This is a genomic window from Proteus sp. Marseille-Q3619 (assembly GCF_965283115.1).
This window is the reverse complement of sequence record NZ_CBDIMP010000001.1, coordinates 2,941,013-3,863,758: the sequence shown is the minus strand read 5'-3', so window position 1 is coordinate 3,863,758 and position 922,746 is coordinate 2,941,013. Positions and strand designations below refer to the sequence as shown.

The 922,746-nt window shown below is 38.0% G+C and carries 874 protein-coding genes, 20 tRNA genes, 3 rRNA genes, 1 other RNA gene, 11 pseudogenes, 1 riboswitch and 2 other annotated features (1 of these 912 running past the window's edge); of the genes and pseudogenes, 371 read left to right on the top strand and 538 right to left on the bottom strand.

Annotation, left to right across the window (positions count from 1 at the left end; translation table 11 throughout):
• Nucleotides 1-142 precede the first annotated feature (142 nt).
• Nucleotides 143-298 carry a hypothetical protein gene (locus ACWPWK_RS18065; protein ID WP_167392481.1) on the bottom strand — a complete coding sequence of 52 codons (156 nt, stop codon included), beginning with the start codon at nt 296-298 and terminating at the stop codon, nt 143-145.
• 202 nt (nt 299-500) lie between these two features.
• Here ACWPWK_RS18065 and ACWPWK_RS18060 point away from each other — a divergent pair, with 202 nt between their 5' ends.
• Together ACWPWK_RS18060 and ACWPWK_RS18055 are read left to right on the top strand one after the other, a co-directional pair.
• Nucleotides 501-1,148, top strand: coding sequence for a hypothetical protein (locus ACWPWK_RS18060; RefSeq protein ID WP_109372548.1), 648 nt, complete (start codon nt 501-503; stop codon nt 1,146-1,148).
• Nucleotides 1,149-1,413: 265 nt separating this feature from the next.
• On the top strand, nt 1,414-3,381 hold the full coding sequence (locus ACWPWK_RS18055) for an autotransporter outer membrane beta-barrel domain-containing protein (RefSeq protein WP_109372549.1): 1,968 nt from the start codon (nt 1,414-1,416) through the stop codon (nt 3,379-3,381).
• A gap of 77 nt (nt 3,382-3,458) precedes the next feature.
• Here the strand turns inward: ACWPWK_RS18055 and ACWPWK_RS18050 are convergent, their stop codons facing one another.
• From ACWPWK_RS18050 to ACWPWK_RS18035, 4 genes are all read right to left on the bottom strand, one after another.
• A complete protein-coding gene (locus ACWPWK_RS18050; protein ID WP_109372550.1) occupies nt 3,459-3,962 on the bottom strand; it encodes a hypothetical protein in 504 nt (167 codons plus the stop codon).
• A 177-nt stretch (nt 3,963-4,139) separates the two neighbouring features.
• On the bottom strand, nt 4,140-4,475 hold the full coding sequence (locus ACWPWK_RS18045) for a c-type lysozyme inhibitor (protein ID WP_109372551.1): 336 nt from the start codon (nt 4,473-4,475) through the stop codon (nt 4,140-4,142).
• Nucleotides 4,476-4,599: 124 nt separating this feature from the next.
• Nucleotides 4,600-4,995: a subtilase family AB5 toxin binding subunit gene (locus ACWPWK_RS18040; RefSeq protein ID WP_160230302.1), complete on the bottom strand. Its 396-nt coding sequence runs from the start codon at nt 4,993-4,995 to the stop codon at nt 4,600-4,602.
• A 62-nt stretch (nt 4,996-5,057) separates the two neighbouring features.
• On the bottom strand, nt 5,058-5,717 hold the full coding sequence (locus ACWPWK_RS18035) for a class I SAM-dependent methyltransferase (protein ID WP_109372553.1): 660 nt from the start codon (nt 5,715-5,717) through the stop codon (nt 5,058-5,060).
• A gap of 304 nt (nt 5,718-6,021) precedes the next feature.
• Here ACWPWK_RS18035 and ACWPWK_RS18030 point away from each other — a divergent pair, with 304 nt between their 5' ends.
• The 3 genes and pseudogenes from ACWPWK_RS18030 to ACWPWK_RS18020 form a co-directional block, all read left to right on the top strand.
• The gene (locus tag ACWPWK_RS18030; protein WP_109372554.1) at nt 6,022-7,248 is read left to right on the top strand and encodes a phosphoadenosine phosphosulfate reductase; all 1,227 of its coding nucleotides are present in this window, start codon (nt 6,022-6,024) and stop codon (nt 7,246-7,248) included.
• A 12-nt stretch (nt 7,249-7,260) separates the two neighbouring features.
• Complete coding sequence (locus tag ACWPWK_RS18025; protein ID WP_109372555.1) at nt 7,261-7,902, top strand: IbrB-like domain-containing protein; 642 nt, start codon at nt 7,261-7,263, stop codon at nt 7,900-7,902.
• Nucleotides 7,903-8,140: pseudogene (locus ACWPWK_RS18020) on the top strand (tyrosine-type recombinase/integrase); the annotation flags it as partial.
• A 98-nt stretch (nt 8,141-8,238) separates the two neighbouring features.
• Here ACWPWK_RS18020 and ACWPWK_RS18015 read toward each other — a convergent pair.
• The 13 genes from ACWPWK_RS18015 to ACWPWK_RS17955 all read right to left on the bottom strand — a co-directional run bounded on the left by ACWPWK_RS18015 (nt 8,239) and on the right by ACWPWK_RS17955 (nt 22,956).
• Nucleotides 8,239-8,448: an isocitrate/isopropylmalate family dehydrogenase gene (locus ACWPWK_RS18015; RefSeq protein WP_279629301.1), complete on the bottom strand. Its 210-nt coding sequence runs from the start codon at nt 8,446-8,448 to the stop codon at nt 8,239-8,241.
• A gap of 307 nt (nt 8,449-8,755) precedes the next feature.
• On the bottom strand, nt 8,756-10,087 hold the full coding sequence (locus ACWPWK_RS18010; protein ID WP_109372556.1) for a M48 family metalloprotease: 1,332 nt from the start codon (nt 10,085-10,087) through the stop codon (nt 8,756-8,758).
• Nucleotides 10,088-10,546: 459 nt separating this feature from the next.
• Complete coding sequence (locus ACWPWK_RS18005; RefSeq protein ID WP_162558368.1) at nt 10,547-11,887, bottom strand: GrpB family protein; 1,341 nt, start codon at nt 11,885-11,887, stop codon at nt 10,547-10,549.
• A gap of 261 nt (nt 11,888-12,148) precedes the next feature.
• The gene (locus ACWPWK_RS18000; protein WP_109372558.1) at nt 12,149-12,790 is read right to left on the bottom strand and encodes a hypothetical protein; all 642 of its coding nucleotides are present in this window, start codon (nt 12,788-12,790) and stop codon (nt 12,149-12,151) included.
• The gene (locus ACWPWK_RS17995) at nt 12,787-13,050 is read right to left on the bottom strand and encodes a hypothetical protein (protein WP_004242500.1); all 264 of its coding nucleotides are present in this window, start codon (nt 13,048-13,050) and stop codon (nt 12,787-12,789) included. Before ACWPWK_RS17995 ends, ACWPWK_RS18000 begins: the two co-directional genes overlap by 4 nt.
• Entirely contained in the window at nt 13,035-13,286 is a 252-nt protein-coding gene (locus tag ACWPWK_RS17990) for a hypothetical protein (protein ID WP_004242498.1), read from the bottom strand. Before ACWPWK_RS17990 ends, ACWPWK_RS17995 begins: the two co-directional genes overlap by 16 nt.
• Nucleotides 13,287-13,289: 3 nt before the next feature.
• Nucleotides 13,290-16,952 (bottom strand): phage tail protein, encoded by a 3,663-nt coding sequence (locus ACWPWK_RS17985; protein WP_109372559.1) that lies wholly within the window; start codon nt 16,950-16,952, stop codon nt 13,290-13,292.
• The gene (locus ACWPWK_RS17980) at nt 16,952-17,350 is read right to left on the bottom strand and encodes a DUF6950 family protein (protein WP_109372560.1); all 399 of its coding nucleotides are present in this window, start codon (nt 17,348-17,350) and stop codon (nt 16,952-16,954) included. The genes ACWPWK_RS17985 and ACWPWK_RS17980 overlap by 1 nt, the downstream gene beginning before the upstream one ends.
• A 98-nt stretch (nt 17,351-17,448) precedes the next feature.
• A complete protein-coding gene (locus ACWPWK_RS17975; RefSeq protein ID WP_109372561.1) occupies nt 17,449-17,937 on the bottom strand; it encodes a type II toxin-antitoxin system death-on-curing family toxin in 489 nt (162 codons plus the stop codon).
• 3 nt (nt 17,938-17,940) lie between these two features.
• Entirely contained in the window at nt 17,941-18,120 is a 180-nt protein-coding gene (locus tag ACWPWK_RS17970; protein WP_072062631.1) for a hypothetical protein, read from the bottom strand.
• 382 nt (nt 18,121-18,502) lie between these two features.
• Complete coding sequence (locus ACWPWK_RS17965) at nt 18,503-19,084, bottom strand: hypothetical protein (protein ID WP_109372562.1); 582 nt, start codon at nt 19,082-19,084, stop codon at nt 18,503-18,505.
• The gene (locus tag ACWPWK_RS17960) at nt 19,084-19,680 is read right to left on the bottom strand and encodes a hypothetical protein (protein ID WP_109372563.1); all 597 of its coding nucleotides are present in this window, start codon (nt 19,678-19,680) and stop codon (nt 19,084-19,086) included. The genes ACWPWK_RS17965 and ACWPWK_RS17960 overlap by 1 nt, the downstream gene beginning before the upstream one ends.
• Entirely contained in the window at nt 19,681-22,956 is a 3,276-nt protein-coding gene (locus tag ACWPWK_RS17955; RefSeq protein ID WP_109372564.1) for a phage tail tape measure protein, read from the bottom strand.
• A 126-nt stretch (nt 22,957-23,082) separates the two neighbouring features.
• On the opposite strand from ACWPWK_RS17955, the gene ACWPWK_RS17950 reads away from it, so the two are divergent.
• Complete coding sequence (locus tag ACWPWK_RS17950; RefSeq protein WP_004242485.1) at nt 23,083-23,274, top strand: YqaE/Pmp3 family membrane protein; 192 nt, start codon at nt 23,083-23,085, stop codon at nt 23,272-23,274.
• A gap of 24 nt (nt 23,275-23,298) precedes the next feature.
• Here the strand turns inward: ACWPWK_RS17950 and ACWPWK_RS17945 are convergent, their stop codons facing one another.
• From ACWPWK_RS17945 to ACWPWK_RS17860, 18 genes are all read right to left on the bottom strand, one after another.
• A complete protein-coding gene (locus ACWPWK_RS17945; protein ID WP_279629300.1) occupies nt 23,299-23,529 on the bottom strand; it encodes a phage tail assembly protein T in 231 nt (76 codons plus the stop codon).
• Nucleotides 23,530-23,573: 44 nt separating this feature from the next.
• A complete protein-coding gene (locus ACWPWK_RS17940) occupies nt 23,574-23,990 on the bottom strand; it encodes a hypothetical protein (protein ID WP_036935195.1) in 417 nt (138 codons plus the stop codon).
• A 64-nt stretch (nt 23,991-24,054) separates the two neighbouring features.
• Nucleotides 24,055-24,720 carry a hypothetical protein gene (locus ACWPWK_RS17935; protein WP_109372566.1) on the bottom strand — a complete coding sequence of 222 codons (666 nt, stop codon included), beginning with the start codon at nt 24,718-24,720 and terminating at the stop codon, nt 24,055-24,057.
• 9 nt (nt 24,721-24,729) lie between these two features.
• Nucleotides 24,730-25,071, bottom strand: coding sequence for a tail completion protein gp17 (gp17, locus tag ACWPWK_RS17930; RefSeq protein WP_109372567.1), 342 nt, complete (start codon nt 25,069-25,071; stop codon nt 24,730-24,732).
• A gap of 5 nt (nt 25,072-25,076) precedes the next feature.
• A complete protein-coding gene (locus tag ACWPWK_RS17925; RefSeq protein WP_109372568.1) occupies nt 25,077-25,550 on the bottom strand; it encodes an HK97-gp10 family putative phage morphogenesis protein in 474 nt (157 codons plus the stop codon).
• Nucleotides 25,540-25,869, bottom strand: a complete 330-nt coding sequence (locus ACWPWK_RS17920; protein ID WP_109372569.1) for a phage head closure protein — start codon at nt 25,867-25,869, stop codon at nt 25,540-25,542. The genes ACWPWK_RS17925 and ACWPWK_RS17920 overlap by 11 nt, the downstream gene beginning before the upstream one ends.
• Nucleotides 25,869-26,168, bottom strand: coding sequence for a head-tail connector protein (locus tag ACWPWK_RS17915; protein ID WP_036937611.1), 300 nt, complete (start codon nt 26,166-26,168; stop codon nt 25,869-25,871). Before ACWPWK_RS17915 ends, ACWPWK_RS17920 begins: the two co-directional genes overlap by 1 nt.
• A gap of 38 nt (nt 26,169-26,206) precedes the next feature.
• Nucleotides 26,207-27,373 carry a phage major capsid protein gene (locus tag ACWPWK_RS17910; protein ID WP_087802799.1) on the bottom strand — a complete coding sequence of 389 codons (1,167 nt, stop codon included), beginning with the start codon at nt 27,371-27,373 and terminating at the stop codon, nt 26,207-26,209.
• Nucleotides 27,374-27,376: 3 nt separating this feature from the next.
• The gene (locus ACWPWK_RS17905; RefSeq protein ID WP_004242476.1) at nt 27,377-28,045 is read right to left on the bottom strand and encodes an HK97 family phage prohead protease; all 669 of its coding nucleotides are present in this window, start codon (nt 28,043-28,045) and stop codon (nt 27,377-27,379) included.
• 17 nt (nt 28,046-28,062) lie between these two features.
• Nucleotides 28,063-29,331: a phage portal protein gene (locus tag ACWPWK_RS17900; RefSeq protein ID WP_004242475.1), complete on the bottom strand. Its 1,269-nt coding sequence runs from the start codon at nt 29,329-29,331 to the stop codon at nt 28,063-28,065.
• Nucleotides 29,331-31,064 carry a terminase large subunit gene (locus tag ACWPWK_RS17895; protein ID WP_072071173.1) on the bottom strand — a complete coding sequence of 578 codons (1,734 nt, stop codon included), beginning with the start codon at nt 31,062-31,064 and terminating at the stop codon, nt 29,331-29,333. The genes ACWPWK_RS17900 and ACWPWK_RS17895 overlap by 1 nt, the downstream gene beginning before the upstream one ends.
• Nucleotides 31,018-31,485, bottom strand: a complete 468-nt coding sequence (locus ACWPWK_RS17890; RefSeq protein ID WP_109372570.1) for a phage terminase small subunit P27 family — start codon at nt 31,483-31,485, stop codon at nt 31,018-31,020. Before ACWPWK_RS17890 ends, ACWPWK_RS17895 begins: the two co-directional genes overlap by 47 nt.
• A gap of 117 nt (nt 31,486-31,602) precedes the next feature.
• Nucleotides 31,603-31,941 carry an HNH endonuclease gene (locus ACWPWK_RS17885; RefSeq protein WP_099073720.1) on the bottom strand — a complete coding sequence of 113 codons (339 nt, stop codon included), beginning with the start codon at nt 31,939-31,941 and terminating at the stop codon, nt 31,603-31,605.
• Nucleotides 31,942-32,501: 560 nt separating this feature from the next.
• Nucleotides 32,502-32,963, bottom strand: coding sequence for a lysis protein (locus ACWPWK_RS17880; protein ID WP_109372571.1), 462 nt, complete (start codon nt 32,961-32,963; stop codon nt 32,502-32,504).
• Between the two features lie 2 nt (nt 32,964-32,965).
• A complete protein-coding gene (locus ACWPWK_RS17875) occupies nt 32,966-33,124 on the bottom strand; it encodes a hypothetical protein (protein WP_167392482.1) in 159 nt (52 codons plus the stop codon).
• Nucleotides 33,106-33,576 (bottom strand): lysozyme, encoded by a 471-nt coding sequence (locus ACWPWK_RS17870; protein WP_109372572.1) that lies wholly within the window; start codon nt 33,574-33,576, stop codon nt 33,106-33,108. The genes ACWPWK_RS17875 and ACWPWK_RS17870 overlap by 19 nt, the downstream gene beginning before the upstream one ends.
• A complete protein-coding gene (locus ACWPWK_RS17865) occupies nt 33,576-33,845 on the bottom strand; it encodes a phage holin family protein (RefSeq protein ID WP_109372573.1) in 270 nt (89 codons plus the stop codon). Before ACWPWK_RS17865 ends, ACWPWK_RS17870 begins: the two co-directional genes overlap by 1 nt.
• Nucleotides 33,846-33,910: 65 nt before the next feature.
• Nucleotides 33,911-34,333, bottom strand: a complete 423-nt coding sequence (locus tag ACWPWK_RS17860) for a hypothetical protein (RefSeq protein ID WP_109372574.1) — start codon at nt 34,331-34,333, stop codon at nt 33,911-33,913.
• Between the two features lie 404 nt (nt 34,334-34,737).
• Here ACWPWK_RS17860 and ACWPWK_RS17855 point away from each other — a divergent pair, with 404 nt between their 5' ends.
• Both ACWPWK_RS17855 and ACWPWK_RS17850 read left to right on the top strand, forming a co-directional pair.
• Nucleotides 34,738-35,466, top strand: a complete 729-nt coding sequence (locus ACWPWK_RS17855) for an abortive infection system antitoxin AbiGi family protein (RefSeq protein ID WP_196556816.1) — start codon at nt 34,738-34,740, stop codon at nt 35,464-35,466.
• 88 nt (nt 35,467-35,554) lie between these two features.
• Complete coding sequence (locus ACWPWK_RS17850) at nt 35,555-36,727, top strand: hypothetical protein (protein ID WP_109372575.1); 1,173 nt, start codon at nt 35,555-35,557, stop codon at nt 36,725-36,727.
• Nucleotides 36,728-37,070: 343 nt separating this feature from the next.
• On the opposite strand, the gene ACWPWK_RS17845 is transcribed toward ACWPWK_RS17850, so the two are convergent.
• From ACWPWK_RS17845 to ACWPWK_RS17795, 11 genes are all read right to left on the bottom strand, one after another.
• Complete coding sequence (locus ACWPWK_RS17845; RefSeq protein WP_063109079.1) at nt 37,071-37,529, bottom strand: Hsp20 family protein; 459 nt, start codon at nt 37,527-37,529, stop codon at nt 37,071-37,073.
• Nucleotides 37,530-37,712: 183 nt separating this feature from the next.
• A complete protein-coding gene (gene ymcF, locus ACWPWK_RS17840; RefSeq protein WP_109372576.1) occupies nt 37,713-37,877 on the bottom strand; it encodes a cold shock small protein YmcF in 165 nt (54 codons plus the stop codon).
• On the bottom strand, nt 37,861-38,073 hold the full coding sequence (gene cspE, locus ACWPWK_RS17835) for a transcription antiterminator/RNA stability regulator CspE (protein WP_004244726.1): 213 nt from the start codon (nt 38,071-38,073) through the stop codon (nt 37,861-37,863). Before cspE (ACWPWK_RS17835) ends, ymcF (ACWPWK_RS17840) begins: the two co-directional genes overlap by 17 nt.
• Nucleotides 38,074-38,413: 340 nt before the next feature.
• Entirely contained in the window at nt 38,414-38,812 is a 399-nt protein-coding gene (locus ACWPWK_RS17830; RefSeq protein WP_454209228.1) for an antiterminator Q family protein, read from the bottom strand.
• A 52-nt stretch (nt 38,813-38,864) separates the two neighbouring features.
• Nucleotides 38,865-39,506, bottom strand: coding sequence for a recombination protein NinG (locus tag ACWPWK_RS17825; protein ID WP_167392485.1), 642 nt, complete (start codon nt 39,504-39,506; stop codon nt 38,865-38,867).
• A 30-nt stretch (nt 39,507-39,536) separates the two neighbouring features.
• Complete coding sequence (locus tag ACWPWK_RS17820) at nt 39,537-39,986, bottom strand: hypothetical protein (protein ID WP_109372579.1); 450 nt, start codon at nt 39,984-39,986, stop codon at nt 39,537-39,539.
• 25 nt (nt 39,987-40,011) lie between these two features.
• The gene (locus ACWPWK_RS17815; protein ID WP_109372580.1) at nt 40,012-41,397 is read right to left on the bottom strand and encodes a replicative DNA helicase; all 1,386 of its coding nucleotides are present in this window, start codon (nt 41,395-41,397) and stop codon (nt 40,012-40,014) included.
• Nucleotides 41,397-42,164 (bottom strand): helix-turn-helix domain-containing protein, encoded by a 768-nt coding sequence (locus ACWPWK_RS17810; RefSeq protein ID WP_109374413.1) that lies wholly within the window; start codon nt 42,162-42,164, stop codon nt 41,397-41,399. The genes ACWPWK_RS17815 and ACWPWK_RS17810 overlap by 1 nt, the downstream gene beginning before the upstream one ends.
• Nucleotides 42,161-42,334: a hypothetical protein gene (locus ACWPWK_RS17805; protein WP_004251793.1), complete on the bottom strand. Its 174-nt coding sequence runs from the start codon at nt 42,332-42,334 to the stop codon at nt 42,161-42,163. The genes ACWPWK_RS17810 and ACWPWK_RS17805 overlap by 4 nt, the downstream gene beginning before the upstream one ends.
• A 95-nt stretch (nt 42,335-42,429) precedes the next feature.
• A complete protein-coding gene (locus ACWPWK_RS17800; protein WP_004247478.1) occupies nt 42,430-42,777 on the bottom strand; it encodes a hypothetical protein in 348 nt (115 codons plus the stop codon).
• A 142-nt stretch (nt 42,778-42,919) separates the two neighbouring features.
• Nucleotides 42,920-43,147 carry a transcriptional regulator gene (locus ACWPWK_RS17795; RefSeq protein ID WP_004251796.1) on the bottom strand — a complete coding sequence of 76 codons (228 nt, stop codon included), beginning with the start codon at nt 43,145-43,147 and terminating at the stop codon, nt 42,920-42,922.
• Nucleotides 43,148-43,243: 96 nt separating this feature from the next.
• Here ACWPWK_RS17795 and ACWPWK_RS17790 point away from each other — a divergent pair, with 96 nt between their 5' ends.
• From ACWPWK_RS17790 to ACWPWK_RS17775, 4 genes are all read left to right on the top strand, one after another.
• Entirely contained in the window at nt 43,244-43,885 is a 642-nt protein-coding gene (locus ACWPWK_RS17790; RefSeq protein ID WP_109372956.1) for a S24 family peptidase, read from the top strand.
• 132 nt (nt 43,886-44,017) lie between these two features.
• Entirely contained in the window at nt 44,018-45,166 is a 1,149-nt protein-coding gene (locus ACWPWK_RS17785) for an ImmA/IrrE family metallo-endopeptidase (protein ID WP_109372955.1), read from the top strand.
• Nucleotides 45,163-45,672: a DUF4411 family protein gene (locus ACWPWK_RS17780; protein WP_109372954.1), complete on the top strand. Its 510-nt coding sequence runs from the start codon at nt 45,163-45,165 to the stop codon at nt 45,670-45,672. Before ACWPWK_RS17785 ends, ACWPWK_RS17780 begins: the two co-directional genes overlap by 4 nt.
• Before the next feature lie 347 nt (nt 45,673-46,019).
• Nucleotides 46,020-46,340: a transcriptional antitermination N peptide gene (locus ACWPWK_RS17775; RefSeq protein WP_109372953.1), complete on the top strand. Its 321-nt coding sequence runs from the start codon at nt 46,020-46,022 to the stop codon at nt 46,338-46,340.
• 106 nt (nt 46,341-46,446) lie between these two features.
• Here the strand turns inward: ACWPWK_RS17775 and ACWPWK_RS17770 are convergent, their stop codons facing one another.
• Nucleotides 46,447-46,659 (bottom strand): hypothetical protein, encoded by a 213-nt coding sequence (locus ACWPWK_RS17770; RefSeq protein ID WP_109372952.1) that lies wholly within the window; start codon nt 46,657-46,659, stop codon nt 46,447-46,449.
• 162 nt (nt 46,660-46,821) lie between these two features.
• Here ACWPWK_RS17770 and ACWPWK_RS17765 point away from each other — a divergent pair, with 162 nt between their 5' ends.
• The 4 genes from ACWPWK_RS17765 (at nt 46,822) to ssb (ACWPWK_RS17750) (ending at nt 48,805) form a co-directional block, all read left to right on the top strand.
• A complete protein-coding gene (locus ACWPWK_RS17765; protein ID WP_109372951.1) occupies nt 46,822-47,052 on the top strand; it encodes a hypothetical protein in 231 nt (76 codons plus the stop codon).
• 466 nt (nt 47,053-47,518) lie between these two features.
• On the top strand, nt 47,519-47,683 hold the full coding sequence (locus tag ACWPWK_RS17760) for a hypothetical protein (RefSeq protein WP_244185044.1): 165 nt from the start codon (nt 47,519-47,521) through the stop codon (nt 47,681-47,683).
• A 1-nt stretch (nt 47,684) separates the two neighbouring features.
• Nucleotides 47,685-48,296 carry an ERF family protein gene (locus tag ACWPWK_RS17755; protein ID WP_109372948.1) on the top strand — a complete coding sequence of 204 codons (612 nt, stop codon included), beginning with the start codon at nt 47,685-47,687 and terminating at the stop codon, nt 48,294-48,296.
• Nucleotides 48,296-48,805: a single-stranded DNA-binding protein gene (gene ssb / locus ACWPWK_RS17750; protein ID WP_109372947.1), complete on the top strand. Its 510-nt coding sequence runs from the start codon at nt 48,296-48,298 to the stop codon at nt 48,803-48,805. The genes ACWPWK_RS17755 and ssb (ACWPWK_RS17750) overlap by 1 nt, the downstream gene beginning before the upstream one ends.
• Nucleotides 48,806-48,883: 78 nt before the next feature.
• Here the strand turns inward: ssb (ACWPWK_RS17750) and ACWPWK_RS17745 are convergent, their stop codons facing one another.
• A complete protein-coding gene (locus ACWPWK_RS17745; RefSeq protein ID WP_109372946.1) occupies nt 48,884-49,111 on the bottom strand; it encodes a hypothetical protein in 228 nt (75 codons plus the stop codon).
• Nucleotides 49,112-49,426: 315 nt separating this feature from the next.
• Here ACWPWK_RS17745 and ACWPWK_RS17740 point away from each other — a divergent pair, with 315 nt between their 5' ends.
• Together ACWPWK_RS17740 and ACWPWK_RS17735 are read left to right on the top strand one after the other, a co-directional pair.
• Entirely contained in the window at nt 49,427-49,678 is a 252-nt protein-coding gene (locus ACWPWK_RS17740; protein WP_017628380.1) for an excisionase, read from the top strand.
• Nucleotides 49,653-50,786 carry a site-specific integrase gene (locus tag ACWPWK_RS17735; protein ID WP_109372945.1) on the top strand — a complete coding sequence of 378 codons (1,134 nt, stop codon included), beginning with the start codon at nt 49,653-49,655 and terminating at the stop codon, nt 50,784-50,786. The genes ACWPWK_RS17740 and ACWPWK_RS17735 overlap by 26 nt, the downstream gene beginning before the upstream one ends.
• A gap of 109 nt (nt 50,787-50,895) precedes the next feature.
• On the opposite strand, the pseudogene ACWPWK_RS17730 reads toward ACWPWK_RS17735, so the two are convergent.
• Nucleotides 50,896-51,063, bottom strand: a pseudogene (locus ACWPWK_RS17730) (isocitrate/isopropylmalate family dehydrogenase); the annotation flags it as partial.
• A gap of 940 nt (nt 51,064-52,003) precedes the next feature.
• On the opposite strand from ACWPWK_RS17730, the gene ACWPWK_RS17725 reads away from it, so the two are divergent.
• Nucleotides 52,004-53,179: a YaaC family protein gene (locus ACWPWK_RS17725; protein WP_454209227.1), complete on the top strand. Its 1,176-nt coding sequence runs from the start codon at nt 52,004-52,006 to the stop codon at nt 53,177-53,179.
• 296 nt (nt 53,180-53,475) lie between these two features.
• Here the strand turns inward: ACWPWK_RS17725 and ACWPWK_RS17720 are convergent, their stop codons facing one another.
• The 24 genes from ACWPWK_RS17720 to ACWPWK_RS17605 all read right to left on the bottom strand — a co-directional run bounded on the left by ACWPWK_RS17720 (nt 53,476) and on the right by ACWPWK_RS17605 (nt 74,304).
• On the bottom strand, nt 53,476-55,122 hold the full coding sequence (locus ACWPWK_RS17720) for a phage tail fiber protein (RefSeq protein ID WP_244185043.1): 1,647 nt from the start codon (nt 55,120-55,122) through the stop codon (nt 53,476-53,478).
• A gap of 11 nt (nt 55,123-55,133) precedes the next feature.
• On the bottom strand, nt 55,134-58,865 hold the full coding sequence (gene gpJ / locus ACWPWK_RS17715) for a TipJ family phage tail tip protein (protein WP_109372942.1): 3,732 nt from the start codon (nt 58,863-58,865) through the stop codon (nt 55,134-55,136).
• A 19-nt stretch (nt 58,866-58,884) separates the two neighbouring features.
• A complete protein-coding gene (locus ACWPWK_RS17710) occupies nt 58,885-59,478 on the bottom strand; it encodes a tail assembly protein (RefSeq protein WP_023582499.1) in 594 nt (197 codons plus the stop codon).
• 64 nt (nt 59,479-59,542) lie between these two features.
• Entirely contained in the window at nt 59,543-60,019 is a 477-nt protein-coding gene (locus ACWPWK_RS17705) for a hypothetical protein (RefSeq protein ID WP_069366997.1), read from the bottom strand.
• Nucleotides 60,016-60,738, bottom strand: a complete 723-nt coding sequence (locus tag ACWPWK_RS17700; RefSeq protein ID WP_069367030.1) for a C40 family peptidase — start codon at nt 60,736-60,738, stop codon at nt 60,016-60,018. The genes ACWPWK_RS17705 and ACWPWK_RS17700 overlap by 4 nt, the downstream gene beginning before the upstream one ends.
• Before the next feature lie 5 nt (nt 60,739-60,743).
• Complete coding sequence (locus ACWPWK_RS17695; protein WP_454209226.1) at nt 60,744-61,493, bottom strand: phage minor tail protein L; 750 nt, start codon at nt 61,491-61,493, stop codon at nt 60,744-60,746.
• Nucleotides 61,490-61,822, bottom strand: a complete 333-nt coding sequence (locus ACWPWK_RS17690; RefSeq protein WP_069366999.1) for a phage tail protein — start codon at nt 61,820-61,822, stop codon at nt 61,490-61,492. The genes ACWPWK_RS17695 and ACWPWK_RS17690 overlap by 4 nt, the downstream gene beginning before the upstream one ends.
• A gap of 2 nt (nt 61,823-61,824) precedes the next feature.
• Nucleotides 61,825-65,064, bottom strand: coding sequence for a phage tail tape measure protein (locus tag ACWPWK_RS17685; RefSeq protein ID WP_109372941.1), 3,240 nt, complete (start codon nt 65,062-65,064; stop codon nt 61,825-61,827).
• A gap of 19 nt (nt 65,065-65,083) precedes the next feature.
• Nucleotides 65,084-65,347: a phage tail assembly protein T gene (locus tag ACWPWK_RS17680; protein ID WP_227335946.1), complete on the bottom strand. Its 264-nt coding sequence runs from the start codon at nt 65,345-65,347 to the stop codon at nt 65,084-65,086.
• Between the two features lie 41 nt (nt 65,348-65,388).
• Entirely contained in the window at nt 65,389-65,769 is a 381-nt protein-coding gene (locus ACWPWK_RS17675) for a phage tail assembly chaperone (RefSeq protein WP_109372940.1), read from the bottom strand.
• Nucleotides 65,770-65,771: 2 nt separating this feature from the next.
• A complete protein-coding gene (locus ACWPWK_RS17670) occupies nt 65,772-66,239 on the bottom strand; it encodes a phage tail tube protein (protein WP_109372939.1) in 468 nt (155 codons plus the stop codon).
• Between the two features lie 65 nt (nt 66,240-66,304).
• Nucleotides 66,305-66,640, bottom strand: coding sequence for a hypothetical protein (locus ACWPWK_RS17665; protein WP_109372938.1), 336 nt, complete (start codon nt 66,638-66,640; stop codon nt 66,305-66,307).
• Nucleotides 66,637-67,077: an HK97-gp10 family putative phage morphogenesis protein gene (locus tag ACWPWK_RS17660; protein ID WP_023582509.1), complete on the bottom strand. Its 441-nt coding sequence runs from the start codon at nt 67,075-67,077 to the stop codon at nt 66,637-66,639. The genes ACWPWK_RS17665 and ACWPWK_RS17660 overlap by 4 nt, the downstream gene beginning before the upstream one ends.
• A complete protein-coding gene (locus tag ACWPWK_RS17655) occupies nt 67,074-67,397 on the bottom strand; it encodes a phage head closure protein (RefSeq protein WP_109372937.1) in 324 nt (107 codons plus the stop codon). The genes ACWPWK_RS17660 and ACWPWK_RS17655 overlap by 4 nt, the downstream gene beginning before the upstream one ends.
• A complete protein-coding gene (locus ACWPWK_RS17650) occupies nt 67,394-67,702 on the bottom strand; it encodes a head-tail connector protein (protein ID WP_109372936.1) in 309 nt (102 codons plus the stop codon). The genes ACWPWK_RS17655 and ACWPWK_RS17650 overlap by 4 nt, the downstream gene beginning before the upstream one ends.
• A gap of 95 nt (nt 67,703-67,797) precedes the next feature.
• Nucleotides 67,798-69,006, bottom strand: coding sequence for a phage major capsid protein (locus ACWPWK_RS17645; RefSeq protein WP_454209225.1), 1,209 nt, complete (start codon nt 69,004-69,006; stop codon nt 67,798-67,800).
• 13 nt (nt 69,007-69,019) lie between these two features.
• Nucleotides 69,020-69,664: an HK97 family phage prohead protease gene (locus ACWPWK_RS17640; RefSeq protein ID WP_208623307.1), complete on the bottom strand. Its 645-nt coding sequence runs from the start codon at nt 69,662-69,664 to the stop codon at nt 69,020-69,022.
• Complete coding sequence (locus tag ACWPWK_RS17635; protein WP_023582514.1) at nt 69,642-70,871, bottom strand: phage portal protein; 1,230 nt, start codon at nt 70,869-70,871, stop codon at nt 69,642-69,644. The genes ACWPWK_RS17640 and ACWPWK_RS17635 overlap by 23 nt, the downstream gene beginning before the upstream one ends.
• Complete coding sequence (locus ACWPWK_RS17630; RefSeq protein WP_109372933.1) at nt 70,871-71,050, bottom strand: hypothetical protein; 180 nt, start codon at nt 71,048-71,050, stop codon at nt 70,871-70,873. Before ACWPWK_RS17630 ends, ACWPWK_RS17635 begins: the two co-directional genes overlap by 1 nt.
• Nucleotides 71,051-71,059: 9 nt before the next feature.
• A complete protein-coding gene (locus ACWPWK_RS17625) occupies nt 71,060-72,793 on the bottom strand; it encodes a terminase large subunit (protein WP_109372932.1) in 1,734 nt (577 codons plus the stop codon).
• Between the two features lie 3 nt (nt 72,794-72,796).
• Nucleotides 72,797-73,267 (bottom strand): phage terminase small subunit P27 family, encoded by a 471-nt coding sequence (locus tag ACWPWK_RS17620; protein ID WP_099660116.1) that lies wholly within the window; start codon nt 73,265-73,267, stop codon nt 72,797-72,799.
• Nucleotides 73,268-73,480: 213 nt separating this feature from the next.
• Nucleotides 73,481-73,828 (bottom strand): HNH endonuclease, encoded by a 348-nt coding sequence (locus ACWPWK_RS17615; RefSeq protein WP_109372931.1) that lies wholly within the window; start codon nt 73,826-73,828, stop codon nt 73,481-73,483.
• 65 nt (nt 73,829-73,893) lie between these two features.
• A complete protein-coding gene (locus tag ACWPWK_RS17610; protein WP_181879803.1) occupies nt 73,894-74,031 on the bottom strand; it encodes a hypothetical protein in 138 nt (45 codons plus the stop codon).
• Nucleotides 74,032-74,304: a hypothetical protein gene (locus ACWPWK_RS17605; protein WP_109372930.1), complete on the bottom strand. Its 273-nt coding sequence runs from the start codon at nt 74,302-74,304 to the stop codon at nt 74,032-74,034. It lies immediately after the preceding gene.
• 142 nt (nt 74,305-74,446) lie between these two features.
• Between ACWPWK_RS17605 and ACWPWK_RS17600 the strand changes: the two genes are divergently transcribed.
• Both ACWPWK_RS17600 and ACWPWK_RS17595 read left to right on the top strand, forming a co-directional pair.
• Nucleotides 74,447-74,668: a hypothetical protein gene (locus tag ACWPWK_RS17600; RefSeq protein WP_088495906.1), complete on the top strand. Its 222-nt coding sequence runs from the start codon at nt 74,447-74,449 to the stop codon at nt 74,666-74,668.
• A 609-nt stretch (nt 74,669-75,277) separates the two neighbouring features.
• Nucleotides 75,278-75,553 (top strand): glycine zipper domain-containing protein, encoded by a 276-nt coding sequence (locus tag ACWPWK_RS17595; protein ID WP_109372929.1) that lies wholly within the window; start codon nt 75,278-75,280, stop codon nt 75,551-75,553.
• A 46-nt stretch (nt 75,554-75,599) separates the two neighbouring features.
• Here ACWPWK_RS17595 and ACWPWK_RS17590 read toward each other — a convergent pair.
• The 19 genes and pseudogenes from ACWPWK_RS17590 to ACWPWK_RS17500 all read right to left on the bottom strand — a co-directional run.
• Nucleotides 75,600-75,728: pseudogene (locus ACWPWK_RS17590) on the bottom strand (lysis protein); the annotation flags it as partial.
• Between the two features lie 248 nt (nt 75,729-75,976).
• Complete coding sequence (locus tag ACWPWK_RS17585) at nt 75,977-76,507, bottom strand: hypothetical protein (protein WP_109372928.1); 531 nt, start codon at nt 76,505-76,507, stop codon at nt 75,977-75,979.
• A 142-nt stretch (nt 76,508-76,649) separates the two neighbouring features.
• A complete protein-coding gene (locus tag ACWPWK_RS17580; protein ID WP_109372927.1) occupies nt 76,650-77,120 on the bottom strand; it encodes a lysozyme in 471 nt (156 codons plus the stop codon).
• Nucleotides 77,120-77,389, bottom strand: a complete 270-nt coding sequence (locus tag ACWPWK_RS17575) for a bacteriophage protein (protein ID WP_036904926.1) — start codon at nt 77,387-77,389, stop codon at nt 77,120-77,122. Before ACWPWK_RS17575 ends, ACWPWK_RS17580 begins: the two co-directional genes overlap by 1 nt.
• Nucleotides 77,390-77,747: 358 nt before the next feature.
• Nucleotides 77,748-78,017, bottom strand: coding sequence for a hypothetical protein (locus tag ACWPWK_RS17570; RefSeq protein ID WP_109372926.1), 270 nt, complete (start codon nt 78,015-78,017; stop codon nt 77,748-77,750).
• A gap of 74 nt (nt 78,018-78,091) precedes the next feature.
• A complete protein-coding gene (locus ACWPWK_RS17565; protein ID WP_208623306.1) occupies nt 78,092-78,964 on the bottom strand; it encodes a DNA-methyltransferase in 873 nt (290 codons plus the stop codon).
• 177 nt (nt 78,965-79,141) lie between these two features.
• Nucleotides 79,142-79,378, bottom strand: a complete 237-nt coding sequence (locus ACWPWK_RS17560; protein ID WP_109372925.1) for a hypothetical protein — start codon at nt 79,376-79,378, stop codon at nt 79,142-79,144.
• A 72-nt stretch (nt 79,379-79,450) separates the two neighbouring features.
• On the bottom strand, nt 79,451-79,660 hold the full coding sequence (locus ACWPWK_RS17555) for a hypothetical protein (protein WP_109372924.1): 210 nt from the start codon (nt 79,658-79,660) through the stop codon (nt 79,451-79,453).
• Between the two features lie 123 nt (nt 79,661-79,783).
• On the bottom strand, nt 79,784-80,794 hold the full coding sequence (locus tag ACWPWK_RS17550) for a DNA-methyltransferase (RefSeq protein WP_109372923.1): 1,011 nt from the start codon (nt 80,792-80,794) through the stop codon (nt 79,784-79,786).
• Between the two features lie 73 nt (nt 80,795-80,867).
• On the bottom strand, nt 80,868-81,062 hold the full coding sequence (locus ACWPWK_RS17545; RefSeq protein ID WP_109372922.1) for a hypothetical protein: 195 nt from the start codon (nt 81,060-81,062) through the stop codon (nt 80,868-80,870).
• Nucleotides 81,063-82,012: 950 nt separating this feature from the next.
• Nucleotides 82,013-82,423 carry an antiterminator Q family protein gene (locus tag ACWPWK_RS17540; RefSeq protein ID WP_109372921.1) on the bottom strand — a complete coding sequence of 137 codons (411 nt, stop codon included), beginning with the start codon at nt 82,421-82,423 and terminating at the stop codon, nt 82,013-82,015.
• A 28-nt stretch (nt 82,424-82,451) separates the two neighbouring features.
• On the bottom strand, nt 82,452-83,477 hold the full coding sequence (locus ACWPWK_RS17535) for a DUF968 domain-containing protein (RefSeq protein ID WP_109372920.1): 1,026 nt from the start codon (nt 83,475-83,477) through the stop codon (nt 82,452-82,454).
• Complete coding sequence (locus ACWPWK_RS17530) at nt 83,477-84,184, bottom strand: phage antirepressor KilAC domain-containing protein (RefSeq protein WP_109372919.1); 708 nt, start codon at nt 84,182-84,184, stop codon at nt 83,477-83,479. The genes ACWPWK_RS17535 and ACWPWK_RS17530 overlap by 1 nt, the downstream gene beginning before the upstream one ends.
• 17 nt (nt 84,185-84,201) lie before the next feature.
• Complete coding sequence (locus ACWPWK_RS17525) at nt 84,202-84,585, bottom strand: RusA family crossover junction endodeoxyribonuclease (RefSeq protein ID WP_109372918.1); 384 nt, start codon at nt 84,583-84,585, stop codon at nt 84,202-84,204.
• Nucleotides 84,586-84,657: 72 nt separating this feature from the next.
• On the bottom strand, nt 84,658-85,749 hold the full coding sequence (locus ACWPWK_RS17520; RefSeq protein WP_109372917.1) for a replication protein: 1,092 nt from the start codon (nt 85,747-85,749) through the stop codon (nt 84,658-84,660).
• Between the two features lie 12 nt (nt 85,750-85,761).
• On the bottom strand, nt 85,762-85,941 hold the full coding sequence (locus tag ACWPWK_RS17515) for a DUF4222 domain-containing protein (protein ID WP_069369408.1): 180 nt from the start codon (nt 85,939-85,941) through the stop codon (nt 85,762-85,764).
• Nucleotides 85,931-86,110, bottom strand: a complete 180-nt coding sequence (locus tag ACWPWK_RS17510) for a hypothetical protein (RefSeq protein WP_109372916.1) — start codon at nt 86,108-86,110, stop codon at nt 85,931-85,933. The genes ACWPWK_RS17515 and ACWPWK_RS17510 overlap by 11 nt, the downstream gene beginning before the upstream one ends.
• Nucleotides 86,111-86,198: 88 nt before the next feature.
• Complete coding sequence (locus ACWPWK_RS17505) at nt 86,199-86,657, bottom strand: YmfL family putative regulatory protein (RefSeq protein ID WP_109372915.1); 459 nt, start codon at nt 86,655-86,657, stop codon at nt 86,199-86,201.
• Nucleotides 86,658-86,708: 51 nt separating this feature from the next.
• The gene (locus tag ACWPWK_RS17500; RefSeq protein ID WP_006533952.1) at nt 86,709-86,942 is read right to left on the bottom strand and encodes a transcriptional regulator; all 234 of its coding nucleotides are present in this window, start codon (nt 86,940-86,942) and stop codon (nt 86,709-86,711) included.
• An 86-nt stretch (nt 86,943-87,028) separates the two neighbouring features.
• On the opposite strand from ACWPWK_RS17500, the gene ACWPWK_RS17495 reads away from it, so the two are divergent.
• Together ACWPWK_RS17495 and ACWPWK_RS17490 are read left to right on the top strand one after the other, a co-directional pair.
• Nucleotides 87,029-87,736, top strand: coding sequence for a LexA family transcriptional regulator (locus tag ACWPWK_RS17495; protein WP_234566516.1), 708 nt, complete (start codon nt 87,029-87,031; stop codon nt 87,734-87,736).
• A gap of 124 nt (nt 87,737-87,860) precedes the next feature.
• Complete coding sequence (locus ACWPWK_RS17490) at nt 87,861-88,064, top strand: hypothetical protein (RefSeq protein ID WP_109372914.1); 204 nt, start codon at nt 87,861-87,863, stop codon at nt 88,062-88,064.
• 225 nt (nt 88,065-88,289) lie between these two features.
• On the opposite strand, the gene ACWPWK_RS17485 is transcribed toward ACWPWK_RS17490, so the two are convergent.
• Nucleotides 88,290-88,784: a hypothetical protein gene (locus ACWPWK_RS17485; protein WP_109372913.1), complete on the bottom strand. Its 495-nt coding sequence runs from the start codon at nt 88,782-88,784 to the stop codon at nt 88,290-88,292.
• 184 nt (nt 88,785-88,968) lie between these two features.
• Between ACWPWK_RS17485 and ACWPWK_RS17480 the strand changes: the two genes are divergently transcribed.
• From ACWPWK_RS17480 to ACWPWK_RS17460, 5 genes are all read left to right on the top strand, one after another.
• Nucleotides 88,969-89,502, top strand: coding sequence for a hypothetical protein (locus tag ACWPWK_RS17480; RefSeq protein ID WP_109372912.1), 534 nt, complete (start codon nt 88,969-88,971; stop codon nt 89,500-89,502).
• The gene (ssb, locus tag ACWPWK_RS17475; RefSeq protein WP_109372911.1) at nt 89,495-89,938 is read left to right on the top strand and encodes a single-stranded DNA-binding protein; all 444 of its coding nucleotides are present in this window, start codon (nt 89,495-89,497) and stop codon (nt 89,936-89,938) included. Before ACWPWK_RS17480 ends, ssb (ACWPWK_RS17475) begins: the two co-directional genes overlap by 8 nt.
• Nucleotides 89,939-90,031: 93 nt before the next feature.
• Nucleotides 90,032-90,241: a hypothetical protein gene (locus ACWPWK_RS17470; protein ID WP_109372910.1), complete on the top strand. Its 210-nt coding sequence runs from the start codon at nt 90,032-90,034 to the stop codon at nt 90,239-90,241.
• 108 nt (nt 90,242-90,349) lie between these two features.
• Complete coding sequence (locus ACWPWK_RS17465) at nt 90,350-90,592, top strand: excisionase (protein ID WP_036894694.1); 243 nt, start codon at nt 90,350-90,352, stop codon at nt 90,590-90,592.
• Complete coding sequence (locus ACWPWK_RS17460) at nt 90,573-91,700, top strand: phage integrase Arm DNA-binding domain-containing protein (protein WP_109372909.1); 1,128 nt, start codon at nt 90,573-90,575, stop codon at nt 91,698-91,700. The genes ACWPWK_RS17465 and ACWPWK_RS17460 overlap by 20 nt, the downstream gene beginning before the upstream one ends.
• 120 nt (nt 91,701-91,820) lie before the next feature.
• On the opposite strand, the gene icd is transcribed toward ACWPWK_RS17460, so the two are convergent.
• The gene (gene icd / locus ACWPWK_RS17455; RefSeq protein ID WP_023582546.1) at nt 91,821-93,074 is read right to left on the bottom strand and encodes an NADP-dependent isocitrate dehydrogenase; all 1,254 of its coding nucleotides are present in this window, start codon (nt 93,072-93,074) and stop codon (nt 91,821-91,823) included.
• A gap of 138 nt (nt 93,075-93,212) precedes the next feature.
• Here icd and rluE point away from each other — a divergent pair, with 138 nt between their 5' ends.
• The 8 genes from rluE (at nt 93,213) to ACWPWK_RS17415 (ending at nt 101,189) form a co-directional block, all read left to right on the top strand.
• Nucleotides 93,213-93,842 carry a 23S rRNA pseudouridine(2457) synthase RluE gene (gene rluE, locus ACWPWK_RS17450; protein ID WP_109372908.1) on the top strand — a complete coding sequence of 210 codons (630 nt, stop codon included), beginning with the start codon at nt 93,213-93,215 and terminating at the stop codon, nt 93,840-93,842.
• Nucleotides 93,835-94,284 (top strand): NUDIX hydrolase, encoded by a 450-nt coding sequence (locus tag ACWPWK_RS17445; RefSeq protein ID WP_109372907.1) that lies wholly within the window; start codon nt 93,835-93,837, stop codon nt 94,282-94,284. The genes rluE and ACWPWK_RS17445 overlap by 8 nt, the downstream gene beginning before the upstream one ends.
• 108 nt (nt 94,285-94,392) lie before the next feature.
• The gene (gene mnmA / locus ACWPWK_RS17440) at nt 94,393-95,496 is read left to right on the top strand and encodes a tRNA 2-thiouridine(34) synthase MnmA (RefSeq protein WP_109372906.1); all 1,104 of its coding nucleotides are present in this window, start codon (nt 94,393-94,395) and stop codon (nt 95,494-95,496) included.
• A gap of 2 nt (nt 95,497-95,498) precedes the next feature.
• Nucleotides 95,499-96,128, top strand: a complete 630-nt coding sequence (hflD, locus tag ACWPWK_RS17435) for a high frequency lysogenization protein HflD (RefSeq protein WP_109372905.1) — start codon at nt 95,499-95,501, stop codon at nt 96,126-96,128.
• Nucleotides 96,129-96,159: 31 nt separating this feature from the next.
• A complete protein-coding gene (purB, locus tag ACWPWK_RS17430; protein WP_109372904.1) occupies nt 96,160-97,530 on the top strand; it encodes an adenylosuccinate lyase in 1,371 nt (456 codons plus the stop codon).
• Between the two features lie 213 nt (nt 97,531-97,743).
• Nucleotides 97,744-98,418: a two-component system response regulator PhoP gene (phoP, locus tag ACWPWK_RS17425; RefSeq protein WP_109372903.1), complete on the top strand. Its 675-nt coding sequence runs from the start codon at nt 97,744-97,746 to the stop codon at nt 98,416-98,418.
• A gap of 1 nt (nt 98,419) precedes the next feature.
• The gene (phoQ, locus tag ACWPWK_RS17420) at nt 98,420-99,883 is read left to right on the top strand and encodes a two-component system sensor histidine kinase PhoQ (protein ID WP_109372902.1); all 1,464 of its coding nucleotides are present in this window, start codon (nt 98,420-98,422) and stop codon (nt 99,881-99,883) included.
• Nucleotides 99,884-100,067: 184 nt separating this feature from the next.
• Nucleotides 100,068-101,189 carry a ribosomal protein uL16 3-hydroxylase gene (locus ACWPWK_RS17415; RefSeq protein ID WP_109372901.1) on the top strand — a complete coding sequence of 374 codons (1,122 nt, stop codon included), beginning with the start codon at nt 100,068-100,070 and terminating at the stop codon, nt 101,187-101,189.
• 116 nt (nt 101,190-101,305) lie between these two features.
• On the opposite strand, the gene ACWPWK_RS17410 is transcribed toward ACWPWK_RS17415, so the two are convergent.
• The gene (locus ACWPWK_RS17410) at nt 101,306-101,554 is read right to left on the bottom strand and encodes a hypothetical protein (RefSeq protein ID WP_454209224.1); all 249 of its coding nucleotides are present in this window, start codon (nt 101,552-101,554) and stop codon (nt 101,306-101,308) included.
• A gap of 281 nt (nt 101,555-101,835) precedes the next feature.
• Between ACWPWK_RS17410 and ACWPWK_RS17405 the strand changes: the two genes are divergently transcribed.
• A complete protein-coding gene (locus tag ACWPWK_RS17405) occupies nt 101,836-102,546 on the top strand; it encodes a vWA domain-containing protein (RefSeq protein ID WP_244185042.1) in 711 nt (236 codons plus the stop codon).
• Nucleotides 102,547-102,628: 82 nt separating this feature from the next.
• Here ACWPWK_RS17405 and pepT (ACWPWK_RS17400) read toward each other — a convergent pair whose 3' ends face one another.
• The 5 genes from pepT (ACWPWK_RS17400) to lolC all read right to left on the bottom strand — a co-directional run bounded on the left by pepT (ACWPWK_RS17400) (nt 102,629) and on the right by lolC (nt 108,069).
• Complete coding sequence (pepT, locus tag ACWPWK_RS17400) at nt 102,629-103,873, bottom strand: peptidase T (RefSeq protein ID WP_109372899.1); 1,245 nt, start codon at nt 103,871-103,873, stop codon at nt 102,629-102,631.
• A gap of 52 nt (nt 103,874-103,925) precedes the next feature.
• Complete coding sequence (cobB, locus tag ACWPWK_RS17395) at nt 103,926-104,783, bottom strand: Sir2 family NAD+-dependent deacetylase (protein ID WP_109372898.1); 858 nt, start codon at nt 104,781-104,783, stop codon at nt 103,926-103,928.
• An 85-nt stretch (nt 104,784-104,868) separates the two neighbouring features.
• Entirely contained in the window at nt 104,869-106,116 is a 1,248-nt protein-coding gene (gene lolE, locus ACWPWK_RS17390) for a lipoprotein-releasing ABC transporter permease subunit LolE (protein ID WP_109372897.1), read from the bottom strand.
• The gene (lolD, locus tag ACWPWK_RS17385) at nt 106,116-106,826 is read right to left on the bottom strand and encodes a lipoprotein-releasing ABC transporter ATP-binding protein LolD (protein WP_232799426.1); all 711 of its coding nucleotides are present in this window, start codon (nt 106,824-106,826) and stop codon (nt 106,116-106,118) included. The genes lolE and lolD overlap by 1 nt, the downstream gene beginning before the upstream one ends.
• Before the next feature lie 40 nt (nt 106,827-106,866).
• Entirely contained in the window at nt 106,867-108,069 is a 1,203-nt protein-coding gene (lolC, locus tag ACWPWK_RS17380) for a lipoprotein-releasing ABC transporter permease subunit LolC (RefSeq protein ID WP_109372896.1), read from the bottom strand.
• Between the two features lie 193 nt (nt 108,070-108,262).
• On the opposite strand from lolC, the gene mfd reads away from it, so the two are divergent.
• Nucleotides 108,263-111,706 (top strand): transcription-repair coupling factor, encoded by a 3,444-nt coding sequence (gene mfd, locus ACWPWK_RS17375; protein ID WP_109372895.1) that lies wholly within the window; start codon nt 108,263-108,265, stop codon nt 111,704-111,706.
• An 86-nt stretch (nt 111,707-111,792) separates the two neighbouring features.
• Here mfd and umoD read toward each other — a convergent pair whose 3' ends face one another.
• The 21 genes from umoD to yceD form a co-directional block, all read right to left on the bottom strand.
• Nucleotides 111,793-112,293, bottom strand: coding sequence for a flagellar biogenesis regulator UmoD (gene umoD / locus ACWPWK_RS17370; protein ID WP_109372894.1), 501 nt, complete (start codon nt 112,291-112,293; stop codon nt 111,793-111,795).
• A gap of 849 nt (nt 112,294-113,142) precedes the next feature.
• Complete coding sequence (locus tag ACWPWK_RS17365) at nt 113,143-114,450, bottom strand: NAD(P)/FAD-dependent oxidoreductase (RefSeq protein WP_109372893.1); 1,308 nt, start codon at nt 114,448-114,450, stop codon at nt 113,143-113,145.
• 442 nt (nt 114,451-114,892) lie between these two features.
• Nucleotides 114,893-115,432, bottom strand: coding sequence for an alpha/beta hydrolase YcfP (ycfP, locus tag ACWPWK_RS17360; RefSeq protein WP_109372892.1), 540 nt, complete (start codon nt 115,430-115,432; stop codon nt 114,893-114,895).
• Nucleotides 115,429-116,448: a beta-N-acetylhexosaminidase gene (gene nagZ / locus ACWPWK_RS17355; protein ID WP_109372891.1), complete on the bottom strand. Its 1,020-nt coding sequence runs from the start codon at nt 116,446-116,448 to the stop codon at nt 115,429-115,431. The genes ycfP and nagZ overlap by 4 nt, the downstream gene beginning before the upstream one ends.
• A gap of 38 nt (nt 116,449-116,486) precedes the next feature.
• Nucleotides 116,487-117,371 (bottom strand): phosphotransferase, encoded by an 885-nt coding sequence (locus ACWPWK_RS17350; protein WP_109372890.1) that lies wholly within the window; start codon nt 117,369-117,371, stop codon nt 116,487-116,489.
• Nucleotides 117,364-117,945: a penicillin-binding protein activator LpoB gene (locus tag ACWPWK_RS17345; protein WP_109372889.1), complete on the bottom strand. Its 582-nt coding sequence runs from the start codon at nt 117,943-117,945 to the stop codon at nt 117,364-117,366. Before ACWPWK_RS17345 ends, ACWPWK_RS17350 begins: the two co-directional genes overlap by 8 nt.
• Before the next feature lie 17 nt (nt 117,946-117,962).
• Nucleotides 117,963-118,364 (bottom strand): YcfL family protein, encoded by a 402-nt coding sequence (locus ACWPWK_RS17340; protein WP_109372888.1) that lies wholly within the window; start codon nt 118,362-118,364, stop codon nt 117,963-117,965.
• Nucleotides 118,365-118,403: 39 nt separating this feature from the next.
• Nucleotides 118,404-118,754, bottom strand: coding sequence for a purine nucleoside phosphoramidase (gene hinT, locus ACWPWK_RS17335; protein ID WP_109372887.1), 351 nt, complete (start codon nt 118,752-118,754; stop codon nt 118,404-118,406).
• A gap of 42 nt (nt 118,755-118,796) precedes the next feature.
• Nucleotides 118,797-119,582, bottom strand: a complete 786-nt coding sequence (locus ACWPWK_RS17330; protein WP_109372886.1) for a metal-dependent hydrolase — start codon at nt 119,580-119,582, stop codon at nt 118,797-118,799.
• A gap of 199 nt (nt 119,583-119,781) precedes the next feature.
• Entirely contained in the window at nt 119,782-120,765 is a 984-nt protein-coding gene (holB, locus tag ACWPWK_RS17325) for a DNA polymerase III subunit delta' (protein WP_109372885.1), read from the bottom strand.
• Nucleotides 120,762-121,409, bottom strand: a complete 648-nt coding sequence (gene tmk, locus ACWPWK_RS17320; protein ID WP_109372884.1) for a dTMP kinase — start codon at nt 121,407-121,409, stop codon at nt 120,762-120,764. The genes holB and tmk overlap by 4 nt, the downstream gene beginning before the upstream one ends.
• 2 nt (nt 121,410-121,411) lie before the next feature.
• Nucleotides 121,412-122,434: an endolytic transglycosylase MltG gene (gene mltG / locus ACWPWK_RS17315; RefSeq protein WP_109372883.1), complete on the bottom strand. Its 1,023-nt coding sequence runs from the start codon at nt 122,432-122,434 to the stop codon at nt 121,412-121,414.
• 17 nt (nt 122,435-122,451) lie between these two features.
• The gene (gene pabC, locus ACWPWK_RS17310; protein WP_109372882.1) at nt 122,452-123,279 is read right to left on the bottom strand and encodes an aminodeoxychorismate lyase; all 828 of its coding nucleotides are present in this window, start codon (nt 123,277-123,279) and stop codon (nt 122,452-122,454) included.
• A 133-nt stretch (nt 123,280-123,412) separates the two neighbouring features.
• A complete protein-coding gene (gene fabF / locus ACWPWK_RS17305; protein WP_099076186.1) occupies nt 123,413-124,654 on the bottom strand; it encodes a beta-ketoacyl-ACP synthase II in 1,242 nt (413 codons plus the stop codon).
• Nucleotides 124,655-124,728: 74 nt separating this feature from the next.
• Nucleotides 124,729-124,965: an acyl carrier protein gene (acpP, locus tag ACWPWK_RS17300; protein WP_004247087.1), complete on the bottom strand. Its 237-nt coding sequence runs from the start codon at nt 124,963-124,965 to the stop codon at nt 124,729-124,731.
• A gap of 157 nt (nt 124,966-125,122) precedes the next feature.
• Complete coding sequence (fabG, locus tag ACWPWK_RS17295) at nt 125,123-125,857, bottom strand: 3-oxoacyl-ACP reductase FabG (protein ID WP_109372881.1); 735 nt, start codon at nt 125,855-125,857, stop codon at nt 125,123-125,125.
• 8 nt (nt 125,858-125,865) lie between these two features.
• Nucleotides 125,866-126,798 carry an ACP S-malonyltransferase gene (fabD, locus tag ACWPWK_RS17290; RefSeq protein ID WP_109372880.1) on the bottom strand — a complete coding sequence of 311 codons (933 nt, stop codon included), beginning with the start codon at nt 126,796-126,798 and terminating at the stop codon, nt 125,866-125,868.
• Nucleotides 126,799-126,817: 19 nt separating this feature from the next.
• On the bottom strand, nt 126,818-127,771 hold the full coding sequence (locus tag ACWPWK_RS17285) for a beta-ketoacyl-ACP synthase III (protein ID WP_109372879.1): 954 nt from the start codon (nt 127,769-127,771) through the stop codon (nt 126,818-126,820).
• Between the two features lie 4 nt (nt 127,772-127,775).
• The gene (gene plsX / locus ACWPWK_RS17280; protein ID WP_109372878.1) at nt 127,776-128,813 is read right to left on the bottom strand and encodes a phosphate acyltransferase PlsX; all 1,038 of its coding nucleotides are present in this window, start codon (nt 128,811-128,813) and stop codon (nt 127,776-127,778) included.
• A 24-nt stretch (nt 128,814-128,837) separates the two neighbouring features.
• Nucleotides 128,838-129,008, bottom strand: coding sequence for a 50S ribosomal protein L32 (rpmF, locus tag ACWPWK_RS17275; RefSeq protein ID WP_006537252.1), 171 nt, complete (start codon nt 129,006-129,008; stop codon nt 128,838-128,840).
• Nucleotides 129,009-129,013: 5 nt separating this feature from the next.
• The gene (gene yceD / locus ACWPWK_RS17270) at nt 129,014-129,547 is read right to left on the bottom strand and encodes a 23S rRNA accumulation protein YceD (protein ID WP_023582576.1); all 534 of its coding nucleotides are present in this window, start codon (nt 129,545-129,547) and stop codon (nt 129,014-129,016) included.
• A gap of 141 nt (nt 129,548-129,688) precedes the next feature.
• Between yceD and ACWPWK_RS17265 the strand changes: the two genes are divergently transcribed.
• The gene (locus ACWPWK_RS17265) at nt 129,689-130,288 is read left to right on the top strand and encodes a Maf family protein (protein ID WP_109372877.1); all 600 of its coding nucleotides are present in this window, start codon (nt 129,689-129,691) and stop codon (nt 130,286-130,288) included.
• A 46-nt stretch (nt 130,289-130,334) separates the two neighbouring features.
• The gene (locus ACWPWK_RS17260; protein ID WP_109372876.1) at nt 130,335-130,736 is read left to right on the top strand and encodes a hypothetical protein; all 402 of its coding nucleotides are present in this window, start codon (nt 130,335-130,337) and stop codon (nt 130,734-130,736) included.
• A 104-nt stretch (nt 130,737-130,840) separates the two neighbouring features.
• Here the strand turns inward: ACWPWK_RS17260 and rluC are convergent, their stop codons facing one another.
• Nucleotides 130,841-131,794, bottom strand: a complete 954-nt coding sequence (gene rluC / locus ACWPWK_RS17255; protein ID WP_109372875.1) for a 23S rRNA pseudouridine(955/2504/2580) synthase RluC — start codon at nt 131,792-131,794, stop codon at nt 130,841-130,843.
• A 531-nt stretch (nt 131,795-132,325) separates the two neighbouring features.
• Between rluC and rne the strand changes: the two genes are divergently transcribed.
• Nucleotides 132,326-135,784: a ribonuclease E gene (gene rne / locus ACWPWK_RS17250; protein ID WP_109372874.1), complete on the top strand. Its 3,459-nt coding sequence runs from the start codon at nt 132,326-132,328 to the stop codon at nt 135,782-135,784.
• 177 nt (nt 135,785-135,961) lie between these two features.
• Here rne and tmaR read toward each other — a convergent pair whose 3' ends face one another.
• Both tmaR and ACWPWK_RS17240 read right to left on the bottom strand, forming a co-directional pair.
• Nucleotides 135,962-136,300 (bottom strand): PTS system regulator TmaR, encoded by a 339-nt coding sequence (gene tmaR / locus ACWPWK_RS17245; protein ID WP_036937771.1) that lies wholly within the window; start codon nt 136,298-136,300, stop codon nt 135,962-135,964.
• 256 nt (nt 136,301-136,556) lie between these two features.
• Nucleotides 136,557-137,819 carry an MFS transporter gene (locus ACWPWK_RS17240; protein ID WP_109372873.1) on the bottom strand — a complete coding sequence of 421 codons (1,263 nt, stop codon included), beginning with the start codon at nt 137,817-137,819 and terminating at the stop codon, nt 136,557-136,559.
• A 268-nt stretch (nt 137,820-138,087) separates the two neighbouring features.
• Between ACWPWK_RS17240 and ACWPWK_RS17235 the strand changes: the two genes are divergently transcribed.
• The gene (locus ACWPWK_RS17235; RefSeq protein ID WP_109372872.1) at nt 138,088-138,699 is read left to right on the top strand and encodes a LysE family translocator; all 612 of its coding nucleotides are present in this window, start codon (nt 138,088-138,090) and stop codon (nt 138,697-138,699) included.
• 113 nt (nt 138,700-138,812) lie between these two features.
• Complete coding sequence (gene sbcB / locus ACWPWK_RS17230; RefSeq protein ID WP_109372871.1) at nt 138,813-140,243, top strand: exodeoxyribonuclease I; 1,431 nt, start codon at nt 138,813-138,815, stop codon at nt 140,241-140,243.
• A gap of 68 nt (nt 140,244-140,311) precedes the next feature.
• Here sbcB and dld read toward each other — a convergent pair whose 3' ends face one another.
• Both dld and ACWPWK_RS17220 read right to left on the bottom strand, forming a co-directional pair.
• Nucleotides 140,312-142,072 carry a D-lactate dehydrogenase gene (dld, locus tag ACWPWK_RS17225; RefSeq protein ID WP_109372870.1) on the bottom strand — a complete coding sequence of 587 codons (1,761 nt, stop codon included), beginning with the start codon at nt 142,070-142,072 and terminating at the stop codon, nt 140,312-140,314.
• A 231-nt stretch (nt 142,073-142,303) separates the two neighbouring features.
• On the bottom strand, nt 142,304-143,191 hold the full coding sequence (locus ACWPWK_RS17220; RefSeq protein ID WP_109372869.1) for a LysR family transcriptional regulator: 888 nt from the start codon (nt 143,189-143,191) through the stop codon (nt 142,304-142,306).
• A 148-nt stretch (nt 143,192-143,339) separates the two neighbouring features.
• On the opposite strand from ACWPWK_RS17220, the gene ACWPWK_RS17215 reads away from it, so the two are divergent.
• Nucleotides 143,340-144,989, top strand: coding sequence for an alpha-keto acid decarboxylase family protein (locus ACWPWK_RS17215; protein WP_109372868.1), 1,650 nt, complete (start codon nt 143,340-143,342; stop codon nt 144,987-144,989).
• A 390-nt stretch (nt 144,990-145,379) separates the two neighbouring features.
• On the opposite strand, the gene ACWPWK_RS17210 is transcribed toward ACWPWK_RS17215, so the two are convergent.
• From ACWPWK_RS17210 to yieE, 7 genes are all read right to left on the bottom strand, one after another.
• Nucleotides 145,380-146,759, bottom strand: coding sequence for an APC family permease (locus ACWPWK_RS17210; RefSeq protein ID WP_109372867.1), 1,380 nt, complete (start codon nt 146,757-146,759; stop codon nt 145,380-145,382).
• A complete protein-coding gene (locus ACWPWK_RS17205; RefSeq protein WP_100157911.1) occupies nt 146,749-146,958 on the bottom strand; it encodes a hypothetical protein in 210 nt (69 codons plus the stop codon). The genes ACWPWK_RS17210 and ACWPWK_RS17205 overlap by 11 nt, the downstream gene beginning before the upstream one ends.
• A gap of 759 nt (nt 146,959-147,717) precedes the next feature.
• Nucleotides 147,718-149,736, bottom strand: a complete 2,019-nt coding sequence (locus ACWPWK_RS17200) for a ligand-gated channel protein (protein WP_109372866.1) — start codon at nt 149,734-149,736, stop codon at nt 147,718-147,720.
• A gap of 175 nt (nt 149,737-149,911) precedes the next feature.
• A complete protein-coding gene (locus ACWPWK_RS17195; RefSeq protein WP_109372865.1) occupies nt 149,912-150,694 on the bottom strand; it encodes an ABC transporter ATP-binding protein in 783 nt (260 codons plus the stop codon).
• Nucleotides 150,694-151,701 carry a FecCD family ABC transporter permease gene (locus tag ACWPWK_RS17190; RefSeq protein WP_406588782.1) on the bottom strand — a complete coding sequence of 336 codons (1,008 nt, stop codon included), beginning with the start codon at nt 151,699-151,701 and terminating at the stop codon, nt 150,694-150,696. Before ACWPWK_RS17190 ends, ACWPWK_RS17195 begins: the two co-directional genes overlap by 1 nt.
• A 567-nt stretch (nt 151,702-152,268) precedes the next feature.
• Complete coding sequence (locus ACWPWK_RS17185; RefSeq protein ID WP_109372863.1) at nt 152,269-153,756, bottom strand: amino acid permease; 1,488 nt, start codon at nt 153,754-153,756, stop codon at nt 152,269-152,271.
• Nucleotides 153,757-153,874: 118 nt separating this feature from the next.
• Complete coding sequence (gene yieE / locus ACWPWK_RS17180) at nt 153,875-154,768, bottom strand: DNA-binding transcriptional regulator YeiE (protein WP_100157915.1); 894 nt, start codon at nt 154,766-154,768, stop codon at nt 153,875-153,877.
• A 184-nt stretch (nt 154,769-154,952) separates the two neighbouring features.
• On the opposite strand from yieE, the gene ACWPWK_RS17175 reads away from it, so the two are divergent.
• On the top strand, nt 154,953-156,047 hold the full coding sequence (locus ACWPWK_RS17175; RefSeq protein ID WP_162558373.1) for a YeiH family protein: 1,095 nt from the start codon (nt 154,953-154,955) through the stop codon (nt 156,045-156,047).
• Nucleotides 156,048-156,213: 166 nt separating this feature from the next.
• The gene (gene nfo / locus ACWPWK_RS17170) at nt 156,214-157,056 is read left to right on the top strand and encodes a deoxyribonuclease IV (RefSeq protein ID WP_109372861.1); all 843 of its coding nucleotides are present in this window, start codon (nt 156,214-156,216) and stop codon (nt 157,054-157,056) included.
• A gap of 88 nt (nt 157,057-157,144) precedes the next feature.
• On the opposite strand, the gene fruK is transcribed toward nfo, so the two are convergent.
• The gene (gene fruK, locus ACWPWK_RS17165; RefSeq protein WP_109372860.1) at nt 157,145-158,083 is read right to left on the bottom strand and encodes a 1-phosphofructokinase; all 939 of its coding nucleotides are present in this window, start codon (nt 158,081-158,083) and stop codon (nt 157,145-157,147) included.
• Between the two features lie 188 nt (nt 158,084-158,271).
• Here fruK and ACWPWK_RS17160 point away from each other — a divergent pair, with 188 nt between their 5' ends.
• The 3 genes from ACWPWK_RS17160 to yeiP all read left to right on the top strand — a co-directional run bounded on the left by ACWPWK_RS17160 (nt 158,272) and on the right by yeiP (nt 160,953).
• On the top strand, nt 158,272-158,688 hold the full coding sequence (locus ACWPWK_RS17160) for a nucleotide triphosphate diphosphatase NUDT15 (protein ID WP_109372859.1): 417 nt from the start codon (nt 158,272-158,274) through the stop codon (nt 158,686-158,688).
• 290 nt (nt 158,689-158,978) lie between these two features.
• Nucleotides 158,979-160,220 carry a tryptophan permease gene (gene mtr, locus ACWPWK_RS17155; RefSeq protein WP_109372858.1) on the top strand — a complete coding sequence of 414 codons (1,242 nt, stop codon included), beginning with the start codon at nt 158,979-158,981 and terminating at the stop codon, nt 160,218-160,220.
• A gap of 160 nt (nt 160,221-160,380) precedes the next feature.
• On the top strand, nt 160,381-160,953 hold the full coding sequence (gene yeiP / locus ACWPWK_RS17150; protein WP_088493223.1) for an elongation factor P-like protein YeiP: 573 nt from the start codon (nt 160,381-160,383) through the stop codon (nt 160,951-160,953).
• A 141-nt stretch (nt 160,954-161,094) separates the two neighbouring features.
• Here yeiP and ACWPWK_RS17145 read toward each other — a convergent pair whose 3' ends face one another.
• Nucleotides 161,095-161,424, bottom strand: a complete 330-nt coding sequence (locus ACWPWK_RS17145; protein ID WP_109372857.1) for a hypothetical protein — start codon at nt 161,422-161,424, stop codon at nt 161,095-161,097.
• A 266-nt stretch (nt 161,425-161,690) separates the two neighbouring features.
• Nucleotides 161,691-162,002, bottom strand: a complete 312-nt coding sequence (locus ACWPWK_RS17140) for a hypothetical protein (protein ID WP_109372856.1) — start codon at nt 162,000-162,002, stop codon at nt 161,691-161,693.
• A 347-nt stretch (nt 162,003-162,349) separates the two neighbouring features.
• Here ACWPWK_RS17140 and ACWPWK_RS17135 point away from each other — a divergent pair, with 347 nt between their 5' ends.
• Nucleotides 162,350-163,057, top strand: a complete 708-nt coding sequence (locus ACWPWK_RS17135) for a phosphatase PAP2 family protein (protein ID WP_109372855.1) — start codon at nt 162,350-162,352, stop codon at nt 163,055-163,057.
• Nucleotides 163,058-163,419: 362 nt separating this feature from the next.
• Nucleotides 163,420-164,034 carry a bifunctional murein DD-endopeptidase/murein LD-carboxypeptidase gene (gene mepS / locus ACWPWK_RS17130; RefSeq protein ID WP_100157924.1) on the top strand — a complete coding sequence of 205 codons (615 nt, stop codon included), beginning with the start codon at nt 163,420-163,422 and terminating at the stop codon, nt 164,032-164,034.
• 127 nt (nt 164,035-164,161) lie between these two features.
• On the opposite strand, the gene ACWPWK_RS17125 is transcribed toward mepS, so the two are convergent.
• The 3 genes from ACWPWK_RS17125 to rsuA form a co-directional block, all read right to left on the bottom strand.
• Complete coding sequence (locus tag ACWPWK_RS17125; protein ID WP_072062745.1) at nt 164,162-164,509, bottom strand: YejG family protein; 348 nt, start codon at nt 164,507-164,509, stop codon at nt 164,162-164,164.
• Nucleotides 164,510-165,029: 520 nt separating this feature from the next.
• On the bottom strand, nt 165,030-166,214 hold the full coding sequence (locus ACWPWK_RS17120) for a Bcr/CflA family multidrug efflux MFS transporter (RefSeq protein ID WP_244185041.1): 1,185 nt from the start codon (nt 166,212-166,214) through the stop codon (nt 165,030-165,032).
• Between the two features lie 37 nt (nt 166,215-166,251).
• Complete coding sequence (rsuA, locus tag ACWPWK_RS17115) at nt 166,252-166,956, bottom strand: 16S rRNA pseudouridine(516) synthase RsuA (protein WP_100157926.1); 705 nt, start codon at nt 166,954-166,956, stop codon at nt 166,252-166,254.
• A 181-nt stretch (nt 166,957-167,137) separates the two neighbouring features.
• Here rsuA and ACWPWK_RS17110 point away from each other — a divergent pair, with 181 nt between their 5' ends.
• Nucleotides 167,138-168,901 (top strand): DEAD/DEAH box helicase, encoded by a 1,764-nt coding sequence (locus ACWPWK_RS17110; protein ID WP_109372853.1) that lies wholly within the window; start codon nt 167,138-167,140, stop codon nt 168,899-168,901.
• 144 nt (nt 168,902-169,045) lie between these two features.
• Nucleotides 169,046-169,330, top strand: a complete 285-nt coding sequence (rplY, locus tag ACWPWK_RS17105; protein WP_023581385.1) for a 50S ribosomal protein L25 — start codon at nt 169,046-169,048, stop codon at nt 169,328-169,330.
• 83 nt (nt 169,331-169,413) lie between these two features.
• Here rplY and yejK read toward each other — a convergent pair whose 3' ends face one another.
• A complete protein-coding gene (gene yejK / locus ACWPWK_RS17100; RefSeq protein WP_099074944.1) occupies nt 169,414-170,418 on the bottom strand; it encodes a nucleoid-associated protein YejK in 1,005 nt (334 codons plus the stop codon).
• 155 nt (nt 170,419-170,573) lie between these two features.
• Between yejK and ACWPWK_RS17095 the strand changes: the two genes are divergently transcribed.
• The 8 genes from ACWPWK_RS17095 (at nt 170,574) to ACWPWK_RS17060 (ending at nt 176,720) form a co-directional block, all read left to right on the top strand.
• The gene (locus tag ACWPWK_RS17095; RefSeq protein ID WP_004247042.1) at nt 170,574-170,801 is read left to right on the top strand and encodes a YejL family protein; all 228 of its coding nucleotides are present in this window, start codon (nt 170,574-170,576) and stop codon (nt 170,799-170,801) included.
• Nucleotides 170,802-170,827: 26 nt separating this feature from the next.
• The gene (gene yejM / locus ACWPWK_RS17090; RefSeq protein WP_109372852.1) at nt 170,828-172,564 is read left to right on the top strand and encodes an LPS biosynthesis-modulating metalloenzyme YejM; all 1,737 of its coding nucleotides are present in this window, start codon (nt 170,828-170,830) and stop codon (nt 172,562-172,564) included.
• A gap of 86 nt (nt 172,565-172,650) precedes the next feature.
• Nucleotides 172,651-172,727: transfer RNA gene (locus ACWPWK_RS17085), tRNA-Pro, on the top strand.
• 214 nt (nt 172,728-172,941) lie between these two features.
• The gene (locus tag ACWPWK_RS17080; RefSeq protein WP_109372851.1) at nt 172,942-173,196 is read left to right on the top strand and encodes a hypothetical protein; all 255 of its coding nucleotides are present in this window, start codon (nt 172,942-172,944) and stop codon (nt 173,194-173,196) included.
• Between the two features lie 49 nt (nt 173,197-173,245).
• Nucleotides 173,246-173,815: a serine acetyltransferase gene (locus ACWPWK_RS17075; protein ID WP_109372812.1), complete on the top strand. Its 570-nt coding sequence runs from the start codon at nt 173,246-173,248 to the stop codon at nt 173,813-173,815.
• Between the two features lie 545 nt (nt 173,816-174,360).
• Nucleotides 174,361-175,473, top strand: a complete 1,113-nt coding sequence (locus ACWPWK_RS17070) for a site-specific integrase (RefSeq protein ID WP_109372810.1) — start codon at nt 174,361-174,363, stop codon at nt 175,471-175,473.
• A 12-nt stretch (nt 175,474-175,485) separates the two neighbouring features.
• On the top strand, nt 175,486-176,004 hold the full coding sequence (locus ACWPWK_RS17065) for a ClbS/DfsB family four-helix bundle protein (RefSeq protein WP_109372809.1): 519 nt from the start codon (nt 175,486-175,488) through the stop codon (nt 176,002-176,004).
• Nucleotides 176,005-176,204: 200 nt separating this feature from the next.
• The gene (locus ACWPWK_RS17060; RefSeq protein ID WP_109372808.1) at nt 176,205-176,720 is read left to right on the top strand and encodes a DUF1543 domain-containing protein; all 516 of its coding nucleotides are present in this window, start codon (nt 176,205-176,207) and stop codon (nt 176,718-176,720) included.
• A gap of 143 nt (nt 176,721-176,863) precedes the next feature.
• Here ACWPWK_RS17060 and ACWPWK_RS17055 read toward each other — a convergent pair whose 3' ends face one another.
• On the bottom strand, nt 176,864-177,043 hold the full coding sequence (locus tag ACWPWK_RS17055; protein WP_088493237.1) for a hypothetical protein: 180 nt from the start codon (nt 177,041-177,043) through the stop codon (nt 176,864-176,866).
• Between the two features lie 222 nt (nt 177,044-177,265).
• The gene (locus tag ACWPWK_RS17050) at nt 177,266-178,201 is read right to left on the bottom strand and encodes a 5'-nucleotidase (RefSeq protein ID WP_109372807.1); all 936 of its coding nucleotides are present in this window, start codon (nt 178,199-178,201) and stop codon (nt 177,266-177,268) included.
• A gap of 221 nt (nt 178,202-178,422) precedes the next feature.
• Between ACWPWK_RS17050 and ACWPWK_RS17045 the strand changes: the two genes are divergently transcribed.
• The 3 genes from ACWPWK_RS17045 (at nt 178,423) to ACWPWK_RS17035 (ending at nt 181,756) form a co-directional block, all read left to right on the top strand.
• Nucleotides 178,423-178,584 (top strand): hypothetical protein, encoded by a 162-nt coding sequence (locus ACWPWK_RS17045; protein ID WP_167392491.1) that lies wholly within the window; start codon nt 178,423-178,425, stop codon nt 178,582-178,584.
• 388 nt (nt 178,585-178,972) lie between these two features.
• Entirely contained in the window at nt 178,973-180,394 is a 1,422-nt protein-coding gene (locus tag ACWPWK_RS17040; protein ID WP_109372806.1) for an SMI1/KNR4 family protein, read from the top strand.
• 1,050 nt (nt 180,395-181,444) lie between these two features.
• Complete coding sequence (locus tag ACWPWK_RS17035) at nt 181,445-181,756, top strand: hypothetical protein (protein WP_109372805.1); 312 nt, start codon at nt 181,445-181,447, stop codon at nt 181,754-181,756.
• A 426-nt stretch (nt 181,757-182,182) separates the two neighbouring features.
• Here the strand turns inward: ACWPWK_RS17035 and lpxL are convergent, their stop codons facing one another.
• The 4 genes from lpxL to ACWPWK_RS17015 form a co-directional block, all read right to left on the bottom strand.
• Nucleotides 182,183-183,112, bottom strand: coding sequence for an LpxL/LpxP family Kdo(2)-lipid IV(A) lauroyl/palmitoleoyl acyltransferase (lpxL, locus tag ACWPWK_RS17030; protein ID WP_109372804.1), 930 nt, complete (start codon nt 183,110-183,112; stop codon nt 182,183-182,185).
• 450 nt (nt 183,113-183,562) lie between these two features.
• Complete coding sequence (gene cspE / locus ACWPWK_RS17025; RefSeq protein ID WP_006537332.1) at nt 183,563-183,775, bottom strand: transcription antiterminator/RNA stability regulator CspE; 213 nt, start codon at nt 183,773-183,775, stop codon at nt 183,563-183,565.
• Nucleotides 183,776-184,171: 396 nt separating this feature from the next.
• The gene (locus ACWPWK_RS17020; protein WP_109372958.1) at nt 184,172-185,029 is read right to left on the bottom strand and encodes an alpha/beta fold hydrolase; all 858 of its coding nucleotides are present in this window, start codon (nt 185,027-185,029) and stop codon (nt 184,172-184,174) included.
• A 437-nt stretch (nt 185,030-185,466) separates the two neighbouring features.
• A complete protein-coding gene (locus ACWPWK_RS17015; RefSeq protein ID WP_109372803.1) occupies nt 185,467-185,799 on the bottom strand; it encodes an MliC family protein in 333 nt (110 codons plus the stop codon).
• Nucleotides 185,800-186,178: 379 nt separating this feature from the next.
• Here ACWPWK_RS17015 and ACWPWK_RS17010 point away from each other — a divergent pair, with 379 nt between their 5' ends.
• Entirely contained in the window at nt 186,179-187,075 is an 897-nt protein-coding gene (locus ACWPWK_RS17010; RefSeq protein WP_109372802.1) for an AraC family transcriptional regulator, read from the top strand.
• A gap of 79 nt (nt 187,076-187,154) precedes the next feature.
• Here ACWPWK_RS17010 and ACWPWK_RS17005 read toward each other — a convergent pair whose 3' ends face one another.
• Nucleotides 187,155-188,651 carry a C69 family dipeptidase gene (locus tag ACWPWK_RS17005; protein ID WP_109372801.1) on the bottom strand — a complete coding sequence of 499 codons (1,497 nt, stop codon included), beginning with the start codon at nt 188,649-188,651 and terminating at the stop codon, nt 187,155-187,157.
• Nucleotides 188,652-189,178: 527 nt separating this feature from the next.
• On the opposite strand from ACWPWK_RS17005, the gene ACWPWK_RS17000 reads away from it, so the two are divergent.
• On the top strand, nt 189,179-190,111 hold the full coding sequence (locus tag ACWPWK_RS17000) for a LysR family transcriptional regulator (RefSeq protein ID WP_109372800.1): 933 nt from the start codon (nt 189,179-189,181) through the stop codon (nt 190,109-190,111).
• 57 nt (nt 190,112-190,168) lie between these two features.
• Here the strand turns inward: ACWPWK_RS17000 and ACWPWK_RS16995 are convergent, their stop codons facing one another.
• The 3 genes from ACWPWK_RS16995 to cbpA form a co-directional block, all read right to left on the bottom strand.
• The gene (locus ACWPWK_RS16995; RefSeq protein ID WP_109372799.1) at nt 190,169-191,437 is read right to left on the bottom strand and encodes an amidohydrolase; all 1,269 of its coding nucleotides are present in this window, start codon (nt 191,435-191,437) and stop codon (nt 190,169-190,171) included.
• Between the two features lie 286 nt (nt 191,438-191,723).
• Complete coding sequence (cbpM, locus tag ACWPWK_RS16990) at nt 191,724-192,029, bottom strand: chaperone modulator CbpM (protein ID WP_109372798.1); 306 nt, start codon at nt 192,027-192,029, stop codon at nt 191,724-191,726.
• Nucleotides 192,029-192,970 carry a curved DNA-binding protein gene (cbpA, locus tag ACWPWK_RS16985; RefSeq protein ID WP_109372797.1) on the bottom strand — a complete coding sequence of 314 codons (942 nt, stop codon included), beginning with the start codon at nt 192,968-192,970 and terminating at the stop codon, nt 192,029-192,031. Before cbpA ends, cbpM begins: the two co-directional genes overlap by 1 nt.
• Nucleotides 192,971-193,350: 380 nt before the next feature.
• Between cbpA and ACWPWK_RS16980 the strand changes: the two genes are divergently transcribed.
• Nucleotides 193,351-193,683 (top strand): DUF1971 domain-containing protein, encoded by a 333-nt coding sequence (locus tag ACWPWK_RS16980; RefSeq protein WP_109372796.1) that lies wholly within the window; start codon nt 193,351-193,353, stop codon nt 193,681-193,683.
• Nucleotides 193,684-193,692: 9 nt separating this feature from the next.
• Nucleotides 193,693-194,031 (top strand): DUF1869 domain-containing protein, encoded by a 339-nt coding sequence (locus ACWPWK_RS16975; RefSeq protein WP_167392490.1) that lies wholly within the window; start codon nt 193,693-193,695, stop codon nt 194,029-194,031.
• A gap of 75 nt (nt 194,032-194,106) precedes the next feature.
• On the opposite strand, the gene ACWPWK_RS16970 is transcribed toward ACWPWK_RS16975, so the two are convergent.
• On the bottom strand, nt 194,107-194,979 hold the full coding sequence (locus tag ACWPWK_RS16970; RefSeq protein WP_109372794.1) for a LysR family transcriptional regulator: 873 nt from the start codon (nt 194,977-194,979) through the stop codon (nt 194,107-194,109).
• Between the two features lie 100 nt (nt 194,980-195,079).
• Between ACWPWK_RS16970 and ACWPWK_RS16965 the strand changes: the two genes are divergently transcribed.
• Together ACWPWK_RS16965 and ACWPWK_RS16960 are read left to right on the top strand one after the other, a co-directional pair.
• Nucleotides 195,080-195,532 carry a multidrug/biocide efflux PACE transporter gene (locus tag ACWPWK_RS16965; protein ID WP_109372793.1) on the top strand — a complete coding sequence of 151 codons (453 nt, stop codon included), beginning with the start codon at nt 195,080-195,082 and terminating at the stop codon, nt 195,530-195,532.
• A 208-nt stretch (nt 195,533-195,740) separates the two neighbouring features.
• Nucleotides 195,741-196,265, top strand: a complete 525-nt coding sequence (locus tag ACWPWK_RS16960) for a DUF4303 domain-containing protein (protein ID WP_109372792.1) — start codon at nt 195,741-195,743, stop codon at nt 196,263-196,265.
• 347 nt (nt 196,266-196,612) lie between these two features.
• Here the strand turns inward: ACWPWK_RS16960 and ACWPWK_RS16955 are convergent, their stop codons facing one another.
• On the bottom strand, nt 196,613-197,740 hold the full coding sequence (locus ACWPWK_RS16955; protein ID WP_109372791.1) for an ABC transporter substrate-binding protein: 1,128 nt from the start codon (nt 197,738-197,740) through the stop codon (nt 196,613-196,615).
• A 768-nt stretch (nt 197,741-198,508) separates the two neighbouring features.
• Here ACWPWK_RS16955 and ACWPWK_RS16950 point away from each other — a divergent pair.
• The 3 genes from ACWPWK_RS16950 (at nt 198,509) to ACWPWK_RS16940 (ending at nt 199,177) form a co-directional block, all read left to right on the top strand.
• Nucleotides 198,509-198,700: a hypothetical protein gene (locus ACWPWK_RS16950; RefSeq protein WP_004247006.1), complete on the top strand. Its 192-nt coding sequence runs from the start codon at nt 198,509-198,511 to the stop codon at nt 198,698-198,700.
• A gap of 162 nt (nt 198,701-198,862) precedes the next feature.
• Entirely contained in the window at nt 198,863-199,024 is a 162-nt protein-coding gene (locus ACWPWK_RS16945; RefSeq protein ID WP_215534280.1) for a YnfU family zinc-binding protein, read from the top strand.
• A gap of 12 nt (nt 199,025-199,036) precedes the next feature.
• Nucleotides 199,037-199,177: a DNA polymerase III subunit theta gene (locus tag ACWPWK_RS16940; protein ID WP_089503251.1), complete on the top strand. Its 141-nt coding sequence runs from the start codon at nt 199,037-199,039 to the stop codon at nt 199,175-199,177.
• A gap of 572 nt (nt 199,178-199,749) precedes the next feature.
• Here the strand turns inward: ACWPWK_RS16940 and ACWPWK_RS16935 are convergent.
• The 20 genes from ACWPWK_RS16935 to ACWPWK_RS16840 form a co-directional block, all read right to left on the bottom strand.
• Nucleotides 199,750-200,472 (bottom strand): GumC domain-containing protein, encoded by a 723-nt coding sequence (locus ACWPWK_RS16935; protein ID WP_089503252.1) that lies wholly within the window; start codon nt 200,470-200,472, stop codon nt 199,750-199,752.
• 3 nt (nt 200,473-200,475) lie between these two features.
• Nucleotides 200,476-200,724, bottom strand: coding sequence for a hypothetical protein (locus tag ACWPWK_RS16930; protein WP_109372790.1), 249 nt, complete (start codon nt 200,722-200,724; stop codon nt 200,476-200,478).
• 444 nt (nt 200,725-201,168) lie between these two features.
• The gene (locus ACWPWK_RS16925) at nt 201,169-201,939 is read right to left on the bottom strand and encodes a hypothetical protein (RefSeq protein WP_089503254.1); all 771 of its coding nucleotides are present in this window, start codon (nt 201,937-201,939) and stop codon (nt 201,169-201,171) included.
• A 573-nt stretch (nt 201,940-202,512) separates the two neighbouring features.
• Nucleotides 202,513-202,962 carry a hypothetical protein gene (locus ACWPWK_RS16920; protein ID WP_141243245.1) on the bottom strand — a complete coding sequence of 150 codons (450 nt, stop codon included), beginning with the start codon at nt 202,960-202,962 and terminating at the stop codon, nt 202,513-202,515.
• A 1-nt stretch (nt 202,963) separates the two neighbouring features.
• Nucleotides 202,964-203,158 carry a hypothetical protein gene (locus ACWPWK_RS16915; RefSeq protein ID WP_089503256.1) on the bottom strand — a complete coding sequence of 65 codons (195 nt, stop codon included), beginning with the start codon at nt 203,156-203,158 and terminating at the stop codon, nt 202,964-202,966.
• Nucleotides 203,159-203,186: 28 nt separating this feature from the next.
• Nucleotides 203,187-203,897, bottom strand: a complete 711-nt coding sequence (locus ACWPWK_RS16910; protein WP_244185037.1) for a hypothetical protein — start codon at nt 203,895-203,897, stop codon at nt 203,187-203,189.
• Entirely contained in the window at nt 203,887-204,528 is a 642-nt protein-coding gene (locus ACWPWK_RS16905; RefSeq protein WP_109372789.1) for a hypothetical protein, read from the bottom strand. The genes ACWPWK_RS16910 and ACWPWK_RS16905 overlap by 11 nt, the downstream gene beginning before the upstream one ends.
• Nucleotides 204,525-204,788 (bottom strand): hypothetical protein, encoded by a 264-nt coding sequence (locus ACWPWK_RS16900; RefSeq protein ID WP_089503240.1) that lies wholly within the window; start codon nt 204,786-204,788, stop codon nt 204,525-204,527. The genes ACWPWK_RS16905 and ACWPWK_RS16900 overlap by 4 nt, the downstream gene beginning before the upstream one ends.
• Complete coding sequence (locus ACWPWK_RS16895; RefSeq protein WP_089503239.1) at nt 204,773-205,024, bottom strand: hypothetical protein; 252 nt, start codon at nt 205,022-205,024, stop codon at nt 204,773-204,775. Before ACWPWK_RS16895 ends, ACWPWK_RS16900 begins: the two co-directional genes overlap by 16 nt.
• Nucleotides 205,025-205,027: 3 nt before the next feature.
• A complete protein-coding gene (gene gpJ, locus ACWPWK_RS16890; RefSeq protein WP_109372788.1) occupies nt 205,028-209,206 on the bottom strand; it encodes a TipJ family phage tail tip protein in 4,179 nt (1,392 codons plus the stop codon).
• Nucleotides 209,206-209,772 carry a tail assembly protein gene (locus tag ACWPWK_RS16885; RefSeq protein WP_098943622.1) on the bottom strand — a complete coding sequence of 189 codons (567 nt, stop codon included), beginning with the start codon at nt 209,770-209,772 and terminating at the stop codon, nt 209,206-209,208. The genes gpJ (ACWPWK_RS16890) and ACWPWK_RS16885 overlap by 1 nt, the downstream gene beginning before the upstream one ends.
• A complete protein-coding gene (locus tag ACWPWK_RS16880) occupies nt 209,709-210,428 on the bottom strand; it encodes a C40 family peptidase (protein WP_098943624.1) in 720 nt (239 codons plus the stop codon). The genes ACWPWK_RS16885 and ACWPWK_RS16880 overlap by 64 nt, the downstream gene beginning before the upstream one ends.
• Nucleotides 210,429-210,431: 3 nt before the next feature.
• Nucleotides 210,432-211,130 carry a phage minor tail protein L gene (locus ACWPWK_RS16875; protein ID WP_109372787.1) on the bottom strand — a complete coding sequence of 233 codons (699 nt, stop codon included), beginning with the start codon at nt 211,128-211,130 and terminating at the stop codon, nt 210,432-210,434.
• Complete coding sequence (locus ACWPWK_RS16870; RefSeq protein ID WP_109372786.1) at nt 211,127-211,456, bottom strand: phage tail protein; 330 nt, start codon at nt 211,454-211,456, stop codon at nt 211,127-211,129. Before ACWPWK_RS16870 ends, ACWPWK_RS16875 begins: the two co-directional genes overlap by 4 nt.
• Before the next feature lie 39 nt (nt 211,457-211,495).
• Nucleotides 211,496-214,831 (bottom strand): tape measure protein, encoded by a 3,336-nt coding sequence (locus ACWPWK_RS16865; RefSeq protein ID WP_109372785.1) that lies wholly within the window; start codon nt 214,829-214,831, stop codon nt 211,496-211,498.
• A gap of 63 nt (nt 214,832-214,894) precedes the next feature.
• Nucleotides 214,895-215,275 carry an outer membrane protein assembly factor BamE domain-containing protein gene (gene bamE / locus ACWPWK_RS16860; protein ID WP_089503233.1) on the bottom strand — a complete coding sequence of 127 codons (381 nt, stop codon included), beginning with the start codon at nt 215,273-215,275 and terminating at the stop codon, nt 214,895-214,897.
• A gap of 63 nt (nt 215,276-215,338) precedes the next feature.
• Complete coding sequence (locus ACWPWK_RS16855; RefSeq protein ID WP_109372784.1) at nt 215,339-216,220, bottom strand: hypothetical protein; 882 nt, start codon at nt 216,218-216,220, stop codon at nt 215,339-215,341.
• A gap of 112 nt (nt 216,221-216,332) precedes the next feature.
• Nucleotides 216,333-217,115, bottom strand: coding sequence for an ORF6N domain-containing protein (locus ACWPWK_RS16850; RefSeq protein ID WP_109372783.1), 783 nt, complete (start codon nt 217,113-217,115; stop codon nt 216,333-216,335).
• A 66-nt stretch (nt 217,116-217,181) separates the two neighbouring features.
• Entirely contained in the window at nt 217,182-217,811 is a 630-nt protein-coding gene (locus tag ACWPWK_RS16845) for an ORF6N domain-containing protein (RefSeq protein WP_244185036.1), read from the bottom strand.
• Between the two features lie 40 nt (nt 217,812-217,851).
• Entirely contained in the window at nt 217,852-218,028 is a 177-nt protein-coding gene (locus ACWPWK_RS16840) for an Arc family DNA binding domain-containing protein (protein WP_109372782.1), read from the bottom strand.
• 129 nt (nt 218,029-218,157) lie between these two features.
• Between ACWPWK_RS16840 and ACWPWK_RS16835 the strand changes: the two genes are divergently transcribed.
• Together ACWPWK_RS16835 and ACWPWK_RS16830 are read left to right on the top strand one after the other, a co-directional pair.
• Entirely contained in the window at nt 218,158-218,592 is a 435-nt protein-coding gene (locus ACWPWK_RS16835; protein ID WP_109372781.1) for an Arc family DNA-binding protein, read from the top strand.
• Nucleotides 218,593-218,719: 127 nt separating this feature from the next.
• Nucleotides 218,720-218,899, top strand: coding sequence for a hypothetical protein (locus tag ACWPWK_RS16830; protein WP_109372780.1), 180 nt, complete (start codon nt 218,720-218,722; stop codon nt 218,897-218,899).
• Between the two features lie 5 nt (nt 218,900-218,904).
• Here the strand turns inward: ACWPWK_RS16830 and ACWPWK_RS16825 are convergent, their stop codons facing one another.
• From ACWPWK_RS16825 to ACWPWK_RS16760, 14 genes are all read right to left on the bottom strand, one after another.
• Nucleotides 218,905-219,246 (bottom strand): hypothetical protein, encoded by a 342-nt coding sequence (locus ACWPWK_RS16825; protein WP_244185035.1) that lies wholly within the window; start codon nt 219,244-219,246, stop codon nt 218,905-218,907.
• 72 nt (nt 219,247-219,318) lie between these two features.
• Nucleotides 219,319-220,011, bottom strand: a complete 693-nt coding sequence (locus ACWPWK_RS16820; RefSeq protein ID WP_109372778.1) for a DUF6246 family protein — start codon at nt 220,009-220,011, stop codon at nt 219,319-219,321.
• Between the two features lie 49 nt (nt 220,012-220,060).
• Nucleotides 220,061-220,816, bottom strand: a complete 756-nt coding sequence (locus ACWPWK_RS16815) for an Ig-like domain-containing protein (RefSeq protein WP_109372777.1) — start codon at nt 220,814-220,816, stop codon at nt 220,061-220,063.
• A gap of 64 nt (nt 220,817-220,880) precedes the next feature.
• The gene (locus ACWPWK_RS16810; RefSeq protein WP_109372776.1) at nt 220,881-221,252 is read right to left on the bottom strand and encodes a phage tail termination protein; all 372 of its coding nucleotides are present in this window, start codon (nt 221,250-221,252) and stop codon (nt 220,881-220,883) included.
• Nucleotides 221,249-221,617 carry a hypothetical protein gene (locus ACWPWK_RS16805; RefSeq protein ID WP_098943653.1) on the bottom strand — a complete coding sequence of 123 codons (369 nt, stop codon included), beginning with the start codon at nt 221,615-221,617 and terminating at the stop codon, nt 221,249-221,251. Before ACWPWK_RS16805 ends, ACWPWK_RS16810 begins: the two co-directional genes overlap by 4 nt.
• Before the next feature lie 2 nt (nt 221,618-221,619).
• Nucleotides 221,620-221,979 carry a hypothetical protein gene (locus ACWPWK_RS16800; protein ID WP_231039772.1) on the bottom strand — a complete coding sequence of 120 codons (360 nt, stop codon included), beginning with the start codon at nt 221,977-221,979 and terminating at the stop codon, nt 221,620-221,622.
• Complete coding sequence (locus tag ACWPWK_RS16795; protein ID WP_098943655.1) at nt 221,963-222,340, bottom strand: DUF7370 family protein; 378 nt, start codon at nt 222,338-222,340, stop codon at nt 221,963-221,965. The genes ACWPWK_RS16800 and ACWPWK_RS16795 overlap by 17 nt, the downstream gene beginning before the upstream one ends.
• A gap of 43 nt (nt 222,341-222,383) precedes the next feature.
• Entirely contained in the window at nt 222,384-223,334 is a 951-nt protein-coding gene (locus ACWPWK_RS16790; protein WP_109372775.1) for a major capsid protein, read from the bottom strand.
• 5 nt (nt 223,335-223,339) lie between these two features.
• Entirely contained in the window at nt 223,340-224,026 is a 687-nt protein-coding gene (locus ACWPWK_RS16785) for a hypothetical protein (protein ID WP_089503223.1), read from the bottom strand.
• A 66-nt stretch (nt 224,027-224,092) separates the two neighbouring features.
• The gene (locus ACWPWK_RS16780) at nt 224,093-225,154 is read right to left on the bottom strand and encodes a phage head morphogenesis protein (RefSeq protein ID WP_454209223.1); all 1,062 of its coding nucleotides are present in this window, start codon (nt 225,152-225,154) and stop codon (nt 224,093-224,095) included.
• A gap of 2 nt (nt 225,155-225,156) precedes the next feature.
• Entirely contained in the window at nt 225,157-226,539 is a 1,383-nt protein-coding gene (locus ACWPWK_RS16775) for a DUF4055 domain-containing protein (RefSeq protein WP_109372773.1), read from the bottom strand.
• 1 nt (nt 226,540) lies between these two features.
• Entirely contained in the window at nt 226,541-228,025 is a 1,485-nt protein-coding gene (locus ACWPWK_RS16770) for a terminase (protein WP_109372772.1), read from the bottom strand.
• A 2-nt stretch (nt 228,026-228,027) separates the two neighbouring features.
• Nucleotides 228,028-228,630, bottom strand: a complete 603-nt coding sequence (locus tag ACWPWK_RS16765; protein ID WP_109372771.1) for a hypothetical protein — start codon at nt 228,628-228,630, stop codon at nt 228,028-228,030.
• An 83-nt stretch (nt 228,631-228,713) separates the two neighbouring features.
• On the bottom strand, nt 228,714-228,878 hold the full coding sequence (locus tag ACWPWK_RS16760) for a hypothetical protein (RefSeq protein ID WP_167392489.1): 165 nt from the start codon (nt 228,876-228,878) through the stop codon (nt 228,714-228,716).
• 306 nt (nt 228,879-229,184) lie between these two features.
• Between ACWPWK_RS16760 and ACWPWK_RS16755 the strand changes: the two genes are divergently transcribed.
• Entirely contained in the window at nt 229,185-229,523 is a 339-nt protein-coding gene (locus tag ACWPWK_RS16755; RefSeq protein ID WP_089503218.1) for a hypothetical protein, read from the top strand.
• A 15-nt stretch (nt 229,524-229,538) separates the two neighbouring features.
• Here ACWPWK_RS16755 and ACWPWK_RS16750 read toward each other — a convergent pair whose 3' ends face one another.
• The 23 genes and pseudogenes from ACWPWK_RS16750 to ACWPWK_RS16640 all read right to left on the bottom strand — a co-directional run.
• Entirely contained in the window at nt 229,539-229,697 is a 159-nt protein-coding gene (locus tag ACWPWK_RS16750) for a hypothetical protein (RefSeq protein ID WP_167392488.1), read from the bottom strand.
• On the bottom strand, nt 229,694-229,900 hold the full coding sequence (locus ACWPWK_RS16745; protein ID WP_089503217.1) for a hypothetical protein: 207 nt from the start codon (nt 229,898-229,900) through the stop codon (nt 229,694-229,696). Before ACWPWK_RS16745 ends, ACWPWK_RS16750 begins: the two co-directional genes overlap by 4 nt.
• A complete protein-coding gene (locus tag ACWPWK_RS16740; protein ID WP_109372770.1) occupies nt 229,897-230,481 on the bottom strand; it encodes a BRO family protein in 585 nt (194 codons plus the stop codon). Before ACWPWK_RS16740 ends, ACWPWK_RS16745 begins: the two co-directional genes overlap by 4 nt.
• A 697-nt stretch (nt 230,482-231,178) precedes the next feature.
• Nucleotides 231,179-231,640: a lysis protein gene (locus ACWPWK_RS16735; protein WP_109372769.1), complete on the bottom strand. Its 462-nt coding sequence runs from the start codon at nt 231,638-231,640 to the stop codon at nt 231,179-231,181.
• A gap of 2 nt (nt 231,641-231,642) precedes the next feature.
• The gene (locus tag ACWPWK_RS16730) at nt 231,643-231,801 is read right to left on the bottom strand and encodes a hypothetical protein (protein ID WP_004244729.1); all 159 of its coding nucleotides are present in this window, start codon (nt 231,799-231,801) and stop codon (nt 231,643-231,645) included.
• Entirely contained in the window at nt 231,783-232,253 is a 471-nt protein-coding gene (locus ACWPWK_RS16725) for a lysozyme (RefSeq protein ID WP_109372768.1), read from the bottom strand. Before ACWPWK_RS16725 ends, ACWPWK_RS16730 begins: the two co-directional genes overlap by 19 nt.
• A complete protein-coding gene (locus ACWPWK_RS16720; protein WP_109372767.1) occupies nt 232,253-232,522 on the bottom strand; it encodes a phage holin family protein in 270 nt (89 codons plus the stop codon). The genes ACWPWK_RS16725 and ACWPWK_RS16720 overlap by 1 nt, the downstream gene beginning before the upstream one ends.
• 491 nt (nt 232,523-233,013) lie before the next feature.
• Complete coding sequence (locus ACWPWK_RS16715; protein WP_098943667.1) at nt 233,014-233,523, bottom strand: lipocalin family protein; 510 nt, start codon at nt 233,521-233,523, stop codon at nt 233,014-233,016.
• A gap of 24 nt (nt 233,524-233,547) precedes the next feature.
• The gene (locus tag ACWPWK_RS16710) at nt 233,548-234,543 is read right to left on the bottom strand and encodes a YbgA family protein (RefSeq protein ID WP_109372766.1); all 996 of its coding nucleotides are present in this window, start codon (nt 234,541-234,543) and stop codon (nt 233,548-233,550) included.
• A gap of 100 nt (nt 234,544-234,643) precedes the next feature.
• Nucleotides 234,644-235,051: a phosphate-starvation-inducible protein PsiE gene (psiE, locus tag ACWPWK_RS16705; RefSeq protein WP_098943670.1), complete on the bottom strand. Its 408-nt coding sequence runs from the start codon at nt 235,049-235,051 to the stop codon at nt 234,644-234,646.
• Between the two features lie 500 nt (nt 235,052-235,551).
• Nucleotides 235,552-235,692: a cold shock small protein YmcF gene (gene ymcF / locus ACWPWK_RS16700; protein ID WP_419775829.1), complete on the bottom strand. Its 141-nt coding sequence runs from the start codon at nt 235,690-235,692 to the stop codon at nt 235,552-235,554.
• Between the two features lie 7 nt (nt 235,693-235,699).
• A complete protein-coding gene (cspE, locus tag ACWPWK_RS16695) occupies nt 235,700-235,912 on the bottom strand; it encodes a transcription antiterminator/RNA stability regulator CspE (protein WP_041701226.1) in 213 nt (70 codons plus the stop codon).
• A 580-nt stretch (nt 235,913-236,492) separates the two neighbouring features.
• Nucleotides 236,493-236,951 (bottom strand): Hsp20 family protein, encoded by a 459-nt coding sequence (locus ACWPWK_RS16690; protein ID WP_072070436.1) that lies wholly within the window; start codon nt 236,949-236,951, stop codon nt 236,493-236,495.
• Between the two features lie 239 nt (nt 236,952-237,190).
• Entirely contained in the window at nt 237,191-237,823 is a 633-nt protein-coding gene (locus ACWPWK_RS16685; protein ID WP_109372765.1) for a bacteriophage antitermination protein Q, read from the bottom strand.
• Entirely contained in the window at nt 237,823-238,179 is a 357-nt protein-coding gene (locus tag ACWPWK_RS16680) for a RusA family crossover junction endodeoxyribonuclease (RefSeq protein WP_004245983.1), read from the bottom strand. The genes ACWPWK_RS16685 and ACWPWK_RS16680 overlap by 1 nt, the downstream gene beginning before the upstream one ends.
• The gene (locus tag ACWPWK_RS16675) at nt 238,176-238,466 is read right to left on the bottom strand and encodes a DUF1364 domain-containing protein (RefSeq protein WP_004245984.1); all 291 of its coding nucleotides are present in this window, start codon (nt 238,464-238,466) and stop codon (nt 238,176-238,178) included. The genes ACWPWK_RS16680 and ACWPWK_RS16675 overlap by 4 nt, the downstream gene beginning before the upstream one ends.
• A gap of 78 nt (nt 238,467-238,544) precedes the next feature.
• On the bottom strand, nt 238,545-238,994 hold the full coding sequence (locus tag ACWPWK_RS16670; RefSeq protein WP_049195179.1) for a YbcN family protein: 450 nt from the start codon (nt 238,992-238,994) through the stop codon (nt 238,545-238,547).
• A 67-nt stretch (nt 238,995-239,061) separates the two neighbouring features.
• A complete protein-coding gene (locus ACWPWK_RS16665) occupies nt 239,062-239,397 on the bottom strand; it encodes a nucleoside triphosphate pyrophosphohydrolase family protein (protein WP_017628812.1) in 336 nt (111 codons plus the stop codon).
• 21 nt (nt 239,398-239,418) lie between these two features.
• Entirely contained in the window at nt 239,419-240,804 is a 1,386-nt protein-coding gene (locus ACWPWK_RS16660) for a replicative DNA helicase (RefSeq protein WP_109372764.1), read from the bottom strand.
• Nucleotides 240,804-241,571, bottom strand: coding sequence for a helix-turn-helix domain-containing protein (locus tag ACWPWK_RS16655; protein WP_109374413.1), 768 nt, complete (start codon nt 241,569-241,571; stop codon nt 240,804-240,806). The genes ACWPWK_RS16660 and ACWPWK_RS16655 overlap by 1 nt, the downstream gene beginning before the upstream one ends.
• Complete coding sequence (locus tag ACWPWK_RS16650) at nt 241,568-241,741, bottom strand: hypothetical protein (RefSeq protein ID WP_004251793.1); 174 nt, start codon at nt 241,739-241,741, stop codon at nt 241,568-241,570. Before ACWPWK_RS16650 ends, ACWPWK_RS16655 begins: the two co-directional genes overlap by 4 nt.
• Nucleotides 241,742-241,836: 95 nt before the next feature.
• A complete protein-coding gene (locus tag ACWPWK_RS16645) occupies nt 241,837-242,184 on the bottom strand; it encodes a hypothetical protein (RefSeq protein WP_004247478.1) in 348 nt (115 codons plus the stop codon).
• Between the two features lie 118 nt (nt 242,185-242,302).
• Nucleotides 242,303-242,470 (bottom strand): annotated as a pseudogene (locus ACWPWK_RS16640) (Cro/CI family transcriptional regulator); the annotation flags it as partial.
• A gap of 112 nt (nt 242,471-242,582) precedes the next feature.
• Here ACWPWK_RS16640 and ACWPWK_RS16635 point away from each other — a divergent pair.
• Nucleotides 242,583-243,293, top strand: a complete 711-nt coding sequence (locus tag ACWPWK_RS16635) for a LexA family protein (protein ID WP_098943676.1) — start codon at nt 242,583-242,585, stop codon at nt 243,291-243,293.
• Between the two features lie 8 nt (nt 243,294-243,301).
• The gene (locus ACWPWK_RS16630) at nt 243,302-243,643 is read left to right on the top strand and encodes a DUF3024 domain-containing protein (protein WP_088495876.1); all 342 of its coding nucleotides are present in this window, start codon (nt 243,302-243,304) and stop codon (nt 243,641-243,643) included.
• Nucleotides 243,644-243,798: 155 nt separating this feature from the next.
• Here ACWPWK_RS16630 and ACWPWK_RS16625 read toward each other — a convergent pair whose 3' ends face one another.
• A complete protein-coding gene (locus ACWPWK_RS16625; protein WP_098943677.1) occupies nt 243,799-243,993 on the bottom strand; it encodes a DUF2767 family protein in 195 nt (64 codons plus the stop codon).
• Nucleotides 243,994-244,438: 445 nt separating this feature from the next.
• On the opposite strand from ACWPWK_RS16625, the gene ACWPWK_RS16620 reads away from it, so the two are divergent.
• Nucleotides 244,439-244,741, top strand: a complete 303-nt coding sequence (locus tag ACWPWK_RS16620; RefSeq protein ID WP_098943678.1) for a transcriptional antitermination N peptide — start codon at nt 244,439-244,441, stop codon at nt 244,739-244,741.
• Between the two features lie 199 nt (nt 244,742-244,940).
• Here the strand turns inward: ACWPWK_RS16620 and ACWPWK_RS16615 are convergent, their stop codons facing one another.
• A complete protein-coding gene (locus ACWPWK_RS16615; RefSeq protein WP_098943679.1) occupies nt 244,941-245,315 on the bottom strand; it encodes a hypothetical protein in 375 nt (124 codons plus the stop codon).
• An 80-nt stretch (nt 245,316-245,395) separates the two neighbouring features.
• Between ACWPWK_RS16615 and ACWPWK_RS16610 the strand changes: the two genes are divergently transcribed.
• The 17 genes and pseudogenes from ACWPWK_RS16610 to ACWPWK_RS16530 all read left to right on the top strand — a co-directional run bounded on the left by ACWPWK_RS16610 (nt 245,396) and on the right by ACWPWK_RS16530 (nt 252,055).
• Nucleotides 245,396-245,620: a hypothetical protein gene (locus tag ACWPWK_RS16610; RefSeq protein WP_138158020.1), complete on the top strand. Its 225-nt coding sequence runs from the start codon at nt 245,396-245,398 to the stop codon at nt 245,618-245,620.
• 88 nt (nt 245,621-245,708) lie between these two features.
• Nucleotides 245,709-245,936 carry a hypothetical protein gene (locus tag ACWPWK_RS16605; protein ID WP_098943681.1) on the top strand — a complete coding sequence of 76 codons (228 nt, stop codon included), beginning with the start codon at nt 245,709-245,711 and terminating at the stop codon, nt 245,934-245,936.
• 88 nt (nt 245,937-246,024) lie between these two features.
• Entirely contained in the window at nt 246,025-246,201 is a 177-nt protein-coding gene (locus ACWPWK_RS16600; RefSeq protein ID WP_160230130.1) for a hypothetical protein, read from the top strand.
• A complete protein-coding gene (locus tag ACWPWK_RS16595; RefSeq protein ID WP_098943682.1) occupies nt 246,192-246,467 on the top strand; it encodes a hypothetical protein in 276 nt (91 codons plus the stop codon). The genes ACWPWK_RS16600 and ACWPWK_RS16595 overlap by 10 nt, the downstream gene beginning before the upstream one ends.
• The gene (locus tag ACWPWK_RS16590; RefSeq protein WP_164530398.1) at nt 246,464-246,616 is read left to right on the top strand and encodes a hypothetical protein; all 153 of its coding nucleotides are present in this window, start codon (nt 246,464-246,466) and stop codon (nt 246,614-246,616) included. Before ACWPWK_RS16595 ends, ACWPWK_RS16590 begins: the two co-directional genes overlap by 4 nt.
• Nucleotides 246,613-246,933: a hypothetical protein gene (locus ACWPWK_RS16585; protein WP_109373564.1), complete on the top strand. Its 321-nt coding sequence runs from the start codon at nt 246,613-246,615 to the stop codon at nt 246,931-246,933. Before ACWPWK_RS16590 ends, ACWPWK_RS16585 begins: the two co-directional genes overlap by 4 nt.
• Before the next feature lies 1 nt (nt 246,934).
• A complete protein-coding gene (locus tag ACWPWK_RS16580; RefSeq protein ID WP_109373563.1) occupies nt 246,935-247,546 on the top strand; it encodes an ERF family protein in 612 nt (203 codons plus the stop codon).
• Nucleotides 247,546-248,028, top strand: coding sequence for a single-stranded DNA-binding protein (locus ACWPWK_RS16575; RefSeq protein ID WP_109373562.1), 483 nt, complete (start codon nt 247,546-247,548; stop codon nt 248,026-248,028). Before ACWPWK_RS16580 ends, ACWPWK_RS16575 begins: the two co-directional genes overlap by 1 nt.
• 9 nt (nt 248,029-248,037) lie before the next feature.
• The gene (locus tag ACWPWK_RS16570; RefSeq protein WP_244185063.1) at nt 248,038-248,502 is read left to right on the top strand and encodes a hypothetical protein; all 465 of its coding nucleotides are present in this window, start codon (nt 248,038-248,040) and stop codon (nt 248,500-248,502) included.
• A 106-nt stretch (nt 248,503-248,608) separates the two neighbouring features.
• Nucleotides 248,609-248,920, top strand: coding sequence for a hypothetical protein (locus tag ACWPWK_RS16565; RefSeq protein WP_162558384.1), 312 nt, complete (start codon nt 248,609-248,611; stop codon nt 248,918-248,920).
• Nucleotides 248,920-249,375 carry an ASCH domain-containing protein gene (locus ACWPWK_RS16560; RefSeq protein ID WP_109373560.1) on the top strand — a complete coding sequence of 152 codons (456 nt, stop codon included), beginning with the start codon at nt 248,920-248,922 and terminating at the stop codon, nt 249,373-249,375. The genes ACWPWK_RS16565 and ACWPWK_RS16560 overlap by 1 nt, the downstream gene beginning before the upstream one ends.
• 69 nt (nt 249,376-249,444) lie before the next feature.
• On the top strand, nt 249,445-250,086 hold the full coding sequence (locus tag ACWPWK_RS16555) for a hypothetical protein (RefSeq protein ID WP_109373559.1): 642 nt from the start codon (nt 249,445-249,447) through the stop codon (nt 250,084-250,086).
• A 189-nt stretch (nt 250,087-250,275) separates the two neighbouring features.
• The gene (locus ACWPWK_RS16550; protein WP_109373558.1) at nt 250,276-250,638 is read left to right on the top strand and encodes a DUF2528 family protein; all 363 of its coding nucleotides are present in this window, start codon (nt 250,276-250,278) and stop codon (nt 250,636-250,638) included.
• A 6-nt stretch (nt 250,639-250,644) separates the two neighbouring features.
• Nucleotides 250,645-250,956 (top strand): DUF2591 family protein, encoded by a 312-nt coding sequence (locus tag ACWPWK_RS16545; RefSeq protein WP_004244699.1) that lies wholly within the window; start codon nt 250,645-250,647, stop codon nt 250,954-250,956.
• Nucleotides 250,943-251,540 (top strand): annotated as a pseudogene (locus ACWPWK_RS16540) (MT-A70 family methyltransferase). Before ACWPWK_RS16545 ends, ACWPWK_RS16540 begins: the two are co-directional and overlap by 14 nt.
• 84 nt (nt 251,541-251,624) lie before the next feature.
• Nucleotides 251,625-251,819, top strand: a complete 195-nt coding sequence (locus ACWPWK_RS16535; protein WP_098943689.1) for a TraR/DksA C4-type zinc finger protein — start codon at nt 251,625-251,627, stop codon at nt 251,817-251,819.
• Nucleotides 251,820-251,848: 29 nt separating this feature from the next.
• Nucleotides 251,849-252,055, top strand: coding sequence for a helix-turn-helix transcriptional regulator (locus ACWPWK_RS16530; RefSeq protein WP_004244695.1), 207 nt, complete (start codon nt 251,849-251,851; stop codon nt 252,053-252,055).
• 3 nt (nt 252,056-252,058) lie between these two features.
• Here the strand turns inward: ACWPWK_RS16530 and ACWPWK_RS16525 are convergent, their stop codons facing one another.
• Both ACWPWK_RS16525 and ACWPWK_RS16520 read right to left on the bottom strand, forming a co-directional pair.
• Nucleotides 252,059-253,243: a tyrosine-type recombinase/integrase gene (locus ACWPWK_RS16525; RefSeq protein WP_454209240.1), complete on the bottom strand. Its 1,185-nt coding sequence runs from the start codon at nt 253,241-253,243 to the stop codon at nt 252,059-252,061.
• Between the two features lie 165 nt (nt 253,244-253,408).
• Nucleotides 253,409-253,496 (bottom strand) — tRNA-Ser (locus ACWPWK_RS16520).
• Nucleotides 253,497-253,678: 182 nt separating this feature from the next.
• Here ACWPWK_RS16520 and tusE point away from each other — a divergent pair.
• Complete coding sequence (gene tusE / locus ACWPWK_RS16515) at nt 253,679-254,008, top strand: sulfurtransferase TusE (RefSeq protein ID WP_023581360.1); 330 nt, start codon at nt 253,679-253,681, stop codon at nt 254,006-254,008.
• Between the two features lie 34 nt (nt 254,009-254,042).
• On the opposite strand, the gene ACWPWK_RS16510 is transcribed toward tusE, so the two are convergent.
• Entirely contained in the window at nt 254,043-254,324 is a 282-nt protein-coding gene (locus ACWPWK_RS16510) for an acylphosphatase (protein WP_109373557.1), read from the bottom strand.
• 197 nt (nt 254,325-254,521) lie between these two features.
• Here ACWPWK_RS16510 and hspQ point away from each other — a divergent pair, with 197 nt between their 5' ends.
• Nucleotides 254,522-254,842 (top strand): heat shock protein HspQ, encoded by a 321-nt coding sequence (gene hspQ / locus ACWPWK_RS16505; protein ID WP_006537351.1) that lies wholly within the window; start codon nt 254,522-254,524, stop codon nt 254,840-254,842.
• A gap of 79 nt (nt 254,843-254,921) precedes the next feature.
• Here the strand turns inward: hspQ and ACWPWK_RS16500 are convergent, their stop codons facing one another.
• Entirely contained in the window at nt 254,922-255,335 is a 414-nt protein-coding gene (locus ACWPWK_RS16500) for a CoA-binding protein (RefSeq protein ID WP_109373556.1), read from the bottom strand.
• Nucleotides 255,336-255,472: 137 nt separating this feature from the next.
• Here ACWPWK_RS16500 and ACWPWK_RS16495 point away from each other — a divergent pair, with 137 nt between their 5' ends.
• Nucleotides 255,473-255,931, top strand: coding sequence for a methylglyoxal synthase (locus tag ACWPWK_RS16495; protein ID WP_075673145.1), 459 nt, complete (start codon nt 255,473-255,475; stop codon nt 255,929-255,931).
• A gap of 2 nt (nt 255,932-255,933) precedes the next feature.
• Here ACWPWK_RS16495 and helD read toward each other — a convergent pair whose 3' ends face one another.
• Complete coding sequence (helD, locus tag ACWPWK_RS16490) at nt 255,934-257,985, bottom strand: DNA helicase IV (RefSeq protein ID WP_109373555.1); 2,052 nt, start codon at nt 257,983-257,985, stop codon at nt 255,934-255,936.
• 114 nt (nt 257,986-258,099) lie between these two features.
• Here helD and yccS point away from each other — a divergent pair, with 114 nt between their 5' ends.
• Nucleotides 258,100-260,268 carry a YccS family putative transporter gene (yccS, locus tag ACWPWK_RS16485; protein WP_109373554.1) on the top strand — a complete coding sequence of 723 codons (2,169 nt, stop codon included), beginning with the start codon at nt 258,100-258,102 and terminating at the stop codon, nt 260,266-260,268.
• 70 nt (nt 260,269-260,338) lie between these two features.
• On the opposite strand, the gene ACWPWK_RS16480 is transcribed toward yccS, so the two are convergent.
• Nucleotides 260,339-260,947 carry a TfoX/Sxy family DNA transformation protein gene (locus tag ACWPWK_RS16480; RefSeq protein ID WP_109373553.1) on the bottom strand — a complete coding sequence of 203 codons (609 nt, stop codon included), beginning with the start codon at nt 260,945-260,947 and terminating at the stop codon, nt 260,339-260,341.
• A gap of 229 nt (nt 260,948-261,176) precedes the next feature.
• On the opposite strand from ACWPWK_RS16480, the gene sulA reads away from it, so the two are divergent.
• Both sulA and ompA read left to right on the top strand, forming a co-directional pair.
• Nucleotides 261,177-261,728 (top strand): SOS-induced cell division inhibitor SulA, encoded by a 552-nt coding sequence (gene sulA / locus ACWPWK_RS16475; RefSeq protein WP_109373552.1) that lies wholly within the window; start codon nt 261,177-261,179, stop codon nt 261,726-261,728.
• A 349-nt stretch (nt 261,729-262,077) separates the two neighbouring features.
• Nucleotides 262,078-263,169, top strand: a complete 1,092-nt coding sequence (ompA, locus tag ACWPWK_RS16470) for a porin OmpA (RefSeq protein WP_109373551.1) — start codon at nt 262,078-262,080, stop codon at nt 263,167-263,169.
• A 179-nt stretch (nt 263,170-263,348) separates the two neighbouring features.
• On the opposite strand, the gene matP is transcribed toward ompA, so the two are convergent.
• On the bottom strand, nt 263,349-263,810 hold the full coding sequence (gene matP / locus ACWPWK_RS16465) for a macrodomain Ter protein MatP (protein ID WP_088493264.1): 462 nt from the start codon (nt 263,808-263,810) through the stop codon (nt 263,349-263,351).
• Between the two features lie 361 nt (nt 263,811-264,171).
• Here matP and ACWPWK_RS16460 point away from each other — a divergent pair, with 361 nt between their 5' ends.
• Together ACWPWK_RS16460 and fabA are read left to right on the top strand one after the other, a co-directional pair.
• Nucleotides 264,172-265,914 carry an AAA family ATPase gene (locus tag ACWPWK_RS16460; protein ID WP_109373550.1) on the top strand — a complete coding sequence of 581 codons (1,743 nt, stop codon included), beginning with the start codon at nt 264,172-264,174 and terminating at the stop codon, nt 265,912-265,914.
• Between the two features lie 83 nt (nt 265,915-265,997).
• Entirely contained in the window at nt 265,998-266,516 is a 519-nt protein-coding gene (fabA, locus tag ACWPWK_RS16455; RefSeq protein WP_109373549.1) for a bifunctional 3-hydroxydecanoyl-ACP dehydratase/trans-2-decenoyl-ACP isomerase, read from the top strand.
• Between the two features lie 237 nt (nt 266,517-266,753).
• Here fabA and ACWPWK_RS16450 read toward each other — a convergent pair.
• The 7 genes and pseudogenes from ACWPWK_RS16450 to rlmKL form a co-directional block, all read right to left on the bottom strand.
• Nucleotides 266,754-266,957, bottom strand: a pseudogene (locus ACWPWK_RS16450) (zinc ribbon domain-containing protein); the annotation flags it as partial.
• A 283-nt stretch (nt 266,958-267,240) separates the two neighbouring features.
• Complete coding sequence (gene rmf, locus ACWPWK_RS16445; RefSeq protein ID WP_023581348.1) at nt 267,241-267,411, bottom strand: ribosome modulation factor; 171 nt, start codon at nt 267,409-267,411, stop codon at nt 267,241-267,243.
• Between the two features lie 670 nt (nt 267,412-268,081).
• Nucleotides 268,082-268,654, bottom strand: a complete 573-nt coding sequence (pqiC, locus tag ACWPWK_RS16440) for a membrane integrity-associated transporter subunit PqiC (protein ID WP_109373548.1) — start codon at nt 268,652-268,654, stop codon at nt 268,082-268,084.
• Nucleotides 268,654-270,306 (bottom strand): intermembrane transport protein PqiB, encoded by a 1,653-nt coding sequence (pqiB, locus tag ACWPWK_RS16435; RefSeq protein WP_109373547.1) that lies wholly within the window; start codon nt 270,304-270,306, stop codon nt 268,654-268,656. The genes pqiC and pqiB overlap by 1 nt, the downstream gene beginning before the upstream one ends.
• Nucleotides 270,299-271,588, bottom strand: coding sequence for a membrane integrity-associated transporter subunit PqiA (gene pqiA / locus ACWPWK_RS16430; protein WP_109373546.1), 1,290 nt, complete (start codon nt 271,586-271,588; stop codon nt 270,299-270,301). Before pqiA ends, pqiB begins: the two co-directional genes overlap by 8 nt.
• Before the next feature lie 85 nt (nt 271,589-271,673).
• Nucleotides 271,674-273,602, bottom strand: coding sequence for an ABC transporter ATP-binding protein (locus ACWPWK_RS16425; RefSeq protein ID WP_109373545.1), 1,929 nt, complete (start codon nt 273,600-273,602; stop codon nt 271,674-271,676).
• A 6-nt stretch (nt 273,603-273,608) separates the two neighbouring features.
• Nucleotides 273,609-275,723 carry a bifunctional 23S rRNA (guanine(2069)-N(7))-methyltransferase RlmK/23S rRNA (guanine(2445)-N(2))-methyltransferase RlmL gene (rlmKL, locus tag ACWPWK_RS16420; protein WP_109373544.1) on the bottom strand — a complete coding sequence of 705 codons (2,115 nt, stop codon included), beginning with the start codon at nt 275,721-275,723 and terminating at the stop codon, nt 273,609-273,611.
• 108 nt (nt 275,724-275,831) lie between these two features.
• Here rlmKL and ACWPWK_RS16415 point away from each other — a divergent pair, with 108 nt between their 5' ends.
• A complete protein-coding gene (locus tag ACWPWK_RS16415; protein WP_109373543.1) occupies nt 275,832-276,989 on the top strand; it encodes a YcbX family protein in 1,158 nt (385 codons plus the stop codon).
• 303 nt (nt 276,990-277,292) lie between these two features.
• Here the strand turns inward: ACWPWK_RS16415 and ACWPWK_RS16410 are convergent, their stop codons facing one another.
• The 5 genes from ACWPWK_RS16410 to pepN all read right to left on the bottom strand — a co-directional run bounded on the left by ACWPWK_RS16410 (nt 277,293) and on the right by pepN (nt 283,863).
• Nucleotides 277,293-277,550, bottom strand: coding sequence for a colicin E3-like toxin immunity protein (locus ACWPWK_RS16410; protein WP_088493276.1), 258 nt, complete (start codon nt 277,548-277,550; stop codon nt 277,293-277,295).
• A 10-nt stretch (nt 277,551-277,560) separates the two neighbouring features.
• Nucleotides 277,561-278,886: a colicin E3/pyocin S6 family cytotoxin gene (locus ACWPWK_RS16405; RefSeq protein ID WP_109373542.1), complete on the bottom strand. Its 1,326-nt coding sequence runs from the start codon at nt 278,884-278,886 to the stop codon at nt 277,561-277,563.
• Nucleotides 278,887-279,262: 376 nt separating this feature from the next.
• Nucleotides 279,263-279,814 (bottom strand): cell division protein ZapC, encoded by a 552-nt coding sequence (locus ACWPWK_RS16400; protein WP_109373541.1) that lies wholly within the window; start codon nt 279,812-279,814, stop codon nt 279,263-279,265.
• Between the two features lie 218 nt (nt 279,815-280,032).
• Nucleotides 280,033-281,043, bottom strand: a complete 1,011-nt coding sequence (gene pyrD, locus ACWPWK_RS16395; protein ID WP_099074980.1) for a quinone-dependent dihydroorotate dehydrogenase — start codon at nt 281,041-281,043, stop codon at nt 280,033-280,035.
• Nucleotides 281,044-281,247: 204 nt separating this feature from the next.
• Nucleotides 281,248-283,863 carry an aminopeptidase N gene (gene pepN / locus ACWPWK_RS16390; RefSeq protein ID WP_109373540.1) on the bottom strand — a complete coding sequence of 872 codons (2,616 nt, stop codon included), beginning with the start codon at nt 283,861-283,863 and terminating at the stop codon, nt 281,248-281,250.
• A gap of 340 nt (nt 283,864-284,203) precedes the next feature.
• Here pepN and pncB point away from each other — a divergent pair, with 340 nt between their 5' ends.
• The 4 genes from pncB (at nt 284,204) to ACWPWK_RS16370 (ending at nt 290,082) form a co-directional block, all read left to right on the top strand.
• Nucleotides 284,204-285,418 (top strand): nicotinate phosphoribosyltransferase, encoded by a 1,215-nt coding sequence (gene pncB / locus ACWPWK_RS16385; protein WP_454209222.1) that lies wholly within the window; start codon nt 284,204-284,206, stop codon nt 285,416-285,418.
• Nucleotides 285,419-285,675: 257 nt separating this feature from the next.
• Nucleotides 285,676-287,076, top strand: coding sequence for an asparagine--tRNA ligase (asnS, locus tag ACWPWK_RS16380; RefSeq protein ID WP_109373538.1), 1,401 nt, complete (start codon nt 285,676-285,678; stop codon nt 287,074-287,076).
• 340 nt (nt 287,077-287,416) lie between these two features.
• Entirely contained in the window at nt 287,417-288,514 is a 1,098-nt protein-coding gene (locus ACWPWK_RS16375) for a porin (RefSeq protein WP_109373537.1), read from the top strand.
• A gap of 377 nt (nt 288,515-288,891) precedes the next feature.
• The gene (locus tag ACWPWK_RS16370) at nt 288,892-290,082 is read left to right on the top strand and encodes an amino acid aminotransferase (protein ID WP_109373536.1); all 1,191 of its coding nucleotides are present in this window, start codon (nt 288,892-288,894) and stop codon (nt 290,080-290,082) included.
• Nucleotides 290,083-290,234: 152 nt separating this feature from the next.
• On the opposite strand, the gene ACWPWK_RS16365 is transcribed toward ACWPWK_RS16370, so the two are convergent.
• The 8 genes from ACWPWK_RS16365 to cmoM form a co-directional block, all read right to left on the bottom strand.
• The gene (locus tag ACWPWK_RS16365; RefSeq protein ID WP_109373535.1) at nt 290,235-290,885 is read right to left on the bottom strand and encodes an MBL fold metallo-hydrolase; all 651 of its coding nucleotides are present in this window, start codon (nt 290,883-290,885) and stop codon (nt 290,235-290,237) included.
• Between the two features lie 37 nt (nt 290,886-290,922).
• The gene (locus ACWPWK_RS16360) at nt 290,923-291,471 is read right to left on the bottom strand and encodes a YcbK family protein (protein WP_099074987.1); all 549 of its coding nucleotides are present in this window, start codon (nt 291,469-291,471) and stop codon (nt 290,923-290,925) included.
• 357 nt (nt 291,472-291,828) lie between these two features.
• Entirely contained in the window at nt 291,829-293,556 is a 1,728-nt protein-coding gene (gene ldtD, locus ACWPWK_RS16355) for a L,D-transpeptidase (protein ID WP_109373534.1), read from the bottom strand.
• Between the two features lie 353 nt (nt 293,557-293,909).
• Nucleotides 293,910-294,623, bottom strand: a complete 714-nt coding sequence (aphA, locus tag ACWPWK_RS16350) for an acid phosphatase AphA (RefSeq protein WP_109373533.1) — start codon at nt 294,621-294,623, stop codon at nt 293,910-293,912.
• Between the two features lie 226 nt (nt 294,624-294,849).
• On the bottom strand, nt 294,850-299,310 hold the full coding sequence (gene mukB, locus ACWPWK_RS16345; protein WP_109373532.1) for a chromosome partition protein MukB: 4,461 nt from the start codon (nt 299,308-299,310) through the stop codon (nt 294,850-294,852).
• Entirely contained in the window at nt 299,307-300,038 is a 732-nt protein-coding gene (gene mukE / locus ACWPWK_RS16340; RefSeq protein WP_109373531.1) for a chromosome partition protein MukE, read from the bottom strand. The genes mukB and mukE overlap by 4 nt, the downstream gene beginning before the upstream one ends.
• Nucleotides 300,019-301,341: a chromosome partition protein MukF gene (gene mukF, locus ACWPWK_RS16335; protein ID WP_109373530.1), complete on the bottom strand. Its 1,323-nt coding sequence runs from the start codon at nt 301,339-301,341 to the stop codon at nt 300,019-300,021. The genes mukE and mukF overlap by 20 nt, the downstream gene beginning before the upstream one ends.
• Nucleotides 301,342-301,350: 9 nt before the next feature.
• Complete coding sequence (gene cmoM / locus ACWPWK_RS16330) at nt 301,351-302,124, bottom strand: tRNA uridine 5-oxyacetic acid(34) methyltransferase CmoM (protein WP_109373529.1); 774 nt, start codon at nt 302,122-302,124, stop codon at nt 301,351-301,353.
• A 375-nt stretch (nt 302,125-302,499) separates the two neighbouring features.
• Between cmoM and elyC the strand changes: the two genes are divergently transcribed.
• A complete protein-coding gene (gene elyC, locus ACWPWK_RS16325; protein WP_109373528.1) occupies nt 302,500-303,330 on the top strand; it encodes an envelope biogenesis factor ElyC in 831 nt (276 codons plus the stop codon).
• An 84-nt stretch (nt 303,331-303,414) separates the two neighbouring features.
• On the opposite strand, the gene kdsB is transcribed toward elyC, so the two are convergent.
• The 11 genes from kdsB to serC all read right to left on the bottom strand — a co-directional run bounded on the left by kdsB (nt 303,415) and on the right by serC (nt 316,825).
• Entirely contained in the window at nt 303,415-304,176 is a 762-nt protein-coding gene (gene kdsB / locus ACWPWK_RS16320) for a 3-deoxy-manno-octulosonate cytidylyltransferase (RefSeq protein ID WP_109373527.1), read from the bottom strand.
• A 4-nt stretch (nt 304,177-304,180) separates the two neighbouring features.
• Nucleotides 304,181-304,360 carry a Trm112 family protein gene (locus ACWPWK_RS16315; protein ID WP_004244593.1) on the bottom strand — a complete coding sequence of 60 codons (180 nt, stop codon included), beginning with the start codon at nt 304,358-304,360 and terminating at the stop codon, nt 304,181-304,183.
• Between the two features lie 415 nt (nt 304,361-304,775).
• Entirely contained in the window at nt 304,776-304,991 is a 216-nt protein-coding gene (locus ACWPWK_RS16310; RefSeq protein ID WP_023581324.1) for a cold-shock protein, read from the bottom strand.
• A 514-nt stretch (nt 304,992-305,505) separates the two neighbouring features.
• Nucleotides 305,506-306,495, bottom strand: coding sequence for a tetraacyldisaccharide 4'-kinase (gene lpxK, locus ACWPWK_RS16305; RefSeq protein WP_109373526.1), 990 nt, complete (start codon nt 306,493-306,495; stop codon nt 305,506-305,508).
• Nucleotides 306,492-308,237: a lipid A ABC transporter ATP-binding protein/permease MsbA gene (gene msbA, locus ACWPWK_RS16300; RefSeq protein ID WP_109373525.1), complete on the bottom strand. Its 1,746-nt coding sequence runs from the start codon at nt 308,235-308,237 to the stop codon at nt 306,492-306,494. The genes lpxK and msbA overlap by 4 nt, the downstream gene beginning before the upstream one ends.
• Before the next feature lie 36 nt (nt 308,238-308,273).
• Complete coding sequence (locus ACWPWK_RS16295) at nt 308,274-310,625, bottom strand: DNA internalization-related competence protein ComEC/Rec2 (protein ID WP_348271747.1); 2,352 nt, start codon at nt 310,623-310,625, stop codon at nt 308,274-308,276.
• A gap of 430 nt (nt 310,626-311,055) precedes the next feature.
• Nucleotides 311,056-311,343 (bottom strand): integration host factor subunit beta, encoded by a 288-nt coding sequence (ihfB, locus tag ACWPWK_RS16290; RefSeq protein WP_006537420.1) that lies wholly within the window; start codon nt 311,341-311,343, stop codon nt 311,056-311,058.
• Between the two features lie 64 nt (nt 311,344-311,407).
• Complete coding sequence (gene rpsA, locus ACWPWK_RS16285) at nt 311,408-313,081, bottom strand: 30S ribosomal protein S1 (RefSeq protein ID WP_006537421.1); 1,674 nt, start codon at nt 313,079-313,081, stop codon at nt 311,408-311,410.
• Between the two features lie 173 nt (nt 313,082-313,254).
• Nucleotides 313,255-313,941 (bottom strand): (d)CMP kinase, encoded by a 687-nt coding sequence (gene cmk, locus ACWPWK_RS16280; protein WP_098943727.1) that lies wholly within the window; start codon nt 313,939-313,941, stop codon nt 313,255-313,257.
• A gap of 312 nt (nt 313,942-314,253) precedes the next feature.
• Nucleotides 314,254-315,540, bottom strand: coding sequence for a 3-phosphoshikimate 1-carboxyvinyltransferase (aroA, locus tag ACWPWK_RS16275; protein ID WP_109373523.1), 1,287 nt, complete (start codon nt 315,538-315,540; stop codon nt 314,254-314,256).
• Nucleotides 315,541-315,736: 196 nt separating this feature from the next.
• On the bottom strand, nt 315,737-316,825 hold the full coding sequence (gene serC / locus ACWPWK_RS16270; RefSeq protein WP_109373522.1) for a 3-phosphoserine/phosphohydroxythreonine transaminase: 1,089 nt from the start codon (nt 316,823-316,825) through the stop codon (nt 315,737-315,739).
• A gap of 136 nt (nt 316,826-316,961) precedes the next feature.
• Between serC and ACWPWK_RS16265 the strand changes: the two genes are divergently transcribed.
• Entirely contained in the window at nt 316,962-318,395 is a 1,434-nt protein-coding gene (locus ACWPWK_RS16265; protein ID WP_109373521.1) for an MFS transporter, read from the top strand.
• A 70-nt stretch (nt 318,396-318,465) separates the two neighbouring features.
• Here the strand turns inward: ACWPWK_RS16265 and ansB are convergent, their stop codons facing one another.
• Entirely contained in the window at nt 318,466-319,503 is a 1,038-nt protein-coding gene (gene ansB, locus ACWPWK_RS16260) for an L-asparaginase 2 (protein WP_109373520.1), read from the bottom strand.
• A gap of 230 nt (nt 319,504-319,733) precedes the next feature.
• Between ansB and ycaO the strand changes: the two genes are divergently transcribed.
• From ycaO to ACWPWK_RS16235, 5 genes are all read left to right on the top strand, one after another.
• Nucleotides 319,734-321,491 carry a 30S ribosomal protein S12 methylthiotransferase accessory factor YcaO gene (ycaO, locus tag ACWPWK_RS16255; protein ID WP_109373519.1) on the top strand — a complete coding sequence of 586 codons (1,758 nt, stop codon included), beginning with the start codon at nt 319,734-319,736 and terminating at the stop codon, nt 321,489-321,491.
• Between the two features lie 672 nt (nt 321,492-322,163).
• A complete protein-coding gene (gene focA / locus ACWPWK_RS16250; protein ID WP_100159566.1) occupies nt 322,164-323,018 on the top strand; it encodes a formate transporter FocA in 855 nt (284 codons plus the stop codon).
• Between the two features lie 54 nt (nt 323,019-323,072).
• Nucleotides 323,073-325,355, top strand: a complete 2,283-nt coding sequence (pflB, locus tag ACWPWK_RS16245; protein WP_160230117.1) for a formate C-acetyltransferase — start codon at nt 323,073-323,075, stop codon at nt 325,353-325,355.
• 108 nt (nt 325,356-325,463) lie between these two features.
• The gene (pflA, locus tag ACWPWK_RS16240) at nt 325,464-326,204 is read left to right on the top strand and encodes a pyruvate formate lyase 1-activating protein (protein ID WP_023581312.1); all 741 of its coding nucleotides are present in this window, start codon (nt 325,464-325,466) and stop codon (nt 326,202-326,204) included.
• Between the two features lie 298 nt (nt 326,205-326,502).
• Entirely contained in the window at nt 326,503-327,399 is an 897-nt protein-coding gene (locus ACWPWK_RS16235; protein ID WP_109373517.1) for a BPSS1780 family membrane protein, read from the top strand.
• Between the two features lie 107 nt (nt 327,400-327,506).
• Here ACWPWK_RS16235 and ACWPWK_RS16230 read toward each other — a convergent pair whose 3' ends face one another.
• The 11 genes and pseudogenes from ACWPWK_RS16230 to lrp all read right to left on the bottom strand — a co-directional run bounded on the left by ACWPWK_RS16230 (nt 327,507) and on the right by lrp (nt 341,893).
• A complete protein-coding gene (locus ACWPWK_RS16230; RefSeq protein WP_109373516.1) occupies nt 327,507-329,630 on the bottom strand; it encodes a pentapeptide repeat-containing protein in 2,124 nt (707 codons plus the stop codon).
• A gap of 252 nt (nt 329,631-329,882) precedes the next feature.
• The gene (gene allD / locus ACWPWK_RS16225) at nt 329,883-330,932 is read right to left on the bottom strand and encodes an ureidoglycolate dehydrogenase (RefSeq protein ID WP_109373515.1); all 1,050 of its coding nucleotides are present in this window, start codon (nt 330,930-330,932) and stop codon (nt 329,883-329,885) included.
• Between the two features lie 256 nt (nt 330,933-331,188).
• The gene (locus ACWPWK_RS16220) at nt 331,189-332,013 is read right to left on the bottom strand and encodes a MetQ/NlpA family ABC transporter substrate-binding protein (protein ID WP_109373514.1); all 825 of its coding nucleotides are present in this window, start codon (nt 332,011-332,013) and stop codon (nt 331,189-331,191) included.
• Nucleotides 332,014-332,066: 53 nt separating this feature from the next.
• Nucleotides 332,067-332,753, bottom strand: a complete 687-nt coding sequence (locus ACWPWK_RS16215; RefSeq protein WP_109373513.1) for a methionine ABC transporter permease — start codon at nt 332,751-332,753, stop codon at nt 332,067-332,069.
• A gap of 1 nt (nt 332,754) precedes the next feature.
• Entirely contained in the window at nt 332,755-333,786 is a 1,032-nt protein-coding gene (locus ACWPWK_RS16210) for a methionine ABC transporter ATP-binding protein (RefSeq protein ID WP_244185061.1), read from the bottom strand.
• A gap of 258 nt (nt 333,787-334,044) precedes the next feature.
• Nucleotides 334,045-335,334 (bottom strand): serine--tRNA ligase, encoded by a 1,290-nt coding sequence (serS, locus tag ACWPWK_RS16205; RefSeq protein WP_109373512.1) that lies wholly within the window; start codon nt 335,332-335,334, stop codon nt 334,045-334,047.
• A gap of 118 nt (nt 335,335-335,452) precedes the next feature.
• A complete protein-coding gene (locus ACWPWK_RS16200; protein ID WP_109373565.1) occupies nt 335,453-336,802 on the bottom strand; it encodes a replication-associated recombination protein A in 1,350 nt (449 codons plus the stop codon).
• A 7-nt stretch (nt 336,803-336,809) separates the two neighbouring features.
• Nucleotides 336,810-337,418, bottom strand: a complete 609-nt coding sequence (gene lolA, locus ACWPWK_RS16195; RefSeq protein WP_109373511.1) for an outer membrane lipoprotein chaperone LolA — start codon at nt 337,416-337,418, stop codon at nt 336,810-336,812.
• Between the two features lie 113 nt (nt 337,419-337,531).
• Nucleotides 337,532-339,313: pseudogene (locus ACWPWK_RS16190) on the bottom strand (DNA translocase FtsK); the annotation flags it as partial.
• A 476-nt stretch (nt 339,314-339,789) separates the two neighbouring features.
• Nucleotides 339,790-341,266, bottom strand: a pseudogene (locus tag ACWPWK_RS16185) (DNA translocase FtsK 4TM domain-containing protein); the annotation flags it as partial.
• Nucleotides 341,267-341,398: 132 nt separating this feature from the next.
• Nucleotides 341,399-341,893 (bottom strand): leucine-responsive transcriptional regulator Lrp, encoded by a 495-nt coding sequence (gene lrp / locus ACWPWK_RS16180; protein ID WP_004244566.1) that lies wholly within the window; start codon nt 341,891-341,893, stop codon nt 341,399-341,401.
• Between the two features lie 544 nt (nt 341,894-342,437).
• Between lrp and trxB the strand changes: the two genes are divergently transcribed.
• The 5 genes from trxB (at nt 342,438) to infA (ending at nt 348,313) form a co-directional block, all read left to right on the top strand.
• Nucleotides 342,438-343,397, top strand: coding sequence for a thioredoxin-disulfide reductase (gene trxB, locus ACWPWK_RS16175; RefSeq protein ID WP_109373510.1), 960 nt, complete (start codon nt 342,438-342,440; stop codon nt 343,395-343,397).
• Nucleotides 343,398-343,537: 140 nt separating this feature from the next.
• Nucleotides 343,538-345,307, top strand: a complete 1,770-nt coding sequence (cydD, locus tag ACWPWK_RS16170) for a heme ABC transporter permease/ATP-binding protein CydD (RefSeq protein WP_109373509.1) — start codon at nt 343,538-343,540, stop codon at nt 345,305-345,307.
• Between the two features lie 2 nt (nt 345,308-345,309).
• Nucleotides 345,310-347,061 (top strand): heme ABC transporter ATP-binding protein/permease CydC, encoded by a 1,752-nt coding sequence (gene cydC / locus ACWPWK_RS16165; protein WP_109373508.1) that lies wholly within the window; start codon nt 345,310-345,312, stop codon nt 347,059-347,061.
• A 1-nt stretch (nt 347,062) separates the two neighbouring features.
• Nucleotides 347,063-347,755 carry a leucyl/phenylalanyl-tRNA--protein transferase gene (gene aat / locus ACWPWK_RS16160; protein WP_109373507.1) on the top strand — a complete coding sequence of 231 codons (693 nt, stop codon included), beginning with the start codon at nt 347,063-347,065 and terminating at the stop codon, nt 347,753-347,755.
• Nucleotides 347,756-348,094: 339 nt separating this feature from the next.
• Nucleotides 348,095-348,313: a translation initiation factor IF-1 gene (gene infA / locus ACWPWK_RS16155; RefSeq protein WP_004244560.1), complete on the top strand. Its 219-nt coding sequence runs from the start codon at nt 348,095-348,097 to the stop codon at nt 348,311-348,313.
• A 122-nt stretch (nt 348,314-348,435) separates the two neighbouring features.
• On the opposite strand, the gene clpA is transcribed toward infA, so the two are convergent.
• Together clpA and clpS are read right to left on the bottom strand one after the other, a co-directional pair.
• A complete protein-coding gene (gene clpA / locus ACWPWK_RS16150; protein WP_102949390.1) occupies nt 348,436-350,727 on the bottom strand; it encodes an ATP-dependent Clp protease ATP-binding subunit ClpA in 2,292 nt (763 codons plus the stop codon).
• A gap of 30 nt (nt 350,728-350,757) precedes the next feature.
• Nucleotides 350,758-351,072, bottom strand: a complete 315-nt coding sequence (clpS, locus tag ACWPWK_RS16145) for an ATP-dependent Clp protease adapter ClpS (protein ID WP_109373506.1) — start codon at nt 351,070-351,072, stop codon at nt 350,758-350,760.
• 288 nt (nt 351,073-351,360) lie between these two features.
• Here clpS and cspD point away from each other — a divergent pair, with 288 nt between their 5' ends.
• Nucleotides 351,361-351,570, top strand: a complete 210-nt coding sequence (gene cspD, locus ACWPWK_RS16140; protein ID WP_109373505.1) for a cold shock domain-containing protein CspD — start codon at nt 351,361-351,363, stop codon at nt 351,568-351,570.
• Nucleotides 351,571-351,707: 137 nt separating this feature from the next.
• Here the strand turns inward: cspD and macB are convergent, their stop codons facing one another.
• From macB to ACWPWK_RS16125, 3 genes are all read right to left on the bottom strand, one after another.
• Complete coding sequence (gene macB, locus ACWPWK_RS16135) at nt 351,708-353,654, bottom strand: macrolide ABC transporter ATP-binding protein/permease MacB (RefSeq protein WP_454209221.1); 1,947 nt, start codon at nt 353,652-353,654, stop codon at nt 351,708-351,710.
• On the bottom strand, nt 353,654-354,763 hold the full coding sequence (gene macA, locus ACWPWK_RS16130; RefSeq protein WP_109373503.1) for a macrolide transporter subunit MacA: 1,110 nt from the start codon (nt 354,761-354,763) through the stop codon (nt 353,654-353,656). Before macA ends, macB begins: the two co-directional genes overlap by 1 nt.
• A gap of 120 nt (nt 354,764-354,883) precedes the next feature.
• Nucleotides 354,884-356,560, bottom strand: a complete 1,677-nt coding sequence (locus ACWPWK_RS16125) for an ATP-dependent nuclease (RefSeq protein WP_109373502.1) — start codon at nt 356,558-356,560, stop codon at nt 354,884-354,886.
• Between the two features lie 343 nt (nt 356,561-356,903).
• Between ACWPWK_RS16125 and ACWPWK_RS16120 the strand changes: the two genes are divergently transcribed.
• The 6 genes from ACWPWK_RS16120 (at nt 356,904) to artM (ending at nt 362,310) form a co-directional block, all read left to right on the top strand.
• Nucleotides 356,904-357,806, top strand: coding sequence for a lysine exporter LysO family protein (locus tag ACWPWK_RS16120; RefSeq protein WP_109373501.1), 903 nt, complete (start codon nt 356,904-356,906; stop codon nt 357,804-357,806).
• Nucleotides 357,807-357,858: 52 nt separating this feature from the next.
• Nucleotides 357,859-359,316: a DUF2867 domain-containing protein gene (locus ACWPWK_RS16115; RefSeq protein WP_109373500.1), complete on the top strand. Its 1,458-nt coding sequence runs from the start codon at nt 357,859-357,861 to the stop codon at nt 359,314-359,316.
• Between the two features lie 112 nt (nt 359,317-359,428).
• A complete protein-coding gene (gene artP, locus ACWPWK_RS16110; RefSeq protein WP_109373499.1) occupies nt 359,429-360,157 on the top strand; it encodes an arginine ABC transporter ATP-binding protein ArtP in 729 nt (242 codons plus the stop codon).
• A gap of 14 nt (nt 360,158-360,171) precedes the next feature.
• A complete protein-coding gene (gene artJ, locus ACWPWK_RS16105) occupies nt 360,172-360,906 on the top strand; it encodes an arginine ABC transporter substrate-binding protein (protein ID WP_023581291.1) in 735 nt (244 codons plus the stop codon).
• A gap of 31 nt (nt 360,907-360,937) precedes the next feature.
• The gene (gene artQ, locus ACWPWK_RS16100) at nt 360,938-361,642 is read left to right on the top strand and encodes an arginine ABC transporter permease ArtQ (protein WP_109373498.1); all 705 of its coding nucleotides are present in this window, start codon (nt 360,938-360,940) and stop codon (nt 361,640-361,642) included.
• Nucleotides 361,642-362,310, top strand: a complete 669-nt coding sequence (gene artM / locus ACWPWK_RS16095) for an arginine ABC transporter permease ArtM (RefSeq protein ID WP_109373497.1) — start codon at nt 361,642-361,644, stop codon at nt 362,308-362,310. Before artQ ends, artM begins: the two co-directional genes overlap by 1 nt.
• 118 nt (nt 362,311-362,428) lie before the next feature.
• Here artM and ACWPWK_RS16090 read toward each other — a convergent pair whose 3' ends face one another.
• From ACWPWK_RS16090 to ACWPWK_RS16075, 4 genes are all read right to left on the bottom strand, one after another.
• Nucleotides 362,429-363,628 (bottom strand): multidrug effflux MFS transporter, encoded by a 1,200-nt coding sequence (locus tag ACWPWK_RS16090; RefSeq protein ID WP_109373496.1) that lies wholly within the window; start codon nt 363,626-363,628, stop codon nt 362,429-362,431.
• 105 nt (nt 363,629-363,733) lie between these two features.
• Nucleotides 363,734-364,867, bottom strand: a complete 1,134-nt coding sequence (rlmC, locus tag ACWPWK_RS16085) for a 23S rRNA (uracil(747)-C(5))-methyltransferase RlmC (RefSeq protein ID WP_109373495.1) — start codon at nt 364,865-364,867, stop codon at nt 363,734-363,736.
• A 30-nt stretch (nt 364,868-364,897) separates the two neighbouring features.
• Complete coding sequence (locus tag ACWPWK_RS16080; RefSeq protein ID WP_109373494.1) at nt 364,898-365,413, bottom strand: type III secretion system chaperone family protein; 516 nt, start codon at nt 365,411-365,413, stop codon at nt 364,898-364,900.
• 166 nt (nt 365,414-365,579) lie between these two features.
• A complete protein-coding gene (locus ACWPWK_RS16075; RefSeq protein WP_109373493.1) occupies nt 365,580-365,882 on the bottom strand; it encodes a YbjC family protein in 303 nt (100 codons plus the stop codon).
• A gap of 171 nt (nt 365,883-366,053) precedes the next feature.
• Here ACWPWK_RS16075 and ACWPWK_RS16070 point away from each other — a divergent pair, with 171 nt between their 5' ends.
• On the top strand, nt 366,054-366,317 hold the full coding sequence (locus tag ACWPWK_RS16070) for a GrxA family glutaredoxin (RefSeq protein WP_036912158.1): 264 nt from the start codon (nt 366,054-366,056) through the stop codon (nt 366,315-366,317).
• A 253-nt stretch (nt 366,318-366,570) separates the two neighbouring features.
• On the opposite strand, the gene ACWPWK_RS16065 is transcribed toward ACWPWK_RS16070, so the two are convergent.
• Nucleotides 366,571-366,996 carry a secondary thiamine-phosphate synthase enzyme YjbQ gene (locus tag ACWPWK_RS16065; RefSeq protein ID WP_109373492.1) on the bottom strand — a complete coding sequence of 142 codons (426 nt, stop codon included), beginning with the start codon at nt 366,994-366,996 and terminating at the stop codon, nt 366,571-366,573.
• Between the two features lie 239 nt (nt 366,997-367,235).
• Here ACWPWK_RS16065 and ybjG point away from each other — a divergent pair, with 239 nt between their 5' ends.
• The 4 genes from ybjG (at nt 367,236) to ACWPWK_RS16045 (ending at nt 373,605) form a co-directional block, all read left to right on the top strand.
• The gene (gene ybjG, locus ACWPWK_RS16060; RefSeq protein WP_109373491.1) at nt 367,236-367,847 is read left to right on the top strand and encodes an undecaprenyl-diphosphate phosphatase; all 612 of its coding nucleotides are present in this window, start codon (nt 367,236-367,238) and stop codon (nt 367,845-367,847) included.
• A gap of 910 nt (nt 367,848-368,757) precedes the next feature.
• Nucleotides 368,758-370,074, top strand: a complete 1,317-nt coding sequence (locus ACWPWK_RS16055; RefSeq protein ID WP_109373490.1) for an HAAAP family serine/threonine permease — start codon at nt 368,758-368,760, stop codon at nt 370,072-370,074.
• Nucleotides 370,075-370,204: 130 nt separating this feature from the next.
• Nucleotides 370,205-371,569 carry an L-serine ammonia-lyase gene (locus ACWPWK_RS16050; RefSeq protein WP_109373489.1) on the top strand — a complete coding sequence of 455 codons (1,365 nt, stop codon included), beginning with the start codon at nt 370,205-370,207 and terminating at the stop codon, nt 371,567-371,569.
• A 365-nt stretch (nt 371,570-371,934) separates the two neighbouring features.
• The gene (locus ACWPWK_RS16045; protein WP_454209220.1) at nt 371,935-373,605 is read left to right on the top strand and encodes a formate--tetrahydrofolate ligase; all 1,671 of its coding nucleotides are present in this window, start codon (nt 371,935-371,937) and stop codon (nt 373,603-373,605) included.
• 151 nt (nt 373,606-373,756) lie between these two features.
• On the opposite strand, the gene ACWPWK_RS16040 is transcribed toward ACWPWK_RS16045, so the two are convergent.
• Nucleotides 373,757-374,959, bottom strand: coding sequence for a serine hydrolase (locus tag ACWPWK_RS16040; protein ID WP_109373487.1), 1,203 nt, complete (start codon nt 374,957-374,959; stop codon nt 373,757-373,759).
• A 157-nt stretch (nt 374,960-375,116) separates the two neighbouring features.
• On the opposite strand from ACWPWK_RS16040, the gene ACWPWK_RS16035 reads away from it, so the two are divergent.
• Nucleotides 375,117-375,737, top strand: coding sequence for a glutathione S-transferase family protein (locus tag ACWPWK_RS16035; RefSeq protein WP_109373486.1), 621 nt, complete (start codon nt 375,117-375,119; stop codon nt 375,735-375,737).
• Between the two features lies 1 nt (nt 375,738).
• Here the strand turns inward: ACWPWK_RS16035 and ACWPWK_RS16030 are convergent, their stop codons facing one another.
• Entirely contained in the window at nt 375,739-376,560 is an 822-nt protein-coding gene (locus tag ACWPWK_RS16030; protein ID WP_109373485.1) for an SDR family oxidoreductase, read from the bottom strand.
• A gap of 357 nt (nt 376,561-376,917) precedes the next feature.
• Nucleotides 376,918-377,048: a sequence feature (His leader region), on the top strand.
• A gap of 44 nt (nt 377,049-377,092) precedes the next feature.
• On the opposite strand from ACWPWK_RS16030, the gene hisG reads away from it, so the two are divergent.
• From hisG to hisIE, 8 genes are read left to right on the top strand one after another with little or no spacing between them, the layout of a single operon-like run.
• Entirely contained in the window at nt 377,093-377,992 is a 900-nt protein-coding gene (hisG, locus tag ACWPWK_RS16025) for an ATP phosphoribosyltransferase (protein ID WP_109373484.1), read from the top strand.
• Between the two features lie 6 nt (nt 377,993-377,998).
• Nucleotides 377,999-379,327, top strand: coding sequence for a histidinol dehydrogenase (gene hisD / locus ACWPWK_RS16020; RefSeq protein ID WP_109373483.1), 1,329 nt, complete (start codon nt 377,999-378,001; stop codon nt 379,325-379,327).
• Nucleotides 379,317-380,399, top strand: coding sequence for a histidinol-phosphate transaminase (hisC, locus tag ACWPWK_RS16015; protein WP_109373482.1), 1,083 nt, complete (start codon nt 379,317-379,319; stop codon nt 380,397-380,399). Before hisD ends, hisC begins: the two co-directional genes overlap by 11 nt.
• Nucleotides 380,400-380,448: 49 nt before the next feature.
• On the top strand, nt 380,449-381,516 hold the full coding sequence (gene hisB / locus ACWPWK_RS16010) for a bifunctional histidinol-phosphatase/imidazoleglycerol-phosphate dehydratase HisB (protein ID WP_109373481.1): 1,068 nt from the start codon (nt 380,449-380,451) through the stop codon (nt 381,514-381,516).
• On the top strand, nt 381,516-382,106 hold the full coding sequence (gene hisH, locus ACWPWK_RS16005) for an imidazole glycerol phosphate synthase subunit HisH (protein ID WP_109373480.1): 591 nt from the start codon (nt 381,516-381,518) through the stop codon (nt 382,104-382,106). Before hisB ends, hisH begins: the two co-directional genes overlap by 1 nt.
• Before the next feature lie 6 nt (nt 382,107-382,112).
• Nucleotides 382,113-382,850 (top strand): 1-(5-phosphoribosyl)-5-[(5-phosphoribosylamino)methylideneamino]imidazole-4-carboxamide isomerase, encoded by a 738-nt coding sequence (hisA, locus tag ACWPWK_RS16000; RefSeq protein WP_109373479.1) that lies wholly within the window; start codon nt 382,113-382,115, stop codon nt 382,848-382,850.
• Complete coding sequence (gene hisF / locus ACWPWK_RS15995; protein ID WP_109373478.1) at nt 382,832-383,605, top strand: imidazole glycerol phosphate synthase subunit HisF; 774 nt, start codon at nt 382,832-382,834, stop codon at nt 383,603-383,605. Before hisA ends, hisF begins: the two co-directional genes overlap by 19 nt.
• On the top strand, nt 383,605-384,222 hold the full coding sequence (hisIE, locus tag ACWPWK_RS15990; RefSeq protein WP_162558383.1) for a bifunctional phosphoribosyl-AMP cyclohydrolase/phosphoribosyl-ATP diphosphatase HisIE: 618 nt from the start codon (nt 383,605-383,607) through the stop codon (nt 384,220-384,222). Before hisF ends, hisIE begins: the two co-directional genes overlap by 1 nt.
• Before the next feature lie 110 nt (nt 384,223-384,332).
• Here hisIE and yiaY read toward each other — a convergent pair whose 3' ends face one another.
• Nucleotides 384,333-385,484 carry an L-threonine dehydrogenase gene (yiaY, locus tag ACWPWK_RS15985; protein ID WP_454209219.1) on the bottom strand — a complete coding sequence of 384 codons (1,152 nt, stop codon included), beginning with the start codon at nt 385,482-385,484 and terminating at the stop codon, nt 384,333-384,335.
• 314 nt (nt 385,485-385,798) lie between these two features.
• Here yiaY and ACWPWK_RS15980 point away from each other — a divergent pair, with 314 nt between their 5' ends.
• From ACWPWK_RS15980 to ACWPWK_RS15970, 3 genes are all read left to right on the top strand, one after another.
• Entirely contained in the window at nt 385,799-386,296 is a 498-nt protein-coding gene (locus ACWPWK_RS15980; protein WP_109373475.1) for a YbaK/prolyl-tRNA synthetase associated domain-containing protein, read from the top strand.
• 432 nt (nt 386,297-386,728) lie between these two features.
• Nucleotides 386,729-388,078: a dicarboxylate/amino acid:cation symporter gene (locus ACWPWK_RS15975; RefSeq protein WP_109373474.1), complete on the top strand. Its 1,350-nt coding sequence runs from the start codon at nt 386,729-386,731 to the stop codon at nt 388,076-388,078.
• A gap of 433 nt (nt 388,079-388,511) precedes the next feature.
• Complete coding sequence (locus tag ACWPWK_RS15970; RefSeq protein WP_109373473.1) at nt 388,512-389,864, top strand: dicarboxylate/amino acid:cation symporter; 1,353 nt, start codon at nt 388,512-388,514, stop codon at nt 389,862-389,864.
• A 114-nt stretch (nt 389,865-389,978) separates the two neighbouring features.
• Here ACWPWK_RS15970 and gndA read toward each other — a convergent pair whose 3' ends face one another.
• A complete protein-coding gene (gene gndA, locus ACWPWK_RS15965; protein ID WP_023581264.1) occupies nt 389,979-391,385 on the bottom strand; it encodes an NADP-dependent phosphogluconate dehydrogenase in 1,407 nt (468 codons plus the stop codon).
• A gap of 244 nt (nt 391,386-391,629) precedes the next feature.
• Between gndA and ACWPWK_RS15960 the strand changes: the two genes are divergently transcribed.
• Nucleotides 391,630-393,210 carry a TerC family protein gene (locus ACWPWK_RS15960; RefSeq protein WP_109373472.1) on the top strand — a complete coding sequence of 527 codons (1,581 nt, stop codon included), beginning with the start codon at nt 391,630-391,632 and terminating at the stop codon, nt 393,208-393,210.
• 147 nt (nt 393,211-393,357) lie between these two features.
• On the opposite strand, the gene dcuC (ACWPWK_RS15955) is transcribed toward ACWPWK_RS15960, so the two are convergent.
• The 5 genes from dcuC (ACWPWK_RS15955) to apbC all read right to left on the bottom strand — a co-directional run bounded on the left by dcuC (ACWPWK_RS15955) (nt 393,358) and on the right by apbC (nt 399,601).
• Complete coding sequence (dcuC, locus tag ACWPWK_RS15955) at nt 393,358-394,719, bottom strand: anaerobic C4-dicarboxylate transporter DcuC (RefSeq protein WP_109373471.1); 1,362 nt, start codon at nt 394,717-394,719, stop codon at nt 393,358-393,360.
• Nucleotides 394,720-394,994: 275 nt separating this feature from the next.
• Nucleotides 394,995-396,932, bottom strand: a complete 1,938-nt coding sequence (gene asmA, locus ACWPWK_RS15950; protein ID WP_109373470.1) for an outer membrane assembly protein AsmA — start codon at nt 396,930-396,932, stop codon at nt 394,995-394,997.
• A 46-nt stretch (nt 396,933-396,978) separates the two neighbouring features.
• Nucleotides 396,979-397,560, bottom strand: a complete 582-nt coding sequence (gene dcd, locus ACWPWK_RS15945) for a dCTP deaminase (RefSeq protein ID WP_006537532.1) — start codon at nt 397,558-397,560, stop codon at nt 396,979-396,981.
• A 67-nt stretch (nt 397,561-397,627) separates the two neighbouring features.
• Entirely contained in the window at nt 397,628-398,269 is a 642-nt protein-coding gene (gene udk / locus ACWPWK_RS15940; protein WP_109373469.1) for a uridine kinase, read from the bottom strand.
• A gap of 219 nt (nt 398,270-398,488) precedes the next feature.
• Nucleotides 398,489-399,601 (bottom strand): iron-sulfur cluster carrier protein ApbC, encoded by a 1,113-nt coding sequence (gene apbC, locus ACWPWK_RS15935; protein ID WP_036912151.1) that lies wholly within the window; start codon nt 399,599-399,601, stop codon nt 398,489-398,491.
• Between the two features lie 204 nt (nt 399,602-399,805).
• Between apbC and metG the strand changes: the two genes are divergently transcribed.
• The 6 genes from metG (at nt 399,806) to sanA (ending at nt 407,009) form a co-directional block, all read left to right on the top strand.
• Entirely contained in the window at nt 399,806-401,833 is a 2,028-nt protein-coding gene (gene metG / locus ACWPWK_RS15930) for a methionine--tRNA ligase (protein WP_109373468.1), read from the top strand.
• A gap of 134 nt (nt 401,834-401,967) precedes the next feature.
• Nucleotides 401,968-402,444: a CidA/LrgA family protein gene (locus ACWPWK_RS15925; RefSeq protein WP_109373467.1), complete on the top strand. Its 477-nt coding sequence runs from the start codon at nt 401,968-401,970 to the stop codon at nt 402,442-402,444.
• A complete protein-coding gene (locus ACWPWK_RS15920) occupies nt 402,444-403,139 on the top strand; it encodes a CidB/LrgB family autolysis modulator (protein ID WP_100159648.1) in 696 nt (231 codons plus the stop codon). Before ACWPWK_RS15925 ends, ACWPWK_RS15920 begins: the two co-directional genes overlap by 1 nt.
• Nucleotides 403,140-403,339: 200 nt before the next feature.
• On the top strand, nt 403,340-404,224 hold the full coding sequence (gene cdd / locus ACWPWK_RS15915; protein ID WP_109373466.1) for a cytidine deaminase: 885 nt from the start codon (nt 403,340-403,342) through the stop codon (nt 404,222-404,224).
• Between the two features lie 214 nt (nt 404,225-404,438).
• Nucleotides 404,439-406,136, top strand: coding sequence for an NAD-dependent malic enzyme (locus tag ACWPWK_RS15910; RefSeq protein ID WP_109373465.1), 1,698 nt, complete (start codon nt 404,439-404,441; stop codon nt 406,134-406,136).
• Nucleotides 406,137-406,277: 141 nt separating this feature from the next.
• Complete coding sequence (gene sanA / locus ACWPWK_RS15905; RefSeq protein ID WP_109373464.1) at nt 406,278-407,009, top strand: outer membrane permeability protein SanA; 732 nt, start codon at nt 406,278-406,280, stop codon at nt 407,007-407,009.
• On the opposite strand, the gene yeiB is transcribed toward sanA, so the two are convergent.
• The 3 genes from yeiB to ACWPWK_RS15890 all read right to left on the bottom strand — a co-directional run bounded on the left by yeiB (nt 407,006) and on the right by ACWPWK_RS15890 (nt 410,148).
• Complete coding sequence (yeiB, locus tag ACWPWK_RS15900; RefSeq protein ID WP_109373463.1) at nt 407,006-408,157, bottom strand: DUF418 domain-containing protein YeiB; 1,152 nt, start codon at nt 408,155-408,157, stop codon at nt 407,006-407,008. The two genes, sanA and yeiB, sit on opposite strands and share 4 nt — an antisense overlap.
• A gap of 13 nt (nt 408,158-408,170) precedes the next feature.
• Nucleotides 408,171-408,830 (bottom strand): GTP cyclohydrolase I FolE, encoded by a 660-nt coding sequence (folE, locus tag ACWPWK_RS15895; protein WP_023581251.1) that lies wholly within the window; start codon nt 408,828-408,830, stop codon nt 408,171-408,173.
• Between the two features lie 148 nt (nt 408,831-408,978).
• Entirely contained in the window at nt 408,979-410,148 is a 1,170-nt protein-coding gene (locus ACWPWK_RS15890; protein ID WP_109373462.1) for a YbfB/YjiJ family MFS transporter, read from the bottom strand.
• A gap of 210 nt (nt 410,149-410,358) precedes the next feature.
• Between ACWPWK_RS15890 and moeA the strand changes: the two genes are divergently transcribed.
• From moeA to ACWPWK_RS15875, 3 genes are all read left to right on the top strand, one after another.
• On the top strand, nt 410,359-411,600 hold the full coding sequence (gene moeA, locus ACWPWK_RS15885) for a molybdopterin molybdotransferase MoeA (protein ID WP_109373461.1): 1,242 nt from the start codon (nt 410,359-410,361) through the stop codon (nt 411,598-411,600).
• Nucleotides 411,601-411,605: 5 nt separating this feature from the next.
• On the top strand, nt 411,606-412,373 hold the full coding sequence (gene moeB / locus ACWPWK_RS15880) for a molybdopterin-synthase adenylyltransferase MoeB (protein ID WP_109373460.1): 768 nt from the start codon (nt 411,606-411,608) through the stop codon (nt 412,371-412,373).
• A 233-nt stretch (nt 412,374-412,606) separates the two neighbouring features.
• Nucleotides 412,607-414,307 carry an amidohydrolase gene (locus ACWPWK_RS15875; RefSeq protein ID WP_109373459.1) on the top strand — a complete coding sequence of 567 codons (1,701 nt, stop codon included), beginning with the start codon at nt 412,607-412,609 and terminating at the stop codon, nt 414,305-414,307.
• A 92-nt stretch (nt 414,308-414,399) separates the two neighbouring features.
• Here ACWPWK_RS15875 and ACWPWK_RS15870 read toward each other — a convergent pair whose 3' ends face one another.
• Both ACWPWK_RS15870 and ACWPWK_RS15865 read right to left on the bottom strand, forming a co-directional pair.
• Complete coding sequence (locus ACWPWK_RS15870; protein ID WP_109373458.1) at nt 414,400-414,864, bottom strand: GNAT family N-acetyltransferase; 465 nt, start codon at nt 414,862-414,864, stop codon at nt 414,400-414,402.
• 9 nt (nt 414,865-414,873) lie between these two features.
• Nucleotides 414,874-415,452, bottom strand: a complete 579-nt coding sequence (locus tag ACWPWK_RS15865; protein ID WP_109373457.1) for an LOG family protein — start codon at nt 415,450-415,452, stop codon at nt 414,874-414,876.
• Nucleotides 415,453-415,784: 332 nt separating this feature from the next.
• On the opposite strand from ACWPWK_RS15865, the gene rhtA reads away from it, so the two are divergent.
• Nucleotides 415,785-416,675 carry a threonine/homoserine exporter RhtA gene (rhtA, locus tag ACWPWK_RS15860; RefSeq protein WP_100159509.1) on the top strand — a complete coding sequence of 297 codons (891 nt, stop codon included), beginning with the start codon at nt 415,785-415,787 and terminating at the stop codon, nt 416,673-416,675.
• 274 nt (nt 416,676-416,949) lie between these two features.
• Complete coding sequence (gene dps, locus ACWPWK_RS15855) at nt 416,950-417,456, top strand: DNA starvation/stationary phase protection protein Dps (protein ID WP_100159508.1); 507 nt, start codon at nt 416,950-416,952, stop codon at nt 417,454-417,456.
• Nucleotides 417,457-417,531: 75 nt separating this feature from the next.
• Here the strand turns inward: dps and ACWPWK_RS15850 are convergent, their stop codons facing one another.
• From ACWPWK_RS15850 to dinG, 5 genes are all read right to left on the bottom strand, one after another.
• Nucleotides 417,532-419,565, bottom strand: a complete 2,034-nt coding sequence (locus ACWPWK_RS15850) for a TonB-dependent receptor domain-containing protein (protein WP_109373456.1) — start codon at nt 419,563-419,565, stop codon at nt 417,532-417,534.
• A 97-nt stretch (nt 419,566-419,662) separates the two neighbouring features.
• Nucleotides 419,663-420,808 (bottom strand): NrfD/PsrC family molybdoenzyme membrane anchor subunit, encoded by a 1,146-nt coding sequence (gene nrfD / locus ACWPWK_RS15845; protein ID WP_109373455.1) that lies wholly within the window; start codon nt 420,806-420,808, stop codon nt 419,663-419,665.
• Nucleotides 420,805-421,635 carry a 4Fe-4S dicluster domain-containing protein gene (locus tag ACWPWK_RS15840; protein ID WP_109373454.1) on the bottom strand — a complete coding sequence of 277 codons (831 nt, stop codon included), beginning with the start codon at nt 421,633-421,635 and terminating at the stop codon, nt 420,805-420,807. Before ACWPWK_RS15840 ends, nrfD begins: the two co-directional genes overlap by 4 nt.
• Nucleotides 421,636-421,653: 18 nt before the next feature.
• Nucleotides 421,654-423,210 (bottom strand): [FeFe] hydrogenase, group A, encoded by a 1,557-nt coding sequence (locus ACWPWK_RS15835; protein ID WP_109373453.1) that lies wholly within the window; start codon nt 423,208-423,210, stop codon nt 421,654-421,656.
• Nucleotides 423,211-424,141: 931 nt separating this feature from the next.
• A complete protein-coding gene (dinG, locus tag ACWPWK_RS15830) occupies nt 424,142-426,250 on the bottom strand; it encodes an ATP-dependent DNA helicase DinG (RefSeq protein ID WP_109373452.1) in 2,109 nt (702 codons plus the stop codon).
• A gap of 254 nt (nt 426,251-426,504) precedes the next feature.
• Between dinG and ACWPWK_RS15825 the strand changes: the two genes are divergently transcribed.
• Together ACWPWK_RS15825 and fabZ are read left to right on the top strand one after the other, a co-directional pair.
• A complete protein-coding gene (locus ACWPWK_RS15825) occupies nt 426,505-427,413 on the top strand; it encodes a LysR family transcriptional regulator (RefSeq protein WP_109373451.1) in 909 nt (302 codons plus the stop codon).
• Between the two features lie 210 nt (nt 427,414-427,623).
• A complete protein-coding gene (gene fabZ, locus ACWPWK_RS15820; protein WP_109373450.1) occupies nt 427,624-428,049 on the top strand; it encodes a 3-hydroxyacyl-ACP dehydratase FabZ in 426 nt (141 codons plus the stop codon).
• Between the two features lie 69 nt (nt 428,050-428,118).
• Here fabZ and ACWPWK_RS15815 read toward each other — a convergent pair whose 3' ends face one another.
• Both ACWPWK_RS15815 and purB (ACWPWK_RS15810) read right to left on the bottom strand, forming a co-directional pair.
• Nucleotides 428,119-429,498: an MmgE/PrpD family protein gene (locus ACWPWK_RS15815; RefSeq protein ID WP_109373449.1), complete on the bottom strand. Its 1,380-nt coding sequence runs from the start codon at nt 429,496-429,498 to the stop codon at nt 428,119-428,121.
• A gap of 81 nt (nt 429,499-429,579) precedes the next feature.
• Entirely contained in the window at nt 429,580-430,947 is a 1,368-nt protein-coding gene (gene purB / locus ACWPWK_RS15810) for an adenylosuccinate lyase (protein WP_109373448.1), read from the bottom strand.
• A 408-nt stretch (nt 430,948-431,355) separates the two neighbouring features.
• On the opposite strand from purB (ACWPWK_RS15810), the gene metC reads away from it, so the two are divergent.
• Both metC and dcuC (ACWPWK_RS15800) read left to right on the top strand, forming a co-directional pair.
• Entirely contained in the window at nt 431,356-432,531 is a 1,176-nt protein-coding gene (gene metC, locus ACWPWK_RS15805; RefSeq protein ID WP_109373447.1) for a cystathionine beta-lyase, read from the top strand.
• 36 nt (nt 432,532-432,567) lie between these two features.
• Nucleotides 432,568-433,935, top strand: coding sequence for a C4-dicarboxylate transporter DcuC (gene dcuC / locus ACWPWK_RS15800; protein ID WP_109373446.1), 1,368 nt, complete (start codon nt 432,568-432,570; stop codon nt 433,933-433,935).
• A gap of 162 nt (nt 433,936-434,097) precedes the next feature.
• On the opposite strand, the gene ACWPWK_RS15795 is transcribed toward dcuC (ACWPWK_RS15800), so the two are convergent.
• A protein-coding gene (locus ACWPWK_RS15795) for an IS3 family transposase (RefSeq protein ID WP_196574217.1) occupies nt 434,098-435,308 on the bottom strand; the annotation gives its coding sequence in 2 pieces (ribosomal slippage) (nt 434,098-434,966 and nt 434,966-435,308; 1,212 coding nt in all).
• Nucleotides 435,309-435,544: 236 nt separating this feature from the next.
• Here ACWPWK_RS15795 and ACWPWK_RS15790 point away from each other — a divergent pair.
• The gene (locus tag ACWPWK_RS15790) at nt 435,545-435,730 is read left to right on the top strand and encodes a hypothetical protein (RefSeq protein WP_100159496.1); all 186 of its coding nucleotides are present in this window, start codon (nt 435,545-435,547) and stop codon (nt 435,728-435,730) included.
• 13 nt (nt 435,731-435,743) lie between these two features.
• Complete coding sequence (gene sseA / locus ACWPWK_RS15785) at nt 435,744-436,586, top strand: 3-mercaptopyruvate sulfurtransferase (protein ID WP_109373994.1); 843 nt, start codon at nt 435,744-435,746, stop codon at nt 436,584-436,586.
• Between the two features lie 77 nt (nt 436,587-436,663).
• Here sseA and ACWPWK_RS15780 read toward each other — a convergent pair whose 3' ends face one another.
• From ACWPWK_RS15780 to rhlE, 3 genes are all read right to left on the bottom strand, one after another.
• On the bottom strand, nt 436,664-436,912 hold the full coding sequence (locus ACWPWK_RS15780) for a GlsB/YeaQ/YmgE family stress response membrane protein (RefSeq protein WP_075672760.1): 249 nt from the start codon (nt 436,910-436,912) through the stop codon (nt 436,664-436,666).
• 204 nt (nt 436,913-437,116) lie between these two features.
• Complete coding sequence (gene dusC / locus ACWPWK_RS15775) at nt 437,117-438,049, bottom strand: tRNA dihydrouridine(16) synthase DusC (protein ID WP_109373993.1); 933 nt, start codon at nt 438,047-438,049, stop codon at nt 437,117-437,119.
• A 9-nt stretch (nt 438,050-438,058) separates the two neighbouring features.
• Nucleotides 438,059-439,474, bottom strand: a complete 1,416-nt coding sequence (rhlE, locus tag ACWPWK_RS15770; RefSeq protein ID WP_109373992.1) for an ATP-dependent RNA helicase RhlE — start codon at nt 439,472-439,474, stop codon at nt 438,059-438,061.
• A gap of 373 nt (nt 439,475-439,847) precedes the next feature.
• Between rhlE and cecR the strand changes: the two genes are divergently transcribed.
• From cecR to ACWPWK_RS15740, 6 genes are all read left to right on the top strand, one after another.
• A complete protein-coding gene (gene cecR, locus ACWPWK_RS15765; protein WP_109373991.1) occupies nt 439,848-440,546 on the top strand; it encodes a transcriptional regulator CecR in 699 nt (232 codons plus the stop codon).
• 11 nt (nt 440,547-440,557) lie between these two features.
• On the top strand, nt 440,558-441,544 hold the full coding sequence (gene hlyD, locus ACWPWK_RS15760; protein ID WP_109373990.1) for a secretion protein HlyD: 987 nt from the start codon (nt 440,558-440,560) through the stop codon (nt 441,542-441,544).
• Between the two features lie 13 nt (nt 441,545-441,557).
• Nucleotides 441,558-443,327 (top strand): ATP-binding cassette domain-containing protein, encoded by a 1,770-nt coding sequence (locus ACWPWK_RS15755; RefSeq protein WP_109373989.1) that lies wholly within the window; start codon nt 441,558-441,560, stop codon nt 443,325-443,327.
• Nucleotides 443,320-444,471, top strand: coding sequence for an ABC transporter permease (locus ACWPWK_RS15750; RefSeq protein ID WP_109373988.1), 1,152 nt, complete (start codon nt 443,320-443,322; stop codon nt 444,469-444,471). The genes ACWPWK_RS15755 and ACWPWK_RS15750 overlap by 8 nt, the downstream gene beginning before the upstream one ends.
• Before the next feature lie 13 nt (nt 444,472-444,484).
• The gene (locus ACWPWK_RS15745) at nt 444,485-445,594 is read left to right on the top strand and encodes an ABC transporter permease (RefSeq protein ID WP_109373987.1); all 1,110 of its coding nucleotides are present in this window, start codon (nt 444,485-444,487) and stop codon (nt 445,592-445,594) included.
• A gap of 139 nt (nt 445,595-445,733) precedes the next feature.
• The gene (locus ACWPWK_RS15740; RefSeq protein ID WP_162558388.1) at nt 445,734-446,054 is read left to right on the top strand and encodes a hypothetical protein; all 321 of its coding nucleotides are present in this window, start codon (nt 445,734-445,736) and stop codon (nt 446,052-446,054) included.
• Here ACWPWK_RS15740 and ACWPWK_RS15735 read toward each other — a convergent pair.
• The 5 genes from ACWPWK_RS15735 to moaA all read right to left on the bottom strand — a co-directional run bounded on the left by ACWPWK_RS15735 (nt 446,008) and on the right by moaA (nt 449,117).
• Nucleotides 446,008-446,718 carry a Bax inhibitor-1/YccA family protein gene (locus ACWPWK_RS15735; RefSeq protein ID WP_109373985.1) on the bottom strand — a complete coding sequence of 237 codons (711 nt, stop codon included), beginning with the start codon at nt 446,716-446,718 and terminating at the stop codon, nt 446,008-446,010. The genes ACWPWK_RS15740 and ACWPWK_RS15735 overlap by 47 nt on opposite strands.
• Nucleotides 446,719-446,912: 194 nt before the next feature.
• Nucleotides 446,913-447,374 (bottom strand): molybdopterin synthase catalytic subunit MoaE, encoded by a 462-nt coding sequence (moaE, locus tag ACWPWK_RS15730; RefSeq protein WP_098943826.1) that lies wholly within the window; start codon nt 447,372-447,374, stop codon nt 446,913-446,915.
• Nucleotide 447,375: 1 nt separating this feature from the next.
• The gene (gene moaD, locus ACWPWK_RS15725; protein WP_109373984.1) at nt 447,376-447,621 is read right to left on the bottom strand and encodes a molybdopterin synthase sulfur carrier subunit; all 246 of its coding nucleotides are present in this window, start codon (nt 447,619-447,621) and stop codon (nt 447,376-447,378) included.
• Entirely contained in the window at nt 447,618-448,097 is a 480-nt protein-coding gene (gene moaC / locus ACWPWK_RS15720; RefSeq protein WP_023581221.1) for a cyclic pyranopterin monophosphate synthase MoaC, read from the bottom strand. The genes moaD and moaC overlap by 4 nt, the downstream gene beginning before the upstream one ends.
• A gap of 39 nt (nt 448,098-448,136) precedes the next feature.
• Complete coding sequence (gene moaA / locus ACWPWK_RS15715; RefSeq protein WP_109373983.1) at nt 448,137-449,117, bottom strand: GTP 3',8-cyclase MoaA; 981 nt, start codon at nt 449,115-449,117, stop codon at nt 448,137-448,139.
• Nucleotides 449,107-449,249, bottom strand: a riboswitch (molybdenum cofactor riboswitch). It overlaps the preceding gene by 11 nt.
• A 279-nt stretch (nt 449,250-449,528) precedes the next feature.
• Between moaA and yvcK the strand changes: the two genes are divergently transcribed.
• Nucleotides 449,529-450,467 (top strand): uridine diphosphate-N-acetylglucosamine-binding protein YvcK, encoded by a 939-nt coding sequence (gene yvcK / locus ACWPWK_RS15710; protein ID WP_109373982.1) that lies wholly within the window; start codon nt 449,529-449,531, stop codon nt 450,465-450,467.
• Between the two features lie 137 nt (nt 450,468-450,604).
• Here yvcK and ACWPWK_RS15705 read toward each other — a convergent pair whose 3' ends face one another.
• From ACWPWK_RS15705 to bioB, 6 genes are all read right to left on the bottom strand, one after another.
• Nucleotides 450,605-451,555 carry a DUF1266 domain-containing protein gene (locus tag ACWPWK_RS15705; RefSeq protein ID WP_109373981.1) on the bottom strand — a complete coding sequence of 317 codons (951 nt, stop codon included), beginning with the start codon at nt 451,553-451,555 and terminating at the stop codon, nt 450,605-450,607.
• Nucleotides 451,556-451,743: 188 nt separating this feature from the next.
• On the bottom strand, nt 451,744-453,753 hold the full coding sequence (gene uvrB, locus ACWPWK_RS15700; protein WP_109373980.1) for an excinuclease ABC subunit UvrB: 2,010 nt from the start codon (nt 453,751-453,753) through the stop codon (nt 451,744-451,746).
• Nucleotides 453,754-454,223: 470 nt separating this feature from the next.
• Nucleotides 454,224-454,907, bottom strand: coding sequence for a dethiobiotin synthase (gene bioD / locus ACWPWK_RS15695; protein ID WP_109373979.1), 684 nt, complete (start codon nt 454,905-454,907; stop codon nt 454,224-454,226).
• Nucleotides 454,900-455,664 carry a malonyl-ACP O-methyltransferase BioC gene (gene bioC / locus ACWPWK_RS15690; RefSeq protein WP_109373978.1) on the bottom strand — a complete coding sequence of 255 codons (765 nt, stop codon included), beginning with the start codon at nt 455,662-455,664 and terminating at the stop codon, nt 454,900-454,902. The genes bioD and bioC overlap by 8 nt, the downstream gene beginning before the upstream one ends.
• Nucleotides 455,639-456,802, bottom strand: coding sequence for an 8-amino-7-oxononanoate synthase (gene bioF, locus ACWPWK_RS15685; protein WP_109373977.1), 1,164 nt, complete (start codon nt 456,800-456,802; stop codon nt 455,639-455,641). The genes bioC and bioF overlap by 26 nt, the downstream gene beginning before the upstream one ends.
• Nucleotides 456,802-457,839: a biotin synthase BioB gene (bioB, locus tag ACWPWK_RS15680; RefSeq protein WP_109373976.1), complete on the bottom strand. Its 1,038-nt coding sequence runs from the start codon at nt 457,837-457,839 to the stop codon at nt 456,802-456,804. The genes bioF and bioB overlap by 1 nt, the downstream gene beginning before the upstream one ends.
• A 103-nt stretch (nt 457,840-457,942) precedes the next feature.
• On the opposite strand from bioB, the gene bioA reads away from it, so the two are divergent.
• On the top strand, nt 457,943-459,217 hold the full coding sequence (gene bioA / locus ACWPWK_RS15675) for an adenosylmethionine--8-amino-7-oxononanoate transaminase (protein ID WP_109373975.1): 1,275 nt from the start codon (nt 457,943-457,945) through the stop codon (nt 459,215-459,217).
• 62 nt (nt 459,218-459,279) lie between these two features.
• On the opposite strand, the gene pgl is transcribed toward bioA, so the two are convergent.
• Nucleotides 459,280-460,269 (bottom strand): 6-phosphogluconolactonase, encoded by a 990-nt coding sequence (gene pgl, locus ACWPWK_RS15670; protein ID WP_109373974.1) that lies wholly within the window; start codon nt 460,267-460,269, stop codon nt 459,280-459,282.
• Nucleotides 460,270-460,418: 149 nt separating this feature from the next.
• Between pgl and ACWPWK_RS15665 the strand changes: the two genes are divergently transcribed.
• Nucleotides 460,419-461,240 (top strand): pyridoxal phosphatase, encoded by an 822-nt coding sequence (locus ACWPWK_RS15665; protein WP_109373973.1) that lies wholly within the window; start codon nt 460,419-460,421, stop codon nt 461,238-461,240.
• Nucleotides 461,241-461,317: 77 nt separating this feature from the next.
• On the opposite strand, the gene modC is transcribed toward ACWPWK_RS15665, so the two are convergent.
• The 4 genes from modC to ACWPWK_RS15645 form a co-directional block, all read right to left on the bottom strand.
• Entirely contained in the window at nt 461,318-462,382 is a 1,065-nt protein-coding gene (gene modC / locus ACWPWK_RS15660) for a molybdenum ABC transporter ATP-binding protein ModC (protein WP_109373972.1), read from the bottom strand.
• A complete protein-coding gene (modB, locus tag ACWPWK_RS15655; protein WP_109373971.1) occupies nt 462,376-463,068 on the bottom strand; it encodes a molybdate ABC transporter permease subunit in 693 nt (230 codons plus the stop codon). Before modB ends, modC begins: the two co-directional genes overlap by 7 nt.
• A 17-nt stretch (nt 463,069-463,085) precedes the next feature.
• A complete protein-coding gene (gene modA / locus ACWPWK_RS15650; RefSeq protein ID WP_109373970.1) occupies nt 463,086-463,856 on the bottom strand; it encodes a molybdate ABC transporter substrate-binding protein in 771 nt (256 codons plus the stop codon).
• A gap of 332 nt (nt 463,857-464,188) precedes the next feature.
• On the bottom strand, nt 464,189-464,332 hold the full coding sequence (locus ACWPWK_RS15645) for an AcrZ family multidrug efflux pump-associated protein (RefSeq protein WP_071788544.1): 144 nt from the start codon (nt 464,330-464,332) through the stop codon (nt 464,189-464,191).
• A gap of 159 nt (nt 464,333-464,491) precedes the next feature.
• Here ACWPWK_RS15645 and modE point away from each other — a divergent pair, with 159 nt between their 5' ends.
• A complete protein-coding gene (gene modE, locus ACWPWK_RS15640) occupies nt 464,492-465,283 on the top strand; it encodes a molybdenum-dependent transcriptional regulator (protein ID WP_109373969.1) in 792 nt (263 codons plus the stop codon).
• Between the two features lie 123 nt (nt 465,284-465,406).
• Here modE and ACWPWK_RS15635 read toward each other — a convergent pair whose 3' ends face one another.
• Genes ACWPWK_RS15635 through ACWPWK_RS15610 form a run of 6 tightly spaced genes read right to left on the bottom strand, consistent with a single transcriptional unit; the run spans nt 465,407 to nt 473,129 of the window.
• Complete coding sequence (locus tag ACWPWK_RS15635) at nt 465,407-465,706, bottom strand: hypothetical protein (protein ID WP_162558387.1); 300 nt, start codon at nt 465,704-465,706, stop codon at nt 465,407-465,409.
• A 20-nt stretch (nt 465,707-465,726) separates the two neighbouring features.
• Nucleotides 465,727-465,996: a hypothetical protein gene (locus ACWPWK_RS15630; protein ID WP_109373967.1), complete on the bottom strand. Its 270-nt coding sequence runs from the start codon at nt 465,994-465,996 to the stop codon at nt 465,727-465,729.
• Nucleotides 465,997-466,007: 11 nt separating this feature from the next.
• On the bottom strand, nt 466,008-466,340 hold the full coding sequence (locus ACWPWK_RS15625; protein ID WP_109373966.1) for a zinc ABC transporter substrate-binding protein: 333 nt from the start codon (nt 466,338-466,340) through the stop codon (nt 466,008-466,010).
• A 6-nt stretch (nt 466,341-466,346) separates the two neighbouring features.
• Nucleotides 466,347-471,551, bottom strand: coding sequence for a DUF637 domain-containing protein (locus tag ACWPWK_RS15620; protein ID WP_454209218.1), 5,205 nt, complete (start codon nt 471,549-471,551; stop codon nt 466,347-466,349).
• 14 nt (nt 471,552-471,565) lie between these two features.
• A complete protein-coding gene (locus ACWPWK_RS15615) occupies nt 471,566-471,949 on the bottom strand; it encodes a ShlB/FhaC/HecB family hemolysin secretion/activation protein (RefSeq protein ID WP_279629313.1) in 384 nt (127 codons plus the stop codon).
• A gap of 13 nt (nt 471,950-471,962) precedes the next feature.
• Nucleotides 471,963-473,129 carry a ShlB/FhaC/HecB family hemolysin secretion/activation protein gene (locus tag ACWPWK_RS15610; RefSeq protein ID WP_279629312.1) on the bottom strand — a complete coding sequence of 389 codons (1,167 nt, stop codon included), beginning with the start codon at nt 473,127-473,129 and terminating at the stop codon, nt 471,963-471,965.
• 185 nt (nt 473,130-473,314) lie between these two features.
• Between ACWPWK_RS15610 and modF the strand changes: the two genes are divergently transcribed.
• Together modF and gpmA are read left to right on the top strand one after the other, a co-directional pair.
• Nucleotides 473,315-474,781 carry a molybdate ABC transporter ATP-binding protein ModF gene (modF, locus tag ACWPWK_RS15605; protein WP_109373964.1) on the top strand — a complete coding sequence of 489 codons (1,467 nt, stop codon included), beginning with the start codon at nt 473,315-473,317 and terminating at the stop codon, nt 474,779-474,781.
• A 389-nt stretch (nt 474,782-475,170) separates the two neighbouring features.
• Nucleotides 475,171-475,923 carry a 2,3-diphosphoglycerate-dependent phosphoglycerate mutase gene (gene gpmA / locus ACWPWK_RS15600; protein ID WP_099075932.1) on the top strand — a complete coding sequence of 251 codons (753 nt, stop codon included), beginning with the start codon at nt 475,171-475,173 and terminating at the stop codon, nt 475,921-475,923.
• 67 nt (nt 475,924-475,990) lie between these two features.
• Here gpmA and aroG read toward each other — a convergent pair whose 3' ends face one another.
• Together aroG and pnuC are read right to left on the bottom strand one after the other, a co-directional pair.
• On the bottom strand, nt 475,991-477,049 hold the full coding sequence (gene aroG, locus ACWPWK_RS15595; RefSeq protein WP_109373963.1) for a 3-deoxy-7-phosphoheptulonate synthase AroG: 1,059 nt from the start codon (nt 477,047-477,049) through the stop codon (nt 475,991-475,993).
• A gap of 243 nt (nt 477,050-477,292) precedes the next feature.
• Complete coding sequence (gene pnuC, locus ACWPWK_RS15590; protein WP_109373962.1) at nt 477,293-478,021, bottom strand: nicotinamide riboside transporter PnuC; 729 nt, start codon at nt 478,019-478,021, stop codon at nt 477,293-477,295.
• A gap of 250 nt (nt 478,022-478,271) precedes the next feature.
• Between pnuC and ACWPWK_RS15585 the strand changes: the two genes are divergently transcribed.
• A complete protein-coding gene (locus ACWPWK_RS15585) occupies nt 478,272-479,156 on the top strand; it encodes an aminoglycoside 6-adenylyltransferase (RefSeq protein ID WP_109373961.1) in 885 nt (294 codons plus the stop codon).
• A 168-nt stretch (nt 479,157-479,324) separates the two neighbouring features.
• Here ACWPWK_RS15585 and ACWPWK_RS15580 read toward each other — a convergent pair.
• The 11 genes from ACWPWK_RS15580 to ACWPWK_RS15530 all read right to left on the bottom strand — a co-directional run bounded on the left by ACWPWK_RS15580 (nt 479,325) and on the right by ACWPWK_RS15530 (nt 487,119).
• Nucleotides 479,325-479,400, bottom strand: a tRNA-Lys gene (locus tag ACWPWK_RS15580).
• A gap of 31 nt (nt 479,401-479,431) precedes the next feature.
• Nucleotides 479,432-479,507: transfer RNA gene (locus tag ACWPWK_RS15575), tRNA-Lys, on the bottom strand.
• Between the two features lie 154 nt (nt 479,508-479,661).
• Entirely contained in the window at nt 479,662-480,429 is a 768-nt protein-coding gene (ybgF, locus tag ACWPWK_RS15570; protein WP_100159460.1) for a tol-pal system protein YbgF, read from the bottom strand.
• Between the two features lie 9 nt (nt 480,430-480,438).
• Nucleotides 480,439-480,933 carry a peptidoglycan-associated lipoprotein Pal gene (gene pal / locus ACWPWK_RS15565; protein WP_100159459.1) on the bottom strand — a complete coding sequence of 165 codons (495 nt, stop codon included), beginning with the start codon at nt 480,931-480,933 and terminating at the stop codon, nt 480,439-480,441.
• Nucleotides 480,934-480,978: 45 nt separating this feature from the next.
• Nucleotides 480,979-482,274 (bottom strand): Tol-Pal system beta propeller repeat protein TolB, encoded by a 1,296-nt coding sequence (gene tolB / locus ACWPWK_RS15560; RefSeq protein ID WP_109373960.1) that lies wholly within the window; start codon nt 482,272-482,274, stop codon nt 480,979-480,981.
• A gap of 142 nt (nt 482,275-482,416) precedes the next feature.
• Nucleotides 482,417-483,484, bottom strand: coding sequence for a cell envelope integrity protein TolA (gene tolA / locus ACWPWK_RS15555; RefSeq protein WP_109373959.1), 1,068 nt, complete (start codon nt 483,482-483,484; stop codon nt 482,417-482,419).
• A 28-nt stretch (nt 483,485-483,512) separates the two neighbouring features.
• Nucleotides 483,513-483,938: a colicin uptake protein TolR gene (tolR, locus tag ACWPWK_RS15550; protein WP_109373958.1), complete on the bottom strand. Its 426-nt coding sequence runs from the start codon at nt 483,936-483,938 to the stop codon at nt 483,513-483,515.
• Nucleotides 483,939-483,960: 22 nt separating this feature from the next.
• On the bottom strand, nt 483,961-484,647 hold the full coding sequence (gene tolQ / locus ACWPWK_RS15545) for a Tol-Pal system protein TolQ (protein WP_109373957.1): 687 nt from the start codon (nt 484,645-484,647) through the stop codon (nt 483,961-483,963).
• Nucleotides 484,647-485,042 carry a tol-pal system-associated acyl-CoA thioesterase gene (gene ybgC, locus ACWPWK_RS15540; protein ID WP_109373956.1) on the bottom strand — a complete coding sequence of 132 codons (396 nt, stop codon included), beginning with the start codon at nt 485,040-485,042 and terminating at the stop codon, nt 484,647-484,649. Before ybgC ends, tolQ begins: the two co-directional genes overlap by 1 nt.
• A 309-nt stretch (nt 485,043-485,351) precedes the next feature.
• Nucleotides 485,352-485,759 carry a hypothetical protein gene (locus ACWPWK_RS15535; protein WP_454209214.1) on the bottom strand — a complete coding sequence of 136 codons (408 nt, stop codon included), beginning with the start codon at nt 485,757-485,759 and terminating at the stop codon, nt 485,352-485,354.
• Nucleotides 485,749-487,119: an MFS transporter gene (locus ACWPWK_RS15530; RefSeq protein ID WP_109373954.1), complete on the bottom strand. Its 1,371-nt coding sequence runs from the start codon at nt 487,117-487,119 to the stop codon at nt 485,749-485,751. Before ACWPWK_RS15530 ends, ACWPWK_RS15535 begins: the two co-directional genes overlap by 11 nt.
• Before the next feature lie 89 nt (nt 487,120-487,208).
• Between ACWPWK_RS15530 and ACWPWK_RS15525 the strand changes: the two genes are divergently transcribed.
• On the top strand, nt 487,209-488,096 hold the full coding sequence (locus tag ACWPWK_RS15525) for a LysR family transcriptional regulator (RefSeq protein ID WP_109373953.1): 888 nt from the start codon (nt 487,209-487,211) through the stop codon (nt 488,094-488,096).
• Nucleotides 488,097-488,187: 91 nt separating this feature from the next.
• On the opposite strand, the gene ybgE is transcribed toward ACWPWK_RS15525, so the two are convergent.
• From ybgE to sdhC, 12 genes are all read right to left on the bottom strand, one after another.
• Nucleotides 488,188-488,472 (bottom strand): cyd operon protein YbgE, encoded by a 285-nt coding sequence (ybgE, locus tag ACWPWK_RS15520; protein WP_075672722.1) that lies wholly within the window; start codon nt 488,470-488,472, stop codon nt 488,188-488,190.
• A complete protein-coding gene (cydX, locus tag ACWPWK_RS15515; RefSeq protein WP_004244425.1) occupies nt 488,472-488,585 on the bottom strand; it encodes a cytochrome bd-I oxidase subunit CydX in 114 nt (37 codons plus the stop codon). The genes ybgE and cydX overlap by 1 nt, the downstream gene beginning before the upstream one ends.
• Before the next feature lie 12 nt (nt 488,586-488,597).
• Nucleotides 488,598-489,755 (bottom strand): cytochrome d ubiquinol oxidase subunit II, encoded by a 1,158-nt coding sequence (gene cydB / locus ACWPWK_RS15510; RefSeq protein ID WP_109373952.1) that lies wholly within the window; start codon nt 489,753-489,755, stop codon nt 488,598-488,600.
• Nucleotides 489,756-489,769: 14 nt separating this feature from the next.
• The gene (cydA, locus tag ACWPWK_RS15505) at nt 489,770-491,338 is read right to left on the bottom strand and encodes a cytochrome ubiquinol oxidase subunit I (RefSeq protein ID WP_109373951.1); all 1,569 of its coding nucleotides are present in this window, start codon (nt 491,336-491,338) and stop codon (nt 489,770-489,772) included.
• A gap of 1,486 nt (nt 491,339-492,824) precedes the next feature.
• The gene (gene sucD, locus ACWPWK_RS15500; protein WP_006537657.1) at nt 492,825-493,694 is read right to left on the bottom strand and encodes a succinate--CoA ligase subunit alpha; all 870 of its coding nucleotides are present in this window, start codon (nt 493,692-493,694) and stop codon (nt 492,825-492,827) included.
• Nucleotides 493,694-494,860: an ADP-forming succinate--CoA ligase subunit beta gene (gene sucC, locus ACWPWK_RS15495; RefSeq protein ID WP_075671649.1), complete on the bottom strand. Its 1,167-nt coding sequence runs from the start codon at nt 494,858-494,860 to the stop codon at nt 493,694-493,696. The genes sucD and sucC overlap by 1 nt, the downstream gene beginning before the upstream one ends.
• A gap of 161 nt (nt 494,861-495,021) precedes the next feature.
• On the bottom strand, nt 495,022-496,227 hold the full coding sequence (gene odhB / locus ACWPWK_RS15490; RefSeq protein ID WP_023581185.1) for a 2-oxoglutarate dehydrogenase complex dihydrolipoyllysine-residue succinyltransferase: 1,206 nt from the start codon (nt 496,225-496,227) through the stop codon (nt 495,022-495,024).
• A 13-nt stretch (nt 496,228-496,240) separates the two neighbouring features.
• Entirely contained in the window at nt 496,241-499,045 is a 2,805-nt protein-coding gene (gene sucA / locus ACWPWK_RS15485; RefSeq protein ID WP_109373950.1) for a 2-oxoglutarate dehydrogenase E1 component, read from the bottom strand.
• Nucleotides 499,046-499,290: 245 nt separating this feature from the next.
• Nucleotides 499,291-500,007: a succinate dehydrogenase iron-sulfur subunit gene (locus ACWPWK_RS15480; protein ID WP_006537662.1), complete on the bottom strand. Its 717-nt coding sequence runs from the start codon at nt 500,005-500,007 to the stop codon at nt 499,291-499,293.
• Nucleotides 500,008-500,041: 34 nt separating this feature from the next.
• On the bottom strand, nt 500,042-501,808 hold the full coding sequence (sdhA, locus tag ACWPWK_RS15475; RefSeq protein ID WP_023581183.1) for a succinate dehydrogenase flavoprotein subunit: 1,767 nt from the start codon (nt 501,806-501,808) through the stop codon (nt 500,042-500,044).
• Nucleotides 501,808-502,152, bottom strand: coding sequence for a succinate dehydrogenase membrane anchor subunit (gene sdhD / locus ACWPWK_RS15470; protein WP_006537664.1), 345 nt, complete (start codon nt 502,150-502,152; stop codon nt 501,808-501,810). Before sdhD ends, sdhA begins: the two co-directional genes overlap by 1 nt.
• The gene (gene sdhC, locus ACWPWK_RS15465; protein WP_129586864.1) at nt 502,146-502,526 is read right to left on the bottom strand and encodes a succinate dehydrogenase cytochrome b556 subunit; all 381 of its coding nucleotides are present in this window, start codon (nt 502,524-502,526) and stop codon (nt 502,146-502,148) included. The genes sdhD and sdhC overlap by 7 nt, the downstream gene beginning before the upstream one ends.
• A 623-nt stretch (nt 502,527-503,149) precedes the next feature.
• On the opposite strand from sdhC, the gene ACWPWK_RS15460 reads away from it, so the two are divergent.
• Nucleotides 503,150-504,433: a citrate synthase gene (locus tag ACWPWK_RS15460; protein WP_109373949.1), complete on the top strand. Its 1,284-nt coding sequence runs from the start codon at nt 503,150-503,152 to the stop codon at nt 504,431-504,433.
• 80 nt (nt 504,434-504,513) lie between these two features.
• On the opposite strand, the gene ACWPWK_RS15455 is transcribed toward ACWPWK_RS15460, so the two are convergent.
• A complete protein-coding gene (locus ACWPWK_RS15455; RefSeq protein ID WP_109373948.1) occupies nt 504,514-505,275 on the bottom strand; it encodes an AraC family transcriptional regulator in 762 nt (253 codons plus the stop codon).
• A gap of 102 nt (nt 505,276-505,377) precedes the next feature.
• Between ACWPWK_RS15455 and ACWPWK_RS15450 the strand changes: the two genes are divergently transcribed.
• The 6 genes from ACWPWK_RS15450 to ACWPWK_RS15425 all read left to right on the top strand — a co-directional run bounded on the left by ACWPWK_RS15450 (nt 505,378) and on the right by ACWPWK_RS15425 (nt 517,641).
• Nucleotides 505,378-506,508 carry a multidrug effflux MFS transporter gene (locus ACWPWK_RS15450; RefSeq protein WP_109373947.1) on the top strand — a complete coding sequence of 377 codons (1,131 nt, stop codon included), beginning with the start codon at nt 505,378-505,380 and terminating at the stop codon, nt 506,506-506,508.
• Between the two features lie 377 nt (nt 506,509-506,885).
• Nucleotides 506,886-510,614: a DUF4132 domain-containing protein gene (locus ACWPWK_RS15445; protein ID WP_109373946.1), complete on the top strand. Its 3,729-nt coding sequence runs from the start codon at nt 506,886-506,888 to the stop codon at nt 510,612-510,614.
• Between the two features lie 25 nt (nt 510,615-510,639).
• The gene (locus tag ACWPWK_RS15440; protein WP_109373945.1) at nt 510,640-511,749 is read left to right on the top strand and encodes an ATP-binding protein; all 1,110 of its coding nucleotides are present in this window, start codon (nt 510,640-510,642) and stop codon (nt 511,747-511,749) included.
• Between the two features lie 99 nt (nt 511,750-511,848).
• Nucleotides 511,849-514,431, top strand: a complete 2,583-nt coding sequence (locus tag ACWPWK_RS15435) for a DUF5682 family protein (RefSeq protein WP_109373944.1) — start codon at nt 511,849-511,851, stop codon at nt 514,429-514,431.
• On the top strand, nt 514,418-515,572 hold the full coding sequence (locus ACWPWK_RS15430) for a VWA domain-containing protein (RefSeq protein WP_109373943.1): 1,155 nt from the start codon (nt 514,418-514,420) through the stop codon (nt 515,570-515,572). Before ACWPWK_RS15435 ends, ACWPWK_RS15430 begins: the two co-directional genes overlap by 14 nt.
• Nucleotides 515,569-517,641 (top strand): SWIM zinc finger family protein, encoded by a 2,073-nt coding sequence (locus ACWPWK_RS15425; protein ID WP_109373942.1) that lies wholly within the window; start codon nt 515,569-515,571, stop codon nt 517,639-517,641. Before ACWPWK_RS15430 ends, ACWPWK_RS15425 begins: the two co-directional genes overlap by 4 nt.
• A 64-nt stretch (nt 517,642-517,705) precedes the next feature.
• Here ACWPWK_RS15425 and ACWPWK_RS15420 read toward each other — a convergent pair whose 3' ends face one another.
• The 7 genes from ACWPWK_RS15420 to seqA form a co-directional block, all read right to left on the bottom strand.
• Nucleotides 517,706-518,449: a type 2 GTP cyclohydrolase I gene (locus ACWPWK_RS15420; protein ID WP_109373941.1), complete on the bottom strand. Its 744-nt coding sequence runs from the start codon at nt 518,447-518,449 to the stop codon at nt 517,706-517,708.
• A 222-nt stretch (nt 518,450-518,671) separates the two neighbouring features.
• Nucleotides 518,672-518,878, bottom strand: a complete 207-nt coding sequence (locus tag ACWPWK_RS15415; protein WP_036912074.1) for a YbfA family protein — start codon at nt 518,876-518,878, stop codon at nt 518,672-518,674.
• Nucleotides 518,879-519,226: 348 nt separating this feature from the next.
• A complete protein-coding gene (locus ACWPWK_RS15410; RefSeq protein WP_109373940.1) occupies nt 519,227-519,520 on the bottom strand; it encodes a type II toxin-antitoxin system RelE/ParE family toxin in 294 nt (97 codons plus the stop codon).
• Entirely contained in the window at nt 519,513-519,755 is a 243-nt protein-coding gene (locus ACWPWK_RS15405) for a type II toxin-antitoxin system ParD family antitoxin (protein WP_109373939.1), read from the bottom strand. The genes ACWPWK_RS15410 and ACWPWK_RS15405 overlap by 8 nt, the downstream gene beginning before the upstream one ends.
• Before the next feature lie 156 nt (nt 519,756-519,911).
• On the bottom strand, nt 519,912-520,394 hold the full coding sequence (locus ACWPWK_RS15400) for a YehS family protein (protein ID WP_098943871.1): 483 nt from the start codon (nt 520,392-520,394) through the stop codon (nt 519,912-519,914).
• A gap of 146 nt (nt 520,395-520,540) precedes the next feature.
• The gene (gene pgm / locus ACWPWK_RS15395; RefSeq protein WP_109373938.1) at nt 520,541-522,181 is read right to left on the bottom strand and encodes a phosphoglucomutase (alpha-D-glucose-1,6-bisphosphate-dependent); all 1,641 of its coding nucleotides are present in this window, start codon (nt 522,179-522,181) and stop codon (nt 520,541-520,543) included.
• Between the two features lie 74 nt (nt 522,182-522,255).
• Nucleotides 522,256-522,819 (bottom strand): replication initiation negative regulator SeqA, encoded by a 564-nt coding sequence (seqA, locus tag ACWPWK_RS15390; RefSeq protein ID WP_109373937.1) that lies wholly within the window; start codon nt 522,817-522,819, stop codon nt 522,256-522,258.
• A 460-nt stretch (nt 522,820-523,279) separates the two neighbouring features.
• Here seqA and ybfF point away from each other — a divergent pair, with 460 nt between their 5' ends.
• The 4 genes from ybfF (at nt 523,280) to fur (ending at nt 526,019) form a co-directional block, all read left to right on the top strand.
• Entirely contained in the window at nt 523,280-524,062 is a 783-nt protein-coding gene (gene ybfF / locus ACWPWK_RS15385) for an esterase (protein ID WP_109373936.1), read from the top strand.
• 211 nt (nt 524,063-524,273) lie between these two features.
• Nucleotides 524,274-524,582, top strand: a complete 309-nt coding sequence (ybfE, locus tag ACWPWK_RS15380; RefSeq protein WP_109373935.1) for a LexA regulated protein — start codon at nt 524,274-524,276, stop codon at nt 524,580-524,582.
• 273 nt (nt 524,583-524,855) lie between these two features.
• Nucleotides 524,856-525,383: a flavodoxin FldA gene (gene fldA, locus ACWPWK_RS15375; protein ID WP_004244384.1), complete on the top strand. Its 528-nt coding sequence runs from the start codon at nt 524,856-524,858 to the stop codon at nt 525,381-525,383.
• 189 nt (nt 525,384-525,572) lie between these two features.
• Nucleotides 525,573-526,019, top strand: a complete 447-nt coding sequence (gene fur / locus ACWPWK_RS15370; RefSeq protein WP_023581171.1) for a ferric iron uptake transcriptional regulator — start codon at nt 525,573-525,575, stop codon at nt 526,017-526,019.
• A 128-nt stretch (nt 526,020-526,147) separates the two neighbouring features.
• Here fur and ACWPWK_RS15365 read toward each other — a convergent pair whose 3' ends face one another.
• The 4 genes from ACWPWK_RS15365 to nagE form a co-directional block, all read right to left on the bottom strand.
• On the bottom strand, nt 526,148-526,987 hold the full coding sequence (locus ACWPWK_RS15365; RefSeq protein ID WP_109374106.1) for a DUF817 domain-containing protein: 840 nt from the start codon (nt 526,985-526,987) through the stop codon (nt 526,148-526,150).
• A 543-nt stretch (nt 526,988-527,530) separates the two neighbouring features.
• Nucleotides 527,531-528,925 (bottom strand): chitoporin ChiP, encoded by a 1,395-nt coding sequence (gene chiP / locus ACWPWK_RS15360; RefSeq protein ID WP_109374105.1) that lies wholly within the window; start codon nt 528,923-528,925, stop codon nt 527,531-527,533.
• Between the two features lie 637 nt (nt 528,926-529,562).
• Nucleotides 529,563-531,230 (bottom strand): glutamine--tRNA ligase, encoded by a 1,668-nt coding sequence (gene glnS / locus ACWPWK_RS15355; protein ID WP_109374104.1) that lies wholly within the window; start codon nt 531,228-531,230, stop codon nt 529,563-529,565.
• A 197-nt stretch (nt 531,231-531,427) separates the two neighbouring features.
• Nucleotides 531,428-533,470: an N-acetylglucosamine-specific PTS transporter subunit IIBC gene (nagE, locus tag ACWPWK_RS15350; RefSeq protein ID WP_109374103.1), complete on the bottom strand. Its 2,043-nt coding sequence runs from the start codon at nt 533,468-533,470 to the stop codon at nt 531,428-531,430.
• A gap of 480 nt (nt 533,471-533,950) precedes the next feature.
• On the opposite strand from nagE, the gene nagB reads away from it, so the two are divergent.
• The 13 genes from nagB to fghA all read left to right on the top strand — a co-directional run bounded on the left by nagB (nt 533,951) and on the right by fghA (nt 540,970).
• Nucleotides 533,951-534,757, top strand: coding sequence for a glucosamine-6-phosphate deaminase (gene nagB / locus ACWPWK_RS15345; RefSeq protein ID WP_109374102.1), 807 nt, complete (start codon nt 533,951-533,953; stop codon nt 534,755-534,757).
• 124 nt (nt 534,758-534,881) lie between these two features.
• Nucleotides 534,882-536,042, top strand: a complete 1,161-nt coding sequence (gene nagA / locus ACWPWK_RS15340) for an N-acetylglucosamine-6-phosphate deacetylase (protein ID WP_109374101.1) — start codon at nt 534,882-534,884, stop codon at nt 536,040-536,042.
• 13 nt (nt 536,043-536,055) lie between these two features.
• Nucleotides 536,056-537,288 carry a DNA-binding transcriptional regulator NagC gene (nagC, locus tag ACWPWK_RS15335; protein ID WP_088493435.1) on the top strand — a complete coding sequence of 411 codons (1,233 nt, stop codon included), beginning with the start codon at nt 536,056-536,058 and terminating at the stop codon, nt 537,286-537,288.
• Nucleotides 537,289-537,698: 410 nt separating this feature from the next.
• A tRNA-Met gene (locus tag ACWPWK_RS15330) sits at nt 537,699-537,775 on the top strand.
• 7 nt (nt 537,776-537,782) lie between these two features.
• A tRNA-Leu gene (locus ACWPWK_RS15325) sits at nt 537,783-537,867 on the top strand.
• Nucleotides 537,868-537,894: 27 nt separating this feature from the next.
• Nucleotides 537,895-537,969 (top strand) — tRNA-Gln (locus tag ACWPWK_RS15320).
• A gap of 41 nt (nt 537,970-538,010) precedes the next feature.
• Nucleotides 538,011-538,085, top strand: a tRNA-Gln gene (locus ACWPWK_RS15315).
• 32 nt (nt 538,086-538,117) lie between these two features.
• Nucleotides 538,118-538,194, top strand: a tRNA-Met gene (locus ACWPWK_RS15310).
• Nucleotides 538,195-538,199: 5 nt separating this feature from the next.
• Nucleotides 538,200-538,274, top strand: a tRNA-Gln gene (locus ACWPWK_RS15305).
• Between the two features lie 52 nt (nt 538,275-538,326).
• A tRNA-Leu gene (locus tag ACWPWK_RS15300) sits at nt 538,327-538,411 on the top strand.
• 268 nt (nt 538,412-538,679) lie between these two features.
• Nucleotides 538,680-538,955 carry a metal-sensing transcriptional repressor gene (locus ACWPWK_RS15295; protein WP_036938507.1) on the top strand — a complete coding sequence of 92 codons (276 nt, stop codon included), beginning with the start codon at nt 538,680-538,682 and terminating at the stop codon, nt 538,953-538,955.
• Between the two features lie 18 nt (nt 538,956-538,973).
• Nucleotides 538,974-540,086, top strand: coding sequence for an S-(hydroxymethyl)glutathione dehydrogenase/class III alcohol dehydrogenase (locus tag ACWPWK_RS15290; protein ID WP_109374100.1), 1,113 nt, complete (start codon nt 538,974-538,976; stop codon nt 540,084-540,086).
• A 53-nt stretch (nt 540,087-540,139) separates the two neighbouring features.
• Nucleotides 540,140-540,970 (top strand): S-formylglutathione hydrolase, encoded by an 831-nt coding sequence (gene fghA / locus ACWPWK_RS15285; protein WP_109374099.1) that lies wholly within the window; start codon nt 540,140-540,142, stop codon nt 540,968-540,970.
• Nucleotides 540,971-541,024: 54 nt separating this feature from the next.
• Here the strand turns inward: fghA and ubiF are convergent, their stop codons facing one another.
• Nucleotides 541,025-542,212 (bottom strand): 3-demethoxyubiquinol 3-hydroxylase, encoded by a 1,188-nt coding sequence (ubiF, locus tag ACWPWK_RS15280; protein WP_109374098.1) that lies wholly within the window; start codon nt 542,210-542,212, stop codon nt 541,025-541,027.
• 205 nt (nt 542,213-542,417) lie between these two features.
• On the opposite strand from ubiF, the gene miaB reads away from it, so the two are divergent.
• The 5 genes from miaB to lnt all read left to right on the top strand — a co-directional run bounded on the left by miaB (nt 542,418) and on the right by lnt (nt 547,885).
• The gene (gene miaB / locus ACWPWK_RS15275; RefSeq protein WP_109374097.1) at nt 542,418-543,848 is read left to right on the top strand and encodes a tRNA (N6-isopentenyl adenosine(37)-C2)-methylthiotransferase MiaB; all 1,431 of its coding nucleotides are present in this window, start codon (nt 542,418-542,420) and stop codon (nt 543,846-543,848) included.
• Nucleotides 543,849-543,876: 28 nt separating this feature from the next.
• Nucleotides 543,877-544,938, top strand: a complete 1,062-nt coding sequence (locus ACWPWK_RS15270) for a PhoH family protein (RefSeq protein WP_109374096.1) — start codon at nt 543,877-543,879, stop codon at nt 544,936-544,938.
• A complete protein-coding gene (gene ybeY / locus ACWPWK_RS15265) occupies nt 544,931-545,398 on the top strand; it encodes an rRNA maturation RNase YbeY (RefSeq protein WP_109374095.1) in 468 nt (155 codons plus the stop codon). Before ACWPWK_RS15270 ends, ybeY begins: the two co-directional genes overlap by 8 nt.
• A gap of 71 nt (nt 545,399-545,469) precedes the next feature.
• Nucleotides 545,470-546,351 carry a CNNM family magnesium/cobalt transport protein CorC gene (gene corC, locus ACWPWK_RS15260; protein WP_023581153.1) on the top strand — a complete coding sequence of 294 codons (882 nt, stop codon included), beginning with the start codon at nt 545,470-545,472 and terminating at the stop codon, nt 546,349-546,351.
• A gap of 7 nt (nt 546,352-546,358) precedes the next feature.
• Nucleotides 546,359-547,885: an apolipoprotein N-acyltransferase gene (gene lnt / locus ACWPWK_RS15255; protein ID WP_109374094.1), complete on the top strand. Its 1,527-nt coding sequence runs from the start codon at nt 546,359-546,361 to the stop codon at nt 547,883-547,885.
• Nucleotides 547,886-547,972: 87 nt separating this feature from the next.
• Here the strand turns inward: lnt and ACWPWK_RS15250 are convergent, their stop codons facing one another.
• The 4 genes from ACWPWK_RS15250 to ACWPWK_RS15235 all read right to left on the bottom strand — a co-directional run bounded on the left by ACWPWK_RS15250 (nt 547,973) and on the right by ACWPWK_RS15235 (nt 551,720).
• Nucleotides 547,973-548,476 carry a protein disulfide oxidoreductase gene (locus ACWPWK_RS15250; RefSeq protein WP_109374093.1) on the bottom strand — a complete coding sequence of 168 codons (504 nt, stop codon included), beginning with the start codon at nt 548,474-548,476 and terminating at the stop codon, nt 547,973-547,975.
• A complete protein-coding gene (locus ACWPWK_RS15245) occupies nt 548,476-549,207 on the bottom strand; it encodes a DsbA family protein (RefSeq protein ID WP_454209196.1) in 732 nt (243 codons plus the stop codon). The genes ACWPWK_RS15250 and ACWPWK_RS15245 overlap by 1 nt, the downstream gene beginning before the upstream one ends.
• A complete protein-coding gene (locus ACWPWK_RS15240) occupies nt 549,207-551,246 on the bottom strand; it encodes a protein-disulfide reductase DsbD family protein (RefSeq protein ID WP_109374091.1) in 2,040 nt (679 codons plus the stop codon). Before ACWPWK_RS15240 ends, ACWPWK_RS15245 begins: the two co-directional genes overlap by 1 nt.
• Before the next feature lie 84 nt (nt 551,247-551,330).
• Entirely contained in the window at nt 551,331-551,720 is a 390-nt protein-coding gene (locus ACWPWK_RS15235) for a metal resistance protein (RefSeq protein WP_109374090.1), read from the bottom strand.
• A 365-nt stretch (nt 551,721-552,085) separates the two neighbouring features.
• On the opposite strand from ACWPWK_RS15235, the gene ACWPWK_RS15230 reads away from it, so the two are divergent.
• The 8 genes from ACWPWK_RS15230 to nadD all read left to right on the top strand — a co-directional run bounded on the left by ACWPWK_RS15230 (nt 552,086) and on the right by nadD (nt 560,401).
• Entirely contained in the window at nt 552,086-552,979 is an 894-nt protein-coding gene (locus tag ACWPWK_RS15230) for an amino acid ABC transporter substrate-binding protein (RefSeq protein WP_109374089.1), read from the top strand.
• Between the two features lie 116 nt (nt 552,980-553,095).
• Complete coding sequence (locus ACWPWK_RS15225) at nt 553,096-553,836, top strand: amino acid ABC transporter permease (RefSeq protein WP_109374088.1); 741 nt, start codon at nt 553,096-553,098, stop codon at nt 553,834-553,836.
• On the top strand, nt 553,836-554,510 hold the full coding sequence (gene gltK, locus ACWPWK_RS15220) for a glutamate/aspartate ABC transporter permease GltK (protein ID WP_109374087.1): 675 nt from the start codon (nt 553,836-553,838) through the stop codon (nt 554,508-554,510). Before ACWPWK_RS15225 ends, gltK begins: the two co-directional genes overlap by 1 nt.
• Nucleotides 554,511-555,236 (top strand): amino acid ABC transporter ATP-binding protein, encoded by a 726-nt coding sequence (locus ACWPWK_RS15215; RefSeq protein WP_109374086.1) that lies wholly within the window; start codon nt 554,511-554,513, stop codon nt 555,234-555,236.
• A gap of 326 nt (nt 555,237-555,562) precedes the next feature.
• Entirely contained in the window at nt 555,563-558,145 is a 2,583-nt protein-coding gene (gene leuS, locus ACWPWK_RS15210) for a leucine--tRNA ligase (RefSeq protein ID WP_109374085.1), read from the top strand.
• Between the two features lie 12 nt (nt 558,146-558,157).
• A complete protein-coding gene (gene lptE / locus ACWPWK_RS15205) occupies nt 558,158-558,706 on the top strand; it encodes an LPS assembly lipoprotein LptE (RefSeq protein WP_109374084.1) in 549 nt (182 codons plus the stop codon).
• Nucleotides 558,703-559,737, top strand: coding sequence for a DNA polymerase III subunit delta (gene holA / locus ACWPWK_RS15200; RefSeq protein WP_109374083.1), 1,035 nt, complete (start codon nt 558,703-558,705; stop codon nt 559,735-559,737). Before lptE ends, holA begins: the two co-directional genes overlap by 4 nt.
• Entirely contained in the window at nt 559,730-560,401 is a 672-nt protein-coding gene (gene nadD, locus ACWPWK_RS15195; protein WP_109374082.1) for a nicotinate-nucleotide adenylyltransferase, read from the top strand. Before holA ends, nadD begins: the two co-directional genes overlap by 8 nt.
• A 10-nt stretch (nt 560,402-560,411) precedes the next feature.
• On the opposite strand, the gene ACWPWK_RS15190 is transcribed toward nadD, so the two are convergent.
• Nucleotides 560,412-561,158, bottom strand: a complete 747-nt coding sequence (locus ACWPWK_RS15190; protein ID WP_109374081.1) for a YbgA family protein — start codon at nt 561,156-561,158, stop codon at nt 560,412-560,414.
• Between the two features lie 515 nt (nt 561,159-561,673).
• Between ACWPWK_RS15190 and rsfS the strand changes: the two genes are divergently transcribed.
• The 10 genes from rsfS to crcB all read left to right on the top strand — a co-directional run bounded on the left by rsfS (nt 561,674) and on the right by crcB (nt 570,598).
• Nucleotides 561,674-562,000 carry a ribosome silencing factor gene (rsfS, locus tag ACWPWK_RS15185; protein WP_006537732.1) on the top strand — a complete coding sequence of 109 codons (327 nt, stop codon included), beginning with the start codon at nt 561,674-561,676 and terminating at the stop codon, nt 561,998-562,000.
• Nucleotides 562,001-562,002: 2 nt separating this feature from the next.
• The gene (rlmH, locus tag ACWPWK_RS15180; protein WP_004246050.1) at nt 562,003-562,473 is read left to right on the top strand and encodes a 23S rRNA (pseudouridine(1915)-N(3))-methyltransferase RlmH; all 471 of its coding nucleotides are present in this window, start codon (nt 562,003-562,005) and stop codon (nt 562,471-562,473) included.
• A gap of 38 nt (nt 562,474-562,511) precedes the next feature.
• Complete coding sequence (gene mrdA, locus ACWPWK_RS15175) at nt 562,512-564,407, top strand: peptidoglycan DD-transpeptidase MrdA (RefSeq protein ID WP_109374080.1); 1,896 nt, start codon at nt 562,512-562,514, stop codon at nt 564,405-564,407.
• A 5-nt stretch (nt 564,408-564,412) separates the two neighbouring features.
• The gene (gene mrdB, locus ACWPWK_RS15170) at nt 564,413-565,525 is read left to right on the top strand and encodes a peptidoglycan glycosyltransferase MrdB (RefSeq protein WP_109374079.1); all 1,113 of its coding nucleotides are present in this window, start codon (nt 564,413-564,415) and stop codon (nt 565,523-565,525) included.
• 10 nt (nt 565,526-565,535) lie between these two features.
• Complete coding sequence (gene rlpA / locus ACWPWK_RS15165; RefSeq protein WP_109374078.1) at nt 565,536-566,537, top strand: endolytic peptidoglycan transglycosylase RlpA; 1,002 nt, start codon at nt 565,536-565,538, stop codon at nt 566,535-566,537.
• Between the two features lie 122 nt (nt 566,538-566,659).
• Nucleotides 566,660-567,871, top strand: a complete 1,212-nt coding sequence (gene dacA / locus ACWPWK_RS15160; protein ID WP_109374077.1) for a D-alanyl-D-alanine carboxypeptidase DacA — start codon at nt 566,660-566,662, stop codon at nt 567,869-567,871.
• A gap of 200 nt (nt 567,872-568,071) precedes the next feature.
• Nucleotides 568,072-568,335, top strand: coding sequence for a DUF493 family protein YbeD (gene ybeD / locus ACWPWK_RS15155; RefSeq protein ID WP_036912266.1), 264 nt, complete (start codon nt 568,072-568,074; stop codon nt 568,333-568,335).
• Between the two features lie 163 nt (nt 568,336-568,498).
• Nucleotides 568,499-569,143, top strand: coding sequence for a lipoyl(octanoyl) transferase LipB (lipB, locus tag ACWPWK_RS15150; RefSeq protein WP_109374076.1), 645 nt, complete (start codon nt 568,499-568,501; stop codon nt 569,141-569,143).
• Between the two features lie 101 nt (nt 569,144-569,244).
• Entirely contained in the window at nt 569,245-570,210 is a 966-nt protein-coding gene (lipA, locus tag ACWPWK_RS15145) for a lipoyl synthase (protein WP_075671558.1), read from the top strand.
• Between the two features lie 13 nt (nt 570,211-570,223).
• A complete protein-coding gene (crcB, locus tag ACWPWK_RS15140; protein WP_109374075.1) occupies nt 570,224-570,598 on the top strand; it encodes a fluoride efflux transporter CrcB in 375 nt (124 codons plus the stop codon).
• A gap of 135 nt (nt 570,599-570,733) precedes the next feature.
• On the opposite strand, the gene cspE (ACWPWK_RS15135) is transcribed toward crcB, so the two are convergent.
• Together cspE (ACWPWK_RS15135) and ACWPWK_RS15130 are read right to left on the bottom strand one after the other, a co-directional pair.
• Nucleotides 570,734-570,943 carry a transcription antiterminator/RNA stability regulator CspE gene (gene cspE, locus ACWPWK_RS15135; RefSeq protein ID WP_023581133.1) on the bottom strand — a complete coding sequence of 70 codons (210 nt, stop codon included), beginning with the start codon at nt 570,941-570,943 and terminating at the stop codon, nt 570,734-570,736.
• Nucleotides 570,944-571,140: 197 nt separating this feature from the next.
• Nucleotides 571,141-571,614: a methylated-DNA--[protein]-cysteine S-methyltransferase gene (locus ACWPWK_RS15130; protein ID WP_109374074.1), complete on the bottom strand. Its 474-nt coding sequence runs from the start codon at nt 571,612-571,614 to the stop codon at nt 571,141-571,143.
• Between the two features lie 283 nt (nt 571,615-571,897).
• On the opposite strand from ACWPWK_RS15130, the gene nrdH reads away from it, so the two are divergent.
• The 8 genes from nrdH to ACWPWK_RS15090 all read left to right on the top strand — a co-directional run bounded on the left by nrdH (nt 571,898) and on the right by ACWPWK_RS15090 (nt 580,417).
• Nucleotides 571,898-572,122: a glutaredoxin-like protein NrdH gene (gene nrdH / locus ACWPWK_RS15125; RefSeq protein WP_023581131.1), complete on the top strand. Its 225-nt coding sequence runs from the start codon at nt 571,898-571,900 to the stop codon at nt 572,120-572,122.
• An 11-nt stretch (nt 572,123-572,133) separates the two neighbouring features.
• On the top strand, nt 572,134-572,553 hold the full coding sequence (nrdI, locus tag ACWPWK_RS15120; protein WP_109374073.1) for a class Ib ribonucleoside-diphosphate reductase assembly flavoprotein NrdI: 420 nt from the start codon (nt 572,134-572,136) through the stop codon (nt 572,551-572,553).
• 5 nt (nt 572,554-572,558) lie between these two features.
• Entirely contained in the window at nt 572,559-574,685 is a 2,127-nt protein-coding gene (nrdE, locus tag ACWPWK_RS15115) for a class 1b ribonucleoside-diphosphate reductase subunit alpha (RefSeq protein WP_109374072.1), read from the top strand.
• 24 nt (nt 574,686-574,709) lie between these two features.
• Nucleotides 574,710-575,678 (top strand): class 1b ribonucleoside-diphosphate reductase subunit beta, encoded by a 969-nt coding sequence (nrdF, locus tag ACWPWK_RS15110; protein WP_109374071.1) that lies wholly within the window; start codon nt 574,710-574,712, stop codon nt 575,676-575,678.
• A 622-nt stretch (nt 575,679-576,300) separates the two neighbouring features.
• On the top strand, nt 576,301-577,500 hold the full coding sequence (proV, locus tag ACWPWK_RS15105; RefSeq protein ID WP_109374070.1) for a glycine betaine/L-proline ABC transporter ATP-binding protein ProV: 1,200 nt from the start codon (nt 576,301-576,303) through the stop codon (nt 577,498-577,500).
• Complete coding sequence (gene proW, locus ACWPWK_RS15100; protein ID WP_109374069.1) at nt 577,493-578,653, top strand: glycine betaine/L-proline ABC transporter permease ProW; 1,161 nt, start codon at nt 577,493-577,495, stop codon at nt 578,651-578,653. The genes proV and proW overlap by 8 nt, the downstream gene beginning before the upstream one ends.
• Nucleotides 578,654-578,787: 134 nt before the next feature.
• Nucleotides 578,788-579,783, top strand: a complete 996-nt coding sequence (gene proX / locus ACWPWK_RS15095; protein WP_454209185.1) for a glycine betaine/L-proline ABC transporter substrate-binding protein ProX — start codon at nt 578,788-578,790, stop codon at nt 579,781-579,783.
• A 283-nt stretch (nt 579,784-580,066) separates the two neighbouring features.
• Complete coding sequence (locus ACWPWK_RS15090) at nt 580,067-580,417, top strand: ribonuclease G (RefSeq protein ID WP_109374067.1); 351 nt, start codon at nt 580,067-580,069, stop codon at nt 580,415-580,417.
• Between the two features lie 105 nt (nt 580,418-580,522).
• Here ACWPWK_RS15090 and ACWPWK_RS15085 read toward each other — a convergent pair whose 3' ends face one another.
• Nucleotides 580,523-582,856 carry a TonB-dependent hemoglobin/transferrin/lactoferrin family receptor gene (locus tag ACWPWK_RS15085; protein ID WP_109374066.1) on the bottom strand — a complete coding sequence of 778 codons (2,334 nt, stop codon included), beginning with the start codon at nt 582,854-582,856 and terminating at the stop codon, nt 580,523-580,525.
• 548 nt (nt 582,857-583,404) lie between these two features.
• Between ACWPWK_RS15085 and ACWPWK_RS15080 the strand changes: the two genes are divergently transcribed.
• The 8 genes from ACWPWK_RS15080 (at nt 583,405) to emrB (ending at nt 592,957) form a co-directional block, all read left to right on the top strand.
• Nucleotides 583,405-584,040, top strand: coding sequence for a CDP-alcohol phosphatidyltransferase family protein (locus ACWPWK_RS15080; RefSeq protein ID WP_109374065.1), 636 nt, complete (start codon nt 583,405-583,407; stop codon nt 584,038-584,040).
• Nucleotides 584,037-585,806, top strand: a complete 1,770-nt coding sequence (locus ACWPWK_RS15075) for a bifunctional alpha/beta hydrolase/class I SAM-dependent methyltransferase (RefSeq protein ID WP_109374064.1) — start codon at nt 584,037-584,039, stop codon at nt 585,804-585,806. Before ACWPWK_RS15080 ends, ACWPWK_RS15075 begins: the two co-directional genes overlap by 4 nt.
• Nucleotides 585,807-585,910: 104 nt before the next feature.
• Nucleotides 585,911-587,242, top strand: coding sequence for a phosphatase PAP2/dual specificity phosphatase family protein (locus ACWPWK_RS15070; RefSeq protein ID WP_109374063.1), 1,332 nt, complete (start codon nt 585,911-585,913; stop codon nt 587,240-587,242).
• A 10-nt stretch (nt 587,243-587,252) separates the two neighbouring features.
• On the top strand, nt 587,253-587,660 hold the full coding sequence (locus ACWPWK_RS15065) for a hypothetical protein (protein ID WP_160230057.1): 408 nt from the start codon (nt 587,253-587,255) through the stop codon (nt 587,658-587,660).
• Nucleotides 587,661-587,826: 166 nt separating this feature from the next.
• A complete protein-coding gene (locus tag ACWPWK_RS15060) occupies nt 587,827-589,035 on the top strand; it encodes an MFS transporter (protein WP_109374061.1) in 1,209 nt (402 codons plus the stop codon).
• A gap of 490 nt (nt 589,036-589,525) precedes the next feature.
• Nucleotides 589,526-590,053, top strand: a complete 528-nt coding sequence (mprA, locus tag ACWPWK_RS15055; RefSeq protein WP_075671530.1) for a transcriptional repressor MprA — start codon at nt 589,526-589,528, stop codon at nt 590,051-590,053.
• Between the two features lie 192 nt (nt 590,054-590,245).
• A complete protein-coding gene (gene emrA, locus ACWPWK_RS15050; protein WP_109374059.1) occupies nt 590,246-591,424 on the top strand; it encodes a multidrug efflux MFS transporter periplasmic adaptor subunit EmrA in 1,179 nt (392 codons plus the stop codon).
• 15 nt (nt 591,425-591,439) lie between these two features.
• Nucleotides 591,440-592,957, top strand: coding sequence for a multidrug efflux MFS transporter permease subunit EmrB (emrB, locus tag ACWPWK_RS15045; RefSeq protein WP_109374058.1), 1,518 nt, complete (start codon nt 591,440-591,442; stop codon nt 592,955-592,957).
• Between the two features lie 95 nt (nt 592,958-593,052).
• Here the strand turns inward: emrB and ACWPWK_RS15040 are convergent, their stop codons facing one another.
• The gene (locus ACWPWK_RS15040; protein ID WP_109374057.1) at nt 593,053-594,216 is read right to left on the bottom strand and encodes a tRNA/rRNA methyltransferase; all 1,164 of its coding nucleotides are present in this window, start codon (nt 594,214-594,216) and stop codon (nt 593,053-593,055) included.
• A gap of 231 nt (nt 594,217-594,447) precedes the next feature.
• On the opposite strand from ACWPWK_RS15040, the gene ACWPWK_RS15035 reads away from it, so the two are divergent.
• The 4 genes from ACWPWK_RS15035 (at nt 594,448) to ACWPWK_RS15020 (ending at nt 599,863) form a co-directional block, all read left to right on the top strand.
• Nucleotides 594,448-595,149 (top strand): tRNA-uridine aminocarboxypropyltransferase, encoded by a 702-nt coding sequence (locus ACWPWK_RS15035; RefSeq protein ID WP_109374107.1) that lies wholly within the window; start codon nt 594,448-594,450, stop codon nt 595,147-595,149.
• Between the two features lie 28 nt (nt 595,150-595,177).
• Complete coding sequence (locus ACWPWK_RS15030) at nt 595,178-597,847, top strand: bifunctional acetate--CoA ligase family protein/GNAT family N-acetyltransferase (RefSeq protein ID WP_109374056.1); 2,670 nt, start codon at nt 595,178-595,180, stop codon at nt 597,845-597,847.
• Between the two features lie 178 nt (nt 597,848-598,025).
• A complete protein-coding gene (gene pssA / locus ACWPWK_RS15025) occupies nt 598,026-599,384 on the top strand; it encodes a CDP-diacylglycerol--serine O-phosphatidyltransferase (protein WP_109374055.1) in 1,359 nt (452 codons plus the stop codon).
• A gap of 131 nt (nt 599,385-599,515) precedes the next feature.
• Nucleotides 599,516-599,863, top strand: coding sequence for a YfiM family lipoprotein (locus ACWPWK_RS15020; protein WP_109374054.1), 348 nt, complete (start codon nt 599,516-599,518; stop codon nt 599,861-599,863).
• A gap of 90 nt (nt 599,864-599,953) precedes the next feature.
• Here ACWPWK_RS15020 and rrf read toward each other — a convergent pair.
• From rrf to rluD, 8 genes are all read right to left on the bottom strand, one after another.
• Nucleotides 599,954-600,069 (bottom strand): 5S ribosomal RNA (gene rrf, locus ACWPWK_RS15015).
• Between the two features lie 117 nt (nt 600,070-600,186).
• Nucleotides 600,187-603,089, bottom strand: a 23S ribosomal RNA gene (locus ACWPWK_RS15010).
• A gap of 336 nt (nt 603,090-603,425) precedes the next feature.
• A tRNA-Ala gene (locus ACWPWK_RS15005) sits at nt 603,426-603,501 on the bottom strand.
• A 160-nt stretch (nt 603,502-603,661) separates the two neighbouring features.
• A tRNA-Ile gene (locus tag ACWPWK_RS15000) sits at nt 603,662-603,738 on the bottom strand.
• Between the two features lie 71 nt (nt 603,739-603,809).
• Nucleotides 603,810-605,352, bottom strand: a 16S ribosomal RNA gene (locus ACWPWK_RS14995).
• The 16S, 23S and 5S rRNA genes sit together here with 2 tRNA genes alongside, the layout of an rRNA operon.
• Nucleotides 605,353-605,895: 543 nt before the next feature.
• The gene (gene clpB / locus ACWPWK_RS14990; protein WP_109374389.1) at nt 605,896-608,469 is read right to left on the bottom strand and encodes an ATP-dependent chaperone ClpB; all 2,574 of its coding nucleotides are present in this window, start codon (nt 608,467-608,469) and stop codon (nt 605,896-605,898) included.
• Between the two features lie 146 nt (nt 608,470-608,615).
• A complete protein-coding gene (gene yfiH, locus ACWPWK_RS14985) occupies nt 608,616-609,347 on the bottom strand; it encodes a purine nucleoside phosphorylase YfiH (protein ID WP_109374390.1) in 732 nt (243 codons plus the stop codon).
• Nucleotides 609,348-610,325 carry a 23S rRNA pseudouridine(1911/1915/1917) synthase RluD gene (gene rluD, locus ACWPWK_RS14980; RefSeq protein WP_075672439.1) on the bottom strand — a complete coding sequence of 326 codons (978 nt, stop codon included), beginning with the start codon at nt 610,323-610,325 and terminating at the stop codon, nt 609,348-609,350.
• Nucleotides 610,326-610,460: 135 nt separating this feature from the next.
• On the opposite strand from rluD, the gene bamD reads away from it, so the two are divergent.
• From bamD to pheA, 3 genes are all read left to right on the top strand, one after another.
• Nucleotides 610,461-611,195: an outer membrane protein assembly factor BamD gene (gene bamD, locus ACWPWK_RS14975; protein WP_109374391.1), complete on the top strand. Its 735-nt coding sequence runs from the start codon at nt 610,461-610,463 to the stop codon at nt 611,193-611,195.
• Nucleotides 611,196-611,466: 271 nt separating this feature from the next.
• Nucleotides 611,467-611,802: a ribosome-associated translation inhibitor RaiA gene (raiA, locus tag ACWPWK_RS14970; protein ID WP_109374392.1), complete on the top strand. Its 336-nt coding sequence runs from the start codon at nt 611,467-611,469 to the stop codon at nt 611,800-611,802.
• A 154-nt stretch (nt 611,803-611,956) separates the two neighbouring features.
• Nucleotides 611,957-612,074, top strand: a sequence feature (Phe leader region).
• 35 nt (nt 612,075-612,109) lie between these two features.
• Nucleotides 612,110-613,267 carry a bifunctional chorismate mutase/prephenate dehydratase gene (gene pheA / locus ACWPWK_RS14965; RefSeq protein WP_109374393.1) on the top strand — a complete coding sequence of 386 codons (1,158 nt, stop codon included), beginning with the start codon at nt 612,110-612,112 and terminating at the stop codon, nt 613,265-613,267.
• 71 nt (nt 613,268-613,338) lie between these two features.
• On the opposite strand, the gene ACWPWK_RS14960 is transcribed toward pheA, so the two are convergent.
• Nucleotides 613,339-614,679 carry an anaerobic C4-dicarboxylate transporter gene (locus ACWPWK_RS14960; protein ID WP_109374394.1) on the bottom strand — a complete coding sequence of 447 codons (1,341 nt, stop codon included), beginning with the start codon at nt 614,677-614,679 and terminating at the stop codon, nt 613,339-613,341.
• 403 nt (nt 614,680-615,082) lie between these two features.
• Here ACWPWK_RS14960 and ACWPWK_RS14955 point away from each other — a divergent pair, with 403 nt between their 5' ends.
• Together ACWPWK_RS14955 and ACWPWK_RS14950 are read left to right on the top strand one after the other, a co-directional pair.
• The gene (locus ACWPWK_RS14955; protein WP_167392503.1) at nt 615,083-615,238 is read left to right on the top strand and encodes a hypothetical protein; all 156 of its coding nucleotides are present in this window, start codon (nt 615,083-615,085) and stop codon (nt 615,236-615,238) included.
• A 32-nt stretch (nt 615,239-615,270) separates the two neighbouring features.
• On the top strand, nt 615,271-615,441 hold the full coding sequence (locus ACWPWK_RS14950; protein WP_160230054.1) for a hypothetical protein: 171 nt from the start codon (nt 615,271-615,273) through the stop codon (nt 615,439-615,441).
• A 93-nt stretch (nt 615,442-615,534) separates the two neighbouring features.
• On the opposite strand, the gene tyrA is transcribed toward ACWPWK_RS14950, so the two are convergent.
• The 7 genes from tyrA to ffh all read right to left on the bottom strand — a co-directional run bounded on the left by tyrA (nt 615,535) and on the right by ffh (nt 621,696).
• On the bottom strand, nt 615,535-616,659 hold the full coding sequence (gene tyrA / locus ACWPWK_RS14945; protein WP_109374395.1) for a bifunctional chorismate mutase/prephenate dehydrogenase: 1,125 nt from the start codon (nt 616,657-616,659) through the stop codon (nt 615,535-615,537).
• 27 nt (nt 616,660-616,686) lie between these two features.
• Nucleotides 616,687-617,781: a 3-deoxy-7-phosphoheptulonate synthase gene (locus ACWPWK_RS14940; RefSeq protein ID WP_109374396.1), complete on the bottom strand. Its 1,095-nt coding sequence runs from the start codon at nt 617,779-617,781 to the stop codon at nt 616,687-616,689.
• A 405-nt stretch (nt 617,782-618,186) separates the two neighbouring features.
• Nucleotides 618,187-618,540, bottom strand: a complete 354-nt coding sequence (rplS, locus tag ACWPWK_RS14935) for a 50S ribosomal protein L19 (RefSeq protein ID WP_023580978.1) — start codon at nt 618,538-618,540, stop codon at nt 618,187-618,189.
• A gap of 52 nt (nt 618,541-618,592) precedes the next feature.
• Complete coding sequence (gene trmD / locus ACWPWK_RS14930) at nt 618,593-619,345, bottom strand: tRNA (guanosine(37)-N1)-methyltransferase TrmD (RefSeq protein ID WP_109374397.1); 753 nt, start codon at nt 619,343-619,345, stop codon at nt 618,593-618,595.
• Between the two features lie 39 nt (nt 619,346-619,384).
• Nucleotides 619,385-619,930, bottom strand: a complete 546-nt coding sequence (gene rimM, locus ACWPWK_RS14925) for a ribosome maturation factor RimM (RefSeq protein ID WP_109374398.1) — start codon at nt 619,928-619,930, stop codon at nt 619,385-619,387.
• An 18-nt stretch (nt 619,931-619,948) separates the two neighbouring features.
• Nucleotides 619,949-620,197, bottom strand: a complete 249-nt coding sequence (rpsP, locus tag ACWPWK_RS14920; protein WP_004244772.1) for a 30S ribosomal protein S16 — start codon at nt 620,195-620,197, stop codon at nt 619,949-619,951.
• 137 nt (nt 620,198-620,334) lie between these two features.
• Entirely contained in the window at nt 620,335-621,696 is a 1,362-nt protein-coding gene (gene ffh, locus ACWPWK_RS14915) for a signal recognition particle protein (RefSeq protein ID WP_023580979.1), read from the bottom strand.
• A gap of 173 nt (nt 621,697-621,869) precedes the next feature.
• On the opposite strand from ffh, the gene ACWPWK_RS14910 reads away from it, so the two are divergent.
• Entirely contained in the window at nt 621,870-622,670 is an 801-nt protein-coding gene (locus ACWPWK_RS14910) for a cytochrome C assembly family protein (RefSeq protein WP_109374399.1), read from the top strand.
• A gap of 34 nt (nt 622,671-622,704) precedes the next feature.
• On the top strand, nt 622,705-623,979 hold the full coding sequence (locus ACWPWK_RS14905; RefSeq protein WP_109374400.1) for a CNNM domain-containing protein: 1,275 nt from the start codon (nt 622,705-622,707) through the stop codon (nt 623,977-623,979).
• 44 nt (nt 623,980-624,023) lie between these two features.
• Here ACWPWK_RS14905 and ACWPWK_RS14900 read toward each other — a convergent pair whose 3' ends face one another.
• The 20 genes from ACWPWK_RS14900 to gpt form a co-directional block, all read right to left on the bottom strand.
• Nucleotides 624,024-624,773, bottom strand: a complete 750-nt coding sequence (locus tag ACWPWK_RS14900) for a hypothetical protein (protein WP_109374401.1) — start codon at nt 624,771-624,773, stop codon at nt 624,024-624,026.
• A gap of 193 nt (nt 624,774-624,966) precedes the next feature.
• Nucleotides 624,967-625,482, bottom strand: a complete 516-nt coding sequence (gene luxS, locus ACWPWK_RS14895; protein ID WP_109374402.1) for an S-ribosylhomocysteine lyase — start codon at nt 625,480-625,482, stop codon at nt 624,967-624,969.
• A 162-nt stretch (nt 625,483-625,644) separates the two neighbouring features.
• Nucleotides 625,645-627,225, bottom strand: a complete 1,581-nt coding sequence (gshA, locus tag ACWPWK_RS14890) for a glutamate--cysteine ligase (RefSeq protein ID WP_109374403.1) — start codon at nt 627,223-627,225, stop codon at nt 625,645-625,647.
• Nucleotides 627,226-627,410: 185 nt separating this feature from the next.
• A tRNA-Arg gene (locus ACWPWK_RS14885) sits at nt 627,411-627,487 on the bottom strand.
• A 55-nt stretch (nt 627,488-627,542) separates the two neighbouring features.
• Nucleotides 627,543-627,619, bottom strand: a tRNA-Arg gene (locus tag ACWPWK_RS14880).
• A gap of 55 nt (nt 627,620-627,674) precedes the next feature.
• A tRNA-Arg gene (locus tag ACWPWK_RS14875) sits at nt 627,675-627,751 on the bottom strand.
• A gap of 89 nt (nt 627,752-627,840) precedes the next feature.
• Nucleotides 627,841-627,917 (bottom strand) — tRNA-Arg (locus tag ACWPWK_RS14870).
• Between the two features lie 9 nt (nt 627,918-627,926).
• Nucleotides 627,927-628,019: transfer RNA gene (locus ACWPWK_RS14865), tRNA-Ser, on the bottom strand.
• Between the two features lie 466 nt (nt 628,020-628,485).
• A complete protein-coding gene (gene csrA / locus ACWPWK_RS14860) occupies nt 628,486-628,674 on the bottom strand; it encodes a carbon storage regulator CsrA (RefSeq protein WP_004244778.1) in 189 nt (62 codons plus the stop codon).
• A 221-nt stretch (nt 628,675-628,895) separates the two neighbouring features.
• Nucleotides 628,896-631,523 (bottom strand): alanine--tRNA ligase, encoded by a 2,628-nt coding sequence (gene alaS / locus ACWPWK_RS14855; protein WP_109373933.1) that lies wholly within the window; start codon nt 631,521-631,523, stop codon nt 628,896-628,898.
• A 904-nt stretch (nt 631,524-632,427) separates the two neighbouring features.
• Complete coding sequence (recA, locus tag ACWPWK_RS14850) at nt 632,428-633,498, bottom strand: recombinase RecA (RefSeq protein WP_099075159.1); 1,071 nt, start codon at nt 633,496-633,498, stop codon at nt 632,428-632,430.
• A gap of 107 nt (nt 633,499-633,605) precedes the next feature.
• Nucleotides 633,606-634,112: a nicotinamide-nucleotide amidase gene (gene pncC / locus ACWPWK_RS14845; RefSeq protein ID WP_109373932.1), complete on the bottom strand. Its 507-nt coding sequence runs from the start codon at nt 634,110-634,112 to the stop codon at nt 633,606-633,608.
• Nucleotides 634,113-634,148: 36 nt separating this feature from the next.
• Nucleotides 634,149-635,348, bottom strand: a complete 1,200-nt coding sequence (lplT, locus tag ACWPWK_RS14840) for a lysophospholipid transporter LplT (RefSeq protein ID WP_109373931.1) — start codon at nt 635,346-635,348, stop codon at nt 634,149-634,151.
• A complete protein-coding gene (aas, locus tag ACWPWK_RS14835) occupies nt 635,348-637,507 on the bottom strand; it encodes a bifunctional acyl-ACP--phospholipid O-acyltransferase/long-chain-fatty-acid--ACP ligase (protein ID WP_109373930.1) in 2,160 nt (719 codons plus the stop codon). Before aas ends, lplT begins: the two co-directional genes overlap by 1 nt.
• A gap of 103 nt (nt 637,508-637,610) precedes the next feature.
• Nucleotides 637,611-638,123, bottom strand: coding sequence for a shikimate kinase AroL (aroL, locus tag ACWPWK_RS14830; protein ID WP_109373929.1), 513 nt, complete (start codon nt 638,121-638,123; stop codon nt 637,611-637,613).
• A gap of 145 nt (nt 638,124-638,268) precedes the next feature.
• Nucleotides 638,269-639,522 (bottom strand): glutamate-5-semialdehyde dehydrogenase, encoded by a 1,254-nt coding sequence (locus ACWPWK_RS14825; protein ID WP_109373928.1) that lies wholly within the window; start codon nt 639,520-639,522, stop codon nt 638,269-638,271.
• Nucleotides 639,523-639,533: 11 nt separating this feature from the next.
• Nucleotides 639,534-640,637 (bottom strand): glutamate 5-kinase, encoded by a 1,104-nt coding sequence (gene proB, locus ACWPWK_RS14820; protein WP_109373927.1) that lies wholly within the window; start codon nt 640,635-640,637, stop codon nt 639,534-639,536.
• A gap of 115 nt (nt 640,638-640,752) precedes the next feature.
• Nucleotides 640,753-641,154: a sigma factor-binding protein Crl gene (gene crl, locus ACWPWK_RS14815; protein WP_109373926.1), complete on the bottom strand. Its 402-nt coding sequence runs from the start codon at nt 641,152-641,154 to the stop codon at nt 640,753-640,755.
• Nucleotides 641,155-641,225: 71 nt separating this feature from the next.
• A complete protein-coding gene (gene frsA / locus ACWPWK_RS14810) occupies nt 641,226-642,476 on the bottom strand; it encodes an esterase FrsA (protein WP_109373925.1) in 1,251 nt (416 codons plus the stop codon).
• 208 nt (nt 642,477-642,684) lie between these two features.
• Entirely contained in the window at nt 642,685-643,146 is a 462-nt protein-coding gene (gene gpt, locus ACWPWK_RS14805; protein WP_006534780.1) for a xanthine phosphoribosyltransferase, read from the bottom strand.
• Between the two features lie 353 nt (nt 643,147-643,499).
• Here gpt and pepD point away from each other — a divergent pair, with 353 nt between their 5' ends.
• The gene (pepD, locus tag ACWPWK_RS14800) at nt 643,500-644,957 is read left to right on the top strand and encodes a beta-Ala-His dipeptidase (RefSeq protein ID WP_109373924.1); all 1,458 of its coding nucleotides are present in this window, start codon (nt 643,500-643,502) and stop codon (nt 644,955-644,957) included.
• A gap of 218 nt (nt 644,958-645,175) precedes the next feature.
• The gene (locus tag ACWPWK_RS14795) at nt 645,176-647,338 is read left to right on the top strand and encodes a TonB-dependent siderophore receptor (RefSeq protein ID WP_109373923.1); all 2,163 of its coding nucleotides are present in this window, start codon (nt 645,176-645,178) and stop codon (nt 647,336-647,338) included.
• Between the two features lie 77 nt (nt 647,339-647,415).
• Here the strand turns inward: ACWPWK_RS14795 and dinB are convergent, their stop codons facing one another.
• On the bottom strand, nt 647,416-648,471 hold the full coding sequence (dinB, locus tag ACWPWK_RS14790) for a DNA polymerase IV (protein WP_109373922.1): 1,056 nt from the start codon (nt 648,469-648,471) through the stop codon (nt 647,416-647,418).
• 233 nt (nt 648,472-648,704) lie between these two features.
• Between dinB and ACWPWK_RS14785 the strand changes: the two genes are divergently transcribed.
• The gene (locus ACWPWK_RS14785; protein ID WP_109373921.1) at nt 648,705-649,577 is read left to right on the top strand and encodes a glycerophosphodiester phosphodiesterase family protein; all 873 of its coding nucleotides are present in this window, start codon (nt 648,705-648,707) and stop codon (nt 649,575-649,577) included.
• Between the two features lie 95 nt (nt 649,578-649,672).
• Here ACWPWK_RS14785 and nqrM read toward each other — a convergent pair whose 3' ends face one another.
• The 8 genes from nqrM to ACWPWK_RS14745 all read right to left on the bottom strand — a co-directional run bounded on the left by nqrM (nt 649,673) and on the right by ACWPWK_RS14745 (nt 656,850).
• On the bottom strand, nt 649,673-649,900 hold the full coding sequence (nqrM, locus tag ACWPWK_RS14780) for a (Na+)-NQR maturation NqrM (protein WP_023580998.1): 228 nt from the start codon (nt 649,898-649,900) through the stop codon (nt 649,673-649,675).
• Nucleotides 649,901-649,919: 19 nt separating this feature from the next.
• Nucleotides 649,920-650,942, bottom strand: coding sequence for an FAD:protein FMN transferase (locus ACWPWK_RS14775; RefSeq protein WP_109373920.1), 1,023 nt, complete (start codon nt 650,940-650,942; stop codon nt 649,920-649,922).
• An 80-nt stretch (nt 650,943-651,022) separates the two neighbouring features.
• The gene (gene nqrF / locus ACWPWK_RS14770; RefSeq protein ID WP_109373919.1) at nt 651,023-652,249 is read right to left on the bottom strand and encodes an NADH:ubiquinone reductase (Na(+)-transporting) subunit F; all 1,227 of its coding nucleotides are present in this window, start codon (nt 652,247-652,249) and stop codon (nt 651,023-651,025) included.
• Nucleotides 652,250-652,265: 16 nt separating this feature from the next.
• Nucleotides 652,266-652,862, bottom strand: a complete 597-nt coding sequence (gene nqrE / locus ACWPWK_RS14765; RefSeq protein WP_006534792.1) for an NADH:ubiquinone reductase (Na(+)-transporting) subunit E — start codon at nt 652,860-652,862, stop codon at nt 652,266-652,268.
• Between the two features lie 5 nt (nt 652,863-652,867).
• Nucleotides 652,868-653,497, bottom strand: a complete 630-nt coding sequence (locus ACWPWK_RS14760; RefSeq protein WP_088493503.1) for an NADH:ubiquinone reductase (Na(+)-transporting) subunit D — start codon at nt 653,495-653,497, stop codon at nt 652,868-652,870.
• A complete protein-coding gene (locus ACWPWK_RS14755) occupies nt 653,490-654,275 on the bottom strand; it encodes a Na(+)-translocating NADH-quinone reductase subunit C (protein WP_109373918.1) in 786 nt (261 codons plus the stop codon). The genes ACWPWK_RS14760 and ACWPWK_RS14755 overlap by 8 nt, the downstream gene beginning before the upstream one ends.
• Nucleotides 654,268-655,506, bottom strand: a complete 1,239-nt coding sequence (locus tag ACWPWK_RS14750) for an NADH:ubiquinone reductase (Na(+)-transporting) subunit B (protein ID WP_023581003.1) — start codon at nt 655,504-655,506, stop codon at nt 654,268-654,270. The genes ACWPWK_RS14755 and ACWPWK_RS14750 overlap by 8 nt, the downstream gene beginning before the upstream one ends.
• A gap of 3 nt (nt 655,507-655,509) precedes the next feature.
• On the bottom strand, nt 655,510-656,850 hold the full coding sequence (locus ACWPWK_RS14745) for a Na(+)-translocating NADH-quinone reductase subunit A (RefSeq protein ID WP_109373917.1): 1,341 nt from the start codon (nt 656,848-656,850) through the stop codon (nt 655,510-655,512).
• 415 nt (nt 656,851-657,265) lie between these two features.
• Here ACWPWK_RS14745 and ACWPWK_RS14740 point away from each other — a divergent pair, with 415 nt between their 5' ends.
• Nucleotides 657,266-658,033, top strand: coding sequence for a L,D-transpeptidase family protein (locus ACWPWK_RS14740; protein WP_109373916.1), 768 nt, complete (start codon nt 657,266-657,268; stop codon nt 658,031-658,033).
• Here ACWPWK_RS14740 and ACWPWK_RS14735 read toward each other — a convergent pair.
• Nucleotides 658,004-658,771, bottom strand: a complete 768-nt coding sequence (locus tag ACWPWK_RS14735) for a class II glutamine amidotransferase (RefSeq protein ID WP_109373915.1) — start codon at nt 658,769-658,771, stop codon at nt 658,004-658,006. The genes ACWPWK_RS14740 and ACWPWK_RS14735 overlap by 30 nt on opposite strands.
• Nucleotides 658,772-658,824: 53 nt before the next feature.
• Nucleotides 658,825-659,403, bottom strand: a complete 579-nt coding sequence (gene lpcA / locus ACWPWK_RS14730; protein ID WP_109373914.1) for a D-sedoheptulose 7-phosphate isomerase — start codon at nt 659,401-659,403, stop codon at nt 658,825-658,827.
• A gap of 237 nt (nt 659,404-659,640) precedes the next feature.
• Here lpcA and fadE point away from each other — a divergent pair, with 237 nt between their 5' ends.
• The gene (gene fadE, locus ACWPWK_RS14725; protein ID WP_109373913.1) at nt 659,641-662,088 is read left to right on the top strand and encodes an acyl-CoA dehydrogenase FadE; all 2,448 of its coding nucleotides are present in this window, start codon (nt 659,641-659,643) and stop codon (nt 662,086-662,088) included.
• Nucleotides 662,089-662,197: 109 nt separating this feature from the next.
• Here the strand turns inward: fadE and lysA are convergent, their stop codons facing one another.
• A complete protein-coding gene (gene lysA, locus ACWPWK_RS14720; RefSeq protein ID WP_109373912.1) occupies nt 662,198-663,439 on the bottom strand; it encodes a diaminopimelate decarboxylase in 1,242 nt (413 codons plus the stop codon).
• A gap of 113 nt (nt 663,440-663,552) precedes the next feature.
• On the opposite strand from lysA, the gene ACWPWK_RS14715 reads away from it, so the two are divergent.
• Complete coding sequence (locus ACWPWK_RS14715; protein WP_109373911.1) at nt 663,553-664,479, top strand: LysR family transcriptional regulator; 927 nt, start codon at nt 663,553-663,555, stop codon at nt 664,477-664,479.
• Here ACWPWK_RS14715 and ACWPWK_RS14710 read toward each other — a convergent pair.
• A complete protein-coding gene (locus ACWPWK_RS14710; protein WP_109373910.1) occupies nt 664,456-665,376 on the bottom strand; it encodes a LysR family transcriptional regulator in 921 nt (306 codons plus the stop codon). The two genes, ACWPWK_RS14715 and ACWPWK_RS14710, sit on opposite strands and share 24 nt — an antisense overlap.
• 105 nt (nt 665,377-665,481) lie before the next feature.
• On the opposite strand from ACWPWK_RS14710, the gene ACWPWK_RS14705 reads away from it, so the two are divergent.
• Nucleotides 665,482-666,354, top strand: coding sequence for an MBL fold metallo-hydrolase (locus ACWPWK_RS14705; protein WP_109373909.1), 873 nt, complete (start codon nt 665,482-665,484; stop codon nt 666,352-666,354).
• Nucleotides 666,342-667,010: a DsbA family protein gene (locus tag ACWPWK_RS14700; RefSeq protein WP_109373908.1), complete on the top strand. Its 669-nt coding sequence runs from the start codon at nt 666,342-666,344 to the stop codon at nt 667,008-667,010. The genes ACWPWK_RS14705 and ACWPWK_RS14700 overlap by 13 nt, the downstream gene beginning before the upstream one ends.
• A 107-nt stretch (nt 667,011-667,117) precedes the next feature.
• On the opposite strand, the gene ACWPWK_RS14695 is transcribed toward ACWPWK_RS14700, so the two are convergent.
• A complete protein-coding gene (locus ACWPWK_RS14695) occupies nt 667,118-667,771 on the bottom strand; it encodes a prepilin peptidase (RefSeq protein ID WP_109373907.1) in 654 nt (217 codons plus the stop codon).
• 251 nt (nt 667,772-668,022) lie between these two features.
• On the opposite strand from ACWPWK_RS14695, the gene rsmE reads away from it, so the two are divergent.
• From rsmE to ruvX, 4 genes are all read left to right on the top strand, one after another.
• Complete coding sequence (gene rsmE, locus ACWPWK_RS14690) at nt 668,023-668,754, top strand: 16S rRNA (uracil(1498)-N(3))-methyltransferase (protein ID WP_109373906.1); 732 nt, start codon at nt 668,023-668,025, stop codon at nt 668,752-668,754.
• A 10-nt stretch (nt 668,755-668,764) separates the two neighbouring features.
• Nucleotides 668,765-669,721, top strand: coding sequence for a glutathione synthase (gene gshB / locus ACWPWK_RS14685; RefSeq protein ID WP_109373905.1), 957 nt, complete (start codon nt 668,765-668,767; stop codon nt 669,719-669,721).
• A 143-nt stretch (nt 669,722-669,864) separates the two neighbouring features.
• On the top strand, nt 669,865-670,428 hold the full coding sequence (locus ACWPWK_RS14680; protein ID WP_023581015.1) for a YqgE/AlgH family protein: 564 nt from the start codon (nt 669,865-669,867) through the stop codon (nt 670,426-670,428).
• The gene (gene ruvX, locus ACWPWK_RS14675; protein WP_109373904.1) at nt 670,428-670,847 is read left to right on the top strand and encodes a Holliday junction resolvase RuvX; all 420 of its coding nucleotides are present in this window, start codon (nt 670,428-670,430) and stop codon (nt 670,845-670,847) included. The genes ACWPWK_RS14680 and ruvX overlap by 1 nt, the downstream gene beginning before the upstream one ends.
• A gap of 49 nt (nt 670,848-670,896) precedes the next feature.
• Here ruvX and ACWPWK_RS14670 read toward each other — a convergent pair whose 3' ends face one another.
• Nucleotides 670,897-671,901, bottom strand: coding sequence for a type IV pilus twitching motility protein PilT (locus ACWPWK_RS14670; RefSeq protein ID WP_109373903.1), 1,005 nt, complete (start codon nt 671,899-671,901; stop codon nt 670,897-670,899).
• Between the two features lie 21 nt (nt 671,902-671,922).
• Here ACWPWK_RS14670 and ACWPWK_RS14665 point away from each other — a divergent pair, with 21 nt between their 5' ends.
• The 5 genes from ACWPWK_RS14665 to hemW are packed head-to-tail and all read left to right on the top strand — an operon-like array spanning nt 671,923 to nt 675,758.
• Complete coding sequence (locus tag ACWPWK_RS14665; RefSeq protein WP_109373902.1) at nt 671,923-672,621, top strand: YggS family pyridoxal phosphate-dependent enzyme; 699 nt, start codon at nt 671,923-671,925, stop codon at nt 672,619-672,621.
• A gap of 14 nt (nt 672,622-672,635) precedes the next feature.
• Nucleotides 672,636-673,454 carry a pyrroline-5-carboxylate reductase gene (proC, locus tag ACWPWK_RS14660; protein WP_109373901.1) on the top strand — a complete coding sequence of 273 codons (819 nt, stop codon included), beginning with the start codon at nt 672,636-672,638 and terminating at the stop codon, nt 673,452-673,454.
• An 18-nt stretch (nt 673,455-673,472) separates the two neighbouring features.
• A complete protein-coding gene (locus ACWPWK_RS14655) occupies nt 673,473-674,030 on the top strand; it encodes a YggT family protein (RefSeq protein WP_109373900.1) in 558 nt (185 codons plus the stop codon).
• Between the two features lie 11 nt (nt 674,031-674,041).
• On the top strand, nt 674,042-674,635 hold the full coding sequence (locus ACWPWK_RS14650; RefSeq protein ID WP_109373899.1) for an XTP/dITP diphosphatase: 594 nt from the start codon (nt 674,042-674,044) through the stop codon (nt 674,633-674,635).
• Nucleotides 674,628-675,758 carry a radical SAM family heme chaperone HemW gene (gene hemW / locus ACWPWK_RS14645; protein WP_109373898.1) on the top strand — a complete coding sequence of 377 codons (1,131 nt, stop codon included), beginning with the start codon at nt 674,628-674,630 and terminating at the stop codon, nt 675,756-675,758. The genes ACWPWK_RS14650 and hemW overlap by 8 nt, the downstream gene beginning before the upstream one ends.
• Nucleotides 675,759-675,881: 123 nt before the next feature.
• Here hemW and ACWPWK_RS14640 read toward each other — a convergent pair whose 3' ends face one another.
• From ACWPWK_RS14640 to trmB, 5 genes are all read right to left on the bottom strand, one after another.
• Nucleotides 675,882-676,832: a siderophore ABC transporter substrate-binding protein gene (locus tag ACWPWK_RS14640; protein WP_109373897.1), complete on the bottom strand. Its 951-nt coding sequence runs from the start codon at nt 676,830-676,832 to the stop codon at nt 675,882-675,884.
• Between the two features lie 173 nt (nt 676,833-677,005).
• Nucleotides 677,006-677,743: a DUF2884 family protein gene (locus tag ACWPWK_RS14635; RefSeq protein WP_109373896.1), complete on the bottom strand. Its 738-nt coding sequence runs from the start codon at nt 677,741-677,743 to the stop codon at nt 677,006-677,008.
• A 22-nt stretch (nt 677,744-677,765) separates the two neighbouring features.
• Complete coding sequence (gene glsB, locus ACWPWK_RS14630) at nt 677,766-678,692, bottom strand: glutaminase B (protein WP_109373895.1); 927 nt, start codon at nt 678,690-678,692, stop codon at nt 677,766-677,768.
• Between the two features lie 74 nt (nt 678,693-678,766).
• A complete protein-coding gene (locus ACWPWK_RS14625) occupies nt 678,767-679,093 on the bottom strand; it encodes a YggL family protein (protein ID WP_023581025.1) in 327 nt (108 codons plus the stop codon).
• Nucleotides 679,093-679,812, bottom strand: coding sequence for a tRNA (guanosine(46)-N7)-methyltransferase TrmB (trmB, locus tag ACWPWK_RS14620; RefSeq protein WP_109373894.1), 720 nt, complete (start codon nt 679,810-679,812; stop codon nt 679,093-679,095). The genes ACWPWK_RS14625 and trmB overlap by 1 nt, the downstream gene beginning before the upstream one ends.
• Before the next feature lie 216 nt (nt 679,813-680,028).
• Here trmB and mutY point away from each other — a divergent pair, with 216 nt between their 5' ends.
• The 4 genes from mutY to ACWPWK_RS14600 all read left to right on the top strand — a co-directional run bounded on the left by mutY (nt 680,029) and on the right by ACWPWK_RS14600 (nt 682,832).
• Nucleotides 680,029-681,069 carry an A/G-specific adenine glycosylase gene (mutY, locus tag ACWPWK_RS14615; protein ID WP_109373893.1) on the top strand — a complete coding sequence of 347 codons (1,041 nt, stop codon included), beginning with the start codon at nt 680,029-680,031 and terminating at the stop codon, nt 681,067-681,069.
• 29 nt (nt 681,070-681,098) lie between these two features.
• Entirely contained in the window at nt 681,099-681,371 is a 273-nt protein-coding gene (locus tag ACWPWK_RS14610; RefSeq protein WP_098943971.1) for an oxidative damage protection protein, read from the top strand.
• Between the two features lie 63 nt (nt 681,372-681,434).
• A complete protein-coding gene (mltC, locus tag ACWPWK_RS14605) occupies nt 681,435-682,505 on the top strand; it encodes a membrane-bound lytic murein transglycosylase MltC (protein ID WP_109373934.1) in 1,071 nt (356 codons plus the stop codon).
• A gap of 251 nt (nt 682,506-682,756) precedes the next feature.
• Nucleotides 682,757-682,832, top strand: a tRNA-Phe gene (locus ACWPWK_RS14600).
• 210 nt (nt 682,833-683,042) lie between these two features.
• On the opposite strand, the gene ACWPWK_RS14595 is transcribed toward ACWPWK_RS14600, so the two are convergent.
• The 3 genes and pseudogenes from ACWPWK_RS14595 to ACWPWK_RS14585 form a co-directional block, all read right to left on the bottom strand.
• Nucleotides 683,043-683,177 (bottom strand): integrase, encoded by a 135-nt coding sequence (locus tag ACWPWK_RS14595; protein WP_244185076.1) that lies wholly within the window; start codon nt 683,175-683,177, stop codon nt 683,043-683,045.
• Between the two features lie 257 nt (nt 683,178-683,434).
• Nucleotides 683,435-683,770, bottom strand: coding sequence for a hypothetical protein (locus ACWPWK_RS14590; RefSeq protein WP_109373892.1), 336 nt, complete (start codon nt 683,768-683,770; stop codon nt 683,435-683,437).
• A pseudogene (locus ACWPWK_RS14585) lies at nt 683,763-684,427 on the bottom strand (DUF4225 domain-containing protein). The gene ACWPWK_RS14590 and the pseudogene ACWPWK_RS14585 overlap by 8 nt, the downstream one beginning before the upstream one ends.
• A gap of 887 nt (nt 684,428-685,314) precedes the next feature.
• Between ACWPWK_RS14585 and ACWPWK_RS14580 the strand changes: the two are divergent.
• Nucleotides 685,315-686,571: a Zn-dependent hydrolase gene (locus ACWPWK_RS14580; RefSeq protein ID WP_109373889.1), complete on the top strand. Its 1,257-nt coding sequence runs from the start codon at nt 685,315-685,317 to the stop codon at nt 686,569-686,571.
• On the opposite strand, the gene ACWPWK_RS14575 is transcribed toward ACWPWK_RS14580, so the two are convergent.
• Together ACWPWK_RS14575 and ACWPWK_RS14570 are read right to left on the bottom strand one after the other, a co-directional pair.
• Nucleotides 686,565-687,449 carry a helix-turn-helix domain-containing protein gene (locus ACWPWK_RS14575; RefSeq protein WP_109373888.1) on the bottom strand — a complete coding sequence of 295 codons (885 nt, stop codon included), beginning with the start codon at nt 687,447-687,449 and terminating at the stop codon, nt 686,565-686,567. The two genes, ACWPWK_RS14580 and ACWPWK_RS14575, sit on opposite strands and share 7 nt — an antisense overlap.
• 274 nt (nt 687,450-687,723) lie before the next feature.
• Nucleotides 687,724-688,920, bottom strand: coding sequence for an ROK family protein (locus ACWPWK_RS14570; protein ID WP_109373887.1), 1,197 nt, complete (start codon nt 688,918-688,920; stop codon nt 687,724-687,726).
• A 205-nt stretch (nt 688,921-689,125) separates the two neighbouring features.
• Here ACWPWK_RS14570 and ACWPWK_RS14565 point away from each other — a divergent pair, with 205 nt between their 5' ends.
• The 9 genes from ACWPWK_RS14565 to ACWPWK_RS14525 all read left to right on the top strand — a co-directional run bounded on the left by ACWPWK_RS14565 (nt 689,126) and on the right by ACWPWK_RS14525 (nt 699,452).
• Nucleotides 689,126-689,944, top strand: coding sequence for a purine-nucleoside phosphorylase (locus tag ACWPWK_RS14565; protein WP_109373886.1), 819 nt, complete (start codon nt 689,126-689,128; stop codon nt 689,942-689,944).
• A gap of 84 nt (nt 689,945-690,028) precedes the next feature.
• The gene (locus ACWPWK_RS14560) at nt 690,029-691,276 is read left to right on the top strand and encodes a nucleoside permease (RefSeq protein ID WP_109373885.1); all 1,248 of its coding nucleotides are present in this window, start codon (nt 690,029-690,031) and stop codon (nt 691,274-691,276) included.
• Nucleotides 691,277-691,476: 200 nt separating this feature from the next.
• A complete protein-coding gene (locus ACWPWK_RS14555) occupies nt 691,477-692,301 on the top strand; it encodes a matrixin family metalloprotease (protein ID WP_454209152.1) in 825 nt (274 codons plus the stop codon).
• The gene (locus ACWPWK_RS14550) at nt 692,286-692,885 is read left to right on the top strand and encodes a M10 family metallopeptidase C-terminal domain-containing protein (RefSeq protein WP_454209150.1); all 600 of its coding nucleotides are present in this window, start codon (nt 692,286-692,288) and stop codon (nt 692,883-692,885) included. Before ACWPWK_RS14555 ends, ACWPWK_RS14550 begins: the two co-directional genes overlap by 16 nt.
• Entirely contained in the window at nt 692,870-693,094 is a 225-nt protein-coding gene (locus ACWPWK_RS14545; protein WP_454209148.1) for a hypothetical protein, read from the top strand. Before ACWPWK_RS14550 ends, ACWPWK_RS14545 begins: the two co-directional genes overlap by 16 nt.
• Before the next feature lie 338 nt (nt 693,095-693,432).
• Nucleotides 693,433-694,851 carry a serralysin family metalloprotease gene (locus ACWPWK_RS14540; protein WP_109373883.1) on the top strand — a complete coding sequence of 473 codons (1,419 nt, stop codon included), beginning with the start codon at nt 693,433-693,435 and terminating at the stop codon, nt 694,849-694,851.
• A 167-nt stretch (nt 694,852-695,018) separates the two neighbouring features.
• Entirely contained in the window at nt 695,019-696,758 is a 1,740-nt protein-coding gene (locus ACWPWK_RS14535; RefSeq protein WP_109373882.1) for a type I secretion system permease/ATPase, read from the top strand.
• Between the two features lie 16 nt (nt 696,759-696,774).
• Complete coding sequence (locus ACWPWK_RS14530; protein ID WP_109373881.1) at nt 696,775-698,100, top strand: HlyD family type I secretion periplasmic adaptor subunit; 1,326 nt, start codon at nt 696,775-696,777, stop codon at nt 698,098-698,100.
• Nucleotides 698,100-699,452, top strand: coding sequence for a TolC family outer membrane protein (locus ACWPWK_RS14525; RefSeq protein ID WP_109373880.1), 1,353 nt, complete (start codon nt 698,100-698,102; stop codon nt 699,450-699,452). Before ACWPWK_RS14530 ends, ACWPWK_RS14525 begins: the two co-directional genes overlap by 1 nt.
• A 499-nt stretch (nt 699,453-699,951) precedes the next feature.
• Here ACWPWK_RS14525 and arnT read toward each other — a convergent pair whose 3' ends face one another.
• Both arnT and ACWPWK_RS14515 read right to left on the bottom strand, forming a co-directional pair.
• Nucleotides 699,952-701,598 carry a lipid IV(A) 4-amino-4-deoxy-L-arabinosyltransferase gene (gene arnT / locus ACWPWK_RS14520; RefSeq protein ID WP_109373879.1) on the bottom strand — a complete coding sequence of 549 codons (1,647 nt, stop codon included), beginning with the start codon at nt 701,596-701,598 and terminating at the stop codon, nt 699,952-699,954.
• Nucleotides 701,599-702,009: 411 nt separating this feature from the next.
• The gene (locus ACWPWK_RS14515; protein WP_109373878.1) at nt 702,010-702,348 is read right to left on the bottom strand and encodes a carboxymuconolactone decarboxylase family protein; all 339 of its coding nucleotides are present in this window, start codon (nt 702,346-702,348) and stop codon (nt 702,010-702,012) included.
• Between the two features lie 130 nt (nt 702,349-702,478).
• On the opposite strand from ACWPWK_RS14515, the gene ACWPWK_RS14510 reads away from it, so the two are divergent.
• Nucleotides 702,479-702,868: a DnaJ family domain-containing protein gene (locus ACWPWK_RS14510; protein WP_109373877.1), complete on the top strand. Its 390-nt coding sequence runs from the start codon at nt 702,479-702,481 to the stop codon at nt 702,866-702,868.
• Nucleotides 702,869-702,933: 65 nt separating this feature from the next.
• Here ACWPWK_RS14510 and ACWPWK_RS14505 read toward each other — a convergent pair whose 3' ends face one another.
• The 19 genes from ACWPWK_RS14505 to ACWPWK_RS14415 all read right to left on the bottom strand — a co-directional run bounded on the left by ACWPWK_RS14505 (nt 702,934) and on the right by ACWPWK_RS14415 (nt 721,876).
• Nucleotides 702,934-704,508 (bottom strand): AbgT family transporter, encoded by a 1,575-nt coding sequence (locus ACWPWK_RS14505; protein WP_109373876.1) that lies wholly within the window; start codon nt 704,506-704,508, stop codon nt 702,934-702,936.
• 561 nt (nt 704,509-705,069) lie between these two features.
• The gene (locus ACWPWK_RS14500) at nt 705,070-705,387 is read right to left on the bottom strand and encodes a helix-turn-helix domain-containing protein (RefSeq protein WP_109373875.1); all 318 of its coding nucleotides are present in this window, start codon (nt 705,385-705,387) and stop codon (nt 705,070-705,072) included.
• Between the two features lie 23 nt (nt 705,388-705,410).
• The gene (locus ACWPWK_RS14495) at nt 705,411-706,244 is read right to left on the bottom strand and encodes an MrpH family fimbial adhesin (protein WP_109373874.1); all 834 of its coding nucleotides are present in this window, start codon (nt 706,242-706,244) and stop codon (nt 705,411-705,413) included.
• 20 nt (nt 706,245-706,264) lie between these two features.
• Entirely contained in the window at nt 706,265-706,816 is a 552-nt protein-coding gene (locus ACWPWK_RS14490) for a fimbrial protein (protein WP_109373873.1), read from the bottom strand.
• Nucleotides 706,817-706,826: 10 nt separating this feature from the next.
• Nucleotides 706,827-707,273, bottom strand: a complete 447-nt coding sequence (locus tag ACWPWK_RS14485; protein ID WP_406588704.1) for a fimbrial protein — start codon at nt 707,271-707,273, stop codon at nt 706,827-706,829.
• A 56-nt stretch (nt 707,274-707,329) separates the two neighbouring features.
• The gene (locus tag ACWPWK_RS14480; RefSeq protein WP_109373871.1) at nt 707,330-707,878 is read right to left on the bottom strand and encodes a fimbrial protein; all 549 of its coding nucleotides are present in this window, start codon (nt 707,876-707,878) and stop codon (nt 707,330-707,332) included.
• An 11-nt stretch (nt 707,879-707,889) separates the two neighbouring features.
• The gene (locus tag ACWPWK_RS14475; RefSeq protein WP_109373870.1) at nt 707,890-708,648 is read right to left on the bottom strand and encodes a fimbria/pilus periplasmic chaperone; all 759 of its coding nucleotides are present in this window, start codon (nt 708,646-708,648) and stop codon (nt 707,890-707,892) included.
• Between the two features lie 45 nt (nt 708,649-708,693).
• Nucleotides 708,694-711,315 carry an outer membrane usher protein gene (locus ACWPWK_RS14470; RefSeq protein ID WP_109373869.1) on the bottom strand — a complete coding sequence of 874 codons (2,622 nt, stop codon included), beginning with the start codon at nt 711,313-711,315 and terminating at the stop codon, nt 708,694-708,696.
• Nucleotides 711,316-711,335: 20 nt separating this feature from the next.
• Nucleotides 711,336-711,896, bottom strand: coding sequence for a fimbrial protein (locus ACWPWK_RS14465; protein WP_109373868.1), 561 nt, complete (start codon nt 711,894-711,896; stop codon nt 711,336-711,338).
• An 87-nt stretch (nt 711,897-711,983) separates the two neighbouring features.
• Entirely contained in the window at nt 711,984-712,511 is a 528-nt protein-coding gene (locus tag ACWPWK_RS14460; RefSeq protein WP_109373867.1) for a fimbrial protein, read from the bottom strand.
• Nucleotides 712,512-714,448: 1,937 nt separating this feature from the next.
• Nucleotides 714,449-714,769 (bottom strand): helix-turn-helix domain-containing protein, encoded by a 321-nt coding sequence (locus tag ACWPWK_RS14455; RefSeq protein WP_109373866.1) that lies wholly within the window; start codon nt 714,767-714,769, stop codon nt 714,449-714,451.
• Between the two features lie 21 nt (nt 714,770-714,790).
• Nucleotides 714,791-715,618: an MrpH family fimbial adhesin gene (locus tag ACWPWK_RS14450; protein WP_109373865.1), complete on the bottom strand. Its 828-nt coding sequence runs from the start codon at nt 715,616-715,618 to the stop codon at nt 714,791-714,793.
• Between the two features lie 21 nt (nt 715,619-715,639).
• Nucleotides 715,640-716,188 carry a fimbrial protein gene (locus ACWPWK_RS14445; RefSeq protein WP_099075829.1) on the bottom strand — a complete coding sequence of 183 codons (549 nt, stop codon included), beginning with the start codon at nt 716,186-716,188 and terminating at the stop codon, nt 715,640-715,642.
• Nucleotides 716,189-716,198: 10 nt separating this feature from the next.
• Nucleotides 716,199-716,684, bottom strand: coding sequence for a fimbrial protein (locus ACWPWK_RS14440; RefSeq protein WP_109373864.1), 486 nt, complete (start codon nt 716,682-716,684; stop codon nt 716,199-716,201).
• Between the two features lie 11 nt (nt 716,685-716,695).
• On the bottom strand, nt 716,696-717,241 hold the full coding sequence (locus ACWPWK_RS14435) for a fimbrial protein (protein WP_109373863.1): 546 nt from the start codon (nt 717,239-717,241) through the stop codon (nt 716,696-716,698).
• A 13-nt stretch (nt 717,242-717,254) separates the two neighbouring features.
• Nucleotides 717,255-718,013: a fimbria/pilus periplasmic chaperone gene (locus ACWPWK_RS14430; protein ID WP_109373862.1), complete on the bottom strand. Its 759-nt coding sequence runs from the start codon at nt 718,011-718,013 to the stop codon at nt 717,255-717,257.
• Nucleotides 718,014-718,067: 54 nt separating this feature from the next.
• A complete protein-coding gene (locus tag ACWPWK_RS14425) occupies nt 718,068-720,683 on the bottom strand; it encodes an outer membrane usher protein (RefSeq protein WP_109373861.1) in 2,616 nt (871 codons plus the stop codon).
• A gap of 21 nt (nt 720,684-720,704) precedes the next feature.
• Entirely contained in the window at nt 720,705-721,253 is a 549-nt protein-coding gene (locus ACWPWK_RS14420; RefSeq protein ID WP_160230858.1) for a fimbrial protein, read from the bottom strand.
• A gap of 95 nt (nt 721,254-721,348) precedes the next feature.
• A complete protein-coding gene (locus ACWPWK_RS14415; RefSeq protein WP_109373859.1) occupies nt 721,349-721,876 on the bottom strand; it encodes a fimbrial protein in 528 nt (175 codons plus the stop codon).
• A gap of 677 nt (nt 721,877-722,553) precedes the next feature.
• On the opposite strand from ACWPWK_RS14415, the pseudogene mrpI reads away from it, so the two are divergent.
• Nucleotides 722,554-723,113 (top strand): annotated as a pseudogene (gene mrpI / locus ACWPWK_RS14410) (phase variation DNA invertase MrpI).
• A 434-nt stretch (nt 723,114-723,547) separates the two neighbouring features.
• Here mrpI and ACWPWK_RS14405 read toward each other — a convergent pair.
• From ACWPWK_RS14405 to ACWPWK_RS14395, 3 genes are read right to left on the bottom strand one after another with little or no spacing between them, the layout of a single operon-like run.
• Nucleotides 723,548-724,771 carry an RtcB family protein gene (locus ACWPWK_RS14405; RefSeq protein ID WP_109371498.1) on the bottom strand — a complete coding sequence of 408 codons (1,224 nt, stop codon included), beginning with the start codon at nt 724,769-724,771 and terminating at the stop codon, nt 723,548-723,550.
• The gene (locus tag ACWPWK_RS14400; protein ID WP_109372061.1) at nt 724,768-725,907 is read right to left on the bottom strand and encodes a slipin family protein; all 1,140 of its coding nucleotides are present in this window, start codon (nt 725,905-725,907) and stop codon (nt 724,768-724,770) included. The genes ACWPWK_RS14405 and ACWPWK_RS14400 overlap by 4 nt, the downstream gene beginning before the upstream one ends.
• Before the next feature lie 31 nt (nt 725,908-725,938).
• Nucleotides 725,939-726,103, bottom strand: a complete 165-nt coding sequence (locus tag ACWPWK_RS14395) for a hypothetical protein (RefSeq protein WP_160230031.1) — start codon at nt 726,101-726,103, stop codon at nt 725,939-725,941.
• Between the two features lie 364 nt (nt 726,104-726,467).
• Here ACWPWK_RS14395 and rtcR point away from each other — a divergent pair, with 364 nt between their 5' ends.
• Together rtcR and rnz are read left to right on the top strand one after the other, a co-directional pair.
• On the top strand, nt 726,468-728,060 hold the full coding sequence (gene rtcR / locus ACWPWK_RS14390) for an RNA repair transcriptional activator RtcR (protein WP_109371502.1): 1,593 nt from the start codon (nt 726,468-726,470) through the stop codon (nt 728,058-728,060).
• 9 nt (nt 728,061-728,069) lie between these two features.
• Nucleotides 728,070-728,987: a ribonuclease Z gene (gene rnz, locus ACWPWK_RS14385; protein WP_109371504.1), complete on the top strand. Its 918-nt coding sequence runs from the start codon at nt 728,070-728,072 to the stop codon at nt 728,985-728,987.
• 83 nt (nt 728,988-729,070) lie between these two features.
• Here rnz and ACWPWK_RS14380 read toward each other — a convergent pair whose 3' ends face one another.
• The gene (locus tag ACWPWK_RS14380) at nt 729,071-729,745 is read right to left on the bottom strand and encodes a DUF421 domain-containing protein (RefSeq protein ID WP_109371506.1); all 675 of its coding nucleotides are present in this window, start codon (nt 729,743-729,745) and stop codon (nt 729,071-729,073) included.
• A 275-nt stretch (nt 729,746-730,020) separates the two neighbouring features.
• Between ACWPWK_RS14380 and ACWPWK_RS14375 the strand changes: the two genes are divergently transcribed.
• The gene (locus tag ACWPWK_RS14375; protein ID WP_109371508.1) at nt 730,021-730,623 is read left to right on the top strand and encodes a hypothetical protein; all 603 of its coding nucleotides are present in this window, start codon (nt 730,021-730,023) and stop codon (nt 730,621-730,623) included.
• 365 nt (nt 730,624-730,988) lie between these two features.
• Complete coding sequence (gene betT / locus ACWPWK_RS14370) at nt 730,989-732,992, top strand: choline BCCT transporter BetT (RefSeq protein ID WP_109371510.1); 2,004 nt, start codon at nt 730,989-730,991, stop codon at nt 732,990-732,992.
• Between the two features lie 71 nt (nt 732,993-733,063).
• Here betT and hpaR read toward each other — a convergent pair whose 3' ends face one another.
• Entirely contained in the window at nt 733,064-733,501 is a 438-nt protein-coding gene (gene hpaR, locus ACWPWK_RS14365) for a homoprotocatechuate degradation operon regulator HpaR (RefSeq protein ID WP_109371512.1), read from the bottom strand.
• A 593-nt stretch (nt 733,502-734,094) separates the two neighbouring features.
• Here hpaR and hpaC point away from each other — a divergent pair.
• The gene (hpaC, locus tag ACWPWK_RS14360; RefSeq protein WP_109371514.1) at nt 734,095-734,613 is read left to right on the top strand and encodes a 4-hydroxyphenylacetate 3-monooxygenase, reductase component; all 519 of its coding nucleotides are present in this window, start codon (nt 734,095-734,097) and stop codon (nt 734,611-734,613) included.
• Nucleotides 734,614-735,210: 597 nt separating this feature from the next.
• Nucleotides 735,211-736,698 (top strand): dipeptide/tripeptide permease DtpB, encoded by a 1,488-nt coding sequence (gene dtpB / locus ACWPWK_RS14355; RefSeq protein WP_109371516.1) that lies wholly within the window; start codon nt 735,211-735,213, stop codon nt 736,696-736,698.
• A gap of 143 nt (nt 736,699-736,841) precedes the next feature.
• Here the strand turns inward: dtpB and fbaA are convergent, their stop codons facing one another.
• From fbaA to dnaQ, 9 genes are all read right to left on the bottom strand, one after another.
• Nucleotides 736,842-737,921 (bottom strand): class II fructose-bisphosphate aldolase, encoded by a 1,080-nt coding sequence (gene fbaA, locus ACWPWK_RS14350; protein ID WP_098940983.1) that lies wholly within the window; start codon nt 737,919-737,921, stop codon nt 736,842-736,844.
• Between the two features lie 63 nt (nt 737,922-737,984).
• Nucleotides 737,985-739,148, bottom strand: coding sequence for a phosphoglycerate kinase (gene pgk, locus ACWPWK_RS14345; RefSeq protein ID WP_099074324.1), 1,164 nt, complete (start codon nt 739,146-739,148; stop codon nt 737,985-737,987).
• An 87-nt stretch (nt 739,149-739,235) separates the two neighbouring features.
• Nucleotides 739,236-740,255 carry an erythrose-4-phosphate dehydrogenase gene (gene epd, locus ACWPWK_RS14340; protein ID WP_075673402.1) on the bottom strand — a complete coding sequence of 340 codons (1,020 nt, stop codon included), beginning with the start codon at nt 740,253-740,255 and terminating at the stop codon, nt 739,236-739,238.
• 257 nt (nt 740,256-740,512) lie between these two features.
• The gene (tkt, locus tag ACWPWK_RS14335) at nt 740,513-742,507 is read right to left on the bottom strand and encodes a transketolase (RefSeq protein WP_109371518.1); all 1,995 of its coding nucleotides are present in this window, start codon (nt 742,505-742,507) and stop codon (nt 740,513-740,515) included.
• A gap of 515 nt (nt 742,508-743,022) precedes the next feature.
• The gene (locus ACWPWK_RS14330; protein WP_109371520.1) at nt 743,023-744,003 is read right to left on the bottom strand and encodes a hypothetical protein; all 981 of its coding nucleotides are present in this window, start codon (nt 744,001-744,003) and stop codon (nt 743,023-743,025) included.
• 48 nt (nt 744,004-744,051) lie between these two features.
• Nucleotides 744,052-744,504, bottom strand: coding sequence for a hypothetical protein (locus tag ACWPWK_RS14325; protein WP_109371522.1), 453 nt, complete (start codon nt 744,502-744,504; stop codon nt 744,052-744,054).
• Nucleotides 744,505-744,881: 377 nt separating this feature from the next.
• Nucleotides 744,882-745,211, bottom strand: a complete 330-nt coding sequence (locus ACWPWK_RS14320) for a hypothetical protein (protein ID WP_109371524.1) — start codon at nt 745,209-745,211, stop codon at nt 744,882-744,884.
• A gap of 188 nt (nt 745,212-745,399) precedes the next feature.
• Nucleotides 745,400-745,476 (bottom strand) — tRNA-Asp (locus ACWPWK_RS14315).
• Between the two features lie 123 nt (nt 745,477-745,599).
• Nucleotides 745,600-746,352: a DNA polymerase III subunit epsilon gene (dnaQ, locus tag ACWPWK_RS14310; protein ID WP_109371526.1), complete on the bottom strand. Its 753-nt coding sequence runs from the start codon at nt 746,350-746,352 to the stop codon at nt 745,600-745,602.
• Nucleotides 746,353-746,417: 65 nt separating this feature from the next.
• On the opposite strand from dnaQ, the gene rnhA reads away from it, so the two are divergent.
• Nucleotides 746,418-746,900, top strand: a complete 483-nt coding sequence (gene rnhA / locus ACWPWK_RS14305) for a ribonuclease HI (protein ID WP_023581088.1) — start codon at nt 746,418-746,420, stop codon at nt 746,898-746,900.
• Between the two features lie 8 nt (nt 746,901-746,908).
• Here the strand turns inward: rnhA and ACWPWK_RS14300 are convergent, their stop codons facing one another.
• The gene (locus ACWPWK_RS14300; protein ID WP_109371528.1) at nt 746,909-747,625 is read right to left on the bottom strand and encodes a methyltransferase domain-containing protein; all 717 of its coding nucleotides are present in this window, start codon (nt 747,623-747,625) and stop codon (nt 746,909-746,911) included.
• Between the two features lie 38 nt (nt 747,626-747,663).
• Here ACWPWK_RS14300 and gloB point away from each other — a divergent pair, with 38 nt between their 5' ends.
• Both gloB and mltD read left to right on the top strand, forming a co-directional pair.
• Nucleotides 747,664-748,419 carry a hydroxyacylglutathione hydrolase gene (gene gloB, locus ACWPWK_RS14295; RefSeq protein WP_109371530.1) on the top strand — a complete coding sequence of 252 codons (756 nt, stop codon included), beginning with the start codon at nt 747,664-747,666 and terminating at the stop codon, nt 748,417-748,419.
• 75 nt (nt 748,420-748,494) lie between these two features.
• Entirely contained in the window at nt 748,495-749,829 is a 1,335-nt protein-coding gene (mltD, locus tag ACWPWK_RS14290; RefSeq protein WP_109371532.1) for a murein transglycosylase D, read from the top strand.
• A 167-nt stretch (nt 749,830-749,996) separates the two neighbouring features.
• Here mltD and ACWPWK_RS14285 read toward each other — a convergent pair whose 3' ends face one another.
• From ACWPWK_RS14285 to mazG, 4 genes are all read right to left on the bottom strand, one after another.
• Nucleotides 749,997-751,379: an SLC13 family permease gene (locus tag ACWPWK_RS14285; RefSeq protein ID WP_109371534.1), complete on the bottom strand. Its 1,383-nt coding sequence runs from the start codon at nt 751,377-751,379 to the stop codon at nt 749,997-749,999.
• A 319-nt stretch (nt 751,380-751,698) separates the two neighbouring features.
• Nucleotides 751,699-753,000 carry a phosphopyruvate hydratase gene (eno, locus tag ACWPWK_RS14280; protein ID WP_036911952.1) on the bottom strand — a complete coding sequence of 434 codons (1,302 nt, stop codon included), beginning with the start codon at nt 752,998-753,000 and terminating at the stop codon, nt 751,699-751,701.
• A 62-nt stretch (nt 753,001-753,062) separates the two neighbouring features.
• A complete protein-coding gene (gene pyrG / locus ACWPWK_RS14275; protein ID WP_109371536.1) occupies nt 753,063-754,700 on the bottom strand; it encodes a glutamine hydrolyzing CTP synthase in 1,638 nt (545 codons plus the stop codon).
• Nucleotides 754,701-755,211: 511 nt separating this feature from the next.
• Complete coding sequence (gene mazG, locus ACWPWK_RS14270) at nt 755,212-756,009, bottom strand: nucleoside triphosphate pyrophosphohydrolase (RefSeq protein WP_109371538.1); 798 nt, start codon at nt 756,007-756,009, stop codon at nt 755,212-755,214.
• Between the two features lie 273 nt (nt 756,010-756,282).
• Here mazG and ACWPWK_RS14265 point away from each other — a divergent pair, with 273 nt between their 5' ends.
• Nucleotides 756,283-757,557 (top strand): colicin-like pore-forming protein, encoded by a 1,275-nt coding sequence (locus ACWPWK_RS14265; protein WP_244185003.1) that lies wholly within the window; start codon nt 756,283-756,285, stop codon nt 757,555-757,557.
• Nucleotides 757,558-757,580: 23 nt separating this feature from the next.
• Here ACWPWK_RS14265 and ACWPWK_RS14260 read toward each other — a convergent pair whose 3' ends face one another.
• From ACWPWK_RS14260 to dgt, 4 genes are all read right to left on the bottom strand, one after another.
• The gene (locus ACWPWK_RS14260; protein ID WP_109371540.1) at nt 757,581-757,919 is read right to left on the bottom strand and encodes a colicin E1 family microcin immunity protein; all 339 of its coding nucleotides are present in this window, start codon (nt 757,917-757,919) and stop codon (nt 757,581-757,583) included.
• 149 nt (nt 757,920-758,068) lie between these two features.
• The gene (gene relA, locus ACWPWK_RS14255; RefSeq protein WP_109371542.1) at nt 758,069-760,306 is read right to left on the bottom strand and encodes a GTP diphosphokinase; all 2,238 of its coding nucleotides are present in this window, start codon (nt 760,304-760,306) and stop codon (nt 758,069-758,071) included.
• Nucleotides 760,307-760,361: 55 nt separating this feature from the next.
• The gene (gene rlmD / locus ACWPWK_RS14250) at nt 760,362-761,687 is read right to left on the bottom strand and encodes a 23S rRNA (uracil(1939)-C(5))-methyltransferase RlmD (protein ID WP_109371544.1); all 1,326 of its coding nucleotides are present in this window, start codon (nt 761,685-761,687) and stop codon (nt 760,362-760,364) included.
• Nucleotides 761,688-762,075: 388 nt separating this feature from the next.
• Nucleotides 762,076-763,584, bottom strand: coding sequence for a dGTPase (gene dgt / locus ACWPWK_RS14245; protein WP_109371546.1), 1,509 nt, complete (start codon nt 763,582-763,584; stop codon nt 762,076-762,078).
• 127 nt (nt 763,585-763,711) lie between these two features.
• On the opposite strand from dgt, the gene mtnN reads away from it, so the two are divergent.
• Nucleotides 763,712-764,407, top strand: a complete 696-nt coding sequence (gene mtnN, locus ACWPWK_RS14240; RefSeq protein WP_109371548.1) for a 5'-methylthioadenosine/S-adenosylhomocysteine nucleosidase — start codon at nt 763,712-763,714, stop codon at nt 764,405-764,407.
• Nucleotides 764,408-764,511: 104 nt separating this feature from the next.
• Complete coding sequence (gene btuF, locus ACWPWK_RS14235; protein WP_109371550.1) at nt 764,512-765,339, top strand: vitamin B12 ABC transporter substrate-binding protein BtuF; 828 nt, start codon at nt 764,512-764,514, stop codon at nt 765,337-765,339.
• 268 nt (nt 765,340-765,607) lie between these two features.
• Here the strand turns inward: btuF and erpA are convergent, their stop codons facing one another.
• Complete coding sequence (gene erpA / locus ACWPWK_RS14230) at nt 765,608-765,952, bottom strand: iron-sulfur cluster insertion protein ErpA (protein ID WP_006534944.1); 345 nt, start codon at nt 765,950-765,952, stop codon at nt 765,608-765,610.
• A gap of 276 nt (nt 765,953-766,228) precedes the next feature.
• Between erpA and hemL the strand changes: the two genes are divergently transcribed.
• The 4 genes from hemL to ACWPWK_RS14210 all read left to right on the top strand — a co-directional run bounded on the left by hemL (nt 766,229) and on the right by ACWPWK_RS14210 (nt 769,563).
• Nucleotides 766,229-767,515, top strand: coding sequence for a glutamate-1-semialdehyde 2,1-aminomutase (gene hemL, locus ACWPWK_RS14225; RefSeq protein ID WP_109371552.1), 1,287 nt, complete (start codon nt 766,229-766,231; stop codon nt 767,513-767,515).
• Between the two features lie 382 nt (nt 767,516-767,897).
• Complete coding sequence (locus ACWPWK_RS14220) at nt 767,898-768,248, top strand: transcriptional regulator (protein ID WP_109371554.1); 351 nt, start codon at nt 767,898-767,900, stop codon at nt 768,246-768,248.
• Nucleotides 768,233-768,544 (top strand): HipA N-terminal domain-containing protein, encoded by a 312-nt coding sequence (locus ACWPWK_RS14215; protein WP_109371556.1) that lies wholly within the window; start codon nt 768,233-768,235, stop codon nt 768,542-768,544. Before ACWPWK_RS14220 ends, ACWPWK_RS14215 begins: the two co-directional genes overlap by 16 nt.
• Entirely contained in the window at nt 768,541-769,563 is a 1,023-nt protein-coding gene (locus ACWPWK_RS14210; protein WP_109371558.1) for a type II toxin-antitoxin system HipA family toxin, read from the top strand. The genes ACWPWK_RS14215 and ACWPWK_RS14210 overlap by 4 nt, the downstream gene beginning before the upstream one ends.
• Nucleotides 769,564-769,623: 60 nt before the next feature.
• On the opposite strand, the gene mrcB is transcribed toward ACWPWK_RS14210, so the two are convergent.
• Together mrcB and hrpB are read right to left on the bottom strand one after the other, a co-directional pair.
• A complete protein-coding gene (gene mrcB / locus ACWPWK_RS14205) occupies nt 769,624-771,930 on the bottom strand; it encodes a bifunctional glycosyl transferase/transpeptidase (protein WP_109371560.1) in 2,307 nt (768 codons plus the stop codon).
• A 143-nt stretch (nt 771,931-772,073) separates the two neighbouring features.
• Nucleotides 772,074-774,506, bottom strand: coding sequence for an ATP-dependent helicase HrpB (gene hrpB, locus ACWPWK_RS14200; RefSeq protein WP_109372065.1), 2,433 nt, complete (start codon nt 774,504-774,506; stop codon nt 772,074-772,076).
• Between the two features lie 85 nt (nt 774,507-774,591).
• On the opposite strand from hrpB, the gene sfsA reads away from it, so the two are divergent.
• The 16 genes from sfsA to ACWPWK_RS14120 all read left to right on the top strand — a co-directional run bounded on the left by sfsA (nt 774,592) and on the right by ACWPWK_RS14120 (nt 794,275).
• Nucleotides 774,592-775,302 (top strand): DNA/RNA nuclease SfsA, encoded by a 711-nt coding sequence (gene sfsA, locus ACWPWK_RS14195; protein WP_454209126.1) that lies wholly within the window; start codon nt 774,592-774,594, stop codon nt 775,300-775,302.
• 196 nt (nt 775,303-775,498) lie between these two features.
• The gene (gene dksA, locus ACWPWK_RS14190) at nt 775,499-775,954 is read left to right on the top strand and encodes an RNA polymerase-binding protein DksA (protein WP_023580786.1); all 456 of its coding nucleotides are present in this window, start codon (nt 775,499-775,501) and stop codon (nt 775,952-775,954) included.
• A 53-nt stretch (nt 775,955-776,007) separates the two neighbouring features.
• Nucleotides 776,008-776,919 carry a tRNA glutamyl-Q(34) synthetase GluQRS gene (gluQRS, locus tag ACWPWK_RS14185; RefSeq protein WP_109371564.1) on the top strand — a complete coding sequence of 304 codons (912 nt, stop codon included), beginning with the start codon at nt 776,008-776,010 and terminating at the stop codon, nt 776,917-776,919.
• A gap of 90 nt (nt 776,920-777,009) precedes the next feature.
• The gene (gene pcnB / locus ACWPWK_RS14180; RefSeq protein ID WP_406588703.1) at nt 777,010-778,563 is read left to right on the top strand and encodes a polynucleotide adenylyltransferase PcnB; all 1,554 of its coding nucleotides are present in this window, start codon (nt 777,010-777,012) and stop codon (nt 778,561-778,563) included.
• Nucleotides 778,556-779,050, top strand: a complete 495-nt coding sequence (folK, locus tag ACWPWK_RS14175) for a 2-amino-4-hydroxy-6-hydroxymethyldihydropteridine diphosphokinase (protein ID WP_109371568.1) — start codon at nt 778,556-778,558, stop codon at nt 779,048-779,050. Before pcnB ends, folK begins: the two co-directional genes overlap by 8 nt.
• Before the next feature lie 359 nt (nt 779,051-779,409).
• Nucleotides 779,410-780,201 carry a 3-methyl-2-oxobutanoate hydroxymethyltransferase gene (panB, locus tag ACWPWK_RS14170; protein WP_109371570.1) on the top strand — a complete coding sequence of 264 codons (792 nt, stop codon included), beginning with the start codon at nt 779,410-779,412 and terminating at the stop codon, nt 780,199-780,201.
• A gap of 42 nt (nt 780,202-780,243) precedes the next feature.
• A complete protein-coding gene (gene panC / locus ACWPWK_RS14165; RefSeq protein WP_109371572.1) occupies nt 780,244-781,095 on the top strand; it encodes a pantoate--beta-alanine ligase in 852 nt (283 codons plus the stop codon).
• A 32-nt stretch (nt 781,096-781,127) separates the two neighbouring features.
• Nucleotides 781,128-781,508 carry an aspartate 1-decarboxylase gene (gene panD / locus ACWPWK_RS14160; RefSeq protein WP_064719124.1) on the top strand — a complete coding sequence of 127 codons (381 nt, stop codon included), beginning with the start codon at nt 781,128-781,130 and terminating at the stop codon, nt 781,506-781,508.
• Between the two features lie 233 nt (nt 781,509-781,741).
• Entirely contained in the window at nt 781,742-782,374 is a 633-nt protein-coding gene (locus ACWPWK_RS14155) for a response regulator transcription factor (RefSeq protein ID WP_109371574.1), read from the top strand.
• Nucleotide 782,375: 1 nt separating this feature from the next.
• Nucleotides 782,376-783,932: an MASE1 domain-containing sensor histidine kinase gene (locus ACWPWK_RS14150; RefSeq protein ID WP_109371576.1), complete on the top strand. Its 1,557-nt coding sequence runs from the start codon at nt 782,376-782,378 to the stop codon at nt 783,930-783,932.
• Between the two features lie 67 nt (nt 783,933-783,999).
• Complete coding sequence (gene uhpC, locus ACWPWK_RS14145) at nt 784,000-785,352, top strand: MFS transporter family glucose-6-phosphate receptor UhpC (protein WP_279629296.1); 1,353 nt, start codon at nt 784,000-784,002, stop codon at nt 785,350-785,352.
• A 2-nt stretch (nt 785,353-785,354) separates the two neighbouring features.
• Nucleotides 785,355-786,386, top strand: a complete 1,032-nt coding sequence (locus ACWPWK_RS14140) for an ABC transporter substrate-binding protein (protein ID WP_069368510.1) — start codon at nt 785,355-785,357, stop codon at nt 786,384-786,386.
• A 74-nt stretch (nt 786,387-786,460) separates the two neighbouring features.
• Nucleotides 786,461-788,539: an ABC transporter permease gene (locus tag ACWPWK_RS14135; RefSeq protein WP_109371580.1), complete on the top strand. Its 2,079-nt coding sequence runs from the start codon at nt 786,461-786,463 to the stop codon at nt 788,537-788,539.
• Nucleotides 788,540-788,554: 15 nt separating this feature from the next.
• A complete protein-coding gene (gene fbpC / locus ACWPWK_RS14130) occupies nt 788,555-789,595 on the top strand; it encodes a ferric ABC transporter ATP-binding protein (protein ID WP_109371582.1) in 1,041 nt (346 codons plus the stop codon).
• A 216-nt stretch (nt 789,596-789,811) separates the two neighbouring features.
• The gene (locus ACWPWK_RS14125; protein WP_109371584.1) at nt 789,812-791,890 is read left to right on the top strand and encodes a TonB-dependent receptor domain-containing protein; all 2,079 of its coding nucleotides are present in this window, start codon (nt 789,812-789,814) and stop codon (nt 791,888-791,890) included.
• A 15-nt stretch (nt 791,891-791,905) separates the two neighbouring features.
• Nucleotides 791,906-794,275, top strand: coding sequence for a TonB-dependent receptor (locus tag ACWPWK_RS14120; RefSeq protein WP_109371586.1), 2,370 nt, complete (start codon nt 791,906-791,908; stop codon nt 794,273-794,275).
• Nucleotides 794,276-794,506: 231 nt separating this feature from the next.
• On the opposite strand, the gene ACWPWK_RS14115 is transcribed toward ACWPWK_RS14120, so the two are convergent.
• Complete coding sequence (locus ACWPWK_RS14115) at nt 794,507-795,835, bottom strand: D-serine ammonia-lyase (protein WP_109371588.1); 1,329 nt, start codon at nt 795,833-795,835, stop codon at nt 794,507-794,509.
• A 12-nt stretch (nt 795,836-795,847) separates the two neighbouring features.
• Complete coding sequence (gene dsdX, locus ACWPWK_RS14110) at nt 795,848-797,185, bottom strand: D-serine transporter DsdX (protein WP_109371590.1); 1,338 nt, start codon at nt 797,183-797,185, stop codon at nt 795,848-795,850.
• 223 nt (nt 797,186-797,408) lie between these two features.
• On the opposite strand from dsdX, the gene dsdC reads away from it, so the two are divergent.
• Nucleotides 797,409-798,353 carry a DNA-binding transcriptional regulator DsdC gene (dsdC, locus tag ACWPWK_RS14105; RefSeq protein ID WP_109371592.1) on the top strand — a complete coding sequence of 315 codons (945 nt, stop codon included), beginning with the start codon at nt 797,409-797,411 and terminating at the stop codon, nt 798,351-798,353.
• A 179-nt stretch (nt 798,354-798,532) separates the two neighbouring features.
• Here the strand turns inward: dsdC and gss are convergent, their stop codons facing one another.
• Complete coding sequence (gene gss / locus ACWPWK_RS14100) at nt 798,533-800,410, bottom strand: bifunctional glutathionylspermidine amidase/synthase (protein WP_109371594.1); 1,878 nt, start codon at nt 800,408-800,410, stop codon at nt 798,533-798,535.
• A 600-nt stretch (nt 800,411-801,010) separates the two neighbouring features.
• On the opposite strand from gss, the gene ACWPWK_RS14095 reads away from it, so the two are divergent.
• From ACWPWK_RS14095 to efeB, 6 genes are all read left to right on the top strand, one after another.
• Nucleotides 801,011-801,298 carry a helix-turn-helix domain-containing protein gene (locus ACWPWK_RS14095; RefSeq protein ID WP_072063612.1) on the top strand — a complete coding sequence of 96 codons (288 nt, stop codon included), beginning with the start codon at nt 801,011-801,013 and terminating at the stop codon, nt 801,296-801,298.
• A gap of 302 nt (nt 801,299-801,600) precedes the next feature.
• Nucleotides 801,601-802,158 (top strand): iron transporter, encoded by a 558-nt coding sequence (locus ACWPWK_RS14090; RefSeq protein WP_109371597.1) that lies wholly within the window; start codon nt 801,601-801,603, stop codon nt 802,156-802,158.
• A 68-nt stretch (nt 802,159-802,226) separates the two neighbouring features.
• Nucleotides 802,227-802,574, top strand: a complete 348-nt coding sequence (locus ACWPWK_RS14085) for a cupredoxin domain-containing protein (RefSeq protein ID WP_088493623.1) — start codon at nt 802,227-802,229, stop codon at nt 802,572-802,574.
• Nucleotides 802,575-802,576: 2 nt separating this feature from the next.
• Nucleotides 802,577-803,413 carry an FTR1 family iron permease gene (locus tag ACWPWK_RS14080; protein WP_109371599.1) on the top strand — a complete coding sequence of 279 codons (837 nt, stop codon included), beginning with the start codon at nt 802,577-802,579 and terminating at the stop codon, nt 803,411-803,413.
• Nucleotides 803,403-804,326, top strand: coding sequence for an EfeM/EfeO family lipoprotein (locus ACWPWK_RS14075; RefSeq protein ID WP_109371601.1), 924 nt, complete (start codon nt 803,403-803,405; stop codon nt 804,324-804,326). The genes ACWPWK_RS14080 and ACWPWK_RS14075 overlap by 11 nt, the downstream gene beginning before the upstream one ends.
• Nucleotides 804,316-805,581, top strand: coding sequence for an iron uptake transporter deferrochelatase/peroxidase subunit (gene efeB / locus ACWPWK_RS14070; RefSeq protein ID WP_109371603.1), 1,266 nt, complete (start codon nt 804,316-804,318; stop codon nt 805,579-805,581). The genes ACWPWK_RS14075 and efeB overlap by 11 nt, the downstream gene beginning before the upstream one ends.
• Nucleotides 805,582-805,645: 64 nt before the next feature.
• Here efeB and ACWPWK_RS14065 read toward each other — a convergent pair whose 3' ends face one another.
• A complete protein-coding gene (locus tag ACWPWK_RS14065; protein WP_109371605.1) occupies nt 805,646-806,335 on the bottom strand; it encodes a helix-turn-helix domain-containing protein in 690 nt (229 codons plus the stop codon).
• Nucleotides 806,336-806,566: 231 nt separating this feature from the next.
• Between ACWPWK_RS14065 and ACWPWK_RS14060 the strand changes: the two genes are divergently transcribed.
• The 5 genes from ACWPWK_RS14060 to htpX all read left to right on the top strand — a co-directional run bounded on the left by ACWPWK_RS14060 (nt 806,567) and on the right by htpX (nt 812,127).
• The gene (locus ACWPWK_RS14060; RefSeq protein ID WP_109371607.1) at nt 806,567-808,903 is read left to right on the top strand and encodes a molybdopterin-containing oxidoreductase family protein; all 2,337 of its coding nucleotides are present in this window, start codon (nt 806,567-806,569) and stop codon (nt 808,901-808,903) included.
• Nucleotides 808,904-808,905: 2 nt separating this feature from the next.
• Complete coding sequence (locus tag ACWPWK_RS14055) at nt 808,906-809,457, top strand: 4Fe-4S dicluster domain-containing protein (RefSeq protein WP_109371609.1); 552 nt, start codon at nt 808,906-808,908, stop codon at nt 809,455-809,457.
• A 2-nt stretch (nt 809,458-809,459) separates the two neighbouring features.
• Nucleotides 809,460-810,278, top strand: a complete 819-nt coding sequence (locus ACWPWK_RS14050; protein WP_109371611.1) for a dimethyl sulfoxide reductase anchor subunit family protein — start codon at nt 809,460-809,462, stop codon at nt 810,276-810,278.
• Nucleotides 810,279-810,525: 247 nt separating this feature from the next.
• The gene (locus tag ACWPWK_RS14045) at nt 810,526-811,086 is read left to right on the top strand and encodes a LemA family protein (protein WP_088493630.1); all 561 of its coding nucleotides are present in this window, start codon (nt 810,526-810,528) and stop codon (nt 811,084-811,086) included.
• Nucleotides 811,087-811,161: 75 nt separating this feature from the next.
• The gene (gene htpX / locus ACWPWK_RS14040; RefSeq protein WP_109371613.1) at nt 811,162-812,127 is read left to right on the top strand and encodes a zinc metalloprotease HtpX; all 966 of its coding nucleotides are present in this window, start codon (nt 811,162-811,164) and stop codon (nt 812,125-812,127) included.
• Between the two features lie 100 nt (nt 812,128-812,227).
• Here htpX and ACWPWK_RS14035 read toward each other — a convergent pair whose 3' ends face one another.
• From ACWPWK_RS14035 to ACWPWK_RS14020, 4 genes are all read right to left on the bottom strand, one after another.
• Nucleotides 812,228-812,410, bottom strand: coding sequence for a DUF2526 family protein (locus ACWPWK_RS14035; protein WP_109371615.1), 183 nt, complete (start codon nt 812,408-812,410; stop codon nt 812,228-812,230).
• 87 nt (nt 812,411-812,497) lie between these two features.
• Nucleotides 812,498-813,730, bottom strand: coding sequence for an MFS transporter (locus ACWPWK_RS14030; protein ID WP_109371617.1), 1,233 nt, complete (start codon nt 813,728-813,730; stop codon nt 812,498-812,500).
• Nucleotides 813,731-813,915: 185 nt separating this feature from the next.
• Nucleotides 813,916-814,686, bottom strand: coding sequence for an ABC transporter permease (locus tag ACWPWK_RS14025; protein WP_109371619.1), 771 nt, complete (start codon nt 814,684-814,686; stop codon nt 813,916-813,918).
• Nucleotides 814,683-815,618, bottom strand: coding sequence for an ABC transporter ATP-binding protein (locus ACWPWK_RS14020; RefSeq protein WP_109371621.1), 936 nt, complete (start codon nt 815,616-815,618; stop codon nt 814,683-814,685). Before ACWPWK_RS14020 ends, ACWPWK_RS14025 begins: the two co-directional genes overlap by 4 nt.
• A gap of 849 nt (nt 815,619-816,467) precedes the next feature.
• Between ACWPWK_RS14020 and can the strand changes: the two genes are divergently transcribed.
• Nucleotides 816,468-817,121 (top strand): carbonate dehydratase, encoded by a 654-nt coding sequence (can, locus tag ACWPWK_RS14015; RefSeq protein ID WP_072070989.1) that lies wholly within the window; start codon nt 816,468-816,470, stop codon nt 817,119-817,121.
• Between the two features lie 69 nt (nt 817,122-817,190).
• On the opposite strand, the gene hpt is transcribed toward can, so the two are convergent.
• Complete coding sequence (gene hpt, locus ACWPWK_RS14010) at nt 817,191-817,733, bottom strand: hypoxanthine phosphoribosyltransferase (protein ID WP_109371623.1); 543 nt, start codon at nt 817,731-817,733, stop codon at nt 817,191-817,193.
• A gap of 159 nt (nt 817,734-817,892) precedes the next feature.
• Entirely contained in the window at nt 817,893-819,473 is a 1,581-nt protein-coding gene (gene cueO, locus ACWPWK_RS14005; protein ID WP_109371625.1) for a multicopper oxidase CueO, read from the bottom strand.
• 212 nt (nt 819,474-819,685) lie between these two features.
• On the opposite strand from cueO, the gene ACWPWK_RS14000 reads away from it, so the two are divergent.
• A complete protein-coding gene (locus ACWPWK_RS14000) occupies nt 819,686-820,036 on the top strand; it encodes a YacC family pilotin-like protein (RefSeq protein ID WP_109371627.1) in 351 nt (116 codons plus the stop codon).
• Between the two features lie 114 nt (nt 820,037-820,150).
• Here ACWPWK_RS14000 and ACWPWK_RS13995 read toward each other — a convergent pair whose 3' ends face one another.
• Complete coding sequence (locus tag ACWPWK_RS13995; protein WP_109371629.1) at nt 820,151-821,188, bottom strand: AbrB family transcriptional regulator; 1,038 nt, start codon at nt 821,186-821,188, stop codon at nt 820,151-820,153.
• Between the two features lie 113 nt (nt 821,189-821,301).
• On the opposite strand from ACWPWK_RS13995, the gene ACWPWK_RS13990 reads away from it, so the two are divergent.
• Nucleotides 821,302-821,712 (top strand): GNAT family N-acetyltransferase, encoded by a 411-nt coding sequence (locus ACWPWK_RS13990; protein WP_109371631.1) that lies wholly within the window; start codon nt 821,302-821,304, stop codon nt 821,710-821,712.
• Here ACWPWK_RS13990 and ACWPWK_RS13985 read toward each other — a convergent pair whose 3' ends face one another.
• The 7 genes from ACWPWK_RS13985 to ACWPWK_RS13955 all read right to left on the bottom strand — a co-directional run bounded on the left by ACWPWK_RS13985 (nt 821,713) and on the right by ACWPWK_RS13955 (nt 827,826).
• Nucleotides 821,713-823,593 (bottom strand): hypothetical protein, encoded by a 1,881-nt coding sequence (locus tag ACWPWK_RS13985; protein WP_454209111.1) that lies wholly within the window; start codon nt 823,591-823,593, stop codon nt 821,713-821,715. It lies immediately after the preceding gene.
• An 8-nt stretch (nt 823,594-823,601) separates the two neighbouring features.
• On the bottom strand, nt 823,602-824,462 hold the full coding sequence (locus ACWPWK_RS13980; protein ID WP_454209109.1) for a hypothetical protein: 861 nt from the start codon (nt 824,460-824,462) through the stop codon (nt 823,602-823,604).
• A 68-nt stretch (nt 824,463-824,530) separates the two neighbouring features.
• Complete coding sequence (locus tag ACWPWK_RS13975) at nt 824,531-825,406, bottom strand: hypothetical protein (RefSeq protein WP_454209107.1); 876 nt, start codon at nt 825,404-825,406, stop codon at nt 824,531-824,533.
• A 239-nt stretch (nt 825,407-825,645) separates the two neighbouring features.
• Nucleotides 825,646-826,047: a hypothetical protein gene (locus tag ACWPWK_RS13970; RefSeq protein WP_454209105.1), complete on the bottom strand. Its 402-nt coding sequence runs from the start codon at nt 826,045-826,047 to the stop codon at nt 825,646-825,648.
• A gap of 32 nt (nt 826,048-826,079) precedes the next feature.
• Nucleotides 826,080-826,274 (bottom strand): hypothetical protein, encoded by a 195-nt coding sequence (locus tag ACWPWK_RS13965; protein WP_454209103.1) that lies wholly within the window; start codon nt 826,272-826,274, stop codon nt 826,080-826,082.
• Between the two features lie 222 nt (nt 826,275-826,496).
• Nucleotides 826,497-827,129, bottom strand: a complete 633-nt coding sequence (locus ACWPWK_RS13960) for a helix-turn-helix transcriptional regulator (RefSeq protein WP_006535016.1) — start codon at nt 827,127-827,129, stop codon at nt 826,497-826,499.
• Nucleotides 827,130-827,193: 64 nt separating this feature from the next.
• Nucleotides 827,194-827,826 (bottom strand): TetR/AcrR family transcriptional regulator, encoded by a 633-nt coding sequence (locus ACWPWK_RS13955; RefSeq protein ID WP_109371635.1) that lies wholly within the window; start codon nt 827,824-827,826, stop codon nt 827,194-827,196.
• A 230-nt stretch (nt 827,827-828,056) separates the two neighbouring features.
• Between ACWPWK_RS13955 and ACWPWK_RS13950 the strand changes: the two genes are divergently transcribed.
• Together ACWPWK_RS13950 and ACWPWK_RS13945 are read left to right on the top strand one after the other, a co-directional pair.
• Nucleotides 828,057-829,268, top strand: coding sequence for a Tm-1-like ATP-binding domain-containing protein (locus ACWPWK_RS13950; protein ID WP_109371637.1), 1,212 nt, complete (start codon nt 828,057-828,059; stop codon nt 829,266-829,268).
• Between the two features lie 15 nt (nt 829,269-829,283).
• Nucleotides 829,284-830,111 (top strand): phosphoenolpyruvate hydrolase family protein, encoded by an 828-nt coding sequence (locus ACWPWK_RS13945; protein WP_088493647.1) that lies wholly within the window; start codon nt 829,284-829,286, stop codon nt 830,109-830,111.
• Between the two features lie 85 nt (nt 830,112-830,196).
• Here ACWPWK_RS13945 and ACWPWK_RS13940 read toward each other — a convergent pair whose 3' ends face one another.
• On the bottom strand, nt 830,197-831,096 hold the full coding sequence (locus tag ACWPWK_RS13940) for a diaminopimelate dehydrogenase (protein WP_109371639.1): 900 nt from the start codon (nt 831,094-831,096) through the stop codon (nt 830,197-830,199).
• Between the two features lie 200 nt (nt 831,097-831,296).
• On the opposite strand from ACWPWK_RS13940, the gene ACWPWK_RS13935 reads away from it, so the two are divergent.
• Nucleotides 831,297-832,637 carry an MATE family efflux transporter gene (locus tag ACWPWK_RS13935; RefSeq protein ID WP_109371641.1) on the top strand — a complete coding sequence of 447 codons (1,341 nt, stop codon included), beginning with the start codon at nt 831,297-831,299 and terminating at the stop codon, nt 832,635-832,637.
• 46 nt (nt 832,638-832,683) lie between these two features.
• Here the strand turns inward: ACWPWK_RS13935 and ACWPWK_RS13930 are convergent, their stop codons facing one another.
• Both ACWPWK_RS13930 and ACWPWK_RS13925 read right to left on the bottom strand, forming a co-directional pair.
• On the bottom strand, nt 832,684-833,481 hold the full coding sequence (locus tag ACWPWK_RS13930) for a hypothetical protein (protein WP_109371643.1): 798 nt from the start codon (nt 833,479-833,481) through the stop codon (nt 832,684-832,686).
• 134 nt (nt 833,482-833,615) lie between these two features.
• On the bottom strand, nt 833,616-833,876 hold the full coding sequence (locus ACWPWK_RS13925; protein WP_109371645.1) for a hypothetical protein: 261 nt from the start codon (nt 833,874-833,876) through the stop codon (nt 833,616-833,618).
• Nucleotides 833,877-834,226: 350 nt separating this feature from the next.
• On the opposite strand from ACWPWK_RS13925, the pseudogene ACWPWK_RS13920 reads away from it, so the two are divergent.
• Nucleotides 834,227-834,547, top strand: a pseudogene (locus ACWPWK_RS13920) (peptidase T); the annotation flags it as partial.
• A gap of 136 nt (nt 834,548-834,683) precedes the next feature.
• On the opposite strand, the gene ACWPWK_RS13915 reads toward ACWPWK_RS13920, so the two are convergent.
• Nucleotides 834,684-835,772, bottom strand: a complete 1,089-nt coding sequence (locus ACWPWK_RS13915) for a hypothetical protein (protein ID WP_162558356.1) — start codon at nt 835,770-835,772, stop codon at nt 834,684-834,686.
• Nucleotides 835,773-836,205: 433 nt separating this feature from the next.
• Here ACWPWK_RS13915 and pepT (ACWPWK_RS13910) point away from each other — a divergent pair, with 433 nt between their 5' ends.
• From pepT (ACWPWK_RS13910) to ACWPWK_RS13900, 3 genes are all read left to right on the top strand, one after another.
• Complete coding sequence (gene pepT, locus ACWPWK_RS13910; RefSeq protein WP_109371649.1) at nt 836,206-837,459, top strand: peptidase T; 1,254 nt, start codon at nt 836,206-836,208, stop codon at nt 837,457-837,459.
• Nucleotides 837,456-838,823, top strand: a complete 1,368-nt coding sequence (dcuC, locus tag ACWPWK_RS13905) for a C4-dicarboxylate transporter DcuC (RefSeq protein WP_109371651.1) — start codon at nt 837,456-837,458, stop codon at nt 838,821-838,823. The genes pepT (ACWPWK_RS13910) and dcuC (ACWPWK_RS13905) overlap by 4 nt, the downstream gene beginning before the upstream one ends.
• 678 nt (nt 838,824-839,501) lie before the next feature.
• Nucleotides 839,502-840,824 carry an L-cysteine desulfidase family protein gene (locus ACWPWK_RS13900; RefSeq protein WP_109371653.1) on the top strand — a complete coding sequence of 441 codons (1,323 nt, stop codon included), beginning with the start codon at nt 839,502-839,504 and terminating at the stop codon, nt 840,822-840,824.
• A gap of 212 nt (nt 840,825-841,036) precedes the next feature.
• Here the strand turns inward: ACWPWK_RS13900 and yjiA are convergent, their stop codons facing one another.
• From yjiA to apt, 11 genes are all read right to left on the bottom strand, one after another.
• Nucleotides 841,037-842,017, bottom strand: coding sequence for a GTPase (gene yjiA, locus ACWPWK_RS13895; RefSeq protein WP_109371655.1), 981 nt, complete (start codon nt 842,015-842,017; stop codon nt 841,037-841,039).
• A 22-nt stretch (nt 842,018-842,039) separates the two neighbouring features.
• A complete protein-coding gene (locus tag ACWPWK_RS13890) occupies nt 842,040-842,246 on the bottom strand; it encodes a YbdD/YjiX family protein (RefSeq protein WP_004245057.1) in 207 nt (68 codons plus the stop codon).
• Between the two features lie 60 nt (nt 842,247-842,306).
• Nucleotides 842,307-844,457, bottom strand: a complete 2,151-nt coding sequence (locus ACWPWK_RS13885; RefSeq protein WP_109371657.1) for a carbon starvation CstA family protein — start codon at nt 844,455-844,457, stop codon at nt 842,307-842,309.
• Between the two features lie 336 nt (nt 844,458-844,793).
• Nucleotides 844,794-847,301 carry an energy transducer TonB family protein gene (locus ACWPWK_RS13880; RefSeq protein ID WP_109371659.1) on the bottom strand — a complete coding sequence of 836 codons (2,508 nt, stop codon included), beginning with the start codon at nt 847,299-847,301 and terminating at the stop codon, nt 844,794-844,796.
• A gap of 15 nt (nt 847,302-847,316) precedes the next feature.
• On the bottom strand, nt 847,317-848,792 hold the full coding sequence (locus tag ACWPWK_RS13875; RefSeq protein WP_109371661.1) for a DNA-binding protein: 1,476 nt from the start codon (nt 848,790-848,792) through the stop codon (nt 847,317-847,319).
• Nucleotides 848,786-849,541: a PP2C family serine/threonine-protein phosphatase gene (locus tag ACWPWK_RS13870; protein ID WP_109371663.1), complete on the bottom strand. Its 756-nt coding sequence runs from the start codon at nt 849,539-849,541 to the stop codon at nt 848,786-848,788. Before ACWPWK_RS13870 ends, ACWPWK_RS13875 begins: the two co-directional genes overlap by 7 nt.
• On the bottom strand, nt 849,541-850,209 hold the full coding sequence (locus ACWPWK_RS13865; RefSeq protein WP_227336451.1) for a vWA domain-containing protein: 669 nt from the start codon (nt 850,207-850,209) through the stop codon (nt 849,541-849,543). Before ACWPWK_RS13865 ends, ACWPWK_RS13870 begins: the two co-directional genes overlap by 1 nt.
• A 243-nt stretch (nt 850,210-850,452) precedes the next feature.
• A complete protein-coding gene (gene recR / locus ACWPWK_RS13860; protein ID WP_109371667.1) occupies nt 850,453-851,058 on the bottom strand; it encodes a recombination mediator RecR in 606 nt (201 codons plus the stop codon).
• Nucleotides 851,058-851,387 (bottom strand): YbaB/EbfC family nucleoid-associated protein, encoded by a 330-nt coding sequence (locus ACWPWK_RS13855; protein WP_023580840.1) that lies wholly within the window; start codon nt 851,385-851,387, stop codon nt 851,058-851,060. Before ACWPWK_RS13855 ends, recR begins: the two co-directional genes overlap by 1 nt.
• A gap of 54 nt (nt 851,388-851,441) precedes the next feature.
• Nucleotides 851,442-853,415 carry a DNA polymerase III subunit gamma/tau gene (dnaX, locus tag ACWPWK_RS13850; protein ID WP_109371669.1) on the bottom strand — a complete coding sequence of 658 codons (1,974 nt, stop codon included), beginning with the start codon at nt 853,413-853,415 and terminating at the stop codon, nt 851,442-851,444.
• Between the two features lie 255 nt (nt 853,416-853,670).
• The gene (apt, locus tag ACWPWK_RS13845; protein ID WP_036911661.1) at nt 853,671-854,222 is read right to left on the bottom strand and encodes an adenine phosphoribosyltransferase; all 552 of its coding nucleotides are present in this window, start codon (nt 854,220-854,222) and stop codon (nt 853,671-853,673) included.
• A 137-nt stretch (nt 854,223-854,359) separates the two neighbouring features.
• On the opposite strand from apt, the gene priC reads away from it, so the two are divergent.
• Both priC and rsmS read left to right on the top strand, forming a co-directional pair.
• Nucleotides 854,360-854,902, top strand: coding sequence for a primosomal replication protein PriC (gene priC, locus ACWPWK_RS13840; protein ID WP_109371671.1), 543 nt, complete (start codon nt 854,360-854,362; stop codon nt 854,900-854,902).
• An 11-nt stretch (nt 854,903-854,913) separates the two neighbouring features.
• Nucleotides 854,914-855,078, top strand: coding sequence for a pleiotropic regulatory protein RsmS (rsmS, locus tag ACWPWK_RS13835; RefSeq protein ID WP_102949409.1), 165 nt, complete (start codon nt 854,914-854,916; stop codon nt 855,076-855,078).
• On the opposite strand, the gene mscK is transcribed toward rsmS, so the two are convergent.
• The 3 genes from mscK to acrR all read right to left on the bottom strand — a co-directional run bounded on the left by mscK (nt 855,079) and on the right by acrR (nt 859,654).
• Nucleotides 855,079-858,501, bottom strand: a complete 3,423-nt coding sequence (gene mscK / locus ACWPWK_RS13830; RefSeq protein ID WP_109371673.1) for a mechanosensitive channel MscK — start codon at nt 858,499-858,501, stop codon at nt 855,079-855,081. It lies immediately after the preceding gene.
• Between the two features lie 126 nt (nt 858,502-858,627).
• Nucleotides 858,628-858,981: a DsrE/DsrF/TusD sulfur relay family protein gene (locus ACWPWK_RS13825; protein ID WP_072069368.1), complete on the bottom strand. Its 354-nt coding sequence runs from the start codon at nt 858,979-858,981 to the stop codon at nt 858,628-858,630.
• Between the two features lie 28 nt (nt 858,982-859,009).
• Complete coding sequence (acrR, locus tag ACWPWK_RS13820) at nt 859,010-859,654, bottom strand: multidrug efflux transporter transcriptional repressor AcrR (protein WP_109371675.1); 645 nt, start codon at nt 859,652-859,654, stop codon at nt 859,010-859,012.
• Nucleotides 859,655-859,778: 124 nt separating this feature from the next.
• Between acrR and ACWPWK_RS13815 the strand changes: the two genes are divergently transcribed.
• From ACWPWK_RS13815 to ACWPWK_RS13800, 4 genes are all read left to right on the top strand, one after another.
• Entirely contained in the window at nt 859,779-860,972 is a 1,194-nt protein-coding gene (locus tag ACWPWK_RS13815) for an efflux RND transporter periplasmic adaptor subunit (protein WP_109371677.1), read from the top strand.
• Between the two features lie 14 nt (nt 860,973-860,986).
• Nucleotides 860,987-864,136, top strand: a complete 3,150-nt coding sequence (locus ACWPWK_RS13810) for an efflux RND transporter permease subunit (RefSeq protein WP_109371680.1) — start codon at nt 860,987-860,989, stop codon at nt 864,134-864,136.
• A gap of 633 nt (nt 864,137-864,769) precedes the next feature.
• Entirely contained in the window at nt 864,770-865,132 is a 363-nt protein-coding gene (gene tomB, locus ACWPWK_RS13805; protein WP_109371682.1) for an Hha toxicity modulator TomB, read from the top strand.
• A gap of 45 nt (nt 865,133-865,177) precedes the next feature.
• Nucleotides 865,178-865,381, top strand: a complete 204-nt coding sequence (locus ACWPWK_RS13800; RefSeq protein ID WP_006535062.1) for an HHA domain-containing protein — start codon at nt 865,178-865,180, stop codon at nt 865,379-865,381.
• Nucleotides 865,382-865,772: 391 nt separating this feature from the next.
• Here the strand turns inward: ACWPWK_RS13800 and ffs are convergent.
• An RNA gene (gene ffs, locus ACWPWK_RS13795) (signal recognition particle sRNA small type) lies at nt 865,773-865,869 on the bottom strand.
• Nucleotides 865,870-866,190: 321 nt separating this feature from the next.
• Between ffs and tesB the strand changes: the two genes are divergently transcribed.
• Nucleotides 866,191-867,066, top strand: coding sequence for an acyl-CoA thioesterase II (gene tesB / locus ACWPWK_RS13790; protein ID WP_100159258.1), 876 nt, complete (start codon nt 866,191-866,193; stop codon nt 867,064-867,066).
• Between the two features lie 42 nt (nt 867,067-867,108).
• Here tesB and amtB read toward each other — a convergent pair whose 3' ends face one another.
• The 5 genes from amtB to ACWPWK_RS13765 all read right to left on the bottom strand — a co-directional run bounded on the left by amtB (nt 867,109) and on the right by ACWPWK_RS13765 (nt 873,033).
• The gene (gene amtB / locus ACWPWK_RS13785; protein WP_109371684.1) at nt 867,109-868,401 is read right to left on the bottom strand and encodes an ammonium transporter AmtB; all 1,293 of its coding nucleotides are present in this window, start codon (nt 868,399-868,401) and stop codon (nt 867,109-867,111) included.
• A 12-nt stretch (nt 868,402-868,413) separates the two neighbouring features.
• Nucleotides 868,414-868,752, bottom strand: a complete 339-nt coding sequence (glnK, locus tag ACWPWK_RS13780) for a P-II family nitrogen regulator (protein ID WP_109371686.1) — start codon at nt 868,750-868,752, stop codon at nt 868,414-868,416.
• 243 nt (nt 868,753-868,995) lie between these two features.
• Nucleotides 868,996-870,783 carry a SmdB family multidrug efflux ABC transporter permease/ATP-binding protein gene (locus tag ACWPWK_RS13775; RefSeq protein ID WP_109371688.1) on the bottom strand — a complete coding sequence of 596 codons (1,788 nt, stop codon included), beginning with the start codon at nt 870,781-870,783 and terminating at the stop codon, nt 868,996-868,998.
• The gene (locus ACWPWK_RS13770; RefSeq protein WP_109371690.1) at nt 870,770-872,515 is read right to left on the bottom strand and encodes a SmdA family multidrug ABC transporter permease/ATP-binding protein; all 1,746 of its coding nucleotides are present in this window, start codon (nt 872,513-872,515) and stop codon (nt 870,770-870,772) included. Before ACWPWK_RS13770 ends, ACWPWK_RS13775 begins: the two co-directional genes overlap by 14 nt.
• A gap of 56 nt (nt 872,516-872,571) precedes the next feature.
• Nucleotides 872,572-873,033, bottom strand: a complete 462-nt coding sequence (locus tag ACWPWK_RS13765; RefSeq protein ID WP_036911686.1) for an Lrp/AsnC family transcriptional regulator — start codon at nt 873,031-873,033, stop codon at nt 872,572-872,574.
• Nucleotides 873,034-873,191: 158 nt separating this feature from the next.
• On the opposite strand from ACWPWK_RS13765, the gene queC reads away from it, so the two are divergent.
• Nucleotides 873,192-873,890 (top strand): 7-cyano-7-deazaguanine synthase QueC, encoded by a 699-nt coding sequence (gene queC, locus ACWPWK_RS13760; protein WP_109371692.1) that lies wholly within the window; start codon nt 873,192-873,194, stop codon nt 873,888-873,890.
• Between the two features lie 148 nt (nt 873,891-874,038).
• Here queC and ACWPWK_RS13755 read toward each other — a convergent pair whose 3' ends face one another.
• The 9 genes from ACWPWK_RS13755 to bolA form a co-directional block, all read right to left on the bottom strand.
• Entirely contained in the window at nt 874,039-874,443 is a 405-nt protein-coding gene (locus ACWPWK_RS13755; RefSeq protein WP_099074223.1) for an acyl-CoA thioesterase, read from the bottom strand.
• Between the two features lie 262 nt (nt 874,444-874,705).
• A complete protein-coding gene (locus ACWPWK_RS13750) occupies nt 874,706-875,077 on the bottom strand; it encodes a ComEA family DNA-binding protein (RefSeq protein WP_232805415.1) in 372 nt (123 codons plus the stop codon).
• Nucleotides 875,078-875,366: 289 nt separating this feature from the next.
• The gene (gene ppiD, locus ACWPWK_RS13745; RefSeq protein ID WP_109371694.1) at nt 875,367-877,244 is read right to left on the bottom strand and encodes a peptidylprolyl isomerase; all 1,878 of its coding nucleotides are present in this window, start codon (nt 877,242-877,244) and stop codon (nt 875,367-875,369) included.
• A gap of 476 nt (nt 877,245-877,720) precedes the next feature.
• Nucleotides 877,721-877,996, bottom strand: coding sequence for a nucleoid-associated protein HU-beta (gene hupB, locus ACWPWK_RS13740; protein WP_036911695.1), 276 nt, complete (start codon nt 877,994-877,996; stop codon nt 877,721-877,723).
• A gap of 214 nt (nt 877,997-878,210) precedes the next feature.
• A complete protein-coding gene (lon, locus tag ACWPWK_RS13735) occupies nt 878,211-880,571 on the bottom strand; it encodes an endopeptidase La (RefSeq protein ID WP_109371696.1) in 2,361 nt (786 codons plus the stop codon).
• 259 nt (nt 880,572-880,830) lie between these two features.
• On the bottom strand, nt 880,831-882,102 hold the full coding sequence (clpX, locus tag ACWPWK_RS13730) for an ATP-dependent protease ATP-binding subunit ClpX (protein WP_023580862.1): 1,272 nt from the start codon (nt 882,100-882,102) through the stop codon (nt 880,831-880,833).
• 146 nt (nt 882,103-882,248) lie between these two features.
• Nucleotides 882,249-882,872 carry an ATP-dependent Clp endopeptidase proteolytic subunit ClpP gene (gene clpP / locus ACWPWK_RS13725; RefSeq protein ID WP_109371698.1) on the bottom strand — a complete coding sequence of 208 codons (624 nt, stop codon included), beginning with the start codon at nt 882,870-882,872 and terminating at the stop codon, nt 882,249-882,251.
• 257 nt (nt 882,873-883,129) lie between these two features.
• Nucleotides 883,130-884,434 (bottom strand): trigger factor, encoded by a 1,305-nt coding sequence (gene tig, locus ACWPWK_RS13720; RefSeq protein WP_023580863.1) that lies wholly within the window; start codon nt 884,432-884,434, stop codon nt 883,130-883,132.
• Nucleotides 884,435-884,755: 321 nt separating this feature from the next.
• Entirely contained in the window at nt 884,756-885,070 is a 315-nt protein-coding gene (gene bolA / locus ACWPWK_RS13715; RefSeq protein ID WP_109371700.1) for a transcriptional regulator BolA, read from the bottom strand.
• A gap of 340 nt (nt 885,071-885,410) precedes the next feature.
• On the opposite strand from bolA, the gene ACWPWK_RS13710 reads away from it, so the two are divergent.
• Nucleotides 885,411-885,989 carry a YajG family lipoprotein gene (locus ACWPWK_RS13710; RefSeq protein WP_109371702.1) on the top strand — a complete coding sequence of 193 codons (579 nt, stop codon included), beginning with the start codon at nt 885,411-885,413 and terminating at the stop codon, nt 885,987-885,989.
• Between the two features lie 56 nt (nt 885,990-886,045).
• Nucleotides 886,046-887,566 carry a muropeptide MFS transporter AmpG gene (gene ampG, locus ACWPWK_RS13705; protein WP_109371704.1) on the top strand — a complete coding sequence of 507 codons (1,521 nt, stop codon included), beginning with the start codon at nt 886,046-886,048 and terminating at the stop codon, nt 887,564-887,566.
• Between the two features lie 80 nt (nt 887,567-887,646).
• Here ampG and dbpA read toward each other — a convergent pair whose 3' ends face one another.
• Entirely contained in the window at nt 887,647-889,020 is a 1,374-nt protein-coding gene (gene dbpA, locus ACWPWK_RS13700) for an ATP-dependent RNA helicase DbpA (protein ID WP_109371706.1), read from the bottom strand.
• A 352-nt stretch (nt 889,021-889,372) separates the two neighbouring features.
• Here dbpA and ACWPWK_RS13695 point away from each other — a divergent pair, with 352 nt between their 5' ends.
• The 7 genes from ACWPWK_RS13695 (at nt 889,373) to ACWPWK_RS13665 (ending at nt 896,963) form a co-directional block, all read left to right on the top strand.
• Nucleotides 889,373-890,146 (top strand): nucleoside-specific channel-forming Tsx family protein, encoded by a 774-nt coding sequence (locus ACWPWK_RS13695; protein WP_416303208.1) that lies wholly within the window; start codon nt 889,373-889,375, stop codon nt 890,144-890,146.
• Between the two features lie 496 nt (nt 890,147-890,642).
• Complete coding sequence (gene cyoA, locus ACWPWK_RS13690) at nt 890,643-891,593, top strand: cytochrome o ubiquinol oxidase subunit II (RefSeq protein WP_109371710.1); 951 nt, start codon at nt 890,643-890,645, stop codon at nt 891,591-891,593.
• Between the two features lie 4 nt (nt 891,594-891,597).
• A complete protein-coding gene (gene cyoB, locus ACWPWK_RS13685; RefSeq protein ID WP_109371712.1) occupies nt 891,598-893,580 on the top strand; it encodes a cytochrome o ubiquinol oxidase subunit I in 1,983 nt (660 codons plus the stop codon).
• The gene (locus ACWPWK_RS13680) at nt 893,580-894,191 is read left to right on the top strand and encodes a cytochrome o ubiquinol oxidase subunit III (RefSeq protein WP_036932890.1); all 612 of its coding nucleotides are present in this window, start codon (nt 893,580-893,582) and stop codon (nt 894,189-894,191) included. The genes cyoB and ACWPWK_RS13680 overlap by 1 nt, the downstream gene beginning before the upstream one ends.
• On the top strand, nt 894,191-894,523 hold the full coding sequence (locus ACWPWK_RS13675; RefSeq protein WP_006535101.1) for a cytochrome o ubiquinol oxidase subunit IV: 333 nt from the start codon (nt 894,191-894,193) through the stop codon (nt 894,521-894,523). Before ACWPWK_RS13680 ends, ACWPWK_RS13675 begins: the two co-directional genes overlap by 1 nt.
• An 11-nt stretch (nt 894,524-894,534) precedes the next feature.
• Nucleotides 894,535-895,419: a heme o synthase gene (gene cyoE, locus ACWPWK_RS13670; protein WP_109371714.1), complete on the top strand. Its 885-nt coding sequence runs from the start codon at nt 894,535-894,537 to the stop codon at nt 895,417-895,419.
• A gap of 173 nt (nt 895,420-895,592) precedes the next feature.
• Complete coding sequence (locus ACWPWK_RS13665; RefSeq protein WP_109371716.1) at nt 895,593-896,963, top strand: MFS transporter; 1,371 nt, start codon at nt 895,593-895,595, stop codon at nt 896,961-896,963.
• A gap of 71 nt (nt 896,964-897,034) precedes the next feature.
• Here the strand turns inward: ACWPWK_RS13665 and ACWPWK_RS13660 are convergent, their stop codons facing one another.
• The gene (locus tag ACWPWK_RS13660) at nt 897,035-897,526 is read right to left on the bottom strand and encodes a YajQ family cyclic di-GMP-binding protein (RefSeq protein WP_109371718.1); all 492 of its coding nucleotides are present in this window, start codon (nt 897,524-897,526) and stop codon (nt 897,035-897,037) included.
• Between the two features lie 225 nt (nt 897,527-897,751).
• Between ACWPWK_RS13660 and panE the strand changes: the two genes are divergently transcribed.
• The 4 genes from panE (at nt 897,752) to ACWPWK_RS13640 (ending at nt 900,408) form a co-directional block, all read left to right on the top strand.
• The gene (panE, locus tag ACWPWK_RS13655; protein ID WP_109371720.1) at nt 897,752-898,672 is read left to right on the top strand and encodes a 2-dehydropantoate 2-reductase; all 921 of its coding nucleotides are present in this window, start codon (nt 897,752-897,754) and stop codon (nt 898,670-898,672) included.
• On the top strand, nt 898,641-899,258 hold the full coding sequence (gene yajL / locus ACWPWK_RS13650; protein ID WP_109371722.1) for a protein deglycase YajL: 618 nt from the start codon (nt 898,641-898,643) through the stop codon (nt 899,256-899,258). The genes panE and yajL overlap by 32 nt, the downstream gene beginning before the upstream one ends.
• A 181-nt stretch (nt 899,259-899,439) precedes the next feature.
• Complete coding sequence (locus tag ACWPWK_RS13645) at nt 899,440-900,021, top strand: hypothetical protein (RefSeq protein ID WP_109371724.1); 582 nt, start codon at nt 899,440-899,442, stop codon at nt 900,019-900,021.
• 6 nt (nt 900,022-900,027) lie between these two features.
• Nucleotides 900,028-900,408, top strand: coding sequence for a type II toxin-antitoxin system YafO family toxin (locus tag ACWPWK_RS13640; protein WP_109371726.1), 381 nt, complete (start codon nt 900,028-900,030; stop codon nt 900,406-900,408).
• Nucleotides 900,409-900,481: 73 nt separating this feature from the next.
• On the opposite strand, the gene thiI is transcribed toward ACWPWK_RS13640, so the two are convergent.
• Nucleotides 900,482-901,933, bottom strand: coding sequence for a tRNA uracil 4-sulfurtransferase ThiI (gene thiI / locus ACWPWK_RS13635; RefSeq protein WP_109371728.1), 1,452 nt, complete (start codon nt 901,931-901,933; stop codon nt 900,482-900,484).
• A 201-nt stretch (nt 901,934-902,134) separates the two neighbouring features.
• Here thiI and xseB point away from each other — a divergent pair, with 201 nt between their 5' ends.
• From xseB to ACWPWK_RS13575, 12 genes are all read left to right on the top strand, one after another.
• Nucleotides 902,135-902,398, top strand: a complete 264-nt coding sequence (gene xseB, locus ACWPWK_RS13630; RefSeq protein WP_023580876.1) for an exodeoxyribonuclease VII small subunit — start codon at nt 902,135-902,137, stop codon at nt 902,396-902,398.
• Nucleotides 902,399-903,322 (top strand): (2E,6E)-farnesyl diphosphate synthase, encoded by a 924-nt coding sequence (gene ispA, locus ACWPWK_RS13625; RefSeq protein ID WP_109371730.1) that lies wholly within the window; start codon nt 902,399-902,401, stop codon nt 903,320-903,322. It begins immediately after the preceding gene.
• 66 nt (nt 903,323-903,388) lie between these two features.
• Nucleotides 903,389-905,254: a 1-deoxy-D-xylulose-5-phosphate synthase gene (dxs, locus tag ACWPWK_RS13620; protein ID WP_109371732.1), complete on the top strand. Its 1,866-nt coding sequence runs from the start codon at nt 903,389-903,391 to the stop codon at nt 905,252-905,254.
• 350 nt (nt 905,255-905,604) lie between these two features.
• Complete coding sequence (gene rbsD, locus ACWPWK_RS13615; protein ID WP_109371734.1) at nt 905,605-906,024, top strand: D-ribose pyranase; 420 nt, start codon at nt 905,605-905,607, stop codon at nt 906,022-906,024.
• Between the two features lie 7 nt (nt 906,025-906,031).
• Nucleotides 906,032-907,540: a ribose ABC transporter ATP-binding protein RbsA gene (gene rbsA, locus ACWPWK_RS13610; RefSeq protein ID WP_109371736.1), complete on the top strand. Its 1,509-nt coding sequence runs from the start codon at nt 906,032-906,034 to the stop codon at nt 907,538-907,540.
• A gap of 1 nt (nt 907,541) precedes the next feature.
• Nucleotides 907,542-908,507: a ribose ABC transporter permease gene (gene rbsC, locus ACWPWK_RS13605; protein WP_069368591.1), complete on the top strand. Its 966-nt coding sequence runs from the start codon at nt 907,542-907,544 to the stop codon at nt 908,505-908,507.
• Nucleotides 908,508-908,549: 42 nt separating this feature from the next.
• Nucleotides 908,550-909,440 (top strand): ribose ABC transporter substrate-binding protein RbsB, encoded by an 891-nt coding sequence (gene rbsB / locus ACWPWK_RS13600; protein WP_109371738.1) that lies wholly within the window; start codon nt 908,550-908,552, stop codon nt 909,438-909,440.
• Nucleotides 909,441-909,518: 78 nt separating this feature from the next.
• Nucleotides 909,519-910,445: a ribokinase gene (gene rbsK / locus ACWPWK_RS13595; protein WP_109371740.1), complete on the top strand. Its 927-nt coding sequence runs from the start codon at nt 909,519-909,521 to the stop codon at nt 910,443-910,445.
• A gap of 4 nt (nt 910,446-910,449) precedes the next feature.
• A complete protein-coding gene (rbsR, locus tag ACWPWK_RS13590) occupies nt 910,450-911,457 on the top strand; it encodes a ribose operon transcriptional repressor RbsR (protein ID WP_196564086.1) in 1,008 nt (335 codons plus the stop codon).
• A 117-nt stretch (nt 911,458-911,574) separates the two neighbouring features.
• Complete coding sequence (vapB, locus tag ACWPWK_RS13585) at nt 911,575-911,817, top strand: type II toxin-antitoxin system VapB family antitoxin (protein ID WP_099074198.1); 243 nt, start codon at nt 911,575-911,577, stop codon at nt 911,815-911,817.
• Entirely contained in the window at nt 911,810-912,214 is a 405-nt protein-coding gene (gene vapC, locus ACWPWK_RS13580) for a type II toxin-antitoxin system tRNA(fMet)-specific endonuclease VapC (RefSeq protein WP_109371744.1), read from the top strand. Before vapB ends, vapC begins: the two co-directional genes overlap by 8 nt.
• Nucleotides 912,215-912,654: 440 nt before the next feature.
• On the top strand, nt 912,655-912,990 hold the full coding sequence (locus ACWPWK_RS13575) for a zinc ribbon domain-containing protein YjdM (protein WP_109371746.1): 336 nt from the start codon (nt 912,655-912,657) through the stop codon (nt 912,988-912,990).
• 89 nt (nt 912,991-913,079) lie between these two features.
• Here ACWPWK_RS13575 and thiL read toward each other — a convergent pair whose 3' ends face one another.
• The 10 genes from thiL to queA all read right to left on the bottom strand — a co-directional run.
• Nucleotides 913,080-914,063: a thiamine-phosphate kinase gene (gene thiL, locus ACWPWK_RS13570; RefSeq protein WP_109371748.1), complete on the bottom strand. Its 984-nt coding sequence runs from the start codon at nt 914,061-914,063 to the stop codon at nt 913,080-913,082.
• Between the two features lie 103 nt (nt 914,064-914,166).
• Nucleotides 914,167-914,580 (bottom strand): transcription antitermination factor NusB, encoded by a 414-nt coding sequence (gene nusB / locus ACWPWK_RS13565; protein WP_006535124.1) that lies wholly within the window; start codon nt 914,578-914,580, stop codon nt 914,167-914,169.
• A 28-nt stretch (nt 914,581-914,608) separates the two neighbouring features.
• Complete coding sequence (gene ribH / locus ACWPWK_RS13560) at nt 914,609-915,079, bottom strand: 6,7-dimethyl-8-ribityllumazine synthase (RefSeq protein ID WP_036932916.1); 471 nt, start codon at nt 915,077-915,079, stop codon at nt 914,609-914,611.
• 213 nt (nt 915,080-915,292) lie between these two features.
• Nucleotides 915,293-916,447, bottom strand: a complete 1,155-nt coding sequence (gene ribD, locus ACWPWK_RS13555; protein WP_167392468.1) for a bifunctional diaminohydroxyphosphoribosylaminopyrimidine deaminase/5-amino-6-(5-phosphoribosylamino)uracil reductase RibD — start codon at nt 916,445-916,447, stop codon at nt 915,293-915,295.
• A gap of 70 nt (nt 916,448-916,517) precedes the next feature.
• Nucleotides 916,518-916,967 carry a transcriptional regulator NrdR gene (gene nrdR / locus ACWPWK_RS13550; protein WP_006535128.1) on the bottom strand — a complete coding sequence of 150 codons (450 nt, stop codon included), beginning with the start codon at nt 916,965-916,967 and terminating at the stop codon, nt 916,518-916,520.
• Nucleotides 916,968-917,083: 116 nt separating this feature from the next.
• Complete coding sequence (secF, locus tag ACWPWK_RS13545; RefSeq protein ID WP_109371752.1) at nt 917,084-918,052, bottom strand: protein translocase subunit SecF; 969 nt, start codon at nt 918,050-918,052, stop codon at nt 917,084-917,086.
• A 10-nt stretch (nt 918,053-918,062) separates the two neighbouring features.
• On the bottom strand, nt 918,063-919,910 hold the full coding sequence (gene secD / locus ACWPWK_RS13540) for a protein translocase subunit SecD (RefSeq protein WP_109371754.1): 1,848 nt from the start codon (nt 919,908-919,910) through the stop codon (nt 918,063-918,065).
• 32 nt (nt 919,911-919,942) lie between these two features.
• A complete protein-coding gene (yajC, locus tag ACWPWK_RS13535) occupies nt 919,943-920,278 on the bottom strand; it encodes a preprotein translocase subunit YajC (protein ID WP_006535133.1) in 336 nt (111 codons plus the stop codon).
• Nucleotides 920,279-920,363: 85 nt separating this feature from the next.
• A complete protein-coding gene (tgt, locus tag ACWPWK_RS13530; protein ID WP_036911729.1) occupies nt 920,364-921,506 on the bottom strand; it encodes a tRNA guanosine(34) transglycosylase Tgt in 1,143 nt (380 codons plus the stop codon).
• A 183-nt stretch (nt 921,507-921,689) separates the two neighbouring features.
• A protein-coding gene (gene queA, locus ACWPWK_RS13525) for a tRNA preQ1(34) S-adenosylmethionine ribosyltransferase-isomerase QueA (RefSeq protein WP_109371756.1) crosses the window boundary here: on the bottom strand, nt 921,690-922,746 show its 3' portion. Its footprint extends 17 nt past the window's final position; only the last 1,057 of its 1,074 coding nucleotides appear in the window; its start codon lies beyond the right edge, outside the window — the gene reads right to left on this strand; the stop codon is at nt 921,690-921,692.

Genomic DNA, 922,746 nt, shown 5'->3' with positions numbered 1-922,746 from the left:
GCTTTTTTAGTTCTATTAATATCCATATCTTAAAATTAATGGACATAAACTATAATCCATTATTACTGTTACGACTTAATTTTATAGTATAAGTAATAAAATAAGGATGCCGACTCAATTCCCTTTTTGCCGGCATTTGTAACTATTTATTAGATGAAATATCGTGCTCTTGTAATTTAGAAAGTGCTAATTCTTTCATCCAATCTGCAAGTAGTGGTGCTGTTTTTATTGAATCCAATAATGCACGCTCTTTTTTTGTTAAACGAATAACAATAACTTCTGTTTTCATTGTAGACATAATAATTCCCCATTTGTAAAAGAGAAAATATTGGCACAAAACAGCAACAGAACGGTCTGACTTACACGGTTTTACAAAATCATCATTTAAAGATGATTAGCAGTACATTATCGATAGGATATTTACGATATAGTTCGTTGTTTAAGTTTAGAAAAAACATTAATATATTCATGATAAATTAGAAAATAGATAGGTATCATTCATGTTTCTAAACCCCAAAAGAACCGTAAAAGCTAATGTAAGAAAAAGAAACTCAATTTTTCCTAGTTTGGGAACTACATACAGAATTAGTCTTTCTGATGATGGACTGTCACCGCAAGAAATTCAAAAAAGAGAATTTAATAAATTTGCAGATAAAACCGTTGATGAAGTCTCTACAATGATTGGTTGTTTTGAACGATCGGAGAAAAAAAGTAAAAGCCCTAACTCTGATAAGCCTCTGCCTTATGAGAAATTAGACAATGAGTTTCTTAAACTTACTGTATCATTCTTTCAAATTATTCAAGAAATAAAATATTCTGGCGATACAAGTCAATACGCAAAGAATAGAATTACCACCTCATTATTTGGGATAACGCGTTGGTTAGATAATAAATACCCATTATGGAATAATGAAAGAGCTGAAGTAGAAAGAAACGGCAAAGAAATTGAGAAAAGAGTTAAAAAAGAATTTAAAGCAAAAAGATTTTATAAAACAAAATTTGCTATCCTAGCAATTGCCACTTTTTTTGCTCCCTTTATTTTTTGCTGGTTTTCTCTACAAAAAAAATATCCTAAATGGTTTAAAGTTATCAGTTTCTTATGGGCTCTATTTTTTGCTATTTTAGTATACAGAAACCCCAAAGTATAATAGCTAGGCTATTATGATATTCTCTTATTTAGCTTATGGTGTTTTTTAAAATAAAAAACACCATAAGCTAAATAACCCATCTAAGATATATTATTCTATATAGCAAATAATTATATTTTTCTTTAATAGAATTCACCTTAAGAAAGATTATATTCTAAATAAATTTTTTTACGGTTATTTAAATTGATAAAAAAAACAAATAACATAATCATTAAGCATAAATTAATTATTTTTCACACAATAAAAAATAAAAAAGGTCATTTTTATGCTATTGAATAAACATTTTAGTAAGAATATTATTACTATAAGTATATTATCTTTCTTAGCCAGTTCTGTTTATGCAAAAGAAAATAATATACAAGGTGTTATTCTCTCCAATAATGAAATTACTTCTAATTCTACTTACAGTGATACAACAAATCTTTATATAGATAAAAGCCACGAAATACAAAATATTACTCTTTCAAACGAGGCAATATTAAGAATGAATGGTGATAGTCTCGCGATAGGTACTATCGTTAAAGACGATGCTACTATTAGTATGTATGCTCATGATGCAAAAAAAATAGGTATTCCTACTATTAAAGATACTATAGTAACAGGCACAAGTAATATTGATATGAGCGCAGGTTCATCATCTATAGGCAAATTATTTATAGATAAAAATGCTGAATTATATATTGATAACATTGATGCTGAATCTACTGATGTATCTAAAAATGATCCTGTCCCTTCAACTAAAATCTTTATAGAAAACTTAACACTAGCAGGTAAAACATATATTTTACCCTCATGGAACGAAGATTATGGTGATGATGGCAATGCTCCTAGACCAGAAAAACCAGGCCCAGAATTAATTACTCATATTAACAATCTAGAGATGCAATCTGGTAGCCAACTTGAAATGGAACATTATATTTCTGGCATGCAATTTAATCGGCTTGAATTGAAAACGCTCACCGGTGAAGGTACTTTTATTTTAAGTAGCAGCTTAGCCAATGGTTTAAGCGATAATATTTATATTTCAGATCATGCTACTGGACATTTTGGATTAAAAATAAATGATAGCGGAGAAGAAATTTCTGATCCTAAAAATACTCAATTAGTTTATGTAAATAGAGGTGATGCTAATTTTAATTTATTAAATAAAGAGGGTAATGTTGAAGTTGGTGTTTGGAAATATAAACTAAATAGCAAAACTAATGATGGTCATACAGAGTGGTATCTTGTAGGTGGAAAATCAGGCGAGCCGGATACCTCTAAACAGCCTGATACCTCTAAACAGCCTGATACCTCTAAACAGCCTAATGTTACTCAACCTATATTAAGCAATAGTGCTCAAGCCGTTATTAATATGGCCTCAGCACCACAGCACATATTGAGTATTGAGACGAGTACTTTACGCCAAAGAATGGGCTTCTTGCGTGAAAATAATAATGATCTCGGAGTGTGGGTTCGCTATTTAAATCATAATTCTCATTTGAATGATAAAGGTTATAGTCAATTCCATTCAAACTTAAATGGAATGCAAGTTGGTATAGATAAGAAGATAGCCATAAATAATGACCAATTACTATTTGGTTTAATAACTTCTTACACTAAGAGTAAGATCAAATCTGACAATATTAATAATGGTGATATTAATAGCTATAGTGGTGGTATTTATTTAACTTGGATTAATCATTCTAGTTTTTATGTAGACTCTTTATTTAAGATGAATCATCTTCATAATGAAATCAATACTAATATGAATGAAGGTAGAAGAGTTAAAGGAAATTACAATCAAAATGCGATTACAACGTCAACAGAAATAGGTTATCCTATTGCGTTCTCAAACGCATTAACACTGACACCATACAGCCAGATCCTTTATTCTCATATTGGTAAGTCGCATTATTTATTAGATAATGGTATGAAAGCAAACATCCACAATGCGGATAGCTTAAAAGGTGAATTAGGAACCACATTAGAAAGTAATTTACTGATTGCAAACCACAATATTAAGCCTTACTTAAAAGCAGCAATATCTCGTGAATTCATTAAAAATAATGAAATAGAAATTAATAACGTATCATTTGATAGTCGTTATTCTGGGAATACTGGTAAGTACGGCATTGGTTTAACAACTAATATAGGTAATGATGCTCTTTTCTATACTGAAATAAACTATCAAAATGGTAATAAAATAGAAACTCCGATATATGTAACAACAGGATTTAGAATGAATTTTTAACTATTTTATTTTTCATTTTATAAAATTAATACATAAAAAACCTCATAACTTATGAGGTTTTCTATTTCAGTTTCATATTAGTATGTTTTTGCTGATATCAGTTCAAAACCTATTGCATTTGCTTTCTTCAAAACTTCTGCATTTCCCGTTTCATAAATATTACCGTGAACAATTTTAGCACAAATCTTTACTTCGCCTTCACTTTCATCATTTATTTTTATACCAGAACATGATCTTCTTCCTTCTACGTATGAGTAACTAGACTTATAGCTACTTATTTCTCCGCTAGTAAAATACACAATATTAGAAAGTATGAAATATACAATAATAAATATAATCATAATTAATGCTAAAGGAAAAATTAATAAATTTTTTATTTCCTTATTAAAAGTTGGTTTTTTATATATAAAGAAAAAGCATACTAACGAGACAATAACAGAGAACCCTAATGCTATTTTAATCGATACATTTGAAACTATAACATACTCTTTAATTTCAATTTTCCAATATAAAAATACAGCTATAATAAATAAAATTGAAAATACATAACTAACTAACTGAGAATATGAGTGTTTTTTCATACCACCCCTAACCTATTTATTGTAAGAAAATAATTATATTTTCATATAGTGAATGATATCCATATAGTGATCGCAAGGATAAATTAAATTTCAAATTTATCAACTAAATATACAAAAAAAGGCCACCGAAGTGACCTCTAGTAAGAGCGCTAAATGATTTTCAAAAAATAGTGGTAATTAACTAGCTTTGCAACCACTCAACACTGGTTTATCTTTTCCTTCGACTAAATCGGCATTATCACCTTTAGTATAAAGCTTATAAGTATAATTTTTATTCATCGCCTCATAGTTTGCACCAGAAGCCATTTTCATGATTTTCATTGGGATCATTTCATCCATTTGATTAATGATCGCATAGCTATCTTTTGCTGTATTTACATAGATAACTTCCATCACTTTATTATTTTCACACACATAAGAAATTTTGGTTATCTCATCAGCATTATCTGCCATAACAAAACTAGAAGACAAAATACCTACTGCAAGAAAAACACTTTTAAATAAAAATTTCATATAGTCTCCTAAATATCATTAAATTAGCGTTTATAGAGTATTCTTTTACTCTTCACTAATTTAAAAAAATCTATCTGAAACTCTAATGGGATTTATCCAATTTATAAAATTTACTATTAATCAATTAGTTATCTTTTGTTGGCCCCATGCAACGACTATTATGACAACTAGCGAACCCTGCTATCGCTTTATTTGAATATACTCGAGTAAATTTGGGATGAGTCCAAACATTAGGTTGAACATATAACCTAAAGCTTTTACCTGTTGTGTAGTAATAATGTGCTTGCTGAAAAAAGTGATCATAAGAAGAAGCCCAACCTGACTTGTTAGATACTGCACAGGCGATAAATTCACCTCCATGATTCATGGCCTTAACACAAAAATACCGACCATCTTCAATTTTTCCCGAATTAAAATCCGTTAACGTAACATTAGAATAATATTCAATATCATGACTTAATGTATCTGTGGCAAATGCCGCTGGTGTTAATAATAAAAAGGTAAAAAACAGGCTACGCATTAACATACCATTCCTTAAGAAAATAAAGATAAAAGGCCTCTAATCCAGAATAATATTTCTTATTATTTTTTATTCTTTGCGGTGAACAAAGCGACAGTACCTTGTACATGAATAGAGATGTCATGAAATAAATAGGAAAGCATTTCTTCCAAAGAGTCCACCGAATCAGAATAATTGCAAAAAATACCTTTTTTGTTGTAAATAGACATTAATTTTTTACCAAAAAAATTATGTTTGACTCCCTGCCCTAAAATCGTTGTGCCATATAAAACCCCTTTTTCTGTCAGTAAATAACTTATATTTTCTATCGCTTTTTTCTTATCATCCATCGTTCCTGGTAAACAATGTAGTAAATAAAACAATGAGATAGAATTATAAGATTCATTTAATTTATTAGAAAAAGGCTGAAAAACATCATGCTGAAGGCAATTTATTAATTTATCATCAGGTATATACTTTTTAGTATGTTCCAGACTGTGTAAATTAAGATCAGTCAATGAGATTTCTTTTATATAATTTAATGATTTTTTTAAATAAAATCCCGTTCCAACGCCAATATCCATATGGCGCTCACCGAGATGATTTTTAAAATGTGGAATTAGATATTTATTCGTATCACAGTGCCATGCATAGCTATTAGAAATATTAAGCACCCACCAATCATATAGCTTCAATGACACTGGTGTATATACTTTGACTCCATCATGTGTACTTAATGTCATACAATACCCTATCATAAAATGACTATTTTATTTTTTATTTATTGTATGAATAGTTGAAAATCCCGAATAATAAATCAGGAAATATTTTTAAAATATTCTCTACTCACTAAGTCACTTACTTTATTTTTCTTAATTATAAAAAATTTTTTCATGGCTAGAAACTATCAATAATAACAATGATATATGATTTATTATCCTATTTTTTCAAGTAAATCTCAGTAACAACTAGCAACCATAACTTACCTTTATAATCTAAATGTGATTAAGTAATAATACTATTAACTAACTTATTCTGGTGATAGTTATGTCTTGCAAACACAAAATTCCTCTTGGAATAAATGTGTTAGATGCTACTCAAACGCGAATTGAATGGTTATTTGATACTTTTGAACAAATCTCTCTCTCCTTTTCTGGAGGTAAAGATTCTACTGTTCTTTTTCATCTTGTTGCTGCTGAAGCAAGAAAACGACATCGAAAATTCAATGTCATGTTTCTTGACTGGGAAGTGCAATACTCCGCAACCATTAGCCATGTTGCAAAAATGAAATCTTTGTATGAAGACTGTACGGAGCGATTTTACTGGATTGCATTACCTATCACGACGGAAAGCGGGATCTCACAATATGAACCAATTTGGACGGCTTGGGAACCAGAAAAAAAATGGGTAAGGCAACCTCCAGAATACGCAATCACTGATCCAGACTTTTTCCCTTTTTATCATCCGAATATGATTTTTGAAGACTTCACACCTGCATTTAATCAGTGGATCACAGGAAATCATCGTAGTTCAGTTATTTTATTAGGGATCAGGACAGATGAATCATTAAATCGCTTTATTGCTATCAATAACAACCAAAAACTACGTTATGCCGACGATATCCCATGGACAACGGCATCACCCGAAGGTTTTTATTATATGGCCTATCCTATTTATGACTGGCATGTAAAAGATATTTGGACATACATTTCACGTTTTAACCTACCCTATAATTCTATTTATAGTCTAATGCACCAAGCTGGGGTTAGTTTAAGTCAAATGCGCATTTGTGAGCCATTTGGCCCTGAACAACGCAAAGGGCTATGGTTATACCATGTATTAGAACCTGAGACGTGGAGTCTAGCCTGTGAACGAGTGAGTGGTGCTGATGCGGGTATGTTATACACCCACCCTCGTAATAAATCAGGTTTTTTTGGACAACGTAAAATCAGTAAACCCGCTCATCATACATGGAAATCTTACGCCCACTTTTTACTAGCGAGCGTACCAGAACAAACAGCCGAACATTACCGAAATAAAATCGCAGTTTATCTCCATTGGTATGCTGAGCGAGATTATCCAAATGGAATACCAGATGAACAAGAGGGTGATACTAGCAGTAAACAAATCCCATCTTGGCGACGGATCTGTAAAACTATTTTACGTAATGATTTTTGGTGTAGAACATTAGCATTTAGTCCTACCAAATCACATTGTTATGACCGATATTGCAAACGGATACAGGAAAAACGTAAAAATTGGCAGTTGATTTAACAAGAGGTGAATATGACTATTGAAACAGTGTTTTCTTCGCTAAAAGATTATCTGCTAAAACTAAATGATGAGCAAAAAATCGAAGCTATCAACAAAATCAAATTATTTCTTCATCAAATTAGTCCATTCAAAAATGAACCTATAGATTGTGTTCTTTGGATAAAGCAAAATAAAGTCGTAGCAAATGACTACAACCCTAATGTTATGTCTCCCACAGAAAAGAGATTACTCAAAACCTCATTGATAAAAGACGGTTATACTCAACCCGTTGTAGTATTATCTGCACAACAAAATAAAACTAAACAATTGCAGTGGCAAATCGTTGATGGCTATCATCGTTATTTATTAAGTAAAGAAAACGCCTTAAAAAAACGAATTAATAATTATTTACCAGTCACCATCCTTGATGTTAAAAACAACACAATATCAGATCAAATAGCAACCACTATTCGTCATAATCGAGCAAGAGGACAACATCAAGTCGCAGCTATGTCAGATATAGTTAGAGATCTATCCAGATTGGGATGGAGCGATAAACGGATTGGTGATGAACTAGGTATGTCACAAGATGAAGTATTACGCTTAAAACAAATCTGTGGGTTAACAGAATTATTTTCAAAGCACAATTTCTCAGAAGCTTGGACCGTAAAATAAGGCGAACAAGTCATCCCAAATACGTTAACCACGACGTTTAAAAAAAGCGAGAGATAAATGTGGGTTAACTTGGGGAAAAAGCACTGCCCCTACTTTCCATGAACAACGATCTTTATCTGAGCGACTTTATCGAGAACAAGGAATTAATAAACAAAAATTATTGGGGCATAAAACACAAAATATGACCGATAAATACCACGACGATAGAGGCAAAGAATGGCAAATTATTGCTGTTTAATTGAACATTTTTGGGGAAGAGTTTTGGGGAAGAATTTTATAGTACAAAAAATAAACGGGAACTAATAAGCTCCCGTTAACTATTTATCAAATCAACAATTACATATATTTGATAATTGCGTCACCAAACTCGCTACATTTCAGCAGCTTAACGCCTTCTAACTGACGTTCGAAATCATAAGTGACAGTCTTAGCGGCAATCGCGCCTTCCATACCTTTAATGATTAAGTCAGCAGCTTCTGTCCAACCCATGTGGCGTAGCATTATACTCATAATAATTAAGTAACTTATTAAATAAATTATAATTATTAAGGGTGATAATCTTTTTTATGTGATCTTGGTTTGTATGTAACTGGTTGATTTTTAGTTTGGATTGGAGTGGTTTTGGGGAAGTGATTTGAAGTATTCGAAAGCTTATCAAATTTAATATCTAGTATTCAAATCTATTATTTTTATAAAATAATAGAAAGTGAGAATTTAATTAAAATAATTCACACTAGAAATAAATTAGGGATTTTTATTTAATTTAAATATTCTTCGCTATACTAATGTAGTAAATATTTTAAAAACCAAAATAACAATTTATTATGTAATAACTTAAATCTGATTGTCGGCTTTAAGTGGAGAGCGGAACCAAATAATTCTTCATTAAAGACGCAATTTCATCATCAGAAAGTTTAAGGCAATAATTTGTTATTTTTTCATATAAGCCTCTCGCATATAGTGCTGTTTCAGTAGGAGATCTATTTTTATCTGTAAAAATACGGTGGAAATATTCAAGGCGAGTATATGCATCCGGATGTATGCCTTTAGTAGACGTAATATGTATGAATGATCCGAATCTATCACAAATTATCTGCTCCATTTTTTCAATGAAATTCATATGTTCAAAAAGAAGCTCAATTGCTTCAATAGCATCCGTATAAATAATGGTAGAATGTTGGCTTCTTTTATCCCTCATAACATCCGAAGCCATGAGTACGTTTGCTAGAGTATCTGCCTCAAACTCAAATTGTTTTATCTTGTGCTTACGCTCAATATGATCCTTTATTAAACTGACTCGGTCTGGGTGTTCGAGGATATGATGAGATATTTCATGTAAAACTATGAAGTCGAGTTGGTAATCAGTAAATGTTTTTACTTTCCAAGATGACGAGCCAAAAAGAAATTGCGGAAAGAAATGAATAGGACTGGATGTAGTTAAAAAATATAAAACAATAGGCATTATTTCAGGTAAAGCACGTATTTCCCTATTTCCTAAACTAAAAATTTCCGTTGATTGGAAGTGGTATATAAAACGATTAAGTTCATGAAGAATTCCATTAAGTCCAAAGTTGGCAGTAATAAATTTTAGTTTATTAAATGAAACACTTGTTGCATTGAGTCCCCTGCGGTGTACTGGAAAAAAGAATATCTCGTCTATATGCGCATCACGAATCAGTTTATTTGGTATGTGACTCATAATTCTCAGTTGGCTGAGTCGTAGCCAATAAGGCATATTGTATCTGTTACTGCCAAAATTTGATGCCAATGATAGAGCCTTTTTATAAATGAGATTATTGAAAACACTATTATGGTAACTAATTGCTCTTATATCATCATTAGATTTAGGTTCCTTCCAGCCGAGTGTAAATGTACTCCTTAGCTCAAGGAAAAGCATGTCTATGATTGAATCTGTTTGTCCTGACAGCCATTCTTCTATTAGCTTAACCTTATCGAGTGTTAGCTCAGGTAACTGCCGATAATCTATTGTACAAACACTTTCTAAATCTAGGATGGTGGATTCCATAAAGAACGGCGATTCACCTCCTTGAATTGTTAATGCCGCAGCTCTAGTTACTAGATCATCCATTTCATTTTGATTTAAAACTAAATTAATGATTTTCCAATCAGCATTTATTCTAGCCGAGCTCATGGCGTTAAAATCCACGATTGAGCGATCATTCATTTACCTTCCTCATCTATTTTTAATAGTATATTGTTATTTTAGTAAGATCATACTTTGAGCTTATAAGTACAATGTAATATTTGCTTAAATACTTTTAGCTTCTTCTATCTATCGCTCCCTAAGTAATATGTCTCAAAAATTAACTTATATCCGCTTTTGGAACTCCCCTCCAATAAACAGCACTCATGAGGCTAGTTTGAAAGAGATACGGACATTTGTTTCATAAAATCATAAGAACGCGAAGCCCAAAAAGTAAATAAGTTATTTAAATATGCTAACTACATTCGGATAATAAAATCCTATTGTATAGCTTATCATATGAAAAATATTGATTGATTATATAAATAATAACTATTATACACTAAATATTAAACTGTGGTTGCTATGAAAAAATACACATAGCAACCACGAAGTAAAAATATAAAATAAATCACCAAGATAAAATTTTAATTAGTTTGTTTATTTTCTATTTAGTTTTTCCTCAGAATAAGCCTTCCATTTTTTGTTAAGTTTTTTTTGGGTAAGTTTATAAACTAAAGGTAATGTTGCTGGAGCCTTTTCGATAGCAGAATTGTAATCCAGCATCAAAAGCAGAGCATCTGATTCCAAATATCCCTTTGCTGAAATAGATTCAACCCTGTTAAATATTTCACCAATAGAAGACGCTGCATTTTTATAAGAAAGTAATAAACCAAGTGCATCCGTTGAGATAACAAATATCATCAAAGCTATCATACCCCGAGATAGTGAGATTAAACTATTTGAATTGAATGAAGTAATTGCTGCGCCAATTACTATCAAAATTATAGTTACAAGAATGGATAACAAAATCCACATGACCTTTGCACTAGTTTTTTGTAAGTAGCGTGTCCAATACGAGGATTCTTCTATCATTTCAACTAATCGTTTATAACCAGGTTTTTCTCGGGTCGAAAAATGATCTTCTTCACGGCGTAATGTTTCTTTCGTAATAGCAACGTTAAACTTATCACTAATACGAAGATTTTGACCGGCAGATGGTATTGCACTTAAGCCACTAATTAATAGTACTGCACGTCGAGCTTGATCACCTGCGGACCGATGTCGTTGTTGGTTCTGACTTAAAAAAAACCATCTCAACATACATATAAAACTAAAGATAGCTAACCAAAATAATACGTTGTTCTGACTACAGTAAACAGAAACAGCTGCAAGAATAGATATTAAAAACTGTAATACCATCATACGTATTTGTAAGCTCTCAGCTTTGTTTGATTCAGCTCTTTGATAACTGAGTAGTCTATTAACTCCAAATTCGCTACTGACCTCACGCAATCTATTCTCAATGAAATCTTTTTTTCCATTCATATAGCCAATAATATCATTTTCATGAGTTTGAGCTAACTTCTTTTTTAAAATAGCATATTCTTTAGAAAACTCATCGTCGACAGTTAATTCATTTTTAAAAATAAGCATATCTCTGCCCCATTTACGATGTGGCTCACAGATATGTACATGATATTTTTTTGATTTATTATTGTATTTTGTCAGAAAATACCTAGGGATATCATCACATTTCTCACTTACTACGTATCCTAATCTCTTCAATTCAATAACTACTTTTTCAATATCATCCCAATTGCAAAGCGATATTAGGATATCAACAATAGGTTTCCCGCAAAGGCCATTTACCGAAGTTGAGCCAACGTGATCAATGTAAATTGTTGAAAATTTGACAGCATTTTCTATTTTTTCAGCCTCTTCTAAAAATTGATTAGTCCAAGAGATATCATATTCAGTAATTATGACTTGATTGTTCACCACCCACTCCATCTTCATTGAATTATAATTTATTGTTCCTACCGCCTTTGAACAAAACTGTCTCAAAATGTAAAGTAGTAGCCTCCGCTCGAATCACAAGAGGCTATAACTTTATTTTGTATGATATTATGTTCAAGTTTTTAATCCAACCAAAGACTAATAGCTAGATAAATATTCCATATAACGTCCATTCCTAGCCTAAAACCAACCGCCAACGAATATATAAGTTTTACACACTCAATCCTTTATTGTAGTTTTCTATCATCCACCATACTCCCTCACATCAATATAAAAATACTGCTTTCCTAGTGAGGTTGTTGACATCTGTCCTGAAACTATCATGGAATGAGGGATAATACGGTTACCTCGTCCACAAAGGGTTACTCTAATTGTTTTTCCTCCCATCGAATCCATCATCCCAATATGCCCAATTGTTGTGATTAATACCGCACAGGGGAAACCAACATCCACGCCATTCCAATTATTTCCTGTGAGTACAAAATTATTTCCCTCTAATAAATTAAGTGGTCTTTGGCTTGAGGCATGTGTAATAACACCTTTATGATAAATTTGAATTCCCCATTTTTGAGGATGAAGTGAAATATGATAAGAAGACTTCACAAATACATAGAGCTCATATTCTGCTGAATTACCTTGAATAGTATCGATTAAATTCACACACCACGCATTATTCTCATAAATCACTTCAGATAATCCACTTAATGATGGATTAGAGGAATTAAGAACTCGAATAAAAATAAGTGGCACTGCGTTATTATTACCTTCGATAATTTTAATTAGCCCTGGCTTAGTTTTTATCTTTTTTAAAAATACGGCTGATTCATAGGGTGTTAATTCTTCGGTAATGCCCTGATTAAAAAATAATGCACCATATTTACTCATTTAATTAGTACCATAATAATTCCATTAATCGATTGACTACCTCGTAGAGAATTCCACGAGATTTTATTATTCTCGACTCTAACAGTGAAATAAGATCCTCGATTTCTAGCTACAATATAGGCGGCCAATGACCGCCCTTTAGGAATATTATTATAAGTTTTACTGCCATTTTGAGTGACCGCTATTTGGTCAAAAATAAATGAACGCCCTGTGATTTTTATTGGCTTTCCTTTTTCATATATCTCTATTCCCCACGACATGAGAAATCCTCTACGGCATCAGGAGATACCCATCCTCCTAAGAATTTAAATCCTAATTGAGGTACAGCATGATAAAGAGGCCCTTTAATGGTTTCTCTCTTTTTATCAAACTTCACCAATACAGGTTGTTGATAGTGAAAAGTTTTTATTTGGTAAACACCTTGGCAATCGACTTTTTTATATCCAGAGGTACACCCTGACAATAATAATGCTGTAATTAAAACAATAAACTTCATACGCTACCCTAAATAACCTATTTTTGCCGCTAACTGATTGTTTTCATCGTAAACATAAATAGTATTATTCGTGATCACTAACCGCCCTTTCGTACTGCCTGAATTAATATCTAATTGTCCACGAAAGACGGCATCATTTAATTCCACATTCCCTGTTGTGGCATCAATATTAAATCCTTTCTTGCCCGCTAAATAATTAGTGGAGGTTATCTTTTTGCCTACCGATAATTTATCAATGGTTGCCTTGCTAAATAACGCATCATTGAAAAAAGCTTGTCCATTTTGGATCACAAAAGGTGTCACCACTTTGCCGTTTAATGACGATATCACCGCAAAGTTTTGGGCATTGACCAGAAATTGGCTATTTCCTTGCGCATTAAACCCTAAGCCAATGCCAGTAATGACTTTATTCCCTTTGCTATCCTGCTGGACTTTCATTGTCCATGATGCGGAGATTTTGCCATTTAAATCAGTGACCACTTTTGAAGTCTGCTCGATTTTGGCTGAACTTGAACCCACTTGGCTTTCTAGGCGAGTGACTTGCTGGGCGGTAGAGGTCACCGTCTCTGAAACCTCGGTCACTTTGGTTTCGAGTTGGCTTACCGCATTCGCCGTTGCATTGGCTGTCTGTTCGCTGGATTTAGGTACTTCATTCGCCACAAACCCTTTCGGTGCCACTGATTGTTTGTTGATGGTGTAAGTACTGGTGATGATTTGATGGTTAACACTTTTGTGTTTAGTTAACTGATATTTTGCCCCTCCCCGCAAATAAATATATTCCACAGAACCATTTATTAATTGAGCGGGTCCCATCACAGGAGATTGATTTGTCCATCGCCAATCAAAATTATCAATGATGCGGTTTTCAGACTGTGTTCCCCATCCAGAAGCACTCACTTGCCATTCCACAATCACGGCAAAACCTTTGGTGCTGTGAGTCGCATAACTGGGTTTATTGTCTGAATATTGCCCTAATGTTCTAAAAACCTTAAAAGCATAACGTCGAGAGGTTACTAATGGCAAAATCACCGGATAATAGGTGTTTTCATTGAGTTTTGATAAATCTAAATCCACCACCACAGACTCCGTTAAATCAGCTTTCACTTTATCTAATTTGCTGGATAACGTTTGTACCTGAGAGGTTGCTGACGTCACTTTGCCATCAAGATTAGATACTCGCGTATTTAACGCATTAACCGCACTGCTATCGGCTTTCCCTTTCAAATTTGAATTGAGCGTTGAAATCTCTTGCGTTTGTGCTTGCTGTTTCGAGGTGAGGGTTCCTAGTGATTTATTAATCGCGGAAACATTCCCATTCATCCTTGTTTCCAGTGACTGTCGGGCTTTAGCTTCCGCTTGGTCGCCTGTAACACGCGCTTGTTTCTCTGCGGAGATAAGTCCTGCGGTGACTTTCGATAAATCATTGCCAGTATAATCACCACGAAGTTGTGTAGCTAAGAATTGGCGTTGTTGAGCCTCCGCTTTATCAGCTTCAGCGCGAGCTTGTTGCTCTTGGTTAATTACCGCTCCTCGTGCAACTTGCTCCGCTAAAATCGCATCATGGTTCGCTTTCACTTGCGTGTTTAACTCAACAACAGCTGATTGGTCAGCTTTACTATTAATCTCACCCAATAGGTCTTGTGCGAGTTGATCTCGGCTAATTTGACCCGCTAACTCCTCAAGAATTAAATCAGTTTGAGGAGAGCAAGTACCTGAAGCTTCCACAAAAGGTGATTTACCATAGCTGTTGATTGTTCGAACATAAAAATAATACGTATGCCCTGCTTTTAAATTCTCTTGCGTCCAGAAATTCCCTTGGCCAACTTTGTTTGTTTTGGTGATCACTTCATTTTCAGAAAGATTAGCGAGCTTTTCCTCACTAAACCAAAACTCAAAGGTATAACCAAAGACAGCACTATCGCCTTGTCTCGGTGCAATGGTCAGATTAAATAAGCCAGAGGTAACATCAATATGCTCTGGAGGCGGTGGTGCTTGAATGGCAAAATCACTGATAGCCGGTGCAGACATCGCGCCAGCTACATTTGTTGCTCTAACTTCAACACGATAAGTTCCTCGCGCTAATCCGTTAATATCAACACGCTCAGCCGGCACCTGAATAGATTGAATAACGTTGCCTTCTTGAAGAATAGTGACGGTGTTATAGCGCACATCAGACGCCACATTCTGCCAAGAAAGTGTACCTTGCACGATATCACTGACTGCAAGTGGAACAAAGGTAAGATTAATCGGTGAAGCAACGCCACCAGCGGGTAAACTCACAAATGGCGGACGCTCAAACGGTTTGCCAATCACATCTTCATATAAATAGGCACCATCCTCTTCCAACGTTAAAGCCACACCGTCTAAAGCATGGAAAGACCATTCGGCAATACGGAACTCCAGCCCACTAATCCCCAAAGCTGGTAATTCTAAAAGCACAACTTCACCAGGACGATAAGCATAGCCGTCTAAGTTCATGGTCAATTGAACCCGTCTTCCGGCTTTCTTTTTACGGAGATATTGGCGGGCTAATCGTTGGGCTTGGTAAGGGGTAGTGACAAAACGATAGTCAATATTCTCTCGAATTTCTAAGCCATCCTCTTTCACCCATTCGTCCACAATCACAGGCGTGAAATCCGTTTTTGTGTACAACTGTTCGGCATCAATAAATGTGCCATACACCGCATTGGTCGCGTCTTTTAAACCTGTTTCAGGGGTACATGTGACAGTGCCAATCAATTGTGATTCGGTAATGGTTTTTATTGCCGGCCCATAATAAGCGCCGATTTGAATACCGTGTTTTCCTGCGGTAAATGTCGGTTCCGCGTTAATACATTTGTGCATTGCTTCCAAGACACTGGATGGACTCTCATTTAAGTCATAGGCACCATTAAGGGTATATCGCGACTCAAATCCGCCTTCTGGTAGACTCACTTTTTCATCACATAAATCGGCCGCCTGTTTAAAGCTGTCAAAATCAATATCCGTATCAGGCACTTTTAAATAATGGCGGTAATAATCCAAAATAACTAAAGCCCCATTATTACTCCATGCAGTTTGCCCAGTGCGAGGATCAAACAGATGTTTTCCCCAGACTTCACATTTCACATTGGGTAATCCATAAGGGAATTTTTCTTGGTCAAACGTGAGTGTCACACGTAACCACGCCAGACCTCGACCAATCATATCCTCTTTCCATGATGGGCAATTTTTAAGCATAAAGGGATCGGCGTCTTTCCTATCGTTATGTAATTCCCATGAGGCTTTATCACCAAACGTCTCAATGAGATCATCCCCCAACCAAATCTTCCCTATTTTCTCTATGGGGTGTCCTGCTAACGCTAATGCCAGTGTGATTTTTTCGTTTTCATCTTGTTCGCCTGCTTCTTCTTCGGCGAAGAAAAGCAAACCCGATATCACTGTTTTTCCGACGATCACGGTTTCAGGCGCAGACGATGAACGTAACATCTGTTTGCGTTCACTGGTATCTCGATAATTCATGGAAGGCAGTTTTGGCTTAAAGATAAGCGAACCCGCGACTTGAACCGCAACGCCTGCTGCCATCAGCGCCATGCCCATCGCAGAGGTGACGCCTCCAGTAAATAGACCCGCAATCATTAAGCCAGCACCCACGACTTTTGAAATTAATCCACCACTTCCCCCCATTATTCCACTCTCCATGCTTTAATTGGGTTAATCTGCACTGGCTTCACGCCTTGTGGGGTTACGCCCCAATAATGCCCCGCCCAGACCACGGCTAAGCTGTCACCGTCCTCACCTTTAAACAGTACGAGGTCGCCACGCTGAACGCGCTCAATCTCAATGGATTTGAAATAGCGTGATACGGCTTTCTCTAAGGAGCCAAATTTAGACTTGAGCAGATTGAAGGCTTCAGCTTTAGTTTTATAGTGATTGAGATAAGGCTTTATTGGCGAGAAACCGCATTGTACGTAAATACATTCCGAGGCAAAAATACAACAATCAAATTCACCCCATGAAAAAGGGCGACTCATGGCCGCCCTTATGGTTTCAGGTAATTTAAGTGTCCAGTTGGGTTGTTTCATGTACTGACCTTAAATAGCAAAAAACCTCAGTTAAGAGGCATGGTGAAATTCAGGTAATAAAAAACCCACCGAAGTGGGTTAATTTCAATTGCGTAATATCAGATATTTTTTAATTTGATTACACCACAACATAGTTTCTCGAAATCAGGATTACATAATTCTACTGTGTCATAAGTCCTAGACCAATGACACAGCCAATTCTCAAGATCCTCACAACTATAATCTTTAGTGGCTAAACCAGATGCAATATCAACCATATCATCACTTGGTGCAGTAAGCTCATAACCATTTATCAATAAAAAAACATAACCACACATCATGGCTGTTCTTTTATTAGCATTCGCGAATGGATGGTTTTGGATAAGGCTTTCAATAAGAACAGAGGATAGTCTAAACATATCTTCTGTTTGTTCGTAATATCTTATTACGCCAGGTCTGGCTTGTGACGATTCTAGGTTGCTTTGATTTAAAACTTGGATTGGCTCATCTGGCGTTTGTGCTTTAATAAGAACTTCATTGATATAAATTATGTCATCAACAGATAAGTAATTCACGCCGTCAAGATGATAACCAAACTCCCTAGACATCTATCACACCTTAGATAATTTATCCATAGCAGTCTCATAACGCTCAAAGCCAAGACTGAAAGCATTTTTCACTTGATCTTTGTGTGAGCAATTATATCCAACTACTGCTCTAGGAGACGCAACTTTACTTTTGTCACGAGGCGGTATATCTAAACGACTAGCCTTTCTCAGTGCGTGACTCATATAAATACCCTCTTACCAGGATCTCTGGCATATATACAAAATAGACGATTTTGAGGTTATTGCAATTACTCTGCATGTAAAAAATCACCCACACTGTTAGTGGGTACTGGATTATTTTTTGTGAACCTTTTCGACCAGTGGCCTATTCATAATAGAGTCATCTTGTCGCCATTACAACCCAGATTTATCAACTAAAGCTTGTTTTTTTGCGGTTATAAAGGTATATGAATGTAGTTTTTGGCATCAATTACCTATCTATACTCCCAACGCTGATATCTTCTAACAAGGATAAATTTAGCTCTTTCATGAAACAACAAAGGGCACAGTTCCTCTTGTTTATGCAATAAAAACCCACAAAAGTGGGTTTAACAAGACAATAAGATTATTTATAAATAAATGCAGGTGCATCTTTCTTACTGCCCCAATAAATAGCCCGTTCAGCCATTTGAGCAACATAACGAAAGATACGATCACCTTGCCTTCTAGATGACCATGATTCATCAGTGAACCTGTCAGGTAAACCGATTGACCATCGTTCGAATCGATTAGAAACATTAACACATACGGCATTTTCTTCGCCAGACACCACATTGATAGATGTGATTTGTCCGATAAATAAAACTTCAGCAAGCAACGGTTTTCCCTCTTCACCGATGGCGACCATCATCAACCGCACTTCTCGCCCTCGACTTTGCTCATTCATCACCATTCCCACCAGCGATTTATCAAAACCGGCTAATTTAAGCTGTAATTGTGGAGGACTGGTTGTTTTATTCTCTTTTAACTGACTGAGTTCGCCTAAACTGCCCACGCCCAAATAAGTTTCCCCCGCAATAATCAGTTGCCCAACGCCGGTATGCGCACAGGTGACGCCTGATTTCAAATCAAGTCTGGCGGCTAAAACGATATAAGCCCCTTCATTAATTGCTTTTACCATGCTGTCAGAAAATGGATGATATTGCATTAGTACAACACCTCCTCAAAAGATAACGTGATATGGGTATACCCCATGCGACGATGCTGAAATTTACCCTGTTCATTATCAACGAGCCGAAAAACCCCAAAAGGACGCTCAACCTCGAGCATTTCATTGACGGTAGGTGACATTCTTAACATCGGTGAAATAGGAATACTTGCACGCCCCTGATTATCACTGACCACATCTGCCACCACCATTTTGAGTTCATTGCCCACAGTTAAGCGATCCCCTTGCTGTAACACGCGCATATTGCGCTTCCAGTCCTTTGTTTCTAGCCGATTACCTAATTGGCTCGGTATTGCAATACGAGGCGAACCATACCCATAACGTCCTTTTCTTATCCAACTGGCTATTTTGACTCGCCCCGACATCCCATCCAATGAAGCCACCAGCGCTTCTAACTGGCGCGATTTCTCTTCATTTAAATTATTGAATGTCAGCTCACAACGCCAACGGCTTCCCGGAAAGCGTACCGTCTGGCTACTTCCATTAAATGGTGAGGTAAAGGTTTTGCTGTTACTTAATAATTGCCAGTTTTCTTGTGTTGGGATCACCTCTTTTGGCCATTCAAGAATAGACATTTAGACTCCTAATGTTCTGCGTGCTGCGCCATTACTTTGAAAGTCTTGTAACATCATCGCGTGAGCTTTCTGTGCACCGGCTTCTGTCCCTTGTTGTGCGGCTTCTTTCATTGCTTGAGCAAGTACAGCGTCACCATTTCCTGTCACCGTAATATGATTAACGACCGTCATTTGCACACCGCCTGCACGGGCTAACGTCGGTTGCGGTGTAATCGGTATTCGCCCTGCGACCGCCCCCACAAAGCCCCCCGAAGCATAACCTTGCGCCGCATGCATTAAGCGATAGAGATTGCCGACACCCAATTTAGCTGTCGCTTCTTTGGTAAAAACAAACTCACCACCATGCACAATCCCTTTAGGTTCGAATTTCCCGCCATGCCCCGTATAACCACCGTAAGCATGCCCTTTGCTCATCCATCCCATATCAAAGCCCATTGCCTGCCCGCCTGCTTCAATGGCTTTGAAAACCAGCATTTTCATCACCATTCGAGTGATATCGGAGATCACCGCATTGGCAAAATCTTTAAAGCTTCCTTTCCCCGTTAAAGCAAAATCGGCTAATGCATCAGACATATTATTAAGCGCATTGGTGGTGACATTTCTGACGTTTTCCATCACATCCATGGCCGACTCACTGAAATCCGATAAGCCTTGTTTTAATCCCGCCATCGGATCACCTTTCATAGCCTCTCGTTTCCTCAGCTCTTCCTCAATCTGCTGTTTGGTGAGTTCGACATTGCGTTGTAAGTTCGCCAACTCTTTCTCGCCTAAATCCACACTGGCCTGCTGATACAGCACATCAATCTGACGAAGGGCATTGAGCTTTTCTTGCTCTGCGCGTGATTTTCCTATTAAGGAAGTTTCAAATTGCATCTGCTCAATTTCTTTACTGCGATCATAAGCAAATTGCGCAACTGAGTTAGCACGCGCTAAGTCATCAATGGCTTTCGCTTTTTCTTTAATCGTCTCAATCGCTTTGGGATCGATTTTTAAGATGGCATCAAACTTGTCTTTATTCTGTTTGATATCGGCTAATGCGGATGTGTACTCATTAAAGGAAGAGGTAGTGCCATACAGCTGAATGCTTTGCCCATCCGCAATCAGTGAGGCTTGTTTTTCCTCTAATTCCGTTAAGATTTTGGTGTATTGCTTCGCATAATCAATGGTGGATTTATGACTGGGCTTATACGTCCGTTTGGCTTGCAGTGCCAGTTGTGCCTCAATTTCCGCTTGTAAGGCCTTATCGTAGCCTTGCATATCTGGCGTAATTTTGCGTGAAGCCAATACATCTTCTGCATTTAATTTCGCTAATGCCTTCCCTGTGGCTTGCGCTTTTGCCACTGAACGTTGCGATTTTTCAATCGATTCATCAATCTGTTTAGCAATCGCCGTGGCGGCATTCACTTGGCTATTTGTCGCCTGAAGCGTGATATCAATGAGTGATTCATATTCAATGCCTAAACTTTTTAAGCTCGCCTTAAGTGAATTGATAACGGCATCAACATTTTGTAACTCTGTGGCATAGCGTTTATATTCAGGAGCTTGATCGCCCACTTTTTCTTTGAGTGTCGCCAACATATTTTGCATATTGGCTCGCTGACGCTCTAAGTTATTAACTTGCTCTGCATATGTCCCCATCGCAGCATCAAGCTCTTTTTGCTTTTCAGCTACTCGTTTAAGGTATAAATCCCCCACACCTTGTTCAGTAAACGCCTTTTCACTCTCAACGCTGTATTTTGATAGACCTTGTAAGGAAATGACCTGTTGTTTAAGCTCCTCGATTTTCTCCAATTGCGCGTTAATGCCCGATGAAACTTTGCTTAAATTCGCCACTAACGTGGCATTGCTCATTTTGTTTAACGCTTCTGTTGATGTATCAAGGGAATGAGCAAATTCAATCGATTCTAACTTGGCTTGTTTGACATTTTCGCTGTATTCATACAGTCCCATGCCCAATGCCGCAACACCCGTCAACACTAATCCAATAGGGCCACCCGCTAATCCCATAACACTGTTAAGTGCTCGCCCTGCCACCGTTGATTGACGCCGAGCGGTCGTTAATGCACGTTGAGCAACGTTTTCGGCGGTTAATGCCTGTGTATAATTTAGAGAGGCTGTTCTTGCGAGTGACTTTGTGGCGATAAGGTTATCGAGTGCTATTTTTTCCGCGTTAGTGCCTCTAGCAACTTGATATTCCATTTTGGCTCTATTGAGCGCCGATGTGGCAGCTTCTTTATCCGCCCATGCCTTCCTCACAGCACTGGTTGCTGCCACACTGTTTGCCTCTGCACTTTGTAATGTGGCTTTGGCTTCATTCAACGTTGTCTGATTTTTCAGATAAGTGGCTTTCGTCCATTGAGAGAGTTTTGCTACCAATGCCGTGACAGCAATTCCTTCAACCACTTTAGCCACTAACGATAGATTATCGGCAAGAGTGGTCATCCCTGTGGTAAAAAGCTGAGTCGCCCCTGTACCTTGATTCGCTTCACCGATAAATTTGGTCATCGCCGATTGAAGATTAGTGAAACCTTGGCTAACCGTTGTCACGCTGGTAGCAAATTTTTTATCCACACTGTCGGCTGCACGTTCTAAGGCTTGAATGACTTTTTCAATCGTCATTTCACCGTCTTGGGCTTTCTTCCTTAGTTCACCCACACTGACACCCATTCCGTCAGCGATGGCTTTCGCTAACGCAGGGGTTTGCTCCATCACTGAATTTAGCTCTTCGCCACGTAACTGCCCCGAGGCTAATGCTTGACCAAATTGAGTTAATGCCGCTTGGGCTGCGGTTGCACTCGCTCCTGAAATCGCCACGGCTTTTGAGACGGTTTCCGTGAGTTCAGCGACTTTTTGCTGACTTAAGCCTAAGCGATCGGCATTATCCGCAAAACGTTGATAAACCTGTGCTGTGGCATCCAATGATTGATAGGTTTTTTGGGCAATATCATAGACCGCTTGTGTGGCTTTATTTAACTCGACAGAACTTTCTGTCACCAGTTTTAAGCGGTTCTGTAATTCCGTCCAACTATCAGCATAATTAATGACTTGATGAATGGATAATGCACTTGCGGTGACACTCGCAAAACGGGCAAAAAGCGCCGAAGATTTTGCGGTTTGCGATACCATTCGCTCTTGTTGTACGGTGATAGCTTGAAGGCTGACGCGAATACTTTGCCCAAATTGTTCTGTTTGGCGCTGGCTACGGTTGATCGCATTTGTGAAATTTGCCGTATTCAGCGTCAAATCAATATTTAATCTACCTAATGCTCCCGCCATAAATTAATTCCTAAACCTGAATAGAATTAAGATTTTCACACCATAAATGTGTAATAAATCAATTATATTCACTATTAATTTAATTATTGATAAACTGAAATTTCGAATAATAGAGGGGGGGGTTTTATGAGACTTATTCTGGCGTTATTACTACCTTGGTTACAATTTTTCACGATTGGTCGCCCATTTGCTGGCATCTTCTGCCTTATCCTACAAATCACCTTAATTGGATGGATCCCTGCGGCTATCTGGTCGGTTTATGCCCTTTCTCAATACAATACGGATAAAAAAATTGAGAAAATGTCTCGCGGTGGTTAACGATTAAGCCCCACAGATGTGGGGCTATCGATTAGCTAATACACTCTCAGTGACGTTATCCCACAGCTCTTCTTCCGTGATTTTCTTCGTCCACATCGGCATAAAATCCATCAATTCAGGCGGAGACGTTTTCGGATCACGATTTATCATCGCGAGAAGATGCGCCACTTGTGCCATCCGATAATCCTCTCGCCATAAACCAAAGGGCTGTTTGCGATAAAAGGCCTCATATTCACACAAGTGGCTTTCGGGCATTTGCTCGATTTCTGCGAGCGTTTTTCCCAGTGCCAGCGACAATATCAGTTGGAATTGTCGCCGTTCTCCAAGTTTTTTTCGCTGTTCCCCACTTCGGCCGTAAACACCGCATTAGAGAACCCTTGTCCTAAACGATTAAGACCTTTTAAGTCTTCTTCATTTTCAGCATCAAAAAGCAGTTCCCCTTTTTCATCACATAACTTAAAGGCCAACATTCTGGCGACATCATATTCATCGTAGACACGATTTATCGCCTCATTAAATTGTTCGGGATCGTCTTCATCTAAATAAATATCCTGCGCTTCGGCGAGCTTAATTTTAATTTGGCGAAGTTTGCGCTGAATATAATTCATGGTGCCAACATCCAGCTCTTTGACATAAAAGGTGTTGTCTAAATAGGTAAAAGGCGTCACTTTCAGTGCTTGGTTTAACACTAATTCACGCAATAACGCGTTAGACATAATCACTCCTAAGATTTTTTATCGAGAAGGGAGAAGAGAAATAATGAGGTGGATGAGTTACGGGTTATTTCTTCGTATTCAAATAATCACGGCCAGACAATTTAATCGAAATCCCCGAATCCATCATTTGTCCTACACTGCCATCAATGTTCATGCCCGTTTCGACGGAGCCGTAATAAAACATGGAGCCTTCATCTCGCGTTAAGACCATTTTCACTGCGAATTTTTCTTTGCTGTTTTCATATTTACGCAAGAGTCGTTGCACCTCACTGGAGCTATACCGTAAGAAAAAGGTCAATTTAATTGAGCCGTATTCCGTATCACCGGATTCATATTCCTTGCCATCACTGCAAATGGTGGTGACATCAATTTGTTCGGTCGTTGAACCGTCTTTGCTGAAACTTTTTACCGCACAAAAGTTATTAGACCATTGAATACGTTGTGCTTTGGCGTTTGCAAAATCCGTAGGTAGCGTTTTATCACTCCAATCCACTTCGTCACACAGGGTCACTTTGTCGCCATCAACCTGTGCAACAGGAAAACGCCCATCTAACTCCCCTAAACCCGATAACATAATCATGTCATCCGCTTTCAACTTATTATTGGCGATGGTAATGGTTGCCGGTGATAACGTCGCTTCCGTCACGGTCATCGCCTCTCCTAAGCCTGTTTGCACAAAGATCTTCGTGCCGAGGAAAGGTGTCGCTTTATGGTTTTTTGACTTTGCCATATCCATTCCTTATTTATCTGATGAAATCATTAATTCAAGAACAAGCCGATGCAATTTGACATCCGCTTCATACCCAAAGACCGCATTCACCCGTTGTGCAAACGGGATTGTCGCAACAATCTGAGCCTCAATTTTTTTACGCAATACCATGAGAGGTTGTGGCTGTGGCGCATACACATCAAGTTGCACGCGATAGTTATCTAAATCCGCATCCTCCAGCGCACTGTTAGGCGTGATGCTGGCAAACTGGATCACAATGGCGGGATAATGCCCTTTGCCTTCGGGTAATACCTGAAAAAAAACCCTTCCATCTACAAGCGGTGAAAGGGTCTCTTTTAATTGCTGTATCATGATCTCTACCTTGTTTTTTCAATATCCTCTTTGAGTGTTTGAATAATCACTTTGGCCGTTGCTTCCTTTTTTGCTTCAAAGCTGGGGCGCATAAACGGTTGTGCGGGCATCTTGGCGGTGCCAAACTCGACAAACCACCAATAAAACGGATCATTTGGGTTCAATGCTGCACTTTTTCCCGTTGCCTGTTTAAAGGCGGACACCTTTTTACCCGATAATGATTTCACCCAAATGCGCGTTTTGACTTGGCCATTACGCTGCACTTTCGTTTTAGAACGAATATTGCGCTTGATAGTGCCTTTGCGTCGATGAGGCACCGTTTCCTTAAGGATAGGCACTCGATGTTTGATTTCCTGCTTTAACGCCGAAGCGCCTGCATTCATCGCCTTACGCGCACTTTGATTTCTGGTTTTGCGGGCGATGTCTTGCATTCGTTGAGCGAGTTCAGACAATCCACTGATTTTAATCTCACCCATCATTCACGCCCTCTTTGCACATTAATTGAAGCTCACGATGACGCTCATAAGGGTCAATAATCGAAATAATATTAAATATTCGCTTACCCCATACAATACGCATCGAGGTATCAATATCAGCAATATAGCGAATAAGAATTCGCGTTGTGGCCTCACTTTGTACTTGCTGAGCTTGAAAATATTCTCGCCCTTGATAAGGCATGATCGCTGCACGTACTTTTGTCGCATGATCCGTCCAAATCACATCATTGCCACTGATGGCATCAGGCGCCAATACTGGTTTTTGAATATGAATAGTGTGGCGTAATCGTCCCGGATCCATTAACTACCTCGCCAATTTCGACAAAGCAGTAACAATCGTTCTACTGCTTTATTTTCATATAACAGAATTTCACTTTGGCTGGTTCGATGTTCAAACATATCCCCCAGCACCAAAAGCATGGCAGATTTCACTTCATAAGGGATATCATCAGGTGATTTCCATGCTGGTTCATCACACCATCTCAAACAATAATTTAATGCGCTTTGAGCATAAAATAGAATCTGCTCATCACGATCATCACCGCTGTATTCGAGATGCTGTTTTAATAAAGAAAGAGGAATGACATCTAAGATATTCATGATGTAATACGGGATAGTTACCTACCCCGACCTATTACTTAAGCACTTCTTCCAGACGTTGGAAAAGTCCCTTTAATTAAGGCTTGAGGGCGATAATGGGCTAATGCTAAACGTTCTTCACACAAAATGGTCAGCATATTCTTCACGAAATTATCACGATCTTCTCGACTCACTTCGATAACCGCATTCATTCGATCCCATACTTGAGACGCCAAATCAAATGCACCAACAGTAAACTCACCTTGTTTTTGTGCTTTTGTGGGAACAACAGGTAATCCCCACATTACATTTGAAGTAAACGCTTGTGGGCCACCAAAAATATAACGCCCTTCTTTATCTTTCATTAACGCAATGGCATGCCAATCACGAGGATTTAAAATAATACCGGAGGCACTAAATTCAGATTCTGTCACCTGATAAATGGCATGAGCAATCAGATCAGCATGCGTGTCACCCGTAGCACTCAACGTGGTATCATAGGCAGTGGCAACATGATTAATCCCCGTCAAATTATCCGCAGTACCGTCACCATTAAGTAATTGCTCCTCTTCCACTAATGCTAAGCCATACAATAAGCGATTATTAACGTAAGACTGTAACTGCACAGCATCATCCATCACTTGGCGAGACGCTTGGATCCAATGAGCAATAGTGATCACATTTGCCGTTTGTTTTTCAAAAGTCAGATTAGATTCTGGTTTCTGTGCCTTTTCTTTCACGGGTGCCGCGCTATTGGTAAACAATTTTTCGCGTACATATTCCAGTGAGTTACTGGAAATACGACCTTGTGCTAATAAATCGCGGATAACTAAACGACGCATACCCGGCATAATAATACCCGGTACTTGCATCGGCTGAATGAGAACACCGGCTGAACTCGCATCACTGCCTAATGATTTATTAAAAGTTTTCACTTCATAAGAAGCCTGACTCCCATTCCATGATTTTGTCAGCGCTTCTGCTGCTCGCTCAGAAAAATCTTTTTTCACATTAGGATCATCAGCGCTCGTTGCCCCTTTCTGCTCTAAATCAAACAGACGTTCACCGGCTTTTTTTAATTCCTCTTGAACTAAGACTAAATCTGTTTGTAATTGCTTTGAAACTGCGCCAGTAGCTTCAATTTCTTTCTTCTGTGCATCGAAGAGCTCTTGCACCTTTTTTTGTGATCCTTCGATGGCTTCTTGGATAATAGCTAAGTCAGACATATTCTATCCTTTCAGATTAAATGCATTAATTTGGTTAACAATGGATGCGACTAGGGATTGTTGAGTGTCATCGGACTCACTCCGAATAGCGGATTTGAAGCGGGAAATAAAACCGACTGCTTCTGATTTTGATAAACCGGCTGACTCTCTCAGCCAATCCTCAATATCTCGGATCGTTAATAACCCATCAATGCTCTTGAGTGATGAAACCTGTGCTTGGTCATTAGCGGGAAATGTACAAATACTAATTTCACGTAACAGGGAGATATTTTTAAAAATACGACCTGAAGGTGTTCGCTCAAAGTCATTACGCAGACAACCGAATCCGATAGAAAGCCCGTCAACCGTGCCATGCTTCATTGCCGCTTTTAGATCTTGAGCCGCACTATGACCGGGTGTCAGTTGTCCTCTCACTCGTAATCCTTTTTGATCTTCCTCCATGTACTCCCATTTCCCCACAGGAAGCTCCCAGACTCGATGGTTATAAAACATAGCGACTTTTTGTTTTTGCTTATCTAAAACATGCTTAAACGCACCGGGTAAAATAATGTCACCATCGGAATCTTGATGACTAAATACAGAGGCATAACCTTCGAAAACGCCTTGTGTGCCATCACCCGTAAATTTGATTTCCGCTTCATCAAAATTCAGTGTTTTTCTAATATCAGGCATTGAACCCCCATAAATAATTAAGCCCCACTTTCGTGAGGCTCTTTATTGAGTTGGTTAATCGGTAAATATTGTGCTTGCCGGTAAGCGACATCTCCACCTTCAAGAGGAGGATAATTATCGAGCCGTCGCATTTCATTAATAGTTCTTAGCCCCGATTCTCCCATCGCTTTCATAAACGCGGCGCGTGAAGTAGAATCGCCTCGCAATAATCCATCAAGGTTATGTTCAGCATGGTATTTTCCCACTTCGGGGGGTTTTAGAAGCCAACGCGCAATGCAGTTTTCCCATCGGGAGATATAGGGTTGTAAGGTATATTGAAGAAAACCTAAGTTTTGTTGCTCAATACCTGTTCCCCAACTTGTTGATTTTTCAACATCGCCGACTAAATGCGGGGGAACACCAAAGAAACGGGCTAATTCACTGACTTGAAATTTGCGGGAAGACATTGTTTCTGCATCTTGAGGACTAACACCAATATCTTGTGCTTGAAATCCCCCTTCTAAGATCCACAATCGTTTTTTAACGGGACCACCCGCAATTTCTTTGAAATTCTCTTCAAGTTGGCTACGTTGCTCTTTATTCAATACCTTATCGCCCGTTGTCAGAATTTTAGGAGACTTAGCCCCATTAGCGTAAAACTCACGTTGTTGATCTTCCATCGCAACGGCCGTGCTTGCTGTCTTACACGCATAAGCAATCGGCGACAATCCGACTAATCCATTAAAACCAAACCCTTTTAAATGAAAAATTTCATGTTGTTTAAATTTCGCAAACTCATGATCACGCTGATATTTATAGATAATATTCTTCCCCTCCATGCGTACATCCATATTGGCAGACAACAGAGGAAGCAAGCTAATCACATCACCCACTTTATTTCGCTCAATCAACGCGAAAGCATTACCATAAAAGCAAAGCTGCATAGTCATTGCCTCTCGGAATTCTTGAGCGGTCATATATTGATTGGGCGAATATCGCAGTAATCGAGCCAATGGGTTACTTAAATCAACTTTGGTTCTATTTCCCTGTTTATCCGTTTCGAACACATCCAGTGGCAAACAAGCCGTTAACGTCGAAATTAAGCTAACACAACGCCAAACCGTGGATATTTGGAGTATTCGCTCATCATTTACAGAAGAATCACCAAGCGAGCCTTGCGCTGAGATAGCGCCTGATTGTGAACCTTGTTCAGGTGTCACAAGTCTTCCCCCAACAAAGAAGGAAGCTAGACGCGCAAACCAACCATGATTAGTGCGCAAATCGATTGAATATTGTTTATCTGTCATCACATACTCAATGGGTTAGAGAAAAAATCTTCAAGGTTGCCATCATCAACCTCACCTTCCGCAGCACCAATCGCCATTGCTGATGCCACCACACCATCAATTCGACCGGTGCTTTTTTTCTTGGCAAAGACGCGGTTATCTTTTTGGTCAGCCTCAAGCACAGCAGATGCGGCATTCCATCTCAAACAAGGATTGGTGTGGATCTCAATCTTCTTGTCATCAATTAGCTGTTCAAACAGTTCGATAGAGTGTGGCATCCATAGCCCTGAATCTTTGGCTTTGTAATATCCTTGTCCATGCGGAGTTAAAGGAACCGTCACACCCGCTTCATCGAGTTTGGGTTCAAGGTATTTAATGCGATAAGGGTCAAAGGCAATGGCTCTCATGCTGACGTGCATCGCCATTTCAGCAATGCGTTCTGCCACAAATTCATACCTCACCGCATTCCCTGGCGTGGTATGCATAAAACCTTGCCTTACCCATAAGTCGTAGGGCACTCGGTCGGTTTTCGCTCTATCCAATAAAGTGTCTTTGGGTGTCCAAAATTCAACATAAAGACGTTTGAGGCGAGGAAAATACAGGGCTAATGCGGTTAAATCTTTGGTTCCTGATAAGTCCAATCCGCCATAACACTCTTCACCTTGAAGATCATCGAAGGTGAACGTGTTTTCACACTGCATCCATGTTTCACTGTTAATCCACGGATTATCGGCATCCACCCACTGGCAAAAATTAAGCCGACGCACAATGCTTTCTTTTGCGGGCATACCTCGAGCTTGTGTCACTTGTTCACGTAAGTAGCGATCAGAAAAGGTGTAGCCCAATGACGGATTGGCTTTCCCCCAGCAAGACTCATCCTTAAAGGGATCATCGCCCTCATCCAGTGAACAAATATAGGAAAAGAAGCTGTCGTCTTCGATAGTGCCTTCGGCAACTTTTCGTCCGTATTCATGATAGTCATAACACACGCTGGTTTTATCATGCCCACTATTGGTGATCATAAATATCAAGGCTTGTCGCCGACCTTTTGTGCCCGCTCGCATCATCTCAACGGCAGTATTATTTTTATGCTCATGAATTTCATCTATCAGCGCACAATGGGGACGAGGCCCTGATTGCCCATCATCTGAGCTAATCGGGCGAAAGAATGAACTCGTTTTCAAATAAGCCAAGTTCCACTCTTTACCTGTTCCGCCTGATTTGGTGATCCGCTGACTTAATGCGGGAGATTGATCAACCATCGCCACCGCATCACGAAATAAAATCATGGCTTGGTCTTTTTTCGTGGCTGCTGCATACACTTCGGCACGCGGTTCACTGTCGGCGACTAAACAATACAGCCCAACGCCACCCGCCATCGGTGATTTTCCTGAACCTTTGCCCGATTCAACATACACCATGCGAAATCGGCGTGTTCCATCGGTCATTTTCCAACCAAAAATAGAGCCAATCACAAAGCATTGCCAAGGCAATAAAATAAACGGTTTTCCTTCATGCTCCCCGCCATTGAGCTTTAAGACTTTCGCGAAAAAGTCGATCACCCTTTTGACAGCCTCGACATCCCAGACTAATCCTCGTTGCTCGGCTTCGTTTAAGTCTTTGAGATGACGTGCACATGCATGGCGAATATCAGGCCCCGCTAAGATTTTGCCTTGATGCACGTCTTGCGCGTATTGCGTTGCGGGATCAACCGAAATATTGGTTGAGCGGATCTTCCTCTTCTTCTCCACCATCCATCTTCACCTTCGAACGAGCGGCGGGGGTTAAACCAAACTCGACTAAATAACTTTTAAAGCGGCGATCTGCATCAGCCAACATGGCTACGGCAGGATTCGCTTTAATTAAAAAATCCCCTAATTGGGTTTTTGTGGTGTATGTCTTACCTTCAATGGCAATGGTGTCTCGCAATTGAAGAATATCGGCGTAGATATCACACAGCCGTTCTAATGCCAGCGTGTCAGCCACGGTTAAAACGCCCATCCCATCGAGTATTAAGGTTAATTTTGCCCACGCCATTTTCCCCCAATCCGTTAAATGTTCGGGTGGGCTTGGTATTTCACGTTTAGGTTGGGGTTCTTTATCGTTGAGTTTTCGTTTTCCCGGATTACCGGTGACCACCTTCAAGTGGGTCGGTTTCGGGCGTCTTCCTGCCATCGGAACCTCCCAGAAAAAACTTTTCATTTCGCGGTTGTGCACACAAATGAGGGCGCTAGGTAATCAGGGCGAAAGTGTTTGAACTTTTACCCCGCCCCCACCCTGTATTTCATGGTGTTATTGATGCCAATGAGAATTGGGATCGAGTGGAATGCCATCCGCATTACAGCCAATGACTTTGCCACTCTTTTCGATACGTTGTTTGGTTGAGTTATGATGCAGTTCGCATAAGCTTTGAAAGTTCTTTGTATCCCAGAATAAGGCTTGAGCTTTTGCGATACGTTCTTTATCGCCTGATTCAAGTGCTTCTTTAAGACGATGCGGAATAATGTGGTCAACTATTGTGGCAGCAGTAATACGTCCTTGTTCTTCGCACATGACACAGAGCGGATGTTCATTAAGAAACGCTAATCGCACCTTAGCCCAGCGCCCACCATAAACATTACGTTTTTTCATGATTTATTCCATCACAAATTTTCCCCAATAAAAAAGCCACCAGCGGTTAACTGATGGCTATCTGTATATACCACTCAATAAATGACGTTTGTAGATGATGTCTCTCCATCGTCACGCCCCTTCTTCTACCTACAGCTGACGTTGCTGATAATGACCGAAAAATAACAAAACAGTGGTATTCGTTGTTTTTGACTTCTCTTACACACTCAATGTGAGGAGAACATGTCATCGTTAATGTATGAGAACAGCGACAACGCAACGCATTAAAACATCATTACAAGAGGATTATTTTCTAAAAAATAGCGTTGATTATTAACAGATTGGTTTAGTCGATATTGGTAATCTATTGTTTTCACTCATACTAGTGAAAGCCCTGTGGGAGCCCAAACTCACAGGGTTATTTTTATCTTGCGTTTTTTATTTAGGTAAGAAATAGGTTAATCAGAATTATCAATCTGGTATATATACTTACTTAAGCTATACTAACTAAAATCAACCTCGCTATACTCTTACTGATTGGTGTTTAGTTAGTTTGCCCATGCACCCATGCTGGGCTTTTTTTAGTTCACACACTCCACTCTAATGTAATCCTGCAACCCTTTAATCATCTGTTCTGACTCTGCAATTCGCTCTCTGAGTAACCAATAATTTCTGATAGCGGTGTCAGTAGGTCTGGCGGTGGTTGCATAAGCCAAGCGGGTGGCGGGAGTGGTTTTGACTTTGGGACACTCGGCTTTGATGTACACCCGCTCAGGATGATGCTCGCTAATATCACGCAAGCGACTAATTTCATTCTTAGCATTCGCCAACTCCTGCGTATATTGAATATCCAACTGATTTAACCGCATTATGCGTGCTTGATAGTCAGTATTAATAGACTTCTGTTCTTCGAGAGCCACGGCCAGTTTTTTGTTGATATCTGTCAGTGAATTAATCCTATTAGCTTGCCAGTTAATCACCCAATAACTACCCACAATAATGCCTACCATCGCAATGACGGCATAGAGTTTTCCGTATTTCATGATTAGTACCGATGATATGAAAGTGCAATCTGACAGCGCTTTTCTAAACTAACTTGGTCTTTAGTACATGAGTTATCAATCAAGAGATAAATGCCACTAGCGACTGTAATGAGTAATGCAAGGATAAAGCTGATAATGATGATTAAAGGTTTCCATGACATAGTGCTGACTCCGCCTCTCGACGACTGACAAGCCCTCGCCAAACCTTTCCACCAGCATAAACCCAGCGTTTCATTTCTTCACAGGCACCCGCTCTATCACCCGCATTTAGTTTTTTGAGTAATGTTGAGCGAGCAAATGCGGTTGTTCCCACATTAAAAGCAAAGGAATATAAAGCGGCTTTGGTGTAGTCATCGAGTGGTACTTTGATTAATGCATCGACTTGCTGTTGTGTCTTAATAAAATCGTTTTGTAATAACGCATCACATTCTTGTTGTGTGTATCTCTTACCTTGAATAATGTCTTTGCCTGTATGCCCATAGCAAACCGTCAAAACACCTGCCACATCACGATAAGGTTCATAACGCACACCTTCAAAATGGGCTATCACTACTAGCGCAATTGCTGTTGCTCCCGCAGTTGTTATCGTCGCTATTTTCTGTTTGAGAGACATTAAATATCCTTTGGCGCTTTTACCATTAATTCAGCAAACCTTTTTAGGGTTTCAGTTGGGTTTTGTGGGTCAACATGACGAACAAGCTCTTCAAATAATTGAGTGCGCTTTCGTTGTTCTCGACGAGTCATAAAATAAGTAGCTAAACCCAGAACCATGCTAAACGCCATCCCAATAACAAATCCCCATTCATATAACGAGAGGCTGGCAAAAAAGGCCGTTAGACCTGCGGTTCCATAAGTTACATTGGTTAATTTATCCATACGCATAGTCACCCCCAGAGGAGTGTCCGGTGATGATTAGTGTGAGAGAGTTAAAAATGAAACGATAACAATTAGGCGGGTATTAATACTTTAAGTGCCTTTAATAAACTTTCAGGCAACTGCTCTTCAAGTGACGCATTAGAAACAATCACAAGTCCGTACATGGATATCCATGTATTCGTTTGTTGTAACTGTCCTTGAATAAATTGCTTTGCTTTCTCTAACAAATAAATACAGCTCTCTTGTGTGTTTTTGCGCCAATAGGATTCAACCGCCACCAGCAATGGGTCACCTGCATCATTAATCTTTTGTGTGCCGATTCGATATTGCTTTTTACCTGAGGGAGATGTCGTGCAAATTAATTGTGTTAGTTGTTGAGTTTCACCATCAGCCGTATGGATATTCGCCGTTAAAATGACAAAAGTATTCTTTTCACTGTCTGTTTCTGAAGCATAGTGAAGACTAAACTGTAATTCGCTTATCTCTTTTGACATAACATTTACCGATTTATTTGGGTTAATAAGGTGCCGACTCACAGCTCTTGTGTGAACGGTATAAGTGAGTGTTGATTCTGTGGTCGGCGTAGACGGAAAGGCTACAAAGTAACCTTATTTAATTTAGGGTTGAATATATTAATGAGAATAATTATCATTACATATATATCAAATTGACAGGTTTGATATGAATTAGTACGACATGACTTACATTGCTTCTTGCGTTTATTTTATATGCCGATATGACTCCTAGCGTATCGGCATTTTTTTATTGTATTGGGTAGTCCTTTCATACTTGGCTGCCCTCTTAGTGCCAAAAGAGGACGCCTGACCTCCAAATATGTTGTTGAAATTCATTACTTTAAATGACTATTATCGAGTAAGTATATCGCGAGGTATATAAAATGACATATGATAGTCTAAACAAAGGAATGACATTAAATATAGGTAACAACATTATGATAACGCACTTCACTAACGAATTTGAAAAGTTATTAAGTATCATTTCATCTAATTCATTTATATTAAGGTATTGTGGCGAATATTTTGGTGACAAGAATGATAAAGTTGTTTCTAATGCTGCTCACCCCATGGTTTCATTCAGTGGTTATGATACCAACGAGTTAAAAACAAAAATCATAACATATGGTGGATATGGAATATCTCTTCACAAATGTTGGGCATTAAAAAATGGTATAACACCAGTGAACTATATAGAGAAAAATTCCCCAGTAGCATCTGGACTAATAGCGTTGTTAAGGTCACGTCAGTTAAAACAATTACCTAATAATCTTAGATTACCAGTTATTCAGCTAAAGTGTTTTACAAAACATGTCTACGGATATAACAGCTATTTTAATCTTAATAATTATGATTTCGAGTATGAAAAGGAGTGGCGATATGTCCCAACAATTGAGCAAATTAAAAAGAATTTAATTTCCATTAACTTTTCAGCATACGTTAACCGAAAGAACTTTTATAATACGAAAATAGAAAAATATCCTCTTAAATTCTCACGTGAAGATGTTCGATGCATATATATACAAAATGAAAATGAGAAAAAAAAGATAATGTCAATTTTTAATTTCACTGATGATCAAGTAATCATTGCACCTTGGCAAAAAGCAAAATAAATAAAAGCATATCTGATTTCTGCCCATATATAATATTTGATATTCCAAATTTTTTTCATTGACCTATAACTCACTAGAGATGCTAATAATGGATCTGTTCTCAACAAAAATAGCCAAGAATAAGCTTAATGATAGTTTCAAACGTATTTACAAAGATCCCAAATTTGCTCCTGTAAGGGAAGTAATCCAATCTTGGGGAAGTGGACTGCACCAACGCAGTAGCGAGAAAACTAAATTTGTTAATGAGTTTCAGACCACTTTCAACTCTGCATTTTGGGAATTGTATCTGAATGAGATGTTTATTCGCCTCGGTTATTCAGTTGATTATACAAAAGATAGCCCTGATTTTAATGTTACCACACCATCTGGTTACAATTTTAATGTAGAGGCAATGATCTCTGACAGACCTCACAAACCTCCAGTTGGTGATATTTTCAGCGAATCGAAGTTCAAGCATCAATCCACGCTAAAACTTCTCGGGAAGATTAAAGATAAGCATGATCTTTTTACTGGTATTAAGGGCAAGAAGTTCCCGTATTCGACAATGGAACATGTTGTCGGTAAACCATTCGTTCTAGCGCTTGCCCCATTTGATTCCGACTTATCACTAACTCAGAATAATACGATCATCAATCGAGTTTTATTTGGTATCGAAGAACCAACGATGAGAGATCTTGCGAAAGGTCAACAGAGAAAAATCTTATCAATTAAAAAAAATGAGCATAGCGAAATACCATTAGGTATTTTTACAAATGATTCATATAAAGAAATTAGTGCTATTGTATTCTCAACAACGGGTACTTTCGGTAAGGCTGTTGTTCAAAGTGGAATTGGGCGATATATAAGGTCAACAAGATACCGTGCTCTTGATTTAAATCATTTCATTGCCTCTGAAGGTATGAAGAATAAAGGAACTCATACGAAGAAACTTGGTATCGAACATTATTTGAAAACATACCGGACTTTTTACAATAATGAAGTTGTTGGCGCGGATGTTGAGTTATGTCATTCCAGTGACTATACAGAAACGCATTTTGATGGCCTACACGTTTATTACAACCCAAATGCGATAGTGCCTTTGGACAAAGATATTTTCTTCCCTCCAGAAATAACACACAATTTTTATGACATGGCAAGTGATTCGCCTGTGCAGAACCATCCAGATAGAGCATTGGTATCGCGACAAGTTTTTGAACCATCTAAGGCCAGTCTGAGGCATATTATTAAAAACTGGTTCCCTGAGTATATCGGAGATCTATAGGTTGGTCAGGAGTTCAATCTAAGAACCTGCTTTTTCATATATAAATATGCAGGTATTTATTATGATTTACGGAAGCAGATTTTATATATCACACCTCCCAGAGCGACTTACTCTCATATTTACTTCCCCAAATTTTAAGTATCTCGCTTAACTGAATCAGCTACCTTTGGACTTTCCTAGAACTCAGTTTGGTTAACATCCACTCCTCGTTCAAACCAAGCTGTAATTTCTAATAGTATTCTATCTACTCTAGTCGTAGTTAATACAATTTAAAGCCCTGACAAAAACAATTAAGGCCACACATTATGCGTAGCCTTAATCTTATTCACGTTATCTAACTCAATTATTTTTTATCTTTATTCTCTATCGCTATTGTTTGCCGTTTTTCTTCTTCCGGTAACTCATACTCAATAGCAATAGTCAGAAGTCCACTTGATAAATCGGCTTTTTCTATTTTAACATTTTTACCGAGGTCAAACTGCAACGTAAATTGCCCTTGAGATATACCTCGGTGGATCCATTTATCATTGTCTTCTTCTGATTTTTCTTCTTTTTTCCCTTCAATCAATAAACGACTACCTTTTAATGAAACCGATAAGTCATCTTCTTGATATCCAGGCACACTTACTGTCAGTTCATAATGGTTATCATCAATCTGTTTCAGGTTATAAGTCTGTACAGGTGATGCAATGGGCTTACTGCCTGTTAACTGACTAAACAGGCGATCTATCTGATCAAAACGGTTTGAAAGCAAGTTGTCAGATAATGTTGGGAATAATGAAAAAGGTTTAATGTTAGGCATATAACTCCTCCTTCAGTATTTAGTGAATTATGGGTGGTATCTTATTTACCCAAAATATAAATATGAACGAGCAAGTATTTTTCAAGCCCTAAAATCTAAATTTTTTATCTTTGACCAACATGGGATTGTAGATAGCAAAAAACCCCGCCGAAGCGAGGTTTTGTATATTCAACTATTTAATGCTTAACTCATTTGAGCTGTCATCACACTTTTGCAAAAGATACATTTTGCACCGTGTGGATTGTTCACTGTGACATCAAATTGTGATGTTCTATATTGTGAACCGCTACAACAAGGGCATTTAAAATAGAGGCGAATAGTAATAGCGCCTTTAGAGAGCCACCACATTGCCTGCTGCTGGGCCTTTCATACCATTTTCCATGGTGAATGAAACTTGTTGGCCTTCCGCTAATGTTTTGAAGCTATCACTTTGGATTGCAGAGAAATGTACGAAGACATCTTTGCTACCATCAGCTGGAGTAATAAAACCAAAACCTTTACCTTCATCGAACCATTTTACTGTGCCAGTCATTGTATTAGACATAGAATTTCCTTTAATTTATTTAATTTGCCATAAGGCATATGCGGTTTGTTTTGTATTTTTACTTATGGGAATTAATTAGAAGGAATTCACAATGAAGAGGTATCGAGGATAACGCTAAACGGGAACAACTTTAAACTTACTAACATAAATAGGTCTGTACTTCCAAACCAGTGACGCTATTAAGCCATAGAAAAATGCAGATAGCAAACTTTATTTTTTAGCGGTAAGTCAGCTTAAGTAGACCTATAAAAAACACAACCCCGTTATACTCACGAGGTTTTTAATAGATAAGTCATGTAACATTGAAACTATTATTAACACAATATATTGTGTTTTGTAATTACGCAAGACTATAAATGTGGTGTTTTCTAATTATTTTATCCATGTCTAATTTTACGTTATCAACCGATAAACACCCCTCAATAAATCCTTCCGCTGTCTGCAATCGCTTAGCCACTTCGTTATGAGAAATACCAAGTTTTGAAGCCATTGAACGCAAAGGATAATTCTTCACATAGTACATAATAACTAACTGAAACAAGTAACTATTATTTACCTTTAAATGTAATACCGCTTTATTTATTTTTAAGCCATCATCATCAGAACATTGCTCTCGGCTTCGTCTTGAGCTTGGAATTAACCCTTTAAAACCGGCGGCAATTGATGAGTAATCGATACTATTTCCCTCATTAGCACACCACGCTCCCCAACGCGATAAAACTTCCCGCATATCTCTCATACACGCATTCTCCAAACCATTTTTGCCTTATTTATTACTATTGATTAATCATTTACACGTTCATCTCTCTTTCTCGTTTTAATTGCCTCACCTTCTCTCTGTATTTATCGCGTATCTGGATATAATCTTCGCGTCGCCAATGCGGGAGCTCATGAGGTCCTCGTAACCAATCAACTAATTCTTGACCAAATTTTTCGATAAGTTTTTCCTCATACTTTTGACTTACACTGGCATTTTTATGAGTAAATCTCCCTGCTCCGCCATTACATGATTTACATTGCTTATATGCATTACGTTCATCAAATCTCAGCTCAGGGTGTGAACCCACAGATAAAAAATGACCACAATCCCACTGTCCTCCATGTAAATCTGGGGGATTAGTTTCACCACAACTAATACAGGGCTCATCATGATCTCTGAGTCTGATATATTGATTAAACGCAGTTTGAGCTTGTTTGATAAAATATGAGGTAGGTTTTACTGCTAATTTGCGGGCTTTGAGTTTATCTCTTGCTTTGATTTCCTTTTCTCTTTGTGCCTTTTTGAGTTTTACTAACGCTTTTTCTTTTTCCTTATTCCTTCGTTTTATTGCCAGTTCTGCGCCGTGTTCTGGGCAACACCACCAAATATTACTGTATTTGGGATGAAACCATTCTCTACATATTTTACAGCGCCGTCGCCTTAGCGACTTCATTATGTTTTCCTTTGATTTGTCCATCAGCAATTATTCCTCTTGATTTCTTTTCAAACTCATATATTCAGAATTGCTGGGAATGATGATAGGAATTCCCTTATCAATGCACCATTGTTCATGTTTCTCCATCATGTAAAGCATCCTTGCTTTATCCATCTTGCTGGTTTTTTCACGCCCACCGTTTTCATTGCGTCCTAACCAATGTCCAACAAAATATTCGTGAGTTTCCTCATTAGTGATAGGCTTTGATAAAACAATTTCACCGACACCATTTTTAATATCGATAACAACGCCACGTGCACGTAACCACTCGCCCGTGGTTTCCATCCACATACGCCATGTTTTATTCATGGGTATGGTTCTTAAATCACGCCACTCGGTGATTTTGATGCGATAGCGTTTACCTGTTGCCACGATTTCGGAGAGCACTTTGAAAATACTGTTGAGATTGGACTTATGGAGACAGATATCATCTGTCACTTGACCTCCTTTTTACTTTTATGAGTTAAAACGATTTTTCACAATATCTTTTGGGTTCCTTTTTCGGTTGAGCGCGATATGCAGCCATATATTGATCAACTGGTGTAATACTCAATCCTTGTTGATCAACATACACAGTGCCTGTTTTACCGTGTCGATTGAGCCTTAAAATCATTTCGGTCAGCGTTTCATCCGCATTATCGTGGTACACCGCATCACGATAAATGCCTAACCAATAATCACAATCTTGCTCGATTTGTCCTGTGTCTCTTGAATCACTTGGCACGGGACGTTTATCAGCCCTGTTTTCCAATCCTCGATTCAGTTGTACAAGCAACACAACCACCGTATTAAGCTCTTTTGCTAATATTTTTAGCCCCTTAGTGATTTCACCATAGGCAATATCATTACGGTCAGCTTTTCCCGCTTGCATCAGGGTGAGGTAATCGACACCAATAAACCCAATATCACCGACTTTGCGCTTAATTCTCCGACTTTCAGAACGAATGTGTTGTAAGGACATGCCGGGTGTATCATCCACCCAAATATTGGGCTCATCTTTAAGGCGACCGATGGCACTACAAAGCCTATCCCATTCATGCTCTTCTAATTTTTGGTAAAATTTATCTGAATTAATCTGAGTTTGTTGGGCGAGTGTCCGTTCAACAAGCTGTTTGTCTGTCATCTCCATGCTGAACAGCAATACAGTCTTACCTTGTTGTGAGACATTCTTTGCCATTTCAGTGAGAACGGTTGTTTTTCCCATCTTAGGACGAGCACCAATCACAAACAGTGAGCCAATAACAATCTGTTTCGGGCTTAATAGACGGTCAAAATCTTTAAATCCCGTTTTTAATCCTCGATGTTTCTCTGGGTTATCTTGTCGGTCACAAATGTCGGTAAAAACATCATCCAGCACATCATCAATTCGGCGTAATCCTGTTTTTCTCCCCATTTTTCCAAACGACGTGGCTTCATCAAGCAAGCGTTGTGCTTGTTCAATTTTATCCGTAAAACTTAACTCACTTGGCACCATCATGAGTTTTTGAATTTCAACCGTCTTTTCGATAACAAAACGCTGTGCGGAACACTCTCGGATTTTTTTCGCATAAGCCATAATGTTAGCAATACTCGGTGTTTCTCTTGCCATCTCAGCAAGATAGGCAAAACCACCTGATTGATTAATTCGCCCTTTTGACTCCAGATAATCCGTCACCGTCATGATGTCTATTGGCATACGTTGGATATACATTTCTCGCAGAGTGAGATAGATAATTTGATGGTGTCGGGCATAAAAATCTTCAGGCTTTAGCAGTGAGAAAATTGATTGAGCATTGTCACTTTGCGGGTCGAGCAGGAGTCCTCCAATAACATTTTGTTCCGCCATTAAATTATTCGGAACTTGGTTCATCACAGTGCTCCTTCCCTTGTTTTGAGTACCGTTTCAGGTCTGAGTAAATAATCAAAATTCGCTCGCCAACCCCGATTATTTTCGCCGAAATACCAAGCACTCGCCGTTTCCATAAAATAATCAAAATAATTTTTAGCTGATTCAACTGTGGGTTCTTTGAGCTCTTTCAGGAATTTGGATATTGCTCGTTTGCGTTTGTCATTCAGTGATTCGGCATTGGGTAATCTATCCCCTGCCGATTCGTTGAAGGCTTGCATGATTTCCTGATAAGGAATTTTAGCTTGCCGATTAATTGAAATCTGCTTTGCAGGTTTCGAGTCGTCAGACGATAATTTTTTAGAGTTAATTGACTGGTTAAAAGACTGACTGGTTCTGGGTAAAAATTTTTGACTACCCCCTAGTCCAACCGTTTGACTACCGTGGTCAAATTCTTTGACTACCTCTGGTACAGAATTTTGACTAGGTGGTACTGTATTTTGACTACCCTCATCAAGAGATTTAGCCTCCAAATCCAAAATATATAAATTGGAAGTATGCCCCTTATCAGTTTTTCGCGTAACTTTACGAACAAACCCTTTTTTACATAAACTTTTAATGTGGTTTATCGCACTTTGACGGCTAATTTCGCAATGACGTGCAATAGTTTCATAAGAAGGAAAGCACTCGCCTTTATCATTGGCATTATCGGCAAGTTTCAGTAGCACCATTTTTTGTGCTGTACTCCCCACCTGTAATTGCATGGCTTTTGCCATTAGAAGCATACTCATTTTCGCTCTCCTAATAACTTATCCCGATGTGCTTTCCTTAATTTTGCGTCTTTCAATGCTTCCTTTAAACGCTGACAACCCAGTGGGGTTATTTCTTGTAATAGCCTATTTCTCATGATGTTTTTATGCTCATCACAGCCATTAAATTCATGATTTATTCTTTGTCTCATGGTATAATTTCTCCATTCCAAAGCTGTATCAAAAAAGGGAAACCGAAGTTTCCCCTTGTGATAAAAACTGGATATTGATACAGTATATTTGTACGTTAAATGGTGAATTCCATTGAACAACACGCCTCGTTTGTTGCCGCAATCGAGGCGTTTTCTTTTATTTTCATTTGAGAAAGTTCACCCATTTGTTTCCACAAAAATCGGTACTCTTCTTCTGAGATTTTTCGTTCTCCTTCCATCACAAAATCAATAATTCCCGATGCGACAAGTGTTTCGCATATTTCAGGATATTTTTCAGTTCGACGTAAAATTGTTGAATCATGGACACCTAATGTTCTAGCCACAGCAGATTGAGTTTTATTTCTCAATGCTTGCAATGCTGATGCGATTAGGTGATTAGAGATAAATTGATTGAATTGTTTGCGTGTATTTGCGCATTCCATTGTTTAAAGTCCTTATGAGTTAACTAAGGGACAATAATGATCCGTGGCTCATTCCGTATGAGTTGATATTGGGGGAAAAGTTGTCGCTTTATCAGCGACTCCGTAGCAGCCAAAAACTGCGATTGTTAAAGAGCGAATAAAACTATGCAGTTTCTAATTCAGGCCAGATTTTATACCAATCGTCTGGTCTTAAATCTCTGCGTGTGACTGCACCATTTGTTGCTATTTCAATTTCAACACAACGTTTAGGAGAAATAGCACTAACACCAGATGCCATTTGAGAAAGGAAAGACTTCGAAACACCCAATTGGTCAGCTAATTCTTTAGCTCCCCCCCACTCAAGTGAATCTATATATTTTTTTAACTCCATATTTATTCTCCATAAGTTTCAAACATGGAGTTTATTAAACACTAAACCCAACGTCAAGTATTTGCTTGTTTAGTCATTACTAATCAAAATAAAGATATGGAAATAAAAAAATTAAGACAAATAAAACTCTCACAGTGGTTTAAAGGTAAAACCCTGCCCACTAAAGAGAAAAGCTATATATCTCAACTGATGAGTGGTAAATCATCGTTTGGAGAGAAGGCAGCTCGTCGTCTAGAAAGAGACTATGGGATGCCTATTGGTTATCTGGATACCCAAGATATTCAGGATGATGAGGTTGAATTCATAGGTAGAATACCATCAGGTTTAGTCAAAGTACGTGGCGAAGCATTTCTAGGTGTCGATGGTGCTGTTGATATGATTGAAGCCCATAGTGGATGGCTAAAAATATACAGTGATGATGTTGATGCATACGGGCTTAAAGTTAAAGGTGACAGCATGTGGCCTCGCATTCAATCAGGTGAGTATGTTGTCGTTGAACCCAATACTTCAGTAAAGACAGGTGACGAGGTATTTGTACGCACGATTGATGGTCACAACATGATAAAAATCTTTAATAAAACTAGAGATGGCGACTATCAATTCACCAGTATCAACAACTCACATAAACCAATAACGTTATCACCAGATCAAGTAGATACAATTCATTATGTCGCAGCTATAGTTAAACCTATCAAGTTTATTGATATCTGCGAGAAAACGGAGAGAGTTTTATTCTAATAGTATGCGGTCTCATTTCAGGATGGGTTGTGACTTGCTTGGAATAATAGGTATAACCTGATTGACCGTAGTTAATTTTGCACTAATACTTTAATTGTATATTTTATAAAACTATTTTAAGTAGGTGAAGGTATGGCGACAATAGAGTTAAAGTTGTCCCCAAAAATTATTGAATGGATAGCAAACAAGCAAGGTATTTCTACTTTAAGCCTTGCTCAAAACCTTACGCCTAAAAAACAAGAGCATTTTTTGGAAGGTAAAGTAACTAAAGGAATAGCAGAAAAACTTGCTAAATTAGCAGGTATTCCTTTTGGTTATCTATTCTTAGAACATCCACCTATTGAGAAAAAATTAGAAATTCCTGATTTCAGGAGATCTCCAGAATACGTTGAATTATCTAGAGATTTTATCGACACTTATAAAGATATCCTATTCAAAGTAGATTGGTATAAAGACTATTTAAAAGATATTGGCTCTGATGCAGAGTTACCTTTTGTTGGTAAATTTACGATAAAAAACAATATTGAAACCATAAGTAAAGATATAACAGAAACAATTGGGTTTGATATTGAGTCTATATTAAAAAAAGTTAAACATGATAGTTATTTTGGTATAGCAAGTAAATTGATAGAGAATGCTGGAATTCTTGTATTTAAGAATGGAATAGTTCGAAACAATACAAAAAGAAGGCTAAATATAGAAGAATTTAGAGGCTTTTCCATCGTTGATCCAATAGCACCAGCTGTATTTATTAATGGAGCAGATTCCTTTTCAGCTCAAATATTTACCTTATTTCATGAGGTTGCACATATTTGGATTGGTAAAGGTGGCATATCCGATTGGGACTATGACAACAAAATAGAAGCTTTCTGTAATAAAGTTGCAGCATATATATTAATGCCCGACGATTTATATATAAATAAATGGATGAGTGAAGCAAACAGTATTGAAGATCATATTTATATAAATAGATTTGTATCTAAATTCTTCAAGGTCAGTGAATATGCTAGTGCTATAAAAGCCAAAGAGTTAAATCTAATAAGCAACGAAACATTTGTGATGATTAGACATATATGTATTCATAATTATAATTCCATAGTAAAGAAAAATGACGGTGGTTCCCCCTACTACACAATACCCTATCGTAATAGTAATAAAATCACTGATGCTGTACTCGCATTAACAATGAGTCAAGGTTTACCAATCAGAGAAGCTGGTAGAATTTTGAACATAAAAGCAGATACGGTCATAGAGTTATATAAGAAAAGGACGTCTAAATGATGAACCCTGATCGATTCTTAATTGATAGTAACGTATTCATTGAAGCTAAATATTTTCACTATAACTTTAATTATTGCCGTCGATTTTGGGACTTCATATTAGAATTACACAAAAATGGGATAGTATATTCGATCAATGCAGTTAAAAAAGAGCTCACCAGAAAAGAAGATGAACTTTGCCTATGGGTAAAAAATGAAGTCCCTAATAGTTTTTTTGAAGATGAAACATCATCTATAAGTAACTATGCAAAGCTAATGCAGTGGTCACAAGGTTTAGATGTTCATGATAAAGCAAAAGAAGATTTTGCTGATATATCTAAAGCTGACGCTTTCTTAATAGCTCACGCCATGACTCACAATATGTCATTAATTACTCAAGAAAAAGAACAAATAGGAGCGAAAAAAAGGATCTTAATACCAAACGCAGCAAAAGAAAATGGAGTGAAAACTCTAACCATATACGAGTTTTTGGCCAAATATGCAGGTCAAAACTTTTCTATAAAATAACCCACAACCACCTAACTAAGATTTTTTGTACCCTCTACCCCCTTTAAAGAAGTGTTCTGCATTCCAATCTGAGATTTTTCACAAGTAAATTTACTTAATATTCAGGATGTTGTTAACCATTAACTAAATAATGTTTAGTAAACACTTGACCTAAATTTTAGTATTTAATAAACTAAGAATATCAACGAGACACAGCACGTTGATGTTCTTTAACAACGATGGTAGCAAGCTGTGTATCAGCTATCAGAACGGCGACGCTGATAAAGCGTCAACCTTCTCAGAAGGTTTTCGGATTGGTGTTTCATTATTTTATCACCAATCACTAAAGCCAACTGTTTGGAGGATATATGGCAACTATAAAAGTGAAGAAATCACGCAAACCAGACTTTTTACGTGGTAACTCTGCAAATAGACGTCATGCCAGACGGAAAGTCGAAGCCATTGCAATTAAAGATATTGAGATGCAACTAGACTCAATATTTCAAGTAGAAACCAAAAAATTAAACCGCGTTGAAAAGACACTATCACTAAGCCACATTCCTGTGACTAGAAGTATTGAACCTAAGTATCAATCATCACCTGATAACTGTTGTTTACCAGACGTATTAATATTTTCAGGAGTTAAAACAAAACAACCGAGCAGTGAGTTCGGTGTTACGGCTAGATAGGGGAAAATAACGAAAAAGAAATTGAACCCTACTCCAATAATGATAACTTCGACTCAAATACAGTAGCAAGAGCCATACTAAATACAACTCTCGCAGCATTAGATACTTAACGTTTTTTTGTAAAAAAACTAACCGGAGGCGGAGTTTCTTTTTCGTACTGCTTTTTAGCAACTTCTAAACACTCAGGATAAAGCGCTTCAATTTCAGACATCAATTGTTCTGGTGTTTTAATGGACTCTTGTTTTACTGCCAACGCCAGCGCCATATCAAAAGCAACTCGTTTAACAGGGTTGTCATCAGAGATAACTCTATTGCTCATTAATTCAATCCTTTTAATTATGTTGGGGTGATTGAATTATACACAGATTTCTTATGTTGGGGAATGTAAGAACTACCTCGCCTGACGGGTTAAAAGCAGGTACAGTAAATAATTACCGTTTATAAGATGGGTTACAATAACTTTACCAATAGGAAATAAAAAATGACTCAACAAGATACTTCTATCGTTATTAACGTCAAATTGACTTTAAATCATATTGAAAATAAACCACATCGAGTAGAAGTAAACACTCAAATAAATGCTTCAGATGAAATCCCTGAGTTAGCTATATTACTAAGCGACTTCTCAGATAATTTAATTGGAGAAAATGCGATAAAAACGGCATTAAAAAAAGCAGTTTTAAATACCTTAGTAAACAAAGTTAAACATTAATAAAAATATTTCCCTCTCGTCTAAATCTTTTTTCGCCAACACCAGAATATATTAATCATTACCACTATCACTTAATTAGTGAGGATTTTGCACATCCAGAGGTAAACATGAACATTGATAAATACACACTTTGTTTAGCTCAAAGCCAAGCAAGGAACGCCCATTTTCTCAAAGATGAACATGGATGGAATAAGGCCAATCAGACATTAAAACAGGCTTATGGCATAAAACATCAATACAACGCAAAGGTATGCAAAGAAATAAATATCCCAATAAATAGGCTCTATGGATAGAGGTAATTTTTGTGAATAATTTTAATAATCAAATATACCCAAATGATAAATACCCTCGACTAAGTTCACCTACTCCGAAAAGGAATTTAAAAGAAGCTCTCGCTCATTCAATAGCTATTATTGAAGGAGAAATACCTAACAATTCGCCTAGCATAGCTGAACAGCGACTCGCTATGACGCTTTGGTATATGAATTTAGATGCATCCAAGAATCACCCTCCTCTTCCTGAGCATATTCGAACCCAACGAGATTCAAAAAGGACATATACACCTAGTAATAAATTTGAAGTCGATTACTACGGAAGTGATCGTCGTCAAGGTCAATATTTAGGGGATTAATATGACTGCTGTATACAAAGCTATTAGTAATGTTGCTAGAGAAATGGCTGAAACGGGCATTAAAAAAGGAAGTGTAAACCAGCAACAAGGATTTATGTTCAGAGGAATTGACGCGGTATATAACGCCCTTGCCCCTGCTCTAGTTAAGCATGGATTGCTGATTCTTCCACGGATCATTGAACGCACTGTCACGGAAAGGCAAACACAAAGAGGTGGCTTGTTATTTTATGTCGTAGTGAAAGCTGAGTTTGAATTTGTTTCTGTTGAAGATGGAAGCAAACACACGGTTGTGACTTATGGTGAAGCAATGGATAGCGGAGACAAAGCCACAAATAAAGCCATGTCTATTGCATATAAATACGCAGCTTTCCAAACATTTTGTATACCAACCGAAGAAACAGCAATCGATGCGGATGCAGAAGTCCACAATGTAGCACCGAGAACACCAGATCAGATATTGAAAGATTTTACTAATTCAGTAATGGCTATTACAGATCTCAATATTTTGAAAAAAGAATTTGGAGAAACATGGAAGTTACTCAGAAAAACGCCTGAACAATCAAAAGCAAAGGAAGTATATAACATCAGAAAATCTGAATTGGAGGCGATGTAATGGCAAGTAAAGGTGTAAACAAAGTCTTATTGATAGGACATCTAGGTCAAGATCCTGAAATGCGTTACCTCTCAAATGGCGATGCAGTTACTAATATTACATTAGCCACCAGCGATTCATGGAAAGATAAACAATCAGGTGAAACCAAGGAACGTGTTGAATGGCATAGAGTTGTGATATTCGGAAAACTTGCCGAAATCGCTGGCGAATATCTGCATAAAGGTTCACAAGTCTATATCGAAGGTCAATTACAAACACGTAAATGGCAAGATCAAAATGGGCAAGACAGATACAGCACGGAAGTTGTAGTGAATATTAATGGCTCAATGCAAATTTTAGGTAACAACAATCAGGCAGGTAGCCAGAAATCACAACCATCACCTCATCAACACGAATGGAGCCCACAACAATCTCCTAAACATAATGAACCCTCAATGGACTTTGATGATGATATTCCTTTTGCGCCGATTGGATTACCTTATCCTCGTATCGCTATTAATGTTATTTAAAATAATATTTATTAGGATAAAATTATAACTCTAGGAAGAATGCCACAAAGCCGAATATTATCGGCTTTAAATATATATTTAATAAATTTTTGAAAGAGAAAATCCACCAATCCAAGTTCTCGAAACCTCAGTAAAAATAAATTCACCTGATGCCAAAAGTATATTAACTCTTTCACTTTCGACAATAGAACTAGGAAACTCTTTATTATCAGAAAAATTAAATGTCAAAACTCCTTCATTTGTATTACACGGTGTAAGCTCGTAAGTTTCATTTTTATATCTTGCTATATGAGTCATATATTTCATATCTGCTCCTTATTTCCGATCAAGAAGGAAACGATACAACAGATTGTTTTATAAGTAAATATTTTAAAATACTGCTTGACGAATTACACTATTTATACGTGTAATCACTTATTATTAAAGTGAAAATGAAAAACATAATAAAGTTTAACGATGCAATGTTAAAACTGTCATCGATAAAAAAACATCAATGAGCTGCTCTCAACTCTTAGCAAGAAATAACGGAGGATAAGTTACACAAACTTAATAATGACCTTTCATTCTAAAACACTAATTAATATTTATTTAAACTGAATATAAATAACGTGGAGAGAAAATATGTCAAGAATGGTGACTCTTGAAGCGTGGGCAAGGTTGGAGTTTGGAGATGCCTCTCCTTGCATGACGGTATTACAAAAATACGCAAAGAATAACCTTATTGCACCACCTGCAATGAAAGTTGGCCGCAAGTGGATGGTTGATAGAGAGGCTCGTTATGTGGGTTATCTGTCTCTCCCTCAAATTCCTACTAAATCAACGGAACGACTTAAGAGGATAATTACAGATGGCTGCCCGACCACGAACCCATAAAATTATTATCCCTAATTTATATCGAAAGCTAGATAAGCGTAATGGCAAAATTTATTGGCAATATAAACATCCCCTAACAGGTAAATTTCATAGCTTAGGCACCGACGAACAAGAAGCGAAAGAAACAGCCATTCAGGCCAATACAATTATCGCTGAACAACATACTCGACAGTTATTAAGTATTAATGAACGGTTATCAAAAATTAAGACAAATAAGTCTGAAATATCTGTCGATACATGGATGGATAAATATTTAGATATTCAAAAAGAAAGATTAGATATCGGTGAATTAAAAATTAATTCTTATCGACAAAAGATGAAACCTATTAATTTATTCCGTCAGTATTGTGGTACAAAAATATTAAAAGAGATAACCGCATTAGATATTGCTGAAATAATAGATTCCATCAAAGTATTAGGTCATTCAAGAATGGCTCAGGTCGTTCGCATGGTGCTTATTGATGTATTTAAAGAAGCACAACATGCAGGCTATGTTCCGCCTGGTTACAATCCTGCGAAAGCAACTAAACAACCACGGAACAGAGTGAAAAGAGAACGCATGACATTGGACGAATGGCGGACTATTTATCAGCAAGCTAAGAACCACCCTCCTTACCTGCAATGCGGTATGTTGCTGGCTTTAACCACAGGTCAGCGGATCGGTGATATCTGTAAAATGAAATTCTCTGATATTTGGGATGACATGCTACATATACAGCAAGAGAAAACGGGGAGTAAGTTGGCCATCCCTCTCTCACTAAAATGTGAAGCTATCAATCTCTCCTTAAGGGATGTTGTTGCTCAATGTCGTGATGCTGTTGTGAGTAAATACCTCGTGCATTATCGGCATACCACCGCACAAGCGAAACGAGGCGAACAAGTCACACCAAATACATTAACCACAACGTTTAAAAAAGCGCGAGATAAATGTGGGTTAACTTGGGAAAAAGGTACTGCACCTACTTTCCATGAACAGCGATCTTTATCCGAGCGACTTTATCGTGAACAAGGAATTAATACACAAAAATTATTAGGGCATAAAACACAAAATATGACCGATAAGTACCACGACGATAGAGGCAAAGAATGGCAAATTATTGCTGTTTAATTGAACAGTTTTGGGGAGGAGTTTTGGGGATATTTTGGGGAAGAATTTTATAGTACAAAAAATAAACGGGAACTAATAAGCTCCCGTTAACTATTTATCAAATCAACAATTACATATGTTTGATAATCGCGTCACCAAACTCGCTACATTTCAGCAATTTAGCGCCTTCTAACTGACGTTCGAAATCATAAGTTACAGTCTTAGCAGCAATCGCGCCTTCCATACCTTTAATGATTAAGTCAGCCGCTTCTGTCCAACCCATGTGGCGTAGCATTATATAAATCCACCATCACTAACTATTTGTTTATTAAGGTATATTCACTCTTAACATACTTAAAAGACAGTGATTATGCATTTTTATAACCAATTGATTACCATAATACTTTTATTGGTTTTGATAACCTAAAATTAGATATATAATCGAATTATAATAAATAGTTAACGCAATATAAAAGTAATATTAAACTAATAGGCATAGTAGTCACTAAAAGCCCTCTAAATAAATAAAGTGGACTTTTTAACTATTTGCATGGTAGGTACTAATCGTAAAAATACTAGCTATTTTGATACTTACTCTATATACATATCAAAAAAAGTAATTACAACTTGATTCTATTACTTACTTTAATTGACTGTAACGTTTGGTTTTGTTGTAACACTAAGTTGTATGTATTTGTATCACCTTCTCCTCGAATAGATACGATCAATGAATAGTTTAAAGGACTAAGACCGACTTGTGCATTACCTCCTTTTTCTCGTAAATTATATTTAACGTCAAAAACAGGGTATAATAGCGTATTTTTTTTAATGTTGTTCCCTTTAAATACACGTTTCCCATTTATGAGCATCTTCTCACAATTCATCCTCAGTTGGATATAAGTTACCAGATGAGAAAAATGATTTTGTTTCTGACTAGAATGAGGTAATCGCTAGAGAGAAGTCTATTATGTTCCATAATGCTGGTACTTCGACTATGACCGAAACCGAGAATGTTATTAGTATGAAACCGTTCATTATGATGTATAGAAAATAAATTACCACATTCAGAATTTTATTGAATCATTGCCTAATTTTGCTAATCTTGATGAAGAATTTCAGGATGAAAAGTGGTGACGTTTTGAACTTTAGGACTAAACAAGGATAAGTCATAATTCTACAATGCATTGAATAAAATGGGTTTTATTTTTAAATTTTACAGTAGCGTATTGGAATGGTATATGTCAATTGTACAAATAAGAAAGTATCTTAATGGTTTTCCATTATTCTCTATGGATTATAATAAACTAAAAATTGGTTCTGGTGAAAAAATAATTGTTTCTGATATATGGGCTTTTTGGGATTATATTTTGAAACGTTATATTGAGAAAACAGCCAAAACAACAACTGATAAGCTAAAAAAAGAAAAAGTACTATTTTCTTTTTTGGAACAAGCGAAGAATTTTTACGAATCAGCAGAGAATAGCCCGGTAAAATCCCAGCCATTATTATATTATTATGCATTTCTTAATCTTTCAAAAATCGCAATAAATATTTCTAGAAAAAAAAATGTTTTGTTTAAGGGATATACGCATGGTATATCTGAAGATTATCAGAGTGAATTTTCAAAATCTAGCGTCACCATAAAAACAAGTAACCACGGTGATATTCAAGTCGCACATGAGATGTTAAATTTTTTCGATTTATCAAAAGCACCACCCTATAATAGCGGACCGAAAAATTTAAATATAAGAGATATACTATCGCATTGCACTGGCATACACAGATCATATAGCGAAATATATAGAAAGCCGGAGTTTTTTATTAAAATAATTGACCATGCTTTATTTAGAAAAGGTAAAGTATTATATTTTCGTGGAGATCTAGGGGTCTTAAATGAAATAGATGCAGAAAAATTAGTCAATGCTGGGTATAACATACTAAGATATAAGGATGATATCTGCTATACATCAAGTACACAGCACGGTTCTAATATAAATTGGAGTCCAAATATAGAACTAACCTACCCTGGATTAATCAATGGGCATTATTATTACTTTTGCTCAATCACAATGCGTTATTATAAAGATCCTACTCACGCTGAATATTACAATCTTTCTAAGGAAATAAGAAAGGATGGGGTTTGGTACTATATTGGCTCGAATGGATATACAATTTATATATCAAAATGTATGGATCCATCGTTTAGATATAGTCAAGAGTCTATTATTTATATGATGATGTTTTATCTTGGCTCTATCACAAGATATCGCCCCCACCTATTTGATAGTTTGTTCTCCAATAAAGAACAATGGTTAATAAGTGAATTTTTGAAAACACAACCTAAGCAATATCTATATTTATTGACAGCTCAAATTTTAGGGCAGCAAGTGATAAAGGCATACGCAATGTTCTGATTTATATTATTTTTAGGCTGTTCTTTTATTACTAAATAGCTTATCTTACACAGGTAATTACTGGTCAAATTGTAAGCATATCTCACACTTTTAGATCTTTGACCTAAATGCTTGTAACATTTGTTATCTCAGCTTGTGGCATAAAGCAGACGCTGGCTCATATATGACTCTATGTAACAGCATAAGTTCTAATCTTGAGCCAGTACAGTTAATGATTACAGCAATTTATCATTTTCACCTAAACTTAATTGCTCCTTCATCTCCTCTTCTTTTTGTCTGCGTTCCTCTTCCACTTTCTACGCTTCTTCCATCTCACGCATTCTCACATTATAGATTGAGCCTTCTGGCATCTGTACACGAACAGAGATAAAACGTCCATCGGGAATATCAATCGGATCACCATCGCTATAACCGTCAATATCATTACGAGCAAACTCAGGTGCGTTAGGATGAGTACGGTGATAAGTTTTAACGAGAATAGAACCGTCTTCATTAACTTCAGAATCCACCCAAATAAGTGGCTGTTTATTAACATCGAGTGGAATTTCAATACCGCCATCAATACCGCCCCAGCCAGCATCTGAATTAAATCCGAGTACACCTTCGATAAGATATTCACCCTGAGCTACTCGAGTAACCGTTGCGCCTTCTGATTCGTCGTTAGTTGTAAATGTGCCGTCAGGATTGATGTCGATGATTGGAGAGGCGCGTTTAATAAAACCATTGCTATCGGTTGTTGTATTAGCCTCGCTATATATCTTCCTTACTCTAGTAAACCCATCACTAATACTGACATCTGAAGTATATGAATATGTAACACCATTTGACGCATTAACAAATAAACCGGCCTTAATTGTTGAATTATAAGCAAGGTGAATACCGCATCCATGATTTGTAAAGAGGTTAGTCCCGCTACCACCACCCTGCATAAAAAAAGAAGTGTGATGGGTGTTTTTTAAATCATCATTAGTAAATGTTGGGTTTATAGAACCTAAACCATAATCACCAACTAGCATCAGTGTTCCACCTTTCCTTTCTGGAAATCTAATACTATTACCAGAACCATCATAGGAAAGATAAAATCCGTAAGGAACACCCTTTTCAGCTCTCAATAACCCAAAATAATTTGTTGGATTAGACTTATCTGAACTATAAAGCCCTTGGTAAGACATTAACTGACCATTGAATCTCTGAGTTTCTGAGTTTGTCAAAGAGGCTAATACAGACCAATCAGACCAAGCTTTTGCGTTTACGCGAATCCTATTAGCAAGCAATGGAGCTTGTACAGTACCACCCGACTGTATTTGTAAAACAGCTCCAGTACCATCCCCGCCTTGTCTTGTAGAAACAATAAGAGGCTTATATGGTTCAAAATAGTTAGCTGAATTAGCCCCACCAGCACCATAAAAACCAGCAGAAGTTATATCGTTAGCGTCAGGCGGTGTTAATGGTATGATAGGGCCATTATCGGCAGTTGCTCCAACACCAAAATCACCAACGTGAACCGTCTTATTATCATCCGCTTTCTTGCTAATATTCCCTTGCATCTTCTTAATACTATCGAGCGTGATAACTTCACCATTTGGCATTTCAATTTTTGTCTGCCCTGTTTCAGTCATCCATGTATTCATCGCATCGAGAAAATATTGCGTGTATGCATTTATTGCAATCATCGTTCTTGCTGCATCACTATTATTATCTGGCTCAGTAATATGAATCGAGAATGTGGTGTTCGTTGCTGTGGCTAATGCAGGGTGTGCTAATACTAATTCTGTGTCGGAATTAACGGATTTAATCATATACGGAATATTCGTGTTTCCTGATTTAATTAAAATAGTCATTCCGATATTAATGGCTGGATTATTATTTTTAAATTTAGTGCCAGTGCCTTTGACAATAGCAGACCCTGACACAGTAGAGACTGTGCCTGTTGTGTATATCATGATTTATTTCCTTATTGCTTGCAGGCTAATAGTGTTATTTTGAAATATCTATCTTCGCTGTCATATCTAAATACGCCTGGTGTATTCGCTTTTAACGTTGTTGATGGAGAATTCCAATAAACAAAGTCTTCATAATTCCCACCATTTTTAATTTCAAAAAATTTATCATCATTTAGCCATAATCGACACCACTTGCTATTATGTGTCGTCGCTATGGTGACTACTTGAATAACACGGTCAAAAGATTGTGCCGGTATTGTAATTGTTTCTCCATTACCAAGAGAATAAAACTTAACTATGTCACCTTCGATATTCTCCACTTTTAAAGTGCCCTTAATTTCACAATCCTTGTCAATAATCACATTATTCATTGTGCCTTTAGTTGCTTTAATTTCTCCTCTAAATTTTGCATTCTCAAATTCAGCATATCCATTTTTATTAATTATCCAGCCTGATTTCCCCGCCACATAATTATTTGATTGAATAACATTCCCTATTTTTGCATTTGTAATCGAACCATCTTCGATAAATAAATCTCGAACAAAGAATTGCCCGTTCTTGGCATACATGAATAATTCCATCTTGCCATTTGCAGGGTTATACCAAGCAAAGTTATTTGCGTTGTAACCAAAGAATGATTCGAGCTTTCCATTCTTAACTTGAGCGCTGATCACTTGCCCTGCTGCATTGTATTTCACGTTATTATGAACAATCGTAATATTGATTGAATGAGTGACAACACCGTCGCCTGATTGCTCAAATTCAGCCTGCATTTTTTGGTTAATCATGCCCTGCTGTTTGCCAAATTGCGCCTGTACCTGTTCTTCAGATTTAGCCATGGCTTTATTCGTTTCAGATATCGCTTCTTTATTTGTTGCAACATCAGCACGAATACGACCAACTTCTTTATCTGTATTGCCTAAATTCTGGTTGGTATCGGCTAAATTTTGGTTAGTTGTTTTTAACTCTGTGCGGATCTCCGTAGTTGTTTGACCGAAAGCTTTATTTAGCTCAGTAATTGACGTTTGAGTCTCTTTAATTGCAGACTTGTTGTCACCAACAGCAGAATAAATTTCTTTAACTTCCTGTGCCCATGCTTCGTTATCCGTTGCACGTACTTGCCATAGCTCTTTGATTCCAGCTTGTGATTGACCGTGTTTCACCAACAGACTGCGTGATAGTTGAGAGTCAGCATTACTAAGAATAATTGCTGTCTCAGCATTCCAATCCAAGCGTTCACTAAGTTGCTGGCCGGCTTCTGATGACATGAAGTGTCCATCAAGCTCTGGCAATATCGTACCTACATCAAACTCCGATTCTCCCCGAATAAACTCAGTCCACTCAGATTGATTGCCAGTTTTATCCACCAGCCTTGCTCTAAAATAAAACGCGACACCTGCCGATAAACCCGCCATTTCATAGGTTTTAGATGGGTAAGGAACATCAGATAACAGCATCAGACCTTCACCATCATTCGTTTTGCTGTACTGGATTTCAGTTTTTAATGTATCACTGGTGTTTTCACCAAATCCCCAGTCTAACTTAATGCCAAAGACTAATGGTGACGCTCTAAAGTTAATCGGTTTGGGTGGGTTACCCATTTTGCCTGTTAACGTTTTTTCGTCAGAATACCCCCACCCGCTGGAGATCTCAGAAGCATTAATGGCTCGAACACGGACTAAATATCGACCAGAATAAACATTAGGAACTTCAATAGAATTAATGGAGCTACGAGGCATATTGACCCAATTGCCTTCGTTTCTACGCCATTGCGCTTCATAAGAGATTGCATTTTCAACTTGTGGCCACTGTGCTCGCATCGTTTCAATGTTAACGCCTTGGCTTACAATGGAATAAGAGTCGATGACTATATTTTTCGGGGCTTGCTGGTTATTAGGAGGAATAACACTAATGGGCCGTTCATCTATCAATGCACCAGAATCAACGTGTTCATATTTACTGGGATCATGCTGAATGGCGGTAATAGTAAATTGATTAGATTCATTTTCAGTGACACTGACAACGCGATATTGTTGCGCATACAGCTCTTCTGATTCGACAACCCAAACACATTCTGCCTCTGGTATCTCACTGTACTCCGTTGTAACCGTGATCACTTTCCCTGATACTGTTTGTATCGTTCTTGCTTGAGATTGCCCTGAAGGAAGATTGAGAATTAAGCGATCACCACTCACAGCACTTGCAACGCGATCTAACGTGATATTTCTGCCATTGATGGCACTCACTCGACCGCCAGTGACTTTCCCTGACAACAGTTCATCAGCAACCGCGATAATGTAACCGGGTTGCGGAATGTTCCCATCCAATCCGACAGAAAATGTCACCATTCTGTCTTTATTGTTTGTCAGTATTCCCCAGCGCCCTTTTCTGTTTGCTTCACTTTGTCGGGTGCAACCAATTGCGGTAACTTCTAATTGATTAAACCCAAACCGAGAAACTAAATCAGGTTCAAACACTGGCTCCATTGCATCAGCATATCCATTTTGCGGATCTGAATACGAAACTAATGCCGTGGAATATTTTTCTTTACTGCTACTGCTTGAATAAATAAATTTTCCATCAATCACATTGGCTCGAGTATAGCTATAATCAATATCACGAGGCATATCCGCTAATGTTACAATCTGACCGCCACCCCAATAGGTCATCCCTCGAAAGATGGCTGCAAAATCACGTAGCACGTTATACGCTTCATTTCTATCTTGCACATAAACATCACAGACATAACGAGGTTCTGTGCCATCACCACCTTTCCCATCAGCTACTAATTGATCACAATACTGCGCTATACGGTATAACTCCCATTTATCAATCTGTTGTTGATTTATTCGTTGTCCAAGACCAAATCTATCGGAGATAACAATGTCGTAGAAAACCCATGCAGGATTATTGGTCCATGCCCATTTAAAGGAACCATCCCACACGCCCGTATAGGAGCGATCAATAGGATTGTAATTTGAGGGTATTCGGATTATGCGCCCTTTCGGTTTGCACGTTATTTGCGGAATAGAGCCATTGAATTGTTTAGAGTCGAATTCAATATAAAGTAACGCCGTATGAGGATAGGTAAACTTAGCATCAATGACTTCAGTGTAACTTTGCAAAACAACCGTATCACCAATTTTACTGCTATTAGCATCATTAGAGACTTTTCTAACACGTAGTGACCATGATGTTGTCGATTCAGGTAAATCAATTCTGTGTGCTCGCTCATAACCTGATGTCGTTTTTCCTTTCACGGCACTATCAATAACAGTTTTCCAGCTACCACCATCAGTTTGTAAATCAATGGCGTATTTAACTTCATTACCCACCAAATCCCCATTATCTTCTTGCTTGAATAATGAAGGCCACTTTAGACGAACTCGAATAGCTGATAATTGTGAATTGGTAAATGTGTGAACCCACGGTGTTTTACTCGAAATCGTTGAACCAACATTGATCTCATTTTCAGCACTAGGTAATCCTTGAATATAAGTCTGTGCTTGTGTGCCAGATCTAAAATCCCACGTTACACCACTAAAATTTGAATTTCCTTCAGTGTCTTCTAACGGCGTACCATCAAGAAAGATATTTTGTGCCGTTAACTCTCCGGCAAATTCTCCCTCACCCAATGCAATGAGTAACTTTGCTTTAGCAATAGATTGTAAATCATCGGGTTGTTCAACAGGCACACGAGGACTACCACCGCCCCCTTTTTGACCGTGAATTGTTTTTCTCATTAGATTATTCCAAATAGATTTATTGCTGATCTTCTACATAAATACCTGCAGAAATGATGGCACCACCAATAGTTCGTTCGCCATAAAGCACTGGCACAGGGTAACCTTGAGAAACGGTATTAGTAGGAGAGCCAAACGCATACGAAGGTTTGTTTTCACCCTGATCTTGCATTGCAAGACCTTTCGGTTGAGGTGAAAGCATTTGGATAACACCGCCGATAGCTACTGATGCGCCAACAGCAAATAAAAGGTTACTGGCCCATAATGCGGAACCCCAAGGTAGCCATATAGCGGCAGCAACAAGGACGGCACCAAAAATAGTCTGAAAAACACCACCTCTTTTGCTCCCCATCACAATGGGAACGATACGAATAATTTCTTCTGATATTGGAAAATTAAGATCATCAACACCAATATTCTTTTTCCCTTTAAATACGGCGTATGTTAATCCTCGTGATTTACTGGTATTTAAATACTGTTCAAATCCATTTAAGGTACAACAAAGTGCTCTGATTGCTTCTGATGTTGTCGTAATTATGCGCTGATGAGTTTTACCAAATGTTTTTCCTAATATTCCGCTTAACTCTATTGTTACCATCTTTTCTTCTTGCATAAAAACTCCATAAAAAAACCCGCACTTGGCGGGTAGGCATAAGAAATATAAGGTTATATCTTCCTTACTTTCTTCCTATTAAATCTTCGTTTAAATAGTTTCCTTTGAAATATCCTTTAGATGTACAGGTGTCAAATAATACCTGTTCATAAAATTTACCATCACCTATTTGCATAGCTGGATCTACGCCCATTTTTTGCCCTACGTCCGTAAGTGCAATTAATTTATTGTAAGCATTTTTAGTTACAAAACTTTTAAAAACAACCCAACCAGAATATGCTCCATAAGAATTTTTTGCGTTAACTAACCCGCAATATATATATTCAGGCTCATTATTAATAGAGATGACTCTTTCGCTTAATTTGAATTTTGCGCTTTCCCCATCTTTTAACCCATTGGATACCCATGCTTTGATTGTTATTTCTTCTTCTTGAGTTAATGGACGATAGTCAATTTTTTTATCATCAGATTGTTTTTGTGCATACACAAAACTAGGTAGTGCCAATAATGTCATAATTAAAAATGATAATAGATTTTTCACGATAAACCCTCTTCATGTAGACTTTTATTAATTCTTAAAATAATAACCGTTCTATCTCGCCAATAACCACCATAAGGAACTCGTTGGCTTAATCTCCCATAAAGGTGATGCAACAACATACCATCATCCAGAATAATACCGGCATGATTTGCAACATTAGATTGAACCTGCATAACAACCATATCGCCTGCTTGTGGTTCACCTTCTACTTTCACAAATCCCGCTTCTTGCCAATTATCCATATAGCGATCTTCACCTCGCTCCCACCATGGATAATCAACACGATAATCAGGTAATACAATATTATGTGTTTGCTTAAAATAACTCATTATTAGCCCCCAACAATCCGTAAAACCAAGCACAAATGGACGGCCAATAAGAGGAAGTTCGCCTCGAGGAAGAATTTCACGAAAATCCCCTTCGGGGTAACTGACAATATACCAAGGGATACCCAGTGCATCACATTGAGCCTGATCTAACTCAGAAGGCTGAGTCGTAGCATCTGGATGACTATGAACAATACCAATAACGACGCCTTGGTCTTCACATAATGCATATTCTTGGGGAGAAATAACGAAGTGCTCTTGAGGTGTTGTAGCTACATTTACACAAGGTAAATACGTCTTTACTCTGTATTTTTGTACGATAACGCCACATGCTTCTTTGGGATATTCCTTTTTTGCATGAGAAAATATCGCCTCTCGTATTTTCTTTTGCATCATTATTATTTCCGTAACAATGAGGTTCCGACAAAACCACCAAAAGGAAGAGGATTATTCTTACCGAATCGAGGCACACACCCCGTTTTCAATAAACCACTGCACTTATCTAGTGATGGATCGTCAACAGGATTACCCTGTTTATCAAAATAACCATTTTGCCCTGCATAATCACACCCATCTCCCGATTTATATTGCCCTCGTAAACACCATGTACACATTAAATGTAGTTGCCGAGTGGGTATCATCACACCTTGTAAATCCATTGGACTCGCCAGTGTAAATTCAACAAATTCATTTGTTTCTGCACTTTTACTATCAATATAAAAGACAGATACTCGCTCTTGGGTAGGATCTGCAGAAGCATTCCCATCACTAAAATTTTCTGCATCGAGATAATGAGAAAGTGTATCGTGAATAATCACTTTTGCTTTCAACATATCATCATAATGCAGACATAATGCGGTTATTGAGCTATCTAAATTAGCCACTGATAGTTTAGGATTAGCGCTAGATCCCGTTGTAGAGGACTCTAACCCTTCTATTTGAACTGGCCATGCCCCATATTCATTCCCTTGCCACCAAATGGACTTAGCCTCTATTTCTCCTTTAGCCTTTTGCATTTCCTCTTCCGTGATAGGAATATTGTATGCATGGAATCTCAGAATATTAGGAACACCAAATTCTGTACCATCAACTTCAAAAAGCCGGACAGTATTGCCCGGCTCTAATTTTTGATAATCGGCTGTGATCATGATTTAAATGCCTGAATAAAAACCAAAGAAAGGGTGTAATTTCCTGCACCGTTCGGAATGAGTTTGTGTTCATCACAACGATACAATCCAAGTGGCTCAAGAGGCGGTTTCCAGAAAAATGACTTTATTCCTGCGTGTTTATCAATAAAGTGACGGATAGCTGAAATGTAATTATCATCACCCACAAACTCCATTGCCCATTTCTGACTACGTGAATTTAAACCATTGCCAGAAACTTGTTCATAACCATCCCCAAACTTGACTTTCCTTGTGTTGTAAGAGACATCTTCAGTCGGGTTTATACGTGGACACCAAGTGAATGTTTCCATTTTTAACGGCCTCCTCGAGTTGCATTCCAAATTAAACCACCCGGCCTAATATCTTTAGACATTAACTCTCGGTAACGACTATCAACAAATCGGCCAATCTCCGCACCAAACTGCTCGAATCCATTCGTTGATTGAGTTTCTGAATTACCGTTACCATCAATGGTAATGTAAACCTGAGGTGCTGAAGGAGCGCCCTGATTATTACCACCAACAACTCTAACCCCTAAGTTGCCATCTGCAGTTCGAGTTAATGGCATTATAGCCTCACTCCCTGCCTCACCCATGAGTCCGAGATTAGGCGCGCCCCCCTTAGCAAAGGCAAAATAAGTGGGTGAGCTAACGATCTGATTACTATAAGAACCTAGACTTTCTGAACTATGTACCCCACCTTTAGCATGAGCAACACCACCTAAAAATCCACCAACAGCGCCCATCCAACCACCAGCACCGGCCATTGTATTCAGGCTATTCACTATTGCCGCATTAATGAGTACATTCTGAATAGATTTCAACACGCTAACAGACCAATCTTTCCAACTGGCTTTATTGCCATTTAATTTATCGCTGATTGTGTCAACCATTCCTCCCATCGCATTTTGCACGACAGAGGCTGTTTGAGCAGCGTAGTTACCGCTTTCTTGAACCCAATCTTTCATTCCTCGCGTTATACCTGCGGTCCAGTCAGATTCAGCGAGCGCTATATTTCGATACTTAAGATCTAATGCATCTAATGCTTTAGATCTGGCTTCAATATCTTCTGTTTTCTTCGCAGATTCATTGTAGATACGGTCTATTTGCTGGCTTTCTTCAAAGTAGCTTTTTTCTCTTGAACTCATGCTATTGGTTTGAGTCGCTAACGTAGCTTCATCGTTAAATTTGACTGTGGCTTCTTGCAGTTTTTTACGAGCCTCTTCCATATCACGATGCTTTTTCACGGCATCATCAGCTTTTTGCGTCCATTCTGCGAGAGCGACAGATGAACGTTCAATCGCTTCTCTTTGCTTATCAGTCCATTTAGCCCCATTTTCATGTGATGCTGCATAAAGAGAAGCAGCTTTTTCGCCTTGTGAAGCTCTAACCTTCTGAACCTCTGTTGCCACACTTAAATCTGCTATCTTCCGCTCATATTGCTCTGCGGTTCTTTCAGCTTCTTTTTGCGCCTTTTCATAGGCGCTTTGTGTTGCCTTTCCTGTTTGAAGAGATTCATTTAGCTTTTGCTGACTCCTGTATGCTTCGACCTGATTTTCAATATATTCTCTTCTAGCATCAGCAAATTCTGGTGTATTTAATAACCCGGCATCATCAGCAGAAAACTCTGCTTGTTTGACTATTTTGTCCTCACCTGACAATGAAGATAGAGTCTTATTTCTTTCTGAATTATCTATTAACGCTTGCTGTTTATCAGTTAATGTTGCATTGGGAATGCGCATTGGAATATTAACTAATGCCTGTCGAGTTGCTAAGACACTATTACCAATGTTCATGATTTGATTGAATTTAGTTTGCTCGGCATTCATTAATAGTAGTGATTGATGGGTTTTATTTTGTTCTAAGTCCTGCTGACGTATAAGAAAATTCCGTTGACTGTCTACCGCATTTAATGCGCTTGTTGTTCTTTCTTTCTCTTGTTCCATTTGAGACAACCGTTGAGTTTCAACGGCTAATGCAGATACGGTTTCTTTTATACGCCATTGCAATCTTTCTCTTGCTACACCTTCCGGCAAGTTATCCGCTTCACGTTGAGCACTTACTATGCCACGCTCCATGTTTTTGATTTTAGCAATTTGCTTTTCGTATTCTTCAATTTGAACTTCAAGCGTTTTCTTTATATTTTTTGACTCATCATGCGACTGCGATAAAGTCATGTTAGGCATGCGTTCTTTGAGAGTATCTAGCGTATTGGCATACTCAAGGGCAGATCTTCTCGCCTCTTGCTGGCGCTGATGCATAATATACCAAGCAGTCGCTCCCGCCATCACGAGACCAGGAACTCCACCAATTAACCCCATTGCACCACCAAGAAGACGTGTTCCAACTGAAGTTACTCTATTGAGGTTTTCTTGTACCGTGCGTCTAGCAGAAATATTCCGGTTTAATGTTCCTTGTGCGGAAGCTAAGCGACGTTCAGCCAATGCTTGTTGTTCAACACTTTGTGCTGCTAACCTTGCCTGTTGAGCACGATAGACTGCCGCCCTTGCTCTAGCCGTTGATATTTTGATACCTTGCAATTGAGCTTGAGCATGTGCTATTTCACTTTTTGTTGCACGCGCAACCCCAATGGTTGCATTTGCCACACTTGTTGTTAACCCACCAAAATAACGCGCCAACCCCAAACCAATTAACACGCCAGAAACAGAGGCTATACCATCAATATTGTTAGCGATCCCTTCCATTGCGGTTGATAGTGTGCGAGTAGCACCCGATGTTTCATTAACATTGCCGATCCATGCCATGAACGCATTTTCAATCTTCTGAGCCGAACCACTAACCGTTGTAGGCAACTGCGCAAATTCAGCACGTAACTGTTGCGTATTCGTCAGGATAGGAACAATTTTATCCATCGTGAGCAGCCCATTTTGCGACATTTCACGCAGACCACCAATCGTCGTTCCAAGCCCATCGGCGAGCATTTTTGCTAATCGACCACCATTTTCCATCACAGCATTAAATTCTTCACCACGAAGCAAGCCTGATGCCAAAGCTTGGCTCAACTGTGTAATAACAGAACTCGCTTCTTGAGTGCTGGCACCAGAGAGCTTTAATGAAGTTGCAATGGTTTCGGTGACTTTAGCAACATCACTTGAAGCATAACCCGCATCACGCATGGATTGTGCAACACGGCTGTATAGATTCGTATTCGCTGCAATGGATGTACCTGTTCTTTGGCTCAGCGTCATTAACTCTTGCTGTACTTGTTTAAAATCCTCCATCGAGGTAGACGCTAATTTCAATCGACCGCTGAGTTGACTCCATGTGTCTGCATAATTGATAAGTTGTTGCGTTGCAAAAGCCCCTGCAAATGCACCCGCAACGCCTGATACAGTATTTTTAATGGAGGATAACTCACCATTTAGATCATGGATGGCGCGTTGCATTTCACGAGATGCGCCACTGGCTCGTCGTCCTCCTTGCTCGATGATCCGATAATAGTTTTCTCCCATACGCGAAGCACGCGCTATTTCAGATTGAAACGAGGAAGAATTAGCAGAAATTTTAATAATCAGTTCACGCAGTTTTGCCATTTTATCCTCGCAAAAATAATTAATTTTCTGAAATAGACTGAAAGAAATTCTCTAACCCATTAGAACTATCATCACTTTCTTGGGTTGCTTTGGGATCCCAGCGTAAAAGCACATCAGAAAGCGTGCATTTACCGCCTTGAGAGTGATAAATAGAAGAAACGATATGTGCTGTTTGAATATCACTGCGAATATCACCGATGGGATTAATGCGATCAAAAGCCATCCACATCCGAAGTTCACTCAAGCTCATTTGGCGAGTGAGTTCATCAAGAGTGCGCCCCATGCGGAGCGCCAATGTCATTAAAAAGAAAGTATCAGGCTGGGCTACTTTTTTTCTGCATCATCAACCGAAATAGTTAAATCGAGCGCTTGTTTTAATAAACGAGAATGCACAGGGCCATAAATAGCCATCACATCGTTGATGTCTGATTCATCAAAAACGACATCCCCGTTTTCATCACGCAACACATCAATAAACATCACAACATCGGCACGTAAATTACGTTGTGCAATTTCAATGTCAGATAACGAATGTTCATCCTCTGCATTATCATGATGAATAATTTCACGCCATTTCATCCACGCAGGTGATGACGGCTCACGAAGCATAACAACCGCATTTCCCCATTCAGCAACATTCACTTTCTTTGTGCGAAAGGCATTCTTTTCACTTAAAGCCAGTGATTTTAATGACGGTTTTTTCATGGTTATTCGCTACCTTTATTTAAATTAACAGTCCCGTTTTTAATCGGCTTAGATTTACCTTTTAAACGTAGGGTAAATGAAGCAGAAACCACACCCGAAGTAGAAACACTCCAACTGTTTTGACGTACTTCGGCTAAAAATGTATAGCCAATACCCGAAGGGAACTCCACTTTAAATGCATGAACTTCATCATTTTCATACGCGGTACGTAATGTTTCTTGCCCTTCATCATCGGTGAAATTACCATTAATGGTGAGCTCTGCAGGTGCGGATAATCCATTGGTAACTTCTTGCTCCTCAGAGCAGAGCGTGGTGACATCAATATCTGATTTCTGCCCACCGGTATAACTGATCTCTTTTGTTGAGCAAGAAATCCCTAAAAATACCGCATCAGCTGGGTTAACTTCTGTTGCGGGTAATTTCGAGACACTGATTTTAGTGCCTTGTGTTTTTTCATATTTACTAGACATGATCATTTCCTATTGGCATAAAAAAACCACCCGAAGGTGGCTTTAGTGTGAATAATAAGGCGATGCTATTGCCAAACTTGGCACTCAAATGTTGCTCTAAACAATCCTGTATCTGGCTCGTAGTCTTGTTTCTCTGAAATTTCAACAGGGCTTAATTTTGTTAAGGCATTAGCAAATAACAAGCGAAGCGTTCTCGCCTCATCAATCGTATCGGCATAAACATCAACCTGAATATTTGTCATCGTTTCGGCTTGCCCCTTCAGTACATCGCCTTTGACATCGTACAAAGAGAAGGCACACCAAGGCGCTGTTATTGCAGGGCTTGATTGTGGAGCGACATACGGAAAAACTTTATCAGGTAATACAGGAGATAAAATTGCGTAGATATCCGCCTCTGTCATTTTCCTAGCGCCTCATCAATCGCTCTATTTAATTCGCTAATGGCTAAATTGGCTGCCTTATCCGATTCACGATCAAAAGTAGGACGTATAAAAGGCCTTGGCGCCATTTTAGAAGTACCCTCTTCAAGAAAGCGCCAATAAAAGGCATTGTTAGGATGATCACTTTTCATGGATGTATCACTGTTTGTGCCTGATGCGTTACTCCCTCGAACATAAACGCCCGAAGAAACCTCGCCTTTATTGCGCATTCTGTGATTACGGGTCACTATATTTCGTGCTAATTTTCCCGTCTTTCGTGGTGCGGACGTTCTAATTTCATCACGTAATAACGTCGCGGCCGCATTGGTTGCTTTTCGCATCGCTTGATGACTTTCAGCTCGACTTAAAACATCTAACTCTCTTGATAAGTCGAGTAGATCGGAGAAATCCAAATTCATGATTGTTTAACTCCTTGTTTGCATAGCAATTCTAATCGAGTCAATTTCCCATCAGGGATGACTGACTGAATGTCATAAATTTGCTCACGCCAAACCATTCTGCAGGTACTGTTAATATCGGATCGATAACGCATCCACACTCTAACAGTAACCTCTGACATTTCAGCATTAGCGGATATCAGTTCACGACCAGAAAGATGTTTTACTTCGCACCGCACTGAAGCGATATCAACCCACTCTTTTTTAAGTTGCCCTGAAGGTAATTTAATGGGTACGTTCTGTTGAAATATGACAGTTTGGCGCAATCTTCCTGCTTTCATGATTGCCCTCGCATAGGTCTGATACGATATTCACGCAATGCATTACATAGCGACTCGGGGAGTGATTGACCTTCACGATTCTCATACCAAAAACCGACCATTTGCATGAGCCTCATTTTTATATCTTCGGAAAGAAGTAAGCCATAATGATCATTTTCAGGTATTTCATCATCATACAATTTTCGGTTTGTTAATCTTTCCACTTCGGCTATCGCTGACAATAGATTTTGTTGAAGCAAATCATCATCCTGATCACCATCGATATAACATTGGCGTTTCAATTCATCGATAGTTGGAAATGCCATGAGACCTCCAATAAATCCTGCGACCTATCTCGATCGCAGGCATAAAAAAACCGCAATTAAGCGGTATATATGAAGCTGAGATACATAAACTCAGATTATTTAGTGGCTCCCGCTTTCAGCAACTTCACCGCATTACTGTCAACCAACATAGAGCCAACACGTTTCGTCGTATAGAAATGTACAAACGGTTTGTTGGTGTATGGGTCACGTAACATACGAACACCAATACGATCAAGAATAGTGTAACAGCGGTTGAAGTTACCAAAAGCAATCGGCACAGCGTCAGCAGAGACATCAGCAAATTGCTCATTTTCTGCAATGCCATACCCTAATAATGCAGAAGGTTGCCCTAATTGCAGACCGGGTTGCCACAAATAATTACCTTGAGCATCTTTCAGTGTGCGAACTTGGAATAATGTATTGTTATTCATCATAAATTTAGCACCTGCACGATAAACCTTTCGCATGGTGTAAATCAATTTCATGACTTCATCGGCGGTGATTTCTGTCGGTTTTTTCAATAACAAATGCTGTAGCTTACCCCACTCACGCTCTTTATCGCCTTTATCGTCACTGCCGTATGCCAACAGGCCTTTAGGCTTTTTAATACCGTCACCGTGGGTAAATACCGCTTCTTCTTGTTCTGCAAATTCTGTGGCTAACTCACTGGTGATGAATTGCTCAACATTAAAAAAGGCATCATCAAGCATAGTTTGAGTAGCAGCAGGATTACCATAAATTTCACCCCAGAACGGTTCAATAGAAGCGAGTTTTGATGTGTTGGTTTCAGGGCGTTTGTCCACTTCACCTACCCAACCACTACTTGTGCCACCTTGATTAATCAGGCGTTTAAACTTCTCTGTGCCAACCGTAATCACATTACACTCTTGGCGCATAACCACTTCATCTCGCAATGCCGTAATGATATTACGATCCAGTTCTTCAGGTACCGCATAACCTCCGTCAGGATCTGAACCGACCTGCATTGCTTTACGCTCTAATTCCGCAAGGCCATCATCTGTACCTTTACGCACAAATAATTCAAACGCGGTTTTATGCTCAGAGACATCTTTATTCGCCACGTTACCATCTGGACGTTTAACTGAAGCTAGTTCCGCTTCTAAATTGCTTTTTAATTCATCCAGCTCTGATAATTTGCCATTTAAGGTATCAACCGTTTCTGATAACTTGCTTTTTTCAGCTTCAATCGCATTGATACGTTTATCATTCGACTTTTTAAATTCGTCAAACTGACCTTTTAATTCCTGAGCAACTTCACTGACATCTTTATGATCAATAGGCATAATTTTTCCTTTATTATTTAAAAATAGATTTCAATGTTTCTAATGCTTCTTGCTCAACATCACGCAGAGAAAGTGCATCGTAGCCTTTGGCCATAAAAGCCTTAGCTTGTGTTCGCGAAAGCCCAACATCGCGCAGGACTCGCTCAATACTTTTTTGTGTGGGTAATTCACCACGAGCAAATGCCGACTTCACATCACTGACTCGCGCTTCATCATTGGAAGGAAATGTCACTAAGCTGACTTCCCATAGGTCGATTTCTTTCAGTAGAAAGGCATCTTTACTGCGGTCATATTCATAATCTTTAAGAATGTAACCAATAGAAAGGCCGGAGAGTGATCCGGCCTTCATATGAGCATGTGCACGTTTAGATAAAGGATCGTCATCAATTAACAGACGACCTTTTACATAGAGTCCGGTGCTGTCTTCTCTCATCTCGGTATAAATACCAATAGGCTCAGCCATTTGGTGTTGCCAAAGTAAGGCAGGTAACGCACCTTTTTCTTTCCACTGAATCAGGGAATTAAGAAAAGCCCCCGGCATCACAATATCGGCATAACTGTCTTTCACCCCGAAAACGGAGCCGTAGCCTTCAAACTCGCCAGAGTCACTAACAGACTTAATTTTCAATGGCACATCAAGCCGTTGTTTGGTCATCATCGGCATGCGCTTTCTCCTCTTGTTTTTGGGTTTCTGGCTTAGTGGTCATGTTCATCGGTGTGAGATAAATATCACCACCCTCACGAGGATTTAATTCTTCGAGTTCACGACATTCATTAGGCGAATAAATCCCCCAGTTAATGCCTGTTGAGTAGGCTTCAAATCGCGATTTCATGTCACCGCGTAATAAAGCACCAGTATTAAATTTGGCATAAAAAGTGCCTTGTTTACTGGCTTTTACTAGTCCTGCATTAATGCGTTGCTCTATACGAATAAGGTAGGGAACAAGTGAGTAATTAATAAAACCAATACCCAAGTTTTCAATGTTATTGAATGTGGCACGATCGGTGTTTTGCACCATATGAAGAGGAACGCGAAAAATACGGCAAATTTCCTCTAACTGAAACTTGCGTGTTTCAAGAAATTGCGCATCTTCAGCCGATAAACTAATTTGTTGCCACTTCAACCCCATTTCTAAAATCATCGGTTTGTGTGCATTGGCTAACCCTTGGTGCCGTTCACCGAAGTCAGATTTCAGTCTTTCGTAAGCATCATCTTTTAGATATTGATCAGTTTGTAATACACCACTTGTCACCGCACCGTTTCCAAATAAACGCGAACCATGCTCTTCGGTGGCTAATCCTAAACCAATGGCTTGACGTGCATAGGCGATCGGACTTAATCCCACTAGACCATCAAGAGTAAAAATCCGCACATGCCAGATTTCTTGCTGTGTCAGTGTTTCACTTTTACCATTTGGAAATGTCACCTGATACTCTGGCTCCCATTGGCTATTTAATTTTGGCGTGACACAACTAGGATCGAGAGGTAGTAATTCAACCACTTCGCCTAGGGCGTACACCTTATAAGCATAAAAATTTCCCCTTAAACACAAACAGGCAATTAATAGTTCCCAAAGCTCTTGAGGTGTCATGTAATTATTGGGCTTAACCGCCAGTAATTTGTGTAACCGTTCTTTGGTGGCGCGTTTATTTCCTCTTTCTAATTGTTCATATAAAGAGCATGGCAACATCCCTACCGATTCTGCAAGAACACGAATACAACTAAATACAGAAGTCAGTTGCATAGCGAGTTGTGTACTGACTCTTCGACCAGAATAAGTGTCATAAGACAATCCAATTAACTCACTCAGTTCTGATGAGGTCATCTCTTTCTGAGATTTCTGAAATAACCCAGGAAAAAACATTATTCCTCCTTGTTATTTCTAGGTTGTCCAAGCGCTCTTGAAACAAGGTATGACCATAAAAGGCACAGTAAACCCGCGCAAATATACCCTATCGGTGGGTAGATTAACCAAGCGCCCCATGACAACAAAAAAGCACCCGCAATCCCAACCAATAAGGCTGTTATTGTTAAAAATTTCATTAAATTTCCTTAGAGAGAGCGTAAGCCTCGAGAAGCGAGGACATCAGAGAGGTTTTGTTCCTGATCTCCACCATTCACCAATAATCGACTCATACCCGTAAATAGTGCAACAGGGCCGTCAATTTTTGCCTCGGGTGTGGATTTATTAGGGAAAATATTGTCATTTTTATCTGGTTTAACTGTGACGTTCGACATCATCCAGTTCATAACAGGGTGTTGACCATGATGAAACTTGCCCGCATAAACCAGAGCTTCAATCTCTTTCATGGACTCGGAAAAGTTACGTACCGTTTGAGCAACTTCAACAAGGGGTAGCCCTTCTTCAGCCAGTGATAAACTAAATTGTGTCGCACTCCATGGGTCAAAACCTAGTTCGTTTAAGTTCTCGCCCGTCACCCATTCGATGATTTCTTCTTTAATTTGAGCATGATCGACAACTTCACCATCAGTTAATTCGAGATACCCCATATCAGCCCATTTGCGGTAAAGCTCCGCCATTTGTTTAGAACAACGCTCAAGTCGGTCTTCGGGTAACCAAAACTTAAAATCAGCATGAACATGACCGTTATCGGGCTGTTTCCATACTTTAGCTGCCGCACAAATATCAATTTTATTAGCAAGGTCAACACCGACCCATAACGGATAAGTTTGTAATTCTTGTTGTGATGCGAGTTCAGGAGCACTATCCCACTTCATCATATCCATCCATGAAGATTCAGCCGTGACCCAAATATTCATGTGTTTGGTGAAGAAGTTAATCCGTGCAGAAACCTGCTCTTTGGCTTTCTTGGCTAAACGGCGTAAATCATCCCAGCGCTTACAAACACCGAGACCCGGATTCGCTTTTTGCCACACAGTTTCATCAAAGGGATCATCGTCTTTATCTAAGGTGTAAATAATCGCGAAAAACGAGTCATCATCCACTTGGCCACGAAGCACTTTAATACCGTAATCTCGTAGTTCGTAACAAATCCCCTCCTTATTAAAACCCGCAGTGGTGATCCCAAAAAGAAGAGACTGCAGACGCGCACCGGTGGCGGTTTCTAATACATCCCACACATCACGAGTTTTGTGTGCATGCAATTCATCAACAATGCCACAATGAATATTTAAACCATCAAGGTTATTGGCATCACTGGAAAGAGGTTCAAACTTAGAGGCGGTTCTTTCTTGATAGATAGCGAGTTTATTAAATTCAAATAAACGACCTAGTGTCGCTTTGGACTTCTTCAGCATATTCTTCGCATCTTCAAACACAATACGCGCCTGATCACGCGTCGTAGCTGCTGAATAAACTTCGGCACCGCCCTCACCATCAGCACCGGTCATATACAGCCCAATACCTGATGACAATGTGGATTTTGCATTTTTACGTGCAACCTCGTTATAAGCTGTGCGAAAACGACGAACAAAGACAACATCACCGTCTTCATCCACAACTTCTTTGCCTGTTTGTTCATCAATTAACGGAATAACAAAACCAAAAATATTAATTAAGATAAAAACATGCCAAGGCATTAAATCAATGGGCTTACCGGCTAATGCCCCTTTGACATGAGGAATAAAATTGTAAAAATCGAGTATGTGCTGTGCGCGATCTTCAATGAAATAGATGCCACGCTCAGGTCCATGCTCTAAATCATTCAAAAACCGTTGGCACGCTAAACGTACCAGTTCGCACGCAACAATTTCTCCAGCAACCACCTGTTCGGCGTACTGAATTCCATCTGCTACGATTGCCATTCATCATTTGCGCTTTTTCAAAAATGCCTCAAAAGGATCTTCTTCGGCAGGAGTGTTCATAGTGACTTTTGCTCGAGAAGCGGGAGTCATACCAAATTCACTTAACATGGCACGAATACGTTTCCATGCATCGGCCTTCATTGCAGCGGATGGATGCGCCTTTATCATCAATCCACTTTCTGTATTGTTTTTGTAGGTATAGCCTTCTTCATCGAGAACATCACAATGATGTCGATATTCAGTGTAAGCTTCGACGAGTAACTCCAATGCCTTAGCATCCATCTGACTCATGACACCCATTGCATCAAGTTCTTCAGCAATACGCTTAAACCAATACTTACCTTGCTTAGTGAAATGCTTCGGAGTTGGGGGTACCCCTTTTGGCGGTTTTGGCTCTTTTTTATTAATCGGTCGTTTTGATGGGTTCCCCCTCACCAATTGCAGATGTGACGGGGTTTTAGGCGGTCCAGCCATAATAGAAATCTCCTATCAATAATTGCTTGGGGTTCCCCAAAAAAAGTTTTCTAACCTGCGGTGATGTGAAAAGAGGTAAGGGGGCGGTCCTATAAGGCGAGAGTGGTAGAGATTTGACCCTCCCCTCCTACCGGTGTTTTATAATTTCATTTTGAAATTAAATATTTTTATAACTTTATATATTCGTTATATATCAGTATGTTATATTTAATACTAAATTCTTTCTTTTGCTGTCTTAGTTCTATGACATGGAATACATAACGACTGAAGGTTTTCTTCCGCATCGGTACCCCCATGTGCTTTAGCAATGATGTGGTCAACTGTTTTCGCTTCGGTGGCTCGTCCTGACCTTAAGCATTCTTGACACAGATACTTATCACGTTTGAGTATGCGTGCTCGTAACTTATCCCATTGGGTACCATAACCACGTTGATGACGAGACTTACCACGCTGGTGGGTTTCCCATCCTAAGTTCTGATGATCTTCACAGTAACCGTTACGTTCTGTTGTTGTCTTGGCGCATCCCTGTTTACGACACGCGCGAGGTATACGAGGTGGCATGTGATCTCCTATAACCTAAAGAGGAGAATAATCCTCATTGATTTTAAAGGTGGGATTTCTCACCTTTACTTCTGACTACACCACGTTCTGTTATTTAAATCACTTATGGCTTGCGAAAATGCTTGATGCCGAGTTTCTATTACTCTTTTTAACTCATTGATAGCAACATCTTGTCGATTAGCTTGCATGTGTAAATCTGCCATTTAAGCCTTGATGTCTGGTTCTAACTTACCGCCAGTAATTACACCGCTGAATACAGCCTCACTTGATGCACAGCACTTTAGCTTTCCCAAATCAATAACAGCATCTTTCATAAAATAATTACCTGAACCTGCAATAAAGAAATCATTGCTTTGCTCAGGCTTAACGCTGACCTTGATTCCTACATCTTGCATTAGTTGCTTAATGCGGATTAGTTGCTCTTCTAACTTATCTAGATTTGCTGTATCTACCGTTACTTTTAATTTATCTGACACAGTGCTCTCCAACAAAAAAAGCGGTACAATGCCCCCTGATCAAATATCAGGGTATAAATAAATATCCATTAGATTATTTGAAGTATTCAGTCCTGAGAAACTTACTAAAGAAATGGCTGATTTACTTCGGTATGAGGTTTGCATGAAACTAGAATTTAACAGTGTCAAAGTATTTTCTGAATTAATATCAGATCCCAATACATCTAATGTAAGGGTATCTCTCTACGGAATTAACAAGGATAATGGTGCAGAGGAGTTCACCATACATCTTTACGTTGATGACGTGAAAAATAAAACTATCAAAGAAATACATGAACAAGCTGAAGCTGAACTACTTGCAAGAATAGACTCATACGGAAAGTAACCGCTTTGGTTCTCCATTTGTTGCCTGTTGTTGGTTGATGATATTATCCATTGCTTGTGAAAGCGCTTTTTTAATAACGTTTGATTCACAGTTCGTTGATTCCATATCATCGAGCTGTTTTTGTAAGTCTGTAATTTATTGTCCTTGTCGTTCTACTTGTGCTTATAGTGCACGAATTTCTATTCTTTATTGAATATTCACAACTACCTATCATTAAAAAATCCACCAGCTATTAACTGATGGCTATGAAACTTTACAAATATAAAGTGGCTATTATTTAAACAATAGCGTACTGTCATTTAACTCATTGTGTTTCACTTGAACTATAAAAATTGATAATTTTTTAATGTAATAGTTGCTCATCTCTGATGAGCTATTTTTTAAATTATAAAAATAACCCGATTACTCAGTGACAATAAAAGTCATGAATAATTATATTTTTAACAGTTTATAGTTAGTTTCCCTATTTTGATCTGCTCACTCCTATTCGGGTGAAATTACCAACCTTACATATACCTTTCTTATTGGCGATTATTTAATATTAAAACTATCTACCCACTTATAATTATATTTTTTTGCACAAAACAAATTAACTATAGGAGTAACATTATGGGACTTTTTGAGAAAGCTGAAGGTAAAGCCACAGAAACCCTAGGTAAAGCACAAATTAAATATGGAGAAGTAATCGATTCTCCTGAGCACATAATAAAAGGTGAGGCAAAAGAAATTTGTGGTGCTGGAAAACAAGTAACATCGCAATTACTCGATTCCGCACAAGAATGTGTCAAAAACACACAACTCGGAATTAAAAAGAATCCACTAACTTCGGTAGCCATTTCTGCAGGTGTCGGTTTTGTTATTGGTTATCTATTAAATAAAAAATAGTTTTTACAATTTTGTTTAATTCCCCTTCTCTTGTTGAGGGGGATTATCACAAACACTCCATTCTAATGTAATCTTGTAACTCTAATATCACTGACTCTAACTCTGCAATTCGCTCTGAGAATAACCAATAATTTCTGATTGTGGTGTTAGTAGGTCTGACTGCGGTTGCATCATCATGTATCACTACGTTACCTTAATTACTTACGGCTTCCCCGTCAGCCTGATGAAATCAACCATCCTTTCTGCAGATACAAAAAACACCAGCTATTAACTAGTGGCTATGAACCTTTACAAATATAAAATGGCTATTATTTAAGCAACAGAGTACGGTTGATGTTCCAGTGAAGAGCGACCTGTTCACTTGGGCAAAATAATAAGATCCATGTTATCTAAAACATTCAGACCCCCATTAAACCCGCGGGTCTATTTTTTTACTTTCTTCGCTTCAATTTCCCGTATTGCTTTTAATTGCTCATTAGCTTTTTCTATTGTCGATAACAAGGAAGGTATCCATAACACCACTTGGCAATATGTTAAAGTTCGGACGGTAGAGGCACTAACACTGGTTGAGTCAATGTCTTGGGTATCTCTATACATTGACCGTAACTCATAGGTGTGCTTGAGCAACCCATCAGTAATATGTTGAGGAACAAGCAAATCACAAGTCGGCTCTTTTTTAAGGATCGTTCTATATTCAATGATTTTCTCCTGTGATTTTACATCTGCCTGAATGCCATAGCGGTAGGCTGTAGTCGCTATTTGATTAAATCTATTAAATTGAAATATCTGATCACTTAACAGCTTTGAGTAACTATTATTTTCTTTTGTTAATTGCTTATTCTCTACTATTAAATTATCTCTTTGAGTAATGATATCTTGTATGATGTTGGCAATATAACCACCAGTAACAACTCCTACCATCACAATGACAATGTAAATTTTCCACTGCTTCATGATTAATACCTGTGATGTGAAAGGGCTATCTGACAGCGCTTTTCTAAACTGGCTTTATCATCAACACATGAATTATCAATTGAGATATAAATGCCACCAGCGACTGTGATGAGTAGAGTAAGGATAAAACCGACGATGATGATTAAAGGCTTCCGCGACATAATGCTGACTCCGCCTCTCTACGACTGACTAGCCCTCGCCATATCTTTCCACCCGCATAAACCCAACGCTTCATTTCTTCACAGGCGCCATACTGATCACCTGCATTTAATTTCTTTAGCAACGTAGAACGTGCAAATGCTGTGGTACCGACATTAAAAGCAAAGGAATATAGAGAAGCTTTTGTTTTATCATCCAGCGGTACTTTAATCAGGGTATCAACTTGCTGCTGCGTTCTAATAAAGTCTTTCTGCAGTAATTCGTCACACTCTTGCTGTGTATATGTCTTACCTTGAATGATGTCATTTCCAGTGTGGCCATAACAAACCGTCAGAATTCCAGCAACATCATGGTATGGCTCATAACGCACTCCCTCAAAATAACCAATCACTGTTAGCGCAATGCTTACCGCACCAGCACTCGCGACTGCTGTCACTTTCTGTTTTAGGTTCATTAAATGTCCTTTTTAGCTTTAGTCAGCATCTCGCCAACTATCTTTTCTATGTCTTGCGGATCACTAGAACAATTACGGTGAACTAATTCAGCAAATAACGCTGTTCGTTTTCGTTGTTCTCGCTGTGTCATAAAATAAGTTGCTAATCCAAGGAGCATGCTGAATCCCATCCCTATTACAAATCCCCATTCATACAATGAGAGACTTGCAAAAAAGGCAGTTAAGCCAGCCGTTCCGTAGGTAGCATTGGTCAATTTTTCCATGCGCATATACACCCCTACGGAGTGTCCGAGTTTAGTTAAAGGGATGCAGACACACAGCTCTTATGTGAAGTGATTGATGTGTGATTGATACTGTGGTCTGGAATGTATAAATAGATGGTGGGCACAACTCTACCTGGTGTGCGATTATCGATATCTCTGCATGAGGCTTTCGATTATTAATAAAACACCGCTCGCCAATAAGCTTTGTATTTAGATCGGGTAACGAAATAATGAAATGACCAAGCTAAATTTAATTGTTCTTTAGTCTTACCAGATAGCTTTATACACAGATTAATAAATAGATTTTTCATATTTTCTCCAATAAAAAAGGCCACCGAAGTGACCTTTGATTTATTTGAATATTTTACTCATCATCCCAATTTACTGGTTTTGAAATACTATGAAGCCTTACCACTGGAGTATTTCCTCTACTACTTACTTCGGTTCTTATCGTGGTATCTTCTCGAGGTGTAAACTCGATATTGATGTCATAACCAATACCGGCATGATCATCGCATAAGTAAGCCTTAGTATTGGGAGCCCAAATTGCAGAGAGATTATCTAACTCTCTTCTAAGTCTAATACCAATAACTTTATCTGCAACTTTACCACAGACAATACAACTTCCCGACATACAAATCTCCTTTTAGTGTTTACTGCTTTTTAACAATACCACACCAAAAGAACTCTTAAATAAAATTTATCTAATTACTTGGTATACATCATAAATTTATTATAGACCTTTCCTTTCAACCCTAATCTTTGCTTACTAACTGCACAATATTCTTCAGATAACTCAAAACCAATACCTGTTCGAGACATTTGATCTGCAACTTTAACTGTTGTGCCAGAACCAGAGAATGGGTCAAGAACAATATCACCATCAACTGAAAACAGCTTAATAAACCATTCAGGTAGAGCTTCAGGGAAAGCTGCGCTGTGTTTTTTATTGCCACATTCAGTTGCCAGGTGCAACACATTGGTCGGGAGAGCCATTTCTCGACCAACCCAATTTTCTATTTTCTTGCCAAACCCGCTTCCAACTTTAGATTCATCGCGTTTTTTGTCTGCATCCGAAAGATTTTTTAGTCGTGACTTTGTCCAATCACCCATTGGGACTTTCACCGCATCCTGGTACATCGCAAACTTTTTACTTTTTGTGAAGTGCAAGCATCGTTCCCATGAGTCTCTAAATCTGTTGGGCCATTTTCCTGGAAAGCTATTTTTTTTGTGCCAGATATACTCTTCAGTCCATAACCATCCTTGCTTTCTCAAAGCCAGGATTAACTCTAAAACATATGTATGTCGCTCACCGTTCATGGCTTTTTCTTTTATATTAAGAATAAAAGAACCTGAAGGCTTTAAAACACGAAGAAGCTCTTTCCCTATGGGCTCAAACCACTCAACATAGCGATCAGGGTGTACACCACCATAAGTGCTTTTTCTCTGATCAGCATAAGGTGGTGATGTAATGATAAGGTCAACCGATGAATCAGGCATGAATTTGATTAATTCTAAGCAATCACCGTTGTATATTGCTGTTTTTTTTATATCCATGTCTAACTTAGCCTTTTTTAACATAGCACCCTCGTCTTATTGGAGACGCAAAGAATATCAACTTTTCGAACAAAGGTCCACCGTTTGATAAATATCTTTTTATATACTTGAATTAATTAACAAAAGATAAAGATAGCCGTTCTGCCATACTGAAACTAAAGGAGTATAAAAAAAGATCGCCTAAGCGATTTATTGATAAACTTATTTACCTCTAGAGATAACTCTAACCGTATCACCTGTTACTGTTGTAATGTAGGCGTGATCTATACGTTTAATATCAAATGATGGAATAGAGCCTTTTTTCGTGTGTTCGATTCTAGCTACGATATCTTTATTTTCAGACTCAGGATAAAACTCCAAGCGGTACATATCCCCTAAGCAGTGGACTTCTTCCACTTTACGACTTTCACGTTCAGTAATTAATTTAAGTGCGTACATAAATTTATTCCTTATTTTAGATAATAAAAAAGACCGCCTAGGCGATCTTTAATTAATTCACAAATTTTTTATTTATGATGTATGACACTCTCTACAACACCAATAACAACCATCAGCAGTTCTATAACCATTAACTTTTGCTTTAGCAACAGCCTGGGCACAATTAGAAAATAAGCCTAAATACTCTCTATTTAATACATCAGGCATATGATTACAGCCTTCCTTATGCACCTCATAATCACCATGATTATCTGTGAATTTGTGAACATAATAATAATCCATAAATATCTCCTACTGTTGTGTACACAAAGAGATAATATGTTAAATAGTTCTTACCATTAGATCACATATCAAGGAACTATCCAGAATTACCGTATAATTAAACCTGTAAGGGTTACTTACAAGTTAGCTTTTTATTTCTTGCTCTGTTTGTTCAAAGCGCTCTTTCTCAAGCTCAACACCTAAAACCTTTCGATTAAGTTTTAATGCTGCTTTCAGAGTTGCGCCTGATCCCATAAAGAAATCAGCAACCAGATCTCCCTCACGACTGCTAGAACGAATAATATGTTCCATCATGTCTGATGGTTTCTCGCAAGGGTGTTTGCCGGGGTAATATTGAACAGGAGGATAAGTCCACACATCGGTGTAAGGAACATCTGCAGTTACAAAGAATGGTCGTCTCAATAAACCATATTCTTTTATTAACTCTTGGTAGTCTTTTTGTAATGTAAATTGCTCTCGTTCTAACTCACTAAAGTGGCGAGATAACGGTGATAGTTTTTCTTGTTTATCAGCAATGTGTGTAAACAGTGTTTGTAACTTTTTATAATCTTCTTCACAGGGTAATTGCCACTGGCTATTGCTAAACCAATGACTGCACATTTGCTTACCTGTTGCTTGGTCTATTTCTTTTGCACTCACCTGCAGTGCTAAACGAGCATGTCTAAAATAATCAATCAGAGGATTAAATACGCTCTGCTTTAGCTCTTTGCATTTTAAAGAGAATTCAGAACCTTTGGCTGTAACCGGTCTCTGATAATGTTCAGCGAAAAGTATTCGTTCTGTTGAAGGAAAAAAGGCGCGTAGACTTTCTTTATTTTGTCGTCGCCATGGTCCTGATGGTTTAGCCCAAATGATGTGACTTAATACATTAAATCGCCCACGAACTAGCAATTCAGTATCTGACGCCAATTTAGAGCCACAGAATAAATACAAACTGCCATTGGGTTTTAATACCCGCCAGAATTCAGCCAGTACCTCATCAAGCCAAGACAGATATGCCTCAACACTATCCCACTGATTATCCCATGCACACGATTTCACTCTAAAGTAAGGTGGATCTGTAGCGATTAAGTCAATGCTGTTATCAGGTAGTGTTTTTAATACAGAGAGTGCGTCATCGTTAAATAGTTGCATCAGAAGTCCTTTTCTACGCAATAAAAAAGCCGATGACTATTAAGCCACCAGCTTTATAAATTCTTTATATTTTTTAGGCTGTACGCATATAGCTATTTCCTTGCTTTGCGACAAACCCTGCTATTTCAAACTGAGTTAATAGAAACTCACAATTTTCATTACTTAGTCCAGTTTGATTTGAAATTGCTTGTACTGTTTGCCAATCACTTTTTGAGATTGTTTCAAGTACACAACTTGCCTGCGTTGTCATATCATACTGTTTTAACATGATATTTTATACCTTTGGTCAGTTATCGTGCATAACTACACATGTAACTCTGACCAAATAGAACAGCAAGTCTTATCTTCTTTTTATAATAAAACGTCAAATTATCTTTTAGTCGTCCAACGTATAGTTGATGAAGGTGTGCTACAGGTTATATCCAAATATTTAGAATTATAATGCATATTAGTCAGTTGTTCTTTTGCAATTAATTTAGACTCATTTATCTTCATTAACATTTCTTTGCGCCCTTTTTTCTTCATGGTACCTATGAATAGTTGGATTGCTTACAAGATATTGGTTTAATAAAACATCAAACGATCACATTTTCACAAATAGACTTTAATTAATTACGGGCAACAAACAAAGATTATTTATTCTAATTTACATATAGTTATATATATTTTTAAAAAAGTTACCCAATATTTATCCACAGGAACAGTCAGATTTGTACACTTGCTTAGTAGCTAATAACTCTTTATCTTAGATACAAGAAAGCCCGCTAAGAGTACCAGTCCTAGCGGGCTTCTATAAAAGGCTATGAATAATGATGTCTCTTTTATTCGTTACTAGCACTTTTCTTTGTCACTGAGAATATTAGTCGCTTATCCAGCCTAAGTAAAGAGACCATAATTAGGATCTATGCATGCTAGTTTTATCCTTACTCTCATATTTCATGAAACTCATGAAGATAAAGGTGAAAGCTAATTGGAGTTTATCCGTTGGCTCATTTAACACAAGGCTTTATATTTCAGTTAATACTGAAAAAAAATAATATATCCAAAGGGGAATTAATTTCCCCTTTTTTTATTAAAATTTCTAATGACCATAAATAAGATAAAAGTAATTAAGGAACGCATGAAAAAAGAAAACCACGCCGAAGCGAGGTTTCATCCTATAAGTTAGGTGACAACGTATTCACTCTTATCACATTAGCACTGTTTTTGCGTAGCGCACTAATACTTTTTTGAATCTATAATTTTTGGTGATTTCATTACCTCGATGTCCATTTCAAGAGGAACATTTAACATAGCTAAACATCCCTCAATGAATCCCTCAGCTACTTGTATTTGCTGTCTAATTCGTCCTTCACTTACTTTCCATGATTTAGCAATACTGCGCTTTGATATCCCATAAATATAATGAGCAACAATTAATTCCAACTCATCTTCTTTTCTAATTCGTTTTAAATGAGTAATAGCACCATCAATTAATAATCCGTCGTCATCACTACACGCAATACGAGAACTAGATGATGGTGGTATTAAACCTTTAAACCCTGCCGCTATATGAGAATAATTCACACCATTATTATCATTAGATGCCCACGCTCCCCAACGTGATAAAACTTCCTGCATATCTCTCATGCCTAATACTCCTCGTGCCGTACACACGTTAAATAAATGCACCGATGCCTAATGAACGGTTTAAAAAATGAAATAACAATTCGAGTTGATTACCGTGAGTGGCTTCCCACTGTTTTGGGTCACGATGTAACTCGTCATGATGAATGCGACATAATGGAATAGTGAATAAGTCATGAGCCTTAGTACCCATACCGCCCATGCCATACCCAATAATATGGTGTGGATCATCAGCCTGTTGCCCACACACGCAACACGGTTGAGTCTTCACCCATTGCAACCATTGGGTATTTTCCCAACGTTGCATTTTAGGTTTAAGAAGAAATGACGCTGGTGGCTCCGGATCGATAGCAACTTTAATAACTGCTTTTATTGCATCTAAACGCTCATTCATTGCTGATAGCGCTGTCACATTACTTGGAATAATGTCAGCTTCAGGAAAACCACCATGAACTTTGCGTTCCTCTTGTTTATCTGACCAATTTAAAATCTGGCGTAATATTGGTTCAGGCAATTCATCAACCAAGTTATGCATAACCGCAAATGAGAAAAAATCTGGTATCGTCAGCTGGTGGCCACTATCTAATCTCAAACGACTACGAATAGTATCTAACATCCAATTGATACGATTTTTATGAGCTAATTCAGCAATCCAACCCGCAGATGAATGACGAATATGATTATCGTGATGCCAGCAAGTGCGAATAACTCCTTCTTCATTAAAGGTCGTAACTAACTCATGGTGATGATAATTGTCTTCGTCGTTATCAATCTGACAGTATTTGATATTACTAATAACCCACGAATCCATCGGTGCCACTTTATCAATGGTGTGGATCACTTTTTTGCTATTAAGAAATTGAATGATGCGCTTATTGTTTAAAATCGGCTGTTCATCGCCAGTTAATGCTCCCGACGGGAGAACATCTAAACTTTTCGGCACATCACTAATAATCACACGAGAATGTCGCTTAAATTGCTCAAGTAATTCAGCGCCTGGTTTAAGTAGTACAACACCAAGTTCTGGCTGAATGTAGGGAGTTAACAGTAATTTCATTAAATGATATCCCCTACTTTATATTCAGCCCATAACCCAGCGATCCACTTCACGCCTTTAGCGGTAAACCGTGATTGTGCAAATGCATGGTTATTGGTTTGATTAGTACCCGTTTTTATCTCAAAGCGACCAAGATCGACATGGGTTTGATAAGGCGTAAATGTATTATTCAAGCGATACATGATTTTCTTATCTATTAGAAAACAGCGAAAATCCGTTTCTTTCACCTGCAGTAATTTACATACTTGTCGAAATGTCATAGAACCAGTGGATAAAACATAATTATCAACAAACTGAGCCTTAGGCATGGCAATCGCCAACTCACTTTCTAGCTTTTGTTTTTCTTCTGCCAAGTCTGCAGCTAATCGCAATGCCTCTGGTAATGTTTGAGGAATGATTGGTTGCATTTTTGACTCCAGTTCCTGCCACCGATCGACAATTTTCGCTGTAAATTGAGGTGACAGTCGAGCCACCAGCACTAGTGAGTCCCTTTTATTAAAACGGTATTCAGTATATTGATTGCCATTATGCTCAAAAGGGAACTCAGCCAATGGCTGGGTTAAAATTTGAGCAATAAAAAGCCTATCTGCAGAACGTTTAACATCTGAGTGATTACTGCCCGTTAAACTGGCAATCTCTCTACTCGACATAGTTAATTCGCGATTCATTGCAGGTAATGCTGAAACTTCCATTGTTCTTTGCATCATGCTATTTCTCTCCACGCTTACTCGTGTCCGTACATCACGTTATTAAATGAGCGGATAGTGATTTCTAACTTTCCACCCTTTACGACTTCCATTAGCATCACATCCATGTGCTTCACTTGTTGATCATCTTCCCAAATACCCGCGTGTGTTAATGCATCAAACGGGGCTTTTAAAAAGTTATCGATGTCTCTACGCTGTTTTGTTGGTGGATATAAGCGAACCAGGACAGAGACATTTTCTTTAATCGCTTTAGGTTTTCTCTTTAACTGCTCATACACAGAAGCAATTGTGTTAATTCGAAACTTACGCCCTTTTTCACTGATTAAGGTTCGACCCTTAATGTTTCTCCAATAAGTATTTACGCTAGGTGGAAATGGCAACGTGAGCATGAGTTCAGGCATAAGTCCCCCATAAGCCAATCAATAATGTCACTACAAACCAAAACCCAACAAACAAAATGTATTTAGTTAGCATTACTGAGCCTCCTGTGACATTTCAGTCGCTTGTTTCCAAATGCTGCTCCATGCTTGACGACCAGAGAACTCACTCATACGACGAATGCCTGTCTTACCCGCTAATTCAAGTGCGATCTCTTCAATACGATTTTGAGGTTTAGAACGAGAGCCAATTAAGCGAGAGAAAGCACTGTCACGCTCAACAGTATCAACTTGAACCTTTGGCTCGTTCTTTGGCTCTTGGCTACGAACGGTCAGCTCATCAAAATGTTTACGTAATTTACGAGGGCTTAAAATATTTTGGTGCCAGAATGAATCTTTGTTGGCCCAATCGAACAAGGCACAAATTTGTTCATGGGTACGTCCATCGATTTGGCGCATCAAACGAATATCGTTCGCCCAGTCATACCAAGTAGGCTCTAGCGCAGATGGATTCAGTTTTTTAACACGACCAAACATCCATTTCGCCGTTTTCAAATCACCTTCATCGCCCCATTTCTGACCATTAGGGCTGTAAATCACTGCTTCGGGATAACGAGTTAAAAAATCATTTTTCGGCTGGTCGCTGGATTCGCCAGAATTCTGCGACGAATGATCTGTTTCTGTTGTACTCTCTGAAGTAATCTCTGTTGTATTCTCTGTAAGAACAGACCATTTTGACCCGTTCAGAACAGCGCATTTTGAACTGTTTGAAGGTTTCAATTTGCGCTTATCGATAAGGTCATTTTGAACTGTTCGATTAGATGAGTTATCACCGTTCGATTGGGTCATATTGACCTCATCGGTCAGCAAGTGGTGATCGTAATTAATCGCATAATAATTAGTACGGTCATGGTTAGATTTATTGATTTGCTCGATGCGTAAAACGCCCTGCTTTTTTAAATTAGTAAAAGCACGTTTAATCGTTGATTCAGAGAAAAAAGGAAATTGATTCTTCCACTCTTCGACTGTGTTATAAATCCAGCGTGAGCCGTCATATTCAACACCTGAAGTAGTTTCAGTTAGCCAATATTGAATTTGCTGTAACAGCATCGCCTCATTTAAACCAAGGCGTACCGCTAATTCAGGAATAACGACTAAAGGGCGACTTTTTAGTAATAATAAACTCATCTTGCCACCTCATTACTTAATACGTGTGTACTTCTCTTTAAATCGTTGCAAGGGTTCACATTGAGGATCGTCACAACCATCGAGCATAAAAATGACACGCTGTTTTTCTCTGTCATAACGAACAACATGAACAACGATACCCCTGTGATTTTTGTAGTAGCGATCAAGTTGGTTTGGGTTCTCATTGTTCATTGCCCGCCCTTAAACCATGTTTTGAATTGAAATCATCTACAAGCCAACGCATAAATTGGTAGTTTGTTTCTTCATAGCCTTCTGGTACTTTAATTTCATAGGCAAAACGACCATCACGCATTGAAGCCCGTACTTGCGTACGGCATGCTAAGTTTGATAATCTACTCATGCTAATTTCTCTTCACACAATTGAAATTTGCAAACCGAAGCCAGAGGCCGTACACCTTTGGCTTCACCCTTTCTGGATATAGCCATCTTTAATTTCTCTTTTGATGCAACGAAACAAACGCATTCATAAATGTGCGGATCTGTGAAATTAATCCATCCAACATCATTTTTATTTTTTGCTCTTCATCACCATCAATAACGCCATCAGCTAAGCTATCTTTCATCAATAACGCTAAACGCCCCTGCATTTCGTCAACACCACTACGCAGTATAAACAATTCCGTTTCGTCCAGTTCCGCAGGACTAATTCTGTCAACGAGTAAACGATTTGATTCACGAGCGACAAATTCAGCAAATAAAACGGTCTTAGAAATATCTTGCATCGCTAACAACTCGTTTAAATCAAATGAGCGACAACCGTTTTTCTCATAAAGCTTGTTATTGAATGACGTTAAAGACAGACCGAGTGCTCCAGCCATTGCCTCACGCCCACCAGCTGTTGCCTCACACATTTCTTTCACTACCTGTTTTATTGATTGGTTACTCATTTCCTACCACCATTGATAAATTCTTGTAGTTAACTGCTTTAAACGGTTTTGTTATTGTTTTGGTAGACCATCGGTTTTATTTGGGTAGAGATCAGGTCGTAGTTGATGCGGTGATACAACCCAACCACCTAATTCACATAGTTGGATCACTCGCTCTGCTGGTACTTTGTTATTTTTAATCCAGTTAAAAACTGACTGAGGGGAATTAAAGCCAAACATTCGAGATACAGCAGATGGCACCCCGATTGTTCTAATTGCTTTTTCTGTATAATTTTCTTGGTGCATAGATGCCTCTCCTTAAGTAATACACCAATACTACTTAAAGTAGACAAATAAAACAACTTAAAATAGAAATGACAAGGGTGAGATTGGTGGATAGAATTCTACTTATGGTAGAAAATAACAAATACGATAGTTTCGCTAAACGACTAACTCAGCGAATGAAAGAGGTTAATGTAGATATTCGGCAATTGTCCGAACAAGTTGGTGTGTCTTATGAAATGGCACGTCGATATACATTAGGCACAGCCAAACCTAGAGATGATAAGATGGAATTAGTTGCTAAAACCGTTTTTTCAACCCCCGCATATCTTGACTATGGTGTAGGTCTACAAGCTGATCCGCAAAACGAATTTAATAAAGATACAGCCACAGTTAGACAAATCGAGGCTTTTGCGTCAGCAGGAAATGGCTATATTAATAATCCATTTCCAGAAGTAGTTAGATCAATAGAAATACCACAAGAACGTATTTATGAGTTATTTGGTCGTAGTAATCTAGACGGCGTAATGATCATCAATGTGGATGGTGATAGCATGACTCCCACACTGAACCCTAAAGACTTACTTTTTATAGATACCAAAATAAATCAATTCAATGGTGATGGTATTTATATCTTTAACTTTGAAGATTCTACCTTTATTAAACGATTGCAACGCGTTAAAGGTAGGAAGTTAGCTGTAATATCAGATAATGATTTTTACCCTCCATTTTTTATTGATGATCATGAAATACATGAAGTTTATTTTCATGGAAAGCTTATAAGAAGCCTACCAATGTCATTTAAACAATTCGCATAAACATTAAAACCAACTAAAAGTTGGTTTTTTTACGCCTCTGTTTTCTACTTTTAGTTGTTGACAATATCTACTTTTAGTTGCATTCTGTTTCTAAAGCGAAATAAACTGTGTGAAGAGAGCAGCTATGACCACTGAACCAGTAATCATACCGCCAGCTAATTTCACCGATGCAGATGTTGTTGATTGGATGGAAAAGAAACTATCGTCTATCAAAGTCCTCGGTGAGTTAAACGCAAGACGTGAAGAGCTGGTGGATAAACTAGCAAAACTGGATGCTGAAATAGACGAGTACAAAATCAAAAGCGCTATTCAGATACAAAATGAATAATTTTTATGTGTGAAGAGAACGTGTGAAGAGAAACAATTGTGTGGAGGGAAATTGGCGTGAGTAATACTACTAATGAAAAACAAAATATCAGGATCTATGCCTTAGTCTTTCATAAGAACGCGCTAACTCTGTCAACCGACAATATTTATGAAGATTTTTGGTTAGAACTACATAAAACCGTCGGTTGGCTTAAGTTTGTAAAACATAGTGAAGAATCTGAATTTGTTAAGAACGGAGCACTGTTTGTAGCCACTGAACTGCGTCCGGTATCTGATTCAACCCCTTACCCAATAGTTGAAGCACGATGTGTTTTGTGGCGTCAGCGGGAAGCTCTTTTAAGCGCTGCAAATACCCTTTCCTTTCTTCTGGGTCAGGAACGTTTAAAGTAATGAAATCACGAATTTCATTTAATGTTTCATCATGCAGTCTGACAGTAATCACTTTGAGAGAGGTGGATATACTACCTTCCTCTGTAAGTAAATTTACAGCATGTCTAGTAGCTTTTACTAATGTAAGTTCAGGAAATGCACCAGCCATTACATCAATTACTCCGCCGGTTATCATTTCCTCTTCACTAAGATATGCAATATTTTTTAATAAAATATCATTATCAATGTCAGAAAGATCTGTCGGTATATTTTCAGGTTGAATTGTATTGGGATAATCCTGTACTGCAACTTCTAGAATTCTTAGTTGTAATGCTCTGTTAAAACCTAACATCTTAATATTCTCTTGGTTGTGTAGGAACTTCCAAGATTACCACCACCGCCTGAGGTGGCAAAATAATCAGGCACAATATTTGAAGTGTGAATCCATTTTATTTTTTATTATCAACACCAGGGAAACTTAATCTCGATTAATTCGAGAGGAATTCTTATTACCTAAAAATTGTGTGGAGAGAATAATGTCTTATATTGCAACAGCAACAAATAAACATTTCTATTATCTCGATGTACGGATCGAGGATATAGATATTCAAGATATTGCCAGTGGCCTTGCTAATGAATGTCGCTTTAATGGACAGATTGATAATTTCTATTCTGTGGCTCAGCACTCTGTATATGTCAGCTATTTAGTTGCACCTGAATATGCTTTAGAAGCCCTGCTTCATGATGCTAGTGAAGCATATATCAAAGACCTACCATCACCACTGAAAAAGCTATTGCCTGAATATAAATTAATTGAATTGCGTGTAGAAAAGATGATCCGCAAAAAGTTTGGACTACCTGAATCTAAATCTGATGCAGTTCATTTTGCTGACTTAATGATGTTAGCCACAGAAAAGCGTGATTTAGAAATTGATACAGGTAGTAACTGGTTAATGCTTGAAGGTATTCCAGCAAGTGATTTTGTTGTTAACCCCCTAACACCACCACAAGCAAAAGCTTTATTCCTTCGCCGTTTTAATGAACTTTATAATGGGGCTGAAAATGGTTAACGGATCAGTAAACAAAGTAATTCTTATCGGTAATTTAGGTCGTGATCCTGAAATTCGTTATCTTCCCTCTGGTGGTGCTGTTGCTAATTTAGCTGTGGTCACAAGTGAAAAATGGCGAGATAAACAAACGGGTGAAAATCGCGAAAAAACAGAATGGCATCGTGTCGTTCTGTTTGGAAAACTCGCTGATATCGCCAGTGGCTATTTGTGTAAAGGCTCACAAGTTTATATCGAGGGGCAATTACAAACCCGCGAATGGGATGATAACGGTGTTAAACGTTATACAACAGAAATTGTTGTAAAAGCTGGCGGTTCGATGCAGATGCTAGGTGGTACCATTAAATCCGCAGGCTCTCATCCAGCACAGCTATCAAAACCACCAGATCAACCTCATGACAATCAATCCCCAATGGATTTTGATAACATTCCATTTTGAATGATATAAAAAATTTTTAGGTGTGCCAATATCAGTTTAATAAGTACAATCTTATTCTTACACTAAATGAAATATTTATCAGAGGAAATAATTATGTGGTTATTAGCTTATTTCGATACAAGTGAAATAGATGGCATTCCTGTAATTAGAGCTAGTGGTGTTATCCAATTCTTTAATACACGAGAAGAAGCAGTAAAAGCTAAAGAAATAACAGATATCATAAACGACGATGATGATTTAGAAACCATGGTATTTCCGGCAGAAATAGATATTGGAGAATGGCATCCACAGGAATGGTATTAATAAAACATTTAACCCTGTTCTCAGGGTTATTTAATACAACCTTATTCAAAAAATATGATTAGAGTAAATTAAATCTTAACTGTGTACGGACAGTGTGGAGAGAAAAATATGCAAATGTTGACTTTAGAGGAGTGGGCGCAAGAAAGATATAAAAGTCGTCCACCAAAGTTAGGAACGCTACAACGATATGCTCGTGGTGGCCTGTTCTACCCACCAGCAAGGAAAGAAGGTGGCATTTGGCGCGTGAGAGAAGATGCCGACCTTGTCGGTAATTTGACATCACCGGTTATCAATAACAACGATAACCCTATTTTACAAAGGATCCTCAAAGATGGCTGCCAGACCTCGTAAAAATAACGTCAATATCCCTAATCTTTACCCATTATTTAGTCGTAAAGCTAACAAGGTTTATTGGCGTTACCGCCATCCTGTAACAGGTAAATATCATGCCCTCGGTGATAATGAAGCCGAGGCGAAAGCAATAGCCATTGAAGCTAACACAAGGTTAGCGGAACAACGTAGCCGACAAGTTATGGCTATTGGTGATCGGGTGGCAAAAATAAAAGGTAAAGAAATCACGGTTAATACTTGGTTGGATAAATACTGGATTATTCAAGAAGAGCGTTTAAAAGAAGGTGATATAAAGCCGAATACTTATAAACAAAAAAGGAAGCCGGTAGATTTAATGAGGCAAGCCTTATCCATGAAACCATTACCCGCTGTTGATGCCAGAGATATTGCTGAAATTCTGGATGAATATAAATCTAATGGTCAGCACAGAATGGCACAAGTTATTCGCTCTGTTTTAATTGATGTATTTAAAGAAGCGCAACATGCAGGTGAAGTTCCTCCTGGTTATAACCCTGCCCTCGCCACTAAACAGCCGAAACGAAAAGTAACTCGCCAACGTCTTAATTTTGATGAATGGAAAAAGATATTTGAGATTGCTGATAAACAACATCGTTATGTCGGGAACGCGATGTTGCTTGCACTTATTACGGGCCAACGATTAGGTGATATTTCCTCAATGAAGTTTAATGATATTTGGGATGACCATTTGCATATTACTCAAGAAAAAACCGGCACGAAATTAGCTATTCCATTATCACTACGTTCTGAACAATTAAATATGTCATTACGTGATGTTGTTGCCCGTTGTCGTGATCGCGTTATTAGCCCTTATCTTATTCATTATTTTCATACCACTTCACAATCTAAACGTGGTGAACAAGTTACGCCAAATACGCTAACGACTAACTTTAAAAAGGCGAGAAATAAAACAGATATTGATTGGGGAGAAGGAACACCTGCAACATTTCACGAACAACGATCTTTATCTGAAAGGTTATATAGAGCACAAGGTATAAACACTAAAGATTTACTCGGTCATAAGAACCAAATTCAAACAGATAAATACCATGATGATCGAGGAAAAGATTGGATAAAAATAGTGATTTAATTGCTCAAATTTCAGGTGGTTTTGATAATTCGTTTTGATAACTTTTTGATAACCATTTCAAGATTGACAATAAAAAACGGGAACTAATAAGCTCCCGTTAACTATTTATCAAATCAACAATTACATATGTTTGATAATCGCGTCACCAAACTCGCTACATTTCAGCAGTTTAGCGCCTTCTAACTGACGTTCGAAATCATAAGTAACGGTCTTAGCGGCAATTGCGCCTTCCATACCTTTAATGATTAAGTCAGCGGCTTCTGTCCAACCCATATGGCGTAGCATCATTTCTGCGGAAAGAATGATCGAACCTGGGTTAACTTTGTCTTGGCCTGCATATTTTGGTGCTGTGCCGTGTGTTGCTTCAAACAATGCACACTCATCACCAATATTTGCACCTGGTGCGATACCAATACCACCTACTTGAGCTGCTAATGCATCAGAAATATAGTCGCCATTTAGGTTCATACATGCGATAACATCATACTCTGCTGGGCGTAACAGAATTTGTTGTAAAAATGCGTCAGCGATAACGTCTTTAACGATGATCTCTTTACCTGATTTTGGATTCTTGATTTTGACCCAAGGACCGCCATCTAATAATTCACCACCGAACTCCTCGCGAGCTAACTCATAACCCCAGTCTTTAAAGGCACCTTCGGTAAATTTCATAATATTACCTTTGTGTACCAATGTGACTGAATCGCGATCATTATCAATAGCATATTCAATTGCTGCACGAACTAAACGCTTAGTACCTTCTTCTGAACAAGGCTTAATACCAATACCGCAATCTTGTGGGAAGCGGATTTTAGTAACACCCATTTCAGTTTGCAGGAATTTAATCACTTTATCTGCTTCTGCTGAGCCCGCTTTCCACTCAATACCGGCATAAATATCTTCTGAGTTTTCACGGAAGATAACCATATCGGTTAGTTCTGGCTGTTTAACTGGGCTTGGAGTGCCTTTGTAATAACGTACTGGGCGTAGGCAAATATAGAGGTCAAGTTGTTGGCGTAATGCAACATTTAATGAACGGATACCACCGCCAACTGGCGTAGTAAGAGGACCTTTAATAGAAACTCGATATTCGCGGATAAGATCTAAGGTTTCTTCTGGTAACCAAACATCTTTACCATATACCTGCGTTGATTTTTCACCGGTGTAGACTTCCATCCACTCAATCTTACGTTCTTTGCCGTAAGCTTTCTCAACTGCGGCATCAACAACTTTTAACATTGCTGGCGTAACATCGATACCGATACCATCCCCTTCGATATAAGGGATAACCGGATTATTTGGAACAACAAGCTTACCTTTAGCATCTAGTGTAATTTTAGCGCCATTAGCCGGAACAACTACTTTGCTTTCCATTTACCTCTCCTTTCATGTAAGCGCACGCTTTGTTAATTTTTTGTAAGAGACCTGTCAATACTACTTGATTATTCAGCTAACGCCAATCGCTTCTCTTTTAAGGTATAATCAATCTCCCATTTTTTACAAAAATTAACTATGGCAAATCAACTTAAAAATAGCGCTAAATCGAGAAAACATCACACGCCACTCGCACAAAGAAAACCAGTGCGCCCAAGAGGTGAGCGTAAAGTCGTTATCTTCAACAAGCCCTTCGATGTTCTTGTGCAATTTACAGACGAAAATGGCAGAAAAACACTAAAAGATTTTATTCCTATTCGTGATATTTATGCGGCAGGACGTTTAGATAGAGATAGTGAAGGACTTTTAGTCTTAACAAATGATGGGAAGCTACAAGCACAATTAACACAACCGGGTAAAAAAACAGGAAAAATCTACTATGCTCAGGTTGAAGGCATTCCAAGTGCAGCCTCATTACAACAATTTAGAAATGGATTAGGGCTTAAAGATGGCAAAACATTACCTGCACAAGTCGAAATAGTTGAACAACCTGAATGGCTATGGGAGAGAAATCCGCCTATTAGAGAACGTCAAACTATCCCGACAACTTGGTTAAAAATAACGTTATTTGAAGGTAAAAACCGTCAAGTGAGACGAATGACGGCGCATATCGGTTATCCAACATTGCGTTTGATCCGCTTTAGTATGGGAAATATTACATTGGATAATTTATTACCCGGTGAATGGAAGGAGATTGATTTTGTTTAAACCTAATGTGACTGTCGCGTGTATCGTTCATGCAAAAAATAAGTTCCTCGTTGTTGAAGAAACGGTCAATGGAAAAGCAACGTGGAATCAACCCGCTGGACACCTTGAAGCCAATGAAACACTTATTCAGGCGGTTCAACGTGAATTATGGGAAGAAACAGGGTTAACACTTCCTGTTCAACATTTTCTAAAATTACACCAATGGATTGCGCCTGATAAAACACCTTTTCTGCGTTTTCTTTTTCTTATTGAAGCGCAAGAGCAATATGAAACTCAGCCTCATGATAGTGATATTGATTGTTGTCACTGGGTCAGTGCCGATGAAATTATTCATTGCCAACAATTACGTTCACCTTTAGTCAGAGAAAGCCTGCTATGTTATCAACAAGGTGAACGTTATCCTCTATCTCTATTAAGCAGTTTTGGTGTTCCTTTTAATTAAATAATATTAAAGGAAAAACAAAGCATCAAAAACAGAGTAAGACATGATGCACCTGTGTCAGTGATATGGTAAAGTATGGCGCTTATTTTTCCGCAGTGAGATCCAGTCATGTCAGATAACAGCCAAAAAAAAGTCATCGTAGGAATGTCCGGTGGCGTAGATTCATCCGTCTCAGCCTATCTTCTTAAGGAACAGGGATATCAGGTCGTTGGTCTGTTTATGAAGAACTGGGAAGAAGACGACGATACAGAATATTGCTCAGCATCTACCGATCTTGCTGATGCGCAAGCTGTGTGCGATAAACTTGGCATTGAGCTTTATACCATCAATTTTGCCGCTGAATATTGGGATAATGTTTTCGAACATTTTTTATCTGAATATAAAGCAGGTCGTACCCCTAACCCCGATATTCTTTGCAATAAAGAAATAAAATTTAAAGCATTTTTAGAATATGCAGCGGAAGATTTGGGTGCTGACTATATCGCAACAGGTCACTATGTTCGTCGTCGTGATGTTGATGGCAAAAGCCAATTGCTTCGCGGTGTTGATAACAACAAAGACCAAAGCTACTTTTTATATACGTTAAGTCACGAGCAAATTGCACAAAGCCTTTTCCCTGTGGGTGAAATGGAAAAACCTGAAGTGAGAAAAATTGCTGAAAAACTTGATTTAGCGACAGCAAAGAAAAAAGACTCAACAGGTATTTGTTTTATTGGTGAACGTAAATTTACCGATTTCTTATCGCGTTATTTACCTGCTAAACCTGGTCCTATCATCACGGTTGATGGAGAAACCATTGGTGAACACCAAGGGTTGATGTATCACACATTAGGTCAACGTAAAGGGTTAGGTATTGGTGGAACGAAAGACGGTGGCGATGACCCTTGGTATGTTGTTGATAAAGATGTTGAAAACAATATTCTTATCGTTGCTCAAGGTCATGAACACCCAAGATTGATGTCTGTAGGTTTGATTGCTCAACAATTACATTGGGTATCAAGGGAACCTATTACTGAGGCTTTCCGCTGTACTGTTAAAACACGATATCGCCAACCTGATATTGCGTGTACAGTAACACCATTAGGTGAAGATAAAATTGAAGTCCACTTTGATTATCCTGTTGCAGCAGTTACTCCGGGACAATCAGCCGTCTTTTATCAAGACGAAGTCTGTTTAGGTGGCGGTATCATTGAAACCCGTATTCAGGAGTAGACGTGGCTAAAGATTTTCGTGATATAACACTTGCATTGGCAGGCATCTGCCAAGCAAGTCGTCTTGTTCAACAAGTTGCTTACCAAGGTAATGCGAACGAGAATGATGTTGAAGTAATGGTTAACAGTGTTTTTAATCTCAATCCGACTTCAACACTTGATGTTTATGGTAACCAAATCAGTCACCTAAAATTAGGCTTTCAAACATTGAAAGCCATTCATCAGGCGGTGAGAAGAGAAAAGTTAACGCTTGAGTTAATGACTTACCAACAAGGTTTAATCAACCTAGAGCGTATTATCAGCAAAAATGATAATTACAGCTCACATTTATCACAAAAAATTTCTCAATTAGAGCGCCAAAAAAGTTATTTTGAACCCATGTCCGAAGGTGTATTTAATGCCCTTGCTGGCGTTTATGTTGATGCAGTTAGCCCTGTCGGCTCTCGCATTCAGGTTCATGGCTCGATTGATCTATTAAATACCCCTATTATTCAAGCTAAAGTTAGAGCGTTATTACTGACTGGCATTCGAAGTGCGGTGCTCTGGCGTCAAGTCGGTGGTCGTCGTTTTGATTTTTTACTGCATCAAAAGGCTATCCTACGACAAGCTGATGATTTTCTCGCTCAATGTTAATACTTTAAATTCAACCTGGGAGTTGCCAACAATGGAATTATCTTCGCTGACAGCGATTTCACCGATTGACGGTCGTTACGGAAGTAAAACCTCGTCGTTACGTTCTATTTTTAGTGAATTCGGTCTTCTGAAATTCCGTGTACAGGTAGAAGTTCGCTGGCTACAAAAGCTGGCATCTTGCGCCGACATTAAAGAAGTTCCAGCCTTTGAAAAAAACGCAAACGATTACCTTGATGCGATTGTTGCTAACTTCAATGAAGAAGATGCAGCACGCATTAAAACTATCGAACGTACCACTAACCATGATGTAAAAGCCGTAGAATATTTCTTAAAAGAAAAAGTGGCGACTATCCCTGCTTTACATCAGGTTTCTGAATTTATTCACTTCGCTTGTACATCTGAAGACATTAATAACCTGTCTCATGCCATTATGCTGGAAACAGCACGCCAAGAGATCTTACTGCCTGCATGGCGTGAAATTATTGATACCATTAGCAAAATGGCTCAAGAATACCGTGATTTACCATTGCTTTCTCGCACACATGGTCAACCAGCAACACCATCTACAATTGGCAAAGAGTTTGCTAACGTTGCCTACCGTATGGAGCGCCAATATCGCCAACTAACACAAGTTGAGATCTTAGGTAAAATCAATGGTGCAGTAGGTAACTACAATGCACACTTAGCTGCATATCCTGAAGTAAACTGGCATCAATTTAGTGAAGAATTTGTAACTTCATTGGGTATTACATGGAACCCATACACAACTCAAATTGAACCACACGATTATATTGCAGAGCTTTTTGATTGTATTAGTCGCTTCAACACTATCTTGATCGATTTCGACCGCGATATTTGGGGTTACGTAGCACTAAACCACTTCAAGCAAAAAACAATTGCAGGTGAAATTGGTTCATCAACCATGCCTCATAAAGTGAATCCAATTGACTTTGAAAACTCTGAAGGCAACTTAGGGTTAGCAAATGCAGTAATGGGACACCTTTCTAGCAAGCTACCCGTTTCACGTTGGCAACGTGACTTAACAGACTCAACGGTACTGCGTAATTTAGGTGTTGGGATGGGTTATGCGCTGATTGCTTATCAATCAACCATGAAAGGTCTTAATAAACTTGAAGTGAATGAAAACCACCTTCGTGAAGAATTAGACTGTAACTGGGAAGTATTAGCCGAGCCAATTCAGACTGTAATGCGTCGTTATGGCATTGAAAAACCTTACGAAAAGCTAAAAGAGCTTACTCGCGGCAAACGCATCACTGAACAAGATATGGCAGTTTTCATTGATGGTTTAGAACTACCAGAAGATGAAAAAACGCGCTTAAAAGCAATGAAACCTGAAAGCTATATTGGTTTTGCCACTCAACTTGTTGATAAATTAAACTAATTTATCTTTCTAAAAAGGCAGATAATCTCTGCCTTTTTTTATATCAAAAAATTAGAAAACTCTCTGTAACTTAAACACTTTACCCGCTACGGTATTTTTTAAGTGATAGATTGACTATGATAACAATATATTTTTTATCTTATAGGATGACATTCATTTCCTATATTTATTTTACAACAGTGAATTTTTGCTGATTGTACTCAAGGTGGGATAATGCGGATCTTAATTATTGAAGATAATATTTTACTTCGCCATCATTTATCTGTGCAATTTCGTGATGCTGGGCATCAGGTTGATGCAGCAGAAGATGCCAAAGAAGCAGATAATTTTATTGCAGAAGGTACACCTGATGTTGCCATTGTGGACTTAGGATTGCCAGATGAAGATGGCATTAGCCTTATTCGTAGATGGCGGGATAATAATATTACCCTGCCAATAATGGTATTAACTGCGCGCGAAAGTTGGCAAGAAAAAGTTTCAGCGTTAAATGCGGGCGCTGATGATTATGTGACAAAACCCTTTCATTTTGAGGAAATTGTCGCACGTATTCAGGCATTAATGCGAAGAAACATGGGAATTGCTTCACAAACACTCGCCATTGAACCTTTTGAGTTGGATTTATCACGTAAAGAGTTCATGATTTCAGGAGAGCAAATTAAGTTAACTGCATTTGAATATACGATTTTAGAAACATTAATGCGCAATCAAAATAAAGTTGTCAGTAAAGATGCATTAATGCGCCAGCTATATCCTGATGCTGAACTCAAAGAAAGCCATACTATTGATGTACTTATGGGGCGACTACGTAAAAAAATCTTAGAAAAATATCCTGATGATGTGGTGGTTACCGTACGTGGACAAGGCTATCGTTTCGATATGAAACCTTAATATGCAAAAAAAACAGCGCTCCCCACTCTCATTACGAACACGCTTTTTACTTGCTACTAGTGCCATTATTTTGGCACTCACACTCTCATATGGGTTAGTAGCAATTGTGGGTTCGATTGTGAGTATAGATAAAACCACATTTATGCTAATGCGTAGCCAAAGCAATCTTTATTACAGCTTAACGCAGTGGAATAAGGGAAAACTGAACATTGAATTTCCAACTAATCTCAATAATAACAACACCTCACTGGTGATCATTTTTGATGATAAAGGCGATGTATTATGGATGCCTCCCGATCTCCCCAAAGCCATTCCCGATAGCATTAAACATAAATGGCGTCATGAAGAAGGCTTATTTGAGATCTCAGTTGATATCAAAACAACACGGTTAATGTTAAAGCAGTTACCGCAATATCGTGTTTATCTCAAACGTCTTGAGGAATACTCTAGTAATGAATTTTTGACTCACTCAGTTGTGATTAATCATTATCCTGCAGCTGATAATATGCCTTATATGGCGATCGCGGTTATCGATCCTATTCCTCAACGTATGCAAAAAGTCAGTCAAGTTTGGGATTGGTTCTTATATATCATTCTTGCAAATTTATTTTTGGTTGTACCCTTAATTTGGTTGGCTGCACATTGGAGTTTAAGACCGATAAAACAAGTTATTGAACAAATTAGTGCATTAGAAAAAGGGACTCGCAATGATTTGGATGAAAACCCGCCAACCGAGCTAAAAGGCTTAGTCCGAAATTTAAATGTGTTATTGCGTAATGAACGTAGTCGTTATAGTAAATATCGCACAAGTTTATCTGATCTTACCCACAGCCTAAAAACACCACTTGCCGTGTTGCAATCAACATTACGCTCTTTACGTTCGGGCAAACAGATGACGATAGAGCAAGCTGAACCTATCATGCTCGATCAAATAGAACGAATTTCGCAACAAGTCGGTTATTATCTGCACCGAGCATCCATCCATGGTGATCACGATATTACCACGCGAAAACTTCATTCACTGTCAGGATTGCTAGATAATCTTTGCAGTGCATTGAGTAAAGTTTATCAGTCAAAAGGAATTGATTTAACACTCAATGTTTCACCTGAAATCATGTGGTTAGGTGAGAAAAATGATTTTATGGAAGTGATGGGTAATATTCTTGATAACGCCTGTAAATACTGCTTAGAATTTGTTGAAATCAATGTTAGCAATAATGAAAGTAGTATAATGATTATTGTTGATGATGACGGCCCAGGAGTCAGCCCTGAAAAAAGAGAGACCATTTTCCAACGAGGAACAAGAGCAGATACTCTGCGTCCTGGGCAAGGCTTAGGATTATCTATCGCGGTGGATATTATTGAACAATATAGTGGTGAAATTACTATTACCGATAGCCCGTTAGGAGGCGCTCGTATCACTGTGACATTTGCTGAGCAACAACTCACTACAGAACGCGAATAACCCTTATTTATAAAAAAAACCTCTCTTTTTAAAGTTATCGCCAAATATACGGCGTTATGTATGATATCTGTTCAGTTATTATCGAGTTACTCGCTATTACTCACATTGCTCAAAGGAATGTTTAGCAGGAAGTTAGAATTCATTATACTATGGCTTCAGGCTTCCCGAATTCAGGATATACACAATGGACTATAAACTTAATTTAGATTGGCAATCATTCCTCGAAAGCCATTGGCAAAAACGCCCTTTATTAATTAAAAACGGCTTCTCTCGTTTTGTTGATCCTTTATCTCCTGACGAACTTGCTGGTCTTGCAATGGAAGATGAAGTAGATAGCCGTCTTGTTAGCTGTCAAGACGGACAATGGGGAGTCAAACACGGGCCTTTCGAGCACTTTGAAGGACTTGGTGATAAAGATTGGTCTTTACTTGTACAAGCCGTCGATCACTGGCATTTTCCTAGTGCGGCATTAATGAAGCCATTTCGTGTGTTACCCGATTGGCGCATTGATGATTTAATGATCTCTTATTCTGTTCCCGGTGGTGGTGTAGGCCCACATCTTGATCAATATGATGTCTTTATTATTCAGGGACAAGGTCGTCGTCGTTGGCGTGTGGGTGAAAAAATCCCAATGAAACAACACTGCCCTCACCCTGATCTGCTTCAAGTTGATCCTTTTGAAGCAATTATTGATGAAGAATTAGAGCCGGGCGATATTCTTTATATCCCACCTGGATTCCCACATGAAGGCTATGCGATTGAAGAATCGCTAAACTATTCTGTTGGTTTCAGATCACCTAATGCTCGTGAACTTTTCAGTGGTTTCGCTGACTATGTGTTAGCAAATGATTTAGGTAGCTATCGTTATAGCGATCCTGATCTAACTCCGCGTGAGAATCCAGCATTAGTGCAACATCAAGAGTTAAATAAACTTCATGACATGATGGAAGATCTACTTGCTCAACCAGAAGTATTCCGTCATTGGTTTGGTGAGTTTATTTCTCAATCTCGCCATGAGCTTGATCTTGCAGTGCCAGAACCTTTATATGAAAACGCAGAAATTCATGATTTGCTGCAACAAGGCGAACAACTTCACCGCTTAAATGGTCTTCGTGCGCTACGTGTTGGTGATAGCTGTTTTGTTAATGGCGAGTTGATAGATACTGATTATATCGAAGCTGCTGATGCGCTTTGTCAATATGATTATATTGATAAACAACACTTAGGTGATGCATTAACCGATCCAAAATTTGTACGTTTATTAACACACTTGGTAAACCAAGGTTATTGGTATTTTGAAGATTAATTATCAATGATAAGTTATAAAGCCCTGACATATTATTGCAGGGCTTTTTTATTACTAGAAATATTAAAATAAGTCTTATTTTAATATCTAACGAATTAAATAAATTATCGACTCTTTTAAAAGTATTCTTGTATTACGAAAGAAAAAAGGAATAACAACAAAAAATGTACTTTGTAAGAAAAAAGTAATAATGTATGTTTGCTATTTGTCACATAAAGAGAAAATGAGATTAAATAAGTGATTAGAAAATAACTAAAAATAATAATAAATGATTGTTGCTCAGATTTTTTAATCACTTCCTTTTTATGAGAGCTTAGTTGCTCTTCTATTACAGGTCTTAATAATTTTCCTGTTATGGTTTCCATTCAATATCCTTATATTATATTTATTTCTCTTTAATTATAAGGGATATTCAGGAAACTCAATTTATCAAAGAGTTATTAATATTAAGCCTATATTAAAAGCTTAATAATAAAAAATATGTTAGTCCATTATTATAAAATCACTCTATTTTTAATTAAGTAAATTTTTTCATTAATGTTTCGTTTATTTTTCAGCCGTTTCTCCTATTTTATTTGATCAATTGCCCCTAAGATAAAATTAGATTTTTACTGCTTTACTTATTTTTTCGATAATGGAGTCGCCTATGAAAAAGTTTATTGTTTTAATCGCTGCTTTTATTTTACCGACCGTGGTATTTGCAAAAACAGTAGAAACAGCAAATATGAAGGCACCACCAGCACAAACGGATATCATTTTTGTGTTAGATAAAAGTGGCTCAATGCAAGGGTATGAAAAAGATACTATTGGTGGATTTAATACTATTTTAGCGGAAAATAAAAATCGCCCTGAAAAAGTCTATATCACCACTATTTTATTTGATAGTCAGGCTAAAAAATTACATAACCGCATTGATATTAATAAGATAGAGAATTTAACGACTAACGATTATTTTGCATCGGGTAATACCGCACTGTTAGATGCTGTGGGAAATGCGATCACTGAAGGAAATAAACCAAATTCACCCTATAAGAATGTCATGATGGTGATCATCACCGATGGCGAAGAAAATAGTAGCCGTGAATATTCGCTAGAAAAAATAAAATCATTAATTAATTCAGCAGAAAAAGAGAAAGGTTGGGAATTTATCTTTTTAGGTGCCAACATTGATGCAATAAGTGCGGCTGAAAGTATTGGCATTAAATCATCCAACTCAACTCAATATATCCAAGATGCTAAAGGCTATGAAAATGCCTATGAGTCTATTAATAAAGCCGTTCAATCTAAAATTGAAGGAAAAGAGTTAAATCAAGATTGGAAATCTTCTGTTGAACAAGATTACGAAAAGCGTAAATAAACAAACTTAATATATTCTTTTTACTAAAAAATAATAGCCGATATTTCGGCTATTATTTTTAATTTCGAAGCTCAATAAGCGATTAGCTAACCACTTTAGCCTTTTCTCTTTCAGCCGTTATTTCAGCAATGCGCATAATGACACTCACCGCCGCTTCCATGCCTTCTAAAGAGATAAATTCATGCTTACCATGGAAATTATAACCGCCTGTGAAAATATTAGGGCAAGGTAATCCACGGTAAGAAAGTTGAGCACCGTCTGTACCACCACGAATAGGCTTAATATTTGGCTCAATATCACAATCAATCATGGCTTGTTTGGCTATTTCAATGATGTGAGGGAATTGAACAACTTTATCATGCATATTGTAATAGCTATCATCAATCGTTAGCTCAATATAACAATCAGGATGCAGGCCTTTACCCACTCTCTCTGCAATCGCAATCATATTCTGTTTGCGTTTTTCAAATAAGTTACGATTAAAATCACGGATAATATAATGCATTTCCGCTCTTTCTACCGAGCCTTTGATACTTTGCAGATGGTAAAAACCTTCATAACCGTCGGTATTTTCTGGTGTTTCGTCAACAGGTAATTCTTGATGAATACGTGTTGCTAATCCTAATGCATTAACCATCACCCCTTTTGCACTGCCTGGGTGAACATTGTTACCTACAATTTTGATATTCACGGATGCGGCATTGAAGTTTTCATATTCCAGTTCGCCAACACCACCACCATCAACGGTATAAGCCCAGCTTGCACCGAATGCTTTTAAGTCTACATAATGCGCGCCACGCCCGATTTCTTCATCAGGAGTGAAAGCAATACGAATATCCCCATGAGGTCGATTCGTTTCTTTTAAGCGCACCATCGCAGTAATAATTTCAGCAATACCTGCTTTGTCGTCCGCACCCAGTAATGTTTTACCATCTGTAGTAATTAATGTCTTACCAATCATTGAATGTAAGATTGGGAACATAACTGGCGATAACACTTCATCACCAATACCTAAAGCAATATCACCACCACGATAATCTTCAAGTACTTGTGGTTTTACATGTTTTCCTGAAAAGTCAGGAGATGTATCAAGATGCGAAATAAAGCCAATAACTGGCACTGGCCAAGATACATTGGATGGTAAACTTGCCATTACACATCCCTTGTCACTGAGCATTACATCGGAAAAGCCCAGTTTTTTTAATTCTTGAGCCAATGCCTTGGCAAGTTTTAATTGTCCATCACTGCTTGGTGACATTTTTGAAGATGGTTTTGATTGTGTATCAAAATTAATATATTCAAAAAAACGTTCTAATAATTTATCCATTTTGCCCCCTAAGATCTCTCTAAGAACAATAATAGGGAACTCTATAAAATAATTATTGCGTCAAATCAGCTTTAGGATCATTAATTAATTCAAACAATTTATGAACATATTCATCAACGACCTGACTTGCAGGACCATAATGTTTTTCTTCAAACTGACTTTCAACCAAACTGGGTTCAAGATTTAATTCAACGGTATGAGCGCCTGTTAACCGAGCTTCATGGACAAAACCAGCTGCTGGATAAACATTTCCAGATGTGCCGATAGAGATAAAAATATCAGCCTCAGCCAAAGCGCGATAAATCTCTTCCATACCAATTGGCATTTCACCAAACCAGACAATATGCGGGCGTAGTGGCGATGGGAATTGGCAACAATGACAATGATCGGTTATTTCTAAGTCCCCTTTCCACTCAAATACTTGACGAGATTGAGGGCAACGCACTTTTAGCAATTCACCATGCATATGCAAAATATGTTTACTACCTGCTTTTTCATGCAGATTATCAATATTTTGCGTAACGAGTAAAAAATTGTCTTTACCTAAACGTTGCTCTAGTTTCGCTAATGCATAATGCGCTTCATTAGGTTGAATAGAAGGTTGTTGCAATTGGCGGCGACGTTCATTGTAAAACTGTTGAACCAATTGGGGATTGCGTTGATAACCTTCAGGTGTTGCAACATCTTCAACGCGATGTTCTTCCCACAATCCATCTTCTGATCGGAATGTTTTAATTCCTGATTCAGCAGAAATGCCAGCCCCTGTTAATACGACAACTTTGGGTAAATTCATTTCATGTTCCGTTTTATGGGTGAGATGAAAATAACGACAACGTGAATGCTGCCTACGTAAATTTTTGATCTTACGAAACTTCCTAAGCCGACGATGACGAAGTTTAAGTTTCATCATTACAATCCTTGGTTTTCAAATTTAAATATCGCGTTTCTTATCTTCACTAGTTTAAGCGTTTTTTCTTCTTTGTATGTCAATAAACTTATTGTCCACTTAAAATTCTTGCGGGATCTAGTTTAGTGGCTCGGCGTGCAGGATACCAACTTGCAATCAGGCTTAAGATCACAGTGGTAATAAATACAGAGAAAACGTCAATTAAATGAACTTCTGAAGGTAGAAAGTCGACGAAATAAACATCGCCTGACAACACACTGTGTCCCGTTAATGATTCAATAACAGACACTAATGGCGTTAAATTATAAGCAACCAATACACCAAATATCACACCAGCGACACAACCAATCATGCCTGATAATAAACCGTACCATAAAAAGATATTACGAATATGGCTATCTCGTGCACCTAACGTTCGTAAAATAGCAATATCACTACTTTTATCTCTCACCGCCATAATCAGCGTTGAGACAATATTAAAACAAGCAACACCAATCACTAAGATCATCGATAAATACATAATACTACGGATCATCTGAATATCGCTATACATATAGCCATAGTCACTTATCCAGCTTTTTGCATAAACATATTCTTTACTGTTTAAACCCGCATTATGAATAATTTCATTCGCGAAAAAAGGATCTACCGTTTTCACTTCAATCCCTGTAATACCTTGGCCGTAATCCATATATTGTTGCGCATCGGCTAAAGGAATTAAGGCTAATTGGTGATCAAGCATTCCACTGAGTTTAAAGATACCACTCACTTGTAAGCGAATACGCTTAGGCTGTAAAAGCTTAGTAGGATCGTCATTATTAGGAATTAATACCGTCAGCCAGTCACCTTGTTTTATTTTCAACGCATTGGCAACACCTTGCCCTATAATAATTTGTTGTTTACCTGCCTTAAAATTTTGCCATGCATTGTTTTGTACATATCGAGGCAACAGGCTGATATCACCTTGTTTTTCAGGTGAGACACCCATCACTTGCACTGCCTTTAACTCTGTTCCTTTTTCTAACAATCCAGTGAGTAAAATATAAGGAGCAGCAGCGACAACACCTTGAGTATTTTCAATACGAGGTAATGCTGATTGCCATTGTATAAATGGCTGTTCTACTGAATAAATTTGTCCGTGAGGCACAACTGATAAAATACGGTTTTTTAATTCACGCTCAAAGCCATTCATGGCACTTAAGCCAATAATTAAGACAGCAACACCCAGCATAATACCCAGTGTTGAAATAACTGAAATTAAAGAAACCATTCCCGCACGTTTTCGCCCTCTTGAAAAACGTAATGCGGTCACTAATGCAAGTGGCAATTGCGCCATTATTTCACTCCTGAAATTGCGTTTTGTGACTGTAGTTGACCATCTTTCATTTCAAGTTGGCGCTGAAAACGAGCCGCCAGTGACAAATCATGCGTTACGACCAGAAAAGCAGTTTGTTTTTCTTTGTTTAACTTAATCAACAATTCAAAAATCCCTTCTGCATTTTTCTGGTCAAGATTACCCGTTGGTTCATCAGCAAGGACTAATGCTGGATCGTTCACTAATGCTCTCGCAATCGCAACGCGTTGTCTCTCACCACCAGAAAGCTCTGAAGGACGGTGATGAGCGCGATCTTTTAACCCAACAGCTTCAAGTAAAGACATCGCTTTTTCTTTTGCAACAGAAGCGCTCGTGCCACCGATCATCAGTGGCATAGCAACATTTTCAAGTGCGGTGAAATCAGGTAATAGATGATGAAATTGATAAATAAAACCCAATTGGCTATTACGTAGATCAGCCTTTTCAGAAGAGGATAATTTATTAAGTGATTGCCCTTTAAAAAAGACTTCACCTGATGTTGGAGAATCTAATCCACCCAGTAAATGTAATAAGGTACTTTTTCCTGAGCCGGAACTCCCTACGATGGCAAGAAAATCGCCCTTATCCATTTTAAAAGAGACTGATTTCAGCACTTGTGTGGAAATAGAACCATCTTGGTATTGTTTACATAGGGCGTGGCAATCCAATAAGCCATCTTTATTAATGTGCATTTGTTTTTCTGATGCCATTGGTTGTTTATTCAAAGAAGAATTACTCATAACGTAGCGCCTCTGCTGGCTGAATAGCCGCGGCCCGCCAAGACGGGTATAAAGTGGATAAAAGGGAAATGATAATAGCGGAGAAACCAATCATAAAGACGCGTCCCCAATCAAGTGTTGCGGGCAATTCCACACCTTGAGGGATAAGTCCTACCGCGGGCATAATAACGTTTAATTGGCTTGAGAGTAATGCGCCTAACAGACCACCAGCTACCGCCCCTAAAATACCAGCACCTGCACCTTGTAGCATAAAAATGGACATAATCTGAGAGCGTTTTAAACCCATAGTTTGCAAAATAGCAACTTCACCTTGTTTTTCCATGACCAACAAAGAAAGTGAGGTAATAATATTAAAAGCTGCCACTGCTATAATTAAGCTTAATAATAATCCCATCATATTTTTTTCCATTTTTACAGCTTGGAAAAATTCACCTTTACGTTCGCGCCAATCTCTCCAACTTAGATTTTTATCTAAAGATTGTGCACTGTATTTTTCAATATTGAGAGGATCAGTAAAGAAAAGACGCCATCCTGTAATATTACCCGGCTGATAACGCATTAAACGTGCCGCATCTTGCTGATTAACTAAGATTTGTGAGGCATCTGCATCGCCACCACTTTGGAAAATACCTTTAACGGTAAATAACCGTTGGCTAGGTAATCTTCCCATTGGTGTTAATTGGCTTATGCTTGGCACAATAAGGCGGATGTTATCGCCTTCTTTTGCTTTTAACTGTTTAGCAAGGCCACTTCCTAAAATCACACCATAATCACCCGCTTTCAGCATAGAAAAATCGCCATAACGAATATGTTTCGTTAAAGGTTCATCTTGCTCTTTTTCTATACCCAACATGACACCAACGCTGATATTGTCTTTACTTTGCAAAACGACATCGCCTTCTACTAAAGGGGTAACGTTTATGATACCTTCACGCGTCAGTAATCTTTCAGCTATATTTGGATCTCGGGGTAATTGTCCGCTAGGTGATGTCACAATGGCTTGTGGAATATAAGCAAGAATGCTTTCTTGCAATGAACGTTCAAAGCCATTCATGACAGAAGTCACTGTGATCAGTGCCGCTACACCTAACATAATCCCTAAAGCGGATAGCCATGAGACGAAGCGACCGAATTTATCGACCGCACGACCCCGCATATAACGGAGCCCTATATAAAATGAGACAGAATTGTACATGAAATCTGTGCTGTTCCTGTTGCTAATGCGAAGTGTTCAGGGATAATAAAGGGTAGTCTTACTGAATGGAACCACTCTATTCCCAAACTGTGGTTTTTCTTTTATCTTAACCTGCCCGCCAGTTTAAGCTTTAGCCATTAAGCTAAAGATGTGTTGGGAGTTAACTACAACAAAGAGTTCACATTACACGCTTATGTCCTCAGAATATCGTTATCAACTTCCTATAAAACAAGGGGATACTCGTCAGCTAGGTCAACTGACTGGTGCCGCTTGTGCTCTAGAATGTGCAGAGATCATCAAACGTCACTCTGGATTAGTCGTTCTTGTTACTCGTGATATGCAAAATGCATTGCGTTTACAAGATGAAATCCATCAGTTTTGTGATTATCCAGTAGAGACATTATCGGATTGGGAAACGCTGCCATACGACAGTTTTTCACCTCACCAAGAAATCATCTCAAACCGCCTTTCTACGCTATACCGTATTCCATCACTTCTCAAGGGAATTTTAATCTTACCTGTCAATACGTTAATGCAGAAAGTCTGCCCAACGGATTATCTCGCAAGTCATGCGTTGGTAATGCAAAAAGGAGAGGTACTTTCTCGTGATAATTTACGTAAAACATTAGATGAAGCGGGATATCGCCATGTCGAACAAGTATTAGAACATGGGGAATACGCAACGCGTGGTGCATTATTAGATTTATTTCCTATGGGAAGTGAATTTCCTTATCGTATTGATTTTTTCGATGACGAAATAGATAGCCTGCGTACTTTTGATGTCGATACACAACGGACATTAGCTGAAGTTGATCAAATTAATTTACTGCCTGCACATGAATTCCCAACAGATGCAAATGCGATAGAAACTTTCCGTAGCCAATGGCGTGAACGGTTTGATGTAAGACGTGATCCTGAACATATTTATCAGCAAGTAAGTAAACACATATTGCCAACGGGAATTGAATATTGGCAATCCCTGTTTTTTGAACAGCCTTTATCTAATTTATTTGCTTATTTCCCTAAAAACACATTGATAGTGACGCAAGATCTACAAGATTTTGCAGAAAAATTTTGGCAAGATATTAATCAACGTTTTGAAAGCCGTCGCGTTGATCCTATGCGACCACTGTTACCACCAGATGATATTTGGCTGAATGTTGATAAATTTAATAAAGAATTAAAACAGTGGCCTCGTATTCAACTTAAAACAGAAACGTTGCCAGAAAAAGCGGGACAGACCAATTTAGGCTATCAACCTCTTCCTGATTTATCGATTAACGCTCAAAGCAAATCACCTTTAGATAACTTACGCCGATTCCAAGAACAATTTTCAGGTAGTGTTATTTTCTCTGTTGAAAGTGAAGGACGACGCGAAACCGTACAAGAGCTTTTATCGCGGATAAAAATAGCACCTAAGCAAATCATTGAATTATCTGATGCTCAAGAGAAAGGTTTTTACTTTATCATTGGTGCTGCTGAACATGGATTTATTGATAACCATCGTCAATTAGCCATGATCTGTGAAAGTGATATGTTAGGGGAACGCGTTAATCGTCGTCGCCAAGACAATCGTCGTGCTATTAATACAGATACCTTAATTCGCAACCTTGCTGAATTAAGCATAGGACAGCCCGTTGTTCATCTTCAACATGGTGTTGGGCGCTATCAAGGAATGACAACACTAGAAGCTGGTGGCGTTAAAGCTGAATATTTGATGTTAAGCTACGCAGGTAATGACAAGCTTTATGTCCCTGTTTCATCACTGCATTTAATCAGTCGTTATTCTGGTGGCGCAGATGAAAATGCCCCACTACATAAATTGGGTGGCGATGCATGGGTAAGAGCTCGCCAAAAAGCCGCTGAAAAAGTGCGAGATGTCGCAGCAGAGTTATTAGATGTTTATGCTCAACGCGAAGTAAAAACAGGCTTCGCCTTTAAAATGGATAAAGAGCAATACCAATCATTCCGCCAAAGCTTTCCTTTTGAAACAACACCTGATCAAGAAATGGCTATCAATGCTGTGCTTAGCGATATGTGCCAAGCCATTTCAATGGATAGACTCGTCTGTGGCGATGTCGGATTTGGTAAAACAGAAGTGGCGATGCGCGCTGCATTTCTTGCTGTTAACAACAATAAACAAGTCGCTATTTTAGTACCAACCACCCTATTGGCTCAGCAACATTTTGATAATTTCCGTGATCGTTTTGCTAATTGGCCCGTTAACATTGAAATGATCTCACGTTTTCGTAGCGCAAAAGAGCAACAGCAAATCACAGAAAAACTGGCCGAAGGTACAGTTGATATTGTCATTGGCACACATAAATTGCTTCAACCAAATATTCAGTGGAAAGATTTGGGGCTATTAATTGTCGATGAAGAGCACCGCTTTGGTGTTCGCCATAAAGAGCGAATAAAAGCCATGCGTGCTAATGTCGATATATTAACGCTAACAGCAACGCCTATTCCTCGTACGTTGAATATGGCAATGAGCGGTATGCGTGATCTTTCTATTATTGCAACACCACCAGCACGTCGCTTATCGGTGAAAACCTTTGTGCGAGAATATGATGACTTAGTGGTGCGCGAAGCTATCTTGCGTGAAACATTGCGTGGCGGACAAGTTTATTACTTGTATAACGATGTTGAGAATATCGAAAAAGCCCGTGAGAGACTGGCTACACTCGTTCCTGAAGCACGTATTGGTATTGGTCACGGACAAATGCGTGAGCGTGAACTTGAACGTGTGATGAATGATTTCCATCACCAACGTTTTAATGTGTTACTTTGCACCACAATTATTGAAACAGGTATCGATATACCAACCGCGAACACCATTATTATTGAACGTGCAGATCACTTTGGTTTAGCGCAATTGCATCAGTTACGTGGTCGTGTAGGTCGTTCTCATCATCAAGCTTATGCTTATTTGTTGACACCTCATCCTAAAGCAATGACAAAGGATGCTCATAAACGTTTAGAAGCGATTGCTTCACTGGAAGATCTGGGTGCTGGTTTTGCATTAGCCACTCATGATTTAGAAATTCGGGGCGCGGGTGAGCTATTAGGTGAAGAGCAGAGCGGTCAAATGAATACCGTCGGCTTCTCTCTTTATATGGAATTGCTAGAAAGTGCAGTAGAAGCGCTTAAAGAGGGTAGAGAGCCATCACTTGAAGATCTCACCAATCAACAAACTGAAATTGAATTAAGAATGCCAGTCTTGTTGCCTGATGATTACATTCCTGATGTAAATGTCAGACTTTCATTCTATAAACGAATTGCCAGTGCGATCGACTTAACAGAGCTTAATGATCTAAGAGCCGAGTTAATTGATAGATTTGGTAAGCTGCCTGATACAGGTCGCTATCTACTGCGTAATGCTGCTATTCGCTTAAGTGCAATGAGCTTGGGTATCACTCGAATTGAAGCTCATGATAAAGGTGGATTTATTGAGTTTGGTGAAAAGAATAAGGTTGAACCAGGATATTTAATCAGCCTACTTCAAGAACAACCTGCTATTTTCCGTTTAGATGGTCCATCAAAACTGAAATTTATTACAGATCTCACTGAACGTGAGAAACGACTCACTTTTATTGATGATATGTTAAGTGCGTTCGATGATCATAAGATCAAATAACCACATATTTATGATTTTTTGAATCAGTAAAAAGGCGTAATTGAAGTGGTTTCACTCCTTCATTACGCCTTTTTTATTCTTTAGATTTAATCTTTACGGCAAGGTACTTTTTCATTCATAGAACAATAAGGTTCTTGTTCTAAAATCAGCCTACCATCAGAATCTAATGCGATAATTTCACCAGGTTTAAACGTGGTACGTACTTTGCCCGGTGTTCCATCGATAGTATAAAGCACATCATAACCAACAATTCTACGCTCTTGACGATAAATCGGAATGCACTCTTTAAATTGAGGATAAGGGAAATTAGCAATATTACTGTTATTGAGTGCTTCAATCATATAAAACACTCGACACTCTTGCTCTGCGGGGTGAAATCGTGACAGTTTTTCTGGTGTAAAAGGTGTCGGTAAGCCAATTCGGTGACAATACTCTTCTGTCACAAAAACGGTCGATTTAATAGGCGTAGCCGAAACGACATGAGCGTATTGAGGCTGGGGAAATACCCACCTCCATGCAATAAATGAAAGAATAGCTAATACTATGATTAGTCCTATTAGTGTGTACTTTCTGACATTAACACCCACTTTTACCCCTTTTTATTTGTTTTATCCTTAATTGCCACAGATACGTAATAAAAGCCACTATTTCACTCTAACTGGCTAATATATTTACTATTCAATAAATGAATTCTCTAATCTGATAGCTTAATTCAACATCCATGCTGATTAACATAATAAGTAAACCACGTATTTATGACATGTTAAATACACCACTTATTTCTGTTTTAATTACTTAATTAAATACTAACTACATTCTTAGGACTTACACATTATATTAAGATAGATCTTAATTTATTAAGCTGAAAAAATAAAAATCGTCATGCTACTTATAATACATCATTATGATAACACCAAGTTAACAAATGTCGCCTAAAAATAGGCGATATTCCATATTTAACGCATATTATAAAATTTACTTTTAAGATTTGTAAAATTATTTTACCCATTTAAATACGAGTAAAAATAACAAGTTAAGCTTATTTCTAATAATTTTCACTTATTATCTTTCTAATACAAATCTACGAAACACCATAACATTTTATTTGATGAATTAATGAATTAAACATCGTTTTTTATTTAAGAAAAGTCTTAAATAATTTAGCGTAATAAATAAAATAAATGTTATCTTTAATATTACAAGTTTAACCTTAATAATAAAATTATATTTATCATTACTCTATTGAGTTTTAGCGTTATCGGTTATTTCTGATATGGGCAGACAAATCATCTAGTGCTTTATGCTGTGATTATTTATTTTATTTGGATATTCTCATTTAATTATTTAATTTAAAATAAAAAATAGATAAAAAACCCTCATAAAATATGAGGGTTTAAAAAAGTAACTTTTGTCTTATCTGTAAAGCAAAAGATAAATTAATGAAGTTTTAGTTTAGGTCTAATTACTCGGTTGATTGATCCGACTAACATCATAAGTCCAGTTTTGATATAACCATGCAACGCTATTTGATGCATTCGATATAAAGAGATATAAACAATACGCGCTATGCGCCCTTCGATCATCATGTCCCCCTTCATCAAATTCCCCATCAAACTCCCCACGGTACTAAATTTAGAGAGTGAAACTAATGAGCCGTGATCGGTAAACACATAATCTTTTAGCGGTTTATCTTTTAACATTGCTAAAATATTGCTGTAACAGCGACTTGCCATTTGATGTGCGGATTGTGCTCTTGGTGGAACAAAACCGCCTTCTTTTCTTGGACAAGAAGAACAGTCACCAATTGCAAAGATAGACTCATCTAAGGTTGTTTGTAAGGTAGGTTTAACAACCAACTGATTAATACGGTTAGTTTCCAAGCCAGCAATCTCTTTCATAAAATCAGGCGCTTTAATACCCGCTGCCCACACCATTAAGTCAGCATCAATATGCTCACCATCTTTGGTGTTTAATCCACCTTCATCTGCGCTTGTGACCATGGTTTTGGTCATCACTCGCACACCTAATTTGGTTAATTCCTGATGTGCAGCACTAGAAATACGCACTGGTAATGCCGGTAAGATACGCTCTCCAGCTTCAACCAAAGTAATATTTAATGCTGAAGGTGCTAATTTTTTTAATCCATAACTATTAAGCTGACGTACTGCATTATGCAATTCAGCTGAAAGTTCAACACCCGTTGCACCACCACCCACAATCGCAATATTTACCTTACGATTTTCTTCTTGTGCATTGGTATCTGCTGAGTATTTTAAAAATAAATTTAACATTTCGTTATGGAAACGATGTGCTTGTTGGGGACTGTCCAAGAAAATACAGTTCTCTTTAATACCTGGTGTGCCAAAATCGTTTGATTTACTGCCTAACGCCATCACTAAAATATCGTAGTCTAATGTACGTTCAGGTACGAGCAATTCTTGCTCTTCATTATAAATAGCAGCCAATGTGATATTTTTTTGCTCACGATCAAGCCCTGTTAATGAGCCTAATTGGAAATTAAAATGATGGTTATAGCCGTGTGCTAGATAACTTAAAGCATCAACACCATCATCTAAAGAGCCTGTTGCTACTTCATGTAAAAGGGGTTTCCATAGATGACTGTTGTTGCGATCCACTAAGGTGATCTCTGCTTTTTTGCTGCGTCCTAATTTATTGCCTAATTTGGTCGCCAGTTCTAAACCACCAGCGCCGCCACCGACAATAACAATTTTTTTTAATGACATTTAACGTCACTCCATAAAGATATTTACTGTTGTTATTTAAATAGCCTTAGTGAAATCTACTTAAATAATGACAGTTAAATCGTTTCTGCTGTTATTTTTGTTCTTAAGCAAGTTAATTGGAAAGATGGTCATACCAAAGTTGATTTATATCAAAAATATTTGAATATTCATATCTATTTTTTGAAGAAAATAGTCGTTTTTTGCCTTTTAGTGACAAATAAATCACCATTTAAAACATAGGGATATTGGTTTTATCAATTAATACAATGAACTAGAAAAATAAGCATAAAAGGATTGTTAAAATCAGTCGTGATCATTGAGGTGTTAAAAATAAGGGGTCGAAAAGAGATTGGTAAAGAGGACGCTATGAACGTTTTAACTACGTTAGATAAAAAAAATGGATGGAACAAACACCATCCATTTTAAACATATGACTTTAGTCTTACTCTTTGCGATTAAACGCTTTAATTTTAAATAGATGCTCAGAGAGGCTCTTAAATTTATGCGTTTGGACTTCATCCCAAATTACGGAGTAATAAGGTGATAATTCATCAGCAGAACGCTGATTATCTAAAACCTCATCATTACGGGATAAAATCACTAAAGCGTTATCTTTATTTTTAGAACGAAAATCTTTAATACATTTCGTTGAGATATCTAAATATTCTTCAGGTCTGTCGATTTTGTCTGTCATGTTTTCGTAAGGAAAAAGATTAGGATTAATCATTACCTGACGAATATTACATAAGAAACCAATACGCTCTGCCCAATATCCACCTAATCCTACGCCGCAAATTAATACTGGCTCTTTCGTGGATTTAATCACTTTATCCGTTTCTTTCAGTAAGTGTTGCATGTCATGACGAGGATGCAACGTACTGTAGCTTAAAAAGCGGACATCAGGATCAATAAACTGTAGCTGTAAAACTTTCTCATGATTTCCAGGACTTGTGGAATCAAAACCATGTAAATATATAATCATGCTCGCTCCTGCCATTGCTCCTGTAATTGGGTCAGCAACTGATTCGCTTTTTTCCAACGATCAGAGGTTTGTAGCTCACTCAATGTGTAACGACCTCGGTGATGGTACAATGTGGAAATGCGTTCTGCTTTGACAGAGGACAGGTTATCTAACACACTCACCGCCCCTTTTCGGTTATTACACACTAAAAGCATATCACAACCAGCATCTAGCGAACGTTGTGCTCTTTCTGCGTAACTTCCCATAATAGCTGCACCTTCCATCGATAAATCATCAGAGAAAATAACGCCTTGGAAGCCTAATTGTTCACGTAAAATGGATTTCAGCCAGTACGATGAGCCACTTGCCGGACGCTCATCAATCTGAGAATAAATGACATGAGCTGGCATAATGGCATCTAATAACTGGCGTTGAATAAAATCTTTAAAAATGGACATATCATGTTGGCGAATATCATCTAAAGAGCGATCATCACGAGGCGTTTCTTTATGAGAATCAGCCCTTACAGCACCATGACCAGGGAAGTGTTTGCCTGTTGATTTCATACCCGCAGAGCGCATACCTTTGATAAAGCTCTCAGCCATTGTCATAGCAATTTCTGGTGAATCATGGAAAGAACGCTCGCCAATGGCGATACAGTTATGACCTAGGTCGAGCACAGGTGCAAAACTGATATCAATATCCATGGCAATCATTTCTGATGCCATTAACCATCCAGCCTCTTGTGCTAAATGGCTCGCTTGATAACCTTCATTTAATGCCGCATAAGATTGAGCCGCAGGCAGTCGTGTAAAACCATCACGAAAACGTTGTACACGTCCCCCTTCTTGGTCTACTGCAATCACAAGGCGCTCATGAGATGCATCACGAATTTGGCGAACTAATTCATTTAATTGTTCAGCATCGTGGAAGTTGCGGGTAAAAAGGATTAATCCACCGACAAGAGGATGCTTTAAAATTTCACGCTCTTCACTATCGAGTTCATATCCTTCAACATCAAGCATTACCGGACCCATAACATTCCTCTCTTTGTAATTGTGACAAGATAATGTCTTTAATTCGTCAGACTGAAATAGCGACGTAAAGGTTCAGACATTATTAAAAATGATCCATCTTTTGTTTGTTGCCAACGGACTTCATACCACATTAGCATCATATAAAAAATGAATGGCTCTCTTGAAAAAATACGCTTTCTCAATTCCTTCACAGAATAAACATTCGTCTCTCTGGATTGAGCATAATGACAATGATACGAATAATAATAATCCAAAAACGTATTTTGTTGTGCTTCATTGAGTTGGTTTGTTGCAAAGAACGTCATCAATGAATCAGCTGTATCAATATCGGCTGCATATTCCCAATCAATAAATTTTATACTGGAATCACTAAGAAGAATATTCTCAACATGCAAATCCATGTGAGCAGGCGCGTATTTTATGAGATTGCATCGCGGTTGGCGTAAAAAATGTTGTTGTAAGCGTAACCATTTAGCAGATAAACGTTTTCTATCAATACTCTGCCAATAAATTAATAATTCATGATTTAGGTTAAGAGGAAAACCTAACGGTGTGTGTTGATGAAGTATTGCTATTTTTTCAGCCAACGGTTTTAAATAAGTACTAAAAAGTGATTGGTGAGTAAGATGTTCGCCCTGTAACCAATAAAGAAAAAACCACTCTTTATAACGTGTGGCAACTTTAGGTGATAAATTAGATCCTGATAGCTGTTTTAAAATGGCGTATTCTTTTCTTCCATGTACATAAAGCGCTTTTTTTTCATCGCCATAATAGCGAGCAACCCAGTCAATATCTGCACATTGCACGCGAAAAGCACCACCACCAGCGCCTTCTAATGCTGTGATTTTCCATTTGCTTAATGCCGTTGCAGGGAAAAGCGCTTGCAAGGCATTAAGCAAACTTGAGTAATGCAGATCACTCAACCTTATGGCGCCCGTTCCAAAGAATTTCACCAGAAGAAACCGACATTAACTGCATACTGATCACACGGTTATCTTTTTTACCATCAACGGTTGAGAATAAAATATAATCAGCTTTCAAATAGCGGGCCAAGCCAATCGCTGCACTACGAAGACCTAGACTATCTTCACCAGATAAACCGAGGGCTTTTCGTGCTGACATCATTTGCGTGTAAGGCACGGTTTGTAACGCACTAATACTATTAACTGATTCGATAATCGTATTTGTCGCATTTACCGCTTGGATGTTTCCACCCGAATTATTTTTAACATTATCAACAACGATAAGCTTACCTGCCTCTAAATCACCAGTAACCGCCATTTCTCTAATTAAAGGAGTGACAGCAGCATTCCAATTAATACTCGTGATTTTAGGTGGCGTTGGCACAACTTCAATTGGTGGCTCTATCGGTTTAGGTGGCTCTACTGGCTCTGTAGGTGTCACAGGCTCTACAGGTACAGGCGGTTGTTGTGGCAACATAGATGGACAACCCGCTAATAAAAATACAGACATCGCCACAAATAGAACTCTTTTCATGATCGTGTTACCTTATCCTAAGTAAAGAGATAAACTCTGACATAACTAATGGTTTTATCTGGTATATCACCACTAATTTCGGCATCACCATCACCAAGAATAGTCACATCATTTACATTCCCAGCAGGAGAAACTTCAAGTCCTTGTTCGTTATACCAATAAAAACGATAGCGAATAGAAACAGGGTAAGATTGTGTATTTGATAACATGACTGTCGCTTTTGTGCCATTAGCATGGTGTTCAATGGTTGGCTGACCAGCAACAACGCCTACAACTAATACCGAAGGCTCCATAATAATAGCCTGCTGACGATTGAAATAGAGTTTATTATCTGAATGAGATGATAAACATCCTGAAAGCAATGTCGTCATAAACACAGCGATAAGTAATGAACAAATGGCCTTACCTTGTCTTATCATGTATTACTTCCTGTTATCCTGCTGTTAGCATCACATCCATTACTGGCTTAATAATGGCCCTAATGGTTTTCCGCCAAGCAAATGCATATGAATATGGAAAACTTCTTGTCCACCATGTTTATTACAGTTCATCACTACGCGGTAACCGTCTTCAGCAATGCCTTCTTGTTGTGCAATTTTTGCCGCAACTACAAAAAGGTGTCCTAATACTTGCTCATCTTCCGCAGTAACATCATTTACAGTAGGAATAAGTTTATTAGGAATAATTAAAATATGAGTGGGTGCTTGAGGTGAAATATCACGAAATGCAGTCACTGTATCATCTTGAAAAACGATATTGGCTGGGATTTCACCACGAATAATTTTACTGAAAATTGTTTCTTCTGCCATTTCCATCACCTTATTATTTATTTTAATTCCTGATTAATTCTATTAAGCAGGTAAGTTTTGAATATGAAAGAGCTTAGCAAAATTGCGTGTTGTTTGTTGCGCTAACTCTTCAACACTGACGCCTTTTAAGACAGCCATATATTCTGCAACATCACGGACATAAGCTGGTTGGTTTTCTTTTCCGCGATGAGGAACTGGCGCTAAATAAGGGGAGTCTGTTTCAACTAAAATTCTATCAAGAGGAACAATGCGAGCAGCTTCTCTAATTTGTTCAGCATTTCTAAATGTTACGATGCCAGAAAAAGAAATATACATTCCAAGATCAAGTAATGCTGTTGCAGTTTCTTTATCTTCAGTAAAGCAATGCAGAACACCGCCACAATCTTGAACTTTCTCTTCTTTTAAAATGGATAAAGTATCTTCTCGAGCACTGCGTGTATGCACAATAACGGGTTTATTAACTTGGCGTCCAATACGAATATGCTCACGGAAAATTTCACGCTGTAAAGCCGCATTTTCTTGTTGGTAATAGTAATCTAGCCCTGTTTCACCTAAAGCCACAACATCAGGGGCAGCGGCTAAACGTGCTAATTCTTCAATATCATGACCTTCATCTAAATTTAAAGGATGGATCCCACAAGAAAAGGCGATATTGTCACGTTTACCGATTAGCTCACGCATACTCTTAAAGCCCGGTAATGTGGTTGCCACTGCTAACATATATTGAACATCTCGCTGCTGTGCTTTTTCGACAACATCATCAATATTTTCATGTAATTTTTCATAATCTAAGCTGTCGAGATGGCAGTGTGAATCAACTAAAAACATAACTTACTCTCATTTATCTGGTACGACTTATATACTCGTCATCCTTCAAGTTGCAGGGGGTTGGCTACGCTCAGCTACCCGAATCACATAAATGAGTATGCTCATCAGGATATCTTTGCTTGCCGCCTACCTACAACTCGAATGATTTAGAGTATAGGTGTTTTTTATTACAGCTAATCCATAATTAATATATAGCTAATTAATTTTTTGTGATTAGCTGATTTTCCCAATCTAGTAGCTGTTCTACTAGTAATAACTCTCTATTTAATGCAGGAATGGTCATTAACTGATAACGACACTGTTTCCATCCATCAATAGTGGATAATAAAATATCCGAAGGCCATTGTGATAACGCCATAATCAATGCTTGCTGGTCTTGATTCACACAATACACTTGTGCATTGGTTTGGTATTTTAATGCATCAAGCAGTAGTGATAATAACCAATACAAGCGACGTTCTGCATTATCTTGATTTAATTGTGGTAAAAATGCATATAAATCACGTTGTTGGATGCTTGTATATAAAGCTTGGCAAAAAGCCTCTCTTTCTTTCCACTCATCTTTCAATAATGAAAGCGCTAAAACGGGGGCATTCTGAGATAAATTTAATGCCGTCACACTATTTGCATAAGGTATATTTGGTAATTGTTGCTGTAACCAGTGCGTTGCGTGTTGGAGATCTGGCGTTACCAAATGGTAATAAAAACAACGGCTACGCAATGTCGCTAATAAAACCTCTGGTTGCTGACAATTCAGTAAAAAATAGGTGTTTTTAGGCGGCTCTTCTAACGTTTTAAGCAATGCATTGGCTGCCGCTTCAGTTAATGCTTCAACGTCTTTTATCCAAACAACTCTAAAACCACTTTGCTGAGCATGATGCTCCAGCTTTTCAGTCACTTTTCTTACTGCTTCAATACCAATCGAGGACTTACCCTTTTCACTCTGCAAAACATGCCAATCAGGGTGTGTTTCAGCAAGCATCAAACGACAGCTATGGCATTCATTACAACTTTTTAATCCCTGTTTATTCTGGCACATTAACCAACGACTTAACCCATAAGAGAGTGCTTCGCCTCCCATGCCTTCTATCGCATGTAAAAGCAAAGCATGATGACCACGCCCTTCTTGATACGTGCTAATAAGTTGTCGATATGCCTGATTTAGCCAAGGATACCAATTCATAGTGATTTATTTTCCTGCTGAACTAGCCACGTTGTTAATGTTTGACGGATATCTGCTTGTACTTTTTCAATAGCTTGGGATGCATCTATTGTGATAATAGAGTCATCACCTTTGGCTAAGGCCTGATAACGTTCACGAGTACGATAAAAGAAATCCATTGATTCTTTTTCAATTCGGTCTAATTCGCCTCGAGCACGCGCTCTGGCAAGACCAATAGCCGGATCTAAATCAAGATATAAGGTTAAATCAGGGCGAAAATCACCAAGAACCGTATTACGAAGTGACAACATAAGATCTTTATCTAAGCCACGCCCACCACCTTGATAAGCTTGTGAAGAGAGATCGTGTCTATCTCCAATCACCCATTTACCTTCTGCAAGCGCAGGTTTTATCACGTTCTCAACAAGCTGAACACGCGCTGCATATAGCATTAAAAGCTCTGCTTTATCTGTCACTTTTTCGCCGTCAATACCTTGCTTGATGAGTTCACGTAGTTTTTCAGCAAGTGGTGTGCCACCGGGTTCACGCGTAAAAGCCAGATTAGTGATACCTTGTTCTTTTAATGTATCAATAACCGTTTGAATTGCGCTGGTTTTTCCAGCGCCTTCTAATCCTTCAATTACAATAAATTTGCTGTTGTTCATAATTATCTTTGTTGTAAGCGTCGGTATTGCGCGACGGCCTTATTGTGTTCATTGAGTGTGGTTGAAAATTTATGACCACCCGTTCCATCCGCAACAAAATAGAGATAACGTGTATCCGCTGGATGTGCAGCAGCTCTAATTGAAGCAACACCAGGCATTGCTATTGGTGTTGGTGGTAAGCCATCAATTTGATACGTGTTATAAGGTGTATAGCCATTTAAATCACTACGGTAAATCGTGCCTCTATATTTATCACCTAAACCATAGATGACTGTTGGATCAGTCTGTAATCGCATATTAGTTTTTAATCGATTGACAAAAACAGACGCAACCTTTGTTCTTTCAGCATCAATACCCGTCTCTTTTTCAATAATTGATGCCATGATAAGCATTTCATAAGCGGATTTATACGGTAAGTCACTATCGCGTTTAATCCACTCTTCTTCTAATGTTTTTTCCATTTGTTGGTAGGCACGCTTTAAAATTGCGACATCAGTCGTACCCGCGGTGTAATGGTATGTATCTGGCGCAAACCAACCTTCTAGATTAGTAATTTCAGATCTTATTCCTATTTCTTGGCGTAATTTATCAGCGTCCAGAGTATGTGCAACGGTTGTTAGTTGAGGCGCTTGCTCAAAAATAGATTGCCAATCTTTTAAACGGCTTCCTTCAATAAAACGGATTGTAAACTGTGCCTCTTTACCACTTTTGATAAGCAGTAAAACATCACGTAACGTCATACCCTTTGTTAAGCGATAAGTCCCCGCTTTAAATTGGCTTAGTTCTGGCTTTGCTTTTAGCAAAATTTGGAAATAATCCCCTTCATTAAGCAGATTATTTTTTATTAGCAGTTGCTCCATGGCAACACGTCCCGTTCCTGCTGGAACAGTAAGTAACATTTCATCTTGTTTTACAATAACATTTTCTTCTAAGCCTCGAATATGCTGCATCACATATAACGCCATTGCACCAAGGCTAATTAATAAGGCAAAAAAAACTATCCATACTATTTTTTTTATCTTCATTTATAACTCATTAAATTCTATTTAAGTGACAAACTGTGTTGTAAAACAACATGATAATAATCCCTACTAGGATATTGATAGCGCTTATCATCTGAAAAAGTGATTTGTGAAACGGGGATCACTGGCATCAACGCATTTGTTAACCATATTTCATCAGCTTGATAAAGTGTTTCAGGTTTTTCTCTCACAATATCAATTTCCCAATGATTTTTTTGAGCTAATTGAAAAATGGATTGACGCATAATGCCATTTACCCCTGAGTTAGTCAGATTTGGTGTAAAAAGCCTATTTCCTTTGCGCCAAAAAAGATTCGCCGCATTGGCTTCAACTAAATATCCTTCATGATCACACACTAAAACATCATCAAATTCTGTTTTTTCTAAATGATATTTGATAAGGACTTGTTCTAAGCGATTGAGATGTTTTATCCCTGCCAACAAAGGATTTTGCCCTAAGGTAACAGGACTTATACCAAGCGATACACCTTCACTTTGCTGGTGGAGATAATGGGTAGGATAAGATGATAGTGACATTATTACGGTCGGCGTTATAAATCCATTGGAGGAATATCCTCGTCCACCATAGCCACGACTAATGATAACCTTAATAACACCTTTCGTTTGAGTGTCTGAGGCAATATCTATAATGTGCCTTTCTAAGTCAGACCAATTAGGATGTGGTAGAAAAAGCGCATCACAACCTTGTTTTAAGCGATTGATGTGGGCAGGTAACAAAATTGGGTTGCCATACTCAACGGCAAGCGTAGTAAAACAACCATCACCAAACTGTATTGCACGGTCACTTACATCGACATTTTGTTGCTGTTGTCCATTTACCCAATACATCTAACACACCCTACATCTATGTTATTGATATCAATCTGTACATGATAAAACAACTGGCAGTAAAAGGACAAAATAAAAGACCCAGAATAATCCTGGGCCTTTAGGTATTTTTCAGTTTTCTACAAAAAACGGGTTATACGCGCTTAAAGAGAATTGAACCGTTGGTACCACCAAAGCCGAATGAGTTACACAGAGCATATTCCATGTTCTCAACTTTACGTGCTTTATGTGGAACAAAATCAAGATGACAATTTTCGTCTTGATTATCTAGGTTTATTGTTGGAGGTACGATTTGGTCACGTAACGAAAGGATTGTAAAGATAGACTCAATTGCACCCGCAGCACCTAATAAGTGACCTGTCATAGATTTTGTTGAGCTAACTAATACATCAGTACCTTTGCCAAATACATTTTCTACTGCTTGTGCCTCAGCAACATCGCCTGCATTTGTTGATGTACCGTGTGCGTTGATATAACCCACTTCTGATGAGGCAATACCCGCATCTTTCAGTGCATTTGTCATAGCCAGCGCACCGCCTTCGCCATTTTCTGCCGGTGAAGTCATGTGATAAGCATCGCTGCTCATACCAAAACCAACCACTTCAGCATAAATTTTAGCGCCACGGTTTTTAGCGTGTTCGTACTCTTCAAGAACAAGAACACCCGCACCATCACCTAATACAAAACCATCACGATCTTTATCCCATGGGCGGCTAGCCGCTTGAGGATTGTCGTTACGTGTTGATAATGCACGAACAGCACCAAAACCACCCAAACCTAATGGTGTGGTTGCTTTTTCGGCACCACCTGCCAGCATTGCATCTGCATCACCATAAGCGATAATACGTGCAGCATGTCCAATATTATGAACACCTGAAGTACACGCTGTTGCAATAGAGATTGTAGGGCCACGAAGACCATACATAATGCTTAAATGCCCTGCAACCATGTTAATGATGGTTGAAGGTACAAAGAATGGGCTAATTTTACGAGGGCCGCCATTCATCATAGATGTATGGTTTTCTTCGATAAGGCCTAAGCCACCAATACCAGAACCAATAGCAGCTCCGATACGACTTGCATTGGCTTCTGTTACTTCAAGACCTGAATCCGCAATGGCCTGCACACCTGCTGCAATACCATATTGAATGAAAAGATCCATCTTACGCGCGTCTTTACGCGAAAGATTATAATCTTCGTGATTGAAATCTTTTACCAATCCAGCGAATTTAGTCGCATGATGACTGGTGTCAAAATCTTCGATAAGGCCGATACCACTCTGTCCGGCACACACTGCTTCCCAAGAAGCTTCTGCGTTATTACCGACAGGAGATAACATGCCTAGTCCGGTCACAACTACACGACGCTTAGACACGCTTATCCTCCAAGGAGGGAAAAAGTTTAGGATTAAAAATATAGGCGGTCGAGTGACCGCCTAGATTAGCAAGCTTATTTACCTGCGTTTTCAACGTAATCAATAGCAGCTTGAACTGTAGTAATTTTTTCTGCTTCTTCGTCTGGGATTTCGATATCGAATTCTTCTTCCAGAGCCATTACCAGCTCAACTGTGTCAAGAGAATCAGCGCCTAAGTCATCAACAAATGAAGCTGAATTTACAACTTCTTCCTCTTTAACACCCAGTTGTTCAACAATGATTTTCTTAACGCGTTCGTCGATAGTGCTCATACTATTAAATTTCCTATCAAAACTCGCTTGCGCGATGATTTTCTTAGTTTATAAATACAGGAAAAGATCTAACCAATCCCGACTGTGTGGACTACTTTATTTGCTATATTTTGCATTATATTGTACGCAAAAAGCAAATATAAAGACGTCCCCATAATTAGATCATGTACATGCCACCATTGACATGCAATGTTTCACCCGTGATATAGCTTGCTTCATCAGAAGCTAAGAAAGCTACAGCACTGGCAATCTCTTTGGCATCACCTAAACGGTTAGCAGGGACTTGAGATAAAATACCTGCTCTTTGGTCGTCTGTTAATGCTCTAGTCATATCAGTTTCGATAAAGCCTGGAGCAACAACATTCACCGTAATGCCACGGGAAGCAACTTCGCGTGCTAATGATTTACTAAAACCAATCACACCCGCTTTCGCCGCCGCGTAGTTTGCCTGTCCTGCGTTACCCATGGTTCCAACAACAGAACCAATCGTAATTATACGACCATAACGTTTTTTCATCATAGCACGCATAACTGCTTTAGACAGACGGAAGACTGATGAAAGATTAGTGTCAATGATATCTTGCCACTCATCATCTTTCATGCGCATCAACAGGTTATCACGAGTAATACCTGCATTATTGACCAAAATATCAATTTCGCCAAATTCAGCGCGCACATCGGCTAAAAATTTTTCGATAGAGTCGTTTTCTGTGACATTTAACACAAAACCCTTACCCTTACCGTCTAAATATTCGCTGATAGCTTTCGCACCGTTTTCACTCGTTGCTGTACCAATTACTGTCGCACCGCGTGCAACTAAATCTTCTGCAATCGCACGGCCAATACCACGGCTTGCACCAGTAACTAGCGCTATTTTTCCGTCAAATCCCATGAGATCCCTCAGTCATTTCCTAATGCAACATCTAATGATGCAATATCATTAACTGCTGCAGCGTTCATTTCTTTAGAAATACGTTTTGTTAAGCCAGTTAATACTTTTCCTGGCCCGATTTCTAATAATTGTGTGATACCTTTTTCAGCAATAAGTTCAACCGTTTCAGTCCAGCGAACTGGATTATAAAGCTGGCGAACTAATGCATCACGGATTGCATTTGCATCAGTTTGTGCTATCACATCAACGTTATTAACGACCTGAATTTCAGGTTGTTTAAATTCGATTTCTTGTAATGCAACCGCTAGCTTATCAGCAGCCGGTTTCATTAAAGCACAGTGAGAAGGCACGCTTACTGCTAGTGGTAAAGCACGTTTAGCACCCGCTTCTTTACATAACACACCAGCACGCTCTACGGCTTCTTTGTTACCCGCAATAACAACTTGGCCCGGTGAGTTAAAGTTTACAGGTGAGACAACTTGTCCTTGTGCTGCTTCTTCACAGGCTTTTGCAATAGCGTCATTATCTAAGCCAATAATCGCATACATTGCACCCGTCCCCGCAGGTACGGCTTCTTGCATCAGTTGACCACGTAATTCTACTAATTTAATTGCCACAGCGAAATCAATAACTCCCGCACACACTAAAGCAGAATACTCGCCAAGACTGTGACCTGCCATCATTTGTGGTATTTTGCCTTGTTTTTCTTGCCATACACGCCAGATAGCAACAGAAGCTGCTAATAATGCTGGCTGTGTTTTCCATGTTTTGTTTAGCTCTTCTTCTGGACCATTCTGAACTAAGTCCCAAAGAGAGTAACCCAATACATCAGATGCTTGAGCAAATGTTTCAGTCACGATTGGATATTGCTCTGCAAGTTCTGCAAGCATTCCAACAGCTTGTGATCCCTGTCCGGGAAAAACCATTGCAAAATCAGTCATGTTTATTTTCCTGATAATATTAAAAACGGATAAGTGCAGAACCCCAAGTAAAACCGCCACCAAACGCTTCTAGTAAGATTAACTGACCACGTTGAATGCGATTATCTCTTACAGCTTCATCTAATGCTGTTGGGACTGATGCTGCTGACGTATTGCCGTGGCGATCTAATGTCACCACTACTTTATCCATTGTCATATCCAGCTTTTTCGCTGTCGCTGAAATAATTCTTAAATTTGCCTGATGAGGCACAAGCCAGTCCAGTTCAGATTTATCAATTTTGTTAGCTTCAAGTGTCTCATCCACAATGTGGGCAAGCTCACGAACTGCGACTTTAAAAACTTCATTTCCTGCCATAGTCACGTAAGCAGGTAAATCGTCATTTTCTCTACTCTGATAAGGTAGTGCTAATAGATCACCAAAACGGCCATCAGAATGTAAATGAGTAGAGATAATGCCTTCTTCTTCTGATGCGCCAACAACCACAGCACCTGCCGCATCACCAAATAGGATAATCGTGCCGCGATCTTCTGGATCTAAAGCGTGAGATAATCTGTCAGCACCAATAACCAGTGCTTTTTTAACAGAGCCAGCTTTAATAAATTGATCCGCAATACTTAATGCATAAACAAAACCTGAACATGCAGCCGCAACATCAAAAGCAATACAATCACTAATACCTAATGCATTTTGAATTTGGCAAGCCGCACTTGGAAATGCATGAGAGCCAGATGTAGTTGCAACAATAATCAATCCAATGTCTTGCTTATCAATACCTGACATTTCTAATGCTTTTTCGCCAGCACCCGCTCCCATCACGGCAACAGTTTCTTCTTCTGCTGCAATTCGACGTTCATGGATACCCGTTCTGGTAACAATCCACTCGTCAGATGTTTCAACCATTTTTTCTAAATCGGCATTAGTTCGCACTTGTACAGGCAAGTAACTACCAGTACCTAAGATTTTTGTATACATTCTATCAATCGCTCTTGGGTAATACTGTTGTCAGTCGTGAAGCAATTCGCTCTGGAATTTTTCGCTCAACGGCATGAACAGCCTGTTCTATTGCTGCTGTAAACGCGCTTTCATTTGCGCCACCATGGCTTTTAATGACGATACCGCGTAATCCTAACAGAGAAGCACCGTTATACTGGTCGGGGTTCATATGTCCAAAACGCTTAATTAGCCGCTTTTGTAACCACTTCTTCAATATTTTCATCCACCACGACGTTTTTTTATTTTCGGTAGTAGAAGATTTAATCAATGAAAGGAAAACTCTGATAACCCCTTCCATCGTTTTAAGGGAGACATTACCTGCGAAGCCGTCACACACCAATACATCAGTTTTGCCTGTCAGTAATTCATTACCTTCAACATAACCAATATAATTAATATTCGGTGTCGATTTTAATACCGTAGCAGCTTCGCGGATATTATCTAATCCTTTGCTCTCTTCTTCACCAATATTTAAAAGCGCCACTTTCGGTGAATCAATCTCTGCTATCTCTTCGGCCATAACTGCGCCCATTACCGCAAACTGCACCAGCATTTTGCTATCACAGTTAACGTTAGCGCCTAAATCAAGAACAACCGTCTTGCCTTTTTTCTGATTAGGTAATATCGAAACCAGTGCGGGACGTTCAATTCCATCAATTGCATTAAGTCGAAGTTTTGCTAATCCCATTAACACGCCAGTATTCCCTGCACTTACACAAGCCTGTGCTTCCCCTGTTTTCACGAGATCAAGTGCCACTCGCATTGATGTCCCTTTACTTGCTCTAATAGCTTGTGAAGGTTTGGCATCATTGGCGACAATATGTTCTGCGGGTATAACTTGTAAACGGGAGATTAGCTCAGCATTTTGATTTGCAAGCAGAGGAGATATAGAGTCTGGTTGACCTACCAGCAATATTTTTAAATGAGGATTAGATGCCAGCGCCCGCAAACAAGCAGGCACTGTGATGCGAGGACCGAAGTCCCCGCCCATCGCATCTAACGCTATGGTTAGATTTGTCAAGGTATCAACGAGCTATAAAGCTAATTACTTGTTGATAACCTTGCGACCACGGTAGTAACCGTCAGCAGTTACATGGTGACGCAGGTGAGTTTCACCAGAAGTTTTGTCAACAGAAACTTGAGTTACTGTCAGCGCGTCATGAGAGCGACGCATACCGCGTTTAGAACGAGTTGGTTTGTTTTGTTGTACGGCCATTGACCTTACTCCTTAGTACTTTTCTTTAAACTGGCTAATACGGCAAATGGATTTGGCTTCTCTGATAATTCTTCAGGGAGTTCACCAAACACCATATCCGCGTCGGACACTTCACAGTGTTCAAAATCATGTACCGGAACCACCGGCAAGTTGAGGATTATTTCATCTTCAATCATTGCCAGCAAATCTATTTCACCAAATTCGTTTACATAAACTGGTTCATATTCTTCCGGTAATGTCTCGGCCCGTTCATCACTGACAACAGGGCTAAAACAATATGTTGCGTGAACATGATACGGAAAATGGCCACCACAACGTTGACATTCTAAAGTCACATCCACATCGGAATGCCCTTTAATCACGGCAAGACGTTGATGGTCAATATCAAATGATAAAGCCACGTCAATATTACTGTCCACACTGACCACCGATTCAGCTAAGCGGCTTACTTGCTCTGGAGAATAATGACCGTCATAGTCTAAATTCTTTTGAGCTGCTCGCAGCGCATCAATGGTCAGGGGTAATTTTACCTTTTGCATAAGGCGCGCATATTATCTTTGTAATGGAATATAGTCAAAGAAAAAGGCGGGTTATCTACACCTTTCCACCAAAATTCGCTTTATCAGCGGCGCATAGTTTAGAATGTCAGGCATCATTTTGCTACGGATTTTAAAAAAAATATGTTGCCACTCGTCCTTGCGTCTACTTCACCCTTTCGAGCTGAGTTGCTGAAAAAGCTTGGAATGCCCTTTATACAGGCATCTCCAGAGATTGACGAAACCCCGATGCCCACAGAGTACGCTCAAGATCTTGTCAGTCGCTTATCCTATGAAAAAGCCAGCGCTTTACAAGCAAAATTTCCACATCACCTTATAATTGGCTCTGATCAAGTTTGTGTACTGAATAAAAAGATCACGGGAAAACCCCATAATTTTGATAATTCCTTTGCACAATTAAAACAAGCTTCAGGACAATGTATCTCGTTTTACACCGGATTAACTGTATATAATAGCCTAACTTTAGAACACCAAACTCATTGTGAATTATTTCAAGTTTACTTTCGTCATTTAACTGATGAAGAAATTATCAGTTATTTAAATAAAGAAATGCCTTTCAATTGTGCTGGAAGTTTTAAATCTGAGGGACTAGGCATTACTCTATTTGATAAACTTGTCGGCGATGATCCAAATTCTTTAATTGGTTTACCACTTATCCGATTGAATAAAATGTTGCTCTCGCAAAGAATAAACCCATTATTTTTCTCTGATGATCACAAATGAATCTGGTCATCTTATTTTTTAATCTTATGTAGCGATAAAGCGTATTATGAATAAATTAGCATCAGTCTTAACAGCTTTAGTGATGGCAACAGCATTAGTGGGTTGTTCTGATGAAAAAGACACTGAAATTTCAACAACAAAAGCAACTAACACGACAAATACTATCCAAGACAGTGTGATTTCAGACAAAAAAGATGACAGCAAATCCTTATTTAAAAAGAATTTCGTCAGTAGCTGCATATTAGGTTCGGGCATTACTGATGATGCGCTAATTCCTCAAATTGCCGAAGTGTGTGAATGTACTTACGACGGCATTATTAAAAATTACGGAATTAACGAATTTATCCGTGTAGATATGGAAATGCGCAAAAACGGCTCAAAATCACTGCCTAAAGAGTGGGATATTGATAAAATTGTTGAGCAATGCATGACAAAAGTGGAAGGTTAATTCCATTTTCCACTCACTTTCTTTGTGGTTTAAGAAAAGCAATACGCCCAACAAACTGGGCGTATTGAGTATTCGGATTTTCTGTTGAAATAAAAATTTTCGACTTAAGATTTTTGACTACGTAATACTTGCAAACAATGGCGTAGCTGATTATCCATTGGCGCTTCAATTCGCATTTGTTCACCCGTTGAAGGATGAGTAAATGTCAAAGAACTGGCATGTAAAAATAGGCGATTAAGTTTTGTTCCTACCAATTGTGAATCAAAATCACGATCACCATAACGATCATCAAATGCAATAGGATGACCTGCATGTAATGTATGCACACGAATTTGGTGTGTTCTTCCTGTCACAGGGCTTGCTTTCACTAATGTGGCAAATTCAAAACGCTCTTCCACTTTAAAACGCGTTTCAGAAGGTTTTCCTTCATTGCTTACTTTAACGACTCGCTCACCACTTTGAAGAATATTTTTCAACAACGGTGCCTGAACAACTTTAGTGTGAGATTGCCATTGCCCACGCACTAAGGCTAAATAATCTTTCTGCATCTGTTTTAAGCGTAATTGCTCATGCAAAGCACGTAATGCTGAACGTTTTTTTGCAATTAGCAAAACACCCGATGTATCTCTATCAAGACGATGTACAAGCTCTAAAAAACGCGCTTCTGGGCGCAATGCACGTAAACCTTCAATCACACCAAAACTTAACCCACTTCCCCCATGTACAGCCGTACCAGAAGGTTTATTGATGAGCATTAAATGGTCGTCTTCATATAAAATACAATTTGACAATGCAGCGACTTTATCAAGCTTTGGTGATACCGCGACTTCTTCTTTTTCCGATACTCGCACAGGAGGTATACGGATGCTGTCACCCGTATTGAGTTTGTATTCAGGTTTAATTCGCCCTTTGTTAACTCGAACTTCCCCTTTACGGATAATTCGGTAAATCATACTTTTTGGTACACCTTTTAAGCGTGCCAGTAAAAAATTATCGATACGCTGGCCTGCTTCATCGCCATCAATGGTGACGAACTGAACTTGATTAAATGATTTCATAGTGGCGATTCTTTGGCTCTCTTAAAATAAAAATAACAAACAACTTTGTGGTGTACAAAATAACATCAAATCTGTCGTCTATTTTAACCCGAATAATGGGAAAAAGACGAAACATTAGCTAATCTCTCATATTTATACAGAAAAAGTCACCAAAGCAGAAAAGTCATCTTGCTATAACCCTAACACCAATGGAATAATGCAGACTCTCCTGATTATGTTTATCAGGTATATTTATGAAAATTTTGTTTGTTTGATTTTCAAAATGCAGCAATGGCGTAAGACATAGTCGAAAATCAAACAATTTAGTATGCCATAAATACATCGCTTATTGAGTTGAAACATCGTGTTCAATTAAAGAGTGCTGAATTTTTGAACTAAAAATCAGACTCACCGACATATTGCACCTCTATACAATCGACAACCGTGAGGTTGACGCATTTGTAAAAGACACGAGGTCATCGGTTATCAATAGTGTAATTACGTATGTTAGTGGCACATTATAAAACGTGAAAATAACGAGTAAGTCACAATATGAAAAGAATGTTAATTAACGCAACTCAGCAGGAAGAGTTGCGTGTTGCCCTTGTCGATGGGCAACGCTTGTACGATCTGGATATCGAAAGCCCCGGTCATGAACAGAAAAAAGCGAATATCTATAAAGGTAAAATCACTAGAATTGAACCCAGCTTAGAAGCCGCTTTTGTTGATTATGGTGCGGAACGCCACGGTTTCCTTCCTATCAAAGAAATAGCCCGCGAATACTTTCCTAGTAATTATCACTCCCATGGTCGTCCTAACATCAAAGATGTCTTAAAAGAAGGTCAGGAAGTTATTGTTCAAGTTGATAAAGAAGAGCGTGGTAATAAAGGTGCAGCATTAACCACTTTTATCAGCCTTGCAGGAAGTTATTTGGTATTAATGCCAAATAATCCTCGTGCGGGTGGTATTTCTCGCCGTATTGAAGGTGAAGACCGTACTGAACTCAAAGAAGCTTTATCAAGCCTTGAAATCCCAGATGGTATGGGTCTGATTGTACGTACAGCAGGTGTTGGTAAATCTGCCGAAGCACTACAACAAGACTTAAGCTATCGTTTAAGACACTGGGATGCTATTAAGAAAGCGGCTGAGAATCGCCCTGCGCCATTCTTAATTCATCAGGAAAGTAACGTAATTGTTCGCGCATTCCGCGACTACTTACGTCCTGATATTGGCGAAATTTTAATTGATAACGCAAAAGTCGTTGAAATGGCGCGTAGCCATATTGAAGCGATTGGTCGTGGTGATTTTGCTAGCAAAATTCGCCATTACACAGGTGCAGTACCTCTATTTAGCCATTACCAGATTGAATCACAGATTGAATCTGCTTTTCAGCGTGAAGTTCGCCTTCCTTCTGGTGGCGCTTTAGTTATTGATACAACTGAAGCATTAACAGCGATTGATATCAACTCCTCACGCTCAACCCGTGGCGGTGATATCGAAGAAACTGCGTTCAATACTAACTTAGAAGCGGCTGACGAAATCGCACGCCAATTACGTTTACGCGACTTAGGTGGTTTAATTGTTATCGACTTTATCGACATGACGCCTGTGCGCCATCAGCGTGAAGTTGAAAACAGAATGCGCGAAGCTGTTCGCCAAGATCGTGCTCGCATTCAAATTGGACGCATCTCTCGCTTTGGTTTATTAGAGATGTCTCGTCAACGTTTAAGCCCTTCATTAGGTGAATCTAGCCATCACGTTTGTCCGCGTTGCTTAGGCACCGGTACTATTCGTGATAACGAATCACTGTCACTTTCTGTGTTACGTCTTATCGAAGAAGAAGCACTTAAAGAAAATACACATGAAGTACATGCGATTGTACCTGTTCAAATCGCCTCTTATTTGCTTAACGAAAAACGTAAAGCAGTGACTGACATTGAATTACGTCAATCTAATGTCAAAGTGGTTATTGTTCCTAATGACCAAATGCAAACGCCTCATTTCTCTGTTATTCGTGTGCGTAAAGGCGAAGAAATTACCTCTCTGAGCTACAACTTAGCGCAATTCCATGAGAGCCAGTTAAATGAAGCTGAGGACGATGTTGTTACAGAGCGCAAAGCGCCTGAACAACCTGCTATTTCAGCCTTTGGATTGCAAGAAGAAGAGCCGATTGAAGCGACGAAAAGCAAAAAAGCACCTCAGCCTCAAGCTAAACCTGTTAAATCAGAACAAGCTCAAGGTACAGGTTTCTTTGCCTCTATCGCAAAATTCTTCTCTAACTTATTTAGTAGTGAACCAGAGCCTGTGGTAACACCAGAAAAACCACAGGAAAATAAGAAAGAAAATAACGACAATCGTCGTGATCGTCGTAATAACAATAATCGACGTAATAACAATAATCGCCGTGACCGTGATAACGATCGTAATCGTGATAACGCAAATAGCGAAGACAATCGCAAAAATCGCAATCAAAAACCACAAACAACGCCAACAACTGAAGTTAATAGTGAGCAAGAGATTGCAGAACGCGAAGCTCGTCGCCAACAGCGTCGTGAACAACGTGCGGAACAGCGTCGTCGTCAAGAAGAAAAACGTCAACAGCAACAAGAAGCGGCTAAAGCACAAGCGGCTCTTGCTGAAAATGATACCGTTGCAAAAGATAGTGCTGATGAGAAGAAAGAAGAACCTCGTCGCCCTGCTATGCAACGCCGTAATCGTCGTCAATTAGCACAATCTGTACGCGTAATTGACAATGATAATGCATTGGCTGTTGTACCCGTTGTGACTGAAAAAGCCGTTTCTGAGCCTCCTGTTGCAACAACACAAACTAAAGTTGCGCCAACAGAAAAATCAGCACCTAAAGCAGTCGCTGTTGCGAAAGTTGAAGCTAATGAAGCACAAGCTGTAAAAGCATTACCTGATGCAACTAAATCACAAGATGACAATAAAAACGAAGATAATAACGGGCAAGATAATGTTATGCCACGTCGTTCTCGCCGTTCACCTCGTCATTTACGTGTAAGTGGTCAACGTCGTCGTCGCTATCGTGATGAGCGTACCTTAACAGTATCACCAATGCCTCTGGCAATGGCGGTGGCTTCTCCTGAACTTGCTTCAGGTAAAGTTTTCATTCGCTATCCAATCACACCAATAAGTGATGCACCATTTATTGAGAATAATGCTGAAAACAACAATGACGTTTCTGTTGAAAACCACATTATTACTCATCAAGATCCACAAATGGTCGCTATCGCACCAGAGGTTTCAGAAGCCATTGTTGCTGATATTGCACAGGTAGGATCGACTGAATCAACTTATTCTGTCACGGTTAGTACTGAATCAACCACAGAGGCTGTTACTGAAATTATTGCAGTAGAGCCACAAGCTGTGCCTGTTGAAACTAACGACATTATTGAAAACAACGTTATCAGTGATGTCATTAATGAAGTGAACACAGAAGAGCATGTTACTCGTAAAGAGAACATTTCAGCGGTATTAAATACCACTGAAGCTTATATGCATGAAACTTCACAACAGGCTGAAACAAACATCGCGCCAGAAGAAGTTGCACAAGATACAGTTGCACCAGTAGAGAGTGAAATATCAACGCCTGAGCCTCAGCCTGTTGAAGCAGTAATAGTAGCTACTGAAGAAACTGTTGAACAACATAAAGAAGTTACTGCTGAAACCGTTGTTGAAGCTGTTATTGAAACGGTTATTGAAGACCAGCCAGAAGAAAACGCAATCTCTGCGGTGGAAATTGATACGGTAACAGAAAGCAAACCAACTGAAGTCGTTATTCGTCAAGAGCCTGTTGCAGTTGCACGCCAACTACATGCAAGCTCACCAATGACAAAAGCGCCAGCCGCTGATGAAACACCTGTGGCAATTGAAATCAAAGCATGGGAAACACGTCCAGCTTTTGATAAGAAAGGCCGCACAGGTGCGGGTGGACATTGTTCTACTAATCACGCTTCTTCAGAAATGACTAAAGCTGAAAGTCAAAACTGATAATAAGGTGTTATTAAGAATATCTTGATAATACTTCTAAATTGAGAACCCACTTTTTAGTGGGTTCTTTTTTTGGGTAACTATTAGCAAATTAACTGAGTATTTATTAAGCCAACATAAAAAAGCCCCTGAATATTCAATTCAGAGGCCTTCGATTTCTTATTCTTAGTAAAACAATCAGTCTTTTAGATCAGGAAGATTTTTAATTTCACCCATCGCTTTTAACTGCTTAGATAATTCACGGCGCTCTTTAGACAGATCGGCATTTTTAATAATGTAATCGTCAACACGATCGTCATAGTCACTACGCATATTAGCAATAATACCCAATACATCTTCAATCGACATACCCGGTTTAATGTATTCACTTAAGTTGTCTAACAAAAGAACACGTTTTTGGTTATCACGGATCTTTTTCTCATTGTCAGTGATCTCACGACGGATTTTGTTTTTACGACGATACATACGCACAAACTCCAGTACGTTTTGGAAAGACGGCTTGTTTGCGTTATCCATTTCCTACACCTTTACAATTGATATTTAAGATAAATAGTTCTGTTTAAGATTATCGCTTAATCGTGTCAATAAACAAGCAAAGTTTACAAATTTAATTGATTTTGCTTAATTAACAATTAATTAGGATGATATGCATTAATAAATATAGTCAACATTCTTTAACTCGTAAATGTTCACTTAATTAATGATAAAAAAATGGCTACACATTTTTACTGGTAGCCCAAATCGATACTACAAAGGATAAATTAATCAGCGATTAAATAGTCTGTGTTTTGTTTTGATCTTCATGTTGTAAACCATCAAGTGGCAGTAATGCTTCAGCATCTGAACGTAAAAACATTGCTGAGAAAAGTGTTGTCCCTATCACAATACATCCCATCACCATATAGGTTGGTGCAAAACCATAATGATCATAACCATAACCCGCTAATGGAGATAATAATGTAGCAACAATAGAGCTAACACATTGAAAACCGACTAAATAGAGTGTTGAAGATAAACGTTTGTCAAAGTGTTGACTGTTATATTTAAAAATTGAAATTAATAAAATAGGTAACTCAACAGCATGTAATAATTTCATACAAGAGATCAAGACTGGCCCTTCGACTAGTCCTGAGCCAATAATACGTGCCGCCATAACACTGCTTGCCAGTAATAAGCCGTTTTTAGCACCTATTCTATTGACCAGAAAAGGCGCGACAAACATACCACCAGCTTCTAAGAATACCTGCAATGAATTCAGATATCCGTACATCTCATTACCCTGCTGTAAGGTTGCAAATTGCGATGAGAAAAAGACGGGAAACTGTTGGTCATAAACCCCATAAACACAGGTGCCAATAACAAACAAAATAAGCGCCCAAAAACGAGGCAGCGAAAGTAAATTCAGTGCGTCTTTTATGGTAATAGCCGATGTTTTACCATGCTCTAATTGATTAAATGCGTCTGATTTATCTGTTTTCAACAGTGTTAAAAGAATTAAGAACACAACACCAGAAACAGAAGCCATCACAAAATTATAATTAGGATCGATGTTTATATTGTGTCCTGCAATAAATGTTGCAGATGCCCAACCTAGCGATCCCCACATTCTCGCCCTACCGTATTCAAAACCACGAATACGACTAACACGCTCTGTATATGACTCTAATACGCCAATCCCCGCATTAAATGTCATACCTACATATAAACCTCCTAGAATGGAGCCAACAAAAATATTCCAGCGAAGTATTGATGCGAAACCTAGAAAAAATGGTCCAGAAAGAATAAGTAATACTGCAATCACTAATAATAAATTCTTTCTTAGTCCTAATTTATCTTGAATAAAGCCATATAGAGGTTGAGCACATAACGCAATCAGAGAAATTGCAGAGAATATCAATCCAGTATCTATCGCTTTTAATCCTACATACTGATTTAACCAAATAGAAACTAATGAAAAGGATGAAGACCAGGTAAAAAAGAAGAAAAACAACAGCGCACTTAAGATCGCATAGTATTTTTTTGAGTCTTTGTTCATTGGTTGAGCGCCTTATAAAGTCATTTCACCCTTAAATGTTAACGTTAACTTTTAAGTTCACAAACAATTATATCGCTTTAATGTGACATAAGGCACATAAGTTAACGTTAACAACTCGAGTTATGTGCTCTAGATCTACCTTTATCTTTATTGCCATTACTGACAGTAAAACGCACGAAAAGGCATCATATAATCCCTTTTCTTTAATCTCCTTTGTTAAAATAACAGTGTCCTCCATAATTCGCTTAAAACTATCTAAGACAATACTATGGATATACTTGGTTTTATTATTACGTTACTACCTATAATTATCTCACCGGGTGCAAGTTTTACAATTGCTTTAGATAACACCTTAACCTATGGCATAAAAGGGTTATTGATCACGATTATAGGTACCGCATTAGGCATTATTACTCACGGGCTTTTGGTCGGATTAGGAATAACAAAATTATTAGTTTCGTCCCCTTCTGCTTTTATGGTATTAACCATTCTTGGTAACTTGTATTTAATTTATCTTGGAATTTCTTTGATACGTTCTGGATTAAAAGCCTCTAAAAACACCACAATTATTCATCAAAAAGTCTCTATCAAAACAGCTTATATTGCTAATGTGCTTAATCCTAAAGCAATTATGTTATATCTTGTGGTTGTTTCTAGTTATGCTGGTGCGACGCCAACACTAGGTAATTATCTTGCTTTATCTTCTATTCATATTTTCATGATGAGTATCTGGCTAATTGCTTGCTGTGGCTTTATTTTATTGTCATCACAAAAGATCAATATTGTTATTATGAAAAAAGTAATCAATATTAGCGGTGGTACGCTCCTACTTATTCTCACAGCAACACCTTATATTAAACACTACATAAGCACGCTTTGATCTGACATTTCACGTTTACCGCATTATGGTTTACCATGGTCTTAATTAAACCCAATACAACTCATTGAGTAATGATTTAAAAAAAATCATCAATAAATTTACGGTAGGAAACCTTGTCTAATTCAGCGAAAACGCCCACATTTTACGTTCATGACTACGAAACCTTTGGCACGCACCCAGCACTTGATCGCCCTGCGCAATTTGCGGGTGTAAGAACCGATATGGATTTCAATATTATTGAAGATCCTCTCGTTATTTATTGCAAGCCTAATGATGATTATCTGCCTCACCCAGAAGCCGTGATGATCACAGGAATAACGCCACAAGTTGCGGCAAAAAATGGGGTGATTGAAGCCGAATTTACTCGTCAAATTCATCAAGCTTTTAGCCAACCTAATAGTTGTATTATGGGCTATAACAACCTTCGATTTGATGATGAAGTCACACGAAATATCCTTTATCGTAATTTTTATGATCCTTATGCTTATAGTTGGCAAAAAGGAAATTCACGTTGGGATTTACTTGATGTTTTACGTGCCTGTTATGCACTGCGCCCTGAAGGTATTGTTTGGCCTGAAAATGAAGACGGTTTTCCAAGCTTCCGTTTAGAATTATTAACCAAAGCAAATGGTATTTCTCATGAGAATGCACATGATGCGATGTCTGATGTTTATGCCACCATTGCGATGGCAAAAAAATTAAAACAAGCTCAACCGCGCATGTTTGATTATTTCTTTAATTTACGCGATAAACGCAAAGTACAGGCGCTAATTGATATTCCAGCAATGACACCGATTGTGCATGTTTCAGGTATGTTTGGTGCCGCACGCTCTAATTTGAGCCTTGTTGCACCATTAGCGTGGCATCCTGATAATCGCAATGCAGTTATTGTTTGCGACTTAGCCGCAGATATATCGCCTTTATTAACACTCGATTCAGACCAATTGCGTGAACGTTTATATACACCACGTAGTGAATTATCAGTCGATGAGCCACCAGTTCCAATTAAATTACTGCATATTAATAAATGCCCCATTGTGGCACCGCAAAATACATTAAGACAGCAAGATGCAGATAGAATTGGTTTAGATGTTGATACTTGTTTAAAAAACCAGGCACTATTGTTTTCTCATCCTGAAATACGCAATAAAGTCGTGGAAATATTTGCACAACAAACACCTTTTGTAGTCTCTGATAATGTTGATTCACAAATTTATAATGGTTTTTTCAGTGAAAATGATCGTAGTGCGATGGAGATTATTCGCTCAACGCAACCACAGAATTTACCCGCTTTAGACTTAACATTTGAAGATGCGAGAATGGAACCTCTGTTTTTCCGTTATCGAGCAAGAAATTATCCTTCAACGCTTAATTATGACGAACAACAACGTTGGTTGGCGCATAGAAAAGAGATGTTAACGCCAGAAAAACTAACCGAATATATTAATACTATTCAGTTATTAGCTGAAGAACATGCCGATAACGAGGAAAAATTAAAACAGCTACAAGAGCTTTATTTATATGCTCAAGAGATTGCGAGCTAATTGATAAAATAAAAGGCGGGTTTTATCCTGCCTTTATTCTTTAATTTAATAAACACAATCTACAACAATTATTTTTTATTCTCTGTATTAGCATCATTATGAGCATGTCCACAGCCACACTCTTCTCCCCAATATTTTAGTTTTGAGGTTTTACCAATACCCGGGTTCATGCTATTGGTTGGATCGTTATGCTTATAGAATGCTTTTAATTGAGGTTTAGCATAATACATATGACCTACGTTATGCTCTGCGGGATATTCAGCTCCACGCTGATCTAATAACGCCAGCATTTCTGCTTTTAATGCTTTAGCATCAACACCTTTTTTAATAATATAATCTTGATGCATAACGTGACACATAAAATGCCCACAATAGAGTTTATAAAGTAATTTATTCTCTATTTCAGGTGGTAGCTTTTCAAACCAATCTTTGTCATTACGGCGCAATGCAATATCTAATGGCAACACATCTTCTACATCATTAACATGAACGGCATGATAACGCACAGCAGCACCTGCGGCAGCAAAACGATGCAAAAAGGCTTTATTTCCCTCTTCTTCAGTACATTCAAAATAATCACCTGATGCTAGCTTAAAGTATTCTTTTAAATAAGTTGCGGCTTCTTCAATTCCATCATCTGCCATTCTTAACATAAGATGATGTTCATATTTGTCACGAAAATCAGTCATACGCTCTGGTAAATGAGCTGGCCATAGTTTGCTCATAAACTGCATGGTTCTGTCCACCATGTTTTTAGGTAAGAAAGGCACTTTATTTAATACCGCATCTACTCGCCCTTTTACGGCAAATAATATTGGCATTTTATCTGTACCTAATTTATCAATCACCAAAAATGTGTCTTTTCCATACACTTCAGCCATTTTGTAATAGCTTCTATGCATATATTCCCCAGCAACAGGCAACTTTTTAAAATGGCTTAAAATATGACGACGAATATCTTCAAGTTCGTCCGGATTATTAGTACCAATATAAAAAACCTGAGTGCGATGATCTGCTGGGAAAGTATCTAATCTCACAGCAAATACCGATAATTTTCCTGCACTCCCTGCTGCTTCATATAAACGCCGTTCATCATTGTTAAAACGAGAAGGTGTATTAGCATCGACATCACGTATACGCTCATGATATTCATGATCAGAGGCTAGTTTTTCTGTCGTTTGTATCTGTTTTTCATGATAATGACGATTATCTAAATTAGTTAATATCTCTTCTGGTGTTTCACCTAAATCAATACCTAAATGGTTAACTAATTCAGCTTCACCTTTTTCATTAACGCGAGCATAAAGCGATAATTCGGTATAAGCAGGCCCGCGGCGAACTAAAGCGCCGCCCGAGTTGTTACAAATTCCTCCTATCACCGACGCACCAATACAAGAAGAGCCAATAACAGAATGAGGTTCTCGCCCTAATGGCTTTAATACTTTTTCTAAATGCCATAACGTACTACCAGGGAAAGCAATAACTTGATTATGCTCTGAAAGAACCTGTATTTTATCTTGGCGTAATGTACTAATAATCACGATATCTCTATCATAATCATCGCCATTAGGCGTTGAACCCTCTGTTAATCCAGTATTCGCCGCTTGCATAATAATAATTTTATCGGCTTCGACACAGGTTTTAAAAACTCGCCACTGTTCTAATAGATTAGCGGGAAAGACAACAGCCAACGCCTTACCTTGCCCTGAACGAAAACCTTTGCGATAACGTTCTGTTTTATGTGCTTGTGTTAATACTTGTTTTTTACCAACGATACCTTCAAGTTTGCGAATAAAATGTTGATTTACAGAACTATTACTCTCATTCATTTTACCTATCCTATTCCTGTCTTGTCTGATTAATCTTTTATTTGCCCATTTTTATTATTACTCATAAGACTATGTGCAAAATATAAACTTATCATTTATATAACTGCTTTTATACTGCTATCCTCATTTCTTTAAAAATAACATTTATTGATTTATAATCACTTTTATTATTTAAAGATAATTGCGATATTTATTTCTTAAATAGAATATAAATAAGTATTATTTTAATATTTATTCTATTGTTAGCTTTTCTCTTGCTAACTGATCCCATGCTTGGCAACTTCGGCTTTTATAGCCGTTTTTATTATTTGCTAGTGCTATTTGATATGACAATGTAGGTTCCACTACAGGAAGAACAACCAAATCATCAATAGGATTTTTATTACACATACTGTTGGGTAAAAGTGTTACTCCTACACCTGCTTTCACCATGGCGATAATTAAATCCAGATGGTTACTACGTCCCGCAATAATAGGCACTGTATTGTAAATACCACAAGCACTATAAATTAAATCATTAATACGAAAATCTTCAGAAAAGAAGATAAAAGGTTCATTAATCAACTCTTTGAAATGAATTTCCTTTTTTATAGCTAAAGAATGAGATGGTGACATTAATAGCATTAAGTGATCTTCTGAAAAAGGTGTTAATTCAAAAATATCTTCATTAAAAGGCAATACGACAGCGGCAGTTTCAACTCTGCCTTCTCTCATGGCATCAGCCATTTGCTTAGTACCCAATTCAAATATTTTTAGTTCAACTAGAGGATGGCGAGAGCTAAATGCCATAATAATATCAGCAAAATACGTCGAAGCTATTACAGGAGGTAATCCAACATTTAATGTCCCTGTTAATGGCCCAGACTTGTCCTGTAATGCTTTATTCATATTATTAAATTGTGCAATTATCTGTTTTGCATGTTCAAACAATATTGCACCATCATCCGTTAATCTAACGCCATCAACTTCTCTCACTAATAAAATAACACCCAATTCATCTTCTAATTTTTTAATACTACGACTAATTGCAGGTTGAGTGATAAATAGCGCATCAGCGGCTCGGCTAAAGCCATTTAATTGAACAACCTCAACAAAATAGCGTAATGTACGAATATTCATTAGCAATATTTACCTTATTACATTTAGTTATGCCCTTAATGATAATAAACCATTTCATATCAAATAATATTCGCGATAAAACATTAAGCATAATGTAAAAGCATTCATCCACCTTTATAGACTATTATTCGGATTTTTTGGAGATAATATGAGTAAGACTGTCGTTGAATATATGTTAACCCGTTTATATGACTTAGGAATAAGTGATGTTTTTGGTGTTGCGGGTGATTATGCGTTTCCCATAGAAGATACTATTTGTAATAGCAGTCATATGCGTTGGATTGGTAACTGCAATGAATTAAATGCAGCTTACGCTGCTGATGGTTATGCCCGAATTAAAGGTATGGCAGCGTTATCGACAACATTTGGTGTTGGTGAGTTAAGTGCAATTAATGCTATTGCTGGCTCTTATGCAGAAAACCTACCTATTTTCCATTTAGTTGGTATGCCAGCAAGTGGTGTACAAAAAAGTAAGCGCCTTGTTCATCACACATTAGGTAATGGTGATTTTGATATTTTTTATCAATTAGGCCAGCGCCTTGCTTGTGCTCACGCAATATTAACACCTGAAAATTGCATTACAGAAATGGAACGTTTAATTGCTACTGCATTAAAAGAACGTCGCCCAGTTTATATTGGCCTACCTTCTGATTATGCCACTATGCAAGTGATAGAACATTCACCTGTTATCCCCCCGAAAAGACCAGTGAGTGATAAAGAAATACTAGAAAAAGTGGTATCACTCATTATTGAAAAGCTTATACACAGCAATAATATCTGCGTATTACCAGGTATTTTATCCGCACGTTTAGGGTTATCAGATAATATCCAAGCTTTTATCGATAAAACAGGCTTACCTTATGCCACTATGTTTATGGATAAAAGTATTTTGAGTGAATCTCATCCCCAATATGTTGGTATGTATGATGGCAAATTAATGACACCTGAAGTCAGAGAATTTGTAGAAAATAGTGAGTACATATTAGGAATTGGTGCAATGATGACCGACTTCAATACAGGAAGTTTCACTGCCAATATTAAACCAAAACAATTTATCAACATCATGCCCGAATATGTTGAGATTGACTCTGTTATCTACACATCGATTTATATGGAGGACGTACTCTCTGCACTGACTCAACGATTACCGAAAAGAAGTTATCATCAGATAAAAGCCAAAGGATTAGGCGAAGCTATGTTAGCTGATAATGGTAAAATTACTGCTCAATATCTATATCCTCATTTAGAAAAGTTCTTTAAACCTAATGATATTATTATTGCAGAGACAGGGACATCATCAATGGGATTAGGTTTTGCCCTATTACCAGAAGGTGCACAATTCCATAACCAAACATTATGGGGTTCTATTGGTTGGGCTACACCAGCATCATTTGGTGCTGCACTTGCAGCACCTAGCAAACGAGTTATTTTAATTACAGGTGAAGGCTCACATCAATTAACCGTACAAGAGATTAGTCAATTTGTTCGCTTCGGATTAAAACCGATCATCCTTGTTTTAAATAATGATGGTTATTTAATTGAACGATTATTATGTGATTACCCTGAAGCTTATTATAACGATCTCGCTCAATGGAATTATCATCAATTACCTAAAGCTTTTGGCGCAAGAGATTGGCATTGTGAGAAAGTCACAACGATAGATGAATTAAATAAAGCGCTTAAAGTGGCGGGATCAACAGAAAATGCCTCTTATATAGAAATAGTAACCGAACGATATGAAGCTTCTGAATTAGCACAAAAATTAAAAGAGTCTAAAGATTCGCTTTATTCATTTTAAGTTATAGTACGATTTAAATAACAAAACCTAGCTTATGCTGACTTAGCTTAGACCAGGTTTTTATCAATATAACCATTTGATATAAAATGTATTAATTTAATAAATTTCTCAAGAGAAAGAGTGCGATTTTCATAATCACCAAGAAAAAAACAGCTTCATTAAATTCTGTTAGAACAATCATATCTTAATATTTTATTTATAACGATACGATTATTTATTTTTCAATGTAATTCTTATTATCAGAAAATGTGTACCTCCCTATTTATCATTTATTGTTCAATTTCCTATTTGATACAGCTAATTTAATACTGATAATTTATTGTAGGCAAAAAAAATGGCTTCATTACTGAAGCCATTTCTACACTGATTTTTATGACAATTTTTATAGTATTACTTTTCTGGCATTTGTGGCATTGGTCGACGGAATCGACGAGTGATCCACACCATATAAAGAATACCAATTGCGCCCCAAACAAGTCCCAACTCCATAGAGCCTGGTTCAAGGTTTATCCACAAAACTCCCATTGTCGCAGCACCAATGATAGGCAATATCAGGTAATTAATGTGATCCATTAATCCTTTATTACGACGCTCACGAATATAGAACTGTGAAATAACAGACAGATTCACGAAAGTAAACGCAACTAACGCACCAAAGTTAATTAATGCAGTTGCAGTCACTAAATCAAAGAACACGGCACCTAATGCTAAGAAACCAACTAATAGCACGTTAAATGCAGGTGTACGCCATTTTGGGTGTACATAACCAAATGTCTTCTCAGGGAATACGCCATCACGTCCCATTACATAAAGTAAACGTGCAACACCTGCGTGAGCCGCCATACCTGATGCTAATACAGTCACACAAGAGAACACTAAAATAATAGACTGGAATAAAGCTCCCGCAACATACAGCATTATTTCAGGTTGTGACTCTTCTGGGTTTTTGAATCGTGAAATATCTGGGAAATACAGTTGTAAAAAGTAAGAAACGGCAATAAAGATGATCCCACCAATCAGCGCAGTTAAGAAAATCGCTTTAGGGATAACTTTACCTGCATTTGGTGTCTCTTCTGATAATGTACTGATACCGTCAAAACCTAAGAATGAGAAACAGAGTATTGTCGCTCCGGTTATCATTGGTATGACTTCAGCATCAACAGACGCAAACGGTCTAAAGGTCCATAACTCCCCTGCACCTTCTCCGTTATAAACACCGTGAATAAGTAATCCAACAAACACAACCATTACTGCAACCTGTACAATAACGATCGCTGTATTTAAGTTAGCAACAACGTTAATACCACGTAGGTTAAAGAACGTCATTAAAGCCACTAAGCCAAATACAAAGATCCACGGTTCAACGCCCGGGAATATTGCTTGTAAATAGATTTTCGCCAATAAGATATTAATCATTGGCATAAATAAATAGTCGAGTAAAGATGACCAACCCACCATAAAGCCAACATAAGGACTCATGGATTTTTGAGCATAAGTATACGCAGAGCCTGCAGAAGGAAAACGCTTAACTAATTTTCCATAACTTACAGCTGTAAATAAAATTGCAATCAACGCAATCGCATACGAGGTTGCTACGTGACCATTCGTAATGCCAGAAACGATACCAAATGTATCGAAAATAGTCATAGGCTGTAAAAAAGCAAGCCCCATCATGACTACCTGCATTAGAGTCAAGGTTTTACGTAATTGAACTCGATTGTTAGCACCAGTTTGGTTAGTGCCGATAGAGGAGATGACGTTATCTGACATTAGCGAACCCTCCCATAACTTCGGTTTGAGTATTAGATAAACTCAACCGACAGTTACTGGGAAGACTTCGCATCTGCCTATAAACAGAATAGAATGAAGTTTTTAAGGATGTGTATGTGTTTAGGAGACGCCGTGCTCCGTAGTCATCATTGCCCGCAGTGCCGTTAGGCCCGACTGCGAAAGAGAATAATTGTACCATATTAGCATTCCTCTATCATGACAACCCTTTCTCTAAGGGGCTGGCTGCTAATCAAATTATGTTATCTATTCAGACTCAAATGAATCTGACCTCTTGGTGTAGTAATAAGTAAAAATGCAAAAAAAAACCGATGCACTTTAAACGCATCAGTCATATTTTTAGTGGGCGCATTTTGCACGTCTCAGACTTAAATAGCAATACATTTTCATCAAAAAGCCCCCTTTTTTTACGATCTTTTCAATTCGCAAACTAAGTCAACATATAACGCCACATTTTATTAACAATAATTGTGTTTTTATCACAACTCATAAGCTTTAAATATTTCAAATAACCATTACTGCAACGAAAGGAAATAAAACACAATACATTGATAAATAAGAATTAAACTTTAGATTAAAATTAATATCATCAACAAATCATCAAAATAAAGCATTTAAAATACATTAATAAGATTAATGCTAAGATTTTGTTAACTTATGCTTCTTTTATCCCTCAAAAATAGTCTTTTAATAAAAAGTGTCTATTTTTTAATAACCTGTTTTATATAAATAAAAAGTAAGAGAATAAATTGAGAAAAAAATGACTGGTAATAAGTAGAAATAACACTCTGATAGTCAGAAGAAAACGATAGATAAGATGATTTATTGAGCTAAATATAGACCTCAATATTTAAATTTTCCAGTATTTATTTTAACCCAAAGAATGATAAAAAAAGACTCCACAAGTGGAGTCTTAGTGACACAAACTGAGGGGGAAAAATTAGAAGTTATAGTTCAAACCAATATTGTAACGACGACCTTCTAATGTGGTATTGAAGTGTTCTTGGTCAATACGACGATCTAACACGTTATAAACACCACCAATCACATTTAATTGTTTGGTTAAGCTGTAACTTGTACCAATATCAACAAATGCATAAGAAGGCGTACCATGTGACATAGAGGTGCGTGATAAGTAATCAGAGGTTTTACCACGGAAGTTAATACGCGCCCATGTTTCCATTTCTGGTGTCGTTTCCCAGTTTAAGGTCGCATTAGCCATATGGCGTGGCTGTTTATTTAATGGCTTACCTTTGAAATCACCACTTTTTTGTTCAGTATCGGTAAAGGTATAGTTAGCCGCTAAATTCCACTCTGGTGAAATTGTCCAATTAAAGGTGGCTTCAATACCGCGCATATTGGCTTTATCTACGTTAGTTCTATCACTAACAAAGTCATAAGGCTTCCCATTATTACCAACACCATCTGCTAATGTACAATCACGTAAATCCGTCATTTTAGAACCGTCTTTATTTGTACGGCTATCACAACGACGATCTTCCATAATCTTATCTTTAAAGTCGGTATTGAAAAGACCTAAACTTGCTGTCAGGTTTTCACGGTTATCCCAAATAATCGAGATTTCTTCAGTAACTGATTTTTCAGGTTTTAAGCTTGGGTTACCATAAATAACCGCATCATAACTACCACCACCAGTACCTTGGCCCCATGATGCTGTTGCTTGACGTAAGTCAGGTGAACGATAACCAGTAGATACCCCCCCTTTTAACGTCCACTCATCAGCAAGATGCCATACACCATATACTCGAGGTGTCCAGTGCGTACCAAAGTTTTCATCTTTATCCATACGCAAACCGCCCGTTAAAGCGAAATCGTTGGTCATCGCCCATTCATCTTCAGCAAATAGAGCCCAACTATAGCGGTCTAACTTATTGCTACCTTTAAGTTTATTTCCTTCATCTTTTAATTCTTCATAACGATATTGGGCACCAACACTTAAGGTATGGTCACCGAACATTAAAACCGTCTGATTACGTACTGTTGTGTCGTCATAATCCATTTTACGGGATGGATTACGGCTTTCATCACGCTGAACATACGTATTCATCGTACCAAAGTCATAAACACCATCATGAGTAAGTGCATAATGTGTCAGCTCATAATCAGTAAAACTGCTTTCAGGGGCTTTTCCTCGGCTAGGTAATCCAGATTTAGAATGCCATACGCGAGAGTCACGATGTTGGTTATCTTTTTTAAACTCAAAATCAATCGTGTTCTGCTCATCAGGCGTCCAACTTAAAGTACCACCACCTGTTGCTGTGATCTGACGGTTATAGCCATTCACAATTTTGTCTTCGCTACGATGTGAATATTGACCTTGAATTTTCAAGCCCAACACATTATCAATTAATGGACCACCCGCATAAAAACTACCTTGATTAGTGTTACCTGAATCTTTACGCTCTGTGATAGTGCTGTCTGCACGTAAACTAAAGTTCCACTCTTTTTGCGCTTTACGGGTAATAATATTGATAACCCCACCCATTGCATCTGAACCATATAAAGAAGACATTGGGCCACGTACAACTTCAATACGTTCAATAGCAGGTAAAGGCGGTAACCAACCTTGTTCAATACCAGAGTTATCACTATTAGGACGCGTTTCACGCGACGCAACACGCTTACCATCAACTAAGATCATGGTATATTTTGCATCCATACCACGAATACTAATATCAGAACTACTTCCACCGCCTGTTACTAATACGCCGGGAACATCTTTTAATGCGTCAGTCACATCACGGTAAGATTTGGTTTCTAATTGTTCACGAGTGACAACAGAAACCGATGCAGGTGCATCTTCAACGGTTTGCTTAAACCCAGAAGCGGTTGTTACAAGCAATTTTTCTACATTTTCTGCTGAAGCAGTCATTACAAAACTTGATGCAATAGCAGCAACAACGCCAAGCGCGATTTTATTTTTATTTAACACTACCATTCCCGATTCTCCAAGAATATATTCTTTAAGTTTTATATAGATGGATATGTCGACAGTTGCTCAGAAATTAGGGTAATAAATAAACTTAATTACCCTTAGTTATTTTAATATTATTTTTATATCCCTATTTACTGCGTTCCTATATTTACTTCTTTTCTCTTTCTTTTTTACTTCTCTATATTTTATCCACTAAACCATCAATAATAATTTGAGGTATTCCTTGTGAACAATATTCCAATCGACCTTGAACACCATAAACATCGGCAAGGCTTTGTGCCGTGATAACCTTATCTGGCGTGCCTTGTGCAATTAACTGTCCTTGTTTCAACATTAATACATGTTCGCCATGTCGTAAGGCGATATTAATATCGTGAACAACGACGACAGTGATAATATTTCTACGGTGTGTTTCTTTAGCAACTAAATCCATTACATGATATTGGTAATTAAGATCTAGTGCGCTTAATGGCTCGTCCAATAATAATAAAGAGGGTTGTCTAATTAATGATTGAGCAAGCCCCACTAATTGTTTTTGACCACCCGATAATTCATCTAAATAACGTAATGCTAAATGCTCAATACCTAATTGGCGTAATAAGTGCATTACCTGAGCTTCACTATGTTCATTATGTAATCCACCTGAAGCACGCTGCGCCACAATAATGGACTCTAAAACATGTAAATGAACACCAGCAGGTAATGTTTGTGGCAAATAGACTACATTTTGAGCACGTTGTGCAAAATTCATCGATGCTAGATCGTTGCCATCTAAACTGACAACACCTGATGATTTATTTAATCCCGCTAACGCTCTTAATAATGTTGATTTTCCGCTACCGTTTGGCCCCAATAATACGGTGACCTTTCCTTTTGGCAAAGGCTCAACATCTAGTGCCTTAATGATAAGATGTTTAGCATACCCAGTACTAAAATCTCGGATCTTTAATCCTTCCATCATTAGATATTCCCCTTATGACGTAAAATCATACTGAGGAAAAATGGCACACCCACCAGCGATGTCACAATACCGACTGGAATAATGACACCCGGTATTAAATTTTTAGAAGCAATAGATGCCAATGATAAAACTAAAGCACCAATTAATGCGCTTGCTGGCAGATAGAATCGATGGTCTTCACCAAACATCATGCGAGCAATATGAGGGGCAACTAAACCAATAAAAGCAATTGGTCCAACAAAAGCAACTGCGAGCGCGGTTAAAATACTAATGCGCAGTAATGAGCCTAATCTTAAACGCTTTACATCAATACCAAAGCTAATCGCTCTATCTTCACCTAATCGCAATGCCGTTAACTTCCATGAACTCATCCATGAAATCACCATAATGACAGCAAAAGCACCCGCCATAACACCGAGTTTTACCCATGTTGCACGCGTTAGACTTCCCATAGTCCAGAAAACCAGACCTTGGAGAGTGTCTTCTGTTGCAATAAATTGCATCATTGAGACTAATGCATTAAAGGTAAACACCATGGCAATACCAAAAAGCACCACTCCAGATGTAGGAACTCGAGTCCAACGAGTTATTCCGTCTAATAATAAAGCTGATAATAATGCAAAGAGAAACGCATTCGCCGAAATAAACCATTGGTCAGGAATACCTGGAATACCAATACCTAAAACAATCGCTAATGCAGCACCAAATGAAGCTGCATTTGATAAACCTAATGTGAATGGACTTGCTAACGGGTTATTTAGAATAGTTTGCATTTCTGCACCCGCTAATCCTAGCGACATCCCTACCACAACCGCCATTAGGGCATAAGGTAAGCGGATATCCCATACAATCACTCGAGAACCTGCATCAACAAGCTCAGGTTGAAAAAGGGTTGTTAATAATTTATCAAGCGATAAACCAGAAGGTCCCATGGTGAAATCTAACACCACTGAACCACAAATAATTAAAAAGATAACTCCCAACCATAGCATGCGTTTATTCATCATTTTTCGATAATGGACTTTCACATTATCTGATGGATCTCTTTCATGCTCTTGTGTGGCAAATCTCTCTGACATAATGCTCATATCAATTGTTGTACCTAGTTTTTTTTCTACGTTTTTCTGCTCCTGCCAACATATTCAATAGGCAAGAACATACCGTACAACTCATCAACTGTTTCTTATGTACAGAAAGCCAATTATCTATTTGAGACAATTTATTCAACGAAGAAATGAGTCGCAAAATTATTATACGGTGAAATATATTCGCTATGTAACTTATTATATGGCGATAAGCTGTTGGTTGGCTGTATTGAGCACTAGAAGGGTTAATTATTATCAGACTCATTACATTAAGCATATTATTTACAACCAATAGCACCATTATTTTATTTTTCAGTAAATAAATTATGCGTTAACAATAAAGCAAATAATAATTATTATCAATGCGATTACTAATATAATTAGAGTTTTTGTATATTTTTTATAATTGACTGGTTAAAAAATAAAAAAGCGCCCGTTTCATAGTGATCGAGATCACAAAACGGGCGTCTTAATAACTTGATTTATAGGTTATTTTTTATTCGCAATATGTGTTGGAAATTCCATTTCGTTATAACGAATAAAGCGGGTTTTCTTCACAATCTTATAAGTAAACCAAATTAATAAAAATAATGGGATACCAATATAAGTTGCAATAGCACCATACCAGTCAATCGTATCTTCTAAGAAAGCTTGGTAATTTTGGCCTAATGTAATAATTAAACACAAAACAAAGGCAAAAATAGGACCAATTGGGAAGAAGCCTGAGCGATAAGGTAAGTCATTTAAATCACGACCTTGTGCAACATAGCCTTTACGAAAACGGTAGTGGCTAATCGCAATACCTAACCATGCAATAAAACCCGTCATTCCCGAGGTATTTAATAACCACAAGTAGACAGTTTGGTTTCCGTACATCGAGCTTAAGAAGCATAAACCAGCAACAACCGTTGTCGCATAAAGCGCATTGCGTGGCACACCATTTTTAGACAATTTACCAAAGCATTTTGGTGCTTTGCCTTCTCTTGCTAATGTAAACAGCATACGCGTTGATGCATACATGCCTGAGTTACCAGCAGAAAGTACCGCGGTTAAGATAACCGCATTCATGATGGCAGCCGCAGATAATAATCCCGCATTTTTAAAGACTAATGTGAATGGACTAACGCTAATATCACCTACATCATTACGCAGTAAATTAGGATCAGTGTAAGGGATAATTAAGCTAATAATTAAAATTGCGAAGATATAAAATAATAAGATACGCCAGAAGACTTTACGCACAGCTTTTGGAATATTTTTAGCTGGATCTTTAGATTCACCCGCCGCAATACCAATTAATTCAGTGCCTTGGAATGAGAAACCAACAATCATGGCAACACCAATCATGGCGGCAAATCCCCCCGCAAAAGGTGCATCACCAATTTCCCAATTATGCCAACCTGCGTTTTCGGCACCTCTCATAATGCCAGTGATCATCGCAATACCCACAATAATAAAGATAATTACTGTGGAAACTTTGATTAAGGAGAACCAATATTCTGCCTCACCAAACCCTTTTACAGAGATATAGTTGAGTAAGAAAATAACGCCAAGGAATAGAGCACTCCAGATCCAACCATCAACATCAGGGAACCAATAGAGCATCACCAATTGTGCAGCAACAAGGTCAACAGCAATTGTAACTGCCCAGTTATACCAATAGTTCCAGCCTAATGCGAAACCAAAACCTTCTTCTACATACTTAGAACCGTATGTTGAGAATGAACCGGAAACAGGCATAAATGCGGCTAATTCCCCAAGGCTGGTCATTAGAAAATAGACCATTAATCCAATTAAAGCATAAGAGAGTAATGCCCCACCTGGCCCTGCTTGAGCAACAGTTGCACCAGATGCGACAAAAAGCCCTGTACCAATTGAACCACCAATAGCGATCATCGCTAAATGTCGCGCTTTTAACTCTCGGCGCAAAGTGCGTACTGCGCCCGAATCAGCAGTACTATTTTGTTGTTCTGACATAACATTCCACTTTTATATTCACTTTTCTAACGAGGATTGTAGCAAATCTGTCGTTCGTGAATAGCAAGGATCTGGGATTATAAGATACCTTCATGATCGGGCGTCAATTATTAGCAATTTATGAAAAATTGCCGATTAAATGTTCAGCATTACAATACGTCAGAAGTTTTTTCAATGCATCAGAGACATGTTTTTGACGATGATATACAAGATATAGAGTACGTTGTAAGGCCAGCCCTTCTACTTTTATCTCTTTTAATGAGCCATTATTAATCTGCTCTTCAATAACTCGGCGAGATAAACAGCTGATCCCCATTTCATACATTACGGCGTGTTTTATTGCTTCTGAGTTACCTAATTCCATTTCAATGCGGTAGCCCGGCAAAGAAGCAAATAGAAGATGGTTAAGTACATCTCGAGTTCCCGAACCATTTTCTCGTAAAATCCAAGGAGCCGACTGTAAATCAGTTAAAGTCACTTTTGGTGCTTTAGCTAGCGGATGATCGGGCGAGCAAAAAATAACCATTTCATCTAAAAGCCATTTCTGGCTAATGAGTTCAGAGCTTTGACAAGCACCTTCAATTAACCCTAGATCAACACGGAATTCGCTCACTAATTTAACGACTTCCTCGGTATTTCCAATACTCATTTCTAGCGGAATATCAGGATAGTTACGATGAAAATTTCCCAACATTTGAGGTAAAATATAATTACCTATTGTTGTACTTGCAGCAATGCGCAAAGCACCATTTCCAGCTTGGAATAACTGCTCCACTTCTGTTGCTCGTTCAAGTAAAGATAATGCTCTGGGATAAAGTAATCGCCCATGTTCATTTGTGACAAGCCGTTTTCCCACTCTGTCAAAAAGCTGTACGCCTAGTTGGCTTTCGAGATCAGTTAAAGATGCACTGACAGCAGATTGAGATAAAGCAAGCTGTTGTGATGCTTGCGTTGTAGAACCACTCTTGAGAACTTCAGTAAAGACTTCCAGTTGCCGCAACGTAATTCGCATATCCATTCCACCTTTGAGCTGTCATTGTAATAACATACTATCCACAAACCAGTAACATACCAAGTACATTTAAGAAAATACACCTATATTAGTTTTACTGGTTATTATTATAAAAATAATGAGTTTAATAAATAAGATTACTTGTTATATGCTTATGCAAAATTCATATAAGCAAGGTTTTTCTATGTCAGAGCAAAGTCAACCTATTACATTGGCGAAAAAATGTTTTACTCCAGTCTATCGCTGGCTTCCTGGTTTATTACTAACAGGTGTATTAACTGCGCTTGCTATTTATATTGGTGATATTCCTTGGTTTTCTAGCATGGGTTTAGGTGCATTAACACTGGCTATCCTATTCGGTATTATTGTGGGTAATACCTTTTATCCTGTTGCCAAACCTTATAGTGACGAAGGTGTCAAATTCGCTAAACACTATTTATTACGTACAGGTATTATTTTGTACGGTTTTAGACTGACTTTTCAGCAAATTGCAGATGTAGGTGCAACAGGTTTAATTATAGATGCCATTATGCTGATATCGACTTTTCTTATTGCTATGTGGATTGGTCGCAAATATTTCGGTTTAGATGAACAAACTGTCATCTTGATTGGTGCAGGTAGTAGTATTTGTGGTGCTGCGGCTGTTATGGCGACAGAGCCTGTTGTTAAAGCACAAGCAAGCCAAGTCGCTGTTGCGGTTTCTACTGTTGTGATTTTCGGGACTATTGGTATTTTTCTTTACCCTTGGTTCTATCACTTAAATGCATTTTCAGGCTGGCTACCATTTACAGAAGAAACCTTTGGTATTTTCTCAGGTTCAACAATTCACGAAGTGGCTCAAGTTGTCGCCGTCGGGCACTCAATTAGTCCTGATGCTGAAAATGCAGCGGTTATTAGTAAAATGATCCGCGTAATGATGCTAGCACCGTTCTTAATTATTCTTTCAACTTATTTAAGTAAAAAGAAAAGCAAAGCAAACAATGGCGTACAAGCTACTGAAAAAAGCCCAATTACTATTCCTTGGTTCGCCGTATTCTTTATTTTAATGGCGGGCTTTAACTCTTTGAATTTAATTCCAGCGTCTATTGTTAGTTATATTGTAACTATCGATACCATTTTATTAGCAATGGCTATGGTGGCATTAGGTTTAACAACACATATCAGTGCTATCCGACAAGCGGGCGTCAAACCGTTATTGTTAGCATTATTCTTATTTTTCTGGTTAACCCTTGGTGGTGCAATGATTAATATCTTTATTCAAACTGTGTTGATGTCTTAATAGGAATATCGATAAAAATTAATTCCCCTTAAAATTTCGCCTTGAGAAGTACTTTTCAATTGCGCAACTATTTTTAGTTGCGCTTTTTTGCTTTTATCATCTCAATATGATGTTATACGCTGTATGTTTGTTATCATGGTGTGAAATAAATCTAAGGAGAGAAATAATGAAATTTGTTGGCGCACATGTCAGTGCTGCTGGTGGCGTCGATCAGGCGGTATTACGCGCACATGAAATAAAAGCGACTGCGTTTGCCCTTTTTACGAAGAATCAGCGCCAGTGGAAAGCTGCACCATTATCCACAGAAGTTATTGATAAATTTAAAAAGAACTGCGAACTTTATAGTTATAGCCCCTCTCAAATTTTACCCCATGACAGCTATCTCATTAATTTAGGTCACCCTGAAGAAGATGCTCTCGAAAAATCGAGAGATGCATTTTTAGATGAAATGCAGCGTTGTGAACAACTGGGTATTGAGTTACTGAATTTCCATCCAGGAAGTCATTTAAATAAGATTGATGTTGATAAGTGTCTACAAAAAATTGCCCAATCAATTAACATCACTTTAGAAAAAACTAAAAATGTCACTGCCGTTATTGAAAATACAGCAGGACAAGGAACAAATCTAGGTTATCGTTTTGAACATCTAGCCGCCATTATTGATGGCGTAGAAGATAAATCTCGCGTAGGTGTTTGTATTGATACTTGCCACACTTTCGCCGCAGGTTATGATCTAAGAACAATTGAAGATTGCAAAAAAACATTCGCTGAATTTGAAAAGATTGTCGGCTTTCAATACCTAAAAGCGATGCACCTTAATGATGCAAAAAGTGAATTAGCCAGTCGTGTAGATCGCCACCATAGTTTAGGTGAAGGTAATATTGGTAAAGTGCCTTTTAGTTATATTATGCAAGATAAACGTTTTGATGGTATTCCGTTGATTTTAGAAACCATTAATCCTGATATTTGGCCTGACGAAATTGCTTGGTTGAAATCACAACAATACTAATAACAGCACTAGCAGTAATGAGATTTGCGGTTTATGCAATTTGCGGTTTATACAATTTTCGTTTTATAACAATAAACCGCAAATTACTTTATTTAATAGGCGTTAACTCAATCTTAGTCATCATTTCAGCAAGCTGGCTTCTGTCTTTTATTCCTACATCAGGCTGACTGACTGATAACGCAGAAATAGCGGTTGCAAGGCGCAATGTATGCTCACTCGTTTGGCTCATTAATAAGCCATAGACTAATCCAGCAACCATTGAATCCCCAGCACCAACGGTACTTATCACATCACAATGTGGTGGTTTTGCAAGCCATGCTCCAGATGCATTTACCCATAAAGCCCCTCTTTCACCCAGTGAAATAACGACATGCGCAATGCCTTTATCTCGCAATTGATGAGCAGCTTTAATAATATCTGCCATTTCAGTTAATGAATGTCCAACCCACGCTTCTAATTCACGATGATTAGGTTTTATCAACCAAGGTGCTGCTTTTAACCCTGCGACTAAAGCATCACGACTGCTGTCAAAAATAATGCATGGGCATAATATTCTTAACTTAATCATCCATTGGGTAAAAGCTTCAGGTTCAACACCATTAGGTAAACTTCCACTGACAACCACCATATCGAAATGACCAAGCCAATTAAGCGAATCTGTTGCAAAACGCTGCCAATCTTGCGGTGATACTGTAAATCCTGAAAAATTAAAGTCGGTGACTTGTCCTTTTCCTTCAGTTAGCTTTACATTTATGCGTGTTCGTCCTGATACGAGATAAAAACGGTTAGCCATACCATTTTCACTAAAAAAGTGCTGAAACTCTTCTTGATTTTCACGTCCCATAAACCCACTAACAGTAATATCGATACCTAAATCACGTAAGACTTTCGCGACATTATTGCCTTTACCCGCAGGATTAAGTCCAGCAGTTCGGACTAAATTAACACCACCTACATCAATAGCTGGACAAGCACCAACAAGATCATAAGCAGGGTTTAAGGTGATCGTAGCGACACGGCGACTCATGCCTTCACTCCCCAATCATTTTTTATTATGAATATTTAGGGTGTTATATATAGCATCAATTAACCTTTTATTCAGTGAAATCGAGCTGGTTCTCCTTGCACTCTATTCATCCTCAATGGAGAATATCACCCGTAAAAAGCGACTTATTTTATACATTAACTATATAAAAAAGAAAAAAGGAGTCTCAAATGTCAGTCGTAGTTGGCGTTGGTGTAATTATCACTAATGAAAATGGTGAAGTATTATTAGGAAAACGTTGTGGAAAACATGCCCCTTATTGGTCAATTTTTGGTGGACATGTTGATGAAGGTGAAACTTTTGAGCAATGTGCTATTCGAGAAATAGAAGAAGAAATTGGTATTGCGATCACTGAGCCACAAGTGATTGGTATTAGCAATAATCTAGAAACTTACCAATTAGAAGGCAAACACACAGTTTCTATTTGTATGATCGCACAACATCAAGGTGACGAACCTAAATTGATGGAGCCAGATAAATGTTCTGAAATTCGTTGGTGTTCACCTGATGATTTACCTGAGCCACACTTTGAAGCCAGTCGCAATTCTATTGCATTATGGAAAAGTAAGCAGTTTTATCAAGGCTAATTAAAAACGCCCTATCACTTTCATTATTCTGGATCTTTTTTGTTCAGAATAATGTTCGAATTATCTATTTCTGCGCAAATCTTCACTTTTTTATAGCAATATTTCTTTATCATTTCTAATAACTCTCACTCTAATCTATTGATTTATATAATCACCTTCTCCTATTGTATTATTTTTACTCACTTTTTTCTTTTATAAAGCACAATAACCTCTATTTACACCTTTATAGCAAAAGTGTATTCTTTACACCATCAAGCTAGTACATTGAGTCAATTTTATAAGGACATCCTATGTCAGAAGTCACATCAATAACAAAGCGCCCATCCATACTTGGTGGTGCAATGATCATTGCTGGCACCGCTGTGGGTGCAGGCATGTTTTCCATTCCTATTGTGACTTCCGGTGTCTGGTTTACCGGTTCTATTTTCCTTCTGATCTACACTTGGTTTTGTTTATTTATGTCGGGGTTAATGATTTTAGAAGTAAACCTTCATTATCCTTTAGGCTCAAGCTTTCATACCATAACCAAAGACTTATTAGGAAAAGGTTGGAGCACCATTAATGGACTATCTATTGCGTTTGTTCTTTATATTTTAACTTACGCTTATATTTCTGCGGGTAGCTCTATTATTGTGCAAAACTTTGCAAATGTGATAAGCGTCCCTCAAGCTATTGCTGGTTTAGTCTTTGCATTAATTGTTGCTTTCTTTGTTTGGTTATCAACACGCGCAGTGGATAGATTAAGCACCATTTTAATTGGTGGTATGGTAATTGCCTTTGTGTTAGCTATTGGCGGTCTATTTACGGAAGTAAAAATGCCTGTGTTATTTAACACTAACGAAAACAATGCAAGCTACTTGCCTTATGCTTTAGTCGCATTACCTTATTTACTGACCTCATTTGGTTATCACGGCAATATTCCAGGCTTAGTGACTTATTACCGTAAAGATGGTAAAGCTGTTATGAAAAGCTTGCTTATTGGTACATTGATTTCACTAGCGATTTATATTTTATGGCAGTTTGTTGTACAAGGTAATATTCCTCGCGAAGATTTCAAACAAGTAATTGCTGATGGTGGGAATATTGGTAACTTATTAGCACAAATGCGTTCAACAACCGCCAATGCTTCTGTATCAATGTTATTAGACTTTTTCTCTTATATGGCATTAGCAAGTTCATTCTTAGGAGTGTCATTAGGATTATTCGATTACTTAGCAGACTTCTTTAAGTTTTCAAATACAAGAAGCGGTCGATTTAAATCTGCATTAGTAACGTTTATACCACCGACTATTTTGGCAATTATTTTCCCTGATGGTTTCTTATATGCCATTGGTTTTGCAGGACTGGCAGCAACCATTTGGGCTGCGATTATTCCAGCATTAATGGCAAAAGCGAGTCGTGAGCGTAATCAAAGTCAAAGCTTTAAAGCACCCGGTGGTATGTTTATGATTGGATTCGTCATTTTGTTTGGTGTTATCAATGCCAGCGCACATATTTTAGCGAACTTTAATCTTCTTCCTATCTACCGTTAATTTCATTTCTAAAAGCTCATATCTAAAGCCAGCCCCACTTGAGCTGGCTTTGTTTTTTTATCAAATCTTATAAAAAAATGTGCGAATAACTTGCCAAGTTTCTGCACTGCGAGTAATTTTGTCGCCATTATCGTCAATGTTATTTAATGGAAGGTTTTATATGGCAAAAGCCAATGAAATTAAACGTGGTATGGCTGTTAGTTATAACAACAAGTTATTACTGGTAAAAGATATCGACATCCAAGCACCAAGTGCTCGTGGTGCAAGTACACTGTACAAAATGCGTTTTACTGATATCCGTACAGGCCAGAAAGTAGAAGAGCGTTTTAAAGGTGATGATATGATTGATACCATCAGCTTAACGCGTCGTGCTGTGAGCTTTTCTTACATTGATGGTGATGAATATATCTTTATGGATAATGAAGATTACACACCTTATACCTTCAAAAAAGATCAAATTGAAGATGAATTACTGTTTATTCCTGAGGAAGGCTTAGCGGGAATGCAAGTATTAACAATGGATGGTCAAGTTTTAGCATTAGAACTGCCACAAACTGTTGATATGGAAATTGTTGAAACTGTCCCAGGTATTAAAGGCGCTTCTGCAAGTGCTCGTACTAAACCTGCAACATTGCCAACAGGGTTAGTTATTCAGGTTCCTGAATACCTTTCTACTGGCGATAAAGTTCGTATTCATATTGCTGAACGTCGCTATATGGGCCGAGCTGACTAATCAACAGTCAAAAGCCCTACTCATTAGCATATAGCTAATGTTGCTTTAAATAGGTCAGATAATCGTAAGAAACCCAATGTGACAAACGATTATTTGACTTGTTTATCTTTTGCAACCTACCTCTGTCTACCCACAGACACATTAAAAATAGTGAACGTCAATAACACCATTCTTTTGGGTATCATCCATCCAACGGATCTCAGCCTTGCCCATATCTTGAGGCAACATAATAGTTTGTTGGGATTTATCAAAAGACGCAGGAACAATAGGTTGAGTAGATGTAAACACTTTGTTGTGTTTGTAACATTGGTATTCAGCTTTATCAAATGTGAAATTCATCTCACATGCAGGATCCACAATCGCACCCCGCAGATAAATCTGCCCTGTTGTTTGCATGGGAGCAGATGCCCAAGCTAATGATATCGAACTGGAAACGAGAAGACTACATACTACGGTCAGATATTTTCTCATAACGACCTCACTTCTTGTTTGCGCTAGCAGGTATGGGGATCACACCTACCCGACATATTTTCATCATAGCAATAAAATATGACATTTATATAGACATAAGAGGAATATTTGATGTCTATCAAATATAAGTGTTCGATGTTTATAAATAAGAAATCAACGTTGATTAAACTTAAGTCAAATATTTTTAACTTTAATAACAGTTCTATAAAAGTATTAAAATTTTATTTAATTAATACAATTATTTTTATTATTAAGTCTATGGGAAACTAATTATAAACAATGTTCATTACAGCTAAATTGTCATTAATCCATTTAATATCCATAGAGCCTTTGTTGTTAATCAATTTAGAGTTAAAGTGCTTATTCCTTTCTAACTGATATTGAGATTCTTGCATTTCAGTGCCATTCCAACAACTTGTTTTAAAAGTGTTTTTCTCTGTATCCATTAGACAATTGCCCTCAACAATTGCACCAACAAAAGTTATAGTTCCGGAACCAATGACTTTATTTTCCTTAGCAAAAGTAGGTGTACTTAATAATAAAGTTAAGCACGTAGCTGCAATACATAACTTATTCAAAACTAGCCTCCTATGATTATTGGGGTGTGTAAATTCCACAAGCCAATATGTTATTAAAGTCCTAACTAATATCGGCTTGTTACTTTATTTATTTAACTTTTATCTTTAATTAAAGAATAGAAAAAAATTATATAATACTCAAATTACGAGTATCAAGAAAAAATATTCTAAATTTGAGTTAAGTGGGTATGAAAAAATCCAACAGAAATGAAACCAAAGTATAACATTTACACAAACAGCAAATTGCAAAGATCTATTTTTTTATTTTGGTTATAGTCCTATAATTAAACTCAAACTTTTTGTGATCCAGATCACCAAATACACGTAAAATTTGTCATTTTATTATTATGAAACTTTCTTATTTTCACCAAAAAGCACTTGCTATTTTTCTACTTAATCTTGCAGGTCTAATTATTTTTTTCTCTTGGTATCTTCCAGCACAACATGGATTTTGGCTATCAATTGACACTCATATTTTTTATTTTTTTAATCAGCACATTTTACCTGATACTTTTTTTGCCTCTTTTGTGGCTTATACTAATAATAGAAAGTTTGATTTAGTTATTTTGCTGGCGATGGGTGCACTTTATTACAATACATTCCGTAAAAAAGATTATATGGGTAAACGCCATCTTGTCATTGTGGGATTAGTGATGATAATAAGTGCAGTGCTGATTAATCAATTGGGACAAAATATTCCCATTGAAAGACCAAGCCCAACACTTCATTTTCAAGATGTGCATAGAGTAGGCGTTATGACTGGCATTCCTACAAAAGATGCCTCAGGTGATAGCTTCCCTGGCGATCATGGTTTGATGCTACTTATCTTCTGTAGCTTTATATTACGTTATCTCTCGTTTCGTTCTTTCTTATGTGCTCTTCTTATTACTGTCGTATTTTCATTACCAAGAGTTATGGCCGGTGCACACTGGGCATCAGATATATTAGTTGGTTCTATTTCTTTAACTTTAATCACAACAAGTTGGTTATTAATTACACCATTATCAAATATTATTGTCAGACAATTAGAAAAACATCTTCCTTTTAAAAAATAAAAGGGAAAACACATTTAATTTATTAAAAGAGAATAAGTGTAATATTGCACTTATTCTTTTGGTCATTTTTTTGACAGTTAAATGATATTATTATGACAAAATGAGATCTATTTTAAGTATTAGCACTTTATTATCTAATGTTTTGTAAATTAAGCGCCTTTTCTCTCGCCATTTAGCCCCTCTTTCTGTACACTTTTCTGGTTTCTTCATTATTTATTGTTTAATGTGGATATTTACGTGCTTTAGAGCACGTTTTTCGCGAAATAGGGTTGCCAGAGTTAAATTACACTATATTCTCTGGTTATTTGGTGAATAATTCATGTGCGCTTCTGCACGTAAGGATGTAAGGGAAATCTGTCACAATGAGAACAAAACCGTATATGAGAATGCTTAAGCTCATACCGGCGTTCATTGTTGTAGCTACGCTATCAGCATGTAGCTCACAGAACGCAAATTCACGCTTAGCGAATTCAAGCACTACCCCACTTAATACATCATCAAGCACATCTATTTCCCAAGCATCACAAGATGAATTTGAATCATTGGTGAAGAATCTCGATATAAAATCTAAGATACTTGACCAATATGCAGACTGGAAAGGCGTCGCTTATCGTTTAGGTGGAGATACTAAAAAAGGTATCGACTGTTCCGCCTTTGTACAAAGAACCTTTCTTGACCAATTCGGTGTAGAACTTCCTCGCTCAACCTCAGACCAACAGTTCTCTGGTACTCAGGTTAATAAATCAAAATTACAAGCAGGCGATCTCGTTCTATTCAAAACAGGCCGTACTATGCGCCATGTTGGAATTTACATCGGTAATGATAAATTTGTACATGCATCCACCAGCAATGGTGTAACAGTGTCAGAAATGTCTAATGTCTACTGGAACAAACGTTTTTATGCAGCAAGACGTGTTATTGACAAAAATGACGCAGCGCTTGTTGAAAACAACCTTTCGCAAAATGTATTAAGATAATTAATTCCCTTATATCTTATTGCAATAAAAAAGCCTCATTAAAATAAATAATGAGGCTTTTTTTATATTCTTTGACCATGCTTAAACCGCACAGTAACTACATTGGTTTTATAACATTAAATAGGCGTTATAAATAAGAATATGCCGTTGGGAATGGCTCTGCAATAGCGACACCCGCGTTTTTTAAGCAACATAATGCAGCACATTCATCGTCGCTATGAAGGAAAAGGCAAGGAGCTCCATCCCACTCAATCACAACGCTATCAATATGGAGATTACTCAGATACTGACGCAAATTCTGTATTGCTTCATCCAGTGTCATACCATCATGACTTAATAATTTTAAGCCAATTAGCGTATTTTGCTTTCCAGCATCATTTTCGGGCAGTATTTCTACTCTTGTGCCTGCAAAGCCTGCTAGCCACCGATAACTCAGCGGCAGCTTATGAACTACCGAAAGTTGTACATTATCCACAAATCAATCCTGTTTCATCAACACGTTAATTTAATACATCATCAATACGAGTTTGAACTGACTTGCTCACACGCATATTAGAACTTTGTTAATCATAGAACATAAATATTACAATTGCTTTACAAAAAAAGCGAAGAGACGTATCAAACCATTCGTTTAGCTTAGTGTTTGCAGATATTCATGCCTGCAATGCTTAATCTCTTCAATTATTCTTCCATTTATTTAACATTTTATCAACCATATAAAATAATTGTATAAAATATTACGCATTCAAGTAAAACAATCCATCAATTTTTATCACGATACTTCATATCAACAAAACAATAATAGATGATTATTAAAATAAATTTTACTTAATTTAACAAAAAAACAACATCAAGTATTGATTCAAATCAAAAAATCACACTAATTTGAAACGATTCATGAAATACAGCAGAGGAAAATGTGGTGTTTTTAGAGGAAATAGAGACAGGAAAAGAGGAGCACGCTATAAATTTCTGTTATTTATAGCGTGATGTTCTTATTTATAACGACGAGCAAGCAAAATAAACCCCATAGCAAACAGTACACAGAATGCCATAGAGCTTACCATTGGCCATTCTGATTTTGCTGGTAGCATAGCAATAGCCGTTCCAACTAACGCACCAACACCAAAACGCACTGTTCCTGCGAGAGAAGAAACCGTTCCTGCCATATGGGGATAGTCATCAAGAATAACGGCCATCGCATTCGATGTGATCATAGCGATCCCGCCCACATACATTGCTACACCCACAACAAGGAAATAGAAATGTAAATTAAGAGCGACCACCAGCAATAAAAAGATCCCCATAAGACATTGAATAGTTAATCCTAGGCGTAACATATTCAACGCACCAAATCGACGAACATATCGCCCATTAATGCTTGTCATCACAATTAAGAAGATGATATTAAAACCAAAATATAATCCAAATTGATCAAAGGGAATACCATGCAATTCGATGTAGACAAAAGGGCCAGCACTAAGAAATGAAAACATGCCAGCAAAAGAAAAACCTGAAGCCAAAATATAGCAGAGGACACGACGTGTTCTAAACAGACTAATAAATTGGCTAAATGTCACTCTTAAGCTAAAGCGTTGGCGACGCTCTTTTGGTAATGTTTCTGGAATATAAAAAGCAATTAATGCAGATGCAATCACGGCGGCTATCGCGATACTCCAGAAAATAGCATGCCATGAAAACCAATTCATCACCCAAGCACCTAATAGTGGCGCTAATAAAGGTGCGATAGTCATAACAAGTGCAACAAAAGACATACTCCTAGAAAAATCATCTCTAGAGAACATATCTCTCATCAATGCATTAATAACAACACTTGCCGCAGCTGCTGCAAAACCATGTAAAAAGCGCATGCCAATTAACATATCTATTGATTCAGATAATGCACATGCACTAGAGGCAAAAGCAAAAACAATTACGCCGCCCAAAATGACAGGCTTACGTCCCAAACTATCAGCCATAGGACCATAGACTAATTGTCCAATAGCAAAACCAAAAATATAGATACTTAATGTCATTTGTACTTTGCCACTAGGTACACCAAAATCTTGTGCAATAGTTGGTAAACTTGGCAAATACATATCTATAGCCAATGGCATAAGCATGGAAATCAGTCCCAGTATTAAAATGAGACTAAGGTACGACGAACGTTGCTGTTGCACGCAGATAAACTCCCAAAAACGACAGGATAAATAATAATTATTGAGGTAGGTGAATGCTGTTGATCTCTTCTTCTGTTAATGGACGATATTCGCCCTCAGCTAAAGTCTCATCTAATGTAATATCACCAATACGCTCACGATGTAATGCACTTACATGATTACCCACTGCCGCAAACATACGTTTTACTTGGTGGTATTTGCCTTCACTAATAGTAAGTTTGACTTCTGTTGGCGTAATAATTTCTAACGTGGCGGGTTTTGTTAGGTCTTTTTCACCGTTGAGTTGAACACCCTTTTGGAATTGTTCAGCAACACCCTCTCCAATCGGTTCTTCTAACGTAACCAGATAGGTTTTCTCACAATGATGTTTTGGTGCCGTAATACGATGTGACCATTGACCATTATCCGTTAATAAAACAAGTCCTGTTGTATCAATATCTAAACGCCCAGCAGCATGTAATTTATGAGCCAAAGGTTCATCAATAAAATAGAGGATAGTTGGATTAACTGGATCGTCTGTTGAACATACATAGCCAATTGGCTTATTCAACATAAAGTAGCGAGGCCCTAAAATTTGAGTTAAGACATTACCGTCGTAAGCTACTTCTTGCTCTGGTGCAATTTTGGTTGAACCGCTTTTCACCATTTCGCCATCAATTGTTACAAGCCCTGCTCTTAATTCACGAAGGATCAAGCTACGGCTAATACCCAATTGCTGGGATAAAAATTTATCTAATCGCATGAATTTCTCTGAAAAATGGAAGAATACCATCTGATATGAGGTATCTATTAAAAATGAATATTAACAATAAAACAACTAATTAATTTATAAATAAACTATCACGCTCTTTACTCCTCCCTTATTCGCGCTACCTATAAAAAAATGTTACGCTGACGCCTCGTTTGATTTCTTATGCAGAGTTATGGCTTTTACACTCAGACCTTATCAACTTGACGCTGTTAATGCGACAATCTCTTATTTTCGCCAACACAATACACCTGCGGTAATTGTATTACCTACTGGCGCAGGGAAAAGTTTAGTGATTGCAGAACTCGCTAAAAGAGCACGCGGACGTGTATTGGTGTTAGCACACGTAAAAGAGTTAGTAGAACAGAACCATAGCAAATATGAGGCTTATGGTCTATCTGCAGATATTTTTGCTGCTGGCTTACAACAAAAAGAGAGTAGCGGGAAAGTTGTTTTTGGTAGTGTGCAATCTGTTGCCCGTAATTTATCGCGGTTTAGTGATACTTTTTCTCTTCTTATTATTGATGAATGCCATCGCATTAGTTTGTCTGAAGATAGCCAATATCAGCAAGTCATTAAACAATTGCAATCTATTAATCCACAATTACGTATCTTAGGATTAACTGCAACACCTTATCGTTTACCTACAGGTTGGATTTATCAATATCATTATCACGGTATGATCAGAGGCGATGAAAACTGCTTTTTCCGCGATTGTATCTATGAATTGCCTTTGCGCTATATGATAAGCAATCATTTTTTAGTTCCACCAACTCGCCTAGATATGCCTATATTGCAATACGACTTTAGCCAAGTAAGAACAAGCCAAAATGGGATATTTAATGAGGAAGATCTAAACCGTGAAATAAAGAGACAAAAACGTATTACGCCTCATATTGTCGCTCAAATTATTGAATATGCGCAAAATTGCCGAGGAGTAATGATATTTGCGGCGACAGTTGAACATGCAAAAGAGATCCTTTCTCTTTTACCACAAGATGAAGCAGCATTAGTCAGTGCGGATACCCCCTCTTATGAACGTGATGATCTTATTACCCGTTTTAAACAGCAACAATTACGTTATATGGTCAATGTTGCCGTACTAACAACAGGTTTTGATGCACCTCATGTTGATTTAATTGCTATCTTACGCCCCACTGAGTCTGTGAGTTTATACCAACAAATTGTAGGACGGGGATTAAGATTATTTGCAGGAAAAACAGAATGCCTGATTTTAGATTATGCAGGTAATCCTCATGATCTCTATCTACCCGAAGTTGGTACTAAAAAACCCAATCCAAATAGTCAGCCGGTACAAGTTTTTTGTCCTATTTGCCAATTTGCCAATACCTTTTGGGGAATTGTAGATGCTGATGGGGATATCATTGAACACTATGGTCGCCGTTGCCAAGGTTGGGAACTCAATGAACAAGGGCAAAAACAGCAATGTGAATTTCGTTTCCGCTTTAAATTGTGTCCTCATTGTAATGAAGAAAATGATATTGCAGCACGTCGCTGTGTTCATTGCGATGAGATCTTGGTTGATCCTGATGATATGCTCAAAGCGGCATTAAAACTCAAAGGGGCATTAGTTCTACGCTGTGGTGGAATGCAATTTAAGCCAGGAAATGATGTTAAAGGTGAATGGTTAGAAATTAATTATTACGATGAAGAAGGCACGTCTGTCTCTGAACGTTTTCGATTAACCACCCCAGCTCAACGAAAAGTATTTGAATTAAAATTTTTACGTGAACATCAACGCGCACCAGGTGTTCCTTTTGTTTGGCATAATGCCAACGACATTATTAAACAGTTTGATTTGTTACGTCACCCCGACTTTATTGTCGCCCATAAAGGTAAAAAAGAGAGCTTCTGGAAGATAAGAAATAAGATTTTTGACTATGCAGGCCGCTACCGAAAAGCAGATACCTTGTATTAATCTGGATTTATATTTGCTGTTAGAGGACTTTTTCGTTAAAATGCGCCCCGCTTTATCTATTTTTAGATAAACCAAATCTCGAGCTTGTTGCTGGGTCGCCTGTAACAAGTATGTATTTTCTTTCTTTTTTATAAGAGAAAAAAGATGTTAACTATCAAAGCAACTGTACGTAAAGAGCAGGGTAAGGGTGCGAGCCGCCGCCTGCGTGTGGCTAACCGTTTTCCTGCTATCGTTTATGGCGGAAATGAAGAGCCAATCGCTATCGATTTAGATCACAACGAAGTTATCAACCAAGAACACAAATCAGAATTCTATTCAGATTTCGTAAACCTGGTTATCGATGGCAAAGAAACTAAAGTTAAAGTTAAAGCAGTGCAACGTCACGAGTATAAACCAAAAATTACTCATATCGACTTCCTGCGCGCTTAATAAGCCACCCTTCGAGCTTTATTTTTCGGGACGCCGAGCATATAACGCCACTTAATGTGGCGTTATTTGTTTCTACTATTTAATTATTTTTCTGATGCTCTACGTTGTAGCTGATCACGTAAATTAGGCGGTGTACCTTTAATGGTGAGCGTGTCTGTTGCTGGATCCCAGAATATTCTCTCCCCTAATAATTTCGCATCAAAATTCACAGTTAATCCACCACCACTTCCTGAGTACTTCATCAGTTGACGTAACGTACTGCGATCTGCGGGGAATGTTTCAGCTAACTCATAGCCTTTTTCTTCAGTAAATTGAGCAAAGTTTTGATCGCCCAAAGACGGTAATTCTTCGGCAAGCTCTGTTAAGGCAATTTCTTCGCCCGATTGTAATTGCTCGTTACAGTAGCTATATACTTGCTCACGACAAGTTTGACGCTCTTGCTTGCCCATTTCTGAGGCTTCACAAAAATCGTCAACCGCTTGTAATAAGCCTTTATTTTGAACTTTAGCGTTTAAACCTTCTTGAGCACCTAAAAAGTCCATAAAGAAGTCAGAGACTTTACGTCCAACACGACCTTTTAAAAATGTTAAATAACGTAAAGAGTCAGGAGCCGTTTCCCACTCAGTTAAATCGATACGAGCAATAATGTCTGCATGAGGAATATCTAAATAGCGCGTTGATGACACATCAAGGCTGTCATTTACCCACATACTGTTACAACTACTAAGTACAGCAATTAAAAGGTAATCCACCGCTAAATAGCGATAGTGGCAAAATAGAACGGTGCCACCTTCTGCAAAAGGATATTTTGCTAATTCATCTTTTAGTCTCACGGTTGCTGCTCGTGAAAAACCTAAAAAGTTTTCTTCGCCTTTACGCTGTAAGCGCAGCGCTTCTGCTAATTCACTTTCTTCATTAAACAGACCATAAGCTTTACTTTTTGCACTGTATACACGATGCAACTCTTCAATCATCTCCTGAACAACGGGTTCAATTTCTAAGAGTGAATCACGTAGCACAACTTCTAATGTCTGCTCATCTCGCTTAATAAGTTGATGCAAAACTAATTGGTTAATATCTAGACTCATGGTCGTCCTCTTCTATTGCGTCTCTTTCTCGTGCGCGTATTCAAACACTCCCTACTTTCAGTATCAAGGGAAAATTAATTAATTTAATAGCGGAAAAAGGCCTAGTAATACGGTAATATATAGCGTTTTATTCATTTAGTAGGAATTCAGATTTTATGCCACAAAAATCCCGTTATAGTGATGAACAAGTTGAGCAATTACTTGCAGAACTTGTCAGCGTTCTTGAAAAACATCATACTCCTACAGATCTTTCTTTGATGGTGTTGGGGAACATGGTGACAAACTTAATCAATACAAGTATTGCCCCTGCTCAACGAATGCTGATTGCTGATTCTTTTGTTCACGCCTTGCGTGCTTCAATTGATGAAGGCAATATTCACTAATAAACATAGAAAAATTATTTATAGACATGGTAACGAGACCTCAGTCCTATCGTGAAAAAGTATCCCAAATGATCAGTTGGGGTCACTGGTTTGCGCTATTTAATATTATTCTAAGCTTACTGCTTGGGAGCCGTTACCTGTTTATTTCTGATTGGCCTGCAACTTTTGCTGGTCGTTTTTACGCTATTGTGAGTTGGATGGGACATTTTAGTTTTATTGTCTTTGCTATCTATATACTCATCCTTTTCCCTCTCACCTTCGTAGTGGTTTCTCAACGGCTACTTAGAGTTATTTCCTGTGCCCTTGCCAGTGCTGGATTAACTATCCTTATTTTTGATATCGCCGTTTACCAGCAATTTCAACTCCATTTGACTCAACTTGTTTGGGATCTTGTAATTAATCCAGATGAAGGTGAAATGGCGCGTGAATGGCAACTTATCTTTATTGGCATTCCCATCATTTTTCTTATTGAAATGCTTTTTGCAACATGGAGTTGGCAAAAATTACGTAGCTTAAATCGCCAACGTTGGGGTAAACCATTAGCTGGTGTCTTTATTACTTGCTTTATATTATCTCACTCTATGTCAATTTGGGCTGATGCTAACTTCTATCGCCCAATCACCATGCAACGAGCTAATTTACCGCTATCGTATCCAATGACGGCGCGTAAATTCCTTGAACGTCATGGTTTTATTAATCAATCAGAATATGAGCAACGTGTTATCAGTGAAGGTAATCCAGCAGCACAAGGGATCACCTATCCTCTTGCTCCATTAATCTATGCCAAGGATACCTATTCTTATAACTTGCTGGTGGTTGTCATCGATGGTTTAGGTAACGAAGAAGTGCCAGAATTACCAAGCCTGCAACAGTTTGCACAGAATAATCTTTATTTTTCAAAGCATTATTCATCAGGCATTAATAATGATACTGCATTATTTGGCCTATTTTATGGTATTTCACCTTCTTATTTAGACAGTGTATTAAGTAGCAGAAAAAACTCTGCACTTTTCAATGCACTAAGTTATCGGAACTACCAATTAGCAATGTTTTCAACTAATGGTTTCCAAACACCACTGTTTAAACAAGCTGTACTATCAGATTTCTCCCTCCCAACATCACGCAGTGGTGATAACAATGCCACAATTGATAGTTGGAGCAATTGGCTGATCAAAAACAGCCAAACAACCCCTTGGTTCTCTTTCTTACAAATTAATGGTCACACCAATAATGCGTCTCAACGCACCACATTAAATGATCAACTTGAGACAATATTTAAGACATTACAAGAAACCAAAGTGCTAGATAATACTGTTGTAGTTGTCACTTCTAGCTATCATCAAGACAACAATAATAAGCAGATTAATCAATGGCTTTCAAATAAGACCACCTTTAATTTAAGCCAGTCACAAGTGCCATTGATGATACATTGGCCAAATATGACGCCACAGGTTATTGATCGAATGACAAGCCATCAAGATATTATGACAACCTTGATGCAGCATGTTTTACATGTCATAAGTCCAGCTGATAACTATTCACAAGGTGAAGATTTATTCGCAAGCACCCGTAATCATCCATGGATTTTTACAGGTGATGAAGAAGCATTTGTCGTCTTTTTACAAGATAATACTTTGTTGATAGATAAGAATGGCCGGTATGCTTTATTTGATAAATCAGGACAAGAGATCAGCTCTGCAAAACCTGATTTAAAATTATTACTGCAAGTTCTGGCTGAGCAGAAGCGTTTTATTGAACGCTAGCACTATTAAGTGACGTATAAAATTACGTCACTTAATTAGCAAAGGGTTGCTTTAGCAGTCAAAAACAGTAATATACAGAGCACAAACGGCATGTAGCGCAGCCTGGTAGCGCACTGTCATGGGGTGTCAGGGGTCGTAGGTTCAAATCCTATCATGCCGACCAAAATTCCTTAGAAAAACCAACCGCTTATGGTTGGTTTTTTTATGCCTAGAATTTGCGCGGGGTAAAATAGGGGTAAAACTGGGGTAAAACGACGACAAATCACCTCTCAAAATCCCCCTTTCTTTAGCTCATAAAATTGCCCTTTTCTCCTTGCTATTCTGTTCGTTACCTTATATAAAATACTGTATAAAAACACAGTTAAATAGGCGATACCATGATTAAACTCGAAATCAATAATGCGGAATATATTGCTCAGTTAGAAGAGGCTCGTTTATCAGCAGACAACCCTTATGGTTATCTGTTTATGGACATTATCTTTTCTGATCCAAGGTTTGATGAGAATACGTTTGAAATGAAGAACGTTAGACGGGAGCCAATGAGAACCTATATGACAGAGGATGTGGCAAGGGATTTGTTTGAGAAGTTAGAGCAATTTCTATATAGTAAAAATACTGTACATAACTCTTAAGAACATAAATACAATTAATTTATATAAAAATTTATTTTGGAATACAGCAATGGATAGTTATGACTACACTAGTTACAGATTTTTAAAGCAATGTTTATCTGTCGAAGTGATTAAATCCAATGATAAAAAGTTTTCATGGCGTAGAGCTATGTTAAGAAGTTATAAGTGCCATGATAGGCGTTTTATTTTTTGGTGGAGGATTGCCAGTTTCTTACATCATAAAACTCATTCAAAACTCGCAAATTATATAAATCGAAAGATATCTTTAAAATATGGAGCTGAAATTAATTTAAATGCAAAAATAAAACCAGGGATATCATTTGCCCATTTATCTGGCGTCATTATCACAGGTCTAGCTACAATTGGTGAAAATTGCCACATTAGACAAAACACAACAATAGGTGTTGGTGGTTCTCGATATTCTGAAATCAAAGATAAGAGATTCATTATTATTGGTGATAACGTTGAAATCGGTGCCCATTCATGCATTATTGGTAATACACTTACCATTGGTAACAACGTTATCATAGGTGCGATGTCTTTTATAAACAAAGATATTCCAGATAATTGCACTTGTTATACAAAAAAAGAAAACATACTAATTATCAATAACGCATAACTTATTATAAGAAAGATGATACTCCATAAAAAAGCATCATCTTTCTAAATTAAATAAATTTGGTTTTAATTAAATCAAATATAGTTTCTTAATCGTCATTGTGGTTGCAACAATATATATTCTTGTTCCATTCTTTGTTGTTTTCATTCTAGTCCATTTATCACCATTATTTATAGTGACAAGAAGATTATCCGCAGGTATACGGATCTCTGTTAATCCAATTTCATTCCTATCCGATAACATATATAAAGAACGGCCTCGAATATCATAATTGACCTTAACTGAATTTCCGTCATTCAAAGTATCATTATAAATCTCACCAACCCAATTTTTAGGTATATATCGATATCACTCTCAGCTTTTTTGTAACGATAATTTGAAATAGGTTCTATTCCAGATAATAAAACCATAAAAAAATGGGTAGAAGCTGGCTTATTAAAAGGCAAAATCGTTGATTGTTCTGTTTGGATATATTCATCAGAACGTTGGGGTATCGAGTCTGTTATTTCTTCATATATCAATAAGTTAATAAGGGCTTCGTGATCATGGCCAGTAGACAAAGAAGAGAGGAGTTTAGGCATCTACCTGACTTCCTTTATTTTGATAAATCAGTTAAACAATATCGCCTTACATTAACTAATGGTTTAAGAAAATGCATTGGTGCAGATAAAGTAAAAGCTATCGCAATAGCCAGAGAATACAACAATATTATGCGACCAGAAAAATGTGTTTCTGTTAACTCATTAATTATTGACTCGGGAGGACAATATGGGGAGGCTCTCCCTCTTTCAGAACATTTAAATAAGTTATTTTTGCGGATCACGAATGATGAGAAACCATCAGACAGTACACTTAGTAACTGGGTTAATGACTTAGAAAGAATTAAGATCTTTTTTAAAGATATCCCCACAAATGAAATCTCACTGGAACATGTAAATGGCTATATTAATGAATATCATGCCGATGCTTCTGCTAATGTACAAAATCGTAAGGTAAGCTTTCTAAAGAAAATTTTTAGTTATGCAATGGGTGAATCTCTTATGTTCGATAACCCAGCTGAACGTAAGAAAATGAAAAGAGTCGATGGGAAAAAACGTAGAAGATTATCTTATGATGATTTTCCTAAAATTAGGGCGTCCGCGGAACCTTGGTTAAGAACAGCAATGGATCTGGCATTGCAGACGACACAAGCAAGGCTTGAAGTATCACGCATAAAATATAATATCAAAGCCCCAAAAGAAGGCATATGTGGGTGTTTATGGTATGAAGAACCTTTAAATGGAATATACGGGATGATTTATATTCACAGGCAAAAAGTGCAACATAAAGAGGCATCTCATATTGCGATCCCCATAGGCAAAGCACTTAAGGAAATCATCGATAATAGCCGTGACAATGTGGCAAGCCCTTATATTGTGCATAGACTACCTACTCGTATTCCAAATAAGGTGAGTAAAGAAGTTAATCATCCAACACAAGTTGCACCTGATTACCTTAGCCGTGCATTTTCAGCGTTACGTGGTCAAGTGGGTGTTCCCAGTCATTTACCTTTAGATGAAAGACCAACCTTTCATGAAATAAGAGCATTAGCAACCTTTATGTTTAAACAACGAGGCTTTGATCCACGAGCTCGAATGGCTCACAGCTATTTTAATTAGATGGAAGTTCTTATGAGTGTACCACAAACAAAAGTTGAACTACTTTTAGCTATTGATAAAAATTTCAATAAATTAATTAGTTATCTTGATGTAATCCCGATAGAAACTACTTCGGAACGCTCAATGGATGGGCACGCCAAAGGAACCAAAATGAGTGTTCGTGATCTTGTTTCGTATTTGCTCGGATGGAATTCTCTTGTTGTAAAATGGATCACATCTGATGCCAAAGGTTTACCTATCGATTTTCCAGACACTAGTTATAAATGGAACCAACTTGGTCTTCTTGCTCAAAAATTTTACTCAGATTACAGTGAGTTAAATTATGACTCGTTAATAGCTGAACTTCGGGCTGTAAAAAATGAAATTGTGGCGCTTATTGATGAGCGAACTGATGATGTTTTGTATGGTAAACCATGGTACAAAAAATGGACGATGGGTCGAATGATCTCATTTAACACATCTTCACCTTATGCCAACGCTAATGGGAGATTAAAAAAGTGGGCAAGAAATAATAATATCAATTTAAAGTAAGTATTAGCGTCAAAATTACACGCAGTATTTAAAAACAGATTGCCCTTATAACTATAAGGAAGGTTTTTCTAATTATGATCAAGCACTAATACTCAACATTCACGCTCATGATCTTATCTATTGTTTCATTTTACACTTGCTCCTAAAATGGCTATATAATAAATTACATATCGATAACAAAATAAAAAGTTGGAAAAGCAATGAAGTTATTTATGTTCTACATTGGTGGTAATGCCGGTAAGTCAAATATTGAAGTTCACGATATCCAATTTGTTGTGGCAGAAAAACCTACAGATGCTTGGGCTGCGTTAAGAGAAGCATGGTTTGGAGATAAAGACAAAGTACATATTGATGGTTATGCAGAAATCACTTGGGTTGATGGATTTAATATCACTCTTAGTGATAAACCTAGCGATAGTAACGATAATTTATATTTTGTTAATGTGGGAGGCTATCATCCATCAAATCTCGCTGAATTGCATGAATTTGATTTATTTGTTGCTAAATCAGCGAATGAAGCTAAAGAGAAGGCCATTGCGACCCTTTTAGTAAATAGTCTGCAACAACATAAAGACAATTTAAAAGATGTTGATGATTGCATTTTATTAAGCAAAATCGGTAATTTTTACATTCATTTAATACCAAATAATTCGGGTGAACATTTCAAACCTTTATGGCAAGGTTATCAACCTATTGGTATTGAAAAGACTCAATAATAATTTTTACTGCGCTGTTATTTTTCAGCGTAGTAAATTTCATAAGTTACGCAATCATCAACTTGTTTTTAAATATGTATCAATTTAAAAAATATTGATATCTACATTTAAAATGATCCCATATTACTTGCTTAGTATTGCTATTATTTAAAATTCATTAATTTCTTAAAATAAAAACCTTTTTTAGTTTTTGGGAATTTATTTCCATAATATATTTTTCGCTCATAATCTCGGCCAGCATAGTGATTATCACCATAAAATTGACCATATAATGCAGTTTTAGGGCACACTTCGTCAGAAAAAAATCTATGATTATTATCCACTTCAATTTTCCTTCTTTAAATTAAATTTAAGACCTCTTGAAATTAATTATAAATATTTATCATTTATAATTTTTAGTAGTTATTTAATACCTACCATACTACTTTTATAAAATAGATCCAGTTTCTAATAAAGTTATTATTTAAATTAAAGGAAAAACATAATTAGACAAAATAAAAATTGAGTGTATGCTATATATCAGACACTCAATAATTAAATACTTATTATTTATTATCTATTTTTCTATTTGCTATTCCAAAAGGAATATGGACAGAAGGTAATTCAGATGATGATTTTAAATGCAGCTTTTGATCATCAAAGAATATATGAGGTTTTAGAATTCTCAAAACATTGGCTTTCTCTACTCCCCCCATAAAAAAGGCTTCATTAACAGAAATTCCCCATGTTCTCATCGTATTAATAACACGTTTATGAGATGGTGCATTACGCGCAGTAACAATAGAGATCTTAAGCAATGGAATATATGTAGGATCTTGTTTTACTTTTTCTAATTCTAATTTTTGAATATCAGAAATACGCAGTAAAAATTTTTTTAATGGCCCAGGATTATGAGGAACATCAACCATTTTAGCTTCATGCATGTGAAATTGAGACAACTCCCCTGAAGTTTTATAAATAACTTCTGCTTCATCATCAGCGATCACACCATCAAAGTCGAACGCAATTCTTAATTCATCGGCATCATCATCATTAACATGGCCTTCTAATATCTGTCCTGCTGGATAATTTGCATTAATTGCTTGTAAAACATCGTCATGATCAGCAGATAAAAATAACTCAATATCAAATGCTGGAATATAAATATGAGGTGATTTTCCTTGAAGAAATACGGCTCGGGTGATCCCTAGCTTATAATGTTCAATAGAATTCATCACTCTTAATCCAGTATCGGGATCATTTCTAGATAACAAAATAACTTCAACGAGTGGATCGTCAGGTCTAATATTATTTAGCTTCAAAAGCCGACTAATAAAAGGAAATGCAACACCTCTATTTAGAGATACATCCTGCATTTTATGTTGATATTTTCGATAAGCTTCCTCTCCTTGTGTGCGAAAAATATTATCTGATTCTTTTAAATCAAATAATGCACTAGAGGAAAGCCCTATGACTAATCTCTTCGTTAAATCATATGCCATCGCCAAAATCCTCTATTAGTTCCTTTTATTATTCATAATATCACTCTTTTAAGAGAGCGAAGATAAGAAAACTTATGCAAAAAAGCAGATAAAATCGTAGTATTTACCTAAACATAAGCACTTTACCATCAAATCACACACTTTAAATAATATTGATTATCATTTGCATTTAAATAATATCCTTATTATTGTTATGACTACAATTCATAAGGAGAAAATTCATGGTTAAGAAAACGATACATTTACGCTCTCAGCATTTTAAAGATTTAGTCAATAAAATGAAAAAAATGAATGCTGTTAAGAATACGATAAACACTAAATCAGAAAGTAGTGATCTTGTTGTTATTAATAATAAAATTCCAACTTTAGTTTCTATAAAGTAAGATAATTTATTGACTTTTAGTGTGAATAAATAATAACCGCAACTTTCTTAGGGTTGACACATCAAATGATAATGATTATCTTTTATCTCGTGAATAGTTGAGTATTTTACTCAGTTTCTCACAACGACATTGCTCACATTGCTTCTAGTATTTATTGACCAACTCTCCTAGCGTTGGTCTTTTTTTTATCTGTATTATTCCATAACCCACTTAACCCTAAATGGAGGACATACTTTCCTTCAAAATACTATTATCTTGTTAAAGCTAAAATAGTTTATAGTGAATCTAACGTAAGATAGTAATATTGTATTTGGTTATCAATATATAAAAAGGATCATAAAATCAATACGTTATAATTAAACCATATCATCAATAGGGATTTTAAATCATGGGTTTTATTTCCACCATCATTGGAAAAAATAAAGAGCTAACACCAAAGCAGCAATGGGAACAACTTAATAAAAAATATGCAGATAATCCTATCGAGCGTATCCGTAAGAAATTAGTACTAGCAACTAGTATTGATCATGAATATAAGGAGTTTGGTGCTGACAATCATAAATATCAACTAAGCTCTCCACTCTCAATAGAGAAAGTTAACCAGCTACAAGCAAAGGCTGGATGTGAATTTCCCGAAGATTATATCGCCTTTGTAACTCAAATTGGCAATGGTGGTACAGGCTCTTATGGTGGTGCAGGCCCTTACTATGGCCTATATGCTTTTGATGACGCAATAGATAGAAATGGTGTACAAAATTGTGCATTACCCTGCTTACTTAAACCTAAAATGAATATTGATGAGTGGAAAGCACTTTGTCATGTCCCCGAAGACTGTAGTGATGAAGACTTTGATATTATTTGCGATAGAATTCATCAAGGTACGCTTTATTTAGGTACTTGTGGATGTGAATACGATCTTTTATTAGTGGTCAATGGTAAATATAAAGGTCATATTTTATATACATCTGATTGGGTTAATTCAGATACTCCTTACATATTTTCCTATGAAACTTCATTTACACAGTGGTACGAACGTTGGTTAGATGAAGTGATTTTAGGCTATGATACAAGCTGGTTTGGTCATCGAATGGGAGGTAATGAAGAAACGTTACTTCATTTTGCCAAAAATAATAAAGATATTACAAAAAAAATTAGTGCTATCAACTCATTAACTAAGTTACCTGAATTATCCAACAGCAGTTTATATTTTCTAGAACAACAACTGCAAACTGAAGATATTGAGTTATATAAAGTTTCGTTAAATGTTTTAGCCTCTTATTTTAAAGAACAAGCATTGCCTTATATTCAGCAAGCTTTAGTTGCTCCATTTGATGAAAAAACAGACATTGTTATTCCTATTATTTACTTTAAATATAGAGATCAATGTTCTCTTTTCAAAGATAACCTTTTCCCAATTCTTAAAGTAACGAATAGCGAAGATACATTGCGTTTTATCGGTTACTCTTTGGCCGAATTAAAAGCTGTTTTAGTTGAAGATTTCCAACCCTTCTTTACTCACTCAAACGTAGAAATAATAAGAAGTGCAATTTATGCAGCTTCTCATGATCTTAATTTAAAAGATAAAACATCAGCATTTTATGAACTCGCAATCTCCGAAAATGAAGAGATCTGCTTAGGTGCAATTCAGGCATTATCGAGCTCAAATTACATCGATAGTGAGTTGTTACCTTATTTACAACAAGCTTGGAAAATGTATCCCAAAGAAATAAATCCTTATATACGCAACAATATCTTTTCTTATATTGCGAAGGCATATCAGAACAATGAAATTGATGTAACAAAATGGTAACTAACAGATAAATATACATTTTTCTTTAATTTTTTTTAAATAGACAATAATAAGATCTTATTATTGTCTATTTTTAATTCCAATCTCATTATAAATAAGCATATTGTTATTCTAACCAACGAAGTAAATTATCAAAATTTTCAACTAAATGTATGCAAACTTTATAGTTAAACCAAGATGATTTCAGTTTATATCATTTAGCCTCACTGTTAAGTGAAAATTAAAATCAAATAAAATCAAATAATTAAATAGAAAAAATCAAACAAAATTTAATTTTTTCAGAAAATTATTCCAACTCTTCACTTTATTCTTATTATTTCTTTTTAAAGTTTGTTACAGATTGATATCTTTTTCCCTTACTATTGGTTTCAGTATTTCATCACTGATAGATATTTAATTTTTCCCCCGCCTCGTGCGGGGATATTTTTATCTCAATTATCCTCTTAAGATGCTCAATCGCTAAACTCTCACTATTTTCAAACTAAACGTGCTTTCCTGTTTTTTTCCATAGCACAAACATATTATGCTTGTTATATCTTTTGCAATGGACAATTACCTATAATTTACTTCCCTTCAATATCAAGTTCTATCTTATCTATTTAAAAGCCATCGAATAAAGATGGTTTTTTTATTCTTAATAACCATTTCTTTGTAATACTTTGACAAATTTTTTTGAACTCTGAAATTACTCATTTTATAAGTTTTCTATTTTAACGACAAAATGTATCACTAAAAAATTAAGTAACTTAACTAATATCAAAAAAAGTTAACTTATTAACAAAAATAATCAAAAATAAATTTAATCCTTAAGTTTCAAGTAATTATATAAATAACAATCAATTTATATTAATAGTTGTGTACTGCAAAAATCATAAATTCATTCATAAATCTTTATCTATCTGTCATTAACTATCAAGATTTTTTACAGATTGATATATTTTTTTCCTCTAATATTTCTTCCATCAACTCGGTACGAAAAGATATTTATTCATCGTACACAGAAAAAAAATCAAGAAATTAACCAAAGAAAGAATATTTGAGAAATATAAAATGAAAAAGAATTTTATTATCGGAACTTGTTTAGCACTTTTATTATCAACTCCAACTATGGCAAATAATAATAAAGTAATCGGTTCAGGAACAATTACATTTACAGGTTCAATTGTAGAGGGGAATTGTATGACCGACTCAGTAGGAAATACTTTTAAAGCAAATTGTTGGAATGGAACTGAAATGGAAGAAACTTTACATAAAATCGAACCCAATAAAATGTTTAATGCTCAATTAGGTGAAAATAAAGGTTCAATGAGCATAAATTGGATCAAAGAAAATGTAGGAATAATGGATATTGTATACAATTAATATAGTAAGTTTAAAATCCTATATTTTTAATAAACATTAAATTCTATCAAATAGAAATAATATTTATTATTAAATAACGAGTATATATTTTCCAAGAGTTAGAATTCATTATTATATAAATGGTATTCTCTATTATGGTTATAATATATTAGGCAGATATAGTTTATTTCTATATCTGCTAACTCTGTTTTAACTTATTTATAAAATTTTTTATCTTCTTATCTTTGCTTTGTATCCCCTATCTTTATCTTCCAAATCCATACAAATATTAGGGTTGACAATTCAAATGATAATGATTATCTTTTACCTTGTGAATAGTTGAGTGTTTTACTTGGTTTTTCACAACGACATTGCTCACATTGCTTCCAGTATTTACTGTGACCAACACATCATGTGTTGGTCTTTTTTTATATAATATATTCATAATTAATTATAAAAACTGGCTTCACCTGCTGGTCGAGTTTTAAAACGGCGGTGAGCCCATAAATATTGATCTGGTGCTCGCATAATTTCGGTTTCAATCAACTTATTCATTCTATCTGTGTCATTTTGAATATCTTCAGAAGGATAATTAATCAATTCTTTACCAATGATTAAACTGTATTTTTTACCTTTCTGATTTTCATTTCTGACCAAAGTAACAGTTAAAGAAGGTGCCCCTGATAGTTTTGCTAATATAGCAACTCCTTTTGAAGTTGATGTTTTTTCAACAGAAAAGAATGGAGAAAATGTTGTACCTTTTAAACCAAAATCTTGGTCAGGAGCAAACCAAATTGCCTTCCCTTTTTTTAACTCCATAACCATAAACTTTAAGTTGCGTCTATCTATCATGCCCTTATCTGAACGGCATCTTGCTTTAGTTTGGATAAACTCCATCGCTTTATTATTATGTGGTCTATACATCGCATTCACAGGAAAACAGAGCCCCATAATGCGCCCACCCAGCTCTAGAGACATAGAGTGGATACCAATTAATAAAATTCCAGCTTTTTTATCATTTGCATCAGTAAAATTGGAGATCCCTTGTACTTCAAAGAGATTTTTTAATCGGCGGTCACTCCAAAACCACGCCATGCCCGTTTCAAATAATGCGACACCTAGTGACGATAAATTATCCATAACAAGCTTGTTAATTTCATTTTCATCTTTATTAGGGAAACATAATTCTAAATTTTTCTTTATGATCGAGACTCTTCTTTTGACAAAGAAACGAGATAACAACCCAAGATATTTACCTAAAAAAAGTAACCAAGCATAAGGAAGTTGTACTAATAAAAAAAGAATAAAGACACCAAACCAAGTTAAGATATATTTTGGATGTAATAGATGCAATGAGAAAACATTTTTAGCGTACACAAGTTTGTCCTTTAGGAACTAAAAAGCATTTAAGCCACATTAAATTAGACAGCAATTGTTTAAGATAAGTCACTAAATATTAATTTAATTTTTATCTTAAATTATTTTTATGATTTATCTGATATTTTTTATTCTAATAAAGTTTTTTTCTTTCTTTTGATTGAGAAGGCAATGTCTTAATGCCTTTATTTTGCCATTATAAGAATTAATTTATCCATTAATTTATTTATCTGTAAAAATTATTAGGCATTAAAGTAAATAACTTTATAGAATTTTAAATAATTTACATTAAATACTTACATAACTTTAATAAAACTATTTTTTATACGCTTTAATAAATATACTTCAAATTTAAATAATACTAGAAATTGATATAAAAAAACCCCACCGAAGTGAGGTTTTTTAGATCTTACTTGTATCCATATTGCATTAAGCAATATATACAGTAAATTACAGAGCGATTACGTTCGCTGCTGCTGGTCCTTTAGCGCCATTTTCGATAGAAAATGAAACTTCTTGGCCTTCTTTCAGAGATTTGAAGCTATCGCTTTGGATCGCTGAAAAGTGTACGAATACGTCTTTGCTACCGTCTTTAGGAGTGATAAAGCCAAAACCTTTATCATCGTTAAACCATTTTACTGTACCAGTCATTGTATTAGACATAAGATTTCCTTTAATTAATTATTTTGCCATAAGGCATTGTTTGCGGTTTGATTTCGGATTTTTACTTATGGTCACTATTTGAAGGAATTCGCAACGAAGAGGTATCATGGATAACGCTAAACGGTGAACTACTTAAAACTGCACTAACATAAATAGGTCTGTACTTCCAAACCAGTGGCGCTATTAAGTCATATAATTCATTTTATAGCAAATTATTTTCATCTTTATTTTAAAAAAACTTTTCACCCGTCAAATTAGAAAATAATTATAAGATAAAAATAATTATCTATTTTACCTATCTCATTATTTTAATTTAAGAACATGAATAAAAAAGTAGATACTGTTATTTTTTTAAGATAACCAGTATCTACTCTATCATTAATGTACTACATCACCTTAATCAGCTAGTTCTAATAAAATTTCTTCTGTTTTCGTCCATAGAAGTGAACCGCCTTCTTCAGGCCATAAATGCCGCTCAGCATTAGGAAAACGTTGAAATAATAAATCCCCAAAGTCTGGAGAATGAACTGTACTAGTATCTTTCATACCATACCATAAGGTTGTTGGTGTCTTTATTTCTTCAGGTGAAAATCCCCAAGGTTGCATAGTAATCAGCAAATCTTGAGTATATCCATCATTGCCTTGTTTAAAGGCTTTTACCATACATTCTTGATAAACTGGGAGAAAATCAATTGATTTATAAATAGCCAAATCAACATCGGCACTATAATTTAGAATAAAATCCATTAACCACTTGGCTGTTATATTTTGCTTAATCCAACTGGTTAACGAATCTGGTGATCCAACAGCTTGACGTTGCATATTAACAACATCATCTGTTAGCTTATTTTGTGTATCTGGATAGTCAAATTGATCTTGTCCTGCGACAATAAGTAATTTATCAACATGACAATAAACACAAAGAGCCATAGCAAAAACAGCACCTTGTGAAAACCCCATTACATTAATATTTTTAATACGAAGATGATCTAATAAAAATAAAATATCTTTAGAAAAAGATTTTAACGACTTTTGAGGATCAAAGGTGGAATCGCCTAATCCAGGGCGAGTGGGTGTAATCAACCGAATATTAAGCTTATTTAAAAGGTCAACTTCGACTCCTAATAAACCACTCATACCTGCACCAGTACAAAATAATACTGGCTTACCTTGCTCTGGACCTGATTCATACCACGTTAAAATTCTATTATCTGGTAATGATACATTATATTTTCTTGAGTTTTTAATTTTCATTAAATTTTGTCTTTTATTAATTTTTGATAACACATTACCTGCCAATTTGCACAGCAATGTCTATTTTTAAGTTTTGCTTTTAAAAATTAATGTTGAGACTAGCTAAGGGTAAGATTTCATATAAACTCGCAATAAATTTTGTTTCGTTGCAGATAAGTGGATAAACCTAAATTTATTTTTTGTTTTAAAAAATAAAAATAAGTAGATTTCATACTAATCTCTATTAGTATAATCAAATTAGCCGTAATAGGTAAGAGTCCTACCATTGATCACCACAGTGAAAATCACAATAACACTGTCTTTATAAATGATTTATTTCCTATGCCCAATTTATTTGTGTGATAAAAAATGCGTTATTATTTTATCGATACTAATCGTTTTTATTTTCAATTTTTACTATATTTATTTAATTTTTTTATTTATGACTCACTTCTACGTTATTTTACTAATTTACAAGTACGTCCTTTATCTTCAGCAACACGTCCATTTACTGCATCATCTTCTGAAATCGTTGCTAAATTAAACTCACCTTTGCCTTTACCCCAAATTTGGAAATTCTCACCAACATAACGAGCACCACTAGCCGCAATAGCTTCTTTTAAAACAATAATTTCATCGCTGTAATACATAACAGCTAGCTGTTCAGTAGGGAAAGAAACCCTGATTTTTTGGCCTTCACAGTTATAAGTATCCGTTTTAGCTGCCAAAGCAGGAGCTGTTATTAATGAAGAAACTAATGCAATAGCAGAAATAGAAAAAAACTTATTCATTTACATCTCCTAAAATAACCAAGTAAGATTTTACTAATTAATTTAGGCTAGGCTTTATCTTTTAAATATAAAATAGGATATCTCCGCATTTTTTAAGACTAAAAATATATATGAATATTTTAATTTAAGATTAATTTTAATAAAAAGTCATCAATCATTGATGAGTGAGTTAAAATGCAACCTTTTAATTAAAATTAATTTTAATTAAAACAAATTACAATACATAACTTTACATTAATATCTGTCTATTTTACTTTATTCAGTGTAATTATCACTATACGATATGCTACTATCCTAGAACATATAAATTTATTGTAGTTCAATAAATTAAGTCGATCTTATTGAAAAATATCGATAGAGAAAAAGAATAGGAATATTCATGCTTCAAGAGAATGTTGTTAAAGATATTATTGTTTGGATTGAGCAAAATCTTGATTCAAGCTTATCACTGGATATTGTTGCTGAAAAATCAGGTTATACAAAATGGCATTTTCAGCGTTTATTTAAAGCATATACAGGAATATCTTTAGGAAAATACATACTCGCCCGCCGTTTATCTTGCGGTGCTTATGCTTTACGCATAACGCGTTGTAGCCTGCTTGATATTTCATTGAAATATCGGTTTGACTCTCAACAAACATTTTGTCGCGCATTTAAAAAACAGTTTAATATTACGCCTTCCGAATACAGAAAAAAGCCGGGTTGGGATATTAGTGAGCTGATTTTCCCTGCACTAGAAACTGTTGAACTTAGTGCTAAATATGAAGTCGTTACCTTTCCTTCCTTAAAATTAGCGGGTATGTCTCACCAATACAACAAACCTGTTTCAACGTGGAATTCAGACAAGAAAAAATTTAGAAAGGAATTTTGGCGTAAATTTTTAAAGGACCTACATACAATACCCACAGAGCTATATGCAATGCATCGAGCATCTGCGAGTACATTAGAAGATACGATGTACATTTATAGTACCGCCGTTGATAAAGAAAAATTATCAACAACATCTAATCTATCGTCAATGTCACAATTAGAATTACCTAGTGGTAATTACTTAGCAATTACTTTTGATATGGATGAAATTTTAGACTCATTAACAGGTTACGATGATATTATTTACACGGTATATACTAAAGTATTACCAAAAATGAATTTATTACGTAGGCCTGGCCCTGATATTGAACAATATACGCTGAAAAAATCTATGAGTTACGATAAATTACTTGAACAAAGTGAACAATACTTACAAAAAATTAGCTACTATATTCCTGTTCTTTAATAAGTTTTATCTACAAAAAAGATCCCAATAGAATTGGGATCTTTCTATTAAAATAGATATCTAAAATACTTCTCTTCTATCAATCTTTCTTAGACTTATTAGCAAAGAAAATATCGTCTTGAATATCTTTTGTTCTTACTGTAAACAATTCATTCATTAAGTTTTCAGTTAATTTTTCAGCATCTGTCATGACTCGTAGATTAAATTCATTAAGCATTTTATCTGCACCAGTTTTATCTGTTTTCACCATAGTGAGATATTTAGCTTCCATTTCTTTTTGCTCTAATGCAGTTTTTGCTTCCCACTCTTGATAAGCTTTTTTCACTATTGGTGCGAGTTTTGGATAATCTGTCATTACTAATGTTTGTAACTTACGATATTTCCAGTAAATAGAATCATTATCTGCTTGATTGCTTCCTATTCCATAATGTTGCGGATAAGCTTTTAATCCACTGTAATACGGAACAAATGCAGTTAAATCCGCCATACCTAATCCTACATAAGTGACTTCTCCTATTGCTTGAGGAAGTTCTGGACGGACTTGCATGACATGCGCTTCATAAGTTCTAAATACACTAATTGGGCGCCATGGCTCTTTACCATTTAATCCATTGGTATATGGGTCGTGCTCTGTTCCTTCAAAGTGATTACGTAACATCGCTTTAGCTTCTTCAACAGATACTTTTTTCTCTGGCGTTAATAAAGGTGCGAAATTACGACCATCATCCACAGCTTGTTTTAATGATGGATTAAATTGTTGCTGGATAATCCATACTCGCGGATCATTATAAGTACGATCTCGTTCGTCATCTCGTGTATAAGCCTTTGAAAAATTAAATGCCCCTTCTTTTTCAGGATTATAAAGCCCTTTTTCAACAGCAAATTCCACGAGATTTTTAGAGCCTAAAACATCATTACTATTAATATCATAGTGTTGTAATCGACCTTGGTTTCCTGTTGCAAAGTATTTATCTTTAGGTAATTTTTGTGCGATCCAATGATGTCCAGTTCCAGTTTCTAAATACCAAAGCTCATTTTTATCAACAACAGCAACACCAAATCCTTCACCAGCACCTTGCTTTTCAATAATACTACCTAATAATTCCACGGCTTCACGAGCTGTTTTTGCTCTTGAAAGCAGGACATCTGGAATATCATCTTCAGTTATCCCAGTTTCTTCAACATAGGGATCAAAAGAGAGTGCTTTAGGTGAAGCAAAAATAGATTCAGTACCACTGACACCCACACCCAGTTCATTAAATCCCGTTGCACCGTGAAGTTGTGTTTTCCAATTCGGTACAGTGGTATAGCGTAATGAATTCTTAGGTAATGGATATGTAAAATTATTAGCACCGTTATGTTCTTTGGTACTGTAAATACCCGTTTGATTCGATTTAGCAGGATGAATAACAAAATGTTGTGCTTTTAATGCATCACTATCTGCGCTACGAGCAATAATCAACGAACCATCATTTGTTGCTTCACTTCCTGCTAACAACGTTGTACAGGCTAAAGCTGAAGAAACTAATGCAATATTAACGGATAAGGCAATAATACCCTTTTTGAATAAAGACATAAAACTCCCCATTTGCTTGTTATTTATAATTTGTAGATCAATTAAGTATCTTTTTAGAGTCAAAATAAAAAACCAGATAGATAATTTGATGCAAAATATTAACAATGAAAAAGCGTGGGTTTCCGTGATTTATATCTCAATGACCATTATATTTTAAAATAAAAACATTAATTATATGCATCATATTAATATTAATAAGATTTATTAAAAGATTCATTTAAAATACAAATAAAAGGAAAAATAATTTGTTATTAACAACCTTTTATTATGTGATTAAAAATTACGTTATTTATAAAAACAGTTTTTGATATTAAAGATAATAACGATATATTGCATACCATAACAACCTTTGTTAATTGTTTTATATTGCGATAAATAAAAGCATCTGTAATACCCTAACAAGAGGTTTTATATGAGTTATCCTTATCTTTTTGCTCTATAAATTTTCTATCATCGCTATTATTTAATAATCAACTTATTAACTGTATAATCTAACACAAGATAAACTGACTAAAACAAAAAACACAATGGCAATTAATATAAAAAGAACTTCTTGGTCAGTAGGATGGGCAACTTTACGTGACCTTGAAATTATACAAACCGTGATTGATCAGGGAAGTGTCACTAATGCAGCTGAGCAGCTAGGTATTTCTCAACCAGCGGTAAGCCAGACATTAAATCAGATCGAGAAACGTTGTGGTAAAAAGTTATTCACTCGTGAAAATAATAAATTAATACCAAACTCTGATGCCTTATTGCTTTATGAAGAAATCGCCAATATCGCTGAATCTTTCAGCCGATTAAGCCATTTTCATCATCAAGAAAAAAAACGGAGTCTAAGAATTCTAGTTCCACCAACATTAGCCTATGGTTTTATCAATCAGGTCACTGCTCTGTTTATCAAAACATATCAAATTAATGTCCACTTAGAAATATCTAGAAGTGAGCAACTACTTTCTTTAATTGCAAAAGAACAAGCTGATATTGTTATTACTGATAATATGACCATTAATAGCAATTATAATTTGACTCAAATTCCGATGAGAGAAACTCAAATTATTTGTGCAATCCCTAAAACACATGAGCTATGTACAAAAAATATCATTACACCTGATGATTTACATGAACAATCTTTTATTGCTTTAGTTAAAAATAATATTGGTCGTACAGTTATTGATCGAGCACTCAATAAATCAAAATCTAAGCCCAATATTATTGCTGAAGTTTCTGATCAAAACACAGCAATGACATTTGTAAAAAATGGGTTAGGAGTGAGTTTAATTAATTCATTTCCTATTATTGAAACAGAAGATATTGTTTATCGAGAATTCACACCCACTATTACGAGTAATATCTTTTTTTTCACCTCGAAAAAGACCGAGCATGAGACACAGCTCTATATTGAGTTTATTAAAGAGCATCAACCAGAAGCCTCTTTATTTTCAATTCCAATTAAATAAACACTAAGGTCTTATTCTATGTAATATAGATAAATAGAATAGACCTTCTTATTATTTTTACATATTAAGGATAGAGAGGATACCTTCAGTAAAAAGTGTTAAGCCGATGGAAAGTGCTTCTTCATCGATATCAAATTTTTCTTTATGATGCCCATCACTTTGGTCGGCACCCACCAAAAAGAATATCGCTTTTCCCCCTTTCTCTTGTACTCTTCTTACCATTAATGAAACATCCTCACTTCCCCCTAAAGGTAATGTGATATTGACTAATTCTGGGTGTGAATTAATAGCACCTTGCATGATGTTTATCATTTCAGGATCATTTCTGAAGTTTGTTGCTTCACCAGTAATTTCTATTTTTGTGTCTAATTGATAAGCAACTGCGGCAGCATCGACATATCTTTTTATATTATCAAACAAATATTGCGTTATTTCGGCATCTTGTCCTCGAACTTCTAATTGCATTTTCGCGGAACTAGGAATAAGGCTACGATTTTCACCCGCAATTAAAGTGCCAACATTCACTCTTGTCATACCTTTACCATGTCTTGGTATGGCTAATATTTCATTAACTAAAAAACATGCCCCAGCTAAAGCATTATTTCCTTTTTCAGGCTCATCCGTGGCATCAGAGACTTTACCTTTTAAAGAAATATCTAATTTAGTAGTACAAAGGAAATCAAAAGGATCGAGTGCTATTTCACCTTTTTTCAAATTACATCCAATATGCATACCCATAAAATAATCGGTATCATCTAATATTCCACTATCACTGATTGCTCTTGCACCTCTCACTCCTTCTTCTGCGGGTTGGAATATTAATTTATATTTCCCACGTAAAGCGTGAATATTCTGTTTTAACCAATGTGCTAAGCCAAGTCCTACTGCAGTGTGCCCATCATGACCACATGCATGCATTAATCCAGAACGACATGAAGCAAATCCCTGCTTATTAGGTAGATGTGTATCATCATTTGACTCTTGGACATAAACACAATCAATATCGAAACGAAAAGTAAATGTAGGCCCCGGAATTTCTGTATCAATAATTGCCATACACCCTGTTAAACCATCCATTTCAACTAATAACTCGGTGCTGATCCCTTCTTCTTCAGCTATTTTGATAGCTTCATTAACTAATTTTTCATCTCTACCTAAAATGCTTTCTCGACAAATAATATGAGGCCCCGCTTTTACCTCAATATTCATCTCTCTCAATATGCTGATGATCGTGCCTGTCGTTACAAATTCAGTCCAGCCAATTTCTGGAAACTGGTGAAACGTTCTACGCCATTCTATTAATTTATTGGTTTGGATCGACTTCATTATTTTTCCCTTACGAAAGATAAATATCTTATGAAAAAAGCAGCATTAAATAATTTTTTTATTATGAGAATAATAACCTAATGGTTATGGGTATATATGTGATCACATCGCTATTTTGTTCATTTATATAGCATGGTAGTTTTAGAAATTAGAGAAGGCTACGGAGGGAAATAATTATTAAAATCAATAAATAAAGTGTTTTAAAGTAGTGAGTTAACAATAAAACTGTGGCATAAAAATAGCCACTAAAAATCTTTAACTCATTTAGTGGCTATTTTATTGATCTTTATTCATTTATAAAACGCATTAACTGCTGACGTAATTGCTTATTTTCTTGTTTTAACTGTTCATTTTCATCTAATAAAGTCAGTGCTATGGCGATACCATGCCAATCTAATGCGAGTTCTTTATGAAGTTTTAATGCACGATGTGTCACCACAATAGCATTATCATCGAAAAACCACTCCTCAGTTTCAATTTCTAGCGGTTCGATCACCCCAAGAGCTACAAACTCTTTGAGCTCATCATTTGATATTCCCGTATGATGACAAAACTCAGTGACAGTAAATACTGTTGTTGTTAATTGACCCATTATTTATTCTCCCAGTCTTTACGTGGATTATAATCGGTCTGGCTATCTGCAATTTGTTGCCATAATTCGCGTATCTTTTCATCGGGTTTAGGTGGCATCACAATTTTTAAAATTGCATATAAATCACCGCTGACCTTTTTGCTAACTAACCCTTTTCCCTTAATACGTAGCTTTTGTCCTGCCTGACTTCCCGCCGGAATAGTTAACAAGATTTTTTCTTTTATTGTAGGTATAGGAATTTTTGCACCTAATGCAGCTTCCCAAGGAGCTACAGGAACAACTATTTCTAAATCATGGCCTTTAATATCAAATAGAGGATGAGGTGCAATACGAATAGTTAACCATAAATCACCATTTTCGCCTCCATTTTCACCCGAAGTACCTTGCCCTTTTAAGCGTATACGTTGCCCATCAATAACACCTGCGGGAATTTTAACATTCAGTGTTTTAGGAATTTCTTTTTCCAAAATACCGAAGACATTATAAACAGGTAAGTGGTAACTTATTGTGCGTTTATGCTCTTCCTGTGATTCTTCCAGAAAAACAGCTAATTCTATTTCTAAATCATGCCCACGCTGTTTAGGCGCCTGTTGAGCTCGACGCCCTTCAAAGGGAGAATGTTGACCAAAAAATGAAGCATAAAAATCGTCAAAATCTTCTTGGTTAAAACGTTCTTGATTTGTATTTGATTGCTGTTGCGTAAATTGTCTAAATTTAGGATCGTTGCGATGTGCCCAAAGTTCATCGTATTCAGCTCTACGTTGCTCATCACCTAATATTTCCCATGCTTGAGCAATTTCTTTAAAACGCTCTTCTGCATCAGGCTCTTTACTCACGTCAGGATGATATTTTTTTGCTAAACGACGATAAGCTGTCTTAATCGTTTTAATATCATCCGTAGATTTAACACCCATAATGGCGTAATAATCCTTTAATTCCATAGTGATATCTCAATTATGTTAAATAATGAATTAAATATTAATGCCCAATACTTGATCAATTATAGAACAAAGAAACTATGTTGATGAGTAAATTCCCACGAAAAGCGTGCTTGCAGCCTAAAAAAACAGTCTTTAACTAAAAAATATTTTAAATATTAAAAATTAATTCAAAATAATAAAGTGATATAAAACAATATATTAGACAAAAAATGAATAATATCGTTGTATATTTTTATTAAATTGCATTTGAAATGCTTCATTATAAGAGGTAGATTTTATTTAGCGCATAATAATTTACTACGTTATCAACTACGATTTTTCTTTTTAATCAAGATAAAAAGTATAAAAATCAATCTATTCACGTTTTCTAGGGCGGTAAAATGGAAAGAATTATTATCCCTACTCACTATATTCATGTACGTGCGACGCCACTTTGGACGAAAGACACTGCCCCTAAATCAATTTGGGAAAGACATTTAGATAAAGGAACTCGCCAAGGGGTTTATCCTAAATTATCGGTCATGCAAGGTACGATTATTTATTATGCCTATGCAGATGAATTCAGCCCTGAGCCAACCGAAACTCTAGTGATTAATGCAGGTGAATTTGGTGTATTTCCACCAAAGACGTGGCACAAAATAGAAGCGAAAACTCAAGATACTGTTTTTAACGTCGATTTTTATGTCGATCCTAAAATACTTGCTGAAGGTTAAAGGTTGATTATGGAAAATGAAAACAAAGGCTATTTATTAGAATTGATTAGCGCTGATGGCCGAAATAAATCCCAAAAAATCTTTCTTAATCCTAAAATTCTGTATATCCCAGACGTTGCAACTCAAGAAATTTTACTCTTAGTTGATGAGCTAAAAAGCAAAGTAAATATTGATTCGCAAGAACTTACCTTAGCATTAACAAATAAAAATAATGGTGTTTCTGTCAATAAAGAGAGCTTTTTGACTAATTTATTAGATGCAGAGATGTCGAGCCTAATGGTAAAAGATCTTATCAATATTGTACGTGGCTATGATATGGATGAAGAAACAAATGTCTGTGGTTGGTGAGTTAATATTATTAAGATAATAATGGACTAATATCACCTTCACTATTGCTAATGAAGGTGATTGCTTCCCTCATTTTTATCGAGAAGATTGAATATTATTTTTCAATAGTTTATCAATCATCCAATATCCTGCTTTTCCTGGTGGATTATTTCTCGACCAAACTAAATCGATATCTATTTTTTTCGGAAACTGGTCATAATTCAGACTGACGAGTAAGTCATGTCCAAATTGCTCAACTAACCAAGTGGGTAATATTGCCCATCCCATTTCTTGCTCTGCCATTTCAAGTATCAATAAATAGTTAGGTGCCAGCCAATTTTTTTCACTATTGATGACAAATTGAGCACGACTACTTAGCCGTAATTGACGATGCATGGTTAAATGTTGATAGCTAATTTGCTTTTCTTTCGCAAGTGGGTGAGTTTTATGTGCATATAATCCTAACTCACCACTTACGGGTAAACGGGCAAAAGCAATATCGGCTGGATATTCTATTCGTGATTCCATCATACCGATATGTGCCTGATTATTTTGTAGCATATTAATGACATCATCATTTTCAGCGACAAGAAACTCAAACTCAATATGAGGAAATTCTTTATCTAGCATTTTTAAGAGTTGCTCAGAATAAGGGGGTTGATACATATCAGAAAAAACGCAACTTAAACGAGGCTCCATTTCTGGTGATAGCTCTATTCTTAATGCCTGTAATCGTTCATCTGCCGCTAATATATCTTCAACTAAGCTTAGTACCTTTTGCCCTGCAAAGGTTAGCGTTGATTCTCTCCCCTTTCGTTCAAATAATTCAAAGCCCATATCATCTTCAAATCCTGTAATTGTGCTACTCACTGTAGACTGACTTTTATTTAATTTTCGAGCAGCGGCAGAAAATGATTTTAGTGAGGCGGCTTCAACAAATGTACGCAGAGTTTCTATGGAATAGTTCATTATGGTATCGTTTTTTTCGATGGCTCCTATTTTGTATATATACAAAATATCACCAATAATTGCATCTGTTTTTTGCTAAATAATTAATTTGAGGTGGGATATGAGCCAATATCAAAAAACATTTACTGAGCGCGTTTTTCACGCTGTTTCATTTGAAGTGATAGCTATCGCAATAACAGCGCCACTTAGTGCATGGATTTTGGGTCGCTCAATTTTTCAAATGGGAACCGTTGCTATTATTTTATCAACATTAGCTATGTTATTAAATTTATTTTATAACATGATTTTTGACCGCTATTGGCCTTTAATCAAAGGTCCAAGACCAACAAAAATACGAGTCATGCATGCCATTGGATTTGAATTAAGCTTTGTGATCATTGGTTTACCAATATTAGCATTTTTATTAAATATGTCACTGTGGAATGCATTCTTATTGGAAGTCGGCTTCTTTGCCTTTTTCCTTTTCTATACATATGCATTTAATCTTAGTTACGATAAATTGCGTGAAAATTGGTTTAATCGTAAAGAGAAACGCATTACTGCACGTCAATAATTACTCGAAAACACCTTTTGAGCTATCATTAGGTGTTTTTTATCACGAATCAAAAGTAGAAACTGAATATTTTATATCATTAAATCATAATATTAATATACTATTCTAATTATCGTCATATAGAGCAATTTTTATGACCGATATTCTGAATACTCCTGTATTAATTAAAGAGTATTGTGACTGTATCTAACTGGATTATGATTTAACTATGATATTAAATGATGAAGTAGTTAAAAATATAAAAAATGATATTATTTCTTTTGCGATAACAGAAACAGAGAAATTTTTAACGGAAAAAAGTGGCGAAATCTTTTACGCCTTTGCGTTCGATTTAAATGCCGCGTATGGAGAAATAAATCTTTGCTTTAACACTGAAGAACATTTTCAAAAAACATTAAAATACTATCAAGATCAATCTAATAGCTACAATTACCATTCAAATAACGAGATAAAAAGCTTAAAGTACAATACAGGTGATTGGGAATACCAATGCTTTAGTACTATTTACCCTATTGATGAAAGAACCTTAGAACAACTTTATCAAACGCCTTATGAAGACGATTCTTACTCTCACATTTTAACAAAAATTATTCAAATATTTTCAGAATCTCTAACGCTGTTTAAGCAAACAGAGACTTACAAAAAAATTCCAAAAACTGAGGATTTTATTGCTTTTACAATTGATCATGATGAAGATGTTGAAGATGCTTTAATGCGTATTGGAAAATATTAATAAAGCGGTATAGAACGATAAATACTGTAGATGTTCAAAAATGAAGTGATAACTGAACTGTTATTTATTATTAACACCAAAAGAGTATCAATAAATGATCTTTTTTATTAGTTATATACTTTTTTCTATTTTTTTAACCACTATATTAGCCTATTGGTGTTTATCTGCACTTTTTCCTAAAGCACCTCCTACAACACTCTCTTGCCTTTTAGCAAGAACGTTTCTAGGTGTATTGCTCATTATTATAGTTATTAGCCTTATTTTAACTTTATTAAGCCAGATACTCTGATTGTTCGAAATGTAAATGAAGATAGAAAGCCCTTAAAAAAGGGCTATAACTTGAATTTTTATTTATCTGCTTTTGCTGCCCAAAGAAATTCAGCGTTGGGTAATGTGGTATATTTTTCTATTATCTCTTTATAGGTATTTTCTGGCTTTAATTCAGCAAATTGTTCAGGATAAATAAAGGTTGCTAAATACTCTAAGCCAACGATGTTATATGGATGATTATAGAAATTATGATATATACCATATAATCGTTCATTTTTAACCGCAGTGATTTGATTAAATCCAATTCGACTCTTCAATCGTTTGAAACCTTCTTGAGCCTCTTTGTTAGATACCCCATAACCAAATGGTGCAGAAATATTATTTTTATTAATCCAGCGAGATCCCGTTACAATATAAACATCAGGTTTAGTACTAATAACTTGTTCTAAAGAAATAACACCCGAGGCTCCTGGTAAGAAATGACTACCAATATTGTCACCACCAATAGCTTGAATCAAACCACCCCACCCCGCATTATTATGTGTAAAGCAGCACCCATCACCATTAGCTCCAGCCTTTGCTTCTACAAATACACTTGGTTTATTTTTAATTTCTTGAGTTTTATTTTTAATATTATCTAGGTGTTGTTGATAAAAATCTGTATATTCTTTAGCTTCATTCTCTTTATTTAAAATGATACCAAGAAGTTCAACACTTTCTTTCGTATTTTTGACTGGCTCTAAGAAAGTATCAACATAAATAATAGGAATATTGGCCTCTTTTAAAATACTGACAACACCTGATCCTTCTAATGCGGGTTTTGCTCTTAGTTGAGCAATCAGAACATCAGGCTGTTGCGCAATAACTTGCTCGGCATTAACCTCACCTTTGTCATTAAATCCCATATCAGGGATTGCATTTATATTAGATTTCCATTTCTGTTCTAATAAAGAAACTGTCTGTGGGTCCGATTTTTTTAGATTATTATTCCATGCTACAACCCTTTCAAACGGATTATGTCTATCAAGCAAAGCCAGCGTTAAAATATCTCTACCATCTTGTAATATAATGCGTTTTGGTTCATGTTTTAACGTTATTTTTTGTCCATCTGTATCAGTAATAGTAACTGGATATGTTGTAGCTGATGCGGTAAAAGGAAGTAATGCTGAAAGAGATATTGCTAGCAGGTGATATTTATTTTTCATAGTATACTCTCCATAATAGAGAGTTAATGCTAACAATTATCATTAACATCATCAACAAGAAATCATCTTTATCTGACTATTAAATAAATTAGCCTTAATAGAGCGGCATCTAAGTTTGTTATAAAACAAAGGTCACGGAACATTATAATAAGGGTAGCAAGTGATGAATGATATATCATACACACAGAAATTTAGCTGACTATTTCAGTTAGATCTTCTAAAGCTTTTAGCATCTTATTACCCATTTTGGTTTTACCAACAATGGTGGTTCTTTCAAGAGACTTCAGGAGATAATGATTTAGTATGAAGGTTTGATTTTACTGGGTTTGGGAGACTTCAGGAGACGCTAGGAGATGTTGATATGGCGGAGGAGGAGAGAACAAAATAAATAGGTTAACACACTGATTTATATAAAAATAAACATACAAATAAATTTTCATACCCCCATAAATACCCCTTTTGGATTTTTAGAGGTTATTTTTAGATAAAACATGAATGCAAAAAAAAAGAAAGGTGATACTTTTATACCACCTCCTCATTTTTAATTCCACCTATCCAAAAACTAACTGGAGCTGTTATGAACCTCATGAAGCTAATCCAGAAAGAAAAAAAGATAATGGAATTATTTAAGCCTGATAATTTTGCATGAGTAGCTGGCGAAATAGGCACCCCTCCTTTTGAGGTTTCTGGTGTAGCTTAATGCTTAAAGGATAGGATTCTTTTAACAAGAAAAGTATTCTCGAATCTACTCGCAGAACATTAGATAGCATGGTTAAAGATGGCTTGTTAGAAAAAATATCCAGCTATGAGAGACGACAAAACAAACACCAAGGCTCAAGTAGCTCTCCTGGTGTTCGTTGTGTCGTTAGTCGATATGGCTTATGTGGAAAGTGTCGTCTTGTGAAATGCGAAGATGACGGAGAGGATTTTATTGAAGGTGAGTGTGTGGTAGTTGGCTAACCAACAGACAGTTTCTGGCACCTTAAATACTCAAACGTACTTGCTGTGCTTTATCATGTGGTGTAATAAAACTTGTCACCACAAATAAAAGAGCAAAAATTGAGCAATTAAATACAAAGTAGCGTACACTGAATCACGATATCCCTATAATGGGTGAAAGATATGAAAGCTTTTAATGTGATAAGAATGTTTCAAGACGCACTAGTAGAAGTTACCTGCCCAAGCTGTTCTTACGTAGCTAAACAAAACAAACACAAACTTAAGAAAAACCTAATCTTATTATGCCCTAATTGTGGCTACATGTTTTATTTCAATAAAATATAAACACCACGCAATATGCCCGTTGTTGCCGTGGAAGTTGAACGACAACAACCAGCACATCTGCGCGAGTATTTTAACGAACGATTGGCATTTTATCGTGAGAGAGGCAAGAAGTTGCCTGATGGGAGTTCGGTGCAGTATTTGAAAACAGAGTAGAGCCGATGCTCGATGGAACCGACTGATTTATATAATCAATCATTTATAAAATTTTGGAGTCTTATTGGTGTCCTGATTTTTTCTTTTACAATTATTGATAAAACATCATACTGATAATTAGTTGTATTACCCACCATACTCCCTCAACCTATGTAGTGTAGCATTATACCCATAATAATTAGGTAACTTATTAAATAAGTTATAATCATTGTTGGTGATAATCTTTTTTTATGTGATCTTGGTTTGTATGTAACTGGTTGATTTTTAGTTTGGGTTGGAGTGGTTTTGGGAAAGATATTTTAAATGATTGAGAGCTTATTAAACTTGCCGCCAAACACTCAAACCTATTATTTATATTAAATAATAGGTTTAGTTATAATAATTAAAGCTAGTAATAAATTAGAGTATCTTATTTAAACTGAAAATAAAAAAATAACAATTTATTATTCAACCGTTCGAACTTGATTATCAGCTTTGAGCGAGAAGCAGACACTCACATGATATACAATGTAGCTTAAGTAATCGGTGCAGCCCCTTTAACCACTAGTCATTCCTATGTGTACTTTTATTCTTCACTTCAACACTCCCCACTCTTTCAGTAACCAGTCCATCAATGAGGACTCATTGTTAAAAGATTTATATTTACTGTCCTTTCTGCCTCCGCGTGGGCCAAAGGTCGCGAGAGTTACTGAAAACCCGTCGCTGGTTTCCGATTTACTGATCCACATATGCAGGGTGTCGCCGTAGTTATAGCTATAATGTGCATCACCATACTTGCTACTCTGGCTGGGTTCTTGGTAGTTCCAACGCCCTTTAAACTGCTCATTCTGCGCAGCCAACTCATCAGACAGGCGTCGCGTTGCCTTTGCTTTCGGGTGGTTAGCCAGATCCGCCGTGCTACTCTTCATTTTGCTGATTCGGTCAGCAATAGACCCCTCCGATGCAGAAGATCCTTCCTGCTGCGTCTCTGCGGCCCCCTGTGCAGCTGCAATACCATTCTCGAGCAATGTCAGCTCCAGAGCTGCAATTTTCTTGCCGCGCTCCTTGTGGGCACGTACAACAGTGTTATAACGGTCTATCATGCCGTTGTAATCTGTTTTGAGAATGGAAAGTTCACGACGCAACTCAGCTACCAACTCGCTGCTGGCGGAGTCGCTCTTAATTTGCAGTAGGCTGGCCGGGTTTATGCACCGCTCCTGCATCACAGCGGCCAGCATTTTTAATGCCTGCGCGGCCTCATTGGCACTGGAGTTGTTAAACGCTAAATGCATGAACTTGTTCAGTTTGGTATTCATGGATTATTTCTCATTCATCCAAAGGGTTGCATAGATGATATTGCGCTGATAGTCGCCTATCCAGGTTTCAGTACTTTGATCCATATCGCTATAAACCTTGTCTTTTGCTTCATGGCTCTGATATGAATTAACAGCGATATGACCCGCAACCGCGTTTTCGCTCACTATGAACACTTTAACCAGAAAGTCCACGACAACAACAGCAACAGCAACAGCAGAAGTTCCTATAAAACAGCTAATTTTCTTTAACATTTTATTCACTATGAAAGATAACTTTAGATTAAATTACATTTAGAAATTTAAAGGGTCAATATGTAAGGTGCAGCGATAATACGTATTTACACTAGGCCTGTGGTGTTCAATGTGAATCGTTATGGTGATTGAAATGGCTGTATCTGTCGAACGTATAATGTACTCAATAGTGCCCGCTGTTGGCACGGAGCGAACATCTACATATCTGTTAAAATAGCAAATTTTAGCAGCCACTGTCAGCGGTTGGCGGTTGGCGGTTGGCGGTTGGCGGTTGGCGGTTGGTCAGGAGATCATAGGAATAAAACCAAACAACTATACTTTTGTTTTATATTTATATGTAATGATTTGAAGCATTAGAAATGCCTCCATAAATATCTTACATATTTTTCCTGATGATTTATCCATCAATCAATATAGATTTGTTAATGACAAAAAATGCAAATATCACTTACTCCACTCCCTTGTGCCACTAATATTTGACATGACATCATCAAAATCGAAGTTCGGATCTAAGTTAGGATTATATTTACCTTTTTCTTTATTATATTCAAAATTATGACAATCACAGTTATCCGCATACTCACCACAATCCATACATTGTGCGTTACAGTAATCTATCATTCTATCAATTGCATCATATGATTCATAGTCATATGAGAAATCACCATAACCACAACTTCCACAAATTTTTCCGTTTATAAAATCATCAATATCATTATTATCTTTGAGTCCACAATCGAATATTTTGGCAATTGGTCTTAGAACCACTCTAGAATAATCAAATTGATAGTTAGGCATTCTAAAAAAAACTTTTCCAGAATCTTCTTTTAAGCAATGGAATGATAGATCGCCATATCTTTTTATCAACTCAGGATATCGTTCCTTTTTTAACTCAACGTGCTTAAAGGAATTATTTACAGCATCTAAAAGCTCAAACTTATTATTAATAAAGCAACATCCATCTACAGAGTATCTTTCATCAAAGCCTTTCAGAAAATTATACCTTTTTATGCTGGCTTTTTTGTTAACGATATAAACTATATAATCCGTCGCATGAGCAAGAATTGTATTAAATGAAAAAACGTGATGCAACTGCAAGGTATTATCTTCTAGTTTTTCAAAAAAATCGCCTGAAGCAGGCAAAATAACATCATCTATATAAGAAAGCAGATATAATGCATCTTTCTTATCCGAGTTTTCAGAATAAAATTCCATAACCATATCCTACTAAATAAACTTATTGATAAAATCATATAATATTTATTGTAAACAAAAAAGTTTAAAAAACCCTTAATGTTATTTCTGAAACATAGACTATGTGTATCAGTAAGACCAATACAACTTTATGAAGCAACTGTAGCTTAGAGTACGTACACATCATGGATGGTAGAGGGTGACAACTCACTAGCTGACTCCGTTTTGACTGGTATAGAGTTATGTCAGCTTTGTCCGCTTGTTGCACTATACAGCGCACATATAAAATTCAAATGGCGGTTTTGAGCGGGGAGCGGATAAGACTTCTATAAGAGGTATGCGCTATTTTTAAGGGATACTTACAATCAGCTGAACTTAATTATTCCATCTACTATGTTTGCATAGAATCTTTTATTTTAAAAAGGTAGAGCAAAATATTTTATTAGGATAAATAAAGCTCATTTATAACTGTAGAGTAAACCATAGAACAATAACTTATTAGGAACTTTATGCATTCATCTAAAATAAATTCTTTGTACTCGATTGGCATATGAGAGCTATCTGGTAATTCACCTTGATGAACATAGCTACACCTCAGAGCATAAATAAATGACAGTATATTGGCGGATTTTTTATATCTGCACTATTGTCCATCAGTGCATTATAACCACGATTTAGGAACTGTTCTTGTTCACCTTGAGCGTGCAATATTAAAGTATTTAGGTAGTGAGATAATGCATTCATAGCCACATCACCTGACAGTGTGTTGGGAATTACTCTAGTTAACGAAAATTCTGATAAAATATTTTGGTAAATAAATAAGAACCACTGTTCTGAAAAGTATTCTTCATTTATTAGTCTTGCTTTACCAACAGGGCTGTAAGTAAAGTCTACATTAACAAATATATTTTGCTTTCTAGGCTTTTCGGAATCAATCTTACCCATAGCTGAAACTCTCTGGGTATCTAGCCATTCCTTTTGGATTTGTTCGTCAGATTTTTCCTTTATATTACCAAACCCATATTCCGTAGCAGTAGCAAGCAATTCAAAGCAGTACCACATTGATAGTTTTCGCATGAACATGATTATAGAGTTCAGGTTTATTGTTAGTTAAGGTGACTTCCATTGCAACCGCTAACTGAAATCTCTCGCTAAAATTCTCTAACAAATTTTGCTTATCATCAGCGATATAAGATTTAAATATATCGTACAAAGAATCGACGTCTGCTTGTTCGATCATGTTTCCCCCTTATAAACTTAAGTTTGATTTATTTTACAAACACTCGTTTACCCGCCACCACAGATGCTCTTAAATCAACTTCAGGTTCGCGGGAGCCTACTCTGTACGAATAAGACTGATATTGGTCGTAGGCGACATCAATTAGCTCTATAAGAGATTCGGTAGCCCTCAAAGCTTCTGTAGGTATAATTCGAGGCTCATAGGTGCTCACAATGCCGAGCTTCATGTGCGCAATCTCTTCATGTCTAATCTTGACGATAGGAGTCGCAAATGACATAAACCGATCTGCTGCTAACTTAACGTCGTCATATGTACCGGGATATGTACCTTTTTTCAACAGCATCTCAGTATTACGTACTTTCTTAGTTTTGTCTGCCAAACGGGCAATACGCAGAATTAATAATTCAACTATCGCATTTAGCGCGACAAACTGATTACCCATTTCATATCTTGTTGGGCTAGATGCCAGAGTACCCATTAACTCCTGATGTGTGTAGATAGATACCAGAGCAAACCAGGCTTCGTTTTGAATCTCTTCTAGAATAGTCATGACCTTGCCGTTGTGTTTGAAGTTAGATAAGCATCCAGCATAATCTAAGCCTTTCACTTTTAGAAGCTCTCTGGTATCCCAATGTCTGCTCTTGGCACAAAACCAGCCGCCAACAAATATATACTTTTTTAGCGGCTGTTCATCCTTACCAACTAAATTAGCTATCAAAAACTTTCTATCACCCACCATACTCCCTCACATCAATATAAAAATACTGCTTACCTAGAGAGGTTGTTGACATTTGTCCGGCTACTATCATGGAATGAGGAATAATACGGTTACCTCGGCCACAAAGAGTTACTCTAATCGTTTTTCCTCCCATCGAATCCATCATACCAATATGCCCAATTGTTGTGATTAATACTGCACAAGGAAAACCGACATCCACACCACTCCAATTATTTCCTGTGAGCACAAAGTTATTTCCTTCTAATAAATTAAGTGGTCTCTGGCTTGAAGCGTGTGTAATAACACCTTTATGATAAATTTGAATTCCCCATTTTTGAGGATGAAGTGAAATATGATAAGAAGACTTCACAAATACATAGAGCTCATATTCTGCTGAATTACCTTGAATAGTATCAATTAAATTCACACACCACGCATTATTCTCATAAATTACTTCAGATAATCCACCTAATGATGGATTAGAAGAATTAAGAACTCGAATAAAAACAAGTGGCACTGCGTTATTATTACCTTCGATAACTTTAATTAGTCCCGGCTTAGTTTTTATCTTTTTTAAAAATACGGCTGATTCATAAGGTGTTAATTCTTCGGTAATACCCTGATTAAAAAATAATGCACCATATTTACTCATTTAATTAGTACCATAATAATTCCATTAATCGATTGACTACCGCGTAGAGAATTCCACGAGATTTTATTATTCTCTACTTTAACAGTGAAATAAGATCCTCGATTTCTAGCTACAATATAGGCGGCCAATGACCGCCCTTTAGGAATATTATTATAAGTTTTACTGCCATTCTGATTGACCGCTATTTGGTCAAAAATAAACGAACGCCCAGTAATTTTTATTGGCTTTCCTTTTTCATATATTTCTATTCCCCACGACATGAGAAATCCTCTACGGCATCAGGAGATACCCATCCTCCTAAGAATTTAAATCCTAATTGAGGTACAGCATGATAAAGAGGCCCATTAATAGTTTCTCTCTTTTTATCAAACTTTACTAATACAGGTTGTTGATAGTGAAAAGTTTTTATTTGGTAAACACCTTGGCAATCGACTTTCTTATATCCAGAGGTACACCCTGACAATAATAATGCTGTAATTAAAACAATAAACTTCATACGCTACCCTAAATAACCTATTTTTGCCGCTAACTGATTGTTTTCATCGTAAACATAAATAGTATTATTCGTGATCACTAACCGCCCTTTTGTTCCTCCTGAGTTAATATCTAATCGTCCACGAAATACCGCATCATTTAATTCCACATTCCCTGTTGTGGCATCAATATTAAATCCTTTCTTGCCGGCTAAATAATTGGTGGATTTGATTTTTTTACCTACTGATAATTTATCAATGGTTGCCTTGCTAAATAACGCATCATTGAAAAAAGCTTGTCCATTTTGGATCACAAACGGTGTCACCACTTTGCCATTTAATGACGATATCACTGCAAAGTTTTGGGCATTAACCAGAAATTGACTATTTCCTTGCGCATTGAATCCTAAGCCAATGCCAGTAATGACTTTATTCCCTTTGCTATCTTGTTGGACTTTCATTGTCCATGATGCCGAAATTTTGCCATTTATGTCTGTGACCACTTTCGAAGTTTGTTCGATTTTGGCTGAACTTGTACCCACTTGGCTTTCTAAACGAGTGACTTGCTGAGCGGTAGAGGTCACTTTACCTGAAACCTCAGTCACTTTGGTTTCAAGTTGATTTACCGCATTCGCCATTGCATTGGCTTTCTGTTCGCTGGACTTAGGTACTTCATTCGCCACAAACCCTTTCGGTGCCACCGATTGCTTGTTGTTGGTATAAGTGCTGGTGATAATTTGATGGTTAACACTTTTATGCTTAGTGAGTTGGTATTTAGCGCCTCCTCGCAAATAAATATATTCCACAGAACCATTTATTAATTGAGCGGGTCCCATCACAGGAGATTGATTTGTCCATCGCCAATCAAAATTATCAATGATGCGGTTTTCAGACTGTGTTCCCCATCCAGAACCACTGACTTGCCATTCCACAATCATGGCAAAGCCTTTGGTGCTGTGCGTCGCATAGCTGGGTTTATTGTCTGAATATTGCCCTAAAGTTCTAAAGACCTTAAAGGCATAACGACGAGAGGTCGCTAATGGCAAAATCACCGGATAATAGGTGTTTTCATTGAGTGTTGATAAATCTAAATCCACCACCACAGACTCCGTTAAATCGGCTTTTACCGTCTCTAATTTGCTGGATAACGCTTGTACTTGAGAGGTTGCGGAGGTGACTTTACCATCGAGATTAGACACATGCGTATTTAACGCATTGACCACGCTACTGTCGGCTTTCCCCTTCAGTGTTGAACTGAGGGCTGAAATATCTTTCGATTGTGCTTGCTGTTTCGAGGTAAGGGTTTCTAATGATTGATTAATCGCAGAAACATTCCCATTCATCCTAGTTTCCAGCGATTGTCTGGCATTTGCTTCCGCTTGGTCGCCCGAGACTCGCGCTTGCTTCTCGGCGGAGATAAGTCCTGCGGTGACTTTCGATAAATCATTGCCAGTATAATCACCACGAAGTTGGGTGGCTAAGGATTGCCGTTGTTGTGCTTCGGTTTGATCACCCTCAATACGTGCTTGTTGCTCTTGTTTGATTGCAGCGGCCTGTGCTTCTGTTGCCGTTGAAACTTGGTTCATCCGCTCAGCCAGTAATTTTTCTGATTCCTCCCGTTTTTTTTCACTTTCTTCAATCGTCGCGCCTTGCCTCATTGACTCTTCTAAAAGCTTGTCGTGATTTATCCTCATTAACTCATGTAATTCAGTAATATCGATTTGGTTAGCTTTACTGTTAATTTCACCCAATAGGTCTTGCGCGAGTTGATCTCGACTAATTTGACCCGCTAATTCATCGAGGATAGCTTCGGTATTATCATCAGCCTGACCTTTCATCTCCACAAAATGAGATTTACCGTACTCATTGACACTTCTCACATAAAACCAGTAATCATGACCTGCCTTTAGCTGTCCTTTAGTCCAGAATTTAGCTCTACCTAAAAAATCAGCCTTTGACTCTATCTCATTGATATTATCTATCTTGTTTTCATCAGAAAACCAGAACTCAAACTCAGTATTTAGAGTGTGTGGTGCAGAGATGTGAGGGATCAGTTTTATTTCAAAAAAACCAGACTCAACGGTTATTGAACTCGGTGCGCTTGGTGCGCCAATGACCATCTGCACTTTTGTTTCGTTACCAAGCATTCCATTAGCATCTTTACCTCGCACACCAACAAGATATTCGCCAGATTCAAGGCCATTGAAGTAGTATTCAAGATCTGTGGTACTTCCGGAGGAAACAACTTTCTTGCCTTTATAAAGAGTAACATTAAATGAGATATTCCTATTGATAGTTGTTGTTGCCCACATAGCTCTAGCCTGAACTCGAGGGCTATCATTAACATAAGCGATAGAAAGGCGTTCTATGTTAGGAATACGAACAACATTCTGTGTTGGAGGATTTCCAGTAAAATCAACACCGCTATCAACAATGCTTTCCTTTTGAGGCTCATGCTGAATACAGTTGTATAAGTAATTTCCATCATTATCTTCCGAAATGGAAATTACCCTAAATAATCTGGTCGTTAACGTGCTCTTTGAAATGGAAAATACACCATACTGCTTCAATCCATGTGGATTTTCACGCAAAGTAACAATATCACCATCGATAGATTGAATTTCTATTTTTACGAACTTACCTGTTGCCCCTAAAAATGAGAAAGTGCCTTTATCATCATATTTCCACTCAATAGGCGCATCGATAATAATAGTACGAGCATTAACTGATAAAACTCGTCCTCCTACCTTCACCCCTGCAAAACTGTCATCTGCAACTTCAATAATATCGCCAGAGATACAGTTGATCCCCTCGCGTCCAGTTGTGAAGGTAACGCTATCTTTCTCCAACTTTTCTGTTTGTAATATCCATTTACCCACTCTGTGAGCCTGCCCACGACTAGTACAGCCAAAAGCGGTGACTTTTTTGACATTTACACCGCCGAATCGCTGAATAAGGTCATCATCTTGGATAAATTCTCTTTCTTCACTCCATCCATTACTCGGATTTACCCATGACACTTCAATAGCATTGTGTCGTGCTGATTTCGCTGTTGATGTATATTTAAATTTGCCATCAATAACGTTTGAATTTGTATACGTCCATACTGGATCGGATGGTCTGTCTTGAAAACACGTTAATTGTTGTCCATCCCATAAAGGCATACCGCGAAATACAGACGCCAAGTCATCAAGCACTTCTTTGGCTTTTCGTTGAGAGGTTATATAGGCATTGAAAGTAAAACGCGGCTCTTTGTTGCCAAATCCATCATCAACCAATTCATCACAGTAACGAGCAATGGCATATAGCGCGAATTTATCAACGTCAAACGAACCGATCATCTCTCCTATACCGTATCGTTCATTGGTGACTAAATCGTAAAAAATCCATGCGGGATTATTAGTCCATGCAGGCTTGAAGCGGCCCGTCCAAATCCCTGTGTAAGTGCGCGTTTCTGGATCATAGTTATCAGGAACTTGGATAATCATTCCTTTTATATGATAGGTGCGATTGGGCGTATCACCGTATTGGGATTTATCAATTTTCATCCCGACAACAGCAGAATTAGGATAAGAAAATTTAGCGTCAGTTATTTCTGTGTAACTCGCCCATACTGTGCCATTCTTCAGCAAATCACTCTTACTGTCTTCAGTTGTACGAGAAACCCTGATTTGAAATGGTTTTTTCTTAGGCGCATCGATGATATATGATTCTAAATATTGACCGCTAATTTTACCGGTTATTCTTGCTGTTTCTGCATGTACCCAACCAGATCCCTCATTAACTTCAATAAGCATTTCCACCGTAGCATCGTACTGATTTCCCTTATCATCTTGACCAACAAGGGCAGAGACACCCAAAGTAAATCTAACGCGGTCAGTTTCCTGATCGGAAATAGTGCGCAAGATTGGCGTATTTTTTTTCACCTCAACATTAACGGGTATTTCTTTCTCTACAAAAGGAAAACCATCTAAAGGCGCTTGTGTCGGTGTTCCCGCACGCCATTGAACCTCAACCCCATGAATATTCGGATTGCCATCTTCATCTACAACAGGCGTACCATTCAATAAAAAGCCTGACATACCACCAACAGGGCCTTCTATTGGCCCTTCGGAAACCAAATCAATGACATTAAGAAATTGTTTATTTTTTAAGTTGTCATCAAGCAATCTCGGAGTGCTTCCTCCGCCACCACCTTTCCCCATTAAACAGTCTCCAAACCTTGTGATATTACATTGGAACCCACGACCATCTCGCCATAACAGATAGGAACGGAATAGCCTTGTCCGACTCTATTTGAGAGTGAACTAAAATACTGGTTACTTTCAGAGTTTCGCCCCTCTATGCTCGGTGCCGGAGGTGTTTTGGTTAACATCGTTGCCAATCCCGCTGCGGCCACTCCAACACCAGCAGCAAATAATGCCGTCGATGTCATTGTTGCTAAAAATCCACCCGGTATTAAAAAAGATGCACCAATTAACGCCGCTCCACCAATAATGCCTAGCCAACCACCAGATTTAGCACCACCAATGACAGGAACAATCGTAATAACATCACCTTCACTTAATGGTGTATTTAATCCCGCAGAAATGCTCTCCTTGGTCATATCATTACCTGCGATACGAACACGAAACTGCCCTTGATTAATCTCTTTTTTCAGCCCATCAATTTGATAGCAAAGACAGCGCAAGGCTTCACCGGCATTGCTTACCTCAAGCTCGAACCGGCGTCCAAATCGGCGCAAATAGCCTGCAAACTGTAATTTGACCATTGTTTATGTCTCCAGATGCTGTGAGTGTATTTAAACCAGTAACCACCGTAAGTATCTCGCTTACTCAATCTGTCTGGCCTGTGATGCAATATCTCTTGATTTCCTAAGTACAAAGCGGCATGGCAAGGTTTTGAGGTGCCTAAACAAATCAATATCATGTCGCCTTCTTGAGCTTCATCAACTTGATAGAAACCCTGTTTAACTGTGTTATCTAAATAGAGATTTTGCTCTGTGTACCACCATTCATCAGGGCGAATAAAATCATCTAACTGAATGCCTGAAAGGTGATAGGCGTCGCGTATAATGGAATAACAGTCCTGCTCACCATGCTTAAACTCTCTTCCTAATAGTGGTGCTATTGGTCTGAACTTGTGGATCACACCATCACATACCAACCACCACGGTAGATTTGTCTTCCTTTGCATTGCTCTATCGCCAGAACTCAAGAAAGGCTTTCCGTCTGGGTGACTATGTACAATAGCTTTGATGTCTGAATAACACTCTGCCGTCATCCAATCGTTTGGGTTTATTTCAAAATAGTTTTGTGGGTCGGGGTGTATATTCCCGCAAGGGAAATACTTGTCGCCAGAAATTAAACCGCACGACTCCCTCACTCCTTCCGCTTTCGCGTGAGCGATAATGTCTTTCTCAATCATGGATTAACCTAATTTATTTGAACCTAAAAACCCGCCGAATGGCATGACAGATTTAAATCTGAGTTTGCACCCACTGTATTTATGAGAGCATTTATCTTTAAGGGGATCAGTTGTTGGCTGGTCTTTTTCATCTGCAACAGGCGAGCCGTCATACCCACAGTCATTGCTTCGGTATCGCCATGAGCAAATATCAGCCTGAATCATCCGTCTAGGTATCAGCGCATTATCGGTTTCCATTGGAAGTGCTAATATGTAAGTCACAAAATCAGAATCTGAGCTTTCCCGTTGCTCGATAACATACTTCTGAACAACTTCTCTTGTTGGATCTGCTTGTGGGTTTCCGTTGGGAAAATTAACAGCATCAAGATATTGCTCTAAAACCTGCCTGCGAGTAACGATAGCACCTAGCGCATCATCGTAGTCGTTGTTAATAGCAGTTAACATCCCGTCAAAGTTAGCGAATGTCATTTTAGGTCTATCTGACGCCCCCTGCGCAGTTACACTAAATCCTGTAACTTGAACAGGATAAGGCTCATAGCGTAAACCTTGCCAGATGATAGGTTTTAATAATCCATTCATGCCGTCATGAAACCGGTAAAGATCCCCCCCAAAACGGCTTAAATCGACCTCATATAGATCTAACATTGCATTTTGCTGTAAGTCTGCAACGTCTATGCGCATCGCTTGAGGTATATCTCTCATGCAACAACCTCCTCAAATGTGCAATCTATCTGCCATACTGATGTTCTCGGCGTCACCTGCCAGCCTCGGCAAACAAATTTACGCTTAGAGTTATCATCACTGGTTAGCCATAAGAATGATTCAACCGCACCGCGCGCCTTAAGAAACTCATCAATCTGCTTACCTATGTCAGCATGTTTAATAAATGAAAGTTGATAGGTCTTTAATTGGTTGTTGATCCCGTCTTTAACTCGTTGTTCGTAACCGTTACCAAACTTAGCCACCTTCACCTTAGGCTCATGACTCACTTGATAAGCTGTTTCTGGTCGCCATTTAAACTCTTCCATTGGTTACTCCAATAAAAAAGCCACCTATTTAGGTGGCCGTTACCAACTTCTTGATTTTTCCAACGCACCACCGCTACGCATTTCGGTGCCAAGTACATCATAAACCGTACCTCTCACCATTTGCTGTATCTGCTGCGCTTCCTTTTGAGTGATACCATTCGGTGCCTGAACTTGGAATGTAAAGTGCATATCCCCCATGCTGATACCGTTACCACCTTTACCCATTTGTCGATTGCTGATAACCCGCCCACTATCGCCTGGTATCATGTATTGATTACCATTCGATGCCTTGAATATCTCTGGCTTGCCACCTTCTCCAACCCGATACATTTTACCTGCACCGACCTGTCCTCCATTTTTACGAGCGCCAGCAAGCGCAATCATGGCGGGTATTGCTGCCGCCATTGCAGCCATTCCCCAAGTTGCAGCAGAACCCATTGTGGCTATACTGGTCGTTGCTGCGGCTGGAGCCATTGCAGTTGCGATTGCACCTCCCGTCGCCGTTGCGCCTGCAACCGCTTGAGCATTTGACGCTTTACGCATAGCATTTTCAGTAATCATATTCTTAACTTGCTGCATACCCATTTGAACCAGAGCGCCAACGGCTTGGTCTACAATGGTTAATGCGACATTGCGGAAAGCATCGTTAAGGGATTGAGTGCCTGTTAATAGCCCTGTAATTACGTTAGCGGAACGTTGCCCTAATGCGTCCAACCCATCAGCTAAGAATTGATTAGCTTGACTCTGATTACGCCATATCTCCCATTGAGCATTCATCCGGTCTTGCTCATATTGAGTATTAGCGGCATTCATTAACTCCAAGCTTTGCTGCTCAGTTAAAACCTTTTGGTTTTCATACTCTTTTATGAGTGCAAGTTTACGATCGTGCTCATTCTTTAGTTGCTGAACAGGGTCTACTTGTGCTTTTAAATTATCTTGAGAAGATACAGCGTTATTAGCCCGTATTTCGGCTATTTTGTGCTGATATTCTGCTTCAATTTCAGCTTTACGCCTTGCCGCTTGCTCAGTAAGAGATACATCATCTTTTGTTATCCGCTCTAAGTCTGCCAACTGTTTATCGTGAGATTCTTTAGCCTTAGCGACTAAATCAAGCTCAAGTGCGGCTTTCTTATCAGCTAGATTGCGCTCAATGTTGTATCTATCTTCTGCAAGTTTCTCAGCTAATTTAATCTGTTCAGGAGATGCCTTGTCACCCAACGCCTTAACCGCATCATACTTAGCCATTTCAAGAGAGCCGTCTTTGTAACCTTTGTTTAAACGCTCAATTTCTTCTCTTTGGCGTTTTAATGCTTCGTATGCTGCATCTGTGGCTTTGGTTGATTCCTTGGTTGTTTTGTTGCGTTCGGCGGCGGCATCTTGAGCTTTTTGAGCTGCAATTGCAGCCTGATTTAATATTAGAACTTCTTTTTCTGATAAATTGTTATCTTCTGCATAGAATTGAACTTTCAGTAATCTCTTATCAACTTCACTTTTAGCATTAGCTAATTTCGCCTCACGCTCTAATGACTTTCTCATATCTAACGCTTTATCTGACAATTTTACTTCAAGCTGGGTGGCATTAAACTCTCCTTTCGCTCCTGTTGCCTCCCTTATTTGTTGAGTAAGCCTACCTAATGCAGATTTTTCAATATCAAGAGTAGTTGCACTTTTAACACTCAAATCAATGGCTTCTTTTAGTTTCTTATCATATTCATCCTGAGCATCTGCGAGATATCTAGTGATATTTTCAGATTTTTTTCTATTTTCAGCTAAATCACCTTCTAGCTCTATCTTTTCTCTTAGGATATTTATTGTATTTCTTTCAATTAGCTCTGGATTATTACCAAGAGCATCTTGCTGCATCCTTAATCTAGCCTCTAGCCTAGCGAGTTGTTTTTCTTGCTCTTCCATTTCTGCATTTAGGACTTTTTGTTTATCAGATGCATCCTGAACATCACGCGCTATCTCTTGATATGAAAGCTCCTTTAACTTATCCGTTAACTGTTCTACATTATCAGCAAAATCATGAGCTTCTTGTTTGGCTTGCTCTGTCTTTTGGTAGAAATAATACATCGCAGCACCAGCAAGCATTAGCGCTCCCATTGGACCACCTAAAGGAGCAGTGGCAATATTGAGCGCTCTCATTGCACCAGCCATAGTAACACTGGTTGCCGCAACTCTTGCTTGAGCCGTCGCTAACCTATTTGTTTCCAGAGTTTCCAGCCTAGTTAATGCTGCTATTCTTGCTGAATTTGCCGATAATTCATTTCTTATCCTCGAACGTTGTTGCTCTGTTTGAGCGGCTGAAAGCTGAGCCGATAATGATTGTTGAGTTGTTAAAGCAAATGATTTTTCCGCCTGAACTCTAGTTAAGGTCTCTTTTGCCGCAAGAACCTCTGCTTTAGCCGAGTTTCTTGTTGCCATAGTGCTTGTTATTGTATCTTTTGCTTTCTTTAATTGCGCAGCACTTGCAAGAGATAATGCGCCAATAAACCTTGAGCCAATTGTCATTGCCGTCAAAGCAAGAACATCCGTCATTACATCCAAATTTTTACTAACAGTAATAACGGCATCACTAAATACACTAAGCCCCGTCTTTACTGTTGTGTTTTCACCGAGAAACTTAGTGACATTATTCCCAGCCTCTTGAAGTGCCTGTGACATCGTTCGAGTGGTTTTGGCGAACTCTTTGGCGATAGCATCACCTTGAGAAAGCAATCCTTTCACAACTACGTCAGTGGTTAATTTACCTTCTGTTGCCATTTTACGAAGCTGACCTATACTTACTCCTAGTGAATCAGCCAATGCAACCATTAAGCGACTACCCTGTTCTGCTACTGAGTTAAATTCTTCACCACGGAGAACACCAGAAGCGATACCCTGTGATAACTGAATGATGGCGTTTTCAGCCTCTGTCGCTGTGGCACCAGAGACAATAAAACCCTGATTAATAATTGTTGTTAATTTTGCTAAATCCTCCGCCGATGTATTGTATTCTCTCGTGCCTCGCTCTAATCGTGCGTAGAGTGTTGCTGTGGCATCGAGACTTGATCGAGTTGTTTGTGAGATATCAAAGATTCGCTGAGTCACGTCAACGAGTGACTCGCTAGCACGAATCGAGTTAGATAGTTTGTTATTTAATTCAGTCCATGCTTCTGAATAACTAGCAACCATTGAAGCCGATAAATAACCAGCTAGTGATGTAGCAACTTTAGATAGAGACAACATTGAACGTTCGGTGTTATTCACTGATTGAGACGTTCGGTTAAAGCTACTATCCATACGATTAAGGCGTTGCTCTAACTGACGCTGAGATGTTAGTAATTGCTGAACATCCATTTGAACTTGATAAACAATTTCGCCTACATTTGCCATTTACCGGCTCCTTAAAATGAAAAACCCCGCCGATTGGCAGGGTTGTGTAATCTTTAAAGTATTTTATTGTGATGATTTTATTGCGTTAGTGGTAGCTTCAATTGTTTTTTGTGATATTTCCAATGCATCATCAGAAAATGTTTGTTGCCCCCATTTAGTTACTTTACCTTCCTGAAAGGTCACAACTAGTCTATCCTGAGATAGCTGTTCGTTATCTACTGGAGTAAATCCATAATAAACTTTACCCCAATACACCCATCTTTCTCTTTCGGTATTAACTTCTGTTCTTCTAGGATCACCAAGAACCGTTCTTACTTGCTCTTTATCCATCCCCAATGAAAGCATAGATGACTTCTGGTTATAGTTGATTTGCTTTTCTTGAGCACAACCAGAAATAACCAAGGCAGATAAAACCAAAAAAGAAGATAATAATAACCTTTTCACAACACCATCCTCGTTAGTTAATTTGTTATTAATTTAGCTGTTTGTGGTGCAAATGGGAGCAAATTACCACTTCAGGTCTATTTCATTCATTTTATAATTCTTATTCATTTTAACTAATGCTTCAAATCCTGATAGATACTGAATAGGATCACACATTGAGATGTTTTTAATAGGAAGCCTTTCAAACTTGTCCCTATTCAATTTTGCATTAATTAAATAGAGATCATCCTCATCACCAGTTTCATGATTAAATATCTGAGAATACCCAGCCACTATGACATTCTCTATTTCTGAGCAAACCATAAACCCGATAGCTGATACTCTTAAAGCGATAGCATGAACATGCCTTGCGTAATCATAATAGTATTCTTCTGCGGTTTTTAGTCTTTCACCATTTGATACTGGCGTGTCTTCAATTTCTGGCAGATCTACATCTATAAATAAGGTTTTTATTTCATCATCATAATGAAAGGCAACTATTGTTTCTCTAGGCCAATAAGCTGATAAATATGCATACCTCAGTCTCTCATTAACACAACCAAAGGTAACTGGATGATACTTTGCAATATCACCATGTATATCTATAAGAAATTCAGGCTTCCCAGTGAAACCTCTGTTATAAAAATCTTGATAAACAAATGTTTTACCTTCCTCTATTGTCAGCACATTTGTATATTTTTCATTTAGCCACCACTCGTCACCTTGTGGTTGTGTTGAGCTTACTTCTCGCCAATTCAATTCTGTTGGAAAACCAATAACTTTATATTTCTCATCATCTTTAATAATAACATTCGTTTTTTCTAGTTCAGAGATTACTTTATTTACTCTTTCTTGATTAATTCTGAATCTTCCAAGAAAGTCAGCAGTTGTTACATACTCTTTATTTATTGCAAGATCAACAAATTGCCAATACAGAAGATCTAAACCTAATGTTTTTGATTTCATGTCATCACCAAGAAATATTAATATTCCTGATGAGACTATCAAAATAACCAGAAAAACCTTAATCAAGAGGCATAATATGTGATCTCAAGCAAGCCGTCCTTGGCTTGGGTAGTTAGAACAATTTAGCTAAATCCACATCATAAGCAGACTTCCATGCACCTGATGGATATGAATTAGCTGTTCCATATCTATCATCATGAACAGTAGATATTTCTACATCATTCTCTTTGCACCATTTCTTCAATGGTTGCCATTTGAATTTTTTATTTAACTTCTTCTCTACTGCTAATACTGTTGCGTGTTTCTTACTTTCACCCAACTTTTCAGCAAGGCGATTCTTCTCACGAACAGCTTTAGATGCCGTAGCCATTGAAGTTGCTTCACGCTTACGCCCAATCCACGCTTTAGTTTCGATGGCAACATCACGTTCAAGTCTAAGAACTACCTTTTCTTTTTCTGCTTTTAGTAAATTTTCCAGTGCTTCAATGTAGTCACCAGGAAGGCTATTATTTTTGCGTGATCCAAAATAGGTATCTTCGAGTAACTCAAAGAAATCCCATGCTTGATCAGTTTCCAACATTTTAGCGTGACGAGATGCTCCGCGTTCTGTCCAGAGATAAGCATGTCTTGCTCTTTTATCAACTACCCCAAGATTGTTGGGGTAGTTCTTAAATGCCATTAACTCGTCACCTTCAATCTTGAAAAAATGCTTTCCTTCTTCAAATCGAGATTTATTATTCGCAAAATTCATTTGAATACTTTTTGCGTCAGCACCATAACCAACAGCCAGTGATTCAGTAGTGATCACCTTCTGGTTACGGTAATAGACTTCTGGAACCGTAAAACGGTTTTGCGTGACAACTGAGTTATTGTTTGCTACTGTTATTTGACTCATGAAACATTTCCTTTTAGGTTTTGTTTGGGATTAGCCAGCAGTTCGCACCTGTTGGCTTTTCTGTTTTTATCTGCATATTCTTGGTAATTCACCTTCTTGCAATCTCCCGTTAATATCTCTCCTTAAATTCATCAGAAACACATAACCATCTTGAAATCTATCAACCAACTTTCCAGCAAGTGGTGATTCAAGTTGTCTTAGCATTGGATATATTTCTGACTTCCATGCTGAATAAAAAACATCGTAGTGATTGAATAGAGCATTAATATTGTGAGCGTCTTTTTCCCTTTGGGTTATGGGACGCGAGTTAACAACAACTTCATTTTCCCCTTTATTAAAATAGTGATCTTCCATTAATTCGAACACATCCCATGCTTTGTCTGTATCTAACATTTTCGCATGACGAGCCGCACCTCTTTCTGTCCAAAGAATTAAACTTCTCGCTTTTGGTGAAATTTGTAGGTTACTTAAAGTAACTCGCAAACTTTTTAGAGCATTTCCAATAACTTTGAAGTAATGCTTACCCTCAATAAAGCGACCTGCATTACGGGAATGGTTTACTTTTATGTTGTTACTTTTAGTATCATATAACTCAGCTAACAATTCAGTCGTCACAACGGGTACTCCGTTATGCATAATTGCTGGGATGGATTTAACTGAATTGCTCATGTCGCATATTTTTGCTAAATTAGTCATGTCACTTATTCCTTTCGATGGGTTTATTTGGCAACCAGCCTCAGTTGTTCACGCAGCTGGGGCTTTTACTTTCTATCAATCCGTAAGCTTTCCTTAGTTGATAAATAATCTCCGTATTAAATTTTCTACACTCTAAATCCCCATTAGCTTGAATTGCTTTGCATACATCCTCTGGAAATCTAATTTTCTTCTGATACATATCTTTTGCTTTCTGCATTATTTCATCCTTAACTTTTCAATGCCTCAATGTGGGGCAAAAGCATTGTCACACCGTGCGTCATTGAAGTCAACCCCACTGTGGGGCATAATTTTGTAATTATTTTCATTACGACTAATTGGTGTTTCTATGAGTAGAGAAGATCCACAGTTAAGAATTAGACTTCCTATTGAATTGAAAGAAAAAATAGAAGTAACCGCAAAAGAGAATGGTCGCTCAATGAATGCTGAGATAGTTCAAAGACTAGAATCCAGCTTTCCCAGTGAAATAAATACTGATGATTTAATACCAGCAAAAGAGGCGATGCAAATCGCCAATAATGCACGAGAAGGATTAAAGGAAATTATTTTTAAAAGGACGTTTGCTGAGATAAATAAGAAGGTAAAGTTAGGGCATTCTATTTTCAATGTTGAACTATCAGATCTGGATTTAGATGGCTTACTTGATGATATTGATACTGTCTTGCAGCCAACATTTGATAAGTTGGAAGAGTTAGGCTACCACATACCAGAAAGTGTTATTGATGTTAGTGGGTTTCTTGTGGAAATACCTTCATCAAAATAAACAAAGGGCACGGATGCCCTTGTTTTAGTAGTGGCAACCTCCTTCCTTTGTACGGATATTTGACTTAATTAAATTCCTGTCTAATATTTGTTCTGCTCAATAACGAGCATTACAAGGAGTTTTTATTATGAGTAAAAAGCCAGGTGAAAATACAGGAAAGGATGGTGGTATTTATCGTGAAGTAGGTCCTCGAGGTGGACAGCGTGATAATTACGCCACCGTGAGAGATAACGAAAGGTTGCCACCAACAACTGAAAAAGGTAATTCCTGGGTTCTTGATAAAAGAACACCTGATAGTAAGCGTTAGTTGAATTAAGCCGATTTATATCGGCTTTTTTGTTCTCCAGAACAGAAATCAATCATCCTGCTAATTAAATGACAAAATGTTTCATTTGCCGATCCTGTTTCAACGCTCACACCGACGCGATGACAAATGTCGAACGCCATATGCGCGCATTCATGAGCTAGAGTAGATGATTTACCGTTAAACACACCAATAATATGGAGCACACACTGAGCGTTAGTAACTGTATGACTTGCCCCGTTAACAAAACTATCCCCACCATCAATGCCTAGTTTTTCATGTAGAGAGCGCCAATCATCCCAAGAGCCACAATAGATAATATATCCAGATTCAAATAAAGGTACCTTCATATGTCGATACTGCCTTAGGATTTTATTCATATTCCTACCTTTACTATAAAACATCTCAAACCTAATAATTGGCTACTTTCTCTTTCTGCTCACCAATCGACGCTTACCACTGATTAACTCATCATTGCGCTTATCATCTTGCTTCATGATGTTGTCGTATTCCTCTCTCGTGAAGCCTTTCTCATCGGGATATTTAACTTTGAGCATCATCTGAAATTCAGTCATTGTTAATTGTTCAGCCTCCTCTCGATTCATACCAAAATGAGCGCGAGCAGAGCTAATGTAATCAATTGCCATAAACTCATCTGAGAATTCGCTTTTGCCTTCGTTACGTTGCAGTTTGCGGATCTTTGCTTTACCAATAATTCCATGAGTGAATAATTCTCTGGCAATGACGATAATGTCAGCGATTGGCATCTTGCCGTTTTTATAGACGATACCGCGCTTACCTGACTTCCATTCGCCAATGACTTCAGAACAATCATCATCACAGCACGCCTGCATCACTATCATTGCAGTTTGCAGGATGTTACGCCCATATGTTGGCTTACTAATCACCTTTATTAACCATTCAGGAATAACCCTGTAATTCATTACAGCGCGTGTAATTAACTCTTGTACCTCTGTGCCATTTAATTGACCGTATGCGATCACAATCTGTTTAGGCTCACCAATTCTTGTCATATTGATGAACGATGGTCTAAATAAGTAATCCTTTTTATCAGTAGAGATAACCATCTCACCGATTTCTAAAATAGGCGTCATAATCCCTCCTGAATATTATCAAGGGCACTCGAAAGCACCCTTTGTAATATTAAGCAGAGGTAACAGTGACCACGCATTTTGCTGTTTTACTACCATCTTCGGATGTGACAGTAACATTCGCAGTACCTTCAGCAACACCGCGCACAGTGACTACATTCACAAGCTGAGTAACTGTTGCAAAGTTAGGCTTATCGCTTACAGCGGTATAGTTTTTGTTAGTCGCATCGGTTGGTGTAAATTTGACAGTAAATGTCTTAGTTTCACCCACTTTTACAGACAGAGTAGCAGGCTCGACAGCAATGCTTTCAACAACGATTTCTTCTTGTAGCCATTCAACCGTTTCTGCATCAGCAACTTTCAGTTCACCTGAATAAGTGGAGATTTCTTTTGTTGGAAATTCCATAGACCATGATGTAAATAACATATAGCCCTGAACAACATCAGAGCCATCACCTTTCATATCAAGTTGAACCCAATAATCTGGCTGGCGACCAGCTTTGATTTCATCAAGGATTTCTTTTGCAATATCGAAAGCAGAAGTAGAGCCAGTTACGCCAGCTTTCTTCAATTCACCATCAAAACTAATGGTGAAATCAGCGCCAGTAACGATTGATTCCGTTAATCCTTTGATATCATCAGCATTAGACGTTACCGTCTCCATACCGAAATCGAATGATTTGCTTGTTAACGCACCTAAGCGTAAAAACTGATCTTGTGCTGGCACTTGGTCAGGGCATCCTTTTGCGATACGTATAATTCCTGCATTGCCCATCACCAGACCTTTTTTGTCAGGACATTGTGACATGTTATAACCTCTTTATTTGCAAATAAAAAAGGCCGCATAAGCGACCTATTGAGATGTATTTAATTTAAGATGTACAACGGAAAGAAAGTGGGATGATAAACCTACCTTCTGTTGTTTGAATTGGATTAACAAAACCAGATGTATTGATAATGAAACCAATGTTATGGCTTCTAGAATGACACCTTACATACTCTAGTATTTCGTTAGCTCGCTGAACAATAAACTCAATCCACGCCTTACCAGATATGAGTGAAATGGTAAAAAAATCATCACCACTTAGATCATCAATACGTCCAGTTCCATTTTGTTGCTGAAATACGATGTATGAGTCCGAATCATTACCTTCTTTTTCATTCCAAATATAATCCTGCTTAATGAGACCATCTGATAAACCTGATTCAGAAAAATAGTTTTTCAGTCGCTCAAAGGTCGTCATATTTTAAACTCCTCAGCAACAGCCTTATCAATCATTTGTTTCGTTTCCTCAAATCCTTTCAGGAGGAATTCTTTCTTAGCGGTAGGTCTACGGAAACTTTGATTAACATTAGGATCATGAACGAAAACAGCATACGAAGCAGAATAACCAACGCGACCAGTAAATAGTGTGCCTTTTACTTTTACATCTCTAAATTGTGAATTAATGAGTGTTTTAGTGTCAATGGGTGTGTATATAGCAGCTTGCCTACCACCAATATCTAGCGCTCTATGCATGGCTCGAGCTATCTTTTTTGATGCTATACTTCCAACCAGAGAGTTTAAGTTAGATATCGCATTACCTATTCCTTTTACTTTTGCCCCCATAGTTATACCGCCGTCGTTAATGTGTAATCATCTAGACCACCATTAATATCTCGGTCTCTATCGATAGACTTAATCCTACTAGCACCATGTAAAAATGGATCTCTATCTTCATGTTTGCCAATGGCGATATAGTCTTCTTGAGTTGCTTCGCTATACTCAGTCCAAATAACATTCTTAATGATTATTTCAGTGCCAATGGTTTTTCTACCATCTTTAAAACTACTTCCGTAATCACATCGGATATGAATTGGCTCTGAAAATATGGGTTTACCGTAACCATCTTTACCTGTAATTTTCCAAATGGTTGCCCACCCCTTGCAAAATCGTCGCAGGATTTTCCCCATATCACCCCCGAACCACATCAAACTGAACAATGCCAACAGGTCGTTCAATAGGTAAGCTATCGGTACATCCAGAGGGGTCCAGAGAAGACAGCGTTTTTAACAATGTTTTTCTACCATCAGCAAAATACTGATATGAAACAGAAGCGCCAGAAGGTGCGTGCTCTGAGGATATTTTTCTAACATCAGCAGATGATAATATGAGGATAACCGAATACAGCTTAATTAAAGTAACAACTGCATCTGAATATCCTGCGTTATCAAGGCAAGTATCAATAGTATCCACAATAGATATGGCAGAGCTTATAACAAGGCTTGTTGCCTCAAACCCCATCACCTCTAATTGCTCATTAACTTGCTCAACCGTAATCACAATAGACATGATCACTCCTCATGGATAAATAAGGGGCTACTGCCCCCTCGCATTACCCTCCAACACTAGTATTCTTGCCAAATGAAACCATAACGCCAGCGGTATCTTTAATATCAGTAGCAATCTGCTTCCAATTAGCTACCGTTTCAATCTGTGCGTTAGTGGGTGATTTGATACTATCTTTACTCCACTGATAACCACGCAGACCAATAGTAAAGTCATACTCACCTTGCATTAGTGCCTTAATATTTTCTTGACCTAACACATCCTGAGCCTTCATGATCAATGGCGATGTTTGAATCGCTGCGGCGCCAGTAACCAAACCTAACGAATGCTGTTTGTCTGCATCTGACAAAGCGGGAATATCAGAGATAACAAAACGACGACCAAGGTTATCTTGTTTAATGGCGACGTTACCAATTTGGAACAGGTTATTCGCGTTGGTTAGTGTCTCATCCATAAAGTCGTTGAACGTTGCACCATCCATTAACCAAGCGACAATGCGTGAATAAGCATCGCCGAATGGACGTGTGGCCTTATTCAAACCTCTTAATGATGGCGTTTCTCCGCCAACAGTAACTGCCGTTGTATTACCAGAAATAGCTGCTTTCAATGCTGCACCAGTAGTATTAAGGTAATCTTGCAACATGGCTTCTGCTGATTGAGCAGCAACTACCGCGGCCGCTTCTGACACATCTTTACCTAGTCGCTTCATCATCGTTGGGGTAACAGATACAGGACCAATACGACCATCAACCTTAATCATACGGTCAAGGATTTGACCCAATTCTTGCGGCGTTAGATTGCCTGAGCCATAAGCGTTACGTCGCTGAGCCAGCCCGCCAAGTAACTGCCATGATGTTTGCTCAATGTAGTCACCGATATGATCACCATCACCGATAACTAAAGCGCCGCCAGATGCTTCGTTAAACTGACGGACAGCTTGAGCAACTAATTCTGTTGCTGCTAGCGATACTTGTTTTTGAAAAATATGTAAAGACATATAAATTAATCCTCTGGAATATTAGCAATGATTTCACGTGCGCTATCAACTAATGGATTTGCGCTTTTGGGTTTATCACTGCCTCCGGCTGGTGATTTCCCTTTGCCGCCTTCCCCTCCGGTTCCGGTGGCTTTGCTACCGATAATTACCGGAGCAAATAACTGGTTATTACGAAATTCTTTTTCTAAATCATCAATAGTGAATGCTGAAGGATGCCCATTAGCGTCAACTACTCGCGTTTTACCGTCCTCTACTGATAATCGAGATTTAATGTGCGGGATAATTAACGGCGCAGCATCACCAGCAAGCTTTGTAGCCAACGTTTGTGCGACGTTATCAACCAATAGTGTGTGTAGGCTCGCGTCTTTTTCCTGTAGCTGTGCTAATAGCTCACTTTCACGCGCCTTTAACTTTTCAGCCCAACTTTTTTCTAGTGATTCAATATCACCATTTTTACGAGCCTGCTCTTCAGCCGCTTTCTTCGCTGCATCTTCGGCTTGTCGGCGCTTTTCTTGCTCTGCTTTTTTCTCAGAAAGTAATTCATCAACCTTCTTTTGAAGCCCTGACACATCTGGAATTTCTGGCATACCTTCGATTTGAAGTTGGTAATTTCCACCGACTTCTTTATACAAAACCTTTTTATCATCAGTTAATGCATCAAATTCTTCTTTTGTTAATAGGTATTTAAACATCGTAAAACCTCTGGTTTAGATGGTGCAGTCTCTAACTGCGAATAATAAAAAACCCACCGAAGTGGGTCATTTGAGGTCGATACCTGCTTTATTAAAAGCTTCAGGTATGATCCGTTGAAGTTCCTTAAGCGTTATTGGCTTAAAGTATTTATCGAGCTGTAACTTTGCGAATTTATCAGGCGGTAATCCACCATCACGAAACAACTGAGCCCTAGTCTTACCTAATACAATGTCCTGCCTGTTCGCTGGCTGGCGATAAAGCCACTCGTAATAAGACTCTTCACCCCATTCAGAATTACCAACATAATCTGTTGTAATTAAGTTTATGTATTTCTCATCTAAAACAGGAAGTAATCGACTACGGCAATTAGGATGAAGAGGAGGTTTGGGGCCTTTTCCTAGTGGATAGCGATTACCGGATAATGATCTACATACTGATGATGTTTTATTGTCCAGTATTGCGCTGAACTCTTCATACTTAATCAGATCAGGATTCTCTTTGTAAAAATCCATTGCCCCTATACTGTGCGCATGCTGTAAAGAGGTTCTGGATATCATCTGAAAGCCCCTAGCAATCCTACCGACTACCGACGATGCGATGATTAGAGGTTCAACTGACGTCCCGTTAATCGTTGATTGCAGATCAGACACATCACCACCAGATGATAGTGATATCAGTGCCTGATTTTCTACTTGTTGAATGGATGTATCAGCCCAAGATTCAATAAACTTTTCTAGGAATAAAGAACCACTCCATCCCGTCAGGTTCATGGGGATGTTTTGTACATCTTTACGCACTTTCTCATAATTGGCAGGTTTAACACCTTCTAGAAGTGAGTTAAAACCTCGATATTCGGCATCTGCCATAACAATGGCAACACTGATGGCTTCATCAAGCAATTTTCCAGAATGACTAGAGAGAACTGGCTTTAGTGATTTTTTTAATGCAAGCGCGATTGATTTTGCTTTACTTATAGAGGAAATATTACCTGAGAAGGTAGACAGCGCAGATGCCACAGTGGCACGAATATCCAACACTAAATCACGAGTATCTGCTGTTGATGACTTCAACCTTTCCAGCATGACTTGTATCATTAATGTGTTATCAAAGATGACACTTGATTGCATGGTTACACTCCCAACATATTTGCCCCTCTCGTTAATTCCAATTCATCAACAACATCCTCAGCCCTCTCATCTTGAGAAATGATATTGATACTTTGCAAGTACTTAACAAAATCAATCAATCGCATAGTTCCTGATTGCAACGCAGCCAATAACGCTGTAATCGTTGGTGAATCTAACTTAGCGATATCATAAACTTTATTCAGTTGTATTGACGCTTCGCCACCACCCGCAAACTGGATACAAAAATCAAGTGCTCGGTTAAATGCTTGCTCAACATTACCCGCGCACAATGACAGCACTGAATTATCTGTTTGTGCCTCATCCTGTGCCTGTGTAGCTGTTCTTGCTGACGTTCCTCGTTCAACTAACTTAGCGCCTAGCATTGCCATTTGCTTCTCTCTACGTTCAGCTAAGGTGATTTGAATATTTCTATCTTCGGGCTGTGCAAACTTCATGTCACCACCTTGTGGTAGCAATACCCCTTTACGGGAGCCAACAGTAAATCCATCAGACATATGTTTCTCAACCCAGTCATCTGTAAGACCTGTTAATGCAACCATTGGTTGACCGACAGTATGTGCCGATTCTGCTATATCAGCCTCAGCCTGATAATGTTTGATATTCACGTATGCTATATCAGCAAGAGGTGGAGAATCAGGAGTGTGATCATTATTCATTGAGCCAATCCATGACCATGGCAACTCATTTAATGGACTGCCAATCGCATCACTCAATACAACCCAATCTGTAACCTTTATGTCTCCATCTTCATACCAACGACGAGAATGAGCGACATCATTAATAAGCCTTAATTCAATCCAGTTATTCTGCATTTTCAGTTCAAAATCATCTGTATCTACTGGTTCTTGATATTTGAGGACAACGAGAGATGTTTTTCCATTCGTTACTCTCCAATTAATGATTTCCTTTGCTGTAAATAATCTAATATAAGGTCGCCCCTTATTAGCTTCTGACTGAATCCCTGCTCCGCTAAAATCACTCAATAGGCCAGCTCGACCACGCTGTAAGTTTTGCGATAACGCATCCCTTATCATTTGGGTTAGTGGCTGGCCTTGACCGTCTATGTCAGTTTCTAAATACTCGACACCACCGCTAACACTAATCTTTACTGGCTTACTGAAAGCAATACCAAGTAAACCACTAAGTGTCCTACCCGTGGCATTCAGAAAGGATGCTCTAGCTAAATAGCGCTTATAACGCTCATTACCCTTATCATCTTCATCTTTGTTATCTGCCGGATGAGGGAGGTATTTCTCTTTCTTGCTTTTAACAACTCGTTCGCCATCAACACAATCGCCAATCATGTCCCATTCAGGCAAAAACTCATTGTAAGCTGGATGCTTATAATCAACGTTTGTATTCATGTTAGTTCCAGTTAAATTCTATTTTCTTAGTCAACCGTTTAGTATTTCTTCGACTCACTGCAAAATATCTAAATCCATCAGCATCATGAGATGTGTAATCATGAAGTGGCTTATCTTTCCAACATCCGCGTTTGTCATCCCACTCTTTGCGATACCCCTCAAGATGAGCGATGCCTACACTGCATTTATGTTCATCAAAAACACAGAGGGGGAGAATTTCACGCACAGCCTCAATGCCTTCATCAATGGAAAGTTTCGGCACTACGTCAAATCGGATTGAGTAAATTTGTCCGTCGATTTCGTACCCTTCACGCGCTAATTCACGCCGAGATTTCGCATCAGAACCAAACTCACGGTTATCGATATCATGAGGGCCATTGTGACTTGCATATGTGTAGCCTTTGTCTTTCAGCACTTTCATGTAGTGTCGCAGGCCTTCACCACTATTTGAGTAATGGTCTATGACATGAAACTCTTCGCCTACTTCACGGATAAACCAGATTGATGTTGAGTCCCCCACACCGATATCCCAGTACGTATGAACCGGTAGATGCGAGTTATCAGGAAGTGTGCCAATGCGTTTATTTTCGTACAGGAAGCGGAATTGCTTGGCATAGTAAGCGCCTTCAACAGTTTGCTGAAATGCTTCAGACGGTATTGACGGATATTCCCGCTTCATATCGTCGCCGAGTGTTTTCTCTTTGGCGTAATACCATGCTTTCTGACGCTCGTTTAATTGAACGCCATGTTTACTTGATATTTCATCGAAGTAGTCAACTAATCGTTGCGGTAATTGTTCCACAGGATCAATGGAGTATTCAGGATTCTTCCACCATGAGAAGAAAAAGAATTTCCAGTCTAGGTTAGAGAGAGCCTTGCTCTGAATTTGCGCTTTCTCAGCAGACTGACAATAATCGAAGAAATAACCTGCTCGACCTTCTGCTGTACTTTCAATTGTCGTGAAACAATCGCTTGATACCGCCTCAAATGCACCAGTGACAATCTCACGAGCTTTCTCTGGATACTTAGCGCATATCTTGCCGAACTCAGAAACGTGCAAATATCGGAGTGTGCCGCCACGAAATGATGTGCTGATATAAAGTGACCCGCCTTTGCTAAACACCAATTCACCAGACGCATCATTACTCGCTGGATTTGCAGCTTTAATTTCATCAGGTAGCTTTTCGTAGGCATACTTTATCTTTTCTCTGAATAGTCGCTTAGCATCGTTAAGCGTGTGAGCTATCAACGCACATTTCGCCGCCTCAAATAGCGCTGCGTCTAATTGGATGATGCAGACCTCAGTAGTGAAGCCAAGCTGACGTGCTTTAAGGATAATGTTTCGCGTGTGCATTCCTTCGAAGTATTCAAGCTGCTCAGGCGTCATTTTAAATCGAACTGGTTTACCTTCTTTATTGGTTATCCAGTAGAGATGGTTCAATCGCCAGAGCTTATCTCTTAATAATGCAAGATGTTCTGGCTTCATGATTATTCCTTAGATAGGTCGTCCATTAAATCTGATAGTTGGCTAGCCGTCTTATTCGGCTGAACGTCATCAAGGCCATATGCCTGACGCTCAAGTCCAATTAAGTTCTTAAGTGTTTCACTAAGTGCTTTTGCTGATTTAACACGCTCAGGCAGGGAGATAATTGAGTGATAAATTTCATTGAGTTTGTCGCGACCATTATCATCAGGACTAAACATCAGGTCGCCCAACTTACTCAAGGCAGGCACATCTGCGCACTCTGTACTCAGCTCATCAAACAAGACGTTAGCCAGTTCTCGCGCTCGCCGTATATCGCCCCTGTGTTCCATACGAACATTAGCAATAACCTCAGCCGTAGCCTCAATAAGTACGCGCTCAGATAATGTTGTTTCTGTGCGTACCTGCTTGCGTACTTCTTCTTTGCGTACCAAATCATCAGCACGAGATTTTATCTTTGCGTTAAGATCTCGCGACCAATCATCTTTCTTAGCCCTCTTACGTATAGCCCCTTCAGATATACCATGTTGTGAAGCTATTTCTCGGAGTGACATCACGCCAGCTCGGTAAGCCGACTCGATGGCCTCCCAATCTGGTCTTTTAGCCATAATTTTCCCTCATAACAAATTAAAAAACTCACCGTAGTGAGCTTTGTGATTTGCAATAAAAAACCCGCCGGAGCGGGCTATTGTTAGATAGCAACTCCTCGTCGCCTTAACTCATCCATGATTGCATCAATAGCATCATGGATTACGTCAGTATTGTAGTAAATTGACAAGCCTGATTGATAAATGGTTTCCAGTAACTTGAAGTTATGCTTAAGATTGTTGATCAGCTGATCGGTTGTTTTAGACATTAGAATTCTCCTGTGTCTTTTATAGAGCTTAATTGCTCACCTTTATTTATCCTCACAGGCCTGAAGAATGCCCAAAACACGCTATTTTTGGTCTAATTTATTTAGTATTCTATTTTTGCGCTACCGATTATCCTATTGGTCACATGAGGCTCTTTAGTGGTCATTATGCCTTTGTATGTTGAGCCATCTTTCTTAGTTGCTATTACGTGATATTTTTCTGACATATCCCACCCAATAAAAAAACCGCGCTAAGCGGAATGCTGATATATAGTTATCTAAAATGAAAACAGATAGAGGAGCTCAATAGTGAGAGATAAACATGATAACCAAAATTATATGACGAAATTTCTCAAGATGCAGAGAGATGTATTTGTACCTTATTTGAGGAAAGTAATTCATCCTACCGAACTAAAGTCGGTATTTTGTATTTACGAAATGATTGAACAAGGTGAAAATATTTACACCTATTTAGTTAACGCTGACACAGTGGTCATATTTGAAATGTCTCGCATAGACCAATCTATAATTCATGACCGAACCATTCATATCCATGAATATGCGCAAGAATCAAAAGGGAGACAATGGCATAGGTATGTTAGGGAGTTACAGGCATTTGCAGAAAGAGAAGATTCTCAAGTGAAATAAAAAGACCACTAGAGCCTATTTGGTTTTCTGCTTGTTGACTAACTTACCTAACTCGCGTTCAACGATTTCAGCAACTATCCTACCATCATCAACTCTGCCACAATGCAGGTATTCAAGTAATTGCTGTAATTGACAATGAAGAGTGGATAGACAGTCTTTTTCTTTTTTGGTCATATCTTATCCTTAGTGAACTTACTCGCCCATACTTTGGCGATATGCAAGCAATCGTCAAATATTCGCCCTTTCTTACTCGCTTGAGCGATTCGGCGATAATGCTCTACTGCCATGTAGCTTGCTCTCTGGATGACAGATAAAGAAAAGCCTAGCTTCTTTAACTCGGCCTGTATGTTCTTTTCTATGAATTGTTCGTGGTTCATGCAGGTTCTCCTCCATCTGGAAAATCACCCATATCAGGTAAAGTAAGTTGTGATAAATCAATAATGAATTTCTTTGCTTTGCGTATTTTCTTCAAATGACGCTTGCGCAAATTCATCAGGTCACTGCCTTTCTTGCCAAAATTTTCGAAAGACCAATTATCCACTGCTACTAATCTATTTTGCATTTCGTTAATGGTAAGGCTTTTGAGCTCATCCATATCAAGATTTGCTAGTTCTGCTTGAGGTTTTGACTCCTTCTCTGCTAAGTCTAGTAGCCAGCGTCGAAGTGCTTTAGCAATATCAGTTTTAGAGAGAATACCGACTAAATGAGCACCTCTAACCGAAAATATCCGCACTCTTTTATTTTGCATCTCATTGTTTTTATTACTAACGGTCAAATTGACCGTCTGAGACATGCCATCGGTAAACTCATCTTTATTTCGATTAAAGATACGAGTTACTGATGACTCATCTTTGTATCCAAGTAATTCTGAAAGTTGCTTGTTGGTAAACCAGATTTTTCCATCCCCCTTATCAAATGGGGTGATTTTATGACCTTTAAAAACTAAGGATTTATTCATAACGTTTTACCTTCATTTGAAATGAACCCTCGTTCACATAGAAAATCAGCCCGTCGAAGCTCGCCAGCTATAACTGACTTCCTCGAAGGCTCATATCAAAGTGATTGGATTCGACGTTTGTGAATTGCTCTGTGAATAAGCGATGAAATGCGTATAAAAAAAGCCACCAGCGATTAACTGATGGCTATCCATATACGCCACTAAATAAATGACGTTTGTAGAATTAAATATATTGATGTCTCTCCATCGTCACGCCCCTTCTTCTACCTACAGCTGACGTTGCTGATAATGACCAAAAAATAACAAAACGGTGGTATTCGTTGTTTTTGATTTCTCTTACACACTCAATGTGAGGAGAACATGTCATCGTTAATGTATGAGAACAGCGACAACGCAACGCATTAAAACATCATTACAAGAGGATTATTTTCTAAAAAATAGCGTTGATTATTAACAGATTGGTTTAGTCGATATTGGTAATCTATTGTTTTCACTCATACTAGTGAAAGCCCTGTGGGAGCCCAAACTCACAGGGTTATTTTTATCTTGCGTTTTTATTTAGGTAAGAAATAAGTTAATCAGAATTATCAATCTGGTATATATACTTACTTAAGCTATACTAACTAAAATCAACCTCGCTATACTCTTACTGATTGGTGTTTAGTTAGTTTGCCCATGCACCCATGCTGGGCTTTTTTTAGTTCACACACTCCACTCTAATGTAATCCTGCAACCCTTTAATCATCTGTTCTGACTCTGCAATTCGCTCTCTGAGTAACCAATAATTTCTGATAGCGGTGTCAGTAGGTCGGGCGGTGGTTGCATAAGCCAAGCGGGTGGCGGGAGTGGTTTTGTTTTTTGGGCACTCGGCTTTGATATACACCCGCTCAGGATGACGCTCACTAATATCACGCAAGCGACTAATTTCATTCTTGGCATTCGCTAACTCCTGTATATATTGAATATCCAACTGATTTAATCGCATTATGCGTGCTTGATAATCAGTATTAATAGACTTCTGTTCTTCGAGAGCCACAGTTAGTTTTTTATTGGTATCTGTCAGTGAATTAATCCTGTTAGCTTGCCAGTTAATCACCCAATAACTACCCACAATGATGCCTACCATCGCAATGACGGCATAGAGTTTCCCGTATTTCATGATTAGTACCTATGATGTGAGAGAGCTATCTGACAGCGCTTTTCTAAACTAACTTGGTCTTTAGTACATGAGTTATCAATTAAGAGATAAATACCACCAGCGACTGTAATGAGTAATGCAAGGATAAAGCTGATAATGATGATTAAAGGTTTCCATGACATAGTGCTGACTCCGCCTCTCGACGACTGACAAGCCCTCGCCAAACCTTTCCACCCGCATATACCCAACGTTTTATTTCTTCACAGGCACCCGCTCTATCATCCGCATTTAATTTCTTGAGTAATATTGAGCGAGCAAATGCTGTCATTCCTACATTAAAAGCAAAGGAATATAAAGCGGCTTTGGTGTAGTCATCGAGTGGTACTTTGATTAATGCATCGACTTGCTGTTGTGTCTTAATAAAATCATTTTGTAATAACGCATCACATTCTTGTTGTGTATATGTCTTACCTTGAATAATGTCTTTGCCTGTATGCCCATAACAAACCGTCAAAACGCCTGCCACATCACGATAAGGTTCATAACGCACACCTTCAAAATGGGCTATCACTACTAATGCGATTGCTGTTGCTCCCGCAGTTGTTAGCGCAGCTATTTTCTGTTTGAGAGACATTAAATATCCTTTGGCGCTTTTACCATTAATTCAGCAAGCCTTTTTAGGGTTTCAGTTGGATTTTGTGGGTCAACATGTCGAACAAGCTCTTCAAATAATTGAGTGCGTTTTCGTTGCTCTCGACGAGTCATAAAATAAGTGGCTAAACCCAGGAGCATGCTAAACGCCATCCCGATAACAAATCCCCATTCATATAATGAGAGGCTGGCAAAAAATGCCGTTAAGCCCGCTGTTCCATAAGTAACATTGGTTAATTTTTCCATACACATATACACCCCTACGGAGTGCCCATTAATGATTAATATAAAGAGAAATTATTAAGAGATTTTCGAGATGATTTATAAAAATATAGTAATTCTTATTTATTACTGTACATATTTATAAATTTATTCATAAAATAATAAATAATATTTATGAAACGGAGTAATCAAGTGCGATATATTATTTTATTTCTTATTTCTTTATTTTTTATAATTACTTTCATTATAATAACTAATAATGATAAAAATCAGTCAGTTAAACAAACAACTCAAATCGAGAACGATATAAATAAAAAATCAGAAAAGTGCACATTTTATTCACCAATAAAAACAAAACGACTAGCCTGGATAACACTAACTCATAAATCCCCATGCTCTTAGGTGTAAATAATCATTACCAGTGTTATTATAATGGATAATATGAATAGGCATTTTCAAATCATAATTAAATTAAATACCATCAAATTAGATAGTATTTAAATTCAGCTATATACCTTTTGTTAAAATATTATGATCCTGTTACTATCAAATCCATATGATGTTGCAAAATTAATATATTCATTCAACAAATTTGATGGCATGGTCGGTGTACGTGATAATATCCATAAATAATCTTTATCTGGTCCTACAACCAAAGAATATTGATAATTCTTATCCAATTTGATGATATTATATCCACCATAGAATGGACCAAAAAATGATACTTTTAATGCACCTTTATTAGATAAATCAACAAAATAAGCCTTACCGATACTTTCTTTCCAGCGATGTTTATTTTGACTCCAACCTCGATTAATAACCTTAACACCACCATCATCTCGTAATGAATAATTTGCGGTAACTTTCGTTAAGCCTTTTTCAAAACGATTATCTATTCTAGCGACCTCATACCACTGCCCAAGATAACGTGATAGATCAAAATTATTAACAGGCTTAATGTCACTCGGAGGAATAACATTGCATCCAGTAAGAATAAATGAACTTAAAAAAGTGACAAAAGAACGTATCATATTTTCCTCCTATCAATAAGTTTATTATAATCCATAACGTAATCTTAAGGATTGAGGATAAGGATGAAAATATCTCTGTTTACTCAAATAATTATCAGGATGCTCTGATAGATAATGATTAATTAATGTTAAAGGTGCTAATAAAGGCTGTATTCCTTGACGGTATTCTAAAATCAATTGACTTAATGCTTGTCGCTGATTTGATGTTAAATAGCGCTTAAAATACCCCTGCACATGCATAAGAACATTGGTATGATTACGTCGTGTTGCTTGGTGCTGTAATAATGTCATAAATCTATTTCGATATTCATCAAAAAAAGCTTCCAATGAATGCCATTCTTTATTATTAGCAACAAAGCGACCTAACTCTCTATAAAGAGGTTGTGAATGAGCCAATAAGAGCAGTTTATATCTTGTATGGAAATCGATTAAAGACTGACGAGTAAATGCGTTCATTCTCAATTCATTCAACTCATCCAGTGCAAATACACGTATAACAAAATTTTCTCTTATATGAGGATCATTCAATCGTCCATCTTCCTCTATTGGTAACCAAGGCATCATTTTTTTCAGATTTTCTGTAAAAATACCCGTCCCAGCCTTCCTATTACCATTACCAATAGGATCATATACACGAACACGCTCTAATCCACAACTTGGTGATTTTGCACAAACAATATACCCACTAAACTGATTAAATTTCTCTAAATACTCAACAGAATACCGATTCATCTTTTCAGTTAAATCACCTTCACTCCCGTTACTAAATTTTAATGCAATTTCTCCTGAATTTGATTTAACTAATCTTAGTGCGGGTCTTGGTGTAGGTAAACCAATAGCCATCTCAGGACAAGCCGATTGATATTCAAAATAATCAGATAGTTCATCTACGGCAAGATGAAAGCGCTTATGACCACCATCAAACCTAACATTATTCCCTAATAAACAAGTGCTAATCCCTACAATAATTTTTTTACCAACAAAATTATTTTTGTGAATATCTGTAACAGAGTTAAACATTCTTACTACCTCATATGAAACATTCATATAATCTGATTATAGTAAATCATAACTGTATTCATATTAGTAAGATTATGCTTTTTTTACTACTTTTATAATTTTAATTAGGTTTCAATCTTTCAGCACTAGAAATATATAATGCAATAACAAGTAGCAGTATCGTTCCTGAGTAAACAATAAGTAACTGAGGATTTTTATGTTCAACAACAATTAACCTAATTACCGCAGTTATTGCAATATAAATAAAATATTGCAATGGAAAGTGATAATTCGACTGAAAATATTTAATAATTAATGCAATAAATTCAAAATAAAGAAAGTAAATGATAAGTCCATCAACTAATAAATAAATTGAAACTGGATCACTAACTGTAAACAATAAATTAGCAAGGATAATAGTTTCTTTAACTAAAAAAATTATTAAAATAATTGCAAGCAATATCAGGCCAACACTACTAATCCATTGTAAAACTCGACTAATTACTTTTGTTTGGTTTAGTCCTGTCATAATAACTCCTAAGAGTTTATGCTCCTAATATCAAGTTTTCTATAGATTAAAATAAAAAATAGATGAGAAGCTTTATATTTAATTAGGCCACCATCAAGGTATCGAACCTCGACTTTTAGTTTAAATAAAACTAAATACTCTCCCAGTTAAGCTAATGGCGGAATGAATTTACCTGAACCAACGAACTATCACAAATGCAACTAAGAGCAATAAAGCAATGATAATTACATTCCGTAAAAAAGCGGGGATTCGGTGTAATAGCGCAGACCAATTCATAGGCATCTCCTTAGGAAATCATTCCTTTAGATACCGCATCTATTTTCGATAAAAACTTGCAAATGCAAGGTTTGCTGTTGATAGCAATGAGGTATGTTTACTTTCCTAAGTTTACCACACACTAATGAATATGTACGTTTTAAAATATAAAGGGATCATCTTTAAATTTAAGCAACAAAAAAACCCCGCCAAAGCGAGGTTCTATATATTCAACTATTTAACGCTTAACTCATTTGAGCAGCCATCACAGTCTTACAAAAAATACATTTTGCGCCGTGTGGATTGTTCACTGTAACATCAAATTGTGATGTTCTATATTGTGAACCGCTACAACAAGGGCATTTAAAATAGAGGCGAATAGTAATAGCGCCTTTAGAGAGCCACCACGTTGCCTGCTGCTGGACCTTTCATACCATTTTCAATGGTAAATGAAACTTCTTGGCCTTCCATCAGAGATTTGAAGTCATCACTCTGAATTGCAGAGTAATGTACAAATACATCTTTACTTCCATCTTTAGGAGTGATGAAACCAAAACCTTTATCATCGTTAAACCATTTTACTGAACCAGTCATTGTATTAGACATAGAATTTCCTTTAATTTATTTAATTTGCCATAAGGCATATGAGGGTTTGTTTTTTATTTTTACTTATGGGAATTAATTAGAAGGAATTCGCAATGAAGTGGTATCGAGGATAACGCTAAACGGTGAACAACTTTAAACTGACTAACATAAATAGGCCTGTACTTCCAAACCAGTGATGTCATTAAGCCATAGAAAAATTCAGATAGCAAACTTTATTTTTGCAATAAAAGCACTTGTGTGTGCTATCAAGAATGAAACCCTATTAAAAGGTGCCGACTCACAGCTCTTGTGTGAACGGTATAAGTGGGTATTGATTCTGTGGTCGGCATAGACGGAAAGGCTACAAAGTAACCTTATTTAATTTAGGGTTGAATATCTTAATGAGAATAATTATCATTACATTCGTATCAAATTGACAGGTTTGATACGAATTAGTACGACATGACTTACATTGCTTCTTGCGTTTATTTTATATGCCGATATGACTCCTAGCGTATCGGCATTTTTTTATTGTGTATTGAAAACAATTAAGGCTACACATCATGCGTAGCCTTAATCTTATTCACGTTATCTAACTCAATTAACTTTTATCTTTATTTTCTATCGCTATTGTTTGTCGTTTTTCTTCTTCAGGTAATTCATACTCAATAGCAATGGTCAGAAGTCCACTTGATAAATCGGCTTTTTCTATTTTAACATTTTTACCGAGGTCAAATTGCAACGTAAATTGCCCTTGAGATATGCCTCGGTGGATCCATTTATCATTGTCTTCTTCTGATTTTTCTTCTTTTTTCCCTTCAATCAATAAACGGCTACCTTTCAATGAAACCGATAAATCATTTTCTTGATATCCAGGCACACTCACTGTCAGCTCATAATGGTTATCATCAATCTGTTTCAGGTTATAAGTCTGTACAGGTGATGCTATTGGCTTACTGCCTGTTAACTGACTAAACAGGCGATCTATCTGATCAAAACGATTTGAAAGTAAGTTGTCAGATAATGTTGGGAATAATGAAAAAGGTTTAATGTTAGGCATATAACTCCTCCTTCAGTATTTAATGAATTATGGGCGGTATCTTATTTACCCAAAATATAAATATGAACGAGCAAGCATTTTTCAAGCCCTAAATCCTAAATTTTTTATCTTTGACCTACATGGGATTGTAGATAACAAAAAACCCCGCCGAAGCGAGGTTTGAAATACTTACATTTATACTATTATATAAATATTGCATTTAATTTATAGAAAAAAACGGAGTTTTGCAACTTTTTTAATCAGCTTAAAGCGCTAATTTTGAATAGCGAATCTCTATCTAATTGATAGCAACAATCTAATAAACAAATCCAATACAGTTTATAGCTCTTTCGCCAAGCATCAGCACTGACGCCCAACAATTCAGCGAGCTTAACATCCGTATATTTTTTTGCTGTTTGATTAATTTCTGCTTTTACCGCCTGAATGGCTAGTAAGGTAAGAGATTGAAGTCGTTGCTTAACTTTTTTCGTTATCCTTTTTTTACTATTTAATCGCTGAAACTCATGCCAAATATAGGGAACAATGAGTATTTGCTCACGATAATATTGATAATCACCATAGCAATAGAGTAACCATAAGCGCATTTCGTTAGGCAATTGATGAATACCTCTGCGCCATGATGAAGTGCGATAAGTAACTTCATTAATTAATGGTTTTGATTTTCCTTTGGCATGTTTTTGCTTAATTTTGAGTGGATGTGAGGGGAGTCTGTATCGAGACTTTATTTCACCCGCATAGCGTATTGGGTTTCTTTTAAACCTATCGGTTACAAGTATTGCTTGTTCCTCCATGGCACTTAACGGCCCATTTTCTATAATACAAACATTCATCAACGCTGTACTTACTCGCTCGCGTATCCACTCAATATTCACTATCGCACCTCTTGGATAATTATCTGCCCCCTTTTTCCCCACACTTTTGTTACCCGCCCATCCCATACACGTGAATCATCGTCAAAAATAGCATCAAGTAATGCTTTTTCGAGATTATCTTTATCCGGTTTTTGTTGATGGGGTTTACCGTTCATTTCGGAGCGTTTAGTTTTACTCCAACTCTTCGGCATGGGTAGAATGAATGTAATGTGGTAATGTGATTCAGGTAGGGTGATTTTGTTTAACTTTACTTCGTCCTTAAACGCAAAATACTTTAAAACTGGGGGACGTTTTTTCCATTTATCAGCCTGAGTCATCCTTGGTTTAGGTACTGGTTCGATATTAAAGACCTTCACACGTTCAACTTCCCTTCTTGGATCAATATGGCTTGCGTTCTCAAAACACCTTCTAGGTGACATTGTTTTGCATACTCCATATCCGTAAATCGTGTTCGTCTATCAACTTCATCGTGACATGCACTACAAGCCCAAGCGCCAAATAAGTCATGCGATTTTATTCCGACGCCACAAAGACCTGACATTCTGTAATGGGCTAAAACAACCGTTTCAGAGTTACCATTACAAACTGAAGGTATTCTAATCTGACATTCACGCCCTTTTGCCTCATTGCGTAAATTCATCATGAGCCTCCTGATTACTATTTTTTATCACTCTAAAATAAAAACGATCATGTTATTAACTGAAATAATCATCACTATTTCCTATTCTTCTTGCTTTCTTTTCAAACTCATATATTCAGAGTTACGAGGAATGATGATCGGAATTCCCTTCTCAATGCACCATTGTTCATGTTTCTCCATCATGTAAAGCATCCTTGCTTTATCCATCTTGCTGGTTTTTTCACGCTCACCGTTTTCATTGCGTCCTAGCCAATGTCCAACGAAATATTCATGAGTTTCCTCATTAGTGATGGGCTTTGATAAAACGATTTCACCGACACCATTTTTAATATCGATAACAACGCCACGTGCACGTAACCACTCGCCTGTGGTTTCCATCCACATACGCCATGTTTTATTCATGGGTATGGTTCTTAAATCACGCCACTCGGTGATTTTGATGCGATAGCGTTTACCTGTTGTCACGATTTCGGAGAGCACTTTGAAAATACTGTTGAGATTGGATTTATGGAGACAGATATCATCTGTCACTAAACAACCTCTCCATCATTATTTTTTAAATATACAAACACCTAGTTTCATCTCGGAAATTGCTAAATTAAAATCGTTTACCTCCTTTTTTAACTCTATTTTCTCGCTGATGATCTACTCGATGTTTGTTGTATTCGAGTTTCTCTGTAATAGCGCTTTCGATGTCGTAACCGAACTCTTCCGCATAATCCAAAATACGAATAACAGCATCAGCAAGTTCAACTTCTGCCATTTTTCTATGTGGTAAATGGTAATCCATTAGATCTTTACGCTCCCCCTCCATTGCTTCACTAATTTCAGAATGGATCAAGCAAAGTAAGGTTCCTTTTTCCCTTGGGATATCCCACCATCCAGCCTCAATGTTTTGTTGATGAATTTTTTTCTGTAGTTGTTTTATTGTCATATCTAAAATCCCTCTATCGAATTAAAACGATTTTTCACAATACCTTTTAGGCTCTCGTTTCGGTTGAGCGCGATAAGCAGCCATATATTGATCAACCGATGTAATACTCAATCCTTGTTGGTCAACATACACAGTACCTGTTTTACCGTGTCGATTGAGTCTTAAAATCATCTCGGTCAGTGTTTCATCCGCATTATCGTGGTACACCGCATCACGATAAATGCCTAACCAATAATCACAATCTTGCTCGATTTGTCCTGTATCTCTTGAATCACTTGGTACGGGGCGTTTATCTGCCCTGTTTTCCAATCCCCGATTCAGTTGTACAAGCAACACAACCACCGTATTGAGCTCTTTTGCCAATATCTTTAGCCCCTTAGTGATTTCACCATAGGCAATATCATTACGGTCAGCTTTTCCCGCTTGCATCAGAGTGAGGTAATCGACACCAATAAACCCAATATCACCGACTTTGCGCTTAATTCTCCGACTTTCAGAACGAATGTGTTGTAAGGACATGCCGGGTGTATCATCCACCCAAATATTGGGCTCATCTTTAAGGCGACCGATGGCACTGCAAAGCCTATCCCATTCATACTCCTCTAACTTTTGGTAAAATTTATCTGAATTAATCTGGGTTTGTTGGGCTAGTGTCCGTTCAACAAGCTGTTTATCCGTCATTTCCATGCTGAACAACAATACAGGCTTACCTTGTTGTGAGACATTTTTTGCCATTTCAGTGAGAACGGTTGTTTTTCCCATCTTTGGACGAGCACCAATCACGAACAGAGAACCGATGACAATCTGTTTTGGGCTTAATAGGCGGTCAAAATCTTTAAATCCCGTTTTTAATCCTCGATGTTTCTCTGGGTTATCTTGGCGGTCACAAATATCGGTAAAAACATCATCCAACACATCATCAATTCGGCGTAGCCCTGTTTTTCTCCCCATTTTTCCAAACGACGTGGCTTCATCAAGCAAGCGTTGTGCTTGTTCAATTTTATCCGTAAAACTTAACTCACTTGGCACCATCATGAGTTTTTGAATTTCAACCGTCTTTTCGATAACAAAACGCTGTGCGGAACACTCTCGGATTTTTTTCGCATAAGCCATAATGTTAGCGATACTCGGTGTTTCTCTTGCCATCTCAGCAAGATAGGCAAAACCACCTGATTGATTAATTCGGCCTTTTGACTCCAGACAATCCGTCACCGTCATGATGTCTATTGGCATACGTTGGGTATACATTTCTCGCAGGGTGAGATAAATAATTTGATGGTGTCGGGCATAAAAATCTTCAGGTTTTAGCAGTGAGAAAATTGATTGAGCATTGTCACTTTGCGGGTCGAGCAGGAGTCCTCCAATAACATTTTGTTCCGCCATTAAATTATTCGGAACTTGGTTCATCACAGTGCTCCTTCCCTTGTTTTGAGTACCGTTTCAGGTCTGAGTAAATAATCAAAATTCGCTCGCCAACCCCGATTATTTTCGCCGAAATACCAAGCACTCGCCGTTTCCATAAAATAATCAAAATAATTTTTAGCTGATTCAACTGTGGGTTCTTTGAGCTCTTTCAGGAATTTGGATATTGCTCGTTTGCGTTTGTCATTCAGTGATTCGGCATTGGGTAATCTATCCCCTGCCGATTCGTTGAAGGCTTGCATGATTTCCTGATAAGGAATTTTAGCTTGCCGATTAATTGAAATCTGCTTTGCAGGTTTCGAGTCGTCAGACGATAATTTTTTAGAGTTAATTGACTGGTTAAAAGACTGACTGGTTCTGGGTAAAAATTTTTGACTACCCCCTAGTCCAACCGTTTGACTACCGTGGTCAAATTCTTTGACTACCTCTGGTACAGAATTTTGACTAGGTGGTACTGTATTTTGACTACCCTCATCAAGAGATTTAGCCTCCAAATCCAAAATATATAAATTGGAAGTATGCCCCTTATCAGTTTTTCGCGTAACTTTACGAACAAACCCTTTTTTACATAAACTTTTAATGTGGTTTATCGCACTTTGACGGCTAATTTCGCAATGACGTGCAATAGTTTCATAAGAAGGAAAGCACTCGCCTTTATCATTGGCATTATCGGCAAGTTTCAGTAGCACCATTTTTTGTGCTGTACTCCCCACCTGTAATTGCATGGCTTTTGCCATTAGAAGCATACTCATTTTCGCTCTCCTAATAACTTATCCCGATGTGCTTTCCTTAATTTTGCGTCTTTCAATGCTTCCTTTAAACGCTGACAACCCAGTGGGGTTATTTCTTGTAATAGCCTATTTCTCATGATGTTTTTATGCTCATCACAGCCATTAAATTCATGATTTATTCTTTGTCTCATGGTATAATTTCTCCATTCCAAAGCTGTATCAAAAAAGGGAAACCGAAGTTTCCCCTTGTGATAAAAACTGGATATTGATACAGTATATTTGTACGTTAAATGGTGAATTCCATTGAACAACACGCCTCGTTTGTTGCCGCAATCGAGGCGTTTTCTTTTATTTTCATTTGAGAAAGTTCACCCATTTGTTTCCACAAAAATCGGTACTCTTCTTCTGAGATTTTTCGTTCTCCTTCCATCACAAAATCAATAATTCCCGATGCGACAAGTGTTTCGCATATTTCAGGATATTTTTCAGTTCGACGTAAAATTGTTGAATCATGGACACCTAATGTTCTAGCCACAGCAGATTGAGTTTTATTTCTCAATGCTTGCAATGCTGATGCGATTAGGTGATTAGAGATAAATTGATTGAATTGTTTGCGTGTATTTGCGCATTCCATTGTTTAGAGTCCTTATGAGTTAACTAAGGGACAATAATGATCCGTGGCTCATTCCATATGAGCGGATTGTTTAGGTGCGCATTTTTCAGCGCAGAGCTGTTAAAGAGCAGGATGATACTTATTTTCCTGATGGAAACGGCTTAACTTCTTCAGCCTCAACTGTTCCATCTTGTTTTCTGATAATGAAAATATTTCTTTTCTTTAAAATTGCTTTACTTATTGCGCTTTGCCTAACACCTAACAATTCAGCCGTTTTGTGTTGTCCTAGCTCAGTAGCAAATTTAGTAAGAGGGACTTTTCCATAGTTTCTCCTTTTTTAATCATTATTACCGCAAGTGATAAAATAGTCAACACCTGCGGTGATTGGTAAATATTCCATTTGGTAATAAAATTGCAGTATGAAAAAAAAACCGATCACAGATGAACAAAAAGCTGACGCTCTTCGCCTAAAAAATATATTTGAGGCAAAAAAGAAAGAGCTCAGCTTGTCACAAGAAACCCTTGGTGATTCAATCGGCATGGGGCAAAGTGCCATTGCTCAATTATTGAATGGCGTAAATGCATTAAATATAGAGAATGCAGCTAAGCTAGCAGAAGCATTGCAAGTCACTGTTGATGAATTTAGCCCATCTCTAGCCAAAGAAATTAGAGGTATGTTTAAAGCTGTCAGCCCATTAAAAACACCAAGCATGAATGAAAAATACCAGTACCCTCTATTTACAAAGGTACAAGCTGGCGCTTTCTCAACAGAATTTAACTCATACACTCAGAAAGATGCTGTGTATTGGATACCGACAGCTAAGAAAGCTAGTGAGCGCGCTTTCTGGTTAGAAGTTGAAGGGCAATCAATGACAGCCCCACCTGGAGGAAAGCCAAGTTTTCCAGAAGGAATGCTAATTCTGGTAGATCCTGAAGAAGAAGTCGAGTTCGGAGATTTCTGTGTTGCTCGTTTACTGAATGATGAATTTACATTCAAACGACTTATTAGAGAAGGCGGGATTGAGTATCTAGAGCCATTAAACCCACGCTATGACCTGATCCCCATTAATGGGAATTGCACAATCATAGGTAAGGTAATCAAGTCACAATGGCCTGACGACACGTTTTAGGAGGGAGTATGGCGTTTAACAATATTGAGATAGCAAATATTAGACGGTGTATGGAGTTTTTCATGGAAAAACGCCGCCCAGCAGAGCACCTGAGAGATGAATTAGATCTACAGTATCGTATCGAGGACGACTCAGTAATTATCTTTGAAATTAGACAACTAATATGGAGTGATGGCAAAGTAGAAGAACCAATAGCAAAAATAACATATAATAGGCATTCTAGTTCATGGTCTCTGCTTTGGATGGATAAAAATAGCAACTGGCACCACTACGATGAAAAAATGTTAGGTAGCTTCTCTGATGCAATTCAATTAGTAGAAGAAAATGTTTGCGGATATTTCTTTGGTTAGTAACTGAGTATGCTCAACGACAATATAATCTATTCAAGAAAAAGCTGGCCTTGTATATTATCCAGAATTAATGGCTTATAGTGAATATAACTGCTTGTTTGAAGATGAAGATTAATTACTAATGCCCAGCCCTCCCATGGGGGCTTCTTTTTCACTTATTTATCAATCAAATCAATAGCTATACTATAAATAGCAATCATATGTTTACTCTCTTCATTTACACGCTGCTCTTCTAAAATTGCTGAGATATTCTTATGTGTAATGCGGTAACCTTTTTCGTTTAATAACATTACAGACCTTCCTACAACTTGGCATACACTTTCATAAATAGCATCTCTTTCAATATTCATACACACCTCCGTTCAATATTTAAACAATAACACTCTACTGGATATGCACATAAACATTTTTGTTTGTTTTCTGCACTGAGGTTTGTCTATTAAAGTGATCTGCATTCCAACTTGAGATTTTTTTGAAAATAAATTATCTGGAAATACAATAAATTAACACCGCTAGTTATATTTTAATTACCCGCGGTGTTGACTTGTAAATCACCGCTGGTTATATTTAACATACCAAAGGCAAGAAGCCATAGATAAACAGGATGTTCGCTCTTTAACAGAACGCGCTGAAAAATGCGCAAACCAAAAACAGTAAGTTTTTGGATTGGTGAATGATAAAGCTGATTAGCAATATAGGGATCGGCAATAACTCAATAAGTCGCATGACGTAACACCGAAAGTAGGAGATCAGCACCTACCACCAATCACCAAAACTTATTCGGAGGTGGTAATTATGTGTATTCGCGGATATAACTGCGCTAGAAGTCGCAGAGCTGACCGTAGAACGGAATTACAAAACGCATATGCTATGAATGAACAGTTAAAAGTTGCCATTCATGGCAAGCCAAAAGAAGAAATAAAGCGCCCTACTTTATCACTAACACGCAAACCAGTTAGTAGGGTTGAAAAAGCAATTTCAATTCGTAGTACTAAAGTTTATGACTCAGCAGATAACTGTTGCTTACCTAATGTAGCAGTATTTTCAGGAGTTAAAACAAAACAGCCGAGCAGTGAATTCGGGGTTACGGCACGTTGATTAATAGATAGGAGATAGAGATGGGAATTAAAACTCCAGATAGTTACAATCCAGAATGGCAAGCAAAGATGTTGAGAAAATAATCCATCAAACTTGGTCGGTTAAAAGAGTGTGATGATAATTCAAAAATTAGTCTAATTGTTGAATGTGATGAAATAGTAGACGCACTTCGTGAGTATTCAGGCTACTAGCGTCATGTTTAATTAATACACCTTATCAAATCGTCTACTAATTGAAAGTTAGGACTTGAAGTTACTGTAACTCTAATAGAAGTATCCATACGAGATGTGATGACAGCCTGAGTATACTTGACTCCGTTAATATTAATATCTGCTATTTGACCGATATTTTTAACAGAAAAATTACTCAGACCAGTATCATTTTTAAGTCTAATTCTCAAGGAATCATTTTCTTGTATATGAGAGTCAATTTCTGCTGATTCTATATTTTTACATGCAATAAAAAGCTCACCTTTACTAGTTTTGAAAGACAAACAAATATCATCTGGCTTGCACTGATTATCAGCTATTGCAGATGTTGTGAATAAAAGCGCAGCAACAGTAATTAATTTCATGAAAACAAATCCATTTATTTAAGTTAAATGAAGTATATCAGTATGTTAGTTAATAACGAAGGATGTATGACATGAGTAAAATGACATTCGTAGTTGAGTATGAAGATGGTAAGGAGCCGTCTGTTAATACAGGAACAGAGATATTAGGCGGTAAATTGTTATCAGTTGGATTTAATGATTACCGAGATGAACAACTAACTCAGGATGAAGTTAGCGCCTTAAATCACGCAATTAACTTTAACGACTTGAAAGAAACCTGCGAAGACTTTGAAGTCAATTATGACGAAGTTGTAGCAAAACTCTAAAGCTCTCGCTCAACAATAACCCACCATATATTTAGATATATAAACAAAATATTTCGTAATTAATTATATTCATTAAAAGGAAATAAAAATGATGAAACAAGAAACCAGTGTCGTTATTAATGTGAAATTAACTTTAGACCATAAAATTAAATCACCACATGTTGAAGTAAAAACACAAGTATACGCTCATGAAGAAGCACCAGAATTAGCTATATTACTAAGTAACTTCTCAGATAATTTAGTTGGAGAAAATTCAATTAAATCATCATTTAAAAAAGCTGCTATAAACACATTGCTCAATAAAATAACACACTAATAAAATTCAAATCATTAAAAATAAATTAATACACCTTCACTTCGCCAACACCAGATAACCACCTTATCGCTCATCTAGCGAGGTCACCATGAAAACTAACTATTACAGCGCTATGCGTGACGGCATGGCGGTGAGTATCTCTACACCTTTTTTACAACTTGCTCGTCAAGCTGCAAGGATAGCCGTCTCTACAAATAACAAAAATATTTGGCGATTAGCAAGTCAATTACAAATGAAAGCTTATGGGAGGAAAGTATGTCACTAACCATACGTTACACCTATGCCGATATGACGAGCAGAAACCGAAATAATGGCACGGAAATAACCTTTCAGAATCTCAACGATGTCCACATTGAAACCGAATCATTTGGAGAACTTACCCAATATTACCAACCTGCCCCCTCAGAAGTCGTTGATTACATAATCAGTCAATATGATGAAAAGTCACTTGCTACGGCTATTCATCTCTCAGGACGAGGGGAAGTGGTTGCAAAGATACTCAATGAGTTGTATTTCAGGAGGGTTGCGTGACAGACCATCAACAATGGTTAGAAGAATTACGCAGGAGGTGCAAAGAATCGCAGGAACGCGAGCTCGATGAATTTATGTATCAAACGGAAGTGTTAGGACGGCAAGGATTGTCATTGCCAATGAAGGACTTTCAGGGAGATTTTCAATGAACAATATCTCTCATTTCTGCCCAACAAAAAAATACCCTCGATTAACATCACAGTTAGAAAAAAATAGAGAAGAGGCTCTCGCTAAGGCAATTGCAATGATTGACGGTCAATTGCCGAATACAAGTGTGCCAGATAGGGAAAAACGATTAGCAATGGAATTGCTACACATGAACTTGAACACATCGAAAAATCACCCTCCTCTTCCTGAGCATATTCAAGCCCAACGAGATTCAAAAAGGACATATACGCCTAGTAATAAATTTGAAGTCGATTACTACGGAAGTGATCGCCGTCAAGGTCAATATTTAGGGGATTAATATGACTGCTGTATACAAAGCTATTAGTAATGTTGCTAGAGAAATGGCTGAAACGGGCATTAAAAAAGGAAGTGTAAACCAACAACAAGGATTTATGTTCAGAGGAATCGATGCAGTATATAACGCCCTTGCTCCTGCTCTAGTTAAGCATGGATTACTTATTCTTCCACGGATTATTGAACGTACCGTCACGGAAAGACAAACACAAAGAGGTGGCTTGTTATTCTATGTCGTAGTGAAAGCTGAGTTTGAATTTGTTTCTGTTGAAGATGGAAGTAAACACACAGTTGTGACTTATGGTGAAGCGATGGATAGCGGAGACAAAGCCACAAATAAAGCCATGTCTATTGCATATAAATACGCAGCTTTCCAAACATTTTGTATACCAACCGAAGAAACAGCAATCGATGCGGATGCAGAAGCCCACAATGTAGCACCGAGAACACCAGATCAGATATTGAAAGATTTTACTAATTCAGTAATGGCTATTACAGATCTCAATATTTTGAAAAAAGAATTTGGAGAAACATGGAAGTTACTCAGAAAAACGCCTGAACAATCAAAAGCAAAGGAAGTATATAACATCAGAAAATCTGAATTGGAGGCGATGTAATGGCAAGTAAAGGTGTAAACAAAGTCTTATTGATAGGACATCTAGGTCAAGATCCTGAAATGCGTTACCTCCCAAATGGCGATGCAGTTACTAATATTACATTAGCCACCAGCGATTCATGGAAAGATAAACAATCAGGTGAAACCAAGGAACGTGTTGAATGGCATAGAGTTGTGATATTTGGAAAGCTCGCCGAAATTGCTGGCGAATATCTGCGTAAAGGATCACAAGTCTATATAGAAGGTCAATTACAAACACGTAAATGGCAAGATCAAAATGGACAAGACAGATACAGCACGGAAGTTGTAGTGAATATTAATGGTTCAATGCAAATGTTAGGTAACAACAATCAGGCTGGTAGGCAGAATCCACAACAAAACCAAGGATGGGGTCAACCACAGCAACCACAGAAGCCAGCACAACATCAAGCACCACAGAATCAGCCACCGATGGATTTTGATGACTCTGATATTCCATTTTAGGAGTTAATCATGAAAAAATGCTCAAGATGTGAAAAAACCAAACCAATAGATAGCTTTCAGGTTAGAAGGGCATCCAAGGATGGATTGACAGCAGCTTGCAAGGAATGCCTATCAATATATGACAGGTCTAGAGCTAGCTTACCCCATCGTGTCCATGCAAGAGTTAACTACCAAAAAACTGATAGAGGAAAGGCAGCAGCAGATAGAGCTAAAAAGAAATTTATTGAAAACAACCCGATTAAAAGAAAGGCACACAATATAGTTAGTAACGCACTAAGAAGTGGAAAGCTAGTTAGACCAGAAAAATGCCAGCAGTGTAGCTCTAATCAAAAAATATTCGCGCACCATACGGATTATTCACAACCACTGTTAATTATGTGGTTATGTGATAGTTGTCATAAAGATTGGCATAAACACAACACGCCCAAAATTCCTAAATTGGACTCCCCTACCCACGCCACACTATTTATGTGATTTAACCAAGTGATATCAGTATGAAAGCTACGGACAGCTTAATTTAACTCGCAGGGATGCAAGCAGAGGAATGAATATGAATAGTTACTCGCATCATGGACAATTTATGAAATTTATCGTACCAGAGCCAGATCCTAAAAATGTTTGCAGTCTTTGTAGTCGTGAAGTTGGAAAAGAAAACTTAATTGAAGGACAGAAAGCCAACATTTGCTTTGACAGTTCTGACTTAGCGAAAGAAATAGCTGATGAGAGACGTAAGGAGATAGCTGAAAAGGAAATTCAGCAAATGGCGAAGGATTTATCACTTGCGAATGTAAACACCGAAAAAGGAAGCTTTGATATTTCCGATACAGGTATGGCTACTGCTTACATGTATGCAGAGCGTTTATATAAAGCTGGATATAGAAAGGTGGAGTGATGAAAGACAGAATCAAGTTTAACGATGCAATGTTAGCGGCTGTCATGGGTGGTAGAAAAACGCAGGCACGTAGACCGATTAAGCCACAGCCTAAAGTAACCGAGGAAGAGTTACGTAAGCTTAATGCATGGCAAGAGGGTTACACCTTATCCGAGCAAGTATGTGCAGCATGGTGTCATGGCTTTGTTGATGTTGATTGCCCGTATGGTGAAACTGGCGACATCATTAACATTGCAGACAAGGACGGTAATATCAAAGGGAAAATTGAAATTACTAATGTTTGGGTTCAGCAAGTAAACGATATCAGCGAAAGTGATGCAGAAGCCGAGGGATTTGACGGGAAATTAAATGCACATACTTCTGACTTTGCTGCGGTATGGATTGCAATATATGGAATTGATAGCTGGGTAAATAACGAATGGGTATGGGTTATTGATTTTAGCAAAGTAGACTAAGGAGGCATTTTGCCAGTGGATTAGTCACATGGATGTGAGTATGATTTCTGCTTTAAATAAGGAGGGGGTATGAATAGAAGTTGGTTGTTATACATAGCTTTGGGAGTTGCTATTTTTGTTGCTATAACTTACGCAATTTTCTTTTATTGGAATATTGATAACAATAATAAATGGAGTACATTTTTTAGCTTTATTTCCGCATTTAGTATCTTTGCCACAATAGGTGTGTACTTATTGCAACGTAAAGACAATAAAAACGCTGAAAAAGAGCTAACTAACAAAAAAAATAAATCTATATCTGACGTGTTAATTTTAGAGTGCAGAAGAATTAGTGATGATTTAAAGTACATAAAAAAAATGCATGAACATATTACAAAGCAAAAATCAAAAGATGGGACAATCGATAGGAATGGAGATTATACCCATATAACAATTGCAAGACCTAATAAATCCCCACTTAATTTTTATATACTCAAGATAAATTATGACACTTTAAACAATTTACTTATACTATCCATAAATTCAGATAACTATTATTCTGAAACAATTTACTCAATTATATACTCTATAGTATTCATCAATGAAAAAATAGAATCATGGCTTGTAGATGAAAACTCTTTATTTAGAGAAAGAGTCGATCTTATTCATAGTATTATTGAACTTGAAGAGGATATGTTAAAAATTACATCTAACAACCACCCCCTGCACTAGCAGGGTTTTTTATACCTAAAATTCAGAGTAACAATTAATGAAAATAATCGGATATGTATTACTCATGCTAATACAGGGTTCTGCTGTGCCTGTGACGGAGCAAATATACACCCAATCAGAATGTAATAAACGTGCTGAATATTTAATGTCAATGAGGGATGTTAAGGTTATTTGTGGAGAAATATACAGATGAGACAAATTAAAATAAGTTCTGGCTCGTGGCAAAAAGATTTAGAAATGGTAATCACTGTTATCGATGAAGATAAATTTAAAAAATCATGTGAACAAATTAATAAATTCTATTCTGGTGATGAATATAGAGCTGATATACACGGTAGCCATGAGAAAGCAGGTTTTGCAATGTTCTGTGCTGAGTGCTTCCAACAAATAGCATTCAATAACTTCAAGGATGAAGAATGGCTTACCGAGCAATTTGATTGGTCTAAAGATAAAGGAATTGATGGCTATCCTTCGCTAGATGATATGGGGATTCGGATTGACGAAATAGAACCTTGGTTTATTGACTCTGACGATATAGAAATTACAGGATAGTAATCAATGAATAGCTATAATAAGTACACCGATCTTCAAATTAACGAATTGGTTGCTACAAGGTTAAAGAAGAAATGCTTATTAACGGAAGAATCTGTATTAGCTTATATGGATAGCGGCTATCGGACTTTCGACCCATGCAATAACCCTACTGACGCAATGCCGATTATTATTGAGAATGAAATATCGATGATTAAAAGCTCAGGTGGCTGGATGTGCTGCCATGGTTCAGTTGGTCAGGTTGAGCGTGAAAGCTTATACCGTGGCGCTATGGAATCATTCTTAATGATTAAGGATGCGAAGAATGAAAAAATATGACTTGATATTGTGCGATCCACCTTGGTCTTACAATAACAAAGTTTCAAATGGCGCAGCAGATAATCATTACAACACCACCGACTTATATTCTCTCTCCCGATTACCAATAGAAAAACACTCCTCTAAAAATGCCGTACTGTTTATGTGGTACACCGGAAACTTTGCACTCGAAGCAATTAAATTAGCCGAAGCATGGGATTTTAAAGTTAAAAACATGTTCGGGTTCGCATGGGTGAAATTAAATAAAAATGCAGGAGATAGAATAAATAAATAAACCCCAGAAGATTTCTTTGACTTTATGGAAATATTAAACAATGAGACGAAGATTAATTGCGGTAATTACACTCGTCAAAATATTGAAATGTGTTTAATAGCCACAAGAGGTAATGGATTACCTCGTAAGTCTGCAAGTGTTAGGCAAGTTATTTATTCATGTCTTGGTGAGCATAGCGAAAAGCCAAAAGAAATACATTATAGGTTAGAAGAATTGAGATGTTCCTCGACTCGAATTATTTGCACGAGAGAAATATGGTGATTGGGATGTATATGGCAACCAAGTAGAAGGAAGCATTAAATTAATATAGATAAATTATGACATTTACTGAACTTGCAGGGCTAATAGCATTATGTGTACTTATTTATTTAATTGAAACAGGACAAGCGTAATTATGGATATTATTGACTCAGCAAATGAAATAAACGAATTACATATTCAAACATCATTATCAAATCGTAAACCAGCAATTAAATCTCATAACGGAATGTGTATTTGGTGTCACGAAGAACCGGTTGCACCTAATAGTGCATATTGCAGTAAAGATTGTGGTGATGATCATGAGCAATATAAACGGAAGAATGGATAGTATTACGAAATTACAAAAGGAATAGAAAGATGGAATATAAACTATTACGCTTGGATGAAGTTTTAGATAGAACAGGATATAGCAAGTCATGGACTTACAAATTAATAGATAAAGGAGAGTTTCCAAAGCAGGTAAAAATAGGATCTCGCTCAGTTCGTTTTATTGAAAGTGAAGTAGATGAATGGATAGAGCAACGAATCAATAATGCTCGTTGCCCTGATAATACCATCAATTGAGTTTTATTTCTTTTTACTTCTCAGCTCGTCTATATAATCAGCATACCACTGCATCATTTCCCTTCTCCCCTCAAAATACAGTGCATGGTTATAAGTACCACGGATAGAGTTTTTATCAACATGAGCAAGTTGTAACTCTATCCACGCTGTATTAAATCCTTTCTCATGCAATATTGTACTCATGGTGTGTCTAAAGCCGTGACCAGTAGCCCTTCCTCTATAACCCATTCTGCCAATCATTGTATTTATCGCCATTTCAGACAGATGTTTCTTATGATTCGTTCGGCTAGGGAAAATATACTGATAATCGCCACTTATCGGCTGTATTTGACGCAGTAAAGAAATCACCTGATCTGACATTGGCACCACATGCACTCTACCCATCTTCATAATTCTTTCTGGTAGTTTCCATGTTCTGCTTTCAAAGTCGATAAATGACCATTCTGATTTTCTTAGCTCCCCTAGTCTTAAACCGGTAAGCATTAAGATGTTTAATGCAGTTCTTACGATCTGACTTCCTTGATACTTGTCTACCGAAGATAAAAACTCAGGCAATTCATCAGCTAATAAGTACGGATAGTTTTCTCGTTGATGTGGAATAAACGCACTAGCTAAATCTGGGGCAGGATTATATTCAGCTCGTCCAGTTATGATGGCATATTTCCAAACCTCACCACAGCGCTGACGAACTTTTTTTAATTTCTCTGTAACGCCACGCTTTTCCATTATCGAAAGCACCTCAAGCAATTCGAGAGGTTTAATCTCTGCTATTGGGCGATCTCCAATGTATGGGAAAACATCATTTTCAAATGCTTCCATCATGTCATCACGGTAACCTTCAGACCATCGGTCTTTTCTTCCCTCATACCACTCTAGAGCAATGCTTTTAAACGTATTGCTTCCATCAAACTTTGAATCCCTTTTCTTATCCTTCTTTATCTTGTTAGGATCAACGCCATCAGATAACTGCCGTTTTGCATCATCCCTTTTCTTTCTGGCTTCCGCGAGAGTTATCGTTGGGTAGACACCGATAGCTAAAACTTTCTCTTTGCCATCTATACGGTATTTTAATCTCCAATATTTACTTCCTGATTTTGTAACTAATAGATATAAACCTCCTCCATCGAATAGTTTGTAGTCCTTTTCTTTTGGCTTACTGCTATCAACTTGCTTAACTGTTAGTTTCATATTGGGGGTATTAAATATTAAGGGGGTATAATGTCCCCCCATTTGTACCCCAAAAAAATGGAGCTTTCAAGAGACGTTAAGAGACTTCAGGAGACAATGATTTAGTACGAAGGTTTGATTTTACTGGAATTGGGAGACTTCAGGAGACGCTAGGAGATATTGAAATGGCGGAGGAGGAGAGATTCGAACTCTCGGATGGTTTCCCATCGGCGGTTTTCAAGACCGCTGCCTTCAGCCGCTCGGCCACCCCTCCGCAATGGGGAGCAATATAAACACCTAGGCTTATGTTGTAAAGCCCTTATTGTACTGTTTGCCGTAAAATTAAACGCATTACAAGTCAATGGCTTAATTTATCAACGATTTATGGGTTCTACTTGGGTATTTTCCTTATTTTTGCTAAATTAGCGGTATTATTTTTGATTGGTTGCTACGCACATGTTTGTATTTAACGGAAAAGAAATCGAGACAGATAGTCACGGTTATTTAAAAAATAGCAATGAGTGGAATGAAGATATGGTTCCAACATTAGCTGAACTAGAAGAAATTGAGCTTACAGAACAACATTGGGAGATTATCCGTTTTGTTCGCCAGTTTTATTTAGAATTTAATACCTCCCCTGCTATTCGGATGTTAGTAAAAGCGCTTGCACAAAAATATGGCGATGAAAAAGGAAATAGCCGTTATCTTTATCGTTTGTTTCCTAAAGGCCCTGCAAAACAAGCGACAAAACTTGCTGGTTTACCAAAACCCGTTAAATGTATTTAATATTATCTTTCGATAAAAGATCATTAAAATAATATTACTCATAATGGCGGATTGAAAAGTCTGCCATTGGTTCATATTCACAAGATGTCGCTGACCAAAATGTAATTTTGGCACTTCTTGGACCACCAGCTTCTAACCAATCTTCAAATTCTTTTAATGCATTTTCTTCCGCAAAAGCCTTTACTCCCACGCTATCATCATCACGATTCCAAACATACCCTGTTATTGGCTGTTTTTTCATCCACTGATAAGTAAAAAAACGAAAACCAACACCTTGAACACGTCCTTGAATAATATATTCTCTACCGATTTTCATATGCCCTTCTAGTAACCCTCTTCAAATAAAAATTCTGTCTAGGTTATTGTCTTTTCTTTATACAATAGATAATCTGATTTTGTGAGTTTTTTTATTCATAATGAAAGCAAAGGATTATATTTTTTCAAACCCTTGAAATTTCACTTTGTGACCTCATATATGTAACCAATAAGCAAGGCTATTATGGAGGTGATACTATGATGACCGCCAGCAAATTTGGGATAGGACAGCAAGTTAGACATAAATTACTCGGCTACTTAGGCGTTGTTGTCGATGTGGATGCTGAATATTCCCTTGATCAACCTAATGAGGATGATATTGCATCTAATGTGACCTTGCGAGCAGCACCTTGGTACCATGTTGTGATGGAAGATGATGAAGGACAACCTGTTCATACTTATCTTGCTGAAGCGCAGATAACCTATGAAGTTTCAGATGAACACTTAGATAATGACTCATTGGATGAGTTATCACAGTCAATTCGTAGCCAATTACAGGCACCACGATTAAGAAATTAACCCAATTAATCTACATAACCAGTAATCTGAATGAAATGATAATCGCCGAATTTGTTTTCGGCGATTTTATTTTGGCGTATTACCAAGGAAGACCATGTGCTTCAATTTCTTTTTTAGGACAACGATCCATTACCACACGTAACCCTGCATCTTCGGCTAAATTTTTAGCATCTTCATTAATAACACCAATCTGTAACCATAATACTTTGGCATTAATTTCAATGGCTTCTTGCGCAATTTCTAATGCTACGTCAGATTGACGAAACACATCAACCATATCAACAGCAACAGGAATATCTTTTAATGAGGCATAGCATGGTTGCCCCAATAAGGTTTGCCCTGACATACCTGGATTGACAGGAATAACATCATAGCCTTGTTCTAATAAGAATTTCATGACTTTATAGCTTGGGCGATCTTCTTTATTACTCGCACCAACAAGCGCAATGGTTTTAACGCTTCTTAAAATGTCATAAATATCTGAATCCACCATTTATCTACTCCGTTCATCATGAAGATTGAAAATATTATGATACATCATAGTATCTTGATCTGTTCATAGCTTCTAAGATAAAAAAAAGGTATTTTGAAAACTGGAATAATTACTATATTTATTTTTAAAGGTATCAAATGGAACAAATTGACCGCACGCTCTTAAAAGAAAAAAATATCGCGCTTGTTGCCCATGATCACTGTAAAAGCTCATTACTGGAATGGGTTGAAAATAATCGTGAACAACTGTCTCTACACAAGTTATTTGCAACAGGAACTACTGGTAATTTAATTAATCACCACACTGGCCTTACTGTTACTCAAATGCTAAGTGGTCCTATGGGTGGCGACCAACAAATAGGTGCAATGATCGCTGAAAAGAAAATTGATATTATGATTTTCTTTTGGGATCCATTAAATGCTGTTCCGCACGATCCCGATGTTAAAGCTCTTCTACGCTTAGCTACAGTTTGGAACATCCCAGTTGCAACAAATCGTGCAACTGCGAATTTTTTAATTTCATCACCTCTCTTTTCACAAGAATCTACAATTAAAATTCCAGATTATGAAGGTTATTTAAAAGAGAGATTAAAATAGTCCTAAGGTTTTCGCTGTATAGGCACACCTTGAGATTTTAGTTCTGAAACAAAACAAGATGGCTGTTGTTTATTAAATAATAGCCATACTTGTTTTTTTGCTCTTGTTAAAGCGACATACATTAAGCGTCGCTCCTCTGCATTAGGATAATCTTCAACACTAGGCAGTAATGCCAATTCAATAATCGATTCTCTTGCTGGTGCTGGAAAAGCGTCTTTACCTTCTTGTAAACCTAAAATAATAACGTAATCCGCTTGTTGCCCTTTTGAAGCATGAAAAGTCATAAACTGTAGATCTAATTTAGGCCAACGTGTTTTCGCTTTTTTTAATAATTCTGGTTTTAAATAGTGATAACGAGCGAGTAAAAGGATAGTTTCATTTTCTTCTACGTAACCACTCATTTTATTTAATAGATTTTCAAGTTGATCATCAGATAACAGCACAACTGACTTTTTATTACCTTTCACTAAACTATTTAAAGGTTTAGATAATTGAGCTGGATTTTGTTGAATAAACGTATTGGCAACATTTCCTATCGTGTCATTAAAACGATAAGTCGTATCTAATGCACATTCAGCACCTTCACCAAAAGAGTGATGGAAAGAAGTCGTTAATAATAATTCTGCGCCACTAAAACGATAAATGGCTTGCCAATCGTCTCCTACTGCAAATAGAGATGTTTGTTTATTTTGCTGTTTTAATGCGGTTAATAATGAAGCTCTTAATGGAGAAATATCTTGGAATTCATCAACGAGAATATGTTTCCAGGGACTAATAAAACGCCCTTTTTCAATAAGATTGATAGCTTGATGTAATAAGCCCGAAAAATCGATCGCATCTTCCTCTTTTAATGCAGTTTTCCAAGCTTTTAATAATGGAGATAATAATTTTAAATATTTTTTAAAGGCTTCTGTATATTCGGGTTGTACACTTTCAATCAGAGATTTTTGGCTACCACCTTGCATCCTTAATAAACCAATCCAACGCTCTAATCTTACGGCAACTTGATTTTCTAATTTTTTATCATGCCAAAACTCACCATCAGGAATATCCCACTCTAACTCCTGAGATAACCACTCTCGCCACCCTTTTGCTTGTGCTTTTTTCTGTTGGCATTGCTCTCGCCACTCACCTAATAATAGCGCTCTTCTTTTTTCACTATTTATTTCAAGCTCACTAATTTTGGGTTGTTTTTTAGTCGCTTGTTGAATAACAGATAATGCCAGTGCATGGAACGTTTTTGCCATAATATCGGCATTTAAACGACTAGAAAGCCTTTCATTCATTTCTTGTGCGGCTTTACGACCGAAAGCAAGTAATAAGATTTGATCTGGCTGTGCTAATTGACGACGTAATAACCAGCCTGCTCTCGCAACTAATACTGATGTTTTACCACTGCCCGCACCAGCAAGAACAAGAGTATTTTCTTCACCATTAATCACAGCACGACACTGCGATTCATTTAATGGCGATGATTCAATCGTATTAAAAAATTCCGCATGCTCATTTAATATTTGAGTTACCCATGCAGAATTTTCTTTATTAATAAGTGCTTCACCTTGCTTTAACCATTCTAAACATTGCTGATAAAGAGTATGGCAATTATCAAATTGAGTAAGGCGTTCAAGAGGAAGGGGAATAGCAGAAAAGCTTTCTTTGATAGATTGTTGGATCTCAACAAGATTAGACTTTTTTATCCATCTATTTGATTGAGTGATTTCATTAATATTATGGAGTTGCTTTTCAAGCACCTGAGCACTTATTTCGCTCATTTCTTTACTCCAATTTTGCCATGATTGATAAAGATAACGATAAAACTGCTGAGTTTCTTCCCAGTCTGTTCCATGCAATCGAACAACTTTATCTTCAGGCAATAAAAATTCTAATTCCCCCCACACAATTCCTTTTTTACAGAAAATATTAATCAATTCGTTAAAAGGAATTAAATACTGATGTTTTTCACCACTGACTTCAATGCCAGCATTTAACAATTTGACTCTATTATAAGGATGCTGTGCTAAACGTTGTCCCATCGGGGTGGATTTCAGTTCCATACGTAATTCCTGCAATAAATAACAAATAGTCTGTTGTTAAGCTCTTTTTAATCGGTGATAAACCCTATATTCTAAGAGGTAATTATCTTCATCTTGTTTATTTAAGGGCTTTTTGTGTTCACTTTGCTAAATGGCGCCCGCCGATTTATCTATAATAGCCACTTTTTATATTATATTCGCATAATAATCGCGCTTACAGGAACGACTTTGTTTCCTTGGATTTTAGGGCAAGAGCCTAAATACACAATTCCACTAACTTTAGGAGTGGTTGCGGCAGCATTAACTGACTTAGATGATAGGCTTGTTGGCCGTTTAAAAAACCTTGTTATCACTTTATGCTGTTTTCTTCTTGCTTCAGCATCAATAGGATTACTTTACCCATATCCTATTTTATTCTTTTGTGGTTTAGCCATTTCTACCTGGGGATTTATTTTATTAGGCGCCTTAGGCCAACGGTACGCAACCATTGCGTTTGGTGCTTTATTAATCGCAATTTATACTATGCTCGGTATGCCTATTTTCCCTGAATGGTATGAACAACCCGTTTTATTACTGTTAGGCGCTATTTGGTATAACTCATTAACATTAGTTGGTCACTTATTATTCCCTATTCGCCCAGTTCAGGACAATTTAACTCGTTGCTACCAACAACTTGCCACTTACCTCGAAGCTAAAGCGACATTATTTGATCCTGATATCGAAGATGACTATCAACATTCGCTTTATAATTTAGCAATGGCAAATAGCCAATTAATTGACACGATGAACCAAACTAAAGTTACATTATTAAGTCGATTAAAAGGTGATAGAGGCCAACGTAGTAGCCGTTTCACTCTTCATTACTATTTTGTTGCTCAAGATATTCATGAGCGAGCAAGTTCGTCGCATGTCCAATACCAACTATTAAGTAATGAATTGAGACATAGTGATGTGTTATTTCGTTTTCAACGTTTGCTTTCTATGCAGGCACGAGCTTGTGAACAAGTTGCACAATCTATTCTTTGGCATAAAAAATATCAGCATAACCCTTCATTAGAACGTGCTATAAATTATTTAGAGAATGCATTAAATCATTTAAAAAATACAACTTCAGAGCCACAATTAATAACGCCTTTAAATAATTTACTGCAAAATCTTCAAGGTATTGATGCGCTTTTACGAAGTATTAGTACAGAGCAATACCAAATATCCCACGACCAAAAGGAAGAAACGCAACTTTCTGATGATGGTTTAACTGGATGGCGCGATATTGCACTAAGAATAAAAGAACACCTTACACCTAAATCGGCGCTTTTTAGACATGCCGTTAGGATGTCACTCGTTTTATGTATTGGCTATGCCATTATTCAATTCTTCCAATTAGACAGAGGTTATTGGATATTACTCACCAGTCTGTTTGTTTGCCAACCTAACTACAATGCCACTCGCCGACGTCTTACCTTACGAGTAAGTGGTACTATTATTGGTATTTTAATTGGCTTCCCTATTTTATATTTTGTTCCTTCAATTGAAGGGCAACTTGTTTTAATTGTGATAACAGGTACGCTCTTTTTCGCATTTAGAACCATACAATATGCACATGCCACACTATTTATTACTTTATTGGTTTTATTAAGCTTCAATTTGCTTGGTGAAGGTTATGATGTTGCCCTTCCTCGTATTATCGATACCTTAATTGGCTGTGCCATAGCATGGTTTGCTGTTAGCTTTATTTGGCCTGATTGGAAATTCCGTCAACTGCCCGTTGTTATTCAAAAAACAATGACGAATAACTGCTATTATCTTGATGCCATCCTTATTCAATATTACCAAGGAAAAGATAATAGCTTGAGTTATCGAATTGCTCGTCGAAATGCTCATAGCAGTGATGGTGAATTAGCATCACTGATCTCAAACATGTCATCAGAGCCAAAAAGTTATCAAGCATCCCAAGAAGTGGCTTTCCAGTTGCTTTGCTTAAATCACACTTTACTCAGTTATATTTCTGCACTTGGCGTTCATCGTTCAAAAATAGAAGATGAGAATGTACTTACATTGCTTAATGATACGGTTTGTTATATCGATTCTGCTTTACGTCGCAAAACGCCACAAGACGAAGGATTTAAGCAATCTCATGTAGAATTAATTGAAAGGATCAACCTATTACCTAATGCAGATAATCCTCGCATTCAATTAGTACTCACTCAAATCCGATTACTATTGGATTTGCTGCCACAAATTATTAGTTGTATCCAAATTATTGAGCAAAGCGAATCAAACAGCCTACCTAAACCCCAAGTTTAGTCCCATATTGACGTTATTTTCTCTAATTGCCATAAGTACATTAGAGAAAATAACAGTCATTGTTTTTACCTTATTGGAAAGATAATTCGTTGTACCAATCTAATAACTCCATTTTAAGTTGACTAGGTAATACAGAACGATGGCACCCAACGATAGCTCCTGCCAATGAAAGTAAAAGTTCACTATTTCTCAAATTGTGGCTATGCATTAATTTTAGATAACACGCTTTAGCACCGATTAAACGCAGTTCTTCAACTTGATTAATGCCAATTTGATTCAACCTTTTTTCTAATATCACACCTAGATTAGGTAAGTCTTTTATTCTGCAAGGCTTCTTTCGTTGTCCTAAATATTCTTGAATGCTGTAGTGATATGACATATCAATATATTGATCTAATTTCTGCTGATTTTTCCATAGCGAATCCGTTATATGGTAATAACGCAATATGATAGGAATTCCTTTTTTCAAATAGGTATAGGAACTCATTTTTGTTGCCTTATAAAGAGTTTCTAAAAAACCACTTCCTTTTAAATAAAACTCATTATCTGACGTGATAGCAAACATAACATCATCAATCATTAAGCTAACACCACCAAATTGAGACTTTGTTGTTAACTCTCCATATTGCGCAATACGCGATAATAAATGAGCCTTCCTTTGCTCAGGTAAAAATAACATTGAAACTCCAACACATACTTTAAGATTAAATTTTATCTTTGAATTCAAAAACATGCATAAGACATAACTAGAAGGACAATAAAGAATTTCCTTTATATTGCCAATAGTTAACGACTTAAAAATAGAGATTTACATAAAATTTGAGAGGAACTTTCAAAAAAATGAGCTTGATTTAAGCGAAATATAGAGATACTGTATATTCATACAGTACATATAGAACGAGGTAAATATGAAACTCTCAACATCATCTCCGACAAGACAGAACGCCATTCTCCAAGAGATCTCAAATGAGGTATTACCTCTATCTATCCCTTCAACAGTGGCGACTTACGATAGTAATAATAAACAAGGTATGGTGAGTGAACTTCTCTACCAAAACCCGCTCGTCATTAATCACATCCTTTTGCCATTACTGAAACAGTATAGCCATGAATCGCGTTGGTTATTGTGGCTAAACCCACAACAAAAACTAAATCGTACTTGGTTAAAAAATGCAGGATTACCACTTAACAAAATAATCCAGTTAAATCATATAAATATGATAACTACTGTTGATTTAATGGAAAAAGCACTGATGAGTGGTAATTACAGTGTAGTGCTCGGCTGGTTACCAGAAATATCGTCAGAAGAGATGAAACGATTAGAATCTGCTGCAAGTAAAGGAAAAACCCTTGGGTTTATTATGCGACAGCAAGTTAATTCAAATATCCATTTAGAAAGTACTAATACATCTAAACGACATTTGAATTCCGTAAAAATTCATTCAATTCACTACCATTAGTGAAATTTAAGAGTTTTCCTAATACTCAAAACACCCTTGTATCATTTAAGATAAGTCAAAAGTATTTATAACCTAAATCATATAGTTACAAGAAATTTAACAAAAATACAGAATCTTTCCCATTGTGGAATAAGACGGATCTTTTTAAAATTTTAAGTCGAATTTTAAAGGATTACTTGTAACTTTTTAAGTTCATTGTAGACTTTATGTCGTTAAGGTTATGCTTTAAATCCCATTTTTCGGGATCATCATTTGATGAAAGCATTGGATTCCTAACAATAATTTAACCAAGGGCAAATAATAAGGCTTAAAGCCAAATGCCTAACTTGGATGATAACGAGGCGTAAAAATGAAAAAGACAGCTATCGCATTAGCAGTGGCAGTGGCAGCTTTCGCAACTGCAGCGCAAGCAGCTCCAAAAGACAATACCTGGTATACCGGTGGTAAATTAGGTTGGTCTCAATACCAAGGTACTAGCAACCATTTCGATGGTACTTCTATCGGTAATGGTAACACTCACCGTGATCAATTAGGTGCAGGTGCATTTGCTGGTTATCAATACAACCAATACTTAGGTTTTGAACTGGGTTACGATTGGTTAGGTCGTATGACTTATAAAGGTTCATATGACAACGGTGCATTCCGTGCTCAAGGTATCCAATTAACCACTAAATTAAGTTATCCAGTAATGGAAGACTTAGACGTTTATACTCGTTTAGGTGGTATGGTATGGCGTGCAGATTCTTCTGCAACTAAAAACGCTACTTCAGCATCTCCAGTCCAAGAACGTTTCTCTAATAACGATACTGGCGTTTCTCCAGTATTCGCATTAGGTACTGAATACGCGATCACTCCAAACATCGCTACCCGTGTTGAATATCAATGGATCAACAACATCGGTGATAAAGGTACTCTGAATGCTCGTCCAGACAACGGCATGCTGAGTGTTGGTGTTGCTTACCGCTTCAACCAAGAAACTCCAGCTCCAGTTGTAGCTCCAGCACCAGTTGTAGCTCCAGCACCAGTTGTTGAGAACAAAACCTTTACTCTGCGTTCAGACGTTCTGTTCAATTTCAACAAATCTACTCTGAAAGCTGAAGGTCAAGAAGCTCTGAATGGTCTGTACAATGAACTGGCTAACATCGACCCAACTCAAGGTCGTGTAGTAGTTATCGGTTACACTGACCGCATCGGTTCACAAAACTACAACCTGCCTCTGTCAGAAAAACGTGCTCAATCTGTAGTTGATTACCTGGTTTCTAAAGGTATCCCTGCAAACAGCATCTCTGCAGAAGGTCGTGGTAAAGAAAACCCAGTTACTGGCAACACATGTGACAACGTTAAAGCTCGTTCAGCTCTGATCGATTGCTTAGCGCCAGACCGTCGTGTTGAGATCGAAATCCAAGGTACAACTGAAGTTGTTGTTCCTGCTGGTAAATAATTCAAATAGTAGAATAATCTACTGTTGATGAATTCAAAACCCTGCCATTGGCAGGGTTTTTCTTTTATGGAGATAAAATTAGATCAAAATATAAAGACAAGAACGTTTTCAGGCCAGTATGAAATATCACAATAAAAACAAATAAATTGTCGAAGCCAGTAAGCTAAAAATAATGTAACTTATTTTTCTTTATCGCGTTCTAATAACTCAATGAGTCCATCTTTTAAACTATGCACTTTTAATGCATATTGTTCTTTTCGTTCAGCGTCTTCAATTAATTGCACGATCGTTTCTGATAATGTGATCCCTCTTCGTTGTGACAATGCAGATAAGCGTTGCCAAACTTTAAACGTTAAATCGATTGATTTCTTGCGCGTATGCTGATGCTCAGCATTAAAATAACGTTTTCTGCGAGCTCTAATCGTTTGCTTCATCCTATTAGATAAATCAGGATTCATATGCAAATCTATCCACTCTAAAACTTTTAATGGTTGTGATTCAAGAAGCAACAATTGCTCGACAACTTCATCAGCAGCACTTTTTTCTATATAACGGGTAATTAATTCACCTTCACGGTGTTTTTTTACTAGATAGGCCCACTTCCAGCCACATTCTAGGTTCTCTAATTGTTGATATTTCATACAAATCCCCGTGACAACGTAACTATATAGTAGCATATCAACAATTTTACAAAAATACTGCCACTGAACCGAAATTTTTTGACTATTTTATAGGCAAAGTTATTTTAGATAATCTTTCTTATCAATTAATAACAAGCCTTGATAAGGGATAGTTTTCTGAGCACGTTATGATAGAATCGAGCGTCGCTATCATAAAACCTTAATGACCAATTATTAACCCGTCATTATAAGGTCGTAGCGGTACATATTCCCTGCCTATGCAGTTGATGACAGTTAAAGAACCGTCTTATTGCAGGATAGGTATCGACTTATACGATATCTAATTATCTCTTTTCACTAATCAATAATAAAAACGGTAACCTTGAAAAACAACGAATTAGAATGGCAGGCGTTACGTCCTGATTACGCCTCCTACCAAACTTTCTTTCAAACAGCATCTCAATTACCTGCATCTCTACTTCGTGAGGTTCAACCTCGCCTGTATGAAAGCCTGCAATGGTTAAACAATGCAGATTCAGGGCAGTTTATGCTGTTAAAAGCGGATGATTCTACTGCTTACTTTGATATGCTGACAGACACATTAACGCAATCAGGGATCAAAACTGATCCTGTTGTTGGCAGTTATCAAGCAGAAACCAATAAAATCGACTGGCAAGAAAATGTACAAGGTGCATTTTCATCATCAGAATCTATTACTTGTTGCCAATGGATAGAGCCAGAACAACTCTTTGGTTCATTCTATTGCCATAAAGACGAAGTTACCCTCAGCCCAGGCTTATTGCATAAAGTAAATGGAGGCATTTTAGTCCTCTCTATAAAATCTTTACTTGCACAACCACTAATGTGGTTCCGCCTTAAAAAAATGGTTGAAGAGCAGCGTTTTGAGTGGCTTGTTTGGAATGACAATCAATCCCTGCCTTTGCCTATTGAAAGCATGCCTCTCAATTTACGGGTTATTTTAGTCGGTGATAGATTAGGCCTTGAAGAGCTTGAATTTATGGAGCCTGAGCTAAGTAGCACTGCTTTATATGGTGAATATGAATACGATATGTATTTAGAAGACGAAACCGCTCTTTCTCAATGGTGTGGCTTTGTAAATTCATTGTGCCAAAAATATAGCCTCCCTTCTCTATCTGCGGATGCTTGGGAAGTCTTGCTAACACAAGCAGCAAGACAACATGAAGATCAGCTGATGCTAAGCCTAGATTTAGAATGGATCTTACGCCAGCTTCGTTATGCAATACGTTTTAATCATGGTGCTTCTCTAAATGCTGATGCATTAAAAAAAGCAGAAGAAAATCGCCTATGGCGACACAGTTATTTATTAGAACGTAGTCGTGATGAGATTTTACAAGACCAAGTAATGATACAAACAGAAGGTGAAGCTGTTGGTCAAATCAATGGACTTTCTGTCTTGGATTACCCTGGATATCCTGATTTAATCGGAGAACCAACTCGCATTACCTGCGTTGCACATATAGGTGATGGTGAGTTTACAGATGTTGAGCGAAAAGCTGAGCTTGGTGGCAATCTTCATGCTAAAGGAATGATGATTATGCAAGCTTATTTAAACTCAGAATTACGTTTAGACCAACCACAGCCATTTAGCACCTCAATTGTTTTTGAACAATCATATGGCGAGGTTGATGGTGATAGCGCCTCTCTGGCTGAATTATGTGCTTTTATTAGCACTCTGGCACAACAACCTATTGATCAACAAATTGCTGTTACAGGTGCCGTTGATCAATTTGGTCAAGTCCAACCGATTGGCGGCGTAAACCAGAAAATCGAAGGCTTCTTTGATATCTGCCAACAAAGAGGGCTAACTGGTGCACAAGGCGTAATTATTCCTCTTGCCAATATTCGCCATCTTGTACTCAACGAAAATGTACAACAAGCGGTAAAAGAAGAAAAATTTCATATTTGGCCTGTCACTCATGTAGCGGAAGCGATAACGTTACTGACTCGTCAGCCATATTATGAAGAGCAATGTGAACCAGAACAATCGGACTCACACTTGTTAGCTGTTATTCATGATCGTATAACACTTGCAAATAATCAGGATAGACCTAAATTACCTTGGTTCTTACGTCTATTCAGATAATTCTATTTCAAGTGATCGGAGTTGTTCAGCGTACAAGTGTAAGCTATTCTGTTGTCTTACACTTGATAAAGGCTATATAGACAATGGTTGATAAACGCGAATCTTATTCTAAAGAAGACCTCATTGCTTCAGGCCGTGGTGAATTATTTGGTCAAGATGGCCCACCACTGCCATCTGGTAATATGCTAATGATGGATCGCATCATTAAAATGACAGAAGATAGCGGCACCCATAATAAAGGCTTTATCGAAGCAGAATTCGATATCAAGCCAGATTTATGGTTCTTTGATTGCCACTTCGTGAATGATCCTGTTATGCCAGGTTGCTTAGGCCTAGATGCCATGTGGCAACTTGTTGGTTTCTATCTTGGCTGGCTTGGTGGTGAAGGTAAAGGCCGTGCGCTTGGTGTTGGTGAAGTTAAATTCACTGGACAAATATTACCAACAGCAAAAAAAGTTACCTATAAAATTGATTTCAAACGTGTTATCAATCGTAAACTGATCATGGGTATTGCCGATGGTGAAGTGTATGTTGATGGTAAGCTGATTTATGAAGCAAAAGACTTAAAAGTTGGCTTATTTAAAGATACAACTGCATTCTAAGATAGATAACCACCCGAACCTATTATAGAAATACCGTGTAACATAAAGTACACGGTATTTTTTTATAAAAAACAGATCATATTCAACTCAGTTTTTATCAATACATGCTGTCGATTGTTTATCTTTTAGATTCTTAAAATAATGTTTTATTTTAAGAGAGAAAGATAAGCTGTATGTAAGATAAACAAGTAATCCTAGTGACTGCTCCCCGCCCTGTCGAGCTAGGCTTCCCACTTCCTAGGCCGCAACCGTCTCTGCGACGGATTTATGCTGGCCTCCATGGGCAGAGACGACGAGATCCGCCGCCTGTAATTCCAGTATACCCTTGCGTTCGATGTTGATTGCCGCGTTGATATCGCGATCATGTTCAACTCCGCACTCAGGACATTGCCAGATGCGTTTATTTAACGGCATCTCCGGCATTTTGTGACCGCAACAGTGAATACTTGCTATTTTTCTTACTATTTATGGATTTCGTTTACGTAGAAACTCTCATGGATCAGAATAAAAAAATAATGACAATATAACGTAAAAAGGCTTACAAAAATGTAAGCCTTTTTTATATCCAAATTGATTGTTTGTTATTTATACCCAAATTGTCCTATGCTCAATATGTACATAGGAATATATAAATAACCCTCGTTTTGATTGTCGGTAAAATCTTAGTGATAATATTCAATAGGACTCAAAATTAGCCATGATATATTTCACTACGACGGGTTATTTATTTTACCAGACTAGGGCGATCTTCCATCGCCTGTCGCCAGCCTCCAAGCCAATGTGAACGCGCATCAATGGCGAAATAAGGGCAAAGTTCTTTTGAACGACCTTGCATACCAGCTTGATAACCTTTCGATAATGCTCTTGCTAAACGATCTCGTTTCTGTCTTTTCATATCTAGACAACCCTCACGTTCTAAGTTTAAGCGGAAAGATAATGATTGTTTTTTCAACAACCACTATAAATTGATACGCTTTATTACGCATTTAAGCAAGTAAAGAAGTTAATACAAATGTCATATTTGTGATGTTGAGCCAGCTAAAAATGTAATACCCAATGTTATTATTTATTTTATTTAATGATTTGATTTAAATATTATCTAATTCTTTTAATGGGTTATATTCAAACAAAACATAACCTATTGACATTTAATAAATATTATTAATTAAAAACAACTTTATTTATTTTTATCTTAGAAAATCAATAAATTAAATAAGATATAATAATGTTTATTTTTAAGTTTATGTCAATATAATACTTAGTTTATAAATATAACTTTTTGCTCTATTTTTATTTTTTCGTAGAAAACTCTTTTTAATTACCTTTGCTTTATTAAGGAATTAGCCATCATTGGAGGTAAAATAAGCTATTAATACCTCTTACATACTTCTATTAATTCAAACTCTTCAAATACAAGTTACATATCTTCTAAAAAAATGCTATGCAATACGCCAAGTTTAACTCTTCTTCACCTTTTCTCTTTTAGATATAAACAAAAACCCAATATTCAACTTAAATACAATTTAAGAGAATATTGGGTTTAAATAAACGTAATGCTAAGTCAGTTAGTATTGAGCTTGAATTGCTTTCGCTATCTCAGAAACAACTTGCTCCCATCCCTGCCCTAATGTACGCACTAAAGCAGGATAACCATCTTCCGTTTGTGTTAAAACTAAAGAAAATGGCTGATTAATAACCTTATTATTTTCAGCGTAGATCCAGTCACCTGAAATAATCACTTGCCCATCATAACGGCCTTGGAAGTAATTAACGGTAACGGTTAATTTCGCAAGATTATCTTCAACCGGTTGATTAGCAACAACTGTATCCGGCAATGCTTTTGTTAAACCTGAAATAAGGTTCTGTTGTAATTGCTGATCAAGTGGATTAATCCATAAATGTTGGTTAGCCACGGTATAGTTAATATCCGTCGTTTGATAAACAATTCCTGCATTAACTAGCATATTAGACAAACGGATCGGCTGAACCCAAATTTGGGGCTTCTTGGCTGACTGTGTTGTCGAGACTTGTTCTGACACGCCACCTTGATAAACATCGGGCAACTGATAATACGTTTTATCAATCTGACTTGAACATGCCGTTAGCATCAATACAAATACCCCAATGATGTATTTCATTATTTTTCAGCCCTCTTCGGTTCTGGATCTTTACCTTCCTTCGCTTCAAAAATTAATGCGTTGCTCTTATTGTTCAATGTTTTCAATAAAGGCTGCATCTCTCTTAAAACCTGATCAAGCTGCTGCATATTATCAATCATTTTTCCGTATGCAGGAGAGCCCGGTTGGAAGCCTTGCATACTGCGATTAATCTCTTTCAATGACTGTTGAATATCATTAGGAAGATTTCTAAATTCATCACTACCAATCATGGTATTCAATGCTTTTAGTGTCTCTTTCGCTTCAGCAACTGCTTTTTGGCTTTCAGCTAACGTTGCCGTCATCTCTTTAAGCATTGGCTCAACAGGAAGATTGTTGATCTTATCAAGTGATGTCATGACTTTTTGCTGAATTTGCGCTAAACCTGAACTTGTAGTCGGTATTTGTTGGAAACCAGCAACTTCTTGAGGGCCTTCCCATTTTGTTGCATCAGGGTAGAAATCAAGGTCAATATAAAGCGCACCAGTTAAAAGATTTCCCGATTTTAAAGAGGCTCTTAGCCCATTATTAGAGGCTGAAGTGATCTCTTTGACGAAGTCAAAACTTTCACCAACATCATTAGCAAAACGCTCTGGTTCAACATGAATTAGCACTGGAATACGAAAATCTTTATCCAGTGATTGTTGCATGCCTTTAGTGTAATAAGGTACTTGAACAACAGTACCCATGCGAATTCCACGGAATTCAACAGGTGCCCCCGCCTGTAATCCCCTTACAGAATCAGAGAAAAACATAATGTAACTGCGATAATCAGTATATAGCGAGTTTTGAATGCTCTTCTCATTATCGTAAAGTTTAAATTCTGTTTTAGGTACAATTTGATCGCCTGGTAACCATCCGTCTGGAACATCAAAACTAACGCCACCACTAAACAATGTGGAAAGTGATGCCATTTCAACACGAACACCCGATGAAGACATATCAAAGGCGATACCTGAATCTTTCCAGAATCTCACATTAGATGTCACCATTTTGTCATAAGGTGCTTTGATAAAGAGTTGATAATGCATATCTCTTGTATCAATATTGAACTCACTGGTTTCAACTGAACCAACTTGGTAACCTCTAAATAAAACTGGGTCACCTGCATTTAATTGACCTGCTTTTTCACTCACTAAATTAATGCGAATACCTTTTGCATCAGGCGAAGCAAGTGGCGGTGCATCAAGAAGATTAAACTCATCTTCTTCTTTACCCGTTAATCCTGGTTGTAGCTCAATATATGCGCCTGAAAGCAAGGTGCCTAAACCCGTTACACCCTCTTTACCTATTTGCGGTCTTACAACCCAGAATGCGGTATCTGCACGTAATAACTCTTTCATGCCAGTATCAAGGCGCGCTGTGATGATAACGCGACTAAAATTGCTATCGAGTGTGACACTTTCAACTAAACCGATATCCACACTGCGGCTTTTAATTTTGGTTTTACCTGCTTCAATGCCATCTGCATTATAGGTAATTAATGTAACTTCTGGACCCTGATGGCTGAAATGATAATAAAGTATCCATGCACCTATCAGTAAGGTGACAAGTGGTATGATCCAAACTGGAGACCAGCTTTTTAGTTTGTTAATTTTTGCTTCAGTTAAAGCAGTTTCATTCTTTTCAGTCACCCTTAGGCTCCTTAATCGTGGGTTTATCATCATCGGTTGTACACTTATCCCACGTCAACCGAGGATCAAACATCATTGCAGAGAACATAGTTAGCACTACAACCAATGCAAATAGCACCACACCAAAATCAGGATAGATGCTCATCAGACGTCCCATTCTGACTAATGAAGCTAAAACAGCAATTACAAAGACGTCAATCATCGACCAACGCCCTACATATTCAACAACTTCGTAGAGAAAATGCATTCTAGCAGGATCTCTTTTCCCATTAGATTTGTGTGCATCCCAACACAACCAAGCTATTGCTACCATTTTTAAACTTGGCACCATAATACTGGCAATAAATATCACCATTGCAACAGGATAAGAACCATCTTCCCAGAGCAAAATGACCCCTGCCATAATGGTTGAATAAAGGTTATTACCCAATGATTCAGTCACCATAATCGGCAATAAATTCGCGGGGATATAGAGGATCAACGAAGTAATCAACAGTGATACTGTCCATTGCAAACTTTTCGGCCTTCTTGCATGTCCTTTGACTTCACAACGACTACATTCATATTGGTCGGCAGGTAAAATTGCCGTACATGAACGACATAATCTTACACCTTGCTTTAATCCCGGCTTACCCGATTCTATGTCAGGATAAGCAGGACGAGGCTCTAATTTTTCCCATAAAGTATGTCTATCAAGACATTGGAAAGCACGAATTTGAAATAAGCAATAAAGCACATAAGGTGGGAAACTCAACCCCAGCCCAATATCACCATAAGCCATTAATTTTACAAAGCTAACTAAAATTCCTGCAAGAAAAATTTCTGCCATACACCACGATTTTAGTTGAAATAAAATACGCGATAACCAAATTTGTAGCTTTCTTGGTAATTTAACAGGTGTGCAAAGAAGCAAGATTGCGATCATGCAAAAAGCGGGCACAATCTGCACAAACAATAGGAAAAAGGCACCTAGTTCAACGTAGTTTTCACTAAACATCACCGTTGGAATTTGCATCAGTGTGACATTATTAGCAATACCTGCCACTTCCATACTAACAAAAGTAAATTGGCTCGCCATTAACAGCATAAACAATGCGCTGATTGCTAACGCAACAGGTTGATAAAAAGGTTGGCGCCAACGTGCAGTTAGCACAGTATGGCAGCGAGGGCATGTTGCTTTTGTTCCTTGTACTAATTCAGGAACACTGACCACCAGATCGCACTGAGGACATAATATTTGCTCATGTTTATGTTCATGACGATGTTGTTGACCAGAGCACACAGCGACACCTCTTATTTAGAATAATCAATAAAAGAATATTTAATCCAGAAAGTAAAACGGGGCGTGATGCCCCGTTTTCGGTTGGCTATTCGCCGTTTTGCATCAATTCTAGCTCTTGCCATCTGTCAAAAGCCGTTTCAAGTTCTTGTTCTTTGTCAGCAAGCGCCTTTAAGACTTTTTCTGTCTCTTCATGAGGACGAGTAAAGAAATCCGCCCCACTTACTTCTTCTTGTAATTCACTTAACTGCGTTTCTAAGCTTTCTAATTTAGCGGGAAGTTGCTCAAGCTCTCGTGTCAAATGATAACTTAACTTATTAGTACGAGTGTTCTTTTTAGAGCTATCTTTCACTTTTGTTTCTTTTTCAGCTTTTTCTGGTGCGTTGCGTGATTTATTTGTCTCACTCTTTAGTGAAACCGACTGTGCTCGTTGTTGCTGAGCATCGTAATATCCACCAACGTAGCTGTTAATAACACCATCACCTTCAAAGATCCAACACTCAGTAACACTATTATCAACAAATTCACGGTCATGGCTAACCAGTAAAACAGTGCCTTGGTAAGCATCAACGAGCTCTTCTAGTAATTCCAATGTTTCAACATCGAGATCATTGGTTGGCTCATCGAGAATTAGTAAATTACTAGGTTTTAAGAATAAACGTGCCAATAATAGACGGTTTCTCTCACCCCCTGAAAGTGCGCGAACAGGAGTCATCGCACGTTTAGGTGGGAATAAGAAATCTTGCAAATAACCAAGTACATGGCGAGGACGGCCATTTACCATCACCTCTTGCTTACCTTCTGCAAGGTTATCCATCACTGTTTTATCAGGATCAAGTGCCGCACGGTGCTGATCAAAGTAAGCGACTTCAAGCTTAGTACCACAATGAACTCGTCCGCTGTCTGCTTTTAAATCGCCTAACATGAGTTTCAATAAAGTGGTTTTACCGCAACCATTTGGCCCCACCAGCGCAATTTTATCACCACGTTGTACTTTGGCAGAAAAGTCACGAACTAACTTACGCATTCCAATGCTGTAATTAACATCTTCAAGTTCAAATACAATTTTACCAGAGCGAGTTGCTTCTTCGACCTGCATACGAGCACTGCCTAACACTTCACGGCGTTCGCTACGCTCAACACGTAGTGCTTTTAATGCTCTTACACGACCTTCGTTACGAGTACGTCGTGCTTTAATGCCTTGGCGTATCCACGCTTCTTCTTGCGCTAATTTGCGATCGAACTCTGCGTTTTGTTGCTCTTCAACACGCAATGCTTCTTCTTTACTTTCAAGATACTTATCGTAATTTCCCGGCCATGAAGAAAGTTTTCCACGATCAAGATCGATAATACGCGTTGCCATATTACGGATAAATGAACGGTCATGGGAAATAAACACGATACTTCCTTGGAAATCTTTTAAGAATTTCTCAAGCCAAAGGATCGTTTCAATATCAAGGTGGTTTGTTGGTTCATCTAAAAATAATACTCTTGGTGCACTGACTAGTGCGCGCCCTAATGCTGCTTTTCTTAACCAACCACCTGATAAAGAAGAAAGCTCTGCTTCACCCTCTAAACCGAGTTTTTCTAGTACTTCTGCAATTCGGCTATCAAGCAACCACAAGTTACGACTATCAAGTACTTCTTGTAGCTCTGCCATTTTATTGAGATTTTTATCAGAAGGGTCTGTCTCAATCAGTTTAGAAATATGGTGATAATCCGTTAGATATTTAGCATCTTCTTCAACGCCTTCTGCAACAAAGTCAAAAATAGTGCCTTCAATATCTCTTGGGGGATCTTGCTGTAAGCGAGCGGTTACAAGATCTTGCTCATAAACAACTTGACCATCATCTAAAGGTTGCTCTTTAGATAACACTCTTAATAGTGTTGATTTACCCGCACCATTGCGCCCAACTAAACAAACGCGTTCATTTTCTTCAATAAATAAATCGGTGCTATCTAATAGTGGGGCATCACTGAAAGATAAATAAGCCCCAGTCAAACTAATTAACGGCATTGTAAATTATTCCTCACCAGCATGAGTTAACAGCCAGCAATTGTGAATTTGACGGTTACGTGCAAAGTCTTGTGATAATGTTTTCTGTGTTATCTCTTTTGCACACAACCCAATTTTTGCTAACTCGTCATGTTCCATTTTGAATCCACGTTTGTTATTTGAGAACATAATTGTTCCGCCTTTTCTCAACAAACGTTTTAAATGTTTCATTAGTTCAATGTGATCACGCTGTACATCAAAGGTGTTTTCCATTCGTTTTGAGTTAGAAAACGTAGGCGGATCGATAAAGATCACATCAAATTGTTCGTTGCTCTGCATTAACCATTGAATGCAATCTGCTTGCATTAAACGGTGTTGTCTACCTGATAAGCCATTCGCTTGGAAGTTTTTCTCAGCCCATTCAAGATAAGTACGGGACATATCAACGGTTGTTGTGCTTTTTGCACCACCAATTCCTGCATGAACAGAAGCCGTACCGGTATAAGCAAAAAGATTTAAGAAGTCTTTTCCATTACTCATTTCACCCAGCATTTTTCGTGCAATACGGTGATCTAAGAACAATCCTGTATCGAGGTAATCGGTTAGATTTACCCAGAATTTTGCACCAAACTCGTCAACTAAGAAGAAATCACCTTTTTCGGCCATTTTTTCATACTGCTGCTTACCTTTTTGGCGCTGGCGTGTTTTTAAAATCAGTTGATCAGAACGTAATGCCAGTACTTCCATTGTTGCGCTAATTACATCAAATAAACGCTGGCGGGCTTTGTGTTCATTAACTGTTTTAGGTGGTGCATACTCTTGAATAACCACTTTATCGCCGTAACGGTCTACAGCAACATTATATTCAGGTAAATCCGCATCGTATAAGCGATAACATTCAATTTGCTGTTGTTTTGCCCATTTCGCGAGTTTTTTCTCATTTTTACGTAAACGGTTTGCAAAATCTTCCGCAAGTCCAGTGTTAATCGTGGATGGTGTATCAGAAAGTAAATAGTTCTTTTGTACACAATCAAGAGGACCATTTTTTGCTTTGAACTCTCGTTCAGCACGTAATTGAATGCAACTTAACAGTTCAGGTGATGCACTAAATAGTGACAATCTCCAACCTGGGAAATGTGCTTTTATCGCTCTTCCTAATTGGCTATGCAGAGCAATTAATGCAGGCTCACTTTCTAAACGCTCACCATAAGGTGGATTGCTGATAATTGTCCCTTTTATTTCTGTTGAAACAGGGTTTGTCAGTTTAGCTGCATCACCGTGAGCAAATGTAATCAGTTCAGCCACATCCGCTCTGCGGGCATTGGCTCTCGCCATATCCAACACACGTCTATCAACATCAAAGCCATAAAAACGCGCTGTTGTATTCTTTTTGCCTTCACGGAAACGGGCAAAAGCTTCATGAGTCACTTCTTTCCATAGCGCTTCATCGTGACCTAACCAATGACGGAATCCCCAATGCACACGATTTAATGCTGGCGCACAATCAGTCGCCATCATCGCTGCTTCAATTAATAATGTACCAGAGCCACACATTGGATCGATTAATGGTGTGTCAGTTTTCCAACCTGAACGCATAATAATAGCAGCAGCTAAATTTTCTTTTAAAGGCGCTTGACCTGTTAAATCACGATAACCACGTTGATGTAAACCATCGCCACTTAAGTCTAAAGATAGCGAGGCTTTTTCTTTATGAAGATGGATAGTTAAGCGGATATCAGGAGATTGTTTAGCGACATCTGGACGTTGCCCTATTTTACGTTGGAATGAGTCAACGATGGCATCTTTCGCTTTTAATGCACCATATTGGCTATTGCGAATAATGTCATTCGTGCCATTAAAATGAATAGCAAAAGTCTGATCAACAGTAAAAATCTCACTCCAATCAATTGCCTGCACACCAAGATATAAGTCTAGATCACTATAAACATTGAATTCATTTAACGGCAACATAATACGCGACGCTAAACGGCTCCAAAGTAAAGACTGATACATGGTTTTATCATCAGCACGAAAATAAACACCGCCTTGTGTTATCTGGCAAGCCTGAGCACCTAAGTGTTCAAGTTCAGATTTTAATAGTTCTTCCAGACCTCGGCCTGTGCTGGCAAACAGAGAGCGCATAATATTGTTACCACCTAAAATAAAATTGTTGGGCATTATAGCTAATTGTATTACGTTGTCATAAAGTTACTGGCTATAAAAAATAATAATGTCTTTTTGGGAGCACTGATGATCAACGTTTCACGCCTTTATATACACCCAGTTAAATCAATGAAGGGAATTCGACTTTCTCATGCATTTGCTCGTGAGAGCGGATTCACGTTTGATCGCGATTTTATGATAACCACCCCTGAAGGGACTTTTATCACGGCACGAAAATTTCCCGTTTTGCTGTGTTTTATTCCCACTGTCATGGCAAATGGTATTTATATTCAAGCACCTGATGGTGAAGGCATTGCTATCACCTATCAAGATTTTGAAACCACATTGCAACCGACAGAAGTTTGGGGCAACCATTTTACCGCGTATGTGGCACCAGATGAAATAAATCAGTGGTTCAGTCGTTATTTAAAAATGGATGTTCAACTTCGTTGGACAGGCGAAAAATCGACACGCCGAGTGAAAAAGAATCCAGAAACCGCTGTTTCTTTCGCTGATGGTTACCCTTACTTATTAATTAATGAAGCCTCATTTCAATACTTACAACAGCGTTGCCCCGCTTCAATTAATATTGAGCAATTTCGAGGTAATATCCTCATAACAGGTGCAAAGCCTTTTGAAGAAGATACTTGGCAGACTATTCGTGTTGGCTCTGTTGTGATGGACCTGATGAAACCTTGTAGCCGTTGCATCATGACCACTATAAGTATTGATAAAGGTGTTAAACATCCTAACACAGAACCACTCGCAACACTGCAAACATTCCGTAGCGATGAAACAGGTGATGTCGATTTTGGTCAAAATGTCATCATTCGTCAAACTGGTATAATTCGCGTGGGAGATACTGTTGAGGTATTAGCTTATAAAGAAGCGAAACAATATCTTGTAACAGTACCTGTTGAAACGCAATCAACACCTATTGTTGAACACGCACAAGAACAGACTGTCAGTATTGAATTTAACGGTGAAATTTTTGAGGGTAATAACCAAGAAGTCCTGTTAGAACAGCTTGAAAATAATGGTTATGTTATTCCTTATAGTTGCCGAGCTGGCCTTTGTGGCTCTTGTGTTATCCAATTAGATGAAGGCGATGTTAATGCATTAAAAGCCGGAGCAATTAAACGCTCAGGTAAAATTTTAGCCTGTAGTTGCATTCCTAAAGGTAATGTGAAACTTTCACTTAAAGATAATAAAAATCAAATAGATATAAACAAAAAAATGAAATAAAGAACTCAATATAAACACAGTTATATATAATATATATCGTTATCAGTAAATATTAAATTGATTAATTTTACCCCAATCATATATAACTGAGTTTATTGATGCACCCTCGATACCATTGCATTGGCAGTATTATGATTTTCCAGAACTGCATCACCTTATTAAGTACAAAGGTAATGAAAAAAATTTATTGGGAATGAGCAAGTTAGTTTATTAACCAACTGATTTTTCTATGATATCTCCAGTGCAAAAAAAAAGTCTCCGTTAAGAGACTTTTAAAATGATGTAAGTGAATATTGTACATATTTACCATTTATCACGATAAGCAAAACTAATAAAATAGTCATATTTATCTTGTTCAATTTTATGAGTTATATGTTTTTGAATATTGTTAACCCACTCTGTTTCCAAATCAAACTCACCATTATTGATAATATTTTCATCTTGGGGGTTAATAGTTTCATCAATTAGAAAGTCATCATCACCAAAATCTTTGGAATACTCTTCACCAATAAAATCATCAGTTTTTTTATCAAACCAATAAACTCTCAATTTTAATCCCATTATATTGTCCTTACAGATATTTTTTGATACTACGTTTTGGATCAGCAGGCTTTAATTGATTACCCGTTTTTGGATCAAATGCACCAATATGCTGTCCATCACTAGCGCGGTAACCTTCTATTTCCCCATGCTGATAATCCCATTCATAAATTTTACGCCCTTTGTCTCCAATCCAGCGAGTTCGTCTACCTGCACCGCCCTGTTTCGGTGTTTTAGGTTTACTTTCTTTTAATTCACCTAACCCTTTAATATCTTGAGTTTTAGGAGGTTCATGATAACTATGACCACGCTCTTTTACGCCTTGGCGGGGTTTATCTTTCTTCCCTGTCGATAAATAAATTGGTTTTATTCCCAATTCCCATGGAAACACCAAAATTATAGGCTCTTTCAGCGAAGACTGCTCTTTCTCACTTTCTGTAAAAAAAGTGGGGGCATCTAAAGGTAAGTTATTAAATCTAGGAATATCATAGACCTTACCAAGTAGATATCTATGTCTTTCTGGCTGAGGTAATGCAGTACCCGTTAAGATCTCCGCACTACCAATCTGAACAATTCTTTCTTGTTTCTCATTTGGTAAAGTATAAGCAAAAATACCTTTCTCAACAGTTTTTCTCGCTTCAACTACTCGAGTTTTAACTGGTACATTCGTTTTCACTAACTCAATTTGTTTTGTTCCATTAACTACCTGTTCAATGACAGTAGCCGAGGTATTAATTATCCCTTTTTGCTTTGCAATATCTCTTAATTGCGCTTCTTTAGGAATATTTAATCTCTGACCTGCCTCAGTAAGCGCAGTTTCTTTATTTTGGGGAAATTCTTGATAAATCATCGAAGGGTATCTATCACTCCCTACTCCAACTGGAGGAGAATACAGCATGAGGCCTGCACCTAAACCTAATGCACGACCTAAAATAGCCCCTAACGTTTCTGATGCAACCGTTGCATTTGTCGTTGTTACCACTGGAGTAAAAATAGCCACTGGGGCTAAATTAGCTTTATTGATACTCTTTCCTGGGATTAACGTAGATTGAGCAGATGTTATTGCTGTATTTAACTCAGCAGAAATACTGATTTGCGGCTTAGGTGCCGAAGTTAACATTTGAACAATAGAATCATATGATCCAACCGCTTTCTTTAAACTACCACTCATCATCCCCGCATACTGTAGATAACGCTGAGAATAAATTTTTATCGCTTTGGTTATATCACCTTCCCTGAAAGCATCCATCATCTCTTTACAATGCTTATCTTTTATTAAAAAGATGCAATCTATTTTTGCACATACAGGGCAAATATTACGCTTCATTACCTCGATCGGTTTGACACGTTCACTCATATAAATTCCTTTTTATATTCAATCATACAATGACGATAGTGATCTAATATGACCAACACACCATTATTTGACTATTCTGTTTTTTGATACGAGTGTTATAAACCTCCAGATCTATAGCTCACATTTGACATAAAGAAGATAATTTGCCCTTACCTTCTTTTTTATTTTAAATAAAACAGTTTATTTAATAAGAATTATCTTATTAAGAACTCAATAATGAATTATCAATAAACTCATTTTATTTTTTAGAAAAATATTACAGAAAGAGAGTAATGAAGATTTGATTTTAGGGAGTATTGTTTGGGGTGAATTTGTTTTTAGAATGTTATAAATAATGAGTGACGATAAAAAGAGTAAGTCCTTTTTACTCTTTTTGTTAAATAACTTTCTCGTACAAAAATGATCCTGACTCTGACTCTTTATGGTAATTGCTTAACCTATCATTCATAATTTTTATTGGGTCACAAAAATTAAGAGTTCTGTCAAATAATGTTAACTGAGGTTGAGCTAATAAACATAAACAAGCTTGAGCCCCCACTTCAGTCACTAAAAAAAGAGCGGTTTCGCCTTCTTCTTTTAATGAGGCTTCTACCACTTGAGATAAATAAGGGTTGATTTGATTATTGTTAACTTCAAAATACCAACTCTTAGGCATCAGTGGCTTTAAAAAGCGATGGGCTATTAATGCATTTAAAGCTAATTCAGCTCTTGATTCTGATGGCATATCTATTTGTCGAATTTGCTCATCGTATCCATAATAAAGAGCTGCATCATCGACGGTAAAAGATGCTGATTGTCGAGCACTCTCACTCAACATTTTGCTTGAAAAGCGGGAACGAAAAACCATACCATTTGCTAAATCAAGCATTAATTTTTGTTGCTCAACATCAAAATACCAACGCCAGCGATCATCGGGTTTTATTATCACTAATTAATCCCCCTTCGATTCATTCCCTGTTTTATACTCTGATAAACAATCAAAATTAAATGACCTAAATAAAATATTTAATATCACCTAACAAAAACAGGATTCATTTTACTATTAATTAAGCACAATCAGTGCAATTTAATAAAAAATAACCAACTAGGGGCAATATAAACGAGTTAGGGGCAGAAGAAAAGCCCCTAACTCATTATTAAATGTATTTAGATATGATTAATTATAGATTTGATAAGTGCAGGGCCTTGATAAATGAATCCTGAATAGACTTGAATTAGAGAAGCACCAGCATCCATTTTTTCTCTAGCTGCCGTTAGTGAATCAATTCCACCTACACCAATAATAGGTAATGCACCTTTTAATTCTTCATTTAATTGACGGATTATTTGTGTACTTTTTGATTGTACCGGACGACCACTTAATCCACCCGCTTCATTACAATGATTTAATCCACTCACTAATGATTTATCTAATGTGGTATTTGTCGCAATAACACCATCAATATGATGACGCACTAAGCTATCTGCAACTTGAATTAATTCTTCATGTGTTAAATCAGGCGCAATTTTAACTGCAACAGGAACATATTTTTGATATTTTCCTTGCAACTCTAATTGTTTATTTTTAATTGCTGATAGCAGATCGTCTAATGCTTCACCATATTGTAATGTACGCAAACCTGGGGTATTTGGTGATGAGATATTAATTGCGATATAACCAGCATGAGCATAGACTTTTTCCATACAAATCAGATAGTCATCTTTACCTTGCTCTACTGGGGTATCTTTATTTTTACCGATATTAATGCCCAGTACACCGCCATAACGGGATTGTTTTACATTTTCAATTAGGTTATCAACACCGAGATTATTAAATCCCATACGGTTAATTAAGCCTTCGGCTTCCACTAAGCGGAATAAACGAGGTTTATCATTTCCCACTTGAGGACGTGGTGTCACCGTACCAACTTCAATAAAACCAAATCCCATTGCACCCAATGCATCTATACAATCACCGTTTTTATCAAGACCAGCGGCAAGACCAAGTGGATTTTTAAATGAGAGTCCCATACAGGAAACAGGTTTAGAAGGAAGTGACTGCTGAATAAGAAATTGAAATGGGGAATGAGATAAACGTTTTAACTGACGGAAGGTAAAATCATGGGCACGTTCAGGATCTAGCCGAAACAATGCCTTCCTTACTAAGGAATAATACATACGATCTCCATTGAGAATATCGGGTATTAGGAATGATATGTCTACGACAATTTAAGCGTCGAGCATCATATAGATAAAAGCACGAAAAGTAAACGCTTCAATTTCACAATTCGCCATAAAAAATCCCCAGACTATGCTGGGGATCTGATTATCTTGCTGATTTTATACTATTTATTCACTCATAAAGTGATATAAGACGTGATATTAATCAGCTAATGCTTTGGTGATTTTCTCATATAAATCGCCAGACAAATTCTCAAGCGCTTTCAGTTTTAATAACTCAGCACGCATTTTATCTTGGCGAGTTGCATCATAACGTTTTAAACGAATAAACGGCTCAATAAGGCGTGAAGCAACTTGTGGATTGCGACTATTTAAGTCAGTCAGAATTTCTGTCAATAATAAATAACCAGAGCCATCTTCAGCGTGGAATGCCACAGGGTTATTATTCACAAATGCACCAATTAGCGCCCGAGTACGATTAGGGTTTGCAAGTGTAAATGAGCGATGAGATAACAGACTACGTACTTTCTGTAACACTTCTTTTTCTGGGCTCATGGCTTGTAAACTAAACCATTTGTCCATCACTAAACCATCTTGATGCCATTTGTCATCGAACTCTTGTAGCAATGCATCTTTACAAGGTAACTGTGCCATCACTGCTGCATTCAATGCGGCAAGTGCATCCGTCATATTGTCACTGTTGTGATATTGCGCGTCGACAAGTTGATTACCTGTTTGCTCATTTTCAACTGCTAAATAAGCTAGACACACATTACGTAAATCACGTTTTGCAATATCATCATGATTAACACGATAAGCACCGATATGCATTGAATGATAAACAGCAGAGAACTCATCTGCCATTTCAGTTGCTAGTGTTTTACGAATAAAACCAAGCGCTTTATGGATAGCAACTGGGTCAATAATACTAAATGATTCACCCGCTTCGACATCTGTTGGTAATGTCAGAATAAGTGCAGCTAATGCAGGATCGATATCTTTATCAAGTAATACTGCACGGAAAGCATCAACCACCATTTCAGGCAGAATGCAGATTTCACCCTTTTGAACTCGAGCTACGTTTTCTTTTATATAGCGACCTAATAATGCTTGAGCAGCATCCCAACGTGAAAATGCATTACGTGCATATTTCATTAAGAAAGAGAGTTGCTCATCCGTAAATGGATAATCAAGTTTTACAGGCGCAGAGAACTCACGTAATAAAGATGGGATTGGTTGTTCTGGCACATCGTCAAAGACAAACTGCTGCTCTTCACGTACCACATTCAATACATTAGAAATAGTTTGACCTTGTGAACGCAGTGGGATCACATCGCCTTTGGTATTATATAATTCAATATCTAATGGAATATGTAATGGCTGCTTTTCAGTTTGATCGGCTGTCGGTGGCGTCATTTGACTAACAGTTAAAGTGTATTGCTTTTTATTAGCATTATAACTATCACGAACTGTCAGTTGTGGTGTACCTGATTGGCTATACCAACGACGGAATAAAGTAAGATCAACATTAGAAGCATCTTCCATTGCTTGAATAAAATCGTCGCAAGTTGCAGCACTGCCATCGTGACGATGAATATACATCTGCATGCCAGCTTGGAATTGCTCTTCGCCTAATAAGGTGTGGATCATTCGGATCACTTCTGAACCTTTTTCATATACTGTTAAAGTATAGAAGTTGTTCATTTCGATCACACTATCAGGACGAATTGGGTGTGCCATTGGGCTTGCATCTTCTGCAAACTGAGCGGTACGCATCACTCGTACATTATTGATACGATTAACAGAGCGAGAGCCTAAGTCAGAGCTAAATTCTTGATCACGGAAAACGGTTAAACCTTCTTTCAGGCTTAACTGGAACCAATCACGGCAAGTAATACGGTTACCTGTCCAATTATGGAAATATTCATGACCAATAACAGACTCAATACCTAAGTAATCTTTGTCAGTTGCCGTTTCACTTTTCGCTAGCACATATTTAGAGTTAAAGACATTCAGCCCTTTATTCTCCATTGCCCCCATATTAAAGAAATCAACAGCAACTATCATATAGATGTCGAGATCATATTCTAAATTAAAGCGAGTTTGATCCCATGCCATCGCATTTTTCAATGATGTCATTGCCCAATCTGCACGATCTAAATTACCTTTATCAACAAAAAGCTCTAAAGCAACTTCACGACCGCTTTTGGTGATAAAAGTATCTCGTAACACATCAAAATCACCCGCTACCACAGCAAATAAATAACTTGGTTTTGGATGTGGATCTTCCCATATTACCCAATGACGACCATCATCCAGTTCACCTTGCGCAATACGGTTACCATTGGACAACAAATAAGGATACTGTTTTTTGTCTGCCGTGATTGTTGTGGTGTAACGAGCTAATACATCAGGTCTATCTAAATAGTAAGTAATATGGCGGAAGCCTTCAGCTTCACACTGTGTACATAATGCATCACCAGAAACATACAACCCTTCCAATGCGGTATTAGCTGATGGGTTAATCTCATTAACAATTTTTAATGTAAACTGTTCGGGCAGTTGTTCAATGATGAGTTTGCCGTTTTCTTCTTTATAGTGTGTCCAAGCAACATCATTCACTGCGATTGATTTTAATGTTAAATCTTCACCATCTAACACTAATGCTGTCGCATCTGAGTTTAGGCGTTTACATTGGCTTATCGCTGTAACCTGGGTGTTTTCTTTGTCTAAGATAAAATCAAGATGTAAATCGGTGATTGTGTAGTCAGGGGCACGATAATCTTTGCGAAATTTCGCGATTCTTTGTTGTGTCATAGAAAAAACCTTTTAGTTAACACGACTATTTAACGGTTATATTGCCAAAGCTTACTCGTCAAAAATCTGTTTAGCCAGTCGAATATTCAATTGAAACCATTAAAAGTCAACGGAATGTTAATAGTTTATTAATACATGTAATCAATTTATTTGGTAAATGATGCTAATATACTCCCAAATTATGTTTAACGTGGTAAACTCATCTAAGTTTTACAGCTTGTTTTTATGTCGCAGAGAAATATTGTTGAATAGTGACGCTTTGTCGTCATATTCGGGTATACTCTCCAACCTTAACGATTTAGCAGACATAAAAACGCTCCGTGAGGATGCTTGACGCGCTATGATTTTAGACGCTACACCGATTATTACATCACTGTTGGATACCGATGCATATAAGCTCCACATGCAACAAGCGGTTTACCACCATTATAGTAATATTCCTGTCGTTGCTGAGTTCCGCTGTCGGAGTGATGAACGTCTAGGTGAATATGCAACAACCTTACGCCATCAAGTTAATATGATGGCAGACTTGTCATTAACGAATGAAGAATTTGACTATCTTCAGAGCCTCCCCTTTTTCAAAAATGACTATCTGCAATGGTTTAAGCATTTTCGCTTTAAACCAGAACAAGTCCAAATTTCAACAATACCTGAAAACCAACTGTCGATAAGAATAACGGGGCCTTGGCGCGAAGTTATTCTATGGGAAGTTCCTTTGTTAGCTTTAGTGAGTGAAATTGTACATCGTGCTCGTTCTCCTCAAATCACGCCTGATGATGCAGTTAATCAACTACGTAAATTAATTGACATCTTCTACCGTGATGCGGCTGAACAACAGATTGACTTAGCTGATTTTAAATTAATGGATTTTGGTACTCGCCGCCGTTTCTCTTATGATGTGCAGTGTGCCATTGTGGATGAGCTGAAAAATCATTTCCCTTATCTTATTGGTACAAGTAACTATCATTTAGCTGAGCGTATGCATTTGGCTCCTGTGGGAACACAAGCTCACGAATGGTTTCAAGCTCATCAGCAGATTAGCCCTGAACTGGCAAATAGCCAACGTGCAGCCTTGCAATCTTGGTTAGATGAATATCCAGATCAATTAGGTATTGCATTAACAGATTGCATTACAATGGATGCGTTTTTGCGTGATTTTGATAAAGCCTTTGCAGAGAGCTACCAAGGTTTACGTCATGACTCAGGCGATCCGATTGAATGGGGTGAAAAAGCGATCGCGCATTATGAAAAATTGGGCATTGATCCCATGAGTAAAGTATTAGTCTTTTCTGATAGTCTCGATTTTCAAAAAGCACTCGTACTTTATAAGCATTTCCATAAGCGTATTCGTCTAATCTTTGGTATTGGTACTCGACTCACTTGTAACATTCCTGAAATAACGCCTCTTAATATTGTGATTAAGCTGGTGGAGTGTAATGGTAAGCCAGTGGCTAAATTATCAGATAGCCCAGGTAAAACAATTTGTGACGATAATGACTTTGTTGACAAGCTACGAAAAGCCTTTGACGTTCCTCTTGTTAAACAGGCCTGTTAATTAGCTAAAAATCTTCATTAATAAAAGAAAGGGTAATAATTGCCCTTTCTTTTGTCATAACACCTGCCTTTATCAATATTTCACCTATTTTTATCAATTTATTTTATACAAAAGCTTTTCTCTTCTTTATTGACTCTTTAAACTAAAATTTCCTACTTGTTTCCTGCGCTATTGCAAGTAACATAGAAAAACTGTCCGACAGGGGCAGAGTGAATTAACCAAACAATTATTTTAATTAAACGAAGAGAGATTTATTTATGATCGTTGCGCCTGTAGTCGACGTACTGCAAGGCCGTATCGCGGTTGGCGAAGACGTCACCGTTCGCGGTTGGGTACGTACAAGAAGAGATTCAAAAGCTGGTATCTCATTCCTTACCGTCTATGACGGTTCCTGCTTTAATCCAGTACAGGCCATCATTAATAATAATTTACCGAATTATCAAGATGAAGTGCTGCACTTAACCACAGGCTGTTCTGTGGAAGTCACCGGTAAAATTGTTGAATCTCCGGGCCAGGGACAGAACTTTGAAATTCAAGCCACTCATGTTGTTGTGGTAGGAATGGTCGATGATCCGGAAACTTATCCGATGGCCGCCAAACGTCATAGTATTGAGTACCTACGTGAAGTTGCTCACCTTCGTCCTCGTACTAACTTAATTGGTGCAGTTGCTCGTGTTCGTCACACATTAGCACAAGCACTACATCGTTTCTTCGATGAACAAGGCTTCTTCTGGGTTTCTACGCCACTGATTACGGCGGCAGATACAGAAGGTGCAGGTGAAATGTTCCGTGTCTCTACATTAGATATGAACAACCTGCCACGCACAGATAAAGGCGAAGTCGATTTCAGTGAAGACTTTTTTGGCCGTGAAGCGTTTTTAACTGTTTCTGGTCAGTTAAATGGTGAAACTTACGCCTCTGCATTAAGCAAAGTGTACACCTTCGGCCCAACATTCCGTGCTGAAAACTCAAATACCAGTCGTCACCTCGCTGAATTCTGGATGGTAGAGCCTGAAGTAGCATTTGCTGATCTTAACGATATTGCAGCCCTTGCTGAAAAAATGCTGAAATACACCTTTGCCGCTGTATTAGCAGAGCGTAAAGATGATATGGAGTTCTTTGCACAACGTGTCGATAAAGACGCTATCACACGCTTAGAGAACTTTATCACCTCTGACTTTGCTCAAATTGATTATACCGATGCAGTTACTGTGCTTGAAAACTGTGGTGAGAAATTTGAAAACCCAGTTTATTGGGGTGTTGACCTCTCTTCTGAGCATGAACGTTATCTTGCAGAGAAACACTTTAAAGCACCTGTTGTGGTGAAAAACTATCCGAAAGACATCAAAGCATTCTATATGCGTATGAATGAAGACGGTAAAACAGTTGCAGCAATGGATGTATTAGCACCAGGAATTGGTGAAATCATCGGTGGTTCTCAACGTGAAGAGCGTTTAGATATGTTTGATAAACGTTTAGAAGAAATGGGAATGAATAAAGAAGATTACTGGTGGTATCGCGACCTACGTCGTTATGGCACCGTACCTCACTCAGGATTTGGTTTAGGCTTTGAACGTTTAGTTGCTTATGTGACGGGTGTCGCAAACGTTCGTGAAGTTATTCCATTCCCTCGTACACCAAGAAATGCTGATTTCTAATTTAGTGATTAATTAGTATTCAGCTAAAAATTTGCACTGCTGTTTTATTGCACAAGTTTAACTTAAGTGAAGAAGCCAACCTCAAGGTTGGCTTTTTTTATGCATGGCTGTTATTTGATTCAAAAGTTCCCCGAAATACACACTTTGAAATACATAGTTACAATTTGTTACACTTTTTTCGTTTTTGTAGCAAATTGGGGGTAGATAAAATTTTTTACCAATGGAACACTGTCTCCCGACACAGACGACACTTAACTCTCATAAATAGTTCCATAAAAATTAAGAAACTATTTCTGGCAGTGGCAAAGGTGTCTGAATAACACCAATGAGGGTAATAATAATGATGAAGCGCAATCTTCTTGCAGTGGTAATCCCAGCTTTAATGTTTGCTGGTGCAGCAAACGCAGCTGAAATGTATAACAAAGACGGCAACAAAGTAGACATCTACGGTAAAGTTGACGTTCGTCATTACTTCGCTGATAAAGATTCAGGTGAAGACGGTGATGCATCTCGTGCACGTATCGGCTTCAAAGGCGAAACTCAAATCAATAAAGATTTAGTTGGTTTTGGTCGTTTCGAATATGAAATCCGCACAAGCAATACTGAAGGTGATACTGATTCACGTGCTCGTTTTGCTTACGCTGGTTTTAAATTTGCAGATTACGGTTCACTGGACTACGGTCGTAACTACGGTGTAATTTACGACACCAACGCATGGACAGACGTTCTGCCTTTATGGGGCGGCGACTCCATGGCACAAACTGACGTTTACATGACTAGCCGTACTACCGGTGTTTTAACTTATCGTAACACTGATATGTTTGGTTATGTTGATGGCCTGAACTTTGCTCTGCAATACCAAGGCAAAAACAACGAAAATACTATCAACAAACGTGATGGTAAAAAAGCTAATGGTGACGGCTTTGGTTTCTCTACAGCTTATAATTTAGGCTGGGGCGTAACTCTGGGTGGTGGTTATTCAAGCTCTGCTCGTACTTCTTGGCAACAAGATAACAGCACTGCTAAAGGTTCTCGTGCAGAAGCATGGAACGTTGGTGCTAAATTTGCAGCTAACAATGTTTACTTAGCAGCTATGTACGGTGAAACCCGTAACATGACTAGCTTCAATAAAGGCATTGCTAACAAAACTCAAAACATCGAGTTAACTGCACAGTATGACTTTGCTGACTTAGGTCTGAAACCATCTTTAGGTTATGTTCAATCTAAAGGTAAAAATCTGAACCAAACAACAGACACTGGTATTGCTTATGTTGGTGATGAAGATTTAGTTAAATATATCTCTGTAGGTTCTTTCTACAAATTTAACAAAAACATGACTGCAGTTGTTGACTATAAAATCAACCTGCTGAAATCTGATAACAAACTGGGCATCAACGACGACAACGTAGTTGGTTTAGGTCTGACTTATCAGTTCTAATTACCGCTTATAGGTAATTAAACAGTCAAGTTAATTGATTTGAAAAGCAACACTTCGGTGTTGCTTTTTTATTTGTACAATTTAACCATCACAACACGCCGTTTATTTATTCACTTAAAAATATCCCCCCTTTTCTTTATTTTTCAAATTATCCAAAAGTTTATCCCACTAAACAATTATGTCTTTTTAGTGATTATTTTTACATGTTAATGTAATCACAGGATATTCACTTATTTACATCTTGATTTGCTATTTATTCTCACTTAGTTCACAACTTCTTGTTAATTTCTCTACAAACAGTTGGCAAAAAGCCTTCATAGCGTTACTCTTGATACTCATATTTCGGCTTCGTTTTGAGCTTAGGGAACAATTACACTATGTTTGAGAAAATCATTGCTGCACCAGCCGATCCTATTCTGGGTTTAGCTGATAGTTTCCGTTCTGATCCTCGTGAAAACAAAATTAATTTAGGAATTGGTGTTTACAAGGATGAGACAGGTAAAACACCTGTTTTAACCACAGTTAAGAAAGCAGAAAAATACCTGTTAGAAAACGAAACCACTAAAAACTACCTTCCTATTAGCGGTATCCCTGAATTTGGCAATGTTACCCAAGCGCTTCTGTTTGGTGAACAACATCCTATTATCTCTGAAAAGCGCGCACGCACAGCACAAGCACCGGGTGGTACTGGCGCTTTACGTATCGCCGCTGATTTTATTGCTCAACAAACCACAGCAAAACGTGTCTGGATAAGTAATCCAACGTGGCCTAACCATAATAATATTTTCAAAACAGCAGGTCTTGAGATCTGTAATTATGATTATTATGATGCAGAAAATCGTGGATTAGATTTTGAAGGCATGCTGGCAAGCCTTGCTAATGCACAGGCTGGCGATGTAGTGTTATTCCACGGATGCTGTCATAACCCAAGCGGTATTGATCCAACAGAAGAACAATGGCGCCAACTCGCAGCATTATCAGCAGAAAAAGGCTGGCTACCTGTCTTTGACTTTGCATACCAAGGTTTTGCGCGTGGTCTTGAAGAAGATGCCCAAGGCTTACGCCTCTTTACAGAAAAAAATCCTGAGCTTATTGTCGCAAGTTCATACTCTAAAAATTTCGGCCTTTATAATGAGCGTGTAGGCGCATGTACTATTGTCACAAAAGACAGTGAGACTGCGGAAAAAGCCTTTAGCCAAGCAAAAGCCATTATTCGTGCTAACTACTCTAACCCACCAGCGCATGGCGCTTCAGTGGTAACGACTATTCTTTCTAACCCAGAGTTAAAAGAAGAGTGGATTGAAGAACTCACAACCATGCGCGAACGTATTCAGCGTATGCGTCAATTGTTAGTGACTACACTACAAGAAAAAGGCGCTAAACAAGACTTTAGCTTTATTATCGACCAAAATGGTATGTTCTCATTTAGTGGTTTAAATAAAGAGCAAGTTGAGCGTTTACGTGCTGAATATGGTATTTATATCGTGGGTTCAGGTCGTATTAACGTTGCAGGTTTAACCCTTGAGAATATGGTTCCACTGTGCGAAGCCATTGTTGCTGTACTCTAATTGCCTTCTAAAGGGTAATTAAGATAAATGCCATGTTATTAAATAACATGGCATTTTTATTGATATAAAAGAAAAATAAACCACACTTTTTTATTCATAAAAAAAGCCCTTTATAATAAAGAGCTTTGCGTTAATTAATGGATATTATAGTATTACCAGATTGGCATTTCATCTTGTAAAAAAGGATTATATCGGCGTTCATGCCCTAAATTAGACATAGGACCATGTCCCGGAATAAACAGATAATCATCGCCTAAAGGTAATACTTTATTTTTGATTGAAGCAATAAGATCGGCATGGTTTCCACGAGGGAAATCAGTACGACCAATGCTTTCTTTGAATAACACATCTCCCATAGAGATGAGTTTATTCTGATGATTAACAAAAATAACATGTCCTGGAGTATGACCAGGGCAATGTAAGACAGATAACGAAATTGTTTTACCTATCGTGACGGTATCACCTTCATTTAACCAACTATCTGGTGTAAATGATTTTCCGCAAGGAAAATTAAACATACGGCACTGTTGTTCTAATTCTTCTAATAAGAAATTATCATCTTTATGAGGACCGTAAACAGGGACATTGAAGTGCTCAACAATTTGTGAGGTGCCTGCAATATGATCAAAGTGTCCGTGTGTTAATAATACTTTGGTCAATGTTAATTGGCGTTCTTCTATTTCTGCAATTAACGTTTCAACATCACCACCGGGATCAACAATTGCTGCTTCCTTCGTTTCATCACACCAAATAAGGGTGCAATTTTGCATATAGTTTGTCACAGGTACAATGTGATACATCATGAATCACTCCACTCTTTATTATCTAATTCTCAATAGATTACCATGAGCGGACAGGTCCTGTATCAATATGCACAAAATTACTTCTTGGATAATAGCCTACACCACCTGCTTTCATTCTTAATGCAACTTGACGCACTTTAGAAAGATCAGTGCCGACTAAACGAAAATCCATTGCTTGTCCACGCGTGTGATAGCTCTTCTTTGCCACTCCGCTACTACTATGACGTAGATTATTATTTGTCACTAAAGAACGATAACCTGAAATAAGCTCAACGGGTTTATTGTTATTAAGCATCACTTGCAATAAGTAGATTTGGTCAAACAGTGCAGGATCAATCGTTTTGATTTTGTTTTGACGGTAATCTCTAAAGAGATGATTTAGTTTAGCAAGCTCATGTTTATTATAACGTTTTCCATCAAAAAACTCGGCTTTAATAGTTTCACCTGTATTTAAATTATTAAAGCGAAGGATTTTTGGACGAGGTGTCGCTAGTGAAGCAAAAGCATGAGAAGGTAATAAACCTAACCCCACTGCGGCCATACCAAGCCCCAGCCATTTACGGCGATGTGAATCAATAATATCCATAGTATATGCACTCAAAAAATTATTTCAGGAAGAAGAACCTTTATTATGACAATATTTTTCTCAAATTGTTTCTTACAGTTTGTATAGTATTGTAAATAACACTTCATTTCAATTTAATGCCATTAGTAATTTTATAAGTTTAGTTATTTATACTAAATTCCATTTTTATCATTCTATTTTTATCATTCTATTTTTATCATTCTATTTTTAATAGAAATTTTAAAAATATTTTATAATTTATTATATTTTTAATTACCCTATTAATAATCATAAGAGAGTGATTTCATCTTATTGATTTATATAAAAATAAAGGATAGCCAAATTAGCTACCCTTTATTCAATTTATATTTATTTATATTACAAGTATTTCTTAATATTCTCTAAATAAGGTTGTGCATTAGTCGTGACTTTGTCATAACCATAAATATCTGCACGATATTGAGGTGCATTTTCCTGAGCCACCCATGCTGTTTGATAATATAAATAAACCGGAATACGTTCAGGAATTGGCGCATATTGTGTTGAACCACGTTTTAGTGCCGCATCAATTCTATCTTGTTTCCATCCCGCATCGCCCAATAAAATTGAAGCAAGTTCAGAGGCTTTATTAACACGAATACAGCCTGAACTAATTGCCCTCATATTTTTTGAAAACAGTGAATGATTTGGTGTGTCATGCAGATATATCGCATCTGAATTTGGCATATTAAATTTATAACGGCCTAATGAGTTTGTTGGTCCCGGAGCCTGCCAAATTCGGTAAGGGAAGTTATTAGCACTCATATTTTGCCAATCAATATCGTAAGGGTTAATAGGATAAGCATCATTCCCCCACCCTGAATAAATGGTATATCCCTTACGACTAAAGTAACTAGGATCTGCTTTACCTCTAGGTACAATATCTTTACGAGTCATGCTTGTTGGCACATTCCAAGGTGGGTTAACCACAACATTATTTAGTGCACTACTCATAATCGGTGTTTTTCTATCTGGGCGACCGACAATGACTTTTGAGTCGAGAATAAGCTCGTTATTGGCATAAAAATAGAGCGAGAAATCAGGAATATTAACCCAAATTCCAGTATCACCAATGGCTGGCGTCAGGCGAAGACGTTGAATATTTAATGCCATAATGCTAGCGCGCTGTGCTGGTGTTATATTTAACCACACTCGCGTTTGTCGCCCAATAACACCATCGGGCTCTAATCCATGAGCAGTTTGAAATAATTTAACAGCCGCAACTAAAGGCGCATCATAAACGGTTGTCACAATTTCCTGCTCATTCGCTGCCAACTCAGGAATTAATTTTAAATTACGTAAAATCTGTCTCAGCGGTACAACTTCTTGTGATGATTGATTTGGCTTTAATGATGTTGTTCCTTTCATTTCTGGCCAAACAACTGAACTATGTAACTGCTTTCGCACTTCCTCTTTCATTAAGGCGTAATAAGGATGGGACGGTGCATAAGAAATAACAAAGCTACCTAAGGTGTTATTTTGAATATTTTGCTGTAATTCCACGACTGACTTATCAGTTGGTGATGGTAATACTTGCATCACATCACGATACAGTAAAGATATGCCTGATTTATTTACTTGCTCAACGAAACTGATATAGCCTAAAAAAGCATCTGATAAAATAAGGTCGCGTGCTTCTTTTGTTAATTCAGGCGACTCTAGTTGTATTAACCATTGCCCAAATTGAGGTTGGGTTCCCGACATCGCCACTTCAGCAATTTGTTGCTGTAATTGCTGTACTGTTTTTTCATCTTGCCAGATTAATGCTAAATCACTTGCTTGGTAAACTTTCACTAACTGGTTTAAATATAACGGTTTATATCCCGTTGAGCTCCATGATTGTAGTTTTGTTCTTACTGCTAACTCAGTCAATTGTGGAACCTTCATAACCACAATTGCAGGTGCTGGCATAACTTCACTAGTGACAGGAACTAATGTTGCGTTTTCTGTTTCGGGTGTAGATAAAGTCACCGACTCTGTTTCTGTGGCTATTGCATAATGACCAGAAAGGAGTGTACCTATAACAACTGAATATGCGATTGCTCTTTTAATTGGTTGATGCGCCATAAATCCTCTACCCTCATTCCTTATTATTATTTTGGTATCCTAGAATATTAGATGAGCTAGGCAAAGAGTTTTATAGGAATAAACTAATATTTTTAAAGTTTTGTAAGCCCCTGATAGAAATTTGGTTTTATTTAATCAAAAAAAGACCATCTAGCTGCTTTTATCTTCAAATATATAATTTAAATGAAAGATACAATAAAAGAACAAAAAATAGACATATTGAAAATAAGCGTTCAGGAAATAATAAAGAATTGTGAATAGATAAATAAGATTATTTAAATGGAAGGTATTTTAAAATAGAAAAAGGCGCAGTTTCCTACGCCTTACAAATAAAGGTAAACAAAGGGTAAAGATTAATACTCTGAATTGATAACAACTTCTTCACCAAACTGGCCTGCTTTTGGCAGTGGTTGGTAAGAAGAGTTAGCCGCACGCAGAATACGAATACCACGGATATTCAGTTCATCTGCTGCTGCGATATCAGCATCAGCATCACCGTAGTAAATTTTCAGTTTATGATCACGCATCCAGCTTACTTTGTTATTTGCGCCAGGTTGATCACCAGCAAAAATAACCGGCTGCATTTTATCAGCAGGAATGTTTAAGCCTTCTTGTACATATTTGGTCACAGTCTCAGTTTTAGTTTGAGTACGACCAGTAATGAAATAAACAGTATCCCCACGTTTTAGGTGCATCTGAACAAGATCGATACCGACTTGTTTAGGCATACTGAATTTATCCCACTCATTATTCATTTTGTTCCAGAATTCTGGGTTTTTCAGGTAGCTGAAATCGTTTGGAGAGTATTCTAGTTTACCACGGTAGAAACCAGGGCTTGAGAACAGAACGGTGTCATCAATATCAAAACCAACCGCCATCGGTGCTTGACCTGCAAGGCTTTTTTCAATATCAGCAACAGAAACCCAATGAATTGGTTGTTGTTGTGCAAGTTGTGCAACAGTAACACCTGGGCTAACAACTTCTGGTAGATGTACTTTTGCCATTGCTGCGCCGTTTAAGCTTAACGCTAAAGCAATTGCACTAAAAGCTAACGTGACTTTACGCATTCTTTTTCCTTTAAATTTTTATATTAATCACATACGGGAACAATCATAAACATCATGATTACATTTAAATGAGATATGGCGCACGTTATACCACTTAAGATTTCATTTTTTTGTTAATTTGCTTTCATTTTTTGATCTATGTAACACTTTGAAAAAAGAAGGCGCTATAAGCATAAGCCCGCAGCGCCTTTATTCTTGCCCTTTTGAGGCTAATAATGGGATAAAATTATTCTGTTATTTCAGCAACATTTGATGATCCGATTTTATCTTTCTCAGCCTGTTGACCAAAACCTTTTAAGCCAACAACATGTACATGTTCAGTGCCGTTGAACACTTTACGCACTAATTTATAGGTTGTTCCTTTTTCTGGGCTGATATTTTCTGGTGCCGCAATAATTAACTGCATATCAAGACGGTCGCAAAGCTCAAATAACGTTGCAATAGATTTCGCATCTAAACGCGCAGCTTCATCGAGGAAGAGTAAACGACAAGGAGAGATATCTTTTCCTCTTAAACGTCGCGATTCTTCTTCCCAGCTTTGTACCACCATAACCAGAATTGACATCCCCGTACCAATCGCTTCACCTGTTGATAAAGCACCACTTTCTGCTTTTAACCAACCTTCTGGTCCACGATTAACTTCAACATCCATTTCAAGGTAATTACGGTAATCTAACAGCTCTTCACCCACGGTTTGTGGCATACGTTGACCAATGTCCACTTGAGGGTTTAAACGCTGATAAAGCTTCGCCATTGCTTCAGAGAAAGTAAGGTTTTGGTTTTTAAATAGATCTTGATACTGGTTATCTTCTTCAGATAACACATCCAATAACACTTGATGACTTTCACGTATATTGACGTTGAGTCGGACACCTCGCACCTGACCAAATGAAACTGCTTGTAAACCTTGGTTTAACATACGGATACGATTTTGCTCACGCTGAATAGTTTTACGAATAATATTCGCGACACTTCGTGAACTAATCGCTAATTTTTGCTCACGACTAGTTAACTCTTCAGTTAAGCGAGCAAGTTCGATTTCCATCTGTTCAATTGCATCAACCGGATCATCAGTTTTAATGATGTCTTGACGAATACGTTCCCTTAAATGCTGGTATACCGCAATAAAGAACTGAACTTTACGATCTGGATATTTCGCATCTTCTGAGCGGCGTAACGCATCACGTAAATATTCATTGTCAGCAACCGCTTGGCGTAATGCACCTAACGCTTTATCCGACATTGAACGTAGCTCATCAGCAGAAAGATAAGCAAAGTCTCGTCGATGTAAGCGACGCTCCATACCATTTTCTTTCACTAATCGCATAACCGCGCACCAACCCGCTTTTGCACTCACAACATGCTCACGAATTTGAACGTAATCACGCTCAAGTTTACGAATTTTCTTGGTGAGATTATCTCGCTCTGCTTCACTCAATGCGATATCACGCTCAAGTTGACTAATACGAGTACGGTTTGCACTTACCGCAGAATAGCGCTGGTCACGTAGCTCTTTTGCTCTTGTTTCAGCACCAACATCAATCTGGATACCCGTATCACGCATCTCTTGCTCAAGCTCTCTGAGCAATTCAGATTTAGTGTCAAAAGAGCTTTTTAATGAGGCAAGTACTTGATTAAATTGAGCACATTGAGCTTGTTGCTGACGATAAAGTTCTCTTGCCGTAGCACGTTCTGTTTCTGCCATCTCTAAACGGTGACGTAGCTTCTCGTTAAGATCACTATTTTCACTGACAATCTCAACGGCATCACTATAACTAAAGTGTGGGCGGCGCTGTACCACTTCCACCAGCAAGAAAGCTTGTTGCTGATAACGTTGTTGCTCTGCTTTTGCTTGCTCGTAATCTTGCGCTAATTGTTCATGCGCTTGTGGATCACTTTGCAAGATTGAAGCGATAGGCTCTAATGCTGCTAATGCTTTTTCGTGGCGCTGTAAGTAACGCATTGACTCTTCAGCGACATACAGCTCTTCGCGTAACTCTTCAACACGATCAATCAGAGTTTCATCCATCAAGATATTAACTTGAGGAATAAGTTTATTAAGAAGATTCAGCGATTCTTTAGTACGTGCATAATGTTGACGCTGTTGTTGAGTACTCTCTTCGTATTGCGCTAACGCTCTTTCTAGCTCGTTACGTCGTTGATTAAGCTGGCGAATATTCTCTTCAGGATCAGCCTCAAATGCCACAGAAATATGTTGTCCCACAAACTGACTAAAGGCATGGTGGGCACGTTGGATCTTCTGCACATCAAAAGCTTGTGTTGCGTAAAGCTCTGAAAGTTCATCACGCTGACGCGATAAAATTTCTAATTGATTTTCACGCGCAGCACGACCAAAAAGCGGAATTTCAGGGTAGCGAGAATAACGCCATTGTCTATCAGTACTTTTGATAAGAACCGCTTTATCCATCTCTTGAGCATTAAATACACTATCATCGAAAGATTGTGGGTCACCTTCGATAAAATAGAGATCTTCAGGGCAATCTTCTAATGTTTCTAATTGTTCCTGAATCAACGAGAGATCTTGCACAACAATTGCATGACGTGCAGGGCCATATAATGCAGAGAAATAAGGCGCATCGTCTAACGTAATATCATCATAAATTTCTGATAATAAAACACCATTAAAACGTTCCGCTAATGTAATTAAACGTCCGTCTTCTGCACCACTTGGCTGACTTAAACGTTCAATTTGTGCTTCAATCTGCTGTTTACGAGTTGCAGTTTCATCACGTAATACGGTTGCTTCACGCTCTTTCTCAAGTAATTGTTGCATATATTCTGTTACTTGATGACCCGTTTCAAAAGATTGACGAGTCTGTTCACATAATTGTGTTAACGCATCTTGTGCAGCAAGCCATGCAGGTGCTTGTTTTTTCAGCTTTTCAATTTGTTGTTTAAGTTGATCCAGCTCTTGGCGCATTTGCATGCGGTGTTCGCCAGACTCATTAACATAATCGCTAAGCTCTTCAATTTTGGCTTCTAACTCATCTTGAAGAATTAACAAATCATCAGGCTCCATCGACTTGCCATGATGTTTGTTAAACTCTTCAAGCTGGCGCTCTGCACTATTTCGTTGATGCAAGCGTTGCTCTAATTCTGCCAACTGCATGCGAATAGGATGAACCCTATCCGCTTGATGTCGATGAGAAGACCATTCACGTAATGCTGTTTTTGCCGCATCCCATGCATTTTGACGTTCAACCTCACCTACAATTGAACTTACCAGTTTATAGGCTTGATCAAATTGCGTTTTAGCCGCTTCAGAAACATTGAGTTTCTGTTCCATAGAGAGTAATGAATGCGTAATGGTTTGAATTTTGGCTTGAATACGTTCAGCCCATTGATCAGCATTTTTCTCGTCTAAATCCGCAATATCACACTGTGCTTTAGCGCGCTCTAACGCTTGTACAGCTTGACGATATTGAATAGCACGCGTCTGTTGTACGTCTAATGCTTGTTGATAATCTGCCAACTGGTTTTTCAGTTCATCAACTTCTTCTTCAGCAGACTCCACGCGCGCTTCAAGCTCTTCTTTCTTAGAAGCTGCTTCTTCAACAACTTCACTTTGTTCTTCTAAGCGAAAAGTGATTTCTTCGACATCAGCAACATAGCGGTCAATTTTTTCTTGTTGGCGAACCGCATTTTGCACTAAGTTTAGTCGGTCGCTTGCCGCTTGATAATCGGCTTCAAGATCAGAAGATAACGCTTGTTGCTCTTCTAACTCTTTCCCCATTTCAACAAATCGATACGCTTCGTTATTAATGGATTTACGCTGACTCCATAACTCACGGCGCACAGTTAAAGCTTCATCAAGATGAACGCGTCGTTCATTGGCATGGCGCATATAGTCAGCTGCAACATAAGATGTCGCTTCTGTAATTAAATGCTTAAATAAGTCACGATCAGATTGAGTGACTCGAATAGCTTCAAGTGTCATTCGGTTTTCACGTAATGCGCCTTCCATATCTTGGAACGCTTTTCTTACACCACTATTCTCAGGTAGTAAATAATCACGTAAAGAGCGTGTAATCGCACTTGAAATACCGCCATACAATGAGGCTTCAATTAAACGATAAAATTTGGCACGATCACTTGCTGAACGTAAACGTTTAGGAATAACACCTAAATCAAACATCACCGCGTGGAAATCAGTGATAGAGTTAAATTGTCTAAAAACAACCCCATCAATGGCTTCAACTTTTTCTTTTAATTCATTAAGCGGTAAAACACGGGCTTGGCGATCTGCAACAGCTTGCGTTAAAATTTCTGTTGGGTTTTCTGCCATTGGCAGCCCTTGGATCATAAAGGGTTTGATATCAACTTTCTTATCACGTCCTGCAATTTGCTGTAAACGAACACCGACCACAGCACGTAAGTGACGCGAGTTGATCACATCTAATACGGCATAACACACACCCGGACGCAATTTCCCGTATAACCCTTTATCACGAGATCCACTTGTCGATCCTGCTTCTGTGGTATTACGGAAATGAAGCAAAGTAAGATCAGGGATCATAGCTGTAATAAATGCAGCCATAGTGGTTGATTTACCCGCACCATTACCACCTGATAACGTAGTCACCAACTCATCTAAATCAAAAGTACGAGCAAAGAACCCATTCCAGTTGATAAGTGTTAATGAGCGAAATTTTCCCCGTTCAATCATTTATTTTCTCCCTCCGCATCATCTTCACTGGATTGTAATTGCTCATCTTCATTTTCTTCATCGTCGTTAAGTGTTTCTGAGCTATCTTCAAGCGCCATTGCTTCACCATCACGGATCATGCGCATTTGAGCCTCAAGCGGATTATCACCACTACGCACATCTGCACCAAAACGGAAAACAGATTCTGTGATCGAGAAACGCTGCATATCATTTAATAAGAATGAAATCATGCCTAAACGACGTAAACGATTTAACGAGGTTCTTATTTTTTCTTGTAATTTTTGCAAATCAAGATCAGAACCTGTTGAGCGTTGATTCACTAAACGTAAAAGTTTGGTTTCATCTGCTAATGTTCTTAATTCATCGAACAGCTCTTGAACGGTGAATATTCCCTGATTGGCTAACCGCTCAGGGCTAAGGTAGAGATAACAAAGAATTTTCCCCACCAGCATATCCATTTCAGAGAGGACAGAGCGTGGAATAAGTGTGGTTGAACGAGGTCGCAAATAGAAGAATCCTTCTGGCGCTCGGATTAATTCGACGTTATAACGCGCATAAAAGTCTGATAACTCATCTTGAAAATCCATCAAAAAAGCATGATTATCCAGAGAGTCTATACCGATATGTCGACCTGCACGTAACTGGCTATCCAGTTCAGGAAAAAGTGAGTTCGCTAATGCCTGCGCCAGTTTTGCTGGCATAAATTGTTCAGTATGTATCGATGACATGCGCTTGTACCTTAGCTCCATATTCGTTAATTTCTGACCATTTTGCAGGTAATCCTGCGAGCTCAGCTTTCGCTACACCTAATCGTACTGCTTGATCAATGACAATACGTGCAACATCGAAATGTTTCTGTTGCGGATAACGATTAAGATATTCAACTAACACTGAACTGAGATCTAATGCTCGTTGTTCTAATTTGTAAGAAGCAAGCTCTTGCTCTACCCATTGCGCTATCTGTTCGTTCACTTCACTGAACATTTGATATTCAAGCTCTTCGGGTAACTCACCCGTGACTTCGTCATCACGTAGAGCCAGTTCTTCATCACGCATATCAAACAACCGATCAGCATTAGCGTAAGTTAATGCCCATGGGCTGTCGAAATAGTTTTGTACAGATTGACGTAAGCGACGAGAGAAAATACGGTTTTTATCCATATCAATCGCTGTACGAATAAATTTATGGACATGTCTATCGTATCCAATCCATAAATCAATAGATTGCTGACCCCAACTAATAATGCGGTCTAACTTACTTTGAAGTTCAAATACTAATGTATCTATTTGCTCAACATGGCCCGTATTCATGTTTGCTTCCTGAATACGTAAGAGATTGGCTTGAAGTTTGTCGCCAGCTGCTTCAAGCGTATCTTGTAGCTCTCTTAATGTACCAGATGTTTCAGATAACAGCTGTTCACAGCTTGAAATAGCCGCTTGCCAATCTTGGTTTAATAACGCAGCAATATCTTCTTTTACTGTATTTTGCTGCTCATCCATAATTCGCTGAGATAAATCAATGCTATCGAAAATTTCCGCCACTGAATATTTTAGAGGCGCGAAAACATTACGGTGCCAATGATATTCATCACCACCGTCTTCAGCAGAGCTTGCCGCTGAATCAAGCTCACCCGCCACAATAGAAAGTTGCATAGATAAGCGCAATGATGAAAATTCGCGTTGGCGAATATAGTAATCACTAATTCCAATTCCCAACGGGGTTAAACGGTATATTGCATTACCTTCTACCAATTCACTGGTAAAACGGTTAAAAAGCCGCTGCTTTACCATGTCATTAATGGCATTATTCGCGCGAACTTGTATTGATTCTGCAGGTTGTTCGAAGCCTTTACACACTTCCCTAAAGGCATCAATTAACTCCCCTTCACTGATTTCGCCATCAAGGCGCTCGCTGTTTAATACAGCGACAGCCATCAAAAAAGCTAATCTTTCTGGTGGCAGTGAGATTGAGAAATCATTTTTTCTCGCCCAAGACACTAACTCAGGAACGGTCTGGGTAAAATCACTCATAGTACATCCTTAATTTACACGCTTTTGTGCCATGACATGAATGTAACGCCCCAGACTGATATAGGGCTCTTGCCGACAATATCGTTGCTCTAATGCAAGCAACGATGGAAAGTCTTTATTTTGTAACTGACGACTTTGCAAATAATCATGGAAAACACGAACACCCGTTTTTCCCAATATTGTCATCGAAAACTCATCTAACCATTGATAAACATCTTCTGGTTGTAATGGGTTTTGAGGTGATAGCGATTTTTTTCTTCTACGTGGGATCTCAGGATTTGCCAGATGAAAATTTCCTAAAATCGCATTTCTCATGACAATACCATTCGCATTGTAAAACATCAGCGATAAGATACCATTAGGTAGCAACATATCGGTAAGAACATTTACGGCGTCTTTCTGATCCGTGATCCATTCCAATACTGCATGAAATAGAATTAAGTCAACCCCTTCATCTATATGCTCTTTAATCTCTTGAGCCGCACAACAAATAAACGTCATGTTCTCGATAACACCCTCTTCAATCGCAGCTTCTTGTGCGCGATTAAGCATCTCTTGTGATAAATCACATAAGATAATTTGGTGTCCTAATTTAGCAAGCTGACGAGAGAAATAACCTTCACCTCCACCTGCATCTAAAATACGCAAACTTCGGTTAGGCAAAAGGGTCAATAATTGTTGTAAATCTTCCCAAATCACCGCTTGACGTATTTTACCCTTTGTTGTGCCATAGATATTGCGGGAGAATTTATCTGCAATATCGTCAAAATTACGATCTGACATTAAAACGCCTCATGATAACAACTTACTACTTGCGCTCTCTGCGTTCTGATAAATTTAAAAATATGAGACACTGTACATAAATAAAGACGGCAATTTTACCAGTGTTCTATGATACTGACTGTTTTCTCTAAAGAAATAAGTCATGAATCAGACTATTCGCAAAGCGCAGTACAAATATAACGCTTATTAATGAAAAAATTAACGTTCAAACGTTTATCGTTTTATAAATAATTAAACGGTTCTTTATTTCTATTGATGAAAACTTAGTGAATCGTTGTTGTGTTAGCTATTTTGACACAACGTCTTGGAATTCCCCTAGTTTTCACTAAACTTTCACTATCAATTGCATGTATTTCACTCAATCTAGGATGATTTATGCTGTTTTTGCTCAAAAAATATGTTGCAGGCTTTCTGATGCCCTTGCCTTTGCTCTTATTAATCGCCTTTTTTGCATTAGCACTACTTTGGTTTACACGTTGGCAAAAAACCGGAAAAAGCCTACTCACTGTTGCGCTTGTTCTGTTAACTATTCTAGGCATACAACCTGTTGCCGATACACTATTAATGCCAAGTGAAAAAGAGTATCAAGCTCGTTATGAATTACGAGAAAATTCGCAACAAGATGTGAACTACATTGTTGTTTTAGGTGGTGGATTTACTTATAACCCAGAATGGGCACCAAGTTCTAATCTTCTTAACAATAGTTTGTTTCGTGTTGCTGAAGGTGTAAGACTTTATTACCGCAATCCCAATTCGACACTGATTTTTACAGGGGGTGCAGGTGTTAATCAGATAAGTAGTGCAGAGGTAGCGGCTCAGGTGGCACAATCTTTAGGTGTACCTGCGGATAAAACTATCACACTATCAACACCGAAAGATACAGAAGAAGAAGCCTATGAAGTTGATAAATTAATTGGTAAGAAACCATTTTTGCTTGTGACGTCTGCCAACCATTTAGCACGCGCTGAACGTTTCTTTTTAGCACGAGGCATGAACCCTATCGTTGCGCCAGCTAACCAATTGGCTATCACTTCACCATTACATCCTTGGGAGAAATATTTTCCCTCCGCCACTTATTTTCAACACAGTGAACGTGCATGGTATGAGTTTTTAGGATCGATGTGGCAATCAATAAAACCGACTGGACAACCCGCCACTATTCCTGAAAATGAAGATCATCAATCTGATAAAGAAAAAAGCCAATAATTAAAAATATCTTTGCTGACTGATACAAAAACGGCACTTAATTAAAATTAAGTGCCGTTGATATTATTTGTTGTCGCTCAAAGACTAAAATTCTTGGTTAAGTGCTCGATATGCCGCTCTTGCTGCGACAAGATCATCTTGTGTATCTACACCCACACCAGGAACTTCTAATGCTTTTGCAACATGGATTTTTTCACCATACCACAGCACACGCAGTTGCTCTAACATTTCAATAGATTCTAATGGGCTTGGTTCCCAAGTAATATATCGACGGATAAAGCCCGCACGGTAAGCATAAATACCAATATGACGTAGATAATGCTCACCAATTTCATCGTGTGATAAATTAAAACGGTCTCTTTCCCAAGGAATGGTTGCACGAGAAAAATAAAGTGCAAAACCTTTTGCATCCATCACGACTTTCACCGCGTTAGGATTAAAAGCTTCTTTTGAGTCAACAATAGGCACTGCTAATGTTGCCATTCCAGCACCACAATTTGCCAAATTTTCGGCTACTTGGGCAATAATAGCGGGTGGAATAAGAGGCTCATCACCTTGTACGTTAACGATTATCTCATCATCTGCAAATTGATATTTTTCAATGACTTCTGCTAAACGTTCTGTGCCTGAATGGTGATCTTCGCGAGTCATACACGCTTCCCCGCCCGCTTTTTCAACTGCTGCAACAACCTCTAAGTTATCGGTTGCAACAATGACACGGTTTGCACCAGAGCGCATAGCCTGTTCCATCACACGAACAATCATAGGTTTGCCATGAATATCCGCGAGGGGTTTACCTGGTAAACGGGTCGATGCATATCGACCTGGGATAATGACCGTGAACATGAAGTTACTTTTCCTCTTCTAGTGATAATTCTCTTGCTTCATTCTCCAGAAGAACGGGGATATTGTCACGAACAGGATAAGCTAAATGATCAATTTTGCAGATAAGCTCTGAGTTTTCTTTATCAAAGATAAGTTTGCCGTGGCAAACTGGGCAAGCAATAATTTCAAGTAAGCGGTGATCCATTTTGTCCCTCTCAAGGGTTAATCATTTTATATGGCAAAAGGATATCATAAGGAAGGATCAGCGTTAATACTCAAAACCTCTCGTTTAGTGATAATTCGAAAATTATTTTAGTTATTAATAAATTTATTATTTTCTCTTTTACTATAAGCAACAAAAAAGCCACATTAGTGTGGCTTTTTATCGTTGAGTCTGCAACATCATTAATAAAGAATTACATTCAGCTTTTATTGATAATAATTTAACCTTTTTATTATCTTTATTGCATTCTAATTAACGAAATGACTCTTTTATATTACTTATTCAGCTTGGTGGTAAACTATTTCCGCCTACCTACCTAAAAATAGGCATAAACGATAATTTAATCTCGATGTTAAACTATCGTTTTATCTACAACTTTAACAAGGCTAAGCCTTATTTAAAACCCAATAACATCAGCGGCTTCTAAACCTGCTGCTGTTCTGATAACAGAAAACTCAACGTCTTGACCTTCTGTTAATGCTTTATTTTTTGTATTGGCAATCGCTTTTTTATTGACATAAACTTCTTGTTCAATATCTCTTGCAACAATAAGACCATAACCCTTGTTATTGTCAAACCATTTTACGCGACCCATTCTTAATTGTAATGTCATGATAGATAAACTCCTTTTGTTCTTTGTATAGTTTTATTTTCCTATACAAATGCATCCTACTTTTTATTAAGTCTTCTTATATAAAACCCCAATTAAATTCTGAACACATTAATTTAAGTAGTGCATTTTATTATTCAATATAAATGTTCAAAATCGTGATAGCTAAGCTTAATAAATATCTTAAAGCACAATAAATATTTACAGTATCAATATGACAAAAAGATGACATGTTGATATTTATTGCGCACTGATAAAAAAGATAACCGAATATAGAGATAATTAGTCACCATCAAAAATGGTTTTTATCATTCATTGTGCACAAAAGCCAACGCTATTCACTGCACAAAATATTAACCCTACATTCAAGATCCACAAACTCTCCACACAAGGCTTTTGAGTAGATAGGGTAATGGCGAGTTAAATTGAACTACGACAAAAGCGATATGCAACTGTAGGTAGGTAATCTTTTATGTAACGCTATCCTGATTTCCACTATAAATATCATTGTTTCAGATCAGATACAAGTTTTTTTCGAGCCGTAAATTAAATTGCTGACTTGTTTTAGCACAGATTGACTATTTAATTCAGCGCTAACGGGTAAATACCACCAATTATCTTGCGCAAAATGCTGACATTTAACAGCATCCTTTTCTGTCATAATAAGAGGTTCTAAATCTGGCGTTAGATCCTGTAATTCTTGAGCGCTATAATCACTATGATCACTAAATGCTTTTGTTGTGATTAACTCTATCCCTTTTTCATGTAAAGAGTTAAAAAATCGAGGTGGATGACCAATTCCAGCAATAGCAACAGCCTTTTTAATTTGCTGAACGGGTTTCTTTTCTCCCGTTTTAAGATTAACAGCAATATCACCTTCCAGCACCATGCTTATCTCGTTACCTTGGCTTACTCCGCCATTAACGATAATTGCATCTACTGAATTTAAGCGCCCTGCACGCTCCCGCATAGGCCCTGCTGGTAACCACCAACCATTGCCAAACCGACGTTGGCCATCAATAACAACAATTTCATAATCACGCTGTAATGCATAATGCTGCAAACCATCATCAGTGATGATCACATCAAGCTCATATTGAGCTAATAACGCTTTTACTGCATCTCGTCGATTAGGTGCAACCGCAACGGGAGCACCTGTTCGATGATAAATCAATACAGGTTCATCACCTGCCATAGAAGGTGATGTATCGGATGTCAAAAGTAATGGATAATGGTCTGATTTCCCGCCGTAACCACGAGACACAACACCTGGTTTAAATCCCTGCTGTATTAATTGCTCAACAAGCCATATCACAACAGGTGTTTTACCATTCCCACCTGCAGTTAAATTGCCAACAATCACAACAGGAACAGAGGCTTCCCATGATGCTAACCACCCTTTTTGATATGCAAAACGCCTTAACAGTGTGATCGCACCATACAACCATGAGAATGGAAGCAATAGGATATAAAACCAAGATTTACCAGACCAAATCCGTTCAATCATTTGCCAAATTGCATCCTATGAAGTTGAGCATAGATACCTTTTTTCTCAATCAAATCAAGGTGTGCGCCGCGTTCAATAATTTCACCGTCTTCAATAACTAATATTTCATCCGCTTTCTCAATCGTTGATAAACGGTGAGCAATCACTAAAGAAGTTCTATTCTTCTGTAGTTCATCAAGTGCTGACTGGATAGCACGCTCTGATTCTGTATCTAGTGCTGATGTTGCCTCATCAAGAATAAGAATTGGTGAATCTCGCAATAACGCTCTTGCAATTGCAATACGCTGACGTTGTCCGCCTGAAAGTAGCACACCATTTTCACCAATTTCAGTATCTAAGCCTTTATCCATTTTTTGGATAAAGTCCATCGCATGTGCCATTTTCGCCGCTTTTTCAATATCTTCACGGGTATACTGATCTTCACAAGCATAGACGATATTGTTTGCCACTGTTTCATTAAAAAGATGCACATTTTGAGAAACCAGAGCCACTTGATTACGCAAAGATTTCAATGTGTATTCACGAATATCATGACCATTAATCAATATCTCACCTTCATTAATGTCATAAAAACGTGTGATCAGGTTTGCAATCGTAGATTTACCCGAACCTGAGCGTCCAACTAATGCAACAGTTTTCCCAGCAGGAATAGTAAATGACATATTTTTTAAAGCTGGTGTATCTTTCGTCACATATTGGAAAGTGACATTACGAAACTCAATATCACCAGTCGGTTTCTTCAGCTCTAATTTACCTGTGTCTTTTTCTTGCTCCATATCGAGGATAGCAAATAGCGTCTGACAAGCGGCCATACCACGCTGAAATTGAGCATTCACATTAGTCAGCGATTTCAATGGACGCATTAATGCAACCATTGAGGAGAAAACAACCGTTATTGTACCAGCTGTTAATGTATCCATAATTTCAGGGAAACTTGCTGCATATAGGACAAATGCTAATGCGAAAGAAGCAATCAATTGAATAATAGGATCTGAAATTGACGACGCAACAACCATACGCATACCTTGACGGCGAATATGATTACTCACATGGTTAAAGCGTTTATTTTCAACTTCTTGACCATTAAAAATCAGAACTTCTTTATGCCCTTTTAGCATTTGTTCTGCACTAGTTGTCACTTGCCCCATGCTGTTTTGAATTCGTTTGCTGATCGTTCTAAAGCGAGTCGATACTAAACGAATAACAAAAGCAACAATAGGCGCGATAACGATAAGGATCAGAGACAATTGCCAGCTATAGTAAAACATCAAACAGAATAGCCCGATGATATAAGCACCTTCACGTACAACAGTAATTAATGCACCTGATGATGAAGAGGCAACTTGTTCTGAATCATATGTGATACGGGAGAGTAAAGTCCCTGTTGATTGCTGATCGAAAAAGCTCACCGGCATTCCCATAATATGGGAAAACAGTCGGCGACGCATATTCATTACCACTTTTCCTGATACCCAAGAAAGACAGTAACTTGAAATAAAGTTAGATATACCACGCAGAACTATCAGTCCAATAACGGCAAAAGGCATCCATTTTAATACGTCATTACTCGCTTTACCAAAACCTTCATCAAGAAGCGGTTTTAATAAGGAAATCATAAATGCATCCACGCCCGCATTGATAATTAATGCAATTGCAGCTGTGATTAAACCCGCTTTGAAAAGTCGGATCATTGGCCATAGGCGGCGGAATGTTTGCCACGTTGATAGATCTATATCATTCATATATATTACCAAACTTTTAATAATTAGCCGGACATTCTACTCGGGAAACGTCAAAACACCAAACCACTGATGATACCAACGAGGTAAAATATCTCGTCTATAGGTAAATACATCAATAATATCTTGATTAAACTCGATAGAAACTTGCCCACTAATAGAGGTTGTTAGCCAATTAATAGCTTCTTTTTTATAGCGATGATGTACTTTATCAGAAGGTAAACGCCAAGGGCTATAACGAGCAGCAGAAACGAGTGCAATTTTTGGTGATATAGCTTGAATAAACATCAATGTGGATGATGTTTGACTACCATGATGAGGGACTTGTAAAACATCTGCTTTCAGTTGTTCTTTTTTTACTCTTACCAATTGAGCTTCAGCTTCTTTCTCTATATCTCCAGTCAAAAGAATATTGTGTTTACCATCGCTGACATTAATTACACAGGATTGATTATTCTTCGGAGAAAGTGATTTATTCGGTGGCCATAATGCATCAAATTGAAGCTCTTTCCACTGCCATGATTTATTGCTTAAGCAAGGTAAATGCGAAGGATCGTCAAAACTACTACGAATGCTTAAGTTAGGATAAGCTTTTATTAAATCTTTAATACCACCCGTATGATCAAGATGATCATGACTAATTATCAATGCAACGGGTTTAAGTCGAAGGCTTTTTAAATAAGGAATAATGACACTTTTTGCAATTGAACCACCACTTTTCCAACGTATTCCAGTGTCATAAATAATTGCCTCTCCTTCTTTTTCAATAATAACCGCTAAACCATGCCCAACATCTAGCATAGACATTCGCCATTGATAGCGTGAAGAAGCGGCGAATTCACAATATAAAATAGTAGCAATAGCCACAATACAAATAAAATGATGATACCACCATGACATTTTGATGACTAAAATAATACCAATTCCCAAAAATCCTAATAATAAGGGGATAGCGCCGCTATCTTGCCAAAATGGTAAAAATAATGGAGCACACCAAAAAGCAAGGTTAATTGAAAGATCAACCCAATGCCAAATTATCGGTTGGAAAAATGAGAGAAAAAATGTCAATAATCCAAGCATTATTAATGGTACGGTAATAAAAGAAATAATAGGAACCGCCCATAAATTAACAATAAAACTAAAAAAATTAGCACCATTAAATAAATATAATTGAAATGGTAATAAAATAATTAATAAACCAAATTGTAAATGTACTAATCTTAAAATAAACCACCGTTTTTGATAATTATATTTAGTTTTTAATGGGTACATCCAATACCAAAAAATGATGGCGAATATAGCAGAAAATGAGAGCCAGAAACTGGCTGAAAGTATAGAAAGAGGTTCAGCAATAAGAATGAGTGCAGCACTCCAAAGTGCCCATTGCCAAGATAAAAATAATCGGCTCCCCCAATGCAAAATCACCCAAACGGTTAATCCAATAACAGCTCTTGTTGCTGGTATTCCCCAACCCGATAACGCGGCATAGAAAACACCACATAGCCAAGCTATAACTAATGGAAACTGTGGGTTAATCCATCTGATAGGAAAAAGAAATTGAATACCTCTTGCAATAACCCAACCAGCAAAGGCAGCTAAACCTATATGTAAACCCGATATCACAATTAAATGTGCAATGCCTGTTTTCATATAGAGCTCTTTTTTTTCAGGTTCGATATATCGCTTATCACCTAAGACTAAAGCAATTATTTCACCTTTATTTTTTGTTGTTTGCCAATAAGCTGAGATGGTCTGAATAAGCTGAGTACGCAGTGATATATCATCTCGGATAAACTTAGCCGTCATCACTTTACCCGTTAGAGTTTCTTTCATAGAAACGGCATATTTTTGGCTATCAAACCCACCTTCATTTAAATAGCTATGTACAGCTCTGAATTGAATCTTAAACTTCCAATATTGCCCTACCGCTATATTTTTAGGCGGATTTCGCCAATACACGTTAGCATAAACAGATGATGAAAAGAGCGTTTTTTTCGTAATAGGTATTTTGATAATAATATTACCATCTGCTAATTGGCGATATTCCATAACTTTGGTTTCAAATATTGCCATATTATCAGCAAACTGTTCCGTTCTCGTCATTAACGATGACGCAACCATATTTGAATAAACCCAGAAAAACAGAAATATTGCTAAAAATCGGAATGAGCAAAAAGGAAAAAATAATAGAAATAGAGCAACTAGAATAATAATAGAATAAATAGTTTGGCTAAAAAGTGTATGTTGAGCTAATAATGGCAAGCAACCTAATATCATTGCTAAAGCAATATTATCTAAAGTTAACTTTGTGAAATAGAGTTTTTGAAAATAGGCTGAATGAGAGTACCTACGTTTTATTGATAACACCCTTAACTCAAAAAAATTTATCATTTGATTCAATAAAATCATTTTCAGCATCCTTACCTTCAATTATTCTTTAAATATCATGATATTACCATTCAATTAAAGAAAGACTTTTAGGTCATTTTTTAGAGATGCTTTATGAAAAGAAAAAGATCTCTTGTTGCATACAATGAATTTTGAGAAGAAACTCGTAAAAAGCAAAACAACTAAGTGATACAGGTAATTAAATAGAGAAATTACAACTAAAGCAGAATACAGTAGTAAAGAAGAAGTAAGAAAGGTAGGTACTAGTGGGATAAAGTAAATAGAGCAAATCAATCAATTCAAGATCAGAGATTGAAGAGAATTAGGAAGCAGAAAATACGCTAAAAGTCATAATAATTGGTAATAAAAAAACGGCACCTAAGCACCGTTTTTGAGAAAGTTAACTAACATCGTGCCATTTCGACAGGAGTTATTATTCCGTATAAATATTTACACGGTCACGTAACTCTTTACCTGGCTTAAAGTGTGGAACGTATTTACCTTCCAGATCTACTTTATCACCAGTCTTCGGGTTACGACCCGTACGCGGCGCACGGTAGTGTAGAGAAAAACTGCCGAATCCGCGGACTTCGATACGCTCACCATCAGCTAAAGTATCAGCCATATGATCAAGCATTTCTTTTACAGCTTCTTCAACCGTCTTAGCCGAAAGATGAGATTGTAGGCCTGCAAGTCTCTCGATTAACTCAGACTTGGTCATATTACCTCCCTAAACTACCGATAAATAGGCAACGATTAACGTTGCCTTCCGTTAATAACTTAAATTATTCGCCTTTAGCTGCTTTGAAAGCTTCAGCCATAGCGTTGTTTGAAAAACCAACTTCTTCTTTGTTGTTTACAGAAGCGATAGCGTCTTTCTCGTCTGCTTCGTCCTTAGCACGAACAGATAAGTTGATAACGCGGTTTTTACGGTCAACGCCAGTGTATTTAGCTTCTACAGCTTCGCCAACATTCAGAACCAGAGTTGCATCTTCAACGCGGTCACGTGAAGCTTCTGAAGCACGCAGGTAACCTTCAACACCGTCAGCTAATTCTACAGTTGCGCCTTTAGCGTCAACAGCAGTTACTTTACCAGAAACAATAGCACCTTTTTTGTGAGCAGACAGGTAATTATTGAATGGATCTTCTGATAATTGTTTAACGCCCAGTGAGATACGTTCACGTTCAGCATCAACTTGCAGAACTACAGCAGCGATTTCGTCGCCTTTTTTGTATTCACGAACTGCTTCTTCACCTGCAACATTCCAAGAAATGTCAGATAAATGAACCAGACCATCAATACCGCCGTCTAAACCGATGAAGATACCGAAGTCAGTGATAGACTTGATTTTACCTTCAACACGGTCGTTCTTGTTGTGAGTTTCTGCGAACTGCTGCCATGGGTTAGATTTGCACTGTTTCAGACCCAGTGAAATACGACGACGTTCTTCATCGATGTCAAGAACCATAACTTCAACAACATCACCAACGTTAACAACTTTAGATGGGTGAATGTTTTTGTTAGTCCAATCCATTTCAGAAACGTGTACCAGACCTTCAACGCCTTCTTCGATTTCTACGAAGCAACCGTAATCAGTCAGGTTAGTTACACGACCAGTCAGTTTAGTACCTTCTGGATAACGTTTAGCGATAGCTACCCATGGATCTTCGCCCAGTTGTTTCAGACCTAATGATACGCGAGTACGTTCACGGTCGAATTTCAGGACTTTAACAGTGATTTCGTCGCCAACATTGACAATTTCGCTTGGGTGTTTAACACGTTTCCAAGCCATGTCAGTGATGTGCAGTAAGCCGTCAACACCGCCCAGATCAACGAATGCACCGTAGTCAGTAAGGTTCTTAACGATACCTTTAACTTCCATGCCTTCTTGCAGGTTTTCTAATAACTGATCGCGTTCTGCGCTGTTTTCAGATTCGATAACCGCACGACGAGACACAACAACGTTGTTACGTTTTTGGTCTAATTTGATGACTTTGAACTCAAGCTCTTTGTTTTCCAGATGAGTTGTATCGCGAACTGGGCGAACGTCTACCAGTGAACCTGGTAAGAACGCACGAATGCCGTTCAGTTCAACAGTGAAACCACCTTTAACTTTACCGTTGATGATACCAACAACAGTTTCGTTTTCTTCGTAAGCTTTTTCCAGCATCAGCCACGCTTCGTGACGTTTAGCTTTCTCACGAGACAGAACGGTTTCACCGAAGCCATCTTCAACCGCGTCCAGAGCAACATCAATTTCGTCGCCCACTTGGATTTCTAATTCGCCTTGAGCGTTTTTGAATTGTTCTACAGGAATAGCAGATTCTGATTTCAGACCTGCATCAACCAGAACAACGTCTTTATCGATAGCAACTACAACGCCGCGAACGATAGCGCCAGGACGAGTTTCGATTGTTTTTAGGGATTCTTCAAAGAGTTGAGCAAAAGATTCTGTCATGTTAATGATCTTCAAGTAAATTTAATTAACGTCCATTTAGCATCCGGCCGAATGGGGTTGTTTCACATACCTCGTTACATCCTTTGTGACAAGGTCATCGGGCATTGTTGTGTTTTCATTAACACGTCAACCCGATTTTGATAATTACCTAGTATAAACGAAATAAAAATTAATTACGCTGATAATTGCAGATTTTTTTTAGCATAAGTCAACGATTTTTCAATGACTTCGTCAATAGACAAGCTTGTAGAATCGAGAATTAATGCATCTTTCGCCGCAACAAGTGGCGCAACAGCGCGATTCCGGTCACGGTAATCGCGTTCTTTTATCTCGGATAAAAGGCGCTCAAAGTTAACATTAAAGCCCTTTTCCTGCAACTGTAACATGCGACGACGCGCGCGCTCTTCTGCACTCGCTTCTAGAAATATTTTTACTTGAGCATCAGGAAAAACAATTGTGCCCATATCTCGACCATCTGCAATTAAGCCCGGCGCTGTACGAAATGCGCGCTGACGACGCAGTAATGCTTCTCTTACACGAGGAAAAGTCGCAGCTTGTGATGCCGTATTCCCAACTGTTTCTGTTCGAATTTCAGTTGAAACATCTTCACCTTCAAGAATGACACTTAAGCCATTCTCATTAGGAATAAAACGTACATCTAAATTTGCAGCCAGGGGAACTAAAGCATCTTCTGAGGTGATATCAACATGGTGATGTAAAGCCGCTAATGCCAATACACGATAAATAGCGCCAGAATCGAGTAAATGCCAGCCAAACGCTTTCGCTAATGCTTGGCATAATGTTCCTTTACCTGCTCCGCTAGGCCCATCAACAGTTATAACAGGGACGATAACCGCCATGAGTTTCTCCTTTTCGTGGGCACTGCATTTCTGTATTTGTTGCTCTTATTACATTGATATAATAGGCATTGTATTCAAACAGAGAAAAACAGTATTAATATATGCGCGACATTATACGCATACAATGTATAGGAAGAAACAAGCAGATAAGCACTAAAGGGTCTTATTTAATATTATTTTTTCGAGATAGTGTATTTTTTAGAAAAATTAATCTAATCACAATAAAAAATCGGCAGTATTGTTCTTCAAAAAGTCCAATACTACCGATTTAATTGATTTAATTTTGACTCATTTTAATTAATGATTTTCACATTAATTATTACGTTGAGAAAGTGTTTCTAATTTCTCAAAATAATCAGGGAAGGTTTTTGCAGTACATCCTGGATCAAGAATAGTAATTGGCGTATCTGAAAGTGCCACCAGCGAAAAACACATCGCAATGCGGTGATCATTATAAGTTTCGATATTCGCAGTGGTTAACTGTTTTGGTGGCGTTACTTTTAAGTAGTCGTGCCCTTCTTCAACTATCGCACCCACTTTTTGTAACTCTGCTGCCATTGCCGCTAATCGGTCAGTTTCTTTTACACGCCAGTTATAGATATTACGGATAACAGTCTCACCTTCAGCAAAAAGTGCCGTGGTAGCAATGGTCATTGCTGCATCAGGGATAGTATTCATATCCATATCAATGCCTTTTAACGTTCCACGCTCACACTCTATATAGTCATCACCCCAGCGTACTTTTGCGCCCATTTTTTCAAGCACAGAAGCAAAATGGATATCCCCTTGTAAGCTATTTTTACCTATACCTGTAACTCGTACAGTGCCACCTTTAATGGCAGCAGCGGCTAAAAAGTAAGAAGCAGATGAAGCATCACCTTCTACAAGGTACTTTTCTGGTGATTGATATTGCTGTCCACCTTTTATAACAAAGCGTTGGTAGTCTTGGTTTTCAATTTTTCCACCAAAGGTATTAATTAATGCTAAGGTAATATCAATGTAAGGTTTTGATACTAATTCGCCTTTAATGGTGATAATCGTATCTTGCTCAGCTAAAGGTGCCGTCATTAATAATGCAGTCAAAAATTGGCTAGAAACACGCCCATCAACCTCAACATTACCACCTAAAAAACCACCACATAGGCGAATTGGCGGATAATCTGCCTGTTCAAGGTAGTCAATTTTTGCGCCACCTTGGCGTAAAGCGTCAACTAAATGCCCAATTGGACGCTCTTTCATACGAGGTTCACCCGTAAGAATAATATCGTGCTCACCAAGACTTAATGCAGCCGCTAATGGGCGCATTGCTGTACCTGCATTACCTAAAAAGAGCTCTAATGGCGAATTGGTTTTAAACTTTCCCTCTAGCCCTTCAATATCACATACCGTATTGTTATTTGATAATTGATATTGCACACCTAACGCTTTTAATGCATTAAGCATATGACGAATATCATCACTATCTAATAAGTTGGTTAGACGAGTTTTACCTTTAGCTAAAGCCGCTAATAACAACGCACGGTTAGAGACACTTTTTGATCCTGGTAAATTAATAACACCTTCGATATGAGCGATAGGTTGTAATGTTAACGATTCCATAAACAGGTAAAAACTCCAATAGACAAATAAATTAAGAGGGATGTTATTTGATTAAATATAAAATTATTTAGATACTTATATTTTTATTTATTAATTCTGCACTAAGTAATTCAATTTTAATTATTAACATCTTGAATATTGAATAAATAAGAAAACCTGTATGTTAAGCAGGCTTTCTTATTCTAAATTTTATTTATTACGCATGGCGACGTTCAAAATCAGCCATAAAGTCAACTAATGCTTGAACACCTTCCAATGGCATTGCGTTATAAATTGAAGCACGCATACCACCTGATACACGGTGACCTTTTAATGCGACTAAACCTTGTGCTTCTGCCTCTTTTAGGAATACAGAATCCAACTCAGGAGAAGACATTTGGAAAGGTACATTCATTAGTGAACGATTCTCTGTGGCAACACGATTGATATAGAAATCACTATTATCAATTGCACTATAAAGAAGCGCTGCTTTTTCATAGTTACGTTTTGCCATCTCTTGCAAACCACCTTGCTCTTTCAGCCATTTAAAGACCATACCTGATAAATACCAAGCAAAGGTAGGTGGTGTATTAAACATGGAATCATTTTCAGCAAGCACAGTGTAATCAAACACGGAAGGCGTTTCTTTACGCGCTTTACCTAATAGATCTTCACGAATAATGACAATCGTTAAACCCGCAGGACCAATATTCTTTTGTGCACCCGCGTAGATAACACCAAAACGGCTAACATCTATCGGTTGAGATAAAATAGAAGATGAATAGTCAGCAATAACAATTTTGCTGTCATCAAAATCTGGCTCTTCATGAATGGCAATACCATCAATGGTTTCATTTGGGCAATAATGCACATAAGCAGCATCAGCACTTAATTGCCACTCTTTCATTGGCTTAACGCCAATTTTGCCATCAACTTCTGTTTTAATTTTAATGATATTCGGCGAACAATATTTTTCAGCTTCTTCGGCTGCACTTTTAGCCCAATAACCACCATCAATATAATCAGCGCTTGCTTTATCGCCTAATAAATTGAGAGGTAAAGCAGCAAAATGGCCACGAGCACCACCGTGGCAAAAAAGAATTTTATAGTTTTCTGGCACATTGAGAAGATCGCGAAGATCTTGTTCTGCCTGATGAGCAACCTCAAGAAACTCTTTACTGCGGTGGCTAATTTCCATAACCGAACGCCCAAGTTCATGCCAGTTGCATAATTCTAATTCTGCACGACGAAGGACTTCTGCCGGTAACATAGCCGGACCTGCACTAAAGTTATATACCTGACTCATTCAAATTCACCCTATCTGAATATGTTTTTACAAAATGACCTTTATCGGTTGTATCATTCCCGTTAAATTGGCGCAATGATTATTGTGAACTAACGCATAATATGCAGAACATAAAAATAATGGTTAGGAGTGTTTTATGTCGGGGAGTGTAAATAAAAAAGAAGAAGCGAGCTGGGGAATGCTTCTTCATGGAAAAAATAGTCTAAAATCGCTCGCTTTAGCAGGAGGTGTCGCATTACACGCAATTAATGTCTATATTACAATCACAACGCTACCTTCAATTGTACGTGATATTGGTGGACTTAATTTATATGCATGGAACACCACTGTTTTTATTCTGGCTTCAATTCTCTCTTCTGCATTAACTTCTCGATTACTGAGCGTACTTGCACCCCGCAATAGTTATCTTTTTGCCACAATTTGCTTTTTAGCAGGTTCTGTTATTTGTGCGACAGCACCCTCAATGCAGATATTACTTTTAGGGCGATTTATTCAAGGAGCTGGCGGAGGAATGTTGCTGGCACTTGCTTACTCTTTAGTCCGAGTGATGTTTCCTCAACCTCTTTGGTCTAGAGCCATGGCATTAATGTCTAGCATGTGGGGAATATCGACACTATTAGGTCCTGCACTAGGGGGAATATTTGCTGAATATGATGTTTGGCGCGGTGCATTTTGGTCTATTTTATTTGTAGGTATTCCTTACGCTATTTTATTATTTACTATTCTTCCTACCGAAAATAATGCCGATAATATCGTCGCGAAAACGCCATTACCTTATCAACAACTTATTTTATTAATGCTTGCTGTATTATCTATTTCTATTGGTAGTCTTTATAACGTTATTTTATATAACACCTTATCCTTTGTATTTGCTTTTATCTTTATTCTCCTGTTAGTCAATATTGATAAAAAATCAAATGATGGCTTATTTCCTAAAGGGACATTTTCTTTTTCTGCACCGTTAGCACCCATATATCTCACAATGGCTTTATTAGGGATTAGTGTACAAACAGAAGTCTTTGTGCCCTATTTCTTGCAAATTATCCATAATGTTACCCCACTACTTTCAGGTTATTTAGCGGCATTGGTTGGTGCGGGTTGGTCTTTCTCTGCCATTATGTCTTCATCAAGTAAACAATCTACTGCACAGCGGTTAATGCATTTTGGCCCAATGATTAATTTTTCAGCCATTGTGATCCTCGGTTTATTTATCTCTAATGTTTTAACCGTACCTTATGGGCAGATTATCATTATTTGTATCGCTCTCTTTTTTACAGGTGCCGGAATTGGTATGGCATGGCCTCATTATTTAACCCGTGTTTTACACGTTTCTCAGGGACAAGAAGCTCAAAAAGCGGCAACATCCATTACCACTATCCAATTGTTTTCAACAGCTGTCGGTGCATCTATTTCAGGGACTGTGGTTAATATGGCAGGGTTAACAGATCCAGGAGGTATTCTTGGCGCGCAAAATGCTGCACATTGGCTGTTTATTGTGTTTGCTTTTACGCCGTTTGTGGCGTTTTTTACAGCGAAAGTTGTGGTATCTAGCGCTAAAAAGAATCAATGAATATGATGTGATTTTTTAATATAACAAAGCCTCACGAATGAGGCCTTGTTATTATTTAGACTAGTTTAACTTAATACTTTTCAAAATTTTCTTGAATTTTTGCAGGATCTTGAGTTTCAGTCAGTGATAACTGTAATAACACTCTCGCTTTTTGTGGGTTTAAGCGCTCTGACGCGATAAAGCCATATTTTGCATCATCTACTTCACCATTTTGGGTGGTAAATCCTACTGGCACACGGCTTGCACGAACCACTGCAACACCTTTTTTCGCGCCATCAGCTAAGGTATTAAAAATATCAGTATATAAGTTACCGTTACCTACACCAGCACTAACAATACCTTTGTAGCCATTATCAATAAAGGCTTTTGCTGGTAAATCAGACGCATTGGAGTAGTTATAAACAATACCAACTTTTGGCAATTCGGTTAGTTTGCTCACATCAAATGCGGCTTTATCTGCACGAGGCAATGCCGCAGTATAATAATGAACCTTACCGTTATGCACATAACCTTGAGCACCTGCGTTAACAGGCTGGAATGCTTGTACTTCAGTAGTATTCATTTTAACAACGTCTTTACCACTAATCACCGCGTTATTCATAGTGACTAACACACCACGATTTTCAGAGGCTTTATCACTGGCAATCACAACCGCATTAAATAAGTTTAAAGGGCCTTCAGCGCCTAATGCCGTAGCAGGACGCATTGCACCTACCATTACAACAGGTTTTTTACAAGCAGTTGTTAAATCAAGAAAATAAGCTGTTTCCTCCATGGTATCAGTACCATGTGTTATCACGAATCCGTCGGTTTTATCGCAATCTTCATTAATTTTTTTAGCGAGTTTTAACCAAACTTGGTCATTCATGTCTTGAGAACCGATATTAACGACTTGCTCACCTTTTAAATTAGCCACTTGCTTCGCTTCAGGCACTGCATTGATCAACACATCAATGCCTAATTTACCTGCCGTATAGCTAGACTGTGTTGCTGAATCACCGCCGCCTGCAATCGTTCCACCTGTTGCAAGAATAGTGACATTAGGCAAAGCGAAAACAGAACCACTGATTACAGCTAACAAACTGGCAAGCAATGTTTTCTTCATCATTTTTTTCGATCCCTTATGAATTAATAAATAAATCTAATTATGATGATTTTTAATTATCAATTCCGTGATAAATCAAACGAATTTATTAAAAAAACTCATATATCAAATAAATAATGAGGTTTCTATATAGTTAGTTATTTTTCGTCATAAGAAATCGTTAGTGCATTACAGGGGATTTCAGTATCATGTGCCCCCTAACTATCACCAGCAAAATATTGATGAAACCTGCCATGTCACAAACATTTATTCCTGGCAAAGATGCCGCACTGGAAGATTCTATCGCTAGCTTTCAGCAAAAATTAACCGACTTAGGATTTAACATTGAAGAAGCTTCATGGTTAAACCCTGTTCCAAACGTTTGGTCTGTTCATATTCGCGATAAAGATTGTCCTTTATGTTTTACTAACGGTAAAGGCGCCAGCAAAAAGGCGGCATTAGCCTCTGCTCTAGGCGAATACTTTGAACGTCTTTCAACCAATTATTTCTTCTCTGATTTCTGGTTAGGTGCTGATATTGCAGAAGGTGAATTTGTTCATTATCCAAGTGAAAAATGGTTCCCACTAACAGAAGATGATTCTGTTCCCGCAGGCTTATTAGATGCGCGTTTACGCGAATTTTATGATCCTGAAGGTGAATTATGTGGTAGTGAGTTAGTTGATTTACAATCAAGTAATCATGATCGCGGAATCTGTGCTCTGCCATTTATACGTCAATCTGATGAAAAACCTGTTTATATTCCTGTAAACATTATTGCTAATTTATATGCTTCTAATGGCATGTCAGCGGGAAATACAAAGAATGAAGCACGAGTTCAAGGGCTTTCTGAAGTTTTTGAACGTTATGTAAAAAATCGCATTATCACTGAAAGAATTAGCTTACCTGAAATTCCTAAAGAAGTTTTAGCTCGCTACCCTGCTGTTATTGAAGCGATTGAAACATTAGAGCAAGAAGGTTTCCCAATCTTTAGTTTTGATGCCTCTTTAGGCGGTCAATTCCCTGTTATTTGTGTCGTGTTATTCAACCCACAAAATGGTACCTGTTTTGCCTCTTTTGGTGCTCACCCTGATTTTGGTGTGGCTTTAGAGCGTACTGTCACTGAATTATTGCAAGGTCGCAGCCTTAAAGATCTCGATGTCTTTAATCCGCCAAGCTTTGATGATGAAGAAGTTGGTGATCATACTAACCTTGAAACACACTTTATTGATTCAAGTGGTTTAATTAGTTGGGATCTATTTAAGAAAGATGCCGATTACGCATTTGTTGACTGGAACTTCAGTGGTACGACAGAAGAAGAGTTCCATACCTTAATGTCACTTTGCCAGCAGTGTGATGCAGATGTCTATATCATGGACTACTCACACCTAGGTGTTTACGCTTGCCGTATTTTAGTACCGGGCTTATCTGATATTTATCCTGCTGAGGATTTACAATTAGCCAATAACATTATGGGTGTACATTGGCGTGACACCATTCTTTCTCTACCAACGAGCGAAGGCACTAAAGAAGAGTATCTTTCTCTTATTGGTCAATTTGATGAAGATGGTTTAGATGACTTTACACGTATCAGAGAGATGATTGGTATTGCTCCGGGTAAAGATAATGGTTGGAGCCATTTGCGTGTAGGTGAATTAAAATCAATGTTAGCTCTTGCGGGGGGCGATCTTGATCAAGCGCTCGTTTGGGTTGAATGGACTCAAGACTTTAATGCTTCTTTATTTACGCCAGAGCGTCAAAACTATTATCGCTGTTTACACAATCTCTTATTATTACAACAAGAGACTGAACGTGAACCAGAACAATATATGTACGCATTTTCTCGTATGTATGGCGAAAAAACATTACAAGCAGCCTTAAATGCAATACAAGGCAAACAAGCATTTTACGGATTACAAACTATTGATCCTGATTTAGCTAATTTACCTGTTCATCAGTCGTTACTTGCTGCCTATGAGAAATTACAGAAAGCAAAACGTCAATCGACTAAATAAACCTATTTTGTTTAAGGTTATTTATTAAATAATAATTAATTTTAACTGAATAATAAGCGCATATTTAAATTGAAACACTCTATTGAAAAGTAGAGTGTTTTATTTTGCTAAAAATAAAATATTGACAGATTTGTCAATATGACAAATTTGCCATCTGACAAAATTGTCAAAATATGGCAAAAGTGACGATTTAAGGCATTTAATATGACACTATAAATACATATTGAACTTTTACACTAAGAATATTACTTAAATATAGTTTAAATTGCTATTTGTTTAACCAGATCTCAAAAATTAAAAAACCTTATTTTTATAATGGGTATATGTCTGGAGTAATCATTAAAGATTAACCACAAATAAAGTAATGTTTATATTTATGACAAAAGTAAATAAGGCGTTAAATTTAATTTTTAATTCTTAACATACGGGGTTTAAATAATACTTTATATTTACTTTCTACTTTATTTATCCAGCTAGTCTAAAATTTTTTGATAATTTTTAAAAAATTTTTTCATTTTATTAATCAAATAGTTATAGCCAAAATAGCGGGTTTTTACGCACTAAAAACGGGATTCTAATGAGCGACCATGATCCATATCAATTTTAGAAGTAAGCCCCTTTGCTACTATTATTGCGTGCTATAATTATTCCAACATATAAGAGAGTGTTAGTATGAAAGCTGACAGCCCTTTTAATTTATTATCACCTGCGGATATGGCAAAAGTTGCCGATGATGCATGTTGTTATAAAGCAAATAAACATATTCCAACGACTTACTTATCTGCATTTACCGCGGGTATGTTTATATCAATTGCTTTTGTTTTTTATATTACTGCTACTACAGGTACCGCATCTGTTCCATTTGGGCTGGCTAAATTAGTCGGTGGGATCTGCTTCTCTCTGGGGTTAATGCTCGTCGTCGTTTGTGGCGCTGACTTATTCACCTCTACTGTTCTTACTATTATTCCTAAAGCAACTGGACGTATATCTTGGGGCAAAATGTTTGCAAACTGGATAAATGTCTATCTTGGTAACTTTGTTGGCGCACTCTTTTTTGTCGCCTTAATGTGGTTCGCAGGTCAGCATATGGCAGCGAATGGGCTTTGGGGGCTTAATGTCTTACAAACAGCACAACATAAAGTTGAACACACTTTTATTGAAGCCGTTTGTTTAGGTATTTTAGCTAACTTAATGGTTTGTCTTGCAGTTTGGATGAGCTATGCAGGTCGTACACTAATTGATAAACTCTTTGCATTAATTTTACCTATCGGTATGTTCGTTGCTAGTGGTTTTGAGCACAGTATCGCTAACATGTTCCTTATCCCTTTAGGTATTGTTATTAAGAATTTTGCACCCGCAGAATTCTGGACTAAAGTAGGTGCATCACCCGAACAATTTTCGGATTTAACAGTTTCGAATTTCCTCGCTGACAATTTATTACCTGTCACTATCGGTAACATTATTGGCGGAGCAGTCCTAGTCGGTTTGGTATACTGGTTAATGCATCTGCGTGGCGATAAACATTAATCCACGCAGGTATGACTGATTTCTTAAGTTCCATTGTAAAAAGGTAGAAGTATCATGTCTGATTTAAATGAAAAATTTGCTGAAGCATGGAAAGGTTTTTCTGAAGGTGAATGGCAGAACAATGTTAACGTTCGTGACTTTATCCAAAAAAACTACACTCCATATGAAGGCGACGAATCTTTCCTAGCAGGTTCCACTAAAGCAACTGATACACTTTGGGAACAAGTTATGGAAGGCATCAAAATCGAAAACCGCACGCATGCGCCGGTTGATTTTGATACTTCTGTTGCTTCAACTATCACATCTCACGATGCGGGTTATATCTCTAAAGATTTAGAACAAATCGTAGGTTTACAGACTGATGCACCTCTGAAACGTGCGATCATCCCATTCGGTGGTATCCGTATGGTTGAAAGTTCTTGCCACGCTTACAACCGTGAGCTGGACCCAGAACTGAAAAAAATCTTTACTGATTACCGTAAAACTCACAACCAAGGCGTTTTCGATGTTTATACTCCAGACATCATGAAATGCCGTAAATCTGGTATCTTAACAGGTTTACCAGATGCATATGGTCGTGGTCGTATTATCGGTGACTACCGTCGTGTTGCACTGTATGGTATTGAGTTCCTGCGTAAAGATAAATTTGCCCAATTCACCTCTTTACAAGAAAGAATGGAAAAAGGCGAAGATCTGGAAATGACTATCCAACTGCGTGAAGAAATCGCAGAGCAGCACGCTGCTTTAGGTCAAATCCAAGAAATGGCTGCGAAATACGGTTACGATATTTCTCGCCCAGCGCAAAACGCAAAAGAAGCAGTACAATGGACTTACTTCGGTTACTTAGCCGCTGTTAAATCTCAAAACGGTGCTGCAATGTCATTTGGTCGTGTATCTACATTCTTAGATATCTACATCCAACGTGATATTGAAGCAGGTTTACTGACAGAAGAACAAGCTCAGGAATTAATTGACCACTTAGTCATGAAATTACGTATGGTTCGTTTCTTACGTACTCCTGAATATGATGAACTGTTCTCTGGTGACCCAATCTGGGCAACAGAATCTTTAGCAGGTATGGGTTTAGATGGCCGTACTCTGGTAACTAAGAATACTTTCCGTTTCTTAAATACCCTGTACACAATGGGTCCATCACCAGAACCAAACATGACCATCCTGTGGTCAGAACAACTGCCTATCAACTTCAAAAAATATGCAGCTAAAGTCTCAATCGATACTTCTTCAATCCAGTACGAAAATGATGACTTAATGCGTCCTGACTTCGACAGCGATGACTATGCAATCGCATGTTGTGTTAGCCCAATGGTTGTTGGTAAACAAATGCAGTTCTTCGGTGCTCGTGCGAACTTAGCGAAAACCTTACTGTATACCATCAATGGTGGTGTTGACGAAAAACTGAAAATCCAAGTAGGTCCAAAACATGCTCCAATCATGGACGAAGTATTAAACTTCGATACTGTGATGAACCAAATGGATCACTTTATGGATTGGTTAGCAACTCAGTACGTAACTGCGCTGAACGTTATCCACTACATGCACGATAAATACAGCTATGAAGCAGCTCTGATGGCACTTCATGATCGTGACGTATATCGTACAATGGCATGTGGTATCGCAGGTCTGTCTGTTGCTGCTGACTCACTGTCTGCAATCAAATATGCAAAAGTTTCTCCAATCCGTGATGAAAACGGCTTAGCAGTTGACTTTAAAATTGATGGCGAATACCCACAATTTGGTAACAACGATTCTCGTGTAGATGACATCGCTTGTGACTTAGTTGAACGTTTCATGAAGAAAATTCAGAAACTGCGTACATACCGTAATGCGGTACCTACACAGTCAATCCTGACTATCACTTCAAACGTTGTTTACGGTAAGAAAACAGGTAATACTCCAGACGGTCGTCGTGCAGGCGCACCATTCGGACCAGGTGCTAACCCAATGCACGGTCGTGACCAAAAAGGTGCGGTAGCTTCTCTGACTTCTGTTGCGAAACTGCCATTTGCTTATGCGAAAGATGGTATTTCTTACACCTTCTCAATCGTACCTAATGCATTAGGTAAAGATGATGATGTTCGTAAAGCAAACCTTGCGGGTCTGATGGATGGTTACTTCCACCACGAAGCGGGTATCGAAGGTGGTCAACACCTGAACGTCAACGTGATGAACCGTGAAATGCTGTTAGAAGCAATGGAAGATCCTGAGAAATATCCTCAGTTAACTATCCGTGTTTCTGGTTATGCAGTTCGCTTTAACTCACTGACTAAAGAGCAACAGCAAGACGTTATCACCCGTACATTCACACAAACAATGTAATAAAGATAACTATATGCATTTATTTACTGAGAAAGTAGATAAAATCGCTTAGAATAAAGGCCCCTACTTTGGGGCCTTTTTATTAGACAGTTTTGGAGTAACCCTGTTATGTCCGTACTTGGTCGTATCCACTCATTTGAATCCTGCGGTACTGTTGACGGTCCCGGAATACGTTTCATTGTTTTCTTTCAAGGATGCCTAATGAGATGCCTCTATTGTCACAACCGTGACACATGGGATACTCATGGTGGGCAAATCGTCACAGTTGATGAACTAATGAAAGAGGCGGTTACCTATCGTCATTTTATGAATGCTTCTGGCGGCGGTGTTACTGCTTCAGGTGGCGAAGCAATTTTGCAAGCAGAGTTTGTGCGCGATTGGTTCCGCGCTTGTCAAAAAGAAAATATCCATACCTGCTTAGATACTAACGGCTTTGTTCGTCGTTATGATCCCGTTATTGATGAATTAATGGATGCCACTGACTTAGTGATGCTCGACCTAAAACAAGTCAACGATGAGATCCACCAGAAACTGGTTGGTGTATCAAACCAGCGTACACTTGAATTCGCACGTTATTTAGCAAAGCGAGGCCAAAAAACATGGGTTCGTTATGTGGTTGTACCGGGTTGGTCTGATGATGATGATTCTGCTCATCGTTTAGGCGAATTTATTAAAGATATGAAAAATATCGAAAAAGTAGAACTTCTTCCTTACCACGAACTCGGCAAACATAAATGGGTAGCTTTAGGAGAAGAATACAAGCTAGATGGCATTCATCCACCGTCAAAAGAGACGATGGAAAATGTAAAATCAATTCTTGAATCTTACGGTCATAAAGTGATCTACTAAGCTTTTCTACTTAAGGTTAATTTAAGAAGCAGCACATTAAAGTGCTGCTTTTTGTTTTCATATAATTAAAAATATCCCAAACAAATAAAGTTATTTTTTAATGAGATGAAGTTAACTTAAATTATTTAAATCATTTTGTATTAATTAAAGAATATCTGTCCCCACAAATAAAAATATACATTCTAAGATTATCCTTAACCTATATTAAGTTGAATACAGTTGATTAATAACAAAACAAAAAGATATTATAGAAGGCTTATATTTATAAACTAAAGATATTGGGATTAAGGTACAGGAAATGGAACAAGACAATAATTCATCGCTAACAGAGCCACAAGAGGTATTTACGCCTATTCCTCAAGCACGAGGTGCCTCAGGCGGAGTACGTTGGTTAGGACTGGGATGGGATTTAATAAAAGAACGTTTTTGGATGTGGGTAGGCGTTATTATTATCTACTTTATCGTTAGTCTTATTATATCGACCATTCTTGGATTTATTCCGCTAATAGGTCCAATCATATCACCTTTTATTACTACTGTATTAGCTACAGGCCTTATTGCCATTGCCCATCAGCAGTATGAAACCCAACGGATGGACGTTGATAATCTATTCTTTGGTTTTTATAACAAACGCTATCTAAGTATAATGGGCGCTTACGGCATCAGTTTCCTTATTTTGCTGTTTGGGATTATTCTCGCGGTTATTATCTCTGGTGCAGCCATGATGGACGTTATCTATGCGGCTTCTAGTGATTATTCTGAAGAAATTATTGCTGAAATGATGGCAGATAACACATCAGGTTTTACTCTATTTATCATTATTATTGCTATTTTCGGTACAATTAGTACTGCTGCATATTGGTTTGTCCCTGCGTTGGTATTAGTAAACGGTTATAAAGCGCTCCCTGCTGTTAAAGCGAGCCTTTCGGCAGTAAAAATAAATTTAGCTGGTGGGTTCTTCTTCTTTATTTTACTGCTATTTATTCTGGTCGTGAGTATTATTCCATTTGGTTTAGGGTTATTAATTACTATTCCTCTTTCTTACACTGCGATGTATGGCTCTTATCGTGACGTTTTTTATCACCATAATGTAGGCAACCAAGGAAATAATGGTGGAATTGGCGGAAATGGTGGAAATGGAACGATTTCTCTTAATAAAACCGCTGAATCCAATATTGGTAAATTAGTCAGTTAATCTTCGATTTAATTGATTAAAACGAAAAAATAATGTTTTTTGCTTGCACTCCAACAGTTAATTAGTAAAGTTGGAGTGCGTTTTATTTCTCTTATTTTGACTAATTATTATCTCCAATGTAACGGTATGATTTTATAAAATATATCTTTGAAGTGTTCTTTTCCATAATGATTCATTATTGAAAAAAGTACATCCGTACATTGAAACATTTTATTCATTCCTAATAGTCTATCGCTCCATTCTTTAAAGTTTTTTCCCATTAATTTTGGATTTAATTCATTAGCCTTACTCATTAAAGCATAAGCATACATTCTTAATATTTCAGGTGAATCTGAATCGTTGCCAAATACAGAGCTTGATGAATATTTAACAATTAAAGCAGAAAGACTTAATAAATATTGAGATTTCAATTCTTTACTTACCAAAGTAATATCAAAAAGTTCACAAAGTTTTTGATAATGTTCAATAGTTAGAGAACTTTTTTTAATATTACCATCTGAAGCATTTAAAAATGGCTTAAATATTTTACTTAACTTTTCTTGTTCTTGAATATTAATAAGCTTTTCATTAGAAAAAGGCTTCATACCTATTAAAACAGAGTGAAATTGTTCATAAAAATCACTTGATTTAAATAATGACAACCACTTATTAGATTCAATTTTATTGGCCATCTTGTTATAACAATTTGTAAAAATAACAAAATCAGGTATAGTACTTATTTCTGACATTATAAAACCATTAAATAACTCATAATAATTAATATTATTAATTTTCTCACAATCATTATTAATATAAAGATAAAACCTAGTAAAACTAGTATTAGTTTCCATATTATTATTAAATAAAACATTAACTATATCTTCATGACTAATAATTATTTTTTTATCTTTATTGTTATTTATTAAAATATAATTAAAACTGTTTTTATCATACCAGTCAACCTTTCTATCACCACAATCAATATCATTTTCTTGAACAAAAGATTTTATCTCCTCAAGATCAAGATATTTATCATATAACACTCTTGCTCTATCTCTAATATTTTGATTTTCATGATAAAGTGATAATACCATTAGCTTAATAAATTTATCATTTTCTTGTAGCATAAATTTTTTCAGCTTATCATTGTCATAATTATTAATTAGATCTAAATGAAAAGATAAAAAATCAGGGGATAATTTATCAATAGAATTACTATATTCATCATCAAAATAGGAACTATATAAAATATCAGTAATAAATTTTTTAATTATTTTATTTTTACAAAAATATTGATTAGAGAATAAATTTTCTATTATAAAGTCTGCTGATAACCCTATATTATTATCACCATCATGACCATTATAATTATATAAAATAGTACACTGTATTTTTAAAATCAGAGCGCTCATCAATGATGTTTTTATTTCATTATATTTATCATTTATTGAACTAATGGTTTCAAATAGAGTTTTTTTATTTTTCATTAAAGGAATATTGTCAATATCAATTTCTATTTTTGCATTATCAAGTGTCGAATTTTCAAAATTAGCACTTTTTACCTTAATTGTTGCATTACTTAAGTCACTATTTATAAAGTTTACATTTTCTATATTTGAAAATAAAAAATCAGCGTTGGTTAAATTACAATGATTAAACGTTGAATTTTTTATTGTTGAAGCATGAAAATAAGATTTAGTTAATTTACAATCCGTAAATATTGATTCATTTATATTACATTTTTCAAATTGTGAAGAACATATATTCGCGTCATTAATATTAACATTTTTAATGTTAAAACTATTAAATTTATCATTATTAATTTTTTTATTTTCAAATAAAAAATCCATTAAATCTTCATTTATAAAATGATTAACATCCTTATTGGTTGATTGATATATTCCCACTCTATTTTTATAATTTCCTATGATCTTTTTTTGTGGACTATTTTTTATTTTTTTATTGGTTAATAATCTTTTTAATCCAACTATAAATTTATATTCACACGCATATTCTATTTTAATTTCATTTAATTTTAAAAATAAAGACTCATAATTTTTTATTTTTTCTTGAATAAGATAGGTATCATTAGGATCTTTTTTTAATTTTAATTTCTTACTTGTTAATTTTACTGTTAATATTTTATTAGCAAGATTAAAATTACGGATAGATGGACTCTTCTCTGCGAGATCAACCGCTAAAATCGCATCTTGTTTTATTTTAACTTTTAAATACATAAATAGATTATTCATAACCCTCACCAATGTATATTTTAAAGTAATAAAAAACACACGTTTTGTTCTTAATTATTAATTGATATATAATTAAAAATATATGATTTGTTGTTTTTATAATTAGATAATTTTAATTTATTAACTATAATAAAATAACCAAATACATAATGGCTAATGAATTATAAATTTTATAGTGTGAATATATAAAAGAAAAAAGAACAGTCGATGTCACCATCCACTGTTCTTTTTATTGAGAATTGAGATGTTATATTAACCCGCAAACGGGTTTTTATTATCATAAGATTTATTATAAAGTGCATCAGATATTAAATAATTATAAATTTCATCAACAATTTCAATACCTTCTTTTTCGCTTCTTTGTTCTTCTATTTGACTATTCTCACCAGGATAAAGCACTTTCTCCACATGAGGAGCTGGCTTAATTGCATTTAACTCCCCCATAGCCTGTGAGATATGTTCTCTAAATAATGAGGCATCAGTAAAGAAAGCAGGATTGATAACAATATGTAATTGGCCTAGCTCTCGCCCCTGTGTTAAATCGTGATACATCGAACTGACATGTTTACCGAAAGGAAGACCCAGCAAAATGCCAGACAACACATCAACCATCATCATTAAACCATAACCTTTAGGTCCCGCAATAGGTAATAAACCTTTTACTGCGAAGGGATCTGTCGTAGGTTTACCACTTTCATCAACTGCCCAAGTATCAGGAATGTCGACATGACGCGAGCGCGCATCAAGTACCTTGCCCCATGCCTGTACAGTTGTCGCCATATCAAATGTAATACGTTTATCGCCTACTCCAGGCGCTGAAAAAGCGATAGGATTAGTGCCGTAATAGACTTCAGAGCCACCAAAAGGAACAACCATAGGATCAGATTGACACAGCGAAATACCCACCATGCCTGCTTGTGATGCTTGTTCAACAAAGTAAGATAGCGCACCACTATGACCAATTCGTCTTACACCAACAACCGCAACTCCCTTCTCTTGTGCCATCTTAATTGCGCGTTCCATTGCGTCTTTCGCTGCAACATGCCCAGCTCCATTATCACCATCAAATACAGCGCTACATGGCCCCGTTTCAGTATAAGTAAAATTAGGCGCTGTATTTGTACCGCCTTTACTGATCCGCTCTGCATAATATTCCACACGCACAGCACCATGAGAATGAATACCTTTGGCATCAGCATGGACTAAGACATCAGCCACCGTATCAGCATGAGGCTCACTCAATCCTGCATGATGTAATTTATTTTTGATTAATTGATGTAACTGCTGTTTAGAAACTATCATAGAATATGCTCTTTTGTAGGGTTCTAATTAAATAGAAATGTTATAAATAACGAAAGTAAATTCGAGCGATAGGTCTAATTTAACAGCATAAATAGGATCTGCCGTGATCGGTTTAACCAATGGCGGATTGCGTTATATTTTTGTTAAATAGTCATTTCTTTATTAAAAACCTTTTTATAATCCCTCTTATAATAAACAAAAAAGTGGCATAATCTCTTACACCACTCTTTGATACATTAATTTAAAAATAGACTAATTATGGAACAGGAACTGCTTCGCCTTTAAAGGTATCCAAAATAAATTTTTTGGTTTCAGGCGCTTTTAGCTGTACCATTAATTTAGCAATACGTGGATCGTTTTTATCTTCTTCTCTTATAACAACCACATTGGCAAACTTACTGTTAGCCGCAGGCTCTGTATAAATCACTTCTTTGGTTAAGTCTAATCCCGCATTAATGGCAAAGTGCCCATCAATAGAAGCGACATCTGCTTCACCATTTTTATAAATTTGTGGCAACAATGGACCATCATAGGTAAATAAAAACTTAATATTACGAGGATTTTCTACAATATCATCAATTGTAGAATCATCAGGATCGATGCCATCACGTAATTTAATTAAGCCCTCATCTTGGAATAGTTTTAATATATGTCCATGTTGTGCCAAGTTATTACTACTAATCATTTTTGCACCATTAGGTAAATCTTGCAGACTTTTATATTTTTGCGAGAAAAAACGATATGGATGCATATGTACAGCTCCCGCAGAAATTAATTTCCAATCAGGGTGATCTGCTAGTGTTTTATTTAAATAAGGTACATGTTGGAAAAAGTTAGCATCTAATTCTTTTTCGGCTAATGCTTGGTTTGGAATAATATAATCATTAAAAATTCGAATATCTAACTCTAGCCCTTCTTTTGCTAACTGCGGTTTAATAAATTCTAAAATTTCTGCATGCGGTGTACTTGATGCGCCGATAATTAATTTATTCTTTGATTTTTCATCTGATGGTTTGCAAGCAGAGAGTGCTAGACTAATAAGTAGCAGTGATCCCAGTTTTTTAAATACTGTTAATTTCATTGTTATAACCTTATTTTTTTTAAATTTGATTTTTAATTGAATTAATTCTTTAATTAGCGTTTATCTATATTTCTTACAACACTATCTCCTAATAACTGAATGCATAATACAATAAATAAAATCACTAAAGTCGCAGCCCAAACCACATCAAGATGACTGCGTTGGAATCCTTCTAAATAAGCTAAGTTGCCCAGTCCACCCGCCCCAATTGCGCCTGCAACTGCGGTTCCACCCACTAAAGAAATCAACGTGACGGTTAAGCCAGAAATAAGTGCAGGTGATGATTCTGGCAATAACACTTTAAATATTAGTGTAGGCAAATTAGCACCCATTGAGAGACTTGCTTCTATAACGCCTTTATCTACTTCACGTAATGCTAATTCAACCAATCGAGCATAAAAAGCAGCGGCTGAAATCACTAATGCAGGTAGTGCTGCATTAACACCTAATATGGTTCCCACAATTAATTTAGTAAAAGGGAACAATAAAATAATTAAAATAATAAAAGGAACGGCTCTAAAAATATTTACAATAAATGAGAGCATTCTATATATAGAAATATGTTCTTTATAACCCTCTTTTGCTGTTAAAAATAATGCCACGCCAATTAAGATCCCTAATAAACAGGATAATGCACCAGAAACCAGTGTCATATATAATGTATTTAATGTTTCTTCACCGAGTACATTGAGTTTTAAATGAGGTAAATAGCTATTAAACCAACTTTGTATTTCATCCATATCACACGACCGCTATATCAAATTTATTATTCTCAAGATATTGGATGATTTCATCCGATTTATTATTTAGCTGTAAATAAATAAACCCGTTTTCTTGTGAAAAACTGCCTTTTATTAAATTAACTGGATCATTAAATTTAGAAATTAAATCATAAAGTAAATAGTCATATTTTTTACCTTCTTGCAGTAACAGTTTTATTACTGTGCTTTGCTGCTTTATATTCTCAATATCATCACTGTTATCTGTTACATGTACTGATTGTGATAAAAACTGTTGTGTCACTTTATGTTTTGGTTGGTTAAATATTTTTACTACTTCGCCTTGTTCAATTATTTTTCCTTGCTCAATAACGGCTACTTTATTGCATATCGCTTTTACAACTTGCATTTCATGCGTGATCAACACAATCGTAATATTCATTTTTTGATTAATTTCAGCGAGCAGTGCTAAAATTGTTTGTGTTGTTTTTGGATCTAATGCAGATGTTGCTTCATCACATAATAAAACATCAGGATTATTTGCCAGCGCTCTAGCAATACCAACACGTTGTTTTTGCCCACCACTTAATGTTGATGGATATTCATCAGCTTTATCAGCAAGCCCAACTAACTCCATTAATTCACTCGCACGTTGAAAACGTTGCTTCTTATCTAACCCTGAAATTTCAAGTGGAAATTCAATATTCTCTCTAACTGTACGTGACCACAGCAAATTGAAATGTTGAAATATCATACCAATTGAGTGGCGGATTTTACGGATCTCACGTTCACTGCTGGTGGTAATGTTGTATTTACCAACAATCACTTCCCCCTTTGTTACAGGCTCTAAACGATTCAATAAACGAATTAAGCTACTTTTCCCAGCACCGCTATAACCAATGATGCCAAAGATATCTCCCTGTTCAATATTCAAATTAATATCATCAACAGCAATAGTTTGCTTTTTCCCTCGCTGATAAATTTTGCTGACATTTTTTAGTGTTATCATTTTAATCAACTCACCCATTAAATAGAAATCCAGACGGCTAAACATCTAGAAATCCAAATTAATGTCAATGAGAGAAATTGTCAAGGTGGGAATGAAAATATAAAAAATAAAAATGGAATACCTTAGAATTAAATTATTTATAATGCTCTCTTTGCTAATTTTTAACTCTATAATAATCTAATTATTTGGGTTTAATAGGTAATATAAAGCAAATTATTAGTGATAAATATTTTACTCGGGTAATAAAAAACCCCTGCCTAAGCAGAGGTTTCTTTTATCAATAATCAATTAATTAGATAATAATTAACCGATATATTCTAAACCTTTCATGTATGGGCGTAACACTTCTGGAATTTCAATACGGCCATCAGCCATTTGATAGTTTTCCATAATTGCGACTAAAGTACGACCTACAGCTAAGCCCGAACCATTTAAAGTGTGAACTAACTGGATCTTCTTATCACCCTTAGAACGGAAGCGTGCTTGCATACGACGTGCTTGGAAATCCCACATATTTGAACATGAAGAGATTTCACGGTAAGTATTTTGAGCTGGTACCCAAACTTCTAAGTCGTAAGTTTTACGTGAACCAAAGCCCATATCGCCAGTGCAAAGTACCACTTTACGGTAAGGTAGATTCAGTAATTGCAGTACTTTTTCAGCGTGACCAGTCAGCTCTTCTAATGCTTCCATTGATTTTTCAGGATGAGCGATTTGAACTAGCTCAACTTTATCAAATTGGTGCATACGAATTAAACCACGAGTATCACGACCATAAGAGCCTGCTTCTGAACGGAAACATGGTGTGTGAGCTGTCATTTTCAATGGCAAGTCGTCTTCTTCAAGAATGACGTCTCTTACCATATTTGTCACAGGCACTTCCGCTGTTGGAATAAGTGCATATTGGCTTTCTGCTTCTTCTTCTAACGGTTTAGTGTGGAATAAGTCTTCACTAAATTTAGGTAACTGGCCTGTACCGTACAGAGTTGCGTGGTTAACCAAGTAAGGAACATACATTTCTTGGTAGCCGTGCTCTTCTGTGTGCAGATCCAACATAAATTGTGTAATAGCACGATGTAAACGTGCAACTTGACCCTTCATCACAACAAAACGTGAACCGGTAATTTTTACCGCAGAAGCAAAATCTAAACCATCTGTTAGCTCACCTAAAGTCACATGATCTTTTAATTCAAAATCATAAGTTTTTGGTGTGCCCCAACGAGAAACTTCAACGTTTTCGCTGTCATCTTTGCCATTTGGAACAGCATCATCTGGCATATTTGGGATAGTTAAAACGTAATCACGAATTTCCGCTTGAAGCACTTCAAGTTCGGCTTTTGCAGCTTCAAGTTTTTCACCTAACAGGTTAACTTCTTGACGAAGTGGCTCAATATCTTCACCACGCGCTTTTGCCGCACCAATGGACTTCGATCGGGAATTACGTTCTGCTTGCAGGGATTCAGTTTCAACCTGTAACACCTTACGGCGTTCTTCTTGTTGACGAATTTTTTCCACATTGAGGATGAATCCCCTGCGAGCCAGTTTTTCGGCGACCGCGTCTAGCTCATTACGCAGTAGATTTGGATCGAGCATGCTTATCCTGTGCTTATTGATAGATTAATAAAAACCTTCTCTCCTATCTTATAAAAAAGATATCTGAGACAAGGCATAGTTAAGAAATTAATGATAATTGAATAACCTTACCGCATCTTTACATTTTGCGATAGCGTTTTGTCGTACTATTTTGATCTTGTTGAGCAAGCCAGTCTAATTTCTCTGCAAGCTTGATCTCTAACCCTCTTTTCACTGGGTAATAGTACTGTGTATCAGCCATTTCTTTAGGAAAATAGACCTCACCAGCAGCATAAGCATTAGGCTCATCATGAGCGTACCGATATTCAGCACCAAGCCCCATTTCTTTCATTAATTTTGTTGGTGCATTACGCAAATGCTCAGGTACATCATAATCAGGTTTACTTTTAGCATCAGCAATGGCTGCTTTAAATGCAGTATAAACAGCATTACTTTTGGGAGCACAAGCCAGATATACAATTGCTTGAGCAATAGCGCGCTCACCTTCTGCGGGACCAACACGCGTGAAACAATCCCATGCAGCTATTGCCACTTGCATAGCACGAGGATCGGCGTTTCCCACATCTTCTGATGCAATCGCCAATAAGCGACGAGCAACATAAAGCGGATCACCGCCGGCTGTTATGATCCTTGCATACCAATAAAGAGCAGCATCAGGCGCTGATCCCCTGACTGATTTATGCAATGCAGAGATAAGATCGTAAAAGCGATCACCTTTATTATCAAAACGAGCACTTCGTTCACCACTGATTTCTGTCAGTAATGCTGGTGTTAATACTCGTTTTCCTTGTTTATCAACTTCAGCGATATCCGCCATCATTTCAAGCAAATTTAATGAACGGCGCGCATCACCATTAACCAATTGTGCAATCATTTTGCGTGTATCATCTGGCAGAATAATATTACGTCCGCCTAAACCCCGTTCAGGATCGTCCAGCGCTTGTTGTAGTACTTGCTCAATATCAGCTTCGGTTAATGAACGTAATAGATAAACTCTTGCTCTGGATAACAATGCTGAATTTAATTCAAAAGAGGGATTTTCTGTTGTTGCGCCAATAAAAGTGATTGTGCCATCTTCAATATGAGGCAAAAAAGCATCTTGTTGACTCTTATTAAAACGATGAACTTCATCAACGAACAGGATCGTTCTACGCCCTGCATTGCGGTTTTGGCGCGCAATTTCAATAGATTCTCTAATTTCTTTAATACCCGATGTCACCGCAGATAATCGTTCTATATCAGCTTGCGCATAGCGACCAATGATCTCAGCAAGGGTGGTTTTACCCGTACCAGGAGGTCCCCATAAGATCATGGAATGCAATTGACCCGCTTTAATCGCTCGAGGTAATGGTTTACCTTCGGCAAGTAAATGAGTTTGTCCGATATATTGTTCCAACGTTTCAGGTCGCATTCTTGCGGCTAAAGGTTGGAACTCATTGCGTGAAAAATCGAGTGATAAATTACTCAAAATATCCTCACTGACGTTGGTCATCCACAGTCACACCCGCAGGAGGAGTAAAGCGAAACGCGGATGCATCGATTGGTGCGGCAGTCTGTGCAGTCAATTGATAATTGCTTACTTGACCGTCTTGTTCTGTAGCTGCAAATTGCTGAATTTGTCCGTTAGGTAATACAGTTATCGTAAAATGTTTTAAGTTATTTTCTACTTTAGGTGTTAACTCAAAACGATCACCAGACTGTTTCACGTCATAGTTTTGCCACTCTTTACTGTCATTACGGGCGATCAGCATAAAAGGCGTATTGGTTGTGGCACTTTCCAGCCAAGTTGCTGTAACTTGCTCGACAAAAGGATTGTAAAACCACAATGTTTTACCATCAGAGATCAACGTGCTCTCATCTGGTGCTGTCATGTGCCAATTAAACAAATCAGGGCGTTGTACTTTTAAACTGCCTTCCCCTTTTTGGATAAGTGAGCCTTCATTGCTGGTCACGGTTTGACTAAAGTTTGCTTGAAAACTATTTACTTTATTTAATCGTTGTTGCAAATCCTGACGTGCATCAGCCCAAGCGGCTTGGCTACTAAATAATGTCATCGCACACACTGCAAATAATACTTTTTTCATTCTACAAGCCTCGGCATGAGATAACGCCGACATAATGTCGGCGTATAAATTATTGATGATGTTGTGCAGATTATCATGCTATCTCATTAGCTGATAACTGTGTTTTCAAGATATTACATATCTGAAGGTGGCGACGAAAGGACATCACGCGTATTGTTGTGATTTGGCGCACTGACAATACCTTGCATTTCCATTTGTTCCACAATTCTTGCTGCACGATTATAGCCAATTCTAAATTGACGTTGCACTCCAGAAATAGAAACACGTTGTTTTTCAACCACAAATTCTACAGCTTGGTCAAATAACGGATCAAGCTCTTCGCCATCGTCATATCCACCACCACTATTACCTTCACCTTCTTCACTGCATTTAGTAATAGCTTCAATATACTGAGGACGACCGCGTGCTTTCCAGTCGGTTGCGACTGCATGAACTTCATCATCACTCACAAAAGCACCGTGAACACGCTCAGGTACAAAACCATTAGGTGCATAAAGCATATCCCCCATACCTAGTAATGATTCTGCACCACCTTGGTCTAAGATAGTTCGAGAGTCGATTTTACTCGATACAGTAAACGCAATACGGCTAGGAATATTGGCTTTAATTAACCCAGTAATGATATCAACGGAAGGTCTTTGCGTTGCAAGCACAAGGTGAATACCCGCAGCACGCGCTTTTTGTGCTAAACGTGCAATCAATTCTTCAACTTTCTTACCTGCTGTCATCATTAAATCAGCAAATTCATCAACAACAACCACGATATAAGGCTCTTTTTCCAACGTTGGCATTTCTGTTGCCATACTGTCTGTTGGTTTCCAGAATGGATCTGGAATTGGGCGTCCCATCGCTTCTGCTTCTTTAATTCTTTCGTTATAACCTGCAAGATTACGCACACCTAATGCCGACATCAGTTTATAACGGCGTTCCATTTCAGCCACACTCCAACGCAGAGCACTTGCGGCATCTTTCATATCGGTAACCACTTCTGTTAGAAGATGTGGAATACCTTCATAAACCGAAAGCTCAAGCATTTTAGGGTCAATCATAATAAAGCGAACATCTTCTGGTTTCGCTTTATAGAGAATGCTGATAATCATCGCATTCACACCGACAGATTTACCTGAACCTGTTGTACCAGCAACAAGTAAGTGAGGCATTTTAGCCAGATTGGCAACAACTGGCTGACCGCCGATATCTTTACCTAAAACAACAGTCAATGGCGAGCGGCTATCACGAAATGCATCGCTATCTAACAACTCACGCATATAGACGGTTTGACGTTTTTTGTTAGGTAACTCCAGCCCTACATAAGGTTTGCCCGGAATAACTTCAACAATACGCACCGCAATAGCAGACAATGAACGAGCTAAGTCGCGTGATAAATTTGATATACGTGCAGCTTTTACACCTGGTGCAAGTTCAAGTTCAAAACGAGTGATAACAGGCCCCGGTGAAATACCAACCACCTTGGCTTTAACACGGTAATCATTAAGACGAGCTTCAATAAGTTTACCAATACGCTCAAGCTCAAACATATCAACAGGCTCATCTTCTACTGGTGGCGTTGTTAGTAGATCCAGAGAAGGCATTGGTGTTGTTGGCTTCTGCAATGGTCTATCATTACGCATCAAGAATGGGTGAATTAACGATTCTTGCTGTTGCTGTTGCTGTTGCTGTTGCTGTTGCTGTTGCTGTTGCTGTTGCTGTTGCTGTTGCTGTTGCTGTTGCTGTTGCTGTTGCTGTTGCTGTTGCTGTGCAAAATGCTGAGCCATATTAGGCTGAGGCTCAATACGTGATTGAGGTGCAACTTGTGGCGTAACAGGTTCTGAAACAATCGGTGTAAACACTGGCTCTATCGGATCTTCATCCAATAGATCATCAATTGGCGAGAACGCCTCTAATGCTGTGAGCTCTCTTTCTAACTCAATTTTAGGGCTGTATTCTTCCTCTTCTTCATCACGAGGCGAAATTTGTAGAAATGCATTGCTGGCTGGGTATTCAACTTTTTTCTCAATAGTTTGAGTCGGTTGCGCTGATTGTGAAGCGAATGAATGTTGAATATGAGGTTGATAACCCGTTGTTGCTTGCAATGAAGGTGCTGATGTCGATATTTGAGGTAAAACCTCATCTTCGTCATCATCTAACGAAACATCATCACCATAACGATCCTGCAATTGTTGCTTAAATTGTGCTGCTAATTGTTGCTGATATTGCTCATCTTCATCAATATCGCTGTTATTCTCTTCTGTGGAAGAGAACGTATTCGCGGTAACCGTTGGTTCATCTCGATAATCATCTTGTTGATGATTAAATGAAGATAATGGTGTTGTAATATTTGGCTGATGGGCTCCAATAATAGCTTCAGGATCAGCACTATCGTCCTCACCATAACGTTCGCGTTGCTGTTCGAGGAATTGCTGACGCAACTCTTGTTCGAAATTCGCTTGTTCTTGAATATCAGCTAACTCATCTTCAGATTCAGATTGAACGGCTTCCTCACGACGACGCAATTCAGCTTCGCGTTGTGAAGGTATATGAATGCCATAAAGCTCACGGCGTGTTGGCAATCGCACTGGATTTGGGCGTGGTAATTCAGGACCTAATCCTTGTTTAACTTGAGAGCCATGACTAACAAGAGCACTAGTTGCTGCCACTGTAGCTGCTTGTGTTAAAGAGTCTGTATCAGGTGCTAACGAGAATGTAGGTTCAGCTCCGCCTGCAGGCATTACACTATCTGTTGATACGGACGATGGCTGTGCCATAGGTTCATTATCAAACGGCATCACAGAAGGTATATTCTTTTCTGGTATTGAGTAAGCGAAACTTGAAGGAGCATTGACTTCTGATTGAGCTTCTTTTTTCAAAAATGCTTCTGGAATATCAAAACGGTAATGTTCTGGCTCTTCCTCTGTATGAGTTGGTTGTGAAACCGTTGCTGGCACAAGAGGATCAGCTTGCGTCAATGTTTGCGCATGTTCATCTGCTATGTCATTTGTTGCAGAGAAAGATAGCAAATCATCTTCTTGTTCTGCTTTAACTTGTAATGTGTCTATCTCTTGCTGACGAGCTAGCTCAAGTGCTGAAGGCGCAGAAAATAAAATATCATCACTCTCTTCTGTTGCTAATTCAGATTGCTGATTTTCTTTTTGATTTAAATTTTCAGCTAATTCTGTAACAACGTCTTGAGTATCATCTTCCTCTTCTTCATCCTCGTAATCAGCTTCATTTTGGCCTCTATTGGTAATAAAACCAACACTTCCCAAAATAACGGCACCAATCTTTTCTGTGATTGTTAACCAAGACCAGCCGGTAAACAGTGTAAAGCCAATAGCCCAAACAGATAACAGGGCAAGAGTAGCACCTAAAACATTAAACCACGGTAATAGGGCTTTGCTAAACAAACTTCCAATAACACCACCAGAGCTGAAATTATAGATATCATCAAAATTAAGATCAGCCAATGCACAAGAGGTAAAGATCAGAGCCAAAGCACCAATCGTGCGTAGTGCAAGGGAAAAGAAGTCGGTGTATTCACGGTTTTGTTGGTAGCGTAGAGAATTCCAGCACCCAAAAACCACGACGACAGGAATTGCATAGGCAAGTAAACCAAATGCAGAAAATAGAATATCAGCTAACCATGCTCCGATACTACCGCCTAAATTTTGAATAGGCTCATTCCAAGTGGTTTGTGACCAGCTAGGATCAGAGGGATGAAAGCTAAGTAATGAAACCATTAAAAAGACAGCGCCAATACCGATGAGGATGAGAATAGCCTCCCAAATACGGCGACGGTTGCTTATCTTTGTTAAACGAATATTTTTATCTTCTGTATATTCCTGGCTCAAAGAGGGCTCTCCAGGTTTAACTTAGGGTGAATTAAAACGGAACAACGCTGAGATATCCCAGCGTTGAAACTGTATGCATAAACAGGAGTGTACCTAACTTTTTCCTGCTTTGCACCAACCTATTAAGTTGGCTTAGCGAGTTTTAATTACAAGACGGTTACTTTGTTTAACTTCTTCCATAACCACGTATGTACGTGTGTCATTAACACCTGGAAGACGTAACAGTGTTTCACCGAGTAATTTACGGTAAGCGGACATATCAGGTACACGAGTTTTCAACAGATAGTCAAAATCACCAGAAACTAAATGGCATTCTTGGATTTCTTCAAGTTTTTGAACAGCCATATTGAATTGTTCAAAAACATCTGGTGCACCACGGTTTAATGTGATTTCCACGAATACTAGTAATGATGCATCTAAGTAATGTGGGTTTAACAGTGCAGTATAACCAGAAATAAATCCTTGGCGTTCTAAACGACGTACACGCTCTAAACAAGGTGTTGGTGATAAACCTACACGTTTAGATAGCTCAACGTTTGAAATACGACCATCTTTTTGAAGCTCATTTAGAATATTCCGGTCTATTCTATCAAGATCTTTACCCGGACGTTTTTTATTATCAATCATCTCTATACTCTCTTTCTCTTTTTCTCTTACTTTATTTTCCTATACCCATACCTGTACACCTTCAGCATCACTGTCGAAACTTCGGTATCAAACGGTCAGAGCAAACTACCAATCTATTTTCTTTTAATGCCAGATAAAAGTTCTATTTTATCCAAATACTCATTAGCAAATATCGCAAAGTAACTATCCTATGCCCTGTCTGTCTAAAAAATAATACGTACAACATCCGAGGATAATTATCTTTAACAATCATGTTTTCGCAAATGTACAGCGGATTGTCAAAGCAAATGAGTAAAAATCAGAACAAGGCGCTATGTTATTCTCTATATACGCAAGATAAACATCAATTGTAAAGCAAAATGTTTCAGGTTAATTCGATGATGTTAGCCCAATATAACTCTATAATTATTAAACTATATTAGTATTAACTATTGCTAAAATAGCTAAAATATTATGTCTATTTCTCGTCATTGGCTTTTTTTAACGTCTTATTTCTCCTACAATCCCTCAATTCGCATCACGCCTAATCAGAGATGAGGTATACATGAGCACCATCAAACATAGCAAACTTATTATTTTAGGTTCAGGCCCTGCGGGTTATACCGCCGCCGTTTATGCTGCAAGAGCAAACTTAGAACCAGTACTGATTACGGGTGTTGAAAAAGGCGGTCAGCTGACAACAACAACAGAAGTCGAAAACTGGCCCGGTGACCCAGAAGGGTTAACAGGTCCTGGATTAATGGACCGCATGTTTCAGCACGCTGAAAAATTTAATACAGAGATTATCTCTGACCATATTAATAAAGTCGATCTGAAAAACCGTCCATTCCGCCTATTTGGTGATGAACAAGAATACACTTGTGATGCATTAATTATCGCAACAGGTGCTTCTGCACGTTATATCGGTTTACCTTCAGAAGAATCTTTTAAAGGCCGAGGCGTTTCGGCTTGTGCAACGTGTGACGGATTTTTCTATCGTAACCAGAAAGTCGCTGTTGTCGGTGGCGGAAATACCGCTGTGGAAGAAGCTCTTTATTTAGCGAATATCGCATCAGAAGTTCATCTGATCCACCGCCGTGATTCTTTCCGTTCTGAAAAAATCTTAATTAACCGTTTAATGGACAAAGTCAACAGTGGCAATATTATTTTGCATACTGATCGCACCTTAGACGAAGTTCTTGGCGATGATATGGGTGTAACTAAAGTTCGCTTAAAAGATACTAAGAGCGATAAAACCGAAGAATTAGAGGTTATGGGTGTCTTTATTGCTATTGGACATAGCCCTAATACCGCTATTTTTGATGGTCAATTAGAATTAGACAATGGTTACATCAAAGTACAATCAGGAACTCAAGGTAATGCAACACAAACCTCTATCGAGGGTGTTTTTGCAGCAGGTGACGTAATGGATCACATTTATCGTCAAGCAATTACCTCCGCAGGTACAGGCTGTATGGCTGCTTTAGATGCAGAACGTTACTTAGACGCACTAAAATCCAACTAAAATCATCACTTCCCTTCAAGGCGCTATTTCAGTAGCGCCTTTTACCATGTAACATACTAACCTGGTTGCCAAAGCGTATAACTACTTACCCTTGGCCTTTTGATACTGTGTATCTCACCTGCAAATTTGAATCTTTTCTTATGGATAAAACTAAACAAAGTGAATTGGTTCGATGGCTGAAACAGCAAAGTGCTCCAGCCCGCCGATGGCTACGGCTATCAATGATCCTAGGTGTTGTAAGCGGTTTATTAATTATTGCACAAGCATGGTTATTAGCTGTTTTACTTCAAGCATTTATCATGGATAGTCTGAGTCGTGATATGCATATACCTACCTTTCTCACCCTTATTGGTATTTTTATCTTACGCGCTGTAGTGATGGCAATAAGAGAGCGTGTAGGTTATCGATGTGGTATGGCGGTCAGGCAACAAATTCGTAAAATTGTGCTTGATAAACTTGAAGAGCTAGGTCCTGTTTGGGTTAAAGGCAAACCCGCAGGGAGTTGGGCAACAATTATTCTAGAGCAAATAGAAGATATGCAAGATTACTATGCGCGTTATATTCCGCAAATGTATCTTTCTACTATTGTGCCTATCCTTATCCTTATCACCATATTCCCTGTTAACTGGGCTGCTGCCTTGATTCTATTTTTCACCGCCCCACTGATCCCGCTATTTATGGCATTAGTTGGATTAGGTGCAGCAGATGCTAACCGCAGAAACTTTCTCGCATTAGGTCGTTTAAGTGGTAACTTCCTTGATAGATTAAGAGGACTAGATACATTACGGTTATTTAACCGTGGTAATGCAGAAGTTAAACAAATCACCGAAGCAACAGAAGATTTCCGCAAACGTACAATGGAAGTGCTAAGAATGGCATTCCTTTCGTCAGGCGTATTGGAATTCTTTACCGCTGTTTCTATCGCTGTTGTGGCTGTTTACTTTGGTTTTTCTTACTTAGGTGAACTTAATTTCGGTAGTTATGGCTTAGGTGTCACACTATTCTCAGGCTTTTTAGCGCTGATCTTAGCCCCTGAATTTTTTCAACCTTTGCGTGATTTAGGAACTTACTATCATGCCAAAGCTCAAGCCATTGGCGCCGCAGAATCTCTGGTTGAATTTTTAGAAGCTGATGGTGAAAAACCACAATTCACAGGTAATGAGCGCATCAATACAACAGAAAGTATTGAGATTACAGCTCATGAACTAGAAATTCTATCTCATCAAGGTGTCAAACTCGCAGGTCCATTAAACTTTACCATTAACCCTAATCAACGAATTGCGATTGTGGGTCTAAGTGGTGCAGGCAAAAGCTCGCTATTAAATGCGCTACTCGGCTTTTTACCTTATCGTGGCTCATTAAAAGTTAATGGCGTTGAATTGACGCAACTCTCGCCTGAAGCATGGCGTCAATGTTTAAGCTGGGTTGGTCAAAATCCTAATTTACCAGAACAAACCTTGCTAGATAATATTCGCTTAAGTAATCCTAATGCCAGCAATGAACAAATCAATCTTGCCATTGAAAAAGCGTATGTCAGCGATTTTATTAATGAGTTACCTGACGGCTTAAATACGATTATTGGTGATAGTGCTGCACGCCTTTCTGTTGGTCAGGCTCAACGTATTGCTGTTGCTCGTGCTTTATTGTCGCCTTGTCAATTTTTGTTATTAGATGAACCAGCAGCAAGCCTTGATTCTCATAGTGAACAACGTGTCATGCATGCGCTTAATAACGCTTCATTAAATCAAACAACCTTGCTTATTACCCATCTACTTGAAGAAACATTGGGTTACGACCAAATTTGGGTGATGGAAAAAGGTCAGATTATTGAAACTGGCACTTATGCATCATTAAGCCAACAGAACGGCACTTTTGCTCGCCTTCTTGCTCATCGTAAAGAGGAACTTTAATCATGAGAGTATTGCTTCCTTTTCTTGCGCTCTATCGCCGTCACTGGTTTATGTTATTGCTGGGGATTATTCTTGCAATTCTGACTTTACTGGCGAGTATTGGTCTTTTAACACTATCGGGCTGGTTTTTAGCAGGTACGTCTCTTGCGGGTTTTGCGGGTATTTATAGTTTTAATTATATGCTACCCGCTGCGGGTGTTCGAGGTGCTGCAATTTTTCGTACTGCGGGTCGTTATTTTGAAAGGCTTGTCAGCCATGACGCAACGTTTCGCGTATTATCGCACCTACGTGTATTCACCTTTAAAAAGATCCTCCCTCTTTCACCAGGTGGAATTGCACGTTTTCGTCAAGGTGAGTTACTAAACCGCTTAGTTGCTGATGTTGAAACGCTCGATCATCTTTATATTCGCGTTATTTCCCCTATCATTGCCGCTTTTGTTGTCATTATGACAATTATGTTTGGCCTTGGTTTAATCGATGCACGTTTAGCCAATACGCTAGGTGGCATTATGCTTACCTTGCTGATTGTTTTGCCTTTCGTATTCTACTACGCGGGTAAACCTATTGGTCGTGATCTCACCGATTTACGAGGTCAATACCGCACAGTATTAACCAGCATGTTGCAAGGACAAGCCGAACTAACTGTTTTTGGCGCATTACCTCGTTTTAGACAAAATCTGGCGCAACTTGAAGCTAAATGGCTGCGTAGACAAGCACAACAAGCAAACTTAACTGGTTTATCGCAATCATTGATGATCCTCGCATCAGGTCTAACAGCAACATTAATTTTATGGCTTGCGGCTGATGGTATCGACAATAGTTTTATGCCAGAAGCGTTAATTGCCTTATTTACGTTCTGTGCATTGGCAGCATTTGAGTCTTTAGCGCCTGTTACTGTTGCTTTCCAGCATTTAGGTCAAGTAATGACATCAGCAACTCGTATTTCTCATTTAATTGAGCAAAAACCGGATGTCACTTTTCCTGAAAAAGGAGGAGAAACAAACAATCGAGCCACACTTACAATGCGCGATATTTGCTTTACTTATCCAGCCCAACCAATGCAAGTCATCAATCACGTTGATTTAACGATTGAAGCAGGACAACACATTGCATTACTAGGAAAAACAGGGTGTGGTAAATCGACTCTGTTGCAGTTGATCAATCGGGCTTTTGATCCGACTCACGGTACTATCAGTTTAAATAATTTGCCTATTGCTGATTATGATGAAGCGACATTACGTTCAATGATGTCCGTTGTCCCTCAACGCGTTCATGTCTTTAGCCACACATTAAGAGAAAATCTATTGATGGCCAAAGAACAGGCAACAGATGAAGAACTTAAACATGTTCTTCAGCAAGTTGGTCTTGGGCAGTTACTTGAAAATGATGAAGGCTTAAATGCATGGATGGGTGATGGTGGTAGACAGCTCTCTGGTGGCGAACAGCGACGTTTAGGACTTGCAAGAGCCCTACTCCATAATGCACCTCTTGTATTGCTTGATGAGCCAACAGAAGGCCTTGATGCCGATACAGAACAACAGATCCTTGCGCTCTTGCATCAGCATTGCCAAGGTAAAGCTGTATTAATGATCACACACAGACTTCACGGTTTAGATAAAATGGATAAAATCTGCGTTATGGATGGCGGAAAAATCGTTGAAACAGGCACTCATGCTTCGTTGTTACAACAACAAGGGCATTATGCTAAATTTCATCAAAGACAGGCTCTATTAACACCAACGCACGAGGCATAATATGCCGTTGTTTCAATTGGATGATAATGATTTAGATTTTCCAGAGCCTCACTTAGCTTTAAAAGAGCCTAATGGTTTATTAGCGATAGGGGGAGAAATCTCTCTTTCACGATTACGTGTTGCGTATCAATCAGGTATTTTCCCTTGGTACTTTCCTTATGAAGAACCACTTTGGTGGTCACCTGATCCAAGGGCCGTTTTACCGGCTGGTGATTTGCATATTGGGCGCAGTTTACGTAAATTTATTCGGCACCAGCCTTATAAAATCACGTTAAATCATGCCTTTGCTTCAGTTATTGAGGCTTGTTCTGTACGTGAAGAAGGTACGTGGATAGGCCCTGATATAAAAACAGGCTATGAAGGGCTTCATCAACTAGGTGAGGCTCACTCTGTTGAGGTTTGGGAAGGTGATGAACTCGTTGGAGGATTATATGGTGTAAACATGGGTGCCGTTTTTTGTGGCGAATCTATGTTTAGCCGTAGAGATAACGCATCTAAATGTGCCTTTATTGCTTTTTATAACCATTTTCTTCGTTATGGGGGTCAACTATTTGATTGTCAGGTGCTAAACTCTCATACTGCCTCGTTAGGTGCCACTGAGATCTCTCGTGAACATTATTTAGTTGCGTTATCTCGTTGGAAAAAAGTGATTATTGATAAAAAGTGTTGGTATCAGCAATCGTTGGAATTATAATCACTGCTTGTTTTTGTAAAGCCCTTCTTATTTAAGACAGAATCGAGAATGCCATTCTGTTATTTATGCAAAAAGGTTTATACAAAAATTTTATCTTACACACCCATTATGTGGTTTGGGTGCTGTTATTTTATTGCTACAAATACCACAAAATAAAGAATTACGACTTCTGTTATTACTTTTACTTTAGCAAAGTAAAACGCAAGTTGCGGTAAGGATGTTAAGTGCAATAGCAAGGTGAACACCATTGCTATCCAATAACATTCCTTTACATAGGACAATATTTTCGGCATTATCTTGCCGTTTAAAAAATATGGTTATTAAAACTTAGAGGATTAGATGGCCAAAGAAGACAACATTGAAATGCAAGGCACTGTACTGGATACTCTGCCAAACACGATGTTCCGCGTTGAATTAGAAAACGGACACGTCGTTACCGCTCATATCTCAGGAAAAATGCGTAAAAACTATATTCGTATCCTGACAGGCGACAAGGTTACCGTTGAGCTGACCCCATATGACCTGAGCAAAGGCCGTATCATCTTCCGTAGCCGTTGATCCCAATCTGTTCTCTCCCGCTATTGTCATATAACGGGTGAAAAAAACACCACAGGCAAGGCATTTATTGATGCTCACCTGTGGTGTATGCTTTTATAGCTTAGTGAGATTAACCGCTATCCTTAGATAACGGTATCTTCATTCTTGGCTAGTTTTTCTTGGCTAACAAACTCATAATTCAATTTGCCTGCCAGCTTATCTAGTGTTACAGAAACTGAACCACCATTAACAAGAGAACCAAATAAAATCTCGTTAGCTAATGGTTTTTTCAAGTTTTCTTGAATAACACGCGCCATTGGCCTTGCGCCCATCGCTCTGTCATAACCTTTATCACATAACCATTGACGTGCTTCTTGGCTAACTTCTAGCGATACCCCTTTATCATCTAACTGCACTTGCAGTTCGACAATAAATTTATCCACCACCATAGAGATAATTTCTGGTGATAAGGCATTAAACCAAATAATACTATCTAAACGGTTACGGAACTCTGGTGAGAAGGCTTTTTTGATTTCAACCATCGCATCAGTACTATTATCTTGCTCTGTAAACCCAATCGATTTACGTTGAGTTTCACGTACACCCGCATTGGTTGTCATCACTAAAATAACATTACGAAAATCTGCTTTACGTCCATTGTTATCAGTTAATGTACCGTTATCCATTACCTGTAACAGGATATTGAATACATCAGGGTGCGCTTTCTCAATTTCATCAAGTAACACAACAGAATATGGGTTTTTAATGACAGCGTCTGTTAATAATCCACCTTGATCAAAACCAACATAACCAGGAGGAGCACCAATTAAACGACTGACCGTATGTCTTTCCATATATTCCGACATATCAAAACGTAACAGTTTTACATTTAATGCTTTTGCTAACTGTACAGTGACTTCCGTTTTACCTACCCCCGTAGGGCCAGCAAATAAGAACGACCCCACGGGTTTATTATCTTGGCTTAATCCTGCACGGCTCATCTTAATCGATTCAGATAAGGCATGGATTGCTTGATCCTGACCGAATACCAACATTTTTAATTGGTTATCGAGATTTTTCAGCATTGATTTATCACTGCTAGAAACTGTTTTTTCAGGAATTCGTGCAATTTTAGCCACGACCGACTCAATATCAGAGACATTAATGGTTTTCTTACGTTTGCTTGGTGCAACTAAACGTGTTTTTGCACCTGCTTCGTCGATGACATCAATAGCTTTATCAGGTAGATGTCTATCGGTGATGTATTTAACCGATAAGTCCACCGCGGCCTGAATCGCTTTATTGGTATAACGTACATCATGGTGCGCTTCGTATTTTTGGCGCAATCCTTTGATGATCAAAACCGTCTCATCTGGAGATGGCTCAGTCACATCAATTTTTTGGAAACGACGCGCAAGTGCTCTGTCTTTTTCAAAGATATTGCTAAATTCTTGATAAGTCGTAGAGCCTATAACGCGAATTCGACCACCTGACAGTAAAGGCTTAATTAAATTTGCAGCATCAACTTGTCCCCCCGATGCTGCTCCTGCACCAATAATGGTGTGGATCTCATCAATGAATAAGATGCTTTTTTCATCTTTTTCTAGGGTTTTCAGTAATGCTTTAAACCGTTTTTCGAAATCGCCACGATATTTTGTTCCCGCTAATAGCGAACCAATATCGAGTGAGTAAATCGTGTAACCTTTCATCACATCAGGCACATCATCTTGCTCAATACGCCATGCAAGCCCTTCTGCGATAGCTGTTTTACCGACACCCGATTCGCCCACTAATAATGGGTTATTCTTGCGACGGCGGCATAACACTTGGATTGTTCTTTCTAATTCAGCTTGGCGCCCAATTAGGGGATCAATTTTACCTTGGCGCGCTAACTGATTAAGGTTAGTGGTAAAATTATCCATATGATCGTCACCTTGAGGCATCTCTTGTTGAGATTGTGCGTTCATATCATTCATGTCAGAAAGATCTTCGTTTTGTTGATCTTCTTTTGAAATGCCATGAGAAATAAAGTTAACGACATCAAGGCGACTAACGTCGTGTTTACGTAATAAGTAAGCTGCGTGAGACTCTTGTTCACTAAAAATAGCCACCAGCACATTAGCGCCAGAGACTTCATTTTTGCCTGATGATTGAACATGAAAAACAGCGCGCTGTAATACACGCTGAAAACTCAGCGTTGGCTGTGTTTCTCTGTCCACATTTTCAGGCAGAATTGGGGTTGTTTTACGAATAAAGACTTCAAGTTCTTCGCGTAAGACTGCTAGATCGACTTTACAAGCTTCCAATGCTTCGCGTGCCGATTTATTACTTAATAGCGCCAACAACAGGTGCTCTACAGTCATAAATTCGTGTCTGTTATCACGGGCTTTCGCGAATGCAACATTAAGACTCAGCTCTAATTCGTGATTAAGCATAAGCACCTCCTCCTTAAAAGACTAACCGGATTATGCCTGTTCAAGAGTACACAAAAGTGGGTATTCGTTTTCTCTCGCATACAGATTAACTTGAGCCACTTTTGTTTCGGCAATATCCGCACTATAAACCCCACAAACTCCTTTTCCTTTATGATGAACGTCCAACATAATTTGCGTTGCTTTTTCCTCGCTAAGGAAAAAATACATCGTAAGCACTTCTACAACAAAATCCATGGGGGTGTAATCATCATTATTCAAGATCACCTTATACATTGCTGGTGGCTCATTTAGCTGATGAACATCATCCCTTAACGTGGTTTCTGTTAAAAAATCAAACTGACCCATTGTTTTGCATTACTCATAGTTTTGTTAAACGTCACTTTCAATTATGACATTTAGTTTACCATCTCACAGGAAAGTCTGCCTATCAACGCTTTTTTATTCCCTCTTTTTACATCCAAAAAATAACAAAGCGTTAGCTACATCAAAATTTCGCCTCATTGAAACACTTTCTACCCCCTTCACCTCTTGACGACTTAAACAATAAAATAGAGTATGTTTTATGAACAGCTCAGTAAATATACTGAAAGTGATGTTAAACAAATAAATACAAGTATATGAGAGAAGCTAAGTATGGAGACAGGTACAGTAAAGTGGTTCAATAATGCTAAGGGTTTTGGTTTTATTACCCCAGCAAATGGTGGAGAAGATATTTTTGCCCACTATTCAACAATTAGAATGGAAGGCTACCGCACACTTAAAGCGGGACAGAAAGTTAATTATAGCACGATAAAAGGACCTAAAGGTGATCATGCTGACCTTATCATTCCTATTATTGAATAGAGGATAATTGACAGTATAGATAAACCTAATAAAAATACCTTTTACACAATGCAGTTCGATACTTTTAATTTAAAAGAATGCCTAATTCATTCAAATAAAAGCCCTTTATATTAAGGGCTTTTATCTTATGGCTTGCGTTATTCTCTCGCGAGAGCATCTATTGGATTCATTTTTGCCGCACTTCTTGCAGGTAAAAATCCGAAAATAACTCCAATAGCAGTTGAACAGATAAACGCACTGACTAAGGCAATAGGTTGGAAAACAAAATGCCAATCAGGCAACATCACACTGGCAACCATTGCGATGCCAAATGAAAGACCAATGCCTAATAATCCACCCACTAAACAAACTAAAACCGATTCGATCAGGAATTGTTGCATCACATCACTCGCTCTGGCACCAACCGCCATTCTAATTCCTATTTCTCGTATTCTTTCAGTCACGGAAACCAACATAATATTCATTACACCAATCCCGCCAACCACCAACGAAATAACAGCAACTAATGTCAGAAACAGTTGCATTGTCTGTGTGGTTTTTTCAGCAGCTTTCAACAAGCTGTCGATGTTATAGGTGAAAATATCTTTCTTACCATGTCTAATCGTTAATAAGCGAAGTATTTGCTGCTCTGCCACACTCGCATCATAGCCCTCTTTCGCCCTTACTGTGATGTTATCAAGGTAAGCCCGATTTAAAATTCGGCTATTTAATGTGCTGTAAGGTACCCATACTCGTAATGACTTATTATCACCAAAATTCGATTTTTGTTCAGCAACCACCCCTATAATCGTAGAGGGAATATTACGGATAATAATTTGCTCACCAATCACCTCTTTTTTAGTAGGAAAAAATCGGCGTAATGTATTTTGATCAATCACTACAACTTGAGCTTGCCGTTGGATCATATCAGGTGTAAATGAATGTCCTTGAGCGAATTTCATGGCATAGACAGAAAAATAATCATCACTGACACCCGCAACAGTGGCAGGTGAGTCTTGATTTCCACGACGTAATCGCGTACTAAATTGCACCTGTGGTGTCACCGCTTGTATGTAGGATTGTTGCTTAAGTGCATAGACATCTTGGATAGTTAATGATTGCCTATCTTCAGGCGAATCACTGCCGAAATCTTTCCCAGGATAGATATCAATAGTATTAGAGCCAATAGCTTTTATATCTGCCAGCACCATGCTTTTAGCTGCATCACCAATCACAATAATAGTGACGACAGAGGCTATACCAATAATAATGCCGAGCATCGTTAGCAAAGTGCGTACTTTATTCACAACCATTGCACGCCAAGCCATATCTAGTGCTTGTGTAAAACGCCCAAATATTTGCCCTAAATACGAAGAAGCTAAAACAGCGGTTGTCTCTTTTTTAACTTTATTTGCTGTTATTTGATGGTAATTATCATTAATAATCTTACCATCTTTTATTTCTATAATTCGCTCAGCCTGTGCCGCAATTAAAGGATCATGGGTTACGATAATAACCGTATGCCCTTGTTCATTTAATTGCTTAAGAATAGACATCACCTCTTTACCAGAATGGCTATCCAATGCTCCTGTCGGCTCATCGGCAAGAATGACTTCCCCACCATTCATTAATGCTCTAGCGATACTTACACGTTGTTGCTGACCGCCAGAGAGTTGATTAGGGCGATAATCAACGCGATCACCTAATCCTAAGCGCGTTAATAATTCACGAGCCCTTTCTTTTCTTTGAGAAGCATTTTTATCTGCATAAATTGCAGGAATTTCAACATTCTGTTCTGCACTTAAATGCGACATTAAATGGTAGCGTTGGAAGATAAAACCAAAATGCTCACGGCGTAATGCCGCAAGCTGATCTCCTTCCATTTTCGCAACACTTTGACCTGCAACTTTATATTCACCGCTACTTGGTTTATCTAAGCAGCCTAAAATATTCATTAAAGTCGATTTACCGGAGCCAGAAGCGCCAATAATCGCCACCATTTCTCCTGCATTAATCGTTAATGAGACTTTATTGAGAACAACGGTCTCTTCTTCACCATTAGTATATAAACGGCTAACCTCATTGAGCTCTAATAATGCAGGCATTATGCTTCTCCTGAGGTTTCACCCAGAATAACCTCATCGTTTTCTTTCAATCCGCTGAGAACTTCTGCATAAACATCAGTACGCATTCCTATTTTTACTGTGCGCCTTTCTGGCTGACCATTAACCAATACATCAACATAATATTCATTAATTCCAGCATCATCACCTAATACAGAAAGCGGGACGAGAAGCACATCTTTCTTATTTTCAATAAGAATTTTAACTTGTGCCGTCATTTGTAAACGTAATAAGTGTTGGTCATTAGGCACTTCGAAACGCGCATAGTAAAAAATGGCATCATTAATTTTTTCAGGTGTGGGTAAAATATCTTTTAACTTACCGCTAAAGGCTTTATCTGGCGCACCTAGAACGGTAAAAGAGGCGCTGAGATCAGGTTTTAAATAGATAACATCTGCCTCTGATACTTCTGCTTTTACTAGCATTGTGTCTAAGTCAGCTAAAGTTAAAATAGTCGGCGCTTCTTGCGCTGCAATCACCGTTTGACCTTCAAGGGTTTTAATAAACGTGACAACACCATCCATAGGTGCAGTAATACGCGTATATTGCAGATTTGTTTTTGCTGTATCTAAGGTCGCTTGGTTCTTTTTAATTTGCGCTTCATAAGTGATGATGCGTGCTTTTTTCACTTCAACATCGGTTTTAGTGCGATCAAGCTCTTCTTGTGCAATCACATGGGTAGTAATCAACTTTAATTGTCGTTGATATGTCAATTGTGCCAAGCGCAATTCAGCCTGTGCTTGTTGAAGGTTGGCTTTTAATTCATTGTTTGTTTCTTGAGATTCAATGACGTCATTTTGCGCTTTTTTAGGATCAATAATCGCCAATAAATCACCTTTTTTAACGACATCCCCTTCTTTTACATATAAAGTTTGTAGCTGACCACTAACCTGCGCACCTACATCAACTTTACGCACAGCATCAAGCTTACCTGTTGCGGTCACTTCTTTTGCCAGATCACCGCGTGTAATTGTTTGAGTTTGATAGGTAGGTGTGTTTTCTTTCGGCCAGAAAAAATACATCGCAATTGCCACAATAATCAAAATAAGGGTGATCACTTTCCCTTGCTTTTTTAAAGATAAAAAAGCCATAAAATATCCTTCTAATACAATAAGACTAAATAAAAGCCGTGAGATTGAGTTGCAACTTAATGCCACAACTCAATATTAAGATCAGTAAATACGCAATAATTCACTCATTGGCGAACTTAATTAATTCGCTTTGCCTCGGGCAAGCCATGCAACACGAGAAAACATACTTTTCAGTATTGAAGGGATGGAATCTACTCCACGTTGAGCCGCATTGTTAGCCACCATTAGTGCGAGATCAGGCTTGGATGAACGTTGAATTGCTTTAATGATCACGCGTCGAGTTGGCCATTTTTCATTATCTGGCACACCAGCGACATCATGATATACATTGCGAAAGCCTTCTTTGTATAAAAAGTGTTCCATATCTAACGCAGGAAGCTTCGTTAATCTATCACGCTCTGCATCATTGCTTTTTAACGCAAAATCCTTAACGGTAGCGGCATATTTCTTACCCGCTTCATCACCATCCACTAAGGTATGCCATTCTATCCCCATATAAGTTGCGTACTTTAATAATGGCTTAAGCCCACATTGAGCAAACTCAATGACTTTTATTCCTTCCGCTTCAAAGAAATAATTACATTGCCTTGCCAATTCGTTCATTAACCAAATCTCTGTTTCACCTTCTACCAATAACCAACAACGCGCAAATAATGCAGAGGGTCGGTTATAACGAATATGAAATGAGATACGCCGCTCTTCATCAGAATGTAGTTGCTGACCTCCAACACGGTAAGCAGCAACTTTATCGGTATCACGCACTAAACGGCAAACGCTCTGCAACGGTGCTAGTGAAAGCAGTTCACCTGAGTTTGTGGTTGTGATCCGTTGTAATGAGAAAAGGTTGAGTAATCCCCAAGCCACCGAAAGCATAATAGGATGTAAACGCGTTTCTGGGTTTTCAACAATCACGATAGGTCTTGCATACGGATCCAGCGCAACACTACCACGAGACTGTAAAATAGAAGAAAACATCCCCAAGATAATTAATCGAATACTTCTCTGATTGGGTTTTGCCAACACTTTATTGATATTTTCTAACGCATGCCAGCCGCGTACATGAGGCTCGTTGACTTTGCTATGGCGAGAGCGAGATTTAAACAGCAACGAGCCGTGATCTGCAAAATAGTGCCCTAACAGTTGTTGCATTGCATCAAGACCTTCACGTAAATCCTCATCTGACAACTCGTCAGGATTTTTGACTAACGCTTTGGTTAACTCACTCATTTTATTATTAAACGCTTCTCGATGAGGGCTGTTGTGAGAATCGATAACGTCAGAGGCAAGATCGCGAACAAAACGCGCATCTTGTAAGCGAAGAACAGGATAAAGCCTCACTATCTCTGCAATGATTTCTTGAGTTTGTCCATTAGGTAAGCGAATTTGCTTTCCTTCTTTATCAAGAAAATAGCGGAATGTTTTTACATTCTTTTGCTCATCTAATTCAGCACTAATACGGTAATAAATATGTTTAAGGTCATCACCATTTTCAACCCATACAGGCGCTATTTTATGGAAACGATAAGAACGATGACGTCCAGGGCGAGATTCGGTAAAAGTTAAAATAATTTGTAGGCTTTTTTTGCCGTTTTCTTCAGGTTCATTCGGCAAACGATGGAAATCTTCAGGTGTAAATGCATATTGATAGGTTTCAATACCTAAACTGAGTGTTAATGCATCAAGTAATGAGCTTTTACCCCACGCATTTTCACCCACTAAGACTGTATTCATATCAAGAGGTAATGAGAGACGATTAAGTCCACGGAATCCAACTATTTCCACTCTTTCTAAATACATAAATTCCCTCGCAAGTTATGACTAAGCTCTGGTTTTATTTTATGCTTTCTATCTTAATTTTATGCTTAATCAGCTAATAATTTCACTTAATGGATGTTTTCATTAATATCACAGTTAAAGCGCGCCGTAATAAAATTTACTCAACTATTCGATATATACCCAAATCGTTCGCATTTCAAACAATTAAAGCCTCTTACACCTAAACGTGGTAGGCTCATTACCCTTAATAAATATTTTAGACTTATCTTAATTTCTGTATCCACAACATCATAAGTAAATGTTATAATCCAATTCACGTTATTAGTTTATTTTATAATTTGAGCACACTCAGTAAGGAATAGAAATGCTGTCAGGGTTATTGATTATCCTACTTCCACTTTTTGTAGGGTATTTGATTAAGTTAAACAATCGCCCATTGCTTCATCTAGCAAACCGCCTACTTAGCGCGATGGTTTACGTTATCCTATTTCTAATGGGCGTTAGTTTAGCCATGCTAGATAATATTGGTGAAAACTTAGTCTCCATTCTTGCTTATGCCAGTGTTTTCTTTTTATGTACCTTTGGCGCAAACTTAGTGTTCTTATGGTTACTCGATAAAAAAGATCCTTGGCATGTGCCTGCTCATAAGCAATCCAAGCCTCCATCACGCATCAAAATGGTGCTCGAATCACTGCAACTATGCGGTGTTGTCGTTGTGGGTTTTTTTGTGGGATTAACTGGCTGGTCAATTTTTCATTACGCCTCTCATGCCAGCCAAGGCGCGCTTATCTTCTTACTTTGGTTAGTAGGGTTACAATTGCGTAATAGCGGAATGAGCCCAAAACAAATTTTAATTAACCGTCGAGGCACAACAGTAGCGGTAGTAATGGGCGTTAGCGCCCTTGCAGGTGGAGCTTTAGCCGCTTATTTTCTGGGATTACCTTTGAAAATGGGGTTAGCAATAGCATCTGGTTATGGCTGGTATTCTTTATCAGGCATTGTCTTAACAGATGCATTTGGTCCCGTTATCGGGAGTACCGCTTTCTTTAATGACTTAATGCGAGAATTAGCGGCAATCATGCTTATTCCTATTATTGTTAATCGTTATAGAAATACAGCATTAGGGATTTGTGGTTCAACATCAATGGACTTTACCTTACCTGTTTTACAACGCAGTGGTGGTGTTGCCATCGTTCCCGCAGCTATTGTGCATGGATTCGTGTTAAGTTTAATCACACCAATCTTGATGGCGTTCTTTACTTCATAGAAAAATCAGTAACAATAGAACGATAACGTTCTCTTTTTACAATGGATTAACAATGAATCAACAGCGTGTATTAGTACTTGGTGCCAGTGGACATATTGGTCAAAATCTTATTCCAGCTCTGATAAAACAAGGTCATCAAGTCACGGCAGGTGCCCGTAGAATTGACTGGATGATGTCTCAAGGTTGGGAAAATACACGCTGTATTTTTGTCGATCTCCACAATCCTGAAACACTTAAAAAGGTGATGCAAGATACCGATATTGTCTATTATCTTGTTCATAGTATGGGAGATGCGCATAATCTAGTTGAACTAGAGCGTAAAGCTGCCATAAATGTTGTTGAAGCACTTGAAGGCTCAAACGTTCAACAAATTATCTTTTTAAGTGCCTTACAACATGAAGATCAGCAATATTCACCTCATCTTATTGCACGAAAACTTACAGGTGAAGTTTTAAGAACCAGCACTATCCCTGTAACAGAAATCCGTACCTCAATGATTGTAGGGCCGGGTTCTGCTGCCTTTGAAATTATGCGTGATATGGTTTATAACCTTCCTATTCTTACGCCACCTCGCTGGGTTCGTTCAAAATCCTCCCCTATTGCCTTAAAAAACTTAATTCACTATTTAACGGAAATTATTCATCACCCCACACATCAGCACCGAATTTTTGATGCTGGTGGCCCTGAATACATCAGCTATCAAACCCTTTTTGAGCGCTTCATTAAAATTTCAGGTAAAAAGCGGATGCTAATCCCCATTCCGATGCCAGCTAGTTTAATTTCGGCAGGATTTATCAGTATGATAACGTCTGTGCCCACCTCTATTGCCAAAGAACTGATCCAAGGGCTTAAATATGATCTCCCTGCCAACGATGAGCCATTACGTAAACTTATTCCTCAATCTCTAATTAAATTTGATGATGCGGTAAAAGAAACACTCGCTGATGAAGAAGCCGCTTTAGATAACCAAGATTGGGGTTACTCTTCGGCTGTCCGCAGTCGTTGGAAACCCGGCTATGGTTATTACCCTAAAAATGCAGGCTGCACAGTATCCACACCTGCAAGCGCGGCATCCCTTTGGCATACAGTGCAACAAATTGGCGGAGAACAAGGCTATTTCTATGGTAATGCGCTATGGAAAACACGCGCCATTATGGATGATATCGCTGGAAATAAAGTCACTTATGGGCGCCCATCAAGAGAAACATTAGAGCTTGGCGATATGATTGACGGTTGGCGAGTGATCAAACTTGAACCTGAAAAACAGCTCACACTGTTATTTGGAATGAAAGCACCCGGTTTAGGCAGACTCTCTTTTACGATCCACGACAGTGGTAATCTTCGTTCAATAGATGTTCGTGCTTGGTGGCATCCCGCAGGATTTAGTGGATTACTTTATTGGTTTGCCATGATGCCTGCGCACTTATTTATTTTCAAAGGTATGGCTAAAACAATAAGTACTAACGCTTACAAACTGGATAAAAATTCACCTAATAGTGAAAAAAAATAGCCGAATTACCCATTTTTACGTAAAAAAACCACTTTATTATGCAGTTTTAGTTGCATAATTATTCTTACCGTTTTATTATTTGAACCAGTTAATGACTATTCAGAAAAAACGCATGAGTATTCAATTAAAAAACATAAATTGTTTCTACGGTTCGCACCAAGCACTCTATGATATTAATCTAGAATGCTCTGCTGGTGAAACAATGGTTCTATTAGGACCAAGTGGTGCAGGTAAGAGCTCACTAATGAGAGTTCTTAATTTATTAGAAATGCCACGTTCAGGCGAATTAGAAATTGCGGGTCTACATTTTGACTTTAGCCAACAACCCAACGCAAAGGCAATTCGTTCATTACGCCAAAATGTGGGCATGGTATTTCAACAATACAATTTATGGCCACATTTAACGGTTCTTGATAATTTAATTGAGGCACCTTGCCGTGTATTAGGTTTATCAAAACCACAGGCCAAAGAAAAAGCAATGAAATTACTTGAACGTTTACGTTTAAGTGAATACGCAGAACGCTTCCCACTGCATTTATCAGGGGGACAGCAACAACGTGTTGCTATTGCTAGAGCATTAATGATGGAGCCTCAAGTTCTCTTATTTGATGAACCAACGGCAGCATTAGATCCTGAAATTACCGCTCAAGTTGTTGATATAATTAAAGAGCTTTCTGAAACGGGTATTACACAAGTGATTGTGACCCACGAAGTTGAAATCGCACGCAAAGCCGCGAGCAAAGTTGTATATATGGAAAACGGCCGTATTATAGAGCAAGGTGATAACTATCGTTTCACTGCTCCACAAACGGAAGCTTTTGCTAATTACTTGTCACACTAAATCAGGATCAGACAATGAAAAAAATATTATTTGCAGCACTTCTGACCAGTATTACACTTTCTGCAACTGCGGCTGAGAAAGAGACAATTCGTTTTGCAACGGAAGCAACGTATCCTCCATTTGAAATGATTGATGCGAATAATCAAATTGTGGGATTTGACGTTGATTTAGCGAATGCAATGTGTGCAAAAATTAATGCTGATTGTACCTTTACCAATCAGTCATTTGATAGTTTAATTCCTAGTCTGAAATTCCGTCGTTTTGAAGCATTAATGGCAGGCATTGATATTACGCCAGAGCGTCAAAAACAAGTTGATTTCACTGATTCTTACTATGATAACTCAGCAGTATTTATCACAGTAACAGGTAAAATCTCTGATGTTGCAAGCCTAAAAGGCAAGCAAATTGGTGTGCAGAATGGGACAACCCATCAGAAATTCATCAATGAACAACACAAAGAAATGAAAACGGTTCCTTATGACAGTTACCAAAATGCAGTATTAGATCTGAAAAATGGTCGTATCGAAGCTATCTTTGGTGACACAGCTGTTGTTAATGAATGGCTGAAAAAAAATCCTGAATTAGGTATTGTAGGTGATAAAGTTGCAGATCCTAACTACTTTGGTACTGGTCTTGCGATTGCAGTAAGAAAAGGCAATGCTGATTTACAAGATAAATTAAATAAAGCATTAGCTGAAGTAAAAGCTGATGGCACCTATGATGTCATTTATAAAAAATGGTTTGAATAACGATATTTCAATAACAACAATAGTTTAATAGATGAATGAAATAACAACTCTAGCAGGTGCGGCCATCACAACGGTCTCACTTGCTATTTCTGCTCTTATCATCGGATTAGTTCTTGCCATGCTGTTTACAGCTTGGGAATCCGCGAGATGGAAAGCCTTTGCTTTCTTAGGAACATGCTGGGTAACACTAATTAGAGGACTACCAGAAATGCTGGTGGTTCTTTTTGTCTATTATGGCACCTTACAAGGTGTCATGATGCTAATGGATGGTATTGAATTAGGTGCTTTCACCTTACAAATTGATTTTGGTGATACTGAATCTTTACCTTTCTATTGCGGTGTTATCGCCCTTTCACTTCTTTATGCTTCTTATGCTTCACAAACTTTACGTGGCGCATTAAAAGCCGTACCAACAGGACAATGGGAAGCTGGCCAAGCATTAGGCATGGGTCGTATTACTATTTTCTTCCGCTTTATCATGCCTCAAATGTGGCGTCACGCTTTGCCGGGTTTAGGTAATCAGTGGTTAGTACTCTTGAAAGATACCGCGTTAGTCTCATTAATCAGCGTCAATGATTTAATGCTACAAACACAAAGTATCGCCAATAGAACTCAAGAGCCTTTTACTTGGTATAGCATTGTTGCTCTGATTTATTTAGCAATTACATTAGTCAGTCAATATATCCTGAAATGGCTAGAAATGAGAACGACTCGATTTGAACGGAGTGCCTCATAATGTGGGATTATATTGTTGATATTTTACCGGGATTACCAACAAGCCTTTCATTAACTTTTGTGGCTTTATTGGTAGCATTTACTTTATCGGTATTAATGACCTTTATCTTGGCATTAAAAACTCCCATCATTACCCCGATTGTAAAAGCTTATATTACCTTATTTACTGGTACGCCATTATTGGTGCAGTTCTTCTTAATCTATTATGGTCCTGGGCAATTTCCTGCGTTGAAAAACTTCCCGTTTATTTGGGAGTTATTATCAACACCATGGTTTTGCGCAATGGTCACATTAGCATTAAATAGTGCGGCTTATTCAACCTTACTTTTCTATGGTGCTGTAAGAGCTATTCCATCAGGACAATGGCAATCTTGCCAAGCGCTAGGAATGTCACCAGTACAAACAGCTAGAGTGATATTACCTTACGCATTTAAGCGTGCGCTTTCATCGTATTCAAACGAAGTAGTCTTAATATTCAAAAGTACCTCACTTGCCAGTACTATCACCTTACTTGAGTTAACAGGTTATAGCCGACAAGTCTTTGGTCAAAGTTATGATGTGATGGTTTTTGTTGCCGCAGGTATTATTTATCTGTGTATCAACGGAATACTGACACTTTTAATGAGATTAATTGAGAAAAAAGCCTTAGAGTTTGAACATCGTAATTAAAAACACGTAAGCCGAACTGTCGATATAAAAACCCCCCAGCAATTCTGAACTGCACCCCAAAAGTTGGACACCAACTTTGGGGTGTTTTTTATGTCAGAATAAACAACAAATACTTGTTCTATTCTTGTGTAGTCTGTTTTTCCATTAACGCTTCTTTGTGGCTTACTCGATAAGCATTCAACGCTAATAAACTACCGAGTAACATCACAATAGCTAACGCTAATTTAGGTTGTACTGGTGAAGCCAATGCCGTTAAACCAAAGACTGCACCACCTGCCATTTGAATAAAACCCACTAATGCAGAGGCAATGCCTGCCGTTTTTGAATAAGGCTCAAGCGCATAACTTGTCGCGGGTCCCATAATAAAAGCAAGACCAGCACATGCACTTGCTACAGGAAGCATATAGATCAACCAATGATTTTGCATTTCGGCAGGAATAAACAACAAGCCACCTAATAAGCTCACACAGCCTAATCCCATTAATCCACTCCCTAAGATCAAACAAATAGGTCTGCCGACACGGTGAATAACGCGGTTCGCATAAAAACTGACAAACATGATCCAAAAACCATTTACACCAAAAACAATAGAAAAAATCAATGCTGATAATTTTGCATCTTTCATCAATACAATTGGGGCAAATGACACATAGGTTAATGCCATCCCCATTGTGCCCACATTCACTAAAGCAAAAGTCAAAAAGCGTTTACTGCATAAAATCTCAAGGTATGTTTTACCTAATTTTTGTTTTGATTGAGCAGTATTTTCAGGCTTTGTTTCTGGTAAAAAGCGGGTGATCAAAATCAACACAAACACTGAATAGAAAATTAAGAACCCGAAAGGAGCACGCCATCCCCAATATTCTGCCAATAATCCACCTAATAGTGGTGCCAATGCAGGGATAATATTTAACGTACCATTTAAAAAACCAAAAACGCGGGCGGCTTCATTACCATTAAAACAGTCACGAACACAGGTAAAAGCGACAACAGAAGTACAGCACACAGCTGAAGCTTGTAATAATCGTGAGATAATAAAAAGCGTTGAGTCTGTCGAAATTGTTGCAATAACAGAACCCACAATATAGATAAGTATCCCCGCGATAGCGATAGGTTTACGGCCAAACTTATCCACTAAAGGCCCTGATATAAGTTGCCCTACGCCTAGGACAAAAATAAATAAAGCGATAGTTGATTGAATAAGAGAGACACTACTTCCTAAATCTTGAGCAATCGCAGGTATCGTCGGTAAATAGAGATCGATCCCCAAAGGCCCCAATAACACCATCACTAATAACAACGCTTTTAAGTTCTGCATAAAATAGAATGCCTATCTAATAAAAAAGAAAACGCCCGATGTTATCCATCGAGCGTTAAATGCTTATTTATACTAACACTCAATCACTATTTTGTAATAAATATCTTAGTTGTCTTGTAATACCAATAACGTAAGCACTTCATAGTGAGAAGTATGAGGAAACATATCAAACAATTGCACTCTATCTATCTGATAGTGAGAAAGTTGCTGAATATCTTTTGCCATAGTTTGAGCATTACAACTTGAGTAAAGAATAAAGCGAGGTTTCATTTTATTTAGATAACCGCACAATGCCTCACCAATACCTCTCCTTGGTGGATTCACAAGTACTAATTCAGGTACAGACTCTTTTGCTAATGCATAGCCCGTTGAATCTAACGCTTGGAATTCGACATGTTCTAGCCCTAATTCCTGAGCTGATAAACGCGCACATTCAATAGCTTCTGGACTAATTTCAATACCTATTAATTGGGTTGATTTATCCGCACAATGCAACCCAAAACCCCCAGATCCACAAAACATATCCCACAGATGCGTGATATTTAATTCTCTTACCCAACGCCCAGCAGTAGCATAAAGTGATGAGGCAACTTCTGGATTAGTTTGAAAAAAGCCTCTTGGACGAATATGCAATGGAATTTTGTTAAATGATTCATCCAAGAACGTTTTTTCAGTCAGAATAATTTCTTGCTCGCCTTCCAAAATAGCCATATGGACAGGCTGAATATTCACGGAAATAACCGCTAATTGAGGCAATTGCGCTTGTAACCAAGGAAGTGCTTTGCGAAGTTGTTCTAGTTTTTTTTCTGAGCGCAAAACAAAGCGCAACATCATAGTGCGATTACTTCGACTCTCAGTTAATAAAATAAACTTGAGTTCACCGCGGCGACGTTCGATGTCGTAAGGAACTAATCCTGCTTTTGCAATAAATGTTTTTAAAACAGGAAACACGGAGGCAAAAGAAACTGGGTACAGTGGACATTCGCATAAATCGACAGCAACACCGTCTTTAGTTTTTAAGCCTAAGACGGGTCTTTCGACACTCCCGCTGACGACCATTTTTGCTTTATTACGAAATTGCGCCTGTTGGCTTTCAACTGGCGCTAATTTATCAAAAGCATAATCTTCTGGAAGTAATGCTAATAGGCTGTGCTGTTTTTTCTTGATTTGTTCAGGATAAGCAAGAGAAAGCCACTCACAAGAATGACATTCACCCGCACTAAATCGTGCGCATTGCATAAGATTTTGTGACCGTTATGGAGATTAATATTAATGTACAGTATAGGAGGAGTCAGTTGATGCGCTATTTATCTCAACATCTTCTTCCTCATCTTCTTCGTTTTCACTTTCTTGTTTTTCGCCATACAAGAAACCGTTATTAAAAATTTCGCTGACGACTTCAGCTGATTGCTCTTCTGCTTTTTGTAAGAATAGGTCAAATTGATTAAGTGAGATACCCGCAGCAACCGGGAATGATTGGCAGAAAACTAATTTTGGTAAGTTTTCATCACTAATTTCTAGAAATGTTTTAATAAATAAAGAGCTTGCATTAATTTGGCTTAGATTTGCCATTAAAGGCACTATTGCTGACGGTTTTAGCTCAGCGATAGCGGTAAATACAAGTACATCCTCAAGAATATCAATTTTGGCATCAAAAATACCACTGATATATTGAAGATGCGGTAAATGTAACGCCTGACAAGAGTCACATTCATAATAAGCAATCTGTAGTTCATCAAGCCAAGACTTTAGCTGATCCAGATCGGTAGTCACAACAGCGTTCATTCAAATAACCTTTACGCGCAAAAAAAAGAGTGCCTTTTGGCATTGGCGCTATTTTGCCACTTTTTCTATCTTGAAGGCACTAATAAATAGAAAAACTAAGAAAATTAAGCCAATTTACACATTGGATTTTCTTAGTTTCTAATATATTTTGAGGAAAAACAGATAGCTATTCTTCGTTATTCTCTTTTTTCTTTTTATTATTTAGGGATTTATGGTCAATCCCTAAAAAAGTTAATCGATAAATAGCACGCCATACAATATGGATAGCTGGCGGGATCATGCAGATAACCCCTAAAACAACTAACGTTAACTGTCCTGTATATGTTCCTAGCCACTGCGGAGAGGTCATATATTGGTTGATATAAAGATAAGCAACCACCAATAGAATAATCCCAATTATTTCAATGATGATAATGGGTTTTGGCATATCTGACAGTGATTTCATATCTCGACTTGAAGGCTTTTCCATCATTTCTCCGCTAAATGCTGTGTTGCAGTCCTATCTCATTATTCGGCAAATTGGTATAATTTATCACACTAAAAGGCAATAACTGTTTTTGTTTAGCCTAATAAAAGGGCATAGTAACAACCAATAGAAACTATTATGCCTGAATTTTATTTCCTCAATAAGGAGTGTCGTATGTTTGTTGTCATTTTTGGTCGCCCAGGTTGCCCATATTGTGTTCGTGCGAAACAACTGGCTGAAACTTTGTCTGAAAAACGTGACGATTTCGATTTCCGCTATGTAGATATTCAAGCTGAAGGAATTACAAAAGCTGATTTATCTAAAACTGTCGGTAAACCTGTTGAAACTGTGCCACAAATTTTTATTGATGAGAAACACATTGGTGGTTGCACAGATTTTGAAGCTTATGCTAAAGAAAATTTAGGCATCTACAACTAATTTAAAAGCGCTAAAACAGTTTATTTATCAATATGTTTTAGCGCTTTCTCTTTTTATATCATCCATCTTTTCTCTATCATCTCACTCTTTCCAAAAAAAAATTCTACTTTTTTTCATTAGTCAGCGAACTTTCTTTCTAACCCGTAGTCTGAATTAGTGCCACTGCTTTTCTTTGATGTCCCCAAATATTGAGGAGCCCGATAGTTTCAACCCTTTTGGTGAAATAACTGTCGGGTTTTTTATTGCTTGAAATTTAGTAACACTCACCTTGCAATGTCACAATAATACGACGATTACCACCGTGATTACGATGTTCACCGAGATAAATCCCCTGCCAAGTCCCTAAATTCAGCTCACCTTGACTAATAGGAACCATGACACTTTGTCCAAGTAAACTACTTTTAATATGCGCAGGCATATCATCACTGCCTTCATAAGTGTGAAGATAGTAATCTTCGTTCTCTTTTACGTTTTGATTAAAGAAGTTTTCAAAGTCACTTCGTACTGTTGGATCAGCATTTTCATTAATCGTTAATGAGGCCGATGTATGTTGAATAAAAAAATGAGCAATTCCGATTTTATATTGTCTTAGTTCCGGTAATTCTTGAATCAATGCTTGTGTAATTAAGTGAAATCCTCTAGGCCTTGCACTAAGGACTATATTTTTCTGGAACCACATAAAGTTATACCTCGTTGAAGATAAGAAAAAGAACGATGTAGGAGCAATAACATAAGCGCAATACTCTTTTTAAGCGTGCTTTAGCTCAGTTTGGTATAAAACTGACAAATCTTTTAAAAAAAGCACAATTAAATAAGAAAAAAACACTTTACCCCTATTACTCCCTCATTTACCCTTAAAAACTTGCGTATTATGCATCATAAACATCGCTTATCAATACGACATGTATGGAGCCTACTTTGCTGGAACAATTCAATTTAGCCGTATTTTCAATGATGAATGCAACACCTGCGGCATCTCCTTTAGAAATCGGTACGGCGATAATTATTGCTAAGTACCTTGTCTATCTTTTTCCGTTATCTTTAGTGTTCTATTGGTTATGGGGTAATGAAAAATATCTTAGCCAGCAAAGAACATTGGCATGTAAAGCGGCTATCTCTTTAGGTATCGCACTTTCTATCTCTTGGATGATTGGTGCTATTGTTCCTCATGAACGCCCTTTTGCAGCCAACATTGGCTACAACTTTCTTGATCACGATGCAACACCATCATTCCCAAGTAACCATGGTACGTTTGTTTTCACCATTGCTTTAGCTTATCTCTTTTGGCATAACAGCAAACGTATTGGCTATATTATGCTCGGTTTAGGAGTTGCGATTGCTTGGGCGCGCATCTATCTTGGCGTACATTGGCCAATCGATATGATTGGAGCTTTTATCGTTGCTCTACTTTCTTGTGGCCTTTGCCAGATCTTCTGGTCTAAAGGTGGAAATATACTCCAAAAATGGGTACAACAGCTCTATCAGCTCTGTTTTGCTTATCCTATTCGCAAAGGTTGGACAAAGGCATAGCCTTTCTTATACCAAAAAAGACCACATTTATTGTGGTCTTTTTTATATTTAACTTAAGTGACACCGCCCTTCAATATATTAATATATAAATAAAAATATTCTCTACTATTATAGTATTTGTCCAAAAAATAAATATGTTGTTATTTTAATCAAAATGAAACTTTTATATTCGTTATATAACAATCTACCAAACTCATTTATTAACAAATTCATTGTCGTATTTATAAACAATATTCTACTTACAAATGAAATATAGCTATATTCATTTCATAAAATAAAAGAAATTCATTAATAAATAATCATATTGCATTGTTTCTATATTCTTTTGTCTAGTTTTAAACATTAATTAGAGAAAATAATTTATCATTATATTTCAATTAGATACATGGTTAATGTAATGTTTTAATTGTAAATAAAAATAACCTAATTGATTTTAATCATTTATTTTCTAGTTAATAAAGATACCTAAAAATAATCATTAACATATGAATATTTAAGTATTTAGCTTTATTTTGTATTTCCTTTAAAATTGGAAAGTTATTTCAAAATGTTTTAAAAACCGCCTCGAAAAACACAAAATATAAAAAATGTTACATTTTCAGGTTTTTCAGTTATATTTAGCATTTGAGATGGTGATCACGGTAGTTTATCCTGAAAAACACTATATTCTGCACCTCTTAAGTCTGGATATAAACTTATTGAATATTTTTTCAAATTTTGGAAGAGTCTAATTCTTTTGAAATTTAAAGATTTTGTATGTGGTAATTGAAGATATTGAGATAACACCAGGTACTCAATGCACTCATTTATTCATAATTAAATTTATGCCGTGATTATTTCTAAAAAGAAATACAATCGCGCTCTTATTTTTATTCATTATTTTTTTTACCGCGTTATTTCGGAGAGTATTATGGATACAACCAAAGTTGGTTCTATCGCGTCGGGTAACACCCAAGGTGATTACAAAACATGGCGTAAGTCAGATACAGTATGGATGTTAGGTTTATACGGTACGGCTATCGGTGCTGGCGTTCTATTTTTACCTATCAACGCAGGGATTGGTGGTTTAATTCCTCTGTTGATCATGTTAGTACTTGCATTCCCAATGACCTTCTTTGCACACCGTGGTATGTGCCGCTTTGTGTTATCAGGTAAAAATCCAGGTGAAGATATCACTGAAGTTGTTGAAGAACACTTTGGTAAAACAGCAGGTAAATTAATCACCCTGCTCTATTTCTTCGCAATTTATCCTATTCTATTGGTTTATAGTGTTGCTATCACCAATACAGTAGAAAGCTTTATTGTGAACCAAATGCACATGTCTGCACCACCTCGCGCAATTTTATCGTTGGTACTGATTGTCGGTATCATGTCGATTATTCGCTTTGGTGAACAAGCTATCGTTAAAGCAATGAGCGTTTTAGTGTTCCCATTTGTTGCTGTCCTGATGGTTTTAGCACTGTATCTGATCCCAGAGTGGAATGGTGCGATCCTTGATACTCTCTCTTTTGATCACGCAACAACATCAGGTATGGGTCAAGGCCTATTAGTAACCCTATGGTTAGCTATCCCTGTAATGGTGTTCTCTTTTAACCACTCTCCAATCATCTCTGCGTTTGCTGTTGCAAAACGTGAAGAATACGGCGAAAACGCTGAGAAAAAATGTTCACGCATTTTAGCTTATGCGCACATCATGATGGTTATCACTGTAATGTTCTTCGTGTTTAGCTGTGTATTTAGCTTAACACCAGGAAACTTAGCAGAAGCAAAAGCACAGAACATCAGTATTCTGTCTTACCTTGCTAACCATTTTGAAGCACCTGTTATCGCTTATATTGCTCCATTTATTGCTTTCGTTGCGATCACTAAATCTTTCTTAGGTCACTACTTAGGTGCTCGTGAAGGTTTCAACGGTTTAATCATCAAATCACTGCGTGAAAAAGGTAAAACAATCGAAAAAGATCGTTTAAACAAAATCACTGCACTGTTTATGCTGGTTACAACTTGGATTGTTGCAACATTAAACCCAAGCATCTTAGGTATGATTGAAACATTAGGTGGCCCAATTATCGCAATGTTACTGTTCCTGATGCCTATGTATGCAATCCGTAAAGTACCAGCGATGAAGAAATACCAAGGCCATATCAGCAACGCATTCGTTGTAATTATGGGTCTTATCGCAATCTCAGCAGTTTTCTATAGCTTAATTAGTTCATTCATGGGCTAATAAAGCACCTGATGGCTACTTTCATAACATAAAAGAAAGTAGCCATTACAGCTTTAGACTTCAAAACTGACACTTCTCACTCTAATAATCACACAGTTGCGCCTTTAAATTAATTAGGGAGGCGAATATTATGGTTAGCGTCTTTGATATTTTTAAAATCGGTATCGGCCCTTCAAGCTCACACACTGTAGGTCCAATGAAAGCAGGTAAAGAATTCGTTGATTTACTTGCTGAAAAAAATCTCCTCTCTTCTGTTTCCCGCGTTATCGTTGATGTTTATGGCTCTTTATCTTTAACAGGTAAAGGTCACGCAACGGATATTGCTATTATTATGGGACTCGCAGGAAATTTACCTGATACTGTCGATATTGATTCTATCGCCCCGTTTATTAAACAAGTAGAAACAACCGGTCGCTTAATGCTGGCAAATGGCATAAAAGAAGTCGATTTTCCGGTTGAAGGCGGTATGAATTTTCATAAAACCAATCTACCTCTCCATGAAAATGGCATGACCATTACCGCTTATAACGGTGAACAGGTTTTATTGAAAAAAACCTATTATTCTACTGGTGGCGGTTTTATTGTTGATGAAGAACATTTTGGTCAACCTGAAAAAAATACAGTTCAAGTTCCTTATCCTTATCAATATGCGGCTGATTTACGTCGCCATTGCAAAGAAACAGGTCTTTCTTTATCAGCATTAGTGATGCAAAACGAATTAGCATTACGTAGCAAAGAAGAAATTTCGGCTCATTTTGCGGCTGTTTGGGAAGTAATGAAGTCAGGTATTGAGCGCGGTGTAAATACCGAAGGCTTATTACCGGGGCCATTACGTGTACCTCGCCGTGCTTCTGCATTACGCCGTATGTTAGTCACAGAAGATAAAACGACAACAGATCCAATGACAGTTGTTGACTGGATTAATATGTTTGCCCTTGCCGTGAATGAAGAAAATGCGGCTGGTGGGCGTGTTGTCACAGCACCAACAAACGGTGCCTGCGGCATTATCCCAGCAGTATTATCTTACTATGATAAATTTATTCGCCCTGTAAATGAAAACTCTTACACTCGCTTTTTCTTAGTTGCTGGTGTTATTGGTTCACTTTACAAAATGAATGCATCTATCTCGGGTGCTGAAGTCGGTTGCCAAGGTGAAGTCGGTGTTGCTTGTTCAATGGCAGCAGGTGCATTGACTGAACTCTTAGGCGGTAGCCCAGAACAAGTTTGTATCGCAGCAGAAATTGCGATGGAGCATAACTTAGGGCTTACCTGCGACCCAGTCGCAGGACAAGTACAAGTTCCTTGTATTGAACGTAATGCTATTGCAGCCGTACAAGCAGTAAACTCATCTCGTATGGCTTTACGTCGTGTCAGCGATCCTCGTATTTGTTTAGATAAAGTCATCGAAACAATGTACGAAACAGGGAAAGACATTAATGCTAAGTATCGTGAAACCTCTCAAGGTGGATTAGCCATTAAAATTTCTTGTGACTAAATCTGAAAGTCTTAAATACAGATATTTATAATAGATAAGGCGCTGATATCAGCGCCTTTTTTGTTTATTAACATCTATCTTGAGACTCTTCTTTTTTAATATCCTCTTTTTTGTATGAGATTAAATTGTCATCCTTAGTTAAAATACGTTTTTTGAAAAAAACAAAACATCACTCTAATAGAGGTAATTTAAAGAAAAAATAGACGCTAACCACAACGATTATTTAAATGGCGTGACGATGAACGCGTTATCTAAAGTAAATAACTACAAATTAATCAATCTATTGGCCATATTTAGATTATTGTCTAAAGTTGATAAGTAAAGATCACTAGAGACATCATTAGCGGGATAAAAAGAGAATTAAAATGAAATCAGATATTCAAATCTCCCAAGAAGCACACCTCTTACCTATTCAGGACATTGCTAAAAATTTAAATATTGATCAAGACGATATCGAGTTTTATGGCAAGTACAAAGCTAAATTTAGCCACAGTATTTGGTCAAAAATTGCGGCAAAAAAGCCCGGAAAATTAGTTTTAGTTACAGCAATTAACCCAACACCTGCTGGTGAAGGTAAAACAACGGTGACTGTTGGATTAGGGCAAGCACTTAATCATATTGGGAAAAATGCCATTATTGCATTGCGTGAACCCTCTTTAGGCCCTTGTTTTGGCATTAAAGGTGGAGCAACTGGTGGTGGTTATTCACAAGTCGTTCCGATGGAAGATCTCAACCTTCATTTTACTGGCGATTTTCATGCTATTACCTCTGCCAATAACTTACTTGCAGCCATACTTGATAATTCGATTTATCAAGGTAATCCTTTAAATATCGATCCTAAAAAAATCGTGTTTAAACGTTGTATGGATATGAACGATCGTGCTTTACGTAATATTGTTGTGGGATTAGGTGGCGAAAAAGACGGTATCACAAGAGAAGATAACTTTGTTATTACTGTTGCTTCTGAAATTATGTCTATCCTATGTTTAGCAGCGGATATTGATGATTTAAAACAGCGACTTTCTCGCATCATTGTTGCTTATTCTTATCATGGTGATCCTGTTACAGCAAACGATCTACAAGCCGTCGGAGCAATGGCGAGTTTATTAAAAGATGCTATTAATCCTAATTTAGTACAAACACTCGAAAATACTCCTGCCATTATTCATGGAGGCCCTTTTGCTAATATCGCCCATGGATGCAATAGCGTAAGGGCGACAAAACTTGCTCTTCAACTTGCTGATATTACTGTGACAGAAGCTGGTTTTGGTGCTGACTTAGGTGCTGAAAAATTCTTTGATATAAAATGTCGGATCAGTGGATTACGCCCTGATTGTGCCGTGATTGTTGTCACCACCAAAGCGCTAAAATATAACGGTGGCTTAGGTAAAGGCGAATGGAATAATGAAGATTTAGCCGCCCTTGAAAAAGGCATTGTAAATCTTGAAAAACACATTGAAAACCTAAAAAAATATGGCTTACCCGTGATTGTCTCTCTTAATGCGTATGTCACTGATAGTATTGCAGAGCACCAGTTTATCGAACAATTTTGCCAAGATAGAGATTGTCGCTTCGCAATTACCAAAGTGTGGGAAAAAGGCGGCGAAGGTGGTATTGAATTGGCTAAACAAGTGATTGATACGCTTGAAAATGAACAGAGCCAATTTCAATTAATTTATCCTGATGATGCTTCACTTAGTCAAAAAATCGAGATTGTTGCCAAAGAAGTTTATGGTGCAGGTGGTGTGACTTATAGCCAACATGCTCGTAAAATGTTAGAAAAGATAGAAAGTATGGGGTTTGCTCATTTCCCTGTTTGCATGGCAAAAACTCAATATTCACTCTCAGATGATCCCTCGTTATTAGGCCGACCGACTGACTTTACAATAAACGTTCGTGAAGTGTATGTTTCTGCTGGCGCTGGCTTTGTTGTTGCCTTAACAGGCTCTATCACAACGATGCCCGGATTACCGAAAGCACCTGCTGCTATCGCTGTTAATGTTGATAATCAAGGTAAAATAGATGGGCTTATTTAAGTGATAAAATAGAAATATCCCTTTATTTTATTGAGTATAAAAAAATCCGTAATCGTTAAACAATTACGGATTATTTATACAAAAATAACAGCTAGTCTTTCTTTTTGGGTGAAAAACTCAGTAACGCTTTGATAGATCCATTATTGGTGAATTAACCAAAAATAGCATTAAACCAACCAGATACTGTTTTAACAACAAAATCCCAAATACGACTAAAGAAACCGCCTTCCTCAACCGCTTCTTTTACAACTAATGGGCGTTGTTCAATCACTTCATCATTTAATAAAAAGTTAACTGTACCTACAACCTGATTTTGCGTTAACGGCGCTTCTAATACAGGATTAGTTAAAGTAAAAGAGGCTTTCAGATTTTTCAATTCACCTTTAGGAATGGTAATTGAAGCATCGTTAGCAACCCCTAATGCTACTTCACCTTTATCGCCATACCACACTTTTTGAGTTGTCAGTGGTGTATCTGCTTTTACAGGTGTTACCGTTTCAAAAAAGCGGAAACCCCAGCCTAATAATTTTTCACTTTCAGCAAAACGCACTTTATCTGATGGTGTTCCTAAAACAACAGCAATCAAGCGCATATCACCTTCAGTTGCCGAAGAAACAAGATTGTACCCTGCTCCATTAGTGTGACCTGTTTTCACACCATCGACATTCATATTTTTATTCCACAATAAACGGTTACGGTTTGGCTGACGAATATTGTTGAATGTAAATTCTTTTTCTTTATGAATTTCATACTCAGAAGGAACATCGCGGATCATGGCTGCTGTCAGTAATGCCATATCTTGTGCGGTTGTATATTGTCCATCAGAATCTAACCCATGAACGGTTTTAAAGTGTGTATTTTTTAAACCGAGATTCTTAGCATAAGAATTCATTAAATCAACAAAGGTTTCCTGACTACCCGCAACATGTTCTGCTAATGCAATACTGGCATCATTACCAGATTGAATAACCATACCGCGGTTTAAATCAATCACTTTGACCTGATCACCCGGTTTCAAGAACATCAATGATGATCCCTTCAATACCGGATTTCCCGTTGCCCACGCATTACGTCCAACAATAACCATATCGTCAGGAGACATACGACCTTCTTTGATAGCTTGCCCAACAACGTAGCTACTCATAATTTTTGTCAGGCTGGCGGGATCTAAACGCTCATCAGGTTTCTCTGATGCCAGAATTTTTCCGCTGTTGTAATCCATTAATACATAAGATTTTGCCTCTATTTGAGGAGGTACCGGATTATTTACTGCAAATGAAGGACTAGAAATAATTAGCAGTAAACCCATTCCCGCGGTAACCTTACCCAGAACAGATGGAATATTTTTTTTCATTACCGATCACCCTTTTATATCAATTTGTTAAAGCTTTCCTACTATATGGCTTTCTGGAATAAGACGCCAACATTGATATATAGAGATTTATCTTATATTCATATTTAGCGCCCTATAGAGGGAAATTTTATTACTTATCGTGGTTTAGGAGACCTTTATGTTAAAAGTCTGGGGTAGAAAAAACTCATCTAACGTTAAAAAAGTTCTTTGGTGCTTAAAAGAATTAAATGTTCCTTATGAACAAATCGACGTTGGTGGCCCTTTTGGTGGACTCAATGAAGCAAATTATTTAGCGATGAATCCCAACGCTTCTATTCCAACCTTACAAGATGATGACTTTGCTTTATGGGAGTCTAATACCATTATTCGTTATTTATGTACAAAATATGACAATAATACCCTCTATCCCATTGATCCGAAACAACGAGCAAATGTAGAAAAATGGATGGATTGGTCAAATGGCAGCCTATTTTCTCCCATTCAACAAATGATGATCATGATTGTTCGCACGCCTAAAGAGCAGCAAAATCCTGAGATTGTTAACGCGTTGAAAGAGAAGCTTAATAAATTAATCAAAATTGCTGACGACCAACTTGCAAAAACAACTTATTTCGCAGGAGATGCATTCTCTCTTGCCGATATGGCGATCGCACCATTGGTCTACCCGTGGCTTGAAGTTTGCAAAGATAGACCTAACTTCCCTCACATTGAGCGTTGGTTTGCACAATTAAGTGAAAGACCTATTTTCCGTGATATCGTGTTATTGCCTGTAAATTAAGTTAATTCATTGGCATTTTGTCGGGATCTGGATAATGGTAATGAAATCCAAGATCTCGACAGATCTCCTGACCATCAATTTCTCGTATTAAAGGCTTCTCTTCTTCAACAAATTCTGGCGGAATAAGATCGAGTTGATTCGACACTCTTGAATAAAATTCTTTCTTTTTAGGGTGAATTGGAGCACATAAATTATATAAATGGCCACCTTCATTCTGCGCAAGAAGTTGTTCAACTGCAAAAATCACATCGTCTAAGTGGACTAAGTTAACGCATTGATGAGCGCCTTTTACCTGTTTTTTACCTGATAAAAAACGTCCTGCATGACGACCCGGCCCGACTAATCCTGCTAATCGAAGAATATCAACTGTAGTCAACGGTAAACGATGTAGCCAGTTCTCAACTTCTGCTAACATTTTTGCTGATTGTGTTTCTGGTCGAATATCCATTTCTTCCGTGATATTACCTGTTTGATTGCCATATACAGAAGTAGAGCTAATGTAAATGACTCTCGTAACATGGCGAGACATTGCGCTATCCACCAGCGTCTGAATGGCTTCAACATAATCATAACCTCCACCAGCAGCACTTGGTGGTAACGTGATAATGAGAACGTCAGTTTCCATTAAGTAATCAAAATCATCTCTATCACATTCAATTGCGGGTGTTAAATTCACTAAACAGCAGTCAATGCCACTCATTCTTGCTGCTTCTACACCATCTTCAGTGGTTTTAGTCCCTTTAACTTGATAGCCTGCATCACGCAACGCAACGGCAAGTGGTAAACCTAACCAACCTAATCCTACGATGGTTATTCGTTTCATTTTGCTCCCCTACTTAAATGGCTTAGTCAAAGTATGCTATAAAATTTTAGTTTCGCCATTACTTATAAATACTACTTATATTTCGTGAACGTTTAGCATCTCCCTATATACTCGCCTACTTGTTCCATTAAGTAAATAAGAGAAATATTAAAATTACATTAAAAACAAAAGGTTATAAAATAATTAAATTATTATTAAAAAATAGGTTGCTTTCTGCTTTGTAAATCATGTAGGTTGAAAGGCAGACAAATTCTAAATGCAGGTTACTAAATACAGATTAACAGTAACGGGCATTATTAAATAACAAATAGTGTTATTAGCTAGGAAAATAATTATGTATAGCATTCAACTAAACCACCATCATCACCATCACCCTGACTAGTCTTTCAGGCGATGAGTGCTGGAAGACGTTTAAGAAACGCTTCCGGTGGTCTGAATGCAGACAAACAATAAAAACCCCGGAAGGCAACTTCCGGGGTTTTTTTATAGCTAATTTTCATAACAAAAATATGGACAATGATAGGGTAATATTATGTTAGATAAAGCAAGATTAAGGATCGCAATGCAAAAATCAGGACGTTTAAGCGATGATTCTCGTGCTCTTTTAGCACGTTGTGGCATCAAAATTAACTTAAATCAACAGCGCCTGATTGCTTACGCTGAAAATATGCCAATCGATATTTTGCGTGTTAGAGATGACGATATTCCAGGATTGGTAATGGATGGCGTTGTTGATTTAGGGATCATTGGTGAAAACGTTTTAGAAGAAGAGCTATTAAAGCGTCGTTCACAAGGTGAAAACCCAAATTATCTGACACTACGTCGTCTTGATTTCGGTGGCTGTCGCTTATCTCTCGCAACCCCTGTTGATTTCGATTATCAGGGTGTGGAATGCTTAAATAATACTCGTATAGCAACCTCCTATCCAAATCTGCTCAAACGCTATTTAGACCAAAAAGGCATCAAGTTTAAATCCTGTTTATTAAATGGCTCTGTTGAAGTTGCCCCTCGTGCAGGTCTTGCTGACTCTATCTGCGACTTAGTTTCTACTGGTGCAACATTAGAAGCCAACGGTTTAAAAGAAGTTGAAGTGATTTATCGCTCAAAAGCCTGTTTGATCCAACGCGATGGTGACATGGAAACCGATAAACAAGCACTTATCGACCGCTTATTAACGCGTATTCAAGGCGTTATTCAAGCTCGAGAATCAAAATACATTATGTTACACGCACCAAGTGATTGTCTTGAAGATGTCATTGCATTACTTCCGGGAGCTGAAAGACCGACTATTTTACCTTTGGCGGGTGACCAAAATCGCGTTGCAATGCACATGGTAAGTAGCGAAACCCTATTCTGGGAAACAATGGAAAAACTTAAAGCATTAGGTGCAAGTTCAATTCTTGTTTTACCAATTGAAAAAATGATGGAATAAGGTGAAATGATGAAAACGGGTTTTAATACATTAACTTACTGGAATAAATGCACTAAAGAACAGCAACAAGTGCTATTAACTCGCCCTGCAATTTCTGCATCAGGTTCAATTACAGAACAAGTTGCTAGCATCATTTCACAGGTACGCAATGATGGAGATAAAGCGCTTAAAGCACTCAGCCAAAAATTCGATAAGGCAGCGCCGGAAAGTGTTTTGGTGTCAAAATCGCAAATTGATGCAGCCTCATCAAGACTTGATAGCAAAATAAAACAGGCAATAGCACAGGCGATGAATAATATTCGTCGCTTTCATGAGGCTCAAATTCCTAACACTATCAACGTGGAAACTCAGCCGGGTGTATTTTGCCAACAAGTAAGCAGACCCATTGATGCGGTAGGGCTTTATATTCCGGGAGGTTCGGCACCATTACTCTCAACAGTAATGATGTTAGGTATTCCAGCCCGTATTGCGGGTTGTCGCAAAGTTATTCTTTGCTCGCCGCCCCCTATTGCTGATGAAATTTTATATATTGCTCAACAAATTGGTATTGATGAAATTTTCCAAGTAGGTGGTGCACAGGCGATTGCAGCTATGGCATTTGGTACTGAATCTATTCCTAAGGTTGATAAAATTTTTGGCCCTGGTAATGCCTATGTCACTGAAGCCAAACGCCAAGCAAGTCAATCACTACAAGGTGCTGCAATCGATATGCCAGCAGGCCCTTCTGAAGTATTAGTGATTGCTGATGCGGATGCAAATCCTGCATTTATTGCCGCTGACTTACTTTCACAAGCTGAACACGGCCCTGATTCACAAGTTGTGTTATTAACACCTGATGAAACACTCGCTAAAGCCGTTATTGCTGAAACAGAAACACAACTGGCGCTATTAAGCCGCGCTGAAATCGCTAAACAAGCACTTGCAGAAAGCCGCGTCATTATTACTCGTGATCTCGACCAGTGTATTGAAATTAGTAACAGCTATGGTCCAGAACACTTAATTATTCAAACTAATGATGCTGATAGCCGTGTTGATAGCATTACCAGCGCTGGATCTGTTTTTCTTGGTGCTTGGTCGCCTGAATCTGCGGGAGATTATGCTTCTGGTACTAATCACGTTCTACCGACTTATGGCTATACAGCAACCTACTCAAGCTTAGGCTTAGCTGATTTTATGAAACGTATGACAGTACAGAAACTCACAGCACAAGGTTTATCTGATTTAGCACAGACTATTGAAATATTAGCGCAAGCAGAACAACTCACCGCACACAAAAATGCTGTCACACTTCGCGTTAACGCTTTAGCTCAGGGGAAAAAGAGTGATGAAAACTGAATTTGATATCAATACACTTGCAAGAAAAAATGTACGAGAATTAACACCTTATCAATCTGCTCGACGCTTAGGTGGAAATGGTTCTGTGTGGTTAAATGCCAATGAATACCCTATCGCGCCTGACTTTACTTTTAATGAAAAAAACTTAAATCGTTACCCTGAATGCCAACCTGTTAATGTGATCAATCGTTATGCTGCATACGTAGGTGTGAATGCGAATCAAGTCTTAGTTAGCCGTGGTGCAGATGAAGCGATTGAACTACTTATTCGCGCTTTTTGTGAGCCAGGTAAAGATGCTGTACTTTATTGCCCTCCTACTTACGGTATGTATAGCGTTAGTGCTGAAACCTTTGGTATAGAGCAGCGTGTTGTCCCTACACTTGCTGATTGGAGCCCTGATGTTAAAGCAATAGCGTCACAGCTTGATAATGTAAAACTTATCTACCTATGCAGCCCAAATAATCCAACTGGAAATATTGTTAATCCTTCTCTTATTCGGGATGTATTAGCGTTGGCGAAAGACAAAGCGATTGTAGCAGTCGATGAAGCTTATATTGAATTTTGCCCACAAGCGTCAATTGTTTCATGGCTTGAAGATTATCCGAATTTAGTTATTTTGCGAACCTTATCGAAAGCTTTTGCTTTAGCAGGGCTTCGTTGTGGCTTTGCGCTTGCCAACCCGCCGGTCATTGAATTATTACTAAAGGTGATCGCACCGTACCCACTTTCAACACCTGTTGCAGATATTGCTGCGCAAGCATTAACAGAAGCAAGTATTGAGATAATGAAAAAACGAGTGGCAGAAATTACACGTAACAGAAGCATTTTATCTGATATGTTAAAAAAATTGCCTAATGTAGAACAGGTTTATAACAGTGAAACCAACTATATTTTAGTGAAATTCACTGATGCTAATCTGGTTTTCCGTACTTTATGGGAACAAGGGATTATTTTACGCGATCAACAACGTCAATATGGGCTTAATGGCTGTTTGCGTATTTCTATCGGTACAGCAGAAGAATGTGATAGCGTGATTAATGCCATAAAAAATATTCAAACTGCAAACGTATAAAACATTAAAAACGATAACAACAAAAAATCGCAACTGAGGGATCTCAACCATGAGCCAAAAAATTCTTTTTATCGACCGTGATGGTACTTTAATCACGGAACCGCCCACAGATTACCAAGTTGATAGACTCGATAAACTTGCCTTTGAAAACGGCGTGATCCCCGCACTGACTGCGCTACAAAAAGCAGGTTATAAACTCATTATGATCACAAATCAGGATGGATTAGGCACAGAAAGTTTTCCTCAAGCAGATTTCGATCCTCCTCATAATTTAATGATGCAGATTTTTTCATCACAAGGGATCACATTTGATGATGTTTTAATTTGCCCTCATAAACCTGAAGACAACTGCCCTTGTCGCAAACCAGAAACAGGGCTTGTCACCCAATATTTAGTTGATGGCGCACTAGATAAAGATAACAGTTATGTTATTGGCGATAGACAAACTGATATTCAGCTAGCTGAAAATATGGGTATCAAAGGCATGCTTTATAATGCCGATAAACTCAATTGGGCGGTCATTACAGAACAACTGACGAAAAAAGATCGCTACGCTCACGTTGAGCGAAAAACAAAAGAGACACAAATCGCCATTGATATCTGGCTAGATCGCGAAGGTGATAGTCAGATCAGCACTGGTGTTGGTTTCTTTGATCACATGCTTGATCAAATTGCCACACACGGCGGTTTTCGCATGAATATCAATGTAAAAGGTGATTTAGTTATTGATGATCACCACACTGTGGAAGATACCGGTCTTGCTTTGGGTGAAGCATTACGTGAAGCATTAGGTGATAAACGAGGTATTGCTCGCTTTGGTTTTACATTACCAATGGATGAGTGCCTTGCAAGTTGTGCGTTAGATATTTCTGGTCGTCCACACCTTGAGTACAAAGCCGAATTTAAATATCAACGCGTCGGTGATTTAAGTACAGAGATGATTGAACACTTTTTCCGTTCCCTCTCCTACACCATGGGTTGCACGTTGCACCTGAAATCGAAAGGTAAAAACGATCACCACAAAGCTGAAAGCTTATTTAAAGTCTTTGGTCGTACATTGCGCCAAGCCATTCGTGTTGAAGGAAATACGTTACCAAGCTCAAAAGGTGTTCTGTGATGAAAGTGGTTATTCTTGATACGGGTTGTGCCAATTTAGCCTCTGTCGCTTACGCTGTTAAGCGACTCGGTTATGATCCAATTGTGTCCTATGAAAAAAACGTGGTGTTATCTGCAGATAAACTCTTTTTACCCGGAGTAGGAACAGCGAGAGCAGCAATGGAACAGCTCAAAGCTCGTGAGCTAATTCCTTTAATTAAAGCCTTAACACAACCAGTTTTAGGTATTTGTTTAGGTATGCAAATATTGGCTTCACTAAGCGAGGAAGGTAAAGATATTCCTTTATTAGGTTTAGTTGATGGCACCATAGATAAGCTTGATACAGCGGGTTTACCATTGCCTCATATGGGTTGGAATCAAGTATTAGCAAAACCAGGACATCCTCTTTTTCGTTCACTTGATGACAATGCTTGGTTCTATTTTGTTCATAGCTACGCTCTAGCGCTCAATGAATCGACGATTGCTGAAACTGAATACGGCTCTCGCTTTAGTAGCGCAATTCAAAAAGATAATTTTTATGGAGTGCAATTTCACCCAGAACGTTCAGGTAAAGCGGGCGCTCAACTTATCAAGAATTTTTTGGAGATGTAATCCGTTATGATTATTCCAGCATTAGATTTAATTGATGGGAAAGTAGTTCGTCTTCATCAGGGTGATTATGCAAAACAGCGTGATTATGATGATAATCCGCTGACACGCTACCAACAATATGAAAAAGATGGCGCAAAGCTACTTCACCTAGTGGATTTAACGGGGGCAAAAGATCCGTCTGCTCGCCAAATTCCACTGTTAAAAGAACTTGTTGCTTGTGTCAATGTCCCTGTACAAGTCGGTGGTGGTATTCGCACTGAAGATGATGTGAAATCGCTATTAGAAGCAGGTGCAAGCCGTGTTGTTATTGGCTCTACCGCAGTTAGCCAGCCTGAAATGGTGAAAACATGGTTTGAGCGCTATGGTGCAAATGCCATTGTGTTAGCCCTTGATGTTCGCATTGATAAACAAGGCAAAAAGTGGGTAGCTGTCAGTGGTTGGCAAGAGAACTCCCCTTATACTCTTGAAGAGATCATCAAGCTTTATCAAAGTGTGGGATTAAAACATGTGTTGTGTACCGACATTTCTCGTGATGGCACATTAGCAGGTTCTAACGTTGAACTGTATAAAGAAATTAGCCAGCGTTTCCCTGATATTTTATTCCAAGCTTCGGGCGGTATTGGTGATTTACAAGATATCGCAGATCTTCCAGCATCAGGTGTTGCCGGTATTATTGTTGGTAGAGCATTATTAGAAGGCAAATTTACATTAAAAGAGGCGATATCATGTTGGCAAAACGCATAATACCTTGTCTTGATGTTCGTGATGGACAGGTCGTTAAAGGTGTTCAATTTCGTAATCATGAAATCATTGGTGATATTGTCCCTCTTGCTGAACGCTATGCCAAAGAAGGCGCTGATGAACTGGTATTTTACGATATTACCGCCTCTTCTGATGGTCGTGTGGTTGATAAAAGCTGGGTATCGCGCGTTGCTGAAGTGATTGATATTCCATTTTGTGTTGCTGGTGGTATTCGCTCTATTGAAGATGCTGGGAAAATTCTCTCTTTTGGTGCAGATAAAATATCAATTAATTCACCTGCACTTTCAGATCCCTCTCTTATTTCGCGCCTTGCTGAACGTTATGGTGTGCAATGTGTTGTTGTGGGTATTGATACATGGTTCGACGAAAAAACAGGCGAATATTTAGTTTATCAATTCACAGGTGATGAAAAACGTACTCAGCAAACACACTGGAAAACCCTTGATTGGGTACGTGAAGTTCAGCGATTAGGTGCAGGTGAAATTGTTTTAAATATGATGAATCAAGATGGTGTCAGACAAGGTTATGACTTGAAACAATTAGCTCAAGTACGCCAAGTTGCAGATGTTCCTCTTATTGCCTCTGGCGGTGCGGGTGAAATGTCACACTTTCTTGATGCATTTAAATTAGCCAATGTTGATGGCGCTCTTGCAGCCTCTGTTTTTCATAAACAAATAATTAATATCAACGAATTAAAACAGTATCTTGCAAAGAATGACGTTAAGGTAAGAATATAATGAATAGTGAAACAGTAGCGCAACTAGATTGGAAAAAAGTCGATAATCTCATGCCTGTGGTTATCCAAAATGCCATTTCAGGTGATGTATTAATGCTAGGTTACATGAACAAAGAAGCATTAAATGTCACTCTAGAAAGTGGAAATGTTACCTTCTATTCACGCACTAAACAGCGTTTATGGGCAAAAGGTGAAACCTCAGGCAACTTTCTCAAATTAGTCAATATTTATCCTGACTGTGATAACGATACTTTACTTATTTTAGCCAATCCGATTGGTCCAACTTGCCATAATGGTACTGAGAGTTGCTTTGCGCCTGCACAAAGCCAGTGGGGATTCCTCTACGAGCTTGAAAATTTATTACGTGAACGTAAAAATGCCTCACCAGATAGCTCTTATACTGCCCGCCTTTATGCCAGTGGTACAAAACGAATAGCGCAAAAAGTGGGCGAAGAAGGTGTAGAAACAGCGCTGGCCGCAACTGTTAATGACAGAGAAGAGCTAAAAAATGAAGCCTCAGACTTGCTCTATCACTTAATGGTATTACTGCAAGACCAATCATTATCACTCACTGATGTTATCGGTTGCCTACAAGAACGCCATAAAAAAGCAGAGTAATTAATATCACCTTAATAAAGATGAAAAAAGCCGATACAAAATAAAGTATCGGCTTCATTTTTAAGAAAAATTAAAAGTAATAGCTTAATTAGCTTTTTATTTTCTAAGCATTACATTGCTTGGCGGAATAACTCGATAACATCACTTTCAGAACCCTGAACTGGGTTAGTGATTGCACAAGCGTCTTTCAGCGCATTTTCAGCTAATGTTTTGAAATCTTCTTCTTTCACGCCTAATTCTTTCAGACCTGCTGGAATACCAACATCTTTAGCCATTTTACGAATTTCTTCAATACACGCTTTCGCGCCTTGCTCATCGCTCATTGCAGAAACATCAACACCCATAGCTTGTGCGATATCTTTTAAACGACCTGCTGCTGCTTGAATGTTATAAGCTTGAACATGTGGTAATAAAACCGCATTACACACACCATGAGGTAAGTTATAGAAACCACCTAATTGGTGAGCCATAGCATGTACATAACCTAAAGAAGCGTTATTAAATGCCATACCTGCCAAGAACTGTGCGTAAGCCATGTTTTCACGCGCTGTTGCATCACCACCATTATCAACAACTTTACGTAAAGATCCGCTGATCATAGCAACGGCTTTTAATGCACACGCATCAGTGATTGGATTTGCAACAATTGAAACATACGCTTCAACAGCATGAGTTAATGCATCCATACCTGTTGCAGCGGTTAAACCTTTTGGCATACCAATCATTAACTCTGAATCATTTACAGATAAGATTGGTGTCACGTTTTTATCAACGATAGCCATTTTGATATGACGCGCAGTATCTGTGATGATACAAAAACGTGTCATTTCTGATGCTGTACCTGCTGTGGTATTAATTGAAATCAGTGGTAATTGCGGTTTAGCTGAACGGTCAACACCTTCATAATCTGCAATTTTTCCACCATTAGAAGCCACTAACGCGATACCTTTAGCACAATCATGTGGTGAACCACCACCTAAAGAAATCACACAGTCACATTGATGTTCTTTCAGCAGAGCTAAACCCGCTTCTACGTTTTCAACAGTAGGGTTCGGTGCAGTACCATCATAAGTAACGCTAGAAATACCAGCCTCTGTCAGTAACTTACTTACTTTATCAACAACACCTAGTTGATTTAAAATGCTATCAGTGACGATCAACGCTTTATGAAAACCGAAGTCTTTCATTGAACTTACAGCATCAGCAAGGCAACCAGCACCAATTTTATTTACAGAAGGGATATAGAATGTTGAAACTGCCATTATTGACTTCCTTTTTAGTAATTAAATCTACGTTTTAATATGTTCTATTCTTTTTGTTCTTAAATTGATCATCATCAAAATAATGAATAAATATCAATTTGTTTATCATTTTATTACAGGTAATTAAATAAAGAAGCCCAATTACCCTATTAATTCAATAGGATAATACTATTAACATATTATCATTTGTAACAAAATAATTTGAAAAGCTTATCAAAATAATCAAAACCAGCCGTGAACATCACAGCAGAATATTTTTTTTAAAGTCGTATAATGACATCAAAGAAATAACTTATTAAATTCAGGAGTCATTGATGTCTTTGACTATTTTTGAGCAACTTACTGCTTTATTAGATAAAAACCACGCCACTTACCGTATTATGGAACACCCTACCGCAGGTCGTTCTGAAGAAGTTGCAAAAATCAGAGGAACACAATTAGGACAGGGAGCAAAAGGACTTGTTTGCCATATAAAAGGTAACGGCGTTAAACAATATGTTCTTGCAATATTACCCGCCGATAAACAAGCTGATCTGTCAAAACTCGCTCACCAAATTGGTGGAACAAGAGCATCGCTGGCAAGCCCTAAAGAAGTGGATGATCTTACCCAATGCGTATTTGGTGCAATTCCCCCTTTTAGTTTTCACCCTGCATTGAAGCTTGTCGCTGACCCTTTGCTTTTTGAACGCTTTAATGAGTTAGCTTTTAATGCAGGCACATTAGAGCGTTCTATTATTCTGAATACGCAAGATTACAAACGCATTGCACAACCTGAATTAATCTCTTTTATTCGTGATGAAGAAAACGAATAATAAAAACAGCCAACTTATATTTAACAATTACCCTAGAGATAAATTTAGCCAAGGGTAATTGTTAACATGATAACAATTCTTGCTGTATGTATTTATTTACACACTTAAAAGCAATATTAGATAATCTAATCCAAAGCACAGTTAGCACTTAACACTAAAAATAATCAAAAATTCAGAATAAATCCCATAAATTCCACATTACCTTAGCTATAACACTATAAAATGTACTAAGTAGAAAATTTAAATTATTTTTTTCGATTCAGCACTCAATAATTAACTAAATAGATTTTATTTTATTGACCTGATTTAGTAGTACATTTAAGTTAGCATCAATAAAAATACAATAATGTAAAATTCTATTTACAACTCAGTTATTTTCTAACATACAAATAAATATATAAACAATGTACCAATAGGTGCAGGGAAATCTTCATGCAAACTTCAACTAAAAAACAACCGCTTTATAAAGTGCTTTATGTGCAAGTTATCGTTGCCATCTTACTTGGTATCTTGCTCGGGCATTTTTACCCTGATGTGGGTGAATCCTTTAAACCACTTGGTGATGGATTTATCAAAATTGTAAAAATGATCATCGCACCTGTTATCTTTTTAACAGTCGTCACTGGTATTGCAGGTATGAATAATATGAAAGCGGTAGGTACAGTTGCGGGTAAATCCATGGCTTACTTCCTGACTTTCTCTACCATTGCATTAATTATTGGGTTAATCGTTGCAAATGTTATTCGCCCAGGTGATGGTTTAAATATCTCTCCTGCTTCATTAGATGCGAGCAAAGTAGAAAGTTATGTCGCAAAAGCCCATGATTCTTCTATTGTTGGTTTCTTAATGAATATCATCCCTGATACTGTTGTCAGCCCATTAGTTAACGGCAATATTCTGCAAGTACTGTTTGTTTCTGTGGTCTTTGGTATCGCACTAGCCTCTATAGGGACTCGTGGCGAGCCAGTTCTTAAGTTCTTACAAAACTTCTCAGAGCCAGTATTCAAAATGGTCGGTATGCTAATGAAATTAGCACCTATCGGCGCTTTTGGTGCCATGGCCTTTACCATCGGAAAGTACGGTATTTCATCAATCAGTAACTTAGTATTGCTTGTTCTGACTTTCTACATTACTTCATTATTGTTTGTTCTTGTCGTGTTAGGCGCTGTTGCAAAATATAATGGCTTCTCTATTCTCTCTTTAATTAAATATATTAAAGATGAACTTTGGTTAGTATTAGGTACTTCTTCTTCAGAAGCAGCTTTACCTAGCTTAATGCGTAAAATGGAAAATGTAGGCTGTAAAAAATCAGTCGTCGGCTTAGTTATTCCAACGGGTTACTCCTTTAACTTAGATGGTACTAATATCTATATGACCATGGCGGCTCTATTTATTGCACAAGCCACAGGTATTGAGCTTTCATTAACAGAACAAATCACTCTACTCTTAGTCGCAATGATAAGTTCAAAAGGTGCTGCGGGTGTTACTGGTGCTGGCTTTATTACTTTAGCGGCAACCTTATCCGTTGTACCTAGTGTTCCCGTTGCAGGTATGGCATTAATTCTAGGGATTGACCGCTTTATGTCAGAGTGTCGCGCATTGACCAATCTTGTTGGTAATGCTTGTGCCTGTATCGTTGTTGCTCGTTGGGAAAATGCCTTAGATAAAGAAAGAATGAATGATGTCTTTAGTGGTAGAGCATCAAGCGAATTTGTTGAAGATGCTCCATTAGCTCCTATTAATATTGAGTCTGATAACTCAATTAAGATCCCAGTAAAATAAAAATCATTTTCTATAATCCATAAAAGAGCGCTTATGCGCTCTTTTTTTAAAATAATTAAATAAAAACAAAGCATTACATCCAATCTCTTTTCTCACTACTTACCTTTCATATTTTTTACATTTAAATCATTTTATTCACTAAAAAACAAAGCTAAATACACATATTGTTAAATAAATACAATAAATTAAAACAAAATATAATTTCATTAACTTATTGATTTAAGAAAAATAAATTCCACAAATAGCAATAAACTGAAATTAAATCTAATTTTTTAGATGAAGAGCACAATATTTGATAAAATCAACTTTATTTTATTGACCTGATTTACTCATACCTTTAAGTTACCTGTCACAACAAAATAAATGTAAATAATAATTTACATCATAATTTCTTTTTTATTTAGTCAATATCTTTCAGTTACAGGGAATTTTTATGCAGATTTCATCCCGCAAGCTCCCCTTTTATCGTGTGTTATATGTCCAAGTGATTATCGCTATCATTCTAGGTATTTTGCTTGGTCATTTTTATCCTGATGTGGGTGAATCCTTCAAACCGCTAGGTGATGGTTTTATCAAAATCGTCAAAATGATTATTGCACCTGTGATTTTCTTAACAGTCGTCACCGGTATTGCTGGCATGAACAATATGAAAACAGTAGGAAAAGTAGCAGGTAAATCAATGATTTACTTCTTAACTTTTTCAACTATTGCGCTGATTATTGGATTAATAACCGCTAATATTATTCGCCCTGGTGATGGTTTAAATATCTCTCCTGAATCATTAGATAGTAGCCGAGTAGAAATGTATGTCACACAAGCACACAGCTCTTCTCTTGTTAGTTTTCTAATGAATATCATCCCAGATACTATCGTTAGCCCATTAGTTAACGGCAATATCTTGCAAGTATTGTTTGTTTCTGTGATTTTTGGTCTAGCATTAGCATCAATAGGCTCACAGGGTGAACCTGTATTAAAATTCTTACAGCATCTTTGCGACCCCATCTTTAAGATGGTTGGTATGCTAATGAAGTTAGCACCTATTGGTGCCTTTGGTGCCATGGCGTTTACCATAGGTAAATATGGTATTTCTTCTATTGGCAATTTAATGTTGTTAGTGATTACTTTTTACCTTACTGCATTACTTTTTGTACTCGTGGTATTAGGTGCTGTTGCCAAATATAACGGCTTCTCCATTCTCTCTTTAATTAAATACATTAAAGACGAGTTATGGTTAGTATTAGGTACCTCTTCATCTGAAGCCGCACTACCCACATTAATGAGTAAAATGGAGCAACTGGGCTGTAAAAAATCTGTCGTGGGTTTAGTTATTCCTACAGGTTATTCCTTTAATTTAGATGGCACCAATATCTATATGACTATGGCGGCTTTATTTATCGCTCAAGCAACAGGCGTTGATTTGTCGTTAACAGAACAAATTACGTTACTGTTTGTTGCCATGATCAGCTCAAAAGGTGCAGCGGGTGTCACTGGCGCGGGCTTTATTACCTTAGCAGCAACGCTATCGGTTGTACCTAGTGTTCCAGTCGCAGGTATGGCGCTTATCTTAGGTATAGATCGCTTTATGTCAGAATGCCGTGCATTGACCAATATTGTCGGTAATGCTTGTGCTTGCATTGTTGTCGCTCGTTGGGAAAATGCACTTGATAAAGAGAGAATGAATGATATTTTTAGTGGCAAAATATCCAGAGAAGACTTTGCTAATGATAATTTAGTCTCTGATAATGTAAATGAAGAACCTCATTATGTGAAAGTCTCTGAGCAATAGATTGGAAAAGTCTCAACCTTATTTAGGGCGGGTCACATCTATAAAAAAGGTGCTCTATTTGAGCACCTTTTATTTGTTATATTTCGATTAAAATAACCGAATATTTAATCTTATTTATTCCATCCACTCGGTATGGAATACGCCATCTTTATCAGTACGTTTATAAGTATGCGCACCAAAGTAGTCACGTTGAGCTTGGATTAAGTTTGCTGGTAACACTTCTGCACGATAGCTATCGTAGTAAGAAATAGCCGCAGAGAATGTTGGAGTAGGAATACCTGCTTGTACGCCATAACAAACAACATCACGCAGAGCTTGTTGGTAATCGTCAGCGATTTGTTTAAAGTATGGTGCTAACAGCAGATTTGCAATACTTGCATCTTCGTTATAGGCATCTGTAATTTTTTGCAGGAATTGAGCACGGATGATACAACCCGCACGGAAAATCTTCGCTATTTCACCGTAGTTTAAATCCCAGTTATATTCGTCTGATGCTGCTTTCAGTTGTTGGAAGCCTTGAGCATAAGAGACAATTTTACCTAAATACAGTGCACGGCGAACATTTTCAATAAAGGCTTTTTTATCACCTGAGAATGCTTTAGGTGTTGGGCCTGATAATACTTTAGATGCAGCAACGCGTTGATCTTTTAATGAAGAGATATAACGAGCAAACACAGACTCAGTAATAAGAGTAACTGGCACACCTAAGTCTAAAGAACTTTGGCTAGTCCATTTACCTGTACCTTTATTTGCCGCTTCATCAAGAATAACATCTACAAGATATTTACCTTCGTCATCTTTCTTACGGAAGATATCAGCTGTAATTTCAATTAGATAGCTGCTTAATTCGCCTTTATTCCACTCGGTGAAGGTTTCTGCTAATTCTTCATTAGTTAGGCCTAGTGAATGTTTTAATACTGAATACGCTTCTGCAATTAGCTGCATATCGCCATATTCGATACCGTTATGAACCATTTTCACATAGTGACCCGCACCATCAGCACCGATATAAGTTACACAAGGTTCACCTTCAGCAACAGCCGCAATTTTTTCAAGGATAGGAGCAACTAATTCGTAAGCTTCTTTTTGTCCGCCAGGCATGATTGAAGGGCCTTTTAATGCACCTTCTTCACCACCAGAAACACCTGTACCAATGAAGTTAAAGCCTTGCGCTGATAATTCACGGTTACGACGAATAGTATCTTTAAAGAAAGTATTTCCGCCATCGATAAGGATATCGCCTTTATCTAAATGCGGTGTCAATGCAGCAATTGTTTTATCCGTTGCTTCACCCGCTTTTACCATTAATAAAATACGGCGCGGTTTTTCTAACGAATCAACAAACTCTTCAATAGAATAATTCGGAACCAGTTTTTTACCTGGATTTTCAGCGATAACTTCGTTAGTTTTATCGCTTGAGCGGTTGTAAATAGATACAGAATAACCACGGCTTTCAATATTTAGCGCAAGGTTACGTCCCATAACTGCCATACCAACCACGCCGATTTGCTGTTTGGACATGAAAATAACTCCCGTCTGAAAATAAACCTGCCAGTATCAATGTACTGACAATTTGTTAACCTGATCACATAGTAACTCACTCTCTCACTTGGTGGTAGTTATTGATGTAATTGGTATCACAATCTTTTAGACAAAATGAAATTATTCCCCTGTTACTAATAATAATTTATTGAAAAATTCCTTCAAATTGCTCATTATTCTCAAGTCGGCATATGCCGTCTTTATAGAAGGTAAAACAAACTGTATGGAATGGATCTTAGATCCGACAATCTGGGTAGGACTCTCCACCTTAATTGTTCTCGAAATCGTACTTGGTATTGATAACCTTGTTTTCATTGCTATTCTGGCAGATAAACTCCCAGCAAAACTAAGAGATAAAGCACGTATAACAGGTTTATTGTGTGCCCTTGTTATGCGAATTGTGTTGTTATTTAGTCTCTCTTGGCTTATCACTCTGACAAAACCTCTTATTACACTGTTTGATCATCCTTTCAGTGCAAGAGACTTGATCATGCTTCTCGGAGGGATATTCTTGCTGTTCAAAGCCACAATGGAGCTTAATGAACGGCTAGAAGGTAAAGATCACAACGAAGGGAAACAACGCAAAACGACCAGCTTTTGGTCTGTCGTTGCACAAATTATCGTGCTGGATGCGGTATTCTCGCTTGACTCAGTGATAACCGCTGTGGGTATGGTTGATCATTTAGGTGTTATGATTGCGGCTGTTACTATTGCAATGTTCTTGATGATCCTTGCAAGTAAGCCTCTAACAAATTTCGTCAATAACCACCCAACTATTGTTATCTTGTGTTTAAGCTTCTTGCTGATGATTGGTTTTGCATTAGTTGCCGAAGGCTTTGGCTACGCCATTCCAAAAGGTTACCTATATGCAGCGATTGGCTTCTCTATCATGATAGAAGTCTTTAATCAGCTTGCACAATTTAACCGTCGCCGTTTCTTATCGGCTTCTCGCTCTTTGCGTGAACGTACAGCAGAAGCGGTTCTACGTATTATTAATGGTAAACCTGAATCTTCTGAATTAGATCCTCACACATCTGATTTAGTCTCCAGTTCAGAAGAAGTGTTTGATCCTCAAGAACGCCAAATGATTGTACGTGTGCTTGGTTTAAGCCAACGTAATGTTAACAGTATCATGACGTCTCGCCATGATGTTGAATACGTAGACTTAAATGCAACACAAGATGATATTCGCCAATTATTGGAAAAGGATCCTCACTCTCGCCTAGTGATCACCGATGAACAATCTGGTGATGAACCTGTCGGTGTTGTTAATGTTATTCAACTACTGAATCAACAGTTGCGTAATGAACCTCTAAACTTACGTTTATTGGTCACTCAACCTTTGATTTTCCCTGAAGGTTTATCTTTATTGCAAGCGTTAGAACAGTTCCGCAGTGCTCACACTCACTTCGCTTTTGTTGTAGATGAATTTGGTTCAGTAGAAGGGATCGTGACGCTGACTGACGTTATGGAAACTATTGCAGGTAACTTACCTGTCAGTTCTGAAGAAAACGATTCACGTCATGACTTGGTTCAAAACGAAGACGGTTCATGGACTGTAAACGGTTTTACACCACTTGAAGACTTAGTGCTTTATATTCCAATCAAACTGGATGAAAAACGTGAGTATGAAACCTTAGCAGGCTTATTAATGGAGCATTTACAACGTGTTCCAACTGTTGGTGAGAAAATCCTTATTGATGGCATTGAATTTGAGCCGTTAGAAGTGAACAACCATAGAATTAATAAAGTTCGAATTGTTGAACCTACACCAGAAGACGAAGAAAACGTTGACGAAGCGTAGTCCCTGTCAAATAGCAAAATATCCGCCTTTAAGGCGGATATTTTTTATCTGCATTTTATGTACCATAAAAAACGGGCTTTGTTTTCACACAAAGCCCGCCAATAAAATTTAAAATAATAATTTAATATTAATTCAATGAGTTAATAATTAACCTAATGTACTTGGTACAAGAATTTCAGTTGCAACAATAACAATAACCAGCCCTACTAATACGGGTACAGAAACACGCTTCATCACTTCAAAAGGTGAAATTTTTGCCATACCCGATACGGCAACGACAACACCAGAAACTGGTGATAATGTACGACCTAGGTTTGAAGCTTGTAACATTGGGATGGTTAAATAAGCTGGGTTAACACCCATATTGCTTGCTAAACGAGGAATTAACTCAACGAATGCATAGAATGGCGCATTACCAGAGCCTGTGGTCATTGCCGCTAACATGGTAATTAATACCAGTGCAATCATCATCACAATGGCACCTGAGCCTAATGACTGAGCACCTTCAATTAACGCATTGATAAAGCCAACGGTTGTTAAACCTTGAGCGAATACCCCAGCAGCGACTAATAACATCACAACTTGTGCAAATGCATCTGCCATACCACGGTAAGCCACTTCTAAGCCTTCAAAAACTTGTTTTGCGCTGAAACTACGAATAAATTCGATAACAGCCGCTAAAATCATACAGATAATAATAATGGCAACGATATGAAGTTCTGGTAACCATTTACCATCAAAAACGAGAACACCGATAATTGGCGTGAAAGGTAAAATTGCATAGAAACTTGGTGCGTGAGTTTTGATCTCATTCACGTCTAACATTTCTGTTTCGATATGCTCTTTACGGTCAAGATAACGCTGCCAGAAGAAGTGAGCGATACACATACCCATAATTGCAGCAATAGAGATAGGCAATGTGGTTTTAAATGCGAAATCAATCAGCGGCATTTGAGATGCTTCAGCAGCTAAAATAACATCACCTGATGTTGGCGCTAAGATAATAGAAGCTGGAGACGCACAGATTGCAGCAGCAGCTCCGCGGCTAATTCCCATATTCACCATAACAGGGAACAGCGTTGCCATTAATAACACACCTAAACCTGTTGCTGATGAAACAGCCAGTGACATCAAACATGCAACAATGTAAGCCGCAACCATCAGCAAATAAGGTGAGTTAATCATTTTTAGTGGGCGTGATGCTAATTTTACAACAACATCATTAGCGCCAATGTGCGTCATATAAGCAGCGAAACCACAAAGTATCATGATCATCATACCTAAATCGCCACCACGGCTCATTAGTAGATTTTTCACATACTCGACAATATCAATTAAGCCATAGCCTGTTGCAGTCGCACTCGCAGGTAAAACAGCCCTTCCCATAATTACGCTGATGATCAGTAATAACAGACCACCCGTCATTAAAACGCCTGTTGGTGAATAGCCTTTTACGATATAACGTCCAACACCTACGGCAACTAAGGCGCCGATAAGAATTTCAATCATTTATTTATCCTGTCTAAAATAGTCATTTATAAAATGAAGTTTTTTATTTTTATCATCATTTTTGCGTTTAGTGCGATTGACACACTCTGCCCAAAGGCAACGTTGCAGTGTATGACATATATCAAAAAAAACGACTATTTTTTTGCATGTATATAGCACGAATGCTTATTTTTCATTCAAAACATAAATTAAATGATAGATATAAGGCAAAAAGCACACGATTATCAAAATAGTGTGCTTTTATTAAGAATGTGATGAAGTTAAAAATCGTGAAACTAGATTTTCTTCAATAGTTGATTAAGTGCTTTTACTTCAGGGCTTTCAGCATCTTGTTTATTTAGCCAATTATCGATAGCTTGCTTGGCTTTTTGCTGTAATTGATCGCGCAATAATTTTTCAATATTAAGTTCATATTGAATCGCATCCCAATCACCATAGAGTCTTAATGGAATTTCAATTTTAGCCAATTGACGGATAAATTCGTTTTCTTTACCCCAACCTTTTTTGATATTAACAAATAACATCACATCAAGATTATGGCGTTGAAGATCCACTTTGCCCTGCCCTTTAATTTGATAAGCCTCTGCTTGAGCATCAAGTGAATTAACGGTTACTTTTCCTTTGGGTGCTAACTTAAATTGGGCAATCACATTATCTGCTTGGGTATAACTTTCGATATCTTCAGGGTAAATCACTTTATCCGTCGCTTGAGCGACTGATTGCTGAATAACCTGTGGTACATTTAATCCCTGCATTTTAAATTGGGTAACAGAGGTATTAAGTGTACCTTGCCAATAACGATAAAAAGCTTTTCGGTTATATCCCGTTCCTTCTAAATTCCCTTTTGCTGAAATTAATCCACTGAAATTTTCAGGTTGATTAAAGACACGCAATAGTGGCTCTAATGGAATATTGTTCATTGTGATATCCATGCTGATATGCGCTGGCACAATGCTTGTTGAAATAACCGTTGGCAGTGAAAAATCACCTTGAAGGATTTTTCCTGTTAAGGTTTGAATATTCAGTGAATTAGGGTTATTTAATGCATCAATTTTAAAATTGTTAATCTCTAAATCTTTATAGAGAAGCTTATTCAGGGCTAATTTCAGTGTAAACTCAATATCACCCCAACTCGTTAGATCATATTCTTTATTTTCAATGGTAACTGAAGTAATAACCGGTTTTGCCATAATGGTGGCATTCGGTGCTGGTGCCGCATGGGCTGTACTAAATAATGAAAATGAAGGAGGTATATGATTATCAGTCGTTGGCACTAATAACGCATTTTCTGATACTTTAGCCGTTGCTAATTCTGGCAATAAAGTATTTAAATTTAGCATTTCACTTTTTAAATCAACTTGATAGCGAGTAGCATCTGCAAATTCTGCACTGATATTACCTTGCAATTGACTATCATTAGCTGTGAGATTTAAGTTCTCAAGTGAAATTTTTCTTACGCCCTCATTTTGGATCGTAAAATCTGAAGTTAAACTTCCTGCAATTCCATTTTCAGGGATCTCAACTCCTGATAAAGCGTAATCTAACTGTGTGATCTTACCCGTAACTTGGTAAGGATAGCTGTTCATATCCACATCAGCAGCAACATTTAGCGTGATCTCACGACGGTCACGATTCACTTTCGTGCTCATCTCAAGACTAACTTGTTTTTTCTCGTCTGTTTTCAACGATAAATCAATATCACGTAAATTAAGTTGCTCACCGTCTTTCATTTGCCAAATAATTAAGCTGTCTGAAATTTTTACTTTGGCGATATTCAACTGCCAATTATTGGCTCTAGGTTCGACAACTGGGTGAGAAATATCTCGAGGAGTAGAAGGTGGTGATATTTTAGGAATGGCTTTACTTTCAGGTGTTTGGCGAACTACGGCACCTTTAAGCATGACTTCTTTTACTTCAAGTTGATGGGAAAGTAGCGGTAATAACTCAACATCAAGACGCATATTATCGGCAGTAATAAAAGGCATTTCAGCACCAGGTGCTGTCAATGACATTTTACCACTGATAATGCTTAACTTTGGCCACACATGCCAACGCATATCATCTTGTAATGTGAGTTTATAACCGCTTTGTTTTTCGACCCTTTCAACAAGGTATCCACGGAAATCATTCGGGTTAATGAGTAAAACTAACGCTGTTAAGCCTGCAAAAATAACCACAAGCAAGATAGCCAGTGTTGTCAAAAACCTTTTCATATAATTACCCGCTTAGTGAACATGATAATGATGATTATAAAGATAGTTAATCTTCACTAATCCGACTACCAACAGCACCTTGTTGATTTTTATATTTTGCATCTTGACGACGATTATAAGGTCTATCAGCAGAACCAGACATAGGTTCAAAGCTTAATGCACCAATAACCATACCTGGTCTTAATGCGAGAGGAAGTTTACCTGAATTAAAAAATTCTAATACGATTTGTCCATGCCAGCCGGGATCAATACGATGAGCGGTAACATGTACCATTAAACCTAAACGGGCTAATGATGAGCGTCCATCTAACCATCCAACAACATTATCAGGCAAAGTGACTGACTCAAGTGTCACCGCTAACGCTAATTCACCCGGATGTAAGAAAAATGCTTCACCTTCAGGTAACACAATTTCATCACTCATTACACGTTCTAGCGCAGCGTTCACTTCAGCCTTAGGGCCACTCAAATCAATATAAGCAGCAGTATGACCTTGGAAAACACGAAATTGATTTCCTAAGCAAACATCTGCTGTTGCGCCGTTAATTCGCTCGACGGGCGGGCGGGGTTCAATGACTAATTTACCTTCATCCAGCCACTGAATAATATCACGGTCGCATAATCGCATTTTATTTCCTTCTTCAAGTTAAACAGGCAGTTTCATCATGCATGAAAGCTGCCCACAAATGAACCTATTATTCGCAGAACTGCCCAATTTTTGCTTTCAGAATATCAATCGCAACGCGGTTTTTACCCCCTCTAGGTACAATAATATCGGCATATTGTTTAGAAGGTTCAATAAACTGGAAGAACATAGGACGAACGGTTTTATTATATTGTTCAATGACTGAGTCTAAGCTACGTCCACGTTCATTCACATCACGTTTAATTCTACGCATTAAGCAAATATCTAATGGCGTATCAACAAAGATAGAGAAATCCATCTCTTCACGCAGGCGTTTATCTGTTAATAACAAGATGCCTTCAATGATAATAACTTTTTTAGGTTGAAAAGGAATGGATTCTGTTTTGCGAGTGTGAGCAACGTAGTCGTATTGAGGGAGTTCGATGGTTTTTCCTGCTTTTAGTTCACACAAATGCTGATATAAAAGTGCGTGATCCATCGAATTTGGGTGGTCATAATTGACCTTATATCGTTCTTCCATCGTTAAATCACTTTGGTCACGATAATAACAATCTTCTGGTATCACCCCGATATTATGATCACCTACTTGCGCTCTTAATTCGCGGTAAAGTGTACTTGCAATAAGACTTTTACCCGAAGCAGAAGCTCCAGCGATACCTACAATTGTGCACTGATGTGCTGTGTCAGCCATAATCAAAAACCTGGTTTGAAATAAAAAGAGGGATAACGTAATAATATGTAAATATTACGCTAGCGCAGATTATAGTTTTGAAATCACTCTGGTTCCAGCGTAAAACCAGAAATCTATTCGTTTTTTATCAAAAACAGTCGGAAATCGCATATAAAAAATGGAAAGCCAATGGCTCTCCATTTAAATCAGCAAATAACTCAACGTATTATTTTACTGTCATTACACTGCGCGGAAAGAAATTTCCGTTGGGATTGCATCGCCATCCCAATACATTTGAGCAGACACTGTTGACGCGATTTCGCGATAAATATCAGCAAACTCGCCTTCAGGATCACGCATCACTGTTGGTTGCCCACGGTCTAAGTCTTCACGTAAAGAGATATGAAGAGGAACTTGACCTAATAATTGGCAATGATATTTCTCTGCCAATTTCGCCGCACCACCAGTACCAAAGATAGGTTCAAGGTGACCACAGTTACTACAAATATGTGCGCTCATGTTTTCAATAATACCTAATACAGGTACATTGACTTTCTTAAACATGACGATCCCTTTCATTGCATCCACCAGCGCGATATCTTGTGGTGTTGTTACCACAACCGCAGCGGTTACAGGGATATTTTGAGATAAGGTTAATTGGATATCACCTGTTCCCGGCGGCATATCGATAACGAGATAATCCAAATCAGGCCACAGCGTATCTTGGAGCATTTGCATTAATGCTTTGCTCGCCATAGGACCACGCCATACCATTGCATTATCATCTGTAACTAGATAACCGATAGAGTTAGATGCTAAACCATAAGCCATAATCGGTGCCATATGTTGTCCATCAGGAGACGTTGGACGCTCCATTGTGGTACCCAACATATTCGGAATAGACGGCCCATAAATATCAGCATCAAGAATACCTACTTTAGCGCCTTCTTGTGCAAGAGCTAATGCAAGGTTAACTGCTGTACTTGATTTACCAACGCCACCTTTACCAGAGCTCACAGCAAGAATATTACGCACACCATTAACGCCTGGTAGATCATTTGCACGGCGTAAGGTTGAAATATTGTGCTTGAGTTTCCATTCAATGGCTTTTGCACCAGTGATGTTGCGAAGTTCAGCTGTTTTTTCTTCGATTAGGACTTGGAAAGGTTTTTTCCAAACAAATGGCATCACTAACTCGATATGAAGAACATCGTCAATCATCGCACATTGATGTAATGCTTTTAGAGAAAGCAGATTACGCTTCAATGTCGGGTGTTCAAAAGTAGACAAGACACCTGAAACTTTTTCGTTCAGAATCTCAGGGGTGGTCTGCTCGGGGGATTTATCACTCATCCCGGCTCCTCTCGTTTTCATTATTTATTAAATATATGAGTGCATCTATCATATCAGATAGTAGATGACTACGTTAATGCCTTACCTCAATTTGCCAACTGAAATTTCTCTTGCAAAAACTCGATTATTGCCCTAGCGACATCATGACGGATCGGTTAACATCAAAGTCCCTTTTATTAATTTTATGGAAGTAAGATCCTTACTATGTCTCACGTCGCGAATAAATTATTGGTAACCTGCGCGTTACCTTATGCTAACGGTTCAATTCATCTCGGTCATATCCTTGAGCACATTCAGGCTGATATCTGGGTCCGTTATCAACGAATGCGCGGCAAAGAAGTTCATTTCATCTGCGCTGATGACGCCCACGGCACGCCAATTATGCTGAAAGCTCAACAACTGGGTATTACACCAGAAGCCATGATTGAAGAAATGAGCAAAGAGCATCAGCAGGATTTTGCTGGCTTTAATATCAGTTACGACAATTATCACTCTACACACAGTGAAGAGAGTCGCCAATTATCGACTAAAATTTATCTTGCACTGAAAAAAAATGGTCACATCAAAAGCAAAACTATTTCTCAGCTTTATGATGAAGAAAAAGGCATGTTTTTGCCTGACCGCTTTGTAAAAGGCACTTGCCCTAAATGTAAAGCGCCAGACCAATATGGTGATAACTGTGAAGTTTGTGGCTCTACTTACAGCCCAACCGAATTAATCAACCCACGCTCTGTTGTATCAGGTTCAACGCCTGTTATGCGTGAAACTGAGCACTATTTCTTCGACTTACCTGCATTTAGCAATATGTTACAAGAGTGGATACGCTCTGGCGCTCTGCAAGAGCAAGTTGCAAATAAAATGCAAGAGTGGTTCGACAGCGGTTTACAACAGTGGGATATCACTCGTGACGCACCTTATTTTGGATTTGAAATCCCAGATGCACCGGGTAAATATTTCTATGTATGGCTAGATGCACCAATCGGCTACATGAGTTCTTTCTTAAACTTATGTGAAAAACGTGGTGATTTAAGTTTTGATGAGTTTTGGAATAAAGACAGCAAAGCAGACCTTTATCACTTTATTGGTAAAGATATCGTCTATTTCCACAGCTTATTCTGGCCAGCCATGTTAGAAGGCAGCGAATACCGCAAGCCAACCAACCTGTTTGTTCACGGTTATGTCACTGTAAATGGCGCGAAGATGTCAAAATCTCGTGGCACCTTTATTACAGCGCGTGCTTATCTTGATCATTTTGATGCAGATTGCCTACGCTATTACTATGCAGCAAAACTTTCCTCACGCATTGATGATATTGACCTAAACTTAGAAGACTTTGTTCAACGTGTTAACAGCGATATTGTTAATAAAGTCGTTAACCTTGCATCACGTACAGCAGGTTTTATCAGCAAGCGTTTTGATGGCAAATTAGCAGATTCTTTAGATGATGCTAAGCTTTATCAACACTTTGTTGATATGAAAGAAACTATCGCACAGTCATTTGAAAATCGTGAATTTGGTAAAGCAGTTCGTGAAATCATGGCATTAGCGGATGAAGCCAACCGCTATATTGATGAAAAAGCGCCGTGGGTTGTAGCAAAACAAGAAGGTCAAGATGCACAGCTACAAGCTATCTGTACAATGGGTATTAACTTATTCCGCGTACTGATGACATATCTGAAACCTGTTTTACCTTCATTAACAGAACGTTCAGAAGCCTTTTTGCAAACCGAATTAACATGGGATGCGCTTGCACAACCACTTTTAGGTACAGAAATCACCAAATTCAAAGCACTGTTTAACCGTATTGAAATGGATAAAGCCAATGCAATGGTTGAAGCATCTAAAAGCACCATTGCACCTGTAAAAGAAGTCACAGGACCATTAGCAGATTCACCAATTCAAGAAACGATTAAGTTTGATGATTTTGCGAAAATTGATATGCGTATCGCTGAAATTAAACAAGCTGATTTTGTTGAAGGATCAGATAAGTTACTGAAGCTAATTTTGGACTTAGGTGGTGAGACTCGCCAAGTCTTTTCTGGCATTCGTACAGCATACCCAGATCCGAAAGTGTTGGAAGGTCGTTTAACGGTAATGGTGGCAAACTTAGCACCTCGTAAAATGCGTTTTGGTATTTCAGAAGGCATGGTAATGGCGGCAGGACCTGGCGATAAAGATATCTTCTTACTTAGCCCAGATTCTGGTGCAAAACCGGGTCAGCAAGTGAAATAACAACCAAGATTCATTTGCCAAATCAATAAATGGCGGGGTTCTATAAGAGCCCCGCTCTTTTTTTATTGTGATCCGTAGCACACTTTCAAAATCGGTGTATGATAAATCTGTTAGTTGATTTGGGACACTTACTTATGAAATCTAAACGGGCACGATTGCAGATTACACTTTGGCATTATCTACGATCTTTTTTGGTACTTTATCTTTGTCTCTTTGCGGGTAATCTTATTTCAGCCCTTCTACCCTTCGCGGTTCCAGGCAGCATTGTTGGCTTACTTATTCTCTTCGGTTTACTTGCTTTCCAGCTTATCCCTTTGCGCTGGGTTAAACCGGGTGCCAATATCCTCTTAAAAAATATGACATTACTCTTTATTCCTATCGGAGTGGCAGTAATGAATTATTATGACTTATTAAGTCAGCAACTTTTCCCTATTGTTTTAGCAAGTGTGGTAAGTACCTTTGGTGTTATGGCATTAGTCGCTTATTGCTCACACTATGTTCACCGTGAGCGCATTATCGTGGGTGCAAAACCTGACATAGTTGAGGACGTTGTAGAAAAAACGCAACAGAAAGACGACGATACAGCGTTAAGTGAGAAGAAAAAATGTTAATGTTAATGAATATTTGGTGGTCACTTCCTTTAACCATAATTGTCTTTTATTTATCACGTAAACTTGCTGCTCGTTATAAATTGCCTATATTGAACCCCTTGCTTATAGGTATTGCGGTTATTATTCCTATTTTATTAATCACTCATACACCTTATGAGCATTATTTTGCCGGTAGTCGTATTTTAAATGACTTATTGCAACCGGCTGTGGTTGCCTTAGCCATTCCACTTTATCAGCAATTACACCAAATTCGCGCACAGTGGAAATCGCTGATCAGTATTTGCTTTATCGGTAGTATTGCCGCAATGGTCAGTGGTACTGCGATTGCCTTATGGGCAGGAGCAACACCCGAAATTGCTGCATCAATTTTACCTAAATCAGTGACAACACCTATCGCAATGGCTGTCGCAGATTCCATCGGTGGTATTCCTGCAATCAGTGCTGCATGTGTTATTGCAGTAGGTATTTTAGGTGCCATTTTTGGTCACACACTCTTTAAAATACTGCGTATTCCTACTCACGCATCTCGTGGTTTAGCAATGGGAACCGTTTCTCACGCAGTGGGAACAGCAAGAGCGGCTGAAGTCGATTATATTGAAGGTGCTTATAGCTCACTGGCATTAATGACCTGTGGGATTATTACTTCCCTTACAGCGCCATTTATCTTCCCTATTATTTTGCATCTTTATAGTTGATACCTTTCTTATTCTCCATTCTTAAATCCTCGATTTAATTAAAGTTATTTCGGGGATTTTTACTATAAATTTGAGATACATCTCTCAATTAATGAATTTGTTGCAATTGTTTCATTGAAAATATGATTTTCATCACATATAAGAATGGGTAAAGATGCCTAGAATCTTATAATACAGAAAGATTAATGGGAGACTCATGTATGCATACTCGTTTTCAGGCAATTTGGTCAGATTTATCCCCTCAGTTACAACAAGCACTTGCTCCTTATCTTGAGCAGGATGAATTCCCTGCAATGTTTACGGCAGAACAGGTCAATGCCATAAAAACACAGTTACAATGTAATGATGATGCCTTAGCCCTAGCACTTTTACCAGTTGCCGCAGCTTGTGCTGTCGCGCCAATCTCTAATTTCAAAGTGGGTGCGATTGCTCGTGGCGAAAGTGGTAATATCTATTTCGGTGCCAATATGGAATTTGCTGGCGCACCGCTACAACAAACGGTTCATGCTGAACAAAGCGCCGTGACTCATGCATGGTTACGTGGTGAATCTCGCTTAATCTCAGTCACCGTTAACTATACACCTTGTGGTCATTGTCGCCAGTTTATGAACGAATTGAACAGTGGCACCCATATTCAAATTCAGTTGCCGGGTAGAAAAATGGCAACATTAGGCGATTATTTACCTGATAGCTTTGGCCCGAAAGATCTCAATATCACCTCTTTATTAATGGATAAAGTTAATCACGGTTACAAAATTGATAACCCTAGTGAATTAGCACAACAGGCACTACAAGCTGCCAATCGTAGCCATGCTCCTTATAGTGGATCGCACAGTGGTATTGCTGTTCAAATGAAAAATGGCAAAATTTTCCAAGGTAGCTACGCTGAAAATGCCGCATTTAACCCAAGTTTACCGCCATTACAAGCGGCATTAATTTTATTAAATATGGCAGGTGAGTGTGTGATGGATATTGGATCTGCTGTCTTAATTGAAAAAGCAGAGACAATTTTAACGCAATGGGATGCAACACAAGCAACATTAACTGCTTTAGGTTGCCGCCAAATGCAACGCATCACTTTGTAAAAAGTTTTAACTTATTCCTCTAAAAATCTCTCCTAAAAAAAGCATCAGCATGTAAATTTTGCTGATGCTTACCAGAAAAAGTTGTAACAACCGTATCTATCTCTCATTTCCAAGCATAAAAATCATAAAAAAATAACATAAGCTGTACATATTTTTATTATTTTGTAGGATCTACAATTGTCATGTGACTAACTGCCTTACAAGAGTATTTTTCATGGAACTGGAACACGAAAGTAAACGCCCTCTCTACATCCCGTATGCAGGCCCAATCCTGCTTGAATTTCCCCTGTTAAATAAAGGTAGTGCTTTTAGCGATGAAGAACGCAGTACCTTTAACTTACATGGTTTACTGCCTGAAGCAGTAGAAACCATTGAAGAGCAGGTTGAACGCGCTTATCGCCAATATCTTGATTTCAAAAACGATAACGATAAACATATTTACCTAAGAAATATTCAAGACACTAACGAAACTCTATTTTACCGTTTATTAGAATCTCACCTCACTGAAATGATGCCAATCATTTACACACCAACAGTGGGTGAAGCCTGTGAACATTTCTCCGATATTTATCGTCGCGCTCGCGGTTTATTTATCTCTTACCCTAACCGCGCCAATATCGACGATATGCTACAAAATGCCACTAAACAAAACGTAAAAGTGATTGTTGTGACTGATGGCGAACGTATTCTTGGTTTAGGTGACCAAGGTATCGGTGGTATGGGTATTCCTATCGGTAAACTCTCTTTATATACCGCGTGTGGTGGTATTAGCCCAGCTTACACCCTGCCTGTTGTGCTGGATGTGGGAACGAATAATCCACAACGCTTAAACGATCCACTGTATATGGGATGGCGTCATCCTCGTATTACAGGTGATGAATATAACGAGTTTGTCGATGAGTTTATCCAAGCTGTTAAACGTCGCTGGCCAAATGTTTTACTACAATTTGAAGATTTCGCACAAAAAAATGCGATGCCTTTATTAAATCGTTATCGTGATGAATTATGTTGCTTTAATGATGATATTCAAGGCACAGCGTCGGTCACTTTAGGTAGTCTAATTGCAGCAAGTCGTGCTGCGGGTCGCCAATTAAAAGACCAAACTGTCACTTTCTTAGGCGCAGGTTCTGCGGGTTGTGGTATTGCCGAGCAAATCATCGCCCAAATGAAATCTGAAGGTTTAAGTGATGAGCAAGCGCGTGAACGTATCTTTATGGTTGACCGTTTCGGCTTATTAACGGACAAACTGCCAAATTTACTTGATTTCCAAAGCAAACTTATCCAAAAAAGCGAAACTATTGCTGATTGGCAAACCGAAAGCGATGCGATTTCACTGTTAGAAGTGGTTAAGAATGCAAAACCAACTATTTTGATTGGTGTTTCAGGACAAGCTGGCTTATTCACTGAAGAAATTATTCGTGAAATGCACAAACACTGTGAACGCCCTATCGTAATGCCATTATCTAACCCAACGTCTCGTGTAGAGGCGCGTCCTGAAGATATTATCAACTGGACTGATGGACAAGCATTAGTGGCAACAGGCAGCCCATTTGCACCAGTTAAATACAAAGATAAAGAATATCCAATTGCACAGTGCAACAACTCTTATATCTTCCCAGGTATTGGATTAGGTGTTATCGCATGTGGTGCCAAACGTGTTACTGATGCCATGCTGATGGTGGCAAGTCGCGCATTAGCAGATTGCTCACCAATGGCAAAAGAGGGTGATGGCTCTCTATTACCTTTACTGTCTGATATTCAACAGGTTTCGCGCTATATCGCAAAACAAGTTGCAAAAGAAGCACAAGTACAAGGTGTTGCTACTGTGACTTCTGATTCAGCATTAGAAGAAGCAATTGAACGTAACTATTGGTCACCAGAGTACCGTATTTACAAAAGAACCTCGTTCTAAGTAGTTTGAAACACTAAGTACCATTCCGAAAAGCGCGTCATTACTTAATATGAGGCGCTTTTTTCTTGCTTCCCTATCGCCGCTCAAGTAGCCTTAACTATTATGAAAGTCATTCGTTGTTTGCGTCATTAAGGCAAGGACATGCTAAAACGCCTCATTTATCTTTTTCTTACACTTTTTATTCTACTTGCAGTCACCTTGATTGCCTGCGATCGCTGGATCGGGTGGAAAACCAATCCCTATATATTTGAAGACGTGGATACATTACCTGCTAAAAAAGTGGGCATGGTGTTAGGCACATCAAAGTACTATACCAGCGGTTATATAAATCAGTTTTATCAATATCGCATCCAAGGCGCTGTAAATGCTTATAATAGTGGCAAAATTCAGTATTTATTGCTCAGCGGCGATAATGCAAAACATAGTTATAATGAGCCAAATACGATGCGTAAGGATCTCATTAAAGCGGGCATTCCTGCCTCTCGTATTGTGATGGATTTTGCAGGCTTCAGAACACTTGATTCAGTAGTACGAACAAAAGAGGTATTTGGTACAGATGGATTTACCATTATTACTCAGCGTTTTCACTGTGAGCGAGCTGTTTTTATCGCATTAGAAAAAGGAATTGATGCGCAGTGCTTTGCGGTTGCATCGCCTAAAAGCATGTTTAAAGTACGTGTACGTGAAGTATTTGCCAGAGCAGGTGCAATGATTGATGTTTATATTCTAAACCGCGAACCGCGCTTTTTAGGGCCGCCAGAAACGATCCCCGCAATACAATCTATTCCTGAAGGCATTAAAGGTTATCCTGCGGTTTCACCAGAGGAAGTCGAATCACTTCCTCTAAATGAAAATAATCATGAAAAAAGCTAAAAGAATTGTGCTAATTTCGAGGCTGATTTACGCCAAATCCACTCTATTGGCCCTTGTGGAAAATAACGTAACCAAATCACAGCAAAAGTAATATTGATTGCCCAAATGACGGCAACAAAAGGCATCAGTTCAGGTAGAGTAAATTGATTAAATAGCCCCATACGCTGAAATAAATAAATACCGATAACACTTTGCATTAAATAGGTTGTTAACGCCATTTTGCCAACACAACGTAAAGCATAGGCAAAATAAGAGTGCTGAATAATATTCCAGCTCCAATAAAACAGCGCAATATACCCCAAACTTTGCATCACTTGGATCAACATAGTTAAAGGTTGTGCAAAAATAGCCGCCCAGCGGTAATCCCAATCAAGGTAATAATCCACCAGCACAATAACCGTTTGTAAGCTTAAACTAATTGTGAGGAAATAAAGTGCCACATGACCATAATGAGCGCGACTAAATTTCTGCTGCAACCACCCTGATGCCATTAATGCAGAACCCATCAACATCGCACCAAACAAAAACCAACTATATTGACGTACTAGATTAAAGACAAAAAGACTTAGTTCATTCAAACGATAATAAACACTATTTAAATAAGGCCCTGTTTTCCAATCTGATTCAGACAATTGAGAGTATGGCGTGCTATACCAAACGGTATCAATAAAATCACGATAATAGTAAAACAGCGCACCTAAAATCAGTGCACCACAAAAATAGAGTATCGCTCCCAATATAAATTGGTGCTTTGTTGCGATTGATTTGATAAACACAAAAACAAATAAACCACACATACCATATGGAAATAAAATATCCCCTTCCCAAATAAATAATGTGTGAATAACACCAATTAATGCCAGTACAACTAATCGCGATAAATTAAAACGAGTTCCTTTATACAAAAGGAGATAAAGCGTACCACCAAATAACAGCGCAAAAATAAAGAGGAATTTTCCTTGAGCAAACAAATTTAATGCCATCCATGTTATACGATCACCAAAAGAGGCTTCTCCCGAATGTAATGGATTAAATGAAGCCACTCTTAATAATGCAAAACCTGAAATATTGAGCAATAAAATGCCAAGAATCGCCATTCCTCTCAACGCATCGAGGGCTTCAATACGTTGATGAGACGATTCATTCATTTTTATTTAAATCTCAAAGATGACGAACAGCGCGCAGAAACTCCTGACGCGTATTTTGACTAGATTTAAATAACCCGCCTAATGAAGTTGTTGTTGTTGCACTAGTTGCATCACGAATACCACGAGCTTTAACACAATAGTGAACCGCATCAATAGAAACAGCCACATTTTTTGTGCCTAGTAACGTTTGTAATGCGATAAGGATTTGCTGTGTTAAGCGCTCTTGAACTTGAGGACGCTGAGCAAAGAATTGCACAATTCGATTAATTTTAGATAACCCAATCACTTTATCTTTCGGGATATAAGCCACAATGGCTTTACCATCAATGGTGACAAAGTGGTGTTCGCAAGTACTTGTTAATGTGATATCTCGTACTGTCACCATTTCATCAACTTGCATTTTATTTTCGATTAGTGTGATTTTTGGGAAGTTGTGGTAATCCAGCCCTGAGAAAATTTCATCAACATACATTTTAGCGATACGACGAGGAGTTTCAGCTAAACTATCGTCGCTTAAATCTAGATTTAACAGCTTCATCACTTCTGTCATATGATGTTCAATTTGCTGTTTGCTCTCACTTGGAGAGAGTTTCGGTTCACGAAGAGGCGTTTCCAAACCGCGTTCAACTAACGCAGCGTGCACCCATTGCGCCTCTTTACTTAATGATGACATTGGACTCTCCGATAAACACATTAATTAAGTAGCCGTTATCGCTCTTAGCAACAACAGCCTACACTTTAGATGACCTCAATCACATTATCCAGCAATACCGCATTTTTCGTTATGAAATTATTGCATTTTTGTATGAGCTATTTTTAGTTTAAGCCTGATTTTTTTCTTTTAAACACACCAGAAAACCACCGATTATCAATACAATAAAAGCGACATAAAGTGCAGGTTCTAATTTTCCCGTCAATGCTGTTGAAAGTGAAGAAATTACAGGGCCAACTAACTGTCCGATGGCATAAAAAGTGGTGAGTAAACCCGCCATATAACGCCCATGTTGAGGCGCTAATTCACGACCTCGTAAAAACGCCAGTTGTACTGCACACATTAAGCCGCCACCAATTAAAAATGCCCCTATCGCCAACCCAGTAATGGAAGGAACCCACAGCGCAATCAGTATGCCTAACGCTTGTAACCAAAGCGTAATGGCTAAGCGTAACTGCGTGTTTAATACATTACGAGTGAAAATAGCGATCCCAATACATAATGCCGCAGAAGCACCAAAAACAGGCCAAACAAATTGCGCAATTAAGCTCCCTGGAAAGCGTTCTGCTGCCATTTGAGAAAGAAAAGTTGCGGGTAAAATATAGCCAAACCCAGCAAAGGTATAACCCCAAATCAGCCTTTTTATCGCTGGCGTAAGCGTTAAAGAGGTAACTTTTACTTCTTCTCTGCTCATTGTCCAAGGCTTTGGAAGATGATAGCTCACATATATGGCACAAATAAAAGCAAGAGAACCATAAATTAACCACCCTGCCGCCGCACTCATTTGCCATTTCATAATTAACACAGCAAGAATACCGCTGATAAATATACCGGCCCCCGTTCCTGCATAAACAGCCACACTTAATATAGGTTTATTTAGGCGAGCCAGTAACTCGTTAGCCCATGAAGCCACCAGCACTAATGTCCAGCCACTTGCCCAACCAATAAAAAAGCGTGCAATACTATGTGTAAAAGCATCATTTAAAAAAGCAGACAACAGCGTGATGATCACGGCTCCCCAAAGACCCGCCCACAAGCGATATCCCACACCTTTAACGGCTCTCATCGCATCATAGGAGCCTGCAAGATAACCAAGATAATTAAATGCAGCGACAATTCCCGCACTTGTTAACGTCAATTGATATTCTGCAATCATCAACGGTACTTGCGGTGTAAAGGTAAAGCGCCCTATTCCCATTGCAACCACTAAAGCAAGAAACCCGCTAAACGCGATATGAAAAGCTTGTGCTGAATGACTTTGGTGATTTGAAGTATTCATGGATATCCATTATTTTGTTTTATCATTTTAAATGTGCTGCTTATTAATAACAGAATAGTTAACATATTAAACCCAATTAACTAACATTTCCGCAATAAGAAGTTTCATTTCTTTCTATTCACAAGATGATCTCTGACATGATGATGTTCATCGTGATAGATTAGTATCATGAAATAAAACAGAACATTTCGATAGATCTTGGAGTATATGATGAGTCAATGTCACGTTAGCGGTTTATTATCTCTTGATGAAGCGCTAGAAAAACTACTTGAAAAACCGTTGGCAATTACCAATACCCTTAACATTCCATTAAATAACGCCGCAGATTATATTCTAAGTGAAGATATTACCTCTCCACTGAATGTGCCGCCGTTTGATAATTCGGCAATGGATGGTTATGGACTTCGTTACGCTGACTTAGAAGCTCAAACTCCACTTCCTGTTGCGGGTAAATCGTTCGCGGGTATTCCTTTTGAAGGAGAACTTCCTGCTGGGCAATGTGTACGCATTATGACCGGGGCAATGGTTCCTGCTGGTGTTGATACTGTCATTATGCAAGAAGAAGCCGAAGTGACCGAACATGGTGTCCGTTTTTCACAGCCTGCTAAAAAAGGTCAAAATATTCGCCGTATTGGTGAAGATATTAAAGAAAATGACATTGTATTACCTGCTGGCACTAAACTTTCAACAGCACAATTACCTTTAATCGCCTCTTTAGGTGTGGCAACAGTACACGTTTATCGTCGTTTAAAAGTTGCTGTTTTCTCAACGGGTGATGAATTACAAACTATCGGTCAGCCATTAAAAGCGGGACAAATTTATGATACCAACCGCTTTGCGGTACGTTTAATGCTTGAAAAACTAGGATGTGAAGTTTTAGATTTAGGCGTTATTCCTGATTCACCAGAAAAACTGCGTGAAACCTTTAAAAAGGCTGATCAAGAAGCAGATTTAGTCATCAGCAGTGGTGGTGTTTCTGTAGGTGAAGCCGATTATACCAAACAAATTCTCGATGAAATTGGCGAAATTGGTTTTTGGAAATTAGCCATTAAACCAGGAAAACCCTTTGCTTTTGGTCGATTACACAATGCATGGTTCTGCGGATTACCGGGTAATCCAGTATCAGCAACCGTGACATTCTATCAATTGGTTCAACCGTTAATTGCACGCCTATCTGGTTTTAGCCATTGGAAAGCACCGCAACGTTTCCAAGCTATTGCACAATCTCCATTGAAAAAATCAGCGGGTCGTCTTGATTTCCAACGTGGTATTGCCAGTATTAATGCCGAGGGCGTATGGCAAGTGGAAACATCTGGGCATCAAGGTTCCCATGTTTATAGCTCCTTTAGTGCCGCTAATTGCTTTATCGTTTTAGAGCGTGAACGCGGTAAAGTTGCAGCTGGCGAAACGGTTACTATCGAGCTATTTAATTCTCTATTAAAAAGCGAATAGCCTTTATGAGTATTGAATTAACGGATGAAGAAACCCTACGCTACAATCGCCAGATTGTATTAAGAGGCTTTGATTTTGATGGTCAAGAGGCGCTGAAAAGTGCCTCTGTACTGATTGTTGGTGCAGGTGGCTTAGGATGTAGTGCATCACAATATCTTACAGCCGCGGGTGTGGGAAAACTCACTTTATTAGATTTTGATACGGTTTCCCTTTCTAATCTTCAGCGACAAATTCTTCATCGCGACGCCACGATTGGTCAACCAAAAGTACTATCTGCGAAAGCAACATTAGAAGCCATTAATCCTCATGTCACAATAGAAACCGTTGATGCATTACTTGAAGATGAAGCTTTAGCGGAGCTTATTAGCCACCATAACCTTGTTATGGATTGCACTGATAATGTGACAGTGCGTGAGCAACTTAATCGCCTCTGTTTTCGTCAGAAAAAACCGCTCGTTTCTGGTGCGGCTATTCGGATGGAAGGTCAAATCAGCGTATTCACTTATCAAGATGAGGAGCCTTGCTATCGCTGTTTAAGTCATCTTTTTGGTGATAATGCTTTAAGTTGTGTTGAAGCTGGCGTAATGGCGCCTGTTGTAGGCACTATTGGTACTTTACAAGCCGTTGAAGCCATCAAACTGCTTACAGGGTATGGTGAACATTTACATGGCAAGGTGTTGATATTTGATGCAATGCGAATGCAATTTCGTGAATTCAAATTACCTAAAAATCCACATTGCGAAGTGTGCTCCACCAATTTGCCAGACAAATAACCACGTTTATGCTTGAATAAGGTAAGTCTATCTTCTTTAAACTTACCTTATTTCACGCAATCTCTAAGTTGTATTCATATTCATCATTAAGTCGATGTAACAAGCTTGTAGTATTCACTCTGATTTAATTCTACTATGACCGCCCGCGTCAAAACGCAACAGGATGCCCTATAAACAAAATAATCATTTAAGCACGCATTCTACGTGCTAAAAAAGCAATACAAGGTAGAAGAATGACATTTCAAATTGCAGACACTCTCTATTACAACGGACTTATTTATACCGCTGATCATAATGACACTATTGTTGATGCTATCGCGATCAGCCAAGGTGTGATTATTGCTTCAGGTAAAAAAGAGGGGTTACTTTCTTACTGTAATGAAAATACTGAGCAGATTGATTTACAGGGAAGAATGGTCATGCCGGGCATTATTGATGCACATATGCACCCATTTTGGGGAGGCGCAACACTAGCGGGTTGCCATCTTGATTATCAATCACTCTCTATTGATGACATTTTATTACGTATTCAGAAATACCTTGATGAAAACTTTATTGATAGTGATACCGAATGGTTAAAAGTATCCGCATGGTATCGTGAAGGTATGCAACCTGAAGGTGTGCAAATGACACGCTATCACCTTGATACCTTAAATACGACTCGCCCTATTTTGCTCTTTTCTAGCGATTGTCATAGTGTTCTTGCTAATTCTCGCGCTTTAGAGCTGTTAAATATCACCACTGAAACGCCCGATCCTCCTGATGGAAATATTGAACGTGATGGTGATAGAACACCGATTGGCACTCTTGAAGATGCGCCAGCAATGCAAGCCATTGATAGCTTGCCTCCATTGACTGAAGCTCAAAATTTACAAATAGCTCGCCATGTTCAAAAATTATTAAATAAACAAGGCGTGACCACGATTATGGATGCTCGTGTGGGTGAGCCTCAATTACGCGCCTTCAACACGTTAAGACAAGCAGGTGAATTAACCCTGCGCATAGAGAATGCCGTTGAAATCACGCCAGATGATGTACCTTGTATTGAAGATATTCCAAGCGCTGTATGCCATGCTGTCGCTCGTTTTTCGCAATGGCATCAAATCAGCGAAGGTGCTCAACCCAGTGTTGCGATCCGCCATATCAAACTTTTCCTTGATGGTGTATTACAAGCGCCGATTATGACAGCGCGCTTGCACTCACCTTATCGTATTAACGTTGGCACTGATGATACGCCACACTGGCAAGACTCTGAACATATTGGCGATCTCTATTTCTCACCTGAAATTTTAACACCGTTAGTCACAGAAATTGCCCGTGCTGGTTATCACCCTCATATTCATACTGTTGCTGAAGGTGCAATTAGTACGGCACTTGATGCTATTAGTGCAATGCGCAAAGCCTTACCTAAAAAAGACATAAGACCAGGGCTTGCACATAATGAATTGATGTGTGAAAAAGATTATGCCCGTTTTACACAACTAAAAGCCTTTCCTTTCCTCTCCTTCCAATGGGCAGCAGCAGAACAGAGCAATATCGAAAAAGATATTGAAATGCTAGGTAAATCTCGCTGTGACTATTTAGAGACTGCTGGCAAGTTTATTGATGCTGGCGTTACTGTTGCTTTTGGTAGCGATTGGCCAATTGATCCACTTAATGAATGGTACGATTTTAAAGTTGCGATGACTCGCCAAAAAGATGCAGCAAGCCCACGCCTTGATAATGATCGTAACCTTACGTTAATTGAAGTCCTACGTGCTGCTACCATTAATGCCGCTCAGGCATTAGATATGGATAAACAAATTGGATCATTAGAAGTCGGAAAATTTGCCGATTTAATCGTATTAGATAGAAACCTGTTTGAAATATCGGCAGAAGATGTTGAAAATGTCAGGGTATTGTGTACGATCATTGCGGGGAAACCCACAATTTAGCTGAATAATATAATTAATAAACCCGCTTTTTAAGCGGGTTTATTTTTATCATTGCACTTAACATCATAAAAAATAAGATAAATTTAATAGAATTATAAAGTAATTCCCATCATTGTACTGACTTCTTTTAATCCTTCTCGCTCATAAAAACGTTTAGCTGCACCATTTTCAGCTAATACAGACAATTCGAGATGCGTCATTTTTTCTGATTTTGCCCACTCTTTCATTGCGGTCAACAATAAACGACCTACGCCTTGGCTACGTACCGTAGGATCAGTAACGATATCGTAAATATAAGCATATTTACGTTGAACCAAGCAGTTAAACATAGGTGTTTCTTGAATTTGAGCAATACTGAATCCAACCACTTTACCGTCTAAATCTGCCACTAAAAGATGAAATTTATTATTTTGAATACCATTAATAATAAAAGCTTCATCTTGTTTACCGGGCTTTAATCTCTCTGGCTGTAATGTTGCCATTTCATCAAATAAATAGATATAAAGAGTATTAATTTCTTCTACATCAGACAATATTGCTTTTCTTATGATTATCATTTTTTACCTTTATTTGTTATAGGTTTTTACTGGAGGTGCAATATATGTTTCAAATTTATCTAATAATTGAATAGGGCATTGTTCCACAATAGCCATATGGCGATATTTTTCATGTAAGAACTGTTCATCCGCCATTTTATCAATCATCATCAAAAGCGGATCGTAAAATTGATTAATATTAAGTATGCCCAATGGTTTTTGGTGCAAACCAATTTGGCTCCATGTAAAGACTTCACTAAACTCCTCTAATGTACCGAAACCACCGGGTAAAGCGACAAAACCACCAGCCAGTTCTATCATTTTACTTTTACGTTGATGCATTGTTTCAACAACATGCAGTTCGGTCAGATTTTTATGAGATATTTCACGCCCTTCTAATAGCGTAGGAATAACCCCTATCACCTTTCCGCCTTCAGCTAATACAGTATCAGCGAGAGTGCCCATAATACCGACACTGGCACCACCATAAACTAAGGTAATATTACGTTTAACTAGCTCTTTGGCAAAAATAATTGCTTGTTCTTTATAAATAGGTGAAGCGCCTAAACTAGAACCACAATACACTGCGATAGATTTTATTTTACTCATTTCTTTATTCTCTTTTAGCTAGTTAAATCGAGCTTGGAATTATACTGAAGGTATTTTTAATAAAAAAGGTTAAAAAAAGTGTTTTTACGCTTTTTATTTCACATATATATTTAATCATTATTAATGCTTATATTTATGAGAAGTCATTTTTTATTTTATTAAAAATAAATTAAGTTATATTTTAGCTAATCTCACTCAACTAAATTAAAATAAAAAATATTTATTAATGAATAGCTATATTAAAGTCGGTGATTTTATTTTATATTATGCGATCCTTTGTTATCTGCTAACAGAGAACACATAACGATTGATTATTGACGAGGTTTTATAGGATGTTGTCAGCCAGACACTCAGCTAAATTACAGGTGTTTTACCCTGTGCTTCTTTTGCTTCTCTCCATGCTTTCAATTCAAAGTGGCGCATCCCTTGCTAAAAGCCTATTTCCTGTTATTGGTGCTCCAGCTGTAACGGCATTACGTCTATTATTGGGTACTTTAATTCTCTTTTTTATTTTTAAACCGTGGCGACTCAAATTCACTCGAAAATCAATTATGCCACTGTTTCTATATGGTTTATCTTTAGGGGCAATGAATTACCTTTTCTATCTTGCTCTTGAAACCATTCCTTTAGGAATTGCTGTTGCCCTTGAATTTACAGGCCCTTTAGCTGTTGCTATGTTTTCATCGCGCAGAGCCATCGACTTTTTATGGATAATTTTAGTCATTGCAGGCTTAGGATTATTGCTACCTATTGGCGATAATATTCATGGATTAGATCCTCTAGGTATTCTTTATGCACTGGGTGCTGGTGTAGGTTGGGCGCTATATATTGTATTCGGACAACGTGCAGGTAAAGGTTACGGTGCGGCAACAGTTTCAATTGGCTCATTAGTGGCTGCCTTTATTTTCGTTCCTATTGGTATGTTACAAAGTAGTCCTGACATTATGTTTAGCTGGTCAATTTTACCGGTTGCATTAGCCATTGCAATTTTATCGACTGCATTTCCTTACACCTTAGAAATGATTGCTCTTACACGTTTACCCGCTAAAACGTTCGGTACTTTAATGAGCTTAGAACCTTGTATGGGTGCCTTTATTGGTATTATTTTCTTACACGAACATTTGACACTAATTCAATGGATTGCCCTTGCCTTTATTGTATTAGCCTCTATAGGTTCAACAGCAACCATGAAAAATAAAACCAAAATTGAAGAGGTTAAATAATTACTTAACCGTATTTTCTTATAAGAAATAAATATTTATTTAAAAAGGATCTTATGATCCTTTTTTCTTATTCAATAATAACTTTACTGACCTATCATTGCTATTTTGCGCTCATTGTCTTACCCTAAATAGACTATTTCGATAGATTAGATTTTTTTAATAGATGACCTATCAATTTAATAGTATCAATCGATAAGACTAACCATTAATAACTCACTATCATCATTAACAGAAATTAAGATATTGAGTTATTAATTATTTAGGGAGAACGATTATGAGTACTGCTAAATTAGTCAAATCCACACCTTCAACTCTGCTTTATACCCGTAATAACCTCGATGACAGCGTAAAACTGCACGCTATTGAATTATTGCAACAGATGGTGACGCAGTTTATCGACCTATCTCTCATCACAAAACAAGCGCACTGGAATATGCGTGGCAGAAACTTTATTTCTGTTCATGAGATGGTTGATGGCTTCCGCGATACCATTAATCAGCACACTGATGAGTTCGCAGAGCGTATTGTTCAGTTAGGTGGCACAGTATTAGGCACAGCACAAGTTGTCGGTAAAAAAACACCACTGAAAGCTTATCCACTGGATATTCATGATGTGCAAGATCACCTAAAAGCACTGGCTGATCGTTATGCTGTTGTTGCTAATGATATTCGTAAAGCCATTGACGAAGTTGAAGACGAAGATACCGCCGATATGTTTACTGCTGCATCGCGTGATCTTGATAAATTCCTATGGTTTATTGAAGCCAATATTGAAAATTAATCTACGTGTAAAGAGACGTGATTAATATAAAAAAGGCTGCCATGTAAGGCAGCCTTTGTCTATTTTCTGATTGAATTAAAATTTATACACCACACCCGCATTAACACTAAAACCATTCCCAGGGAAAAGTAAGGCATCATTTTTTTTCACTGTTGGATTGGCCAAAGTGCTTGCCGCATAGCGTTTATTCGTAATATTGTCTAAATTCAAATAAGTAGACCACTGATTATCATATTGATAATGTGCATTAAATCCTAATAATGCATAGGGTTTACTCTTTTGAATATTAAGATGGTTACCATGATCAACAGCAACATTTGTGGGTGACCAATACAGTGTAGGACCAAATCTCAATCCATTTAATTGATAGTTAATTTCACCCGAAATAAGGTTTCTAGGAACACCTGCAATATATTTTCGATTATATTCCCCGCCCATAAAACGAAAATCATTATACGTCCATGTTGCACGATAGAGAAAATCACCAACACGAAGCGGTTGAATCGCATTGATACTGAATTCAACACCTTGATGGCGAGTTTTTGCAGGATAATTATAAATATCAACAATATTCCCATTTTGATCGTGGGATGTAATATATTCATCTTTAATAAAACTGCGATAAAGCACCGTACTTAAACCGATATTATCTGTTAATTCAATATCACTACCAATTTCAAAACTGGTTGCTTTTTGAGGCGAAAGTTTTAACAGATTGACCTTATTTAACGGCGCTTTAGGATTAATAATATCATTAAAAGAAGCCGGCTCTTGGCTCATACTGACATTAGCAAATAAGCGTGTATTGTAATTAGGATACCAAATCAGCCCAACTTTAGGTGTTAAGAAATTAAAGGACTGTTCAAGAGAATTATGGCTCGAAAATACATCTCTTTTCGCATGAGTTCCTTTTACATCCAGATTAAACAACACACTGTTACTAATATGTATACCCGCCCCTAAAGACGCATAGATATTTTCAGCTCGTCCATCATATCGTCCTAGCCAGCCTTTGGGATTTTTCTCGATATCATCTTTCATTATCGAGTGATCCCAAGCTAACGCGGCACGATAACTAATATGCTGAGTTTCTAATTTATAATTAAATTGAGCGCCTTTAGTATAATAATTCACAAATTGGTAATGACTGGGTGTTTTGAAATTATCATGTGTTTGTGAATACCACCATCCAAATTGAATATCGTGAGCACCACTATTCCATGTCGATTTATTGGCTATACGTAATTGTTCGACATTTCTATGGGGATCTTTTTTCTTAATTGCAGGTAATACCGCTTTAGGATCATTCTCAACCATTTGTAAGGTTGCTGGGCCAGGAACATCAAAACGCAGATCAGTCCAATTAATCCATGTTCTATTTTCAAAGTTGTCTGAAGTATACCCGAGTGTTGAGCGCATTGTTTTACGTTGAGAAGCAGAGTGCTCTCGATACCCATTATAATGGTCATAACTTAGACTTATTCTGGCATCAATAGGATGATCATCACTATAACCGCCTAACGCCATTTGTAGACCTTGACGCCCAAAAGAACCTTGTTCATAACGCAATTGATTTTGATTATTTCGTCCTGTATAGGTGATAAAATCAAGCTCTCCCCCTAAGTTATTGCTTTGCAATTGTGTACTATTTGTACCGCGGCGAATGCTAATAAATTGTGCATCTCGTACATCAATCATACTTGAGTGAAAGCTACCATCGGCTTCATTAAGAGGCAGTCCGTCTTGGAGTAATAATACCCCTCTAGAAAGTGGCGCACTTTGAACACCTGAGCCTCGAATACTTAAACGAGGTTGATCTAATCCACCAAATAAACTTTGTATCACGATACCTGGTTGATCCTTTAAGGCATCATTCAACGTTAATAAGCGATTTTCATGATCAACCGTAATTAAATTAGTTCCCCCTGCTATATTGCTTATTTTTTCAGCTTCAATGTTATAAATACGATTTGACGAATGACCTTCTTTTTGTCCACTGACAATAATATGTTCTGGTTTATTTTCATTCGCTTGGGAATAACTCAATATTGGTGTAATCGAAAGCAAAGAGGAAGAAATAAACCACAAGGATTTTTTTAAAATAGGCATATTTATCGTTCTATTTATCATTAATAAAAGAATAAAAAAGAGTATTTTCTTGGTTTTATTTATAAAAAATGCCCAATTAAATTGGGCATTAAGTTAATTAATGTTTGTCGTCTTCATGTTCAATAATACGGAAGTTTTCGCAGATAAATAAATAAGCGAGCGCCCCCATTGAAACCAGACCAAGAGTGATAGTTAATTCTGGTAGCGATGGCCAATAAGAGACACCCGTTGATGTCACCATACCTGTCACCACAACGTTATAACGGTTTAAAATAACCCCCGAAGCGACTAGCGCACCAAAAGTTACCAGCCAGCCTCGACGTTTTATTAATGGTGAGAAACAGATAATTAACGGCACAATAACGCCAAAACCAACTTCAATCCAAAAAAATAAAGATTCAAAGCTGCCTTCGAAAAGGTAATGCACTTTACCTTCTGCAATAATACTGCCGAATTTCAACGCTAAATAAACCAGCATTGCATAACCTGAAATTCGAACTAAACCACTTAATACCGACATTGGCACTTTGTGATTAAACGCTCGGCCTGCTAATGCAGTTTCAACTGCGATCATTGCAGGGCCAACAAAAAACGACGAAATTAAAAATTGGAAGAAAATAATTGGCGACCACCATAATGGATGCAGTTTATCGACCATTAATAAATAAAGCGCCCCAAGTGATGATTGATGCATTGATGGAATTGCAATACCAATGACTAACAATACCGGTAATATTTTACGGAAAAAATTATGGTATTTTCGTCCAACTCGTTCAGTTGCCACTTCTCCAAATTCAATTAATTGCACACTGGTATAAACAGAGACGCAAATAAAGACTTCAAAAAGCACTGAGCTATGCCCTTGAGAAACTAATGGACGCCAGAAATTCCACCACTGCCCGATATCAAGGAAAAGCCCGACCATCACCAATAAATAACCAATTAATGACGTTAATGCTGCACTTCGAGCAATACTTGAAAATTGTTCTTGTTTAAATACGTAAACAATTAACGCAGTACCATACCCGCCCCCAGCTAACGCCACACCGCACATCACGTCAAAAGAGATCCAAAGCCCCCAAGGCCATTCATCATTAAGATTGGTCACTAATCCCAATCCTGTGACTAAGCGAAATAAGATAAGCCCTACGGCAATCAAACTGATAGCAACAAGCACCCAGCGCACTGGTGTCATAGGAAAACGCCACTTACCAAAGTGGGTCGAATTATCGATAACACTCATTCTGATCTCCTTGTTTCTTCATCAGTACTATTCTGGTTATGCTCTAGATGCTGATGCGATTGCTCATCGCGGCTCACTTTATCTTTTCTGTGATTAAACATGGCAATACCACCCAAAATCACAGCCCAAGTAGCGCCTGCTATCGGCGTATATTTCATAAAATCAGAGGTATAAGAAGAGAGTGGTTTTTCCGTTAATCCCGTTTTAAAGCCAAGCTGTTCAAATGGCACATCGGAAATATAGAGCCATTCAGTCCCCCCCACTTCTTTCTCACCATAAATATGTTGAACATATTCTGGATTATTCGTGATGGTTTCTCTGGCTTTTTCTAATAAGGTTTGTCGCTCACCAAATACCAAGGCTTGAGTAGGACATACTGCAACACATGCTGGAGATTGCCCTTCTTCCACACGAGATGAGCACATCATGCATTTAGTGACATAAGGAAGTGACTTTTCCCACTCATATTTAGGAATATCAAACGGGCATGCCACCATGCAATATCGGCAACCCACACAGAGATCAGGATAATAAACCACTGGCCCTGCTGGTGTTTTTTGGAAGGCTTTTGCAAAACATGCTGAAGCACACGCGGGATCAATACAGTGAAAACATTGCTCTTTAACATAACGCCAAACCGCTTTATCTTCTTTCTCAACCGTGACTGTTTTGATAACCGTCCAGTTTTCATCCGCAAGTTTGGCATTCTCACCACTTGTAGGTTGTCTGTCTTCTATCCATTTATTTTCGTTGTACATTTTGCATGCAACTGTGCAACTACCGCAGCCGATACACTTTGTAAGATCGACTAATACACCTTTAGACATAATGTGTTTCCTCAATCTTTAAGCTTTCTTTTTGTTAAAATGAATACTGCGATCTTGGTAATGCGTATGAAGCAATTGATGAGCACGTTCACCACAAGGTTCACCTAAAAATTGTTTATAGATACTTTGAATTTCACTGTTTTCATAACTCAAGCGGATTGTGGCGCGTTCATCTTTGCTATAAAGCGCTTTCATGCGTAAAGCACGTATTTCATCAGAAGGCGGTAATGCCGAACGAGGCTGTCCTCCTCCCGCAATACACCCACCAGGACATCCCATAAATTCAACGAAGTGCCACTGTTTTTCCCCTTTTTGAATTGCTTCTAAGACAGGACGCGCATTTCCCATACCAGAGCAAACTGCCACGCGAATTTCCCCCACTCCCGGAATATCCAGAGCGGCTTCTTTAATACCTTCTAATCCACGTACAGGTTGCAAATTAAATAAAGGCTCTGGTGGTCTTTCACCTGTAATAAAGTAGTAACTGGTTCTGACCGCCGCTTCCATCACGCCCCCTGTCACGCCGAAAATAGCACCAGCACCACTGTATTCAGACATTAAGCGATCATAATTTGCGGGTTGAAGAGACGTTAAATCGATATTGTGACTTTTAATTAATCTGGCGAGCTCTCTTGTTGTTAGCACGATATCAACATCACGAAGATCAGGTTTTTCCCATAACACACTAGCGCCATTCATTTCAGGGCGTGCCGCTTCTGATTTTTTAGCAGTACATGGCATAATGGCAACAGAGACAATTTTGGTAGGATCGATATTTTGCTCTTTGGCATAATAGGTTTTTATCATCGTTCCCAACATTGTCATGGGTGATTTTGCTGAAGATAAATTAGGGATCAATTCAGGATAAAACATTTCACAGAATTTAACCCAACCCGGCGAGCATGATGTAAATTGTGGTAATACGCCATTATTTTGAATTCGTTGCAGTAATTCTGTCGCTTCTTCCATAATGGTCAGATCAGCAGAAAAGTTCGTATCAAAAACTTTATCAAAACCCAGTTTTCTCAGTGCAGCAACTTGCAGTAACTCAATATCCTTACCCGGCTGCATACCAAACTCTTCACCCAAAGCAACGCGCGTAGCGGGCGCGGTTTGAACAACAACATGCAGTGTTGGATCTAATAAAGCCCTAATCACCTTATCCGTATCATCAACTTCTGTTATCGCACCTGTTGGACACCAAAGCGTACATTGCCCACAATCAATACAAGGAACGCTATCAATTAACGGTAAATCGTAATTTCCCATCACCGTTTGTACTTTTTCACACACCTCAACACATTGACCACATAAAATGCATTTTTTATCATCACGACAAATTGCCACATTATTAGGATCAATAGGAATTCGGCCTCGGACTTGTACAGGAAAAGTGCCTTTTGCATTGTATTGCTCGGGAACCCAGCCAGTACCTCCAGAAATATTACCATCACATCCCGCCGTTACAGCGGTTACCCCTGCCGCAAGACTCATCTTTCCAGCAAATGAAAAGAAAGAACGCCGAGATAATAATTTCTCGTCACTCTCTTCTTTTGTAGGGAGAATAGATTTCATTTTTTACAATGCTCCTGCTTTAATATATAAATAAAACTACCGTTTAAGAGTAGTAATATATAAAGAATTAAAACTTATTTTTGTTAAATATATTTATATGATTTTATTAATAAAAAGATCAATACTTAAAATAAGTATTAACCTTAAAGAACCTAGTTTATTTGAGTAAAAACACCCTATCAGCAATCATCGTTTCATTTAAGAAAATCAGGAGAGATTTTTTTAATTCAATAAGTGATAGGGTGTTTATGAGATATATTGTACTGAAGAGAAATTAAAAAAAAACAGCTTACAACCTTATTAATTAAATATATTTAATTTTATTGATACATATCAAAATAGAAATAAAGTCATAAAAATAACCCTATAAAAAAACGAGAAAATAAAAACAAAAAATCCAAATAAATCAGTCAATTAAAATGACTGTTATTTTTTATAAATTTATTGAGCATTTATCTTAACTAAATAAAAAAAGATTATCGCATACTATTTAATATAAAATAAATAATTTAAAAAAACATCAGAGTGATAATTTCTAAATAAAGTATTCACTTTTTCTAAATTAATAAAAATAAGAACATTACAATATAATTGTTTATTTTGTTATAATTATATTAATTTATGTAAAATAATTATTTAATTTTAAATATAAGATATTTTTATTTTTTAATTATTAATAAGATTCATAAAAAATACAAGTTAATAATATCAGACAGAATCTTAAATAAAAACAAAACGAAATGATTAAATATATTTAACCATAAAATGACTTTTATTATTTTAAACAAAAAAACAATTTTTCTTTTATTAAGAATAAAAATTTATAGTAAATAGCCTATATTTATTAATAACACATTAATAAATATATCAAAGTAAGTTAGAGAAGCATAAATCACTAACAAAAGTAAAATCTCTATAATATAATAGAAAATCACTTCTCTTTAGGCATATCCGGTTGATAAATTGGAAAAACTGGCAGTGCCGTTAATAAGCGTGAACCGTAGTTTTTTGTTAATAAACGTCTGTCATAAATGACAATTTCACCATGACAGTGATGACTACGAATAAGACGCCCAACTTGCTGAATTAAATTAAACGATGCACTGGGTAAGCTTTGCACTTCAAAAGGATAACGTTTGAGTGATTTTAACCACTCTCCCTCAGTTACAATCACTGGATCAGTCACTGGAGGAAAGGCAATTTTATGGATATGTACCTGCGTTAAGTAATCACCTTTTAAATCTAGACCTTCAGCAAAAGATTGTAAGCCAATTAATACACTATTATCACCCGCATCAATACGCTTGCAATGTGTTTCAACTAATCGATAGCGTGGTTGATCACCTTGTACTAATAAGCATAAACGCAAGTCTTTCACTTCCTCTAAAAAGCCATCCATTGCACGTTGGCTGCTAAATAAAACCAATTGCCCTCGATGATTATTCTCTTCCATTTCTTGGCGAAAATAACGAGCCATCTCTTTTAAATGCTCACGTTCATGGAGCATAGTTGGCTCATAGTGCATTTTTGGGATCACGAGTTTGCCTTGCTTTTGATGTTCAAAAGGCGAAGACAACGTAATAAAGCGATCATCAAATTGCTCGCTTAATCCCGTCAATTCTTGAATACGAGAATAGCTATTTAATGAACGTAATGTTGCAGACGTAATAACCACATGAGGAATATTTTTCCATAATAATTGCGTCAATTGCTCACTAACCCGAATGCCAGCACAATGAAAATAGAGATGAGACTGTTTTTTATCGTAACGACGAGTTAACCATTTGGATACTGGTGCTTTTGAAGTTTGCTCTAATGTGGCTAAGCGCCAAAGTTTCGCCATATTTTCTAAATAACCCACCATCCTACTGGTAGTTAAAATGGCACGATGTAAACGCACAACGTCTTCTTTCGCTGTCCGTTCTGTTAAATCGTTTAAAATAGCTTCGCCCAGCATTTTTAAACCATCCGTTAGCTTAAATAATGTCTGGCAACTTAACAGAAGTTGTTCAGGTAATTCACCTAACGGGAAGAGATATTCATCTTGTTCACTGCGTTCTGGTAATAATGCTCGCGTGAATGTATCAACCTCTTGATAGGCTTCACGTAACTTAGCAATATGAGCATCAAAACGAATAGGATCAGCCAATTTAGGCGGTCTTACAGGAATAAATTGCGCTAAATACTGACTAACATGACGAGTGATATTATCAAGCTGATTATTAAGGGAAACTAAGGTTATTTCCCCTTCGACTTCAAGTGCATCGCGCGCAACATCAGGAATATGATGCCCTTCATCAAGTACCAAAAGCAGATTTTTAGCATCAGGTAACACGGATTCACTTTCCATTGCTGCCATTACTAAAGCGTGATTGGTAATAACCACATCGACTTCATCAATTTCACGACGCGCAATAAAAAAAGGACAACGATGATAATATTGGCAATTACGCCCTAAACAATTCATTTTATCCGTACTGATTTTACGCCATAAACTATCGGTTAATGCTCGTTTATGGTGATCGCGTAATCCGTCCCAGCCGAAACTAGTGAAATCATTTTTGAGCTCTTGGCAAATTTCTCTTTCTGCACTGGTCGCCACATCCACTTTATCTTCAAGCAAAAACATTAAGTCGATTTGCTCGCCTTCAGTGGCACAAATCACATCTAAATTACGAGGGCATAAGTAACGCCCACGACCAAAAGCGCCTGTGAACGTAAGATCAGGAATGATTTTTTTAAGTAATGGCAGATCTTTACTATAAATTTGATCTTGCAGTGCCACATTCGCCGTACTAATTATCAGCGGTTTTTTCTCATCACGGCTAATTGCAATCCCCGGAATAAGATAAGAGAGTGTTTTACCCACCCCAGTAGGGGCTTCAATAACAAGATGGCGCCCCGTTTCATCAGAAAAAGTCTTGGCTACCTCAGCTATCATTTCACGCTGTGGGGCACGCGGAATAAACCCTTCGATATGCTCTGGTAGGGCTTTATACCACTGACTTATTTGATTTTTAACGGATTGAGAAAGGGACATAACCACTCTGTAACTGATTTTAAGAAAGGCGTCATTGTCTCATAACACTGTATAAAAATCAGTAGTTACCTTTGCTTGCATGTTTTTTTCATCAAAGAATGGATAACTTCTCGAAATTATTGAGCTTTGTTATGGATTATTCATTCAACTCTTCATAGTATGAGTATTGGTTACGCAACATCCAAAATAGTCTTATAAAAATATTTTTCTTTTGTTTTATTAAGCACAACAACACCAGTTAAGAGATATCTATAATGACTTCCGCAAAACGCCCTATTTTTAACTTAGAACTTGATTTACTTCGAACCTTTGTCGCCGTTGTCGATGGAAATACCTTTGCTGCAGCGGCGGAATCCGTTTGCCGAACACAATCCGCCGTTAGCCAACAGATGCAACGACTTGAGTCTCTACTTGGAAAAGAGCTATTTGCTCGCCAAGGGCGAAATAAAACACTGACAGAAGCGGGTACACAACTGCTTAATTACGCTCGCCGTATTTTACGCCTTAACGATGAGGCATGCCTTTCACTAATGCATGAAGAGATTGATGGCATTTTAAAAATTGGTTCTCCCGATGACACCGCAAACACGATTTTACCTGAACTTCTCGCTCGTTTTTCAGGCGCTTATCCTCGCTTAATTATGGAAATTATTGTTAAACGTAGTCCGTTTTTAATGTCTATGTTAGAAAACAATGAGCTAGATTTAGCCATCTCTACTGAAGAGCATGTGGGTTATCCTAAAATCGTATTACGCGTTTCACCTTCATTATGGTATTGCGGAAAACATTTTAGATTTGATCTTGATGAGCCGTTACCTCTCGTGGTGCTTGATGAGCCAAGCACTTACCGCGATATGATGATAAATCATCTTGATCAGCAAGGTATTCGTTGGCGAATTGCTTATATTGCAACCACACTTTCTGGTGCAAGAGCGGCAGTACGAGCTGGTTTAGGGATTATGGCGCGTTCAATTGAGCTTTCTGGTGATGATTTGCGTATTTTAGGCGAAAAAGAAGGTTTACCTGCTTTACCTGCGATCCGTTATAACCTTTATTTTAATTCTAATAGCCCAGGGAAAGCGGCACAAATTCTGTTTGATTCATTGAAAAATGAACAAAATGAAGTGATTAATCATGCAGATATCACGCTACAACAAGAATAACCAAAAAAATAAATTATTTCGATAACTCATCAAAAAATGAGAAGTAACAAAGACTGGATTTTTCCTATTCTGGTCTTTGTTATTCACTTAACCAAAATTTCTTCGCTAAAACATAGCCCAATACTGTACCATATTGAATAAGAATGGAATAATAGCCACCTTTATTGTAAAAAGCCTATTTGTTCTATCATCACAACGAGGAGAAAATATATGCCCATTTCCGTCAGTGAAATAATGGAAATATTGCCTCATCGTTATCCATTCTTATTAATTGATCGCGTTATTTCTACGCCCGCTGAACTTGCCAGTGGCAAATTAACAGCCATTAAAAATGTCACAACCAATGACACCGTTGTTTTTGGCGAGTTTTACCCACCTTTATTACTCCTTGAAAGCATGGCTCAAGCTTCGGGCATTCTTGCACATTACTACCTTTCACCTATGAGTGAGGATCAGCAATGTTATTTTGCCAGCATAAAGAATGCTCGGTTTTATGACGTAGTAAAAGCAGGCGATCAGCTACTTATTGAGATCCAGTTTCGCCGACAGCGACGCACTATTGTTAGCTTTTCAGGTACGGTGAAAATTGGAAAAAAGATAGTTTGTACATCTGAATTTATGTGTGCAAGACAATAGATAAAGGATTGGCAGATAAAACCAATCCTTCACACAATAATCTTGTTTATACGATTTCAGCTTAACCTTCTATTTTTTAACACGTAATAATTGTGTTATTTCTGAAATAGTTACATTGTCGAAATGCAGTATTTTCTCAACTAATTGTGCCGATTGTTCAGCTTCTATCACCAAAGATGCATTATCGTAAAACTTACTGATCACATCTTTATCTATCATTGGATTCTTCGGGTTACCATACTGAATATCTAATCTCTCCGTGATCTTTTCGCCATTTTTTAATGTCACGAAAATTAACCCGGGAAAATAAGTAGGAAATGGAATTTCTCCTTTTTCGGGATAACGATAACTTACACGCTTCGCTAACGATTGAATATCTTCCCGTTGGAGGTTTTCAGGTAATAATGAAGATAGCGTTAATGCATTATCTAAAAAACCCGCAGCAAATAACCACGGCAAACTAAATTTAGCGCCATAAGCTGTTTGAGGCGCCCATTTTGTTTCAGGTGGCTCACAAATCAAGGCAGCAGCTACTGGATCGACAACGCACTCGACACTCTCGATATCATCAGCGGTGATCCCTTTTTTCAGCAAATTACGCCCACAATCAACCGTTGCATGAGCAAAATGGCACACCGGATAAGGCTTAATAGAAACATTTAAAAATTCCCATACTTCACCTAATCCCAATGCGACTTGTTCTGGTTGCGCTTGCTCTCGAATACCATGGGTTTGATAAAGGCTATACCGACCTTCAAATATTGTTTCAGGGCCTGTCATTCCACCTTTTGCTAATGATGCGGCGATAATACCTGATTGCGCAGCCCATCCCGCATGAAAGCATTTAGAAGATGAGCTATTAGTAAGATATTCAGCCACTCCTGCTGCTTGGCTTCCTGTTAACCCTAATGCATTCACAGTTTGTTCAGGCGTCAATTTTAATAGTGAAGCGGCACAAGCCGTTGCACCAAAAATACCAGCAATTGCGGTGGCATGAAAACCACGCTGATGAAATCCACTATGGCTTGCTAAGCCTACTCTCGCCGCGACTTCCCAGCCAATCACCCACGCCGTTAAAATATCTTGTGATGATGCACCGATAGATTCACCCAATGAAAAAGCAATTGGTGTTAATACTGCACTACCATGTGTAATGGAATCGGTATGTGTATCATCAAAATCTAAAGCATGTGCTGCAATTCCATTGGCAAGAGCTGCCACGGTTGTATTTGCCGTTTGTGAACTTCCCCAAATAGGGATATCACCTTGACTATCAGGTAAAAAAGCAACACCTTGTCGCCCTTGAATTGCACTTTGCTGCACACTGCCAGCCAAAGCGACACCTAATGTATCTAATAAATGAATTTTAGCTCGGCTAACAACTTGAGCAGGTAAATCAGAAAATGTGGTTGTGGTAATAAATTGGGCTAACTGCTGACTCAATGTCATAAAAACCTCGAAATTGATAAGAAAAAGCCAGCAATATCACCGGCTTTTAGATAATAAGAAGGTTGGAGGTAATTAATTCACTTAGTCATTTAACCAGCCAGAGGCTTTGGTTTGTGCAACAACGCGATCAACCTGAGCTGGCGCATTACCCACATAAGTCGTTGGATCTAACAATGCATCAAGTTCTTCTTGCGTAATATGATCACGAATACGTGTATCACGATTAATTGCTTCTACGAAAGTAATGCCCTCTTCTTGCCCTGACATTGATGCTTCATACACAATTTCATGTGCCGTTTGTTTACCTGCTTTATCAGATAATGCAAACATCACGCGTTCAGCCAGCATAAAGCCACCCAAAATATCCATATTTTTGCGCATTTTTTCAACATGAACATTTAACCCGCCTAATACTGTTTTCATATTATCAAAAATAACAGACAGCATCAGACACAGTTCTGGCATGATTTTCCATTCCATTTTCCAGATTGCACCATCACGCTCATGTTGATGTTTCATCATATCGGTTAAAACAGAAAGGTTTGCTTTTAAGGTATTGCTGACACAAGCGGCATTTTCAACAATAGCTGGATTGCGTTTATGAGGCATCGTTGAAGAACCGACTTGTCCTTTGCTGAAAGGCTCTGATAATTCATCAATTTCGTTATGTGCTAATATCAAAATTTCATTGGCAATTTTACCTAATGTACCGCTAATTAAGCCAATCAACATGCCGTATTCGCTAAATCTATCACGTGCAGGTTGCCATGAAATTTCAGGCACACCTAAACCTAAACGTTTTAATACACGCGCTTCTAATTCATCAGCCTTATCACTTAAAGAGGCTTTTGTGCCCACCGCTCCGACGACACTTCCCACAAATAAACGCGGTTCAATTTCTTTAAGACGTTGATAATGACGGGCTAATTCTGTTAACCAAATTGCAGTTTTATGACCAAAAGTGATTGGCAGTGCTTGTAATGCTAATGTACGCCCTACCATGGGTGTATTTCGGTGTTTTTCACTTAGTGATAATAACGAACGACCTAATACTTTGATATCACGAAGGAAAGTATGATGAGCATCTTTAAGTTGCAGTACAAGACCTGTATCAATCACATCTTGTGTGGTTGGTCCAAAGTGAACATATTCACCATAATGTTCAGGGCAAGCATGTTCTAAACCACGAATAGTTGGCACTAATGGATGGCGAGTCAAACGCACTTGTTCTAATACATAATCCATATCGAGCTTTTCAAGCTTTGCGGTGTCTGCAATAACGTTTGCTGCCTCTTTTGGGATCAACCCTAATTCTGCTTGTTCTATGGCTAATGCCGCTTCATAATCAAGCCAATTTTGCATTCTTGTTTTATCAGAAAAAATAGTTCTCATTTCTTCTGTTGACCATAAATTCTTTAATAAAACCGAATCAAAAACGCTGGTTCCCATAATTATTTCCCCTGTTAAAAGAATAATAAAAAAATCGTTTTTTTAATCAAACGACTTGTTAGATTGTTATTTTATTTATGCAATATAATCTCTAAAAAAACACTTTGATAATTTTAATCTAAATTAAAAAATTTCTAATCAATAAAAAAATAACATTAATTCAATATGTTACAAATAACTCTTTATTTATTAGTTATAACTTTTGAATCTTAAATGTTATTTAAGATTTAATTAGAATAATTAATGCTAAAAAATTAGATGAAGATCATCTTTTTGTAAAAAGAGCTATTTTAAAAATAAATAAGTTTGTTATAAATAATAGAAACAGAATAAGCGCAGAGAAAAAAGTAATTAAAGGTTTTATTTAATTACCGGGGAACTCTATTTCTATATTTGGAGATATTAATAATGAAACAAAATAAACAAACAAAACTGATACACAGTGGACGCCAAGAAATTAAAACCTCAGGTCCAGTTAATCCACCCGTTATGAGAGCCAGCACCATTGTTTTTGATTCTATTAAAAGCTGGCGTGATGTCCGTGATCGTCGTGCAACAGAGCGCGTATTGAGTTACGGCGCTCGTGGTACTGAAACCGCTTTTGCACTGGAAGCTTTAGTAACTGAGCTAGAAGGTGGCCATCGCGCTCAACTGTTCCCTACTGGATTGGCAGCTATCGCTGTAACCATTATGGGATATGCACGCAGTGGTGGTCATGTTTTATTTGCAGATTCTGTTTATGAACCCGTGCGTAAAATTGCCTCTGCTTTTCTTGAACCCAATAACATTGCTTATAGCTTCTTTAAAACAGATGGTTCAGATTTTGAGCAAAAAATTCAAGACAATACACAGCTTATTTTTGTCGAATCACCGGGTTCATTACTTTATGAAATGCTCGACTTACCTGAAATCTGCCGTATTGCGCATGAAAGAAATATTCCTGTTGGTGTTGATAATACTTGGGGCTCTGCATGGCTTTATAACCCACTGGAATTAGGTGCTGATGTCTCAGTTATTGCAGCGACTAAATATTTATGCGGCCACTCTGATGTGATGATGGGAATTATGGTTGCGAATGAAAAAGCATGGGAAAAAATTGGTGCATTGCCTGAAGCATTAGGTCAAGCCAGCAGCCCTGATGATGCAGCATTAGTGCTTCGTGGTATGAGAACACTGGGACAGCGTATTGCAGCTCATGGCAAATCTGCTCTTGCTATTGCGCAATGGCTAGAAACACGCCCTGAAGTTGAAAAAGTATGGTTCCCTGAATTACCTAATCACCCTCGTCATGATTTATGGAAACGTGATTGTAAAGGCAGCAACGGTTTATTAACCATTGAATTTAAACAAGGTTATACCGCCAAACAATCAGAACAATTTATTGATGCTCTTACACTTTTTGGTATCGGTGCATCTTGGGGTGGATTTGAAAGCCTTGCTTTACCTGCCAATGTTGCAGGAGCAAGAAGCGCCTCTGATTGGCATAAAGGCCACGGTCCTTTTGTTCGTTTACATATCGGGCTTGAAGCAACTGAGGATTTAATTGCAGACATTACACAAGCGTTCTCAGCATTAAATAAATAACAACAATATTATTGCGTCACTACTAGGGAATTTATTATGACAGGTTTAATCATTGCCGCGCTGGTAACCGCGTTGGTGGTTTATCTACTGGCTAGAGGTTATAAACCTCAGCCAGTATTATTACTCGGGGGCTTATTGCTACTGCTCCTAACTGCTTCTCTCGATCTTAATCCGTTACTACCAGAAAATAAATCAACGCAATTTAAGTATTTTGATATTTTCCAAATCTTTACGGATATTATGAGTTCTCGCTTAGCGGGACTGGGCTTAACATTAATGGCTATTGCGGGTTTCTCTCGTTATATGGAACACGTTGGCGCAAGCCGTGCTTTATTTGCTATTTTTGAAAAACCTTTAAAAGCAATTAAATCGCCTTATTTACTTTTGGTAATTTCATTTTTAGTTACCCAAATCTTGGTTATTTTTATTCCAAGTCATGCTGGTTTGGGAATGCTATTAATGGTCACCATGTATCCGATATTAATTCGTTCTGGCATTAGCCCACTTTCTGCTTTAGCGGTTATTGGATGCTGCCAGTTTATCGACCATGGTCCCGGCTCTGGTAACGTCATTATGGCAGCAAAAACTGCGGATATTGAACCTGCCGTTTATTTTGTTCAGCACCAGTTACCTATTACTATTCCTATTATTATTGCTGTTGCGATTACCCATTTCTTTATTCAACGCTGGTGGGATAAACGTGAAGGATTTGTTTTTGATCCAACCACTATTGATGCAGTTAAAGAAGAAGGAAACAAAATTCCACTGTCTTATGCCTTATTACCCGTGATCCCTTTGGTACTCATTATTGGCTTTAGTCCTTTATTACACCCTTATATTAAATTAGAAGTCACCACAGCGATGGTTATCAGTACAGTGATTGCACTTCTCTTTGAATATGTTCGTTTACGTGATGCAAAGGCAGTAATGAATAGCTTTATGCTGTTTTTTGAAGGAATGGGTAAGCAATTTGTCTTAGTGGTATCGTTAATTGTATCGGGTGAGTTTTTTGCTAATGGTTTATTAAAAAGTGGTGCAGTCGATACACTTATTAGCTCTGCTCAAGATGCAGGTTTCGGTGTTGTCGCCATGATCCTTGTGATGAGTGCCATTCTTGCCTTAGCCGCATTCTTAATGGGCTCTGGTAATGCTGCCTTCTTCTCATTTGCAGCCTTAACACCGAAAATAGCGGCTTTCTTAAAAGTGGATGTCATTACCTTAATTCTACCTATGCAAATTATGACAAGCTTTGGCCGTACTGTTTCACCGATTACCGCAGCCATTGTCGCCATTGCAGGTATTGCGAATGTTTCACCATTCCAAATAGTTAAACGAACCGCTATTCCTATGGCTGTGGCAGCCATTGTGAACTTAGCAATGACATTCTGGTTCCTTTACTCATAAAAATTGAGTTGTATTTTAAATGAAGTCTTAAGTTGCGTTACCCCTTTCCCTTAAACTCATTTACTCCTGAGTTTAAGGGGTTTTTCTTATCATTGACTGTAACCTTTGATTGAAACCATTAACACAACTTGTTGACTAGTCCTGATATAGGTTGACAACTTTTCAGGCATAAAACGCTCGATGTACTTCATCGGGCGTTTTATAGTTTAACGATAAGTGTGGCCGTTTTTCATTATAGAGTTGGATTGATTCTTCTACTAATTTTCTTGCTTGTTCCAGATTACTCGGTTTTATCAGTAGATACTCCATTTTTAATATTCCATTAATTCGTTCTGCTAAGGCATTTTGATAACAATCATACCCATCAGTCATAGAACATTGAATATTATGCTCTTTATGTATCTCCTGATATTCCGAAGAACAATACTGTATCCCTCGATCTGAATGATGGATTAACGAAGTTGTCGAAGTCCGTTTTTTTAACGCCTGAACCAACGATTTCTTCACTGAACTTGTTTTCATATTGTTATCTAAATGATATCCCACGATTTTTCGTGAATACGCATCCGTAATTAAACTTAAATAAGTATCACCTTCATGCGTCGATAAATAGGTAATATCTGCTACCCAAAGCTGTTCTGGTTGTGTGGGGATAAACCCTGACTTAATTAAATTTGGATGCCGATAAAAACGATGATGGCTTAAGGTTGTTCGATGATAAGCCCGTTTATTAGGCACCAGTAACTGATGTTCCTTCAATAAAGAAAATAGCCGATCACGACCAATAACCATCTGTTTTTGCTTTAAAATAAAATGTAATTTACGCCCACCCAGTCGAGGTTGTAAGACTCGTTCAGATTTAACAACATCAATGATGGCCGAATCGGCTTTCTTTCGTTCCTCAGTTCTATCCAGTCTCTTGTAATAAGCCTGTCGGCTGATCTGCATAAAACGGCAAGCAATTGTTACGGTGAGGTTTTTAACCGTTTTTTCTTTAATAACTCGGCTTTGCGCTTTTTTGACAAACGAACTCCAAAGTCTCTATCCATGACTTTAACCACTGCTTCGAAGAAATCGGATTTAAGCCGAGCCTCTTCAAGTTCCTTTTCAAGGATCTTAATGCGTTGTTCCGGCGTTTGTTGTTCAGAAGATTGGGTCATAGCTGAACCTCTATAAAAAGTATCAGGGGTACCGTTTGACCAATCTAACCTACCATGCTTACGAAGCCAAACTAAAACAGTAGAGCATCCTTGTATACCATAGCGATCTTGGGCTTGTTTATAGGTTATTTCGCCTTTTTCAACTTGGTCAACAAGCTGTAATTTAAAAGCGAGAGAATAATCGCGTTGAGTTCGTTTAGTGATTGGTTTCATTACACTCTCCAATTTCAGATTGGAAAAGTGTCAACCTTATTCAGGACGGGTCATGTACTGTAATTAAGGCTATTTATAAAGGTAAATAGCCTTTTTTACATCTCTATTCACCCTATTTAACGCGATAGAACGCCTCTCCTTTATTCTGTATTTTTCCTCAATCTGGAGACTTAGCGCTTGTTTCAACCTCATATCTCGATATACTTTTGCGCAACATTCATCTGCAAATGAACATTATGAAAAAAATAATTATCGTTGTTATCGCACTACTTGCTTTTGGCTCTATCGGTGGCGTTTTCCTTGCGGGATTAAATATTTATACCCGTTCAACTACACCAATAGAAAACAAACAAGCTCAACCTGAAACTTCGCCAACACAACAATTTCCAGCAATACCCGACAGCTCACCTTCCACAAAATAAATGAGGTTGCACTATGGAATATGATTACTTTGTCACGCCCCAATGGCTATTTGAACATCAAAATGATAGCGACCTTGTGATCCTTGATGTCAGTGCGCCGATGCCAACACAAGACATTGACTATTCAGCACTTTATCTTGAACGTCATATTCCGCATGCGCATTTTTTTGATCTTGATGAAGTCGCCGATAAAACCACGTCACTACCCCATATGCTACCTTCTGATGCACTATTTTCAGAAACGTTGACGCAATTAGGTATTTCTAATACCACTACTGTCATTATTTATGATCAAGGTAATTTATTTTCAGCGCCACGAGGCTGGTGGACATTCACAACATTAGGTTGTCGCAATGTGCGTATTTTAGCGGGTGGATTACAAGCTTGGATTGATGCTGGATTTGAAATCCAACAAGGTGAAGGCATTGCTACGCCAGCAACTTCGCCTTTTGTGGTTGAGCGTCATACTCAACGTTATGCCAATAAACAACAGCTTCTTGATAATCTCAATACCAAGCAAAAACAGATGATAGATGCTCGTTCGGCAGACAGATTTTATGGTAGAGCACCAGAACCTCGCCCTGGTTTGCGCAGTGGACATATTCCCAGCAGTAAAAATGTGCCTTGGAATGAATTAGTGACTGATGGGCAATTAAAAGATAATGCTGAACTGAAACAAATATTTGAGCAAGCAGGCGTGGATTTATCACAGCCAATCATTGTTACTTGTGGCTCAGGCATGACTGCAGCTATTTTATTTTTAGCGTTAACGGTACTCGGTTGCCAATCTATTGCACTTTATGACGGCTCTTGGGCGCAATGGGGCGCTGAAAGTGCCCTCCCTTGTGAATGCTAATTTAATCAGCTTTTGCCTTAAAAAAGTAAACCCGCATTACGCGGGTTTATTATCACTCTCTGTTTGGCGTGAAAGTATTAACTTGCAAATATCTTTGCAAGATAGAGCACAACAATGGCACCAATAACCGCAACCACAAAGCTGCCAAAATTAAATCCGTCTACTTTACCTTTACCAAAGAAGCTACTAATTGCACCACCCACAACGGCACCGACAATACCCAGAATACAAGTCCATATCAGACCAATATCATAAGAGCCAGGCATTAAGAATTTCGCTAAAATACCCGCGATCAAACCAAAGATAATCCAAGCAATAATTCCCATATTTCCCCCTAAAAATAGTCATGATATAAACAACATACCTAAAAATGTCACTTATTGAGTGTAAGTCGAAATAGTTATTTTTTCCAACTATTGGAGATAAGTAACATTATATTTAAGATAAACAGAAAGATTATGACTTAACAAACAAAAAAATAGCGCTGATTAATTAGCACTATTTTTTTATCGAATAAAATGATTTTTAAATTACAACGCTTCTATTGCTACCGCGATTTCTGGCGAGGTTTTTAGTGTTCGAATTTGCCTAAATAACTCATCGGCTTCTGGATACTCTTTGCGTAAATAGCTAAACCACTGCTTAATACGTGATGCATGATAAATCGTCGTATCACCGCGCTTTTCTAAACGAACATAGCGCTTTAATAGTTGGATGACCTCTGACCATGGCATTCTAGCTTCTATGCCTTTTACAACTCGGCTTAAGTTAGGGGTATTCATTGCACCACGACCAATCATTATCGCATCGCAACCTGTTGTGGCTAAGCAGGCTAATGCGTCTTCACGGTTCCAAATTTCACCATTAGCAATCACAGGAATTGAGAGTCTTTGGCGGATCTCACCAATGGCCTGCCAATTAATTTTTTCCGCGCTATAACCATCTTCTTTTGTTCTGCCATGAACAGTGATTTCTGTTGCACCACCTTGTGCCACGGCATCTGCAATTTCATGGCTATACGCTGAAGAATCCCAGCCTAGTCTCACTTTAACAGATACTGGCAATTCTAAAGGTACAGCATTACGCATCGCTTTTGTGGCTTGATAAATCGTTTCTGGCTGTTTTAAAAGTGAAGCTCCACCGCCACTGCCATTAACAGTTTTTGAAGGGCAACCGCAGTTTAAATCAACGCCCCAAGAGCCTAAAGAAACAGCTCTAAAGGCATTTTCAGCCAACCATTGTGGATGTTGTCCTAATAATTGCACTCGCACCAGAGTTCCACTTTTAGTGCGGCTTTCTGTCTGCAATTCAGGGCATAAGCGATAAAACGCTTTCGTTGGCAGTAATGCGTCTACAACTCGTACAAACTCTGTAATACAGAGATCGTAATCGTTAATCGAAGTGAGTAATTCTCTCACAAGGGGGTCTAAAACCCCCTCCATTGGCGCTAATAGAACTCGCACTTTTTAACCTCAAAACTCTTTTCTAGCTTTTGACCAAGGGCTTTGATTATCACTACCTTCATCACTTTTACGTGAACGGCGAGGCCCTAATTTTCCGGTACGAGAGCCATCTTTATTACGGTAGTTTTCTTTGCTTTTATTACGTCCAGACTCTTTACCTTCGCTATCGCCCTCTTTACGACTATTGTTGCGATTATCTTTACCGCGAATATCTGCACGACCACCACTTCTACGCGGTGCATTATTCTTTGATTTTTTATGTAAAGGAGCCGCTTTAATTGAAGGATCAGGATCGTAACCTTCTAATGCTAAACGTGGAATTTCACGTTTTAATAGACGTTCAATATCAGCTAATAAACCATGTTCATCAACACAAACAAGTGAAATAGCCTTACCCGTTGCAGCAGCACGACCCGTTCTACCAATACGGTGAACATAATCTTCTGCCACTTGCGGTAATTCAAAATTGACCACATAAGGCAGTTGGTCGATATCAAGACCTCGAGCCGCAATATCTGTTGCTACTAACGCTTTTAATTTGCCGTCTTTAAAGTCAGCTAAAGCACGCGTTCTCGCACCTTGGCTTTTATTGCCATGAATAGCAGCTGATTTAATACCATCGGCATTTAAATGTTCAGCAAGCTTATTCGCCCCGTGTTTAGTACGTGTAAAAATAAGCACTTGTGGCCAATTTTCTAAGCCAATTAAGTGTGATAACAACTCTGTTTTACGTTTTTTATCCACTAAATGAACATATTGATCAACAGATTCAGCAGCCGAGTTTTTTGGCGCAACTGAAATACTCACAGGGTTATTTAATAGTGAATTAGCAAGACCCGTGATCTCTTTAGAGAACGTCGCTGAAAACAGTAAGTTTTGACGTTTTTTCGGTAATTTATTGATCACACGGCGAATATCGTGGATAAAACCCATGTCTAACATACGATCAGCTTCATCAAGCACTAAAACTTCAACGCGAGAAAGGTCAACCGCATTTTGATGTTCAAGATCGAGTAAACGTCCAGGAGTTGCAATCAGTACATCAACACCACCACGTAACTTCATCATTTGTGGATTAATGCTCACACCACCAAAAACGACTAACGAACGAATAGGAATATAACGGCTATACGCTTTTACGTTTTCAGCAATTTGAGCCGCAAGCTCGCGCGTTGGTGTCAAAATCAGCGCTTTAACTGGTTGACGACCTTTTGTTTTTACTGCTGATTGAGATAACTTTTCCAGTATTGGTAATGTAAAAGCTGCTGTTTTACCTGTGCCTGTTTGCGCACTCGCTAATACGTCTTTACCCGCCAAAATCGGCTCAATCGCCTGCTGTTGAATAGGGGTTGGGGTTTTATACCCTTGTTCATCAATAGCGCGGAGAAGCGCCTCACTTAAACCAAGCGATGTAAAATCGGTCAAAACAGTAGTCTCCTACAACCAGAACGTATAACACGGTGATTGAAATTAAAAATGACGGGCTTTCATACTGTCAGTCTATAGGCATTATTACTCTATAGGTACTATCATTTCTAGGTATAGACAGTGATGAAAGAGAATGAATCTTGTTAGGTTAACCTAATAACACCTATTCTAACAGTTTTTGCTATATTCAGAATACAAAAATAATTTTCAATAATAGATTACACTTTTTTTATTACACATCAGCTTTATTCGATTATTTATCACAAATTTTCCCTATTGTTCAATATCATCTAATATAATACGCCTTGTTATCGCTGTTTTTAATATCATTGGTTTTGTTACATTTTACTTAAGTAAGGTATCTTCTATCATGTCAGACATCCACCAGAAGACAACGCGCGGTGAACTAGCAAAACGACAATTATTGGAAGCGGCATGTGAGATCTTTGGTAAAAATGGGCCAGATGCCGCCACAACACGCCAAATTGCACAAGCTGCTCAACAAAATATTGCCGCTATCGCTTATTATTTTGGTTCCAAAGAAGGGCTATATCTCGCCGTTGCACAACATATTGCTGATCTTATTCGCCTTGATTTTGAACCGACAGTGGTCATTCTTGACGAATTTCTTGAACGACCTAACCCAGTAGAACACCTCCCATTACTGCAAACGCTTATTACAGATAGTTTTTTACAATATGCTCGTCTTGTGCTTGATAAAGAAAATATTCATCTTAGTCGCATTATGGCAAGGGAACAGCTTGTTCCAACCGAAGCATATTCCTTGATCCACCAGCAAGCGTTATCGCCTCTTTTAACGCGTGTAAACAAGCTATTAGCTATTTATATTGGTTTAGATGCTGCACTACCTACAACCATGTTACATACTCACGCTATATTGGGAGAAGTGCTATCATTTCGTTTAGTCAGGGAAACTATCCTAAGACAAACTGGATGGGATAGAATTGGTAAAAATGAGTATCAGATTATTTCCAACACCTTAAAAACTCATATTACTTTATTACTCAATGGATTAAGAGAGATTTATACTAACACCCATCACGCATAAATAGAGTTATTATGAAAACTAAAAAAGTCAGTTTGTTTATTATCTTAATGATTATTATCGGTATTGTTGCAGGTATCTATTATTACGAAGAAAACAAAGAGTCTGAATTAGTACTCTATGGCAATGTCGATATACGTACAGTCAACCTTAGTTTTCGTGTTGCTGGAAGATTAGACACATTACAAGTTGATGAAGGAGCCCCTGTCCAAAAAGGGCAATTATTAGGCAAGCTTGATGATGCGCCCTATCGCAATGCACTAAATAAAGCTTATGGTGAGCGTGATAGTGCAATTGCTTCGCTAGCTTTAATGGAAGCGGGATATCGCACTGAAGAAATCGCGCAAGCTCAATCTGATGTATCATTAAAGCAAGCCGCTTGGCAATACGCAGAAAACTTTTATAAACGCCAGCAAGATCTTGCTAACCGAAAAGTCATCTCAGCCAATGAGTTAGATAGCGCAAGAAATAATCGCAATCAAGCGGCGGCGGCCTTAAAAGCGGCACAAGATAAGCTCAATCAGTATCAAAATGGTTATCGAAAAGAAGACATTGATGCGGCGAAAGGACAAGTTATGCAAGCTAAAGCCGCTGTTGCGCAAGCTGAATTAAACCTCCAAGACACGCAACTAATCTCTCCATCACAAGGTACTGTGCTAACTCGAGCGGTAGAACCCGGCACAATATTATCTGCTGGAAGCCCTGTATTTACGGTGTCATTAACTAACCCTGTTTGGGTCAGAGCTTATATCAGTGAAACTCACTTAAGCGAAGCTGTTCCTAATCGAGAAGTTTATCTATACACCGATGGACGTAAAGATAAGCCTTATCATGGTACGATTGGATTTGTTTCACCAACAGCCGAATTTACCCCAAAAAGTGTTGAAACACCGGAGTTAAGAACCGATTTAGTGTATCGCCTCAGAGTAGTTGTGACGGATGCTGATGACGCATTACGCCAAGGTATGCCTGTCACCTTAAAATTTGCTTCCTCTCATTAAGTGTGGAGGAAAAATGGGACTCGCTGATTACACTATCGAACTTCTCGGTGTTGAAAAACACTTTACAGGACTGGAAAACCCCGCTGTTTCGTCATTAACAGCCACCATTACAGGTGGCTCTGTGACGGGTTTAGTTGGCCCTGATGGCGCAGGCAAAACAACCTTAATTCGTATGCTTGCAGGCTTATTAAAGCCTGATGCTGGTGATATTCGTATTTTAGGAATGGATCCACAAAAACAGAGTGTCGATGTCAGAGCTATTCTTGGCTATATGCCACAAAAATTTGGTCTGTATGAAGATTTAACAGTATTAGAAAACCTCAATCTTTATGCTGATTTAAAAAATGTCGTGGGTGAAGAGCGTAAAAAAGTTTATCAACAACTACTGACATTTACTGATCTCACTCGCTTTACATCTCGCCTTGCAGGCAATCTGTCTGGAGGCATGAAACAAAAGCTTGGGCTGGCTTGTACTTTATTAGGTAGTCCTAAAGTTCTGCTTCTTGACGAGCCAGGCGTGGGTGTCGATCCCATTGCACGCCGTGAGCTTTGGCAAATGGTGCATGCTTTGGCCAGCGATGGCATGTTGATACTATGGAGCACCTCTTATCTTGATGAAGCAGAGCAATGTAAAAACATTCTCTTACTTAACAAAGGAGAGCTACTTTATAGTGGTATTCCTCAAGATTTAACAGCAAAAATGGCAGGTCGCTCTTTTCTACTTAATGTTGAAGGTCATCAGCGTAGAAAAGTATTACAACAGGCCATTATTCAACCTCAAGTTACTGATGGTGTTATTCAAGGACAATCCGTTCGTTTGATCCTGAAAAAACAGAGTAATCAAACTGAATTACTAAGCGCTTTGGGTAAATCTGATACGAAGCTTATTCCTGCTACACCTCGCTTTGAAGATGCTTTTATAGATTTATTAGGAGGCGGTCCTTCTCATAAATCTGAATTAGCTGAAATTATGCCTCAGATCCCCCCCGCTCCTAATGAGACCGTGATTGAAGCGCAACAGTTAACCAAAATGTTTGGTCAATTTGCAGCGACTGATCATGTCGATTTCCAAGTTAAACGTGGTGAAATTTTCGGTTTATTAGGCCCTAACGGGGCAGGTAAATCGACAACCTTTAAAATGATGTGTGGTTTATTAGTCCCCACCAGCGGTAAAGCCCTTGTGCTAGGTATGGACTTGAAAGAGAGCTCTGGAAAAGCGCGTCAACATTTAGGTTATATGGCACAAAAATTCTCACTTTATGGCAACCTTAAAGTGGGACAAAACTTGAAATTCTTCTCAGGTGTTTATGGCTTACATGGCAAACAACAACGCGATAAAATCAACGATATGATAACTGCCTTTGGTTTACAGCCGATGGTGAATCAAATCACTGAAACCTTACCTTTAGGTTATAAACAACGCCTTGCCCTTGCATGCTCATTAATGCACGAGCCTGATATTCTCTTTTTAGATGAGCCTACATCAGGTGTTGACCCATTAACGCGAAGAGAGTTTTGGCTACATATTAATGGCATGGTGGATAAAGGAGTGACCGTGATGGTTACCACTCACTTTATGGATGAAGCAGAGTATTGCGATCGCATTGGTTTGGTTTATCGAGGAAAAATCATTGCAGCTGGCGAGCCTGATTCTCTGAAAAAAATGGTTGCCAGCAAAGATAATCCAACCCCATCAATGGAAGATGCCTTTATTGGTTTAGTGCTGGATTACGATAAAAAACTTGAAAGTGAAAATGATAAAGGGAGCGAAAAACATGCATAATTCAGCTCAATCATCTCATGCCCGCTTTTCTTGGCGACGTTTATACGCACTGTGTTTAAAAGAAACAAAGCAAATTACTCGTGATCCCAGCAGTGCCCTAATTGCTATTGTTATCCCACTTACTTTGCTGTTTATTTTTGGGTATGGCATTAATTTAGACTCAAGCAAATTAAATATTGGCATTTTAACTAATCAACAAAGCCAACCAGCACAAGAGCTTGTTTACACCTTCACGAATTCACCCTATATCAATGCAACTATTAGCGATAATCGACAATTATTAATCGATAAAATGCAGGCGGGGCAAATTCGCGGCATTGTGGTTATTCCTGTTAATTTTGCTGAATTACTTGCTCGCCAAGATACTAAAGCCCCCATTCAAGTGATCACCGATGGCAGTGAGCCTAATACGGCAAACTTTGTACAAGCTTACACAAAAGGGGTTTGGCAAATTTGGTTACAACAACAAGCTATCAGCAAGGGTATTGATACGACGCCATTAATTGAAATCGAACCTCGCTATTGGTTTAACCCTGCGGCAATTAGTCAGCACTATATTATTCCAGGTGCCGTCACCATTATTATTACGGTAGTTGGGGCTATTCTTACCTCGTTAGTGATTGCTCGTGAATGGGAAAGAGGCACTATGGAAGCCTTACTTTCCACTCAAATTACACGCACTGAGCTTCTTCTTTCAAAACTTATTCCTTACCAAGTGTTAGGGAGTTTTGTCATGGTGCTATGTATGGTAGTCACTGTATTTGTGCTTGGTGTGCCCTATCGGGGATCATTGTGGATTTTAGGTGGCATTACGTCGCTCTTTTTAGCTACTGCTTTAGGCATGGGATTACTTATTTCCACACTAACGCGTAATCAATTTAATGCCGCGATGATTTCGTTAAATGCTGCATTTTTGCCTGCAATTATGTTATCAGGCTTTGTTTTTGAAATTGATAGCATGCCATTTTTTATTCAAGTGGTGACCTATTTTATTCCTGCGCGTTATTTTGTGAGTAGTTTGCAAACACTATTTTTAGCTGGCGATATTCCATTGATATTAATGTTAGATATGTGGTTGTTGATCGTTTCTGCCATATTCTTTATTGGCTTAACGGCGTTAGCAACACGACGTCGATTAGATTAAAGGGAGAGTATTTATGTTTTATCGTCTTCTCACCCTGATAATGAAAGAGTTACAGTCATTATTACAAGAGCCTCAAACTCGTATTATCTTAATAATGCCAGTTATCTTTCAGATGATCTTATTTCCATTTGCCGCAACATTAGATGTTACCAATGCCTCTATTGCCATTTTTGATGAAGATAATGGTAAACAATCTATTGAGTTAACCCAGCGTATCGCCAAAGCAAGTGCATTCTCTCAAACTCTTTTGCTTAAAAATGAACATGAAATAAAAAAGACTATTGATAATCGTAAAGCGCTTTTATTAGTTCGTTTTCCACAGAATTTTAGCGCTGATTTAGAAAGCCATGTCCCTGTTAAATTACAAATAATCCTAGATGGTCGAAATTCTAATAGTGCGCAAATTGCTGCTAATTATGTACAGCAAATCGTACAAAACTATCAAACTGAATTAGCAGGCAATACACCTTCTTTACTGAATAAAACAGAACTTGTTGTTCGTAATTGGTATAACCCGAATTTAAATTACAAATGGTTTATTGTGCCCTCTTTAGTCGCATTAATTATTACCATTGGCGTTATGATTGTGACTTCACTTTCTGTTGCTCGGGAGCGTGAACAAGGTACGTTAGATCAACTATTAGTTTCGCCTCTCTCAACATGGCAAATCTTTGTCGGTAAAGCCGTTCCAGCAATGGTCGTTGCTGCCATTCAAGGCACTATCGTGTTAATTATTGGTATATTTGGTTATCAAATTCCCTTTTCTGGCTCCTTATTACTGTTTTACTTTACCATGTTGATTTATGGCTTATCGTTGGTAGGATTTGGTTTGCTAATATCCGCATTAAGCTCGACACAACAGCAGGCTTTTATTGGTGTCTTTGTGTTTATGATGCCCGCGATTTTATTATCCGGCTATATTTCCCCCGTAGAAAATATGCCTGTTTGGCTGCAACATGCCACATGGATAAACCCAATTCGTCATTTCACTGATATCACAAAACAGATCTACCTTAAAAATGCCGACATCACTGTTATATGGCACAGTTTATGGCCTTTATTGGTGATTGCAGTAGGAACGGGTAGCATTGCCTATTATCTTTTCCAAAGGAAGATAGCTTAAAATCTGTACTTGCCAATTTGTATTAACAACGCACTCTCCGCTATTAATCAGTGATCACAAAGATATTCTTGTTTACAGCATTGAAAAAGGTCAGGTTGAAAAAGTCTCTTCGCTTTATGGGCAAGATATCAATAGCGTATTGTCAGAAATTATGGATACTGACTTTATCAATCAAAAAGTACAAAGCCAAATTGGCGATGTTCTTGATGCGATTCAAAATGCCGATATTGCAACAGCAAAAGATTTACTGACTGATCTTGGTTACGAGATAATTAAACTTCATTCTATTTCAATTATGTGCGACAGAAAAACTCTCTTAATAAATGCAAAAAAAATCCCACAACTTATAAAAGTTATGGGATTTATTTTTTATGCTGTTTTTAAACTACGTTTATCCGTAGATACCGTTAAAATTAACGACGGTCGCCTAAAATACGCAGTAACATTAAGAACAAGTTGATGAAATCTAAATAAAGCGTTAATGCACCCATAATTGAGTAACGGCGCATATTTTCTTTATCTTCTTGGTTAATTTCATTACCCATATCTTTTAATTTTTGTGTGTCATAAGCAGTTAAACCTGCGAAAATCAACACACCAGCGTAAGAGATAACCATGCTCATCATTGAGCTTTGCATAAAGATATTCACGATAGAAGCAATAATAATACCGATAAGCCCCATAAACAGGAAGCTACCCATACCCGTTAAGCTACGCTTAGTCGTGTAACCGTAAACACTTAATGCACCAAACATCGCTGCACAAATAAAGAAAGTGCTAGCAATTGAAGATGCGGTATAAACCAGTAATACGCTTGAGATAGTCACACCGGTTAGCACGGAATAGAGCATAAACAATGAGGTTGCCATTGCGCCACTCATTTTATGAACCATACCAGATAACACGAAAACTAACCCTAATTGAGCAATGATCAGACCAAAAAAGACGACCTTGCTAGAAAAAATCATTGATAATAATGCTTCGCTTGATGCAACGTAGAGTGCAACAAACGCAGTGAGTAACAGACCTACAGTCATCCAACCATAAACTTGAGCCATAAAGGTTTGTAGGCCAGAACCTGTGCGCTGTACGATTGAATCATTTGAACGTGAAAATCGATCCATGATGATTACCCTTTAATCATAGTGATAACGTTAGGTTTAACAATAACGTTTATTTCAGTAAAAAGTCCATTATGGACTCATTAGAATTTAATTTTATCACACTGATTTTACATTTCCACGAATTAAACTGTATGAAATGTCACCATAAAATAAATTTAAGTAAAGTAATGTAGCGTTTAATTCAGTGTGATGATTTATTCCCAGCGCTCAGCCGAGTCATAATCACTTTGGCGTGCATCAACCCATCTGTCGTTGTTTTCAGAAAGACCTTCTTTTTTCCAAAATGGTGCGCGTGTTTTTAAGAAATCCATAATAAATTCAGCAGATTCAAATGCACTATTGCGATGAGAACTGGTGACACCAACAAACACTATCTCTTCACCAATATGCAAAGTTCCAACGCGGTGAATAACACTTACACGCTGTAAAGGCCAACGAGAGCGAGCTTCATTCACAATATCTGTTAGTGCTTTTTCAGTCATTCCTGGATAGTGTTCAAGCGTGAGTGTACTTACTTCATCACCGAGATTATGATTACGAACTTTACCCGTAAATGTCACAACAGCACCATCGCTGTCACACTCTGAAAGCCATTGGTATTCATCACCAACACTAAAATTTTCGGTTTGTACTGAAATACGAGTTGATGCGCTCATCTTATCCTCCTGTAACAGGTGGGAAAAAGGCGATTTCATCACCATCATTAATAACGTGAGAGCCTTGAACAAAGGATTGGTTTACCGCAGAGAGTAACTTGCCATCTTCTAATGCGAGTGACCAACGTTCACCTTTAGTAATTAGTGCCTTACGTAAATCATCTACTGTGTGGTATTTACAATCTAATTCAAGCGAATCAACACCCACTAATTCACGGACTTGAGCAAAGAAGAGAACCTTAATCATGCTTCCACCTTAAAGTGACCTGATTTACCACCTGTTTTTTCTAATAAACGTACAGGTCCTATCACCATATCTTTTTGAACAGCTTTGCACATATCATAAATCGTCAACGCAGCTACCGATGCCGCAGTTAATGCTTCCATCTCAACCCCTGTTTTACCCGTTAAACGGCAAACAGATTCAATACGTACGCGGTTAGATCCAGTGAGTGCCTCTAAACGCACTTCGACTTTAGTTAATAACAGCGGATGACATAATGGGATTAACTCCCATGTTCTTTTTGCTGCTTGAATACCTGCAATTCTTGCTGTCGCAAATACATCACCTTTATGATGTTTACCTTCGGTGATCATGCTTAATGTTTCTGCCGACATTTCAACAAAGGCTTCAGCACGCGCTTCTCGCACTGTTTCAGCTTTAGCGCTAACATCCACCATGTGAGCTTCACCGGCAGCATTAATATGAGTTAGTTGAGACATGCACAACTCCTGAAATTAACGAAATAACAGAGCGAAAAACTATCCACCAATCACAGATAAGTTCGGTGTAATACCGCTGTCGCCTTGATGAAGAAAATGGGTTTCTCGTTTATGAAGAAGACCACCCTGGATACGCTGTTGTAATGCTTCTTGTTGACTATCATCAGCAAGCAGATCGCGTAAAGGAATACCATTTTCACCAAATAGGCAAAGATGGAGATTACCAATGGCCGAAACACGTAAACGGTTACAGGTTAGGCAAAAGTCTTTTTCATAAGGCATGATAAGACCGATTTCACCTTGATAATCAGGATGGGTAAATACTTGAGCAGGCCCGTCACTACGAGCGCGAGGAATTTGTAACCAACCTTCATTGAGTAAGCGCTGGCGAATCACTTCACCAGACAAATGAAAGCGGTTGAATATATCACTACCATCACCCGTTTCCATTAACTCGATAAAACGCAGTTGGATAGGTCGGTCTTTGATCCAACGAAGAAAATCTGGGAGGTTTTTATCATTCACATTGCGCATTAGCACAACGTTAACTTTTACTTTTTCGAAACCCGCGGTAAATGCAGCATCAATACCTTCCATTACTTGGCTAAATTTATCTTGCCCTGTAATAGCATGGAATTGACGAGGATCGAGGCTATCAACACTCACATTAATTGCACTTAAACCGGCATCACGCCATTGAGCGACATCACGAGACAATCGATAACCATTTGTTGTAACTGCGATTTTTTTGATAGCCGCATTGTCTTTAATGGTTGCGATAATATCAGTAAAATCACGACGCATTGTAGGCTCACCACCAGTTAGGCGAATTTTTTCTGTCCCTAACGCGGCAAAAGATTGTGTCAGTCTGCTGATTTCATCTAACGAAAGAAATGATTTATGACCGTTAGGCTTATAACCATTAGGTAGGCAATAAGTACAACGAAAATTACACACGTCTGTAATTGAAAGACGTAAATAGAAAAATTTGCGGGAAAACGCATCAACGAGTTGTTGCATAGTAACACCTTTCCAAATCGGGAGATGCTGGCATTTCTACCTTGCACCCTGGTGACTGGTTTCGTCACGGCCAGAACATCATATCTTGTAAATACATGACTTAGACATTAAGGCTAGGAGTTAATCTTTACCTGTTTTTCACAGGTTTCTAATACCTATATATTTATTGTGGATTCTACCTGCTAATTTTTCAAAAAGCGAATAATGTTTTCGCTATATAATTTATAATACAACGACTTACGACACTTTAGTCACTCTAATAACATAAGTAAAAACGCTTTCATTGATTAAATATTAGGCTATCAAAAGTGAAATTAAACTAGGAATGTGATGAAATCACGTCGTGATCATAGGCTTAAAATTTAATTGTGATAAATTAGCGGCAAATTTTTAAAGATGAGTAGAACAAATATGCGAAATCGCACGCTAAGTGATTTAGATCGTGTTGTTGCCCTTGGTGGTGGTCATGGCCTTGGACGTGTGCTTTCAGCACTCTCCTACTTAGGCTCTCGTCTTACTGGTATTGTTACAACAACAGACAATGGCGGTTCTACTGGCCGTATTCGCCAAGAAGAAGGCGGTATTGCGTGGGGAGATATGCGCAATTGTATTAATCAGTTAATTACTGAGCCTTCCGTTGCTTCTGCGATGTTTGAATACCGTTTTTCTGGTACAGGCGAACTGGCAGGGCATAATTTAGGTAATCTAATGCTTAAGGCTCTTGATAACTTAAGTGTTCGACCTTTAGAAGCCATTAATCTTATCCGCGGGTTATTAAGAGTGAATGCTCACCTTATTCCTATGTCTGAACAAGCCGTTGACCTTATGGCGATAGACGACCAAGGAAATGAGATTTATGGTGAGGTCAATGTTGATATTTTACCTAAGATCCCCCAAAAGCTTGATCTCTACCCTAAAGTGCCGACTACACGAGAAGCCATTGAAGCGATTGAACAAGCCGATTTGATCTTAATTGGCCCCGGTAGCTTTTTTACCAGTTTAATGCCTTTATTATTACTACCAGAGCTTGCACAAGCATTACGCCGTAGCAGTGCAACAACGATTTATATTGGTAATTTAGGCAAAGAGCTAAGCCCTGCGGCTGCCAGTATGACGATGTCTGATAAAATCGCCATGATGGAAAATTATATTGGTTTACAAACCATAGATGCCGTGATCATTAGCCCTGAAACACAATATGAATCGATGAAAGGTCGATTAATTGTACAAGCTCAATTGGAAGCCAAAGATATTCCTTATCGTCACGACCGTCATCTATTAGGCAAAGCTATTGAGTTAACATTGCAACAATTAGGGCAACGTAATGCATCACCTCAAGTCGTTAAATAGTATTTAATTACCTACTTTCATAAAAAAACCGCATCTGCAATAAACAGCAAGTGCGGTTTTTTTGTCGATAAAAACACAATATCACTATTGGTTTTCAACGCATTATTAGCTATGGGTTAGTTATTAGCTATGCATTATTAGCTATTAAGCTGCTTTAATGTAATACGCTGACTAATCGCTTCTTCAATTTCGTCAAGCGTCATTGGTACATCATTTTTCATCAAACCAAGACCCGCTACGGTACGAGAAAACGACATTAAATCTAATGGAGGTAGCTCCATGATCCAGTTCTCTTCTGTTGCCAACGTGTCTGCAGCATTCAGAATATTTTGTATAACATCCGTAAAAGCTTGATGAGAAGATACCCAATCTTGATCGCCACTGGCCCAAAACCAACGAGCTGCAATAAAGTTTCTCCACATATCTTCCCAACCATCATAAATCCGACGCAACATTGATGCGCTCATTAATGACCATGTTTGGGCTTCTTGTTGAGTAATATATCCTTGTTGGCAACCTTCTAAACAGAGCTTGTTAAAACGGCAGAGATCCCAAATAAGGTATTTCACATTTTGGATATTCATGCGATTTGTGCTCATCATATCGATTTGCCATAAACGCTCATTTTTATCGTGTTCAGTTAACTCAGAAAGTAAAATATCATTTTTTAATGACTGAACATCGTCTTCTTTACCATCCAAAATTTGGTCACGTAGCTGATAAAAATCATTGGTGTGACCTTGAGTGAGCAACCAAAATAGTTGATAGACTAAATCCCAACGGTCGTTAATTCCCCAACCTGCTGATAATCCACCATCATCTTTACCTTGATCATATTCGTTATATGCCCACTCATTCATTGCGGCATAAGGTGCTGCAACATATAAACCCCATTCATTGGGTAACAACTGACCTGACGTATTTTCTGCTTCAGATAAAATGGGCTCCTGCCCTGCTGTTGATGGTTTTTGCAACTCACTATCTTGTACAGCAAATTTGCGTAGCCATTTAAAAAGCATAATAAGAAGAATAACACCAAGAATTACCCCAGCAGAGCTGGGAAACCCTGCATAAACATAACCACTCATTCACTATCCTTAATGTCTTTTTTATCTTTGTAAATAATTGACGCTTTGTTTGTGGTGGTATTTAAACAGTTGAACGCCATTAAGGGAATATCAAACAAGGCAAAAAATGGAAGATAGAAGATAAAAAGGGATAATCCCTGTAAAAATACGGATATCCCTTTATTAGTTTGTGAACTTAATTTCTCTAATTAAGAGTTAGCAATAAATTGAGCACGTAACGCTTGCAACTTATCACGAGTACTCGCCGCTTTCTCAAATTCAAGATCTTTTGCATATTGATACATTTCGGCTTCTAAACGTTGGATCTCTTTTTCCAATTCAGCCGTTGATAACAACGGATAATTATCATGAATCTCTGTTGCTTTGTGCCCTTTCTTATTGCGTCCCTGAGAAGGCTGACCAATCTTGAGAATATCACCAACTTTCTTATTTAATCCTTTAGGCACAATGCCGTGCTCAAGGTTAAACTGTTGCTGTTTCTCACGACGACGTTCAGTTTCACTTATTGCTCTTGCCATTGAATCGGTAATTTTATCGCCATATAAAATCGCTTTACCTTCAAGATTACGAGCCGCACGACCAATTGTCTGAATCAATGAACGCTCTGAACGTAAGAAACCCTCTTTATCAGCATCTAAGATCGCCACCAAAGAGACCTCTGGCATATCCAAACCTTCTCGGAGTAAGTTGATACCCACTAATACATCAAACTCACCTAAGCGCAAATCACGAATGATTTCGACACGCTCAACCGTATCAATATCAGAGTGCAAATAGCGAACACGTTCACCGTGCTCTTCAAGATATTCCGTTAAATCTTCTGCCATCCGTTTTGTCAGTGTTGTTACTAATACACGTTCGTTTTTCGCTGCACGAATACGAATTTCAGAAAGTAAATCATCAACTTGTGTTGCCACAGGCCGCACTTCAACAATCGGATCAAGTAAACCTGTTGGTCTTACAACTTGCTCAACAATTTCATCACCCGATTTTTCAAGTTCATATTTACCCGGTGTTGCTGAAACATAAATCGTTTGTGGTGCTAACGCCTCAAACTCTTCAAAACGTAATGGACGGTTATCAAGCGCAGAAGGTAAACGGAAGCCATATTCAACTAAGGTTTCTTTACGGGAACGGTCGCCTTTATACATTCCACCAATTTGAGGAATAGTAACGTGTGATTCATCAATTACGAGTAAACCGTTAGCAGGAAGGTAATCAAATAGGGTTGGTGGTGGCTCACCGGGGCCTCTACCTGATAAATAGCGTGAATAGTTTTCAATACCGGAGCAATATCCCAACTCATTCATCATTTCGAGATCAAATTGAGTACGCTGTGTCACCCGTTGTTCTTCAACAAGTTTATCGTTAGCTAAAAGTACTTTGCGTCTATCTGCGAGTTCTTTTTTGATTTCTTCCATCGCTTCAAGAATACGTTCACGAGGTGTGACATAGTGCGTTTTAGGATAAACAGTAAAACGAGGCACATTGTAGTGAATTTGCCCCGTTAAAGGGTCAAACAGTGAAAGGCGTTCGACTTCTTCATCAAATAGTTCAACACGTAATGCATAATCATCAGATTCAGCAGGAAAGATATCAATCACTTCACCACGGACACGAAATGTACCCCGCTGAAAGGCTTGATCATTACGAGTATATTGTAAGTCAGCTAAACGGCGTAAAATGGCACGCTGGTCGATTATCATGCCGTTAGTCAGGTGAAGCATCATTTTTAAATAGCTATCGGGATCACCTAAACCATAAATGGCTGACACGGATGACACCACAATGACGTCTTTACGTTCTAGCAAGGCTTTAGTAGCAGATAAGCGCATTTGCTCGATATGTTCGTTAACAGAAGCATCTTTTTCAATAAAGGTATCAGAGCTTGGAACATACGCTTCTGGCTGATAATAATCATAATAAGAAACAAAGTATTCCACTGCATTTTCAGGGAAGAATTCTTTCATCTCACTATAAAGCTGTGCCGCCAATGTTTTATTTGGCGCTAACACCATAGTCGGACGATTTAGATTGGCAATCACATTGGCAATCGTAAAAGTTTTACCTGAACCTGTTACCCCTAAAAGAGTTTGATGAGCAAGACCATCATCTAATCCTTCACAGAGTGAGGCAATAGCGGCAGGTTGATCACCACCTGGTTTAAATTCAGAATGCAGTTTGAAATCTTTGCTCATATTTTCTTCTCCTCGCTGACCCTCCCTATAATACTGGATAAAAATCCAGCTTCAATCTCTATCTGATAAAATTTGTCTGAATAATTAGCATAAGTTATCCCCAGTTTTGGAACTGGGATTTTTCCAAAAAGCAACCCCCTTTTTAATGAATTATTCAAAGGAACACACCAACACCAGCCTCTCTATTGATTTTATTTAATTAATTGATATATAAGAATTAAAAATAAAAGTTGAGAATAACGCCAATCTTTAGCAATGCCTTGTGTTCTCTCTATTTAGAGTATTTTTATAATGGTAATACACAAGGTTATCCACAGGAATAGTGGATAACTACACAAAGTTGTTATCTCTCGGTAGGTTACGTCTTTTTTTCCATCTTAAAATATCCCTCAAAATTGACGAAATTTATTTTTTTTATTTTTTTATTGGTATAAAAAATAGACTTTTATAATTTACTTAAAAACGGTCTATCAACTTAGTTTTAAACAAGAAAGATCAAGGTAAGGAGTGAAATTATGCTCTTTTACTTCATTTAAATAGGGTATTTTACCTAAGAGTGGTGCTTTAATATGCTGTTTTAATGTTGCCAAATATTCTTTCTGATATCGCCCCGCAGGTTCAACTTCATTTGCAACCCAACCCGCCAATGTTAAACCAGACTGAATAATTGCTTGTTGCGTTAATAACGCATGATTAATGCAACCCAATTTAACACCTACAGTCAAAATAACAGGTAGCTTTTCATTGATAGCCCAATCAGAGAAAAATTGATTTTCTGACAGTGGAGTAAACCAACCACCAGCACCTTCAACTAAAACCCAATCAGCTTGCTGCTTTAAGTAAGACAAGCCTTCTGACATCACATCAAAATCAATAGGCTGATTCATTTCTTGGCTGACAATATGCGGCGATGTCGGCGTTTCAAAGCAATAAGGGTTAACGCGGTGATACTCTAATTTTACTGTGCTGAATTTTTGCAATGTTAACGCATCCGAGTTACGTAAACCTTCATTTAGCCACTCACTTCCTGATGCAACAGGTTTATAGCCCGCAGTTTGATATCCTTGATGTGCCGCACATTGTAATAATGCGCTACTCACAACCGTTTTACCCACTTCGGTATCTGTACCTGTTAAAAACCATATTTTAGCCATGAGATATTTTTCCTATAACAATTTGATAAGTGAGTAAATATTTTCCTGATTCTGTTTTCCATACATTTTCTAATGCATGGAGTTTTTGTCGTGTCATCAAGCCTTTTTGGCGATCACCTTGCACAAAATTGGCACCAACGCCCTTCAAAGAAGCAAAGAGCGCATGTAATGAATCATATTGTTCTGTGACAGTTTCGGTAGAAAATTGGCAATGAAAACCAGCACAGGCTTTCTCGATATCTTGAGGGGATAAAAAGGGATTAACATGTTCATGCTTATCAAGCGATTGCCAAGCGTCTCTGACTTCTTGTAATGTCGACGTGGCAAGTGTTGAAAAATAAAGTGATCCTTTCACATTTACAGTGTTCATTAACGTTTTAACGGCAACAGATAAATCATCACACCATTGCATCGCTAAATTGCTAAAAACAATATCCACACTTTGTGGCGTAATCGCACAGTGCTCTATATCACTTTGTAGATAGCCATGGGCTCGCTGTTGCTGTTTTGCCACTTGTAACATTGAATGTGATAAATCAAGCGCAATAACAAACTTGCCTTGTTGCTTCCATTTTTGACTGAAATATCCCGTTCCACACCCTGCATCTAACACAATGTTGCCACTATCATGACGTGTTAAATCCATTAATTTATTGCCGCTATAGCGCTGAATATTGGCATGATTATCATAATGAATCGCAGCTTTACCAAATGTTTGAGCTATACGTTGTTTATCTGTTTTGACTGAAGAAAGCATGAAGCGTCTCGATTAACAGCTTAATATCTGAAAGGTGATGGCGAGCCGTTAACGTTATTCGTAAACGTGCACTTTGAGGAGGTACGGTAGGTGGAAAGATTGCTTTTACCCAAAGCCCTTTAGATTGCAGATAATCTGAAAGTGTTTGGCACAATTGTTCATCACCAATAATAACGGGTTGAATAGCAGTTTGCGAAGGCAATAATTTAATAGGGAGCGAAGCAACACCTTGGCGAAAGGTATAAATTAATTGTTGAAGACATTCCCGCTCACTATCAGCTTGCTTAATCACATTCAGTGCGGAATTTAAAGCCACAGCTTGTGCCGGTGGCATTGAGGTACTGTAAATGAGATGGCGAGCATATTGTTCAAAAAACTCAGCAGTTGGCTTGTTGCAAAGCACAGCCGCCCCACTCACTCCAAAAGCTTTACCAAAAGTTACAACCAATAATTCAGGTTTAATACCCACGTCATCACAACTGCCTTGGCCTTGTTTACCTAAAACACCTATACCATGCGCATCATCGACCATTAACCAAGCATGATGCTTTTGGCTTATTAATGCAGTTTCTCTTAATGGCGCTTGATCGCCATCCATGCTAAATACCCCTTCTGTCACCACTAGGATTTTATTAGCAGACGTTTTATTGAGTCGTTGAGATAAAGAATCTGGCGAATTATGCAAAAAGCGCCACAACGTGGCGGGTGATAATGCGGCTGCTTCCATTAATGAAGCATGGCAAAGTTTATCAGCAATAATGATATCTTCTTTTTCAAGTAATGCCGAAATAACGCCCTGATTGGCACTATAACCTGATGAAAATAACAGCGCATTATCGTAACCCAACCAATCTGCAAGATGCTGTTCTAATTGCATATGAGCTTGTGTAAACCCTGTGATATGCCCTGAACCGCCACTTCCCACACCATATTTATTCGCACCTTGTTGCCATGCGTTAATCACATCGGCATGTTGGCTAATACCTAAATAATCATTGCCTGAAAAATTAAGATACTTTTCGCCTGATATCGTGGTTAGAAAGCGCCCATTAGAATGATTTATCACTTGGCGTTTTCGCCATAATGGCGTATTTCTACGCACATTAAGTTTTTCATCTAAATAGTTTTGCCAGCTCATTACAGTGCCGCGTTATAAAATTGTTCAGTGTCTTTATTAGCAACAGCGTGCATTAGCGCTTCTTCTTGCTGATTATCGCCCATTGATACCGCTAACCGCTCTGGATTTAGGCCTAACTTGCGGAATAATTGGTGATCTTTATCTTCAGTAGGATTGGTTGTCGTTAATAATTTGCAACCGTAGAAAATAGAGTTAGCCCCAGCCATAAAGCAAAATGCTTGTGTCTGTTCACTCATTTGCTCTCGCCCAGCAGAAAGACGCACATAAGAACGCGGCATCATGATACGAGCAACGGCGATAGTACGAATAAAATCAAAAGGATCGACATCCTCATTATCTTCAAGTGGTGTCCCTTTTATTTTGGCAAGCATATTAATAGGAACACTTTCAGGAGGCTGTGGCAAATTGGCTAATTGCACCAGCATTGCAGCGCGATCTTTAACTTCCTCGCCTAACCCTAAAATTCCGCCAGAACACACTTTAATACCCGCATTACGCACTTTATCAAGCGTATCTAAACGGTCTTGATAGGTGCGTGTTGTCACGATACTGCCGTAAAATTCAGGTGAGGTATCAAGGTTGTGGTTATAAAAGTCCAGTCCTGCATCTGCTAATCGGTTAGCTTGTGAATCATCTAATTTGCCGAGTGTCATACAGGTTTCCATACCCAGCGCTTTAACTTCTTTTACCATTTGCTCAAGGTAAGGCATATCGCGCTCATGCGGATTTTTCCATGCCGCACCCATACAAAAACGTGTTGAACCTGCCGCTTTTGCTTTTTTCGCAGATTCAATCACTTGCTGTACTTCCATTAAGCGCTCTTTTTCTAATCCCGTTTTATACCGCGCGCTTTGGGCACAATACTTACAATCTTCAGGACAAGCCCCTGTTTTAATAGAAAGCAAAGTGCTCACTTGGATTTGTGAAGGGTCAAAATGTTGACGATGAACTTGTTGTGCTTGAAAAACCAAATCTAAAAATGGCATATCAAACAATGCTCTGGCTTCTTTTAGTGTCCAACGTTTTAGTGCGCTCACAATACAATCTCCTGTTTAAAAGTGATTGCCAGTTTAAATAATAGGGTTATCATGTCAACTAAAATTGATCACCATTGGTTTACATGATTAAGTGAAAAATATAATGACACCTGAAGATATCGCTTTCGATTTACGCCACATTTGGCATCCATACACTTCGATGAGTAATCCTTTACCTGCTTACCCTATCGTCAGTGCAAAAGGCGTTGAATTAGTCTTGGCCGATGGTAGAAAACTGATTGATGGAATGTCTTCATGGTGGGCAGCAATTCATGGATATAATCATCCAGAACTCAATAATGCCGTTACAACACAGCTAAACAATATGTCTCATGTGATGTTTGGTGGCATTACTCATCCACCAGCAGTATCACTTTGTCGAAAATTATTAGCGATAACACCAGCGCCTCTTGAATGCATATTTCTCGCAGATTCTGGCTCGGTTGCTGTTGAAGTTGCGCTTAAAATGGCTTTGCAATATTGGCAGGCTAAAGGTGAAAAACGCCAACGTATTGTGGCGTTAAAACAGGGCTATCATGGCGATACATTTGGTGCCATGTCAGTGTGTGATCCAGATAACTCCATGCACAGTCTTTACAAAGGTTATCTGCCTAATCATCTCTTTGTGGATGCGCCAAAAACAGGTTTTTATGAAGAATGGGAGCCCGCTGATATCCACTCATTACGCTCAACACTAGAGCAACATCATCAAGAAATTGCTGCCGTTATGCTTGAACCCATTGTTCAAGGTGCTGGTGGAATGCGAATTTATCATCCTGAATACTTAAAGCATGCAAGAGCACTGTGTGACGAGTTTGATGTACTACTCATTGCAGATGAGATAGCCACTGGTTTTGGTCGAACAGGTAAGCTGTTTGCCTGTGAACATGCTGAAATATCGCCAGATATAATGTGTGTAGGTAAAGCATTAACGGGTGGTTATATGACCTTATCAGCAACCTTAACTACGCGTCATATTGCCGAAACCATCAGTCAAGGTGATGCGGGATGCTTTATGCACGGTCCTACTTATATGGGAAATCCTTTGGCTTGTGCTGTTGCAGACGCCAGTTTATCTCTATTAGCAAAAGGTGATTGGGTAAACCAAGTTGCAGAAATTGAAAAACAATTAAAATGCGAGCTATTACCGTTAAAACAGGCTAAAAGTGTTAAAGATGTACGCGTATTAGGCGCGATTGGTGTGGTTGAAATGCATGAGCCTGTTAATATGGCAAAATTACAAAAAATCTTTGTTGCTGAAGGCGTTTGGATAAGACCTTTTGGTAAGCTGATTTATATTATGCCGCCATTTATTATGCCGCCAGAAAACCTCACTAAACTCACTCAAACTATTGAGAAAGTTGTTAATCTCTCATAAACCTTTTATAAAAAATAAAACCTCTAGCAAGGAAATATTTTGCTAGAGGTTTACAGTAATCTTTACTTCGTCACAACGGTAACCCACATAGCGCCTTTACCTACTGGGTAACACGCTAACTCAGTTAATGCACCAGTGTGTTTATCAATACGAGAAACCGATGCAAAATCTGATTTTTGACCACAAGAAATCAGATAATTTCCGGTATTATCAAGATTAAAGCCACGAGGCTGTGTTTGTGTAGGGTAATAACCCACAGGTTGCAAATAATCGCCCGCTTCTGAAATTGTCATCGCACAAATAAAGCTTTCAGAACGTTCGCTTGCATAAAGAAAACGACCATCTGGTGTAATATGAATATCTGACGCCCAACGAGTACTGTTGAAAGTTTCAGGGACGATATCCACCGTTTGCATTAAGCGATATAAATCACCCATACGACGATATATATTGATTGTCGCATCTAATTCATTAAGGCAATAAAACACATCACCATTAGGATGGAATGCCATATGGCGAGGACCTGCATTTTGTGCTGTTGTTAGCTCGTCAGTACCCGCTTCTGTTAAACGACCGTCTTCTGATAAATCAAATAAACGGATATGATCTTCACCTAAGCAAGGCACAATCAGTTGTTTATTATTCCAATCGATGTTAGATGAATGAGGCTTATTTAAGCCTTCAATAATTTGAATAGGTGATTGAGGGATCCCCTTCGCATTAATAGGTAAAACAGCTAAATTACCCTGATGATAAGAAGGAACAAACAAAAAGCGCCCTGTTTTATCTAAGCATAAATGGACAGGCGTGCTTGGAATTGACGTTGTCGCCTTTTGTTCTAACTGACCATCAGAAGCTATCGCAAATGTCACCACACTAAAATGAGGACGAATACCCACATAAAGGTATTTTCCATCAGCACTTGCAATCATTGGTTGCACTTGCCCTGCAACCTCAACAACCTGCAATAAATCCATTTCACCTTCGGTGTTTAACGCATAAACATGAATTTGCTGACTCTCTGGACTTGCTACGTAGACTACCTGTTTCATCCCTTCTCCTTAAAACACATTACCCATTGATTTATAAAGAATAATATAATAACTAACGTTTAATTGTAACGATTAAGCTAGTTTATCTTTTATTGGTTAACGTGTAACATCAACACCATTGCATCTTAATACTATCAAGGGGCTTATTTATGTCATATCGCGTTATTGCTTTGGATCTTGATGGCACACTGCTTGATGACCAAAAACGTATCCTGCCAGAATCTTTAGAAGCACTCAATCTTGCAAGAAAAGCAGGCGTTAAAGTTTTAATTGTAACAGGTCGTCATCATGTTGCTATTCATCCATTCTATCAAGCGCTCGATCTTGATACCCCTGCAATCTGCTGTAATGGAACTTACCTTTATGATTATATTGGTAAAAAAGTATTAGAGTCTGATCCACTAACTACACAAGAAACCAGAGCTGTATTAGATCTCGTTAAACAAACCGATATCCATCACTTGGTTTATGCCGACGATGCAATGCTTTATGACCAATTATCCTCCCCTGTTCAACGCACTTTAAAATGGTCAGAAACATTACCTATCGCACAACGCCCTAATCTCGTTAAAGTCGATGATTTCTATAAAGCCATGCATGATGTTAATGCAATTTGGAAAATAGCCACTACAACGCCTGATCACGATGAATTGCGTACTTTAGTTGAGAAAATTGAGCAACAAGTGGGCTTAGAGTGTGAATGGTCTTGGATTGATCAAGTTGATATCGCCAAAAAAGGCAACAGCAAAGGTCGTCGTTTACAACGCTGGGTTGAAGCAAATGGCATGAGTATGAATGATGTTATTGCCTTTGGTGATAATTTTAATGATCTTAGTATGTTAGAACATGTGGGCTTAGGTGTTGCAATGGGTAATGCCTCAGATGAAGTAAAAGCACGCGCCAAAATGGTCACAAAAGTAAACTCACAACCAGGTATTGCAGAGACTATCCATAAATATATTCTGTCTTAGCCCTATTTTTACATCACCCAAAAGACAAAAACCTCATCAAAGATGAGGTTTTTTTATCAACAAATACAACTAAAAAATCAAAGATGGCGACTTAGCGAAATACTTTTTATTTGCGCATAAAGCCATTGCCCTTCTTGGATATTTAATTCATCTTTTGCCCAAGGCGTGATCCTCGCCCATAAATAATTGCCATCATTGACAAGTTTCACATCAACTTGGCCATCATTTTTAATGGTTTCAACCACTTTCATATGCAAAATATTACGAATACTACTATTGGATGGGCGAGTCGTTGTTAATGACACATCAGAAGCATCAATACGCACACGCACATCACGACCGATTTTCGCCTCTATTTGAGGCAACCACAACACTTGATTACCAAAAGCCGTTGCCGTCATATCGTAATGACTATGGTGTTCTACCACCATGACATTGGCAATACTGCTTAACGTCTCTTTTTGTAACCAAGGACGTAATGCACTACTTGCCCATACATCTTCCAGCTTACCTGTCGCCTTAATTTTTCCTGCATCCATCACAATAACGTTATCTGCAAGTCGAATAATTTCATCAAGGCTATGGCTCACATACAAAATAGGAATTTGTACATCTTGAGAGAGCTTTTCTAAATACGGCAGTAACTCACGTTTACGCGGTAAATCAAGCGATGCTAAAGGTTCATCCATTAGCATAATATCAGGAGCTGTCAGCAACGCTCGTCCAATAGCAACACGTTGCTTTTCACCGCCTGATAAGGTGATAGGAAAACGCGAAAGTAAATGTTCGATGCCTAATAAGTAAATAATGCGATCAAACTGCACTTTCATTGTCGGTGACATACCATAAAGCAGATTTCCTCTCACTGTGTAATGAGGAAACAGCCGTGCATCTTGGAATACATAACCCACTTTACGTTTTTCAGGTGGCAGATAAATTTTCTTTTCAGTATCAACCAGTGTGTGATTATTTAATACAATCCGCCCTGAATCTGGTTTGGTTAACCCGCCAATCACATTAATCAGTGAAGTTTTACCCGCACCAGATAAACCAAAAACTGCCGTAATACTTTCTGTTGGCAGTTCAGTATTTACTTCCAGACGCAGTGATCCTAGCGTCTGTTTAAAATTCATCTCTAGCATACGCCCCCCAATCTTTTACGACCCCAACGAGTTAGCCACTCTGAAGCCATTAAAGAGACGAGCGCCAAAATAATTGCAATCACACATAAACGGGCGGCATCCATTTCCGCACCCGGTGTTTCAATCAAGGTATACATTGCCAGAGGAATGGTTCTTGTTTCCCCCGGAATATTGGAGACGAAAGTGATTGTTGCGCCAAATTCTCCCAATGAGCGCGCAAATGCCAACACAATTCCTGCGATGATCCCTGGCATAGACAAAGGTAACGTGATAGTAAAAAAGACTCGTAATGGCGAAGCCCCTAAGGTTCTCGCCGCTTGCTCCATGCGTTGATCGACAGCTTCTAATGCTAGTCTAATTGCTCTTACCATCAGTGGAAATGCAACTACTGCGGATGCAAGTGCTGCGCCTCGCCAACTAAAGGTAAAGCTAAAACCAAACCAGTTATACAACCATTCACCAATAAATCCACGTCTACCCATACTGATCAGTAAAAGATAACCGACCACAACAGGTGGCAGAACTAAAGGTAAATGAATAATGCTATCAAGCAATGATTTACCAGGAAAACGTACCCTAACTAAAAGCCAAGCCATAAAAATACCAAAAGGTAGACTGATTATAACTGCGACAGACGATACCTTAAGGCTTAGTATGATGGCTTGCCATTCGTATTCACTTAACATCTCCAAAAGTATAATTCCTACAGTGGGCTAAAGCCGTATTTCTTAAAGATTTCTGCGGCTTGAGGTGTTTTCAGATAGTCATAAAAATCACGAACTGCTTTATTGTCCTGACCTTTTACAACTGCCATTGGATACTCAACAGGTTTGTGGCTATCAGCTGGGAATACGCCGACCACTTTCACTTTATCACTCGCAACCGCATCAGAACCGTATACGATACCTAATGGTGCTTCATCACGTTCAACTAGCGCCATACCACTACGCACGTTATTAGTACGAGCCATTTCTGGGCTTACTGTATCCCATGCACCTAAATATTCTAATGATTCTTTAGCATAGATACCAACAGGCACATGATCCGGATCGCCAACAGCTAATTTTCCGCCATTAAGTAAGGATTTCCATTTGGTTTCCTTATTAATAACAACGTCATTTAATTTACTATCTTTAGGGGCAATGAGTACTAAATCATTACCTAATAGTGTATGACGTGAATCTGCAACCATTAAATTTTTATCAATGACATAGTCCATCCACTGCTGATCTGCTGAAATAAACAGATTTGCAGGTGCGCCCTGTTCAATTTGACGAGCTAGTGTTGAAGAAGATGCATAAGATGCAACAACTTCAGTTTGTTTTTCTTGCTTATATTGTGCCGAAATTTCATTAAGAGCATTGGTAAGAGAAGCGGCCGCAAATACCGTTACTTTTTCCGATGCAAAACTTTGACTGACTAAAGCAAAAGAGATAACCGCACCAGCAAGTAACTTACCTGATAATTTTTTCATGTTCTAATTCCACTTAAATTAAAGGATGACCACGCTGTATATACCAAGATACAGCGTAAAATGAAAGGATTAGATGTGAGAAACAGGTTATATATCAATAAATATAACCATAAAAATAGAGGGTAAAAAAACAAATAGAAAAAAGGCTATATACTCTAAATAATTCAAGTCACAGCTAGGCGACAAGTGAATGAGTCGCTAGGAGCATCCATAAGTATGTGACTAGTGCGAATGAGCAGTCAACAACGCTATGACTTGAAGTATGACGAGTATAGTGAGCAAAAAAATAGCCCTTCAATATAAAGGGCTATTCTAAATCAGGGAGGGAGATTTTATGATTTTTTGTCTGCTTTTGGCTGACTTGGTGAAATCAGGTTAAACACTTCACCTAAACCATAAATAATGCCCATAATGAGTACCATTACAACAGGTACCATCAAGAGAGCGAACCCTAAACTTTTCAATAATTCAAGCATGATAACCTCTTTATCATGGTATATTCGGAAAGCCAGAGTTGGCATTTCTTCACGAATAACGAATAATAACGCTATAGTTGTATATATTCTAGAGAATTATCGCTTTGTGTCGGCACAAAAAATGCGATAAACACACAAAAAAAGAAGAAGCCTATCATTATGCAAGCAGAAATATTATTAACCCTTAAACTTCAAGATAAGCTCTTTGCCGATCCTCGTCGCGTTGCATTGTTAAAACAGATCAAAGCGACAGGTTCAATTAGCCAAGGGGCAAAAATGGCGGGCATTAGTTATAAAAGTGCTTGGGATGCCATTAATGAAATGAATCAACTCGCAGACGAACTTCTTGTTGATAGAGCAACGGGTGGCAAAGGCGGTGGTGGTGCAACTCTTACTCATTATTGTGAACGCTTACTTCAACTTTACGATCTGCTAGGTCAAATTCAGCAAAAAGCCTTTGATGTATTGAAAGACGATTCACTCCCTCTTGATAGCCTTTTGGCGGCGATTTCTCGCTTTTCATTACAAACGAGTGCCAGAAACCAGTTTTTCGGTACGATTATTGAGCGTGATAATCTTCAAGTTCAACAGCATGTTAATGTGCAACTTGCAGATAGAAAAACGACTATTCGTGCGGCTTTAACAGAAAAAAGTGCAGACCGCTTAGGTCTAAAAAAAGGCAAAGAAGTACTGATCTTAATTAAAGCGCCATGGGTCAATATTGAAAAAGGCTCATCTTTAACACAACAATATGATAATGCTCTTTCAGGCACGTTGACTCAAATTGAAACGGGCAGTGAAAACAGCGAATTAGTGGTGACATTAGAAGGCGGACAAGAAGTGTGTGCCACCTGTTCTAATCAGCATGTTAAAGAGCAAAAACTACATATTAATGACAGCGTAACGGCTTTATTTAATGCCGATCAGGTGATTGTCGCCACACTGTGTTAATTATTAGTATGGTTGCTTTTCAATAAAAAAATAAAACCATTACTTAGTTATTATTTTAGAAATAATATTAAGTGATGGTTTTAATCTAGAATTATAATTTTATTAAAGAATAATTAATTTTATTTATTCTGAATACATGCGGGTAAAATAATCGCTAATTTTATTATTATCAAGCAATCTATCTTTGGTAAAATCAATACTATCAGAGGCTACAATATATTTTCTTAACTCTTCAGGAATATCTTCTATCGTTGCATAAATAGTTGGAACAATAAAACGAAAATAGTCACCCATTTTGGTTTCACCTTCATAGCCAATGGGATAATCTTCTCCTATAGATTGTCCCTCTAATGCTTCAAAATAAAACATTCCCATTTTAGCCCCTATTCCCGCATCAGAATGATTCCCATCCCATTTTTTCAATTCAAAATCAAATTCTTTTATTATTTTTTATAAGTATAACTTGAATATAAATCAACAATATAGTTAGCATTCTTATTTATTTTATTGTTGTATTTTTCTGATTCACCATCAATATATTCAGATAAATCATCCAAATATAATTTAATATCAGGTATCGATAATAGTGCTTTAGGTAACCACCCACTATTGTTATTATACATTTTTGCTAGATACTCTTGATTATCCATGGCAACCCACGCATACGTATAAGATGAACCTGGTACCCATTCTGAAATTAGAGATAAACCCATACATCCTCAATTTAATTGATAGGCCCATCCCATCGTAATTGATGACGTAATTCATTAGGGACCAAGTTAAATAACATTTTAATATACTTGATATTACCATCATATAATATACTTATTTTTGAATTGCATTTTTCAGTATATGTTTTAGCTTGAAAATTTAAAAATGAAATATCACTTTCATCAAAATCTTGATTAAGTATTTTTTTGGGTAAATTATGAATTAACTGTAATTCGTAATAACAAGATTTATCTTTTGCTTTTGCTATCATTCCTCTAGACTGAATATTTCTTAATTGAGGCAAAATCCAATACATCATATCTATGTATATTTCATTTTTAGTCATATATTCTCACTTTATTTTTCTTACCGGTAATGGCTTTGAATCAACTATAGGATTTTCTATTTTAGTCCAGCTTCCATTATCTAACAATTGATTAATATATTTTATTTCTCCTATTTCATTATATATTTCCACTGCAGCAACCATCCTATGGTTACCTTCCGTTACATAATAAATACCCTTTTTGTCTATATAACCAGCAATAATACCTGATGGAGCTTTATAGCTATAAAAGTTTTTAAGCATATCAGCTTTTATTAAATCAACTGCATCAGGATCACTTAATCCTACTTGTCCACTTTTTATAGAAGAAATCAATTTATTTCTTGTGGTAATCTTAGCTGATGTCTTAGCTATAAGCTGAGAACTTCCTTTCACAACTCCAGCACCACCAGCAAATAAGCCTACGAGATCAAAAATGAGTTTTCCACTTTCAACACCCGCATTAAATGAACCAGATACACCTGCTTTTTGATATTCTGCCTCTAGCTTTTCAATACGATCGATATAAGATTGTTTAACCGCTTGAGTTAATGTATCGAAAGCATTATCACTTTGAATAACCGTTTTGATAGCTTGGTATGTTTCTAATGGATTTGTAGCAAGAGAAGCGAGCCCTTCGATCGTTTCATACAATCCTGTTGGTATACCTGCTACAAGGCCTGCATTAAACCCTGTATCTTGTCCTATATCTGCTGATAGCCATTTAAGATAAATTGCTGTCTTTTTAAAATAATTAGTTTCAGCAGATAATTCTTTCTCCATTAATTTTTGCTGATGATGAGAGAGATAATTGTAACGGAAACTATTTTCAGCTCCTCTTGCACCGCTATATACACCACCAGGCTCACCAGTAAAAATACCGCCTGCTATACCACCGAATAACCTAACAAATTGAGCTTGTGATTCTGATTTTTTATGCCACTCCTCAGCCTTAATAGTGTTATCACCCAACGAAATAGCCGCAATTTCAGCGGCCAAACCACCGATAATTGCACCTTTAACATTTCCTCCACTAATTTGTGCAGATAAACCAGATAATGTTGCATGACTTAAAACCTTTCCCGCATGTCCTAATACCGCACCGTTATCACCAATTAGGTTGGCACCTTCTGCATGGAATTGACTGCCAATATTGCTTAATAGTGCAGTTTTAAAATTATCAATAAAACTACCGCCTTGAATGGCAGTGCCCAGGGTTGAACTGACGACTGAGTGTGAGGCAACACGCTGTGCAACTTGATTCCATGTTGCGTTATCAGTAAGCAATAACTTACCTGTTGAGGGTAAGGTTCCTCCTTGGATTGCCTGATCCCAACCCATAAATTGGTCAAGACCTTGCAATGCCCCTGCAACCACCATACTTGTAACGACAGACTTGACAGTATCGCTACGACCGAGTGATTCAATAGTTTTATAAATACTGCCTTTGTTCTCAGCTAAAGAGACTGCAGCTTGAGATACTAAAGAGGCAAAACCCGCTTGTGCCGCAACCGATGCTGTTGAAGCCACACTGGCTGATGCACCTGCCGCAATGGTGGCTTCACTTGCCATTCCACCAATGGTTGCCGCCGTTGCAGTACCGTAAGTTGCAACCCCTACCGCGATAGCAATGACCGCACCGACAACAGGATTTAATTGCTGAGTTTTATCATCCCAACTGGAATAAGTGTCTTTCACTAAATTCCAATTAATATTTTCTTGGCGTTGTAGATCTTTAAGCCAAGCATATTCTGGTGTATTACTTAAAACAGTTAATGCTTGTTCTAATGATTGCTCTTTTTGGGCTTTAATATCCGCAGTTATGCCTTTTGGGGCATCAATTGTGAGCATTCCACCAATATAAAGTTCAGGTAATACCCATATTCCTTTGGTATATCCCTGATCACGCTGAGTAATATAAATATCTTTTGAATTGGTAATAACTTGTTTAAAGGCAGTGTTTTTTACTGCTTTAAAATTAACTTTTCCTGTTTTACTGGTTAACTTGGCATTTTTTGCTGTATCAATTTTAGTAGCTTCTAAAGTGATATCATCTTTAGCAAATAAATTAATATTGCTATTTGCAATAAACTCGGTGACTTTATTATTGGTGTTATAAAATGTTTTCGTATATTTCTTTTTAGTAATACACAAAGTCCACCTATTACATTTTTTCTTTTCTTCTTTGTAATAACTCGATTCTTCCATCGCTTTCGCGTAAAGGAACCCACCTTTAGCCGCGATATCAATCTCTTTATTGGCAGTTAATTTTGATGCCTGAAATAAAATACTGCCTTCAGATAATAATGTTAAATTATTACCACTATTAATTTCAGTACTGACTTGTTTACGAAGTTCTTCTAAGTAAGAACCCGACTCTTTACGAAAATGCGTTCTTACTGATCCCAATTGAATATTGTCACCACTTGAAATAGTGACATCACCCTCTGATTTAAATGAACTTCCTTCTGTGATTAATGTACCTGATGACGCAATAGAAATGCCTTTATTGCCAGTTATCGTTGCTGTGGCATACTGGATATCTTGAGCATTTTCATGGGGATCTTTGATAGCAGAATAAGCGTTTGCACCCAGCTTTATATTTCTACCGGCTAATACAATGACTTTATCTTTTGAATTTAATATGGTTGAAGTTAAATCAATATCACGAGCGGCGTTTAAAATAAGGTTATTATCTGAAAATAATTTAGATTGTAATTGAGGATAATGAATATCACTAAAGAAAGGATCGGCATCTTTTATTGATTTAGAGGAAAGAAAAATATCCTGTCCGGCATTAAAGGTTATGGCTTTATTACTATTATATTTTATTCCTTGACTAATAATATCTTTACCGGAAGTAAAAACGATATTGTGATTACTTTCCCAAATCCCCATATTAATTAAAAATCCTGGAATATATCCACTATCTCTAATAAAAGGCACTAAATTAAAAAGAAAAGATTCATCACGATTTATTTTAATATCTTCTAGCGCAGATAAATTTATTTCATTAGGTTTATTAATTATTACATTTGAAATGTAAATACTTTTTCCAGAATGGAAATCTATTTTTTCAGAAATATCAATATATGGCGATTTAACACCTTTTAGAGTATAAAAGGTTGTGGGATTAAATAAATGACTAATATCTCCCTTTTTAGTTGTAGTAGAAAAATATTTTGCTGATACATCTATATTCTCAAAATTTATAGTATCAGTCGCTGTCAAATTTATATTTTCATCAGCTAATAACTCTGAATTATTTATATTTATATTTTTATCAGCAATAATAGATAAGGAATCCTTCGCTGTTAAATTTAAAGAAATATTCATATTATTAGCGTTTAACAATATATTCTTAGCTAATATAGCGTTTTCAAAATCTGATAATCCTCGGAATTTTTTTATTTCTTTTCCTGTAGATGGTAGCTTGCGCTCTAAATCTATACTATTTTTAAAATCTAATACTAAGTTATTACCTGCTTTTATTATATAATCAGAAACGTCATTTACAGAAAATTCATAATGACTCCCCGTTTTCACAAAAGGTACGAAATGACTTATCTTATTGAACTTAGCTTCATCAAGTTTATATTTAACTATATCATCACGATAATAAAACTGAGAATTATCATGAGAATACACATCCCATTTATTAAGATATCCAGAACGATAGTAATATAATTTTGCATTACTGCCTGTTGCAATTAAATTATTATTTGCAATAATTCTAGATTGATTATTAATAAACTCATTAGATTGTATATATAAGTTATTCCCTGAAGAAATAACACTTGGAACATATTGTTCACTTTTTTCAAAATATAAACGTTCTACATTAACTCCTCCATTATTTTTTAAATCTAAGATATCAAACCATTTTTTATCAGAAAAATCTTTTAATTCAGGGAATAAAATAACTAAAAGAAAATCATCCGTAGGACTTCTGGAAGGAGAGAGGAGATGATTACCGATATTTATAGAGAGTTTAGAATCAGGCTCTTGTTTTATTTCTTTAAATAAAGGTGTAATAGATTCATTAACCAACTTCTTTGTTCTAATAATCAAATCACCCTTTTCTGTTTTTATGGTAGCGGATTGATTTTCAATTAAAGAACTGGGATCACCCTGTGCATTTTTTTGTATCCATAAATTATCTTTTGCTTGAATAACTGCCTTTTCACCTTTATTAGTGAGCTTATCTGCAAATAAACGCATATCTTTTTCTGAGATAATTTCACTATGATTAGTTAGCGCATGAGTTGCTAACGTAATATCCCTTTTCGCTTTTAACTTTGTATCACGATTAATTTGTAGTTCTTTACTGCTAACATTAATATCTTTTTCAGATTGAATATTGCCATTAAAGGTAATTTTTCCATCAACAGTTAAATTCATACTGTTTTGAGTTGTCTGAACATCACTTAAATTAACACCGACTCCCTTTTCTGTGCTGACTAGGCGTATTTGATTGGCATACATTCCACCCAGCGCTTTAGTATCAATAGAGATTGTTGATTTTATACCTTCTCCATTAAGGCTATTTACCGTTCCTTTTTCAAAATCAATACGGTTATTTCCTTGCATTAAAGAAAGATTTTTAGCGTTTATTTTTCCATTTAATTCAATACTACGACTAATAATATCAGCATAATTTTGCAGCTCGGTATTCATACCTTGTTTACCAATAACAACACTGCCTTTTTTCACTTCTATTGCTGAATAGGCACCTTGAGGGCTAAATTGAGGTTTTCCTGTCGTAAGCGTAATTGCTGGGGTATTAATAAACGAACAACCATCACACGTAATACCATTCGGATTTGCAATTAAAACGTCTGCTTGTTGTCCTGCAACTTCTAATTTACCTAATAACTGTGAATGTCCATTTCCCACTACCTCATTAATAATTAAATGCGCTGCATTACCTTTTAAATTAGCATTGGCATTCACTTTTTTAGCTAATTGAGTATTAATAGGTATTGTTGCATTATTAAGTACAACACCTTGTTTACCGACGTTAAAAGAGTGAAATTGATTATGAGAAACACCAATATCATTAGGTGTTGCAATATTAATAATAGGAACGGTATTTTGCTGACTTATTTTTATTGTTTTATCAGATGGAGTAATTACAGAACTCCAAGCGGGATGTAATGGGTAAATAGCAGTTAAATAAATAATGCTATAACTAATTAAACGCTGTTTTCGAGAAATATCCTTTTCGTCCATAAAAACTCCAAATTTTAAATAGCCAAAGAAATAGACCAAAACAAAGACCAGTGATCTGATTTTAGTGATTCTGGGTAAATTAACGGTTTACTAATTAATATCTGAGAAAAGAAAATGGAATGATAAAGAGAAGCACCTATTGCACTTCCAATTACTTTATTCTTATTTGTTTCATATTTATCTGAATAAGCAACACCATAATCAAGCGCAAAAATAAAATTAACATCACCTAAAAAGTAATTTATTTTTGGTGTATTTATTTCATTACGCCAATAAAAACCACTATTTGCATTCAGGTTTGTTTCTTTATATCCACGGACTGCTTTTATTCCATCAATCGCTACTTTCTCTACACTATAAAGATTATCTGGCGTATATTGCCCATAAAATGATGTAATGTAGGAAAATTTATTAATAAATAAATAAATATTGATAGCTTAAATTTATGCTTAATTTTCGGTAATGACTACGAGGTGAGTTTTCAGCAATATAATCAGGTGATGCGCCAAAAAAAGAAAGCCCCACTTCTACCATTGGACTAATCGTTAAATATCCTCGTTTGAGTGTTAAATTATATTGAGGGCTAAATGATAAAGAGGTTAATGTGGGGCTATTTATTCGTAGTTTTTGTTGTGCTAATTGTGTCCTTACTTTTTTATGTTTCAGCGAACTCTTTAATATTATTCGCTGCTTATTATCACGATAGACTAAACGACTAATATCAAATTGCTGATCTCTATTTTTATTTTTATAAGCGTGTTGAACATTATGACTGAGGAAAGGATAAGAGGATTGACGATAAGATAATTGATACTGATAAAACCAGTATCCATAAGGAATATTCACACTTGCAGAATAAGAGCGAGAATAGTGCGAACGAGATAAATCTGTATTTGTACTCAGTGAGAAACTCCATTGTTCGCCTAATCCAAATAACGAATCTATTGTTGTGGTATTGTCTAATAGAATTTTACCTGTTGTTTTAGTACCTGAATTATCAAAGGTTAATTGATTTTTAAAAGGCAATTTTTTATTGTTTTGAACAATAAAAATAGAAGAATATCCCACACTATCGCTAGGTTTAATATCTAATGTATATTGTGCTGTTGCTAATCGATTAAGCTGTTCAAGCCCATGCTCTAAATCACGTAAATTAAATCTTTTTTCTTTGTACGATGGAAAGATAATATTGACTAATCGAGATGGAGCATCATCAATAAAAATATCTTTTATTTTTCCCTCTATCACTTTAATTGTAAGTTTACTATTAGTGAGATCTTGATGATAAATAAATGCTTGTGAAGTGATATAACCTTTTTTAATATATTCATTTGTTATAATATTAACGATACTCTGTATGTCATTTACTGTTAAACATCGATATAGATATTTTGATGTTAGTTTATTCTGCTTTTTGCCACTTAATAACTCAGCATTTTCTATTTTTATTTCATTAATCAAAAAACAATTATTTTTATCAACACCATTATTATTAATATTGGGAAAACTCATTTTACTTACTAATATTAGCAATAAAAATAATAACAATTTAATCCTTTTATTTTTAAATTTATGCATATAAAAATCATCCTTGAGTAATTTTTTATATAATTACATAAACTTTATGACTAAATACTTATCATTTTTTAAAAGGCACTTAAGCTTTTTTTCACCTAAGAATAATTCAGCAAATATTGACAATTATTAGTTAACCCGATATTGGTAAGTACTCTACTTGCTCTAAAAAGCGACGGATAAAAATAATGAAATACTTGCAACTCAAAAAAACACAATTTCGATTAAGCGATGCACTCTGTTTGCAACTTAATGATTTAACAATTAATGAAGGTGATAGTTGGGCATTTGTAGGCAGTAATGGAAGTGGGAAAAGCGCATTAGCAAACGCATTATGTCAAGAAGGTGTCTTGCTATCAGGTGAGTTCATTAATACCTTTACTCGGCCAATTAGCCTCTCTTTTGAAAAACTACAAAAAATGATTGAAGAAGAGTGGCGTCGTAATAACACCGATTTACTCAGTGAAGGTGAAGAAGACACAGGTTTAACGGTTGCTCAAGTTATCCAAATGCAGGTAAAAGATAATGATAAGTGTCTTTTATTAGCAAAACAGTTTGGTGTTGAATACTTATTATCAAGACGTTTTAAATACCTTTCTACTGGTGAATCTCGCAAAATACTGCTTATTCAACTGTTAATGAATGAACCTGATCTATTAATCTTAGATGAGCCTTTTGATGGTCTAGATATTGATTCTCGTCGTGCACTAAATGAATTACTCATACTATTACATCAACAAAATCTGACGATTGTACTCATTTTAAATCGTTTTAATGATATTCCTGATTTTATTCAACATGCAGGTTTACTTATTCATTGCGAATTAGTGGCTAAAGGTGAAAAGGAGTCGATTTTATCTGATTCAGTGATCGCACAATTATCTCACAGTGAAACACTTAAAAGCTTCACATTACCTGAACAAGACTCGCCAGATGCAATCCCACAATTATCTCCAACACTTTCTCCAATCATTTTAAAAAATGGTGTAGTGAGTTATAACGATAAACCCGTACTTTATCATTTAACATGGGAAGTCAAACCGCAACAACATTGGCAAATCTTAGGTCCTAATGGCGCAGGAAAATCGACATTATTAAGTTTGATTACTGGCGATCACCCTCAAGGCTATAGTAATGACTTAACATTATTTGGCCGTAAAAGAGGAAGTGGCGAAACAGTATGGGAAATTAAACGCCATATTGGTTATGTCAGTAATGCCTTACACCAAAGCTATCGTGTCTCTTCAAGTGTAAAAAATGTCATTATTTCAGGTTTTCATGACTCAATTGGTATTTATCAGGCTATTACAGATAAACAGCTTAAACTCGCTGATGAATGGTTAGCATTGATTGGTTTAACAGCCCATGCCAATAATCCATTTCATTCCTTATCTTGGGGACAACAACGTTTAGTGTTAATTGTTAGAGCCTTGGTTAAGCACCCTACTTTGCTTATTCTAGATGAACCACTGCAAGGATTAGACACAACGAATCGACTCTTAGTACAGCGTTTTATTGATATCATGATAAGCCATAGTAATACACAGCTTTTATTTGTGAGTCACCATCAAGAAGACGCACCATTATGTATTACTCATCGATTGACTTTTATTAAAGACGGCGAAATTTATCGCTATCAGCAAGAAATTTGTTAAATATGGATTTTTACTGTCATAATCAGGGCAATGATTTTGGAAATTAACGCTAAACTTAGCGTCTGAATTTTTTATTTAAATCGACATTTTTTGCATATTATTTGAACAATAATAAATAAAAAATATGTCGTTTTTATGGGCGCCATTTCGTCTATTTTTTATACAAAACGGATATTTTGTTTTTTTACGCCGATCCCGCTAGATTAATAGCTTGAACGATTAAGCAAAAGGTGTGACAACTGTGCAATAATTCATCGAACAAACGACATTTTTGACTTAATCACCCTTGTTTTGTCACTTATGTTTGGCGTTCTTGTCGATGATCCATATAATGATTGAAGTGCTAATTTTAAACTTATATTAAGAAAGTAATTATAGGAGTCTAAACTATGGCAGTAACTAAGCTTGTGCTAGTTCGACACGGTGAAAGTGTATGGAACAAAGAAAACCGTTTTACAGGCTGGACTGACGTTGAGCTGTCCGAAAAAGGCCGTAATGAAGCGCAAGAAGCAGGTAAACTGCTGAAAGCTGAAGGTTTTGCTTTTGACTATGCATATACTTCTGTTCTGAAACGCGCAATTCACACCCTGTGGAACATTCTTGATCAAGTTGATCAACAATGGCTGCCAGTTGAAAAAAGCTGGAAATTAAACGAACGTCATTACGGCGCTCTGCAAGGCTTAAACAAAGCTGAAACCGCTGAAAAATACGGTGATGAGCAAGTTAAACAATGGCGTCGTGGTTTTGCGATCACTCCACCAGAATTAACTAAAGATGATGAACGTTTCCCAGGTAAAGATCCACGTTATGCATCTTTAACTGCGGCAGAACTGCCATTAACTGAAAGCCTAGCATTGACTATCGACCGTGTAACACCATACTGGGAAGAAGTGATCAAACCGCGTGTTGCTTCTGGTGAGAAAGTTATCATCGCCGCTCACGGTAACTCACTGCGTGCTCTGGTTAAATACCTAGACAACATGAGCGAAGATGAAATTCTTGAGCTGAATATCCCAACTGCTGTACCTTTAGTTTATGAGTTTGATGAAAACATGAAACCAATCAAACGTTACTACTTAGGTAATGCTGACGAAATCGCAGCAAAAGCAGCCGCTGTTGCTAACCAAGGTAAAGCAAAATAATTTTATTTTGAGTTACATAAAAAAATGCCACGTAAAAGTGGCATTTTTTATACTCTAAATTTAATTATTACGCTTTATTACGACGAGCCACAACCGCATCTGCTAATTGGCGTAACAGCGTTTCGGTATCATCCCAACCAATACATGCATCAGTGATGCTTTTGCCATAAACTAAAGGCTCACCGCTTTCTAATGATTGGCTACCTTCCACTAAATGACTTTCGATCATAACGCCAATTAATGCTTTTTCACCCGCGCTAATTTGTTGGCAAATATCAGCACCAACTTCCATTTGTTTTTCAAATTTCTTGCAACTATTTGCGTGACTGAAATCTACCATTACATTTTGTGGTAAACCGGCTTTTTTAAGCCCTTCTTTTACAGCGGCAACATGTTCAGCACTGTAATTCGGCTCTTTGCCACCACGTAAAATAATATGGCAATCAGCATTACCTGCTGTGCGCACAATGGCAGAATGTCCCCATTTGGTTACAGAAAGAAAACAGTGTGGCGATCCCGCAGCATTAATCGCATCAATCGCTACTTTAATGGTGCCATCTGTACCATTTTTAAAACCAACAGGGCAAGATAAGCCAGATGAAAGCTCACGGTGAACTTGTGATTCTGTAGTACGAGCGCCAATTGCGCCCCAACTCATTAAATCAGCAACGTATTGCGGCGTTATCATATCTAAGAACTCGCCAGCCGTTGGCAAGCCACTATCATTAATCGTTAATAAAAGATTACGAGCAATGCGTAAACCTTCATTAATATCAAAAGTATGATCCATATGAGGATCGTTAATTAAACCTTTCCAACCTACAGTTGTGCGTGGTTTTTCAAAATAAACACGCATTACAATTTCAAGGTTGTCTTTAAGCTCTTCTCTAATAAGACTTAAACGTTGTGCATACTCCAGCGCAGCTTTCGGATCATGAATAGAACAAGGTCCAATTACCACTAATAGACGATCATCTTTTCCAGCTAGGATTTGATGAATAGCTTCACGGGCATGACGAACTGTAAAAGCCGCATTATCAGTCGCTGGAAACTTTTCCAATAAAGCCACTGGCGGTAAGAGTTCATTAATTTGTGTTATTTTAAGGTCATCATTTTGATAATTCATTCCCGTGTATCCACTCTATGTTATCTAGTCAATGTTATTATTGCTTTTCCAATCTAACCATTCGTTTTCTATCTGTAAACACCCTTTCAATCTAAAGCACCTATAGTCACCTTTCTAAAAATTTCAACATAAAGGGAAATAGCGCACTTAAGCAAAATAATGATTCAAAATTGCGTTAAGAATAAGAATAAAAACAATGAATAGTAAGGCTGGAGAGAAAGATAACTCTACCAGCCTTTTTTATTAGGAGAGATAATTATTTCTGCTAGAGCGTTTTGCTGTTTTGATCCACAAGCGAGAACCATTAATCGCGATAGCAAGTAAGATGATATATTCAACAGACATTGCATAAACACCTTGTTTGTAGAATATAACAATACTAATCACGTTAATAACAGACCAAACTAGCCAATTTTCAACTAGTTTCCGTGTCATTAAGATCATCGCGACAATAGAAAGCACTGTCATTGCTGAGTCCCAGAATGGGTATGCGTCAGGTTCAAGAACTGGCGTAGCTAAATTTGCACCAAAGACATTTAATATATCAACAGCAACAACGGCTAAATAGCCAAATACAGTATCAATATTGAAAGTAAGAGCGGCAATGGCAGCTATTGAAACAACGATTAAAAAGAGACGATGACTTGATTTTAACCAACGTATTCTTAACTCCGCTTGCTCAAAGTCATTCACTCTGCTCCATGCATACCATCCATAAATATTGGCTGCGAAGAAGAAAATTTGAAGTAATAAGCTTGCATACAGCTGAATTTGGAAAAATATAATGGCAAATAAGGTGACATTAATCAGTCCAAATAAATAGTTAATAATTTTTTCCTGACTGGCAAGCCAAATACACAATAGTCCAGCAATAGTACCGACAGCTTCAATCCATGAAAGCGGATATCCTCCCTCTCCTAACGGAATATTGACTAAAATATTATTGATACTAAACCAACTCATGACATCCATTTTACAACCCCGACTTAATCATAGAAAAAACAAAGAAAATATGGGTTATTGCGACATCTTTGCAAAGTAGTAAAGATATATTATAAATTCATATTTATAATAGTACTGTGTTTTTGATACTAAATATTATGTTGCTAGTTAATAAAAATAACAAATAAATGTTTTATATACTAAACAAATTATTCTGATTCACTTTTTAAACAATAAAAACGGCAAATAACTTTATACGTTTTACTTACTAGAGAGAAATATGGAGCCAACAACACGTTTAATCGATCACATACTATCTTTTGCCCTCCTTGATCCTAGAATTGAAGCTGTAGTACTAACAGGATCATTAGGCCGCAATAAAAAGATAGACAGTTATTCTGATATTGATATAGAGCTTATCGGTTATGGTGCGACTGAACTCGCAAAAAACCGACATTGGTTATCACAATTTGGTGATGACCTTGTTAACTTACAATTAGAGTGTGAAGATCCTAAAGGTAAGCTTTGGCCTATTTATTTACATGTTTTAGCTCAAGGTCGCAAAATGGATATCATGATGGCAGAGCCTGAACGTATTTTTAACATGAAAAGTGAAGGGCTCAGTCCAGTTTACCAGCGTGGATATCAAATCCTACTTGATAAAACAGGTTTATGTGACGGACTTCCTGAAATTAGCGTTATAACGCCTCCTGTGCTTTCAAAAGAGGAAGCTTACAGCAATGCTCAAGAATTCTGGTTTGAAGTCACACAAGTCGCTGTAGCCATTCTACGCCATGAGTTTTGGTTTGCTAATTATCGCATGAATGATATGCGTGAATGGTTGATAGCCTTACTTGAACAAGTTGCATTACAAACATCAACACAAGATGTGTGGTATCAAGGAAAAAACCTAAAAGAGTGGCTACCTAAGTTTTATTCATTACGTTCATTAGAGAGTACACTTGCAATGAGTACCCCTTATGAAGCCGCCGCCGCTCTTTCTGTGATGATGGCATTTTTTCTTGATGCTTCAAAACAGCTAAATCACCCAATTGATACTGCGATAAAAACGCAAGAACTTGTCAGTAATTGGCTGATTGACAATGAATTTTTGACTGAAAATGAATACACCCAGATTACATCATCGATTGTTTGTCATTACTGATTTCAATGTGATTGTTAATTAAAGCGAGGTAGTTTTTTCAATTTTGAGAAAACTATCTTCATTGTTTAATAAAACAATGCACTGCATTATCAAAAAATAGAAAAATAGCTAAGAGTTTGCTTACTGTTCTGTTTAGGGAATGATAGATATACGGAGAAGGGATTGAAATGGTGGGTCGTGGGCGATTCGAACGCCCGACCAATTGATTAAAAGTCAACTGCTCTACCGACTGAGCTAACGACCCATTTCAATAAAAACGGATTGATGTTCGAAAATGGTGGGTCGTGGGCGATTCGAACGCCCGACCAATTGATTAAAAGTCAACTGCTCTACCGACTGAGCTAACGACCCTTTTTCGAACTCGCCACATTCTCTGTGGCAACGGCGGGTAATAATACTGATTTAATGTTTTTGTGCAATGTTTTTTTTCAAAAAAACATTCAACCGCTGAAAAAACAATCATTTAACCCCGAAAATGCAACATTTTACATTACGGGGTCAATAATTAGAGTGTTCCTAGCTGCTTTTGCGCTAATTTAGCGCCAGCGCTATTTGGATATTGCTTAATCACTTGTTGGTAAACAGCTTTAGCATTATCCTTTTGCCCTTTCTCTTGCATGATCAAACCTATTTTATAAAAGGCTTCACTTGCTTTTTGAGATTTTGGATAGTTTTTAACAACAATAGCAAATGTGCTTGCAGCCTGATCCTTATTACCTTTTAGATAATACATCTGACCCAACCAAAATTGTGCATTTGATTGATAGCTAGACTTCGGATAGTTATTGATAAAGTTGTTTAATTCAACAATTGCCTTATCGTAATCTTTAGAATTCAATACGATATCAATTGCTGCATTATAATCGGCCTTCTCATCACCTTGTCCTGAATTAGTTGCCGCAGGAGGTGTTGAAGAAGCAGTATTATCAGGTTGAGTGGCTTCTGTTGATGTTGAAGCTCCGCCACCAAGGCTATCTAATTGTTGATAGATGTTACGTTGGCGTTCAACAACTTGATTTAACTGGTATTGATTTTCCTGAATTTGACCACGTAACATATCAATATCACGCTGAGAATCAGCGAGTTGTTGCTGTAATTGGGTCAAAAGCTGGCTGTGAGCATTTGAAAAACGCTCAAGTTGGGCGAGTCGTTCATCGGTCGAACCTGAACCGATATTACTGATTGGCGCTTGGGCAATAGCGGCTACAGGAGCCGCTACGCCAACCAGTAACAACAGACTCATCAAGAAAGGTCTGAAGTTACTGTTGTTCATGCCGTTCTCTTAGTAATCCAGTACTGCACGACGGTTTTTCGCATAAGCGGCTTCGTCATGACCCAGTACAGCTGGTTTTTCTTTACCGTAAGAAACGATTGACAGTTGATCAGCAGATACGCCTTTACCTTGCAGGTACATTTTCACAGCGTTTGCACGACGTTCGCCCAGAGCGATGTTGTATTCTGGAGTACCGCGTTCGTCAGCATGACCTTCTACAGTGATACGTACTGATGGATTTGAACGCAGGAATGCTGCGTGTGCATCTAACAGGTTAGCGTAGTCTGAGCTAATGTCATATTTGTCAAAACCGAAGTAAACGATGTTTTGTTGTTTCAGTTGTTCTAATTGCTGACGTGCTAATTCTTCAGCAGTAGGACCTTGTTCAACAACTGGTACATTGTTTGTATCAGTTTGATCGTCGTTTTTGTTTGAGCTACATGCTGCAACAGCAACGAGTGGTAATGCTAACATCAACCCTTTAAACACTTTGTTTAATTGCATCTCTATTTGTTCCTTTATTTGTTTGCCATACATAATTTTTATGCATCACATAAACGGTGACCAGGCAGGTGATTTAACCTGACCGTCAGTCGCCGGAAGACGCGCTTTGAAACGTCCATCTGTCGATACTAGCTGCAAAATGGTGCCTAAGCCTTGTGTAGAGCTATAAATAACCATTGTGCCATTAGGAGCGATGCTTGGCGTTTCATCCAGAAACGTATCTGTTAGATATTGTACAGAATTAGTTTCTAGATCCTGCTTAGCGATATGTTGCCTACCGCTTGCAGAACTTACCATAACTAAGAAACTACCGTCTGGGCTTACTGCTGGGTTTTGGTTTTGTCTACCTTCCCAAGTAATACGCTCTGGTGTTCCTCCGTTAATATTAACCTTATAAATTTGAGGGTTTCCACCTTGATCTGAAGTATAGACCAAAGTCTGCCCATCTGGCATCCAAGATGGCTCAGTATTATTACTTCTACCATTGGTTACCTGTGTCATATTCCCACTTGCTAAATCCATAACATACAGATTTAAGCTACCGCTCTTAGAAAGAGCAAATGCAAGTTTAGAGCCATCAGGTGAAAACGAAGGTGCACCATTATGTCTTGGGAATGATGCAATTTGGCGAATTTCACCTGTTGCTAATGTTTGTACCACTAAAGCAGATTGACCACTTTCAAAGGTCACATATGCAAGTTTAGCACCATCTGGTGACCATGCTGGTGACATTAATGGCTGTGATGAACGATAAACACGATCTTGGTTAAATCCATCATAATCTGAAACGCGCAATTCATAAGGATATGCGCCACCATTTGTCACAACAACATAAGCAATACGTGTACGGAATGCACCACGAATACCCGTCAGTTTTTCAAAAACTTCATCACTAGCGGTATGTGCAGAGTAACGCAACCATTTAGATGGAACTTTAAACTCGCTTTGAGATAAAACCGCACCTGGAGAGCCAGCAACGTCGACTAACTGATAGCTCACTAAATATTGACCATCCGCTGATGGTTGCACACGACCTACGACAACAGAGTCAATACCTAATGCCGTCCAAAGTGCAGGTTGGACTTCAGAAGCAGTAACTGGTTGTTGAGGTATACGAGACACATCAATCGGATTAAATTTTCCGCTATTTCGTAAATCAGCCGCAATTATACCAGCAACATCTTCTGGCATTTGACCTGTGCCTTCCCATTTAAAAGGAACAACACCAATAGGGCGTGCAGTATTTACCCCTTGTGTAATTTCAATTCGAACTTCAGCGTTAGCCAGAGTGGTTACGCATAAAATCAAAAGCCCGAAAATAACATTTAATGCCTGCTTCATCATGTCTCCCTTTTATTATTGCGGTTATTACGCAATAACGCACAGAATAGTAACAAACGCTTTTCAACAACACCATACAACGCATCAATAACATTCTAAAATAGCTATAAATTAGTGTATGTTTTCCTACAATCAGACAGTTTTATGGTTTAAACTCAATTACTGATGATTTTACTTGTTCATAAACATCTTTCGGTGGCTTCGGTAGTGTAGCTGTATTCGCCGCTCTTAATGCCACTTGGCATAATGCAGGATCGCCACCTGCAATCTTCGCATTAATTAGCATCCCATCAGGTGCAATGCTAATTCTTAGCTCACAAGTTTTACCTTTGTATAATTCAGGATCAATAAACTTCTGTTCTATTGCAACTTTCAGTTGGCCTTTATAGCGATCTACACCTTCACCATTTGCGCCAGTACGATTTCCACCGCCTTGGCCTGCTGCTGATGCACCGCTTTGTTTGCTACCGTCAGCCACTAAACCATCAAGTAAATTATTTACTGTTTTACTTTGCTGTTGAGCTGCCGCTTTTGCTTTGGCTTCTGCCGCTGCTTTAGCTTTCGCTTCTGCGGCAGCCTTTGCTTTAGCATCGGCTTCTGCTTTGGCTTTTGCATCCGCTTCAGCTTTGGCTTTAGCATCGGCTTCTGCTTTAGCCTTCGCTTCTTCCGCTTTTTGTTTCGCGGCTAATTCTGCTTGTTTCTTGGCTTCTGCCTCAGCTTGCTTTTTAGCATCAGCTTGTTCTTTTAAGATGCGATCGCGCTCTGCTTTCGCTTGTGCAGCCGCTTCTTCTGCAACTTTTTGTTCTTCTTTTGCTTTAGCAGCAGCTAATGCAGATTCACGTTTTTGAGCTTCTGCCGCTTCTTTCGCTTGTAAACGTTCAACTTCTAACGTTTTCAAACGTTCTTGTTCTTTCATTTGCTGCTGACGCAACTCTTCTTCTTGTTGCTCAGCACGCTCTTTTCGCTCTTGCTCGGCTTTTTGGACGTTAGCTTGTTGCGCTTTTTGCTGGTTATACTGTTGTACCACCGCATTAGGATCAACCATAATAGCATCAATAACTTGTCCATCAGATCCACCGCCACCACCTAAATCCCATTTCTGAGTTAATGACCCCCAGATAAGCAATGCGACAACGAGTAAATGCAAGGCGGTAGACAAGATAACTGAACCGCTCAATTTACTTCGGGTTGGTTTCGTCTTCTTTCCCACGCTATCATCCAAACTTATTTCAACCTAATTACATAGGCTGAGTCATTAAACCTACAGACTTAACACCTGCTTGACGTAACATGTTGAGCGCTTTAATTATCTCATCATAAGGAACATCTTTAGCACCGCCAATAAGAAAGACAACTTTCGGATTTTTTTCCAGTTGTCGTTTAGCTTCAGCCATAATCTGTTCTTGTGGTAATAATTCTAACACTTCCTGATCAACACGAATGTTGTATTGCCCAACACCTGCAACTTCAACAATTACAGGAGGGTTATCGTTACTTGAAACAGTTTGTGTCTCTGTTGCTTCAGGAAGATCAACCTCAACACTTTGCGAGATAATAGGTGCTGTTGCCATAAAAATAAGTAACAGCACTAACAATACGTCGAGCAAAGGAACAATGTTAATCTCTGATTTTACGCCTCGGCGGCTACTGCGACCCCGTGCCATCAGCTCTCTCCTTCTGCGTTAACTATTTCTTTTCTGCGGAGGTAAAAGCTTGGCGATGTAAAATCGTCAGGAACTCTTCCATAAAGTTATCGTAACTTTGTTCCAGTTTATTTACACGCTGCGTAAACCGGTTATAAGCCATAACTGCGGGGATTGCCGCAAATAAACCGATAGCTGTTGCAATCAGAGCTTCAGCAATGCCGGGTGCGACCATTTGTAATGTTGCTTGTTTAACACTACCTAATGCAATAAATGCGTGCATAATCCCCCAGACTGTACCGAACAGACCAATATATGGGCTGATAGAACCGACAGTACCAAGGAAAGGAATATTATTCTCTAAAGATTCTAATTCACGATTGAAAGAAACACGCATAGCCCTTGATGCACCATTAACAACCGCATCAGGAGCATGAACGCTTGCTTGATGCAAACGGGCAAATTCTTTAAAGCCAGAATGAAAAATTTGCTCTGAGCCAGATAATTCATCACGACGAGCTTGGCTATCTTTATATAAACGAGCCAAATCAGTACCTGACCAGAATTTATCTTCAAAATCTGCAGCTTCACGATCGGCGGCATTCAGAACTTTAGTTCGCTGAATAATAATCGCCCAAGATGCAATAGAAAATCCGATTAAAAGCAACATGATCAACTTGACTAAAAGCCCTGCTTTTAGGAAGAGATCGATAACATTCATGTCAGCCACTACTTAAACTCCGCGATAATGGACTTAGGAAGCGCTACTGGCTTCATTTTTGATGAATCTACGCAGACAACGAGCACTTCTGCGCTACACAATACACAACCATCTTCATTAATAATTTTTTGAGAAAATGTCATCGAAGCACCACGCAATGTGGTAATTTCACTTTCTACTTGCAAAAGATTATCAAGTCGAGCTGGCGCAATATATTCTATTGATAATTTACGTACAACAAATACAACATGATTATACTCCCGTAAATCATGCTGATGAAAACCTTTTTCTCTGAGTAGTTCAGTTCTAGCGCGTTCAAAATATTTCAGATAACTGGCGTGATAAACAACACCGCCGGCATCAGTATCTTCATAATAAACACGAACAGGCCAAAGAAACTGCATAGTACCTTCCTTACATTTCCCGAGTTAAGTCCATAAATAATGTAGCTATAGGTTACCTAACTATACTTAAGCGGTCGCTCTAAGGGAATCGTAGTAACGTAAAGAATAGAAAACGCAGTTTTCAGGCGCCAATCATAAACTCTTCTTTGCAACACGCAATATGCTTTGTGCTCTGAATAGAAAAAATATTTTTATTAAGACAGCATAAAAATGCTTGCTAATTAGAAATTCATAGATTGTCTAATTTAGTAGTATTATTTTTAATGACAGAAAAAACCAGTTAAAAAACTGGTTTTCCATATAAATCAATTAATTATTTGAGATTGGGGTTTCATGAAGATAGTGCCATTGCCAACTCCCATCATGAGAATTGCGTCTTAATAACACCACAGACTCGCGCATAAGAATTTTCTTATTTTCACTATGTGTTTCTTGATATCTGACAAGCGCCAAACAATCTGACTGGTAAATTATTTTATAATTATCTGTTTTTATTTTCAGACTACTTCTTTTTCCTGCATTTTGTCTGAACATCGCAATAACGTCATCATAACTCACCGCTTTTCCGCTGATCCCAACCATTGAAAACTCTTGAAATAAAAGATTTTCTATTTTTGTAATAGCAGCAACTGGTAGTGGATATTGCGTAAAAACAGTTTCAATCTCATCATGCAAAGATTTAATGCTTTCTATAATTAAATCACTATTAGAATTCATCTTGTATTTCCTGTGTAATAACTTTTTTCTTTAGTGTAAGTAATAAAGTAAGAGGTAATATGCCTATCAATGCGCATATTAAAAAAGTCATGCTATAAGCTGTTTGTGGTAAACAAAAAAGAGAAAAAATATTAAATAACATAGCAACCATAGTTGCCCCAACACTAAAAACAACTTGTCGGTTAATATTCCAAATAACACTTGCTTGAACTAATTTTTTTGCACTAAAGTCATACAATGCTGTGGTTTGTGCCGTGTTTGCGCCAATTCCCCCACCCACTCCGATAATTAGATATGCAATAATAAGTAATGGAATATCTGTATTACTATTTACAAAGGTTAATAAGGAAATACCAATACTGTGTAATAGCAATGCAATAATAAATAAGCGTTTCATACCTAATTTATTATAAAGCGCACCACTTATTATCATTGAAATAAAGGCACCCAGTGCATACAACAACATAAAAATACCCGTGCCTTGACCTGTAAATTTTAAATATTGTTGTAAATAAAAAATAGCGAGGATATTCACTCCAGTAAAAACACCTGGAATACAGTAATAAATAAAAATAGAGAGTGATAAATTTCTATTTTTTAATAATGCTAGATTAATAACCGGCGATGAATGGCGTCGATAATGGTAATAATAAAGTACAGCAAAAATTGTTGAAAGTACGGCAATCACTAAAGCAAGTAATATTGAGTGATATTCACCATATGCAGATAACGCAAACAATCCAGATACAATAATCAAACTAATAAGAATGATACCTTTAATATCAGGTATAGCGTTTTCTTTAGGTAAAGGCTCTTTTACCCAGATAAAAGCTAAAAACGCGGTTATCAATGAAAATGGAATATTGCTATAAAAAACCCAACGCCACGAAACAACATCAACAATAAATCCACCCAATGTCGGTGATATTGCAGGTGCAATCAAGGCTATTGCCATAATAAGTGTTGAAATTTTACTTCTCTCATGCCCTTGAAAATATTGAAAAGTTAATGCTTGCCCTATTGGGATTAACAGTCCACCACTCACGCCTTGAATAAAGCGCCAAAAAATAAGTTCGATGAAAGAGTGAGAATATCCCACTAATGCGACCGATAAACTAAACATCAACATTGACGTTACCATCAATGCTTTAATTCCAAAACGTTGAGATAACCAGTGACTCAATGGAATAATTAATGTTAATCCCAGAATATAACTATTTGAAACCCATGTAACAGAAACAATAGAGATCTGCATATCATCGGCAATTGCAGGTAATGCAATTGCTGACATAAAAATGTTAATGCAATCTATAAAGAAGCCCAGCAGAAATATAGATGCAATTCGATAGCGGTAAGTCATAAAAATCCTCCGCGCATAGAGTACGGAAGATTGACGAATTTCGTCTATCTGACAAAATAGAATTTATTGTTTAATCAGAGTAAACAATCATGCAAAATCAAATTGATCGAATTCGCTCTTTTATTGCTGTTGTTGATACGGGATCATTTACTCAAGCGGCAAAATACTTGCGTTTAAGTAAATCGATGGTGAGTATTCATATCAAAGCGTTAGAAACAGAATTAGATGTGTCATTACTCAATCGTAATACGCGGCGATTTTCACTAACTGAAACCGGTGAAATGCTTTATCAAGATTTTCGCCAAGTGTTAAATCAGTTAGAACAAACTTTAGATAAGGCGCGATTAGGACAACAAGAATTACAGGGATCGTTGAGATTAAGCTCAACGGCTGAATTTGGTGAACACTATATTTTGCCATTACTTAATCAATTTATGCAGTTGCATCCAAAGCTAAAAGTACAATATGCGTTTAATTCTTCTATTGAGGATTTAATAAACCATAAACTTGATCTTGCCATTCGTCTTGGCACATTAAAAGACAGTAATTATCGCTCTACAAAACTGGCAGATTATGAGATAAGTTTAGTTATCTCACCTTATTTGTTGCAAAAGTTCTCAATAAAAACCATTAATGACTTAAACACTATTCCTTATTTAGCAAATAGTAATTTGCGCCAAAGTAAGCTTTCAGCCTCTTCAGAATTCAATACCCTTCTCTCTCAATTAGCTCAAGATGCCTGCTTCGAAACAAATACTATTGCTGCATTAAAGAAAATGGTACTAGCGCATTCAGGAATGGCTATTTTACCACATTGGTATGTTCATCAAGAATTATTGAAAAATCAATTAGTAGTGCTATTTCCTGAATTATCGCTATTAACACAATCAGTTAATATTATTTTTCCTTATAGCGAATACATCCCAAGAAAAACACGTTTATTTATTGATTACTTAAAAGAGAATATTCAATTATAGAAACACGGGGACGAAAGAATTTAGCGCTGTTTTATAGAAAATAAAATACCTTATTTCTTTTTCATATTATGAGCAGAAATAAGGTATTTTTTTAGAAGAAAAAGTAACTTAACCCAACAACTAAAATAATAATTGCAGGGATTGGATGTAATAAACATTTTGCAACAACATGTTTAGGACGAAATGCTAGACCAAAAGTTGCACCAGCACACACAGACCAAATAAGAAGAATACCTTGCCAAATTGCAAGTGAACTTGTGTTCGCTGCAAATCGGCTAGGATCCCACATGACACAAAATGCCATGACCAACGCCATGATTAAAACAAGAGCCCTAATAGGGCCCTTGTCTAGTAGTTGGTAGCTTTTATCCAACATTATTCTTCACTTTCTGAAGTTTTTTTAGCTTCAGCATGCTCATAAGCCAGTCCTGCGATAACCGCAATACTACAAGCGAAGAGTGTGCCGAGAAGCCATGCAAAATACCACATACTCTATGCTCCTTAGTAAAGACTATGATTATTGCCTTCGATAAATTTCTTATCGAGGCGACCGTGCATTTTCCAGTAACACCAAATGGTGTAAAGGAGAACGATAGGTACAAAGATAATCGCAACAACTGTCATTACCTGAAGAGTAAACAGGCTAGAAGTTGCATCCCACATTGTTAAGCTCACATCTGGGAAAGTGCTTGAAGGCATCACAAATGGGAACATAGTCACACCACAAGTCAGGATAACACAAGCAATAGTCAGTGAAGTGAACAGGAATGCCCAACCACCTTTGTTTGCTTTAGTTGCAACAATCGCCAGTAATGGAGATAACAGACCTAATGCAGGCAGCGCCCATAATACTGGATAGTTGTTGTAGTTAGTCATCCAAGCACCCGCTTCGTGAGAAACGGTTTTCAGCAGTGGAGATGATGGACCTGCTGTATCAATAGCACTTGTAATAATAAAGCCATCGATACCATAGATTAACCACACACCTGCTAATGCGAATGCGATAAACGTAATTAATGAGGTAATATACGTTGTTTTACGAGTACGCTCATGTAACTCACCAGTAGTACGCATTTGAAGATAGCTTGCACCATGTGCAACAATCATCATTAAGCTAACCACACCCGCTAATAAACCGTATGGGTTTAATAAGCTTAACAGGTTAATCAGGGCGTTAGTCGTACCGTTATAAGATACACGTTGCATACTATCGACTTCTAATGGAACACCTTGTAACAGGTTACCAAAAGCGACACCGATAACTAATGGTGGAACGAAGCTACCAATAAAGATACCCCAATCCCACATGCCACGCCATTTTGGAGATTCCAGTTTAGAGCGGTAGTCAAAACCGACTGGACGGAAGAATAATGCCGCCAGTACGAAGATCATACCGAAATAGAAACCAGAGAATGCCGCAGCATAAACCATTGGCCATGCAGCGAATAATGCACCACCCGCTGTAATTAACCATACTTGGTTACCATCCCAGTGAGGAGCAACAGAGTTAATTAAAATACGGCGTTCAGTGTCATCTTTAGCGATCACGCGTAGTAACACACCCACACCCATATCAAAACCATCAGTGACTGCAAAGCCAATCAGTAAGATACCAATCAGTAGCCACCAAACAAATCGCAATACTTCATAATCAAACATAGTGGACTCCTGTGTTACTTACTTTGTGCAGAAGATGCGTTCTTCTGTTCAAAGTGATAGCGACCCGTCTTCAGGCTACTCGGCCCAAGGCGACCAAATTTGAACATCAGGAACATTTCAGCAACTAGGAATAATGTGTACAGACCACAGATAAGACCCATAGATACAAGGATATCAGCCTGTGTCAGTGAAGAAGTTGCTACAGCCGTAGGAAGGATTTCACCAATTGCCCACGGTTGACGTCCATATTCTGCAACAAACCAACCTGCTTCAACTGCAATCCATGGTAATGGAATACTTAACAGAGCAGCACGCAGTAACCATTTATAGTTACCAATACGGTTAGACAGAACTGTCCAGAAGGAAATCGCAACAACCAGTAACATCAGGAAGCCTGCGGCAACCATGATACGGAATGACCAAAACAGTGGTGCGACATTAGGAATAGTGTCTTTTGCAGCAGATTTGATTTGCTCTTCTGTTGCATCAACAACTTTATCAGTATAACGCTTCAGTAATAAACCGTAGCCTAAGTCTTGTTTAGCGTCATTAAAGGCAGCACGAATAGCAGGATCAGTATTACCTGAACGCAATTCACTTAATAATTCGTAAGCTTTCATACCATTACGAATACGAACTTCGTGTTGACTCATCAGATCGTTAAGACCTAATACTGGTGTATCGAAAGAACGCGTTGCAATAATACCCATCACATAAGGGATTTGTAATGCAAACGAGTTTTCCATTTTTTCTTGATTAGGGAATGCAATCAGATTAAATGCAGCTGGAGCGGCTTCTGTATGCCATTCACCTTCAATTGCAGCCAGTTTGGTTTTCTGTACGTCACCCATTTCGTAACCAGATTCATCACCCAGTACGATAACAGATAATACAGCTGCGATACCAAAAGTAGCAGCAACTGCGAAAGAACGTTTTGCAAAACCGATATCACGACCTTTGAGCAAGTAGTAAGAGCTGATACCCAGAACAAAGAATGCACCAGTACAGTAACCAGCAGCAACGGTGTGAACAAATTTAACTTGAGCGACAGGGTTTAAAACCAGATCAGCAAAACTCAACATTTCCATTCGCATGGTTTCAAAGTTGAAGTCTGCAGCGACAGGGTTTTGCATCCAACCATTCGCAACAAGGATCCACAGTGCAGAGAAGTTAGAACCGAAAGCAACTAACCAAGTTACCATCAAGTGCTGCTTCTTACCTAAGCGATCCCAGCCAAAGAAGAACAATCCGACGAAAGTTGATTCTAAGAAGAACGCCATTAAACCTTCGATTGCTAAAGGCGCACCGAAGATATCACCGACGTAATGAGAGAAATATGACCAGTTAGTACCAAATTGGAACTCCATGGTCAACCCAGTTGCAACACCCAGAGCAAAGTTAATACCGAATAACTTACCCCAGAACTTTGTCATATCTTTGTAAACTTGTTTACCCGACAGAACATATATCGTTTCCATGATTGCCAGCATAAACGCCATACCCAGCGTTAATGGGACAAACAGGAAGTGATACATTGCTGTTAAGGCAAACTGTAACCGTGACAGTTCGACAATATCAAACATCTTGACTCCTTGCTCCTAGCAGGAAGACACCGACTTGCGGCAACCCGACTTTATTAAATTATAAAGCCTCATAACTACCAGCAATAAATGCCTCTAAAAACAACAACGAATATTAAAGACCAAAAACACAATACCTTACAAATAGTACGCTTATATTTACATATAATAAATATATTTTGCGTGACCCAGATTTGAATTCTGAGCTTAGGTCAACAATACGACTTTTAGGTTTGTAACAGCATATTTGATCGTGTGCCAATTTAAGCATATTCAGAAATTTTTGCCACAATTAATAACTTGACCCACATCAAAAAAACACTTTAATGTTAACTAGTTGCGAATAAATTACCCAATAGTTACCATTGTGTTAATACAATGTTGTTTTTATTTTTAAGTGTAATTTACCTCCTTATATTTTCCATAATAAAATTAACTTTTTATTTTCATAAAAGACTTAAAAATAAACACTTTTAATTGTGTTTTATTAATTTTAATATCGATTTCATTTTTTTGCAGGTAAATAATAAATATTTTAAAAAAATAATCTATTAATTAATAAGTTGAAATTTACAAAAATGTAAATATAAAAAAACACTCTCAATTATTTTATCTAATAGAGATATATAAAAAGTCTAATCTTGATTATCTATTCCTAATGTTATTTCTTCTTTAGTTTCTTTTTTATTCTAGATAAACAAAGTGCAATAAATTTGTATTTAATTGATAAAGCACGAATCCGTTATTATCAATAAAAATAAATATCAATAAAAATCAATTAGATAGACAATAAAAATAAGTTGTTTATTGAACGGAATGAGCAAAAACACAAAAACTCTTTTACTATATTCTCTTATCTAAATAGGGTGCTTTTTGAGATCCTCACGAACGTCTTATTATCAATTCTTATAACGGTAAGGAGATCATAATTCATCTTTAATCGTCATTTTGATGTTTTATCATAATAAAAAGGTATTTTTTCCTATCAAAGAACTTACCTTCCCCTCTTCCCCACGCATTCATTAACATGTTTAAAAGTCTATTTTCTTAGCAAAAATCAGTCTTACAGCGTGATCCTTGTATAAAATTAAAGCTAATTATTACGATATTTATAGAAGCACTTATATTGAAAACAACATGAAACAAGTGTTCATTTTTTCTAACGACACTCTTTTTCACTCAAAACACGTATTTAAAATATTATTTTTAACAATTCAGGAGATTTATTTATGGTTTATATCATTATTTTTAGGCTCTACAAGAAAGTAAATAAATAGAAAAATGATGTTTTGAATACAGATCAATTTAAGAAAAAGACAATATAAAACAATTTATTAGCGTAAATTTAGGTAGGATATTGATGCGTTAATTACAATATCAGCTATTGATATGACTATTAAATGAAACTAGAAATAAAAAATGCCAGCTTCTTTTTAGAAAACTGGCATTTAAAATAGTATCAATCTGAAATTATTAACAGAATTGTTACTTACTTGATCAGTGATTTAATTGCTTCGCCGATATCAGCTAAGCTGCGGACTGTTTTAACACCAGCCGCTTCAAGGGCTGCAAATTTCTCATCCGCAGTACCTTTACCACCAGCAATAATGGCACCCGCATGTCCCATACGTTTACCTTTAGGCGCTGTTACACCAGCGATATAGCCAACAACCGGCTTAGTGACGTGATCTTTGATATAAGCAGCAGCTTCTTCTTCTGCGGTGCCCCCAATTTCACCGATCATCACAATCGCTTCAGTTTGTGGATCTTCTTGGAATAGCTTCAGAATATCAATAAAGTTAGAACCCGGAATTGGGTCACCACCAATACCAACACAGGTTGATTGGCCTAAGCCAACGTCCGTTGTTTGCTTAACCGCTTCATAAGTTAATGTACCTGAGCGAGATACAATACCTACTTTGCCTGGTAAGTGGATGTGTCCTGGCATAATACCAATCTTACATTCACCTGGCGTAATAACACCCGGGCAGTTAGGGCCAATCATACGTACGCCAGCTTCATCTAATTTAACTTTAACAGTCAGCATATCCAGCGTAGGAATACCTTCAGTAATAGTAATAATTAGTTTGATGCCTGCATCAATCGCTTCTAGGATTGAATCTTTACAAAATGGTGCAGGTACATAAATAACTGTCGCAGTTGCACCTGTTGCTTCAACAGCTTCACGTACTGTATTAAATACAGGTAAACCTAAGTGCGTAGTACCGCCTTTACCCGGTGTTACACCACCGACCATTTGCGTACCATAAGCAATGGCTTGCTCAGAGTGGAATGTTCCTTGGCTACCCGTGAAGCCTTGGCAAATTACTTTGGTATTCTTATCGATTAAAATAGACATTATTTTGCCTCCGCTGCTGCAACAACTTGTTTCGCGGCATCAGTTAAGCTTTTAGCAGCGATAATATTTAATCCACTATCTGCTAATTTCTTAGTGCCTAACTCTGCATTGTTTCCTTCAAGACGAACAACCACAGGAACATTAACGCCAACTTCTTCAACTGCGCCAATAATACCGTCTGCGATTAAGTCACAACGAACAATACCGCCGAAAATGTTGACTAATACAGCACTGACATTTTCATCTGACAAAATAATCTTAAATGCTTCAGTTACGCGCTCTTTTGTTGCACCACCACCTACATCGAGGAAGTTTGCAGGCTCGCCACCGTGAAGTTTAACGATATCCATTGTACCCATCGCTAAACCTGCACCATTGACCATACAGCCAATGTTGCCATCTAATGCAACGTAGTTCAGTTCCCATTGTGCAGCTTGTGCTTCACGAGGATCTTCTTGTGAAGGATCGTGCATTTCACGCATTTCTGGTTGACGATACAACGCGTTGCTATCTACGCCTAATTTACCATCAAGACAAATCAAATCGTCTTCTTTAGTAATAACCAGTGGGTTAATTTCGATTAAAGCAAGGTCGCGCTCTAAGAAAATAGAGGCTAATCCCATAAAGATTTTAGCAAATTGACTAACTTGCTTGCCTTTTAAACCCAGTTTAAATGCTAATTCTCTTCCCTGATAAGGCATAGGGCCTGTCAGTGGATCAATAATGGCGCGATGAATAAGTTCTGGCGTTTCTTCTGCCACTTTCTCAATTTCAACGCCGCCTTCTGTTGAGGCCATAAAGACAACGCGACGGGTACCACGGTCAACAACCGCACCAAGATAAAGCTCTTTAGCAATATCAGTTGCGGCTTCAACTAAAATCTGTGTAACAGGCTGACCATTAGCGTCTGTTTGATAAGTGACTAAACGTTTGCCTAACCATTGTTCAGCAAATGCGCGGATCTCTTCTTTAGATTTAACGACTTTTACGCCGCCCGCTTTACCACGTCCACCCGCGTGAACCTGACATTTCACGACCCAAGGGCCCTGACCGATTTTTGATGCAGCTTCTTCTGCCTCGCGCGGCGTGGAGCAGGCGAAACCAGCAGGTGCTGGTAATCCATACCGTGTGAAAAGCTGTTTTGCCTGATACTCGTGTAAATTCATGATGTTCTATCCATAATCTTGTTGAAAGTCGGGCTTTCTTATTTTTTTGACTATAAGCCAGAGAAATCTGGCTTCACGAACACACTGTACTTCTTTGATGCTTGTGTCTGTTGCTAAGTAGGCAGGAGGAGCATCTCCTGCCTAAAAGCGATATTTATTACCTATACATCCAGTAATAAACGAGCTGGATCTTCTAGCATCTCTTTAACGGTTACTAAGAAACCGACAGACTCACGACCATCAATTAAACGGTGGTCATAAGACAGAGCCAGATACATCATTGGTAGAATAACAACCTGACCATCTACTGCCATTGGACGATCTTTAATTGCATGCATCCCTAAAATGGCACTTTGTGGTGGGTTGATAATTGGAGTTGACATTAATGAACCGAAAACACCGCCATTTGTGATAGTGAAGTTACCACCTGTTAAGTCTTCAACAGTTAACTTACCGTCACGGCCTTTTACAGCTAACGCTTTGATGTTTTTCTCAATATCCGCCATGCTCATTGCATCCGCATCACGTAATACTGGTGTTACCAGACCACGCGGTGTTGATACTGCAATACTGATATCGAAATAGTTGTGATAAACCACATCAGTACCATCGATAGATGCATTGACTTCTGGATAGCGTTTCAGCGCTTCAACAACCGCTTTAATATAGAAAGACATAAAGCCTAAACGTACACCGTGGCGTTTTTCGAATGCTTCACCATACTGGGCACGCAAATCTTTGATTGGTTGCATGTTGATTTCGTTAAACGTTGTCAACATTGCAGTGGTATTTTTCGCTTCTAACAAGCGCTCTGCTACACGTTTACGTAAACGTGTCATTGGTACACGTTTTTCGCTACGGTGAGATAACAGTGCTTGAGGAACTTCTGCTACCGGTTGTGCCGTTGATTTATTCGCAACATGGCCTTCGATATCTTGGCGAGTTAAACGTCCACCCACACCACTACCTTTCACATCAGCAGGGTTAATATCGTGTTCAGCCACTAAGCGGCGCGCTGTTGGACTTAATGCATCATTATTGCCTTTTTCAGCAATATCAGCACTTTGACGCTGTGCTGGAGTGCTATCTTGAGCAGGTTTCACATCAGCTGGAATGCCAGTGCTATCACCTAAACGAATACGGCCTAGTAATTGGCGTGAACCAACAGTAGCGCCTTCTTCTTCAAGAATACTTTCTAAAACACCTGCTTCACTTGCAGGGACTTCTAAAACAACTTTATCTGTTTCGATTTCAACCAGCACTTCATCGCGTTGAATGCTATCACCAGGTTTTTTATGCCAAGTTGCGACCGATGCGTCAGCAACTGATTCAGGGAGATCCGGTACTAGAATATCTACACTACTCATTTTCTATCCTTATTTATTCAACTTTCAGTGCGTCTTCAACCAGAGCTTTTTGTTGCTCCTGATGAACAGAAGTATAACCAACTGCTGGAGAGGCTGATGCAGGACGTCCTGCATAACGTAATGTTGCGCCTGTAGGAATAGCATCACGGAAGTTATGCTGACTACAGTACCAAGCACCTTGATTCAGAGGCTCTTCTTGACACCAAATAAACTCTTTTACATGAGCATAAGGTGCGAGAATTTGCGCAATATCTTCGTGAGGGAATGGATACAGTTGTTCAATACGAATAATGGCAACGTTGTTTTGCTCATTAGCACGACGCTGTTCTAATAAATCGTAGTAAACCTTACCGGAACACATCACAACACGTTTCACATCAGCAGGTTTTAAATCATCAATTTCACCAATGACAGGTAAGAATTTACCATTTGCTAATTCATCCAATGCAGAAACCGCTAATGGATGACGTAACAGTGATTTTGGTGACATTACGATAAGTGGGCGACGCATACCACGTAACGCTTGACGGCGTAACATATGGTAAACCTGAGCCGGAGTTGATGGCACACAAACCTGCATATTTTGTTCTGCACACAGTTGCAGATAACGTTCTAAACGTGCAGAGGAGTGCTCAGGGCCTTGGCCTTCATAACCATGTGGTAACAGCATGACTAAACCACACATACGACCCCATTTTTGCTCACCAGAGCTAATAAATTGGTCGATAACCACTTGAGCAACGTTTGCGAAGTCACCAAATTGTGCTTCCCAAATCGTTAAACCACGAGGTTCCGTTGTGGCATAGCCATATTCAAATGCAAGTACTGCTTCTTCTGTTAATACAGAGTCCCAGACATTAAATTGTCCTTGAGCATTATGAACATTGGCTAATGGTACATAAACAGAGCCATTTGTTTGATTATGAATAACGGCATGACGATGGAAGAATGTACCACGTCCCGCATCTTCACCAGAAAGACGAATGGTGATACCTTGGTCAACTAAAGTCGCATACGCTAATGTTTCTGCTGCCCCCCAGTCGAGTAGTTTCTCACCTTCTGCCATAACAGCACGGTCAGCATAAATTTTCTCAACTCGAGACTGCATCACGATTTCTGAAGGAACGGTACTCACACGGCGCGCTAAATCTTGTAAACGCGTTTTCTCTACTTTATGTGGATACTCTTCATTCCATTCGTGATTTAAATACGGTTCCCATGTGTAAGAATGCAGACCCATTGGGCGGTATTCTTCAACAACACAATCACCACGATCAAGTGCATCGCGATAGAGATTAACCAGCTCAGTAACATCATTGGCATCAAGCAATGATTGTGCAACCAGTTTATCCGCATAAATTTTACGTGGAGTTGGGTGTTTTTTGATTTTTTGATACATCAGAGGCTGAGTCGCATTTGGCTCATCCGCTTCGTTGTGACCATGACGACGGTAACAAACGAGATCAATCATCACATCGCGTTTAAAGGTATTACGGAAATCCAATGCTAAGCGAGTTACAAAAGCGACTGCTTCAGGATCATCTGCATTAACGTGGAAAATTGGTGCCTGAACCATTTTCACAATATCAGTACAGTATTGTGTTGAACGGGCATCTTTTGGATTTGAAGTCGTAAAACCAACTTGGTTATTGATAACAATACGAACTGTACCGCCTACTTCATAGCCACGTGCTTGAGACATGTTCAGGGTTTCTTGCACAACACCTTGACCAGTCACAGCAGCATCACCATGAATAGTGATAGGAAGAACCATATTACTACGCGCTTCATCTAAACGATCACGACGAGCACGAACAGAACCGATAACAACAGGGCTAACAATCTCTAGGTGAGACGGGTTAAAAGCTAATGCAAGGTGAACTTGCGCTCCTTCAGTCGCAAAATCAGATGAGAAACCTTGGTGATATTTGACGTCACCCGTTCCCAAATGCTCTTTATGAATACCCGCAAATTCATCAAATAAATCAGCTGGTTTTTTACCTAGGATATTAACCAGAACGTTTAAACGTCCACGGTGCGCCATACCAAGAACCACTTCACGAGTGTCTTGTTTGCCTGCATGGCGAATTAAATCTTTTAACATCGGAACTAATGCATCACCACCTTCTAAAGAGAAGCGTTTTGCACCCGGGAATTTCGCACCTAAATAGCGCTCTAAACCTTCAGCTGCTGTTAGCTCTGTCAGGAAGCGTAACTTTTCTTCTTTAGTGAATTGGTCTGCAACATTCACTGATTCTAAACGTTGTTGTAGCCAGCGTTTTTCTTCAGTATTAGTGATATGCATATATTCAGCACCGATTGAACCACAGTAAATGCGTTTCAGTGCTTCATATAAATCACCTAATTTCATCGTTTCTTTGCCGATAGCAAAAGAACCGACGTTGAAAGTTTCTTCAAAATCTTCTTTAGTTAGATTATGGAAAGCAGGATCTAAATCTGGAACAGATTCTTGTTTCCATAAACCAAGTGGGTCGAGATTAGCGTTTTGATGACCACGAAAACGGAAGGCATTAATGAGCTGCAAAACTTTAACTTGTTTTGAGTCCATTGCCGGATCGCTTACCGAGGTATGATATCGAGTGGATTCTTTTGCGAGGCGTCTGAAGTAGTCGCGGGTTTGAGAATGCGACTGTTCTATGCCTTGACTTGCGGGCAGTTGTTGAAAAATCTCTCTCCAACTTTCGTCAACAGAGTTTGGGTCAGTTAGGTAATCTTCATAGATATCTTCTATGTAAGACTGATTCTCTCCTGCTAGAAAAGTTGATTCTAGCCAGTCCTTCATTGCGCCGTTCTGCATTATGATCCCTTAAGCTATACAGCTTTAGTTCGCCGTGGATAACTAATACCGTGATTAAACGGTGTCGATTGCAAGGTTCTCTTATGACCCGCTATCTCGCAGGTTCTTTAAATATGGAGCTTTAGCTCTCAAGGAACCTTTAAGCACTGTCTTACAGTGTTTAAAGGTGCCTTACTATTTTTACCGCAAACGTCTAATTTAGTTTTTCCATTAACCGCCCTAACTATTTTAGGGCGGTTATTATTTTATGCACTACGTTTTAACAACATTGACTTAATATGACCAATCGCTTTTGTTGGATTAAGTCCTTTAGGACATACGCTGACACAGTTCATGATGCCATGACAACGGAACACGCTGAACGCATCGTTAAGATCATCAAGACGAGATTCAGTTTCTGTATCACGACTATCAATCAAGAAACGATAAGCCGCTAACAATCCAGCAGGCCCGATAAACTTATCTGGATTCCACCAGAATGACGGGCAAGAGGTTGAACAACAAGCACAAAGGATACAATCATAAAGTCCATCAAGCTTTTCACGCTGTTCTGGTGACTGTAAGTTCTCACGAGCAGGAGGATTCTTGCCATTATTAATTAAATACGGACGAATTTTCTCATACTGTGTATAGAACTGAGTCATATCCACTATTAAATCACGAATTACTGGTAAACCGGGTAACGGTCTGATCACAATTTTCTTACTTCCTTTCTGTAAAGATGAAATAGGTGTGATACAAGCCAAACCATTTTTACCATTCATGTTCACGCCATCAGAGCCGCAAACACCTTCACGACAAGAGCGACGGAACGATAAGGTAGGATCTTTTTCCTTTAATTGAATTAATGCATCCAACAACATCATGTCACGCCCTTCAGGAACTTCGAGGGTGTAATCTTGCATATGCGGCGCATTATCAACGTCGGGATTGTAACGATAAATCGAAAATTCAAGTTTCATATTTAAGTCTCCGCAACTTCAATAACACCGCTAATTAATATGTACGCACTTTTGGTGGGAAGGCTTCACGCAGTTTTGGCTGCATATTGACTTCACGTCGTGTCATTGTTTCGGTTTGCGGTTGATATAATGTATGGCATAACCAGTTCGCATCATCACGTTCTGGGAAATCGAAACGGCTATGAGCTCCACGGCTTTCTGTACGGAAGTTTGCAGATACCGCAGTGGCATAAGCCGTTTCCATCAGGTTATCTAATTCTAAGCATTCAATACGCTGTGTATTAAATTCACTTGAATTATCATCCAGTCGTGCATTTTGTAAGCGCTCACGAATAACTTTCAGTTCTTCTAAGCCTTTTGCCATTGCATCGCCTTCACGGAATACCGAGAAGTTATGTTGCATACAAGATTGCAACGCTTTACGGATTTCAACTGGATCTTCACCAGAGCGGTTGTTTTCCCAGCGATTTAAGCGAGTTAATGCGGCTTCAACATCAGAATCGCTCGCATCACGCATTGTACCTTGTTCCATCAGTGACTCTTTTAAGTGAACTCCTGCTGAACGACCAAATACAACGAGGTCTAACAGTGAGTTACCACCTAAGCGGTTTGCACCATGAACAGATACACAAGCAATTTCACCTACTGCGAACAATCCAGGAATAACGACATCTTCGCCCTTCTCGTTCACACGAATAGCTTGACCCGTTACTTTTGTTGGAATACCCCCCATCATATAGTGACAAGTAGGTATAACAGGAATTGGTTCTTTAACTGGGTCAACGTGTGCGAAAGTACGAGAAAGATCAAGAATACCTGGTAAACGAGATTCAAGAACTTCTTTACCCAGATGATCGAGTTTTAATTTCGCATGAGGCCCCCAAGGACCATCACAACCACGACCTTCACGAATTTCGATCATAATAGAACGCGCAACCACATCGCGGCCGGCAAGGTCTTTGGCGTTCGGTGCGTAACGTTCCATAAAGCGTTCACCGTCTTTATTTAACAGATATCCGCCTTCACCACGACAACCTTCAGTCACTAATACGCCCGCACCCGCAATACCCGTTGGGTGGAATTGCCACATTTCCATATCTTGCAGAGGTACACCTGCGCGAACTGCCATACCCACACCATCACCTGTGTTGATATGCGCATTTGTGGTTGACTGGTAAATACGACCTGCACCGCCAGTAGCTAAAATCGTAGCGTTTGCTTTGAAATAAACGACTTCACCCGTTTCGATGCAAATTGCAGTACAACCAACGATATCGCCATCTTGGTTTTTCACTAAATCCAGTGAATACCACTCTGAAAAGATGGTTGTGTGATTCTTTAAATTTTGCTGATAAAGGGTATGCAACAATGCATGCCCAGTACGGTCAGCGGCAGCAGCTGTACGTGCAGCTTGTTCACCACCAAAGTTTTTTGACTGACCACCAAATGGACGCTGATAAATACGACCATCATCTAGGCGAGAAAATGGGAGTCCCATATGTTCTAGCTCTAAAATTGCTTCAGGGCCGGTTTTACACATATATTCGATAGCGTCTTGGTCACCAATATAGTCGGAACCTTTTACCGTATCGTACATGTGCCATTCCCAGTTATCCTCATGGGTATTACCCAATGCAACTGTAATACCACCTTGAGCAGAAACAGTATGAGAACGAGTAGGAAAAACTTTAGAAATCAGTGCACAAGACAGACCCATTTGAGAAATCTGTAAAGCGGCACGCATACCAGCACCACCTGCACCAATAACAACGGCATCAAACTCTCTTACTGGCAGATTCATTACACACCCCACACCACAATTGTTCCATAAATAAGATAAACCAACAGCGCCACAACAATAATCAGTTGTAAAGTCAGGCGTAATGCCAGCGGTTTAATATAGTCCGTTAACACTTGCCACATTCCGATCCATGCGTGAATAAGAATAGAAAGCAAGGTCAAGATGGTAAACACTTTGGTTAAGGATGAGCTAAAGAACCCACGCCATACCTCATAGGTTATTTCTGTTGTAGCAATAAATCCCACAAGATAAAGAACATATAAAACGATAATAATGGCTGAGGCACGAAGGAATAACCAATCCTGTATGCCAGTACGGCCTAAAGTAGAAGAATTACTTACCATACTAATACCCCCGCCAATATTGATAAAATAACGGTAATAACCATTGATGCAGCCGCGGAGTTGCGACCCACAATCAAGGTTTCATCAATAAAGCCGAAGTCCATTAACATATGACGAATACCACCACAAATGTGATATGCCAATGCCGTTAGGATGCCCCACAAAATAAATTTCGCGAAGAAGCCAGTCATAATTTCAGCAGCTTGCTGAAAACCTTCAGGAGAGGAGAGAGAGGTGCCAAGTAACCACAGTAAGATGCCAACTGCGACTAACATGATAACCCCAGAGACACGATGTAAGATCGATGCGATAGCAGGGAGTGGAAACTGTATCGTCTGTAAATCCAGATTGACAGGTCTTTGTTTTTTCACAATTTATGCCCACACAGCTTTTATAATTTTTCCTTCCTCCGGACCTGGATGGAAATCAAACAGCGAATGGGGTACAAAGGCACATTTTAAGTAAAATGTTAAATCCGTCTATTTTACAAAAAGTGTGGATTCGTTACGCTGGTTCTCCATACAACAACGGTTCCGGAGACCTGCGCGCAGTATAAGTGCTTCACAAACTTATTACAATTACCACACAACTTGTGTGCCCGACATTTGCCTCGAACAGTGAGAGGGATCACTATTTAATACATCCGATGCAAAAATGATTATCATTTTTGACACATGCACAACATTTTTATTACATTTACTGCATTATTTTAATGTTTATGTTTTTTTTGTGCGCAAACACGCTTCCAGAAACCTCAAACTTATGTAAAAGTGATAGCAGTACTAATTCTAAGTGCATTGCATAAAAAAGCACCTAAAAAAACATAACATCAAAAGCTCCTTAACATAAGTGACACACTATAGACCTAGACATTACGGGCACTAAATAAAACTCGGCTGGGTACCTTACATCAACTATAGTTTCACTATTGAAGTACATCTTTATGAAGATGCCCTCGATATTGTTAGGAGACATATAAGCGCTAAGGAGATTATAAATGGCTGATAACAAAGCTAAGCTAACGATTGCTGAAACATCTGTAGACTTGGACGTTCTATCCCCTACACTCGGTTCCAAAGTTATTGATATTCGTACTCTCGGCTCCAAAGGTTATTACACCTATGATCCCGGCTTTACCTCAACCGCCTCTTGTGAGTCAAAAATCACTTTTATTGATGGTGATAACGGTATCTTACTTCACCGTGGTTTCCCTATCGGGCAATTAGCGACTGAATCAACATACTTGGAAGTCTGTTATATCCTGCTGTACGGTGAAGCACCGACACAGGAGCAATACGATAATTTTAAAACCACAGTAACTCGTCACACCATGATCCATGAACAAATTACCCGACTGTTCAATGGGTTCCGTCGTGACTCACACCCAATGGCCGTACTGTGTGGTGTTACAGGGGCTTTAGCTGCGTTCTATCACGATGCATTGGATGTCAGTAATCCAGTTCACCGTGATATCACGGCTTATCGCCTACTATCAAAAATGCCAACAGTGGCAGCGATGTGTTACAAATACTCGATTGGCCAACCTTTTGTTTATCCAAAAAATGACCTCTCCTATGCAGGTAACTTCTTGCATATGATGTTTGCAACACCATGCGAAGAGTATGTTGTTAATCCAGTACTTGAACGTGCAATGGATAGAATTTTCATCCTTCACGCAGATCACGAGCAAAATGCATCAACCTCGACTGTACGTACTGCGGGCTCTTCTGGTGCAAACCCATTTGCCTGTATCGCAGCAGGGATCGCGTCACTTTGGGGACCAGCTCACGGTGGTGCTAACGAAGCTTGTCTGCGTATGCTGGAAGAGATCAAAACGGTTGAACACATTCCTGAATTTATTAAACGTGCAAAAGATAAAAATGACTCCTTCCGTTTAATGGGCTTTGGTCACCGTGTTTACAAAAACTACGATCCTCGTGCAACAGTAATGCGTGAAACCTGTCATGAAGTGTTAAAAGAATTAAACCTCAATGACAGCTTACTTGAAGTGGCAATGGAATTAGAACGTATTGCCCTAAACGACCCGTATTTTATTGAGAAAAAACTGTATCCTAACGTTGACTTCTACTCTGGTATTATCCTTAAAGCGTTAGGTATCCCATCCAATATGTTTACGGTTATTTTTGCTATTGCACGTACAATTGGTTGGATTGCTCACTGGAATGAAATGCACGAAGATGGTCTGAAAATTGCGCGTCCTCGTCAGCTTTATACTGGTTATGATGAGCGCGATTTCAAAAGTGAAATTAAAAAGAAATAATTGAATTTTATTAATTATTTATCTTGCTAAGCCCCGTTTAAATCGGGGCTTTATGTTTTAAAATTATCAATAAAATCTAATCAGCTTTTTAAATATTCTTGCGGAGTTTGCCCTGTCATTTTTTTAAAAAAGGTAATAAAGGCACTATCACTGGCAAATCCTAATATCTGGCTAATATCAATATAGCGATGATGGGTAGCTAACAACTCAATGGCTTTCATTAACCGCCATTGTTGGCGCCATTGTTGATAGCTCAGTCCTGTTTCTTTGTAAAATAAGCGTGTGATCGTTTTTTCACTCGCCCCCACGAACTTTGCCATTTCTTGTAATGCTGGCGGTAAATCATCAAAGGATAAACGACTTAGCCGTCTATCTTTAGGCATAAATAAATGATTGGGTTGTCGCGGTGCCTGAGTGATTTCATCAAAGAAAACTGCCAATAAATTAGCATAGCGCCCTTCTTCCCATTGAGTATCAAAATCAGCAATGGAAATTCGCTCTAATATTTCTCGTAAAAGAGGTGAAATTGTTAATATTTCACTCTCAATTGGAAAATTATCATGAAATTCTTCACTAATATAAACTGAACGATATCCAACAGAGGCATACATTTCGACTCGATGCTCAACTCTTGGGGGGATCCACGCAATCCTCATGGGAGGTAATACAGAAACGCGGGAAGCCAAAGTAATTCGCATACATCCTGACTGCGTAAATAATAACTGCCCTCTATCATGAGAATGAAATCCTGAGTCGTGCTTTCCCATTTCTGCTGCAATACCAACGACTGATGCAAGATGCTCTTCTGGCACAAAGTGGTCGTATTGATTAAGCCAAGCCATCACTTGTCCTATTTGAAATATAATATGTCTTTATATATATAACAAGACATTCATTATCTCTGTATTCTGTTCATCAAGATTTAAGGATGTAGGATAAAAAAGATGAACAAAAAACTCTCTTTATGGTTAGCAATTGCGTTAATGATGTTTCCACAAATTGCAGAAACCATTTATAGCCCAGCACTTACTGATATTGCAAACGGCTTTCATGTCAGTGCAAACGAGGCTGGACAAACACTTTCGCTCTATTTCTTTGCGTTTGCATTGGGCGTCATTATATGGGGTCGATTATGTGATGTCATTGGCCGTCGTCCGACAATGTTAGCTGGGTTGTTTATTTATGCTATTGCTTGCATTGGCGTTTTTATGACCAACGACTTTTCTGTATTACTTGGGCTGCGCATGCTCTCTGCTTTTGGTGCTGCGGTAGGCTCAGTCGGCACACAAACCATTATGCGTGATGTGTACAGTGGTGATAAACTGGCTAAAGTTTTCTCTGTTATGGGGGCAGCTATCGCTCTAAGCCCAGCAATTGGAATGCTAACTGGTTCATTATTAGTGAGTTATGCTGGTTATCAAGGTGTATTTAGTGGGCTTGCCCTCCTTGCTATGATTTTACTGTTATGGAGTACTTTTGCTTTACCTGAAAGTCGCCCTGAAACAGTAAAAACAGCACCGTTAGGAGAAACTGCAATAAACATGCTTAAGGATAAGCAAATTGCTAAAACAGTATTATTAATTGCCTTTTTTAATATCAGCCTATTTGCTTATTATCAATTGGCTCCTTTTATGTTTGATAATCAAGGTTATAGCGCAAGTACTTTTGGCTATAGTGGTATTGTGTTAGCAATAGGTGTGGGCATAGGTTCTTATATTAATAAAGCCTTATTAAACCAGCATTGGCAATGTGAAAACTTAGTATTACTCGCGAGTTTTATTGCGTTGATAAGTGCAGTCGGTGTTTATTTATTACGTAATCACATTAGCTTTGTTATTCCAATGATGACCAGTGTTGTGGCTTATGGCATTGCTATTCCAAATATATTAGCCACAGCATTAGCACAATATAAAGATCGTTTAGGCACTGCGGGGGCATTATTAGGTTTATTCTACTATCTATTAATTGGTGGCGGGCTTGCTCTTGCGGGATGGGGTCAAAGTTTAGCGATTACTTTACTGATTTGTAGTCTAGGTTCATTGCTACTCTCTTTTTCTCGTCAAACGACAAAATAATAAATTGATCCCGCACTGAGTAAAAAGTACGGGATTTTCTCTTACAATTGGTCTCATTTTTTGCTGTTAATTTTTAATCAATTTAGCTAAGTGTTAACGCTTATTTTGCTAAACAGACAATTCTTAATCTTTTTAAATTCCACAAAAAATGCCTTTATTATTACTTCTTCATTTTCAGCACTTTTTCCTGATATATCCTTTTATATAAGGAGAAGTTGAACATTAATAAAGATTAGTAACTTTATTTAGTGTTTATCTCTATAAATTTACCCAATAGCGCCTCTTATCTTTATTTATGATAGTGATAATCAAATTGTTCGTTACGCTGTTTCATGGTAAAAAAAACTGTTTATCCATACATAGCTTAAGGAACTGGCGTGATAAAAAAAATCTTAGACATTTTTCCAATTTTTGGGAAAAAAGACGTCGCAATTACTGAAAAACACCTCCAAGAATCCCTCGTATTACTTGCTGTATTCGATGAAGGATTACCTAAACGTGCATTAAATTATGTCCTTACAGGTGAAAACCCTGAAGTGCTTTTTGAATTAAATAAGCTGGATGCTTCAAAAGCGGCTGTTTACTTTGATAAACCCGGTACGTTAGAGTGGTGGTATGCACATGGCGTAAATACAGGGAAATACAGTAAAATTATCACGCAAGGGCTAAATGCTCGACACAAACTCTATTCTAAAGTCGGTGATGGCTTTTCAGCAGAACAAGTGGCTCGTTACGGAAAAGTGTTGGCTGCGGCTTGCCAAGATATCAATATCAAAATAACAACCAAAGAAGTGCCATCTTGGGTGCTTTATCTGCTTATTGACGTATTTTATAACACCTATGAAAATGCGCGTAATCTAAACTTAGAACACCGTAAACATTGGAATATGGCATTTATTGCCAATATGGTCGAACAAGAAGCGAATATTGCGGGTGAAAATGCCTTATTTGCTGTGTTTGATAGAAAAGACATTTCTGAATACTATGCCACTAATCTTAAACGTATTTATGAATTAGATGATCTCTCTGATTATTTAATGACGCATCAAGAATTTATCCGAAAAGAATTAATTGAAAAACTTTCAGCTAACGGCTTAGTGGAACTGATTAATTACTTAAATAAGAATACCGTATTACGCGACACCTTTGCAGATATTATCGTTTTACTTGCCACCAGCAGTTTAAAAACCGTTAAAAAAGCCGCAGAACCAATTTTAGTCACCTTACCGCCTGAAATTGTTAAACAAAATCTTACCCATGTTTTAATGAATGGTACGCCAAAACAACGTACTCAAGCAGCCGATTTATTTGCACGCCAAGGTGAAAACCGTGATGTACTAGAAGAAGCGTTAAAACATGAAACCTCAAAAGCGGTAATGAAGAGTATTGAAAGCGCCCTACTACGTTTTAATGTTGCAGAAAATGCCAATACAGTAGAGGCCATTGAGACTCCTGATTTTACGCCATTAGAAGACACGCCATTACCTGATAGCGTTCGCGATATGATGGTCAATAACTTCAATGAGATCTTGATCAAAGCCAAAGAAAATGCTGAACGTGAAATTGAAGAAAATAAAACGGCTAAACACACTTATAATTGGGCACAACGCCATTTAAAAGATTTATCTAAAATTGATGAAAAACAGTGTCGTGCAATAGTAGATAAACTGAATAGTGGACAAGGCTCTATTCAGTCAAATGAAATTCAAATCATTAAACATAAAAATCGTGTTTTAAATTTACCTGAATATACTCTATTTCATGCTGTACGTGTGATAGTTAATAATCGCCAACATGCCGATCACTTCTCCTCTCATTATTTTAATGGCGAAATTCCTGAACGCTTGTTTAGTGATATTGAATTACGTCATCTTGAAGACGTGCTGCAACGTTGCAACTTTAAAAATGCAACCCGCCTGACTGCTGCATTATGTTTAGAATCTTATGAAGATGGTTTAAAACGCTTCCGTAGACCAGAGCAAATTTGGCCTTTCTTCTCTCAACATCCAGATTATATCGCTGAAGCTCTGAATTTAATGCCAAGTCAAAGCGAGCGTCGCTATCGCCAGTTTGAAATTTCACAAGGCATTAAAGTATTAGGTCGTTTCCCTACCATTCCAGCACAATTCGTGCCTCGAATTATGGAACTGGCATTGGGTGAAAATAAAATGCACCGCGTTTCAGCGCAGAATTTACTTGAGACACTACCAAATATTCATACAAGTGCTCAAGAAGGTTTATCTTCTGCGAAACAAGAAATTCGCGTTACCGCTATTGAGTGGTTGGCACGTTTAAAAAACCCAGAATCATTACCTGCATTGAATGCCTTATTGAAAAAAGAGAAACGCGAAGTAGTACGAGCCTCTTTATTAACAGCGTTAGAGCAACTTGGTGAAGATATCTCAAGTTATTTATCACCAAAAACTCTATTGGCTGAAGCTGAAAAAGGTCTTAAAGCCAAAGCACCTGCAAGCCTTGCTTGGTTTAACTTTGATGCTATTCCTGCATTAACGTGGGAAAACAAAAAAGCAGTTGATCCAGCGATTATTCGTTGGTGGATTATTCTGGCAGTAAAACTAAAAATGCCAGGAGGAAACGCGTTATTACAACGTTATATCGGACTACTTTCTACCGATAGCCAACATAAACTTTCAAGCTTTATTCTGCATACCTTCGTGGCTCAGGATATTAAAGGGCCAACACTTGAAGAAGCTATGTTAGAAGCGCGAAAAAATGCCCCTTCTCGCTTAACGCAATACAAAGATTGGGCTAAACGTTATCCTGAATATTATGCTAAATATGAAACCTATACTTTAGAGCAAGTGATTGAAGAGATTAAAAACGAGGTGCTACGTCGTTATTTAGGCTCTGCCATTAGTGATAAAGGTATGCTTGCCCTGGTTTGCGGTATTGAAGGCCATGTTGCAGTATCTGTATTACGTAACTATATGCGTGATCACTATCAGCGCCGTGCGCAAATTGAAGCCATGATTGATGCGATAGCATCAAGCAATGATCCTATTATCATCCAGCTTCTTCTTTCATTATCACGTCGCTATCGCACCGCGTCTGTACAAGAAAAAGCCCGTAATTTAGTCACGCAAATTGCTGAGCGTAATGGCTGGAGTGCAGATGAATTAGCAGATAGAACCATTCCAACCGCTGGCTTTGATGATACTGGTACATTAGTACTGGAATATGGTGAGCGTATCTTTACCGCGAAGATGGATGCAAAACAAAAACTGGTCTTGTTTAATCCTGAAGGTAAAGAAGTTAAAGCCTTACCTGCTGCGCGTAAAAATGACGATGCAGAGCTTATCAAAGAAGCGAAAAAACTCTTCACTTCAAGTAAAAAAGAACTTAAACAAGTTATTGAGCTACAAAGTGTGCGTTTATATGAAGCCATGTGTGCTCAACGTCAGTGGTTAAGCGCAGATTGGCAAGAATATATCTTAGCTCACCCAATCATGCATAAACTGATTGAACAACTGGTTTGGCAAGAAGTGAAAGATGGCAAGGTTATCAATACATTCCGTCCTTCTGATGACGGTGCATTGCTTGATCTAGAAGATGATGAAGTGACTTTACAAAACGATTCGTTGATCCAGCTTGCTCACGCAGCATTGGTTAATGAAGATGAACGTAAGGCATGGATGGCTCATTTCAAAGATTACAAAGTGAAATTCTTGTTCTCACAAATGGAACATAAAATCCCTGAGTTAGATCTAAAACTGACTGAGATTGAAGATAGAAAAGGTTGGATCACTGATACCTTCACACTACGTAGCATTTTAACCAAAATGGGCTATCAACGTGGACCAGCTGAAGATGGTGGTTCGTTCTCTCACTATTACAAATTCTTCTCTAGTTTAAACTACTATGTAAATATCGGTTTCAGTGGTAGCTATGTTCCAGAAGAAAACATTCCAGCGGTCTTATTTGATTTGAGCTTTGAAAAAAATCAGCAAGATTACTGGGATCGTAATAATGTTGAGCTAAAAGATGTACCACCCATTCTATTAGCAGAAAGCTATGCTGATTATCTAAAAGTCGCTGAAGCTTGTGCAGGATTTGATCCTGAATGGGAAAAGAAAACACCTTGGTAAAGAATAGGGATAATTAGGAAAAAATATGGCTAAAAAAGCACCCACAGATCAACAAGCAATTAGGGAAAGCGCTGAGGTTCGATTTGCTCAAGAGCTAGAGCGTTTAACAAAAGCTGATGCTAATAATCCTAAACCACAAGGATGGCTTCGCTCTCCTCGTGCTGTACGCCAATTTATTTTAGGTGATGATGCATTAGGCATCACACCTAAGTTTTTCGGCGATGATGCATTGGTTGATCGTGCAATTGTCACATTATTGGGTAAACAAGGTTTAATGCTGGTTGGTGAACCTGGTACAGCAAAATCAATGCTCTCAGAGCTTTTTGCTGCTGCCATCAGTGGTGATTCAGGATTAACTATCCAAGGCACGGCTGGCACAACAGAAGATCATATTAAGTATTCTTGGAACTATGCATTGCTATTAGCAGAAGGCCCAACAGAACGCGCTTTAGTGGGATCACCACTTTATCAAGGTATGTTGCAAGGTAAAATTGTTCGCTTTGAAGAGATAACCCGTTGCCCGCCTGAAATTCAGGATGTGCTGGTTTCCTTGATGTCAGAGAAACAATTGATGATCCCTGAAATGGGTGATGGTGCACGTATTAGTGCAAAACCGGGATTTAACCTTATTGGTACAGCAAACTTACGTGATCGCGGTGTTCATGAAATGTCAGCTGCATTAAAGCGCCGTTTTAACTTTGAAACCGTGAAACCTATTCGTGATCCTGCATTTGAAATTAGCTTAATCCAATCACAGCTTGAAAATGAATTAGGCTCTTTAGCAAATGAAGTCACTGTACCCGTAGATGTTGTGGAATTACTGGTCACAACATTCCAAGAGTTGCGTTCAGGTAATACGAAAGATGGTGGCAATATCAAAACACCTGATGCGGTTATGTCAACCGCAGAAGCCGTGAACATTGCTTATGCTTGTGCTTTAGAAGCACATTATTTAGGTGATGGTGTGATGAATGCGGGTGCAATTGCCCGCCAACTAATTGGTGTTGTATTAAAAGACAATGCTGATGATATCAAACGTATTCGTTATTACATGGACAACGTAGCCAGAGAGAGAGCAAGAAACAGTAAAGAGTGGAAAGCTTTCTTTGATGCATCAAAAGAGTTTTGGCAATAAAACGCTAAGACTCGTGGCTACGCATTAAAATACGTTATTTATCTATTAAAGGCAGAGTTAACTCACTCTGCCTTTTCACCCAGAAAAGGGATCGACACGGTGACGCTACCTTCAATACCTTTACCAGAAAGAATTGACCAAGCACGACTGAAATGGACGTCGTTACAGCAACAACATCTCTATTTTGCCCCTGTACGCCACCATAGCCCTGCTTGTGCTTATGCAGTTTTATCATTAATTGATTCTGTAAAACCTGATTATATTTTAATTGAAGGCCCAGATACTTTTAATTCGCTTATTCCTAGCCTAACAGATAAAGATACCCTGCCTCCTGTTGCGATTATGGGACAAGCAGAGTATTTGCATAATGATGGAAACCAAGAAGATCGTGAGAAATCACTGCACTCTGCCTATTTTCCATTTTGTGAATATTCGCCTGAATGGCAAGCTTTGCGGGGTGGTTTGCGCATCAATGCCAAAACACGTTTTATCGATTTACCTTGGGCTGCACAAGTTAATAACGAAGAATATAGTGATTCACAGAGTCGTAGCTTACAAAAAGAACGTTATTTAGCACATAGCCAGTTTATCGCGCAATTAGCCAAAAAATGCCACTGTCGTGATCATGATGATGTTTGGGAGCATCTTTTTGAATTACGCAATATTGAAGCCTTAGCGGATTGGCAAACACTGTTTAATGACACCTTTATTTGGTGCGCACTAGCACGACTTGATTATGAACCTGAAGTGCTTGGATCTGAAGGCTCTTCACAACGTGAAGCACATATGCTCACTCATATTCAAGCCATCAAACAGCAAGAGCCCAATGCCAAAATTTTAATCGTCACAGGGGGATTCCATACCCTTGCATTAATTGAAGGTCTAGCACATTCACAATCTCAATCTTTCGCCATTTCTAGCACAGAACAAAAGCAATTCACTAAAATGCAAAAAATGGGTGAAAATGAACAAGCTTGGCTTATTCGCTACAGTTTTGACAGATTAGATGCACTTAATGGTTATGCTTCAGGCATGCCTTCTCCCGCATTTTATCAACAAGCCTGGCAAAGTTTGATGCAACAACATCATGATAAATTAGAGAATAATGATGCGGCAAAACAACCAACTCAAGTTTATCGCAATAAAATGGGGATTGCTTTTCTAAGCTCTGTGGCTCAAGCGATTAGAGAAAAACAGTTTGATAATCCACCCAGTTATTTAGCGGTAAAACTCGCAGCAGAGCAGAGTTTACGCCTCGCTTTACTAAGAGATCATGCAGGTACAGGTCGCTATGATTTACTCGATGGTTTACAAAGTGCCTTTATTAAGGGCAGTTTAGATGACAGCCAAAGCGAGTTATGGACTGAAATTAAAACCTGCTTTTCAGGCTATCTCTTAGGTAAAATTCCATTAGGTACAGCAACGCCTCCTTTAGTTAATGAAACCTATGAACGAGCTAAAGCTTTTCGTTTCAAACTGGATGATACATTAGCAAAAACCACTAAATGTGATGTTTACCGTAACCCGCAACATCGCTTAAGAAGTCGCTTTTTACATTTATTGGCTTTCTTAGAGATCCATTTTGCACACCGTGTAAATGGCCCTGATTTTCTTTCTGGTCATCAATTAGATCTGCTATTTGAAGAGTGGCAATACGCTTGGACACCCAATGTGGAAGGCGAGCTGATTTCATTATCAGAGAAAGGCTCTCAACTTGAAGCCATCGCCCTAAGTAAACTGTTATCAATGGAAAAACAGCTTGAAGAACAAGGGCAAAGCCGTTCAAGCCAAAGTGCAGTCACGTTATTAATCCAAGCAGCATTAATTGGGCTTCACCAGCGCATACCATCACTCTTTAAACTGTTAGATAGCTATATTCAGCAAGATTTTCGTCTTGAGTCACTCACTCAATGTGGACATAAACTGATCCATTTATGGCGAGGTCGCCAATATCTTGATATTACGGATGAGCTTTCACTTGAAAATCGCCTACATCAAGTTATTCCTCAAGCTTTCTTTTGTTTAGAACAACTGGCTCAAGGTGATGAGCAACAACAAGAAAGCAATTTACAAGCTCTACTCTCTTTGCGTGAATTGATTGAATTTATGCCATCACTCAATAATCAGCATGATTATAAAAGTGATTTCTATCAGCAACTCAATCGTCTTGATGGTCAATTAGATACCGTGCCTTTATTAAAAGGTGCGGTAGATGCATTACGTTATTTAGGTTCATATATTGACGAAAATACGTTGGTCACCGCGCTAAATACGACCTTTAGCACAGGCAGTTCTCCCGAACATGCCATTGGTTATTTTGTCGGGATGATGCGAACTGCACCAGAGCTAGTTATTCGCTTACCGTTATTAGTCGATCACTTAAATACCTTGTTACAGCAATGGGATGAAGAACGATTTATTCAGATCTTACCTGATCTGCGTTTTGCCTTTAGCCAACTTAATCCCAAACAAAATGCAGAGCTTGCACAATATATTGCCAATGATATTGGCTTAGATACTCAAGCGTTGTCTTTGTGGCAGTCAGAATTTAGTGCTAAACAGATGCTTGAAGCCACTAAACTCAATCAAAAATTACAACAGCGAATAATGGAACAAGGCATGCTTTCTTGGTTTGATGCTAAGAAAATAGAGAAAGGAGATACGACTCATGAGTCAGCATAATGACGATATGCCTGAAGATAAAATAAAACAAGCAAAACGCTGGCGCCTGATTTTAGGGCAATATGCTGATGATGCTCTAGGGCAAGCTACTTTTAATGCTGATGATTTAAAAGTGGAGCGCACGCTCGATTTTCTCTATCGCCGAGAATATCAACGCCGAGGATTACGCCAAGAACGAGGACGTCATGGATCACTCGATGCCTCTCAACTCACCGCGGTGAACTGGCTTAATCAAGCACGTAAGCTATTCCCTAATAGCACATTTGAACGTATGCAATCACAGGCAATTGAACGCTACCAAATTAGTAGCTTTCTTAAAGATCCCAATACGTTAAAAGCGATGGAGCCAACAAAAGCGTTAGCTAAAACATTATTAAGCTTACGTGGGCGAATGAGTGAAGAAACACGAGATGCGCTTAAAACCATTATTCGTCAAGTGGTTGATGATATTTTACGTCAAATTCGCAATAACTTTCGCCAATCATTAACGGGACGTCGTAATCGCTTTAGACGCTCTTTGGTGCCTAACAGTCGCAACTTTGATTGGCGCGCAACCATCGCTGCAAACTTAAAACATTACGATACCCAAAATCGTCGTTTAGTTATTGAAACACCTTATTTTAACTCACGGATGCAACAGCACTTTCCATGGGATGTTATTCTTTGTGTTGACCAAAGTGCGTCAATGTCTAGCTCAATTATGTATGCCGCTGTTTGCGCCAGTATTTTAGCTTCATTACCTGCTGTTAATGTCTCTTTAGTGGTTTTTGATACCCAAGTTGTCGATTTATCGCACTTAGCAGACGATCCCGTTGAAGTTTTAATGACGGTACAATTAGGGGGCGGTACGGATATTGCAGGTGCAATGCAATATTGCGAAAGCTTAGTTAAAAATCCTAAACGTACGGTTATTTCACTTATTAGTGACTTTGAAGAAGGTGGCTCCTTAAATCGCTTATTAGATTGCACACAGCGCCTTAATAGCCAACAAGTTAAATTATTAGGGCTTGCGGCTCTTGATGATGAGGCTCAACCTGTTTATGACTCTGCAATTGCACAAAAACTTGCAGACAGAGGCATGCAAGTTGCAGCGTTAACACCTGAACATTTCGCACAATGGTTGGCAGAGGTAATGCAATGAGTTGGCAAACTGTTTACTTTCATTACGATGAAGATGCGCTCACTGTATTTGCTAATGCAGGATTATTAAGACGCGCAAAAAAAGATGTTGATAACGAAAAAGTTTCACTCACTGATGCCAATACAGGGCAGTTTAGTAGTGATGGACAAAATGTTGTTTTACATGAAGCGGGGATCCAACAAGCCAGTTGTGATTGTTCGGCATCAGGTTGTTGTAAACATATTTTAGCTGCCGTTTTATGGCTACAAGCCAATAATAGTGCTGATAATTCAAATAACGATAAGAGTGGTGAAGCATCATCAGAAGCCATTACTGAACAGGTTGAAATCGCCCCTCTGTTACCCACGCTATTTGCTCTTGAGCCGGAAGTCTTAATCAAAAAAGCCGGAAAATCAGCCTGTCGTGCGGCCATTAAATTAGTTGAGCAGTGGGAAACGACAACATTAAATTTAGAAGACACAGGGACACAGTTAAAAATTCAACTCCCTGATGTTGAAGAGCCGGTTATTTTCTTACAAGGTAGTGGTTACGATGGCATGTTATCGCCTTTTTCTGACTCACAGAAAAAAGCATTCCACCTTGCTATTGTGGCTAAAATATTTGAACAACATGCTCAACCTTGGGTTTGGCCTGAAGATTTAATCATTGTGCAATCTTCAAAACGCCCTCTTAATGATGAAGAGTCAGCGTTAATAACAACCATTGAACAGTTTATTTATGATCTCTTACGCCAAGGGTTATCACATATCAGCTTAAGCAGTGCCACACAGTTGCACTTATTGAATATGTCGGCTCGAGCAGAGGGTTTACCTCGTTTAGCGTCTTATTTACGAACATTAAGCACCCAAGTCAAACTATTAGCAGAAAGACATTTCACTATGGATGAAAGCAATGTCTTGCGCTTATTAGCTCATATTTCAGCCTATCTATTCCAATTATCCAATGCGACACCTGAACAGTTAAAAGTATTACGAGGACAACTTCGTCGTCAATATGACGATAAAAAAACGAGTCTCTCGCTTATTCCAATTGGTGCAAACTGGTGGACAGCACAAAGTGGTGCATTAGGAGCAACCTTTACCTTTTGGGATAGAAAAGAGAAGCAGCTCTTACAAGCGACACAAGCACGCCCTAATCAACTTGATACTCTGTTTAACCGTTATAGTGTTTGGAATAGTTTATCGTTATGGAAACAAACATCCGATAAGTTAATGCGCCGCCCTTTTTTATTACAAGAGCCTCGTATTTCTGATGAAGGAAAACTGGCGACTATTGGCGAAAGTTTTGCACAAAGCCAAACTGATTTTCTTGATATTACGGATTACCAAAATCTACAAACTGAATTAGGGATCAACAATTGGCAAGCGTTGCCGGACTATTTTGCTAATCAACCTGAAGGATTTCTTTCGCCTCTCGTCTTACATATCAAAAGCTATAAGCCATTAATTTGGTATGAAATAGAGCAGTGCGTTATTTGGGATGTTTCAGATAATCATGACAATTCAGCCTTCTTACGTCTTTATTGGGAAGGAACGATGCAAAATAATCTGGAAGAATTACGTTATCTCACTAAACGAGAATTAGAGATAGTTGCAGTCACGGTACAGCCTGTTCGACGTGATTTAAATATGGATTTATTGCCAACGACCATTTGGCTTAAAACGACAAAAGGCATTGAACTGTTTTATCTCGATTTTGACCAATTTCCGCGTAAGAAAAAACAGTCTGAGTTTATTAGTCGTATTCAAGAATATATGGCTAAACGTAAACAACAAACGGCGATGCATCACAGTGAGCCGACCTTGGCACAAAAATTCTGTCGCCCTATTTTGTCAGTATTAGAAGCCCAGGCATGTACTGGGAGAGCATTGCTTTCTGAAATGCAAAAAGAGCAGTTAGAGATAAGCAAGCATACTGCTGACGATTTAGGAATGACATTAATTGCCAACCAATTAGCTCGTTATCTGACATTAACGACACGAGATCCACAAGCTTTATTACAGTTAATTTGGCTATGCGATAATCTGCAACAATTACAAAGCCCATTACCCATTCAGCTTAATGAGTAGTAATAAGAAAAAAACTATCTCTCTTTAATTAGAGAGATAGCTTATAGGATAAGAATAAATAGGCTTATGCTGGATTATCAATATCGACAAATGTCACATCAAAGTGATGTGTTTGAGCAAGCCATTCACCTAATGCTTTAATACCATAACGCTCTGTCGCATGATGTCCCGCTGCAAAAAAATGGACACCCATTTCTCTTGCGATATGAATAGTTTGTTCCGAAACTTCACCAGTCACAAAAGCATCCACCCCCTGCTCTGCTGCATCTTGAATAAAGCCCTGTCCACCGCCTGTACACCAAGCAATATTACGAATAGTTTCAGGTGCATTATCACCACAATGCAATACATTGCGTTGTAATGCTTTTTCTAAACGTGCTTTTAATTCAAGAGGTGTTAAAGGTAAATCAAACACACCTTTAGGCACTAAAGGTAATATTTCACCTTCAACTTTAACACCCATTTTTAACGCTAACTGAGCGTTGTTACCTAAGATTGGGTGAGCATCTAACGGCAAGTGATAACCAAAAAGATTAATGTCATTACAAAGTAATGTCTTTAAACGGTTACGCTTCATTGAGCGAATAACAACAGGCTCATTTTTCCAAAAGTAACCATGGTGTACTAAAATTGCATCAGCGTTTAATCGTACAGCTTCATCAAGTAATGCTTGGCTTGCCGTTACACCCGTTACTATTTTTTGAATATGAGGGCGTCCTTCGACTTGAAGTCCATTAGGTGCATAATCTTGAAAGTTTTCAATGCTTAACTTCTCATTAATCACTAATTCCAGATCAGTATTCTTCATTTCATTTATTTCCCTGTTATCACGAATGCCACTATTTATCTAACAATAAGATAAATAGCAATAGATGAATCGCCTTCGTTTAAATGACTCATTACTGTTTATTGTAACGTAAAAATTGAAGGTTATTTACAGATAAGGAAAAACAAGAAGGTAGCACCAAAAAAGTGCTTAAAGAGGGATAAGAATAACGCCTATTTTTGCAGGCGTTATCTTAATATTCTGTTATTTGTGACTATTTAGTGCCACTTCTGATTTTGCCAACCAAACGGGTTTATCACTTGTTTTAGACCATACACGGTGTATATAGCTATAAAATTGTGCGCGTTTAGGATGAAAAATCATAACAGGAAATGCCACAACACCTAGCGCAACAGCACCAGTACGACGGGCTAAAACATGTTTTTTTGTATATTCGTTATAAGCTGGCATAGTGCTCTCCTGTATAGAGATTAATTTGATGACTGAAATTTTACCTCATTTGATGAAATTTTACTACTGATCAGACCACTTAATTCGTGCGAAAAATCACCTTTATTTTGCTTGATATGTAATTAAATTACACAATCAAAACAAAAAAAGAAACAAAAATGACATAATTATTAACAAAGTAAGATCGGTATTTTTACTTAATTAAGTTAGCAATAAATAATCTTTGCTTCATATTATCAAAACGGGAAAAAATCAAATCAGTGAGGAGATATGAGATATTCGAGAATGGGGTTTACTGCTAAATAGTATTATGATGAACAATATATTGAACAGTGAATAATTAAATATTTATTCAGGAAAATCAAGAGAATCAACATCTATTGAATGGTGAATAAGGCGAGCAATAAATAAGGTATTATTCTTTGGTAGATAATAGATTGAGTGTTTTTTAAACTCCAATCGTCTCATACCATTACACACCCAACTACACTCTCGCCCAATCCAGGGTGCGCTAGCAAGTAGCTCAAATGTCCGTTTCAAGTCATCATGATATTTCTTTGCCTGAATTACACCAAATTGCTGTATGGTATAACGCGCAATTTGATAAATATCTTCTTCTGCTAACTCAGAAAGTTTATACATTTAAATCCTTTTCAGCTCTTGCAAAAATATCATCCATGTTATTTTTACTTTCTGGTGAATTCACACCATCTAGCACCATTTTACGAACTATTTGGATCCGTTCTTCTCTTATTTCCATCATACGTAAAGCGTCTCTTATTACTTCAGAGGTATTTCCATAACGTCCTGAGTTGATCATTTCACCAACAAAGCCATTAAAGTGTTCACCCAAAGTCACACTAGTTACTCGAGCCATAAATCCTTCCTACATTGTATTACTTAGTAATACAACATTAGCAGTAAATTTATTCTTTCGCCAGTTAATACCATAAAAAAATACCCCAAAATCGAAAACCAATTTTGGGGTATTATTTAATAAATAGAGAATTTTATATCTTAAAATACCCTAAACTTATTTCTTAACTGTTTTACCTTTACCGCGTAGGGTTTCGGTTAACCCTTTAAGGAAATATCTCACGAGTTGATCGCCACAGTTACGATAGTTTTTATGTCCAGGCTTACGGAATACTGCACTGAGTTCTGGCTTAGAAACACGAAAGTCTGCAAGCTCATAAATCTTTAAAATATCAACATCTTTTAACTCAAAAGCGACACGCAGTTTTTTTAAGATAATATTATTGGTTATACGTTTTTCAACTTCAGGTGCTGGAAAATTCTCATCTTTGCCACGACGATAAAAAATTAGACCATTTAAAAAATGCCCCATCGCATTATCGTCACACTCAACAAACTCAGGCTCATCGTCTTTTTTCAGCCAACTATTTACTAACTCTTTTGTGACTGTGAAATCAGCCAGTTTCATGATTTCAACAACATGTGCATCACTTAGGTCCAGCATGTAACGTACACTTCGTAAAACGAAATTATTTTGCATTGTATTGATTATCCACTCTATTTTTAATTCTAAATCAACCTCAATGATGGATATCAATGCTGTGATCTAAAAATATTCAATAATTAAAAAAATACACTCTACCTTTAGGTAGAGTGTATTCTATATAAATAGTTTATTGTACTAACTTATTTGTTAGCAAAAACATTATTTACTATTTCAATGGCTTCTTTTTCAATTAATTCACGATGCTCAGGGCCACGGAAGCTTTCACAGTAAATTTTATAGGCTTCTTCAGTGCCAGAAGGACGAGCCGCAAACCAACCGTAATCGGTCATTACTTTTAAGCCACCAATAGATGCGCCATTACCTGATGCATGTGTTAAACGTGCAGTAATTGGATCACCTGCTAAGGTGCTTGCAGTCACCATTTCAGGTGATAAACGTGATAACAACGCTTTTTGTTCATGGGTTGCTGATGCTTGAATACGGTTATAGCTTGGTGAACCAAAACGTTGCGCTAATTCGTTGTAATGCTCTTGCGGATCTTTACCTGTTACTGCTTTCATTTCAGCAGCCAACAGACATAAAATGATACCGTCTTTATCAGTTGACCAAGGTTTACCATTAAAACGTAAGAAAGATGCCCCTGCACTCTCTTCACCACCAAAGCCAAACTCACCACTAAATAAGCCTTGAACAAACCATTTAAAGCCAACAGGCACTTCAACTAATTCACGACCTAAATCTGCTACAACACGGTCAATCATTGCACTTGAAACCAGTGTTTTACCCACTTTTACATCTTTAGCCCATTGTGGACGATGACGGAAAAGATAGTTAATTGCAGCCGCTAAATAGTGGTTAGGATTCATTAAACCAGAAGGTGTCACAATACCATGGCGATCGTAATCAGGATCGTTAGCAAAGGCTAAATCAAATTTATCACGTAATTGTAATAAGCCTTCCATTGCCCATGGTGATGAACAGTCCATACGAATAACACCATCGTGATCAAGTGTCATAAAACGGAATGTCTGATCAACTTGATCGTTAACTAATTCAAGATCAAGATCATAATACTCACCAATACGTTTCCAGTACTCAATGCCTGAACCACCTAATGGGTCAACACCTAATTTTAAGCCCGCTTTCTTAATTGCTTGCATATCAACAACGTCACCTAACGCTTTGACATAAGGCATAATTAAGTCTTGTGCTTGAATATAACCACTTGCTAATGCTTCATCATAAGAAAGACGATTGATCCCTGCTAAATTGTTCTCAAGCAGTTCATTGGCACGTTTTTCAATCACTGAAGTTAAATCGGTATCAGCAGGTCCACCATTTGATGGATTATATTTAATACCGCCATCTTCGGGTGGATTATGAGATGGAGTGATCACGATACCATCAGCAATATCTTGATGTGCTTCGTTGTATGTCAAAATAGAAAAAGAGACTGCTGGTGTTGGTGTATAGCCATTATTTTCTTGAATAATCACTTTAACTTTATTGGCAGCAAGTACTTCTAAAACAGAAATAAATGCAGGCTCTGACAGTCCATGGGTATCTTTACCCACGTAACATGGCCCTGTTACTCCATTCTTAGCACGTACTTCAGCAATAGCCTGCGCAATTGCCAGAATATGTGCTTCATTAAAGCTATGGCGATTTGCACTTCCACGATGACCAGATGTACCAAATTTCACACGATGAGCGTTATTGCTAGCTTGTGGTTTAAGTGAATAATATTGAGACGTTAATTGCGCCACATTAATCAGATCACTTTGACGAGTATGCTGCCCTGCTCTTGGATGAATTGCCACAAATCTTCTCCTATTTGACATCACAATCACGCTTTAAACAAAAGCCTTTGCAATGCATCAATTAACAATAGTGGTTAGATAGTTCCACACACCTTATCAATCTCATTTGCAGGGAATTGCATATCCTGCATGATGCTTTGTACCATCGTTCTCTTGCGCTCTGTGTTTGAGTTAGTGATAACCCAAAACGGCGTGCCTGAAATATGGCGCGGTTTTGTATGACGTCCACTATCGAGTAATGTTTGTTCATCACCAGCAAAATAGATGCGTGTTCGTCCATGTACTGTTTCAGCAGATTGAGTAAAAGTAGCACTATCTAGGCTATATAACGTAGAAAGGATCTGTAAAAAACGATCAACTGATTTTGTTTTTTCTGCGTAACTATCAGATAACAGCAGTTCTCGCATTTCACGGATCGGATTTTTTGCTGGTGTAATAGCTGGTGTTATAGGTGTAGGTTCAGCTTCCTGTTTAATAACAGGTACTTGTACTGACTCAGTGACAACGACTGGTTGTACGGGCTGTTTGGCATCGAGCTTCAGTAGACGCCTTAAAATATCTGAAGCGCTTTCACCGATATGTCTAGTTTCGCTAGCAATATAGCGGTAAAGTTCGTCATCAATTTCTATCTTTTTCATTGCTACCCAGTACTATTTTCAAAAAAAAGTAATTAGGATTATAAGATATAATCTTTAAAAACAAAATAGGCAAAATTTCAATAACTTAAAGAGGATCTATTCAAGATCCTGCCATTTTAAAGGCTAAGCTCGGTATTTATCCTATTGTTTATCTTGGTATCATCTTCTATTCTTTGAACTTATTCACACAAATTCAGTTTTAAACGCCGCTATATCACACTATCCCAGCCCCCAAATAATATAAAATTCTAATTATTTATTTTTGAGCAATGTCAAGATTTCAACTTTTTAAATAAGTTTGGAGCATACATCTAGATAATGGCATTTTTATGGTTTTTTATAAATTTATCTTATCAATTATTTCTGAACTTCATTACTCTTTCATATTATTGCGATAAGTTGGCTTAGCATCTTGTGCATGTCATCATAGAAGAAAATCGCAATCATCTTGGTCATTAATATGAAACTCAATACATTACTAAATTATCAATTACACCAACCTGAAACGACACCTGTATCTAATTTACCTATCGTCTTGATCCATGGCCTCTTTGGTGATCTCAATAATTTAGGTGTTTTAGGTCGTGCACTTCGTCAAGATAATACCGTGATACAAATTGATGTGCGTAACCATGGACACTCTCCTCATAGCGAAAGTATGAATTATCAAGATATGGCGCAAGATGTGCTCGCATTGCTTGACAGTTTAACTATCTCAAAAGCCATTATTATTGGGCACTCAATGGGAGGCAAAATTGCGATGGCGATGACAGCATTAGCTCCCGAACGTATTGCAAATATTGTTGTGATTGATATGTCACCCGTTACTTATAACGTTCGCCGCCATGACAAAATTTTTGCAGCGCTTGAAGCCGTAACAGAAGCTAAAGTCACACGTCGTCAAGATGCTGTGGAAATCATGCGTCCTTTTATTAAAGAGGAAGGTGTGATCCAATTTTTACTCAAATCATTCAAAAATGGTGAGTGGCTATTTAATTTACCTGCAATAAAAAATGCTTATTCAGATATTATTGGCTGGCAAGAGGTGCCTGCTTGGCATCATCCTGTATTATTTATTCGTGGCGGTTTATCACCTTACATTTTAGATGAGTATCGTGAAAACATCGCTCGTCAATTTCCGCTCGCGACCGCCTTTGTTGTCGCAAATACAGGGCATTGGGTACATTCAGAAAAGCCAGATACCGTTATTAAGACTATTCGTCGTTTTTTAGAGAAAGCTTAGTTAATAAACTTAACAGCTTAAAATAACGTCACTGAAAAATGATAATTTAGTAGAATGTATAATTATTGTGCTTAAAAATAGCGTCTGTTGATAAAAAGACCAAATCACAATAAGTTAAACTCAGGAAGCAGTGGCGAGACATCACTATGTGGGGTATTATTGGGCGTTTCGCAATTGAGTCATTGGTATACGCCCTTTCACAGCAAAATTTATGGCAAAAGAACAAACTGATCGCACCACACTGGATTTGTTCGCAGATGAACGCAGACCTGGGCGACCTAAAACAAACCCGCTTTCTCGGGATGAACAGCTTAGAATTAATAAACGCAATCAATTAAGACGTGACAGAGTTAATGGTTTACGTCGAGTTGAGTTAAAATTAAATGAAGATGCTGTAAATGCTCTCAATGAGTTGGCGACAGAAAGAAACGTCAGTCGTAGTGAACTTATTGAAGAAATATTACTAGAGCAATTGGCGCAAAATAACGCCTTAAAAATGCATCAAAACAAGAATAGTTAGCAGATAAACCACACAAATTCGACAGAATTAGCCTGCTATTTTCGTCAAAATACGTTTTTAGTTTTCTATTATGAAAACACAATGCTTATCTTTCACTAGTAATTGTTCAAACACAGACAAATATACTCTAAATATTTTGAAGTGTAGCTAGGTGACAAGTGAATGAATCACTAGAAACATACAAGAAGTATGTGACTTGTGGAAATATACGTAGTCAATAACGCTACAATTTGAAATATAACGAATTTAGAATAAAAGAGGTTATCTCACTTTATGGCAATCATAGGAATATTCTTCGGCAGTGATACTGGCAACACTGAAAATATTGCCAAAATGCTTCAAGAAAGACTGGGCGCTGATAATGCCGAAGTTCATGATATTGCAAAATCCAGTCAAGAAGACATCGAAGCGTTCGATATTCTGTTACTAGGTATTCCTACTTGGTATTATGGTGAAGCACAATGTGATTGGGATGATTTTTTCCCAACACTAGAAGATATTGATTTCAATGGTAAGCTTGTTGCACTATTTGGTTGTGGTGACCAAGAAGACTATGCAGAATATTTCTGTGATGCAATGGGTACTATCCGCGATATTATTGAACCTCGTGGTGCAGTTATCGTAGGACATTGGCCAACCGAAGGTTATCATTTCGAAGCCTCTAAAGGGCTTGCAGATGATAATCATTTTATCGGTCTTGCGATTGATGAAGATCGTCAACCAGAATTAACCGAAGAGCGTGTTGACGCTTGGGTTGCTCAAATCAAAGAAGAAATGAGCCTAGACGAAATTTTGGGATAATATAAATACTCAATATTGAGAATGATAATTATTCAATGGTGTGCTAAGATAGTGTGATAGGTGGGGTGTTTATTTTTAAATATCATGCCTATAATCAATGAGGTTATTTATTCACCCGAGTATTAATGAATAAAGCCCATTTGTGAGCACAAAAATTAAATTCACCATTAGCAACAGGATTAAATCCGCATGACCGACAATAATAAAGCGTTAAAAAATGCTGGGTTAAAAGTTACACTTCCTCGCTTAAAGATCTTGGAAGTGCTCCAGGATCCTGAGTGCCATCATGTCAGTGCTGAAGATCTCTACAAAAAACTTATCGATATCGGTGAAGAGATTGGTCTGGCAACAGTGTATCGCGTCTTAAACCAATTTGATGATGCTGGTATTGTTACCCGACATAATTTTGAAGGTGGTAAATCAGTATTTGAATTAACTCAACAACACCATCATGACCATTTAATTTGTCTTGATTGTGGCAAAGTTATTGAGTTTACAGACGATGCAATTGAATTACGCCAAAGAAATATCGCTGAACGTCATGGTATCAAACTTTCCAATCATAGCCTTTATTTATATGGCCATTGTGCTGAAGGTAATTGTAAAGAAGATAGCCACGCACATGATGAGAAATAATTCATTCTGGATAATCTCTCAGTAAAAAAAAGGAACTGTGAACAGTTCCTTTTTTATTGGCTCCCGCTATGAACCTCAATATTATCGTGTAATGACGTCACCTTAAAGATAACATAAGCTATATCAATTCACTTCGTCACACTAATACTGTGTTTGATATGTTTTAAATGCACCACTATCGTAAAAGTAACAATAACTAACAGTGACCAAGAGCCCCACTTCCCTGCATGCACGGCAGACCAAGCACCAATTTGGTTTGGATATTGCCAAACACCGAAGAACGTACCAAAATTCTCAGCAAGCCAAATAAAGAAACCAATCAGAATAAAAGCAAGTAATAAGGGCATTTTTCGCTCTGTATCATAAGGCGTAAAATAAACCACACTACGAGCATAAAGACCTAAAATAAAGGCCGTTAAATACCAACGATAATCACCAATAAAATGATGAGAAAAGAAATTAATATAAATCGCAAGTGCAACCAATGTTGCCAGCCAATAAGGTGGATAATGTTCAATTCGTACCTTTAAAAAACGCCATGCTTGAATTAAATAACTCCCCACAGCCGAATACATAAAGCCTGTAAATAATGGGACTTCCCACAATTTCGTGTAAGCAAAATCAGGGTATTTCCATGAACCAATTGCCGCTGATGTTTTAAATAACTCCATCACAAAACCAACAATGTGGAAAAAACAAATCGCTTTTAATTCATCCCATGTTTCTAACTTTCCCCACACCATCCATAATTGAAAAGCGATAGCGAGAATAAGAAGCACATCATAACGAGGTATACCAAAAACACCGTTGCTTGGTGTTGCAAATAAAATAAAAAAGAAAAATCCTGCAAATAAACAAGAACGTGCCTCTTTCACACCAAAAAAGAGAAATTCAACAACAAATCGTTTTATACCTTTAAAGGGCTTCAATGGTGGTTCTAATAAAAAATCATCCAATCGCTTTAACATGTTTCTTCCTGAAAACTCGCATTATCGAACAGCCTTCAATGCAGAATAATAAATAAGGTGAGATAAAATGAATGGCAAGAAATTTGCCATAGAATAAAAAAACGTACAAGGATGAAAAGGACGAAAAAGAAAGGAATGAAAAAATAAAGGTATTTACCCCCACTACGATACCCACTCTGACTGCCTTTACTTAGGGTAAATACCTTACGCAAATTCTGCGAAATAACTGAAGCACAGGAGATAAACATAACCCACTCACATTTATCTCAGACGACATGACATGACGACTTTACTTCATTACTTTTACTACATTACTTTTACTACATACTGCGATTTTAAAACGACTCTTTACTTCGACTCTTCTACTTCTTACTACTGCAGCTGACAACTTCACTTTATTAACGAGGCTTATTTGTAAGGTTCTTCTTAATTAATGCATCTCTATCTTTCTACTACTTATTTTTACTTATCGTAATCGTATTTAGCTTTTTTAGTTTTATTCAGGATAAAGTGCAATTAATACACTTTATCCTTATGCTGATATTAGAAAATAGTGAATGGCATTATCACGTTAAACTTAACGTCTTTTTCATCTTGGAAGATATTACCAAAACCACCGTCATAACTTGGAATATCGGAGTGGTTATCGTAACGGGTATAATGAAGCTTAAAGAGAGTACCTTTAGCGCGACCTTCTTGAACCGTATACATAATATCCGCATTCCATGCACTTTCTCTGATACGCTGACCTTGGTCATAAACGGCTTTACCACTTGGTTTCGCATCCCATGCGTAAATATATGAAGTACCGACAGCCCAACCTGACAGATCCCAGTTTTTCAGATCATACATAACGCCAGCATAAAGTGCTTTTTCTCCATTGGCGTTAAAGTCAGAACGACCATCCCACCAAACATCAAGACGACCGTTAGAGGTTGCCCAGCCTGGAGTCATACGTTGTAAGAAATAACCTTGATTACCTTCAGCTTTAACCCACGTTCCTTCTACTTTGAAGTCAAATACATTGTAGGTATAACCAAAAGTCAGTGCTTGTAACCATGCCAACCCATCATAAACGTCATTAACACCACCGCCGGTAACTTTATCTTTAGCACCGTAGAATTGGTAAGACGTTCTTAATGCATTGTCAGCAATTGGAAAATCATAAGAAACTTTGCCAAAATACTGATCGATATAACCATCGGCCTGACCAAATGCAGCTTCTAACACTAGGCTGTTTTTAAAATCATATTTGGCGCCAAAAGAGTGAAGATAGCTGATATTAGTTTCTAGATCAGCTTTACGGAAGTTATACATATTCCGATACCATGGTGCTTTATATTCATCCGTCCACATATATGAGAAAGATAATTCACCGCTTTTATCGAAATCGAAAACTGCACCCGCTTCAGCACCGCGATAAGTCCCCGGTAAGAAGCTCCAATGTGGACGCAATAAGCTTTGGCCTTTAGGTTGAATATATCCACCTTGAGCCCAGAAATTGCCTAATTTGAATTTCGCAGCCGCTTTATAAACACTCATGCCACTGCGATCGCCAGTCCATTTTTCATCCCAGCGACTTTTTGCATCACTAAAACCGATTTCATTAGGTGCAGCTGGGCCACTGTTATTCAATTCAGCTGCGCCAAAAGCAGCTAAATCAATACCAATAAAATCACCAAGGTAGCCTGATGAGAAATCTAAATTAGCGTTGAAAGTAGAATGGTGTAAGTTAGCTTTGTATTTGCCGTAATCAGGGCTATTTGGTGTTAACTCTTTTCTATCACGGTCACGTTGCCAATAAAAAAGACCGCCTGTTAAGGTTGAGTCGTCAATAAACCCTTCAGCATGAGACATTTTTGCAGGTAGTGCAGTTACAAGCAATGCGCCCATAACGGCAAGTGCCACCCTGCCTGGTTTAGCATGTTGCATAACCATAGCATTGTTTCCTCTTTGACTTTGACTAAAAAAGAAATAAGCACAATGCCTATTTCCAAATATAAAACCCCAAGTGGGGAAAAAACCTAAATTAGGTTAGAAACAGCATATTTTTCGCGACGCGAATTATCAACCTAAAAAAAAGAATTTTTATCAAAATATGACAAAGGACACATAACCAAATGATCGTTTCATTTTCTTACTTTTATAATTATTGACTAAAAGTAATCATAATTAGTTGATTTAAATGTATTTTATAAAACAATCTTTAAATGATATGAAATTTCGTTTTTATAGAAAGGAATAATAAGCAGTACTTATAAATGATCTTTTTTAACAGTGTGAAATAGGCGGTATTAATCACACTTTTCTTATTACAGTTTTATTTAGCGTGATGGTATGAAAAAACAAAAGAATAAAGTGATAGTGAATAAACTATTTCAAATGAAATAAATGAAAAGTTATCACCTAAAAAAGAAAAAACGAAAGACTAATCAAATTAAGAATAGTAAATGTTTAATATCAATAGATGAAAAATCATCCAAACTAAGATGTAAAACAGATAAAAAAATGCTCGATAAATAATTACCGAGCATTTTATTCATTAAAGTACTAATGTGTCTTAAAATGCGTCAAATTAACCTTGCTGAGAAATCTTCGCCCAAGTGTCTCGTAAGCCCACAGTACGGTTAAACACAAGTTTATCCGCTGTTGAAAGCTTATCAGCACAGAAGTAGCCTTCACGCTCAAATTGATACGCTTTTTCGATAGCAGCATCTTTTAAGCTACGTTCAACAAAACCTTCACGAATAACTAATGATTCAGGGTTAATTGTTGATAAGAAATCATCTTCTGCTGCTGGGTTTGGTACGCTAAATAGACGGTCATAAAGACGGATTTCAGCAGGAATAGCATGTGGAATGCTTACCCAGTGAATAACGCCTTTTACTTTACGCCCATCAGCAGGATCTTTATTTAGAGTCGCTGCATCATAAGTACAGTAAATGGTCGTAATTTCGCCTTGATCGTCTTTTTCGACACGTTCTGCTTTAATCACATAAGCATTACGTAGACGCACTTCCTTACCTAGCACCAGACGTTTATATTGACGGTTTGCTTCTTCTTTGAAGTCTGCGCGATCAATATAGATCTCACGGCTAAATGGTACTTCACGCGTACCCATTTCTGGTTTGTTTGGGTGATTTGGTGCAACAAGAATTTCTTCACCTTCTGGCATATTTTCAATCACTAAACGAACTGGATCGATAACCGCCATTGCGCGTGGTGCATTTTCGTTTAAGTCATCACGAATACAAGATTCCAAAGCTGCCATTTCGACGTTGTTTTCTTGTTTCGTCACACCAATACGTAGGCAGAATTCACGAATAGATTCTGCGGTATAACCACGACGACGTAAGCCTGAAATCGTTGGCATACGAGGATCATCCCAACCATTCACAATGTTTTCTGTCACAAGCTGATTCAGCTTACGTTTTGACATCACTGTATATTCAAGGTTAAGGCGTGAGAATTCATATTGACGAGGATGACAAGGGATAGTGATATTATCCAGCACCCAATCATATAAACGGCGGTTATCTTGGAATTCTAAAGTACATAAAGAATGTGTGATATTTTCCAGTGCATCAGAGATACAGTGGGTAAAATCATACATTGGATAAATGCACCATTTATTTCCAGTTTGGTGGTGTTCAGCAAATTTAATACGATAAAGAACAGGATCACGCATAACAATAAAAGGTGATGCCATATCAATTTTCGCACGTAAACACGCTTTACCTTCTTCAAAGCCACCCGCACGCATTTTTTCAAACAGCGCTAAGTTTTCTTCTACGCTACGTGAGCGATAAGGGCTGTTTTTACCTGGCTCTTTTAATGTACCGCGGTATTCACGAATTTCTTCAGCACTTAACTCATCAACATAAGCTAAGCCTTTATTAATCAGCTCAATCGCATATTGATAAAGTTGATCAAAATAATCTGAGGAGTAATGAATGCTACCTTCCCATTGGAAACCTAACCACTGAACATCTTTTTGAATTGAGTTGATGTACTCAATATCTTCTTTTACTGGATTGGTATCATCAAAACGTAGATTACATTTTCCCTGATAATCTTTAGCAATACCAAAATTCAGGCAAATTGATTTCGCATGGCCGATATGAAGATAGCCATTAGGTTCAGGTGGGAAACGCGTTTGAACGCTATCATGTTTCCCGGTAGCCAGATCTTCGTCAATAATTTGACGAATAAAGTTCGTTGGGCGGGCATCTGCCTCATTCATGGTCATTTTTTCCTCAAAGCAAAACGCATAATTAACCCACTATAATCCAATAAGCAGGTTTCATAAATACCTTAGCTAAATACACCCCTGAGATATTTATCAAAATAGAGATAAAAAAACGGGAAGTTCGAAAGACTCCCCGTTTTATCGTCTTATTTAACCATCTCTTTATAGAGGATTAAATATCTATATAGAATTTATTTTAACACTTTGTAGATAACCGTTTTATTTCCGACCACAACACCGGCAACTTGTTCAGTAATCTTATCAAAATCATCGATATTGCTGACAATAACAGGGCTTATCATCGATTTGGCATTAGCGTTCAGATATTCAAGATCTAATTCTAAGATAGGTTGACCAACTTTAACGTCTGCACCTTCTTCAACTAAACGCTTGAAGCCTTTACCACCTAATGCAACGGTATCAATTCCCATATGCACAATGATTTCCACACCATTGTCAGTCTCAATACAAAATGCATGGTTTGTATCAAAAATCTTAACAACAGTACCTGTCGCAGGCGCCATCACGATATTAGAGGTTGGTTTGATTGCTACGCCATCGCCAACAACACCACTAGAGAACGCTTCATCAGGCACATCTTTTAATGCCACCACTTCACCATCAAAAGGTGCAATCATTTCAAGTAACACTTTTGCATTGGCATTAGCTTGTTTTACGGGTGCTTTTTCAGTAGAAACTGTTGAAGCAGAAGCACCTTCATAAGCAGGCACAGGACCTTGTGTTAATACATCGCGCATTGCATTAGCGACAAGCTCTGCGCGTGTACCCACAATCACCTGAACACTTTGTTTGTTTAAGCGAATAACGCCTGAAGCCCCTAAACGTTTTGCGTATGCATCATTAACAACGCCAGAGTCTTTTACATTAAGACGTAAACGTGTAATGCAAGCATCAATACCCGTTAAGTTATCAGAACCACCAATAGCCGCGATATATTGGCGAGCTTCTTGTTGAATACCTTCTTTACTATTTGCTGGCGCTGTTTTGATATCTTCATCATAACCATCAGCAGTTTCATCACCGGTCACTTCATCTTCACGACCTGGTGTTTTCAGGTTAAATTTAGTGATAGTGAAACGGAAAATACCGTAATAGATAAAGAAGAAAACAATACCCTGAACAATCAGCATGTACCAATGAACAGCCAGTGGGTTACGTGAAGATAAGAACATATCCACTAAGCCTGCACTAAAGCCGAATCCTGAAATCCACTCCATGCTTGCCGCGATATAAACAGAAATCGCCATTAAGAATGCGTGAATAACATAAAGCACTGGTGCGACGAACATAAAGGAGAATTCAAGCGGCTCAGTAATACCTGTGAAGAATGCGGCAAACGCACCCGCCATCATAATACCAGCCACTTTTGCTTTGTGCTCTTTACGTGCGCAGTGATAAATAGCAAGAGCTGCACCCGGTAAACCAAACATCATTACTGGGAAGAAACCTGCTTGATAACGACCTGTAACACCCACTGTTGCTAAGCCAGAATCAATAGCTTGCTGACCTGCTAGGAAGTTAGGAATATCATTAATACCAGCAACGTCAAACCAGAATACAGAGTTCAACGCATGGTGTAAGCCCACTGGAATTAATAAACGGTTAAAGAATGCGTAAATACCCGCACCTAATGCTCCCATATCTTTAATGCTTTCACCAAAGCTAACTAATCCGCCATAAATCACAGGCCAGATATACATCAGAATAAAGGCGACGATGATCATTAAAAACGAGGTTAGAATGGGAACTAAACGGCGACCACTAAAGAACGACAGTGCGCGAGGCAGCTCAACGCTACTGAAGCGGTTATAAAGCTCGGCTGAAAGTACACCAACTAAGATCCCAACAAACTGGTTATTTATTTTACCAAAAGCAACAGGAACCTCTTCTAAAGGTAGGCCTTTGATCATTGACACCGCTGCTGGAGAGCAAAGTGTTGTCACAACTAAGAACCCAACAAACCCTGTTAAAGCGGCAGCACCGTCTTTGTCTTTCGACATACCATAAGCAACACCAATGGCAAACAAGACTGACATATTGTCGATGATAGCAGCACCAGATTTGATAAGTAAGGCAGCAAGCGCGTTATCGCTACCCCAGCCTACTGGGTCAATCCAGTAGCCAATCCCCATCAGAATTGCTGCTGCAGGTAATGTAGCAACAGGCACCATCAGCGCCCGTCCTATCTTCTGCAGATAACTTAAAATATTCACAAACTCCCCCTTGGATAGCCCCTATATTGGGATCTTATTCATACTCATTCATATTTTATAAGAAAATTGATGAGCTAATTATTTAATTCCATTTTTAGTCTAAAAAATTTATTTCGTATCGCAAATTAATTAGTCATAATTTGTGAGTTAAGTCACCAATATAGTATATTTTTTAGCTGAAATGCTGGCTAAGTCAGAAAGCTTATTTTATGATTAAAAATATCTTTTGGCGGGACATTTCGATCATCAGCTAAAAATGAAAAGAAATTCGTGTTATACACTCTAAATCATTCGAGTTGCAGGTAGGCGACAAGCAAAGATATCCCGATGAGTATACTCATGTATGTGATTCGGGTAGCTGAGCGTAGCCAACCCCCCTGCAACTTGAAGGATGACGAGTATAGATGAGCCACTGATAATCACACGATAAAATAACACGTTACTGAGTTATCAGATTTGTCTTTTTTCTATGAGGTTACTATGAGGTTAATCCCCCTATCCACGGCAAAACAAGTTGGTAAGTGGTCTGCAAATTATATCATTGAGAAGATCAATGCGTTTAATCCAACAGCAGAGCGCCCTTTCGTGCTTGGTTTACCGACTGGTGGCACGCCATTGGCGACATATAAAGAGTTAATTGAATTACATCGTGCAGGAAAAGTCAGCTTCCAACACGTTGTAACGTTCAATATGGATGAATATGTTGGTATTCCATCAGATCATTCACAAAGTTACCGTACTTTTATGTATGAGAACTTCTTTAATCATATTGATATTAAAGATGAAAATATCAATTTATTAAACGGTAATGCAGAAGATCCACAAGCAGAATGCGAACGTTATGAGGCTAAAATTAAGTCTTATGGCAAAATCAATTTGTTTATGGGCGGTGTAGGTAACGACGGTCATATCGCATTTAATGAGCCAACATCATCACTTTCTTCACGTACTCGCATGAAAACGCTAACAGAAGACACTCGTTTAGCAAATTCACGCTTCTTCGATAATAATGTTAATCATGTTCCTAAATATGCACTGACAGTTGGTGTAGGTACATTATTAGATGCTGAAGAATTAATGATTTTGGCAACTGGTTTTAATAAAGCGCAAGCAGTACATGCTGCAACAGAAGGCGCTGTTAACCATTTATGGACGATTTCCTGTGTTCAACTTCACCCTAAAGCCATTTTAGTGTGTGATGATCCTGCAACAATGGAATTACGAGTAAAAACATTGCGTTATTTCCAACAGATTGAAGCGCAAGAGTGTCAGAAATACCAAGACTAAGTTTAGTAAAATAAGTACCTACTGATTAAGTAGTGGAAAAGGCTAAGCTCTCTTACTTATCAGCCAGAATTTGCTGGCTGATATCGGATTTTTAGATTGACTTCCCTTATCAGGAGACAAAGGTATGTTTGCCTTAACAAATGCTGTTATTTATACAGGTTTCGACCGTTTAGAAAACCACGCCATTATTATTAACGGCTCCCGTATTGAGCAGGTTTGCCCACAGGATCAACTGCCAAAAGATATCACTGTTCGTGATATGAAAGGTGCAATTGTCTCTCCCGGTTTTATCGATTTACAGGTTAATGGCTGTGGTGGCGTACAATTTAATGACACGCCTGAAAATGTCACCGTTGAAACGTTAGAAATTATGCAAAAAGCAAATGAACGTTTAGGTTGCACTAGCTATTTACCCACGTTAATTACCTGTTCTGATGAATTGATGAAAATAGGCATTGACGCAACTCGTGCTTATATGAAGAAACATGAAAATAAAGTGTTGGGATTACATTTAGAAGGCCCTTATATCAATGTAATTAAAAAAGGGACTCATGATCCACAGTTTATTCGCCAACCTAGTGCACAGATGATTGACTATTTGTGCGATAATGCTGATGTTATCGCTAAAATCACCCTAGCACCTGAAATGGTTGATGAAAAGTATGTTCGTCAATTAATCAAAGCAGGTATCATTGTTTCTGCGGGTCACTCCAATTCGACTTATGAAGAAGCACGTAAAGGATTCCGTAATGGTATCTCATTATCGACTCACCTTTACAACGCAATGCCTTATATTACAGGCAGAGGGCCGGGGCTTGTAGGTGCCATTTATGATACACCTGAGGTTTATGCTGGTATCATTGCCGATGGTTTACATGTTTCATGGGCAAATATTCGTAACAGTAAGCGTCTGAAAGGTGAAAAACTACTTTTAGTCACAGATGCAACTGCGCCAGCAGGGCTTGATCCTAGTAAAAATGAGATGGATAGCTTCGTTTTTGCGGGTAAAACCATATATTATCGTAATGGTCTTTGTGTCGATGCAGATGGCACATTAAGTGGATCATCACTGACCATGATTGGTGCAATTAAAAATAGCGTGATCCATGTAGGTATTCCATTAGATGAAACATTGCGGATGGCAACACTTTATCCTGCTCGTGCAATCGGAATGGAAAAAGAATTGGGAACAATTGAAGCAGGAAAAATTGCTAACCTCACTTCTTTCGACAAGGACTTCAACCTTTGCACAACGTTTGTCAATGGTATCGAAATAACTGAATAACTAATGGATGTCTATGCTGATGAGTCATAACAACACTGAAACGCAAATTGGCAATATCGATCTTGTTAAACAACTTAACAGTGCGATTGTGTATCGACTGATTGATCAACACGGGCCAATTTCCCGTATCCAAATAGCCGAACAAAGCCAACTAGCGCCAGCCAGTGTGACTAAAATTACTCGTCAGTTGCTTGAACGAGGCTTAATCAAAGAGGTTGATCAACAGGCATCAACAGGTGGGCGTCGCGCAATCTCTATTATTGTTGAACACCGCAACTTTAATACAGTCAGTGTGCGATTGGGGCGTAATGATGCTACTGTCGCTCTTTACGATCTGAGCGGTAAAGTCATCATTGAGCAGCACTACCCTTTAGAGCAGAGTACTCAAAATGAAGTTGAAGCCCTGCTCATCAATGCAATTGATGATTTTATTAAACAAAATCAACGTCGCATTCGTGAGCTTATTTCAATTTCCGTGATCTTGCCCGGTCTTGTTGATCCAAATAAAGGCATTGTTCGCTATATGCCTCATATGAAAGTAGATAATTGGGCTCTGGTAAATAGCTTAGAAAAACGCTTTAGCCTACCTTGTTATGCTGGGCATGATATTCGAAGCCTTGCACTCGCTGAAAACTATTTTGGTGCCACACGAGATTGTGAAGACTCACTACTCGTCCGGATACATCGTGGTGCAGGTGCAGGTGTTATCATTAATAATAAAATTCTGCTCAACCAGCGTGGTAACCTAGGGGAAATTGGTCATATTCAAATCGATCCTCTAGGTGAACGTTGCCATTGTGGTAATTTTGGTTGTTTAGAAACGATTGCATCCAATACTGCTATCGAAGCCAAAGTGCGCTATCAATTAGAGCAAGGCTACCCAAGCCAGTATTTATCGCCAACACAGTGCCAAATCCAAGATATTTGTCGAGCTGCTGTTAAAAATGACCCGCTAGCAGTCGAAACTATCAAACAAGTGGGTTTACATTTAGGTAAAGCTATTGCTATCGCTATTAACTTATTTAACCCACAAAAAGTGGTTTTAGCGGGTGAATTGACTGAAGCAGCTGAAGTTTTACTTCCCTCAATTCAAAGTTGTATTAATACGCAAGTATTAAAAGAATTCAGAGAAGAGCTTCCTGTCGTCACATCAGAGCTTGATCATCGTTCTGCCATAGGGGCTTTTGCCTTAACTAAACGCGCAATGCTTAACGGAGAATTGCTTCAACAGCTATTAGAAAAGTAATTTATTGTCGATAAATTATACTTTTTGAGTTGAATATATACTTTTCTAACCTTTATTGCGAAATAAGTCTAAAATTCAATCAGTAATATCCAAAGAAAAAGAAATGTAGCGTGAGTTTTTCACCTCATTTCTTTTTTTATACTCATTGTTCTTCATCTTTTCCTTCTTTAGCTTAATATCATTTCTCTTACTGCTTTGTTTTTTCTTTTTATTCACACACTATTGCGCCTTATTCTTTGAGATATTTTTCATCAACAAGGTTGTTTTTTGGATCTTTTTTCGACAAAATGATTAACCATCGAGCAAACGGACACGTTTCTCGAAAATTAATGCAAAAAGCAGTTGACGGATTTGTCTGTAATACGCATAATGCGCCCCGCAACGCCGACGAAGGTTATGCAAAAAAAGATGGCTATGTAGCTCAGCTGGTTAGAGCACAACACTCATAATGTTGGGGTCACAGGTTCGAATCCCGTCATAGCCACCATATTTTTGCGGGAGTGGCGAAATTGGTAGACGCACCAGATTTAGGTTCTGGCGCCGCAAGGTGTGCGAGTTCAAGTCTCGCCTCCCGCACCATTTTAACCTCGTCAAGAATTTATCAGTTGGGATATCGCCAAGCGGTAAGGCACCAGGTTTTGATCCTGGCATTCCCAGGTTCGAATCCTGGTATCCCAGCCATATTTCTGATAAATAAGTGTGTTGACAATTGAATTAGCGGATGGGGTATCGCCAAGCGGTAAGGCACCAGGTTTTGATCCTGGCATTCCCAGGTTCGAATCCTGGTACCCCAGCCATCTTTCAAAAGAAAGATAGCTAGATTCAATAAGGCTATGTAGCTCAGCTGGTTAGAGCACAACACTCATAATGTTGGGGTCACAGGTTCGAATCCCGTCATAGCCACCATTTTTTGGGATATCGCCAAGCGGTAAGGCACCAGGTTTTGATCCTGGCATTCCCAGGTTCGAATCCTGGTATCCCAGCCATATTTTGAAAGAGAGACTCGCAGAGCGAGTCTTTTTTTCTGAAAAGTTGTATGCGGGAGTGGCGAAATTGGTAGACGCACCAGATTTAGGTTCTGGCGCCGCAAGGTGTGCGAGTTCAAGTCTCGCCTCCCGCACCATTGATTATTAACGTGTTTATCACGAAATCAACAGATAAGACTCGCAATAGCGGGTCTTTTTTGTTTTTATCTCTTCATTTTTTCCTATCTGTTATCTAAACATCATTATTCCCTCCTTCTTTTCTTATTCCTCTACTCACTCTCAAAGATCAACATTCTCCACATCATCATTTTTTATTTATTCTCATCACTCCACACTTTATTGATCCCTCTGTACATATATCCCTCCAGATACTATACTCCCCCATAGTATATTTAAGGATTATGTATGCCACACTCACCAGCAGAAAAAAAAGCCGCGTTAACTCGCGTAAGAAAAATTAAAGGGCAGCTTCTTGCATTAGAAACTGCACTTGAAAATGAAAATGAATGCGGTCAGGTATTACAACAAATTGCCGCCATCAGAGGTGCTATCAATGGCCTGATGGCTGGAGTACTCGAAAGTCATTTACGTGAAGGTCTTATGGATGCCGTCGCTTCTCCTGAAGATCAAAAAAATTCCGTTGATGATGCCATTTCACTTATCCGCACTTACCTGCGTTAATAACAAAAAGGATACACCATGAAATCTCGTGCTGCGGTCGCATTTGGGCCAGGAGAACCTTTAAAAATCGTTGAAGTTGATGTAATGCCACCTCAAGCGGGTGAAGTGCTCATAAAAATTAGCCACACCGGTGTTTGCCATACAGACGCATTTACACTCTCTGGTGATGATCCTGAAGGTGTATTCCCTGCAATTCTTGGTCATGAAGGTGCTGGTGTAGTTGTAGAGGTTGGTGAAGGTGTCACTAGCGTTAAACCAGGCGATCACGTTATTCCTCTGTACACTGCTGAATGTGGTGAATGTCTATTCTGTAAATCAGGCAAAACAAACTTATGTGTTGCAGTCAGAGCAACGCAAGGTAAAGGTTTAATGCCAGATGGAACAACACGTTTTTCTTATAACGGGCAGCCTATTTATCACTATATGGGATGCTCTACTTTTAGCGAATACACTGTGGTGGCTGAAGTTTCTCTGGCAAAAATCAATCCAGAAGCCAATCACGAAGAAGTTTGCTTATTAGGTTGTGGCGTAACAACCGGTATTGGCGCGGTTCACAATACAGCAAAAGTGCAAGAAGGTGATTCGGTTGCAGTGTTTGGTTTAGGAGGCATTGGCCTTGCTGTTCTTCAAGGTGCAAGACAAGCCAAAGCAGGTCGAATTTTTGCGATTGATACTAATCCTGAAAAATTTGAATTAGCACGTCAATTTGGTGCTACAGATTGCTTAAATCCTAATGACTACGACAAGCCCATTCAGCAAGTCCTTGTTGAAATGACACAATGGGGTGTTGACCATACTTTTGAATGTATTGGTAACGTTAATGTCATGAGAGCTGCATTAGAAAGTGCACATCGTGGCTGGGGTCAATCCATTATTATTGGTGTTGCTGGTGCAGGACAAGAGATCTCAACTCGTCCTTTCCAATTAGTCACAGGCCGTTCATGGAAAGGTACCGCTTTTGGTGGTGTTAAAGGTCGCAGCCAATTACCGGGTATGGTTGAAGATGCGATGAAAGGTACTATCGAACTAAAGCCATTTGTCACTCACACATTACCGCTTGAAGACATTAACGAAGCCTTTGATTTAATGCATGAAGGTAAATCAATCCGAACGGTTATTCATTTCGATTAATCATCTTCAAACCTATGTCTCATAGGTTTGTCTTTGCTTTTAAAGGAGTCAAAATGGAAAGGATTGAACGTCACGCCTGCTTTGGCGGTTGGCAAGAAGTCTATCAACATACCTCAAAGACGTTAAATTGTGAGATGAAATTTGCCATCTACCTTCCTCCTATGGAAGAAGAGCAAAAATACCCTGTTTTATATTGGTTATCAGGCTTAACCTGCAACGAACAAAATTTCATTACTAAAGCGGGAGCTCAACAATTTGCGGCGCAGCATGGCATTATTTTAGTCGTACCTGATACCAGTCCTCGTGGTGAAAATGTCGCTGATGATAGTGCTTATGATTTAGGGCAAGGCGCAGGTTTTTACCTTAATGCGACACAATCGCCGTGGAATACTCATTACAATATGTATGACTACATTGTTGATGAACTTCCTACACTGATAGAAACGCATTTTCCTGTGACTCATCAACGTGCCATTAGTGGGCATTCGATGGGAGGTCATGGGGCACTAACAATTGCATTGCGAAATTCGACACGCTACCGCAGTGTGTCAGCTTTTTCTCCGATAGTAGCACCGTCAGTTGTTCCTTGGGGTAAAAAAGCGTTTAGCGCTTATTTAGGCGATGATACGACACAATGGCACCTATATGATGCGGTGGCATTGATTAGCCAAGCAGAAAGTGTATTACCTATGCGTGTTGATGTCGGAATCGATGATCCTTTCTATCAAGAGCAGCTGAAGCCTGAATTATTTTCACAAGCTTGTGATGCAAAACAATTTCCTTATCAATTGAATTTACATCAAGGGTACGATCACAGTTACTACTTTGTGGCGAGCTTTATTGGTGAGCATATTGCTTTTCATGCCAAGCATTTAAAAGCATAACAACAATGCGATGATCTTATTGCTGATATTCAACTCAGATCATCGCATTTCTAATTACTTAATACCTAACGCATAACGTAATGCAGCTTCTTTCGCTTTTCCTGCATGTTGAGCAGCTAAAAGACCGATATTTCTAACAACTTTTAAACCCGGTAATTGGTGGCTAAAGGCGTGATAAAATACGTCCATGCCCGCTTGCATTACTAAATTATCAGGCATACGACGGCGCTGATATTTCTTCAATAACGCCATTGAATCCCAAGGCTCAAAATGTTTTTTGGCATCAGCGACTAAATCTAAGAAACAATCCACATCACGGTAACCTAAATTAACGCCCTGCCCCGCTAAAGGATTGATGGTGTGAGCCGCATCTCCCAACAAAACAATGCCTTTATCAACATAACGACTTGCATGCTGACGCGTTAATGGGAATGAACCTGCTGCAATAGGTGTCGCTTTACCTAATCGCTCAGGAAAAGCATGTTGAATTTCTTTTTCTAACTGCGCCATTGTCATATTTTGCAGTTTTCTAATTCTGTCAGGCGAGTCATACCAAACTAAACAAGCCCAATTATCAAAAAGCGGTAAATAAGCACGAGGTCCTGAAGGGTAAAAACGTTGCCATGTACCCTTTTCAGGAGGCAACTCTGTTTTCACGGTGATCAGCATACAAGATTGACGATATTGCCAGCCATTGCTACCAATACCCGCAAATTGGCGCACTTGAGAGTTTGCACCATCCGCACCCACCACTAAATTTGTGGTCACTTCACTGCCATCAGAAAGGGTTACTTTCCATTTATCATCTAAATAAGTCATTTTACTTAGACTATTTGGACATAATAAAGTGATATTGCTATAACGTTCAGCCTCTTGCCAAAGGGCTAATTGCAAAATTCGGTTTTCAACCATATAGCCTAATTCTGGTAAACCTAAGCTTTTAGCATCAAAAACCACATGGGCATTTTCTTCTTCCCATGTTTCTAAGGTAAGATAAGGCGCAGAACGCATCGCTAAAACATGTTGCCATGCACCTAATTGTTTTAATAGACTAACAGACGCGCAACTAATCGCAGAAATACGGATATCAGGATGAGATGACGCATCAAAAGGTGCTGGAGACTGCCGTTCAATCATTGCAACACGCAATCCTTCTTGCGCCAGCCCAATTGCAACAGCAGCGCCAATCATCCCTCCACCAGCGATGATTGCATCAAAATCGTTTTTTACATTACTCATCATTGTTATGCCATAACTCATTACTTTAAATAATAGGTAAGCGCTGTTTCAGTTTATTTCGATTAAACTAAACGCCATAGAGAATTAGCGCCGACTTGCTCTAGTCACTGACCACACAAATGACTACAATAACCGCCTTATTGGCTTATTACACGCAACGTTTTCCAATGATTAGCTATTGTCTCACTGAAAATACCGGATTTACACAATGTCGACGATAAAAAAACTGTACATTAAAACTTGGGGCTGTCAGATGAATGAGTACGATTCATCCAAAATGGCAGACCTACTCGAAAGCACCCACGGTTATCAGTTAACCGATGTCGCCGAAGACGCGGACATTCTACTGCTAAATACCTGTTCTATCCGTGAGAAAGCACAAGAAAAAGTCTTTCATCAGTTAGGACGTTGGAAATATTTTAAAGATAATAAACCCGATATTATCATTGGCGTCGGCGGTTGTGTTGCTTCTCAAGAAGGTGAATACATCCGTCAACGTGCGCAGTGTGTCGATATTATCTTCGGACCACAAACTTTACACCGTTTACCTGAAATGATTAATCAGGTTAAAGGGACTAAAAGCCCTGTTGTCGATATCAGCTTCCCTGAAATCGAAAAATTTGACCGTTTACCAGAGCCTCGCGCTGAAGGTCCTTCTGCTTTCGTCTCCATCATGGAAGGCTGTAACAAATACTGCTCTTTCTGCGTAGTTCCTTACACACGCGGTGAAGAAGTTAGCCGCCCTTGTGATGATGTGCTATTTGAAATTGCTCAATTAGCGGCACAAGGTGTGCGCGAAGTAAACTTGTTAGGTCAAAACGTTAACGCCTACCGAGGCGCTACTTTTGATGGTCAAATCTGTAGCTTTGCTGAATTAATTCGCTTAGTCGCCGCAATTGACGGCATTGACCGCATTCGCTTTACTACCAGCCATCCTATCGAATTTACTGACGATATTGTTGCGGTTTATGAAGATACTCCAGAATTAGTCAGCTATTTACACTTGCCAGTGCAAAGTGGTTCTGACCGCATTCTAACATTAATGAAGCGTAACCATACTGCACTTGAATATAAGAGCATCATTCGCAAACTACGCAAAGCACGTCCTGGTATTCTGATAAGTTCAGACTTTATCATTGGTTTCCCGGGTGAAACCCAAGACGACTTTGAAAAAACCATGCAATTAATTGCGGATGTTAATTTCGATATGAGCTTTAGTTTCATCTATTCAGCACGTCCGGGCACCCCAGCGGCTGATTTACCTGATGACGTTAGTGAAGATGAGAAGAAACAACGTTTATATCTGCTACAACAGCGCATCAATCAACAAGCAATGAACTTTAGCCGTGCAATGTTAAATACGGTACAGCGTATTCTAGTTGAAGGGCCTTCACGTAAAAATGTGATGGAGCTTTCTGGTCGTACTGAGAATAACCGTGTGGTTAACTTTGAAGGTACACCAGATATGATTGGTAAGTTCGTTGATGTTGAGATTGTTGACGTTTATGCCAACTCACTACGTGGTAAAGTTGTTAGAACGGAAGACCAAATGGATTTACGTATTCACGAATCTCCAGAATCCGTCATTGCACGTACACGTAAAGAAGATGAATTAGGGGTAGGTGTTTACCAACCTTAATTGATCAGATTGAACAAAAGGATAATCAGTGACAGTAATAGCACATGCACAGGTAGCGACCCAAGAAATCTTCTTAGAGCCAGCTGACAATGCCCGTTTAATGAGCCTATGTGGTCCATTTGACGATAATATTAAGCAACTTGAGCGCCGTTTAGGTATCGAGATTAATCATCGTGATAACCGTTTTAAACTCACGGGAAAATCATTGTGTGTCAATGCAGCCGCAGGAATTTTACGTCGCCTGTATGTGGAAACCTCGCCAATTAAAGGCGTGATCCCCGATATCGACCCTGAACAAATTCACCTTGCAATCAAAGAAAGCCGTGTGCTTGAGCAAAGTGATGAGCATGTTCCTGAATTTGGGAAATCAACCAATATTCGAACTAAGCGAGGTGTGATAAAACCTCGTACACCGAATCAGGCACAATATATTGCCAATATCCAGACTCATGATATTACTTTTGGTATTGGGCCTGCTGGTACAGGGAAAACTTATCTGGCTGTTGCTGCTGCTGTTGATGCTCTTGAACGCCAAGAAGTGCGTCGTATTTTATTAACGCGCCCTGCGGTTGAAGCGGGTGAAAAACTGGGCTTTTTACCGGGCGATTTAAGTCAAAAAGTCGATCCCTATTTACGACCACTTTATGATGCGTTATTTGAGATGTTAGGTTTTGAAAAAGTTGAGAAACTAATAGAGCGTAATGTCATTGAAGTCGCACCCCTCGCCTATATGCGTGGGCGCACATTAAATGACGCCTTTATTATTCTTGATGAAAGCCAAAACACGACCATCGAACAGATGAAAATGTTCTTAACACGTATTGGCTTTAACTCTAAAGCGGTTATCACTGGGGATATTACCCAAATTGACCTGCCAAGAGGCAATAAATCAGGCTTACGTCATGCCATTGAAGTTTTATCTGATGTTAATGACTTAAGTTTTAACTTTTTCCATAGTGAAGACGTTGTTCGCCATCCGGTGGTTGCCAAAATTGTTATCGCCTATGAAGCTTGGGAAATGGAAGATCAAAAACGCCGCCAAGCTATCAAAGCAGAAAAAGAGAAGCTTCAGAGAGAAAATCATGAGTGAAGTTATCCTTGATTTACAAGTAGCAAGTGAAAATGCGCAAGGGCTTCCTACTGAAGCCCAATTTATGACATGGTTAGAAGCGGTATTACCGCAATTTCAACCTGTAAGTGAAGTGACTATTCGTATTGTTGATGAGGCAGAAAGTCACGAACTGAATCTCACTTATCGTGGAAAAGACAAACCGACTAACGTGCTTTCTTTTCCCTTTGAGGCTCCGCCTGAAATTGAATTGCCGTTATTAGGTGATTTGATTATTTGCCGCCAAGTGGTAGAAAAAGAGGCGGTTGAGCAGAGTAAGACTGTTGAAGAACATTGGGCACACATGGTTATTCATGGATGTCTCCATCTTTTAGGCTATGATCATATTGAAGATGATGAAGCCGAAGAAATGGAAGGTTTAGAGACAGAAATCTTACAAAATTTAGGTTATACAGATCCCTATTTGATTGAAAAAGAGTAACAGTTCTCTTATTTTTATGATAAATACTATATCTAATTAACCATTCAATGAGGAAAAATAGTTAAAACGCCATGAGCGACGACCAATCTTCGAGTAACGATAACCCTGGTCCTAAGAAAGGGTTTCTCACACTGCTTAATCAGTGGTTCCACGGTGAACCTAAAAACCGTGATGATCTGATGGAGCTTATCCGCGATTCTGAACAGAAAGAATTAATTGATCCCGACACCCGCGACATGCTTGAAGGGGTAATGGATATTGCTGAACAACGCGTTCGGGACATTATGATCCCTCGCTCGCAAATTGTCACACTAAAACGCAATCAAACCCTTGATGAGTGTTTAGATGTGATTATTGATTCAGCACATTCTCGTTTCCCAGTCATTAGCGAGGACAAAGATCATATTGAAGGCTTATTAATGGCGAAAGATCTACTGCCATTTATGCGTACCGACGCAGAGCCATTTAGTATGGATAAAGTCTTACGCTCTGCTGTTGTTGTGCCTGAAAGCAAACGGGTTGATCGCCTATTAAAAGAGTTCCGCTCTCAACGCTATCATATGGCGATTGTGATCGATGAATTTGGAGGCGTATCTGGACTCGTCACAATTGAGGATATTCTTGAACTTATCGTAGGCGAAATTGAAGATGAGTATGATGATGAGGATGATATTGATATTCGTCCGTTAAGTCGTCACGCTTACTCAGTTCGAGCTTTAACCCAGATAGAAGATTTCAATGAAGCGTTCGGTACGCATTTCAGCGATGAAGAAGTTGATACGATTGGCGGTTTAGTCATGCAAGCCTTTGGTCACCTTCCTGCTCGTGGTGAAACTATTACTATTGATAATTACCAATTTAAAGTTGTTATGGCAGATAGCCGTAAGATCATTCAGGTTTATGTGCATATCCCCGATGATGCGCCAATCCCTGAACTAGGTAATGATGCATAGGATATCAATGAATAAGATCTCTTTCTTAAACCGCCAGTGGGTTCGCGCCTTTCTGGCGGTTTTTTTCGGTGCCATTGGCACATTAGCATTTTCGCCATTTGATTTTTGGCCTGCGGCGTTAATTTCACTACTTGGCTTATTACTGATAATCACTCACCGCACAACTCGCCAAGGCGCATTCCTTGGCTTTGCTTGGGGATTTGGATTATTTGGTAGCGGCGTAAATTGGGTTTACGTCAGTATCGCTGATTTTGGTGGTATGCCGTTTGCGATAAATATCTTTTTAGTGATTTTATTAGCTCTCTATTTATCACTCTACACGCTATTATTTGCAGGATTACTGAATAAGTTTTTTCCAAAACCAACACTCTGGCGGTTTGTATTTGCAGCTCCTGCATTATGGCAAATCACTGAATTCTTAAGAGGTTGGGTGTTATCCGGCTTCCCTTGGTTGCAGTTTGGTTATAGCCAGATTGATGGCCCATTAAAAGGCATTGCACCTATTTTTGGTGTTACCATGATAACGCTACTCCTAACCGTTATCAGTGGATTAATTGCGTTTGCACTCTATCGCAAATCGATTTATAGCGTCGTGGTTGCACTGCTTTTATTAGTATTACCTATCAGCTTTAAGTCCTATCAGTGGTATCAACCTTTACCCGATGAAACGCAAGAAATTGCATTAATCCAAGGAAATATTGCACAATCATTAAAATGGGAACCCGGTACATTAGAGAGCACGCTAAAAACCTATCTCACTTTAAGCCGCCCTTTTATCGGTAATGCAAATCTTATTATTTGGCCTGAATCAGCGATCCCTGATGTTGAAATTCAACAACAAGGCTTTTTAGCTGAGCTTGATAAGCAACTGAGAGAGCAAGATACCCATTTAATGACGGGAATTATTGATGCTCGACCGACATTAGAAGGTTATCGTTTCTACAATAGTGTCATCACATTAGGTGAACACTATGCTTACCAATACCCAGCAACAGATCGCTATAACAAACATCACCTTGTTCCTTTTGGTGAATATGTACCATTAGAATCGCTATTACGCCCACTTGCGCCTTTCTTTAATTTACCGATGTCATCATTAAGCCAAGGTGAATATGTACAGCCTCAGCTCACTGTCAATGATGCCAAAATAACCGCAGCTATTTGTTACGAAATTATTTTAGGTGAACAAGTCCGCGCTAATTTTAAACCCGATACACGATTCTTATTAACGATTTCTAATGATGCGTGGTTTGGTAATTCAATCGGCCCTTGGCAACATTTTCAAATGGCAAGAATGCGCTCTTTAGAGTTAGGAAGACCATTATTACGCTCAACGAATAACGGTATTACCGCCTTTATTGCAGCCAATGGTGATGTTATTTCTCAACTTCCTCAGTTTGAAGAAGGTGCTTTAGCAGAAAAAATCACACCAACAACTGGATTAACCCCTTATTACAAGTGGGGTAATACACCATTGTGGATAATGGTTGGATTATTTTTTATCATCGCCTTTATTAAACGGCGAGTTGAGTAAAGCAAAATAAAATAACGGAATTCATTATTATATTGAATTCCGTTATTTTTAATTGATAAAAGCCTAAAATGATTGTTTGTATACCGTTCAAAGGCCTGCCCACCATAAACGTAGTTTTAATCCCCATGAAGATGACCAACCGCTCGTAAAGCCTACCATTTCCCCTTTATAAACAATAACAAATGAAGGTGTTGCGCTAATTTTCCACTGCTGAGAAATATCCCCTCGACTATCATTTATTACAGGAAAGACCAATCCTTTAGACTGAATGCCGCGCTCTAACTTTGCGTTATCACCAGAACGGATCGCAACAGATGTCACATTATAACCATCTAGTGCTAACGAATTTACTGAGGGAGTTGTGAGTTTACAAACTCCACACCAAGTTGCCCAAAAATAGATTAATAAAGGCTTTTCAGCACTCAATTCAGCTAAAGAAACAACTTTATTATCAACAGTATATAGCTCAGGTAAATTCGTTAAGGCTGGTGGCATAGGTTGACGCCACCAATCCATTGCAAAAGAAGCTACAACGAAAATGACAATCAGAACAATCAGTTCTTTACTCCACTTTCGTAAGCGACTACGCATTATTTTTTCACTTTAGCCAGTTGTTCTTTAACAATCACTTCTAGCTGAGCGTAATCAACAGCACCAGGGATAACCATATCGCCAACAACCGTTGCTGGTGTACCTTGAATACCTAACTTACGAGAAAGATCTAAGTTATTATGTAACGCTTTTAGGCTTTCATCGGTTAATTTCACTTTGCTTGTATTGGTTGTTTTCATTGCATCATCAATACTTGCGTTATCAAGCATTGTTTTCTTCTGCATTAAACGTTGGTGTAATGCTAAGAATGCTTTTGGATCTTCTTTCCAAACTGAAAGTACCGCTTGAGAGGCTTTTGCAGAACTTTCACCTTTAAATGGCAGTGGTTTAATAATCACGGCAACTTCAGGATAATCTTTTGTGATTTGTTCTAATAATGGGTCGAAGCGTTTGCAATAAGGGCAGTTATAATCAGTAAAAGAAACCAACACTAACTTAGCGTCTTTGGCACCAATACGAGGGCTTGCTGCATCGTTATATAATGCGTCATGCTCTGCTTTTAATGCAGTACGGAATTGAGCTTGTTGCTCATCTGCTTTTTGCGCTTGTAATGCTGTGATAGCTTCTTCCAAAATTTCTGGATTTTTAATTAACGTATCACGAACCAGCGCACGAACTTCTTTTTCCTGATCCGCACTTAACGCTGCTGCTTGTACATTTGCACCAAAAAGTAACGAAGAGATAACCAGTGCAGAAAGTGTTTTTTTCATTATTGGGCTCCTTTAGCCTCAGAAAGAACTGTCAATGTTGAATCTTTATTTAAAATAGGAGGTAAAACCACGCCATCTTTATGGCAAGGTCCATAAACTTGGTTAAAAGGTACTGCAACTTGACCACGTTGTTTTAAAAATTGAGTGATCTTATCGGAGGGTTTAGTCCAATCCCCTCTTAATGCAACAATATCTGGTGCAGAAAGTGCAGTTTGGATCTCTTCTCGCAATAATACATTGTATTTGTTTGCTTTGCAGGTTACACACCAATCAGCTGTTACATCAACAAATACGCGTTTATTTTCTGCTAATGCTTGGTGTATCGCTTCTTCTGATAAAGGTTGCCAATTTATCGTATCTTGACCCGCAAGTGTTTGGCTTGCTGGTTGCTCCACAAATAGATAGGTGCTTCCCCCTAAAAGAAAGGCTACCGCGGTAGAAATCAATAATACTTTTTTGCCATAATGTTTTGCGATAGCAAACAATAACAACAGCCCAATAATAACAAAAATACCTGCAACTATTGGCATTCCTAAGTGAGGGATCAAGAGCGTTATTAGCCAAATACTCGACAACAGCATCATAAAGCCCAAAACAACTCTTAGGCGATTCATCCATTTACCTGGTTTTGGTAGTGCTTTGGCGATAGATGGAAATATTGCCACTAAGATCCAAGGCAAACTCATTCCAATTCCTAGGGCAGTAAAAATAAGCCATAGTTCATTTAGAGGCGCTATAAGTGCATAAGCGACTGCGGTTCCTAAAAACGGTGCTGAGCAAGGTGTCGCGAGTAAGGTTGCAAATGCACCTTCCCAAAAGTGTCGGCTATATCCTTGTCCACCCGCTGTTGCCATTTTGGTATTCATATTGCTACTTAAACGCAGTTCAAATAATCCGAATAGATTTGCAGTAAAAATAGCGGTAACTAATACCATAAAGCCAATAAACCAAGGACTTTGGAATTGGATCCCCCAACCTAAAGCTTCTTGGCTATAACGTAAGCCTGTCATAAACAGAGCTAGCGCCCAAAATGAGACTAAAATACCTAAAACAGAGATAGAAAATTGCTTGCGAATAACGCCTTTATCACGATTTTCGAGATGTAAAATTGATCCCATTTTCATCGCAAGTACGGGTAATACGCAGGGCATTAAATTCAGAATTAAGCCGCCCAATAGTGCAAAAGCAAGAATACCCCAAAGCCCAATACCTGAATTAGAAGGTGGAGCAGTCTCCTCTTTTCCATGCCCTATTATGTCATTAACTTGACGAGAAAAATCTTGGTCAGTAATAACAAAAGAAAGTACCTTACCTGAGATATTACCAGCAGCATCCCCCCAATCATCTGTCACATCAACCGTGACAAATAGGTTTTTATCTTGATGCTTTAATTTTGGAATACCGTAAAGCATACCTTCAGGAGGATCGAGATAAATATTAGGTTTAACCCAAGCACCTTGCTCTTTTTGTAAAGAGATAGTGAGTTGGCTATTGTTATAACCAGAAGAAACTGATGATATTAATCCCGTTCCAACAGGAATTTTGGCCATTGCCTGATTATATTGCCATTCAAAATCAGCAGGCACAGGTTCGGTAAGATCTAAATCTAAAGTGTAGTCAGTCAGAATGCAGACATTACTGCATGTTGATAAAGTTAAAACGCCTATTAAACGATCAGCGTGAACAGGAGATAACTCAATGGGGAAAATAACTTGTTTATCATAACCTTGTGTGTGAATACCCGCTACATCAAAAGCTGAAGGCGAAGGCCAATGCCAAATCATTGTACTTACATCTTGCGACCAATTAATTTCAGGGGCAACACCACCTTCTCCTGGAGAACGCCAATACGTTTTCCATCCAGACTCAAGCTGTACTTCAAGTAAAACTTTCACATCACCCGTTGGGAACTTTTGTGCTGTCGCCCTAACTTGTGCATGAGAATTATCAGGCGTGGTTAACCAGCCTGTATCTGCTGCTTGAGAAGTAGATAAAGTAAATAGCGTTAATATCAACGCCATAACAAAAGAACGAAACATAACAACTCCCTAAAAATTCCTACAACGCTACACATAAAGCCACGTCCAAAATAGACGAGCAATCTTTTAGCTAAAAGGAAATTTCTAATCCCTCAAAATACAATAATGAAGGTGAAGTCTGATTGGTGGAGGTGGATGATGGTGTTTTTTCTGATTATGCTGACGCGATACATAGACAGCAGCCATGCTTAACAACAGTAATACAACCCATGAATGGAAAAATGGCTCTATTGTTAATGGAGGAACAGATAATAATGATTTGGCGCTTAATTCACAGGTAGACAATGAAAAAGTGTGCTCTGTTACGCTATTCTCATCAGCAATTGGTGTTGATAGTGGGTATTGTGTTTGAGCAACAGCTGTTGCTAAGCGCTCACTAATGATGTGGGCACCTAATGAACGCTGAACAATACAACACAAGATCAGCAAAACTGTTATCACCACTAGCCAGCGACCTGACCGCCAATTACTCATAGATGTTCCTCATCAATATGACTCGCTATCTTAACGGTAATCCACAGACAAACAACTCCTTAAGACAAACTTTACAAATCCCTACTTAGTTTATTTTTCGCATCATCTCAAATTTTCATCTTTAACCTTTATTTCTATAAGGTTTCTACTACAATAATTTTAAATATTGAAAACAACTTCCAAAAAAATAATCAACTACATTTGATTTCATTCTTTTATTGGGAGATACCTCTCGTATTTCACAAATTGCACTTCCCAACAGTATGTTATTTGTTCTATCTATTAACATTATCAAAACAAATTAAAACAAAAAAGCAACACAAAGCAAAACACCAATATCACTTATCACCACGACAGGAGTTATTATGCGCATGCGTAAACTAGCATTATCATTAATGATCTTAGGGGCGGCAGGAGCAGTGCAGGCAGAAGAACTCACTGGAACCTTAAAGAAAATCAATGACAACGATATTATTATTGTTGGACACAGAGAATCCTCTGTTCCTTTCTCTTACTATGATAATCAACAGAAAGTCGTTGGCTATTCGCAAGACTATTCCAACCTAATTGTGCAGGCTGTAAAAGACAAAATAGGCAAACCAAACTTACAAGTTCGCCTCATTCCTATTACTTCTCAGAATCGTATTCCATTATTACAAAATGGTACATTTGATTTTGAGTGTGGCTCAACAACCAACAATGAAGCTCGTCAGCAACAAGCTGGTTTCTCTAATACTATTTTCATCGTAGGTACACGTTTACTGGCGAAAAAAGACAGTGGAATTAAAGATTTTGCTGACTTGTCAGGTAAAAACGTTGTCGTAACATCAGGAACAACGTCTGAAATGTTACTCAACAAATTAAATGATGAGAAAAAGATGAATATGCGCATTATCAGCGCAAAAGATCATGGAGACTCATTCCGTACACTTGAATCAGGTCGTGCTGTTGCCTTTATGATGGATGACGCATTACTGGCTGGTGAGCGTGCTAAAGCGAAAAAACCAGGTGAGTGGGAAATTGTAGGAACCCCGCAATCTGAAGAAGCTTATGGTTGTATGTTGCGTAAAGATGATGCTCAATTCAAAGCACTAATTGATGAAACTATCGCTCAAGCACAAAAATCGGGTGAAGCAGAAAAATCGTTCAATCGCTGGTTTAATGCACCGATCCCACCTAAAAATCTTAACTTAGAATTCACCATCTCTGATGAAATGAAAGCATTATTTGCATCACCAAATGATAAGGCATTGAATTAAAAACACATAAGTAATTGATGCAAAATAAATAATTATAAAGTATCTGTTGGACAGACAGATCAGTGAAGTTTGGGGCAGCCGTTCCCTGCCCCTCTTTTTTCACCGGAGGTGAAATCATGTCGATTGATTGGGATTGGGGGATATTCTTCCAAGAAGCCCCTTTCGGAAACACCACATACTTAGGATGGCTGATTTCTGGCTTTCAAGTCACCATTGCCTTATCTTTATGCGCTTGGATTATTGCCTTTTTTGTTGGTTCTTTATTCGGGATTTTACGCACAGTACCTAATCGCTGGCTTTCAAGCTTAGGCACTGTTTATGTTGAGTTATTTCGTAACGTACCACTTATTGTTCAATTCTTTACGTGGTATTTAGTTATTCCTGAACTCTTGCCTCAATCTATTGGCGACTGGTTTAAAATGGACTTAGCGCCCAATGTGCAATTTTTTGTTTCATCAGCACTCTGCTTAGGTTTATTTACCGCCGCGCGTATGTGTGAACAAGTTAGAGCCGCAATAAACTCATTACCCCGCGGACAAAAAGCCGCAGGTTTAGCATTGGGCTTAACTTTACCTCAAACTTATCGTTATGTTTTATTACCCAATGCATACCGAGTCATTATTCCACCAATGACATCCGAAATGCTCAATCTCGTGAAAAACTCAGCGATTGCCTCTACTATCGGACTTATTGATATGGCGGCACAAGCAAATAAACTCCTCGACTATTCCGCGAAAGCGTATGAGTCATTCACAGCAATCACTCTGGCCTATGTATTTATCAATGTCATCATTATGGTAATAATGAATTGGCTTGAAAAACGCGTTCGCTTACCCGGCACAACAGGAGGTCAATAATGTACGAATTTGACTGGAGTTCTGTTGTTCCAAGCCTACCATTTTTAGTCGATGGAATGGCTATCACACTAAAAATCACTATCACTGCTACTGTGGTCGGTATTTTATGGGGAACGGTGCTTGCCGTTATGCGCCTATCTACCTTTAAGCCTATTAGCTGGTTTGCAGCCGCTTACGTTAATACCTTCCGTTCTATCCCATTAGTCATGGTATTGCTGTGGTTTTATTTAATTGTGCCTAACATATTACAAAATGTTCTAGGACTTTCACCTAAAAGTGATATCCGTTTAATTTCAGCAATGATAGCGTTCTCTTTATTTGAAGCGGCCTATTACTCTGAAATTATAAGAGCAGGTATTCAAAGTGTTAGCAAAGGACAATTTTCAGCCTCACTCGCGTTAGGTATGACCAAATCACAAACCATGCGTTTAGTGATCCTACCTCAAGCCTTTCGAGCCATGATCCCGCTTTTACTGACTCAAGGAATTGTATTATTCCAAGATACATCCTTGGTTTACGTTTTAAGTCTTACTGACTTTTTCAGAACAGCGGCAAATATTGGAGAACGAGATGGTACACAAGTTGAAATGATCCTCTTTGCTGGTTTTATTTATTTTGTCATTAGCTTCGCTGCTTCGATGTTAGTAAACTTTCTTAAAAAAAGGACTACCTAGATGATTTCCCTAAAAGACGTATCCAAATGGTATGGTCAGTTTCAAGTACTGACTGAATGTTCCACTGAAGTTAAAAAGGGGGAAGTTGTTGTTGTCTGTGGACCTTCTGGATCAGGTAAATCAACACTGATCAAAACAGTGAATGGCTTAGAGCCGATACAACAAGGCGAGATCTTTGTTAATGAAATCAAAGTAAATGACAAGCATACTGATCTTGCTAAATTACGAGCAAAAGTGGGTATGGTTTTCCAACATTTTGAACTCTTCCCTCACCTCTCTATTATTGAAAATCTTACACTGGCACAAGTTAAAGTGCTTAATAGAGAGAAAGGTGCCGCAAAAGAGAAAGGATTAAAGCTATTAGAGCGAGTAGGATTAGCAAGCCATGCTAACAAATATCCAGCTCAGCTTTCTGGTGGTCAACAACAACGTGTCGCCATCGCTCGCGCATTATGCATGGACCCTATTGCAATGTTATTTGATGAACCTACATCAGCGCTTGATCCTGAAATGATTAATGAAGTACTTGATGTAATGGTAGAGCTTGCAAATGAAGGTATGACAATGATGGTAGTGACCCATGAAATGGGTTTTGCTAAAAAAGTTGCTGACCGTATTATTTTTATGGATGAAGGTCGAATTGTGGAAGATAGACCTAAAAATGATTTTTTTGATAATCCAAAATCAGCGCGAGCAAAAGACTTCCTCGCTAAAATTCTACACTAACTCCCACATCTCCTCTGCTGGCGTGCTTTTTCAGCACGTCAGCCCAAAATAATAATTTCGATTAACCTCGCAACTAAATATCAAATAATCTTCTTTTTTCGCAATATTCCTATTATTTTTTCAGAAAATACGCATTTATTGTCTTTTTGCTCTAACTCTTTCCAAGATATCTCGCAATTGTCTTGAAAAAGTTATGCAAACAGTGGCTTTCATTGAGATCAATAGTTGTGGCTATTAGACAAAATCAGCTATGCTATGCAAGTCTTAATTTCATAATAGCGGTTACCCTCCGGTAGCCATTAATTCACCATAGGATTATCGGTGCCATGCAAGAACAATATCGTCCCGAAGATATAGAGCAAACTATCCAGGAACACTGGGAAAAGAACAATACATTTAAAGTGACAGAAGATAATAACAAAGAAAAATATTACTGCCTGTCAATGCTACCTTATCCTTCTGGCCGACTACACATGGGACACGTCCGTAACTACACCATTGGTGACGTGATTTCCCGTTATCAACGTATGCTAGGTAAAAACGTCTTACAGCCTATTGGTTGGGATGCGTTTGGCTTACCAGCAGAAGGTGCCGCAGTAAAAAATAAAACCGCCCCTGCACCATGGACTTACGAAAACATCAATTACATGAAAAACCAGTTAAAAAAACTGGGTTTTGGTTACGATTGGGATCGTGAAGTCACTACCTGTACACCAGAATATTATCGCTGGGAACAGTGGTTCTTTACTAAGTTATATGAAAAAGGCTTAGTTTATAAAAAGACCTCTGCTGTTAACTGGTGCCCACATGACTTAACAGTTTTAGCCAACGAACAAGTTATCGATGGCTGCTGCTGGCGTTGTGATACCCCTGTTGAACGTAAAGAAATTCCACAGTGGTTTATCAAAATTACCGAGTATGCCGAAGAGCTGTTAAACGATTTAGATACGTTAGATGAGTGGCCTGAACAAGTTAAGACCATGCAACGTAACTGGATTGGTCGCTCTGAAGGTGTCGAAATTAAATTTGATGTTGCTGACAGCAACGACACAATGACCGTTTATACAACGCGTCCAGATACATTTATGGGCGTCACTTATGTTGCAGTTGCAGCAGGTCACCCATTAGCGCAAAAAGCTGCTCAAAATAATCCTGAAATTCAACAATTCATTGATGAATGCCGTAACATGAAAATGGCAGAAGCCGATATGGCAACAATGGAGAAAAAAGGGATTGCAACAGGCCTTTACGCTATTCATCCATTAACTAAAGAAAAAGTCGCTATTTGGGTTGCTAACTTTGTCTTAATGGAATACGGCACGGGTGCTGTAATGGCGGTTCCAGGCCATGATGAACGTGACTGGGAATTTGCAACTAAATACAATTTACCAATTAAAGCTGTTATTGCAGATGCTGAAGGTAACCAACCAGATGTCTCTGCCAGTGTATTCACTGAAAGAAATAGCCTGATTAACTCTGGTGAATTCACAGGTCTTGATAACCAAGCTGGCTTTAACGCTATTGCTGATAAACTGGCACAAATGGGTGTTGGTGAGCGCAAAGTTAACTACCGTTTACGTGACTGGGGTGTTTCTCGTCAACGTTACTGGGGTGCGCCAATTCCAATGGCAACTTTAGAAGACGGTACTGTTGTTCCTGTTCCTGAAGATCAGCTGCCAGTTATCCTGCCAGAAGATGTCAAAATGGACGGGATCACCAGCCCAATCAAAGCAGATCCTGAGTGGGCAAAAACCACAATCAATGGTCAACCAGCGCTGCGTGAAACGGATACTTTTGACACCTTTATGGAATCTTCTTGGTATTACGCTCGTTATACCTGCCCTGATTACGATAAAGGCATGTTAGATCCGAAAGCAGCTAACTATTGGTTACCTGTTGACTGGTATATTGGTGGTATTGAGCACGCCATCATGCACTTAATGTATTTCCGCTTCTTCCATAAACTGATGCGTGATGCTGGTTTAGTAAACTCGGATGAACCAGCAAAACGCTTACTGTGCCAAGGCATGGTATTAGCGGATGCGTTCTATCACACTGGTGAAGATGGTGCTCGCCATTGGGTATCTCCTGCTGAAGCGATTGTTGAACGTGATGAGAAAAATCGCATCATTAAAGCGACTGACAGCGAAGGTCATGAATTGACTTATGCTGGCATGAGCAAAATGTCTAAATCTAAAAATAACGGCATCGACCCACAAACTATGGTTGAACGTTATGGTGCAGATACCGTTCGTTTATTTATGATGTTTGCTGCTCCACCAGAATTAACACTGGAATGGCAAGAATCTAGCGTTGAAGGTGCAAACCGTTTCTTACGTCGTTTATGGCGTTTAGTTCACGAGCACACTCAAAAAGGAGCGACACAGTCTCTTGATCTTTCTACACTGACAGAAGAACAAAAAGATTTACGTCGTGACTTACATAAAACGATTGCGAAAGTATCTGATGACGTAGGTCGTCGTTTAGCCTTTAACACCGCGATTGCTGCCATTATGGAGTTAATGAATAAATTAACTCGTGCAACACAAGAAACAGAACAAGATCGTGCATTAATGCAAGAAGCATTAGAAGCAATTGTTCGTATGCTTTCTCCAATTATTCCTCATGCATGTTTTGTTATGTGGCAAGCATTAGGTGGTAAAGAAGACGTTGATGTTGCGCCATGGCCTGTTGCTGATGAAGAAGCCATGATTGATGACACTAAACTGATTATCGTTCAAGTGAATGGTAAAGTTCGTGGTCGTGTTACTGTTCCGGCTAATTCAGAAAAAGAATATGTTCAGGAAATGGCGACAAAAGAGTACAGTGTTGCAAAATACTTGGAAGATGTGGCTATTCGTAAAGTCATCTATGTTCCAGGCAAATTACTGAACATCGTTGTTGGCTGATAAGGAGGCCTAGTGCGATATCTATTTTCGCTATTTTTCGGTTTAGCGGTGTTAATCACCGCTGGCTGTGGTTTTCACCTTCAAGGTAAAACTCAGGTTCCAGCAGAATTAAAAACGCTTTATCTTAGCTCTGGTGACCCTTATGGCCCATTATCTCGAGTAATGCGTCAACAACTTAGACTTAGTGGTGTTCAGCTTGTTGAAAATCCAACAGCCAATATCCCTATTCTTAAAATTGTCGGCTCATCAGAAAGTAAAGAAACCGTATCTGTGTATCAAGACGGTAAATCAGCAGAGAGTCAGTTAACATTTGTGCTTGATGCACAAGTGATTATGCCTGATGGTACGATTTACCCAATTTCATCACAGGTTTCACGCCCATTCTTCGATAACCCATTAGAAGCATTAGCGAAAGATGCTGAAAATGACATTATCAAGCAAGAGATGCGTGAACAAGCGACAGCGATATTAGTGCGTAAATTATTGGTTGTTCACAACGCTGAACGCCAAAAAGCCGCACAAGCTGAGCAGGCAAAACAGATAATCTCACCAGCCAAATGATCCGCTTATATCCAGAACAACTGAATACGCAGCTCCAAGAGGGGCTGCGCCAAAGTTACCTACTCTGGGGTAATGAACCTCTGTTACTCCAAGAATCTCAAGATGCTATTCAATCCACAGCTAAATCCCAAGGATTTATCGAGCACTATCAATTTACCCTTGATAATAATACAGACTGGAATGAAATTTACTCGCTTTGTCAATCGCTAAGCCTTTTTTCTCAAAGACAATCTCTTTTACTGCATTTACCTGAAAATGGCCCCAATGCAGCGATGTCAGAGAAACTCACTCGCCTATCTCAAGAATTGCATCAAGATTTATTGTTGATTTTACGTGGCAATAAACTCACAAAAGCGCAAGAAAACAGTGAATGGTTTAAAACATTAAGCCAACATGGAACCTATGTTTCTTGTCTAACACCTGAGCTTGATAAATTACCTACTTGGGTTGCGCGTCGAGCAAAACAAAAAGGGTTAGCGCTGGATGAACAAGGTAATCAATTACTTTGCTACTGTTATGAAGGAAATTTACTAGCACTAGCACAAGCCATCGAACGCCTTTCGCTGCTGTACCCTGACGGTAAATTAACACTCCCAAGAGTCGAAGCGGCGGTCAATGACGCGTCACATTTTACCCCTTATCACTGGGTTGATGCATTACTTGCAGGGAAAACACAACGTGCATGGCATATATTGCAACAACTCAAAAGAGAAGACTCTGAACCTGTTATTTTACTCAGAACTTTACAACGTGAGTTAATGCAGCTGATTACACTACATCGTGAATCTAAAACAGCTTCATTAAAAACGATTTTTGATAAACATCGAATTTGGCAAAACCGACGCCCAATATTCACAGCAGCACTACAACGTTTATCTGAACATCAATTGCTGACAGCAATACGATTACTTGCAACAATTGAAATTACTATTAAGCAAGATTACGGACAGACAGTTTGGCCCTCGCTCAGTGCTCTGGGCTTATTACTTTGTGGAAAAGCACTACCAGAAGGATTTGTCAGTCATGCCTAGAACCAATCACTCGACACCGTTAATTAACCAAGCCATCGCTTTATATGGTGGTACATTTGATCCTATTCATTATGGGCATTTGCGTCCTGTTGAAGCACTCTCAGGATTAATTGGTTTAAAAGAAGTGATTTGGTTACCTAACAATATTCCTCCTCATCGCCCTCAACCAGAAGCATCTTCTCAACAACGCCTTGAAATGGTGCGTCTTGCGCTTGAGCCGTATTCCTCCTTTAAAGTGGATACCCGCGAGCTTGAAAAACCAACCCCCTCTTATAGCATCGAGACATTAAGAGACTTCAGACAAGAAATTGGCGAGAAACAACCTTTGGCCTTTATTATTGGTCAAGATTCATTGCTTTCAATAAATACGTGGCACAAATGGGAAAGTTTATTAGACATGTGTCATTTATTAGTTTGTGCTCGTCCTGGTTATCAAACTCATTTTGAATCAGCGCAAATGCAAGCATGGTTGGAAAAGCACCAAACCAAACAGCAAGAAGATATTCATTGCTTACCCGCAGGTAAAATATTCCTCGCTGACACACCACTTTATAATATTTCAGCGACAGACATTCGAGCTCGCCACAAAGCAGGTTTAGATTGCCACGATTTACTACCCAACTCCGTTGAAAACTATATTCGCCAACAACAACTTTATAAATAACGTATTCTTTTTAAAGTTGTTCTCTTAAATAATTAAAGGCAGATGGATAAGGCGAAAAATAGCGTTGGTTAATCAAATAGTCATCGGGATAAATGGTTAACCAATATTGGAGTAAATCATAAGGTTTAGAGAAAGGCACTACACCTTGACGATATAGCAAAATTGTCTGTGATATTTCTTGTTTCTGTTGCGAACTCAGATCTCGCTTAAAGTAACCCGCCATATGCATTAATGCATTAGTTTGTCCTTCTCGACTTGGTGCAACGCTTAATGCCTTCATTAACTTTTGTTGATATTTAGATGTAATTTCATCAAGAGAGATTTCGTCAGAAAGATTAGCGATATAACGCCCTAATTCACGATAAGCCACTTGTGAATAAGCCATAATTAAATATTTATATCGACTATGAAATTTAATCAAAGCCCCTTTACTTAATGATTGATTAACCTGTTGTTGATAATCGCATAGTGCAAAGAATTGAGTAAGAAAGTGATCGAGAATAATAGGCTGTAAAAGTTGCTCAAGACTTAATTGAGGTAAAATAAAATTTGATGGCGAAACAAGTCTATCCCCTTCTTTTCCGATATAACCATAAATCGGCAACGGATGATCTCTGTTTTGGAGATCTATCCGCATAATGCCTATTTTTTCATCTTTAACGACACGACAAAGTAACGCTAACTTTTCTTGTAATTGGCGATCGCTGTTACTCACAATTTCTGAAGATAGCCCGAGATAATTTTCTTTTCTTTCCATTCTTTTTCTCTCTAACTAAAAAGTATGAGTATTAGTCTGTATAATCTAAACCTAACAAAGTCAAAACACGCTAATTAGGTGTTTAATCAGCATTGACAGACGAGGTTTAGCTGTTATTCTCACCCTCTGTTCCCTTAAGGGAACTGTAAGGTAAAACTGTCGTCTAAACGGAAAAGTTCTTATCTGCCTTCTTTTTGTTATTTATTATGACGCAGTTAATGGGCATATATGAATTTTTCTAAATCAAACGTCGAAAAACAAGAAAATGAGGTTTATGTTCTTGTTATTGCTAACTGGAATTAATCATCCAGTAAAATAGATTTATTGGTATAAATTCCTTTAAAATAGCATTCATATTCTAAATAATTTGAGGTGCAGTTAGACAACAAGTGGAGTAAGTCGCTAGGCATATGCCACAGTATATAACTAGTGCGAATAAATGTAGTCAACAACGCTGCAACTTGAAGTATCACGAGTATGTTATTTTTCGATTGAATTAACTCATTAGATTAAAGGTGATCCTTTTGCAAGGCTCTGAATTACAGCAATTTATTATTGATAAACTTGAAGATTCTAAAGCTCAAGACATTATTGCATTAGATGTCCGCGGAAAATCAAGTGTAACTGATTACATGATTATTTGTACGGGTACATCAAGCAGACACCTCATGTCTGTTGCAGATAATCTCGTTGATGATTGCCGCGAAGCGGGATTACAACCTTTAGGTGTTGAAGGACAAGGCGTTTCTGACTGGATTGTCGTTGATCTTGGTGAAGCCATGGTACACGTCATGCAAGAAGATAGTCGCCGTATGTACGAACTTGAAAAACTCTGGAGCTGAGTTTGAAATTACAGCTCATTGCCGTTGGTACAAAAATGCCGGACTGGATACAGACCGGCTTTATGGATTATCTTAATCGATTCCCAAAAGACATGCCTTTAGAACTTATCGAGATCCCCGCTGGTAAGCGTGGGAAGAATGCGGATATTAAACGTATTCTCGAAAAAGAAGGTGAACAAATGTTAGCAGCAGTAGGTAAAGGAAATCGTATCGTCACTCTCGATATTCCTGGCGCTCGCTGGGATACGCCAAAACTTGCAGAACAACTTGATCGATGGAAGCTTGATGGTAGAAATGTCAGCTTACTCATTGGTGGTCCTGAAGGATTAGCGCCCGCTTGTAAAGCTGCGGCTGAACAAAGCTGGTCTTTATCTCCTTTAACAATGCCACACCCCCTTGTTCGTGTCGTGGTTGCAGAAAGCCTTTATCGAGCATGGAGCATTACCACAAACCATCCTTATCATCGTGAATAATCAATAAATTGGCGGGTCAGTAAGTGAAGTCAAATGGGATGAAAAGAAAAAAACGTACCCCGTTTCGAGATTATACTGCGGAATCAAAGCTATTTATCCGTCGTGTGATTGTCGCATTTTCAGTAATTATTATATTGAGTGGTGTTTTGGTTTTTAACCTCAATCACTTACAGATCGCTCGCCATGATGATTATCAAACACGTTCAAATGATAACCGAATTAAATTAGTACCGATTGCTCCCAGCAGAGGCATTATTTACGACCGCAAAGGTATCCCTCTTGCGCTCAATCGTACTATCTATCAATTAGAAGTTGTGCCTGAGAAGGTAGCAAACTTACAAGAAACACTTGAAAGTTTAAGGGATGTCGTTGACTTAACGGACGAAGATATTGCTGCATTTGAAAAAGAGCGCAAGCGCTCACGTCGATTTAGTTCTATTGCCTTAAAAACAACATTAAGCCAAGTACAAGTCGCACGTTTCGCTATCAATCAATACCGTTATCCTGGCTTAGAAATTAAAGGCTATCAACGTCGCTATTATCCTTATGGTTCAGCATTAACGCATGTAATTGGTTATGTCGCAAAAATTAACGATAAGGATGTTGAACGCCTTGATAAAGAAGGTTTATCACCTAACTATGCTGCGACTCATGATATTGGCAAGTTAGGCATCGAACGTTATTATGAGTCTGTTTTACACGGTACAACAGGCTATGAAGAGGTTGAAGTTAATAGTCGTGGTCGAGTTATTCGCCAGTTACACGAACAACCTCCACAGGCAGGTAAAGATATCTATCTTACCATCGACCTTGAACTGCAAACCTATATTGAAACATTACTCACCACAAGCCGAGCTGCGGTTGTAGTAACCGATCCTCGCAATGGTGAGATTTTAGCGCTTGTATCGAATCCTAGTTATGATCCTAACTTATTTGTTGGTGGGATTTCGAACACCGAATATCAAGGGTTACTAAACAACCCAGATAGACCGTTGATCAACCGTACAACCCAAGGTCTTTATCCACCTGCATCAACCGTAAAGCCGTTTATGTCTGTAGCTGCATTAAGTGAAGGTGTAATCACAGCCAATACAACAATTCATGATCCCGGCTGGTGGCAACTTCCTGGCTCTGAAAAACGTTATCGAGATTGGAAACGTTGGGGACATGGAAAACTTAATGTTACAAAATCTATCGTAGAATCTGCGGATACCTTCTTCTACCAAGTTGCTTATGATATGGGAATTGATCGTATATCAACTTGGATGGAGCGCTTTGGTTATGGCGAATATACAGGTATTGATCTATCCGAAGAACGCAATGGCATCATGCCAACGCGTGAGTGGAAACAGCAACGTTATAAAAAGCCTTGGTATCAAGGTGACACGATCCCCGTAGGGATTGGACAAGGTTATTGGACAGCAACGCCAATTCAAATGGCAAAAGCTTTAATGACATTGATTAATGACGGTCAAGTTAAAACCCCTCACCTACTTTACGGTACAAAATTTGGCAATGAAATGTTGCCTTATGTTGATACTGAAACACGCCAAATTGGCGATATCAACTCAGGTTATTGGGAATTAGCAAAACACGGTATGTATGGTGTGGCTAACTTCCCTAATGGTACAGGTCGCCGAAGTTTTGCTGATGCGCCTTATAAAATAGCAGCAAAATCGGGAACCGCACAGGTGTTTAGTTACGAAACCTACAATGCGAGCCAATTGGCTGAACATCTTCGTGACCACAAATTGATGATTGCCTTTGCGCCTTATGATAAACCGACCGTAGCCATCTCTATTATCCTAGAAAATGGTGGCGCAGGCCCTTCTGTCGGTGATATTACAAGACAAATTCTTGACCACATTCTCCTTGGTGATAACAACACGGTATTGCCAGCTTCTCCACCAGCACCGCGTGGTTCAGAGGAATAATACTCATGACTGAAAAGAATAAGAAAAAATCCTTCTGGACACGGATCCATATCGATCCTCTATTCTTACTTTGCATTATTGCTTTATTAGGATACAGCGCATTTATTATGTGGAGTGCCAGCGGACAAGATCCAGAAATGATGCAACGTAAGTTAGGACAAATTGCAATGGGATTTATGGTCATGATCATCATGGCACAAATCCCACCCCGAGTTTATGAAAGTTGGGCGCCTCATCTCTTTTTCTTTTGCGTTCTCTTATTGATCCTCGTTGATGTTTTCGGACAAATCAGCAAGGGAGCACAACGCTGGCTCGATTTAGGTATTGTACGTTTTCAGCCCTCAGAAATTGCTAAAATTGCCGTTCCTTTGATGGTGGCGCGATTTATGAATCGAGATGTGTGCCCACCTACGTTACGTAATACCGCCATTGCTCTGGTCATTATTTTTGTTCCAACATTATTAGTTGCAGCTCAGCCCGATTTGGGGACATCCATTCTTGTTGCTGCTTCAGGGCTATTTGTTCTTTTCCTTGCTGGAATGAGCTGGCGTCTTATTATTATCGCAATTGTACTTGTTGCCGCCTTTATCCCCATACTTTGGTTTTTCCTCATGCATGATTACCAGCAAGCACGGGTAATGATGCTTCTGGATCCCGAATCAGACCCGCTTGGCGCAGGATATCATATCATCCAATCTAAAATTGCCATTGGTTCTGGTGGATTACATGGAAAAGGATGGTTACAAGGCACTCAATCTCAATTAGAATTCTTACCAGAGCGCCATACAGACTTTATTTTTGCTGTATTGGCTGAAGAACTCGGATTAATTGGTGTTTTGATACTACTAACGCTTTATATACTCTTAATTGCGCGAGGTCTTTACCTTGCAACGAAAGCACAAAATACATTTGGTAGAGTAATGATTGGCGGATTAATGCTAATTTTCTTTGTCTATGTTTTTGTCAACATAGGAATGGTGAGTGGCATCCTTCCTGTTGTGGGTGTTCCGTTACCGCTGATGAGTTATGGAGGCTCCGCCCTTATTGTGTTAATGGCTGGGTTTGGTATCGTGATGTCGATTCATACACACCGAAAACTACTATCGAAAAGTTTATAATGAGGTTTTTATGCGTCTGCAATGGGTTTTGATTGGTATCAGTGCATTGCTACTGTCAGGGTGTGTTATTGATAAACCAAATACCAATAAACAGCCAGCACCATTACCCAATGTGCCAGCTCAACGTGTTCTTGGTGCTGAGCCACGTTACGAGCCTTATCACCCTACGGCAAATCAAGATTACCGAAAAAATGGGGTGGTTTACCGTATTGTGACTGATCCTGCAAACTTCAGTGAACGAGGAGAAGCTGTTGTCTATGATAGTTTAGCGATGAGTCGTTTAACTACCATTGGTGAGCGCGTTAATCCCTATGAATTTGCCGCTGCGCATCCTACATTACCGATCCCAAGCTATGCGAAAATCACAAACTTGCTCAATGGGCGCACAATGGTTGTACGTATTAACGACCGAGGCCCCTATGTTAATGGGAAACAAATCCAAGTTACGCCAGCGGTTTCTGATAGCTTACGTTTAATGCCGACAACTCCATTGCTTATTGAAGGAATTGTTGTTGACCAAACTGGCCATATGAGTGGTATTGGTACACATGGTGCGCAGATAGAGAAAAAAACAACGGCATTACCTGAGCGTCCTAATTTTAATGCTCAACCAGCAACGCCCGCGCCATTAACGACATCAACGCCTACCAACAACAATATGCCAGTTGAGCCACCTGCTCCAACGCCAGTTCCAGCCCAAACTCCAACACCGGCGCCAGTTCCAATGCCCGCTCCAGTGGAGACAGAAACAAAAGCGCCAAAACCAGTATTATCCTCAAATGCCATAGCACAAGGCTTTTATGTTCAAGTCGGTGCTCTCAGTAATGAAAATAACGCACAACGTTGGCTAGATGATTTAGCATCATCAGTTAGCACCCAAGGTGTGATCAATAAAACAGATGGATTATATAAAGTGCAACTCGGCCCTTATTCATCTAAGGATCAAGCCGAAGTGATAAAAAGCAAGCTGAAACAAGTTAAAGATATCACTGGTTTTATTATTACCCAATAAAGGATAATTTTACGTAAAATCCTTTTTATATCAGCAAATTCAAGCGTAGAATCGTCTGGATTTGCTGATATTTTATTTATCAGTCCCTATTTTTCCCTGAATTTTCGGATTAAACAAACAGAATGAAACAGATACTCCCAGCAAAATTACTAAGAACAAGCCTATTAAGTGCCACTTTTGCTTTACTCACAGTAAGTCATCAAAGTATTGCGGAAGATTCCCTAAAAACAATGATACCCGCTGTTCCTAGTATCGAAGCCGAATCTTATATTCTTATTGATTATAATTCTGGGAAAGTACTGGCTGAAATGAATGCCGATGTTCGCCGTGATCCTGCAAGTTTAACCAAGATGATGACCAGCTATGTTATCGGTCAATCTATTCGTGCTGGTAAAATCTCTAATAGCGATATCGTACCCATTGGTGAAGAAGCATGGGCAACGGGTAATCCTGTTTTTCGTGGCTCTTCTTTAATGTTCTTAAAACCGGGTGATCAAGTTACAGTTGCACAGTTAACTCGTGGCATTAACTTACAATCAGGTAATGATGCTTGTGTTGCAATGGCCTCTTATGTTGCGGGCAGCCAAGATACGTTTGTAACCATGATGAACGATTACGTTAAACGCCTAGGTTTACAGAATACACAATTCCAAACCGTTCATGGTCTTGATGCCCCAGGACAATACAGTTCGGCTCGCGATATGGCGCTAATTGGTGCAGCATTAATTCGTGATGTACCTGATGAGTATGCTATCTATAAAGAAAAAGAGTACACCTACAACAATATCCGCCAAACTAACCGAAATGGTTTGTTGTGGGATACCAGTTTAAACGTTGATGGTATTAAAACAGGCCATACTGCATCTGCTGGCTATAACCTTGTCGCTTCCGCAACCGAAGGCGATATGCGTTTAATTTCTGCGGTTATGGGTGGTCACTCATCTAAAGGTCGTGATGCCGAAAGTAAAAAATTACTCACTTGGGGTTTCCGTTTCTTTGAAACCGTAAAACCATTGCAAGTGGGTAAAGAATTCGCTGCTGAGCCTATCTGGTATGGCGAAACAGATAAAGTGCAATTAGGGGTAGATAAAGATGTTTATTTAACTATTCCTCGTGGTCGTTTAAAAGATTTAAAAGCAAGCTATGTTCTTGATAATGTAGAATTACATGCACCAGTGTCCAAAAACCAAGTTGTGGGAACAATTAATTTCCAACTTGATGGTCAAGTTATTGAACAACGTCCACTTGTTGTGATGAATGAAGTAAAAGAAGGTGGCTTCTTTAGTCGTATTATCGACTACATCAAATTATTATTCTCACACTGGTTTGGCTAAGGCTTGAAAAAGGTAAATGTGACCACATATAACTATTATCTAGATATTGGCACAAACACATTTACCATTTCCATATTTACCCTAATTACCAGTATCGCATTCCTTATTATTTAAGGAATGCGCTTTTTATTTGCTAAGATTAGGTGTAGACATAAATTATTAAAACAACAGCACCTGTTGTCTTAAGGAATTACATTATGATGAAAACAAAATTAAACGAACTGTTAGAGTTCCCATGTTCTTTCACTTATAAAGTGATGGGTCACGCAAAACCAGAATTAGTGGATCAAGTCGTTGAAGTTATTCAACGCCACGCTCCTGGTGATTACACACCTTCAGTGAAACCAAGTAGCAAAGGTAATTACCACTCTGTTTCTATTACCATCAACGCAACTCATATCGATCAAGTAGAAACGTTATATAAAGAATTAGGTGAACTTGAACTGGTACGTATGGTTCTGTAATCTCTTCTTTTAATAGATAACTTTTTAAAAGCGCCTTTTATCATTAAGGCGCTTTTTCTTATTCTGCATCCCTTCATTTTTCATCCTACCGAGGAAAAAAAACATCTCAATCTGGTAGTTCATTTACTGGAGCGTTATACTGCTCTTCACAATTACGCTACAAATGAAGATTTTCACGGTGCAAGACAAGACAATCATTATTCGCCAATTAGGTGTGAAACCCTATTTACCGGTTTCTGATTCTATGCATCAGTTTACGGAAAAACGGGAAAGTCACACACCTGATGAAATATGGCTCGTTCAACATGAACAGGTTTTTACCCAAGGCCAAGCAGGTAAAGCTGAACACTTATTAAATACGGGGTCTATTCCTGTTATTCAATCTGATCGTGGTGGTCAAGTGACTTATCATGGCCCCGGTCAACAAGTAATGTATGTTTTAATTGATTTAAAACGCAATCATGTAGGTGTTCGTCAATTAGTCACCGCTCTTGAAAACACCGTTATTGATACGCTAGCGGAGTTTAATGTAGAAGCTTATGCTCGTGTTGATGCGCCCGGCGTTTATGTAAAGGGTGATAAAATTTGCTCTTTAGGATTACGCATTCGTAAAGGTTGCTCCTTTCATGGGCTTGCGCTCAATATCGATATGGATTTATCCCCTTTTGCACGAATAAATCCTTGTGGTTATTCTGATCTAAAAATGACGCAGTTAATTGATTTTGCACCAAATACGACAACGACACAGGTAGCACCGTTATTAGTTAAGCATTTTTGTACACAACTAGGATTCCAACCACAGCAATAAAAATGCTATAATTTTTTTAACATTTGTCATATTTTTTTAAAACCCTGATTACCTCAGTCACATCGTGTTAATCACTCTAGATAACTGGAACTGGCACAATTATGAGTAAACCTATTCAGATGGAACGCGGAGTTAAATATCGCGACGCCGATAAAATGGCACTTATTCCTGTTAAAACAGTCGCTACAGAACGTGAACAACTGCTACGCAAACCTGATTGGATGAAAATAAAGTTACCCGCTGACTCAAGTAAAATTCAGGGTATCAAAGCAGCAATGCGTAAAAATGGTCTTCATTCCGTCTGTGAAGAAGCCTCTTGTCCTAACCTTGCAGAATGCTTTAACCACGGAACAGCAACCTTTATGATCTTGGGTGCAATCTGTACACGCCGTTGCCCATTCTGCGATGTTGCTCATGGCCGCCCAAATGCCCCCGATCCGCAAGAGCCAGAAAAACTCGCTCAGACGATTAAAGATATGGGGTTACGCTACGTCGTAATTACTTCCGTAGACCGCGATGATTTACGTGATGGCGGTGCTCAACATTTTGCTGATTGTATTGCTGCAATTCGTGCAAAAAATCCAACGATCCGTATTGAAACATTAGTCCCTGACTTCCGTGGTCGTATGGATAAAGCTCTTGAGATCCTCACAGACACACCACCTGATGTCTTCAACCATAACTTAGAGAACGTTCCTCGCGTTTATCGTCAAGTACGTCCAGGTGCTAACTATCAATGGTCATTGACATTGTTAGAGCGTTTTAAGCAAGCTCACCCAGACATTCCCACTAAGTCGGGTTTAATGGTCGGTCTTGGGGAAACCAACGAAGAAATTATTGACGTTATGCGTGATCTGCGTAAACATGGGGTAACGATGCTGACATTAGGGCAATATTTACAGCCAAGTCGTCACCATCTTCCTGTTCAACGCTACGTCAGTCCTGATGAGTTTGAATATATGAAAGAGCAAGCACTTGCGATGGGCTTTACCCATGCAGCTTGTGGGCCGTTTGTTCGCTCGTCTTATCATGCTGATCTTCAAGCTCAAGGGATTGAGGTTAAATAACAATTAATCTCTCATGCTTAACATTGCAATTGCTGTATTTATAGGTGGTGGTTTAGGTAGCGTATTGCGCTGGCTGATTAGCTACCGCCTAAATTCTATTTTTCCTCATTTTGCTACGGGCACCTTTATTGCGAACTGCATTGGTGCTTTTATTATTGCCTTTGGTATCGCTTGGTTTAGCAAAGCGCCACATATTGATCCTATTTGGAAAATTATGCTAACTACAGGCTTTTGTGGCGGTTTGACAACATTTTCAACCTTTTCCGTCGAAGTTGTCGCACTCTTAACTGAAGGAAAGATAGGATGGGCATTAAGTACGATGGGCGCTAACTTGGCGGGTTCATTTTTAATGACCGCTTTTGCGTTTTGGTTACTACGAGAGATCTAATACTCGGAATGTAAAAATCGTTAAAAAACGAGCTTTGCTCTAGGTATATAAAAACCCGTTAAAAAACAGGTTTTGCTCTAGAAATATAAAAACCCGTTAAAAAACGGGTTTTTACTGTCTCAAAGAAGTCGTTAATTAGATAGCGACAACGTTTGCAGCAGATGGCCCTTTCGCGCCGTCAGTAACTTCAAACTCTACTTTTTGACCTTCAGCAAGGGTTTTAAAGCCTTCTGATGTAATAGCGGAAAAGTGTACAAATACATCTTTGCTGCCATCTTCTGGAGTGATAAAACCAAAACCTTTAGTTTCGTTAAACCACTTAACGTTACCTTTTAATTTAGACATCAAGTTTACCTTTAAAATAGAAAATAAACGCAAGCGTTTTGCGTTGGCTATAGTAAAACAAAAATGATGATTCCCTGTCCACAGTCTAGATCACGAAACTCACATTTTTTTTCTGCCAAATGATTAATATTCAGACAAATCCCATGCCTTAACGCATAGTTCACTTAAGAAACAATACTTAATACTTACAATCTGAACTATTCATCAATTTCTACTTTTTCATAGTGAAGTAGCCAACGCTTAATATCTAATCCACCAGTATAGCCGACCAACTTACCGTTATGACCAATCACTCGGTGGCAAGGAATAATTAAAGAAATTGGATTGCGCGAGTTTGCCATTCCTACCGCTCTGCAATAATTGATCGAACCTAATGTAAGCGCTAATTTTTTATAGCTCCAAATTTCACCATAAGGGATTGTCTGTAATGTCTTCCAAACACGGCTTTGAAATTCAGTTCCTTCAGGCGCTAATGGCACTGAAAACGTCGTGCGTTTACCCGCAAAATACTCTTTTAATTGTTGCATACATTGGTTAATCACGGGGCTTGTGTTTACAGCAACCTCTTTATCATTCACAAAATAGAGACTTGTGATCCCTTTTTCATTTGCAGTGATAGAGATATAGGGTTTTGGAAATCCTTTCGGTGCATCGAGATAGTCTTGGTACATAATGTTTTCTCTGCTGATTTGTCTTTAATAACAAGATTAAATCATGCTTGATTGGTAAAGCAATCATCTAATTACTCGTATATCTAATAAAAATTGATCAATCGAGCGATCTAAAAATAAAATTAATTCACTAACTATTTAATTTTAATGATAATCATTATCAAAAATGAAAATCACCATATATTGTATGGTTGAAAATAAATAAATCTATATATAGTATTTAAGGACTTCTCATTATGGATGTGAAAACAGACACATCCATATTTTTATAAGGGTTATTTTTATGTCTGTTATCCTCTATACCAAACCGAATTGCGTTCAATGCAGTGCCACAGAACGCGCCTTAAAACAGAAAAATATTCCGTTTGTTGCAGTTGATCTCACCAAAGATACACAAGCCCTCGCTCACATTGTTTCTATGGGATATCGCCAAGTACCTGTAGTTGTTCACGGTGAACAACATTGGTCGGGTTTCTGCCCTGATAAAATCAGACAGATCACGCTCTAAAGGAGCATCTCATGCAAACTGCACCTTTGATCTATTTTTCAAGTCGTTCTGAAAACTGCCATCGCTTTGTACAAAAGCTCAATTTAAAGGCGACCAGAATTATTGAAGATGAAACCTTGCTTGCAACACAACCTTTTGTGTTACTTTGCCCAACTTATGGCGGCGGTGGTGCTAAAGGTGCAGTGCCTAAAGCGGTTATTCAGTTTTTAAATATTCCTGAAAACCGTCAATTAATACGTGGAGTCATTGCTTCTGGAAATACTAACTTTGGTGCAGCTTACGGATTAGCAGGCGATATTATTGCACAAAAATGCCAAATTCCTTTTTTGTATCGATTTGAATTATTAGGTACGCCAGAAGATGTAAACCGCGTAAAAACAGGTTTAAGCACATTTTGGTCAAGCCTTACTGACCAATGCGTCACGAGATAATTAACATGACACAATCAACAGAACAACTGGATTACCATGCATTGAATGCCATGCTAAATCTCTATGATGATCAAGGTAATATTCAGTTTGATAAAGACAAATTAGCGACACACCATTTTTTTCGTCAGCATGTAAATCAAAACACAGTATTTTTTCATGATCTAAGAGAAAAATTAGAATTCTTAGTTCAACAACACTATTACGAAGCTCAAGTGTTAGAACAGTATGAATTTGCCTTTATCAAACAGCTATTCAAACATGCTTATAGCAAAAAGTTTCGCTTTCAATCGTTCCTTGGCGCTTTTAAGTATTACACCAGTTACACCTTAAAAACATTTGATGGCGAGCGCTACCTTGAGCGCTATGAAGATCGCGTTTGCATGGTGGCTCTCACGCTTGCACAGGGTGATACTGATCTTGCACTTCATCTTGTTGATGAAATCATTAGTGGCCGTTTTCAACCCGCAACACCGACTTTTTTAAATTGTGGAAAGCAACAGCGTGGTGAATTGGTTTCCTGCTTTCTGCTGCGTATAGAAGATAATATGGAGTCTATCGGTCGATCGGTAAATTCCGCATTACAACTTTCTAAACGTGGCGGTGGCGTTGCATTTTTGCTGACTAATTTACGTGAAGCTGGTGCCCCAATTAAACGTATAGAGAATCAATCTTCTGGCGTTGTTCCTGTTATGAAGATGCTTGAAGATGCTTTTTCCTATGCCAATCAGTTAGGCGCAAGGCAAGGAGCTGGTGCTGTTTATCTTCATGCACATCATCCAGATATTTACCATTTTCTTGATACAAAAAGAGAAAATGCGGATGAAAAAGTGCGAATAAAAACCCTCTCTTTAGGCGTTGTTATCCCTGATATCACTTTTGAATTAGCGAAACGCAATGAAGATATGTATCTCTTCTCACCTTATGATGTACAGCGTGTTTATGGCGTACCTATGTCAGAGATCAGTATTAGTGAAAAATACAGTGAAATGGTGAATAACGCGCAAATTCGTAAGAAAAAAATTAAAGCGAGAGAGTTTTTCCAAACACTTGCCGAAATTCAATTTGAATCTGGCTATCCTTATATCATGTTTGAAGATGCAGTAAATCGCGCCAATCCTATCGCTGGTAGAATTAACATGAGCAATCTTTGCTCTGAAATCTTGCAAGTCAACAGCGCAAGTGAGTATCACCCTGACTTAAGTTATCGCCATATCGGTCATGATATCAGTTGTAACTTAGGTTCTATGAATATTGCTATGGCTATGGACTCACCTAACTTTGCACATACCGTCAGCACTGCAATTAGGGCATTAAGTAATGTCTCTGAAATGACGAAAATTGAGTCCGTTCCTTCTATTGAAAAAGGTAATCTCGCTTCTCATGCCATTGGTTTAGGACAAATGAATTTACATGGCTACTTAGCCCGTGAAGGGATTTATTATGGCTCTGAGGAAGCGTTAGATTTTACTAATATCTATTTTTATACCGTCACTTACTATGCGTTATTAGCTTCAAATCAATTAGCGATTAAGAAAAAGCAGCACTTTAAAGGTTTTGAAAATTCAAAATACGCAACGGGTGAATATTTTAATAAATATGTATCACAACAGTGGTTGCCTAAAACTCAAAAAGTCCACCAGCTATTTAGCCAATCTAATATTCATATTCCAACACAGGAAGATTGGCAGACTCTCAAGCAATCTATTATGACGCATGGGATCTATAATCAAAACTTACAAGCAATACCACCGACAGGGTCTATTTCCTATATAAACCATTCTACATCAAGTATTCATCCTATTGCCGCGCCAATAGAGATCAGAAAAGAAGGTAAGATTGGGCGAGTTTATTACCCTGCTCCCTTTATGACCAATGAAAACCGTCAATATTATCAAGATGCATATGAAATTGGAGCTGAGAAAATTATCGATACCTATGCCGAAGCTTCACAACATATCGATCAAGGATTATCACTGACGTTGTTCTTTTCTGATGAAGCCACAACAAGAGATATCAACAAAGCGCAAATTTACGCATGGCGTAAAGGTATTAAAACCTTGTATTACATTCGTATTCGACAATCTGCATTAGCAGGTACTGAAATCAAAGGCTGTGTTTCGTGCGCACTTTAATAATAACAATAAGGAGAACATAGCATGTCATCACCTTTATTAAGCCACGTTAATGCGATTAACTGGAATCGCATTGAAGATGAAAAAGATTTAGAAGTTTGGAACCGTTTAACCATGAATTTTTGGTTACCTGAAAAAATTCCACTCTCTAATGATATTCCCTCATGGAACACGCTGACTCAAGCTGAAAAAAAACTGACGATCCGTGTTTTCACAGGGCTAACTTTGCTTGATACGATCCAAAACACCGTAGGCGCACCTACTTTAATGCCTGATGCACTCACGCCTCATGAAGAAGCAGTATTATCTAATATCTGTTTTATGGAAGCGGTTCATGCTCGCTCTTACAGTTCGATATTTTCTACACTCTGCTTAACAACCGATGTCGATGAGGCATACCGTTGGAGTGAGGAAAATCCTTACTTACAAAAGAAAGCAGAAATTATTTTGCGTTATTATCAAGATAAAGATCCTTTAAAGAAAAAAATCGCCAGCGTCTTTTTAGAATCCTTTTTATTTTATTCAGGATTCTATTTACCAATGTATTGGTCAAGCCGAGGAAAATTAACCAATACAGCCGATTTAATTCGTCTTATTATTAGGGATGAAGCCGTTCATGGTTATTACATTGGCTACAAATTTCAAAATCAGTTATTAAATAAATCAGAATTAGAAAAACAAGATATTAAAGATTTTGCTTTCTCATTATTATTAGATTTATATGACAATGAAGTGAAATATACCGAAGATCTTTACGACACTGTAGGTTGGACAGAAGATGTCAAAAAATTTCTTCATTATAATGCAAATAAAGCATTAATGAATTTAGGGTATGAAGCTTTATTCCCAGATGAAATAACTGATGTCAGTCCTGCAATTCTTTCTTCATTATCACCAGATGCAAATGAAAATCACGATTTCTTCTCTGGTTCAGGTTCATCTTATGTTATTGGAAAAACCATTAACACGGAAGACGATGATTGGGATTTTTAAGGTTTATTAGCCTAGTTGAAGTTAAGATAAATAACACAATGCATTCAATTTAATTATGTATCACATATAAAACATAATACACTGAAAAATATAGACTATTTTTTGGTGTATTTTTATTTGTTCACTAAACAATCTAATTGATTGATTTTTGCCGTTCAATATTGTCAAAAAATCAATTTTTTTCGAATGATTTTAGCTTATATTGAGTAGATAGCGCTTATTATAGGGTAACAAATATTAATTTAACTAATGTATTGTGATTTTTTTTCATTTAATTTTCATCTCTTTTCCCCTTCTATTCCGATATTGAGTCTCCATTTTTATTGAGATCCTAATCAAAATAATAATATCTCTAAAAACAAAGTTATTTCAGTTAGTTAGAAGATAATATCTCTTTTAATAAATTTTATTTATTTCACTTTATTTAATTATTAATCATATTAAAAATAAAGAAAATACAGCCAAATTATTTAATTAATTATAATTAACATAGGGTTGTCAGACTCAATCATTATGGTAGGGTATTTCCCTTACTAAAAATCTTATTTAGGAAAATAACAACCCTTATATATTAATATTTAATTTATTCCTTTCAATATTTAAATAGGAAACACTATATTGCATGGCAATTAAACTCGAAGTAAAAAATCTCTACAAGGTATTTGGCGAGCACCCTAAACGCGCTTTTGAATTATTAGAATCAGGTATGAATAAAGATCAGATTTTTGATAAAACAGGGCTTACGGTGGGCGTTCAAAATGCAAATCTGGCAATTGAAGAAGGCGAAATATTTGTCATCATGGGTTTATCTGGTTCAGGTAAATCCACTCTAGTCCGCCTTCTCAATCGTCTGATCTCTCCGACAAAGGGAGAGGTGCTTATTGATGGTGAAAATATTGCCACCATGTCAGATAAAGAATTACGACAAGTTCGTCGTAAAAAAATCAGTATGGTGTTTCAATCATTTGCATTGATGCCTCATATGAATGTGCTTGATAACACTGCATTTGGAATGGATCTCGCGGGGTTAAGCAAAGACGAGCGTTATAAAAAAGCGATGGATGCCTTAGAGCAAGTCAACTTGGGTAGTTACGCAAACTCTTGGCCTGATGAGCTTTCTGGTGGGATGCGTCAACGTATCGGCCTTGCACGTGCGCTTGCTAATGATCCTGATATTTTGTTAATGGATGAAGCTTTTTCAGCACTTGATCCGTTAATTCGTACTGAAATGCAAGATGAGTTATTGAGCTTACAAGGCGATAAGCAGCGAACCATTGTATTTATCTCTCATGATTTGGATGAAGCGATGCGTATTGGTGATCGAATTGCCATTATGCAAGGTGGCGTTGTTGTCCAAACGGGAACACCAGATGAGATACTCAACAATCCAGCAAATGATTATGTGCGCACGTTTTTCCGTGGTGTTGATATTAGTCACGTATTTAGTGCAAAAGATATAGCCAAACGTCGCCCAGAAACCTTACTGCATGTTGCACCTGGTTTTGGTCCTCGCTCTGCATTAAAAGTGCTCGAAGATGAAGATAGAAACTTTGGCTATCTCATTGAACGAGGAAGAAAATTTGTTGGTATTGTTTCCGTTATGTCTCTTGAAGAGGCGCTGAAGAATAAACAACCTATTGAGTCAGCTATTTTACCTGAGCCTTGTGCCATTAATGGTGATACACCGTTAAACGAGCTGATTTCAACGGTTGCACAATCTCCCTGTGCAATTCCTGTTATTGATGAAAAAAACCGTTATATCGGCTTAATTTCTAAAGGAATGTTACTACAAGCACTGGATAAGGAGACGCCAAATGAGTAATACAACAGATCAAAATACAGCTTTGGATACAAAGATCCAAGAGACTGCGACAAACGAAACTGCACAAGAGACAACCAATCACGTAAATGATGATCCTTGGGCAACAACAGACACCAGTACAACAGACGTCGATCCGTGGGGTGCAGGAAGTGGTACTGAAAATATTGACACCTCATCCGCTGGCAGTGATTGGCTAGATGCCGCACCGACGGATGTCGCACCCGATTCATTCAATCTCATGGACCCATTTCACAATACGCTGATCCCATTAGATTCATGGGTTACCGAAGCGATTGACTGGATTGTGTTGCACTTTCGCCCTGTTTTCCAAGGTATTCGTGTACCGGTTGATTTGGTATTAAGTGGTTTTGAAAATTTCTTAACCTCAATGCCAGCACCTATCGCCATTATTCTGTTTTCTCTGATTGCATGGCAACTTTCAGGCAAAGTCATGGGTGCTGCTTCTTTTATCTCATTAATATTAATTGGTGCGATTGGTGCTTGGTCTGAAGCGATGGTTACCCTTGCATTGGTACTCACTTCATTACTGTTTTGTCTTATTATCGGGCTCCCATTAGGAATATGGTTAGCTAACAGTGATAGAGCATCCAAAATTGTTCGGCCTTTACTGGATGCAATGCAGACAACACCTGCGTTTGTCTACTTAGTACCTATTGTCATGCTGTTTGGTATTGGTAACGTACCCGGCGTTGTGGTCACCATTATTTTTGCCTTACCTCCTATTGTGAGATTGACTATTTTAGGGATCAAACAAGTTCCTGAAGATTTAATTGAAGCAGCACAATCATTTGGTGCAAATCCTCGTCAAATGCTGTTTAAAGTGCAATTGCCACTCGCCATGCCAACGATTATGGCTGGTGTAAACCAAACACTGATGTTAGCACTTTCAATGGTTGTTATTGCATCAATGATAGCCGTTGGTGGATTAGGTCAAATGGTATTACGCGGTATAGGTCGCCTTGATATGGGACTTGCTGCCGTAGGAGGTGCAGGTATTGTTATCCTCGCCATTATTCTTGACCGATTAACACAATCTTTAGGTCAAAACAGCCGTCATAAAGGCAATCGATGCTGGTATATGACAGGACCTATCGGTTTAATTTGTCGACTCTTTGGCAAAAAAGCATCGTAATAAATATTTTCACTATTTATTAAAAATCAGTATCAAAAATCAATAAAGAACAACACGTTCAATCAATACAAGAAATAGAGGCGACAGTTCGCTGTCGCTATTTATCTCTTACCATCACAACAGAAGGAAAAACTATGCGTAATCCAGTTATCTGGGCAACAGTATTGTCCGCCACACTGATAAGCACCCAGTTATCCGCTGCTGATTTACCTGGAAAAGGGATTTCGGTTCAACCCGTGCAAAGTACGATTTCTGAAGAAACCTTTCAAACTTTAATCGTCAATAAAGCACTAGAACAATTAGGTTACACTGTTCAGCCAATTAAAGAAGTTGACTATAACGTTGCTTATTCCTCTATCGCCAATGGTGATGCAACTTTTATGGCAGTCAGTTGGGTTCCTCTTCATAATTCACAATATGCAGCGGCAGGAGGTGATAATACCTTTTATCGTAAAGGGGATTATGTCGTTAATGCAGCTCAAGGTTACTTGATTGATAAAAAAACAGCAGAGAAATATAACATTACGAATATTGAGCAATTAAAAGATCCTAAAATTGCCAAATTATTTGATGCCAATGGTGATGGCAAAGCTGATTTAACAGGTTGTAATCCGGGATGGGGTTGTGAAGAAGCGATCAACAACCACTTAAAAGCCTATGGATTAGAAAAATCTGTTACACATAACCAAGGCAATTACGCGGCAATGATGGCAGATACCATTACTCGCTATAAAGAAGGCAAACCCATTTTTTATTACACATGGACGCCTTACTGGATAAGTGATGTATTAAAACCGGATAAAGATGTTGTTTGGTTACAAGTCCCCTTCTCTTCGTTACCAGGTGATGATAAAACCGATACCACATTAGCAAATGGTAAAAACTACGGCTTTCCACCAAGTACTATGCATATTGCAGCAAATAAAAAATGGGCTGAAGAAAATCCCGCTGCGGCAAAACTCTTTGAAGTCATGAAAGTGTCTGTTGCCGATATTAATGCGCAAAACTTGCGTATGCATAATGGTCAAAAATCACAAGCAGATATTGAACGTCATGCTAATGCATGGATCAAAGCACATCAAAAAACCTTTGATGGTTGGATTGAACAAGCTCAGGCTGCTGTAAAGTAATCAATAAATAATCTTAAATTAAGATTATCACAAAACAGGTCACATTATTGTGGCCTGTTTTTATTTATAAAAAACTAAAATTACATGTAATTAGGCAAAACGAGTTTATATAAAAATTAAAAGATCTTAATACAACTTTATTATTAAGATTATTCTTTTTATTAATGGCAAAGATATACCTGTCTTTCATTCTCTCATTTATTCAATTATGATTATTCCTTTCTCCAGTTGCCATTTTGGCATTTTCATTTTTATATTTATTATTTTAAATAAGGAATAAACTGTGTCTTACACTAACAAACCAGTACCTGAAGAAATTAAACGTTGGAACTGGGGTGCTTTCATGTTTAATATTATTTGGGGTTTTGGTAATAAATCTTATCTTCCATTATTAGTACTTGTTCCTTTACTTAATCTTGTTTGGATCTTTGTCTGTGGTATTAAAGGGAATGAATGGGCTTGGAAAAATGGTGATTACGATTCTGTTGAAACCTTTATGAAAGTGCAAGAAACATGGAACAGAGCGGGCTTTATTTACTTTATTATTAGTATCATTATGGCTGTTCTTTTCTTTATTTTCTTCTTCACTACCATGATGGCAATGATTGCAACTTCTGCATCACACGGTTATTAATTCAATATCTTGAGTATTGAATTCTAAATGACAATAAACCCCATAATATCTATGGGGTTTATTTGTTTAAGTGACCAAAGGCCGCGGTTTTTATTTTCAGTAATATTAGAAACGTTTTACCACAGTAAATCGATAATCACGTCCTACACCTGAAACTGATTCACCTAAATAAGGGTAATAATCACGGTTAAATAAATTTGCGACCGTAAAACGAACCTCAGTATTATCTATAAAAGAAGGTTCCCAATTCGCAAATAAACCGTGGATTGCATAACCTTTACTTTTTGGTAATGACCAATAGCCAGCATCAGGATCAGCATCCATTGGCGAGCGGCGTTGAGCGCCAATAAAATCGCCCGTCCATCCCATATTGACATTAATACTTGGTACTTTTACGCCAAGGGTGGCATGTAAAGCGTCAGGCTGGATCTCTGCAATCCATGTTTTTTGACCAAACCACGGATCACGCGGTGATTGGTCACGTTTTCCTTTCATTGTTGAATACGCTAAACGACCGAATACATTAGGGCTATTATAAAAGGCTTCAATTTCCAACCCTTGAATATGGTAACCTGGTAAATTACGGTAATTACCTATTGAAGGCGGACAATTTCCATTATGCCCATCCACTTTTTGGCTTTCACAATAGACACCACGGCGGCGGAAGATTTCGTCTTTACCACGAGTATCAAACAGTGTTGTTCTTAATTGCAGTTGGTCTTCTTGCTGAATAACACTTTCAAAGTCTGCAATTGCACCAATTCGTGCAGCTCTTACTGTTTCTTTATCTAGGTGGCGACTTGTTCCCGTTAAGCTAGAAACACTTCCTTGAACTTCATACTGCTCATCAATCAATGGCGCTCGCCATGTATAGGTTAGATCACCAAAGAATCTGAAATTCTGATTCATTTTCCATAATAAACCTAAGTGAGGCGTTGCCCCGCTATAAGTCACATCCGAATAATCATGGCCATAATAGGGATCCGGATCTTGATAAGTGATAGCTCGGCTTCCTTTGCCTTTATTTTTAACGATATCGTAGCGAACGCCTGGTGTTATCGTCAGGTTTCTATAACTCATCGAATCTTGAAGATAGAAACTGGTTGTCGTTTGCGTACCTTCTGGCATATAAGGAGGCGCATAATATCCATAGTTGTAATTTGGATTCTTAGCTTTATCACGAGTAAACATTAAGACATCACGATCATTACGATGCCAACGTGTTCCCACTAATACTTTATGCTCTAAAGCACCTTGCATAATAGTGCTTTCATTTTTAATTTCAATTTGATGATTTCGATAATCTACCCAACTTTGATTCCCCATACTGCTGCTAAAATAGGAGCTTGCTGTCTCTGGGCGACTATCGTTTTGCTTAGTTTTTGAATAACCGTAGGTAAGCGTTAAATTAATTAGATCAGAATCAATTGGCTGAATATTCCATTTCACACTGAAGGTGTCATCTTTTTGATCACGATAAACTAATTTACGTTTCATCGCCGCATCAAAGCCATATTTATCCACTTCAGCTTGGCTAGGTTTAGCTAATTCATCCCGTTTAGCCGCCCAAGGTGTCCAACCATCACTTTCTGATCGTGATGCTGATAACGTTAATGTTTGTGCTTCAGTTAAATAGATATTCGTTTTAATTAAAAAAGAATCTTGGTCTGACTGTGAATAGCCAAATTTAGTTCCATCAGGGCGTCGCAGATCATCACTTTCACGACGGTTAAAATAGAATAATCCGTCAGCTTGACCATCAAGTAATTTGCCATATACCGCACCACTATAACGATTTTGTCTGTCGTTAGTATGATGTCCGTATTTTAAAAACATCCCAATATTCTGATCGGGTAATAATAAGTCATCGGGATCTTTGGTTTCAATTCTCACTGAACCACCAAATCCGCCATTTCCTTGAGTAATATTATGAGGCCCTTTATCAACATCAATACGACGTATTAATTCAGGATCAATAAAAATTGAACCTTGGCGATATTTCTCAAAGGTTTTAGGTGTACCATCAAGGGTGATTTTAATATCTTCAGGATTACCCATCCCCCAGATATTTAATGTTTGACCGCCTGGCCTTGGTGAGCCCGATGATGAAATTCCGGGTAATTTATCCACCAGCTCTGCAATATTATTAGGCTGAATTCTGTCGATATCTTTTAATGTCAGAACGGTACTTCCTGCATCAACACTCGAATTGAGCTCACCTGATACATAGATAGGTTCAAGAATAATCTTTTCACTCGATTTTGGTTGTACAGGACTCTCCGACTTTATGGATGTTGTTATTTCTGGTTTTACACTTTCAGTTGCATAGCTATTTAACGAAGTGAGTGAAGTCAATAATAATGCAATCGCTGATGACGAAAATGAAAATATCCCAATTCCCTGACGATAAGCATCATTTTTTGCTAAGAAATGGATCATAATAGTAGTATCTTTTTGTATGGTTATTAGTTTGATAGATGGTTAGAGCTGTAACTAACAGCGCTAATTATGATAATGATAATAATTATCATTATCTAGTTTTTTTGCATTTATCACTCAATACAGATAACTACTCTATTGATACACTCTTGTTAGATTTAAATTTTATCTAAAATGATATTTTTAATAAATTAAACTAATTTCATTAGTTACTATAAGGTATTTGATATTCCTTATTTCATTCCTCTCATTTTATTCTCTAATTATAATTACTAACATATTACTAAAGAAAATTTAATCATTATTAAAATAAAAAGAATAAAATAGACACGGAACAGTCTGATAATTACAATTATGCGTATCTTATTTTCCCTTTTTTAAGGCGCTAAATAATTATTAATTCAAGTAAATTTCAGATATTAGTTTTATGTTTAAATCTTAAATAAATTAAACCATTGAAATAAAGATATTCAATGGGATAAAAATCAGCTAATAATAAAATAATAATTTTGAGGTAATATACGCACTTTTGAACACAAGGATGCGTCATGACAATTTATGACCTAAAACCAAAATTTCAATCTCTATTGCGCCCTTATGTAGAACAGTTATTCACAAAAGGGATCACCGCAAATCAGGTCACGCTCTCTGCTTTACTGTTATCCATTGCCGTTGGTGGGTTACTTTTACTTTATCCTTCCCCTCGTTTATTTTTATTACTCCCTTTTGTCCTCTTTTTTCGTATGGCGCTTAATGCCATAGATGGCATGCTTGCACGAGAACATAATCAAAAAAGTGCGCTTGGGGCGATATTAAACGAAGCCAGCGATGTTATTTCAGACATTGCACTCTATCTACCTTTTGCTTTTATTTTTCCACAAGCCTACTGGTGGATCATGCTGGCACTTTTTTTAATGATAATGACTGAGTTCTTAGGTGTTCTAGCCCAAACTATTAATGCTTCTCGTCGTTATGATGGCCCGATGGGAAAAAGTGATAGAGCCTTTATTTTTGGTACTATCGCATTTTTTATCGGATTATTCCCCTCACTGACATTATCAGAAAGCACACATTATCTTTTTATTATTATTAATTTATTACTTTTGTTGACTTGTTATCACCGAATTCATCGCGCACTAAAAGAAGCAACGATGACAGATAAAGATAAGGATACATCGTTATGAATCAACAGCCGCAATATCAAACTCAAAGGAATATGATTGAGTCTGAATTTACCACCAGCGATAAGACACCGTTGTATTATCGTCATTGGCCTGCTCAAATTACCACTGAGCCAAAAGCAATTATTTTATTTCACCGAGGACATGAGCACTCAGGTCGTGTTGCTCATCTCGTTGATGAGTTAGATCTTCCTGATTTTTCAATGTTTGCTTGGGATGCCCGTGGGCATGGTAAAAATGAAGGTGCTCGCGGTTATAGCCCATCAATGGGAACATCAATAAAAGATATAGACGAATTCGTTCATTACGTTTCTTCTAACTATAGTATTCCAATGGAGAATATTCTGGTTGTTGGTCAAAGTGTAGGTGCTGTTTTAGTTACCGGTTGGGTACACGATTACGCCCCAAAAATTCGCGGCATGGTGTTAGCTTCTCCTGCATTTAAAGTGAAATTATATGTTCCTTTTGCACGTACAGGTCTTGCCTTAATGCAAAAAGTTCGCGGGCTTTTTTATGTTAATTCGTATGTGAAAGCGAAATACCTAACCCATGACCAAAGTCGTATCGACTCTTTTAACCAAGACTCACTAATCACTCGCCCTATTGCTGTCAATATTTTATTAGAGCTTTATAAAACAGCAGATCGTGTTGTTGAAGATGCAAACGCGATTACTTTACCAACACAGTTATTTATTTCAGGCAATGATCATGTCGTTCACGCCAAGCCTCAACATCTTTTCTATGAACGTTTAAACACATCAATCAAAGAAAAACATGTCCTGCCGGGTTTTTACCACGATACCTTAGGTGAGAAAGATAGAGTTATCCCTATCAATAAAATGCGCAGTTTTATTGAAAAATTATTTGCACAACCACTTTATCAACATGATTACCAGCATGAAGATACTTGGAGCCATAGTGCAGATGTTTATCGCTCATTACAAACCCCTCTTCCTACATATTGTCCAAAAAGACTTTATTACAAAATACTTAGCCGTTCTATGAGCACTTTAGGTAAAGCATCTGAAGGTGTTGCTCTGGGTTACGATAAAGGTTTTGATTCTGGATCAACTCTAGATTATGTCTATCGTAATCAACCGCAGGGAAAAGGCTTATTTGGTCGTGTCGTTGATAGACAATATTTAAATAGTATTGGTTGGCAAGGTATTCGCCAACGAAAAATTAATATTGAAAATACAATTCGTTATGCCATTCGCCAATTAATACAAAATAATATGCCTGTGCATATTATGGATATCGCCGCAGGACAAGGTCGCTATCTTTTTGATGCTGTTAATGATTATGGTAAGGTCGATTCGATTTTAATGCGCGATTATAGCGCTATTAACGTTGAACAAGGCAGAATGGTGATTAAAGAACGTCACTTAGAAGATAAAGTGCGTTTTGAAGAAGGTAACGCGTTTGATGCAGAAAGCTTGAGTACTATTTCGCCTTCACCAACGTTAGGTATTGTCAGCGGGCTCTATGAATTATTCCCTGAAAATCATCTGTTAAAAGAGTCTTTAAAAGGGCTATCGCAAGCCATACCAAGTGGCGGTTTATTAATTTATACCTGTCAACCTTGGCACCCCCAACTTGAAATGATTGCGCGTGTATTACCGAGTCACCAAAATGGACAACCTTGGATCATGCGTTGCCGTAGTCAAGGTGAAATGGATGCTTTAGTTAATGAAGCTGGTTTTGAGAAGTTAGATCAACAAATTGATCATTGGGGTATTTTCAGTGTATCAATAGCAAAACGTCGCTAACGGAATGCACCATCAATAACTGAGCTATCGCTATATGGCAACATATAGCGATAGTTTTAAGTTGTTGTAAAAATAGAAACATAAACAAAGAAAGGAATTTTAGTATGGGTGGAACCCAACACACTCAAATAACATCATCGAGAAAAAATATCTGGCTTGCTGGTATTGTATGGCAGTTGTTTCTTGCCCCATTTTTCTATTTAACTTATATGCAAGTTAACACTTACACTTCCACTTTATCTGATGTTCCTTCTTTTGTTTATTCGTGGGAAAAAGCGATCCCTTTTTTACCTTGGACAATCATTCCTTATTGGAGTGTGAATATTGCCTATGGTATTTCACTGATTATTTGTACAACATTGAGAGAACAATTTATACATGGACTACGTTTAATTGTGGCCTCTCTTATTGCTTGTGCTGGTTTTTTATTATTTCCTTTAAAATTTAGTTTTATTCGCCCAACAACAGAAGGATTTTCTGGTTGGTTATTTACCCAATTAGAAGGTTTTGATTTACCTTATAATCAAGCCCCTTCTTTGCACATTATCTTATTGTGGATACTTTGGTTACGTTTTCGCGCACATACGCCTAAATCATGGCAATGGTTTTTAAATTTATGGTCATTGCTTATTGCTGTTTCTGTACTGACAACATGGCAGCATCACTTTATTGATATTATTACAGGCTTTGGTGTTGGCGTATTTATCTGTTATTTATTGCCAATAAATTCACGTTGGAAATGGCATTTTACTGGCAGCAAACGCAGTTTACGTATTGGTAAAAACTATGCATTATCAGCAATGGTGTTCTACCTGTTATCTTTTGGTTTACAAGGTTTCTTTTGGGTTTTTCTCTGGCCTGCAATCACATTAACTTTTGTGACTTTAGGTTATTTAGGGGCTGGAGCTTCTATTTTTCAAAAAAATGCACAGGGTGAAATTCCCCTTTCTGCACAGATAATCCTATTACCTTATCGCTTTTTTGCTTGGTGTACTTATCGCTATTATTTAACTCGCTGCCAAACACCCAGTTTAGTAACCGAAGGTATTTTATTAGGTGGACGCCCACTTTATAAATTAAAAGCGAATGCAGTTTTTGATTTAACCTGTGAATGGCCAAGAAACAAATTTAGCCAAAATCAGCTTTATCTAGCCCAACCTCAAATCGATTTATTACCATTATCTCCTGATGATATCAGCAAAGCCATGTTGTCTATGGAACAACTTAGCCAAGTAGGTACTGTTTATATTCATTGCAAATTAGGCTATTCACGCAGTGCAACCATTGCGGTTGCATGGCTCGTTTACAATGGCACAGTAGATACTTTGGAAGACGCAATAAAACAGGTGTATCAAACACGCCCTCAAGTGATTTTAAATTCAGAAACACAAGAGGCATTACAAATTTGGTATTCACGTTTCCAACAAAATAGATAACGAGGCAACTATGCTGACAACAAAAACTAGTGGTAAAGTCATTGTGTCTTTAACTCGAAGTTGGCGCTATTTACTGCTGTTATCACTGTTACCTTATATAAGCACATTACCTGTATTTAGCCTTCATTTTCACAATAAATTGGCTTTCTTTGTTGCTTCTCTTTTATTTTTATTTACGCAATATCATCTTTTTCGTTTATGGCTTGATAGCCATTTTTTTCAAGCTCTTTATCGTTATCAAGACGATGTTAGTTTTGATGAAAGTCTCTCTATATTATTTCCTAAACGTCCCCAAAAACAGACTATGGAAGCCCGTTGGCTAGGGACTAAACGCCTATTTTCTTTTGCCGTTATTGGCGTTTCAATTCAATGGATATGGTGTTTGGCTATGCTCTTTTTTACACTTTTCAGTTATTAACAAGCAAAATCTAATATTTATTTATCATATAAAACAATATGTTATAGAAATAGATTCTAAGGGTTTGTATCAAATTAATTGAACATTTCTATCACAGTAATTCTTTTCTCAAAAAAATGACTCATGTTACTATCATTTACCTTACAAATGATTTGTTACGAGTATTATGGAAAACACCGCACCACAAACATCGCTAAGCAAAGGTCTTATTTTACTTATGGCGGTTGCCACAGGTATGGTTGTTGCCAGTAACTATTACGCACAACCTCTACTTGATTCAATCGCAAACTATTTCCACATATCTGCTACTTTGGCTGGATTTATTGTCACCACCGCACAATTAAGTTATGCCATAGGGTTAATGTTATTAGTGCCTCTTGGCGATATTTTTGAACGTCGCTCACTCATTATTACCATGACATTAATTTCAGCAAGTGGCCTATTAATTACCGCCATGGCATCTAATATTTGGGTGATGTTAATAGGAACTGCACTCTCAGGCATGTTCTCCGTTGTAGCTCAAATTCTTGTTCCTTTTGCTGCAACGCTTGCCGCGCCACATCAACGTGGAAAGGCTGTCGGAACGATTATGAGTGGCCTTTTACTCGGGATCTTACTGGCGAGAACCGCATCTGGGTTAATGGCGTCATTTACTAATTGGCAGGGTATTTTCTGGATAGCCAGTATTTTTCTGGCGATGTTAGCCATCACCTTATGGCGCTGTTTACCCACTTATAAAAGTGAAACCAACTTAAATTATTTCCAATTGCTAGGTTCTATTTTCAAATTATTTGCAACAACTCCCGTATTAAGAACTCGCTCATTAGTTGGTGCTCTTATTTTTGCTCACTTTGGTTTATTGTGGACCTCAATGGCCTTTTTATTGGCTTCTGATCCTTTTAATTACTCGGATGCCGTGATTGGTTTATTTGGTCTTGTAGGTGCCGCAGGTGCATTAATGGCGGGTAAAGCGGGTGTATTAGTAGATAAAGGAAAAGGCAAGAAAACCACCACAGTAGGATTAATCATCCTCTTTCTTTCTTGGGGTTTTATCATTGTTGCACCTTATTATCACTGGGTTGGGCTCATCAGCTTTATTATTGGCGTTGTCCTGCTAGACTTAGCTGTTCAGGGTGTTCATGTCACCAATCAGAGCACCATATACCGTATTTTACCTGATGCTAGAAACCGCCTGACTGCCGCTTATATGACAAGTTATTTTATTGGTGGTGCGCTAGGATCTTTACTATCAGGTTATGCTTATCATCAATATGGATGGACAGGTGTTTCTATCGCCGGATTAGTCATTGGTGTTATCGGTCTGATTGTTTGGTTTTTAGGTTATAAAAATGATCCAATAATCCACGCCGAATAATTTTTAGACCCAAGGATGGGTTATATTATTTCTTCAACCCCCGCTAATCAGAATAAAATGTGAATGTTTTAACAGCGTGATTACTATTAATGTATATCATCATCCCATTCTTTATTAAGAAAATTATATCAATCCACCCAATAAAGCACTGTATAAATAATTTCATTTCGATACTATCTACATAACAACCATTGATAGTGATAATAAATTTATTACGTGTTTTATCGTAAAAAATGATCCCTTTTTTCGCAAATAGACTACTATTCATTGTCAGATAAGTGATAAATTGATTTTATTAACTTATTGCAAAGAGATAAGTACCTATCTTTTTTTTGTGTTATCATTCAGAAAATTTATGAATCAGGTAACATAATCAAAAAAATATAGTGACTATAAATAATAAAAATTGCTAAATTGTGTGTTTAATATACTATTTAACATGTTGATAACAAAATTATCCTAATTTTCGAAACTAACAAGGTGTCTAAAAATGGAAAGCTCATTTACGCCAACAGAAGAATTACTAAACACTCGCGCTACACAACAGAAATCGCTTAACAAAGATATTCCTTATCAAGAAATTTTGTTAACTCGCCTTTCTATGCATGTTCAAAGCAAACTTCTTGAAAGTCGTAATAATATGTTGAAGTCTCAAGGTATTAACGAGACATTATTTATGGCACTAATGATTTTAGATACGACAGAAAATCGTAGTATTCAACCATCAGAATTAAGTGCAGCTTTGGGCTCTTCAAGAACAAATGCAACCCGTATTGCTGATGAACTTGAAAAGCAAGGTTGGATTGAACGTCGTGAAAGTCATAATGACCGCCGTTGTTTACATCTCCATTTAACTGATGCAGGTGAAGAGTTTTTAAATAGCTTATTACCACCGCAGCATCAGTGTTTAAAACAAATCTGGTCTGTATTAGATCAATCCGAACAAAGACAGCTTGAAACGCTAATGCGTAAGTTATTATTACAATTAGATACTTTGGCTGAAAAAGATTGTGAATAAGTTGCATAATAAATAGTTTTATTGATCTAATCCTATTTACGACATAAATCGGCAAACATACTTACCCATTAGCATTTATAATTTACCTTCACGCTAATAATTATTCTAAGATTGACTTTATAATTATGTTTCCAGTTTTAATACTGGAAACATATCTAATGATGTTTTTCTGGTTTTATGGAGATCTTCTAAATGAGTGTTAATGAGGAAAATACCCCCCCTCAGGCTCCCATTCGCAATAAAAAACGAACTCGCCGAAATGTTCTACTGTTGCTAACTATCCTATTTATTGTTGCTGGCGCAGCTTATACAGCTTATTGGTTTTTGGTGCTAAGACATCATGAAACAACAGATAATGCTTATGTGACTGGCAATCAAATCATGGTGATGCCACAGATTTCTGGTTCTGTTACCACCGTTTATGTGGATAACACTGATTTTGTAAAAGCAGGTGAACCCTTAGTTTTATTAGATTCAAGTGATGAAAAACTGGCATTAGAAAAAGCAAAAACAGCATTAGCTAATAGTGTTCGCCAAATGCATCAGCAAATCATCAACGGCCGTCAATTAAAAGCAAACATCGTTTTACGCGAAACAGAGCTCACTAAATTACAGAATGATCTTCGTCGCCGTGAAGTTTTAGGCGAACGCAATGTTATTGGTAAAGAAGAACTTCAACATGCCAGAGAAGCTGTTTCTACTGCAAGAGCGGCTTTAGAAGTTGCAAGAGAGCAATATAATGCTAATCAGGCAATTATATTAAATACACCAATTGCAAAACAACCCTCTGTTTTACAAGCATCAACTGATGTTCGTAATGCATGGCTTGCCTTAGAACGTACTAAAATTTTAAGCCCAACAGATGGCTATGTTTCACGTCGTAGCGTTCAAGTTGGCGCACAAGTCTCACCAGGTAAACCGTTAATGGCCGTTGTTCCTGTAACAGGTATGTGGATTGATGCCAATTTTAAAGAAACCCAGCTCGCCAATATGCGTATTGGCCAACCAGCAAAAATCACAACTGATTTTTATGGCAAAAAAGTCATTTATCACGGTACGGTATTAGGTTTAGATATGGGAACAGGGAGTGCTTTCTCATTATTACCTGCGCAAAATGCCAGTGGTAACTGGATAAAAGTCGTTCAACGTTTACCCGTTCGTATTTCATTAGATGAAAAAGAATTAGCGGAAAAACCACTACGTATTGGTCTTTCTTCTGAAGTGACTGTCGATACGATTAACCTTGATGGAAAAGTATTATCACACAGCGAACGCCAAACACCTGCTTACCATACTGATGCTTTAACAATTGATATGTCAGAGATTAATAAACTGATCAATGAAATCATTGAACAAAATGCAGGACAATAAAGGCGAGGTGTAAAGGTGATCAAAGAGCCATTACAAGGAGGAAAACTTGCTTTAATGACCATCGCCCTTGCGTTGGCAACCTTTATGCAAGTTCTCGATTCTACAATCGCTAACGTAGCCATTCCAACTATTGCAGGAAACTTAGGTGCCTCTAACTCACAGGGGACTTGGGTTATTACCTCTTTTGGTGTGGCGAATGCTATTTCTATTCCAATTACAGGTTGGTTAGCAAAACGTATTGGTGAAGTTCGACTCTTTATGTGGTCAACGGCACTTTTTGCGTTAACCTCTTGGCTTTGTGGTATTTCGCAAAGTCTTGAAATGCTTATTTTCTTTCGAGTGCTTCAAGGTTTAGTAGCTGGACCACTTATTCCTTTGTCACAAAGTTTGTTATTGAATAACTATCCACCAGCAAAACGAAATATGGCGCTTGCACTATGGTCAGTGACTATTGTTGTTGCACCGATTTTAGGCCCTATCTTAGGTGGTTACATCAGCGATAACTATCATTGGGGATGGATATTCTTTATTAACGTTCCATTTGGTGTGTTGATTATTATGTGTATATCAAACACCTTATCTGGGCGCGAAACAAAAACTGAAATTAAACCAATAGATACCATTGGCCTTGTTTTACTCGTCGTGGGTATAGGCGCTTTGCAAATCATGCTCGATCAGGGGAAAGAGCTGGATTGGTTTAATTCGACAGAAATTATAGTCCTCACTATTGTGGCGGTGGTCGCACTTAGCTTCTTAATTGTTTGGGAGTTAACAGACGATCATCCAGTGATAGATCTTTCACTCTTTAAGAGTCGAAACTTTACCATTGGTTGCGTCACACTCAGCCTCGCCTATATGATCTATTTTGGTACTATTGTTTTACTGCCACTACTTTTACAAGAAGTCTTTGGCTATACAGCAACATGGGCTGGATTAGCATCAGCATCCGTAGGTTTATTGCCTTTAATTATCACACCAATTATAGGTAAGTTTGGTGGTAAAGTGGATTTACGTTATATCATCAGCTTTAGCTTTATTATGTTTTCTGTGTGTTTTTATTGGCGAGCTTATACCTTCGAACCAGGAATGGACTTTGCCACTGTGGCATGGCCACAATTCTGGCAAGGTTTAGCAGTTGCGTGTTTCTTTATGCCATTAACGACAATGACATTATCTGGGTTACCACCAGAAAAAATGGCATCAGCATCAAGTCTTTCGAACTTCTTAAGAACATTGGCAGGGGCAATTGGCGCATCGTTAACCACAACAATTTGGACACAAAGAGAATCACTTCACCATGAAACCTTTGTAGAAAAAATTAATCCACTCGATCCTGATTCGCAAATGGCGTACCAACAAATGAATGATCTTGGTCTTTCAAATGAACAAGCGTCAGCGTATTTAGCTAAGACTATTACAGAACAGGGATTGATTATTTCAGCCAATGAAATTTTTTGGTTAGCTGCAGGTATTTTTCTTATCATGATGATTGTGGTCTGGTTTGCTAAACCGCCATTCTCACCAGGAAAATAATGCTATTAGCGTAGATCTTATAAATAAAAATCCCGCTTAAAAAGCATAATGCTTAAGCGGGATTTTTTATATTATTCTTTAAAGCAATAAAGCGATTAGCCTTGGTGCTGACGCCACCATTCTGCTAATAACACACCAGAAGCCACTGAGACGTTTAAGCTTTCAACGTGCCCAGTACCACCGATGTAAATGCTCATATCACCTTGATTTAATGTGTTTTCACTTAAGCCATCTTTCTCTTGACCTAAGATCAGTACCATTTTCGCTGGTAACTGTGCTTTTGATAATGGCACACTGCCTTTATGGCTTGATGTTGCCACCAGCGTATAACCCGCTTTTTTAAATTTATCTAAAGTTTGAGCAAAGTTATCAGCATCAATACCTTGGATATATTCAGCACCACCTTCTGCGGTACGAACAGCAGCACCAGATTCTAATACAGCGGAATCAGGAGAGATAACCCCTTTCACACCAAAGTGCGCACAACTACGCATAATTGCACCGACGTTATGTGGATTTCCCACATCTTCAAGTGCTAAAACACAATCATGTTCAGGTGCATCTTTCAAATAGGTTTCTGCATCATGACCAACACGTTTTTTAATTAAGAAGCATACGCCACCATGGTGATCGGTACGAGCGGCTTTGACCATCTCTTCTTCTTCAACAACATGATAGGCTTTACGATTTGCAGCCATCCATTTTAGTGCATCACGAAAACGTGGTGTCACATCTTGTAAAAACCAAGCGCGAACAATGGCATCAGGACGATTTTTAAACATAGCCTGACACGCATTTTCACCATAAATGCGCGTTTCTTCTAAACGTTGGCGGCGCAACTGTTCAGGATCGATTTGGCTCTTACCAGTAATGCCATCGTGCTCTTTAATTGCCTCTTCGCCAGCGGGGCGAGAAACTGTTTTCCATGGAGAAAAACTTCCGCCTTCGCTATCACGAGAAGGTTTTGATTCATTACGTGATGCGCCACGCCCTGAAGGCTTACCTGCACCGCGGTCATCACGACGAGAAAATTTGTTATCACCACGTCTGTTATCGCGATTTTTATCGTCGCGGTTATCACCACGTCTATTATCACGATTTTTGTCGTCACGGTTATCACCGCGTTTGTTATCACGGCTATCACCACGACCATTTTCAGGACGGCGGGATGGTTTTTTAGGTTTATTATCGGCATTGTCCTCACTACGGACATACATTACTTTTACCTTGCCGTTTTTACCTTCATAAGAATCGTTCATTTGTCTCTCCAACTGCAATAGGGGCGCAGATTACATGATAGTTTAGCAACTGTCACCGAGAGAATCACGCACAGGAATCGATAAACTAATCAGGATCAATTGATAATTAACTCCATCTCATACATAACCAATATATCAGTATGATTTTTATGATAAAAACATACTGAATAGTTTGTTTGTTTTGAACATGATAATATTCGATTCTTTTTTATGAGTATTGGTCAATCTGTTATGCGTGACAATGCAGTATTTCGACTTCGTCAATATCGACTTTCGATTTCGACTCGCCCTTTTAAAGCACGAGGTTTTCGTACAAAACGTTGCTCTTTTTGCTTATTACCTGAAAAACAATGTCTTTGTGACACGATTGTCAATCAACCTGCAAAAAGCCAATTTTGTTTATTGATGTATGATACCGAAGTGATGAAGCCAAGTAATACGGGGAAATTAATTGCCGATGTATTGCCAAACACGCAGGCTTTTTTATGGTCCCGAACCGCTCCAGAACAAGCCTTGCTTGATCTAATCAATACACCAGATAGGCAAGCTTATGTTGTCTTCCCTGAAAGCTATGCGTCAAATGAACGTGTTGTATACAACCAACTCCCTGCAAATAGCAAACCACCTTTGTTTATTCTCCTTGATGGCACTTGGAGTGAAGCACGCAAAATGTTTCGCAAAAGCCCTTATCTCAATTCATTACCCCTTTTTTCTTTAAATGAGGCAAGTAAATGTGAGTACATACTTCGCCAAGCAGCAAGGGAAGATCAACATTGTACAGCAGAAGTTGCAGCTTCTATTTTAGAGAATGTCGGCGATATTCAAGCCTCACAACAACTTTTTTCTCATTTTAGTTACTTTCGTCAACAATATTTACTTGGAAAACCAGACCGGAGTCAGGCAAAAGAAGATCAAATCAGCTACATTGAATAGCAGTTGATAATGAAACTCTGGAGTGGATATGAGCCAACGAGGTCTTGAAGCACTATTACGTCCTAAATCTATTGCGGTGATCGGTGCCTCTGAAAAATTAGGTCGAGCAGGAACCACCATGATGAAAAATTTGCTCAGTGGTGGATTTAATGGCCCAGTATTTCCGATTAATCCTTCTCGTGGCTCTGTCTCTGGTGTTTTCACTTATCCTTCTATTGATAAATTGCCTCAAGTTCCTGATCTCGCGATTATTTGTACACATCATCGCCGCAACCTTGAGTTACTAAAACAATTAGGTGGATCTGGTTGCAAAACCGTGATTGTGCTTTCTGCACAACCTGAACAATTTCAGCCAATAAAATTACTTTGTCAGCAATATCATATCCGTTTACTTGGCCCAAATAGTTTGGGGCTTTTAGCACCGTGGCAAGGTTTAAATGCCAGCTTTTCACCTCTTCCAGTTAAAAAAGGAAAGTTAGCTTTTATTTCGCAATCAGCGGCTGTCGCCAACACGATTTTAGATTGGGCTTATTATCGTAATATCGGCTTTTCCTATTTTATTGCGCTAGGTGATAATCAAGATATCCAAGTCGATGACTTATTAGATTTTCTGGCAAGAGACAGTAAAACCAGTGCTATTTTATTGCATCTCGAACATATAAAAGATGCACGACGATTTATGTCAGCATCTCGTAGTGCTTCGCGTAATAAACCCATTCTGGTGATAAAAAGTGGTCGTACTCAAAAAGCTCAACTGTTATTGGGCGATACACCTAGTTATGACGTGGCTTATGATGCCGCTTTTCAACGTGCGGGTTTATTACGAGTACAAGATACCCATGAGATGTTTTCTGCCGTTGAAACACTTAGCTATATGACGCCTTTAAAAGGCGAAAGATTAATGATTATGAGTAATGGCTCTGCACCTGCTGCAATGGCAGTTGATGAGCTATTTTTGCATTCAGGAAAGCTCGCACAACTTACAGATGAAACAAAACAAAAACTACAAAGTGTTATTCAAGAAGAAAATGCCATTCGCAACCCGCTAAACTTAGGTGATGATACAACGGTTGAACGTTATATTTTGGCATTGAATTGTTTGTTAGATAGCCATGATCACGATGCTTTACTCCTTATTCACACACCGAGTGCCATTGCTCCTAGCATTGAAACTGCGCAACGAGTCATAGAAGCCATCAATAAACATCCTCGACGTAAATGGCTTACCGTTTTCACTAACTGGGGGGGAGAGTATTCCTCTCAGCAATCACGCAAATTATTTAGTGAAGCAGGAATTCCAACCTATCGAACACCTGAAGGTGCCGTCACCGCATTTATGCATATGGTGGAGTATCGCCGTAACCAGAAGCAGTTAAAAGAGACACCGGCATTACCTTTAGATGTCAAAATGAATACGCAACAAGCACATCGTTGCATTGAAGAGGCATTAAAAAATAAGCAATATCGATTAGACACACACCAAGTTCAGCCAATTATGGAAGCTTACGGCTTTAATACTCTTCCTACTTGGATTGCCCATAATGCACAAGAAGCTGTCAATATTGCTGAAAAGATTGGTTATCCTGTTGCGCTGAAATTGCGTTCTCCTGATATCCCTCATAAGTCCGAAGTACAAGGTGTTATGCTTTATCTTCGAGACAGTACAGAAGTATCATCAGCAGCTCATGCTATTATAGAGCGTGTTACAGAACTCTACCCTCAAGCACAAATTCAGGGTTTATTGGTGCAAAGTATGGCGAATAGAGCTGGCTCTCAAGAACTACGAGTCGCAATCGAGCAAGATCCTATTTTTGGTCCATTAATTGTATTAGGTGAAGGGGGAGTTGAGTGGCAAATAGAAACTAAAGCTGCAGTTGCTTTACCACCTCTTAATATGGCGCTTGCCCGTTATCTAGTTATTAATGCGATAAAAAGCGGAAAAATACAGCCTAGAAGCGCTTTACAGCCTCTAAATATATTAAGTCTAAGCCATTTTTTGGTGCAGGTTTCTCACTTACTTTTAGATTGTCCACAAATTGTCAGATTGGATATTCATCCTCTACTGGCTTCAGGTAATGATTTTACGCTACTCGATGTCGCGATGGAGTTAGCGCCTCTACAAGGCGATCCTCATCAAAGGCTCTCTATTCGCCCTTATCCCAATGAATTAGAAGAAACCTTCTTTCTAAGAGATAACAATCCTTGCTTTATCCGCCCTATTTTGCCGGAAGATGAACCGTTACTTAAAACCTTTATAAACCAAGTAACAAAAGAAGATCTTTATTATCGCTATTTTAGTGAGATCAGTGAGTTTACGCATGACGATCTCGCGAATATGACCCAAATTGACTACGATCGAGAAATGGCTTTTGTTGCAATCCGAAATCCAGAAGATCGGCCTGAAATCATTGGTGTTGCCCGTGCAATGGCAGATCCGGATAATCAGCATGCAGAATTTGCTATTCTTGTGCGTTCTGATTTAAAAGGAAATACTTTAGGTCATCAACTTATGACTAAACTTATCAACTATACTAGAGAACATGGCATTAAACGTTTGACCGCGATAACCATGCCTGAGAATCGCAATATGATAAGTTTAGCGAAAAAACTAGGATTTTCTGTTGAAGTACAATTTGATGAAGGAATAGTCAATCTTGATTTACAGCTTGGAACATCAAAAGATAGCCCAACGCTATAATCATAAGAGAAAGTTTCTTTATGTGATTGTTCACGCATCCTTTGATAAATTAGCTATATATGATGATTTTATGCGTACATCCCATATAACTAATGTTATGATCAGAAGATCGGTTAAAGAAAATCTACATGGACGATGGCTCCATCTGCCATCATAAACAAGAGAATTAAGCACTGTGATGTTGTCTAAACTAAAACTTGCTAAGCATCAACAACACCTTGCACAACTGCCTAAATTAGCTCAGTCAGTTGCTGATGTTGAAACGCTTTATCAGACGTCCGCGTTTCGCAGCACCTTATTGAAATATATTGCTCAAGCAAAGAAAGAGATCTTTATTACGGCTCTTTACCTAGAGCACGATGAGGCTGGTGAAGAGATCCTTGATGCGCTTTACAGCGCAAAACAACAACGTCCTGAATTAGCCATTACAGTTATTGTTGACTGGCACCGTGCTCAACGTGGGCGTATTGGTGTCTCTGCTGATGCAACGAATGCTGATTGGTACTACCACGTTGCACAGCAACACCCTGATGTCGAGATCCCTATTTACGGTATTCCCGTAAACACTCGTGAAGCATTAGGTGTATTACACCTTAAAGGCTTTATCTTTGATGATACGGTTATCTATAGTGGCGCAAGTATTAATAATGTTTATTTGCACAAACTGGATAAATATCGTTATGACAGATATCACATCATCCAAAATAGCGAATTAGCCTCCACAATGAAGCAGTTTATTGTGACTGATCTTTTGCAATCAGAAGCGATTCAACGATTGGATATCAAAGATAGAGTTCGTTGTGCCGAAATTAAAAACTGTATTCGTCAATTTCGTTTCAATTTACGCACTCGTGATGGCTATGATATTAAAGCCAATGCTTCTAACAACGAGCTGGCAGTAACACCTTTAATGGGTTTAGGTAAGAAAAATATCTTAAATAAGACAATTTCTCACCTTATGGCTTCTACTGAAGAAAAGCTTGTTATTTGTACACCTTATTTTAATTTACCTGCGATCCTTGTACGTCAAATCAGTCATTTATTAAGAAATGGCAAGCAAGTCGAAATTATTATTGGTGATAAAACTGCAAATGACTTCTATATTCCACCAGAAGAGCCATTTAAAATTATTGGTGCTCTACCTTATCTCTATGAGATCAATCTGCGTAAATTTACCCAACGTTTCCAACGCTTTATTGATAATGACCAATTAACAGTAAGACTTTGGAAAGATAACGATAATACCTATCACCTAAAAGGCATGTGGGTTGATGATAGCTGGCAATTAATTACTGGTAATAATCTTAATCCGCGTGCATGGGGATTAGATTTAGAAAATGCCATATTAATTCATGATCCTAAACATGAATTACATGAGCAACGACACAATGAGTTAGCCTGTATTCGCCAACATACTATTGTCGTAAAACATTACCAAGATCTAGAAAATATTAAACTTTATCCTCTAAAAGTGAAGAAATTAATCAAACGATTACGACGTATTCGTGTTGATAGATTAATTAGCCGTATACTTTAAACGCTAACGCTTCCCGTCTTAAAGCCTTACTTAAATATCAGTAAGGCTTTTTTGTTTTCTAAAATTATCTTCTATACTTAATAAGCACTTATATTAAAATATTTTTATCAGTGAAAAGGCTTTTATTTTTTATGAAACTAAGGCTTAAATGTGGTTCTCTGATCATTTTATTATCAATAATGACTTTAACGGGTTGCCAGTCATTTCATTTTGCCAATGATAATTGGCAAGGCAAAGATAAAGCTCAACATTTTTTATTTTCTATGGCTGCTTCAGCGGGCGCAAATGCGTATGCAGATCATCAAAATTATGGTCATAGAGAGGGATTATTAATTGGGCTCTCGTTTTCGATTAGTTTAGGTGCAACAAAAGAGCTTTATGATAGTCGTCCGAAAGGTACTGGCTGGAGCTGGCATGATTTTGCTTACGATATTGCGGGAGCTGCGGCGGGTTCATTGTTTTATCAGCAATTAAAATAGTGTTTTATTCCTCAAAAATAAAATAGAGACAGAGAAACCCCAAACGCAAAAAAGCCAACCCATTGGGTTGGCTTTCTCGTCTTATTTAATGCCTGGCAGTTCCCTACTCTCACATGGGGAGACCCCACACTACCATCGGCGCTACAACGTTTCACTTCTGAGTTCGGCATGGATTCAGGTGGGTCCGCTGCGCTATGGCCGCCAAGCAAATTCAGTATCATTACCCGTTACTGTTGTTTCTTTCTCAGTAACCAGCAATCTCAATCTTAAACAAGCTTACTTCATCGATGTTCGTCTCTCAGACAAAACACCTTCGGTGTTGTCAGGTTAAGCCTCACGGTTCATTAGTACTGGTTAGCTCAACGTATCGCTACGCTTACACACCCAGCCTATCAACGTCTTAGTCTTAAACGTTCCTTTAGGTCACTCTAGGTGACAGGGAAGACTCATCTCGAGGCAAGTTTCCCGCTTAGATGCTTTCAGCGGTTATCTCTTCCGCACTTAGCTACCGGGCAATGCCATTGGCATGACAACCCGAACACCAGTGGTGCGTTCACTCCGGTCCTCTCGTACTAGGAGCAACCCCTCTCAATCTTCCAACGCCCACGGCAGATAGGGACCGAACTGTCTCACGACGTTCTAAACCCAGCTCGCGTACCACTTTAAATGGCGAACAGCCATACCCTTGGGACCTACTTCAGCCCCAGGATGTGATGAGCCGACATCGAGGTGCCAAACACCGCCGTCGATATGAACTCTTGGGCGGTATCAGCCTGTTATCCCCGGAGTACCTTTTATCCGTTGAGCGATGGCCCTTCCATTCAGAACCACCGGATCACTAAGACCTACTTTCGTACCTGCTCGAGCCGTCACTCTCACAGTCAAGCTGGCTTATGCCTTTGCACTAACCGCATGATGTCCGACCATGCTTAGCCAACCTTCGTGCTCCTCCGTTACTCTTTAGGAGGAGACCGCCCCAGTCAAACTACCCACCAGACACGGTCCCCGACCCAGATTATGGGCCTAGGTTAGAACATCAAACGTTAAAGGGTGGTATTTCAAGGTTGACTCCATGCAGACTGGCGTCCACACTTCTAAGTCTCCCACCTATCCTACACATCAAGGCTCAATGTTCAGTGTCAAGCTATAGTAAAGGTTCACGGGGTCTTTCCGTCTTGCCGCGGGTACACTGCATCTTCACAGCGAGTTCAATTTCACTGAGTCTCGGGTGGAGACAGCCTGGCCATCATTACGCCATTCGTGCAGGTCGGAACTTACCCGACAAGGAATTTCGCTACCTTAGGACCGTTATAGTTACGGCCGCCGTTTACTGGGGCTTCGATCAAGAGCTTCTCCCTAAGGATAACCCCATCAATTAACCTTCCAGCACCGGGCAGGCGTCACACCGTATACGTCCACTTTCGTGTTTGCACAGTGCTGTGTTTTTAATAAACAGTTGCAGCCAGCTGGTATCTTCGACTGGCTTCGGCTCCGTCCGCAAGGGACTTCACTTACCGCCAGCGTGCCTTCTCCCGAAGTTACGGCACCATTTTGCCTAGTTCCTTCACCCGAGTTCTCTCAAGCGCCTGAGTATTCTCTACCTGACCACCTGTGTCGGTTTGGGGTACGATTGTTGGTAACCTGAAGCTTAGAGGCTTTTCCTGGAAGCAGGGCATCAATTGCTTCACCACCTTAGTGGCTCGTCATCACACCTCAGCATTAAGTGACCGGATTTGCCTAATCACTCTGCCTACATGCTTGAACCGGGACGACCGTCGCCCGGACAACCTAGCCTTCTCCGTTCCCCCATCGCAGTTACCACCAGTACGGGAATATTAACCCGTTTCCCATCGACTACGCTTTTCAGCCTCGCCTTAGGGGTCGACTCACCCTGCCCCGATTAACGTTGGACAGGAACCCTTGGTCTTCCGGCGTGCGGGTTTTTCACCCGCATTATCGTTACTTATGTCAGCATTCGCACTTCTGATACCTCCAGCATACCTCACAGTACACCTTCGCAGGCTTACAGAACGCTCCCCTACCCAACAACACATAGTGTCGCTGCCGCAGCTTCGGTGCATGGTTTAGCCCCGTTACATCTTCCGCGCGGGCCGACTCGACCAGTGAGCTATTACGCTTTCTTTAAATGATGGCTGCTTCTAAGCCAACATCCTGGCTGTCTGAGCCTTCCCACTTCGTTTCCCACTTAACCATGACTTTGGGACCTTAGCTGGCGGTCTGGGTTGTTTCCCTCTTCACGACGGACGTTAGCACCCGCCGTGTGTCTCCCGTGATAACATTCTTCGGTATTCGCAGTTTGCATCGAGTTGGTAAGTCGGGATGACCCCCTAGTCGAAACAGTGCTCTACCCCCGAAGATGAGTTCACGAGGCGCTACCTAAATAGCTTTCGGGGAGAACCAGCTATCTCCCGGTTTGATTGGCCTTTCACCCCCATCCACAAGTCATCCGCTAATTTTTCAACATTAGTCGGTTCGGTCCTCCAGTTAGTGTTACCCAACCTTCAACCTGCCCATGGATAGATCACCGGGTTTCGGGTCTATACCCTGCAACTCATTCGCCCAGTTAAGACTCGGTTTCCCTACGGCTCCCCTATTCGGTTAACCTTGCTACAGAATATAAGTCGCTGACCCATTATACAAAAGGTACGCAGTCACCTCACGAAGAGGCTCCTACTGCTTGTACGTACACGGTTTCAGGTTCTTTTTCACTCCCCTCGCCGGGGTTCTTTTCGCCTTTCCCTCACGGTACTGGTTCACTATCGGTCAATCAGGAGTATTTAGCCTTGGAGGATGGTCCCCCCATATTCAGACAGGATAACACGTGTCCCGCCCTACTCGTCGAGTTCACAATAACAGCATCTTCAGATACGGGGCTATCACCCTTTACTGCCGGACTTTCCAGACCGTTCTCCTGATGCTGCTATTGATTAAGACTCTGGGCTGTTCCCCGTTCGCTCGCCGCTACTAGGGGAATCTCGGTTGATTTCTTTTCCTCGGGGTACTGAGATGTTTCAGTTCTCCCGGTTCGCTTCATTAACCTATGTATTCAGTTAATGATAATATCCATTGGATATTGGGTTTCCCCATTCGGAAATCGTCGGGTATAACGGTTCATATCACCTTACCGACGCTTATCGCAGATTAGCACGTCCTTCATCGCCTCTGATTGCCTAGGCATCCACCGTGTACGCTTATTCGCTTAACCTCACAACCCGAAGGTGTCTTTTTGAAGACTATCTTGGTGGTGATGGCTGCGCAGATTACATTTCGTCGTTGGGCAGTGCTCGCCATGCTCACATACTTATGTATGTTGCGCTGGCTGCGCGCTGGCCGCCTCGAACTGTAAATTGCTCGCTCATCCCACTTTGATGTCAAAAACACATTCAAAGTTTGAGATTTTGAGAGACTCATCAATATACCTCGGTGATATATTGATTTGTTTTCAATTTTTCAGCTTGTTCCAGATTGTTAAAGAGCAAAATAATTCGCAGTATACTATTGCTAATATACTCTGAATTATTGTTTTATATTCAAGAGATTATGGTGGAGCTAAGCGGGATCGAACCGCTGACCTCCTGCGTGCAAGGCAGGCGCTCTCCCAGCTGAGCTATAGCCCCATAATGCATTCTTAATACCGTTTTTTGTTACTCAGCATTCTCTCTTATCGGAAATGTTCCTTTAATTAAGAATGGAGCTAATCGTAGTGAGATAAGGCGTGGAGTAACGAAGTTTACTTAATGTAAACGAGTTGCTTCATAACGCAGTATCAATACGATTTGGTAGGCCTGAGTGGACTTGAACCACCGACCTCACCCTTATCAGGGGTGCGCTCTAACCACCTGAGCTACAAGCCTATACCGGTATTTCTGCTCGTTCTTCATCAGACAATCTGTGTGAGCACTACACATAACACGTATCTCTTAGGTAAGGAGGTGATCCAACCGCAGGTTCCCCTACGGTTACCTTGTTACGACTTCACCCCAGTCATGAATCACAAAGTGGTAAGCGCCCTCCCGAAGGTTAAGCTACCTACTTCTTTTGCAACCCACTCCCATGGTGTGACGGGCGGTGTGTACAAGGCCCGGGAACGTATTCACCGTAGCATTCTGATCTACGATTACTAGCGATTCCGACTTCATGGAGTCGAGTTGCAGACTCCAATCCGGACTACGACAGACTTTATGAGTTCCGCTTGCTCTCGCGAGGTCGCTTCTCTTTGTATCTGCCATTGTAGCACGTGTGTAGCCCTACTCGTAAGGGCCATGATGACTTGACGTCATCCCCACCTTCCTCCGGTTTATCACCGGCAGTCTCCTTTGAGTTCCCGCCATCACGCGCTGGCAACAAAGGATAAGGGTTGCGCTCGTTGCGGGACTTAACCCAACATTTCACAACACGAGCTGACGACAGCCATGCAGCACCTGTCTCAGCGTTCCCGAAGGCACTCCTCTATCTCTAAAGGATTCGCTGGATGTCAAGAGTAGGTAAGGTTCTTCGCGTTGCATCGAATTAAACCACATGCTCCACCGCTTGTGCGGGCCCCCGTCAATTCATTTGAGTTTTAACCTTGCGGCCGTACTCCCCAGGCGGTCGATTTAACGCGTTAGCTCCAGAAGCCACGGTTCAAGACCACAACCTCTAAATCGACATCGTTTACAGCGTGGACTACCAGGGTATCTAATCCTGTTTGCTCCCCACGCTTTCGCACCTGAGCGTCAGTCTTTGTCCAGGGGGCCGCCTTCGCCACCGGTATTCCTCCACATCTCTACGCATTTCACCGCTACACGTGGAATTCTACCCCCCTCTACAAGACTCTAGCCAACCAGTTTCAGATGCAATTCCCAAGTTAAGCTCGGGGCTTTCACATCTGACTTAATTGACCGCCTGCGTGCGCTTTACGCCCAGTAATTCCGATTAACGCTTGCACCCTCCGTATTACCGCGGCTGCTGGCACGGAGTTAGCCGGTGCTTCTTCTGCGGGTAACGTCAATTGATAAAGGTATTAACTTTATCACCTTCCTCCCCGCTGAAAGTACTTTACAACCCTAAGGCCTTCTTCATACACGCGGCATGGCTGCATCAGGCTTGCGCCCATTGTGCAATATTCCCCACTGCTGCCTCCCGTAGGAGTCTGGGCCGTGTCTCAGTCCCAGTGTGGCTGATCATCCTCTCAGACCAGCTAGAGATCGTCGCCTAGGTGAGCCATTACCTCACCTACTAGCTAATCCCATATGGGTTCATCCGATAGCGCAAGGTCCGAAGAGCCCCTGCTTTGGTCCGTAGACGTCATGCGGTATTAGCTACCGTTTCCAGTAGTTATCCCCCTCTATCGGGCAGATCCCCATACATTACTCACCCGTCCGCCGCTCGTCAGCAAGAAAGCAAGCTTTCTCCTGTTACCGCTCGACTTGCATGTGTTAGGCCTGCCGCCAGCGTTCAATCTGAGCCATGATCAAACTCTTCAATTAAAAGTGTTTGATGCTCAAAGAAATCGAAAACTTAGCTATTCATAAATGAATTTACTTTTGTTGTTCACTCTTCAAGACTTGATACATCTAATATTTTAGAAGATATCGTCTCTGCGAGTGCCCACACAGATTGTCTGATAATTTGTTAAAGAGCAGTGCAACATTCGCTGCCGTTTCCGGTCTTCTGCGCTGTTGCGAGGAGGCGTATATTACGTTATTCCTCTGAAGAGTCAAGAGTTTTTTCAAACTTTTTTCTTTTCTCTTCACCGTCCTGCGTGGCTTGTTGTTTGCTCATCGCCGGTCAGTGGATGCGCATTATAGGGAGATCTCGGATTAGCGCAAGTGTTTATTTCAATTTTTTTTCCGATAGCACACTTAATAATCAAATCGATATATTCAGTGTAATTTATAGACATTTACTGTCGAAAAAAGTTTCAAATAATATAAATCATATTTAAATATCCCCATCCCCCTTACTCAATAAAAACACAAAGTATAAAAAAAGAGGCTTATATAAGCCTCTTTTTGGTTTAGTGTTATCTATTACTGCTTCGCGATTATCTTATTGTCATCTAAATCTAAGATAATCTCTTTGCCCGGTAATAATTTGCCAGACAAGATATCTTGAGCTAATGGATTTTCAACCTCTTGCTGGATAGCCCGTTTTAATGGACGAGCACCATAAATTGGATCGAATCCAACTTCGCTCAATTTCTCTAATGCAGCCCCAGTGATAGTAACGTGATAACCACGCTCTTCTAAACGCTGGTATAAACGACGCAATTGAATTTGTGCAATCGCTGCAATGTTTTCTTTACCTAATGGGTGGAATACCACAACTTCATCAATACGGTTGATAAACTCTGGTCTGAAATGATGGCCAACAACATCCATCACAATGTTTTTCATTTCAGGATAATCAATTGTCCCGAAGCGTTCTTGAATTAAATCAGACCCCAAGTTCGATGTCATAATCACAACTGTATTACGAAAATCGACTGTTCTGCCTTGTCCATCCGTTAAACGACCATCATCCAATACTTGTAATAAGATATTGAATACGTCTGGATGCGCTTTTTCAACTTCATCTAATAAAATGACTGAATAAGGGCGACGGCGAACGGCTTCTGTTAAATATCCACCTTCTTCGTAACCAACATATCCTGGAGGTGCACCCACTAAACGAGAAACGGAGTGTTTTTCCATAAATTCAGACATATCGATACGAACCATTGCATCATCACTATCAAACAAGAAGTTCGCTAATGCTTTACACAACTCAGTCTTACCTACCCCAGTAGGTCCTAAGAATAAGAACGAACCAATTGGACGATTAGGATCAGATAATCCAGCACGGCTACGACGAATAGCATTAGATACTGCACTCACAGCCTCAGCTTGACCAATAACACGTCTATGTAGCTCTTGTTCCATTCTTAGCAGTTTTTCACGTTCCCCTTCTAGCATTCTAGATACAGGAATACCTGTCCAACGAGCCAAGATTTCAGCAATTTCAGCATCAGTGACTTTATTACGTAACAGCTTCATATGTTTATCTTCAGCTTTATTAGCTTCAGCAAGCTGTTTTTCTAACGTCGGGATTTGTCCATATTGGATCTCTGACATTTTCGCCAAATCACCGCTACGGCGAGCTTGTTCTAATGCAATACGAGCCTGCTCTAATTCAGATTTAATATGTTGAGTGCCAGTAAGCTCTGCTTTTTCTGCTTTCCACTCTTCTTCTAAAGCAGAATACTCTTTCTCTTTTTCCGCAAGTTCTTCATTTAGCATCTCTAAACGTTTTTTACTTGCATCATCAGACTCTTTTTGCAGTGCTTGTTGTTCAAGTTTCAGCTGAATAATACGTCTATCAAGTCTATCTAATGCTTCTGGTTTTGAATCCATCTGCATACGTAGGCTTGCGCCCGCTTCATCAATTAAGTCAATCGCCTTATCTGGTAACATACGGTCAGAGATATAACGATGAGATAAAGTCGCAGCCGCAACAATCGCAGGATCTGTAATTTGAACATGATGATGAAGTTCATAACGTTCTTTCAGACCACGTAAAATAGCAATAGTATCTTCTACAGTTGGCTCAGCCACATACACTTTTTGGAAACGACGCTCTAATGCCGCATCTTTTTCAATATATTGACGATATTCATCAAGTGTTGTTGCACCCACACAGTGTAATTCACCACGAGCTAATGCAGGCTTTAACATATTTCCCGCATCCATAGCACCGTCAGCTTTACCTGCGCCAACCATCGTATGTAATTCATCAATAAACAGAATGACACTGCCTTCCTGTTTAGATAAATCATTTAAAACAGCTTTTAAACGTTCTTCAAATTCACCACGGTATTTAGCACCTGCTAATAACGAGCCCATATCTAAAGAAAGTACACGCTTATTCTTTAAACCTTCAGGGACTTCACCATTAACAATACGTTGAGCCAAACCTTCAACAATGGCCGTTTTACCTACCCCCGGTTCACCAATAAGCACAGGGTTGTTTTTAGTACGGCGTTGTAGAACTTGAATGGTTCTTCTTATTTCTTCATCACGACCAATAACAGGATCGAGTTTGCCTTGTTCTGCTCTTTCCGTTAAATCCACAGTATATTTTTTCAATGCCTGACGTTGGTCTTCTGCATTTTGATCGTTCACTGTTTCTCCACCACGTATTTTTTCAATCGCTATCTCAAGACTTGCTTTATTCGCTCCGGCTGCTTTTAGCATATCAGCAACTTGCCCACCGGTTTCTATAGCAGCTAAAAGAAAGAGCTCTGACGAAATAAATTCGTCACCTTTTTTCTGTGCCAATTTATCGCACAAGTTAAGGTGCTTAATTAAATCATTTGAGGGATGAACCTCTCCACCAGCACCTTCGACTTTAGGTAATCGAGACAAAGCATCATTAATTCGCTCATTAAATTGCGATGCATTAACACCTACGGATGTTAATAGAGGGCGAATTGAGCCACCTTGTTGATTAAATAACGCACTCAGTAAATGTATGGGTTCTATAAATTGATTATCGTTCCCAAGTGCCAATGACTGGGCGTCTGCGAGAGCTTGCTGGAATTTGTTGGTTAATTTATCCAGACGCATAACACCTCCAAGTAAAATTTAAAGTAAAATTCGTAACTGGAGAATAGATGAGGTCATTTTGACAATATTCAAGCTCAAAATAAAAATTTTGAGCAAAAATATTCATCAATATTTGAGATAAGTGAGAAAAAACGTTGAGAGAAAGTTTATTTAATCCAGATTAATGATGCCATTCGCCCAGTTACATGCTCTCGTCTATAAGAAAAGAAGCGCGATGGATCAGTTACAGTACAAAAATCGCCACCATAAATCTGAGTTACTCCACTTTCCTGTAAGATTATTCTCGCTAACATATAAATATTAGCTAAATATTTACCATTATGGGGAATAAATGCAGATTCAAAGGCAATATTTTTCTCTATAAACGCCAAACGGACTTCTGCACCAACCTCAAAAGCAGTTGGTCCAATTGCGGGCCCTAACCATGCCATAATTTGATCTTTAGGTGCTTTAAACTGCGCAAGTGTATTCTGTAATACACCATGGCAAAGCCCTCGCCATCCACCATGAGCGGCGCCAACTTCTGTTCCATCAACAGTTGTAAAAAGGACTGGCAAACAATCTGCCGTCATAATTGCGCAAACTTTTTTCACGGTAGAGGTGTAAAGGGCATCACCTTGTATTTCATTATTTTTCTCAGTATTTAGCGTAACAACATGGGTGCCATGAACTTGTTCAAGCCATAGTGGCATTTCAGGCAATTGAGCTTGCTGGCAAAGTCTGCGTCTATTTTCTTCAACATCAGACAATTTATCACCAACATGAGTACCTAAATTGAGGCTGTTATAAGGCGGTAGACTAATCCCACCTTCTCTCAAGGTACTGCAAGACCCAATATTTTCAGGTTGTGGCCAATCTGGAAAAATCAATGAAGTCATTTACCAATCCATTTCATCTTTAAACTGTTCAACGTCAGCTTTTAGCACATCGATAAGCTTAACCATATCATCAGGCAATGGCGCATGCCATTCCATTTCAATACCTGTTATTGGATGATAAAGACGTAGCATCGTTGCATGTAGCGCTTGTCTATCAAATAAGCGTAACGTTTCACGTAATTCATCTGAAGCCCCTTTTAAAGGACGAGGTCTTCCTGCATAAAGCTGATCACCGATTAAAGCATGGTGAATATGAGCCATATGAACACGAATTTGGTGAGTACGACCGGTTTCTAAACGTAAACGCAAACGTGTATGAGCACGGAAATGCTCCATAACACGATAATGTGTTACTGCTGGTTTACCCATTGGGTGCACAGCCATATGTGTCCGTTTAGTTGGATGTCGAGAAATAGGTTCATTCACTAATCCTCCCGCCGTCATTCTTCCGGTTGCAACCGCTTCATACTCACGCGTGATTTCACGACGTTGTAAAGCTTCAACTAAATGCGTTTGAGCAGGAACTGTTTTTGCAACAACCATTAAACCTGTTGTATCTTTATCCAATCGATGGACAATACCCGCACGAGGTACATTAGCAATCTCTGGATAGCGATAAAGTAATGCATTTAATACGGTGCCATCAGGATTACCCGCACCAGGATGTACAACGAGATCTCTTGGCTTATTGATAACTAAAATATCGTCATCTTCATAAACGATATTTAACGGAATATTCTGAGGCTCCCAGCGAACTTCCTCTTCAATTAAGGCATCGACTTCAATTTTTTCACCGCCAAGCATTTTTTCTTTTGGCTTATTGATGATTTTATCGTTAACCTGCACTCTATTGTCTAAGATCCACTCTTTTATACGAGATCTTGAATAATCAGGGAACATTTCGGCCAAAGCCTGATCTAAGCGTTGACCCAGCTGTGAATCTGCGACTGTAGCATTAAGTCGTATTTGTTGAGACATAAATAATTTTCTATTAATTAAGTTAGTGTTTTGACGGCACAGCCGTTTCATTTAAAATGAGTTATAGTGTAACCGATTTCAGGGGAGCTTCACGGAGAGACTCCCCAAACCTATTCAGAGGATAATCAATACGTGATGAGACGCATTAAATACCTGGTGGCAGCGGCCACTGTAAGCCTGTTACTAGCTGGCTGTTCGAGTTCAGACAAAGACGCTACTGCCGATATGTCGCCTTCTGAGCTTTACTCAACCAGTCAGGAAAAATTGCTAGATGGCAATTATGGAGCGGCTATCAAACAATTAGAGTCTCTCGATAATCGCTATCCTTTTGGCCCTTACTCGCAACAAGTTCAACTCGATCTGATTTATGCTTATTATAAATCAGCGGAACTACCAATGGCGATTTCTGCAATCGACCGTTTTATGCGATTAAACCCAACCCATCCTAATATCGACTATGTTCTTTATATGCGAGGCTTAACAGCTCAAGCATTAGATGATAGTGCATTACAAGGATTCTTTGGTATTGATCGTTCAGACCGTGATCCTCAACATGCCATCGTGGCATTTAAAGATTTTAGTCAATTAGTTCGTTACTATCCAGACAGCCTTTATGTCGCCGATGCAACCAAACGCCTAGTCTTTCTTAAAAACCGTTTAGCGAAGTATGAGCTTTCTGTTGCGAAATTCTATACTAAACGAGGGGCTTATGTCGCGGTTATTAATAGAGTAGAGCAAATGATGCGCGATTATCCTGACACACAAGCTACTCGTGACGCGCTTGTCTATATGGAAAACGCTTATAAAGAATTAGGTCTGACGCAAGAAGCAGAAAAAGTAGCTTCACTAATTGCAGCCAATCCAGACTAACAAAAACATCACCATCAAAAACAGCAGCTTATCGCTGCTGTTTTTTTATTCTTTTCTAGCTAAATTGTCTTTACTTTTCATCAGCCCAACCTTCCTAATATGACTGAATAAATGCAACTTAACAAGCGGTCTTTTTCAGCTATTTATCATTTGTCACGTTTCTATTACTAGTTACACATACATCTAACAAAAAGTGATTTTGATCATGTTTTAAATTGTGTATCACGATATTCTGAAGTTATCGAAGACGGAGTAATAAAGAGGTAACTATATGATTATAAATATTACTAGCAAACAAATGGAAATTACCCCAGCACTACGTGAACACATTGAAAGCCGTCTAACTAAACTCAATAAATGGCAGGTGAATTTAATCAATCCTCATATTATTCTTACGAAAGATCCTAAAGGCTTTAGTGTTGATGCCAGCATTCATACACCAAATGGGCAATTGGTCGCTAATGCACAACACACTGATATGTATGTTGCAATTAATGAATTACTCGCAAAACTTGAACGTCAATTAAACAAAGTTCAGCATAAAAACGAATCTCGTCGGGCTGATAACAGCCTGAAAGAAGAGAATTTACTTGTCGATGAAATGTAAATAGTAAAGCAAGATTAAAAATTAGAATAAATCACTGACTCAAAACGCCTCTGCGCATCCTCGTGATGCGCTTTTTATTGTATTTTTCTTGACTCTATTCACATCATCATGTTTGATAGCGATATGTTAAATAATTTACCAATCAATATAATGAAAAAACATTCACATTTGCCTTTCTTCTTTTTCTTTCTACTCTTTCATTAAGAGGCTTTGTCATTTCAGAAAGAAAAGTAAGAACGACAATAGCCTCCAAAATTGGAGGCTTTTTTATTTATGATGGCATGACATAACGGTATAGGGCTTAAACATGGAAAAACTCGATTTATCAGCAATCAGAGATAAGATCACAATGTTAGATTCAGAGTTACTAACATTGTTAGCAAACAGACGCCAATTATCTGCTGATGTTGCTCAATTTAAATTGAATACACATCGCCCTATTAGAGATAAAAATCGTGAGCGTGAATTACTTGATTTATTAATTGAGAAAGGAAAAAACGTTGGACTAGATGGTTTTTATATTAGCCGTATTTTTCAAATGATCATCGAAGACTCTGTCTTAACGCAACAAGCCATTCTACAACAACATCTTAATGCAACGCCTAATGAATCAGCCCGAATTGCTTATTTAGGGCCTAAAGGCTCTTATTCACATATTGCTGCTCGTCAATATGCTGCCCGCCATTTTGATAGCTTCGTTGATTGCACTTGCCAGAAATTTGACGACATTTTTACACTTGTTGATACTGGTCAAGCTGATTACGGTTTGCTGCCAATTGAAAATACCAGTTCGGGGGCAATTAATGATGTTTACGATTTACTGCAAACAACATCAATCTCTATTGTTGGAGAAATTCGCATCCCTATTAATCATGCGCTTTTAACAAGTGTTGATAGCAGTACAGAAGAGTTGCAAACTATTTATAGTCATCCTCAACCCTTCCAACAATGCAGCCATTATTTAAATCAGTATCCAAACTGGAAAATTGAATATTGTGAAAGTACAGCGGCTGCAATGGAAAAAGTAGCTCTTGCACAATCACCATTTGTTGCGGCAATTGGTAGTGAAGCCGGTGGCTCTCTTTATGGTCTAAAACCTCTAGCTAATAATTTAGCAAATCAGCAAATAAACGTAACACGCTTTATTGTTATTGCACGAAAAGCTATTGATGTTTCAGAGCAAGTACCCGCTAAAACAACCTTCTTAATGGCTACTGGGCAACAAGCGGGTGCATTAGTCGATGCATTAATGATTTTAAAAAAATACGACATTATTATGACAAAACTCGAATCTCGTCCTATTAATGGTACACCTTGGGAAGAGATGTTTTATATTGATGTTCAAGCCAATTTGCGTGATATCAATATGCAAAAAGCCTTACACGATTTATCACAAACAACACGTTCATTAAAAATACTAGGCTGTTACCCTTCAGAAAATGTTGTTCCTGTTGAAGTGAAATAACCTAGCTCCCAAAAAAGCCAAATAGCATATAGCTATCTGGCTTTTCTTTTTGGTTCTTATTTTAGAATTAATTATAAGAAACCATACATCGCAGCGAATACCCAACCAAAGATACAGGAAACAGTTACACCAATTAATCCCGGTAGAATAAAGCTGTGATTTATAACAAAACGCCCTATTCGAGTTGTGCCAGAACGGTCAAATTGAATTGCCGCTAAGTCACTAGGATAAGTTGGCAGAATATAATAACCATAACAAGCAGGTGCCGATGCAATAATATAAGCCGGATCAACACCAATACCCAATGCTAAAGGAACAATTGCGGCTAAAGCCGCTGCTTGTGAATTAACAAACTTAGATACCAATAATAAGACAACGGCATAAGCCCAAGGATATTCTCGTACTAATTGTCCTAATGCAGCTTCTATTTCTTTCATATGTGCAGAGAACATTGTTTCTGCCATCCAAGCAATACCATACACGGCAACAATTGCTATCATCCCTGAACGAAATACTTCATTTTTAGAAATAAGAGAAGGGTTGGTTTTACAGATAATAATAATTGATGCGCCAGCTAATAACATAAACATCTGAATAACGAGCACCATAGATAATGGCTTGCCATTAAATACAGGACGTATTTCAGAGAAAGCACCTAATATTGCCACAACAGCAATTGCACCTAAGAAAATCCACATTGCTACCCAGTTTTTCATAGGGAGCTTTTTATCTAGAAGTGTTGCTGTATCACCATAAACATAATCATGGTTTTCAGGAACTGAAACAAATTCTTGGAAGCGCTGGTCTTTATCTAAATCTTTTCCTCTAAACCAGCTAAAGATACCAATGGCTAAAATACCGATAAAAGTAGAAGGAATAGTAATTGCTAATAAATCTAAAAATTCAAGGTGTTTACCATTAAAAGTCACATCACCGAGCATTGCGACTAAAGTAACAACGGCAACAGACACTGGGCTGGCAATAATCCCCATTTGAGAGCCGATTGTACTTGCCGCCATTGGTCTTTCAGGGCGAATATTATTTTTAATCGACACGTCATAGATAATTGGCAATATAGTATAAACAACATGCCCAGTACCACATAATATTGTAAGAGTACAAGTTACGAGTGGTGCAACAATAGAAATATATTTTGGATTTTTACGTAATAATTTTTCTGCTATTTGCAACATAACATCTAATCCACCAGATGCTTGTAATGTTGCTGATGCAGAAACAACTGCAATAATAACTAACATTACATCAACAGGTGGTTTTCCTGGAGGGAGATTAAAAACAAAAACTAAAATAACCAAACCTACACCACCTAATAGACCTAATGCAATTCCTCCCTTCCTAGCTCCATAAAATAGACATACTAATATAATGGCGAGTTGTATTAAAAAATCCATAAATTACCCCTTGAAAAACACATCGGAATATAAATAAAAAATAATACAGTCGAGTTTCCAGCATTTCTTGCAAAAAACATTGTTTATAAAATGTAATTTACGACAACTGTTATATTCATTTTTTTGATCATTGTTATAATTTTAATAATACCTTTTAATTTCATTCAGTTTTAAGATCTCATCAACAAATAACTTTTAATAAAAAGACAATGTTGAACATTAATTATTATTAAATTAAACTCAGTGATAACAATTAAATAACAACAAACAGAATATGCATTAATCTATTAATAAAAAAGATATTTATCTCATTGTTTTTAAATGTATATTTATATTCTTCTACTTTTATTTTCTAAGTAAAAATAGGTGATCTTTATCTATTGTTAAATAACAGGGAAAAAACATGAACACTTTTATCACACTGATTTTAAGTCTATTTTTTACTAATAACGTAGATGAAATTAAATTAAAAGAGAGTTATCACACTTACTCATTAACGCCTCAATCGGATTTGAACCGTTGTACAGTAAGTCCATGCCCAGATCCTAAAGACTATTAATTTTTAAGCATTTTATTTTTAAAGGAATTCTTATGAATAAATTATATATTTTAATATTCTCATTTTTATTCGCTAGTTATGCGAGTGCTTATTTTTATGATAAGGGAGAGAAAAATATAACATCAAAAATTGAATATTCTCAAAGTAATACCGCCCCCCAAGATCCTGAGATCTGTGTTTGGCCACCTTGTGATGTCTGGTAATATTCAATTGTTATTTAGTTGAATCATTAGCAAATAAAAAGCCGAACGATTGAATATGTCGTTCGGCTTTTTATTTTTTATTCTGTCATTAGTCTAAATTCGGCTATCATTAGCCTTTTGTAATAATACACCACTCTCTTTCATAAATTGAGAAGCATAATCGCCAAACCAATCACTCACGTTATTAAATGAATGAACAAACTCACTCTTTGCATTTATATCTAATAAATCGATAGCTTGACCTAGAGAACGATGATATCTACGAATTAGTTCAATATTCTCTTGTGATGATAAAATAATATCAGCATAGAGTTGAGGATCTTGAGCAAACAGTCGTCCTATCATTGCCAATTCTAAGCGATAAATAGGAGATGAGAGCCGTAGTAAACTGGCTAAATCAACTTTTTCTTTTGCTAAATGCTGACCGTAAGCAAAGGTAGTAAAATGTCGAAGTGCTTGAATAAAACTCATGTTTTTATCATGCTCTTCTGGCGTAATCGCCTCAATTTTTGCTCCCCATACCATTAATTGCTCTAACAGCCATTCAAATTCTTGATGATTTCGTCCTTCACAATAAGCCACGACCTGTTTTGCCAAACTGGGCACATCAGGGCCAAACATTGGGTGAAGACCTAAAACTGGCCCACTATGTGCCTTTAACATCGCCTCTAAAGGGGCTTTCTTAATAGAAGCTAAATCAACAAGTAAACAATCTTTAGGTAAAGCAGGAAGTTTTTCGATAACCTCAACAGTTAAATGAATTGGCACACTAATAATCACCATACCCGCATTATCAAAAATAGCAGGTGACTTAGTTTGCCATTCATCAGCTTCTAAACTTTCAACTTGATAGCCAGAAAGTGTAAACAAACGAGAAAATAGTTTACCCATTTTCCCATTTCCTCCCACAATAACGATTTTACCAAGTTGAGGGTTAAGAGTTTTAAATCCCTTGTCATTCTCTTTAGTATAGGACTCTCGCATTACTCGGCGTAACACATCTTCAATCAAATCTGGGGAAATCCCCATCATTTGTGCATCATTACGACGAGAAGCAAGCATAGCGGCTTCTCTATCAGGTGCATAAATCGGTAAGCCATGACGGTTTTTAACTTCTCCCACTTCAGCTACCAACTGCATTCTTTTTGCGAGTAAAGAAAGCAGTGATTTATCTACCTGATCAATTTGCTCACGCAAACCTTGTAATTCTTCAGCCATCTATGCTTGCCTCTTTTTTCTTTATGATTAACTAACTTTTTTTAACTGAGCTTCACGCTGAACCAAAATCGGGGAAAGTTGAGCATGTAAATTTCTTAACACTGACTCCGTTGTTTCCCAACTAATACACGCATCTGTTACTGAGACACCGTATTTCATTTCACTACGAGATTGCTCTGACGATTGATTGCCTTCATTAATATGGCTTTCTAACATAATGCCAGTAATAGATTCATTACCTTTATTAATTTGCTCAATCACAGAATCAACCACCGCCGTTTGACGACGGAAATCTTTATTAGAATTACCATGGCTGCAATCAATCATTAATGATGGTTTTAATCCTGCTTTTACCATTTGAGCTTCACATTGAGCAACATCTTCTTCATGGTAGTTTGGTGTTTTGCCACCACGTAAAATAACATGACCATCAGGGTTACCTTGTGTTTGCAATAAACAAACCTGCCCTGATTGATTAATTCCCATAAACCGGTGTGGCATAGAAGCCGCTTTCATCGCGTTAATCGCAGTATCTAAATTACCATCTGTTCCGTTTTTAAATCCAACTGGCATTGAAAGCCCTGATGCCATTTCACGGTGAGTCTGAGATTCTGTTGTTCTGGCTCCAATTGCAGACCAACTAAATAAATCACCTAAGTATTGTGGATTGTTAGGATCTAACGCTTCAGTCGCCAAAGGCAAACCTAATTGTACAAGCTCAGTCAATAGTTTACGGGCAATATGTAACCCTTTTTCCATCTCAAAGCTACCATCCATAAATGGATCGCTGATTAAACCTTTCCAACCAACAGTTGTACGAGGTTTTTCAAAGTAGACACGCATCACAATATACAGACTATCACTTAATTCAGACGCTAAGACTTTCAGGCGTTTTGCGTAATCTAACGCAACATCGACATCATGAATGGAACAAGGCCCACATACCACGAGTAAGCGAGGATCACGACGTTGGACAATTTCAGAAATTGTTTGACGTGACTGAGCAATGGCATGCAGATCATTGCGACTCAATGGGTATTTTTGTTTTAACTCTTCTGGAGTAATTAAAACCAGCTCTTCGCTGATATTCACATTATTGAGTGCGTCTTTTTGCATGATCATAATCTTTACCTTTTTATATCTGTCATTGTGATTTTTGTGTGTCTGAAAGATAAGATAACACGAGATGTAAAGAAATCAATCCATATTTTTAATAATTTTGACAACATTGTAATCATATCTTTACGATAGATATTTTTGATGCAAATAAATAATAAATAACAATTAGTTACAATAAACAAAGAGAGCATAAATAATGTGATGAAGATTGAATTAAAATACCATTTTGTAAAAATATATTTACAGTTTATCTTTTAATGAATCTCGACATATGAAGAGTAGATAAGATAGGGATATAGAGGTAAAAGAGGTAAAAACTAACAAGCAATATTTTCAACATGGGGTGATATAAAAAAGGTCAGCAAATGCTGACCTTTTAACAATAACTTTCGGATGTGCGAAAGCGTATTATTTAGCGTTAAGACGCTCTTTAATACGAGCAGCCTTACCTGAACGCTCACGCAGGTAGTACAGTTTAGCTTGACGAACCGCACCACGACGTTTCACAGTGATGCTATCTACGACTGGAGAGTGAGTTTGGAATACACGCTCAACACCTTCGCCATTAGAAATTTTACGAACAGTGAATGCAGAGTGCAGACCGCGGTTACGAATAGCGATAACCACGCCCTCGAATGCCTGCAGACGTTTTTTAGAACCTTCAACAACCCATACTTTAACTTCTAAAGTGTCACCAGGACGGAATGAAGGAACATCTTGCTTCATCTGTTCTTGTTCGATTTGTTTAATAATATTGCTCATAATAACTCTCTTACCCTAGGTAAACTGATATTAATGACATCTTGTGTCAGACTTACTCTGCTGTTCCTGACAGATGTTCCTGTTGGAACTCTGTTAACAGCACTCTTTGCTCGTCAGTCAGAGCTAGGCTTTCCAGAAGCTCAGGTCTTCTTAGCCAGGTTCGACCCAGTGATTGCTTCATGCGCCAGCGATTAATATGAGCATGGTTGCCTGACAGTAAAACTGCCGGAACTTCCATACCATCTAAAACCTCTGGGCGAGTATAGTGAGGATGATCCAGTAAACCTTCAGCAAAAGAATCTTCTTTCGCAGAGGCTGCATGTCCGAGAACACCCGGTACAAAGCGCGCTACTGCATCTATCATTATCATGGCAGGTAATTCCCCACCACTTAATACGTAATCACCTACAGACCACTCTTCATCGATTTCAGTCTGAATGACACGCTCGTCTATACCTTCATACCGACCACAAACCAGAATTAACTTCTCATTTGTTGCCAGTTCACAAACTCCTTGTTGATCGAGTTTGCGTCCCTGAGGTGATAAATAAATCACCTTTGCTCCATCACCTGCCGCAGCTTTCGCTTGATGAATGGCTTCCCTTAAAGGTTGTACCATCATCAACATACCAGGACCACCGCCATAAGGACGATCATCAACGGTATTGTGTCTGTCGTATGTAAAATCTCGGGGATTCCAACATTCTACATTAAGCAGACCATGCTTCACTGCCCGACCAGTCACCCCGTACTCGGTTATAGAGCGGAACATTTCTGGAAATAGGCTAATTACCCCAATCCACATTTTTGTGTCCCACTATTGAGAACCGTTAACCGGAATAATCTAAAAACCAGGATCCCAATCAACGATAATTTTTTTCGCTGAGAGATCGACTTTCTTGATAACCTGCCCATCAAGAAACGGGATTAGCCGTTCCCCGGCACCGAACGCATCTTTCAGATTAGCTTTAATGACCATGACATCATTTGAGCCCGTTTCCATCATGTCAGTAACGACACCCAGATCGTAGCCTTTGTCAGTTTCTACATGGCAACCCATCAGATCTTTCCAGTAATATTCACCTTCAAGCTCTGGAAGTTGCGAAGCATTCACAACAATTTCAAAATTAGTCAGGATATTAGCCGCATCTCTGTCATCAATACCTTTTAGCTTGACGATAATATCTTGGTTGTGATGTTTCCAACTTTCAATTTCAATAGTTTCCCACTGTCCATGACGTTGAATAAACCACGGTTGATATTCAAAAATGTTTTCGGCGTGTTCGGTGGAGGAAAAAACTCTGAGCCAACCACGGATCCCGTAAGGTGAACCCAATTTACCCATTACAATAGGTTCTATAGGTTCTTTTAAGGTTTTTTGTTCGCTCATTGTTACCACCGCGACAGATTAAGCGCTTTTCTTCGCTGATTTGATCAGGCCAGCAACACGTTCTGAAACTGTTGCGCCTTGAGCAACCCAGTGTTCAACACGGTCTACGTCTAAACGTAATTCTTCTGCATTACCGGTTGCCAGTGGGTTATAAAAGCCTACACGCTCAATGAAACGACCATCACGTGCATTGCGGCTATCGGTTACTACTACTTGGTAAAACGGACGCTTTTTTGCGCCGCCACGAGCTAAACGAATTGTTACCATAACATCCTCATTAGTTAATAAAACAACCAGACGCCATCGAGGAACGGAGTCCGGTTGTCATATAAAAAGCCCGAAAAGTTTACTCACTTTGGCGAAAAAAGCAATCCAAAGCACGTTTTTTTTCAGGCTTTTTGATTTTATCGGCCTGGGAATCCAGGTGGCATCATACCTTTCATGCTACGCATCATCTTAGCCATGCCACCTTTTTTCATTTTTTTCATCATACGTTGCATATCATCGAACTGTTTTAATAAACGGTTGACGTCTTGCACTTGTGTTCCTGAGCCCGCTGCAATACGGCGTTTTCTAGAACCTTTGATGATTTCTGGTTTTTGGCGTTCTTTTTTAGTCATGGAATTAATAATCGCTTCCATTTTCACTAAAATTGAATCATCCATTTGTGATTTTACTGCATCTGGCACCTGAGACATACCCGGCATTTTGCTTAACATACTCGCCATGCCGCCCATGTTCTTCATCTGCTTTAATTGATCTAAAAAATCATTTAGATCAAAACCATCACCTTTTTTAAGCTTTGTCGCTAGCTTTTCAGCTTGTGCTCTATCAACTTTGCTTTCAATGTCTTCAATTAAAGACAGAACATCACCCATGCCTAAAATACGAGAGGCAATACGATCTGGGTGGAAAGGCTCTAAGGCTTCTGTTTTTTCCCCAACACCGAGGAATTTAATTGGCTTACCCGTGATATGGCGAATAGATAATGCCGCACCACCACGCGCATCACCATCAACTTTGGTTAATACAACCCCTGTTAATGGCAATGCTTCATTGAATGCTTTTGCTGTATTTGCCGCATCTTGACCCGTCATGGCGTCAACAACAAACAGGGTTTCAACTGGATTAATGGCTTTATGGAGAAGTTGGATCTCTTCCATCATGCCTTCATCTACGTGTAAACGACCTGCTGTATCCACCAGCAATACATCATAGAATTGAAGTTGCGCATGTTTTAATGCATTACTTGCAATTGTAACTGGATTTTCTTGAACAGTTGAAGGGAAGAAATCAATGCCAACCGTTTCGGCTAACGTTTCAAGCTGTTTAATCGCTGCTGGGCGATAAACGTCAGCAGAAACAACAAGAACTTTTTTCTTCTTTTTCTCTTTTAAGAATTTACCTAGTTTTGCGACACTGGTTGTTTTACCGGCACCTTGCAAACCTGCCATTAACACAACAGCTGGCGGTTGCGCTGATAGATCAAGGTCAGTATTCACTTCCCCCATCGCATTGACGAGTTCATTTTGAACAATCTTCACAAACTCCTGACCCGGTGTCAGGCTTTTGTTAACTTCATGCCCTACTGCGCTCTCTTTGACGCGCGCAATAAAATCACGAACCACAGGTAAGGCAACGTCAGCTTCTAATAAAGCCATACGTACTTCACGCAGTGTCTCTTTAATGTTTTCTTCGGTCAGTCTTCCTCGACCGCTTATATTGCGCAATGTGCGCGATAGTCTGTCACTTAAATTCTCAAACATTATCTTAGCTCAGTGTTAAAGTTGGGCTTATCGGTCATGTATGCCACCGATTATATCACGATGACTCGCGGATCTCTGCATAGAGATTTAAGCTTAATGACTTCAATAGTTGGAGCCGTATGCTCCTAGCGCTATACTAGGAAGTTATTCAAACAATATATGTAAGCGAAACTATGCCCGTTATATCAATCTCTATCGTCGCTGTCTGCGCTTATTTACTCAGTCTGGTGCTGTTTTTGCCCGGTCTGTTACGAAAAGAGCAGAATGGATACCGCGGATTAGCTCTACTATTTGCGGTAGTTGCACTTATTGCACATGCCATTTCATTAAAATTTTTAATTTTCCGCCCCCACAGCGGACAAAATCTTTCACTCACCAATCTAGGTGCGATTGTGAGCCTGATGGTCTGCGTTATCATGACGATTGTGGCTTCTCGTGGCCGTGCATGGTTCTTGCTGCCTATTGTTTATTGTTTCGCAATAGTCAATCTTGTTATTGCAGCGCTGATGCCGGGTGAATTTGTTACACATCTTGAAAGTAGCACATCACTCTTTATTCATATTGGGCTGGCTTTATTAAGCTATGCCACACTGTTAATTGCCGCTCTATATGCTTTACAACTTAGTTGGCTCGACTATCAACTAAAAAATAAGAAACTAAAATTCTCACCTCAAATGCCACCATTAATGTCAATTGAGCGTAAAATGTTTCATATCACACAAGTAGGTGTCGTATTGCTGACACTGACCTTATGTACAGGTTTGGTGTATATGGATAATATTTTTGGTAAAGAAAATATCCATAAATCTATTTTCTCTATCATTGCTTGGTTTGTTTACATCATTTTATTATGGGGACATTTCCGAGAAGGATGGAGAGGAAAGAAAGTCATTATCTTTAATTTGATTGGCGCTATTATTTTGACATTAGCTTTTTTCGGTAATCGTTTATTACAAGAGTTAGTGCTTAATTAATTTTCTATTTTAGGGTAGCAAAAGGATCTCAATTTTGGAGCATGTGTCGACAACTACGCTCATTATCATACTTGTATGTATGATTATTGCCTCAGCTTATTTTTCTGGGACTGAAACCAGTATGATGACGATTAATCGTTATCGTCTTCGTCATGCTGCAAAACAAGGAAATCGCTCTGCAAAACGTGTGGAAAAATTATTACAACGTCCTGACAGATTGATTAGTTTAGTATTGATTGGCAATAATCTGATTAATATTGTTGCGTCTGCACTAGCTACCATTGTTGGTATGCGTTTATATGGTGATGCAGGTGTAGCAATAGCCACGGGTGTGCTGACCTTTATTATCCTTATTTTTGCTGAAGTGCTTCCAAAATCAATCGCGGCACTTTATCCAGAGCGCGTTGCTTATCCAAGTAGTGTTATTCTTTCTCCTTTGCAAAAAATGATGCTGCCTATTGTTTGGTTTTTTAATAAAATCACATTAATACTCATGCGTATTTTGGGTATCAAATCCCCAATAATACAGGGAAATGCAGTCTCAAAAGAAGAATTGAGAACTATCGTTAATGAATCTAAATCAAAGCTTTCGCAAAGAAATCAGAACATGTTGCTGTCGATTTTAGATTTAGAAAAAGTGACGATTGGCGATATTATGGTGCCAAGAAATGAGATTTTTGGTATCGACGTCAATGACGAATGGAAATCTATCGTAAGACAATTAACTCATTCTCCACACGGTCGAATTGTGCTTTATCGTGACACTCTCGACGATGCAATTGGTATGTTACGAGTACGAGAAGCTTATCGCTTAATGACAGAGAAAAAAGAATTTACTAAGCAAATTCTGATGAAAGCGGCCGATAAAATCTACTTTATTCCAGAAAGCACACCATTAAACCTACAACTCGTCAACTTCCAGCGTAATAATGAAAAAGCGGGTGTTGTGGTTGATGAATATGGTGAAATTCAAGGTTTAGTCACTGTTGAAGATATTCTTGAAGAGATTGTTGGTGACTTTACTACCTCGATGTCCCCATCTTTAGCTGAAGAAGTTATTCCACAAAAAGACGGTTCATTATTAGTCGATGGTACAACAAATATTCGAGATATCAATAAAGCTTTTGGTTGGCATTTACCTGAAGATGAAGCTCGAACGATCAACGGCGTCATTATTGAAGAGTTGGGAGACTTACCTGTTGTAGGTAATAAAATAAAAGTGAGTGACTACGAATTTGAAATACTTGAAGTTCAAGATAACGTCATTAAAAAGGCATTAATTCGCCACCTTTCAATCCCACATCATTAGTGAATACAAAATAAGCGCCTTCTAAGGCGCTTATTTCTTACTGTTTATCCTAGTTCAAATCGTAATTTGCTATTACGAAAATCAAACTCTCTGGCGGGTTTCATATAGAAAGGTTCTATCGCTTGCTCTTGTATTAGTTTTGCAGGTTTTAATTGTTGATAATCAGAATAGAAACCATGATTTTTGACCCACATAACTAAGTTTAATACAGGCTGATAAGAATAATCAGCACCATGCTCTTCACGCCGACAAATAAAACACGCAGTTTCTCCTTTATTCAAAGTAAGAGAAAGGGACTTGCGTGGAAAATTAGTAATAAGCGCCTCTTCACCGTTTATCGCTTCAATATTAAAATGATGAGGTGCTAAGCTACAAATATTTTCATATTTTAACTGTGAATTATCACCGCTATAACTGTTTGTTTTAATTTTATCTTGTTGAAAATACCAACGATATTGCTCTTCTTCTTTTTCTTTATAAAGATAATCACCACTTATTTTCATTATGGTGTTTGTTTGTGGTTTAGTGATTTTGGTAAATAATTCAGTATTGAGTTCGGATGATAGCAATAATAAATCAGGCTTGATAATAAGCTCTGGTTCACACTGAGAGCGTTTAACATACTTTTTGTGGACTCGTTCAAAGTAACGATATTCAAGTGCTTTAGAACGTCCTTGATAGAAAAAGGCATCTTTAGGAAATTGGGTACGCAATGTGCCTTTACCTACAAAATAAAATTCTCGAACAAAAAACTCTAACACTAATTTAGGTGATGAGAATTTGCGATTTTCCATAACAGAAGTGTACTCCGTGTATTAAGCATAAATTTAATCCATTACTGTGCTAACAATATAAGAAGATAAGAAAATAAAACAATGGAGTAGAGAAAAGAAAAATAATAAAGGAGATAAAAATAAAAAAGAGACAATAAATCAGGATGCGAATTTCTTGATCTATTGTCCCCTAATTTTATGAAGTGACAGTGACTTAAATATGTAGCTCTTTTAAAGTCTCTTCAGGTAATGCTAATTCATCGTTATGATTAATGCCAATACTATGAGATAAAATATCTCGTGCAATATCTTGTGCTTCTGTCAGTGAGTGCATTTCATAGGTACCACATTGGTACACATTCAGTTCTGGGATATGGTTTTGATCTTTTACTTTCAAAACATCTTCCATTGCCGCTTTCCATGCATTAGCTACACGTTGCTCTTCAGGTTGTCCAATTAAGCTCATGTAGAAGCCTGTACGGCATCCCATTGGGGAAATATCAATTATCTCAACACCATCACCATTAAGATGGTTACGCATAAATCCAGCGAACAGATGCTCTAGAGTATGAATTCCTTTCTCAGGCATGGCTTTTTTATTTGGCACAGTAAAACGTAAATCAAATACCGTGATGGTATCACCTGATGGCGTTTTCATTGTTTTAGCAACGCGTACAGCAGGTGCTGACATACGTGTATGGTCAACAGTAAAGCTATCCAATAAAGGCATAAAAAACCTCCTAAGAAAAATTTAAATATTTTTAAGAAAAAATGAAACTTTCTGCAAGTAGCCTGGTCTTAGTAATGAATACGCGCAAATTGTTATCATCCCTATTTCTCTATAGAATTTTTTAGCCACACAAATCTTAGTGTGGCTTTTTTCTATCTAAGTTTAGGAAGCCACGTTATCGGTGTTTGTCCCCGCATGGATCTTCAAATACTCATCAAAAGAAATGGTATCACTCTTTTCTAACTCTTCTTGACGTTTTATGGATGAAATTCTCTCATGATCAAAAGCTTCATCGGTTAACGTTTCATAAGGTGTTTTAATTAATTCTTGGTAATATTCTTCAGCTAAAGACAAGCCGAAACCACCAATGCCTTGCGTTTTAATTTTATCTAAAAGTCTGCCAGAGAAAGTTAATTCAGGATTATCAAACATTTCTTCTAACTTAACGCAAACTTCCATATATTTAGTGCCTGAACAGCAATCAAGAACATTAGCAACACGTTCTAAATCAGCAAATAAGGCTTTACCCACTTGAGCTAATGGCTCTTTTCTTTCACCACAACCCATTCCAATAACTTGACCTGGCTTACGTCCTTCTAGAATAACGTTATTCCAATTTGAACGGCAGCACGCTAATTCAGAGGCGCTCATTTCTGGAGCATCAGCTAATACACACCAGATCAAGAATAAATCAAGGAAGCGAATTTGAGTTTCGTCAACGCCAATTGGCGTAAATGGATTGATATCAAGTGAACGAACTTCGATATATTCAATACCACCACGTAATAACGCATCAGAAGGTGATTCATCCCCCTTAACCACGCGTTTAGGACGAATAGGCGCATAGAGTTCATTTTCAATCTGCAACACATTGGTGTTTAACTGAATATATTCACCGTTTTTCTTAACACCTAATTTAGCAAACTCTTCAGAAGGCTTATGAATCGCTTTTTTCAGCCCTTTGACATACGTTTCAAGATGATTAAAGGTGATATCTAAATCGCTTTGAGATTTATTGGTATACCCTAAATCACTTAAACGTAATGAAGTTGCATAAGGTAAATACTTCGCCCCTTTAGGAGTACTTTCAAATGGTAGATTTGTTTCTCTTCCTTTTAAGAAAGATCCACAAATTGCCGGTGATGCACCAAAGAAGAATGGAATGATCCAGCCAAAGCGATAATAGTTACGAATAAGACGTAAGTAACCATCAGAAATCGCCTCTTTCCCACTCTCTTCATCTTTTACATTTGCCCATGCTTGCCAAAATTCGATAGGCAGTGAGAAGTTGTAATGCACACCTGAAATAGTTTGCATTAACGCGCCATAACGATTTTTAAGCCCTTCACGATAGAGTGTTTTAAAACGACCAACATTAGATGTACCAAATTGAGCCAAGGTAATCTTATCTTCGGCTTCAATAAAGCAAGGCATACTCATAGGCCACATACGTTCATTATCTAAGTGACGTGCTGTATAGCGATGTAAATCACCTAAAAAATGCAAGGTATGTGCAATGTTGTCATCAACAGGTGTAATAAACTCTAATAGAGACTCAGCAAAATCAGTTGTGATCCATTTATGAGTTAATGATTTACCTAATGAAATAGGATGCTCTGTTGATGCTAAATTGCCTTCTGGCGTAACTCTTAAAGTTTCACGCTCTATACCACGGTGGATGCCACATAAAACTTTAGGGTGTGCTTCCAACCAAGAAAGCGCTTTTGATACGTCCGGGATCAAAGGTGACCTCCCGCGTTGATTGATGTTAGTAAATAGATAGGAGTTACTTTATCGCAAAGTCACTAAATTGTCGCTGATTAGATGATGTTAGCATTGTTAGTTGGTGCTAAACAAAGACGTTATATTATGAAAAATAATAGAATGGTAGAAAGCAAAAAGCCCCGCAATAAGCGAGGCTTTTAAGATGGTGCATCCTGGAGGATTCGAACCTCCGACCGCTCGGTTCGTAGCCGAGTACTCTATCCAGCTGAGCTAAGGATGCATCGTAGTTACTTTTCTAGCTGCTCATATTGCAATTAGCAATCTGAGTAATGAGATGGTGCATCCTGGAGGATTCGAACCTCCGACCGCTCGGTTCGTAGCCGAGTACTCTATCCAGCTGAGCTAAGGATGCATCGTAGTTACTTTTCTAGCTACTCATATTGCAATTAGCAATCTGAGTAATGAGATGGTGCATCCTGGAGGATTCGAACCTCCGACCGCTCGGTTCGTAGCCGAGTACTCTATCCAGCTGAGCTAAGGATGCGCCGTTTTAATACTTTACGCTTTTAATGCAAATTATTCACCATTTGCACCAAAATAAAAACCCCATACATTAATCATGGGGTTGGAATATGGTGCATCCTGGAGGATTCGAACCTCCGACCGCTCGGTTCGTAGCCGAGTACTCTATCCAGCTGAGCTAAGGATGCAAATCTAAATGGCGGTGAGAGAGGGATTCGAACCCTCGATGCAGCTTTTGACCGCATACTCCCTTAGCAGGGGAGCGCCTTCAGCCTCTCGGCCATCTCACCATATTTAGAACCACTCGAAGAAGTTCTTACTGAACATCTCGTCTCTGTGTGGCGCACATATTACTTTCTCAGCCTAAGAAGTCAAACAATTTTTCTCAACTTTTTACGAATATACGTTTGTTTGAACACTTCACAAACAAACTGATGCGTTTATCATCAAGATTGGCTAAAAAAGTTCTAAACACAATGATATCTCTGATGAAAAATCATTCAAGTATTTTATTCTCTTAGTAAATAAATTCATTCACACATCAAATAATTGTGAAGCGAATGATTAGAGGTAAAAAGACTTTCAATTCTGTCAATCAGAATAAACGGATAGTGTAATAATAAATACAGTTCAAGGAGAGCGAAGATAGGAACAAAGAAAGGAATCAAAAGTCTTATAAAGAGAAAAGCGCCCAAACCCGGCAAAAGTGTGGACGCTTACGAATGAATTGTAACTGACTAAAAAATGGGAATTGATTTAGTAGTTATCAGTAGGCTGAGTTTTCTCGGCCTGAATTCGTTGATAGATCTCTTCACGATGGACTGATACTTCTTTGGGTGCGTTTACGCCAATCCGTACCTGATTACCTTTAACCCCTAAAACGGTTACGGTCACATCATCGCCTATCATAAGCGTTTCACCAACTCGACGAGTTAGAATAAGCATTCTTTGCTCCTTGAAAATTTACAAGAGTCGGGTCTCTAGAATTTCCCGGCCATTATCCATCATACATTGTCAATTCGTATAATCATTATTTATCACAAGTAACTCATACTTCATAACAAAATATAAATTTAGTGATTGATTATTTAACGTATTATCAATATCTCTATAAGGCGTTATCCCGATACAAACAGGGATAGCGCCTTTTTTCAGGTTGCTATCGCTTACAGATGCGATTCAACCCACTCGTCAACACTTGCCAAAGCAGCAGGTAAGGCTTCAACGTCAGTACCACCAGCTTGAGCCATATCAGGGCGACCGCCACCTTTACCGCCAATTTGCTGTGCTACAAAACTAATTAGCTCACCCGCTTTAACTTTAGCAGTTAAATCTTTAGTGACCCCAACAATTAAGCTCACTTTACCATCAGAAATAGTAGAAAGCACAATAATTGCAGAACCTAATTGATTTTTTAAATCATCAACCATTGTTCTTAACATTTTCGGCTCAACACCATTAAGCTCACGAACTAAAAGTTTGATACCTTTCACGTTTTTAGCTTGGCTACCTAAAGAGGAACTCTCTTGGGCAGCTTGCTGATCTTTTAGTTGTTGGAGTTCTTTTTCTAATAAACGATGTTTTTCTTGGACTGTTTTGATTCTTTCGACCAAGTTTGTACCATCACTTTTTAGAACTTGTGCAACAAGAGAGATAAGATCTGATTGTTCATGAATACTCTCAATTGCTGCAATGCCCGTAATCGCCTCAATACGACGAATACCAGCCGCAGTACCTGACTCACTGACAATGCGGAATAAACCAATATCACCCGTTCTAGAAGCGTGAGTACCACCGCAAAGCTCAGTAGAGAAGTCACCCATGGTTAAAACACGAACGCGTTCGTCGTATTTTTCACCAAAGAGTGCCATCGCACCTTTTTCTTTCGCATCTTCAAGATCCATTAACTCAGTAACAACAGGTGAGTTAAGACGAATTTGCGCATTTACAATATCTTCAATTTCTCGTAATTGTTCTGGTTTAACAGCTTCAAAATGAGAAAAGTCAAAACGCAGATATTTATCGTTAACTAAAGAACCTTTTTGCGTGACATGCGTGCCCAGAACTTGGCGCAATGCAGCGTGCAATAAGTGCGTCGCAGAGTGATTTAAACGAATAGCGTCACGACGAGCAGTATCAATGGCTGCATTGATTTTATGGTTAACAATAAATGACCCTACGTTAACTTTACCAATATGACCAATAGCTTTACCGTATTTTTGCGTATCTGTGACTTCAAACAGGCTATCTTTACCTGTTAGAACACCTTTATCACCAACTTGACCACCAGACTCTGCATAAAATGCGGTTTTATTTAAGAAGATAATACCTTCTTCACCTGCTTTTAATTCAGTGACTGATTGTCCGTTATGGAAAATAGCGGTAATTGTGCCCTGCTGTTCATCATGCTCATAACCAGAAAACTCACTGCGGCTATCCACTTTGATTAAACTATTATAGTCAGTACCGAAACCGCTGGATTCACGAGCGCGTTTACGTTGCTCTTCCATCGCGACTTCAAAGCCTTTTTCATCAACTTTGATATTTCTTTCACGACAAACATCGGCAGTTAAATCAAGAGGGAAACCATAAGTATCATAAAGACGGAAAGCGGTTTCACCTGGAAGAACGTCATCTGTTAATTGAGCAAGCTCTTCATCTAATAATTGCAGACCGCGTTCTAACGTGCGAGCAAACTGCTCTTCTTCCGTTTTTAATACTTTTTCAACGATATCTTGTTGGCGTTTTAATTCTTCACCCGCTTCTGCCATAACTTCAATTAATGGAGCTACTAACTTATAGAAGAAGGTATCTTTAGCGCCAAGCATATAACCATGACGTACTGCACGACGAATAATACGACGCAGAACATAGCCACGGCCTTCATTAGAAGGGATAACGCCATCACAAATAAGGAATGAACAAGAACGAATATGGTCGGCAATAACACGTAATGATTTATTTTCTAAATCAGTTGCATTAGTCACTTGTGCAACTGATTTAATTAAAGAACGGAATAAATCAATGTCATAGTTAGAGTTTACATGCTGTAAAACAGCGGTAATACGCTCTAATCCCATTCCTGTATCAACCGATGGTTTTGGCAATGGATCCATTGTGCCGTCTGATTGACGGTTAAATTGCATGAAAACGATGTTCCAGATCTCAATATAGCGATCGCCGTCTTCTTCTGGTGAGCCTGGAGGTCCGCCCCAAATGTGGTCACCATGATCATAAAATATTTCAGTGCAAGGTCCACAAGGACCTGTATCACCCATTTGCCAGAAGTTATCTGATGCAAATGGTGCGCCTTTGTTATCACCAATGCGGATTATTCTTTCTGCTGGAATACCAATTTCTTTATTCCAAATATCATAAGCTTCATCATCTGTGGCATATACCGTTACCCAAAGTCTTTCTTTAGGTAAGTTGAACCACTCTTTGCCTGTTAATAATTCCCAAGCAAAATTGATTGCATCATGTTTGAAATAGTCACCAAAACTGAAATTACCTAGCATTTCAAAAAAGGTATGGTGACGAGCGGTATAACCCACATTTTCTAAATCGTTATGTTTACCACCAGCACGCACACAGCGTTGCGCGGTTGTCGCTCGGGAATAAGGTCTATTATCCAATCCAAGAAATACATCTTTGAATTGGTTCATCCCTGCGTTTGTAAACAGCAATGTTGGATCGTTATTTGGAACCAAAGAACTGCTAGGTACTATTTGATGTCCTTTAGTATGAAAAAAGTCGAGAAACGCCTGACGGATCTCAGCGGTGCTTTTGCTCATAATTATCCCGAAATCAAGCTGGAAAAACAGAAATTAGAAATCTAGTTAGAGGAGGTTTATTGTTACCTCTACTTAGCCAACGAATACATAAGTAGGGATAAGATAGAATTTCTTCTGTCAGAAGTAAAACCCCCGATAAACTTATTCGTGTTGACATTGTAAATCGTCTAGTTTTTTTCTGAAAGTGGGATTGTTATCTGAGAATGGGACTTTTCTCTCTTTAAGAGCAATTATCTTGGGAAATGTTAGCAACTTAAAGTATTTTCATTTTGTAATTATTAAAAAGTATTTGCTATTACTGTTTTTTTGTGGAGTTACTCTTTATACGTTTATTTTCTCTGGATAATCTCTTTTTCTTATTGCAATTAGTAATAAACACATAGATGTTATTACTTAAATAAAATATTAATAGCGCGATAACTTACTAAAATAAAAGCACTTATCCGTATAAAATTCATCTTGCACCTCAACAAACCTTTAAATGCAATTTAAATTAGATCCAAATATATTGAAGATATTTATCTTTATATGTCAATTATTTATTATCTGATGCAACTAGACTATCGTAATGATTCTTATTTAGATTATTTATTAACAAGGATATATCACCAAAATTTCACTATATAAAACTTCATACAACTATAGAAAATAGGTTAGTAAAAAATATCGTTATATTAAGTAAAGTAGTGTTAAAGGCTATTTTTTAGAAAAAGAAAACAAAATAAGACTGATTTTAGCTCTCTTTTGAATAAAAAATACGACATATAGCAAAAAGGAAGCCATTTTATAGCTTCCTTTTCTAAGTGAGTTAAATCACATTAATTGACTAGTGATTTACAACTACGATAATCGTAATATGTTTTAATACACATTCAATTTAGTCATTTAGACATTGGCAGAAAAATTATTCTTCTGTCTCTTCAATGTCTGCAGCATTATCACTATCGTTAGTAAAATCGGCTGCGCTAGTAAATTCGCCCGCATGATTTAATAACATTTCACGTAGTTTAGTGTTTAGCTCATCATACATTTCAGGGTGTTCTTTCAGGTAAGTTGTTGCATTGGCTTTACCTTGACCAATTTTTTCACCATTGTAGCTGTACCATGCGCCAGCTTTCTCTACCAATTTATGTTTAACGCCTAAATCAATCAGTTCGCCAAAGGTATTAATACCTTCGCCATACATAATTTGGAATTCAGCTTGTTTAAATGGTGCTGCAATCTTGTTTTTCACCACTTTAACGCGTGTTTCACTACCAACAACTTCATCACCGTTTTTAACAGAACCGATACGACGAATATCTAAACGAACAGATGCGTAGAATTTAAGTGCATTACCACCTGTTGTTGTTTCTGGGTTACCAAACATAACACCGATTTTCATACGAATTTGGTTGATGAAAATAAGCAATGTGTTGGAGTTTTTCAGGTTACCCGCTAATTTACGCATAGCTTGGCTCATCATACGAGCGGCTAAGCCAACGTGTGAATCACCAATTTCACCTTCAATTTCTGCTTTTGGTGTTAAGGCAGCAACGGAGTCAACAACGATAACATCAACAGCACCAGAACGAGATAATGCATCACAAATCTCTAAAGCTTGCTCACCTGTATCAGGCTGAGAACACAGCAGATTATCAATATCTACGCCTAGTTTTTTAGCGTAGATAGGATCTAAAGCGTGCTCAGCATCGATAAATGCACAAATTTTGCCTTCACGTTGAGCCGCTGCGATAACTTGTAGTGTTAACGTTGTTTTACCTGAAGATTCTGGGCCATAGATTTCAACAATACGACCGCGTGGTAAACCACCAGCACCTAAAGCAACGTCTAATGATAAAGAACCTGTAGAGATGGTTTCAACGTTCATGGAACGATCTTCGCCCAGACGCATGATAGACCCTTTACCAAATTGCTTTTCAATTTGACCAAGTGCTGCGGCCAATGCTTTTTGTTTGTTTTCATCAATAGCCATGTTATCTCCCTCTGGGCAGTGAAGCATAAAGATGGGTCACTACCATTAAAACGTATATGATTTTGCTTGTTGAAACTCATTATACTGTATAATCATACAGTATCAAGTTAATTATTAATAATTTCTTTAAGGATTGATTTTAAAGAAAAAATAACAGATTCAGCTCTTACTTGCTCTCGTGAACCACTGAATATACAGTGTTTTGCCGTAGTTTGAATACCTGTTGGTGTTTTCATTGCAAAGCCAAACCAAACTAAACCAACGGGTTTTTCTTCGCTACCACCACCAGGGCCTGCAATACCGCTAACAGACACTGCAAAATCTGCATTAGCTGTTATCAGTGCCCCTTTAGCCATTTGAAGAACAACTTCCTCACTCACCGCGCCGTATTTAAGCAAAGTTTGTTCATCAACACCTATCATTTCATGCTTTGCTTCATTGCTATATGTTACAAAGCCACGGTGATAATATTCAGAACTTCCGGCAATATCAGTAATAACTTTCGCAATCCATCCACCAGTGCAAGATTCAGCTGTTGTTATCGTGCTCTTCTTTTCAAGTAACGCGTTACCCACCTCAATACTTAGGTGGGTCATTTCATCGTAATTTATCATTAAGGTTCATCTAACCTCTATTCTAAATCTCACTGTTTAAGATTTCTTTCTGGTGCAATCCCATAACCATAGACCACCAATTGCGAGTGCAAAAATAGCACCAAACCCAATTCCGATAGCAACGACAGAGACACCAATGCTTGTCACCAGTGAGAACAATCCAAGCATTAATAGCATTGCCGTATTTTCACCTAAGTTTTGTACAGCAATAGCATTACCAGCACCAACACTGTGCTTTCCTTTGTCTTGTAATAGCGCATTCAATGGCACGACAAAGAAACCGCCAAAAATACCGATAATGATAAGAATTAGGTAAGATGGAATAATTGAGGTTTGCAATGAGAAGTAAACAACACCAAGACCAATTAAAATACCAGCAGGCATACAGCGGCGTACTGTTTTCAGTGTCACAAATTTAGCGGCTAATCCAGCACCGACTACAATACCAATGGCAACCATCGCATTTAATATAGTCGGTGTCGTATTATCAGTCATACCTAGAGCAATAGGTACCCACTGAACAAGTAAAAAACGCAATGTGACTCCAGCGCCCCAAAACATGCTGGTTCCCACTAAAGAAAAACGGCTTTCTTTATCAGTCCATAAGGTGCGCGTTGCCTCAAGAAATTGAGTGAACATTCTTTTAATGTTCCAACCTCGCCCGATTTGAGCCGCTGATAATTTTGGTATACCAAAGTTAACAAATACCGCTAAAGCATACATTGCAGCGCAAACACCTAATGCAAAAACAATGCTCCAATCTGAGAGCAAACCACCAATCACTGAACCTAATAAAATAGCAGCAATCGTTGATGCTTCCATTAAACCATTAGCTTTTACTAAACGTTCACCATCTGTTAATTCACCTAAAATGCCATATTTAGCAGGAGAATAAACAGCAGCACCAATTCCCACTAAGGCATAACCAAGGAAAGGATCTGAGCCGACACAGATAAGAAATGCGCCTACAAATTTTAAAAGATTCCCACTGAGCATTACCCTACCCTTAGGATTACGATCAGCAAACTGCCCGACAAAAGGCGCTAAAAGAATAAAAGCCAGCACAAAGACCATTTGTAAAACAGGTTGGCTCCACTCAGGGTAAAGCGCCGATTTAAACTGAGCGAGGATCGCAAACAATAATGCATTGTCAGCAAAAGCGGAAAGGAATTGCGATATCAATACCGCTTTCATTCCTCTACTCATTAAAGGGGGCTGACTAATATTCTCTGACATTAGTTATTTTCCTGTTCAGCAAGTTTTTTCAATGAGACAAAATCCGTTTTCCCACTTCCTAAAACAGGAATTTCTTTGATAAAACGAATATCCTTTGGTACAGCAATTTCAGCAACACCTTCCGATTTTGCTAATGCTGATAGCGTACTACGATCTAATTGCTTATCGGTTGTGAACAGAACTAATGATTCGCCTCGACGTTTATCACTTATTGTCACAACAGCGTGATCACCTTTAGAGGCTTTACGTGCAAGTTGCTCAACACCTTCAAGAGAAACCATTTCACCCGCAATTTTTGCAAAACGTTTTACGCGCCCTTTAATAGTACAAAAACCTTCGCTATCAATAGCAACAATATCACCAGTGTCGTACCAACCTTCTTCGTCAATACCGTCAGCATTGGTTGCGACAGGGACTTCCAATTTTTCAGGTGATTCTACACGTAAATATCCCATCATTACGTTAGGACCACGAAGTTGTAATCTACCGCCTTCGGTAATACCACTCATTGGAATTAAACGCCCTTCCATACCCGGCAATAAGCGCCCTACTGTATGAGCTTTGGCACTCATAGGTACGTTGATTGACACAACAGGTGCACATTCTGTCACGCCATAACCTTCTAAAATACGAATACCGAATTTCTCTTGCCATAAAACACGCGTTGATTCAGAGAGCTTTTCAGCCCCAGCAACCACATATCTAACTCTGGCAAAATCATAAGGATGGGCAAACTTTCCGTAGTTTCCTAAAAAGGTTGATGTACCAAATAACACCGTACAGTTTTGGTCATAGACTAATTCAGGTACAACTCGATAGTGTAACGGACTTGGATAAAGAAAAACGCGTGCGCCCAAGCAAATTGGAGTTAGCAAGCAAGCAGTTAAACCAAATGCATGGAATAACGGCAATGCTGACATAAATTTGTCTTTCGGGGAAAAATCAGCAATAGCACGAATTTGATCAACGTTAGCCAATAAACTTGAATGGCTGTGAACAACACCTTTAGGCGTACCTTCAGAGCCTGATGTAAATAGAATAACGGCTGCATCATGTGCATCTTGCGGTAACATCGCTTTTTGAGGCGTAATAAGATGTTTAATTACCCAACGTTTATCTTCACTGGTGATCGTATCTTTTAGATCTTCAAGATAAATCCAGTTAGCTTCTGGAGTTTGCTCAGGAATATGTAATAAATTCCCTTTTTCTAGAAACTGGCGTGATGTAAAGATGGTTTTGATTGATGCGGCTTTCATCGCATTTTGTACACCTAAACTACCTGCTGTGTAGTTTAGCATTGCAACAACACGTTGACGCATTGTTGCACCTAATAGTGCAGCGGCAGTTACTGTTGTATTTGGAAGCAATAAGCCTATACGCTCTTTAGGTTCAGTGTAGCGCTCAATCAATCGACTGATCCCTAACGTTTTTTTCAGTAATCCTTGATAAGAATCTTCTTTTAGGTTGATATCAGAAATTAGCGGGCTAAATCGACCATATTGAGACATTGCCTGTAAAAATGCTTCATACAGCGTGATATTAGGACGTGTTTGCATGATGGCTTCCATCATGATGTCACGCATGGCTTCACCCGCTAATCGGCGACGCTCAGAAGATTTTTCAGCTTTTGGCATCGGTAAATCAACAGCAGGAAGCACCTTGATGGTGATTTTAGGAAAGAATTGAGACTTTACTCGTAAGCTTTTACGTACTCGTGAAAAATAGCTGAATTCAGCCCCTTCAATTCTAACAGGAACAACTTTAGCGCCTGATTTTGCGGCAATAAAAGCAGCACCTTCATAAATTTTCATTAAACCATTTGTTACAGTGATCCTTCCTTCTGGGAAAATCACAACCGGACGACCTTTATCCACTTCTTTAACTAACTGACGCACGGCCATTGGGTTAGCGGGATCTAAAGGTACGATATCGGCATAACGACCTAACCATCTTGTCGTTTTTGCAGAAGCAACAGAGGTATAAACAGCAAATACAGGATTAATAGGCAGGAATAAACGTAATAATATACCGTCAATAAAAGAAGTGTGATTTGGTGTAATTATACATTTTTCATATTGTGAAAACTGATTAACAAGTCCTTCAATTCTTATTCTAAATAAGAATTTAAATAGTGTTTTAAAAAACGCTATCAACATCATATCCATATCTCATTTTGCTATAATTAGCCTTACTATAAATAGGATGTGATGAAAATAAAATAGATGTTCCCTTTTTTATCCTTTATATCAGACGACTTCTTAATTATTTCGCGAGTTTTGCGAGAATTGCCTCAATAATCTCATTTATCGGTAATCCCGCATCAACAATGATATCAGCACATTGCAAATATAAAGGTTCACGTTTAGCCAAAACGTCATTCATTTCTGAAACTAACGTTTTACCTGTCAAACTTGGTCTTTGTGCTTCATTTGGATCTTGGGACAAACGCTTAACTAAAGTTTCAAGAGATGCCTGTAAATAAATAATAACACCTGAAGATTTCATATAAGCACGATTTTGATCTGCTAAAATCATACCACCACCCGTTGAGATAACTTGGTTAGGCTGACTAACTTGGACTAATGCTTCTGATTCAGTTTGACGAAAAAAATCCCAACCTTTCTCTTGAACCATTGAAGATATAGTTTGTTGATATTTTTGAGTTATCCAATCATCCGTATCAATAAATCTATAATCTAAAGTGAGGGAAAGTGCTTTACCTACTGTTGTTTTTCCTGCACCTCTAGGTCCGATAAGGTAAATTGTACTATCCATAAAATGCACTATCTCCATAGTGTGTTCCCTGTTAGGGGTGTAATCAAAAATTTACATACTGTAAAGTATGAAATATCATACCTGATGTAACAAAAAAATAAAGCCACACTTTAGAAAAGTATGGCTTATTTAATCATCTTAACACTTAGCTACGAATTGTATTATCACCGTAACCAATCCATTTATAGGTCGTTAAGGCATCTAATCCCATTGGCCCTCTAGCATGTAATTTCTGTGTACTAACAGCAACCTCGGCACCTAAACCGAATTGTCCACCATCAGTAAAACGTGTACTTGCATTAACATACACAGCAGCAGAATCAACTTGACGAACAAAGCGATCAGCATTAGAGATAGATTGCGTTAAAATAGCATCAGAGTGTGCAGTACCATAACGGCGAATATGGCTAATAGCCTCAGTTAACCCACTCACAACTTCTACGTTTAAATCAAGTGATAACCATTCATCGCAATAATCAGCATCTTTCACATCAACAACAGTGGCTCCGCCTTTTTTTAACCCTTCTAATGCCTTCTCACTTGAATGCAAAGTCACCTTTTGAGCTGCCATAGCATCACTTAGCTGTGGTAAAAATAGATCTGCAATCTTTTCGTGTACTAAGAGCGTTTCTAAAGAGTTACACGCGCTTGGACGTTGTACTTTCGCATTTACGATAACTGTTAATGCTTTTCCTAAATCCGCACTTTCATCAACAAAAGTATGACAAACGCCGATACCACCAGTAATAACTGGAATGGTTGATTGTTCACGGCAAAGTTTATGCAACCCTGCACCACCTCGTGGAATAAGCATATCAATATACTCATCCATTTTTAGCATTTTAGAGACTAACTCACGATCAGGCTTATCAATCGCCTGAATAGCACCAGCAGGAATACCACATTTTTCTAATGCTTGCTGAATAACAGCAACAACCGCTTGGTTAGTATGATGGGTTTCTTTTCCACCACGAAGAATAGCCGCATTACCTGTTTTCAAACATAAAGAAGCGACATCAATTGTGACATTAGGACGAGCTTCATAAATAACACCTACAACCCCCAACGGCACACGGCGACGCTCTAACCGTAAACCGCTATCTAGCATACGGCCATCAATAACTTGACCCACAGGATCTTCTAAGCGGCACACTTGTCGTACATCATCTGCAATGGCTTTTAAACGTGCAGAATTTAGTAATAAACGATCAAGCATAGCGGCATTAATATTGGCTTCACGAGCCGCTTGCATATCTTTTTCATTTGCTGCAAGAATTGAAGCTTCTTGTTGTTCTAATAAATCAGCCATAACTAGTAATGCCTGATTTTTTTGCTCTGTTGATAGTTGAGCTAAATGCCAAGATGCCTCTCTTGCCGATTTACCCATTTGTTCTAACATCAGAAGGCTCCTTAGCTAACAATCATATCATCACGATGTACGGCAACACTGCCATACTCGTAACCTAAAATTTGACTAATTTCTTGTGAATGGTGTCCTGCAATTAGACGCAATGCATCACTATTATAGTGTGCAACACCATGAGCGAGATCTTTACCTTGTAAACTTTGAATGCGGATAACACATCCACGAGAGAAATCGCCTTTAATTTCTTTGATACCTTTTGGTAAAAGGGAGCTACCTTTTTCTTTAATTGCGTTTTCAGCTCCTTCATCAACCACTATCACACCAGCTATTGGCGCACCAAAGATCCACCGCTTACGCGCTTCTAATGGACTTTGTAAGCCATGAAATAACGTTCCAACAGGTTCATTATTGATAACTTTAGCGATAACTTCAGGTTGTACGCCTGCCGCGATGACAACATCAATACCCGCACGCCCTGCAACGGTTGCTGCTTGTAGTTTTGTTGCCATACCACCCGTACCTAAACCTGATACACTATCACCTGCCATTTGGCGTAACTCATCATTGATATCAAAAACTTCAGGGATCAATTTAGCATCTGGATTACTACGAGGATCAGCGGTGTAAAGCCCTTCAATATCCGTTAGTAATAACAGTTTATCTGCACCGCCTAAAATAGCCGCTAATGCTGATAAATTATCGTTATCACCCACTTTAATTTCCGCGGTAGCAACAGCATCATTTTCATTGATAACGGGGATAATATGGTTATCTAACAGTGCATGTAAGGTATCGCGTGCATTTAAGAATCGTTCTCTATCTTCAATATCAGCACGCGTTAATAGCATTTGACCAATATGAATACCATAGATGGCAAATAACTGTTTCCATACTTGAATTAAAGCACTTTGCCCCACAGCAGCAAGCAACTGTTTTGAAGCAATAGTTGCAGGCAAATCAGGATAATTCAAATATTCACGCCCTGCTGCAATTGCACCTGAAGTGACAATTATAATCCGATGCCCTTTTTCGTGTTGTTTAGCACATTGGCGAACCAGCTCAACAATATGAGACTGATCCAGACGTCGTGAACCACCAGTAAGTACACTTGTCCCTAATTTAACAACCAGCGTTTGGCTGCTACTCATAACATTTACCATTCTTGTTGATTATTTAAAAAGATAATACACAGTTTTATCAGGAGAGAAGCGTTATGCCAACTGACATAACGCAAAATCTATGAAAAGTTGCCCTAACACAAAATTAGGGCTGAATGGGAAGCGGAAATTTGTTCATTTTTTCATCTGGAATGAGTGTCATCTCTAATTCACTCACCGCGAGTTGAAGAAATTCATGAAAACGAATAAGTGTTTCATTAATTGACTCAACAACATCATTCTTACTGATGTTCTGATGGAGCCAATCACCATTTTTATCGAATAGCCCAATTTGATAACGATAAATGAGCTGTTCATTATTGCGTTCTAATTCCATCCACCAGCCCCAAAACTCTCGTTTTTCCGGCGCGACTTTTTTATTTACACAAACAGCTAAACAGTCAAAAAAGAACTGGCTCTCTTGGCATTGTTGCTCTCGGATATATGGGCCGATTTGAGCAAAACGCTTTAATAACTTACCTCGGGTAGGGTTCAAAGATGAAGTCATAAATTCAGTCTCCTTAGAAACTCTACTGTTATATAATCTAATATAATTAGCAAGTTATTGTTCAAAATTAATTATATTAATTTATCATAGATCCAATCTGCGCTTTTTTGTAACGCGAGCTCTAAACCTTCGTAAAGCGGCTTATCATTAATAGCAAGAATGTCACCATCCATAGAAGAGCGTGCAATTAATTGCGAATCCTCTTTAGGGCTCATTTCATCACCTTTCCAATAGACCCCCATCATAGGAACAGGCATACGCCGCCCAATCAGGCCTTGGTTTTTCAGGGAGTAACTGCTCAATGATAATCGAAGATTATTCTCATCAATATTCCATAACCCTAAGCGACTTGCTAACACATCAAGATACATCACAGGAATTTTTTTCTGCAATTCAGCTTGGGTAAAGAAAGCGTGGATCAAAGGGCCTAAGGCAACAACGCCTTTAATCAATTTTGGGTAGATATAAGCTAAGCGCACAGCAATATTACCGCCAAAGCGAAAGCCCATCACACCAACACGAGTATGATCAATCCAAGGTACTTCAGAAAGTTGTTTTAAAACTTCACCTTGTAATTGGCATGTATCTTCCGTTAGTTTTTGTTTTACTGAATAACCAATTGCGGGCATATCCAGTGTTAGCATTGCAATACCTTTAGGGGAAAGGTAATTACGGAAGAAGCTGACATAATCGCTTTGTAAACCGTCTAATCCGCCACAAAATAACACGGTAGGATAAGGGCCTCTACAATCTTTGGGTAAATGCAGAAAACCCGTTGTCGTCCCTTTTCCCTCTAATTTAAATGTCAGTTTTTTGACTTCAAAAGAGGAGAATTTTGTCGCATTCTCAAAAGCTTTCATCGACAAAATAACTGCTTGATCCGCTAAAAAATCACCATTAATAAAGGGATATGCAGCAATACTATAAAGATGTGCGGCTTGTAACCAACAATCTGCTGCGGCATCACCAGACTCTTCACGTAATGCTTTTTGTTGCCAGATCATCGCTTGATGTGACCATTCAAATGACCAGCCACCTTTACGATACCCAACAACAGTATCGATAAATTTTTCATCACTACGAGGTGCATCAGGCACCGCAATTCGGCTTAAGACCTCTTCTATTTCAATAGGAGAAATACCACGCCAAATCCATTGTAAACGTTGAATTGTTCGATACCAATTTAGCTGACTTGTTCCATTTAATACAGAGTTTGTCGCTATATTTGATTTTGGATGTGTGTACTGTATTAATGTTGACGTTTCTGCGTGTTTTGCACGAGGCTTAAACAGTGTTTCAGAAAGGTTTTTGTTCTCTGTCATATCGCTCTTCAAATCAGTGGATATCGTGTAAAGGGGCTTAAAAGTCTGGCTTTATCATAGCATGAAATCGACGGGAACAATGTGTATCACGACAAGCAATCGCACGAAGACATCATAAAGAGGAAGAGAAAAGAGAAAAAAGCTTAGAAACAAAAATCCCCGCCTAAGCGAGGATCTCAATTAAAACAGCAAAGCGAATGCTATCAACTTATTTTTGATCGCAAACAGGTGGAATAAAGGCAACACCCATATCCCAAGGCTGTTCAATCCATGTATTTTGCGGAATATCAACCACAAAATCATCCACTAAAGGACGCCCTTCTGGTTTTGCAAAGATAGTGACAAAATGCGCTTTTGGATACATCTCACGGATAACTTTAGCAGTACCACCAGTATCGACTAAATCGTCAACAACGATAAAGCCTTCACCATCACCTTCTGCTTTTTTTAAGATTTTGAGGTCACGCTGATGATCGTGGTCATAGCTAGAAATACAGACTGTATCCACATGACGGATACCTAATTCACGAGCAAGTAATGCAGCAGGGACTAATCCCCCACGGCTGACAGCAATAATGCCTGTCCATTGTTCGACTGGTAGTAAACGTTGCGCCAATTGACGGGCATGTATTTGCAACATATCCCACGTTACAACATATTTTTCGCTCATAATATTGTGATCCTAGCTACTGAAATTTCGAGAGAAGCTTTTTTGCGGAAAAAAAGGTTGCGCGAGATTATAGTGATTTGAGCACCTAAAAACCAGAGAAAACGTGAAAACAGGTGAGATTATCCTGATTTTTTTCTGTAATGTCTTTTTTCGATTAAAAAATGAACCATATAAAAAATGAATACAAAATAGAGATCTAATTTCTTAGATAGAGATGTGAATAGAATGACGCATTCATCAGAAGAAAGTGATATTCTCAACTATATTGGCGTATAACGCTCAGAATAATAAAGCTAACCCTTAAAAAAGCGGTAGGCTATCAATAACACAGATGCTGTTAGAGGAGATCCATCGTGTCTGAACTATCTACTCTATCCCCACAACCACTATGGGATATTTTTGCAAAAATTTGTTCGATTCCACATCCATCACATCATGAAGAAGCCTTAGCTTCCCACATTCTTTCTTGGGCAAGTGAAAAAGGACTTTTTGCAGAGCGCGATGCCGTTGGCAATATTTTAATTCGTAAACCAGCAACCAAAGGCATGGAAGATCGTAAAACGGTTGTTTTACAAGCACACTTAGATATGGTGCCACAAAAAAACAACGACACCATTCACGACTTCACTAAAGATCCAATTCAACCTTACATTGATGGAGAATGGATCAAAGCGAAAGGCACCACATTAGGTGCAGATAATGGTGTTGGTATGGCATCTGCATTAGCTGTTTTAGCTGATGACACTGTTAAACACGGCCCATTAGAAGTGCTGTTAACCATGACTGAAGAAACAGGTATGGACGGTGCTTTTGGTTTACAACCGGGTTGGTTACAAGCTGATATTCTTATCAACACAGACTCAGAAGAAGAAGGTGAAATCTACATGGGTTGTGCGGGTGGTATTGATGTTAAAACCACACTAAACCTTTCTTACGATGCAATCCCAGCAGGTCACGTTGTTAAACAACTGGTTCTAAAAGGATTAAATGGCGGCCACTCTGGTGGTGATATCCATTTAGGCTTAGGTAACGCAAATAAATTATTGGCACGTTTTTTAGCAGGTCATGCAGAAGAATTATCACTGAAATTAATTGATTTCCACGGTGGTACACTGCGTAATGCGATTCCTCGTGAAGCAAACATTGTTTTTGCAATTCCAGCGGATAAAGTCAAAGAATTAGAAGCATTAAAAGTACGCTTTGAAGAATTGCTAAAAAGCGAATTAGCGATCGCAGAGAAGAATCTAAAAGTTGAATTAATTGATACAACAACAGATAAAAAAGCGTTCACCGCAGATTGCCAATCTCGTGTCATTAACTTACTTAATGCAATGCCAAACGGCGTTATTCGTATGAGTGACGATGTTGAAGGTGTTGTTGAAACTTCACTAAACGTCGGTGTTGTTAGCATTGTTGATGATAAAGTAGAAATTCTGTGCTTAATTCGTTCTCTAATCGATAGTGGTAAAACCTATGTTGTTAGCATGCTGACAGCATTAGCAAAACTCGCTAAAGCCGATATTGAAACGAAAGGCGGTTACCCTGGTTGGAAACCAGATGCAGATTCTCCTGTTATGCATTTAGTTCGTGACACTTACCAACAACTGTTTGATAAAGTGCCAAATATCATGGTTATCCACGCAGGTCTTGAGTGTGGTCTGTTCAAAAAACCTTACCCAGATATGGATATGGTTTCTATTGGGCCAACAATCCGTGGTGCTCACTCACCAGACGAACGCGTTCACATTAAGAGCGTCGGTCAATACTGGCAATTATTAACCGCGATTTTAAAAGCAATCCCTGCTAAATAATCTCGCTTTAACGTTAATAATGAAACCCGCTTATTGGCGGGTTTTTTGTTACTGAAGTCTCTGCAAAAAAATCATTTCTCTCTCATTCTCAATGAATTTCCCTTAAATATCACAATCCATAGAATGCTAATTATTATCATTAGCATTAATGTTTAATGAGTGATATTTTCACTGCTCCGCAGTTAAAGTTAAAAATAAAAAATTCAAAGGGATCGATTGTGTCTAATAAAAATTATGCTGTTAGCGTCTTACTTGCCTTACCGCTAAGTCTGTTATCTGTTCAAATTCATGCAGCAGTTAATCAAAATACGCCTGAAAAAATAGTTGTGACAGCAACTTCATCACAAGATCCACAAGCGCCTGTTTCAGGTTTTGTGGCAACAAAAACATTATCAACAAATAAAACACCGACTGAAATTGAAAAAACACCACAATCCATTAGCGTGATCACCCGTGATCAAATGGACGCTCAAGATGTCAGCTCAGTTTCTCAGGCGTTACGTTATACACCTGGAGTTTTCACAGAATATCGTGGAAGTTCTAATCGTAATGATGAGGTTTTTATTCGTGGATACAGTTATGCACCACGCTTTCTTGATGGATTAAGTTATGGAATGGGAGCTTCATCGTCAACTGGCGCAATTGATCCATGGTTATTAGAGCGTATTGAAGTTGTTAGAGGACCTGCATCTGTTCTTTATGGCCAAGTAAACCCAGGTGGCCTTGTTGCAATGACAAGTAAAAGACCAACTGCATCCCCTATTCGTCACATTCAAGTACGTGCAGGTAATGATAAATTAGCAGAAACCGCTTTTGATTTTTCGGGTACATTGAGTGATGATAATCGAGTTCTTTATCGTCTAAATGGTATTGCTAAAACACAACATACCCAAATAAAAAATTATAAAGAAGAGCGTTTTGCGCTCGCTCCTGCCATTACCTTTTTACCGAATGAACAAACACGTTTAACATTATTAAGCTTTATTCAGCAAGAGCCTGAAGCCGGTTATCGTAATTTTTTACCCGCTTACGGTACAGTAAAAAGTACGCCAGAAGGTACTATTCCCTTTGATTTTGATGTCAATAATCCCGATTACCATAAATCATGGCGCCAGCAATATGGTATAGGTTATGAATTCGAACACGAATTTAATGACACACTAAAAATTGTACAAAATGCTCGATACAGCCATATTAATCAAAAATATAAATATCTTGTTTTTGGTTCTTTAAGAAAAGATAACCCTTATATTCTTGAGCGCCGAGCTCAACAAGAGCAGCGAGAAACAGATACTTTAGGAATAGATACTCGCTTACAAGCTGACTTTGCTACTGCAAAACTTAATCATACTGTGATTGCTGGTATTGATTATCAGTGGAGTAAAGATCAAGATAATTTACTTCGTGCAATGGGCCCCGAGTACGATCTTGATTGGCGTGATCCTAATTATCACTATCCAATTGATATGAGCTTACAAAAACCCGCAACCGATCAGCGACAAAAGCGTGATCAAATCGGGTTGTATCTACAAGATCAGATCCAATGGAAAAATTGGATCTTACTTGCAGGCTTACGCCAAGATTGGGCTCAAGTTCGGACTCATGATTTCTTAGCTAAAAGCTATGTTCAACAAGATGATCATAAGTTAACGGGTCGCGCAGGGCTTTTATATTCTTTTGATAATGGTATTTCTCCTTATATTAGTTATAGCACCTCGTTTGAACCTAATTTACAAACTCGCCGCGCACCAGGAAGTGCCCCTTTTGAGCCTAGCGAAGGTCGTCAATTAGAAGCTGGAATTAAATACCTCACACCAAATGAACAAACATTGGCAACACTCTCTGTTTATCAATTACAGCAACGCAATGTGACCAACTACAATGCTGAAAAAGCGTATTTTGAACCAGTGGGTGAAATTAGAAGTCGTGGTGTTGAAGCACAAATTAATAGCCAATTAACTGAAAATATTTCATTTATCAGCAGTTATGCTTATACCGATACTGAAGTAAGAAAAACCATTATTGTGGGAACACAGGGAAAAGAACTCCCTAGAGTTCCTAAGCACATGGCATCATTTTGGGGTCAATATGATGAAACATCAGGGCTATTCAATGGCTCTAAAGCAGGCTTTGGCGTGCGATATGTTGGCGTATCTCAAGGTGATACCAAAAATACAGTCAGTGTGCCCGCAGTTACGCTTTATGATGCCATGATTGGCTATTCATTAGGTGAGCTATCACCTTCTTTAAAAGGTGCTGAAATTCAGCTTAATATGAATAATATTGCGAATAAACACTATGTTGCATCTTGTGCTGGTGATACTGCCTGTTTTTATGGGATCGGCAGAACAATGACAGCAACAATGAATTATCGCTGGTAAGACTATATAGATTAACTACATAAATTAACTACGTTAGCCATAGCCTGTCTGTTGATCGGCTATGGTTTTTTTAATTCTTACAGTGCTAAAAGAAGTTGTCGTTCTATTTGCGGATCTTGTAAGGTGACATGAAACCCGATTAATCGCACACCTCTGCCATTTCGGCGCTCATGCCATGCTTGGTAGGCAATATTTATTAAATCGGCTTTTTCTAAAATAGGATGAGTATGCTCTTGTGTCGTTAATTGAAAATCATCAAATTTTAGTTTAACGCCTTGCCTTGCTATCCTTAAATCGGGTTTCACTTTTGTTAGTCGCCTTTCTAATTCGCTATATAATCCGTCAAGTAATGCCAAGCAATCATCCCAAGAATTAATATCTGAAGCAAAAGTACGTTCAACTCCGACTGATTTTCTAAGTCTATCAGGGTTAATTTCACGTTCATCGATGCCATGACTGCGTTCCCATAAATTTTGACCAAATTTTCCAAATACTTTTACTAAAGAAATGACATCAGTACGGCGAATATCAGCACACGTTTCTAAGCCCATTTCTTGCAAGCGAGCAAATGTCACCTTACCTACACCTGGTATTTTGTTAAGCGGTAATTTTAAAATAAAATCATCGACTTGCTCTGGTGTAATAACAAATTGCCCATTTGGTTTGTTGATATCAGAGGCAATTTTGGCGAGAAATTTAATCGGTGCAATGCCTGCGGATGCAGTAAGATTTAACTCATCAAAAATTTGTTGGCGAATTTCTTGAGCGATCAACGTTGCAGAACCATGACAATGCTTACTGTCAGATACATCAAGATAAGCTTCATCGAGTGAAAGAGGTTCAATAAGGTGGGTATAACGAGAAAAAATTTGGCGGATCTTTGCTGATGTCTCTTTATAGAGAGGCATTCTGCCGGGTAAAACTTTTAAGTGAGGACATAACTTCAACGCTGTCGCCGTTGACATAGCACTACGGACGCCAAAACGACGAGCAGGATAATTCGCCGTGCAGATCACACCTCGGCTAGAAGCATTGCCTCCAACCGCAATTGGGATCTCTTTTAGTGCTGGATTATCTTGCATTTCAATCGCAGCATAAAAACAATCCATATCAACATGAATAATTTTACGCATACAATCACCTCGCTTCATTTACTGTTTAAATATACAGTAAATAAATATTAACTACAATTTTTATTCCTTCTCATCTCCCTCTATTGAGGTGTATTTCTCATAAAAATCTGAATTAGTCTGTTTATTTATAGAATTGTCACAAAGTGGTGATAGATTGTTTTAGCTCGCTGATTAATTACATTAATTTTAAATATTGTTTTGTAACTATATATAAAAAAAGGAAATAATTTTTCATGATCAAATTATTTATCGCTATTTCTCTCTTTTTTTATTCTGTAATTCTTATGGCATCTCCTAAAATTATCGCACATCGTGGTGGCACAGCTGATGCCCCTGAAAATACTGAAATTGCTATAAAAACAGCCCTCTCTAATCAAGCTGATGCAATTTGGATCACTATTCAATTATCGAAAGATAATATTCCTGTCCTTTATCGTCCTAGTGATTTAAAAAGCTTAACAAATGGGCAAGGTAGTATTTCTGACTTTACTGCACAGCAACTTAAACAATGGGATGCTGGCTATAAATTTGGTGAAGCACAACAATTTCCTTATCGAAATAAAGGTGTCACCATTCCAACATTGGATGAGATATTAACTCAATTCCCTACAACACAGTTTTATCTTGATTTAAAATCACCAGATGCTGATCCTGCAATCCAAGCTGAAGCATTAACCACCGTACTTCATAATCATAACGCACTGGATAGAACTCGCGTTTATTCTACAAATACTGCATTTCTTGACGCCTTATCGACTAATGTACAACGTTTTGAAAGTCGTGATATTACTCGTGATATTTTAGCCAATATCACAATGAGCCATATTTGCCTACTACCTGAAAATTTAGATATTACTCGTTGGTATGGGCTTGAGCTTCACCGCAAAGTAGAAGTTGTTGAGAAATACACATTAGGTGAAGCACGCTCAGCATCGGTTCTAAGTTGGGATAAAGACGCTATGTCTTGTTTTCGTGCTGGTGGCAATGCTCATATTGTTCTTTTTGGGATCAATACAGAGAAAGATTTTATTCAAGCCACAGAATTAGGTGCTGATGCAGTTATGGTCGATTCACCCGCAAATATGAAAGCATTTAGAAAAGAGTAAGCCCCTAACTTTTAGCTTCGCTTCTACAGAAAGAAGAAAATAAAAAAGAGTGATGTAAATATATACACCACTCTTTCTTTATTTTTATATCTTACTTAAAGAATTCTATTTTTATTAAGCAATTCTTCTCTTGCTGCATCTTTTGCCATACGTTTTTTACGTGCATCACAAGGTTCGGGGCAATCACACTCTTTTTCTATGCCCATAGCACCTAAACCGCCACAGCTACCTTGAAGGCTTTTACGTTTTACAATATAGCCTAACGCCATACCAAAGAAAGCAATCAAGAATAAGATGAAGGCAAATAGAAATATTTTTAACATAACCTTCTCTCCTTAAATTCTACTTTTTCAAGAACGGGGCGAATGCTTTACTATAACGCTCTTCAAACCCATTTTCAGTTTTCACTATCATGAAGACAGGAATATTTAGCTCGTTTGCTACTGCTAACCCTTTTTCAGGTCCTAAAACATTCAATCCTGTCGAAAGACCATCTGCGCTCATGCAAGTTGGCACAATCACAGTAATAGAAACAAGGTTATGTTTAATAGGATGACCTGTGGTTGGGTCAATAGTATGAGAAAAACGGACACCATTCTCTTCAAAATAGTTACGATAATCACCAGAAGTGGCTATTGAGTTATCACCTGGTTCAATAATTAACTGAACACTCTGTTTTGTGCCGTCATTTGCTGGTTTTTCAATCGCTATACGCCAAAGCTTGTCATTACCATTCACGCCTTGGGTTCTTACTTCACCACCAATATCAACCATATAGTTAGTAATATTCTGTGAAATTAAATATTCAGCCACAGCATCAACGCCATAGCCTTTAGCAATCGAAGAGAGATCGACATAAAGCTCAGGGATCTTCTTAATTAATGTATTACCTTCAACAGCAAGGTAATCAATTCCAATCCACTGTTTACGTTTTTCTAATTCATCTTCAGAAGGTTGATGCGTAAATCGGCCTTCTGGGCCAAATCCCCATAAATTAACTAACGGTCCAACGGTCACATCTAAAGCACCATCTGTTATTTTATTAATACGGATAGCTTCACTGACTACTTTAGCTGTCGCGGGTGAAACAGGAAATGGGGTATTAATTTCACGACTTTGATTGAAACGACTGAGTTCAGAATGAGGACGATATGTTGACATTTGATCGTTAACTTCTTCAAGGATACGATCAATCTCTGTTTGTAAGACGTTTTGTGGAGGTGAATTACTGTCAGGAACATATTTAATCGAGTAATAAGTTCCCATGGTTTCACCTTCTAATACCTGCTGCTTTTCACCACATGCAGATAATAGAACTAATGCAGACAGCATCACTATCCAATTTATCATCTTTCTTTTTAACATAACTCTCTCTTCTGATCATGAGCGCCCACATAAGTGGGCGCTTGTCATTTCATTCATTTATGCTTTATCGGAAGTTAGGATCAACCCCCAAAGTCATCCAGCATAATGTTTTCATCTTCAACGCCTAAATCTTTGAGCATTTTAATAACTGCTGCATTCATCACTGGCGGTCCACACATATAGAATTCACAGTCTTCTGGTGCTGGATGATTTTTGAGGTAGTTTTCAAACAACACATTGTGAATAAATCCAGTATAGCCAGTCCAATTATCTTCAGGCAATGCATCTGAAAGCGCGACATTCCATGTGAAGTTTTCGTTCTCTCTCGCGAGCATGTCGAAATCTTCTGTGTAGAACATCTCACGAACAGAACGCGCACCATACCAGAAGCTAATTTTACGTTTAGAATGTAAGCGTTTTAATTGATCAAAAATGTGTGAGCGCATTGGTGCCATACCTGCACCACCACCAATAAAGATCATTTCAGCATCAGTTTTCTTAGCAAAGAATTCGCCAAATGGCCCTGAAATCGTCACCTTATCACCCGGTTTTAATGACCAAATATATGATGACATAATTCCTGGTGGCACATCAGGATTACGTGGCGGAGGTGTTGCAATACGCACGTTTAACATGATGATGCCATGCTCTTCTGGGTAGTTCGCCATTGAATAAGCACGTACAGTAGTTTCTTTAACATCAGAAACATAACGGAACAAATTAAATTTATCCCAATCTTCACGATACTCTTCTGGTACATCAAAATCTTCATAACGTACCGTATGAGGAGGACATTCGATTTGAATAAATCCACCTGCACGGAAAGGTACAACCTCACCTTCAGGGATTTTTAACACTAATTCTTTAATGAAAGTGGCTTTATTATCATTTGAGATAACTTCACATTCCCACTTTTTAACACCAAAGATTTCTTCCGGTAATTCTAATTTCAGGTTGTTTTTTACGTTTACCTGACACGCTAAACGACAACCTTCTTTAGCTTCACGCTTATTAATATGTGAAAGTTCTGTCGGTAAAATATCACCGCCACCTTCCAGCACTTTAACGCGGCACTGACCACAAGAGCCACCGCCACCGCAAGCTGATGAAATAAAAATACCTTCGTTTGATAGTACGTTAAGTAATTTATCACCTGCTGGTGCATCAAAACTTTTGTCTGGGTCTCCATTGACCTCAACTGAAATATCCCCTGTATTGACCAGTTTTGATTTTGCGAACAAAATCAACGCTGTTAATACCAATACAATCAGGGTAAACATCACGACACCTAGAATAATTATATCCATGAGTTCTTCTCACCCTTTATAGCTGAACACCAGAGAAGGACATGAAACCTAATGCCATCAACCCTGTGGTGACAAAAGTAACGCCTAACCCTTTCATACCTGCCGGTACATCCGCGTACTTCATTTTCTCACGGATAGAAGCCAGTAATACGATGGCTAACATCCAACCAATCCCAGAGCCGAAACCATAAACAATAGATTCACTAAAGTTATAGTCACGTTGTGCCATAAATGACACACCACCGAAAATGGCGCAGTTAACGGTAATAAGTGGCAAGAAGATCCCTAGTGCGTTATACAGCGCAGGGAAATAACGGTCTAAAATCATTTCTAGGATTTGTACCAGTGCCGCAATCACACCAATGAAAGTGATAAAGTTTAAGAAACTTAAATCAACACCTTCCATTAATGCATTATCACGTAACACATAGTTGTAAACCAAGTTATTCAACGGTACAGAAAGACCTAGAACAACGGTAACAGCGATACCTAATCCAAAAGCTGTTTTTACGTTTTTAGAAACGGCGAGGAATGTACACATCCCTAAGAAGAATGCGAGCGCCATATTCTCAATAAAAACAGCACGAACAAACAGGCTTATATAATGTTCCATGGCGATTAGTCCTCTTCAACCTGTGCAGGTTTTAATGTACGTAATCCCCAAATTAGCAAGCCAATAATAAAGAACGCACTTGGTGCTAACAGGAATAAACCGTTTGGCTGATACCAGCCACCATTTTGGACAGACTCCATCACTGTAATGCCGAATAATTTACCAGAACCAAAAAGTTCACGTAAAAAACCAACAAGGATCAAGATAACGCCGTATCCTAAGCCGTTACCAATACCATCCATAAAGCTTTCAACAGGAGGTGCTTTCATCGCATAAGCTTCAGCACGTCCCATTACAATACAGTTAGTAATGATAAGACCAACGAAAACAGAAAGTTGCTTAGAAATTTCATACGCATAAGCTTGTAGTATTTGGTCAACAACGATAACTAATGAAGCAATAATCGCCATTTGAACAATAATACGAACACTACTTGGTATGTAATTACGAATGAGTGAAATAAAGAAGCTTGAAAATGCAGTAACCAAAGTTACCGCAATTGTCATCACTAATGCGGTTTCAAGTTTTGTTGTTACAGCCAATGCAGAACACACACCTAATACCTGTAAGGCAATCGGGTTGTTATCTAACAATGGCCCAAGTAAAACTCGTTTAATTTCTTTTGTATCAGCCATTGATCTCTCCTTCACGAACTTTTTTCAGGAATGGGCCGAAACCTTTTTCACCTAACCAGAAATCGAACATATGCTGGATACCATTTGAGGTCAGTGTCGCGCCAGAAAGTCCATCAATACCATAAGGGCTATCAGTTGTACCACTACGTACTATCTTAATTGCAGGAGTACCTTGTTCGTTAATTAAGCGCTTACCCTTCCATTGTGCTTTCCATTGTGGATTGTCTACTTCACCACCTAAGCCCGGTGTTTCACCATGAGCATAATAGGTAATGCCTTTAGAAGTCACACCATCAATATCAACCGCAACGAAAGCATACATCACAGACCATAAGCCAGAACCATAAACAGGTAGAACAACTTCTGTGGTTTTGCCTTGTTCATCAAGCACAAAGTAGACTTCTGCTGTATTAGCACGACGGCGAATTTTGGCGATATCTTCTTGTGGCGATAATGCAATTGAAGTGTCATCACTGCGTAAAGCCGCACTTAAATCAAAACTGCCTTTACTATCAGTCAGTTCACCTGTCTGGAAATTAACAATTTTTGCTTTAATACGAGTGTCATACACCTTCAGTACATCTGTCGCACTCATTTTAGGTACGAGCAGACCCGCAACATCAAGAATATTACGTTGTTTATCAAGAAGTTTTTGTTCTTCTTGTTTAGACTTCAGTCCAACAGCGGCTCCTGCTACTACCACGGAACACACAAGACATAGAATAAATACAACGAGGAACGTTCTTGCGACGCTATCTTTGTTTTTCTCTTTAGCCACGAGCTTGTCTCCGCTTAATATTCGCCTGAACAACCACGTAATCAAACAGTGGTGCAAATAAGTTTGCGAATAAGATTGCCAGCATCATACCTTCTGGGTAAGCCGGATTGACGACACGAATAAGCACAGCCATTACGCCAATCAAAATACCGTAAGCCCATTTACCTTTATCGGTAAACGATGCGGATACTGGGTCTGTTGCCATAAACATCATACCGAAAGCAAAACCACCTAATACTAAGTGCCAGTGCCAAGGCATAGAGAAGAGAGGATTAGTATCTGAACCGATAAAATTAAACAGGTATGACATTGCAATCATGCCCACCATTACCCCAGCAACAATACGCCATGAAGCAATGCGAGCAAAAAGAATGACAGCTCCGCCGATTAAAATCATCAGTGTAGAAACTTCACCGATCGACCCTGGAATATATCCAAGGAAAGCATCCATCCAAGAGATTGGTTGTTGAGTGACGGTATTTAATAATGCACTTTCACCCGATACAGACCATTGCGATAATGGTGTTGCACCAGAGAAGCCATCAGCCGCAGTCCAAACCAGATCACCTGAGATTTGAGCAGGATAGGCAAAAAATAGGAATGCACGACCTGCTAATGCAGGGTTTAAGAAGTTACGCCCTGTACCACCAAAGATTTCTTTCGCGATAACAACACCAAACGTAATACCTAATGCAGCCTGCCAAAGTGGTAATGTTGGCGGTACGATCAAGGCAAATAAGATTGATGTAACAAAGAAGCCTTCGTTAATCTCATGGCCACGAATAAAGGCAAAAAGAACTTCCCAAAATCCACCAACCGCAAAAACAACAAGATAAATAGGTAAAAAGTAAGTTGCACCAAGTAGCATCTTACTTGCCCATCCAGCATCTGTTGTTAATGATGCGCCGAGAAATTCAGCGAGGCGATAGTGCCAATCTGAAGCAATAATTTGCTGTAATTCAGCACCGCTATATAACTGATTAAGTGCTGGGATCGCTTGATGACCGACGTTATACATTCCCCAAAACATTGCTGGGAAAACAGCCAACCAAACTAAGATCATCATGCGTTTTAGGTCAATAGTGTCACGAACATGCCCACCATTACGCGTGACAGTACCAGGCGTATAAAATACCGTGGTAACGGCTTCATAAAGTACGTACCATTTTGCTAATTTGCCACCGGGCTCAAAATGGTGCTCTACTTTTTCAAATAAATTTTTCAAACCCATGAGTTACCCTTCCTGCTCAATTTTGGTCAATACTTGGCGCAGTGCTGGGCCATACTCATATTTGCTTGGGCAAACATAAGTACATAATCCCAAATCTTCTTCATCCAATTCCAAACAACCTAATGCTTGAGAACTGTCAGTATCACCTACAACTAAATCACGTAATAAATGCGTTGCCATAATGTCTAACGGCATCACACGCTCATAGTTACCAATTGGTACCATTGAACGTTCGCCACCATTCATTGTAGTTGTAAATGCAAAGCGTTTATTTTTTAAGAAGTGACCGATAGTTGTACGAGTGATAGAAAATTTATCGCTACCCGGCATACCCCAACCAAATAACTCTTTATCACGACCTTCACGTAATACAGAAACTTGGTTATGGAAACGACCTAAATAGTGATGAGCCTCATCAGATTTCCATCCCCATAATACAGAGCCAGAAATAATGCGGTTTTCACCATCAACTAATTGATCTTTAGTTAACTCATAGAGATCAGCCCCTAAACGAGTACGCACTAAACGAGGTGCTTTTACTTGAGGGCCAGCTAATGCAACAACACGCTCTGTATATAAAGAACCTGTTGTAAACAAATAACCAATAGCAATGACATCTTGGTAATTTAAATGCCAAACCATTTTCTTAGCACTCACAGGTTCTAAGAAATGGATATGCGTACCAACTAATCCTGCTGGATGTGGGCCTGCAAATTGGTTATAGCTAATTTGTCCATCATTTAATTTTGTAGGTGATTTTTCACCATGACAAACATAGACTTTGCCTTCGGTTAAACGAGTTAAAACAACAAGACCATCATTAAATGCCTTCTCATTTTGCTCAATAATAACCATAGGATCTGCTGCAAGTGGATTTGTATCCATTGCAGAGACAAAAATGGCGACAGGTGTTGTGCCTAAACGCGGAGTACGGCTATAAGGACGAGTCCTTAATGTAGTCCACATTCCCGAATTAACGAGGTTAGTTTCAACTTGTTCGCGGGTCAGGTCTGAGAGCGTTGAGCTATCATAGCGGTTAAAGGTGATTTCTTCGTCGCCATCAATTTCGATAACGATAGATTGGAACACACGACGCTCGCCGCGGTTAATTGCAACGACTTTACCACAAGCTGGGCTGGTGAAAATAACACCGGCATTCTTTTTATCTTCAAAAAGAATTTGCCCTTTTTTTACATGCTCACCTTCCGAAACCATCATAGAAGGACGCATACCGACATATTCTTCACCTAGCAATGCTACGCGTCGAATCGCGGGTCCGTCTTCTATCACTTGGGCAGGTGCTCCTGCAATTGGGAGGTCGAGTCCTTTTTTAATTTTAATCATAAGATTTGCACAAGTTTATCAGTTAAACCCTAAGCTACAAATTCACCCCGAAAATGTAGCGACTCTGTAATAAAAACATCTTAAGGTGTTTTTGAACCCTAAGTTATTTATCTCCGATAATTGTTAACTATTTCTCTTATTCTGCCGAACTGAATTTTATCATCTCAGCCTAAACCTGTCTGACTATTCGAGTGATTTAGCTCAAGCAAATGGGAATATTATTTTGACTGAAACGTTAATAACTCGTATAAACCGAATTAAAATATCATCTTTTTCGACGAGCGCTTAAATTTTATACAGAATATTTTGTAAAAGAAAAGAAACCATATCAGATTTTAATTTACAAATTTATTGCTTCATAGCAATCTACGATCTACTTTATCAACAAATTTTAAGCTATTTTTCTGATAAAACCATGACCAGTCACGCAAAACAACTAATCAGTTTTTTAACATTAATGTTAATTTCTTTATTTGTTAACGCTGAAAATAATTCAAGTTTTCTAATGAAACCTGTTAAAAAAAGTACAGGTCAGCCTATCTATATTCAGATTTTCAAAGAAGAAAGCTTACTTGAACTTTATACGGAAAAATTAGATGGACAATTAGAAAAAGTACGTACTTACCCCATTTGTAGCTATTCTGGTGGCCTTGGACCTAAAAAGTTTCAAGGTGATTTAAAAAGCCCAGAGGGTTTTTATCAGGTTAATTTCTCACAATTAAATCCGAACAGTCGATTTTACCGAGCTATCAACCTAGGATTTCCTAATCAATATGATAAATCAAAAGGATACACTGGCGATTTTTTAATGATCCACGGGGCTTGTAAGTCGGTTGGTTGCTATGCAATGACAGATTCTGTGATGGATGAAATTTATCAGTATGCTGAATTGGCGCTACAAGGTGGTCAATCTACGATTAATATTCATATTTTTCCATTTAAAATGACCACTGAAAATATGAAGAAACATCAGTATTCAAAAGATATGGATTTCTGGCAACAGCTTATGCCAGCCTACCAATATGTTGAAGAACGCAAACAAATCCCATCTGTTACCGTTCAAAATGGGCGTTATTTCGTTAATAGCACTTTGACTTCATCTAATAGTGTAAACCCCGTCCTTAACTTATCGCAAAATAGTGAAAGCAAATGGTTACAGGATACGCACACCACGATCAAATAAGACAAACTCACCAGCGGGAATACGCTGCCAAGATTCATTTCCAGTCAATGGTAATGTTGAAATAACAGAAACCACATCATCTGATTGTGTGTGTTGCTGGAAATCGATTTCTACATCTTGATCAAGTAATTTCGCTTTGCCGAAAGGCGCTTTACGTGTGATCCAATGTAAATTAGTTGAACAATATGCCATTACAAACCGACCATCTGACAACAGCATATTAAAAACCCCTTTTTGCTTTAATTGAGAGGCTAAAACAGCGATAAAACGAAATACAGCAGACCAATTCGCAGGGGTTCTTTTATAACGATTATCGAGCTGATTTAAGATCCAGCAAAATGCTTTTTCACTATCCGTCTGCCCAATGGCTCTAAAACGCCCAGTATCAAGAGATTGATAGCCTTTTAGTTGACCATTATGTGCATAAGTCCAGTTTTTTCCCCATAATTCACGGGTAAAAGGATGGGTATTTTCTAAAGAGACATTACCTCGATTCGCTTGACGAATATGAGCGATCACAGCCTCTGATTTAATAGGGTATTCTTGCACAAAGCGAGCGACTGGTGAAATTGCGCTAGCTTGAGGATCTTTAAATGTACGACATCCCAATCCTTCGTAGAAAGTAATTCCCCAACCATCTTTATGAGGTCCTGTCTTACCACCTCTTGGAATTAATCCACTTAGACTGAAATTAATATCTGTCGGTACATTTGCACTCATGCCTAACAACTCACACATCGCTCACTCCTTCTTGCCGATGTTTCTTGCTAGTTTATAGCAATATCAACAAATTATTTTTCCATTTCTTTTTCAATTAATTGGATCAGAATATGGATAACTTTAATATGAATTTCTTGAATACGATCAGCGTAACCGAAATGAGGTACACGAATTTCAATATCTGCTGTACCGTCCATTTTTCCGCCATCTTTACCCGTTAGCGTAATGACTTTCATGCCTTTCTCACGCGCAGCACTAATTGCTTTGATGATATTGCCTGAATTGCCTGAGGTTGAAATACCCAGCAGAACGTCACCTTCTTTACCCACAGCTTCAACATAGCGAGAAAAGATATATTCATAGCCAAAATCATTACTTACACATGAGATATGGCTTACATCTGAAATAGCAATGGCAGGATAACCAGGGCGATTTTCACGATAGCGTCCAGTTAGCTCTTCTGCAAAATGCATTGCATCACAATGAGAGCCACCATTACCGCAAGATAATACTTTACCGCCTGCTTTAAAAGAATCTGCTAATAACACCGCAGCTTTTTGGATAGCTTCAATATTTCCGTCATCTTGAAGAAAGCGAGATAGCGTATCTGCTGCTTCTGTTAATTCACCACGGATAAGATCTTGGTACATAGGATTTTTACTCCAGAAAGGTAATCGAAATTTTCTGTTTCTCAGTGTAACGGATTAAATGCCATGAAAGAAGATGCCTATTATAGACAAATGCTAACTTCTCTCATTTACGAATAATTTGTGAGCTATATTGTAATTAGAATGTAAATATATTGATAAAAGTTAGTGACTAGATTAGATCTAAATAACAAACAACAGGTCTGACCTCTGATCTCTTGCTAAATACAGGAGTTTATTATGACACTACTCAGTATCGTACTTTTTATCGTTCTTATTGGCTTACTTAGTTATCGCAAATTCAGTATTGCGGTAAGTAGCCTCGCGCTTATTGCTTATACATTAGTAATGGGTGTCGCCAATATTTGGAGTTACTGGTTACTCCTTCCCGTTGCATTGGTTTTATTACCCTTTACTATTCCTTCTATTCGTAGAGCCTATATCTCAGTACCTGCACTTAAAGCATTTCAAAAAGTCATGCCTTCTATGTCTAAAACAGAACAAGAAGCTATTGATGCAGGTACAACATGGTGGGAAGGTGAGTTGTTCCGTGGTGCTCCCGACTGGAAACAACTTCATAATTACCCTAAACCACAGCTAACAGCTGAAGAACAAGCTTTCCTTGATGGCCCAGTCGAAGAAGTTTGTCGCATGACAAATGACTTTGAAATCACTCATGAATTAGCTGATTTACCTCCTGAAATCTGGCAATACCTTAAAGATAATCGCTTCTTTGCGATGATCATTAAAAAAGAGTACGGCGGGTTAGAGTTTTCAGCCTACGCTCAATCACGCGTATTGCAAAAGCTGTCAGGAGTGTCTGGTATTTTAGCCATCACCGTTGGTGTACCTAACTCTTTAGGTCCTGGTGAGCTACTGCAACACTACGGTACTGATGAACAGAAAAAACGCTATTTACCAGGCTTAGCCAAAGGGGATGAAATTCCTTGTTTCGCCTTAACAAGCCCTGAAGCGGGTTCCGATGCAGGAGCTATTCCTGATAGTGGTGTTGTCTGTATGGGTGAATGGCAAGGCGAGCAAGTACTTGGTCTTCGTTTAACATGGAATAAACGCTATATCACTCTTGCTCCTATCGCGACCGTATTAGGATTAGCATTTAAATTACGCGATCCTGACCATCTATTAAGTAATGACGAAAACCCAGGCATTACCTGCGCGTTAATTCCAACTAATGTCAAAGGCGTTGAAATCGGTCATCGTCATTTCCCATTGAACGTACCATTTATGAATGGACCGACTCGTGGTAAAGATGTTTTTGTTCCTATCGATTACATCATTGGTGGGCCAAAAATGGCAGGTCAAGGTTGGAGAATGCTGGTGGAATGCCTCTCTGTAGGTCGAGGGATTACTCTGCCTTCAAATTCTACTGGTGGATTAAAAAGTGTGGCAATGGCAACTGGTGCTTATTCTCGTATCCGTCGTCAGTTCAAAATTCCAATTGGTAAAATGGAAGGTATTGAAGAGCCATTAGCACGTCTGGCTGGCAACGCCTATCTTTTAGATTCTGCGGCAACCTTAATTACTACGGGCATTATGCTGGGAGAAAAACCCGCCGTATTATCAGCTATCGTCAAATATCATTGTACTCACCGAGCACAACGTGGCGTTATTGATGCAATGGATATCGTGGGTGGTAAAGGGATCAGCCTTGGACCATCAAACTTTGTCGCACGTTCTTATCAAGGCTCTCCGATTGCCATCACTGTTGAAGGTGCCAATATTTTAACTCGTAGCATGATCATTTATGGTCAAGGTGCTATCCGTTGTCATCCTTATGTATTAGATGAAATTGCAGCAGCACGAGACAATAACCTACATGATTTTGACCGCGCTTTATTTGGTCATATTGGCCATGTGGCAAGTAATACCTTACGCAGTTTGTGGTTGGGTATCACTAATGGTCGATTAAGTAATTCTCCTACTAATGATGAAACCCGTCGTTATTATCAACAAATTAACCGCCTAAGTGCCAATATGGCGCTATTGTCTGATGTTTCAATGGGAGTTTTAGGTGGAAGCTTAAAACGTCGTGAGCGTATTTCAGCACGTTTAGGTGACATATTAAGTCATATCTTCCTCGCTTCTGCCGCGCTTAAGCGTTATGAAGATGAAGGTCGCCATACCGCGGATTTACCTCTCGTACATTGGAGCGTAAAAGAGTGCTTATACCAAGCTGAGAATGCAATTGATGAACTGCTACGCAATTTTCCAAGCCGTGTTATCGCAGGCACCATGCGTGCAATTATTTTCCCACTAGGTAAAGCTCAAAAATTACCATCAGATAAATTAGATAGCAAAGTAGCACAACTTATCCAACAACCGTCTGAAACTCGTGATCGCATTGGTAGAGGTCAGTACTTAACACCGAGCGAGCATAATCCACATGGTTTAATGGAAGAAGCACTACTGGATATCTTAGCTGCTGAGCCTATTTTCGACCGCATTTGCCGCCTCTATGAGAAGAAATTTAGCTTTACTCAATTAGATAAATTAGCGGATAAAGCACTGGCTGATAAACGAGTAACTCAAGAAGAAGCCGATATCTTACGTAAAGCAGAACAGAGTCGCTTACGGAGTATCAATGTTGATGAGTTTGACTTTGATGCATTGGCGGTACCTGCAAAAAAGCAGAAAGCTGACAATCTCAAAACAGATAAAGCCGCTTAAAAATATATAGGGGAAGATGTTTCCCTATAAAACACAAACACCTCATCACTAAAATAGTCATGAGGTGTTTTTTATTTTTCAATGAAAGCATATTTAATAAAAAAATGAATTAGAGATCTAATTCCAACGCTAATAACTCTTCTATTGTTTGACGACGACGAATTAATTGGGGAACGCCCTCTGTTATCAACACTTCAGGAATAAGTGGTCGGCTATTATAATTTGATGACATTGAAGCACCATAAGCGCCAGTATCATGAATAACTAAATAATCACCTACCTGTGCTTGAGGTAATAAACGAGGAACAACAGTGCCTCCCTCTTGCTGAGTAAAAACATCTCCAGATTCACACAAAGGACCAGCCACAATCGTCTCTTGTAATTCTGTCATTGGTTTTATTTGACCATGGCTATCTAAAACTGAAATTTGATGATAACTGCCATACATTGCAGGGCGCATTAAATCACTAAATCCAGCATCCACCAGCACATAATGACGACTTCCCATTGATTTAACGGCTCTCACTTGTGAAATCAATACCCCTGACTCAGCCACTAAAAAACGTCCTGGCTCGATTTCTAACTCAACAGAATGTCCTAACTGCTGTGCAATACGCTGACGAGCCTTATCCCATAAAGAAAAATAGTGATCCAAATCGACTATCGCATCACCCTCTTGATAAGGCGTTGACAATCCGCCTCCTGCCGAAATAGCCTGAATATCAACTTGAGAGGTAAGCACTTGCTCTACCATTGCATCACAGACACTAGAAAGGTGTTGATAATCAACACCAGAGCCAATATGCATATGAAAACCAACTAGCGTTAAATTGTATTGTTGGATCACGGCTAACGCTTCAGGCACATCTTCATACCAAATACCATGCTTACTGTTTTCTCCGCCTGTATTGGTTTTTTGGCTATGTCCATGACCAAATCCAGGATTAATTCTTATCCAAACCGCATGCCCTTGATTGCGTTCACCTAATTGACGAAGCATATCAATGGAGCCAGCATTAACAGGAATATCTAATTCAACAACACGCTCAATGGTTCTTTCATCAAGTAAATCAGCCGTAAAGACAATCTCACTTTTTTCTCTACCTCCTTGATAACCCGCAACTAAAGCACGTTCAATCTCTCCTAATGAAACAGAGTCAACTTTAACACCCTGTGCTTTCATTAAACGTAAGATATGAATATTGGAGCAGGCTTTTTGAGCAAAACGAACCACATCAAAAGATTTAAGCTGAGCAATACGCTGAGAAATCGTATCGCCCTGATAAATCCATAATGGCGTTCCATAAGTTTGTGCTAATTGGTATTGAGCCATAGTTATTGATGTTGTCATGTTATCTACTCATAAAAATCACGGGGGGAATAAATTCATTATTTATTAACTTACAAGGGAATAAAAATATCAAATAAGCTACACTCTATTCACCTGTGATATAGGAATAGACAATGAAAGCTCCTTTTAATTGGCGGCATATTGAAATTTTTCATGCAGTGATGACCACTCAGAATCTAACTGAAGCCGCAGAGTTACTGAAAACATCACAACCCACTGTCAGTAGAGAGTTGTCTCGTCTTGAGCATCTATTAGCATTTAAATTATTTGATAGAATAAAAGGTCGTTTACAACCCACAACTGAAGGGTTACGCTTTTTTGAGGAAGTACAGCGTTCTTATTATGGCTTAGATAGAATAATTAACGCCGCTGAAAATATTCGCCATTTTAACCAAGCAGAATTGAATATCACCTGCTTGCCCGCATTTGCTCAGTCATTATTACCTTCAATTTGCCGACAATTTCTAGATACATATCCTGATGTCAACTTAACCATTGTTCCGCAAGAATCGCCTTTATTAGAAGAATGGTTGTCGGCTCAACATTATGATTTAGGGTTAACTGAACACACTCAAACGCCAGCAGGAACGCAACAAGAAACGCTACTCACACTCAATGAAGTTGCAGTTTTGCCAAAATCACACCCATTGTGTAAAAAGCCATTGTTAAATCCTGCTGATTTTCAAAGCCAGCGTTTTATTAGCTTGTCTGCCAATGATAGCTACCGACAATTGATTGATACCGTTTTTATTAAAGATGGAATTACACGACAGCTAGTGATGGAAACGCAAAGTGCTGCCTCTATTTGTGCCATGGTGAGTGAAAATATCGGCATTTCAATTGTTAACCCGATTACCGCACTTGATTACTTAGATAAGTCTATTTGTCTTCGTCCTTTAAGCTTTTCTATCCCCTTTACCATCAGCTTAATTACTCCATCACATCGCCCGTCATCACAACTTGTTTCCTATTTTATTGATGTGATGAAAGAGACATTATCAGATTACCCTAAGCAACTAACCCAAGCTTTTACCCGATAAAGCAAGCCAGTAAGGTGATGATGAAAACCACTCAACTAAGAAATCCAACAATACTCTGACAGCTGCGGGCATATTTTGCCGACTCGCTAAAACTGCATAAATCCCCATCGGCAAAGCTTGATAGTTAGCCAAAACTTGTTCTAATTCACCGCTTTCAAGATAAGGTTTGGCTGAATAATAAGGTTGTAGCGATATGCCGACTCCTTTTAACGTAGCTTGCAATAAAACAACTGATTCATTTGCACTTAAATTACCGCCAACAGGGACTGAATAACGTTCATCACCTAAATTAAATTCCCACAAGCTACGACCAAAAAATCGGTAAGTTAAACATTGATGCTGAGCAAGCTCATCTGGCGTTTGAGGTATACCTTTTTTTGCTAAGTAATCTTTATGAGCACACACCACTGAAAGACATGTCGCTAACGAGCGTGCGATTAAATTAGGCTCAAGGTGATTCGTAATACGCAATGCAATATCAATTCGTTCTTCTACCAAATTCACGGTTTGATTGGTAATTTGTAAATCAACCGCAATTAAAGGATAACGTTGCATAAACTCGCATATCGCCACTGACAAAATACTATTTGCTAATGATTGTGAACTGGTAATACGAACAAGCCCGCTGATTTGATGACGTTCTTTCGGAATATTGGCAGGAATACGTTCAGCCATTTCTAATAGCTGTAAACTCTGTTCATATACCATTTCACCTACTGATGTTAGGCTTTGTTTGCGTGTCGTTCTATGCAATAAACGCACCCCAGCCCACTCTTCCATTTCATTTAAATAACGCGTCACCATAGCTCTAGACATACCTAGATAATCAGCAGCTTTTATCATGCTTCCCTGCTTCACAATGGTTACAAACACTTCTGATGATTTTATTTTATCCATTTTATTTGCTCGATTTACGCAACAATTAATTACCTAAAATAGGGTTTTTCTCTTGTTTTATGCAACATATTATAGTCAGCAACAACATTATGGAGAAAACAAAAGATGAAAAAATTACTTCCTTTAACACTTGCAACTACCGCATTCTTCGCAACATCAGCGCTAGCAACTGATTTAACATTAGATATTTATAACCCAGAAGAAGCGAGTGTTTTTCCTGTCTCTTCTGAAATTATTTATGGCGATAAAGATGCCGTATTAATTGATGCACAATTTCAAAAAAATGATGCACAAGCGCTGGTTGATAAAATAAAAGCCTCTGGAAAAAACCTGACTTATATCTATATCAGCCACTCTGATCCTGATTTTTATTTTGGGTTAGATGTCATTACTAATGCATTTCCAAATGCCAAAGTGATTGCAACCGCACCCACAATTAAAGCCATTAATGAAACACAAGCAGGAAAACTTGCCTACTGGGGGCCTGTGCTTAAAGAAAATGCCCCTCAGAAAATTATCATTCCTGAAGTACTAAAAGGTGATAGTTTTTCTTTAGAAGGTGAAACCATTTCAGTCAAAGGCTTAGACGGACAATCTCCAGATAGAACATACCTTTATGTTCCAAAACTTAATGCAGTAATGGGTGGTGTTTTAGTTTCTGAAAATATTCATGTTTGGTTGGCTGATACTCAAACCGTGGCAGAACGCCAACATTGGGTTAGTGCATTGCAGCAAATAAAATCACTATCCCCAAAAACCGTTATTCCTGGTCACTATTTACCAAAAGCAACATATGACCTACAAGCTGTTGACTTCACAATGAATTACCTAATTGAAGCTGAGAAAAATCTTGAAAAGACAAAAAATTCAGATGAATTTATTGCAGCAATGGAAAAAAATCATCAGAATTTAGCAGATAAATCAAGCCTAGAGCTTAGTGCAAAAGTACTAAAAGGAGAGATGCAGTGGCCTCAGTAGCAAGCAATACAGGTAATACCCTAGGTACTAAAATATTGCACTATGTTTATGATCCTCTTTGTGGTTGGTGCTACGGCATTGCCCCTTTGATTGAAGCAGTAAGCAATGCATTTCCACATTCCATTAAGCTACATGGCGGTGGATTGTTTACACCCGCAAGAGTAGTAACGGGAGGTCAATCATGGAAAGAGCATGTCACGCCAATTGATGACCGTATTAGTCAATTATCTGGCCAAGTTTTTAGTCATGCGTATCGTGATTGCCTTGGTAATACGGAGATGGTATTAAATTCACTGCTACCTATTTCAGCTATTCTTGTTGCCGAAAAAATGGGAAACCGTAATGTTTATTTACTAAAAGCATTACAAGAGGCCTATTATCTTGATGGTTTAAATATCAGTGACAAAGACACACTGCTATTTATTGTGAAAAAACTTGGCTTTGATGTTGAACAATTTGCATCCTTATTATCTGACATCAGCAATAACCAAGTTCAGCAACATTTAAACCAAACACAACAATTAATGCACCAAGTTAATGGTCGTGGTTTTCCGACTTTATTTATTGAAGATAACCAAGGTTATCGCCTGATATCGATTGAAAAATATTTAGGTGATACAAAACGTTGGCAGCAATTTATAAAAGAAAATCTATAATCTTCTTTTCAGTGTGCTGATTAATTTCCGCACACTGTCTTCTTTATTTCGATTTTTACTATTTTATTTTTTGTTATAAATGCCTAACCAGAACAGATTGAAATCAACTAATTAAAGGAATTATAAGACGAAAAATAAAAACCTAATATCATTAATGTTGAAAATGAAAGACAAGAGCCAAATGCTACTTTTTTTAAAAACTCTTTCGTTGTGAGCAATACTCCGCAATACACACTTAATCCCAACAAAGAGCCGAGTAATAAAATATAAGGTAATTTTTCAAATCCACACCATGCACCTATCGCACTAAATAGTTTCACATCACCAAAACCTAAAACACATTTTTGATAGATCAAATATCCCCATAAATAGATGCCATAAAAAAGCCCTGCACCACCTAAAAAACCATAAAAAGCATGATCAAAAGGTACTAGTCCAAAGGTTGTGTAATTGCACGATAGCCCTAAAAATATTAGCCAATAAGTCAATGTATTAGGCAAAAGAAAATAATCAGCATCAAAGAAAGAGAGCATTAATAAATAAAAACTTAATACAGAAAGTATTATCAATAAAGAAAGCGAATAAATTGAAAAAAACCAATATAAACAAATAATGATATAACTTATAGCAAGTTGTTTACGACGGGTTTTAGGTAACAAAAATAATAGTAAAAAAGGCAGACAAAACTTAATAAAAACAAGAAACTCATTCAAAAAAAAGAGTAAAGGTGTTTTTATAAAACAACAACGGCTTAATGGCATAAATATCTACTCCTTAGATACCTCGTTATCCCTGTTAAACGACTGTATAAGAGTCTCCATTTAATACCGAGAATTTTCTTTATAATAACAATGAAAACATGAAATTTTGCGACAAAACACGCAATAAGATCCGCGCTATAATAACGATAAAAGCAAAGTGATAACTTGCATGCCATAATGTCATGCGTATGATGCATATCACATATTTTATTTATCACGGTTAACCATCTTTTACGTAAGGGTTTCACGTTATGCGTATTCCTCGCATTTATCATCCAGAACCACTCACAGCAGGTACTCAAACAGCATTAGATGAAGAAGCATCTAATCATGTTGGGCGTGTATTAAGAATGTCTACTGGGCAAAAACTGGCACTGTTTGATGGTTCAAATCAGGTATTTGATGCTGAAATTATCGAAAGCACAAAGAAGTCAGTCACTGTGCAAATTAATGATGGCATTGTTGATGATAAAGAATCCCCTCTCGACCTCCATTTAGGGCAAGTGCTTTCACGAGGCGAGAAAATGGAGTTTACTATTCAAAAATCAGTTGAGTTAGGTGTTAATACGATCACTCCACTGATCTCCGAACGCTGTGGTGTTAAACTTGACCCTAGCCGTTTAGAGAAAAAGCATCAGCAATGGCAAAAAATTATTATCTCGGCATGTGAGCAATGTGGCAGAAATCGCATTCCACAATTAATGCCAGTGATGTCATTAGAAGAATGGTGTGCTCAAGATGATAGTAGTTTAAAACTCAATTTACATCCTAGGGCTAACCAAAGTATTAATACCTTACCCTTACCGGTTAAAAAAGTGCGCTTATTGATTGGCCCTGAGGGTGGACTTTCTCCTGAAGAAATCGCCATGACAGCAGAGCACCATTTTACTGATATTTTATTAGGTCCTCGTGTATTAAGAACTGAAACAACAGCACTCACCGCAATCACCGCTTTGCAGGTTCGGTTCGGCGATCTGGGATAAAGGAGAAGTAATGATTAAATTAGGTATTGTGATGGACCCAATTTCATCCATCAAAATCAAAAAAGACACCAGCTTTGCCATGCTATTAGAAGCGCAACGTCGTGGCTGGGAAATTCATTATATGGAGATGAACGATCTTTACCTACATCAAGGTGAAGCACGCGCTCACACTCGTTTACTCAGCGTAGAAGAGAACCCAGAGAAATGGTTTGAATTTGGCCAAGAGCAGGATATTGCTTTAGGTGAATTAGATACTATTTTAATGCGTAAAGATCCGCCTTTTGATACCGAATTTATCTATGCAACCTATATTTTAGAACGCGCTGAAGATATGGGAACACTGATAGTCAATAAGCCACAAAGCTTACGTGACTGTAATGAAAAACTCTTTACTGCATGGTTCCCAACATTAACACCCGACACATTAGTCACTCGTGAAGCTAAGCATTTACGTGCTTTCCATGAAAAACACGGTGATGTTATTTTCAAGCCACTAGATGGTATGGGTGGTGCATCAATCTTCCGCTTGAAAAAAGATGATCCAAACGTAGGTGTTATTATTGAAACATTGACAGAACATGGTCATCGTTTCTGTATGGCACAAAATTTCCTACCTGAAATCGTTAACGGCGACAAACGTATCCTTGTTGTTGATGGCGAACCAGTGCCTTATTGCTTAGCTCGAATTCCTGCAAAAGGCGAAACGCGAGGTAACTTAGCTGCTGGTGGTCGTGGAGAAGCTCGTCCATTAACAGAAAGTGATTGGGCAATTGCGCGTCAAGTTGCACCTATTCTTAAACAAAAAGGTCTTATTTTTGTCGGACTAGATGTTATTGGCGATCGTTTGACTGAGATTAACGTTACAAGCCCAACCTGTGCCCGTGAAATTGAAGCAGCTTATCCTGATATTTCTATTACAGGCATGTTAATGGATGCTATTGAAGTACGCTTAAACAAGAAAAACTAACTTTTAGACACAGAGATTAACGGGTTTAAAAGTATGAACCTAGCCCCCACATATTAATCAATAAGCGGTATACATTAAGAAATACAATGTATAAAAGGGCTAGGTTTTTTTAATAAAAATGATCAGGGAACAGTACTACTATTATGAATTTACTTAACCATTTTCTTATTGCTATGCCTTCATTAAGCGATCCGTTATTTGAACGCTCGGTCGTCTATGTTTGCGAACATAATGAAAACGGTGCGATGGGCTTAATTATTAATAAACCTATCGAAGATATCTCTGTGGAAGGTGTATTAGATCAATTGGAAATTTTTTCGACTGATAGAGACGAAGCAATTAGCTTACAAAAACCTGTGATGTCAGGAGGCCCAGTTGCAGAAGAACATGGTTTTATCTTGCATACTCCAGTTTCAGGTTTTAGTTCTAGCATCAAAATTAGTGACAGCACAATGATCACAACTTCCAAAGATGTATTAGAAACCCTAGGTACAGCAAGGCAACCAGAAAAAACATTAGTCTCTCTAGGTTATTCCAGTTGGGAACAAGGCCAATTAGAGAAAGAGATTTTAGAAAATAGCTGGCTAACAGTTGAAGCCTCACCTCAAATTATTTTTGATACCCCTATTGCTGAACGTTGGCATAAAGCCGCTGAATTAATTGGGATTAATATCCACACCATTTCACCAATAGCGGGTCACGCATAATGTCAAACAGAACGGTAATGGGCTTTGATTTCGGCACTAAAAGCATTGGTGCCGCTATTGGTCAAGAAATTACAGGAACCGCTAGACCTTTAGCCTCATTTAAAGCAAAAGATGGTATTCCTGATTGGACTCAAATCGAAAAAATCATAAAAGAGTGGCAACCTGATTTAGTGGTTGTCGGCTTACCTCTTAATATGGATGGCACCGAACAGTTAGTCACAACTCAAGCTAAAAAGTTTGCTAATCGCCTTCATGGTCGATTTGGTGTACAAATTGCGTTGCATGATGAACGCCTTAGCACCGTAGAAGCTCGCGCTCATCTTTTTGAACGTGGTGGTTACCGCTCCTTAGATAAAGGCAGTGTAGATGCAGCATCTGCCGTTATTATTCTTGAAAGCTGGTTTGAACAGCAACCCTAAAAAAATAGGTTTCACTTCGTGATCCCCACCTATTTTTACTTATAAGTTATCATTCAGCTTGAATTAAACCTTCATGTTGGCGTTGCTGCCGACTTAACATGAAGGTTTGCATACCGTATTCACAGCCTGTTTGCATTAATGTTGTCACTTGGTGGTATTTTCCTTCTCTTATAAGATGTGAAATACCCTGCGTAACCTGCATTATTTCAAATAACGCCACACGCCCACCTTCAGTTGAAGGCACTAACTCTTGTGAAATTATCGCCCTTAAACTGCACGCTAATTGTGATGAAATCCATTGCCGCTCATTACCTGTAAATACATTAGTTACGCGCTCAAGCGTTTGTGCCGCCCCTTGAGTATGCAATGTTGCCAGCACCAAATGCCCTGTTTCTGCTGCCGTTAATGCCAACTGAATACTTTGTGCATCTCTTAACTCACCCAACATAATGACATCTGGATCTTGGCGTAGAGCACTCTTTATTGCATTTGCAGTATGTTGAACATCTCGCCCTATTTCCCTTTGCTGTACAATGCTTTGCTTATTGCCATGTATAAATTCAATAGGATCTTCTAATGTCAAAATATGCTGACGTTGATATTGGTTTAAATGGTTGATCATTGCGGCTAATGTCGATGATTTTCCACTTCCTGTTGCGCCAGTCACTAAAATAAGTCCATGAGAATAATTATCTAATAATGTTGAAACCGACTTGGGTACTCGAAGTTTATCTAAAGAAGGAATTTGTGTTTCAATTATTCTTAATACTGCTGAGACACCTTTTTGTTGGCGAAATAAATTAATACGAAGTCGTTGCCCACAAGACAGTGTAAGTGCCGTATCAACCTGCCCTTCATGCTCAAAAGTTTGCTTTTGAGCATCACTCAAAAAAGGCTTGAGCCACGTTAGTAGACTATCGGAAGTGATAGGTTTACATTGATTTTGTTGATAAAGTATTCCATTGATCCGCAATCGAGGTACATCACCACAACAAAGGTGCAGATCCGAAGCGTTATGCTTTACACTATATGCAATTAAATTTTCCATTTTCATCTTATTATCTCCTGAGTTGCCATGAATACTATTAAACAGAATCTCGTCAATGTCAGGTCTCACATTGACACAGTAGCGCAGAAATGCGGCCGTTCTTCAGAAGAAATAACACTACTTGCAGTGAGTAAAACCAAACCTGTGAGTGACATCGAAAAAGCAATAGCATGTGGACAAACTGAATTTGGTGAGAACTATGTCCAAGAAGGTGTTGATAAAATCCATTATTTTGCTAATAACCACACCTTAGTTTGGCACTTTATCGGCCCTTTACAGTCAAATAAAACACGCCTTGTTGCTGAGAATTTCGATTGGTGCCATACCATTGATAGATTAAAAATCGCTCAAAGATTAAGTGACCAACGTCCTGATTCATTGCCACCATTGAATGTACTTATTCAAATAAATATCAGTGATGAAAATAGTAAATCAGGTATTAATCTGAGTGAGCTTGATGGGTTAGCAGCACAAATTTCTATTCTTTCAGGCATTAAATTACGTGGATTAATGGCTATTCCAGCACCTGAAAGCAAGTATGACAAACAAGTTGAAGTGCTAGAAAAAATGCATCTCGCATTTAAGCAATTACAATCTCAATATCCCAATATAGATACGTTATCTATGGGAATGACGAGTGATATGGAAGCAGCTATTGCTTGTGGTTCAACACTCGTTCGTATTGGTACAGCAATTTTTGGCGCAAGAGATTACGCGACTAAGTAGAAATAGAGGTTTATATGGAACATCGTAACATCGCTTTTATTGGCGCTGGAAATATGGCTCAGGCCATTATTGCAGGATTGGTTCAAGGTGGATATCCAGCACATAAGATAACCGTCAGCTCACCTTCTGCCGTTCGCCGTGAACCTTTAGAAAAAGAGTTCGGCATTCATAGTACTAATGACAATATTGATGCCGTTCAAAAAGCGGATGTTATTGTGCTGGCAGTAAAACCACAAATGATGGAAGAAGTTTGTAAGCCCTTACAAAATATCGATATGAGCAAAAAGTTAGTCCTTACTATCGCTGCTGGCATCCCTGCTACACGTTATAACGACTATTTTGCAACCCAATTACAGCTTGTTCGCATTATGCCAAATACTCCAGCACTGGTAGGTAAAGGCTTAAGTGGTATGTTTGCGCACAATTCACTTTCATCTCAAGATAAACAGTTTGCCGACGAATTAATGAAAAGTGTCGGAACAACTGTTTGGGTAGAGCAAGAATCTGCCATCAATGATATTATCGCCGTTGCTGGTAGTGCACCCGCTTATTTCTTCTTGTTTATGGAATCAATGCAACAAGAAGCTGAACGTTTGGGTTTTTCTCCTGAAGTGGCAAGAGCTATTGTGCAACAAGCCGCAAGTGGTTCTACCGCCTTAGCTGAGAAACAACATATGTTGCCTTTCTCAACTTTACGTGAGCAAGTAACATCAAAAGGTGGAACGACAGCGGCTGCACTTATGCAGTTTTATGAAGGGAAATTACCTGAAAACGTCGCTTCTGCCATGCAAGCTGCGATTAAACGTGCGCAAGAAATGGAAAAACAATTTTAATTTCATCAGGGCCAACTAATGAATTTTTTAAATTTCGTCATTCTGACTCTTCTTCAACTCTACACATCCGTACTTCTATTACGTGTTTGGATGCAATGTGTTAGAGCTGATTTTTATAATCCTTTTTCACAATTTATCGTCAAGATCACACAGCCAATTGTTCGTCCATTAAGAAGTTTTATTCCTTCTATTGGCCCTATTGATACCGCGTCAGTCTTATTAGCCTATATACTCATTCTGCTTGGTATTATTATTCCATCTTACTTGTCAGGGACATCAATTCCTTTCGCTTTAATGTTCCCTTTTGCCTTTATTGAACTGCTCACAGCAGCAGGTAAGATGATTTTCTGGTTGATTATTATCCGAGCAATCCTTAGCTGGGTAAGCCAAGGTCGTAATCCAATTGATCACCTTTTATTTCAATTAACAGAACCTTTAATGGCACCAATTCGTCGTGTAATTCCGGCAATGGGTGGCTTAGATTTCTCTGCAATGATTGTGATTCTGGTACTTTATGCCTTGAATTATCTGCGTGTAGACGTTTTACAATGGCTACTTAGCGTAACGCTTTACTAAGGATAACACTCATGCAAAAAGTCGTTCTCGCAACAGGAAATCCAGGAAAGGTCAAAGAGCTAGCCTCTTTGCTTTCTGATTTTGGTTTAGATATTGTTGCCCAAACAGAGCTAGGTGTTGATTCAGTGGAAGAAACGGGCTTAACCTTTGTTGAAAATGCGCTTATTAAAGCGCGTCATGCAGTAAAAGTGACAGGTCTTCCCGCCATTGCTGATGACTCAGGTATTTCGGTAGATGCTTTAGGTGGTGCTCCAGGTATTTACTCAGCACGCTATGCGGGTGTTGATGCAAACGATCAGCAAAATCTGGATAAATTGCTTGATGCAATGAAAGATGTACCTGCTGAAAAACGCCAAGCTCAATTTAACTGTGTATTGGTTTATATGCGCCATGAAAACGATCCAACTCCGCTGATTTTCCACGGTATATGGCATGGTGTATTAAGCACAGAAATGCACGGTGAAGGTGGATTTGGCTATGATCCTATTTTCTTTGTTCCTGAATTAAATTGTACTGCGGCGCAATTAACTAAAGAGCAAAAAAATCAGCATTCACATCGTGGTAAAGCACTTAAGTTAATGTTGGATGCCCTTAAGAATGCTTAAGTTGCCCCCATTAAGTTTGTATATTCATATTCCTTGGTGTGTACAAAAATGCCCTTATTGTGATTTCAACTCACACACCTTAAAGGGAGAAGTACCACATCAGGAATATGTGCAACATTTACTCAATGACTTAGATGCCGATCTTATTCACGTTGGCTCCCGTGAAGTCCAGACAATATTTATTGGTGGCGGTACACCTAGCTTATTAAGTGCTGAATCAATGGCTGATTTACTCTATGGAGTGAAAGAGCGTATTGCTGTTAGCCCCAATGCAGAAATTACCATGGAAGCGAATCCAGGAACCGTAGAAGCTGAACGCTTTGCTGGATTCCAACGTGCGGGTGTAAATCGTATCTCTATTGGTGTACAAAGTTTTGGCGATGACAAGCTTATCCGCTTAGGTCGAATTCATGATGCAGATGAAGCTAAAAATGCGGCTCGTTTAGCCAAAGAGTTAGGCTTACGTAGCTTTAATTTAGATTTAATGCATGGATTACCAGACCAATCATTATCTCAAGCGCTTTCGGATTTACAGCAAGCAATAGCGTTATCTCCGCCACATTTGTCTTGGTATCAATTAACCATTGAACCTAATACACAATTTGGCTCTCGCCCACCTAAATTACCTGATGACGATATGCTGTGGGATATTTTCTCACAAGGCGATAAATTACTGACAGCCGCAGGTTATCAACAATATGAAACATCAGCATATTGTAAACCGGGCTTTCAGTGTGAGCACAACTTAAACTATTGGCGTTTTGGTGATTATTTAGGTATCGGTTGTGGCGCTCATGGAAAAATAAGCTTTGAAGATGGTCGCATAATGCGAACAGTCAAAACCAAGCACCCTAAAGGTTTTATGGAAGGCCGTTATCTCGATCAGCAAAATTTTGTTGATAATGATGACCGTCCATTTGAATTTTTTATGAACCGTTTTCGCCTATTAGACGCATTTCCAAGACAAGATTTCAGTGATTACACTGGGCTTTCTGAAGAAGTGATTCGCCATCAAATAGATGAAGCTTTGGCGTTGGGTTATATCAGTGAAACTGACTCTCACTGGCAAATAACCCCTCACGGTAAGCTATTTTTAAATTCATTACTTGAGCTATTTCTTTAATATTGCTGATTTCAAATAGCTAATTTAAAAATACCCATACTGTTATTCTGAACTGACCCCAGTTTATTCACAATATGGGTATTTTTTATTTATGATAAAACCATTTAAACGATCATAAAAGCCTTAGAATGCGCTTTCTACCGCTTCAATCTGCTTAGTTAAGCTGTCTAATCCACCGCCAGAGAGATACCAAAGATCTGCTTGCAGATAAACAATATCGCCATTTTTATAAGCAGATGTCGTTTTAATTTCATCATTTTCAAAAGTCGCTTTTTCTAATTTATCAGCACCAATCGCTTCACTACGATCCACAATGAAAATCACATCAGGGTTTGCTTTTGCGATCATTTCAGAAGTGACAACTCGACGTTTACCTTTATCTTCTTCAGCAACAGGAGGTAATTCGGCTTTCTTCACTTTAACTACATCATAAATAACACTTTGGTTATTTGGCATTAAATTGCCTGCATTATGCAGTAACACTAAAACTTTTTTATCAGACTCTGCCGCTTTTTTCTGAGCCTGCTCAATCACTGTATTCAGTTTTGTCAGTTGCTCTTGGGTTGCTTGTTGCTTATCAAACAACTCTCCCATTAATTTAATATTCGCTTCAACTGAATCAAGATAATTAGCGCTATTGGTGCCTAAGTTAACGGTTGGTGCAATTTTCGCTAAAGCCTCATAAGAAGCGCCTTGTCGACCCGTAATAATAATTAAATCAGGTTTCATTTCGGCTAATTTTTCTAAGTCAGGCGCTTTCATACCACCGACATTAGCCACATTACTTGCAATACTTCCTTTAATATAAGCGGGCGCATTACCTAACGGTAACCCCACCACTTTATCAGCTAAACCTAACTGAACTAAAGAATCATATAAACCAAAATCAAATAGAACAACTTTTGAAGGGTTCTTAGTAACCGACGTTTCACCCAACAGATGTTTAATCACCATTTTGTCATTTTGCTGACTAATAACTTGGTTAGGTTGGTATTCGATTGGCGTTTTGCTTAACGCTGAGAAACTCGTTACAGAAAGGATAGATGCGATAACTAAAGGAAGGATCTTCTTCATTAATTTTGCCCTGTTTAAGTGGAATACTCAAACAGGGCATTCTAAACAGCTCTCCCCACAAGTCAATTGAACAAGAATGATTTTCATTATTATTTTCAATTATTGTGAATCTGCCATTTGTAAAGCTTATTAATTATCTGGTTAATAACCCAATCATTAGAGAGACGGATCAGCTACTTCTTTAATGCATTAATTAATTCAACACGTTGATTTTCCATCTGTGTGATTTTGCTACAAGCTTGCTGACCAAATTGAGTAAACGCTGCTTCTTGCTGCTTCCACTCCTGATCTATGATCTTTTGGAAACCATCTAAGCTTCCTAATAATCCGCCTAAGGCTTTTTTACTGTCGCCACCTGCCGCGGCTAATAACTGTTTTTTCCCCAATTCATTAATGCTGTCTTGCAACATACCACCAAGGCTACTTTCTACGATTTCACGGCCTTTAGCTTCAACTTCTTTAATGGCTTGAGAATGGAACGTAATGTTATTCGGTTCTATGCTGACCACTCTATCCATTTGCTGATTAAGATCTTTCTCTAATCTACTTAATCTATTGAGGATATTGCTTTCTTTACCAAAAGCCTCAATCACTACTTTATCAAGCACTTTGCGAGAATCTTGCAGTTTTACCCCAGTTTCAGTTCTTAACCAAGGTACGTCTCGTCTTACTGTGGCTTGATATTTTTTTGCTAATTCTTGTTGTTGTGGTGTCAATGTGGCACTTTTTTCATTTTGAAATAATGTGCCATCAGGATAAATCACCATTAAACCATGTGAACCAGCGACTTCAACAAATTCAGAGGTTATGCGTAAATCATCTTTTGGCATTACAGCACAATCAAAACTTGGTGATGCATTTGCTGTACCCGCAACAAAAAACAGTGTGACAGCAATATTTCTTAAATTCATAACAACGCTCCTGAAAACACACCTAAAAAATTGAACGCCCGACTTTGTTTGCTAATAATTCAAGTGCTGCACAACCTGCTAATGAGTTACCTGATTTATCCAGCTCTGGTGACCAAACTGCAACCGTAAAAGCATCGGGAACGACTGCAATAATGCCACCACCCACGCCCGACTTTCCGGGAATACCAATACGAAATGCAAATTCACCTGCACCATCATACATGCCACAAGTTAACATTAACGCATTTATTTGTCGGGTTTGTCTTGGCGTAATAATCTGATTTTTATTACCCACACACATACCTTGATTAGCTAAATAGCTAAAACATCGTACTAACTCGGTGCAACTCATCTCTATGGAGCAATAGTGAAAATAAGTTTCAAGCACCGTAATAACATCATTCTCAAAATTACCAAAAGATTTCATCAGATAAGCGATTGATGCATTTCGGCTAAGATGCTCCATCTCCGATTTTGCAACCACTGAGTTATAACAAATGTCTGGAGTATCGGTAAGAAAACGGATCACTTCTAACATTCTTTGCTTAGGCGCACTAAGGCGAGACTGCAACATATCAGTGATAACAATGGCACCCGCATTAATAAAAGGGTTGCGCGGTATTCCCTTTTCCATTTCTAGCTGTATCAAGGAATTAAAAGGCAGTCCTGATGGCTCTTTTCCTACACGTTGCCAAATTTCATTTTCTTCATAACGTGTTAAAGCAAGCGTTAAGCTAAGTACTTTAGAAATAGATTGAATCGAAAAGCGCTTATCTGCCATGCCTGATTGATAGAGTTCACCATCAACCGTATAAACAGCCATAGCTAGCTGTTCTGGAGGTATTTGAGCCAATGCGGGAATATAATCCGCGACTTTTCCTTGCCCGATTAATGGGCGAATTTGTTGCAAAATATCTGACAGTAATGCGTTAGATAACGTTGTAGTCACAGTCCCTTCCCCAGACAGACAAGGGCATCCTTTTGGATGCCCTTGTAATTATTTGCTAAATGTATAATTTTCTATCAATCCCACCAAACATCAAATAGTTCAGAGGTCTGTACATCTTGCATTTTGCTTTCTTTGAGGAAGTTTTCGACTAATTGGCGATGTTCTTCTGTACATTTACCAATTTGTTGTAAGCAGATTAAGCCTTCCCAGCTCAGGTAACCACTTGCATCAAATGCCAGCCCGTTTGGCTCAATAACTTTGAGGATCAGTTCATCAACAAAGCGATCTACTTCCTCAATTGGGGTATTTTCTGGGAAAGTCCATTTAACTGAGAAACCTAATTCCTGAAATTCATCGATACGCATTTTTTTGCGTAAGCGGCGACTACGTTGTTTAGCCATTATTTTACCCTCTTAAACATAAGATCCCAGACTCCATGCCCTAAACGATGACCGCGTTTTTCAAACTTAGTCACAGGGCGTGTTTCTGGTCGTGGTACATAATCCTGAGTTTCTGACAAATTCTGATAACCCTCAACACTTGTCATCACTTCAAGCATATGTTCTGCATATGGTTCCCAATCTGTCGCCATATGAAAAACACCATCTAACGTTAATTTTTTTAAAATTAATTCTGCAAAAGGCACTTGAACAATACGGCGTTTATTATGACGCGCTTTGTGCCATGGATCAGGGAAGAATAGCTGAACCATTTTTAAACTATTATCTGGGATCATATGATTAAGCACTTCAATCGCATCATGACACATGACTCTCAGATTACTTAATTGCTCTTCTTCAGCATTTGCAAGACAAGCCCCAACGCCCGGTGCATGTACTTCAATACCGAAATAATTATTTTCTGGTGTATTTTTTGCCATAGTCACGAGCGATGCGCCCATGCCGAAGCCAATTTCTAAAATTACAGGCGCTTCGCGTCCAAAAACCTGACTGAAGTCGATGGGTTCCGGTTGATATTCAATACCAAAGACAGGCCACTGTGTTTCTAATGCTTGCTCTTGACGAGGTGTCAAACGACCTTGTCTACGAACAAAACTACGAACGCGTCGTAAAGCACGCCCTTCTTCATTGAATTCCGGAGAAATTACATTCTTGATCATGTCTAATACTGTCAGTCGTTAGGCCAATTATTTACTTAAAATCGTTATAATGTCGCTATAGTGCAACTTAACCGACATTATCCAAAGATCACTAAGTTTAGCAAGAGTCACTCATAGAAGCATCACTCTATAAGATAAATATTAAGAGTGTTTACAGTTTATTCTCTCTGTGGTGCAATCTTACCTTAATCAGAACATGAGTTAATAAAATAAAACATGATGGAAGCTCAGCAATTTTCGCAAGTCGTGCTCAATTGGTATCACAAATATGGACGTAAAACGCTCCCCTGGCAGCAAGAAAAAACGCCTTATCACGTATGGTTATCTGAAGTAATGCTGCAACAAACTCAAGTTGCTACGGTTATTCCTTATTTTGAGCGTTTTATTGCACGTTTTCCTGATGTTAGCGCATTGGCTAAAGCACCTCTTGATGAAGTGCTTCATTTATGGACAGGACTTGGCTATTACGCAAGAGCCAGAAACCTACATAAAGCAGCACAACACATTGTAGATAAACATCAAGGGCAGTTTCCTGATACCTTTGAGGACGTTTGTGCCTTACCTGGTGTTGGACGTTCAACCGCCGGTGCTATTTTATCGTTATCACTGAAAAAACCTTATCCAATTCTTGATGGTAATGTAAAACGTGTTTTAGCACGCTGCTATGCTGTCGAAGGCTGGCCGGGTAAAAAAGAGGTTGAAAATACGTTGTGGGAGATCAGCGAAAACGTCACTCCAACTGAAGGTGTAGAGTATTTTAATCAGGCAATGATGGATTTGGGTGCAATGGTCTGCACAAGAAGTAAGCCTAAATGTGAATTATGCCCATTAAATACTGGCTGTATCGCTTATGCTCAAAATAATTGGGCGGATTATCCTGGGAAAAAACCGAAAAAAGTCATCCCAGAAAAAACAACTTATTTTCTTATTTTACAATATGATAATCTTGTTTGGTTAGATAAAAGGCCACCAGCAGGAATATGGGGCGGGTTATTTGCCTTTCCTCAATTTGAAACAAAAGCGCTTTTAGAACAGTGGCTAGCCGAGCATGGGCTCGATAATAATAAATCAGAGCAACTGATTTCATTTAGACATACTTTTAGCCACTTTCATTTAGATATTGTGCCAATTTGCGTAAAACTCTCAGCGTTTACCTCTATGATGGAGGCGCAAAAAGGACTTTGGTATAACTTACAGACACCTGCAACCGTAGGGTTAGCAGCACCTGTAGAGAATTTACTTAGACAATTAGCCTAAGCTAATCCCTGCGATATTGAGGATTTATTATGAGCAGAACTATTTTTTGTACTTTCCTTAACAAAGAAGCTGATGGACTTGATTTTCAGTTGTACCCAGGAGAAATTGGAAAGCGCATTTTCAATGAGATCTCAAAAGAAGCATGGGCTCAATGGATGACAAAACAAACCATGCTTATCAATGAGAAAAAACTTAACACCATGAATCCTGATGATCGCAAACTATTAGAACAAGAAATGGTACGATTTTTATTCGAAGGCCATGATGTTCATATTGACGGTTACACACCACCTGAAAAATAATATTCACTTTTCCAGAGCCTTTAAGGCTCTGGTATTTTATTCACCATAGCGATGCAATTGACCATGAAAAAAATCCTTCTCTTGCTGATTATCGCCCCTCTACTCATTTCATGTAGTAGCCAACCACCAAAAACATTTGAGCCTGATTACGCAAAGGATACCAATGCGTTCGATATTCTTATGGGACAATTTGCCAATAATATCGAAATGATTTGGGGTATGAAGGAAGTATTAATCGCAGGCCCTAAAGATTACGTAAAATATACCAATGCTTATAAAACACGTAGCCATATTAATTTTGAAGCAGGTACAATTACGATAGAAACTTTAGGTGATGATGCGCCTCAATTCCAATTGCATAAAGCGATAGTCACAACGTTATTAATGGGTGAAGATCCAGGTTCTATTGACCTCTACTCTGACGTTAATAATATTCCTCACAGCACTGAACCGTTTTTATCTGGGCAGGTTCTTGATAATACGGGACAACCTATACGCTGGGAATGGCGAGCCAATAAGTTTGCAGATTATCTGATTGCCAATAAATTACAAAAACGCCAATCAGGTATAAATACCATTTGGTATGTCACCATTAATCTTGTTCCTAATCACCTTGATAAACGTGCTCATAAATATTTACCGCTAGTTCAACAAGCCGCGGCTAAATATGGGGTTGAACCATCACTGATCTTGGCAATTATGCAAATTGAATCAAGTTTTAACCCATATGCCGTGAGTAGTTCTGATGCGCTAGGTTTAATGCAGATTATGCCAGCAACGGCAGGACGAGATGTATTCCGAATGCAAGGAAAATCTGGGCAACCAAGTCGTAGTTACTTATTTGATCCAGCTAATAATATCGATGCTGGTGCGGCTTATATCTCAATTCTACAAAATAGCTACCTTGGTGATATCAAAGATCCTGTTTCGCGCCGTTACGCCGTTATACAGGCTTACAACGGTGGTGCAGGTAGTGTGTTGCGGATATTCCATAACGATAAAAAACAAGCTGCTGCCATGATTAACAACTTAGAGCCAACGCAGGTGTATACCACATTACGTAATAAACACCCTGCCGACCAATCTCGTCGTTATCTTGAGAAAGTCAGTACAGCTCAACGTAACTATCGTTAGTTGATGCTTAATCAAAAAAAACAAAGCTTCCTCAATGAATTTGGGGAAGCTTTTTTTGTTATTAAGACTTAATAAACGGTTTTATCGTCATGTATTTTTTGAGTATTGCAAAAGACTTTATCTTTATTTTACTCATCTCCCACGACAAATAGCGTTTTAATACCCAATGAGTTTAAAAAAACAGCAATCGAACGGTTTTGTGATAAATAACGTTGACGAGCAAGGCGATATCGGGTTTAATACGCCCCGTTGCCCGAATAGCTCAGTCGGTAGAGCAGGGGATTGAAAATCCCCGTGTCCTTGGTTCGATTCCGAGTTCGGGCACCATCTTTCATTTGTTCGTCAGTGAGTTAAATCACTGAGAGGGCAAAAAAGCTAAGATAAGACACAAATTTAACGTAAGTTATCTGTTGTTAAAATTAATCAAAAGCTTTGAATAAACAGTCTTGTTCATACCAAGGCTGTTTTTTTTTATTTGTAACTTTTACTTTCTTTCCTAATCACTGTCAAATCTTGATACTCCTCCTGTTATTTTCATCACATCAATTCCGCTTCAAGTATATCTCGCAAGTTATCAACACTTTCATCAATGTATTCTAATGTCGATGTAATGCTGGCATGACCTAATAGCCTTTTCACAACATAAAGATTACGTTCTGGTGATTGCATCATATAAATTGCCACAATACATAGATAGTAATTCATCCATTTTTAAATATAATAAATACATAAATTAATCTAATAAGATTAACTTTAAAGTAAATTTAGCTTTAGCTAAACATGAAGTTTAATTATATAAAAAGGAAAATAATTAATGTCTAATAATATTTATTTAAGAATAAATGGAAATGTTCAGGGTAATATTTCCGCAGGATGCTCTTCATACGATTCACTTGGCAATATTAATTAAATCTATTTTTCATAAAATATCAATATGATAAATTACTTTTTTTACCAAAAGTCAGTGAGATACAAAGGTAAAGTGCAAAAAAGAGACAGCTATAGCGAATAATATCTTTATTACCAGATCTTATAAATAATTCACCAATAAAAAATTTATCACCAAATTTAAATATAATAAGAAAACAACTTCCACATAAACCAACAACTGAAAGATAAATAAGATCTAAAAATCTATTTTTCTTACGAAGAATATAGAGTTGAATTTTATATAAAATGAAAAATAAAAAAAATGAAGATAGATAAAATAGAAAAAGCTCCAACCAGCCAAAAGGAAAAGGTGATAACACATCAAAATCATTCACTTTTATTTTTCTCTTCATATAAATCGTATGTAGAATAAATAGCCATACCCTCAAAGAAAATTTCGGACATAAGAGGCACCCTACCCATTGTTTGCCATGATGTTATAAAATCACTCTTAATATAATGAAATAACTTCCATGAATCTTCTTTAAGAACTGGTTTTAGTAGTGATGCACCAGATAAACTTAAATCAACCACATTATAAAATATATCCGCTTCATTATCACCATAACCTAAAGCTTTAGATGTTGCTCTATATCCGTTTCTTACAGATCCGCTATATTCCTCTCTAAATAATATCCATTTTCAATCATACTATTTACACCTTGAGATACCATTCCAACCTCTAAACTACTGCATAATGTTCCGACAGATCCCACACAAGAAGCTCCCCCTCCATATATTTGCATTACTCCGCTGACAAAACCTACTTGTTTGAGTATTAATTTATTATTTTCCTCACATTCTTCTTTTTTACGTATTGTTTCAAAAAGTGCATATTGCATTACGCTTCGATTTCTTAGTAAATTATCCTGTAATTCTAACCTTTCAATTTCATCTGAGATATTATCTAATCCTGCTGATAAACTTAAGCAATAACTACTTACCTCTAACTCTGTTCTAGCAATCAGTTGTTCTATATCATTTAAGAACATCATTCTTGCAAAAGAATCACCAATATATTGATAGGCAAATTTCATTGCTATTCTTTTTAAATAACTGGATTCTCTTCTTAATGTATCTCTATATACACACTATAACTATAGTCTAGTTCATACTCCGTCATTTCTTTCACATCCTTATTTAAAATAAAAACTTAAGTAATATCTCATCCAAATTATCGGCTATTATAGTGTAATATTTAATAATTCTTATCAATAGTGAATATTTAGTTTTCTACTTAGCAGAGAGATAAAATTCCATTTAACCAAAGCAATAAAATAAATAGACTATAAATCTAAATATATAAGATAGGTTATTATTTATTTTTATAATTAGAAAATTAATTTTATATAAAGACCTCTATATATTTACATGGTCTTTATGATATTTACAGGAAAACCCAACATTCCCCTGATAATGTCATAAATATTATTTATATATAAAAAATGATATCTTTATTAATACAAAAAAGTCAGGGATATTTTTAATTATCTTTTATTATTAGTATATAAATCACAATTTAAATAACTCTTAAAACAATAAATTTACTACCAATAATAATTCTTATTTTCATTTTGAAATTAAAAATAAAATTTTAAATATACTTAACATAAAAAAGCGATCGCTTTTATAACATTTATAATACAATTTAAGTTCATTTAAGAAATACCCCTGCTATATATCTCTTTTTAATTGAAACCTACCTCACAGAATATGAAACTCACCTTAATTGTCATTGACGAAATATAGATTCAGCAGTAAATATAATAAGCAATGATTATAAAAACAGTGACCATCTTTAAAGGTGGCTTTTTTAATCCTTAAATTGTCTCATTTTTTAGACAAATAAATATTACAGAAACCACGGGAGAATTCTCTTATGACTCAACAAGATACAGCAACTCATTATTCAATTGATGATATGAAAACATTAATTGAAACAATGCAGATTTATAAAAAAGACAACAGTGGCAAAGGGATAACTCGTATTGCTTATGGCGAAGAAGATGAAGCTGCCCATCTGTACCTTGCTGGTTTAATGAAAGAAGCGGGTCTTGAAGTTTATCGTGATGGTATTGGTACACTTTACGCACGTTTACCAGGTAAAGATCGTTCACTACCCGCAGTAGGTACAGGATCTCATCTTGATACAGTCCCTCAAGGCGGTGCTTATGATGGAGCTTTAGGTGTTATTGCAGGTTTTTATGCATTAATGCAATACAAACCACAACAACTTAAACGTGACCTTGAGCTTGTTGTTTTTCGTGCGGAAGAATCTAGCCGTTTTGGCTTTTCGTGTATTGGCAGTAAGGTATTAACAGGAAAAATAGATAAAGCTCGCTGGGAACAAAATAGAGATGATGACGGCAATAACTTCTTTGAAGTTTTAAAATCTTTAGGTTATCAGCATGATAATTTGGATAGTTGTTTAGTCAAAGCTGATCGTTATAGTGCCTTTGTTGAGCTTCATATTGAACAAGGTAAACGCCTTGAGAATGACAAAAAAACTATTGGTATTGTCAATGGTATTGCGGCACCAACTCGTTTTTCAGTCACTGTTAATGGTCATGCGGATCACTCTGGTGCAACGCCTATGTATCAACGCCAAGATGCGTTAGTGGCAAGTGCAGGGATTATTACCGATATCAACCGTGCAGCATGTACTGAAGCCGTTTATGGCACTGTAGGTACAGTGGGTAAACTCAATGTTGTGCCGAACTCCATGAACGTCATTCCAGGACAAGTAAAATTTTCTGTTGATATTCGTGGTATTGATACTGAAAGTATTCAACGTGTTGTACAACGCCTAAATAATAGTGTGGAAAAAGCAGAAAAAGATTTTGGCGTCTCTATTGATGTTCAACCGATTTCTGCTGAATCGCCAGTCAAACTAGATGATTCAATTTGCCAAGTTATTGAAAGCTTATGCCAGAAACACGATATCAGCTATATGACAATGCTAAGTGGTGCTGGCCATGACTCAATGAATATGGCGTCACTTTATCCAACTGCGATGATCTTTACACCTTCAGTTGCCGGTATTAGTCATCATCCTGATGAGTTTACCGAATTTAGTGATATTGCTGTCGCTGCAGATTTATTAGCAGAAACATTAGGCACATTAGCCAATCAATAATGACTGACTATTTGTTTTAGAAGGTTAATTGCATCATCTCCCTTGGTTGCTTTTAACCATAATTTATCAAAGAGGGATTGATATTGAAATATCGCCTCAGTTGAAGAGGTTACAGTAGCAATGCCCGTGCTGACATTAGGAAATTCACCTAAACGGAACGGGCTAACGGCTAAAGAAAGAGGGACTTTGTCTTGATAAAATAATTGGAAAGTTAAAGACGGCATAGTATCTGAAATAATTGCAATATTAAGATAACTATTTTTTTGCTCTAACTTTTCAATTAAATGAAGAATTTCGTTTTTTGCTCGTTGTTTTCTTTCTTGTTGCAGTGTTTTAGTTAAATTAACCGAACCTAGCATGCCAACATAAAGAAATTTTTCAATTTGTTGCTGGCTAATAAGGTTATAAATATGGGGCGAATGTAAGGACTGATGTTTCTTACGCTCTTTTAAAATAGACAAAACTTCTTGTTGTTTTTCAGACAAAAGATTTAAAGGTGATGCCTCTGTTAGCATTTCAACCAATGTTTTGTCATAACAATCTGAAGTTAATAAGTAAGAGAAAGGTTCGAAGTGGGTATAAATATGTGAAGATTGACTTTCAAGTTGGCGCATTCGTTCAAAAAAGCCATTTGCACTTGAATAATATTCAGTATTAATACCCAACAAACTGGTTAACGAGGTATTTAATAATCTAGCAAGATTATCAAGTGTCTCAATTTTAACAATTTCGCCTTTTTCTAACCGATACACAGCAGCACGAGAAATACCCAAGCTTTCTGCTACATCTTCAGCTTTTAATGAAGAGGCTATGCGGTAAGCACGCAAGCGATAGCCAATGGCTTGATAATCTATTTTTTCTCTAGGTATGTAAGGCATATTTATAATTGGCTCCCAAATGCACAAAGTACCAGGGTAAAGTAACGGCACAATAATAAGACGTTAGTTCAGATAGTTTAAATTAAACCAAAAATAAAAAGAATCACCTTTCTCACAATGAGGTAAATAAAAAAAGTTTGCAGTAAAAAGTTAGTCTATATCAATAAACCTGTCTCCTAGCAGGTAACCTCACCAGGGTTAAAGCAGTAAAAACAAACAACAATAAAAAAACTAAAAGGCGATGTAATTGATATTACACCGCCTTTTTCATTATTTAATTAACTAAATGCTCTAATACCATAGCGCCAGCGCCCTGAGAAACGATTTCATAAGCGTGGCTTGCTGGATAAACTTCTGTTTTTATATTTGGGAAAAGTGCGAGTTTAGTTTCAATCGTTTTTTTGACGGTATCAAAAAACGTATATTTAGGTATTAATGTTCCGCCACAAACAACAATATCAGGTTGGAGCATTAAAATCGTATTTGCAATAGCAAGCCCGTAGTAATAAGCCGCTTCTTCTAATGCATCAATACACAGAGGATCTCGCATTTCTATTGCTTGAAAAATCGTGTGATAGTTAATTTCATCATCTGTACTGACAAGAGAAGTTAATAAGGAGTGCTTTCCCCGCCTTATTTGATGAATAATACTATTTTTTATGGCATCTAAAGAGCACAATGTATTTAAACAACCATAAGAGCCACATTCGCACAATAGCCCTTTTACATCAATCGTCATATGACCAAAACAATTCATCGTCGCTGAGGTATCAGTTAAAAACTGATTACCAATAATGGCACATCCTCTTACTTCGGTATCACAAGAAGTAAATAAAAATCGTTGTGTTTTTTGGCGATAATATAAACGAAATTCAGCTAAAGCAGCAAAATGCACTCCACTTCCCACTGTGACGTAAGTAGGAATTTTTTTACGTAATAACGCCTCTAATTCACTGAATTCTTCATTGAGGGATTTTGAAGCCAATTGATGTTCGACAACATGCTCAATAGAAATTCCTAACCCTAAAACTTTTTCATAGCTGATGTTATTTTTGAATAACAAGGCATCAATTTTAGGTAATAGCTTATCTGTCATCTCATATGCAGATAAGTAAGGTTCTGGCGATATTTTAATTTTATCCAACATATTAAGTTTCAGATCCATCAACACAATGGTTGAATAGACCTTACTTAATTCAATGCCAATTAAAAACACCCCTTCTGTATTAATATTATACAAAATAGGTTTTCGACCACCCGTTGATTCACCTAATTCTGCGGTTGTAATTAATTGAAGAGCATTTAACTCGTCCAGTAGTCGAGCACAAGTAGCAGGCTTCATTTGTGCCAATTCAGTGAGTGTTTCTGTTTTTATTGGACCATTTTCTGCCACTAATTTATAAAGGCTTTTAAGTTTCAATGCTTTTGAAGTCTTAGAAGACTGAAGTTCTTTTAAATTTTTCAATAGCATAGCCATTTCCTTTATTAAATTATTTAGCCACTCAAAGAAGAATATCGCTATCTTACTGTAAAAAAAGCAATAGTTCCTTAATCAAAACAAACAACATGATCTTAATCTCAAAATGAGAAAAAGTAAGTTGTTCATTTCTGTGTATCAGGCAAAGTACTCTCAAGCACAATTAAAAATGTAATGACGATTTACATAGGAGAGAGTCATGCACCAGATTTCTGAAATTAATAAAGCAAAAGAATTTGTTCAATCTAAAACCACAGAAAAACCAACTATTGGGATCATTTTAGGATCAGGTTTAGGTCCTTTTGCCGATACATTAGAAGATGCCGTACATATTCCTTATCACACCATTCCACACTTTGCAGCATCAGGAGCGGTGGGGCATGCTAATGAATTAGTGATTGGTAAAATTGCAGGAAAAACGGTTGTTGCAATGAAAGGTCGTTTTCATTACTACGAAGGTGTATCGCTCGATGAAGTCACCTTTCCTGTTCGTGTAATGAAAGCATTGGGTGTTGAAAAGCTGATTATCACTAACGCATGTGGCGCTGTAAATACAGATTTTAATCCTGGTGATCTAATGCTAATTACGGATCATATTAATCTAACGGCAAACAACCCACTGATTGGGCCAAATAACCCCGAATTAGGTGTTCGTTTTCTAGATGTGAGTGAAGTTTATAACAAAGCTATGCGCCAAATTGTTATTGATATTGCCAAAGAGCAAGACATTACCTTACGTCAAGGTGTTTATGCATGGTGGACAGGGCCAACTTATGAAACCCCAGCAGAAATTCGCATGATAAGAACATTAGGTGCCGATGCCGTAGGCATGTCAACCGTTCCAGAAGCACTTATTGCTCGCCATTCAGGTATTGATACCATTGGTATTTCATGCTTAACCAATATGGCTTGTGGCATTTTAGAACAGCCTCTTAGTCATGATGAAGTTATTGAAACCGCAGAACGTGTGAAATCTACCTTCTTAAAACTGATCAGTGAAGTGATCGCTCGCTTATAACTTTTTATCAATAAAAGAAAAAGTGGAGAATAGATAGCTGTCTATGCTCCACTAAAATCAATATCCCCAACAGTGGAGATTGTTATGGGTATAAAAATACAGCTCAAAGGCATGATGTTTATGCAATATTTTATCTGGGGAAGTTGGTTAATTACCCTAGGTGCATACATGATGCAAACATTAAACTTCACAGGGATTGAAGTTGGATTAGTTTATGGCTCTAAAGGCATTGCTGCTCTGATTATGCCTGGTTTATTAGGTATCATTGCCGATAAATTTATTCCTGCAAATCGCTTATATATTATTTGTCATCTTATTTGTGCTGTTGCTTTATTCTTTGCGGCATCAGTGACTGATCCAACAATCATGTTCTGGGTTATGTTCATTAATGCATTAGCATTTATGCCAACTATTGCGCTTTCAAATTCAATTGGTTATTTTTGCTTAAATAAACACAAGCTAGATTCTGTTGCTAATTTTCCTCCTATTCGTGTTTTCGGTACGATAGGTTTTATTATCGCCATGTGGTGTGTAAGTTTATTTAAATTAGAACTCAGCAACACTCAATTATATATTGCATCAGTAGCTTCTCTTTGTTTAGCTCTCTATTCATTTTGCTTACCTAAAATTCCAACAGCCCAGCATAAACAATCAACCTCTTGGGCATCTCGTTTGGGATTAGATGCCTTTGTTTTATTCAAAAAACCAATAATGGCAGTTTTCTTTTTATTTGCCATGCTATTAGGTGCGGTACTTCAAATTACCAATACTTTTGGTAGTCCTTTTATTCATGATTTTGCTAAAAATCCTGAATTTGCTGATAGTTTAATTGTTCAATATCCATCAATTTTATTATCAGTATCACAAATGGCTGAAGTTGCCTTTATTTTAGCAATTCCTTTTTTCCTAAAACGCTTTGGTATTAAAAAAGTCATGTTAATTAGTATGATTGCATGGACTTTACGTTTCGGATTATTTGCCTATGGTGATCCATCTCCTTGGGGATTTGTATTGCTAATGCTTTCAATGATTGTTTATGGTTGTGCATTTGATTTCTTTAATATTTCAGGCTCTATCTATATTGAAAATGAAGTTAACCCTGAAATAAGAGCCAGTGCTCAAGGGTTATTTATGACCATGGTCAATGGTGTTGGTGCATACGCAGGCTCTATTTTAAGTGGTATGGTCGTTGATCATTTTACAGTTAATGGAATGAAAAACTGGCAATCTATTTGGTTAATTTTTGCATCCTATACACTTATACTTGCTATTGTATTTATATTTGCATTTAAAGAAAATAAGGTGAGTAATTATAAAAAAGATTTTTCATAATTAAATTATATATTCCCCCTTTTAAATGATAATAAACCTTTATTGGTTTATTATCATTTTTACTTTCCTCAATGTAAATATGATTAAATCATCCAGCCTATTTAAAGATAATCAATTTTTAAAAGAAATTTAATATCAAGATAAATAAAATAAGCATGCTTTTAAATGGAAAATATTTATAAAAAGGATATTAATATATTATGAATAATACTCATCAAAATGACCCTCTAGAAAATAGTGATATTATCAATCTAATAAAGAGTTTTAGACCTCTACGCAGATGGAAAAAACAAGATCCTAATAGTGATTTTACTGAAGTAACATATAGCTTTCCTGACTGGAGCAATTTAAGGGGTGAGGAATATAAAACTATTACAACATCAAATCAATATCAACAAGAACTTGCCGAAAAAACATTACAACTATGGGCTGACATTGCCAATATTACATTCATTAAGAAAGAAAATAAATATGATACTAATATTAAACTTGGTGTTTATAATAATATAAATGAACTAATGAAAGATAATTCTCATTTAGTCGCTGGTGTTGCAACATTCCCATTAAATAATACAGAGCCAGATAAAAAAATAGAAAAAATCACTGATTACAGTATAGGAGGACATGTTTGGATTAATATATCTTCAACTACACGTATAAAAAAATTCAATAAACATGAAATGACACCAGAGCAAAAAAATGAAATAGATTTATTTAAAGAAAAATCAGACAATATAAAATATTATTATATAGAAACAGATACTCATATTACTTTATATAAAAACAATAATGAAAATGGTCATATAAATAATCAACCTATAATATTACAAAAAGGAAATAAAGAAACTCAAACTTATATACATGAAACTGGACACGCTCTTGGTTTACCACATACCTTTAGAGTAAATGATCATAATAATCCTGATATTGAAGAAAATAGTTTTAAATATTCTATAATGTCATACCGCCACCCAAAAACAAAAGAAGCTGATTTAGGTGTTTTTTTCCTATGTCTCCATTATTAATCGATATATATGTCATTCAAAAATTCTATGGAGCAAATGTAACAACTCGAACCGATGATACGATTTATGGCTTTAATTCTAATACAGAAAGAGACTGTTATAGTTTAACTTCACCAGACGATATCATTATTAGTTGTATTTGGGATGCCGGTGGCTGTGATACTCTGGATTTTTCAAAATATACTGTAAATCAAAAAATAGATCTTAATCAAGGTACCTTTTCTGATATTGGCGGACTAAAAAGTAACATTTCTATTGCGTATGGAACAATAATTGAAAACGTAATAGGAGGTGAGGATAACGATCATATCATTGGTAATGAAGTAAATAACCACCTAATTGGCAATCATGGTAATGATATTATTTATGGATATGATGGGGATGATAAAATTTTTGGCGGTAAAGGTAGTGATGCACTTTATGGTAATGAGGGTAATGATTTCATTAATGGAGAAGATGGCTGCGATATAATTTCTGGAGGTAATGGACATAATATGCTGTTCGGAGGAAAAAATGCTGATATGTTTTTTTCGAAATTAGCAACAAGACAAATAGCCATAATAAAATCATGGATTATAATATAAATGAAGATTTCCTTATTTTTCTAGATGAAAACAAAATAAGCCTAAATATCAAGGAACTTATATCTCAAAATTCAATTTCGCTTAATATGAGTTTTCAAGAAGAAGATAATTTAACAAAATTAGCAATAAAAACAAAAGAACAACTAGAAGTTCCAAATTTAACAATAGATATTGTTGGGAATTTTAGTTATGAAGATCTATTTTATTAATATAATTAATTACCTTAAAAAGTAGTGAACATTTTATAAGGCTTGTATTTACTCAAGCCTTATAATGAGAGAATGAAATACATTATAAAACCATGACGGAATTATATAATAACATTAAAAAACATCTCTCTAGAGAAGATAACCTGAAATTTATTTACTTAGTAAAATTATTCTGACTTAAAACACACCTCACTTCACAATTATTTAAAAACTTATTTTTCCCCTCTAGATTAATATCAATAAATAGCTATCTTTATTATCGCTGGCGTTCGCCAGATAATTAAACTATTTTCAACATGAAAATAAACCTAACCTAAACTTGATATCCGGAGGATATTATGGGTTCTTCTTTATTAAAAAAAGCAGTAGGATTATCTAATGTTTCTGACTTATTAGATAAAAGTGGAATTTTTTATAATTTCTCAGCTAAGACTCTACCTTCTTTTGATTATGATACTGCTGGAAAACATATTGCACGCGAAAATTCCACATGGAATGGGAAATATGTTATTGGACAAGCGGCAGAAGTGACATATTCATTCCCAACTTGGGCTGGTAAAAAGTTTAATGATTTTGGTGATAAAAAGCCCTATGGATTTAATTCAGCGCAAAAAGATCATGCAAGACAATCTTTAGATGCATGGTCTGATATTGCAAATATCAAATTTACTGAAGTAGCACCAGGTGCAAAATCAGATATTACTTTTGGTAATATCACTGATCCAAACGGTACATTCCAAGCTTATGCGACGTTGCCAAATACCTATAGTTATGGACGTGATCTTTCAGGCCAAGCTTGGTTTAGTGATTATTATTATGCTGGTAATACAACACCTGAATTAGGTAATTACGGTCGTTTAACTATTATCCATGAAATTGGTCATGCCCTTGGTTTAATGCACCCTGGTGATTATAACGCAGGGCAAAACGTACCTGGCTATTTAAAATCTGACTACGCTGAAGATAGTCGCCAATATACTGTTATGAGTTATTGGGATGAATATGAAACAGGCGCACACTTCCAAGGTGCTTATGCCGGAGCTCCTTTACTTCATGATATTTCAGCAATGCAATATCTTTATGGCGCAAATACCACAACCAGAACAGGTGATGATGTTTACGGTTTCAACTCAAACACAGGTATTGATTATTACACGGCAACAAGCAGAAACGATAAATTAATATTCTCTGTTTGGGACAGTGCTGGTAACGATACTTTTGACTTCTCAGGATATTATCAAGATCAAGTTATTGATTTACGTGAGGGTCATTTCTCTGATGTTGGCGGACTACAGAAAAACGTTTCTATTGCACAAGGTGTGACAATAGAAAATGCAATCGGTGGCTCTGGTAATGATATTATCTACGGCAATGATGCTGATAATATTCTCATCGGCGGTGGCGGTAACGACATACTGTATGGTGGCGCTGGTCAAGATACATTATGGGGTGGTACAGGCAGCAATACCTTTGTTTATAAAGATATCACTGACTCTCTGGTATCTGCCGCTGACAAGATAATGGACTTCAAATCAGGTATTGATAAGATTGATTTATCAGCATTAATAGAAAATACCTTTAGTCATAAACTCCTTAACTTTGTTGATAATTTTACAGGTCGCGCAGGTGAAGCAACCATTAAATATGATCAATCAACAAACTCAAGTGAACTTGCTATTAATGCTTATGGTTATAGCCCTGATTTCAAAATTGACATTGTAGGATTTGTTAATTACGAAACTGACTTTATTGTTTAATTTTTCATTGGGTAGGAGAGAGATATTTCTCCTACCTTTCTTTTACCTATAAGGAGTTATTTTTATATTATCTTATTAAAAAAAAGATAGATTGAACACTCCGTATTGATAGAAGAAATGCAGTAAATAGCAATAAAACAGATAGGAATAAAATCAGGAATAACATTATGTCAGCAAGCAAAAACAATAATGAAATAACAAATATTATAAAAGAAAGAAAGAAAGTATTTCTTTCCATTGGAATATTTACAGCCTTAATAAATATTTTAATGTTAGTTCCTTCTATTTATATGTTGCAAGTTTATGATCGAGTCTTACCATCAGGTAATGAAATGACTTTATTAATGCTAACGCTCATTATGTTAGCATTATTTATTTTTATGGGAGGATTGGAATACTTAAGAAGCATTATTGTCATTAGAATGAGTAACAAACTTGATTTATCCTTAAACTCAAGAATTTATACCGCCGCATATCAAGCAAAATTAAACAAAACGCCCGGTATTAATTCCTCTTTAGCATTTAATGACTTAGTGACTATTAGGCAATTTATTACAAGCCACGCTATTTTTGCATTTTTTGATTTACCTTGGTTCCCTATTTATCTTCTTGTTATCGCATTATTTAATCCATGGTTAGGATTATTTGCATTATGTGGTGCGATCGTTTTATTTTCTTTAGCAATTCTTAATGAGTACTTGTCTCGATCATCATTAAAAAAGGCCAATGAGTTTGCTAATCAAGCTCAGGTAATACAAGGTCATCATTTTGAACATCCACAGCCTATTGAAGCAATGGGAATGCTAGGTTATTTACGTAACCAATGGCAAATTGCTCACTTTAAATATCTACAAGCACAAACTCATGCAAGTGATAATGCAGCAGGTATCAATGCAATAACAAAAGTCACCCGAATGGCACTGCAATCTTTAATGCTAGGATTAGGTGGGTGGCTAGCAATAGATAATACAATTAGCCCAGGAATGATGATCGCAGGATCAATACTATTAGGTCGCGCTTTAGCGCCAATTGAACAAGTTATTGGTGTATGGAAAAACTGGGATAGTAGTAAAGAAGCTTATAAAAGGTTAACCACACTATTAAAAACGTATCCTGAAGAAAATAAAAAAATGGCGCTGCCTGCTCCTAAAGGTGAATTAACAGTAAATATTAATCAAGCTCAATATCCTCAAACGGAACGTACACTATTAAATAATATTCATTTTTCACTAAGCCCCAGCGATGTACTTGGCATTATTGGCCCTAGTGCTTCAGGAAAATCCTCTTTAGCTAAATTTATTGTGGGCATATGGGAAGTTAAGACGGGTGCCATACGCCTTGATAATGCAGATATATATCAATGGAATAAAAGTGAAGTTGGCCAATATATTGGGTACCTTCCTCAAGAAATCGCCCTTTTCCCTGGCACGATTGCCGAAAATATTGCCCGCTTTTCTGAAATAGATCCTCAAAAAGTCACTCAAGCTGCAATGATGGCAAATGTTCATGAAATGATTTTACGTTTTCCTGATGGTTATGAAACCGTTATTGGCGCTCATGGTGAAGGGTTATCAGGAGGACAACGACAACGTATTGCGTTAGCTCGCGCATTATATGGTGACCCTGCTCTAGTCGTTTTAGATGAACCCAATTCTAATTTGGATGATTTGGGCATTAAAGCTCTAATGCAGGCAATTCAAACACTTAAGCAAAATAAAAAAACCGTTATATTAATCACGCATCAAAAACAATTACTCTCAGTGACCAATAAACTCTTGGTTCTTTTCGATGGTCACACCAAATTATTTGGCTCTACAACAGCTGTTATTGCTGAGTTAAATAACTCATCAGTAATAAAGAGTACGCCAACACCAGCAACTACACCTATTACTCAAAGCAATATTTAATATTGAGAAGATTATTATGATCACAAAAAAAAATGAAATCGATATTGTTCATGGTATTTCAGATGATCCTAGAAAATTCTTAATAATAGGATGGTCAGTTATTCTTTTAGGTCTTGCTATTTTTATTTTTTGGGCTGCCATTGCCCCTTTAGATAAAGGCGTATCTGCAAAAGGAAATGTTTCAATTTCAGGTAATAAAAAGAGTGTTCAAGCTTCAGTAGAAGGTATTATCACTGACATTTTAGTGAAGAATGGTGATAGCGTAATCGAAGGCCAAACGCTTATTCAATTAAGCCCTATTCAATCGAAAGCTTTAGTCAAATCTTTATCTGATCAATATGATAATTTACTGATTACTCAACAACGCTTATATGCTCAATTAAATGAAAAAACAGAGTTTATCTTAGATCCCAATGAAAAATATTATTCTCCTTCAGAGAATTTAAATAAATTATCCCTACTGCAAAATAAACTACTTAATGAAAAGTATATTGAATTGCATAGTGAGATAAATGGCTATAAAGCTATTATTGATGGTATTTCTAATCGTTTAGTTCATTTAAAAAGATCTACATTAAATAAACAACATCAAATTGATAGCTTAAAAATTCAAATCAAAGATTTATATACTCTTGCTAATGAGGGCTATATTCCCCGTCATCGTTATCAAGAAATTGAACGTGAACTTGCTGAAAATAATAACCATCTTAATGATACATATGGACAAATAAGTACATTAGAAAAACAAAAATTGGAATATCAACAAAAAATATTGCAACGTAATGCTAATTTTTACCAATCGGCACGTACTGAACTTAACCAAGTTCAATTACAAATAAGTGAAACAGAAAAACAACTTATCATTGAAATATATAAACTAAAAAAGATGCAAATTACTGCCCCAATTTCGGGAATAGTAATGGATTTATCTGTTTTTACCCAAGGTGGCGTTGTAAGAACAGGTCAAACATTAATGGAAGTTGTTCCTCAAGATCATCAATTAATTATTGAGGCACGTTTAGCACCTCACCTCATTGATAAAGTTACCCTTGGTCTTCCTGTTGATTTAATGTTTAGTGCATTCAATCAAAATACAACACCTAAAATTCCTGGAGAGGTAACATTAATTTCAGCAGATAGACTTATTGATGAAAGAACAACTGAACCTTATTACCAAGTATTTATTAATGTTAAAGATAATGCTCTTCTTACAGACAATAAAAATAAATTAAAGGCTGGAATGCCGGTTGATGTATTTATTAATACAGGCGATCGCTCATTACTAAATTATCTCTTCAAGCCTGTTTTAGATAGGATCCATACTTCATTAACGGAAGAATAATGATGCAAATAAAAAAACTCTCTACCATTTTATTTATATGGATGCTAAGTTTTCACGCTTTGGCGATCAATTTATCTGATCTTTATTTCTTAGCAGTAAAAAATGACCCTACGTTTAATGCTGCGATTAAAGAACAGGTTGCGGGTAAAGAGTATGAAAATATTGGATTATCTCAATTACTCCCAAGCGTACATGTAAACTATCAAAACAACCCACGAAATTGGCAACGAAAAGTTTATCCTATTAATACGAATCAAGGGGAAATGGAAAGAACAGAATATCAAAATTATCAAAGCCATTCTATCAGTGCAATTATTAGCCAACCACTCTTTGATTACACTGCATTTAGTGATTACAAATCATCGGTAATCAAAACATTATTATCAGACAGCCGTTATCAAGTAAAATTTTCCGAGCTAGTGATCAGATTAGTGGATAATTATATAGAATTGGCTTATGCACAGGATAAATTATTATTAAACCTTTCACAGCAAGAGATTTATAAAAAGCAGCTAACATCAAGTCAGCGTCTATTCGAATTAGGTGAAGGAACAAAAACAGATATTTCAGAGATCCAAACGCGATTATATTTAACTCAATCTCAATATACAGATATTCAGCTTGAATTAAATAATGCTAAAAATAAACTAAGTTCAATGATTGGCACGCCACTACCTTATGCAGAACATATAGCAAAATTAAGCAGTAATCGCTTTATATTACAACCTATCACACCCAATAATTACGAGTCATGGGAAAATGAGGTTATGCAAAGCAACCTCAATATTCAAACAGCTCGTTATGAAATGGCAATAGCAAAACAAGAAGTGGAGAAAAATAGAGGTGAATTTTTCCCGACAGTGCAACTCTATGCCTCTTATTCTAATAGTGATTCCGATAGTAATAATACTGTAAATCAAAAATATCAATCAGCGAACGTCGGTTTTTATGTCAGTTTGCCTTTATTTAATGGTGGAAAAACAACAGCTTCAATGCGTCAATCTACTGCATTGTATCAAATGAGTGCTTTTGAAAGAGATTCAATTATCCAACAAATCACGCAAGAACTACGTCATCAATACCAAATATGTACAACGAGTAATATTAAATTGAATGCTTATGAGCAGTCCGTTTCCTCTGCTAAATTACAATTAGATGCGACTCAAAAAAGTTATATTGGTGGGCAGAGGACAATGGTTGATGTTCTTAATGCTGAAGAATTATTATATCGCGCTCAACAAGATTTGATTAAAGCTAAATATGATTATATTCAGGCTTGGACATTATTACATCAATACACTAATACATTAGATATTGAAAAAATAAAATTAATTGAAGGTTATTTTCAATAGAGTTGTTAAATCGTTTAATAAGAGATATGAATATAATTATAAAAGTCCTAGATCATGGAATAGATATAGGACTTTTAGTTATAAGCAATAGTTAATCACTTATTTTAGCTAGCGGGTATCATCACTTCTTTTTAGTACCGTACAACGTTAATACACGGTGAGTAAGAGCAATTGATGCTAGACCGATAAAACATTCAGCTAGGAAAATCAGCATAAATTACCCCCATTCATAAGTACATTTTGTTTGGGCGGGGGTTCTGATAAAGTAAAGTGACTTGTCATATAGTGCTTAGCTAACTCCGATTTAATGGACACATTTTAAACCTACCATTAAAACTAAAAAGAGCAAAATATATTTCTCAACAAAATCCATTTTTGGGCTTTGATCACATAAAAACAACACAAAAAATCAAATTTATGTCATTTTAAAAGCCGAAGTTAAATTTATTTGCTCTTTTATAACCGTCTTTTGAAAAAAATAAATAATCTTTAAAATCAGTTAATTAAAGAAAACAAATGTTAAATCACCCTGTTTTTCTACAATAGGTTTTACCTTTAACTGGCTTATAACAGATAATATTTCTTTTCGCTCTGGTCGGACTAAAACAATCGCAAACCCTTGATAGTTATTCTCTTCAATTAAGTTAACTAGCTGCTTAAGATCATAATATTTATTTTGCACATCAGGATATGCCAGACCATAAGCAAGCTCCCCTTTCGTCTCTGTTAAACGAATATCAGTGCGTTTTAACCTCCATGCTAAAGACGTTCCGATCCCAACTTCATCAGTTAAAATATAAGGCTTATCTGCTAGTTCACTATAATAGTGATTAATTGCCTTTTCAGGGGTGCTTTTGCTTTCTACTTTATGAGGAATAGCATACCCAATTGCTAGACTTAATCCTATCGAGCAAAATAAAGTCAGTAAGCGTGTGGGTTTAAAGAAAGAAGCAATCCCTATCACACTCCAAAATAAGAAGCCCACAATACCCAGCAACGCTTTATATTGCTCATTTGTTTCATATAACATAAATCGTGTAGAGAGAAGCGAATAAACAATAATAGAGACGCCTACAAGCCCAAAAACAGTATTTATGATCGCATTAATATTATGAATTTTTTCATTTTGTTTATTTTTTAGCTCTTCCATATAATGTGCAATCAAGATAGAAAGTGGCACAAAACAAGGCAGCATATAGGTTAATAACTTACCGCTGGAGGCAGAAAAGAAAGCAAAAAACAGGAATAACCAAAACGAAAAATAAAGAGTTCCTTTCTTCAAGAAAATAGCTGATTTAATAGCCCCAAATAAGAATCCTAACCAAGGCAAAATACCCAAAATTACAATAGGTAAATAAAACCACATAGGTTGTGATCTTGCTGATCCCTTTTCAACAAAACGTTGAACATGCTCGACCCAAAAGAAGTAGTGCCAATAATCAGGTGCCTGAAGTGCAACTGAAATCACCCATGGACCAGCAATAATAACCATAGAGATAAGCGCTATTGGTGTATAACAAAGGACTTCTTTAAAACGAGATAAGCTAATTACGGTCACAAAAAAAACTAATGCAGGTAATACAACAGCAATAAAACCTTTGGTTAGAAAACCTAATCCACAGAAAATACCAACGAGAATATAAGCTTTAATTCTACTCTTTCTATTAGTTGCATGTAATCCAGATAAAAAATAATACATTGTTGCCGTGACAAACATTGTCACGATAGGATCAAGAATATTGTAAGTACCAATAGCTAACACAAGAAACGAGGATAAAAAAACCACCAGTGCATTAAACGCCAAAGTACGGTTATGCCAAACTAGCATAGCAGCACGATAAACAAATAAGCCGGTTAATAAAGTTGAAGTTACAACGACAATACGAACAGAAAAATTACCGCCGCCAAATAACCATTGTGCAATACTGTTTAGCCAATACCCCAATACTGGCTTTTCAAAATAACGAATATCCAGCATATAAGGTACAGACCAATTACCTGATGCAAGCATTTCTCGACTAATTTCAGCATAACGGATCTCATCTGGTTGCCAGAGCAGTCGCGTTTCGAGAGGAATTAAATAAGTTAAAAATATAAAAATAAAAAGTAGAAACCATTCATATCTTTCTACAAAATCAACACGCATATATTCCTCGTTAAAATAAAACAATATCACCTTATACGAACTATTCACTTAGAATAGCTATCCTATAAAAGATTCAATTATTATTTATTAAATTATAATTAATTAACACATTGTTTTATTTTCAACCAACGACAAAGATACCCCAAAAAACAGCATTATCAATACTAATCAATAAGATATTGATAAAATTTAGTTAGTAATTAAAATAACGACACGTTAATTTTTTATTAATCTTTTTTTTAATAACAGCAAGTTTTTTATCAAAAATCTACCTAAATAGTATTAAATTAAAAAATGGAGGATAAAAAATTATACATAAACAGAAAATAAACAAAATATATAAATAAAAAAACCAGAAGGAACTTATTCTGGTTTTTGATTACTTTGTTTAATTATATGATGATAAAAATCTTATTTACTAAACTCTTTAAAAGCGCCCATGGTGTTGGATGCATACATAACTGAAGGGCCGCCCCCCATATAAATAGCAACGCCTAATGCTTCAGCGAGTTCTTGTTCTGTTGTGCCAAGCTCCACAAGTGTTTTTGTATGAAATCCAATACAACCATCACAACGATTTGCGACAGCAATTGCAATGGCGATCAGTTCTTTTGTTTTTGCGTCTAAAGCACCGTCTTTACCACCCGCTTTTGTTGTACTCATAAAAGCTTTCATCACTTCTGGAATATTTTGCGACAATGCCCCCATGTTACCTGCAATGTCTGTTACTATTTCTTTGTACTTGCTCATTTTTGATCCCTTGATAATATATTTATTTATATAATATAAAAATATATTATCAAACCATATAATATAAGCAAGGGAATTTAATTTGATGTGATCTTTTTTATCGTGATAGTTACCAAAGAAGAGGTTTAAAGTGTCTATTTTAGATGAGTGGGCTGAACGCCATATCGAAAAAGCGTTACAAAAAGGAGAACTTTCATCACTTAAAGGTGAAGGAAAACCGCTGATCCTTGATGATAATAGCCATGTTCCAGAGTCACTTAGAGCAAGCTATCACTTATTAAAAAATGCAGGTTTTTTACCACCTGAAATGCAAGATAGAAAAGAAGCCTTATCTCTAGCTGAAATCTTAAGCACATTAAATGAAACAGAAATAGAGAATGGAACACTGCAAAAACGTTTGGCATTACTTGAGTTGAAATTGCAGCAGGCTGGTTTAGATACTCAATTTTTACATGCGGACTATGCTACACAACTGACAGAAAAATTGACAAATCATAAAAAAGAAACCGAACAAAAATAATGAAATATCAACATAGAAAAAGCCTATACATCCCTGTATAAGCTTCTTTCATTTATCGCAGAGAATTAACCTGCTGTTGGAGAATAATACGTTGGTGAGCCAGGCCCTACTGGTAAGTTGAATACAAATACCCATAAGTAGAATAATAATGACCAACCAATTAAGAAAATAACGGAATATGGCAACATCATAGAGATCATCGTACCAATACCAGTGTCTTTCTTATATTTTGTTGCAACTGCTAATATCAAACCAAAATAACTCATCATTGGTGTAATGATATTAGTAACAGAATCTCCTATTCGATATGCTGCTTGGATTGTCTCAGGCGCATAACCTGCAAGCATTAACATGGGTACAAAGATAGGCGCGGTTACAGCCCATTGAGCCGAAGCCGAGCCAATCATTAAGTTAATAAAAGCACAGATTAAAATAAAACCTAAGAACAGTAATCCACTTGGCATATCAATGCTATTAAGTAATGCTGCACCTTTGACAGCAATAACCTGACCGATGTTTGTCCAACCAAAAAACGCAACAAACTGAGCCGCAAAGAAAATAATGACCAGATAAAGCCCCAATGTGCTCATCGAATTCGCCATAGCATCAACGATATCTTTATCTGTACGCATTGTCTTAGCAACCCATCCGTAAACAATACCCGGAATTGCAAAGAATAAAAAAATAAAGACAACAATAGATTTTAAGAAAGGAGAATTACCAATTAGCCCTGTTTCTTGGTTTCTCAATATGCCATTTTCAGGAACAACCGTTAGCGCCAAAATCACGCCCATAACAATAAAGGTTCCTGTTGCAGCCCATAATGCTTTCTTTTCTAGTGGCGTAACTTCAGCAGCATTCCTTAAATCATTTTCTTCATCATCAAGTTCATTACCGTTATAAGGCCCTAGTTGAGGCTCAACAATTTTTTCTGTAATGAAGTAACCTAAGAAAGTAATAAGGAATGTACTGACAAACATAAAGTACCAGTTTGCTTCAGCACCAACGATATAAGTTGGATCTATAATGCGCGCGGCTTGCTGCGTAATACCCGATAATAACGGATCTATCGTCCCTAAGAGTAAGTTAGCAGAATAACCACCAGAAACCCCTGCAAACGCAGCCGCTAAACCAGCAAGAGGATGCCGTCCTAACGAATGAAAGATAATCGCTGATAACGGTATCAATACCACATAACCCAATTCAGCCGCAGTATTTGACATAATACCAGCGAAAACAATCGCCAATGTGGTCATCTTGCGAGGGGCTTTCATTACCACTAAACGCATAACCGCAGATAATAAACCTGCTCGTTCAGCAATACCGACACCTAATAACGCCACCAGCACCGTACCTAAAGGCGCAAATCCAGTAAAGTTTGTGACAATATTTGCCAATATACGGCGAATACCATCAGCATCTAATAAGCTGATAATGTGAATATAGCCATCTTCTGCGCGTCCTTTGGCGCCTTCTGGTCGGGGATCTTGTACCGTAACACCGAAGTATTCACCAACTGCCGAAGAGACAAGTAAAATAGCAATTAAAATAATAAATAAAATAACGGGATGGGGTAGCGCATTTCCTAGCCATTCCACTGTGCGTAGAAAGCGACTGCCTCCCTGTTTTTTTGTTTGCATCATTTATCCTTTTTATAAAAAAACAGAAAATGCACAGTACACAACCCTTTTTATTATGACTATCTGTTAATCCTATTTACAAATGCTTTATTTAAGATAAACATCAGAATAAAGTTATCAAATAAAATATTTTTTACCTTAATAAACAATAAAATAAAAATAAATCACACAATTACAAATCACTTACATTAAAATTAATTTATAATATCTAAAATTAAAAAATGTGCATAAGGTAACATTTTTTAACAATATTTTGATTAATTATTAACCTTTAGTAGTTAAAGATCTGCTGAAATAATGGGGAGAATCGAATCAATACTCTGATAAACCTGATAGTAACGGACGAAATTACTATAAAGAGGAAATTAGTGACGAATAAAAACACAAAATAGGTTAAAAATTAGTTTATTTGTAACACAAAAGATAATAAACCAACCATCATTTAAACAGTAATAAAATAAAAAAATCGACAATAAATAATTATTATGGATAAAAAAAGAAGGCAAGATTTCTCCTGCCTCCTTCTGTATAACTTAAACCCAGTGTTAAAAATATCTGTAATTAGAAAATAAAATCGGGTGTCGATTCCGCCATAAAATATGTAGATTTGCGGATATTTTTATCTTCCGTTTCAGCTTCAACATGAAAACAATCTTCAAAGAACCAGTATATTGGAGTTTTTAAATAAACAGCTAATGTCACAAGGTAACTTAGGTCTATTTTATTTAACCCTCTTTCATAACGTGAGAACTGTTGTTGGCTAATTCCCAACTTATCAGCAATGTGCGCGCCAGTATAACCAAGCTCTTTGCGTTTTTTCTGTATTCTTTGACCAACTAGCTCATTCACATTGATGTTTATAAGATCATAATCCATCATCGCGTTTTCCAACTTCGTTTATATTAAGGCATTGCCAAAATTAATGTACCTACCCCAGAAAATGAACCAGGAGCAACTCGACCATAAGGACGTAATACAGAGCTAACAACTACAGGTGTTGCTCTCCCTGCAGGTACAAAAATTGTCTCACCATTTTCACCTGGTTTATTGTTAAGATATAAATCCGCATAGAGGCTACCGTCTGGACGTAATCTGACATTTGGACCATCTAGAGATGATGCATAAATAACAACAGATAAATCTTTATTGCATGTCACGCGAATTGTTTGTGATCGTTTATTCTGTGTTGAGTCACCTAGTCTATCTTCATCAATATCGCCATAACTAAGGTTGACTGAACCATCAATTATCTCACAAGCCCCAGCAGGAGGTGGTGCAATACCGCACATTGATCCTGGAAGTAGTAATTTTGTCGTTCCGGTTTCATAAAATAAACCAACACACTCTTGAATTTCACTATTAGGCACCCCTGAGTGGTGAGCTACAGTAGGTGACGTAGGAAAACTTTGCACTCGCATAACAGCATCACGCAATTCCGCCATAGTGCGATATTTTTGCGCCCCTGTTAAAACTGTTCTTGTCGCTGCCCCACCTTGTCCTGATGCATTATGTCGATGATTAATCGTAATTTTACAAGATGCGCCACCATAACAAGGATTCAAGGTCATCGTTGTTTCAGGATCCCAACGTTGAATAATGAAAGTATAATTTGCAGAAGAAGGAGAAAGAACTTTGGATTCAGTAATATAAGAAAAAATAGAAGCCATTGATGACGCAGAAAAGAGCATCATCACACTAAATAGACATAATACTGATAATCGTTTTGGGGTAAACATATTAACCTCAATCTTAATAATTAATCATAATTCAGGTGGAATGTGGCTATAGCACTAAAACGACCTCGTTTTATTGATTCATTAGCAATAGCATTAGGCTCGGCTTGTATAAAAGCTCGGAACCTTAAAATAGAATCTCCTGAATTTAAGGCAATATTGCTTGTTTCCTGATTAATCCGCAGTGGGCTGCCATCAGAGTTTTCTAACCCAATGGCAATACCTTCAGCTTGACTTCCTGTACTTAATGCAAGAAAACCTTGCCCAACCATTGCCTGATTTTCAGTACCACTAAATGTCACTCTCACCTTTTTATTAATAGAAAGGTCACATTCTGATAAATGAATTTGAAAATTTTGGCTATTTGTTCTACCTGCGCCAATATAAAACGTTTTATCAGGCACATTACCAAATTCTAGAGAAATGGTTTCATCCCCCGGTTTAATCACACAAGGTTCATCAACTAATGTGCCATAAAGTCGCATATTATTCGGTGCTGCATTGGCAGCTGTAAATATTCCTATTAGAAGCGTAAGCCCGCAAATAACAGGAAGCGGTAATGTTTTAAGCTTCATTTTCACACTCCTATTGATATTCTGCGAGCAACGTTGCTGTTACCTCAAATGGACCTTCTACTAATGTACTTCCTGGTCTTTTTACTGGTACAGCTTGAATAATAGGTGGCTTATCTGGTGAGATAACAAATCGTTCATTTAAAATAAAAGGCTCACCATTGCGAGTCATATGAATCGCTAAATCGGCAATATTAGTTTGTAATCCTGCATCATCAAACTGGCTTTTAGGGCCAATAATAGAAAGCCCCAGATCCCACCCTTTAATATTGGGATCGCACTTTAATTTGTAATTCACGGGTTGGGTGTAATTAATGCCATCAACTCTATGAATACCAACGTTATGGCCAAAATAAACTTCAATTAAGTTATTATTTTCGATCACACAAGGAGGCGGAATTAATAATGTTCCAAATAATTTCATATTCGGTTCATCCGCACTGACAAATAAAGGCGACATGACGAGTAATGTTGTCAGACAAACCTTTTTTAAATTAATAAGCATGTACTGACTCCTTACTGATATTCTACTCGAAGCGTTGCAGTAGCGTAAAAATCACCTCCAGTTAATGATGCAGAATAATCACGAACAGGAATTGCCTCAAATTGAGGAAAGTTAGGATAAGTGAAATTCACTTCTTGCCCCAATCTTAATAATTTATTTTGGTAAAGAATACGTACCCCTAATCCTGTAATGTTTGTGGTCAAAGCATTTGAATCAAACCCAGTACCATTTCCAGAAATAGAGACTTTCATTGTATTTGTTGGCATTTTTCTACATTCAGCACTATAAGTAATAGGCTTTTTGTAATTAACACCATCAATACGCGTACTCATGACTTCACCAAAATCAACCTCAATCGTTTTTCCTCCATTGATGACGCAAGGAGGTGGAGCGATAACATTACCCGAGATATAGACATATACAATCCCAGGTATAGTGCTACCCGCTCTCGCTGTAGGTGGTGTATTTGCAACAGCAGCTGAACTCAGGACACCAGTAAATGTTGTCATTAATAAAATCAACACTGCTTTGCTTGTGTTAAACCGCTGTTCCATATCCATAAATAAACCTATTAATTTCCGATTGCTGTTTCTACAACCTTGCACTCATTGCCACTACAGCTAAATTTCAAACGAGGGCGTCCACCGTAATCATTGATATAACTAAGTACAGGGGATGCACCAAGTGTAGAAGCTTTCAAATTAAGATCTGCACTACTTTTTGGATCAACCATTAAAGGCGTAAACCCAGTAATACTTTCACCTTTTAACCCAGTTAACCCATCGACAATTGTCACAAAGTAAGGTGTTGGATTATTAACCTGATAGATATCCCCTTTTTTCGTTAGGGTGATTTTTTCCTGCCACGGATTTGTTAAATCTGTTTGTGTGGCATAAATCGCCGCTGGGCGATAAAACAATTTAATCCGTGTTTGTAATGCAATTTGCAACACATTGGGTTTATCACTACGTGGTGGAATTTCACGTAAGTTAAAATAGAACACACTTTCCCTATCTTGAGGTAATTTAGCGACATCAGGTAATCCTTGTATTTTTATCTGGCTTTTATCACCGGGTTCAATACGCTGAATAGGTGGCAGAACGATTAATGGACTTTCCACTTTTTGTCCATTGACATCTTCCATCCAACCTTGTGCTAAATAAGGTAGTTCTTTATTTTGATTACTGACATTAAGGCTAATTGATTTATCAGCTCCATTAAAAATGATACGAGTTCTATCCAATGCAATCGCAGCAATAGCTTGTTGAGTAAATACCATACCCGTTAATAATGTGGTTGCTACAATGAATGAGCGCTTTAATAACATCATCTTTAATTACTCTTTTGTTTATAAAATCGTTTAATTTTTCCCTTCTCAACCTTCAGTTTTGACTAATTGTGGCTGAGATGGTGATTCGGTTCTCTCTTGTGCTGAATAAGAGATTGATGGAGTGTCCCCACACGTTAATAATAGTGAAGAAATAAAGATACCTTCATCTAATTTAGGTACTTGTACTTCACACTGTTTTTTACCACTCCAACGTACATCTAAAATATCACCAGAGTTTATTCCACTTAAATAAACATTACCGCTATCATTCACGATGCCCAGTTCTCGGCCTTTTTCTGTGGTAATGCTAGCGCCAAATGGTGGATAACTACCGTCTTTCATGCGGACAATCGCCATCGCTTTTTGCCCTGAAATAACGTCAAACTCACGGTAACCTATCGCCCCTTCGGTAAGGGTTAATTGTTGAATTGAACGCACTGCATCAACATCATCAGGTAATTTATCTAAATCAATTGTTGCACTACTCCGATAGTAATTATTGATATCTGGAAGTACCGCTTTACCGAAATAGTTAGTATGGCTCACAGCCCCTAAACTTCTAATTGGTACATCAGCCACACCATTAGTATCGACCAATAAACGCGCAGCTCCTGGCATTGCAGTACGATGGAATGCTCCGCCTTTAGGTGTTAACGTTGCTCCACCTTGTAACGAAAGCGAGGCTGAGGTATTTTCACCTTGAATATGACTCGCACTTGCTGTTACCAATGCTGTATCACCATAACGCGTATAATAAGCATCAGCAGATGGACGACCACGGCTACTTAAACCCGTACCTAAGCGATAGTTATTATTGTCATCGAGGCGGTCAAAATAGCTCACATTATGAGAGTTACCATTCTTATTAATCACGGTGTTATAACTAATTGTGGCTTTATCGCTCCAAGGCATACTGACGTTTAGATAAACACCATCATCATTCTCACCATTAAATTTATTCCGATAAGCCGATAAATTAATATTGATATTTTTAAAACGACCAATATCCATAAACTTAGATAAAGATAAGTTGTAATAATCGTTATTAGGCTTATTCCAATAAGTTTGATGGTTATAGTTAAGATAAGCACTCAAGCCTAAATCTGGAAATTGCTTACTTAATGTTATGGTATAAAGCTCTTTATTATTATCTCGGTTGTTATCACGATAACGACGATCTAAATATTGATCCATACTCATAAAGTCACGTTCTGAGAAGCGGTAACCTGCGAAAGTCACTTGTCCATTAATAGCCTCAAAACGTTTAGAGTAGCTAACTCGATAAGAGCCACCATGATAGCGCTTATCATCATTAGGAATTTTTGCCCATGAGTGTGTCGCATCAAATGAAATTGCACCTAATACCATCAAGTCACGACCAATACCTAAAGAAACAGAGTTATAATCTCCTGCAACTAATGACCCCCCATAGAGTGACCAACCATTTGTGACCCCCCATGAAAACTCACCCATTGCAAAAACGGGTCCTTCGGTTTTATGATCCATATCAGAAGGTTTACCTGCTGATAATTTATATTGCACTCGGCCTGGGCGTGTTAAATAAGGGATACTTGCCGTATCCATTTGGTATTCTTGTACTGAACCATCTTGCTCTTCAACACGAACATCCAACTTACCACTGACTGCATCATTAAGATTTTGAATGCGGAATGGACCCGGAGCGACCTGTGTTTCGTAGATCACACGACCTTGCTGACTAATCGTCACTTTCGCATTCGATTTTGCAATACCAGTGACTTCAGGTGCATAACCTCTCAAATTAGGAGGCAACATCTGATCATCCGTTAATAAACTGATACCAGTAAAACGAAAGTTATCAAAAATATCAGAGCGTGAATAAGTCTCACCCATAACAAGGCGAGCACCCCATTGGGTTATTGCTCTATAAAGGTAATATTGACTCCAATCCCAATTATTCTCAGTACTGCCATTCACGCCTGTTGTGTGTTGATAGTTTGCTTGCCAATCCGCACGAAAACGCCAAACACCTAAGTTAGCACCCGCAGTACCACTACCTGTAACTTGTTGTCTTTGTTTACCATTAGCAGGATCGGTCACATTAGCATTCAGGTTATAGTCAAAAATAAGTCCTGAAATACCTTCATCCCAACGAGATGGTGGATCCCAATCGTCGGTTGCATACTCAACATAGGCTTGAGGAATAGTAACAACAAAACTACCTGCACCTAAGTTAGTACTTGTTGTCATACCTGGTATCGATGACTCGTCAAGACAGGAGCCATCATCTTTCCAAGTTACCGCTTTGAGCCACTCAGGTTTCAACGTAAATTGATTGACTAATTCACGAGGAATACAAGGAATACTCGCTTTAGGATCATTTGCGGGGACAATATAATTAATGGTATAGAGATCAGGTAATTCATTATTGTTAACTTTAACAATAAATTCATACTTACCAGGCATAATATAGCCGGCACGAGAAAAATCTGATAAATCAATATTTTGTTTATCTTTTAGATCAAGAATATCAGAGTTAAACTCGATATCACCGGCTGCAAATACCATATTAGAGGCACTCGCCATACCAGCAATAATTAAATAGATCAGTGCTGCTACAGGTCGAATTGTATGCTGATTACTCTTTTTTTCTGCTTTTCTTGAAGCAGTTTTGAATGATTTAGCCATAAATAATCCAACCAATCCATTTAATAATATTCGAGTTTAAAACGCAGGGTTGCTTGATAATTACCTGCTCGTGGAATGTCGTTATTTTTAACAAGCCTTGCTTGATACAACAAAGACAACGATTTAGTATCGATATCCACAGGAGGTAAAGGTTTCCCTGGTGTTGCCAATCTTCCGTAACGGTCAGCAATAGCTAACGAAGCACCTTTAGCGTCGCCGAAAAGTTGGAATAATCCGTTCTGTGCAGGGCCTTCAAAAGTAGCAATAAAACGAGGACGTTCAGCTTGTGTACCTTTTTGGTCGACAAGGGAACATTCTGTTAATCGAATAGAGAAATGTTCAATAGGTCCTTGACCTTCAACAGCTAAGGTCGGAATAGACACGGTACTCAAAGAGATAACTTGCTCTCGACTTCCTGCCGAGATAGTACATGTTGGCTCTAATATAGAACCTTGTAGACTAACCACGCCGAATCGCTGATGTGATTTTACATCTTGTTTTATATCGGTCACTGCCATTACAGGCTTAACAAATAGTCCTGTTGTAACAAGTAATAATAGTGGCACCATCTTGCGATTCATTGTTTTCTACTCCATAAGATAAACCATAAAAATACAGCTAAAGATAAAGCCCTATACATCCTTATACAGGGCCTAAAAGGACATCTATTATTGGTAAGTTAATGCAAAAGTAGCGATTGCAGTAAAGTCACCAGGTACAGCTGCATCTGTTGCAGAACCTTGTAAGTAAGCAGCAAAGTTCAGATCATTTGAACCGTCACGAATAGTTTGAGCTTTTGTTGGTTCACCTAATTTAATTTGTGTACCACCAGCATCAGTAATAACAACTGCTGCATTTTTCGCTAAACCTTCGATGCCTAAAGAGCCTGGCAGAATAGCCGCTGCTTCAGCACCAGTGAAGGTAGTTTGAACTGTTTTATAAGTTTCAGTAGAGCATTGCAGTAATTTAATTTTGAAAGTATTAGAAACACTACGGCCGCCATCTTTCAGTGCATTTGCTGAAACTTGTCCGAGTGGAACACGTTGGTCGCCTGAGTTAGGATCAATTGAACATGGAGCATCAATGATTGAACCCCAAAATTCTACAGTACCATGACCTTGATCAGCAGCGAATGCAGAACCAGCAGCAACAGTTAAGCCTAAACCTAAAACTAAACCTAATTTATTTAATTTCATCTTTATGTTTCCTGAAAATATAAGAACGAAGATATTTAAAATAATAAAATTCAATATAAGCAAATTACTTAAATGAATGTCACACTAAATAAAGTTTCTATATTTTGATAAAGTTCATCCAGCCAATTTCATATTTAATTATGAAATTAGATAAAGGAAGCGTATCAAGTTGGATATATTATTCTCTCTGGTTTTATTTAAGTCAAACCACCCCAATTTCATTAAGTCTATTTTTATTAATTTACTGATATTAGGTGTATTTTTTACATTTTCATACAAAATATTACTTTTTGAAAATGACAGGAATGGATTTAAAAACCAAATTCACACTCTTAAAAAGAGATATATGAGATTTAAATTCTGCTATTTCGGAATTTAAAGTGAAAAGATCTAATTGTCTTTTTACGAATAGGATTAATTGTCAATTAAATAACATTTTATTATTTGTTTATTTTAACTCAATATAACTAAAATTTTACATAATGAAACAAACTGGACTTAATCCATTGATTTACAAGCAGATCAAAATAATGGATTTGTTAATTTATTTATTATCATTATTTAATCCCATGTATAAACTACATCAAATAACTCCTTTAATGATAATCCCAAATTGAAATAAGCATTAAAAATAAAACATTAAATAAACATAAGTATTTGTATTTAATATAAAAATTAATAGTTACATTTTTTATAGTTACGTATATTTACAATAAACAAAATAAAAAGAGCAGAAAAATCATAAGTAATTGATAAATAATTGATTATTTAAATAAACTAATCAAGAATAGAGTATTTTTATAATAATTTAACACTTTAATTTAAGTATTTACACTTAGGAAATTGAGGTCATAAAGCGAGTTTTTGTACAAATTGCATTTTTTGATTAAGAACACTCTCATAAGTTAACTAACTGATAATTCAAAAAAGAAATTCGTGTAACGCCTATTTTTTTCTCAGAAAAACCTAAAAATCTAATCATTTGATTGAGAATAATTACGCTTTTTTTGGGTAAAAATTTTAATGTATTTATTAAGAGCAGCTTCAAAAAATTAAATTAATTATTTATTGGATCCTTGACTATTTTACGTATTGCTACTAATTTCATTATTAGCTTATTCATATTATTAAATCTCCATAGAATCCACATTTTCTTATCCAAATAGAAACACAGTAAAATACATTTTATTTACATTATGAATTCATTAATTTAACATTACTCATATAATGCGTATAAATATTAGTCGTTATTACTTGTTTTCTAATTATCAAATTTTTTTCAATAAGAATATTGGTGTTTTTTTATTTTTACGATAAATTAGGAATAATTTTATATTATCTGAATAGATTTAACTCATTTTCGAATAGTTAATTAATCTAAAGAAGTAAGTTTTAAGGTATATATTGGAAACAATCCTTTATAGACTGAATAATAACAAGTTAATAATTTAAATAAAAATAGAGAATTACATTAGTATTATTTAATTATTTAACTAATAACGTCTTAATAAGAATATCATTATTAGAGTATCTTTATTTAATAAATTAAGTTAGCTTTATTTATCTTTTTCACGATGAAATAAAAAAAAGGCATTTTCAACCTAATAGAAATCAATATTCTCTAAATACTCGCTTTAAGAGTATTCTTATCCCGCTTTTCAAGAAAAGCACCTGTTTTAGATAATTATTATCATCATAAAATGACAACGTTACATTTATGCCCCATTTTCTTCTCTATATAAAAGAGTAAAAATTGATTATCCATTCCTTCCTTTTTGCTGATCACACTATCAATAACTCGAGTTTGACTAACGGCACTTAGCTTTTTTAGCATAAAAAAAGGGCAGGGTTTCCCCTGCCTTACCAATTTGGTAATCAATCAAAGAAAAAGCATACGCTCTAAAACACCAAGTTTGAGTATCCTTTAGCGATATGCATTAGTATAAAAAAACATCAGGCATCGCTTCAGCAATGATGCTACTTCGTTTATCGGTACATTGATTTTCTGATGACGATTTTGATATAAAACAGTCTTCAAAAAACCAATAAATAGGTGTATTTAGATAGTTGGCTAATAGAACAAGATAACTTAAATCTATCTTGTTCATCCCGCGCTCATATCGAGAGAATTGCTGTTGGCTTACACCAATTTTTTCAGCGATTTGCATACCGGTATAACCTAATTCTTTACGCTTTTTCTGAATTCGTTTTCCAACCAACGCATTAACATCAATATCTGTAAAATCGTAATTCATCATAATATTCACCCATTATCATGATTAAGGCATCGTTAAAATAATTGATCCTGAACCAGAGAAATAGCCCGGTGCAACGCGACCATTTGTATGTAAAGTAGAACTTACTTTTACAGGCACTGAACCGCCAGCGGGAACATTAATTATGCTACCGGTCTCGCCTGGATAATCATCAAGAAATAAATCAGCATATAAACTGTTGTCTGAACGTAAAAGTACTCTCCCATTATCTGAACCTGATGCAATAACCATGACTTTCATCGCTAAATTACAAGTAACATTGATATTCTGATAACGCTGAGCACCCTCTAAACTATATTCATCTATATCACCATAATTAAGGTTTACAGCACCTTCTGTTATTTTGCAGGCACCAACAGGTGGCGGTGCGATACCACATAATGATCCCGGCAATAAACGTCCACTCGGTGATATTCCACTTGAATTTGGTTGATAAAATAATCCCACACATTCCTGATTAGAATTTAAAGCAGGCCCTACGTGATTTGTCTTTCCTTCAAGTGGAAAGGAAATATTTCTTAAAACTTCCTCTCGAACTTCAGCTAAAGTACGCAACTTCTCAATTCTTGTGATAAGTTGCTTAGCTGATCCACCAGACCCATCAAGATCATGTTTATGGTTAATCGTTACATAACAAGTAGACCATCCATAACAAGGATTTAATGTTCCCGACGTTTCAGGATCCCAACGCTGAATAACATAGGTATAGGTTGCATTTGAGGGTGTTCCTGTCGATTCAGTAATATAAGAAAAGATAGATGCCATTGCGGGTGCCGAAAACAACAAACCTATTGCAAGACATAAAGCTGAAAATCGCTTTAATATGGACATATAAAACCTCAACCCTAATAATTAGTCATAATTCAAATGGAATGTGGCGATTGCACTAAATGGGCCGCGTTTAATGGATTGGTTGGCAATCGCATCTGGCTCCCCTTGAATAAAGGCATAAAAATTTAAAATCGTGTCATCCGCATTTAACGAGAGTTTGTCTGTTTCTTTATTAACAGGTAGCGCATTTCCATTTTCAGATTCCAGTCCAACAGCAATACCCGCCGCTTGACTGCTTGGGCTAATTGCTAAAAAACCTTGTCCTGCCATAGCTTGATTTTCATCCCCTTTGAAAGTGATCTTGACGCTTTTACCAATCGTTAAATCACATTCAGACAAGCGTATTTGAAACAACTTGCTTGGTGTTCTTTGATACGCATAAAGGTTCTTGTCTGGTATATTGCCAAAATCTAATTCAACGGTTTCGTCACCGGGCTTTATGGTACAAGGCTCGTCAACTAATATGCCGTGAAAACGCATATTGTCTGGCGCCGAGAAAGCGGTTGATATTAATCCCGTAAATGTGGCAAGACCCAATACGAACGGGATCGATAACCTTTTTATATTCATCAATACGCTCCTATTGGTATTCAGCAAGCAGTGTTGCCGATACTTCAAATGCACCTTCAGGCAAAGTGCTACCCGGTCTTTTAACGGGCACCGCTTGGATCACGGGAGGATTATCGGGTGATATCGCAATACGCTCGTTTAATTTAAAAGGCTTACCATCTTGCGTAAGATGAATGCCTAAATCTGGAATATTGGTTTGTAGCGCAGCTTCATCAAACTGCGTTTTAGGACCAATAATAGAAAGCCCTAAATCCCAACCTTTTAAATTTGGATCACAGACCAATCGATAATTCACCGATTCGGTATAGTTAATGCCATCTACTTTATGAATACCTACGTTGTGTCCAAAATAGACATCAATCAGTTCGTTGTTACTAATGACACAAGGAGGTGGTACTAATAAGGTGCCAAATAATTTCATATTAGGTGCGTCTGCACTCATAACAGAATAAGAATTCAGTAATGCGATCAGACATAGGTACTTTAATTTATTCATCTTCTGACCTCTTACTGATAATCCACATGCAGTGTGCCACTTGCGACAAAATCACCACCCACTAAGCTTTCATTCTGATCACGAACAGGAATAGCTTCTAGTTCAGGTAAGTTGGGATAGGTAAAATTTACCGCCTTACCTAAATCTAATAAGTTTCCCTGATACAGAATACGCACTCCTAATCCCGTAATATTGGTTTGTAGCGCATTTGAATCGAATCCCGTTGCGCTCCCCGTAACATAAACTTTCATGGCATTAGTTGGCATTTTTTGGCAAGTCGCGGTGTAATGAACAGGCTCTTTATAACGAACCCCATCAATACGTGTACTCATTACCTCACCAAAATTAACTTCGATCATTTTGCCGTCATTAATTAAGCAAGGCGGTGGCGCAATGACATTCCCTGAAATATTGATATAAACAATTCCCGGAATAACATCTTTCACCGCTCTAGCGGGTAAATTCGCAACAGCAGTAAAACTTAGGCCTCCAGTAAACGTTGCCAAAATAAGAATCAACACTGCTTTGCTTGGGCTAAACCGCTGTTCCATTTTCATAAAATAGACCTATTTAGTTTCCTGCTGATGTTTCTGTAACTTTGCATTCATTGCCAGTACAGGTGAATTTCATTTGTGGTCGTCCACCGTAATCATTGATGTAACTGAGTACAGGCGATGCGCCAAACGCAGAAGTATGCAGATTTATCGTTCCTGTGCTTTTAGGGGCAATCATGATTGGTTCAAAACCATCAAGGCTTTTTCCTTGTAATCCTGTTAACCCATCCACTAATGTCACGTAATAAGGTGTTGGGTTATTCACTTCATAGCGATCGCCTTTCTTTATTAAGGTGATTTTTTCCTGCCAAGGATGGGTGAGATCCGTTTGTGTGGCATAAATCGATGCTGGGCGATAAAACAACTTAATTCGTGTTTGCAATGCAATTTGCAACACGTTGGGTTTATCACTACGAGGTGGAATTTCGCGCAAGTTAAAATAGAAAACGCTTTCTCTATCTTGAGGTAATTTGGCAATGTCAGGTAATGACTGCACTTTTACTTGGCTTTTATCGCCCGGCTCAATACGCTGAATAGGCGGTAAAACTAATAATGGGCTGTCAATACGTTCTCCATTTTCATTTTCCATCCAACCCTGAGCCAAGTAAGGTAGTTCTTTATTCTGATTACTGACATTTAAGCTAATCGACTTATCGGCACCATTAAAAATGACACGCGTTCTATCTAAAGCAATCGCAGCAAGGGCTTGACTAGTAAAGACCATTCCAGTCAATAAAGTGGTTGTTACAATGAATAAGCGCTTTGATAACATCATTTTAAATTACTCTTTTTGTCTGAAATTATTTTTATCTTTCCTTTTTTCCTAACCTTATTGCGTGATCAGTTGAGGTTTAGGTAAGGGCTCTGTTCTTTGATTGATTGTTGAAGGTGTTGCGTCACCATCACTACAAGTCAGTAATAATGAAGACATAAATAATCCCTCAACTAATGTTGGAATACGGACTTTGCACTGCTCTTGACCATTCCAACGAACACTCAATAGATCATCACTGTTAATCCCCGTCAGATAGACATTCCCACCATCATTGACAATACCAAGCTCACGCCCCTTCTCGGTTGTGACACTGGCACCAAATGGTGGATAAGTTCCATCTTGTAGGCGAATGACAGCCATGGCTTTTTGTCCCGAGACCACATCAAAGTGGCGGTAGCCTATTGCACCTTCTGTTAGGGTTAGCTGTTGAATTGAGCGTAATGCTTCAGCGTTATCTGGCATCTGATCAAGGTCGATGCTGGCACTACTGCGATAATAATCATTGATATCAGGCAGTACTGCTTTACCAAAAGCATTGGTACGCGTAATAGCGCCGATGCTTTTCACTGGAACATCTGAAATGCCATCTGTATCAACAAGTAAACGAGTACTACCCGTACGACTTGTTCGGTGTAATGCACCACCTTTTGGTGTTAATGTTGCCCCACCTTGTAGTGATAAGGTGGCTGATGTGTATTCACCATTAATATGGCTCGCACTAGCAGTGACCAATGCAGCATCAGCGTAATGCATAAGATAGGCATCTGCGGATGGTTTACCGTTACTGCTTAAACCAGCACCAACTCGATAGCTACTATTGTCATCAATACGATCGTAATAGCTGACATTATGTGAATTACCGTGTTTATTAATCACCGTGTTGTAGCTAATAGTTGCGCGATCGCTCCAAGGCATACTGACATTCATATAAACGCCATTATCATTGGTGCCATTGAATTTATTGCGAAACGCCGACAGGCTGAGGTTGATATTTTTAAAGCTACCAATATCCATCGTTTTGGCTAATGACAAGTTATAGTTATCGTTATTAGGCTTATTCCAATAAGTCTGATGGCTATAGTTTAAGTAAGCACTCAATCCCCATTCAGGGAACTGCTTACTAAACATAATGGTATAAAGCTCTTTATTATTATCTTCTTCACCACCACGATAACGGCGATCTAAATATTGGTTCATACTCATAAAGTCACGTTCAGAGAAGCGATAGCCTGCAAATGTCACTTGGCTATTTATTTGTTCAAAACGTTTTGAGTAACTGACGCGATAAGAGCCCCCGTGATAACGTTTGTCATCACTTGGAATTTTTGCCCAAGAATGTGTCGCATCAAAAGAGATAGCACCCAATGCCATTAGGTCACGACCAATACCCGCAGAAACCGAGTTATAATCGCCCGATACTAATGAACCGCCATAAAGTGACCAACCGTTACTGATCCCCCATGAGAATTCACCCATACCAAAAATAGGGCCTTCTGTATTACGGTTCATGTCCGACGGTTTACCCGCAGATAATTTATATTGCACTCGGCCGGGGCGTGTTAAATAAGGAATACTGGCCGTATCCATTTGGAATTCTTGAACAGATCCATCTTGTTCTTCAACACGTACATCTAATTTACCACTCACTGCATCATTGATGTCTTGAATGCGAAACGGTCCTGGAGCAACCTGAGTTTCATAGATCACACGGCCCTGCTGGCTAATCGTCACTTTCGCATTCGTTTTTGCCACACCCGTTACTTCTGGGGCATATCCCCTTAAGTTAGGTGGCAGCATATTGTCATCCGTAGACAAGTTAACCCCAGTAAAACGGAAGTTATCGAAAATGTCAGAACGAGAGTAAGTCTCCCCCATCACAAGGCGAGCCCCTAATTGCGTGATGGCTCTATAAAGATAAAGCTGGTTCCATTTCCAACTATTTTCAGTACTATCAGGAATACCTGTTGTATGCTGATAACTTGCTTGCCAATCGGCACGGAAACGCCAAACACCAAGGTTTGCTCCCACGGTTCCTAAGCCTGTAACTTGTTGACGCTGTTTTCCTTTAGCAGGATCTGTCACGTTAGCATTGACGTTATAGTCAAAAAGCACACCTGAGATACCGTGATCCCAACGAGAAGGTGGGTCCCAGTTTGGTGCTGAATATTCAAGATACGCTTGAGGAATAGTAAGAATAAGATTGCCATTTCCCAGACTTGCATTTACCGTCATTCCGGGAATAGAAGAGATATCAAGGCAGCTTCCGTTATCTTGATATTTAACTTTTTCAGCCCATTCAGGTTTGAGCCCTATTTGATGGATCAATTCTGGCGGTAAGCAAGCTTCGCTACCTTTAGGATCATTGGCTGGTACAACATAGCTAATGTTGTAGAGTTCAGGGAGTTCATTATTATTCACGCGAACAACAAACTCATATCGGCCGGGCATAATATAGCCAGCACGAGAGAAATCTGATAAGTCGATATTTTGCTTATCTTTTAGATCTAAAATATCGGCATTAAATTCAATATTACTATTTGCTAAAGCTGAACTTGAAATACTGGAAGCGCCAGTAAGAATTAAATAGATCAGTACAGCAACAGGCCGAATAGTATGTTGTTTTTTCTTTTTTTCCGTCCCTAAACCAACGGTTTTGAATGTTCTAACCATAAGTTATCCAACCCGATCCATTTAATAGTATTCCAGCTTAAATCGCAGCGTTGTTCGGTAATTTCCAGCTTTTGGTATTTCGTTATTTTTGACTATTCGCGCTTGGTAAAGTAACGCCATTGATTTGGAGTCAATTCCAACTGGGGGTAATGGCTTACCGGGGATGGCTCGCCTACCGTAACGATCAGCTATCGCTAATGACGCGCCTCTCGCTTCACCAGAAAGTGCAAAATTACCATTCTCGTTAGAGGGACCTTCAAACGTTGCAATAAAACGAGGGTTGTCCGCTTCCTGACCTTTTTGTTCAATTAGCGTACATTCCGTTAATCTGATAGAAAAATACTCAATAGGTCCTTGTCCTTCAGTCACTAGCATTGGAATAGAAACCGTTGTCAGTGGAATAACTTGTTCACCACTTCCTGCTGCAATCGTGCAAGATGGTTCTAAGATCGAGCCTGAAAGATTAAGTACCCCAAATCGCTGATGCATGTTTTTATCTTGTTTTACATCACTCGCTTCTGCTGTTGTTATCAGTAAGCTGGCAATAAGGCATAGCCATAGTGGTGTCATCTTGCGATTCATATTTTTCTCCGTAAGAAAAAAATCGTTAAAAATAGACACAGGAAATAAAGCACTGTACATCCTTGTACTGTGCTTATTTTTTCTTACTGATAAGTCAGTGCGAAAGTTGCGATTGCAGTGAAGTCACCTGGAACGGCAGCTTCTGCTGAAGAACCTTGTAAGTAAGCAGCAAAGTTCAGATCGTTATTACCATCACGTAATGTTTGAGCGGCACTTGGTGTGCCTAATTTGATTTGTTTGCCACCTGCATCAGTGATAACAACAGCAGCATTTTTAGCGATACCTTCAATACCTAAAGAACCTGCTAAGATGTTTGCATCTTCTGAACCAGTGAAGGTTGTTTGAACAGTTTTATAAGTTTCTGTTGTGCAATTCTCTAAAGTGATTTTAAAATCACGAGAATTACTACGACCACCATCTTTTAATGAAGCAGTAGAAATTTGACCTAATGGAACAGTTTGATTTTCTGAATCAGGATGAATAGAACAAGGTGCATCAATAATTGAACCAACAAATTTAACGGTGCCGTGACCTTGATCAGCAGCAAAAGAAGAACCTGCAGCAACAGTTAAACCTAAGCCAAGAACTAACGCTAATTTATTTAATTTCATCTTTTTGTTTCCTAAAATATAAAGGACGAAGACATTAAAAATAATAAATTCATTAGGATTGAATTATTCCTAATTGAATGACTCACTTATTGAGTTTTTGAATTTTGGTATACTTGTGCCCGTCCAAAACGAAATTAAATATCGTTAGAAACAAAACAAAATACACCAAATTGTTTTGTTAAAAATTTTCATCTCGAAATTAAACACATTTAGATAATCAAACTTTAAATATCGAAAAAAGAGTTTATAATTCTAAGTGCAATTACTATAATTTGTGAAAAAAGTAAAAAAAATTATTTCTGGATTTTAAACAAAGTAACCAATCATGTTTGTTTTTTAAAATAATGATAAATATCAATGTGTTAAATAAATGAAGATAAGTGATTAACATTAAATTTGACTTAAGTGAGAAGCCAGAGAATAATAGTAAACAATTTGGTGTATTCTGTTTATTTCTCTAAAGATAACCAAATTCCTATCCATACTCATTTTTCGCTTTTTCAATCAATCACTTTCATTTTCTAAAAATAAATAAACTTTCAATAAACTTGTTTAAAATGAACAAGTAAAAGTGTAAGCATAAAAAAAATACAACTCTTTATTGATGCATATCACTTGTTATAGTGATGCATCAATTGACTTTTGTTCCTTGTTATCTCATTGAAAAGGTTATGAAAATGAAGCAGCGCAAGTTTCTTACACGTTTTGAGATCAATTCTATTTTGAAGCAAGCAAAGGAAGGACGGTATCCAGAAAGAGATTACTGTATGTTTTTAATGTGTTTTTTACATGGGTTTCGCGTGAGCGAGCTATGTAATTTAACCTTAAGCGATATTGATTTAGAAAGTCGAATACTCTATGTCAGACGCTTAAAAGGCGGTTTATCAACAACACAACCGATTATCGAAGAGGAGTATGAAGCGTTAGTTAACTGGTTGAAAAAAGGGAAACATGGAGAGAGGCTGACTCAGAATGGGTCTTTTTATCCCAAAAAACAGGTCCAATTTCTCGTCAACAAGTGTATGGATTACTTCGCCGTTTAGGTAAAGATGCTAATGTATCCATAGCCCCTCATCCCCATATGTTACGCCATGCATGTGGCTATGCACTCGCTGATTTAGGTAGAGATACTCGTTTAATTCAAGATTATTTAGGACATCGTAATATTTCACATACTGTTATCTATACTGCAAGTAATTCAAAACGATTTGTTCACATTTGGGATGCAAGAAATTAACAATATTTATTTAATTAATATATTCTCTAAGAATTAATACACTAAATAGAGTAGACTATATTTTTTCAATAAGAATACAGTTAATTTTAATATAATTAAGAAAATTAGGAATTGTTTTATATTAAATAAATAATCACGATTGCAGGTATTAATAATTTATTAATAATCGTTTTCTAATTAAAGAATAATTCAATATCATTATTCTTTTTTTGATTATCTTTATTGGAAGGCAATAAATTTAATATCAGTCTTTATTTATTAATAATATTAAACATTATTTGTTTGATTTTTAATCAAGAAATAAGGATCTTATTTAAAGAAAATATCTATTCTTAAAAATTTTATTCATTTGCATTCTAGGCACACGCTTTCATATCTCACTATCCCCAACGTTATCGTTTGGGGATAGTTATGAATTTCCTTAAAAACTACAATTATCCTTTTACACAAACAACCTGTCGTAGTGTATGAACAACCTCAACAAGTGATAACTGAGCCTTCATAACAGCATCAATATCCTTATAAGCCATCGGAATTTCATCAATCACATCTTCATCTTTTCGACATTCCACATGTGCTGTTGCTCGAATTTGGTCTTCAACACTAAAAGCTTTTTTCGCTGCTGTTCGGCTCATTACGCGTCCTGCGCCATGACTACATGAACAGAAACTTTCGGCATTTCCTTTTCCTCTTACAATAAAGCTCTTAGCGCCCATTGAACCAGGGATGATCCCCATTTCACCTTTCTGAGCTGAAACGGCTCCTTTTCGAGTCACCAGTACTTCTTCGCCAAAGTGCATTTCCTTTTGTACATAGTTATGGTGGCAGTTCACCGCCTGTTGCTGTGTCGTAAAAGGTTTAGTTATTTGTGTCGATAATGCCGCCAACACGCGTTCCATCATAATTTCACGATTATGTCGGGCAAAATCCTGTGCCCATTCTATGGCTTCTATATAGTCATCATAGAAAAGCGTTCCTTCTTTTAAATACGCTAAGTTTTTATCAGGTAAATTAGCGATATGTTCCCTCATATCTTCTTGTGCCATTTGTATAAATAACGTACCGATAGCATTACCAACACCACGAGAGCCACTATGTAGCATTACCCAAACATTATCTGATTCATCAAGACACAATTCGATAAAGTGATTTCCTGTTCCTAATGTACCAAGGTGACGATAGTTATTCGTATTTCGTAAACGTGGGTACTTATCAGTTAAAACCTTAAAACGCCCTTCAAGTTGTTGCCAATGTTGATCAATAAGTTTAGGTGGGTTCTTCCATGAACCACGATCATTCCCTGATTGATAACTTGTTCTTCCATGAGGTACTGCTCTTTCTATTGCCGTTCTTATGGCAAATAAATTATCTGGCAGATCATTTGCGTGTAATGATGTTTTCACCGCAATCATTCCACACCCAATATCCACACCAACAGCAGCTGGAATAATCGCGCCTTTTGTTGGAATAACACTCCCGATTGTTGAACCTTTCCCTAAGTGAACATCTGGCATTACTGCCATATGTTTGAAAATAAAAGGCATCTTCGCGGTATTAATAAGTTGTTTTAGAGCATCTGCTTCAACAGGTACACCATTTGTCCACATTTTGATTTCAGCAGTTCCTGCTTCTTTTACTATTTGATGATCCAATATCATGCCTGTGCCCCTTTAATTTGTACTAACCCGTTTAATACTTGGTCTAAACCGCCATAAACGGAAATCTTATCAATACGTTCTGCAATACGTTCTACGGTTTCTAGCTCTTTTAATCGTAAGGCTACTGGATTGTTTTCCATCACTTTTGCCGTATTTAATAAAGAGCGTGTTGCGGATGTCTCTTCTCTTCGACGAATAACATTAGCCTGTGCTGATTTTTCTGCCTCAACCACTTGCGCTAAAATCGTTTTCATTTCGCCTGGTAAAACAATATCTTTTACCCCTAATGAAGCTACTTCAATACCATATCCTTTAGTCACTTCACTGATTTTTTCACTCACTAAAGTGTCAATCAGCGTTTTATTCTCTAATAATTCATCTAATGTTCTTGTTCCTACGGCTTCACGTAACGCAAACTGCAACTCTTTATATAAGAACTCAAGAGGTGAACTCAGTAATTGGTACGCTGAAAGCACATCGCTATAACGCCAACTTGCTGACAAATTAATGCGTAATGTTACTTTGTCTTTCGTTAAGATCTCTTGACCACTCACATCGAGTGTTTGTAAGCGCATATCAACAACCTCAACATCAACTTTGTGCTGATAACGCCAATAGCCTTTTAATCCCGGCGGCAATAGTGATTGAACTTCACCATCAACACGGATAATGCCAGCATGCCATGTCGGAATATCCACACTTAATACACCTTCACTGCCTTTTACAGTTTGGTTACGTAATTTTGGATGCTGCAATTTTTTAACCAAAGTTGGCGAAACTTCCAATTCATTTGCTGACAACACTTCCATTGAGCGTTGTGCATAATTCCAATAAAGACGGCGAGTACTCGGCGCTAAGATCTCTTTGAGTGAGCTATTTTCATAGAGTAAGCCAATCTCTTCATCAGATAGCACAATATCAAAACAATATTCACTCACCCATTCTGGATGATATTGGCGTAAAAACTCGGCTTTCTCTTTTTCAATTGCAGGGCCGTTTAACTCCACCAGCTCAACACTTAATTGGCGACGAAGATCGAAAAATTTATGCTCACCAGCTACAAGGACGTCAATATACTCATCATCCTTCTTTAATAAACCCAGCTGTCCTTGTTTCACTTTTATTGTTGTTCTTATCATCATTGCTTCCTTTTGCTCTTCTTTATTATTAGCTTTCTTTTATTACCATTTTTATCGTGACTTGCTTTCCACGAACAAACTTGGCGAAATCGAAGGGAAAACAAGAGAGGAACGATGCTTTGTTTGTCTCTTCTTCTGCCTTCAATCCAGCGTAGTTGCTGGTGGATAAGCAAGGTGACGGTACTGCTGTCACAACGATTTTCTATCTTTAATTTTACATTTGGATTTGTAATGGTTTTTGGTGTCAGGAATCGAACCTGAAAATAACCCTCTTCACCTACAGAGTCCCGATGTGGAGGAACACATTTAGATAACACCACAGAGTGTTCTTTATGTGCCTACCAGATTTAAAATCTGCTCAAGACACTCATAATATTGCGAGGATCGTGCCAAGTTTTTAAAACTCACTAAAAATATTTTTAATTCATTGTTTTTGTTTGAAAAAATATTTTTAACGTAATTTTTAAATATTTAACCATTGAATTAAAAATGATAAAAACCTATCTTTTTATCTATACATTTATAAATATAGATAAAAAATAAGTAGGGATAACTTAATGAAACGCAAAGTGGTGATTGGTGTTTTAGGCACAACATTAGATAAACGAGGTAAAAGTCATAAAAGATGGAACTCATGGCGCCCAACAATTTCGATTTGCCATCAAAAAGATTTCCCCGTTAGTCGATTGGTCATGATCCATCAACCTAATGATTCAATGTTAGCGTCAAAAATCACTGAAGATATTCATACTGTCTCCCCTGACACAGAGGTATTACCTTACGAAATTGACATTTGTGATCCTTGGGATCTAGAAGAGGTTTATAGTCACTTTCTTGATTTTGCAGTAAATTATCCATTTGATACTGAAAATGAAGAATATTATGTACATATCACAACAGGTACGCACATTGCCCAGATTTGCTGGTTCCTCCTGACTGAAGCCCATTACTTACCTGCAAAACTATTACAAACCTCTCCTTCTTCTAAAATAGAAAATGAAGATGGCATCAAAACAGTACAATCATCCACAGGTAGTTATGCTGTTATTGATCTCGATTTAAGCCGTTATACAAAACTAACGAGCCGATTTGAGCATTACCATAATGAGTCCCTCTCTTTCTTAAAATCTGGGATCGCCACACGTAATGAACGTTTTAATACTTTAATTGCTCAAATTGAACGTGTTGCATTACGCTCCGTTGCGCCTATTTTATTAACAGGCCCCACAGGCGCTGGAAAATCATTCCTTGCTCAACGTATTTATGAATTACGACAGTCTCGCCATTTTGTAAAAGGTCGTTTTATTGCTGTTAACTGTGCCACTTTGCGTGGTGACAATGCAATGTCCACTTTATTTGGGCATGTAAAAGGGGCATTTACAGGCGCATTACAAACCAGACAAGGATTATTAAGAGAAGCCGATAAAGGGATTTTATTTCTTGATGAAATTGCAGAGTTAGGACTTGATGAGCAAGCCATGTTGCTTAAAGCGATAGAAGAGAAATCTTTTTATCCTTATGGCTCAGATACTGAGGTACAAAGTGATTTTCAGCTGATCGCAGGAACGCATCGTGATATGGACAAGCAAATTGCGAAAGGACTTTTTCGTGAAGATCTCTATGCAAGGATCAACTTATGGTCTTTTTCATTACCGAGTTTAGCCAATCGTAAAGAGGATATTGAGCCTAATATTGATTATGAATTGCATCACTTTGCAAAGCTTTATCAAAAGGCAATCCGTTTTAACGCTGATGCAAAATCACACTATATTCGATTTGCAACATCTGAACAGGCATTATGGCGTGGCAATTTCCGTGAACTTAGTGCTAGTATAACGCGAATGGCAACACTTGCCGAAAATGGTCGTATTACCCTTCCTCTTGTTGATGAAGAAATTAATCGTTTAAAACAAAATTGGGGAGTTGCTTCCTCTTCTTTATTTAATAGCACTGATATTGATCTTTTCGATCTTAGCCAACTGAATACCGTTATCAAAACGTGTCAGCAATCATCAACACTCTCAGAAGCCGGTAGAAAACTTTTCGCAGTATCAAGACAAAATAAAAAACAACCCAACGATGCCGATCGCCTACGTAAGTATCTTGCGAAATTCGATTTAAGTTGGGAACAAATTAGACATGGAGAATAATATTTCATTATGGAGCTCACTTTTTTAGGCACTAACGCAGGCGTTCCTTCTAAAGATCGCAATGTCACAAGTATGGTGCTCGATTTACAAAATAAACAAAAAAGTATGTGGATGTTTGATTGTGGTGAAGCGACACAACATCAAATATTACATACCCGCGTGAAACTACCGCGTTTAAATAAAATTTTTATTACCCACTTACATGGCGATCATATTTTTGGTTTACCGGGATTACTTTGTAGTCGCTCAATGGGTGGAACGGAAACACTTTTAACAGTATATGGTCCTACGGGTATAAAAGCCTTTATAGAAACGTCGCTAACATTAAGCCAATCCTATTTAACTTACCCTATTAATATTGTAGAAATTGACAAAGCAGGTTTTCTTTTTGAAGAAGAAGGTATGAAAGTCAGTTGTGAGGCACTGTCTCACCCCGTACCTTGTTTTGGTTACCGCTTAGAAGAAGAAAACAAACCAGGTAAGCTAGATGCAGAAAAACTGAAAGCGGAAAATATTCCAGCAGGCTCTTGGTTACAAGACTTAAAGCAAGGCAAAACCATAACATTACCAGATGGACGAACAATTGATGGTAAAGACTATATTGGTGATGAAATAAAAGGTCGTTGTATTGCTATTTTTGGGGATACTCAACCAACCCCTAATGCATTAAAGCTGGCTAATAATGCTGATGTTATTGTTCATGAAGCAACGTTTAAGCATGAAATGGCAGAGCAAGCAAATAGTCGCGGACATTCAACAACTGTGCAGGCGGCAACATTAGCAAAAGAGGCTAATGCTAAAAAGCTGATTATTACTCATATTAGTAGCCGTTATTTACCCGAAGACTGCGTTGAGTTACTCAATGAAAGCCAACAGATCTTTAGCCATACTGAAATGGCTTCTGATTTTGAGGTATTTAAGTTGTAATGGCATTTTCACTAAATAACAATGGCGACATGATGTCGCCATTTCGCTATTCACAAATCACCCAACCATTGATTTAGACTTCTTTAATTATCCTTCAATGGCGCGGTACGTTTTATCTTTCCATCTTGCAAAATAAAATTCACTTTGCCATCCCAAAATTCCGCCAAGAAAACATCTTCTGATTTATCTATATGTTGATTTTTCATCTCATCTTGTAGCCACACTTCGTCTTTTTCTATTTGCGCTAATTCTGATGTTCGAATAACTCCGTCTTTCATGACAATAATCGAAGGCATTTTTGCACCATCACATACCACCGTGATTTGCCCATCAGGTTCAATCTGGGCGTAATTGACTTCCTGATATGAATGAATACCTTGAGCATGAAGACGAGACGTGATGTTAAGAATGTCTATTTTATTTTTTTTCTCCATGATGTTTTCCATAATAAACTCTCCCTTCTTGATAATAGGAATGGGATTACCAATGGTCACTGCACGGAAAAAATTGAAGTGCTTGCTGATATAATTAAGCAAAGAGATAAAACAAACACCAATTAAGAAGACGATAATATATTGATAAAGAGGGATCGCATCAGTATAAATTACCCCACCCATAATGCCACCGAGCACAAAATTACCAATAAAATCAATAGGTGTTAATTGAGAAAGTTGTGTTTTACCCGATAAATTCATATGGGCTAATATGATAGTAAAACCAATAATAAATTTGATAATAACCAGAAAGTAATATTCCATTTGCGTCTCACATTTCCAATAATTTCTGCACTTATTATAAAGCAGAAAATCTCATCTAGATAAAAATCTAAATTATTTTTACTTTATTTTTCATGGAATTTGACTAAGAAAAAACACTTAATATACTTAGGTTTGTTGATTTTAAGACTCGCACTATACTTATTAAGATAGTTTTGCCGTAATCTCTTACAATCAACGCAATAGCTTCTCGCCTTTTCTAGTTTTTACGCGGGATATCACTGAATTGTTTTTGAACACATATTTTGGAGAAAAAAATGAATAAAAAACTACTTACTTCATTGGTTCTAGCGGGTCTTGTTACCATTACAGCTGGTTGTGATGATGCATCTAAAAAAGTCGATGAAGGCATTGATAAGGCAAAAGAGACAGCAACTCAAGTCACAGAAACTGCGCAAGATAAAGCGAATGAGTTAACTGAACAAGCCAAAGATAAAGCTGCTGACTTGAAAGAAGATGCATCAGCAAAAGCAGATGAATTAACACAACAAGCTCAAGAGCTAAAAGACAAAGCTGAACAAAAAGCCGCAGAATTGAAAACTCAAGTTGACGCAAAAACAGATGAGTTAAAACAGGCTGCATCCGCTAAAACTGATGAAATCAAACAAAGCTTAGATGTAGAAAGTGATAAATTAGCTGAAAAAGCAGCTGAATTAAAACAAGATGCAAATAAAACCATTGATAACTTAAAGCAAGAGACAGATAGCAAAGTTGATCAATTAAAAGGTGATGCAGCAAAAACAAGTGATGATGTAAAACAGCAGGCCCAAGAAACTGAAAACAAAGCACTTGATAAAGCTGACCAATTAACCGATCAAGCGAAACAAAAAATTGATGATTTAAAAGCTGAAAACAAATAATCCAATTTCAGAATTTTTGATGATTCGAAAGCCAGTAAATTTTCACTGGCTTTTTTTGTTCATAAAAAAGACAAGGGTTGATCGATTAAGCAAAAAATGTAACCATGTTCTCCTTTTTTCAACAGGAGAAACCTATTAAAGAGCGAAAGCACCTATAAACAAAAAACAGCAATAAATTGATTTAATTGTCATTTTCTTCATCTTACGGAAAAAATAATTTACTTCCGTTCTTTTATAAAACATCACACTAATTTGATGCTTTATTCAAATTTTCTTATGAACTTTTCTTTTCTGATCACATAGACAATCAGAAAGTTGATAGCGAAAAGTCTCTTTCTAGGAAAATAACAAAAAATAGGTTAGCTATGAGTCAACAAAACGATATAACCCCTCAAAAAGTTAGGATGAAAATTAATCCTCCCGTTTTTTATACATCAGCGCTATTAATTTTATTGGTCGTTGGCTTCTCTGCATTATTTCCAGAGCTGGCGAATGATAAACTCAGTCATCTTCAGGAAAATCTCTTCACGAATGCGAGTTGGTTCTACATTCTAGCCGTTGCATTGATTTTGCTGAGTGTGACTTATTTAGGGCTTTCTCGGTTTGGTGAAATCAAATTAGGCCCTGATCATGCTCGCCCTCACTTTAGTTATTTTGCTTGGTTTGCCATGCTCTTTTCAGCAGGAATGGGGATTGGCTTAATGTTCTTTGGTGTTGCTGAACCTGTTATGCATTATCTGATGCCTCCAACCGGTGAAGCTCAAACCATAGAAGCCGCAAAAGAAGCCATGCGATTAACCTTTTTCCACTGGGGATTACATGCATGGGCAATTTACGCCATTGTCGCTTTGATCTTAGCTTTCTTCTCTTATCGCCATGGTTTACCGTTAACACTGCGTTCTGCACTTTATCCAATTATTGGTGATCGCATACATGGCCCAATTGGCCATGCTGTTGATATTTTCGCTGTTATGGGAACCGTATTTGGTGTCGCAACTTCCCTTGGTTTTGGTGTTCTGCAAGTTAATGCGGGTTTAAATCACCTCTTTAATGTACCTATTAACCCAACGGTTCAAGTCGTATTGATTGTTGTGATCACAGGGCTTGCAACCATTTCTGTTGTTTCTGGTTTAGAAAAAGGCATTCGTTTTTTATCTGAACTTAACTTAGGATTGGCGGTTATTCTTCTTTTATTAGTCATAATTCTCGGTCCAACTGTATTGATATTAAAATCATTTGTTGAAAATACAGGGGGATATCTATCCGAAATTGTCAGTAAAACATTTAATCTTTACGCATACGAGCCAAAATCGAGTGATTGGTTAGGGGGATGGACACTGCTTTATTGGGGTTGGTGGCTTTCATGGTCACCATTTGTAGGGATGTTTATCGCCCGTATTTCACGAGGTCGTACTATTCGTGAATTTGTTGTCGGTGTTCTGTTTGTTCCTGCTGGCTTTACTTTACTCTGGATGACCGTTTTTGGTAACACAGCGATTCATTTAATCAAAGATAAAGGGGCAGAAGCCCTCGCCAATATCGTACAACAAGATGTGTCATTGGCTTTATTTGAGTTCTTAAATTATTTCCCATTCTCATCTGTTTTATCCTTCTTTGCGATGTTGATGGTCGTTGTCTTCTTTGTGACTTCAGCAGACTCAGGCGCGATGGTTGTTGATACTTTAGCTTCTGGTGGTGATAGCGAAACACCAGTATGGCAACGCATTTTCTGGGCGGGTTTAATGGGCGTTTCTGCAATTACTTTATTGTTAGCGGGTGGTTTAACTGCACTACAAACAGTAACCATTGCAAGTGCACTTCCTTTCTCGATGGTATTGCTTGCTTCTATTTATGGACTAATAAAAGCATTGAGAGTGGATGTATATAAACGTGATAGCCAACAACTAACGACAATTGCACCACCAGCAAGCCGCAATCCGATCCCTTGGCAACGCCGTTTAAGAAATATTGCCTATTTTCCTAAACGCTCTCATGTAAAACGTTTTATGGATGAAGTGATCCAACCCTCAATGGAAATGGTGTCTGCTGAGTTAAGTAAGCAAGCAACGCAATGTTTTATCCATAATGAAGAAGATGATCGAATTGGTTTTGAAGTCGATTTAGGCGATGACATGAATTTCTTCTATGAAGTTCGCCTACGTTTTTATACTCAACCTGCCTTTGCTTTAGCTGGATTAAGTGATGAAGAAAGAGACGAAGAGCATAAATATTATCGTGCTGAAATTCATTTAAAAGAAGGTGGGCAAGATTACGATGTAATGGGTTGGACGAAAGAACAAATCATTCACGATATTCTTGATCAGTACGAAAAACACATTCACTTTTTACATGTGTTAGGTAAACAATAATTCTATCCACTGATAAAAGTCCAAAAGGTGATGTGTTAAACATCACCTTTTTTTCTTACTTTCAAGATAACTTATTTTTCAGCTTGCGCCGAGTCATCAGCCTCTAAAGCAATCAACTCTTTTAATAGACCTGACAGTCGCTGTAATTTTTCAGTGGAAAATTTTTGCTCAATTAATTGATAGCCTTTATCTATTTTAGGCTGAATTATGTCGTATAAATTTTGACCATTAGCAGAAAGAGAGACAAACAGCTTACGTTGGTCACTCACGGGTTTTAAGCGACAAATTAATTCGTCCCTTTCCATTCTAATCAGAATGCCCGTTAAACTAGGTCGAAGAATACACGCTTTTTGCGCTAATTCGTGAAAATCAATAGAACGCTTATCCGCAAGTACTCGAATAATCCGCCACTGCTGTTCTGTCAGATTATGCTCTTTGAGAACAGGTCGAAAAAAACCCATTGCAGATTCCCGAGCTTGTAATAGCGCGATAGTTAATGATTCATGCATAATCAAGAAGCTCTTTATATGGTGTTATAGGTGAAATGACAAAATATCACTCAATATAGACAGTGAAAAAGTACCGCTGTTTATGGTTTATAAAATGACTATATTCTAAGAATAGACTAATTGTTACAATTATTCATATTAACAAATAAATAAAGTTGACTCAATTTTTGCAATTTTCTTCCCTTTGTGCAATTTATCACCCATGTTCCTTTTTTAGGATTAATTTCATCTTCCACAACATCTTGAGCTATACGCAATTTTTATGAATTGGCAATTTGTGTTATCTGTTTACCAATCAAAAAAAGTAGCCTAATTTGCCTATTATCCTACCTCTATATTAGGAATAATGGCGCTTAGCGATAAGGTTGTCTCACCGTTATTTGAGATAAAGTTAACGAGTTGTAACAAAGAAAGATTGCTATCTTTGTTCATGCGCGGTAGCGTTACGGCTTTAAAACAACGCAACAAAGAAACCGGCAATAACATCACAACTTTGTTAGCGGAGTAGTTAGGTGATTTTTTTAGTTATCTAACTAATAATTATTTTAAGTGAAGACGCCCACAGACGAGAAGTCTGGCAGTAGGAGTAAATAATGTCTGAGGAAAAACAGGCTAACCCACTTTTTCGGGATGCGATGGCAAGCTTAGGTGCTGCGGTCAATATCGTGGCAACAAATGGTGATGCGGGATGTTGTGGCTTAACAGCAACAGCAGTATGTTCTGTTACTGATAACCCGCCTACCGTGATGGTCTGCATCAACAGTAAAAGCCAGATGAACGCTATTTTTCAAGAAAATGGAAAATTAAGCATCAATATATTGAATCATGAGCAAGAAGAAATGGCATGTCATTTCGCCGGAATGACAGGGCTTGCGATGGCAGAGCGTTTTACCCAACCAGGATGGCAACACGGACAATTACAACAACCCGTATTAGCAAATGCCCTCGCCTGCTTAGAAGGTGATATTTATGATGTACGCCAAGTGGGTACACATTTTGTTTATATGACCGAAATTAAGAATATTTCGGTGCGTGAAGATGGTGATGGGCTTATTTATTTCAAGCGTCGTTTCCATTCTGTTAAAAATGAACAAGTACCAATCCCTGTTTAAATTTCACCTATTTTACCTCAAGATAAAAACGCACTTTTAATAAGGGCGTTTTTTATTGATTATAATCACATCATAAAATTAAATATTTATTTATATTAAATGAATACTTATTTAACGAAGTGACATTAACTAGCCTTTAGATATTTATTAAATACTTATTAACATCTGTTTGTTATAAAAGAATATTTTTTAATTATAATAAAAAATTTCTGTCTAGAATCAATCAGTCACATAATCAAAAATATTTTCTTTCTACTTTTATCCTGTATCTTTATTTAATTTACTTAGATTAAAATATAAACAAACAATAATCTTCTTGGTTATATTTTATACCAAAGAGCAATTAAATGACTTTATTTTAAAATAAACTAATGAATATTTTTTTCAATCTGGTATTAATCTTACCCACAGTGTGATCAACCTTTGAGAAGTCATTCCATCAATATATTAGTCTACTCGACTTGCTGATTACCTTCTTAAATTTGCAAACATCACTCTAAATGCGACAGATAATGTTACCGTCGTGTAACATTCCTCGTGAATGTGAGTAAATAACATCGTTGTTGAAAATAAATAATAATTAGGGGCATTACAGATATGGATAAACCCGCTCAAGTCGGTTTATTACAACAGCCTAAACCATTCTTTATGATTTTCTTTGTAGAATTATGGGAACGTTTTGGTTACTACGGCGTACAAGGTATTCTTGCCGTTTATTTTGTTAGTAAACTCGGTTTCTCTCAAGAACAGGCTTTCATTACTTTTGGTGCATTCTCTGCACTGGTTTATGGGCTTATTTCTATTGGTGGTTATGTTGGTGACCACTTATTAGGAACAAAACGAACCATTGTTTTAGGTGCTATTGTTTTGGCTATCGGTTATTTCATGACTGGTATGTCAATTATGTATCCTAATTTAATTTTCTACGCATTGGGAACTATCGCAGTAGGTAATGGTTTATTTAAAGCCAATCCTGCAAGTTTATTAGCGAAATGCTATCCACCTAAAGATCCACGTCTTGATGGCGCATTTACGCTATTTTATATGTCGATCAATATCGGCTCATTAATTTCTTTATCTATCGCCCCGGTACTTGCTGAACGTTACGGATATGCACTGACTTATAATATCTGTGGTATTGGCTTGATCATGGCGTTATTAGTTTATTTCTTCTGTCGTAAAATGGTTGCCAATATTGGTTCTGAACCAGACCATTTACCGATGAACTTTAGCAAACTGTTATTAGTTATTGCTGGCTCAATTGCTATGGTATTTGTTTGTGCATGGTTATTGCACAACGTGATGATTGCAAATATTGTCTTAGTTAGCTTGTCTATTATTGTTGTCTTCATTTATTTCCGTGAAGCCTTTAAACAAAAAGACAGAGTTGCTCGTAATAAAATGTATGTTGCATTTGTTCTGATGTTAGAAGCTGTTGTTTTCTACATTCTGTATGCTCAGATGCCAACTTCACTGAACTTCTTTGCTATTCATAATGTTCATCACACGCTTTTAGGCTTTGATATTAACCCTGTAAGCTTCCAAGCACTAAACCCATTCTGGATCATTATTGCTAGCCCAATCCTTGCTATCGCTTACAGCCATTTTGGCGCGAAAGGTAAAGATTTCTCAATGCCAGCGAAGTTTACTGCTGGTATGCTTCTGTGCTCATTAGGATTCCTTACAGCGGCAGCATCAGGTATGTGGTTTGCTGATGCTCAAGGCTTAACATCACCTTGGTTTATCGTTCTGGTTTACTTATTCCAGAGCTTAGGTGAACTGATGATCAGTGCGTTAGGTTTAGCAATGGTTGCAGCATTCGTACCGCAATACATGATGGGCTTTATTTTAGGTATGTGGTTCTTAACACAAGCCACGGCTTATCTGTTAGGGGGTTATGTAGCGACTTTCACAGCAGCACCAGAAGGTATTACTGATCCACTACAAACATTACCTATTTACACTGATGTATTTGGTAAAATTGGTATTGTGACCTTAATTGTTGGTTTAGTGATGTGGGCAACAGTACCTTTACTGAACCGCATGATGAAAGAAGAAAGCAAAGACGTTAAAGTCGCTGGCTAATCTTTCAATCAATATCTAATTGAATATTAAGCGCTTATTTATAGGCGCTTTTATTTTGGGCTAAGAAGATTATTCTCTTTTTGCTAGCCATAAAAAAACCCGCTAAATAAGCGGGTTTAGTTTAATCATTAAGAATGATCCAATTACAGAACATCAACTGAATTCAGTTCTTTAAAGGCTTGTTCTAAACGAACAACCATTGATGCTTGTGCTTGACGTAACCAGTTACGTGGGTCGTAGTATTTCTTGTTAGGTTTATCAGCACCTTCTGGGTTACCTAACTGACCTTGCAAATAGCCTTCGTTCTTTTTGTAGAACTGTAAGATACCATCCCAAGTTGCCCACTGAGTATCTGTATCGATATTCATTTTGATAACACCATAGCCAACAGCTTCTTTGATTTCTTCTGCTGAAGAACCGGAGCCGCCGTGGAATACGAAATCTAAGCTATTGTGTGGTAAGTTGAATTTTTCTGATACGTAGTCTTGTGAGTTACGTAGAATTTTTGGCGTTAACTGAACGTTACCTGGTTTATAAACACCGTGAACGTTACCGAAAGATGCCGCGATAGTGAAACGAGGGCTTACCGCACTCAGTTTTTCGTATGCGTAAGCAACATCTTCTGGTTGAGTATAAAGCGCAGAGCTGTCCATACCCGTGTTATCAACACCGTCTTCTTCACCACCCGTACAGCCTAATTCGATTTCTAAAGTCATATCGATTTTAGCCATACGCGCTAAATATTTAGCACAGATTTCGATGTTTTCTTCTAATGACTCTTCAGATAAGTCAATCATGTGAGAAGAGAACAGTGGTTTGCCTGTTTTAGCGTAGTGTTTCTCACCAGCATCTAACAGACCATCAATCCATGGTAATAATTTTTTCGCACAGTGGTCAGTATGCAGAATAACAGGAACACCGTAATATTCAGCCATTTGGTGCACATGGTGAGCACCTGAAATTGCGCCTAAAATAGCAGCTTGCTGTGGTACATCAGATTTAAGACCTTTACCTGCGATAAATGCAGCACCACCGTTAGAGAACTGTACAATAACAGGAGAACGAACTTTCGCAGCAGCTTCTAACACAGCATTGATTGAGTCAGTACCTACACAGTTAACCGCAGGCAGAGCAAATTTATTTTCTTTTGCTACCGCAAATACTTTTTGTACATCATCACCAGTGATGACACCCGGTTTCACGAAATCAAAAACTTTAGACATGTAATAAGATCCTATATTTGGAACAGGTAGAAAATAACTTTCTACCTGTATGAGCTGACTTAATTACTGTTTAGCGCGTTCTTCTAACATTGCAACAGCAGGAAGTTTTTTACCTTCAACGAATTCTAAGAAAGCACCACCACCGGTTGAAATGTAAGAGATTTTGTCTGCGATATCAAATAAATCAATAGCAGCCAGCGTATCACCACCACCTGCGATAGAGAATGCTTCACTATCTGCGATTGCATTAGCAATGATTTCTGTACCTTTGCGGAAGTTAGGGAATTCAAACACACCGACTGGACCATTCCACAGGATAGTTTTCGCATTTTTCAGGATCTCAGCTAAACGTTCTGCTGTCACATCACCGATATCCAGCACTTGTTCATCATCTTTGATGTCACTTGCTGATTTTAAAACAGCTTCAGCAGTTTCAGAGAACTCAGTTGCAACACGAACATCACTTGGTACTGGAATATCACATTTTTCCATCAGTTTTTTAGCATCATCAACAAGGTCTGCTTCATATAAAGAACGACCTACTGGATGACCTTCTGCTGCGATAAAGGTATTTGCGATACCACCACCAACGATTAATTGGTCAGCAATTTTTGATAAAGAATCTAATACAGTCAGTTTAGTTGAAACTTTAGAACCACCAACAATCGCAACCATTGGGCGAGCAGGTTTATCTAATGCTTTACCTAATGCTTCAAGCTCTGCTGATAACAGAGGGCCCGCGCAAGCAACTTGTGCAAATTTAGCAACACCATGAGTTGATGCTTGAGCACGGTGAGCGGTACCAAATGCATCCATGACGAAAACATCACATAATGCAGCGTATTGCTTAGACAGAGTTTCGTCGTCTTTCTTTTCGCCTTTGTTAAAACGAACGTTTTCAAGAACAACTAATTCACCTGCATTGACTTCAACACCATTTAAATAGTCTTTAGCAAGGCTAACTGGTGCAGTTAATTTATCTTTCAGATAGTCAACAACTGGTTTTAAAGAGAACTCTTCGTTGTACTCACCTTCAGTAGGACGACCTAAGTGAGAAGTTACCATCACTTTAGCGCCTTGTTTTAACGCGGCTTCAATTGTTGGTAAAGAAGCACGGATACGCGCATCTGAAGTCACTTTACCATCTTTAACTGGAACGTTCAGGTCAGCACGGATAAGAACTCGTTTACCCGCTAGGTCTAAATCGGTCATCTTAATTACAGACATGATGAATCCTCTCATTGATTCTCTAAAATTTAGTAATCTTCTGTTCAGTGCCTTGTATTATTACGCAACACCGTCATTAAAACATGATTATTTAAAACCAGTTGCAGCCATTGCTAACGTTGTATCAAGCATTCTGTTAGCAAAGCCCCATTCATTATCACACCAGACTAAAGTCTTGATCAGGTGTTGCCCACTGACTCTTGTTTGTGTGCCATCAACGATTGCACTATGAGGGTCGTGGTTAAAATCAGTTGAGACTAATGGCAATTCTGTGTAATCCACTATACCACGAAATGCGCCAGTTGCTGATTTTTGAATTAACCGATTGACATCTAACACATTTACAGCAGTTTTTACAGTGACACTTAAATCAATTGCCGTCACATTAATTGTAGGAACTCGTACAGAAATTGCCTCAAAATGATCCTTAAATTTCGGGAAAATTCGAGTAATTCCTGCCGCCAATTTCGTATCAACAGGAATAATAGATTGTCCTGCTGCTCGAGTACGGCGTAAATCCTTATGGTATGCATCAATCACAGGTTGATCGTTCATGGCTGCATGGATTGTTGTTACTGTTCCTGACTCTATATTAAACGCGTCATCCATCATTTTAATGATGGGAATAATGCAATTTGTTGTACAAGATGCGTTTGAAACAATTCGGTGCTCTTTTTTAAGTTCGTGTTGATTCACACCAAAAACGACAGTTGCATCTAAATCCGTTGTACCAGGATGAGAAAAAAGTACTTTCTTTGCGCCTTGTGCAATATGCGCTTCGCCATCAGCTCGTGAGCCGTAAGCACCACTACAATCAAGTACGACATCAATACCAAGTTCACCCCAAGGTAAATCAGTAATATCAGCGTGATGAAATAAACGAATAGTATCATCACCCACTTGCAATAAATCGTTATTAATTCGTACATCCCAAGCAAAACGTCCGTGGCTGGAGTCATACTTGAGAAGATGCCCAATACCTTGTGCATCAGCCAATTCATTTATTGCAACAACTGTTATTTCAGCTCGTTTACCTGATTCATAAAGCGCTCTTAACACATTACGCCCTATACGACCAAAACCGTTAATAGCGACTCTGATTGTCATGTGACTTCCTTGATAACTCGTGATTTGCAACCGCTTAGAATAATAGAGCAAGATACTAATCAACAACGATAAATCAAGTAAATCTAGAAATTGTGCAGTCATCGACATTTTAGGATTAACTGAAACGGTTCAGCTTACTGATAGTCAGATTACGAGAAATGAGAGAAGATCGCAATAGTAAACAAAGATGGAAGGATAAAAAAAGAGCACATCTGAGAAATTCTTCCCAAAAATGTGCTCTTGTTAACATTTATTGATTATTTAAGTAAAGATTTTGCCTGTGTAACCACATTTTCAACAGTAAAACCAAACTCTTCAAATAACTCATTTGCAGGTGCAGATTCACCGAAGCTACGCATACCTACAATCGCACCATCTAAACCAACATACTTGAACCAGTAGTCAGCAATACCTGCTTCGATAGCAACACGCGCTTTCACTGATGCTGGTAATACTGCCTCACGGTAATCTGCATCTTGTTTATCAAATGCATCTGTTGCTGGCATAGAAACAACACGTACTTTACGGCCTTCAGCTGTCAGTTGTTCATAAGCGCTAACCGCTAATTCAACTTCAGAACCTGTGGCAATAAAGATTAATTCTGGAGTACCAGCGCAATCTTTCAGGATGTAACCACCCTTCTCGATATTTGCCAGTTGCTCTGGAGTACGTGGTTGTTGTGCAAGGTTTTGACGAGAGAAGATCAGAGCTGTTGGACCATCTTTACGATCAATTGCATATTTCCATGCAACAGCTGATTCAACTTGGTCACATGGACGCCATGTGCTCACGTTTGGAGTTACACGCAGGCTTGCCATTTGCTCAACAGGTTGGTGAGTTGGACCATCTTCACCCAGACCGATAGAGTCATGAGTATAAACAAAGATACTGCGGATCTTCATCAGTGCAGCCATACGTACAGCATTACGTGCATATTCCATAAACATCAGGAAGGTAGCACCGTAAGGAACAAAACCGCCATGTAGTGCAATACCGTTCATGATTGCAGACATACCGAATTCACGTACACCGTAATGGATGTAGTTACCCGCTTTGTCTTCGTTCAGCGCTTTAGAACCAGACCACATAGTCAGGTTACTTGGTGCTAAGTCCGCAGAACCGCCCATGAATTCTGGTAATACTTTACCGAATGCTTCTAATGCATTTTGAGACGCTTTACGGCTTGCAATGCTTGAAGGGTTTTGTTGCAGATTTTCAATAAATGCTTTGGAATCTTTTTCCCAGTTTGCTGGTAATTCACCAGAAACACGGCGTTTGAATTCAGCCGCTAATTCAGGGAATTGTGCTGCGTATGCAGCAAATTTAGCATCCCATGCAGCTTCTTTTGCTTTACCCGCTTCTTTCGCATCCCACTCTTTATAAATTTCTTGTGGAATTTCGAATGCGCCGTATTCCCAGCCTAACGCTTTACGTGTTTCAGCGATTTCTGCATCACCTAATGGAGAACCGTGAGAATCAGCAGTACCTGCTTTATGAGGAGAACCAAAACCGATAGTGGTTTTACATATCAGCAGTGAAGGTTTGTCAGTGATTTGTTTTGCTGCTTCAACAGCTGCTTTAATGCTTGCTGCATCGTGGCCATCAATACCACTGATTACATGCCAGCCATAAGCGTCGAAACGTTCTGCTGTGTTATCAGTAAACCAACCATGCACTTGACCATCAATAGAGATGCCATTGTCATCATAGAATGCAATCAGTTTACCTAATTGTAATGTTCCCGCTAAAGAACACGCTTCGTGGGAGATACCTTCCATCATACAACCATCACCCATAAAGGCGTAGGTGTAATGGTCAACAATGTCATGACCAGGACGGTTAAATTGAGCCGCTAATGTACGTTCTGCAATAGCAAAACCCACTGCGTTTGCAATACCTTGACCTAAAGGACCCGTTGTTGTTTCAACACCTGGGGTATAACCATATTCTGGGTGACCTGGTGTTTTAGAATGCAATTGACGGAAGTTTTTCAGATCATCTAAAGAAACTTCATAACCAGACAGGTGCAGTAAACTGTAAATCAGCATTGAAGCATGACCATTAGATAAAACGAAGCGGTCACGATCAGCCCAGTTAGGGTTAGTTGGGTTATGATTTAAAAAATCACGCCATAATACTTCTGCAATATCAGCCATACCCATAGGGGCGCCAGGGTGTCCTGATTTCGCTTTTTGCACAGCATCCATACTTAAAAAACGGATCGCATTAGCAAGGGTTTTACGAGTGGTCATTTTCTACTCCAAGTCGGATAAAAAGCATCTAGATAGCTGATTCTCTCAATGCGGGCAAAAAACCGCAATATAAAAAATCCACAAAGGTGGCTATCGTAATTAGCATAAAGCAATAATTCTTTGATTTGCACAGCATTTTTTACAATCAAAGCGGAAAATAACATTACACCACCGCATTGTTGCGCAACAAAAAGCAAAAGAGACAATAATTTGCGCAATTGAGAAGCGTGCTATTAAACCCTAGCTTGATATGACTAATCAAGATAAAATTTCATTGCTGAATTATCCATCAAATCAAATAAATACCGTATTTGTGTTAATTATAGCCTAATAACTGACTGGACTTGTTATCAGGAAGTAGAATTATACAAATTTTAAAAAGATAAAAAGCAGATAATTCACTGATTCAGTAATAAAAATCCTATTTACATCATATATAAATAAAAGGAAAACATCGCGTAACACAGTTGTTACCCCTTTTATAAAAATAACTTATTTATATATTCTACTTATTTTTAATTAATTTTAGATAAGTAATATTCTAAGTGTAATTCCTTAAAATCTTCTTTTCTGACAAAAAAATGCAAATCAATAATTGATTTCAATAATAGAAAAAATTTTAAATTATCTCTTCTACAAAAAGCTTTTAATTTCAAAATTTCATTGGGATTGTTTTTTAAAATATAATAATTATAATTCATGATGATCATTTTAGACACAAAGACATTGAGTGATGCTTGATCTTTACTTAAGAAACTAGCTAATATTTTAAATATTTTATCCGTATCATTTTTATACGTTTTGATAAATTTTTCAGGTGATAAATAAATTAAACATTGATCTTCTAGTGTAAAAATAAAGTTTTCATCTTTCTCTAGAAGAAAATTAACGATCTCTATTTGTTGTTTTTTAATTATATTAAAATCATCATGATATTTTTCATTACTGTATTTTAATACAAGATCATAAGTTGCATTAATTAGCTCGTCAACTTTTATCACTTCATCACTAGAATAACGAAAGTAGAGCTTATTATCTTCAACAATAAAATAATGATAATAAAAATCAGCAAATCCCATATCATAGAATAAATAATTAATAAGTTCGGTTTTATAGGTATTCTCTTTTTCTTTACCTAAAAAAGAAAGATCGGATTTTAATTGCGAAACAATATAGCTTGAAAATAAATTTTTATTATAAAAGTTTTCAGTTCTATTTATAGACAATAAATTAGGTAATATCCTCAGAAAAGAAAAAAATTGATAATAATTTTGATCATAAGGTTCATCGCTAATAATCTCATCTATTTTTTTTGAATTAAAAAGCTCATTCCACCACGAAAGATAAAGAGCTGATTTATTTTTTAGTTTTACTGAAATAATTTCATCCAATTCACCCTCCCAAGTCTGTAAAAATAAAATATCATGTTCAAAAGGAAGCACTCTTGGATTAAATAATTTTCTTAATTTATATTGATAAATTTTAGTGATATCCATTTCTCTACGTCCTTACGTTATTATAAAACCTTAAAAAAACCAGCAAATTTAAATAGTTATTACTTTATTATGGTAGATCCCTATTGGCCAATATCCTTGATAATAGATATTAACAATATTTTCCCAGTTGTCTCCAAGGGAAAAGTATTTTTCTGATAAGTATTGCCGAAATGCGTAACTAATCGCATTTTTAGCTGCAATATTGAAATCATGGGCATCATATTTAAATGGAGTACACGGGATATTTTTCACGCTATCCATCACACAACGCGTTATCTTTATACGTTGTTCTATTAATGCTTTAGGTAGGGTTTGCTTTGTATAAAAAGGATCATCTTGAGTTGGTGAGGTAGGTAACCATATAAAATCCAACTCAGAGAGCAATAAACTCTCCAGATCTGAAAATAAAATCACATTATCAGCCTGTAAATCCGCTTTTCCCATATTAGAAAAAAAAGCGGAGCTCTCTATTTTGTGTCGTATTTCGTCAAAAAAAATCATGATTAATCGGCTCAATAAACTCAACATCAATTCTATCAACAGTCACAGTAATATACTGATTTTCAAAATATGTGTAATGATAAAAAAGATCATCTTCAAAGACTAAATTAGCAACAATCAATTTGTTATCAAACAACATTCCAGTAAGTTGGTAAGAAAACGTATTTTCTATTAAACAAATTCCATTACTTTCCTTAAAATAAGAATATTAATGAGCCGTTATAAATTCGATATTCAGCCTATGTAACGAACAAAGATCAACAAATTTTTGGGAAATAACTAATCAACCGATTTTTCATCTCTTTTACATCAATAAGTGTACCTTGTGTATTAGCAATAAAACCAAACTTATAAAATGTCACTATTTCTCCTTAGGATCAGCACCAACGCCCCATAGGTGAATTCTCTCTCAGATTTTTATCAATCAATTCTGGTGTGATAATATTTTGTTCAATAACAGGAAGCATAATTTCATCTAGAATTTCGCAATCAATATGACAACCTGTATTATGAAATATAAGGGTTAGCGCTTTATCAATTAATGCTTGCTCATCATATTTTTTTATTTCAAGAATAAATTGAACAATCGCTTGTTTTATCTCTTTATTTTTACTGTATTCGGCTTGTTCAGTTTCGAATTCCTGATAATAAAAGTTATCGAGTTCTTTGGATAGCGTATTTAAACGTAAACGAAATTCCTGCTTCATAAATGAATCCTAAATATACCTAAGAGTATGATTTGATGTCTTTTATCAATAGCAAACCATCCTTATAAATAAAGATAAGAAATAGCATGATTAAGACAGATAAGCAAAGTGGTTTAGTTTGATAAAAGGAACAGTTTGATAGGCTATAAATGCAAAAACCCCAGCATAAATGCTGGGGTTTGGAATGTTGGCGGAACGGACGGGACTCGAACCCGCGACCCCCTGCGTGACAGGCAGGTATTCTAACCAACTGAACTACCGCTCCGCGTATCCTTTCGGACGAGGTGAATATTACGAATCTCTTGCCTTGTCGTCAACTGTTTTTCTAACAAAAAGATGCATTTGGATAATTTTTAATCTCAACTTACTCTTTGTGCTTTTTTTATATTCAAACAGTTTCATCATTTGGTGCAGGACGCCATAAACAATGCCCGCCTTTCTTCTCAACTAAATCTAATCGAGACTCATGCTCAGCAAGTTCATCTGCGGTTGCTCTTATTACTCTTAAGCCTGAAACTGGGCGCTCGATACGCTGAATATCATTTTGCTCTTGCTCGTTACTTGATTCGCCTTCCATTGAAAATGCCAATGCTGTTTGTCCACCGGTCATAGCCAAGTAAACATCAGAAAGTATTTCAGCATCCAATAACGCGCCATGAAGAGTACGTTTAGAGTTATCTATTAAGTATCTATCACATAAGGCATCAAGATTATTTCGTTTACCAGGGAATAATGCCCTTGCCATTGCAAGGCTATCGGTAATTTGGCAGAACGTTTCGGTAGGCGGAATATCACGATTAAGCTTTCTAAACTCATAATCCATAAAGCCGATATCGAACGATGCGTTATGAATAATCAGCTCTGCGCCACGAATATATTCTAAAAATTCATCAGCAATATCAGCAAAAGAAGGACAATCCTCTAAAAATTCATCACTAATACCGTGAACTTCAAACGCTTCAGGATCAACTAATCTTTCAGGCTTAATATAAACATGGAAATTTCGCCCTGTTAGTCGACGATTGATAACCTCTACGGCACCAATTTCAATGATATTATGACCTTCATAATGAACGCCCAGCTTATTCATACCGGTGGTTTCGGTATCAAGTACAATTTGTCGTGTGATTGGAGTGCTCATAATCCGTTTTTATGTCAGACTTAGGGTTAGTTTTTCGTATTAATCAAAAAGGATAAGTCGCCTTTATGCACAAGCAGGTAGAAATATTCACCGATGGTTCATGCTTAGGCAACCCAGGCCCCGGTGGTTATGGCGCTATTTTACGCTATCAACAACATGAAAAAACCCTAAGTGAAGGTTTTTTTATGACCACCAATAACCGAATGGAACTCCTTGCCGCTATCGTAGCATTAGAAACATTAAAATTCCCTTGTAAAATTACACTGACAACAGATAGCCAATATGTCAGACAAGGTATCACACAGTGGATCCATAGCTGGAAAAAGCGCCAATGGCGCAAAGCAGACAAAAGCCCTGTGCTTAATGTCGATTTATGGAAACGCTTAGATAGTGCTATTACTCGTCATGAAATTGAATGGCATTGGGTAAAAGGCCATGCAGGTCATGATGAAAATGAACGTTGTGATGAATTAGCAAAAACGGCAGCTCAATCACCTACACAAGAAGATACTGGCTATATTGAAAGCCAGAAAGATAAAACACAATGAATCATATTTTATGGCTCTGAGTGATTGCGTGTAGCACCTAATACTCGACCTTTTACACTCATGCGTGGCAATGCAAATTTCAATGCAGTGGGTGTTAAAGGAAGCGTTCTTTTACGAGCAATAATTAAATTTAAACAGCCACCGGTGTGATAGCGGCTACCATCACGTTTTATTGGTCTTGAACATGGCATAATCTGGAAATTCTGTTGTGTCATCACTTCGTAATTTAGCACACTAAGCCAATCAATTTGGCGTCGAAGTGAAAACATGCGACTTGAATAAGGCTGTTTTTGTCGTAAAACAGGCGTGCATTTACCCAGTCCTAATAAACTAATAGGGTTAAAGCTCGTTAATACTATCCAGCCATCATCAATTAAAACACGATCAGCTTCTCTTAATAGCCAATGAGGATCTGCACTATAATCAAGTACATGAGCCATAAGGCAAACATCAACCGATTTATTTTCAAAGGGTAGATAATCTAAAGACGCGATAACATCCGCATTTATTGCATTTGATGTCACATTGACTTGATGTGAAACGATACTTAATTTGGTATCCAACTCGGCACTGAGTTGACCGAGTTTTAGCAAATGAAAGCCATATATTTTCGGCCACCAGTTTTGTAAACGCAATTCAATCGCCATGCGATAATATTCCCCCCAAGGAATATCACGCCAAGAATCCGGCATTGTAATTGGTTTTACTGAACGCGCTGCTTTCATCGTTTAACCCTTTATATTTTATAAGTAAGGTAACTTATATGGAGCTTATCAGAATTCCTGCTTTATCCGATAACTACATTTGGCTATTAAGTAATGAAAATAGTGAATGTGTGATTGTGGATCCTTCACAAGCCGAACCCGTTATTGAAATGCTCTCTCAACGCTCACTAATACCTATCGCGATTTTATTAACCCACCATCATGATGATCATGTTGGTGGAGTTGCTGAACTTGTAAAAAAATATCCTAACATTGACGTTTTTGGCCCACAAGAAACACAAAATAAAGGTGCCGAAAATATTATTCATAATCAAGAGCGTATTATTGTTGGCTCTTTCACTTTTAATGTGATTGGCACACCGGGTCATACATTAGGTCATGTTGCTTATTATTGTGAACCATATTTATTTTGTGGCGATACACTTTTTTCTGGTGGTTGTGGTCGTTTATTCGAAGGTACCGCACAACAAATGTTTAGTTCATTACAAAGATTGAGTGCTTTACCTGATAACACATTAATTTGTTGTGCTCATGAATACACCCTATCAAACATGACCTTTGCACATCATATCATGCCAGAAAATGCACTTATTACCGATTATTTAGCCCAAGTTAGTGAAATGCGTAAAAATTTGCAACCTACTGTGCCAATAACACTAAAAAACGAAAAGAATATTAATCTTTTTTTGAAATCTGACGATATTGATTTACAAAGGATTTTAGGTATAACCCCTAATACTTACGCGCCAATTAAGACATTTACAAAATTAAGAGAATTAAAAGACAACTTTTAATTTCTATTGGTTGTTTTATTTTGGCACACTAAGTATTATTTGGTTCAAAAAACACACAGGATGAATTTTTCTATTATGAAGACAAAAGCGATTTTGTTCTCCATATTGCTCTTGGCGGGTTGCCAGCAATCGGAGAACATTAAACCTAATTTGTCTGCGATCACACCAACATCAACGAAAGGGACTTCAACTTCTCACCAACCTCAATATGATGTAAAAACCAATTTATGGGGTTATGTGGTAAGTGAATTGAAAATGGACCTCCCTGAAAATGAAAGGATCTCGCAGCAAGAATTATATTTTTTAAATAATCCCAAACATATACAGAGTGTTGCTTCTCGTGCTGAACCTTATATGTATTCGATTATTGATGAAATTGAAAAACGTGAATTACCGATGGAACTTGCACTTGTTCCTGTCGTTGAAAGTGCGTTTAATCCCCATGTTACCTCTTCTGCAAATGCCGCAGGTTTATGGCAATTTGTACCGATAACCGGTAATTACTATGGTTTGGCACAAAACCAATGGTATGACGGTCGTCGTGATGTTATGGCATCAACTAAAGCTGCCCTTGATTTACTTGAGCGCCTTTATGTGATGTTTGATAGTGATTGGGCACTTGCCCTTGCTGCTTATAACGCAGGTGAAGGCCGTGTTATGCAAGCAATAAAGGCAAATGAAAGTAAGAACTTACCAACAGACTATTGGTCGCTTTCTTTACCCAAAGAAACCATGAATTATGTTCCTAAAATTCTAGCATTGAGCAAAGTTATTCGTGAAAACGAAGAAACCATTACTTTTCCCAAAAGTAACTACCGAGATAAAGCGTTAGCCTCATTTGATGTCGGCGAGCAAATCACGTTAAATAAAGTCGCTGAATTAAGTCAGTTACCTATTAATACAGTAAAAGATTATAATCCCGGCTATAAGCGTGGAATAACCGCACCGAATGGCCCTCATGTCATTATGTTGCCTCGCAACAAGCTTGACCAATTCCGCAACGCTTTTGAAGACGAAGCTGTATTAGAAACTATTCGCTTGGCTGTTGCCAAAACGAATCAATCTATTAAGCAAGAAGGCGTTTATAAGGTTCGTTCAGGGGATTCTTTTTACGCTATTGCTCGTCGCTACAATATGAGTGTAAAAGACTTACAGCGTATTAATGGATTGAATGCAAAGAGCACATTACTGGTTGGTCAAACATTAAAAATTCATAATGCAGGTAGTGTCAGTAATACCACGACAACGAAACCAACAAAACCTTCACCAAGCTACTATAAAGTACGCCAAGGTGACTCTTATTACAGTATTGCCCGCCGTCACGGCATTAATCTTAAATTATTAATGAGCTGGAACGCCGACATTAAGATGTTAAAACCGGGTACACAACTCACGCTTTATACTAAATAGTTAATATCGTCTCTGTTTTATGCTTCTTTAAAAGTCATCGATATGTTTGATACCTTACTGGTGATAAATGTCGATGGCTTTTTTATTGCCAATAAAAAAAGCGCCTGATATTAACTTATCAAGCGCCTTGTTTTTTTAACTCTACCTGATTAATTCAGCGTATTCACTTACAGCCAGAAGAACCAAGCAAACAGAGAGATAACAAAGATACACACTAAGTTTAGTACACCACCAACACGTACCATTTCAGTTTGTTTAATGTAACCTGAACCAAAGACAATCGCATTTGGTGGGGTTGCAACAGGCAACATAAATGCACAAGATGCACCGATACCGATAATCATTGTTAACGCCATTACAGGCATGCCTAATGCTTGTGCTACTGTTGCAAAGATTGGCACTAACAATGCGGCACTTGCTGTGTTACTGGTAAATTCAGTTAATACGATGATAAAGGTGGTCACGGCAAGAATAATCACAAACCAATGGCTATTACCGAAAGTATCTTTCATAAAGTCAGCCATAACCAAACTTGCACCAGAAGACTGTAAAATTGCGCTCAGCGTTAAACCACCACCAAACAGCATTAATACGCCCCACTCTGTGTTTTCTTGTATTTGACTCCAACTTGCGACACCAGTTACACCAATAACAATGGCCGCGCTCACAGCAATAACTGTATCTAAATCTTTTACACCACCAAAAGCACTGCTGATGAAAGAGCTGAAGATCCAGCAAAATACGGTAACTAAGAAGATAATCATGGTGATAACACGTTTGTTATTCCACTCTAACACTTCTAGTTTTAAGTCAAATTTGTGTTTTAAGTTAGGACGTAGCATCAGGTACATCACAATAAACATGATAGGCAATAGCACCAACATGATTGGAATACCGTACTTCATCCACGTAATAAAATCTAAGTTCAGTTGAGCTGCGGCAATCGCATTTGGTGGGCTACCAACCAACGTACCTAAACCACCAATACTGGCACTATAAGCCACACCTAATAATACGAATACAAAAGTATTACGCTCTGAACGAATATCTAAGTTAGATAAAATACCTAAGACTAAAGGGAGCATCATTGCTGCTGTTGCAGTGTTACTGATCCACATGGAGAGTAATGCAGTAACGCCAAATAACAGTAATACCGCGACTGAAAGTTTACCTTTTGCAATCATTAGTAAGCGGTTAGCAATTAAGCGATCTAACCCTTGAATATGAAGTGCTGTCGCTAAAGCAAATCCACCAAAGAACAAGAAAATGATAGGGTTAGCAAATGATTTTAATGACTCATTGGTATTCATTAGCCCAAGTACAACGGCTAAAATAGGAATGAATAATGCCGTGATCGTTACATGAATAGCTTCAGTTAGCCATAGTACCCCTACAAATACCATTAATGCTAGGCCAGCATTAGCCTTTGGATCATAAGGTAAAAACTCTAACAATAGCAGTAGCAAAACAACATCTATTGCTAGAATAATTAACCCTCTCTTATTTATCGGGCTTGATTTTGCCGATGGGGCTAAATTGGACGCGTCCATGATAATACTCCACATTAACTGATGTGAACATTAGGTTCACTAAGCTTGAATTGTTAACGAAATAGGTTATATGTGAAATATAAAAACATTTCGCACCATTGAAAATGCGCAAAAGCGATAATTGGGATCTCATCCACGAGAATTAACCAATTTATTAATAAAAGAGTAATAATTGAACACTATTATCTCTTATGCATCACACTTTTTGATCGTTTAAAGGCTGCGGTAATTTTATTTTTTTTATATTTAGGCAAAAAAAATGGGTAAACATCAGGTTTACCCATTTAGAATCAATTAGATTTTCTAATCAAATAAGCGATTATGCTTGGCCTTTAACTTCTTTCAGACCGTTGAAAGGCGCTTTATTACCTAATGCTTCTTCGATACGGATCAGTTGGTTGTATTTAGCAACACGGTCAGAACGGCTCATTGAACCCGTTTTGATTTGGCCTGCTGCTGTACCCACTGCTAAGTCAGCGATAGTTGCATCTTCAGTTTCACCAGAACGGTGAGAGATAACTGCTGTGTAGCCAGCATCTTTCGCCATTTTGATTGCTGCTAAAGTTTCTGTCAGTGAACCGATTTGGTTGAATTTGATCAGAATTGAGTTAGCGATGCCTTTATCGATACCTTCTTTCAGGATCTTAGTGTTAGTTACAAACAGGTCGTCACCAACCAGTTGGATTTTGTCACCAAGAACTTTAGTTTGGTATGCGAAACCATCCCAGTCAGATTCGTTTAAACCATCTTCGATAGAAACGATTGGGTATTGTTTAGTCAGCTCTTCTAAGTAATGAGTGAACTCTTGTGAAGTGAAGGTTTTACCTTCGCCTTTCAGTTCGTAGTTACCAGTTTCATTGTTGTAGAACTCAGAAGCTGCACAGTCCATAGCAAGAGTAACGTCTTTACCTAAAACGTAACCTGCTTTCTCAACTGCTTCTTTGATAGCAGCTAATGCAGCAGCGTTAGATTCTAAGTTTGGTGCATAACCACCTTCGTCACCAACTGCAGTGTTCATACCTTTTGCTTTCAGCACTTTTGCTAAGTGATGGAAGATTTCTGAACCCATACGCACTGCTTCTTTCAGAGTCGGTGCGCCAACTGGTTGGATCATGAATTCTTGGATATCAACGTTGTTATCTGCGTGCTCACCACCATTGATGATGTTCATCATTGGCAGAGGCATAGAATATTGACCGTGAGTACCGTTCAGATCAGAAATGTGCTCGTACAAAGGCATACCTTTCGCAGCAGCAGCCGCTTTTGCGTTTGCTAAAGAAACCGCTAGGATTGCGTTTGCACCAAAGTTTGATTTGTTTTCAGTACCGTCTAAATCGATCATGATTTTATCGATGTTAGCTTGGTCTTTTGCATCCTGGCCAAGGATCGCTTTAGCGATTGGACCATTAACAGCAGCAACCGCTTTCAGAACACCTTTACCTAAGAAACGTGATTTATCACCATCACGTAATTCTAAAGCTTCGCGAGAACCTGTTGATGCGCCTGATGGAGCAGCCGCCATACCAACAAAACCACCTTCTAAGTGAACTTCTGCTTCAACTGTTGGGTTGCCACGAGAATCAATAATTTCACGACCAAGTACTTTAACGATTTTGGACATTCGGTTTTCCTCTGTACAAGTTAAATTTCCGAGAAGAGATACCCTATCTCTTCTCATATATCCTATTTCAGCAGACCTTTTTGGTTATCAAAGGCTGCTTTCACAAAGCCTGCAAATAACGGATGGCCGTCACGCGGCGTTGAGGTAAACTCTGGGTGGAACTGACAAGCAACAAACCAAGGGTGGTTTGGATTTTCAATAATTTCCACCAGCTTGTTATCTACTGAACGACCTGCGATACGTAAACCCGCATCTTCGATACGTTTTAATAGCAGATTATTCACTTCATAACGGTGACGATGGCGTTCTGTAATGGTGTTTTTGCCATACAGAGTACGTACTAAGCTATCACCACTTAAATGGCAAGGCTGAGCACCAAGGCGCATCGTGCCACCTAAATCACTGTCTTCTGAACGCACTTCGACATTACCGTCTTCATCACGCCATTCTGTGATTAACGCAATGACTGGATATTTACAATCTGGTGCAAATTCAGTGGAGTTCGCATCTGCCATATTGGCAACATTACGAGCAAACTCAATCATAGCAACCTGCATACCTAAGCAAATGCCCAAGTAAGGGATTTTATTTTCACGGGCAAATTGAGCGGCCATAATTTTGCCTTCAACGCCACGTTCACCAAAACCGCCTGGTACTAAGATTGCATCTAACCCTTTAAGCATATCAGCGCCACGGGTTTCAACATCTTGTGCATCAATCAATTTGATATTTACTGCAACACGGCTTTTGAAACCGCCATGTTTTAACGCTTCAATCACTGATTTATAGGCGTCTGGTAATTCGACATATTTACCCACCATACCAATGGTCACTTCGCCTTCAGGATTAGCTTCTTCGTAAATAACTTGTTCCCACTCTGCAAGATTTGCAACTGGGCAATCTAAGCTGAATCGTTTACAGATATAATCATCTAATCCCTGTGATTTCAATAGTGCAGGGATTTTATAAATGGAATCGACGTCTTTTAATGAAATAACCGCTTTTTCTGGCACATTACAGAACAGTGCAATTTTGGCACGTTCGTTCGCAGGAATAACGCGGTCTGAACGGCAAATCAACGCATCAGGCTGGATACCGATCGACAGTAACTCTTTTACAGAATGCTGAGTTGGTTTGGTTTTCACTTCACCAGAAGCAGCTAAATAAGGCACCAAAGTTAAATGCAGGTAGAATGTGTGCTCACGACCCACTTCTGCTGCCATTTGGCGAATCGCTTCTAAGAATGGTAAAGATTCGATATCACCAACTGTCCCGCCGACTTCAACTAAAACAACATCATGACCTTCACCGCCACGGATAATACGTTCTTTGATTTCATTAGTGATATGAGGAATAACTTGAATTGTAGCCCCAAGATAGTCACCACGGCGCTCTTTACGTAATACTTCAGAGTATACGCGACCTGTCGTGAAGTTATTACGACGAGTCATTTTCGTGCGAATAAAGCGCTCATAGTGCCCTAAGTCGAGATCAGTTTCAGCACCATCGTCAGTGACGAAGACTTCCCCGTGCTGAATTGGGCTCATAGTACCTGGATCGACGTTGATATACGGATCCAACTTCATCATGGTGACATTGAGTCCACGGGCTTCGAGTATAGCCGCCAGAGAGGCTGCGGCAATGCCTTTACCCAGAGAGGATACGACCCCGCCGGTCACAAAAATATAATTCGTTTTCATGCTGAACCTGAAAGTTTAGGTGTATTAGGATGATGGATATAACTGGACGGGAACACAGTATACCCGAACCTTATTTTCGCTACAAACATTCTTAGTAGTATAAAGTTCTTTTTCATCACGCCACTTATCCGTTTAAACACGAAAAAACAGTAAAAATTCAATTAACTAAACCCGTGAAAATATTTCTCAAGCATTTTAGCTTAATCCTTTCAGCTAAGATATCACTTTTAAAGAAGAGATGCTTTATTTTTTTCACGGTATTAAGTGTAGCAGGTTTATAGCGAGATCTTTTGCTTATGATCATGCTTTTAATTTTTTTGAGGTTAATCACATTTTTAATGCAATAAAATGTAACTACAAGATTTTAAATCACCCAAAAACAAAAAAACGAAATTACCTTTTATAATTTCGCTTTTTAAAATCTTTTATAAAAATCGCTGAAAAAACGAGATGTTATAGACTATTTTTATCGCACTTTATGTCACGCTGGCGTTAATTTGCGTGTCACAATTCACTCAACCTGTTGTCCTTTTGCTTTCTGCCAACAGATCTCCATCTCTTCCAATGAGGCATTTTCTATGCCTATACCTTCTTCTGAGAGCGTTTTTTCAACAAAACGAAAGCGTTGTTCAAATTTTCTGCATGCTCGATTGAGTGCTTGTTCAGGTTTTTGTTTTAAATGGCGTGATAAATTCACCACAGAAAACAGTAAATCGCCTAACTCATCTTCAATTCGAGAGGCATCTTGAGGCTCTTTTTTCACTTCAGCCATCACTTCATCAATTTCTTCATAAACTTTACCTAAAACAGGCTCTAGTTCATTCCAATCGAATCCCACAGAAGCACATCGTTTTTGGATTTTTTCAGCTTTCATTAAAGCGGGCAATGACACAGGGATATCATCTAACAATGAAAATAGAGCTTTGGCTTCACGCTCTTGAGCTTTGAGCTTTTCCCAACGGTGCTTTTCGGTGGCGAAATTATTGTCACTTTCAGATACAAAAATATGAGGATGGCGACGTTCTAATTTATTGCTAATGGCTTCGCAGACATCATTAAAATCAAATAGATTTTGCTCTTGTGCCATTCGTGAATAAAAAACGACTTGATAAAGTAAATCGCCTAACTCTTCTTTTAAATCAGCAAAATCTTTGCGCGTAATGGCATCTAATACTTCATAGGTTTCTTCTAATGTATAAGGTGCAATGGTGTCAAAAGTCTGCACTTTATCCCATTCACATCCAGTATTAGGATCACGTAGCTGTGCCATAATTTCTAATAAACGAAAGATTTCACGATTTTCTGACATCACATTGCCTTTTAAATAAGAGTTAGCTTTATCCTGTTTAACATATTTTTAGATAAAAAAATGCCGAGAACAGTTGTCTCAGCATCTTATCATTTCAAGCCCTATATTTTAAAAATAACTTTTTTGAAAGAACAATAACATTTTAAATAGAACCATAAATTCATTATTTACAAATATACTCCTCACTATAGCTAATCCATTTTTCAACTCTATATAAATACGTCATTTTTATCCGTATTTATAAACACAACTGTTTATCAAAGGAGTAATAAAATGAGTTTAAATGTAATTCAATTTAGTTCACTCACTATAACACCACATAACAGTTATATTCCTGAATATGCGTTTAATAATAACTTCTCATTTAATCAAGCAACAAATATAATTTGCAATACTTTTATGCAGGATAAAAATCAAGAATGCCCTGTTTGCGGAAAGAAAAATTGCCCTGAGTTTAAAAATGAATGTAAATCTTACTTAAAACAGAAAACCGAATTAGCATTAAAAAAAGCATTAAGAATGCGACCCTATGGCCGTGCTTTAATGCATAGATCAAACGAGTTTAATGAAAGTTCTCCATTGCTATTATTAAATATGGAAGAAAATAATATTCCATTAAATAATGAAAATATAGGTCGTATATTTGAAGCAGACCTGAATCTAAGTAGAATGTTTTACCAAAAAATGAACTATATAAATGGTTTTCTTTTTGATATTCATTTTAGTCCTCATCCAGACCCTATGTTACAAAATATAGGTGAAAAATTTGGGGAATATTCCCGCTGGTTACCCTCAGTTAGATTAGCTTTACATGCCTTATATGCAGATAAAGGTGCAGACAATATAAATAATTTCCCTGAGATGCAAAAATATATCAGAGAACAAGATTTTAAATCTGCATGCCAAAATTTCCACAAGAATATGACGTTTACACGTCGTAATTTCCAAATTGCTGATATTTTAGCGCAACAAGCAAATAAAAAAGAACAAACAAACGATGATTTTAAGCCGTTGCATGATTCAATAAAGTTTACTGCTGATTTTTATAAAGAAGTGTTTAATGCTTATGGTGATAAAGCAAGGAAATTAGCGGAGTCTTTAGCACAACAAGCCAGAGGAAAAACCATCCGTAACGTTGATGATGCGCTAAAAGCTTACGAAAAATACAAAGCGGATATCAATAGAAGAATTAATGCCAAAGATCGTAAAGCTATTGCAACTGCATTGGAATCGATCAAACTCGATGATATTGCTCAAAAATTAAAAAAATTTAGTAAAGGTATGTTTTTTGTGAGTAAAGCTCTTGACGTCAAAGATCTATCGATAGAGTTAATAAAAGCAACAGAAACAGATAATTGGCGTCCATTTTTTGTTAAAGCAGAGACTATATTTGTAGGAATGGCGGCTACATCTGTAGCAGGATTTACATTTAGTGTACTTCTAGGTGGTCCCATAGGGGTATTAGGATATGGATTGCTTATAGCAAGTATTGGAGCATTGATTGATAACGACTTAATTGAAAAAGCCAATAATTTGATTGGTATTTAATTAATACTTTAAAGGTTGTTTATTTAGAGGAACAACCTTTTCACTAACACAAATAATATAAAAATTATTGTAATTGGTATAGATAATAAAAACACGATGAAACTATATAAAGCTAAACCACCAGCTTTACCAGCTGTATCTAAAAATAGTCCTCGATTCCAAAATTCTCTAGTAGTAAATTGAAGAAAAAAATATTCAATCCCCCATTTAGCCAACGGATATAATCCAATACCAGAAATACTAATTAACAATATTAGACTTTCATACTTCAACTCATACTCTAAGCAAGAGTATAAAAATAGAGCGCCAATAAACCATCCCCAACACATATTATTAATATAGTATTTTTTAGTTATTTTCATCGTTATCCGTTAGATCCCTTTTATTTAAAACCATATTTATTTTAAATAAATCCTAGCAATTAAATTACTAACTAAATATACAAATTTTCTGATTTTTAGATAAAAAAATGCCGAGAACAGTTGTCTCGGCATCTTATCATTTTCATCTTTTAGTGAGAAAAGCGTTTCGCCTCTATCACATCAGGCAACTGATTAAGTTTTGCCAAAATACGACCTAATACTTGGAGATTATAAATCTCAATATTCATATCAATTGTCGCAATTTGTTGCTTCACATCACTACGGCTACTCACACCCAGTACGTTTACTTTTTCATTCGCTAAAATTGTCGTTATATCGCGTAATAACCCACTACGATCATTCGCTACAACACGTACTACCAATGAATAACCACTGGAATAATTCTCTCCCCATACCGCATCAACAATACGCTCTGGTGCATGAGAAAGTAATTCAGCAAGTTGCTCACAGTCAGCACGGTGAATCGAAATACCACGACCTTTAGTAATAAAGCCGACAATATTGTCACCCGGAATAGGCTGGCAACAACGTGCAATATGGTGCATTAAGTTACCTACACCTTCGACAACAATACTTCCACCCGAACCAGTGGTTCTTGGTGCTGGCGTTTTGTTTTCGAGTGTCCGCAGTGCTTCTTTATCTTCATCTTCCGCGGTGGCTTTATTCAATCGACTTTGAATAAAGTTTACCAACTGATTGATTCGAATATCACCGACACCAATACCTGCTAATACTTCATCAACACTATGAACGTTATAACGTGCGATCAGCAGTTTTTCTGCTTCTTTCATATTGATATCCATATGCGCCAATTCGTTATCTAAGATCTGACGCCCCGCAAGAATATTTTTATCGCGATCTTGCTTACGGAACCAATTGTGAATTTTCGCCCGTCCACGGCTTGTCGTGACATAACCTAAGTTAGGATTTAACCAATCGCGACTTGGATTTGGGTGTTTTTGCGTAATAACTTCAATCTGGTCGCCCATCTGTAATTGATAGCTAAATGGCACAATACGTCCGCCAATTTTTGCCCCAATGCAACGGTGCCCCACATCACTGTGAATATGATATGCAAAATCAAGCGGTGTAGAACCCGCAGGTAAATCAACCACATCACCTTTTGGCGTAAACACATAAACCCTGTCATCAAAGACTTGGCTACGAACTTCATCCAGCATTTCGCCAGAATCCGCCATCTCTTCTTGCCATGCAATCAGTTTACGTAACCATGCAATGCGGTTTTCATAGCTGCCTGTACCACCTTTCGTCGCAGCGCCTGTTGCACCTTCTTTATATTTCCAGTGCGCAGCCACACCCAATTCAGCATCTTCATGCATTTGTCGAGTACGAATTTGAATTTCAACCGTTTTACCTTCAGGCCCTAAAACAACGGTATGAATAGATTGGTAACCATTTGGCTTTGGATTTGCAACGTAATCATCAAATTCATCTGGTAAATGGCGGAAATGAGTATGCACAATACCTAATGCGGCATAACAATCTTGAAGACGTTCTACAACTATACGCACCGCTCTCACATCAAACAGCTCATCAAATGCAAGATTCTTTTTCTTCATTTTGCGCCAGATACTATAGATATGTTTGGGACGACCATAAATATCTACATCAACATTCTCTTCTTTCATATAACCGCGTACTGTACTGACAAAATTATCAATATACTGTTCGCGGTCGATACGACGCTCATGAAGCAAGCTGGCTATTTTTTTGTATTCATCAGGATGAAGATAACGGAAACAGAAATCTTCTAATTCCCATTTTAATTGCCCAATACCCAATCGGTTGGCTAATGGTGCATAAATATTAAAACACTCTTTTGCAGCCAGTACGCGCTCATCTTCTGTGGCATCTTTCACTTCTCGTAAATGGGCAATACGCTCTGAAAGTTTGATGACCACACAACGGAAATCTTCCACCATAGACAACAACATACGGCGAACATTATCCACCTGAACAGAACTTGTTTCATTGGTATGCGTTGCTTTTAACTGGCGTATGGCGTCCATTTCCATTACACCACGTACTAAGCTCCAAATCGCATCACCAAAATGTTCAGTAATGATTTCCTGATCAATAAGATTTTCTTCAGCAAGTGGGAAAAGAAGCGCTGCCCTCATGCTGTCTTTGTCCATGCTTAATGTCGAAAGAAGCTCAACCATTTCAACACCACGCCACAATAGCAGTTCGGCATCTTCACGCCCTTGAACAGTACGATGGCAGTATTCCCAGGTTTGCATGATTTCACTACCCGCATTGACATGGGTTAAGTTCAAGCTATTGACCCATTTATCAACAGCAAACTCTCCTGCAGGTGTTAAGTGAGCACTTCTTACTGCAACCATATTCTCTCCCTACACGGTATAAATCTTATTTGCGACTTATTTACTGGCTAACTGTTTATTTTCGACTAAACAGTGCCATTGATTCCAGATGACCCGTTTGTGGAAACATATCCAACATTTTTAAACCGATAAGCTGATATCCAGAATCTAATAATATCTTACTATCTCTGGCTAACGTGGTCGGATTACAGGAGACATACACGATTTTTTCTGCGGATAACTTCACAATATGTGACATTACCTCCAAAGCCCCTGCTCTTGCAGGATCTAACAATACTTTGTTAAACCCTTCTTTCGACCACGGCATCGCAGAAAAATCAGCCGATAAATCTGCATGCCAAAAATGCGCATTACCTAATTGGTTTAGTTCTGCATTTTTTTTCGCCATGTCAACCAGTGCGGGCACACCTTCTATACCCACCACTTCACTGACGCGTTTTGCGATAGGTAAGGTAAAATTCCCCATACCACAAAACAGATCTAACACGCGATCTTCTGGCGATAAATCAAGCCACTCAATAGCCTGAGCAACCATCTTAGGATTTATTTCATCATTCACTTGAATAAAATCAGTGGGTGCAAAACGTAAATTAAGACCTTCTATTTGATAGAAGGGTTCCTTCTCAATTGAAGTTAATCGTGCTATCTCGCTATTATTACCTGCAAGATACATCGTAACTTGATGAGTTTGAGAGAAATCACGCAAACTCTGTTTATCACTCTCAGGCAATGGCGATAGATGGCGTAAAATAACCAGCGGCCCATTATCAGCGAGCACCATTTCAACATGCCCTAAATCACATACTGATGTTAAATTTTTAAGGCATGTCCAAAGAGGAGACAATAAATCATTTAGCTGTGGCTTTAATACTGGGCATTTTTTTATCATGACCAAATCATTAGAGCGCTCTTGGCGAAAGCCCATCACCAACCCTTTTTCTGGTTGATAACGTAATCCCAATCTTGCTCTACGGCGATAGCCATATTCAGCTCCCGCAATCACAGGCTCGGCTGAAATAATCACACCCGTTTCACGCTTAATAAGGTGCGATAACACACCTGCTTTTGTTGTACGTTGTAGCGCAATAGGTACATGCTGCTGCTGACAACCACCACAACGCTCATAATATTCACAATGAGGCGCTATACGCTGTTCGCTGGTAGTCAAACGCTTAATAACCTCGCCTTTAGCAAACTGGCGCTTTTCTTCTGTTAAACGAATACGAGCAGTTTCTTGTGGGAGTAGTCCTTTTACAAAAATCGTTTTGCCCTCAGCATGAGCAATACCTTGACCATTTGCATCCAATGCACTGGCGGTCACTTCCAGAGTTGTTGCCTGTTTTTTCACAGGACGTTTTTTAGGGGAATAAAACTGCACCATAGTATTAAATTAAGTATCAATGACGGATTAACAGTAAAATGACATCGTTTTAGAATACGCTGTATGTTTTTCAGCGTTACATGAATGACTATGCATTTCAGAAGAAAACATGGGGAGAGTATAACATCGAACAAGTTATTTACTTAACTGATATAAGCAATATTTTTGTTAAAATGAGAAACTTTTAATGATCACAACCTAAGATACTTGTTTTATGGATTTTATATTGTTCTATAACTAACAAATATTATATATAACTTTTATATTGAATATATTTACAATTAATAACATCTATTTTCTGTTATTTTAATAAATCTTTATTATCACTAAGAAAAGTCTAAAAATCATCACCAATCAATTAGATAGCGTTTCTCTTAATGATTATAAATTAATCACAAACCATTAATTTCCTATATTCTTCATAAGCATAATGATCGGTCATTCCACTGATATAATCTTGAATTAATCTTGTGCGATAATAAAACTCTAACATTTTTCCTTTTTCAGAATTTATATCATCTAGCTTTTCTAACATCTCGTTATAAGCCAGTTTATGCTTAACAGAAAGCTTATGATATAAACGCGTCTCAATTACATATTTAGGATGTTCATTATATTTATGCAATCTTAAAAAATCTTCCGTTGATAATAAAAGCAAGGGCTTATAGATATCAAGTAATCCACTGATCACGCGATATCCTTTCATTTCAAGCTCTTCAACTTCAGGATGGCTAAATACCCATTTTTTAGCGACACTTTTTAATGTCGTTAATAAACGATGTTCCGCACTATTTCCTTCAAGCAAGGCATGATTAAAGCTCCCTTCATAAACTTGGGGAAGGTTTTTTATAAAACGGTACGCCGTATAAGGCACTAATTTTCCAGTAATATAAACTCGTAAATACATAAAAAACTGGTCTTGCATACTGCGTTTGGCTTCATTTTGATCGACTTTTTTATAAGCACGATTCACAGTAATATCGAATAAATCACCTTCAATCACATCACCATTTTCACGCCATGCATCTCGTAAAAGGTGAACAAGGCGGTTGATATCAAAAATCCCCTTTTCTACCGCATCATCTAAATCCGCAATACAATAAGAGATATCGTCAGCCGCTTCCATAATATAAGTGAGAGGAAAGCGACAAAATTCACCCATATCTAATTTTTCTTGCACTTCTTTTACGAATGCTAATTCAGACCAGTAATACCCCGGTTTTTTCATTAAATAGCTATATTCTTTAGGCACTTCCCCTTGCCAATAAGCAGGACGGGTATATTTCAATACACAACCTATTTGAGCATAGGTTAAATTCAATTTAAGCAGATGATGCGCCATTCGAATAGCTTGAGCATTCCCTTCAAATTGACATAAATCTTGGCGTAAAGTTTGTCGCAATTCATTTAATTGCACTTTAGCTGAATACTGCATAGGAATAAAAGGACAACTATCGAATTCGGCTGTCGCCTCTGGTGATAATACTTTTTGAAACCAATGCTTAATCGCGGCTTCACCAAAATGTCCAAAAGGCGGGTTACCAATATCATGCATTAAGCACGCCATCTCAATTAAGCTTTCTAAACTATCAATACGATCACTTAAACCATATTCTTCAAGCTTATTTTGTTTCTTTAATTCGCCAATAATCTGTTTAGCGATATAACGCCCAATTTGTTGAACTTCAAGAGAATGAGTAAGACGGCTACGTACAGCAGAATTTTGCTCTAGGGGAAATACTTGCGTTTTTTGTTGTAAACGACGAATAGCGGCTGAGTTAATAATACGTCCACGATCACTTTCAAATTGACGAGAAACCTGTATTTCATCGTTAATATCGATATCACTGCTGTTATATTTGCGTTGATAATTTAACTTCAGCTTAAAATCGATCATTTCTGTCCTCTTTCTGGTTTCGATGAAACGAATTCTCTATTCTTTGTGTTATATCGTGTTTTTCCGATAGATGTTAAACTCTATTTAAATTTCTATTTATTATTAACCTACAAGTGAGTATGACACAATGAGAGTTGGCGTAATAGGTGCAATGGAGCAAGAAGTCACACTTCTGCGTGAGAAAATTGAAGATTGCCAAATCTTATCTCGTGGCGGCTGTGAAATCTATACAGGCACAATCAACGGTGTTGATGTTGCATTATTAAAATCAGGTATTGGTAAAGTTGCAGCGGCGATTGGTACAACATTATTACTTGAGCATTTTCGTCCTGATGTCGTTATCAATACTGGCTCTGCGGGTGGCTTAGACTCAAGATTGAATGTTGGTGATATCGTTGTTTCAACGGAAGTTCGCTATCACGATGCAGATGTTACTGCGTTTGGTTATGAACCTGGTCAAATGGCACAATGTCCTCCTGCTTTTATTGCTGAACCCAAACTTGTTCAAATAGCAGAAGAATGTATTGAATCGCTAAAATTAAATGCTGTTCGCGGTTTAATTTGTAGTGGTGATGCCTTTATTAATGGCGCTGAACCTTTAGCCCGTATTCGTCGCACATTCCCAGATGTTGCAGCCGTAGAAATGGAATCGACCGCGATTGGCCATGTTTGCCATCAGTTTGGTACACCATTTGTTGTGGTTCGTGCTATTTCTGATGTAGCAGATAAAGAATCGCACTTAAGTTTTGATGAGTTTTTATCTGTTGCTGCAGAACAATCAAGCTTAATGGTGACAGCGATGTTGGATAAATTAAAAGACTAATTAAGTCGAGATAATCCTAATATCGCTTTATCAATACCCCGCCTTTATTTTTTACTTATTCTAAGATAAAAAATAGGTGGGTATTTTTTACTATTGGAAAAGTAATGCGTTTATTTATCAATTTTTGGTTATTACTCTGTTCATTATTTTGGTTCAAGTTCGCCATTGCTATCACGCCTGCTGATCGTGTTATTACACTATCACCATCTGCCACTGAAATGGCTTATGCCGCAGGTATGGGTGATAATATTGTCGGAGTTAGTGCTTACTCTGATTATCCAGAGGATGCTAAAAATATTGAACAAGTTGCCAATTGGCAAGGTATTAATATAGAGCGCATTCTATTATTAAAGCCTGATTTAGTGATTGCATGGCAAGGCGGTAATCCACAACGTTCATTAGATCAATTAAAAGCTTTGGGTATTTCTATCATTTATTCTGATCCACAAAGTATTGAAGAAATCGCAGACGATCTCGTTACTCTTTCCAATTATAGCCATCATCCTGATATAGCATTAAAAAATGCCCAACAATTGCGCCAGCAATATCGAGCGTTACAGCAAAAATATGTATCAAATATATCGAATCACCCTAAAAAAAAGGTGTTTATTCAGTTTGGGATGCAACCTTTATTTACGACATCAGCTCGCACATTACAGAGCCATATTACAGCGCTTTGCGGTGGGGAGAATATCTTTGCTAATAGCCCTGTCACTTGGCCTCAAGTAAGTCGTGAGCAAGTACTTACAAAGCGACCTGATTTGATTATATTCAGTGGTAAAGCAGAGCAAATACCTACCGTACAAACATTTTGGCAACCCCAGCTTACTGTTCCAGTTATTGCTATTGATGAAGACAGTTTTAGTCGCTCTTCACCACGTATTATTAATGCAGCACAGCAAATCTGCGAAGCCATCGCTAATAATGAATGAGTGATTTTATGAAATAAGCTCAGAAAGAATAAAGAAGAGAAAAAAATTTTAACCGACAGACAAAAGTCGTGAGCAAGCAAGCAGTGCAACAAGGCAGACAGCGCGCAGTAAGCGGAGCATACATTAGTATGTGAGCATTACGAGCACTGCTCTAACGCCGTGGCACTACTGCACAGCCACGACGCCAAAGAAGATAAACAGCACAAAGCATTACGAGCGGTGCTATAACGCCACAGCACTACTGCACAGCCACGACGCCAAAGAAGGATCAGATACTGAAAGAAGAGCCGCAACCACAGGTACTCTTAGCATTAGGATTAGTTACAATGAAACGCGACCCCTCTAACCCTTCGGTATAATCCACACAACCGCCCACTAAATACTGCAAGCTCATAGGATCAACCACTAAGGCAACACCTTGTTTTTCTATGGTCATATCGCCTTCGTTCATTGCATCATCAAAGGTAAAACCATACTGGAATCCGCTACAACCGCCGCCCGTGATATAAACACGTAAACGCAGATTTGGATTTTCTTCATCTGCAATCAGATCTTTTACTTTATTTGCAGCCGCGTCAGTAAATTGTAACGGCAGAGCCATATCATCACTCATTGTTCACTCCAGACTGGGTATTCCAGCAAAAAAAACAGCCAGCAAAAATTTATCTTTCTTGCTGATATAATGTGATGATTATCTAATACCTGCTCATAACCTTCAAGTTTGTTGTGGACAAAATACACTTTTTGCTACCTATCACTTTTTAAGATAAATCACGTACTCACAATAACAGTGATAAATCAAAATCTTGTTGCCGTGTATTTGGCTTCATCTGCGCGGTGCTTTAGAATACGCCTTAATCTTACGCTCACCCATCATTAGGAGTCTGACATGAGCAAGTCTGAAACGCTTTATAATCTCGCACAACAAGTGATCCCCGGCGGTGTCAACTCACCTGTTAGAGCATTTAACGGTGTAGGTGGAACCCCTCTTTTTATTGAACGTGCTAATGGTGCGTATATTTATGATGCCGACGGACGCGCTTACCTTGACTATGTTGGCTCATGGGGACCGATGGTATTAGGACACAACCACCCTGCTATTCGTGATGCAGTGACTGATGCGGTACAAAAAGGTTTAAGCTTTGGTGCCCCAACAGCCGCTGAAGTTGAAATGGCAAACCTAGTCACTGAACTTGTGCCATCAATGGACATGGTTCGTATGGTGAACTCGGGCACAGAAGCAACAATGAGCGCCATTCGCCTTGCTCGTGGCTATACTGGACGTGACAAAATCATCAAATTCGAAGGTTGCTATCACGGTCACGCTGACTGCTTATTAGTAAAAGCAGGCTCTGGCGCATTAACGATGGGACAACCTAATTCACCAGGTGTACCTGCTGATTTTGTCAAACACACCTTAACTTGCACTTACAACGACTTAAACTCTGTACGCCAAGCATTTGAAAACTATCCTGAAGAAGTCGCTTGTATCATCGTGGAGCCCGTTGCTGGCAATATGAACTGTGTACCACCTAAAGCGGACTTCTTACCAGGTTTACGTGCGTTATGTGATGAGTTTGGTGCTTTACTGATTATTGATGAAGTTATGACAGGCTTTCGCGTGGCATTAGGTGGCGCACAAGCCTATTACGATGTTGATCCTGACTTAACGTGCCTTGGTAAAATCATCGGTGGAGGTATGCCAGTGGGTGCTTTTGGCGGACATATGGATGTAATGTCTAAACTCGCGCCAATTGGCCCTGTTTATCAAGCAGGAACCTTATCAGGCAACCCTATTGCAATGGCAGCGGGTCTAGCGTGTTTACACGAAGTTTCACAGCCAGGTGTTCATCAAACATTAGATGAGCTAACAACGATGCTAGCTGACGGTTTACTTGAGAAAGCTCAACAAGCAGGCATTCCAATGGTTATCAACCATGTTGGTGGTATGTTTGGTCTATTCTTTACTGATGCGAAAGAAGTCACTTGCTACCAAGATGTGATGAATTGTGATGTCGAGCGCTTTAAACAATTCTTCCACTTAATGCTGGAAAAACGCGTCTACCTTGCGCCTTCTGCATTTGAAGCGGGCTTTATGTCTATCGCTCATACAAAAGAAGATATTCAACGCACTATTGATGCGGCGGAATATGCTTTTGGAAAAATGAAAGGCTAGTTTAAATATCCCTTTATAAAAGCCAGTTAGTTCACAATTGTGAAGTGACTGGCTTTTTATTATTGGCTTTAGCCAGTTTAAGTCGCGTCAGCGTCTTAAATCATAACCACCCGTTTTACGGGCGGTTATGATTTCTTTTTCCTATCCAATATCAATAGAAGTATCATTTTTGACATCTTTGAATTAAATTCAACCCATTGTTGCCATAATGACTTTAAAACACAAATCGAAGCGTCATATTTGATACTTTCGTGTTAAATTTAATCATTTATTGCCATGGTGGCTTTAAAATACGACTTAAAGTATCATATTTGATACTTTGCTTATTTTTTAGAGAAAATATATGCTCTCGTCACAATCAAAATAGGAAAAAGTATCAAAAATGAGCCTTAATAAAATTTTGAAGACAATCGATGATTTATCAGCTGAAGAAAAAACAAGGCTATTCTTAGAATTAAACTCTAAGCAAAAATCAAATAACTATCGTTATTTCAATGAGATATGCAACCCTGAAAAATCACTTAATCTATTTGCACTAGAAGAGCATGAGATTAAAAAAATCATTACCTTAGAGCTAAAAAAGCAAGGCATTACCTATGAAGAGATGGCTATGCAAATTGATGTATCTATAGCCACTTTTAAACGAATAGTTGCCAAGCCATTAATGGCAAAAACGATTAATCTTCATTCTTTATTGAAAGAACTTGGATTTAAATTATGCCTCGAAAAATAGAAGTCTGGCTTTATGAAAAGCCTGCTGGTGTTTTAAGTGAAGAAGAAAATGGGTTTATTTTTCACTATTATGATAACTACACAGGCAGAGCAATATCTTTAAGTATGCCTGTTAGAACAGAGCATTATTGGAGTGAAGAATTACACCCTTTTTTTAAAGGGCTAGCACCAGAAGGATGGTTACGTAAACGTTACTCTGAAATTCAAAAAATTGATGATAAAGATTTGTTTGGTCTATTAATGAAAAATGGTAATGACTTATTAGGGGCTGTTGTACTTAAAGAGATAACTTTATGAATTTACAACATTGTTTAATCAATCTAAACAAATTACAGGGGTCGGAATTAGACTCAGGCTATTCTCTGCTCGGAATAAAATCTCTTTTTAGCAATAAAGATATGATCCTGAATTTACCCTTTACACGTAGTCAATTCATTCAAGAATTACCTGAACGCCAAAAAGGGATGAGCATTTCAGGTTATCAGCCAAAACTCTCACTATATGTAAAAGATAACATTCTACAAGTCATTAATAATAACGGTACTTATATCCTCAAACCTTCACCTGAAGAATATCCTTATCTCGCTGAAAATGAACATGCGACCATGATGGTAATGCAACGACTAAAATTTAGTATTCCACCATTTGGTCTTTTTCGTTTTAAACAAGAAGATGGAAAGCCAGAAGAATTTGCTTTTGTTATTAAGCGATATGATCGTATTGGTTCTGATGCAGTTCGATTGCATCAAGAACAATTAGATGGTTCGATGGGAATAAATGATAAATATGGGCTTTCTGAGGGCAAAAAGGCTGTTAGCTATGAATCTGCTGCAAAATATTTAATCACCAATGTAAATAATAGTCTTAAAAGTAAACGAGATATCTTTCTGCGTATCGTTTATGCCTATGTTTTAGGAAACAATGATTACCACTTAAGAAATATGGGTATCATTTTACCTGATAACGCGCCTCCATCACTAGCGCCAGTTTATGATTTTGTCAGTGTTGTCCCTTATCCTTCAGCTTTTACAGAATATCTTGCACTCCCATTACTTGCATTAGAAGAAAACGATATAGACACAGCTCCAGGATTAAATTCAAAATATGGTGAGTATATTGGTTTTGATTTCATTCTACTGGCGGAACATATTGATATTAACCTTAAACTTGCTCAAAAATGGCTAGGCGATATTATAAATAGTCACCAACTCATTATTGATACATATAATGAAAGCCATATGCCAGAAGAACATAGAGAATTAGTCTTAGCTTATGTAGCTAGAAGAATAAACTTACTCAAAATAACTACGCTATAGCAACAAAAAAACAAGCGGCACTTATGTGCCGTTTTGATTTGATCTAACCTACGTGATGACTTACTCAGAAAACAGATCTTGTAACCACTTTGGCGCGCCACTTTCATCGGTATCTTGCTGAACGGGCGTACACAATCCATCTGGGTTTGATGTCCATACTGGCAATGTACGCACTCCACCGCCATAACAAGCAAAGTTACCTTGAGCATCAACAGACATCTCTGCGATATCTTCTGGTGCTGGTGGATTTAATTTCAACGGTGCCTGATTCTCTAAATAGTTACGATATAGCAATAATGCTCCTGTTGAACCCGTTAAATTCGTTGGACCATTATTGTCACGACCCATCCATGAAATCGTCACTTCTTTGCCGTCAATCCCCGCAAACCAACTATCACGTAAATCGTTAGTGGTACCCGTTTTACCCGCAAGGTTGTAATTACCAAATTTTGGTTTTAATACACGCCATGCTGTTCCTGAATTCACCACTTGTTGCATACCAAATAGCGTCATATAAGCCGCTTGAGGTGAAACAGTGGTTTCCGCTTGAGGATAACTTTGATAAAGCACTGTACCATCTTGAGCAATAACCGAGCGCAATGATGATAGTTTTGCACGATTACCTAAACTACCAATTGTTTGGAAGGTTTGAGCTACTTCCATTGGTGTTAAGTTTAATGCACCCAATAGCATCGCGGGTACTTTTTCCAGATTTTCCGCTGGTGCGCCCAAGTTAATCCAAGTTTGAATTACTCGATCTAATCCGACTTCTAAACCAAGATTTACAGTAGGTATATTGCGTGAGGTTGCTAATGCATCCACCAGCATTAATTTGCCTTTATAACCGCGATCATAGTTACGGGGTTGCCAAGGCTTACTCCCCGGAATAGGCACTGAAATAGGTTCATCAGCAAGCCATGTATTTAAACGAAAACGATCAGGCTCACTTAATGCCGTTAAATATGTGGCAGGTTTTGCCAGAGAGCCAATAGAACGACGTGCTGATAATGCGCGGTTAAAGCCCGCATATTGTGGTTGAGAGCCCCCTACTAACGCCCTAACTTCACCACTTAAACGGTCAACAACCACCATTGCCCCTTCAAGATCGTCTATTTTACGTGTTTTACGTAAATCAGCGACACCCACTTCAACCGCTTTTTCAGCCGCGTCTTGCGAGACAGGATCTAATGTTGTGAAGATTTTCGTACCCGATAAATCTTTTACTTTATCGCCTAGGGTTGTTTGTAACTCTTGGCGAACCAATTGCATAAACGCAGGTTGAGGTGTTAACGCTTCACTGCGTGGCTTCACTCCTAAAGGACGCGCACTAAGCACATTATAAAGCTCTTGGTCAATTATCTCTTGGGTTTCCAGTAATTTTAACACTACATTACGGCGCTCTAACGCCGCTTTTGGATTACGCCAAGGGTTATAAGCTGATGCACCTTTAACCATACCCACTAAAAGCGCTTGCTGATCAAGGCTTAGTTCATCAACGGGACGACCAAAATAATAAAGGCTAGCTAATGGGAAACCACGGATCTGTTCATCACCACTTTGCCCTAAAAAGACTTCGTTAAGATACAGCTCTAAAATGCGATCTTTGCTATAACTCGCATCCATAATGATTGCCATATAGGCTTCATTAAGCTTTCTTTTTAGCGTTCTTTCGTTAGTCAAAAATAGGTTTTTCACTAACTGTTGCGTTAAGGTACTACCGCCTTGAACCGCTTTACCCGCAGTAAAATTCGCTAATACAGCACGACCAATAGAATACAGGCTGATACCGTCATGCTCATAGAAGCGACGATCTTCTGTTGCAATTAACGTATCCACTAATAACTGTGGAAATTTGTCTCTCGCTAAGAATAAACGTTGCTCACCATTTGCAGATTGCATCATGGTAATCAGCTTAGGATCAAGACGGAAAAAGCCAAATTGGCGCTGATTATCCATGTTAGTGATACTAACAAGTGAATTTTGCTCAAAGGCTAATTTAGCTAAAATTTGCTCTTCACGACCATCAGGGAAATCAAATGGTCGGCGCAACATTTCAATGGTGTTGCCTCTTACCACAAACTCGCCAGGACGTGTGATTTTGTTAACATTGCGGTATTGCATACCCTCAAGTAAGCTCACCATCTCTTTTTGGCTATAATTCATGCCCGGTTCTAAGTTAACGGTACGTCCGTAAACCGCAGCAGGTAATTCCCAAACATTGCCATCAAGGCGCTCTTTGATTTGAGAATGTAAATAAACACCATAAATGCCCATTAAAACCGCAACCACAATGGCGATTTTGACAAATAACCAAAACCAAGAACGACCTCTTTTGGTTTGTTTCGCTGGTCTTTTCTTTCTACTCATGAACTGTATCTCTCATTAAAACCCCTTTATCACGGGATAAAGAAGCCTAACATTGTCGCTATTTTTCTGTGTTATCCCACAAGAAAGCTCTCAAATACGAATAAAACTAGAGCATATTGATCTGGGGTGAAACTAATATTCATTTATTGGCTATATTTTTTTACTCGCCGAGTCGGTGCCGTATTCGCTGGATCATCAGGCCATAAATGCTTTGGATAGCGCCCTTTCATCTCTTTTTGCACCTCTTTATAACTTCCTGCCCAAAACGTGGCCAAATCTTGTGTTTTTTGGATAGGACGATGTGCTGGTGACAATAATTCCATGACAACAGGCAATTGACCATTCGCAATAATAGGGCTTTGTTGTTCGCCATAAACTTCTTGAATACGAATAGCAATCACAGGCGGCAACTCCAAATCATAATTGATAATCACTTTTGTCCCTGTCGGCGCCAAATAATGCGTTGGAAATAAGCTTTGAAGCAACTGATTTTCATGCCATGTTAATTGATTTTTAATAATCGTATTAATATCAATTTGTTGTAATGCTTTTAATGTCTGAACTTCTCCAAGTTCAGGTAAGAGCCATGTTTCTAAAGTTTCAAGTAACACAGCTTCTTCTAAATCAGGCAATAAAGCTTCTGGACACCACTTTTTCGCTAAAGAAAGACGAATAAAAAACTGTTGGGTCTCTTCACTAAGTGCTAAAGCACTTAAGCCGTTCTCTCTTAACCAATTCAATAACGCTTGTTGCATTTGCTGTTTATTGGGCTTGTCGAGTTGACGCTGACTTAAGGTTAATCGCCCTAATTGACGTTGTTGCCATGCAACTAACGTACCGCGTTTTTCATCCCATTCAACCGTGGTATTATTTTCAATAAGCTTAGGAAAGGTAGCTGATATTTCATCAATATCAATAGGCAAAGCTAATAAAATACGGACATCAGCATAATGTGCATTTTGCAGTAATAATGGCGCTAAAATCCACGGTGCATTACTCATAGATTGCGTGTCATCCATCATAGCGCCTTGCCCATTTGCTAAACGAAAACGCCCTTGATTATCACGATTTTTAGCAATCCTATCAGGAAATCCTACTGCTAATAATGAACCTAATAATTCCGAGCAAAACGTTCCTTTTCGATGTTGAGAGAGCTGTTTTTCACGTCGAGACCAAAAGGTGTTTTTTTGTTGTGCAATCCACTCTAGATTAATTTCTTGTCCTCTTGGTGGCTCTTCTAAAATTGCACATAGACGTGCGGCAGTAACAAGATGATTATCACTTTGCTCACTCGCATAATCTAAAATTGCTGCTAATCGAGGCTCAATGCCCCATTGCGCCATACGTGAACCTCGTGGTGTTAATCCACCTTGTTTATCTATCGCACCCAAACGATACAATAACTCTTTAGCGGCATGTAATGCTTGTGGTGTTGGGGTATCCAACCAGCTCAACTGATTAATATCACGACATCCCCACTGCAAAACAGAAAGCCATAACGATGATAAATCACTGCTCAATATTTCAGGCAATTGATGAGAAGCAACGCGCTCTGCTTGTTCTTGGCTTATTAAATGCCAGCAAATACCTGCCTCAAGACGCCCTGCTCGCCCAGCCCTTTGCGTTTGTGATGATTGACTAGTTCGTTGACGCAATAAGCTAGTGACACCACTTTTCAAATCAAATTGAGCACGCTTTTCAATAGCACTATCAAGGACTAAACGAATTCCTTCAATGGTAAGACTCGTTTCTGCGATATTGGTCGCAAGAACGACTTTCCGATAACCTTTCTCTGTGGGTTCAATCGCTTTTTGTTGTTCAGCTAATGAAAGCGCACCATAAAGAGGAAATAACAAAACATTGTTATCTATTTTATCTTTTAGAATGTCGGCAACACGCACGATTTCGGCACTACCCGGCAAGAAAATCAGCATGGAACCCGATTCTTGCGCAAGTAATCGTAAAGCCATAGTGGCAATTTCTTGCTCAAAGGGTTGATGTGTATTAATAGGAAAATAGACTCGTTCTACAGGATAGCTACGGCCTTCAGCGCTGATCATAGGAGCATCAGGTAATAATGCGGTGAGCTTTTGATTATCCAATGTTGCTGACATAATCAACACACGCAAATCATCACGTAATCCCATTTGTACATCGAGCAATAAAGCCAATGCTAAATCAGCCTGTAAACTGCGTTCATGAAATTCATCTAAAATCACAAGGCTTACGCCAGCCAACTCTGGATCTTGCTGTAACATACGGTTTAATACCCCTTCTGTTACCACTTCAAGTCGAGTTTTTGAGCTGACTTTGCTTTCCGCTTTCATTCGATACCCCACCGTATTGCCAACTTCTTCATTTAGCTGACTGGCTAAACGATAAGCAATACTTTTGGCAGCAATTCGTCTTGGCTCTAATAAAATTATTTTGCCATCAAAGCAATTTTGCTCCAGTAAATAAAGGGGAAGCGCCGTGGATTTACCTGCACCAGTGGGAGCATGAAGTAAAACTTGTGGGGATTGTTTTAACGCAGCAACGATTTTTTCTGTTACATCAAAGATTGGCAATAAATGCACACAGGCTCCATGATTCATTAACTTTCTTGGCTTGGCATTGTAGCATTAGCGCTTTATTAAAGGTCATATTTTCCTCGGAGTCATTATGAAATCTGAGCAACCGCTACAATCCGCCACTTTACTAAAACGATATAAGCGTTTTTTAGCAGACGTTGTCACCCCAAATGGGGAAGAATTCACGCTCCATTGCGCCAACACTGGCGCAATGACGGGATGTGCGACTCCCGGTGATACTGTTTGGTATTCCACCTCTTCAAATGCAAAAAGAAAATACCCGCACAGTTGGGAACTTACACAGACCCAAACCGATGATTGGATTTGTGTAAATACCTTAAGAGCAAACGGTATTGTTGCAGATGCCATTGAAGCAGGTGACATTCCAGAATTATCTGAATATGACGAGATAAAACGAGAAGTGAAATACGGTAGTGAGAACAGTCGTATTGACATTTTACTTAAATCAAATCATAAAGTTGACTGTTATATTGAAGTGAAGTCAGTCACCTTACTCGACAACGGTATGGGTTATTTCCCTGATGCAAAGACAGAACGTGGCCAGAAACATCTTAGAGAGTTGACCGCTATCGCAAAATTGGGTTTAAGGGCTGTCTTATTCTACGCAGTTCCCCATACTGGCATTGTGGAAGTGACTGTTGCTAAAGAGATTGACCCTAACTATGCTTCACTGCTAAAAGAAGCGAGTGATGCAGGGGTTGAAATCTTGTGTTATCGCATCAATATTAGTGAATACAATTTAACAATTGGACAGCAATTACCTTTTATTTCAAATAGTTAATTGAAACGCATGGCATTAGTTAAGCATTTTTTAACTAAAAAGGGACATTTACTTGCGTGCCTTCACACCATGAGAAAACTTATTGAAGGAATAATTGCTATCCTCGCGGGCATCTGCTATTTATAGCGCCCTATTTTTTCCCCTTCCTGTTTTGAAGGTGGGGATTATTCAGAAATGCGTATGTAGGAGAAGCATTATGCAAGAAGGGCAAAAGCGTAAAACATCGTCCATGAGCATTCTCGCTATTGCTGGCGTTGAGCCATATCAGGAAAAAGCGGGCGAAGAGTACATGAACGAAGCCCAATTAGCGCATTTTAAGCTAATACTTGAATCTTGGCGCAATCAGCTCAGGGATGAAGTCAACCGCACCGTTACTCATATGCAAGATGAGGCGGCAAACTTCCCAGATCCCGTTGACCGTGCTGCACAAGAAGAAGAATTCAGTCTTGAGCTGCGTAACCGTGATCGTGAACGTAAACTCATTAAGAAAATCGAGAAAACACTGAAAAAAGTCGAAGATGATGACTTTGGTTTCTGTGAATCTTGTGGAGTGGAAATCGGCATTCGCCGTTTAGAAGCTCGTCCTACAGCAGATTTATGTATCGACTGTAAGACATTAGCTGAAATCCGTGAAAAACAGATGGCTGGCTAATAATGAGCAAACGCCTCAGCCTAATACGTTGAGGCGTTAATCTGAATCTTTCGATGCACGAGATTACAGACTATATTGGGCGCTTTGCGCCATCGCCAACGGGTCAACTTCATTTTGGCTCATTGGTTACTGCACTTGGCAGTTATCTTCAGGCTCGCGCACACCACGGGCGTTGGCTTTTGCGCATCGATGATATCGACCCTCTTAGAGAACCTCCCGGCACTGCATCCCAAATTATTCGTACATTAGAACATTATGGTTTGTTCTGGGATGAAGAGATCCTCTATCAATCGCAACGCCATGATGCTTACCGTGAGATTTTACACACTCTTTGGAAAGAAGGTGTCTGCTATCACTGTCATTGTAGCCGTCATCGTTTACATGACTTAGGGGGTGTGTATGATAACCACTGTCGTCATCGCGAGCCACTCACAAATAATGTTACACCTTTTGATAAAGAGAGTGCATGGAGGTTGATCCAACAGCATCCTGTTTATCATTTTGAAGATGTCATTCAAGGTACATATTATTCAAAGAGTACGTCTATCGTGTTAGAAGATATGATTATTCACAGAAAAGATAACTTATTTGCGTATAATCTAGTGACGGTGATTGATGATAGTTATCAGGGTGTAACCGAAGTTGTTAGAGGTGCCGATCTACTTGATCCCACGTTGCGACAAATCAGTTTACATAAACAACTGAATTTACCTATTCCGCGTTATGCTCATTTACCTTTAGCAATAAATCATGACGGTAATAAATTATCAAAACAAAATCACGCACATGCGTTACCAGATACTGATCCAAGACCCGTCATTATCGATGCTTTACGGTTTCTTAATCAGCCTATTATTGCGGGTTGGCAAGATTATTCGTTAGCATCATTGTTAGAGATTGCGATAGCGCAGTGGTCACCTTCTGAGATTTTAAAACAAAATCATCAGCAACAAGGGTATGAATAAACCACACAAAGCATTCTCAAAAAATGTTCAGTAGGCTATGATTAGCCGCTTAATTTTTTAATTATTAGATTTTATTATTCGAGGTGTCATATTTTTAATCGAGTAGCACATTTCTGCCGTAATCTGCTAGGGCGACAAACAACGTCATCAGACACACAACCGGTAGCGAGTGAAAGGCCAGTCACTGCATCTGACCGACCAATACAAGAAACACAGAAACCTGTGCGTCGGCGTCCTGCTATATCCGCAGACCGTCCCCGTAAAAAAAAGAGTAATAAAGAAAAGGCGAACGGGAGTGATTTGCCAATGACTGTGATCCCAAGAGATCAACACCCAATTTCACGTAACGACATCAGTGATAATGCATTAAAAGTGCTTTATCGCCTAAATAACTCTGGCTTTCAGGCTTATTTAGTTGGTGGCGGTGTCCGTGACTTATTACTGGGAAAAAAACCAAAAGATTTTGATATTGCCACTAATGCAACACCTGAAGATGTACGTCGATTATTCCGTAACAGCCGTTTAGTCGGTCGTCGTTTCCGTCTTGCTCATATTATGTTTGGCCCTGAAGTGATTGAAGTTGCGACTTTTCGCGGCTCTCATGAAGATCATGAAGTTTCAGACAATAACCAATCCCAGCAAGCACAAAGCGGTATGTTACTGCGCGACAATATTTTTGGCTCAATAGAAGAAGATGCCATCCGTCGTGACTTTACATTAAACAGCCTCTATTACGGTGTTGATGATTTTGCTGTACGTGATTACGTTGGCGGTTTAGCGGATCTGAAAGCGGGTATTATTCGCTTAATTGGCGATCCTGAAACGCGCTATCGCGAAGATCCCGTCAGAATGCTTAGAGCCATTCGCTTTGCTAGTAAATTGGATATGCAAATTGCGCCAGAAACCGCAGAGCCAATTGCCAGACTTGCTCCTTTATTACGTAATATTCCATCGGCTCGTCTTTTTGAAGAATCGCTGAAATTATTACAAACGGGGCAAGGATACAAAACTTACAAGTTAATGTGTCGTCATCAATTACTTGAGCCGCTGTTTCCGCTGATTGCATCTAAAATGACAGAGCAACATGATACGCCGATGGAGAGAATGCTAGATCAAGTTCTCAAAAACACAGACTACCGCATCAATAAAGAGATGCGAGTCAATCCGGCGTTCTTATTTGCGGCGATGCTGTGGTATCCATTAATTGAACATGCCGAAAAATTAGTCCAAGAAAGTGGTCTTTCTTACTATGACTCTTTCTCTATGGCGATGAACGATATTTTAGATGAGCAATGCCGTACTATTGCGATACCAAAACGTATTACCACAACAATGCGTGATATCTGGCAATTACAGCAACGTTTGCCTAAACGCCAAGGTCGTCGTGCGAATAAATTACTTGAGCACCCTAAATTCCGTGCAGCATTCGATTTACTGGAATTACGTGCCAATGTACAACACAATCCAGAGCTTCAAGCGTTAGCGGGCTGGTGGGCTGATTTCCAAGCCTCTAACAATACGCAACAGCGCTCAATGGTCTCTGAATTAGGCCAAGCACCCGTTCGTAAACGTCCGCGTCCACGTAAACGCCCTCGTCATCCAAGTGCAAAACCAGCATCAAGACACGAGAACACCAATGAGTAAACAGAAAAAACGTGTTTATATCATTTTAGGTAGCAATTTGGATTCACCTGAAAATCAGGTGAATTCAGCGATTAAGGCAATCAGTGAGATCCCACAAACAACATTGATTGCACAATCATCTTGGTATCGTACTCGCCCAATGGGACCACAAGATCAGCCTGATTATCTTAATGTCGCTGTTGCGGTTGATACAACGTTAGCACCTGAAGAGTTGCTTAATAACACACAAGCGATTGAATTAGCGCAAGGTCGTGTTAGAAAAGAAGGCAACCGTTGGGGCCCAAGAACGCTTGATCTTGATATTATGTTATTTGGTGATGACGTGATCCAAACCGAGCGATTAACCGTACCTCATTACGGGCTTAAAGTACGTGAATTTATGCTTTATCCATTAGCGGAATTAGCACCCGACCTTCGCTTTCCCGATGGTGAGTTATTAGCAGATAGATTGGCGTTAGTGCCTGAAAATGGCATGGAAAAGTGGTAATTTCACACTAGTACGTTCTTAATGCTAAAGGTTGATACTGTAAAAAATATAAACAGTATCAGCCTATCTCTTCTCTTTTACTTTCCCTCAATTTTTCAAACACATCTCTCCTCCTCAATCTCTAAACTCTTTTATATTTATTTTTCACATATAGGCAATTGATAAATATAAATAAAAATTATCATTTATTATTTTTCATTACTCATTTAATTACTTTTTCTTCGTTTTTAGTCCTTAAATGCTACAATCGAAAGCGGCTTTATTTTGATGATCTAACATTTTCTTTAATAAACAAACAATTATGTGAAGTAATTAATTTTATCTACACACAAAAAATGACAATGATGGAGTTTGTTACAATGAAACCCACTACGCTTTCAACGCTGAACCGCTATAAGCAAGAAAAGAAAAAATTCGCCACAATCACCGCTTATGATGCAAGTTTTGCTCGCCTTTTTGCACAAGAAGGTATTCAAGCCATGCTGATTGGTGATTCATTGGGTATGACATTACAAGGCCATAATAGCACCTTGCCTGTCACCGTTGAACAAATTGCCTACCACACTCGTTGTGTAAGAGCTGGTGCGCCTAATGCTTTCTTGATTGCAGATATGCCGTTTATGTCTTACTCCACTCCTGAGCAAGCTTGTCTTAATGCCGGCATTCTGATGCAAGCAGGAGCTAATATGGTGAAGATTGAAGGTGGAAGTTGGTTAATTCCTACCGTTAAAATGCTCACTGAGCGTGCGGTTCCTGTCTGTATTCATTTAGGTCTAACACCACAATCTGTCAACGTCTTTGGAGGTTATAAAATCCAAGGTAGAGAGCACGATGAAGCCGAGCAATTGAAGCAAGATGCCATCGCCCTTGAAAATGCGGGTGCTCAATTGGCGGTATTGGAATGTGTTCCTGTTACTCTGGCTAAAACAATTACAGACGCATTAACGATGCCTGTTATTGGTATTGGGGCAGGTAATGTCACAGATGGGCAAATTCTTGTTATGCATGATTTATTAGGCTTAACCCCTCAAGCCCCTAAGTTTTCAAAAGACTTTTTACAAGAAGCAGGCTCCTTAAAAGGTGCGGTTAGTCTTTATGTTCAACAAGTTGAACAAGGCCTGTTTCCAGAAGAAAAACATTCATTTAACTGATTTATTATCTTAATTATCAATATTGTTTAAAGGAGTCACGCCGTGCTAATTATTGAAACTACGCTTATCTTACGCAGAGAAATCAAGCGATTAAAGCAAGAAGGTAAACGCATTGCATTGGTTCCAACGATGGGTAATCTGCATGAAGGTCACCTAAAATTAATTGAAGAAGCGCGTATTCACGCAGATGTTGTGATCACATCTATTTTTGTTAACCCACTTCAATTTGATAGAGAAGCGGATTTAGCAAATTATCCTCGTACTTTACAAGAAGATTGCGAGTTACTGCGTGATAAACATGTCGATATTATCTTTGCGCCTTCAGCAAAAGAAATGTATCCACACGGTATGGAAAATCAAACTACTGTTGATGTTCCTGTATTATCTACCGTATTAGAAGGCGCAAGCCGTCCTGGTCATTTCCGTGGTGTCACGACAGTTGTCAGTAAGCTTTTTAACCTTGTACAACCTGATGTTGCGATGTTCGGTGAAAAAGACTTCCAACAACTGCAAATTATCAAAAAGATGGTAAGCGATTTATGTATGGATATCAGCATCGTTCCTGTTGCTATCGTACGTGACAAAAATGGTTTAGCGCTCAGTTCGCGCAATCGTCTATTATCTGATAACGAAAAACAACAAGCCCCTACACTTTATCAAGCGATGCAAGAAATTGCAGAACAACTAAAGTCGGGTAATCATGATGTTAATCAGCTACTGCAAAATGCAAAAAACACCTTAGAGCAGCAAGGTTTTCGTGCAGATGACTGCTTTATTTGTGATGCGGATACACTCACACCATTAAATGAAGAGAGCCATCGGGCTGTGATTTTAATGGCTGCATGGCTAGGTAATACACGCTTGATTGATAACCAGCAAGTTAACCTTGTTTAATATTCATTATTAGAAAAATAGGAAACACAACAATGCTACGCACTATGTTACAAGGCAAACTTCATCGCGTAAAAGTCACACAAGCTGATCTTCACTATGAAGGCTCTTGCGCAATTGATCAGGATTTTATGGATGCCGCAGGCATTCTTGAAAATGAAGCGATTGATATTTATAACGTTGATAATGGTGAGCGTTTTTCAACCTATGCCATTTGTGCCGAAAGAGGCTCTCGGATTATTTCAGTCAATGGAGCAGCTGCGCGTCGTGCCGCCGTTGGTGATCGCTTAATTATTTGTTCTTATGTGCAAATTCCTGATAGTGATGCGCGTAGCCATAAACCTAATATTGCTTATTTTGAAGATAACAACGAGATGAAACGTATTGCAAAAGCGGTTCCTGTTCAAGTTGCTTAATCAATAAGAAATAACACATTTCCCCATAAACAGAGGTTCCCTGTTTATGGGGAATTATCACCTGAATAACAAATAATCTATTATTATTATTTGCTTGTCACGATTCACCACGACAAAAACGAGACATAAGATTCAAAACCGTGTTTCTTCTCCATTTTTCCTCGCTTATCTTTCTGTAGCTTGTTATAAATCATATAAGTATTGTCTGACTACTCTCTGACTAATAAAAAATTATGATAAAAGTTGCTTTAGTAGATGATCACATTGTTGTGCGTTCTGGATTTGCACAGCTCTTAATGTTAGAACCCGATATTCATATCGTGGGTGAATATTCTAATGGGCAAGAAGCATGGCCTTATTTAGCACATGATGATATTGATGTTGCTGTGATGGATCTCTCTATGCCTGGCGAAAGTGGTCTACAACTCCAAAGTCGCTTAAAACAAAAGCGCCCTGATTTTCGTACCATTATTTTAAGTATCTACGATACGCCCGCTTTTGTTCAAAGTGCATTAGATTCGGGCGCTCGCGGTTATTTAACAAAACGCTGTGGCCCTGAAGAGTTAGTACAAGCCGTACGCGCTGTACATCAAGGTGGCTGTTATCTTTGTTCTGATGCAATGAAAGCGTTACGACAAACACCCGAAAAAGAAGATGCATTACATACGTTAACACCTCGAGAAAGAGAGATTTTCAATCTTTTAGTTCAAGGCGTTAATGTCAAAACAATTGCGGTACAACTTAACCTTAGCCACAAAACCGTTCACGTTCATCGAGCCAATGTACTTGGTAAATTAAGCTGTGAAACCACTATCGATCTGGTTCATTTCGCCTTAAAAAATCAATTGATTACAGGCTCGCTGTAAAATGAAAAGGGGACTGCGTTTTTTTCTTCAATCCCTCTTTTTATTACTCACCTACTCTTTACTTTGGCTATCACTTTGGTTGATTGGATTCTATTTAAGTAAAAACGGGCAACAAGCCGCCCTTTTCTTACCTCAAGGTCTACGATTAGCCCTAATAATTTTACTTTGGCGGCGTTTTTGGTTACCGATGTTATTTGCCGAATGGGGGCTTTATTACTGGTTAGCGCAAGAGCAATTAATTACCCACGCCATTATTTATCTCTCACCAATACTAAGCCTTATTATCGCGTTAGAAGTTCAGCGTATTTGGTGGCGATATCCTCTTTATTGGCAACGCCTAACCCTATTAATTAGTGCCGTTGGCTTTAATAGCCTGCTACAAGCCTTTATTCTTGGTTTTGTAATTAATACCACCAGCGGTATTTTCCTGACATCCGTTACTGGTGGAATATTACTCGCCCCTTTTGTTTTTTTACTTTATGAATATCTACGCGAATTACAAAGTCGCACTTTAGTCTCTGACGGCACACTCGATCCGCCATTAAGAACCTCCTTACTCATGTGGGGATTTCTATTTTGCCTTATCGGATTAAGTGCACAGTTTTTCTTAACACCCGAAATAGAACGCTTATTAGTTATTCTTGTTTTTATCCCTAATGTATTTATGGCGTATCGTTATGGCTGGCAAGGCGGCGTATTATCCGCAATATTAGGTAGTTTAATTATTACCTTTGCTCGACAAGTTAATGGCGCGTTTAATGACTTACGTGAGTTAGAAATGTTTTTAACTACGCAAGCTATTATTGGCATTGGTTTAGGGATAGCAATAAGCCGTCAACAGCAATTAGCCCATAATTTACGTCACTATCGATTACGCTTAGAGCAAGAACTTCAAGCTAGACGCGAACTAATGGAGCAACTTGTTCACACCGAAGAAGATGTGAAAAAAGCCATTGCTCGTGAATTACATGATGAGATTGGGCAAAATATTACAGCCATCCAAATTCAATCAATGTTAGTAAAAAAGATGGCTGATAACGATAAAACGCGCCAAACAGGGGAACAAATCGAACGGCTTGCACTGCAAATTCATCAATCTACACGTCAACTACTCCGACAATTACGTCCGCCTGTTTTAGAAGAAATGTCGCTTGAAAAAGCCCTTCACCATTTAATTAATGAGTTTGCTTTTAATGACAACGGCATCATCTGTAATTTTAATTACTCGTTAGATAAAGAGCCTGAAAACGAAACTATTATTTTTACCCTCTACCGTTTAGTACAAGAGCTGTTAAACAACATTAGTAAACACGCCAACGCGACCTATATCCAAATCTCACTGACTCAAAACCAAAATCGATTACGACTGATGATTAGTGATAATGGTATTGGCATGTTACCCACATCATTATCAGCACAACAAAGTAGTGGCTTTGGATTACGCGGGATTGAAGAACGCATTCGCGCTTTAGGTGGAGAATGGGAAGTGGTAAATCATCACGGTACGAAAATAATTGTTAACTTACCCACAAATTCAAAAGAAAACAGTGAAAACTAAGAATAAGTCTTAGTCATCTACAACCTTATCTCATTCTTTTTCGCGACATTTTTTTTACATTTGCAACATCAAAGAGGATGTTATGTCAGGTAAAAATTCGGCATCAATAAATAAGACCTATAACTTTTGGCGCAAAAATTTAATGCTGTCGATGATTATTGGTTATGCCACCTTCTACCTCACACGTAAAAGCGTCAACTTTGTGATGCCCGTTATGCAAGTTGAATTGAATTTAGATAAAGGAGATATCGGTTGGATAGCCAGCCTTTTTTATCTCACTTACGGTTTATCTAAATTTGTTTCTGGTATTTTCCACGATAAGTGGGGATACCGCTGGTTTATGGGTGTGGGATTAGTAATGACAGGCATTATGAATATTATCTTTGCCTATTGTCTTTCGTTTCCTGCACTGCTTTTGGTCTGGGCACTAAATGGTTTCTTTCAAGGCTTTGGATGGCCACCTTGTGCAAGGTTGTTAACACACTGGTATTCACGCAATGAACGTGGCTTCTGGTGGGGATTATGGAATATCTCAATCAACCTTGGCGGGATGAGTCTTCCCATTTTAACTGCGTGGCTAGCGACGCATTATAGTTGGCAAGTCGCACTACTTGTTCCCGGTATTATCGGTATCATCGTCGGGCTATGGTTGTGTGTACGATTAAAAGGGACTCCCGCAGAGGAAGGACTTCCTACTGTGGGTGTATGGCGGCGCGATGTGTTTGAATTACGTCAAGAACAAGCCTCTCCGCCTAAACCTATGCTAACTATTTTGAAAGAGAGCATTTTATTTAACCGAATGATTTGGTTGCTGGGTTTTTCTTATATTTTAGTTTATCTCATACGTATGGCGATAAACGATTGGGGAAATATCTGGTTATCAGAGACACATGGCGCCAATTTATTAAGTGCAAATGCCATTCTTTCTTTGTTTGAAGTAGGTGGCTTGCTCGGGGCGTTATGTTCAGGCTGGGGCTCGGATTTATTATTCCGCGGCCAACGAGCACCAATGATATTGCTGTTTTCACTCGGGCTTTTTACCGCAGTAACAGCACTTTGGTTAATTCCAATTCATCATTATGCGTTACTCGCAGCCTGTTTTTTTAGTATCGGTTTTTTTGTGTTCGGACCACAGATGTTAATCGGGCTTGCTGCAACAGAATATTGCCATAAAAACGCAGCAGGCACGGTAACTGGCTACTTGGGATTGTATGCCTATTTAGGGGCGGCAATGGCAGGTTGGCCATTAAGTCAGGTCATGGCGCATTATGGTTGGACTGGGATGTTTGTATTATTAACCAGTGCTGCGGCCTTAATGGGACTCTTACTAATGCCGTTGTTGATTGCTGATGTTAGCAAACAAGAGCATTCAGTTGGTCCACTTTCATTTTCCGATGACGACACATTTAAAAGGTTCTGAACATGAAATTGAAAACCCTCTCTACACTCGTTGCTGCTGGTCTGGCTCTTTCTGCGGTTAGCTTATCAACAAATGCGGCTGGTCGCTTAGTCGTTTACTGTAGTGCGACAAATGCGATGTGTGAAGCTGAAACAAAAGCCTTCGCCGAAAAGTATGATGTTAAAACTACCTTCGTTCGTAATGGTTCAGGGAGTACTTTAGCTAAAATTGAAGCTGAAAAACGTAATCCACAAGCTGACGTTTGGTATGGCGGTACAATGGATCCTCACTCACAAGCGGGTGAAATGGATCTGCTAGAGCCTTACGTTTCTCCTAATCTCGATCAGATCATGCCACAATTTCGTGATCCAGCTAAACGCAAAGGAAACTACTCTTCTGCGGTCTATGTCGGTATTTTAGGTTTTGGCGTCAACAAAGATCGCTTAAAAGAAAAAGGCATTGCTATTCCAACCTGCTGGAAAGATTTAATTAAGCCTGAATACAAAGGCGAAATTCAAATTGCTGATCCACAAAGCTCAGGTACGGCTTACACTGCACTGGCAACCTTTGATCAATTATGGGGCACTGAACAAGCCTTTGATTACCTGAAGAAAATCAATACAAATATCTCTCAATACACCAAATCAGGTATTGCCCCAGCACGAAATGCAGCCCGTGGTGAAGCTGCCATTGGTATTGGTTTCCTACATGATTACTCATTAGAAGTTGAAAATGGCGCCCCACTTGAATTGATCTCACCTTGTGAAGGTACAGGGTATGAAATCGGTGGTGTCAGTATCATTAAAAATGCCCGCAATATGGATAACGCAAAATTATTCGTAGATTGGACACTCTCAAAAGAAGCTCAGGAAATTAGCTGGAAAGAAGGTAAATCTTACCAAATTCTAACCAATACCTCGGCTGAATCTTCACCAATGGCACTGAAATTATCAGACTTAAAACTCATTAACTACGACATGGATAAATATGGCGATAGTGAAGTACGTAAGGAACTGATTAATAAGTGGGTTACCGAAGTAAAAATGGGTAAATAGCCCATTAACAGAGCGAGATAACCTCTCGCTCTCTTTTTCTCATAATAATAAATACATTTACTCTCGGGGGATTTATGTCTCACACACTCGCTTTACCTGAAAAAAAGAGGCGGGATCCCATATTTTTATGGATCCTAATTGCATGGATGGCATTTGCGTTACTGCCATCATGGAGCCTTGACTACGGTCTTTTAGACTCAACAGCAGATGAATTGCTCACCTCTTATGGCTGGAGTAGCCTAAATATCAGTTGGCTTTGGTTTTTATTACCGAGTTTACTGCTATTTCGCCCATTAACTGCTCCTAAACGTGAAAATCGCTCTCGCCACTATTTTGATGCGGGTTTTGCCCTATTTTGTGCATTTATTACGATAGTCAGTGCAACCCTTGAAGGACGTGGCTTAGGTTATTCTGCGATCATCCTCTTTATTTCTCTGGGAATGATCATGAAAACCGCCTTAACACGCCTTGAATGGCTGGGCGGTGATAGCTTTGTTATCGGCTCTTTGATAACTGTTGTTGCATTGATTGGCGCCTTTATTATCTTCCCTAGTATCGCTATTTTTATTCCGATGTTTAAAGATAGCGCGGGCAATTTTGCACCTTTTGAGTTTATCGCGATTTTAAGCCAAGCCCATATAGTGCAAGTGATGCTTAACTCAATTGTGCTTTCTATTGCTGTGGGGATAGGTTGTACTTTCTTTGGTTTAATACTGGCCATTTATACGTCACGTATTGCAGTGCGCTCTGCCATTATCGGCCGTGTGTTTTCTATCTTACCTATTGTTACACCACCTTTTGTTGTCGGTTTAGGGGTGACGTTAATGATGGGACGTTCGGGTTATGTGACAGAGTTTCTTGCCACTTACGCAGGACTTGAAAATACCAACTGGTTATATGGCTTTACAGGGATTTGGTTGGCGCAAGTGCTCGCCTTTACCCCTATGTCATTTATGATTTTAGATGGCGCAATTAAAACCATTCATCCTTCATTAGAAGAAGCCTCTTACACCTTAAGAGCAAACCGTTATCAAACTTTCTTTAACGTCTTTATGCCGTTGCTTAAACCTGCGTTAGCCAATGCGTTTTTAATTGTAATTGTGCAATCTCTTGCTGACTTTAGTAATCCGTTAGTTTTAGGAGGCAACTTTGACGTTATCGCTACACAAATTTATTTCTATATCACAGGCTCTCAGCTTGATTATCAATCAGCCAGTACATTGGGTGCATCACTGTTAGTTTTCTCACTATTAGTGTTCTGTGTGCAGTATATGTGGATTGGTAAACGCTCTTACGTCACGGTATCAGGTAAATCTTATCGCGGTGATGTTCAACCTCTTCCATCGTCACTGATCGCATTTGTGACTACTGTTTTAGGTATTTGGGTTGTCTTTAATATCCTGCTCTATGGCAGTATTTTCTACGGTAGCTTTACCGTTAACTGGGGAGTTGATTACACCTTAACACTCGATAACTTTATCAAATTATTTGGTCAAGGAATGAGTGACGGTGCATGGCCTTCATTATTAGATACCTTGTTATATGCCGGTATCGCCGCGCCGATCACGGCAATCCTCGGACTATTAATTGCCTATATCGTGGTGCGCCAAGACTTCAAAGGTAAAAAAAGTATCGAGTTCACAACCATGCTTTGTTTTGCCGTACCAGGAACCGTCGCAGGTGTCTCTTATATTCTTGCGTTTAACGACTCGCCTTTCTATTTAACGGGAACGGCGGCAATTGTGATTATCTCTATGACAATGCGTAACGTGCCTGTGGGAATACGTGCAGGTATTGCGGGATTAGGACAAATTGATAAATCGCTTGATGAAGCTTCTCTAAGTTTAAGAGCGAACTCAATGAGAACCATTTTCTATGTGCTGTTACCGTTATTACGCCCTGCTATTTTATCTGCACTGATTTATAGCTTTGTGCGTGCGATAACGACAGTCAGTGCCATCGTTTTCCTTGTTACACCAGATACACGCGTTGCAACCGCTTATATTTTAAACCGCGTTGAAGATGGTGAATACGGCGTCGCAATTGCCTACGGCTCGATTTTAATCGTCGTGATGTTGGCAATTATTTTCTTATTTGACTATTTGATTGGCGAAGCCCGTGTTTCACGCTCTAAAGCCAAAAATGCACAGTAATACGGAGTATAAATCATGACACAACAACATTTCGTTGAACTGAAAAATGTAATTAAGCGTTTTGGCACTAACACGGTGATTGAAGATCTCAGTTTGTCTATTCCACAAGGCAAAATGGTTTCATTATTAGGGCCTTCAGGTTGCGGTAAAACAACAGTATTACGTTTAGTGGCAGGGTTAGAAAAACCAACAGAAGGCAAAATTTTTATCGATGGCGAAGATGTTACCGACCGTTCGATCCAGCAACGCGACATCTGTATGGTGTTTCAGTCTTATGCCCTTTTCCCTCATATGTCGTTGGGCGAAAATATTGGCTATGGCTTAAAAATGCTGGGGCGCCCTAAGGCTGAAATTAAACAACGTGTTTCTGAAGCCTTAGAGCTGGTGGATTTAGCAGGCTTTGAAGACCGTTTTGTTGACCAAATTTCAGGTGGTCAACAACAACGTGTTGCATTAGCTCGCGCCTTAATTTTGAAACCTAAAGTTCTACTTTTTGATGAACCATTGAGTAACCTTGATGCTAACTTACGTCGTAGTATGAGAGAGAAAATTCGTGAATTACAACAACAGTTTAATATCACGTCTCTTTATGTCACTCATGACCAAAGTGAAGCATTTGCCGTTTCTGATATGGTTTTAGTGATGAATAAAGGCAAGATAATGCAATTAGGTTCACCACAAAATCTTTATCGCCAACCCGCGTCTGAATTTATGGCAAGCTTTATGGGAGATGCAAACTTATTCCCAGCCACATTGGGCGCTGATTATGTTGATATCTTCCAATATCGCCTACCGAAACCAGATACATTTAATACGACTAAAACCGAAGTTAGAGTTGGAGTTAGACCAGAAGCGATTACCTTATCTCAACAAGGCGATGTCTGTCAGCAATGTAAAATAGTGCATGTGGCTTACATGGGACCACAATATGAAGTCACGGTAGAATGGCAAAATCAAACCTTGCTATTACAAGTCAATGCCACACAGCTTCAGCCGAATGTAGGTGACAGTTATTATCTACAAATTCACCCTTATGGCATGTTTATCCTAGAATAAGCGTCTTTATCTTATTTATCTTAAAGGCACCTTTGAGGTGCCTTTTTTCATCTCTTCTCCCTCTTTCATAGAAAATATTTTTATATATAAATTACAATAACTTATAAAAATTTTATCATTTTGAAAAAATCACCACTTGCTAATGATAATTATATTTACTTACAATATTTACAAAATGTTATGTTATAACATTATAAAATAAAGGAGGTAAGTAAAATGAAAAAGTCTGTTTTTAGTTATACAACGCTTTTTATTTCAATAAGTTATTCATTATTTGCAAACGCAAACACCACAACGAAATCAGAAGAAAAACGACCAAATGAGGTATTAAAGGTTTATTCAACACCTTTACAAACACCACAAGAAAAAATGGCAACACCCGTTGCTGTCATTACACAAGAAGAGTTACGCGCTAATCGTAGTTCATCTATTGCTGAAACATTGACATCTCTACCCGGTTTTCATGCCAGTTTTTTTGGTGGAGGCTCAGTGCATCCCGTTATTCGTGGGATGTCAGGCAACCGAGTAAAAGTATTGCACAGTGGTAGTGATCTTATGGATGTCTCGTCGATTGGTGCAGATCACGCAATCACGAGTGAACCTTTTTTAAGCCAGCGTATTGAAGTATTAAAAGGATCTTCAGCATTACTTTATGGAGGCGGCACAATAGGTGGCGCCATTAATGTTATTGATAGCAAAATTCCTATGTCAGTGCCTGAAAAAGGTTACGACGGCGAATTACATTATCAATATGATTCTGTTTCTAAAGGAAATACCGGTGCAGCAGGTTTGACATTAGGGCAAGATAATTTAGCTCTGCGTATTGAAGGCACGAAACGTTACCAAAGTAATTACAAACAACCCGAGCCATTACATCAAGGGGAAGCAAGCCGTTTAGCTGGCTCTTATCAAGATAACCAATCTGCAAATATCGGTGCATCATGGATCTTTGATGAGGGTTATATTGGGATTGGCTATGGTGAACAACATCGCCGATATGGATTACCTGGTCATACTCATTTTCATGATCATGAGGAGGAGCATCATCACGCCCCTACTCACCCACCTTTAGTTGGTCATCATCATCATGATCACAATCATGAATACCCTGATGAACAACATGAGCATGGCATTCCTTATATTATTATGGAGAGTAAACGATGGGATCTTCGTGGTGAAAAAAGTAACCCATTTGCCGGTATTGAATCGGTACGTTTCAGTGCGGCCAGAACCCATTATCATCATGATGAAAAAGAAGGTCACGAAGTTAGTACCCAATTTAAAAACAAAGGAGATGAATTAAGATTTTCTTTCACACATCAACCTATTTTAGGCTGGCATGGTGTTATTGGCGGGCAATTTAATCAACGTGATTTTAGTGCTTATGGAGAAGAGGCTTATGTACCGTCAACAAAAACAAAAAATCACTCACTCTTTTTATTAGAAGAATACCAATTCGGCGATTTTCGCTATGAATTAGGTTTTCGCCAAGAGTGGCAATCACTGTTAAATAGAGAAACTCAAAAAAACAATAAACAGAGTGCATCTTCGATTTCTGCTGGATTAGCGTGGAATTTTACACAAGATTATTTTTTAAATTTATCACTATCACACACGAAAAGATTACCTGTTGCAGAAGAGCTTTACGCGAATGGTGTTCATGCTGCAAGCCGAACTATTGAAAAAGGCGATCCTAATTTAACCGCAGAGACAGCAAATAATATTGATATTGGAGTCACTAAAGTAACAGGTGATATTCAATTCAATATTAGTACCTATTATAACCATATTGATAATTATATTTATGGCAAGTTTACTGGCGCTGAATTAAATAATGGATTTCGACCATTACAATACGTACAACATGATGCTCAATTCAAAGGTGTAGAAGGTAATATTGATTATTACTATCACCAAGATAGCTTAATTGGTATTTCTGGTGATTATGTCAGAGCAAATTTACTGCATAATAAAGGAAATATTCCAAGGATCCCCGCTTATCGATTAAGCGTTTATATTAAACATAGTTTAACAGAAAATCTAAATGGGAAAATTCAGGTTGATCACTTTGGAAAACAGAATAAAACAGCCGAATACGAAACGCCAACAGCATCTTATAATACAGTTAGCTTAGGTAGTGAATATATTGGCTATTTAGATAATACCAATTATACCTTGTATGCCAAAGTTAATAATATCTTTGATGCAAAAGGAAAAGACAGTACCTCTTATATTAAAGATGAAATGTATTTACCAGGTCGTAATATCATATTAGGCACTACTCTTACATTCTAAGTATAAAAAATAATTATGAAAAAAAGTAAATTCTCTATTATTTTACTTATGCTTTTGTCGTCTCCTTTATATGGAAAAGAGAATAATGAAGATAAAAGCAAAGGAAAAGAAATACCAAACGATGTTATTACTGTTAAAGCAACATCAATAAAAAACAAAGAGACTTTCTCTTCATTGTTACTGAATAATCGGGAAGAGATAAAAGGAAAACAACTTGAACAAATAAAGTCCAATACCATTGGTAATACTGTTTCAAAAGTCGCAGGAGTACAAGCAGAAGGTTTTGGCCCTAATGCCGCAAGACCCGTTATTCGTAGCATGTCTGGAAATAGAGTGGGTATTTTAGTCAATAATCTTCCTATTAATGATGTTTCATTTATCAGCGGAAATATGCCTATTCCCATTGATATGAACAGAATTAATGAAATATCGATCAGTAAAAACTCTGAAGCACTACTTTATGGTGGTAGTAGCAGTGGTGGTGCAATTCATTTGTGGGATGATAGGATAATGACACAGTTGCCTGAAAAAGCGATTTCAGGCGCCGTGACATTTAATGGAAGTACCAATAACGGTAATGGTGGATCAGCAAATATTAAATTCAGTAATGAAGAAAACTGGGTTTTTAATATTTCGGGTGCCACTAAACGAGTTACTAGATATAAAATTCCAACACATTCTAAAGCAGCACCTTGCTATAGCTATCAACAACTAAAAAGTCACTTTGCGTTACGTGATCAATGCCAAGTTGATATGAAAGTGTTTACCAGCCGTAATCCTGAAGCTTACCCTTACATTAGTGAGTTTTGGAAAAAATACAAAGTTGAATATGAATTAAGCGAAGATGATAAATATACTTTTAAAGATAAAGATTATTTTTCAGGTATTGGTTATGTTGATAACGAAGCTAACTCACAATATAAACCTGGCAGTCCCACATCCATTGAACATGTAACACCGCCCAAGCATTATGTTGAAAATAACAACAAAGAAATTCCTAATAGCTTTTTAAAAAGTCAAAGTGGTAATGCATCACTCTCTTATATTGAAGATGATGGTTATTTAGGCCTATCTATTACTGATTTTCAAACATCTTATGGTGTACCAGGATATGCTTATCTCACGTCGAAAACGACACGAGAAATGTACAAACCTATTTCAGTTTCAAACCATAATCGACGAATAGATATACAAGGAAAACATTATCACTTAACGCCATTTTTCAGAGACAGCGCTTTTTATTACTCTTATTCTGAATCGAAAGATGAGGAGTTGGTCGGTCAAATTGCATCATCGGTATTTAACACTAAAAGCCATCAATTAGCGATAGAAACTGCGCATACTCCGCTATTTAATCGGCTTAACGGTGCTGTTGGAATTAACGGTAATTATCGTGATCTGAAAACATCTGGCTATGATGCTTATTTACCAAGTGTATTAACCAAAGAGTATGGAATATATTGGGTTGAATCTCTAAATTTATCTCCTTTTGAAATTACCGCGGGATACCGTAAAGGCTATACCCATCATCATCTAAATATTCCCGATAATTATAATAGCGGTCGAGGACAAGGTTCAAATCTGCAAAATCGTCATTTTGATACCAGTGCAAATACATTAGCCTTATCTTTTACACCAATTGATGAATGGACATTAAAGCTACAAAAAAATATTTCTTATCGCGCTCCTGAAATTAATGAACTTTATACACATGGTCCCCACTATGCTTATTTAATTGAAGAACAAGGAAACAGTAAATTTAATACAGAAAAAAGTAAGAGCATTGAATTATCGTCCATTATTGAGATCGGTAATTTTTCTAATAAACTCAATCTGTATAAAACTGACTATAGTGATTTTAAGTTTAGACGCTTAACGGGCGTAAGCCGTGGTGGCGTTACAGTAATGGAATGGGATGAAACTGATCTTGAAACAAAAGGATTAGAATACGAATTTAAATATTTATATGAAATGCCTCACGACCATAATCTTACATTCACACTATTTGGTGATTTTGTTGAAAATAGAAGTAAAAGAAAGCTCTTTATTGCAGGTAATTATTTGCCTAATCTTCCCAATGAAAAACATGGTATTAGCCTTAATTATCAGCATGAAGAGTTAACCGCATTTAGTACTGCGACTTACTATAAAAAACAAAAAGAAAGTGGTGGATTAATGTATGGTGGGGATATTACTTTTCCTTCTTACACATTAGTTGATGCAGGAATTGGCAAAAAATATCATCTTGATAAATTAGATGTTTCTGTTGATTTTATTATTAATAATCTCACCAATACAGAAGCAAGACCCGCTTCTTCTCAGTTGAAATATTTAGCCCCTTTGCCGGGTAGAAATTATGGAGTGAATATCAAAATTGATTTTTAGCCAATTTATCTTTAACCATGCGTAAAAGTAAGCGAGGCACCCAATGGGTGCCTCTTTTTTATAATAATACTACGACATTTTCCCCTGGTGTGACATCCTGGTGTGAATGTTTGAGGTAATGCTTGGTGTAGCATATTGCTACGTTTTTATTGTTTTAGAAAAATACTTGTACTACTCCCTTTATTTTTTGAGAGGCTATCAGAACAAAAGCTGATAGCCTCCGTTCTCTCTCTATTTTCCTTGAGCGAGATATTTTTGCATTTCATCTGCTGGAACCATACCACCACCAGTCGCCCAGACTAAATGCGTCGCATTTTGCATTTTTTGACTGTCCAGTGATAAACCTTGCAGATAATCTTTAGCTTGAGTGACATGTACAGCGCCCGCCATTCCAGCTAAAGCCGAAGGTTCTAACTTAATCCCTTCTTCTTTATTTAATAAACTGAGTAAGTCATAAAGCTCTTGGTCATCAATAGTGTAATAACCATCAATTAAGCGCTCCATTGCTCGACCAACAAAGCCAGATGCACGACCAACAGCAAGACCATCAGCTGCAGTTACGTTATCGATACCAATCTCTTGTACAGAGATGCCTTCATGTAACTGGGTATAAACACCCAATAACATACAAGGTGAATGCGTTGGCTCTGCAAATAAGCAGTGTACGGCATCCCCAAATGCCAGTTTTAGCCCAAAAGCAACACCACCAGGGCCACCACCGACACCACAAGGCAGGTAAACAAACAGAGGATGTTCACTATCAACACGAACACCTTGTTCTTCAAATTGGCGTTTTAAACGTAATCCCGCTACCGCATAACCCAAAAATAATGTTTTTGAGTTTTCATCATCGATAAAGAAACAGTTAGGATCTTTCTCTGCTTCTTTGCGACCCTCTTCTACTGCGATGCTGTAATCTTGTTCATATTCAACAACATTAACGCCATGAGAACGTAATTTATCTTTCTTCCACTGACGTGCATCAGCAGACATATGAACACTCACGCTAAAGCCTAATTTCGCACTCATGATCCCAATAGACATACCTAAGTTGCCTGTTGAGCCAACAGCAATGCTGTATTGGCTAAAGAACTCACGGAATTTATCAGAAAATAATTTTTCATAATTATCGTCTGTGCTCAACAATCCCGCGTTTATCGCTAATTTCTCAGCATGAGTCAGTACTTCATAAATCCCACCACGCGCTTTAATTGAGCCAGAAATAGGTAAATGACTGTCCTTTTTCAAACGCAATTGACCGCTAATGGACGTGTTATAACGCTTTTCAAGTGCGACTTTCATTTTAGGAATATCAACCACTTCTGATTCGATAATTCCTTGAGTGACAGCCGTTTCTGGAAATGCTTTTGCTAAATAAGGTGCAAAACGTTGTAATCTCGCTTGTGCGTCAATTACGTCATCTTGCGTTAAACCAACATATGGAAGTCCCTGGTCAGTGGTGGTCACTTTTGGGTTAAACCAAACCACTTCTTTTAAGTCCACTAAGTCACGAACTAGTGGAAAATTGCTTGTTAATTTATTTATATCTATATGGTTCATAGTCGTTCTCTTTTATATGACAAAAGAAAGCATAAATGTACCGCCTAGTGCGACAAAGGAGGCAATAAAGGTCGCGACACTGTAAAAACGAAAAGTTTCACTTAAAGTTGCATTACAATACTGTTTCACTAACCAAAACAGTGAGTCTGTGACGATGGTACAACCAATAGCACCTGAACCAATTGCTAATGTAATAATTTCAGGGCTAATGTCTGGGTATAAAGGCATTAGTGGTGCAACAATTGCAGTCGCGCCCATCATTGCAACAGTTGCAGAACCAACAGCAGCATGAAGAATAATGGCGACTAACCAAGCCAATAAAATAGGATGCATATCTAAGTTAGAAAGAATTAACGCTAAAGATTCACTTAAACCACTACCTTTTAAAATGCCATTAAAAGCACCACCCGCACCAATAATTAATAAGATGTTGGCAATAGAGCTAAAGCTATCTTCTGTTTTCTTCAATAACGTATTCATTCCCATATTACGGCGAATACCTAGAATATAATAAGCAACAAAGGCAGCAATAAACATCGCAGTAATTGGGTTACCAATAAACTGTAATGCAGTATAAATCGATGTTCCCTTTGTCATATTTAATTCTGCTGCTGTTTTTATCAACATCAGAACAATAGGCAGTAATACAGTAAAGAGAGTGGCACCTAATGAAGGTAAATCTTTTTCTTCACGAATTTCCATATCAGAAAATTCTTCAGGTACTGTTTTAAATGGTAAGCGTTCACCTAATATTTTTAAGAATAAAGGACCACCCACTAAAGATGCCACTAAACCAACTGCAAGACCCGCAACAATAACGGTTCCCATATCTGCCCCTAATTCATTAGTCACGAATAATGCAGCAGGATGAGGAGGAACAATACAGTGAACAGCCATTAATGCTGTACATAATGGAATAGCTAATTTTAATAATGAAGTATTTGTTTTTTTCGCAATAGAGAAAGCAAGAGGGATCAGTAATACCACACCCACTTCAACAAAGAGTGTAATACCACAAATAAGACCAACCAATACCATAATAACGTCTGGAGATAACCAACGGCATTTTTGTAATGTAATACCGATGCGTTCTGCGGCACCTGATATTTCCATCATCTTACCAAGAATAGTTCCTAAACCGATAATTGCTGCTAAAAATCCTAACGTACCACCAATACCGTTTTCAATCGCATTTACAATTTCTAAAGGATTCATCTTCATTGCAGTACCCACAAAGAAGCTTGCCAATAGTAAAGCTAAAAACGGGTGAAACTTAAGTTTTATTATAGTAAAAACAATGAGCAAGATACTAATTATAAGAGTACCTAGCACCCATAACGTTGAATCCATATATCCATCCCAAATATTTTATTTATTGTTAATCATATTGAATATTAATCATTCGGCACTTACAAATGATGAAAATTTACACTAAGATGAACTCAATTAACTCAAATAAGTGACACAATGCACAAATAATCACATTATGATAAGTAGCAGCATGGTATTTCATCTTAACATTAGCTTGATTGTTAACCTACGTTACTATTAACAACAAAACGAGAATAAAAGAATGTTTGAATCTTCTAGCGTGATTTTAAGAAATAAACGATTATCTAGTTATCAATTAGCAAGACTTCACACTTTTGAAGCAACAGGTCGCCACCTTTCATTCGCTTTAGCAGCAGAAGAATTGTCCTTAACGCCAAGTGCCATTAGTCATCGTATTAATACGTTAGAAGAAGAATTAGGTATCAAGCTATTTGACCGCTTTCATCGCCGAATAGAGTTAACAGAAGAAGGCGAACGAATTTATTGGGCGCTTAAAAAAACGCTAGAAGATATTAACCAAGAAATTTTAGATATTCATAACCAAGAAGTCTCAGGCATTCTCACCGTTTATTCACGACCTTCTATTGCCCAATGTTGGCTAGTGCCTCTTATTTCAGATTTTACTGAACGTTATCCCTCTATTGAATTAAATCTACTCACAGGAAATGATGATATTAACTTTCGAGGTTATGGCATTGATCTGGCGATTTATTTTGATGATAAACAACTACAAAATCTTTATTGCGAAGATTTAATTTCAGAATCTATTATTCCCGTATGTAGCCCTGAATATGCTAAAAAACATGAGCTTATTGGCAATATTCATCATCTATCCAATTGCACCTTACTGCATGATAGGCAAGCTTGGAGTAATAACTCTGATTTCGACGAATGGCGAGCTTGGAGTGAATATATGGGGCTTTCACTTTTTCCTAATCGTAGCAATATCTGTTTTGACCGCTCTGATCTTGCTGTTATTGCTGCGGTTAACCACTCAGGAGTGGCGATGGGAAGAAAACGTTTAGTGCAAAAACAACTGGCTAATAAAGAATTAATTATTCCTTTTGATAATAGTGAGCTTTTTTGCGCTCAGCGTTATTACCTCGTCACTCGAAATGAAAAAAATAATGCTAAAGTACAGCTTTTCATTCAGTGGCTGAAAAAACAAATCAAGGAAAGAATGTAATTTTCTAAGGAAAATACGATGAAAGAGATGACCTTTTCAACACAACAGATAATCGCTATTGCAAAATATGCAGGTTTAATCGTCGCAAATAAAAAACATATCACTGAGAATATTCTTTATTAAAATCAACCCGCCAATTAGGCGGGCCTATCATTTATTAATTCTAAACGTCTATGATCTTATTTAGCTAGAAAGTGTTTATCTTCAATCACAATTAAAGGTTCAATATCACTCTCTTTTTTAATTACTAGAGTTGGGTCTGAACGTAAACAACAACCGCCATAATGCCCGCCCACTGTAAAGGTGCAAACTTGGATATAACGATTTGCCACTTTTGGTAAACACCATAATTCTTGGTAAATATTTTCTTGATGATCAAATTGACCACTGGTTTCATCTAACACATTATCTTTATGATCGACTAAACCAATGTTACTACCACAACGACCCGCAATCGGTTTAACCGCATAACCACTTTGTGCAAGACGAGGTGTCACTGTGAAATCAGTATCTAACAAATAAGGATTATCAGGGAACAATTGCCATAAAATAGGTAGAATCGCTTTATTACTAGGAATAAGTGTCCAAAGAGGTTCAAAAACGGTAATTTCAGGACGTAAAAGCACATCGACCAAGCGGACTTCGCCTTCAGGATGCCCTGTACGAATAGGGATCAGTGCTTGTTGTTCACTCTCTTCTCTTAGTTGGTCTAACGCTGTTTCCCAAGCCCATGTTTTCCAAACACATTCAACAACCCGCTTGTCTGCATCAATCAATTGACCACGACTATTCCAATGAAGTTCATCTAATCCACGTAGAATTTTACTGTTATAACCTGCTTGATTCAGTGATTGTTGCATAAAGAGAGCGTGATAATCTTCTTCACTATCATCATCTTGAAGAATATGCACAAAAGGTTTTGCATCACAGTGTTTCCAAGCATCCGCTAATGCATCAAGTAAGCGTTCGCCAGGGTTAAAACCCTCTTTAATTCCACCTTTCTGTGCCCATTTCTCGATGATTAAGCCAGCTTCTGTATGGCAAGAGGCAGAGTCAGCATTATATTCATAAACTTTGACACCACGTTCATCCATACAAAAATCTAATCGTCCCGTGATCATTTGATGGCGTCTGTTTTGCCATGACAAACGAATACGAGGCCACAACACTTCAGGAATATCGAATAAACGCAGTAGCTTATCGTCTTTCAACACTTTTTCAGTTGCATGCAAATACATCAAATGCATTTCATTACTTGCACGAATAAGTTCCTGCTCTGCACTTTCTGAAATGGTGAAATATTCATAGCTATCTTGATTGATGATATGACCGTGTTGTGCGACGACATACGCTTTTTCTAGCGGTGAACTTTCATCTAACCATTTACCATCCAACTGGCCTTTATTCTCAAGTTTTGCCGCATGAATGGCTAACAGTTCAGGCGCAATTTTAGGTTGAGGAAGGCTATAAGCATTAGGCTCTGTTTGGATCATCCAACCTAATAGAGTTGTATTATCAAAAGTATCTTGAATAAAGTAACCGTTATCCGTCACTTTAAGCGGTAATTCTCGAGTCCACTGTTGCCCTGCGGGTAATCGAGTGTGGATAACATTTTGCTCTGCAATACGAATTTTATCTTCAAGCACTTCAGTAATAACAGCAACATGCCCTGTTACTTTAAATTCACCACCTTCTTGCCAAATCAATAAAGCACCCACCGCTGGAGGTTGTTTGCTACCATTTGCAAAGGCTTGTAATGGCAATATATCGTCATCGATGGTTTTACGTAAAAAACGCAGTGAGAAGATCTCATAAGCCATTCCCACATCAGTAAATACAGAGCCATAATGCAAATAGAGAAAACGGCGAGCAAACTCAACACACTGCCACTTGTGCCCCATATATTCATTACCAATATAACTACGGAATGAATCATTAGCGGCATAGTCTTCTTTATCAATACTGCTGTAATCTGAAGAGTAAATCGCGACACCACCAGGCGCATAGCCTAGCAATGTTCCAAATGGTTCATGACGAATGATATCTTTTACATTCATAATCTCGACCTTGACGATAAATAGATAACTACCCTGCAATACTTATAATCTGCATAAGTATTATAGATAACAATCTTAACGCTGTAGACCATCAGAAGTGAATGTAATTTTATAAATGACAACAAAATGAAAATTGTTGTTTGGGTTTGATACTCGTTTAAGAAGGGAAATCGCGACGAGATAAAAAAAACTCAAAAATAACCCATTATAAAAAGCCTATAAAAGGTATTTTCGAGCATAAATACAGTCAAAGAGGGCTTTATCTTTTTTATTGTGATTGCATTATTTACTCTTTATTAATCATAAATGCGAGCACAAATGACAGAATAAATGGTGTTTAGGCAATATATAGCACTGCTTATCAAAAAATCCTCGATTATCCTGCTAGAAAAAAGAAAGATCTCAAAATAGTTTAATGAAAATTAATATCATCTTATAACGTAATGGGTATAAATAATTCATCCAATTAACCGATAACACAGTAGTATGGATTTGACTCATTCAAGCCGGAGTGCTTGTTTATTTTGAAGATCCACACGGAAACTTGATATTCAATTTATTGAGTATTATTGGTGGTTGATAGGAAGAATGAGGTCACTAATGTCAAAGATTTATCCCATTTCTCAAATTATTGGGCATAAAATTCGTAAACAACGCCAGCAACTTCGCTTGTCAGCAAAGGTTGTCGCTGAACGAGTCGGTATTAGCCAGCAACAATTTTCACGTTATGAGAATGGGCTATGTAAGATTGATGTTGATATGCTCTTTCATATTGCACAAGAGCTAAAAGTCACTCCTGCATTTTTCCTACCACCAAATGAAGAGCAAGTTTCTGCTGTGGCACTGACACAATCCAAACAGTTTTGGAGCGCTCAAAGTCAGATTTAATCTTCTTAGTATGGAAGTCTTCTCTTTTATCTTCTCATTATGATAAATAAGATTTCCATATATCATTCTTAATTAGATGATTTCATTGAGTATTATTACCCAGAATTATTAATTCCATTCATATATTTCTTTCAGAACAACAAATTTTTTCTTTTATAAAAGAAAACGTTATCACTATTTTCACTGACTTTCCTGCCAACTTAAGCGATATTTTTCGTATAGATTATCTCCTATTTCTAATGCAAATTATGCTAACCTTATTAAGAATAATAACAATTATCATTCAATAATAAGGGTTAAACATGAAATATCGCTATGCACTCTCTCTCACTGCACTCTCATTTCTTTCTGCGTCCGCTCTCGCTGTCGAGTATCCAGTTGGTCATCCTATTCTTAAAAATGGTATGGAAATTCAAGGGGTTTATCTCCAACCTATCACAATGGATACCGAGGAAGGTCATCATGCGATGAATCACTTGGCTGCTGATAAGGCAGATATCCATTTAGAAGCAGACATTCATGCTACAGAAGATAATCCGAATGGATTTGCTGAGGGTGATTGGATCCCTTACCTCACCATCGAATACACCGTAACAAAATCCGACGCGCCTGCAAAAAAACAACAAGGTACATTTATGGCAATGGTTGCCAACGATGGCCCTCACTATGGTGAAAACCTGAAACTAGACGGAAATGGTCAATATAACGTGACCTATAAAATTTACCCGCCTTCATACAACAAAGATATCGCTTTTGGTCGCCATATCGATAAAGAAACAGGCGTTTCACCTTGGTTTGAACCCTTTGAAGTGTCATGGGATTTCACCTATAGCGGTACGGGCCGTAAAGGCAGTTACTAATTAGCTTGATAACGGATAAATCCAACCCTTTGGATTTATCCTTTTTCTCTTTTTTAAGTGAAACGCTGATGATCAAAACTCTCTCTAAATATACATTATTACTACTGTTAATGGTGACATCCTCTGTTTTTGCAGCAGAGAAATACACCGTTGAATTAGAAATGAAAGATGGCGAACTTATTCCCCAAGTACTTGAAGTCCCCGCTAAAACACCCATTAGAATAAAAATTCGTAATACAGGCACTAGCCCTGTTGAATTTGAAAGTACACAGCTACGTAAAGAAAAAGTATTAGCACCGGGCGCCAATTCTGTCGTTGTAATCGCACCACTAAAACCAGGTCGTTACACCTTCTTTGATGATTTTCACCTTTCTCATCCCCAAGGTGAAATTGTTGCAACTGAAAAGGCAGAGTAATTATGGGACAAGTTCTGTTTGTTGTTTGGCGAGAAAGCTTTGAAGCGCTATTAGTAGTAGGCATTATTTATGCGTGGATAAAACGTTCACCAACACCACAACACGGTATGAAATATTTATGGGGTGGCGTGGCCTTTGGGTTATTTCTTGCCATTATTCTAGCACTAAGTATTTATGGCGTATTTAGCTCACTCGAAGATATGTGGCAATCTCTATTTATGATCGCAATGGAGATCCTCGCTTGTGTACTTATTGTGCAGATGGTTTATTGGATGAATGGGCAGGGAAAATCATTAAAAGCAAATATAGAAAATGAACTCACCCAAAAAACACAACAACAAAGTGCATGGGGTATTTTATTGATTATTGCCATTGCGATTGCCAGAGAAGGCAGCGAAGTCGTGGTCTTCCTCTCTAGCCATATTATGGCTCTCAATGCACAAACAGCACTGCCTTTCTTTATTGAAGTCTTTATTGGCTTACTTGTCGCAGCATTCACACTATGGCTATTTTTGCTGACTTCAAAAGTTATTTCATGGCGCTATTTCTTTACTGTAACAGGATTTTTATTACTATTCCTTGCCGTTTCTCTGTTATTAAAAGCCGTAGAAGAAATTGCAAATCTACTGATTGAAATGGATTTTGAATTACCTGATTTCTTTATTTATCCACTTTGGGATATTAGCCATATTCTTGATGATTCCAGTGTCTTTGGTAATTTTTTAGTCTCGTTTTTTGCTTATCGCTCTCAACCAATTGGTTTAAGCGTGGTGACATTTATTGTGTATTGGGTGGTTGTTGCCCTGTTATTTAAGCGAGGTGCTCGCCATGCTAAATAATATAAAATTGCTAAGCAAAAATATCGCAGCTTTTCTATTTATCTTGTTATTTTCTTTTCCTGTTTATGCCGAAAAAATTATTCAGGGTATTATCCAAGATAGCGAGAATATCGTTATTGCCAAAGGGGATATCCCTACTCCTAAAAAGTTCGAAACCGATATTTTAAATTACCGAGAAAAGGCTGTTGAACAATTAACGCTAGTTGAAAAATCGCTCGTTAAATTAATCGAAAATAGTGAAAAAAATCAGCTTATTAATGCACAAAATGCTTATCAACAAGCGCATTATCATTATGAAGTTATTCGCCCTATTATTGCCCTTTTTGGTACAAGCGAACGTTTATTGAATAATCGAGCTAATTTCTTTCTTGAAAGAGAAAACTCACCTCGTTTTTCAGGGTTTCATTTAGTTGAATATCAACTATTTAAATTAAAAGATCCTCAAAAAGCCACAGAATCGGCAAAAAACCTTTTAAGAGGTATTAGTGACCTAAAAAAACGTGTCGCGATTGAAGATATTCCTATTCCTAAATTGGTTCAATCTGCGGGTGATAGCTTAGAGTTTATTTTAACTGACAAACTCGCTGGTATTGAAAATCAATATTCAAACAGCGATCTGGGTGATAGTTATGCCAATTTATCTGGATCGCGCTTAATCGTAGAGATCTTATCTAATCATATTCCAACGACAGAATATCAACTGCTTATCAAACAATATGACGATATAGGGGCTTTGCTTTTAAAATATCAGCGCGATGAAGGTCTATTTCAGCCTTTAACCGCACTTCCTGAAACAGAAAAAAGTTGGCTTTTTTCTCAAGTAACACAATTGGCAGAGCAAGTGGCAAACTTACGTAGTACGCTCAATATTGATGTTTACTATCACTATAAAGAAGCAAGTGATGAAAAATAAAACTCTCTTTAAATCGCTATCAAAAAATCCTGTTAACCTAAATAAACGTACAACGTTAAAATGGTTGGGAGGGAGTCTATTACTCGCCAGTATGGGAGCGAAAGCAGTAGAAAAACAAAGCGCTTCATCAGTACCTCGTTATCAGCGCGCTATTGCCTATTTAGGTCAACATCAAGCGGGCGTTATTACGCCAGAACAAAAACATGCCTCATTGATTGCACTTAATCTGACAGTAACAAACGCCGATGATATAAAAAGAGTATTTGCAACACTGACACAACGAATTGCATTTTTAACTCAACCCAGAGAACTTCAACAAAGAGCTAACCCGCATCTCCCCCCTGCTGAATCTGGTATTTTAGGAACACAATTACACCCCGATGAATTAACCGTCACCGTTGCTTTAGGTGATAGTTTTTTTGATAGCCGTTTTGGTTTTCAAGCTAAAAAACCTAAGCGTTTAGAACCAATGAAACCCTTTCCTAATGACCGACTCAATCCTAAATGGTGTGGTGGCGATGTATTACTGCAACTTTGTGCGAATAGCCCAGAAAGTGTAATTTATGCGTTAAGAGATATTTTAAAACACCTGTCAGGGAAGGTTTATGCTGTATGGAAAATCGATGGCTTTCTTCCTTCTCGTGATATCGATAATCGACAGACACCTATTAATCTTTTTGGCTTTAAAGATGGCTCGGGCAACGCCCCTTCTTCAGATAATAGTTTGATGGATGATCTTGTTTGGATCACTGAGAAACAAAAAGAGCCACAGTGGTGTTTAGGTGGAAGTTATCAAGCTGTTCGCCTTATTCGTTTTGCTTTGGAATTTTGGGATAGAACACCGCTTGAAGATCAAGAAAATAACTTTGGGCGCCATCGCTCAACGGGTGCACCAATAGGTATGAAGCAAGAGATGGACGATCCTCAATTTGAAAAAGATCCTCACGGTGACAGAGTGCTATTTGATTCTCATATGCGACGAGCTGAACCAAGAAATCCAGAACGTTACAGTGCAAAATTACGCCGACGTAGTTATAGCTACTCATTAGGATTAACGCCTTCAGGTCAACTAGATATGGGGCTGATCTTTATCTCATTTCAAAATAACCTTAAAAAAGGGTTTATTGATACCCAAAAACGTTTAGACGGTGAACCCTTAGAGCGTTATATCAAACCTTTTGGTGGCGGATATTACTTCGTGTTACCCGGTATATCTCAAGAAGGCGACATTCTGGCAAAAGGACTATTCGATTAATCAACACACGATTTTAGGCACTTTGCTTTTAATGCAAAAGTGCCTAAATAAGCTCTTTAGCAAATTAATGGGAGAAATGCGCCATTTTTGCTTTTAATGCATAGCCTAGCTCCATTTGCCTTTCAGGTTCAATAAATCCCATCGTCAATACTGCCGCTACCATTTCCCCTTTTTTATTAAAGACAGGGCATGAAATAGATTGCGCGCCAGGAATACCATCAGCAGGCTCCTGACGAATAGCAAAACCTTGTTGACGAATAGTATTTTGCTGCTTTTGCGATAAATCTGCTTCAATCATCAAATCACTAAAGGTGGCAAAAACAGCACCCGCTGCACTAACTTTATGAGGAACAGGAGTATCAGGTAAAAAATCGATATCAACATGTTTAAAACTACGGTTGTAACGTGTTAAAAATAGTTGATTACCTTGAGATATCACCAATCCCGTAGACATATTATGTTCGTCTCTAAACTCACATAATAGCTGGTTAATTTCATCCACAACGGATTGTGGCTTTGGTGTCGCCTCGGCTAAGAAAAGAATTTTACTGCCCAAACAATACTGGCTTCCTTCACTCTCTTGATACAGCATTTCTGAGCGACAAAGTGAAACTAAATACTTATGTAAGCGACTTTTTGAAAGTGAACAGGCTTTTGCAATATCTGACGATCGAGCTACCCCGCCATTCGACGCAATAAATTCGAGAATGGTAATAGCGATATCAACCGAGTTAACTCCTTGAGAATTCTGCATTTATTTTTCCCATACCTATTCGTTATTTACTTAATTTTATGACGATATCCCATTATTCTTTTTTTGTTATTTTTACTAGTATATTGCTCTGAAACCTTATTTTAAATAGGGCTTTTTAATCATTTTCTATCGATTATTTTCTTTGTCTATTTTTAGATGATCTAACTCAAAGTTAACCATATATGAATTGAGTTTATATATAGTTAACTTTTCTTGTGCGTGAGAATGTCTATGTCTAAAAATCAAAAATGGGAATTAAATAGAAGAACGTTGTTAAAAGGAATGGGCGCTATTGGCGTGGCCGCTCTTTCTCCTAACGCGTTCAGTCTAGTTAATGAAAATAAACCCATATATAACCAAAAAGTACGGATCAAATTATCCGAATATAAAACCTTTCGTTCAACCTGTGCGATGGAATGTTTGCACTGTAACCTAACAGCTTTTACACATAATGGGCAACTTATCAAAGTTGAAGCCACTGAAGGCTTTAATGTGAAATGCTGTTTGCGTGGTATGAGCCGAACTAAGTGGGTATACCATAAAGATCGTTTAACCACACCTTTATTACGTGTTGGCGAAAAAGGGAAAGCCGAGTTTAAACCGATCAGTTGGAATGAAGCGCTTGATCTTATTGAAAAGAATATCAGAGAAACCATTGATAAGTTTGGCAATGAGGGGCTATTTATCTCCACTCATGCAGGCAATATGGACTCGATTAAAAACGATATGGGTAAAGCGTTTTTCGATTACTTAGGAGGCTCCACAAAACAAGCTGGCTCTTTATGCTGTTCTGCTGTAACAGCGGCGATGATCCCAATGGTGGGTCTACGCTATGCAGATACTCGAGATACGGTAAAAGATAGTCGCTATATTCTTTGTTGGGGTAATAACCCAGCAGTCACTATGCAAGCCTATTTTAAAAACTACAACCAAGCTCGCCGAAATGGCGCCAGAATGGTGGTTATTGATCCTCGCTTTAATGAAACTGCGGCTAAAGCTGATGAATGGATCCCTATTGTACCTGGTACAGATACTGCGCTCGCATTAGGTATGATCAAAATTATCATTGACGAAAATCTCACGGATAAGCCTTTTTTACGTGCGCATACCGGTGCCGTTTACCTTGTTGACTCACAACAAAAACTATTACGCCAATCTGATGATGATAAAGATAGCTATCTGGTTTTTGATACATTAAGTCAGCAACTTGTTCATCATGAAACAGCGAATATTGTTCCTGCGTTAACTCATGATGAACTGCCTACTAATGTTGACTATGTGACAGTTTTTGAGCAAATTTATCAGCAAGCACAACCTTGGACTATCGAAAAAACCAGCCAAGAAACGGATATTCCAAAAGAAACGATCATTCGTTTAGCTCGCGATTATGCCACCACCAAGCCAGCGATGATTGTGCAAAATATGTCAGGCGCTCAACGAACCGAGTTTGGTGCTTATGTCGCAGCAAGCCAGTTTTATCTCGCCTTATTAACCGGCAATATCGGTAAAAAAGGCGCGGGAGTTTGTGATGCGGGCGGTGCTCGTCAAATGGCGAAATTTAGCCCGATTATTCCACCAGCACCTAATGCAAAACCCATTAAACCAATCCCTGTTGCAAAAGTCGGTGATTGTATTGTCAATGAAAGACCACACCCAATTAACTTTTGGTGGATCATGACAATGGGGGTGATGACGCAACTTCCTAACACAAATATGGTGCGTAATGCACTGAAAAAAGTACCTTTTGTTGTTGTCGCAGATAATCTGATGTCATCCACGGCACTTTATGCCGACCTTGTGCTTCCTGTTACCACTATTTTTGAAGATACCAGTTTAATGGCGGGTGTTCGTAGTCAGTATGTACAATTAATGGAAAAAGCCGTTGAGCCACCAGGAGAAGCAAAACCTGATTATTGGATCTTTGCTCGCCTTGCTGAGCGTTTTGGCTTTGGTGAAGTCTTTAATCAGCCTATCGAACATTACATTGATGCTTGCCTAAAAGGCTCTGGTATTACTCGAGAAATGCTTGAAAAAGGCCCAGTACGCCCAGTTGAAGGCGATTGGATCCCATTTAAAGATGGTATTTTCCGTACTTCAACGAAAAAAGCGCACTTCTTTATTGAAGAGTGGCAGGGCAAAAATTACTCCCCTATTGTCACCTATTATCCAGTAAAAGAATCGATAAAAGGCTCACCTGAACTTGCCCAAAAGTATCCTCTTATGGCGGTACAACGCAAACTCGCCCGTAGTGTTCACTCCAGTCATGGTATGAATGAATGGATCTTAGAAGTACAGCGTAATCAGCCGAATATTCTTATCCATCCTAATGATGCCTTAGCTCGCGGTATTAAAAATGGTGAATGGGCTATCGCGTTTAATGATCGAGGTGAACACCGCGCGATTGCCGTTGTGACCACTCACATTAAGCAAGGTGTTATCTCATTAGACAATGGATGGTGGGAGCAACAAGGCGGAAGTAGTAGCCATGTCACCAATGATCACGTAGAGCCTTTAGGTAATGGTCATTGCTGTAATAGCACCTTAGTTAACGTAAGACGGGAGGCATGATCATGGCGAAGAAACAGTATGGTTTTCTGATAAATACCAAAGATTGCTACGGTTGTCGCACCTGCTCTATGGCATGTAAATCTGAAAACGTAACACCACCCGGTGTGCTATGGCGTCGTGTTCGTGAATTCAACGAAGATCAACCTAATGCACAAGCCTTTATTACTATGTCTTGTAACCATTGTGATGATCCACAATGCCTAAAAGTCTGTCCAGCTGACACTTATACCAAACGCGAGGATGGTATTGTCGTGCAAGATCATGACAAATGCATTGGTTGCCAGATGTGTATTATGGCCTGTCCTTATAATGCACCCGTTTATGATCCCGTTGAAGGCAAAACCAGTAAATGCAACATGTGCACAGATAGACTGGATGAAGGCTTGAAACCACGTTGCGTCGAGTCTTGCCCTACGAGTGCCATCGAATTTGGTGACATTGAAGATTTACGTAAAAAACATACAACAAATTGGGCTTTATTGGAAAAACGCTATGGCGTTCCTGATCACACCATCAGTAATCCTAATATTGTCATTATTGGTATGGAGGATTAATCATGCATGATTATCAACTGCCGTTAGTCCTGTTTACGGTGATGAGTCAGTGGGGCATTGGTGCCGTATTAGCACTTTCACTGTATCAATGGCAAAACCAGACACAAAACTCAACGATATTAAATACCAAAGCGTTACGAACAACGATTGCACTGATTTGGCTAATTGAAGTTGTTGGCTCCTCAATGTCGATGGGGCACTTGGGTGATCCACTTGGCGCTTATCGTTCTGTATTAGGTATCGCTCACTCTTGGTTAAGTCGCGAAGCTATTGCCTTTGTGATGCTAAATGGATTGATTTCATTATGGGCATTAGCCAGTTGGGTACAACCTCATGCCATCCGCCGTAATAGCCTACTTGGCTTATTTTGTGGCGTTATTGGTTTGCCTGTTATTTTGGTTACAGCACAAATCTATTACCAAATGCAGGCACACCCGTTATGGCATACACCAGCAACACAAATTAGCTTTATTGGTACAGCGTTGTTACTTGGCTTTGGCTCGATGATCCCTTGGTTACGTTTACAAGGTAAAACCATTAGCAATTCATTAAAAATAGGGACGTTAATCGGCGCATTATTAGTACTTGTGGGATCAGTTATGAGAGCACAAGTACCCGGTGCAGATGTAGCAAGCCTATTATTATGGTGGCAAGTCATTGCTAGTCTGATTATGGGTATTTGTATTATTACGTTGTCTCATAGTGCTTCATTTAGCAAAACATCGCTCTCTATTATCGCTATTTTGATGCTTTTTAGTGGCGAAATTACAGGAAGAATGTTGTTTTATGGCAATGTAATGGCGCAAGCACCTTGGTTTTAAGTATGTTATCTCTCTAGGTTAAATAGCTTAGTTAGCTTGCTTATTTAACCTAGCATTACTTTTCATTTTACCCCGAATTTATTCGGGGTATTTTTTTATCTCGCCCATATTATTGATTTTACCTTATCAGTATTCTTTTTATCTTTGTTGAAATAATAATCTGGCTATCTTTATCAATAATAGGCAAAATTAACATTAATAATTTAGCACAATTCCCTGTTTACTATTAGAAAAGAGAGCGCTTCACATGACTGGATTAATTATTACCATCGCGTTATTAGGTCTTATTTTTTATTATTACAACCGTATTATCTCTATGCGTGAAGCAGTTATCTCAAGTGAAACTGAAATTTCAGTGCAATTAGATCGTCGTGGCAAAGTGTTTGATAGCTTATTAGCCACCGTTAAAAAATACCTTAGTCATGAATCTGAAGTATTTACTAAAATAACTGAATTAAGAACACAATCTCAAAGCGCAAATACCAAAGAAGCCAAAGCGGCTGAAGATGAGTTATCAAAAATTGTCTCAAGTGGTGCCATTAATGTTGCGGTTGAAAATTACCCTGAATTAAAATCCGACACTATCATGGCAAATTTACAAGAAGAGATTGTTTCAACAGAAAATAAACTCTCTTTTGCAAAGCGCGGTTACAACCGTACTTTAGAGCAATACCGTGCTTTCATCGCCTCTATTCCTGCGGTATTTATCGTCAAAATTTTCCCAAGCCTTGTTATTGATAAAGAGTACTGGCGCCTTGATGAAGGAACCATTAAAGCAGAAGAAGCACGCCGCATTAATTTCGATTAATTTGATAGTGATAAGAGATACTTATTACTTCTAGATTGATAAAACAGCACTTAACGGTGCTGTTTGGAGTCACTAATGGATTTCAGAAATGTTCTACGAAAAAATGCTATTCGAACTCGTTTTGTTATAGCAACATATTTACTCTTAATGCTTATGATCGGTTTGCTGGTGGATACTGCTATTGGAGCCAATCCTTATTTAGATCTTACTGATAATATGTTGGCATTTCTGACTTTCAAAACGCTCCCTATTGCAACATTAATTATTCTCGCCATCTCGATTTTATTGCTTATCTTTATTCATTTTAAAGGGCATAAAATTATGCTAACAGGAATGAATGCACGATTAATTAGTCCTGATGACACCTTAAATGCACAAGAGCGCCAACTCCTTAATATTGTTGAAGAGCTTAGCTTAAGTGCAACTCTTGGCTACATTCCTAAACTCTATCTTCTTGATACACCAGAAGCGAATGCCTTCGCAGCGGGTTGGTCTGAGAAAAACGCCTTTATTGGTGTAACAACAGGCTTATTAAATCGCCTTAATCGCCAAGAAGTACAAGCAGTATTAGCTCATGAAACAGGGCATATTATTCATGGTGATTCACGACTAACGTTATATGTTGGTATATTAGCTAACGTTATTCTGACGGTAACAAATATCTTTGGTAGCCGCTTATATATTGCCTCTGGTAACCGTGGTGGTAAAAGTAATGATGCAGCAAGTAAAGCACGACTCATTTTAATTATTCTAAACTTGGTGTTGCCGATCATTACACAGGTGCTCTATTTCTATTTGTCCCGTACTCGTGAATATATGGCAGATGCCACTGCGGTTGATTTAACCCAAGACAATCAAGCGATGATTAATGCATTAAAGAAAATTTCAGCACAACATGACACTGAAAATTTTGAAGATGGTTCGACGGGACGTGCTTATCGTAAAGCAGCCTTTATTTTTAATAAAGGAGATTCGTTTTTCTCAACGCATCCCTCCATTGAAAATAGGATCGCAGTGCTAGAAGGTCGAAAAACGTTTTAATTCATGTTGATACAATGTAGTAAAAAGAAAAAAGCGTTTTCACCATATTGATAAACAGGTGAAAACGCTTTTTAATTCTTATTTCTTAGCAACAATCCGACTAACGATGTTTTTCACCGTGATGGAAAATAGCCGTACGTAAACGCTCTTGTTGCTCATAACGCTGTGGAAACTCAATCGTTTTATCTTTACCTAATTCCACTAAAAGTTCATTCATGGTTTGAATACTGGTTGTGGCAATAGCATCATCAACCTGTTTAACCACTTCATCATAATGAGACATCGTTATTTCCTTTTTCTCATAAAAATCTTAACTGCTATCATATTACAAGAAAGAAAAATTCTATATTTTTAGTCGCACAAAGCATGACTAAATTGAGTTAAGTGGCTTATTTTTTGTCTCTTGCCCCAATAACATCACCGCTAATATTCCAATTACAATCGAAAAACTGAAAATCAGAAATATTGAGCTTATTTTAAATTGATATTGAACCAAATATCCCACCATTAAAGGCCCTAATATTCCGCCAATACGCCCTATTGCGGTTGCTGTTCCTGCACCCGTTGTTCGAATTCCATCGGGATATTGTTCTGGCGTATAAGCATATAAAGCGCCCCAAGCTCCCAAATTAAAGAACGATAACAACATCCCGAAAATAAGCAGTGTCGCGGTAGAATCAGCCACACTAAAATAATATGCGCTGATCGCCGTTCCAGCTAAATAAGTCACTAAAACAAACTTTCGCCCATAGCGCTCAATGAGCCAAGCCGCCGTAAAATAACCGGGTAACTGCGCTAATGTCATAATAAGCACATATTGAAAGCTCTTAATTAAACTAAAGCCTTTTAACATAGCGACACTAGGCAACCACAAGAAAATACCGTAATAAGAGAAGACCACACAAAACCATAATATCCACAACATTAATGTTGAACGACGATATTGAGGTGACCAAATTAATGCCATTGATTGGCGAATTGATAAACGTGTTTTTTTCTGTGAAGTGTGAGGAGATACAGACTCAGGTAATTTTGAACGTAGATAAAGGGCATATACCGCAGGTAATGCGCTTAATAGCATAGCCATACGCCAGCCATAATCAGGAATGATAAAATACGCAATCAGAGCCGCAATTAGCCAACCTACTGCCCAAAAACTTTCGAGTAAAACAACAATACGACCTCGTTCATGGGTTTCAACACTTTCACTGACCAGTGTTGAAGCAACGGGTAATTCCCCACCTAATCCCATACCAATAAAAAAGCGTAAAACAAGCACGACCATTAAAGAGCTTGCTAATGCCGTTAATCCACAACCTAAGCTAAACAATAGCAATGTGAAGATGAAAACAGGCTTTCGCCCTTTTCTATCCGCCATAATGCCAAATACAAAAGCGCCGACTGCCATACCAATTGAGTTTACACTACCAATCCAACCCAATTGCGATGCGGTTAATCCCCAATCTTCTTTTAATGCTGTGAGTAAAAAGGCCAATAGTCCCACATCCATTGCATCAAAAGTCCATCCCATGCCTGCAATACATAAAAGTTTATTACGAGAGATTGCCTCAGGTGCTTTGCCTGTTTGGCTTGCCGTTGTCATTTCCTTTCCTTTCCATCCCCATTAAAGTGTTTAGTATACTAAACAAGAAAAACCATTTTGTTAATAGCGAAGTCATTATTTAAATAAAAATTAACATTTATGCTGAAAAAATAGCTAAAAAAAATCGGTATCTCTAATTAAGATACCGATTTCAAACTTTATAACTATCGATCGTGTCTTTTTGATTAGCTTCTTAAACCACGACCTTTTTCAATTAAATACCATGCAATAACATAAAACACAGCAATGAAAAGACACAATACGCTAATCGTCACTGTTAAAGAGACATCGGTAATTCCCAGAAAACCATAACGGAAACCACTTATCATATAAACAATCGGGTTTAATTTAGATACCCCTTGCCAGAATTCAGGCAAGAGTGACAGTGAGTAAAACACACCGCCTAAATAGGTTAATGGTGTTAAAACAAAAGTTGGAATAATACTAATATCATCAAAGGTTTTCGCAAAAATCGCATTTAATAACCCCGCGAGTGAAAATACAATTGAGGTCATCAGTAATGTCACGACTACCATTGTCCAAGAGTGTATTTCCAATGGTACAAAAAAGAGTGAAACTACCGTCACTAATACCCCAACACAAATACCACGAGCAACACCCCCACCGACAAAACCTGCAATAACAACATGCGTTGGAACAGGTGAAACTAATAATTCTTCAATGCTACGTTGGAATTTAGCACCAAAAAAGGAAGAGGAAACATTGGCATAAGAGTTTGTTATTACTGCCATCATAATCAGGCCAGGAACAATAAACTGCATATAATCTACGCCACCCATATCGCCAATTCGTTTACCAATTAGGTTCCCGAAAATAACAAAATAGAGAGACATTGTTATCACTGGTGGAATTAATGTTTGCACCCAAATACGACCAAAACGGGTAACTTCTTTAATCCAAATTGTTTTGAGGGCTACCCAATACAGCTGAATCATTCCCTCTCTCCTTCTACTGTATGATCTTCATTCACTAAATGAACAAATAATTCTTCAAGACGATTGGCTTTATTTCTCATACTTAACACTTGAATACCTTGTGCATTAAGTTGAGCAAAAACACTGTTTAATCCTTGTTCTCTTTTAACATCGACTTCTAAAGTCGATGTATCAACCAAGCGATATTGATAATTTTGTAATTCAGGTAATGGGCTTTTAGGTGCTAAGTCTAAAATAAATGTTTCAGACTCTAATTTACTTAATAAACCTTTCATACTGGTATTTTCAACCAGCTCGCCACGTTGAATAATACCAATATTCCGACACAGCATTTCTGCTTCTTCTAAATAGTGAGTCGTTAAAATAATAGTGGTACCTTCAGCATTTAATTGTTTTAAAAACGTCCACATTGAGCGACGTAATTCAATATCAACCCCCGCGGTAGGTTCATCAAGAATAAGCAATTTCGGTTGATGCATTAACGCACGCGCAATCATCAAACGACGCTTCATCCCTCCCGATAAAAAACGCGCTCTATCATCCCGTTTTTCCCACAAATCTAACTGAGTTAAGTAAATTTCGGCACGTTCTAGTGCTAATTTACGAGGCACGCCATAATAACCCGCTTGGTTGAGAACAATTTGTAATACGGTTTCAAAAGGGTTGAAATTGAATTCTTGTGGCACTAATCCTAACTGGCGTTTTGCATTTACCATATCGGTATCGGTGTCATAACCAAACACTTTTACTTTGCCGCTACTCTTATTGACTAAAGAGCTAATAATACCAATCGTGGTCGATTTACCCGCACCATTAGGACCTAATAAAGCATAGAAATCGCCAGCCTCAACGGTGAGGTTAATACCTTTTAGCGCTTTTACGCCATTGTGATAAGTTTTCGTTAACTCCGTTAACTCCAATGCATACGTCATAAGTGGGAATTACCTTTTATCAACTGCATTATTCAGCATTGACTGAGCTGAAATCAGAAAATAGCTATTCAACTAAACCTTGCTAATGCTACGCGTTGCTAACACGCTTCAATTCAGAAAATAGGCTTAGTTCAATAAGATCAAAATGGAATAAGGATATTCTAGAGAAAATAAGGTCGTAAATAAACCGTTTTAGGGTTTATGACACAAACGAATAAATAAATATTTTTTAACTATTTTAATAACAAAGAATAAGACCTGAAGAGAATGTAAATTAACAATCAAGGCTCAAGGTTCTTTTATTTCTTACTGATATTCTGATGTTTTAATAACTTTATCCCTTAGTGCAATCATTTAGCCTAATTGATACCAATAAAATTATTGCCTTTGTTTCTCAAGTTTACTGATGAATATTATCTCGCTATTCATTACCCCAATCAATGATGCTCTTTATTTTTTTATCATTTATGCTTTCAGTATAAAAATAAAACCAATAATCACAATCATTAGATTTATTTATATAATATTTATAAGTGTCTATTTTTGAATAATACAACAGTAGGCTTAACAAACAGTTATCTTTTTATACATTTGATTTACATCAAAGAATGTATTGATAAATTCATTAAACAAATGCTATAAAAAGATCTATCTTATTTGAACGCGAAAAAATACAAGCAATTATCTGTCACTTGGCTTTAAAAAGCCCTCTGATTAATTCAAAAGTAATGGTATAAAAATACCCTTTCTTAACGGATCTCTCGCATCCAACAATAACACAAGAGCTATTTCGTGTTGGCGTACTGTCAGCGCAAATGGTGGGAAACCGAATTTACAGGCAGTCACGTCATGATGAGAAAAATTGAAGAGCTGTTAGCCAATAACAAGCAATGGTCAGAATCTGTTACTGAAGAAAATCCTCAGTTTTTTAAAGATCTCTGTAAAGGTCAAAAACCTCACTTTTTATGGATTGGTTGCTCTGACAGCCGCGTTCCAGCAGAAAAATTGATCAACGCAGCACCAGGGGACTTATTTGTTCACCGTAATGTAGCAAACCTAGTCATCCACACTGACTTAAACTGCCTTTCAGTGATCCAATATGCTGTTGATGTATTGCAAGTTGAGCATATTATTGTCTGTGGTCACTATGGTTGTGGTGGTATTGAAGCAGCGATTGAAGGCACTGAATTAGGTCTTATCAATAACTGGTTACTGCATATCCGCGATATTTGGTACAAGCACAGTTCCATGTTAGGCGAACTGGCACCACATGATAGATTAAACCTACTTTGTGAGCTAAACGTTATCGAACAAGTGTATAACCTTGGTCACTCTACCATTATGCAAGCAGCGTGGAAACGCGGACAAAAAGTGATGATCCACGGCTGGGTTTATGGGTTAAATAACGGGGAATTACACGATTTAGATGTCACTTCTGATAGTCGTGAAAAACTTGAACTTTCTTATCGCCAAGCGATGGCAAAATTAAGCCATCCACGTTAATACACTCCGCACACCAACAAAAAACCCGCTTTTCAGCGGGTTTTTTCACTTCTATTTGAAGTCAATTGATTACTCATCTAATAACGTTACATGCCCAATATGAGGCAGATGGCGATAACGCTGTGCATAATCGATGCCGTAACCGATAACAAATTTATCTTCAATGGAGTAACCAATCCACTCAACTGGCACATCAACTTCACGACGAGAGGGTTTATCCAATAAAGTACAGATAGAAATAGAAGCTGGCTCACGTAAGCTTAAAATCTCTTTAACTCGATTTAAGGTATTACCTGAGTCAATAATATCTTCAACAATCAGAACATCTTTACCACGAATATCTTCATCGAGATCTTTAATGATTTTAACGTCACGCGTTGACGTCATACCATTACCGTAACTTGATACAGTCATAAAATCGACTTCATGGTTCACATTAATTTCACGACATAAATCTGCCATAAAAATAAAAGAACCTTTTAACAAGCCGATTAAAACAAGATCGTGTTGTTCTTGACGTGGGCGGTAATGTTCTGTGATTTCACGACCTAGCTCAGCAATACGCTGTTTGATCTCTTCTTCAGAGATCATGACATCAACAATATGTTTCATGATTTATTTCGATTGGGTTAACGGGGAAAGCAAACGATTGTACCAGAACTTCCTTCATCATGCGATGATCTGATTTAATGAAAATAAAGGCACAAAATATCAATTTCATGCCATTTATTAATTTATCTTACTGATATTAATGGTTTTTACAGTGTTTGATTATTTGCTAACGGTAAAACCCGCCATCATTCCGGTATCTTCATGTTCTAATAAATGGCAGTGCGCCATAAATGGATGCGCTTTTGTGGCTAAATGATCGAATTTCAGCAAAATTTCGCTAAATTGACCTTCAACTTTCACGATGTCTTTCCAACCTTGGCGATGTTTTTCTGGCGCGCGACCATTTTCAGATAAAATACGAAATTGCGTACCATGCACATGGAATGGATGCAACATCATGTCACCACGACCAGAAACAACCCAACGTTCATAAATGCCCTGCTTCACATCAAATGCGGGTTCAGTCATTGAGAATGGTATTCCATTGATATTATTGGCATTATAAATATCTAAATCACCATTACCATGACCACAATTCATTCCACCGCCCATCATGCCGCTGCCGTTACCTTGGCGCATATGGCTCATTCCATGATGAATACCCGCTAAAGCTTTATCACCATAACGCTCTGTTAATAGCATCATGCCTTGCATATCTAAACGCATATCCATACGCAAATGTAATGTACGAGTTGCAATGTTACTGAGTGTTGGTAATGCCGGAATTAATGCTAATTGATCAGGTAAAGTACCTTGTGCTTTTTCTACTGACGGCAATAAACGTAACACAGGTAATACATTATCAAACGGTGCTAACACCATACCCATTTGGCGTACAGGTAAAGTGACAATATCAAAATCTCGACCATCCGAGGTATCCACTAAAACCTCAAAACGCTCTCCCATTAAAATAGGAAGCTCTGTTACTTTTACGGGTTCTGCTAATAATCCACCATCACTGGCGATCACATACATGGGTCTGCCATCACTAGTGGCAAGATTTAAGCTACGCGCATTACATCCATTTAAGAATCGTAATCTTACCCAGCCTTTTGGCACAATATGCTGTGGTTGGATCGCCCCATTGGTCAACATCATATCGCCGAACCAGCCAATCGCCGCACTCATTACATCGAGTTGATAATCGATTTGTCCATCACTATCTAAACGTTTGTCTTGTAAAATAACAGGTAAATCATCAACGCCCCAGCGATTAGGTAATTTACGGTTTGCGGTTTCATCATCTTCAATAATCACTAATCCGCCTAACCCCATAGCCACTTGCTGACCTGTTACACCATGCGTATGAGGATGGAACCAACACGTTGATTCAACTTGGTTTGGTGTAAAAGTCACCGTGCGAGATTTGCCTGGTGCAATCGTTGCTTGAGGACCACCATCTTCTTCGCCACTAATTTCAAGCCCATGCCAGTGAACAGTTGTCGTTTCGGGGAGTTGGTTATTGATATTGATAGTAACAGGTTGACCACGTTTCAATTTTAATGCGGGTCCTAATAAACTGCCGTTATAACCCCAAGTTGTTGTACTTGCCGTCGGAATAAATTGAGAAACACCTTGTTGAATATTAAGAACAATCTTTTGTTGGGCATCTGGGGTAATTTGAGGTGGAATAGCCAATGAAGGCGTGTTACTTTGGGCAAACGCAAAACGACTCCAGCTCGGTAATAATGTGACAGCACTTAATGTTGCGCCTAATTTTAAAAATTCGCGACGTTGCATAATGTATCCTTTGAATAAAAACAAGTTATTATGTATTTATCGAAATAAGATGAATAAAAAAGCTTTGTAAACTATTACTGATGCTAAAGTTTCCCCTTACTGGAAGGTCAATTTAAACCCCAACAAAACAACGGGTCTTTGCAAAACTTTTAACTTTATTAAGCCAAATAACAAAACTTGCTAAATCATCACACTGAGGAACATCACAACCAATGAACAAAATGTTCGTCTTGTTTTTCTCGCTAACGCTTTCTTTTTCTATGTTCTTTTCTTCGGGTGCAAAAGCGTTAACCTATACGCAAGCAGAAGACTTGGCCGATTTAACTGCTATCTACCTTTTCCTAAATAAAGATTGTGGTTATGAGCAAATATCAAAATCTAAAATTGAAAGAGCATTAATGGTATTTTCTCGCTCACAACAATGGGATGTCAGTAATTACTCAACGTTGCCGATGAGCCAATTAAATGAAGATAGTTACAACGATTTAAAAGGTATTGAAGTGACGCACAGTAAGAAATGTCAGCTATTAGCGAATAAATCACTAAGTTTGTTAAATTATTAAAACTTGTGTTCATTCACTTTTTAAGAAATAAAGCAAGATAACCTCTTTAAATACAGTCGCGATATAAAGTGACTTATAGAGGTTATCAACAGATTTTTCTACCTTTCTTTAATGCTAATTATTTTTCTTCTGCCTATATTCATTCCAATATAAAGCAACAGATGGAATACTTTGAATAATCAGCATTCTAAAAATATGATTCGACATCACAAAGGCGGCATCGACATTCATGGTTATCGCAGCAAATGTCATAGCTTCCATACTTCCTGGCGCCCAAGCTAATACTAACGTTGCCCACGGTACACCCGTTAGATAAGCTGCGCCATACGCCACAATCACGGTTAAAATCACATTAATGATCACCACTTGCACAGAAGAAAAAGCATTTTTAATCAGTGATGAAAGTGGGAAAACAACAAAGTGCGCGCCAATATTCATACCAATTAAAACCATGCTCAATTCATTTAGTAGCATTGGAAAAGCAATAGGTTCACTGACAAAAGATTGAACCAGTATTGCACTGCCTAATGACGTCAGCATAAAAGGCGCGGGAAATCGGATTTTCTGCAATAAAAGCCCTGAACCCAACCCTAAAGCAACAATTAATAATAACCACAACAATGATATAAGGGTTATTTGAGGTATAGAAAATTCAGGCATATTCGCTTTATCAGCACCAACGATAAAACCCGCCATAATAATCAACACCATTAAACGAATAGTATGAGAAATAACAATTTTTTGTGGTGGCGTTTTAGTGTGATCAGTGAGCGCCAAAATAGCTGCCATCGCACCGGGTACGGCACCTAACATTGATTCTTCTTTCGTCCAACCAATATGGCGATGGAACCAAAAATAGCTCACAAAAAATTGAATGGCTAAACAAACAACCAACGTCAGTAATAGAATGATTAAATTATCAGCATTGCCTAAATGAACTTGGTTAAACATTAAGCCAACCGATGTACCTAACGTGAGTTGAATAAACGTTAATGTATGTTTAGGAACCGCAAGCTCCCATTTAAAACGATAAGCAATAATGACAACGAGAATTGGCCCAAACATCAGAGCCATAGGCAAACCTGAAAGGGTAAGAACACCACCGATTAATGCACAAAATAGAATACCTGGCAGAGTTTTTAAAAACGACATGTTGTGTTATCCAGCTTTTTTAATTATTGTTTCCATCCTAGCATTTGTATAAATATTTAATAACCAAATAGTGATAATGTAACTATTATTTTTCTTAATATTAAGAGCCAATTATGTCGTTAAAAATCACCACAAACCCAACGTCGAATGAGATCAATGAAATTTATGAAGGGCTGTTAACACATAACCTCAACTATATTCAGATGGAACAATACACACCACTTGCTGTTTTTAAGGAGGAGAATGGTAAAAAAATAGGTGGGATCACAGGGGATATTTTAGGGAATTGGCTACGCATTCGTTATTTGTGGGTAGATAAAGCCTATCGTGGACAAAAAATAGGTACAGAATTGTTGCACACGATGGAAAGCACAGCAAAAGAAAAAGGAGCCAAATATGCTGAAGTGGATACTTTTAGCTTTCAAGCCCTGCCTTTTTATCAAAAGCAGGGATTTGAGATATTTGGCATGTTAGAAAACTATCCAATTAGTGATAAAAAATATTACTTAAGAAAGGATTTATAATTATTTTTTATTTTTTTCCTTACTCTTATTTTTTAAATCTCTATTAATCGCAATTACTATGCTATTTATTGCTATCTTAAAGTTATCGGATGTTTTTTCATCTACTAGCTTTTCACTTTTCGCTATTTTAGCATTAATAAACTTATTTATATTTTTTCCAACTTCACTATTTATATAGTTTTCAATTAAAAAATTATTACTTTTTATTTCTTTACTTTTTAAATTTAACCCAGAATAGAAAATCTTGCTATTAGAATAGTTAAATTTAATTTTTGCATTATTATTTTTACTTTTATTAAATTCAAAAATTATAAAGGGACTTTCTATTTTAAAATGTTTCATCTCTTTATAATCATCAAAGTAGATGTCATCTAGATTACTTTCAAAAATAATATTAGATTGAAAATCCCCTCCATTATCGATATTAGTTTCATTTGAGTTTTTATCTATATTTAAATTTATTGAGGGTCTACCACTTGAAGATATTTTAGCTTTTGATTTATTTTCATTGAACTTTAAACCCTGAGCGTTCTCTATTTTACTTTCTATTATCGGTATTTTCATTTCATTTTCTAATGACTCTTTTTTCTCTTTATTCTCTTTATTTATTTTATTAACCCTTTCAATTTCACTTTTCAAAAAGTGAAATTCACCCTCTTTGCCAATGCTGTTTTCAAGAAAATCATTTATAACTTTATCTAATACTTTATTTTTTATAGGATTATTTCTCGTGCTTCTTAATTTTCTATTTTCCTCCATTTTCTCTTTTACTTTGGTTACATATTCAGAGCCTGAACTAATACCATAATGATAGATGCCTTTTTTATCTAACACTTCTCTATTAATTTCTTTATTTATTTTCTCCATCAATGATGAAACTGAATCATCTATTTTAGAATAACTTTCGTCAAAGATTATTGACATTGGTTCTTCTGGAACAGATTCATTAATCTTTTCTTTCATCGGTTCTAATTTATTTAACTCAGAGATATTATTTTTTAAAACATTCTCACTTTTCGATGTGTTATTTAATTTAATTAGATCATCATCTAAAAGCAATCCCTCCATCTTTGAAATAGAAATTTCAAATTCATTCATTATCTCTTTTATATTATTTTTTATTGGCAATTCATAGTTTTCATCAATTTCATTTTTTATATTTAAATTTATATTTTCTTTTAATTTAATTAAAATATCTTTTATTTCATGATAAGAATCACTTTCATCAGCTTCTGCATTACCTCTCTCTTTTAACTGGTTTATAGAAGCTAAAATATCATGAATAGAGGTCATTATTTCTTGTGCTTCATTTGCATGAATATTAAAATCCGTGTTTACTTTTTTATCATCACCAGATAAAACCTCCTTAACCTCCTCATCTATCAAATTAATTTCATTGTGTTTTTTTATTATTTCATCCATAGATGAAATAATATTTGAAAGTTTATTTTCCGAATCATTGTAATATTCAATTAATAAATTAATAATATCTTCTTTATTTTCTTTATTAGATTTACTTTCTAACTTATTAATTATTAACTTTGATTCCTTTTCTGCATTTACATTTATTTCTCTAATTAGTTTATCTGCTTCTTCCTCTGCCTTTTCTCTGATTCTATTTTTTATTTCTTTTTCTACTTCCTCGTCTATTTCTTTTTCTACTTCCTCTTCTATTTCCCCTTCTACTTCTTCGCCCATGTTAAAAATAAAATCATAATTCAATAATGTATTCAAATCTTCATTTTCACTTTCCCCAGCTATTTCATTAACTATTTCCACTTCCTCTTCTTTAGGTTCATATTTTGATAAATTTGTTATTGTTTTTATCTCTCCATCATTAATTATATCTGTATCTACTTGTGTACCTGTATCTACTGTCATATTTCTTTTTATCGCATTATGTTATCACTAATATATTTTCCTATCCATTCTTGCATTAAGTCATTAAAGGAATATTCACTACCCATATTTTTATTAAGTGCTATCATCATAATAGTAGATAATTTATTTTCTATTTTATTTTTTATAGTATCATCAAACTTATCAAGCAATTGGGCTTCTTCAATACCAATGAGTAAAATGTTCATTGATTTTATAAAATTATCTCTTTCTTTGCCTGTTGAAAAATTACTCATAAAATTATATTTTTTATTTAAATGAATATTTTCGAAGTTAAAATTTGAATTTATTAACTTGAAAATATTTTTAATACTTTTATCATCTATGGAGCTTATTCTAAGTTCAATAATTTCATTTAAACACTCTACAATTAAGTTACTGTTAGAGTCTTCATTCTCTATATCATCTAGTCCTGAGAAAAAATCTTTAGCTCTTTTCACTTCAGTTAAATAATCACAGAAACTGTAAAAATCAAACTTATCATTTGCATGAGAAATTATGTTATTTATAGTATTTAAATTTTTATTTTTTATTTCTATTTTTTCTTCTCTAACACCTTCTATTTCAATGTTTTCTTTATCTATTTTATTAAAAATATTACTATGTTTTTTTGTATCAACAATATCAAATAGTTTATTATTTTTTATATCTTTTATAAGAAAACCAATCTCTAGTTTATGGAATAAAGAAGTCAACACATGAATAATTCTCTTACCAAAAGAAGGTGAAACTGGTGTGTTTCTTATTTCAGTTATTTTTTTTGTAAAAATATAATCTTCATTTTTGGGAAGATAATGTTTTTTATTTACAAATAACACGTTGGGCTTAAATAGATTTGTTTTGCTAATCATAAACCATCCACCTATATACCAATAAATATAATTAAATCATTAAACATATAAATAACTTGATAAAATTATTAGATATGCTCAAAATAATTAGCAAAATACTTTCTTAGTACTTCATCTTTAGATTTATCTAAATTATCAATGCTTAATCCTAGCCGGCTAAAAATACCTTTTAAGTTATTTTCCACTACTGTTTTTTGTGTACTACTAGTACCATTACCGCCATCTGTCATTTTACCATCACTAAAGTATTCAGTTGTTTCATTCTTTTTATTTCCAAAATAACTATAACTAATTAGTAAAACAACAGCATCTTGCGCCCATTTATAATTAATATTATTACTTGAGTTTTTAAATAGCCGAGTAAGAAAATCATGTCCATTATCATTTTTCTTTATATTTTCATAAAAACTATCATTAATTGATTTTATTTCTTTATCCGTTTGTTCTCCCATATTCTTATAAATATCTTTGCTCACCATCCTTATTAAGTTGTCTACTTTAGCAATAGAGTCCTCCTCGCCAATAAAGTTTTCATCTTTTGATAGCTGGTTAAATAATCCTTTTGTTAAACGTAAAGATATTTCTTTTTTAACACTTTCAAAGTCACCATCAAACGTTTCTTTAATTTCTGATCTATTCTTTTTATTAAAAATAGAATCAATAACTTTATTAATAACGCTATCAACCTTTACATCCTTATCCTGATTGGTGATTTTTTCTTTTAGTAGATTTTTTAAATTAAAGATTGTATTAGAAGAGAATAGTTCCTTTATATTTAAATTTGAAATAGCGTTTAATTCATTCATTATTTTACCAGGTAGATCAGAATAATTATTCTCGAATCTATTTTTAGCTAAATCAGCTTTAAATTCATCATTTATCAGTTTAATATCATTAACAAGCTTACACTCCAAAGCTTTTTCTAATGTATGATATTTGATCATAATATCTATTTTGTTATTACTATTTACTTTTTTAGATATTACCTTATTAACATTATCAGTAAATGTTTTATTAAGTTGTTCTAACTTAATTGAGAAATTGTTAAACGCATCATTATCATTTGATATATTATCAAATTTAAATGTATTTAACGATTTATTTATATTTTTATTCTCAAAGTTTATTTTTATAGGTAATAATGTTCTATTTATAAATTTAAATGGTGAGATTAAATTTACAATTAGATTTTTAAAGCTCCTTTTTTCTCACTTCTAAAATAAAGTTTTTGTTCTGTATTTAATTCCTTCTTTCCTGAATTAGTAATAGATTCTGAAAGTTTATTTCTAGCTTCTTTTTTCAAATCACGCCCAGAATCTATTATATCCTCAGCACCACTGACTAAGCTAGTAATTGAATTCGAACTTTCTATTACTTGATTTAAATATTCATCTATTTCTAATTTACCCGTATTTTTATCAACTATATTTTCTTCACCAACTACATTTTCTTTATCAACTACATTTTCTTTATCAACTACATTTTCTTTATCAACTACATTTTCTTTATCAACTACATTTTCTTTATCAACTACATTGTTTTCATCAACTATATTTTCTTTATTTTCTGCTTTAAGATTTCCCAAATGGGGTTTATAAATATCAGGCTTTGTTCTATTTAATAAATTCTTACATTCTTCAATATACTTTGAATAATTTTCTTGTAATATTTCTGCTCTTTTTCTTTATCAAAAGAAACACTAGAATTATCGATAGAACTTATATTTTTTATAAATTTAAATTCTTTACCTATTTTATTTTTAACCTTATCTATATATGAAGATAAAGTTGCTTGTGTTTCTGAAATTTTCATTTTAATACCTATCAATTAAAAATTATTATAGACACTCTATTCCTTTTATTTTTTTATGTTTATAAAAATCACACACAAGTAATTAGTTAACTAGTTTCAATAAAAAAACACTATATTATTAAAATTTAAAAATAGAAATAAAAAAAGATATCAACAAGTGATATCTTTTTTTATTTTACTGATTTATCTTCCGCTGGAATTTAAAAATAATTTATTTCTTAATCATTCTTTTAAATCGTTATATACCGTTGCTCTTGAAACACCAAGGTATTGGGCAGTAATTTCCATCGCCTTACGCAGCGAAAGATAACCTTCATCTTGTAAACAGAGTAACAACTCGCGCCGTTGATGCGGTTTTAATGCTCTTGGTGTGACTGAATAAGTCGCAGAAAACTCATCAATACGTTTTTTTAGCGAATCTTCCGTCACTGAACTAAAGGTTTCAATAATGTCATTACCTTCTTCAAGGGTTGCAAATTGGTTAAGTACCATTTGTAATCCTTTGATCATTGAAATATCAATATTTAAACATAACGCTGCAACATAATTGCCCTGTTTGTCTTTAATACCGATAGACGTACTTTTTGCCGTTCTTCCATCCGGAAATTGATTGGGGTAATTCGCCACAATCTGAGGGAAATCTGACGATTCAATACGTGCCATTCCCAATTCTGTTGCTCTATCCCCTACTTTTCTACCTGATAGATTATTTTCAATGACCATAATGGTATTTTCACTATCGGTTAGATCATGAAGTACAACTTCACAAAAAGGCGATAATGTTTTACCAATGCCTTGTGCAATAAATTGTAGTTGTTCTACCAGCCACTCTTGGTCTTCTGTTTTGTGTGACATAACGATCCCTGCAATAGCTAAAACGTAAATGATTTATACAATTTTAACTGATTTATTCAAATAATTAATCGTTATCTGCAGGATAATCAGATTTTGCCTGATTTAGAATAGCTTTTGCCATCCATTGAGTCATATCAATGACCTGTTGATCATCCATTTTCCAGATATCTTTCATTACCAAAAAGACTTCAGACCCATAAATTAAAGAGAAAGATTTAATCACCTTATCCCACATTTCTTCAGGATAGTGTGCTTTTAATGGCTCAATAACTTTGAGTAGAATCTCTTTACGGTGACCGCGAATAAATCGTTTTTCTGCATATTCACTTGATTGCCTTTCTTTTGCCCACTGCTGTAATGAGACTTGTAATGCACCACGCAGTGCACCTTCATGTTTAAACATTTGAGGATAGGCAAGATTGAGCAATTCAGTAATGCGCTGTTGCGTATTATCTTCAGGAGTGGGGTTCCATGCAATGATCGGTGCTAAACTTGCATCAACAGTGGCACTAATTAAATCACTTTGTGTTGGAAAATAACGATATGCGGTTGCTCTCGAAACACCTGCATGTGCCGCTAATTCCGACACTGTCGGTAACATTCCTTGCTCAAAAAGTCCCAATGCTGTTGTCACCAATAATTGATGGGTTCTTTTTCGTGTACCGGACATAGCATCCGTTTCGTCATTGTCACTCATAGAAAATCCTTCGTTATTTCCACACTTTATGTGTCTAATTTATTTTAAGTCAAATACTCACAACACTTAACGTTTACTTTAGGTGATTAATCACACCTTATCGACCTCTAGAGTATAAAAATAAAAATAATGAGACAAGAGTCTCAAAACGATGTTATGATAAATGAAACTCGAGTCTCATTATGGTTATAATCTATTCGTCGATAATCATAAAAGGTAAGGGAAGGCTTATGAAACAGTATTCTGGCTCTATTTATATTGCCACAACGCTTGATACTAAAAGTGCTGAGATTTTTTATGTCAGTGATTTAATTAAAAAAGCAGGCCTTCCTGTTAAAACCGTCGATTTGACAACTAAACCCACGACACTCGCCAAAGAAGCTGATGTCACCGCAGCAGAAATCGCAAGTTTTCATCCTAATGGTAAAGACGCGGTTTTCTGTGGCGATAGAGGTAAAGCCATAGAAGCGATGTCTATCGCATTTGAACACTATTTAACTCACCAAGATGATGTCTTAGCCATTCTTGGACTAGGCGGATCAGGGGGAACGGCACTGATTACACCAGCAATGCAATCTTTGCCAATTGGTGTACCTAAATTGATGGTATCGACGATGGCGTCTGGCGATATTTCAGGCTATATCGGTGCAAGTGATATCTCAATGATGTACTCCGTCACAGATGTATCCGGCTTAAATCGCATTTCTCGCAAAGTCCTAAGAAATGCGGCGAACCAAATAGCTGGCGCTGTCTATTTTTACCAGGAAGAACATGTTGTTGATAAACCGGCTGTCGCATTAACAATGTTTGGTGTAACTACGCCTTGTGTACAACAACTTACACAAAAACTTGAAAATAATTATGACTGCCTTGTTTTTCACGCAACAGGAAGTGGCGGTAAAGCCATGGAAAAACTGGCAGACAGTCACCTACTTCATAGCGTGCTCGATCTTACAACAACAGAAGTGTGTGATTACTTGTTTGACGGTGTACTTGCTTGTGATGAAGACCGTTTTGGTGCAATCGCCCGTACCAAAACCCCTTATATAGGTTCTTGTGGCGCATTAGATATGGTGAACTTTGGTCGCCCATCGAGTGTTCCTGAGAAATATAAAGGGCGTCAATTTTATCATCACAATGCGCAAGTCACCTTGATGCGTACAACACCAGAGGAAAACCGTCAATTAGGTATCTGGATCGCTGAGAAACTCAATCAGTGTGAAGGTCCATTGCGGTTTGTATTACCACAGGGCGGTTTTTCAGCTCTGGATATTGAAGGAGCCCCTTTCTGGGATCCTCAAGCGAACCAAGCTTTTTTTGATGCATTTATAACAACATTTAAAGAGACAGAGACTCGTCAGTTAGTCATCAGTCCTTATCACATAAACTCTGCTGAGTTTACTCAGCAAATTTATGATTTACACCAGGAACTTATTTGTTAACCACGGAGAAGAAGAATGACTCATTCACGTGAAACGTTACTAAAAAAATTCAATGAAATGATTGCACGCCATGAGCCAATTATTGGCGGTGGTGCAGGTACAGGGCTTTCAGCTAAGTGTGAAGAAGCAGGTGGTATTGACCTTATCGTTATTTATAACTCTGGTCGTTATCGTATGGCTGGCCGTGGTTCTTTAGCGGGTTTATTAGCTTATGGTAACGCCAATGAAATCGTTATGGATATGGCAAAAGAAGTATTACCTGTTGTTAAACATACACCTGTACTTGCTGGCGTTAATGGTACAGATCCTTTCTGTAACTTTGATAAATTCTTAGATGAAGTTAAAGCAACAGGCTTTGCTGGTGTACAGAATTTCCCAACGGTAGGTCTGATTGATGGTAATTTCCGCGCTAATTTAGAAGAAACAGGTATGGGGTATGGCCTTGAAGTAGATATGATCCGCAAGGCTCATGAAAAAGGTTTATTAACCACACCTTATGTCTTTAGTCGTGAAGACGCAATTGCAATGGCTGAGGCTGGTGCAGATATTATTGTGCCTCATATGGGATTAACAACTGGCGGTAATATTGGTGCTGAAACAGCATTAACCTTAGCGGACTGTGTTCCTTTAATTAATGACTGGGCAAAAGCGGCAAAAGCTGTACGTTCTGATGTCATTGTGCTTTGTCATGGTGGCCCAATTGCAACACCAGAAGATGCACAATATATCTTAGATAATTGCCCTGATTGCCACGGCTTCTATGGTGCAAGTTCAATGGAACGCTTACCAACAGAAGTGGCATTAACCGCAACGACCAAAGAATTTAAAAGCATTAAACGCTAATTCAAAATCATCAAGTTTGCCTAAGCGTTAATCTATATTGCCCACGTTATGTGGGCAATATTTTATGCAGATACTCTTAATCGAATTAGACAAGTTTTGCGATTAATGTATTTAAATCCCCCGCTAAGAAATCAACTGGTGGAATTTCAATAACCGTATAAGCACCTGCACGTTGTTTCATACTTGCTCTTGCAGCAGATACCATAAATTGAGACGTCAATGCAGGATTGTTAATACGCATTGAATATTCAAATAATTGATTATGTGTTTTACCCGAAACCCCTTTATGAGACATTTGTACACCATGTCCCACATCTTTTAAGCTATCAACACAATCGACTTGCTTAATATGAGTTTCATCAGAAGAAAAATAGCTATCTGCTTTAATGGCTTGCTCTACTTGATTAAAATTTGCTCCTGCTTCTAATTCCACATAAACCATACGACGATGAACGCCAGTTCCTAATGGAATAGTCATTGAAAGTGCATCTTTTACACCATCAATTGCTTTAGCAGCTACGCTATGCCCCATGCTCATACCAGGACCAAAGTTAGTATAAGTGATCCCTTTTGGTGCCATAGCTAACATTAGCGTACGAATAATAGAATCAGACCCCGGATCCCAACCTGCTGAAATAACAGCGACACGGTCATGTTTTTTTGCGACTTCATCTAACTCTGTTTTTAATGACACAATTTCACTGTGAACATCAAAACTATCTACTGTATTAATGCCTAAGCTTAAAATAGATTTAGCTAATTCTTTAATTGCACGAGTCGGTGAACATAAGAAAGCAACATCAACATTACCTAATGTTTTAATATCGTTAGTCACGGTAATATTTTGCAGTTCTTCTGGAACATTATTAATATCTCGACGAACAACACCCATTAATTCAAAATCTTGAGCAGCTTGAACCGCTTCTAATGCAAATCGACCAATATTTCCATAACCGACAATGGCCACTTTTATTTTAGTATTCATTAATTCCCCTGACTTTAACGTGAATCATCTCTTAATGATAATAGTGATTAGTTATCAATGAATAAACCATATAAACATCTTTTTTGCCAGATAAACATTATTTGCGCTATTACCTTATAAATAAACCTTGTAGAATCTCTTATCTTCCTACGCGTTATATTAATAATATCGATTTCACTCTGTTTTTAAGAAGGTTTTCAATGCATCAGCCTGATGTAGCGGATCGCTCGCTTTTTTCCCTTAGTTGGCCAATATTTATAGATATTTTCCTACATCTAGCCACACTATTAATTAATACTTACATGGTAAGTCACGTTTCTACGGCTTACTTAGCTGCTATGGGCGTCGGTAACCAAGTTTTTGATCTTTTTATCACCATTTTTAGCTTTATTAGCGTTGGGTGTAGCGTTGTTATTGCCCAATACTTAGGTGCAGGTAAAAAAGGGAAAGCAAGCCAAGCAATTCATATTTCTATCGCATTTAACTCTTTGCTGGGTATTAGTAGCGCACTGATTATCCTGTTCTTTGGCTACAATATTCTCAACATAATGAATACGCCTGAGCACTTGGTGCAAGATGGCTACAATTATCTGCATATTATTGGTATTTGTCTTATTCCTGAGGCAATTTCGATTATTCTTGCAGCTTGTTTGAGAGTTTACGGCAAATCAAAAGCCGCCATGTATGTCACATTGATTGCTAATATTGTTACTGTTATTGGTAATATGATTGTGCTTTACGGCTTCTTTGGTTTGCCACAATACGGATTAGTGGGTGTTGCGTGGTCAACGGTTGTTGGTCGTATTATTGCAGTTATTTTACTATGTGGATTACTGTTCTACGGTTTACGTATTAAATTCGAAGCCAAGCAACTCGTCGTGTGGTCTAAAAATATGTTAGGGAAAATCCTACATATCGGTTTACCTGCTGCGGGTGAGAACTTGGTTTGGATTTTACATTATATGACTGCATCAGCCTTTATTGGCTTAATGGGCGAAGTCCCTCTTGCAGCGCAAACTCTCTATTTCCAACTGTCATTATTTTTAATGCTTTTTGGTATAGCGATTAGTATTGGTAATGAAATACTAGTGGGTCACTTAGTTGGTGCTAAACGCTTTGATGATGCTTTTGCTAGAGGCTGGAAAAGCTTAAAAACGGGAGTGATATTTACCATCGGGGTTGTGATTGTTTATTGGTTTATGCGTGATCCTATTTTGTATTCGATCACTGAAGACCAACGCATCATTGACCAATTGATCCCTCTATTTATTTTATCCGTCTTTTTAGAACCCGGCCGTACTTTTAATATCGTGATGGTGAATGCTTTGCGTGCAGCCGGCGATGCTAAATTCCCGCTGATGACAGCAATTTGCTTTATGTGGGGTATTGCTATTCCGGTGGGCTATTTCCTTGGTATAAAAATGGAAATGGGCTTGATTGGTATCTGGATTGGCTTCCTTTGTGATGAATGGCTGCGTGGCTTAACTAACGCATGGCGTTGGCGCTCTCGTAAATGGCAAACTAAGCGCTTGGATATTTAGTACTAATACTCTTTTTTTTCCCCGATATTTTATCGGGGAAACCCTATTAGATAATATTGTTATTTTTCAACTTTAAACTCTCAAGAAGAATAAAAGCATTTAAACGTCTTTTTAAATCTTCATTTACTTTAATTTTATGATTATTTGATTTATTAAAATCTTCTATAAATCGATAAATAAATCTATTAATTAAAAAATAATCTTGTATCTCATACTGCTCTTCATATTTTTCACATGAAGAAAATAATTCATCTAATGAAACATTGATAATAATCTTAATTAAGTTATCTTTAAACTTACCATTCACTTTATTATTCTTATAAATAATTTTAGATAAATCATCAACAAGATCTAGTTTTTCTTTTAACAAACAATCTTGATTCATTGTTTCATAAATTGGCTCATAAATTGGTTCATAAATATTATCTTCAATAGGTTCATTAATAGAACTATCAATAACATTTTTTAGCAATTCTTTATTTATTAATTTATTAGTATCAAACCCTTTATTTTTTAAATAACTAAATATTGATTCTTGCTCTTTCTTATCTAAATCAAAAAATGGATTTTCTTTTTCACTTTTAATAAATAAACTTTTATTAGAAAAATAGCCATCAGCGATTTTGTCATAAAAAATTTCGTAAGAATTAGAAACACAAGAGATATCTTTACTCATGTCCATATAAATTGGTTCGTCTAGCATCTCCATTGTTTTACTTTCTAAACACTTAACACCAATAAATTCATGCGATGAATTTTTCATTGATAACACTGAGTCTCTATTAATAGAGAGATCAGTATCTGATATATGATTTGCTAAAATTGAAGACATTCCTTGTGGCATTATGTTTATCTTTTCAAGATACATCATTATCATCCTATTAGTTAAATATAGATAATATTATATATTTCGATTTTTCTTCATCTACCATTTATCCACCATCCATATAAATAATTTTTACAAGAAAATATATAAAGCTAATTTTTGTAAAGAATAATATCGACAGTATTATTAATACTATCTTGTAAAAAATATTTATAACCATCAATATTTCCAATATTATATTTTATCTTATCATCTGAATTTAATAGAGTATCAACTATTGAACCCATAAAATCTTCTTTAATTTTCGTTAAAGACGTTGTATCACCAGAAAACAAAATCAATTTAGAATTAAAATATAACTCATTCTTAAACTCTGTAATTTTTTCTTTCTCTAATGTAGGTGTTTCCTCCAAAGAAGAGATAATATCATTAATTACTATTTCTTTTATTTCATCACTTTTTACTTTTCTTTGTGCTCTAGATAAACCCCTATCAAAAACCTCATCAATATCTTTTTTATTTTTTATTTTTTATTTTTTATTTTTTATTTTTTATTTTTTATTTTTTATTTTTTATTATCTAATTTTATATTATCATTTTCACTCTGATTATTTTTGATATTAGAGATGCTTTTTTTAGGCCTAAAAATTATTTTACTCTAATTCCCTGCTAGTTTTTTTATGATACAACAAGTAGGTGTTGCCCTTTCCAATAAATGAGACAACTAAGCTTTAATAAAGAGAATACAAAATGGAGTCTTGTCATGAATCTCGTTGAACGTTTTATTCCTTATACAAAAGTTAACACCACAACTAACAGGGAAAATGACGCTGCTGGTATCATACCTTCATCGGAAGGTCAGCGAATACTTGCACTACAATTAGTGGAAGAATTAAAAGCGTTAGGTGTTGAAGATATCAAAATTCGCGATACCGCGATTGTCACAGCGACACTTCCTTCAAACCTTGGTTATGATATCCCTACGGTTGCCTTTTTTGGTCATTTAGGTACCAGTGTAGAACAAGTTAATAAGAAAAAAGCGCAAGTTATTCCTTATAAAGGTGGTTATCTTTATTTAAACAAGTAACTTGATATCTATTACGTCATTTAGCATGGTAACAAAACCATTTTGTGTGTTTTTATTTTTAAACATTATCAATTTCATCATTGAAATTTAAAATACAGCTACAATAAAAACCATGGGCACCACCATCATAATTTTAGCTTTTTTTAACTTTTTCCAATAATTCTTTTAATGTAAGATGCTTATTTTCATTCGATATTTTAAGCTGTTCATCTATTTCATCTAAAAAACCACCAATTAATTTATTGTTATTTATTAAATTAAATCTAGCTTTATGCTCTTTCTCTATCAATGCTAGATTTCTTTCATTTATCTTATCTTTTCCGGCTAGAGTTTCTTTTTGTTTCTCTGTTTCTTTTAATTTCTCCTCTTCACTAGGCTGCTTAATAATAATTTCTTCTACAACACCATTTTCATACTTGCTTTGCTCATTTTTTAAATATTGTAAGCAAATAATATCATTAGCTTTTTTATTTAATTTAAAAAAACAATCTGATTTAACCAATTTATTTAAATAATTCTTCTTATTAAAACAGTTTGATTTTTCTTTATTTTCAATCCCATTATAATCTTCTAAAAAATTAGAGGCTTTAGCAAGAAAAGTATAGCCATAACTATTATCGCTATCTGATAATCTATCTAATAATGATATGTCTTTTGTTGTTTCAATCAAGAAAGATTTAAATTTGTCCTTTTCAATAGCTAATTTGTTTTCATTAGATTCTATCGGTGTATCATCATTATTTAAATTAGATAGCGTTGATGATTCTTTTTCACCATGTTCAATTATTTCATAAGAATGAAAATTTGCAGATTCATATCTTGTATCATCAAATTCAATTTCACTTTCTTTTAAATAATTAGAATTGGATTTCTCTAGTAATTCAAAATTATTCATTAGAGGTTTAAATTTCATATCTGTAATATAATCAATTAATAACATCTTACTCTTCAACAAACTATCTTGTTTACATGAACGAAGAGCGTTAATAGCTTTATCAATTGGTATCAAATCTTTATTTGGAAGTTCGATAAATTTTAAAACACTCTGTTTCTTTTTAAAAAACATTTTCTTTTCATAGCGATTAGGGTGAATAAATTCATTTATTGTATTCCTCACCTTGATAGATAGATTAGAAATAGAGAGTTTTATTTCCCCGCCTATGGAGACTATTTTATTCGCAATAGAGGGTGATTTTCTACCAATTTCATTGATACCATTCATTATCATAATACTCATATTATTTATATATAAACAATATTTTACTCTCAGGATCCCCCTCATCTATCACTTCTCTTTTCTATTTTTTTAAATAAATAGCATTTATTTTAAGAAAAAAACTTAATAATTTTCAAAAAATATATTAATTATGATAAAGAAATAATAGTGAAGTTTAATGATTAACTTCACAAAAATAGAAGTCATAAAGTAAATAAAATAACCTCACCTATACAAAACACGATTTTTTTTAATAAAGAAAAAACCAAAAATTAAATATTAATTAACATTAAAAATTTTCTGCAAAAAAAATTATTTTCCTCTAATTCCCTGCTGGTTTTTTTATGATACAACAAGTAGGTGTTGCCCTTTCCAATAAATGAGACAACTAAGCTTTAATAGAGAGAATACAAAAAATCAAACACAATGGAGTCTTGTCATGAATCTCGTTGAACGTTTTATTTCTTATACAAAAGTTAACACCACAACTAACAGGGAAAATGGCGCTGCTGGTATCATGCCTTCATCGGAAGGTCAGCGAGTGCTTGCACTACAATTAGTGGAAGAATTAAAAGCGTTAGGTGTTGAAGATATTAAAATTCGCGATACCGCGATTGTCACAGCGACACTTCCTTCAAACCTTGATTATGATGTCCCTACGGTTGCCTTTTTTGGTCATCTAGATACCAGCGCTGAACAAACTAACGATACCAAAGCGCAAATCCTACCTTATAAAGGCGGTGACCTTTGCTTAAACAAAGAACTTGATATTTATCTGCGCCAAAGCGAGTTTCCTGAATTAGAAAACTATATTGGTGACGATATTATCGTGACCGATGGCACAAGCCTATTAGGTGCTGACGATAAAGCCGCTATCGCCTCTATTATGGATATGTTGCAGTACTTTAAACAGCATCCTGAAGTTAAACACGGTACAGTTAAAATTGGTTTTGTGCCAGATGAAGAACAAGGTTTACGTGGTGCAAAAGTCTTTGATACTAAAGAATTTGGTGCTGATTTTGCCTATACCTTAGATTGCTGTGGTATTGGTGAATTAGTGTATGAAAACTGGAATGCGGGTGATGTTGAAATCACCTTTACAGGCGCATCAGCGCACCCAATGTCAGCCAAAGGGAAATTAAAAAACTCACTGTTAATGGCACATAAATTTGTTGCTATGTTACCGGGCGGTGAAGCACCTGAATATACAGAAGGCCGTGAAGGTTATTATTGGGTAAAACAATTAGCAGGTAATAGCGCGCGTACTGTATTAAAAATGGATGTGCGTGATTTCACCGAAAAAGGTTATGCGCACCGCATGGCATTTTTAAAACAACTCTCAGATTATTGTGAAGGTTTATGGGGTGAAGGCTCTGTCACTTGTAAACTAGCAGATCGTTATGCAAACGTGTTTAATAGCCTGCAAGGTGATAACCGCTATCCTATCGATATTGCAGTAGCGGCTTATGAAGCGAATGGCATTACACCTCGCCCAATCCCAATGCGCGGTGGTTATGATGGAGCTGCACTCTCTCAAAATGGTCTGCCTTGTCCTAATATTTTTACTGGCGCTCATAACTTCCACTCTATTTATGAATATCTGCCAGTTAAATCGCTTTATGCGGCAAGTGATGTCTTAAAATCTGTCGTTAAGATCACCGCTGAACGCTTTGCACCTGGAGCTAAAGCATGATCCAAATTCTTGCGGTCTTAGTTGTCGTTGTTATTGTCGCTAGAATGATCTTGAAAGGATATAAAGCCGAGCCTGTTTTGTTAGTGGCGGGTTTAGCCTTAATGGCGCTAACAATGATGTTTGGTTGGGGAGATATTCTTCCTAAAAATGTCAAAACAACAGGTATTGGCTGGTTAGATCCTTTTGAAGTAATGCGTGATCTCTTTAGTAGCCGTGCGGCTGATCTTGGTTTAATGATCATGGCGCTGATGGGATTTGCACATTATATGGATCATATTGGTGCCAATGAGGCCGTTGTCCGTGTTGCAACTCGTCCATTGAAAAATATGCGCTCACCTTATGTGTTGCTATTTCTCTCTTTTTTACTCGCAAGTATTTTGCAACTTGCTATTCCTTCAGCAACAGGATTGGCCGTTCTATTAATGGGTACGATGTTCCCGATTATGATAGGGCTTGGCTTATCCCCCGCTTCCGCGGCTGGCGTGATTGCAACCTCATTGGGCGTTGCTTATACCCCAACAGCAATTGATGCTATTCGTGGTGCAAAAGCAGTTGATTTAGGCGTTGTTGAATATGTGCTTTATTACCAAGGACCTGCGGCGATTGCTACCGTATTAGCCGTCGGTATTACACATATCTTCTGGCAACGCCATTGTGATCGCAAAGCTGGGTTTGTGCCTCAATTAGGCAAAATGTCTGAAGAAGCAAAGAGTGATAAAAATGTACCCGGCTTTTATGCCTTACTGCCAATGTTACCTATCATTATGGCAGTAAGTTCATCAAGCCTATTTGTTAAAGGCATTCACCTTGATGTAGTCACTATTGTATTGATTTCAATGGCAATTTGTATGCTGATTGAAACATTACGCTTACGTGATTTTAAATCAGTGTGTGCGGGCTTCCAGCATTTCTTAAAGGGTATGGGTTCTGCATTTAGTAATGTTGTGGGATTATTAGTCGCAGCAGGTGTTTTTGCTCATGGTATTAAAGTCAGTGGTGCAATAGACAGTCTGATCGTTATGGCAGAATCTGTTGGCCTACCACCATTTGCAATGGCATTGGTCTTCGCTATCGTAACATTAGCTGCCGCGATTATTATGGGTTCAGGTAATGCACCTTTCCTTGCCTTCGTTGAACTTATTCCACAAATTGCCCATAGCATGGGCGTAAACCCAATTGCGATGATTTTACCAATGCAACAAGCGTCACATATGGGACGAGGTATGTCTCCAGTGGCGGGTGTAATCATTGCCGTATCGAGTGGCGCAAAATTACAACCGTTTGATGTTGTAAAGAGAACAGCAGTACCGCTTATGGTCGGTTTTGTATTCCATAGTGCTATTATTGCTATCTTCTATTATTAATAAATATACCTGAAGCAATAATTGTTGCTTCAGGTTATTTTCAAATAATAAACATCTTAAAAATAAGTGAAGATAATTTATTGTTATTTTCATAAATAAAAAATTAGTTACATTTTATTTAAAATATATTTACTCAATCATTTTAAAACAAAAATAAAATTACTAAATCAATGAAAATATTAACAAAATAATAAGATATTATTCTTATACAGCAGAAAATAAAACGCCTATTATTTATTTTGTTAAAATGATGACATGATATTAAACGCACTCACTCATTGCCATTTATTTTAACTATTCTGAGTTAGCCCACATTAAGTATGATAATTATACTAGCAATAGAATGGTGTATTCGTTCTATTGCATTTTTATTTAGTCTTATTATTAGATATTAACACCATCTCATTCTCTTTATGTTTCTCACCACGTCTCTTTAATAAAAAGAATACAAAACACCCTCCTTTTTATTGATAAATATCGCAAGAGAGTCAATACGGTTGCCTTGTTTTTAACATAGAAAAAATTACCATTTTTAAAGTTAATAAGGGCAGTATTTTCTCAAAATTTGTACAATCTTAGTAAATTCAGAAAAAACTTTCTCCCATAAATTCAGTATGATGTTTGTATTAAAAATAGAATAACCCATTGAATTTTCATACTGTTTATTGGATGCATGCAATGAAAGAACAATTATCTTCTCGTTGGAAAATATTGATAGCGGCAGTTAAGCAACAAGTAAAACCCGCTTTAGGTTGTACAGAGCCTATTTCGCTTGCATTAGCGGCTGCAACAGCAGCACGTTACTTACAACACGCGATTACCCGCATTAGTGCTGAAGTCTCTCCTAATTTAATGAAAAACGGTATGGGCGTAACCGTACCAGGTACAGGCATGGTGGGATTATCCATTGCAGCAAGCCTAGGTGCCGTTGGTGGTGACAGTGAAGCAGGTTTAGAAGTATTAAAAAATACAACGCCTGAACACGTTGAACAAAGCAAAGCACTGTTAGCTGCTGGCATTGTGAATGTTTCAATTAAAAAAGAGTGCCAAGAAGTTCTATATAGTGAAGTGACTGTTGAAGATAGTGAAAACAGCGCAACTGTCATTATTGCAGGTAACCACACTAATATTGTTAAAATTATTCATAACGGTCATGTTGTTCTTGATAATACTTGTGCTGGCGCAGAACAGTCTGCATCACCTTGCGAAATAAAAGAAACGTTAACCCAAACCAACACTCAAGAAATTTACCAGTTTGTTACCCAAACTCCAGTAGAAGAAATTTCTTTTATCCTTGAGTCAGCACACTTAAATGATGCGCTATCAAAAGAAGGTTTGAACAATACTTATGGTTTACATATTGGGCAAACTTTACAACGCCAGCAACAGCGTGGCTTATTAGCAAAAGATTTATTATCAGAAATCATGATCCGTACTTCTGCTGCCTCTGATGCGCGTATGGGTGGTGCCGTTTTACCCGCAATGAGTAATTCTGGCTCAGGTAACCAAGGTATTGCCGCAACGATGCCTGTTGTCGTGGTTGCTGAATATTTACAAGTTGGCGAAGAGAAAATGGCAAGAGCATTAATGCTTTCCCATTTACTGGCTATTTATATTCACCATAAATTTCCTGCACTATCTGCGTTATGTGCAGCAACAACCGCATCAATGGGCGCAGCTGGTGCAATTGCATGGCTAATGGATGAACGTTACGAATCTATGGCTATGGCAATTAGTAGCATGATTGGTGATATCAGCGGTGTGATTTGTGATGGTGCTTCAAATAGTTGTGCGATGAAAGTCTCAACTGGTGCAAGTGCAGCTTATAAAGCTGTGTTAATGGCTCTAGATAACACTTATGTGACAGGTAATGACGGTATTGTCGCTCATGATGTTGATTCTACAATTGAAAATCTATGTGCACTAGCAAGCCGTGCAATGCAACATACCGATGTTCAAATTATTGAGATCATGGAATATAAAGCCGTTGCTAATGGCTAATTTGAGCGTTTAAAAAAAACACCCCATAATATTGGTTATTATGGGGTGAAACATAAGATCCTAGGAACAGGATCCTCCTCAAGTCAGGAGCTTATCAATATTCGTTACTGCTATTTACGGCTACTACATTTCAACTACTACGTTTCAACGACTACGGTTACTTAACTACTTTACTTCTTACTGCTTTTTAACACTCACTACAGGGTATTAGGTTAATAAGCCTTCTCTTCTGTACTAGGCATCAATGCATCAAAATTGGCTCTTATCTCTTCTTCTGGTAATTGAATACCAATAAAAACCAATGTGCTTTGACGAGTTTCATCTTCATTCCACGGTCTATCCCAATCAGCACTATAAAGGCGTTGTACACCTTGGAATAACAAGCGATTAGGTTGGTCTTTAATATTTAATATCCCTTTATAACGCAAAAGATTATCAGCAAAGCTTAATAATAATTTTTCCATTACGTCTGAAACTTCTTGTAACTCAACAGGATAATCAAACTTTAGTACAATCGAATTAATGTCATCTTGCTTATCAGCCTGATAACGAAACAGAGGCTGTTTTACATCGAGGTTATCGTTCAACATAAAACCTTTTACGTTAAACAGTAATCCTAAATCAATTTGTCCATGGATCACGGTATGCACAGGCGCTCTAGCATTAATACGTCTTAATCGTGCCATTAATTCAGGAGAGGCTGGAGTGACATCTGTTTTCGTTAACAGAATGCGGTCAGCATAACCAATTTGTGATTGTGCAATCGTGAATTGATCCAGTTGTTGCTGAGCGTGAACATTATCAACAAGTGTGATAATGCCATCTAATAAGTAGCGCTGGCAGATGATCTCATGAGAAAAGAATGTTTGGCTAATAGGGCCTGGATCAGCCATCCCAGTGCATTCAATAACTAATCTATCAAATTCGATTTCACCGCGATCTAGGCTGTCACATAAATCTAATAGCGTATCTTCTAATTCATTCGATTTACTGCAACAAATACAACCATTGGTCAGTGTTTTAATTTGAGTGGCTCTATCACCAATGATTTCATCATCAATAGGGACTTCACCAAATTCATTTTCAATAACGGCAATTTTATAGCCATGCTCTTCATTAAGCATATGACGTAAAAGTGTTGTTTTTCCTGATCCTAAAAAACCGGTCAGTATTGTCACTGCAATAGGTTCCATCATTTATCTCCTTTACGGATCACTAGCAACAGCGAAAACCGCCTTTACCATCACCACCGCCATAACGGGCTTCCTGACGCTCACGGAAAAACTCGTTATAGGTCATAACAGGCTTATCTGGATGGTTATCTTTCATGTGTTGCACATAATTATCGTAATCAGGAATACCTATTAGCATACGTGCTGCTTGTCCTAGATATTTTCCAGCTTGTCCTAAATTACCAAACATAAGTTTCTCCTAAGCCCCGTACTGGCAAGCCAGCACGGGGGTTTAACCTATCAACCTAAATTAGTGACCTGAGGACACCTTTACATCTTTTGGCATAGGAACATACGGTGTTTCTTGTGATGTATCTTCTGGGTTTTTACGCGCTTTCATTGCGGTACGGAAACCGTAGAAAATGATGCTGTAAACAACCACTAAGAACAGAATACTTAAGCCAGCATTGGTATAGTTGTTAATTACAATATGATTCATATTGGTAATTTCAGCCGCAGTTAAGTCAGCACCACCTGCTAAGATCTTCGCTTTGTATTCATTTGCTAAGTAGAAGAAACCTTCCATTTGTGGATCATCGCTGAGAAGTTTCAGACCTAATGCCCATGTTGTACAAATTAATAACCATACTGCAGGAACAACTGTCACCCAGATATATTTAGTACGTTTCATCTTAACTAAGATAACAGTACCTAATACCAGAGCAACTGCCGCTAACATTTGGTTTGAAATACCAAACAGTGGCCACAAGCTCTTAACACCGCCTAATGGGTCAACAACACCTTGGTATAACAGATATCCCCATAATCCTACGCAACCCGCAGTACCAATCACACCCGGAATGAACGAGTTTGTTTTCTTCAGGTAAGGGATAAAGTTACCTAACAAGTCTTGGAACATAAAGCGACCGGAACGTGTACCCGCATCTAACGCCGTTAAAATAAAGAGCGCTTCGAACAAGATCCCAAAGTGATACCAGAAGCCCATATCCGCAGCAGGAATGATTTTATGGAATACCATCGCGATACCCACTGCTAAGGTAGGCGCACCACCAGCACGGTTTAATACAGAAGGCTCACCAATATCTTTCGCCGTTTGTAGAATTTCTTCTGGCGAAATAACAAAGCCCCATGAACTCACCGTTGCAGCAGTATGTACAGTCACTTCTCTTAACTGCTCCATAATAACTGCTGTATTTTCACCACCTAATTCATGAAGGTTTGGCATAGTAATACCTAAACCTGCTGGTGGTGTATTCATAGCAAAATACAGACCTGGTTCAATAATAGATGCAGCGACTAACGCCATGATCGCAACGAATGATTCCATTAACATTGCACCATAACCGATAAAACGCGCATCCATTTCATTGGCGATAAGTTTAGGTGTTGTACCTGAAGCAATCAGTGCGTGGAAACCAGAAACAGCACCACAAGCGATAGTGATAAATAAGAATGGGAATAAAGCCCCTTTCCACAATGGTCCTGTACCATCGACATATTGAGTAACCGCTGGCATTTTCAGTTCAGGGTTTAGGATAACAATACCAACGGCTAAACCAACGATAACCCCAATTTTCAGGAACGTCGCTAAGTAATCACGAGGAGCAAGGATCAACCAAACTGGCAGTAATGCAGAAACAAAAGCATAACCAATAAGACCAAAGGTGATGGTTGTATCTTTAAAGGTTAGCGCAGGCCCCCAGTATGGATCGTGAGCAATAACACCACCAAACCAAATCGCAGCAATCAGTAATACAATACCGATAACAGAGACTTCACCGACACGACCCGGACGGATATAGCGCATGTAGATACCCATAAACAGGGCAATTGGTACTGTTGAACAAACAGTGAACACACCCCATGGGCTTTCTGCTAATGCTTTAACAACGATAAGCGCAAGCACTGCAAGAATGATGATCATGATAAGGAAACAGCCGAATAAAGCGATAGTACCCGGAATAGGACCCATCTCTTTCTTTATCATCTCACCAAGTGAGTTACCATTACGGCGTGTTGAAATAAACAACACCATAAAGTCTTGTACTGCACCAGCAAGCACAACCCCAGCTAATAACCAAAGCGTACCCGGTAAATACCCCATTTGAGCAGCAAGAACAGGCCCTACTAAAGGACCAGCACCTGCGATAGCCGCAAAGTGGTGACCAAATAAAACATAACGGTTAGTTGGAACGTAGTTCAAACCGTCATTATTAACAACAGAAGGTGTTGCTCTAGTTGGATCAAGCTTCATCACTTTTTGAGCGATGTAAAGACTGTAATAACGATAAGCAACTAAATAAACGGCAACAGAAGCAACAACTATCCATAGTGCACTGACGTGTTCACCACGGCGAAGTGCAACCACTGAAAGACAAAAAGCACCAATAATCCCTAGGATCACCCAAGGTACGTGCTTTAAAAATGCATTTTTGTTCATGAGACACCTTTTTTTCAGGCAAGACCGAACAGCCAAAGAGTAATGCGGGACAGCTGAGAATGATTTGAGCGAATATGAGAGACAACTGCCCGCTACTACATAATAAGAAGAATGAGATATAAACAGTGCGACAAAATCGCTTAGCGGTTGTATAACGAATTAAGCGGTCTGTTTTCTAAGTTGAGTGGTTCTGTCTTTTTGAAAAGGCTATTTTTTTGTGATCTAGGTAACAATTTTATTTCTTTCAATAAGTTAGAAACTCACAAAATAGAAGAAACCCTCCTTTTCGCTAACAAAAAAGGAGGTTTTTTATAACATTATTTAATTAAGTAGTAATTATTGGCTAAATTGAACGGATATCAAAAGCACATTACCTTTTCGAGCAGGTGAACCATTAAAATGCCATTGGTATGCAGCATCAATAACGGCATTATCTATGCTCATGTCACCACTGCCAGATTTCAATAGCACCACGGTAGGAACACCTTGAGGGTCAACATCAAGTTGTAAGATCATATCCCCTGTTTTAGGTGCTGTATCAGGTGCATTCACTTTCGGTAATGCCTGATCACTGCCTTTGATATTCGCTGATGAGAAATCAATACTAAATGTCCGATTTGATTGCTCAACAACCTTGTTGTTTAGCGGCTTACGTATCACTTTACTATTAGGATCTGATGCTGGTATTACACGTTGAGCTAATTGAATCTGAGTTAGGTCATCACTGAGATAATCATCTGAAGGTTTAACTTCAATACCTTCCGGTAAATAACGCATATCCATTCGCGCTCGTAAGGTTTGATAGCGATCTAAGCGAGCGCCCTCAAGTGTATGTATCACCATTCTCATTTCTAACATTTGCATAAGCGAACCAACACTTTCTTTTGATTTTTGCTGTGAAGCTTTAGCAAATGCCCCTGCTGCAATTTCAGGATCTTCATCGAGCCATGTTATGCCCCATCCTAACCAGACATCTTCACGATCGGGTTCTAATGCGATGGCCTGTTCAAAATGAGTACGCGCATTGAGTAATAAAGTTTGCCAATATTTTTTCTCTTGAGGATAAATTTTAGGAGAATTGGCTAAATTGTTGGTTCCTACGTTGTAATATTGCAATTCAAAACGTGCCACTGTTCTCACGATATCGGCATTATCCTGATGAAGAGCGAGTTTTTCATTTAAAAAGCGAATACTGTTATCCCAACTTTCATGGTTATTTTTACCATTAGGCAATGTCTGCAACTCTTTTAAGATGGCTTGTAACGCAGCACGTTTTTCTTGCTGTTGTTGAGATAATCTAGGGTAATAAGATGAATAAGGATCATAGCTGGAGCGAGTTGCTTCTCTTCCATCATCTAATTCTGGCGCTTGCTTTTTCAGTTCTGTATAAGCATTTTCAGTCAGTGTTATCCCTTTTGCATCTTGTCTCGCATAAGCTTTAACCAGTTTTATCAATGTTGATTGTTGCTTAACCGCATACTCTTTCCAACCAAGACGGGTACTTTCAAAACGAACTGTCACACGTTGGCGATATCCGTCTTTGTTTGGCATAAAACGCCAATGACGAGCTGCTTTCACTGCTTGATCATCGAAAGCATCAACACCACTACTGTTTTGCACCCAAAGCCCTGAAATACGCCCTTGAGGATCGACATCAACGGATAAAATAACATCTGCACGAGGGATATATTTTCTGATTGTTGGATAACGGATCTCAGTTAAGTTTTTCACTTCATTAGGTGATTCAACAATTACTTCTCCGGGATACTCTTTTCCCATCATTGATTGCATTTCAAGATAAGTGGTTAAATCATTATTGATTGCATTACTCACTGGTAATCGCTGATTAGCAAGCTTAGTGACTTCTTCTGGTGGTGTACTGTTTTGTCGATAAAAACGATCTTCAATAACACGCGCTTGTAATATCTGATAAATCTGGCGCTGATTTTCAGTAAGCTCTGAAATTGCTTTTTCCAATAATTGTTGCGCTGAAATATCATTATGACCTTGATTAGCCTGTTTGAGCGTATCTGCCACCATTAAAGCTAACATCGCTTTTTCAATTTGTGCATCCAAAGAACGATGGGCGATATAAGTAAGTGATAAAACTTGCCATGCCTCAGGTGATAATGGCGCAACAGCAATAACATTAATACCTGATTGCGTTAATTGAGCATCATTACTATTTGAAAGAGAAGCTAATGCCTGAGCAACCATAATATCAGGTTGATTTAATAGCCAGTCACCATAAAAATTGAGTGTTTTTACAGCTTCCGCACGTTCTGTGGTTCCCTTGGTATAAACTAAATAAGCCTCTTTCGCTTTTGTCGCTTCAGTCACATCATCGCTAAAATAATCTAATCCTGGTAAAGCAATTCGCACTTTCTCAATAGCGCTAATCGATGCCAGCGCTTTCGGTTGATTAGACCGAATAACGTTACGGATCTCATTTTCGCTATTAACAACAAAATAATGATAATTTTGCCATTCTGATTGTTCGATATTTTGTAAAACAAAACGACGGCGATCTTCTAATTCATTCGTTGGGATCACTGACAATGACACACTCAGCGCCATTAAAAGGACTAATCCACCACCACATAAATAGTAAATATTTTTAGCTCGCCACGATTGCAATAACATAGCAATCGTCATAATAAGAGAGCCTAACCATAATCCCAGTAAGAAATTACGCTCATCAAAGCGAACAGATGAGGGGAGAATTTTACTATTAAAACTATCAATCAAGCTAAAGGTTGAAACTAAGAAGGCTGGCAACCAGAAAGGGAACAGTAACGTTATAACGCCAATAATAATCAGGATCAGCTTTATTCTTTTTTTCATGTTATTTTCCCTAAATTATGGCTTTCTTTTCAAAATATGCATTGAAGGGAAAACAAAAAGAACTAACAAGATAATGGCTAAAACCATTAAAAACATCACACTCAACATCGTTATTAGTATTTGCTCAATATAATCCGCTTTGATTAAATCTGCGATCCAGCTAGAACCTAAACCACCGCTGGCTCCTTGTGGAATAAAATTCATCAGTAATAAACCCAAAAATACAGGGACTATCATGGCAATAGCGGTATGTAATATGACTTTGGGTACTTGGTTTATTGCATTTTTAACCGTAATAAATATCGCTGGCGGTTGAATAGGTTTCGCTGGCGTAGTTTGAGTTGGCGCTTGTCGGATATTCGCATTTTGTACTCTTTTTTGACGAACTGGCTCACGTTGCGTTTGGTTTTGTTTCTGAGTAATTGCAACTTGCTGTAACTTCGCCTCTCTTGCACAAGCTGCGCAAGCTTTACCTGCAAAATGCTGGTGGTTTTTATCTTTTTGACAAATGACTAACTGTTGCTTTTCGGGTTGTGCATATTCATAAAGTGCTGTCGTCCATGTTTTTGCACTTGGTCTTTGCGAAGGTGTGCCTGAAAATGCTTTATCAAAGAGAGTTCTTAGCTTATCAGGTAATTGTTTATGTCCACTGGCGACATTTGGGGTGATCAAATTATGCGCCTTTATGCCATAACCATAAAAACGCCCCGCAATACGTCTTGGTATATCTGTAGGTACAGTGTCATTTTTAGGACGACCACTAAAAGGGTGGATACCAAAATTAAGCAACTGAAAAATAATAACGGCTAACGCAAATCGGTCTTGCCACTCTTCTTGAGATTCTGGAACAGTTTGTTTTGCTTGAAATTCAGGGGCAAGATATTCAACAGTAAATTGTCCAGCAGGAAAACGCGTATTATCGCCTTGGATACTAAATCCATCACAATCGAGAAGAGACATATACAGACTTGATTTATAAAACCGCAAATTCAGCGGTTTCATATCAATAATACGGTGCCCTTGCTGATGTAAAGCATCAATCAATGAGCAAAGGTTATATGCGAGACTCACTTTCGCCCCCATTCCTGTGGGTAAGCCATGCGCTTTGGCTTGGCGTTCTTGAAGAATGTATTCCAACTCAATAGTATTTTTAACATCAAGTTCAGGCATCACAAAGCCAACAAATTGCTTTTGGCTATTGTATAAACGTGCTTGAGGCCATGCGAGTTGGATAATAGGCGTATCGTTAACAGAAACGGGCTTTAATGCAGGTTCTAACTTCTGCATTGCCGTGATCTTTTTCAGATAATAGGCTTTATCAATTTTGTCATGATAAACTTTTGATACTTGGAAAGGTGCATTATTAATATGGCTAACGCTACCCGCACCACCGCTTTTTATCAAATCACCTATTTGATAAATCTTACCGTTTTCATCTTGTAATTGCCTAGATACTGGTTGAACTATCCCTTTCTTTCTCGCTTTTACCACAACTCTTCATCCCTGATGCAAATAACTAAGGTTTTATCATCGCCTGTGATCGAATGTGTTCGAGGATCAGCTAAAGTCCCTGCTAACGCCTCACTTCCACTATCTTCTGATACGGTTTTTAAATAACGAATAACTGGGGTGATAAACGGTTCATAAAGGGCATCACCCGCTTTATTCATGGCAAAAGGTTGTACACCATCAGACATCAAAATAACTTGTTTTACTGGTTTATTTAGGGGAATAACGCGTAAATGCGCTTCCCAATTTTCTGACGTCACAAACCAAGTTTGATTCGCATATTCTCCATTTTCAGGTTGTGATACATAACTTGTACCATCACAGTATTCCACCACAGCAATACCATCACCCAAATGGAATAAATAGCCACTATCATCACCAACCCAACATGCAACCAGTGTTGATGCATATTCATTAAGCGCACACTGCTTTATTTCTGCATATTCAGCCAGTTGGAGGCGAATATCTTCAATAAGTTGTTTAGCCCCTTGTGTTATCTGTTTTTCGGTTAACAAATCAATGTTTGGCCACTCTGTAATACGTAGCGTAAATAACCGAGCAACGAGCTGAGCACCTTGTTCACTATAACGAGAAGAACCAGCACCATCACAAACAGCAGCGATAAGATATTCACCTTTACGACGAATAAAATAAGCATCCTGACAGGGAATTTGACGTTCTTGATGGGCAATGCCTGTCACAGATGCCCCATAAGCTAACCAATCATTCATCAAACAGGTACACTCGCCCAAGAATCAGTTGAAGGTAATTGTGCTGTGCCACCCGGTGTTGATTGAGAAACCACCTGCATACTGGCGCTTAGCCACAAGAACAGTTCTTTAAATTGCAGCCCTTTAAGCATTTTCACACCATTAACACCATTACGGCTAAAGCTCCCCATGACTTCTGCTGATGCGCCATCAACCATAATCGGAAACACCGCTGTTTTTTGGCTTTCTTCTGCTTGGCGACAAAGCTGTGCAGCCTGTTCCCATTGATCCGTAGGAACACCATCAGACATTAAAAATAGCCAAGGTCGTGTATAAGCAACACCCGCTTGTTTAAAGCGCTGTTTTTCTGCTTCAATTTCTTCAAGCGCTAAAGTAATGGCTTGTCCCATTGGGGTTGTGCCATTAGCTTCTAAAACAGGGGCTGTAAAATCCATAGCATCTTTCCAATCACCATGAACCGTACATTGGTCATATCCGCCGTATTCAATCACTAAAATACGGACACGTTTAGCCGCAATCACATCGTTTTTGAGTTCTTGTTCGAGTAATTTAAGCCCTTCATTTAATTGTTGAATAGGTTGACCATACATACTGCCAGAGCTATCTAGCACTAAGATCAGAGGGGTACGTTGTTCACTGTTATCAACCAAGGCTACGTCAGGGATCATGGGATGCTCCATCATTCAGTTATTATTTTTCATGATAATGATTAATGTAACATAAAGACGCAAAATTCATCAGAAAGAAAAAAGCAATAAAGTGAAGATAAAGATATTTCTGATAAAAAATAAGCTTTAAGGTTTAAAACTCGATGTTTTAAATTAAATTTGAGAGTGTTTTCATGATTTCAAATGAAAAAAACACCTTATTACATCTTGTAAAAGGTGCTTTTTAATAAACTATTTATGATGTTAATAGTGGATCTTTTGGCGTCCAGCAATAGAGTGCGAAAGCGTTGTACCATCGACCATTTCAAGTTCACCTCCCACAGGAACCCCATGGGCAATTCGGCTAGCCGAAATATCATACTGAGCACAAATTTCAGCAATATAATTGGCTGTTGCTTCACCTTCAACAGTCGGATTGGTTGCCAAGATCACTTCAGAAATCGTCTCTTGGCTTAAGCGCTCTTCAAGTCTATCTAAACCAATGTCCATAGGACCGATACCATCTAAAGGGGATAAATGCCCCATTAAGACAAAGTATCGCCCCGCAAACTGCCCTGTCTGCTCGATAGCATGAATATCCGCAGGACTTTCGACAACACAAATTTGCCCATTTTGCTGACGACGAACATTGGCACAGATGGTGCAACGCTCTTCTTCAGTAAAAGTTCGGCAATCACAACAATGACCGATTTCAGACATTGCACGCGTGAGTGCTTGTGCAAGTCGCATACCACCGCTTCTATCGCGTTGAAGTAGTTGGAAAGCCATTCGTTGCGCTGACTTAGGCCCGACACCGGGTAAACAACGCAACGCTTCCATTAATGATTCAAGAAGTGGGCTGGTTTGCATTAGAATGGCATCTTAAAGCCTGGTGGCAATTGCATACCGTTAGAAACAGAGGCCATTCTTTCTTTTTGTGTTTCATCAATGCGACGCGCAGCATCATTAAAGGCAGCAGCAATCAGATCTTCCAGCATCTCTTTGTCATCTTCTAGCAGGCTAGGATCGATTTCAACACGACGGCAATTATGAGCACCATTGATAGTGATCTTAACTAAGCCAGCGCCAGATTCACCTGTCACTTCTAAGTTTGCGATCTCTTCTTGCATTTGTTGCATTTTTTCTTGCATTTGTTGGGCTTGCTTCATCAGATTACCCAAACCACCTTTTCCGAACATAATTGTCTCTCTTTGTAAAAGCCACACAGTATGAAGTCATACAACATGTTGCGATTAAACAGGTCGGATACTCTCTTCATCCAATTCAGCATCAAAATATTGCTGTAATGTTTGAATCGTTTTATCCGTAATAATCGATTGACGCGATAACGCCAATTTTTCATCATAAATGGCTTGTCGCCATTCCAACGGTGTTTTTACCGCTGGATCATCATCTTCTATAATTGTGAGTGAAATTGCTTTTCCATGCAATTCACTTAACGCATTAGTAAGCGTGCGTAACGCATTTGCTGAATTTAAATGTTTCTGTTTAGTTCGTAAATGCAAAATAACGTTTTCTTCGTTTACTGTCTCTTTATACGCATTTAATGCCAGTTGTTGCACCAATTTAGGGAGTGGCATTTTGTCAATTTCAGCCGCCCAAGCATCTCTTTCTTGCGACTCTTTAGCAATTTTTGCTGCTAATTCAGGTGTTTTCTCATATTCGAGAACTTCTTTGATCTCTTTTGGTGAAGAAACAACCTCTTGCGTTGACATTAACTCAGGGTTTTGTGGACGCCACTGATACTCTTCTTTTTTCTTTTTTTCAGGCGCATTAGTCTGACGCTTCGCAACTTGCTGGCGTTTTTCACTCACGGCTGCTAGCCGCTCTAATGCACTAGCAGCCGGCTTGGCCCGATTAGGCGTCGCCGGTTCAGACTTTTTTGGCGGGGTTTGTTGTTCCGTCCCCTTTATTGCCTGCCTTGCTCTTAAAAGTTGTGCTGCGGGGCTATTGCCTAATGAAGCACTATTTTCTATTGGTGAAGAAGATGGGTGATCCACTTGAGGCGAATGAGTCTGCACAGTTTGCGGGGCATAATGTTCAGACATTCTATTTGTAGGCAATGATGCTGAAGGTAAAGTTTGTGCTAATGGCGCAGAAGGTATTTCATCAATCACTGTTTTAGGATGAAAAGCAAGCGCACGTAGCAGAGTCATTTCAACACCCATGCGTCTATCTGGCGCATAAGCCAGTTCTTTTCGCCCTACTAGTAAGGTTTGATAATAGAGTTGTAAATCTTGTGGAGAAACAGATTTTGCCAATAAACGTAGGCGTTCTTGAGTAAATTGCTCTTGAGGATTTTCTTCACTAGGCAATAACTGCAACATGGCAATTTGATGCAGTAATGAGAGTGTTTCAACCAAGAAATTTTCCCAGTCAGTACCTCTTGAAGCAACTTCATTAACCAGCGACATGACCTGTTGACCATCCGCTTTTACTAGCGCTTCAATCAATGCTAAAGGCTGAGTATCATCAATAGTGCCAAGCATTTGACTAACCACTTCTGCACTGACAACACCTTCGCCACTTGCTATAGCTTGGTCTGTTAAGCTTAATGCATCTCGCATACTGCCATCAGCAGCGCGTGCAATAAGTTGACGCGCTCTTACATCATTTTCAATATGCTCTGCTGATAGCACTTTTTCGAGTTGTGTCGCAATTTGGTCAATATCTAATGCTCGCAGATGAAATTGCAAGCAACGTGATAAAATCGTGACAGGTAATTTTTGTGGATCAGTCGTCGCTAATAAGAATTTAACGTGCTCTGGCGGTTCTTCTAATGTTTTTAGTAGCGCATTAAAACTGTGACGAGAAAGCATGTGAACTTCATCAATCAAGTAGACCTTAAAGCGTCCTCGTGCTGGCGCGTACTGCACATTGTCCAGCAGTTCACGGGTATCTTCTACCTTAGTACGAGATGCAGCATCGATTTCAATTAAATCGACAAAACGCCCTTGTTCTATTTCAAGGCAATTTGCACATTGACCACAAGGTTTACTCGTAATACCTGTTTCACAATTGAGCCCTTTAGCAAATAATCGGGCTATCGTAGTTTTTCCGACACCTCGTGTGCCAGAAAAAAGATAGGCGTGATGAAGTCGCTGATGATCAAGACCATTAGCTAAAGCAGTCAACACATGACGTTGACCAACAACATCGTTAAAAGTTTGTGGGCGCCACTTACGGGCAAGTACCTGATAGCTCATTGATTCCGCTAAATTTGAACAAGATTTATCTCTATGCTAACACAGGGACGACCTATTGAGCGAGATCTGTAAGAAACAAATGAGATATTGGAGAAAGAACCAGCAGAAATTTAAGGTAAAGATAAGAGGCAACAATTGTGCGGGCAATACACATTTATAAAAATAGAAAAAATTATAAATGATATATAAACACCCGCACTCTTACTTGTGTTTACGATAAGAACTTAATTAGTTCTTCTCTAAACAGTGAAGATATTAATGTCCTGGAAAATCAACCAGTGTAAAGCTGTGAACACCTTGTTTTTCTAAGCGTTCGATACCGCCTAAATCAGGTAAGCAGATAATGAATGCAGCTTCTGTCACAGTGCCACCTAAACGGCGGATCAGACGAGCAGTTGCTTCAATGGTGCCACCTGTTGCTAGTAAATCATCAACCATTAATACTTTGTCTTGATCCGTAATGCTATCTTTGTGGATCTCTAAAGTATCTGTGCCGTATTCCAGATCATAAGTTTCACTGAGCGTTTCGCGAGGCAATTTACCTTTTTTACGAACAGGAACAAAACCAACACCTAGGCGTAAAGCGACTGGAGCACCAAATAGGAAGCCACGCGCTTCGGTACCCACAACTTTAGTGATACCCTGACCTTGATAGTGTTCTACCAATAAATCAATGGTTGCCTGATATGCAGCAGGATTATCCAATAATGTAGTGATATCACGGAATAATATCCCTTCTTTTGGATAATCAGGAATGGTTTCAATACTGTCTTTAATAAATTGCAGTTGTTGCGCGTTAGCAGTCATAATCAGTGCCATAATAAAAAACGAAACGATAGAATCTATGCAATATGCCGTTAAAATGCAACAGAAAGCCAATTAACAACTCTTTTTTGTTGCTTTAAGTCAATTCATGTTTTTATCAAAACAGGGGCAAGAACCAGATGAATAAACCTGATCCTTTAAGCTTATTTAAAAAACAGATAGACAATCTAGCCGAAACAGTGGCGCCTATTGCAAACAAAAAAATTGCAGCACCTTGCTTCGACACGACACTATTCCACCGCCGAAGTGATTCCCTTGGTGGCTACATGCAACAGATCCGCGATAATTTTACCCAGTTAATCGCTTGTGTTGAGGCACAACGAAGCCAGCAAGTTAAATTTCTGGCCACACAAATCCTACAACAAATTGAAGCATTAACTCGTGAATTATCGACACAAACACTAAGAAAGCAAGAGAACCAGCTTACTCAACGAAAAAAAAGTGTCGATTTATACCAAAAGCTTGCCCAACATCAGGATTATGAGCGCCGATTACAAGCCATGATCCAAGATAGGGAGCTTTCATTAACGCAGGCACAGAGCTTTATGAAGCAACAAGAGTTACAAAAAGAGATTGCCGCGCTTGAAAATCGCCTTGCGCGCTGCAAAAATGCCCTGTTCTCTATCGAAAAGAGCATTGAGAAACAAGAAGATAAATTTTAAAGGGAGTGATAATGAGTTTAAAAGAAGCACCAGAGTCTGTTCAATTGGCAGTCGATCTTATCTATTTACTTGAAAGCCACCATATTGATCCTAAAACAGCACTAGAAGCCCTCGAGATTGTGCGCCAAGATTATGAAAAAAAATTAGCGGCACAATCTACTCATTCATCCCTTTAATTAAGCAAAAGGCGTATTGGCTTCGGGTGTTGAGCCATCAAGAGGACGTTTTATCTCTTGTACTTCATCACCTTGTTTATTATGCAAATAGACATCAAGTTGGTTAAACGCAATATTGATATTATTTTCATTACACAGCTTATCAATAGCGCGGTTAACTTCATCTATTGCAATATTTCTGTCACCTAATGTTCTGACATAAAAACGCAAATCATGATTCAGGGTGCTTGCCCCAAATTCAGTAAATAGCACCACAGGTTCTGGTTCAGTCATCACTCTGGCATTATCTTTAGCGGCTTTCATTAAGATCTCTTTGACCTTATCGAGGTCAGATCCATAAGCAACACCCACTTGAATAATAATACGTGTCACCGTATCAGATAATGTCCAGTTAATAAGCCGTTCAGTTACAAACGCTTTATTTGGAATAATCACTTCTTTGCGATCAAAGTCAGTCACTGTCGTTGCTCTAATACGAATTCGGCTAACCGTACCGGAATAAGTACCAATAGTAACCGTATCACCAATTCTGACGGGTCTTTCGAACAAAATAATTAAGCCAGACACAAAGTTTGCAAATATTTCTTGTAAACCGAATCCTAAACCAACTGTTAAAGCTGCGGCTAACCATTGCAGTTTTTCCCATGCTACACCTAATATTCCCAGTGATACGATGGTTCCGATAGCAATAATAATGTAGGTCAAAATGGTTGTGATCGCGTAAGAAGCACCTTGTTGCAATTTTATACGAGATAAAATTAATACCTCTAATAAACCTGGTAAATTTCGTGTCATAAACCAAGAAATTGCCATAATAGAAACAGACAATAATAGATCTGCAACAGTCACTGCCTTAACAACATTTCCGAGTTCTGTCGGTAAAGTGTAACTCCAGAGTGTTATTCCATCTAAATAGGTAAAGACCGTAATAAAATCAGACCAAATACCATAGAAACTAGACGCAAAGATGATAAATAAGATCATCGTTGTCAGTCTTAATGATTGTTGATTGATTTGATCCATATCCATTGGTGGTTCTTGAATAGGTTCAAGACTGTTATCTTCGCCTTCTTTTTTCTCTTTAAGCATTGCTTGTCGACGCTCAAGTGCACGACGATAGGCAAGGCGTCGAGCCGCAACTGTTAAGCCGCGCAAACTGGCGTGATAAGCAATAAACCACAGCATAAGTAGATATAAGCTATCAATCCAACGATTTGCTAAACGCAATGCGGTGTAGTAATAACCAAAAATAACCAATCCCATTAAAATAAGGGGTGAAAACGTTAATAAGGTAATGACGACCGTTCTAACAACATGATTGCCCTTTTCTTGCCACATTTCACGGCAAAATGGCAACGCACATAAACTAATACCAAATAATGAAATAATCGCAACCAATTGCCCAATAACATCACCCACCAACAGCAATGGATTATTAATGCCATAAGCTGAAAGCAGAATAATTGGCAACATTGGCAGTGATAATCGTAATAAACGTTTACGATTTTGCTGAACGCGTTCGAGAGGAATTTTAAAATGTTTTACTGCAACACCATTGTCAGACATTAAGCGATAAGACCATTCAAACATCAGCCAAAATACCGCAAATTGCCATGCAAAAGACCAAATAAATTCTTGCTGAACATTAAAGCTATTAATTAGCCAATACCCTATTGCTAATACAATACAAGAAAGGGGTAATGTTTTTATAAATACAATTCCTAATGCTAATGGCGTATGCAGTTGTGAGTCTTTATTAAGCTTATTAATATCCGCATTCAGTTTTTCAAATTGCACATCTAGCTTTTTACGTTGCCAAATAATCAACAAACTGAACGAAATAAGTGCAATAAGTATAGGAAGTGATTTCTTAGCCCCGATCAGCAGATTTTCATTTGACCAGTTAAGTTTAAGACCTTGAAATTCGGCAACAGCCTGAGCGGGGAATGTTGAAAACCAATTTAGGTTAATCGGCTTATTACTGCTTACCCAGAAAATTTGCTGAGCCAATGTGTTTTCGAGTGAACTTACCACACTGCGTAATTGTTGCTGATCCATTTGGAGATTAATCGAACCCGAAATTTGATTACCTAATTGGTTATTCAGTTTATCGAGCAGTTCTCTACGAGCATCAACTAATAGTTCCAAAGCATTGCGTAACTCTTTTTGCGCATTAGCATCAGAGGTTTCAGGATGTGTTGATTGATACTCTTTCATCAACTGATCAATATAAATATTAGGTTGAATGATTTGATCACGTTGCTTGTTTATTTCAAATTGTTCTAATCGCAGATCGGCAATTTTATCAGGCAGGTTATTAATAAATATACCATCGGGTAAATCAACTTGTTCTTCAAACAGAATACGTGACAGCAATAAACTGCCTTTAAGCACATCAATTTGTTCTTTTAAATTACGTTCAGATTGAATGGCTCTATCTAAGCGATTCTTGACTAGTAAGCTATGGCGATTTAAATCGTTATTATTTTGCGTGGTAACAATCAACTTATCACTAAGCTGTTTATTGATTTCTGTTTGTGCCAAATAAAATGGATCATTATTAATGATCTGATTCTCAAGCCCTGTACTTTGGGCTTCTTTGGCAGTTTCCTCTGAGCTATCTAAGCGTTTATCATTGATAGCATCCTGAAGTAATTGAGCATGCTCTTGTGAAAGGTCGATATAAGCAGAGCTATAATCTCGCTGTAGTTGCAATAAGCTTTGCAGTTGCACATTTGATTGGAGAGTTCGCTTTTGAAAATTATTTTGTTGTTGAAGATAATATTGTTCTAATTGCAACAGTTGCACTGCCGAAGTGCGCATTTGTGCTTTATCAGCACTGCTTTTATTCAACAAGGTTCTTATTTGTTGCAGTCTTTCTGAATTGCTAAATAAAACAGATTGCGCCCTTTCAGGTTGTGTTTGTAATACAATAAGCTCATTACTGTAGTTGGCTAAATCATCTTGAGATTTTTGTAATGACTGTAATACCGTTTCAAGTTGAGATTCTAATGTTGCAAGCGGTAAAGCCTCTAATGATTTTTTATAATTGTCACCTTCTTTATTAGCGACTTTTTGTTTTAATTGATCGAGTTGATATTGAGTACTACGCAATTTTTCTGGTAATTGATCGACTGTTTTATTGTAACTTGTCGATTTTTTCTCTAATTGTTGAATATCATCAAGTAATAAAAGCGATTGCTCAAGATCAGCAATAGTTAATTTATCTTCTGCACTTAACTCACTGCGCTTATTTAATAAATTAAGCTGATTTTGAATGCTTTCTTGAGTCGGTAAATTACTCGATACCGCGGCTAAAACAGCGGTAATGGAAAGGCTCCAAAGAATAAAGACAATAATCGAGGCTGTAATAACCGTCTTTATTTGACTATTAAATTGAGAAAAAAGAGTTTTTGTACACATGGTTAAGCAACTTGTTCAATTAATATTGAAAAACTGTCTCTTAGTATAATCCAATTGCTTTAAATTGGCAGTGTAAACAGAACAAGTTGCTTGGGGTGTTTCTCGCCTGAGAAAACGAAATAGTGATCAGAAAGTCAGGATTTTATCAGCATCTAGTGTCCACTGCGCTAAATCAACTAAAGTCCCTAATTCTGCACCATCAACAAGTGGTAAATCACTGATACCACGGGTGTCTGTACAGGTTTTACATAACTTAACAGGCACATTTTGCGCTGTTAAAATTTCCAGCATTTGCTGTAAGTTGTAGCCTTCTTTAGGTTGTTGACGGGCTAAAGCCCCAGTCACAGCATCAGACATTAAAAAAATATTTAATTGAGTTTCTGGATGCTGTTCTTTTAATGTAATCGATAAACGCAGTGCGTTAAATAATGATTCATTGCCATAAGCTGCACCATTAGCAATAACTAACACCTTACTCATGAATGTCTTCCTTTTGTTTAAAAATAAATTAAGAGGTCGCAGATATTCTCATATTTGCACTGTGCTTTATCATATCAATAAAGCTATCAACCAAATATTGACTTTCATCTTTGATAGAAAAACTTTCTGGTGAAAATAACCAATTTTCGGCAAGACCTGTCATCATGGCTCTTAACATAATGGCGGCTCTTCTTAAATTAAGGTCCGTAGGAAGCTGTTTTTTTTCAATACAACGAGATAAAGACTGTTCTATTCTAGAGTGATCCGCTGCACACAATTCTCTGCGAATTTCAACAATTGGTGTCATTTCACCGACAAATTCGCATTTATGGAAATATATTTCTAAAAGTGCATTATGTTTGGGATCTTCGACAATTGATGTCAATATGTAAATAAGCAATTCTCTTAATACAAATAGTGGATCATCTGGGTATTTTGATTGATACTCTATTTCTAAAGATTCTATTTTTAAGTCGGTGAGTTCGCACGCTTCAGTAAATAAATCCACTTTATTTTTAAAGTGCCAATATATTGCGCCACGGGTAACACCTGCCGCTGCTGCAATATCTGAAAGTGATGTGGCAGAAACGCCTTGCACAGTAAACAGTCGAAGTGCAGCATCAATAATCTGCTGTTTTGTTTCTTGTGCCTGCCGTTTAGTTTTTCGTGCCATTAATCCTCGATTTTGACTGAAGTTAATTTACATACATTCATGTATGTTTGTACTATACATCGCAATCAATCATCAACTTAATTATTTTTATCCCGGGAAACAACGTTTGAATAGAGGTTTTCTTATGCGAAAAAACAGAGGGGTTTTGCCTCTGGCTCTGTTAGTGCTATCAGGCAGCTTGGTTCTTGCTGGATGTGACGACAAAGCTAAACAGTCTGCTGGAGGTCCACCTCCTGCACCCGCTGTAGGTGTTGTGACGTTAGGAGCGCAAGCTCTGACAATCACTACTGATTTACCAGGTCGTACATCAGCCTTCCGTATTGCTGAGGTTCGCCCTCAAGTTAGCGGCATTATTTTAAAGCGTAACTATACAGAAGGTAGCTATGTAGAAGCAGGTACATCACTGTATCAAATCGACCCAGCTCTTTTTGAAGCAACGTTAAATAGTGCGCAAGCTGAATTATCAAAAGCGAAAGCAAATGCTGAAATTGCGCGTCTCACTGTAGAGCGTTATAAACCGCTACTAGGTACAAATTACGTCAGTAAACAAGATTTTGATGCCGCAACATCACAATATGCACAAGCGGCTGCCGCAGTTAAAGCAGCAGAAGCAGCAGTGACAAGCGCAAAAATCAATCTTGAATACACCAAAGTAACATCACCAATTTCAGGTCGTTCAGGCAAATCAACCGTAACTGAAGGTGCTTTAGTCGCCCAAGGTCAACAAGTTGCACTGACAACAATTCAGCAAATCGATCCGATTTATGTCGATGTGACACAATCGAGCGAAGATTATCTGAAATTAAAAAATGAAATTGAAAGCGGCATTATTCGTCAAGAACAAGGTAAACCCGTTGTTCATTTAACATTGACGAATGGGCAAGCTTACGCACAGAAAGGGCATTTAGAATTTTCTGATGTGACTGTTGATGAAACAACAGGCTCAATTACAATGCGCGCTATCGTACCTAACCCGAATGGGGAATTACTACCAGGTATGTTTGTTCGTACTAAGTTAGAGAATGGTATTCGTCAAAATGCAGTTTTGATCCCACAACAAGCCGTTATTCGTACAGCGCGTGGTGAAGCAACAACAATGGTTGTGAATAAAGACAATGTTGTTGAAGTTCGTACCATTGAAGTGTCACAAGCTGTTGGTAATAAATGGCTCGTTAATAGTGGTGTTCAGGCTGGTGAGCGCGTTATCGTTTCTGGATTGCAAAAAGCAAAACCCAAAATGACAGTAACGGCTCAAGAAGAGAATTTAGATGCGAAGCCATCACCTGAACAAACTGAGCCAGCTAAGAATCCTCAATAAGGAGTCGGTGATCCATGCCTAAGTTTTTTATAGATAGACCGATATTTGCGTGGGTAATTGCGATAATTACCATGCTCGCAGGTCTTCTGGCACTCATCAAACTGCCTGTTGCCCAGTATCCAACGATTGCACCGCCAGCGATTTCTATCTCTGCGGTTTATCCTGGTGCTGACGCCACCACTGTGCAGAATACTGTTACCCAAGTTATCGAACAGAATATGAATGGTATCGATAACATGGTGTATATGTCTGCGACCAGTGACTCAGCCGGTATGATGAATATCACTCTGACCTTTGAAGCAGGTACTGATCCTGATATCGCGCAAGTACAGGTGCAGAATAAACTGCAACTTGCCATGCCGTTATTACCTCAGGAAGTGCAACAACAAGGGATTAGTGTTGATAAATCCTCAAGTTCATTCTTGATGGTTGCGGGTTTCATCTCAAGTGACGGCTCAATGTCACAAGATGATATCGCAGACTATGTGGGTGCAACGATTAAAGACCCATTAAGCCGTGTAACCGGCGTGGGTGAAACCCAGTTATTTGGTACTCAATACGCGATGCGTATTTGGTTAGACCCAGATAAACTGGTGAAATACAACATGACCACACTTGATGTTATCGGTGCGATTAAAGCACAGAATAACCAAGTGGCCGCAGGTCAATTAGGGGGTACACCTCCCGTTCCTGGCCAGCGTTTAAATGTATCTATTATTGCTCAAACTCGACTCAATACCGCAGAGCAATTTGGCGATATCCTGATGAAGGTTAACACCGACGGTTCACAGGTTAAGCTAAAAGATCTTGGTATAGTTGAAATGGGTGCTGAAAGCTACAGCACTATTGCTCGCTTTAATGGCCTACCCGCTTCTGGTATCGGTATTAAATTAGCAACAGGCGCTAACGCATTAGATACAGCAACCGCGGTACGTGCAGCATTGGCTGAAATGGAGCCATTCTTCCCTGCGGGATTAGAAGTTGTTTATCCTTACGATACAACGCCATTCGTTAAGATCTCTATTTTCGAAGTGGTAAAAACGCTGATTGAAGCAATTATGCTGGTATTCGTAGTAATGTATCTGTTCTTACAGAACTTCCGTGCTACGTTAATCCCAACAATTGCAGTACCAGTTGTATTGTTAGGAACCTTCGCCATACTTTCGGCGTTTGGTTACTCGATAAATACCTTAACGATGTTCGCGATGGTACTTGCCATCGGGCTTCTGGTGGATGATGCCATCGTTGTGGTAGAAAACGTTGAACGTGTTATGCAAGAAGAAGGCTTATCGCCTAAAGAAGCAACACGTAAATCCATGGGACAAATCCAAAGTGCGTTGGTCGGTATCGCCCTAGTACTTTCTGCGGTATTTATTCCAATGGCATTCTTTGGTGGTTCAACAGGTGCAATCTATCGCCAGTTCTCTATCACCATCGTATCAGCAATGGTTCTGTCTGTTTTCGTTGCGTTGATTTTAACACCAGCACTTTGTGCAACGATGTTAAAACCTGTACCGAAAGGCAGTCACGGTGTGCAAACAGGTTTCTTTGGTTGGTTTAACCGTACCTTTGAAAAGAGTAGCCACCACTACACTGACAGCGTATCCCGTACTCTTCGTGGTACAGGTCGTTACTTACTAATTTACGTTTTATTAGTCGCAGGTATGGCGTTAATGTTTATTCGCTTACCAGCATCGTTCTTACCTGAAGAAGACCAAGGTGTATTACTGACAATGGTTCAGTTGCCTGCTGGTTCAACACAAGAACAAACACAAGACGTACTAGAAAGAGTAAACGACTACTTCAATACTGATGAGAAAGAACTCGTTAAATCGGTCTTTACCGTAAGTGGCTTCGGCTTCGGTGGTCAAGGACAAAATATGGGACTGGTTTTCGTAGTATTGAATGATTGGGATGAACGTAAATCAGATGAAGACAAAGTTCCGGCGATTGTTGCACGTGCCAATATGGCATTATCCCAAATTAAGGAAGCCTTTGTTTACTCATTTAACATTCCAGCGATTGTTGAGTTAGGCTCTGCGGGTGGTTTCGAATTCGAGTTAGTGGATAAAGCTAACCTCGGTCACGAAAAACTCATGGAAGCTCGAAATCAATTACTAGGAATGGCAGCGCAACAGCCTCAAATGTTAATGGGCGTGCGTCCTAATGGTCAGGAAGATACTTCACAATATCGTCTGTATATCGACCTAGAAAAAGCACAAGCTCAAGGTGTTGCGATTAGCGATATCTATTCAACATTAGGTACGATGTTTGGTGGTAGCTATGTAAACGACTTTATCGACCGTGGTCGTGTTAAGAAAGTTTACGTTCAAGCTGAATCACAATACCGTATGTTGCCACAAGATATCGGTAATCTTTATGTTCGTAACAATGTCGGTCAGATGGTTCCATTCTCATCGTTCATTGATACAAGTAAAGATCCTTGGTTATACGGCTCTCCTCGTTTAGAGCGTTATAACGGTTTACCAGCAGTTCAAATTCAAGGTAGTGCAACACCAGGCCAAAGTAGTGGTGATGCAATGCTTATGATGGAAGATCTCGCAAGTAAACTACCAAGCGGTATCGGTTATGAATGGACAGGAATGTCATATCAAGAACGTTTATCTGGTAACCAAGCGCCTGCGCTGTATACCATTTCCTTGATAGTTGTATTCCTTTGTCTTGCTGCTCTTTATGAGAGCTGGTCAGTACCATTCTCCGTTATGTTAGTCGTTCCACTGGGGGTTATTGGTGCTCTTGCATTAACATCAATAAGAGGCCTTGAAAACGACGTTTACTTTAAGGTTGGGCTCTTAACAACCATTGGGTTATCGGCGAAAAACGCAATCTTGATTGTTGAATTCGCCAAGGACTTGATGGAGAAAGAAGGTAAAGGACTCATAGAAGCAACGTTAGACTCTGTTAGAATGCGTCTACGTCCAATTCTAATGACTTCACTTGCCTTTATGTTAGGGGTTATTCCTCTAGTATTAAGTAACGGTGCAGGTTCTGGTGCTCAGAACTCCGTAGGTACAGGTGTATTCGGTGGTATGATTGCCGCAACCTCCCTTGCTATCTACTTTGTTCCTATTTTCTTCGTCGTGATCCGTAGACGATTTGCGAAGAAAAATGAAGATTTAGAGCATCCAAATCATTCACACTAATTTGAATGAATTTGAGTGGTAATGCCAAAAAGGTCGCGAAAGCGACCTTTTTCTTTATCTATTGATGTATTGTTTTAAATGAAAACTTATCTCATTATATTATTTTTAGGAAATATCTCTTTAATCAATAAATTTATTTTATTTTTTTTCTTATATATGACTTTTTGTCAAAATTAAGCAGTTCTGTTATTTATAAATAACAACGATAATTATGCCTCATTTACACGCTTAAACATTTAAAATATAATAAAAACAAATAAAATCACAAAGTTAAGAGAAATACTCTTTAATCGGGGTTTCTTGATTTTTACGAAAATAGACAAAATTCTGTTGTTCAGATAGTGACTTATGCAATAATAGTGCTATATTAAGCAAAGAAATACTTATTGTATAAGTTTTAAACTCATTCGTGTGCAGTTTAGTGTTGTCTTTCGATATGCTATTACTTTGTTAGAAATAATAAATATAATTATTAACTCTTTTAGCATACGAGTAAATATAAACACTCATTTTCAAGTTTATGTTTTTTATTAATCCATTAATGAATTATGTGATGTATCCCGTTAATAAGTTCAACTTTAAGCATTGATCATTATTAATGAATATTTTCTATTAATTCAATTACGATATGTTATGGACGAATATTCACCAGAAAAAGTAGATTTAGCCGAATTGTCGTTTTTGTGCGAAGAGCTATTACAGCAAGCTTTAGGCTCATTAGATAAAGGAAGCACAGTTTGGCACAACGATCTGAGTAGCACAAAAAGCGTTGACCTTAATGTTCTAATTGAACACATTATGGACTTTAGTTGGAAATTTAAGATTAAGCACCCAGATAAACATGTAATTAATACGCTTATAGAAGAGTACCTTGAAGAGACTTATCGTTTATTTGGTAATACATCAATTTCTTACTCAGATATCAATAATTGGAAAGAGTTAAACCAGTCACTTTTAGCTCTCATTGCCAAAAACCCAAAAAGTTATATTAAGTAATTTTAATTATCTGTAGTTTTATTTTAATAATAGAGAAAAGACAACATGACTAAGACAGACTATCTAATGCGTTTAAGAAAATGTACTTCAATCGAAACATTAGAACGTGTGATTGAAAAAAACAAATATGAACTCTCTGATGATGAACTGGAGCTGTTTTATTCAGCAGCAGACCACCGTTTAGCAGAACTCACAATGAATAAGCTATATGATAAAATTCCAGCGTCTGTTTGGAAATTTGTAAGATAATCTAATTCTATTTAATTGCCTTAGTTTTATTTTTGCTATTTTTATTTTTTATAGTAGTAGGGTTATTAGTTCTTAATTTAGATATCGTTTTATTCACGTTTTCTTATCAGTAGAATGATTACACACCATCATGCCGTTGACTTATTACGGCATGACTGCACTGCTTTACTCAAATATTCCTTTCATTTATAAATACGACCGTAAATTTTCCAATAATAAATTGATACATTAAGCATACTATTTTCTATTCAATAATATTGACTCTTAAACCCAAAGAAAACAGCGCTCAAAAAACACGTATAGAGAGTAAAAATATAAGGAAAAATAACAATCTTAGAAGATAATAATTATGAAAGATTAGATATTATGAAAGGCTAAAAATTGGGTGGGGCCTTGCCAGCGACATCCCGGCACACGCGACACCTGCCATGGCTGCTTCCTTCCGGACCTGACCGAGTTAACAAGTTAGCGTTGCGGGAGAACCAACAAGACCCCATAGATTGTCTTATTGCTAAGACGTCACGCATTATGTTTTAAACTGATCCAAATAGCAAGGAAAGTGAACCTAAGTGATGATTAATTACCCAAATCTACACTCGCTGATTATTCAATTGCCTTTAACGCTCTTTTTGCCTCTCATAAATTCATCAGAGAGTATTCAATAAGTGGGTAAACATAATCTCATCAACTCTGTTTATTTATCATTAGATTGCTATCTAAGATAAAAAGGGAGATTATTTTTTATCTTCTTAGGATTGTATATAATCAACTTTATAAAAAATAACCAGATCTAATGATACAGGTACACTATGAGTCAAGCATTGAAAGATCTCATCAATTTGATGGCACTTGAAAAAATAGAAGAAGGTCTATTTAGAGGTCAAAGCGAAGATCTAGGATTACCTCAAGTTTTTGGTGGGCAAGTTGTAGGACAAGCACTATACGCTGCAAAACAGACTATTGCTGATAACCGCTATATCAATTCATTTCATAGCTACTTTTTACGTCCTGGTGATAGCCATAAGCCTATTGTTTATGATGTGGAATTTATCCGTGATGGCGGTTCATTTAGTACTCGTAGAGTCAGCGCTATTCAGCATGGCAAACCTATTTTTTATATGACCGTTTCTTTTCAAGAATTTGAAGAGGGTTTTGAACATCAAGATATAATGCCTGATGTTCCTTTTCCAAATGAACTTATCTCACAACATGAGATTTTAAAGAAATTAGCACCTAAATTACCCGAGCCGATTAAATCTTTAGCACTACGAGAAACACCTTTTGAAGCGCGTCCAGTGCAATATTTTAGCCCTTTTGGCTACTCTAAAGCACCTGCTGAACGCTATGTTTGGTATCGTAGTCGTGGTGAAATGCCATCAGATCCTTTCTTGCATCAATACTTGCTTGGTTATGTTTCTGATTTTGATTTTTTACCAACCGCTCTCCAACCTTATGGCTTAGGCTTTATGGATACAAGTCTACAGGTCGCTACGATTGACCATTCTATGTGGTTTCATCGCCCATTCCGTGTAGATGATTGGTTACTTTATGTGATTGAAAGCCCTTCAGCATCAGGCGGTAGAGGATTTGTGAGAGGTAAATTCTTTAATACAAATGGTCAACTAGTCGCGTCTTCTGTTCAAGAAGGGGTTATTCGCCAAAAACGTACTAAACATTCAAAATAATATCTTGGCATATTCCCCCCTCAAACGAGGGGGAATAGACAATTATTGTTGATAAGCTCTTTCACCATGAGTTGTTAAATCTAATCCATCATGCTCTTCCTCTTCTGAAACACGTAAACCCACCAACTTATCTGCGATTTTAAAACTTGTATAAGCGACAACACCAGACCAAATCACGGTGATCACAACACTCATTAATTGAATTAAAACTTGTTTGCTGAGTGTCATACCATCGCTATATCCTACTCCACCTAAGAATGAAGCCGTAAATACCCCGGTTAATAGGCAACCTGCGATACCACAAGTACCGTGGATACCGAAAACATCACAAACATCATCCGCTTTTAACCAGCGCTTTAAAACAACAACGCCCCAAAGCCCGATAATGCCCCCCATTACACCGATAAATAAAGCCCCCATCACTCCGACCGTGCCAGCAGCCGGTGTAATCGCCACTAATCCAGCAATACAACCTGAACAACTGCCTAGCATGGAAGGTTTTCCTCTGGTGATCCATTCTGATGCCGTCCAAGAAAGTACAGCGCCTGCGGTTGCAATTACTGTATTTAGAAATGCTAAAGCCGCAATCGCATTTGCACTACCAGCAGAACCTGCATTAAAACCAAACCAACCAATATAGAGTACCGCTGTACCTGTAAAGACCATTGGTAAATTATGAGGTTTAAGCGCTGTATGCTGGCTATCACGTCGCTTACCAAGTAAGTAAGCACCAACAAGAGCCGCAATAGCCGCATTAATATGCACGACAGTTCCCCCTGCAAAATCTAATGCACCATCATCGATTAACCAACCACCTTCTCCCCATACCATATGCGCAATAGGGATATAAGAAAACGTAAACCAAATAACCGTGAAAATAAGCAGTGCGGAAAAACGGACTCGCTCGCCTAATGCACCAACAATCAATGCAACAGTGATAACAGCAAAAGATCCTTGAAAAGCAATATGTACATACTGATTAATTGAACCAGAGAGTGAATCTAGTGATACGTTATTCAAAAAAGTAAGTGACCACCCACCCCAAATTTTATTACCTGCGGTAAATGCCAGACTGTAGCCAAATATAACCCAAAGAATAACAACAACACTGAAGATCATCATCACTTGCGTGATCAAAGAAAGTACGTTTTTCCCTCTTAATAACCCGCCATAGAACAGAGCAATACCAGGTATAGTCATAAAAAAGACCAAAGCAGTACATATCAACATAAAACCGTTATCAGCTTTATCAACAATTACTGTTTCAGTCGCAAATGCGGATGATGAAAAGTGTGTAAGCACTAACATTAATAACAAAGAAAGTAAGCGTTTCATCGAATATCTCCTTTAAAGAGCTTCATCACCAGACTCGCCAGTACGAATACGGACTGCCTGCAATAATTCCAAAACAAAAATTTTTCCATCTCCAACCTTCCCTGTATCAGTCGCTTGCATAATCACTTGCATAACTGACTCAAGTTGCTCATCGCAAATAGCGAGTTCTATTTTTACTTTGGGGAGAAAATTAACTTCGTACTCAGCTCCTCTATAAAGCTCTGCATGCCCTTTTTGTCGTCCATAACCTTTGACTTCACTGATTGTCATTCCCTTGATACCCAGATCAGAAAGCGACTCTCTTACCTCTTCTAATTTAAATGGCTTAATAATGGCGATGATATATTTCATATAAACCTCGTCGATATTTGAAAGAACAAAGCTCATATAGAAAAGCAAAAGGCATGCCATTATTTAATTAATTGATATTTAAATAGAAATTAAATTATTGAAATAGTTAAAATGAAAAAACTCACCGAGTTGGTGCAAAAATACGGCTGCTATTTTGATAAAAGCGAGATAATGAGGAAATAAAAAAGGACACATACATAAAGATGATGTGCCCTCTAAAATTATATTTTTTATTTAAGGTTATTATTCTACTTCAACAGGTTCCTGTTCTTGTAAAGACTCTCTGACTTGCTGTAATTGATACATATTATAGTATCGCCCTTTTTGTGAAAGTAACTTAGCATGATCACCCTGTTCAACAATTGCACCACGATGAAGCACCACAATCTCATTGGCTTCAATAATAGTGGAAAGTCGATGAGCAATAACAATCAGTGTTGTTTTTTCCCTAACTACTTTTAGCGCCTTCTGTATGGCTTGTTCTGTTCCTGAGTCAATATTTGCTGTTGCCTCGTCCAAAATAAGAATACGAGGAGGTATTAATAATACACGCGCCAATGCAAGTAATTGTTTTTGTCCAGCGGATAAGCGGCTACCTTGCTCACCGAGTTCTGTTTGTAGTCCTTCAGGTAAGGCTTTAGCCCATTGATCAAGTTGAACTGTTTCTAATACCTGCCATAAATGTGACTCATCACATTCACGCCCTAACGTAATGTTGTCATGCAGTGAACCTGATAATAAAACGGGATCTTGCTGCACCATTGCAATACCACTGCGTAATGCAGTATGAGAATAGTCCTCTAAAGGTTGCCCATCTAAATGGATATTTCCTTTTTGCCAAGGGTAATTTCCCATTAATAAACTTGCTAGAGTGCTTTTGCCACTCCCTGTATGCCCAACGAATGCGACAAAATGACGAGCAGAAATAGTTAAATTGATATCTTTTAATACCCATTGCTCATCACGATACGCAAACCAAAGAGAGTTAACATCGATATTACCTTGAGTGATGGAATGTGATGATGAACCGTAGTGCTGTAAAGGCGCATCCATCAGTTCAAAAACACGCTCACCAGAGACTACCGCCTGTTGCAAAATCGATTGCTGAGATGTCAATGTGATCAAGGGTTCATTTAATCGCCCTAAATAACTAATAAACGCATAAATAACTCCAACACCAATAACTGCTCTGCCCTGATACCCAAACAACATTAATAAACCACACAGAACCAACGCAGAGAGCATACTTAATAAAGGACGTAATAACAGACCATCCAGTTTTAACGCTTTCATACGTGCTTGGTAATGTTGCCAACTGTCATCTGACATTCTTTCACCAAATCGAGCTTGTTGCCTAAATTGCTGAATAACTGACATGCCATTGATAACTTCGTGGAAACCATCATTAATATTGGCAAGAAAATGACGTACATTACGTACAATCGGTGTGCTCAATCGCTGATAAAACATCATCACACCTATCACCGCAGGAAATATCATCATTGCAACAAGCGCCATTTGCCATTCTAATAAAAACATAGCTATCAGCATTACAACCACTAAAGCAATTGCTCGGAATAATGTCGGTAAAACGTTCACGAACAAATCTTTAATCGTCTCTGTATCATTTGTTACACGAGAAATTAACTGCCCCACAGGCTGATTATCAAAAGCACTTAATGGCTGTTTTAGAGCCGCACTCATTACATCAGTACGTAATTGTTGTACAACCCCAACAGCGGCATGATTAAACACAATGGCCTGATAATAGTGAAGTGTAGCGGCGATCACCTGCAAAAGAATAAAAGCCAATGCTAGGCCTAATGATGACATTAATTCCACATTATTCGTGGCAACTTTTGCATCAATAAAATAGCCAACAATTAATGGCCCCCCCACTTCTGCAACGGCGGCTACCCACAACATAATGACGCCCCATGTCATGGGTTTGCGATAGGTTTTACCATAAGTCAAAAGACGCTTTAATGCAGGCAATAGCGCTTTAACGGATTTATTTTTATTCATCGTCATCCAGCGCGGCCTCTAATTGCTGATAATGGTACATATCTTGATACCAACCTGGTATTGAAATTAATTGCTGATGTGTACCTTGCTCTATAATCTCACCTTGTTTTAAGACTAAGATATTCGTAGCACCAACCAATGCAGATAAGCGATGAGCGCTGATAATTAATGTTCTATCTTTTCGCCATTGTGACAAGTTTTGCAGAATTTGATATTCAGTTTGTCCATCAACAGCAGATAATGCGTCATCTAATAATAAAATTTCGGCATCCAATAATAGTGCTCGGGCAATAGAAATACGCTGTTTTTGTCCACCAGATAACATCACACCTTTTTCACCTACCTGTGTTTGATACCCTTCAGGTAAGCGTAAAATATCCTCGTGAATATTTGCCAATTTCGCAACAGACTCTATTTCTTCTTTTGTCGCATCAGGACGACCTAAGGCAATATTTCCCGCGATGGTGTCTGAAAATAAGAAGGGTGTTTGATTAACAACAGCCAATCGTGCTCGCCATTCATCAAGTTTCAATTGATAAATAGGAACTGATTGAAAACAAATTTCACCTTCAGTAACATCGTAAAGTCGTTGAATGGCACTAAGTAATGTACTTTTACCACTTCCTGTCACACCACAAATACCTAGCATTTCACCGGGTGATAATGTGAACTGAATATTTTTCAGTGTTTGTGTCGTTTGTTCGGGATATTGGAAACGTTTGATATTAACGGATAATACTCCTCTACCTTGCTTTGGTGATAATTCACCATCAACCATATCGAGTTTTTCATCCAATAAACTATTAATTCGACTATAAGCAGCACTGCCACGCTCAACAATATTGAACATCCATGCTAAAGCCAGCATTGGCCAGATCATTTGCCCCAAATACATCACAAAGCTGGTTAATTCACCCAATGTCATTCTGCCATTAATAACAAAATAGCTACCACCAGCAACAGCGAGTAAATTAGCAAAACCAATAGCCATAAAAATAGTAGGATCAAATAGCGCATCAATTCTTGCAACGCGCATATTTTGTCGTCCAGTTTCTTTTGCCACATCATCAAAACGGGAGGCATGCTGTTGCTCTAGTCCGAATGATTTGATCATACGAATACTACTCAAGCTTTCTTGTGCTTGATTATTAAGTGAAGAGAAAAGTGCCTGTGCGGTTTTAAAGCGACTATGTAATTTATCGCCATATCGCTTAATCAAAATTGCCATGATTGGCATAGGTAATAATGAAATCAGCGTCAGTTCCCAACTTAACTGAATACTCATCATGACAAGCACAGCAAGCCCCATAACCATAGAATCCACTAAGGTCAGTACACCTTCGCCCGCAGCAAAAACCACTTTATCAACATCATTGGTGGTACGTGCAATTAAATCACCTGTACGATAACGATGATAAAATGAAGAAGATTGTTGATTAAGTTGTTGATAAATTTGCATCCGCAGTTTTACTGCTAATTGATAAGATGCACCAAATAACCAAAGACGCCAAAAATAACGCAAAAGATAAACCGCGAGGGCAATTAATACCATCACGCCAATCCAGTTGATCACTTGGCTAAACGTCAGACTATGGTTATCGACACCATCCACAATGATCCCAACAATCTTTGGAGGGATCACCTGTAATACTGCGATAACCATCAATAAGAAAATGGCACCTACATAACGACGCCATTCACTGAGAAAATACCAACTGAGCTGTGAAAATAGAGCCACGCCTTAAATCCTAAGGTTATACAAAAAATAAAAGTGCCAGTTGGTAAAGATGAACCTTATTCAGGTATCGGCATTGCCGTTGTGTATTTAATTTTTTCCATTGCGAAGTTAGAAGTCACATCAATAAGACCTGGTACGCCATTAACCATACGCTTATAAAATAGGTCGTAACTTTTCATGTCTACTACTTCAACATGCATTAGATAATCACACTCACCCGCCATTCGATAGAATGTCAGTACTTCTGGCATTTGCTTAACAAATGAGACAAACTGTTCGTACCATTCGCTATTATGTTGCTGTGTTCTAATCATAACAATAACTGTTAGACCTAGCCCGATTTTTTCACTATCAAGCAGCGCAACGCGCTTACGAATATACCCTTCATCCTCTAGTCTTTTCAATCGTTTCCAGCAAGGTGTTGAGGTTAGGTTAACAGCCTCAGCCAAAGTATTCAGTGAGAGGCTTGAATCTTCCTGTAACAGCGCTAATAGTTTACGGTCAATCTTATCTAACATAGATACTCCTTCAAAATATGCCCCTACAAAAAATAATGATAACCTGCCCCTTACTATAAGAGTAATCATCTAATGATAAATAGGTAATAAATTGCCATAATATATGTACTTTTATGCGTACTAATCCTTATAGAAATTCAATATTCAGGAGTATTCTGATGAAAAAAACGGTCGTTGTCTTTAGTGGTGGACAAGATTCGACAACCTGCCTTATTCAAGCGTTGGAAAAGTACGATGAAGTACATTGCATTACATTTAATTATGGGCAACGCCATAAAGAAGAAATTGAGGTAGCACAAAAAGTTAGTCAATTACTAGGTGCAACCGCTCATAAAGTTTTAGATGTAAGTTTACTCAACGAACTCGCCATCAGTAGCTTAACTCGAGATAATATTCCTGTTCCTGATTTCAAAGAAAGTGAAGAAAGTGATATTCCTAGTACCTTCGTACCAGGTAGAAATATCCTTTTCCTCACTTTGGCTGCAATTTACGCTTATCAAATTGGTGCAGAGAGTGTCATCACTGGTGTTTGTGAGACAGATTTCTCTGGTTACCCTGATTGTCGTGATGAATTTGTAAAAGCTCTGAATCATGCTGTCAGCTTAGGTATTGCTCGTGATATTCAATTTATCACGCCATTAATGTGGCTAGATAAAGCCGAAACGTGGGCTCTTGCTGATTACTATAAAAAGTTAGATTTCGTTCGTCATGAAACTTTAACTTGCTATAACGGTATTCAGGGGGATGGCTGTGGTGAATGTGCTGCTTGTCATTTAAGACAACGCGGATTAAACACCTACTTAGCCGATAAAACACCAATTATGCAGACAATGAAACAGAAAGTGGGTCTTAAATAATCATTGGAATTACCTTATTAATTATCACTGCTACCTGGCATTCTATTCACTTATGCAGTGATAATTCACCAGCACTATCACTGCATTAAATCATCTTAGATTAGCCTGAAAGCATTTAATGAGAGCTCTCTAATACTCTCTTTGTGTATTAGGATGATTGACGTACATATTCAAGCTTCTCTCTTAACTGTTCTGTTAATGTCAGTGCTTTTTTGGTATTGATATCAACAAGAACAAAAGTAATTAATGCATCAGAGATAAGCGCACCGTCTTTTTTTCTCACAATCTTTTGAGAAAGTACGCCACTTTTAATTCCCACTTCAGCAACATCACAATCAATAAGTAGCTCATCACCTAAACTTGCAGGTAAGCGATAATTGATATTGATATTAGCAACCACTAATGCCAAGCCATTGCGCTTAAACCAATCAAAATCTAAATGTTGCTCAATCCAATCCCATCGAGCCTGTTCTAAAAACTCAAGGTAACGCGCATTATTCACATGTTCAAAAACATCTAAATGAAAGCCATAAACTTTAATTAACGTACTCATATCAATTTATTACCTCTTGATTATTCTAATAAACTTTTTATAAAGTTTTTATAAAGTTTTTTTGCGATACCATAAATATAGCCAAGAAAATAAATTTAGTAATTTCTGATATAGGTTTATCTCGTTTTCTTTTAACAAAGAAAACGCTAAGAAAACGTGTTTCTCTTATCAAAATAAAAATCAAAGAGAAACACGGAGATTTTCAATCAATATTCACGTTTCTGCTATCACTTATACTCAACATCGTATAAGAATGAATACCTTAATTAATAACGATAAAATCACGATTTTGATCAACTAACTTCATACCAATTCCAAAAACTTTTTCAAGTTCATCAATAGAGGTAAAACGCCCTAGCTGTTCGCGGTAATCAATAATGGCTTGCGCTTTCGCTTTTCCGATCCCTTTTAATCCCATTAGTTCATCTACTGTTGCTGTATTTAAATTAACTTTACCTTCTGCACTGGCTTTGTTTTCTTTAGCATCACGAGCAACAGATGAGTGAGTTTCAATAGAAACTGTTGGTGTTGAAGCTGGTGTTTCTTCTGCATAAGAGAAAGGAGAAAGCCCTAATCCTAAAGCAAGACAGATAGAAGCCATAAAACCTGACAACATTTTTTTATCCATTTTCATAATCATAATTTCCTTTTATTCAATAATTTTAAATTCAATAGCAAACAGAGATTTCTGAATGCAGAAAAAGAATGCCAATATACTGATAAATCATCAATTGTATAAAAAGAGAACTGCGAGAAAGCAGGAAAAATAAAAATGAATAAAAGAAGCATTACAAAAAATTGTCGGGCTTGCTCTCAAATATGAATTTTTAGAAAAGCGAAGCATTTGCTTCAATTATCAAGAATAGCAGCCATAAAAAAACCCAGCTTTATGCTGGGTTTTCAATGTAATAACTCAAATTCGATTATTGATAATCTTTATCAAAAATTTCAATTTTAGCGTTATCTTTTAGGTCACGTAACATAAGTTGTAACGCTTCTTCGCCCATCTGAGCACGATAGAGATTAGTCATAAACTCTAGCTGTTCAGATGTTGGTTTGCCGTCTGTTACGCTATCTAATTGAATAAGGACAACTTTAGTACCTGGTACATTAGTCATGCCATACTCTTTTTTGCCTTCAGCTGGCTTTGGCATAGAGAAAATCGCGGTTTGTACTACATCTGTTGCAGATGAGTGAACAATGCTTTCTTCACTGCCAAACGAAATGTTAGCAGCTTTCAGTGCTTCTTCGCCTTTACCTTCTTTTAATGCGGCTAAAAGTTTTTGGGCTTCTGCATTCATTGCTTGTGATGCTTTTTGCTGTTTAACCAGCATAACAACTTGATCACGTACTTTGTCTAATGGTTGGGTTGCTGAAGGCTTGTAACCTTCTACACGCACGATAAATGCACTGTCATTACCTAACGTCACCATGTCTGAATTCATGCCTGTTGGGCCATTTTCATCCACTAATGAACCACCAAAAATTAACTGGGTGAGTTTTTCATTATTTAATGGTGCAGGAACCGTATTTTCATCAAACCAATCAGTATTAACCACGGTCACGTTGCCCGCATTTGCAGCAGGAACTAGTGTGTCGTTGTCATTAGATGCAGCTTGGCTCACTTTTTGTTGTAATGCGAAGAAATCATCAATTGCTTTATTTTCACGCATTTTTGCCAGTAAATCTGTTTTCACTTCATCAAATGGTTTTACAACAGATTGTTTGACATCATCAAGGCGGAAAATTGCGTAGCCATTGCTGATTTTAACAGGTTCAGAAATTTGACCTTTTTCTGTCAAACTTGCATTAGCCAGCTCTGGTAACTCTTGTCCAATAGTTATCCAACCTAAAGAACCATTTTGTTTCTTAGAGAAACTATCAATAGATTTTTCTTTCACTAACGAAACAAAATCAGCACCTTTTTTCAGCTCGTCTTCTGCCGCTTTAGCTGCTGCTTCATCAGCTAAGACTAAGATGCTGTACTGTTTCTGTCCTGCTGCCGTGAACTCATCAATATTACTATCGTAGTAAGCCTTTGCTTCTTCATCAGTAATGTTGATCTTATTAAAATCTTTTTGAGCATTTAATTGGATATAGCTAATTTTAAATTGCTCTGGCGCGATGAACATTTGGTTATTTTGCTCATAGAACGCTTTCACTTCTTCATCAGATGCCGTTTGTTTTTCAAGGAATGGCTGAATGTCTAATGATGCTAAACGTACATTACGGCTTTGTAGCATTAATCCCGCAAATTCTTTAACTTCGCTATCTAAGGCAAAATCCGTACCTTGGATAGAAAATTTTAATTGCTGATTAATAAGGTTTTGACGAATACCTTCTGCAAAAGCATCTGCATCAATATTATTGCCTTTCAATAAATCGACATATTTTTTATTGTCAAATTTGCCGTCAGTTTGAAAGTAAGGAAGTGCAAAAATAGCATCTCTAATTTGCTGATCACCGGCTGAAATACCCAGATTTTGTGCAAATTGATCAAGTAATGCTTGGTTGATCAGTAAATCAAGCGCTTGTTGGCGAATAAGTTTCTGACCTTCTTCTGATGAAGCAAGAGCAGCAAAATTTTCACCCATATCTTGTTGTAATTGAGCACGACGTTGCTGATAAGTTTGCTCTAATTGAGAACGGCTAATTTTATATCCGTTAACTTCAGCAGCATCATTAACGCCTGAACTAAAGAGATATCCGCCCACACCAGTTAGGACGAAGGAGAGGATGATCACAGCTAATAATATCTTTATAAATGGATTATTAGCAGTGGAACGAATGTTGTCCATCATAACGAGACGAGGCTCCGTTTGGTGAAATAAAAATTATTTTTTATGGGTGTTACACGACTATTTTGAGCACAGCGAAAAGATAATATGCCCATGCTGGCTTAATATCAAAATGTCACGACACGCGACAATCATTAAAAACAGCCAGTCCCGTATTAATGCGCAGTCTTAACACGCACTTTCTATAACTAAAAAAAAACTAAACAGCATTATTTGATTCATTGATTACGATAACCATTTAACTCACCACTGAATCATTCATTGTTGTCTATTTCAGTTATAGAACAACGCGCCATTCTATCAAATGACTACTTCAGTTTCACGTCTTATCGCCAGAGAATACAAGGTTTAATCGTGATTTATAACCTAAAAAAGAAAAGCGCATCTCAAAAAGATGCGCTTCATTTTTTAATTGAGTCGTTTTCTGTTTACCCATAACGTTAAGCTAATAACAAATTGGCAGAAAATAAGTTCAACTATTATTGATTAACTGCGTCTTTTAAGCCTTTACCTGCACGGAATGCAGGAACTTTTGCAGCTTCAATTTGAATTTCTTTACCTGTTTGTGGGTTACGGCCTGTACGAGCTGCACGATCACGTACAGTGAAAGTACCGAAACCTACTAATGCTACATCATCACCTTTTTGTAAAGATTCAGTGATAGAAGCAACCAGAGCATCTACAACACGACCTGCTGCCGCTTTTGAGATATCTGCATTTGCAGCAATTTTGTCGATCAGTTGAGTTTTATTCACGCTTTCATCCCCATAATTTTATGCGTTATTTTTCACCATTAATGGCAAATTTTGCAAACGTCGTTATATCAAGCCTTTTTAGATATAGCAAGACCGATAAAACAGCATTTTTAATTAAAATCCCCATTAAATTAGCGACACAAAAAAAGGCTGGCAAGCTTTTATTACTTATCCAGCCTTTTTTTTAGCTATTATTTATGACTAATATCACTCTTTAGTGTGATTTATCAGTCACAACTTCCATGCCAAACGGCGAGTTTTGCAGGGCTAGCGATAAAACTTCCTCAATTGTTTTCACAGGGTGAATATCCAAGTCAGCAACAATATTTTCAGGAATTTCTTCTAAATCACGTTTATTTTCATCAGGGATAAGAACTGTCTTAATTCCACCACGATGTGCAGCAAGTAACTTTTCTTTCAGTCCGCCAATTGGCAAGACATGTCCGCGTAACGTAATTTCGCCCGTCATTGCAACATCAGAACGCACAGGATTACCTGTTAGGCTTGATACCAATGCAGTGCACATTGCGATACCTGCACTTGGACCATCTTTTGGTGTTGCGCCTTCAGGAACGTGTACGTGCATATCACGTTTTTCATAGAAATCGCTATTAATACCAAGTTTATCAGCACGAGCACGAACTACCGTCATTGCCGCTTGAATAGACTCTTGCATGACTTCACCTAAAGAGCCGGTGAATGTCAGCTTGCCCTTACCTGGTACACTTGCTGTTTCAATAGTCAGTAGATCACCACCAACTTCTGTCCATGCAAGTCCTGTTACCATCCCTACTCGGTTTTCTGTGTCAGCACGACCGTAATCAACTTTACGAACACCTAAGTAGTCTTTGAGATTATCTTCGTTAATCTCAATATGTTTGATTGTGCTATCCATTAGCAGTTGTTTTACTGCTTTACGGCATAATTTAGAAATTTCACGCTCTAAACTACGTACACCCGCTTCACGCGTGTAATAACGAATAATGCCCATAATTGCGCTGTCATGGATTGTCAGCTCACTTGGTTTTAACGCATTACGTTCAATCTGTTTTGGTAACAAATGTTGTTTAGCAATATTCAGTTTTTCGTCTTCGGTATAACCTGATAAACGAATAACTTCCATACGATCTAACAACGGTGCCGGTATATTCATGGAGTTAGATGTCGCCACGAACATCACATCAGACAGATCGTAATCAACTTCCAGATAATGGTCGTTAAATGCGATGTTTTGTTCTGGATCTAACACCTCTAACAGCGCAGAAGCCGGATCGCCTCGCATGTCTGATGACATTTTATCAATTTCATCTAACAGGAAAAGAGGGTTTTTAACGCCAACTTTCGCCATTTTCTGAATTAATTTGCCTGGCATAGAACCGATGTAAGTACGACGGTGACCACGGATTTCAGCTTCATCACGCACACCACCTAACGCCATACGAACATATTTACGGCCAGTTGCTTTAGCAATAGATTGACCCAGCGAGGTTTTACCCACACCTGGAGGTCCAACTAAACACAGGATTGGCCCTTTAATTTTGCTAACACGAGACTGTACCGCGAGATATTCAAGGATACGCTCTTTAACACGTTCTAAACCGTAATGGTCAGTATCAAGAACTTCTTGTGCTTTCACTAAGTCTTTTTTAACTTTGCTACGGCTATTCCAAGGAACTTGAACCATCCAATCAATATAGCTACGCACAACCGTGGCTTCTGCTGACATTGGCGACATCATTTTTAATTTCTGAAGTTCCGCTTCTGTCTTTTCTTTTGCCTCTTTTGGCATTTTAGCAGCGTCGATTTTACGTTTCAGCGATTCCATTTCATCAGGTGCATCATCCATCTCACCTAATTCTTTTTGAATAGCTTTCATTTGTTCATTGAGATAATACTCACGCTGACTCTTTTCCATCTGCTTTTTAACGCGGTTACGAATGCGTTTTTCAACTTGTAGCAGATCGATTTCTGATTCCATCATTGCCATTAAATATTCAAGGCGTTCGGTGACATCAGACATTTCAAGTACAGCTTGCTTATCTTTTAATTTCAGCGGCATATGAGAAGCAATAGTGTCTGCTAATTTCGCTGATTCTTCGATAGCATGTAATGAGGTCAATACCTCTGGCGGAATTTTTTTATTCAGCTTGATATAACCTTCAAACTGATTAATCGTTGTACGATTTAAGACTTCCTGTTCGCGCTCATCAACGGCTGGCGTTTCAAGGTATTCTGCTTTCGCCTGAAAGTATTCACCATTGTCAGATAACGTCGTAATTTTGGCACGACGAATACCTTCAACAAGTACTTTCACTGTTCCATCAGGCAGTTTTAGCATCTGTAATACAGACGCAACTGTACCAACAGAAAAAAGATCATTAACACCTGGTTCGTCAGTAGATGCATCTTTCTGCGCAACCAGCATAATTTGTTTGTTGTCGTTCATCGCAGCTTCTAAGCAATGAATAGATTTTTCACGACCAACGAACAACGGGATCACCATATGCGGATATACAACGACATCACGTAATGGCAATACAGGTATTTCAATACGTTCTGGACGCTCAGGATTCATAGAGCTCTCTCTTCGTTTTTAGCTTAACGCTTTTACAGGTAATTTTATTCGCATGTCACCAAATAAAATTAATTCCACGGATTGTCAAAATATATAAGGGCACTTTTCTGACATTCAATAGCCTTACCCATTAAAAAAACAAAATGAGGGAAAATTCCCTCATTTTTATTGCGTTGGCGCGCCTTATCTTAAATTTCCCTCTTATTTTGAGAGAAAACTAGATAATGTCAGACAAGAGACATTGCCAAATTACGATGTATTATTCACCAGACGCTTGATTTTCTAGCTGACTATAAATAATCAGTGGCTCAGATTTTCCATTAATAACGCCTTCATCAATGACCACTTTTTCTGCATTTTCAAATGAAGGAAGGTCATACATCGTATCAAGTAATGCTGCTTCAACAATCGAACGTAAACCACGCGCACCCGTTTTACGTACCATGGCTTTTTTCGCAATCGCAGTCAGCGCTTCCTTACGGAATTCTAAATCTACACCTTCTAATTTAAATAATGCCTGATATTGCTTAGTCAGTGCATTCTTAGGTTCTTGTAAGATTTGGATTAACGCTTCTTCGTTTAATTCGCCGAGTGTTGCAACAACAGGTAAACGACCAATAAATTCAGGGATAAGACCAAATTTAATCAGATCCTCTGGCTCAACTTGAGCTAATAATTCACCTTCGCTAGCTTTCTCTTTTTGGCTTTTAACTTCTGCACCAAAACCGATACCTGAATGTGTATTTAAACGTTGTGCGACAACTTTATCGAGTCCAGCAAATGCACCACCACAAATAAAGAGGATTTTAGAAGTATCAACTTGTAAAAACTCTTGTTGTGGGTGCTTACGCCCGCCTTGAGGAGGCACAGAAGCCACAGTGCCTTCAACTAATTTCAATAATGCTTGTTGTACACCTTCACCAGACACATCACGAGTGATTGATGGGTTTTCAGATTTACGGGTGATCTTGTCAATTTCATCAATATAAACAATACCACGTTGTGCTTTTTGCACATCGTAATCGCATTTTTGTAGCAGTTTTTGAATGATGTTTTCAACATCTTCACCCACATAACCCGCTTCTGTCAGCGTTGTGGCATCTGCCATAGTAAAAGGAACATCAAGGTAGCGTGCTAATGTTTCTGCTAATAACGTTTTACCGCTACCAGTAGGACCAATCAGCAAAATATTACTTTTCCCCAGCTCAACACCATTGGCTTTATCGCCATTACGCAGACGTTTATAGTGGTTATAAACGGCAACAGCCAAAACTTTTTTAGCCAATTCCTGACCGATAACATAGTCATCAAGGTGCTTACGGATTTCATGTGGCGTTGGCAATTCACTGCGTTCATGATGAGGCGCCAGTTCTTTTATTTCCTCACGAATGATATCAACACAAAGATCGACACATTCATCACAGATATAAACCGACGGACCAGCGATCAATTTTTTTACTTCATGCTGGCTTTTACCGCAGAAAGAGCAATACAGAAGCTTCCCTGAGCTATCTTTGCGCTTATCTGTCATCAGTCAACCTCACTTAGTTATTCTTCTTATTCAATTAATAAGAAGAAGAAAGACTTTTTACATAGAGATATTAATAGCCGTTTCCTTTGCGCGATTCTATAGCAAAGGAAACGTGTTAATTCAATTGCTATTACAACGTGTAATGATTAGCCACGTTGAGTATAGACTTTATCCACTAACCCGTATTCTAACGCTTCGTTAGCGGATAAGAAACGATCACGCTCAGTGTCTCTTTCTATTTCTTCAATAGATTTACCTGTATGTTGAGCTATTAGCTCATTCATACGAGATTTTACTTTCAAAATTTCTTGAGCATGAATTTGAATATCTGTTGCTTGACCTTGGAAACCACCTAATGGTTGGTGGATCATCACACGAGAGTTAGGTAAGCAAATACGTTTACCTTTCGCACCAGCAGATAATAAGAAAGCGCCCATTGAACACGCTTGTCCCATACAAATGGTACTCACATCTGCTTTGATATACTGCATGGTGTCATAAATAGACATACCCGCTGTAATCACGCCACCTGGTGAGTTGATATACAGGTTGATGTCTTTCTCTGGGTTTTCTGCTTCTAAAAATAGCATTTGAGCAACGATAAGATTAGCCATGTGATCTTCAACTTGGCCAGTCAGGAAAATAATACGTTCTTTTAATAAACGTGAGTAAATGTCGTAAGAACGCTCTCCTCGCGAAGTTTGCTCTATAACCATCGGCACCAGAGCCATATTAGGTGCGAATTGTTCCTGTGTGTCGTTAAATGACATGTCTGTCTCCTATTGCATTCTTATTGGTGCCAATGACAACAATTTTACTTGAGATAATTGATCATGACCATTTCTAATGATCTAATCTCTCACAAGACATTCAAGGCGCCTCGCGAGGAGTGATAAAGAGAATATAGAATTATCTGGAGATAATCGCTCAAATTTCAAGGCAAAATTTGATAAATATATACAAACTGAAAAAAACCCGTGGTAAAAACCACGGGTTTTTGCTTAAAACCGATATTCGCGGTTAAGAATTAACCCATTTGAACTTCGTTCATCAGTTCAGTGAAGTTAGTTTCTTTTTCAGTTACTTTAGCATTTGCTAAGATTTTTTCTACCGCTTGCTCTTCTAACGCAAGATTACGGATGTTATTCATCAGTTGCTCGTTCTTGTTGTAGAACTCAACAACTTCTGATGGATCTTCATAAGCTGAAGCCATTTCGTCGATCAGTGCATTCACACGGTCGTCTTCTGCTTTCAGTTCATTACTATTGATCACTTCACCTAACAGTAATCCAACGATTACACGACGTTTAGCTTGTTCTTCGAACAGTTCACGAGGCAATTGCAGTGCTTGTTTCTCGTCGCCACCAAAACGTTGAGCTGCTTGACGCTGCAGAACTTCGATTTCACTGTCAACAGCGGCTGCTGGTACGTCAACTTCGTTTGCTTTAACTAAGCCATCGATAACTTGTGATTTAACACGAGTACGGATTGCATTTTTCAGTTCACGTTCCATGTTTTTACGTACTTCAGCACGTAAACCATCAACAGAACCATCAGCAATACCAAAACGCTTGATGAACTCTTCAGTTAATTCTGGCAGTTCACGCTCTTCAACTTTTTTCAGGTTGATAGCGAATTGTGCTTTTTTACCTTTCAGGTTTTCAGCGTGGTAATCTTCTGGGAAAGTCACATCAATTGTGAATTCTTCGCCAGCCTTATGACCGATAACGCCTTCTTCGAAACCTGGGATCATACGACCTTGACCCATTGCCAGTACGAAATCTTCAGCTTTTCCGCCTTCAAATTCTTCACCGTCAATAGAACCGTTGAAATCAACAGTTACGCGATCTTCTGCTGCAACTTCGCCGTCTTTGTCTTTCCACTCTGCTTGTTGCTTACGCAGTGTTTCTAACATGTTATCAACGTCTTCGTCTTTAACAGTAACAACAGGTTTTACAACTTCAATGCTTTCCAGATCTTTCAGTTCGATTTCTGGGAAAACTTCGAATTCTACAGAGTAAACAAAGTCTTCACCTTCTTTGTATTGCTCTGGTTTGTAGTCAGGCGCGCCAACTGGGTTTACTTTATTTTCGATGATAGCGTTAATGAAATTACGCTGCATCAGATCACCCAGAACATCATTCAGCACTGACATACCGTAACGCTGTTTAACCATTGACATTGGAACGTGACCTTTACGGAAACCATCAATGCGAACAGTTTTAGCAGCTTTTTTCAGTTCACTGTCTACAGCAGTTTGGATATCAGCGGCTGGTACGGTGATTGTGACACGACGCCCTAGGCCTTGAGTCGTTTCAACAGAAACTTGCATCTTGTTACCTCAAAATAAGTTTTAGTGCTCGGTCTACTTTAAAGGAAACTAACATGATATTGACATGTTTAGGTTTATTTTCCTTTCAGAACCGGGGCCGCCACATTTAAAAAAACGAGGATCCCTGATATCAGAAGCATCCCGAAACCTTACTGAAAATTAGACGCGACATTATAACGATCTAGAGGGGTTGAGTCGAGAAAGAGCCGTTTTATTCCTCAATTTTTTCATAAAATCGAGCAACTCACCCCTTTTTCCCTCTATAAAGAACAAAAAATACGCATCTTAGGATCTATTTACTCACGATTAACGATAAGGTTGTTAATCTTCTTGGCTTCCGCCACGACACCCAGGAGAGCGCAATGCTTTATCCTGCTGTTCATTCCATTCGCTCAAAGTAAAAGTGTGTAATGCTAATGCATGAACACCATTTTCCATTTCATGAGCTAATGTTTGGTACACATCACGATGGCGCGAAACACTACGTTTCTCATTAAAATCATCACAAACGATAATGACTTTAAAGTGGCTTTCAGAGCCTTCGGGCACATTATGGCGATGGCTTTCGTTTATTACTTGTAAAAAATGCGGTGAAAAGCGTGAAATCAGCTTATTCTCAATATCATCACGGATCATCTCTGCCCCTAATACTCTAGCCTTTATACCACGGCAAACCAAAAACAAGTCAACCAGACTATATCGATTTAGTCGTTATCAATACAAAATGATGGGCTTATTCTTTTTAATTTTGCTGATGATAATCGCTTATTTTTCATCTTGAGTAAAACCATTGACCGAATATTGTCAAATACATGAGCAAAAATGAGAGTAATTTGAAATAAAATCAATTGATAAAATCAGATAATTTCGTTCGTTAAGGGGATATTAGCAACCTACCAGCAGTGGTATGATAGGCTAAAGTTTGAAGCCTATTCTACTTGTTAACACAACAGACATATTTAACCGAGATTACCTCATGATTAAAAATTTACTCTGTGCTGTTTTTGCATTAACACTGCTTTCAGGTTGTGCAACTCCTAGTAACAAATTATCTATTGAGCCCACGATGTCAGTTCCTGCGGCTGATCCAACGATGCGCCCTATTTCACTGAATATTTCTAGCCAAGACAAACGTGCATCAAAAAATCTAGCGGAAATCAACCGTAACGGTAAATTAGATATCCTTGTTCCATCTCGTGACATTGCATTTTTAATGCAAGAAGTTCTACAAAAGCAAATGGCAGCGCGTGGTTTTATGATAGGTTCTCCTGCTTCTGCTGATGTGATTATTGTCATCAATAAACTCAGTGCAGATGTGGGTGAAGGAAGTGTTCGTCATAATATCAGTGCAAAAGCGGATATTTCAGTTATCGTCACCTTACCGAATGGCAGTTCTAATACCAAAACATTCCGTACTAGCTACAATGTTCAAGGTCCATTTGGTGCAACTAATGAGAAAATTGCCGCCGCGATTAACAATGTCTTAAGTGAACTCGTTAGCGATATGGCAAAAGACGCTTCAGTCAGTCAATTTATCAAATCTAACGCCCGTTAATTTTATTAGAATAAACGACCTGTTATCTCAAACAGGTCGTTGAAAGGAATTTTTGCATGGTTCAGCCCACCTTCAAACAAACCACTTGGTATAAATCATTTATTCTTCTATTACTTGGCTTTACTTCTGGATTACCTCTGGCACTCACAGCGGGTACATTACAAGCTTGGATGACAGTAGAAGACATCGATTTAAAAACCATTGGTTTTTTCTCATTGGTGGGACAAGCCTATGTTTTTAAATTCCTCTGGTCACCCTTTATGGATCGCTATACCCCTTCTTTTCTTGGTCGACGCCGAGGATGGATGTTGCTCACTCAAATAGGGTTAGTACTTGGTATTGCAGGGATGGGCTTTTTAAATCCTAACGACCATTTATGGTGGCTTGCCTCTTTAGCTGTCATTGTTGCCTTTTGTTCCGCTTCACAAGACATTGTTTTTGATGCCTATAAAACCGATATTTTAAAAGCCGATGAGCGTGGTACTGGTGCTGCAGTTTCTGTATTAGGCTATCGCATAGCAATGCTTGTTTCTGGAGGAATGGCGCTTTGGTTAGCGGATAAATATATTGGCTGGCAAAACATGTACTGGTTAATGGCTGCCTTAATGGGTATTGGTATTATTGCCACATTACTTGCCCAAGAGCCAGAAACCACCGTAAAGCCACCACGTACACTCTATGAAGCTGTTATTGAGCCTTTATATGAGTTCTTCTCTCGTAATAATGCTTGGCTAATTTTACTGCTTATTGTGCTGTATAAAATGGGTGATGCCTTTGCCCTAAGTTTAAGTACTACTTTTCTGATCCGCGGTGCTGGATTTGATGCTGGTGAAGTAGGATTAGTGAATAAAACACTTGGGCTTGCCGCCACGATTGTTGGGGCATTACTAGGTGGTTTATTAATGCGCCGTTGGAGTTTATTTAAAGCACTGATGATTTTTGGTATTTTGCAAGGCGGTTCAAATATCGGTTATTGGTATTTAGCTATTTCTGAGCAAAGTATTTATAGCATGGGTGCAGTAGTTGCATTTGAAAATATCTGTGGCGGTATGGGAACAGCAGCATTTGTTGCCCTCTTAATGACACTTTGTCATCTCTCCTTTTCAGCAACACAATTTGCGTTACTCTCGGCTCTCTCTGCAATTGGTCGTGTTTATGTTGGCCCAGTTGCAGGCTGGTATGTTGAAAGCCATGGTTGGGAAGCATTTTACCTTTTTTCTATTGTTGCTTCTGTACCCGGTCTTATCTTGCTGTTGATTTCGGAAAACACACTTATTTATACGCAAAAAACAGGTGAATTCCTTAGAAGAACTTTGTTTATTAAACAATACCGTTTTGCTATTTATGGTTTGATGCTGACTGTTCTTTTCTTTCTTTGTAGTTTAATTCTTGTGATCACAAATTCACTACCAACTTTAGAAATGTTCCAGTCTGTCAATTTTATTCAATCAATAGATACTGATAGATTAAGTTCTTGGGCTTCAACACTCTTTTTATATGGTGTTATTGTTGGTGCGGTAAGCCTTGTCTTTGGCACAATCCTAGATTATTTAGCCCTTAAGAAAACAACACACTAATCTTGTTGCTTTCTTCACTATATTCGTCAGAAAAAAGGACAGCCTAAGCTGTCCTTTTTTGTATTCTTAGTAAAGATAATTTATCTAAACAATCTTACTTTTACTGCCTTACCTTTGATTTTACCTTGTTGCAGCTGTTTCCAGACTTGTTTTGCAATAGATTGTTTCACAGCAACATAAGCATGTGTTGGATTGATCATAATTTTACCAATATCGGCACCATTGAAACCCATATCACCCGTTAATGCGCCTAAAATATCACCTGGGCGCATTTTGGCTTTTTTACCACCATCAATACATAATGTTGCCATTGTTGCTTCAAGAGGCGTAATTTGTAGCCCAGTAGGTACTGGTAGCCAATTTATCTTCATATGAAGCATCTCTTCTAAAGCGTTAGCACGCTGAATTTCTTCTGGTGCACAAAAGCTAATCGCCAATCCACTTTCACCCGCTCTGGCTGTACGGCCAATTCGGTGAACATGCACTTCAGGATCCCACGACAATTCGTAGTTAATCACCATTTCTAACGCTTTAATATCAAGTCCACGAGCTGCAACATCTGTTGCTACTAATACACGACAACTCCCATTAGCAAAGCGAATCAGCGTTTGGTCACGCTCTCTTTGTTCCATATCGCCATGTAAAGCAAGCACACTTTGGTTGCTTTCTGTCAGTGTTTCATACACATCTTGGCAATCTCGCTTTGTGTTACAAAATACAACGCAAGAGGCAGGCTGCTCACGACTTAACAGCTTTTGCAGCAATCCTATTTTTCCATGACGAGATATTTCATAAAACTGCTGCTCAACAGCAGGAAGTTCATCAACAGAGTTTATTTCAATAGTTACTGGATTTTGCTGAATTTTACGGCTAATTGCTGCGATCTCATTTGGCCAAGTTGCAGAAAAGAGTAACGTTTGACGTTCCGTTGGCATACGAGAAATAATATCGTTGATATCATCAAAAAATCCCATATCCAACATTCTGTCTGCTTCATCTAATACCAATGTTTTCACATCATCTAAAGTGACAGTCTCTTTTTTTAGGTGATCAAGCAATCTACCTGGTGTTGCAACAATAATATGTGCAGCATGTATTAATGAATCACGCTGGATACTAAATGGAACGCCACCACACAGCGTTAATACTTTGATATTTGGAAGGTAACGAGCAAGGCGACGTAATTCATTTGCAACTTGATCAGCAAGTTCTCGCGTTGGACATAAAATAAGTGATTGAGTATTAAACTGTTTTGCATCAATGTGTTGCAAAAGTCCCAAACCAAAAGCAGCTGTTTTACCGCTGCCTGTTTTTGCTTGAGCGCGAACGTCTTTTCCTTCAAGAATAGCGGGCAAAGCGGCTTCTTGAACTGGAGTCATAGTGAGATAACCCAATTCATTAAGGTTAGCGAGTTGTTCAGCAGGAAGTGCGTTAAGTTCAGCAAATGAGGTCACAATGAAAATTCCAAGTAAGATAAAAACGAATATTGGTTAATGATACTATCCCTTTATTCTTGTGTCGTGAGGTATTTTTACGCGACTTTTACTACATATTTTTCTTTCTTCTTTTAATTTCTTTTTTCCCTGCCAAAAAAAACAGTTATTAAGCGCTCAATCCATTCAAAACAGATAAAATAATAAAAATAAACTAAACAATACTAAAATTCCTACTTTTAATTATCAATTTAATATTCTAGAAATAGATCTAGATTTCAAAATCATAATCTGTAAATTTCAAATTAATAGGTTATAGTTTCAAAATATATTAAAAAACAAATTCACCGTAAAATTATTTCATTAAATTTAATTGAGATTAATCATGATAAAAAAAACATTTTTATTAACCATCGCAAGTACACTTTCTTTATCAGCTCAAGCTAGCTATTTAGGTGGATTCGCTAATACCAGCATCAATTATCTTGATTGGACTTCTCATACAACACACAAAACAGGGAAATCTTCTCATAAAGATGATTTTGCCTATTTAGAACTTGAAGGTGGTGCCAATTTTTCATGGGGCGAGTTTTATGGCTTCTTTGATCTAGAAAACCCACTTAATCCTCGGAAAACACAACCGGGTGATAATCAACGTTATACCGTTAAAGCAACAAGCCGTATTTATTTAGGTGAAAGTCCTTTTAATTTATACGGGCATGTTTACGGCACATGGTCACTTCCAGGAAAAGAAAACGGTGGCAACTTCCATGAAGTTAATACGCTTTACGGTCTAGGCTATAACACACAAATTGATAATTTATGGTTTAAACCATTCGTTGCGCTTCATTATGTCGATCAAACTTATTATTCAGGAAATAATGGCTACGTCGTTGGTTGGGTTGCTGGATATGATTTTTCCATTAGAGATCAGAAATTTAGCATTAGCAATTGGCATGAAATGGAATTTAGTCGTCATAAGCGTTACGGCAATGGCGGGCAAAATGGGTTCAATGGCGCTTTAGCTTTTTGGTGGCATCCAACGACCTCTATTACTACGGGTATTCAATATCGTTATGCTTATAAAAAGCTAGGCGAAGATTTTCTGCAAGATGGCATTGTATATAGCTTGAAGTATAATTTTTGATCGCTAATTGTTAATTTTTATTACAGCGAAAGCATTTTTATTCGCTGTAACCTCTTTTTATCACTTAATGAAAAACTTTCTCATTGAATACAAACATTCATCAAATCACTAATTGCCCATATTAAAAATCACACAAGCATCAAATATAGATATTAAACATCAAGATAAAAAGGATTTTACCTATCAACTCTCCTCCGACCTCTATTTTGTTACTTTTTTAATCAAAATACGTTTTCTTACACTTTTTACTGCATTTTTATTTGTAAAAATATGTATTTATTTTAAAAACATGGTACTTTATGAAATTATAGTTAATACGCAATAATTAAATTAACATTTATTTAATAGTTTGATTACTTGTGATCACATTAACACAAAAGACTAACCAACCACTTACTTACCATTACAATTGTTTACACTGTCGCAACCTTACCGTAAAATGTCCTTACTGATACTGATGAAACAACAATAGAACCTTTGTCATTTGGGTCGTTGGATGAGACTTATGAAATACATAAAAAGTATTGGGACACTTTCGCTATTAGTTGCAGCTCTTCTATTAAGTGGCTGTGATATGGCGTTAATGAATCCCAAAGGCGCTATCGGCGCTGAGCAAAAAACATTAATCCTCATTGCGCTTGGTTTAATGTTAATTGTTGTGATACCGGTAATACTGATGGTGATTGTTTTCGCTTTTCGCTACCGTGAATCTAATACTAAAGCCACCTATCGCCCAAACTGGGCTCACTCAAATAAAATTGAACTTGTCGTTTGGACTGTGCCAATTATCATTATTGTGATTTTGGCAACGATTACATGGAAAACAACCCATGAGCTTGATCCTTACAAACCATTAGAGTCCACAGAAAAACCTGTCACCATTGAAGTTGTTTCAATGGATTGGAAATGGTTATTTATCTATCCAGAACAAGGTATTGCAACAGTTAATGAACTGGCTTTCCCTACTAATGTTCCTGTTAATTTCAAAATCACTTCTGACTCTGTCATGAACTCATTCTTTATCCCTCGCTTAGGTGGACAAATCTATGCGATGGCAGGAATGCAGACTAAATTACACTTAATTGCTAATGAACCTGGTGAATATCAAGGTATGTCAGCTAGTTATAGTGGACACGGTTTCTCTGATATGAAATTTACAGCGATTGCGACACCTGATCGTGCCGGTTTCGATGCGTGGGTTGAAAAAGTCAAACAATCGTCAGATACGTTAAATACGACCGCTGCATTTAATGAACTTGCTAAACCAAGCCAGAAAAATCCAGTGACCTACTATTCAAGCGTGAAGCCAATGTTATTCCAAGAGACCATTTCTAAATTTGGTCACACAGGTCATGGCGCTCACACCAGTGGCAATCAGACAGCACATGCTGATGCAACAATGAATATGAACATGAGCCATGCGGCGCATGCAGGAGCAGAGGAATAAAGGCATGTTCGGAAAATTAACTCTCGATGCAGTCCCGCTACATGAACCCATTATCGTAGTCACTTTACTCGGTATTGTTCTTGGTGGACTTGCTGTTGTTGGCGCTTTAACTTATTTCCGTAAATGGAAATGGTTATGGAGCGAATGGTTAACCAGTGTTGACCATAAAAAAATTGGTATTATGTATATCATTGTTGCAATGGTCATGATGTTCCGTGGCTTTGCCGATGCGATTATGATGAGAAGCCAACAAGCGCTTGCCTCCGCAGGTGAAGCGGGTTTCTTACCACCTCATCACTATGATCAGATTTTTACCGCACACGGCGTTATCATGATTTTCTTCATGGCAACACCTTTTGTTGTGGGTCTGATGAACCTTGTTGTACCTTTGCAAATTGGTGCTCGTGATGTGGCCTTCCCTTTCCTTAACTCACTGAGCTTCTGGTTCTTTGTAGTTGGTGTGGTACTAATCAACCTTTCTTTAGGTATTGGTGAATTCGCACAAACAGGTTGGTTAGCTTATCCACCACTTTCTGGCTTGGAGTATAACCCAGGAGTCGGGGTCGATTATTGGATATGGAGTTTACAGATATCCGGTATTGGTACGCTTCTAACAGGGGTTAACTTCTTCGCGACTATCCTGCGTATGCGTGCGCCGGGTATGAGCATGATGAAAATGCCAGTATTCTCTTGGGCGGCTTTATGTACTAACGTCCTAATTATTGCTGCATTCCCAATTTTAACAGTCACTATTACGCTGTTAACTTTAGACCGCTATCTTGGTACGCACTTCTTTACCAATGATATGGGCGGTAACATGATGATGTACATCAACCTTGTATGGGCTTGGGGTCATCCAGAAGTTTATATCCTCGTTCTGCCAGTATTTGGTGTGTTCTCTGAAGTTACAGCAACATTCTCTAAAAAACGGTTATTCGGTTATACCTCTTTAGTTGGTGCAACTGTCGTTATTACCGTGTTGTCATTTATCGTTTGGTTACACCACTTCTTTACCATGGGCTCTGGCGCCAACGTCAATGCCTTCTTCGGTATCGCCACGATGATCATCGCTATACCAACAGGGGTTAAAATCTTTAACTGGCTGTTTACGATGTATCAAGGTCGTATCGAATATAAAAGCCCAATGCTGTGGACTATAGGTTTCCTTATCACCTTCTCTGTTGGGGGAATGACTGGGGTTCTGTTAGCCGTTCCGGGTGCAAACTTCGTTTTACATAACAGCTTATTCTTAATCGCTCACTTCCATAACGTCATTATTGGTGGTGTAGTATTTGGTTGTTTCGCTGGTATGACTTACTGGTTCCCTAAAGCATTTGGTTTCACTCTGAATGAAAAATGGGGTATCCGTGCATTCTGGTTCTGGTTTATCGGCTTCTTTATGGCCTTTATGCCACTGTATATTCTTGGCTTTATGGGTATGACTCGTCGTTTAAGCCAAAATATCAATCCAGAATTTAACCCAATGCTGCTTGTTGCGGCTGGTGGTGCTGCACTGATTGCTATCGGTATCGCTTGCCAAGTTGTTCAAATCTACGTGAGTATCCGTGACCGTGATCAAAACCGTGATTTAACGGGTGATCCATGGGGTGGACGTACTCTGGAATGGTCAATTTCTTCACCTGCTCCGTTCTATAACTTTGCCGTTGAACCTAATGTTCAAACTCGTGATGAGTGGTGGGATCAGAAAGAAAAAGGCACAGCTTATCAGCGTCCTGCTAAATACGAACCTATCCATATGCCTAAAAATACAGGCGCGGGTGTAATTATTTCAGCATTTAGCTTAGTCCTTGGTTTTGCCATGATCTGGCATATCTGGTGGTTAGCTATCGTTGGTTTCGCTGGCATGATTGTCACTTGGATCGTGAAAAGCTTTGATACAGATGTGGATTACTATGTCCAAGTACCTGAAATTGAAGCTCTCGAGAATAAGCATTATGAAGAACTGAAAAAAGCAGGTGTGAAATAATGTCTACTCAAACTGTAAATAACACAAACGCCCATGAGCATCATGGGCACCACGATGCAGGAGCGACAAAAGTTTTCGGCTTCTGGATCTACCTAATGAGCGACCTTATCCTGTTTGCCAGCTTATTCGCCACTTATGCGGTGCTTGTTAACGGGATTGCGGATGGTCCTTCAGGTAAAGAGATTTTTAGCTTACCGTTTGTTTTAGTTGAAACCTTCTTACTGCTATTTAGTAGTATCACTTTTGGTTTCGCTATGCTGAGCATGAATAAAGGTAGCGTTAGCCAAGTTAATCTATGGTTATTTGTGACTTTCTTATTCGGCTTAGGTTTCGTCATCATGGAAGTTTACGAATTCCATGAGCTAATAGCAGAAGGTTATGGCCCAGATCGCAGTGCATTCTTATCTGCATTCTTTGCATTAGTTTCAACGCACGGTCTTCACGTAACCGCGGGTTTAATTTGGATTGTTATTATGATGATCCAAGTATCACGCCGTGGTTTAACTGAAGTTAACCGCACTCGTTTAAGCTGTTTAAGTCTGTTCTGGCACTTCCTTGACGTTGTCTGGATCTGTGTGTTCACCGTAGTTTATCTGATGGGAGCGATGTAATGAGTCATCCAAATACTTCTCCTTCAGGCGCAAGCCACGGCAGCATGAAGTCTTATCTGATCGGCTTTATTCTGTCTGTTATCCTCACCGTTATTCCATTTTGGATGGTGATGGAAGGAACAGCAACACCAGCAACAATTCTATGGACTGTTGTCGGTATGGCAGTTGTGCAAATTGTGGTTCACTTAGTCTGCTTCTTGCATATGAATACGTCATCAGAAGAGCGCTGGAACGTCGTCGCATTCCTGTTCACACTGCTTATTATCGGCATTGTTGTCGTAGGCTCGTTGTGGATTATGTACAACCTGAACATCAATATGATGATGGATTAAGAGTTGTCGCTATGATTAAGCAATACCTACAAGTCACCAAACCAGGAATTATTTTCGGAAATTTAATTTCTGTAATAGGTGGTTTTCTTCTCGCTTCTAAGGGTGAGATTGATTACTCCCTATTTTTCGCGACTCTACTTGGGGTGTCTCTGGTCGTTGCTTCTGGTTGTGTTTTTAACAACTACATTGACCGTGATATTGACCGTATCATGGAAAGAACGAAGAATCGTCCATTAGTTAAAGGATTAATTGACCCTCAAGTTAGCCTGATTTATGCCTCAGTTTTAGGTATTGCAGGTGTTGTGCTGCTCTATGTAGCAGCCAACCCACTTGCAATGTTTATCGCTGTATTCGGTTTTATTATTTATGTTGGGGTTTATAGCCTCTATATGAAGCGTAAATCTGTTTATGGCACACTGATTGGAAGCTTATCTGGCTCTGCACCGCCTGTTATCGGTTATTGTGCCGTTAGCGGTGAATTTGATGCAGGCGCGGCAATCCTATTACTTATCTTTAGTTTGTGGCAAATGCCTCACTCTTATGCCATTGCTATTTTCCGTTTTAAAGACTACCAAGCTGCAAATATCCCTGTATTACCTGTGATTAAAGGGATCTCAGTCGCTAAACGTCATATCATTCTCTATATTCTGGCGTTTATGATTGCAACCTTAATGCTGACATTAGTGGGTTACGCGGGTTATAAATACCTGATTGTAGCTTCAGCCGTTAGTATTTGGTGGTTAGGCATGGCTTTATCTGGTTACAAAGCAACCAATGATATTGTGTGGGCACGAAAATTATTTATTTTCTCTATTGTCGCAATCACTTCATTAAGCGTAATGATGTCTGTTGATCCAACAAGCTCAACAGAAGCGGTTCTTGCGTATCTAAGATAATGTATTTACTAAAGTAACCCAAATACCAGTCAGCCTTCTGACTGGTATTTTTTTATCTCTTTTATGACTACACATGATATCAGTACAGTTTTGTCTTTTTTGTATCCTATTTATTGATTAACCTCGCCAAGATTTGCCATTACAATGGGGATATCAGTAATACGAGGTAATCCATGAATGATAATAAAATGACCCCATTAGAGCGCAAAGCAACATGGGGACTAGGCACTGTTTTTTCTCTTCGCATGCTTGGCATGTTTATGGTACTCCCAGTTTTAACCACCTATGGGCTTCAACTACAACACGCAACAGAATCACTCATCGGATTAGCCATCGGTATTTATGGATTAACACAAGCGGTATTCCAAATCCCTTTTGGTATTTTCTCTGATAAATTCGGCCGAAAACCGATAATTGTTTTCGGCTTAATTATTTTTATTATTGGTAGTTTGATTGCTGCACTTAGTGACAATATTTACGGCATTATTATTGGACGAGCATTGCAAGGGGCTGGGGCTATCTCAGCAGCAGTAATGGCTTTATTGTCTGATTTAACGCGGGAACAAAATAGAACAAAAGCAATGGCCTTTATTGGTATTAGCTTTGGGATAACGTTCGCTTTAGCCTTAGTTTTAGGGCCTATTTTAACGCATATTTTCGGCTTACAAGGTCTTTTTTGGGGCATTGCCCTGCTCGCCTTTGGTGGCATTATTATTACGCTTTTTACTGTACCGAACAGTGAACATCATATTCTTAATCGAGAATCTGGTTTTGTCCGTGGCAGTGTCAAAAAAGTCTTATTTGATGCACAACTTCTTAAGCTTAATACCGGTATTTTTTCTCTACATACTTTATTAATGGCAGCCTTTGTTGCGCTTCCTCTTGTCATGAGTGAAGCTGGCTTAGCAAAAGAGACACATTGGATTGTTTATCTTGTCACTATGCTTATCGCCTTTATTACAGTATTACCTTTTATTATCTATGCAGAAAAGAAACGAAAAATGAAACAAGTGTTCTTATTCTGTATTTTCTTACTGATTGTGGCTCAGGCAATTCTTATTATTTCAGGCTCTAGCTTATGGTTAATTATTGCGGGTATTCAGGTCTTCTTTATTGGCTTTAATATTATGGAAGCCCTTCTTCCTTCATTAATCAGTAAAGAAGCGCCAGCAGGTTATAAAGGTACAGCTATGGGAATTTATTCCACCAGCCAATTTTTAGGTGTGGCATTGGGCGGAATTTTAGGAGGATGGCTTTACCAGCATTATAGTGCACAAATTGTATTTTTAGGCTGTTTAATGATTGGCATTATTTGGTTTTTCATTAGCCTAACATTACGCCAACCCTCTTATGTCAGTAGCTTACGCGTTGAATTACCTGAAAATCTATCTTCAAGCCAACAACAGCAACTACAACAATTATTTAAGCAACAACCGGGGGTTAATGAAGTTGTGATTATGGCGGATGAACAGAGTGCTTATATCAAGGTTGATACTAAACAAACACCAAGAGCAACATTAGAATCTTTAGTGTCTTCTGTTTAAATATCAATAAATCCAAATAAAAATGCGCTGTTTATTTCAGCGCATTTTTTTATGACTCAATGGATAAACAATTAGTCACGGAAGTTGTTAAATTGGAAAGGTTGCCCTAATTCACCTTCTCTTACTAATTTCATCACAGCTTGTAAGTCATCACGGGATTTACCTGTAACACGCACTTGCTCGCCTTGGATCTGGGCTTGTACTTTCAATTTACTATCTTTAATCAGCTTAACAATTTTCTTCGCTAATGCTGAATCAATACCTTGTTTTAAGGTGGCTTCTACGCTGTACATTTTTCCGCTGTGAGTCATCTCTTCAGGGATATTTAATACCGCACCATCAATCCCTCTTTTTGCCATTTTCTCACGCAGAATATCTAATAATTGTTGAACCTGAAATTCAGATACACTGGTCGTTTTCACTGACTCTGATTTTTCGTTTAATTCAAAGCTTGCTTCAACATTACGAAAATCCCAACGAGTAGTCAGTTCACGTTGTGCGTTTTCCACCGCATTACGCACTTCATGTAAGTCAACTTCAGATACGATATCAAAAGATGGCATTCTTTCTTCCTCAATAAATAAATACAACCCGAATAATAGCTTCTTTTAGGGTTGCAAAAAAGCATTGCACATTCAATAACAAATTTATCCCTTTAATTTCCTCTTACAGTAAAGCGCAAACATACTTTAAACAGAGAAGTGTAATCAATGTTATAATTTTAGCTAAATAGTCTAATGACCGTCAGTAGCCACCTTACGCTATTACGATTTGCAAAAAGAGGCACAATGAAAATTACCGTTTTAGGGTGTGGTTCGATTGGTAAACTTTGGGTTGCAGCTTTAACACGTCAATCTCATGAAGTACAAGGTTGGCTAAGAATACCTCAGCCTTTTTTAGACGTGAGTGTTGATAATATTAATGGCGAGCCTTTTTATCAGCGCATTATCGCTAATCAACTGGAATGGTTAAAACAGAGTGAATTATTAATTGTTTGCTTAAAATCTTGGCAAGTTTCAGATGCGGTTAATGCGCTATTGCCTTATCTTTCTGCACAATGTCCTATCTTATTAATTCATAATGGCATGGGAACAGCAGATGAATTAACAGCAACACAGCACTCTATATCCAGACCTATCTTACAAGGCATCATTACTCATGGTGCTTATCAACAAGGGCAAGATGTTATTCATACCGCAACAGGAATAACACATATAGGCCCATTAAATCATACAGCTCAACAATATAGCTATTTAGCAGAAACCTTGCATCATGCTTTACCCGATGTCGCTTGGCACAATGATATTCATACAATTAGTTGGCTAAAACTTGCTGTTAATTGTGTTATCAACCCTCTTACCGTTTATTATCAATGCCGAAATGGGGATTTATTGCGTTATCCTGAACATATTCAAAAAATATGCGATGAAGTTTATCTAGTGATGGAACGTGAAGGTGTTGTACCAACATCTCAAGCCCATCTTCATGGCTATATTATTGATACAATAGAACAAACAGCAAATAATTATTCTTCTATGTATCAAGATGTGAAATATCAACGCCATACAGAGATTGACTATATTACGGGTTATTTATTACGCCGAGCTTCAGAACAAGGGCTTGTATTGCCAGAAAATAACCACCTTTTTCAATTTATTAAACAACAGGAAGGCAATTATGACCATATCAGCGCTCATCTGCCTAGCTAATGGAAGTGAAGAAACCGAAGTCGTGACTACCGCAGATTTGCTGGTAAGGGCAGGTATTAATGTCGTGCTTGCAAGTGCAGAAGATGATGTTGATGAACTTATAATTACAGGTTCACGAGGCATAAAACTTGTCGCAGATGCCCCCTTAGTTCGTGTTGTCGATCACCACTATGACGTTATTATTCTACCTGGTGGATTGCAAGGCACTGAAACCTTAAGAGATAGTCCTTTAGTCGTTGAGAAAGTACGTCGTATGCACAGTGAAAATAAGCTTGTTGCCGCGATTTGTGCAGCACCCGCAATGATCCTTGAATCTCATAATATTTTTCCCATCGGCAATATGACGGGTTTTCCTGCCTTAAAAGATAAAATCTCATCGAAAAAATGGGTTGATTATCGCGTCTATTATGATGAAAGAGTTAACTTAATTACTAGCCAAGCTCCAGCAACATCTATCGATTTTGCACTAAAAATTATCGAACGCTTAAAAGGCAAAGAAGCTGCAGCAGATGTTGCCAAACAGCTTGTATTACCACCCGGTATTTATAATTATCAAGATGAATTTACAGGGTTTGGGGATAAATAGATAAACTGTACACTCATAACAAAATATCCCCACCTAATTCATTTATCTTATTAATAGGTATATTATTTATTAGTTGGGGATTAATTTTTAAGACCTATTTCAGTCGTTATTTCTTCATATCAGATTTTAAAATAAGTGTTGAGAGGTTAAAATAGAACCAACTTCTAAAGGATGTGGCAAAATGAAAACTCTTCAATACCGCAAGAACTTACCTAAACTTGTTACTTTAATTTCTATGGGATTAGCCACTGTTCCTGCTGAAAGTTTTAGACATAAACAATCATCGTTGATCCCCAATATTCAATACTCTTTTGCATCTCCTGTATCTAATCAACTTGTTGCTATTCCGATTGATGATGCTACTGAAAAAATGAGCACTTTAGCTGAGTTACTCAATAGTGACTTAACTAGATTAAAAAAAGAATGGGAAAACCATGAAAATTTATTTATTAGCCAACACATTTATGAACAAATAAATAAAAATATAAAAGATATAGATACCTCTTTAGTTGATATAAAAAATGTCCTTGCATCGTGTTTAAATAACGATATCTTAAAAAAAGAAAGTATTCTTTTATTTGGTCGCTCTTTAGCAATGTATAGAAGTGTATTAACTGAGATTGTTTTATTTATAGAACAAACTCATCAGCCATTAAAAACAACAAATAAAAAACCCAATGTAACTAATGCTGAGATGCAGAGATTAATACAATCTGAGCATATAAAATTAGGGCTTGATATACCTAAATTTCATAGTAATTGATATTTTATGACTCAAATATCAATACATCCTGATATTGAATATAAAACTATCGCCAATGAATATGCTCACTTATTAAAACTTTGGAAAGAAGACAATATATTATCTAATTATTTAGGTGCCAATGGTCGCTGGGAAAATAATGCCAAGTTATGTCAATCTCTTATTTCTAAAATACATATTAGAATGCCACTTGAACCAGGATGGAATAAAAAGATACCTCAAATACAAAGAAAATCAAATCATTACTTAGTTTGCTGTCAACATTGGCTTTACCCAAACAGATATCAAATTATTGCTATTATGTCGCCCAATGCTCATGAGATAGCAAAAACATCATTTCTGGCTGTATTAGAGAAAAGAGCAGAAGAATTTCAAAATAATTTCTAATAAGCTATTATCAGTAACCCAAAAAGCCACTTTTCAGTGGCTTTTTTATTTGTAAGATCGAATCGTTAGCGTATTATTTTTTACGATAGACTTTAACGTTTTCAAAACCTTGTTCACGCAGATACAGCGCTTGTAAGCGGCTCATCATTCCGCGATCACAATAGAGCAAATAAGTTTTGGCTTTATCTAAATCACCAAACTGGGTGCTTAATTTATAGAAAGGTAACTCTTTAACATCAACACCGTCTATCTTTAATGGCGAAGTTTCTTGCTCTTCAGGTGAGCGGATATCCAAAATAACATCGTTAGCACCAAATTCAGATACCATTTCAACTTCAGTAACTTGCTGTACGGTTTCTTCTGCAATACGACGAATATCCATATTCTTGGCGTTTTCAACAACGTTATCAAGAATAGAAAAATCAAACTTCTCTTCTTCCGCTTCGATCTTCGCTTTTACTGCTTTCACTGTTGGGCTTTTTGAAATAACACCACAAAATTCTGGCATTGTACGAGCAAAATCTTCTGTACCAATTTGGCGAGCGATATTGATAATGTTCTCTTTATCATGCGTGATAAGAGGGCGTAAAATTAACGTATCAGTCGCATTATCAATTAAACGTAAGTTAGTTAAAGTTTGGCTAGAAACTTGTCCTAATGCTTCACCCGTCACAATGGCTTGAACACCATAACGCTCAGCAACACGGGATGCGGCACGTACCATCATACGTTTTAATACAACGCCCATTTGACCATCATCGACTTTTTCTAAGATTTCTGCGACAACAGGTTCAAAATCAACAGCAACGAAATGCACTTTATGTGAACGGCCAAAACGGTTCCATAAATAATGAGCAACTTGTTTAACGCCAATTTCGTGGGCAGAACCGCCTAAGTTAAAGAAACAATAGTGAACTCGGCTACCACGACGCATTAACATATAGCTTGATACACCTGAATCATAACCACCAGAGATCAGTGATAAAACATCTTCCTGTGTACCAATTGGGAAACCACCAATACCTTCATAGCGCGCATTCACTAAAATAAGTTTGTCATCTTCAATTTCTAAATTAATGGTGACATCTGGACGCGTTAATTTCACTTTTGCGCTTTCAACGTGTTGGTTAAAACCACCACCAACATAACGCTCAACTTCATTTGAAGTAAAACTGTGCTTACCACGACGTTTGGCACGAACACAAAATGTTTTGTTTTCAACTAAATGCTTAAATGCCGCGAAAGTTTGCTCAAAAATATTGTGTAAATCAGTATACGGATGCTCTTCTACTTGTAAAAAGTGATGAATACCAGGAATACGTGTTAATGCATCACATACCGCTTCACTTTTGCTTTCATCTTTACTCACAACAACAATGTTATCCCAATTGCGGACAACCGTGATTTCATCACCTAATGTATTAAGTACATTACGAATATTGCTAGTGAGAATTTTGATAAAACGTATACGAACAGATTGGCTTTTGATCGTAATTTCGGGGAATAATTTAATAATAAACTTCATAGTCAATGGTCATAGGTTATTAAGTAGAAACATAAACTACAGTGATGTTAATTGACTGGAGTTTATAAAAGTCACAAAGTATATCACCAATATTTAGGGCTCACCCGCAAAAATCATCGACTGAATAAGAAATTTTCTTCTCACTTGTAGTAAGATGATCGCTATTATTCAGCGCTAACATGCTTTATTATCAAAAATATTATGGCTAAGAAAACGACACCAATTAACGAAGACATCGCACAAGCACCAAGTTTCGAAGCATCTATGCAAGAACTTGAGCAAATCGTAAACCGTTTAGAATCCGGTGAACTCCCTTTAGAAGAAGCGCTTAATGAGTTTGAACATGGCGTTCGTCTAGCCCGTGTTGGACAAAAAACATTACAAGACGCTGAACAGCGTGTTCGTATTCTTCTAAAAGAAGACGATAATGCAACTCCTGATGATTTTATCCAAGAGGCAGAATAATTGAGTAACGCAACTTCAAGTACGGATGCGTTCCGTCATAAATTAGATTCCGCCCACCAGCGTGTTGATCATGCATTAAACCAAGCGCTATCCGCTTTACCATTCACTGACATGCCTCTAGGTAAAGCCATGCATTATGGTGCTCTTTTAGGTGGAAAGCGCTTACGTCCTTTCCTTGTTTATGCAGTGGGTGAAATGTTTAAAGTCCCCGCACTTAACCTTGATGCACCAGCCGCCGCAGTGGAATGTATTCACGCTTATTCTCTCATTCATGATGATTTGCCTGCGATGGATGATGATGATTTACGTCGTGGTAAGCCTACATGTCATATTGAATTTGGTGAAGCCAACGCAATTTTAGCGGGTGATGCATTACAAACACTCGCCTTTGAGATCTTAGCAAAAAATCCAATGCCTGATGTTGCAATGGCTGATCGTGTTGCAATGATTTCTGAATTAGCAACAGCCAGCGGGCTTGCAGGTATGTGTGGCGGTCAGGCTCTTGATCTTGAAGCCGAAGATAAATCGATTGATCTAGCATCTCTTGAAAAAATCCATTTACACAAAACAGGTGCATTAATTCGTGCAGCTGTTCGCTTAGGTGCATTTAGTGCTGGCTCCAAAGGTCATGAAGTATTACCCGCACTAGATAAATATGCCCACTCTATTGGCCTTGCATTTCAAGTACAAGATGACATTTTAGATGTCATTGGCAGTACGGAAGAAACTGGGAAACGTCAAGGTAGCGACCAAGAGTCAGGGAAAAGCACATATCCAGCACTCCTTGGATTAGAGCAAGCTCAAAAGAAAGCACAGGAATTGTATAACGAAGCACTGGATGCCTTAGCGTTTCTTGAGCAATACGAGTACGATACGACCACGCTTAAACAATTAGCGAGTTTTATCGTCGAACGGAAAAACTAATAAAAAATAAAGAGAGCAGCTTACCTGTTCTTTCCCTATTACAAGTGATTAATTAATAGGCATCACATGAGCATTGATATCGAAAAATATCCCACATTGGCGTTGGTTGAAACACCAGAAGATTTGCGCCTGTTACCAAAAGAGAGTTTACCTAAACTCTGTGATGAGCTAAGGCTATTTCTTCTTAACAGTGTCAGCCGCTCAAGTGGTCACTTCGCCTCAGGTTTAGGTGCTATTGAGTTAACGGTTGCTCTTCATTACGTCTACAAAACCCCTTTTGATAACCTGATTTGGGATGTGGGTCATCAGGCCTATCCTCATAAGATCTTAACGGGTCGCCGTGACCGCATTGATACTATCCGTCAAAAGAATGGGTTACACCCCTTCCCTTGGCGAGAAGAGAGTGAATACGACAAACTTTGTGTTGGTCACTCTTCAACCTCTATCAGTGCAGGTTTAGGTATGGCTGTCGCCGCCGAACAAGAAAAGCTGAACAGAAAAACAGTTTGTGTGATTGGTGATGGGGCAATTACTGCGGGTATGGCTTTTGAAGCAATGAATCACGCAGGAGATATTGAACCAGATATGCTCGTTGTACTTAATGACAATGAGATGTCGATTTCAGAAAACGTTGGTGCATTGAATAATCACCTTGCGCAATTGTTATCTGGCAAACTGTATACCACCTTGCGTGAAGGTGGAAAAAAAGTCTTCTCAGGTATTCCACCCATTAAAGAATTACTGAAAAAGACAGAGGAACATATCAAAGGCATGGTTGTCCCAGGCACCATGTTTGAAGAGTTGGGTTTCAACTATATCGGTCCTGTTGATGGCCACGATGTTATTGCGTTAGTACAGACATTAACTAACATGCGTGATCTAAAAGGCCCTCAGCTTCTGCATATTATGACTAAAAAAGGTCGTGGATATGCGCCTGCTGAGCGTGATCCAATTAGCTGGCACGCAGTCCCTAAATTTGATCCACAAACTGGGACATTACCTAAAAGCCCTAATGCACGACCTACATTTTCCAAAATTTTTGGTGACTGGTTATGTGAAGAAGCCTCAACTGATCCAAAACTCATGGCAATTACCCCAGCTATGCGTGAAGGCTCTGGTATGGTGCGTTTCTCAAAGGAATACCCTTCACAATACTTTGATGTTGCGATCGCAGAACAACATGCCGTTACCTTTGCAGCAGGTTTAGCAATTGGGGGTTATAAGCCGATTGTTGCTATCTACTCAACATTCTTACAACGCGCTTACGACCAAGTGATCCACGACATTGCCATTCAAAAACTGCCTGTTTTATTTGCTATTGATCGTGGTGGTATTGTGGGAGCAGATGGTCAAACTCACCAAGGTGCTTTTGACCTCTCATTCTTACGCTGCATTCCTAATATGGTCATTATGGCGCCAAGTGATGAAAATGAGTGTCGCCAAATGCTTCACACAGGTTATCACTATCAAGATGGTCCTGTTGCCGTACGCTATCCAAGAGGCTCTAGTGTTGGTGCACAATTGCAACCACTTAGTCCACTACCTATGGGTAAAGGTATTATTCGTCGCCAAGGCAAAGGTATTGCGATTTTAAACTTTGGTACATTACTACCAGAAGCGTTAGAAGTTGCTAAAAAACTTGATGCAACTGTGGCTGATATGCGTTTTATCAAGCCTCTTGATAAATCACTTATCCTTTCTCTGGCTGAACAGCATGATATGTTGGTAACGCTAGAAGAAAATGCCATTATGGGTGGTGCTGGCAGTGGCGTAAACGAGTTACTCATGCAAGAACGTTGCTTAATACCTGTCCTAAACTTAGGTATACCTAATCTGTTTGTACCACAAGGTGGACAAGAAGAGATCAGATCTGACTTAGGATTAGATGCAGAAGGTATTGAGAAATCAATTAAGGCTTATCAAGCTAACTAATTGAATTAAAATGATTAAAAAACCTCTCCTAATTAACCACAGGAGAGGTTAATGTATTTCTAGGCTGTGATTTATCTACTTTTATCATACTGGTTTACATTTCCACACCCCATATTGTCGCCTTTATTACAACCTTGTCCATCATCACATTTTTATGAAATTCACTGAAAATAACCTCTTTCTTTCTTGAATCCATTCAGCGTTAATTTATTCAATCAGTTAGATTTTTCTTTCTTTTTGTTTGCCAACGAAACGTTTCGATCACGCTCACAATATGAATAAATCAAACTTGTTTTCCCACCTTTCTTTTCTACTATGTAGACAGCGAAACGTTTCGCTGAGGAGGAAACATGAAAAAAGGTGTATTACTTAATAGTCCTATTTCGAGTGTAATTTCACGTTTAGGACACACTGACAAAATCACTATTGCAGATGCTGGATTACCTATTCCCTCCTCTGTTGAACGAATTGATCTTGCTCTCACTCAAGGTATTCCTGACTTTATGTCAGTCTTACAAACCGTTACCCATGAAATGCAAATCGAAGCGGTGATGCTGGCGGAAGAAATTAAAACCATCAATCCCTCTCTGTTTAATGAAATCCTCTCTTATCTCAATTTATTAGAACAAGAGCAGAAGAAACCTATTCAAATAATGTATGTTTCACATGAAGCATTCAAAAAGCAACTTACTGAAAATAAAGCTGTTATTAGAACCGGTGAATGTACGCCTTATGCCAATATTGTGTTGTTTTCTGGTGTGACTTTTTGAGGGCAATATGGAACCTTTACTTGAACTTAAAGATATTGATAAGTCATTCCCTGGTGTAAAAGCACTATCAGGTGCCACACTTCGAATTTATCCCGGTAGAGTAATGGCACTCGTAGGTGAAAACGGGGCAGGCAAATCAACACTAATGAAAGTGCTGACTGGGATCTATAAAAAAGATTCGGGTGAAGTCATTTATCAAGGCGAAAGCTGTGCTTTCAATGGTCCCAAAACTTCCCAAGAAGCAGGAATAGGCATTATTCACCAAGAGCTTAACCTTATTCCAGAATTAACCATCGCAGAAAATATCTTCTTAGGTCGTGAGTTTACTCGTGCTTTTGGCGCTATCGATTGGAAGAAAATGTATGTAGAGGCTGATAAGTTATTAGCCCGATTAAACCTTGCTTACAGTAGTCACCGTTTAGTGTCTGAATTATCGATTGGTGATCAGCAAATGGTAGAAATCGCCAAGGTTCTTAGCTTTGGCTCAAAAGTCATCATCATGGATGAGCCAACAGATGCGTTAACCGATACTGAAACAGAATCTCTATTTAGCGTTATTCGTGAACTAAGAGATCAAGGTTGTGGCATTGTTTATATCTCACATCGTCTAAAAGAGATCTTTGAGATTTGTGATGACGTGACTGTACTGCGAGACGGCCAGTTTATTGGTGAAAAACCTGTCGCCTCATTAAAAGAAGACACTCTGATTGAAATGATGGTGGGTCGTAAGTTAGAAGACCAATACCCTCGTATTAATATCCCTCAAGGAAAAACCAAACTTAACGTCATTAACCTCAGTGGCGAAGATGTTCATGATGTCAGTTTCTCATTACATGAAAGCGAAATTCTGGGCATTTCTGGATTAATGGGCGCGGGTCGTACTGAGTTAATGAAAATTATCTACGGCGCATTACCTAAAACCAATGGCACTGTTGAATTAGATGGTAAACCCTGCCAAATCAAAAAGCCGGTTGAAGGATTGGAACAAGGCATTGTTTACATTTCTGAAGATAGAAAGCGTGATGGTTTAGTGCTTGGCATGTCGGTAAAAGAAAATATGTCTCTGACAGCCCTTCGCTATTTTAGCCGCGGTATGGGTGTACTTAATCATAAAGAAGAGCAACTCACTGTCGGTGATTTTATTAAATTATTCAATATAAAAACCCCTTCAATGGATCAAACGATTGGCTTTTTATCTGGGGGAAATCAACAAAAAGTGGCTATCGCAAGAGGTCTAATGACTCGCCCTAAAGTGCTTATTCTTGATGAACCCACTCGTGGCGTTGATGTGGGCGCTAAAAAAGAAATTTATCAGCTAATTAATAAATTTAAACAAGAAGGATTAAGCATCATTTTAATTTCTTCTGAAATGCCTGAGGTAATGGGAATGAGTGACCGTATTCTGGTTATGCATGAAGGTCGTATTAGTGGTGAGTTTTCCGCTCACAATGTCACACAAGAAATGCTAATGGCAGCGGCTGTTGGTAAACAATATGACGCTAAAGTAGGAGTTTGATATGAGCACGAATTCAATTCCAGCGTCAAAACGTTGGTTCTCAAAAGCTTGGCTATTAGAGCAAAAATCGCTGATTGCATTGCTACTTCTGATTGTTGTGGTTTCCACACTCAGCCCTAATTTTTTTACCTTAAACAATATTTTCAACATTCTCCAACAAACATCGGTTAACGCCATTATGGCGGTTGGAATGACGCTAGTTATTTTAACATCTGGTATCGACTTATCTGTTGGTTCATTGCTTGCATTAACAGGTGCCGTTGCCGCTTCTATGGTGGGTGCGGATGTTAATGCGCTTGTTGCTGTTGTTGGCGCATTGGCATTAGGTGCCGCTATTGGTGGTGTAACAGGAATTATCGTTGCTAAAGGTAAAGTTCAAGCCTTTATTGCTACGTTAGTCATGATGTTATTACTGCGCGGTGTTACTCGCGTTTATACCGATGGTAGCCCTATTAATACCGGATTTAGTGATAATGCCGATCTGTTTAGTTGGTTTGGTATTGGTCGCCCATTTGGCATTCCAACGCCAATTTGGCTCATGATGATTGTCTTCTTAAGTGCATGGTATTTATTACATCACACCCGTTTAGGTCGCTATATCTATGCATTAGGGGGTAATGAATCTGCCACTCGCTTATCGGGTATTAGCGTCGATAAAATCAAAATCATCGTTTATTCATTATGTGGTTTATTAGCAGCCCTTGCGAGTGTCATTGAAGTTGCTCGACTTTCATCAGCACAACCAATGGCAGGTAATGGTTATGAGCTAGATGCTATTGCTGCCGTTGTTCTCGGTGGTACCAGTCTTGCAGGCGGTAAAGGTCGTATTATCGGTACATTAATTGGTGCACTTATTCTAGGATTCTTAAATAATGCACTGAATTTATTAGGAATATCATCAAACTATCAAATGATAGTAAAAGCGGTGGTCATCTTACTTGCTGTTTTGGTAGATAACAAAAAATAACTCTCTATTCTCTTAATCCGAACCCCGACAGGAACTTATATTATGAAACTCAAAAAAATGGCAACACTTCTTTCTGTTGTTGCATTAAGCGCCACAATCAGCGCTAACGCATTGGCAAAAGAATCAATCGCGCTTGTTATCTCAACACTAAACAACCCTTTCTTTGTCACAATGAAAGACAGTGCACAGAAAGAGGCAAATAGATTAGGTTACGACCTTGTTGTTCTAGATTCTATGGACAACCCGGCTAAAGAGCTTGCTAACGTGCAAGATCTCACCGTAAAAGGCACACGTTTAATGCTTATTAATCCGACAGATTCAGATGCTGTGGGGAATGCAGTTATTTTAGCCAATAAAGCTAAAATCCCAGTTATCACCCTAGACCGTGTTGCAAACAAAGGTGAAGTCGTCAGCCACGTTGCTTCAGATAATCGCCTTGGCGGTAAAATGGCAGGTGATTATATTGCTGAAAAAGTCGCTAATGACGCCAAAGTTATTCAACTAGAAGGGATCACAGGAACATCTGCATCTCGTGAACGTGGTGAAGGTTTTAAACAAGCCGTTGATGCCCATAAACTGAATGTACTTGCAAGCCAACCTGCTGATTTTGACCGCACCAAAGGTCTTAACGTGATGCAAAATCTGTTAACTGCGTATCCTGCTGTTCAAGCTGTTTTTGCACAAAATGATGAAATGGCATTAGGTGCATTACGTGCATTGCAAACTGCTGGTCGTACCGATGTATTAGTGATTGGTTTCGATGGTACAGATGATGGGATCAAAGCGGTAAACCGTGGCATGTTAGGTGCAACCATTGCTCAACGCCCAGATCAAATTGGTATTATCGGTATTCAAACTGCAGATAAAATTCTCAAAGGCGAGAAAGTGGATGCAACAATCCCTGTCGAGCTTGAGTTAGTTATAAAAAAATAACAACAACAAATACCACGGAGTGATATTGCTCCGTGGTGGCTTTAATCATTAAAACACGTTTTCACAAGGATAAAGGCTATGACGACACCTCGCCTTGCTGTTCTAGGTAGCATCAATGTTGACCACATTATGAATATTTCACAATTTCCAAAACCTGGTGAAACCATTATTGGTCATCAATACAAAATAGCCTTTGGTGGTAAAGGTGCAAATCAAGCAGTCGCTTGCGGTCGTAGTGGCGCCGATATTACCTTTATTGCTTGTGTCGGTGATGATGCAATTGGTAGTGAAATCATTGCTCAACTGAAAACAGATAATATTCATATTGATGCAATTAGTATTATTCCGCAGACACCAACAGGTGTCGCAATGATCCTTGTTAATGAACAAGGAGAAAACGTAATTAGCATCGTTGCAGGTGCGAATGGCGCACTAACGCCAACACATTTTCAGCAATATCATCATGTTGTTGAGCATGCTGATGCCTTACTGATGCAATTAGAATCACCATTAGAGACAGTCTTTGAAGCAGCAAAACTGGCAAAGTCACATCACACGAAAGTTATTTTAAATCCTGCTCCAGCAGTGCCTTTATCTGATGAATTTCTGAGTTTTATTGATGTTATCACTCCAAATGAGACGGAAGCCGAAATATTAACAGGCGTTTCTGTGCATGATGAAGCGGGTGCAGCAAAAGCTGCCGAAATCTTACATCGTAAAGGTATCAAACAAGTGCTTATCACTTTGGGTAGCCGTGGCGTATGGTTTAGTGAACAAAGAAAAGGCATGATAATTCCCGGTTTTCGTGTCGAAGCAGTTGATACCATTGCCGCAGGTGATACATTTAACGGTGCATTTGTCACTGCAATATTAGAAGGGAAACCTTCCGTTGAGGCTATCCGTTTTGCTCACGCAGCAGCTGCAATTGCAGTTACACGTCATGGTGCGCAATCTTCAGTTCCTTGGCGTCATGAAATCGAATCATTTTTAGCAGAGCGAGCATAGTACTTTGGCAACAATGAAAGATGTCGCCCGTTTGGCGGGCGTTTCGACATCAACTGTTTCTCACGTTATCAATAACAACCGTTATGTTAGCGAAGGTATTCGTAAAAAGGTTAACGACGCTATCGAAACCTTAAATTACGCGCCTTCTGCTTTAGCGCGTAGTTTAAAAATGAACTGTACTCACACTATCGGTATGTTAGTCACAGCCAGTAGCAACCCTTTTTATGCCGAAGTTGTGCGCGGTGTTGAACGTAGCTGCTATGAAAAAGGCTATAGCCTTATTTTATGTAACACCGAAGGGGATTACGAGCGCATGGATAGCAGCCTTGAAACGTTGCTGCAAAAACGTGTTGATGGCTTATTATTGATGTCAACGGAAGCCAGAGCGCCCTCTCATGAAGTACTAAATCGTTATCCTCGTTTACCGATGGTGATGATGGATTGGTCCCCGTTTGAATATGGGGGAGATATTATTCAAGATAACTCTCTGCTCGGGGGCGAAATCGCAACCAATTATCTGATTGAAAAAGGTTTTACTGAAATTGCATGTATTGCAGGCCCACAAGATAAGCTTCCTGCAAAACATCGTTTGCAAGGTTATTATAATGCGATGCAAAAAGCAGGATTAGCTATTCGAAACGAGTTTGTGTTAACCAGTGATTTTGAATTTGCAGGTGGATTTAGTGCAATGCAAAAATTACTCTCACTTTCTGTCTTACCACAAGCTGTTTTTACCTGTAATGACGCGATGGCTGTTGGCGCTTATCAAGCCATTTACCAAAAAGGTTTGCGTGTACCTGATGATATTTCCGTCATGGGTTATGACGATATCGACCTAGCCTCTTATATGATCCCACCGCTTTCGACCATTCACCAACCTAAAGATGAATTGGGAAAACTCGCTGTCAGCCAATTATTACATCGCATGGAAAATATCGATGCTGATGACAATGTTCTAGTGCTTACCCCCAAACTTATAGAGCGTGGCTCGGTGATAGGGCATAGAAAATAACCTGTTAGATTAACAGGTTACTAGGATGGGTATATATTTATATACAACATGTTTGGTATCCTATTAAAACTGCTATATACTTATGCTATATAGCAGTAATTGATAGGAGCTATTACTATGATCCAGCATGGCAAAGTATTTATGAGCAATAGAACACAAAACGTTCGTTTACCCGCTGAGACTCGATTTCCTGATGATGTAAAAGAAGTTTTTGTTCGCGTCAAAGGAAAAGAAAGAATAATCACACCTATACAAAATGCATGGGATAGCTTTTTCTTATCAGATCAGTCTGTAACAGATGATTTTTTATCTGAAAGACCAGATCAAGTCACAAGTGAAAGAGAATCCTTTGATGATTAAATACCTGTTAGATACAAACATCGTTATATTTACCATTAAACGCAGACCTGAATTTTTGCTACCGAAATTCAACCAACATGCTGAACAATTAGCTATTTCTACAATCACACTTGCTGAGCTCATTTTTGGTGCTGAAAAAAGTTTAAATTCAGCTAAAAACTTAGCTACGGTTAACGACTTTGTTTCTCGACTCACTGTTTTATCTTACGATGAGTTAGCCGCTTTTCATTATGGGGAAATCAGAGCAACACTTGAGAAACAAGGTAAACGCATTGGTGATAATGATTTACACATAGCTGCACATGCTAGAAGTAAAGGGCTAATAGTAGTTACAAATAATACTCGAGAATTTGAAAGAGTTGATGGGTTAAGAATTGAGGATTGGACTCATCATTAATTTATATATCAAAACTTATTGAGCGTGGCTCGGTGATAGATTTCATAAAATAACAACAAGAAAGTTAGCACTATTATTACTGATGCTCTCTTTTAAGATGAGGGCATTTATTTCTAGTTATATTTATAAAATTAAAGATTCAAGATCAACTAGTTAAATAATTTTTAAAACTATGTCTATTTATCTTTATTTCCTATTGAACCCTCTATATTTTAGCTACTTTTCCTCGTTCTTTACGCCATAGACCATGAAGGATGCAAATTTCCATCAAATCTATTATACTATTGCCCTTTCGCATTATCTGATGCAGCGCCATTTAGGGTATTGCTTTAGAATTTTCATGCTTAAATGATAATGTGTCCTTTAATTTATGGGGCAAGTGTTATCCTCATTTTGACGATTAATCACTTCCCATTTTGATAAAATTTGAGAGTATTATTATGTCATTACCTTCTTGTCCTAAGTGCAATTCAGAATACACCTATGAAGATGGTGCAATGTATGTGTGCCCTGAATGTGCTCATGAGTGGAACGATGCTGAGCCTGTTGCCGAAAGCGATGAATTGATTGTTAAAGATGCTAACGGTAACTTATTAGCCGATGGCGATTCAGTGACTGTGATTAAAGATCTCAAAGTCAAAGGTAGCTCAACCATGCTGAAAATTGGTACTAAAGTAAAAGGTATTCGTTTAGTGGAAGGCGACCATAATATTGATTGTAAAATTGATGGCTTTGGACCAATGAAGTTAAAATCTGAATTTGTGAAGAAAAACTAAGATAAATTAATAATACCTTTATTAATTCATTCAGATATTATCAGCATTCTCAAAGGCGCTTATTAAGCGCCTTTTTGTTTAAGTAAACCTTACTCGTTACTCTCACTAAAGTGATCAAAGCCTTTAAGATTAGGGTAAACATCTTCACCATTTCGTAAATAACGAATGCCTTCGCTAATCGGCATAATTTGACCAATACAATGAAAATCTGCACCTGTATGCGCTAATGCAATCTCTAAAGCGCCACGGTTGATTTCTGGTACTGTAAAGCAAAGCTCGTAATCTTCACCACCACTCAATGCCCAGATCTCCGCTTGTTCTTCACTCACTTCGGCTTTCATTGCAGGCGAATAAGGTAATGCATCTAAATTTAAGCGCGCACCACAACCACTTGCAGTAAGAATATGATCCAAGTCTGAAATCAGCCCATCAGAAATATCAATCGCAGATGTCGCTAAATGGCGCAATGCTTGACCTTGCAGTAAACGGGGTTGAGGACGCAAATGCCTTGCAACAAAATAGTCACTATGCTCTTTTTCTGTCGGCTGTAATCTATTTTGTAATACAGCAAGCCCTGCCGCGCTATCACCTAAAAAACCCGTAACATAGATCCAATCGCCAATTTTAGCGCCGGAACGAAGTAATGCAGTTCCTTGTGGAACAAGCCCTTGTATTGTGATTGTTAAGCTTAAAGGACCACGAGTGGTATCACCGCCGATTAGCTGAATTGCATAATAATCAGCTAATGCAAAGAAGGAGCGGCTAAATGCCTCAAGCCATTCACTGTTTGTATCAGGAAGTGTTAAAGCTAATGAAGCCCAAGAAGGATCTGCACCAACGGCAGCTAAGTCACTAATATTTACAGCCAGTGCTTTATACGCTAAATCTTCAGGTGAGATAGAAGGAAGGAAGTGAATACCACTCACTAAAGTATCGGTGCTAATAGCAACTTGTTGCTTTTCAGGTACCGTTAATATTGCGCAGTCATCTCCAATTCCTGTACTCACATCTTTTCGTTTTACAGGCTGTGAAGTGAAATATTGCTTAATAAGGGAGAATTCACCACAAGGCATTATCTATTTCCTATTTAGCTGTGCATACTAAATGAGTTTGATTAAACAAAAGGCCGGAAATACCGGCCTTGAATTATTTACCATAGAGGAAACGTGAAAAACGTTATTTTTTACGTACAGTTGGTGCAGCTTTATCAAGTACGCCATTAACAAATTTATGGCTATCGTCAGCACCAAATACCTTAGCCAGTTCAATCGCTTCGTTAATCGCAACTTTGTAAGGAACATCTTCACGGAAGCTAAGTTCAAACATTGCTAAACGTAAAATTGCTTTTTCAACTTGACCTAATTCTTCAAGTTGGCGGGATAAATAAGGTTCCATCGCCTTATCTAAACGTGTTGCATTAATGGCAACCCCCACTAAAAGCTCACGAAAATAAGCAATATCTACACCTTGGGTATCCTGCTCGGATAAAAACTCCAATTCCACATCCGCGATGTCATTTCCGGATAATTGCCATGAGTAGATAGCTTGAACAGCACACTCACGAGCACGACGACGAGCAGCAGGTTTCACAAAATTCCCCTTAAGTTAAAACAGATGATTAGCCTTTTATGGCTTTAAGTACATTGATCATTTCAAGTGCTGTCATTGCCGCTTCAGCACCTTTGTTGCCCGCTTTAGTTCCAGCGCGTTCAATAGCCTGTTCAATATTTTCAGTGGTTAAAACACCAAAAGTCACAGGGATCTCACTTTGCATCGCAACTTGAGATAAACCAGAACTACATTCGCCAGCAACGTATTCAAAATGTGCGGTTCCACCACGGATAACAGTACCTAACGCGATAACTGCATCGTATTTGTCGCTTTCGGCTAATGCTTTAACCGTTAATGGCAACTCATAAGCGCCAGGAACCCAAACGACGGTAATATTTTCAGAGGAAACTTGTCCAATGCGTTCTAATGCATCAACCGCACCTTCTAATAGGCTGTCATTGATGAAGTTATTAAAACGGGCAATTGCAATTGCTACGCGTGCGTTTGGCGCCGCGACAACACCTTTGATTACGTTCATAGGTTACTTTTTTCTCCTATCCGCGGGGGCGCGGATTTTATCATATTCTTTCCCTTACTGCGCTCTGTTTTATTATTACACAGTAAAGGAGCCAAAAACCCTTGATAAATCAAGGTATTTAGTTGGCTGATAACGATGTCGTAACGACAGGAAATAACACACACGGCGCCATTTTACTACAAATAGCGCCGTAGACACACTTATTTGCGTCTATTAATAACGAGGTTTTAAACAAACTCTGATATCAGAGCCAATTTGTTGAAGAGAATCTACTGTAAATTCAGGTGCTTCGGATAATGACGATAGTGGAGAAAGTGTAAATAATCCACGCGCATCATTGCCTAAAATTTTAGGTGCAATATAAATAATAAGCTCATCAACAAGCCCAGCCTCTAATAATGCGCCAGCAAAATGAGCCCCACTTTCAACCCATACAGTATTGATATTGCGTTTACCCAATTGCATCATTAATAAAACTAAATCCACACCGCTGTTTTTGCCATTCGTTGGTAATAGGATTTCTGATACGTTCCCCTGCCAGTCACTTGGGTGTGATTTTGTACGCGCCAACCAGCATTCGCCTTCAATTTGAGTGATTTTATGATCTTCAGTCACTCTATTTTGGCTATCAGTCACAATACGAATAGGTTGGCGTAATGTTTCTTCCGGGTAAATGGCTTTTATCTCATCTGAAAGCTCATCCCAACGGACATTCATAGAAGGGTTATCAGCAAGCACGGTTGCACTTGTCGTTAAAATAGCGCTAGCTTGAGCTCGAAAATTTTGTACATCCCGACGAGAGGCTTTAGAGGTTATCCATTGGCTTTCACCTGATGCTAATGCCGTTTTACCATCTAAAGATGCGCCCATTTTTAGCTGGATATAAGGGAAGCCTGTTCTCATTCGTTTAAAAAAGCCAACGTTGAGTTTTTCAGCTTCTTGCATTAAAACACCATGTGAAACATCAATTCCGGCTGATAATAATTTGTGTAATCCTCGTCCGGCAACCTGAGGATTAGGATCTTGCATCGCAGCAACAACGCGTTTTATACCTGCATTAATCAAAGCATCAGCACAAGGCGGTGTTTTACCAAAATGGCTACAAGGCTCAAGAGTGACATACGCTGTTGCCCCTTTTGCTTTATCTCCTGCCATTTTTAATGCATTGACTTCAGCATGAGGGCCACCTGCGTGATGGTGATAACCTTCACCAATAATCTCTCCCTCTTTTACAATCACACACCCCACATTAGGATTAGGCGATGTTGTAAAACGGCCTAATGCTGCAAGCTCAATAGCTCGACGCATGTAGTGTTCATCCTGCAGGCTTTCATTTTCACTTGGATTGTTGCTGTTGTTATTTATCATAATAATTACATGTAATTTTATTATTTATCGTTATTTTTCAAATCATTAAATAAAGCACAGTATTAATGTATTAATCCTGTAATTTTGCAATTTCTTCACCAAAATCACGGATATCTTCAAAACTACGATAAACAGAAGCAAAGCGAATATAAGCCACTTTATCGAGTTTCTTTAGTTGTTCCATAACAAAATTGCCAATTTCTTTTGAAGGGATTTCTCTTTCACCCGTCGCTCTTAATTGTGATTTGATATGACTTATTGCCGCTTCAACATCGTCTGAACTCACTGGACGCTTTTCTAGCGCTTTAAGCATGCCTCGACGAAGTTTCTCTTCATCAAAAGGCTCACGTATTTCATCACTTTTCACAACACGAGGCATCACTAACTCTGCTACTTCAAAGGTAGTAAAACGTTCATGACAAACAAGACATTGGCGACGACGGCGCACTTGTGAACCATCACCAACAAGTCTGGAATCAATTACCTTGGTATCTACGGCTCCACAAAATGGGCAATGCATAGTTATTCCTACTTTTGACAATACTCATAAACAGTGTACCTGTTCAGTGAACAAAAAACACCCTGTCAGTATACACTGGCAGGGTGTTTGCGATGTTTTATCAGAAAAACGCTCTATTATGGTAAGAGTGTTGTCTGATCGGCACCCTCTTTTTCCACTTTTTGTACAATCAAGTGTTCACGTTTCATTCCCATTTTCAGTGCTAATGCAGAAGCTACATAAATAGAAGAAATAGTACCGATTGAAACACCGATTAACATAACTAAAGAGAAGCCTTGAAGCATTGAACCACCAAAGATGTACAGCATTAATACAACTAATAATGTTGTTGCTGATGTCATGATGGTACGGCTTAATGTCTGTGTAAGAGAAACGTTCATAATTTCATATGATGTTCCTCGACGAATTTTACGGAAGTTCTCACGAATACGGTCTGATACAACGATACTATCGTTCAGTGAGTAACCGATAACAGACATCAATGACGCTACAATGGTTAAGTCAACTTCTATGTGGAACAGTGAAAGAACACCCAGTGTTATCACCACGTCATGCGCAAGTGCAATAACCGCACCTAACGCTAAACGCCACTCAAAACGGAATCCAACATAGATAAGAATACAGATAAGTGCAGATAACAACGCCATTGCACCTGTTTGAGCCAATTCACTACCAACACTTGGCCCCACAAATTCAATACGTTTTACCACAGCATCGTTATCAACTTTAGCATTGATGACATCGATGACTTGCTTACCTAATTCTTGGCCTGCCTGTCCTTCAACAGGAGGCATACGCACCATAATATCGCGGCTGCTACCAAAGTTTTGTAATAGAGGATCTTTAAAGCCTGCTGCATCTAGGCTATCACGCATTTTATCAAGGTCGGCTGGTTGACTGAGATTGATCTCAATTACTGTACCACCTGTAAAATCCAGTCCCCAGTTAAATCCTTTCACGGAAATGATAGCAATTGACGCTACCAAAAGCAGAAACGAAATACTAAAGGCGACGTTGTCCCAACGCATAAAGTCAATGACTCTACGACCATGGTTCAATTGTTCAACAGTATAATCCTGTGCCACAACGTGCTCCTTAAATAGACAGTTTCTTAACGCGTTTACCACCATACAACAGGTTTACAATCGCACGAGTACCGACAATAGCGGTAAACATGGATGTTGCAACCCCGATTGCAGTTGTGATAGCAAAGCCTTTAATTGAGCCGGTGCCGACTGCATAAAGGATCACAGCTGTAATTAATGTGGTTAAGTTCGCATCAATAATACTGGAGAAGGCACCTTTATAACCTTCATGGATTGCTTGTTGTACTGATCGACCATTACGTAACTCTTCTTTGATACGTTCGTTTATCAGTACGTTGGCATCGACGGCGACGGCAAGTGTTAATACGATACCTGCAATACCCGGCATGGTCAGTGTTGCGCCTGGTAATAGTGACATTACCCCAACGATTAACACTAAGTTTGCCATTAATGCAGTACTCGCAATCACACCAAATTTACGATAATAAATTATCATAAAGGCAACAGACGCAATCAGACCCCATAAACACGCTTCTAAACCTTGGGTAATATTTTGTAGACCCAAAGTTGGACCAATCGTTCTTTCTTCAACGATTTGAATAGGTGCAATCAACGCACCAGCACGTAATAACAGAGACAATTGACGTGCTTCATTCGCATTTGAAATACCCGTAATACGGAAGCTATTTCCTAAACGACTTTGAATATTCGCAACGTTGATCACTTCTTCACTTTTAACTAATACAGCTCGGTCATTCTCATCACGTTTACCGCTGTCTTTATACTCTACGAACAATGTTGCCATCGGTTTACCGACGTTGTCTTTCGTAAAGTTAGACATGATAGAACCACCCGCGCTATCAAGTGAAATATTCACTTGAGGTTGACCATATTCATCAGCTTGAGAAGTTGAGTCAGTAATGTGGTCACCCGTTAAAATAACGCGTTTATAGAGAATGGTTGGCATACCTTCACGGGTATATTTCACTTCTGAGTCACCCGGAATACGACCAGTTTCTAAAGCAGAAGGATCAACAGTGGTATTGACTAAGCGGAATTCTAATGTTGCTGTCGCACCTAAAATTTCTTTAGCGCGAGCGGTATCTTGGATGCCTGGTAATTCAACAACAATTCGGTCAGCGCCTTGACGTTGAACTAATGGCTCTGCAACACCTAACTGGTTAACACGATTACGTAAGATAGTGATGTTTTGCTGCACTGCATAAGTACGCGCATCACGTAAACGTTCGTCAGTAAAAATAGCTCTTAACGAGTTATTTGCGCCATCTCTAAAAATGAGATCTTGATTACGACGAGTTAGGTAATCTGAAGCTTTAGCGCGATCATCCGAATTACGAAAACGGATTTCAACACCATAGTTATCCGTTTTACGGATAGATGAATACGGAATGCCTTCGTCACGTAATAATGTACGTAGACTTTCAACATTTTGTTCCTGAAGTTTACCTAACGCGGTTTCCATATCGACTTCCATCAAGAAGTGAACACCACCACGTAAGTCTAACCCCAGTTTCATCGGCTCACCGCCAATGGCTTCTAACCATTTTGGTGTTGCCGGTGCAAGGTTAAGTGCAACAATGAACTGGTCACCTAATGCAGGCAACAACACTTCGCGGGCACGTAACTGAATATCAGGGTTACCGAAACGAGCCAAAATCGCACCATTTTCAAGTGCAATAGATTTCGCTTCAATTTTTTCTTTATCTAATAAAGATCGAACTTGATCCAGTGTTTGCTCATTGGCGGCGGTTCCCCGCGCGCCAGTGATTTGAACAGCCGGATCCTCACCATATAGGTTAGGAAGTGCGTAAAGCAGACCGATGAGGATAGCGGCTATCAACATCAGGTACTTCCACAAAGGATAACGGTTTAGCACGGCAGTTCCCTTTTCCCTTTGGGGAAATGTTATTAAATAGCTTTCATTGTGCCTTTAGGTAATACAGCGGCAACAAAGTCACGTTTGATAGTTACTTCAGTTGTTTCATTCAGAGCAACAACGATATAGCCGTTATCTGAAACCTTAACAACACGACCAATTAAACCACCAGTCGTTAAAACTTCATCACCTTTACCAATAGAATCCATCAGTTTACGATGTTCTTTAGTACGTTTTTGCTGTGGACGTAGGATCATAAAATAGAAAATCAGAATAAAGATCACTAACATCGGTAAAATAGACATAAAGCTAGCTTCAGGTGCTGCTTGTCCAGCAGAAGCAACAGCATCAGAAATGAAAAAACTCATTCACTTTTCCTCATTGTTGTCGATATCGACGATATTCAAGTTATAAGCCCAATATCATACACAGAATTGGGCTTTCTCGTATACATTATTCACACTTAGTCGCACTGCCATTTAGCGGTGGGACGGGTTTTCCAATACGTTCGTAGAATTCGTGTACAAACTCTTCAAAACGCGAGTCTTCAATAGACTGACGAATTTCAGCCATCAAACGCTGATAATAACGCAAGTTGTGGATAGTGTTCAGCCTTGCACCTAAAATTTCGTTACAACGATCAAGATGATGTAAATAAGCACGGCTATAATTTTTACAGGTATAGCAGTCACAATGTTCATCAAGCGTTGATGTGTCAGAGCGATGTTTCGCATTACGAATTTTAATCACACCATCAGTTACAAACAGATGACCATTTCGTGCATTTCGTGTTGGCATAACACAGTCAAACATATCAATACCACGACGAACACCTTCAACTAAATCTTCTGGTTTACCGACACCCATTAAATAACGCGGTTTATTCGCAGGAATTTGAGGGCAGACATGCTCTAAAATACGATGCATATCTTCTTTAGGTTCACCGACCGCAAGGCCGCCGACAGCGTAACCGTCAAAACCAATTTCGACTAGTCCTTTTACGGAGATATCGCGTAAATCTTCGTAAACACCGCCTTGAATAATACCGAATAATGAATTTTTGTTATTAAGTTCATCAAAGCGTGCACGACTACGTTTAGCCCAACGTAATGACATCTCCATTGAGTTTTTCGCATAATCCCAATCGGAAGGATATGGCGTACACTCATCAAAAATCATCACAATGTCAGAACCCAAATCGTATTGGATTTCCATTGATTTTTCTGGGCTTAAGAAAATCTTTTCGCCATTAATAGGATTACGGAAATGCACACCCTCTTCTTTAATTTTACGCATTGCGCCTAAACTAAAGACTTGGAAGCCACCTGAGTCCGTTAAAATAGGGCCTTGCCATTGCATAAAATCATGTAAATCACCATGTAACTTCATGATTTCTTGACCTGGGCGTAACCATAGGTGGAAAGTGTTACCTAAAAGAATTTGTGCACCTGTTGCTTTTACTTCTTCAGGTGTCATTCCTTTTACTGTGCCGTAAGTACCCACTGGCATAAATGCAGGTGTTTCAACAACACCTCGTTCAAAAATAAGGCGACCGCGGCGAGCATTACCGTCAGTTTTGTCTAATTCGTATTTCACTAATCCTCCAAGCATCAGAAAAACAGTCCAATGCGCAATAAAAAACAGCACATTCTAATCATTTGTTAGACGGCTGTATATGTTACTTCAACAAAAACCCGTGCTTAGTCAAAGGGATTAAGCAATAAAATTGAAATAACAATTCATAAAATGAAGAAAAACGTTAAAAAGAATAATAAATCTTTATTCTTGTCCTACTTTTTCATTGATAGCTAAAGGATTACAAGTAATAAACATCGCATCACCATAACTGAAAAAACGATACTCTTGCTCAACCGCTTCTTTATAGGCATTCATGGTATTTTTATACCCAGCAAAAGCAGAAACCAGCATGATTAAAGTCGATTCAGGCAAATGGAAATTCGTAATCAATGCATCAATAATTTGATATTGATAACCCGGATAAATAAAGATTTGGGTATCATCGAAGAAAGGTGCTATTAACGCATCTTTTGTTGCCTTAGCCGCACTTTCTAATGAACGAACAGAGGTTGTCCCCACAGCGATCACTCGATTACCACGCGCTTTACACGCTAATACAGCATCAACCACTTCTTGTGGTACTTCTGCGTATTCAGAATGCATTGTGTGTTCTTCGATATTATCAACACGCACTGGTTGGAAAGTTCCCGCCCCAACATGCAGTGTGACAAACGCCATCTCAACACCTTTTTCTTTTAAGGCTTGAAGTAATGGTTCATCAAAGTGTAATCCCGCAGTAGGTGCTGCAACAGCGCCTGGACGCTCGTTATAAACCGTTTGATAAAGCTCTTTATCAGACTCTTCATCAGGACGATCAATATAAGGAGGTAAAGGCATATGCCCAATGCTATTAAGAATAGTTAGAACATCTCTTTCATCATCGAAGCGAATTTCAAAAAGTGTATCATGACGCGCAACCATAGTTGCTTGTACACTTTCATCTTCACCTAGCACAAGCGCAGCGCCTTCTTTCGGTGATTTGGAGGCTCTAACATGAGCAAGGACGCGATGTTCATCAAGCATACGCTCAATTAGTACTTCGATTTTACCACCTGACGCTTTACGTCCATAAATACGCGCAGGGATCACCCGCGTATTATTAAAAACCAGTAGATCACCAGCATTTATTTTATCTAACACATCGGTAAAAATACCGTGTGATAAAGCACCAGTCTCACCTTCTAAAGAGAGCAAACGGCAACCACTGCGTTGAGGTTGTGGATAGTGAGCAATCAAGGCTTCTGGCAATTCAAATGTA

What these genes read in the sequence shown, in the direction of transcription:
- lolC (WP_109372896.1), bottom strand. Translation starts at nt 108,069, where the DNA reads ATGTACAATTCTGTCTCATTTTATATAGGGCTCCGTTATATGCGGGGT.
- ACWPWK_RS13950 (WP_109371637.1), top strand. Translation starts at nt 828,057, where the DNA reads ATGAAACAGTATTCTGGCTCTATTTATATTGCCACAACGCTTGATACT.
- ACWPWK_RS15815 (WP_109373449.1), bottom strand. Translation starts at nt 429,498, where the DNA reads ATGACATTGAGTCAGCAGTTAGCCCAATTTATTACCACAACCACATTT.
- rnz (WP_109371504.1), top strand. Translation starts at nt 728,070, where the DNA reads ATGGAGCTCACTTTTTTAGGCACTAACGCAGGCGTTCCTTCTAAAGAT.
- ldtD (WP_109373534.1), bottom strand. Translation starts at nt 293,556, where the DNA reads ATGGCGCATCAACCAATTAAAAGAGCAATCGCATATTCAGTTGTTATA.
- artP (WP_109373499.1), top strand. Translation starts at nt 359,429, where the DNA reads ATGAGTATTCAATTAAAAAACATAAATTGTTTCTACGGTTCGCACCAA.
- ACWPWK_RS17630 (WP_109372933.1), bottom strand. Translation starts at nt 71,050, where the DNA reads ATGAAATTTTTAACAATAACAGCCTTATTGGTTGGGATTGCGGGTGCT.
- ACWPWK_RS17775 (WP_109372953.1), top strand. Translation starts at nt 46,020, where the DNA reads ATGGCAACTATAAAAGTGAAGAAATCACGCAAACCAGACTTTTTACGT.
- ACWPWK_RS14470 (WP_109373869.1), bottom strand. Translation starts at nt 711,315, where the DNA reads ATGGCTAAATCATTCAAAACTGCTTCAAGAAAAGCAGAAAAAAAGAGT.
- rluE (WP_109372908.1), top strand. Translation starts at nt 93,213, where the DNA reads ATGGCAAATCAACTTAAAAATAGCGCTAAATCGAGAAAACATCACACG.
- clpP (WP_109371698.1), bottom strand. Translation starts at nt 882,872, where the DNA reads ATGTCATTTAACGACACACAGGAACAATTCGCACCTAATATGGCTCTG.
- ACWPWK_RS18025 (WP_109372555.1), top strand. Translation starts at nt 7,261, where the DNA reads ATGACTATTGAAACAGTGTTTTCTTCGCTAAAAGATTATCTGCTAAAA.
- tomB (WP_109371682.1), top strand. Translation starts at nt 864,770, where the DNA reads ATGGACGAATATTCACCAGAAAAAGTAGATTTAGCCGAATTGTCGTTT.
- ACWPWK_RS16055 (WP_109373490.1), top strand. Translation starts at nt 368,758, where the DNA reads ATGGATACAACCAAAGTTGGTTCTATCGCGTCGGGTAACACCCAAGGT.
- ACWPWK_RS17640 (WP_208623307.1), bottom strand. Translation starts at nt 69,664, where the DNA reads ATGATGACCAAACAACGGCTTGATGTGCCATTGAAAATTAAGTCTGTT.
- ACWPWK_RS16865 (WP_109372785.1), bottom strand. Translation starts at nt 214,831, where the DNA reads ATGGCAAATGTAGGCGAAATTGTTTATCAAGTTCAAATGGATGTTCAG.
- ACWPWK_RS15240 (WP_109374091.1), bottom strand. Translation starts at nt 551,246, where the DNA reads ATGTTTCGTTCTTTTGTTATGGCGTTGATATTAACGCTATTTACTTTA.
- ACWPWK_RS16615 (WP_098943679.1), bottom strand. Translation starts at nt 245,315, where the DNA reads ATGAAATTAATTACTGTTGCTGCGCTTTTATTCACAACATCTGCAATA.
- ACWPWK_RS15440 (WP_109373945.1), top strand. Translation starts at nt 510,640, where the DNA reads ATGGCTAAAAAAGCACCCACAGATCAACAAGCAATTAGGGAAAGCGCT.
- ACWPWK_RS17960 (WP_109372563.1), bottom strand. Translation starts at nt 19,680, where the DNA reads ATGTCTATTCTTGAATGGCCAAAAGAGGTGATCCCAACACAAGAAAAC.
- fabG (WP_109372881.1), bottom strand. Translation starts at nt 125,857, where the DNA reads ATGGGATTTGACGGAAAAATAGCGCTAGTTACTGGTGCAAGCCGTGGT.
- ACWPWK_RS14300 (WP_109371528.1), bottom strand. Translation starts at nt 747,625, where the DNA reads ATGAAAGCAGCGCGTTCAGTAAAACCAATTACAATGCCGGATTCTTGG.
- ACWPWK_RS16780 (WP_454209223.1), bottom strand. Translation starts at nt 225,154, where the DNA reads ATGCAATCAAGTGTCATCTTTGATAACACATTAATGATACAAGTCATG.
- ACWPWK_RS17110 (WP_109372853.1), top strand. Translation starts at nt 167,138, where the DNA reads ATGGCTTTTACACTCAGACCTTATCAACTTGACGCTGTTAATGCGACA.
- bamD (WP_109374391.1), top strand. Translation starts at nt 610,461, where the DNA reads ATGAGACGCATTAAATACCTGGTGGCAGCGGCCACTGTAAGCCTGTTA.
- ACWPWK_RS17580 (WP_109372927.1), bottom strand. Translation starts at nt 77,120, where the DNA reads ATGAACCTAAAACAGAAAGTGACAGCAGTCGCGAGTGCTGGTGCGGTA.
- dsdX (WP_109371590.1), bottom strand. Translation starts at nt 797,185, where the DNA reads ATGGATTCAACGTTATGGGTGCTAGGTACTCTTATAATTAGTATCTTG.
- ACWPWK_RS16065 (WP_109373492.1), bottom strand. Translation starts at nt 366,996, where the DNA reads ATGTGGTTCCAGAAAAATATAGTCCTTAGTGCAAGGCCTAGAGGATTT.
- ACWPWK_RS16480 (WP_109373553.1), bottom strand. Translation starts at nt 260,947, where the DNA reads ATGTTATTTTTACCTGAGCAAAGGAAGGCTCATTTATTATCGCGTATT.
- ACWPWK_RS17215 (WP_109372868.1), top strand. Translation starts at nt 143,340, where the DNA reads ATGAGTAAGACTGTCGTTGAATATATGTTAACCCGTTTATATGACTTA.
- dcuC (WP_109371651.1), top strand. Translation starts at nt 837,456, where the DNA reads ATGATCCAAATTCTTGCGGTCTTAGTTGTCGTTGTTATTGTCGCTAGA.
- rpsP (WP_004244772.1), bottom strand. Translation starts at nt 620,197, where the DNA reads ATGGTAACAATTCGTTTAGCTCGTGGCGGCGCAAAAAAGCGTCCGTTT.
- ACWPWK_RS16080 (WP_109373494.1), bottom strand. Translation starts at nt 365,413, where the DNA reads ATGAACGCTGTTGTGACTACCGATCTGGATCAGCTAAAGTCTTGGCTT.
- ACWPWK_RS16675 (WP_004245984.1), bottom strand. Translation starts at nt 238,466, where the DNA reads ATGATGAATTTACGCAATGAGGCAAAAGGGCGTGAATGTCAGATTAGA.
- ACWPWK_RS15910 (WP_109373465.1), top strand. Translation starts at nt 404,439, where the DNA reads ATGGAACTGGAACACGAAAGTAAACGCCCTCTCTACATCCCGTATGCA.
- ACWPWK_RS14485 (WP_406588704.1), bottom strand. Translation starts at nt 707,273, where the DNA reads ATGTCGCCTTTATTTGTCAGTGCGGATGAACCGAATATGAAATTATTT.
- ACWPWK_RS13765 (WP_036911686.1), bottom strand. Translation starts at nt 873,033, where the DNA reads ATGTTAGATAAGATTGACCGTAAACTATTAGCGCTGTTACAGGAAGAT.
- rpsA (WP_006537421.1), bottom strand. Translation starts at nt 313,081, where the DNA reads ATGACAGAATCTTTTGCTCAACTCTTTGAAGAATCCCTAAAAACAATC.
- pnuC (WP_109373962.1), bottom strand. Translation starts at nt 478,021, where the DNA reads ATGGATGTCATGAGTTGGTTTAGTATCAATAATATTTTAGTCAATATT.
- ACWPWK_RS17790 (WP_109372956.1), top strand. Translation starts at nt 43,244, where the DNA reads ATGGAAATAAAAAAATTAAGACAAATAAAACTCTCACAGTGGTTTAAA.
- ACWPWK_RS14565 (WP_109373886.1), top strand. Translation starts at nt 689,126, where the DNA reads ATGCACCAGATTTCTGAAATTAATAAAGCAAAAGAATTTGTTCAATCT.
- ACWPWK_RS16825 (WP_244185035.1), bottom strand. Translation starts at nt 219,246, where the DNA reads ATGAAGGTACCTTTATTTGAATCTGGATATATTATCTATTGTGGCTCT.
- ACWPWK_RS14155 (WP_109371574.1), top strand. Translation starts at nt 781,742, where the DNA reads ATGATAAAAGTTGCTTTAGTAGATGATCACATTGTTGTGCGTTCTGGA.
- rplS (WP_023580978.1), bottom strand. Translation starts at nt 618,540, where the DNA reads ATGAGCAATATTATTAAACAAATCGAACAAGAACAGATGAAGCAAGAT.
- ACWPWK_RS17135 (WP_109372855.1), top strand. Translation starts at nt 162,350, where the DNA reads ATGAAACTTTCTTATTTTCACCAAAAAGCACTTGCTATTTTTCTACTT.
- gpJ (WP_109372788.1), bottom strand. Translation starts at nt 209,206, where the DNA reads ATGGGGAAAGGTGGTGGCGGAGGAAGCACTCCGAGATTGCTTGATGAC.
- ACWPWK_RS17875 (WP_167392482.1), bottom strand. Translation starts at nt 33,124, where the DNA reads ATGTCATGGAAACCTTTAATCATCATTATCAGCTTTATCCTTGCATTA.
- ACWPWK_RS17700 (WP_069367030.1), bottom strand. Translation starts at nt 60,738, where the DNA reads ATGCAAAAGAAAATACGAGAGGCGATATTTTCTCATGCAAAAAAGGAA.
- ACWPWK_RS17880 (WP_109372571.1), bottom strand. Translation starts at nt 32,963, where the DNA reads ATGAAATACGGAAAACTCTATGCCGTCATTGCGATGGTAGGCATTATT.
- bioC (WP_109373978.1), bottom strand. Translation starts at nt 455,664, where the DNA reads ATGCTTTCTTCAGTCAAAACAGATAAACAACGTATAGCTCAAACATTT.
- ACWPWK_RS16710 (WP_109372766.1), bottom strand. Translation starts at nt 234,543, where the DNA reads ATGTTTAACTCTGTTACAGATATTCACAAAAATAATTTTGTTGGTAAA.
- ACWPWK_RS15525 (WP_109373953.1), top strand. Translation starts at nt 487,209, where the DNA reads ATGCAAAATCAAATTGATCGAATTCGCTCTTTTATTGCTGTTGTTGAT.
- macB (WP_454209221.1), bottom strand. Translation starts at nt 353,654, where the DNA reads ATGCCTGCATTATTAGAGCTCAATGAGGTTAGCCGTTTATATACTAAT.
- ACWPWK_RS14490 (WP_109373873.1), bottom strand. Translation starts at nt 706,816, where the DNA reads ATGAAGCTTAAAACATTACCGCTTCCTGTTATTTGCGGGCTTACGCTT.
- rbsA (WP_109371736.1), top strand. Translation starts at nt 906,032, where the DNA reads ATGGAACCTTTACTTGAACTTAAAGATATTGATAAGTCATTCCCTGGT.
- lolD (WP_232799426.1), bottom strand. Translation starts at nt 106,826, where the DNA reads ATGCACATTAATAAAGATGGCTTATTGGATTGCCACGCCCTATGTAAA.
- ACWPWK_RS16940 (WP_089503251.1), top strand. Translation starts at nt 199,037, where the DNA reads ATGCCCGTTGTTGCCGTGGAAGTTGAACGACAACAACCAGCACATCTG.
- ACWPWK_RS16050 (WP_109373489.1), top strand. Translation starts at nt 370,205, where the DNA reads ATGGTTAGCGTCTTTGATATTTTTAAAATCGGTATCGGCCCTTCAAGC.
- ACWPWK_RS14135 (WP_109371580.1), top strand. Translation starts at nt 786,461, where the DNA reads ATGTCTCACACACTCGCTTTACCTGAAAAAAAGAGGCGGGATCCCATA.
- ACWPWK_RS16425 (WP_109373545.1), bottom strand. Translation starts at nt 273,602, where the DNA reads ATGCCGTTAATTAGTTTGACTGGGGCTTATTTATCTTTCAGTGATGCC.
- ACWPWK_RS14090 (WP_109371597.1), top strand. Translation starts at nt 801,601, where the DNA reads ATGAAATATCGCTATGCACTCTCTCTCACTGCACTCTCATTTCTTTCT.
- moaC (WP_023581221.1), bottom strand. Translation starts at nt 448,097, where the DNA reads ATGTCTCAACTAACTCATATTAATGCTGCCGGTGAAGCTCACATGGTG.
- ACWPWK_RS17735 (WP_109372945.1), top strand. Translation starts at nt 49,653, where the DNA reads ATGGCTGCCCGACCACGAACCCATAAAATTATTATCCCTAATTTATAT.
- ACWPWK_RS13810 (WP_109371680.1), top strand. Translation starts at nt 860,987, where the DNA reads ATGCCTAAGTTTTTTATAGATAGACCGATATTTGCGTGGGTAATTGCG.
- ACWPWK_RS17200 (WP_109372866.1), bottom strand. Translation starts at nt 149,736, where the DNA reads ATGGTAGTGTTAAATAAAAATAAAATCGCGCTTGGCGTTGTTGCTGCT.
- ACWPWK_RS16660 (WP_109372764.1), bottom strand. Translation starts at nt 240,804, where the DNA reads ATGAACCAAGTTCCGAATAATTTAATGGCGGAACAAAATGTTATTGGA.
- ACWPWK_RS17685 (WP_109372941.1), bottom strand. Translation starts at nt 65,064, where the DNA reads ATGGCAAAACTGCGTGAACTGATTATTAAAATTTCTGCTAATTCTTCC.
- dnaQ (WP_109371526.1), bottom strand. Translation starts at nt 746,352, where the DNA reads ATGAGCACTCCAATCACACGACAAATTGTACTTGATACCGAAACCACC.
- thiL (WP_109371748.1), bottom strand. Translation starts at nt 914,063, where the DNA reads ATGCCTTGTGGTGAATTCTCCCTTATTAAGCAATATTTCACTTCACAG.
- ACWPWK_RS14045 (WP_088493630.1), top strand. Translation starts at nt 810,526, where the DNA reads ATGACTGGATTAATTATTACCATCGCGTTATTAGGTCTTATTTTTTAT.
- rpmF (WP_006537252.1), bottom strand. Translation starts at nt 129,008, where the DNA reads ATGGCCGTACAACAAAACAAACCAACTCGTTCTAAACGCGGTATGCGT.
- hisG (WP_109373484.1), top strand. Translation starts at nt 377,093, where the DNA reads ATGTTAGATAAAGCAAGATTAAGGATCGCAATGCAAAAATCAGGACGT.
- ACWPWK_RS16765 (WP_109372771.1), bottom strand. Translation starts at nt 228,630, where the DNA reads ATGGCTAAAAGACCAGATTGGGAGGCCATCGAGTCGGCTTACCGAGCT.
- ACWPWK_RS14330 (WP_109371520.1), bottom strand. Translation starts at nt 744,003, where the DNA reads ATGGATATCACTAAAATTTATCAATATAAATTAAGAAAATTATTTAAT.
- hisB (WP_109373481.1), top strand. Translation starts at nt 380,449, where the DNA reads ATGAGCCAAAAAATTCTTTTTATCGACCGTGATGGTACTTTAATCACG.
- ACWPWK_RS16315 (WP_004244593.1), bottom strand. Translation starts at nt 304,360, where the DNA reads ATGGATCACCGCTTACTTGAAATTATTGCTTGCCCAGTTTGCCACGGC.
- ACWPWK_RS16965 (WP_109372793.1), top strand. Translation starts at nt 195,080, where the DNA reads ATGAGCCAATATCAAAAAACATTTACTGAGCGCGTTTTTCACGCTGTT.
- ACWPWK_RS14085 (WP_088493623.1), top strand. Translation starts at nt 802,227, where the DNA reads ATGATCAAAACTCTCTCTAAATATACATTATTACTACTGTTAATGGTG.
- ACWPWK_RS14825 (WP_109373928.1), bottom strand. Translation starts at nt 639,522, where the DNA reads ATGTTAGAACAAATGGGTAAATCGGCAAGAGAGGCATCTTGGCATTTA.
- ACWPWK_RS15975 (WP_109373474.1), top strand. Translation starts at nt 386,729, where the DNA reads ATGCAAACTTCAACTAAAAAACAACCGCTTTATAAAGTGCTTTATGTG.
- ACWPWK_RS16875 (WP_109372787.1), bottom strand. Translation starts at nt 211,130, where the DNA reads ATGAGAGATATACCTCAAGCGATGCGCATAGACGTTGCAGACTTACAG.
- efeB (WP_109371603.1), top strand. Translation starts at nt 804,316, where the DNA reads ATGAAAAATAAAACTCTCTTTAAATCGCTATCAAAAAATCCTGTTAAC.
- ACWPWK_RS16855 (WP_109372784.1), bottom strand. Translation starts at nt 216,220, where the DNA reads ATGAAATCAAAAACATTAGGTTTAGATCTTCTGTATTGGCAATTTGTT.
- ACWPWK_RS13660 (WP_109371718.1), bottom strand. Translation starts at nt 897,526, where the DNA reads ATGCCATCTTTTGATATCGTATCTGAAGTTGACTTACATGAAGTGCGT.
- ACWPWK_RS14115 (WP_109371588.1), bottom strand. Translation starts at nt 795,835, where the DNA reads ATGAACCATATAGATATAAATAAATTAACAAGCAATTTTCCACTAGTT.
- ACWPWK_RS17465 (WP_036894694.1), top strand. Translation starts at nt 90,350, where the DNA reads ATGCAAATGTTGACTTTAGAGGAGTGGGCGCAAGAAAGATATAAAAGT.
- moaD (WP_109373984.1), bottom strand. Translation starts at nt 447,621, where the DNA reads ATGATTAAGGTTCTCTTCTTTGCTCAAGTCCGTGAATTAGTGGGTGTT.
- clpX (WP_023580862.1), bottom strand. Translation starts at nt 882,102, where the DNA reads ATGACAGATAAGCGCAAAGATAGCTCAGGGAAGCTTCTGTATTGCTCT.
- ACWPWK_RS16605 (WP_098943681.1), top strand. Translation starts at nt 245,709, where the DNA reads ATGATGAAACAAGAAACCAGTGTCGTTATTAATGTGAAATTAACTTTA.
- ACWPWK_RS15960 (WP_109373472.1), top strand. Translation starts at nt 391,630, where the DNA reads ATGGAATGGATCTTAGATCCGACAATCTGGGTAGGACTCTCCACCTTA.
- ACWPWK_RS15020 (WP_109374054.1), top strand. Translation starts at nt 599,516, where the DNA reads ATGAAACTAAGGCTTAAATGTGGTTCTCTGATCATTTTATTATCAATA.
- lysA (WP_109373912.1), bottom strand. Translation starts at nt 663,439, where the DNA reads ATGACAACATCAATAACTATGGCTCAATACCAATTAGCACAAACTTAT.
- ACWPWK_RS17060 (WP_109372808.1), top strand. Translation starts at nt 176,205, where the DNA reads ATGAAGTTATTTATGTTCTACATTGGTGGTAATGCCGGTAAGTCAAAT.
- mtnN (WP_109371548.1), top strand. Translation starts at nt 763,712, where the DNA reads ATGAGAGTTGGCGTAATAGGTGCAATGGAGCAAGAAGTCACACTTCTG.
- ACWPWK_RS15480 (WP_006537662.1), bottom strand. Translation starts at nt 500,007, where the DNA reads ATGAAACTTGAATTTTCGATTTATCGTTACAATCCCGACGTTGATAAT.
- can (WP_072070989.1), top strand. Translation starts at nt 816,468, where the DNA reads ATGATGAGAAAAATTGAAGAGCTGTTAGCCAATAACAAGCAATGGTCA.
- ACWPWK_RS14475 (WP_109373870.1), bottom strand. Translation starts at nt 708,648, where the DNA reads ATGATGTTATTAAAGCGCTCATTCATTGTAGCAACCACATTATTAACG.
- ACWPWK_RS13945 (WP_088493647.1), top strand. Translation starts at nt 829,284, where the DNA reads ATGACTCATTCACGTGAAACGTTACTAAAAAAATTCAATGAAATGATT.
- ACWPWK_RS14910 (WP_109374399.1), top strand. Translation starts at nt 621,870, where the DNA reads ATGCCCGTTATATCAATCTCTATCGTCGCTGTCTGCGCTTATTTACTC.
- pncB (WP_454209222.1), top strand. Translation starts at nt 284,204, where the DNA reads ATGATTTTAGACGCTACACCGATTATTACATCACTGTTGGATACCGAT.
- ACWPWK_RS13935 (WP_109371641.1), top strand. Translation starts at nt 831,297, where the DNA reads ATGCATCAGCCTGATGTAGCGGATCGCTCGCTTTTTTCCCTTAGTTGG.
- ACWPWK_RS13575 (WP_109371746.1), top strand. Translation starts at nt 912,655, where the DNA reads ATGTCATTACCTTCTTGTCCTAAGTGCAATTCAGAATACACCTATGAA.
- ACWPWK_RS15865 (WP_109373457.1), bottom strand. Translation starts at nt 415,452, where the DNA reads ATGAGTAAAATAAAATCTATCGCAGTGTATTGTGGTTCTAGTTTAGGC.
- ACWPWK_RS17720 (WP_244185043.1), bottom strand. Translation starts at nt 55,122, where the DNA reads ATGATATACACAACAGGCACAGTCTCTACTGTGTCAGGGTCTGCTATT.
- ACWPWK_RS13890 (WP_004245057.1), bottom strand. Translation starts at nt 842,246, where the DNA reads ATGTTTGGTAATTTAGGACAAGCTGGAAAATATCTAGGACAAGCAGCA.
- ACWPWK_RS14955 (WP_167392503.1), top strand. Translation starts at nt 615,083, where the DNA reads ATGAACACTTTTATCACACTGATTTTAAGTCTATTTTTTACTAATAAC.
- amtB (WP_109371684.1), bottom strand. Translation starts at nt 868,401, where the DNA reads ATGAAACGCTTACTTTCTTTGTTATTAATGTTAGTGCTTACACACTTT.
- ACWPWK_RS17555 (WP_109372924.1), bottom strand. Translation starts at nt 79,660, where the DNA reads ATGGATTATTATTATGTTCACAAATTCACAGATAATCATGGTGATTAT.
- cobB (WP_109372898.1), bottom strand. Translation starts at nt 104,783, where the DNA reads ATGATGAAACTTAAACTTCGTCATCGTCGGCTTAGGAAGTTTCGTAAG.
- modE (WP_109373969.1), top strand. Translation starts at nt 464,492, where the DNA reads ATGCAAGCAGAAATATTATTAACCCTTAAACTTCAAGATAAGCTCTTT.
- ACWPWK_RS17530 (WP_109372919.1), bottom strand. Translation starts at nt 84,184, where the DNA reads ATGATGCAAAGAACAATGGAAGTTTCAGCATTACCTGCAATGAATCGC.
- hisC (WP_109373482.1), top strand. Translation starts at nt 379,317, where the DNA reads ATGAAAACTGAATTTGATATCAATACACTTGCAAGAAAAAATGTACGA.
- ACWPWK_RS16815 (WP_109372777.1), bottom strand. Translation starts at nt 220,816, where the DNA reads ATGTCACAATGTCCTGACAAAAAAGGTCTGGTGATGGGCAATGCAGGA.
- fabZ (WP_109373450.1), top strand. Translation starts at nt 427,624, where the DNA reads ATGCCCATTTCCGTCAGTGAAATAATGGAAATATTGCCTCATCGTTAT.
- ACWPWK_RS14535 (WP_109373882.1), top strand. Translation starts at nt 695,019, where the DNA reads ATGTCAGCAAGCAAAAACAATAATGAAATAACAAATATTATAAAAGAA.
- ACWPWK_RS17485 (WP_109372913.1), bottom strand. Translation starts at nt 88,784, where the DNA reads ATGTTAGGTTTTAACAGAGCATTACAACTAAGAATTCTAGAAGTTGCA.
- mrdB (WP_109374079.1), top strand. Translation starts at nt 564,413, where the DNA reads ATGACTGAAAAGAATAAGAAAAAATCCTTCTGGACACGGATCCATATC.
- ACWPWK_RS13880 (WP_109371659.1), bottom strand. Translation starts at nt 847,301, where the DNA reads ATGAAAAAAAGAATAAAGCTGATCCTGATTATTATTGGCGTTATAACG.
- ACWPWK_RS17780 (WP_109372954.1), top strand. Translation starts at nt 45,163, where the DNA reads ATGATGAACCCTGATCGATTCTTAATTGATAGTAACGTATTCATTGAA.
- ACWPWK_RS14440 (WP_109373864.1), bottom strand. Translation starts at nt 716,684, where the DNA reads ATGAATAAATTAAAGTACCTATGTCTGATCGCATTACTGAATTCTTAT.
- ACWPWK_RS15235 (WP_109374090.1), bottom strand. Translation starts at nt 551,720, where the DNA reads ATGAGTAATTGGCGGTCAGGTCGCTGGCTAGTGGTGATAACAGTTTTG.
- ACWPWK_RS14380 (WP_109371506.1), bottom strand. Translation starts at nt 729,745, where the DNA reads ATGGAATATTACTTTCTGGTTATTATCAAATTTATTATTGGTTTTACT.
- rbsB (WP_109371738.1), top strand. Translation starts at nt 908,550, where the DNA reads ATGAAACTCAAAAAAATGGCAACACTTCTTTCTGTTGTTGCATTAAGC.
- clpS (WP_109373506.1), bottom strand. Translation starts at nt 351,072, where the DNA reads ATGGGTCAGTTTGATTTTTTAACAGAAACCACGTTAAGGGATGATGTT.
- ampG (WP_109371704.1), top strand. Translation starts at nt 886,046, where the DNA reads ATGGTTCAGCCCACCTTCAAACAAACCACTTGGTATAAATCATTTATT.
- folK (WP_109371568.1), top strand. Translation starts at nt 778,556, where the DNA reads ATGAGTAAACAGAAAAAACGTGTTTATATCATTTTAGGTAGCAATTTG.
- mprA (WP_075671530.1), top strand. Translation starts at nt 589,526, where the DNA reads ATGGAAAGCTCATTTACGCCAACAGAAGAATTACTAAACACTCGCGCT.
- sanA (WP_109373464.1), top strand. Translation starts at nt 406,278, where the DNA reads ATGCTAAAACGCCTCATTTATCTTTTTCTTACACTTTTTATTCTACTT.
- ACWPWK_RS14210 (WP_109371558.1), top strand. Translation starts at nt 768,541, where the DNA reads ATGAATTTACAACATTGTTTAATCAATCTAAACAAATTACAGGGGTCG.
- ACWPWK_RS18060 (WP_109372548.1), top strand. Translation starts at nt 501, where the DNA reads ATGTTTCTAAACCCCAAAAGAACCGTAAAAGCTAATGTAAGAAAAAGA.
- ACWPWK_RS16410 (WP_088493276.1), bottom strand. Translation starts at nt 277,550, where the DNA reads ATGGGATTAAAATTGAGAGTTTATTGGTTTGATAAAAAAACTGATGAT.
- gss (WP_109371594.1), bottom strand. Translation starts at nt 800,410, where the DNA reads ATGAATGTAAAAGATATCATTCGTCATGAACCATTTGGAACATTGCTA.
- ACWPWK_RS17825 (WP_167392485.1), bottom strand. Translation starts at nt 39,506, where the DNA reads ATGAAGTCGCTAAGGCGACGGCGCTGTAAAATATGTAGAGAATGGTTT.
- dacA (WP_109374077.1), top strand. Translation starts at nt 566,660, where the DNA reads ATGAAACAGATACTCCCAGCAAAATTACTAAGAACAAGCCTATTAAGT.
- ACWPWK_RS14625 (WP_023581025.1), bottom strand. Translation starts at nt 679,093, where the DNA reads ATGGCTAAACAACGTAGTCGCCGCTTACGCAAAAAAATGCGTATCGAT.
- ACWPWK_RS17810 (WP_109374413.1), bottom strand. Translation starts at nt 42,164, where the DNA reads ATGAGTATGCTTCTAATGGCAAAAGCCATGCAATTACAGGTGGGGAGT.
- nqrM (WP_023580998.1), bottom strand. Translation starts at nt 649,900, where the DNA reads ATGTTAAAAATATTTCTATTTGCCTTCATCTTATTCTTGATTGCTTTC.
- ACWPWK_RS14375 (WP_109371508.1), top strand. Translation starts at nt 730,021, where the DNA reads ATGAATAAAAAACTACTTACTTCATTGGTTCTAGCGGGTCTTGTTACC.
- ACWPWK_RS16585 (WP_109373564.1), top strand. Translation starts at nt 246,613, where the DNA reads ATGAACAATATCTCTCATTTCTGCCCAACAAAAAAATACCCTCGATTA.
- nrdR (WP_006535128.1), bottom strand. Translation starts at nt 916,967, where the DNA reads ATGCATTGCCCATTTTGTGGAGCCGTAGATACCAAGGTAATTGATTCC.
- ACWPWK_RS17655 (WP_109372937.1), bottom strand. Translation starts at nt 67,397, where the DNA reads ATGAAAGCAGGAAGATTGCGCCAAACTGTCATATTTCAACAGAACGTA.
- ACWPWK_RS15295 (WP_036938507.1), top strand. Translation starts at nt 538,680, where the DNA reads ATGCCACACTCACCAGCAGAAAAAAAAGCCGCGTTAACTCGCGTAAGA.
- ACWPWK_RS17905 (WP_004242476.1), bottom strand. Translation starts at nt 28,045, where the DNA reads ATGCCTGATATTAGAAAAACACTGAATTTTGATGAAGCGGAAATCAAA.
- ACWPWK_RS17240 (WP_109372873.1), bottom strand. Translation starts at nt 137,819, where the DNA reads ATGAACAAAGACTCAAAAAAATACTATGCGATCTTAAGTGCGCTGTTG.
- pncC (WP_109373932.1), bottom strand. Translation starts at nt 634,112, where the DNA reads ATGATAAATTACGATGAAATGACCCACCTAAGTATTGAGGTGGGTAAC.
- ACWPWK_RS15875 (WP_109373459.1), top strand. Translation starts at nt 412,607, where the DNA reads ATGACATTTCAAATTGCAGACACTCTCTATTACAACGGACTTATTTAT.
- ACWPWK_RS18030 (WP_109372554.1), top strand. Translation starts at nt 6,022, where the DNA reads ATGTCTTGCAAACACAAAATTCCTCTTGGAATAAATGTGTTAGATGCT.
- panB (WP_109371570.1), top strand. Translation starts at nt 779,410, where the DNA reads ATGAAACCCACTACGCTTTCAACGCTGAACCGCTATAAGCAAGAAAAG.
- yiaY (WP_454209219.1), bottom strand. Translation starts at nt 385,484, where the DNA reads ATGGCAGTTTCAACATTCTATATCCCTTCTGTAAATAAAATTGGTGCT.
- modA (WP_109373970.1), bottom strand. Translation starts at nt 463,856, where the DNA reads ATGAAAAAATTATCAGGTAAGTTACTTGCTGGTGCGGTTATCTCTTTT.
- ACWPWK_RS13680 (WP_036932890.1), top strand. Translation starts at nt 893,580, where the DNA reads ATGTCTACTCAAACTGTAAATAACACAAACGCCCATGAGCATCATGGG.
- ACWPWK_RS17785 (WP_109372955.1), top strand. Translation starts at nt 44,018, where the DNA reads ATGGCGACAATAGAGTTAAAGTTGTCCCCAAAAATTATTGAATGGATA.
- ACWPWK_RS13665 (WP_109371716.1), top strand. Translation starts at nt 895,593, where the DNA reads ATGAATGATAATAAAATGACCCCATTAGAGCGCAAAGCAACATGGGGA.
- ACWPWK_RS15425 (WP_109373942.1), top strand. Translation starts at nt 515,569, where the DNA reads ATGAGTTGGCAAACTGTTTACTTTCATTACGATGAAGATGCGCTCACT.
- infA (WP_004244560.1), top strand. Translation starts at nt 348,095, where the DNA reads ATGGCCAAAGAAGACAACATTGAAATGCAAGGCACTGTACTGGATACT.
- ACWPWK_RS17035 (WP_109372805.1), top strand. Translation starts at nt 181,445, where the DNA reads ATGAAAAAGAATTTTATTATCGGAACTTGTTTAGCACTTTTATTATCA.
- ACWPWK_RS17065 (WP_109372809.1), top strand. Translation starts at nt 175,486, where the DNA reads ATGAGTGTACCACAAACAAAAGTTGAACTACTTTTAGCTATTGATAAA.
- artJ (WP_023581291.1), top strand. Translation starts at nt 360,172, where the DNA reads ATGAAAAAAATATTATTTGCAGCACTTCTGACCAGTATTACACTTTCT.
- ppiD (WP_109371694.1), bottom strand. Translation starts at nt 877,244, where the DNA reads ATGATGGACAACATTCGTTCCACTGCTAATAATCCATTTATAAAGATA.
- phoP (WP_109372903.1), top strand. Translation starts at nt 97,744, where the DNA reads ATGCGGATCTTAATTATTGAAGATAATATTTTACTTCGCCATCATTTA.
- ACWPWK_RS17525 (WP_109372918.1), bottom strand. Translation starts at nt 84,585, where the DNA reads ATGCCTGAACTCATGCTCACGTTGCCATTTCCACCTAGCGTAAATACT.
- moaA (WP_109373983.1), bottom strand. Translation starts at nt 449,117, where the DNA reads ATGCAACAACTCGTTGATGCGTTTTCCCGCAAATTTTTCTATTTACGT.
- ACWPWK_RS15040 (WP_109374057.1), bottom strand. Translation starts at nt 594,216, where the DNA reads ATGAACGATTCTTATGAAGGTAAAAACGGCAAGGTAAAAGTAATGTAT.
- mukB (WP_109373532.1), bottom strand. Translation starts at nt 299,310, where the DNA reads ATGATTGAACGGGGAAAATTTCGCTCATTAACACTTATCAACTGGAAT.
- ACWPWK_RS16545 (WP_004244699.1), top strand. Translation starts at nt 250,645, where the DNA reads ATGAATAGCTATAATAAGTACACCGATCTTCAAATTAACGAATTGGTT.
- ACWPWK_RS16495 (WP_075673145.1), top strand. Translation starts at nt 255,473, where the DNA reads ATGGAACAAATTGACCGCACGCTCTTAAAAGAAAAAAATATCGCGCTT.
- ACWPWK_RS14635 (WP_109373896.1), bottom strand. Translation starts at nt 677,743, where the DNA reads ATGAATTTAAGAAATATTGCTGTCACACTGTTTTTTGTTGCGGGTACA.
- nagZ (WP_109372891.1), bottom strand. Translation starts at nt 116,448, where the DNA reads ATGGGTCCGGTAATGCTTGATGTTGAAGGATATGAACTCGATAGTGAA.
- ACWPWK_RS16310 (WP_023581324.1), bottom strand. Translation starts at nt 304,991, where the DNA reads ATGACATTACAATTAAGAATGGGTCGCGTAAAATGGTTTGACAATAAC.
- ACWPWK_RS14000 (WP_109371627.1), top strand. Translation starts at nt 819,686, where the DNA reads ATGAACAAAATGTTCGTCTTGTTTTTCTCGCTAACGCTTTCTTTTTCT.
- tyrA (WP_109374395.1), bottom strand. Translation starts at nt 616,659, where the DNA reads ATGGCTGAAGAATTACAAGGTTTGCGTGAGCAAATTGATCAGGTAGAT.
- ACWPWK_RS17600 (WP_088495906.1), top strand. Translation starts at nt 74,447, where the DNA reads ATGAAACTAGAATTTAACAGTGTCAAAGTATTTTCTGAATTAATATCA.
- ACWPWK_RS15840 (WP_109373454.1), bottom strand. Translation starts at nt 421,635, where the DNA reads ATGTCTAAAGGTGTATTAGTCGATCTTACAAAGTGTATCGGCTGCGGT.
- ACWPWK_RS18050 (WP_109372550.1), bottom strand. Translation starts at nt 3,962, where the DNA reads ATGAAAAAACACTCATATTCTCAGTTAGTTAGTTATGTATTTTCAATT.
- yieE (WP_100157915.1), bottom strand. Translation starts at nt 154,768, where the DNA reads ATGCGAATTACGTTGCGGCAACTGGAAGTCTTTACTGAAGTTCTCAAG.
- ACWPWK_RS16800 (WP_231039772.1), bottom strand. Translation starts at nt 221,979, where the DNA reads ATGTGGTTCGGGGGTGATATGGGGAAAATCCTGCGACGATTTTGCAAG.
- nrdF (WP_109374071.1), top strand. Translation starts at nt 574,710, where the DNA reads ATGTCATCACCTTTATTAAGCCACGTTAATGCGATTAACTGGAATCGC.
- ACWPWK_RS16975 (WP_167392490.1), top strand. Translation starts at nt 193,693, where the DNA reads ATGGAAAATGAAAACAAAGGCTATTTATTAGAATTGATTAGCGCTGAT.
- ACWPWK_RS17890 (WP_109372570.1), bottom strand. Translation starts at nt 31,485, where the DNA reads ATGGCAGGAAGACGCCCGAAACCGACCCACTTGAAGGTGGTCACCGGT.
- uvrB (WP_109373980.1), bottom strand. Translation starts at nt 453,753, where the DNA reads ATGAGCAAAGATTTCAAACTGCATTCTGAATTTAAACCAGGTGGTGAT.
- ACWPWK_RS17765 (WP_109372951.1), top strand. Translation starts at nt 46,822, where the DNA reads ATGACTCAACAAGATACTTCTATCGTTATTAACGTCAAATTGACTTTA.
- ACWPWK_RS17955 (WP_109372564.1), bottom strand. Translation starts at nt 22,956, where the DNA reads ATGGCGGGAGCATTAGGTAGATTAAATATTGATTTGACGCTGAATACG.
- cyoE (WP_109371714.1), top strand. Translation starts at nt 894,535, where the DNA reads ATGATTAAGCAATACCTACAAGTCACCAAACCAGGAATTATTTTCGGA.
- ACWPWK_RS16215 (WP_109373513.1), bottom strand. Translation starts at nt 332,753, where the DNA reads ATGGATGAAATACAAAGTTGGTTTAATAGCTATTTACCTCATTTAAAA.
- gshB (WP_109373905.1), top strand. Translation starts at nt 668,765, where the DNA reads ATGATTAAATTAGGTATTGTGATGGACCCAATTTCATCCATCAAAATC.
- ybeY (WP_109374095.1), top strand. Translation starts at nt 544,931, where the DNA reads ATGAGTGAAGTTATCCTTGATTTACAAGTAGCAAGTGAAAATGCGCAA.
- ACWPWK_RS17620 (WP_099660116.1), bottom strand. Translation starts at nt 73,267, where the DNA reads ATGGCTGGACCGCCTAAAACCCCGTCACATCTGCAATTGGTGAGGGGG.
- crl (WP_109373926.1), bottom strand. Translation starts at nt 641,154, where the DNA reads ATGACTTCATCTTTGAACCCTACCCGAGGTAAGTTATTAAAGCGTTTT.
- ACWPWK_RS16570 (WP_244185063.1), top strand. Translation starts at nt 248,038, where the DNA reads ATGAAAAAATGCTCAAGATGTGAAAAAACCAAACCAATAGATAGCTTT.
- ACWPWK_RS16655 (WP_109374413.1), bottom strand. Translation starts at nt 241,571, where the DNA reads ATGAGTATGCTTCTAATGGCAAAAGCCATGCAATTACAGGTGGGGAGT.
- ACWPWK_RS13800 (WP_006535062.1), top strand. Translation starts at nt 865,178, where the DNA reads ATGACTAAGACAGACTATCTAATGCGTTTAAGAAAATGTACTTCAATC.
- htpX (WP_109371613.1), top strand. Translation starts at nt 811,162, where the DNA reads ATGGATTTCAGAAATGTTCTACGAAAAAATGCTATTCGAACTCGTTTT.
- lpcA (WP_109373914.1), bottom strand. Translation starts at nt 659,403, where the DNA reads ATGTACCAAGATCTTATCCGTGGTGAATTAACAGAAGCAGCAGATACG.
- fbpC (WP_109371582.1), top strand. Translation starts at nt 788,555, where the DNA reads ATGACACAACAACATTTCGTTGAACTGAAAAATGTAATTAAGCGTTTT.
- hisH (WP_109373480.1), top strand. Translation starts at nt 381,516, where the DNA reads ATGAAAGTGGTTATTCTTGATACGGGTTGTGCCAATTTAGCCTCTGTC.
- ACWPWK_RS16630 (WP_088495876.1), top strand. Translation starts at nt 243,302, where the DNA reads ATGGCGTTTAACAATATTGAGATAGCAAATATTAGACGGTGTATGGAG.
- dgt (WP_109371546.1), bottom strand. Translation starts at nt 763,584, where the DNA reads ATGATCGATTTTAAGCTGAAGTTAAATTATCAACGCAAATATAACAGC.
- ACWPWK_RS17805 (WP_004251793.1), bottom strand. Translation starts at nt 42,334, where the DNA reads ATGAGACAAAGAATAAATCATGAATTTAATGGCTGTGATGAGCATAAA.
- ACWPWK_RS16230 (WP_109373516.1), bottom strand. Translation starts at nt 329,630, where the DNA reads ATGAATAATCTATTTATGTATTTAAAAGTTAAAATAAAACAAGATGCG.
- ACWPWK_RS16945 (WP_215534280.1), top strand. Translation starts at nt 198,863, where the DNA reads ATGAAAGCTTTTAATGTGATAAGAATGTTTCAAGACGCACTAGTAGAA.
- yeiP (WP_088493223.1), top strand. Translation starts at nt 160,381, where the DNA reads ATGGCAAAAGCCAATGAAATTAAACGTGGTATGGCTGTTAGTTATAAC.
- recA (WP_099075159.1), bottom strand. Translation starts at nt 633,498, where the DNA reads ATGGCTATTGATGAAAACAAACAAAAAGCATTGGCCGCAGCACTTGGT.
- ACWPWK_RS16760 (WP_167392489.1), bottom strand. Translation starts at nt 228,878, where the DNA reads ATGTCTAAAACAACCGATCAGCTGATCAACAATCTTAAGCATAACTTC.
- ACWPWK_RS17185 (WP_109372863.1), bottom strand. Translation starts at nt 153,756, where the DNA reads ATGTCAGAACAACAAAATAGTACTGCTGATTCGGGCGCAGTACGCACT.
- btuF (WP_109371550.1), top strand. Translation starts at nt 764,512, where the DNA reads ATGCGTTTATTTATCAATTTTTGGTTATTACTCTGTTCATTATTTTGG.
- pgk (WP_099074324.1), bottom strand. Translation starts at nt 739,148, where the DNA reads ATGTCTGTAATTAAGATGACCGATTTAGACCTAGCGGGTAAACGAGTT.
- ACWPWK_RS17865 (WP_109372573.1), bottom strand. Translation starts at nt 33,845, where the DNA reads ATGCGTATGGATAAATTAACCAATGTAACTTATGGAACCGCAGGTCTA.
- ACWPWK_RS14540 (WP_109373883.1), top strand. Translation starts at nt 693,433, where the DNA reads ATGGGTTCTTCTTTATTAAAAAAAGCAGTAGGATTATCTAATGTTTCT.
- nadD (WP_109374082.1), top strand. Translation starts at nt 559,730, where the DNA reads ATGCCTAGAACCAATCACTCGACACCGTTAATTAACCAAGCCATCGCT.
- hisA (WP_109373479.1), top strand. Translation starts at nt 382,113, where the DNA reads ATGATTATTCCAGCATTAGATTTAATTGATGGGAAAGTAGTTCGTCTT.
- ACWPWK_RS17660 (WP_023582509.1), bottom strand. Translation starts at nt 67,077, where the DNA reads ATGAATTTGGATTTCTCCGATCTACTCGACTTATCAAGAGAGTTAGAT.
- ACWPWK_RS15070 (WP_109374063.1), top strand. Translation starts at nt 585,911, where the DNA reads ATGGGTGGAACCCAACACACTCAAATAACATCATCGAGAAAAAATATC.
- ihfB (WP_006537420.1), bottom strand. Translation starts at nt 311,343, where the DNA reads ATGACCAAGTCTGAGTTAATCGAGAGACTTGCAGGCCTACAATCTCAT.
- proC (WP_109373901.1), top strand. Translation starts at nt 672,636, where the DNA reads ATGGAACATCGTAACATCGCTTTTATTGGCGCTGGAAATATGGCTCAG.
- glnK (WP_109371686.1), bottom strand. Translation starts at nt 868,752, where the DNA reads ATGAAATATATCATCGCCATTATTAAGCCATTTAAATTAGAAGAGGTA.
- gluQRS (WP_109371564.1), top strand. Translation starts at nt 776,008, where the DNA reads ATGCACGAGATTACAGACTATATTGGGCGCTTTGCGCCATCGCCAACG.
- ACWPWK_RS14580 (WP_109373889.1), top strand. Translation starts at nt 685,315, where the DNA reads ATGACTCAACAAGATACAGCAACTCATTATTCAATTGATGATATGAAA.
- cydA (WP_109373951.1), bottom strand. Translation starts at nt 491,338, where the DNA reads ATGTTTGATATTGTCGAACTGTCACGGTTACAGTTTGCCTTAACAGCA.
- ACWPWK_RS16500 (WP_109373556.1), bottom strand. Translation starts at nt 255,335, where the DNA reads ATGGTGGATTCAGATATTTATGACATTTTAAGAAGCGTTAAAACCATT.
- lon (WP_109371696.1), bottom strand. Translation starts at nt 880,571, where the DNA reads ATGAATCCTGAGCGTCCAGAACGTATTGAAATACCTGTATTGCCATTA.
- ACWPWK_RS15625 (WP_109373966.1), bottom strand. Translation starts at nt 466,340, where the DNA reads ATGACTAAAAATGAAATATACATAGATATGATGTATTGGATTTTGCCT.
- fabD (WP_109372880.1), bottom strand. Translation starts at nt 126,798, where the DNA reads ATGACTGATTTTGCAATGGTTTTTCCCGGACAGGGATCACAAGCTGTT.
- rlmKL (WP_109373544.1), bottom strand. Translation starts at nt 275,723, where the DNA reads ATGCGCTCTCTGTTTGCCAGCACAGGCCGAGGTCTGGAAGAACTATTA.
- ACWPWK_RS14595 (WP_244185076.1), bottom strand. Translation starts at nt 683,177, where the DNA reads ATGATGCAATCACCAGAACGTAATCTTTATGTTGTGAAAAGGCTATTA.
- ACWPWK_RS16405 (WP_109373542.1), bottom strand. Translation starts at nt 278,886, where the DNA reads ATGAGTGAACGTGTCAAACCGATCGAGGTAATGAAGCGTAATATTTGC.
- ACWPWK_RS14555 (WP_454209152.1), top strand. Translation starts at nt 691,477, where the DNA reads ATGAATAATACTCATCAAAATGACCCTCTAGAAAATAGTGATATTATC.
- fbaA (WP_098940983.1), bottom strand. Translation starts at nt 737,921, where the DNA reads ATGTCTAAAGTTTTTGATTTCGTGAAACCGGGTGTCATCACTGGTGAT.
- ACWPWK_RS17210 (WP_109372867.1), bottom strand. Translation starts at nt 146,759, where the DNA reads ATGTCAGATAACGTCATCTCCTCTATCGGCACTAACCAAACTGGTGCT.
- ACWPWK_RS14445 (WP_099075829.1), bottom strand. Translation starts at nt 716,188, where the DNA reads ATGAATATAAAAAGGTTATCGATCCCGTTCGTATTGGGTCTTGCCACA.
- ACWPWK_RS14020 (WP_109371621.1), bottom strand. Translation starts at nt 815,618, where the DNA reads ATGACGTATGCATTGGAGTTAACGGAGTTAACGAAAACTTATCACAAT.
- yejK (WP_099074944.1), bottom strand. Translation starts at nt 170,418, where the DNA reads ATGAGTCTAGATATTAACCAATTAGTTTTGCATCAACTTATTAAGCGA.
- dinG (WP_109373452.1), bottom strand. Translation starts at nt 426,250, where the DNA reads ATGTCCCTTTCTCAATCCGTTAAAAATCAAATAAGTCAGTGGTATAAA.
- rimM (WP_109374398.1), bottom strand. Translation starts at nt 619,930, where the DNA reads ATGAGCGAACAAAAAACCTTAAAAGAACCTATAGAACCTATTGTAATG.
- tmaR (WP_036937771.1), bottom strand. Translation starts at nt 136,300, where the DNA reads ATGGATAACGCAAACAAGCCGTCTTTCCAAAACGTACTGGAGTTTGTG.
- ACWPWK_RS16070 (WP_036912158.1), top strand. Translation starts at nt 366,054, where the DNA reads ATGTTTGTTGTCATTTTTGGTCGCCCAGGTTGCCCATATTGTGTTCGT.
- fur (WP_023581171.1), top strand. Translation starts at nt 525,573, where the DNA reads ATGACCGACAATAATAAAGCGTTAAAAAATGCTGGGTTAAAAGTTACA.
- rluD (WP_075672439.1), bottom strand. Translation starts at nt 610,325, where the DNA reads ATGTCTCAACAAATACGACTTAATGCTACAGTCGCAGATTCACAGCTG.
- fabA (WP_109373549.1), top strand. Translation starts at nt 265,998, where the DNA reads ATGGTTGATAAACGCGAATCTTATTCTAAAGAAGACCTCATTGCTTCA.
- ACWPWK_RS17695 (WP_454209226.1), bottom strand. Translation starts at nt 61,493, where the DNA reads ATGATCACAGCCGATTATCAAAAATTAGAGCCGGGCAATACTGTCCGG.
- ACWPWK_RS14560 (WP_109373885.1), top strand. Translation starts at nt 690,029, where the DNA reads ATGGGTATAAAAATACAGCTCAAAGGCATGATGTTTATGCAATATTTT.
- bioA (WP_109373975.1), top strand. Translation starts at nt 457,943, where the DNA reads ATGACACCTGAAGATATCGCTTTCGATTTACGCCACATTTGGCATCCA.
- ACWPWK_RS14285 (WP_109371534.1), bottom strand. Translation starts at nt 751,379, where the DNA reads ATGGACGCGTCCAATTTAGCCCCATCGGCAAAATCAAGCCCGATAAAT.
- ACWPWK_RS17570 (WP_109372926.1), bottom strand. Translation starts at nt 78,017, where the DNA reads ATGTCGGGAAGTTGTATTGTCTGTGGTAAAGTTGCAGATAAAGTTATT.
- gpmA (WP_099075932.1), top strand. Translation starts at nt 475,171, where the DNA reads ATGGCAGTAACTAAGCTTGTGCTAGTTCGACACGGTGAAAGTGTATGG.
- icd (WP_023582546.1), bottom strand. Translation starts at nt 93,074, where the DNA reads ATGGAAAGCAAAGTAGTTGTTCCGGCTAATGGCGCTAAAATTACACTA.
- gltK (WP_109374087.1), top strand. Translation starts at nt 553,836, where the DNA reads ATGTACGAATTTGACTGGAGTTCTGTTGTTCCAAGCCTACCATTTTTA.
- ribD (WP_167392468.1), bottom strand. Translation starts at nt 916,447, where the DNA reads ATGATAAATAACAACAGCAACAATCCAAGTGAAAATGAAAGCCTGCAG.
- nagB (WP_109374102.1), top strand. Translation starts at nt 533,951, where the DNA reads ATGAGGTTAATCCCCCTATCCACGGCAAAACAAGTTGGTAAGTGGTCT.
- ACWPWK_RS16600 (WP_160230130.1), top strand. Translation starts at nt 246,025, where the DNA reads ATGAAAACTAACTATTACAGCGCTATGCGTGACGGCATGGCGGTGAGT.
- ACWPWK_RS18055 (WP_109372549.1), top strand. Translation starts at nt 1,414, where the DNA reads ATGCTATTGAATAAACATTTTAGTAAGAATATTATTACTATAAGTATA.
- ACWPWK_RS14495 (WP_109373874.1), bottom strand. Translation starts at nt 706,244, where the DNA reads ATGTTTACCCCAAAACGATTATCAGTATTATGTCTATTTAGTGTGATG.
- ACWPWK_RS13960 (WP_006535016.1), bottom strand. Translation starts at nt 827,129, where the DNA reads ATGTCACACAAAACAGAAGACCAAGAGTGGCTGGTAGAACAACTACAA.
- ACWPWK_RS14705 (WP_109373909.1), top strand. Translation starts at nt 665,482, where the DNA reads ATGAAAAAATTACTTCCTTTAACACTTGCAACTACCGCATTCTTCGCA.
- ACWPWK_RS14545 (WP_454209148.1), top strand. Translation starts at nt 692,870, where the DNA reads ATGGATTATAATATAAATGAAGATTTCCTTATTTTTCTAGATGAAAAC.
- ACWPWK_RS14515 (WP_109373878.1), bottom strand. Translation starts at nt 702,348, where the DNA reads ATGAGCAAGTACAAAGAAATAGTAACAGACATTGCAGGTAACATGGGG.
- ACWPWK_RS16955 (WP_109372791.1), bottom strand. Translation starts at nt 197,740, where the DNA reads ATGAAAAATAAATATCACCTGCTAGCAATATCTCTTTCAGCATTACTT.
- ACWPWK_RS17680 (WP_227335946.1), bottom strand. Translation starts at nt 65,347, where the DNA reads ATGGGGCGCACTCTTGATGAACTCACTCGCCAAATGAGCTTGAGTGAA.
- ACWPWK_RS15075 (WP_109374064.1), top strand. Translation starts at nt 584,037, where the DNA reads ATGAATCAACAGCCGCAATATCAAACTCAAAGGAATATGATTGAGTCT.
- ybfF (WP_109373936.1), top strand. Translation starts at nt 523,280, where the DNA reads ATGAAACTCAATACATTACTAAATTATCAATTACACCAACCTGAAACG.
- rlmC (WP_109373495.1), bottom strand. Translation starts at nt 364,867, where the DNA reads ATGCAATGCGCACGATTTAGTGCGGGTGAATGTCATTCTTGTGAGTGG.
- ACWPWK_RS16820 (WP_109372778.1), bottom strand. Translation starts at nt 220,011, where the DNA reads ATGACGCCTATTTTAGAAATCGGTGAGATGGTTATCTCTACTGATAAA.
- ybgC (WP_109373956.1), bottom strand. Translation starts at nt 485,042, where the DNA reads ATGCAGTTTCTTTGGCCTGTTCGTGTTTATTATGAAGATACTGATGCC.
- mnmA (WP_109372906.1), top strand. Translation starts at nt 94,393, where the DNA reads ATGTCAGATAACAGCCAAAAAAAAGTCATCGTAGGAATGTCCGGTGGC.
- ACWPWK_RS13900 (WP_109371653.1), top strand. Translation starts at nt 839,502, where the DNA reads ATGAAAGAACAATTATCTTCTCGTTGGAAAATATTGATAGCGGCAGTT.
- rlmD (WP_109371544.1), bottom strand. Translation starts at nt 761,687, where the DNA reads ATGGTGCAGTTTTATTCCCCTAAAAAACGTCCTGTGAAAAAACAGGCA.
- aroA (WP_109373523.1), bottom strand. Translation starts at nt 315,540, where the DNA reads ATGGAATCGTTAACATTACAACCTATCGCTCATATCGAAGGTGTTATT.
- ACWPWK_RS15980 (WP_109373475.1), top strand. Translation starts at nt 385,799, where the DNA reads ATGTCTTTGACTATTTTTGAGCAACTTACTGCTTTATTAGATAAAAAC.
- ACWPWK_RS15705 (WP_109373981.1), bottom strand. Translation starts at nt 451,555, where the DNA reads ATGAGTGGTTATGTTTATGCAGGGTTTCCCAGCTCTGCTGGGGTAATT.
- ACWPWK_RS18040 (WP_160230302.1), bottom strand. Translation starts at nt 4,995, where the DNA reads ATGCGTAGCCTGTTTTTTACCTTTTTATTATTAACACCAGCGGCATTT.
- ACWPWK_RS16415 (WP_109373543.1), top strand. Translation starts at nt 275,832, where the DNA reads ATGATCAACGTTTCACGCCTTTATATACACCCAGTTAAATCAATGAAG.
- ffh (WP_023580979.1), bottom strand. Translation starts at nt 621,696, where the DNA reads ATGTTTGAGAATTTAAGTGACAGACTATCGCGCACATTGCGCAATATA.
- ACWPWK_RS17345 (WP_109372889.1), bottom strand. Translation starts at nt 117,945, where the DNA reads ATGAAAAGAGTTCTATTTGTGGCGATGTCTGTATTTTTATTAGCGGGT.
- rlpA (WP_109374078.1), top strand. Translation starts at nt 565,536, where the DNA reads ATGCGTCTGCAATGGGTTTTGATTGGTATCAGTGCATTGCTACTGTCA.
- cspE (WP_023581133.1), bottom strand. Translation starts at nt 570,943, where the DNA reads ATGTCTAAATTAAAAGGTAACGTTAAGTGGTTTAACGAAACTAAAGGT.
- ACWPWK_RS14505 (WP_109373876.1), bottom strand. Translation starts at nt 704,508, where the DNA reads ATGCAAACAAAAAAACAGGGAGGCAGTCGCTTTCTACGCACAGTGGAA.
- dtpB (WP_109371516.1), top strand. Translation starts at nt 735,211, where the DNA reads ATGGATAAACCCGCTCAAGTCGGTTTATTACAACAGCCTAAACCATTC.
- ACWPWK_RS17980 (WP_109372560.1), bottom strand. Translation starts at nt 17,350, where the DNA reads ATGAAACAACCCAACTGGACACTTAAATTACCTGAAACCATAAGGGCG.
- ACWPWK_RS17650 (WP_109372936.1), bottom strand. Translation starts at nt 67,702, where the DNA reads ATGGCATTTCCAACTATCGATGAATTGAAACGCCAATGTTATATCGAT.
- ACWPWK_RS16620 (WP_098943678.1), top strand. Translation starts at nt 244,439, where the DNA reads ATGTGTATTCGCGGATATAACTGCGCTAGAAGTCGCAGAGCTGACCGT.
- ACWPWK_RS17080 (WP_109372851.1), top strand. Translation starts at nt 172,942, where the DNA reads ATGATTAAACTCGAAATCAATAATGCGGAATATATTGCTCAGTTAGAA.
- ACWPWK_RS16075 (WP_109373493.1), bottom strand. Translation starts at nt 365,882, where the DNA reads ATGGAAAAGCCTTCAAGTCGAGATATGAAATCACTGTCAGATATGCCA.
- dcuC (WP_109373471.1), bottom strand. Translation starts at nt 394,719, where the DNA reads ATGATTGAAATTCTTATCGGCGCCTTAGTTGCCGTAGGTGTTGGACGT.
- leuS (WP_109374085.1), top strand. Translation starts at nt 555,563, where the DNA reads ATGCAAGAACAATATCGTCCCGAAGATATAGAGCAAACTATCCAGGAA.
- ACWPWK_RS15405 (WP_109373939.1), bottom strand. Translation starts at nt 519,755, where the DNA reads ATGGCTCGAGTAACTAGTGTGACTTTGGGTGAACACTTTAATGGCTTT.
- thiI (WP_109371728.1), bottom strand. Translation starts at nt 901,933, where the DNA reads ATGAAGTTTATTATTAAATTATTCCCCGAAATTACGATCAAAAGCCAA.
- yajC (WP_006535133.1), bottom strand. Translation starts at nt 920,278, where the DNA reads ATGAGTTTTTTCATTTCTGATGCTGTTGCTTCTGCTGGACAAGCAGCA.
- cspE (WP_004244726.1), bottom strand. Translation starts at nt 38,073, where the DNA reads ATGTCTAATACAATGACTGGCACAGTAAAATGGTTCGATGAAGGTAAA.
- lpxK (WP_109373526.1), bottom strand. Translation starts at nt 306,495, where the DNA reads ATGATTGAACGGATTTGGTCTGGTAAATCTTGGTTTTATATCCTATTG.
- ACWPWK_RS16220 (WP_109373514.1), bottom strand. Translation starts at nt 332,013, where the DNA reads ATGAAATTAACAGTATTTAAAAAACTGGGATCACTGCTACTTATTAGT.
- pepT (WP_109372899.1), bottom strand. Translation starts at nt 103,873, where the DNA reads ATGGATAAATTATTAGAACGTTTTTTTGAATATATTAATTTTGATACA.
- ACWPWK_RS17885 (WP_099073720.1), bottom strand. Translation starts at nt 31,941, where the DNA reads ATGAAAAAACGTAATGTTTATGGTGGGCGCTGGGCTAAGGTGCGATTA.
- nagC (WP_088493435.1), top strand. Translation starts at nt 536,056, where the DNA reads ATGCTGATGAGTCATAACAACACTGAAACGCAAATTGGCAATATCGAT.
- ACWPWK_RS16235 (WP_109373517.1), top strand. Translation starts at nt 326,503, where the DNA reads ATGGAACAAGACAATAATTCATCGCTAACAGAGCCACAAGAGGTATTT.
- ACWPWK_RS16915 (WP_089503256.1), bottom strand. Translation starts at nt 203,158, where the DNA reads ATGATCGAACAAGCAGACGTCGATTCTTTGTACGATATATTTAAATCT.
- luxS (WP_109374402.1), bottom strand. Translation starts at nt 625,482, where the DNA reads ATGCCTTTATTGGATAGCTTTACTGTTGACCATACACGTATGTCAGCA.
- artM (WP_109373497.1), top strand. Translation starts at nt 361,642, where the DNA reads ATGTGGGATTATATTGTTGATATTTTACCGGGATTACCAACAAGCCTT.
- ACWPWK_RS17480 (WP_109372912.1), top strand. Translation starts at nt 88,969, where the DNA reads ATGTCTTATATTGCAACAGCAACAAATAAACATTTCTATTATCTCGAT.
- ACWPWK_RS16265 (WP_109373521.1), top strand. Translation starts at nt 316,962, where the DNA reads ATGTCGGGGAGTGTAAATAAAAAAGAAGAAGCGAGCTGGGGAATGCTT.
- ACWPWK_RS17005 (WP_109372801.1), bottom strand. Translation starts at nt 188,651, where the DNA reads ATGTCTTTATTCAAAAAGGGTATTATTGCCTTATCCGTTAATATTGCA.
- ACWPWK_RS17710 (WP_023582499.1), bottom strand. Translation starts at nt 59,478, where the DNA reads ATGCAAGAAGAAAAGATGGTAACAATAGAGTTAAGCGGAATATTAGGA.
- rtcR (WP_109371502.1), top strand. Translation starts at nt 726,468, where the DNA reads ATGAAACGCAAAGTGGTGATTGGTGTTTTAGGCACAACATTAGATAAA.
- ACWPWK_RS18065 (WP_167392481.1), bottom strand. Translation starts at nt 298, where the DNA reads ATGTCTACAATGAAAACAGAAGTTATTGTTATTCGTTTAACAAAAAAA.
- ACWPWK_RS13980 (WP_454209109.1), bottom strand. Translation starts at nt 824,462, where the DNA reads ATGATTAGCAAAACAAATCTATTTAAGCCCAACGTGTTATTTGTAAAT.
- ACWPWK_RS15780 (WP_075672760.1), bottom strand. Translation starts at nt 436,912, where the DNA reads ATGGGAATTATTGCTTGGATTATCTTTGGTTTGATCGCGGGTATTTTA.
- tesB (WP_100159258.1), top strand. Translation starts at nt 866,191, where the DNA reads ATGAGTCAAGCATTGAAAGATCTCATCAATTTGATGGCACTTGAAAAA.
- ACWPWK_RS15585 (WP_109373961.1), top strand. Translation starts at nt 478,272, where the DNA reads ATGGAGCCAACAACACGTTTAATCGATCACATACTATCTTTTGCCCTC.
- hspQ (WP_006537351.1), top strand. Translation starts at nt 254,522, where the DNA reads ATGATGACCGCCAGCAAATTTGGGATAGGACAGCAAGTTAGACATAAA.
- hlyD (WP_109373990.1), top strand. Translation starts at nt 440,558, where the DNA reads ATGAAAACTAAAAAAGTCAGTTTGTTTATTATCTTAATGATTATTATC.
- ACWPWK_RS17540 (WP_109372921.1), bottom strand. Translation starts at nt 82,423, where the DNA reads ATGAGAGATATGCAGGAAGTTTTATCACGTTGGGGAGCGTGGGCATCT.
- ACWPWK_RS17415 (WP_109372901.1), top strand. Translation starts at nt 100,068, where the DNA reads ATGGACTATAAACTTAATTTAGATTGGCAATCATTCCTCGAAAGCCAT.
- nrdH (WP_023581131.1), top strand. Translation starts at nt 571,898, where the DNA reads ATGTCTGTTATCCTCTATACCAAACCGAATTGCGTTCAATGCAGTGCC.
- ACWPWK_RS15460 (WP_109373949.1), top strand. Translation starts at nt 503,150, where the DNA reads ATGGCTGATAACAAAGCTAAGCTAACGATTGCTGAAACATCTGTAGAC.
- ACWPWK_RS17095 (WP_004247042.1), top strand. Translation starts at nt 170,574, where the DNA reads ATGCCACAAAAATCCCGTTATAGTGATGAACAAGTTGAGCAATTACTT.
- ACWPWK_RS16365 (WP_109373535.1), bottom strand. Translation starts at nt 290,885, where the DNA reads ATGATGTATCACATTGTACCTGTGACAAACTATATGCAAAATTGCACC.
- ACWPWK_RS14080 (WP_109371599.1), top strand. Translation starts at nt 802,577, where the DNA reads ATGGGACAAGTTCTGTTTGTTGTTTGGCGAGAAAGCTTTGAAGCGCTA.
- rsmE (WP_109373906.1), top strand. Translation starts at nt 668,023, where the DNA reads ATGCGTATTCCTCGCATTTATCATCCAGAACCACTCACAGCAGGTACT.
- ACWPWK_RS15290 (WP_109374100.1), top strand. Translation starts at nt 538,974, where the DNA reads ATGAAATCTCGTGCTGCGGTCGCATTTGGGCCAGGAGAACCTTTAAAA.
- ACWPWK_RS17645 (WP_454209225.1), bottom strand. Translation starts at nt 69,006, where the DNA reads ATGCCTATTGATCATAAAGATGTCAGTGAAGTTGCTCAGGAATTAAAA.
- ACWPWK_RS14025 (WP_109371619.1), bottom strand. Translation starts at nt 814,686, where the DNA reads ATGATTCAGCTGTATTGGGTAGCCCTCAAAACAATTTGGATTAAAGAA.
- ACWPWK_RS14500 (WP_109373875.1), bottom strand. Translation starts at nt 705,387, where the DNA reads ATGATGGATTATGATCTTATAAACATCAATGTGAATGAGCTAGTTGGT.
- mtr (WP_109372858.1), top strand. Translation starts at nt 158,979, where the DNA reads ATGTCAGAAGTCACATCAATAACAAAGCGCCCATCCATACTTGGTGGT.
- mrcB (WP_109371560.1), bottom strand. Translation starts at nt 771,930, where the DNA reads ATGAGTAGAAAGAAAAGACCAGCGAAACAAACCAAAAGAGGTCGTTCT.
- metC (WP_109373447.1), top strand. Translation starts at nt 431,356, where the DNA reads ATGAAACAAAATAAACAAACAAAACTGATACACAGTGGACGCCAAGAA.
- ACWPWK_RS13775 (WP_109371688.1), bottom strand. Translation starts at nt 870,783, where the DNA reads ATGACGATGAATAAAAATAAATCCGTTAAAGCGCTATTGCCTGCATTA.
- ACWPWK_RS16870 (WP_109372786.1), bottom strand. Translation starts at nt 211,456, where the DNA reads ATGGAAGAGTTTAAATGGCGACCAGAAACAGCTTATCAAGTGAGTCAT.
- helD (WP_109373555.1), bottom strand. Translation starts at nt 257,985, where the DNA reads ATGGAACTGAAATCCACCCCGATGGGACAACGTTTAGCACAGCATCCT.
- ACWPWK_RS15060 (WP_109374061.1), top strand. Translation starts at nt 587,827, where the DNA reads ATGGAAAACACCGCACCACAAACATCGCTAAGCAAAGGTCTTATTTTA.
- ACWPWK_RS17190 (WP_406588782.1), bottom strand. Translation starts at nt 151,701, where the DNA reads ATGATGAATAAACGCATGCTATGGTTGGGAGTTATCTTTTTAATTATT.
- ACWPWK_RS16775 (WP_109372773.1), bottom strand. Translation starts at nt 226,539, where the DNA reads ATGAATACAAACGTTGATTATAAGCATCCAGCTTACAATGAGTTTTTG.
- hinT (WP_109372887.1), bottom strand. Translation starts at nt 118,754, where the DNA reads ATGGCAGAAGAAACAATTTTCAGTAAAATTATTCGTGGTGAAATCCCA.
- ACWPWK_RS14650 (WP_109373899.1), top strand. Translation starts at nt 674,042, where the DNA reads ATGCAAAAAGTCGTTCTCGCAACAGGAAATCCAGGAAAGGTCAAAGAG.
- proV (WP_109374070.1), top strand. Translation starts at nt 576,301, where the DNA reads ATGGCAATTAAACTCGAAGTAAAAAATCTCTACAAGGTATTTGGCGAG.
- ACWPWK_RS14420 (WP_160230858.1), bottom strand. Translation starts at nt 721,253, where the DNA reads ATGACACCACTATGGCTATGCCTTATTGCCAGCTTACTGATAACAACA.
- ACWPWK_RS14060 (WP_109371607.1), top strand. Translation starts at nt 806,567, where the DNA reads ATGTCTAAAAATCAAAAATGGGAATTAAATAGAAGAACGTTGTTAAAA.
- sucD (WP_006537657.1), bottom strand. Translation starts at nt 493,694, where the DNA reads ATGTCTATTTTAATCGATAAGAATACCAAAGTAATTTGCCAAGGCTTC.
- cydB (WP_109373952.1), bottom strand. Translation starts at nt 489,755, where the DNA reads ATGTTTGATTATGAAGTATTGCGATTTGTTTGGTGGCTACTGATTGGT.
- holA (WP_109374083.1), top strand. Translation starts at nt 558,703, where the DNA reads ATGATCCGCTTATATCCAGAACAACTGAATACGCAGCTCCAAGAGGGG.
- cueO (WP_109371625.1), bottom strand. Translation starts at nt 819,473, where the DNA reads ATGCAACGTCGCGAATTTTTAAAATTAGGCGCAACATTAAGTGCTGTC.
- xseB (WP_023580876.1), top strand. Translation starts at nt 902,135, where the DNA reads ATGGCTAAGAAAACGACACCAATTAACGAAGACATCGCACAAGCACCA.
- ACWPWK_RS17000 (WP_109372800.1), top strand. Translation starts at nt 189,179, where the DNA reads ATGGCAATTAATATAAAAAGAACTTCTTGGTCAGTAGGATGGGCAACT.
- ACWPWK_RS15755 (WP_109373989.1), top strand. Translation starts at nt 441,558, where the DNA reads ATGGGACTCGCTGATTACACTATCGAACTTCTCGGTGTTGAAAAACAC.
- seqA (WP_109373937.1), bottom strand. Translation starts at nt 522,819, where the DNA reads ATGAAAAAGATAGAAATTGATGACGAACTTTACCGCTATATTGCTAGC.
- nqrF (WP_109373919.1), bottom strand. Translation starts at nt 652,249, where the DNA reads ATGGATATAATTATTCTAGGTGTCGTGATGTTTACCCTGATTGTATTG.
- ACWPWK_RS16635 (WP_098943676.1), top strand. Translation starts at nt 242,583, where the DNA reads ATGAAAAAAAAACCGATCACAGATGAACAAAAAGCTGACGCTCTTCGC.
- pepT (WP_109371649.1), top strand. Translation starts at nt 836,206, where the DNA reads ATGAATCTCGTTGAACGTTTTATTTCTTATACAAAAGTTAACACCACA.
- bolA (WP_109371700.1), bottom strand. Translation starts at nt 885,070, where the DNA reads ATGATCCGTGATGATATTGAGAATAAGCTGATTTCACGCTTTTCACCG.
- mukF (WP_109373530.1), bottom strand. Translation starts at nt 301,341, where the DNA reads ATGAGTGATTTTACCCAGACCGTTCCTGAGTTAGTGTCTTGGGCGAGA.
- metG (WP_109373468.1), top strand. Translation starts at nt 399,806, where the DNA reads ATGTCTCACGTCGCGAATAAATTATTGGTAACCTGCGCGTTACCTTAT.
- ACWPWK_RS17690 (WP_069366999.1), bottom strand. Translation starts at nt 61,822, where the DNA reads ATGGAAACATTCACTTGGTGTCCACGTATAAACCCGACTGAAGATGTC.
- ACWPWK_RS17265 (WP_109372877.1), top strand. Translation starts at nt 129,689, where the DNA reads ATGTTGCCACTCGTCCTTGCGTCTACTTCACCCTTTCGAGCTGAGTTG.
- sulA (WP_109373552.1), top strand. Translation starts at nt 261,177, where the DNA reads ATGAAACTCTCAACATCATCTCCGACAAGACAGAACGCCATTCTCCAA.
- ACWPWK_RS14740 (WP_109373916.1), top strand. Translation starts at nt 657,266, where the DNA reads ATGACCAGTCACGCAAAACAACTAATCAGTTTTTTAACATTAATGTTA.
- aat (WP_109373507.1), top strand. Translation starts at nt 347,063, where the DNA reads ATGCCGTTGTTTCAATTGGATGATAATGATTTAGATTTTCCAGAGCCT.
- ACWPWK_RS15030 (WP_109374056.1), top strand. Translation starts at nt 595,178, where the DNA reads ATGAGCCAACGAGGTCTTGAAGCACTATTACGTCCTAAATCTATTGCG.
- panE (WP_109371720.1), top strand. Translation starts at nt 897,752, where the DNA reads ATGAAAATTACCGTTTTAGGGTGTGGTTCGATTGGTAAACTTTGGGTT.
- holB (WP_109372885.1), bottom strand. Translation starts at nt 120,765, where the DNA reads ATGAATTGGTATCCTTGGCTAAATCAGGCATATCGACAACTTATTAGC.
- ACWPWK_RS16375 (WP_109373537.1), top strand. Translation starts at nt 287,417, where the DNA reads ATGATGAAGCGCAATCTTCTTGCAGTGGTAATCCCAGCTTTAATGTTT.
- ACWPWK_RS17925 (WP_109372568.1), bottom strand. Translation starts at nt 25,550, where the DNA reads ATGATGGGTGAGATTAAAATCAGTGGATTGTCTGAACTCGCTCAACGA.
- odhB (WP_023581185.1), bottom strand. Translation starts at nt 496,227, where the DNA reads ATGAGTAGTGTAGATATTCTAGTACCGGATCTCCCTGAATCAGTTGCT.
- ACWPWK_RS16595 (WP_098943682.1), top strand. Translation starts at nt 246,192, where the DNA reads ATGTCACTAACCATACGTTACACCTATGCCGATATGACGAGCAGAAAC.
- ACWPWK_RS13995 (WP_109371629.1), bottom strand. Translation starts at nt 821,188, where the DNA reads ATGTCGTTTTTAAAAACTCTGCCAGGTATTCTATTTTGTGCATTAATC.
- psiE (WP_098943670.1), bottom strand. Translation starts at nt 235,051, where the DNA reads ATGACAGGACTAAACCAAACAAAAGTAATTAGTCGAGTTTTACAATGG.
- clpA (WP_102949390.1), bottom strand. Translation starts at nt 350,727, where the DNA reads ATGCTTAATCACGAATTAGAGCTGAGTCTTAATGTTGCATTCGCGAAA.
- ACWPWK_RS13870 (WP_109371663.1), bottom strand. Translation starts at nt 849,541, where the DNA reads ATGAATGATTGGTTAGCTTATGGGGCATCTGTGACAGGCATTGCCCAT.
- ACWPWK_RS17670 (WP_109372939.1), bottom strand. Translation starts at nt 66,239, where the DNA reads ATGTCTAGTAAATATGAAAAAACACAAGGCACTAAAATCAGTGTCTCG.
- betT (WP_109371510.1), top strand. Translation starts at nt 730,989, where the DNA reads ATGAGTCAACAAAACGATATAACCCCTCAAAAAGTTAGGATGAAAATT.
- ACWPWK_RS13815 (WP_109371677.1), top strand. Translation starts at nt 859,779, where the DNA reads ATGCGAAAAAACAGAGGGGTTTTGCCTCTGGCTCTGTTAGTGCTATCA.
- gpt (WP_006534780.1), bottom strand. Translation starts at nt 643,146, where the DNA reads ATGAGCGAAAAATATGTTGTAACGTGGGATATGTTGCAAATACATGCC.
- ACWPWK_RS13885 (WP_109371657.1), bottom strand. Translation starts at nt 844,457, where the DNA reads ATGAACAAAAATGCATTTTTAAAGCACGTACCTTGGGTGATCCTAGGG.
- moeA (WP_109373461.1), top strand. Translation starts at nt 410,359, where the DNA reads ATGAGTCAATGTCACGTTAGCGGTTTATTATCTCTTGATGAAGCGCTA.
- ACWPWK_RS14550 (WP_454209150.1), top strand. Translation starts at nt 692,286, where the DNA reads ATGTCTCCATTATTAATCGATATATATGTCATTCAAAAATTCTATGGA.
- raiA (WP_109374392.1), top strand. Translation starts at nt 611,467, where the DNA reads ATGATTATAAATATTACTAGCAAACAAATGGAAATTACCCCAGCACTA.
- ACWPWK_RS16950 (WP_004247006.1), top strand. Translation starts at nt 198,509, where the DNA reads ATGGTTAAAGATGGCTTGTTAGAAAAAATATCCAGCTATGAGAGACGA.
- ACWPWK_RS17550 (WP_109372923.1), bottom strand. Translation starts at nt 80,794, where the DNA reads ATGCAACTATTTAACGATGACGCACTCTCTGTATTAAAAACACTACCT.
- pflA (WP_023581312.1), top strand. Translation starts at nt 325,464, where the DNA reads ATGTCCGTACTTGGTCGTATCCACTCATTTGAATCCTGCGGTACTGTT.
- ACWPWK_RS16580 (WP_109373563.1), top strand. Translation starts at nt 246,935, where the DNA reads ATGACTGCTGTATACAAAGCTATTAGTAATGTTGCTAGAGAAATGGCT.
- ACWPWK_RS16120 (WP_109373501.1), top strand. Translation starts at nt 356,904, where the DNA reads ATGCTGTCAGGGTTATTGATTATCCTACTTCCACTTTTTGTAGGGTAT.
- nfo (WP_109372861.1), top strand. Translation starts at nt 156,214, where the DNA reads ATGAAATTTGTTGGCGCACATGTCAGTGCTGCTGGTGGCGTCGATCAG.
- ACWPWK_RS16900 (WP_089503240.1), bottom strand. Translation starts at nt 204,788, where the DNA reads ATGTCGTGGGGAATAGAAATATATGAAAAAGGAAAGCCAATAAAAATT.
- ACWPWK_RS13640 (WP_109371726.1), top strand. Translation starts at nt 900,028, where the DNA reads ATGACTCAAATATCAATACATCCTGATATTGAATATAAAACTATCGCC.
- yvcK (WP_109373982.1), top strand. Translation starts at nt 449,529, where the DNA reads ATGCGAAATCGCACGCTAAGTGATTTAGATCGTGTTGTTGCCCTTGGT.
- tig (WP_023580863.1), bottom strand. Translation starts at nt 884,434, where the DNA reads ATGCAAGTTTCTGTTGAAACGACTCAAGGCCTAGGGCGTCGTGTCACA.
- ACWPWK_RS16610 (WP_138158020.1), top strand. Translation starts at nt 245,396, where the DNA reads ATGACATTCGTAGTTGAGTATGAAGATGGTAAGGAGCCGTCTGTTAAT.
- ybfE (WP_109373935.1), top strand. Translation starts at nt 524,274, where the DNA reads ATGGCAAAAGAACAAACTGATCGCACCACACTGGATTTGTTCGCAGAT.
- ACWPWK_RS15065 (WP_160230057.1), top strand. Translation starts at nt 587,253, where the DNA reads ATGCTGACAACAAAAACTAGTGGTAAAGTCATTGTGTCTTTAACTCGA.
- ACWPWK_RS15410 (WP_109373940.1), bottom strand. Translation starts at nt 519,520, where the DNA reads ATGTATAAACTTTCTGAGTTAGCAGAAGAAGATATTTATCAAATTGCG.
- eno (WP_036911952.1), bottom strand. Translation starts at nt 753,000, where the DNA reads ATGTCCAAAATCGTTAAAGTACTTGGTCGTGAAATTATTGATTCTCGT.
- ACWPWK_RS17970 (WP_072062631.1), bottom strand. Translation starts at nt 18,120, where the DNA reads ATGAGTCACGCACTGAGAAAGGCTAGTCGTTTAGATATACCGCCTCGT.
- rmf (WP_023581348.1), bottom strand. Translation starts at nt 267,411, where the DNA reads ATGAAAAGACAGAAACGAGATCGTTTAGCAAGAGCATTATCGAAAGGT.
- ACWPWK_RS16795 (WP_098943655.1), bottom strand. Translation starts at nt 222,340, where the DNA reads ATGTCTATTGTGATTACGGTTGAGCAAGTTAATGAGCAATTAGAGGTG.
- epd (WP_075673402.1), bottom strand. Translation starts at nt 740,255, where the DNA reads ATGACAATCAGAGTCGCTATTAACGGTTTTGGTCGTATAGGGCGTAAT.
- ACWPWK_RS16925 (WP_089503254.1), bottom strand. Translation starts at nt 201,939, where the DNA reads ATGGAATTTTATTCTGAAAACTCGGATAAGAAAGATGCATTATATCTG.
- hemL (WP_109371552.1), top strand. Translation starts at nt 766,229, where the DNA reads ATGAGCAAGTCTGAAACGCTTTATAATCTCGCACAACAAGTGATCCCC.
- apbC (WP_036912151.1), bottom strand. Translation starts at nt 399,601, where the DNA reads ATGAGTGATAAATCCCCCGAGCAGACCACCCCTGAGATTCTGAACGAA.
- ACWPWK_RS14095 (WP_072063612.1), top strand. Translation starts at nt 801,011, where the DNA reads ATGTCAAAGATTTATCCCATTTCTCAAATTATTGGGCATAAAATTCGT.
- ACWPWK_RS17860 (WP_109372574.1), bottom strand. Translation starts at nt 34,333, where the DNA reads ATGTCAAAAGAGATAAGCGAATTACAGTTTAGTCTTCACTATGCTTCA.
- rbsC (WP_069368591.1), top strand. Translation starts at nt 907,542, where the DNA reads ATGAGCACGAATTCAATTCCAGCGTCAAAACGTTGGTTCTCAAAAGCT.
- trmB (WP_109373894.1), bottom strand. Translation starts at nt 679,812, where the DNA reads ATGATCAAGAATGTAATTTCTCCGGAATTCAATGAAGAAGGGCGTGCT.
- miaB (WP_109374097.1), top strand. Translation starts at nt 542,418, where the DNA reads ATGTCGACGATAAAAAAACTGTACATTAAAACTTGGGGCTGTCAGATG.
- ycaO (WP_109373519.1), top strand. Translation starts at nt 319,734, where the DNA reads ATGTCACAAACATTTATTCCTGGCAAAGATGCCGCACTGGAAGATTCT.
- hemW (WP_109373898.1), top strand. Translation starts at nt 674,628, where the DNA reads ATGCTTAAGTTGCCCCCATTAAGTTTGTATATTCATATTCCTTGGTGT.
- ACWPWK_RS15085 (WP_109374066.1), bottom strand. Translation starts at nt 582,856, where the DNA reads ATGATCCATTTCTTAGCAAAAAATGATGCTTATCGTCAGGGAATTGGG.
- ACWPWK_RS17405 (WP_244185042.1), top strand. Translation starts at nt 101,836, where the DNA reads ATGAAAAAGTTTATTGTTTTAATCGCTGCTTTTATTTTACCGACCGTG.
- ACWPWK_RS15415 (WP_036912074.1), bottom strand. Translation starts at nt 518,878, where the DNA reads ATGCCAGCTTATAACGAATATACAAAAAAACATGTTTTAGCCCGTCGT.
- sucA (WP_109373950.1), bottom strand. Translation starts at nt 499,045, where the DNA reads ATGCAGAACGGCGCAATGAAGGACTGGCTAGAATCAACTTTTCTAGCA.
- ACWPWK_RS16210 (WP_244185061.1), bottom strand. Translation starts at nt 333,786, where the DNA reads ATGTTTAGCCGTCTGGATTTCTATTTAATGGGTGAGTTGATTAAAATG.
- cydD (WP_109373509.1), top strand. Translation starts at nt 343,538, where the DNA reads ATGGATAAAACTAAACAAAGTGAATTGGTTCGATGGCTGAAACAGCAA.
- ACWPWK_RS14665 (WP_109373902.1), top strand. Translation starts at nt 671,923, where the DNA reads ATGAATACTATTAAACAGAATCTCGTCAATGTCAGGTCTCACATTGAC.
- dps (WP_100159508.1), top strand. Translation starts at nt 416,950, where the DNA reads ATGAGTACTGCTAAATTAGTCAAATCCACACCTTCAACTCTGCTTTAT.
- ACWPWK_RS16645 (WP_004247478.1), bottom strand. Translation starts at nt 242,184, where the DNA reads ATGGAATGCGCAAATACACGCAAACAATTCAATCAATTTATCTCTAAT.
- asmA (WP_109373470.1), bottom strand. Translation starts at nt 396,932, where the DNA reads ATGAAAAGGTTTTTGACAACACTGGCTATCTTGCTTGTGGTTATTTTT.
- ACWPWK_RS13930 (WP_109371643.1), bottom strand. Translation starts at nt 833,481, where the DNA reads ATGCCACAAGGAATGTCTTCAATTTTAGCAAATCATATATCAGATACT.
- ACWPWK_RS16785 (WP_089503223.1), bottom strand. Translation starts at nt 224,026, where the DNA reads ATGTTTAAATACCTATTAACAAAAGAAGAATTTGATGCATTAACTGAT.
- ACWPWK_RS17940 (WP_036935195.1), bottom strand. Translation starts at nt 23,990, where the DNA reads ATGTCTAACGCGTTATTGCGTGAATTAGTGTTAAACCAAGCACTGAAA.
- ACWPWK_RS17830 (WP_454209228.1), bottom strand. Translation starts at nt 38,812, where the DNA reads ATGAGAGATATGCGGGAAGTTTTATCGCGTTGGGGAGCGTGGTGTGCT.
- panD (WP_064719124.1), top strand. Translation starts at nt 781,128, where the DNA reads ATGCTACGCACTATGTTACAAGGCAAACTTCATCGCGTAAAAGTCACA.
- cmk (WP_098943727.1), bottom strand. Translation starts at nt 313,941, where the DNA reads ATGGCGGTTATCGTCCCTGTTATAACTGTTGATGGGCCTAGCGGAGCA.
- ACWPWK_RS17665 (WP_109372938.1), bottom strand. Translation starts at nt 66,640, where the DNA reads ATGACAGAGGCGGATATCTACGCAATTTTATCTCCTGTATTACCTGAT.
- ACWPWK_RS17635 (WP_023582514.1), bottom strand. Translation starts at nt 70,871, where the DNA reads ATGTTTTTTCCTGGGTTATTTCAGAAATCTCAGAAAGAGATGACCTCA.
- ACWPWK_RS17920 (WP_109372569.1), bottom strand. Translation starts at nt 25,869, where the DNA reads ATGGATCCGGGACGATTACGCCACACTATTCATATTCAAAAACCAGTA.
- ACWPWK_RS15080 (WP_109374065.1), top strand. Translation starts at nt 583,405, where the DNA reads ATGACAATTTATGACCTAAAACCAAAATTTCAATCTCTATTGCGCCCT.
- ACWPWK_RS14785 (WP_109373921.1), top strand. Translation starts at nt 648,705, where the DNA reads ATGATCAAATTATTTATCGCTATTTCTCTCTTTTTTTATTCTGTAATT.
- pal (WP_100159459.1), bottom strand. Translation starts at nt 480,933, where the DNA reads ATGCAATTAAACAAAGTGTTTAAAGGGTTGATGTTAGCATTACCACTC.
- clpB (WP_109374389.1), bottom strand. Translation starts at nt 608,469, where the DNA reads ATGCGTCTGGATAAATTAACCAACAAATTCCAGCAAGCTCTCGCAGAC.
- ACWPWK_RS14325 (WP_109371522.1), bottom strand. Translation starts at nt 744,504, where the DNA reads ATGATTTTTTTTGACGAAATACGACACAAAATAGAGAGCTCCGCTTTT.
- cecR (WP_109373991.1), top strand. Translation starts at nt 439,848, where the DNA reads ATGTCAGACATCCACCAGAAGACAACGCGCGGTGAACTAGCAAAACGA.
- mrdA (WP_109374080.1), top strand. Translation starts at nt 562,512, where the DNA reads ATGAAAAGAAAAAAACGTACCCCGTTTCGAGATTATACTGCGGAATCA.
- ACWPWK_RS16770 (WP_109372772.1), bottom strand. Translation starts at nt 228,025, where the DNA reads ATGAAGCCAGAACATCTTGCATTATTAAGAGATAAGCTCTGGCGATTG.
- ACWPWK_RS15130 (WP_109374074.1), bottom strand. Translation starts at nt 571,614, where the DNA reads ATGTACCAAGACTATCTCGATGCACCGAAAGGATTTCCAAAACCCTAT.
- acpP (WP_004247087.1), bottom strand. Translation starts at nt 124,965, where the DNA reads ATGAGCACTATCGACGAACGCGTTAAGAAAATCATTGTTGAACAACTG.
- mscK (WP_109371673.1), bottom strand. Translation starts at nt 858,501, where the DNA reads ATGTGTACAAAAACTCTTTTTTCTCAATTTAATAGTCAAATAAAGACG.
- ACWPWK_RS17145 (WP_109372857.1), bottom strand. Translation starts at nt 161,424, where the DNA reads ATGAGAAAATATCTGACCGTAGTATGTAGTCTTCTCGTTTCCAGTTCG.
- ACWPWK_RS17915 (WP_036937611.1), bottom strand. Translation starts at nt 26,168, where the DNA reads ATGAATATCTTAGATGTCATTCCTCTTTCTTTATTAAAACAGCATCTC.
- ACWPWK_RS17075 (WP_109372812.1), top strand. Translation starts at nt 173,246, where the DNA reads ATGGATAGTTATGACTACACTAGTTACAGATTTTTAAAGCAATGTTTA.
- ACWPWK_RS13865 (WP_227336451.1), bottom strand. Translation starts at nt 850,209, where the DNA reads ATGATCCCTGACGTAGCCTTGGTTGATAACAGTGAACAACGTACCCCT.
- mltG (WP_109372883.1), bottom strand. Translation starts at nt 122,434, where the DNA reads ATGAAGATAAAAAAAATAGTATGGATAGTTTTTTTTGCCTTATTAATT.
- ACWPWK_RS14425 (WP_109373861.1), bottom strand. Translation starts at nt 720,683, where the DNA reads ATGGTTAGAACATTCAAAACCGTTGGTTTAGGGACGGAAAAAAAGAAA.
- ACWPWK_RS15230 (WP_109374089.1), top strand. Translation starts at nt 552,086, where the DNA reads ATGCGCATGCGTAAACTAGCATTATCATTAATGATCTTAGGGGCGGCA.
- ACWPWK_RS17585 (WP_109372928.1), bottom strand. Translation starts at nt 76,507, where the DNA reads ATGAAGCAGTGGAAAATTTACATTGTCATTGTGATGGTAGGAGTTGTT.
- ACWPWK_RS16525 (WP_454209240.1), bottom strand. Translation starts at nt 253,243, where the DNA reads ATGAAACTAACAGTTAAGCAAGTTGATAGCAGTAAGCCAAAAGAAAAG.
- emrA (WP_109374059.1), top strand. Translation starts at nt 590,246, where the DNA reads ATGAGTGTTAATGAGGAAAATACCCCCCCTCAGGCTCCCATTCGCAAT.
- alaS (WP_109373933.1), bottom strand. Translation starts at nt 631,523, where the DNA reads ATGAGCAAAAGCACCGCTGAGATCCGTCAGGCGTTTCTCGACTTTTTT.
- macA (WP_109373503.1), bottom strand. Translation starts at nt 354,763, where the DNA reads ATGGCTTTTTTATCTTTAAAAAAGCAAGGGAAAGTGATCACCCTTATT.
- ACWPWK_RS17740 (WP_017628380.1), top strand. Translation starts at nt 49,427, where the DNA reads ATGTCAAGAATGGTGACTCTTGAAGCGTGGGCAAGGTTGGAGTTTGGA.
- ACWPWK_RS13710 (WP_109371702.1), top strand. Translation starts at nt 885,411, where the DNA reads ATGATTAAAAATTTACTCTGTGCTGTTTTTGCATTAACACTGCTTTCA.
- nrfD (WP_109373455.1), bottom strand. Translation starts at nt 420,808, where the DNA reads ATGAGTGTTATCGATAATTCGACCCACTTTGGTAAGTGGCGTTTTCCT.
- priC (WP_109371671.1), top strand. Translation starts at nt 854,360, where the DNA reads ATGAATAAACCTGATCCTTTAAGCTTATTTAAAAAACAGATAGACAAT.
- ACWPWK_RS15890 (WP_109373462.1), bottom strand. Translation starts at nt 410,148, where the DNA reads ATGAATACTTCAAATCACCAAAGTCATTCAGCACAAGCTTTTCATATC.
- pqiC (WP_109373548.1), bottom strand. Translation starts at nt 268,654, where the DNA reads ATGAAATACATCATTGGGGTATTTGTATTGATGCTAACGGCATGTTCA.
- ACWPWK_RS17675 (WP_109372940.1), bottom strand. Translation starts at nt 65,769, where the DNA reads ATGAAAAAACCGTCATTAAAATCACTGGCTTTAAGTGAAAAGAATGCC.
- tusE (WP_023581360.1), top strand. Translation starts at nt 253,679, where the DNA reads ATGTTTGTATTTAACGGAAAAGAAATCGAGACAGATAGTCACGGTTAT.
- ACWPWK_RS15610 (WP_279629312.1), bottom strand. Translation starts at nt 473,129, where the DNA reads ATGCATAAATTTAAAAATAAAAGGATTAAATTGTTATTATTTTTATTG.
- ACWPWK_RS14900 (WP_109374401.1), bottom strand. Translation starts at nt 624,773, where the DNA reads ATGGAAAATCGCAAATTCTCATCACCTAAATTAGTGTTAGAGTTTTTT.
- lipA (WP_075671558.1), top strand. Translation starts at nt 569,245, where the DNA reads ATGAGTAAACCTATTCAGATGGAACGCGGAGTTAAATATCGCGACGCC.
- dnaX (WP_109371669.1), bottom strand. Translation starts at nt 853,415, where the DNA reads ATGAGCTATCAGGTACTTGCCCGTAAGTGGCGCCCACAAACTTTTAAC.
- artQ (WP_109373498.1), top strand. Translation starts at nt 360,938, where the DNA reads ATGAATGAAATAACAACTCTAGCAGGTGCGGCCATCACAACGGTCTCA.
- ACWPWK_RS17855 (WP_196556816.1), top strand. Translation starts at nt 34,738, where the DNA reads ATGACATATGATAGTCTAAACAAAGGAATGACATTAAATATAGGTAAC.
- ribH (WP_036932916.1), bottom strand. Translation starts at nt 915,079, where the DNA reads ATGAACGTAATCAAAGGTGTTGTCGCGGCGCCAAACGCACGCGTAGCA.
- rsmS (WP_102949409.1), top strand. Translation starts at nt 854,914, where the DNA reads ATGAGTTTAAAAGAAGCACCAGAGTCTGTTCAATTGGCAGTCGATCTT.
- dld (WP_109372870.1), bottom strand. Translation starts at nt 142,072, where the DNA reads ATGAATGAGAGTAATAGTTCTGTAAATCAACATTTTATTCGCAAACTT.
- tmk (WP_109372884.1), bottom strand. Translation starts at nt 121,409, where the DNA reads ATGAACAACAGCAAATTTATTGTAATTGAAGGATTAGAAGGCGCTGGA.
- ACWPWK_RS14735 (WP_109373915.1), bottom strand. Translation starts at nt 658,771, where the DNA reads ATGTGTGAGTTGTTAGGCATGAGTGCAAATGTACCGACAGATATTAAT.
- ACWPWK_RS18010 (WP_109372556.1), bottom strand. Translation starts at nt 10,087, where the DNA reads ATGAATGATCGCTCAATCGTGGATTTTAACGCCATGAGCTCGGCTAGA.
- bioD (WP_109373979.1), bottom strand. Translation starts at nt 454,907, where the DNA reads ATGGCTAAAATATGGTTTTTAACAGGTACAGATACCGAAGTGGGTAAA.
- ACWPWK_RS14525 (WP_109373880.1), top strand. Translation starts at nt 698,100, where the DNA reads ATGATGCAAATAAAAAAACTCTCTACCATTTTATTTATATGGATGCTA.
- bioF (WP_109373977.1), bottom strand. Translation starts at nt 456,802, where the DNA reads ATGAGCTGGCAAAACTATTTAGATGAAAAACTTAATGTGCGTAGAAAT.
- ACWPWK_RS15835 (WP_109373453.1), bottom strand. Translation starts at nt 423,210, where the DNA reads ATGAAATCTATTCTCCCTACAAAAGAAGAGAGTGACGAGAAATTATTA.
- ACWPWK_RS17070 (WP_109372810.1), top strand. Translation starts at nt 174,361, where the DNA reads ATGGCCAGTAGACAAAGAAGAGAGGAGTTTAGGCATCTACCTGACTTC.
- chiP (WP_109374105.1), bottom strand. Translation starts at nt 528,925, where the DNA reads ATGGTTATGCAACATGCTAAACCAGGCAGGGTGGCACTTGCCGTTATG.
- sdhA (WP_023581183.1), bottom strand. Translation starts at nt 501,808, where the DNA reads ATGAATCTGCCAGTAAGAGAGTTTGATGCCGTTGTTATTGGTGCAGGT.
- tolB (WP_109373960.1), bottom strand. Translation starts at nt 482,274, where the DNA reads ATGAAGCAGGCATTAAATGTTATTTTCGGGCTTTTGATTTTATGCGTA.
- ACWPWK_RS17565 (WP_208623306.1), bottom strand. Translation starts at nt 78,964, where the DNA reads ATGTTAAAAAAGGCTAAGTTAGACATGGATATAAAAAAAACAGCAATA.
- ACWPWK_RS17975 (WP_109372561.1), bottom strand. Translation starts at nt 17,937, where the DNA reads ATGTCTAGGGAGTTTGGTTATCATCTTGACGGCGTGAATTACTTATCT.
- nrdE (WP_109374072.1), top strand. Translation starts at nt 572,559, where the DNA reads ATGACACAATCAACAGAACAACTGGATTACCATGCATTGAATGCCATG.
- dxs (WP_109371732.1), top strand. Translation starts at nt 903,389, where the DNA reads ATGAGCATTGATATCGAAAAATATCCCACATTGGCGTTGGTTGAAACA.
- ACWPWK_RS14415 (WP_109373859.1), bottom strand. Translation starts at nt 721,876, where the DNA reads ATGAAATTAAATAAATTAGCGTTAGTTCTTGGCTTAGGTTTAACTGTT.
- ACWPWK_RS16730 (WP_004244729.1), bottom strand. Translation starts at nt 231,801, where the DNA reads ATGTCATGGAAACCTTTAATCATCATTATCAGCTTTATCCTTGCATTA.
- ACWPWK_RS17235 (WP_109372872.1), top strand. Translation starts at nt 138,088, where the DNA reads ATGGATATACTTGGTTTTATTATTACGTTACTACCTATAATTATCTCA.
- nagA (WP_109374101.1), top strand. Translation starts at nt 534,882, where the DNA reads ATGTTTGCCTTAACAAATGCTGTTATTTATACAGGTTTCGACCGTTTA.
- cydX (WP_004244425.1), bottom strand. Translation starts at nt 488,585, where the DNA reads ATGTGGTATTTTGCATGGCTTCTCGGCACACTCTTCGCTTGTAGTATT.
- ACWPWK_RS15450 (WP_109373947.1), top strand. Translation starts at nt 505,378, where the DNA reads ATGAACAAAAAACTCTCTTTATGGTTAGCAATTGCGTTAATGATGTTT.
- ACWPWK_RS13855 (WP_023580840.1), bottom strand. Translation starts at nt 851,387, where the DNA reads ATGTTCGGAAAAGGTGGTTTGGGTAATCTGATGAAGCAAGCCCAACAA.
- ACWPWK_RS15825 (WP_109373451.1), top strand. Translation starts at nt 426,505, where the DNA reads ATGACTTCCGCAAAACGCCCTATTTTTAACTTAGAACTTGATTTACTT.
- ACWPWK_RS15245 (WP_454209196.1), bottom strand. Translation starts at nt 549,207, where the DNA reads ATGAAAAAAACACTTTCTGCACTGGTTATCTCTTCGTTACTTTTTGGT.
- modF (WP_109373964.1), top strand. Translation starts at nt 473,315, where the DNA reads ATGAAATACTTGCAACTCAAAAAAACACAATTTCGATTAAGCGATGCA.
- phoQ (WP_109372902.1), top strand. Translation starts at nt 98,420, where the DNA reads ATGCAAAAAAAACAGCGCTCCCCACTCTCATTACGAACACGCTTTTTA.
- sucC (WP_075671649.1), bottom strand. Translation starts at nt 494,860, where the DNA reads ATGAATTTACACGAGTATCAGGCAAAACAGCTTTTCACACGGTATGGA.
- ACWPWK_RS16625 (WP_098943677.1), bottom strand. Translation starts at nt 243,993, where the DNA reads ATGAATATTGAAAGAGATGCTATTTATGAAAGTGTATGCCAAGTTGTA.
- yeiB (WP_109373463.1), bottom strand. Translation starts at nt 408,157, where the DNA reads ATGAATGAATCGTCTCATCAACGTATTGAAGCCCTCGATGCGTTGAGA.
- gpJ (WP_109372942.1), bottom strand. Translation starts at nt 58,865, where the DNA reads ATGAGAAAAACAATTCACGGTCAAAAAGGGGGCGGTGGTAGTCCTCGT.
- rbsD (WP_109371734.1), top strand. Translation starts at nt 905,605, where the DNA reads ATGAAAAAAGGTGTATTACTTAATAGTCCTATTTCGAGTGTAATTTCA.
- ACWPWK_RS16040 (WP_109373487.1), bottom strand. Translation starts at nt 374,959, where the DNA reads ATGAAAAAAAATATTCCATCTGTTCTGGGTAAGGTTACCGCGGGAATG.
- rnhA (WP_023581088.1), top strand. Translation starts at nt 746,418, where the DNA reads ATGCACAAGCAGGTAGAAATATTCACCGATGGTTCATGCTTAGGCAAC.
- ACWPWK_RS16370 (WP_109373536.1), top strand. Translation starts at nt 288,892, where the DNA reads ATGTTTGAGAAAATCATTGCTGCACCAGCCGATCCTATTCTGGGTTTA.
- ACWPWK_RS16835 (WP_109372781.1), top strand. Translation starts at nt 218,158, where the DNA reads ATGAGTAGAGAAGATCCACAGTTAAGAATTAGACTTCCTATTGAATTG.
- ACWPWK_RS18035 (WP_109372553.1), bottom strand. Translation starts at nt 5,717, where the DNA reads ATGACATTAAGTACACATGATGGAGTCAAAGTATATACACCAGTGTCA.
- lolE (WP_109372897.1), bottom strand. Translation starts at nt 106,116, where the DNA reads ATGGCGCAATTGCCACTTGCATTAGTGACCGCATTACGTTTTTCAAGA.
- ACWPWK_RS16750 (WP_167392488.1), bottom strand. Translation starts at nt 229,697, where the DNA reads ATGACCAAAAAAGAAAAAGACTGTCTATCCACTCTTCATTGTCAATTA.
- cyoA (WP_109371710.1), top strand. Translation starts at nt 890,643, where the DNA reads ATGAGACTTATGAAATACATAAAAAGTATTGGGACACTTTCGCTATTA.
- ACWPWK_RS17950 (WP_004242485.1), top strand. Translation starts at nt 23,083, where the DNA reads ATGAGACTTATTCTGGCGTTATTACTACCTTGGTTACAATTTTTCACG.
- dksA (WP_023580786.1), top strand. Translation starts at nt 775,499, where the DNA reads ATGCAAGAAGGGCAAAAGCGTAAAACATCGTCCATGAGCATTCTCGCT.
- ACWPWK_RS14745 (WP_109373917.1), bottom strand. Translation starts at nt 656,850, where the DNA reads ATGATTAAAATTAAAAAAGGACTCGACCTCCCAATTGCAGGAGCACCT.
- ACWPWK_RS17410 (WP_454209224.1), bottom strand. Translation starts at nt 101,554, where the DNA reads ATGGAAACCATAACAGGAAAATTATTAAGACCTGTAATAGAAGAGCAA.
- serS (WP_109373512.1), bottom strand. Translation starts at nt 335,334, where the DNA reads ATGCTCGATCCAAATCTACTGCGTAATGAGCTAGACGCGGTCGCCGAA.
- cyoB (WP_109371712.1), top strand. Translation starts at nt 891,598, where the DNA reads ATGTTCGGAAAATTAACTCTCGATGCAGTCCCGCTACATGAACCCATT.
- trmD (WP_109374397.1), bottom strand. Translation starts at nt 619,345, where the DNA reads ATGTGGATTGGGGTAATTAGCCTATTTCCAGAAATGTTCCGCTCTATA.
- ACWPWK_RS16840 (WP_109372782.1), bottom strand. Translation starts at nt 218,028, where the DNA reads ATGCAGAAAGCAAAAGATATGTATCAGAAGAAAATTAGATTTCCAGAG.
- nqrE (WP_006534792.1), bottom strand. Translation starts at nt 652,862, where the DNA reads ATGGAACATTATATAAGCCTGTTTGTTCGTGCTGTTTTTATTGAGAAT.
- gloB (WP_109371530.1), top strand. Translation starts at nt 747,664, where the DNA reads ATGGAGCTTATCAGAATTCCTGCTTTATCCGATAACTACATTTGGCTA.
- ACWPWK_RS16665 (WP_017628812.1), bottom strand. Translation starts at nt 239,397, where the DNA reads ATGACAATAAAACAACTACAGAAAAAAATTCATCAACAAAACATTGAG.
- aphA (WP_109373533.1), bottom strand. Translation starts at nt 294,623, where the DNA reads ATGCGTAAAGTCACGTTAGCTTTTAGTGCAATTGCTTTAGCGTTAAGC.
- moaE (WP_098943826.1), bottom strand. Translation starts at nt 447,374, where the DNA reads ATGAGCGCATCAACTCGTATTTCAGTACAAACCGAAAATTTTAGTGTT.
- dcuC (WP_109373446.1), top strand. Translation starts at nt 432,568, where the DNA reads ATGACAGGTTTAATCATTGCCGCGCTGGTAACCGCGTTGGTGGTTTAT.
- queC (WP_109371692.1), top strand. Translation starts at nt 873,192, where the DNA reads ATGAAAAAAACGGTCGTTGTCTTTAGTGGTGGACAAGATTCGACAACC.
- ACWPWK_RS16650 (WP_004251793.1), bottom strand. Translation starts at nt 241,741, where the DNA reads ATGAGACAAAGAATAAATCATGAATTTAATGGCTGTGATGAGCATAAA.
- ACWPWK_RS17285 (WP_109372879.1), bottom strand. Translation starts at nt 127,771, where the DNA reads ATGTATACAAAAATCTTAGGTACTGGTAGTTACTTGCCTGTACAAGTG.
- nrdI (WP_109374073.1), top strand. Translation starts at nt 572,134, where the DNA reads ATGCAAACTGCACCTTTGATCTATTTTTCAAGTCGTTCTGAAAACTGC.
- ACWPWK_RS17745 (WP_109372946.1), bottom strand. Translation starts at nt 49,111, where the DNA reads ATGAAATATATGACTCATATAGCAAGATATAAAAATGAAACTTACGAG.
- ACWPWK_RS14125 (WP_109371584.1), top strand. Translation starts at nt 789,812, where the DNA reads ATGAAAAAGTCTGTTTTTAGTTATACAACGCTTTTTATTTCAATAAGT.
- ACWPWK_RS14030 (WP_109371617.1), bottom strand. Translation starts at nt 813,730, where the DNA reads ATGACAACGGCAAGCCAAACAGGCAAAGCACCTGAGGCAATCTCTCGT.
- pabC (WP_109372882.1), bottom strand. Translation starts at nt 123,279, where the DNA reads ATGTATTGGGTAAATGGACAACAGCAACAAAATGTCGATGTAAGTGAC.
- pflB (WP_160230117.1), top strand. Translation starts at nt 323,073, where the DNA reads ATGTCTGATTTAAATGAAAAATTTGCTGAAGCATGGAAAGGTTTTTCT.
- ACWPWK_RS16805 (WP_098943653.1), bottom strand. Translation starts at nt 221,617, where the DNA reads ATGGGGGCAAAAGTAAAAGGAATAGGTAATGCGATATCTAACTTAAAC.
- aas (WP_109373930.1), bottom strand. Translation starts at nt 637,507, where the DNA reads ATGATGTTGATAGCGTTTTTTAAAACACTATTTAAATTCTTATTTAGA.
- ACWPWK_RS15620 (WP_454209218.1), bottom strand. Translation starts at nt 471,551, where the DNA reads ATGGACGAAAAGGATATTTCTCGAAAACAGCGTTTAATTAGTTATAGC.
- ACWPWK_RS17725 (WP_454209227.1), top strand. Translation starts at nt 52,004, where the DNA reads ATGTCAATTGTACAAATAAGAAAGTATCTTAATGGTTTTCCATTATTC.
- ACWPWK_RS14940 (WP_109374396.1), bottom strand. Translation starts at nt 617,781, where the DNA reads ATGATCATGCAAAAAGACGCACTCAATAATGTGAATATCAGCGAAGAG.
- ACWPWK_RS16790 (WP_109372775.1), bottom strand. Translation starts at nt 223,334, where the DNA reads ATGTCTTTACATATTTTTCAAAAACAAGTATCGCTAGCAGCAACAGAA.
- pyrD (WP_099074980.1), bottom strand. Translation starts at nt 281,043, where the DNA reads ATGTATTATTCCTTAGTAAGGAAGGCATTGTTTCGGCTAGATCCTGAA.
- ACWPWK_RS15530 (WP_109373954.1), bottom strand. Translation starts at nt 487,119, where the DNA reads ATGACTTACCGCTATCGAATTGCATCTATATTTCTGCTGGGCTTCTTT.
- ACWPWK_RS16530 (WP_004244695.1), top strand. Translation starts at nt 251,849, where the DNA reads ATGGAATATAAACTATTACGCTTGGATGAAGTTTTAGATAGAACAGGA.
- crcB (WP_109374075.1), top strand. Translation starts at nt 570,224, where the DNA reads ATGCTTAACATTGCAATTGCTGTATTTATAGGTGGTGGTTTAGGTAGC.
- ACWPWK_RS17545 (WP_109372922.1), bottom strand. Translation starts at nt 81,062, where the DNA reads ATGTTAAAACAGTATGATATGACAACGCAGGCAAGTTGTGTACTTGAA.
- ACWPWK_RS14670 (WP_109373903.1), bottom strand. Translation starts at nt 671,901, where the DNA reads ATGAAAATGGAAAATTTAATTGCATATAGTGTAAAGCATAACGCTTCG.
- ACWPWK_RS15035 (WP_109374107.1), top strand. Translation starts at nt 594,448, where the DNA reads ATGCGTGACAATGCAGTATTTCGACTTCGTCAATATCGACTTTCGATT.
- ACWPWK_RS15925 (WP_109373467.1), top strand. Translation starts at nt 401,968, where the DNA reads ATGAAATCTAAACGGGCACGATTGCAGATTACACTTTGGCATTATCTA.
- ACWPWK_RS16035 (WP_109373486.1), top strand. Translation starts at nt 375,117, where the DNA reads ATGTTAAAAGTCTGGGGTAGAAAAAACTCATCTAACGTTAAAAAAGTT.
- udk (WP_109373469.1), bottom strand. Translation starts at nt 398,269, where the DNA reads ATGGCTGACACAGCACATCAGTGCACAATTGTAGGTATCGCTGGAGCT.
- ACWPWK_RS16560 (WP_109373560.1), top strand. Translation starts at nt 248,920, where the DNA reads ATGAAAGACAGAATCAAGTTTAACGATGCAATGTTAGCGGCTGTCATG.
- lrp (WP_004244566.1), bottom strand. Translation starts at nt 341,893, where the DNA reads ATGATTGATAATAAAAAACGTCCGGGTAAAGATCTTGATAGAATAGAC.
- ACWPWK_RS16295 (WP_348271747.1), bottom strand. Translation starts at nt 310,625, where the DNA reads ATGATAAATTTTTTTGAGTTAAGGGTGTTATCAATAAAACGTAGGTAC.
- ACWPWK_RS16125 (WP_109373502.1), bottom strand. Translation starts at nt 356,560, where the DNA reads ATGTATTTAGAAAGAGTGGAAATAGTTGGATTCCGTGGACTTAATCGT.
- ACWPWK_RS15400 (WP_098943871.1), bottom strand. Translation starts at nt 520,394, where the DNA reads ATGCAAAATAATTTCGTTTTACGAAGTGTACGTTACATGCTGGACCTA.
- ansB (WP_109373520.1), bottom strand. Translation starts at nt 319,503, where the DNA reads ATGATGAAGAAAACATTGCTTGCCAGTTTGTTAGCTGTAATCAGTGGT.
- ACWPWK_RS14215 (WP_109371556.1), top strand. Translation starts at nt 768,233, where the DNA reads ATGCCTCGAAAAATAGAAGTCTGGCTTTATGAAAAGCCTGCTGGTGTT.
- ACWPWK_RS14710 (WP_109373910.1), bottom strand. Translation starts at nt 665,376, where the DNA reads ATGGATAAAATAAAATCATCAGAAGTGTTTGTAACCATTGTGAAGCAG.
- ACWPWK_RS14465 (WP_109373868.1), bottom strand. Translation starts at nt 711,896, where the DNA reads ATGAATCGCAAGATGGTGCCACTATTATTACTTGTTACAACAGGACTA.
- pyrG (WP_109371536.1), bottom strand. Translation starts at nt 754,700, where the DNA reads ATGAAAACGAATTATATTTTTGTGACCGGCGGGGTCGTATCCTCTCTG.
- ACWPWK_RS13675 (WP_006535101.1), top strand. Translation starts at nt 894,191, where the DNA reads ATGAGTCATCCAAATACTTCTCCTTCAGGCGCAAGCCACGGCAGCATG.
- fghA (WP_109374099.1), top strand. Translation starts at nt 540,140, where the DNA reads ATGGAAAGGATTGAACGTCACGCCTGCTTTGGCGGTTGGCAAGAAGTC.
- ACWPWK_RS16930 (WP_109372790.1), bottom strand. Translation starts at nt 200,724, where the DNA reads ATGTTAAAGAAAATTAGCTGTTTTATAGGAACTTCTGCTGTTGCTGTT.
- ACWPWK_RS14695 (WP_109373907.1), bottom strand. Translation starts at nt 667,771, where the DNA reads ATGCCATTAAGCCGTTGTTGTTTTATAAAAACACCTTTACTCTTTTTT.
- ACWPWK_RS15790 (WP_100159496.1), top strand. Translation starts at nt 435,545, where the DNA reads ATGAAAAAAATAATTATCGTTGTTATCGCACTACTTGCTTTTGGCTCT.
- ACWPWK_RS14570 (WP_109373887.1), bottom strand. Translation starts at nt 688,920, where the DNA reads ATGCTATTGAAAAATTTAAAAGAACTTCAGTCTTCTAAGACTTCAAAA.
- ACWPWK_RS14750 (WP_023581003.1), bottom strand. Translation starts at nt 655,506, where the DNA reads ATGGGTTTGAAAAATTTATTTGAAAAAGTAGAGCACCATTTTGAGCCC.
- hisD (WP_109373483.1), top strand. Translation starts at nt 377,999, where the DNA reads ATGATGAAAACGGGTTTTAATACATTAACTTACTGGAATAAATGCACT.
- ACWPWK_RS14455 (WP_109373866.1), bottom strand. Translation starts at nt 714,769, where the DNA reads ATGATGAATTACGATTTTACAGATATTGATGTTAATGCGTTGGTTGGA.
- ACWPWK_RS16910 (WP_244185037.1), bottom strand. Translation starts at nt 203,897, where the DNA reads ATGGTGGGTGATAGAAAGTTTTTGATAGCTAATTTAGTTGGTAAGGAT.
- lplT (WP_109373931.1), bottom strand. Translation starts at nt 635,348, where the DNA reads ATGTCAGAGAATATTAGTCAGCCCCCTTTAATGAGTAGAGGAATGAAA.
- ACWPWK_RS16845 (WP_244185036.1), bottom strand. Translation starts at nt 217,811, where the DNA reads ATGACTAATTTAGCAAAAATATGCGACATGAGCAATTCAGTTAAATCC.
- ACWPWK_RS16885 (WP_098943622.1), bottom strand. Translation starts at nt 209,772, where the DNA reads ATGGTCAAATTACAGTTTGCAGGCTATTTGCGCCGATTTGGACGCCGG.
- elyC (WP_109373528.1), top strand. Translation starts at nt 302,500, where the DNA reads ATGCTGTTTTTGCTCAAAAAATATGTTGCAGGCTTTCTGATGCCCTTG.
- cbpA (WP_109372797.1), bottom strand. Translation starts at nt 192,970, where the DNA reads ATGGAATTAAAGGATTATTACGCCATTATGGGTGTTAAATCTACGGAT.
- ACWPWK_RS14610 (WP_098943971.1), top strand. Translation starts at nt 681,099, where the DNA reads ATGAGCAGAACTATTTTTTGTACTTTCCTTAACAAAGAAGCTGATGGA.
- ACWPWK_RS16555 (WP_109373559.1), top strand. Translation starts at nt 249,445, where the DNA reads ATGAATAGAAGTTGGTTGTTATACATAGCTTTGGGAGTTGCTATTTTT.
- dsdC (WP_109371592.1), top strand. Translation starts at nt 797,409, where the DNA reads ATGTTTGAATCTTCTAGCGTGATTTTAAGAAATAAACGATTATCTAGT.
- ACWPWK_RS16895 (WP_089503239.1), bottom strand. Translation starts at nt 205,024, where the DNA reads ATGAAGTTTATTGTTTTAATTACAGCATTATTATTGTCAGGGTGTACC.
- ACWPWK_RS16880 (WP_098943624.1), bottom strand. Translation starts at nt 210,428, where the DNA reads ATGATTGAGAAAGACATTATCGCTCACGCGAAAGCGGAAGGAGTGAGG.
- ACWPWK_RS17340 (WP_109372888.1), bottom strand. Translation starts at nt 118,364, where the DNA reads ATGATAAGACAAGGTAAGGCCATTTGTTCATTACTTATCGCTGTGTTT.
- gp17 (WP_109372567.1), bottom strand. Translation starts at nt 25,071, where the DNA reads ATGATACAGCAATTAAAAGAGACCCTTTCACCGCTTGTAGATGGAAGG.
- ACWPWK_RS13985 (WP_454209111.1), bottom strand. Translation starts at nt 823,593, where the DNA reads ATGACAGTAGATACAGGTACACAAGTAGATACAGATATAATTAATGAT.
- modC (WP_109373972.1), bottom strand. Translation starts at nt 462,382, where the DNA reads ATGCTAGAGATGAATTTTAAACAGACGCTAGGATCACTGCGTCTGGAA.
- ACWPWK_RS18000 (WP_109372558.1), bottom strand. Translation starts at nt 12,790, where the DNA reads ATGAGTAAATATGGTGCATTATTTTTTAATCAGGGCATTACCGAAGAA.
- ACWPWK_RS16745 (WP_089503217.1), bottom strand. Translation starts at nt 229,900, where the DNA reads ATGAACCACGAACAATTCATAGAAAAGAACATACAGGCCGAGTTAAAG.
- ACWPWK_RS17010 (WP_109372802.1), top strand. Translation starts at nt 186,179, where the DNA reads ATGCTTCAAGAGAATGTTGTTAAAGATATTATTGTTTGGATTGAGCAA.
- mukE (WP_109373531.1), bottom strand. Translation starts at nt 300,038, where the DNA reads ATGTCATCGATACATACTGAACAATTTATGCCAGCAAAACTGGCGCAG.
- focA (WP_100159566.1), top strand. Translation starts at nt 322,164, where the DNA reads ATGAAAGCTGACAGCCCTTTTAATTTATTATCACCTGCGGATATGGCA.
- rhtA (WP_100159509.1), top strand. Translation starts at nt 415,785, where the DNA reads ATGTTGTCAGCCAGACACTCAGCTAAATTACAGGTGTTTTACCCTGTG.
- frsA (WP_109373925.1), bottom strand. Translation starts at nt 642,476, where the DNA reads ATGACAGAGAACAAAAACCTTTCTGAAACACTGTTTAAGCCTCGTGCA.
- ACWPWK_RS17045 (WP_167392491.1), top strand. Translation starts at nt 178,423, where the DNA reads ATGGTTAAGAAAACGATACATTTACGCTCTCAGCATTTTAAAGATTTA.
- ACWPWK_RS14120 (WP_109371586.1), top strand. Translation starts at nt 791,906, where the DNA reads ATGAAAAAAAGTAAATTCTCTATTATTTTACTTATGCTTTTGTCGTCT.
- ruvX (WP_109373904.1), top strand. Translation starts at nt 670,428, where the DNA reads ATGTCAAACAGAACGGTAATGGGCTTTGATTTCGGCACTAAAAGCATT.
- ACWPWK_RS14715 (WP_109373911.1), top strand. Translation starts at nt 663,553, where the DNA reads ATGAAAGCTCCTTTTAATTGGCGGCATATTGAAATTTTTCATGCAGTG.
- ACWPWK_RS14265 (WP_244185003.1), top strand. Translation starts at nt 756,283, where the DNA reads ATGAGTTTAAATGTAATTCAATTTAGTTCACTCACTATAACACCACAT.
- gndA (WP_023581264.1), bottom strand. Translation starts at nt 391,385, where the DNA reads ATGTCCAAACAGCAAATCGGCGTGGTTGGTATGGCAGTTATGGGACGT.
- purB (WP_109373448.1), bottom strand. Translation starts at nt 430,947, where the DNA reads ATGGGAACCAGCGTTTTTGATTCGGTTTTATTAAAGAATTTATGGTCA.
- aroL (WP_109373929.1), bottom strand. Translation starts at nt 638,123, where the DNA reads ATGGATAGTACAATTTACCTTATCGGACCTAGAGGTGCAGGAAAAACA.
- apt (WP_036911661.1), bottom strand. Translation starts at nt 854,222, where the DNA reads ATGACTGCTAACGCGCAACAACTGCAATTTATTAAAGACAGTATTGAA.
- ACWPWK_RS15535 (WP_454209214.1), bottom strand. Translation starts at nt 485,759, where the DNA reads ATGAATTCTAATAGTGATTTAATTATAGAAAGCATTAAATCTTTGCAT.
- ACWPWK_RS16030 (WP_109373485.1), bottom strand. Translation starts at nt 376,560, where the DNA reads ATGAAACGAATAACCATCGTAGGATTAGGTTGGTTAGGTTTACCACTT.
- ACWPWK_RS17770 (WP_109372952.1), bottom strand. Translation starts at nt 46,659, where the DNA reads ATGAGCAATAGAGTTATCTCTGATGACAACCCTGTTAAACGAGTTGCT.
- ACWPWK_RS14950 (WP_160230054.1), top strand. Translation starts at nt 615,271, where the DNA reads ATGAATAAATTATATATTTTAATATTCTCATTTTTATTCGCTAGTTAT.
- yejM (WP_109372852.1), top strand. Translation starts at nt 170,828, where the DNA reads ATGGTAACGAGACCTCAGTCCTATCGTGAAAAAGTATCCCAAATGATC.
- ACWPWK_RS13755 (WP_099074223.1), bottom strand. Translation starts at nt 874,443, where the DNA reads ATGAGTACGTTAATTAAAGTTTATGGCTTTCATTTAGATGTTTTTGAA.
- ACWPWK_RS17260 (WP_109372876.1), top strand. Translation starts at nt 130,335, where the DNA reads ATGAATAAATTAGCATCAGTCTTAACAGCTTTAGTGATGGCAACAGCA.
- matP (WP_088493264.1), bottom strand. Translation starts at nt 263,810, where the DNA reads ATGAAATATCAACAATTAGAGAACCTAGAATGTGGCTGGAAGTGGGCC.
- ACWPWK_RS17900 (WP_004242475.1), bottom strand. Translation starts at nt 29,331, where the DNA reads ATGACAGATAAACAATATTCAATCGATTTGCGCACTAATCATGGTTGG.
- rne (WP_109372874.1), top strand. Translation starts at nt 132,326, where the DNA reads ATGAAAAGAATGTTAATTAACGCAACTCAGCAGGAAGAGTTGCGTGTT.
- ACWPWK_RS14220 (WP_109371554.1), top strand. Translation starts at nt 767,898, where the DNA reads ATGAGCCTTAATAAAATTTTGAAGACAATCGATGATTTATCAGCTGAA.
- yfiH (WP_109374390.1), bottom strand. Translation starts at nt 609,347, where the DNA reads ATGACTTCATTGATTTTTCCAGATTGGCCACAACCTGAAAATATTGGG.
- relA (WP_109371542.1), bottom strand. Translation starts at nt 760,306, where the DNA reads ATGGTTGCAGTAAGAAGTGCTCACTTAACACCTGCAGGAGAGTTTGCT.
- tkt (WP_109371518.1), bottom strand. Translation starts at nt 742,507, where the DNA reads ATGACCACTCGTAAAACCCTTGCTAATGCGATCCGTTTTTTAAGTATG.
- ACWPWK_RS17535 (WP_109372920.1), bottom strand. Translation starts at nt 83,477, where the DNA reads ATGAAATTACTGTTAACTCCCTACATTCAGCCAGAACTTGGTGTTGTA.
- ACWPWK_RS16090 (WP_109373496.1), bottom strand. Translation starts at nt 363,628, where the DNA reads ATGCAGAACTTAAAAGCGTTGTTATTAGTGATGGTGTTATTGGGGCCT.
- ACWPWK_RS13750 (WP_232805415.1), bottom strand. Translation starts at nt 875,077, where the DNA reads ATGAAAATGGATAAAAAAATGTTGTCAGGTTTTATGGCTTCTATCTGT.
- ACWPWK_RS17850 (WP_109372575.1), top strand. Translation starts at nt 35,555, where the DNA reads ATGGATCTGTTCTCAACAAAAATAGCCAAGAATAAGCTTAATGATAGT.
- ACWPWK_RS16735 (WP_109372769.1), bottom strand. Translation starts at nt 231,640, where the DNA reads ATGAAATACGGGAAACTCTATGCCGTCATTGCGATGGTAGGCATCATT.
- ACWPWK_RS15250 (WP_109374093.1), bottom strand. Translation starts at nt 548,476, where the DNA reads ATGCGTAGTCGCTTACGAAAGTGGAGTAAAGAACTGATTGTTCTGATT.
- ycfP (WP_109372892.1), bottom strand. Translation starts at nt 115,432, where the DNA reads ATGATTATATATTTACATGGTTTTGATTCCACAAGTCCTGGAAATCAT.
- csrA (WP_004244778.1), bottom strand. Translation starts at nt 628,674, where the DNA reads ATGCTTATTCTAACTCGTCGAGTTGGTGAAACGCTTATGATAGGCGAT.
- ssb (WP_109372947.1), top strand. Translation starts at nt 48,296, where the DNA reads ATGGCAAGTAAAGGTGTAAACAAAGTCTTATTGATAGGACATCTAGGT.
- ACWPWK_RS14055 (WP_109371609.1), top strand. Translation starts at nt 808,906, where the DNA reads ATGGCGAAGAAACAGTATGGTTTTCTGATAAATACCAAAGATTGCTAC.
- rsuA (WP_100157926.1), bottom strand. Translation starts at nt 166,956, where the DNA reads ATGCGATTAGATAAATTTTTATCCCAGCAATTGGGTATTAGCCGTAGC.
- ACWPWK_RS17595 (WP_109372929.1), top strand. Translation starts at nt 75,278, where the DNA reads ATGGGACTTTTTGAGAAAGCTGAAGGTAAAGCCACAGAAACCCTAGGT.
- ybeD (WP_036912266.1), top strand. Translation starts at nt 568,072, where the DNA reads ATGAAAACAAAATTAAACGAACTGTTAGAGTTCCCATGTTCTTTCACT.
- ACWPWK_RS17870 (WP_109372572.1), bottom strand. Translation starts at nt 33,576, where the DNA reads ATGTCTCTCAAACAGAAAATAGCGACGATAACAACTGCGGGAGCAACA.
- pgl (WP_109373974.1), bottom strand. Translation starts at nt 460,269, where the DNA reads ATGAAACAGGTAGTCTACGTAGCAAGTCCAGAGAGTCAGCAAATTCAT.
- mepS (WP_100157924.1), top strand. Translation starts at nt 163,420, where the DNA reads ATGAGAACAAAACCGTATATGAGAATGCTTAAGCTCATACCGGCGTTC.
- ACWPWK_RS13825 (WP_072069368.1), bottom strand. Translation starts at nt 858,981, where the DNA reads ATGAGTAAGGTGTTAGTTATTGCTAATGGTGCAGCTTATGGCAATGAA.
- rplY (WP_023581385.1), top strand. Translation starts at nt 169,046, where the DNA reads ATGTTAACTATCAAAGCAACTGTACGTAAAGAGCAGGGTAAGGGTGCG.
- ACWPWK_RS17845 (WP_063109079.1), bottom strand. Translation starts at nt 37,529, where the DNA reads ATGCCTAACATTAAACCTTTTTCATTATTCCCAACATTATCTGACAAC.
- ymcF (WP_109372576.1), bottom strand. Translation starts at nt 37,877, where the DNA reads ATGTGGTGGCTCTCTAAAGGCGCTATTACTATTCGCCTCTATTTTAAA.
- moeB (WP_109373460.1), top strand. Translation starts at nt 411,606, where the DNA reads ATGAGTATTGAATTAACGGATGAAGAAACCCTACGCTACAATCGCCAG.
- ACWPWK_RS16935 (WP_089503252.1), bottom strand. Translation starts at nt 200,472, where the DNA reads ATGAATACCAAACTGAACAAGTTCATGCATTTAGCGTTTAACAACTCC.
- ACWPWK_RS13990 (WP_109371631.1), top strand. Translation starts at nt 821,302, where the DNA reads ATGTCGTTAAAAATCACCACAAACCCAACGTCGAATGAGATCAATGAA.
- ACWPWK_RS15665 (WP_109373973.1), top strand. Translation starts at nt 460,419, where the DNA reads ATGTCATATCGCGTTATTGCTTTGGATCTTGATGGCACACTGCTTGAT.
- vapC (WP_109371744.1), top strand. Translation starts at nt 911,810, where the DNA reads ATGATTAAATACCTGTTAGATACAAACATCGTTATATTTACCATTAAA.
- ACWPWK_RS16115 (WP_109373500.1), top strand. Translation starts at nt 357,859, where the DNA reads ATGAATCAACAGCGTGTATTAGTACTTGGTGCCAGTGGACATATTGGT.
- ACWPWK_RS17910 (WP_087802799.1), bottom strand. Translation starts at nt 27,373, where the DNA reads ATGTCTGACTTAGCTATTATCCAAGAAGCCATCGAAGGATCACAAAAA.
- modB (WP_109373971.1), bottom strand. Translation starts at nt 463,068, where the DNA reads ATGTTAAGTGAATACGAATGGCAAGCCATCATACTAAGCCTTAAGGTA.
- ACWPWK_RS14760 (WP_088493503.1), bottom strand. Translation starts at nt 653,497, where the DNA reads ATGGCTGATACAAAAGAAATTAAACGAGTTTTACTTGGGCCATTGTTA.
- ACWPWK_RS17330 (WP_109372886.1), bottom strand. Translation starts at nt 119,582, where the DNA reads ATGTTTTTAGTTGATTCACACTGCCATCTCGACAGCTTAGATTATGAA.
- ACWPWK_RS16740 (WP_109372770.1), bottom strand. Translation starts at nt 230,481, where the DNA reads ATGAATAAATCCTTAGTTTTTAAAGGTCATAAAATCACCCCATTTGAT.
- ACWPWK_RS13915 (WP_162558356.1), bottom strand. Translation starts at nt 835,772, where the DNA reads ATGAATGGTATCAATGAAATTGGTAGAAAATCACCCTCTATTGCGAAT.
- ACWPWK_RS14065 (WP_109371605.1), bottom strand. Translation starts at nt 806,335, where the DNA reads ATGCAGAATTCTCAAGGAGTTAACTCGGTTGATATCGCTATTACCATT.
- ACWPWK_RS14260 (WP_109371540.1), bottom strand. Translation starts at nt 757,919, where the DNA reads ATGAAAATAACTAAAAAATACTATATTAATAATATGTGTTGGGGATGG.
- hisF (WP_109373478.1), top strand. Translation starts at nt 382,832, where the DNA reads ATGTTGGCAAAACGCATAATACCTTGTCTTGATGTTCGTGATGGACAG.
- ACWPWK_RS17610 (WP_181879803.1), bottom strand. Translation starts at nt 74,031, where the DNA reads ATGGCAGATTTACACATGCAAGCTAATCGACAAGATGTTGCTATCAAT.
- mltD (WP_109371532.1), top strand. Translation starts at nt 748,495, where the DNA reads ATGAAGACAAAAGCGATTTTGTTCTCCATATTGCTCTTGGCGGGTTGC.
- ACWPWK_RS15750 (WP_109373988.1), top strand. Translation starts at nt 443,320, where the DNA reads ATGCATAATTCAGCTCAATCATCTCATGCCCGCTTTTCTTGGCGACGT.
- ACWPWK_RS13955 (WP_109371635.1), bottom strand. Translation starts at nt 827,826, where the DNA reads ATGAGTGACAATGACGAAACGGATGCTATGTCCGGTACACGAAAAAGA.
- ACWPWK_RS14050 (WP_109371611.1), top strand. Translation starts at nt 809,460, where the DNA reads ATGCATGATTATCAACTGCCGTTAGTCCTGTTTACGGTGATGAGTCAG.
- proW (WP_109374069.1), top strand. Translation starts at nt 577,493, where the DNA reads ATGAGTAATACAACAGATCAAAATACAGCTTTGGATACAAAGATCCAA.
- fruK (WP_109372860.1), bottom strand. Translation starts at nt 158,083, where the DNA reads ATGAGTCGCCGTGTCGCTACGATCACCTTAAACCCTGCTTATGATCTT.
- ACWPWK_RS17470 (WP_109372910.1), top strand. Translation starts at nt 90,032, where the DNA reads ATGTGGTTATTAGCTTATTTCGATACAAGTGAAATAGATGGCATTCCT.
- ACWPWK_RS15420 (WP_109373941.1), bottom strand. Translation starts at nt 518,449, where the DNA reads ATGAAGAATACTGATCTGGAATTAGTGATTAATGAGAAGTTAAGCATT.
- ACWPWK_RS16830 (WP_109372780.1), top strand. Translation starts at nt 218,720, where the DNA reads ATGAGTAAAAAGCCAGGTGAAAATACAGGAAAGGATGGTGGTATTTAT.
- glnS (WP_109374104.1), bottom strand. Translation starts at nt 531,230, where the DNA reads ATGAATGAGGCAGATGCCCGCCCAACGAACTTTATTCGTCAAATTATT.
- ACWPWK_RS17995 (WP_004242500.1), bottom strand. Translation starts at nt 13,050, where the DNA reads ATGTCGTGGGGAATAGAGATATATGAAAAAGGAAAGCCAATAAAAATC.
- hpt (WP_109371623.1), bottom strand. Translation starts at nt 817,733, where the DNA reads ATGAAACATATTGTTGATGTCATGATCTCTGAAGAAGAGATCAAACAG.
- ACWPWK_RS17195 (WP_109372865.1), bottom strand. Translation starts at nt 150,694, where the DNA reads ATGATGGAAGGATTAAAGATCCGAGATTTTAGTACTGGGTATGCTAAA.
- serC (WP_109373522.1), bottom strand. Translation starts at nt 316,825, where the DNA reads ATGAGTCAGGTATATAACTTTAGTGCAGGTCCGGCTATGTTACCGGCA.
- ACWPWK_RS16995 (WP_109372799.1), bottom strand. Translation starts at nt 191,437, where the DNA reads ATGAAGTCGATCCAAACCAATAAATTAATAGAATGGCGTAGAACGTTT.
- cydC (WP_109373508.1), top strand. Translation starts at nt 345,310, where the DNA reads ATGAGAGTATTGCTTCCTTTTCTTGCGCTCTATCGCCGTCACTGGTTT.
- aroG (WP_109373963.1), bottom strand. Translation starts at nt 477,049, where the DNA reads ATGAATTATCAAAATGATGACCTTAAAATAACACAAATTAATGAACTC.
- ACWPWK_RS17160 (WP_109372859.1), top strand. Translation starts at nt 158,272, where the DNA reads ATGTCAGTCGTAGTTGGCGTTGGTGTAATTATCACTAATGAAAATGGT.
- ACWPWK_RS17175 (WP_162558373.1), top strand. Translation starts at nt 154,953, where the DNA reads ATGTCAGAGCAAAGTCAACCTATTACATTGGCGAAAAAATGTTTTACT.
- dcd (WP_006537532.1), bottom strand. Translation starts at nt 397,560, where the DNA reads ATGCGATTATGCGACCGTGATATTATTCAGTGGCTGGATGAAGGTAAA.
- cbpM (WP_109372798.1), bottom strand. Translation starts at nt 192,029, where the DNA reads ATGGGTCAATTAACAACAACAGTATTTACTGTCACTGAGTTTTGTCAT.
- ACWPWK_RS17625 (WP_109372932.1), bottom strand. Translation starts at nt 72,793, where the DNA reads ATGGCAATCGTAGCAGATGGAATTCAGTACGCCGAACAGGTGGTTGCT.
- rbsK (WP_109371740.1), top strand. Translation starts at nt 909,519, where the DNA reads ATGACGACACCTCGCCTTGCTGTTCTAGGTAGCATCAATGTTGACCAC.
- ACWPWK_RS16715 (WP_098943667.1), bottom strand. Translation starts at nt 233,523, where the DNA reads ATGATACGTTCTTTTGTCACTTTTTTAAGTTCATTTATTCTTACTGGA.
- ACWPWK_RS17615 (WP_109372931.1), bottom strand. Translation starts at nt 73,828, where the DNA reads ATGCCACCTCGTATACCTCGCGCGTGTCGTAAACAGGGATGCGCCAAG.
- ACWPWK_RS17365 (WP_109372893.1), bottom strand. Translation starts at nt 114,450, where the DNA reads ATGTCATTAAAAAAAATTGTTATTGTCGGTGGCGGCGCTGGTGGTTTA.
- ACWPWK_RS15850 (WP_109373456.1), bottom strand. Translation starts at nt 419,565, where the DNA reads ATGCCTATTTTAAAAAAATCCTTGTGGTTTATTTCTTCCTCTTTGCTT.
- ACWPWK_RS13965 (WP_454209103.1), bottom strand. Translation starts at nt 826,274, where the DNA reads ATGAAAATTTCAGAAACACAAGCAACTTTATCTTCATATATAGATAAG.
- mazG (WP_109371538.1), bottom strand. Translation starts at nt 756,009, where the DNA reads ATGTCAGAAAATCGTGAAATCTTTCGTTTATTAGAAATTATGGCACAG.
- ACWPWK_RS17965 (WP_109372562.1), bottom strand. Translation starts at nt 19,084, where the DNA reads ATGCAATATCATCCATTTTCTGACAGCATGGTAAAAGCAATTAATGAA.
- ACWPWK_RS17460 (WP_109372909.1), top strand. Translation starts at nt 90,573, where the DNA reads ATGGCTGCCAGACCTCGTAAAAATAACGTCAATATCCCTAATCTTTAC.
- ACWPWK_RS16360 (WP_099074987.1), bottom strand. Translation starts at nt 291,471, where the DNA reads ATGGATATTATTGATTCACATCGCCGTAAATGGCTGGGGCTTGGTATG.
- ACWPWK_RS13975 (WP_454209107.1), bottom strand. Translation starts at nt 825,406, where the DNA reads ATGATCAAATATCATACATTAGAAAAAGCTTTGGAGTGTAAGCTTGTT.
- ACWPWK_RS14960 (WP_109374394.1), bottom strand. Translation starts at nt 614,679, where the DNA reads ATGGATTTTTTAATACAACTCGCCATTATATTAGTATGTCTATTTTAT.
- rluC (WP_109372875.1), bottom strand. Translation starts at nt 131,794, where the DNA reads ATGAAATCATTTAATCAAGTTCAGTTCGTCACCATTGATGGCGATGAA.
- sseA (WP_109373994.1), top strand. Translation starts at nt 435,744, where the DNA reads ATGGAATATGATTACTTTGTCACGCCCCAATGGCTATTTGAACATCAA.
- ACWPWK_RS15645 (WP_071788544.1), bottom strand. Translation starts at nt 464,332, where the DNA reads ATGCTTGAATTATTGAAAAGTTTAGGGTTCGCTCTCTTGATGGTACCT.
- ACWPWK_RS17510 (WP_109372916.1), bottom strand. Translation starts at nt 86,110, where the DNA reads ATGAGTAGATTATCAAACTTAGCATGCCGTACGCAAGTACGGGCTTCA.
- ACWPWK_RS14530 (WP_109373881.1), top strand. Translation starts at nt 696,775, where the DNA reads ATGATCACAAAAAAAAATGAAATCGATATTGTTCATGGTATTTCAGAT.
- ACWPWK_RS17015 (WP_109372803.1), bottom strand. Translation starts at nt 185,799, where the DNA reads ATGAATAAGTTTTTTTCTATTTCTGCTATTGCATTAGTTTCTTCATTA.
- ACWPWK_RS16510 (WP_109373557.1), bottom strand. Translation starts at nt 254,324, where the DNA reads ATGAAAATCGGTAGAGAATATATTATTCAAGGACGTGTTCAAGGTGTT.
- fldA (WP_004244384.1), top strand. Translation starts at nt 524,856, where the DNA reads ATGGCAATCATAGGAATATTCTTCGGCAGTGATACTGGCAACACTGAA.
- ACWPWK_RS17560 (WP_109372925.1), bottom strand. Translation starts at nt 79,378, where the DNA reads ATGTACGCACTTAAATTAATTACTGAACGTGAAAGTCGTAAAGTGGAA.
- folE (WP_023581251.1), bottom strand. Translation starts at nt 408,830, where the DNA reads ATGTCATCATTAAGTAAAGAGGCGCAATGGGTGCACGCTGCGTTAGTT.
- recR (WP_109371667.1), bottom strand. Translation starts at nt 851,058, where the DNA reads ATGCAAACCAGCCCACTTCTTGAATCATTAATGGAAGCGTTGCGTTGT.
- cmoM (WP_109373529.1), bottom strand. Translation starts at nt 302,124, where the DNA reads ATGTCAGATCGTAATTTTGACGATATTGCAGATAAATTCTCCCGCAAT.
- ACWPWK_RS16535 (WP_098943689.1), top strand. Translation starts at nt 251,625, where the DNA reads ATGGATATTATTGACTCAGCAAATGAAATAAACGAATTACATATTCAA.
- pssA (WP_109374055.1), top strand. Translation starts at nt 598,026, where the DNA reads ATGTTGTCTAAACTAAAACTTGCTAAGCATCAACAACACCTTGCACAA.
- ACWPWK_RS15970 (WP_109373473.1), top strand. Translation starts at nt 388,512, where the DNA reads ATGCAGATTTCATCCCGCAAGCTCCCCTTTTATCGTGTGTTATATGTC.
- ACWPWK_RS15735 (WP_109373985.1), bottom strand. Translation starts at nt 446,718, where the DNA reads ATGGATCGATTTTCACGTTCAAATGATTCAATCGTACAGCGCACAGGT.
- ACWPWK_RS14320 (WP_109371524.1), bottom strand. Translation starts at nt 745,211, where the DNA reads ATGAAGCAGGAATTTCGTTTACGTTTAAATACGCTATCCAAAGAACTC.
- ACWPWK_RS14430 (WP_109373862.1), bottom strand. Translation starts at nt 718,013, where the DNA reads ATGATGTTATCAAAGCGCTTATTCATTGTAACAACCACTTTATTGACT.
- ACWPWK_RS14435 (WP_109373863.1), bottom strand. Translation starts at nt 717,241, where the DNA reads ATGAAAATGGAACAGCGGTTTAGCCCAAGCAAAGCAGTGTTGATTCTT.
- vapB (WP_099074198.1), top strand. Translation starts at nt 911,575, where the DNA reads ATGATCCAGCATGGCAAAGTATTTATGAGCAATAGAACACAAAACGTT.
- ACWPWK_RS15215 (WP_109374086.1), top strand. Translation starts at nt 554,511, where the DNA reads ATGATTTCCCTAAAAGACGTATCCAAATGGTATGGTCAGTTTCAAGTA.
- ACWPWK_RS14575 (WP_109373888.1), bottom strand. Translation starts at nt 687,449, where the DNA reads ATGCCTTACATACCTAGAGAAAAAATAGATTATCAAGCCATTGGCTAT.
- lipB (WP_109374076.1), top strand. Translation starts at nt 568,499, where the DNA reads ATGAAGATTTTCACGGTGCAAGACAAGACAATCATTATTCGCCAATTA.
- ACWPWK_RS14405 (WP_109371498.1), bottom strand. Translation starts at nt 724,771, where the DNA reads ATGATATTGGATCATCAAATAGTAAAAGAAGCAGGAACTGCTGAAATC.
- ACWPWK_RS16725 (WP_109372768.1), bottom strand. Translation starts at nt 232,253, where the DNA reads ATGTCTCTCAAACAGAAAATAGCTGCGCTAACAACTGCGGGAGCAACA.
- ACWPWK_RS17040 (WP_109372806.1), top strand. Translation starts at nt 178,973, where the DNA reads ATGGGTTTTATTTCCACCATCATTGGAAAAAATAAAGAGCTAACACCA.
- ACWPWK_RS15630 (WP_109373967.1), bottom strand. Translation starts at nt 465,996, where the DNA reads ATGGGTTTATCTCTAATTTCAGAATGGGTACCAGGTTCATCTTATACG.
- cspE (WP_006537332.1), bottom strand. Translation starts at nt 183,775, where the DNA reads ATGTCTAATACAATGACTGGTACAGTAAAATGGTTTAACGATGATAAA.
- ACWPWK_RS14655 (WP_109373900.1), top strand. Translation starts at nt 673,473, where the DNA reads ATGAATTTTTTAAATTTCGTCATTCTGACTCTTCTTCAACTCTACACA.
- ACWPWK_RS15430 (WP_109373943.1), top strand. Translation starts at nt 514,418, where the DNA reads ATGAGTCAGCATAATGACGATATGCCTGAAGATAAAATAAAACAAGCA.
- ACWPWK_RS17990 (WP_004242498.1), bottom strand. Translation starts at nt 13,286, where the DNA reads ATGAAGTTTATTGTTTTAATTACAGCATTATTATTGTCAGGGTGTACC.
- acrR (WP_109371675.1), bottom strand. Translation starts at nt 859,654, where the DNA reads ATGGCACGAAAAACTAAACGGCAGGCACAAGAAACAAAACAGCAGATT.
- ACWPWK_RS16565 (WP_162558384.1), top strand. Translation starts at nt 248,609, where the DNA reads ATGAAATTTATCGTACCAGAGCCAGATCCTAAAAATGTTTGCAGTCTT.
- arnT (WP_109373879.1), bottom strand. Translation starts at nt 701,598, where the DNA reads ATGCGTGTTGATTTTGTAGAAAGATATGAATGGTTTCTACTTTTTATT.
- cspE (WP_041701226.1), bottom strand. Translation starts at nt 235,912, where the DNA reads ATGTCTAATACAATGACTGGTTCAGTAAAATGGTTTAACGATGATAAA.
- ACWPWK_RS13940 (WP_109371639.1), bottom strand. Translation starts at nt 831,096, where the DNA reads ATGAATACTAAAATAAAAGTGGCCATTGTCGGTTATGGAAATATTGGT.
- sdhD (WP_006537664.1), bottom strand. Translation starts at nt 502,152, where the DNA reads ATGGTAAGTAATTCTTCTACTTTAGGCCGTACTGGCATACAGGATTGG.
- ACWPWK_RS14075 (WP_109371601.1), top strand. Translation starts at nt 803,403, where the DNA reads ATGCTAAATAATATAAAATTGCTAAGCAAAAATATCGCAGCTTTTCTA.
- pepN (WP_109373540.1), bottom strand. Translation starts at nt 283,863, where the DNA reads ATGACACAACAAAGAATCGCGAAATTTCGCAAAGATTATCGTGCCCCT.
- ACWPWK_RS17505 (WP_109372915.1), bottom strand. Translation starts at nt 86,657, where the DNA reads ATGAGTAACCAATCAATAAAACAGGTAGTGAAAGAAATGTGTGAGGCA.
- ACWPWK_RS17795 (WP_004251796.1), bottom strand. Translation starts at nt 43,147, where the DNA reads ATGGAGTTAAAAAAATATATAGATTCACTTGAGTGGGGGGGAGCTAAA.
- ACWPWK_RS14775 (WP_109373920.1), bottom strand. Translation starts at nt 650,942, where the DNA reads ATGTTAAAAAGAAAGATGATAAATTGGATAGTGATGCTGTCTGCATTA.
- ACWPWK_RS17935 (WP_109372566.1), bottom strand. Translation starts at nt 24,720, where the DNA reads ATGGCAAAGTCAAAAAACCATAAAGCGACACCTTTCCTCGGCACGAAG.
- asnS (WP_109373538.1), top strand. Translation starts at nt 285,676, where the DNA reads ATGATCGTTGCGCCTGTAGTCGACGTACTGCAAGGCCGTATCGCGGTT.
- ACWPWK_RS18045 (WP_109372551.1), bottom strand. Translation starts at nt 4,475, where the DNA reads ATGAAATTTTTATTTAAAAGTGTTTTTCTTGCAGTAGGTATTTTGTCT.
- ACWPWK_RS17520 (WP_109372917.1), bottom strand. Translation starts at nt 85,749, where the DNA reads ATGAGTTTATTATTACTAAAAAGTCGCCCTTTAGTCGTTATTCCTGAA.
- ACWPWK_RS16970 (WP_109372794.1), bottom strand. Translation starts at nt 194,979, where the DNA reads ATGAACTATTCCATAGAAACTCTGCGTACATTTGTTGAAGCCGCCTCA.
- dinB (WP_109373922.1), bottom strand. Translation starts at nt 648,471, where the DNA reads ATGCGTAAAATTATTCATGTTGATATGGATTGTTTTTATGCTGCGATT.
- ACWPWK_RS15455 (WP_109373948.1), bottom strand. Translation starts at nt 505,275, where the DNA reads ATGGCTTGGCTTAATCAATACGACCACTTTGTGCCAGAAGAGCATCTT.
- mltC (WP_109373934.1), top strand. Translation starts at nt 681,435, where the DNA reads ATGAAAAAAATCCTTCTCTTGCTGATTATCGCCCCTCTACTCATTTCA.
- yceD (WP_023582576.1), bottom strand. Translation starts at nt 129,547, where the DNA reads ATGCAAAAGGTAAAATTACCCCTGACCATTGATGCGCTGCGAGCAGCT.
- ACWPWK_RS14480 (WP_109373871.1), bottom strand. Translation starts at nt 707,878, where the DNA reads ATGGATATGGAACAGCGGTTTAACACAAGCAAAGCAGTGTTGATTTTA.
- mutY (WP_109373893.1), top strand. Translation starts at nt 680,029, where the DNA reads ATGATGGAAGCTCAGCAATTTTCGCAAGTCGTGCTCAATTGGTATCAC.
- yjiA (WP_109371655.1), bottom strand. Translation starts at nt 842,017, where the DNA reads ATGGAACCTATTGCAGTGACAATACTGACCGGTTTTTTAGGATCAGGA.
- ACWPWK_RS16980 (WP_109372796.1), top strand. Translation starts at nt 193,351, where the DNA reads ATGGAAAGAATTATTATCCCTACTCACTATATTCATGTACGTGCGACG.
- ACWPWK_RS17895 (WP_072071173.1), bottom strand. Translation starts at nt 31,064, where the DNA reads ATGGTGGAGAAGAAGAGGAAGATCCGCTCAACCAATATTTCGGTTGAT.
- ACWPWK_RS14680 (WP_023581015.1), top strand. Translation starts at nt 669,865, where the DNA reads ATGAATTTACTTAACCATTTTCTTATTGCTATGCCTTCATTAAGCGAT.
- ACWPWK_RS17205 (WP_100157911.1), bottom strand. Translation starts at nt 146,958, where the DNA reads ATGGTACAATTATTCTCTTTCGCAGTCGGGCCTAACGGCACTGCGGGC.
- ACWPWK_RS14035 (WP_109371615.1), bottom strand. Translation starts at nt 812,410, where the DNA reads ATGTCTCATTATGATGAAGTGGTTAAACAGGTTGATGATGCTATTGCC.
- ACWPWK_RS16850 (WP_109372783.1), bottom strand. Translation starts at nt 217,115, where the DNA reads ATGAGTCAAATAACAGTAGCAAACAATAACTCAGTTGTCACGCAAAAC.
- ACWPWK_RS14140 (WP_069368510.1), top strand. Translation starts at nt 785,355, where the DNA reads ATGAAATTGAAAACCCTCTCTACACTCGTTGCTGCTGGTCTGGCTCTT.
- ACWPWK_RS15745 (WP_109373987.1), top strand. Translation starts at nt 444,485, where the DNA reads ATGTTTTATCGTCTTCTCACCCTGATAATGAAAGAGTTACAGTCATTA.
- ACWPWK_RS15365 (WP_109374106.1), bottom strand. Translation starts at nt 526,987, where the DNA reads ATGTTAAAGCGATTGGATGATTTTTTATTAGAACCACCATTGAAGCCC.
- ybgE (WP_075672722.1), bottom strand. Translation starts at nt 488,472, where the DNA reads ATGTTGGATAAAAGCTACCAACTACTAGACAAGGGCCCTATTAGGGCT.
- yajL (WP_109371722.1), top strand. Translation starts at nt 898,641, where the DNA reads ATGACCATATCAGCGCTCATCTGCCTAGCTAATGGAAGTGAAGAAACC.
- proX (WP_454209185.1), top strand. Translation starts at nt 578,788, where the DNA reads ATGCGTAATCCAGTTATCTGGGCAACAGTATTGTCCGCCACACTGATA.
- ssb (WP_109372911.1), top strand. Translation starts at nt 89,495, where the DNA reads ATGGTTAACGGATCAGTAAACAAAGTAATTCTTATCGGTAATTTAGGT.
- ACWPWK_RS13645 (WP_109371724.1), top strand. Translation starts at nt 899,440, where the DNA reads ATGAAAACTCTTCAATACCGCAAGAACTTACCTAAACTTGTTACTTTA.
- ompA (WP_109373551.1), top strand. Translation starts at nt 262,078, where the DNA reads ATGAAAAAGACAGCTATCGCATTAGCAGTGGCAGTGGCAGCTTTCGCA.
- ACWPWK_RS14150 (WP_109371576.1), top strand. Translation starts at nt 782,376, where the DNA reads ATGAAAAGGGGACTGCGTTTTTTTCTTCAATCCCTCTTTTTATTACTC.
- ACWPWK_RS16690 (WP_072070436.1), bottom strand. Translation starts at nt 236,951, where the DNA reads ATGCCTAACATTAAACCTTTTTCATTATTCCCAACATTATCTGACAAC.
- mfd (WP_109372895.1), top strand. Translation starts at nt 108,263, where the DNA reads ATGTCCTCAGAATATCGTTATCAACTTCCTATAAAACAAGGGGATACT.
- ubiF (WP_109374098.1), bottom strand. Translation starts at nt 542,212, where the DNA reads ATGATGAGTAATGTAAAAAACGATTTTGATGCAATCATCGCTGGTGGA.
- ACWPWK_RS16960 (WP_109372792.1), top strand. Translation starts at nt 195,741, where the DNA reads ATGATATTAAATGATGAAGTAGTTAAAAATATAAAAAATGATATTATT.
- kdsB (WP_109373527.1), bottom strand. Translation starts at nt 304,176, where the DNA reads ATGTTCACGGTCATTATCCCAGGTCGATATGCATCGACCCGTTTACCA.
- sfsA (WP_454209126.1), top strand. Translation starts at nt 774,592, where the DNA reads ATGAAATCTGAGCAACCGCTACAATCCGCCACTTTACTAAAACGATAT.
- ACWPWK_RS16045 (WP_454209220.1), top strand. Translation starts at nt 371,935, where the DNA reads ATGAAATCAGATATTCAAATCTCCCAAGAAGCACACCTCTTACCTATT.
- ACWPWK_RS17815 (WP_109372580.1), bottom strand. Translation starts at nt 41,397, where the DNA reads ATGAACCAAGTTCCGAATAATTTAATGGCGGAACAAAATGTTATTGGA.
- corC (WP_023581153.1), top strand. Translation starts at nt 545,470, where the DNA reads ATGAGCGACGACCAATCTTCGAGTAACGATAACCCTGGTCCTAAGAAA.
- tolR (WP_109373958.1), bottom strand. Translation starts at nt 483,938, where the DNA reads ATGGCACGGGGTCGCAGTAGCCGCCGAGGCGTAAAATCAGAGATTAAC.
- ACWPWK_RS15870 (WP_109373458.1), bottom strand. Translation starts at nt 414,864, where the DNA reads ATGATAATCATAAGAAAAGCAATATTGTCTGATGTAGAAGAAATTAAT.
- ACWPWK_RS17575 (WP_036904926.1), bottom strand. Translation starts at nt 77,389, where the DNA reads ATGCGCATGGAAAAATTGACCAATGCTACCTACGGAACGGCTGGCTTA.
- lnt (WP_109374094.1), top strand. Translation starts at nt 546,359, where the DNA reads ATGAATAAGATCTCTTTCTTAAACCGCCAGTGGGTTCGCGCCTTTCTG.
- ACWPWK_RS16810 (WP_109372776.1), bottom strand. Translation starts at nt 221,252, where the DNA reads ATGACGACCTTTGAGCGACTGAAAAACTATTTTTCTGAATCAGGTTTA.
- hisIE (WP_162558383.1), top strand. Translation starts at nt 383,605, where the DNA reads ATGAATAGTGAAACAGTAGCGCAACTAGATTGGAAAAAAGTCGATAAT.
- lolA (WP_109373511.1), bottom strand. Translation starts at nt 337,418, where the DNA reads ATGAAAAAAGTATTATTTGCAGTGTGTGCGATGACATTATTTAGTAGC.
- ACWPWK_RS17490 (WP_109372914.1), top strand. Translation starts at nt 87,861, where the DNA reads ATGACCACTGAACCAGTAATCATACCGCCAGCTAATTTCACCGATGCA.
- ACWPWK_RS17755 (WP_109372948.1), top strand. Translation starts at nt 47,685, where the DNA reads ATGACTGCTGTATACAAAGCTATTAGTAATGTTGCTAGAGAAATGGCT.
- fadE (WP_109373913.1), top strand. Translation starts at nt 659,641, where the DNA reads ATGACACTACTCAGTATCGTACTTTTTATCGTTCTTATTGGCTTACTT.
- ACWPWK_RS17945 (WP_279629300.1), bottom strand. Translation starts at nt 23,529, where the DNA reads ATGCCCGAAAGCCACTTGTGTGAATATGAGGCCTTTTATCGCAAACAG.
- hpaR (WP_109371512.1), bottom strand. Translation starts at nt 733,501, where the DNA reads ATGCATGAATCATTAACTATCGCGCTATTACAAGCTCGGGAATCTGCA.
- ACWPWK_RS14640 (WP_109373897.1), bottom strand. Translation starts at nt 676,832, where the DNA reads ATGAAGAAGATCCTTCCTTTAGTTATCGCATCTATCCTTTCTGTAACG.
- allD (WP_109373515.1), bottom strand. Translation starts at nt 330,932, where the DNA reads ATGATAGTTTCTAAACAGCAGTTACATCAATTAATCAAAAATAAATTA.
- ACWPWK_RS15920 (WP_100159648.1), top strand. Translation starts at nt 402,444, where the DNA reads ATGTTAATGAATATTTGGTGGTCACTTCCTTTAACCATAATTGTCTTT.
- proB (WP_109373927.1), bottom strand. Translation starts at nt 640,637, where the DNA reads ATGAGTAGCAGCCAAACGCTGGTTGTTAAATTAGGGACAAGTGTACTT.
- cspD (WP_109373505.1), top strand. Translation starts at nt 351,361, where the DNA reads ATGGAGACAGGTACAGTAAAGTGGTTCAATAATGCTAAGGGTTTTGGT.
- ACWPWK_RS17985 (WP_109372559.1), bottom strand. Translation starts at nt 16,952, where the DNA reads ATGGGGGGAAGTGGTGGATTAATTTCAAAAGTCGTGGGTGCTGGCTTA.
- purB (WP_109372904.1), top strand. Translation starts at nt 96,160, where the DNA reads ATGGAATTATCTTCGCTGACAGCGATTTCACCGATTGACGGTCGTTAC.
- ACWPWK_RS17050 (WP_109372807.1), bottom strand. Translation starts at nt 178,201, where the DNA reads ATGGCATATGATTTAACGAAGAGATTAGTCATAGGGCTTTCCTCTAGT.
- ACWPWK_RS17500 (WP_006533952.1), bottom strand. Translation starts at nt 86,942, where the DNA reads ATGCACCAAGAAAATTATACAGAAAAAGCAATTAGAACAATCGGGGTG.
- ACWPWK_RS16575 (WP_109373562.1), top strand. Translation starts at nt 247,546, where the DNA reads ATGGCAAGTAAAGGTGTAAACAAAGTCTTATTGATAGGACATCTAGGT.
- hpaC (WP_109371514.1), top strand. Translation starts at nt 734,095, where the DNA reads ATGTCTGAGGAAAAACAGGCTAACCCACTTTTTCGGGATGCGATGGCA.
- ACWPWK_RS16550 (WP_109373558.1), top strand. Translation starts at nt 250,276, where the DNA reads ATGAGACAAATTAAAATAAGTTCTGGCTCGTGGCAAAAAGATTTAGAA.
- ACWPWK_RS15190 (WP_109374081.1), bottom strand. Translation starts at nt 561,158, where the DNA reads ATGGAAAGAAAAGAAAATTATCTCGGGCTATCTTCAGAAATTGTGAGT.
- cdd (WP_109373466.1), top strand. Translation starts at nt 403,340, where the DNA reads ATGCATACTCGTTTTCAGGCAATTTGGTCAGATTTATCCCCTCAGTTA.
- ACWPWK_RS14450 (WP_109373865.1), bottom strand. Translation starts at nt 715,618, where the DNA reads ATGTCCATATTAAAGCGATTTTCAGCTTTATGTCTTGCAATAGGTTTG.
- msbA (WP_109373525.1), bottom strand. Translation starts at nt 308,237, where the DNA reads ATGAATGATATAGATCTATCAACGTGGCAAACATTCCGCCGCCTATGG.
- pheA (WP_109374393.1), top strand. Translation starts at nt 612,110, where the DNA reads ATGGAAAAACTCGATTTATCAGCAATCAGAGATAAGATCACAATGTTA.
- ACWPWK_RS17020 (WP_109372958.1), bottom strand. Translation starts at nt 185,029, where the DNA reads ATGAAAATTAAAAACTCAAGAAAATATAATGTATCATTACCAGATAAT.
- erpA (WP_006534944.1), bottom strand. Translation starts at nt 765,952, where the DNA reads ATGAGTGATGATATGGCTCTGCCGTTACAATTTACTGACGCGGCTGCA.
- ACWPWK_RS17800 (WP_004247478.1), bottom strand. Translation starts at nt 42,777, where the DNA reads ATGGAATGCGCAAATACACGCAAACAATTCAATCAATTTATCTCTAAT.
- ACWPWK_RS16720 (WP_109372767.1), bottom strand. Translation starts at nt 232,522, where the DNA reads ATGTGTATGGAAAAATTAACCAATGTTACTTATGGAACAGCGGGCTTA.
- ACWPWK_RS14460 (WP_109373867.1), bottom strand. Translation starts at nt 712,511, where the DNA reads ATGAAATTAAATAAATTAGGTTTAGTTTTAGGTTTAGGCTTAACTGTT.
- ACWPWK_RS17760 (WP_244185044.1), top strand. Translation starts at nt 47,519, where the DNA reads ATGACGCTTTGGTATATGAATTTAGATGCATCCAAGAATCACCCTCCT.
- ACWPWK_RS17220 (WP_109372869.1), bottom strand. Translation starts at nt 143,191, where the DNA reads ATGAATATTCGTACATTACGCTATTTTGTTGAGGTTGTTCAATTAAAT.
- ACWPWK_RS17515 (WP_069369408.1), bottom strand. Translation starts at nt 85,941, where the DNA reads ATGAACAATGAGAACCCAAACCAACTTGATCGCTACTACAAAAATCAC.
- ACWPWK_RS15225 (WP_109374088.1), top strand. Translation starts at nt 553,096, where the DNA reads ATGTCGATTGATTGGGATTGGGGGATATTCTTCCAAGAAGCCCCTTTC.
- ACWPWK_RS16905 (WP_109372789.1), bottom strand. Translation starts at nt 204,528, where the DNA reads ATGAGTAAATATGGTGCATTATTTTTTAATCAGGGTATTACCGAAGAA.
- ybgF (WP_100159460.1), bottom strand. Translation starts at nt 480,429, where the DNA reads ATGAACAACAGTAACTTCAGACCTTTCTTGATGAGTCTGTTGTTACTG.
- trxB (WP_109373510.1), top strand. Translation starts at nt 342,438, where the DNA reads ATGAGCACCATCAAACATAGCAAACTTATTATTTTAGGTTCAGGCCCT.